The sequence below is a fragment of the Chryseobacterium phocaeense genome, assembly GCF_900169075.1.
GTDB lineage: Bacteria > Bacteroidota > Bacteroidia > Flavobacteriales > Weeksellaceae > Chryseobacterium > Chryseobacterium phocaeense.
This window is the reverse complement of sequence record NZ_LT827015.1, coordinates 519,043-1,441,788: the sequence shown is the minus strand read 5'-3', so window position 1 is coordinate 1,441,788 and position 922,746 is coordinate 519,043. Positions and strand designations below refer to the sequence as shown.

Annotated in this window: 792 protein-coding genes, 9 tRNA genes, 5 pseudogenes and 2 riboswitches (2 of these 808 cut by a window edge); of the genes and pseudogenes, 340 read left to right on the top strand and 466 right to left on the bottom strand. The window is 39.0% G+C overall.

What is annotated here, in order from left to right:
- The 3 genes from ccsA to B7E04_RS13130 form a co-directional block, all read right to left on the bottom strand.
- A protein-coding gene (gene ccsA / locus B7E04_RS13140; protein ID WP_080779069.1) for a cytochrome c biogenesis protein CcsA crosses the window boundary here: on the bottom strand, positions 1-2,737 show its 5' portion. The gene continues 575 nt to the left of window position 1, outside the view; only the first 2,737 of its 3,312 coding nucleotides appear in the window; it begins with the start codon at positions 2,735-2,737; the stop codon falls past the left edge of the window.
- Positions 2,738-2,967: 230 nt separating this feature from the next.
- Positions 2,968-3,549 (bottom strand): Crp/Fnr family transcriptional regulator, encoded by a 582-nt coding sequence (locus tag B7E04_RS13135; RefSeq protein WP_080779068.1) that lies wholly within the window; start codon positions 3,547-3,549, stop codon positions 2,968-2,970.
- A gap of 77 nt (positions 3,550-3,626) precedes the next feature.
- Positions 3,627-4,271, bottom strand: coding sequence for a cysteine hydrolase family protein (locus tag B7E04_RS13130; protein WP_080779067.1), 645 nt, complete (start codon positions 4,269-4,271; stop codon positions 3,627-3,629).
- Between the two features lie 222 nt (positions 4,272-4,493).
- On the opposite strand from B7E04_RS13130, the gene B7E04_RS13125 reads away from it, so the two are divergent.
- The 5 genes from B7E04_RS13125 to B7E04_RS13105 all read left to right on the top strand — a co-directional run bounded on the left by B7E04_RS13125 (position 4,494) and on the right by B7E04_RS13105 (position 11,084).
- On the top strand, positions 4,494-7,046 hold the full coding sequence (locus B7E04_RS13125) for an FtsK/SpoIIIE family DNA translocase (RefSeq protein WP_080779066.1): 2,553 nt from the start codon (positions 4,494-4,496) through the stop codon (positions 7,044-7,046).
- 66 nt (positions 7,047-7,112) lie between these two features.
- Entirely contained in the window at positions 7,113-7,760 is a 648-nt protein-coding gene (locus B7E04_RS13120; protein ID WP_080780682.1) for an outer membrane lipoprotein periplasmic chaperone LolA1, read from the top strand.
- Positions 7,761-7,941: 181 nt separating this feature from the next.
- Positions 7,942-9,396, top strand: coding sequence for an LptF/LptG family permease (locus B7E04_RS13115; protein ID WP_080779065.1), 1,455 nt, complete (start codon positions 7,942-7,944; stop codon positions 9,394-9,396).
- Between the two features lie 155 nt (positions 9,397-9,551).
- The gene (locus B7E04_RS13110; protein WP_080779064.1) at positions 9,552-10,343 is read left to right on the top strand and encodes a hypothetical protein; all 792 of its coding nucleotides are present in this window, start codon (positions 9,552-9,554) and stop codon (positions 10,341-10,343) included.
- 87 nt (positions 10,344-10,430) lie between these two features.
- On the top strand, positions 10,431-11,084 hold the full coding sequence (locus B7E04_RS13105) for a hypothetical protein (RefSeq protein ID WP_080779063.1): 654 nt from the start codon (positions 10,431-10,433) through the stop codon (positions 11,082-11,084).
- A 50-nt stretch (positions 11,085-11,134) separates the two neighbouring features.
- Here B7E04_RS13105 and frr read toward each other — a convergent pair whose 3' ends face one another.
- Positions 11,135-11,689, bottom strand: coding sequence for a ribosome recycling factor (gene frr / locus B7E04_RS13100; RefSeq protein ID WP_080779062.1), 555 nt, complete (start codon positions 11,687-11,689; stop codon positions 11,135-11,137).
- A gap of 148 nt (positions 11,690-11,837) precedes the next feature.
- Positions 11,838-12,545: a UMP kinase gene (gene pyrH / locus B7E04_RS13095; RefSeq protein ID WP_040999212.1), complete on the bottom strand. Its 708-nt coding sequence runs from the start codon at positions 12,543-12,545 to the stop codon at positions 11,838-11,840.
- 164 nt (positions 12,546-12,709) lie between these two features.
- On the opposite strand from pyrH, the gene porQ reads away from it, so the two are divergent.
- The 5 genes from porQ (at position 12,710) to B7E04_RS13070 (ending at position 15,796) form a co-directional block, all read left to right on the top strand.
- Entirely contained in the window at positions 12,710-13,702 is a 993-nt protein-coding gene (gene porQ / locus B7E04_RS13090; RefSeq protein ID WP_080779061.1) for a type IX secretion system protein PorQ, read from the top strand.
- A gap of 83 nt (positions 13,703-13,785) precedes the next feature.
- Positions 13,786-14,460 (top strand): (d)CMP kinase, encoded by a 675-nt coding sequence (cmk, locus tag B7E04_RS13085; RefSeq protein ID WP_080779060.1) that lies wholly within the window; start codon positions 13,786-13,788, stop codon positions 14,458-14,460.
- Between the two features lie 97 nt (positions 14,461-14,557).
- Positions 14,558-14,908, top strand: a complete 351-nt coding sequence (locus B7E04_RS13080; protein WP_080779059.1) for a YtxH domain-containing protein — start codon at positions 14,558-14,560, stop codon at positions 14,906-14,908.
- A gap of 78 nt (positions 14,909-14,986) precedes the next feature.
- Complete coding sequence (locus B7E04_RS13075) at positions 14,987-15,295, top strand: phage holin family protein (RefSeq protein WP_080779058.1); 309 nt, start codon at positions 14,987-14,989, stop codon at positions 15,293-15,295.
- 3 nt (positions 15,296-15,298) lie between these two features.
- Entirely contained in the window at positions 15,299-15,796 is a 498-nt protein-coding gene (locus tag B7E04_RS13070; RefSeq protein WP_080779057.1) for a phosphoribosyl-ATP pyrophosphatase, read from the top strand.
- Between the two features lie 116 nt (positions 15,797-15,912).
- On the opposite strand, the gene B7E04_RS13065 is transcribed toward B7E04_RS13070, so the two are convergent.
- Positions 15,913-16,638 carry a TrmH family RNA methyltransferase gene (locus B7E04_RS13065; protein ID WP_080779056.1) on the bottom strand — a complete coding sequence of 242 codons (726 nt, stop codon included), beginning with the start codon at positions 16,636-16,638 and terminating at the stop codon, positions 15,913-15,915.
- Here B7E04_RS13065 and tamL point away from each other — a divergent pair.
- Positions 16,624-19,254 carry a translocation and assembly module lipoprotein TamL gene (tamL, locus tag B7E04_RS13060; protein ID WP_080779055.1) on the top strand — a complete coding sequence of 877 codons (2,631 nt, stop codon included), beginning with the start codon at positions 16,624-16,626 and terminating at the stop codon, positions 19,252-19,254. The two genes, B7E04_RS13065 and tamL, sit on opposite strands and share 15 nt — an antisense overlap.
- Here the strand turns inward: tamL and B7E04_RS13055 are convergent.
- Entirely contained in the window at positions 19,251-19,850 is a 600-nt protein-coding gene (locus tag B7E04_RS13055; RefSeq protein ID WP_165439494.1) for a SanA/YdcF family protein, read from the bottom strand. The two genes, tamL and B7E04_RS13055, sit on opposite strands and share 4 nt — an antisense overlap.
- 14 nt (positions 19,851-19,864) lie before the next feature.
- On the bottom strand, positions 19,865-20,989 hold the full coding sequence (locus B7E04_RS13050; RefSeq protein WP_080779053.1) for a ferredoxin--NADP reductase: 1,125 nt from the start codon (positions 20,987-20,989) through the stop codon (positions 19,865-19,867).
- A gap of 32 nt (positions 20,990-21,021) precedes the next feature.
- Between B7E04_RS13050 and B7E04_RS13045 the strand changes: the two genes are divergently transcribed.
- From B7E04_RS13045 to B7E04_RS12985, 12 genes and pseudogenes are all read left to right on the top strand, one after another.
- Positions 21,022-21,582, top strand: a complete 561-nt coding sequence (locus tag B7E04_RS13045; protein ID WP_080779052.1) for a TlpA family protein disulfide reductase — start codon at positions 21,022-21,024, stop codon at positions 21,580-21,582.
- Positions 21,583-21,604: 22 nt separating this feature from the next.
- Complete coding sequence (locus B7E04_RS13040) at positions 21,605-22,576, top strand: iron ABC transporter permease (RefSeq protein WP_080779051.1); 972 nt, start codon at positions 21,605-21,607, stop codon at positions 22,574-22,576.
- Between the two features lie 198 nt (positions 22,577-22,774).
- A pseudogene (locus tag B7E04_RS13030) lies at positions 22,775-23,227 on the top strand (GxxExxY protein).
- 96 nt (positions 23,228-23,323) lie between these two features.
- Positions 23,324-24,247: an ABC transporter ATP-binding protein gene (locus B7E04_RS13025; RefSeq protein WP_080779049.1), complete on the top strand. Its 924-nt coding sequence runs from the start codon at positions 23,324-23,326 to the stop codon at positions 24,245-24,247.
- Between the two features lie 165 nt (positions 24,248-24,412).
- Entirely contained in the window at positions 24,413-24,865 is a 453-nt protein-coding gene (locus B7E04_RS13020; protein WP_034727924.1) for a MarR family winged helix-turn-helix transcriptional regulator, read from the top strand.
- A 55-nt stretch (positions 24,866-24,920) separates the two neighbouring features.
- Entirely contained in the window at positions 24,921-27,314 is a 2,394-nt protein-coding gene (locus tag B7E04_RS13015; protein ID WP_080779048.1) for a 3-hydroxyacyl-CoA dehydrogenase/enoyl-CoA hydratase family protein, read from the top strand.
- A 39-nt stretch (positions 27,315-27,353) separates the two neighbouring features.
- Positions 27,354-27,707, top strand: coding sequence for a four helix bundle protein (locus B7E04_RS13010; RefSeq protein ID WP_080779047.1), 354 nt, complete (start codon positions 27,354-27,356; stop codon positions 27,705-27,707).
- An 82-nt stretch (positions 27,708-27,789) separates the two neighbouring features.
- Positions 27,790-28,968 (top strand): thiolase family protein, encoded by a 1,179-nt coding sequence (locus B7E04_RS13005; protein WP_062654207.1) that lies wholly within the window; start codon positions 27,790-27,792, stop codon positions 28,966-28,968.
- Between the two features lie 120 nt (positions 28,969-29,088).
- Positions 29,089-30,864 (top strand): acyl-CoA dehydrogenase family protein, encoded by a 1,776-nt coding sequence (locus B7E04_RS13000; RefSeq protein ID WP_080779046.1) that lies wholly within the window; start codon positions 29,089-29,091, stop codon positions 30,862-30,864.
- 172 nt (positions 30,865-31,036) lie between these two features.
- Positions 31,037-31,348 (top strand): hypothetical protein, encoded by a 312-nt coding sequence (locus tag B7E04_RS12995; protein WP_080779045.1) that lies wholly within the window; start codon positions 31,037-31,039, stop codon positions 31,346-31,348.
- A gap of 41 nt (positions 31,349-31,389) precedes the next feature.
- The gene (locus B7E04_RS12990) at positions 31,390-31,725 is read left to right on the top strand and encodes a YegP family protein (protein WP_080779044.1); all 336 of its coding nucleotides are present in this window, start codon (positions 31,390-31,392) and stop codon (positions 31,723-31,725) included.
- A gap of 79 nt (positions 31,726-31,804) precedes the next feature.
- Positions 31,805-32,251, top strand: a complete 447-nt coding sequence (locus B7E04_RS12985; protein ID WP_080779043.1) for a phosphohydrolase — start codon at positions 31,805-31,807, stop codon at positions 32,249-32,251.
- Here the strand turns inward: B7E04_RS12985 and B7E04_RS12980 are convergent.
- Together B7E04_RS12980 and B7E04_RS12975 are read right to left on the bottom strand one after the other, a co-directional pair.
- Positions 32,248-32,964, bottom strand: coding sequence for a DUF2490 domain-containing protein (locus tag B7E04_RS12980; protein ID WP_080779042.1), 717 nt, complete (start codon positions 32,962-32,964; stop codon positions 32,248-32,250). The two genes, B7E04_RS12985 and B7E04_RS12980, sit on opposite strands and share 4 nt — an antisense overlap.
- Before the next feature lie 73 nt (positions 32,965-33,037).
- Entirely contained in the window at positions 33,038-34,849 is a 1,812-nt protein-coding gene (locus B7E04_RS12975; RefSeq protein WP_080779041.1) for a TonB-dependent receptor plug domain-containing protein, read from the bottom strand.
- Between the two features lie 480 nt (positions 34,850-35,329).
- Between B7E04_RS12975 and uvrA the strand changes: the two genes are divergently transcribed.
- On the top strand, positions 35,330-38,122 hold the full coding sequence (gene uvrA, locus B7E04_RS12970; protein WP_080779040.1) for an excinuclease ABC subunit UvrA: 2,793 nt from the start codon (positions 35,330-35,332) through the stop codon (positions 38,120-38,122).
- 258 nt (positions 38,123-38,380) lie between these two features.
- Here the strand turns inward: uvrA and B7E04_RS12965 are convergent, their stop codons facing one another.
- A complete protein-coding gene (locus tag B7E04_RS12965) occupies positions 38,381-39,016 on the bottom strand; it encodes an NAD(P)-dependent oxidoreductase (protein WP_080779039.1) in 636 nt (211 codons plus the stop codon).
- A gap of 286 nt (positions 39,017-39,302) precedes the next feature.
- On the opposite strand from B7E04_RS12965, the gene B7E04_RS12960 reads away from it, so the two are divergent.
- A complete protein-coding gene (locus B7E04_RS12960; RefSeq protein WP_080779038.1) occupies positions 39,303-40,073 on the top strand; it encodes an alpha/beta hydrolase family protein in 771 nt (256 codons plus the stop codon).
- A gap of 1,093 nt (positions 40,074-41,166) precedes the next feature.
- On the opposite strand, the gene B7E04_RS12955 is transcribed toward B7E04_RS12960, so the two are convergent.
- Genes B7E04_RS12955 through B7E04_RS12940 form a run of 4 tightly spaced genes read right to left on the bottom strand, consistent with a single transcriptional unit; the run spans position 41,167 to position 43,704 of the window.
- A complete protein-coding gene (locus B7E04_RS12955; RefSeq protein WP_080779037.1) occupies positions 41,167-41,895 on the bottom strand; it encodes a hypothetical protein in 729 nt (242 codons plus the stop codon).
- Between the two features lie 4 nt (positions 41,896-41,899).
- Positions 41,900-42,880, bottom strand: a complete 981-nt coding sequence (locus B7E04_RS12950; RefSeq protein ID WP_080779036.1) for a hypothetical protein — start codon at positions 42,878-42,880, stop codon at positions 41,900-41,902.
- An 18-nt stretch (positions 42,881-42,898) separates the two neighbouring features.
- Positions 42,899-43,369 carry a hypothetical protein gene (locus B7E04_RS12945; protein ID WP_080779035.1) on the bottom strand — a complete coding sequence of 157 codons (471 nt, stop codon included), beginning with the start codon at positions 43,367-43,369 and terminating at the stop codon, positions 42,899-42,901.
- Positions 43,370-43,380: 11 nt separating this feature from the next.
- Complete coding sequence (locus tag B7E04_RS12940; RefSeq protein WP_080779034.1) at positions 43,381-43,704, bottom strand: magnetosome magnetite crystal formation protein family; 324 nt, start codon at positions 43,702-43,704, stop codon at positions 43,381-43,383.
- A 231-nt stretch (positions 43,705-43,935) separates the two neighbouring features.
- Here B7E04_RS12940 and B7E04_RS12930 point away from each other — a divergent pair, with 231 nt between their 5' ends.
- Positions 43,936-45,792, top strand: coding sequence for a helix-turn-helix transcriptional regulator (locus B7E04_RS12930; RefSeq protein WP_080779032.1), 1,857 nt, complete (start codon positions 43,936-43,938; stop codon positions 45,790-45,792).
- A gap of 274 nt (positions 45,793-46,066) precedes the next feature.
- On the opposite strand, the gene B7E04_RS12925 is transcribed toward B7E04_RS12930, so the two are convergent.
- The gene (locus B7E04_RS12925) at positions 46,067-47,497 is read right to left on the bottom strand and encodes a tetratricopeptide repeat protein (protein ID WP_080779031.1); all 1,431 of its coding nucleotides are present in this window, start codon (positions 47,495-47,497) and stop codon (positions 46,067-46,069) included.
- A gap of 463 nt (positions 47,498-47,960) precedes the next feature.
- Here B7E04_RS12925 and B7E04_RS22630 point away from each other — a divergent pair, with 463 nt between their 5' ends.
- The 7 genes from B7E04_RS22630 (at position 47,961) to B7E04_RS12890 (ending at position 56,141) form a co-directional block, all read left to right on the top strand.
- Positions 47,961-49,202 carry a PKD domain-containing protein gene (locus B7E04_RS22630; RefSeq protein WP_080779030.1) on the top strand — a complete coding sequence of 414 codons (1,242 nt, stop codon included), beginning with the start codon at positions 47,961-47,963 and terminating at the stop codon, positions 49,200-49,202.
- 93 nt (positions 49,203-49,295) lie between these two features.
- A tRNA-Arg gene (locus tag B7E04_RS12915) sits at positions 49,296-49,367 on the top strand.
- Between the two features lie 131 nt (positions 49,368-49,498).
- Positions 49,499-49,957 (top strand): putative immunity protein, encoded by a 459-nt coding sequence (locus B7E04_RS12910; RefSeq protein WP_080779029.1) that lies wholly within the window; start codon positions 49,499-49,501, stop codon positions 49,955-49,957.
- Between the two features lie 199 nt (positions 49,958-50,156).
- Positions 50,157-50,642 carry a hypothetical protein gene (locus B7E04_RS12905; RefSeq protein ID WP_062654247.1) on the top strand — a complete coding sequence of 162 codons (486 nt, stop codon included), beginning with the start codon at positions 50,157-50,159 and terminating at the stop codon, positions 50,640-50,642.
- Between the two features lie 40 nt (positions 50,643-50,682).
- Complete coding sequence (locus tag B7E04_RS12900; protein WP_080779028.1) at positions 50,683-51,777, top strand: hypothetical protein; 1,095 nt, start codon at positions 50,683-50,685, stop codon at positions 51,775-51,777.
- 400 nt (positions 51,778-52,177) lie between these two features.
- Positions 52,178-54,037 carry an amidohydrolase gene (locus tag B7E04_RS12895; protein WP_080779027.1) on the top strand — a complete coding sequence of 620 codons (1,860 nt, stop codon included), beginning with the start codon at positions 52,178-52,180 and terminating at the stop codon, positions 54,035-54,037.
- Positions 54,038-54,575: 538 nt separating this feature from the next.
- Entirely contained in the window at positions 54,576-56,141 is a 1,566-nt protein-coding gene (locus B7E04_RS12890; protein ID WP_080779026.1) for a tetratricopeptide repeat protein, read from the top strand.
- 72 nt (positions 56,142-56,213) lie between these two features.
- On the opposite strand, the gene B7E04_RS12885 is transcribed toward B7E04_RS12890, so the two are convergent.
- Complete coding sequence (locus B7E04_RS12885; protein WP_080779025.1) at positions 56,214-57,068, bottom strand: hypothetical protein; 855 nt, start codon at positions 57,066-57,068, stop codon at positions 56,214-56,216.
- A gap of 622 nt (positions 57,069-57,690) precedes the next feature.
- On the bottom strand, positions 57,691-58,578 hold the full coding sequence (locus B7E04_RS12880; RefSeq protein WP_080779024.1) for a C1 family peptidase: 888 nt from the start codon (positions 58,576-58,578) through the stop codon (positions 57,691-57,693).
- A gap of 583 nt (positions 58,579-59,161) precedes the next feature.
- On the opposite strand from B7E04_RS12880, the gene B7E04_RS12875 reads away from it, so the two are divergent.
- Positions 59,162-60,439: a tetratricopeptide repeat protein gene (locus B7E04_RS12875; RefSeq protein WP_165439441.1), complete on the top strand. Its 1,278-nt coding sequence runs from the start codon at positions 59,162-59,164 to the stop codon at positions 60,437-60,439.
- Between the two features lie 225 nt (positions 60,440-60,664).
- On the opposite strand, the gene B7E04_RS12870 is transcribed toward B7E04_RS12875, so the two are convergent.
- Both B7E04_RS12870 and B7E04_RS22625 read right to left on the bottom strand, forming a co-directional pair.
- A complete protein-coding gene (locus B7E04_RS12870; RefSeq protein WP_080780681.1) occupies positions 60,665-60,994 on the bottom strand; it encodes a transposase in 330 nt (109 codons plus the stop codon).
- 4 nt (positions 60,995-60,998) lie between these two features.
- Positions 60,999-61,217 (bottom strand): hypothetical protein, encoded by a 219-nt coding sequence (locus tag B7E04_RS22625; protein ID WP_317043797.1) that lies wholly within the window; start codon positions 61,215-61,217, stop codon positions 60,999-61,001.
- 511 nt (positions 61,218-61,728) lie between these two features.
- On the opposite strand from B7E04_RS22625, the gene B7E04_RS22620 reads away from it, so the two are divergent.
- The 6 genes from B7E04_RS22620 to B7E04_RS12835 all read left to right on the top strand — a co-directional run bounded on the left by B7E04_RS22620 (position 61,729) and on the right by B7E04_RS12835 (position 65,426).
- A complete protein-coding gene (locus B7E04_RS22620) occupies positions 61,729-61,893 on the top strand; it encodes a hypothetical protein (RefSeq protein WP_185117078.1) in 165 nt (54 codons plus the stop codon).
- A gap of 699 nt (positions 61,894-62,592) precedes the next feature.
- Positions 62,593-63,006: an NAD(+)--rifampin ADP-ribosyltransferase gene (gene arr, locus B7E04_RS22670; protein ID WP_394334774.1), complete on the top strand. Its 414-nt coding sequence runs from the start codon at positions 62,593-62,595 to the stop codon at positions 63,004-63,006.
- Between the two features lie 121 nt (positions 63,007-63,127).
- Positions 63,128-63,979 (top strand): helix-turn-helix domain-containing protein, encoded by an 852-nt coding sequence (locus B7E04_RS12850; protein WP_080779021.1) that lies wholly within the window; start codon positions 63,128-63,130, stop codon positions 63,977-63,979.
- 180 nt (positions 63,980-64,159) lie between these two features.
- Entirely contained in the window at positions 64,160-64,666 is a 507-nt protein-coding gene (locus tag B7E04_RS12845; protein WP_080779020.1) for a hypothetical protein, read from the top strand.
- Between the two features lie 208 nt (positions 64,667-64,874).
- Entirely contained in the window at positions 64,875-65,222 is a 348-nt protein-coding gene (locus tag B7E04_RS12840) for a hypothetical protein (protein WP_080779019.1), read from the top strand.
- 21 nt (positions 65,223-65,243) lie between these two features.
- Entirely contained in the window at positions 65,244-65,426 is a 183-nt protein-coding gene (locus tag B7E04_RS12835; RefSeq protein ID WP_080779018.1) for a bacteriocin-like protein, read from the top strand.
- A gap of 141 nt (positions 65,427-65,567) precedes the next feature.
- On the opposite strand, the gene B7E04_RS12830 is transcribed toward B7E04_RS12835, so the two are convergent.
- From B7E04_RS12830 to B7E04_RS12805, 6 genes are all read right to left on the bottom strand, one after another.
- Positions 65,568-67,586 carry a tetratricopeptide repeat-containing sensor histidine kinase gene (locus tag B7E04_RS12830; protein WP_080779017.1) on the bottom strand — a complete coding sequence of 673 codons (2,019 nt, stop codon included), beginning with the start codon at positions 67,584-67,586 and terminating at the stop codon, positions 65,568-65,570.
- 134 nt (positions 67,587-67,720) lie between these two features.
- Entirely contained in the window at positions 67,721-69,757 is a 2,037-nt protein-coding gene (locus tag B7E04_RS12825) for a tetratricopeptide repeat-containing sensor histidine kinase (RefSeq protein ID WP_080779016.1), read from the bottom strand.
- Positions 69,758-69,993: 236 nt separating this feature from the next.
- Positions 69,994-70,989: a T9SS type A sorting domain-containing protein gene (locus B7E04_RS12820; protein ID WP_165439440.1), complete on the bottom strand. Its 996-nt coding sequence runs from the start codon at positions 70,987-70,989 to the stop codon at positions 69,994-69,996.
- A 402-nt stretch (positions 70,990-71,391) separates the two neighbouring features.
- Positions 71,392-72,306 carry a helix-turn-helix domain-containing protein gene (locus B7E04_RS12815; protein ID WP_080779014.1) on the bottom strand — a complete coding sequence of 305 codons (915 nt, stop codon included), beginning with the start codon at positions 72,304-72,306 and terminating at the stop codon, positions 71,392-71,394.
- A gap of 79 nt (positions 72,307-72,385) precedes the next feature.
- Positions 72,386-73,183 (bottom strand): SDR family oxidoreductase, encoded by a 798-nt coding sequence (locus tag B7E04_RS12810; protein WP_080779013.1) that lies wholly within the window; start codon positions 73,181-73,183, stop codon positions 72,386-72,388.
- Positions 73,184-73,666: 483 nt separating this feature from the next.
- Positions 73,667-74,725, bottom strand: coding sequence for a 3-oxoacyl-ACP synthase III family protein (locus B7E04_RS12805; RefSeq protein ID WP_080779012.1), 1,059 nt, complete (start codon positions 74,723-74,725; stop codon positions 73,667-73,669).
- A gap of 236 nt (positions 74,726-74,961) precedes the next feature.
- On the opposite strand from B7E04_RS12805, the gene B7E04_RS12800 reads away from it, so the two are divergent.
- Positions 74,962-78,303, top strand: coding sequence for an SNF2-related protein (locus B7E04_RS12800; protein WP_080779011.1), 3,342 nt, complete (start codon positions 74,962-74,964; stop codon positions 78,301-78,303).
- A 319-nt stretch (positions 78,304-78,622) separates the two neighbouring features.
- Here the strand turns inward: B7E04_RS12800 and B7E04_RS12795 are convergent, their stop codons facing one another.
- From B7E04_RS12795 to B7E04_RS12775, 6 genes are all read right to left on the bottom strand, one after another.
- Positions 78,623-79,417, bottom strand: a complete 795-nt coding sequence (locus B7E04_RS12795; RefSeq protein ID WP_080779010.1) for a GEVED domain-containing protein — start codon at positions 79,415-79,417, stop codon at positions 78,623-78,625.
- A gap of 392 nt (positions 79,418-79,809) precedes the next feature.
- The gene (locus B7E04_RS12790) at positions 79,810-80,310 is read right to left on the bottom strand and encodes an endonuclease V (protein ID WP_080779009.1); all 501 of its coding nucleotides are present in this window, start codon (positions 80,308-80,310) and stop codon (positions 79,810-79,812) included.
- Positions 80,307-80,687: a VOC family protein gene (locus tag B7E04_RS12785; protein ID WP_080779008.1), complete on the bottom strand. Its 381-nt coding sequence runs from the start codon at positions 80,685-80,687 to the stop codon at positions 80,307-80,309. Before B7E04_RS12785 ends, B7E04_RS12790 begins: the two co-directional genes overlap by 4 nt.
- 28 nt (positions 80,688-80,715) lie before the next feature.
- Positions 80,716-80,859: a hypothetical protein gene (locus B7E04_RS22410; RefSeq protein WP_228439916.1), complete on the bottom strand. Its 144-nt coding sequence runs from the start codon at positions 80,857-80,859 to the stop codon at positions 80,716-80,718.
- Positions 80,860-80,874: 15 nt separating this feature from the next.
- Positions 80,875-81,135 carry a GNAT family N-acetyltransferase gene (locus tag B7E04_RS22405; protein ID WP_228439914.1) on the bottom strand — a complete coding sequence of 87 codons (261 nt, stop codon included), beginning with the start codon at positions 81,133-81,135 and terminating at the stop codon, positions 80,875-80,877.
- 170 nt (positions 81,136-81,305) lie between these two features.
- On the bottom strand, positions 81,306-82,349 hold the full coding sequence (locus B7E04_RS12775) for a M28 family metallopeptidase (RefSeq protein ID WP_080779007.1): 1,044 nt from the start codon (positions 82,347-82,349) through the stop codon (positions 81,306-81,308).
- Between the two features lie 88 nt (positions 82,350-82,437).
- On the opposite strand from B7E04_RS12775, the gene B7E04_RS12770 reads away from it, so the two are divergent.
- Positions 82,438-83,577, top strand: coding sequence for an aminotransferase class I/II-fold pyridoxal phosphate-dependent enzyme (locus B7E04_RS12770; RefSeq protein WP_080779006.1), 1,140 nt, complete (start codon positions 82,438-82,440; stop codon positions 83,575-83,577).
- A 463-nt stretch (positions 83,578-84,040) separates the two neighbouring features.
- On the opposite strand, the gene B7E04_RS12765 is transcribed toward B7E04_RS12770, so the two are convergent.
- The 11 genes from B7E04_RS12765 to pdhA all read right to left on the bottom strand — a co-directional run bounded on the left by B7E04_RS12765 (position 84,041) and on the right by pdhA (position 96,220).
- Entirely contained in the window at positions 84,041-86,776 is a 2,736-nt protein-coding gene (locus B7E04_RS12765) for a sodium-translocating pyrophosphatase (RefSeq protein WP_080779005.1), read from the bottom strand.
- Positions 86,777-86,990: 214 nt separating this feature from the next.
- Positions 86,991-87,602, bottom strand: coding sequence for an inorganic pyrophosphatase (locus B7E04_RS12760; RefSeq protein WP_062652189.1), 612 nt, complete (start codon positions 87,600-87,602; stop codon positions 86,991-86,993).
- An 18-nt stretch (positions 87,603-87,620) separates the two neighbouring features.
- Entirely contained in the window at positions 87,621-88,133 is a 513-nt protein-coding gene (locus B7E04_RS12755; protein WP_080779004.1) for a DUF7935 family protein, read from the bottom strand.
- A gap of 24 nt (positions 88,134-88,157) precedes the next feature.
- Positions 88,158-89,324: a hypothetical protein gene (locus B7E04_RS12750; protein ID WP_139785396.1), complete on the bottom strand. Its 1,167-nt coding sequence runs from the start codon at positions 89,322-89,324 to the stop codon at positions 88,158-88,160.
- Positions 89,325-89,433: 109 nt separating this feature from the next.
- Positions 89,434-90,366: a phytanoyl-CoA dioxygenase family protein gene (locus B7E04_RS12745; RefSeq protein ID WP_080779002.1), complete on the bottom strand. Its 933-nt coding sequence runs from the start codon at positions 90,364-90,366 to the stop codon at positions 89,434-89,436.
- An 87-nt stretch (positions 90,367-90,453) separates the two neighbouring features.
- The gene (locus B7E04_RS12740) at positions 90,454-91,368 is read right to left on the bottom strand and encodes a hypothetical protein (protein WP_080779001.1); all 915 of its coding nucleotides are present in this window, start codon (positions 91,366-91,368) and stop codon (positions 90,454-90,456) included.
- Positions 91,365-92,042: a RadC family protein gene (gene radC / locus B7E04_RS12735; RefSeq protein ID WP_080779000.1), complete on the bottom strand. Its 678-nt coding sequence runs from the start codon at positions 92,040-92,042 to the stop codon at positions 91,365-91,367. Before radC ends, B7E04_RS12740 begins: the two co-directional genes overlap by 4 nt.
- A gap of 37 nt (positions 92,043-92,079) precedes the next feature.
- Complete coding sequence (locus tag B7E04_RS12730) at positions 92,080-92,658, bottom strand: murein L,D-transpeptidase catalytic domain-containing protein (RefSeq protein ID WP_080778999.1); 579 nt, start codon at positions 92,656-92,658, stop codon at positions 92,080-92,082.
- Positions 92,659-92,673: 15 nt separating this feature from the next.
- On the bottom strand, positions 92,674-93,342 hold the full coding sequence (locus B7E04_RS12725) for an ABC transporter ATP-binding protein (protein WP_080778998.1): 669 nt from the start codon (positions 93,340-93,342) through the stop codon (positions 92,674-92,676).
- 155 nt (positions 93,343-93,497) lie between these two features.
- Positions 93,498-95,111 carry a pyruvate dehydrogenase complex dihydrolipoamide acetyltransferase gene (locus B7E04_RS12720; protein WP_080778997.1) on the bottom strand — a complete coding sequence of 538 codons (1,614 nt, stop codon included), beginning with the start codon at positions 95,109-95,111 and terminating at the stop codon, positions 93,498-93,500.
- 107 nt (positions 95,112-95,218) lie between these two features.
- Entirely contained in the window at positions 95,219-96,220 is a 1,002-nt protein-coding gene (gene pdhA, locus B7E04_RS12715) for a pyruvate dehydrogenase (acetyl-transferring) E1 component subunit alpha (RefSeq protein ID WP_080778996.1), read from the bottom strand.
- 124 nt (positions 96,221-96,344) lie between these two features.
- On the opposite strand from pdhA, the gene B7E04_RS12710 reads away from it, so the two are divergent.
- From B7E04_RS12710 to B7E04_RS12700, 3 genes are read left to right on the top strand one after another with little or no spacing between them, the layout of a single operon-like run.
- Complete coding sequence (locus B7E04_RS12710) at positions 96,345-96,947, top strand: phosphatase PAP2 family protein (RefSeq protein ID WP_080778995.1); 603 nt, start codon at positions 96,345-96,347, stop codon at positions 96,945-96,947.
- A 9-nt stretch (positions 96,948-96,956) separates the two neighbouring features.
- Complete coding sequence (locus tag B7E04_RS12705; RefSeq protein WP_080778994.1) at positions 96,957-97,442, top strand: BlaI/MecI/CopY family transcriptional regulator; 486 nt, start codon at positions 96,957-96,959, stop codon at positions 97,440-97,442.
- 18 nt (positions 97,443-97,460) lie between these two features.
- Complete coding sequence (locus B7E04_RS12700) at positions 97,461-99,248, top strand: DUF4153 domain-containing protein (protein WP_080778993.1); 1,788 nt, start codon at positions 97,461-97,463, stop codon at positions 99,246-99,248.
- Positions 99,249-99,359: 111 nt separating this feature from the next.
- Here the strand turns inward: B7E04_RS12700 and B7E04_RS12695 are convergent, their stop codons facing one another.
- Positions 99,360-100,910, bottom strand: coding sequence for a T9SS-dependent choice-of-anchor J family protein (locus B7E04_RS12695; protein ID WP_080778992.1), 1,551 nt, complete (start codon positions 100,908-100,910; stop codon positions 99,360-99,362).
- A 242-nt stretch (positions 100,911-101,152) separates the two neighbouring features.
- On the bottom strand, positions 101,153-101,512 hold the full coding sequence (locus tag B7E04_RS12690; RefSeq protein WP_062652203.1) for an RNA recognition motif domain-containing protein: 360 nt from the start codon (positions 101,510-101,512) through the stop codon (positions 101,153-101,155).
- 298 nt (positions 101,513-101,810) lie between these two features.
- Between B7E04_RS12690 and B7E04_RS12685 the strand changes: the two genes are divergently transcribed.
- The 11 genes from B7E04_RS12685 (at position 101,811) to B7E04_RS12635 (ending at position 113,079) form a co-directional block, all read left to right on the top strand.
- Positions 101,811-102,014, top strand: coding sequence for a helix-turn-helix domain-containing protein (locus B7E04_RS12685; RefSeq protein ID WP_080778991.1), 204 nt, complete (start codon positions 101,811-101,813; stop codon positions 102,012-102,014).
- Between the two features lie 44 nt (positions 102,015-102,058).
- On the top strand, positions 102,059-102,469 hold the full coding sequence (locus tag B7E04_RS12680) for a DUF6157 family protein (protein ID WP_080778990.1): 411 nt from the start codon (positions 102,059-102,061) through the stop codon (positions 102,467-102,469).
- Between the two features lie 95 nt (positions 102,470-102,564).
- Positions 102,565-102,954, top strand: a complete 390-nt coding sequence (locus B7E04_RS12675) for an acyl-CoA thioesterase (protein WP_080778989.1) — start codon at positions 102,565-102,567, stop codon at positions 102,952-102,954.
- Positions 102,954-103,514 (top strand): helix-turn-helix domain-containing protein, encoded by a 561-nt coding sequence (locus B7E04_RS12670; protein WP_080778988.1) that lies wholly within the window; start codon positions 102,954-102,956, stop codon positions 103,512-103,514. The genes B7E04_RS12675 and B7E04_RS12670 overlap by 1 nt, the downstream gene beginning before the upstream one ends.
- A 257-nt stretch (positions 103,515-103,771) precedes the next feature.
- On the top strand, positions 103,772-106,636 hold the full coding sequence (locus B7E04_RS12665) for a heavy metal translocating P-type ATPase (RefSeq protein ID WP_080778987.1): 2,865 nt from the start codon (positions 103,772-103,774) through the stop codon (positions 106,634-106,636).
- Positions 106,637-106,641: 5 nt separating this feature from the next.
- Complete coding sequence (locus B7E04_RS12660) at positions 106,642-107,370, top strand: DUF72 domain-containing protein (protein ID WP_080778986.1); 729 nt, start codon at positions 106,642-106,644, stop codon at positions 107,368-107,370.
- Between the two features lie 307 nt (positions 107,371-107,677).
- Positions 107,678-108,544: a polysaccharide deacetylase family protein gene (locus tag B7E04_RS12655; RefSeq protein WP_080778985.1), complete on the top strand. Its 867-nt coding sequence runs from the start codon at positions 107,678-107,680 to the stop codon at positions 108,542-108,544.
- 192 nt (positions 108,545-108,736) lie between these two features.
- A complete protein-coding gene (locus tag B7E04_RS12650) occupies positions 108,737-109,396 on the top strand; it encodes a YggS family pyridoxal phosphate-dependent enzyme (protein WP_080778984.1) in 660 nt (219 codons plus the stop codon).
- A gap of 56 nt (positions 109,397-109,452) precedes the next feature.
- On the top strand, positions 109,453-110,637 hold the full coding sequence (locus B7E04_RS12645) for a sigma-54-dependent transcriptional regulator (protein ID WP_080778983.1): 1,185 nt from the start codon (positions 109,453-109,455) through the stop codon (positions 110,635-110,637).
- 106 nt (positions 110,638-110,743) lie between these two features.
- Entirely contained in the window at positions 110,744-112,138 is a 1,395-nt protein-coding gene (locus B7E04_RS12640) for an MATE family efflux transporter (RefSeq protein WP_080778982.1), read from the top strand.
- A gap of 119 nt (positions 112,139-112,257) precedes the next feature.
- Complete coding sequence (locus B7E04_RS12635; RefSeq protein WP_080778981.1) at positions 112,258-113,079, top strand: GLPGLI family protein; 822 nt, start codon at positions 112,258-112,260, stop codon at positions 113,077-113,079.
- 64 nt (positions 113,080-113,143) lie between these two features.
- Here the strand turns inward: B7E04_RS12635 and B7E04_RS12630 are convergent, their stop codons facing one another.
- Both B7E04_RS12630 and B7E04_RS12625 read right to left on the bottom strand, forming a co-directional pair.
- Positions 113,144-113,635 carry a GNAT family N-acetyltransferase gene (locus B7E04_RS12630; protein ID WP_080780680.1) on the bottom strand — a complete coding sequence of 164 codons (492 nt, stop codon included), beginning with the start codon at positions 113,633-113,635 and terminating at the stop codon, positions 113,144-113,146.
- A gap of 128 nt (positions 113,636-113,763) precedes the next feature.
- Positions 113,764-114,330, bottom strand: coding sequence for a Crp/Fnr family transcriptional regulator (locus B7E04_RS12625; protein ID WP_080778980.1), 567 nt, complete (start codon positions 114,328-114,330; stop codon positions 113,764-113,766).
- A gap of 77 nt (positions 114,331-114,407) precedes the next feature.
- On the opposite strand from B7E04_RS12625, the gene B7E04_RS12620 reads away from it, so the two are divergent.
- Positions 114,408-115,097 (top strand): HAD family hydrolase, encoded by a 690-nt coding sequence (locus B7E04_RS12620; protein WP_080778979.1) that lies wholly within the window; start codon positions 114,408-114,410, stop codon positions 115,095-115,097.
- Between the two features lie 94 nt (positions 115,098-115,191).
- On the opposite strand, the gene B7E04_RS12615 is transcribed toward B7E04_RS12620, so the two are convergent.
- The 5 genes from B7E04_RS12615 to B7E04_RS12595 form a co-directional block, all read right to left on the bottom strand.
- On the bottom strand, positions 115,192-117,594 hold the full coding sequence (locus B7E04_RS12615; protein WP_080780679.1) for an alpha/beta hydrolase family protein: 2,403 nt from the start codon (positions 117,592-117,594) through the stop codon (positions 115,192-115,194).
- Between the two features lie 181 nt (positions 117,595-117,775).
- Positions 117,776-118,204, bottom strand: coding sequence for a DoxX family protein (locus B7E04_RS12610; RefSeq protein WP_080778978.1), 429 nt, complete (start codon positions 118,202-118,204; stop codon positions 117,776-117,778).
- Positions 118,205-118,271: 67 nt separating this feature from the next.
- Positions 118,272-119,147: a GTPase Era gene (era, locus tag B7E04_RS12605; RefSeq protein ID WP_080778977.1), complete on the bottom strand. Its 876-nt coding sequence runs from the start codon at positions 119,145-119,147 to the stop codon at positions 118,272-118,274.
- Positions 119,148-119,326: 179 nt separating this feature from the next.
- Complete coding sequence (locus B7E04_RS12600; protein ID WP_080778976.1) at positions 119,327-120,226, bottom strand: carbohydrate kinase family protein; 900 nt, start codon at positions 120,224-120,226, stop codon at positions 119,327-119,329.
- Between the two features lie 30 nt (positions 120,227-120,256).
- Positions 120,257-121,252 (bottom strand): LacI family DNA-binding transcriptional regulator, encoded by a 996-nt coding sequence (locus tag B7E04_RS12595; RefSeq protein WP_080780678.1) that lies wholly within the window; start codon positions 121,250-121,252, stop codon positions 120,257-120,259.
- A 324-nt stretch (positions 121,253-121,576) separates the two neighbouring features.
- Between B7E04_RS12595 and B7E04_RS12590 the strand changes: the two genes are divergently transcribed.
- Positions 121,577-122,140, top strand: coding sequence for a Crp/Fnr family transcriptional regulator (locus B7E04_RS12590; RefSeq protein WP_080778975.1), 564 nt, complete (start codon positions 121,577-121,579; stop codon positions 122,138-122,140).
- Positions 122,141-122,299: 159 nt separating this feature from the next.
- Positions 122,300-122,626, top strand: coding sequence for a DMT family transporter (locus B7E04_RS12585; protein WP_080780677.1), 327 nt, complete (start codon positions 122,300-122,302; stop codon positions 122,624-122,626).
- Positions 122,627-122,692: 66 nt separating this feature from the next.
- Here B7E04_RS12585 and B7E04_RS12580 read toward each other — a convergent pair whose 3' ends face one another.
- From B7E04_RS12580 to gpmI, 5 genes are all read right to left on the bottom strand, one after another.
- Positions 122,693-123,460, bottom strand: a complete 768-nt coding sequence (locus B7E04_RS12580) for a class I SAM-dependent methyltransferase (protein WP_080778974.1) — start codon at positions 123,458-123,460, stop codon at positions 122,693-122,695.
- Positions 123,460-124,269 carry a type I methionyl aminopeptidase gene (map, locus tag B7E04_RS12575; protein WP_080778973.1) on the bottom strand — a complete coding sequence of 270 codons (810 nt, stop codon included), beginning with the start codon at positions 124,267-124,269 and terminating at the stop codon, positions 123,460-123,462. Before map ends, B7E04_RS12580 begins: the two co-directional genes overlap by 1 nt.
- A gap of 95 nt (positions 124,270-124,364) precedes the next feature.
- Positions 124,365-124,796 carry a BT0820 family HAD-type phosphatase gene (locus tag B7E04_RS12570; RefSeq protein WP_080778972.1) on the bottom strand — a complete coding sequence of 144 codons (432 nt, stop codon included), beginning with the start codon at positions 124,794-124,796 and terminating at the stop codon, positions 124,365-124,367.
- Between the two features lie 92 nt (positions 124,797-124,888).
- Positions 124,889-125,869: an acyl-ACP desaturase gene (locus B7E04_RS12565; RefSeq protein ID WP_062652225.1), complete on the bottom strand. Its 981-nt coding sequence runs from the start codon at positions 125,867-125,869 to the stop codon at positions 124,889-124,891.
- 152 nt (positions 125,870-126,021) lie between these two features.
- On the bottom strand, positions 126,022-127,563 hold the full coding sequence (gene gpmI, locus B7E04_RS12560) for a 2,3-bisphosphoglycerate-independent phosphoglycerate mutase (RefSeq protein WP_080778971.1): 1,542 nt from the start codon (positions 127,561-127,563) through the stop codon (positions 126,022-126,024).
- 182 nt (positions 127,564-127,745) lie between these two features.
- On the opposite strand from gpmI, the gene B7E04_RS12555 reads away from it, so the two are divergent.
- Complete coding sequence (locus tag B7E04_RS12555; protein ID WP_040999102.1) at positions 127,746-128,069, top strand: translation initiation factor; 324 nt, start codon at positions 127,746-127,748, stop codon at positions 128,067-128,069.
- A 2-nt stretch (positions 128,070-128,071) separates the two neighbouring features.
- On the opposite strand, the gene B7E04_RS12550 is transcribed toward B7E04_RS12555, so the two are convergent.
- From B7E04_RS12550 to B7E04_RS12540, 3 genes are all read right to left on the bottom strand, one after another.
- A complete protein-coding gene (locus tag B7E04_RS12550; protein WP_080778970.1) occupies positions 128,072-128,971 on the bottom strand; it encodes a leucine-rich repeat domain-containing protein in 900 nt (299 codons plus the stop codon).
- A 57-nt stretch (positions 128,972-129,028) separates the two neighbouring features.
- A complete protein-coding gene (locus B7E04_RS12545) occupies positions 129,029-131,182 on the bottom strand; it encodes an alkaline phosphatase PhoX (RefSeq protein ID WP_080778969.1) in 2,154 nt (717 codons plus the stop codon).
- A 376-nt stretch (positions 131,183-131,558) separates the two neighbouring features.
- Positions 131,559-133,388, bottom strand: a complete 1,830-nt coding sequence (locus B7E04_RS12540; RefSeq protein WP_080778968.1) for a cytochrome-c peroxidase — start codon at positions 133,386-133,388, stop codon at positions 131,559-131,561.
- Positions 133,389-133,614: 226 nt separating this feature from the next.
- Here B7E04_RS12540 and B7E04_RS12535 point away from each other — a divergent pair, with 226 nt between their 5' ends.
- Together B7E04_RS12535 and B7E04_RS12530 are read left to right on the top strand one after the other, a co-directional pair.
- Positions 133,615-134,070 carry a hypothetical protein gene (locus B7E04_RS12535; RefSeq protein WP_080778967.1) on the top strand — a complete coding sequence of 152 codons (456 nt, stop codon included), beginning with the start codon at positions 133,615-133,617 and terminating at the stop codon, positions 134,068-134,070.
- 18 nt (positions 134,071-134,088) lie between these two features.
- A complete protein-coding gene (locus tag B7E04_RS12530; protein ID WP_080778966.1) occupies positions 134,089-134,943 on the top strand; it encodes a nucleoside phosphorylase in 855 nt (284 codons plus the stop codon).
- A gap of 160 nt (positions 134,944-135,103) precedes the next feature.
- Here the strand turns inward: B7E04_RS12530 and B7E04_RS12525 are convergent, their stop codons facing one another.
- The 3 genes from B7E04_RS12525 to B7E04_RS12515 all read right to left on the bottom strand — a co-directional run bounded on the left by B7E04_RS12525 (position 135,104) and on the right by B7E04_RS12515 (position 138,193).
- A complete protein-coding gene (locus B7E04_RS12525; protein ID WP_080778965.1) occupies positions 135,104-135,886 on the bottom strand; it encodes a Rossmann-fold NAD(P)-binding domain-containing protein in 783 nt (260 codons plus the stop codon).
- A 97-nt stretch (positions 135,887-135,983) separates the two neighbouring features.
- The gene (locus B7E04_RS12520) at positions 135,984-137,330 is read right to left on the bottom strand and encodes a hypothetical protein (RefSeq protein WP_165439439.1); all 1,347 of its coding nucleotides are present in this window, start codon (positions 137,328-137,330) and stop codon (positions 135,984-135,986) included.
- A gap of 305 nt (positions 137,331-137,635) precedes the next feature.
- Positions 137,636-138,193 (bottom strand): DNA-3-methyladenine glycosylase I, encoded by a 558-nt coding sequence (locus B7E04_RS12515; RefSeq protein ID WP_080778963.1) that lies wholly within the window; start codon positions 138,191-138,193, stop codon positions 137,636-137,638.
- A gap of 135 nt (positions 138,194-138,328) precedes the next feature.
- Here B7E04_RS12515 and B7E04_RS12510 point away from each other — a divergent pair, with 135 nt between their 5' ends.
- Entirely contained in the window at positions 138,329-138,628 is a 300-nt protein-coding gene (locus B7E04_RS12510; protein ID WP_080778962.1) for a hypothetical protein, read from the top strand.
- Between the two features lie 120 nt (positions 138,629-138,748).
- Positions 138,749-139,558, top strand: a complete 810-nt coding sequence (locus B7E04_RS12505; RefSeq protein ID WP_080778961.1) for an enoyl-ACP reductase FabI — start codon at positions 138,749-138,751, stop codon at positions 139,556-139,558.
- Between the two features lie 339 nt (positions 139,559-139,897).
- On the opposite strand, the gene B7E04_RS12500 is transcribed toward B7E04_RS12505, so the two are convergent.
- The 6 genes from B7E04_RS12500 to B7E04_RS12475 form a co-directional block, all read right to left on the bottom strand.
- Entirely contained in the window at positions 139,898-141,337 is a 1,440-nt protein-coding gene (locus tag B7E04_RS12500; RefSeq protein WP_080778960.1) for a glycoside hydrolase family 30 protein, read from the bottom strand.
- 39 nt (positions 141,338-141,376) lie between these two features.
- Positions 141,377-142,186 carry a glycoside hydrolase family 16 protein gene (locus tag B7E04_RS12495; RefSeq protein ID WP_080778959.1) on the bottom strand — a complete coding sequence of 270 codons (810 nt, stop codon included), beginning with the start codon at positions 142,184-142,186 and terminating at the stop codon, positions 141,377-141,379.
- A 167-nt stretch (positions 142,187-142,353) separates the two neighbouring features.
- The gene (locus B7E04_RS12490; protein ID WP_080778958.1) at positions 142,354-144,576 is read right to left on the bottom strand and encodes a glycoside hydrolase family 3 N-terminal domain-containing protein; all 2,223 of its coding nucleotides are present in this window, start codon (positions 144,574-144,576) and stop codon (positions 142,354-142,356) included.
- A 9-nt stretch (positions 144,577-144,585) separates the two neighbouring features.
- Entirely contained in the window at positions 144,586-146,013 is a 1,428-nt protein-coding gene (locus tag B7E04_RS12485) for a glycoside hydrolase family 30 protein (protein ID WP_080778957.1), read from the bottom strand.
- A 3-nt stretch (positions 146,014-146,016) separates the two neighbouring features.
- A complete protein-coding gene (locus B7E04_RS12480) occupies positions 146,017-147,567 on the bottom strand; it encodes a RagB/SusD family nutrient uptake outer membrane protein (protein ID WP_080780676.1) in 1,551 nt (516 codons plus the stop codon).
- An 11-nt stretch (positions 147,568-147,578) separates the two neighbouring features.
- On the bottom strand, positions 147,579-150,497 hold the full coding sequence (locus B7E04_RS12475) for a SusC/RagA family TonB-linked outer membrane protein (protein WP_080778956.1): 2,919 nt from the start codon (positions 150,495-150,497) through the stop codon (positions 147,579-147,581).
- Between the two features lie 177 nt (positions 150,498-150,674).
- On the opposite strand from B7E04_RS12475, the gene B7E04_RS12470 reads away from it, so the two are divergent.
- From B7E04_RS12470 to B7E04_RS12455, 4 genes are all read left to right on the top strand, one after another.
- Positions 150,675-151,862: an MFS transporter gene (locus B7E04_RS12470; RefSeq protein WP_080778955.1), complete on the top strand. Its 1,188-nt coding sequence runs from the start codon at positions 150,675-150,677 to the stop codon at positions 151,860-151,862.
- A 23-nt stretch (positions 151,863-151,885) separates the two neighbouring features.
- Positions 151,886-152,674, top strand: a complete 789-nt coding sequence (locus B7E04_RS12465; protein WP_080778954.1) for an NUDIX hydrolase — start codon at positions 151,886-151,888, stop codon at positions 152,672-152,674.
- A 127-nt stretch (positions 152,675-152,801) separates the two neighbouring features.
- Complete coding sequence (locus B7E04_RS12460; RefSeq protein WP_062652243.1) at positions 152,802-153,980, top strand: acyl-CoA dehydrogenase family protein; 1,179 nt, start codon at positions 152,802-152,804, stop codon at positions 153,978-153,980.
- Positions 153,981-154,401: 421 nt separating this feature from the next.
- Positions 154,402-156,351, top strand: coding sequence for a T9SS type A sorting domain-containing protein (locus B7E04_RS12455; RefSeq protein ID WP_080780675.1), 1,950 nt, complete (start codon positions 154,402-154,404; stop codon positions 156,349-156,351).
- Between the two features lie 197 nt (positions 156,352-156,548).
- Here the strand turns inward: B7E04_RS12455 and B7E04_RS12450 are convergent, their stop codons facing one another.
- From B7E04_RS12450 to B7E04_RS12430, 5 genes are all read right to left on the bottom strand, one after another.
- Positions 156,549-159,242 (bottom strand): PD-(D/E)XK nuclease family protein, encoded by a 2,694-nt coding sequence (locus B7E04_RS12450; protein ID WP_080778953.1) that lies wholly within the window; start codon positions 159,240-159,242, stop codon positions 156,549-156,551.
- A complete protein-coding gene (locus tag B7E04_RS12445; protein ID WP_080778952.1) occupies positions 159,239-159,775 on the bottom strand; it encodes a DUF922 domain-containing protein in 537 nt (178 codons plus the stop codon). The genes B7E04_RS12450 and B7E04_RS12445 overlap by 4 nt, the downstream gene beginning before the upstream one ends.
- Before the next feature lie 2 nt (positions 159,776-159,777).
- The gene (locus B7E04_RS12440; protein ID WP_080778951.1) at positions 159,778-160,182 is read right to left on the bottom strand and encodes a hypothetical protein; all 405 of its coding nucleotides are present in this window, start codon (positions 160,180-160,182) and stop codon (positions 159,778-159,780) included.
- 62 nt (positions 160,183-160,244) lie between these two features.
- Positions 160,245-160,880 (bottom strand): 16S rRNA (guanine(527)-N(7))-methyltransferase RsmG, encoded by a 636-nt coding sequence (rsmG, locus tag B7E04_RS12435; RefSeq protein WP_080778950.1) that lies wholly within the window; start codon positions 160,878-160,880, stop codon positions 160,245-160,247.
- Between the two features lie 944 nt (positions 160,881-161,824).
- Complete coding sequence (locus B7E04_RS12430) at positions 161,825-163,162, bottom strand: M28 family metallopeptidase (RefSeq protein WP_080778949.1); 1,338 nt, start codon at positions 163,160-163,162, stop codon at positions 161,825-161,827.
- A 328-nt stretch (positions 163,163-163,490) separates the two neighbouring features.
- Between B7E04_RS12430 and B7E04_RS12425 the strand changes: the two genes are divergently transcribed.
- The 4 genes from B7E04_RS12425 to B7E04_RS12410 all read left to right on the top strand — a co-directional run bounded on the left by B7E04_RS12425 (position 163,491) and on the right by B7E04_RS12410 (position 166,207).
- Complete coding sequence (locus B7E04_RS12425; protein WP_080778948.1) at positions 163,491-164,687, top strand: pyridoxal phosphate-dependent aminotransferase; 1,197 nt, start codon at positions 163,491-163,493, stop codon at positions 164,685-164,687.
- Between the two features lie 181 nt (positions 164,688-164,868).
- Positions 164,869-165,501, top strand: coding sequence for a peroxiredoxin (locus tag B7E04_RS12420; RefSeq protein WP_080778947.1), 633 nt, complete (start codon positions 164,869-164,871; stop codon positions 165,499-165,501).
- Positions 165,502-165,649: 148 nt separating this feature from the next.
- Complete coding sequence (locus B7E04_RS12415) at positions 165,650-165,958, top strand: thioredoxin family protein (RefSeq protein WP_080778946.1); 309 nt, start codon at positions 165,650-165,652, stop codon at positions 165,956-165,958.
- Positions 165,959-166,207, top strand: coding sequence for a DUF6952 family protein (locus B7E04_RS12410; RefSeq protein ID WP_062652252.1), 249 nt, complete (start codon positions 165,959-165,961; stop codon positions 166,205-166,207).
- A 228-nt stretch (positions 166,208-166,435) separates the two neighbouring features.
- Here B7E04_RS12410 and B7E04_RS12405 read toward each other — a convergent pair whose 3' ends face one another.
- The 4 genes from B7E04_RS12405 to B7E04_RS12390 all read right to left on the bottom strand — a co-directional run bounded on the left by B7E04_RS12405 (position 166,436) and on the right by B7E04_RS12390 (position 169,200).
- Positions 166,436-166,804 (bottom strand): VOC family protein, encoded by a 369-nt coding sequence (locus B7E04_RS12405; protein ID WP_080778945.1) that lies wholly within the window; start codon positions 166,802-166,804, stop codon positions 166,436-166,438.
- Positions 166,805-166,963: 159 nt separating this feature from the next.
- The gene (locus B7E04_RS12400) at positions 166,964-167,653 is read right to left on the bottom strand and encodes a Bax inhibitor-1/YccA family protein (protein WP_080778944.1); all 690 of its coding nucleotides are present in this window, start codon (positions 167,651-167,653) and stop codon (positions 166,964-166,966) included.
- A gap of 22 nt (positions 167,654-167,675) precedes the next feature.
- On the bottom strand, positions 167,676-168,119 hold the full coding sequence (locus B7E04_RS12395; RefSeq protein ID WP_080778943.1) for a peptidylprolyl isomerase: 444 nt from the start codon (positions 168,117-168,119) through the stop codon (positions 167,676-167,678).
- 46 nt (positions 168,120-168,165) lie between these two features.
- The gene (locus B7E04_RS12390) at positions 168,166-169,200 is read right to left on the bottom strand and encodes an acyl-CoA reductase (protein WP_080778942.1); all 1,035 of its coding nucleotides are present in this window, start codon (positions 169,198-169,200) and stop codon (positions 168,166-168,168) included.
- A 59-nt stretch (positions 169,201-169,259) separates the two neighbouring features.
- Here B7E04_RS12390 and B7E04_RS12385 point away from each other — a divergent pair, with 59 nt between their 5' ends.
- The 6 genes from B7E04_RS12385 (at position 169,260) to B7E04_RS12360 (ending at position 175,959) form a co-directional block, all read left to right on the top strand.
- Entirely contained in the window at positions 169,260-169,610 is a 351-nt protein-coding gene (locus B7E04_RS12385) for a 4Fe-4S binding protein (protein WP_080778941.1), read from the top strand.
- Between the two features lie 127 nt (positions 169,611-169,737).
- Positions 169,738-170,802: a 3-phosphoserine/phosphohydroxythreonine transaminase gene (serC, locus tag B7E04_RS12380; protein ID WP_080778940.1), complete on the top strand. Its 1,065-nt coding sequence runs from the start codon at positions 169,738-169,740 to the stop codon at positions 170,800-170,802.
- 122 nt (positions 170,803-170,924) lie between these two features.
- On the top strand, positions 170,925-171,890 hold the full coding sequence (locus B7E04_RS12375) for a D-2-hydroxyacid dehydrogenase (protein ID WP_080778939.1): 966 nt from the start codon (positions 170,925-170,927) through the stop codon (positions 171,888-171,890).
- 3 nt (positions 171,891-171,893) lie between these two features.
- Complete coding sequence (locus tag B7E04_RS12370) at positions 171,894-173,138, top strand: DUF1015 domain-containing protein (RefSeq protein ID WP_080778938.1); 1,245 nt, start codon at positions 171,894-171,896, stop codon at positions 173,136-173,138.
- 55 nt (positions 173,139-173,193) lie between these two features.
- Entirely contained in the window at positions 173,194-174,597 is a 1,404-nt protein-coding gene (locus B7E04_RS12365) for a M20/M25/M40 family metallo-hydrolase (protein ID WP_080778937.1), read from the top strand.
- A gap of 3 nt (positions 174,598-174,600) precedes the next feature.
- Entirely contained in the window at positions 174,601-175,959 is a 1,359-nt protein-coding gene (locus B7E04_RS12360; RefSeq protein ID WP_080778936.1) for a M20/M25/M40 family metallo-hydrolase, read from the top strand.
- A 389-nt stretch (positions 175,960-176,348) separates the two neighbouring features.
- On the opposite strand, the gene B7E04_RS12355 is transcribed toward B7E04_RS12360, so the two are convergent.
- On the bottom strand, positions 176,349-176,861 hold the full coding sequence (locus B7E04_RS12355; protein ID WP_080778935.1) for a hypothetical protein: 513 nt from the start codon (positions 176,859-176,861) through the stop codon (positions 176,349-176,351).
- A gap of 507 nt (positions 176,862-177,368) precedes the next feature.
- Between B7E04_RS12355 and B7E04_RS12350 the strand changes: the two genes are divergently transcribed.
- Positions 177,369-177,632, top strand: a complete 264-nt coding sequence (locus tag B7E04_RS12350; RefSeq protein WP_139785395.1) for a hypothetical protein — start codon at positions 177,369-177,371, stop codon at positions 177,630-177,632.
- Positions 177,633-177,944: 312 nt separating this feature from the next.
- On the opposite strand, the gene B7E04_RS12345 is transcribed toward B7E04_RS12350, so the two are convergent.
- From B7E04_RS12345 to B7E04_RS12325, 5 genes are all read right to left on the bottom strand, one after another.
- The gene (locus tag B7E04_RS12345; protein WP_080778933.1) at positions 177,945-179,111 is read right to left on the bottom strand and encodes an aspartyl protease family protein; all 1,167 of its coding nucleotides are present in this window, start codon (positions 179,109-179,111) and stop codon (positions 177,945-177,947) included.
- A 141-nt stretch (positions 179,112-179,252) separates the two neighbouring features.
- On the bottom strand, positions 179,253-180,293 hold the full coding sequence (locus B7E04_RS12340) for a peptidylprolyl isomerase (RefSeq protein WP_228440033.1): 1,041 nt from the start codon (positions 180,291-180,293) through the stop codon (positions 179,253-179,255).
- Between the two features lie 81 nt (positions 180,294-180,374).
- A complete protein-coding gene (locus tag B7E04_RS12335) occupies positions 180,375-180,887 on the bottom strand; it encodes an FKBP-type peptidyl-prolyl cis-trans isomerase (RefSeq protein WP_080778932.1) in 513 nt (170 codons plus the stop codon).
- Between the two features lie 822 nt (positions 180,888-181,709).
- A complete protein-coding gene (locus B7E04_RS12330; protein ID WP_228439912.1) occupies positions 181,710-182,966 on the bottom strand; it encodes a spondin domain-containing protein in 1,257 nt (418 codons plus the stop codon).
- A gap of 112 nt (positions 182,967-183,078) precedes the next feature.
- The gene (locus B7E04_RS12325) at positions 183,079-184,152 is read right to left on the bottom strand and encodes a branched-chain amino acid aminotransferase (RefSeq protein ID WP_062652269.1); all 1,074 of its coding nucleotides are present in this window, start codon (positions 184,150-184,152) and stop codon (positions 183,079-183,081) included.
- Between the two features lie 85 nt (positions 184,153-184,237).
- On the opposite strand from B7E04_RS12325, the gene mnmD reads away from it, so the two are divergent.
- The gene (gene mnmD / locus B7E04_RS12320; RefSeq protein WP_080778930.1) at positions 184,238-184,912 is read left to right on the top strand and encodes a tRNA (5-methylaminomethyl-2-thiouridine)(34)-methyltransferase MnmC2; all 675 of its coding nucleotides are present in this window, start codon (positions 184,238-184,240) and stop codon (positions 184,910-184,912) included.
- A gap of 337 nt (positions 184,913-185,249) precedes the next feature.
- Positions 185,250-185,666 carry an NUDIX domain-containing protein gene (locus B7E04_RS12315; protein WP_080778929.1) on the top strand — a complete coding sequence of 139 codons (417 nt, stop codon included), beginning with the start codon at positions 185,250-185,252 and terminating at the stop codon, positions 185,664-185,666.
- Between the two features lie 21 nt (positions 185,667-185,687).
- On the opposite strand, the gene B7E04_RS12310 is transcribed toward B7E04_RS12315, so the two are convergent.
- A complete protein-coding gene (locus tag B7E04_RS12310) occupies positions 185,688-186,392 on the bottom strand; it encodes a DUF4294 domain-containing protein (protein ID WP_080778928.1) in 705 nt (234 codons plus the stop codon).
- A 51-nt stretch (positions 186,393-186,443) separates the two neighbouring features.
- On the opposite strand from B7E04_RS12310, the gene chrP reads away from it, so the two are divergent.
- Positions 186,444-187,517 (top strand): chryseobasin maturation metalloprotease ChrP, encoded by a 1,074-nt coding sequence (gene chrP / locus B7E04_RS12305; protein ID WP_080778927.1) that lies wholly within the window; start codon positions 186,444-186,446, stop codon positions 187,515-187,517.
- 152 nt (positions 187,518-187,669) lie between these two features.
- Positions 187,670-188,320 carry a ribulose-phosphate 3-epimerase gene (rpe, locus tag B7E04_RS12300; protein WP_080778926.1) on the top strand — a complete coding sequence of 217 codons (651 nt, stop codon included), beginning with the start codon at positions 187,670-187,672 and terminating at the stop codon, positions 188,318-188,320.
- A 71-nt stretch (positions 188,321-188,391) separates the two neighbouring features.
- Here the strand turns inward: rpe and B7E04_RS12295 are convergent, their stop codons facing one another.
- The 4 genes from B7E04_RS12295 to chrA all read right to left on the bottom strand — a co-directional run bounded on the left by B7E04_RS12295 (position 188,392) and on the right by chrA (position 191,179).
- The gene (locus B7E04_RS12295; protein WP_080778925.1) at positions 188,392-189,021 is read right to left on the bottom strand and encodes a DUF4082 domain-containing protein; all 630 of its coding nucleotides are present in this window, start codon (positions 189,019-189,021) and stop codon (positions 188,392-188,394) included.
- A gap of 314 nt (positions 189,022-189,335) precedes the next feature.
- Entirely contained in the window at positions 189,336-189,833 is a 498-nt protein-coding gene (gene chrI, locus B7E04_RS12290; RefSeq protein WP_080778924.1) for a chryseobasin maturation helper ChrI, read from the bottom strand.
- A 32-nt stretch (positions 189,834-189,865) separates the two neighbouring features.
- Entirely contained in the window at positions 189,866-190,963 is a 1,098-nt protein-coding gene (chrH, locus tag B7E04_RS12285) for an MNIO family chryseobactin maturase (RefSeq protein ID WP_080778923.1), read from the bottom strand.
- Positions 190,964-190,966: 3 nt separating this feature from the next.
- The gene (gene chrA, locus B7E04_RS12280; RefSeq protein ID WP_131797314.1) at positions 190,967-191,179 is read right to left on the bottom strand and encodes an MNIO class RiPP chryseobasin precursor ChrA; all 213 of its coding nucleotides are present in this window, start codon (positions 191,177-191,179) and stop codon (positions 190,967-190,969) included.
- A gap of 193 nt (positions 191,180-191,372) precedes the next feature.
- Here chrA and B7E04_RS12275 point away from each other — a divergent pair, with 193 nt between their 5' ends.
- The gene (locus B7E04_RS12275; protein WP_080778922.1) at positions 191,373-193,217 is read left to right on the top strand and encodes an alpha-L-fucosidase; all 1,845 of its coding nucleotides are present in this window, start codon (positions 191,373-191,375) and stop codon (positions 193,215-193,217) included.
- Positions 193,218-193,294: 77 nt separating this feature from the next.
- Here B7E04_RS12275 and B7E04_RS12270 read toward each other — a convergent pair whose 3' ends face one another.
- The 9 genes from B7E04_RS12270 to B7E04_RS12225 all read right to left on the bottom strand — a co-directional run bounded on the left by B7E04_RS12270 (position 193,295) and on the right by B7E04_RS12225 (position 202,151).
- Entirely contained in the window at positions 193,295-193,711 is a 417-nt protein-coding gene (locus B7E04_RS12270) for a nucleoside-diphosphate kinase (RefSeq protein ID WP_066758910.1), read from the bottom strand.
- 523 nt (positions 193,712-194,234) lie between these two features.
- Positions 194,235-195,161: a ribosome small subunit-dependent GTPase A gene (rsgA, locus tag B7E04_RS12265; RefSeq protein ID WP_080778921.1), complete on the bottom strand. Its 927-nt coding sequence runs from the start codon at positions 195,159-195,161 to the stop codon at positions 194,235-194,237.
- A gap of 162 nt (positions 195,162-195,323) precedes the next feature.
- Positions 195,324-196,403: a chorismate mutase gene (locus tag B7E04_RS12260; protein ID WP_080778920.1), complete on the bottom strand. Its 1,080-nt coding sequence runs from the start codon at positions 196,401-196,403 to the stop codon at positions 195,324-195,326.
- 430 nt (positions 196,404-196,833) lie between these two features.
- Complete coding sequence (locus B7E04_RS12250) at positions 196,834-197,412, bottom strand: hypothetical protein (protein WP_080778918.1); 579 nt, start codon at positions 197,410-197,412, stop codon at positions 196,834-196,836.
- A 32-nt stretch (positions 197,413-197,444) separates the two neighbouring features.
- Positions 197,445-198,530 carry a DNA polymerase III subunit gamma/tau gene (gene dnaX, locus B7E04_RS12245; RefSeq protein ID WP_080778917.1) on the bottom strand — a complete coding sequence of 362 codons (1,086 nt, stop codon included), beginning with the start codon at positions 198,528-198,530 and terminating at the stop codon, positions 197,445-197,447.
- Positions 198,531-198,628: 98 nt separating this feature from the next.
- Positions 198,629-199,270 carry a TetR/AcrR family transcriptional regulator gene (locus B7E04_RS12240; RefSeq protein WP_080778916.1) on the bottom strand — a complete coding sequence of 214 codons (642 nt, stop codon included), beginning with the start codon at positions 199,268-199,270 and terminating at the stop codon, positions 198,629-198,631.
- A 6-nt stretch (positions 199,271-199,276) separates the two neighbouring features.
- Positions 199,277-200,533, bottom strand: a complete 1,257-nt coding sequence (locus B7E04_RS12235) for an aminotransferase class I/II-fold pyridoxal phosphate-dependent enzyme (protein WP_080778915.1) — start codon at positions 200,531-200,533, stop codon at positions 199,277-199,279.
- A gap of 411 nt (positions 200,534-200,944) precedes the next feature.
- Complete coding sequence (locus B7E04_RS12230) at positions 200,945-201,310, bottom strand: helix-turn-helix domain-containing protein (RefSeq protein WP_080778914.1); 366 nt, start codon at positions 201,308-201,310, stop codon at positions 200,945-200,947.
- A 97-nt stretch (positions 201,311-201,407) separates the two neighbouring features.
- Positions 201,408-202,151 carry a response regulator transcription factor gene (locus B7E04_RS12225; protein WP_080778913.1) on the bottom strand — a complete coding sequence of 248 codons (744 nt, stop codon included), beginning with the start codon at positions 202,149-202,151 and terminating at the stop codon, positions 201,408-201,410.
- Positions 202,152-202,233: 82 nt separating this feature from the next.
- On the opposite strand from B7E04_RS12225, the gene B7E04_RS12220 reads away from it, so the two are divergent.
- From B7E04_RS12220 to B7E04_RS12205, 4 genes are all read left to right on the top strand, one after another.
- A complete protein-coding gene (locus tag B7E04_RS12220; RefSeq protein ID WP_080778912.1) occupies positions 202,234-202,881 on the top strand; it encodes a DUF1349 domain-containing protein in 648 nt (215 codons plus the stop codon).
- 709 nt (positions 202,882-203,590) lie between these two features.
- On the top strand, positions 203,591-204,202 hold the full coding sequence (locus tag B7E04_RS12215) for a response regulator transcription factor (protein ID WP_080778911.1): 612 nt from the start codon (positions 203,591-203,593) through the stop codon (positions 204,200-204,202).
- Between the two features lie 185 nt (positions 204,203-204,387).
- A complete protein-coding gene (locus tag B7E04_RS12210; protein ID WP_080778910.1) occupies positions 204,388-205,572 on the top strand; it encodes an MFS transporter in 1,185 nt (394 codons plus the stop codon).
- A gap of 221 nt (positions 205,573-205,793) precedes the next feature.
- Positions 205,794-206,210 (top strand): hypothetical protein, encoded by a 417-nt coding sequence (locus B7E04_RS12205; RefSeq protein ID WP_080778909.1) that lies wholly within the window; start codon positions 205,794-205,796, stop codon positions 206,208-206,210.
- A gap of 90 nt (positions 206,211-206,300) precedes the next feature.
- Here B7E04_RS12205 and B7E04_RS12200 read toward each other — a convergent pair whose 3' ends face one another.
- Entirely contained in the window at positions 206,301-206,819 is a 519-nt protein-coding gene (locus tag B7E04_RS12200; protein ID WP_080778908.1) for a thermonuclease family protein, read from the bottom strand.
- Between the two features lie 116 nt (positions 206,820-206,935).
- Positions 206,936-207,778: an AraC family transcriptional regulator gene (locus B7E04_RS12195; protein ID WP_080780674.1), complete on the bottom strand. Its 843-nt coding sequence runs from the start codon at positions 207,776-207,778 to the stop codon at positions 206,936-206,938.
- 113 nt (positions 207,779-207,891) lie between these two features.
- Here B7E04_RS12195 and budA point away from each other — a divergent pair, with 113 nt between their 5' ends.
- The 4 genes from budA (at position 207,892) to B7E04_RS12175 (ending at position 211,045) form a co-directional block, all read left to right on the top strand.
- Positions 207,892-208,659 (top strand): acetolactate decarboxylase, encoded by a 768-nt coding sequence (budA, locus tag B7E04_RS12190; protein WP_080778907.1) that lies wholly within the window; start codon positions 207,892-207,894, stop codon positions 208,657-208,659.
- 26 nt (positions 208,660-208,685) lie between these two features.
- On the top strand, positions 208,686-210,086 hold the full coding sequence (locus B7E04_RS12185) for an L-dopachrome tautomerase-related protein (RefSeq protein ID WP_080778906.1): 1,401 nt from the start codon (positions 208,686-208,688) through the stop codon (positions 210,084-210,086).
- 303 nt (positions 210,087-210,389) lie between these two features.
- A complete protein-coding gene (locus B7E04_RS12180; protein WP_080778905.1) occupies positions 210,390-210,695 on the top strand; it encodes a putative quinol monooxygenase in 306 nt (101 codons plus the stop codon).
- A gap of 104 nt (positions 210,696-210,799) precedes the next feature.
- The gene (locus B7E04_RS12175) at positions 210,800-211,045 is read left to right on the top strand and encodes a hypothetical protein (RefSeq protein ID WP_080778904.1); all 246 of its coding nucleotides are present in this window, start codon (positions 210,800-210,802) and stop codon (positions 211,043-211,045) included.
- 467 nt (positions 211,046-211,512) lie between these two features.
- On the opposite strand, the gene B7E04_RS12170 is transcribed toward B7E04_RS12175, so the two are convergent.
- Both B7E04_RS12170 and B7E04_RS12165 read right to left on the bottom strand, forming a co-directional pair.
- Positions 211,513-212,166: a response regulator gene (locus B7E04_RS12170; RefSeq protein WP_080778903.1), complete on the bottom strand. Its 654-nt coding sequence runs from the start codon at positions 212,164-212,166 to the stop codon at positions 211,513-211,515.
- Positions 212,150-213,889: a sensor histidine kinase gene (locus B7E04_RS12165; protein WP_080778902.1), complete on the bottom strand. Its 1,740-nt coding sequence runs from the start codon at positions 213,887-213,889 to the stop codon at positions 212,150-212,152. Before B7E04_RS12165 ends, B7E04_RS12170 begins: the two co-directional genes overlap by 17 nt.
- A 663-nt stretch (positions 213,890-214,552) precedes the next feature.
- Between B7E04_RS12165 and B7E04_RS22175 the strand changes: the two genes are divergently transcribed.
- The 4 genes and pseudogenes from B7E04_RS22175 to B7E04_RS12150 all read left to right on the top strand — a co-directional run bounded on the left by B7E04_RS22175 (position 214,553) and on the right by B7E04_RS12150 (position 216,523).
- Entirely contained in the window at positions 214,553-214,696 is a 144-nt protein-coding gene (locus B7E04_RS22175; RefSeq protein WP_165439438.1) for a bacteriocin-like protein, read from the top strand.
- A 28-nt stretch (positions 214,697-214,724) separates the two neighbouring features.
- Complete coding sequence (locus tag B7E04_RS22740; RefSeq protein WP_449384754.1) at positions 214,725-214,871, top strand: bacteriocin-like protein; 147 nt, start codon at positions 214,725-214,727, stop codon at positions 214,869-214,871.
- Positions 214,872-215,212: 341 nt separating this feature from the next.
- Positions 215,213-215,344, top strand: a pseudogene (locus B7E04_RS12155) (LuxR C-terminal-related transcriptional regulator); the annotation flags it as partial.
- Between the two features lie 90 nt (positions 215,345-215,434).
- Positions 215,435-216,523, top strand: a complete 1,089-nt coding sequence (locus tag B7E04_RS12150; RefSeq protein WP_080778900.1) for a hypothetical protein — start codon at positions 215,435-215,437, stop codon at positions 216,521-216,523.
- Between the two features lie 163 nt (positions 216,524-216,686).
- Here the strand turns inward: B7E04_RS12150 and B7E04_RS12145 are convergent.
- The 6 genes from B7E04_RS12145 to B7E04_RS12120 all read right to left on the bottom strand — a co-directional run bounded on the left by B7E04_RS12145 (position 216,687) and on the right by B7E04_RS12120 (position 219,663).
- Positions 216,687-216,771: transfer RNA gene (locus tag B7E04_RS12145), tRNA-Ser, on the bottom strand.
- Positions 216,772-216,962: 191 nt separating this feature from the next.
- A complete protein-coding gene (locus B7E04_RS12140; RefSeq protein WP_080778899.1) occupies positions 216,963-217,394 on the bottom strand; it encodes a hypothetical protein in 432 nt (143 codons plus the stop codon).
- Positions 217,395-217,396: 2 nt separating this feature from the next.
- A complete protein-coding gene (locus B7E04_RS12135; protein ID WP_080778898.1) occupies positions 217,397-217,744 on the bottom strand; it encodes a hypothetical protein in 348 nt (115 codons plus the stop codon).
- Between the two features lie 71 nt (positions 217,745-217,815).
- The gene (locus tag B7E04_RS12130) at positions 217,816-218,388 is read right to left on the bottom strand and encodes a DUF6624 domain-containing protein (RefSeq protein ID WP_080778897.1); all 573 of its coding nucleotides are present in this window, start codon (positions 218,386-218,388) and stop codon (positions 217,816-217,818) included.
- 4 nt (positions 218,389-218,392) lie between these two features.
- Entirely contained in the window at positions 218,393-218,968 is a 576-nt protein-coding gene (locus B7E04_RS12125) for an AAA family ATPase (protein WP_080780672.1), read from the bottom strand.
- A gap of 116 nt (positions 218,969-219,084) precedes the next feature.
- Positions 219,085-219,663: a hypothetical protein gene (locus tag B7E04_RS12120; RefSeq protein ID WP_080778896.1), complete on the bottom strand. Its 579-nt coding sequence runs from the start codon at positions 219,661-219,663 to the stop codon at positions 219,085-219,087.
- A 169-nt stretch (positions 219,664-219,832) separates the two neighbouring features.
- On the opposite strand from B7E04_RS12120, the gene B7E04_RS12115 reads away from it, so the two are divergent.
- Positions 219,833-222,643, top strand: coding sequence for a TonB-dependent receptor (locus tag B7E04_RS12115; RefSeq protein WP_080778895.1), 2,811 nt, complete (start codon positions 219,833-219,835; stop codon positions 222,641-222,643).
- Positions 222,644-222,647: 4 nt separating this feature from the next.
- Entirely contained in the window at positions 222,648-223,685 is a 1,038-nt protein-coding gene (locus tag B7E04_RS12110) for a phytase (RefSeq protein WP_080778894.1), read from the top strand.
- A 239-nt stretch (positions 223,686-223,924) separates the two neighbouring features.
- Here B7E04_RS12110 and B7E04_RS12105 read toward each other — a convergent pair whose 3' ends face one another.
- The 17 genes from B7E04_RS12105 to B7E04_RS12025 form a co-directional block, all read right to left on the bottom strand.
- Entirely contained in the window at positions 223,925-224,197 is a 273-nt protein-coding gene (locus B7E04_RS12105) for a hypothetical protein (RefSeq protein ID WP_080778893.1), read from the bottom strand.
- Between the two features lie 39 nt (positions 224,198-224,236).
- The gene (locus tag B7E04_RS12100) at positions 224,237-224,536 is read right to left on the bottom strand and encodes an NTF2 fold immunity protein (RefSeq protein WP_080778892.1); all 300 of its coding nucleotides are present in this window, start codon (positions 224,534-224,536) and stop codon (positions 224,237-224,239) included.
- 93 nt (positions 224,537-224,629) lie between these two features.
- The gene (locus B7E04_RS12095) at positions 224,630-225,058 is read right to left on the bottom strand and encodes an outer membrane protein assembly factor BamD (RefSeq protein ID WP_080778891.1); all 429 of its coding nucleotides are present in this window, start codon (positions 225,056-225,058) and stop codon (positions 224,630-224,632) included.
- A gap of 36 nt (positions 225,059-225,094) precedes the next feature.
- The gene (locus tag B7E04_RS12090) at positions 225,095-225,565 is read right to left on the bottom strand and encodes a hypothetical protein (RefSeq protein ID WP_080778890.1); all 471 of its coding nucleotides are present in this window, start codon (positions 225,563-225,565) and stop codon (positions 225,095-225,097) included.
- Positions 225,566-225,883: 318 nt separating this feature from the next.
- Positions 225,884-226,399, bottom strand: a complete 516-nt coding sequence (locus B7E04_RS12085) for a hypothetical protein (protein ID WP_139785393.1) — start codon at positions 226,397-226,399, stop codon at positions 225,884-225,886.
- The gene (locus tag B7E04_RS12080) at positions 226,377-229,769 is read right to left on the bottom strand and encodes a DUF6443 domain-containing protein (RefSeq protein WP_080778888.1); all 3,393 of its coding nucleotides are present in this window, start codon (positions 229,767-229,769) and stop codon (positions 226,377-226,379) included. Before B7E04_RS12080 ends, B7E04_RS12085 begins: the two co-directional genes overlap by 23 nt.
- Before the next feature lie 8 nt (positions 229,770-229,777).
- Positions 229,778-230,260 (bottom strand): hypothetical protein, encoded by a 483-nt coding sequence (locus B7E04_RS12075; RefSeq protein ID WP_080778887.1) that lies wholly within the window; start codon positions 230,258-230,260, stop codon positions 229,778-229,780.
- Positions 230,261-230,285: 25 nt separating this feature from the next.
- Positions 230,286-233,192: a hypothetical protein gene (locus B7E04_RS12070; RefSeq protein ID WP_080778886.1), complete on the bottom strand. Its 2,907-nt coding sequence runs from the start codon at positions 233,190-233,192 to the stop codon at positions 230,286-230,288.
- 5 nt (positions 233,193-233,197) lie between these two features.
- Positions 233,198-234,817, bottom strand: coding sequence for a T9SS type A sorting domain-containing protein (locus tag B7E04_RS12065; protein ID WP_080778885.1), 1,620 nt, complete (start codon positions 234,815-234,817; stop codon positions 233,198-233,200).
- Between the two features lie 297 nt (positions 234,818-235,114).
- Positions 235,115-235,837, bottom strand: coding sequence for a sterol desaturase family protein (locus B7E04_RS12060; protein ID WP_080778884.1), 723 nt, complete (start codon positions 235,835-235,837; stop codon positions 235,115-235,117).
- Positions 235,838-236,027: 190 nt separating this feature from the next.
- A complete protein-coding gene (locus B7E04_RS12055) occupies positions 236,028-236,300 on the bottom strand; it encodes a hypothetical protein (protein WP_062652335.1) in 273 nt (90 codons plus the stop codon).
- A 37-nt stretch (positions 236,301-236,337) separates the two neighbouring features.
- Positions 236,338-237,684, bottom strand: coding sequence for a S41 family peptidase (locus B7E04_RS12050; protein ID WP_080778883.1), 1,347 nt, complete (start codon positions 237,682-237,684; stop codon positions 236,338-236,340).
- 14 nt (positions 237,685-237,698) lie between these two features.
- Complete coding sequence (locus B7E04_RS12045) at positions 237,699-238,439, bottom strand: hypothetical protein (protein WP_080778882.1); 741 nt, start codon at positions 238,437-238,439, stop codon at positions 237,699-237,701.
- Between the two features lie 204 nt (positions 238,440-238,643).
- Entirely contained in the window at positions 238,644-239,570 is a 927-nt protein-coding gene (locus tag B7E04_RS12040) for a T9SS-dependent choice-of-anchor J family protein (protein WP_080780671.1), read from the bottom strand.
- A gap of 66 nt (positions 239,571-239,636) precedes the next feature.
- A complete protein-coding gene (locus B7E04_RS12035; protein WP_080778881.1) occupies positions 239,637-240,950 on the bottom strand; it encodes a hypothetical protein in 1,314 nt (437 codons plus the stop codon).
- A 300-nt stretch (positions 240,951-241,250) separates the two neighbouring features.
- Positions 241,251-244,559, bottom strand: coding sequence for a TonB-dependent receptor (locus B7E04_RS12030; RefSeq protein ID WP_080778880.1), 3,309 nt, complete (start codon positions 244,557-244,559; stop codon positions 241,251-241,253).
- A 63-nt stretch (positions 244,560-244,622) separates the two neighbouring features.
- Positions 244,623-245,564 carry a FecR family protein gene (locus B7E04_RS12025; RefSeq protein WP_228439911.1) on the bottom strand — a complete coding sequence of 314 codons (942 nt, stop codon included), beginning with the start codon at positions 245,562-245,564 and terminating at the stop codon, positions 244,623-244,625.
- 241 nt (positions 245,565-245,805) lie between these two features.
- On the opposite strand from B7E04_RS12025, the gene B7E04_RS12020 reads away from it, so the two are divergent.
- The gene (locus tag B7E04_RS12020) at positions 245,806-246,432 is read left to right on the top strand and encodes an RNA polymerase sigma factor (protein WP_080778878.1); all 627 of its coding nucleotides are present in this window, start codon (positions 245,806-245,808) and stop codon (positions 246,430-246,432) included.
- Positions 246,433-246,441: 9 nt separating this feature from the next.
- Here the strand turns inward: B7E04_RS12020 and B7E04_RS12015 are convergent, their stop codons facing one another.
- The 3 genes from B7E04_RS12015 to B7E04_RS12005 all read right to left on the bottom strand — a co-directional run bounded on the left by B7E04_RS12015 (position 246,442) and on the right by B7E04_RS12005 (position 248,610).
- A complete protein-coding gene (locus B7E04_RS12015) occupies positions 246,442-247,206 on the bottom strand; it encodes a hypothetical protein (RefSeq protein WP_080778877.1) in 765 nt (254 codons plus the stop codon).
- A gap of 1 nt (position 247,207) precedes the next feature.
- Positions 247,208-247,696 (bottom strand): MarR family winged helix-turn-helix transcriptional regulator, encoded by a 489-nt coding sequence (locus tag B7E04_RS12010; protein ID WP_080778876.1) that lies wholly within the window; start codon positions 247,694-247,696, stop codon positions 247,208-247,210.
- Positions 247,697-247,992: 296 nt separating this feature from the next.
- Positions 247,993-248,610, bottom strand: a complete 618-nt coding sequence (locus B7E04_RS12005; RefSeq protein WP_080778875.1) for a helix-turn-helix transcriptional regulator — start codon at positions 248,608-248,610, stop codon at positions 247,993-247,995.
- Between the two features lie 192 nt (positions 248,611-248,802).
- Here B7E04_RS12005 and B7E04_RS12000 point away from each other — a divergent pair, with 192 nt between their 5' ends.
- The 5 genes from B7E04_RS12000 (at position 248,803) to B7E04_RS11980 (ending at position 251,481) form a co-directional block, all read left to right on the top strand.
- Positions 248,803-249,429, top strand: a complete 627-nt coding sequence (locus B7E04_RS12000) for a superoxide dismutase (RefSeq protein ID WP_080778874.1) — start codon at positions 248,803-248,805, stop codon at positions 249,427-249,429.
- Positions 249,430-249,451: 22 nt separating this feature from the next.
- Positions 249,452-249,952 carry a DUF2480 family protein gene (locus B7E04_RS11995; protein ID WP_080778873.1) on the top strand — a complete coding sequence of 167 codons (501 nt, stop codon included), beginning with the start codon at positions 249,452-249,454 and terminating at the stop codon, positions 249,950-249,952.
- Positions 249,953-249,958: 6 nt separating this feature from the next.
- The gene (locus B7E04_RS11990) at positions 249,959-250,516 is read left to right on the top strand and encodes an NADPH-dependent FMN reductase (RefSeq protein ID WP_080778872.1); all 558 of its coding nucleotides are present in this window, start codon (positions 249,959-249,961) and stop codon (positions 250,514-250,516) included.
- Between the two features lie 141 nt (positions 250,517-250,657).
- Positions 250,658-250,981, top strand: a complete 324-nt coding sequence (locus tag B7E04_RS11985) for a 2Fe-2S iron-sulfur cluster-binding protein (protein WP_080780670.1) — start codon at positions 250,658-250,660, stop codon at positions 250,979-250,981.
- Positions 250,982-251,133: 152 nt separating this feature from the next.
- A complete protein-coding gene (locus B7E04_RS11980; protein ID WP_080778871.1) occupies positions 251,134-251,481 on the top strand; it encodes a 4Fe-4S dicluster domain-containing protein in 348 nt (115 codons plus the stop codon).
- Positions 251,482-251,705: 224 nt separating this feature from the next.
- Here the strand turns inward: B7E04_RS11980 and B7E04_RS11975 are convergent, their stop codons facing one another.
- Positions 251,706-252,068, bottom strand: a complete 363-nt coding sequence (locus B7E04_RS11975; RefSeq protein WP_080778870.1) for a hypothetical protein — start codon at positions 252,066-252,068, stop codon at positions 251,706-251,708.
- A gap of 17 nt (positions 252,069-252,085) precedes the next feature.
- The gene (locus B7E04_RS11970; RefSeq protein ID WP_080778869.1) at positions 252,086-253,078 is read right to left on the bottom strand and encodes an MsnO8 family LLM class oxidoreductase; all 993 of its coding nucleotides are present in this window, start codon (positions 253,076-253,078) and stop codon (positions 252,086-252,088) included.
- 322 nt (positions 253,079-253,400) lie between these two features.
- Here B7E04_RS11970 and B7E04_RS11965 point away from each other — a divergent pair, with 322 nt between their 5' ends.
- From B7E04_RS11965 to B7E04_RS11955, 3 genes are all read left to right on the top strand, one after another.
- On the top strand, positions 253,401-254,159 hold the full coding sequence (locus B7E04_RS11965; RefSeq protein ID WP_080778868.1) for a helix-turn-helix domain-containing protein: 759 nt from the start codon (positions 253,401-253,403) through the stop codon (positions 254,157-254,159).
- A gap of 24 nt (positions 254,160-254,183) precedes the next feature.
- Entirely contained in the window at positions 254,184-255,344 is a 1,161-nt protein-coding gene (locus B7E04_RS11960; RefSeq protein ID WP_080778867.1) for an FAD-dependent oxidoreductase, read from the top strand.
- A gap of 78 nt (positions 255,345-255,422) precedes the next feature.
- Positions 255,423-255,926 (top strand): DinB family protein, encoded by a 504-nt coding sequence (locus tag B7E04_RS11955; RefSeq protein WP_080778866.1) that lies wholly within the window; start codon positions 255,423-255,425, stop codon positions 255,924-255,926.
- A gap of 793 nt (positions 255,927-256,719) precedes the next feature.
- Here the strand turns inward: B7E04_RS11955 and B7E04_RS11950 are convergent.
- Complete coding sequence (locus tag B7E04_RS11950) at positions 256,720-257,487, bottom strand: hypothetical protein (RefSeq protein WP_139785392.1); 768 nt, start codon at positions 257,485-257,487, stop codon at positions 256,720-256,722.
- Between the two features lie 252 nt (positions 257,488-257,739).
- Between B7E04_RS11950 and B7E04_RS11945 the strand changes: the two genes are divergently transcribed.
- The gene (locus B7E04_RS11945) at positions 257,740-258,117 is read left to right on the top strand and encodes a VOC family protein (protein ID WP_062652356.1); all 378 of its coding nucleotides are present in this window, start codon (positions 257,740-257,742) and stop codon (positions 258,115-258,117) included.
- Positions 258,118-258,239: 122 nt separating this feature from the next.
- Here B7E04_RS11945 and B7E04_RS11940 read toward each other — a convergent pair whose 3' ends face one another.
- From B7E04_RS11940 to B7E04_RS11930, 3 genes are all read right to left on the bottom strand, one after another.
- A complete protein-coding gene (locus B7E04_RS11940) occupies positions 258,240-261,245 on the bottom strand; it encodes a reprolysin-like metallopeptidase (RefSeq protein WP_080778865.1) in 3,006 nt (1,001 codons plus the stop codon).
- 918 nt (positions 261,246-262,163) lie between these two features.
- Entirely contained in the window at positions 262,164-263,591 is a 1,428-nt protein-coding gene (locus B7E04_RS11935; RefSeq protein WP_139785391.1) for a tetratricopeptide repeat protein, read from the bottom strand.
- A gap of 84 nt (positions 263,592-263,675) precedes the next feature.
- Positions 263,676-265,130 (bottom strand): tetratricopeptide repeat protein, encoded by a 1,455-nt coding sequence (locus B7E04_RS11930; protein WP_080778863.1) that lies wholly within the window; start codon positions 265,128-265,130, stop codon positions 263,676-263,678.
- Between the two features lie 325 nt (positions 265,131-265,455).
- On the opposite strand from B7E04_RS11930, the gene B7E04_RS11925 reads away from it, so the two are divergent.
- Positions 265,456-265,953: a GNAT family N-acetyltransferase gene (locus B7E04_RS11925; protein WP_080778862.1), complete on the top strand. Its 498-nt coding sequence runs from the start codon at positions 265,456-265,458 to the stop codon at positions 265,951-265,953.
- A 73-nt stretch (positions 265,954-266,026) separates the two neighbouring features.
- Here B7E04_RS11925 and B7E04_RS11920 read toward each other — a convergent pair whose 3' ends face one another.
- The 10 genes from B7E04_RS11920 to B7E04_RS11880 form a co-directional block, all read right to left on the bottom strand.
- On the bottom strand, positions 266,027-269,131 hold the full coding sequence (locus tag B7E04_RS11920) for a lantibiotic dehydratase (RefSeq protein ID WP_080778861.1): 3,105 nt from the start codon (positions 269,129-269,131) through the stop codon (positions 266,027-266,029).
- Positions 269,121-270,329: a lanthionine synthetase C family protein gene (locus B7E04_RS11915; RefSeq protein WP_080778860.1), complete on the bottom strand. Its 1,209-nt coding sequence runs from the start codon at positions 270,327-270,329 to the stop codon at positions 269,121-269,123. Before B7E04_RS11915 ends, B7E04_RS11920 begins: the two co-directional genes overlap by 11 nt.
- Complete coding sequence (locus B7E04_RS21955; protein ID WP_165439437.1) at positions 270,310-270,516, bottom strand: hypothetical protein; 207 nt, start codon at positions 270,514-270,516, stop codon at positions 270,310-270,312. The genes B7E04_RS11915 and B7E04_RS21955 overlap by 20 nt, the downstream gene beginning before the upstream one ends.
- 17 nt (positions 270,517-270,533) lie before the next feature.
- Positions 270,534-272,240 (bottom strand): S41 family peptidase, encoded by a 1,707-nt coding sequence (locus B7E04_RS11910; protein WP_080778859.1) that lies wholly within the window; start codon positions 272,238-272,240, stop codon positions 270,534-270,536.
- Between the two features lie 99 nt (positions 272,241-272,339).
- Positions 272,340-272,564, bottom strand: a complete 225-nt coding sequence (locus B7E04_RS11905; RefSeq protein ID WP_080778858.1) for a hypothetical protein — start codon at positions 272,562-272,564, stop codon at positions 272,340-272,342.
- 422 nt (positions 272,565-272,986) lie between these two features.
- Positions 272,987-276,472 carry a glycosyltransferase family 117 protein gene (locus B7E04_RS11900; RefSeq protein ID WP_080778857.1) on the bottom strand — a complete coding sequence of 1,162 codons (3,486 nt, stop codon included), beginning with the start codon at positions 276,470-276,472 and terminating at the stop codon, positions 272,987-272,989.
- 135 nt (positions 276,473-276,607) lie between these two features.
- Positions 276,608-277,396: an SDR family oxidoreductase gene (locus B7E04_RS11895; protein WP_080778856.1), complete on the bottom strand. Its 789-nt coding sequence runs from the start codon at positions 277,394-277,396 to the stop codon at positions 276,608-276,610.
- Between the two features lie 100 nt (positions 277,397-277,496).
- Entirely contained in the window at positions 277,497-278,663 is a 1,167-nt protein-coding gene (locus tag B7E04_RS11890; protein WP_080778855.1) for a cytochrome-c peroxidase, read from the bottom strand.
- Between the two features lie 297 nt (positions 278,664-278,960).
- On the bottom strand, positions 278,961-279,359 hold the full coding sequence (locus B7E04_RS11885) for a RidA family protein (protein ID WP_080778854.1): 399 nt from the start codon (positions 279,357-279,359) through the stop codon (positions 278,961-278,963).
- Positions 279,360-279,455: 96 nt separating this feature from the next.
- A complete protein-coding gene (locus B7E04_RS11880; protein WP_080778853.1) occupies positions 279,456-280,019 on the bottom strand; it encodes a Crp/Fnr family transcriptional regulator in 564 nt (187 codons plus the stop codon).
- A gap of 128 nt (positions 280,020-280,147) precedes the next feature.
- Here B7E04_RS11880 and B7E04_RS11875 point away from each other — a divergent pair, with 128 nt between their 5' ends.
- The 3 genes from B7E04_RS11875 (at position 280,148) to B7E04_RS11865 (ending at position 281,842) form a co-directional block, all read left to right on the top strand.
- The gene (locus tag B7E04_RS11875; RefSeq protein WP_080778852.1) at positions 280,148-280,741 is read left to right on the top strand and encodes a Crp/Fnr family transcriptional regulator; all 594 of its coding nucleotides are present in this window, start codon (positions 280,148-280,150) and stop codon (positions 280,739-280,741) included.
- Between the two features lie 67 nt (positions 280,742-280,808).
- A complete protein-coding gene (locus B7E04_RS11870) occupies positions 280,809-281,429 on the top strand; it encodes a hypothetical protein (protein WP_080778851.1) in 621 nt (206 codons plus the stop codon).
- An 11-nt stretch (positions 281,430-281,440) separates the two neighbouring features.
- Positions 281,441-281,842: a DoxX family protein gene (locus B7E04_RS11865; RefSeq protein ID WP_080778850.1), complete on the top strand. Its 402-nt coding sequence runs from the start codon at positions 281,441-281,443 to the stop codon at positions 281,840-281,842.
- 86 nt (positions 281,843-281,928) lie between these two features.
- Here the strand turns inward: B7E04_RS11865 and B7E04_RS11860 are convergent, their stop codons facing one another.
- Both B7E04_RS11860 and mug read right to left on the bottom strand, forming a co-directional pair.
- On the bottom strand, positions 281,929-282,120 hold the full coding sequence (locus B7E04_RS11860) for a hypothetical protein (RefSeq protein ID WP_228439909.1): 192 nt from the start codon (positions 282,118-282,120) through the stop codon (positions 281,929-281,931).
- Between the two features lie 172 nt (positions 282,121-282,292).
- Entirely contained in the window at positions 282,293-282,775 is a 483-nt protein-coding gene (mug, locus tag B7E04_RS11855; RefSeq protein WP_080778848.1) for a G/U mismatch-specific DNA glycosylase, read from the bottom strand.
- A gap of 164 nt (positions 282,776-282,939) precedes the next feature.
- Between mug and B7E04_RS11850 the strand changes: the two genes are divergently transcribed.
- Positions 282,940-283,242, top strand: a complete 303-nt coding sequence (locus B7E04_RS11850) for a hypothetical protein (RefSeq protein WP_080778847.1) — start codon at positions 282,940-282,942, stop codon at positions 283,240-283,242.
- Positions 283,243-283,388: 146 nt separating this feature from the next.
- Entirely contained in the window at positions 283,389-285,152 is a 1,764-nt protein-coding gene (locus B7E04_RS11845) for a T9SS type A sorting domain-containing protein (RefSeq protein ID WP_080778846.1), read from the top strand.
- A 70-nt stretch (positions 285,153-285,222) separates the two neighbouring features.
- On the opposite strand, the gene B7E04_RS11840 is transcribed toward B7E04_RS11845, so the two are convergent.
- The 7 genes from B7E04_RS11840 to B7E04_RS11810 form a co-directional block, all read right to left on the bottom strand.
- Complete coding sequence (locus B7E04_RS11840; RefSeq protein ID WP_080778845.1) at positions 285,223-285,588, bottom strand: response regulator; 366 nt, start codon at positions 285,586-285,588, stop codon at positions 285,223-285,225.
- A 46-nt stretch (positions 285,589-285,634) separates the two neighbouring features.
- The gene (locus tag B7E04_RS11835) at positions 285,635-286,207 is read right to left on the bottom strand and encodes a chemotaxis protein CheB (protein ID WP_139785389.1); all 573 of its coding nucleotides are present in this window, start codon (positions 286,205-286,207) and stop codon (positions 285,635-285,637) included.
- 9 nt (positions 286,208-286,216) lie between these two features.
- On the bottom strand, positions 286,217-287,047 hold the full coding sequence (locus B7E04_RS11830) for a CheR family methyltransferase (RefSeq protein WP_062652376.1): 831 nt from the start codon (positions 287,045-287,047) through the stop codon (positions 286,217-286,219).
- A complete protein-coding gene (locus B7E04_RS11825) occupies positions 287,048-287,410 on the bottom strand; it encodes a response regulator (protein ID WP_317043796.1) in 363 nt (120 codons plus the stop codon).
- Between the two features lie 4 nt (positions 287,411-287,414).
- Positions 287,415-291,014 (bottom strand): response regulator, encoded by a 3,600-nt coding sequence (locus B7E04_RS11820; protein ID WP_080778842.1) that lies wholly within the window; start codon positions 291,012-291,014, stop codon positions 287,415-287,417.
- Positions 291,015-291,018: 4 nt separating this feature from the next.
- A complete protein-coding gene (locus tag B7E04_RS11815; RefSeq protein WP_080778841.1) occupies positions 291,019-292,494 on the bottom strand; it encodes a hybrid sensor histidine kinase/response regulator in 1,476 nt (491 codons plus the stop codon).
- A 317-nt stretch (positions 292,495-292,811) separates the two neighbouring features.
- On the bottom strand, positions 292,812-294,614 hold the full coding sequence (locus B7E04_RS11810; RefSeq protein WP_080778840.1) for a serine hydrolase: 1,803 nt from the start codon (positions 294,612-294,614) through the stop codon (positions 292,812-292,814).
- Between the two features lie 397 nt (positions 294,615-295,011).
- Here B7E04_RS11810 and B7E04_RS11805 point away from each other — a divergent pair, with 397 nt between their 5' ends.
- Positions 295,012-295,605 (top strand): FAD-dependent oxidoreductase, encoded by a 594-nt coding sequence (locus B7E04_RS11805; protein ID WP_139785388.1) that lies wholly within the window; start codon positions 295,012-295,014, stop codon positions 295,603-295,605.
- Between the two features lie 66 nt (positions 295,606-295,671).
- Here B7E04_RS11805 and B7E04_RS11800 read toward each other — a convergent pair whose 3' ends face one another.
- From B7E04_RS11800 to B7E04_RS11760, 9 genes are all read right to left on the bottom strand, one after another.
- Positions 295,672-296,085: an Imm51 family immunity protein gene (locus tag B7E04_RS11800; RefSeq protein WP_080778838.1), complete on the bottom strand. Its 414-nt coding sequence runs from the start codon at positions 296,083-296,085 to the stop codon at positions 295,672-295,674.
- A gap of 13 nt (positions 296,086-296,098) precedes the next feature.
- Entirely contained in the window at positions 296,099-296,599 is a 501-nt protein-coding gene (locus B7E04_RS11795) for a hypothetical protein (RefSeq protein ID WP_080778837.1), read from the bottom strand.
- A gap of 14 nt (positions 296,600-296,613) precedes the next feature.
- On the bottom strand, positions 296,614-300,993 hold the full coding sequence (locus B7E04_RS11790; RefSeq protein WP_080778836.1) for a DUF6531 domain-containing protein: 4,380 nt from the start codon (positions 300,991-300,993) through the stop codon (positions 296,614-296,616).
- 3 nt (positions 300,994-300,996) lie between these two features.
- A complete protein-coding gene (locus tag B7E04_RS11785; protein ID WP_080778835.1) occupies positions 300,997-302,388 on the bottom strand; it encodes a tetratricopeptide repeat protein in 1,392 nt (463 codons plus the stop codon).
- A 2-nt stretch (positions 302,389-302,390) separates the two neighbouring features.
- Positions 302,391-304,478 (bottom strand): type VI secretion system Vgr family protein, encoded by a 2,088-nt coding sequence (locus B7E04_RS11780; protein WP_080780668.1) that lies wholly within the window; start codon positions 304,476-304,478, stop codon positions 302,391-302,393.
- 582 nt (positions 304,479-305,060) lie between these two features.
- Positions 305,061-305,672, bottom strand: coding sequence for a DUF6134 family protein (locus tag B7E04_RS11775; protein WP_080778834.1), 612 nt, complete (start codon positions 305,670-305,672; stop codon positions 305,061-305,063).
- Between the two features lie 303 nt (positions 305,673-305,975).
- Positions 305,976-306,060: transfer RNA gene (locus tag B7E04_RS11770), tRNA-Ser, on the bottom strand.
- Positions 306,061-306,201: 141 nt separating this feature from the next.
- Complete coding sequence (locus B7E04_RS11765) at positions 306,202-306,414, bottom strand: hypothetical protein (RefSeq protein ID WP_062652387.1); 213 nt, start codon at positions 306,412-306,414, stop codon at positions 306,202-306,204.
- 146 nt (positions 306,415-306,560) lie between these two features.
- On the bottom strand, positions 306,561-307,343 hold the full coding sequence (locus B7E04_RS11760; RefSeq protein WP_080778833.1) for a DUF6602 domain-containing protein: 783 nt from the start codon (positions 307,341-307,343) through the stop codon (positions 306,561-306,563).
- Between the two features lie 154 nt (positions 307,344-307,497).
- Between B7E04_RS11760 and B7E04_RS11755 the strand changes: the two genes are divergently transcribed.
- On the top strand, positions 307,498-307,860 hold the full coding sequence (locus B7E04_RS11755) for a helix-turn-helix domain-containing protein (RefSeq protein WP_080778832.1): 363 nt from the start codon (positions 307,498-307,500) through the stop codon (positions 307,858-307,860).
- A 176-nt stretch (positions 307,861-308,036) separates the two neighbouring features.
- On the opposite strand, the gene B7E04_RS11750 is transcribed toward B7E04_RS11755, so the two are convergent.
- The 3 genes from B7E04_RS11750 to holA form a co-directional block, all read right to left on the bottom strand.
- On the bottom strand, positions 308,037-308,270 hold the full coding sequence (locus B7E04_RS11750; protein ID WP_139785387.1) for a hypothetical protein: 234 nt from the start codon (positions 308,268-308,270) through the stop codon (positions 308,037-308,039).
- Between the two features lie 430 nt (positions 308,271-308,700).
- A complete protein-coding gene (trxB, locus tag B7E04_RS11745; RefSeq protein WP_080778830.1) occupies positions 308,701-309,642 on the bottom strand; it encodes a thioredoxin-disulfide reductase in 942 nt (313 codons plus the stop codon).
- A gap of 215 nt (positions 309,643-309,857) precedes the next feature.
- Complete coding sequence (gene holA, locus B7E04_RS11740; protein WP_080778829.1) at positions 309,858-310,895, bottom strand: DNA polymerase III subunit delta; 1,038 nt, start codon at positions 310,893-310,895, stop codon at positions 309,858-309,860.
- Between the two features lie 7 nt (positions 310,896-310,902).
- Here holA and B7E04_RS11735 point away from each other — a divergent pair, with 7 nt between their 5' ends.
- From B7E04_RS11735 to B7E04_RS22170, 6 genes are all read left to right on the top strand, one after another.
- Positions 310,903-311,334 carry a type I restriction enzyme HsdR N-terminal domain-containing protein gene (locus B7E04_RS11735; protein WP_080778828.1) on the top strand — a complete coding sequence of 144 codons (432 nt, stop codon included), beginning with the start codon at positions 310,903-310,905 and terminating at the stop codon, positions 311,332-311,334.
- A gap of 380 nt (positions 311,335-311,714) precedes the next feature.
- Positions 311,715-312,329 carry an HAD family hydrolase gene (locus B7E04_RS11730; RefSeq protein WP_080778827.1) on the top strand — a complete coding sequence of 205 codons (615 nt, stop codon included), beginning with the start codon at positions 311,715-311,717 and terminating at the stop codon, positions 312,327-312,329.
- Positions 312,330-312,556: 227 nt separating this feature from the next.
- Positions 312,557-313,276, top strand: coding sequence for an outer membrane beta-barrel protein (locus tag B7E04_RS11725; RefSeq protein WP_080778826.1), 720 nt, complete (start codon positions 312,557-312,559; stop codon positions 313,274-313,276).
- A 16-nt stretch (positions 313,277-313,292) separates the two neighbouring features.
- Positions 313,293-314,954 (top strand): S41 family peptidase, encoded by a 1,662-nt coding sequence (locus B7E04_RS11720; RefSeq protein WP_080778825.1) that lies wholly within the window; start codon positions 313,293-313,295, stop codon positions 314,952-314,954.
- A 353-nt stretch (positions 314,955-315,307) separates the two neighbouring features.
- Entirely contained in the window at positions 315,308-316,051 is a 744-nt protein-coding gene (locus B7E04_RS11715; protein WP_080778824.1) for a dienelactone hydrolase family protein, read from the top strand.
- A complete protein-coding gene (locus B7E04_RS22170) occupies positions 316,009-316,173 on the top strand; it encodes a hypothetical protein (protein ID WP_165439417.1) in 165 nt (54 codons plus the stop codon). Before B7E04_RS11715 ends, B7E04_RS22170 begins: the two co-directional genes overlap by 43 nt.
- A gap of 139 nt (positions 316,174-316,312) precedes the next feature.
- On the opposite strand, the gene B7E04_RS11710 is transcribed toward B7E04_RS22170, so the two are convergent.
- The 10 genes from B7E04_RS11710 to B7E04_RS11665 form a co-directional block, all read right to left on the bottom strand.
- Positions 316,313-318,514 (bottom strand): TonB-dependent receptor, encoded by a 2,202-nt coding sequence (locus tag B7E04_RS11710; RefSeq protein ID WP_080778823.1) that lies wholly within the window; start codon positions 318,512-318,514, stop codon positions 316,313-316,315.
- Positions 318,515-318,584: 70 nt separating this feature from the next.
- Complete coding sequence (locus B7E04_RS11705; protein ID WP_080778822.1) at positions 318,585-321,401, bottom strand: T9SS type A sorting domain-containing protein; 2,817 nt, start codon at positions 321,399-321,401, stop codon at positions 318,585-318,587.
- A gap of 114 nt (positions 321,402-321,515) precedes the next feature.
- The gene (locus B7E04_RS11700) at positions 321,516-321,938 is read right to left on the bottom strand and encodes a hypothetical protein (RefSeq protein ID WP_080778821.1); all 423 of its coding nucleotides are present in this window, start codon (positions 321,936-321,938) and stop codon (positions 321,516-321,518) included.
- 124 nt (positions 321,939-322,062) lie between these two features.
- The gene (locus B7E04_RS11695) at positions 322,063-322,431 is read right to left on the bottom strand and encodes a cupin domain-containing protein (RefSeq protein ID WP_080778820.1); all 369 of its coding nucleotides are present in this window, start codon (positions 322,429-322,431) and stop codon (positions 322,063-322,065) included.
- Positions 322,428-322,955: a GNAT family N-acetyltransferase gene (locus B7E04_RS11690; RefSeq protein ID WP_080778819.1), complete on the bottom strand. Its 528-nt coding sequence runs from the start codon at positions 322,953-322,955 to the stop codon at positions 322,428-322,430. The genes B7E04_RS11695 and B7E04_RS11690 overlap by 4 nt, the downstream gene beginning before the upstream one ends.
- A 3-nt stretch (positions 322,956-322,958) precedes the next feature.
- On the bottom strand, positions 322,959-323,564 hold the full coding sequence (locus B7E04_RS11685; protein WP_080780667.1) for a DUF2911 domain-containing protein: 606 nt from the start codon (positions 323,562-323,564) through the stop codon (positions 322,959-322,961).
- A 29-nt stretch (positions 323,565-323,593) separates the two neighbouring features.
- Positions 323,594-324,637 (bottom strand): bifunctional transcriptional activator/DNA repair enzyme AdaA, encoded by a 1,044-nt coding sequence (locus tag B7E04_RS22615; RefSeq protein ID WP_080778818.1) that lies wholly within the window; start codon positions 324,635-324,637, stop codon positions 323,594-323,596.
- Positions 324,637-325,413, bottom strand: a complete 777-nt coding sequence (locus B7E04_RS11675) for an isocitrate lyase/PEP mutase family protein (protein WP_080780666.1) — start codon at positions 325,411-325,413, stop codon at positions 324,637-324,639. The genes B7E04_RS22615 and B7E04_RS11675 overlap by 1 nt, the downstream gene beginning before the upstream one ends.
- Before the next feature lie 432 nt (positions 325,414-325,845).
- Positions 325,846-326,394 carry a DinB family protein gene (locus tag B7E04_RS11670; protein ID WP_080778817.1) on the bottom strand — a complete coding sequence of 183 codons (549 nt, stop codon included), beginning with the start codon at positions 326,392-326,394 and terminating at the stop codon, positions 325,846-325,848.
- Between the two features lie 54 nt (positions 326,395-326,448).
- Positions 326,449-326,967, bottom strand: coding sequence for a Crp/Fnr family transcriptional regulator (locus tag B7E04_RS11665; RefSeq protein ID WP_080778816.1), 519 nt, complete (start codon positions 326,965-326,967; stop codon positions 326,449-326,451).
- Between the two features lie 76 nt (positions 326,968-327,043).
- Between B7E04_RS11665 and B7E04_RS11660 the strand changes: the two genes are divergently transcribed.
- Positions 327,044-327,898 (top strand): hypothetical protein, encoded by an 855-nt coding sequence (locus B7E04_RS11660; protein WP_080778815.1) that lies wholly within the window; start codon positions 327,044-327,046, stop codon positions 327,896-327,898.
- Between the two features lie 152 nt (positions 327,899-328,050).
- On the opposite strand, the gene B7E04_RS11655 is transcribed toward B7E04_RS11660, so the two are convergent.
- The 6 genes from B7E04_RS11655 to B7E04_RS11630 all read right to left on the bottom strand — a co-directional run bounded on the left by B7E04_RS11655 (position 328,051) and on the right by B7E04_RS11630 (position 335,563).
- Positions 328,051-329,106 (bottom strand): alpha/beta hydrolase, encoded by a 1,056-nt coding sequence (locus B7E04_RS11655; RefSeq protein WP_080778814.1) that lies wholly within the window; start codon positions 329,104-329,106, stop codon positions 328,051-328,053.
- Positions 329,090-330,355: a PepSY-associated TM helix domain-containing protein gene (locus B7E04_RS11650; RefSeq protein ID WP_080778813.1), complete on the bottom strand. Its 1,266-nt coding sequence runs from the start codon at positions 330,353-330,355 to the stop codon at positions 329,090-329,092. Before B7E04_RS11650 ends, B7E04_RS11655 begins: the two co-directional genes overlap by 17 nt.
- A 51-nt stretch (positions 330,356-330,406) precedes the next feature.
- Positions 330,407-332,590: a TonB-dependent siderophore receptor gene (locus B7E04_RS11645; protein WP_080778812.1), complete on the bottom strand. Its 2,184-nt coding sequence runs from the start codon at positions 332,588-332,590 to the stop codon at positions 330,407-330,409.
- 160 nt (positions 332,591-332,750) lie between these two features.
- Positions 332,751-333,575 carry an acyl-CoA thioester hydrolase/BAAT C-terminal domain-containing protein gene (locus tag B7E04_RS11640; RefSeq protein WP_080778811.1) on the bottom strand — a complete coding sequence of 275 codons (825 nt, stop codon included), beginning with the start codon at positions 333,573-333,575 and terminating at the stop codon, positions 332,751-332,753.
- A 59-nt stretch (positions 333,576-333,634) separates the two neighbouring features.
- Complete coding sequence (locus B7E04_RS11635) at positions 333,635-334,210, bottom strand: Crp/Fnr family transcriptional regulator (RefSeq protein WP_080778810.1); 576 nt, start codon at positions 334,208-334,210, stop codon at positions 333,635-333,637.
- A gap of 186 nt (positions 334,211-334,396) precedes the next feature.
- The gene (locus tag B7E04_RS11630; protein WP_080778809.1) at positions 334,397-335,563 is read right to left on the bottom strand and encodes a T9SS type A sorting domain-containing protein; all 1,167 of its coding nucleotides are present in this window, start codon (positions 335,561-335,563) and stop codon (positions 334,397-334,399) included.
- 488 nt (positions 335,564-336,051) lie between these two features.
- Between B7E04_RS11630 and B7E04_RS11625 the strand changes: the two genes are divergently transcribed.
- The 3 genes from B7E04_RS11625 to B7E04_RS11615 all read left to right on the top strand — a co-directional run bounded on the left by B7E04_RS11625 (position 336,052) and on the right by B7E04_RS11615 (position 338,663).
- Positions 336,052-336,864 (top strand): alpha/beta hydrolase, encoded by an 813-nt coding sequence (locus B7E04_RS11625; protein ID WP_080778808.1) that lies wholly within the window; start codon positions 336,052-336,054, stop codon positions 336,862-336,864.
- A 69-nt stretch (positions 336,865-336,933) separates the two neighbouring features.
- The gene (locus tag B7E04_RS11620) at positions 336,934-337,446 is read left to right on the top strand and encodes a hypothetical protein (RefSeq protein WP_131797320.1); all 513 of its coding nucleotides are present in this window, start codon (positions 336,934-336,936) and stop codon (positions 337,444-337,446) included.
- 62 nt (positions 337,447-337,508) lie between these two features.
- The gene (locus B7E04_RS11615) at positions 337,509-338,663 is read left to right on the top strand and encodes an AraC family transcriptional regulator (protein ID WP_080778806.1); all 1,155 of its coding nucleotides are present in this window, start codon (positions 337,509-337,511) and stop codon (positions 338,661-338,663) included.
- A gap of 73 nt (positions 338,664-338,736) precedes the next feature.
- On the opposite strand, the gene carB is transcribed toward B7E04_RS11615, so the two are convergent.
- From carB to B7E04_RS11595, 4 genes are all read right to left on the bottom strand, one after another.
- Positions 338,737-341,916, bottom strand: coding sequence for a carbamoyl-phosphate synthase large subunit (gene carB / locus B7E04_RS11610; protein WP_080778805.1), 3,180 nt, complete (start codon positions 341,914-341,916; stop codon positions 338,737-338,739).
- Between the two features lie 44 nt (positions 341,917-341,960).
- Positions 341,961-342,323: a four helix bundle protein gene (locus B7E04_RS11605; RefSeq protein ID WP_080778804.1), complete on the bottom strand. Its 363-nt coding sequence runs from the start codon at positions 342,321-342,323 to the stop codon at positions 341,961-341,963.
- 10 nt (positions 342,324-342,333) lie between these two features.
- Positions 342,334-343,416: a carbamoyl phosphate synthase small subunit gene (locus B7E04_RS11600; protein ID WP_080780665.1), complete on the bottom strand. Its 1,083-nt coding sequence runs from the start codon at positions 343,414-343,416 to the stop codon at positions 342,334-342,336.
- Between the two features lie 86 nt (positions 343,417-343,502).
- Positions 343,503-344,399, bottom strand: a complete 897-nt coding sequence (locus B7E04_RS11595) for an aspartate carbamoyltransferase catalytic subunit (protein ID WP_080778803.1) — start codon at positions 344,397-344,399, stop codon at positions 343,503-343,505.
- Positions 344,400-344,641: 242 nt separating this feature from the next.
- On the opposite strand from B7E04_RS11595, the gene B7E04_RS11590 reads away from it, so the two are divergent.
- The gene (locus B7E04_RS11590; protein WP_062652418.1) at positions 344,642-345,103 is read left to right on the top strand and encodes an Lrp/AsnC family transcriptional regulator; all 462 of its coding nucleotides are present in this window, start codon (positions 344,642-344,644) and stop codon (positions 345,101-345,103) included.
- Positions 345,104-345,358: 255 nt separating this feature from the next.
- On the opposite strand, the gene argH is transcribed toward B7E04_RS11590, so the two are convergent.
- The 8 genes from argH to B7E04_RS11550 form a co-directional block, all read right to left on the bottom strand.
- Positions 345,359-346,663: an argininosuccinate lyase gene (gene argH / locus B7E04_RS11585; protein ID WP_080778802.1), complete on the bottom strand. Its 1,305-nt coding sequence runs from the start codon at positions 346,661-346,663 to the stop codon at positions 345,359-345,361.
- Positions 346,664-346,913: 250 nt separating this feature from the next.
- Positions 346,914-347,993 carry a M20 family metallo-hydrolase gene (locus B7E04_RS11580; protein WP_080778801.1) on the bottom strand — a complete coding sequence of 360 codons (1,080 nt, stop codon included), beginning with the start codon at positions 347,991-347,993 and terminating at the stop codon, positions 346,914-346,916.
- Positions 347,971-348,762, bottom strand: a complete 792-nt coding sequence (gene argB / locus B7E04_RS11575) for an acetylglutamate kinase (protein ID WP_080778800.1) — start codon at positions 348,760-348,762, stop codon at positions 347,971-347,973. Before argB ends, B7E04_RS11580 begins: the two co-directional genes overlap by 23 nt.
- A 193-nt stretch (positions 348,763-348,955) precedes the next feature.
- Positions 348,956-349,912, bottom strand: coding sequence for a Rossmann-fold NAD(P)-binding domain-containing protein (locus B7E04_RS11570; protein WP_080780664.1), 957 nt, complete (start codon positions 349,910-349,912; stop codon positions 348,956-348,958).
- Positions 349,913-350,104: 192 nt separating this feature from the next.
- A complete protein-coding gene (locus B7E04_RS11565; protein ID WP_080778799.1) occupies positions 350,105-351,244 on the bottom strand; it encodes an aspartate aminotransferase family protein in 1,140 nt (379 codons plus the stop codon).
- 111 nt (positions 351,245-351,355) lie between these two features.
- Entirely contained in the window at positions 351,356-352,318 is a 963-nt protein-coding gene (argC, locus tag B7E04_RS11560; RefSeq protein ID WP_080778798.1) for an N-acetyl-gamma-glutamyl-phosphate reductase, read from the bottom strand.
- Positions 352,319-352,350: 32 nt separating this feature from the next.
- Positions 352,351-353,571, bottom strand: coding sequence for an argininosuccinate synthase (gene argG, locus B7E04_RS11555; protein ID WP_080778797.1), 1,221 nt, complete (start codon positions 353,569-353,571; stop codon positions 352,351-352,353).
- Positions 353,540-354,145: a GNAT family N-acetyltransferase gene (locus B7E04_RS11550; RefSeq protein WP_080778796.1), complete on the bottom strand. Its 606-nt coding sequence runs from the start codon at positions 354,143-354,145 to the stop codon at positions 353,540-353,542. The genes argG and B7E04_RS11550 overlap by 32 nt, the downstream gene beginning before the upstream one ends.
- Positions 354,146-354,305: 160 nt before the next feature.
- On the opposite strand from B7E04_RS11550, the gene B7E04_RS11545 reads away from it, so the two are divergent.
- From B7E04_RS11545 to nhaA, 12 genes are all read left to right on the top strand, one after another.
- Positions 354,306-354,722, top strand: coding sequence for an IS1/IS1595 family N-terminal zinc-binding domain-containing protein (locus B7E04_RS11545; protein WP_080778795.1), 417 nt, complete (start codon positions 354,306-354,308; stop codon positions 354,720-354,722).
- Positions 354,723-354,963: 241 nt separating this feature from the next.
- Positions 354,964-356,343: a porin gene (locus tag B7E04_RS11540; protein ID WP_080778794.1), complete on the top strand. Its 1,380-nt coding sequence runs from the start codon at positions 354,964-354,966 to the stop codon at positions 356,341-356,343.
- A 48-nt stretch (positions 356,344-356,391) separates the two neighbouring features.
- Positions 356,392-357,972, top strand: a complete 1,581-nt coding sequence (locus B7E04_RS11535) for an MFS transporter (RefSeq protein ID WP_080778793.1) — start codon at positions 356,392-356,394, stop codon at positions 357,970-357,972.
- A 43-nt stretch (positions 357,973-358,015) separates the two neighbouring features.
- Complete coding sequence (locus tag B7E04_RS11530) at positions 358,016-358,243, top strand: DUF6814 family protein (protein WP_080778792.1); 228 nt, start codon at positions 358,016-358,018, stop codon at positions 358,241-358,243.
- 69 nt (positions 358,244-358,312) lie between these two features.
- A complete protein-coding gene (locus tag B7E04_RS11525; RefSeq protein WP_080780663.1) occupies positions 358,313-358,507 on the top strand; it encodes a hypothetical protein in 195 nt (64 codons plus the stop codon).
- The gene (locus tag B7E04_RS11520) at positions 358,500-361,202 is read left to right on the top strand and encodes an ATP-binding protein (protein WP_165439493.1); all 2,703 of its coding nucleotides are present in this window, start codon (positions 358,500-358,502) and stop codon (positions 361,200-361,202) included. The genes B7E04_RS11525 and B7E04_RS11520 overlap by 8 nt, the downstream gene beginning before the upstream one ends.
- A gap of 5 nt (positions 361,203-361,207) precedes the next feature.
- A complete protein-coding gene (locus tag B7E04_RS11515) occupies positions 361,208-361,576 on the top strand; it encodes a response regulator transcription factor (protein ID WP_080778790.1) in 369 nt (122 codons plus the stop codon).
- A 255-nt stretch (positions 361,577-361,831) separates the two neighbouring features.
- Entirely contained in the window at positions 361,832-363,718 is a 1,887-nt protein-coding gene (locus B7E04_RS11510) for an AMP-binding protein (protein WP_080778789.1), read from the top strand.
- A 60-nt stretch (positions 363,719-363,778) separates the two neighbouring features.
- Positions 363,779-365,686, top strand: coding sequence for an acetate--CoA ligase (acs, locus tag B7E04_RS11505; RefSeq protein WP_080778788.1), 1,908 nt, complete (start codon positions 363,779-363,781; stop codon positions 365,684-365,686).
- Positions 365,687-366,184: 498 nt separating this feature from the next.
- Positions 366,185-366,550: a hypothetical protein gene (locus B7E04_RS11500; protein WP_080778787.1), complete on the top strand. Its 366-nt coding sequence runs from the start codon at positions 366,185-366,187 to the stop codon at positions 366,548-366,550.
- A 112-nt stretch (positions 366,551-366,662) separates the two neighbouring features.
- Positions 366,663-368,873 (top strand): RelA/SpoT family protein, encoded by a 2,211-nt coding sequence (locus tag B7E04_RS11495; protein ID WP_080778786.1) that lies wholly within the window; start codon positions 366,663-366,665, stop codon positions 368,871-368,873.
- A gap of 2 nt (positions 368,874-368,875) precedes the next feature.
- Positions 368,876-370,054, top strand: a complete 1,179-nt coding sequence (gene nhaA, locus B7E04_RS11490; RefSeq protein ID WP_080778785.1) for a Na+/H+ antiporter NhaA — start codon at positions 368,876-368,878, stop codon at positions 370,052-370,054.
- Here nhaA and B7E04_RS11485 read toward each other — a convergent pair.
- Positions 370,051-371,064 (bottom strand): YihY/virulence factor BrkB family protein, encoded by a 1,014-nt coding sequence (locus B7E04_RS11485; protein WP_080778784.1) that lies wholly within the window; start codon positions 371,062-371,064, stop codon positions 370,051-370,053. The two genes, nhaA and B7E04_RS11485, sit on opposite strands and share 4 nt — an antisense overlap.
- Before the next feature lie 319 nt (positions 371,065-371,383).
- Here B7E04_RS11485 and B7E04_RS11480 point away from each other — a divergent pair, with 319 nt between their 5' ends.
- The gene (locus B7E04_RS11480; protein WP_080778783.1) at positions 371,384-371,857 is read left to right on the top strand and encodes a 23S rRNA (pseudouridine(1915)-N(3))-methyltransferase RlmH; all 474 of its coding nucleotides are present in this window, start codon (positions 371,384-371,386) and stop codon (positions 371,855-371,857) included.
- Positions 371,858-371,888: 31 nt separating this feature from the next.
- Here B7E04_RS11480 and B7E04_RS11475 read toward each other — a convergent pair whose 3' ends face one another.
- The 8 genes from B7E04_RS11475 to B7E04_RS11440 all read right to left on the bottom strand — a co-directional run bounded on the left by B7E04_RS11475 (position 371,889) and on the right by B7E04_RS11440 (position 377,661).
- Positions 371,889-372,692, bottom strand: coding sequence for a GLPGLI family protein (locus tag B7E04_RS11475; RefSeq protein WP_262484671.1), 804 nt, complete (start codon positions 372,690-372,692; stop codon positions 371,889-371,891).
- A gap of 31 nt (positions 372,693-372,723) precedes the next feature.
- A complete protein-coding gene (locus tag B7E04_RS11470; RefSeq protein ID WP_080778781.1) occupies positions 372,724-373,599 on the bottom strand; it encodes a hypothetical protein in 876 nt (291 codons plus the stop codon).
- Positions 373,583-374,080, bottom strand: coding sequence for a hypothetical protein (locus B7E04_RS11465; RefSeq protein ID WP_139785386.1), 498 nt, complete (start codon positions 374,078-374,080; stop codon positions 373,583-373,585). The genes B7E04_RS11470 and B7E04_RS11465 overlap by 17 nt, the downstream gene beginning before the upstream one ends.
- A 92-nt stretch (positions 374,081-374,172) precedes the next feature.
- Positions 374,173-374,460 carry a hypothetical protein gene (locus B7E04_RS11460; protein ID WP_131797321.1) on the bottom strand — a complete coding sequence of 96 codons (288 nt, stop codon included), beginning with the start codon at positions 374,458-374,460 and terminating at the stop codon, positions 374,173-374,175.
- A gap of 219 nt (positions 374,461-374,679) precedes the next feature.
- On the bottom strand, positions 374,680-375,255 hold the full coding sequence (locus tag B7E04_RS11455; protein ID WP_080778779.1) for a Crp/Fnr family transcriptional regulator: 576 nt from the start codon (positions 375,253-375,255) through the stop codon (positions 374,680-374,682).
- Positions 375,256-375,945: 690 nt separating this feature from the next.
- The gene (locus B7E04_RS11450; protein WP_080778778.1) at positions 375,946-376,755 is read right to left on the bottom strand and encodes a tetratricopeptide repeat protein; all 810 of its coding nucleotides are present in this window, start codon (positions 376,753-376,755) and stop codon (positions 375,946-375,948) included.
- Positions 376,752-377,318, bottom strand: coding sequence for a phosphatase PAP2 family protein (locus B7E04_RS11445; RefSeq protein ID WP_080778777.1), 567 nt, complete (start codon positions 377,316-377,318; stop codon positions 376,752-376,754). Before B7E04_RS11445 ends, B7E04_RS11450 begins: the two co-directional genes overlap by 4 nt.
- A 7-nt stretch (positions 377,319-377,325) precedes the next feature.
- Positions 377,326-377,661: a Sec-independent protein translocase subunit TatA/TatB gene (locus tag B7E04_RS11440; RefSeq protein WP_080778776.1), complete on the bottom strand. Its 336-nt coding sequence runs from the start codon at positions 377,659-377,661 to the stop codon at positions 377,326-377,328.
- Between the two features lie 393 nt (positions 377,662-378,054).
- Between B7E04_RS11440 and B7E04_RS11435 the strand changes: the two genes are divergently transcribed.
- Entirely contained in the window at positions 378,055-378,999 is a 945-nt protein-coding gene (locus tag B7E04_RS11435; protein ID WP_080778775.1) for a hypothetical protein, read from the top strand.
- A gap of 296 nt (positions 379,000-379,295) precedes the next feature.
- On the opposite strand, the gene B7E04_RS11430 is transcribed toward B7E04_RS11435, so the two are convergent.
- From B7E04_RS11430 to secD, 4 genes are all read right to left on the bottom strand, one after another.
- Entirely contained in the window at positions 379,296-379,958 is a 663-nt protein-coding gene (locus B7E04_RS11430; RefSeq protein ID WP_228439907.1) for a hypothetical protein, read from the bottom strand.
- Between the two features lie 75 nt (positions 379,959-380,033).
- On the bottom strand, positions 380,034-380,933 hold the full coding sequence (locus B7E04_RS11425) for a helix-turn-helix domain-containing protein (protein ID WP_080778774.1): 900 nt from the start codon (positions 380,931-380,933) through the stop codon (positions 380,034-380,036).
- A gap of 9 nt (positions 380,934-380,942) precedes the next feature.
- Positions 380,943-382,175, bottom strand: coding sequence for a TCR/Tet family MFS transporter (locus B7E04_RS11420; RefSeq protein WP_080778773.1), 1,233 nt, complete (start codon positions 382,173-382,175; stop codon positions 380,943-380,945).
- A gap of 299 nt (positions 382,176-382,474) precedes the next feature.
- Positions 382,475-385,387 (bottom strand): protein translocase subunit SecD, encoded by a 2,913-nt coding sequence (gene secD / locus B7E04_RS11415; RefSeq protein WP_080778772.1) that lies wholly within the window; start codon positions 385,385-385,387, stop codon positions 382,475-382,477.
- Between the two features lie 218 nt (positions 385,388-385,605).
- Here secD and B7E04_RS11410 point away from each other — a divergent pair, with 218 nt between their 5' ends.
- Positions 385,606-386,973 (top strand): PQQ-dependent sugar dehydrogenase, encoded by a 1,368-nt coding sequence (locus B7E04_RS11410; RefSeq protein WP_080778771.1) that lies wholly within the window; start codon positions 385,606-385,608, stop codon positions 386,971-386,973.
- A gap of 205 nt (positions 386,974-387,178) precedes the next feature.
- Here B7E04_RS11410 and B7E04_RS11405 read toward each other — a convergent pair whose 3' ends face one another.
- From B7E04_RS11405 to B7E04_RS11390, 4 genes are all read right to left on the bottom strand, one after another.
- Entirely contained in the window at positions 387,179-388,378 is a 1,200-nt protein-coding gene (locus tag B7E04_RS11405; RefSeq protein WP_080778770.1) for a hypothetical protein, read from the bottom strand.
- Positions 388,379-388,385: 7 nt separating this feature from the next.
- The gene (gene hemN / locus B7E04_RS11400; RefSeq protein WP_080780661.1) at positions 388,386-389,744 is read right to left on the bottom strand and encodes an oxygen-independent coproporphyrinogen III oxidase; all 1,359 of its coding nucleotides are present in this window, start codon (positions 389,742-389,744) and stop codon (positions 388,386-388,388) included.
- 265 nt (positions 389,745-390,009) lie between these two features.
- Positions 390,010-391,023: a WD40/YVTN/BNR-like repeat-containing protein gene (locus B7E04_RS11395; RefSeq protein ID WP_080778769.1), complete on the bottom strand. Its 1,014-nt coding sequence runs from the start codon at positions 391,021-391,023 to the stop codon at positions 390,010-390,012.
- Positions 391,024-391,075: 52 nt separating this feature from the next.
- The gene (locus tag B7E04_RS11390; RefSeq protein ID WP_080778768.1) at positions 391,076-392,593 is read right to left on the bottom strand and encodes an APC family permease; all 1,518 of its coding nucleotides are present in this window, start codon (positions 392,591-392,593) and stop codon (positions 391,076-391,078) included.
- Between the two features lie 166 nt (positions 392,594-392,759).
- Here B7E04_RS11390 and pnuC point away from each other — a divergent pair, with 166 nt between their 5' ends.
- From pnuC to B7E04_RS11365, 5 genes are all read left to right on the top strand, one after another.
- On the top strand, positions 392,760-393,437 hold the full coding sequence (pnuC, locus tag B7E04_RS11385) for a nicotinamide riboside transporter PnuC (RefSeq protein WP_080778767.1): 678 nt from the start codon (positions 392,760-392,762) through the stop codon (positions 393,435-393,437).
- A complete protein-coding gene (locus B7E04_RS11380; RefSeq protein WP_080778766.1) occupies positions 393,434-394,123 on the top strand; it encodes a hypothetical protein in 690 nt (229 codons plus the stop codon). Before pnuC ends, B7E04_RS11380 begins: the two co-directional genes overlap by 4 nt.
- A 90-nt stretch (positions 394,124-394,213) precedes the next feature.
- Positions 394,214-394,981, top strand: a complete 768-nt coding sequence (dapF, locus tag B7E04_RS11375) for a diaminopimelate epimerase (protein ID WP_080778765.1) — start codon at positions 394,214-394,216, stop codon at positions 394,979-394,981.
- 30 nt (positions 394,982-395,011) lie between these two features.
- The gene (mltG, locus tag B7E04_RS11370; protein ID WP_080778764.1) at positions 395,012-396,037 is read left to right on the top strand and encodes an endolytic transglycosylase MltG; all 1,026 of its coding nucleotides are present in this window, start codon (positions 395,012-395,014) and stop codon (positions 396,035-396,037) included.
- Positions 396,038-396,207: 170 nt separating this feature from the next.
- Complete coding sequence (locus B7E04_RS11365; protein ID WP_080778763.1) at positions 396,208-398,763, top strand: TonB-dependent receptor domain-containing protein; 2,556 nt, start codon at positions 396,208-396,210, stop codon at positions 398,761-398,763.
- 44 nt (positions 398,764-398,807) lie between these two features.
- On the opposite strand, the gene B7E04_RS11360 is transcribed toward B7E04_RS11365, so the two are convergent.
- From B7E04_RS11360 to B7E04_RS11345, 4 genes are all read right to left on the bottom strand, one after another.
- Complete coding sequence (locus B7E04_RS11360; RefSeq protein WP_080778762.1) at positions 398,808-399,260, bottom strand: adenylyltransferase/cytidyltransferase family protein; 453 nt, start codon at positions 399,258-399,260, stop codon at positions 398,808-398,810.
- Between the two features lie 102 nt (positions 399,261-399,362).
- Positions 399,363-400,382, bottom strand: a complete 1,020-nt coding sequence (galE, locus tag B7E04_RS11355) for a UDP-glucose 4-epimerase GalE (RefSeq protein WP_080778761.1) — start codon at positions 400,380-400,382, stop codon at positions 399,363-399,365.
- An 18-nt stretch (positions 400,383-400,400) separates the two neighbouring features.
- A complete protein-coding gene (locus B7E04_RS11350) occupies positions 400,401-400,844 on the bottom strand; it encodes a hypothetical protein (protein WP_080778760.1) in 444 nt (147 codons plus the stop codon).
- Between the two features lie 4 nt (positions 400,845-400,848).
- The gene (locus B7E04_RS11345) at positions 400,849-401,973 is read right to left on the bottom strand and encodes a DegT/DnrJ/EryC1/StrS family aminotransferase (protein ID WP_080778759.1); all 1,125 of its coding nucleotides are present in this window, start codon (positions 401,971-401,973) and stop codon (positions 400,849-400,851) included.
- An 86-nt stretch (positions 401,974-402,059) separates the two neighbouring features.
- On the opposite strand from B7E04_RS11345, the gene B7E04_RS11340 reads away from it, so the two are divergent.
- The gene (locus B7E04_RS11340; RefSeq protein WP_080778758.1) at positions 402,060-403,664 is read left to right on the top strand and encodes a S8 family peptidase; all 1,605 of its coding nucleotides are present in this window, start codon (positions 402,060-402,062) and stop codon (positions 403,662-403,664) included.
- A 311-nt stretch (positions 403,665-403,975) separates the two neighbouring features.
- On the opposite strand, the gene B7E04_RS11335 is transcribed toward B7E04_RS11340, so the two are convergent.
- Entirely contained in the window at positions 403,976-406,510 is a 2,535-nt protein-coding gene (locus B7E04_RS11335) for a phosphoenolpyruvate carboxylase (RefSeq protein ID WP_080778757.1), read from the bottom strand.
- 464 nt (positions 406,511-406,974) lie between these two features.
- Here B7E04_RS11335 and B7E04_RS11330 point away from each other — a divergent pair, with 464 nt between their 5' ends.
- The 6 genes from B7E04_RS11330 to B7E04_RS11305 all read left to right on the top strand — a co-directional run bounded on the left by B7E04_RS11330 (position 406,975) and on the right by B7E04_RS11305 (position 411,368).
- Positions 406,975-407,379: a hypothetical protein gene (locus B7E04_RS11330; protein WP_080778756.1), complete on the top strand. Its 405-nt coding sequence runs from the start codon at positions 406,975-406,977 to the stop codon at positions 407,377-407,379.
- Positions 407,380-407,416: 37 nt separating this feature from the next.
- Complete coding sequence (locus B7E04_RS11325; protein WP_080778755.1) at positions 407,417-408,016, top strand: hypothetical protein; 600 nt, start codon at positions 407,417-407,419, stop codon at positions 408,014-408,016.
- 123 nt (positions 408,017-408,139) lie between these two features.
- On the top strand, positions 408,140-409,303 hold the full coding sequence (locus tag B7E04_RS11320) for an iron-containing alcohol dehydrogenase (RefSeq protein WP_080778754.1): 1,164 nt from the start codon (positions 408,140-408,142) through the stop codon (positions 409,301-409,303).
- Positions 409,304-409,610: 307 nt separating this feature from the next.
- Positions 409,611-410,072, top strand: coding sequence for a lipocalin-like domain-containing protein (locus B7E04_RS11315; protein WP_080778753.1), 462 nt, complete (start codon positions 409,611-409,613; stop codon positions 410,070-410,072).
- 65 nt (positions 410,073-410,137) lie between these two features.
- Complete coding sequence (locus B7E04_RS11310; RefSeq protein ID WP_080778752.1) at positions 410,138-410,794, top strand: GDSL-type esterase/lipase family protein; 657 nt, start codon at positions 410,138-410,140, stop codon at positions 410,792-410,794.
- A gap of 118 nt (positions 410,795-410,912) precedes the next feature.
- Positions 410,913-411,368: a lipocalin family protein gene (locus tag B7E04_RS11305; protein ID WP_080778751.1), complete on the top strand. Its 456-nt coding sequence runs from the start codon at positions 410,913-410,915 to the stop codon at positions 411,366-411,368.
- A gap of 4 nt (positions 411,369-411,372) precedes the next feature.
- On the opposite strand, the gene B7E04_RS11300 is transcribed toward B7E04_RS11305, so the two are convergent.
- The 5 genes from B7E04_RS11300 to B7E04_RS11280 form a co-directional block, all read right to left on the bottom strand.
- Positions 411,373-412,221 carry a DUF5829 family protein gene (locus B7E04_RS11300; protein ID WP_080778750.1) on the bottom strand — a complete coding sequence of 283 codons (849 nt, stop codon included), beginning with the start codon at positions 412,219-412,221 and terminating at the stop codon, positions 411,373-411,375.
- A gap of 50 nt (positions 412,222-412,271) precedes the next feature.
- Positions 412,272-413,624, bottom strand: coding sequence for a DEAD/DEAH box helicase (locus B7E04_RS11295; protein ID WP_080778749.1), 1,353 nt, complete (start codon positions 413,622-413,624; stop codon positions 412,272-412,274).
- Positions 413,625-413,846: 222 nt separating this feature from the next.
- Positions 413,847-414,356, bottom strand: a complete 510-nt coding sequence (locus B7E04_RS11290) for a hypothetical protein (RefSeq protein ID WP_080778748.1) — start codon at positions 414,354-414,356, stop codon at positions 413,847-413,849.
- A gap of 168 nt (positions 414,357-414,524) precedes the next feature.
- A complete protein-coding gene (locus tag B7E04_RS11285) occupies positions 414,525-416,174 on the bottom strand; it encodes an ABC1 kinase family protein (RefSeq protein WP_080778747.1) in 1,650 nt (549 codons plus the stop codon).
- 134 nt (positions 416,175-416,308) lie between these two features.
- The gene (locus B7E04_RS11280; RefSeq protein ID WP_165439436.1) at positions 416,309-416,512 is read right to left on the bottom strand and encodes a cold-shock protein; all 204 of its coding nucleotides are present in this window, start codon (positions 416,510-416,512) and stop codon (positions 416,309-416,311) included.
- Between the two features lie 182 nt (positions 416,513-416,694).
- On the opposite strand from B7E04_RS11280, the gene B7E04_RS22165 reads away from it, so the two are divergent.
- Entirely contained in the window at positions 416,695-416,859 is a 165-nt protein-coding gene (locus B7E04_RS22165; protein ID WP_165439435.1) for a hypothetical protein, read from the top strand.
- A 70-nt stretch (positions 416,860-416,929) separates the two neighbouring features.
- On the top strand, positions 416,930-417,541 hold the full coding sequence (locus tag B7E04_RS11275; RefSeq protein WP_080778746.1) for a class I SAM-dependent methyltransferase: 612 nt from the start codon (positions 416,930-416,932) through the stop codon (positions 417,539-417,541).
- Positions 417,542-417,782: 241 nt separating this feature from the next.
- Here the strand turns inward: B7E04_RS11275 and B7E04_RS11270 are convergent, their stop codons facing one another.
- Positions 417,783-419,291, bottom strand: coding sequence for a carbon-nitrogen hydrolase family protein (locus tag B7E04_RS11270; protein WP_080778745.1), 1,509 nt, complete (start codon positions 419,289-419,291; stop codon positions 417,783-417,785).
- 413 nt (positions 419,292-419,704) lie between these two features.
- Between B7E04_RS11270 and B7E04_RS11265 the strand changes: the two genes are divergently transcribed.
- Positions 419,705-420,187, top strand: a complete 483-nt coding sequence (locus tag B7E04_RS11265; RefSeq protein WP_080778744.1) for a hypothetical protein — start codon at positions 419,705-419,707, stop codon at positions 420,185-420,187.
- 34 nt (positions 420,188-420,221) lie between these two features.
- Here the strand turns inward: B7E04_RS11265 and guaA are convergent, their stop codons facing one another.
- The 15 genes from guaA to B7E04_RS11190 all read right to left on the bottom strand — a co-directional run bounded on the left by guaA (position 420,222) and on the right by B7E04_RS11190 (position 441,554).
- Complete coding sequence (gene guaA / locus B7E04_RS11260) at positions 420,222-421,751, bottom strand: glutamine-hydrolyzing GMP synthase (RefSeq protein WP_080778743.1); 1,530 nt, start codon at positions 421,749-421,751, stop codon at positions 420,222-420,224.
- Positions 421,752-421,918: 167 nt separating this feature from the next.
- Positions 421,919-423,157, bottom strand: a complete 1,239-nt coding sequence (purD, locus tag B7E04_RS11255) for a phosphoribosylamine--glycine ligase (protein WP_080778742.1) — start codon at positions 423,155-423,157, stop codon at positions 421,919-421,921.
- Positions 423,158-423,279: 122 nt separating this feature from the next.
- On the bottom strand, positions 423,280-424,797 hold the full coding sequence (purH, locus tag B7E04_RS11250; RefSeq protein ID WP_080778741.1) for a bifunctional phosphoribosylaminoimidazolecarboxamide formyltransferase/IMP cyclohydrolase: 1,518 nt from the start codon (positions 424,795-424,797) through the stop codon (positions 423,280-423,282).
- Positions 424,798-425,070: 273 nt separating this feature from the next.
- Entirely contained in the window at positions 425,071-425,643 is a 573-nt protein-coding gene (gene purN, locus B7E04_RS11245) for a phosphoribosylglycinamide formyltransferase (RefSeq protein ID WP_080778740.1), read from the bottom strand.
- Positions 425,644-425,724: 81 nt separating this feature from the next.
- Positions 425,725-426,717 carry a phosphoribosylformylglycinamidine cyclo-ligase gene (gene purM, locus B7E04_RS11240; protein WP_080778739.1) on the bottom strand — a complete coding sequence of 331 codons (993 nt, stop codon included), beginning with the start codon at positions 426,715-426,717 and terminating at the stop codon, positions 425,725-425,727.
- A gap of 283 nt (positions 426,718-427,000) precedes the next feature.
- Complete coding sequence (locus tag B7E04_RS11235) at positions 427,001-427,552, bottom strand: NADPH-dependent FMN reductase (RefSeq protein WP_080778738.1); 552 nt, start codon at positions 427,550-427,552, stop codon at positions 427,001-427,003.
- Positions 427,553-427,590: 38 nt separating this feature from the next.
- Positions 427,591-428,319, bottom strand: a complete 729-nt coding sequence (locus B7E04_RS11230) for a pirin family protein (RefSeq protein ID WP_080778737.1) — start codon at positions 428,317-428,319, stop codon at positions 427,591-427,593.
- Between the two features lie 439 nt (positions 428,320-428,758).
- Positions 428,759-430,162 (bottom strand): MFS transporter, encoded by a 1,404-nt coding sequence (locus B7E04_RS11225; RefSeq protein ID WP_080778736.1) that lies wholly within the window; start codon positions 430,160-430,162, stop codon positions 428,759-428,761.
- Positions 430,163-430,687 carry a nuclear transport factor 2 family protein gene (locus tag B7E04_RS11220; protein WP_080778735.1) on the bottom strand — a complete coding sequence of 175 codons (525 nt, stop codon included), beginning with the start codon at positions 430,685-430,687 and terminating at the stop codon, positions 430,163-430,165.
- A gap of 7 nt (positions 430,688-430,694) precedes the next feature.
- Positions 430,695-432,563: a glycoside hydrolase family 13 protein gene (locus B7E04_RS11215; protein WP_080780660.1), complete on the bottom strand. Its 1,869-nt coding sequence runs from the start codon at positions 432,561-432,563 to the stop codon at positions 430,695-430,697.
- Between the two features lie 5 nt (positions 432,564-432,568).
- Complete coding sequence (locus B7E04_RS11210; RefSeq protein ID WP_080778734.1) at positions 432,569-433,615, bottom strand: succinylglutamate desuccinylase/aspartoacylase family protein; 1,047 nt, start codon at positions 433,613-433,615, stop codon at positions 432,569-432,571.
- Between the two features lie 201 nt (positions 433,616-433,816).
- Positions 433,817-435,973: a glycoside hydrolase family 97 protein gene (locus tag B7E04_RS11205; protein ID WP_080778733.1), complete on the bottom strand. Its 2,157-nt coding sequence runs from the start codon at positions 435,971-435,973 to the stop codon at positions 433,817-433,819.
- Between the two features lie 75 nt (positions 435,974-436,048).
- On the bottom strand, positions 436,049-437,164 hold the full coding sequence (locus B7E04_RS11200; protein ID WP_080778732.1) for a SusE domain-containing protein: 1,116 nt from the start codon (positions 437,162-437,164) through the stop codon (positions 436,049-436,051).
- 17 nt (positions 437,165-437,181) lie between these two features.
- The gene (locus tag B7E04_RS11195; protein ID WP_080778731.1) at positions 437,182-438,786 is read right to left on the bottom strand and encodes a RagB/SusD family nutrient uptake outer membrane protein; all 1,605 of its coding nucleotides are present in this window, start codon (positions 438,784-438,786) and stop codon (positions 437,182-437,184) included.
- Between the two features lie 11 nt (positions 438,787-438,797).
- Positions 438,798-441,554 (bottom strand): SusC/RagA family TonB-linked outer membrane protein, encoded by a 2,757-nt coding sequence (locus tag B7E04_RS11190; RefSeq protein WP_080778730.1) that lies wholly within the window; start codon positions 441,552-441,554, stop codon positions 438,798-438,800.
- A 330-nt stretch (positions 441,555-441,884) separates the two neighbouring features.
- Between B7E04_RS11190 and metG the strand changes: the two genes are divergently transcribed.
- Both metG and B7E04_RS11180 read left to right on the top strand, forming a co-directional pair.
- Positions 441,885-443,921, top strand: a complete 2,037-nt coding sequence (metG, locus tag B7E04_RS11185; protein WP_080778729.1) for a methionine--tRNA ligase — start codon at positions 441,885-441,887, stop codon at positions 443,919-443,921.
- Between the two features lie 59 nt (positions 443,922-443,980).
- Positions 443,981-444,643 (top strand): hypothetical protein, encoded by a 663-nt coding sequence (locus tag B7E04_RS11180; RefSeq protein ID WP_080778728.1) that lies wholly within the window; start codon positions 443,981-443,983, stop codon positions 444,641-444,643.
- Here B7E04_RS11180 and B7E04_RS11175 read toward each other — a convergent pair.
- The 7 genes from B7E04_RS11175 to B7E04_RS11145 form a co-directional block, all read right to left on the bottom strand.
- Positions 444,616-445,320: a class I SAM-dependent methyltransferase gene (locus B7E04_RS11175; protein WP_080778727.1), complete on the bottom strand. Its 705-nt coding sequence runs from the start codon at positions 445,318-445,320 to the stop codon at positions 444,616-444,618. The two genes, B7E04_RS11180 and B7E04_RS11175, sit on opposite strands and share 28 nt — an antisense overlap.
- 200 nt (positions 445,321-445,520) lie before the next feature.
- The gene (locus tag B7E04_RS11170; protein WP_080778726.1) at positions 445,521-446,339 is read right to left on the bottom strand and encodes a siderophore-interacting protein; all 819 of its coding nucleotides are present in this window, start codon (positions 446,337-446,339) and stop codon (positions 445,521-445,523) included.
- 124 nt (positions 446,340-446,463) lie between these two features.
- A complete protein-coding gene (locus tag B7E04_RS11165) occupies positions 446,464-448,056 on the bottom strand; it encodes an MFS transporter (RefSeq protein ID WP_080778725.1) in 1,593 nt (530 codons plus the stop codon).
- 227 nt (positions 448,057-448,283) lie between these two features.
- Positions 448,284-449,399, bottom strand: coding sequence for an HlyD family secretion protein (locus B7E04_RS11160; protein ID WP_080778724.1), 1,116 nt, complete (start codon positions 449,397-449,399; stop codon positions 448,284-448,286).
- A 22-nt stretch (positions 449,400-449,421) separates the two neighbouring features.
- Positions 449,422-450,732 carry a TolC family protein gene (locus B7E04_RS11155; RefSeq protein WP_080778723.1) on the bottom strand — a complete coding sequence of 437 codons (1,311 nt, stop codon included), beginning with the start codon at positions 450,730-450,732 and terminating at the stop codon, positions 449,422-449,424.
- Positions 450,733-450,821: 89 nt separating this feature from the next.
- Complete coding sequence (locus B7E04_RS11150; protein WP_080778722.1) at positions 450,822-451,667, bottom strand: helix-turn-helix domain-containing protein; 846 nt, start codon at positions 451,665-451,667, stop codon at positions 450,822-450,824.
- A 36-nt stretch (positions 451,668-451,703) separates the two neighbouring features.
- On the bottom strand, positions 451,704-452,771 hold the full coding sequence (locus B7E04_RS11145) for a DUF2891 domain-containing protein (RefSeq protein WP_080778721.1): 1,068 nt from the start codon (positions 452,769-452,771) through the stop codon (positions 451,704-451,706).
- 150 nt (positions 452,772-452,921) lie between these two features.
- Here B7E04_RS11145 and B7E04_RS11140 point away from each other — a divergent pair, with 150 nt between their 5' ends.
- Positions 452,922-453,791 (top strand): DUF4349 domain-containing protein, encoded by an 870-nt coding sequence (locus B7E04_RS11140; RefSeq protein WP_080778720.1) that lies wholly within the window; start codon positions 452,922-452,924, stop codon positions 453,789-453,791.
- A gap of 73 nt (positions 453,792-453,864) precedes the next feature.
- Here the strand turns inward: B7E04_RS11140 and B7E04_RS11135 are convergent, their stop codons facing one another.
- The 5 genes from B7E04_RS11135 to dnaA form a co-directional block, all read right to left on the bottom strand.
- The gene (locus B7E04_RS11135; protein ID WP_080778719.1) at positions 453,865-454,242 is read right to left on the bottom strand and encodes a hypothetical protein; all 378 of its coding nucleotides are present in this window, start codon (positions 454,240-454,242) and stop codon (positions 453,865-453,867) included.
- A 279-nt stretch (positions 454,243-454,521) separates the two neighbouring features.
- Complete coding sequence (locus B7E04_RS11130) at positions 454,522-455,220, bottom strand: SAM-dependent methyltransferase (protein ID WP_080778718.1); 699 nt, start codon at positions 455,218-455,220, stop codon at positions 454,522-454,524.
- A 1-nt stretch (position 455,221) separates the two neighbouring features.
- Positions 455,222-455,728 carry a hypothetical protein gene (locus tag B7E04_RS11125; RefSeq protein ID WP_080778717.1) on the bottom strand — a complete coding sequence of 169 codons (507 nt, stop codon included), beginning with the start codon at positions 455,726-455,728 and terminating at the stop codon, positions 455,222-455,224.
- Entirely contained in the window at positions 455,729-456,178 is a 450-nt protein-coding gene (locus B7E04_RS11120; protein ID WP_080778716.1) for a low molecular weight protein-tyrosine-phosphatase, read from the bottom strand. It lies immediately after the preceding gene.
- 131 nt (positions 456,179-456,309) lie between these two features.
- Complete coding sequence (dnaA, locus tag B7E04_RS11115) at positions 456,310-457,764, bottom strand: chromosomal replication initiator protein DnaA (RefSeq protein ID WP_080778715.1); 1,455 nt, start codon at positions 457,762-457,764, stop codon at positions 456,310-456,312.
- Between the two features lie 136 nt (positions 457,765-457,900).
- Here dnaA and B7E04_RS11110 point away from each other — a divergent pair, with 136 nt between their 5' ends.
- The 5 genes from B7E04_RS11110 (at position 457,901) to B7E04_RS11090 (ending at position 463,433) form a co-directional block, all read left to right on the top strand.
- Complete coding sequence (locus B7E04_RS11110) at positions 457,901-458,311, top strand: acyl-CoA thioesterase (RefSeq protein WP_080778714.1); 411 nt, start codon at positions 457,901-457,903, stop codon at positions 458,309-458,311.
- 145 nt (positions 458,312-458,456) lie between these two features.
- Positions 458,457-459,305 carry a prephenate dehydratase gene (gene pheA / locus B7E04_RS11105; protein WP_080778713.1) on the top strand — a complete coding sequence of 283 codons (849 nt, stop codon included), beginning with the start codon at positions 458,457-458,459 and terminating at the stop codon, positions 459,303-459,305.
- A 379-nt stretch (positions 459,306-459,684) separates the two neighbouring features.
- Positions 459,685-460,407 carry a hypothetical protein gene (locus B7E04_RS11100; protein WP_080780659.1) on the top strand — a complete coding sequence of 241 codons (723 nt, stop codon included), beginning with the start codon at positions 459,685-459,687 and terminating at the stop codon, positions 460,405-460,407.
- A gap of 109 nt (positions 460,408-460,516) precedes the next feature.
- Positions 460,517-462,733, top strand: coding sequence for a DUF2339 domain-containing protein (locus tag B7E04_RS11095; RefSeq protein WP_080778712.1), 2,217 nt, complete (start codon positions 460,517-460,519; stop codon positions 462,731-462,733).
- Between the two features lie 268 nt (positions 462,734-463,001).
- On the top strand, positions 463,002-463,433 hold the full coding sequence (locus B7E04_RS11090; protein ID WP_080778711.1) for a hypothetical protein: 432 nt from the start codon (positions 463,002-463,004) through the stop codon (positions 463,431-463,433).
- Positions 463,434-463,593: 160 nt separating this feature from the next.
- On the opposite strand, the gene B7E04_RS11085 is transcribed toward B7E04_RS11090, so the two are convergent.
- Positions 463,594-464,871, bottom strand: a complete 1,278-nt coding sequence (locus B7E04_RS11085; RefSeq protein WP_080778710.1) for a replication-associated recombination protein A — start codon at positions 464,869-464,871, stop codon at positions 463,594-463,596.
- A gap of 102 nt (positions 464,872-464,973) precedes the next feature.
- Here B7E04_RS11085 and yidD point away from each other — a divergent pair, with 102 nt between their 5' ends.
- Both yidD and lgt (B7E04_RS11075) read left to right on the top strand, forming a co-directional pair.
- Entirely contained in the window at positions 464,974-465,216 is a 243-nt protein-coding gene (gene yidD / locus B7E04_RS11080) for a membrane protein insertion efficiency factor YidD (protein ID WP_185117077.1), read from the top strand.
- 449 nt (positions 465,217-465,665) lie between these two features.
- Positions 465,666-466,514, top strand: a complete 849-nt coding sequence (gene lgt, locus B7E04_RS11075) for a prolipoprotein diacylglyceryl transferase (protein WP_080780657.1) — start codon at positions 465,666-465,668, stop codon at positions 466,512-466,514.
- Between the two features lie 175 nt (positions 466,515-466,689).
- Here lgt (B7E04_RS11075) and B7E04_RS11070 read toward each other — a convergent pair whose 3' ends face one another.
- Positions 466,690-468,207 carry an NAD(P)H-hydrate dehydratase gene (locus B7E04_RS11070; protein ID WP_080778709.1) on the bottom strand — a complete coding sequence of 506 codons (1,518 nt, stop codon included), beginning with the start codon at positions 468,205-468,207 and terminating at the stop codon, positions 466,690-466,692.
- Positions 468,208-468,456: 249 nt separating this feature from the next.
- Here B7E04_RS11070 and mscL point away from each other — a divergent pair, with 249 nt between their 5' ends.
- Positions 468,457-468,837: a large conductance mechanosensitive channel protein MscL gene (gene mscL, locus B7E04_RS11065; RefSeq protein WP_080778708.1), complete on the top strand. Its 381-nt coding sequence runs from the start codon at positions 468,457-468,459 to the stop codon at positions 468,835-468,837.
- A 53-nt stretch (positions 468,838-468,890) separates the two neighbouring features.
- On the opposite strand, the gene B7E04_RS11060 is transcribed toward mscL, so the two are convergent.
- Positions 468,891-469,850, bottom strand: a complete 960-nt coding sequence (locus B7E04_RS11060) for a D-2-hydroxyacid dehydrogenase (RefSeq protein ID WP_080778707.1) — start codon at positions 469,848-469,850, stop codon at positions 468,891-468,893.
- A 102-nt stretch (positions 469,851-469,952) separates the two neighbouring features.
- Positions 469,953-470,357: an LNS2 domain-containing protein gene (locus B7E04_RS11055; protein WP_080780656.1), complete on the bottom strand. Its 405-nt coding sequence runs from the start codon at positions 470,355-470,357 to the stop codon at positions 469,953-469,955.
- 294 nt (positions 470,358-470,651) lie between these two features.
- Here B7E04_RS11055 and idi point away from each other — a divergent pair, with 294 nt between their 5' ends.
- The 3 genes from idi to gcvT are packed head-to-tail and all read left to right on the top strand — an operon-like array spanning position 470,652 to position 472,721.
- Positions 470,652-471,161: an isopentenyl-diphosphate Delta-isomerase gene (gene idi, locus B7E04_RS11050; RefSeq protein WP_080778706.1), complete on the top strand. Its 510-nt coding sequence runs from the start codon at positions 470,652-470,654 to the stop codon at positions 471,159-471,161.
- A gap of 3 nt (positions 471,162-471,164) precedes the next feature.
- Complete coding sequence (locus tag B7E04_RS11045; RefSeq protein WP_228439904.1) at positions 471,165-471,635, top strand: hypothetical protein; 471 nt, start codon at positions 471,165-471,167, stop codon at positions 471,633-471,635.
- A gap of 9 nt (positions 471,636-471,644) precedes the next feature.
- Positions 471,645-472,721, top strand: a complete 1,077-nt coding sequence (gcvT, locus tag B7E04_RS11040; RefSeq protein ID WP_080778704.1) for a glycine cleavage system aminomethyltransferase GcvT — start codon at positions 471,645-471,647, stop codon at positions 472,719-472,721.
- Between the two features lie 55 nt (positions 472,722-472,776).
- Here the strand turns inward: gcvT and B7E04_RS11035 are convergent, their stop codons facing one another.
- Positions 472,777-472,959 (bottom strand): hypothetical protein, encoded by a 183-nt coding sequence (locus B7E04_RS11035; protein ID WP_080778703.1) that lies wholly within the window; start codon positions 472,957-472,959, stop codon positions 472,777-472,779.
- Between the two features lie 174 nt (positions 472,960-473,133).
- Here B7E04_RS11035 and B7E04_RS11030 point away from each other — a divergent pair, with 174 nt between their 5' ends.
- Positions 473,134-474,882 carry an alkaline phosphatase D family protein gene (locus B7E04_RS11030; RefSeq protein WP_080778702.1) on the top strand — a complete coding sequence of 583 codons (1,749 nt, stop codon included), beginning with the start codon at positions 473,134-473,136 and terminating at the stop codon, positions 474,880-474,882.
- Positions 474,883-474,973: 91 nt separating this feature from the next.
- Here the strand turns inward: B7E04_RS11030 and B7E04_RS11025 are convergent, their stop codons facing one another.
- Positions 474,974-475,333 carry an arsenate reductase family protein gene (locus tag B7E04_RS11025; RefSeq protein WP_080778701.1) on the bottom strand — a complete coding sequence of 120 codons (360 nt, stop codon included), beginning with the start codon at positions 475,331-475,333 and terminating at the stop codon, positions 474,974-474,976.
- Between the two features lie 118 nt (positions 475,334-475,451).
- Between B7E04_RS11025 and B7E04_RS11020 the strand changes: the two genes are divergently transcribed.
- The 5 genes from B7E04_RS11020 (at position 475,452) to B7E04_RS11000 (ending at position 480,303) form a co-directional block, all read left to right on the top strand.
- Positions 475,452-475,919: an acyl-CoA thioesterase gene (locus B7E04_RS11020; protein ID WP_080778700.1), complete on the top strand. Its 468-nt coding sequence runs from the start codon at positions 475,452-475,454 to the stop codon at positions 475,917-475,919.
- A 3-nt stretch (positions 475,920-475,922) separates the two neighbouring features.
- Positions 475,923-476,786 (top strand): sugar phosphate isomerase/epimerase family protein, encoded by an 864-nt coding sequence (locus tag B7E04_RS11015; RefSeq protein WP_080778699.1) that lies wholly within the window; start codon positions 475,923-475,925, stop codon positions 476,784-476,786.
- A gap of 17 nt (positions 476,787-476,803) precedes the next feature.
- A riboswitch (Fluoride riboswitch) is annotated at positions 476,804-476,871 on the top strand.
- Between the two features lie 31 nt (positions 476,872-476,902).
- Positions 476,903-478,210, top strand: coding sequence for a voltage-gated chloride channel family protein (locus B7E04_RS11010; RefSeq protein WP_185117076.1), 1,308 nt, complete (start codon positions 476,903-476,905; stop codon positions 478,208-478,210).
- Between the two features lie 196 nt (positions 478,211-478,406).
- Entirely contained in the window at positions 478,407-479,288 is an 882-nt protein-coding gene (locus B7E04_RS11005; protein WP_080778698.1) for a LysR family transcriptional regulator, read from the top strand.
- Between the two features lie 82 nt (positions 479,289-479,370).
- The gene (locus tag B7E04_RS11000) at positions 479,371-480,303 is read left to right on the top strand and encodes a YeiH family protein (RefSeq protein WP_080778697.1); all 933 of its coding nucleotides are present in this window, start codon (positions 479,371-479,373) and stop codon (positions 480,301-480,303) included.
- Positions 480,304-480,383: 80 nt separating this feature from the next.
- On the opposite strand, the gene B7E04_RS10995 is transcribed toward B7E04_RS11000, so the two are convergent.
- The 9 genes from B7E04_RS10995 to B7E04_RS10955 form a co-directional block, all read right to left on the bottom strand.
- Complete coding sequence (locus tag B7E04_RS10995) at positions 480,384-480,596, bottom strand: hypothetical protein (RefSeq protein ID WP_080778696.1); 213 nt, start codon at positions 480,594-480,596, stop codon at positions 480,384-480,386.
- A 290-nt stretch (positions 480,597-480,886) separates the two neighbouring features.
- The gene (locus B7E04_RS10990) at positions 480,887-481,072 is read right to left on the bottom strand and encodes a hypothetical protein (protein ID WP_080778695.1); all 186 of its coding nucleotides are present in this window, start codon (positions 481,070-481,072) and stop codon (positions 480,887-480,889) included.
- Positions 481,073-481,201: 129 nt separating this feature from the next.
- The gene (locus B7E04_RS10985; protein ID WP_080778694.1) at positions 481,202-482,443 is read right to left on the bottom strand and encodes an MFS transporter; all 1,242 of its coding nucleotides are present in this window, start codon (positions 482,441-482,443) and stop codon (positions 481,202-481,204) included.
- Between the two features lie 73 nt (positions 482,444-482,516).
- Complete coding sequence (rny, locus tag B7E04_RS10980) at positions 482,517-484,106, bottom strand: ribonuclease Y (protein WP_062652527.1); 1,590 nt, start codon at positions 484,104-484,106, stop codon at positions 482,517-482,519.
- A gap of 227 nt (positions 484,107-484,333) precedes the next feature.
- Positions 484,334-484,621, bottom strand: a complete 288-nt coding sequence (locus tag B7E04_RS10975; protein ID WP_080778693.1) for a cell division protein ZapA — start codon at positions 484,619-484,621, stop codon at positions 484,334-484,336.
- Positions 484,621-484,923 carry a hypothetical protein gene (locus B7E04_RS10970; protein WP_080778692.1) on the bottom strand — a complete coding sequence of 101 codons (303 nt, stop codon included), beginning with the start codon at positions 484,921-484,923 and terminating at the stop codon, positions 484,621-484,623. Before B7E04_RS10970 ends, B7E04_RS10975 begins: the two co-directional genes overlap by 1 nt.
- Before the next feature lie 142 nt (positions 484,924-485,065).
- A complete protein-coding gene (gene porT, locus B7E04_RS10965; RefSeq protein WP_080778691.1) occupies positions 485,066-485,848 on the bottom strand; it encodes a type IX secretion/gliding motility protein PorT/SprT in 783 nt (260 codons plus the stop codon).
- A gap of 3 nt (positions 485,849-485,851) precedes the next feature.
- Complete coding sequence (gene ubiE, locus B7E04_RS10960) at positions 485,852-486,583, bottom strand: bifunctional demethylmenaquinone methyltransferase/2-methoxy-6-polyprenyl-1,4-benzoquinol methylase UbiE (RefSeq protein WP_062652531.1); 732 nt, start codon at positions 486,581-486,583, stop codon at positions 485,852-485,854.
- Positions 486,584-486,586: 3 nt separating this feature from the next.
- Positions 486,587-487,156 carry a hypothetical protein gene (locus B7E04_RS10955; protein ID WP_080778690.1) on the bottom strand — a complete coding sequence of 190 codons (570 nt, stop codon included), beginning with the start codon at positions 487,154-487,156 and terminating at the stop codon, positions 486,587-486,589.
- A gap of 101 nt (positions 487,157-487,257) precedes the next feature.
- Here B7E04_RS10955 and B7E04_RS10950 point away from each other — a divergent pair, with 101 nt between their 5' ends.
- Both B7E04_RS10950 and B7E04_RS10945 read left to right on the top strand, forming a co-directional pair.
- Positions 487,258-488,325, top strand: coding sequence for a 3-oxoacyl-ACP synthase III family protein (locus tag B7E04_RS10950; protein ID WP_080778689.1), 1,068 nt, complete (start codon positions 487,258-487,260; stop codon positions 488,323-488,325).
- Between the two features lie 67 nt (positions 488,326-488,392).
- Positions 488,393-489,598, top strand: a complete 1,206-nt coding sequence (locus B7E04_RS10945) for a metallophosphoesterase (RefSeq protein WP_080778688.1) — start codon at positions 488,393-488,395, stop codon at positions 489,596-489,598.
- A 266-nt stretch (positions 489,599-489,864) separates the two neighbouring features.
- Here B7E04_RS10945 and B7E04_RS10940 read toward each other — a convergent pair whose 3' ends face one another.
- Positions 489,865-490,617 carry a polysaccharide deacetylase family protein gene (locus tag B7E04_RS10940; protein ID WP_080778687.1) on the bottom strand — a complete coding sequence of 251 codons (753 nt, stop codon included), beginning with the start codon at positions 490,615-490,617 and terminating at the stop codon, positions 489,865-489,867.
- 84 nt (positions 490,618-490,701) lie between these two features.
- Positions 490,702-491,667 carry an NAD-dependent epimerase/dehydratase family protein gene (locus B7E04_RS10935; RefSeq protein WP_080780654.1) on the bottom strand — a complete coding sequence of 322 codons (966 nt, stop codon included), beginning with the start codon at positions 491,665-491,667 and terminating at the stop codon, positions 490,702-490,704.
- 274 nt (positions 491,668-491,941) lie between these two features.
- Here B7E04_RS10935 and ggt point away from each other — a divergent pair, with 274 nt between their 5' ends.
- Together ggt and B7E04_RS10925 are read left to right on the top strand one after the other, a co-directional pair.
- Entirely contained in the window at positions 491,942-493,630 is a 1,689-nt protein-coding gene (gene ggt, locus B7E04_RS10930) for a gamma-glutamyltransferase (protein WP_080778686.1), read from the top strand.
- A gap of 378 nt (positions 493,631-494,008) precedes the next feature.
- Entirely contained in the window at positions 494,009-495,289 is a 1,281-nt protein-coding gene (locus B7E04_RS10925) for a dicarboxylate/amino acid:cation symporter (protein ID WP_080778685.1), read from the top strand.
- A 155-nt stretch (positions 495,290-495,444) separates the two neighbouring features.
- Here the strand turns inward: B7E04_RS10925 and B7E04_RS10920 are convergent, their stop codons facing one another.
- The 7 genes from B7E04_RS10920 to gyrB all read right to left on the bottom strand — a co-directional run bounded on the left by B7E04_RS10920 (position 495,445) and on the right by gyrB (position 505,814).
- Entirely contained in the window at positions 495,445-496,296 is an 852-nt protein-coding gene (locus B7E04_RS10920; RefSeq protein WP_080780653.1) for a diacylglycerol/lipid kinase family protein, read from the bottom strand.
- A 44-nt stretch (positions 496,297-496,340) separates the two neighbouring features.
- Positions 496,341-497,165, bottom strand: a complete 825-nt coding sequence (locus B7E04_RS10915) for an RsiV family protein (protein WP_080778684.1) — start codon at positions 497,163-497,165, stop codon at positions 496,341-496,343.
- 81 nt (positions 497,166-497,246) lie between these two features.
- Complete coding sequence (locus B7E04_RS10910) at positions 497,247-499,184, bottom strand: transglutaminase-like domain-containing protein (protein ID WP_080778683.1); 1,938 nt, start codon at positions 499,182-499,184, stop codon at positions 497,247-497,249.
- An 8-nt stretch (positions 499,185-499,192) separates the two neighbouring features.
- Positions 499,193-501,082 (bottom strand): DUF3857 domain-containing protein, encoded by a 1,890-nt coding sequence (locus B7E04_RS10905; RefSeq protein WP_080778682.1) that lies wholly within the window; start codon positions 501,080-501,082, stop codon positions 499,193-499,195.
- Between the two features lie 47 nt (positions 501,083-501,129).
- The gene (locus B7E04_RS10900) at positions 501,130-503,127 is read right to left on the bottom strand and encodes a DUF3857 domain-containing protein (protein WP_080778681.1); all 1,998 of its coding nucleotides are present in this window, start codon (positions 503,125-503,127) and stop codon (positions 501,130-501,132) included.
- Between the two features lie 245 nt (positions 503,128-503,372).
- Positions 503,373-503,795: a DUF5684 domain-containing protein gene (locus tag B7E04_RS10895; protein ID WP_080778680.1), complete on the bottom strand. Its 423-nt coding sequence runs from the start codon at positions 503,793-503,795 to the stop codon at positions 503,373-503,375.
- 84 nt (positions 503,796-503,879) lie between these two features.
- Positions 503,880-505,814 (bottom strand): DNA topoisomerase (ATP-hydrolyzing) subunit B, encoded by a 1,935-nt coding sequence (gyrB, locus tag B7E04_RS10890; RefSeq protein ID WP_080778679.1) that lies wholly within the window; start codon positions 505,812-505,814, stop codon positions 503,880-503,882.
- Positions 505,815-506,046: 232 nt separating this feature from the next.
- On the opposite strand from gyrB, the gene B7E04_RS10885 reads away from it, so the two are divergent.
- Entirely contained in the window at positions 506,047-507,390 is a 1,344-nt protein-coding gene (locus B7E04_RS10885) for a cytochrome ubiquinol oxidase subunit I (protein ID WP_080778678.1), read from the top strand.
- Positions 507,387-508,391, top strand: coding sequence for a cytochrome d ubiquinol oxidase subunit II (locus B7E04_RS10880; protein WP_080778677.1), 1,005 nt, complete (start codon positions 507,387-507,389; stop codon positions 508,389-508,391). The genes B7E04_RS10885 and B7E04_RS10880 overlap by 4 nt, the downstream gene beginning before the upstream one ends.
- Before the next feature lie 123 nt (positions 508,392-508,514).
- Here the strand turns inward: B7E04_RS10880 and B7E04_RS10875 are convergent, their stop codons facing one another.
- The 5 genes from B7E04_RS10875 to B7E04_RS10855 all read right to left on the bottom strand — a co-directional run bounded on the left by B7E04_RS10875 (position 508,515) and on the right by B7E04_RS10855 (position 513,451).
- On the bottom strand, positions 508,515-509,339 hold the full coding sequence (locus B7E04_RS10875; protein WP_080778676.1) for an OmpA family protein: 825 nt from the start codon (positions 509,337-509,339) through the stop codon (positions 508,515-508,517).
- 142 nt (positions 509,340-509,481) lie between these two features.
- The gene (gene lysS, locus B7E04_RS10870) at positions 509,482-511,179 is read right to left on the bottom strand and encodes a lysine--tRNA ligase (RefSeq protein WP_080778675.1); all 1,698 of its coding nucleotides are present in this window, start codon (positions 511,177-511,179) and stop codon (positions 509,482-509,484) included.
- A gap of 746 nt (positions 511,180-511,925) precedes the next feature.
- Entirely contained in the window at positions 511,926-512,852 is a 927-nt protein-coding gene (gene rlmF, locus B7E04_RS10865) for a 23S rRNA (adenine(1618)-N(6))-methyltransferase RlmF (protein WP_080778674.1), read from the bottom strand.
- 3 nt (positions 512,853-512,855) lie between these two features.
- Positions 512,856-513,230, bottom strand: coding sequence for a c-type cytochrome (locus B7E04_RS10860; RefSeq protein WP_080778673.1), 375 nt, complete (start codon positions 513,228-513,230; stop codon positions 512,856-512,858).
- Complete coding sequence (locus B7E04_RS10855) at positions 513,230-513,451, bottom strand: hypothetical protein (protein WP_080780652.1); 222 nt, start codon at positions 513,449-513,451, stop codon at positions 513,230-513,232. Before B7E04_RS10855 ends, B7E04_RS10860 begins: the two co-directional genes overlap by 1 nt.
- A 170-nt stretch (positions 513,452-513,621) precedes the next feature.
- Between B7E04_RS10855 and B7E04_RS10850 the strand changes: the two genes are divergently transcribed.
- The 16 genes from B7E04_RS10850 (at position 513,622) to B7E04_RS10775 (ending at position 527,177) form a co-directional block, all read left to right on the top strand.
- The gene (locus tag B7E04_RS10850) at positions 513,622-514,188 is read left to right on the top strand and encodes a hypothetical protein (protein ID WP_080778672.1); all 567 of its coding nucleotides are present in this window, start codon (positions 513,622-513,624) and stop codon (positions 514,186-514,188) included.
- 70 nt (positions 514,189-514,258) lie between these two features.
- Positions 514,259-514,903 carry a hypothetical protein gene (locus tag B7E04_RS10845; protein ID WP_080778671.1) on the top strand — a complete coding sequence of 215 codons (645 nt, stop codon included), beginning with the start codon at positions 514,259-514,261 and terminating at the stop codon, positions 514,901-514,903.
- Between the two features lie 251 nt (positions 514,904-515,154).
- Entirely contained in the window at positions 515,155-516,579 is a 1,425-nt protein-coding gene (locus tag B7E04_RS10840) for an anthranilate synthase component I family protein (protein ID WP_080778670.1), read from the top strand.
- 77 nt (positions 516,580-516,656) lie between these two features.
- On the top strand, positions 516,657-517,265 hold the full coding sequence (locus tag B7E04_RS10835) for an anthranilate synthase component II (protein ID WP_080778669.1): 609 nt from the start codon (positions 516,657-516,659) through the stop codon (positions 517,263-517,265).
- A 38-nt stretch (positions 517,266-517,303) separates the two neighbouring features.
- Entirely contained in the window at positions 517,304-518,293 is a 990-nt protein-coding gene (gene trpD / locus B7E04_RS10830) for an anthranilate phosphoribosyltransferase (protein WP_080780651.1), read from the top strand.
- 100 nt (positions 518,294-518,393) lie between these two features.
- Positions 518,394-519,176: an indole-3-glycerol phosphate synthase TrpC gene (gene trpC / locus B7E04_RS10825; protein ID WP_080780650.1), complete on the top strand. Its 783-nt coding sequence runs from the start codon at positions 518,394-518,396 to the stop codon at positions 519,174-519,176.
- 12 nt (positions 519,177-519,188) lie between these two features.
- Complete coding sequence (locus B7E04_RS10820) at positions 519,189-519,566, top strand: VOC family protein (protein ID WP_080778668.1); 378 nt, start codon at positions 519,189-519,191, stop codon at positions 519,564-519,566.
- Entirely contained in the window at positions 519,563-520,216 is a 654-nt protein-coding gene (locus tag B7E04_RS10815; RefSeq protein ID WP_080778667.1) for a phosphoribosylanthranilate isomerase, read from the top strand. The genes B7E04_RS10820 and B7E04_RS10815 overlap by 4 nt, the downstream gene beginning before the upstream one ends.
- A 64-nt stretch (positions 520,217-520,280) precedes the next feature.
- The gene (tnpA, locus tag B7E04_RS10810) at positions 520,281-520,733 is read left to right on the top strand and encodes an IS200/IS605 family transposase (protein ID WP_080778666.1); all 453 of its coding nucleotides are present in this window, start codon (positions 520,281-520,283) and stop codon (positions 520,731-520,733) included.
- Between the two features lie 99 nt (positions 520,734-520,832).
- The gene (locus tag B7E04_RS10805) at positions 520,833-521,354 is read left to right on the top strand and encodes a hypothetical protein (RefSeq protein WP_080778665.1); all 522 of its coding nucleotides are present in this window, start codon (positions 520,833-520,835) and stop codon (positions 521,352-521,354) included.
- Positions 521,355-521,431: 77 nt separating this feature from the next.
- On the top strand, positions 521,432-522,616 hold the full coding sequence (trpB, locus tag B7E04_RS10800; RefSeq protein ID WP_080778664.1) for a tryptophan synthase subunit beta: 1,185 nt from the start codon (positions 521,432-521,434) through the stop codon (positions 522,614-522,616).
- 85 nt (positions 522,617-522,701) lie between these two features.
- The gene (gene trpA / locus B7E04_RS10795; RefSeq protein WP_080778663.1) at positions 522,702-523,436 is read left to right on the top strand and encodes a tryptophan synthase subunit alpha; all 735 of its coding nucleotides are present in this window, start codon (positions 522,702-522,704) and stop codon (positions 523,434-523,436) included.
- A gap of 78 nt (positions 523,437-523,514) precedes the next feature.
- On the top strand, positions 523,515-524,243 hold the full coding sequence (gene lipB, locus B7E04_RS10790) for a lipoyl(octanoyl) transferase LipB (RefSeq protein WP_080778662.1): 729 nt from the start codon (positions 523,515-523,517) through the stop codon (positions 524,241-524,243).
- A 154-nt stretch (positions 524,244-524,397) separates the two neighbouring features.
- Entirely contained in the window at positions 524,398-525,453 is a 1,056-nt protein-coding gene (locus tag B7E04_RS10785) for a serine hydrolase domain-containing protein (protein ID WP_080778661.1), read from the top strand.
- A gap of 406 nt (positions 525,454-525,859) precedes the next feature.
- On the top strand, positions 525,860-526,813 hold the full coding sequence (locus B7E04_RS10780; protein WP_139785385.1) for a protein-glutamine glutaminase: 954 nt from the start codon (positions 525,860-525,862) through the stop codon (positions 526,811-526,813).
- Positions 526,814-526,865: 52 nt separating this feature from the next.
- Positions 526,866-527,177: a hypothetical protein gene (locus B7E04_RS10775; protein ID WP_165439434.1), complete on the top strand. Its 312-nt coding sequence runs from the start codon at positions 526,866-526,868 to the stop codon at positions 527,175-527,177.
- A gap of 103 nt (positions 527,178-527,280) precedes the next feature.
- On the opposite strand, the gene B7E04_RS10770 is transcribed toward B7E04_RS10775, so the two are convergent.
- A complete protein-coding gene (locus B7E04_RS10770) occupies positions 527,281-528,033 on the bottom strand; it encodes an SDR family oxidoreductase (protein ID WP_080778658.1) in 753 nt (250 codons plus the stop codon).
- Positions 528,034-528,439: 406 nt separating this feature from the next.
- Between B7E04_RS10770 and B7E04_RS10765 the strand changes: the two genes are divergently transcribed.
- The 4 genes from B7E04_RS10765 to B7E04_RS10750 all read left to right on the top strand — a co-directional run bounded on the left by B7E04_RS10765 (position 528,440) and on the right by B7E04_RS10750 (position 530,757).
- Entirely contained in the window at positions 528,440-529,072 is a 633-nt protein-coding gene (locus B7E04_RS10765; protein ID WP_080778657.1) for an NAD(P)H-dependent oxidoreductase, read from the top strand.
- Positions 529,073-529,105: 33 nt separating this feature from the next.
- Positions 529,106-529,540 (top strand): MarR family winged helix-turn-helix transcriptional regulator, encoded by a 435-nt coding sequence (locus B7E04_RS10760; RefSeq protein WP_080778656.1) that lies wholly within the window; start codon positions 529,106-529,108, stop codon positions 529,538-529,540.
- Positions 529,541-529,963 (top strand): organic hydroperoxide resistance protein, encoded by a 423-nt coding sequence (locus B7E04_RS10755; protein ID WP_080778655.1) that lies wholly within the window; start codon positions 529,541-529,543, stop codon positions 529,961-529,963.
- Between the two features lie 71 nt (positions 529,964-530,034).
- Positions 530,035-530,757, top strand: a complete 723-nt coding sequence (locus tag B7E04_RS10750; RefSeq protein ID WP_080778654.1) for an NERD domain-containing protein — start codon at positions 530,035-530,037, stop codon at positions 530,755-530,757.
- A 22-nt stretch (positions 530,758-530,779) separates the two neighbouring features.
- On the opposite strand, the gene def is transcribed toward B7E04_RS10750, so the two are convergent.
- The 9 genes from def to B7E04_RS10705 all read right to left on the bottom strand — a co-directional run bounded on the left by def (position 530,780) and on the right by B7E04_RS10705 (position 540,448).
- Positions 530,780-531,409 (bottom strand): peptide deformylase, encoded by a 630-nt coding sequence (def, locus tag B7E04_RS10745; protein ID WP_080778653.1) that lies wholly within the window; start codon positions 531,407-531,409, stop codon positions 530,780-530,782.
- A gap of 237 nt (positions 531,410-531,646) precedes the next feature.
- Positions 531,647-532,519, bottom strand: a complete 873-nt coding sequence (locus B7E04_RS10740; protein WP_080778652.1) for a ChaN family lipoprotein — start codon at positions 532,517-532,519, stop codon at positions 531,647-531,649.
- 275 nt (positions 532,520-532,794) lie between these two features.
- Positions 532,795-533,823: a hemin-degrading factor gene (locus B7E04_RS10735; protein ID WP_080778651.1), complete on the bottom strand. Its 1,029-nt coding sequence runs from the start codon at positions 533,821-533,823 to the stop codon at positions 532,795-532,797.
- Positions 533,824-533,827: 4 nt separating this feature from the next.
- The gene (locus B7E04_RS10730) at positions 533,828-534,478 is read right to left on the bottom strand and encodes a class I SAM-dependent methyltransferase (RefSeq protein WP_080778650.1); all 651 of its coding nucleotides are present in this window, start codon (positions 534,476-534,478) and stop codon (positions 533,828-533,830) included.
- 2 nt (positions 534,479-534,480) lie between these two features.
- Entirely contained in the window at positions 534,481-535,251 is a 771-nt protein-coding gene (locus B7E04_RS10725) for a heme ABC transporter ATP-binding protein (RefSeq protein ID WP_080778649.1), read from the bottom strand.
- Entirely contained in the window at positions 535,251-536,291 is a 1,041-nt protein-coding gene (locus B7E04_RS10720) for a FecCD family ABC transporter permease (RefSeq protein WP_080778648.1), read from the bottom strand. Before B7E04_RS10720 ends, B7E04_RS10725 begins: the two co-directional genes overlap by 1 nt.
- Positions 536,275-537,153 carry a heme/hemin ABC transporter substrate-binding protein gene (locus tag B7E04_RS10715; protein WP_080778647.1) on the bottom strand — a complete coding sequence of 293 codons (879 nt, stop codon included), beginning with the start codon at positions 537,151-537,153 and terminating at the stop codon, positions 536,275-536,277. The genes B7E04_RS10720 and B7E04_RS10715 overlap by 17 nt, the downstream gene beginning before the upstream one ends.
- A gap of 22 nt (positions 537,154-537,175) precedes the next feature.
- Positions 537,176-538,300: an HmuY family protein gene (locus B7E04_RS10710; RefSeq protein ID WP_228439902.1), complete on the bottom strand. Its 1,125-nt coding sequence runs from the start codon at positions 538,298-538,300 to the stop codon at positions 537,176-537,178.
- Between the two features lie 12 nt (positions 538,301-538,312).
- Entirely contained in the window at positions 538,313-540,448 is a 2,136-nt protein-coding gene (locus B7E04_RS10705; protein ID WP_080778645.1) for a TonB-dependent receptor plug domain-containing protein, read from the bottom strand.
- Positions 540,449-540,542: 94 nt separating this feature from the next.
- On the opposite strand from B7E04_RS10705, the gene B7E04_RS10700 reads away from it, so the two are divergent.
- A complete protein-coding gene (locus B7E04_RS10700) occupies positions 540,543-541,325 on the top strand; it encodes a T9SS-dependent choice-of-anchor J family protein (protein WP_080778644.1) in 783 nt (260 codons plus the stop codon).
- Positions 541,326-541,527: 202 nt separating this feature from the next.
- Positions 541,528-542,826: a T9SS type A sorting domain-containing protein gene (locus tag B7E04_RS10695; RefSeq protein WP_080778643.1), complete on the top strand. Its 1,299-nt coding sequence runs from the start codon at positions 541,528-541,530 to the stop codon at positions 542,824-542,826.
- A gap of 182 nt (positions 542,827-543,008) precedes the next feature.
- On the opposite strand, the gene B7E04_RS10690 is transcribed toward B7E04_RS10695, so the two are convergent.
- The 3 genes from B7E04_RS10690 to B7E04_RS10680 form a co-directional block, all read right to left on the bottom strand.
- A complete protein-coding gene (locus tag B7E04_RS10690) occupies positions 543,009-543,299 on the bottom strand; it encodes a putative quinol monooxygenase (protein ID WP_080778642.1) in 291 nt (96 codons plus the stop codon).
- A gap of 88 nt (positions 543,300-543,387) precedes the next feature.
- Positions 543,388-544,275, bottom strand: coding sequence for a sulfite exporter TauE/SafE family protein (locus B7E04_RS10685; protein ID WP_080778641.1), 888 nt, complete (start codon positions 544,273-544,275; stop codon positions 543,388-543,390).
- A 134-nt stretch (positions 544,276-544,409) separates the two neighbouring features.
- Positions 544,410-544,817: an RrF2 family transcriptional regulator gene (locus B7E04_RS10680; RefSeq protein ID WP_062652584.1), complete on the bottom strand. Its 408-nt coding sequence runs from the start codon at positions 544,815-544,817 to the stop codon at positions 544,410-544,412.
- A gap of 287 nt (positions 544,818-545,104) precedes the next feature.
- Here B7E04_RS10680 and B7E04_RS10675 point away from each other — a divergent pair, with 287 nt between their 5' ends.
- The 5 genes from B7E04_RS10675 to B7E04_RS10655 all read left to right on the top strand — a co-directional run bounded on the left by B7E04_RS10675 (position 545,105) and on the right by B7E04_RS10655 (position 548,792).
- Positions 545,105-545,533, top strand: a complete 429-nt coding sequence (locus tag B7E04_RS10675; protein WP_062652585.1) for a DUF4268 domain-containing protein — start codon at positions 545,105-545,107, stop codon at positions 545,531-545,533.
- Positions 545,534-546,220: 687 nt separating this feature from the next.
- Positions 546,221-546,862, top strand: a complete 642-nt coding sequence (locus B7E04_RS10670) for a hypothetical protein (RefSeq protein ID WP_080778640.1) — start codon at positions 546,221-546,223, stop codon at positions 546,860-546,862.
- Positions 546,863-547,021: 159 nt separating this feature from the next.
- Complete coding sequence (locus B7E04_RS10665) at positions 547,022-547,840, top strand: DUF2314 domain-containing protein (protein WP_080778639.1); 819 nt, start codon at positions 547,022-547,024, stop codon at positions 547,838-547,840.
- A 232-nt stretch (positions 547,841-548,072) separates the two neighbouring features.
- On the top strand, positions 548,073-548,261 hold the full coding sequence (locus tag B7E04_RS10660; RefSeq protein WP_080778638.1) for a bacteriocin-like protein: 189 nt from the start codon (positions 548,073-548,075) through the stop codon (positions 548,259-548,261).
- Positions 548,262-548,348: 87 nt separating this feature from the next.
- Positions 548,349-548,792, top strand: coding sequence for a hypothetical protein (locus B7E04_RS10655; RefSeq protein ID WP_080778637.1), 444 nt, complete (start codon positions 548,349-548,351; stop codon positions 548,790-548,792).
- A 306-nt stretch (positions 548,793-549,098) separates the two neighbouring features.
- On the opposite strand, the gene gldG is transcribed toward B7E04_RS10655, so the two are convergent.
- The 4 genes from gldG to kbl form a co-directional block, all read right to left on the bottom strand.
- Positions 549,099-550,769: a gliding motility-associated ABC transporter substrate-binding protein GldG gene (gene gldG / locus B7E04_RS10650; RefSeq protein ID WP_080778636.1), complete on the bottom strand. Its 1,671-nt coding sequence runs from the start codon at positions 550,767-550,769 to the stop codon at positions 549,099-549,101.
- Between the two features lie 4 nt (positions 550,770-550,773).
- Positions 550,774-551,502: an ABC transporter permease gene (locus B7E04_RS10645; RefSeq protein ID WP_080778635.1), complete on the bottom strand. Its 729-nt coding sequence runs from the start codon at positions 551,500-551,502 to the stop codon at positions 550,774-550,776.
- A gap of 82 nt (positions 551,503-551,584) precedes the next feature.
- Entirely contained in the window at positions 551,585-552,136 is a 552-nt protein-coding gene (locus B7E04_RS10640) for a CopD family protein (protein WP_080778634.1), read from the bottom strand.
- Positions 552,137-552,321: 185 nt separating this feature from the next.
- Positions 552,322-553,518 (bottom strand): glycine C-acetyltransferase, encoded by a 1,197-nt coding sequence (kbl, locus tag B7E04_RS10635; protein ID WP_080778633.1) that lies wholly within the window; start codon positions 553,516-553,518, stop codon positions 552,322-552,324.
- A gap of 162 nt (positions 553,519-553,680) precedes the next feature.
- On the opposite strand from kbl, the gene B7E04_RS10630 reads away from it, so the two are divergent.
- On the top strand, positions 553,681-554,559 hold the full coding sequence (locus B7E04_RS10630) for a cupin-like domain-containing protein (protein WP_080778632.1): 879 nt from the start codon (positions 553,681-553,683) through the stop codon (positions 554,557-554,559).
- 180 nt (positions 554,560-554,739) lie between these two features.
- Here B7E04_RS10630 and B7E04_RS10625 read toward each other — a convergent pair whose 3' ends face one another.
- The 9 genes from B7E04_RS10625 to B7E04_RS10585 all read right to left on the bottom strand — a co-directional run bounded on the left by B7E04_RS10625 (position 554,740) and on the right by B7E04_RS10585 (position 571,284).
- On the bottom strand, positions 554,740-556,671 hold the full coding sequence (locus B7E04_RS10625) for a M1 family metallopeptidase (protein ID WP_080778631.1): 1,932 nt from the start codon (positions 556,669-556,671) through the stop codon (positions 554,740-554,742).
- Between the two features lie 252 nt (positions 556,672-556,923).
- Complete coding sequence (locus B7E04_RS10620) at positions 556,924-558,849, bottom strand: M1 family metallopeptidase (protein WP_080778630.1); 1,926 nt, start codon at positions 558,847-558,849, stop codon at positions 556,924-556,926.
- An 84-nt stretch (positions 558,850-558,933) separates the two neighbouring features.
- Positions 558,934-560,403, bottom strand: coding sequence for a D-alanyl-D-alanine carboxypeptidase/D-alanyl-D-alanine endopeptidase (gene dacB / locus B7E04_RS10615; protein WP_080778629.1), 1,470 nt, complete (start codon positions 560,401-560,403; stop codon positions 558,934-558,936).
- Between the two features lie 160 nt (positions 560,404-560,563).
- A complete protein-coding gene (gene priA, locus B7E04_RS10610; protein ID WP_080778628.1) occupies positions 560,564-563,011 on the bottom strand; it encodes a replication restart helicase PriA in 2,448 nt (815 codons plus the stop codon).
- Positions 563,012-563,314: 303 nt separating this feature from the next.
- Positions 563,315-564,223, bottom strand: a complete 909-nt coding sequence (locus B7E04_RS10605; RefSeq protein WP_080778627.1) for an AEC family transporter — start codon at positions 564,221-564,223, stop codon at positions 563,315-563,317.
- 309 nt (positions 564,224-564,532) lie between these two features.
- Positions 564,533-567,019, bottom strand: a complete 2,487-nt coding sequence (locus B7E04_RS10600; protein WP_080778626.1) for a beta-mannosidase — start codon at positions 567,017-567,019, stop codon at positions 564,533-564,535.
- Between the two features lie 3 nt (positions 567,020-567,022).
- The gene (locus tag B7E04_RS10595; protein WP_080778625.1) at positions 567,023-567,685 is read right to left on the bottom strand and encodes a copper homeostasis protein CutC; all 663 of its coding nucleotides are present in this window, start codon (positions 567,683-567,685) and stop codon (positions 567,023-567,025) included.
- Positions 567,686-567,884: 199 nt separating this feature from the next.
- Positions 567,885-568,877, bottom strand: coding sequence for an isoaspartyl peptidase/L-asparaginase family protein (locus B7E04_RS10590; protein ID WP_080778624.1), 993 nt, complete (start codon positions 568,875-568,877; stop codon positions 567,885-567,887).
- A 139-nt stretch (positions 568,878-569,016) separates the two neighbouring features.
- Positions 569,017-571,284, bottom strand: coding sequence for a glycoside hydrolase family 20 protein (locus B7E04_RS10585; protein ID WP_080778623.1), 2,268 nt, complete (start codon positions 571,282-571,284; stop codon positions 569,017-569,019).
- 103 nt (positions 571,285-571,387) lie between these two features.
- On the opposite strand from B7E04_RS10585, the gene B7E04_RS10580 reads away from it, so the two are divergent.
- On the top strand, positions 571,388-572,194 hold the full coding sequence (locus B7E04_RS10580; protein WP_080778622.1) for a DUF4197 domain-containing protein: 807 nt from the start codon (positions 571,388-571,390) through the stop codon (positions 572,192-572,194).
- Positions 572,195-572,514: 320 nt separating this feature from the next.
- Here the strand turns inward: B7E04_RS10580 and B7E04_RS10575 are convergent, their stop codons facing one another.
- Positions 572,515-573,168, bottom strand: a complete 654-nt coding sequence (locus tag B7E04_RS10575; RefSeq protein WP_062652605.1) for a CoA transferase subunit B — start codon at positions 573,166-573,168, stop codon at positions 572,515-572,517.
- A gap of 298 nt (positions 573,169-573,466) precedes the next feature.
- Between B7E04_RS10575 and B7E04_RS10570 the strand changes: the two genes are divergently transcribed.
- Positions 573,467-575,269, top strand: coding sequence for an ABC transporter ATP-binding protein (locus B7E04_RS10570; RefSeq protein ID WP_080778621.1), 1,803 nt, complete (start codon positions 573,467-573,469; stop codon positions 575,267-575,269).
- A gap of 90 nt (positions 575,270-575,359) precedes the next feature.
- Here B7E04_RS10570 and B7E04_RS10565 read toward each other — a convergent pair whose 3' ends face one another.
- The gene (locus B7E04_RS10565; protein ID WP_080778620.1) at positions 575,360-576,061 is read right to left on the bottom strand and encodes a CoA transferase subunit A; all 702 of its coding nucleotides are present in this window, start codon (positions 576,059-576,061) and stop codon (positions 575,360-575,362) included.
- A gap of 159 nt (positions 576,062-576,220) precedes the next feature.
- Here B7E04_RS10565 and B7E04_RS10560 point away from each other — a divergent pair, with 159 nt between their 5' ends.
- The 3 genes from B7E04_RS10560 to B7E04_RS10550 all read left to right on the top strand — a co-directional run bounded on the left by B7E04_RS10560 (position 576,221) and on the right by B7E04_RS10550 (position 579,641).
- Complete coding sequence (locus B7E04_RS10560; RefSeq protein WP_080778619.1) at positions 576,221-576,718, top strand: DoxX family protein; 498 nt, start codon at positions 576,221-576,223, stop codon at positions 576,716-576,718.
- Between the two features lie 331 nt (positions 576,719-577,049).
- Entirely contained in the window at positions 577,050-578,576 is a 1,527-nt protein-coding gene (locus tag B7E04_RS10555) for a toxin-antitoxin system YwqK family antitoxin (RefSeq protein ID WP_080778618.1), read from the top strand.
- 375 nt (positions 578,577-578,951) lie between these two features.
- Positions 578,952-579,641, top strand: a complete 690-nt coding sequence (locus tag B7E04_RS10550; RefSeq protein WP_080778617.1) for a DUF3667 domain-containing protein — start codon at positions 578,952-578,954, stop codon at positions 579,639-579,641.
- A gap of 98 nt (positions 579,642-579,739) precedes the next feature.
- Here B7E04_RS10550 and B7E04_RS10545 read toward each other — a convergent pair whose 3' ends face one another.
- Positions 579,740-582,478: a fibronectin type III domain-containing protein gene (locus tag B7E04_RS10545; protein WP_080778616.1), complete on the bottom strand. Its 2,739-nt coding sequence runs from the start codon at positions 582,476-582,478 to the stop codon at positions 579,740-579,742.
- A gap of 289 nt (positions 582,479-582,767) precedes the next feature.
- Between B7E04_RS10545 and rplS the strand changes: the two genes are divergently transcribed.
- Entirely contained in the window at positions 582,768-583,124 is a 357-nt protein-coding gene (rplS, locus tag B7E04_RS10540; protein ID WP_034704964.1) for a 50S ribosomal protein L19, read from the top strand.
- A gap of 458 nt (positions 583,125-583,582) precedes the next feature.
- Here the strand turns inward: rplS and B7E04_RS10535 are convergent, their stop codons facing one another.
- Complete coding sequence (locus B7E04_RS10535) at positions 583,583-584,578, bottom strand: alpha/beta fold hydrolase (RefSeq protein ID WP_080778615.1); 996 nt, start codon at positions 584,576-584,578, stop codon at positions 583,583-583,585.
- A gap of 86 nt (positions 584,579-584,664) precedes the next feature.
- Positions 584,665-585,645, bottom strand: a complete 981-nt coding sequence (locus B7E04_RS10530) for an EamA family transporter (RefSeq protein WP_080778614.1) — start codon at positions 585,643-585,645, stop codon at positions 584,665-584,667.
- Positions 585,646-585,967: 322 nt separating this feature from the next.
- On the opposite strand from B7E04_RS10530, the gene B7E04_RS10525 reads away from it, so the two are divergent.
- From B7E04_RS10525 to B7E04_RS10485, 9 genes and pseudogenes are all read left to right on the top strand, one after another.
- Positions 585,968-587,587 carry a T9SS type A sorting domain-containing protein gene (locus B7E04_RS10525; protein ID WP_080778613.1) on the top strand — a complete coding sequence of 540 codons (1,620 nt, stop codon included), beginning with the start codon at positions 585,968-585,970 and terminating at the stop codon, positions 587,585-587,587.
- Between the two features lie 6 nt (positions 587,588-587,593).
- Positions 587,594-590,854 carry a SpvB/TcaC N-terminal domain-containing protein gene (locus B7E04_RS10520; protein ID WP_139785383.1) on the top strand — a complete coding sequence of 1,087 codons (3,261 nt, stop codon included), beginning with the start codon at positions 587,594-587,596 and terminating at the stop codon, positions 590,852-590,854.
- 8 nt (positions 590,855-590,862) lie between these two features.
- Complete coding sequence (locus tag B7E04_RS10515; protein WP_080778611.1) at positions 590,863-594,423, top strand: DUF6443 domain-containing protein; 3,561 nt, start codon at positions 590,863-590,865, stop codon at positions 594,421-594,423.
- Positions 594,424-594,601: 178 nt separating this feature from the next.
- Positions 594,602-594,910 carry a hypothetical protein gene (locus B7E04_RS22160; RefSeq protein WP_165439433.1) on the top strand — a complete coding sequence of 103 codons (309 nt, stop codon included), beginning with the start codon at positions 594,602-594,604 and terminating at the stop codon, positions 594,908-594,910.
- A gap of 404 nt (positions 594,911-595,314) precedes the next feature.
- Positions 595,315-596,256, top strand: coding sequence for an RHS repeat domain-containing protein (locus tag B7E04_RS22610; protein WP_080778609.1), 942 nt, complete (start codon positions 595,315-595,317; stop codon positions 596,254-596,256).
- An 11-nt stretch (positions 596,257-596,267) separates the two neighbouring features.
- Positions 596,268-596,684, top strand: a complete 417-nt coding sequence (locus B7E04_RS10500) for a hypothetical protein (protein WP_080778608.1) — start codon at positions 596,268-596,270, stop codon at positions 596,682-596,684.
- 68 nt (positions 596,685-596,752) lie between these two features.
- Positions 596,753-596,926, top strand: a pseudogene (locus B7E04_RS22665) (RHS repeat-associated core domain-containing protein); the annotation flags it as partial.
- A 278-nt stretch (positions 596,927-597,204) separates the two neighbouring features.
- Positions 597,205-597,549, top strand: coding sequence for a hypothetical protein (locus B7E04_RS10490; protein ID WP_080778607.1), 345 nt, complete (start codon positions 597,205-597,207; stop codon positions 597,547-597,549).
- Between the two features lie 95 nt (positions 597,550-597,644).
- On the top strand, positions 597,645-598,037 hold the full coding sequence (locus tag B7E04_RS10485) for a hypothetical protein (protein WP_080778606.1): 393 nt from the start codon (positions 597,645-597,647) through the stop codon (positions 598,035-598,037).
- Between the two features lie 685 nt (positions 598,038-598,722).
- On the opposite strand, the gene rpsA is transcribed toward B7E04_RS10485, so the two are convergent.
- Positions 598,723-600,513, bottom strand: a complete 1,791-nt coding sequence (gene rpsA / locus B7E04_RS10480) for a 30S ribosomal protein S1 (RefSeq protein ID WP_080778605.1) — start codon at positions 600,511-600,513, stop codon at positions 598,723-598,725.
- Between the two features lie 323 nt (positions 600,514-600,836).
- On the opposite strand from rpsA, the gene B7E04_RS10475 reads away from it, so the two are divergent.
- Positions 600,837-602,144: a DEAD/DEAH box helicase gene (locus B7E04_RS10475; RefSeq protein WP_080778604.1), complete on the top strand. Its 1,308-nt coding sequence runs from the start codon at positions 600,837-600,839 to the stop codon at positions 602,142-602,144.
- Between the two features lie 59 nt (positions 602,145-602,203).
- Here the strand turns inward: B7E04_RS10475 and B7E04_RS10470 are convergent, their stop codons facing one another.
- Positions 602,204-603,097 carry an SMP-30/gluconolactonase/LRE family protein gene (locus B7E04_RS10470; RefSeq protein ID WP_080778603.1) on the bottom strand — a complete coding sequence of 298 codons (894 nt, stop codon included), beginning with the start codon at positions 603,095-603,097 and terminating at the stop codon, positions 602,204-602,206.
- A 253-nt stretch (positions 603,098-603,350) separates the two neighbouring features.
- Between B7E04_RS10470 and ccoG the strand changes: the two genes are divergently transcribed.
- Positions 603,351-604,793 carry a cytochrome c oxidase accessory protein CcoG gene (gene ccoG, locus B7E04_RS10465; RefSeq protein WP_080778602.1) on the top strand — a complete coding sequence of 481 codons (1,443 nt, stop codon included), beginning with the start codon at positions 603,351-603,353 and terminating at the stop codon, positions 604,791-604,793.
- A 132-nt stretch (positions 604,794-604,925) separates the two neighbouring features.
- Here the strand turns inward: ccoG and B7E04_RS10460 are convergent, their stop codons facing one another.
- From B7E04_RS10460 to B7E04_RS10445, 4 genes are all read right to left on the bottom strand, one after another.
- Positions 604,926-605,807 (bottom strand): AraC family transcriptional regulator, encoded by an 882-nt coding sequence (locus B7E04_RS10460; protein WP_080778601.1) that lies wholly within the window; start codon positions 605,805-605,807, stop codon positions 604,926-604,928.
- Positions 605,808-605,918: 111 nt separating this feature from the next.
- Positions 605,919-608,585, bottom strand: a complete 2,667-nt coding sequence (locus tag B7E04_RS10455; RefSeq protein ID WP_080778600.1) for a reprolysin-like metallopeptidase — start codon at positions 608,583-608,585, stop codon at positions 605,919-605,921.
- Positions 608,586-608,926: 341 nt separating this feature from the next.
- The gene (locus tag B7E04_RS10450) at positions 608,927-609,478 is read right to left on the bottom strand and encodes a hypothetical protein (RefSeq protein ID WP_080778599.1); all 552 of its coding nucleotides are present in this window, start codon (positions 609,476-609,478) and stop codon (positions 608,927-608,929) included.
- Positions 609,479-609,621: 143 nt separating this feature from the next.
- Positions 609,622-612,297 (bottom strand): reprolysin-like metallopeptidase, encoded by a 2,676-nt coding sequence (locus B7E04_RS10445; RefSeq protein ID WP_080778598.1) that lies wholly within the window; start codon positions 612,295-612,297, stop codon positions 609,622-609,624.
- 300 nt (positions 612,298-612,597) lie between these two features.
- Between B7E04_RS10445 and B7E04_RS10440 the strand changes: the two genes are divergently transcribed.
- Both B7E04_RS10440 and B7E04_RS10435 read left to right on the top strand, forming a co-directional pair.
- Positions 612,598-612,942, top strand: coding sequence for a MerR family transcriptional regulator (locus tag B7E04_RS10440; protein ID WP_034704939.1), 345 nt, complete (start codon positions 612,598-612,600; stop codon positions 612,940-612,942).
- A gap of 185 nt (positions 612,943-613,127) precedes the next feature.
- Positions 613,128-614,408, top strand: coding sequence for a ComEA family DNA-binding protein (locus tag B7E04_RS10435; RefSeq protein ID WP_080778597.1), 1,281 nt, complete (start codon positions 613,128-613,130; stop codon positions 614,406-614,408).
- 90 nt (positions 614,409-614,498) lie between these two features.
- Here the strand turns inward: B7E04_RS10435 and rluF are convergent, their stop codons facing one another.
- From rluF to B7E04_RS10405, 6 genes are all read right to left on the bottom strand, one after another.
- Positions 614,499-615,221, bottom strand: coding sequence for a 23S rRNA pseudouridine(2604) synthase RluF (rluF, locus tag B7E04_RS10430; RefSeq protein WP_080778596.1), 723 nt, complete (start codon positions 615,219-615,221; stop codon positions 614,499-614,501).
- A 64-nt stretch (positions 615,222-615,285) separates the two neighbouring features.
- Positions 615,286-615,984 (bottom strand): tRNA pseudouridine(55) synthase TruB, encoded by a 699-nt coding sequence (truB, locus tag B7E04_RS10425; protein ID WP_080778595.1) that lies wholly within the window; start codon positions 615,982-615,984, stop codon positions 615,286-615,288.
- Positions 615,984-616,433, bottom strand: a complete 450-nt coding sequence (locus B7E04_RS10420; RefSeq protein ID WP_080778594.1) for a hypothetical protein — start codon at positions 616,431-616,433, stop codon at positions 615,984-615,986. The genes truB and B7E04_RS10420 overlap by 1 nt, the downstream gene beginning before the upstream one ends.
- A 3-nt stretch (positions 616,434-616,436) precedes the next feature.
- Entirely contained in the window at positions 616,437-617,255 is an 819-nt protein-coding gene (locus B7E04_RS10415) for an undecaprenyl-diphosphate phosphatase (RefSeq protein ID WP_062652638.1), read from the bottom strand.
- Positions 617,256-617,354: 99 nt separating this feature from the next.
- Positions 617,355-617,651 carry a DUF3098 domain-containing protein gene (locus B7E04_RS10410; protein WP_080778593.1) on the bottom strand — a complete coding sequence of 99 codons (297 nt, stop codon included), beginning with the start codon at positions 617,649-617,651 and terminating at the stop codon, positions 617,355-617,357.
- Between the two features lie 2 nt (positions 617,652-617,653).
- Positions 617,654-618,553: a cell division protein FtsX gene (locus B7E04_RS10405; protein WP_080778592.1), complete on the bottom strand. Its 900-nt coding sequence runs from the start codon at positions 618,551-618,553 to the stop codon at positions 617,654-617,656.
- Between the two features lie 91 nt (positions 618,554-618,644).
- On the opposite strand from B7E04_RS10405, the gene rsmA reads away from it, so the two are divergent.
- Entirely contained in the window at positions 618,645-619,415 is a 771-nt protein-coding gene (gene rsmA, locus B7E04_RS10400; RefSeq protein ID WP_080778591.1) for a 16S rRNA (adenine(1518)-N(6)/adenine(1519)-N(6))-dimethyltransferase RsmA, read from the top strand.
- A 216-nt stretch (positions 619,416-619,631) separates the two neighbouring features.
- Here rsmA and B7E04_RS10395 read toward each other — a convergent pair whose 3' ends face one another.
- From B7E04_RS10395 to B7E04_RS10360, 8 genes are all read right to left on the bottom strand, one after another.
- A complete protein-coding gene (locus tag B7E04_RS10395; RefSeq protein WP_080778590.1) occupies positions 619,632-622,010 on the bottom strand; it encodes a choice-of-anchor L domain-containing protein in 2,379 nt (792 codons plus the stop codon).
- Between the two features lie 108 nt (positions 622,011-622,118).
- Positions 622,119-625,721: a choice-of-anchor L domain-containing protein gene (locus tag B7E04_RS10390; protein WP_080778589.1), complete on the bottom strand. Its 3,603-nt coding sequence runs from the start codon at positions 625,719-625,721 to the stop codon at positions 622,119-622,121.
- Positions 625,722-625,892: 171 nt separating this feature from the next.
- Positions 625,893-628,256 (bottom strand): choice-of-anchor L domain-containing protein, encoded by a 2,364-nt coding sequence (locus B7E04_RS10385; protein ID WP_080778588.1) that lies wholly within the window; start codon positions 628,254-628,256, stop codon positions 625,893-625,895.
- Positions 628,257-628,505: 249 nt separating this feature from the next.
- Entirely contained in the window at positions 628,506-629,054 is a 549-nt protein-coding gene (locus B7E04_RS10380) for a DUF1003 domain-containing protein (protein ID WP_080778587.1), read from the bottom strand.
- A 13-nt stretch (positions 629,055-629,067) separates the two neighbouring features.
- On the bottom strand, positions 629,068-629,838 hold the full coding sequence (locus B7E04_RS10375; protein ID WP_080778586.1) for a TIGR02757 family protein: 771 nt from the start codon (positions 629,836-629,838) through the stop codon (positions 629,068-629,070).
- A gap of 7 nt (positions 629,839-629,845) precedes the next feature.
- A complete protein-coding gene (locus B7E04_RS10370) occupies positions 629,846-630,760 on the bottom strand; it encodes a ribonuclease Z (RefSeq protein WP_080778585.1) in 915 nt (304 codons plus the stop codon).
- Positions 630,761-630,815: 55 nt separating this feature from the next.
- Entirely contained in the window at positions 630,816-631,391 is a 576-nt protein-coding gene (gene rdgB / locus B7E04_RS10365) for an RdgB/HAM1 family non-canonical purine NTP pyrophosphatase (RefSeq protein WP_139785382.1), read from the bottom strand.
- A 64-nt stretch (positions 631,392-631,455) separates the two neighbouring features.
- A complete protein-coding gene (locus B7E04_RS10360; protein WP_080778583.1) occupies positions 631,456-632,286 on the bottom strand; it encodes a CPBP family intramembrane glutamic endopeptidase in 831 nt (276 codons plus the stop codon).
- Between the two features lie 342 nt (positions 632,287-632,628).
- Between B7E04_RS10360 and B7E04_RS10355 the strand changes: the two genes are divergently transcribed.
- Positions 632,629-634,224: a peptide chain release factor 3 gene (locus B7E04_RS10355; RefSeq protein ID WP_080778582.1), complete on the top strand. Its 1,596-nt coding sequence runs from the start codon at positions 632,629-632,631 to the stop codon at positions 634,222-634,224.
- A 74-nt stretch (positions 634,225-634,298) separates the two neighbouring features.
- Here the strand turns inward: B7E04_RS10355 and B7E04_RS10350 are convergent, their stop codons facing one another.
- A complete protein-coding gene (locus B7E04_RS10350; protein WP_080778581.1) occupies positions 634,299-636,557 on the bottom strand; it encodes a zinc-dependent metalloprotease in 2,259 nt (752 codons plus the stop codon).
- Between the two features lie 10 nt (positions 636,558-636,567).
- Positions 636,568-636,957, bottom strand: a complete 390-nt coding sequence (locus B7E04_RS10345; RefSeq protein WP_080778580.1) for a hypothetical protein — start codon at positions 636,955-636,957, stop codon at positions 636,568-636,570.
- Between the two features lie 380 nt (positions 636,958-637,337).
- On the opposite strand from B7E04_RS10345, the gene B7E04_RS10340 reads away from it, so the two are divergent.
- Complete coding sequence (locus B7E04_RS10340) at positions 637,338-638,288, top strand: DUF4349 domain-containing protein (protein WP_080778579.1); 951 nt, start codon at positions 637,338-637,340, stop codon at positions 638,286-638,288.
- Between the two features lie 161 nt (positions 638,289-638,449).
- Here B7E04_RS10340 and B7E04_RS10335 read toward each other — a convergent pair whose 3' ends face one another.
- The gene (locus B7E04_RS10335) at positions 638,450-638,815 is read right to left on the bottom strand and encodes a hypothetical protein (RefSeq protein WP_080778578.1); all 366 of its coding nucleotides are present in this window, start codon (positions 638,813-638,815) and stop codon (positions 638,450-638,452) included.
- Positions 638,816-638,838: 23 nt separating this feature from the next.
- A complete protein-coding gene (locus B7E04_RS10330; protein WP_048507956.1) occupies positions 638,839-639,978 on the bottom strand; it encodes an acyl-CoA dehydrogenase in 1,140 nt (379 codons plus the stop codon).
- 291 nt (positions 639,979-640,269) lie between these two features.
- Between B7E04_RS10330 and B7E04_RS10325 the strand changes: the two genes are divergently transcribed.
- The gene (locus tag B7E04_RS10325) at positions 640,270-642,048 is read left to right on the top strand and encodes an AMP-dependent synthetase/ligase (RefSeq protein WP_080778576.1); all 1,779 of its coding nucleotides are present in this window, start codon (positions 640,270-640,272) and stop codon (positions 642,046-642,048) included.
- 10 nt (positions 642,049-642,058) lie between these two features.
- The gene (locus B7E04_RS10320; protein WP_139785381.1) at positions 642,059-642,709 is read left to right on the top strand and encodes a hypothetical protein; all 651 of its coding nucleotides are present in this window, start codon (positions 642,059-642,061) and stop codon (positions 642,707-642,709) included.
- A 53-nt stretch (positions 642,710-642,762) separates the two neighbouring features.
- Here B7E04_RS10320 and B7E04_RS10315 read toward each other — a convergent pair whose 3' ends face one another.
- Together B7E04_RS10315 and B7E04_RS10310 are read right to left on the bottom strand one after the other, a co-directional pair.
- A complete protein-coding gene (locus B7E04_RS10315) occupies positions 642,763-643,539 on the bottom strand; it encodes a zinc ribbon domain-containing protein (protein ID WP_080778573.1) in 777 nt (258 codons plus the stop codon).
- A gap of 2 nt (positions 643,540-643,541) precedes the next feature.
- A complete protein-coding gene (locus B7E04_RS10310; protein WP_080778571.1) occupies positions 643,542-644,639 on the bottom strand; it encodes a Nif3-like dinuclear metal center hexameric protein in 1,098 nt (365 codons plus the stop codon).
- Positions 644,640-644,700: 61 nt separating this feature from the next.
- Between B7E04_RS10310 and B7E04_RS10305 the strand changes: the two genes are divergently transcribed.
- Together B7E04_RS10305 and B7E04_RS22390 are read left to right on the top strand one after the other, a co-directional pair.
- On the top strand, positions 644,701-645,528 hold the full coding sequence (locus B7E04_RS10305) for an ion transporter (protein WP_080778570.1): 828 nt from the start codon (positions 644,701-644,703) through the stop codon (positions 645,526-645,528).
- Between the two features lie 45 nt (positions 645,529-645,573).
- Positions 645,574-645,732 carry a hypothetical protein gene (locus B7E04_RS22390; protein WP_228439898.1) on the top strand — a complete coding sequence of 53 codons (159 nt, stop codon included), beginning with the start codon at positions 645,574-645,576 and terminating at the stop codon, positions 645,730-645,732.
- 75 nt (positions 645,733-645,807) lie between these two features.
- Here B7E04_RS22390 and B7E04_RS10300 read toward each other — a convergent pair whose 3' ends face one another.
- The 3 genes from B7E04_RS10300 to dnaE form a co-directional block, all read right to left on the bottom strand.
- Positions 645,808-647,400, bottom strand: coding sequence for a GEVED domain-containing protein (locus tag B7E04_RS10300; protein WP_080778569.1), 1,593 nt, complete (start codon positions 647,398-647,400; stop codon positions 645,808-645,810).
- A gap of 117 nt (positions 647,401-647,517) precedes the next feature.
- The gene (locus B7E04_RS10295; RefSeq protein ID WP_080778568.1) at positions 647,518-650,604 is read right to left on the bottom strand and encodes a T9SS type A sorting domain-containing protein; all 3,087 of its coding nucleotides are present in this window, start codon (positions 650,602-650,604) and stop codon (positions 647,518-647,520) included.
- A gap of 330 nt (positions 650,605-650,934) precedes the next feature.
- Positions 650,935-655,605 (bottom strand): DNA polymerase III subunit alpha, encoded by a 4,671-nt coding sequence (dnaE, locus tag B7E04_RS10290; protein ID WP_080778567.1) that lies wholly within the window; start codon positions 655,603-655,605, stop codon positions 650,935-650,937.
- A gap of 293 nt (positions 655,606-655,898) precedes the next feature.
- Between dnaE and B7E04_RS10285 the strand changes: the two genes are divergently transcribed.
- From B7E04_RS10285 to B7E04_RS10270, 4 genes are all read left to right on the top strand, one after another.
- Complete coding sequence (locus B7E04_RS10285; protein ID WP_080778566.1) at positions 655,899-657,986, top strand: S8 family peptidase; 2,088 nt, start codon at positions 655,899-655,901, stop codon at positions 657,984-657,986.
- Between the two features lie 303 nt (positions 657,987-658,289).
- On the top strand, positions 658,290-660,419 hold the full coding sequence (locus B7E04_RS10280) for a S8 family peptidase (RefSeq protein ID WP_080778565.1): 2,130 nt from the start codon (positions 658,290-658,292) through the stop codon (positions 660,417-660,419).
- 75 nt (positions 660,420-660,494) lie between these two features.
- Positions 660,495-662,567: an alpha-ketoacid dehydrogenase subunit alpha/beta gene (locus B7E04_RS10275; RefSeq protein WP_080778564.1), complete on the top strand. Its 2,073-nt coding sequence runs from the start codon at positions 660,495-660,497 to the stop codon at positions 662,565-662,567.
- A gap of 126 nt (positions 662,568-662,693) precedes the next feature.
- Positions 662,694-663,719, top strand: a complete 1,026-nt coding sequence (locus tag B7E04_RS10270; RefSeq protein ID WP_080778563.1) for a bestrophin family protein — start codon at positions 662,694-662,696, stop codon at positions 663,717-663,719.
- 1 nt (position 663,720) lies between these two features.
- On the opposite strand, the gene B7E04_RS10265 is transcribed toward B7E04_RS10270, so the two are convergent.
- Complete coding sequence (locus tag B7E04_RS10265; RefSeq protein WP_080778562.1) at positions 663,721-664,179, bottom strand: Lrp/AsnC family transcriptional regulator; 459 nt, start codon at positions 664,177-664,179, stop codon at positions 663,721-663,723.
- Between the two features lie 158 nt (positions 664,180-664,337).
- Between B7E04_RS10265 and B7E04_RS10260 the strand changes: the two genes are divergently transcribed.
- Positions 664,338-665,564, top strand: coding sequence for an aminotransferase class I/II-fold pyridoxal phosphate-dependent enzyme (locus tag B7E04_RS10260; protein ID WP_080778561.1), 1,227 nt, complete (start codon positions 664,338-664,340; stop codon positions 665,562-665,564).
- A gap of 334 nt (positions 665,565-665,898) precedes the next feature.
- On the opposite strand, the gene B7E04_RS10255 is transcribed toward B7E04_RS10260, so the two are convergent.
- Positions 665,899-666,903, bottom strand: coding sequence for a glycosyltransferase family 2 protein (locus B7E04_RS10255; protein ID WP_080778560.1), 1,005 nt, complete (start codon positions 666,901-666,903; stop codon positions 665,899-665,901).
- Between the two features lie 200 nt (positions 666,904-667,103).
- Between B7E04_RS10255 and B7E04_RS10250 the strand changes: the two genes are divergently transcribed.
- The 3 genes from B7E04_RS10250 (at position 667,104) to B7E04_RS10240 (ending at position 670,055) form a co-directional block, all read left to right on the top strand.
- On the top strand, positions 667,104-668,117 hold the full coding sequence (locus B7E04_RS10250) for an SDR family NAD(P)-dependent oxidoreductase (RefSeq protein ID WP_080778559.1): 1,014 nt from the start codon (positions 667,104-667,106) through the stop codon (positions 668,115-668,117).
- A gap of 38 nt (positions 668,118-668,155) precedes the next feature.
- The gene (locus B7E04_RS10245; protein ID WP_080778558.1) at positions 668,156-668,962 is read left to right on the top strand and encodes a helix-turn-helix domain-containing protein; all 807 of its coding nucleotides are present in this window, start codon (positions 668,156-668,158) and stop codon (positions 668,960-668,962) included.
- Between the two features lie 169 nt (positions 668,963-669,131).
- Positions 669,132-670,055: a hypothetical protein gene (locus B7E04_RS10240; protein WP_080778557.1), complete on the top strand. Its 924-nt coding sequence runs from the start codon at positions 669,132-669,134 to the stop codon at positions 670,053-670,055.
- A gap of 106 nt (positions 670,056-670,161) precedes the next feature.
- Here B7E04_RS10240 and B7E04_RS10235 read toward each other — a convergent pair whose 3' ends face one another.
- On the bottom strand, positions 670,162-671,325 hold the full coding sequence (locus B7E04_RS10235; RefSeq protein WP_080778556.1) for a THUMP domain-containing class I SAM-dependent RNA methyltransferase: 1,164 nt from the start codon (positions 671,323-671,325) through the stop codon (positions 670,162-670,164).
- 136 nt (positions 671,326-671,461) lie between these two features.
- Here B7E04_RS10235 and B7E04_RS10230 point away from each other — a divergent pair, with 136 nt between their 5' ends.
- A complete protein-coding gene (locus tag B7E04_RS10230) occupies positions 671,462-672,190 on the top strand; it encodes a class I SAM-dependent DNA methyltransferase (protein WP_080778555.1) in 729 nt (242 codons plus the stop codon).
- A complete protein-coding gene (locus tag B7E04_RS10225) occupies positions 672,187-672,903 on the top strand; it encodes a ZIP family metal transporter (protein WP_185117075.1) in 717 nt (238 codons plus the stop codon). Before B7E04_RS10230 ends, B7E04_RS10225 begins: the two co-directional genes overlap by 4 nt.
- A 385-nt stretch (positions 672,904-673,288) precedes the next feature.
- Here B7E04_RS10225 and B7E04_RS10215 read toward each other — a convergent pair whose 3' ends face one another.
- Both B7E04_RS10215 and B7E04_RS10210 read right to left on the bottom strand, forming a co-directional pair.
- Complete coding sequence (locus B7E04_RS10215) at positions 673,289-674,668, bottom strand: OmpP1/FadL family transporter (RefSeq protein ID WP_228439896.1); 1,380 nt, start codon at positions 674,666-674,668, stop codon at positions 673,289-673,291.
- A gap of 54 nt (positions 674,669-674,722) precedes the next feature.
- Positions 674,723-675,829, bottom strand: coding sequence for a prolyl-tRNA synthetase (locus B7E04_RS10210; RefSeq protein WP_228439894.1), 1,107 nt, complete (start codon positions 675,827-675,829; stop codon positions 674,723-674,725).
- A 177-nt stretch (positions 675,830-676,006) separates the two neighbouring features.
- Here B7E04_RS10210 and proS point away from each other — a divergent pair, with 177 nt between their 5' ends.
- The 5 genes from proS (at position 676,007) to dnaJ (ending at position 682,744) form a co-directional block, all read left to right on the top strand.
- A complete protein-coding gene (gene proS / locus B7E04_RS10205) occupies positions 676,007-677,482 on the top strand; it encodes a proline--tRNA ligase (RefSeq protein ID WP_080778551.1) in 1,476 nt (491 codons plus the stop codon).
- A gap of 119 nt (positions 677,483-677,601) precedes the next feature.
- Positions 677,602-678,912 carry an OmpA family protein gene (locus B7E04_RS10200; protein WP_080778550.1) on the top strand — a complete coding sequence of 437 codons (1,311 nt, stop codon included), beginning with the start codon at positions 677,602-677,604 and terminating at the stop codon, positions 678,910-678,912.
- A 114-nt stretch (positions 678,913-679,026) separates the two neighbouring features.
- The gene (locus tag B7E04_RS10195) at positions 679,027-680,358 is read left to right on the top strand and encodes an Nramp family divalent metal transporter (protein ID WP_080778549.1); all 1,332 of its coding nucleotides are present in this window, start codon (positions 679,027-679,029) and stop codon (positions 680,356-680,358) included.
- A gap of 661 nt (positions 680,359-681,019) precedes the next feature.
- Positions 681,020-681,556, top strand: a complete 537-nt coding sequence (locus tag B7E04_RS10190) for a nucleotide exchange factor GrpE (RefSeq protein ID WP_080778548.1) — start codon at positions 681,020-681,022, stop codon at positions 681,554-681,556.
- Positions 681,557-681,625: 69 nt separating this feature from the next.
- Positions 681,626-682,744 (top strand): molecular chaperone DnaJ, encoded by a 1,119-nt coding sequence (gene dnaJ, locus B7E04_RS10185; RefSeq protein ID WP_080778547.1) that lies wholly within the window; start codon positions 681,626-681,628, stop codon positions 682,742-682,744.
- A 105-nt stretch (positions 682,745-682,849) separates the two neighbouring features.
- On the opposite strand, the gene B7E04_RS10180 is transcribed toward dnaJ, so the two are convergent.
- Positions 682,850-683,749, bottom strand: coding sequence for a DUF808 domain-containing protein (locus B7E04_RS10180; RefSeq protein WP_080778546.1), 900 nt, complete (start codon positions 683,747-683,749; stop codon positions 682,850-682,852).
- Positions 683,750-683,913: 164 nt separating this feature from the next.
- Here B7E04_RS10180 and B7E04_RS10175 point away from each other — a divergent pair, with 164 nt between their 5' ends.
- Positions 683,914-685,302 carry a serine hydrolase gene (locus B7E04_RS10175; protein WP_080778545.1) on the top strand — a complete coding sequence of 463 codons (1,389 nt, stop codon included), beginning with the start codon at positions 683,914-683,916 and terminating at the stop codon, positions 685,300-685,302.
- Between the two features lie 98 nt (positions 685,303-685,400).
- On the top strand, positions 685,401-686,270 hold the full coding sequence (locus tag B7E04_RS10170) for an alpha/beta hydrolase (protein ID WP_080778544.1): 870 nt from the start codon (positions 685,401-685,403) through the stop codon (positions 686,268-686,270).
- A 231-nt stretch (positions 686,271-686,501) separates the two neighbouring features.
- Here the strand turns inward: B7E04_RS10170 and B7E04_RS10165 are convergent, their stop codons facing one another.
- The 5 genes from B7E04_RS10165 to B7E04_RS10145 form a co-directional block, all read right to left on the bottom strand.
- Positions 686,502-687,200 (bottom strand): DedA family protein, encoded by a 699-nt coding sequence (locus tag B7E04_RS10165; protein WP_062652685.1) that lies wholly within the window; start codon positions 687,198-687,200, stop codon positions 686,502-686,504.
- Positions 687,201-687,287: 87 nt separating this feature from the next.
- The gene (prfB, locus tag B7E04_RS10160; RefSeq protein WP_080778543.1) at positions 687,288-688,400 is read right to left on the bottom strand and encodes a peptide chain release factor 2; all 1,113 of its coding nucleotides are present in this window, start codon (positions 688,398-688,400) and stop codon (positions 687,288-687,290) included.
- A gap of 170 nt (positions 688,401-688,570) precedes the next feature.
- Entirely contained in the window at positions 688,571-688,876 is a 306-nt protein-coding gene (locus B7E04_RS10155) for a hypothetical protein (protein ID WP_080778542.1), read from the bottom strand.
- 158 nt (positions 688,877-689,034) lie between these two features.
- Positions 689,035-690,141, bottom strand: a complete 1,107-nt coding sequence (locus B7E04_RS10150) for an NAD(P)/FAD-dependent oxidoreductase (RefSeq protein WP_080778541.1) — start codon at positions 690,139-690,141, stop codon at positions 689,035-689,037.
- 226 nt (positions 690,142-690,367) lie between these two features.
- A complete protein-coding gene (locus B7E04_RS10145; protein ID WP_080778540.1) occupies positions 690,368-691,732 on the bottom strand; it encodes an ATP-binding protein in 1,365 nt (454 codons plus the stop codon).
- Between the two features lie 158 nt (positions 691,733-691,890).
- Here B7E04_RS10145 and B7E04_RS10140 point away from each other — a divergent pair, with 158 nt between their 5' ends.
- Both B7E04_RS10140 and B7E04_RS10135 read left to right on the top strand, forming a co-directional pair.
- Positions 691,891-692,802: an ABC transporter ATP-binding protein gene (locus tag B7E04_RS10140; RefSeq protein ID WP_080778539.1), complete on the top strand. Its 912-nt coding sequence runs from the start codon at positions 691,891-691,893 to the stop codon at positions 692,800-692,802.
- Entirely contained in the window at positions 692,795-693,640 is an 846-nt protein-coding gene (locus B7E04_RS10135) for an ABC transporter permease (RefSeq protein ID WP_080778538.1), read from the top strand. The genes B7E04_RS10140 and B7E04_RS10135 overlap by 8 nt, the downstream gene beginning before the upstream one ends.
- A 319-nt stretch (positions 693,641-693,959) precedes the next feature.
- On the opposite strand, the gene msrB is transcribed toward B7E04_RS10135, so the two are convergent.
- From msrB to B7E04_RS10115, 4 genes are all read right to left on the bottom strand, one after another.
- Complete coding sequence (gene msrB, locus B7E04_RS10130) at positions 693,960-695,057, bottom strand: peptide-methionine (R)-S-oxide reductase MsrB (RefSeq protein WP_080780647.1); 1,098 nt, start codon at positions 695,055-695,057, stop codon at positions 693,960-693,962.
- A 21-nt stretch (positions 695,058-695,078) separates the two neighbouring features.
- Positions 695,079-695,534, bottom strand: coding sequence for a DUF417 family protein (locus tag B7E04_RS10125; RefSeq protein ID WP_080778537.1), 456 nt, complete (start codon positions 695,532-695,534; stop codon positions 695,079-695,081).
- A 78-nt stretch (positions 695,535-695,612) separates the two neighbouring features.
- Complete coding sequence (locus B7E04_RS10120) at positions 695,613-695,885, bottom strand: hypothetical protein (protein ID WP_080778536.1); 273 nt, start codon at positions 695,883-695,885, stop codon at positions 695,613-695,615.
- 15 nt (positions 695,886-695,900) lie between these two features.
- Positions 695,901-696,455 carry a sigma-70 family RNA polymerase sigma factor gene (locus tag B7E04_RS10115; protein ID WP_080778535.1) on the bottom strand — a complete coding sequence of 185 codons (555 nt, stop codon included), beginning with the start codon at positions 696,453-696,455 and terminating at the stop codon, positions 695,901-695,903.
- A gap of 421 nt (positions 696,456-696,876) precedes the next feature.
- Here B7E04_RS10115 and alaS point away from each other — a divergent pair, with 421 nt between their 5' ends.
- The 6 genes from alaS to B7E04_RS10085 all read left to right on the top strand — a co-directional run bounded on the left by alaS (position 696,877) and on the right by B7E04_RS10085 (position 708,518).
- Positions 696,877-699,480 carry an alanine--tRNA ligase gene (gene alaS, locus B7E04_RS10110; RefSeq protein WP_080778534.1) on the top strand — a complete coding sequence of 868 codons (2,604 nt, stop codon included), beginning with the start codon at positions 696,877-696,879 and terminating at the stop codon, positions 699,478-699,480.
- Between the two features lie 194 nt (positions 699,481-699,674).
- Entirely contained in the window at positions 699,675-701,156 is a 1,482-nt protein-coding gene (locus B7E04_RS10105; protein WP_080778533.1) for a hypothetical protein, read from the top strand.
- 67 nt (positions 701,157-701,223) lie between these two features.
- Entirely contained in the window at positions 701,224-703,038 is a 1,815-nt protein-coding gene (locus B7E04_RS10100; RefSeq protein ID WP_080778532.1) for a cytochrome-c peroxidase, read from the top strand.
- A gap of 1,271 nt (positions 703,039-704,309) precedes the next feature.
- A complete protein-coding gene (locus B7E04_RS10095) occupies positions 704,310-706,724 on the top strand; it encodes a hypothetical protein (RefSeq protein ID WP_080778531.1) in 2,415 nt (804 codons plus the stop codon).
- A 78-nt stretch (positions 706,725-706,802) separates the two neighbouring features.
- On the top strand, positions 706,803-707,039 hold the full coding sequence (locus B7E04_RS10090) for a hypothetical protein (RefSeq protein ID WP_080778530.1): 237 nt from the start codon (positions 706,803-706,805) through the stop codon (positions 707,037-707,039).
- 9 nt (positions 707,040-707,048) lie between these two features.
- Positions 707,049-708,518: a M20/M25/M40 family metallo-hydrolase gene (locus tag B7E04_RS10085; RefSeq protein ID WP_080778529.1), complete on the top strand. Its 1,470-nt coding sequence runs from the start codon at positions 707,049-707,051 to the stop codon at positions 708,516-708,518.
- 859 nt (positions 708,519-709,377) lie between these two features.
- Here the strand turns inward: B7E04_RS10085 and ilvA are convergent.
- The 7 genes from ilvA to folP form a co-directional block, all read right to left on the bottom strand.
- Positions 709,378-710,640, bottom strand: a complete 1,263-nt coding sequence (gene ilvA / locus B7E04_RS10080) for a threonine ammonia-lyase IlvA (protein ID WP_080778528.1) — start codon at positions 710,638-710,640, stop codon at positions 709,378-709,380.
- Between the two features lie 10 nt (positions 710,641-710,650).
- The gene (gene ilvC, locus B7E04_RS10075; RefSeq protein ID WP_080778527.1) at positions 710,651-711,697 is read right to left on the bottom strand and encodes a ketol-acid reductoisomerase; all 1,047 of its coding nucleotides are present in this window, start codon (positions 711,695-711,697) and stop codon (positions 710,651-710,653) included.
- Positions 711,698-711,750: 53 nt separating this feature from the next.
- Positions 711,751-712,032 carry an ACT domain-containing protein gene (locus tag B7E04_RS10070; protein ID WP_080778526.1) on the bottom strand — a complete coding sequence of 94 codons (282 nt, stop codon included), beginning with the start codon at positions 712,030-712,032 and terminating at the stop codon, positions 711,751-711,753.
- An 18-nt stretch (positions 712,033-712,050) separates the two neighbouring features.
- Positions 712,051-713,778 carry a biosynthetic-type acetolactate synthase large subunit gene (ilvB, locus tag B7E04_RS10065; RefSeq protein ID WP_080780646.1) on the bottom strand — a complete coding sequence of 576 codons (1,728 nt, stop codon included), beginning with the start codon at positions 713,776-713,778 and terminating at the stop codon, positions 712,051-712,053.
- 10 nt (positions 713,779-713,788) lie between these two features.
- A complete protein-coding gene (ilvD, locus tag B7E04_RS10060) occupies positions 713,789-715,468 on the bottom strand; it encodes a dihydroxy-acid dehydratase (RefSeq protein WP_185117074.1) in 1,680 nt (559 codons plus the stop codon).
- Between the two features lie 206 nt (positions 715,469-715,674).
- Entirely contained in the window at positions 715,675-716,556 is an 882-nt protein-coding gene (ilvE, locus tag B7E04_RS10055; RefSeq protein ID WP_080778524.1) for a branched-chain-amino-acid transaminase, read from the bottom strand.
- 352 nt (positions 716,557-716,908) lie between these two features.
- Entirely contained in the window at positions 716,909-717,763 is an 855-nt protein-coding gene (gene folP / locus B7E04_RS10050) for a dihydropteroate synthase (RefSeq protein WP_449384827.1), read from the bottom strand.
- Between the two features lie 299 nt (positions 717,764-718,062).
- Between folP and B7E04_RS10045 the strand changes: the two genes are divergently transcribed.
- The 7 genes and pseudogenes from B7E04_RS10045 (at position 718,063) to tpiA (ending at position 724,306) form a co-directional block, all read left to right on the top strand.
- Positions 718,063-718,626, top strand: a complete 564-nt coding sequence (locus tag B7E04_RS10045) for a DUF1599 domain-containing protein (protein ID WP_080778523.1) — start codon at positions 718,063-718,065, stop codon at positions 718,624-718,626.
- Between the two features lie 6 nt (positions 718,627-718,632).
- Positions 718,633-719,745 carry a BT_3928 family protein gene (locus B7E04_RS10040; RefSeq protein WP_080778522.1) on the top strand — a complete coding sequence of 371 codons (1,113 nt, stop codon included), beginning with the start codon at positions 718,633-718,635 and terminating at the stop codon, positions 719,743-719,745.
- Between the two features lie 14 nt (positions 719,746-719,759).
- A complete protein-coding gene (locus B7E04_RS10035; protein WP_080778521.1) occupies positions 719,760-720,440 on the top strand; it encodes a DUF6058 family natural product biosynthesis protein in 681 nt (226 codons plus the stop codon).
- 3 nt (positions 720,441-720,443) lie between these two features.
- Complete coding sequence (locus B7E04_RS10030; RefSeq protein WP_080778520.1) at positions 720,444-720,794, top strand: tellurite resistance TerB family protein; 351 nt, start codon at positions 720,444-720,446, stop codon at positions 720,792-720,794.
- Between the two features lie 27 nt (positions 720,795-720,821).
- The gene (locus B7E04_RS10025; RefSeq protein ID WP_080780644.1) at positions 720,822-722,948 is read left to right on the top strand and encodes a S9 family peptidase; all 2,127 of its coding nucleotides are present in this window, start codon (positions 720,822-720,824) and stop codon (positions 722,946-722,948) included.
- Between the two features lie 37 nt (positions 722,949-722,985).
- Positions 722,986-723,363, top strand: a pseudogene (locus B7E04_RS10020) (GxxExxY protein).
- A 181-nt stretch (positions 723,364-723,544) separates the two neighbouring features.
- Positions 723,545-724,306 carry a triose-phosphate isomerase gene (gene tpiA, locus B7E04_RS10015; RefSeq protein ID WP_080778519.1) on the top strand — a complete coding sequence of 254 codons (762 nt, stop codon included), beginning with the start codon at positions 723,545-723,547 and terminating at the stop codon, positions 724,304-724,306.
- A gap of 127 nt (positions 724,307-724,433) precedes the next feature.
- Here tpiA and B7E04_RS10010 read toward each other — a convergent pair whose 3' ends face one another.
- On the bottom strand, positions 724,434-725,702 hold the full coding sequence (locus B7E04_RS10010; RefSeq protein ID WP_080778518.1) for an esterase-like activity of phytase family protein: 1,269 nt from the start codon (positions 725,700-725,702) through the stop codon (positions 724,434-724,436).
- 384 nt (positions 725,703-726,086) lie between these two features.
- A riboswitch (cobalamin riboswitch) is annotated at positions 726,087-726,276 on the top strand.
- A 79-nt stretch (positions 726,277-726,355) separates the two neighbouring features.
- On the opposite strand from B7E04_RS10010, the gene B7E04_RS10005 reads away from it, so the two are divergent.
- The gene (locus B7E04_RS10005) at positions 726,356-727,480 is read left to right on the top strand and encodes a T9SS type A sorting domain-containing protein (protein WP_080778517.1); all 1,125 of its coding nucleotides are present in this window, start codon (positions 726,356-726,358) and stop codon (positions 727,478-727,480) included.
- 242 nt (positions 727,481-727,722) lie between these two features.
- Here B7E04_RS10005 and clpP read toward each other — a convergent pair whose 3' ends face one another.
- Entirely contained in the window at positions 727,723-728,409 is a 687-nt protein-coding gene (gene clpP, locus B7E04_RS10000; protein WP_027373257.1) for an ATP-dependent Clp endopeptidase proteolytic subunit ClpP, read from the bottom strand.
- A gap of 119 nt (positions 728,410-728,528) precedes the next feature.
- A complete protein-coding gene (dnaG, locus tag B7E04_RS09995; RefSeq protein ID WP_080778516.1) occupies positions 728,529-730,511 on the bottom strand; it encodes a DNA primase in 1,983 nt (660 codons plus the stop codon).
- 127 nt (positions 730,512-730,638) lie between these two features.
- Between dnaG and B7E04_RS09990 the strand changes: the two genes are divergently transcribed.
- The 7 genes from B7E04_RS09990 to B7E04_RS09960 all read left to right on the top strand — a co-directional run bounded on the left by B7E04_RS09990 (position 730,639) and on the right by B7E04_RS09960 (position 740,380).
- On the top strand, positions 730,639-733,608 hold the full coding sequence (locus B7E04_RS09990; protein WP_080778515.1) for a T9SS type A sorting domain-containing protein: 2,970 nt from the start codon (positions 730,639-730,641) through the stop codon (positions 733,606-733,608).
- Between the two features lie 167 nt (positions 733,609-733,775).
- Positions 733,776-734,183, top strand: coding sequence for a tRNA (adenosine(37)-N6)-threonylcarbamoyltransferase complex ATPase subunit type 1 TsaE (gene tsaE / locus B7E04_RS09985; RefSeq protein WP_080778514.1), 408 nt, complete (start codon positions 733,776-733,778; stop codon positions 734,181-734,183).
- 69 nt (positions 734,184-734,252) lie between these two features.
- Positions 734,253-735,446 (top strand): alanine dehydrogenase, encoded by a 1,194-nt coding sequence (locus B7E04_RS09980; RefSeq protein WP_080778513.1) that lies wholly within the window; start codon positions 734,253-734,255, stop codon positions 735,444-735,446.
- Positions 735,446-735,817 (top strand): hypothetical protein, encoded by a 372-nt coding sequence (locus B7E04_RS09975; RefSeq protein WP_080778512.1) that lies wholly within the window; start codon positions 735,446-735,448, stop codon positions 735,815-735,817. The genes B7E04_RS09980 and B7E04_RS09975 overlap by 1 nt, the downstream gene beginning before the upstream one ends.
- A 274-nt stretch (positions 735,818-736,091) precedes the next feature.
- Positions 736,092-736,862: a histidine kinase gene (locus B7E04_RS09970; protein ID WP_080778511.1), complete on the top strand. Its 771-nt coding sequence runs from the start codon at positions 736,092-736,094 to the stop codon at positions 736,860-736,862.
- Positions 736,840-737,550, top strand: coding sequence for a LytR/AlgR family response regulator transcription factor (locus tag B7E04_RS09965; RefSeq protein ID WP_080778510.1), 711 nt, complete (start codon positions 736,840-736,842; stop codon positions 737,548-737,550). The genes B7E04_RS09970 and B7E04_RS09965 overlap by 23 nt, the downstream gene beginning before the upstream one ends.
- A gap of 547 nt (positions 737,551-738,097) precedes the next feature.
- The gene (locus B7E04_RS09960; protein ID WP_080780643.1) at positions 738,098-740,380 is read left to right on the top strand and encodes a cation:proton antiporter; all 2,283 of its coding nucleotides are present in this window, start codon (positions 738,098-738,100) and stop codon (positions 740,378-740,380) included.
- A gap of 108 nt (positions 740,381-740,488) precedes the next feature.
- Here B7E04_RS09960 and B7E04_RS09955 read toward each other — a convergent pair whose 3' ends face one another.
- On the bottom strand, positions 740,489-741,142 hold the full coding sequence (locus B7E04_RS09955) for a hypothetical protein (RefSeq protein ID WP_080778509.1): 654 nt from the start codon (positions 741,140-741,142) through the stop codon (positions 740,489-740,491).
- A gap of 416 nt (positions 741,143-741,558) precedes the next feature.
- Here B7E04_RS09955 and B7E04_RS09950 point away from each other — a divergent pair, with 416 nt between their 5' ends.
- Positions 741,559-742,401 (top strand): prephenate dehydrogenase, encoded by an 843-nt coding sequence (locus B7E04_RS09950; RefSeq protein WP_080778508.1) that lies wholly within the window; start codon positions 741,559-741,561, stop codon positions 742,399-742,401.
- Positions 742,402-742,542: 141 nt separating this feature from the next.
- Here B7E04_RS09950 and B7E04_RS09945 read toward each other — a convergent pair whose 3' ends face one another.
- The 7 genes from B7E04_RS09945 to B7E04_RS09915 all read right to left on the bottom strand — a co-directional run bounded on the left by B7E04_RS09945 (position 742,543) and on the right by B7E04_RS09915 (position 749,908).
- Positions 742,543-743,961, bottom strand: a complete 1,419-nt coding sequence (locus B7E04_RS09945; protein WP_080778507.1) for an L-serine ammonia-lyase — start codon at positions 743,959-743,961, stop codon at positions 742,543-742,545.
- 293 nt (positions 743,962-744,254) lie between these two features.
- Positions 744,255-745,601, bottom strand: coding sequence for an ammonium transporter (locus B7E04_RS09940; protein ID WP_080778506.1), 1,347 nt, complete (start codon positions 745,599-745,601; stop codon positions 744,255-744,257).
- Between the two features lie 107 nt (positions 745,602-745,708).
- Positions 745,709-746,350, bottom strand: coding sequence for an alpha/beta hydrolase (locus B7E04_RS09935; protein ID WP_080778505.1), 642 nt, complete (start codon positions 746,348-746,350; stop codon positions 745,709-745,711).
- Between the two features lie 410 nt (positions 746,351-746,760).
- Positions 746,761-747,390 (bottom strand): YceI family protein, encoded by a 630-nt coding sequence (locus B7E04_RS09930; protein WP_080778504.1) that lies wholly within the window; start codon positions 747,388-747,390, stop codon positions 746,761-746,763.
- Between the two features lie 78 nt (positions 747,391-747,468).
- Positions 747,469-748,035, bottom strand: coding sequence for a YceI family protein (locus tag B7E04_RS09925; protein WP_080778503.1), 567 nt, complete (start codon positions 748,033-748,035; stop codon positions 747,469-747,471).
- 144 nt (positions 748,036-748,179) lie between these two features.
- A complete protein-coding gene (locus B7E04_RS09920) occupies positions 748,180-749,229 on the bottom strand; it encodes a glucokinase (protein WP_080780642.1) in 1,050 nt (349 codons plus the stop codon).
- A gap of 115 nt (positions 749,230-749,344) precedes the next feature.
- Positions 749,345-749,908, bottom strand: coding sequence for a hypothetical protein (locus tag B7E04_RS09915; RefSeq protein WP_062652726.1), 564 nt, complete (start codon positions 749,906-749,908; stop codon positions 749,345-749,347).
- Between the two features lie 229 nt (positions 749,909-750,137).
- Between B7E04_RS09915 and B7E04_RS09910 the strand changes: the two genes are divergently transcribed.
- Together B7E04_RS09910 and B7E04_RS09905 are read left to right on the top strand one after the other, a co-directional pair.
- Positions 750,138-751,517 carry a DUF1800 domain-containing protein gene (locus B7E04_RS09910; protein ID WP_080778502.1) on the top strand — a complete coding sequence of 460 codons (1,380 nt, stop codon included), beginning with the start codon at positions 750,138-750,140 and terminating at the stop codon, positions 751,515-751,517.
- Between the two features lie 180 nt (positions 751,518-751,697).
- Positions 751,698-752,882: a DUF1501 domain-containing protein gene (locus tag B7E04_RS09905; protein ID WP_080778501.1), complete on the top strand. Its 1,185-nt coding sequence runs from the start codon at positions 751,698-751,700 to the stop codon at positions 752,880-752,882.
- A 76-nt stretch (positions 752,883-752,958) separates the two neighbouring features.
- Here B7E04_RS09905 and B7E04_RS22660 read toward each other — a convergent pair whose 3' ends face one another.
- Positions 752,959-753,759 carry an RtcB family protein gene (locus B7E04_RS22660; RefSeq protein WP_394334773.1) on the bottom strand — a complete coding sequence of 267 codons (801 nt, stop codon included), beginning with the start codon at positions 753,757-753,759 and terminating at the stop codon, positions 752,959-752,961.
- A 758-nt stretch (positions 753,760-754,517) separates the two neighbouring features.
- Between B7E04_RS22660 and B7E04_RS09895 the strand changes: the two genes are divergently transcribed.
- From B7E04_RS09895 to B7E04_RS22155, 3 genes are all read left to right on the top strand, one after another.
- The gene (locus B7E04_RS09895; RefSeq protein WP_080778500.1) at positions 754,518-754,850 is read left to right on the top strand and encodes a HopJ type III effector protein; all 333 of its coding nucleotides are present in this window, start codon (positions 754,518-754,520) and stop codon (positions 754,848-754,850) included.
- A 168-nt stretch (positions 754,851-755,018) separates the two neighbouring features.
- A complete protein-coding gene (locus tag B7E04_RS09890; RefSeq protein ID WP_080778499.1) occupies positions 755,019-756,035 on the top strand; it encodes a helix-turn-helix transcriptional regulator in 1,017 nt (338 codons plus the stop codon).
- A 90-nt stretch (positions 756,036-756,125) separates the two neighbouring features.
- On the top strand, positions 756,126-756,263 hold the full coding sequence (locus tag B7E04_RS22155; RefSeq protein ID WP_165439432.1) for a hypothetical protein: 138 nt from the start codon (positions 756,126-756,128) through the stop codon (positions 756,261-756,263).
- 132 nt (positions 756,264-756,395) lie between these two features.
- Here B7E04_RS22155 and cobC read toward each other — a convergent pair whose 3' ends face one another.
- The 3 genes from cobC to cobT are packed head-to-tail and all read right to left on the bottom strand — an operon-like array spanning position 756,396 to position 758,755.
- Positions 756,396-756,950, bottom strand: a complete 555-nt coding sequence (gene cobC, locus B7E04_RS09885; RefSeq protein ID WP_080778498.1) for an alpha-ribazole phosphatase — start codon at positions 756,948-756,950, stop codon at positions 756,396-756,398.
- Positions 756,935-757,717 (bottom strand): adenosylcobinamide-GDP ribazoletransferase, encoded by a 783-nt coding sequence (locus tag B7E04_RS09880; RefSeq protein WP_228439889.1) that lies wholly within the window; start codon positions 757,715-757,717, stop codon positions 756,935-756,937. Before B7E04_RS09880 ends, cobC begins: the two co-directional genes overlap by 16 nt.
- Positions 757,718-758,755 carry a nicotinate-nucleotide--dimethylbenzimidazole phosphoribosyltransferase gene (gene cobT, locus B7E04_RS09875; protein WP_228439887.1) on the bottom strand — a complete coding sequence of 346 codons (1,038 nt, stop codon included), beginning with the start codon at positions 758,753-758,755 and terminating at the stop codon, positions 757,718-757,720.
- 226 nt (positions 758,756-758,981) lie between these two features.
- Between cobT and B7E04_RS09870 the strand changes: the two are divergent.
- From B7E04_RS09870 to B7E04_RS09845, 6 genes and pseudogenes are all read left to right on the top strand, one after another.
- A pseudogene (locus tag B7E04_RS09870) lies at positions 758,982-759,730 on the top strand (nucleotidyltransferase domain-containing protein).
- 24 nt (positions 759,731-759,754) lie between these two features.
- Positions 759,755-760,387, top strand: a complete 633-nt coding sequence (locus B7E04_RS09865) for a hypothetical protein (protein WP_080778496.1) — start codon at positions 759,755-759,757, stop codon at positions 760,385-760,387.
- Positions 760,388-760,631: 244 nt separating this feature from the next.
- Positions 760,632-760,761: transfer RNA gene (locus tag B7E04_RS22150), tRNA-OTHER, on the top strand.
- 105 nt (positions 760,762-760,866) lie between these two features.
- Positions 760,867-762,243, top strand: a complete 1,377-nt coding sequence (locus tag B7E04_RS09855; protein WP_080778494.1) for a TROVE domain-containing protein — start codon at positions 760,867-760,869, stop codon at positions 762,241-762,243.
- Between the two features lie 52 nt (positions 762,244-762,295).
- Positions 762,296-762,919: a putative polyvalent protein kinase domain-containing protein gene (locus B7E04_RS09850; protein ID WP_080778493.1), complete on the top strand. Its 624-nt coding sequence runs from the start codon at positions 762,296-762,298 to the stop codon at positions 762,917-762,919.
- Positions 762,916-763,974 carry a nucleotidyltransferase domain-containing protein gene (locus tag B7E04_RS09845; RefSeq protein WP_080778492.1) on the top strand — a complete coding sequence of 353 codons (1,059 nt, stop codon included), beginning with the start codon at positions 762,916-762,918 and terminating at the stop codon, positions 763,972-763,974. Before B7E04_RS09850 ends, B7E04_RS09845 begins: the two co-directional genes overlap by 4 nt.
- Before the next feature lie 46 nt (positions 763,975-764,020).
- On the opposite strand, the gene B7E04_RS09840 is transcribed toward B7E04_RS09845, so the two are convergent.
- Positions 764,021-764,365, bottom strand: coding sequence for a TfoX/Sxy family protein (locus B7E04_RS09840; RefSeq protein WP_080778491.1), 345 nt, complete (start codon positions 764,363-764,365; stop codon positions 764,021-764,023).
- Between the two features lie 154 nt (positions 764,366-764,519).
- Between B7E04_RS09840 and B7E04_RS09835 the strand changes: the two genes are divergently transcribed.
- The 7 genes from B7E04_RS09835 to B7E04_RS09805 all read left to right on the top strand — a co-directional run bounded on the left by B7E04_RS09835 (position 764,520) and on the right by B7E04_RS09805 (position 774,708).
- Complete coding sequence (locus B7E04_RS09835) at positions 764,520-765,035, top strand: DUF2975 domain-containing protein (protein ID WP_080778490.1); 516 nt, start codon at positions 764,520-764,522, stop codon at positions 765,033-765,035.
- A 1-nt stretch (position 765,036) separates the two neighbouring features.
- The gene (locus B7E04_RS09830; RefSeq protein WP_080778489.1) at positions 765,037-765,240 is read left to right on the top strand and encodes a helix-turn-helix domain-containing protein; all 204 of its coding nucleotides are present in this window, start codon (positions 765,037-765,039) and stop codon (positions 765,238-765,240) included.
- Between the two features lie 211 nt (positions 765,241-765,451).
- Entirely contained in the window at positions 765,452-766,324 is an 873-nt protein-coding gene (locus B7E04_RS09825) for an ABC transporter ATP-binding protein (RefSeq protein WP_080778488.1), read from the top strand.
- A 2-nt stretch (positions 766,325-766,326) separates the two neighbouring features.
- Positions 766,327-769,494: an ABC transporter permease/M1 family aminopeptidase gene (locus B7E04_RS09820; protein WP_080778487.1), complete on the top strand. Its 3,168-nt coding sequence runs from the start codon at positions 766,327-766,329 to the stop codon at positions 769,492-769,494.
- A 244-nt stretch (positions 769,495-769,738) separates the two neighbouring features.
- Positions 769,739-770,179, top strand: a complete 441-nt coding sequence (locus tag B7E04_RS09815; RefSeq protein ID WP_080778486.1) for a MarR family winged helix-turn-helix transcriptional regulator — start codon at positions 769,739-769,741, stop codon at positions 770,177-770,179.
- Between the two features lie 5 nt (positions 770,180-770,184).
- Complete coding sequence (locus B7E04_RS09810) at positions 770,185-772,599, top strand: TonB-dependent receptor (RefSeq protein WP_080778485.1); 2,415 nt, start codon at positions 770,185-770,187, stop codon at positions 772,597-772,599.
- A gap of 42 nt (positions 772,600-772,641) precedes the next feature.
- On the top strand, positions 772,642-774,708 hold the full coding sequence (locus B7E04_RS09805) for a M13 family metallopeptidase (RefSeq protein ID WP_080778484.1): 2,067 nt from the start codon (positions 772,642-772,644) through the stop codon (positions 774,706-774,708).
- 300 nt (positions 774,709-775,008) lie between these two features.
- Here the strand turns inward: B7E04_RS09805 and B7E04_RS09800 are convergent, their stop codons facing one another.
- Together B7E04_RS09800 and B7E04_RS09795 are read right to left on the bottom strand one after the other, a co-directional pair.
- A complete protein-coding gene (locus B7E04_RS09800) occupies positions 775,009-775,659 on the bottom strand; it encodes a hypothetical protein (RefSeq protein ID WP_080778483.1) in 651 nt (216 codons plus the stop codon).
- A gap of 489 nt (positions 775,660-776,148) precedes the next feature.
- Positions 776,149-778,410: a polyribonucleotide nucleotidyltransferase gene (locus tag B7E04_RS09795; protein WP_080778482.1), complete on the bottom strand. Its 2,262-nt coding sequence runs from the start codon at positions 778,408-778,410 to the stop codon at positions 776,149-776,151.
- A gap of 444 nt (positions 778,411-778,854) precedes the next feature.
- On the opposite strand from B7E04_RS09795, the gene B7E04_RS09790 reads away from it, so the two are divergent.
- Positions 778,855-780,279 carry a sugar MFS transporter gene (locus B7E04_RS09790; protein ID WP_080778481.1) on the top strand — a complete coding sequence of 475 codons (1,425 nt, stop codon included), beginning with the start codon at positions 778,855-778,857 and terminating at the stop codon, positions 780,277-780,279.
- A 227-nt stretch (positions 780,280-780,506) separates the two neighbouring features.
- Entirely contained in the window at positions 780,507-780,866 is a 360-nt protein-coding gene (locus B7E04_RS09785) for a DUF4260 domain-containing protein (protein ID WP_080778480.1), read from the top strand.
- A 481-nt stretch (positions 780,867-781,347) separates the two neighbouring features.
- On the opposite strand, the gene rpsO is transcribed toward B7E04_RS09785, so the two are convergent.
- Entirely contained in the window at positions 781,348-781,617 is a 270-nt protein-coding gene (gene rpsO / locus B7E04_RS09780) for a 30S ribosomal protein S15 (RefSeq protein ID WP_080778479.1), read from the bottom strand.
- Positions 781,618-781,791: 174 nt separating this feature from the next.
- On the opposite strand from rpsO, the gene B7E04_RS09775 reads away from it, so the two are divergent.
- The 7 genes from B7E04_RS09775 (at position 781,792) to B7E04_RS09765 (ending at position 785,744) form a co-directional block, all read left to right on the top strand.
- On the top strand, positions 781,792-782,343 hold the full coding sequence (locus B7E04_RS09775) for a pyruvate decarboxylase (RefSeq protein WP_080778478.1): 552 nt from the start codon (positions 781,792-781,794) through the stop codon (positions 782,341-782,343).
- Between the two features lie 448 nt (positions 782,344-782,791).
- Positions 782,792-782,935, top strand: a complete 144-nt coding sequence (locus B7E04_RS22735; RefSeq protein WP_449384826.1) for a bacteriocin-like protein — start codon at positions 782,792-782,794, stop codon at positions 782,933-782,935.
- Positions 782,936-782,973: 38 nt separating this feature from the next.
- Positions 782,974-783,117 carry a bacteriocin-like protein gene (locus tag B7E04_RS22145; RefSeq protein ID WP_165439431.1) on the top strand — a complete coding sequence of 48 codons (144 nt, stop codon included), beginning with the start codon at positions 782,974-782,976 and terminating at the stop codon, positions 783,115-783,117.
- 33 nt (positions 783,118-783,150) lie between these two features.
- Positions 783,151-783,294, top strand: a complete 144-nt coding sequence (locus tag B7E04_RS22140) for a bacteriocin-like protein (protein ID WP_157967960.1) — start codon at positions 783,151-783,153, stop codon at positions 783,292-783,294.
- A gap of 32 nt (positions 783,295-783,326) precedes the next feature.
- Positions 783,327-783,491, top strand: coding sequence for a hypothetical protein (locus B7E04_RS22135; protein WP_165439430.1), 165 nt, complete (start codon positions 783,327-783,329; stop codon positions 783,489-783,491).
- Positions 783,492-783,661: 170 nt separating this feature from the next.
- Positions 783,662-784,984, top strand: a complete 1,323-nt coding sequence (gene mgtE, locus B7E04_RS09770) for a magnesium transporter (RefSeq protein ID WP_080778477.1) — start codon at positions 783,662-783,664, stop codon at positions 784,982-784,984.
- 22 nt (positions 784,985-785,006) lie between these two features.
- Positions 785,007-785,744 carry an ABC transporter substrate-binding protein gene (locus tag B7E04_RS09765; protein ID WP_080778476.1) on the top strand — a complete coding sequence of 246 codons (738 nt, stop codon included), beginning with the start codon at positions 785,007-785,009 and terminating at the stop codon, positions 785,742-785,744.
- A 404-nt stretch (positions 785,745-786,148) separates the two neighbouring features.
- Here the strand turns inward: B7E04_RS09765 and B7E04_RS09760 are convergent, their stop codons facing one another.
- On the bottom strand, positions 786,149-786,598 hold the full coding sequence (locus B7E04_RS09760; protein WP_062652753.1) for a GAF domain-containing protein: 450 nt from the start codon (positions 786,596-786,598) through the stop codon (positions 786,149-786,151).
- Between the two features lie 13 nt (positions 786,599-786,611).
- Positions 786,612-788,039 (bottom strand): TonB-dependent receptor, encoded by a 1,428-nt coding sequence (locus B7E04_RS09755; protein WP_080778475.1) that lies wholly within the window; start codon positions 788,037-788,039, stop codon positions 786,612-786,614.
- A 54-nt stretch (positions 788,040-788,093) separates the two neighbouring features.
- Here B7E04_RS09755 and B7E04_RS09750 point away from each other — a divergent pair, with 54 nt between their 5' ends.
- Together B7E04_RS09750 and B7E04_RS09745 are read left to right on the top strand one after the other, a co-directional pair.
- The gene (locus B7E04_RS09750) at positions 788,094-788,861 is read left to right on the top strand and encodes an MBL fold metallo-hydrolase (RefSeq protein ID WP_080778474.1); all 768 of its coding nucleotides are present in this window, start codon (positions 788,094-788,096) and stop codon (positions 788,859-788,861) included.
- A gap of 67 nt (positions 788,862-788,928) precedes the next feature.
- Positions 788,929-789,008: transfer RNA gene (locus tag B7E04_RS09745), tRNA-Leu, on the top strand.
- 350 nt (positions 789,009-789,358) lie between these two features.
- Here B7E04_RS09745 and B7E04_RS09740 read toward each other — a convergent pair.
- Entirely contained in the window at positions 789,359-790,072 is a 714-nt protein-coding gene (locus B7E04_RS09740) for a hypothetical protein (RefSeq protein ID WP_139785380.1), read from the bottom strand.
- A gap of 229 nt (positions 790,073-790,301) precedes the next feature.
- Here B7E04_RS09740 and B7E04_RS09735 point away from each other — a divergent pair, with 229 nt between their 5' ends.
- Positions 790,302-793,289, top strand: a complete 2,988-nt coding sequence (locus tag B7E04_RS09735) for a sensor histidine kinase (protein WP_080778472.1) — start codon at positions 790,302-790,304, stop codon at positions 793,287-793,289.
- Positions 793,289-793,912: a response regulator transcription factor gene (locus tag B7E04_RS09730; protein WP_080778471.1), complete on the top strand. Its 624-nt coding sequence runs from the start codon at positions 793,289-793,291 to the stop codon at positions 793,910-793,912. Before B7E04_RS09735 ends, B7E04_RS09730 begins: the two co-directional genes overlap by 1 nt.
- Before the next feature lie 60 nt (positions 793,913-793,972).
- Here the strand turns inward: B7E04_RS09730 and B7E04_RS09725 are convergent, their stop codons facing one another.
- The 6 genes from B7E04_RS09725 to B7E04_RS09695 all read right to left on the bottom strand — a co-directional run bounded on the left by B7E04_RS09725 (position 793,973) and on the right by B7E04_RS09695 (position 801,576).
- Positions 793,973-794,740, bottom strand: a complete 768-nt coding sequence (locus tag B7E04_RS09725; RefSeq protein WP_080778470.1) for a hypothetical protein — start codon at positions 794,738-794,740, stop codon at positions 793,973-793,975.
- A gap of 29 nt (positions 794,741-794,769) precedes the next feature.
- Positions 794,770-795,513, bottom strand: a complete 744-nt coding sequence (locus tag B7E04_RS09720) for a hypothetical protein (RefSeq protein ID WP_139785379.1) — start codon at positions 795,511-795,513, stop codon at positions 794,770-794,772.
- Between the two features lie 15 nt (positions 795,514-795,528).
- Entirely contained in the window at positions 795,529-796,281 is a 753-nt protein-coding gene (locus B7E04_RS09715; RefSeq protein ID WP_080778468.1) for a hypothetical protein, read from the bottom strand.
- Between the two features lie 452 nt (positions 796,282-796,733).
- Complete coding sequence (locus tag B7E04_RS09705; RefSeq protein ID WP_080778466.1) at positions 796,734-797,252, bottom strand: DUF2911 domain-containing protein; 519 nt, start codon at positions 797,250-797,252, stop codon at positions 796,734-796,736.
- Between the two features lie 27 nt (positions 797,253-797,279).
- On the bottom strand, positions 797,280-798,971 hold the full coding sequence (locus tag B7E04_RS09700) for a sodium:solute symporter family protein (protein ID WP_080778465.1): 1,692 nt from the start codon (positions 798,969-798,971) through the stop codon (positions 797,280-797,282).
- Between the two features lie 100 nt (positions 798,972-799,071).
- On the bottom strand, positions 799,072-801,576 hold the full coding sequence (locus B7E04_RS09695; protein ID WP_080778464.1) for a PIG-L family deacetylase: 2,505 nt from the start codon (positions 801,574-801,576) through the stop codon (positions 799,072-799,074).
- 532 nt (positions 801,577-802,108) lie between these two features.
- On the opposite strand from B7E04_RS09695, the gene B7E04_RS09690 reads away from it, so the two are divergent.
- Both B7E04_RS09690 and B7E04_RS09685 read left to right on the top strand, forming a co-directional pair.
- On the top strand, positions 802,109-802,300 hold the full coding sequence (locus B7E04_RS09690) for a hypothetical protein (RefSeq protein WP_080778463.1): 192 nt from the start codon (positions 802,109-802,111) through the stop codon (positions 802,298-802,300).
- 54 nt (positions 802,301-802,354) lie between these two features.
- Positions 802,355-805,303: a P-loop NTPase fold protein gene (locus B7E04_RS09685; RefSeq protein WP_165439429.1), complete on the top strand. Its 2,949-nt coding sequence runs from the start codon at positions 802,355-802,357 to the stop codon at positions 805,301-805,303.
- Positions 805,304-805,398: 95 nt separating this feature from the next.
- Here the strand turns inward: B7E04_RS09685 and B7E04_RS09680 are convergent, their stop codons facing one another.
- Positions 805,399-806,070 carry a hypothetical protein gene (locus B7E04_RS09680; protein WP_080778461.1) on the bottom strand — a complete coding sequence of 224 codons (672 nt, stop codon included), beginning with the start codon at positions 806,068-806,070 and terminating at the stop codon, positions 805,399-805,401.
- A 191-nt stretch (positions 806,071-806,261) separates the two neighbouring features.
- A complete protein-coding gene (locus B7E04_RS09675) occupies positions 806,262-807,755 on the bottom strand; it encodes a BspA family leucine-rich repeat surface protein (RefSeq protein WP_080778460.1) in 1,494 nt (497 codons plus the stop codon).
- A 641-nt stretch (positions 807,756-808,396) separates the two neighbouring features.
- Between B7E04_RS09675 and B7E04_RS22530 the strand changes: the two genes are divergently transcribed.
- The 3 genes from B7E04_RS22530 (at position 808,397) to B7E04_RS09660 (ending at position 811,912) form a co-directional block, all read left to right on the top strand.
- Complete coding sequence (locus B7E04_RS22530) at positions 808,397-808,519, top strand: hypothetical protein (protein ID WP_262484656.1); 123 nt, start codon at positions 808,397-808,399, stop codon at positions 808,517-808,519.
- Positions 808,520-808,604: 85 nt separating this feature from the next.
- The gene (locus tag B7E04_RS09665; protein WP_139785378.1) at positions 808,605-808,784 is read left to right on the top strand and encodes a bacteriocin-like protein; all 180 of its coding nucleotides are present in this window, start codon (positions 808,605-808,607) and stop codon (positions 808,782-808,784) included.
- Between the two features lie 362 nt (positions 808,785-809,146).
- Complete coding sequence (locus tag B7E04_RS09660) at positions 809,147-811,912, top strand: polysaccharide lyase family 8 super-sandwich domain-containing protein (protein ID WP_080778457.1); 2,766 nt, start codon at positions 809,147-809,149, stop codon at positions 811,910-811,912.
- Positions 811,913-812,195: 283 nt separating this feature from the next.
- On the opposite strand, the gene B7E04_RS09655 is transcribed toward B7E04_RS09660, so the two are convergent.
- Positions 812,196-814,451: an ATP-binding cassette domain-containing protein gene (locus B7E04_RS09655; protein ID WP_080778456.1), complete on the bottom strand. Its 2,256-nt coding sequence runs from the start codon at positions 814,449-814,451 to the stop codon at positions 812,196-812,198.
- Between the two features lie 52 nt (positions 814,452-814,503).
- Between B7E04_RS09655 and B7E04_RS09650 the strand changes: the two genes are divergently transcribed.
- Entirely contained in the window at positions 814,504-814,929 is a 426-nt protein-coding gene (locus B7E04_RS09650; protein ID WP_080778455.1) for a MarR family winged helix-turn-helix transcriptional regulator, read from the top strand.
- 22 nt (positions 814,930-814,951) lie between these two features.
- Here the strand turns inward: B7E04_RS09650 and B7E04_RS09645 are convergent, their stop codons facing one another.
- The 7 genes from B7E04_RS09645 to B7E04_RS09615 form a co-directional block, all read right to left on the bottom strand.
- Positions 814,952-815,614 (bottom strand): DNA-3-methyladenine glycosylase family protein, encoded by a 663-nt coding sequence (locus B7E04_RS09645; RefSeq protein ID WP_080778454.1) that lies wholly within the window; start codon positions 815,612-815,614, stop codon positions 814,952-814,954.
- 9 nt (positions 815,615-815,623) lie between these two features.
- A complete protein-coding gene (locus B7E04_RS09640; RefSeq protein ID WP_228439885.1) occupies positions 815,624-816,163 on the bottom strand; it encodes a methylated-DNA--[protein]-cysteine S-methyltransferase in 540 nt (179 codons plus the stop codon).
- Positions 816,138-817,550, bottom strand: coding sequence for an MFS transporter (locus tag B7E04_RS09635; RefSeq protein ID WP_080778452.1), 1,413 nt, complete (start codon positions 817,548-817,550; stop codon positions 816,138-816,140). Before B7E04_RS09635 ends, B7E04_RS09640 begins: the two co-directional genes overlap by 26 nt.
- Position 817,551: 1 nt before the next feature.
- Complete coding sequence (locus tag B7E04_RS22525) at positions 817,552-818,115, bottom strand: TetR/AcrR family transcriptional regulator (protein WP_080778451.1); 564 nt, start codon at positions 818,113-818,115, stop codon at positions 817,552-817,554.
- Between the two features lie 141 nt (positions 818,116-818,256).
- On the bottom strand, positions 818,257-818,991 hold the full coding sequence (locus B7E04_RS09625; protein ID WP_080778450.1) for a hypothetical protein: 735 nt from the start codon (positions 818,989-818,991) through the stop codon (positions 818,257-818,259).
- 189 nt (positions 818,992-819,180) lie between these two features.
- Positions 819,181-820,530 carry an MFS transporter gene (locus tag B7E04_RS09620; protein ID WP_228439883.1) on the bottom strand — a complete coding sequence of 450 codons (1,350 nt, stop codon included), beginning with the start codon at positions 820,528-820,530 and terminating at the stop codon, positions 819,181-819,183.
- A 7-nt stretch (positions 820,531-820,537) separates the two neighbouring features.
- A complete protein-coding gene (locus tag B7E04_RS09615) occupies positions 820,538-821,974 on the bottom strand; it encodes a mannitol dehydrogenase family protein (protein WP_080778449.1) in 1,437 nt (478 codons plus the stop codon).
- A gap of 164 nt (positions 821,975-822,138) precedes the next feature.
- Between B7E04_RS09615 and B7E04_RS09610 the strand changes: the two genes are divergently transcribed.
- On the top strand, positions 822,139-823,146 hold the full coding sequence (locus B7E04_RS09610) for a LacI family DNA-binding transcriptional regulator (protein ID WP_080778448.1): 1,008 nt from the start codon (positions 822,139-822,141) through the stop codon (positions 823,144-823,146).
- Positions 823,147-823,241: 95 nt separating this feature from the next.
- Here B7E04_RS09610 and B7E04_RS09605 read toward each other — a convergent pair whose 3' ends face one another.
- From B7E04_RS09605 to B7E04_RS09595, 3 genes are all read right to left on the bottom strand, one after another.
- Positions 823,242-824,057 carry a ferritin-like domain-containing protein gene (locus B7E04_RS09605; protein ID WP_080778447.1) on the bottom strand — a complete coding sequence of 272 codons (816 nt, stop codon included), beginning with the start codon at positions 824,055-824,057 and terminating at the stop codon, positions 823,242-823,244.
- A 25-nt stretch (positions 824,058-824,082) separates the two neighbouring features.
- Positions 824,083-824,793, bottom strand: coding sequence for a ferritin-like domain-containing protein (locus B7E04_RS09600; protein ID WP_080778446.1), 711 nt, complete (start codon positions 824,791-824,793; stop codon positions 824,083-824,085).
- Positions 824,794-824,873: 80 nt separating this feature from the next.
- A complete protein-coding gene (locus B7E04_RS09595; RefSeq protein WP_080778445.1) occupies positions 824,874-825,446 on the bottom strand; it encodes a fasciclin domain-containing protein in 573 nt (190 codons plus the stop codon).
- Between the two features lie 321 nt (positions 825,447-825,767).
- Here B7E04_RS09595 and B7E04_RS09590 point away from each other — a divergent pair, with 321 nt between their 5' ends.
- Together B7E04_RS09590 and B7E04_RS09585 are read left to right on the top strand one after the other, a co-directional pair.
- Positions 825,768-826,277, top strand: a complete 510-nt coding sequence (locus B7E04_RS09590) for an RNA polymerase sigma factor (protein ID WP_228439881.1) — start codon at positions 825,768-825,770, stop codon at positions 826,275-826,277.
- Between the two features lies 1 nt (position 826,278).
- Entirely contained in the window at positions 826,279-827,097 is an 819-nt protein-coding gene (locus B7E04_RS09585) for an anti-sigma factor (protein ID WP_080778444.1), read from the top strand.
- Positions 827,098-827,138: 41 nt separating this feature from the next.
- Here the strand turns inward: B7E04_RS09585 and B7E04_RS09580 are convergent, their stop codons facing one another.
- A complete protein-coding gene (locus tag B7E04_RS09580; protein ID WP_080778443.1) occupies positions 827,139-828,071 on the bottom strand; it encodes an NAD-dependent epimerase/dehydratase family protein in 933 nt (310 codons plus the stop codon).
- Between the two features lie 205 nt (positions 828,072-828,276).
- On the opposite strand from B7E04_RS09580, the gene lgt (B7E04_RS09575) reads away from it, so the two are divergent.
- Positions 828,277-829,113, top strand: a complete 837-nt coding sequence (gene lgt, locus B7E04_RS09575; RefSeq protein ID WP_080778442.1) for a prolipoprotein diacylglyceryl transferase — start codon at positions 828,277-828,279, stop codon at positions 829,111-829,113.
- Between the two features lie 270 nt (positions 829,114-829,383).
- Here the strand turns inward: lgt (B7E04_RS09575) and B7E04_RS09570 are convergent, their stop codons facing one another.
- The 4 genes from B7E04_RS09570 to B7E04_RS09555 all read right to left on the bottom strand — a co-directional run bounded on the left by B7E04_RS09570 (position 829,384) and on the right by B7E04_RS09555 (position 832,715).
- On the bottom strand, positions 829,384-830,085 hold the full coding sequence (locus B7E04_RS09570) for a LytR/AlgR family response regulator transcription factor (RefSeq protein WP_080778441.1): 702 nt from the start codon (positions 830,083-830,085) through the stop codon (positions 829,384-829,386).
- Entirely contained in the window at positions 830,066-831,139 is a 1,074-nt protein-coding gene (locus B7E04_RS09565; protein ID WP_080778440.1) for a sensor histidine kinase, read from the bottom strand. Before B7E04_RS09565 ends, B7E04_RS09570 begins: the two co-directional genes overlap by 20 nt.
- A 79-nt stretch (positions 831,140-831,218) precedes the next feature.
- Positions 831,219-831,614, bottom strand: a complete 396-nt coding sequence (locus B7E04_RS09560) for a DoxX family protein (RefSeq protein ID WP_080778439.1) — start codon at positions 831,612-831,614, stop codon at positions 831,219-831,221.
- Between the two features lie 345 nt (positions 831,615-831,959).
- Complete coding sequence (locus B7E04_RS09555) at positions 831,960-832,715, bottom strand: SDR family oxidoreductase (RefSeq protein ID WP_080778438.1); 756 nt, start codon at positions 832,713-832,715, stop codon at positions 831,960-831,962.
- 701 nt (positions 832,716-833,416) lie between these two features.
- Between B7E04_RS09555 and B7E04_RS09550 the strand changes: the two genes are divergently transcribed.
- Complete coding sequence (locus B7E04_RS09550) at positions 833,417-833,845, top strand: cold shock domain-containing protein (protein WP_062653608.1); 429 nt, start codon at positions 833,417-833,419, stop codon at positions 833,843-833,845.
- 125 nt (positions 833,846-833,970) lie between these two features.
- On the opposite strand, the gene B7E04_RS09545 is transcribed toward B7E04_RS09550, so the two are convergent.
- Positions 833,971-834,426, bottom strand: coding sequence for an SRPBCC family protein (locus tag B7E04_RS09545; RefSeq protein ID WP_080778437.1), 456 nt, complete (start codon positions 834,424-834,426; stop codon positions 833,971-833,973).
- A 475-nt stretch (positions 834,427-834,901) separates the two neighbouring features.
- Here B7E04_RS09545 and B7E04_RS09540 point away from each other — a divergent pair, with 475 nt between their 5' ends.
- From B7E04_RS09540 to B7E04_RS09530, 3 genes are read left to right on the top strand one after another with little or no spacing between them, the layout of a single operon-like run.
- Positions 834,902-835,678: a hypothetical protein gene (locus tag B7E04_RS09540; RefSeq protein WP_080778436.1), complete on the top strand. Its 777-nt coding sequence runs from the start codon at positions 834,902-834,904 to the stop codon at positions 835,676-835,678.
- Between the two features lie 15 nt (positions 835,679-835,693).
- Positions 835,694-836,479, top strand: a complete 786-nt coding sequence (locus B7E04_RS09535) for a hypothetical protein (RefSeq protein ID WP_080778435.1) — start codon at positions 835,694-835,696, stop codon at positions 836,477-836,479.
- Positions 836,480-836,484: 5 nt separating this feature from the next.
- Positions 836,485-837,279 carry a hypothetical protein gene (locus tag B7E04_RS09530; protein WP_080778434.1) on the top strand — a complete coding sequence of 265 codons (795 nt, stop codon included), beginning with the start codon at positions 836,485-836,487 and terminating at the stop codon, positions 837,277-837,279.
- A gap of 266 nt (positions 837,280-837,545) precedes the next feature.
- Here the strand turns inward: B7E04_RS09530 and B7E04_RS09525 are convergent, their stop codons facing one another.
- The 3 genes from B7E04_RS09525 to queG all read right to left on the bottom strand — a co-directional run bounded on the left by B7E04_RS09525 (position 837,546) and on the right by queG (position 840,296).
- Positions 837,546-838,193, bottom strand: a complete 648-nt coding sequence (locus B7E04_RS09525; protein WP_080778433.1) for a murein L,D-transpeptidase catalytic domain-containing protein — start codon at positions 838,191-838,193, stop codon at positions 837,546-837,548.
- Positions 838,194-838,198: 5 nt separating this feature from the next.
- Positions 838,199-838,882, bottom strand: coding sequence for a TIGR02117 family protein (locus B7E04_RS09520; protein WP_165439428.1), 684 nt, complete (start codon positions 838,880-838,882; stop codon positions 838,199-838,201).
- Between the two features lie 463 nt (positions 838,883-839,345).
- Positions 839,346-840,296 carry a tRNA epoxyqueuosine(34) reductase QueG gene (gene queG, locus B7E04_RS09515; protein ID WP_080780636.1) on the bottom strand — a complete coding sequence of 317 codons (951 nt, stop codon included), beginning with the start codon at positions 840,294-840,296 and terminating at the stop codon, positions 839,346-839,348.
- A 104-nt stretch (positions 840,297-840,400) separates the two neighbouring features.
- On the opposite strand from queG, the gene B7E04_RS09510 reads away from it, so the two are divergent.
- From B7E04_RS09510 to B7E04_RS09500, 3 genes are all read left to right on the top strand, one after another.
- Positions 840,401-841,612 carry a porin family protein gene (locus B7E04_RS09510; protein ID WP_165439427.1) on the top strand — a complete coding sequence of 404 codons (1,212 nt, stop codon included), beginning with the start codon at positions 840,401-840,403 and terminating at the stop codon, positions 841,610-841,612.
- A gap of 62 nt (positions 841,613-841,674) precedes the next feature.
- Positions 841,675-841,974: a rhodanese-like domain-containing protein gene (locus tag B7E04_RS09505; RefSeq protein WP_080778431.1), complete on the top strand. Its 300-nt coding sequence runs from the start codon at positions 841,675-841,677 to the stop codon at positions 841,972-841,974.
- A gap of 26 nt (positions 841,975-842,000) precedes the next feature.
- Positions 842,001-842,621: an HD domain-containing protein gene (locus B7E04_RS09500; RefSeq protein ID WP_080778430.1), complete on the top strand. Its 621-nt coding sequence runs from the start codon at positions 842,001-842,003 to the stop codon at positions 842,619-842,621.
- A gap of 386 nt (positions 842,622-843,007) precedes the next feature.
- On the opposite strand, the gene B7E04_RS09495 is transcribed toward B7E04_RS09500, so the two are convergent.
- From B7E04_RS09495 to B7E04_RS09455, 9 genes are all read right to left on the bottom strand, one after another.
- On the bottom strand, positions 843,008-843,778 hold the full coding sequence (locus tag B7E04_RS09495; RefSeq protein ID WP_080778429.1) for an alpha/beta fold hydrolase: 771 nt from the start codon (positions 843,776-843,778) through the stop codon (positions 843,008-843,010).
- Between the two features lie 14 nt (positions 843,779-843,792).
- Positions 843,793-844,782 carry an NAD(P)H-dependent flavin oxidoreductase gene (locus tag B7E04_RS09490; RefSeq protein ID WP_080778428.1) on the bottom strand — a complete coding sequence of 330 codons (990 nt, stop codon included), beginning with the start codon at positions 844,780-844,782 and terminating at the stop codon, positions 843,793-843,795.
- A 91-nt stretch (positions 844,783-844,873) separates the two neighbouring features.
- Positions 844,874-846,238 (bottom strand): peptidylprolyl isomerase, encoded by a 1,365-nt coding sequence (locus B7E04_RS09485; RefSeq protein WP_080778427.1) that lies wholly within the window; start codon positions 846,236-846,238, stop codon positions 844,874-844,876.
- Positions 846,239-846,325: 87 nt separating this feature from the next.
- Positions 846,326-847,249 carry a PfkB family carbohydrate kinase gene (locus B7E04_RS09480; protein ID WP_080778426.1) on the bottom strand — a complete coding sequence of 308 codons (924 nt, stop codon included), beginning with the start codon at positions 847,247-847,249 and terminating at the stop codon, positions 846,326-846,328.
- 27 nt (positions 847,250-847,276) lie between these two features.
- The gene (gene gldD, locus B7E04_RS09475; RefSeq protein WP_080778425.1) at positions 847,277-847,834 is read right to left on the bottom strand and encodes a gliding motility lipoprotein GldD; all 558 of its coding nucleotides are present in this window, start codon (positions 847,832-847,834) and stop codon (positions 847,277-847,279) included.
- A 44-nt stretch (positions 847,835-847,878) separates the two neighbouring features.
- The gene (mutY, locus tag B7E04_RS09470; protein WP_080778424.1) at positions 847,879-848,913 is read right to left on the bottom strand and encodes an A/G-specific adenine glycosylase; all 1,035 of its coding nucleotides are present in this window, start codon (positions 848,911-848,913) and stop codon (positions 847,879-847,881) included.
- Positions 848,914-849,116: 203 nt separating this feature from the next.
- Positions 849,117-849,590 (bottom strand): hypothetical protein, encoded by a 474-nt coding sequence (locus B7E04_RS09465; protein ID WP_228439879.1) that lies wholly within the window; start codon positions 849,588-849,590, stop codon positions 849,117-849,119.
- A 66-nt stretch (positions 849,591-849,656) separates the two neighbouring features.
- Positions 849,657-851,021 (bottom strand): DUF5458 family protein, encoded by a 1,365-nt coding sequence (locus B7E04_RS09460; protein WP_080778422.1) that lies wholly within the window; start codon positions 851,019-851,021, stop codon positions 849,657-849,659.
- A 21-nt stretch (positions 851,022-851,042) separates the two neighbouring features.
- Positions 851,043-851,489 carry a type VI secretion system contractile sheath small subunit gene (locus tag B7E04_RS09455; protein WP_062653802.1) on the bottom strand — a complete coding sequence of 149 codons (447 nt, stop codon included), beginning with the start codon at positions 851,487-851,489 and terminating at the stop codon, positions 851,043-851,045.
- 355 nt (positions 851,490-851,844) lie between these two features.
- On the opposite strand from B7E04_RS09455, the gene B7E04_RS09450 reads away from it, so the two are divergent.
- Entirely contained in the window at positions 851,845-852,891 is a 1,047-nt protein-coding gene (locus B7E04_RS09450; protein WP_080778420.1) for a hypothetical protein, read from the top strand.
- Positions 852,892-852,955: 64 nt separating this feature from the next.
- Here the strand turns inward: B7E04_RS09450 and B7E04_RS09445 are convergent, their stop codons facing one another.
- The 12 genes from B7E04_RS09445 to B7E04_RS09390 form a co-directional block, all read right to left on the bottom strand.
- The gene (locus tag B7E04_RS09445; RefSeq protein WP_080778419.1) at positions 852,956-855,052 is read right to left on the bottom strand and encodes a M13 family metallopeptidase; all 2,097 of its coding nucleotides are present in this window, start codon (positions 855,050-855,052) and stop codon (positions 852,956-852,958) included.
- A gap of 239 nt (positions 855,053-855,291) precedes the next feature.
- Positions 855,292-857,349, bottom strand: coding sequence for a M13 family metallopeptidase (locus B7E04_RS09440; RefSeq protein WP_080778418.1), 2,058 nt, complete (start codon positions 857,347-857,349; stop codon positions 855,292-855,294).
- A gap of 112 nt (positions 857,350-857,461) precedes the next feature.
- Entirely contained in the window at positions 857,462-858,712 is a 1,251-nt protein-coding gene (locus B7E04_RS09435; RefSeq protein WP_080778417.1) for a CinA family nicotinamide mononucleotide deamidase-related protein, read from the bottom strand.
- Positions 858,713-858,970: 258 nt separating this feature from the next.
- Positions 858,971-859,513, bottom strand: coding sequence for a lipocalin family protein (locus tag B7E04_RS09430; RefSeq protein WP_080778416.1), 543 nt, complete (start codon positions 859,511-859,513; stop codon positions 858,971-858,973).
- 72 nt (positions 859,514-859,585) lie between these two features.
- A complete protein-coding gene (locus B7E04_RS09425) occupies positions 859,586-860,320 on the bottom strand; it encodes a LytR/AlgR family response regulator transcription factor (protein WP_080778415.1) in 735 nt (244 codons plus the stop codon).
- Positions 860,321-860,378: 58 nt separating this feature from the next.
- Entirely contained in the window at positions 860,379-861,098 is a 720-nt protein-coding gene (locus B7E04_RS09420; protein ID WP_080778414.1) for a PA3715 family protein, read from the bottom strand.
- Positions 861,099-861,198: 100 nt separating this feature from the next.
- Positions 861,199-861,615 carry a DUF6326 family protein gene (locus B7E04_RS09415; RefSeq protein WP_080778413.1) on the bottom strand — a complete coding sequence of 139 codons (417 nt, stop codon included), beginning with the start codon at positions 861,613-861,615 and terminating at the stop codon, positions 861,199-861,201.
- A gap of 21 nt (positions 861,616-861,636) precedes the next feature.
- A complete protein-coding gene (locus B7E04_RS09410; protein WP_080778412.1) occupies positions 861,637-862,332 on the bottom strand; it encodes a DUF4386 domain-containing protein in 696 nt (231 codons plus the stop codon).
- Positions 862,333-862,571: 239 nt separating this feature from the next.
- Positions 862,572-864,350: a tetratricopeptide repeat-containing sensor histidine kinase gene (locus B7E04_RS09405; protein WP_139785377.1), complete on the bottom strand. Its 1,779-nt coding sequence runs from the start codon at positions 864,348-864,350 to the stop codon at positions 862,572-862,574.
- 173 nt (positions 864,351-864,523) lie between these two features.
- Entirely contained in the window at positions 864,524-865,843 is a 1,320-nt protein-coding gene (locus tag B7E04_RS09400; protein ID WP_080778411.1) for a tail fiber domain-containing protein, read from the bottom strand.
- 564 nt (positions 865,844-866,407) lie between these two features.
- Complete coding sequence (locus B7E04_RS09395) at positions 866,408-868,012, bottom strand: hypothetical protein (RefSeq protein WP_139785376.1); 1,605 nt, start codon at positions 868,010-868,012, stop codon at positions 866,408-866,410.
- Between the two features lie 345 nt (positions 868,013-868,357).
- Positions 868,358-869,119: a hypothetical protein gene (locus tag B7E04_RS09390; protein ID WP_139785375.1), complete on the bottom strand. Its 762-nt coding sequence runs from the start codon at positions 869,117-869,119 to the stop codon at positions 868,358-868,360.
- A 490-nt stretch (positions 869,120-869,609) separates the two neighbouring features.
- On the opposite strand from B7E04_RS09390, the gene B7E04_RS09385 reads away from it, so the two are divergent.
- From B7E04_RS09385 to B7E04_RS09370, 4 genes are all read left to right on the top strand, one after another.
- Positions 869,610-871,334, top strand: a complete 1,725-nt coding sequence (locus B7E04_RS09385; RefSeq protein ID WP_139785374.1) for a transcriptional regulator — start codon at positions 869,610-869,612, stop codon at positions 871,332-871,334.
- A 156-nt stretch (positions 871,335-871,490) separates the two neighbouring features.
- Positions 871,491-872,165, top strand: coding sequence for an SIMPL domain-containing protein (locus B7E04_RS09380; RefSeq protein ID WP_080778407.1), 675 nt, complete (start codon positions 871,491-871,493; stop codon positions 872,163-872,165).
- A 153-nt stretch (positions 872,166-872,318) separates the two neighbouring features.
- Positions 872,319-873,923 (top strand): DUF4139 domain-containing protein, encoded by a 1,605-nt coding sequence (locus tag B7E04_RS09375; RefSeq protein WP_080778406.1) that lies wholly within the window; start codon positions 872,319-872,321, stop codon positions 873,921-873,923.
- A gap of 19 nt (positions 873,924-873,942) precedes the next feature.
- Positions 873,943-875,139 (top strand): vWA domain-containing protein, encoded by a 1,197-nt coding sequence (locus B7E04_RS09370; protein ID WP_080778405.1) that lies wholly within the window; start codon positions 873,943-873,945, stop codon positions 875,137-875,139.
- A gap of 169 nt (positions 875,140-875,308) precedes the next feature.
- On the opposite strand, the gene B7E04_RS09365 is transcribed toward B7E04_RS09370, so the two are convergent.
- Positions 875,309-876,514 carry an NAD(P)/FAD-dependent oxidoreductase gene (locus B7E04_RS09365; RefSeq protein ID WP_080778404.1) on the bottom strand — a complete coding sequence of 402 codons (1,206 nt, stop codon included), beginning with the start codon at positions 876,512-876,514 and terminating at the stop codon, positions 875,309-875,311.
- A 116-nt stretch (positions 876,515-876,630) separates the two neighbouring features.
- Here B7E04_RS09365 and B7E04_RS09360 point away from each other — a divergent pair, with 116 nt between their 5' ends.
- A complete protein-coding gene (locus B7E04_RS09360) occupies positions 876,631-877,011 on the top strand; it encodes a SpoIIAA family protein (RefSeq protein ID WP_080778403.1) in 381 nt (126 codons plus the stop codon).
- 69 nt (positions 877,012-877,080) lie between these two features.
- On the opposite strand, the gene B7E04_RS09355 is transcribed toward B7E04_RS09360, so the two are convergent.
- Positions 877,081-878,283: an MFS transporter gene (locus B7E04_RS09355; protein WP_080778402.1), complete on the bottom strand. Its 1,203-nt coding sequence runs from the start codon at positions 878,281-878,283 to the stop codon at positions 877,081-877,083.
- A gap of 187 nt (positions 878,284-878,470) precedes the next feature.
- Here B7E04_RS09355 and B7E04_RS09350 point away from each other — a divergent pair, with 187 nt between their 5' ends.
- Positions 878,471-879,331: an AraC family transcriptional regulator gene (locus B7E04_RS09350; RefSeq protein WP_080778401.1), complete on the top strand. Its 861-nt coding sequence runs from the start codon at positions 878,471-878,473 to the stop codon at positions 879,329-879,331.
- A 267-nt stretch (positions 879,332-879,598) separates the two neighbouring features.
- Here the strand turns inward: B7E04_RS09350 and lipA are convergent, their stop codons facing one another.
- On the bottom strand, positions 879,599-880,465 hold the full coding sequence (gene lipA / locus B7E04_RS09345) for a lipoyl synthase (protein ID WP_080778400.1): 867 nt from the start codon (positions 880,463-880,465) through the stop codon (positions 879,599-879,601).
- Positions 880,466-880,622: 157 nt separating this feature from the next.
- Positions 880,623-881,183 carry an RNA polymerase sigma factor gene (locus B7E04_RS09340; protein ID WP_080778399.1) on the bottom strand — a complete coding sequence of 187 codons (561 nt, stop codon included), beginning with the start codon at positions 881,181-881,183 and terminating at the stop codon, positions 880,623-880,625.
- Positions 881,184-881,730: 547 nt separating this feature from the next.
- Between B7E04_RS09340 and B7E04_RS09335 the strand changes: the two genes are divergently transcribed.
- Together B7E04_RS09335 and tyrS are read left to right on the top strand one after the other, a co-directional pair.
- On the top strand, positions 881,731-881,967 hold the full coding sequence (locus tag B7E04_RS09335; RefSeq protein WP_080778398.1) for a hypothetical protein: 237 nt from the start codon (positions 881,731-881,733) through the stop codon (positions 881,965-881,967).
- Positions 881,968-882,090: 123 nt separating this feature from the next.
- Positions 882,091-883,386, top strand: coding sequence for a tyrosine--tRNA ligase (tyrS, locus tag B7E04_RS09330; protein ID WP_080780634.1), 1,296 nt, complete (start codon positions 882,091-882,093; stop codon positions 883,384-883,386).
- 226 nt (positions 883,387-883,612) lie between these two features.
- Here the strand turns inward: tyrS and B7E04_RS09325 are convergent, their stop codons facing one another.
- Together B7E04_RS09325 and B7E04_RS09320 are read right to left on the bottom strand one after the other, a co-directional pair.
- Complete coding sequence (locus B7E04_RS09325) at positions 883,613-884,020, bottom strand: hypothetical protein (RefSeq protein WP_080778397.1); 408 nt, start codon at positions 884,018-884,020, stop codon at positions 883,613-883,615.
- A 19-nt stretch (positions 884,021-884,039) separates the two neighbouring features.
- On the bottom strand, positions 884,040-884,549 hold the full coding sequence (locus tag B7E04_RS09320) for an outer membrane protein (RefSeq protein WP_139785373.1): 510 nt from the start codon (positions 884,547-884,549) through the stop codon (positions 884,040-884,042).
- A 279-nt stretch (positions 884,550-884,828) separates the two neighbouring features.
- Here B7E04_RS09320 and B7E04_RS09315 point away from each other — a divergent pair, with 279 nt between their 5' ends.
- Both B7E04_RS09315 and B7E04_RS09310 read left to right on the top strand, forming a co-directional pair.
- Entirely contained in the window at positions 884,829-886,847 is a 2,019-nt protein-coding gene (locus B7E04_RS09315; protein ID WP_080778395.1) for a tetratricopeptide repeat-containing sensor histidine kinase, read from the top strand.
- Positions 886,837-887,475, top strand: a complete 639-nt coding sequence (locus tag B7E04_RS09310; protein WP_080778394.1) for a response regulator — start codon at positions 886,837-886,839, stop codon at positions 887,473-887,475. Before B7E04_RS09315 ends, B7E04_RS09310 begins: the two co-directional genes overlap by 11 nt.
- Positions 887,476-887,574: 99 nt before the next feature.
- On the opposite strand, the gene B7E04_RS09305 is transcribed toward B7E04_RS09310, so the two are convergent.
- Positions 887,575-887,997: a hypothetical protein gene (locus tag B7E04_RS09305; protein ID WP_080778393.1), complete on the bottom strand. Its 423-nt coding sequence runs from the start codon at positions 887,995-887,997 to the stop codon at positions 887,575-887,577.
- 223 nt (positions 887,998-888,220) lie between these two features.
- Between B7E04_RS09305 and B7E04_RS09300 the strand changes: the two genes are divergently transcribed.
- The 3 genes from B7E04_RS09300 (at position 888,221) to B7E04_RS09290 (ending at position 890,844) form a co-directional block, all read left to right on the top strand.
- Positions 888,221-888,859, top strand: coding sequence for an alpha/beta hydrolase (locus B7E04_RS09300; protein WP_080778392.1), 639 nt, complete (start codon positions 888,221-888,223; stop codon positions 888,857-888,859).
- A gap of 125 nt (positions 888,860-888,984) precedes the next feature.
- Positions 888,985-890,313 carry a PDZ domain-containing protein gene (locus B7E04_RS09295; protein WP_080778391.1) on the top strand — a complete coding sequence of 443 codons (1,329 nt, stop codon included), beginning with the start codon at positions 888,985-888,987 and terminating at the stop codon, positions 890,311-890,313.
- 3 nt (positions 890,314-890,316) lie between these two features.
- Positions 890,317-890,844 carry a hypothetical protein gene (locus B7E04_RS09290; RefSeq protein WP_080778390.1) on the top strand — a complete coding sequence of 176 codons (528 nt, stop codon included), beginning with the start codon at positions 890,317-890,319 and terminating at the stop codon, positions 890,842-890,844.
- A 67-nt stretch (positions 890,845-890,911) separates the two neighbouring features.
- On the opposite strand, the gene B7E04_RS09285 is transcribed toward B7E04_RS09290, so the two are convergent.
- The 29 genes from B7E04_RS09285 to B7E04_RS09150 form a co-directional block, all read right to left on the bottom strand.
- Positions 890,912-891,934, bottom strand: coding sequence for a L,D-transpeptidase (locus tag B7E04_RS09285; RefSeq protein WP_228439877.1), 1,023 nt, complete (start codon positions 891,932-891,934; stop codon positions 890,912-890,914).
- A gap of 129 nt (positions 891,935-892,063) precedes the next feature.
- Entirely contained in the window at positions 892,064-892,822 is a 759-nt protein-coding gene (locus B7E04_RS09280; RefSeq protein ID WP_080778388.1) for a response regulator transcription factor, read from the bottom strand.
- Between the two features lie 749 nt (positions 892,823-893,571).
- Positions 893,572-893,760: a hypothetical protein gene (locus B7E04_RS09275; RefSeq protein WP_080778387.1), complete on the bottom strand. Its 189-nt coding sequence runs from the start codon at positions 893,758-893,760 to the stop codon at positions 893,572-893,574.
- Positions 893,747-894,412: a hypothetical protein gene (locus B7E04_RS09270; RefSeq protein ID WP_139785372.1), complete on the bottom strand. Its 666-nt coding sequence runs from the start codon at positions 894,410-894,412 to the stop codon at positions 893,747-893,749. Before B7E04_RS09270 ends, B7E04_RS09275 begins: the two co-directional genes overlap by 14 nt.
- Before the next feature lie 289 nt (positions 894,413-894,701).
- Positions 894,702-895,118: a hypothetical protein gene (locus B7E04_RS09265; protein ID WP_080778385.1), complete on the bottom strand. Its 417-nt coding sequence runs from the start codon at positions 895,116-895,118 to the stop codon at positions 894,702-894,704.
- Positions 895,119-895,214: 96 nt separating this feature from the next.
- Positions 895,215-896,855: a serine hydrolase domain-containing protein gene (locus tag B7E04_RS09260; protein ID WP_080778384.1), complete on the bottom strand. Its 1,641-nt coding sequence runs from the start codon at positions 896,853-896,855 to the stop codon at positions 895,215-895,217.
- Positions 896,856-896,972: 117 nt separating this feature from the next.
- Entirely contained in the window at positions 896,973-898,010 is a 1,038-nt protein-coding gene (locus B7E04_RS09255) for a helix-turn-helix domain-containing protein (protein ID WP_080778383.1), read from the bottom strand.
- A 105-nt stretch (positions 898,011-898,115) separates the two neighbouring features.
- Positions 898,116-899,393, bottom strand: coding sequence for an ATP-binding protein (locus tag B7E04_RS09250; protein WP_080778382.1), 1,278 nt, complete (start codon positions 899,391-899,393; stop codon positions 898,116-898,118).
- Positions 899,394-899,433: 40 nt separating this feature from the next.
- The gene (locus B7E04_RS09245) at positions 899,434-902,904 is read right to left on the bottom strand and encodes a phage tail protein (protein WP_080778381.1); all 3,471 of its coding nucleotides are present in this window, start codon (positions 902,902-902,904) and stop codon (positions 899,434-899,436) included.
- A gap of 23 nt (positions 902,905-902,927) precedes the next feature.
- On the bottom strand, positions 902,928-904,391 hold the full coding sequence (locus tag B7E04_RS09240; RefSeq protein ID WP_080778380.1) for a contractile injection system tape measure protein: 1,464 nt from the start codon (positions 904,389-904,391) through the stop codon (positions 902,928-902,930).
- Positions 904,392-904,394: 3 nt separating this feature from the next.
- Positions 904,395-904,961 carry a hypothetical protein gene (locus B7E04_RS09235; protein WP_139785371.1) on the bottom strand — a complete coding sequence of 189 codons (567 nt, stop codon included), beginning with the start codon at positions 904,959-904,961 and terminating at the stop codon, positions 904,395-904,397.
- A 16-nt stretch (positions 904,962-904,977) separates the two neighbouring features.
- Positions 904,978-907,956: a hypothetical protein gene (locus B7E04_RS09230; RefSeq protein ID WP_080778378.1), complete on the bottom strand. Its 2,979-nt coding sequence runs from the start codon at positions 907,954-907,956 to the stop codon at positions 904,978-904,980.
- A gap of 9 nt (positions 907,957-907,965) precedes the next feature.
- Entirely contained in the window at positions 907,966-910,959 is a 2,994-nt protein-coding gene (locus B7E04_RS09225) for a hypothetical protein (protein WP_080778377.1), read from the bottom strand.
- 12 nt (positions 910,960-910,971) lie between these two features.
- Complete coding sequence (locus B7E04_RS09220) at positions 910,972-914,127, bottom strand: baseplate J/gp47 family protein (protein WP_139785370.1); 3,156 nt, start codon at positions 914,125-914,127, stop codon at positions 910,972-910,974.
- 15 nt (positions 914,128-914,142) lie between these two features.
- Positions 914,143-914,550: a GPW/gp25 family protein gene (locus B7E04_RS09215; protein WP_080778375.1), complete on the bottom strand. Its 408-nt coding sequence runs from the start codon at positions 914,548-914,550 to the stop codon at positions 914,143-914,145.
- A gap of 12 nt (positions 914,551-914,562) precedes the next feature.
- Entirely contained in the window at positions 914,563-914,853 is a 291-nt protein-coding gene (locus tag B7E04_RS09210) for a PAAR domain-containing protein (RefSeq protein WP_080778374.1), read from the bottom strand.
- 1 nt (position 914,854) lies between these two features.
- Complete coding sequence (locus B7E04_RS09205) at positions 914,855-916,540, bottom strand: phage baseplate assembly protein V (protein ID WP_080778373.1); 1,686 nt, start codon at positions 916,538-916,540, stop codon at positions 914,855-914,857.
- A 5-nt stretch (positions 916,541-916,545) separates the two neighbouring features.
- Positions 916,546-917,316 (bottom strand): CIS tube protein, encoded by a 771-nt coding sequence (locus B7E04_RS09200; protein WP_080778372.1) that lies wholly within the window; start codon positions 917,314-917,316, stop codon positions 916,546-916,548.
- Positions 917,313-917,489: a DUF5908 family protein gene (locus B7E04_RS22130; RefSeq protein WP_165439425.1), complete on the bottom strand. Its 177-nt coding sequence runs from the start codon at positions 917,487-917,489 to the stop codon at positions 917,313-917,315. The genes B7E04_RS09200 and B7E04_RS22130 overlap by 4 nt, the downstream gene beginning before the upstream one ends.
- An 11-nt stretch (positions 917,490-917,500) precedes the next feature.
- Positions 917,501-917,959 carry a phage tail protein gene (locus tag B7E04_RS09195; RefSeq protein WP_080778371.1) on the bottom strand — a complete coding sequence of 153 codons (459 nt, stop codon included), beginning with the start codon at positions 917,957-917,959 and terminating at the stop codon, positions 917,501-917,503.
- Between the two features lie 9 nt (positions 917,960-917,968).
- A complete protein-coding gene (locus B7E04_RS09190; protein WP_080778370.1) occupies positions 917,969-918,406 on the bottom strand; it encodes a phage tail protein in 438 nt (145 codons plus the stop codon).
- Positions 918,407-918,441: 35 nt separating this feature from the next.
- Positions 918,442-920,358, bottom strand: coding sequence for a phage tail sheath C-terminal domain-containing protein (locus B7E04_RS09185; protein WP_080778369.1), 1,917 nt, complete (start codon positions 920,356-920,358; stop codon positions 918,442-918,444).
- A gap of 23 nt (positions 920,359-920,381) precedes the next feature.
- Positions 920,382-921,041 carry a Pvc16 family protein gene (locus B7E04_RS09180; RefSeq protein ID WP_080778368.1) on the bottom strand — a complete coding sequence of 220 codons (660 nt, stop codon included), beginning with the start codon at positions 921,039-921,041 and terminating at the stop codon, positions 920,382-920,384.
- Between the two features lie 382 nt (positions 921,042-921,423).
- Positions 921,424-921,497: transfer RNA gene (locus tag B7E04_RS09175), tRNA-Asp, on the bottom strand.
- A 32-nt stretch (positions 921,498-921,529) separates the two neighbouring features.
- Positions 921,530-921,603: transfer RNA gene (locus B7E04_RS09170), tRNA-Asp, on the bottom strand.
- Between the two features lie 33 nt (positions 921,604-921,636).
- A tRNA-Asp gene (locus tag B7E04_RS09165) sits at positions 921,637-921,710 on the bottom strand.
- A 31-nt stretch (positions 921,711-921,741) separates the two neighbouring features.
- Positions 921,742-921,815, bottom strand: a tRNA-Asp gene (locus tag B7E04_RS09160).
- Between the two features lie 133 nt (positions 921,816-921,948).
- Positions 921,949-922,266: a thioredoxin gene (trxA, locus tag B7E04_RS09155; protein WP_027374941.1), complete on the bottom strand. Its 318-nt coding sequence runs from the start codon at positions 922,264-922,266 to the stop codon at positions 921,949-921,951.
- An 85-nt stretch (positions 922,267-922,351) separates the two neighbouring features.
- Positions 922,352-922,746 carry the 3' end of a cysteine desulfurase family protein gene (locus B7E04_RS09150; RefSeq protein ID WP_080778367.1) on the bottom strand. Its footprint extends 781 nt past the window's final position, so 395 of the gene's 1,176 nt are visible here — the last part of the coding sequence; its start codon lies beyond the right edge, outside the window — the gene reads right to left on this strand; its stop codon occupies positions 922,352-922,354.

Here is a 922,746-nt window from a genome sequence, read left to right as displayed (position 1 = left end):
TAATCTGCGGATCAAGGGCTGAACCTCCATGCGCAAATCCCATCATAATAACCGCAACCATAAATCCGGCAGCAGGAATCAATGCATTGGCATTTCTGTACAGGAGAAGCCCTGCAGTGATACCCACCCATGAGATAAAGATAATGGCTTCATATCCGTTACTCCATGGTGCATGTCCTGAAATATACCATCTTGCTACAAGGCCCAGGAAATGACATAAATATCCTACCAGACCAACAGCAATGATTATTTTAATGATTTTATTTAAAAGCTTATTGGATTTGAATAATTCCACAAACCCTAAGATCAGAAGAAGTCCTCCAATTATAGTATAGAAAATCAATAGTTTGAAGTTAATGTTCATGGTGTTCATGAACACTTCAAGATCTACTTTGGATTTTGCAGGAACTACTGCTTTCCCCCATTTCTGCTGGTATTCTGACAGTTTTGCCAGTTCAGCATCTGCTTTGCTCCAGTTTCCTGTTTTCTGAGCGGTAAGTGCTTCTGCAAAATAAGGTCCCATTACCTGCTGTGATTCCATATCCGGCTCGAATTTCTGGTCAAGCCATGAGTGCCATGTGTGGTTAGCATCATTTTTCACCGGAACAATTCTCATAAACTGACCGCTGAAGAATTCGTTAAAGATCTGTACTCTTTCATTTACAGAAATTACTTCTTTATCATAATTGGTCTGCTCAGAAGGCTTTTTACGGAATGCAATGTTGTAGTCTTGCTCGAGGATATATGATAAATTTCCGTTAGCATCTGCAGGGAAAAGATTCATCAGTGACGTATAGCCTTCCTCATTGGCTTTTGTTTTATTTTTTAATTCATCTCCCCCTTTTGTCCCTACTTTGATCATGGGAACCATGGTCCAGCTTGGCGTATCTGTATTGACTGAAAGAAACCATTGATTGGCATTCATTGTTTTTATTTCTGCAAGACCCAGTTTGGCCAAGAATTTTTTCCAGGGGCTGGCATCCTCAGTAAAACTATCTTTTTTATACAGCTTTCTTAAAACATCAAGTGCTTCTGTGTTAATAGGAACAATCCTACCATCAAAATTCTGTACCAGAAGATACCCGAATTTGTCTGCGTGCTCTTTGCTGATCCTGTTTCTCGCAATGATTTCATCGGGAGAGATCGATTTCATTCTGCTCAGCGGAGCCGCCAATGAATTCTGTTTCGGAGCAGCACCATCAAGTGGCTGGGCGCCTGGAGCCGGAGTGTGGGAATGATTGTCTCCTTCCACATGAATATGCTCTCTGCTTCCGTCGGTTGTTCCGTGAGTTTCTATTTTTTGTGCATTTAAGCCTAAACTCAGCATCACTAAAAGAACTGCAGCTGCTTTCTTTTTATTAACGTCCGTCAGCATTTTATTCAGTTTCCAGAAGTGCGTTCCTTTCCAGAAGAAGATCACAAACATGCCTAAGAATAAAAGTCCGTATCCGATATAAGAAATAAGGGTTCCCCAGAAATCATGGTTCACGGAAAGTACAGTTCCCATTCTGTCCGGATCAAAGCTGGACTGGAAGAAACGGTATCCTTTATGGTTCAGAACGTGGTTCATATAAATTTTATAAGGGGTTTCTTTACCTTCGTCAATGATTTTTACGTGGCTCTCGTATGCACTCGGAGATGAACTTCCCGGATAGGTTTCCATTACGAAATCATCAAGTTTCAGTGCGAAAGGGGTATTGTATACTTTAGGTCCGAAACCTACCATAATATTCAGCCCGTCCATCGTTACCTGTTTAAAGGCATTCGGGTTTCCTTTTTCTACGGAAAGATCTACCATTTGTTTTGTTTTCGGGCCCTGAAGCTCTACTCTCAATACATCCGGCACCATGGCGTCTTTCTTTTTGTCGCCTTCGAAAGCCATCAGTCTTCCTTTTTTAAGTCCCTCAGGAACAACCAGTTTCAATTCGTTGATCGTATATAAACTTCTCAGGACTAAAGGCTGGAATTCATCCTTTTTGGTGCTTCCTGTAGCCTGTGTTGCCATGGTCATAAAAGCCGCATCCACAGGAGTTTTAATGAATAATTTTCCGTCTTCTTTTTTAAATTCAACGGCACCTTCAATTGCTCTGTTGAATGTTACTAAAGTTCCGTTGATTGACTTTGTTTCCCCCGGTTTGATGTAAATATTCTGTCTTCCGGTAGTTCCCGTAGAAACCAAATGCAGGTATTCTGCGCCGTTGGGCTCAGCAATCAGACTGTCTTTTTTTCTCTGGATATAGTCTTTGGCAAAAACCTTCACTTCTTTTCCATGGAAGTCATAAGTGGCATTAAAATCTTTATGCAAGGGAGACATCAGATAAGGAACATCCTGATAGTTAAGAACATCTCCTTTTTCCTCAATCTGGATCTTAAAGAAATTCTTATCCGTTATAATTTCATTGGAAGTTTCCCCCTCCCTGATGTGCATGGTGCCTTCAAAACTGATATATCTTGTGATAGCCCCTCCAATAAAAATAAAGATAAAGGCAAGGTGAAATACCAGAACAGGCCATTTTTCTCTTTTCCACAGTCTGTATCTTCCGATATTTCCCACGAAATTAAGAATAAGCAGAAACATGATTAATTCAAACCATTTTGCTTCATAAATTAAGGCTTTGGCTGTAGGAGTTCCGTAGTCGTTTTCTAAGAACGTTGCATAGGCCATCGCAAATGCATACACCAGTAACAGCACAGCCATTGTTCTGGTTGAGATAAGAATTTCTTGGAGCTTCTTCATGATTTATTTTACTTGACATGCAAAAATAAGGATGATAAACTACAAAGAGGCTAAAAAAAGCTGTTTTTTGTCATTTTAAGGCCTATTTCGGTTATTTTGAACCGTTCTTAATAAGGGGAATTTTATTAGGAAAAATTCAATTTTTAAAATCCCGGAATTCCGGATTCAATATGCCTATATTCATGATCGAGTGCCTCTATCCTTTAAACTGTATCATTATACGGTATTTATCACTTCTCCAGAGAAGTCTTTTTCCTGATTTTGCTTAAAAACTCATGGGTAATTCCCAGATAAGAAGCAATCTGCTGCTGGGTGAGCTTTTGTTCAAGTCCCGGATATTTTTCCAGAAACTCCAGATAACGCTTATCCGCTGTTTTTCCGGTTAATGAAAGTATCCTTCTCTGCAAAGCCACCGAGGACTGCTGGTTCATCATTCTGAAAAGCTTTTCTATCTGTGGTAGGGTTTTATACAGTTCTTCCTTATCACTTTTTGAGATCATCAAAGCTTCACTGTCCTCAAGGGCTTCTATATTCAGGATGCTTGGCACATGATTGATCAGGCTGTCGATATCGGTGATCCACCAGCCTTCCAGAGCAAAATAGAGGGTCTGTTCCTGCCCGTTTTCATTCAGATAGTATACTTTGAAACAGCCATTCACTACAAAACCTTCAAAATTGCAGTACTCCCCTTCAGTGAGGACCCTGTCTTTTCTTTTAAATGTCTCAAGCCGGAAAGGCCTGGTAAACTGCTCAAATTCAACATCTGAAAGTTCAATATATCTGCTTATGCTGTTACGAAGAATGTTAAACATGACTCAGGATTGTATTTATAAGACATAAAGATACCCAAAATACGGATATCCTTATGATTCGTGTTATGAAATGAAATCTATTGTCCGGCCAGGAAATCTCTGGTGTTTACCACCTTCGTATACAAGCCTCCCAGTGCCGATATGCCCGCCAGAAATGATTTCTGCACTTCTGCTGCTTTTACCACCTGACCGTTCAAATCTCTGTCCCGTGTTGCGGTAGCGTCTCCAATAACAGAATTGCTGAATCCAAGGTCAAAAGCTGCTCTTGTAGTGGCATCTACACAAACATCCGTCATCATTCCTGTAATAACAAGATTTTTGATACCGTTTTTCTGAAGATAATCCAGTAAATCCGTTTCCCGGAAGCTGTTGGGGAAATGTTTTATAATTACTTTTTCATTCCCCTTTGGAGAGACCCGGGGATGAATTTCAGAACCGGAAGTATCCGGAAGAAAAAAATCTGCGCCTTCATTCACGGCAATATGCCTGATATGAATTACAGGAAGGCTGTTCTTTCTGAAATAGTCCAGAATCTTTTGGGTATTGCTGCCGGCTGCTTCGGCCCCGGCCAGTTCCATTTTTCCTCCCGGAAAGTAATCATTCTGAACGTCGATAATTAATAATGCTGCGTTTTCCATGGTTCTTTTTTGTTGTGCATTGATGGTTAATACTGAAAATAAAGCAAGACATAATGCCAATGTGTTCCTGAATACATTTTTCATTTTTTTTTACATTTTTAAAATTTATGGAACAAAATTAGCGGAGCTGTTATAACCAGCATTTGAACTAGTTCAAAAAACAAACATTATTATTGCATTTTAGTGAAAAATTAACAAATAAAAGACGAGGTAATTTTAAAAAATAACCCTAAATTACGCTATCTTTTGAACAAAAAAAGATTCTATTAATGTTGAAAAAACATTAAATTTGCCCACATTGATATTATGGATAAAAAGACACAGACAAAACCGACGGAATCGCCTGATAAAGGCAAAATCTTATCTAAGCCACGTATATTTTTCGGGCTTACTTTTATACTTTTTTCTGTCGTTCTGGCATTTTCCTTCATTTCTTATCTGATGAACTGGAAAGCAGACCAGAGCCAGGCAGGTACTATGACCGACAAGACGATTAAATCTTCCAATATTTTTGGGAAAGTCGGTGACTGGCTGGGGAATATTTTTATATTCGAAAGTATAGGAATTGCCTCATTTATTATTGCCTTCTTATTTCTGGTTGTGGGAACCCTTATCCTTAAAAAAAGAACATTTAAGCCATGGAAAACCATCGGGCACTCTCTGTTTTTCATCTGCTGGCTTCCTATTTTTATGGGTGCAGTGACCAAAGGACAAGGGGTTCTGGGAGGTGTATACGGCTATCAGATCATGGATTATCTGAATGCCATCATCGGACCGGTAGGTCTTTGGGTAGTATTGGCTGCAAGCATTCTGTTATATTTTATTCTGGAATTCAATCTTCGTCCGAGCTCTATTAAGTCTAAACTGGACAAGATCAATGAGAACACCATTGGCAAAGTAAAATCTATGATGCCGAGTTCAGAAGAAAACTTTGAGGCGGATACGGAACTGGAAGAGGAGATCAATGAAAACCCGAATATTACGGTTACCGACGTTAATGACAAACCAAAACCAAAAGAACAGCAACCGGTAAGCGTTCCGAAAGGATTTCCGGAAGTTCAGCCTGTAACAGACCTTGAAACGATCGTTACACCTAACCAGACTTCTTTTGAAGAAGAGGAAGAAAAACCGGTCAGCTTAAACCTGAATACCAAACCGTCCTTCCCTACCTCTACGCCTGAACAGGCTTTTGACATAACTCCTGTAAGTCCGGCTGTTACTCCCATACCTCCGGTTACACCGCCATCATCAGCTCAGGATAATATTAAATTTAATGTTGAAGTAGCCCCGGTAATTGATATCCTTGATGATTCAGACAGAAAATCCCAGGAGCTGGTAGAAAAACACGGACTGTATGATCACAAGCTTGATCTTGCCGGTTTCCAGATGCCGACTGTAGAACTGCTGAAGGATTACGGAAGTGAAGAAATCTCCATCAATAAAGAAGAACTGGAGGAAAACAAAAATAAAATTGTAGGACTTTTAAAGAACTTCAACGTTGGTATTTCCGAGATCAAGGCTACGATCGGGCCAACGGTTACTTTATATGAAATTGTTCCTGAAGCGGGAATCAGAGTATCTGCTATTAAAAAGCTGCAGGATGATATTGCATTGAATCTTTCCGCTCTAGGGATCAGGATTATTGCACCGATGCCCGGAAAAGGAACGATTGGTATTGAGGTTCCAAGGAAAAACCCGACTATGGTTTCCATGCGCTCCGTGATTGCTTCCCATAAATTCCAGAATACGGATATGGACCTTCCGGTGGTTTTCGGAAAAACGATTTCCAACGAGGTATTCATGGCGGACCTGGCCAAAATGCCACACTTACTGATGGCAGGTGCTACCGGCCAGGGTAAATCTGTAGGGATTAATGCGATCCTTACTTCCCTTCTTTATAAAAAACACCCGAGCGAACTGAAATTCGTCATGGTGGATCCTAAAAAAGTGGAACTTTCATTATATTCAAAAATTGAAAGACATTATCTGGCTAAACTTCCGGATGCTGATGAAGCCATTATCACAGATACCAATAAAGTGATCAATACCCTGAATTCCCTTTGTATAGAAATGGATACAAGGTATGACCTTCTTAAAAATGCATTCTGTAAAAATTTAAAGGAATATAATAAAAAGTTCTCGGAAAGAAAACTAAATCCTGAAAACGGACACCGTTTCTTACCTTATATTGTTCTGGTAGTAGACGAATTTGCAGACCTTATCATGACCGCTGGAAAAGAGGTTGAACTTCCGATTGCCAGACTGGCACAGCTTGCAAGAGCCGTAGGAATTCATTTAATTGTTGCTACCCAGAGACCATCCGTAAACGTAATTACCGGTATGATCAAAGCTAACTTCCCGGCAAGGGCAGCCTTCAGGGTAATCTCAAGTGTGGATTCAAGAACCATTCTTGACTCACCGGGAGCAGATCAGCTGATTGGTAAAGGAGATATGCTTTATTTCAACGGGAATGAGATCTTAAGACTTCAGTGTGCATTCGTAGATACCCCTGAAGTGGAAAGACTTGCAGAATATATTGGTGAGCAGAAAGGTTATGCTTCAGCATTCCTTCTTCCGGAATTTGTATCTGAAGATTCCTCAAGCAGTGTGGGAGCTTTCGACCCGAATGAAAAGGATGCTTTATTTGAAGAAGCTGCAAGAATCATTGTTTCTACTCAGCAGGGATCGACATCCATGCTTCAGAGACAGCTGAAACTGGGTTACAACAGGGCAGGAAGAATCATGGACCAGCTGGAAGCCACGGGTATTGTAGGAGGATTCAACGGTGCAAAAGCAAGAGAGGTGATTATCAGTGACCTTCATTCTTTGGAACAGTTTTTGGAAGATCTGCGTAATTAAGGGAAAAATGCTTCATCAGTTAACCCCTGAGGCATAAGAATGTATAAAAGTTTATTCAATAGAAAAATGAAAAATTTAATTTCAAAAATCATAGTCGGAAGTTTTGTAGTAGGTGCGGTAGGATTGGCAGAGGCACAGAAAATTGATGCAAAAGCGAAAAAAATCCTTGACGATATTACAGCCAACTACAATTCCAAAAAGAATTCTTATTTCAAGTTTTCTTTCGGAACCGGCGTAAACGGACAGGTAACCAAGACAGAACCCGGAATTTACTATTCTGCCGGTGATAAATATAAGCTTAAAATCATGGATACGGAACAGATCTTTGACGGAAGCAAGATTTACAACATCAACGCAGATGATATGGAAGTGACCATTGCAAAGCCTAACGGAAGCAGCAGCATGTTCTCCCCTATCAACTACCTTACCACCTATAGAAACGATTATAATGTAACCTATAATGGTAAGAAGAGTGTGAATGGAGTCAATGCCGATTTTATCAAGTTAACTCCTGTAAAATCCAACGGGATAAAATACGTTTATCTTTTTGTAGATTCTGCAAAGAAACAAATGGTAAAACTTGAGCAGCACGGAAACAATAAGGACGTTGCCGTAATTGCCATAAAAGAATACAAGGAAAACCAGGAGCTGGATGCCAATATGTTTGTTTTCGATAAGAATAAATTTAAGAATTACGTGATCACGGAATTGTAATTAGAAAAAGGCTAAAGGGCAAAATGGCGAAAAGGCAAATTTGCAGATTCGTTTACAAGCTTTCTCAGCTTTCTTCGCCTTTTTGCCATTTAGCCTTTTCGCAATTTCGCCCTCAAATAAAAAGTAATAAAAATTACAGAGCCACAAGTAAACTTTGTGGCTTTTTCATTAATTTTGGCGCATGTTAAAAATACTAGACCGATATATTATAAAAACCTTCTTTGGACCGTTTTTCTTTATATTCAGCGTTTTGTTTTTCATCTTTATTGTAAACATTATCTGGGTTCAGCTGGGGCAGTTCATGGGAAAAGGATTAAGCTACTGGCAGATCCTCAAGCTTCTGTTTTATCTTGGGGTGAGTGTAATCAGTATGGTGCTTCCGCTTACGATCCTTCTGGCAAGTATTATGTCTTTCGGTGAATTCGGGGAGCGGTATGAGCTTGCGGCGATGAAAGCAGCAGGGATTTCCCTGACCAGGGTAATGGCCCCTCTGATGGGAGTAGCTACCGTGCTGGCAGTCATGCTGTTCTTTTTCTCCAACAATATCATTCCTGATTTCCAGAAGAAAGCGAAGAACATGCTTTTCAATATTGCGCAGACCAAGCCGGCCCTTAACTTTACACCCGGACAGTTTATTGACCAGATCCCCGGATACATGGTGAAATTCGACAAAATCTATGGTGAAAACGGAGAAAGTATTGAAGGCGTTTTTGTCCACAGAAAAGCCAGCACTTATGAAAACCAGCAGTCTATTGTAGCGGAAAAAGGAAAATTTGTTCCTGCAGCCAACAAAAACTTTCTGAAGCTGGAACTGTATAACGGGTATGTATTTGAAGATAATTTTGCAGGAAAAGGTGAAAATGTAAGGCTTAAACAACCGGATCAGGCCATTAAATTTGATACGCTGGTTTCCCACTTTGACATCAGTGAGATCATCAATAAAGCGATTGAGAAAGAGCAGATCACCGATGACTACCGGTTCCAGACCTATGGACAGCTCAACGCAACGGTTGCCAAAAACAAGACTGAGAATAAAACATTTTTTTCCAATATCAGTGACGATGTCCTGAGCCAGACCAATTCGGTGATCACCTATATGGACAAAAGCAAGTCCAAGGCAGTTCCAAAAGAGCAGGTGAAACTGGATACCGTAAAGGGCGAAAAGAAGATGCAGATTATTTTTAATGCCTACAACAGACTGGAAAACCTGAAAACAACCAGTGAAGGTAAAAAAGCTGAATTCAGTTCCAATATAAAATATTTCAGCAAAGTGGTGATCTACCAGCAAAGGATTATCTCTTATTCCGTAACGTGTATTATCTTTTTCCTGATCGGAGCGAGTTTGGGATCTATCATCAGAAAAGGGGGAATGGGACTTCCGGTAATCATTGCCATTGTGATTTTCATTGTTTTCTATGTAATGAACCTTGGTATTGAGAACATCGCATGGGGTGGCGGAATGAGTCCATACCTTGCAGCGTGGCTTCCCAATCTTATCCTTCTGCCTTTCGGGGTTTGGATGACTTATAAGGCACTTACCGATTCCCAGCTATTTGATGCAGAAAAATATAAAGCATTCTTTAAACCAATTACCAGAAGGTTCTCAAAAAATAAAGAGCATAAAAGGTATCAATAACATTGATTTATTTAAAGATTTAAGAATTTAATTATTTAAAATTATACTGGCCCGGAATTCCGGGTCTTTTTTATTGAGGCCTGTGGTATTTATTTCATTTGGTACCCGGTGATAAAAAGCTATATTTACGCAAAATTGTTAAAAACGATAATTACATGAAGAAAGTACTACTACTTAGCCTGTTTGCATTAACGTCATTCAATGCTTATGCCCAGGAAGACAATACGGATTATGAATTGAGAGCGGATGAAAAATATGGCTACATCATTGACAAAAGCGGCAAAAAGACCGAAGGAATCGTAAGATTGAACGGAGATGCCATGAACCCGTGGAGCAACCAGAAAAAGGTGAAATTCGTGGCCGTGTCTGATATTGACAAATCTAAAAAGAAACAGAAGTTTAAAACCCTGGATACGGACGACATTAAAGAATACGTAGCCTTTGATGAAAACAATGATGAAAGACATTTCGAAATGATTAAGTATACCAATACCAAAGAAGGCTTCAATACGGCAACCGGAGGGTTAAGCGGAAACCTTAAAGCCTTCAACAACCTTACTAAAAGCACCCAGTTTGCAGAAGTGGTTAAAGACGGTAAAATCAAAGTATACAAACTCTACGGCTACCCTACTACGTTTTCTGCAGGCGGCCAGATTGCTGTAGCCGAAAAGGAAACCGAAAGAATGAGACAATTTCCATCTTATATTTACTCTAAAAAAGGAGGCAAGATAGAGGAACTTACCCTGGCTAAAGCTAAAATGATCATTGCAGACTGCAGCTATGCAAAAGGCAAGCTGACCAGTGGCTCTTATGCATCTCTTAAAAACGATGAGAAGAAAAGATCAGGACTTGGAAAACTGATCAAAAGCCAGATTGATGATGTAATGTCAAACGTTCCTGAAATTGTAGAGGAAGTAATTACTGATTACAACGAAAACTGTAAATAAAATAAACAAAAGGCTTTCCATTCGAAAGTCTTTTTTTATGGAAATGATTTTTCGTACTTTTATTAACCATCAAATCAAAATTACTTTATGAAAACGATATTCTTTACCGCCATCCTCCTCCTTTCCTTTTCATGCAAAAAGGATCAGAATAAAACGGTACTGCCGGAACCTGTTTCAAACGACAGCCTTGCGGTAACAAAAGATACGACTCAAGCTGAGCAGATTGAAAATATTTCAGATCCTATAGAAGAGATAAAAAAAGAATATGCGGTTCTCCAGGGACAGCTGGAAGCTAAAAAATTAGGCTCCAAGGGCTTTACCTACAATTGTAATGAAGAACCTTCGGGAGAAGTGAAATTCTATTCTGATAAAGATGAAATTAAAGTGATTGAGCATTTCTATGCGGAACACAGTCATTTTTCAGCATCCGAACGGTATTTTATTAAAAACGGAAAACCATTTTTTATCTTCAGGGAAGAAACAGTCTGGAATTTTGACGGCGGAACTCCGGAAAAGCCCATCACAAAAGATGACATCACAGAAACACGCATCTATCTGCAAAATGACAAGCCATTGAAATGCCTTCAGAAACAATACAGCATACGGTCAGATAACAAACAAAAAAATGTTGCAGATCAGACTGCCGGTAAGGAAATCAAATGCAGCGTGGATGAAGTCCTTAAAACCTATCAGTCTTTATTGAAACACAAAGACCAAAAAGGAGAAATACAGTGTCTGTAAAAACAAAAGAGGCTTCATAGGAAACCTCTTTTTTATTTTAAACTCTGAAATTACACTTTCATAATTTCAGCTTCCTTCGTCTTAAGATGATCTTCACAAATTTTTACATATTTGTCAGTATATCCCTGGATTTCTTCTTCCACCCCTTTTACAACGTCTTCAGAAACTCCGTCAAGTTTTTTAAGTTCTTTCAACCCGTCCTGTCTTGCGTTTCTAATCGTTACTTTGGTTCCTTCAGTCTCTACTTTGGCCTGTTTTGCCAGTTCTCTTCTTCTTTCCTCTGTTAAAGGCGGAACATTCAGGATAATGTTTTCACCGTTATTAGATGGTGCAAACCCTAAATTTGAATTGATAATTGCTTTTTCAATGGGGCCGATCGCTGTTCTGTCCCAAGGTTGAATAGAAATGGTCATGGCATCCGGTACAGAAACATTCGCAACCTGGTTAATAGGAGTTGGAGCTCCGTAATATTCTACCATTACATCCTGAACCATTGAGGTAGAAGCACGTCCTGCCCTGATTCTTTGAAACGCATGATCCAGGTGCTTCACAGCCGCATCCATGTCCTGTTTTACAGATTCTAATATAAGATCTAATTCTTCCATTATATAGTTAAAATTTGATAAATTACACATTTTTATAAATGATGATCAATAAGTAATGAGTAATAAGCAATGAGTAATCTCTAAATCTCTAAATCTTTTAATTTTTAAATCATTAAATATTTAAATCTTCAATCATCCTCCTACCTGATTACAAATCAACCAAAGTTCCTACATTCTCTCCATCTACAATTTTCTCCAGATTCCCATCCTTATTCATATCGAATACAATGATAGGCAGTTTATTTTCGTGGCTTAAAGTGAAGGCGGTCATATCCATTACTTTAAGGTTTTTAGCATACACCTCGTCGAATGACAGGGAATTGTATTTTACGGCATCTGCATTTTTTTCAGGATCGCTGTCGTAGATTCCGTCTACTCTTGTCCCTTTCAGAATTACATCTGCACCAATTTCTATAGCTCTTAAGGTAGCAGCTGTATCCGTTGTAAAATATGGATTTCCTGTTCCTGCCCCGAAGATCACTACTCTTCCTTTTTCAAGGTGTCTTACGGCTCTTCTTTTGATGAAAGGCTCCGCTACTTTATCCATTTCGATTGCAGACTGAAGTCTCGTTTTGATTCCCGCATCTTCCAGTGCTCCCTGAAGAGCCATCCCGTTGATTACAGTGGCCAGCATTCCCATATAATCTCCCTGCACTCTGTCCATTCCTTTCGCAGCACCTGCGACTCCGCGGAAAATGTTTCCTCCTCCAATGACAATCGCTACCTCACAGCCTTTTTCTACTACTTTTTTGATCTCAGCAGCATATTCCTGCAGTCTTTCATTGTCTATACCATATTGTCTGTTCCCCATTAAGGCCTCGCCACTTAGTTTCAGAAGGATTCTTTTGTATTTCATCTTTATTTTTTAATAAACTTACCGGAGCTGTTTCTCCGAAATTTGATTTTGCAAATATAATCATTAAAAATATTGAAAAAAGAAAAATATTTACGCAGAAATAATGTCAGAAATATTTTGATAAGTACGAAAAAGGATTATTTTTGCATTAATTATAAATTGAATTGAAGAAAATTGTCATTTTTTCATTATTTCTGACAGGAATTGTTTCTTATGCTCAAATAGGAACAAATGTTTATCCTTTCTTAAACATCCCTGTATCTGCCCGGCAGGCTGCTTTAGGCGGCGATGCAATTTCCATCAGAGATCATGATGTTTCCTTTGCTATTGCAAACCCGGCCCTTTTAAATAGAGATTCAGACAAACAGCTCTCAGTGAACGCCGCAACTTACCTTGCAGATTCCAAATACGGTACCATAGCCTATGCCAGAGATTTCGACAACGGGCACATGGCTACCATCAATGCCAGGTATATGAGCTACGGAAGTATTCCCAGAACCGACGAAAGCGGCTATGAAAACGGAGAGTTCAAAGCTTCGGACGTTGCAATTGGCGCCGGTTATGCTTACCAGTTTGAAGAAGACTGGACGATTGGCGGGGGCATCAATTTCATCACTTCTAAAATTGACACCTATACCTCTTCTGCAATTTCAGGAACCGCGGGAGTAACCTATCATAATAAAAAGAACAAGGAAGTCCTTTCCCTGGTCCTTAGAAATTTCGGTTTCCAGCTGAAATCATTTAACGGGACTACAGAAAATCTTCCCTTCAGGATAGATTTGGGTTATACCAGAATCCTCAAAGCGATTCCTCTGGCCATTACCATTACCGCCCACGATCTTCAGAGGTTTGATATTTCACAGGAATATAATGTGAATGGTCAGGAAGTTGGCTTTGGAAGAAAACTGGCAGATCACTTTTCTGTGGGAGCAGAACTCTTCCCGGAAAAAGCGTTCAATATCAGGCTCGGATATAATGCAAAAAGAGGAAATGAACTGGCTGTGGCAGACCAGAGAAACTTTTCCGGACTTTCCGGCGGATTTGGAATCAAACTGAGAAGATTCCGTATAGATTATGCTCATATCCGTTATCATAATTCTTCCAATGTGAATCAGATAGGGGTTTCTATGGACCTTAGCAGCCACGCGGGAGAATAATTCACCAACAAAAATCTGTAAAACAAAGTAGATTTTTTTCTGTACAACCTTGGTTTTTTAAAAAAAATCTTGAAATTTGCGGTATGAAAAAACCTGTAATAGCTATCGATGGGTACTCGTCTACCGGAAAAAGTTCAATCTCTAAGGTCATTGCCGATAAACTGGGTCTTATACACCTGGATACCGGTGCACTTTACAGAGGCGTTACCTGGTTCGCATTACAGAACTGCACAGACGCGAATGATGAGGTTGACCTTCAGAAGCTGTTTTCCTCACTGGACCAGATAGAGCTTGAATTCAGGAATGATCATGGCGAGCTGGTTTTGTATCTTAATCATATTGATATTTCCAAGCAAATCCGAACCAATGAGGTTTCGGACAATGTAAGTGTAGTGGCTAAACAGAAAGAAGTAAGAGATTTTCTGCTGAGCTCCCAGCGGTCATTGGCAGAAAAAGGCGGTATTATTATGGACGGACGTGACATAGGGACAGTAGTTCTGCCAGATGCGGACTATAAGTTCTTCCTTACGGCCAGTATAGACGAAAGAACCAACAGAAGATATTTTGAACTGGCAAGATTGGGAATACAGGCGGACCGGGAACAGGTAAAACAAAATCTTATAGACCGCGACAAGATCGACAGTGAGAGGGAAATAGCCCCTTTAAAGCAGGCTGAGGATGCCATCGTAATCGATAATACAGCGCTTACGAAAGAAGAAACGATTGATCTTATTTTATCCTATATCAAGAAGATTTAACAATTTTTAATAGGCATATTCCCTCCTTTGGTATGCAAATTGTACATTTTAAGTCAGTAAAAAAACTAATATTTATTAACTATTAAAAAAGCGTAAAATGTCGAAAAACGGAAAAAATACAGCAGGTATATTGGCAGGACTTCTTGCAGGTGCTGCAGCAGGTGTAATCTTAGGAATGCTTTATGCTCCTGAAGAAGGTAAAGAAACCAGAAAAAAAATCAAAAACAAAGCTGAAGATTTAAAAGATCAGGCTAAAAACAAGTATGGTGAGGTTTCTGAACGAGTGAAAGATCAGTACAGCAATATTTCTTCTACTTTTAAAGAAACAGCGAGCAGTGTAGCTCATACTGTAAAAGACGGTTATGACAAATATAAAGATCAGATTGTTTCCAAAACTGCAGATGTAGTAAAGGATGTAGAAACGGAGCTGAATGATCTTAAAAAATAAATAGTTTATTTTTTGAGTAAATTATGGGAAGGAACTTTTTGAAAGAAGTTCCTTTTTTTGTAACTTTAAAAAAAAACAATGATAGAGACTATTAAAGAATATGCATCAAAGAGAATAGATCTTCTGAAAATAGAAGCCACCGAAAAATCTTCTCTTTCTGCTGGGCTCATTACCTACTTTGTAGTGCTGCTAGTTGCTTTTACTTTTTTTATTATCCTTTTTAATTTTGGTATCGCATTTCTTATCGGCAAAGCACTGGATAATACTTCCTATGGATTTCTCATTGTTGCAGGGTTTTATGTAGTGATCATGGGATTTATTATTTCTTTCAAAACAAAAATTGTCAATATGGTGGCAGACCAGGTTATTAAATTTTTAAATCACTAAACTATGGGTAGAAAGTACGAAAGCATTGACGAATTAAGAAGAAAGAAAAAGCTGCTTCAAGGCGAGATCAATGACCTGGAAAATCTTCTTACTTTTAAAAATACGAAAGAAAGCCTGAGTGCCTTCACAAACGGTCTTTCAGATCAATATCTGCAGGAAAAGGTAGATGAGGACGGTGATGAAAAGGTAGTGATCCGAAAAGATGTTATCGCCAAACAATTAACCTCTGAGGTAAAAGATCTCTTTATTAATAAAAATACGGCTGTAGGCATTGCAAGTACTGCACTAGGTGGTAATGTAACGGACAGCCTGATCAAACTGGGTATCACAGCAGTAGTAGGAAATTATGCCAAAAAGAGCATGAAAAGCCCGAACTGGAAAAGAAAACTTCTAGGTGCGGCTATGATCTACCTCGCTCCTATTGCCCTGAAATACGTCAGAAAAAAACTGGAAGTGTATCAGAAGAATAAGAGTGTTTCCAGCATGGAACAGTTAATCTAGAAACTAGAAGTTAGATATTAGAAATTAGTGAGCCGGTGCAAATAACTTTCATTTCTTGCAAGTAAAAGTATTTTATTAACCGAAATTACTAACCTCTAATATCTAACTTCTAACTTCTATTTAGAAAACAGCTGCCCCAGAATAATCCCCGCGGCCATAGAAACATTCAGGCTTTCTGTAGACTGGGATTTTCCGAATCTAGGGATGGTGATGCATTGCTGCAAGAGCTTTTCTGTTTCCGGCCTCATGCCGTTTCCTTCATTTCCCAAAATCAGATTGAGTTTTCCTGGTTTTTCAAAAGTATAAATGTTCTCCCCTTCCATATCTGTTCCGATATTGATATTCTCTGTTTCAGAAAGATACTCCACAAGGTTGGTATATACAATATTCACTCTGGTAAAGGAGCCCATTGTGGCCTGGATCACTTTAGGATTATAAAAATCTACCGTGTCTTCACTGCAGATAATCTGCTCTATTCCGAACCAGTCTGCCAGGCGGATAATGGTTCCCAGATTTCCCGGGTCCTGGATTCCGTCAAGCACCAGCTGAACTTCTTTATCCTGCATTTTCTCATCTTCAGCAAGATAGCAAACTGCCACGGAATCTTTCGGGGTTTTCAGGAAACTGATTTTTCTCAGCTCATTTTCAGTGATCTGGATTACAGGGGCATCAGTCCGGTCCAATTTTTGCGGATCGGTAGAAAATATTTCTTTAACTTTAAAATTAGATTCAGAAAGTTCACAAATGATTTTATTACCTTCAACCAAAAACAAATTGTATTTTTGTCTGAACTTCTTTTTATCTAAAGACTGTAAAACTTTTATTGTATGAGCTGTAAGCATTATAAGAATTCTCCTCAAAAATATTATAAAATTATCTCATTTGCAACATTTGTTGGTCTCCTTTATGCGTGCAGTACAACTAAAAAAGTTCCTGATGGTGAATATCTGCTTACTAAAAACAACTTTGAGTTTGAAGACAAAAAAGAATCTTTCGATGAGGAACTGAAAGATTACGTTCAGCAGAAGCCCAATAAAAAGCAGCTTCTTTTCATGCCATTGAGTTTAGGATTCTATAATATGGCCAATCCTAAATACGATACTTTACTAAATGAATACATGACCTACCCAAGTGAAATGAGAAATCAGAAACTGAGAGATTCTCTTTTCATTAAGTACGATATGAAAAGCAGTATCGGAAAAACTTTGTTTTTAGACCGTCTGCTTCACAGCTGGGGAACACCTCCTGTCATCCTGGATCAGACCAGAAGTGAAAAAAGCACGGAATCTATTAAAAAAAGATTGATCTACAGAGGTTTCTGGGACGCAGATGTACATCTTAAGCATGCCATAGATTCTGCTTCCAAGAAAGCGGCGGTGAATTATTTCGTTAAGCATAATGAACCCACCTATATTAAAGATTATTATTACAACATCACCGATCCTTACGTTAAAGGACTTTACTGGCAGAAACTAGACAAAAGCCTTATCAGATCCGGTCAAAGACTTGATCAGACCGTTCTTGAAAAAGAAGTGACCCGAATCAACGAGCTGATGCGGGAAAACGGATATTACAGATTCAACAGCACCAATGAAGAGGTATATTTTGTTGCAGACTCCCTGAAAAGTAAAAAACAGGTTCCTTTAACTTTAGAAATCCATAAAGATTCTGCTGACCACCGGTATAAAGTAGCCACCATAGGAAATATAGATGTGGCTATTGTGAACGAAGCTGGCGATTTTCCGAAAAATACAGTTAAAGACAGCTTAAGAAGAATCAGGTTTCATAAGGTAGATGAAAGCTATAAAACATCATCTTTATGGAGAGCCGTAATCGTAGACCATAAAAAGGTATATGACCAGAAAGCCCTTGATCTTACCAAGCGGAATTTTATTGCTATGAATAACTTCAGTATTATCAAGGCCAGGGATTCCCTGAGAAGAGGCGGAACTATGGCCCCTAATGACAGTATTGTTGATGTTCTGTATGTATTGAAACCTCTTCCGAAATATGAACTGAAACTGGGAACGGATATCAATTACTCCCAGCTTCTGAATCTTGGGGTATCACCATCTGTAGACCTTACCACAAGAAATGTCTTTAAGGGAGCGGAAAACCTTTCTACGAGCATATCCGGAACATTTGGGTCCATAAGAAGTACAAAAAATATTGATAAAAGAGAACTTGCTTACGAGATTTCAGCGCAGGCTTCACTGAATTTCCCGAGACTTCTTCTGCCATTTGATTATTACAAGCTTCTTCCAAAAAGATACACCCCTACTTCTTCTATCCTTCTGGGAGCATCGGTACAGAATAATATCGGTTTGGGAAGGGTTAACTTTAATACCGGCCTGAATTACCAGGCCAATGTGAATGACCAGGTTTCGCACAGGCTTACCCTTTTCAACACCCAGGTCAGTCTTACGAAAAACAAAGATGCCTATTATGATTATTTTGCCAATGACGCAGTCATAAAGGACGATATGTTCGCTAATTATTTTGCTTACACTTCTAATTCCTCGGTTCCGGAAATTGCGAGCATTGAGAACAGATACCGTTCAGGGCAGCTTAGTATTGATGATGTTTCAGAGATGATCCTGAAAGACATTCCTTACTACACCACACTCGATAAAAAAGGCCAGGATCTCCTGCTGGCATTTATGGGATCGCTGGTGAATAAAGACAGGCAGACACAGGATATCCTGATTTCCTCCATGATCTATAATTTTGTATATAATGAGATCGGTAAAAAAGATTACCCGAATGCTTTTTATTTTAACGGAAAAGTAGAACTTGCGGGTAACATTTTAAGTATATTCAATCAGAAAAGGGATGCCGGAGGTGTTGTCACCAACCCTCAGAGAACTATTTTCGGTCTACCTTACGCCCAATTCGTGAAATTTGATATCGATACCAGGAAATATTTTAAGTTCAACGGCAATCAGACCTTGGTCTTACGTCAGTTTATCGGTGTGGGTATCCCTTACGGAAACTCTACGGACATGCCTGTGATCAAATCTTATTTCAACGGTGGATCCAATGATATCAGGGCCTGGGTAGCCTTTGGAGGACTAGGGCCTTCAGATTCACAGATCGACGAAAGAGTGCGTACCTATATGACAAACAATGTAAAACTGACCACGAATATAGAATACAGGATTCCTTTTAATGAAATGTATGAAGGAGCTTTATTCACAGATATAGGAAACACATGGAGCCTTAGAAAACCTGATGGAAGCGGAGGCTATGGAGATGAGTTTAAATTCAATAAGTTTTTAGGACAGATGGGGATCGGAAGCGGATTGGGATTAAGGGTGAATGTAGCTTATATCACGTTCAGACTTGACCTTGCCTATAAAATCTATGACCCGAATAAACCTGATGGCGACCGATGGAGATTTAAGAATTTCCAGCCTTTCAAACCTACCCTGAATATCGCATTCGGATATCCATTTTAATCAGGAGAAATTCCCAGAATAAAATATACCACAGCAATCACCCGGGCGAGGATTTCCCTCGCCTGGTTTCTGTAGTAGCTTTCCGGTTTGGAGACATCCTGGGCATCAAATCCCAGGGCATTCATATTGTTGTTCCTTGCAAAAAACAAGGCCCGGAGATTATGGAACCCCTGTGAAACAATGATCACATTTTTCTTTTTATACACATCTTTACAGCGTAAAATACTTTTATAGGTATTAAAGCCTTTCGGGTCTTCAATAATAATATCTTCCGGAACACCTTCCTGTTTGACAAGATAACTTTTCATGGCAGCCGGCTCGTTATAGCCTTTGCTTTTTTCGCCACTTACAATAATCTTTTTAATTTTTCCGTGATGATACAGGAGTGCAGCTGCATCCATTCTTTTGGTAAAATAAGGATTAGACATGCCGGATCTCATCTTTGGGGAAGTTCCGAGGACCAAAGCAATTTCACGCGGCGGAATTTTTGAGATCTTGGTATAGGTACGCCCGTTGGTAAGCCCGAAAACCCAGGCATTGCAAAGGCATATCAGCAGAATTCCTATTTCTGCTGAGACAAAACCTAAGTTAAATATGTTCCTGACAACTCTCAACTAAGATCAAAGTTAAGCTTTATTTTCTTACTTTTTACAATAGACATACATGCTAATATTTTCCCCTGTGCTTCTTCTTTTTCCGTAAGATATTCATTTTCAAGAAGCTCTACTTCCCCTTCTTCAAGATAGCATTCACAGCTTCCGCAAATTCCTGATTTACATGAATAAGGCACCGGAAATTTCTGGATCAGAAGCTGCTGCAGGATCTTTTCTTTATTATCCGGAAGCACGGTTTCATAGTCTTTTCCAAGCATTTTAAATTCCACCTTTACGTCTTCAATCAGGGGAAATTCTATTTCTACGGGATAAATATCGTCATTGTACTCTTCAAAAAGCTCAAAATGAATGTTCTTTTTCGGAATTCCGTGATGGTAACAGGCATTGGCGAGTGTTTTGATCATTTCTCCTTTACCGCAGATCAGTACTTCATCTACAGCGTCCCAGATGGTGGATTCCTCATCCGTGTCATCCAGATGGAGGATCTGGTTAATGATCAGGTTCAGTTTTTTGGCATCCAGCCTTCCATAGAAAAACTGGTCAGCCGTTTTCTCCTTCGAAAAAAAATAAAAAATCTGGAGTCTGTCGCCGCAGGTCCTGGCAAGGTTGTCCAGCTGCTCTCTGTATATAAGCTCTTCTGAGTTTTTATTCCCAAAGAACAGAAACAGCCTGGTGCGCGGCTCATTGTGCAGAATGTTTTTAAAATGGCTGAGAATCGGGGTAATTCCTATTCCCGCTGCAAAAGCCACAATCGTCCTGAATTCACTCGGTTTTGAAACCAGCGTAAACCTTCCAGAAGGCTCTCCTACCATGAGCTCGTCTCCCGGATTATAATTTTTAAAAAGTTCAGAAGTGGCTCCTTCGGGAGAATTCACCTTTATTCCAAGGCTGATTTTTTTTTCATATGGAGCTGAGGTCATGGAATAATCGTTAATGACTTCCTGACCGTGAGCCATAAATTTTATGCTGACAAACTGCCCGGCTTCAAACTTAAAATTCTCCTGTAAATTCCCGGGAATCTCGAATTCCAGAGAAAAAGTATTTTTGGTCAGTTGTTCCTTTTTCGCTATTTTTAACGGATGAAACTGTATCAGTTTCCCTTTATAGATTTGTTGTTCCATACTTCAATTCAAAAATAGTCAAAAAATAATTTATGAAGAAGATAATTTTATCCACCCTTATTCTCACTGCTCTTTACAGCTGCAAGAAAGAAGGTCAGAAAACGGAAGATACCGCTGCAACAGATTCTGCCTCTGTATCAGACCAAACAGCCGCAGTATCGGAAGCTTACACTTCAAAGGAGCTTTCTCCGGAAGATGTGGGAAAATATCTGGCTCAGAAAAATGATACGTTATATGTGACCAATTTCTTTGCAACCTGGTGTGGCCCGTGTATGAGAGAAATTCCACATTTTAAGAACAAAATGCAGGAATTAAAAGATAAACCCGTGAAATTTACTTTCATCAATCTTGATGATAAAGCTGAATGGAACAGTGCTGTAAAAATGTTTGCACAGGAAAATCAGCTTGCCGGCAACATCATTCTATTAGACGGACAAAAGTTAGACCCAACTTTCTTTACCAATAATTTCAAGCAATGGGACGGAGGTTCCATCCCTTTCACTTATTTAAGAAAAGGAGATCAAACCGATGAATATTTAGGGATGATGACTGAAGAAATACTAAACGCCAAAGTAGATGCGCTTTTAAAATAAAACATCCAGATTTTTTCTGATCATGTCAAAAAAATTCAAAATCCTGTGTCTGGTGTTGGCGGCCGCCATTCTTTTTACCGTGGTCATCAACCTGAACACAGGATTTTTAAGTTTAAGTCTTCAGGATTTTTTGCAGGATTCTTCCCAGAGCCAGATTGCTGAGATCCGTATCAACCGGGTTCTGGTGATACTGCTGGCAGGAGTTTCCATTCCTACCTCCGGTTTTCTGATGCAGGAATATTTTCAGAATCCACTGGCCGGTCCGGATATTTTAGGAATTACCTCAGTAGCCAGCCTTTCTGTGGCTTTTTATATTTTCTTTTCCCACGACCTCCCGATTCCTGAATTTTTGCAGAACAGCTTCCTCAGTCTCTCAGCCATTGCAGGAAGTCTTGGTCTCATGCTGGTGCTTCTTTCCATGTCGAATAAACTTCAGGATAAATCCTACCTTATTATATTTGGATTCCTTGTTTCGGCATTTGCAGGAGCTATTGTTTCATTATTACAGTTTTATGCTGAGAGCCAGAGCCTGAAAAACTATATTCTATGGTCTTTTGGAGCCAATAATATGGTGACCAGAAACCAGATCTACATCCTGTCTATTCTCATCCTCACAGGCATGTTTATTTGCTTTAAAACCATAAAACCGCTGATAGGAAATTCGTTGGGGACTTCTTATGCACAGAGCCTTGGTGTGAATCTGAAGCAGTTGAAAATATTAATTATTATCGCTTCTTCCCTGCTTTCAGCTTCTGTTACAGCATTTTTGGGACCTATTTTATTTGTTGGAATTATAGTTCCTCATTTCTGCAGACTGATCTATAATCCATCCAAATTATGGCAACAATGGATTTTAAATATGTTTCTGGGAATGCTTGTCATGATGCTTTTTTCTGTAGTGTCTGAAAAAACGCAGATCCCGATGAATGTGATCAGTTCTGTATTTGGTATACCGGTGATTTTACTGATGCTTTTGAAGCAAAATAAAGTTTAAAGTGAATGATGAATGGCCAATTGTAAATTTTTGACCTTTTTAATTTAATCATTCTTACTTGTTGGTCATCGCAAAGACGCAATTTTCCTTAATATATTTCGTATTTTAAGGCGCAAAGATTTTATCAAAGATAAAATTTGAAACTGCATATTTACGTTTAATAATTGCAGAAAATCTTCGATTTTCTTGCGCCTTAAAATGTTTTCACACTCAAAATCCTTTGCGTCCTTGCGATTAGCCAACATTTTATATATTAGCAAAAAACACAACACAATGACGGAAAATGAATTATCAAAAATTGTTTTCGATGTCGGCCTGAAGATCCATAAAAAACTTGGCACCGGCTTATTTGAGCATGTTTACGAAGAATGTATGTTTTATGAACTTGCAAAAACAGATCTAGTGATTGAAAGATAAAAGCTGCTTCCTATTATCTATGATGATCTTAAAATTGAAAATGCTTTCAGGTTGGATATAATAATAGAAAACAAGCTGATCCTGGAAATAAAAACAGTAGATTACATTAATCCTGCTCACAAAGCCCAGCTTTTAACTTATTTAAAAATGACCGGCTGTAAACTAGGCTTATTACTTAACTTTCAATCTGATGTTTTCAAAAATGGGATAACAAGAATTGTAAATCATTTATAAAGTTTAACAGTATAAAATGAGGCTGCGATAAGTTTCTATACTTAAAACTGTATTTTTGTGCAAAGAATTGCATCTTTATAATTAGCTAAATATTCAATGCATCTACAAATCAAGCAAGCCAGTATAGGCTACGATAAGACCTTAATTTCAAATGTGTATGCAGATTTGAAATTAGGTGATGTATGTCTTCTGATTGGAAATAATGGGGTTGGGAAAACAACACTTATCAAATCTATTTTGAATCAGGTTCCTGTTTTAAGCGGAGAAATTACTATTGGTCAGAAGAATATAAAAAATCTTTCCGTTAAAGAAATTGCAGAAAATATTGCTGTGGTTTTTTCAAAGGCTGATATTCCGCAGCATTATACGGTAGAAGACCTTATTTCGTTGGGAAAATACATCTACTACCCTTTTTATTTTGAGTTAAAAAAAGAAGACAGGGATGAAGTGGCGCATATTATTGATGAACTGGATCTTGCCCAGTATAAACATACGCTTCTTAAAAACCTTTCAGACGGAAACCTGCAGAAGGCATTCATCGGACGCGCTATCACACAGAATTCCCCGGTTATTATTCTGGACGAACCAACAACCCATCTGGATGAGAAAAACAAGCTTATTATCCTGAAAACACTCCGCAGACTGGCCAAGGAACAACAGAAGATCATATTATTTTCCTCTCACGACTGGCGGCTATCCAAAGAGTTTGCAGACAAAATATGGTACGTAAAAAACCAGCAGCTATTTTCCGGGCTTGTAGAAGATATTCTTCTCGGGCATGATGAACTTACGGATGTTTCATTATTTCAGGTGAACGAAAATTTTGTTCCCCCATCTATCACCGCACCGCCGGTTCACAAAGAAATGCTTTATTCGCTGCTTCAAAAAAACTTTGAAAAAGACTTGTCTTCCCTGCATTTTGACTATAAAAATGATTTTTGGGAAATCCTCACTGACACCAGCAAGCAACAATATCAATCTTTCGAAGAAATAGTTTATTTCGTTAAAAACATTCATTAATACTGCGTTTATATTAAATAATTCACATATTATGCATGCATAGTATTATGCTTGTCATACAATTTAATCTGCTTAATATCAACTTGTTAACAAAATTTAACTTTAATAAATACTATGCATGCATAATATTTACTAAATTTGGAATACACCATTCTTACATCAATGATGGATAATAACAAGGAAAAAATAGAAAACGTAGATTTAGTATTAAAACAGACCTGGTTGGCTGTTTCTAAAATGTACACAGAACTTGCTCAGGAGCACGACTCTACAGCAGTACAAGCCCTCACTCTTCTTAAAATTGACCCGAAAGAAGGAACCCGGAGTACCAACTTGGGTCCCAAAATGGCCATTGAACCTACTTCTCTTACCAGAATCATCAAACTTCTGGAAGACAACGGGTATATCTACAAGGAAAAGACCACTGCCGATAAAAGGGAGGTGATCATTAAGCTTACGGATAAAGGTCTGAATTCAAGGAATATGTCCAAAGAAGTAGTCGTCAATTTTAACAAGAAAGTGATGGAAAAAATCGCTCCCGAGAAGATTGAAACCTTCAAGGAGGTGATGTCCGAGATCATGAAAATTGCCAACGAACTTTTAAATAACAGAAAATAAATTATCATGCCGTCTCCGGGCTGCATATGATCTTATCAATAATAAAAATTTACATATGAAAAGAAGAATCAAACATGTTACGGTTCTTGGTTCAGGAATTATGGGCAGCGGGATTGCAGCACATTTTGCCAACATTGGCGTAGAAGTGTCCCTGCTGGATATTGTTCCTTTTGAACTCACGGAAGCTGAACAGAAAAAAGGTTTGACCAAAGATGACAAAGCGGTAAGAAACAGAATAGCTTCTGAAAACTTTGAAAAACTGAAAAAAGCAAGTCCTGCTCTTCTCTATTCTCCGAAATTTGCGGACAGAATTACAGTAGGAAACTTTGATGATGATCTTCCAAAGATCAAAAATACAGACTGGATTATTGAAGTGGTGGTTGAAAAACTGGACATTAAGAAATCTGTTTATGAAAAAATTGAACAATTCAGAAAACCGGGAACATTAATTTCTTCTAATACATCAGGAATTCCTATCCATTTTCTAACGGAAGGAAGAAGTGACGATTTTAAAAAATACTTTGCAGGAACTCACTTTTTCAATCCTGTAAGATACCTGCCTCTTCTGGAAATCATTCCTACAGCAGATACGCTTCCGGAGGTGGTGGAATTTTATATGAGCTTTGGGGCTAAATTCCTTGGGAAAACTACCGTTTTAGCCAAAGATACTCCTGCATTTATCGCCAACAGAATCGGGGTTTTCTCCATGATGGATCTGCTTCATAATGTACAGAAATTAGGGCTGACCGTTTCTGAGGTTGATAAACTAACAGGTCCCGTAATCGGACGTCCAAAATCTGCCACATTCAGAACTGCTGACGTTGTAGGTCTTGACACCTTGGTTATGGTAGCGAATGGAGTACGCCAGAGCGGTGCCGAAGCCAACAATTTCAATGATGTTTTTGCCCTTCCGCCTTATATCCAGAAAATGATGGATAACAAATGGCTGGGTTCCAAAACAGAACAGGGATTCTATAAAAAAGTGAAAAATGCAGAAGGAAAATCAGAAATCCACGGACTGAACCTTGATACCCTGGAATACGAACTTCAGGGCAAATCTTCTTTCCCTACTTTAGAGTTAACGAAAAATATCGACAAGCCTATTGACCGCTTTAAGGTTTTAATTGGCGGTAAAGACAAAGCCGGAGAATTATACAGAAAATCTTTAGGCGCATTGTTCGCTTATGTATCTCACAAAGTTCCTGAAATATCTGACGAAGTCTATAAAATTGATGATGCCATGAGAGCCGGTTTCGGATGGGAAAACGGTCCGTTTGAGATCTGGGATGCCGTAGGCGTTCAGAAAGGTATTGAACTGGCAAAAGATGCAGGCTATGAAGTATCAGACTGGGTTAAAAATGTAGAAAGCTTCTATAAAGTAAATGATGAAGGTCAAAGCATTTTCGTTGATAAAAACTCAGGAGCATATAATACAATTCCAGGCCAGGATGCTTTTATCATTTTAGATAATATCAGAAAGAACAAAACCCTTTGGAGTAATTCGGGAGCAGCCATTGAAGATCTTGGTGACGGAATCATCAACTTTGAAATACGTTCCAAAATGAACTCCCTGGGTGGCGAAGTTCTTGACGGATTAAACAGAGCCATTGATTTAGCAGAAAAAGAATACGACGGACTGGTAGTTGGAAATCAGGGGACCAATTTCTCTGTAGGTGCCAACTTAGCGATGATCCTGATGATGGCTATCGAGCAGGACTGGGACGATCTGAATATGGCCATTGCCTATTTCCAGAAATCCATGATGCGAGTACGCTATTCCTCTATTCCTGTTGTGGTTGCCCCTCACGGAATGACCCTTGGCGGCGGCTGCGAGATGACGATGCACGCAGACAGAGTGGTTGCAGCAGCAGAAACCTACATCGGACTGGTAGAAACCGGCGTTGGAGTAATTCCTGGCGGTGGAGGAACCAAAGAGTTAACCCTCAGAACTTCAAGAGAATTCCATGCTGATGATGTTAAAAACAACAGACTTCGTGAAGCATTCATGAATATCGCCATGGGTAAAGTAGCTACTTCCGCTTATGAAGCTTATGATATGGGTATTCTTGAAAAAGGAAAAGACATCGTATCCGTAAGCAAAAACAGACAGATTGCCGAAGCTAAAAAAGTAGCAAAACTATTGGCAGAACAAGGTTATACACAACCCATCGAACAGAAAGTAAAAGTTTTAGGAAAAGATGCCCTGGGAATGTTCTACGTAGGAACCGATCAGATGCTTACCGGAAACTTTATCTCTGAACATGATAAGAAAATTGCCGATAAATTAGCCAACGTAATGGTAGGAGGAAATCTTTCCGAACCAACCGTAGTGACCGAACAATACCTATTGAATCTTGAAAGAGAAACATTCCTTCAGCTTTGTGGTGAAAGAAAAACACTGGAGAGAATTCAGTATATGTTGCAGAATGGGAAACCGTTGAGAAATTAATTTGTACAATGTCGGATGTAAAATGTAAAAAGTATTGACATGCATAATTTCAGGGAATTGGAGGTTTGGAAAAAATCAATTTTGCTTTGTAAGCATTACTATATTATTTCTAAAAATTTCCCTAAAGATGAATTATTCGGATTGACTTCACAGTCGAGAAGAAGTCTTTATTCAATTCCGTCTAATATTGCCGAAGGAGCTGGAAGAGATACCAATCCACAGTTCTGTCAATTTTTAAACATTGCATTAGGTTCTTCTTTTGAATTTGAAACTCAGATTATAATTGCGAATGATTTGGAATTCATTAAAAAAGATGATTTTGATTTGTTAATATCCGAAATCAGACATGTTCAAAATATGATCATCAAATTAAAACAAAATTATTCAAAATAGAATGATACAAAGTAGAGTGTAAACTACGGAATAAAATACACCCGACATTTTACATTATACATTTTACAAAAATTTAAACAAAATGAAACAAGCATATATAGTAAAAGGGTTCAGAACAGCCGTTGGAAAAGCTCCAAAAGGAAGTTTAAGATTTACAAGACCCGATGTGATGGCCGCTACCGTTATTGAAAAACTAATGGCGGAACTTCCACAATTGGATAAAAACAGAATTGATGACCTGATCGTTGGAAATGCAATGCCGGAGGCTGAACAGGGCTTGAATGTGGCCCGTCTGATCTCCCTGATGGGATTGAACACAGACAAAGTTCCGGGAGTTACCGTGAACAGATACTGTGCATCAGGAAGTGAAGCCATTGCCATTGCTTCTGCAAAAATTCAGGCCGGAATGGCTGATTGCATCATTGCGGGAGGTACAGAATCTATGTCATACATCCCGATGGGTGGCTACAAGCCGGTTCCTGAAACGGATATCGCTAAAACCAACCCTGATTACTACTGGGGAATGGGTTATACTGCTGAAGAAGTGGCCAAACAATACAATATTACCAGAGAAGAGCAGGATCAGTTTGCGTATGAATCCCATATGAAAGCATTAAAAGCCAATGCTGAAGGGAAATTTGCCAATCAGATCGTTTCCATTCCTGTAGAATACAATTTCCTGGACGAAAACCAGAAAATGCAGTCTAAAAAGTTTGATTTCTCTATTGACGAAGGTCCTAGAAAAGACACTTCCTTAGAAGGTCTGGCCAAGCTGAGACCGGTATTTGCCAACGGAGGAAGCGTTACTGCCGGAAATTCATCCCAGATGAGTGACGGAGCTGCTTTTGTTATGGTGATGAGCGAAGAAATGGTAAAAGAATTAGGTCTTGAGCCTGAAGCAAGATTAGTAGCCTATGCAGCGGCAGGACTTGAGCCTAGAATTATGGGAATGGGTCCTATCTATGCTATTCCAAAAGCTTTAAAACAGGCAGGACTTGAATTAAAGGACATCGACTTAATTGAATTGAATGAGGCATTTGCATCACAGTCAGTTGCCATTAAAAAAGAATTAGGCTTAAATCCTGATATCCTTAACGTAAACGGAGGTGCTATTGCTCTTGGCCACCCGCTTGGCTGTACCGGAACAAAATTAACCGTCCAGCTTCTTGATGAAATGAGAAGACGCGGCAATAAGTACGGAATGGTTTCCATGTGCGTGGGTACGGGACAGGGAGCTGCTTCGATCTTTGAACTACTTTAATTGTATAATGTCAGTTGTACAATGTATAAAGTATTAAGGACTTACAAATAATATCTTAAAGAAAAGTATAATGTACATTTTACATTATACTTTTTACAAAATTAAAAAACAAAATAATATATGGCTACATTAAAAGGCGGAGAGTTCCTGATCAAGGAAATTCCTGCAAATGAAATTTTCAGTCTTGAAGAACTGAGCGAAGAACAAAGAATGCTTCGCGATTCTGCAAAAGAATTTATAGATAGAGAAGTGGTTCCTCAACACGACCGTTTTGAGAAAAAAGATTATGCCCTGACAGAAGAAAAAATGCGTCAGTTGGGTGAAATGGGGCTGTTGGGAATTACCGTTCCGGAAGAATACGGTGGACTGGGAATGGGATTCGTGAGTACGATGCTGGCATGTGATTATGTTTCAGGTGGAAACGGATCTTTGGCAACAGCGTATGGAGCCCATACGGGAATCGGAACATTGCCTACCCTTCTGTACGGAAGTGAAGAATTAAAAAAGAAATATCTTCCGGATTTAGCTACCGGAACAAAATTCGGGGCCTATTGTCTTACTGAGCCGGATGCCGGTTCTGATGCTAATTCAGGAAAGACAAGAGCCAGATTATCTGAGGACGGAAAACATTATATCATCAACGGACAGAAAATGTGGATTTCCAATGCAGGCTTTGCAGATACATTCACTCTGTTTGCAAAAATTGATGATGATAAAAACATTACAGGTTTTGTGATCAACCGTTCTGAGCTGGAAAATCCTGAAAGCCTTACTTTCGGTGAGGAAGAGCACAAATTAGGAATCCGTTCCTCTTCTACCCGTCAGGTTTTCTTCAATGACATGAAGGTTCCTGTAGAGAATATGCTGGGTGAAAGAAACAACGGTTTCAAAATCGCCTTAAATGCACTGAATGTGGGTAGAATTAAGCTTGCTGCGGCCAATCTGGACGGGCAGAGAAGAATTTTAAACCACTCTATCCAGTATTCTAACGAGAGAAAGCAGTTCGGGGTTTCTATTTCAACTTTCGGAGCCATCAGAAAGAAAATTGCAGAAATGGCAACCGGAATTTTTGTAAGTGAAGCGGGATCTTACCGTCTGGCCAAAAATGTTGAAGATAAAATTGCAGAATTGGTTTCCGCGGGAACAGACCATCAGCAGGCTGAATTAAAAGGGGTTGAAGAATTTGCAGTAGAAGCTTCTATCCTAAAGGTTTTTGTATCGGATCTTACTCAGAATACGGCCGATGAAGGAATCCAGATCTATGGTGGAATGGGATTCTCTGAAGACACTCCAATGGAATCTGCATGGAGAGATGCCAGAATCGGAAGGATCTATGAAGGAACCAACGAAATTAACAGACTTCTGGCGGTAGGAATGTTGATTAAGAGAGCGATGAAAGGAGAACTGGATTTATTATCTCCAGCTATGGCGATCAGCAAAGAACTGATGGGAATTCCATCATTTGAAGTTCCTGATTATTCAGCATTCATGAGCGAAGAGAAGGCTATTATCGCCAATCTTAAGAAGGTATTCCTTATGGTTTCCGGAGCTGCGCTTCAGAAATTCATGATGGATATTGAAAAACAGCAGCACTTACTATTAAATGCTTCTGAAATCCTTAATCAGATCTATATGGCAGAATCTGCGGTATTAAGAGCTGAAAAACACTTCTCTCCGGAGTCTGTAGAAGCAGCAATGGCACAGCTTAACCTTTACAAAGCAGTTGAAAAAATAATCGCAGCGGCCAAAGAAGGAATTATTTCTTTCGCTGAAGGTGATGAGCAGAGAATGATGCTTTCCGGTCTGAGAAGATTCACCAAGTATGCCAACCATCCCAATGTAGTGGCACTTACTGAAAAGGTAGCCGCACACTATATTGAAAAAGGAGCTTATTAGTCTTTATAATAAATTTGATTTCAAAGCGTCTCATTTTTTTGAGACGCTTTTTGTTTTATTGAAATAAAAAACAATACATCCGGCAAGAATTCAGGATGATAGATAAAATTCTACCCGTTTAAGCATCTGAAATTTCAAAATTTTTCTCTATTTTTATTTTTAATAAAAAAACATGAAAACTTTACTATTACCCCTTCTTCTGATTTCTGCCACTGTATCTGCTCAAAAAGGACAAAAAAGGCAGGCATTACCAAAGCTGGATACCATGAAGGTTTCCAAACTCAAAGAATCTGAAGAATTACCGGTGAAGGCTGAGGAAGAGCCAAAAGACCCGTATAAAATGCTTACTGTAGCTCCAAAGGACACGTCAGCTTATCTTGCATTAAAAGAAGCCAAAAAAGATCATTCAAAATACAGAATACTGAATGCTGCTGTCCCTGAAAAACCATTGGAGGAACCCAAAAAAGAAACACCTTCCAAATAATTAAAAAAACAAACTAATCCAACCGAAAAACTAAGATTACTATGGGAAAATTTATTATTTCTAAAAGAACAAACGGAGAACATCAGTTCAATCTTAAAGCAAGAAACGGACAGGTGATCCTAACCAGCCAGGGATACAGCTCAAAATCCTCCTGTGAAAACGGAATAGAATCCGTACGCACCCATTCTCAGGATGATTCGAAATTTGAAAAGAATACCGCTAAAGATAACCGCTGGTATTTCAACTTAAAGGCAGGCAACGGACAGATCATAGGAACCAGCCAGATGTATGAATCAGAAAACGGGATGGACAACGGCATCGAATCTGTAAAAACCAACGCACCAGGGGCTTCCGTAGAAGATGAGACTGTTCTTTAATCCGTTGTAAAATAATCTTGATAAAAATGTCTTATTTTTTAAGGCATTTTTTATTTTTGTATTCTATTTTCAATCTGAAATGACAAAAGAAGAATTGCTCAACAGAGCCATAAAAATAGCTGATAAAGCACATAAAGGACAAACCGATAAATACCACGCCCCTTACATTGCCCATGTGATGCGCGTGATGGAATATGGCAAAACACTGGACGAAAAGATTGTAGGGGTTCTTCACGATGTAGTGGAAGACCACCCGGAAGAATTCAGTCTGGAATATTTAAGGACTGAGGGCTTTCCTGAATATATTATTTTTGCTGTAAGCTGCCTTACTAAGTTTGATCCCGAGGAAGATTACGATGAATTCGTTAAAAGAACGGAAAGATCCCCTCTTGCCGTTGCTGTAAAGCTTAATGATCTCCGTGATAATATGGATCTCAGAAGAGTCAACAGGGAGCTGACTCCGAAAGATATCAAAAGGTTCAACAAATATTTAAAAGCCTACCATTATCTGATAGAGAAATATTAATCCGCTCCAGGGAAATCATACGTTTTTACAGGATGATCCGTAGCGTCGATGTTAATGTTTAAAGCCAGATAGACAAAGTGAAGATTTTTATTTCCTTTCGCTTCAAATTCGCGCTGCCACAGATAACCCGTTAGGATTCCGAAATAGTCATCAATCTGATATCCGAAACCACCGTATACCCTGTTTCTGGCAAAAGTTGGCTTCATTGGGCTTACAAAGAAAATTTCGTCATACACATTGGCGAAAACAGTTCCCTTTTTTACAGTTTTTGCATTCAGGGGAACACTCACGTTCAGACGGTAGCGGTAACGCATTCTCTGGGAAGCTTTGTCGGTTGCCGGCTCATAGAACCAGCTCTTTTCAGCCCGAAGACGGTTTTCAAACTTGACGATTCCTTTTTTGAAATCAATCACGTCCTGAAGCCAGATTCTAAACTCTTCCCTGCTCAGGCTATGCTCTTTATAATTTACATATCTCCCGACCCCTACAAAAGGCTTGTGATTTTTGGTAAGATTATATCCAACTCCTCCTTTGATCTCGTAATAATCCGGATAGGTATAATCCTCATTTCCTCTGAGCTGACCTTCCGCATAGATGAAGAATTTAGGATGAAACTTATAAGTCAGAGTTACTGCATTGAAGCTGGAAATATGTTCCTGCGCTTTTAAAAAGGTCATACTCAAAACTAAACTCAGACTGAAAAAAAGTTTCATAAAAAAATTTTTGCAAAAGTAAATCATTTAACAATTTCTTAATATTAAATTTCATTAACCTTAAAATTAATATTTATTTAATATTGATAGTATATGAGAAGCCTATGTGGAACCATCTTTGAGGCATTTCAACTCCAAAAGCTTCGGTGTATTTTGTATCTGTTAAGTTGGTAATCAGTGCATATACGGAAAAGTCCTTTTTTGCAAAGCTCAGTTTTTCATCAAGGAGATTATAGCTGCCCAGATTCATCCTTTCGTTATACCGGTAGACCAATTCGTTGCTAAAATATTTCAAAAATTTAGTTTCCAGTTTTGCCACTACCTGATGCTTCAGATTATCCAGAATATATCTGGAAACAAATTCACCGGATCTGCTTATTTTACTGTCCAGATACGTATATCCGGCTGTATATTTCAGCCAGTCAGAGGCTCTGTGACTCAGTTCAAACTCTACTCCTTTGGTATCAATTTTCCCTACGTTATCTGCATACCATACAGGAGAATCAATAGCCTTTTTCGTCCAGTCGATAGAATTTTCCGAATTCCTCATAAATCCGCTCACCTTTGCTAAAATCCTGCTGTCCTGATATTGATATCCGATCTCCGAAGAAATAGCATTTTCTGGCAGCAGGTTCTGATTTCCCTGTTCCGTTTTGCTTACATAATAAAGGTCTGTAAACGTAGGAACCCTGTGAACCCTCGCCACATTTCCGTAGATCTTGTTGTTCTGATTGAAATTATACCCTACATCCAGACCCGGATAGAAGAAATTGCCTTCTTTGGAATAATTCGCCCAGGAAATTCCCGGACTGATGTTAAGCTTTTTATCCAGTAATGAGAAATGATGTTCAAAGAAGACCTGAGAAACAAAACGGTTTCTTTCTCCTAAATTATTACTCGCCAGAAATTCCTTTCTCAGCTCAACACCCACACCGGTGGTCCCTAATCCCCATTGATAGCTGGAATTCACTTCTCCACCCACATTATTTCCGATGTGCATATTTCTGTAACCATCCGGTTTGTTCCTGTCATAAAGATACATGTCCTGCCCTCTTCTCCAGTACACATTCGAACTGATTTTCAAGTCTCCGAATTTCTGCTGGTGGGCTACACTCACAATGGAAGCCTGTGTTTCCTCATACTGTTCCGTAGCGCTTTTAGACGCATAAAAGCCATTGGCCCCGAATTTTTTTTCAGAAAAACCGGCCTGCAGCTTAAGATCACCGTTTTTAATATTCAGTTTACTCTGGTAAAATACATTCCGGATCTCATAGTCCGTATTATACATATATCCCTCCGATGAAGCAGTATTCGCCTGAAGTGAGTTTGAAAACTTTTCATTTCCTATCTGGGCATTAAAGCCGAGACCATAGGTTTTATAATCTCCGCCGTCGGCGCTTATTTTCACCCTTTTTCCTGAAGTGGTTTTAGTAATAATATTGATTACCCCAGCATAGGCGTTCTGTCCGAATCTTCTGGCGGCCGGCCCTTTAATGATCTCAATTCTTTCCACATCATCCATATCTACAGGCACATTCATGGAGTTGTGTCCCGTCTGGGAATCATTCATTCTTATTCCGTTCAAAAGAAGCAGCACCTGCTCAAAAGAACTTCCCCTGAAACCGATATCACTCTGTACTCCGTTAGCCCCTCTTCTTCTGATATCCATTCCCGGAACCTGTTGGAGAACTTCGTCAATACTTTTTGCGGGAGAATTGGCAATTTCTTCTTTAGTGATCACCGTAATATTCTGATTGGCGCTTTTATAAGGTGTAGATATAAATTTACCCTGAAATTCAATGATTTCAATGTCCGTTGTTTTTTCCTGTGCATAGGCAGAAAGCATTGATCCCAATAAAAATATACTTCCAATCTTCTTGATCATAATCGTTCCGGTTTTTGTTCTAAATCAGTTTTTTTGATAATGCCTCCAAAAGTAAGGGAGTTCCGGAAGACAGGCAAATGATAGATATCATAAAAAAAAGATGCAGTACGATAATACTGCATCTTTGTGGGAAGTAACTCTTTTATCTTTTTCTCATTAAATGTGTAACCAAGTCTCTGAATAATTTTATCATTTCTTTATTACCAATTTATGAACACAATTTTAACTAAATTTAAAATACAAAACAATAGTAAAACAGAAAAAATAATGAAAATTATAAAATTAACAAAACCGGGATGATGATCCGCTAACCAAACCTGCTTATGAATGACAATCACATATACTGAAAACACTTTAATTCAGGCCTGAAAGGTCTGTTTTTTGTTGTATCGGCCGGGATCATAAATTTATGTTTTCATCCTTTTTTAAATGTATAATTTCCACTAAAAAATTCGTAATTTTGTAAGTCTTAATTTTACTATGGCTCCAACTACAGAAATAGATATAAAAAAACAGATTTTCGTTAAGAATGCACACCTTAACAATCTGAAGCATATAGATGTTCTGATCCCGAAAAATAAACTGATCGTCATCACAGGGGTTTCCGGAAGCGGAAAATCTTCTCTGGCATTCGATACTATTTATGCGGAAGGACAGAGAAGGTATGTGGAAAGTTTAAGTTCCTACGCCCGTCAGTTTTTGGGTAAATTAGAAAAACCGAAAGTAGACGATATCAAAGGACTTGCGCCTTCCATCGCAATACAGCAGAAAGTAATTTCCTCCAACCCGCGTTCTACGGTAGGAACTTCTACAGAAATCTACGATTATATGAAGCTTCTTTTCGCAAGGATCGGGAAAACATTTTCTCCTGTTTCCGGTGAAGAAGTGAAGAAAGATTCCGTTTCTGATGTTATTGATTTTATCAAAGCTTCCAAAAAAGAAACTTCATTCCTGCTGACAGCTCCTCTGGAATACGACGCTGACAATTTTAAGGAAACCCTGAACATTTTAAAGCTCGCAGGTTTTACCAGACTTGAGATCAATGGAAATGTGGCGGGTATCGAGGACCTGGAAAGCTTCGGATTTACTCCTGAAAAAGGAATGCTGATCAATCTTGTCATCGACCGTTTTTCTTATGAAGAAGACGAAAGTTTCCTTCAACGACTGGCAGACTCTATCCAGATGGCTTTCTACGAAGGCCACGGCTATTGCTCACTGAAAAATACGGATTCAGGAAAAGTAAAAGAATTCTCCAACAAATTTGAGCTGGACGGCATGGAGTTCCTGGAACCGAATGTTCACTTTTTCAGCTTCAATAATCCCTACGGAGCTTGTCCTGCATGTGAAGGCTACGGAAAAGTAATCGGAATTGATGAAGATCTTGTGGTTCCGAACAAAACCTTATCCATTTATGAAGATGCAGTGGTTTCATGGCGGGGAGAAAGCATGAGCGAGTGGAAAAAAGATTTCATAAAAAAAGCGCAGGACTTCCCTATCCATAAACCTTACCATCAATTAACCAAAGAACAGAAAAGCTTCCTTTGGAAAGGCGACGGTAAAAGCAGCTTCCCTTCTATCAATAATTTCTTCAAAATGCTTGAAGAAAACCTGTATAAAATCCAGTATCGTGTGATGCTTTCCAGATACAGAGGGAAAACACTCTGTCCAACCTGTGAAGGCCTGAGACTGCGTGAAGAAACCAGCTGGGTAAAAGTGGACGGTCACAATATCCAGTCGATGATAGAGCTTCCTCTGGATGAATTATACCCTTTAATAGAGGGTCTTAAACTTTCCGAACATGATCAGGATGTAGCGAAGAGACTGCTGTATGAAATTAAAACCCGTATTGAGTTCTTATTAAAAGTAGGTTTGGGCTATTTAACCTTAAACAGGACTTCCAATACGCTTTCCGGGGGAGAAAGCCAGAGAATTAACCTGGCGACAAGCCTGGGAAGTTCGCTGGTAGGTTCTATTTATATCCTGGATGAGCCTTCTATTGGGCTCCATTCCAGAGATACGGAAAACCTGATCGGGGTATTACAAAATCTAAGGGATCTCGGGAATACAGTGATTGTTGTAGAGCATGATGAAGATGTCATGAAAGCAGCAGATTATATTATAGATATTGGTCCGGAAGCAGGTTATTTGGGTGGTGAACTCGTTTTCGCCGGGGATTATGATGATCTTAAAAATGCAGATACGCTGACTTCAAAATACCTGACCGGAAGAATGGAAATTGAAATTCCTAAAAAGCGGAGGAAAGCTAAGGAATGGATCCATATCAAAGGAGCAAGACAAAACAATCTTAAAAATATAGATGTAGATGTTCCTTTGGAAAGCCTTACAGTGATCTCAGGAGTTTCCGGAAGCGGAAAATCTACCCTGATGAAGGAAATTTTAACTAATGATATTCAGATCCAGCTTGGAATGGGTGGCAAAAAGGGAGATTATGATTCCGTGGAATTTCCAAAGAAACTGATCAAACATATTGAGCTGATTGATCAGAACCCAATCGGAAAGTCATCAAGGTCCAATCCGGTAACTTACCTGAAAGCTTATGACGACATCAGAGATCTTTTTGCGAAGCAGAAAGTTTCAAAAATGATGGGTTACAAGCCTAAGCACTTCTCTTTTAACGTAGACGGCGGAAGATGCGATGAATGTAAAGGCGAAGGAGTCATCAACGTATCCATGCAGTTTATGGCAGATATTGAGCTGGAATGTGAAGTTTGCAAAGGCACCCGCTTTAAAAGTGAGATCCTGGAAGTGAAATTCGATGAGAAAAGCATTTCCGATATTCTTCATATGACGGTAGATGAAGCGCTGGAATTCTTTAAAGACAATAATGAGGATAAAATTGTCACCAAACTGAAGCCGCTTCAGGATGTGGGATTAGGTTATCTTCAGCTGGGACAAAGTTCTTCTACCCTTTCCGGCGGTGAAGCACAACGGGTAAAACTTGCTTCATTCCTTGTGAAAGGTGTTACCACAGACAAAACCCTGTTTATCTTCGATGAACCTTCTACCGGACTGCATTTCCATGATATTCAGAAATTACTGAAATCGCTCCAGGCGCTGATTGATCTCGGGCATTCCGTAATTGTCATTGAGCATCAGCCGGATATTATCAAATGTGCCGACTATATTATTGATATTGGCCCGGAGGCCGGGAAATATGGCGGCGAAGTTGTTTTTGCAGGAACACCGGAAGACCTTGCGGAAAATAAAAAATCGCATACTGCGAAATATATTAAGGAAAAACTTGAAAACTAAATAGGAATAGAGAGCCAATAAACGGCTCTCTATTTTATTTTAAACCATTACGGTTTATTGAATGTGTTAAAGGCTTTGTTTTAATTTTTTAACCACAAAAGGGGCAAAAGTTTTTTTGACACTTTAGTAATTTAAGATTCATGCTTTTTGTGGATAGAAGTACACTTAAGTTCTTAAAAAATCATAGATTTTTTAACCACATCGGATCTAAAAACTTTGAACTCTAAACATTAAACTCTAAACTCTAAACATTAAACTTTAAACATTATATAAAAACGGACTTTGTTTAAAATACGTTTCATCTTCAATTTGGCTAACCAGAAATTCAGAAAGATCCGCCGCACTTATTTTCTCTCCTGTGCAGTCCGTAAGGTTGGCTTCAGTCTTAAAATGTTCATCAGACGGAATGATCATCGGAAGCCTTACTAAAGTCCAGTCCAGATTACTGTTTACAAGAATTTCATATTCTTCCTGTTTGTCTTTTGTGGTTTCCGGATAGTTTTGATGCATCCATACCGTTGCGGCTTTCACCTTTTCATTTTTATGGTCAAAAGGAGTATCCACATTCAAACCTGTAATGGTGATATATCTTTTGATGCCGAGGATATTCATTGACTTTATAATATTCCTCGTCGCATCCGTAAAAATTGATTTCTCACCCGCCGGTTGCCCGATTTTACTGATTACGGCCGAACAGCCTTCGACAAGACGGTTGACATCTTCAAAATTCCTCGCATCACCTTTTATAATTTCAATTAAAGGATGTTCAAGTGTAAAATTTTCGGGAGTCCGCAGTAATAGTTTCATAGGGTATTCATTTTTCAGAAGCTCCTGAACAAGATATTTCCCGGATTTTCCGGTTCCGCCGATAACGGCAATTGTATTTGTTTTCATAATAATCTCTTTTTTTTGAAGAATGCTTCGACATGATCAATACCTCATGTATTGATTGTCAGCCTTCTTTTTTGATTGAAAAATAGTAGAATTAGGCTCAGAAATTCTGAACTCCGGATCTCAGGCATTGCAGTAATACACTGAGTAAATGGTAATATTTATAAAGAGATTTTAATAGGCCAAATATAAAGATTTATTTTAAACAATAAATATGATCGGAGGAAAAATTTCTTTCTGATATTCAACAAAATAGTACTAATTTGCTGTCTGTAACCACATAAAATCTATGAAGTATAAGATTCTGTTTCTCCCTGTTTTCCTGTTGACGCTCGCCAGCTGCATGTCTGAAAAAACAGCAATTCATCAAAAAAATTATGAAACTAAGCTGGATACTTTAACTTTATTTGATTCCATAAGAAACAGGAAGATTCCTGTTGCATTTTATACTCCGAAAACAGATCAAAAGCTTCCCGGACAACAGGTTGTGATTTTCAGCCATGGTTACGGCGCCAATAGGGGTAATGATTATTTAGTTTATTCTTACCTCACCCAAAAACTGGCTTCAAAAGGGTATTTTACAGTAAGCATCCAGCACGAGCTTCCTGCTGATGAACTGCTTCCCATGCAGGGAAAGCTCCAGGATACAAGAATGCCTTTCTGGGAAAGAGGTGTTGAAAACATTTTATTTGTGCTGAATGAGCTTAAAAAGACCAGGCCGGATCTTGATTATCAACATCTAAGTCTTATCGGTCATTCCAACGGTGGAGATATGACCGCTTTGTTTGCCGCAAAGCATCCTGCATTGGTATATAAAATTATTACTATGGATAACCGGAGAATGTATCTTCCACGAACTGCACTACCTAAAATATATACCATCCGTTCCAATGATTATCCCGCTGATGAAGGGGTATTGCCTTCTTTTACGGAACAGGAAAAATATCATATAACCGTACAGTCCACCCCCATCAATCACGGACACATGGATAACAAAGGAAGTGAAGAAGAAAAGAAGATGTTGAATAAACTTATTTTAGAATACATTGAAAAACAATAACTTAAATACTTATCCACAACAATTTGTGGATAAGTTGTGAATTTTAACATTTAATTCATGTTTTGTATTAAAAATTGTACTACATTTACTATGTAATACAACTGAAATGAAATCTTTTTTTGCTTTTTTCAGCTTTGAAATTGCAATTAAATTTGAAATAAAAATTTAAGCACAGCATTGTCGGCTGTGCTTTTTTAATTGTTGTCTAATTAAAAAAATGAGATGTTTTATCTACTGGATCCGCTTCTAAAGAGCGGGTCCTTTTATTTGAGATTGAGGCAGGAATTTTATACCGGATTTTTGATTGGTTCTCAGGCTATTTTTTATCAAAAATTTAATACTGGAAAGATATTTAAGATGGCAAAGAAAGAATCAATCAGCGATCGACCTGATTAAGCAAACAGTCATCCAGCTACTCCATCTCAGCGGATAAGAATAATAAAAGCCATTGCTTGGTGAAATTCACGCAGATCTGGCTGATGATGCAGATTTCAGATTTGAACCATTAAGATCCATGAAGAGATTAAGTTACATTAAGAAAAATCAATAGATTTTTAAAGCAGGACTTTTCAAGGAACCCTGCCATATTTATAGACGGGATAAAATCATTAGCTTCATCATTCCTCTTTACGCTATTATATCTTCAATCTAATAAAAGCACAAAGACGCATCGGCAATTTTGATTATTTTTTATCGTAAAGTTTAATGATGATGATGATGTATATTTTAAGATAACAAAGAAAGAATCAATCTGCGATTGATTTGACTAAGCGAAAGTATATTCAGTCTACTAAAACCCGAGAAGTTACATCTTTACTCCCTTAAATAGTAAGAATAATAAAAATCTTTGCTTGATGAAAATTCACGCAGATATGCCTGATGATGCAGATTTCAGATTTGAACCGTTAAGATCCATGAAGGGATTAAGTTTCATTAAGAAAAATCAATAGATTTTTAAAGCAGGACTTTTCATGGTAAAAAACACAGAGAACAGAAGCAATTTTCATTGTTTGAATTAAGTATTCCCTAACCTTATCCAACAATATTGCCCTATTCTCTGCACTTCTTTAGTTGAACCTACTCAAAAACGGGATTATTCCCTTTCAAATTTTTTCAAAGTTCCGTTTTGGTTCAGTTCAATGGAATAACGTTCCCGGCTTCCGCTGATGCTGGCCGGGAACCATCGTAAATTGTTATTCCAGATTGATATATAGATACTGGTTATTGGTCGTGCTCCTTCTACTTCTTCCGTTTTCTCTTTATAAAGACGGGCTGCTGCGGCAACATAGGTGAAATTGACTTTTTCCAAAGCCACCAAACGGCTTTGAATCTTATCTTTCACGGACATCTGCTCAGGTTTCGGCTCACTCCAGCTGCCGTTTTTATATTGATAGCTGTCAATATACCCCGGGTTTGTAGGATGCTGCAGCTTTACACTGATACTACCGTCATCATAAAAATGAATGGAAGAATAAATATAAATTTCTTTTCCGGCATATTGAGGAAGCTCTCGCAGGGCTTCCTCAGCTTTCTTCAGTTTTTCTTCATTGGTCAGAAAATCAGTGTTTTTACCTTCTGTATGTTGAACGTGGGTTTTGGTGTGTTTTTCTACTATGGTGGTAACCAGGTGCTGTACTTCCTGCATCTGCTGCTCAACGGCGGCATCATAAGGACTTTGGGCGGGAACTTCTCCTGCTTCTTGAGTTTTTTGCTGAACTACAGGATCGGACTGGGGTTCAAAAGTATCTTTTATACTTTTTGAAACCTCCTCACAGCCTGAAACAAGAATACCTCCAATAAGTATGATAATTATTTTTTTCATGTCTTCAGCTTATTTCATCCAGATCATCCGCAAAGGCAATACGGTCCGGATTTTCTTTTAAATAAAAAATATCTGCAGTCTTCTGTCTTACGCTGTTGAGATCCAGAAGGTTGACAATCTTTTTAATCTCAGCTCTCCGGGTTTCATTTTTTTCATCTACATATTCAAGTTTAAATAAAACCATAGGCTGTTCATTGATGTACGTCCCCGTCTGGTCTGCACTGATCAGTCTGGCGGTGGTTCTTACTCCTTTAAATTTAATAAGCTCCGGATCTGATTTTCCGCTCATGATTTTGCTTAAGAAAAATGATAAAATGCCTTTGTAAAAAAGTAATATAGCGGGGCAAACTACCAACGGATGCCAGTACACAATGAACCTCCACCCTGTCCCGTTATTCTCCGTGAGGTAGGAATACATATAATATCCGGCTACCAGTGTGGCTACAGCCAGCCAGCCCAGCGTAATGAGCGTAATGACCATAATATTAATTCTTGCCTCCGTCCCTGCAAAAACAAAGTAAGGTTTCTTTTTCATGTCTTTATCAATACGGATCTCAACGGTTTTCCCTGCTTCAAACCTGTGTTGCTGAGGCTTTGAGTCATTAACCATTGTTTTCTGCGTAATCTGGGTGTTGACGAGGTTTTTAAAAGAAAGAAGCAGCTCATAAACATTATACTTACTGTTCTCTTTTGAGGTTTTTACCGATTCAAGAATCTCCGCTTTTCTGGAAATACCATGCTTATTCAGATAAGCGATATTTCTTTGGGCTACAAAATTCACTACAATCCATTTGTAAAACCAGCTGGATAATACAATAATCCATAATACCACGGAAAGCCCAAGGATTCCCACAGCCAGCCAGGGGCTGGTATCATGTAGCTGCGGCGGATCATCAGTCTTGATATTATAATACAGAATCATAGGAAATGGTACTGCAAAAAACAGCATATACAGCATCCAGAAGATTCCTAAACCGCGTTTCATAATTTCTTTATTTACAATTTATTTTTCTGCAATATTCATGATATCACTGACTTCATTGATGGCTTTCTGCACTTTTCCTGATCCGAACAATCCTACAATAATCGGAACCCTTTTTTCTTTCCCGTTTTTATGGAATATAAAGAAAGCTGTGCTGTCCATGGGAATAAAAACATATTTGGTCACCAAAACATAGAACTGTTCAAATTCTTCAAACCTATACTCTACCTCCCCGTTCAGAATGTTATTTTTGTGTATGATCACCTGGGCATGAGGATCAATGATCAGCTTTTTGGTAGTCCTTAATAAATTGATCAGTCCGAAAACCACAAATATGCCCGCTCCCCAAAGCCCGATTTTCTTTTCCTCTGGAATAATAAAATACAGTGCGGCAGCAATAACCAGGCATGCTATAAACCGGATCATAGCAACAGGCATACTGGTCTTCAGATGAAACCGGCTCCCTTCCTGTATAAAATATCTGTAATTCATTACTGACTTATTTAACCGATAAAGGCAAATTTGTCCTCAAACATTTTACCGAATACCGGAACAGGTTTTTCAGCTCCATTGGCCGCATTGATAATTCCCAGGATCCAGAAAACCAGAATCAACAGACCTGCTATTCCTAAAAACGAAAGTGCCGGAACTGCCGTTGCGATAATTCTCATGATGATATTGAAAATAACACTGATGATCATCAGCCCCAGAGACTGTCTCAGATGGTATTTAAGCAGAGAATCCGCCTGGTCTTTTCCAGAAAAATAAGCAATAAACCAGCCTATCAGCGTGATATAAGAAATGATTGATAAATTTTTGTTGTTCATAATTTGATGATTAAAGTGAGTGCATTATTGCTGCTACAAATATTCGGACAATGGACAGCTTTTCCTAATCCTGCTATGCTACAAAGCATCTACCTGGTTAAAGGAAGCCGTCTACAATGCGTCTACAAAAAAGCAAATAACATTGATTTAAAGCACGTTACAAATCATCCTAATCCAGTATATTTGTTGGTCACTGTGATTGGGTTCAGCAAATTGTTTTAATTTAGGTTTATGAAATCTGTAGTCTATCAACTGTTTATCTATTTATGCATCTGTACAGGTCTGAGCTGCCAGGCACAAAGCCTGTATATCGACAGTCTGCAGCGTGCTGTGAATAATCCGGGGCTGAATGAACAATCCAAACCAGTATTGCTCAACAGACTTGCCGAAGCATATAGGATAGACCGGAATTATGCTGCAGCAGAAAAAAAAGCCAGACAGAGTGCCCGTATGGCACTTCAAAACAAAGATTATGCAGAAGCAGCAAAATCCTATACGCTGTTAACCGTTATCAAAGCCAATAACCGGGAGTTATCCACTTTAAAGCAAGTAAGTGATTCCGCCCTGGTGCTGGCACAGCAGTCTAAAAATCCTGTAGCGTTGGCTTACGGATATTATGCCCAGGCATTTTTATTCAAAACCATTGAGGATTCTGAAAAGAGGATAAAGTTCTGCCAGATGGGATTGAAAGAACTGGAAAAATCACCCGATCCTTCTATGGCATCCAAATTATATTATCAGCTCTATGCTGCCCATTCGGACTGGAATAATATTGCCCAGGTGAACAATTATGCCCGTAAAGCTACGGAAAATGCTCTGCAGACAAAAGATTACAATCTGTTAAGCAATAGCTATGCTGCCTTGTCTGTCGCCCATGAATACCGGTACAATGAATCCGGAGAGAAAAAAGAACTGGACAGTGTTTTATTTTATCTTCAAAAGGCAGAAGATACTTATATAAGACATCCAAAACAGGTAGCCAAATATACCCATGCCATCACCTGCGTTAATATTGCGAGCGTCTATTTAAAATATTTTCCCGCAGGTGATAAGACCGCAGAATCAAAAGCCATTCAGTATGCAAAGTCAGCCGCAGATCTTCTGAAAAATGTGCCCAACACGCAGGAAGTTACTGCCAGCAGTCTTGGGATACTCAGTGAATTCGCTTCAAGGAAAGGAGATAAGGCTTTGGCGGAATCTTATCTCTTACAGGCTTATGATCTGATGAAAACCGGAGAGCATCCTTATTATTATACCCTGATCAATATTGTTCAGGCCCTGTCCGGTTTTTATAAACAGCAGGGGGATTTCAAAAAAGCACTTGCATTCCAGGAAGAGGTTACAGAATACAGCAATAAAAACTTTAAACAAAAACAGGCTCTGAATGCCCAAAAGTTGGAAATACAGTTCGAAACCGAAAAGAAAAACAATGAGGTTAAAATATTAAAGGAAAGGGAAGCAAGCCGGAAATTCCAGAGCTATCTTTATGCATGTATCGCTGCTGCCTCTTTATTGGGACTGATCTTTATGTTTAGGGCTTATCATTTTAAACTGCGCCTTTCCATGGAACGTGAAAAGCAACTCCAGCTGGAAAACCATGAATCTGAAATGCAGATCAGGCTGGAAAAAGAAGAAAAAGCCAGGTTAAAAGCCGAGCAGCAACTCCTTGAAACGCAGCAGCAGCAACTCCAAAAGGAGGCTATGGCCAATGTTCTGCAACTTGAACACAAAAACAGGGTTCTTCACCATATTAAAGATAAACTGGCGGATGATAATTCCCTGAATATGCAGAAGATCGTAAAAGAGGAAATGGTGCTGGATAATGATTTTGAAGACGCCAAACTAAGGATACAGCAGATTCATCCTGAGTTTTTTAACCTCATCAATGAAAAAGCAAAGAAAAACCTTACGCTGCTTGATATGAAGCTCTGCGCTTATCTTTATCTTAAAATGGATACCCGCCAGATCTCTCAGCTGATGCATATAGAGCCTAAAAGCGTCCGCATGAGCCGTTATCGGATTAAACAAAAACTCGGACTGGATAAGGATGAGGACCTGAATACCTTTCTGAATAAACTGGGAAGCTAAATCAACCTGAGTTCGGGATAAGACATTTCTGTTTTTATAATGTTGTCAGGAAGTTTGAAGGCCGAAGAGGGAAGTTCTTGAGGTCTGAAAACAGAACTTTACCGCAACTTTATTAATTTTTAAAATCAGTTTGATCAAATTCTATGACCGGTGTTACTATAAATACCTGATGTTAACTTCCAGCCTCTCTCTCCCAGCTTCCGGCCACTTCATCTGAAATTTCTTATGCCGAACTCAGGTTAAATCAATATCAAGGCTTATTTTCGCTAACATTTTATTTCATCAGGTCCCGGAACCAGAGATAAATATCCGTCTCGTTAGGAATGTTAAGCTTTTTCCGGAGGCGGTATTTTTTCGTCTGCACGGTTCTCACGGAAGTGAAGGTATATTCTGCAATATCCTTCGTAGAAAAATTGAGATAAAGATAAGCGCAGAAACGGATTTCGGAGCTTTTAAAGTTTTCAATTTCAAGAAGCTTTTCAGAAAATCCCGGACAATAATCATTGAACCGGGTTAAAAACTCAGGACTGTTTTCTTTAGCCAGCATAATGACCTGTTCAAAAATATCATTGCTCTGGCCTGAAATGACTTCAGAAGGTGCATCATACTCAGTTTTTCCTTTTTTAAAGTAAAAGAAATACAGCACAACACAGATGATACCTGTAAAAAGAGCTGCACAGATATATATCAGTGTTTTTCTTTCTTTCTTTTTGGTGCTATCTTCCGTTGCCTGTCTTTTATCGAGGATGTCTTTCTGTTCCTTATTCTGGGCTTCATTACTGCTTTTTAATGCCAGTAACTCTTTGGAGTAATAATTTGCACTGTCCTTCTGTCCCATTTTCCCATACAGATTAATCAGATTTTCAATCACTGCTTCATGATTGTTCTGGCTTTTGTAATGGTATACCACTATATTTTTACAAATCAGTAAATGCTGCTGTGCTTTTTTATAATCTCCGACTTGCAGGTAATATTCCCCGGCATACAGAGAAGTAATAAACCGAATGCCTTTTTCTTCAATATTTTTAGTTTCGCGCAAAGCTTCTTCAATATAGATCTTTGCAGAATCCATCTTTCCGGCTTGCTGGTATATGCCTCCAAGATAAGCGATGGGTTTATAGCTGTTGCTTAATTTATTAAGGTTGTTTCTGATGTCAGGATCCTGCTTTTTTCTGTACTCTTTTGATTTGATATAGGCATTTTTATAGGCTTTCAAAGCTTTTTTCCGGTCGCCCATTTCATTGTAAACTCCGGCATACTGCCACTCCAGCAGATATTCAAAATAAGGATTGTCTTTTACCCGTCCCGCCACTTCGTCCAGCATTTTAATCGCTTTTACCCGCTCTCCAAGCTTTTGATACAGCAGGGATCGGATGGTATAAAAATAGAAGACCGCTTCAAAATCTGTTTCGGAAGTAATCAGGTTTTTCTTTTCAGCCAGATCCGTATAATAAAACGCCTTTTTAATATCATTGTTCTTATTATAAATATTGGCTATTTTAAGATACCCGAAAGCTTCACAGTTTTTGTAACCGGACTGATGGCAGATGGAGATGATACTGTCTATTTTTTTAATTTCCTGATCACCTGCCGTTGTAAATTTTATATCAAAAATGATATTCTTAAAACTTTCTTCTGTCGGTTTTTGAGAAAAAAAATACAGGATAGAAAAGAGAAATAAACAGGAAAGTAATTTTTTAACCATATTATTTTTTAAGTATTCATGAGTATGCCATTGGTGACCTGCCCTTTTATCTGCAAGAGCAACACATTATATACGCATTAGATACTACTCTTTATTTATCAGTGTTTTAAATGCATTCTGAAAGAAAAAAAATAGTTAATTTCGGAAAGCATAAAAAAACAAAATGATGTATTAACGCTACAGGCATTACGTATATATTGATTGCAAATATATTTTAATAATCGATATAATTCACTAATTATAAATAACATTCATACATATTAACTTATTGATTAAAAAATTACTTATGGAAAGAAACTACTCTTTATTTTATCAAGTATTATCTCAATCGTTTTCAGGATTGAACTCTGGTATTTCTCCAAAAATCATCAAGACAATTTAATTTCATACTAGTTCTTTAATGATCCTGTGGCTCTGATTAAATCACCCACAGGTTTTTAGCTTATTAAAAAAATTAATCTTCATGACTCCAGTAATTATCAGAATATTGTTTCTTATCCTGATCAATCTTTCTGCCTGTCTTTCCGCTCAGGCCGATCAGGTTTTATTCATCGGGAACAGCATGACCTATTTTAATGATATGCCTGTACTTTTTAAAGATATGGCAACTTCAAAAGGAAAAAACGTAGAGATTACCTCACATACAGTCGGAGGTGCAGGCTTTGTGAACCATGTGAATGACAATGCCCTGTACCAGACCATTCGTTCTAAAACTTATCAATATGTTGTGATGCAGCCCGGGACCGCTGAGTCTGCCGGCTACTCCTATCCTGTTTCTGTAACCGCCGAAAGAGGCCGGAAAATGAGAGACTCCATCCGGAAATACAGCCCTTGCTCTAAGATATTCCTGTATGAGATTCCATACGCGGTTCCTTCTCAAACGGAATACAACACCTATTTCAGTCTTCAGAAAACCATTAAGGATTCCATTACCAAGATGTCCAATCTGATGCAGACAGAAATGATTCCTGCCGGAGAAGCGGCCAGGGCACATTATACGGCAACACAGGATCTTGCGCTCCACAGTACTTATAATGATGTTCATCCCGGTCCCCAGGGAAGTTATCTTGTAGCGGCTTCCGTATATGCTGCGCTTTTCCAGGACAGACTTTTTCCTTCTACTTTCTACAGCGGAATGACACAAAGTAAAGCGGAATATTACCAGCAACTGGCTGACGGAACTTTTTTCAGTAACCCTGCACAATGGAATTCCAATGTTTTCCACATCCATGCAGGCTTTTCTGTAAGCGGTGGTGCACAGAATATCTCCTTCACCAATCTTTCCACCAACTACGACACCGTGCTTTGGACTTTCGGAGACGGAACCACGTCCACTGTTGTCAATCCAACCCATCTATATGCTTCTGCAGGAACCTATACAGTATCCCTTACCGTAACAAAAAACTCCTGCTCTGAAACCGTGAGCAAGACGATCAACAGCAATCAGCTTGGCGTGTCCGAACATACCGTGAAAAGCTTCCGGTTTTATCCTAATCCTGTTTCCGGGACAGGTTTCCTGGAAACATCAAAAGCCATTAAAGAAATTGAGATTTACAGTATTGACGGAAGAAAGCTCCAAAACCTGTCGTATTCAAAAGTGTATGATGCTCAGATTAATTTCGCCCCGTACACCAAAGGAATTTACATTCTGAAGATCCGTTTTGAAGATAATACACTTGAAAATATTAAAGTTATAAAGGAATAAACCGGAAACTATCCATTTGGTTTATCCAGTTGAAGACTTTGCTCAGCCAAAGTCTTTTTTTTATAAATTAATTAGTATTTTTATCTATCCAAAGGCCCCATAGTTCAACGGATAGAATAGAAGTTTCCTAAACTTTAGATCCAGGTTCGATTCCTGGTGGGGCTACAATTTTTGTGTAAAATCAATTAGTTACTATAATAATACACTTCCATACCCCATGCAGTAATCCTTTGGTAATCCCAGCTATGACTAAATATTTTAAATTTTGAGTCGTGGATGAATAACAACAAAACGCAATGAGCGATAAGCCTAAAATTAAGATTCAGGATCACCCTGAATTAAGGGAAAAGCTACTAGATCTGGTAAAAACCACAGCGCATATTGAGCTTGCGAAATGGGCCATAAGCTGTGCAGAACACATTTTAAATTTATCCCCTGAGAAACTAAATTCCGATGTTGTACATTCCGGTTTTGAGACAAACAGGCTTTGGCAGGACAATAAAGCAACCGTACACCAGGTGAGACAGGCAGGCTTTAAGGTACATGAAGAAGCCAGAAAATGTACAACAGAGGTGGGAAAAAATGCTTTAAGAACTGTTGGACAAGCCGTAGCGGTCGGACATATGAAAGAACACGCAATGGTTTGCAGTGATTACGCCATTAAAACCGTCCAGTTATCGTCTTCAAATGATCTGGAAAAAATAAGAGCAGAAAGAGAATGGCAGATCAATGAATTGATGAAGTATCGCAAGTAAAGAAATTTCCTGTTGTCCTTAACAAACTAATGTTTCGACAAGGCAATTTAATTTTTCTTAATTGGAATTAATTCTCTGCTCAGCAGCACTCCCAAAGATTTAAAATCCAAACAATATAGAAGATGGGAAATGATCAGTGTTTTTACTTTATGATAAATCCTTTTTTGAGTATTTTTACAGGATTATAAATTAAATAACAATGAAGAAAATCGTATTTGCTGGAATAGCTGCTTTTGGAGGATTTTTAACCTTAAATGCACAGTGTAAAACGGAAACCGCCCTTACAGAGAATTTTGACACCTGGAAAGATATCAACAAATGCTGGACTGCCCAACAAGGAAAAGCCATGCTGTATGCCAGTGATAAAAGAGTTATATTTTATTCGATGACCAACCCTGGAGAAAATATGTATCTGATCACCCCTAAAATTAAAGCCGGAAACTATACCCTTACCCTTGATATTTCGGACAACGGAGGAGAAACGGCCCTGGAACTGTTCACCGTCGGCAGTGCATCGGATGCCAAATCATATACTTCCATTTCCAAATCTTCAAAAATAACAGGAGATAAAAAAACATATACCCTTTCTTTGAAAAAGGATTCCAGCCTGGGTCTGAAAGTATTACTGAATGGTGTTCATCAGGCGGTTTATGTGGATAATTTTTCTTTGAAACCGAAAAAATAAATCATTGACCCTGAAGTTCCTTTTGCAAAACAATTTCGCTATGAAACTGAGTCTGCTGCTCATTTTTATTACATCTTGCACATCCTTGTTTTTCAGCCAGCAGCTGGTGAGCAAATCTACTTTTGATACCATAGATTATGTGGAAGATGTGGATTGGGATGGACCGGATATTTACTGTGCGGGATTCAGTTTTAAAACCGTGATCAATGACGGTAATGCGTGTGATGCTTATCTGGTGCATTATGACACCCAGCTGAAACCTCAATGGACATTGAAGATCAGTGATGAACATACCAATAAGATCTTTGCTGTAAAAAGGCATAAAGATAAAATTTATGCGCTGGTGGTTCAGGGCAAAGCAACCGGAAGTTATGAAGATGTTTTCATGAAGCTGTTTACCATTAATTTAAATGGTGCCATAGAAAACAAAGTGACTTTCGGGCGTACTTTTAACAGCCCTTCAAATATTGTGATCAACGGCTCGAATCTTATCTTTGGCTACAGGATTTCAGATGGCATCACCTACTCTGCTGACTTTAAAAATGAAATTATCAGTTACAATATTGATACCCGGAAATTTGTAAGGCATACAAGCACCCAGTATCTGGCCACTCCTAAGAAAATAGTCGCTGATCAGTCAAATATTTTCCTGTTCGGCAATTATATACACCCTAACCAGCCAAATATTATGGCTTATAAAAATGGAAAGTATTCGGAGATTTCTGTTAATGCTCCGAGAACAGAATATTTCCTCGACAGTTATATCCAAAAAAATGTTTTGACGCTCGTCTGCTCGTTTCCGGGTGAATATGGGAATAAAAAAACATATTTAAAATATTACTATATCAATCTTGCTACCCATGCGGTTACTTCTACTGTTATTCCGTATGAAAATCTGGGTTGGAGCGACATGAATTTTGATACGTATAATCAGGGAACATCTTCATGGATGATTACTGAGGATGCCAAAACAAAAAATTTACATTACATTCTGATTGATGATAAAGGAAAAGTTACCAAAACCTTAGCATTTGACAGAAGAAACGGAAACGGGAACTGGGAAAATTATATCATCAGAGAGAATAATCTTTTAAATGCCAACGCAAACGGTATTTTCCTGTACAAGACTGAATAGGAATTTTAGATCAGAATACGGACCTTTTCCATAAAGTGGTTCAATTAAAAAATACAGGCCTGGATTATAAAATCCAGGCTTTTTATTATCTCATTAATTATAATATCTTAAAGCATATCAGTAACTGGAAACTTCAGACATTAATAAATGTCAATACTGTGTGAAAAAAAACATAAGCAAAGAATATTTTTCATATTTTTACCTCAAACTAATAAATAAAATATCATGAAAACCATTTACAACAAAATATTATACAATCATAATATATTATAAACATCAAACTCACATTCAAATATCTTATCAGCCTCATTCCATCAAAGGCTTATTTTCTTATGTATTTTAAGACCAACAATCTATAAAATATTTATATAAAAACTAAAACCAAACCAAACTCAATTCTATGGAAAAACAACACAATCATGTTCATGGATGCACGCAGTGCGCCTGTAACAACCCTGTTTTAGAAATTCTTAAAGAGGAGCTTTTCAGTTCTGAAAACCTGGCGAAAATGAAACCCGCCAGCCAGGCAGCTTCGCAGCAGCCTCCGCAAACACTTATGATCAGTGGCGGCATCATCCGTCCCATGATCGGCGGAGCAACGGATAAGGTGGATGCCATCGGAATAGCCAATGGAAATGTTGTGATCACAGGCACTGTGGATACCGTAAAAACATTTATGGAGCAAAATTATCCAACCTATCAAACCAAAGAATTAAAAGACGGACAGACTTTGCTTCCCGGTCTGATTGAGCCCCACGTCCATATGGTTCCGGCCGCTATGATGGCGGAATGGATAGACGTGAGCCCTTTTAAAGGACAGGATTTACTGGCGACCTATGATCTTACTTCTATCGGAACAACCATCAACAACAACCTGCCTACTGCTCCAGGGTATATTATCCTTGGAAAAGGTTTGGATCCGTCGCTAATGCCGTTTGTACAGGTTAACGGCTCAAATGAACTGCAGACCATTACCAATACGGTACTCGATGAAATTAATACTGATCCTATGATGGTCTTGAGCGCTTCCATGCATACGCTCTACTTAAATACCAGTGCACTGCATTATGTATTTAAAAACAGCCCATATATACGGGACCATTATTTAACTGCGGACGAATACATTAAGAAAACCCAGGGCCAGCTACAGGAAAGCAAGCAAATGACACCGGCACTGGAAGTGATCAAAGACCAAGTGATTGCAATGGCCCAAAATGTAAATGGCTACCTCACCCAGCTATTTCAACTGGCCAATTCCAGAGGAATTACTTTTATGTATGACGCAGGTCTGAATCCTAAATTTCAGGAAGTATTGACTTCATATGCCGAAAATAATCCGGAACTGGTAAGAACCGGAGGAGCCCTCCTCTGCGGTGATCAGACTGCTGCCGACAAGCTGGGGCCCTATCCTCAGCTTACAACTTACAAACCTGTTTATAACGGACATGTGAAAGTGGTTTCAGACGGTTCCAATCAGGGATTAACCGGCTATCAGAGCACGCCGTATGCATGTGATCCTGCCAACAATACAGGGATATTCAATTTTCCGGAAAAAGGAATTCCTGCAGATACAATTCCACCTTTGTATGATACCCTGATCAATACCGTGGTGGCTGAAAAAGGCTGGCCCCTGATGATCCATGCGAATGGTGATCAGGCTGTGATCTTTGCCATAGAAGCTTATCAGAGTGCCCTCGCTCAATACAAAGGTCCCGAACTCCGAAACCGTATAGAACATTGTTCGCTTCTAACAGCAGATCAGATTACAGAGATGCTGCAAATGGGCGTTTCACCAAGCTTCCTTATTGGTCACGTGGGCTATTGGGGATATGCTTTTAACGAAGTGATATTTAAAGACAAGGCACAAATGCTGGACCTTTGCGGTTCTGCTCTTGCTGCAGGTATGAGAATTACGCTCCACAGTGACAATGAAGTAAGCCCGTTAGGCCCTTTGAGAATGATGGAACAGTCTATTACCCGGATTATGGAAGAAAATACCACCAGCATTGAAGTTTTGAATTCTGCTGAATGCATCACTCCTGAGCAGGCTTTAATTGCGGTTACATATGATGCCGCCTGGCAGTGCTACGCAGATACGTGGGCGGGCTCATTAGATACGGATTACTTTGCAGACTTCGTTATCCTGGAACAGGATCCGCTTTCATTAACCACCCAGTCCTCACAATATATGAAAATGAGAAATATCCCGGTACTGGAAACCTGGCTGGGCGGTGTACAGGTATATCCTGTAGAATCGTAAAGGGAAATACATATTTTCCAGTGGGATGAAACCCATGTGAAAAACCAAAGAGAAAACAGCAAAACTGTTTTCTCTTTTTTTATAACCCATAGGAAATTTCAGTAACTGCTTCAGGATACTACCGGAAATAAAAATATCATTCACTTTATTTTAATAAACTATTAAAATATCTTTATTATTCCCCATAAACACTTAAAAAATTAACATGTAATACCTATGTCATACATCCGTTACAGAGACTACATCATCCAAATTATTAATATTGTTTCCAATCCCTTTGATGTAATATCATTTTAAAGAATAAAAAGATAATCAATTAAAATTTTCAACAATAAATGATTGATTTTCAGACTATATCAACACAATTACTAATATGAGCGTACTGCAATAATTTCAGATTTTACCTGACCATATTCAGAATAGCTCCTTCATTTTCATTCCCTGCAATCTGATTAAACCATCCATACTCCTTCCCAATATCGAGGATTCAAAATTTATCTAAAGAAAAAATAAATACAAAAGATAAATATAAAATTTTATGACCCCAACCTACGCACTAATTATGATTAGAATTTCCCTCATTCTTTTCCCTTTTCTCCTGTTTGCCCAGGAAAAGATTACCCCAAAATATATTGATTCAAAGATTGAAGAAGCCAATGCCTGCTCTCTTATAGGAAAGCATGATCTGCTGGTGAAAAAAAACGAAGAAATATTAAAAAAATCCAGGCAGATCCATTATTCAAAAGGCATCACATCCAGCTGTTTAAACCTCTCCGGTATTTCATTTTCTGAAGGCAACTATAAAAAGAGTCTGGAATACTTAAACCGGGTAAGAAATGAGAAGTACGCCCAGGACAATGTTGATACCCAGATGAAAATAAGACATCTTATCAGTTACAATTATATTGCTATAGGTCTCGTCAACGATGCCATATCAGAGCTTAAAGATGTTGTTGATTTATCAGACGGAATACCCGCAGATTCAGGAAGAATTTACAATAAAGCGTCCATACTCATTGATCTCGGCGTGCTGTACAGGAATAAAATGCAATTTGATTCGGCAACGTGGTTTATCAAAAAAGGTATTAATACATTACGGGGCCGCAAAAGTCCAAAAATGCAGTATATGACAGATTTAGGCTATATTGCATTGGTGGAAGTTAAAATTGACGAAAAAAAAATTGACTCTGCAGATATTTATTTAAAAACCGTGGAAGCGCGATCCGGAAAATTAACCGTCAAAAGTGATGCAAGACGATACCAGCTGAGAGGCCTGATTTACGAAATAAAAAAAGACTACACATCTGCTATCACCAATTATCAAAAGGCGCTTGAACTGTCCAAAGAAACTAAAAACATCCATACTATATTGGATATATATGGCCTATTATCCCAGGCTTATCTTAAAATCAATGACAAAGAAGCCTCCCGGGATGCCCATCAGAAATATACTTCTATAAAAGACAGTTTAAACAGAAATTCCGAACATTCTACAGAAAATATCGTAAAAGAACTGATTACAAAGAAGGAGGAAAAACTAAACTCCCAAAACCAGTTTCTGATATATGTGGTGATTGCAGTTGCACTATTGATTATCATTATTTCAATCTTTATTTTCAGGAGAATCCGTACGGAAAAAAAGATACTCCAGGAAAAAAATAAAGAGGCAAAATTATTAAACAAAAGGCTTAATACAGATTTTGAAGAAGTGGTCCGGCTGGCTAAAAATAATGATCCGGAATTTCTTGCCCGTTTCCAGGAAGCGTATCCTGAATTTTTTCCCAATCTTTTAAAAATAGAACCGAAGCTGATGATGAGCGAATTAGGATTTTGTGCTTTACTGTTCCTCAATTTCTCAAGTAAGGATATCGCTCAGTACACTCTGGTACAACCGCAGTCTATCCAGACCAGAAAGAACAGATTGAGAAAAAAATTAGGAATCCCATCCAATACAGACATTTACCTCTGGATGAAAGATATTAATTCCAACAGGGAGGAGGTCGTTTCTCCCTCCCGATCCGCAAAATATCATTATAAAAAATATAATGTGGTTATTAAAAGACTCAATATGATATTAAAATCAAAGAAAAATAAAAGTGCATAAGTAAGCATTAAAAAACAGGTGTGAAAATAATTCACACCTGTTCAGCAATTACAGTATAAAAAAACGGTAGTATCAGAGCCTGGTGATTGACAAAGTGTAGGTAGGTGCGCCATACGAACTTCCCAGAGCGACACTGTTAAAGCTGGAGCCCTGCAATACAGCTGTAGTCCCTGAACCCTGCTTCGTTCTATAAAATTTAAGCCTGATGAGATCATTTACATTTAACGTTCTGATGATGGTAGGTACGGTATATGAATAAGCCCTTGTTAAGCCTGCTCCCAATCTGGGAAAAACAGGTCTACCTCCGGATACGGACTGCCATGTTGTACCTCCGTCTGCAGAAACATCAATATTGAAAGCAATATAGGCATAGCCGTCCCCATCATCTGCAAAATTCAATCGTGGTGATACCGATGCGGAAATCATATAAACACCACCTACCCCTATCCTCACCTGTCCGACTGACGGAACACTTACCGCAATATTGTTCAGAGAACTGTCAGAAGCATTTACAGGAACAATCTGTTCATCTCCGTTATTGGCACCGGCAATACCATAATTAACCGGAGCATTAGAAGTAAAAAATGCAATTTCCGATTCAAGGGCATTTGATCTTCCTACCACTCCATTTTCATCTACATACAAAGGGACATGGGTGCCGGTTAAAAATTCCGTATTTCTTATTCTTACTTTCCCGTCCACATCCAGTTTCTGGGTAGGATCTATCATTCCGGCACCTATTCTGCCTTCGGCAGTGACCACAAAATCATCCGCCTGCTGGGGAACTGTAGGAGCACCTGTTACCGGGTTATTTTTTATCCCGTCAATATGAAAGATCTGTTGTGGTTTCGTCGTGTTGATGCCCACCTGGGAAAATGCCGTACCGGAAAACAGCACGGCAATGCAAATAGCTGTTCTTTTTTTCATAAAATTTTATTGTTTGTGTGATAAAGTCTGGAATGCAATTATACCATTTAAATGAGCCGTCTATTTTATCATGCGCTATTACACCGCTATTACACAATGACAAGCATTTAAAGGTCAGAAACTTAAAAAAATACCATTTGACAACCAGACTATCTTCGATCCAAGGTTAATCGAATATATGATCATAGGGTACACGAAATTTCAGTTTATCAAAACCATGGAAAAGCAAAGACCGGTGCCGGCCTTTTAAATTATTTTGGGTGCATAAAATGATGACCGGAAATCTCCGGTCATCAAAAAATAACATAAACTTTCATAGTTCACTATCACCGTTGAAATACATCAGGACAAACAGATCCTTTACGGCGATAATTCCTATATGCAATGATATGATTTAAATAAACAATCTACACAATCAGGAGCTATTACTCAGATACCACAGCATTGTAAAAACTTAATAATCAGAAGCTAAAAACAGTCATCCAATAAAAAAGCAGCTGTGATTCATCTTCACAACTGCCGTAATTATTCTATTTAATTCTCTACTGACCAACATTCTTCAGGGATGCATTAAAAATCCTGTGCCGGCCTTTCTTTTCATTATGAAGGTGTACCGTTTCGTCTATTGTACATAGGCTACGTAACATTCTGTTACCGCTCTTGTTGCTGCATTAAATCTGGATTTTGCAAAGAATGAGTAATCAATCCAGAAATATCCGTTGGCTCCCCAACCGGTTCCCCAGGAGTTCTGAACTTTAAAAGCCTGCTTCGAGTCATCATATCCTATAACACAAACGGCATGACCACCCTCTACGGCACCGGAACGTTTTTTCCATACCCAGCCCGTATTCCCGATATTCCAGAAAGCCTGATCTACAGGAATCCCGATAACAACAGGAAGATTCATACTTAAAAGCGTTTTCACATTAGCGATATTGGTATTATCTACCGTTGCCCAATTGGTAAATTTATGGGTACTGGCTGCATTTTTCTGTGAAACATTCGGCTGGACAGAACAATTGGTGTCATTGTAAGGCATCTCAGCAATGCTGCAAACGCCCTGGTTTTTAATCAGGTTCAAGGCATCACTTATGTAAGAACCATCCAGGCATGAGCCTATTTTAATCTGGTTGTATACATATTCCGGGCTTCTGGCCTGGGATATTCCTTTGAAGTTATATTCCAGCGAGCTGGCCGCCGCATAAGCAGTGGCCCACCCCACACAAGATCCTTCATTTCCCTGGTTTCCTATGGCCGTACTTGCCATGGTGTAAGATGAAGGAAGCTTTGCAGCAACATCTCCCGAATTCTTACCTTTAAATTTAAGGCTTAGGTAATCCATATCTGCCGCTTTAAATGTTTTATACACCTCTTCATCTATAAACCGGGCTCCAAGTTTAAATTTTTGTGAACTCTCCTGTACGGGAGCCTCATTCAGATCTTCTGATTTTTCACATGATGCCAGAGTAAGCAGGCCTAAAGCTGCCATAATCATTTTGAAATTTTTCATTGAATAAATATTTAATGGTTGTTAAGGTTTCAGATTGTTATTCTTAATAAAATTCGACTGTAAATGCTGATTATTGATCTTTATCATCAATTATTTCAATCACTCACAAATCACTCTGCAATTATACACGGTAAAACCTGTAAATCATCCATTTTAATGCTATCACATAGGTATCACACACATTTAAAACATTAAAAATCAACACAATAAAACATACCCAATCCTGAAATAAACTACAAAAACCAACGCTGAATAGATAATAATTTTATAATTTTGACCTATCTTTTTGATACCATCCTGACTTCATTTCTATAGTCCGTTTCATTAAGGATCATATGGCATAAATACCACACAAAAAAAATAATTCACAATTCATCATATCCTAATTCATTTTATTTCTAAGTACATCTTTTACATTAAAAATATTTCATAAATGATAAGAATTTTGTTTTTTTTATTATACTCTTTAGTATTTGCTCAACCAAAAATAACTTCTCAATACATAGACTCAGAACTTATAAAAGCCGGTAAATTATTCAAAAACGGAAAAACAAATGAGTGCATCAAAGCTAATACTGCCTTATTGAAACATTCCCAAAGTATCAATTATTCAAAAGGCATTGTAACCAGCAGCTTAAGTCTGGCCAACCGCTATTTTTTTTCAGGAAATCACCCCAAAAGCTTATATTATCTGAAGCTTGCAGAAAAAGAAAAATATACGCAGGAAAATATCGCCACTCAAATCTCTGTTTTAAATCTTTTCAGCTATAATTATATCAATATTGGATTATACAACGAAGCTATTAACGGACTTAAGGAGATTGTCACACTATCTGACCAGGTTCAGGATAAAGCAATAAGGGTAAAGGCAAAATCACAGGCTTATTTTGATATTGGTATTATACTCAGATGGAGAGAGCAGTGTGATTCTGCAGCTGCATACACCCAAAAAGCAATTCATATTCTGCAGTCCCAGAAAAAATTAAGTCCGGAATGTCAAAGCCAGCTGGTTTGGATGTCGCTGGAAGCTATAGAATTAAAGCTTGACCAGGAAAAAACAGCTTCAGCCGAGGCCGCTCTGAAAGTAGTGGAAAGCCGCTCTGAAAAGCTGACCGGTAACCAACTTTATAAATTATACCAGGTAAGAGGCCTTCTTCACTGCTGCAAAAACGAAAATGATCTGGCTATTAAAAATTATGAAAAAGCAATAGCTCTGGCTAAAGAAATTCAAAATAATTATTCCTTACAGTATCTCTACAACCTCATCATCGCCGTATATAAGAAAAAAGGAGATCAAAAAATGGCTCAAAAATATTTTGAAAAAAGCAAAATACTCAATGACAGCCTGAGAAAGACCAAAGAAAAATCCATTGAGCCCACTGTAAAAGAATTGATTAAATACAAGGAAAAAAAATCGATATCTAAAATTCAGTTTTTGGTATATTATATCTGTGCCGGGATTCTTATTGTAATCATTCTCCTTTCATTTATTATCATCAAAATCCGTAATGGAAAGAAAAAACTGATGCAAACAGAACAGGAAACAGATCTCTTAAATCAAAAACTTAACCTTGCTTTTAATGAAGTAGTCCGGCTCGCAAAAAATAACGACTCTGAATTCCTAACGCGGTTTGTTGAAGTTTATCCGGATTTCTTTCCTAAATTATTACAGATAGAGCCTCAGATGCAGAACAGTGAATTAAAATTCTGTGCCCTGTTATTCCTCAATTTCTCAAGTAAGGATATTGCCACTTATACCTTTGTGCAGCCTCAATCTATTCAAACCAGAAAGAACAGGCTAAGAAAAAAACTGAACATTCAGTCTCATGAAGATATATATGCCTGGATGAAGAATATTTAAGCCCAAACCCAGAGGTTTTGAGATAAAAGAAAGCGCGTAATTATTTGTCGCTTCTCTCCTTTCTGTTCGGGATATAAAAAATATAAAACGGAGAGTTGAGCTCTCCGTTTCTTTGATTTGAAAATTTTATGCCCGCAGCCTCTTAAAAAAGTTAGAAAATAGGTCTGTGCAGACCTGGGGTATAAACATTAAATGATGATTCTTACAAAATCTTTGCTGTGGCTATTATTTCAAAATCGGGTATTTTTTCCTCCATGATGCAATGCTGTTCCTGCTCAATTTAAAATGCAGTGCCGTTTGTGTATTGTTCAGATTATATTGCTGCTGATACTGAAGAACTTCCCTGATATCTTCCTCATTATAAGATCTGAGCTTCTGATTAAAAACCTGATTCTCTTTATTCTTCTTACCAAAAATAATGGTATTGAGAAGGTGGATATCAAAAATAGAAAGCCTGGCCTTATCTAATACGGGACGGCATTCGGTTAATTTATGCGGATAGTGAAAATTCAGCATATCTTCATAAATCCTCTTATAATTGGGTGCTTTTTCCATATGGTTATGCATATTGTTTCCGGTCACTGAATTTGTTGATCCATTTGTATAGTGTAGTTTTGGGAATCTGGTATTCATCAATGATCTGTTTCTTGGATTTTTTCTCCGTTTCAATCAGTTCCAGGATAAATTCTATGATCTCTTTTGTATAAACATTTTTCCTGAATTTAGGCAGCCTGGACGTGCACTTAGTAAATTTTTCAGGCGCCTGCGGCGAGTACATAATCAAATGCTGAGAATATATTCTGAAGAAATCATATTACAACAGTTTGCTCCACTTAAGAAGGACATCGGCAGACAGGTCTTCCTGCTGAAACATAGCATGAATATCCTTTTCATTACATTTTAAAAAATTGCAGGCTCTTTCAATACTAATACCTGTCTCCAGAAATCTACTCTGTATAAAATTTCCTATTTTAATCTGTTTAAAATTCATTGTATTAAAGTCATCTTGAATTACTGTTTTGTATTCAATACAGGGTGATTACCCTGTATTGATACATTTGTGTGTTAAGAATCGTAATAGTTACCGCTGATTGTATATGGCCGGAGCATTACTGGTTTCATGTCATTTTTTATCAGTTTTAAATAACTTTTCAATATTACACAACTTAAAATCATCCCCGTAAATAATGACCTATTACACAGGTATTACATCAATTATATTATTCATAATCACCCTCAATTTCCTTTGAAAGATGACTTGGAGACCATCAATTGCACCCGAAAAAGTCATGATTAAAAGTCTTACTCAGAGAAGTATTAAAAAAGATCTCATATTCAGCATTTATGACAGGTATGGAAAGAAATTACACCAGGCAGATCATTCTAACGGCTATACATGGGACGGAAGCAGCGGCAGAAAAAAATTCCAACAGGAAATTACTGGTATTCTGTAACATGGAAAGAAAATGATAAATATAATACCCCTTTTAAATACTCAGGATGGGTTGTCGTTAAAAACAGGGAATAGAACTACCATTATGGTTGGTAATTAAAAACTGTGGGTAAAACCTTTGTGTTATTTTTGGTGTAAAGAAAAGTTTATTGAACTTAGTTCAGTAAACTTTTCGCATATAGATCAAAAAAACTTTGCTGATGCTACATTTTAATTGACTTAAAAAAATATAGAAAATCTGCTGATCAATATTAATGTTCAAAAAAACTAGACTATTTGTGTAAATTTACCATCCTATTTCAATGGTTCTATATGGTTTATTAGAACCGCATCCATCAGTAATAAAAACATATTTTAAAATAATCAGCCTATGGAATTTTCACCCTTCAACAACGTTGTTAAGCTATGCATCCAGGGAATGGGTATGGAAGAAAACAACAAACCTGACGAGGCCATCCAACTATTTACGCAGGCCTGGAACGAAGCAGAAGATGATCATGAAAAGTTTCTGGCAGCCCATTATATAGCCAGACATCAAAAAACAGCCGGCGAAAAATTGAAATGGCTCGAAACTGCCCTTGAATATGCCCTGAAGGTAAATGATGATGCTGTAAAAACGGCTCTGCCATCGCTTTATTCCAATCTTTCCCAATGCTACGAAGATCTGGGTAATATAGGAAAGTCAAAAGAAAACGCTGATCTGGCTTTGCAACTCAAAAATAATCCCTCAGACAAAGGTCCGTTTTATCACGGTACAAAAGCAGATCTGAAGGTGGGTGATTTGCTTACAGCAGGCGGAAATTCCAATTATAAGTCTGAATTCATCATGAATCACATTTATTTCACCGCACTGGTGAACGGAGCTGGTCTTGCTGCCGCACTGGCAAAGGGTGACGGACAGGAACATGTCTACATTGTGGAACCAACGGGAGCCTTTGAAAATGATCCCAACCTGACGGATAAAAAATTCCCGGGAAATCCAACCCGGTCCTATCGCTCTGAAGCTCCTTTGAAGGTTATCGGAGAAGCAGCAGAATGGAATAGGCCTGGTCCTGAAGAACTGCAGAAATTCCGTGAAAAATTGGAGAACAGTAAGGGGGAGATTATTAATTGATTTTGAAAAGGCAAAATTGCAAATGGGCGAATAGGCGAAAGGGTAAATGGTGAATGGTGAATAGTGAAATGACGGATAGTTGGATTAGGTGATCAGAGTGTAAGGATAAGTGTTATAGACCATGGTAAATAATTATAAGAAATACGAACTCTTCGGGAAGACATTCATGCAAAAAATTGAGCTGAAATCACCCTTCAGGTACGACTTCCCCGTTACTGAACAGGCCTGTTTTCTATATGTATTGCAGGGTGAATTCCGGTATCAGGTGGATCAGGCAGAGGGAAATATTCCCGCCAGCTATTCTTTATTTCTGAACTGTATCCGCTCAGGAAACCAGATCCGTCATGCTCTTCCGGACAGCAAGTGCGAGATCGTTATCGTTACTTTCTATCCGGATATTCTGAAGAAAATTTACGACCGGGAATTGCCATTACTGCTTCAGACCCCAAAAACCGTTTCAAATAAATCAAATGAAAAGATCAACAATGATTTTCTTATTCAGAAATACATTGAAGGCTTATTGTTTTATTTTGAAAACCCATTTCTGGTTAACGAAGATATTCTGGTCCTGAAACTCAAAGAAATTATCCTGCTGCTTTCCCAGACACAAAATGCAGAGTCAGTACAGATCATCCTGTCACAGCTTTTCTCCCCTGTCACGTATACTTTTAAACAACTCATTGAAGCCAACCTGTTTTCCCAGCTGACCATTGAACAACTGGCGGAGCAGACTAATTTAAGCCAGTCTTCGTTCAAAAGAGAATTTGCAAAACTCTATAACGATACTCCTGCCAGCTATATTAAAAATAAAAAGCTTGAAAAAGCAGCAGAGCTCCTTCTGGCCTCCGATCAGCGGATTACTGAAATTGCCCTGAACTGCGGATTCAATGACCTTGCCAATTTTACGAAAAGTTTCAGCGACAAATACCAGCGTACACCGAGAAAATACCGACAGGAATTGAAAGCAAAATAAAAAACCTCTTCCCATACGATGTATTGTATGAACCAAAATGCCAAATAATTGAACTGATTCACAAAGTTAATCCCCTCTTTCTGTTGCAATTTTGCCATGTTCTTTCAGGAGGCCCAAAACTTCTGCAAAGCTCGGAGCTTTATGCTTAACAACAGATCGTTTAACTAAAAATTATAAGAAATGGGATTATCAGCTTTAGGAATTTTTCATACAATTATCGGCATCGCTGCCCTTGCAGGGGCAATAGCGGGTTTTATCAGATATGGTAAAATCAGTCTGGGAGTAACATCAGGAAAACTGTATTTCTATGGTACGATGGTTACTTCATTAACATCATTGGGAATTTCAAAACACGGAGGTTTTAATCCGGGGCATATTTTTTCAATATTCATTATTGGTTTGATTGGTGTCGCTTATTTTTTACATTTAAAAAAGAAAGGGAATACAAAAGCCCGGTATTTTGAGAACTTTTTGCTGTCTTTCAGTTTCTTCCTTTCCTTGGTCCCTACCGTCAACGAAACATTTACCCGGGTTCCGGTAGGCCACCCGCTGGCTACAGGCATTAATGATCCGATCATCGGTAAAACACTGCTTATTCTCTTTGTTCTGTTTATTGCGGGCTCTGTCCTTCAATTTATAAAACAGAAGAACAGCAATAAATCTACTTCGTTTTATGTGGAGCCTTAGTAAGGCTCCATTTTTTATCTTAATCCTGCATTAACTTGAAAAATTTCCATTTTTTTCACTTATCTAAAGAAAACGAACATCTGCTAGATATTCATAAGCACTTACTAAATGTGTATTGATTGTTATTGGTTATATGAATTACCTTTAAATCACTAATTAGTGTAAAATAATTTATTCAATATAAAAACAATCAAATCAGGAAGAAAGTATGAAAAATCTAGTTATTATTTTATGTCTGACACTGTCTGCTAGTTATACAGCGTATCCTAATGAGACCGACTATAAAGCCGGGACTATCGTTTCAACAGAAAAATCAAAACCCGTTTATACGTATTACAGAGTAAGCCGTAAAACGGCTGTAGCTCCGCGTAATGCAGCAGAAGCAGATGCACTGGCCGGCACACCTGCCACTGCTTATCTGGGTACCAGTGCCTGCCGTTCCTGGTGGCTAAGCCAACCTGTGGTACCTGGAGGTGTCACCTGGTCCTATTATTATTTTGCTGATGGAACGATGACAAGCTCAAGCCTGCATCTCATCATGGCATGTCCTTTTTAATCATTCATTAAAAAATAAAGTATGAAAAATTTAAAAAAATTAAACAGAAAAGAATTAAGATCAGTGTTCGGAGGGCATACCTGTCCTTCCTTCTACCCTAATCATGTGGTCTGGAACGGAACTCATGCATGCTGTTCCGTAGTACCGGCCGGAGGAAATCCTTGCCCGTATATCCATGATTGCCTTGTTTCAGGATGCAGTTAGCTCAAGAGGTCCTTTTTAACAACCGAAAAACACGGTATCTGCTGTAAAGGCATATCCTATAATCAAACGGAAGTTCAGCAGATGCTGAACTTCCGTATTTTTTAATACTCTTATCTTAAATACCGGATATTTTCTGTTACCTCATGCAGTACCTATATTGAGCTCAATATTAACAGTAGTTCCTTCACCTTGAGCAGATACAATATCCATCTTCCCTTTCAGGTATTCTACCCTGTTTTTAATATTGGTAAAGCCTATTCCCGGGCTTATATCCAGAATAGAAACATCAAACCCTTTTCCGTCATCTTCCACAGTGATATAGAATACATCCTGATTCTGGCTGCACTGAAGCATAACATTTGACGGGTAACCATGCCGTATCGCATTGGAAAGAAGTTCCTGCACAATACGATAAATGTGCATTTGGGTGGCATCAGGAATGTCCTTCCCGATATCAATAGCCTGGAATGTTATCGAGGTTTCTTCACTTTCCAGCAGCTCACAGAGATCCCGCAAAGAAGTTTCCAGTCCGATTTTCAGAAGGCTTTCGGGCATCATATTCCGGGCGATACGCCTTAGCTCAACAACAGATTCGTCCAGCCTGGTGATTACGGTATTCAGGTTGTGATACTCTGTTTTCTGCTGTTGGGTAAGATTCATTTTTATTCCGGCAAGCATGCCGCCAAGTCCGTCGTGAAGATCCCGCCCGATGCGCTGGCGTTCACGTTCTTCCGCATCAAGCATTTCCTGGACCAGTTTCAGGTGATGCTGCTGTTCTATTTCATTCAGACGCTGTTGATGGTTGATTTCTTTCTGTATAGACAGCTTTTTGGCGCTTTTATAAGAATACACCAGGAAAAAAAGACCAATCAGCAATGCGGCTCCGGCTATTCCCAGAATCCAGCTTGTCAGTCTCTGGTTTTTGCTTTTAAGTTCTTCCTGCTTTTTGGCTGCCTGAAGCTGTACGATAGTTTTTTCTTTCTCAGAATTCTTAAATTTAGCTTCTATGGCTACAATATCCCTGTCCAGCTGAGCCTGATACAGACTGTCTGAGAAAGTACTGTACTTCTTCTGCCATTCGTAGGCTTCTTTGTTTTTTCCCAATGCATGGGAAACGCGGGCCATTTGCTTATAAAGTTCCTTTTTATTATCTGCTTTATAGGTGTATTTACTCTTCTCCAGCTGTAGCAAAAGTTTCTCTGCCTCTTTAAATTGCCCGGTCTCAAAAAGAATATCAAATTTCTCCATGACCAGCGTATCCTCAAGATCAACATCTTTAATCATCTTCGCATATTGTGCACTTTGATCATAACTCCTGAGGGCTTCAGGATATTGCTTCATCTCTTCAAAATAGCTTCCTTCCACCAGATAATAGTCTGCATTATCTTCTGCTCCCGGGTTCTCATCAAGAATTTTTCTGGCTTCTGACAACATAGTTTTGGCCTGTGCAAATTTTCCGGCATTGGTTAAATTTTCAGCAGAATAAATATAAGCACGTACCAGTGTATTGTTCTTCCGGGGAAGGCTATTTTTCATTTTAATTACTTTGAAGAAGTATTCCTGTGCTTTTTCATGCAAATCCCTGTTCATAAGCAGAATACCTACCTGTGAATAGTATTTTGCCAGAATAATATGGTCTCCGCTTTTTTCAACAAAGGGAATCACTTTATTCACGAGGATCCATAGAGATCTTTTTTCATCACTTTTTCTTTGGGCAATGATGGCTTCGCTATACCAGGTCCTGGCTAAATTAATATAAGCATCGGGGGTATGAAAAACAGCGAGAAGAGAATCTGCCTTAAGAAGAGCAGCCCGGGCTTTATTCGCATCGGAATCCAGATATACATCATTGGCAGTGCTATAATAAATTCCAAGCAGAAAACGGTTATTTTTAAAATAAGATCTGCCTGTTATCAAATATTTCTCAGCCTTTTTCAGATCACGTTTTATAGACCAGTAATGGGAAAGCAGAAAAGCGGTCCTTGCCTTCATACTATCGCTTTTCTGGGTACTCAAAGCCATATAGAGACTGTCGTGATAAGCTTTACTGTTAAGAGGTAACTGCGCCTTCATCATGTAACCGGAGCCTATAAAAGCAATAAGGATTATAAGTCCCTTTTTATACAAAACACCTGCTGCTTTTATAGTTTTGAATATCATTTGTTTATTGGTTTATATGTTGTAAAGATAAAGATAAATTACACGGAAAGGCACCGGGAATTTACGGAGACTGACCTTTAAATTCTTTACGGAACTCAAATTTACATGGTTCACAGATATTTATCATTGCTTTATCAAATAGCCTCCATCTCGTGCTGGTGAGAACCTATGCTGAGTTCGATATTTACAGCCGTTCCCTCTCCTTTAGCCGATACAATTTCCATGTTCCCTTTCAGGTACTCTATCCTGTTTTTAATGTTTGTAAAACCTATTCCCGGGCTTTTATCGAGAACGGAAGCATCAAATCCTTTCCCGTCATCTTCTACAGTAATGTAAAGCATATCCTGGTTCTGGCTGCACTGAAGCATAATATTTGAAGGCTGGCCGTGGCGCATTGCATTGGAAAGCAGTTCCTGGATGATACGGTAGATGTGCATCTGGGTAGCATCGGGAATATTTTTGCCAATATCAATGGCTTGAAATGTTATCAGCGTTTCTTCGTTTTCCAGCAGTTCACAGAGATCCCTCAAAGAAGTTTCCAGTCCGATTTTCAGAAGACTTTCGGGCACCATATTCCGGGAGATCCGCCTCAGCTCAACCACAGACTCGTCCAGCCTGCTGATCACTGTATTCAGGTTATGATAGTCTGTTTTCTGCTGTTGGGTAAGATTCATTTTTATTCCGGCAAGCATCCCGCCAAGACCGTCGTGAAGGTCTCTCCCGATCCGCTGACGCTCACGTTCTTCCGCATCCAGCATCTCTTTAACCAGCTTCAGGTGATGCTGTTGCTCTATTTCATTCAGACGCTGCTGATGGTTGATCTCCTTCTGTACGGATAATTTTTTTGCACTTTTATAAGAATATACCAAGAAAAAAAGACCGATCAGCAGTGCTGCCCCGGCTATTCCCAGGATCCAGCTTGTCAGTTTCTGGTTTTTGCTTTTAAGCTCTTCCTGCTTTTTAGAAGCCTGGAGCTGCATGATGGTTTTCTCTTTCTCAGAATTCTTAAACCTGGCTTCTATGGCTACGATATCCTTATCCAGCTGGGCCTGATACATACTATCACTCAGTACACTGCATTTTTTCTGCCATTCATAAGCATCTTTATATTTTCCCAAAGCATTGGAAACATAGGCCAGTTTATCGTACAGTCTTCTTTCATTATCCAGTTTATAGGTATATCCGGTCTTTAGCAGGTTCATGAGCAATTTCTCAGCATCCGGATATTGTTTTGTTTTAAAAAAAATATCGGCCTTCTTCATCGTCAGCCAGTTTTCCAGATCTTTATCATGAATTGTTACGGCATATTTTTTTCCCTGCTCATAGCTAAGCAACGCTTTGTGATATTGCTTTGTCTCGTCAAAATACCGACCCTCCGCCAGATAATAATCCGCATGATCTGTAGCTCCGGGATTTTTATCTAATATTTTCCGGGCCTCTTTCAGCATTTCTTCGGCCCGTTTAAATGCTTTCGCATAAGTGAAGTTTTCCGCAGAGTAAATATAAACACGAACGAGGGTATTTTTCTTTGCAGGAAGAACATTTTTCATCTGAATAACCTTGGTAAAATACTCTTCTGCTTTTTCAAATAACTGCCTGTTCATCATTAAAATGCCCACCTGTGAGTAAAACGTAGCCAAGGTAGCACTGTTCCCGCTTTTCTCAGCCAGAGGAATCACTTTATTAATGATAATCCAAAGGGATTTTTTTTCATCACTTTCCCTTTGGGCAATGATGGCTTCACTATACCATGCTCCTGCCAGGTTGGTGTAAGCATCGGGAGTTTTAAATACAGAAAGAAGGGAGTCTGTTTTATAAAGGGCTTTTCGGCTTTTGGCCGGGTCATTATACGTATATATCGTAATTATTGTTCTGTAATACATTCCTAATAGAAAACGGTTGCTTTTAAAACAGGATCTTCCCAGCACCAGGTATTTTTCTGCTTGCTTATAATCTCTTTGTACCGCCCAGTAATGAGAAAGCCTGAAAGCTGTCCTTGCTTTCATACTGTCATTTTTAGAGATACTCAATGCTGTGTAAAGGCTGTCGTGATAAGCTTTGCTGTTAAGAGGCAGCTGGGCCTTCAGCATATGGAGTGCCCCTATAAAAGCAATCATGACAATCAATCTCTTTTTATGCAAAACAGCTGCTTTTACAGATTTAATTATCATTTGTTTTTCAATTTATATTTGTGTGGACCAATTAAACGGAAGAGCCCCCAGGAATTCCCGGAGACTCATTTCCTATAAAAAACCACTTACCGAAAGCGTATATAATGAGATCTGAAAACTTACTGTCCCCGCAATGAAATGTTGACCCGTTCATTTCATCCAGTTCCACAATCATGCTATTGTTTTTGAGCTTTCAGCTGTTTAAGCGGTTTTTACTATGAAAAGTAAAAAGTATGTTAGTTTTTAATTATTTTTTTCGAAACTGTGTTTCCATTTTTTAATTCACCTTTTAAAATGTATACTCCTCTGGGAAGCTTTGATATATCTATATTCTTCATATTGCCGGTTTTTACAACGGCTTTTCCGTCTAAAGAAGTAATGGTGATATTTTTAATTTCTTCATCAGATTTCAAATTCACCATATCTGAACTTGGATTCGGGTATAAAGAAATATCTGTCTTCTTTTTATCTGTTTCTGAAGTGGATAATGCACCCGGAACCAGATAGGATATTGCTTTACTTACAGTGGTTGTCCCGTTGATCGTGATTGTATTGATTCCAAATGAAAGAACCGTCCCTGCTTCCTGACTGATCCACTGATAAGATTCATTGGTATACGTCATAGCCGGCATTCCCGGCGCGGTTTGGGTAGCCGATCTCATTCTTTTTACCCTTAACACATTATTATAGGTTCCTGTAGGGGTAATAACGGTTCCATAACCATCTGCATTAAAAGACTGCGTCCCTGCCTCACTGGTACTCGAGGCTGCAGAGACTGAATTGAACTGGTAATTGTCATCAAACTGCTGCATGTAAGTGATCGGAAACTTGAAATTGATTAAAGGATCCGTATACGTTACGGTTCCATCTCCCAAGGACGGACCAAAATAAGATCCAATGGAGGCAGCTTCCGTATCGGTCATGATACTGAAATCATAAGTATCGGCTGCAATTGGTTTTGTAATTCTGTTGGCTGTAGGAAACCTGAAGCAGTTGGTCTGTCCCGGGCACGCATTGGTAGTCGCTGTAACTACATTCACAGCAGTATAAGTAGAAAAATCCCATGTAATATTCGCACCGGCGGATCCTGCGGTAATCGAAGTTCCCGTTACGTCACCGGACCGGAAGGTGATCGGAACATTAATTCTGTCCACGCCGGATCTCGTTACCGTAGGCTGGGCATAAGCCATAATGCCTACGGCAAGTGATAAAAGAAAATTAAGCTTTTTCATGTTTCTATTTTTAGGTTTGGTGAAGTGTGATGTATGTGGAGTGTTTTTTATGACAAAGGTATTCGCGTGGGACCTGAGCATCAATACTTAAAAAAAAGTATTTTTTTCTACCTATATTTAGGTATACCGGCAGATCACGCGAATTATCATTTATCCGGATAATGCTTCAGAATAAAATACCCGGCTGATGATGCCGGGTATATAGTAAAGTTTCGGGATTATAAAAAGAAGGAATTCTGAAGCAGGAAGTTATTGCCATGTTAATATTAAACACTGGCCCTGAAATTTGATCAGGCTTGTTTTAAAGATTTAATAAAACTGCCTTAAAGTTCTATTTTAGACTTCAATAACTTCCCTCCTCGGTCTTCCAGCTTCCTGACAACATAATGAGCTCAGATTAATTTAATTAAAAGATTGTCTGTAGCTCAACGGAGTTCTATCTGTTTTCTTTTTAAACAGCTTGTTAAATGACTGCGGGTGTTCAAAGCCCAAAGCATAGGCCACTTCCGATACTGAAAAGCTAGTGGCAGTAAGGTATTCTTTAGCCTTTTCAATCAGTTTTTCATGGATGTGCTGCTGTGCATTCTGCCCGGTAAGGTTCCTGAGCATATCGCTGAGGTAATGAGGAGACAGATGAAGTTCTGAAGCCAGGAATTCCACTGTAGGAATGCCGCTGTTGAGGGTATGCTGCTGGTTAAAATAGTCTTCGAGTACTGTTTCCATTTTAGACAGCAGATCATTGTTCACAGCTTTCCTTGTAATGAACTGTCTTTTGTAAAAGCGGTTGCTGTAGTTCAGCAGGACTTCAATATAGGAAACAATGACATCCTGACTTACCTCATCTATAGCGGTATTCAATTCATTATTAATATTATCCAGCAGACCGGTAATCACTGTTTTTTCCTGATCAGAAAGATGCAAAGCTTCATTCGTATCATACGAAAAGAATCCGAATTTTCTGATATTTTTAGCCAAAGGATACGTCCTTAAAAAATCCGGATGCACCAGCAGCGTATAGCCGCAGTATTCAGCATCGGTATCGGTAGAAAGAATCTGCCCCGGTGATGTAAACATCATTCCGCCTTCATTGAAATCATAATATCCCTGCCCGTATCCTATTTTACCGTGTTCGGAATATTTGTAAGAAATTTTATAAAAATCCATCAGAAAGCTTCTTTTGATAAATTCTTTATTGACAATCATTTTTGTATTATCAACCAGGCTTACCAGCGGATGACGTGGTTTGGGAAGCTGCAGCAAATTGTGCAGTTCCGATATGGATGAAATTTTCAGCGGTATATTATCTTTCTTTTCCATGATATAAATGTATTAAATATTCGGCTTATAGCACAGCATAAACATTTTGTATTGCTGTTACCTTGTCACCGGGCTTTTCCTAGATAAACTGTTTTCCGAACTCTTCCCTGAAAATCTCGTCTCCCAGTTCAAGCCGCTGTGCATATAATGCTTTTGCATCTTCTCCTGCCACATATCTCAACTGTCTCTTACCGTCTGTAGCTGCTTCATACACCACTTCAGCAATTTGCATGGGCTCTGATGCTGCTTCCATCATTCCATCCATTTTGGAAAATAATGAATTCGTCATTTCTTCGTAGGCCGGACTTGTGGCTGCATCCAGGGAACGGCTTACAAAATCTGTTTTGATTCCTCCCGGAGAAACCGTTTTGATATCCACTCCGAATGGATTCAGCTCATAGGCCATACTTTCGCTCCATCCTTCCAGTGCCCATTTTGTAGCGTGATAGGTTGAGCCCAAAGGAAATGCAATCAGTCCACCGATTGATGTAGTAGAAATAAACATTCCGCTTTTTCTTTCCCTGAAGTAAGGAATAAAAGCCTGCGTTACCCGGATTACGCCCAGAAGATTGGTATCCAGCTGTTTCAGAATCTGCTCATCGCCCAAAGCTTCCAAAGGACCGATAAGTCCATAGCCTGCATTATTGAAAACCACATCTACAGCGCTAAGCTCAAGAGCTTTATTGACTGTAGATTTTATCTGTTCCAGATTGGTGACATCCAACGGAAGCAGGGTTACATTATCCAGGCCGGAAAGTTCCGTATCTGCATCGGGATTTCTCATAGTGGCAATCACATTCCATCCTCTGCTTTGAAATAATTGGGCAGTTGCTTTTCCTAATCCTGTTGAAGCACCTGTTATAAAAATTGTTTTCATTTTTTTCTGTATTTAAATTAACAGGACAAAGGTCAGCATTAGAAAAAAGGGCGGAGTTGCCAAAACGGATGAACATGTATCCAAAACGGATTAAAATACATAACCTGAGTAGGGATAAGAAATTTAAGATTAAATGGCTGGAAGCCGGGAGGGGGAAGCCGGAAGTTAATACCAGCTGCTAATAATGAATACTAGCCTGGATTTTTTTATCAACCCGTTTCTAAAGAATTAATAAAATGCTTCAAAATTCTATTTTATACTTCAATAACTTCCCTCTTCGACCTTCAAACTTCCCGACAATATTATAAAAACTGAAACGTCTTACCGTAAAATCAGATTTAATAAAGGCAGCAATTAAGAGTTTAGATATACAGAAGTGAACGGATATGTAGTTTTTTAAATACTGTCAAAAAATTAAGGCCCAGAATCATCTGAGCCTTTTTCTATATAAAATAAGAACGGGTCTTATTCCCTGATATTCATTTAAAATTTATAAACGATGGCATTGATATTCATTCCTGCACCCACTGATGCGAACAGAACCACGTTCCCTTCTATTATTTCATGGGAAGAAAGTTCGCCTTCTAAAATCATCGTCAGAAGAGACGGAATGGTCGCAACACTGCTGTTTCCTAATTTAGCAATGACCATCGGCATGATGTTTTCAGGCATCGGACGGTCATAGAGCTGATAAAAACGTTTTACAATCGCTTCGTCCATTTTTTCATTGGCCTGGTGGATAATGATTTTATCAAGCTGATCAATGGAATATCCGCTGGAATCCAGGCATTTCTTCATCGCATCTGCAACGTTAATCAGGGCAAATTCGTAGATCTTTCGCCCATCCATCTTGATGTACCGGGTATCTGGACAGCTTTCGTTATTGTATGATTTTCCAAAGAACAGATAATCTTTCTCGTTTAAAGTATAAGAAGCAGACAGATGCGACTGTATGCCAGACTCATCTTCACTAGCCTCCAGAATAGCAGCCCCTGCGCCATCTGCATAGATCATACTGTCTCTGTCATGAATATCCACTACCCTTGAAAGCGTCTCTGCACCAATCACAAGGCATCGTTTTGCAATACCTGCTTTGATAAAGGCATTGGCCTGTATAACGCCTTCAATCCAGCCCGGACAACCGAACAGGACATCATAAGCCACACAGAAATTATTTTTGATCTTTAAAAGGTGCTTTACCCTTGAAGCAAGACTTGGTACAGTGTCTGACTGAACAGTCCCAAAACGGACATCCCCAAAATTATGGGCAAATATGATGTAATCCAGTGTTTCAGGATCTATTTTGGAATTTTCTATGGCTTTCTGCGCCGCAATAAGTCCCAGGTCTGAAGTAACCTGATGCTCAGATGCATATCTTCTTTCTTCTATACCAGTAATTTCCTTGAGTTTTCTGGCAATAATATCATTCGCTTCCTTTAATGACTCTCCGTTTTTATTAATAAAATGATGCTGGTCAAAAAATAAATTTGTAATAGTTTCGGGCGGAATATAATTTCCAGCTCCTATAATCTTGCTTGTCATTAAAAAAAATATATAATTTTCTTAAATTCATTTTGTTTTTTTCATGAATTCAAATCCTGTACAATAATAACGATAAAATATTTATTAATCGTATGATAAATTATAAATGAATATTAATATTGGTATTCAAGGCATATGATAAGATTGCTTTTTCATGATATTTCATCAAATTTTTAATTTTCACTTCATCACCGGTACTCCGGATGTGTCATCCTTTTTCGTAAATTCGCAGGTTTATGGCCGCTTATATTCTTGAAAACACCAATATTCCTTTACTTTCTGTGTATGATCTTCTGAAGCATACATCAGGCAGTGCATTCATGGAGATCAGGGATTTTCGTGAAGTTTTTCCCTTGGCCATTGAAACTTATCACGGGATTTTCAGCAAAAAGTCTCCTCTGAAAGAATATCCGGAGGTTTCCGTAAGCCAGATCGGGACTTCTCTGGTCACGACCTGCAGCTGCAGCAGCCCTAAAGACAAACTCTGCGAGCATCAGGCCGAGATTATCCATTGCATTCTGGAGGAAAAGAAATTCAGAACATTTTTTGATCCGTTTCTCCGTAAAAAGCTGTTTATAGCCAAAGCTAAAAATTATGGCCTTGAAAATGAACCGGATCTTGATATTTATTTTGAGTTAGAATATCTGGAAGATAAAGTTGAAGTCAAGCCTAAAATCAGGGAAATGCTGTCTATTGACGAAGATGTCTTTAAACAGCAGCTTATTCCCCAACGCTCGTCAATCATCCATGAATTAGCTTTACAGGACAGTGGGAAAAGAAAAATATTGGTTATCGGGAAACACCGCTACTACAACCATCTGAATTTTTCACTGATGGAAGCTGACAGCACACAGTCAGGAAAGATCAAAAATCCCGTCAATCTCATTGATGCCATGCAGCTGATCTGGAAAGCTGAAGAACCGCAGCATATTAAGTTTTACACTGCTGTTTCTGCATTTCAGAACAATTATAATGAGGATTATACTACAGCAGAACTGGAAGCGCTCAGACTCATCGCACAGAATCCACTTGGAATTGAAACTTATTACCATGACCGTGACCTGTCGGAAACTATCTCAGCAAAATCCCTGATTCCTGTAAACCTTGAAGTGCTGAAAGCCGAAATACGGTTGAATGTCTTTAAAAAAGAGCCTTTTTATGAAGTGACAGGTGAGCTGGAATTCAATGACATTGCTGTGCCTTGTAAAAACCTGGTGATCAGAAATGAATATTTTGTTTACAGCCGGGATACTTTCAGTTTTGTGGATGATCCGGATATGCTTAGGGTTATTAAGTTTTTTAAGGCCAATCATGAAATCCTGCTCGTTCACGCCTCAAAATATGATGCTTTTATGCAGAATGTCCTTTCTTCCCTTGAAGAACGCATTCATATCAACTACAGCTACATACAGAAAGCAACGTCAGTACAGCTTGAAGATCAGGATCAACACAACGAACGGATTATCTATCTCCGGCAGCAGGGCAATTATATTGCTTTAACTCCGGTGATGAAATACGGGCAGCCGGAAGTTCCGGTCTATTCCAGAAAACAGCTTTTTGGTACAGACCAGAACGGGAATGTTTTTAAAATTGACAGGAATGAGGCTGAAGAAGCACGTTTCACTTCAATGATCATGAAACAACATCCGGATTTTGATGCGCAAATGGATGGCTACGATTATTTCTATCTGCATAAGGATAAATTCCTGGATGACAACTGGTTCCTTGATGCTTTTGAAGCCTGGAGGAATGAAGGCATTACCATTCTCGGATTTAACGAGCTGAAAAACACGAAGATCAATTCATACAAAGCAAAAATTAATATACAGATTACGAGTGGGCTGGATTGGTTCAATGCCAAACTGAAGGTAAGTTTCGGGCAAAAAGATGTTGCTCTTAAGCAGCTTCACCGGGCAATCCGCAACAGGAGCAAGTTTGTACAGCTGGATGACGGCACATCAGGGCTTCTTCCGGAAGAATGGATTGATAGGATAAATGAGTTTTTCAGGATCGGGGAAATTGATGCTGAAGATCTTAAAATTCCAAAAATCAACTTTACTGAGGTAGCCAGCCTGTTTGAAAAAGATATTCTGAGCCAGGAAGTCCAGGAAGAGCTTTCTTCCTATTCGCTTCAGTTTTCATCTGTTAAAAATATTCCCGAGGTGAGTATTCCTGAAGGATTAAATGCTGTCCTGCGTGACTATCAGCATGACGGTCTGAACTGGCTTCATTTTCTGGATGGCTTTAATTTCGGCGGATGCCTCGCTGATGATATGGGACTGGGAAAAACACTTCAGATCATAGCATTCATCCTTTCCCAGCGGGAAAAACGCGGACATACCACCCAATTAGTTGTGGTTCCTACTTCCCTTTTATTCAACTGGCAGGAGGAGATTAGTAAGTTTGCCCCCTCTTTGAAAGTGATGATCCATTACGGAGCAGACCGACTGAAAAGCACAGAGCATTTTTCTGACTATGAAGTGATTCTTACCAGCTACGGAATGCTGCTTTCGGATATCCGTTTCCTGAAGAGCTTCCGGTTTAATTATATCTTCCTCGATGAGTCCCAAACGATCAAAAATCCAAATTCCGAAAGGTATAAGGCCGCCCGCCTGCTGCAATCCAGAAACAGGATTGTCCTTACAGGAACGCCCATTGAAAACAATACTTTTGATCTTTACAGCCAGCTTTCTTTTGCATGTCCGGGGCTTTTGGGAAGCAAACAGTATTTTAAAGATATTTATGCCGTGCCTATTGATAAGTTTGAATACGGGAGGCGTGCCCGGGAACTTCAGCAGAAAATAAAACCTTTTATCCTCCGGAGAACAAAAAAGCAGGTAGCCAGAGAACTTCCTGAAAAGACAGAAATGGTCATCTATTGCGAAATGGATGCTGAACAGCGTAAAATCTATGATGCTTACGAAAAAGAACTCCGCGAATTTATTGCTGCCAATGATGACGATGATCTGAACAAAAACAGTATGCATGTTCTGACCGGACTGACAAGGCTCAGACAGATCTGCAACTCCCCGTTGCTCCTGAAAGAGGGCTATTCCGGTGAGCATGCTGTGAAAATAGAAATACTGATGGAACAGATTCAAAGTAAGTCTGCAGATCACAAGATCTTAGTGTTCTCACAATTTGTTGAGATGCTGGATTTACTTAAAGCTCAACTTGAACATAAAAATATTCCATTTGAATACCTTACCGGACAGACCAAGAACAGAGGAAAGGCCGTTAAAAATTTCCAGGAAAATGAAGAAGTCCGTGTATTTCTGATCAGTTTAAAAGCCGGCGGCGTTGGTCTTAACCTTACGCAGGCAGACTATATTTATCTGGTAGATCCATGGTGGAATCCTGCAGCGGAAAATCAGGCGATTGACCGAAGCTACCGTATCGGGCAGACCAAAAATGTAATTGCAGTCCGCCTTATCTGTTCGAATACGGTTGAAGAGAAGATTTTAAGCCTTCAGAAAAGGAAGAATGAACTGGCTCAAAATCTGCTTCAGACTGATGGAACCGGAATTCAGAAACTTTCAAGGAGTGATTTGCTGGAAATTTTAGATTCTGAATCGTAGAGTTTCGGGCTGGGCCGGAACGGCCAGCCCGAAACTCATCAAAAACCCCTTTTCTTTAGGAATTTCTGCATTCTTTTTCACTCAAAGTTTTATTTTATGCTGATTATTTTAGGTAACAAAGAAGGGATCAATCGAAGATTGATCTGACTAAGGGTATGTTTTATTATTCTGCTTTTTGACAGATTTATGGCCTTGAAATATTTCTCACACCTTTCTTACTTATTTTTTTTAATCCTGATCTTTCTTAAAAGGGAAAACCGACAGAAAAATCTGCCGGTTTAAAAAACAAAAATTGATATGGATATGATTAGATAAGTGTTTATTTTTTAATGATCTTTTCTATGACCGTTTTTTTATCAGCGGTAAAAATCTTTATCAGATAGGTTCCGGAGGTAAGACTTTCCAGACCGACAACGCCGGAAGTTCCTTCAAGAAGCTTTTGTCCTGTAAGGCTGTAGACCTCATACTTTTCAAGTCCGGTTTCCGTTTTTATAGTGACGGAACCTGAAGCAGGATTCGGATATACTTTCCCGGAAGATTTTTTTGAAACTTCTGATGTCGCCAGATTTGCGGCCAGGATATTTAAAGTGTAATCTTCCGTTTGCCCTGCCCTTAAACCGGTATCACAAGCGGTATAAATAGAGTTTACGGCATTTGGATTCGAATAGGCAGCAACGTTGGTATTTTTCAGAACTCTCATTCTTGTAGCACCTGGTAGAGTATTTGCGGGAACCGAAATACTGCTAGTTATCGTAAAAGCATTCAAAGGGTTGGCAGCGGCCAGTCTTCCAATATAAAAACTTTCTCCTGCGTCATCGAAATTACCGTTCCTGTTAAAATCAATGAAAACTACAACATCACTGGGAAAAGTACTGGACGGACCTTTTACAGAGATCTGGTAAGTAGTTCCAGCCAGTACGTCCGTAGACTGGGAAGTGAAATCTTCATAAATTCCTGCGCTTCCGGTTTGAGCAGTTGATGGATTATTGATGGATCCCAGACTTACATTCGTGATCATATTGCTATCTGCTCCATATTCAAATGACGGACTGCAGTATTGTGCATTCATCATCATATAAAGCACCATGGCTGAAAGAGTAGATAATTTCTTCATTGATTTCTTAATTTTCTTGAGACAAATTTATATTTATTTAGAATTAATAAAAATAAGAAACGAATGATATTTATCACCTTTTGCAGAATAATTTAAAAATCAGGGAAATAAAGTAAGACCTGCTATTAAATAAAATTCCAGTCAACCCTCAATATGATAGTCATAACAGCAAAATAAGCGTCTGCAATAAGCAACAAAGCATTAACAAATAAATGGAAAATTTGATGTTCTGAGAATTTGATGATATAATAAAAATTAAAGGATAAAACAAAGAATATCATTGGGGTGATATAGAAAAAAAAGTCATATTGAACTATAGCCTACATCATCAGATACACCAATGATGTAATCAGAATATAAACATGTAGTGTTTTCATCGACCATGAATTTAATCAAGCCCTGGAGAGCTGATCCAGTTTTTTTAGCAAAGCCGGTATGCGGTAAGCACCATGCATCTGCTCCACTTCCGGCAGGATTTCATCTACGTCCACCCCTTTTGCAGTCAGAAATAACGGGGTTTTACTCTCTCCTCTCAAAACACTTCTTCTTTGAAAATCCGGCGATGCAAATTCGTTTTTTGCAATACCTACGATGGCATATTTTTCGCCCAAAGCCTTGTAAAGATAACCGCCCAGGCCAATCTTTCCATCATTATCAAGGGTAACATAACCGTCTACGATGATAATATCTCCTTCTTTTAATTCGATTTTCCTCAGGAGGCTTATAATGCAGGGCAATTCTCTTTTATAAAAAGCACCACTCTCATACTCTGAAGAGACCTCTGTTTTTTCAGTAAAAATCTCAGATTCCTGTTCTGATTTCCAGTCCTGAAAAGCAACGCATACCGTATTGGCATAGTCCTCATAGTAGTACGTATCAAAAGCGTAGATCATATATTCCTCTTAGAATTAAAAAACTCACCGAAATGCCACAGGATTCCCGACGGATCATGTACAAAACACTCCTTTCCCCACTCCATTGTTCTTACCGGAGTCAGCCTTACGCCTTCATATTTTTCGGTAAGATTTAAAGTTTGAAGCTCTTTCCAGAACTCATCCGTATTGTCAACCTCCATAAAGATCATCGTATTATCTACCCAATCCCTTGCATAGTAATCCTGAAGATAAAAACCTGTTTCCTGCATTTTAAAGAGGGATAATTTAGGTTCAAGAACTACTTCTTCAAATCCTAAATCCCTGTAAAAATTACGGCTTATTTCAAAATTTGCGGCCCCAATAAATGGTCTGATAGATTTAACACTTTGTTTCATGATATTCTGTTTTTCCAGTTATGATAAGTCATTTCAAATTTAATTTCTCCCTTTCCATGCCTGCCTGTTTCCATCCAGCCGGCTTTTCTGTAGAAGCGTTCAGCTCTCGTTTTTTTGGTGTCGTTCCAAGCCAGACATCTTCCTGTGTCTGGTCAAAATACCAATCCAGCATGAGGTCGTGAAGCTTTCAGCCAATTCCAAGATTCTCAAAATCAAGATGTAAAAAAAGTGCCCAGATATTATTTTCCTCCAGATCGGCAATTGAAAACCCGACAATCCTGGATTCAATTTCTGCGACCCAGCCCTTTCCTCTTCTATATAAGAACTCCTCACAGTCTGCATCAGTTACCAAACCGGGATCTGAGAGTGTATTTTCCTTCACGGAGTTCCGGACAGCCTGGATTTGTGGGATATCTTCCACTCTGGCTTCACGGATTATCGTATTCATTTTATTATTCAATTCTTTACAATAGGTATTTTTTGGCTAAAGCCAAATGCTCTGTTTTCATCCAAAAAACGGGCTAAAGCCCGTTTCTATTGAATTCTGATAGTACAGATCTTCACAAAAACGCAACTTTTTAACTGAAAAATTACGTCCCTGTGATACTCCACACAATACTATTTTTTATCTACCACAATCCTGTCTGCCCTGTTAGCAATTTCCCAGGCTGTAGCAAACACAAGCTGTGTTCTTTTTTCAACCAATGGATAATCTATTTTTTCAGGATCGTCACCGGGTCTGTGATAATCTTCATGAATTCCATCAAAGAAAAATGCTACCGGAACATTGTTTTTAGCAAAATTATAATGGTCTGAACGGTAATACAGCTGTTCCGGATCAGCCGGATCATCATATTTATAATTTAATTCTAAATTATTGGTTTTCTTATTAGCCTCTTCGTTAATTACCTTAAGCTGGGAGCTCAGCATTTCGGAACCAATGACGTAAACATACTGTTTTCCTCTGTTTTCTACATCATCCCTACCTATCATATCAATGTTAAGGTCTACCACTGTATTCGCTAATGGAAATACCGGGTTGCTGGTGTAATAATCTGATCCGAATAAACCATGCTCTTCCCCTGTAACGTGAAGGAAAAGAATGGATCTTTTTGGCCCATTCCCAGCCTTTTTAGCTTCCTGAAAAGCTTTAGCGATCTGCATTACGGCTACTGTTCCGCTTCCGTCATCATCAGCTCCATTATAAACCACTCCGTTTTTGGTACCCACATGGTCGTAATGCGCAGAGATTACCACTATCTCTTCCGGTTTTTCGCTTCCTTCTATAAAAGCAAGGATATTTTCGGAATCAGGAAGCTTTCCTCCGCCTCTTTTATTCATAAATTCGGCAGGGACCTTCTGATAATAGGACCCTAATGACTTCGGAGGATTGATTCCAAGGCTTTTATAATAATTAATCATATACTCACCCGCTTTTTTCTGTCCGGGACTTCCCGTATCTCTTCCCCCCATTTCATCAGAAGCAATGACATACAAGTTCTTCTTTAGCTCATCAGCCTTAATGGTCTTATAGGCAGAATGAAATGCTTTATCAGTTTTTGGCATTGATGAAGCCCGGGCAGAAGCTGCTTCTGAAGTCTTTGTCGTCCCGCAGCTGACCACCACTGCCAACCCTAACAACGGGATAAGTATTTTTTTCATATGATAATAATTTGCCTAAAAATAACAATTTTTATTTAATCTTCAACGGATACGTATTTTTCTTATATTTGATATATATGCAACACAGATGGAAAAAATTTACGGATTTACACATTACTCCTTTTTTACGGAAATGTCTGAACTTGCCTCTAAAAATAACAGCTATGATCTCTCTTTAGGGCTTCCGGACTTTGATATTGACCAGCGTCTGAAATTATTTTTAATAGAAGCAGCAGCTTATCAACATCATCAGTATGAGCCGCTTGCGGGAAATCCTTTGCTCATCAGGAACATCATCAGATTTAATACGGCCCGGGCAAACAGTATTCAACTGAAAGAAAATGAGGTTACAATTATTCCATGTGCAACTTTTGGTTTACATACCGCCCTTAAATCTGTTCTCAATCAGGGAGATGAAGTAATTATCATCCAACCGTCCTATTATACGTATGGTCCGTCTGTGGCATTAAACGGCGGTACTCCTGTGTATTATGATCTTGATAATGATTTCAGCATCAACTGGGAAATATTTCAAAAATGTATTTCCGAAAAGACAAAGGCGATTATTGTTAATTCCCCACAGAATCCTACCGGAACCATCTGGAAACAAAATGACTGGAATAAGTTATATGATCTGATCAAGCATCAGGAAATTTACCTGATCTCAGAGGAAATTTATGATACCTATTGCTACGACGGACTTGAACACTACAGCTCTTTTCTCCATCCCGAATTGAAAAAGAGGACCTTCTGTATTTTTTCATTCGGTAAAATGTTTCATACTTCCGGCTGGAAAGTAAGTTACCTGTTGGCTTCGGAAGACCTGACCGCCAGATTCAGGTGTCATCAGCAGTATATTTCTTACAGCGCCAATGCTCCTGCACAGTATGCGCTTGCCAAATATCTTGAAGTATTTGATTCTTCAGAAAATAAGCAAGTGATGCAGCGTAAAAGGGATGTATTTAATGAAATGATCGCATCCACTCCGCTGGTAGCTGCCAGAAAAGCTGAAGGAAGTGTTTTCCAGATTGTGAATTTCAGGAATGTCTCTAAAACCATGACCGATGTGGAGTTTTCAAAATGGTTAACGGTAGAGAAAAAAACGGCCTGCCTTCCGCTTTCTGCCTTTTATAATTCACGGCAGAATTCAGATTATGTGCGCTTCAGTTTCGCTAAAAAAGATGAGCTGATCATACAGGCTCTGGAACACCTTCAGGAAAACCTTTAAGCTCAATATCTCAGCTCGCCATAACTATCTATGAGCATCTGTGAAAATTCGTGACTTCTGTGGTTAAAAATTACTAACTCCTGATTTCAGATGAAATAGATGTTTGCATATTTTTTTAAATCAAACTCTTTATGGTGAGGCTCAAACTTAATATTCTTAAAACGCTTAAATAAATCTTAATGGTTCAAATTTTAAGCTCTCGCAGATCAGGCTGATAAAGCAGATTTTTAAGATTGAGGATAAATCTTTGATTTTTTAAGAACTTATGTGAACTTCATATGCACTTTATTATTCAACTCCAAATAACTTAACTGTAAAAACTTTTGTGACTTTTGTGGTTAATAAATTCATCCCACGGAATATTCAGATTTCACAGGCGATTGCATTTATTTTGCAGATAACTGTATATCAATAAAAAAGCACCGTTTTCACAAACGGTGCTTTTGAATATTCTTATTTGATTTTAAAGAGCAAGAACCCTTACATCTATTCTTCTGTTTTTAGCTTTACATTCATCAGTATCATTTGCTTCACAAACCGGGTGCTGGGAGCCGTAGCCTTCAGCCTCTACCCTGTCTGAAGAAATTCCAAGTTCCAGAAGTTTAAGCTTTGCCGTCTGAGCTCTCAGATTGGAAAGCTTCACATTACTTTCTTCATTTCCGGTATTGTCTGTATAGCCTCCTAATTTTACTTTTAAAGCAGGATATGCATTCAGGATTTCAGCAAGGTTATTCAGCTGTGTCTCAGAACCTGCTTTTAAATCACTTGATCCCGTTTCAAAATAAAGGTTTTCCAGAGTATACCACTTATTAGGATCTATAATGGTCTGATCTTTCTGTTTTATGGAATTATACAGCTGGAACAAACGGCTTCCTTCTCCTAAGGTGATTATTTTTCCACCATCCAGTTTTATTTCCTGAATATTTCCTGTTTCATAAACGAAATCACCACTTTCATTAAGGTGTCCTTTAATTTCTGTGGAAGAAACCAGAGTTGTCTTAATATCTGTTCCTGTAGTATGCATGCCAACACCTGCCACCCGGGTAAGATTCTCCAGCTTGGCTTTTCTGTTCGCATCAATTTTATCTTTATGCAATACTGCCAATGTAGGCGCAATAACCAATGAAACAATGGACATCAGCTTAATCAGGATGTTCATAGAAGGACCTGAGGTATCTTTAAACGGATCTCCTACGGTATCACCGGTTACTGAGGCCTTATGCGGCTCTGAACCTTTATAATAAGTCTGACCATTGATGTCTACTCCTTTTTCAAATGATTTTTTAGCATTATCCCATGCACCACCGGCATTATTCTGGAACATCCCCATCAGAACACCACTTACCGTGGCACCTGCCAGGAATCCTCCCAACACTTCAGGCCCGAAGATAAATCCAACCAATAATGGGGAAATGATAGCAATGGCTCCCGGAAGCATCATTTTTCTGATGGAGGCGTCTGTAGAGATGGCCACACATTTTTCGTATTCAGGCTGTGCTTTTCCTTCAAGGATTCCGGGAATTTCACGGAACTGTCTTCTTACCTCTTCCACCATAGCCATGGCTGCCTGTCCTACGGCTGTAATAGCAAGTGAAGAGAAGATAAACGGAATCATTCCTCCCACGAATAATCCTGCCAGAACATCGGCCCTGTAAATATCAATTCCATCAATCCCGGCAATTCCTACGAAAGCGGCAAATAAAGCCAGTGCAGTCAATGCTGCAGAGGCGATCGCAAAACCTTTTCCGGTAGCTGCGGTAGTGTTTCCTACGGCATCCAGAATGTCTGTTTTTTCACGGACTTCTTTTGGTAATTCGCTCATCTCTGCAATCCCTCCCGCGTTGTCTGCAATAGGCCCGAAAGCATCAATAGCAAGCTGCATGGCAGTAGTTGCCATCATTCCGGCTGCAGCAATAGCTACCCCGTAAAGTCCCGCACATAAATAAGATCCATAGATACCGCCTGCCAATACAATAATAGGAAGCAGTGTAGATTCCATACCTACGGAAAGCCCACCGATGATATTGGTGGCATGTCCTGTAGAAGACTGTCTCACAATACTTGAAACCGGTCTTTTACCCATTGCGGTATAATATTCCGTGATAATACTCATTAAAGTACCCACGACAAGTCCAACCATGATCGCTCCGAAAACCCCCATCTTGGTAAATTCATGACCTCTGAGCGTCATTTTTTCAGGAAGAAGATAAGTCACCAGGAAATAAGAAGATATGGCTGTGATCACAATACTTCCCCAGTTCCCCAAGTTCAGGGCATTCTGTACACTGGAAGTGGATGAGCCCTCATTGTCATTGATTCTTACGAATAAAGTTCCGATCATTGAGAAAATAATTCCTGTTCCGGCAATAAGCATCGGCAAAAGGATAGGTGCAAAACCTCCGAAAGAATCAACAGACATAGTTTCCCGTCCTAAAACCATTGTTGCGAGTACAGTTGCCACATAAGACCCGAAAAGGTCGGCGCCCATTCCTGCTACATCCCCTACATTATCTCCCACGTTATCAGCAATCGTTGCGGGGTTTCTGGGATCATCCTCTGGAATTCCTGCTTCTACCTTTCCTACAAGGTCAGCGCCTACATCCGCAGCTTTGGTGTAAATACCCCCACCTACTCTTGCAAAAAGAGCAATAGATTCCGCTCCGAGTGAAAACCCTGTAAGAATTTCAATGGTTCTTTCCATCTCATGGGAATCTACTGTGGCATCAGGGGCAAAAATCTGTTTAATAATCAGAAAAAGCGCACCTAAACCAAGAACAGCCAATCCGGCTACCCCCATTCCCATTACGGATCCTCCGGTAAAGGAAACCTTCAGGGCTTTGGACAGTGAGGTTTTTGCAGCTTCTGCGGTTCTTACATTCGCTTTGGTAGCGATTTTCATTCCGATAAATCCTGCCAGTGCAGAAAATACTGCGCCCACTGCAAAAGCTACTCCGATGCTCCAGTGAGAATTGGAGTTGCTGGAGCCCATTACAGCCAGCAATATGGCTACTACAATAACAAAATAGGTTAAAATCTTGTACTCGGCCTTTAGAAAAGCCATTGCACCGTCAGCGATGTGTCCGCTGATTGTTTTCATTTTTTCATTCCCGGCATTCTGCTTACTTACCCAGTTACTTTGAAGAAATGTGTAAAGCAAGGCAATAACCCCGAAAATGGGTACTAACACAAATAGATCCATAGTTTAATATTTTTTTGGTAATAGAAAATTAAATATAATAAATAATTGTTACTAAAGCGTTAAAAATTTTGAGAGTTTAAAGCTGATATATGACATACAAGAAATCAGGACATTTTCTGGTAAGCCTGGAAATCGAAAGAAAAGGGCTTTGTAAAAAACAAAAAAGGATAAACAAAAACTGTCTATCCTTTTATATCATTGAAATCGGGGTATATTATCCTCCGAATTTTTCAGCATAATCTGTTTGGGAAGCCTTGATTACTTTTTTAGCATGCTCAGCTCCGTAAACTTCGTGAATTCTACATTTAGCAGGCTCATCCGGTAAGTTTTTATACGTCAGGAAGTAGTGCATCAGTCTTTTAATTTCTGCTTCCGGAAGTTCTGAAATATCTCTGAAATGTCCGAATGCGTGGTCACCAATCATTACGGCAACAATTTTGTCATCTGCTTCACCTCCGTCAATCATTTTGAATCCACCGATTGGAATAGCTTCCATCAGTAATCCTCCTGAATGGATGTTGTGAGAGCTTAATACACAGATATCAAGCGGGTCATGATCTCCTTCCGTCACATCATCTGCTCCTGCTGCTATAGCCAGTTTCATTACTTCATCGTGGCAATAGGTTCTTGGAACAAATCCGTATAAAGCGGGAATGATATTAGAGAATTTCTGAGGTCTGTCTACCTTTAAAAAACCGGTTTCTTTATCTACTTCATATTTAATAGTATCTGAAGGAACGATTTCCACAAATACGTTTACAACATTTGGCGCATCTTCTCCTGCTGAAATCCCATGCCATGGATGTGCTTTAAAATTTGGAATCATTATTTATCTATTATTTTTTTAAGTTATTATTAAAATTTCTCTTCTCAGGTCTTCTATGGTAGCAGCGATATAATCATCTCCCTCCATATAGTTCATGATAAAAACGGTTTTGAATTCTTCAAGATCTGCATTTCCGTTAAGGCCGTCATAGGTTTTGTGAAGTAAATCTATCAAAGCATTTTTAGAATCCACGATATTCTTCCATGAAGTTTTCGTAATATACAGCTGCTGGGAAGAATTGTATTCGAACTCTTCATTGATGGTTTTCTCCGTAAGAAAAATAAACTCGTGTACTGCCAGTCCCTTATCAAACTTCTGAATAATATTGGAGGGCTTTATTCTTTCCAGAAAAAGAGTCATCCTTTCATAGGAATGCGCCTTATTTTCTGAATTTGATTTTACAGAAAGCAGCTTGATCTCCTGATTTTTAAGGGTGATATAAGAGTGTACAAATTGTCTCAGCAAAACCAGAAAAGGAATTGCGATGATCAATGCAAATGCATAGGGCAGATATCCAGAAAAACTCGTCATCATTTCAGACCGCAAAATTACTAATTATTTTCCGGCTTCTAAAGAGTTTTTAAATATATTGATCTTAGAATTCTGAATATAAATAAGAGACATGGTAATGATCAGATAAAAACCAATCATCATTCTATTGGCCAGGCTTGGAAAAACTAAAAACCTGAGAAATACAGCGAGGTAAACGGCAGCAAAGAACAGGCACTGCATCCAGCTTTTTTTACTGTGCAATGAGAATTTACTGGCCACAATAATCACTATAAACAGGAAGAGGAGTGTAAAATAAGACCCGTTGAATTCCAGCAGCATCGATTTTTTAAGATAGTTCAGATAATCAGAGAAGATGAATGGATCGGGATCTGATATCGGGTAGATCTGCACCTTAGTAAACTGATTCATAAATAAAACAGACCACGGAATCTGGTTGAAATACTGGATCAGAAAGAAGGAAAGAAACACATAGCCATAGGATAAAAATAGCCTTGAGGACTTTATTTCAAGCAGATTTCTGTTAAAATAAGCAATTATATAAAGAAAGGAATACAGTATAAAATACTCCGGCCTTGTGAAAACACAGAGCATGGCGCACACAGTAGCCGCCAGATGGTTTTTTCTTACCATAAAAATATATAAACTCAACAGCAGCAATAGACAGGAAAGACTATCTGCCGATGCGTGTCTGCTGGCCTCAAGAAGCGGCTTGAACAATGAGATTATGACCGTTATGATCAATGCCAATGGATAGTTCTTTAAAATCTTCACCAGATAACAGAAGATCAGAATAAGGATCAAAACGTAGGAAAGTATAGAAGTTAAAAAAATAGCAGTAGTCAATTTGAAACCTAGTTTAAAAAACACCAGATTAACAAAATTATAGAAGGGCTTTACAGAAAACAGCTGAAGTTCCTCTTCGTAGGCTTTGGGATTTTCGGACAAAACTTTGTAATAGGTATTTTCTCCTACGGCAATTTCTTCATCCTTTGGGGTAATTCCGAAAAGTTTCGGATTCGTTCCTTTGAGCTCTGAATATACTTTTTTATGAATATCCTCTATCGTCATATCAGGATGTTCAGCTTTATAAACAAGCCCTGCATACGCCTCGAGATCTACATTGTAATACTGGTGGGTATACAGATAGTATGACATCAGGCATAAGTGAATGGAAAATATAAAAACAAGGAGACGATTAGTTTTTTTCATTTGTACTTCTTTCAGTAAGGAATACAAAAGTAAAAAAACTATGCAATTAGTGATTATTATTCAGGATTTATTCTCTTTGTAATCCTGAAATTGTGAAAAATCTTACAGATTAGAGTTCAAAAAGTGCGGGTCTCTGTGTCACTTCATGATAGCAGACACTGTTTTCATCAAAAAAATGATAAACAAGGCTCTTTCGGGTTCTGTTTTTATCGGTATGGGGTTCGCCACCATGAAGGATATTGGCATGCCAGATTAACATATCTCCTTTTTTGGCTCTGAAAATCTCTTTTTTTAAACCAAGTTCCCGGACTTTATTCTCCAGAAATTCTTCGTAGGCCTTATAGCTTTTTTTTCCAAGCATCATAGCATCTCCCTCGTTGTCATAATCAGAATTAAGGAAATAAGGCAATTTATGGCTTCGCGGAATATAATGCAGTGCCCCGTTGGTCTCATCCACGTCTTCCAGAGCGATCCAGACTCCCAGAAGGCCTCCCAGCGGATAAGTCGTCATGTGGATACTGTCCGAGTGTGTTTTCTGCTGGCTGCCGTTAATAAAATTGATACTCTGGAAAAGTTTGGCCTGCCCGTCCAGAAGTACGGAAAGAAAATCCAGCAGTTTTTTATTGTTTCCTATATTCTTTATAATCTCCGAGTGATGGATAGCAAACATCAGTTTTCCGCCATAGATAAATTTCAAAGTGCCATTCTCCATCAGCTTATCAATTTCTCCGTTAATTTTATCAGCGTCATCTGTACTGATGAAGTTTCTTATGACCATATAACCATTGGCATCATATTGCAGTGCACTTTCTTTATTCTCAGCAGATAAGTCTTTAAAAAAATCTGAATTAATCAGCTTATTCTGATCAATGGTCCTTGTTGTAGCAGGAAGATGGGAGAAATCTGCACTGGAAATACTGGAAAAGTAGCTCTTGTTGATTCCATATTTCTTATACAAAGGGATATTATGCTTTAGCTTTTTCTTATTAAAGAAATTGTAAATGATATAGGGCAGCTTATAGTAGCGGATCTGCTTTAACATAACTGAGTTATTAGTAATAAATACCTGATAAAGGTAGCGATTAATATTTAATTAAAACCATTCTAAATAACAATTTCCATATGATAATTACCCCAAAATTTTTCCTCTCATAAAAAATGAAGTATAATCTTTAAGCAGTTCTTTTATAGAATGCTCTACAACGGCATAGGGTTTTAATTCTGCTCTAAAACCCCTGAAAAACTCTTCAATACTGGGAAGATTTCCCCCCTCAAAATCAAAAATGGAATGTTCTATGTTTTCTTTAATCGCCTGATCAATAAGTGTAGAAGCTCCGGCCATTTTGATATATTTTTTGTCATTAAAAGTCCCCAGAAGCGCCACCGTATCAAAATCTGAGTAGGTAGCAATCATATTCGTCATTTCATTATGATAAAAAAAAGCCCGGAATTTCAGGTATTTTAATGAGTAAAATGTGTTCAGGGTTTTCAGCAGGGTACCGATATCATCTTCTTTATCCAGTCCTACTGCATTCTTTTTTATAAATTGCTCAGCTTCCTGATAGCTTATTTCTCTGATTTCCGAGTTTTGCACAACCTCGTCATCTAATCTCAGCTTTCTCTTTCTTTTGGGAGAATATTTCGCAAAAACCTTGGTATAATCGCCGGGATACAACAGGAAATTCTTTTTTGTTTTTAGTGGTGAATCAAAGCGGTTCGTTTCATTAAAATAATAAGCTCTTATCAGGTAATTCTTTTTCAGGTATTGGAGAAACCTCTCGTTGGTATTTTGATCATCCTCAGCGGAAAACACGCCCAGCTGCTGGCATATCATAGGATTATGCACTATTTTCACCTTATTTTTATAGATGAACGGAACGGGCATCACCGCTTCATAATCATTTTTAACGAGAATATCCCATTGCTTATTCGTAGTTACATCCAGAAAAGTTTTTGATGCTGAATATTTCCTCTGTTGCGAATTTTCAAGACACTTGGTATATTTTTCAAAATCAATCTCGTTATATTTCACTCTTCTAATCATAATAATCCTTCGTCTGAAAAACTAAGATAAGCATCCTGGGTAATGATAATATGGTCTAAAAGCTGGATACTTAAAGTTTTCCCGGCTTCATTTATTTTTTGGGTGATATTCATATCTTCCTTGCTGGGCACCAGGCTACCCGATGGATGATTATGGGCTATAATAATTCCTGTGGAAAAATGATCCAGGGCTGTTTTAAACAAAATTCTTACATCCACTACAGATTGGCTTATCCCTCCTTGTGTAAGCTGTGAAATGTGAATCACTTTATTGCTTTGGTTTAGAAATATGGCCCAGAACTCTTCGGTTCTTAAATCTGACAATTGATTTTTAAGGATAAGGTAAGCGTCACCGCTGTTTGAGATAATTGCTTTATTGGGAACTTCCTGAACTGCTCTTCTTTTTCCGATTTCTAATGCGGCAATAATAGAAAGCGCTTTCACTTCACCGATGCCTTTAAATTTCATAAGCTCTTTACTGGAGAGCAGGCTGAGCTGGTGCCAGTTATTATGTACTGAGGCCATGATTTTTCTGGCAAGCTCTAATGCACTTTCATCCTTACTTCCGCTTCCCATAATAATTGCCAGAAGCTCAGAATCAGAAAGTGAGTTCTTGCCTTTCAGCAAAAATTTTTCTCTGGGTCTGTCATCTTCTGCAAGGAATTTTATGGTCATGTTTTAAAATTACAGATTATAAAGATAAGCTATAAATTTAATAAAACGCATAAAGAATCACAGCCTTTTTAGATACATCAAGGTATTTTGCCGTCTCAGTGAGTGCATTCACGGAAAGCATCGGGCATCCTAAGCTCAGGCAGGCCGGTTTTTGAGATTCTTTATCCGGAACACAATTCAGAGAATGAATGACTATGGCGCGCTGCATGGCATTACTGTTTGTAACATCCAGCCCGTTTAAACGATAAGCTTTCCCAAATTTACCATTATAACTCTGCAAAATTTCATATTTCCCAAGCGAAGACTGATAGGAACCTTCGGTATTGCTGAACGTTAAAGATTCTGAATTCCGGATCACAGAACCTGAACCATGGGAAACTATGGCTTTCTGCAGTATTTTATCACCTTTCAGGTCATAAACGAAGTATCTGTATCTTCCGGAAGGTATTTTAAAGTTAATAAAAACAGCAATATCCTGATTATAATTTTTTCCCTTCACAAAGGCTTTAATTTCTGCTACCTTTTCAGCCGGGAGAATTCCGGAAGTATTATTTTCCTGCGACTCAAATTTCGAACAGGAAATAATAAAGAGGAAGAGGAAAATAAAGGATCTCATTTTGTGTAAAACGGTTTATTCTATGATCATTCCGTCTTTCATCACCAGTTTCCTATCCGTAATTTCAGCAAGATTAGGATTATGGGTTACAATAACGAAAGTCTGATTATATTTATCTCTCAAATCAAAAAACAGCCTGTGGAGATCATTTGCATTTTTGGAATCCAGGTTTCCCGTAGGCTCATCTGCAAAAATAATTTTAGGAGAATTAATCAGGGCCCTTGCTACAGCTACCCTTTGTGCTTCTCCACCGGATAATTGATTCGGTTTGTGGTTCAGTCTCTGTTCTATTTTCAGGTCTTCAAATAGAGCATATGCCTTTTCCAAAGCTTCTTTTTCATTCGCCCCTCCTATTTTTGTGGGAAGCAGCACATTTTCTAAAGCAGTAAATTCCGGAAGCAGCTGGTGAAACTGAAATACAAAACCAATATTCTGGTTTCTGAACTTCGAAAGCTGTTTATCATTCATATTGATGAAAGATTCCCCTGCAATGCTGATTTCCGTATTATACTTAGCAGAATTACTCGGAAGATCCAGAGTTCCCAAAATCTGAAGTAAGGTAGACTTCCCTGCCCCCGATTCTCCCACAATAGAAACAACCTCGCCTGTCTTGATGTGGATATCAACTCCTTTCAGTACTTCTAAATTCCCATAAGATTTATGGATATTACTCGCTTTAATCATAGTCCAAAAATACTAATTACCCCAATAAAATCATAATTATTTTCCCATTAAAATGCCCTAATTGACTTTAATATTCTCCCGCCGTTAATTCAAAAAATAATACCACAAAAAAACCTCCCAAAGCGGGAGGCTTTAATATTTTACAGTCTGGATGCTTACAGTAACAAAGTTAAAGGGCTTTCCAGGTATGTTTTTAAAGTTTGCAGGAACTGGGCTCCTGTAGCACCGTCTACCACTCTGTGGTCGCATGCCAGCGAAAGCTTCATGATGTTTCCTACTACAATCTGACCATCTTTAACAATCGGTTTTTCAATGATTGCTCCTACGGAAAGGATCGCAGAATTCGGTTGGTTGATGATACTTGTGAAAGTTTCAATTCCGAACATTCCCAGATTGGAAATAGAGAATGTAGAGCCTTCCATTTCATTGGCTTTAAGACCTTTACTTTTAGCTCTTGACGCCATATCTTTTACCGCAGCAGAGATCTGTGTATAATTCATCTGGTCTGTATTTTTAAGTACCGGAACCACCAATCCGTCAGGAATAGCTACAGCCACACCCACATTGATATTTCCTCTGTGGATGACCTTATCACCTGCCCAGCTTGAGTTCACCTGTGGATGTTTTCTTAAGGCAACAGCAGTTGCTTTAATGATCATATCGTTGAAAGAGATCTTCGTATCCGGTAAGGAATTGATTTCTTTTCTTGCTTCAATAGCTTTATCCATATTGATCTCTACCATCAGATAGTAGTGAGGGGCAGAGAATTTACTTTCAGAAAGACGTTTTGCAATAATATTTCTTACCTGAGAGTTCGGTGTTTCCGTATCTTCACCCTGAACAAAGCTTAATGCTACCTGAGCTGCTGCCGGAGCAGAAGCAGCCGGTTGAGCCTGTGCCTGGGAAGGCTGATAGTTTTCGATATCTTTTTTAACGATTCTTCCGTTTTCTCCCGAACCATTCACGCTGTTGATGTCAACGCCTTTCTCCTGAGCCATTTTCTTGGCTAATGGGGAAATCGCTACTCTGTCTGAGGAAGTAGAGCTTACAGCAGGAGCAGTTTTTTCTTCAGTTTTGGCCTCAGCTTTCTGTTCTGCCGGCTTTTCAGTGGTCTGAGCTGCTGCTTTTGGAGCACCTACACCAGAAACATCTGTTCCTTCAGGACCTATAATGGCCAATACAGAATCTACCGGAGCAGCACCACCTTCTTCTACACCCTGCTTCAACAATACCCCGTTGAATTCGGATTCAAAATCCTGAACTGCTTTATCTGTTTCGATTTCAGCAAGAAGATCTCCTTCTTTCACTGTATCGCCTACATTTTTATGCCATTTCGCCACTTTACCTTCCGTCATGGTATCAGAAAGTCTTGGCATGGTAATAATTTCTACACCGGCAGGAACTTCTGCATCAGCCTGTTCAATGCTGGTAGAATTATTTTCTGTTTTTGATTCCTCTTCTGATTTCTTCTCTTCAGAACCACCTGTTGCAGGGGCAGATCCTCCGCCGGTTAGTCCGGAAATATCCTCTCCTTCATTTCCAATAATCGCTAAAACAGAATCTACAGCAGCAGCAGCGCCTTCGTCTACACCTATATATAAAAGGGTCCCGTTTATTTCAGATTCGAAATCCTGAACAGCTTTATCTGTTTCAATCTCCGCTAAAATATCTCCTTCCTTTACTTTATCTCCTACTTTTTTATGCCATTTTGCCACTTTACCTTCCGTCATAGTATCCGAAAGGCGGGGCATCGTAATTACTTCTGCCATAATTTATTTAATATGATAATTTAATTAATGTGATCATGTGGTGATGTGATGATTTGATAATAAAAACACTATTAACACATCAGCATATCATCGTATCAGCAAATTATTTAGTTTTCCAATTTATCTAAGAACGGGTAATCTTCCTGAGCATATACATATTCGTAGATTTTCTCTGGATCCGGGTATGGTGAGTTTTCCATAAACTCAATACATTCTTCCACGAAATCTCTTGATTTATTGTCAATAGTTTCCAGTTCTGCTTCAGTAGCCCATCCGTTTTCTAAAATTCTGTGCTTCACAAGCTCCATAGGGTCATCATTTTTATGAATGGCCACCTCTTCTTTGCTTCTGTAAGGCTCAGCATCAGACATAGAATGCCCTCTGTAACGGTATGTTCTGGCTTCAATGAATGTAGGTCCGTCTCCTCTTCTTGCTCTTTCTATGGCTTCGTAAGCTGCTTCAGCTACCTTTTCAGGGTCCATGGCATCTACTGCAAGGCAAGGCATTTCATATCCTAAGCCTAATTTATAGATGTCTTCGTGGTTGGCTGTTCTTTTTACGGAAGTTCCCATTGCATACTGGTTGTTTTCCACTACAAATACTACAGGAAGTTTCCAGTTCATGGCCATATTGAATGTCTCATGAAGCGATCCCTGTCTTGCCGCTCCGTCTCCGAAGAAGCAGATGTTTACCGCCTTTCTGTCAAAATATTTATCTGCAAAAGCAATTCCGGCTCCCAAAGGAATCTGACCTCCTACAATACCGTGCCCGCCATAAAAACGGTGCTCTTTACTGAAAATGTGCATAGAACCACCCATACCTCCGGATGTTCCGGTAGCTTTACCACAAAGTTCCGCCATGATTCTTTTCGGATCTACTCCCATCGCCATTGGATGGATGTGGCATCTGTAGGCAGTAATCATACTGTCCTTCGTAAGATCCATTGCATGCGTGAAGCCGGCAGGAATAGCCTCCTGACCGTTATACAAATGTAAAAAACCTCTGATCTTTTGTTTTAGATAAAGAGAACGGCATTTGTCTTCAAACCTTCTCCACATAGTCATATCTTCATACCACTTCAGGTATACCTCTTTAGAAAATTCTTTCATGTGCTAGCTCTTGCTTTTTTATGATGAATATTTGAGCAAAATTATAAAAAAAACTTTGTTTTTATCGTATACCTTCTAATTGTTTTTTTGCTTATAGTGTTATATTTGAATTTTAAATTTGAACATGCAAGAAAAACAGCCTTCACTACTGCATAAAATATCAAAAGTGATCTCAGATTTTTTTAATCCGATGGTATCCTTATTTATTTTCTTCATTTATATGAGTGTAAGGAAATATTCATGGCAGGAATCTCTTCACTATTTTGTGCCTATCTTATTAATGATTATCATTCCGGTGGTGATCTGGCTGGTCTGGAACGTGAAGACAGGAAGGTATACCAATATGGATGTCTCAGACCGTATTCAGAGAAAGACACTCTATATTTTTATTGCGGCCTGTGTGATTATTTACCTTATAGCCAGCTATTTCAGAAACGGATATATTGATCTAGTGATGCTGTTTATACTGATCCTGATTTTCACCATGCAGATCAGCAACTTTTTTATCAAAAGCTCCATGCATACAGCATTTAATGTATTCGTAGCCGCATTATTTTTCACCCTGGACTGGAAGGCTGGATTGATATGGTTCGGAATAGCAATTTTAGTAGGTATTACCCGCATCATCTTAAAAAGACATACGGTACAGGAAGTATTTATGGGTGCAGGAATAGCATTTGTGGTATCTTTTATCTATCTTTATTGCAATATACAATTTCAACATTAAGAATATTCTATGAAAATAAATCATCTTACCGCTGCTGAGGAGAATTTTATGAAGCTGTTCTGGAAGCTTGGATCCTTTTATCTTAAAGATATTATGGAGCAGCATCCGGAGCCGAAGCCGCATCAGAACACCGTTTCCACTTACCTGAAAATACTGGTGGAAAAAGGTTATATCACGACTCAAAAAGAAGGAAGAATTTTTAAATATACTGTGGTTGTTCCATTGGAGGAATACAGAAAATTCTTACTCAAAGAGCTCGCCCACAATTTTTTTAACGATTCCGGGAAGGAAATCTTAGAATTTTTATTCAGTGAAAACCTGATTTCTCAGGATGACCTGAAAAAATATTTTGACCTTAAAATTGAGATTATCCCTGCAAAAGTGGAAGAACCGAAATTCGAGTACGCAGAAGAAATCCTCAATCCTAAGAAAACAAAAAAAGTCAAAGAAAAAGACAAGGATAAAGACAAGAAAAAGAAAAAAAAGAAAGATTAACCGGAAAACACGCAGATCATGAAAACGAAATTCCAGGAAATATCCGGAAAAGCACAGGATGTCATCCTCCGCTATCCGATGGTTTTACTGATGGCCCTACTCTCTTCTGCAGGCGCCATCTGTATGTTGGATCATAAGTATAAACGTGAATTTCTATTTACCTATTCGAAGTTTACGATTTGCTGCTGTCTTGGGATTTCTTTGATGTTTGCGTTAAAAATACTTTCCCAAAGGATTGGAAAAAGGCTGTTGTTGGAATTATCAGGAACAGCTTTCCTGATCGGATTCTATTTCATTCTGCCAAAAAAAGAAAGGGATTTTACAGAGGTGTACGGGTTTATTGTAGCGATCACCCTACTGCTTTCTCATTTATTGGTGTCTTTCGCTGCCTTTCTGAAAAAAGACAAAGAACTTAATTTCTGGCAGTATAACAAGAATCTTTTTGTGAATATATTCCTGACTGCAGTATTCACCGGAGTTCTTACCGGAGGTGTGGAGCTGGCAATTCTGGCTGTTGACAAACTATTTGATTTCAACTTCAGTGATAAGCTTTATGCGGATACGTTTTATGTGCTGGCTATTTCCGGAAGCTGTTTTATTTTTCTTCTTTTCAATGAAACCGGCCTGGATTATCTTGAAAAAGACGGAACTTATCCTGTAATTCTTAAGTTTTTCACTCAGTTTGTCCTGATTCCGCTTCTTTTTATTTATCTGATTATCCTTTATATTTATTCATTTAAAATAGTCATCAACTGGGAACTTCCGAGAGGCTGGGTGTCTTATCTGGTCCTGGCTTACAGTATAGTGGGAATCCTTGCATTACTGCTTGTATATCCACTGAAAGAAGAAAAAGCAAAATCCTGGGTAAAAATATTCTCAAAGCTGTTTTATTACACCATTATTCCTCTAATTATCCTGTTGTTTACCGCTATTTTTACAAGGATTCTGGAGTACGGCTACACGGAACCGCGGTATTTTGTACTGCTTCTCGCCTTGTGGCTGCTGAGTGTGGTGGCTTATTTTGTATTCAATAGAAAAGCAAGTATCAAATTCATTCCGGTGAGCTTATTCGTCTTTGGGACTTTTTCCCTGATCTTTCCTTATCTGAATGCTTTCAGTGTAGCCAAAAGAAGCCAGAAAAATGAGCTGGTAAAGCTTCTGAACGACAACAAGCTTCTGGTCAATAACAAAATAGATTTCCAGCAGAAAATATCAGACACCGTGGTTACTGAGATTGCTAATAAATTTGAATTTCTGGCTCAAAGACAACAAAAAGATTTTCTACTGAATCTCGTTCAGGGAAAGACCCGTGATCTTTTGGCAGGAAATTTCGAACAGCGATATCCATGGGTAATCAGCAATACGTTAAGAGAAGCCTTCACCAAAGTACAGAAAACATCAAAAAGTTCAGCTGAAAGGCTGATCCTGGAATCCGAAACTACAGTTACAGACATTCAGGGGTATCAGTATCTTACGCGATTTAACGGATACAATCAGGAATCAGTAAATATCGACAAAGATACCTTAAAGATCAATACTTTTTCTGAATCTAATAACCAAAGGATGACCAAGGTGAGCCTCAATTCAAAAGAAACAATAGATTTTGGTCCGGCTATTACCAGATTATTTGAAAGTAATGATGGCAAAGGAGAAATTGTGAAACAGAAGGAGTTCTCGGTGGAAGGTGATCTTGGAAAGTACCATCTCAAAATAGTTTTCCCAATGATTACAAGGGATAAAACCTTAGATCATAAAGGATACAATATTTATTATGATAATGCGATTCTGCTGATCAAAGAAAAATAAATCTTTCATCGTTAAGAAATAAGCCTTGTATCAAGTTGTACCTGGCAATGGTATTTTCCGGATAAAAAAAAGACTGTCCCTTTTGAGACAGTCTTTTTATTCATTTATCATTTAGTCTTTAACAATCTTAAATGATTCATCTTTTCCTTCAGATTTTATTCTAAGCAGATAAACTCCTTTCTTCAGATCAGATACATTCACCTGTTTGGTATCTTTATCCAGCGTTTTGACCAGCTGTCCTGTAAGTGAGAAGATCTCAATACTTCTGATCTGCTTATCTGTACTGATGTTCAGAAGATCTTTTACCGGGTTTGGATAAACTTTAATACCACTGCTCTTTTCCGCCTCATTTACTCCCAAAGCAGAGGCATCCAGTACAGATACGTTATCCACGTTGATTCCCCTTGCCCAGTTAGACGTTCCTTCAAAGGCGATAACGTAGTTGGCAGATTTGTTTGGAAGCGGAATAGTTACATCCAGCCATGCTGTATTTTCTGTGGTGTAAGAACTTCCTATCTGCGTCCATGCATCTCCGCTGTTTGCTTTATAGAAAATTCTCAGTTCGTCAATATCTCCAGACCAGTTCACATTAGCCAGACTGAATTTCAGCTGAGGCGTAGCAAGACCGGAAATATCTAACGGAGCAGACACCAGCTTGGCTTTATTTCCTGCCGTAGTAGTTCTGAATTCAGCCATTCTTGGTGCAGATTTCGGCGTGATTGTATTATTCCCATTTGCCGTAACATATGTCCATACAGCTGTCCCTCCACCGGAAACAGCTTCATTTGTCCAGCACGAAGGAATTGTCGCCGTATCAAAATTCTGTGTATATGGGAACGAAGCAACAGCAGCACAACTTGTTGTAAAGGCTTTAACGGCCGTCCATGCACTGAAACCGTTCGCACCACAGTTTGATCTTACATAAAACTGATAAGCGGTAGATGGTGAAAGCGATGGAATAATTGCAGAAGCCGTTGTGCTTGTAATAACCGTACCACTTCCCTGCGTAAATCCTGTCGGGCCATATTCTATCTGATAGGTAGCTCCGGCAGTAGGTGATGCTGTCCAGCTCACATTAGCTGAATTAGACGTTACAGAATTGACAATAACAGTGGACGGCACATCACAAGCAGGAATAGCTCCACTGTATACATCATCCACATCAAAAAAGAATTTGTCTGTAGTAGTAGAATAAAAACTTACGTAGATTGTTTGTCCTACATATGCTGAAAGATCATAGGCAAACCTGTAAAAATTGGTTCCGCTGGCAGGAGCCACACTGGCAGCAAGCGTATTGGTAAAAGCTGCCGCTGTAGGGGTTGTGGTAGATACTTTCAAACTGATGACTTCAGGATAAAGAGGGTCCCGGCTGCGGGCATAAAATGAAAGAAAATCATTCACACCTGCCGTTACGGTAATAGCTGGAGTAATCAGATGATCATTATGAGCCTGGGCACTATAGCCAATAGACATAGTATTGGTCCCGCTGTATGCAGTAGCGGAGCCTCCTGTATAGTTTACTACAGCCCATGTGTTGGTGTCTCCGCCGTTAAGAACTGTCCATCCGGCCGGGATTGTTGTACCTGCGTCAAAATTCTGGAAAAACTGGGCATGAGCAATGATTGGAATTGCAAATAATGCCAAAAGTAATTTTTTTCTCATGTTATATATTTTTTTAGTTAATGTTAACTTACGAATATATAATGAGTTAACAAAATAAAAACTTAAAAAAATAAATTAAAAACAACATGTTAAAGAAAAAAATTAACCTGACCAATGATGAGAAAAAGTGGAGATATACAATAAAAAGTCCTGTTTTTAAAATACGTTGCTTAGATTCAGCATATCTTAAAAACAGGACAATTTAATGTATAAAAAAAGCGGCTAAAAAGCCGCCTTATATTTTACCAACGGTTTCCGCCGCCGTTACCACGGTTGTTACCACCGCCGTATCCGCCACCGTTACCACGGTTGTTTCCGTAACCTCCACCTCTGTTGTTGTCAAAGCTTCTTCTTGGCTTTTCTTCTCTTGGCTTAGCTTCAGATACATTCAGAGTTTTTCCGTTGAATTCTTTCTGATTAAGAGCTTCAACAGCTTGCTTTCCTTCTTCATCACCCATTTCTACAAAACCGAAACCTCTTGAACGGCCAGTTTCTCTGTCTGTAACAATTTTAGCTGATGATACATCACCAAATTCTGCGAATAGATCGTGCAACTCATATTCTTTAGTTGCGTAATTGATGTTTGAAACAAAAATGTTCATTTTGAATAAAATTAAAAAATTAATAAAAATTTGGTATATAAAAGAAAAACAACATAAATTAATGAACAAATATTGATTCCAAATATAAACGTATGCAAGATACAATTAAAAAATTTAAATCAAAGTTTTTTTTAAAGTATTTGTCACTTTTCATTGAATTTAAATTAATTTTTTATTGAATAACAATAAATAAACATTTTTATATAATAAAATTTTATTTAAATTTGATAAAAGTTAAAGTTAGTTAACATAATAATATTGAACTCTATTTAAAACGTGTTCTTATAAAAATAATCAGATGTCTATTGTAATAAACCTTGATGTGGTGATGGCCAAAAGAAAAATATCTCTGAATGAACTCTCAGAAAAAGTGAACCTCACACTATCCAATCTATCGAATCTGAAAACCGGGAAAGCTAAAGCCATACGGCTGAGTACCTTAAACTCCATTTGTAAGGCCCTGGATTGCCAGCCGGGAGATATTCTGGAATTCAGGGAATAGCATTAATTTTATCTCTTTTTAAAACGTAAATCCATCCTAATCTTATGAAACATACCACCAATTACATCAACACCTTTATTGAAATTGCCGAAGATTGTCCGGTATCCCGAGCCGAAACCCCTCCTGAAAAGAAAATTAAAACCCTTGCCCTGCTTCAATATGAGCAGATTGTGAAAAATCCATATCAATATACTTCTGATGATGTTGTATTTGAATGTTATGCCATAAAAAATGATATCTCAGAACAGCAGAAGAAGGAAGCGAAAATTCAGTTCTTCTCCAAAGGTCAGCCCTGTCTGAGATCCTCTCCTTTGGCCAAACGATATGGTTTCGGAATCCATCATAACGCAGAGGGCAAAGTGGCCGTTTTCCCTGTTGAAAGCAAAGAATATCAAAATTTTCTAAATGATCCGGCCGTAAAAAAGGTAAAAGCCATGCGTTCCAAGAAAATATGATTGAGAAAATGAATCATTCCCTTCAGATCAGTAAATCCCATTTCTTTCATAAACCCGGTTTTTAACACTAAATTTGTGAAGCAAATTATTAAAACATGAACTACCATACCAGAAAATGGGTAAAACCCGAAGATTTAAATCCTAATCACTCTCTTTTCGGAGGACGACTTTTGCAATGGATTGATGAAGAAGCTGCACTGTATGCAATTATCCAGTTGGAAAATACAAAAGTAGTTACAAAATTTATTTCAGAAATCAATTTTGTAAGTTCTGCCAAGCAGGGAGACATTATAGAAATAGGTATTGAGGCAGTTCATTTCGGCTCCTCCTCTGTGACTTTAAAGTGCGATGTAAGAAACAAGATGACGCACCAGACCATCATTACCGTAGACAAGATCGTCATGGTGAATCTGGACCGTGACGGAAATCCTTCGCCACATGGAAAAACACAAATTGAATTTGTAAAAGACAGGCTGAACAAATAATGAAAGTTTTCATCAAAAATATGGTGTGCAACCGCTGTATTGCCGCAGTGGAAAAGATATTCCGCGAGGTGGATGTCCCCACACGTTCCGTAAAACTCGGAGAAGTGGAAACTGAAACTGACATTCCTGCAGAAAAAATGCAGGCTTTAGAGGAAAGTCTTCTTGCCACGGGTTTTGAAAGGATTAAAGATTCAACCCAGCAGCTGATAGACAAAATCAAAAATACAATTATCATCAAAATCAGCGAACTGGATATTGATGAGGATTTTCTTCTTTCCGAATTTCTCAGTTCAAAAATTCACAAAGACTACAGCTCGTTATCCAAAACATTTTCGCAGAACGAAAACATTACCCTTGAACAGTTTTTTATCCTTCATAAAATTGAAAAAGTAAAAGAGCTGCTTCTCTACAATGAATTCACACTTACAGAGATCGCCGGAAAGCTCGGTTATAAAAGTGTTCAGCATCTCTCTTCACAATTCAGGAACATTACCGGTTTTACGCCCACGGAATTCAAGAAACTGAAAGATCATCAGAGGAAAACACTGGACAGCTTTTGAGTGGAGAGTGAGAGGGTTTTATAGTGGGAGCATCGGAGAGTTTGAGTGTCGGAGGGTGAAAGAGTTTAAGATTTATGATATATTTCTGACATTCAGAAGAAAAAAATTTCAGGTATTTTCTCCCAAGCAGCAACTCACCACTCATAACTCATAACTCATAACTCATACCCCTTTCCCAAATTCTATAACTATTATCCTTAAATGTATAACAGCCTTATCCATACATTTTGGACATTTGTACTATAAATTCAAGGATCATGAACAGACAATATAATATACTCGGGATGACATGCTCCGGTTGTCAGAAAAAGATATCCAATCAGCTTAACAGTGTTGAAGGAGTAACTGCTGACGTTAATCTGGAAAATAATACCGCAACCATTACTTCGGATAAGGAAGTTGAACTTTCCGTTTTAAATAAAGCCCTGGAGGAAATAGGAAAATACAGACTGGAAGATCCAGACAAACCTGAAAAAGCTTTTGTAAAGCCTCAGGACAGGGTTTCCCCTTCTTCGGTCTATTACTGCCCGATGGAGTGTGAAGGGGATAAAGTATATTTTAAACAGGGTGAAAGATGTCCTGTATGCAATATGTATCTTGTTCCTATTGAGGAAAAGCACGCCAAAGATCCAAACCATAAACCGGCCTACTCTTCTACCCATCTGCCAGCCAATTTCAAGGACAGTATCGGAAAGTTTTATTGCCCGATGTTTTGTGAAGGAGATAAAGTGTATGATGAAAAAGGAGACTGTCCTGTCTGCCATATGCATCTGGAAGAAATCACTGAGGATCTTGTGAATAGTGCATCATCCCATGCCCATCAGCACTCCCACTCCCATCACCATGATCACAGCCATCATCACGAAGCCCCGAAAGTTACCGATGATATGGCCGGAAAATACTATTGTCCGATGTATTGTGAAGGCGATAAAACCTACGATTCCAACGTAGGATGTCCGGTATGTGGAATGGATCTTGTAAAATATCCCGAAAAGAAAACCGCAAAATATACCTGTCTCATGCACCCGGAAATCATCCGTAATGAACCGGGAGACTGCCCCATCTGCGGGATGGATCTCGTGAGAATGCCCGACAGCGGCGAAGATGAAGAGGATGAAACCTACAACATCTTAAAAAGGAAATTTTTTATTTCTCTTATTTTCACGGTTCCTGTTTTTATCCTTTCTATGGGTGGAATGTTGATTAATTTTCCATTTTCCCATAAGACACAGGGATTTATAGAACTCGCGCTCACCCTGCCTGTGATGTTTTATTCCGGATGGTTTCTGCTGAAAAGAGGCTGGGTTTCATTTAAGACATGGAATTTAAACATGTTCAGCCTGATTGCCCTCGGCGTCGCAGCTGCGTTCATCTTCAGTATTACGGCATTGATTTTCCCTGATATGATTCCTCACGAAATCCGGGGACACAATCATGAGATTCCACTTTATTTTGAGGCGGTCTGTGTGATTCTTACGCTTGTCATTCTGGGACAGCTCATGGAAGCAGCAGCTCACAAAAAAACAGGAAATGCCATTAAAGAGCTCATGAATCTTTCACCGGATGAGGCCAACCTGATGGTGAATGGAGAAGAAAAAAGAGTTCTGCTTTCCCAGGTGAAAATCGGGGATCTGCTGAAAGTAAAACCAGGTGAAAAAATTCCGGTAGACGGAAAAATTATGGAGGGAAATTCTCTGGTAGATGAAAGTATGATCACGGGAGAGCCTGTACCGGTGGAGAAAAATATAGATGACAAGGTTTCTTCAGGAACCATCAACGGAAATAAAGTTTTCATCATGAAAGCTGAAAAGGTAGGTGATGAAACGCTTCTTTCACAGATCATTAAAATGGTGAATGAAGCCAGCAGAAGCAGGGCCCCGATTCAGAAGTTAACGGATAAAGTCTCAAAGGTCTTTGTTCCGTTGGTTATTCTTATTGCCGTTCTTACTTTTGTTCTATGGCAGTTTTTCGGGCCTGAAGGAAAAAGAAGTCTTTTTGCTTTTGTGAATGCAGTTGCGGTCTTAATTGTAGCATGTCCATGTGCTCTGGGCCTTGCGACTCCTATGTCTTTAATGGTTGGAATCGGGAAAGGAGCCAAAAGCGGAATCCTGATTAAAAATGCCGAAGCACTGGAACAGATGAATAAAGTCAATGTTCTTATCACCGATAAAACAGGCACATTAACCGAGGGAAAGCCTTCTGTGGAGCATATTGAGGCTTCAGGAAACGAAGATAAAAACATGATCTTAAAGCTCGCTTACGCCCTGAATCAAAACTCGGAGCATCCGTTGTCCAATGCGGTGATCAAAAAAGCCAGGGAAGAGAAATTAAGTACAGAAAAAGTAGAACATTTTGAAAATATCTCAGGAAAAGGTGTTCAGGGAAAAATCGATGGAAAAACAGTTTATGTAGGGAATGAAAGCCTTTTGACATCAAACAAACTCTCCATCCCTGAGGATTTAAAGAAAAAAGCAACAGAAGTACAGTCGAAGGCACACACCATTTCTTATATTGCACAGGAGCAGACCGTTTTAGGCTTTATAAGCTTTACAGATAAAATTAAAGAGACCTCAAAAAAAGCTGTTCAGCGACTGATGAATGAAGGAGTTGACGTTATCATGATGACCGGAGATAATGAGCACACCGCAAAAGCCGTGGCCGCAGAACTGGGAATCAAACATTATAAAGCCGGCTGTCTTCCTGAGGATAAACTGAACGAAGTAAAAAGGCTCCAGAAGCAAGGAAAAATAGTAGCCATGACCGGAGACGGAATCAACGACTCCCCCGCCCTTGCCCAATCCAACGTAGGAATTGCCATGGGAACAGGAACAGATGTTGCGATTGAAAGCGCAGAAATTACCTTATTGAAAGGCGATATTCTGGGAGTAGCAAAAGCTAAATTATTAAGCGAAAAGCTTCTTAAAAACATCAAAGAAAACCTGTTTTTTGCATTTATCTATAATGTACTGGGAATTCCGGTAGCGGCAGGATTATTGTATCCTTTCTTTGGAATACTCCTGTCCCCTATGATTGCAGCAGCAGCGATGAGTGTCAGCTCACTTTCTGTTATTCTGAATTCACTGCGCTTAAATACGGTCAATCTGGATGCGGATATAAAATAAAAAATATGAAAAAAGGAAGTCTTTACATTGGATGTTCGGGATTTTATAATAACGACTGGAAAGGGTCGCTATATCCAGAGAATGCCCAGAGTAAAGACTTTCTTATCTTATATTCACAAACCTTCAATACGGTGGAAATCAATTCTACCTTTTACAGGAAACCTACCGCAAAAACGCTTTTAAAATGGCATGACGAAACGCCGGAATATTTTAAATTTTTCATTAAAATCCCTAAAAGCATTTCACATGAGAAGCGTCTGAAAGATTCTAAGGAAGAAATTTCAGCCTTCTGCTCCCATATCGAAGAGCATTTAAAAGATAAGCTTGCCGGCTTTCTTTATCAGTTCCCGCCCTCGTTTAAAAAATCACAGGAAAATATTGATCTTATTCTTTCCACCCTTGATTTTAAGTATGTCAACGTGATTGAGTTCCGCCATGAGTCCTGGTGGACTGAGGAGATCTACACTCTTTTGACGGAAAATAAAATTGTTTTTTCAGGAGTAAGCTTTCCCGGAAATCTTCCTGAAGAGGTGGTTATCAATCATCCTGAAATTTTATATTACCGGCTACACGGAAAACCGGTTCTTTATAAATCTGAATACAGTGAGGAATTTCTTGACACACTGGCTGAGAATATCAGAAATTCAGAAAGAAAAACATTTATATTCTTCAATAATACCTGGGGAACCGCCGCTATTAAAAATTCTCTGTATCTGAAGAAAATTTTAGAATGAATACATCCCGAATTCATTTTAAATAGATCTTCAAAATCTCCTGATTTCTATAATTCCTAAAGGCGGGAAAAATATTTTAACTGCAAAGAAAATAGAGAAAGACTATTGTTTCGTTAACTATAAATGTTAAAAGAAAAGAATACACAGGCATAATCACCAAGACTATTGATTTCATTAAAATACACTTTATAATACACACCTTAAAATAAAATTAAAAAACAAAATTTTAACAAAGACTGGCATATAATTTGTTAACATTTCAGCAGTAATTTTAACAATTTTTAACGATTTAAATTCCATTATCTTTATGAAAAACATTTTTGGGGAAAAGTCAGTAAACACGACTTTTCTTGGGATGACTGCATTGGTGAGTGCAGCTTCAATAATTTTCAACAGCTGTAACGGCAAAACTGATGTGAAAGTGCTTGAAAAAACAGCCTCACAGGAACACCCAACCGTACAAACGGTCCCCAAAATAGATGATGAGCAAGTAGAATCGGATAAAAGAATTATCTACCTTACTTTTGATGACGGTCCCAATCAGGGAACGGAAAACCTTCTTAAAATTTTAAACAAAAGAAACGTATGCGCCACCGCTTTCCTGGTGGGAAAACATGCCTATGGAAGCAAAAGACAGAAGGATGATATGGAGCTTTTAAGAAGCAATCCCCTGATCGAGCTGGCTAACCACAGCTTCAGTCACGCGCATAATAAATACACCGATTTTTATAAAAATACAGATGCCGTTGTCCGTGACTTCGATATCGCTAAAGACAGCCTTAAGCTTTATGATAAAATAGCCAGAACTCCGGGCAGGAATATCTGGAGACTGAATAACATTAACGTTACAGATATCAAAAGCTCCGCAGATGCCGCCAATGGTCTTCAAAAGGCCGGCTATAAAGTAATCGGCTGGGATCTTGAATGGAAACCATCCCAAAAGATGACCCTGAAAGGAAGTCATGAAGCCATGGTTAAAAAAGTAGACAGTATTTTTTTCAACGACCTGGAAAAAACCTCAAGACACCTGGTTTTCCTTACTCATGATCAGTATCTGAGAGACGCCGACTCCATCAACGAGCTGGATATGTTCATTGAAAAGCTGCAGAAAAGCAACCGGTTTGTGTTCAGAAAGATCTCGCAGTATCCGAAGATTAATGATATCCTGAATTAATGTAACAATCCAACAATGTAACAATTTAATAGTGTAACAGTGTAACAATTTATTAGTGCAACAATTTATCAATTGACCGAAAGGTGCACGATACACTACACTGCTACCTGCTACCTATTACCTGCAACCTTCTACCCAAACTATTTACACATTCATTAGTTTTTTGCTTTTAAAATTCAGAAATTTGCATTTATGGATATTAAAGAAAATTATACAGCAATAAAAAATCAGCTTCCATCCGGTGTTCAGCTGGTAGCGGTTTCAAAAACACATCCGGCTGAGGCTGTTCAGGAGGTGCATGATCTGGGCCAGAGAGTTTTTGGCGAAAATAAGGTTCAGGAGCTTATGGAAAAAGCCCCGCTCCTGCCGCAGGATATCCAGTGGCACCTGATCGGACACCTGCAGACCAATAAAGTGAAGTACATTGCCCCGTTTATTGATACCATTCAAAGTGCAGATTCCGAAAAGCTGCTTGCTGAGATCAGTAAAGAAGCCGGAAAACATAACCGGACCATAAAGGTTCTTCTGCAGGTAAAGATTGCGGCTGAAGAAAGTAAATTCGGGCTTGAAATTGAGGAGGCAAAAACATTGTTTCAGCAATTTATTGAGGGGCAGTTTCCAAATGTTGATGTTAAAGGATTGATGGGAATGGCTACATTTACGGATGATAAAGATCAGGTAAAAGAAGAATTTTTATTATTGAAAGGACTTTTTGATGAATTAAATCAATTAAAAACCTTAGAAACCTTATCGATGGGAATGAGCGATGATTTCCCGTTAGCCATTGAATCCGGGGCTAATTCGGTGAGGGTCGGATCCGCTATTTTTGGGAGGAGAGATTACTCAAAATAGTTTTTTTAGGTACGATTCTTGCTAATAATTGAATCAAAAATTCTAAATTTGCAACTATGCAAAAAATCCTTATTGTAGAAGACGAAAAAGCAATCTCGGGAGTATTACACAGTATTCTTTCTGATGAACTTACCGATTACGAATTTGTTATCGCTGAAGACGGCCTTGGAGGCTACAAACAGATAGAAAAAGAAGATTTCGCACTGGTGATCTCTGATATCAAGATGCCTAAACTTTCAGGAACTGAACTTTTAAAACAGACCATGGTTTTAAAGCCTGAAACTACATTCATCATGATCTCCGGGCATGCGGACATTGATTCTGCCGTATCTTGTTTAAAGGAAGGTGCATATGACTTTATTTCCAAACCTATCGATATCAACAGGCTGATCACAAGTGTGAAAAACGCTTTGGCTAAAGAAAGTCTGAAAAAGGAAAACAAAAATCTCCAGACAGAAAACAAGACCCTGAAAAGAAAGGTCAGCAAAAAATACCAGATGATCGGTGATTCTCCTGCATTGAAAAAAATCCAGGACATGATCGAAAAAGTGGCGGCTTCTGATGCCAGGGTTTTAATTACGGGACCTAACGGTGCAGGAAAAGAACTGGTAGCCCATGCCATTCACAATCAAAGTGAGCGTGCAAGAGGTCCTATGATTGAGGTAAACTGTGCGGCTATTCCATCCGAGCTTATTGAATCCGAGCTTTTCGGGCATGTAAAAGGTTCTTTTACCGGAGCTATTAAGGATAAGCAGGGAAAATTTGAACAGGCTACCGGGGGAACGATCTTTTTGGATGAAATTGGTGATATGAGCCTTATTGCCCAGGCTAAGGTATTGAGAGCGTTGCAGGAAAGCAAAGTTTCTCCTGTGGGAAGCGATAAGGAAATCAAAGTTGATGTAAGGGTAATTGCTGCAACGAATAAAAATATGCAGAAGGAAATTGAAGAAGGAAAATTCAGGGAAGACCTTTACCACAGGCTTTCTGTGATTGAAATCTACGTTCCGCCTTTGGATGACAGAAAAGAAGACATCAGATTATTGGTAGAGCACTTTTCCGGTATGATTGCCGATGAGCATGGTACTGCCGTGAAAAAATTTGATGACAAAGCGATTGATTCGCTGAAAGCGCTTTCATGGACGGGAAATATCAGAGAACTGAGAAATGTTGTGGAAAGATTAATTATTCTTGGCGGAAACACTGTTTCTGAGGAGGATGTTGCAAGTTTTGTAAGGAAATGATTTGATGAATCATTCAATATATTATAAAAATTTGCAGTAGCCTTTACTGCAAATTTTTTTTTTGCACTTTTTTAAATATTAAACTATATATGAATCATAAAATATAATGAACTTTTTAAACAAAAATTATACGAAAGAATGCCTGACTCTGGCTCTTCCTGTGATGCTTACGCAGGTGGGGCAGGTCTCGGTGAATTTGTTCGACAATATTATTGTCGGAAAACTTTTAGGTGCAGATGCACTGGCTTCCGTTTCATTGGGGAATGCCGTGTTTTTCTCGGTGTTTGTATTGGCACTGGGATTTTCATTTGCTATTCCGCCGCTGGTTTCCGAAGCGCATTCCAGACAGGATCATAAAACGATCAACTCGGTTTTCAGCCATGGGTTTATCATCAATATGTCCGTAGGAATTATCTTAATGGCGGTTCTGCTGTTGGGAATGCCGCTACTCTATCATTCGGGCCAGCCTGAGAAAATCATTCCTAATACGGTAGATTTCTTAGGTATCATGGCGATCAGTATGATTCCGTTTATGGCTTTTCAGACGCTCCGTGAAGTGTCTGAAGGACTCTCCTATACGATAGGCGTTACCAAGGCAACCATTATCGCCAATATCATCAATATTGTCCTGAACTATGTGTTCATTAAAGGGCTTTGGATCTTCCCTGAGATGGGGGTAAAAGGTTCGGCTTTAGCTACCCTGATCTCCAGAATATTCATGGTGGTATTCCTGTATGTGGTATTGGTGAAAGAGAAGAAAACCAGACAATACATCAAAGATTTTTCATTAAAAATCCAGGATTTCTCAAAAAGCATGTTTGATAAAATGGTAAAACTGGGACTTCCGACCGCTTTACAGATGTTCTTTGAAGTAACTGCATTTGCGGGCGCTGCCTTTATCTGCGGACTGATTTCAGCGCATGATATTGCTTCCCACCAGATCGCGTTGAGTATGGCTTCATTCACCTTTAATTTATGTGTAGGATTCAGTGTGGCTTCTACCGTCATGATCGGAAGAAAGCTGGGTGAGCAGAATTTTGTTGAATTGAGAAAAGTCGGGATCAATAACCTGAAAATAGCCTTTATTTTCATGTGTATCTGTGGATTGGTCTTCGTTCTGGGAAGAAATATCCTTCCTACTTTCTTTACCAAAAAAGAAGAAATGGAAGTCATTGCTTTGGCTTCAAAATTAATGATTATCGCTGCCCTGTTCCAGCTTTCAGACGGAATCCAGGTAACGGCTTTAGGTATGCTGAGAGGTTTGCAGGATGTGAAAATCCCTTCGATTTATACTTTCATCGCCTATTGGGTGATTACCATTCCTTTGGGTTATTTCCTTTGTGTTACCTTAAAAATGGGAGCTTTTGGAATGTGGATCGCTTTGGGACTTGGATTGACGGTTTCTGCCGTTTTCCTGGTGAAACGTTTCCTGAATATGTCTGCGAAGAGAATTAAGCTGAAAGACAGCCAGAACTTATCTATTGACAAGCTGGGAGATTAAAACTCCGGTTTTAAAATATAACAAATAAACGAAATTGCGCGAAGTCGGAGACTTCGCGCAATTTCGTTTATAATATTTCACTATTTTTGGCCCCGCTATTCAACAGCACTTAATAAACTATGAAAAAAATCTCTCTCCTGCTTGCTCTATATACAGCAGCATCTTATTACTCACAAACGAACAGATTTATTTATGAGCTTCAATACCGGAAAGATGGTTCGGAAAATCACAGAAAGAGTCTTATGAATCTTGATATCAGCCAGAAATCTGTCAAGTTTTATGATAAGACATTTGCAGATTATGATTCAATCAATAAAAGTGCAAACAGATCAGTTTCAAGATACAGCACCAAAACCGATCAGGTAATCGAAAGGGCTCCCAACTCTTTTAAAAACAAATGGTACAGGGATTTTTTTGAATATTTTGTAGTGAATACCTATGATGAAATGACCTGGAAACTGCTTCAGGAAACCCAGGAGTACAACGGTTATAAACTTCAAAAAGCCACGACTGATTTCGGAGGCAGAACCTGGATTGCCTGGTTTTGTAATGAAGTAAATATTAAAGAAGGGCCTTATAAATTCAGAGGGCTTCCTGGCCTTATTTTTATTCTGGAAGACCACGATAAAAATTTCATCTATAAATTAATCAGCAATAAAAAACTGGACATTGAATTTGATACCAGGGAGTTTGTAGAAACCCATTACGGAAAGCCTGCTATTCCTATTTCCAACGAGAAATTCAACAAATATATTGAAGATTATTACGAAAATCCGACAAGGATGTTAGCAGAAGGTATAAAAAATGGACAGAAGACTTCTTTTAAGAACGAAACGATTGAAACGATTGAAGAGCTTAACAAAAAGAAATCAATGCTTCAAAACGGGATAAAAAACCGTTATATCTACATTGAAAAGGACAAGGAACCCTCTTTTAAATAATCAGCTTGCGCGAAGTCTCCGACTTCGCGCAAGCTGATTATTTATATACTAACTTAATTTTCAACTATCCTACTCTTCTCCCCAATATCTTCAGGCTTCTCTCCAACCCATCCAGAACCGCCACATCAGGCAGCGTTCCCCAGTCTTCAAATCCAAAATGCCTGAACAGTTTTAAACTCGGTTCATTATGAAGAAAAATAAGGGCTACCAGATTTTTCACCCCGAATTTTGCAGCATTATCAATGCAGTACTGAAGAATGGTTTTACCGTACCCTTTTCCCCTGCAGCTGGCGTCCAGATAAATACTTACCTCTACAGTCCCGCTGTATGCAGGTCTCTCGTGAAATGAACTAAAACTGACCCATCCCACCATCTGATCAGCATCTTCTACCACCCACAACGGTCTTGTTTCAGAGTTATGCTCTTCAAACCATTTTTTACGGCTTTCTACAGAGACTTTTTCTGTATCTGCCGTCACCATCCTTGAATCCACTATGGAATTATAAATATCTACAATTTTTTCCAGGTCTGATAATTCTGCATTTCTAAATCTCATTTCACCTTTATTTTCCACAAAATTAACAAAAACAAAACAACACCCCTTAAAAAGAAGACAAGAAATTGTTTTTTTATATAGAATTAAAAAACAACCCCATTAAAAATCACTAACTATATTTCAATTTGCTATTTATTCAAACTCTTCAAAGTCCTGTTCAAACTTCTCACTGTAATTCCCAGATAGGCAGCCATGTCTTCTTTTGAGATTTCAATTTCCTGTTGAGCCAGCAGTTCAAGGAGCTGGGCTAAAGTATATTCAGCCGCGTACAGCTGTTGGTAGGATGCCCTTTTGGAAGTATTGACGATGCGTTCAGCAAAAACATCCAGTAAGAGGTTATTCAATGGTAGGTCATTTTTAATCAAAGACCTGAAATAATGGATGGATATAGCGTAAACCGTAACTTCAGTAACGGCTTCGATGCTGCACAGGCACGAAATATTCCGGATCAATTCTATTTCGCCAATGATTTCCCCTTTTCCAAGGAATTCAACAATGTATTCCTTATCATTTTCCTCAGCCAGGAAACACTTGGTAATCCCTTCCCTGATCAGCATTACTTTAAACAGGTTTTCACCCTGGGTAAGTATTCTTTCCCCTTTAGAAAATGACCTGATGACAATATCTTCTTTACGTCCCTGTTTCCCGTAAAGATCTTCTGTATAGTTTAAAAATAACTGATTGGTCCGTAACATAGCTTATCCGGGACAAATGTCCTTTTCTGATTGAATTTTTATGCTGAATTTTGTGCAGAGAAAAATACAAAACTAAAATGAATAATCATATAACCACCATCGCCTTTGACGCGGATGATACCCTTTGGATCAATGAACCTTATTTCCAGGAAGCAGAAAAGGAATTCTGCATGCTTCTTGAAGATTATCTGCCACAGCATTCTGTGTCCCAGGAATTGTTTAAAACCGAAATGCAGAATCTTCCGCTCTACGGTTATGGCATCAAAGGTTTTATGCTCTGCATGATCGAAACGGTAAGCAGGGTTTCAGGCGGAACTGCATCTATGCAGATCATCAACAGAACCATAGAGATCGGTCAGAAAATGCTTCAGGAACCTATAGAATTGCTGGAAGGAGTTAAGGAAACACTGGAAGCCCTGAAGGGAAAATACCGTCTGGTAGTCGCTACAAAAGGTGATCTCCTGGATCAGGAACGCAAGCTTAAAAATTCAGGACTGCAAGATTATTTTCATCATATTGAAATTATGAGTGATAAGAAGGAAAGTGATTATCTGAAACTGCTTAAGCACCTTGACTGCCAACCTGAAAACTTCCTGATGCTGGGAAATTCCATTAAGTCGGATATCCTTCCGGTACTGGAGATTGGAGGTTCTGCCGCACACATTCCCTATCATGTAACCTGGAGTCATGAACAGCATGAACATCATCTGGAACATGAGCATTTTATGGAGTTGAAAAGTATTGATGAAGTGCTTAAATATTTGTAAAATTAATTTTAAAATCAGAGCATTAATTAGGAGTTAATCCATCAAAAAAATAAAAGCCCGTTCATGATTGGAACGGGCTTTCTGGTAAATTATTTTATTTCTTCAGGCACTTCTCAAGGAACTGATCCTGTTCCCATAAAAGGTGAAGGATATTTTCTTTTGCAGCATAGCCGTGGGACTCTTTTGGAAGAAGTACCATTTTTACAGGCGCTCCAAGGTTCTTCAATGCCTGGAAATATCTTTCCGTCTGTAAAGTGAACGTTCCCGGATTGTTATCTGCATCACCGTGAATCAACAGCAACGGTGTCTTCATTTTGTCAGCATTCATGAACGGAGACATCGTGTTGTAGATCTCCGGAACATCCCAGTAGTTTCTCTGCTCGCTCTGGAATCCAAACGGCGTCAGGGTTCTGTTATAGGCTCCACTTCTCGCGATACCACAAGCATAATCTTTGGAGTGGGTCAAAAGGTTAGCCGTCATAAATGCCCCGTAAGAATGTCCTCCTACAGCCACTTTGGTTCTGTCGATATACCCCAGCTGATCTACTGCATCAATCGCAGCTCTTCCGTTAGCTACCAGCTGTGGAATGAAAGTGTCGTTCGGTTCTGTTTTTCCTTCCCCGATAATCGGGAATGCAGCATCATCCAGAACGGCATATCCTTTTGTTGTCCAGTACACGAAGGATCCGTAATATGGGAAGGTAAAATCATTCGCGTTCTGGGTGTTTTGCCCAGCCGTATTTTTATCTTTATATTCTGTAGGATACGCCCAGATCAGTAAAGGAAGCTTTTCTTTCTTAGCTTTTCGATCGTAATTAGCCGGCAGATAAAGGGTTCCCGTCAAAGTAACCCCGTCATTTCTTTTATAGGTAATGACTTCTTTGTATACATCTTTGATACTTTCAAAAGGGTTCGCAAAATTGGTTACCGCTTCTGCTTTATTGGATTTAATATTCTTTTTGAAATAATTTGGATAAAGACTTGGAGACTGCTGAGTGGTCAGGATTTCCCCTTTTGAAGCATTAAGGATATCAATGATCTCTTCTTTACCGTTCTTCATATTGGAAGTGTAAAGCCTCTTCTTTTTCAAAGATTTTACATCCATCTCATCGATGAAAGGATGCTGACCGTCTTTGGTGAATCCGTCTCCTATCAGGTAGCTTTTTCCACCTTTCATATCGATCACATATCTTCCGTACTGGTTTTTCGTAGTGCTGAAATTTCCCGGATCACTGTACACATCCTGATAATTTCTGTCATCGAATACTTTAGATTCCCCGTTATTAAGATCTACAAGGTAAGATTTTGTATTTCTGGTATCGTACCAGCCTTCAGAAACTACAGCATAATGATCATTGGTCCAGCTTACGCCTTCATATCTTTGTTTTGTCTTGAAGAATGATTTCGGAGCGGTAGCAAACGGAGCTTCCCATGTGAAGATCTCATCCCTGTTCTCAGCAGTTTTAGACTGGTCTCCTCCATCCAAAGCTTCAGCATACAACAATGTGGCAGGAACATCACTTCTCCAGGTCATACTTCTTTTTCCGGTTCTTACGGATGAGAATCCTTTAGGCATGATCTCATTCAAAGGAACTTCATTAACCGTTTTCACTGCATTTCCTTTCATATCATACACCACCGTTGTTGAAGGAAATCTGTTTAACGGTACGATGTAGGAAAACGGCTTTTTGATCACTGTAACCATCAGATAATTCCCGTCCGGAGAAAAACTTAGACCTGAATACATATCCTGATCTTTCAATTTCTTAAGGTTTCCGGACAGATCTACGTTATAAATTTCAGAGGCGGTAAGCACCTCAAAGTTTTTTTCATCCTGAGGGTTTTTCAAAAGATCCTGATAGGTTCTGTTCTGGGAAACTTTACCGTCAGCCGTGGAAACAATCGGCCCAGTTGGAAGATCTTTGCTCGCGTCTATCAGCGCAGGTCTGTTTTGCGGAAGCGTTCTGATCAGGAAGCTTTGTGAATCATTGTACCATGAATACGGCATTCCTAAATTGGCATTCAGGTTATCTTCGGTAATTTTTTTAGCGGAAGCTGTTTCCATATCCACTACCCAAAGCTCTACCCCTTTAGCCGTTGTGTTGGTAAATGCCAGTTTCTTTTCATCCGGTGAAAATGAAACATAGGTAATTTTCGGATTGGCAGGCAGATTTTTTACCTGGGTTTCCACTTTATCATTGATCTTTCTGATCTTCAGATTATTGGAATACGTAACGCTGCTTGAAATATTGGTAACAGGATTGATCCTAAGTCCGCCAAGCTTCATTTCCTGCTGGCTAAGGTCTTCCAGCGTTTTATAGGTAGGGCGATATGTGAAAACCACCCAGTCTTTTTTGCTGTTCATCAGAACACTTGGAGGTCTTTCATAATCTGCCAGTTTTAAGATCTCGGCAGAGGGTTTCTGATAGGTAATATTTTCCTGGGCATCATAAAAATTAAGAAAAGCCAGAAGGCAGATGGTCAGTTTTATCTTCATAAAATTCATTTTTCACGAATTTAGTAATTTTTAAGAAACGGGAAAGGTATTATTTGAAACATTGTTGCAAAACCAATAGATAAACAACCCGTGTCAAGGTTTAAAACCTTGACACGGATTGCAGTATATAAAAAAAGCTGCTTCACATGAAACAGCCTTGTTATATTTTATCCGGATCAGACTACCAGTCTGAAGCCCTTTTTCTTTTTTCAATCATGTGATCTACTGAGATTTTACCGGCACCTACCGCCATCAGGAGAAGATACACGGACAGATAGATGAGACTCATTTCTTTTTTCTCAAAAGGATCTGCCCCATGAACCATAAAAGCGGCCACCACCATTGTAAAGATCAGAAATCCCAGTGAAATCCTTGTGAAAAGTCCTAATATCAGAAGTATTGAACAGGCAAATTCCGCAATTACCGTAAGAACCAGGGTCACCAAAGGACCTAACCCGATAAAGTCATAAAATTCAATTTTACCGCCTTCCAAAAGCATCTGTAGTTTTGGAAAACCATGAGAAAGCATAGCAAAACCTATAAACACTCTCACCGCAAATAAAACAATATCTTTAGGTAGTGAGCTGGAATTTGACTGGAAATAGTTCATTTACTAAAAATTTAGACTAAAGGTAATAAAAATCTTTTAATAGAACGGAATTCCGGGACTTTTTAGTTTATCTGTATCCAAAGTTTTTCAAATCCCTGTCGTTTTTACGCCAATCTTTTTTCACTTTAACAAACAGGTTCAGGTGAATTTTCTTGGAAAAGAATTTTTCCAGGTCCAGTCTGGCTTCAGTTCCCACTTTCTTAATGGCTTCTCCTTTATGCCCGATGATAATTCCTTTTTGGGTATCTCTTTCTACATAAATAATGGAATCTATGAAAATAATTCCCTCTTTTTCTTTGAACTGTTCGGTAACCACCTCTACAGAATAAGGAATTTCTTTCTCATAATTCAAAAGGATTTTTTCACGGATGGCTTCGTTCACAAAAAATCTTTCGGGTTTGTCCGTGTACTGTTCTTTATCATAGTAAGGAGGGTTCTCCGGCAGCAGGGATCTTAGTTTAGGCAGAATGATATCCGTATTGAATGCATTCAGGGCAGAGATAGGAAGAATCTCCGCTTTCGGGATTCTGTTGTGCCAGTCATCTACCAGTTTTTCAAGACCTTCCTGGGTGGTCTGGTCTACTTTATTCAGCAGAAGGAGTACCGGAACCGGGATTTTATTCAGTTTTTCAATTAAAAATTCCGAAGGTTCGGCTTTGTCCGTGACGTCCACAATAAATAAAAACACATCTGCATCCTGTAAAGAATCCTTTACAAAATCCATCATTTTTTCCTGAAGACCATATTTCGCGTCCAAAACTCCGGGCGTATCAGAAAATACAATCTGCAGGTCTTCTTCATTATAAATTCCAAAAATTCTATGGCGGGTTGTCTGGGCCTTTTGGGTTACAATAGCCAGTTTCTCGCCCATTAATTGGTTTAATAAGGTAGATTTTCCGGCATTAGGCTTTCCGACTATGTTTACAAATCCAGCTTTATGCATATCAATAATATTACGAACTGCAAAGTTACTAAAACAAAATCGGTCTATAAGGTTAATGGCAAAAGAATTAAAATAAAAAGCCCTTCAGTGCAGAAAAGGCTTTACGTAAAATTTAGTTGATATGATTTCTTTTGAATATTTTGCTTCCGGCAGCGGCTTTTGTACGTTTTGATGAGCAATTACAAATTCTGGTCCTTAAACTGCTGAAATTCTCCGTAGGTGTAATCCGGACAGGCACCCTGCTTTGAAGTGATGAATGCACCGAGCGCTGTTGCTTCGTTCATGATCTCTTCCGGACTTTTTCCCTGAATCCTTTTTGAAATAAATCCTGACAAAAATGAATCTCCACTCCCTACCGTATCTGCAATCTGAATAGCGACTGCGGGAAAACTGTAACTGCCGTCTCTTGTAAAATACCTGGCGCCTTTGCTCCCTTTTGTGAGAATAATCTCTTTGATATCAAAATGGTTCCTGATGTAAGCTGCACTTTCATCTTCAGATACATATTCTTTTTCCAGAAATTCCATGATGCGTCTCATTTCCGCTTTATTCATTTTTACGATATCAGCTTTGTGCAGGAGTTCTTTGATTAAATCTACCTCAATGAAAGGTGGTCTGAAATTGACATCAAATATTTTGAGTTTTGCAAATTCAAGAAGCTTCAGAAGGGTTTCCCTGGTTTTAGGGTTTCTTGCGGAAAGACTTCCGTACACAAAAGCATCTGCTTCGGAAACCAACTTTTCATGTTCCGGCAGAAAATCAATATAATCCCACGCCACATGATTGATAATTTCATAGGTGGCTTCATTGTCTTCATCAATTTTAGCAATCACGGTACTGGTAGGATGTTTATCATCAATCTGAATATAATCTGCCGTGATGCCCCAGTTCCTGATCTGGTCTGTCAGTCTTATTCCCAGTTCATCATTTCCGATTCGGCTGAGCATTTTTACGCCGGTTCCCGTCTTATGTACATGGTAAGCCACATTGAACGGGGCACCGCCGGCCTTAGTTCCTTCAGGGAAAACGTCCCAGAGCACTTCACCAAAACAAACGATATAAGGAGTTTTATTCATCATAGATTAAATGTTTAATTGTATTGTTATTTTTTATCCGACTGATTTATTATTGATCAGCCGGGCAGGAAAAACTACTTTTTTCCCGTTATCCGAGTAATTATTAATCTGGCTGTCCATTAGCCTCACTGCTTCTTTAGCCATTTCGGTCAAAGGCTGCTGTACAAAACTAATTTCTGTAGGAAAAAGATGATAGGCTTCCGTTTCATCAAAAGCAATAACGGAAACATCCTGAGGAACTTTTATATTGTTTTTCAAAAAGTACCTCAATCCGGCAATTCCAAGCTTATTGGTAGAAAAAAAGAAAGCTGTCTTTTTGGAAAGATCAAGATTTGATTCAAGTCCGCGAAACACTTCTTCAGCAATATTCTCCAGTCCGACCAAAACTTTTTTACAGAAAACTTCAGGTGTAATTCCTTTTTCAAAACCGTCCATTCTTTCCAGTAAATGAGGAAGCTGGGTGTCATAGCCCACATAAATAACCTCTTCAAACTTTTTTCCAGCTAAATAATTTCCTACAGATTCTGAAATTGCCATATTATCAATCATCACACCGGGCATATTGATGTTTTTAAGGTACCGGTCTATGGTTACAACAGGATATTTTTCTTTAATCAATCTTTTAATAGCGTCATCAGAGTTAAAGACAGGCGCTATGATCATTCCGTCTACCTGCTGTTCGGAGAAAAGTTCTGTAAGTTTCTTAAATTTTTCAGGATCTTCATCTGAGCTGCCAATTAATAACGTGTAGCCTAATTTCATGGCCTCGTCTTCTATACACCGTGCAATACCCGAGTAAAAATCATTTGAAATATCGGCCAAAATGAGTCCCAACAGCTTACTTCTGTTCATTTTAAGGCTTTTTGCAATTTTATTCGGGGTATAGTTAATCGTTTCAGCAATTTCAAAAATTTTTTCGCGGGTAGCCTCACTGATCCGGCTGCCCTCTTTTTTGTTTAAAACATAGGAAACCGTTGCAACGGAAACCCCTGCAATTCTAGCTATATCTTTAATGGAAGTTCTCTTCAAAATATCAGTTTTGCCCTGCAAAATATTTTATAATTTCAAATAAAACAACCGTCTAAATTTTTTGGTTATGTAAAAATTAATTGTACTTTCGCATTTTTTTCAAAACAGATCACCACTACAATTAAAATATTAAAAATCAAACAATTAAAAATAAAATTTTAATTCTAGTTTTATTATATATTACTTAATTATAAAGGTAAGTTTAAATTTAGGTTAAACGTTTATCCAAAATTATTTTTATAAATTTAAAATTACCCTGGAAGTGACGTAAATATTCTTAGGAAAAATAAAAAACTAATACTTTTGCATCATAGACTTCCCTTTATGGATATAAACCAGATTCTCGACCGCATTTATGTTCTTCCTGAAATTTCCAGAAATGCTTTGAAACAATACATTACAGAAATATCACATCCTAAATCTTTCTGCCTGATGGAAGCCGATAAAATTATTCCGTATATCTATTTCATAAGAAAAGGGATAGTAAGAGCCTACGCCTCTACCGCTGACAATGATATCACTTTCTGGTTCGGAAGCGAGGGAGAAACAGTGGTTTCTATGAAAAGTTACGTGGAAGACCGCCCTGGCTACGAAAGCATCGAGCTTCTTGAGGATTGTGACCTGTATGTCCTGGAAACGGAATATTTAAAAAAGCTTTTCGAAACAGATATCCATATTGCCAACTGGGGCCGTAAATTTGCAGAAAAGGAGCTTGTAAGAACGGAAGAACTGATTATTTCAAGACAATTCAAAACCTCACTGGAACGATATAAAGATCTGATGACCAATAAGCCGGATCTTCTTAAAAGAGTGCAGTTGGGCCATATTGCTTCCTATCTTGGGATCACACAGGTGAGTCTGAGCAGAATACGTGCGGAGATGAAGTGAAAGGTTCCGGGGTTTAGAGTTTAAGGTTTAAGGTTTAAGGTTTAAGGTTTAAGGTTTAAGGAAGTTAATAATTGGTGCATATTCAATTTATTTTTTAACAATTGTAAAATTTTTTCTCTTTTTAAATGCTGAAATTTGCAGCAGAGAAAATCAAAAAAAATGAATTGGATTATTTTAATCATCGCCGGGTTATTTGAGGTCGCCTTCGCTTCCTGTTTAGGAAAAGCAAAAGAAACTTCCGGATCTGAGATGTACTACTGGTATGCAGGATTCCTCGTTACTATGACCATTAGTATGCTGCTGCTTATCAAGGCTACACAAACCCTGCCTATCGGGACGGCTTATGCGGTCTGGACCGGAATAGGCGCTGTAGGAACCGCTCTTATGGGAATTTTCTTTTTTAAGGATCCCGTAAGCTTCTGGAGGATATTTTTCATTGTTACCTTAATCGGTTCCGTAGTAGGTTTAAAATCTGTTTCCCACTAAGACCGAAAACAATTTCTATCTATATTAAATAAACCCGTCCTTTGCTTTAAAGACGGGTTTATTGTTTTATTTTTTGAAAACCACGGGTAAGATTTCGTTTTCTCTTAAGCCGTATTTTTTAATTTCTTCTTCTGAAAAATTCTTCGAATAGAAATTAGGTTCTGTTTCAAAACCCGCCTTTCTTAAACGGTCGAAATAATCCATTCCATACCAGCGGACGTGATCGTACTGCCCAAAATGTTTCTGGCGCTCTTTAGGATCAGTAATGGAAAAATCTTCATAGGTTTTTTCTAAGGAATTCCTCATCGGAACCTGGAAAATTCCCCAGCCTCCGGGCCTCATCACCCTGTACAGCTCACTGATGGCCTTTGCATCATCTACGATATGTTCCAGGACATGATTGCAAAAGATAATATCAAAGCTTTCATCCGCAAACGGCAGTTCAAGGATATCCGCTTTCACATCCACAATGGGCGAAAACAGGTCTGCAGAAATATAATCCAGGTTTTTCATCATCTTGAATTTCCTCAAAAACTCCTGCTCGGGAGCGATATGGAGAACTTTCGCATTTTTGATGAAAAAATCAGTCTCATTCTGCAAATACAGCCACATCTGGCGGTGTCTTTCAAGGCTTAAAGTCCCCGGAGACAATGCATTTTCACGCTGCTTTCCGTATCCGTAAGGAAGGAATTTCCGGTAAGATTTCCCGTCAATAGGATCAAAAAACTGGTCACCTTTGAAGAACTGATAAATCAATGGCCTCGCCCAGATGCTCATTTTGATCAGCATCGGGCGGGGTATTTTATTGAGTAAAAGTTTGGTTACTTTCTTCATTAAAAATCCAGTTGGAATGGCTTCTCTTCATCGCTTACAATACCTAAGGCCTCATAAACGTATTTGAATGTGGAAAGTAATACCGGTTTACCATTGATCACCGCTACATCGTGCTCAAAATGGGCAGAAGGCAGGTTATCCAGGGTAGTTACCGTCCAGCCGTCGTTATGGAATTTTACTTTTTCTGTTCCAAGGTTTACCATCGGCTCAATAGCGATCGCTAAACCGTCTTTGATGACTTTTCCGCTTCCCTGCTTTCCGTAGTTCGGAACCTGTGGATCCTCATGCATCTTTCTTCCCAAACCATGTCCTACAAGCTCTCTCACTACACCGTAACCTTCTTTTTCGCAATGCGCCTGAATCGCGTGGGAAATATCCCCGATTCTTTTTCCTCTCATGCATTGCTCAATTCCTTTGTAAAGGGATTCTTTGGTTACCTGCAGCAATTTTTTAACCTCCGGCTTTACTTCTCCGATCTCAAATGTGTAAGCGTGATCTCCTACGAAGCCGTTAAGAATTACTCCACAGTCTACAGAAAGAACATCTCCTTCTTTGATAATATCATTGTTTGGAAAACCGTGTACGACCTGATCATTCGGGGAAATACACAAAGAATTCGGGAAACCTCCGTATCCTAAAAAAGCAGGTTCAGCACCGTGATCTTTAATAAAATCATGGGCAAGCTTATCAAGATATAGTGTATTGATTCCCGGTTTTATTTCTTTGGCCAGCATTCCCAGTGTTTTGGAAACCAGATGCGCACTCTCCTTCATCAGGCGGAGCTCCTCTATTGTTTTTAATTGAATCATTGTATTAATTTACCAATGTATTGATGTACCAGTGTAACAATGTCATAAGTCATTATTGTTCCATTGTTATACTATTAAATTGTTATATTATTTGTCTACCAGAAAAGTCCTTTTTTCTTTTCTTTTTTAAGTTTGGAATAAGCCAGAACTTCTTTTCCTTCTACCCTGAATTCTATTCTTTCCTGGATAATGTTGTAGATTTCTCCCCAGCCCGGAAACCCTCCTAAATTTCTGTCATCAATGAACCAGTCTGCATCCAGTTTTCTGGATTGGTTCTCGGAATCAAAAATTTCTCCTTCAAAACTTGAATTCACCGCATAGAACTCAACGCCATTCTGCTTACAGAATTCTACGGCTTCATCTAAAGTTTTTCCGTGTCTATATGTCCAAAGGATAAGTCTGTATCCTTCTGCCTGAAGTTTTCTTAATGTTTCGAAAGCGAATATTTTTGCTTTCCCAATTGCCGGGTATGCATCATCCACAATAGTTCCGTCAAAATCTACAGCAATTTTTTTATTATTTAACATTTTGTTGTTTTTTTAGCTGTGCAAAGATAAGAAATAAAAAGAGTGCCAAAAAACAGTGGCACTCTTAAGTTGTATAATTATGGTCCGTAAGACTAACTTTTCACCCAATTGAACTGGAACTGAAGGTCCGGAGTAGAAATTCTGTCCGTAATTTTCTGAAGTCTTGCAGGCAGTTTCATCAGATATTCCTGAGCTTTCTCTGCTTTTTCATTAAGACCTTTTATGTGCTCAATCTTCCATTCATCCAGCAGGTCTTTCATGATATTGATATAATCTTGGCCTGTATAAACCATACATCTCTGTGCTGCATCTGAGAAATGTCCCCAAAGTTCGCCTGCTTTCTGACCGGACTGTCTCATCATGTGAGCCGGCATTACGATCTTTTTACGCATCATATCTTCAAAGGCAAGAATCATTTCAGACGGGTCTATTTCAAGGATTTTGGCTACGAAATGCTTGTATGCTTTTGCGTGTCTTGCCTCATCTGCTGCAATCACTCCGCACATTTTCGCCAGTTTTCCGTTTCCGGACTGTTTGGCCAATGTACCTACCCTTCTGTGAGAGATATTGGTGGCTGTTTCCTGAAAACTTGTGTACACGAAATTTCTGTATGGATCCATACTGGTTCCCAAATCAAAACCGTCATTAATCAGATATTGAGTGGTCACTTCTACTTCTCTCATATTTACTCTTCCACACAGGTAAAGATATTTACTCAAAAGATCTCCGTGTCTGTTTTCTTCGGCAGTCCAGGCTCTTACCCAGTTGGCCCAGCCGATTTCTTTCTGCTCCTGATCTACTCCGTCTACCCCCATCAGCCAGGATTCGTAAGACGGAAGAGCTTCTTCTGTAATACAGTCTCCGATCAGGGTTACAAACAGGTCGTAAGGCATTTCGCGGGCAAACGTCTGAATTTCTTCCAAGTCATATTTAAAATCAGCGCTTGAAGGATCCGGAAGGTAGTCGGAAGGCTGCCAGATTTTTTCAATTGGCGTTAAAAATTTATCCAGAAAAGAACCGACCTCCTTTTCCAATATTCCCATTACTTCTTTCCTAACAAGCTTTTGATACATTTTACTAAATAGATTTTAATTTGCAAAGATATGATTTATTTATTATTTAACGCATAATAACATATGCGTCTCATCCAATGTCTGATATAAATCATACAAAAATACCGCCAATGATACCATAACGACATTTTTATGACAATATTATTGAATATTTAACTTACTAAAATGTCTCCTGTCATTACTTCCGGAATTTCCACACCCATTACTTTCAGAATGGTTGGAGCCACATCACCCAGTTTTCCGGGTTTTAAATTCCAGGTATGGTCTTTATCCATTACAATGAACGGGACAAGGTTTGTAGAATGCTGGGTATTTGGGGTTCCATCCGGATTGATCATTACATCTGAGTTTCCGTGGTCTGCCAGAATGAAAACTGCATATCCATTCTCGTACGCTGCCGTAGCCACTTTCTCGATGCATTTATCTACCGTTTCCGCAGCTTTTACGGCTGCTTCAAAAACACCTGTATGCCCTACCATATCGGTATTGGCGAAATTCAGACAAACAAAATCTGCCGTTCCGTTTTCCAGTTCGGGAACGATAACATTGGTGATATCGTACGCTGACATTTCAGGCTTCAGATCGTAGGTAGGAACATCTTTGGGACTTGGGCAAAGCAGTCTTCTTTCGCCTACAAATTCCTCTTCTCTTCCTCCTGAAAAGAAGAAAGTCACGTGGGGATATTTTTCTGTTTCCGCAATTCTGATCTGGGTTTTTCCGTTTCTTTCAAGGATTTCCCCCATCGTTTCCTTTAATACTTCTTCGTCAAATACCACCTGTACGTTCCGGAAGGTTTTGTCATAATTCGTTAAAGTAATATAATGAAGGTTCAGCTTCCGCATAAAATACTCAGGGAAATCCTTCTGGCATAGAACTTCGGTGATCTCACGTCCTCTGTCTGTACGGAAATTGAAGCAGATCACCACATCATCATCTATAATTTTAGCTACAGGAACTACATTACCAGTTGCTGTCGTATTAACGAGGATAATCGGCTTTAAAAATTCGTCTGTCACATTATTATCATAAGAAGATTTAATGGCAGCCAACGCATCTGTAGTTTGCAGGCCAACACCTTCCACCATGGCATCATAAGCGAGTTTTACCCGTTCCCATCTTTTATCACGGTCCATCGCATAATATCTTCCGATCACGGTGGCCAGTTTTCCCACTGTTTTCTGCATATGGTCCTGAAGATCTTCTATAAAACCTAATCCTGAATGCGGATCACAGTCCCTGCCGTCCGTAAATGCATGGACAAAAACATTCTCGTGCATTCCAAACTCATGGGCAGCGGTTAATAAACCTTTTAAATGATTGATATGTGAATGTACTCCTCCGTTGGAAACCAATCCGATAAAGTGGAGTTTTTTATTTTCTCTTTTAGCATATGCGAAAGCATCCTGAATGACCTGCTGCTGTCCCAGTGTTCCGTTTTCAACCGCCATATTCAGCTTTACAAGATTCTGATACACTACTCTTCCTGCTCCTAAATTCATATGTCCTACTTCAGAATTCCCCATTTGTCCTGCGGGAAGTCCTACAGCCAGGCCGCTGGCTTCAAGTGTGGTATGTGGAAATTTTTGATAACAACTGTCTATAAATGGAGTGTTTGCTTTGTCTAGTGCAGAAACCTCAGGATTTGTTCCCAGCCCCCATCCGTCAAGGATTGCTAATATTGCTTTTTTTGACATTTTGTATAACTTTTTGTTACACAAATTTACCTAATTTCCGATGAATGGACGAATTATTCGCGTGCTGATTATCTTTTTTACGCAGATTTTCACACAGGGATATCGTTTACTGATGTGAATGATTGCAGTTATTTGTGATAAAATATTGATGATATTTGTGTTTAAAAATTTAATTTTGCTGTATGGATTTACGAGATCAGTTAAAGAACCTTTTTCCTGAGCACGAAGAACAGGATTTTGAGATGCCTAAAGAAGAATTTAAGCAGCAGGAACCCCTGGTATGCAAATTTGAGAAAAAAGGCCGAAACGGTAAGCCTGTAACGATTGTTGAAGGCTGGGAAGGCAGTGAGGAAGATTTAAAGAAAATCTCTAAAAAAATAAAAACCACCTTGGGAATAGGCGGTTCAGAGAAAGATGGAACGATCATTATTCAGGGCGATAATCGTGATAAGATAATGAATATCCTTAAAGAAATGGGATATAAAACCAAAAGAGTCGGCGGATAGGTCTAGAAATAGATCTGGGTTTCCGGCATAAGGTTTTTCAATCGTTCAATCTTTATTTTTTCTATTGGGTTTCCGGTCAGGATCAGGGTCTTCAGCTTTTTCAGCTGTCCGATTTCCACAGGAAGGTCTTTCAGATTATTATTAGCCAGATTCATGCTGACTATGTTTTTCAATCCCTTTATTGCGGGGGAAATTTCTTCAAGATGATTATTGCTTACGTTCAGGAATTCCAGGTTCTGTATCCTGAACAGGTTTTCCGGCAGTTTTATGATTGCATTCTGCTGAAGTTCCAGATATTTCAGGTTTTTAGGAAATGACAGATTCCCGAGATCATTAATCTGGTTTTCAGACAAATTCAGGAATTTTAAATTCTTTATTCTGTACAAACGATCTGCAATACTGCTGATCTGGTTTCCCTGAAGGTTAATTTCCTCCAAAGCCGGGATTTCCATCAATGCTTCTGGAAAAACATTCAGGTTGTTGGCATCAAAATGAACTGCTTTTAAGTTTTGAAGTTTTGAAACATTAGGATTAATGCTTGTCAGGCCATTGAGGTTCATCGAGAATGTATTGAGCCTGGTCAGTTTCCCGATGTCATCCGGGATATACTTGATGCTGTTTTCATTTACATTCAGGATTTCCAGGTCAGTTAAAGCAAAAATTTCCTGATCCATTTTTTCAAGCTTATTTCCCATGATATTCAGGAAAAATAGGGATTTCAGCTCTAAGATCCGTGGAGGCAGGTTAAAGAGTCCTTTTTCCCTGAAACTCATACTATATACAGGTTTCGGGCTTTTTAACGCCTCATCGATGCTTGTAAATGTAGGATATTTTACAGGATCAATCTGTGCTTTTGCAAAGCTGATAGAGAGGATAGAAATAAACAGGACAATTTTTTTCATAAGAATAAGTTTCGGGGCGGCGGCTTCGCCGCCGCACCCGAAACAGGTATTAATAATTTATTTTTTTAATAGTTTCACCGTTTTCTGGAAACCTCCTTCGGCTTCAATATTCAGAACCAGAATACGGGATGCTTCAAGCTGGTGGGTAAAATCCAGATCCAACAGCCTGTTTACTCCACTGAATTTCTTCGAGTAAACGATCTTTCCGTCCATACTGTAAGCTGTCACTGAGATATCCTTCAATCCTTTAGGAGAAGTGATTTTTACCATTCCCGAAGTAGGATTCGGAGCCACCTCCACTGTATTTTCTGCATTTTGGGTTTCAACTGTTCCCAATGAACCGGCTGTTCCTAAATTTTGCTTTAGAGCAACAACAATGGTAGCGGATTTCCCTCTGTAATCAATGGTATTTCCTGTGGCATCAATATCCGTGGAAATCGTAGAATCCGGGTGCTGGATTGAGAAGAAACCGAATTTATGATCAGGAGTAAATGTCAGTCCTGTAGGTTCTGATCCTGCAGGCATAGAAGCGAAAAGTCTTACTTTAGGATTAGCCTGTGTATGGTCCGGAGCAATAACCCAGATGTAATTCTTTCCTCCGTCCTGAAGTACCCAAAGGTTTCCAAGCTCATCGAAAGTAAGGTTATCATTTCCATCTCCCCATGCTTCCGTTTTCATTCCCTGCGGCGTGTTGAAAGAATAACCTGTAGAAGCTCCTCCTACAAATGTTTCTACCTGAGAAGCCGTGGTTCCGTTGTCCTGAAGACGGTATACTTTATCCAACCCTTTTGCTGTAAAGTAGATCTTTCCGTCTAACGGACTGATGTCTACATCTTCCACCCCATTAAACCTGGTTCCTCCTAAGGAATTGGCAAGTGCTGTTGTATTGTTTTGGTCAGCTTTTATTTTATTAGGTACCTGTACCCATGTTGCTGTAGTTCCTACCGGATCTCCTGAAGTGCTTAATCCCTGATCGAGTTTTAACACATAAAGGTTTCCTGAAGAAAGATCATTAGGAGTATCCATTACATATTTGTACACCATGTGAGTTCCACCGTCTTCTCCGTAGTACGCCGTTGTTCCGGCATTATTTACCACTACATTTTCGTGGTTCATAATCCCCATCTGCCATAGTTTTCCTTTGGATCCATCCGGGTTCTTGGAAGAAACCTGTGCTGTAACCGGGTCAATTTCCACTAACCACCCGTAATCTTTATACCCATCACTGTTTACATCATTGGAGGTTACCGATTCTTCTGCAGTAACAATAGTTCCCCATGGAGTAACTCCTCCTGAACAGTTTCTGATGGTCTGAACCAGACTTGGATCTGAGAAGCTTACTGCTCTCGATCGTGTAAGCTGCCAAAGTTTTGTGGTTGTATTGTAATTGATTTCAGCCATGGTAACCCCGCCCGGATTGGTTTCGTGGTTCACGGAAAGATATCCGTTGGTACTGCTTCCGGATTTGGCAACATATCCGGTAAAGTCATTCTGGCCGCCTACCATTCCGCCTCCTTCGGTATAGTTATCTCCTTCTTTTAAGATCAACTGGTATTTATGTTCCGCAGGAATGATCAGTTTATTAGTCTGCGTGGTCGGAACAATGGATGTAAAACAGCTGATGTGTGTTCCTGTACATCCGGGATTAACGACCACCGGGGTAGTTGTTTTTAAATAAGCATCAATTCTAAGATCTGAACTGGCTCCGGTTCTGTTGTGAAGTTCTACAGAAATCCTGTTGGTTCCGTTTACAAATTTAGACTTTGGAATAGAAAAAATATTATAAACACTTTCTGCTGAACCGTCTATCGTTGTACTGGAAGGCGTGTTGAAAGCAATAGTTCCGGCAGGCATATTATCTCTTACCACTTCCACTCCGTTAAGATACACCACGATTCCGTCATCTCTCATCACACCCAGTTCCATATTATCTGAAAGTGTTGCAAGATCTACAACAAAATCCTTGGCAAAATAAGCAGCAGTAAGACCGGAGTTAAGAGTGGTAGTTACAGGATCTCCGTATCCGAGAGGTCCGTTTCCAACCGTCCAGCTTGAAATATCAAATGTCTGACCTTTCCAGGTATCTGCAAGCGCCTGGTTATTGTCTTTATAGCTCCAGGAAGAGTTTTTATTGAATAAAAAAGTCTGTGCCTGTACACTAAATCCGGCAACCATAGCCAATGCCGCAATTGTAAGTAGTTTTTTCTTCATTTTTCTTGATTTATTAGACTCTGCAAAACTATTTTTTTGCTGCGGCACCTCTGTTAATAAGACTTTAAATAAAAGTCCGGGAATATTAATTAATCTGAAACCGAATGTTAAGGGAATTAAATAATTGTTAAATGATCTCGTTTTTTGAGTCGGAGAAATTGAGGGTCGGAGGGTTAGAGGGTTTGAGAGTATTAGTGACGTTGGATATGTGATTTTTTGTTGAACTCTAAATTATTCTACTTTGCAGAACGGAAATCCTGATTATAAAAGAGAATTAAAATCTGATATTACAAGCTCTATAACCCATCTCTTCTAAATCTCATAAACACCATAACTCTCAAACCCTCTAACCCTCCGACTCTCAGACTCTCCAACCTCACTTAGATTTACTAATATCCGTCAGAGAATTCAAAAAGGCAATGATCTGACTGATCTCTGTCTTTGTAAGATCCAGCTTGTCAGGTGGCAGAGTCTGGTTTTTCATCGGTAAGCCTAATCCTTCACCTCCGCCTTCATTATAGAAATCCATTACTTCTTCCAGCGTGTTGAAGGCTCCATTGTGGAAGTAAGGTTTGGTCAGGGCAATATTTCTTACCGTAACGGTTTTAAAGGAATAATCATAGATCCATGATTTTTCTTTCCTGACCGGGCTGTTTCCCCTTCCCAAATCCGGATCCAGCTCAACAGGAAGCTGGCTGACCGGTTTTGTAGTAACTCCTAAAACTTCAGACTCATTTTCATTAAAAAACGGGGGAACCAACCCTGAAAAATGAGGGGCAAAATGACATGTTGCGCAATTCGCTTTTCCCATAAACAGGTTGTATCCTTTTTTCACCTCATTGGAAATCTCTTTTTCATTTCTCATAAAACGATCAAAATCACTGTCGAAAGAATATAAGGAGGCTACATAAGAACTTAAAGCTTTGGAGAAATTTTCTTTGCTTACTTTACCGTCTTTAAATGCGGTACGGAAAGCCTTTTTATACTCAGGTTTTGTTTTTAATTTCTTAATAATATCTTCATAGCTGGTATTGAATTCATCATCATTGTAGATCACATGCTCTGCCTGCTGTTCAAGATAGAAAGCCCGAAGGTCATAAAAAAACCTTTTCGCAAAAACGGCATTGTACAGCGATGGGGAGTTCCTTAAAACCGTTTTTCCTTCCACATTGCTCTGGGATTTTACCTTAAGGTCTGTAAACGCATTTTCCTGAAGATGACACGCTGCACAGCTCATCTTACCATTCTCGCTCAGATTCTGATCATAGAAAATAGATTTCCCCAAACTGCGCAGCTCCTGGCTATCTTCTGAAGGCTTCAGCAGGGTATAGAAATAAGGATCCAGAAAATCGCTGCTGAAAAGACCTTTACTCTTTACATTCCAGCCGGAGAATTCTTTGAGATCATCTTCCCTTCCATCCCATGTTCCAAATTCTTCATAAAGAGGCTGGATGTATTTTTTATAGAATTCAATCCGGTCGAATGTCTCAAAATCTTTGTGGCCGGCAAGATAATGTATTCCTTCGGAAAGGAGCTGATCAGCTTTCCGGATATTATAGTTCTTAAAATAAGCATCGTCATTGATGTATTTTTTTATTCCGGTGAATGCATGACCTGCTTCTTCCGAAATATTCAGTGAACCGGGAGTATCAAAACCTGTAACGCCAAGGGTATAGATTCTGATCAGTTCTATTCTCAGGGGCAGTGTTTTGTTATTTCCTTTGCTAATTCCGTTTTTTACGGAACTCAGATAAAAAACCGAGTAGGAATTGTACAGAAAGTCTGTAATGGTTTTAATTTTCTCCTTTTCATCTGCGGCTTCATCGGAATAGATCAGTTCATCCAGAACCTGTAGCCCCTCCGGTGGCAGTGTGTATGCAGAAGTTCCTGCAGCTTCTATATGAAAGAGCGGAGCTGCATTCAGATGGGTCTTTGTAAATTCGGGATAGTGATAGGCTATATAAAATTCGATTTCTTTGAATGAATTCCTAGTACTGCTCAAAGATTTCCTCAGTTCTTCAATAGAAATCCCGTCATCTGAGAATTTATACACATCTGATTTTAGCTGGTCGAGCTTGCTTTTAAAATCAGACAAGCCTTTATTGACAAAGGTATTATCGTTTTCTCTTCCCTTATCAACAGGGTTAAAAGACATGACGGCAAAACCGATCAGTACAATCACAGCCAGCAGCGGATATAATCTCATTAATTTTTAGGCGCAAAAGTATCGTTTCCATGTTATCTCAATTTTAATTACAGATTAAAAAATGTTTATATTTCAGATGAATTATTTTTATTAATTTTAAACCCCAAAATCAAATTCATTATACTTAGAGACTGCAAACACTCCAAAAGCAGTAAAAAATGGTGACGGAAGGTATTGGGAGAGGTTTTAAAACATTATTCATCAAAATAAAAAACAAAATATTATTATGAAAACAAAAGTTCTATTCGCTTTTGCGGCGGGTTTCCTTTCAATGTGTACCTATGCACAGAAAAAGAAAGAGATGGCTATTTATGCAGAGAAAAAAGGTAACGATTATTACCTGATCCGTCTTGAAGAAGATAAACAGGTTCCCAATGTGTATGTATATTCAAACGGGGTTACAAAACCTTACAAAAAATACACAGATCTTAAAGATATCGTAATGGACTTCCCGGGTATGATGGAATCCAATAACTCCACCAAAGAAGAAATTGTTTCCGTTCTGAAAAAAGGAGATAAGTTCTACGAAATCACTTCCCAGCGAAAAGATCCGAAAAATTTTGAAAAGACCGTGATCACAGTCTATGAGGTTTTCCAGGGACAAAAAAGGATTGTAGAAGAATACGACACCATCTATGACCTTGCCGGATCGCCTTACAAAGAAGCTATTTTCATTGATTAAAAACAAAAAATATACATTATGCTGAATAAACTTGCTGCTTCAGAACTGGTTCTGAATGATGATGGAAGTGTATACCACTTAAATCTTTTACCTGAAGATATTGCTGATAAGATCATCCTTGTGGGAGATCCTGACAGAGTAGCAAAAGTTTCAAAATACTTTGATAAAGTAGAGATCAAAAAAAATAAAAGGGAGTTCTACACCCATACCGGGACACTTCGCGGGGAAAGAATTACCGTAATGTCCACAGGTATCGGAACCGAGAACATCGATATTGTGATGAACGAGCTTGATGCCCTGGTGAATATTGATCTTAAAAAAAAGGAATTCAAAACGGAGCACAAAGCCCTTGAGCTTTTCCGAATGGGAACCTGCGGAAGCGTAAACCCTGATGTGCAGGTTGACAATATGCTGGTTACCCAAAACGTTGTGGGACTGGATGGTTTGATGCATTTCTACCAGGATTACAACTTTGAAAATGAATTCTCCAGAAGCTTTATGGAAAAATTTCCCTACGAAAGAATCAAGCCAATGCTTTACTTCTCAGATTGGGCAGAGGAAATGGGAGCATATTATAAAGATGCAAAATACCACGGAAATACCGCTACCTTCCCGGGGTTTTATGCGCCTCAGGGAAGACAGCTGCGTTTAAAAGCCGTTGATGATCAATTCCTGGAAACGTTAAATGATCTTGGGGTTACTAACTTTGAAATGGAAACCTCCGCCATTTATGCTCTTTCTAAATTATTAGGTCACAAAGCCATTACCGTCAATAATGTTATCGCTAACAGAAGGCGTGGTGAATTCTCTGCAGACCACCATGCTTCGGAGAAAAACCTTATCGACTGGGTACTGGAAAGAATTATCAGATAAAAAACATTTCGGGATCTTATTCCTGAAAGCAAACTCACTAAACCTTATAGGTTGGGTTAAAAAATATAGTTAGATCTGCTCCATCTGCTAAATCTGCGCGAAAAAGAAAATTTAATTTCTCGCGCAGATTTAGCAGATGGAGCAGATCTAACTATATTTTTTAATATTGTTGATGAGGATTATTTAAATGAAATGTTGTGGGGTCCGGGTATTCAAAAATAAAGTCCAGTTCAGAAACCAGTTTGGAGGACAAAATTATTTTCCCCTCGCTTGGTGTTTCTTCTGAAGGCGGCAGATTTTTCTGAGCATTCATTACCTGACCTTTTGACGGATGCTGTGGTGCCGCTACATTATAAAGCTTTCCTGCTGAACCTTCCTCAATCATTTGTTCAATAACACGGCAGATATCTTTGTAATGAATATGGTTGACAGGAGCTTTCAGATTGGTGATATTGTAGTTTTTAAGAAGTCGGTTATCGCCCATTAATCCTGCCAGTCTCAGAATATTAGTCTGATGATACTGATTCCTGATCAGTCTTTCGCCTTGAACACTTTCCACAGAAAGACTTTCTTCGGTATATTCTCCAGGCAGGTCCTGATAGACGCCCGTAGAACTCATCACGAATATCTGTCCATTAAAATCGCCAATAAATGATGATAAATGCTGGATTCTGTTGTATAAAGAACTTGCACAGCAGTTTTTTCCTGAAAGCGGGACGGTAATGATCACGGCATCCATATCATGAATTTCGTTCCACTGTTTTATTTTTTCTTCCGGCTGGTAATCCGGAAAGCCGGCCAATGAAGCATTGAATCCCTGGGAAGAGAGCTCTTTTATTTTATCCTTCGTGGTAGCAGTAGTATAAATTTTATATCTTCCCGACATGGAAACTGCAATCCTGATTCCGAGCCAGCCGCAGCCTATAATTCCGATTTTCTTCATAAATTTTTAAGATGTCTGAATATATATCTTAAACCTCTTCCCGTCATCGTCCCGGAAGTTTCTAAGATATTGACAACAAAATTAAAGCAATTTATGCTTAAAATTCATTGATCATCACATAAAAGTGACCGGAGTACAGGCTTTCAGTGCTTCCTGAGATATTGGTAAGATTGATCGTCACCTTTGAAGTCGACGTCATTCTTGGATTGGAAATGGAAAAAGAAGCATTCCCTGCAAAATCTCCGGCGGGAGACACTACAATCGCCGCTCTTGTAGAACCAGGTTGTAACTCAGCGGGAACCGGAATTTCCACTGTAACAGATCTCCCCGGGGCCAGATTATTCACTGAAACTGAAGGCCAGGCTTCAAAACTAATCTGATTTTTTTGCACACTCCCCTTTTCACCAAGCTTATACGATCCATTCACATCAAGCTTAGCATAAACATTCGGGAATCCGGTACCAATACCTACGTTCGCATTCATATTTCCTATGATTATGGCATTAGCCTGTGAAGTTGAAGCCCCATAGCCTATTGCAGTAGAAAACTGGCCTGATGCATTGGCACCTGAACCTACTGCTGTAGAATTCTGATTATTCGTTAAAGCGTTATAACCAATTGCGGTTTCACTGTTGGATGTTGTTTTTGCATTATATCCTGCTGCCACCGACTGAAAACCTGATGCAGTAGAATTTTTCCCCAGGGCTGTGGCATCATTAGTAGTGGTTTTTGCGTTATATCCCAATGCAATAGACTGAAAACCCGATGCTTCAGCATTATTCCCGATGGCGGTTGCTTCGTTGACCGTTACTTTTGCATTGTATCCTACTGCTGTTGACTGGTATCCGGATATTTTTGAATTGGCTCCCAATGCTACGGATTCGTTGGCTGTAACGGAAGTATTGGTCCCGATTGCAATTCCCTGGTAAGCACTGCTGGAATTCCCCAGGGCAATCCCGTTCTGTGCTGCATTGGCTGCCGTTCCGAAGCTGATGGAATTATTCACCCCCAATCTTCCTACTGCTGTGGAATTTACTTTAAAAACAAGGTCATCAGAAGTATTGGTTCCCAGAGAAAGATTCGTATTTGCACCTCCTGAATTACCACTGTTTGTCGCTGAATTATTCCATGCAGACAATGGTGTAATTCCGCCGCCATTGGTCCCGTTGCCACTGTTTCCTGTATTTACAGAAAGCATATTCCATTTCGCTTTGCTCCAATAATAGAAACCTGCTTCGGCTAAACTTCCTGAGCCATTGTTCCATACAATCAATCCTTCTGCTGGATTTGCAATGGTAACCTGGTCCGTAGATGACTTTAAAGCGATGCTTGGAAGGAGCATTCCTTTATTATTGGAGCTTACCTGCAGCATTGAAGATGGATCAGGGCTTGAAATACCAATCCCCACCTGTGCGTATGCAAAATGAGTTGATAAAAAAAGCACAAGAAAAAGGAGAAGTTTAGATTTAAGTATATTATGCATCGCTTATTATTGATAGTTTAATTTTCGAGGGTGCAAATATACAAATTTTTCAATAAATACGCATTTTAATTATCAAATCAATAAAAAATTCATTTAATAGTGATTAAACGTGCGTTTAATCACTATTAAATGAAACATTTTTCAGTATGAGTATATTACAAACCTGCGTCCTGTGGGGATAAAAGAATACTTTAGAGTTTTAAAAAACTACTTTCAATTACATTATTTATAAAAAACATCACTCGAAATTGAATAAACGAAAACAATTATTTTCTGGTAAAGCAACTTTCTATATGATCATTAACCATTCCGGTGGCCTGCATATGGGCATACACTACGGTAGATCCCATAAATTTGAATCCTCTTTTCTTAAGATCTTTTGATAAAGCATCGGAAATTGGCGTAATGGCAGGAATATCCTGCAAAGTTTCAGGTTTATTATCCTGTGGTTTCCCGTTTACAAAGCCCCAGATATAAACTGAGAAACTTCCGAACTCATCCTGCACCTCCATGAATTTCTGTGCATTGGTAACAGTTGCCTTTATTTTAAGCCGGTTTCTGATAATACCGGGATCATTCATAAGCTCCTCAATTTTATCATCTTGATAAAGGGCTATTTTCCGGTAATCAAACTGATCAAAAGCTTTTCTGAAATGTTCTCTTTTGGAAAGAATGGTATACCAGCTCAGCCCGGCCTGAAAGCTTTCCAGAATCAGGAATTCGAAAATGGTTTGATCGTCATAAACGGGTCTTCCCCACTCTTCATCGTGGTACTTTCTGTAGAGGTCGTCCTTTTCGCACCAGCCGCAACGTATTTTTTCCATAGCTTCAATTTTATATTAAAGGTATAACTGATTTAGAAAAGTATAACAAAAGATTAAGAAAAGTTTAACAGGGTCCGGTAATTTTAGGAATGGTTCTTGTTTAATTACTGGTACACAACAATAAAATATTACATTATGAACAATTCAGAATACAACAAGGCGGAAGATGCAGTGAACAACACAGAAAATTCTCTTAAAAATGCAGCAGACAATGCAAAGTGGAAAATAGAGGATCTTGCACAGAAAGCAAAGGATTATATTAATGAAAAAAGGAATAATGACCAGGAAGCTAACCAGGAAGACTGGTTTGAAAAGGTAAAAAACAATGCTTCCGACGCATGGGAAGATATTAAAGATAAGGCCAATGAAGCCTGGGAAAAAACCAAAGATGCCGCAGAAGATGTAAAGGCAGAATGGAATAAGAAAACCAACTAAAATTTCAGTCGTATAAATATTTTCAAGAAAATGGAGTCTTAAATCAATAAGGCTCCATTTTTATGATGTCCCAAACACAAATTATTGCTACATTTGTAATTAAATAAACATTAAAAAATTATGTCATACGGTTTACTTAAAGGCAAAAAGGGAATTATTTTTGGAGCCCTTAATGAGCAATCAATCGCATGGAAAGTTGCAGAGAGATGTCATGAGGAAGGTGCTGAGTTTATCTTATCAAACGCCCCTATTGCTTTGAGAATGGGAGAACTTAATGGTTTAGCGGAAAAAACAGGTTCAGAGGTGATCGCTGCAGATGCGACCTCTGTTGAAGATCTTGAAAAACTTTTCGATGCCGCTGTAGCAAAATTTGGAAAAATCGATTTTATCCTTCACTCTATCGGAATGTCTATCAACGTTAGAAAAGGAAAACATTATACAGAAATGAATTACGACTGGTTGGAGAAAGGTTGGGATATTTCAGCCGTTTCTTTCCATAAAGTAATGCGTGTGGCATGGGAGAAAGACTGTATGAATGAATGGGGAAGTATTCTGGCGCTTACTTATATTGCAGCTCAGAGAACATTCCCGGATTACAATGATATGTCCGACAACAAGGCTTATCTGGAAAGCATCGCAAGAACTTTCGGAAACTATTGGGGCGAAAGAAAAGTACGTGTGAACACGGTTTCCCAATCTCCTACGATGACCACTGCAGGAAGCGGAGTGAAAGGTTTCGGAGGATTTATGGGCTATGCGGAGGATATGTCTCCACTAGGAAATGCTACGGCTCTTGAATGTGCAGACTACTGTGTTACTCTATTCTCTGACCTTACCAGGAAAGTAACGATGCAGAACCTTTTCCATGACGGAGGTTTCAGCAGCTCGGGAGTTACCCAAAAAGTGATCAGCAAATATGATGTTGAATAACATTATTTAAAAATATTGCAAAAGTAAACCGGCGGCCTCTGCGAGGCCGCCGGTTCTATTAAAAAAATCAATATGAAGTTGCTGGATAATTAATATTATTTTTCTTCTGTTTGTTCTTTTGTCTTAAAACAAAATGAACCAAAAATTCAAGGCTGAAATCTTTCGCTAAAAAATAAAATATGCTCCTAAAATCCAAACTCGTGCGGATTTACTGTATTTGCTCCGGTTTAATATTTTACCCGCACTCAGACAGTGGGAATTTTTTAACGGATCAGATTTTATTTTTCTTAACGCTCCAGCTTCCTAGGCCAATATCACCATTACGATACTCATCAAGTCTTATAATATTACGGTCTGTATGGAATGAGCGGGTGCTGATAATTTCGCAGCCATGCCTTCGATCCAGAGATTGGTTTCTATGTCATTTTCAGAGTCATTCATAATGACGGTCACCAGCTGACCGTTTTCATTCATGAAGGTTGTGGATGTCAAAGCAGCTCTGTTGGAAGAGTTTCCTATTCTCCGGGCATTCGGTTTAATGAATTTTGAAACATGACCTACATAGTAATACTCGTAGGTGTAATGTACTTCGCCTGTTTTGGTATCGGCAATGATGGGAGCAAAACAAAAGTTTCCTACATGGTTGGGCCCTCCGGTTTCATCCAGCAAAACATTCCAGTCCGTCCATAAAGCGGTTCCTTTATTGAAATCATTCAACATATTTCTGCCATACAGCTCTCCTAAGCTTACATCATAAATTCCGGACATCTTAAACTGTTCCTTACAGCCTTCCGTAAAAGCGAGGAACTTATCCGGGAATGCCCTTTGGGTTTCCGATAAATTATCGAAAAGCTGGGTTTTATTATTCCAGGTTTCGTACCAGTGGTACCCGATTCCGTGGGCATATTTTGAGGTTTCAGGATCGCTTAAGGTAGTAGTAGCTCTTTGATAGATCAGATCCCGGTTGTGATCCCAGATCATTACTTTTTTGTCTTTATAGCCGTTCTTCCAAAGTGTTGGTCCTAAATTATTCTTCAGAAACTCACCTTCTTCTTCGGCAGAATAGATACAGGATTCCCAGGTTTGTGTGGCCATGGGTTCGTTCTGTACGGTAAGCCCCCAGATATTAATCCCTCTTTTTTCGTATTCTTTGATGAATTTAATATAATAATCTGCCCAGGTCTGGTAATACTGGTTTTCCAGTCTTCCTCCTTTGAACAGACTTTTATTTGATTTCATCCATGCCGGAGGGCTCCAGGGTGAAAAATAGAACGTAAAATCTTTCCCAATAGCTTTCTGCGCTTCTTTGATCATCGGGATCTTATATTTCTCGTCGTGGGCAATATTGAAGGTCTTTAAAGCCGTATCATTATCTTCCACATAGGTATAAGAATCGCTGGAAAAATCGCAGGAATTCATATTGGTACGGACTACCGTATATCCCAGACCGTTTTTCCCGAAGTAGGCTTCAAGAATTTCTTTCTGCTTATCCTTCGGCATTTTATAGAAAGTTTCTGCAGAAGCATCCGTAATGGCTCCGCCGATTCCTATCAGCTTCTGATATTTAAAATCCGGATCTACAAAAATACACGCATCCGTTTCTTTCGGCTGTCCGAATTTCTCAAACTTAACCATTCCTTTATCTGCCATTTTTTCATTAGTTTTGGCACTCGTAAGAATGACTTTAGCGGTTTTTCCAGCATTTTTTTTCCAGTAGTTCTGTGCATTGACATTTAAAAACACCCCTACCGCAAAACAACTCACAATTAGTTTTTTCATAATTTCTCTCTGTTTTTGGACGAAACCGTCCTCTCTTCATTATTTATTTTGATAAACCCTTACATAATCTATGTAATATTTTTGTGGAAAAACAGAATCGTCTATTCCTTCCTTTCCACCCCAGAATCCGCCAACTGCCAGATTTAAGATAATAAAATAGGGCTGGTCAAACGGCCATGCTTCATAGGTTTTCTCTTTATTCTCATACGTGAAAAACTTCTGTCCGTCTATGTAGACATCAATTTTTTCCGGCGTCCAGTCTGCTTTATAGATGTGGAACTTTTCACTGACATCTTTGACCATTAAAGTATCCGTTTTCTGCGTTCCCTGAATATGATTGTATTTTTTGGTATGAACCGAAGCGTGAACATAGCCCTGATTAAATCCTACATGTTCCATAATATCCAGTTCTCCGTCATCCGGCCATTTCTTCATATCTTCGCTCATCATCCATATGGCTGGCCAGGTTCCACGGCCTTTGGGAAGCTTTGCCCTGACTTCAACGGTTCCATACTGAAAGGAAAACTTCCCTCTTGTCAAAAGCCTTGCGGAAGTATATTTATTCTCTTCCCATTTCTCTTTTCTTGCTTCAATAACCAGATTTCCGTTTTCCTGTCTGGCATTTTCCAATCTTCTTTCTGTATAAAACTGGGCTTCGTTATTGCCGTATCCGGCTCCGCCCACATCGTAATTCCATTTTTTGGGATCCGGAAGTCCTGTACCGTTAAATTCGTCGCTCCATACAAGTTTTTTCCCGGAGTACGCGTTGTTTGTGGTACAGCTCAGCATGGAAAAAGCCAGTATCCCTGCGGTACAGAAATTAATGATGTGGGAAGATTTTATTTTCATGAATAGATTAGATTTTGGCTAAAGCCGTTTTCTTTTTGTTTTAAAATAAGTTGGGCTAAAGCCCAACCCTATTGAATATTTCTGTTTTTCATTCAATTCTGTTCTTTCAATTGTGTAGGATTTTTTTTGTTTGGTTTCGGGCTGGGCAAAGCCCAGCCCGAAACCTTTTACTTAATCCATGTAATTCTTTTCGTCTGTACTTCCTGGGAATTGGTTCCGATCATAATATCGAAATCTCCACTTTCCCAGTCAAAATTCAGGTCATTATCGAAGAATTTCAGGTCTTCGGGAGTCAGTTTAAAATCTACTTTTCTGCTTTCTCCTTTTTTGATCAATATTTTCTGAAAACCTTTGAGTTCCTTTACCGGTCTTACCACTTTCCCGAAAAGGTCCCTGATATACAGCTGGACTACTTCTTCACCGTCATATTTTCCGGTATTAGACACCGTGACATTGATATTTAATGTCTGGTTTCCTTTAAGGCTTGCTGAACTCAATATCATATCAGAATATTTGAAATCTGTATAACTTAAGCCATATCCGAACGGAAATTTCGGATCATTATCCAAATCAATATAGGCTGAAACATAATTTCTGTCTGTATTATTTTTTGCTGGTCTTCCTGTGTTGTAATGGTTGTAATACACCGGGATCTGGCCTTCGGTTCTTGGGAAGCTCATCGGAAGTTTTCCACCCGGATTTACGGCGCCGAACAAAACATCAGCAATAGAATTCCCTGCTTCGGTTCCTAGCCACCAGGTGTACATGATGGCAGGTACATGATCCGCAGCCCAATTGAAAATCAGAGGTCTTCCGGCATTGATCATGAGAACAACAGGCTTTCCTGTTTTCACAATTTCTTTAAGCAGCTCTTCCTGCACACCGGAAAAACCGATATTGCTTCTGCTTTTGGCTTCACCGCTCATCGCATGACCTTCTCCCAATGTCATAATCACTACGTCAGCTTTTTTTGCTGTTTCCACGGCTTCTGCAAACATTGATCTGTCCTGGTCATCTACGTTACAGCCCTTTGCATATAATAAAGTGGAGCTTTTATCCAGCTGATTCTTAATTCCGTCAAACTGGGACACAATTCTTTGATTATCATCTTTAAATGCAATAGACCAGAATCCATGGTTGGCCACCGTTTCTTTCCCGAAAGGACCGATTAAAGCGACCGTCTTCACAGTTTTGGAAAGTGGAAGAATATTTTCCTTATTTTTCAGCAGGACGATACTTTTTGAACCGAATTCCCTTCCGAATTTTCTGTTCTCCTGGTTATCAGTCTGCTCTTTCTGTCTTTTTTCATCACTGAATCTGTAGGGATCATCAAAAAGTCCCATCTCGAATTTTTTGGCTAAAATCCTGCCCGCAGCATCATCCACAAATTTTGCATCTACTTTTCCTTCTTTAACCAGTTTGGGCAGCTCGGCCATATACACACGGCTTTCCATATCCATATCACTTCCGCCTAATACCGCTTTTTCAGCTGCTTCACCTGCATCTTTGGCATAGCCGTGAGGAATCATTTCCCCGATACTTCCCCAATCTGAAACCACAAAACCTTTATAATTCCATTTTCCTTTCAGCAAATCTCTCTGAATATAGGTATTCGCTGTAGCCGGAATGCCGTTGATGTCGTTAAATGAATTCATGAACGTGGCTACTCCCGCTTCTGCTGCTGCTTTAAACGGAGGCAGATAAGTTTCATTCAATTGCCGAAGGCTCATGTCTACCGAATTGTAATCTCTTCCGCCAACAGCCGCGCCATACGCCGCAAAATGCTTGGCACAGGCCATTACCGCATCAAGGTTTCCCAAACCTTTTCCCTGAAACCCTTTGATTCTTGCCAGTCCGATCTTTGTTCCCAGATAGGTATCTTCACCGGAACCTTCCATTACCCTTCCCCATCTCGGGTCTCTGGCAACGTCTACCATTGGAGCAAAAGTCCAATGGACTCCGTATGCGGAAGCTTCTGTAGCCGCAATTCTTTCAGATTTTTCTATCATTCCAAGGTCCCAGCTCGCTGCCTGGCCTAAATTGACCGGAAAAGTAGTCCGGTATCCATGAATAACATCCTGTCCGAACAACAACGGAATTTTAAGTCTCGACTGCTGGGCAAGCTTCTGGAAAGCTCTTGTTTCATCCGCTCCGGCTACATTAAGCATTGAACCTACCTTTCCTTTTTTAATTTCTTCAAGGACGGCTGCCGAATTGGATTTCTGAGGTCCTGTAGCATATTCAAAACCACTGTACTGGACCATCTGTCCTATTTTTTCTTCCAGGGTCATCTTAGACAGAAGTTCTGCCACTTTCTGATCAATGGTTTTCTGTCCGTAGGCATTGATACCCAATCCTGCAATGGCCAATAAGAAATAAGCTTTTTTCATGATATTAAATTAAAAAACATAAGTAGCCGCCGAATTTCCCGAAAGAACTACGGAAGCGGTTTTCCCGTTGTATTTGATATTAAAACTTTCATCGGAACTGTTTCCGTTCTGAACAATGAGCACCGTTTTCCCGGCCGGGGTTTTAAAAGCCACCGTAGAAAGGGTTTCTGTCTGTGAGGAAGCAATACGCTGTGAACCTGCAGGAACGAATTTGGAGGCATGAGCAATGATATAATAGGAAACGTTCCTTGTAAAATTCTCACTGTCCGAGACGGTTATGGCTCCTTTACATTCCGTGCACCCTCCGTCTGTATGCGGCTTATACTGAGGATCATTCGCTACATTCCATTCCAACGCAATCCTGCTCCAGTTTCTCATGGAACCAATCACTACATTTTTCATGTGCCAGTTCAGGTCTTCGTTAAAAGTACCCTTCGCTCCCGTCCACTGCTCGGTAAAATACAAATTTTTATCGGGAAATGCGTTGTGTACGGTGCTTAAAGCTGAAATATCCCCTTCGTACAAATGGAAAGCCGAACCGTCAATATAGCGGTACGCTTCCGGATCTTTCAGAATATCAAGGGCATATTCCGGCTTATTGCAATTATGGTCATACACCACAATTTTTGTTTTGATATTAGCTGTTTTAAAAGCAGGCCCGAGATATCCTTTGATAAAGTTTCTCTGCTGTCCGGACAACATTAATAAACTCGGATTGTTTCCGGGATGAAGAGGCTCATTCTGTGGAGTAACCGCATCAATCTCGATACCTTCTTTTTTCATGCCCAGGATGTATTTCGTAAAATACTCGGCATAAACTTTATAAAACTCAGGTTTTAAGCTTCCTCCTTTAGATTTTCCGTTGTCTTTCATCCAAACCGGAGGTGACCATGGAGCGGCGATGATCTTAATCTTAGGGTTGATATCCAAAATCTCTTTGAGCATTTCTATCAAAGCCCTGTCTTTTTCAAGACTGAATTTTGAAAGTGTGGGATCTGTCTGTCCTTCCGGAAGGTCATCATAGGAAAAAACTTTACCGTCAAGGTCAGAAGCTCCAATACTCAATCTCAGATAACTTATGGAAACAGAGTTTTTATCATCTCCAAAAAGCTCCTGTAGCAAGGCTTTTCTTTTGGGCGGGGAAAGACGGTTGATCACCTCAACACTTCCTCCGGTGAGCGTATATCCGAAACCATCAACATATTGAAATTTTTGAGTATCATCAACTTCAATATTCTGAAAGTTATTGGATAGGTCTGCAAACCTGACAGGAACCTGCTGTTGTAATTTTATACTTTCATTGCCTTTCGTCAGCCAGTACTGAACATTATTTCCCTTACCGGCTCCCATGGATGTACATGATAAAGGAAAAAGTACCACGCCGCCAAGCAGCGCGGTACCTTTAAAAAAGAAACTATATAAGCTGTGAAACTTCATGTTTTAGTAGCCTGGGTTTTGTTTTAAGGCTGTATTGGGTAATTCATTAAACGGAATCGGCAGGATTTCGTTTTTGTTGGCTACAAATCCTTTGAATGCCAGTTTTGTTGGGGCATCTCCCCATCTGACAAGATCAAACCATCTGTGTCCTTCTCCGGCAAGCTCTCTTCTTCTTTCATCTTTAATCGCCTGTAAAGAAACAGGAACCGGCGTTAACCCTACTCTTGCTCTTACAGCATCCAGCAGCGCCTGTGCTCTGCCGCCGCTGCCTCCTAAAGCTTCTGCTTCCATCAGATAGGTATCGGCTAATCTTATGGCTATATAATTTTGTCTGAAATTCAGTTCTGCCGGTCCGGGAAGTGAACTTTTCAGGTCATTGGTAGGTAAATATTTCTTTAGGAAGTACCCTGTATCTGCAAAAGCAGGACTGTAAGAAATTTTACCATCGGTCACTAACTGTTTTGCATTGAAAATGGTTGTGTTTAATCTCGGATCTCCCTGCATAAACGTGTACAGATCATTTGTTACGGTATTAAATGCCCATCCTGAATAAACATCCGGAGCATTGTTACCGGGAACATTGATCAAAGAATAAGAACGGGGACCCACCATTACATTAATGGAGTTTCCTTCGTCTTTCCCCTGTCCCCAGAATCCCCAGTCGGAGTTTCCTTTGTTGGTATGCATCACTTCCAGGATGGATTCTGTTGAGAATTTATATGGATCCGCCGTTTCAGGTCCTACTTTAAAGAGGTCTGCATAGTTGGCTACCAGTTTGTAGCCATATTGGCTGGTTCCTCCGGGTGTCCCATTTACTTCGGCAAACTGTGCTGCAGCCTGAGGCATTTTTTTATCATAAAGATAAATTTTACCAAGTATTGCCCTTGCCGTTCCCTGCGTAATTCTGCCTCTGTCATTCCCGCTGGCCGTCATCATCAGATCAGGAATAGCCGCCACCATATCATTTTCTATCTGTGCATATACATCAGTCGGTTTTGCCTGCGGTATATTCCAGTAATCTTCACCAAACTGAATGGTTTTGAGCACGATCGGAATATTTCCAAACATTCTTACCAGCTCGAAATAATACAGCGAGCGGAGTACCTTTGCCTCGGCAATAAATCTTTTTTTAACATCTTCGCCCATGGTAGCCCCAGGTACTCTTTCTATGACCAGGTTGGCACGTGCAATCCCCTGATAAAAGTCCTTCCAGTAACTTGCAGGCATGGTATTGGGATTAATAGTATAATTATTCAGCCCCTGAATTCCGGCTCCGTCATTGGAATTTCCGCCACCAGAAAAGAAATCATCAGATCCTGCATTGAAAAAGGTAACCGTATTCTCGAATCCTCCGGAATATTTCCTTAAAATATCATATACAGAAACCAATGCACTGAAAGACTGCTGCTCATTCTGAAAATACAGATCGGTATTAAAATTTCCTGAATTCTTTACATCATCCAGATAGGAATCATTACAGGAAATACTGCTAAAGCTCAGGCCTGTAAGCAGTGTTACGGCAAGGCCTTTATATAAAAAACTCTTATTTTTCATTTTGTTCATTATTAAAATTGGATATTAGCCCCTAACAAAAATGTTCTGGCCTGCGGATAGTAAGCTCTGTCAACCCCTATAATGTCCTGCTCGGAATTGTTTCTTCCTGAAATTTCCGGATCATAGCCCGTATATTTTGTGAAAGTAAATACATTCTCTCCCGTTACGTATAGTCTTACTTTGCTCATTCCGAACCGGTTGGTAACATCCTGAGGAAGCGTGTACCCTAACTGGATAATTTTCAAACGGACATAATCTCCTTTCTGAAGATAGTGATTTGACATCCAGGAATAGTTATGGTTCGGGTCGTTTCTTGTAATTCTTGGGTTCTCATTGGTAGAGCCTTCTCCGGTCCAGCGATCCAGCACTCTCGTCTGATAGTTGGCATCCAGCATATCCAGTCTTCTTAACCCCTGGAAAATTTTATTTCCACCGTGCCCCTGCGCAAACACCATAAAATCAAAATTCTTATAATTTAAATTGACAGTCAAACCAAAAGTATATTTCGGAATAGAGCTTCCCAGATTTACTTTATCATTGTCATCAATTTTACCGTCGCCGTTATTGTCCTGCCAGATAAAATCCCCCGGCTTTGCATTAGGCAACAGCTTGATTCCATTAGCATTGGTATAAGCATCAACCTGTGCCTGATTCTGGAACACTCCACTATACGTATATCCGTAAAAAGATCCGTACGGCTGCCCGACTGCCACTCTGGAAATGGCTCCCATCGTCTGGAAAGAAGCAAGGTTGAAATAATCTATATCATCTTCCAGTCGTAACACTTTATTTTTAACCGTGGAAAAGTTTCCATTAACGGATATGGAGAAATCTTCCCAGTTCTTTTTGTAGCCCAGTTCAAGTTCCAGTCCTGAACTTTCCATATCCCCTACGTTTGCCCAAGGCAAATTAGGAACCCCTACATAACCCGGGATATTCACCTGTCTTAAGATATCCGATGTTTTCTTCTTATACCAGTCTGCCGTAAAAGTGAAGTTATTGAAAAGTTTAAAATCTGCAGCGATATTCAGCTGGCTGGTCTGTTCCCATTTCAGACTCGGATTTTCCAGTGTGCTTGGCGCATAACCAATGATGATGTTATTACCTGCAGTGGTATAATTGCTCCCGGAAGCCATGAAACTTGCAAATTGAAAATTCGCCATCTCATCATTTCCTAAAACTCCGTACCCCCCTCTCAGCTTCAAATTATTAATTACTTTATTCTGAGGCCAGAAATCTTCTTTGTGAACATTCCATCCTAAAGATAGAGAAGGGAAAGTTCCCCAATGTTTATTCGTGGCAAATTTTGATGAACCATCTCTACGAATGGTTCCCGTAAATAAATATTTATCGGCATAATCATATATAATTCTACCGAAATAAGATGCTTTACGGGTCTGAACACCATCCCATCCAGTAGCGGTGATGTCATCCTGTGGGATTGTAAAATTAAATGATGCATCCTGCCAGTTATCAACAGGCAAATTGGTATAGGTTAGACTGGCTCCTCCTGCAATATTATACCGGTACACACCCTGACCCACTAATATATTTAAATTATGATCTCCGAATTTATTCTGATAGGTTAATGTGTTTTCCATACTCCACTCGAATTTATTTTCGTCCACCTTATTCAGACTGTTGAAGCTGGTATTGCTAAAATTAGGACTTAAATAATATTTAGGGGTAAAGGTACGGCTGCCCCAGTAGGATTTCTTCCCATTTAAACTTGTCTTAAAAGTGAAATGCTTAAGAAGTTTAAGTTCAGCAAAAACGCTTCCTACAAAATCATCAGACCAGTTGTGATTCCCCTGCTGTATATACTTGAAGGCTTGCGGATTGGTCATTTCCTGGTTAACGTAACGGGAAATTCCATACGGGTTGCCATTCTCATCACGAATGATGTATGGGTTGGTATAGCCACTCGGATCTACCATGGACCAGTCTGTAACCACTACCGGAGTCGTAGGATCTAAGTTAACTGCTGAAGCCAGCGGACCTCCGAATTCCTCATTGGCACTGATCCCCTGGGATTTCACTCTTGTGTAAGCAAAGGTTTGTCCGATGGTTAAAAAATCTGTTACCTTATGGGTTGAATTAAATCTGGCGTTGATTCTTTTGTAGTAGGAAATATCGCTCATTACAATACCTGTCTGGTCAAAATATCCAAACGAGGTATAGTAAGTTGACTTTTCATTACCGCCTGTAATGCTCACTTCATGAGAAGACTTTTCACCGGTTCCGAAGATGGCATCCTGCCAGTTGGTTCCTTTTCCTAATGAAGCAGGATTGGTATATCTCGGTGCTCCGCCATCATTGACAAAACCTTCATTAATGATGTTTGCATATTGGGTAGCATCTAAAAGATCCAATTTTTTAGAGGTATTGGAAAAACCGTAAAACCCGTTATAAGAAAGGCTGAGTTTTCCTTTTTTCCCTTTTTTTGTCGTCACCAGAATTACACCTTTTGCGGCAGAAACCCCATAAATTGCAGATGATGCACCATCCTTCAGTACTTCGATGCTTTCTATATCCGACTGGTTCAGCCATCCGATATTATCTACTACAATACCATCCACTACCCATAAAGGGCTGTTACTTCCTGCCCCGAAACTGGTGATTCCCCGCACCCGTACGGTAGCTGCGGCTCCGGGCTGTCCGGAATTCGTCACAACGGAAACCCCTGCTGCCCTTCCCTGTAATACCTGTTCGGGTTTACCGGCTGGGATGTTTTCGATATCACTCGCTTTAATGCTTGCAATAGCTCCGGTTACATTACTTTTTTTCTGTGTACCATAACCGATCACGATAACCTCTTCAATTTTATTCTCTTTCGGAACGGTGTCTTTTACCGTGGTCTGTGCGTTGAAGTTGGCTGTAAAATACAGGACAGCAACCATTCCCAGACTTCTAGATATTCTTATATTCATATACAGTTAGTTTTTTAATTCTCAAATTGAGACAATAAAAATATATTTTTTTTTAATTAATTAACATTATATTCATAAATATTTTAATTTTTCGTTTATTTTTGGGCCCTTAAAGCCTCTTATTCGCTTCATATTTCTTAAATTTATCTTAAAAAATCAATATAAAAAATCCCCAAAATGACCGTCAAGCCTTCCCGGATCTCCCTTCCTTTAAAACTGACCTTTCTTATTTTCTCTATGGTTTTAAACTGTATGGGCATTGTGATTCTTCAACTTTCAGAAGCAAAAATCACCTACGAAAAGTTAGGCTTTTTAGAATCATTCAAAGATCTTCCCATTGCATTTATTTCACTTTTCGCAGTGAATTTCATTGGCAAAACCGGAACAAAAAGAGCGTTGGTTTCTGCTCTTGTCATTGTAGGAATCTGCTCCTGCCTGCTGCCGTTTGTGGAAGATTTCTGGTTTTATAAGGTATGGTTTGCTATTATCGGGACCTGTTTTGCGGTGGGCAAAATTTGTGTTTTCGGAATTATCAGGAACAATATTTCGGATGAAAAATCTCTTGCCAAAATGATGAACAGCGTGGAAGCTTCATTTATGGTGGGCATTTTTGTGGTGAATACAGGCTTCGGATGGCTGATTTCTAGCGCATATTCAGAATTCTGGAAATTCGGGTTCCTGTCTATATCGGTACTTTGTATGATCACCATTTATCTGTTTACCCGGCTGAATATTTCTGAAACAAAAAAAACAGAAAGTAAAAGCATTATTTCTGAACTTTCTGTATTTGTCAGCCCTGCAACCGTCGCATTTCTTGCGGTCATTTTCTTTATTGTCTTTGTGGAGCAGAGCTTTAATTCATGGCTCCCTTCGTTTTATAAAAATCACTTGAATGTCAATTCATTTTTTGCCCTGCAGGCCACTTCCTTCCTGGCGCTTTTTTCTTATGCCGGCAGAACTGCCACTGCCAATATCATCCACAGATTTTCATTGTCAAAATATTATGTTTTATGCATTTCTTTAATCATTGCCCTGCTCCTGATTATTCTGGGAGTCCAGTATTTTGACTCGGTTAATTCGTCTGTCATACTCTTTCTGTTTCCTGTGGTTGGGCTTTTTCTATCACCGCTTTATCCTGTTATCAATTCCAAAATGATTGCAAAGATTGACAAAGAAAAAATTAACCTGTTTACTTCCCTGATCGTTATTTTCTCGTCACTGGGAAGTTCAGTAAGCTCAATTATTATGGCTGTACTGTTTGGAAGGCAGCTTTTAAATTACTATCCATTATACATATTACTTGCTGTTTCAGTGCTTTTTACAGTAAGTTTGGTATATTTTAGACTTGCAGCAAAGAAATTATAGAAAATAATTTTATTTTTACTGCCATGAAAATCAAAGACACCAAAAACAAAGAAACCCTTCAGGAGCTTATTGATACAAAAGATTTTGTAGCACATGTATCTGTTGACTGCACCATATTTGGTTTTCACAATAATATTTTGAAGGTTCTTCTTTTAAAATATCATGATCTGGACCTCTGGTCTCTTCCGGGAGGTTTTGTTTTCAATGATGAGGATCTTCGTGAAGCCGCCGCCAGGGTTTTGCATGAGCGAACGCACCTTAAAGATCTGTTTCTTAAGCAGTTTCATACCTTTGGAAGAATAGACCGTACAGAGAATAATGTACACCAGATTCTTCTCAAGAATAAAGGCATTGAAGTTCCTAAAGATCACTGGATTTTCCAGCGGTTTATCACGGTAGGATACTGCAGCCTTATCGATTTTTCTATTGCCAATACTTTTCCGGATGCATTTAATGAAAGCTGTGAATGGTTTGAAGTCAATAAATTACCCAAAATGGCATTTGACCATGACAGGATTATAGAAACCGGCCTTGAATACCTTCGGATGAATATCAATACCGAGGTAGCAGCCAGCAACCTTCTTCCTGAAAAATTCACAATGAAAGACCTTCAGTCCCTTTATGAAACTATTTTGGGACAGAAATTCAGAAGGAATAATTTCCAGCGGAAAATATTAAGTTTAAATATCCTTGACAGACTTGAAAAGCTTTATGACGGATCTGCCAACAAGGCTCCATATCTGTACAAATTCAAAAGCAAGGTGCATAATGCTGCCAACCAGTATCCTATCTCCAATGATGAGGAATCTTAATACGCTGTATTCCGTTGAATTTTGCAAAACGTGATTAATCTTACTGAAAATCAGGAACAATAAAGATTTTAAAAAAAATTTTTCCAGCCACACGAAAAGTCTTACTTTTAGGCAAATCAAAAATATCATGTCATATTATCCTCTTACAAGCATTCCAGACTACTACGGAATTGATGCTTTACTTACTGAAGAACACAAACTTATCCGTCAATCGGTGAGAGATTGGGTGGAAAGTTTTGTAATGCCGCAGATTGATCAGGCCGCACAAAACCATACGGACATTCCCAACCTAATGAAGGAATTAGGGAAAATCGGAGCTTTAGGCCCTTACATCCCGGTTGAGTATGGCGGTTCAGGATTGGATCAGATTTCTTACGGTTTGATTATGCAAGAATTGGAAAGAGGAGATTCTGCAGTACGTTCTGCTGCTTCGGTACAGAGCTCACTGGTGATGTTCCCGATCAATGAATTTGGTTCTGAGGAGCAAAAGAAAAAATATCTTCCCCACCTTGCTTCAGGAGAAATGATTGGTTCTTTTGGATTGACAGAGCCTAACCATGGTTCTGATCCAAGTTCTATGGAAACCTATTTCAAAGATATGGGTGACCATTACCTTCTGAACGGTGCCAAAATGTGGATCACGAACTCTCCTTTATGCGATATTGCCGTAGTTTGGGCTAAAAATGAAGAAGGAAAAATACAAGGGTTGATCGTAGAAAGAGGAATGGAAGGTTTTACCACACCTGAAACCCATAATAAATGGAGCTTAAGAGCTTCCAAAACAGGAGAACTGGTCTTCAACGATGTGAAGGTTCCTAAAGAAAATTTACTTCCGGGAGTAACAGGATTAAAAGGTCCTTTATCTTGTCTTAACTCAGCGAGATACGGAATTTCATGGGGTGTAATCGGTGCTGCTATCGACTGTTACTGTACCGCTGTTCAGTATTCCAAAGAAAGAAAACAGTTTGGGAAGCCAATCGGCTCTTACCAGCTTCAACAGAAAAAACTAGCTGAATTCTTAACTGAAATTACAAAGGCTCAGTTATTATGCCTTCAGTTAGGAAATCTTAAAAATGACCACAAAGCAAGTCCTGCACAGATCTCAATGGCAAAACGCAACAATGTGAAAATGGCTATTGATATTGCAAGAGAGTCGAGACAAATCCTTGGCGGTATGGGAATCATGGGTGAATTCCCGATGATGAGACACGCAGCCAACCTTGAATCCGTGATTACGTACGAAGGTACACATGATGTGCATTTGCTGATCACCGGTCTGGATATTACCGGAATCAACGCATTCTAGATAAAGCTGAAAAATACACAAAAAAGACTGCCTCTTAGAGACAGTCTTTTTTTAATGTGCTATAGACATGAAATTTTGTCAAATTCCGCCCGGCAAGATGCTTCTTAAAACATTAAGATTGATTAAGGAGGTAAGAATAGTTAAGAAAAAATCTACAGATTTTTTTAAGTATAGCCTTCTCAACCTGCGCGCTCCTTAATATTCTTAAAAGCTTAACACTTCTTAATGGTTAAAAAAATTTATTTTATGTTTTCCTTAATGTGTATAAGAACATATTCATTAGGAGAGTCCGGCCTTCGGCCGGACTCTTTATTTTACTCACTTTGCAGGGAACTTATATTCAGTGAATAATTATTGATGTATTAATATTTTAATTATTTTATTAAAAAATAATAACTTAATCTCAACAAAAAATATGTATATGAGAAAATTATCCACACTTTTATTAGGTTTAACAGCACCGTTCTTCTTTGCCCAGCAGGCGGGAGATCTTGTCAGCGTTGAGCAAAAACTGGATCTGACGCCTCAGGGTGTTATTAATTTTATTGCCAATAATCTTGGGGATCAAGACGCCCCTGATTTCGCCAGCTACCTTAATGGCTTCAATGTGGGCCTTAAAGGATATAAAATTACATACTACACAAAGAATGAAAAAAATGTTCTGGTAAAGGCTACAGGACTCCTGATGTATCCCAATGTTAATTTTAAGCTGTCTACTGTGGTGTCTGACCACGGAACTACTGACAGCAGGGATAATGTTCCATCAAACCTGAAAGGAACGCTGACCGCCGGATTTGTGGTGGAACTCTCCTATGCACTGAACGGTTATATCCTGATGGCTCCTGACTATGTAGGGATGGGTAGCGGAGACGGGGTTCACCCTTATGTAGACACCGCCACAGAGGCTGGTGCGACCATAGATTTTGTTACAGCTGCCAATAAAGTCCTCGCTCAAAAAGGTGTAAAACGATACGATGAATATTTCCTCGCAGGTTATTCACAAGGCGCACATGCCGCAATGGCCACCTTAAAAACCCTGAATACTTCTAATCCTACCAATCTGAAATTCAAATACGCTTATATGGGAGACGGCCCTTATGATTTTTCAGGCGTTACATTAAACAAAGGGGTCCTGGAAAAAGATTTTTATCCGTTCACCTCTTTCCTTGCCAATGTTCTCCACACCTGCAACAATACAGGCTTTAAGACGTACAACAACAGCATTTCCGAAGTGATCTCTCCGGCATATCTGGATAAATACAATTATCATGTGGTTCAGGACAACGGAGGGCTGCTTTGGGGACCGGTGATCTGGAGACAACTCTTTACTCAGAATTTCATTAATGATGTGACCAATAACCCGAACAATAATCTCAGAAGATGCATGAAACCAAAAGATGTCTATGACTGGTATAATAAAACTCCAATGACATTGGGACATTCTACAGTAGATCTGGCGATTCCGCCTGAAAATACATCAAAAACCATTGATACGCAGCGTGGATATTATGCATGGTGGGATCTGAACAAATATAAGCTGGATTCATTTTATTGGGGACCTTTGGGGCATGTAGGCGGAATTCTTCCTTTCACCCTGGCCTCTAATGCGAAATTCAATACCCTCAGAAGCGGAGGTCTGCTGAACCAGTGGGCAGTACTAAGTTCTAAACAACAGGAAAATCCCCAACCAGGAGCCGCTGATCTGGCCTATTCTTCTCAGCTAAAGCCTGACCTTGGTAATCTTGAGCTTATTGGAATCACAGATTTCAATAAGGAAAAAGCGGTGAGTAAATCCGGGACAGAGCAAAATTTATCTGCACTAAAAGACGGGGTCTATCTTTTAAAAGTACAGGAAAACAATGAACAGAAACTGATTCCATTTATAAAGAATACGCCTGCCGAAGTTTCTGAAAATGAGATTATACAGTCTGAAATCAATGGTATTTTAAAATTGAAAATTCCTCAGGATGAATTACTCGCAGTTCATATTTTTGATGAAAATAAAAACCTTTTGAAAACGGTCTCTAGGGAACAATATAACCGAGACAACGGAATAGACCTGAAAGATATTGACAATCAAAACAATACCTTTGAAATTATTACTCAATTCTATAACCTGCAATTCAAGAAAACGCTGACAGGAAATTCGTCAGCCGGCAAAGCTGAAATATTTGCAGAGAACCGTCAGATCAATGCAAGAGCTGAAAAAGGGATTAAAACGGTCAGCATTTATAGTATTTCGGGGGCATTGATTCTTCAGCAGGAGATTAACAGGTCCGAATTCAAATCAAACAATTTAGAATCAGGAGTTTATGTAGTTCGAATGGTAACAGGCGATGGAAAAACAATCAATAAAAAAGTAAAATTATAGCGACTTCATTAATATATTTCTTCATTTCAAATGGAAGGCTGTCTCAAAAGGGGCAGTCTTTTTTGTCTGTTTTATACCAGAACTCTACGATGGACTGTCTTAACATTAAGATTTCCATGCTTATATTGTTTTAAACGCAAAGACGCAAAAGGTCATTAAAAAATTAATGCAAAAAGGCGCAAGGATTTTATCTTTTTTTAATTTGAATAAGACTTGACTGTCTCGATAAAACTCAGGTCAGGATTCAGGATTTCAAGGATCAGGTTTTTCACAGACTGCATGGCAGTATCAATATTTCCTTTGTCAAACTGCAGGGAAACTACTCCTTTTTTAGCTTCCGCAAAGCTCCATATTCCGGTCTCGATAGGAAACCCCCAGAACTCCGGGAGATTCTGTACCACGTAATGGTAGATGCAGAGCTGCAGGGCTTGTTTTCGTTCACTGTTGTGGAAATATTCAGCGACGTTGTCTTCGTCTATTTTCACGGTAAGATTTTTGATTTTTGCTGTCTTATAATCAATGATCCGTAAAGTTCCGTTAAGCCGGTCTATCCTGTCAATAAATCCAAAGAAGGAAATTTTATCATCTGCATCAAGATAAAAATCTACATTTTCAAATCTTTTTTCTATGTCTAAAATCTCTAAACTGTTGCCGCTTCTGACCAGCTCAAGATCGTGATTCAAAATGTTTTCTATCACTTTTTTTGCAATGGCCCTGTGGATATAGTTCATTCCTTTTTCATAGAATTCAGGCTGGTGTTTCAGCTTTTCAATGGCTACATTTATATAGTGATCTATACCTTTAATAGAATCCCGTAAATCCTTTTCCTTTAAAATTTTACCTTTAAGTATTTCATAAACTTCTTGAAGTGAATAATGAACCAGGTTTCCATAATTTTTAACCGATAATTCCTCTTCTATTTCATCCGTTTCCGAAGTGTTCAGTATCTTGGAAAGATAAAAATCAATGGGGTTATAAAGGTAGCTGGTAAGATGCGAAGCCGACACTTTTTCTTTCCACTTCTGAAGCCTTTCCAGTACGATGGGAGTCTTTAGAATTTCTATAGGCTGCGAAGCAATAGGTTCGGAAGAATTTTCAATAATGAGATGCTCTATACTGTGGGAACTTTCCATTTCGATCTGGGTGATAAACCGGCTTTTCTCCCCTGTATTCACACCGGAACTGAGCGCATTATACAGCAGATGCACATTCCGGGCATCCTGTATCAGCCTGTAAAAGTGATAGGCATAAATACTGTCGTTTTCCAGGAAAGTATGCATATCAAAATACCTTCTGATATCAAACGGAATATAGGTATTCTGAGAATTTCCCAACGGAAGTTTCCCTTCGTTTACGGAAAGCATAACGACATTTTCAAAATTAAGAAGACGTGTTTCCAGGAGTCCCATAATCTGCAGACCACGCAAAGGCTCACCCTGAAAATCAATACTTTCGGAATTCACATGCTGGTTGATCAGGATTTCCAGCGTTTCCATTTTGATCTCAAAATCATAAGGACTGAGCTGGTTTTTAATGATCCTGAATGCGCTTTCGAAATGGGAGACATTTTCATACTGAATATCATCTATTTCCAGCCATTTGATCTGCCGGCAGAATTCAATAAGCATATCCAGATACACTCCTGTATGATCGGCCTTTTTCAGAAGCCCGTAATAGGAAAGCCCGCTCAGAAGCTCATCCAGAAACTTTTTTGATATATAAACGATATTCCTCTCCTCTACTTTGGTTCTGAAATTACTGATAATCAATTCATCCTCAACGGATTTGGGAAGTTCTTCAAGGATCGGGAAAATATCACGATAGTAATAAGAAGATTTGTTTTTTTCAAGCTGTTTCTGCAGGTAAAAAAGCTGCTTAACCGCATTGGAAAAAGAGAGATTCTTCAGGGGGAAACCCATTGTAATATTCAGGTTATCAACCTCATACATTACATCTAAACTCGCAGGCAGAAGATTTTCATCCAGCAGTACCACTGCCGTATTGGAATAGGTTTTATTTTCAATTTCTTTAAATATCTCAGGCAGTACTTTGGTCTGCGTTACATTTCCGGAAACTTCGTAAACTTTTATATTTTTAGGCTGGTTAAAATCATCTTCTATCCACTGGAAAGCCCTGTTGTCATCAAACTCTTTCCATGTTCTATGGTTTCTGAGGAATTTTCCTGCTTCCTGTCTTTCGTCATCAAAATAATAGCGGTCTGCCTGGAAAAAACACTGCGCTTTATTCGTACGCAGCAGACTTCTCACCAGCTTCTCTTCTACCGGAGTAAAAGCATTGAAACCGCAAAAAACGAAATGCTCAGAGGTATTTTGGGCAAAATCAACGATTTTGGCTTTAGCTGTTTCATGAATCATTCCAGAAGTAGCCCAGTTTTTTTCCTGCAGTTTTTTCTTTAAAGCCGGAAGAAAAATATTCATATTCTGCCAGAAATTAAGGAATTTCTTACGGGGAACGTCATCATCTTCTCCCAGATCCTGCGCCCATTCTTTGATCCTTTCTTCATCAAACATGTACTGCAGAACTGCTTCGTCACTTTCGGAGAACTTCAGGATATCATCCCAGTCTTTCTGCAGCGTAGGAAACCACTTTAAAAAGTCCGCAAAGTCATCTTTTGGAATAAGGCCAAGGCTCCGGTAGACATCGAAGGCAAAAAGCCATAGCGAGATCCCCTGAACAGGTTGCTTATCTGCAATCCTGTCAATGAGTTCCTCTACGGTGAAAAAATTGGGAAGAAATCCGGAATAATTGTTTTCCTCCAGGATCTGCCTGATGAATACAATGGGACGCTTTCCGGGCAGAACAATATTGAACACCGAGAGATCCGGGTTCTGAGCCATGAGCTCATGGATGATCTTGTTGAGAAATTTCAAGAGGCTTTGTAGCTTTTTAAGTTGTCCAGTTCTTCAGTAATAAAGGCGTTGTATTCTGCCTGCTTTTCTTTATTCATCCCATGTTCTGTTATTTTATCATAGGACATCTGAAAATTTTTGTAGTCGTTGGATATTTTGCTGTAAACTGTTTTAAATTTTTTATCATAATCACCGGAAGTTTTGATATTTTCCGCGACTTCTTTCCTGAATTTCCTGGCGAACAATTCTGCAATATCAAAGTGCTTTTGCTCGTGCAGCAGAATATAATCATTCATTTTCTTTACATCTTTCCAAGATTTGTCTACATTAAAAATAGCAGTGATCTCAATTTTAACGGGTGACTTCGGATTGGTAGATTTCACTACAGAATATTCCCAGCCGCAATGGGTATAAGCAGCCACATCGGGATTACTTTTCCGGCTTACAGGACTTTTAAAATCATCCCAAACCAGCTTACGGTCTTCCTGCCAGGCTATTTTCTGCCCCAAAAGAACATGGGAAACCAGAAAAAAGCAAAGTGAAATCAGTTTCATTCTTATTCTACTACGATGGTTTTGGTGATCCAGCTGCTGCCTCCATTCCAGAATCTAAATGTATATTTTCCGGTCTGGCGCGGGCTGAAATTGATCTGGCTTGTGCCTACATGAGAACCCTGCGCACAAGGTCCTTCAATGGTATATTTGTAAGCGGTAACAGATCTTTCAAGTTCGCTGTCATGAATATAATCATATCCGTAAAACCCTTCACATTGGGACGAATAGGTAGAATAAGTCTTAATGCTCTGTATGGTGTGTACATCCATGGTATCCTGCATGATCTTTACACTGTCGATCCTGATCTTCCCAATGGATTGTATGGTTTCATAATCATCATCTTCACAGGAGACTGAAACCATGCCTAAAAACAATACAGAAAATCCAATATTTAAAAGTTTTTTCATAACCTTAAATTTACCGATTATTAGTATAAATTCAATAAAAATTGTTACACAATTCTGAAAAATTAAGAATTGAAATTACCTTTTGATACATAAATCACTTTTTTAGTATCAAAAAATTCTTCATCAAAATAGTTTTTAAGGTTGAAGATTTCACACTTAATTCCGGCCAGCTCTTCCGCAAGGTCGCCGCCTTTTAAATATAAAACTCCGTTATGTTTGGGATTCAATTGTTCTTTTTCAAATTTTCCTTTCAGCCATCTCAGGAATTCAGGCATTTGAGTTACTGCACGGCTCACCACAAAATGGAATTTTTCTTCCACTTTTTCCGCTCTTCCGTGAACAGCGGTTAAGTTTTTCAGCCCGATTCCTTCTGCGACTGCTTTTACTACCGTGATTTTCTTCCCGATTGAATCTACTAAGGTAAATTCCGTTTCAGGAAACAAAATCGCTAAAGGAATTCCGGGAAAACCACCTCCCGTTCCGATATCGAGCACTTTGGTACCGGGAGCAAATTCCATCACTTTTGCAATTCCAAGGGAATGCAATACGTGCTTTTCATACAGCGATTCCATATCTTTTCTCGAGATCACATTGATTTTTTCATTCCATTCATTGTACAGTTTTTCCAATTGGGTAAACTGGGTAATCTGCGTCTCTGTAAGATCCGGAAAGTATTTTAATAGTAACGATGCTGCCATATGAATTATTATAATGAGCAAAAATAAGTTTTATTTCTCTTGTATTCAAATCCGGCATCCGGTATGGTGAGGCTGTGATTTATTTTTAAACCATTAGGGATAACATTTATCTCTCGCAGATCAAGCGGATAGAGCAGATTAAGGATCATGAATAAATCTCTGATTTTTTCCAAAGCTTAAGTGTACTTTAAATCATTATTTTATTCATCTTAAAAAACTAAAGTGTTAAAAACTTTTGTGACTTTTGTGGTTAATATTTTCAAACCACAGATTTCTCAGATTTTCACAGATGATTGTGGATATTTTTGAAACATCAAGAAGATTGAAGGAGATAAAGATTTAAAGTCTTGCGCTTTACAAGCTTAATATTCTTAAAAATTTAAATTACATCTTAATCGTTTAATTTTTCATCCAGCAGATAAAACAGATCAGGCAGATTAAGGATTATGAATAAATCTCTGATTTTTTCCAAAGCTTAAGTGCACTTTAAATCATTATTTTATTCATCTTAAAAAAACTAAAGTGTTAAAAACTTTTGTGACTTTTGTGGTTAAAATTTTCAAACCACAGATTTCTCAGATTTTCACAGATGATTGTGGATATTTTTGAAACATCAAGAAGATTGAGGGAGATAAAGATTTAAAGTCTTGCGCTTTACAAACTTAATATTCTTAAGAATTTAAATTACATCTTAATCGTTTAATTTTTCATCCAGCAGATAAAACAGATCAGGCAGATTAAGGATTATGAATAAATCTCTGATTTTTTCCAAAGCTTAAGTGTACTTTAAATCATTATTTTATTCATCTTAAAAAACTAAAGTGTTAAAAACTTTTGTGACTTTTGTGGTTAATATTTTTAAACCACAGATTTCTCAGATTTTCACAGATGATTGCGGATATTTTTGAAACATTAAAATCAATAAAAACCAGATTTTTAATAAATTACCGGGCAATTCCGGGAATAACAGGAACACTTAAGTTACCACTTTGATTAACCGTCTGCACCGCAAAAATATAATTGTCTTTTGAAAGTGGAATTTTAATGGAAAGTTCCTTTGTAAATATTTTCTTCTGCCAAACCGGACTGTCTGTTTCCCTGACCAGAACATAATATCCGGCTACTATCCCTGATTTTGGTTTCTCCCACTGCAGTGTCGTGGAATTGGTCAGTTCCTTCACTTTCATTTCTACATGTTCAGGTTTTGGAGCCGCTTTAGCAAGACTTGCCAGAACGGCTAAATTGGCAGCCACATTCCTCTTCAGATAACTGTAATCTATAAATTCCGGAAGATCTCCATACTGTTTTCCGTTTTCCAACCGGATATCCTGATGCTGCTGGTCATAGTTCTCATAATATTCGGTGAGTCTTACAGCAGGGAAACCTTCTGTTACAAAGCTAGAGTGATCTCCGCCACGCAGGAATCTGTCGTTTCTGTAGATCAGTTTTACTTCCAGTCCCTTTACATACTGCTCTGCTGTTTCTTTAATGTATCTGGCCAGCTGCCTGGATTCGCTGTCGTTTTCCAGACCCAGATTTCTTAAGTTCATCGCTTTTTTATCCAGATCTGCATACGGCAGTCCTTCACTGAATACCCTGAGCGTCCGGTTATTGATCTCTCCTGTTTCCCCTGCCTTAGAATTTCCAATCATATCATTACTCAGGACGGCTTCCAGCTGCCAGTTTTCTTTCTTTGCATGGCCGGCAAGAAGTCTGGATCCCAGCAGCGACTGTTCCTCGCCTGAAAAAGTCACAAAAACAACAGACGCCGGAAAAGAAGATCTGCTGAGAATTCTGGCGGCTTCAAGTACCGCACCTACTCCGCTGCCGTCATCATTGGCACCAGGTGCAGCCGAAGTCCTGTTCATCACATCGCTAACCCGGGAATCCAGATGGGCACCGATCAGAAAAATCCTTTTATCATTGGGATCAGTTCCTTTCAGAAAGGCAATCGGATTTCCAAGATTGGTTACCTGATCCACCCGTTTTCCATCCGGCTGAATATCTTCCTGCTGGAGATATACATCCATCCTTCCTCCGGAATTCACTGCATATTCCTTAAATTTCCCCAATACCCAGTTTCTCGCCGCCCCTATTCCCTGTTTTGGGTCATCCACTGAGCTTAAAGTATGTCTGGTATTGAAACCTACCAGCTTAGCAACATAGGATTTTAAGGAATCTGCGCTCACCTCAGAAACATATTTCTTTATTTCATTATCTTTTGGATTTGACTGTGAAAAACCTGCAAAAGGAACGAGCAGGAAAAGAAGGGAATATTTCATAGCATCAATTATAAGATCGTTTAAATATACAAAACAAAAGGTTTGAACACTGTCTTTTTCCCGGTTATTTCTGGAGATATGAACTATATACTACAATTTCTCAGGAAAGCTTAAAATTCCGGACAGAAACAAGGGGAATCACTAACAAAAACAGGAGTCTGTACATGTATGTCTTATATTTTAAATACTGTGATTAACCGGCCGCAGTCAAAGGTTTCCAAATCTGGCCGTAAAATTAAAAACTGACAAAAATCTTCTTTTATAGCCCCATTTTATTTCCCGGCGAGACGTTTTTATTATATATTTGTTTAAAATCAAAAAACATCATATGGATAAACTTTCAGATAGAGTAAAGAGGTTAGGTTACTCCCAGACTTTCGTAATGTCAAATAAAGCAAGAGAGATGAAGGCCGCCGGCATTGACGTAATCAGCCTTACTCTTGGCGAACCGGATTTTGATGTCCCTGATAATATCAAACAGGCCGCTTTTGATGCGATTAACCAGAATTACAGCCACTACTCTCCTGTTCCCGGGTTTCTTGAACTGCGTGAAGCGGTAGCCTATAAATTAAAAAGAGACAACAACCTTGATTATAAACCTTCGCAGATCTGTGTCTCAAACGGTGCAAAACAGGCTATTTTAAATGTGCTGGCATCTGTGGTAAATGATGGTGACGAAGTGCTGCTTCCGGCTCCTTATTGGGTAAGCTACGATGAAATGGTAAAAATGATGGGCGGAACATCCGTAATGCTTCCAACGTCTTATGTTACAGATTTTAAAATAACTGCGGAACAGCTGGAAGAAGCCATTACGGATAAAACCAAAGCTGTTCTTTTCAGCTCACCATGTAACCCTTCAGGCGGATATTACACGTATGATGAGCTTAAATCCATGGCAAAGGTTATCGCTAAATATCCGCATGTAACAGTGATTTCTGATGAGATCTACGAATTCATCAATTACGAAACCAAAACCACCTCTATTGCCCAGTTTCCTGAAGTATACGAGCAGACTGCGGTGATCAACGGAATGTCCAAGGCATTTGCCATGACAGGATGGAGAATCGGGTATTCTGCCTGTCCGGAATGGCTGGCCAAAGCATGTGAAAAAATCCAGGGACAAATGACCAGCGGAGCCAATACCATGGCGCAGAGAGCTTCTATTACTGCTTTAAAAACAGATCCTTCGGAATACAAATACATGATCGATGCTTTCCAGAAAAGAAGAGACCTGGTGTATGACCTGATGAAAGAGATTCCAGGATTTAAGGTGGTTCTTCCAAAGGCAGCTTTTTATTTCTTCCCGGATATTTCCTATTACATCGGAAAAACACTGAATGGTATGGAAATTAAGGATTCTGATGACTTCGCCATGTTTCTTCTGGAACAAGCTCATGTAGGCTCTGTGGGCGGTGTTTCTTTCGGCAGCCCGGAATGCATCAGGTTCTCTTATGCAGCTTCCGAAGAAGATCTTAGAGAAGCCATGAAAAGAATTAAAGATACATTGGCCCCTTTCAATTCATAAATTGAATTTAAACTTAATAAAAAAAAGGATAAAGTAAACAAAAAAGCTCTGATTTCAGGGCTTTTTCCTTTCAATCCATTAAAAACAATTATAGATTTTATTTATCAATATTCATTTGTTCGATAGATGAAATATTTATATATTTGCACTAGAAAAATTTAAATATAAAAACAGAAAAATTATGTCTTTAGTAGGAAAAAAATTCCCAAATGTAACCATCGATGCAATGTCTGAAATGGGTGATGATCTTAGAATCAACATTCTTGAAGAAGCTACTTCCAACCAACAAAAAATTATCCTGTTCTGGTATCCGAAAGATTTCACTTTTGTGTGCCCTACGGAACTTCACGCTTTCCAGGATGCCTTAGGTGAATTCGAAAAAAGAAACACTAAAGTAATCGGTGCTTCTTGTGATACCAACGAAGTACACTTCGCATGGCTGAACACCGCAAAAGAAAACGGAGGTATTGAAGGAGTAACTTATCCGCTTTTAGCTGACACGCACAGACAACTGGCGAACATCCTAGGAATTGTAGACCAGGATTTCGAATACAATGAAGAAGGAGAGGAAACTTTCACAGGTTCTAACGTGACGTACAGAGCCACCTATCTGATTGACGAAACCGGAAAAATTTTCCACGAGTCTGTAAACGATATGCCTCTTGGAAGAAATGTAAAAGAATATTTAAGATTAATTGACGCTTACACTCACGTTCAGAAGCACGGTGAAGTATGTCCTGCCAACTGGGAAGAAGGAAAAGATGCAATGAAAGCAGACAGAACTTCTACAGCAGAATACCTGGCTAAGAACTAATATAATGTGCTAATGAGGTAATGAGATAATTTGCTGATGAAACATTTGTGGTCATTTCAAATTATCTCATTCCTTAAAAGCAAATTGGTTTATTTGCAAATTTGCTCATCAACACATCTCCAAATCAACACATTAACACATCAACAACATGTACACAGAATTAACAGAAGATACGTTACAGAATATTGTGAACGACAATGAAAAAGTAGTTGTTCAGTATGGCGCAACATGGTGCGGAAACTGCAGAATCATGAAGCCAAAATTCAAAAAATTAGCATCCGAGAACGAAGAAATTCCGTTTTTGTATGTGGATGCCGAGAAACTTCCTGAAAGCAGAAAGCTAGCAACGGTTGACAACCTTCCCACTTTTGCAGTTTTTAAAAACGGTCAGTTGGTGAATCAGGTACAAAGCAACCAGGCTGAAAGTTTAATTAACCTTTTTAATGAATTATCATAAATGAAGTTACCCGTAATCAGACAGTTTTATCAGAACCAGACGCCTGAAAACCTTGAAAAAACACTGGAAGTTCTTGAAAGCTTCAGCGAGTTCAGAGGAACAACGGAAGAAGACCTGAATGTAGCCGGAGAACTGATCACCAATATCTGTGGTGCTCTTGAAGTACACGCGAATGTTCAGAACGGAATGAGTGAAAAGGATGCTTTAAACTCTTTCGCGCAAAAGGTTTTAGGATCTATTGACAAATAATCTTGTATTGAATCATTCAAAAATTTGAGTGAAGATAACCATAAAATCCAGGTGATGATCATCGGGATTTTTTGGATTAAGAGATTTGGGAAAATTAAGAGATTGAGGAATTATTTCTTCTTTCCGTTTTCTAAAACACTAATAGCACTAATTTCCATACAAATAACACGAATAATTCAGGCCTTCAATAGCGGTATTTGTGAAAGCATTTGTGATATTTGTGTTTAACTAATCCTTCTGTTTCACTATAAAAACCGTTCCCGCAGGATCTGTAATCCAGTGCATATTATCGGGAAGTTTTTCAAACTCATCACAGGTTTCCACCTGATGCTCTTTAAGATGAGAAATGGCATCGGGTACATCAGGAACAGTTAATTCCAGCCAGGTTTCCGAATGGGTATAATTATCCACACAATCTAACCAGACGGTATTCCCGCCGAATTTCACTTCATGTGTTCTTGAGACCGTCGGGTTATCAATCGGTTTTTCTTCTACCGGCAGCTTTAAGACATCCCGGTAAAAAGTAACTGTCTGTTCATATTTATTTTTAGGAATTTTTATGGCAATATTAACGCCACCTTCGAATTTTGTTTCCATACTAAGTTCATGATTAAGATGTTTCCCAAATTACAAAAAAAATCCCGGTGAATAGATCACCGGGACTGTTATCTTTTGTATGAGGCTAAAAAGCTAAAGGCAAATTTGCTAATGAGCTTCCTTTGCTTTCTCAGCTTTCTTCGCCTAACCCATTACTATTTAACTTCTTCTGCTCATCAAAATCCTAAGAATGTACCAGAACAACAGCATAATAGAAGCAAAAAGCTGCAAAGAAGCACCTACATACTGCCCTGTCGTGTAGACATCTTTAAGTTTACTGGTTTCATAAAGGATGCTTGCGGAAGCCAGAAGCACCATTCCTACCGAGAACCAAAGTCCAAGATTGAATCCGAAAATAGCACCTGCCACAATCAGCCCGATGGAAAGAAAACCTCCGATAATGATAATATTTCTTAAGAATGAAAAATCTCTCTTCGAGGTAAAAGCTACGGCAGAAAGCCCTGCAAACATAGCAATGGTAAGCATCGCTGCCTGAAAAATAATATTTCCGCCGCCCTGCATTCCCGCAGCAATGTAAATCATAGGCATAAAAATTACCGCTTCCAGGATAATATAAAATCCTAATCCGAAATACTGGGTAGTTCTGCTTTGTGAAAGCGACCATTTCGAAGCCAGCATGGAAGCCAGCCAGAAAACACCGATAATCAGCAGCCAGGTATATTTCTGCTGGAACATCATCGCAATGATTTCTACCGGTACGGTTTTTAATAAAATAGTTTCAACCCCGATAAAAGCCAGGATCGATAGAGCAACATGCAGGTAAGTCTTCCTGTAAAACGCCGCTTTCTCCAAATCTGAAGAATGGGCAACCAACGCATCTGTCATCATAGTTAATATGTTTTTTAATAAATTATTTTGTCTTTTTCGCAGGCATTACCCCAAGGATCTTTCCATCTTCCTCAAATACAGCCATAATCACCTCTTTGGAAGAGGCGTCGCCTGCATATTTGTAATTGATACTCGGAAGACTGGAACCATCCATCAGTTTATGGTAACCTGTTTTTAAAATTTCGAGCTTTTTATTGATATCAAAACCCTCCTTCACTTTTTTCAGAATATCATCGGTAACGATTTCCTTTACTTTATCGGACAACAGGGCATCAACAGCCGGACGGTCCGAAACTTTAAGCGCTTCGACGAACTTAAGGAAATTATCATTGTAGAGACTGATCTTTTCTTTAGTCAGCTGTGCTGGAATTTCCTTTTGAGCTTTTTCAACTTTTAATCCTGTCACTTTCTGGGCAAAAGCCAGCTGTGAAAAAAGAATAATAAGTCCCAGACATATTTTTTTCATGATGCTATTTTTTATTTGGTGAAACAAGTGAGTTAAGGTACGAAAATCAGACCACTTCTAAAAACTTCATCGTATCTACGTTATCTGCATATGTATCCAAAGAGGGATGTTGCGCTTCACCGAATGCTACGGAATCCAGTCCCAGCGTATTTCTAGCAACAACACACTGAATATTTTCTTCATTTTCCGTAATAAAACTTTTAACATCATCCAACGATGAATATCTGCTGAAATTAATCACGGAAAGCGGGCTGAACAATTTTTCATCCTCTTTAAGCATCACAAAATTATTATCCCAGAACTTGTCCAGGTTCAGAAGATAAACCGCCCTGTTGTAATCATAATTGTTGGCGTATTTATTATGATTGATAATATCCTGGAATCCCAGGAAGTTTTCAAAAAGTCTGTCGATCACAAAATCTTCCGGAATAAAAATCCTCGTCACATTCCTGCATCCAAGCCCGAAATACCTGAAAATATCTTCCGCCAGTAGCTGAAGTTCTTCATTGGTTTCATCTCCTTTCAATACGGCAACAGAAGTTCTGTTTTTACGGATAATGCTTAAATGATCTTTAAAATAATACTCAAGGTATCTGGCTGTATTGTTACTTCCTGTAGCAATTACAGCATCAAAGTTCTCCAGTTTCTCCACCAGTTCGAACTGAACGGAACCACCAGAAAAATCGTTCCATTTTTTCAATAAGAACGGAACCATATATTTATCCTTTGATGATAGCTTGATCAACGGAATATGACCACTTAAAACAACAGATATCACATCATGAAATCCTACCAGTGGAATGTTCCCGGCGAGGATCAATCCTACTTTTTTTGATACTTTAGCGACTGAATAATTTCTTAACCAGTTATTTAAATTTTCTTCGGTAAGCAGCTGTGTCCATTCTTTCAGGGCAAATTTCTGATTGTCAAGGGTAAACCATGGATTCTCTATTTCTGATCTTTTCAGTAATAATTCAAACTCAGTATCATTCTCATTATAAGCCTCCTGATCCTTTGCTAAAAACTCTTTTATATATGCGCTTAATTTAATAAGTCCTAAAACTTGATTTTCGGTATTCATAATTACTTTTAAATTGGGGAATATTTTGTAATTTTGTGCAAATTTAAAAAAAATTAGCGATGGCTATTAAAATAACTGATGAATGCATTAATTGCGGGGCCTGCGAACCGGAATGTCCGAATAATGCAATATATGAAGGGGCCGTAGATTGGAAAGCTTCTGAAGGTACCGCTCTGTCCGGTACCGTGACTATGCCGTCAGGACTTACTGTAGATGCAGATTCGCCGCAGGAACCTGTGAGTGATGATGTATATTTCATTGTAACTGATAAATGTACCGAGTGTAAAGGATTCCATGAAGAACCTCAGTGTGCAGCTGTCTGCCCGGTAGACTGCTGTGTTCCTGATGAAGACCATGTAGAATCTGATGAAGCGCTGCTTAATAAAAAAGCGTTCTTACACGGTGAATGATAAAAAACTCCGTCTCAGTAAGTTGAGACGGTTTTTTTAACCAAAAATCTCAGAAAAATCTAGTAAAATATCCATAATAAAACCGCAAGTCCGTAAAAATTCTTGCACAACCAAAAAAAGTAAAAATATGAGCAAAAAGCACAACTTCAGCGCAGGGCCATGCATCCTACCTCAGGAGGTATTTGAAAAATCAGCAGAAGCTATTTTAGATTTCAACGGCATTGGATTGTCTCTTCTTGAAATATCCCACAGAAGCAAGGATTTCGTTGCTGTAATGGACGAAGCCCGTGCCATTGTGAAAAGGCTGATGAACCTTGGAGATGATTATGAAGTACTTTATTTAGGAGGCGGTGCCAGCCTGCAGTTTGCCATGGTTCCTTACAACCTGCTGAAAGTAGACGGTAAAGCAGCTTACACGGACACAGGTACATGGGCTGCAGGAGCCATTAAAGAAGCAAAAAAACTGGGAACGGTAGATGTGGTAGGATCTTCCAAAGAAGAAAACTATTCTTTCATTCCTAAAGATTATACAGTAGGTTCAGAATATGATTATTTCCACTGCACCTCAAACAATACCATCTACGGAACCCAGATGAAATCTTTTCCTGAAGTAGATACCCTGTTGGTGTGTGACATGAGCTCGGATATTTTCTCAAGACAGCTGGATTTTTCCAAATTTGACCTGATCTATGCCGGAGCCCAGAAAAATATGGGACCTGCCGGAGTAACGCTGGTTGTTATAAAAAAAGAAATCCTGGGCAAAACAGGAAGAGAAAATATGCTGTCTATTTTGGATTATTCCCAGCATATTTCAAAGGAATCCATGTACAATACGCCTCCGGTTTTCCCGGTATATGCATCTCTTCTTACGCTGCAGTATCTTGAAAAGAACGGCGGAATTGCAGCTGCTGAAGCAAGAAATAAGGCGAAAGCACAACTTTTATATGATGAGATCGACAGCAACGCTTTATTTGAAACGTTCTGCGTAAAAGAAGACCGTTCCTTAATGAATGTCTCTTTCAAACTGACAGACGAAAGCAAAAAAGAGGAATTTGACAATGCATGGAAAGCTGCGGGAATCAGCGGACTGAACGGACACAGAAGTCTTGGCGGATACAGAGCCAGTCTTTACAATGCATTACCAATTGAAAGTGTGCAGATTCTGGTGGATGTTATGAAGTCAATCAAATAATTTAAACATAAAAAATCGAAAGATTGAAAGATTGAGAACAGTTCATTTAATTTTATTAATTTGCGACCCGATTTAAAATTTTTAAATAGCTCAATTTTTCAATCTTTAAATCACCATTACACATGAAAGTTTTAGCAAACGACGGAATCTCAAAAACAGGAGAACTGGCCCTTACGGAAGCAGGATTTGAAGTCCTGCCCAACAGAGTGGCACAGGATCACGTTATTAATTTTATTAATGAAAATAACGTGGAGATCCTTTTGGTAAGAAGCGCAACGAAGGTAAGACAGGACATGATTGACGCATGCCCGGGTCTGAAAATCATCGGACGCGGCGGTATTGGAATGGACAATATTGACGTGGATTATGCTAAAAGCAAAGGCATCAAGGTGATCAATACGCCTACAGCCTCTTCAAAATCAGTGGCAGAACTTGTTTTCGGACATTTTTTTGCGCTGGCAAGATTCCTTCATGAATCGAACCGACTGATGCCGCTGGAAGGAGACACCCACTTCGATGCGATGAAGAAGTCATTCAGCAAAGCCTATGAACTTTCCGGAAAAACACTCGGAGTAATCGGTTTTGGAAGTATTGGACAGGAAGTGGTAAAAATAGGAATCTCATTAGGAATGAAAATCAAAGTACTCACGAAAAACCCGAAAACAAAAGTTCTTACCCTGGACTTTTTCGACGGGCAGAGCCTGAATTTTGAGATCAGCTCCACCAATGATATGGACGCTTTCCTTAAAGACACAGATTTCATCAGCATCAATACGCCAAAAACGAATGAATATATCATAGACACGCCTCAGTTTGAAAAAATGAAAGACGGAGTCTACATTGTGAATACTGCAAGAGGAGGAGTGATCAACGAAGTAAGCCTTATTGATTTCATTGAATCCGAAAAAGTAGCGGGAGCCGCACTGGATGTGTTTGAAAACGAACCTACCCCTGAGCTTCCTTTACTGATGAATCCTGCATTATCCCTTTCCCCTCATGTAGGAGGAAATACGGTAGATGCACAGGAAAAAATCGGTGCAGAACTTGCAGAACAAATTATTAAGCTAAAAAAAGAAACCATAAGATAAAATATGCCTGTTTTTAAACCTTTTCGCGGAGTAAGACCTCATAAAGACTTTGAGAGCACTTTCCCTACCCATCCTCTGGATAATTTTACCCAGGAGGAAATTGCAGAGAAAGCTCAAGTTGAAAATACTTACATTAATATGATTAAACCCTATGTTGTAAGTAAATCCAAAGATATTGACCGGAATTTAAGAAAGATCCGTTCAACGTTTGAAGAACTTCTGGATGAAAAAAAACTGGTCCAGGACAGTTCAGCGTATTATCTTTATGAGCAGATCTACCCCAACAAACAGGTTTTCAGAGGACTTCTGGGACTGGCAAGCATCGAGGATTTCTGGAGCGGAAAAATCAAGAGGCATGAAAGCACCATTCCTCAGAAAAAAGAAAAACTGGCTCATTATCTGGAAAAAGTAAGCCTGCAGGCAGAACCAGTACTGCTTACCTACCCTTCCAACTCCAAGATTGAGCTTCTGATGAACCACGAGGAAAAAAACGTTCCTATCTTCAATCATACGGATTCCAAAGGGATCAGACATAAAATATGGAGGATAGACAACCGTTTAAAACTTCAGCAATTTAAAGAAGTAATTGACCAGATTGATTCTTTCTACATTGCGGACGGCCACCACAGGATAGGCTCCACTGCCCTGAATGCAAAGCGCCACAAAGAAAAAAACAAAAGGCATAACGGTACGGAAGCCTATAATTTTGTATACAGTTTCATCGTATCCAACCAGTCGATCAAAATTCATGATTACAACAGGATCTTAACGGACCTTAACGGGCTTTCAAGTGAAGAATTCTTAAAGGAACTCGAACAGTATTTCCTGATCCATGAAAAAGGGGAAGCTTCTTATTTCCCTTCCCAGAAGTTCCATATTTCTATGTATCTGGATGGAAAATTCTACTCGCTTCACGTAAAGCATGATCTGCGTTCAAAAGAAATGTCACTTGATAATCTGGATCATCATCTTCTGGACAAGTACATTTTTAAAAATATCCTGAAAATAGAAAATTCAGACAGTTCCGAAAAGATTTCCTACGTAAAAGGAACTTCCAATATTCAGGGAATTAATCAACTGAAAGAGGATGTAGACAAGGGCGAGGGCAAGGTTGGCTTCGGAATTTATCCGGTAAGTTTTAATGATATGATCAAAATTTCGGACCTTAAACTGAGCATGCCGCCAAAATGCACCTTTATTGAGCCAAAATTGGTTACAGCACTGTTAATGTACGATATGAAACCTTAGTAAATCCCTAATTTTTTCCTACTTTTATCATTGGAAAAAGAAAGGTAAATAAAAAATGAAAAAATTATTCATTATACTTCCACTCTTTTTGAGTGGATTTTTATTTTCTCAAAAAAAACCGCAGAAAAAACCTGCAAAAAAGGCAACCACTGCCAAGTTTAATTACCAGGATGAATTCAAAAACATCTCAGACGAGATCATGACCCATGGCACAGCGTATGACAATCTAGGTGAACTCACCAAAGGCATAGGACCACGCTTCAGCGGCACATCCGGCTATATAAAAGCGGTGGAATGGGCAGAAAAAAAGCTCAAATCCATCGGTATAGAAATGATCTGGAGAATGGAAGCTAAAGCGCCGGTATGGATAAGAGGTAAAGAATCTCTGGAGATCAAAACAGGAAATGGAGACTGGAAAAACATCAGAATGCTTTCTTTCGGGAATTCTGAAGGAACAGGCGGGAAAGATCTTACCGGGGAAATTGTTTTAATCAATTCCACTTCTGAGCTTAATGCCATGTCCGTAGGACAATTGAAAGGTAAAATCGTTTTCGTAAATGTTCCGATGGATCCGAAAATAATCAATACCAATGATTCTTATTTAATCACCGCAAAATCTAAATTAATTTCTGCTTCCGTAATTGCAAAAACAGGAGCAAAAGCTTTAATTATAAGATCTTTAACCACAGCAACGGATGATACACCGCATGCAAAAATGGTGTATTACGAACCTGATGACAAGGTAAGAATTCCTGCCCTGTCCATTGGTGTAAGATCCGCTGATGAATTGGAAAAAACACTGAAAAATCAAAAGGTTACCGCCAAAATAAATATGACCGCACAGTCTAAAGGCGACACCACTAATCCCAATATTATTGCCGAAATTCAGGGTAAAAAAGATGCTAAAGTGATTGTTTTAGGAGCCCAGCTAGACTCGTGGGATTTCGGGGAAGGCGCTATTGATGACGGAACCGGTATTGCACAGTGCATAGAAGTTTTAAGAACATTCAAAGCACTTGGCATTGAAAATAATCATACCATAAGGGTTGTCTTTTATGCCAACAGCGAAAATGGAGGACAAGGACGCGAAATGTATGCAGCCTATGTGAAAAAAAGGGATGAAAAACATGTTTTTGCTTTGGGTACAGATGCGGGAGGATATTCACCAAGAGGATTTTCCCTAGATATGTCTCCACAAAGACGAAAGCAGATCTTTGCATGGAAGAATTATTTCCTTCCATACGGGGTTTATGATTTTGACCAGACTGAAGCTATCCAGGATATTTCTCCCCTGAAAAAGCTGGATATTCCTTTGGCTGAACTGGTGGTGGACACTCAGAGGTATTTTGATTATCACCACTCTGAACAGGATACTTTCGATAAAGTGAACAAAAGGGAGCTTCTTTTGGGTGCTGTTGCCATGACCCAACTTATTTTTATGATCGACAAAAACTGGTAAACTATGAAAAAGATACTTGGAACTTCATTATTAGTCTTTGGAATGGCTGTATTTGGCCAGTCCAAAGAAGATTCTATACAGTTCAGCAAGATTTCCACAGAAATTCTGAACAACGGGAAAGGTTATACAGACCTTAAAGAGTTAACTAAAAACATCGGCCATCGTCTCAGCGGATCGCCGGCTTATGAAAAATCGGTAAAATGGGTGGAGCAGAAGCTTCGAGATGCCGGAGCCGATAAAGTATGGCTGCAGGAAGTGATGGTTCCGGTATGGACCAGAGGAAAAGAATCTCTACAGATCAAAACAGCTGATGGTAAATGGAAGAACCTCAAAATGCTGTCTCTCGGAAATTCTGAGGGAACCGGCGGAAAAGATGTTTCCGGTGAAATCATTATGGTTAAATCAATGGCAGAATATGACCAGCTTACGGCCGAACAGGTAAAAGACAAGATCGTATTCTTTAATTATCCTTTCAGCCAGACGTTTGTAGAAACATTCAGAGGTTATGGCGACGCAGCCAAATACAGGGTAACTGCCGCTTCATTAACGGCTAAAAAAGGCGGTAAATTTGCCATTATCAGATCCCTGTCTTCTGCATTTGATGATGTCCCTCATACAGGGGCCATGCGTTACGAGGATAAAGTTTCAAAGATTCCCGCAGTAGCCATTGGAAATACCACCGCTGATGAACTGGAAGCCCTTCTGAAAGCACAGAAAGTAACTGCAAAACTGAATTCCAACTGTGGAATGAAAGGTGAAAAGCTTACGCATTCCGTCATAGGTGAAATTACCGGAAAAAAAGACCAGAGTGTCATTGTAACCGGAGGACACCTGGATTCATGGGATGTAGGCGAAGGTGCCCATGACGACGGGGCCGGAATTGTACAAAGTATTGAAGTATTGAGAACGTTTAAAAAGTTAGGTATTAAAAATAATCATACGATCAGGATTGTCTGTTTCGCCAATGAAGAAAACGGCGTGAAAGGCGGCATCCAATACGGAAAAACAGCCAAAGACAAGAATGAAAAGCATCTTTTTGCGATAGAATCTGATGCGGGAGGATTTACTCCCCGAGGAATTGCATTAGAGATGGATGATGCCAAAAGAAATCAGATCAAAAGCTGGGCTGGATTATTCTTCCCATACGGCGTTTACAACTTTGAAGGCCGGTATTCGGGGACGGATATTTACCCGCTTCATGATATGGGCGTTCCTACTGCTGAACTTGTTCCGGATTCACAGCGTTATTTTGATATCCACCACACGGAAGAAGATACTTTTGAAAAAGTGAACAGAAGAGAGCTTTTGCTGGGGGCCACTACTATGACACAGCTTATTTATATGATTGATAAGAACTGGTAAGATCTTTCAATTACAGACTTTTTAACGGAAAGATTTTTAATTTTTTTAACCATTAAGATTCTGGTTAAGGTTTTAAGAATTAAGGTTGAGCTTTGCTTTAAGGCGCACAGCTTAAAAAATCTTTAGATTTTCCCTTAACTCTCCTTATCTCCTTAACTCTTCTTAATGTTTCAAAACTTTTCACCACAAAAGTCACAAAAGTTTTTTACCCCTTTAGTTATTTTCAAGTTAAATATCTTGCACATAAAAAGTACACCTAAGTTTTATGAAAATCTTTGATTTTCAGCTTATGTGTTCTTTCTGTTTTCAAACTTGTAACTTTTGAAATTAAAGTGCTCAATGTATTAAAACTTTTGTTTCTTTTGTGGTAAAAAAACATACCATTCTTTTTAATTCCTTTTAAATCCTCTCATTATTTTTCGGTATCTATACTCATAAATTACACTGTTCCAAAGATGTCTCCATCCTCCTGACTCCCAGTTAACATCAAACTTTTCACCTTCTAGTCTGTATTTAGGATGTGCTATTTTAGCATGGTATATCGTTGGATCATCTTTTATGACCTGAAAATAATCATGATCCATATTTGATCTTCTGTAATATTGGATCTCAATAATCGTTTCGTTCTTCAAAGCCTTAAAAATATAAAGATTGATGTCATAAAGATCATCATATTCCTGGATCATAACTTCAATGGCTGTTTTTAAAGACTGTGGTTTTTTAGATTTGTTTACTTTATTTCTGATCTGTCTAATTTTAAAAGGATCACTTCCAAACTCATTAAAATCTGAAACAATGAAAGTCAGGTTACTGGAAATTGTATTCCAGCAGTAATCATCAGCCAGTTTTATAAGCCTCAAAGTAAGGTTTTCGATATTATTATGTAGTGTTTCACGCGTCATTCATTATTCAGTTTTTATGCGAACTTAAAGTTACATAGTTATAAAAATACTTTAAAAAACTCACTTTGGCATGAAATTCGCAAGGTAAAACATTGAAAAAAAAATTATTTAAACACAGACGATGAGGAAAGGTTACCGCGGAATTTTCAGTTTCCGCTGGGCCGGATAAAGGCTATTTATCATATTTTTATATGATCCTTTTTCTTTAGATACCGTATGCAAAGGAAGAAATAATGTCCCTTATCATTATTAATTCCATTTACGATGATTATTGTGTACGGTGTCATAAAGCTCATGAATCCCTTTCCGGGGTTCAATACTGTTTTTAATAAAAAATTTGTAGGGAAGCTTAAAGCTCCTTTAACTAAGACTAATAATTGTTCATAAGTTCATAACCTTAGCCAGTTGTAACTATGACCTATGAACCATTAATTGATAACGGAAAATAATTCCGGACCGTTCTATTGAAGATCGGAAAACAGATGTATAACCCTTAAAAAGTGATTTATGATGAGAGCCTTTTTTGAAATGATTTTTAAGAGAAATGAAGATGCCGCAAAAATGAACATCTGGAGCCTGATGCTCCTGTTGAGTTTTGCTGTTTTTTCTGTGCTGGTATATTTTATTTATACCTCAAACCCAAGTTTTAACAGCTTAATTGTATACCTTACCGCATTTGCGGCTTATCTTGGCTTTGGAATTGTGTTTATCAGTTCCCTTGCCGGAAATATGAATTCTTCCGATATGAGGAAGAAATCAAGAAATATATAACTTTTATTTCTCCTAAATAAAGAAAACCCGTTCAAATAGATTGAGCGGGTTTTTTATGCTTCATTTTAAACCAAGGTATAGATTCGTATGGAAGAAATCTGCTTAATCTGTAAAATCTGGGAGAGTTATTTTTAAAACCACAAAAGGCACAAAAGTTTTTTAACACTTTAGTTATTTTTAAGTTTAATACAAGATGCAAAAGAAGTACACTTAAGTTTTTAGAAAAAATCAGAGATTTTTTACTCCGAAAATTTAAAAATCTCAAACCCTAAAACTCTAAAACACTCATACACTCTTACTCTCAAACCCAAACTACACTCCCAAAAACTCTTTCTTCTCAAGTTTCACTTCCATCTCCTTTCCACCTCTCCTGATCTTTACATTAATATCATTCTGTTTGTTCTCAACCCTGTTTAAGAAATAATGACAGGCACCGCCCTGATCCAGATTTTCCAGATTGACATCATTGATGCTGATAATGGAATCTCCAACCTTCAGTGGAAAGTTTTCTTCCCGGAATACAAAAGCAACCGTTGGTTTGGATTCTATAAAACGATATCCGAAACCGAAAGATTCCAGCTTGGCAGGCTCGTTTTTGATTTGTTTCATATAAATCTTGTTGCCCGACCAGTCGAGGATGAAAATAAAGTTTTTGAAGAAATCGTTTCCGATAAGACTTGCATTTCCTGTTGCAACAATCTCATTGAAAAATTTTTTATTTCCTACTGACAGTGTTTCTGCTCTGAAAATATAGCCTGGTGCCGGCTTCCCTGCTCCATAAGCCCCGACAGAATTCGTTCCGTAAACTTCTATCCTTTTTAATGCTTTTTGAACATCATAGGATTTATCGGTGATCTTTAATCTTCCTGAAAATCCTGTATCAAAAGTCAGATCGATTTTTTTACCCTGCAGATCAGTTTCTATAATAGGTGTTTTCTGTGCCCTTGGACTGAATGGAATAACAATATCATAATCGGCAGGATTAAACTGAGCAAGATCCTGGGATGCTTCCAATGAATTTTCAGAATAATTGACTTTCCACACCAGTTTCGCCATCTGATTCGCTCCAAGGATGCCGTCTATTTTAAAACAGCTCAGCTCCGAAACACTGAAATCCATCACCACTACACCCACATCTTTGAAAACTGCTTTGTCAACGGTCATTTCCGGCAGCACTGTAAAAATCTGATCATGTTTATTTTTTTGTGAATCCTTTACAGCGCTTGTATGCTTTTTCTCCAACCCCAATTCATTATAAACCGCGGTAGAAATTACTGTTGGAGCTCCCGTATCAAATAAAAAATTATAGGATTTCCCATTGATGCTGACCTGTACAAAAGGCAGGTCGTTCGCGAACCTCATATTGATTTTTTCCACCGGATTCTGCAGCTGCACTTCCCCGCCTTTGAAGAACTTCTTTCCCTGGGCGGAAAGGATTGTTGTGGAAAGAATAAGAAAAGAATAAAGGATTTTTTTCATGGGGATAATTTACACGAAAATAGGGAATTTACATTAATATTTATTCAGATTTGTTAGATTCATTAGTTCTATTAACTTTCGATATGTATTATAACAAAAAAGCCATCCTCACGGACGGCTTTTATATTATAAAATTTTCAATTACTGTACTTTTACAAGCTCAACATCGAAGATCAACCATGCATTTGGTGGAATAACACCTCCTGCTCCTCTTTCTCCGTAAGCCATTGCCGGCGGGATCAATAAAGTAGCGGTTTCACCTTCTTTAAGCAACAGGATCCCTTCATCCCATCCTTTGATTACTCTTCCCATTCCAATAGGAATTTCAATCGGCTCATTTCTTTTGAATGAAGAATCGAATTCTGTACCGTCGATCAATTTACCCGCATAGTGTACAGATACATTGTCACCTGCTTTAGGAGCTTTTCCGGCTGCTGCAGTTTTGGTGATTTTGTAGTATAATCCGGATTCAGTCTTCTGCATTCCGGCTTTAGCGCTCTCAACCATTTTTTCCTGGTTAGCTTTAAACTCCTCTTCCTTCTTCTTTCTTTCTGCTTCTTCTTTAGCGATATAAGCTTTGTTGTTTTCTGCGATCTTAGCCTTTCCTTCAGTGAAGGTTTTTGCCGGATCGTAGTTTTTGTAAGCATCTCCTTTGCTGAATACAGAAACTTTTTGCAAAACGATATCTGTTTTAGGCTTGTCCTGAGCTCCTTTCTCCACATTGGCAATCGCATCGATCACATCGTTTCCTTTTACCACTTTTCCGAAGATGGTGTGTCTTCCGTCTAACCAAGGCGTAGCTACCTCAGTAATGAAGAACTGGGAACCGTTGGTATTAGGTCCTGAATTCGCCATAGAAAGGATTCCTTTTCCTGTATGTTTAAGGTCGTTTTTCTCGTCCTCGAATTTATATCCCGGATCTCCCGCTCCTGTTCCCTGAGGGTCTCCTCCCTGGATCATGAAATCTTTGATCACTCTGTGGAAAATAGTTCCGTCATAGTAAGGAACTCCTTTCGCTTTAGCTTTGTTATCTATTTTCCCTTCTGCAAGACCAATAAAGTTGGCTACAGTTACCGGTGCTTTTTTGTCTTCGAACTGCACGATCAGGTTTCCTTTAGAAGTCTGAAGATTTGCATAAAGTCCGTCATTAAGACCTTCGTAAGTTTCTTTGTCTACGTTCATTTTTTTATAGATTGGGGTACAACTCATCAGCGAAATACTTGCCGCTGCCAGAATTATATTCTTGTTAAACAATTTCATTATTTATAGAGCTTTTAATTTTATGATTAATGGGATATCGTTGTCTATATTCTTTTCGTCTCCAAAGGTTCCATAGGCCAGTGAAGAAGGCACCAAAAGCGTTACTTCCTCTCCATCATGCATAAAACGCAAAGCATTCTCTACCGCTTTCAGTTCATCAAAATGCCCGAATCTGGCATCTCTTCTTTCAATAGGCTGATCATAGATCTTGGTTTCATCAAAATCATACAGATCGTAAGCATAAGAAATAGATGTGTCATCTGCCCTTCTTTCCCGCTTATCAAAACCTTCAACAGTTACCCAGTAATTAAGCTGCGTAGGATAATACTTCACAGACTGCCCATTGATCCAATCCTGGATCTGGCCGCGTTCTATGGTATTCAGGTTCCTCATTCTTTCCTTCGACACATCCAGGTCTTTCTGACTCAGCACTCCCCCAACGGGAGGATGCGCTGTAGGTGCATTCCGGTTACAGCTTAACAGACTTACTGCTGATATGAAGAGTAATTTTTTCATAAACTTTTGCGAAAATACGCATTTCGGGGAAATATTGTTTCATCGGTTTTAAAAAATTTCGGAGAAAATGATGAAGTATTTCCCGGGGATGGGATTATCGGAGATTTAATGATTAAATTTCTTAACTGTAAAAGTTTTTGAAGCGTTTAAATTTATATAAACTACAGAAATTCGACTATAAAAATCGCAGATTTTGTTTGATATGATAAAATTGAACCATTAAGGTTTTCTTTAAGGTTTTAAGATGATTAAGCTGAGCTTTGCTTGAAATGGATTTGCATATTTTAAAAAATTCCCGCAGATTTCGCAGATGGCACAGATTATTGGGCATAAATCTAAGATTTTATAAAAACTTATGTGTACTTCTTTTACATTATGCTTTAAACTTAAAAATTACTAAAGTGTTAAAAAAACTTTTGTACCTTTTGTGGTTAAAATCTTTTCTCCCGCAGATTTCGCAGATGGCGCAGATTTTAATGCATGGAGTACAAAATCTTTAATTTTTCTAAAAACTTATGTGGACTTCTCCTACATTAAGCATTAAACTTAAAAATAACTAAAGTGTTAAAAAAACTTTTGCACCTTTTGTGGTTAAAATTTTTTCTTCCGCAGATTTCGCAGATTACGCAGATTAGATGTATTGAGCATACAAATCTTTGATTTTTCTAAAAACTTATGTGTACTTCTTCTACATTAGGCTTTAAACTTAAATAACTAAAGTGTTAAGAAAAAACTTTTGCATCTTTTGTGGTTAAAAAATTAAACCATTCAAACAAAAAATCACCCCGTACAGAGGTGATTATATACTTTAATATTGAAATACTACTGAATGGTCACTTTGATCATCTGTGGAAGTGACGGCAGTGTATTGAACTGATTAGGGTTGGCAAGCTGCTGTACTGGCTGGCTTTCAGCCTCAGCCGGCTCCGATCCTAAATGCGCTCCCGGAAAAGAACTTTGCAGAGTTCCATGATCATAAAGTGCCATAATGGAAGAAATATCTCCTCTTGTTGCCCCGTCTACTCCATTATTTGTAGAAGCTACAAACCAGTCATTGGATTCACCATACATCGTTACCAGCGCGATGCGGTCTCCTTTACCGGCCATTATATTCTGTGAGGCTTTTCCTCCGTTGTTTCCATTGATTCTGGGTTTCAGTGAACCGGCTGAAGGATCTTTAAGAACGTATACCTGCTTTATCCCCGGTTTTGTTTTAAGAGAGGCCGCCAGGATATCAGGATTTCCCTGCTGGGCAAGTTCTTTTAAGCCCTGTTCACGGTCGTTTTCACCGATTTTAAAGATCGGATTATCAATTCCATTATAAATTACGACAAGGACAGGTGAAAAAGAAGAATTTGGACCTGTAATTCCTGTCAGATACTGGGTTAAAGGAGTTGTTTTACCGGTTTCCGCAAGATCTGTCAATCCGTTGGCTGATGGCTTTCCGGGGGTAAAAATAGGATCTTCCTTTAAAATGGTGCTTCCCGAACTGTGGGAAACCGCCCAAACTCCCGCGCTGATAGGCGTTTCATTGGCTGTACCTCCTGAAGTATTGGTAAGTTTTAAGGTAAATTTGGTTCCGCCTTCGTGGGTGAGTTCTGCTTTAAGCAATTGTGGTGCAGGAGTTGGCAACGATATTTCCGTGACATTTAGCACAGGAGATTCTGCTTCCCCTGGATGAGCACCGGTATTTTTACGAGTCCCGTTATCCCAAAGCCTGATTTGCGAAGAAACATCACCTGTCACAGGATCACCGTTAGTCTGATAAAGTTTTATTCCCGGATTGACGGGAGCAAAAAACAAATCGTTGCTGTTTGCGTACATCGCTGCAAAGCTTACCGCCTGACCTTTTCCGGCATAAAATGAGAAAGAAGCAGATTCACCCGGTTCAAGAACAGGGGTAGATCCTGAATTTTCAAAAGTCCCGAATTGTGTCAGCGGCTTACTTTCAATAACATTTTCTACGGTGATGACAGCAGAGTCACTCACCACCAGGTCTGAATCATCATCTTTCGTGCATGAAGATACAGCTAAAACACTGATAAGAGAAAGCAAACCAAGCGGTAATTTAAACTTCACGAATTGCATATATTTTAAATTTTCTGAAAAATTACCAATATTTGGCGAGAAAATAAAAAAACCGGCAGAATAAATTTCCGCCGGCCTGTTATTGAATCAAATAATGTCTAAATTAAACAGTCTCCAAAACATCTTTTTCAACCATCACTCTCCATCCGAACGGATCTTCGCTAAGGTTGGTCTGAAGATCTACTAGATCCTTTTTAAGAATCGCAGCGTAGCTTTCTTCATCGGATAATTTTGGAAGGGCCAGTTTCACACCTTCATATCCTAAAGCCTGGAATACCGTAGTTACTACAGCAGTTCCTACTCCCCAAACTTCTTTCAGTGTTCCGTTTTTCTGAGCTTCAATCACAGTCTTCACTGCTACAGGCTCTATTTTCACTTCAATTCCTCTTTTTCTGGCAAGCTGGATGAAGCTGTCTCTGGTTACTCCGTCAAGGATTTTTTCAGATGTAGGCGGCGTGTAAATCGTATCGTTAATTCTTACAAATACGTTCATAGTTCCGCTTTCCTCAAAATATTCGTGGGTAGCATCATCCGTCCAGATGATCTGCTCATATCCTTCTTCAATGGCAAGCTGGGTAGGATAGAAAGAAGCGGCATAGTTTCCTGCTGCTTTTGCAGAACCTACTCCTCCGTTGGCTGCTCTTGAATAATGATCTGAAATTTTTACAGAAACCGGTTCTGAATAATAGCTTTTCGCTGGTGTCGCAACGATTGCGAACATATATTTATTAGCCACTCTTGCTTTCAGAGCTTCCTCCGTAGCAAAAATCAGTGGTCTGATATATAAAGACATTCCTTCTCCCTGCGGAATCCAGTTTCTGTCTAAATCTACCAATGCCTTTAATCCGTCCAAAAACATTTCCTCAGTCACTTCAGGCATAGCCAGACGCGCTGCTGATTTATTGATACGTTCAAAATTCTTTTCTGGCCTGAAAAGGAAAACCTGCCCGTCTTTGTCTTTATAAGCTTTCATACCTTCAAAACAAGCCTGTCCGTAGTTTACGCCCATCATAGCTGGTGTAAAAGGAATCGGGCCATAAGGAACCAATTTAACATCACCCCATTTTCCATTTTCGTACTCACATATTACCATATGGTCTATAAAAGTACTTCCAAATGAAAAATTGTTCGGATCAAAGTCCGAAAGTCTGGAGTTCTCCGTTTTTTGAATTATCATTTTTTAAAATTTTTACGATGTTCTACAAATTTAACATAATTTTCTAAATATAAAAATTTTAGAGTAAATTTGACAAAAAAATAGGATGAAAAGGGAGATCAAGACCACAAATGACGGAAGTAAAACATTGTTTATCAATGATTTAAATGAAAACTATCATTCTCACCATGGAGCGCTTCAGGAAGCTGAACACGTGTTTATCAAAAACGGACTAAATCAAATAAATGATTACGAAATTAATATTTTAGAACTCGGTTTTGGAACAGGTTTGAATGTTTTGGTAACAATTAATGAATATTTAAAAACTGACAAAAATCATGTCATCAATTACTTTTCTCTGGAAAAATACCCGATAAATGAATCCGAAATTAATGATCTTGCCTACTTTGAGCATTTTGATAACCCGGAATTCAAAAATATTTATCAAAAAATTCATCAGGCAGATTGGGGTACATCATCAGAAATTATTAAAGGCTTTAACTTAAAAAAGATCGAATGTGACTTTTTTGACCTGAAAGACATAGACTTACCTAAAATCAACCTTGTTTATTATGACTGTTTCGGTGCCAGGGTACAGCCGGACCTGTGGGAAAAGCCACTCTTTGAATTGGTTTCCGACAAAATGTCCGTTAACGGATTATTAACAACCTACTCTTCCAAAGGCAGTGTCCGGAGAATCCTTCAGGAACTTAATTTCAATGTGAAGAAACTGCAGGGCCCTCCAGGGAAAAGGGAGATGATTAATGCGGTGAAGCAGTAATGTGAGGCGAAAGGGCAAAAAGGCTAAATTGCGAAAAGGCGAAGAAAGCAAAGAAAGCTGAGAAGGCAAAGAAGGCGAGGAAAATGAATCCGATCAAATGAGTGGAAGAATGAAGCATATAAATAACAGAGCAAATAAATAAATTTGCAAATTTACACCTATATTACTCTAAAGCTACACTACCTTATTTGCTTCCTTTGCCTTCTCAGCTTTCTTTGCTTATATCCTCTGCAATTCCTTTTTGCTTATTCGCCTTTTCGCAATTTAGCCTTTTTGCCTTTTTTCCCCTTTCCCCTTTCCACATATTTCCTTATTTTAGCTGTACAAAATATTACATATGATTGATAAGATCAACGTCAGGGTGTATGCATGCGCAGTAAAAGATAAAAAAGTACTGACCCTGTTTGAGGAATATGCCGGTGAACCTTTAATGAAATTTCCGGGCGGAGGGCTGGAACTCGGTGAAGGACTTCTGGAATGTCTCCACCGCGAATTTGACGAAGAGCTGAATGTAAAAATTGAAGTGGTAGAACATTTTTATACGCAGGAAAACTTCCTAGTTTCGCGTTTCAGAGAAAATGAACAGCTTCTTACCATATATTATATCGTAAAAATCACTACCGAAGAAGATTTCCTTATCCTTGATCCATGCATTGAGAAAATAGAATGGATTGAAATCGACAGGCCGGATAATCCTTTTCCGCTGCCTGTAGATCAGATTGTCTTCGATAAATTAAAAGAAAAATTCCTGTAACTGCTTACAGGAATTTTATATTTATTTTCTTGCTTTAAAATCACCGGCTCCCGGATACGGCTGCAGGTACCCGGAATTCCAGTTGGACTGCAGCAGAGATTCTATAAACTCATCCGTTCTGTTCTTGTGGGGATTGTATTGGTCTTTCAGATCTATATCTGCCATTTTTCCTTTTACATTCCACCAGAAAGCACTCCATCCGCCTCTCATTTCTTTTATGATCTCATACACATTTTTTCCGGTAGCCCTGTTCATAAGCTTTGCAAAAACCTGTCCCTCAGTGGTGGTAAGATCCCTTAGCTGCTTTTCATATTGATCGGCCAGCATATTCTGTCTTTCTCTTACAAATTTTCTTTTGGCTTTGCTGTCCATATCAGTCATGTCAGCCTGGATATCTCTGTACTGCTGAAGTGCAGTGACAAAAAGAGGATAAACCCTGTTCAGCTTTTTATTAAGGAAATAATAGTAATTTTTGTCCAGCTGATTATTGAACCGCGGTTTATTAACCAGCACCAGCTCATCCAGCACTACTACAGGCTCGCCGTTTATTTCATAGACTTTTATCTTTTGACGTTCATCATAGTAGTACTTATTTCCGAACTCATCGGTTTTTAAAGATTCAGGGGGATACTGATTGAGGGGCTTTGCAACAATAGAATCCTTCTGACCAAAAACACTGACTCCAAAAAAGAAGATGAAAAGGCAGACAATCTTACTAAAATTCATTATTTTTACACTTATAACAACAAAAATTACACGCAAAAATCATTCCCTTTTATGAAATTTGAAAAGAAATCTTTGAAATTTTTAGAAAAATATTTAAACACTTCTTCTCCAACAGGTTACGAGCATAAAGGCCAGGAAATCTGGATGGATTACATCAGACCTTATGTAGACAAAATAGAAGTGGATCATTATGGAACATGCTATGGCATAATTAATCCCGAGGCCGAATTTAAAGTAGTGATTGAAGCCCATGCCGATGAAATTTCATGGTACGTAAATTATATTACTGATGACGGATTGATCTATGTCATCAGAAACGGAGGATCCGATCAGACGATTGCTCCTTCAAAAGTGGTTCATATCCACGGTGAAAACGGGATTGTAAAAGGCGTATTCGGATGGCCGGCTATCCATACCAGAACCAATCAGAATGAACCTACTCCGAAAATTGAAAACATCTTCATCGACTGCGGTGCTGTTTCCAAGAAAGAAGTAGAGGAAATGGGAATCTACGTAGGATGTATGATCACTTATCCTGATGAATTCTTTGAAATGAATAACCGGTATTTTGTCTGCAGGGCATTAGACAACAGGATCGGAGGATTTATGATCGCTGAAGTAGCCAGACTTTTAAAGGAGAACAAAAAAACGATTCCTTTCGGGTTGTATATTACCAATTCCGTACAGGAAGAAGTGGGTCTTTACGGTGCGGATATGATCGCAGACACCATCAAGCCTAATATCGCAATCGTAACAGATGTTACCCACGATACCACCACTCCTATGATCGAAAAGAAAAAAGAAGGCGACCAGAAATGTGGTGACGGACCTGTGGTTTTCTTTGCACCAAGTATCCATCATACGATAAGAGAGCTGATCATTGATACGGCAAAATCCAAAAAAATTCCTTTCCAGAGAGCGGCTGCCAGCAGAGCCACAGGAACAGATACCGATGCTTTTGCCCACTCCAACGGCGGGGTACCAAGTGCTTTAATTTCCTTACCTTTGCGCTATATGCACACTACAGTAGAAATGGTATCTAAAGAAGACGTGGGTAATGTGATCAAACTGATTTACGAAACAGTTCTGAAGATTAAGCCGGAGATGAAACTGAAGTATCATTAAAAGATTGTCAGACAGAAGACATCAGGTATCAGACTGAAATGATTATGTTTATTGTTTTAGGCAATTGGTTTATTCATTTTTTGTAAAAGTCTGACATCTGATATCTCACATCTGATATCTCAATAAATCTAAAGAAAGTATAAAAAGTAAAAATGAAAACGAAGCTTATTGCTCCATCCCTTTTATCCGCAGACTTCGGGAACCTGCAAAGAGACATTGAAATGCTGAACAACTCCCAGGCAGACTGGTTCCACATTGATGTGATGGACGGGAGGTTTGTACCCAACATTTCATTTGGTTTTCCTGTGATGAAGACTGTTCAGCAGCATGCCAAAAAATTTGTTGACGTACATTTGATGATTGTAGAACCGGATCTGTATGTGGACGAATTCATCAATCATGGTGCAGATCTGATTTCTGTGCATTATGAGGCATGTACACACCTTCACAGAACCATTCATCATATTCAGAGCAGGGGTGCAAAAGCAGGGGTTGTACTAAACCCTTCCACTCCGGTATTAATGCTTGAAGATATTATTGCTGATGTAGATCTTGTTCTTTTAATGAGCGTAAACCCTGGATTCGGGGGACAGAAATTCATTGAGAACACCTACAAAAAGATTGCAGAAACCAAAGACCTTATTCTGAGCAATAGCTCAACGGCACTTATCGAAATTGACGGCGGGGTGAACCTTGATAATGCCTCCAAACTTTTCGAAGCCGGAGCAGACGTTCTTGTAGCCGGAAATGCAGTTTTCTCTGCTGAAAATCCGGAAAGAACCATCGAGCTTCTTAAGATCTAAAGATTTTTAAATACACTCATACGAAAAGGCAGCTTATCCGGCTGCCTTTTCTGTTGAAAAAAATATGGTTATTAGTCTGTTTGCTGAAAATTAAAGCTCAGGTCACCCCCGTTATAATCCAGAGAAACATTCGTTGGAAAAGTTTGGGAAGAAGCTCCAACCCACCGGTATTCCAAAAATTTAATATTTCCTGCAGTGATCGGATAGGTTGCATTGCTGTTGTCGGGTTTATTCTTTTTGTACCAGTCATTTGAATTCATGGTAATCATATATTTCTTATCTTTTTCCAGGGGGAACGCTTCAATTGCTTTCGTCAGTAAAGTATTGGATGCAGCTATATTGACTATTTCCGTTCTCAATACCGTTTTTGCTGTATAATCCCAGATTGTAACTTTCAAATTAGGGTTGGCATCCGGCAGCTTCACAGTAATGGCATTGATCTTTCCTTTTACATTCGGGGAAAATACAAGACCGAATTCATAGTTTCCGGCATTGATAAAATTGCTTACCGTGGTAAATCCGGTACTTTCATGATACTTAGTTAATGGATTTTCTTCTGCATACATGATAGGCTCCGGAATAGACTCGTCATCATCTTTACTGCAGCTTGTTGCCAGAAATATTGAGTTCAGAATAAGTAATACACACAGGCTTTTAAAAGATAATGATCTTAGGACTCTAAAAACTTCTAAATTTCTCATTGGTTTTAATTTTAATAATTTGATAGGACAAAGATTGAACTATCCGGCCAATGAAACATCAGGAAAAACACTCTTTTGCAGTGAGCTATTGCACTATTTTTGGAAACTTCCTCAAAAAAACAAAGACAGCCCTTGGGAGACTGCCTTTTCTTGCGGAATTTGAGCTTTGTGGTTATTAGTTTTTGTGTCGTAAGACTTTAATGCTTAAGATTCCCTGTGCTATTACTGATGTAAAATTCCAAATAAAATCATATATAATGCATCCGTAGAAATACTGAATTTAAGCATTAGGTATTTATACGTATTCCGTAAAACTATTCCGGCTGATACCTGTTCCAGATACATGCACAGGTCACCAGAGCAATACTGATCACGGAAAATACGGTTCTGACGTTATTCAGAAGATTCCAGCGGCTCTCAAAACGGTCGCGCATCTGCTTAACTGCTTCCGCAGTCGCCCCACTGATATCAAATTGATCAAGCATATTGTTTAGAGGAACATTTCCAGCCATTGTAACCCCAAAAACTCCGATCAGATAAGCCAGTGATGCTAGCAGGAGAAAAAGAAATGCAGGCTGCTCTCCTCTGAATAGGAAAGTCGTTACCGGCAGTAATACGGCTGTTCCCATAAAACTCAGAAAAAAAACTGGATTGAGAATTTCCCGGTTAATGCTCTGCATGGATTTTAAATATTCCGTATCTGAAAGTTTACCCAGTCCCAGGACGACAGAGCATGAATAGGCATAAAAAAGCCCGGCGATCAAAGCCGTAAGCACGGCCGTAATAAGTAAAAGTACCGTTGTCATTTTCATATATTTTGATTTGTGATATATCGCAAGAAAACCTAGTAGGGATTCCATTTTTTGATGATCTTCTGGGCAGTAATGATCATTTCTTCATCCCAATTTTCAGGTTTGAAATAATAAAAATCCTGATCTTTTATAGAATGGGTGTCAGTCCCGTTAAAAAGCAGTTGGGTAAGCTTCGTCTGTTCATCATACAAGAGATGATCTTCAACAGGTTCCGAATGCTCTCTTATTTTCTTTTTACGCCATATCTTATTTTGACCTGAAGGATAGCCGGCTTTACTGATAATTTTTTTTACTCTTTCAAAATCATCGAAGAAAATCCTTTGTTCAGCTTCTGTTTTCAAAGTATGGCCCAGCCTTTCAATAATGATATAGTCAAGATTTGGGCACAAGGATAAAACTTCCGGCAATATGTTTAATATGTCCTCCGGAATACGCTCATCATGGGTATCCCTTCTTACAGGCTTTTTTCCATATGCACTTTCCTGCCAGCTTCCTCCGGACAGATGAATTTCCTTCACTTTTTCCAAAGGATACATCCTGATTATTTCTAACATATCTGTTTCAAAATTACAGGACTGGCAGTAGATATTATGAAGATCAAGAATAAGAAATCCGTCAATATCTTCTATAAGCTTGTCAAGGAATTCTCCCTGCTCTTTTACATCATTCACAGAGAATGAGAAGGCAAGATTCTCTATGCCAACCGGGATTTCTACAGCGTCCTGAAGCCTCAGGAGCCTGTCTTTTCCTATCTGCAGGGTTTTGGGGTGAAGCGGAACGGGCAAAGGAACACCCTGATGAAAATTTTCGGTATTCATGAAACCGAAATGTTCCGTAATATGGTTGTAGTTTCTGTGCTGAACCTCTTTTTTTAATTTTTCAAGCCAGATTTCCTGCCTTTCTGTCCACCTGGCATCAAAAAGAGAGTAATAAACACCATGCCCCAGAAGCCTGTTGTTCTCCGCATAGAAATCCAGAAGCCCGGAAAGCCATTCAGATTCTTCCAAATCATAGAGCGTATCAAAAGACCATTCCAGTACATCTACGGAATGATCCTGAAGGATGGGAAGGATGGCGGAAACGAAATCCGGTTCCGGCATCATAGAAAGTCCTAACAATGGCTTTTTCATATTTTATCCCATTCCACAGGCAGGACAGCCTCCCCCATGGCCGAGAATGGTATCTTTTTTAGGAACAAATTTAGTCTGGGCAGTTTCTTTTGTCTTTACAGGCTCTGCCTTTTTTACTTTCTTAACCGGCTTTTTCACTTTTTTTACAGGTTTTGTGGTCTGCGCCGATACGCTTACCGCCAGCAGGCTGGCCATTACTAATGCTGGAATTTTCATAACATTTCTTTTCATGGAACTTACAAGAAGTATTCCATTTATGATCCTGCTAAAAATACAATATTTCCATATAAAACATTTTAAAATACAAAAGTTATTATTAATATTTTTAACAATAACTATAAGATTCAACATAGAATTCAAAAAAATTAGCTCTTGTTTATTTATATTTAACATCAAAATAAATTAAACAATGAAAAACAGGTTAAACAAAGCCGTTTTCTTAGGATTAATACTGTCTGCATCCCATATTCATGCACAAATAAAACCGGAAGAACCCAAAAAAATGGAATGGTTTAAAAATGCTAAGCTGGGAATCTTTATTCACTGGGGAATTTACTCCGTGGATGGTATTTCCGAGTCCTGGGCTTTCTTTAACAATTATATCAACCATGAAAATTATATGAAGCAGCTGAACGGTTTTTACGCTTCAGCATACCAACCGGACCAATGGACTCAATTAATTAAGGAATCCGGTGCTCAATACACCGTCATAACCGCCAAGCATCACGACGGAGTTTCGTTATGGAATTCAAAAGCTGAAAAGGCTGTCACCATTCCACAGCATTCCTCCGCTAAAAAAGATGTGCTTACACCTTTTGTTACTAGCCTTAAAAAAACAGGGCTGAAAACAGGGCTATACTTTTCCCTTCCTGACTGGAGTCACCCGTATTACGATATCAATACCCGTACAAAAAAGCGGTATGACATAAAAAATGATCCGGAACGCTGGAACCGGTTCGTTCAATATTATCAGACCCAATTAGCAGAGCTTTCTTCTCAGTATCAGCCTGATCTCTTATGGTTCGATGGTGACTGGGAACACACTTCTGAAGAGTGGCAGGCTCCTCAGACTTTAAGCCTCCTTAAAAAAAATAATCCTGATATTATTATCAATTCAAGGCTTAACCATCACGGCGATTATGAGACTCCCGAACAGGGAATACCTGTAGTAAGGCCGCAGAGCCGGTATTGGGAACTTTGCTATACGATGAATGATTCATGGGGATATCAGCCTTACGACCACCATTATAAGACTCCGAATATGATTATCAGAACGCTGGCAGATATCATCAGTATGGGAGGAAATCTGCTTCTCGGTATCGCGCCTAAATCTGATGGAACTATTGATGAAAGGCAGGTTGAAATGTTAAAAAACCTTGGAAGGTGGACCTCAAAAAACAAAAGGGCTATTTATGGAACCAGCCATGGCATTCCCTTTGAAAATTATAAAGGAAAGTCAGCTGTTTCAGAAACAAAGAAATCGGTCTTCCTTTACATTGAAGAAGCTAAAGATTTCGTTAAGGTCCATGGTCTCCTGACCCGGCCTGATGCTGTGAAAATTATAGGTGATGAAAATGTCGGGGTAAATTTTTCTTTTGACCATGAAACCACAATGACGATAGACCTGTCAGGTATTAAATTCGACCAGGATGTGACCACAGTAGAATTGGTTTTCAAAGACTCTCCTGTTTTCGTGGCCAATTTTAAGCACAATTCGTCCTCCCTCAATAACATTCTGGAAAATAAGAATTCAAAAACAGCAGCTTATGACCTTGCAGATGCGCTTCACAATGGAAACAACCTGCTGGATCGATCAGGAATTACAGGCGACGGACAGGCCATGAAGATTCCTAAGACGGCAAAAACAAATCCGGAAACCCTTCAATGGATCAGCCGGCATGCTGAAGCACTTTATGACACAGGCAAAGGTCTTCCTGAAGGACATTATTCCGGAATGAGTGCTCTTTCCAAAGACAGACAGACGCTTTATCTTTTTGTAGAAGGCACACCAACCGGCCCGGTAGCTTTAAAAGGAATAAAAAATAATATTGCGAGAACCAGGGTGGTGGGTGACGGATCTATCATTAGTCACAGTATATACAGCAAACTATACTGGAGCGATACACCCGGGATTATATATATTGACCTTCCGAAAGACAGACTTGACAAAAACATGACAGTAATTGCTGTATTGCTGGACAAGCCTCTCGAACTGCACAGAGAAAAGGTGAACGCTGTGGAAAACAATCTATAAACACCACATGATCAGACAATATGGCACAAAAAAACCAGAGAAAAATCTCTGGCTTTTATATTTCAAGGTAGTTTTTCTTAGAAAATCTCTCTTCCTGAAAAATGGAACTGAGCTTCGATAAGCGCATTCTCGTTGGAATCCGAACCGTGAACAGCATTTTCACCAATACTTCTTGCAAACATCTTTCTGATGGTACCTTCTGCTGCTTCTGCAGGGTTTGTAGCACCGATCAATGTTCTGAAGTCTTCTACCGCATTATCTTTTTCCAAAACAGCAGCAACAATAGGACCTGAACTCATGAAGTCTACCAGCTCACCGTAAAATGGTCTTTCAGCGTGTACTTCATAGAATTTTTTAGCATCAGCTACCGTAAGTTGAGTTAATTTTAAAGCTTTGATTTTAAAACCTCCTTCTGCGATCTTTCCTAATATAGCACCGATATGTCCGTCTGCAACTGCATCAGGCTTAATCATAGTGAATGTAATGTTAGACATAAATGTATATTTTTTTAATGGCGCAAAATTACAAAAAATATCTTTGATTTTTATTTTAAATTTTTTTTAACATAAAAATAACTTTTATTAAGAAATGGCGAAAAAACTTTGGCACAGTAATTGTTAATTCTATTACGATTCTCATGTTTAATTTGAGTTTTCATGGTTATTAGTTTTTACCCAGCTTCGGCTGGGTTTTTTATTGACAAAAAATCAACTTTATTATTGAGGATTTGATAATTTTTGAAACCCAATAAAAGCATATTAATACATTATTGCTTCTATTTCAATCAATGAGATAATATTAATTTTTTGATATTTTTTTCGTCTTTTGTATTAAGAAAAAAATTGATGAGAGAATACTGCCATTTTTGGCAGAATTAATGACCGTAAAAGTAGAATTATTGTAAATCCGGAATATCCTTTATGGAGCCCGGCATCTTTTTGTAAAAATAAACAGGCAGATATTCTCAGATTAACTCATGTAATCAAAGTAAAGATAAAAGTTTTGGTTGCAGGTAGTTTATTTCTGGGAAGCTTCTTCCGCTTCTTCCATCAGCTTTACATAGGTAGCATAACGGGAATGCTGAATTTCTCCGGTTTCAAGTAAAGCCAGGACAGCACATTTGGGTTCGTTGATGTGAAGACAGTTGTGAAACTTGCACTCTTCCCTCTTTTTGAAAATCTCCGGGAAATAATGCTGGACTTCCTCTTTTTCAATGTCAATCATTGCAAACTCACGGACACCGGGGGTATCGATGACGTTTCCGCCAAAATCCCAGAAATGCATCTGGGCAAAGGTAGTGGTATGCTTTCCTTTTAAATGGGAATCCGAAATTTCAGAAGTTTTTAAATTCAGGCCGGGCTGCAAAGCATTCACTAATGTAGACTTTCCACACCCTGAATGACCAAAAAACACAGATGTTTTATCTTTTAGAATTTCCTGAAGCTCATCGAAATTGAGTTTGGAATACGATGATATTTCCAGCGTGTCATACCCTATTTCCTGATAAAGAAATTCGATATCTTTTACCAATTCTATTTCTTCATCATTCAGAACATCAATCTTATTAAACAGAATAAGAGGTTTGATATTATAAGCCTCGCAGCATGCCAGAAACCGGTCAAGGAAGCCCAGTGAGGTTTCCGGATGTTTCAGCGTAAAAATAAAACACGCCAGATCTATATTGGAAGCAATAATATGGGCCTCTTTTGAAAGGTTAACCGATTTTCTGATCAGATAGTTGGTACGTGGATCTATTTTGGTGATCCAGGCAATACCGTCGGTTTCGAGCTGAAATTCCACAAAATCTCCTACAGCAAGCGGATTGGTAAGCCTTGTTTTAATCAGTTTGAATTTACCACGAATCCTGGCTTCGAAAATTTTGTCTGTTTCGAATTCCATGACCTGATACCAGCTGCCTGTAGATTTTATGATTTTTCCTTTCATAGATAATATGGATGCAAATATAAGGAATTAGGGCTTAGGGTTCCGGATATACTTGAAAACAAATCATATATTTTCCTTTAATCCAGATGCCCTAAGCCCTGTTATTTACACGGATCCGGAACTTATAGTGATTCCGCACCCTGATATTTAAACTCCTTCAGTCTATCTATTAATCATAATACTATTCTGTACTTCAATAGATTCTTCGTGGATTGCTTTGAAAACCTTCTCAATAAATTCCTGAGACATTCCTGTTTCCCTGGCTTTCTGCGTGGCGTATTCTGTAATTACTTTCCATCTTTCAGGCTGGAAAATAGCAATATCATTCTCTTTTTTAAGCTTACCGATCTTTTCGGAGATCTTCATTCTTTGGGAAAGAAGTTCAATCAGCTGAAAGTCAAGATCGGAGATCAGGGTTCTGTGTCTTCCCATCTCGTTATCAAAACCTGCAAGACCTGAATTTCTTACCTTTAAGTTTCCGATCAGTTCTGCCAATACTTCCGGTGTGATCTGCTGAGATGCATCGCTCCATGCTTCATCCGGATTACAGTGGGTTTCAATAATGGCTCCCTGGTATCCTACGTTCAATGCTTCCTGGGTAACATCTGCAAGACCTGTCCTGTTTCCACAGATGTGAGAAGGATCTATCAGCATCGGAATATTGGGAAACTGGCTTTTGAAATCAAGAGCGATCTGCCAGTTCGGGTTATTTCTGTATTTTGTTTTCTGGTATGTTGAAAATCCTCTGTGGATCACCCCAAGGTTTTTAATATCCTGTCCTAAAAGTCTTTCCAAAGCTCCAATCCATAAAGCCAGATCCGGATTTACAGGATTTTTCACAAATACCGGCTTATTTGTTCCTCTCAAAGCCATGGCAATTTCCTGAACGGTAAAAGGATTTACCGTAGAACGGGCCCCAATCCAAAGAACATCCACATCAGCTTCCAGAGCTGCAAATACGTGGTGGGCATTCGCTACCTCTGTAGCTGTCTTGAATCCGTATTCTTCTTTTACTTTCTTAAGCCAGTTCAAACCAATTACACCTACTCCTTCAAAGCCATTCGGCTTGGTGCGGGGCTTCCAGATTCCTGCACGGAAGATAGGAACCTGTGCATTGGTTTCCCTTATTCTTTTAGCGGTTTCAAGCATCTGAGCCTCACTTTCCGCACTGCATGGTCCCACGATCATTAATGGCTGTGAAAGCTCGTTGATCCACTCGTTTTTTACATCTTTTAAATTCATATTTTTAAATTTATTGTTTTTTTTTATTTTTAAGATAACAGCAATAGTCCTTTCATTATAAAATTTATTTTTATAATTCTTTTCAAAAAATGCCGTTCAAAATTGTTTAAAGGAATCAGGAAAATAAAAGGACTTTACTTCTCCAGTATTTTTTGGAAAGAAATTCAGTTAGTAATACCAATAAAATCGGTAATACGTTCTGAAATTTCTATAATAGAAAGCAGAAAAACTAAAATAACCGCTAAAGAAATTAGCGGGTACAAACTGAGACAGAGATGGGATAAACGATTTTTCCACTGGATTCTGAAACTTCTGTTGTTTAGTTTTAATCTGATTTGCTTTTGTCAAAAATCTAATTTTAACAAAAATCTTTGACAAAGATATAAAAAAACTTAATCTGACAAAAAAAAATTATGATCAATACAAAAAATCAGGTCAGATCAAACTTCATCAGATCATCCAGATCTTTCAGAAGCGGATTTCTCTCCATGAATTTTTCAAAGATTTTTCTTTTGGTCATCACTTCAATTTTGAGGTTATCAAAATCTCTCTGATAATCTATCTCAATAGCATGATTGTGAACTTTGGTTCTGAAATGATTAAAAAATTCTCCGGCTATTTTGTCAAATTCAACTTTGGCAGAATCTGAAGGGTATAAAACCTTAATGACATTCTCCCCTGCTTTGATCAGCTTGAAAGTTTTCACTGCATTGAAAATGAAAGTATTTTTGTTCCGAAGCTGCTTCAGCATCAGATTCCATTCCATCTGCAGGTCTGTTTCAGTAAAATGATTTTTGGGAAGATTTTCTGTTTTTACAGCTACCATTTCTTCTTTTACCTCTTTCTCTTCTTTATTCAGAAAAGAGTTAATGCTGAACCCTGAAGAGATTCCTTGTCTTGATAAAGGTTTGGTGGTTTTTACAGAGACTTCCTGGATGGTTTCAGCCTGCTGTGTAGGAACTTCCTTAATAACCTCTTTTTTCTCCGGAGCTTTTTCAGGAATTTTCACTTCCTGCTTTTCACTGAGAAACGGTGCTAATATCAGGAACTTTTTTTTTTAGTATCGCCTGGATTAGCTGTCAGGGAAGACAGCTGCATCAATGCAATTTCTACTGTAAGTCTTGGATTCTTGGAATTTTTATAATTGATATCCGCATGATTACAGATCTCAATTCCGTCGATCAGCTGCTGGGCATTCCATTTCTGACTTTGCTCTACAAATTTCACCTTGGTCTTCTCCCCTACTTCTATAAGCTCTATGGTTCCGGGGTTCTGTGCCATCATGAGGTCCCTGAAATGATTTCCTAAACCTGCTATAAAAATATGGGGATCAAAGCCTTTTTTAACAATTTCATTGAAGGCAAAAAGCACTTCCGGAATTTTGTTTTCTTTGGCCAGGTCTACAATGTTAAGATACTGATCATAGTCAAGGATATTGAGTACTTCAGCAGCTTTGGCCAGTGTAATGTTTTTCTGGGAAAATGTGGAAAGCCTGTCGAAAATAGAAAGTGCATCTCTTAAGGCGCCATCCGCTTTCTGGGCAATGAGATATAAAGCATCATCTTCATACCGGATACTCTCCTTCTGGGCGATGTTTCTGAGATGTCCCTGAATATCTTCAATGGTGATTCTCTTGAAATCATAAATCTGACATCTTGATAAAATGGTAGGGATAATCTTGTGCTTCTCTGTAGTTGCGAGAATAAAAATAGCGTGGGCAGGGGGCTCCTCAAGTGTTTTAAGGAAAGCATTGAAGGCTGCAGAAGACAGCATGTGCACCTCATCGATAATATAAACTTTATATTTACCTACCTGAGGCGCAAAGCGGACCTGATCTATCAGTTCCCTGATGTCATCCACAGAGTTGTTGGACGCCGCATCCAGTTCATAGATGTTATAGGCGAAGCCGTCTTCTGAAACAGAGCCGTCCTTTTCATTGATCTTTCTGGCCAGAATTCTGGCACATGTAGTTTTACCCACACCCCGCGGACCACAGAAAAGTAAGGCCTGAGCCAACTGGTTTTCTCCAATGGCATGTTCTAAAGTATCTGTAATGTGAGATTGCCCTACGACAGTGTCAAACTGCTGGGGGCGGTATTTTCTTGCAGATACGATAAAATTTTCCATTGGTCAAAAATAAGAAATATAGTTTTAATCTGAAAATTAAAAGTTTTCAAATTATGCACAAAAACTTACTTTTGGTAAAATTGGAAAACTTTTAACGATCAATCTTTTGCTTTTTTGGTTTTGTAGTAGTGGTCTATAATCTCTACGATCACTTTTTGAACCTCACCTCTTCCTTCTTCTGTTCTCATATCAATCCCACAGAATTCGGTTCCGTTATATGCAGGAAATAAGTTCAGATAATAAACACCTGCCGCAATTAAAGCCAGCATGGCTCTTACATTAGTAGCATTTTCCCCGAAATAAGGATCTGTTACATTTTCAAATAAATTAGCAGCAACATCTTCTCTTTGCTTAAGGATATTTTTAAGTATCGGCTTGCTTTCAGAAAGCTCCCAAAGAATAATTTTCTGCAGTTCCTTATTTTTCTTAAGACTTTCAAACTGCATCAGAATCCCTTGAGTTAAAGCCTCCTTACCTTTTCCAACCTGTACTTCTTCTTCGATATCCGGGCTGAATTTACTCCAGTAATCCTGAGACTTGATATATTCGTCAATAAGCTTATCCGTACTTCCAAAGTACTCATAAATAAGCTTTTTGTCGAAACCGGCTACCGCTGCAATCTTACTTACTTTCAGACCTGAGTATCCTTTCACTCTTAAAATTTTTCCAACTGCTACAAGCAGCTTTTGCTTTGTTTTTTCTTTGTCCCTGATGGGGCCTTGCACTACTTTTCTGGGCATAATTTATTATTTTTTTGCAATATGCAATTTTTTATTAATATCATCAAAGACATTCAGTGTTTTGTCTAGATGTTCTTTTTCGTGTCGGGCTGTTACAGTCATTCTGATGCGCGCATCTTTTCTGGCTACGGCAGGATACATAATAGGATTGGTATACACCCCTGCTTCAAGCAATATTCTGCCAATATCCCACATCTTGTTCTGATCTCCTATTTTCACGGGAATAATTGCTGAACAGGTAATTCCGGTATCTAACCCTAAATCATTAAGCCCTGTTTTGAAATAATTGATGTTATCCCACAATTTCTCCATCCAGAACGGTTCTTCATCAATCAAATCAATGGCTTTTAAAATTCCGAAGGAAGAAGGAGGGGCTGTTACTGAGAAAATATGCTGTCTCGACTGGAACTTCAGGAATGATGCTATTTTCTTATTAGCAATTACGTATCCCCCAAGGTTACCGAAAGTCTTGCTGGACGTTCCTGTTATAAAATCTACCTTATCCAGTAAACCGTCGTCCTCAAGGGCTCCTCTTCCGGTTTTTCCCATGACCCCAACGCCATGGGCGTCATCTACCATGAGATAGGCATTGTATTTTTTTACAAGAGCATATATTTCTTTAGCGCGCGAGACATCCCCTTCCTGGGAATAAACTCCATCTACTATAACAAGCTTTGTACGGTACGTATTTTCACATACCTTCAAAATATGTTCCAAAGCTTCCAAATTATTGTGCGGAAATGTTTTTTTATTGGTAAAAGCACATCCTTCATGTACACTGGCATGCACTCCCATGTCTAAAATAGCAATATCCTCTTTCTGCATAAGGATCTGTAAAGTAGCACTGTTAGCGGCATAACCGGTAGTGAACAAGATCACTTCCTCTTCCTTTCTTCCAAAAAATTCAGCGATCTTTTTTTCTATCGCGCTATGATAATCAAAATATCCGCCGATAAGGGGTGATGCTCCTGTACCCGTTCCGTATTTCTCTATTCCTTCGATGGCCGCCTGCTTTACTTTAGGATGCTGTGTAAAACCGAGATAATCGCTGGAAACAAAGCTTACATACTCATTATTCTGGTTGGCAATATCTATATTTAATGTTGCATTACTTCCTGAAGTATTTTTTAGTCTGTAATTCATGTGTCCCCTGGACTTCATGTGATCAAGAAATTCATAAAAATAATCTGCTCTCTGAGCAATATCATAATCCGGAATGTTCTCAAAATCTTTAAATGTTGCTGTTGTAAAATCAATACTCATCCTTAATGTTCTGTTAGTGTTAGTTGTTAATATTAGTTGTTAGTGTTTAGTTGTTTGAAGAAACAAATATATAATTATTTAAAGCTTGCAAAATCTATGGTATTTAAAATATGGCCTTTTAAATAATACGCTTTGTCTTATAATCTTTTAATCAAATTATTTTACCTATCAATACCTCCAATCACCCGTTTTGATAATTAATTAGTTTTTATCTGAACCTAAAATTAACAAAAAAAAGACAGTAATAAATCTCTATTTCTAAATAAATCACAAAAAAAGACAAATGTTTTTACAATTGCCTCATTACTAAAATATTATTTTTTACAACTGAAACTTTTCTTAAATTTTTAAATAGAAAAAAATTCCCAGGATAGTGTCTTTCTCTAAAAAAACATGAATATGTTAAGTGTTTTATACTGTCTCCCTGTTGCTTTTCCTGAATTCCCCGGGAGTAATCCCAGTCATTTTCTTAAAAAACTTGGAAAAATTAGAGGGATCATAAGTGAAAATTCTTGCAATTTCCGCAATAGAAAGTTCGGAATCTCTTATCATCGTTTTAGCTTCGTGGATAATTTTTTCGTCATAAAAATAACATGGATGCTTCCCTTTCTCTTTTTTTATGGTATCGGTAAGATGCGTGTGGGAAATCGCAAGTTGACCTGCAATTTCATTGAGTTCCATAAATTCAGGGGTCACTCCGGAAAGCACATCCCGGATGTGCTTTTCAAGAAAATCAAAATACTGTCCGGTAATTTCTTTGCTTCTTTTCATTATCATCATTGGTTTATAGTAGAAATTTAATCTATAAATTTAAAGATAAGAATAAAAAAAACACGGTGAACTTTTCGGATGTTCAGGAAATATCCGGTAGAAATTAATAAAAACTGTCTTTGAATGCCTGCACGGAATTCTTCACATTCAGCTTTTCAAGAATATTCTGGCGGTGTCTGCTTACGGTATTGATGCTTATGGATAAAAATTCTGCAATTTCTTTACTGGCATAGCCTTCACCTACATATTTCAGCACCTGAAGTTCTCTTTTGGAAAGGATGGTTTTATAATCCAGTTTGTCTTTTGCTACGATCTGTCCTTTAGCAGTGTTAATAGTCATGAAATCGGGAATCAGGGGCTGGGACTGATCGATTGCAATATGATAAAGGCAAAGGGCAAATCTAAGTTTTCCATTATCCGGGGAATAGATATAAAACATCCGGTGCTTCACCAGCCTGTACCGGTCATTTTTATCTTTCATCCTGATTTTTGAAAGAACACCGTATTCTGCACGGACCTCTGCGTCCATAGACTCCATAAGTTCATAAAATCTTAGCTCGTGGATGTATTTTTTCAGACGGTCCTCCGGATGTATTTTTTTAATAATCTCTTCTTCCCAGATAGAATTAATCTCGGCAGGATTATCTTCCATAGTCAACCCCAGTTCAAGTGCCGCTGCAGATTTATACACATAGCTTTTATCCGCCTGCATATCACTTAAAACAGCTATTGCGCCTTCCATCTGCATATAGATCAATGCCCGGAGTTTATACACTTCAGTATCGAGCTCACATTTCACGGCTGCCCTGTCAAGAAGACGACTGTTCAGTTTGTCTATGATCTCCATAAATGGTTATTTATCAGTATTGGCAGAATATGGGTTTAATTTTACTTTTGCTAAAATAATAATTTACGCCCAGCTAAAGAGGATGAAAAGATTGATTTTAAGTGTATGCATGTTTTTCACGGCCCAGCAAGTCTTTGCACAGACCCTGGAAAAGATGAGCTGGTTCAATGAGCCTGAAAAATGGGAGATTAAAAATAACAGTTTATCAATGACTGTGACTCCTCAAAGTGACTACTGGAGAATTTCGCATTATGGATTTACGGTAGATGACGCTCCTTTTTATTATGCAACCTACGGAGGAGAGTTTGAGGCAAAAGTAAAGATCAGCGGACAGTATAAAGCCAGGTTTGACCAGATGGGGCTTATGCTACGGACAGACAAAGAAAATTATATAAAAGCCGGTATCGAATTCGTGGACGGGAAATACAACCTCAGTACTGTAGTTACCCACGGAACCAGCGATTGGAGTGTCATCACTCTGGACAAAACACCTTCTGAGGTTTGGATCAAAGCCATCAGAAGACTGGATGCTGTGGAAATATTTTATTCTTTTGATGATAAAAACTACATAATGATGCGTAATGCCCATCTGCAGGACAATACACCAGTTATGGTAGGTTTAATGGCCGCATGCCCGGACGGAAACGGATTTACAGCTGTTTTCGAGCATTTCAAAGTGAAACATCTTCCTGATCTGCGCAGGCTGAAATGGCTTGAAAACAATAAATAATGATTGAATTCTTATTCAATATACAGTCAATTTTTATTCGCCTCCCTTTTTTGGGAGGTTTTTTATTTTCAAAATAAAGAAGAAATCAGATTTTTAGCTAAATATTTCACAATAAAATGAAATAAAATCACCATTTCCTGCTATCCCTACGTGGTATGCAGATAAAATCTCTGTCAAAAATGATTTTCAATGATATTTTATGTGCATAAAATCACTAATTTTACAGCTCATTCCAAATTTGTTTAATGACAAAGCCCAAAACACAAAATATTTCATGAAAAAAAATTGCTCTGGAATTCCCTCCGCTTAAAAAAACTTCGACCTGTACAATGATTATTATTAACACATCCCTGCCCTAATCAAGCAGGAAACATAGATCATTTTTTGTATGGATGAAGGCCTGAACCCGTTTTCTGTATTTTGTTTCCGTACATGTACAGACAGCGTAAAACTTTCACGTGGAATACTATTGACAAAGGACTTCCGCAGGAAACTGCAAAGCCGTTGTTAAGGATCAATATGTCTTATTCTGATCTGATAAAATAGAAATATCCATATAAAGCAGGCCATCCCTGAAGTTTAAAAAAAATAAAAAAACTAAATATAATAACCTCCGATATGAATACGGAATTATCCGTTGAAAAGATTATTTTTCAAACTGATTCCCGTTAGATTATCGACGAAAACTCTCAATTAAAACCAAATTTTTATGAATGAAAGAATCTTAATCGCTGATGATCATTATGTAGTACGGGCGGGAACCGCTCTGGTGTTGGAGTCTGCTTATCCTGAGCTGGCCATAGATTTTGCCGAAAATTATGAGCAGGTCAAGAGTCATCTGGCCGCCCAGCCTTATGACCTTCTTCTTCTGGATATCGATATGCCGGGAACCCAATACAAAAAAATGATTCCGGAACTTAAAAACATTCAGGAAGATCTGAAAATCCTTGTATTTTCAGGACACGATAAGGATGTTGCCATACAGTACATCCGTGAAGGTGCCGAAGGATATCTTAGTAAACAAAGCAGCGAAGAAGAAATACGGGGAGCTGTAAAATCTGTCGTTGAGAAAGGCTATTACTATCCAAGTGAACTGGTAGGCCTTCTCATTCAGAATAAACAACGCAACCCGGAAGAAAAGCTGTCTGCAAGAGAGCATGAGATCTTCCATCTGCTTGCCAGCGGAACCGGAAATTTGGAGATCGCCAATAAGCTGAATATCCGGATGTCTACTGTAAGTACCTATAAAAAAAGGATCTTTAAAAAACTTAATGTCAGTAATATCGCCGAACTTATCAAAGTTCATGAAATGATGCATTAGAGTCCGATTCTGCTGAAAACCGGGACCGGAAATCAATACAGAAATCCGGTCCTATACTATAGCTCTGATCGGTTTTATCCATATACCTGATTGATCCAGGCGTTTTCAGGATTGAAAAAATATCATGAACTTTACAGGACATTAATTTCTATAAAAACCCGGTGGTTTTTAATTGTAACAAAATCATGGATCAATCTGAAAAAGCAGAAAAAGGAAGCCCTCGTTTCCGGTATATAAAACTTTGTATTTTCTTTTCGGGACTTTCAGTATTTGCACAGCTCTATCTTTTTCAGCCCATGCTGCCTACTGTAGCAGATTATTTTAAAACAACAGCCGGAGACAGCTCACTTCTCGTCTCCTCTTCTACCATAGGAATGGCTTTAGGCCTTCTGTTTTTTGCTTTTAAGGCGGACAGCTATTCAAGAAAAGGCCTGATGACGTTTTCATTGGTGTTATCTGCTGTTCTCACCATGATCTCAGCATGGATACCGAGTCTTGATCTGCTGATCGCAACCGGAGTTTTAAAGGGGTTTGTCGTGTCCGGTGTATCAGCCGTTGCTTTGGCTTATCTTACTGAGGAAGTTCATATTTCCGTAGTGGCACTGGCCATCAGCACTTACCTAAGCGGAAATACCATCGGCGGAATGGGCGGAAGAATACTGGCGACTATTCTTGCCGGTGAATTCGGATGGCGTAATGCTGTACTGATTATAGGAATAGAAAGTCTTCTGCTGGGTCTTGTATTCTGGAAGCTGTTTCCGGAATCCAGATTTTTTAATCCGCAAAAAACGGATTATTCCCTCAAAGTAAAACAAATGAAAAGGTTTCTTACGGATGCCTATATGCTGCGGCTCTACTTTACAGCGGCCCTTCTGATGGGTGCTTTTGTAAGTGTTTACAATTATTTAACCTTCAGGCTGGAAGACCCGCCGTTCTCCTTAAGCCATTTTGTGATCGCCTTTATTTTTTTAATGTATATTTTCGGGGTATTCGGAACGATGATCACGAGCAGGCTTTCTCAAAAGTTCAGCCGTAATTTTATCCTTAAAGGTTCAGTTCTTTTTATGCTTCTGGGTACCTTATTCTTGTTGTCGGAAAATATGTATGTGCTTATTTCAGGCCTTGGATTGTTTACTCTGGCATTTTTTGCTGCCCATACCATGGCGAGCCAGATGACTGCCCTTCATGCCAGACACGGAAAATCTTCTGCCACTTCCATTTACTGGCTGTTTTATTATTTTGGTTCCAGCATTCTGGGAAGTGGTACCGGATATGTCCTTCATGCATTTTCGTGGAATATATTTATTGTGGTTCTGTTAGTTTCTGTCGGAATTTCCTTTGTTCTTGCTTTAAAAAACAAAGACTTGTAGACATCCGGATTCTTAAACAGAAAAAACATACCACACATATACCACATATTCCACCTCTTATTTTCACAAAATTTAAGGAATAATAGTAATATTTTAACATTCAGGCCATTATAAATGTAAAAAATAACGAAACATTCAAAAATAAAGCAATCTCACTGCCATGTGAGGCATACTATTTGCAGTGGAGATATCTACACACACCTTTCTAAACTCACAATATTATGAATGCAGCAGATCTTAAAATTAAAAACTTAGTTGAATACAAAAAACAAACGTACACCATCACTGAAATCTTCCAGGGCACAAATCATGATTACCTGGTAAAGATTGAAAACGCCATTCACAGCATTGCTGTTCCGGCAGAAGCTATCAAACCTATCCAGATTACGGAAGAATGGCTTGAAAAATTCGGATTTCTGAGAACTCATGTTTCGCCGGAAATCATCAGGTACGAAAGACCTGAAACATTTATAAAGTATGATTTTGACTTAAGTTCGAAGAAGATCCTGGAAGGGCTGAAAATTTATGGCAACTCCATCAGATGTAAATATATCCACGAGTTCCAGAACATTTTTTCATGCCTTTTTGGAAAGGAACCCATAGCATCCAATTACGGAGTGCTGAAAACCCATTCTTAACTTAACATGTTATTATAAAGAAACCGTTGTATTTTACAGCGGTTTCTTATTTTTAGATTTCAATTAAACCAAGATCAGTAGGAACTTTCGCTAAGCTTTCCGGAAATGCAGTTCGGCCTGTTTTTGAAGACGTTTTCTTTTCGCTTTTTCTCTTTGTTCTTTGCGGAAATCCCATGGAGAAACGGCATTTTTATCCACCCATAACCCTACTTTTTTTGCTTTTGCCTTATTCTGCATTGCTCCAAGATCAGCATCCTTTGAATACGAATAGTACCACCAGCCATATCCGGCTTTGATGATTTCTGCAGAAAGATATTTCCCATTGTCATAATATACTTTTGCCACTGAACGCCCGTACCGGTCTTTATTGGTTTCTACAAACGTAATCTGTCTTGAAAATACCTGGTCTGAAGTGAATTGTTTGGCATTTTTTCCAAATGGCTGACGGTTTTCCGGACAGTCTACTTCTGCCAGCCGCAGCTTTTTCTGTACATTTCCGTCCAATAAGACCGTAATGGTGTCTCCATCTGAAATTCCAACTACCTTTGCCTTTGTCTGTGAGAAAAGTGAAAGAGGAACGCATAACCATGCATAAAAAAACATTCTCATGCCGCGAAATTATGTATTTATTCCTAAACCCCTCTGATAGAAAGCTTTTTTTATTAGCTCCCCGTAAAAAAGACATCCAAAATATTGAAACACATCAGGTTTTTTACGGATCTCTGTTACTGCTGTACAAATTGCAGTCTGAATGCTTTTGGGCTTTCTCCCCGTTTGGCTTTGAAGAATTTATTGAGGTGGCTTTCATCTGTAAAACCAAGCTCATCAGCAATTTCAGTAATTCTCCTGTCACTGTATTTCAGGCGGTGCTCAATTAAAGTGGTTTTATAGTTATTGATATAAGACTGCAGGGTTTCTCCGGTGTGTTTTTTGAAATATTTGCCGAGATAATTTTCCGAGAACCCAAACGTTTTGCTAATGACTTCGGTCCGGATCATTTCCGGCTCGTAGATATTGCTCTGGATGTAATTCAGAATACTGATAATACGTGATTCTGAAGTTTCATCGATGTTCTGAGGAAGATATTTGGCGATATTCCGGGCAACAACCACAATCAGGGTATTGACCAATTGAGCCGTGATATCGCTGTGGTATACATCTTTATTGACGGCCTCCCTGATCAGCGCTTCTACAATGGGCCGGACCAAGGTTTGATCGCTCTGGTTTTTCAGAATACATCCAGGTTTATGATTGGCATTTTCCATAATGTATTCTAAACGCTGAATGTTTTCCTTTGAAATGCTGCTGTCCTTTAAATAAATATTGGTGAACTTCAAAAAGAAAAATCTTGTGGTGGTATCAATCCAGAACTGGCTGCAATCCTGGGGTGTCAGCAGAAACATATGATTACCCGAATAGTCGAAACTGTGTTTATTGATACAATGACGGCCCGTTCCCGATAAAATAAAAACCAGTTCAAAGAAATTTTTCCTGCTCTCTTTTTCCGGAAAAGTATCCAGTGTTTCGCAATGAATGCTGTAAGGCTGGTACAATACATCTCTGTTCATACACAAAATGATTTTATTTTCTACAGCAAAAATATACAAAAACATAGAAATTATCTACCAATAATTTGCTCAAAATCAGTATAATTTTGCTTCGACAGATAAATTTAAAACTCATGATAAAGCGTTTATTATACATCAGCCTGATCTCCTTAATTTCGGGTTCATTAACTGCCCAGAAAGCGGATAAAATCTCCCATTACTCCACTATGGATGCCCTGAGAAACGGAGTATACACCGGTGACCTGACAGTAAAAGAGTTAAAAACCAAAGGCAATTTCGGGCTGGGTACCTATAACTTCCTGGATGGTGAACTTATCGCACTGGATGGTAAAATCTACCGTGTTGCCACTGACGGAACCGTACAGGAAGCCGATGAAGACAGAAAGATTCCTTTCGGTTCATTTACCTTTTTCAGAAAAGATCAGTCCGTTGTGCTTGATAATATAAAAAATGTAGAAGATCTCCAGCAGAAGATCCTGGCTGCTCTCCCTTCCCGTAACCGTTTCTATGCTATAAAAATTGAAGCGGAATTCAGCAGCCTGATTTTGGGAGGTGCCGTGAAGGTAGATGCAAAAGATACCACCGGCATTGCTGTTTTTATGAAAACACGACCGATCTATAAAAAGCAGGCTGTCTCAGGAACGTTCGTAGGATTTTACAGTCCCGGATATGTTGGCGGAATGGATCTGTCACCCTTTCATTTTCATTTTTTATCCAAAGACAGAAAGACAGGCGGCCATTTGATAGACGGAATTTTTTCAGCTTCAAAAATTACAGTGCAGCTTGATGAAAAAAATGTATTTGAGGTTCAGCTGCCGGACAGCCATAATGAGGGATACCGGCGAAACTGGGAATCATCCGGATCAAAAGCACAATATTAGAAATGTATTCAAACAACTATTTATATATGAAGACGAAAAAAACAATTCTTTTATCATTAGCCCTATTTTCTTTCGGAATGATGCCGGCCCAGCAGAAAATACTTCAAACTGACTTCAGTAAAGGAACCTGGGAGCAGGTAGGAACGGGCTTGCAGCGCAAATGGGTTTCCGGGTCAGAAAGCACTTTCGCATTCTGGAAAATGGACAAAGGAGCCCATGTTCCACCCCATCAGCATCCCAATGAACAGGTAACCTATATTACGAAAGGCAGTGTGAGGGTTTTAATGAACAATAAAGAATATATTGTAAAAGCAGGCGGTGTGCTGATTATCCCCGCTAATGTTACCCATGAGTTTTTCTGCCTGGAAGACGGTACCGAAGATCTCGACTTTTTCACTCCGGTCCGTAAAGACTGGACAGACGGAACTGCCGGCTATCTTAAACAGCAGGAAAATCCACTTGAAACAGTAGCACAGTTTGATAGCATGAGGCCGGGAAATGTTGCGATAAGTAAAGATGGACGTGTCTTCACAACGATTCATCCTCTGGGATCTCCCAGGCAGCAGCTGGTAGAAATTATCAATGGAAAGCCCGTTCCTTTTCCATCGGTAAAACTGCAGAAAAACGGAGGGAAAGCAAGCCATGATGCATTTGATACTCCACTGGGCATTCTTGTGGATAAGAAAAACCGTCTCTGGATGATCGATATGGGGTTGGAACTGGGAATAACCCGCTTATGGTCTATTGATCTGAAGAAAAATAAGATTGCAGAAAAAATCGAGCTCCCTTCCGATATAGCTCCTAAGGGAAGTTTTGTACAGGATGTAGCCATTGACGAAAAAAATGGCTGGGCCTATCTCGCTGATATTGCCAATCCCGGTATTATCGCTTTAAATCTTAAGACCAAAAAAGCACGAAGGTTCAGCGGCCACAGCACTTTACAGTCTGAAGATGTGGATATGATTATTGACGGAGAGGTAATCGATTTTGGAGGAAAGCCTTCACGGGTGGGTATTAATCCTATTACCCTATCGGACGACAGGGAAACCATTTTCTTCGGAGCGATGAACGGTACGGCCTGGTATCAGGTTCCTGCAAGGCTTTTCCGGGAAAACGCGGATGATCAAACCATCGGCAATTCTATACAGAAGTCCGGAGACAAACCTGTAAGTGACGGTGTGGCAACGGATAAGAACGGCAATCACTATATAACCAATCTTGGGGGCCACAGCATCAGTAAGCTGGATGCTAACGGCCAGCTGAGTGAAGTGGTTAAAGACGGAAGATTAAAATGGCCGGATAATGTAGTTATTTCCGAAGACGGATACCTGTATATTTCGGTGAATCAACTGAATAGTACACCTGCTTTTTCCGGAGAGAAAGATAAAGGACAGCCGCCTTATTTTATTTACAGGATTAAACTTTAATATCAGTTTTAACGGCTGCACCGGCCAATATAAGAGGTGATTAAAATTGCCTGAGTCGGGGTAAAAAATTTCAGATTAAGTGGCTGGAAGCTGGCAGAGGGAGGCTGGAAGTTAATACCAGTTATTTATAGTAAACATTAGTCATGGAATTTGATCAATCTGGTTTTAAAAATTAGTAAAGTTGCTATAAAGTTCTGTTTTCAGGCCTCAACAACTTCCCTCTTCAGCCTTCAAACTTCCTGACAACCTTAAAAAACAGAAATGTCTTATTACAAACTCAGATTAAAATAAAATCAAAATACAATGAACAACGAACAATTTATATCCATTGCTGTTTTAAAAGCTAAAGAAGGAAAGAGAGCGGCCTTACAAGAAGCTCTGTTACAACTTATCAATCCTACACGCAGTGAGACGGGATGTCTTTATTACATTCTTTTCGAGGACAAAAATAATACAGGTACTTTTTATATGCATGAAGCGTTTCAGGATAAGGCTGCATTTGAATACCATATCCAAACTCCACATTTTAAAAATTTTGCCGGGCAAATGAACGAGCTGATGGCTGAACCTATCCAGCTGATCGAGCTGAAGCAGGTTTCCGGAAAATAAGTCTAAAAATACACATTAACTTATTATAATCCAGCATATTAAAATATAATTTTTCACCAGATATTGAAATTAATTATTATATTTGAGTGACTAAAACCCTTACAATGAAAAATCTCAAATTAAAATTAAATGCCAATGGTGCGCAAGCTTTAGACAGATCAAAGCTAAAGAGTATTAACGGAGGAGTTGCCGCAGGAGCCTGCGATAGCTGGGGAAGTGCCGAATTTTCCACGTGCTACAACTGCTGTCTGGGATATTACCAGGCACAGACCGATGAACCGATGGGACCTGCTCCGTATGAACTTTGTGATTCCTTTTGCGGTGGAACCCCTGTGGTAATCCATCCTTAGGAAAGAATCAGACTCACGTCCATTTTATTTTTAAGAAAAGAAATGATTCAATAATTGTTATCAGTATACCCGTCGGATTGCTGTTAAAACAAAAAAGGAGGCGGGGAGCCTCCTTTTTTTCTGTATTAAATAACCTAAAGGCCAATTAACTTCTTTATATAGTTTGTGTTTTTTTATAAGGTTTTCAAGAAGTCTGTTCTAAGGTTATGCATACACTATATTAATTTCATCACTAGTTTATGTTTTTAGAATCGTAACGATTAACCACTTTGCATCAAATTTGAAAAAACTAGAAGAAATTTCAACCGATCCTTACTCTTTCGCTTGGTTAATTTTACTGGTACAAAGTAACGACATTCGAAGATCACGTGCCTCATAAAAGGCATCGATATATATCGAGAAAAGAATAGATGTTTATCGAATGTGCATTTCCAGAATGAAAAAAATAAAGCAAGGCTTTAGAAATCCTAGAGTTTGTGGTGGGTATTGAACAGTTCGATCAGCTCAACAATATTATCTATTTTCAGTTTATTAAAAATATTTTTCTTGATAGTGCTTACGGTGTTCTGCTTGATATCCAGCGCATTGGCAATTTCGAGGTTCCCATGTCCTTCTGCATACATGCTGGCAATCTGTAATTCCCTGGCAGTTAAGCTACTGAGAGGATTGATGAGATTCGGATTATAAACAAGTTCCACCAGTAATTTCCTGACCACTTCAGAAAAATACTCTCCCTTGTTAACTATATCTGAAATTGCCTGTCTGACATCTTCCTCTTCGCTTAATTTGCTCAGATAGCCGTTGGCTCCGGCCTTAATAAATTTAAGGGCATGGAGTTCTTCTTCAAGACCGCTGAAAATAAGGATTTTAATATCCGGATGTTCATTTTTCAGCTGTGATACCGTGTTCAGGCTGTTTCCATCCGGGAAATGAGCATCAATGATTGCTACTTCTACTCCTTTCTCCTGTACCATTCCAATGATCTGCTGCAAGGAAGAGGTCTGGTAAACCACAGCATCAGGAAGAACCTCATCTATAAGAATTTCCATTCCCTGACGCACGATACTGTGATCATCTGCTAAAAGAAATATGATCTCTTTATTTTCAGTTGGCTCCTCCATTGCTATTGATATTTAAATTGATTCTGAATGTTACTTTTGTTCCCTTGTACTGCTCGCTGTCAACGTTTATTTCTCCATCGAAAAGTTCTATAATCTCTTTACATAAATTAAGCCCTAAACCGGCTCCGAAATTATCCATTTTATCTGAAGCTGTTCCCTGGTAATACGGTTCAAAAATATTCTTCAGGTCCGATTCCGAAATGCCAATACCGGTATCACTTACTGTGGTGATCAGGGAGATCATATTTTCACCGGCAGGCTCTGTATGCATGCTAAGAATGATCTGTCCGTTTTCTGTGAACTTATTCGCATTTCCCAGGATATTCATGAATACCTGGTTGATCTTTATTTTGTCTGCATTCACAATAGCATCTGCAGGAATTTTGTCTGTAACCACTAATTTATTATTCCTGGTTTCTATATAAGGTGTAATGGCAGTTACAATGGAATGAAGCTCATCTTTAAGGTTAAAGACAAAATTAATCAGCTTTTTCGGGGCTTCCTGGTTTTTTGTGTAATCCAGAATCTGGTTAGATTGGATGAGTAAAGTACTGTTGGTGAATTTTATCGATTTCAGATAATCTTTTATTGCTTCATCTTTCGTGGTCCTGTTGATCTTATCAATAAAAATATTGACAATCTTCAGGGGAGACATCAGCTCGTGGCTCAGCATTCCGAGAATCCTGTTCTTGAAATTAAGACTCTTTTTGATCTCGTTATTGGCTGCATTCAATCTACGCTCATAAATAAAGGCCAGCCTCGTTAAATACATAATAAGGATGGAGACAATGAACATCAGAATCATTAATCCTAATACCAGGTTGGTTCTGATTTTATTATTATTTGAATTCTGCTCGTTGTATTCTTTTTCCAGCTGCGATTTAAAATCTTTAATGGCATTTTCATACACATTGATCAGTCCGTTGCTGTATACCAAAAGCTTACTGAAATTACCATAAAAATGGGCATTATCCCGCTGATTCTTTTCAGCATTCCTCTCCGCATTCTTCTGAACCTTTTTTACTTCTTCAGCATAATGTTTGTCCATCGATTTTATGGCATTATCCATTTCAGATTTTACATTGGAAATGTCTATCGTTTTATTATTGGTTAATGTGATGACCGTGCTTTCTTTCTGTACATTCACCTTACCGGATATGGCATCTCTCAGACGCCCCATAAACCCTTTCTTTTTGATGGTATCCGTAAAGGTACGGGTTTGTATATCCATGTTTTCGAAGTTATTCTTAAACTTTTTCGGCTCATAAGGCTGCTGCTCGATTTTGGGAGCCTTACTGGCAGAAAGCTGAGAGGCTGAATCTATTAATGTTTTCAGCTTGTTAACCTGAAGGGTATCTTTTTTACGCTGAATAAGGGTATTTCTCAGCTTCGGGCTGAGCTTTTCGTAGCTGTCTATTTTGTCAAAGTTCCCTTTAAGCTTTTTGAGGGATTCGAAGTATAATTTCAGATCCTTATCATCCTGGCTGACCATATATTTCTGAAGGTACTTCTGGGCTTCCATAAAATCCGTCCTGGAATCATCAGTGAGATCGCCCAGCACCCGGCTTTCCTCCAGTTGCTTTTTAATAAAATTCAGTTTCTTTTCATTGACAAATTCATTATAAAAAAATACAGCAATAATGACCTGTATCAATAAAATACATATGATCAATGAATAATGAACGATTTTTCTCCATTTAAAATCCAAGAATTTATCTTTCATAAGGGTCTGTCAAATAAATTAATTTTCTGATTATTTAAGTCTCTCCGGTTTTTAGTTTTTAACGGTACACAGAATACCCGGAAATCCGGGAATTGCAGTCTCCCATTCAATTCGCAAAGTTAAAGTAATTTTTGTCTTGTTATGCCAGTAAATGTCTGATAAAAAGCAAGTCATTAAATTTATCTTTTCATCAAAATGCTTACAAAAACTTTAAAATTGACTTTATACACCTATAAAGTTAGGCATAAAACAGAACAGATTCTCAGAATACTGTAAAATTGTATTCATGTCAGGTGAATTTTATATTAATTTTTAAAACAAAATGAATATTATTTAAAAATACCATTTAAAAATAGATCATTTTTCATTTACAGATAGAAAATTATTTACATAATTTATTTATCATTAATAGAAATCCTTTGAATCCAAAAATTCTATCTGTCTTTTTCTTTGTTTATTTCATTTTTCCAGCACCGGAAATATTTATACAGATATACAATAACAGATAACTTTAAATTCTCCTGCTAATCATATTTACTAAAAGAACATGTTCCGGAATCTCTGTTTTTCCAATACTGACACCTGTTCATAAAATATATTTTGGAATAATTTATCCATTTAATAAAATTTGATTAATTTCGAATACAACCAAACTTAATTTTTATGAAAAATTTAAAAAAAATCAAAAGAGAGGAATTGAAAACCATTAAAGGGGGGATTAACTGCCCTGGTGGCCAGATCTGCTTAATCGGTGGTAAATGGCAATGCATGCCCTATGATGGATGCGGAGGCGGAAACCAACCTTAAATCTGAAGTTTAACCAAATTACTTTATTATGAAAAATTACAAAAAAATTTCAAGAGACCAGCTAAAGAGTATTAACGGCGGAGCACTAAGCTGCTCCGAAGCATGCTGCCCGCCTCCGGGGATAAAAAGATGTCCCTGGGTGATTTGTATAGCGCCATGCGAGATATTGAGTTAACACTACCATTAATTCAATAATAAAATCCCTGGAATCTTTGATTCCAGGGATTTTATTATTTTCACTGGAAAAAGAAATATCCGGTATTTCAGAGATAAGTGCTTCTCTGAACAATACCTAATCCATTGCACTGTTACTAAAAACAAAATTATGAAATTCACATTTTTTCACCAATTGTTGAATATTTAACATGCATAAACAGACTAATTCGCATCAATAATAACAAATAAATCCTGCTTTAATTAAGCTCCAATTATTGGAAATAACAAAAAATGACAGATATCTGCTATATGTTTTAATGATCTAAGCTAATAACTTTGTCCCCGAGATAATACCGGGAGATTGCCAGGAAACTTTTCCTGTCTTACCATACAGTAGAAAATCATAAACGTAACCTGAGGAAAAAAACGAATACCAAAACTTCAGCCGAGCTGATAGCTTATACCATGAACCACAGCCTACTTGTGCTTTAAGACAATAAAAACTATTCCATTTACCGGGATTTACGTACATTTGAACCATACACCTCAATAATCTACTGAGGTTCAAAATATAAATCCAAAATGAAATATTTCTTTTCCTTTTATGCCTTTTTTCTTTTTGTAACTATGCATGCCCAGCATCATCCTCAATATGTACCTTTTAAGTTTGGTGGTGAAACCGGTATCATGAATGTATCAGGAACTGAATACAAGGAACCGGGCTATTTAAATGATTTTGGAAATTATTACCTGGCAGGTGATTTTCAGGCTTATATCATCAATAAAAATGAAGACTCGGATTTTGTGATGGATGCCTTATCCGGAAAAGAAATCCTATCCGGAAAACTGGATACCGACTGCGGTCCTTTAAAAATAGGAAATGACAACTATTATCATTTCAAACTCGAAGGAAGTTCTGCATTATTCGCCGCCGGAAAGCCTGTTATTATGCTTAAAGAACATTATCTTAAAATAGAGCCTAATGCTCATTCATGGGATAATGAGTTTTTAAATGATAAGCAGTTTATCTGGGCATTAAAGAATGACAACACCTATGATATTCTTGATGTTAACCGGAATTTTTCCCCGGTAAAAGGTCTGCCTTCTTTCAAAAGCTTTGATCTGTTATTCCGCACCAACAAAGATGCTCCTCCTACCCTTATTGGATTTGCCCTGGGAGACGAAACGGCCAGACAACGCGAATTTGGCCAGCAATATGGTATCCCGCAATCCGATAAAACTGTGGAACTCTATGATCTTAATTTTAAGAAAATAGGCGATAGTCCTTATCGCCAGGCTTCTGTTTCCAGGCTGTTCAAAACGGAGATCCAATTCAGAGGAGGAATGATGGAACCTCCCAGCTTAAAGAATCAGATAATCAGATCAGATCAAAAAACAGTGGTTTTGAACCAGGAATTCAGCCTGATCCCTTCTGATAATCAGCCCGGTCAGCTCATATTGGTAAACACTCAGAAGAACTCCACTCCTGTCCTGGGCAATGACAAGTTTGATTACCGGTACATCAGTACTTCAAAAAACTTAAAAGCTCTTCTTCAGATAAGACATGCCCAAAGCGGAAGCTTTTTTTATTTTGACTTTAACGGGACTTATTTTCCAAAGGGCACCCCGATGATCCCGGAAAAATACAGGCAATGGAAGCAGAATAAATAACTAATATTTGAAGTATTAAGAGGACTTTCTTTTCGGTAACTGAAATTCTCCGTGTGAATACATTTAATAATTTCAAGAAGGATAAATTTACAGAATGAAATAAAGAAAGGATAATATGATAAAAAAAGCCTACTGGTAATCAGTAGGCTTTTCTTATAATCAGCGGAGAGTGAGGGATTCGAACCCCCGGACCTGTTACAGTCAACAGTTTTCAAGACTGCCGCAATCGACCACTCTGCCAACTCTCCTGAATAACGGCTGTACCGTCGTTTTCAGTGGTGCAAATATATAAAGTTTTTTGAAACTGACAAAATATTTTTTCAGCCCATGATTAAAAAACATTTAAATGCTGCATGAACCGGTTTTTGCTCATCAGGAATTTACAGTTGAAAAGGGACTTTGAAAAGCCTGGAACAGAATAAGATCCAAAGAATCCCGCTTATTTTGCCTGGCCTATATCCAATCGGGCAAATTTTCCTTCATTATTTTTGTGGAAGCGGAAAAATACCGGAAATGTGCCCCACTTCCCTACCTGAAAGTTTCCATAAATTTCTTTTCCATCATCTCCCACCCTGTCAATGGTGAGAAATTTTTCTTTTCCAAGGGCATTGGCAAAGAAAGATTTAAAATCTACGGTATTACCATCGTCTGTCATTGCCGGATTGTCTGTAAAAAAGCTATACCAGCTCTGGTTACCATCCTGCAACGCCTGTACAGCATTTCTTACGGTTTCATCTGTTATTTTTGATAGGTCCATATTCTTTTGTCTTTGTGTTGTATTTGTCTTTTGAGTGCCTTTTTCAGGGGTTTTCTGGCCGCATGCCATACATGACAGGCATAATACGGCTGTGAGTAGAAGATGTTTTTTCATACTTATTGTTTTAAAGGATGCTGTAGAAAAATAATGAGCAGGTTGAGAAGCAAAAACGGCAGTTCAATCATTACGCCTTTAAAATCCCGGTCCTGGAGGTGAAAGCATATGATCAGCAATATGCCTGCGGCCATGAGAAAATTTCCCCAGACAAATGTTTTAGGGAATAAGATCATTACAGCGGCTATCATCGTTATGGCCCCGCTGATCATCAGCCCAGTCTTGTCGAACCCCCATTTTCCAAGTAAGGCAGCCATTTCAGGCTTTCCTGTAAACATCGCCAGTCCCTGCTTAATTCCCATAAAAACGGCGGCAAAGATGAGTATGGCATTGATAATTTTTAAGATCATTGGTTTGTTTTTATACAAATATGCATAAAATGACGGATATATAAATGGTGAATTTTTCGGAAATTAAATCATCACTCAAAATCAGGGAGCCATCCTGTTTTTATTCTCCATGCGGTATAATCAGCATCTTTTCTGTCTATTTCCGGGATATTTTCAGGATCAGGAATCGCATTGATTTTTTCCTGCGAAAAAGGCATAAGATTTACTTTACGCCGTTCTGCGTTCAATCTGTTTTTATTTTCAACCGGATACGGGAGTCCATCTGCCATCATCTGCGTTCCATACCGTTGCGGTTCCCCCTGGAAAAACTGAATCCGGTCATGCAGATAGGCGATATTGGACGGCTTGATATCATCACTGTTTTCGATCATTAGCTGGCAGCACCATTTCATAAATTCCGGTTCGCCGATTGAATGCTGAATAATGAGCCATGCAGCATCGCTGGCTTCCGCTCCTACTTTTGAAATGGTAGGAAATCCTATTTTTTCAATGATTTCCCTGAGCTGAGCTGCATTTTCTTTATGAACCTGCTCCATTTCAGGATGATATCCGCCTGAAAGTTGGCCCTCCGAAGCCAGCTTTTCCCGTACTGAAAGATCTTTTTCAGCCAATTCAAGGATCTGGTTTGAAAATAGTTCATTCATTTTATCAATTTTTTAACCGGTTGATATTTTTCAGTACGAATGTACATCTGTTCTGCACACTACCTTTTGGGACTTCAATAACTTCGTATCCATATCTGAGGTAGGTTTTCTTCATTTCCTGAAAAGTAAATACTGCTTCATTCCAATCCTGTTTCCGTTCTGTATCATTTTCATAAATCTCTTTCCATGGCGGAAGGATAAATACATTTCTGTTATAGATAACTTCCCGGATCTTTTCTTCTTTTTCCTTTGAAACCGGAATATTTTCCATATTCATGTAACAAATGGTATCAGGCAGTCCGCGGTCAAAGAAAACTATTCCGGTGGCTGCTTTATCTTTGATTTTTTGATAGGTATGCACGGAAGCCTCAAACATCAGCCGGGCATAATATTCCTTGTTCTGCCAGGGAAGCCCGTCACCATTGATCATGAGCTGTTCTTTGATGATTTTTCTTGCATCTTCATCAACTGTCAAAAAACCACTCCTTTCCAGCTCATTCAGCAGCGTGGTTTTACCGGCACCGGGACCGCCGGTGATCACAAAAAACTGATCTGACAGATTATGTTCTGTTTGTAACATCAATTTATTTTTCAACTTATTAATAGTAATTTCCATCTGCAAGTGCAAAAATAACGGTAGCAGCCATTTCAATTTAGGCTGAAATCCTATATTTTGATTGGAATATTCAAGATCACCTATCGATCATTTTTTACCATTTCACCATATTTTTCCGTATAGGTTCTGAACATTTCTGCGCGGGTTGATAAGTGATACACTTCATTACCATTAATCACCAGCTTTTCGGGAGCTTTCCCGTTACAATGACTTCCTTTGGAATATAATGCTTTATTCAGTTCCTTAAAATTTCTTTCCGCTTCTTTCTGTGAAGGAAATTCATAGACCCAAATAACGAAATCAGGGTAAAAATCTTTAGTTCCCTTTTCCGGCTTACTGCTTTTTGCAAAATATTTTCTGATCCCATTACCTTCAACTATTTTGATGCTGTTTTCTTCACAATTATTATAGGACATTCTACCCGGTTTTTGAGACTCAAAACTAAAACCGCTCCTTTCTAGTTCCGCTTTCAGGTTGGTAATAAGTTGGGTATTATCTTCCATATTCCTTGTATAAATAGTATCGTACACCGTAAGCTTATCCGGCATTTGTTCAATGGATCGGATGGTATCATCAGCTTTTTTCCACTTATCTTTTTTACTTTCACTGCATGAAAAAATAAATATGAACAGCGGAAGATACAAACTGCATTTTTTCATGAGAGTTTTGTTTTTTTACAAATTACAAAAAATACCATGAGATTCCGGTAAAATAATTCAGATTCCAGTATGTTTAACTGTTCACAAATCCTTAAAGCAATCGTAATGTAGATTTCAAGCCATTGCCCAAACAGACGTTTAATTTTGTTCATCTTTAATATACTGTACAGTGAAGAAAATTTTTACCTCTGTTTTATTTTGTGCTTCCATATTCTTTTATGCACAAACCGGTACTCTTTCCGGAAATATAAACGATGATTCCAGATTATCCCTGCCAGGCGCTAAGATCAGCCTTGCACCGGGGAATATCTATACTACTTCGGACGATCATGGAAATTTTGTGTTCCTGAATGTTCCTCCGGGAAATTATACCATGACCGTAGATTATCTGGGCTATGGAACCAATGAATACCAGGTCACCGTAGAATCTGACAAGAATACCCGGCAGAATATTATTTTTATCCGAAAAGAAACCGCCATTGCCGAAGTGGTTGTCAGCGGATCTACACTGAAAAACCAGGCAAGAGCCTTAAATAAACAGAAAAGCAATGCCAATATTACCAATGTGATTTCCTCCGACCAGATCGGGCGTTTTCCGGATGCCAATATTGGGGATGCCTTAAAGCGTGTTCCGGGAATTACGATACAAAACGACCAGGGAGAAGCCAGAAACCTGATTATCAGAGGTCTGGCTCCCAACCTTAATTCTGTGACCTTAAACGGGGACCGGATTCCTTCAGCGGAAGGCGATAACCGGAATGTACAGATGGACCTGATTCCTTCTGACATGATCTCTACAATTGAGGTTAATAAAACCCTTACTCCAGATATGGATGCCGATGCCATCGGTGGTTCTGTAAACCTGATCACCAGGGCTTCCCCGAACGGACAGCGAATTTCAGCCACATTGGCGGGAGGTTTTAACCCGATCCGTGAAAAAGGAAATTATACCGCAGGATTTGTATATGGAAACCGTTTTTTAAACAAGAAATTAGGAGCTGTCTTCAGTTTTTCCTACAACAATAATAATTTCGGATCTGATAATATCGAACCGATATGGAGCCTTGCAGAAGATGCTGCACAAACGGCTTACATCAGCAAAATGGGCATCCGTTACTATAATGAGCACCGTATCCGCCACAGTTTTGACCTGAATATGGATTATGAATTCAATTCAAAAAACAAAATCTATGCTTCCGCCATGTATAATTTCAGGACGGATAAGGAAAACAGGTTTGCATTAGGTTACAAAATAAAACCGGTCTACAATGATGAGGAAACGGAAATCACAGGCTGGAAAGGAAGCATCACGAGACAAAATAAAGGCGGTGATTCAGATAATGACAATACGCGTCTTGAACGTCAGAAGGTACAGAACTATGCTTTAAGGGGAGAACATCTCCTGGGTTCCAAAATAGATCTTGACTGGTCTATGAACTATGCCACCGCCAGTGAAAAGAAACCGCATGAACGTTATATAGAGTTTGAGAACGGCGAAATGAATTTCTCTTCAGATCTCAGCGATCCGCGAAGACCGATGATCACTCCCCTGTCTGCTGATAATTTAGGGGTTTATGAATTAAGTGATCTTTCGGATGCCAACAGCTTTACGCAGGAAAAAGAATTCGGGGCAAAAGTGAATGTCCGTTTTCCGTTTTCTGTGATTGAGGATCAGAAAGGAAGGCTGCGTGCGGGTCTGCGTCTCCGTTTAAAGGAAAAAGAGCGGAATAATGATTATTATGCCTTTGAACCATTGAATGATATGGGAAGCCTCCTGTCCGTTCCTACGGTTCATTTTGACGGTCATAATTTTCAGCCAGGTAATTACGTTCCGGGAACTTTTGTGGATCCTTCTTATCTTGGACATCTGGATCTTTTTAATCCTAATCTGTTTAACGGGGAATTGAAACCGGAAGAGTTTCTTTCCAGCAACTATACGGCTAAAGAGAATATCTACGCCGGATACCTGAGATGGGATCAGGATTTCAGTGATAAATTCTCGATGATTGTCGGAGCCCGTTTTGAGACTACAAAAATAGATTATACCGGAAATTATGTGCTGGATGAGGAAGATCTTGCAGGAAAACTGAACCGTACGAATACGTATACGAATATCTTACCGAATCTATCCTTCAAATATGTTCCGGTACAGGATCTTATTTTGCGTGCTGCGTTTACAACCGCTCTCGCCCGCCCGAATTACTATTCACTGGTTCCATACCTGAGTGTAATTTCAGCAGATGAAACCATTGCGGCCGGAAATCCTGATTTGAAAGCAACCTATGCTTATAATTTCGATTTTATGGCGGAGAAATATTTTAAATCCGTGGGGATTCTTTCGGGAGGCGTCTTTTATAAAAATCTTAAGGATTTTATTTATACCTATTCTAGAAGAAGCTATACAGCGGGAGATTTTGCCAATGATTTTGCGGGACAGTCCAATCCTATTCCGGCCGGAGAAAGCAACTGGCAGTTTACGCAACAGCGAAATGGCGATAATGTAGATATTTACGGTTTTGAAGTGGCCCTTCAACGCAAGCTTGATTTTATTCCGGGGGCTTTCTGGAAAGGACTTGGCGTGTATGTGAATTATACCTACACCAAATCAAAGGCGAAAGGAATTACGAATGAGGATGGCGTTGAAAGAACGGATGTAGGGCTTCCCGGAGCGGCTCCGCATATGTTCAACGGATCTCTTTCATGGGAAAACAAACGTTTTTCGGCCAGGGTTTCTATGAATTATGCGTCTCATTATATTGATGAACTGGGTGGAAATTCGTTTGAGGATCGTTATTACGACAAACAGGTTTTCCTTGATGCGAATGCTTCGTATAAGGTTACGAGCCACCTGAGAGTTTTTGCGGAAGCCAATAATTTAACCAACCAACCGTTACGGTATTACCAGGGTATTCAGAGCAGAACCGCACAGGTGGAATATTACAGACCGAGATTTACGCTGGGATTGAAATTTGATTTTTAAACGCATGAAAAAATTACCATTGATTATAACCGCTGCAGTGCTTCCTTTTGTGGTAAGCTGCACGGCACAACACTTAGGAAAAACATTAAAGCCAACCGTCATTACTGAAACAGTGATGCATGACACTGATGATCCTGCGATCTGGATCCATCCTGAAGATGCTTCAAAAAGCATCGTTATCGGGACTGACAAAGACACGGACGGAGGTCTGTACGCCTTCGACCTGAGTGGAAAGATCGTCAACAAAGTTACAGGACTGAAACGCCCCAACAATGTAGACCTGGAGTACGGCTTTATGCTGAACGGAAAGAAAACGGACATTGCAGCCATTACGGAAAGGGAAACGAATATGGTAAAGCTTTACAGCCTTCCAGACCTGAAAGAAGTGGGTTCATTTTCTGTATTCGACGGTGAAACGGAACGCGGCCCGATGGGAATTTCCATGTATAGAAATCCTGGAAGCGGGGAAATTCATGCCATCGTGGGAAGGAAATCCGGCCCGGCTGACGGTTATCTGTGGCAGTATAAGCTTTCTGAGAAAGATGGAAAAATCACCGGTGAAGTTGTTCGTAAGTTCGGAAAATACAGCGGTCTGAAAGAGATTGAAAGTATTGCAGTAGATGATGAAGCGGGTTATATTTATTATTCTGATGAGCAGTTCGGGGTGCATCAGTATTATGCAGATCCGGCGAAAGGAAATGAGGAGCTTCTGGTTTTCGGTAAAGATGATTTTAAATCTGATGTGGAAGGAATTTCTATCTATCCTACTTCATCGCAGACCGGCTATATTCTGGTTTCAAACCAGCAAAAAGATACGTTTAATGTATACCTCAGAGAAAATCCTGCGAAAGGAAAAATTGCAGAGATACCGGTTTCTACCAGTGAAAGCGACGGCTCGGAGGTAACGAATGTGAATCTGGGACCTCAGTTTCCAAATGGTGTATTTGCCGCAATGAGCAATGGAAGGGTTTTCCATTTTTATGACTGGAGAGTGATTGAGGAAAGAATAAAAGATCAGATGAATGCTGTGAAAGGAAAATAGTTTTTAACCATTAAAAGAACATAAGAGTTTAAGAATATGAAGGGAGCTTCGCTTTTGTGATTTATTCCGGAATTTTTAATCTTTGATATCAAAAACCTCCGGAATTTTGTCCTGAGGTTTTTTTTGTTTATTTAACGGGTTTCTTTGATCAACAGCTGCCTCATTCCAGGATTCTCAATCATCGGGAGGCTTCTATTATTTAATGTCAAGATTAATGAATGATGATTTTTTTAAATTGATTATACTATTCTCAACTTCTGTTCTTCATTAAGCTCAAGAATATCTTGTATCAAATCTTCATTTACGGTATCTAAATCAAAAGTAAAAGCTATATAAGACTGCTTCCCGATAAGAACCTCGTTAATATCCTGTACAGGAAGTTGTACATTATCATTGATCACTATAAAATTAGATTGATCAATTCCCTTTTCAGCCCAATTACTTATGGATCCGGCTATGACTATTTTCTTTCTTAAGTTTAATATAAAGGTTCTTTTAACTATCAAAATCATCGTCAATACTTTAAATTTTTTTTTGCAGAGGCCATACAACTATTTTCCATGCGTATATTCAATCACTTCTTTGGTTTTTACATTTATTTCAGCATAGGCAACACCTCCTATTGCTACTGATTTAGGAAATGTTCCATGCACAATCCAGATACTGTCGTTTTTCTTTTCCGCAACGAATGGTTTTTGCCCACTAATTTGAGATTTACCATAAACTTCGTTCCATTTTCTTTCAGCAAGAATAAGTGCAATCTCTTTATCAGATCCAACGATTTCGCTTTTGTTTCTTGTTCTATTCTCACAACAAGAAAATAAGATGAATAATAAGATGTAGTTTTTCATAATGATCCGCTTAATTAATTCAAAATCTTCAAAAAGCCTTTTTATCTTTTAATTGTTCTGCAGGTAAGCCTGGCACTTTGGTATTATCAATTTCTAAAGGCTAACATTATTTCTTAATGCCAGCTCTTGTATCTTATAAACGGTAGTTTCTTCATTAATAAACCCTTCTTTTATATCAGTTAATAATTCTTCCAATGTTACTTTATAAAGATTAGTTGCATTATAAGATAAAAAATTGATGATTTCATTCAAAGCATTATCATAATCTTCTAGTCCACAACAAGATAAATATTTTATTTGAGACGCATATTCATTATTGTTGTTCATAAGTAATAATTTATCAGCTGTATCAATGGCTAGATTATATTTTTTTACCATATACAAGGAATATGCTAAAAACAGCAACCTATACTGCTCTTCCTTCCAAGATAATTCATTCAAATTTTCTAAAGAAATAATGGCTAGTTCATATTGTTCATTATCTACTAAATCTTTGGCTTTTTGCAATTCAATACTCATCATTTATGTATATTCTACGATGGAGCTGTGGTACAAAATCTAAAATTCAATTTGTTTGTTGTAATCAATTTCTGATATGTTAATTCCCTGAATTTCCATAAGCTTTTTGCTGTACTGAGTTTTAACAATGATCTCCAATATATTTTTTGGCAAGTTTTTCAATTTCAATGGATGTTTTGGGCTAGCAACTAAATGATACCGAGAATCTAAAAACTGAACAGGGCAAGCTTTATCAAAAGAATACAGACCTTTTTTTGCCATCAATACATAATCTTCTAAATACCTATCATTAACTTCCGAACCCAATATATTATCTAATTCCGGATTGATTATTACTTCTGATGTTTCAGGCAAGTTTCTAAAATAATGGGCTAATACTTGACGATTTTCTTCAGATTCAGCCACTGAACCGGGCAGCTTCCCACCACCAGAAGCCATAAACCCAATATATTCACCATCGGTTAAAAACCAATCGATGTCCATTGTTTGTTGTTCTATCTCTGTTATCATATATTAATTTATTATGGCTATTTGTGATTATCAATACGGAAAAGTGATTAAAAAATCTTTTGTTGATTTTAACTATTTTCATTTTCATTCAAACCAAAATGATGATGAAGACCTACTTTTTTTTGGGGACTTAACTTGGCATTCCAAGATGGTCTCTGTATTTAAATATAGCTATTTTCTATAAAAACTATAAAAGCATTCTGTAGCAACAAATTTTAAAACTAATAAAACAAAGCTTTTTTAACACAAAACCCTCGTAAGTTACGAGGGTTTGTTTTTATTAGCTCACAGTCGGGAGACTTTGCATAGCATTTCTTTTTATTTTAATATTTCTGGTTCTAAATTTGATAAATGAGGATTTTTATTTATACTTTTTTTATTTAAATCTCCGTAGTAAATAATTTCTAATTCTGGTTGCCATTCTATAAAATCTCGTCGTATTTCAAGTTTTTTATTGTCAAAAGAAAGTATTACTCCTTTTTTAGCATCATTTTTTATTCTTTTAGGAATATTTTTAAACAAAGACTTGCTAGTTAAAACATCTTTATCATAAAAACATATAATATTAGAGTATAATCCTACCTTTTCTTTTAATTTACCATTATTTAAATATTCTAAAGCTGAATTTTTAGAAATATCCATTATTTTAACATTTGAATTTTGTTTATTTATTACAACAGCAAAAGGGGGTTCTCCTGTCATATTAACAAATTCAAATTTATAATTATTAATTAATGAAAAGATTTCTGTACCTTCATTCTGCTTAACCTGAGATGAACAAGAAACAAAAAAAAGTATAGTTATTATTAATCTAGTAATTTTCAACTTTTTCATATTTGACATTATCATATTTATACGCCGTTCCTCCTGAATTTGGAACATATACGTGTCTATTAATAGGCTGCCCTTGTGAATTTACAGGATAATTTGTAGCACCTGCTGCATCTCCTACCTTAGAGGTTTCAACTAACTGACTACTTCTGTTATATGAAGATGGTGTTGGTAGTCCAAACTTATGAGAATGATCAATAGTAGTTACTACATTACCTGCATTTTCAAGAGCTTTTCCTACATCAGAAGCCTGCACTTCATTTCTTTCGCCGTTTGTAAAAAGCATTGTCTTTTCATTTGCTGATGCATCAGTATATTCTATCTTAGCATATTCAACCTTAGAATGATCTGCTATAGCTTTGAATGCTTCGTGCCCTTTTTCTTGATCGTTAACAACTAGAGCTTGTGTTCTTCCATTACCTTGTGCTAATTCTGCGTTTTCTCCAATATTTACTCTTACTCCTGTTTCATTACCTTTTTTATCCACCATTACGATGACATCTTCTCCCGCTTTTTCAACTTGTGTAATTTTACCGCTTGGATCAACTCTAAACTCATCATCATTTTCTATAGCCATTCTACCATCCGGATCAATAAAACGTATCGGATTATTAAAAGCATAATTATATGGGCTATGTCTTGTCATCTTCTCCGCCAGCGGATCCACCACACTCCATCTTCCCAGATCCGGCATGTACATTCTTGCGCCATAATCATACATTCCTGTCTCCTGCAATTCTTTGCCGTTGTACTTATATTGGTATGGCACAAGCCCTCCGGTAAGATTGTTATATCCTTCATGCTTTAAACCAAAAGGATAATAATTATTTTCTTCCGTAATATTTAAATGGGATGTTTCCTTATTTAAATTATAGCTTAGTCTTACATTTCCTAAATGATCTGTATAATTGTAAATATACTGATTATTTCTAAAACTAAAATAACCTTCTGAGGTCGGAATAAAATCAAGACCAAAAGTTTTATTATCATTGTAATCAGAATATTGAAATGTATCAATATAATGAACCCGGTATGTTTCGTTCGGAATTATAAAATATGATTCTTTTTCTATCTTAACTCCATCAGCTCTATATTTATAGGAATAATTACCATAAGAGTAACTAAATTTGTTAGCTAAATTCAGAAAGTTATACTGTATATCAGTAATTCCCTTATCCTTGTGAGAGATCATATTTCCATTATCATCATAAGTTATGTTATTATGATTCGCAAAATACGGATACCCACTGTTGTTTCCTATCTGTTCTTCGGTAACTTTTGTAAGCCTGTTTCCAGTATAATCATATTTGAGATTATCTATTAAGAGCGCAATAGTACTGCCTGTCAATAAACCGGCAGATCTTTGCAATCTTGAAATATTTCCATTAAGATCGTAATTTATTTTCTCAAAGTATTCCTTTGCAGAAGGGTTATTATTCTGCTGATAAAAACCTGCAGTTAATCGGTTTAAATTATCATAGACATATCCATACCTTCTAAGATTATCATTAGGTGCAGTTGAGGTCTTCCAATCTATTTCTGCAATATTACCATTGTATTTCGGTTTTACTTTTAAATCCATATAATCAATGTTGGGGTTTTCCAATCCTTCTACTTGATTATACTTAATCTTATATCCGAAAAGATCTGTTCCTAAATTAGCGGGATCATTAATCTGAGTCATCCAGCCTCTGATATTGTATTTGTAATCTACGGTCTGAAGTGCAGACCCTAATGTTATTCCACCTACTTTCTTGGATTCTAGCTGGGAAAGTTCATTGTAGGTATTTTGAGCCAGAATTTCCTCAGGATTGCTGTCTATTTTATGTTTATGGACAAGAAGCCTGTTTTGATGATCATAAGTAAAGTTTTCAGTAATTACTCTTTCCGTTTCTGTATCCAGCCTTTTATGTTTGGTAACAACAGTTTGTGGAGTTCCTGAAAAATCCAGTTTAGATTCTGTCTTGGTATAACCTCCCAAATGATTAACGGAATGGGTTCCTATCGCACGACCTTTGATATCATACCACGTGTAGTTTCTGGTCCATCCATAATCACTGGCGTCGGTATTTTTTACATAACTGGCAGTAAGCATCCCTTTTGTACTTATCGTAGAATTTTGAGCATTTTCCTGTAAAACATCAGTTCCCAGGATCTGGGATGGAACGGCCGGTGATCCCGCCGGATAGGTATTATAATAAGTAAGACTCAGAAAATTATATACTTTATCATATTGAGGATAACCGGAGCTGACAGAATAATAAACGTCCATTCCGCTGTAGTTCACAGAAACAGAAGGTAGCCGGATCTCATTATTGCTGCCCTTGGTGTCTGCATAATTCTGTTCTTCTAACCGGGAGATTCCCACCACCTGAGAGCTTCCCATAGCCTGAGATATTCCGGTCATGATCACTCTTGAAAACTGATCATATTTAGTGTACATCCATTGGCCTTTTTTTCGCAGCTCGGCATCCTGGGTTGCTACCAGCCTGTCCTGCTTGTCATACACCATAGATTCCCAGCCTTTACCCGGAAGTTTCTTTTCTACCAAGCGGTTTCTGCCGTCATAGTGGTATTGGTAGCACAGTTCATCATGCTTTAAGGTATTGGTGGCAATATCACCGCGGATACTGGCTAATGGCGGAATAACAAACGCCAGCTGATTATATTCATTATACACATAATAAGTATCTGCATATTCATCAGCAGCAATTACTTTCCTGGCCAGGATAAGCTGTCCCTGACCATTTTTGAATTCTACCGTTTCATTACCGTCTTCATCTTTCACAGAATTTTTATAAAGCTGCCCGTCAGTATACAGCCAGTTTTCACCCAAAACAGATTGGGTGGCACCGTTTTCCCAGGTGGTCACAGTGGTGAACTTTTTAACTCGGTCTGCTACGGTAACAGCATTGTAGCTAAATTTGACGGGTTTAGTGTTCCATGCATTTCCCACTTGTTTCTGCTCTAAAACTCTGTCTAAAGGCGAGTTTTCGAATACTTTTTCTGCATAGATTTTCTCAGAGCCATAAATATCGGGTTGATTGGCATTAGCCAGTGAAGAAGGTACAATTCCTCCGTTCATGGTTCCTGCCTGTGGAACAGGTAAAAAATCTAATACCTGTCTTCCGAATCCATCATATTCTATGTGATTAACGACATCTCTTCCTTTGGGGGAGGCTTTCACATTAACAACCTGTTTGGGTCTGCCTAATCCATCTAAGTACTGAACGGTTTCTGAGGTTTTGGTAGGCGTTGTTCCATTGTAGTCCAGGTAAGTTTTGGACTGAATATAGTTTTCTCCCTGGGTAAGCTGGGCATGAGCTGAATGAGCTATCAGCAGCAGTCCGATGGGGATGATGAGTTTTTTCATATCTGTGTTTAGTTTTTGTAGTTGTATTTGTATTCTTTAACGATTTTGTATACCGGATTTCCTGCTGCATCTTTATCCAGCTGCTTTACTTCTTTCAGTCGATTGGCAGTGTCATACACATATACCTCTCTGATCCCGGACGGCGGAGTAATGCTGGTTACCCCGATTAAAGGATCATAAGTGTAGGTAGTCATGGAAAATCTGTTATTATTTGTGCGGAAACTATCCAATGCAGAGATGAAAGTATCCTGTGTACTGATATCAATATCCTCATTCGATTTAGTAATAAGATTGGCTACTCCCTGAAGGGCTAAAGCCTGATTATAAGTAACACCTTCTATTTTGACTATAGGCTGGGTCTGATTATATCCCCATATGATCGATACAGCAATCCCATCCTTTGTTGTATACTGTAGTAAATTACCCTTATTATCATATCGGTCATAAGTAACTTCGGTTGCAAGACTACCGGTTAAATCAGTTGAACTCAAAGAAGTAGGAAGATAATGGCTGATATCATTGTAAAGCGTTTCCTACCTTACTAATTACCTTATTATTCTTTTTGTTCTCCGTTTCCAGTGGAATGCCTATCATATTGGCATTGATCAATCTTGTATTATTTTTTTCATGTGCATATTGATAATTTACCGTATTACTTACTCCGTCTGAAAAACTTTGTATGACTGACGTAGGATAATCTAAGGTGTTATAAACCGTATTAGTGGTTGCAGACACTAAACTCTGTACTCCATTTTGGTAGAAATAGGAGGTTTCAACTTTCTGTGTAGGTAAAGTAATTCCAAATTTTTCAAAATTCTTATACGGGCTTGTCAGGGCACAGCTCACTGCGCCATGATTTAAAAGGTCCTGACATCCCTGATAAGAAAACATTTCTGCTATCATATTATTTGCATACATATCTTTCAGTTTTACCCCGTCGTTTTTCTCATATGATGTACTTATATAAGTGTTAACAGTTTCACTGATCAGATGATTAGAAGAATCATATTTTTTCTCAGCTATAAGCTGGCCTCTCAGATAATCCTGATTAGGAATAGGAATAGGTTGAAGTGAGACAATAACAGTTCCTTCATTCGGATAATCAATTGGCGATCTGAATTTATATTCAGTTCTCCCTTTTTTAATATTATTTCCATCAACCTGCTCAACAGTAACATACTTATACCCAACATCACCACCCTGGGTTTTCTGTACCGGAAGGATATTATAGTCTGTTGTGATAGCAAACTGCGCACTGTACAATATGGTAGGATTGTTAATTGTATTTTGAAATGAATAGCTTTCTGATAATTTGAAAAGCGGTCGTGGAAATACTAAAGCACCGCTGCTTCTTTGTGAATCATCAATATTTTTATAATCATAAACATATTTCTTAGCAAATGCATTGGATGAATTACTATCGTAATAGGCTATATCCTTAATCCTTATTCCTCCTCCTTTGTAAGCTTTCATGTCAACGTATAACGGTTCAGAAGTATGAGCAACAAAAGTATCAAACGTATTTCCTGGAGTAGAAAAACCAAAATCACCGCTTAATGAGGCATAATAAACTCCCGGTTCTAAATAAACACCCGGATTAAATTCTGAGATAATCTCTCCGTTTGGATTAGGATTCAGGTTGGGACATGCTGGTGGCTGAGGCTTGTTACAGGTCTGGGCAGAATACTGGAAAGTATAAACTGCCGGCGTAAAAGTGTTATCTGCATTTTTTTTGAAAATCTGAAATTTCCAGTTATAATAAATCAAATTTCCCAGCAAAAGATTGAGATTAACAGTTTGTGCAGACTGAATAGAAAAAAATTCCTGTTTATAAAGATTACTGAACTGTCCAAAGTTAATACTAAATTCATAATCATTAGTTGTATTATATCCCGTTACCGGAATCATGGTTTCGTATTCTGTGGGATTATAACTGAATTCATTTTCATCAAAATTGAAAACTACTTTTCCTTTTGTAGGATATGTGATGGATTTGATAACATCGGTTGTTATAACAGGATTAAGGCTTAAACCACCTGCCATCATGTAATAACCCCAATCATCTTTTTTCAAAACTGACGAGTTCGTATTATAATCCAACAGATATTCGGAATTTTGGTTACCAGATGTAGTTCTGGTCACTTTTTTAAGCAACATTTTTTTAAGTTCTTCCACCCCGTTTAATGCTTGAAAATTGACATTGGAGTAGTCGTAATCCAGAACATATTTTTCGACATACTGAGACGAATTTTGTCCTATCATATTGGACTGAACCGACTTCAATTTATAAAGTTCAACCGGTTCTAAATAGTTGGAATCCTGCCTGCCTTTCTCGTAATTCAGACTAATTATACCTTTTCCGGCGACATTAATGCTGGTCAGCAATCTGGTCTGAGAAGTGTTGTAAACCGTCTGACTTTCAAATGAACCCGGAAGACTTCCATCCGTATTCTGGTTTTGACCTGTATTGTCAGTATAGTATACATTGCTTGCAAGCCTTCTCGTTATGGTAGGTGTTTCTTTAAACTTAACGAATGATAAAATATCGTAGTTAAATTCTACCAGATTCATATCATTCTGATCATTGATTTTTACCAGATGAAATGATGTGAAATAATCTCCGATATCCACGGTAGGTATTAAATCACCAACCCCTGTTCTTATCCCGATTTTCACCGTACTGATGTCTTTTTGTGATTTTTCTTTAGCGTCAAATAAGTATTTTATTCCTTTATCATCCACAATAACAAATGATTGAATGGCACCATATGAATCAATTTGTCCGCATGATATTTTTAGATTGTTTTTATCTAATTTTTCAACTACATATGTATTATCTGGTTTTTTAACAACATAAAATCTTCCTGAATAACCTGAAAAATTATACTGATAGAGATCATATTCCGTATCAAATTTCCCTATTCCTGCATCAAATGTATAGTCATTAAAATTAAATGTAAAATCATTATTGATTATTTTATAAGTTGGGTTGTAAAAATGGTTGTAAATACCAAATTTAACCTTAGGCGGGGAAGAAAAAGCAACAGTTCTGGTTTTCTCATCCGGCCCACCACCTCTTACGGTTCTGGTTATTGTTCCTCCTGCAATCAAACTCCAGCCTAAGCCTGTTTCTCCTGATCGATCCTCTGGCTTGGCATTCAGGGGATGGTATCTTAATTGTACATCAATTTTAACATTTTTATTAGTAGTCGGAATAGCAATTAATGGAATATTAATATCAGGAATCCCTGTATAATGGCTAACCGGAACTTCTTCAAACTTCATTAGGTTATTGGAAGTTGGCGCAGCCGAAAACATTTCGTTAATATTCCCTACATAACTTTTCCCTTCTCCCTGAGATAGCTGAGCGTGGATATTATGAATGGAAAATAGCAGTAAAAAAAAGTATTTATAGTGTCTCATGTGTTTTATTTTTTAATCAGTTTAGCATTCGCCGTTTTATTCGTATCCGTCTTTATCGTCACCAGATATGCCCCCTGAACCAAATTCTGTGTATTTATTTTCGTCACCTTATTCTTAGTCTTCAAGCTCTGAAGCTGTCTTCCGCCCATATCATACAATAAAATATCAGCCTCTTTGAATTCGAAACCTATTTCCACATAAGCATACTCTGAAACCGGATTCGGATAGATTTTAATATCCTGCTTTTCAATCAGCTTATTGATCTGACTGTCTCCCAGCTTCACAATTTTCCAGTTTTCTTTTCCTAATTCCTCTGCACTGGTTCCTGCAAGAATAATTGAGCCATCCCTGTTCAGTTTTATATCCGAAAGTCTCTCTTCTCTTTTTCTGGATTCTCCTTTTACATGTTTTCTCCATTGTTCATTACCCTCCTGATCCAGATACAGCATCCAGAAGGTTTCATCCTCTGCCTCAATCCTTACTTCAGCCTGGGTATAACCGCCTAAAAGAATTCCTTTAGAAGACTTATCATCTGCGGAATGAAGCACGCTCGCTCCCATCAGAATATCACGGTTCCCAAAATTGTAAGATTTCTGCCAGATCTCTTCACCTCTTTCATTTAAGGAAATCAGCCACAGGTCCGTTCCCTCTTCAATTCCAACCGATTTATTCCCTGATCGTTCGGATCTGGATTCTCCAGCGATTAAATATCCTGCTGATGTTAAAGCCAGTGTTCTCAGATGATCATCTCCTTTTCCTCCAAAGTTCTTTTCCCATTCTGTTTTTCCGGATTTATCAAGTTTTACAATCCAGTAATCGCCTTCACCGAAGTTATCTGAAGATTTTTGTACAGAGGTAAAATGTCGGGTGTCGGGTGTATTGGTGCTGCCTGTACTTTGTACATTAGACATTTTACTTTGTACAGCATTACTTCTGGAATAGATCCCCAACAAAGCACCGCCATCTCTGGTTGGAATTATTTTCTCTACTTCATCCAATCCTTTTCCTCCAAATACGGATTCTGACACAATTTTACCGTCCTTATCAAGCTTTACAATCAAAACATCTTTTGATCCGTAACCTTTTGAAGAGTTCTGTACATTACCAGCGACAAAAAATCCAAAATCTGTAGTCTGAATAACCGATCTTGCTTCCTCATCAGATGCTGATCCTAAAGTTTTCTGCCATAATTCATCTCCAAATTCATTCAGTCTGATCAGCCAGATATCCGCTCCTCCTTTGGAATCTTCTTTTTTATCCAGACCTTTTCCAGAGTAAGAAGTTCCTGCAATCAGGAATCCTCCTTCCTGAGTTGCTACAGAAGCGGAAAGATAATCGTGGTTTTGTCCGGAGAAATATTTTTCCCAGACCTGCTCACCCTGTTGATTGAGTTTTACTAAATGAAAATCGTAACCATTATTCTGCTTTCCTGTTCCCTGAGGCTCTCGAAGGGAACCTGTCTGAATAGAACTTCCGGTTATCAGATACTGCTGATCAATAGTTGTGGTTACCTGGCTTAAAAAATCCTGGGTAGAAGATTTGATATCTTTCTGCCACAATACTTCCTGGGCAGACAGCCCAACAAGCGTGCATAAAGTATATGCACCAACATAGAATTTCTTCATCTGCTTATGTTTTAGTTTAAGGTTAGTTTTTATTATTTCGTGGTAAATTTAACTTTTTTTAACACACCACAAGTCTCTTTAATGAGATTTAACACAGAAAAGATCACTTACCGGTGTCTTTTTCTGCCTATTTGATTTCTGTAAAACAAAGATATAAAGGCAAAGCGACAGAAGATGACGTATAAAAAATCATCAACTGAAATACATAAATATTTTCCAGTAGTCAATAAAAAATTTAAATCAACAAACTGCGATGAAATAAAAAATGAATAGATTAGAAAATGTTATCCGTATTTACTAAAGATACGTTCCAAAAATCCTGTCCCAGATAGAAGTATAAAAGCCAAAGTTTTTATTTTCCGTTACATGATGCTGATTGTGAAATCTCGTGGTTCCTACAAAAAGCCGATCAAACGAGGCCGGGAAAAATTCCCTGTTGAGATGACCTATGGTTCCCCAGATGAGATTGATCATTAAATAAAGGCTAATGGACGCTATAGAAAAGTCATAGCAGATCAATAGGGCCAGGATCATGACTCCGAAACCTATCGTTTCAAAAGGGTGAAGTACAAAAAGGCTTAGAAAATTGGTACTTACATGCTCATGATGTCTTCCATGGAGCATTTTGTACACAAAGGGCAGATGAGCTGCATAATGAAAAAAGTACATCAGCAGATCCATCAGAAGGATTAAGGCAAGCGTTTCGAGAAGCACTGAGGTCACAGACTGATTACCATCAAGACTGATCCAGCCTGTTTTCCATAAAAAAGCCCCTAAAAGCATAACAAAACTATTGCAGATAATGGTGAGAAGGCTTAGATAAAAATCTGATCCGGTGACAGGATGGCTTTGTTCCTGAAGCTGTGGTTTGGGACATGTCTTTTCAATGAAAGCAAAAAGGCCTATTGAAAACAGGAACAAAAGAATATTCGACAGCAAACTGAATATCGCCCACTGCAGCCATGAAAACTGCCAGAATATATCTAAATAACCTGAAAAATCTAATCCATTAAGACCCATACATTTCTCACCTGTGAACTAAGCTGATAAATGTATGAATTAACTCTTAAAATATCAAGCCATTGCTCATATTTATAGTGTATCAGCATCAATCTGCCTTATCTGCGTGATAAAATACCAGTCATAAAGATTCTCTAAGATTTTGCAGATAAAGTGGATTTTTTTGATTAAAAGCTAAAAATCCGTAAGATCATTTTTGCCGCTGTTTTCTTCTTAATTCCTTCACCTGTAAAGTCAGCTGTTTACGCAGATCGTCATGATATTGCCGGTAATTTTTTATGCTTCTTTCCAGCTGTTTTTTCTGCGCCAGATAATCTTCATAGAGTTCGCTCAGTTCCGAGATCCTGGAAATCATATCAGAAGGCAAAATATGAGGATCCCCAGCCGTTTTCTTGAGAAGATCGCGGTAATAATCCATACGGTCGGTAAGGCTGCTGTGAAATTTAGGTTCTATTCCCTGCATGGTTGTTGGGTTTATATATTATATTTTAAAAAGAGGTTCACTTTCCGATGGCTGCAGAAGGCGTATCACTCTGAAATAAAATCTTAACCTTTTTGTCCAAAGCATTATCACCTTTTGATTTTAAATAAATTTTGTTCAGGGCAGATGAAATCAGGGTTTCTTCTGAATCTCCCAAAGGAAGCAACGGCAGCGAAGCATATTCACTGACGGCAATCTGCGGGGAAATCCCCGTACTGTATGCCCCTTCCCCATTGGCATTGAATACCTTATAAATAACCGGATGAAGCTGCCATGAAATCTTTTTGGGCTTTCTCTTGTCTTCCACCATGAACCCGGCCATATCTTTACCAAGAGTAGCATCTCCAACCTGGAGGACCTGCATATACGGTTTAAGATTATTGATCACTATTTCCGATGCGGATGCCGTACTGTTCGAGGTCAGGATGTAAACTTTATTCAAGCCCAGGGCATTCGCACGAAGCGTATTGAAATCAAGAGCTGCCGGATCATATTGAATCTGTTCCGCAAAGGTCCGTTTAACCTCACCTCCGTTTTTATTGCCTTTGTAAATAATAAATGGTGAAGCTGAGGAAATTCCGGAAGGGATCAGTGAACACAATGCCGCAGCTGAAGCCACTGAGCCACCATAATTGTAGCGGATATCAATAATGAGATCCTGAATTCCGGCTGCTTTGAAGTCTGCAAATTTCTGATTCAGGGCCTGCGTCATGCCGTCCGGGAAATCGTAGATGTAAAGATATCCTGTCTTTTTCCCGTTCTTTTCAAATATTTTGGATTCCAGGGGCTGTTCAAAAGAATATCCGTAATACACCGTGATGTTTTTCTCCTGTGCAATATGGTCATTTTCCCATTTCCCAACGGTTAATTCTATAACCGTCTGATCTTTGATTGAAGAGGTCAGGGCTTCTGCATTCGCTGCGGTGATTGCTTTACCATTAATCTTTGTAATCATCATTCCTCTTTCCAGCCCTGAATTAAAGGCAGGAGAGTTTTTCATGACCAGTTTAACGGTGGTTACAACACTTCCGTTGGCCAGCTGGATCACGGCATAATCAAAACCGTACATATTCCGCACCGAACGTGGGTAAGAAGAAGGGTCCTGGGTGTCTACGGCAAATGAAAACCTGTCCTGGGAAGATAAAAGGCTTTTAAAGAAATCCTTCACCGGCAGATGGTAATCCGGTTTGGCAGGCATCTGGTCCGCCCAGTAGTAATACCTTTTCATGCTGTCCTGTACCCACAGGTTTACAGATTCCCTGCTGCCATCCGGGAAACGCGGCACCTCATCATCATTACGGTTGCATGACAAGATGAAAATAAAAACAGCAGCAAGCAGCAGCGAAAAATTAAAATATTTCTTCATACACCTAATTGCGATTACAGATAATCTGCTACATCAATATCCCCTTTAACCGTGAAAACGCCGTTTTCCAGTTTCTCCTGAAGAACGATAAGGTTGGCACCCATATCCTGTTTTATCTTCACTTTAATGATCTCAGATCCGGTATAAGGCGTAGTGCTATCCGGCTTGTACAGTTCCAGATAGACGGGCGCTGTATTGCTGAAATAATTGTAGATTTTTACCGCAGTAAAACTTTTCTTTTCTATATGATCGAATTCTGCCAGTACTATTCCATTTTCTCTTCTCAGAATTCCTTTCACCCCGGAAAGTGTGGTTCCTGAATACTCTCCAAGATTCGGGAAAATAAATTCGAATCCTACTTTTCCAAGATTCACCTGTGGCTTTACGGCAGAGGCCTGAAGAAAAATTCCCGGAAGATTGAAGAAATTGAGGGTTTTATACTCGCTGATATTGTCGTAGCTGATATTGTAATGGGCAATTTCGGTACCTGTTTGATGATTATAGATCCCGAGTCTGTCCGTTTCTCCTTCATCCAGGACAAATTCAAGTTTCGTTTCTATTTTATCGGTATAAGAAGTATTTCCTTCAATGGATACCGGAGTTCCGTTCAGTCTCAGCTGAATCACATCCGGTTTTGAATATCCCTTAACCGTAATATCAGCAGGCTTCTGTGATTTATCAATCGGCTGCATCACGCTGTTATCTGAACAGGAAACAAGTAATGTAAAAAAAACGAGTGCAATGAACTTCTTCATTTATAAAATTTTAAATTAAAAATCAAACTCAGAAATATTGTCCCGCCCGTTACAGGTACGGGACAATAAAATAATTATAAAAACTAAGTTGGATATGTTGATGGTCAAAGGGTTTAGCGGGGAAGCGTCAACCTCTTCTGACCTGCTAAATTCTCAAGTCAATTCCTGCAGAATATTCTGAAGGATGATGGACAAACCGAATGATTATTTTTTAATAAACTTCAGTTTTTCCGTAGTTTTTTCATCAGAAACCTCAGCCATATACATTCCAGCCTGCAATGCTGCTACATTAACAGATCTGCTGTACGGAGCTGAAAGGACTTTCTGCCCGGCCATATTATAAATGGTGATCGTAGTGGCATTAGCTTTAAATTCTGGATTTAATTGCAGCTGAAGGAATTCCTTTACCGGATTTTCTCCTATTTTCGTTAAATTTTCTTTCTTCTTAGTGTCTTTAGTTCCCAGGAAAGTGGAAGCGTAAATAGCCATTTCATCAATATTGATATTCTGAAGGTTATTACCGCTTGGTTTTCTGTTAGACCACATTCCGATATAGATCTTTTTACCCGCAAAAGCTGAAAGGTCAACAATACTTTCGTTAAACTGAGTCAGGTCATTAGGAAAAGGGTTAGCTACAGTTCCGGCAATGACGCTGTAAGGGCTTGGAATGTCATTTCCGCCAGAATCTACAGTCATAGCCTGAAAATCAGCCAATGTAGGGACCGGCTTCGAAGGGGTGCTTACATAAATAAACAAATCACGCCCGATGTTGAAATGAGTAGTTCTCTGTCTTCCGATATACGCTGCTAAGCTGATGGTACCGGATGCTCCCTGCAGATCAATCGGCGGAGAAATAATCCAGTCGTTTTCACTGGCAAAACCGGCGGCATTCCCTGTTGGAACAAGGCTTACTGAATATCTCAGAACTCCTGCAGTACCATAAGTAAGGGCATTTGTTCCGTTAAAATAGATGTTTTGCCCCTGAACCCAACCGTTTCCGTTATTATTCAGGTCATGGAAAGTCCATCCCTGAAGATCGGCAGATGTCTCAAAAGAATTGCTCCATACCAAAGCCTGGGCTGCAGCAGCCTGTGAAAGCAATACAACAGATAATAAAAATAATTTTTTCATAATACAGATTATTAGAGATTTAAAAAAAGCAGGGAAAGACATGGGAAGCTTCCCCTGCATTTAAAATTATTCTACAATAGAGAAGTTATATTTTGTCCAAGTTCCCTGGAAGTCTCCACAATTTCTAGGAGCTACGTTCCATGGTCCTACGTTGAAGAATGGCTGAGTCATTCCCCAAGCTGAAGCAGTGCTTCCTGTAAGAAGGTTAGCAGCAGGGATTCCCGCAGTTCCTGTACCTGTAACAGAAGTTGTGAATCCATGTACATTGATGCTGCTTAAAGTAGAGGCTGAAGACAGTTCAGAACCTGTACCTTCTACTTTGATTCCTACAGGATATCCTGTTACTACAGCATTGCTTAATGTTAATTTACCAGCTCTTCTGATGTGGATACCATTCTCATATATAGGCCCTGAAGGATTTGATGTAGGAAACAACACATTAGTACGTGATCCTACGATGGTAAGATTATTGATCACCGGGTTTGTGATAAGCGGTGTAGATGTACCTGTAGAGTTGTTATCCAATTCGATACCGTTGGTATCAGAAACACCACCACTAAAACTGTGTGTAGAATTGTTATCAGCTAAAGCAAGAGCACAAGTGATAGTTCCGGTATATCCGTTGTCAAAATCGAAGTTATCATCATCCGGAGCGAAAGAAACAAGGTTAGAAGCATTAACAGTTCCTCCGAAGAATTCGAAAGAATCATCCTTACCGTAAGAAACCTGGATGTGGTCCAAAGTAGTTCCGCTTCCTACAGCTCCTAAAGTAAGACCGTTGATTTCATTTCCAGAGTTAGGTGCCAAAAGGTCGAATCCTGCAAATTCAATACGAACATATTTCATGATACCCCCGTTGTGAGAAGCATTGCTACCTCCGTAATAGAAGTCAGAACCTGTTAATCCTTCGATAGTTTTAGTATCAGGCGTGTTTGCCGGAGCATCACCTAACATGATTACCCCTCCAAAGTCACCAGGAGCAGCTGTTGTATTTTCATCTCCATCCAACAGTTTATAACTTGTAAAAATGATCGGCTGTGTAGCAGTACCTGTAGCATCGATAGTACCCGTTTTAGAGATTACAAGAACTCCTGTAGGGGTATTGGTAGTATTAGGTTTTGCTTTGATGAAAGTTCCAGGCTGGATCGTTAATTTAGCCCCGTTCTTTACTGTAACGATACCGTTGATCTCAACTACACCACTCCATGTAGTGTTTGTAGTGATATCTCCGCTTACAGAAGTTACCGGAAGCGCAGAAGCAGTAATATATTCAGCAGAAGCAGACTGCATTTCAAACGGAGTGGAAGAATCCGCTAAATGATCATTTTGACAAGCAGTAAGAGATAAAGCTGCAGCAGCAATTAAAGTTAGTTTTTTCATTGTTATAATTTTTAGTAGACCCGGTGATGTTCTTTTTATAACCGGATTTTTTAATATTTAGGAATATCCGCCTCTATATTCCTGCGATTTGGTTTTGGTTTCATCCGGCATTCCATGAGGTGCTGTCCTGCCGGTGTTCCCTGCTTATCCGCTATTGTCCGGGAAAAAACAACGGCGTCCGGTTTTTCTCTGATCCGGTACTGGTGTGCGCTTCATCAGTATTGATCCGGCTCGTCTTCAGGATTCCGAAACCTGTACATTGCATCAGTGAGCTCTTTTCTTCTATTTTTATAATGTCTTTTAAAATGTATAATTCACGCTTAAACCGAATATCCTTCCGCTATAAGCTCTGAATGTGATTTTATCAATGTCTTTGTCATACTTATCCGTAGCCCCGGGCAGAAGCTTCCATGCCTCCCTGTCTGTTGAGATGTTACTTCCTCCGGATCCATTAGGAACCGAATAGGAATTGAAATTGTTATAAAACTCCTTTACCCTGTTGAAAAGGTTTCTGACATTCAATTTCACCTCCAGATTCCTGTCTTTTAAAAATTTATAGGAAAGCTGGGCATCAGCTACAGCATAAGGCCTCTGTATCTCCTCGCCGTTATAATCATACCCTACCGTAATGTACTGGTCACCCTTGGCATTGTATAAAAAGCTGGCCCCGAAACGGCTTCCGTCATAAGTGATTCCTAAATTGTAGGCATAAGGAGTCTGTCCGTACAGCGGTCTTTCCACTTCATAGGTTTCCCCGTTATCTCCTGTTTTGTATTGATCTTTGAAAGCAATGACCTTGGTGGTGTTATAGGTGAAGTTTCCGCTTACAAAAAGCTTTTCTAGAAAAGTTTCATGAGCAATAAATCCGAGGTTTTTACGGACTTCCACTTCTAGCCCTTTCAGCTTTGCATTTTTAGAGTTTCCATTGTACAGGAAAAGATTCCCTTCATTGGAAAGACGGCCTTCCCGCTCAATGGGTCTGTCAATATCCTTGTAATAAAGTCCGGCGGAGAATATTTCACCAAGCCCCGGAAACCATTCAAATTTGAAATCATAATTATTCACGACCGAAGAGGTCATTTCCGTATTGTAAATCAAACCGTTGGCAACCGGATCAAAATAAGGCAGTCCTGTTCTTTCATTAAACTGAGGACGGATCACCGTTTTGTTATACGCCAGCCTTACATTGATCTTATTCGTTGGGCTGTACGTAAAATTTACGGATGGCATCCACTGCCATGGTTTATCATAGATCGGTTCCTTTTTAACCGTCTGGTTGTCTGAAAGATCCATCTGCTGCGAAATAAGATCATATTTAAAATATTCTGCACGAACACCCCAAACCAACCTGAGTTTATTTTTCCAGCGGTTATCAAACATCACGTAATAGGCATTTTGGGTTACTTTTCCTTCATACTTGTCATTCCTGTACAAGGGTCTGGTCTGCCAGCCTATTCCTCCCGGAGCATATCTGGAACCGTCAAACCATTGAGACAAGGCACCGTACATGGTGATATAACCTTTTTCTATATTCGGAACATTCCTGTTTTCATCCACTCTTAAAAAGAACTTTTCCTGCTGGTTCGTATTGTTTTTGATCACTCCGGCGTAACCGGCCTTTATATCATTTTTAAAGTTTCCTTTATCCAGATTCCATTTCAAGGAGGCTCCGTAATTGTAATCTGTTTCTTCATTGGCGATGTATCCTCTGTAAAAGTTAGATGCCGAATTGTATACAATATGATAGGCCATAATCTCGTTTCCTATGAAATCATATTGGGTCAGATACTGCGTATAGTCTTTGGTATCAGATTTCACGCCTGTTCTTGCGGCAAACCAGTTGATTTCTGCATTTCCTATTTTGTGACTTCCTTCCAGCTTGTTTTGCAAAAGCGTCTGGTAAATAGGATAATTGGTATTGTCGGTATAAGGTTTGTCCAGATCCTTGATCTGTGCAGGATTGTTATTCGGAATAATTCCGTTGTAAAAATAATTATAGGATGCTTCTGCATTAGCTGCCATTCCGCTTCCTCCGGTATATTCATTCCATCCGGTTACCCTGGTCAGCGTATTATCGTAGATATGGGTGTAGGAATTACGGAAGGATATTCTGCTTTTTCCCAGCTGTAATCCGAAATTCAGCATTCCGGCTACGGTAGAGTTATAATTGTATGAAGCTCCTTTGTTTTTGAAATTATAAAATACAATAGGTCTTGTTCCGTTGGCCTCCCAGTTGGGATCATAAGGTGCTGTGGTATCCAGCCAGTTTCCCCTTCCCGTATGGTCTATATCCAGCATATTCTGCTCATTTCTTACCGTAAATGCACCGGCAAATCCCCATTTGTTATTATTTTTCAGGGCAAATGTTCTTCCTAACGCCACCTGTATATTGGATCCCATATCACCAGTTGTGCTGTAGGTGCTGAAATTATCATTGCTGAATCTTCTGGACTGTTCAAAAAACAAAGGATTATTCCAGTCCGTCGGTTCAAGACCTTTAGGGAAATCCCTCGTACCGTCATCATACCCGAAATAATCATATTTTCCACGCTTGCGGGTAAGGAATTCTTTGAACGCCGACTGGTCATTATAGGAAGTTCCCACACTTACCGTCGTAAAATTTTCATTGGGAATATCTTTGGTTCTCACTTCCACATAGCCACCTGCAAAGCTGGCATTCATATCCGGGGTTGCCGTTTTGCTCACCACAATACTTTCCACCATTGCGGTCGGGATAATATCAAATGAAAAGTTCTGGTTGTAGGCTTCCGTACTCGGAAGGTTGATTCCGTCCATTGCTGCGGTATTCCAGCGTTCTCCCATGGAACGTACCACTACATATTTATTATCAATCGTTGTAATTCCCGTTACTCTTTTCAGGGTGCCCCCCACATCGTTATCCGGGGTTTTTGCAATCTGTTCTGCGGAGATTCCGTCACTCATCTGGGCCGCTTTTTTCTGCTGGGCAAGAAGTCCGGCCTGGGTATCTGCTTTTCTGGTACCGGTAATCACAACTTCCCGGATATCCGTTATTTTTTCCGGGGCCTGCTTCATCGCAAATGATACCGTATTGGTTTCATTGGTAATGATTGAAAGTTTTTCTACCCGCAGCGGGCTGTATTTTGAAGCTTTTACGGTAAGCGTATAGATTCCCGAAGGAAGATCTGCCGCAAAATCACCGTTGTTATCTGTTATAATGGTTCTCTTAGCGATGGTTACTTCCGCTCCAGCCACCGGATTTCCCACTTCATCCACGATCTTTCCTGAGATCCTTCCCTGTCCTGACACAGAGATTCCTGTTCCTTCATATTTTATTGAAATAAGATCCCCGCGGAGGCGAAATGCTACCGGAAGCCCGCTGGTAATATCTTTAAGACAGTTATTAACCGTAGTATTTTCACATTTTACCCCTTTCACCTTCAGCTCTCTGATATCCGTTTTGGAGTAGGCCAGCCGCATTCCCGTTTTTCCGGCAAAATCTTCCAGAACCTCAATGAGAGGCCTGCTGGCCGGAACAGAAAATGATACTTTCTGGACCAATTCCTGTGCTTCGGCTGCTACCGTAAAAAATACTGCTGCAACGGTAAGACCGCATTTCAATCTTTTCATATGTACAATTTCTCTTTGATTAAAAGTTTTATTTTTTTAAAGGGTAATTTTGTAGGGTAATTTTTATTTTTTTAAGGTGTAAATATGGTTTTCTTTATGTACTTCAAGTCCGAGGATAAATGCCAGCGCCTCCATATTCTCATCAGCTGTTCCACCGGTAAAATCTGCGGTGATTCTCTTTTCTGCGCTTTCTTTCGGATACATGATTTTAATTTTATAATGTTGCTGCATTATTTCCGCCACTTCTCTGAATGAAACATCACTGAAGCTTAGGGACAGCAGTTCAGTTTTTTGTCCAGTACTATTTTTTTCAGGATTAAGCGATATGACGGCTGCCGTGTGTGCTACCCCGAAATTGGTCCATTTCTGATTAGGCTTCAGGTAAGAAACCGGTGTTCCGGCATAGGAAACAGCAACTTTCCCTTCGTACAGCTGGACCGACTTGTCTTTTCCGGACTGAGAGATTTTGAACACGGTTCCAAGAACTCTGGTGCTGAAACCATCAGCATGTACTATGAAAGGGTGCTTTTTTGATTTGGCTACGGAAAATACAGCATCTCCTTTCAAATTAACAATCCTGGTGGAAGCGGGAAATGATTTATCAACCGTAAGCTCCGCACCTTTCAGTAAGGTTACCACAGAGCCATCCGCCAGATATACTTTCCGGTTTCCTGAATCAGATGTATAGGTATCCGGCTTAAAGAATGTGGTATAGGTAAGAATTCCTCCTACTGATAACAGAAGTATGATGGCTGCTGCAAAAAAATATTTTTTCAGTGGATAAACAGGAGCCTCTTTTACCGGCTTGATAAAATATAATTCCAGGGCAGATAAAACTCTTTCTCTGGATTCTTTCATATGTACCCTGTCGAGATTTTTTTCCGTGCGGATTTTCCACTGGTTTAAAATTTCATTTTCTTTTTCTGAGATTTTTTCTCCGGAGACTTCCCTTTGCCAGAGCTTAAAAACGAAAGCTGCAGTATTCTTATTTTTTTTGCTTTTCATAAAATATTTCATGTATTCACAGATACTTCTATCTATAAGACTGTGAAAATGAAAAACTTCCCCAGCGTGTTCTTAACATTGTATTCACATTAAAACCAGTTGGTTAATAATTTTAACGTATTTCAGATATTTCTCAACATTTGATTCACATTTATGGGATTTTTTTCAGAAATAATTAATCTTAGAATCCCCAAAGTTCACAAAAAGTTAATTTTCCTTTAGGTAATTTTGTACCCACGATATGAAGCTTACAGACCACACGATATTAAAGAAAATAAAATCAGGTGACCGCCCTGCATTCATGCTGTTCTACGAGCAGTATTGGGATAGTTTGTACCGTTTTGTTTTCATGAGGACCAGGGACAAGGAAATGTCTGAAGAACTGCTGCAGAACCTTTGGATAAAGGTCCTGGAAGATACGGACGCCATACAGACAGATGAATCAGGAAGTGCAAAAGGCTACCTGCTCCGGTATCTTCATTACAGGATTATTGATCATTATAACAGTTCAAAAAAGACGCCTTCTACCGTCAGTATTGATGAGTTTGACCCGGAAGGCGAGCTGGAAATATCGGATTCGGAATATTTTGAAATTCTTGAAGAAAATGAGATCTCTACCCTGCTGACTTTAATTGATGAGGTAGTTTCACAGCTTCCGTCAACGGAGCAGAGTGTGTATGATATGAGAATCAGGAGGAATATGTCTGTGCATGAAACAGCGGAAGCACTGGGCATCAGCCATAAAACGGTGAGCAATAAATTAAGTAAAGCTTTAGGGGAAATACGCGAGCAGCTGAACCCGGAATACCAGTCTTCTAAAAAACTGGTATCGATCCTGATGCTGATGGAAATTTTAACGAATTATTAGGCAGGTTCCTTATTCATATACTACATAATTCACTTTATCTACTCCTGTGTTGCCGGATTTTTCATGGTATGCATACAAAGTCAGTTCATAATTCCCTGGCGTATTGATGAGATCGCTTCCTTCAAAAAGGTTGGCAGAGACCAGTGACATCTGAACATTTCTGATAAATTTCCCGTCTTTTTTAAGAATTCCCTTCACTTCCATTTCGTCGGAATTCCAGATTCCGCCTTTATCAACGACACATCCGCACATCATGACAACATTCGCCTGAAACAGAAAAGGTTTTCCTTTGATGCTGCTCAATGCAATATATTGATGGGTTCTTGGTTTCAGAATATCGATGATAAATCCGGGTATTTCCAGAATGATTCCGTCACCCAGAATATGTTTTCCGGGAAGCAGCCATAATTCTGTGCTTACGGCGGCCTGCGCCTGTCTGTTGTTTAATGGTGAGAGCACTTCTATGCTCACGAATGTGGGCTCATCAATATCTATAGTAGCCAGAAAACCTGCTGTCTGAGGATCTGTAATGGAGGTTTCCCGTGTTCTCGTGGTTTTCATAATCAGATCTGTATTTCCGGTGCTTCCGGTAGTATTTCCCTCTGCCAATATTTGTTGATTCAATTTGTTCCGGACAATAATATGAGCGCCGCCCAGTGAACTTCCGATGAATTTGGCATCTCTCGCTTTAGCCCTGATCATAATTTTAGTTTCAGCCGCGGAAACCGTAAAGCCGGAAAAAAGCAATGCAGCCAGAAGAATAAGTGTTTTCATATTATTTATTTTTTAAGTATTGTTTTTTAAACCTGTCGTGAAAAGATTCATTTTTCAGACGGGAATCTATACTGTCCAGATACGTAAGAATTCCCAGATCATCAGAAAGTACCTGTAAGATTGCTTTTTCACAGCTGTCCCAGACCTGTTCCAGCTGGGGAAGCATTTTCAGGGCTTTTTCAGTAAGGGAAACCAGCTGTTTCCGCTTATCAATGCTGTCCTTTTTGATATGCAGATATTTTTTATCTGCCATTTTCTTTACTATGGCCACCACAGAAGGATGGGAATAGCCCAAAGGTTCAGCAATATCTACAATGGCCATTTCCGTGTTTTTCTGAAGCAACATGAATACAAGGTACCAGTTGGGCTCCACATCTATATTCTGTTCTTTGTAGAATTTCCTTACGTCATGCGACATCCGGTCGCTTATTCTCTTTAATCTGCTGTCCAGAGCTTTGTAGCCAAGCTCTTTTATGAAGTCATGATCCATTTATCAATATATTTTGAATACAAATATATAAATATAAAGCGAACTATATAGTTGGCTATATATTTTTCTTTAAACTTTTTCTTTAAAAATGAAAGAAAGAATAATAGCTTGAATTGCTTAGTGCCTGAACTGATGAAATTCCGTATCAGAATTACTTTGGAAATAATTTAGGTTTTGGTTAAAGCCGGATGAATGGATTATCTTTTGTAAGGCTTGCTAAAGCCCATACCTATTGAATTTTAGGTGATTGATTTAATCATTCAATCTATTTAATCTTTTAATCTTTTATAAAAAAATCAACTGATTTTATACACACACCTCTGCCCCCCCGAAAGAATATGATTGACCCGCTCCACCTGATGGCTTTTCCCGATCAGGTTTTGAAAATTTGAGAGTTCTGCACGGCAGAATCCCTGGCATTCTGTAGCAGCAGCGCAAATAGGACAGTGGTTTTCTATCAGGAAATAGTCTTCCCCTTCTTTTTTCCATTCTGCCATATAGCCTTCTTCAGTTCGGACTTTTACCAGAACATCCAGACGCTGTTCCAGAGATTCCGCTTTTGCCAGAGCTTTTTCATAGCGTTCGTATGTATTTTTTTCGCGGTCATTAATCAGCAGATCCAGGGCATTTTCGCCCAAAAGATTTTTAACGGAGCGAAGAATCTGTACCGTAATATCTGCATGGGAATCCGGAAACTGCGACAACCCTTTTTCGGTCAGTATATAATAGGTAGAGGGCCTTCCGACTCCTTCACTTTTCGTTATCGATTTAATGAAGCCCTCTTCAGCAAGATTCAACAGATGTTTCCGCGCTCCTTCCTTGGTAATGGCAAGTTCCCGGGAGATTAAAAGGGAGGTAGCTTCTCCTCTCATTTTTAAAAACATCAGAATGCGGTCTGTTGCAGGCTTCTTCATTTGACAATATTTTAGTTGTTTTATTTTCCTACTACAAATATAGTCATTTTCTATTATTTGCAATAGTTAGCATTAATACAATACAAATCAATTAATTACAATTAAACATCATAAAACTATAAAACAACCAATTAGTTGTTTTATTAAAATATATTGTTACCTTTGACACACATTAATCAAAAAAATAAAATAATGAACACATTCAACTTACCTCAGCTCTCATATGCCTACGATGCACTGGAACCATTCATTGACAAAGAAACTATGACCATTCATCATCAGCGTCATCATCAGGCGTATGTGGACAATCTCAATGCAGCCTTAAAAGCATCTGAAGAAACTTCCACCGATCTGGATTCCATACTGCAAAGAATCAGTGAATACAGTCCCGCTGTACGAAACAATGGCGGAGGACACTACAACCACTCTCTGTTCTGGGAAATTCTTTCTCCCCAGCCTAAATTAAACCCGGAAGGAAAACTGGCAGAAGCCATTAATTCAGGTTTTGAAAGCCTTGAAAACCTTAAAGCTGAAATGAAAAAAGCAGGACTGGGACAGTTCGGTTCCGGATGGGTGTGGCTGTTTGTAAAATTCAGCGGATCATTGGCGATTACTTCCACTCCTAATCAGGATAACCCAATGATGGATATCCAGTCTGCGAACAGAGGATTTCCTATCCTTGGAATAGATGTCTGGGAACACGCCTATTATTTAGCCTATCAGAATAAAAGAGCAGATTATCTGGATTCATTCTGGTCGGTTCTGGACTGGTCAGCGGTTGAAAGAAAATATGAAGAAGCCCTTTCAAAAATCAGATAAATTTTATTGATCAAAATGAATTATGGAACAGAAAACCTTCATCAATAAAGCTGAAGCTTCAGGAATTATCGCCTTTGATCTTTTACACTATAAACCTACAATAGAAATTGTAGAACTGGACATCAAAGACCATCTTTTTATGGGAATGATCGTAAAGGAAAAGGAGTTCAAAGAATCAATTGCTGCCGTGGACTTTTCTGTATACAACGAAAAAGCTGTAGGGATCATCTGCTCTACGGATGCCATTATTCCTCCGTGGGCTTTTATGATCTTAATGGAGAAATTATTTCCCTACGTGGTTTATGCAGATTTAAATAATGCTGAAACCATCCTGCTTGATCTCTGGAAACGCCGTCTTATGTATGCCGATATGAAATCCTATAAAAATCAGAAAGTAGTGGTCCGGGCACGGGCAGATCATGATCCCTCCCTTTATTTGCTGGCTGCCGGACTTCTGAAACCCTGGGTTAAAAGCCTGATGTACGGGGAAATCGGTATGCCGAAAGTCATTTTTAAAACTTAGAAAACTATGAAAGCAATTATATTTAACGGCTCCCTGGAAAGAAGATCTGAATCTACATCCGGCAGGATTTCTCAATATTTCATGGAGGAACTTAAGCAAATGGGGATCCAACCTGAAATTTTCACCCTTGCAGATTCCGGAATCCCTCTTTTTGATGTAACGCTTACCAAAACTCCTTTGGCTGTAGAACGTATGACCCAGCTTTTTCTGGATGCAGATATTCATTTCTGGCTTGCCCCGCTTTATCACGGCAGCATTCCCGGAGTGATGAAAAACTGCCTGGATTGGCTTGAGGTTACAGCCGGCTACTACCACCCTTATCTCACGGATAAAAAGGTGGGATTGGTCTGCTGGGCAGATGGCCTGCAGGCTGTACAGGGGATCAACGCGATGGATGTCATTGCAAAATCACTACGGGCGTGGCCGCTTCCTTTCAGTGTACCTGTGATCCGGACCGGCTTATTTGATCCTGAAGATCCGGCAAAAATATCTTCACTCTACTCAGATAAGTTTAATAAACTCATCAGTATTGCGGTCTCCAGAAAGATAGAAAAGGTAGAATAATCATAGTATTAAGACACAGCTCCCTGGCGTTCTGAGAGTACATTTAAACTTAGGGAGAGTCCCGAAGGGACGATTTAGCAAAGGACAGCATGAAATCCTGTCAAACAAACCAGAAAAACAAACCACCATAAAACAATGACAATGAAGGAGGAAATTACCATTACAGTAAAGGATCAGGATGGAAATGTTCATCATCTGATATGCCCCCTGGATATGGGCCTCAGCCTTAAAGATCTCTGTAAAGCCTATGAACTGCCTATGGAAGCTATGTGCGGCGGAATGGCCATGTGCGCAACCTGCCACTGCTATATTTTAAGTGAGAGCTCGGCCCTGCCTGAGAAAGGAGATATTGAAGAAGCGCTCTTATCCGAGCTGTTTACAACAAATTCTTCCAGCAGGCTGGCATGCCAGATTCAGCTAACCGGAGCCATGGACGGCCTTTCCATAGAAATTGCACCGAATTGATTACAAAATATAAAGACTGTTTTGGGTTTTGAGCCTATCAATTCCTGAAACCGGCTGTTTTTTTCATTTAAGTTTATGTTTAGACAGGGGATTTCTCCAGACGGTAAGCTGTCGAAAGAATCCCCTTTTTTAAAACCTTAAAATCCAACCTTATGGCAATTACAATAACGGATGCCTGTATCAACTGTGGTGCCTGTGAACCGGAATGTCCCAATTCAGCAATTTATGAAGGGGCTATCGACTGGCGATGGCAGGATAAGACCAGACTTTCAGGGAGAGTAACTTTCCCGGATGGTTCGGAAGTGGATGCAGATGCCTATCAGCAGGCTTATTCGGATGATGTTTATTATATTGTACCCGGCAAGTGTACGGAGTGTAAAGGATTCCATGAAGAGCCCCAATGCAAAACAGTCTGCCCAGTGGACTGCTGTGTAGATGATCCGGATCACCGGGAAACAGAAGAAACCCTGTTCGAAAGACAGCATTTTTTACATCATTGAAAAAATTAACCCAAAACAGGATGCAGTTGAGTCACTGCATCCTGTTTTTATTCAATACTTATTTTGATAACAATAAGTTTTTTATTTCGTTATAAATTTTCCGGGTTGCCGGAGTTTTGTCCGAATGCCAGGACAGCACCTGCCAATAATTCCAGCTCATTGTTTTCTTTTCCTGAATTCACGTCTAGCTAAGGATGTAAAAAGAGATCCAATATGTATTGGGATCAGAATTCTTCCCAGCCCTCATTTTGCGGATCATATTTAGCAAACTCTCCGGTATCGGTAAATTCAGAAGCGGTCATCCCTACCTCAAAAATAGAGCTTTCTGTAAGGCTGGCATTGAAATACAAACCGTTTGCAGTAAGCAGTGCTTTTCCGAAATCTTCATCAGGATGGTTGAAATGCATTCCTGAATTGTCCTGATGTACCAGTTCATATTTATATTTTAACAAGCGTTCCTTTAATCCGGAAATCTGTTCTTCTGTAAGTGGAACAAGGTTTTCTTCACGGTCAAAAAAGCTGTCGTCATCGGCCGCCTGTTCTTTTTCTTTAGTCTGAATACTGAAAAGCTGGATATTATAGCTCATGGAAAAGGTGTTGTTTATTAATGAGCCAATATAATACTTTTATAGGTATTTATGCGGTCCGATTCATTATACATATTACAGAGAATGAGCAGTTCATCCGTATTGTAAAGCTCAGCCTTTTCCTGCAGCCTCTGCGAAATATTATCTGGCGTATCAATGATAATGTGATCCAGGATCTTAAAAAACTCTTCTTCATCCTCATTTACCTTTATTCTCTCCTGAATAATTTCTGCCGGCAAAAGCGCTTCCGGTGCCTGAATATGCCTTGCCTGCAGAAACTGATAGGCCATTCCATAGGCATTAAGTTCGGCTGTTTCCAGAGTTTCCGCCACTGATACAGCAACTGCCAGCTGTAATGAAGGAACGGGGCTGTATCGGGTTTTGTCAAATTCATTTAGGTAGGTTTCGGTCCTTTCTTTACCCTGTTCGTTTCTCATGAAATCCGCATAGGAATATCCCACACCATGCCTGGCCGCTTCTTTTGCAGACTGAACTCCCGAACCCAACCAAAGTATTTCCGGGAAATGATCTAGAGTTACAGGCTGAGCAATGAGATCTTCATAAATACCCTTTTCTTCTTTTATATATTGAATGATCTCTTCAAGTTTGGCTTCCTGACTGGATAAAATAACGGGCCGGTGGTTATTCAGTGCGGATACAGCATCTTTTAATCCGCCTGGTGCTTTTCCCAATCCCAGAATAAAACGTTCAGGATAAAGGCTTCCCAGCATTTTTGTCCATTCTGCGATTTTGTAGGCCGAATAATTCTTCATCATAATCCCTCCGGTTCCAACTTTGATGCGGCTGGTCTTACTTAGCACCACAGCTGCAAGAATTTCAGGGCTTGAACTTCCATAGGCCTCCACTCCATGGTGCTCGGAATAAACTACGCTGTGAAAACCTACTTCATCAGCAAACACCGCAAGATCGATACTGTTCTTCAACGCCTGTAATGAGGTTCCTCCCTTAATGGTTGGTGACTGATCCAGAATTCCCAATTTTAATTTCATAGCCGCTGCTCACTTCTTATGGTAAAGCTAAAATAATTTCCAGTGTAAATATTTATAATCCGATTGAAATATTGATTTATTATCTTACTTTATTTCTTTTGGGATGGGTTAATTCCGCTGACTTAAGATTAAAATCATAGAGAAGCCCAGGATTTGAATCTAAATTATAAGTTATTTACAAATTTTCCAAGAATTGAATTTAAATTATTCACAAAATAAAGATATACGTGAAATTCGATTAAAACTAATCACTTTTTCATCCTTGCATCCGGTTCTGATTTTTTGTAATTTAATTTTTTGAAATAAAGCTTCTGACTGCATCATGAACGACGAATTCTATTGTACATTTATTAAACCCAATCCGCTGCTGAATAGTTTTGTAGAAAATATCGGCATGTTTCACAATCCTACAGATGAACCTAAAGAAGTGGTCATCATGCCGGACGGAAGGGTTGATCTGTTTTTTATGCGGTCCGGTTCGGAAGATTCTTTCAGCGTTTTTCTCATTGGACTGGAAACGTCACCTGAACAGAGAAATATTCCACCCCAGACTATTGCTTTTGCCGTAAGCTTCAGACCGCTTGCTGTTGAATATATTCTACACACTTCTATTGCAGACCTCCTCAATAGCGGTAAAAATCTTCCTGATGATTTCTGGAATATTACCCCTGATGATCTTGAAAACCTGAAAACATTTCAACAAAAAGTTTCCGAAAAGATCGCTGAACTTCTGCCTGAAAAAACTGATGAAAGAAAGTTGAAGCTTTTCGATCTGATCTACTCGTCAAACGGTGAGATGAGCGTGAAGGAACTTTCAGAAAAAACAGGCTGGAGCAGCAGACAAATTAACCGCTACTTCAATCAGCGTCTGGGACTTTCTTTAAAAGCCTATTGTACCATTTTACGTTTCCGGGCCTCTCTGGAACATATTGCAGAAGGTAAATTGTTTCCTGAACTTAATTTTGCAGACCAGACCCATTTCATTAAAGAGATCAGAAAATTTTCCGGGGTTGCCCCAAAAGAATTATCTCAAAATAAAAATGACCGATTTATACTATTATCCGTGCTGAAGCAGAAATAACTTTGCCTCAGTAAATACAATACAATGTTAACAGATAATAAATCAATTGCCATAGTTGGCGGCGGTCCCGGGGGATTGATGCTTGCCAGACTTTTACAGCTTAAAAACGCCGATGTAAAAGTTTATGAAAGAGATCTTAACCAATACGCCAGGGTGCAGGGTTCTCCCCTTGATATGCATGAAGGTTCCGGACTGGATGCCATCCGTGAAGCGGATCTTATGACAGAGTTCAGAGTACAGTATCGCCCGGGAGCGGATAAAATGCTGATCGTGAATGAACATGCAGAAATACTATTTACCGATCACGAAACAAAACCTGACGAAGATTTCGGTAATGAATACTTCCGCCCGGAAATAGACCGCGGCCCGCTCAGGAATATGCTCCTTGATTCTTTACGACCCGAAACGGTAGTATGGGACAGTCACTTTATTTCAATGCAACCTCAAAATCAAGGGTGGCTGCTGAATTTTAAAAACGGGACTTCCGTTTATGCAGATATTGTGATTGCGGCTGATGGGGCCAATTCTAAAATCAGGCCATACCTTACGGATATCAAACCCATCTACTCGGGAATTTTAATGCTTGAAGGCAATGTATACGATGCCGGAAACAATGCTCCTCATATTAAGAAACTGATAAAAGACGGGAAAATCATGGCTTTCGGGAACAGCAAAAATCTTCTTTTAGGTCAAAAAGGAGGCGGCGACCTGGGCTTCTATGCAAGCTTCAGAACGGATGAAAACTGGGCAGCAGAAAGCGGTCTTGATTTCTCAGATTCCACCAGGATGACCGAATGGTTTAAAACAGAATATTCGGAATGGAATCCTGTATGGTCTGAACTGTTTGAAAATGCTGCAGTTCCTTTCATTCCACGACCGATCTATTCTATGCCTTTAGATCAGACCTGGGAAACGAAACCTAATCTCACCTTGCTTGGAGATGCAGCCCATGTAATGCCTCCTTTTGCCGGGGAAGGCGCCAATATGGCCCTGCTTGATGCGCTGGAACTTAGTAAATGTCTTACCTCTAATCAATTCAGCAGTTTACATGAAGCGATCCGTCATTATGAAACTGAAATGCGGAAAAGAGCAGCCGAAGCTACAAAGGAATCGCTGGAAAACGGGGAAAGGATGCATTCTGAAACGGCACTGGAAAATATGCTGGAGTTTTTCAGCAGCCACTAGAATTTAACAGAAAATAATGCCTGAATTCTTTGTCTGTCCAGGTATTTTCGATAATTTTCCTCTTTAAAAACTGATCGTATGGAAATAACATCTGCGGCCTCATTTATTGATTATTATGAAAAAATACGGGCAAGAACACTGCGGCTTCTTGAAGTAGTTCCGGCTGAGCATCTTGACTTCTCTTATAAACCCGGAAAATTCACCATCGGTGATCAGATCAGACATATTGCTGCAATAGAAAGGTATATGTACGGAGAAACCATTTCGGGAAGAAAAAGTGCATATCAGGGCTGTGGAAAAGAGCTGGCAGACGGCTATGAGAATGTGATGGCCTTCTTTAATGAAATGCACAGGCAAACAATTGAGATTATCCGCGGACTATCCGATGAAGACCTCAAAGGCAAGTGCCTGACTCCTCCCGGCCATGAAATTACTGTTTGGAAATGGCTCCGAGCGATGACAGAACATGAGATCCACCACAGAGCCGAATTATATATTTACCTGAATCTTTTAGATGTGAAAACTCCGCAGATCTATGGCTTTTCCGCAGAGGAAGTTCAGGGTATGAGTGTACGGCTTTAGAAAGTGAATGGCCAGTTGTGAATTTTACTTGTAAGTGAATTTCTTAAAGTGTGAAACTTAATTTGATCGTACACAATCAGAAAATCTGTGGTTAAAAAAAATATTTGAAAATTCTTTTGTCCTGAAATCAAAGATTCGACGTAATCAAACAAAAATTATTTATTAGAAAAATATCACGCAGATTTTGCAGATAAAGCAGATTTTTTTGCAAAAAATTGATTTTTTACAACCGCATGAAACCGACATAGGAAAATGGAGCGTTAAGAAAATAGATCCTGTGAACGTTAAGAAAATTCTACTGCCCGAAGCGCGAAACTGATATTGAACCGAAGAACAAATAGAGAATCCGCGCAAGTTTTAGAATTTTTAGAGAACAGGATTTATTTTTAGCGGAAGTTTCCCAGTCTTGAATTTTTGATTCTTTTGTTTCAAGACAAAAGAATAAGTAAAAACATCGCGCATATTTTGTAAATAAAGCAGATTTTTTTCACCACATATCTACACGGATTTCCGCAGATCTTTTTAACTATAAATTACCATGAGTTACCCATTGGTCTAAGGATTATTTATTTTAAACTCCGTTTGGAGTTACAAGTGAGAATCAGTTCACAAGTACAATAAGTTTTATAACGAAGGTTAATATTAATGTATATTTCAAGATAGCAAAGAGGGAATCAATTTTCAATTGGTTCGATTAAGCAGGCTTAATCTCTTTGTTTTCAATTTTAAAATCTGCATAATCAGCCTGATCTGCGGGAATCTTATAATCATCTTTTTAATCTCATAAATCAGATTAGTCTTCCAAAAAATCCAGCTCGTCAAAATCTTTGATCTCTGAAAGGGTCATCAGCTTTGTAGGTTTCTCTTTTTTCCAGGTATCTTCATATACTTCATCACCGCCTTCTGCCCCTTCATTAACGTTTGTCCTGTCAAGCCGTTTTCCTGTTAAAAAATTGATACTGGTGGCGCTGTTTACCCTTGGACCTGAATTTGAACTGCCATCATAGCCTATCAGCTCAAAATCTGAATTTCCATACCTGAAAGTGTAGGTCCAGTAGCCATATCTGCCATGGGCATAATGAATATAGAGCTTTTCTTTCTCAGCATAAACATCCAGTTCCGGGGCATAGTAGACCCCTCCTTCTTCGTTTTCTGAAGAGAAACAGCTGTAGTTTTTGGAGGCAAGTTCATAGCCGTCGTTTTTCTTAAATAAAATAATGAGGCCGCGGCGGTTCATATCCAGCTTTCCGCGATGTTCATCGGTCACGATATTCGCCGGATCTACTTTTTTGATGATGAGCATACAGTCTTCTGTGCCGTCTTTGTTCAGATTTCCAAACTTTTTCTCAAAAATAGTATAGCCTTCCGGAACAAAATCTGTTACGTCTTTTTTAGTTTCAATAAAGTTTCCGGCGGACTCAGGCACGTTTACGGCAGTCGTTGGTGAGATATTTTTCTGTACAGGTTCCTGTTTTTTTTCTTCTTTTGAACAGCTTCCGGCCAAAAAGACGGACAGAAATATTCCCATGCAACCGAAAAGGGTTAGTATATTTTTTTTCATAAATGATCTGGTTAGGTCCAAATGTAAGCATTTCAGGAAATTACCCCCAAATACTTTTTTCATCTATCTGAACAGGATCTTTTACAACCCTGTAAATCAATAGCTTTTCAATTTGTATTATGGTATACAGGTCATTAATAATTTAAAATCAAAAGAAGAGTCTGATGAAAAAGTTTTACATATATTTGAAAACAGTAGGAAATAAAAATCAAATTTCCATTATCCTATATTCTAACGATTAAAAAAATAGACATGAAAAAAGTAACAGGAATCGGAGGTATCCTTTTCAAATCAAAAGATCCGGGCGCTATGAATGAATGGTATAAAACCCATCTGGGCCTTGAAACAAGCCCTTACGGCACCAGCTTTGAATGGCGTGAAAGTGAAGATCCTTCTAAAAAAGGACTGACCCAGTGGGCCCCTTTTTCCGAGACCACAAAATACTTCGAACCTTCTGAGAAGGATTTTATGATCAACTACAGGGTAGATAATCTGGAAGCACTTGTAGAAGAACTGAAAAAGGAAAATGTAACGATTGTAGACAGCATTGAAACGTATGATTACGGGAAATTCATTCACATTCTTGATCTTGAAGGAAACAAAATCCAACTTTGGGAACCGATTGATTAAGAACGTATAAAAATAGAAAGAGTCCGGAATACCGGACTCTTTCGTTACAAAAGGTACCATGAAATTTCGCTTTTATTCAGGACAGACCAATCACCTGCCTTTCATTAATAAGCATCTCACTTTTATTTTTTGATCAGCTTGGTGCTGAACGTATCGGTCTCACTTGTTACTGAGATCACATACACTCCTTTTACCAATGCTGCTACATTTATTCTTTGCCCATCCAGTTTTCCTTCCTGAGCCAGCCTTCCATCTGCACTGTAGATTTTGTAATCTGCTTTTCCTTTGATGTTCTTCACTTCTACATAGGTATCAGCAGGATTCGGATAAATGGAGAGTTCTGATTTTGTATTGTTCACTTCGTTTACAGCCAATGCACTTGTGATTCTTACAGGAAGATCCATAATGCCGCCTCCTGCAATTGAACCACAAATATTAGCTAATGCTCCGGTTCCATTTTTGACAACGATTCTCATTCGCAGCAGTTTATCTCCTGCATAGGCTGTAGCGGGTACCGTAAAGGGAATGTTTAACCCGGTGATAACGGAAGGACCATTTTGAAATCCACCTGCTACCTGCCCTACTTTTTCTGAAGTTTCAAATACTCCGTTTCTGTTATAATCAATCCATACAGATGCATTAACAGACCTTCCTCCATATCCCGGAGATGAAAGAATACTTGTTTCCGCGGTGTATGCTGTACCTTTAGTCAGATTGATCGTTTTGGTAAGATCTGTACTCAGATCTTTATAAGACCTGAACGTAGCATCCTGATAATCAACATTAGCAACTTTAATACTTCTTACCGCTGCATAATCTGATTTTCCTGAATTCAGTATGCAATAATCTACTCCAGTCAATAAGCCTTTGGTTTTGAAGGCATAATCTGCTGAGAAATCTCCGGTTACGCTATTTACTACAGCTGCTACCCTTACTTCATAATTCTTCTCATCTTCAAGATTGGTCAGTACGATAGAATTTGTAGGGCTTGAAACATTTTGCCAGTTCGTTTCACCTTGTTTTCTGTAATTTACTGAATAGGTATTTGCTCCTGGTACACTGTTCCAAGATATTCTGGCAGTTGTTTTGAAAATTTCCTTATCGATGGAAGAAACTCCTGTAGGTGCTCCTGCAGAAGTTGGAGCTGTTCCTACTGTTATGGCGGGTGACACTGCATAAAACACATTTCCTAATGCAGATATTCTAAGCTTAACGGCACCGGTAAGACTTGCAGGCATCTGAACTGCATAACTTCCTGTATTAGGTACAGAAGCTGCAAGATCTGTCCATGTTGTTCCGTTGTCAGCTGTATAATCAATTTTTACATTGGTTACATTATATGGGGCTGCATTGGTATTGGCAGGATCCCAGCTGATGGTGTTGGATGCATTATTATACAAAACGGTTGCAGTTGTAAGTCCATTAAATTTGAATGGCCCATCGTTTCCTACAGTAAGTGCAATTTCCGCCGAAGAGTGCATGGGACGCTGCGCATTCTCATCCCTTACGGTTAGTGCGTAATTGAGTGCTCTAGGAATATAAGAAACAGTTTCCCAGTCTTGTTTGTTCGTCAGAGAACCGTTCATTACTGTTTCCATTTTAGGGAAATATCTTCTTCCTGCGGCTGTGCCTGTAAAAGATCTGGCTAAAGCCCCTTGGGTATTGTAGCCCCAGCCACTGTCTCCGGAAATCGTTGCCTGCGTGTTTACAGAATTATTCTGCTCCCATGTGTATTTTACAGCATCTCCTTCGGCATCCACTGCTGTTGCATCCAGGTAATAAGCTGTTCCTTTCGGAATTGTATAAGCAGTAAGCGGAGAAATAACCGGTGCTGTATTGTTGGTAATATCTACGGCAACTCCGCACCCTGCTTTCCCTTCCATATTGGTCATGATCTGGTCAATACTTTTGTAATGGAAATAAGGGTTACTTACCATCTGTACATTATCGTGGGTAATTCCTGCGTAAGCCATGATCGTAGTTCCTCCGCCCGGCTCAACATTTGCCATGCTGTTTTCAGAATTATGTGAAAAGGTATGGTTTCCACCAAACTGATGTCCCATTTCATGAGCAACATAATCTATATCGAATGAATCTCCCTGTGGCACATCGTCTGCAGGAGAAGTAAATCCCGCGCCTTTGTAATTGGAAGGAATTCCGTCACCGTCCAGCGCAGTATCGTCACTGCACACACATCCTATGCATCCTGCCATACCGCCTCCTCCTGAAGCTCCGAACAAGTGGCCGATGTCAAATAATCCACTTCCCACATTGGTGCTTAAATTAGTTGCCAGTTCACTACTCCACAAGTAATCATCTACACCCGGCCCGGAATCTGAATAGGGATCAGTAGCAGCATTGGTATAAATGATTGCCGGTAAGTCCTGAACGGTTAAATGAATTCCAAAATCTTTTTCATAGATTCCATTCACACGGCTCATGGTATTATTTATGGCAGTAAGTGCCCCGGCCGGTGTGCCTCCGTGAAACTGTGTATATTCACCTGTTACGGATATGGCCAATCTGTATGTTCTGTATTTTGTACTGGCAGGTCTGCTGGTAATACCTACATTAGAAAGATTTTTTTTTCCGTTCTCTTCCAGAAGTTTTATGTCTTTTAAATCTCTTTCCCCTGTACCACATTCAAAACCATGCTCCCCGACGGTTTTTTTTGTTTTATAGAAAACCCCATAAGTCTTTTTATCTGCAGAGATAGGCTCTATAAACTGAAATACGCCATCTTTAATAATCATAGACTGCATATCTGTAGGAGAAGTACTGAACCTTACATATTTGGAAGGATCATCTATTCCTGCACCTACATAGGAACCCAGCTGATATCTGTCTGCCAGAGATTTTTCCATGACAGGATTACTGTAGACTGCAAATTTTTCAATTTTCCCTTCGGCAGTCGGTAAGGAAATAATTACAGGCTTTGCTCCTTTTCCGGTTTCTACCGCGTCTTTCAGAAGATTTCTAAGCGATGTAATATCCACATTGTATGCCTGCTTAATCTCCACATTCTTTCTGATTTCAGAAGTTCTCTGTCTGGCCGGCTCCCAGCGCTGACCGTAAACAGATGTAAATCCTGCGGCCAAAACGCCCACTAATAAAATTCTTTTTTTCATAAAACAGATAGTATATTATAGTTCGTTCAACTTATTTAGTGTAACTTAAGAAACGGGAACTTTTTATCAATTCACATGAAATTCAGCACAACACAAATAAAAATTCATCATTCTACTGTTTTGTTTATCATGAATGCATTAAAAATACAGATCCGCTTACAAAGACAAAACTATTATTACTCTATTAAAAGTCATATAAAACCACATACTACTCAGATACTTCAATGCTTTAATGATTTAAAAATCAACAAATTAAAAACAGAACCAATGTGAATTCATTTAACATAATTCCCATTTACAGTGATATTTTTTATACTCATTTAATGCTCACTTTCAAGATTATTCGAGGATTTAACATGTCCTTTATTCGGGGTACTAAAAAGCCACCCGGCAATACCGGGCAGCTCAATCTAATTTTTTTACTCACGACGATCATTTGAACAAATCATCCACTTCAAAATTCTGAAATCTAAAAATTGCAGCCAAAAAGTAACATGCTACTTGTGTACTACCTAAAGAATATTTTTTTCAATGTTAAAAAAATGGAAAGACTGATTACCTGAGTCTGTTTAATTTTCTAAATAGAAGCTGGAACTGCAGTAATCCGCACACAAATCAATAATATATCTCTAAAATTCAATAAGATAAGCTGATTTTGTTCACACGTAAAAATTAACTACAAACTAACAAAAAGTTTAAAAAAATCATAGTGTAGTACGTGTGTAGTATAATATTTTTTCGTGTTTTGTAATAAAAAACGCAAATTTGAAACTACAAACATCAAGTGATGAAATAGGTTTTCAGTATTGATGAAAAAAAATATTTCGAGAGCTGTCTGGTATAATCAGGCAGTTTTTTTTATTTCCGGAAACGATTACAGAGAAGCAGGTGAAAAATAAAAACGGAGCATGCTGCCGGTCAGGTAAAATTGTCAAAAAACTGATAGATATCTGTTTCTGTAGGGATGTTCAGTTTTTTTCTCAATCTGTATTTTTTCTGCTGGACAGATCTGGGCTGTACAAAAGTATAACCGGCGATTTCTTTGGATGTAAAATGAAGTTTTAGCATCGCACAAAAAACCAGGTCAGTGTTTTCAAGATCAGGATTAATCTCCAGAACCTTCTCAATGAAACCCGGATAGGCTTTTTTAAAGATCTGCAAAAAGGAAGGATCATTCTTTTTTGCCAGCTCTATCACCTTTTCCTGGCTGGTGTCATGGATCTGGTTTTTCAGTTTCTCGGCCTCATCTCTAAGAAGTTTCTTTTTCTGTTTAAGGCGTGTACTGATATTCCATACATAAATCCCCAGTAGAAAAAGAAGCACTACCGCAGCACTGCACAATAACAAAACCTTATTCCTGTGGCTTCTGGAATCTTTTTCCACATCTGAAATAAATTTCTCCACGTCGTTATTAATCGCTTTGAAAAGTGCCGTATCAGATTTGTTCTTTTCATACGTATACGCCTGCAGATAGAAAAGTGCTTTTTCCTTATTTCCCATCTGTTCGTAGAGGGATTTGAGATCGGTGTAAATATATTTGGTATACTGGGCAAAGATAAATTTTGTTTTATCATTGATTTCCAACGCTTTATTAAAGTATTTTTCAGCCTCGGGATATTGATGGTTGATCATATAATATTCTCCCAAAACAGTATTGGCATTTAAGGCCACTCCGTCTATCCTTCCTTCCCTGTTCGATTTCTCTGCAATCCGGGAGAGATAGATGCGGGCAGAATCCATTTCTTTCAATCCATACAGGTATACGTCTCCTATAGCACAATCTATCCGTCCTGTGCTATCCAGTTTTCCTGCCATCCGAAAATATTCAATAGCAGGAAAATATTCTTTTTTCCAATAAAGATAATCTGCACGTCTGTAATAAATTCTAAAGAGTATATCATTCCGAAACTGAGATTCCGGCACACTTTTTATGTATTCCAACCCCAAACGGTTATATTGGAAGGCCTGGTCACGGCGCCTAAGGACAAATTGAAAATAGCCGTAGTCTGCACAAAATTTAGCCCTGTGAGCGTTACTTTTTGAATTTTGAAGAATCTTATCGGCCTTATTAAAAAGAACCTGTGCCTTCGGGTAGTTTTCCAGCGAAACATAAATATTAGCTAAATTAATATAACACAGCGCTTTACCTTCATCATAGTCTAACTTATCCGCTTTTTGATAATAGTTTTTATTAAGCCGTATAAGCGCGTCATAATTACCGGAAAGACGCAGCTTTTCATTTTGCGTAAGCAGTGGACTATCAAAATCCTTTTCATACTGATTATGAAAATCCTTACTGCAAGAGGTCAAAAAAAAGAGCAAAGCAAAAATAAAACAGCGTATCATGTCCGTTTCTAATATTAATTATAAGTGTTTCTGAATACCGGTAGAGCTTTCAAAATCTATTCCTAAAACGTAAAATTTACTCTTTCAATTTTGTTCGTCGGTAAGTTTTCCTAAATTATCGAGAAATTCATAAATATCCTGATCTCCTTCCAGCTGAAGTTTTTTCCTCAGTCTGTATTTTTTCTGCTGGATAGATTTGTGCTGTACAAAAGTATAATCTGCAATTTCCTTGGAGGTAAAATGCAGTTTCAGCAATGCACAGAAGGCCAGCTCGGAATTTTCAAAATCCGGATTGATGGCCAGCAGCCTGCTGATAAAACCTGGATAGAGTTCTTTAAATTTCATCAGGAATGAGGAATCATTGTTTCTGGCCAATTCAATAACTTCCTGAAGCTTCTTTTCGTGCACCTGACTCTTAAGGGTTTCTGTTTCAGTTTTTAAACTTATTTTCTTAAGTTGCTGATGTTTTATATTCTTCCAGATCAATACCCCGGATACTGCAAAGATAATTACGGATAAAATGATGATAGTCCACAGCTCATTTTCACGTTTTCCATGTTCTTTTTTAGATTCCAGGATAAAATCATCTGTTGTCTTGTTAATCGCTGAAAAACGCGCTTCATTCAGCCGGCTGTCTTCTTCAAGGTATTTTTTCAGGTAGAAATAGGCTTTTTCCTTGTTGTTTTTCTTTTTATAAACATCTGCCAGGGCATTATAGACCTCTTTTATATGAAATGAATAAACAGACCGTGTCTTCGCACTCATTTCCAACACTTTATTCAGCATTTTCTCAGCTTTATCGTATTGGTTGATCTGATTGTAATAATACCCAATCGTATAGTATACCCACTGCTTTTCAATATCAGTTGTCGTTTGGTTAATCATTCTTTCTGCACGTAAGGCATACTCACCCGCTGAATCCAGTTTTTGGGTGTAGAGATAATATTGAGCAACCATACAATTGGAGTATGCCGAATTTTCCAGTTGATTCCCCTTCTGAAAACATTTCAAAGAGGTCCCCAACCATCCTTTCCACGCGAAGTAGGTTCCCCTGTTAATATAAACTCTGGGTAAAAGTTCTTTTTTAAGTTTTAAACCGGGTGTTTTTTTCAAAGAATACAGTGCAGAATCGCTGTAGGCAATGGCTTTATCGTATTGTTTAAGGTGTGAATAATAATCTGCATAGCCGTCATAAAATTTTGCATGGTGAAAATTGTTCTCCCTCTTCTTAAGATGTTCTCCAGCTTTGTTTAAAAGACTTTGTGCTCTTTTATAGTTTCCTTCCGTAGAATTGGCATTCGCAACATTGAGAAAACACAAGCCTTTACCTCCTTCGTAATCTAATTTTCCCGCTTTTTTAAAGTATTCTCCGTTAAGCTTAACAAGAGCTTCAAAATCACCTGACGAATTCATCACATGATTCTTTTTCAGTAGAGGCACATCAAAATCTTCAGTATGTTCATAAGGAGAAGTCCGGCTGCATGAAATAACAAGAAATAATATAATCACCCGTATTGTACGGATTACCAACTTTTTCATAATAAGATGCTGTTCATATATATTTGTCAGTTATTTTACCGGTATATTATTCTTTTGGAGGGTACAAAATTCAACCAGGCCAACAGGTAAATATTGAATATATTTTACAAATTTGCTAATTTTTCGTTATAAATATACACAAATTTACGCTTTAAAATGAATAAATAATATAAAAACAAAAAGATAATTAGAAAGATTCTTATTAATTTTCTTAATTAAAAAAGTAAATAATTTGTCTTTTATTAAAAGGAATAATTTTATTTAAAAAATATTTTCACATATTTAGGACATGCAACGAAAAATAAAAATAATAAATTCCATTTAAATGAATATCAGTTACCGCATACTTTTACCGCATGAGAGTAAAAACTACAGAATGATCCGGCTGGAAAGTCTTGAAAAATTTCCTGAAGCCTTTGGTGCCAGTTATCAGGAATCTCTGAGAATTGAAAAATTCAGGCTGGAAACTGATATTGAAAATCAAACCTATGACAGATTTGTTATGGGAGCCTTTGCCGATACCGATCTCGTAGGAATCTGCAGCTTTGTAAAGGATGACAATACACACGGAAATATTTACCAGATGTATATCAAAAGGGAATTTCAAGGCAGGAATATGGGGTTTGATCTGATCCGGGCTGCTATTCGTGAAGCACATAAAAGATTCAACGGAACCGGTATTTTCCTTGAGGTGGCACACAAAAATGAAAAGGCCTATCAACTGTACAAGAAAATCGGATTTACTGAGGTAGAGAAGAATTTGGAAAAACAGAAAATCGAAGGCAATATAAAAATGTATATGAATGCGAATGAGCTTCTTTAGCAAAATCTACAGGCTGTAAAAAAGCCGCGCCGGATCTTCGATCCGGCGCGGCTTTTTTACTATTTTCAATGATTTATAATACAGATATTTCTTTTACCGTCTTATTCATCTGAGTTTTATAAAACTTCAGCATGAAATTATAAATGACCAGTTCCTGCTTTCTATGCTGGGAAACCAGTAATCTGTTAAAGAACATATGGATCAGGCTTCCTACATAGCCATCCCGCTCCCCTATTTCTTTTTCGTTCAGGAGATTCTCCAGGGAAAAAGAGTTCAGGAAAGAATCAAAGAGATTATACACATTTTCTAATTTACTGTTTTTCAATCCTATGGAGTCATGAATCATCTGTTCGCTGGTTTTATATTTAGCGGCCACTACTTTTGTGAGTGCTTTATTGGAATTAAACTCCTGATTAAACTGGCTGCTGAAGCGGGCAAACAATTCCATTTTGCCTTCCAGTGTATAGGCAAATTTATCCAGCAGTTTATCGATAAAAACAATTCCGGCAAGCCACCGTTCTTCAAATCCTGTTTCATCAAGCTCTCTGAGAAGAAGCATCATCATTGTGCTTTCTTTTCCGAAATAGGTTTCCGTAAACTCAATTCCGGCGTAATCGTACCTTTCAAGCTCTCTCTGATAGGTAGTGATCTCAAATGCTTTGATGATATCCTGTTCAACATATTTCCCTATAGCCTCCCTGATATGGAAAAACAAATCATTATAACTGTTAAAATCCGCCAGGAAATACCTGAGCCTGAGATGGTTTCCGTTTTCGTTGTAGCGGATAAAGAAAAAATTACGGATCAGATTTTTTTCAAATAATGTACCGTTCAGTTCAAAAAGCTCATTCCTGATGAGAGAATCCATCTGCTGTTCCCCGGTGTAAATATTCATATACAAACATTCGGAGAGAGGCGATAACTTTGAGCGGCTCTCTGAAAAATCTTTAAACTGAAAATTCTGAATTTCGTCCTGGATCACAACAGGGACAATCAGTTCAGAATAGTAAGGTTTCCGGCTCATATTCCGGACATTGGTCTTTTCTTTAACCAAATCCTCTACCAGCGTTATTTTAACTTTCTTCGAGATCATGGAAACCAGAAGGCGGACATAAACTTCGGAAGAGAGATCAAAAAGCAGTTTATTATCCCCTTCAACAAGGTAAACGCTGTCCGGAATTTTCCATTCTTCTTTAAACTTTTTAAATTCAGACCATAGATTTTCATCTTTTGCCTTTAAGAAGGTAAGATCGGTCTGGTTCAGGTTCCATGCTGCTTCTTTAACGATCACTTTTTCAATTTTCACACGGGGTGTAAATTTTGCAAATGAATCAATGAATCCCCATGAAAAGCTGATTGAGCAGTCCCACTGCACCTGGATCAGTGATAAAAACCTGTAAATATGCGACAGGTTCTGCAGCTGGAAATTATGGGAATTGCTTAGACGCGGAACAATGATTTTTCCGGTCTTTTTATTTCTTAATATCACTTCATCGCTGCGTACAGAAATGGTGATATCAGAAAGCTTAATCGTATTTTTTTTGGTATCTGACGGGGCAGGAATATTAATCAGAATTTCGTCTTTCAGATAGTTTTCCCTTACCACAAGATTTCCGTGTCTTAAGCTGGGTAAATCTACAATTTCGGCATATTCTACAGATTCATGGAGATTGGAATATTCAATTTCTACAATTTTTTCCGCAAGCTTCTGCAGTTTTTCCGAGCCGTGGGTAAACCGCCCCATATTGTTGACTGCGCTTGATCCGAATGCCCCATGCAGAGCTACTGTGGTATGATCCTTCTCATCATTGAACAGCGTCATATTACAGTTTAAAGTCTGGCTGAAAACCCTTGAAAAGGAAGGTTTGAATTTTAAGCATTCTTCCTTGGTCAGGACTACTTCTGTTTTTCCAAACTGCAGCGCGTTCTGATATTTACTGAACAGATACTCATCTACTTCGGTGAATTTATAATCTCTTCCGCTTCCGGTCTGGAAAAGAATCCCGTCCAGAAAAGGGGTTGATATACTGCTTACCCGGTCTGTAAAAATTCCCAGTTCGGGATCAATTACATGGAGAAACGGCAATTCAGATTCTCCATACTTGTTTTTAAATTCAGTAATAAAATCAGACAGCGTAGGATCTTTTTCCTTCCGTCTGGAGTTCAGATAAGAAAGGGAAAGAAGCGTATTTTTGACATTGTGAAAAACTTTGTTGCCAATTTCCGCTGTTCCATCTCTGAAACTGGTCACATCCACATTTTGCATTTCATTCAGAAGTAAATTTTCCAGTTTTTCTGATGATCCGGCCTCAGATTCTTTGATCACCGTTTTCAGATCATCCTGAAGCTTTGATATTTTTTCAATAATCTGGATAACAGTCATTTCTTCTCCTTTAACAGAAATAACCTCATCATTGTCTTTTATCCTTTTTAATTTTTCTATGAATGCTTCGACATAATTATTGGTAGCCGGTGACGGAAAAATATCCATCAGCAAAACATTGTTTTCAACCAGTTCATACAGATATTCTTCTACTTCTTCACTTTCATAGCCTTCCTGCTGAAGCTTTGCTGACAAGTCATCAAAATAAATTCCATCTTTGCTTTCTGTAAAAATATATTCCAGAACATCGTTCGTTTCAACGGACGACAACCTGTAATTCATTGAATAAGGTTTAATATACAGCTCATTATAGCGTATGTTACCGGCGACCTGAAAAGCCGTCTGGTTGGGATATAAAAAGCTGTATTTCCATAGATTTTTGCAACTGCTGATCTCTCTGCTTAATTCATAGATATAACTCAGGCTAATTCTCATGCGTATCTCACTATCCTGAAGCTCCACAGCGTATTTTTCGGAGCCTTCTTTAAGATCACAGACCCCATAGGTGGAAAACAGCCCGAACGGCGTAGATCTGGAGCAGTACCGTACATAATATTTGATATAGCTAAACAATAATTTTTCAGAAAGATTTCCGGTTTTTATAACTTCCGTAATTTCCTCGAATAAGTTTTTCGTAGCATATAAAAGAGCTAACCTGAAATGCCCTGTAAAAGTAGTTTTCAAAAATGCTAGTCCGTCTGTAGAGATATCTTTAATGTTACGGATAGGTTTAAGATCATCAATCGAACCAATGGGCGTCCTGAGGATCATTTTATCTATAAATTCAATGTTCATGGTCTAGTAAAAATAGTTTTTCTAAAGGGTTTTTATAGTGTTCATGGGTAAGGGCATAAAGCTGAAGCAAAAGCCCGGTACGGCCTTCCAGAATAGTATCCTGCTCTATCCAGCCTTCGCTGCCCAGCCAGGTTCTCATGCCGGTTTCCGGACGGTTACCAATTGTTAATGTATCCTGAGTCCAGAAATCAGTTGCTTTCTTGTAGGCCGGATTTCCTGTAACTCTGTACAGATAGTTATACATCATGATCAGGCCTGAACTTCCATGACATAAAAATACATCTACAACCCCTGTTTTCCCATATTCTCTTTCGGTGGTTTTCACCAGTATTTTTTCAGCTTCAGCAATGCTTTCTTCATTTCCCAGTGCTTTGCCGTAATGCATCATCGCGATGCCCACACTGAGATCTCCATAACACCACGCCAGGCGGCTGCTATCGGTCGCAATGCGTTCTCCGTTTCTTACGGTAATAAAATTCGGGAAGCTTGATCCGTCATAATCTCCCTGTACGGATCTGAGGAAGTTATAGGACTGATCCAGCATTTTTTTAATGGTTTCTCTTTCAATTCCTGCTGCATACACGTTACTGAGCAGGCTTATAATACTGGGAATTCCATGCGCGAAACCAAATGAGAAGCCTTCCACTTTACTGTACAGTCCTTTTGAGATCCAGGCTGTTTTATCATCATCCACCGGAACCGATAAAGATTTCAGGAGATGGACAACCGTGATGATCCTGTCTTTTATTTTCTGTTTAAAATTATCATTTTCACTGTAGGAATACAGCTCCAGGCACAGGAAAAGAACTCCCATAAAACCATGCAGATAATCAAAATTCTTTTTTCCTGCATAGTATTCCAGCAGATCATCAGCATACTCAGGGAATTCTCCGAATGATTCTTCTACAGGCTCTTCAAAATACTTGTTTTTGGTAAGGTAAAAGATCAGGTAATAGATGCCTACAGAGCCTGAGCACAGCGAGAACACCTTGTCTTCCTGAAGCCCGTTGAGCGATTGATCAAGATAATATTCAAATTTTTCAAATGCCTCACTGTCATTGAACAGATTATATTTTTCAAAATAATATAAAGCCAGTCCGGGATATCCGGTAAAAATTCCAAGATCTACAATATCTTCTTTGACCTCTTTTTCACAGGCTCCGATCAGGTTTTTAATTTCATCCAGCATTTCTTCCATCTTTCGTTTTTTTTCTGATCAGATAAAAAATATAGTAAAATACCAATAACACAATAAACAGAATCAGGGTTCCGAAAGCTACTTCCATCATGGATTCGGAGTTCCTGTATATTTCTAAAAGTGAAACGGTCTCATAGTCTAAATACATCAATAAGTTTACGGTGACGAAACTTATTAAAAGTAGCATAATAATGCGTTGGGTTTTCATAGTTTTTTGTTGATATAATTAATAGCCTCTTTCAGCTGAATATCCTCTCCTCTCATGACAGACGATATGTTTTCCTTTACCAGAATATCAGGTCTGATCCCGGTTCTCTGGGTCGCAGTATAATCCGGCAGCAAAACACCGATTCCGCTCATCCTGATCTTCATCTTTCCCGGCAGGGTAACAATCATCACATTTCCATTGGTTCCCGCAGTATAGTCCCCTAAAGTAACTGAATTTTTAATTGATTTCATAGCGAGAAGCATACTTTCGCCCTGGCTTTGGGTATATTCATTGGTTAAAAGAACAACAGGTCCTGTATAAGCATCTTTTTTAGGTTCAGGAATATGCATTTCATTTTCTATGGTCCTCATCATTCCCGGATAGGTAGCATCTCCCCTGTACAAGTTCATGGTCTGAAATGCTCTTGTATCGAAATACTTCAGAAAATCTACCGCAATTTCATTGGGATAGGCACGCAGGTCAAAAATTATTGCTTTGCTATTGCGGATTTTCTCATAGGAAACCCTGAAGTTGCCGGAGAAAATATCACTGATCTTTATGTATCCAATATTTTTTCCGATTAGTTTTGACACCGCCTTTCCGGCCTTGCTTTTATATTCTTTTTCTTCGACTTTTCTAGCTGTATTGATATCGGTTAAATGTTCCTGAATCTGAATAATCCTACCCTGTCTGGCCACCTCAAGCAATGCAGTTTTCTTTTTGGAAAGCAGCAGGAGCCTGTTCATATCCCGCATCAGAACGGTTTCATTGGATCCGGAATTTATTTTTTTTAAACTTTCCTGAATTGAATTAACAGGTTTTCCATCTATCTGCAAAACTTCATCGCCTTTCCGCAGACTGCTTTGAACAGAGTTTACAATAAAACCGGTTACAAAAGTTCTTCCGTCAACCGTTTTTAAAATTGCATTTCCTACATATTTACCGTCATACTCATCAGTATCTCCCATTTTAACGGCAACATGACTGTCTTTTAGTTTTGATCCGAAAATCCGGACAGCCGTATCGTATTCCTGCTGATTTTTTGCATTAACAAACAAAGGCAGCATTTCCAGGAAAACATCATTCCATGTGCTTGAAATATCATTGAAGTAAGGATAATAATACCGGACTATATTCCAAAGTTTACATAAGGAAAGAAAACGTTTTGCAGGGGTTGTTTTTGCTTCATCATACCATAAGGAATCATCCTCAAAGTTCAGCTCCCCGTTTTGTTCTGCTTTTACCTGTCTGTCATCAGAATTCCTGTAAGAATTTATAATATAGCTGATTAGTTTTTTTTTGTTCTCGGCAGTAATGATTTCCGAAGTTTCAAGCCAGCTTTTATCAGGCAGAAAACCTATATAGGAAGAAGCCAATTCTTTATCATCAGGATTTTTGCTAAGCTTTTCTGAAATTAAAGCATTAAGGTCTGCATTTCCTTTCGTAAGATTTTCATAATCTTTTACCAGAACTTCATCAAAAGATGGCGGGATATCATCTTCTGCAGCATGATATTTCAGGACACCCCATACTTTACACAATTCCAGAAGTGTCCTATCCCTTTCTGATACAGAATCTTTCAGGAGATTTCCGGTGGCATTGTAGAAAAGGACAACAGGCTCCTGCGGTGTATTTTTTTTACTGAAAAACCAGATCCCGATTACAACCGAAATCAGAATTCCCAAAAAAAATTTGATTTTCATAAAATGAACAGCTAAAAGTTTCCGATGGTATAGCCATATAAAAATACAGATGATTTGTTACTTAAAACAAATCATCTGCAGCAAATAGTTAGCTATTTTTTACCACTTGGTACTGTGGAAGAAACCACACCAAGTACAAGCTTTTTTGAAAGTTGTAGATCCTCCGTCAAAACACTTGTCGTTAAATGTAGGAGTATCAAAATCTTTAGAAACACCTACTTCCTGTTCCATGCCTGCTGCACCTCCTTTGATAGAGCTCTGCTCTACTTTCGTTAACTCGTTGATAACTTTCTTATCAAACTTAAGTTTCGTTAATTTTTTCATGGTTGTTAATTATTTTAATTGCAAGACAAAAATAAAAAAATATTTTACATATAAAACAAAAAAATCACAAAAATGGGAAGATTTTCATTTATCCCAAACCAATTAAAGTATCTGATACAGGCAGATTTATGAAACCCTAAGCCTCGCAAATCCCTTCAATTAAGCCACAGACCGGGGAGTAACCATTATTTCAAAAGAAAATTTACCCGATCAGGATAACAAAAACAATACAAAAATTTCGCTTAATAAAACATCGTAAAACCATCTAAACATGTGAAATAATCTTCATTTTTAGGTCAATTTCCGCATAATTAAAGCTAATTATTACTCCAAAATCTTTACTCTGGCATTCAAAAAACTTACAATTACCGGATTTTTAACGATCATCAGAACCCACAGGGAAAATCGGAACCGCAAAAAAACTACTGAGTCACTTTCATCATCGCCCTGGTGATCTGATCTTCTTTCTTTTTAGCATAAGTAGAATCAAAAGGCTGCATCACATCAAATAAATACTGGTAGAATGGCGTGATCATCTGTACATTTTCAGATTCGTCCCTTGCTTTTACCGCACCCATCTGCTGAAGCTCTTTAATGAAGATATTGAATTTTTTATCGATCGGTTCAATGGATTTCACCAGATAGCTGTAGGCTTTTCCATTTTGACCAAGCTTTTTATAAGCATCTGTAACGGCGGAAACTACGAAGGAATATTCCATCGGTTTCATCCTCATCTGCCTCACCGACTGTTGCTGGAAGCCGGGAGATAAGCTCAGATAATAATCGTACTCGTTAAAAATTTCTTTTTTCAGCATTTCTGCGAGCTGAAGACCTTTTTGCTCCTGACCCGCCATAATGTATCCTGTAACCATAGCACTTAAGGAGCGCGGGTCATTGTATTTCTGAGCCGGAATTTCTTTTGAGGCAAGATCCAGGATCTCCAATGCTTTCTCTTTCTGTCCGTTCATAACCAGTGCTGAAGCTGCCCTCCCAACAGTCATTCTGTAGCTCATGATATTTGAAGTAGCTGCTTCATCATAATGAATACTCAGATCTTTGAAATTTCCCCATCTGAAGTTTTTCACTATATGGTATAAAGAATTGGAATCTACTCTACCCATATCACCATCTAAGCCTTGTTTGGTATGGATAGGAACCAGCTTGTAACTGAACCCTTCAAATTGCAGATATTCATCCAGATAGAAAATATTTTCGCTGTCGTAAACTCCGCCTGATGAGAAGTTGACAGGACGTTTCCAGTCGAAATTGGCAAGCATATCCAGCATCATCAGGTTATTTTTATACAAGGAATTTCCTTTGTAGGTGATCATAATTTGGTTCACTACATTCGGAAGGTCTGCCCGGGTAATGATTCCTGCTTTTAGTGCATTTTCTTTATTCACCGGAAGAATGAATTTGTTCACGGGCAGAATATTGTATTCTTCATATTTTTCTTCTCCGAAATACATTTTTAACAGCTCATCTTTTTCTGGAGATTTAAATTTAAGGAAATTAATGGCTTCCTTCAATGTCAGGGAATCCTGCGTAAGATATTTTCTGAACTCCCTGAATTCCGTATCAGGAACACCCTGTTCTTTCAGTTTAGAAAAAATATTTTCCCAGTCTTCTTTGGTCATGATATACACAACATCATTTACTCCGTCCCTATAATCTTCATGAGTGAGCTGGGTAGGAATACCGGTTGCGTTGTAGGTTTTCCGCCTGACCTGATCAATATACCACGGAGTAGCCAAAAGGGTAAAATTGACGGTTTTTACATCATCCCTGAATCTTTCCGTCTCCTGGATGGCCCAAACCGGAAATGTATCGTTATCTCCATAGATAAAAATAATATCATCTTTTGGTAAGGATTTAAGGAATGAAAAGGCGTAATCCCGCGCCGCAGACTTTTTGCTGCGGTCATGAGGTACATAATTCTGGAAACCCATCATAAAAGGTACTCCCAACAAAATAACGCCTAAAGCGATGTTCGCTCCGTTGGATTTAACTTTAGACTGAATAAACCATAAAATAGCGCCGGCTCCAAGTCCGATCCAGATGGCAAAAGCATAGAACGAACCTACCATCGCATAATCTCTTTCCCTCACTTCAAACGGCTTGACACCGGTATAGAAAATAATCCCTACACTGGCTAAAACAAATAGAGAAAGTAAAGCATAGAATCTTCCAAAATCTCTGTTTAACTGGAAAAAAAAACCAATAAGTCCTAAAATTAATGGTAAAAAGAAGAATTTCACCGTGCTTTCATTCTGGAATTTTGCAGGAATCTTATCCTGGTTTCCAAGCAATGCGTTATCTATAAAAGAAATCCCGGAGATCCAGTTTCCTCTTGTATTTTCCATTTTTCCTTCAAGATCATTCTGTCTTCCCACGAAATTCCACATCAGGTATCTTACAAAATAATACCCGTTCTGGAACGTGATGAAATAATCCATATTCTGGGCCAATGAAGGCTTCTGAACATTGATCAGGTTGTAAGGCTTCACCTTTAAATAATCTGCTGCTGTAATGGATTTATCTTCATATTTTGTTCTCAGTTCATCAAAAATCTGCTTCGCCTGCGGATTATCTGCCACATCTTCATTGTCATAATTGAAGGTAAAATCGGGGGCTCCGTACATGGAAATATAGTTCGCCATCACATCTTTATCCTGATTAAACATCCTCGGCATTAAGCTGATCTGGGATTTACTGAAGACATAATTGAAACGGTCACCGGTTTTTCGGTAGGTTCCGGTTTTTTCATCTTTTTCGTAGGTCTCGCCTGTTTTCTGGGTTTTGAGACTTCCATCTTCATTTTTTTCAATTCCGTTCGCATCAAGGAAAGCGGTATAGTTTTGTCCGTATATCGTAGGCCAATCACCATATTGCTCCCTGTTATAGTAATCCAGCATTCCGATGGCGGTATCCGGATCGTTAAGGTTCATCGGAGGATTCGCGTTGGCTCTCACAGGAATTACCATCCAGCATGAAAAACCAATCACCATATACACCACTGACAAAGCAACCGTCTGAAAAACAGATTTTTTAGTTTTTCCGGCATATTTAATCATCACATAAGAAATTACGACCATGAGAATAAAGGCTGCAATGGTTCCTGAGTGGAAAGGAAGTCCAAGACCGTTCACAAAGAATATTTCCAGTCTTCCGAACATCGTCATAATCAATGGGAAGATAATTTTGAACACCATGATAAGAATGCCCAGGGTAATGGCATTCGCCCAGATAAAGTTTTTCCAGGTGAATTTATAGTTTCTTGCGTAATATACCAGACATACCGCCGGAACGGCAAGCATACACATCATGTGCACTCCCACTGAAAGTCCTAATACAAAGAAAATAAGGATAATCCATCTTTCACTGTCCTTTGCCAGGTATTCGTTTTCCCATTTGGTGATTAGCCAGACTAATAAAGCAATGAACATTGAAGCCATGGAATACACCTCTCCTTCCACTGCTGAAAACCAGAACGTATCCGAGAAGGTAAAACATAATGCGCCCACCGCTCCAGCGAAAAGAATTGAAATTTCCTTGTGTTTCGTGATTTCGTCAAAATCCTTGTTTAAAAGTCTTCTTACAAAATGAGTGATCGTCCAGAACAGGAATAAAATGGTAAATGCACTGAAAACTGAAGACATTGCATTAATCACAATAGCATAATTTTCTGCATTTCCTAAAGCAAAGATGGCTGCCACAGCACCCACGATCTGAAATAAGGCCGCTCCGGGAGCATGCGTTACCTCCAGTTTTACGGCAGAGGAAATGTACTCGCCACAATCCCAGAAACTGAGATAATGTTCCATGGTGGAACCGTAGGTTATCAATGCAATTGTGAACATTATCCATCCTAAAACGGTATTCCACTTTTTAAAAGACCAGTTTTTCATATACTATGTAATTTCAATACATAGTAAGACAACCCGCCATGGGGAATTATTACATGAAATTTTCTATTCGCAGAGATTTATGCAAATTTATAAGCGCAAGCATCTGCAGAATCTGCATAATCTGCGAGAGATAATTTAATAAGTATTATTCAATCCCCCATCCAAAGGAATACTTGTTCCGGTAAGATAAGATGAATATTCCGAAGCCAGGAAAGCAGCCAGATGACCATATTCTTCAGTTCTTCCCAATCTCTTCATTGGAATTTTATTTTCTCTTCCCTTTCGGATTTCTTCTTTGGATTTCCCTGTCTGTTGAGATTCGTGGCGGATCAGGTTCTGAATCCTTTCCGTATCGAAATATCCAGTTAAGATATTATTGATCGTCACCTGATGTTTTGCTACTTCAATCGATAAGGTCTTTGCCCATGCAATCACGGCTGAACGGATGGAATTGGAAAGCGACAGGTTACCAATCGGTTCTTTCACAGACAATGAAGAAACATTGATGATCCGGCCGTATTTCTGTCGGATCATGTGAGGTAAGGCCAGAAGTGTAGTCTCGCAGACGGTTTTAAAAAGGAGATCAAATGCTTTCTGATAATCATTCACCTCTTTCTCCAGTGCTAATCCCGGCTCCGGTCCATTGGTATTATTGACCAGAATATCTATGGAATGATGGGTAAAGTAATGGGAGATCATCTTTTTATAAGCTTCAAAATCAGAAAAATCCGCCACCAGATACTGATGTTTCTGATCCGGGCTGATGACGGGCAGGGAAGCCATCATATGTTTAAGTTTCTCTTCATTTCTGGCCATTAGGGTAACATTGGCTCCGCATTTCGCCAGTTCCAGAGCTATTCCAGCACCTATTCCCTGGGTAGCTGCACCTACCAAAGCGTTTTTCGAAAAAAGCTGAATATTCATAAGTTGATCATTATTGGTGATTGTTGACAGATAAATGTAGCGAAAAAGCTTTACATTCAAAACAGATTTGTCATTAATAATCAGGGATAAGACAACAAATTTATTGTGGCAGCGCCGGAGGAGGTACTCTTTCCGGTTTGGAGGATAAAGTTCTCAGAAATGCTTCCAGCTGAGAAATTTCTTCATCTGTAAGATCCAGGAGCCTTACGAATCCGGATTTTTCAGAAGTCAGTGTCATTCCGTTATGAACAGTTGATCTTTTCTGCGAATGTTCCGGATTTCCCCTGCTATAAAATTGAATCACTTCTGCAAGGGTGGTCATAGAACCGTTGTGCATCCACGGCCCTGTCCTTGAGACTTCCCGAAGGCCCGGCACCCTGAAGCTTCCGGCATCTTCAGCTTTTCCGCTAACCAGATAACGGCCGAGATCTTCTTCTTTGGAGCCTAATAATGAAGTTCCTATATTTTCAAAACGATTATTGGAGAAGTATCCGGAGCTGTGGCAGTTCATGCATTGTGCTTTGGTCCGGAAAAGATGCAGCCCCATCAATTCATCATCGGTATAGGCATCTGTTTTTCCGTCAATAAACTGATCAAATTTAGTCGTTCCGCTTTTTATGGTTCTTTCAAAGGCAGCTATCGCTTTGGAAATCCTATCTTTTGAAACTTTTTTATCTCCAAACGCTTTTTCAAACAATATTTCATAGCCTTTGATCTTTGCGATTTTCCCGGCGGCGAGGTCAATATGCCCATTCATTTCCCTTACATCGCGGATCGGCATTTCCGACTGGTCTTCAAGAGATGCGGCTCGACCATCCCAAAATAAAGACCGTGCATAGGCTACATTCAGGATGCTCATGGCATTTCTGGTCCCCAGCTGCCTGTCGTGACCAAAGGAGAAAGTACGGTTATCACACCAGCCCAACTCCGGGTCGTGGCACGAAGCACAGGCAATCTGGTTGGACTGGGAAAGCCTGGGATCAAAAAAGAGTATTTTCCCCAACGCTGCTTTATCTTCAGAATAAGGATTGTCTGCGGGATACTGAATGTCCGGAAGATGCCCTATTTCGGAAAAATAAGGTCTGGCTTCAGGATCCAGAACCGGTTTTGGCCATTGTGAAGAATCTCCGGAAGAATATAATTTCCTCAGTTCGGCAAGGAACGAAGCTTTCTCGCGGGTTACCTTCTGAACACTGTTGCTGAAACAATTGTTCAGAAGGGAAACCGTAAGAAATGTAATCAATATCCAGCTTAGGACATTCTTCATGAGTTATGGAGTTTCCGCAAAAATAAGGAAACAGGATGAGATGCCGGGTAACAGACATGAGATTTTAGGTTAAGGCTAAGATTGAGGGTGAGATTAGAAGATGTTAATGATGAATTTTCAATTATAAGAATCAGGAGCCAAAAGCCAAGATGCAGGATATTATCTCCCGGTTGCTAACTTCTCAGCTAAATTATCAGGAACCGGCAAATAGCAGTGAGCCAGCAACCGAAAACCAGCAACTATAAACTATCTCACTATCTCACTCCTAAACTATCAACCCCTTAAGCCAAATTCAGATTATTTCACAACCGTGGCTTCCAGCTCTACTTTTAAAGTTTCGAATAAACCGGTTACTTCCAGCATGGTTACTGCCTGCTCAATTTTATGCTTGGCAATCCATTCCTGAAGGATTGGAAAATGAGGCCAGAGTTCTTTCGTAGAAGTGGTATAAATATTTAATCTGACGATCCCGCTGCACTCATAACCTGCCGTGCTGATGACTTCTTCCAGATTGGCTATAGCCTGTTCCAGCTGGGATTTCATGTCCTTATCACTTGATGTTCCGTCCGGATCAATAGCGGCCTGACCGGAGACGTACAGAGTTGCAAATACGTTCTTCACTTCCACAGCCTGCGAATAACTTCTTTCTTCCTGCCATTTCCATGGATTTACTGTTCTTTTTTCTAATGTACTCATTGAATTTTGTTTTAAATGTATGGTACAAAATTCGCTCATCAATGTAAGAAATCCGTGTGACAGGGGTCACGATTATGAAGTGATGGAAATCACTGTTTAAGAAGATAAGCGGCTTAATGTTTCTCTGGAAACCCCAAGATAGGCTGCAAGAAGAGATTTGGGAACACGCTGGACCAGCGAGGGATATTTTTCAACCAGCTGTTCGTACCGTTCTTTGATCCCAACGGTCATGGAAGAGATAATCCGCTGCTGGGCGGAAATAAATCCCATATAGGCTTTTTCAAGAAAGAAATGTTCCAGTTTTGGAAATGCTTCACACAGTTTTCTGTAATCTTCAAGGCGGAGACACAGCACTTCTGTATCTTCCACACATTCCAGGGACATGGAGGCTTTGGTCTCCAGATAATATGCCTGAAAATCAGTTTCCCACCAGTCTTCCATTGCAAATCCCACAATATGCTCTTTTGCCGTATCATCGGTATAGACCAGTTTTAACAGGCCCTTGATCACAAAATAATTATAGTGGACCCATTCCCCTTCCTGAATCAGGAACTGATGTTTTTTATATTTTTTCCAGGTGAAAAAGGATGAAATATGTTCAAATTCCTCATCATTCAACGGGACAATTTTCTCAATATGGGTTCTTAGCTTCGTAAACATGCTGTATTTCTGAAGTATAAAAATACTATATTTTACTTTCTTAACCATTATTCCTATAACAGCGTTTTTCTGTAGCTGTTCAGTCCGTATCTCCAGGTTTCCTTATCTTTGCAGACCTTTATTTTATTATGGATCCAGTATTTTCACAGTTGATAAACCATTTCAGAGAAATCATTGCGTTGAGTGATGCAGATATTGAAATCATTGTTCCTGCATTAGAAGTCATACCGCTGAAGAAAAAAGACTTTCTGCTGAGCGAGGGACAGGTTTCAAAACATATGCGTTTCATCGCGAAAGGCAGCCTTTACGCTTATTCTCTTGATGAAAAAGGAAAGGAAAACACAACTCAACTCGGCATTGAAAACTGGTGGGTGAATGATCTGTACAGCTATCTGAGCGGGCAGCCGTCACGGATGTTTATTCAGGCCAATGAAGAAACTACGGTGATCCAGATCAGCAAAGAAAACCTGGAGCTGCTTTACAAAGAAGTTCCCGCTATTTCTGATTTCTGGCGACTTAAAATGCAGCATGCGTACGTTACCCTGCAGGAAAGAACTTTTGAGCACTCAAGGGTTGATGCCTATACCAAATACAGGAATTTCATTTCAGCTTACCGGAATATCGAGCAACGCTTTCCTCAGTTTATGATTGCTTCCTACCTGGGAATTACCGTTGAATACCTGAGTTATTTAAGAAAAAAACACCTCTCCGACGTTTCTTAAGATTTCTTAAGTTGATTCCGTTCTGACCTGAATAATTTTGCTCACAGAAATTCAAACGAGTAGAATTATGAAGGCAAAACATGCAGCGGCACTGGCTTTTTTAACAGCACTTTCCACACTGGAAGCCCAGAAGGTTTCCTACACTCCCGATGTTGTTCTGGGACACCGTTCCTATACGTATATGCACAACATCAACTATCAGCTTAATGAGCGGCTGAAGATCAATAACCTTACTTTATTTGATACGGAATACACCCGGGACAAGGACAATATTTTCTTTATCAGGAATACCCTGTCCTATAGTTTTTCGAAAAAATTCAATGTGAATGGTGCTTTCGGAATGAAAAACCCGGGTGCATTTTTCAGTCTGTATGCGCAATACCGCATGACCGGGACTTCGTATTCGCTTTCCTACTCTATCGGAACTACTTACCAGAAGGGATTTTCCCTGGAACAATCGATCTCATTTGAATATACCCCTCTGCTGAAAGAAAATCTTCAGGGATATTTCAGTGTGCTGGCGATCGGAAATATAGATAACAGCGGCTATCCGAGAGGTCTGCAATTCATCAGATTAGGAGTAAAACAAGACAAAATGATGTATGGTATTGCTTCCAATTTCGACCAGTTCAACAATGCAGAAAAGACCCTTGAAAATATCGGGGCATTCGTGAAATATAACTTTTAAATAATAAAACAATGAACAAGAACAATGACTTAGGAATTTTTATCACCAGAATAGCTATAGGATTTCCCATGCTGGTGTATGGCATCAGCAAAATCATCCACGGCATCGGGTTTATCGAACAGATGATGGCACAGCAGGGACTTCCGCCCTTCCTTGCCTATGGTGTATTTATAGGTGAAATTATTGCTCCTGTGATGATCATTCTGGGATTCAGGATCAGATTGGCAGGGCTGGCCTTTGCAGCTAACTGTTTTACGGCTATTATCCTTGCGCAAACTGGAAATATATTCAAGCTTAATGAATTTGGCGGCTGGGCTTTGGAACTCCTGGTGATCTATATGCTATGTGGTTTAAGTTTCTTTTTTACAGGATCCGGAAAATACGCCGTTTCTACCAAAACCAGGTGGGATTAGGATGGAATAAAATCTAAAAGTCTTCAAATATTCAATTTGAAGACTTTTATCCTACATGTTTGTCTGCAGGTCAGAACAAATTTATATTACAATCTGGACCTGTCGATCTTTCCGTACGTCTTTTTTGTCTGAACCTTTACGCAAATGTTATTTTCGAACGTAATAACAAGATATGTCTTCCTTCCAAAAAATCCGATTTTGTATAAGTAGATCCAGATATTATCCGGGTAAAAATTGAACTCATCTCCCATTTTGAGCAGCAGTTCTTTCTTTGTCATGCCCGGGAAATTAAAATCATTATTTTCCATTGTGTTTTTTCCCGGTAAATTTGTGTATTCTGTTCTTTTCTTCCAAAAAATTACCTATTACCTGGCTATTACATCAATAAAAAACAATCAGTGCTGTTTCAGAATGAGACTATATTTTCTCCTGTTATTTATGAATCTCAGTTTAAAATACTTTATAGGATTCCACCAACGCATCTAATGTGAAACCACGGTTTAAACCGCTGGTATTGGGCAATACCCACACTGCAGAACCGCAAAAATCCTCAGGCTGTTTTCCCCACGAGATCTGTTTTTTCCCGGAAAAGGCCTGATAAGCAGCCTTGCCGAGAAATACAATATACCGGGGCTGGAATTCCGTAATTTTTATTTTAAAAAGCTCCAGGGCATCATCGAACTCATCCTTTGAGAGCTCATCGGCACGCGAGGTGGGTCTCGCGACTGCGGTGGTGAGGCCATATCCGAAATTCAAAAGAGTCCTGTCGTCCACAGCTGCTATCTGATAAGGGGTAAAACCGGCCTGGTGCAGGACTTTCCAAAAGCGGTTGCTGCGTCCTGAAAAATGATGTCCGTCTTCAGCAGATTTTAATCCGGGATTGATTCCGCAGAAAATTACGGTGAGGTGTTTAGCAATAATATCTGTTAACATAAGAAGATTGAATGCAGGCCAAAGCCTGTGATTTTAATAAACAACAAGGTAATATTTATTTTGAAACGAATCGCAGCTTTTTTCTTACTGATTATCAATTAAAAAAAACAAATAAAACAGAAAGTATGGCATGAATATTATTGTATATCATAAAAATACACCAGATGGAAAATATGTTACAAAATATGGACCTGATCCACCGGTACCTGTCCGCAGGTATAACCAACCAGTTTGGTTTCAGTATGGATCTGGAAGGTGAATATACTTTTGCACAAAATATTGTGTCTAAAAAGACCATTATTGCCCCTACTTTCAGCTATAAAATTTTATCTCATCCGCAGCTTAAATTGTTTTTATCTGCCATGATGACTGAAATCAACACTGGGAAATATACTGCGGAAAATCTTCAGGAAAGAATAGAGCATTATGAAGAATTAAGTCAGCCGACTATCAGAAGAATAATTTAAACGTGAAATTATTATCATTATTACAGTGATTTCCTTCAAACATATTCCAAAACTAAACACTTACTCGTAAAACATTAACATTTACTAGTTGAGTATTTTTTTTCTGATTACAAATTTTTAGATTTGTCCTCAAGAAAACACAAAAAATGAAAACACCATTATTTTTCGTCTTCCTGGCTGTATCGCTGGGAATGAATGCTCAGGTTGCCCCTATTACGGATACAAACTTTAAAGCAAAACTTCTTTCTTCCTCTTCCGGAAATACCATAGCAAAAGATTTCAACGGTAATTTTTTTGCCGTCGACACCAATGGAGACGGGGAAATCCAGGTTTCAGAAGCGGAAGCCGTAAAAGAACTCAATGTTTCTAATGCGAATATCGCTTCCCTGACGGGTATTACAAGTTTTTCGTATCTGCAGAAATTAGACTGCAGCCATAACAATCTGTCAGATTTGGACATAAGCAGTTTTTCGGATCTGGATCTGGACTGTTCTTACAATAATCTTACTAATGTGGCACTGCCTATTGGAGACGGAGAGTTTTATAATACGTATACATTTTATAACTATAATCTAAGCCATAACCTGCTTACAGGTTTAGATGTCAAAAATAAATATATTTCAAATTTAGACTGCAGCTATAACCAGCTTTCTTCATTAGATTTTCAGGACAGGCTTAATCATCATCTGCTTTCTCTGCAGGTGGATAACAACCTATCTCTTACCTCCATCTGTAAGAATGAAAATGATGTCCTGCCTTCAACAGGACCTGTGGTTCAAGCCATGTGTAACGGAGCATTATCGGGATTTGACAGCAGTTTTAAAAATATGTTGATTTATCCTTTCACCGATTCGGTTTCCAATACCTGGACCCTGAAAAATGTGAACGGCAGTGTTTCGACAAGTATTGACACCAATCAGGATGGAGAAATAAGCCAGGCAGAAGCCAACGAAATAGGAGATATTTATATTCACCAGGGAGGAATACTTACTGATGCTAATCAAACATTCAATACGACTGCAGGCATCAATAAACTGACGAATTTGAAAACTTTTAACGGAGATTATTCCGGTATTGTTACTTCTCATTTTGGTACTTTAGGAAGAGTAAATATTGACGGGCTCATTCATCTGGAATCTGTAAACCTTTATGGTTTTCATGTTAAATCTATTGATATTAAAAACTGTCCTCTGCTTACGATTGTAGATTCCGGAAAATATCATGACTACAGAGCAGAAATCAATACCGAATATTACAAACTCTCCAACTGTCCGGTGCTGGATAAAGTACAGTGTATTGCCAGCAATTTATCTGAACTGAGTTTTCAGAACTGCCCTCTTGTGAAAAATATCACCTGTGTAGGCAACCATCTTTTTTCTCTGGACGTTTCCCAATTAAACAATTTGGAAACCTTAAATCTGGATAATACGTATTTCTCTAATTATTTAAGCGAGCAGATCTATTTTCCGAGTATATTAAATAAGCTGTACCTGAAAAACGGGCAGCAGGAAACCGCTTCATTTGCCAGTCATCCGGATCTTCAGTATATCTGCTGTGATACCAGTCAGGTCTCTGCTATACAGTCGCTTGTCAGCCAATATGGATATACAAATTGTACCGTTACTGATACCTGTAATACTGCTGTTCTGGCCAATGTTGAAAATGCAACTGCATCAGCTCCGGAATCCGTTTCAGTGTATCCCAATCCAACCAAAGGAGATATCCGGATAGATTCTGAATTTAAAATGAATTCAGTTGAAATATATGACACTCAAGGAAGATTGATCCGGAAAGAAAACCATAATTCCGGGCATATTAAGATTGATATTCATTCTGAAGCCTCAGGTGTTTATTATCTGAAAATCAATACAGAAAAAGGAGTGCTTACCAGGAAAGTGATCAAAAACTAAATGACTATCAAACAAAAAATCCTTACCAAGCGTAAGGATTTTTTTAGAATATATTGCGATTGAACCCGGGTTAATCTTTAAGATACTTAGCTACTTTATCTTCAAGATCATCCAGATTGAATGGTTTTGCGACAAAATCATCAGCCTGAGCTTCTTCTGCCAGCCGCACAATATCGTTGTTAGCCGTTACATAAATTACAGGGATGGACTTGAATTCTTCATGACTTTTTAAGAGTTTGGTGGCCTCTACCCCGCCAATCTTTGGAATCCAGTTGTCCATCAGGATAACATCGGGCTGGAAGCTTGCTACTTTCTCCAGTATGTCATGAGACGTTTCCGAAATTTCGACCTGATAACCATTCTCTTCGAAAATGATGGTAATTACCTCTAAAATAGTTGTATCATCATCAAAAATCAAAATTTTCTTTGCACTCATAGTAGTTCTAATTAATTAAATCTTAGGGTTGTTCTTTATTTCTTACTTATAATTGATTGATATGGTCTGCCAGGTTATCCGGCGTGATGATCAGATCATAACTTACTTCTTCTACAGCATGTCTGGGCATATAATCTACCTCAGCGGTGCCTGGTTCCTGGATCCATACTTTTCCTTTGTTCTTTTTTATGCATCCCAAACCTTCCACCCCGTCTGCATTGGCGCCGGAAAGTAAAATCCCCACCAGCTTTTCGCCATAAACCTCAGCTGCAGAATTGAATGTGACATCAATGGAAGGTCTTGAATAGTTCATCTTCTCTGAAAAATCCAGCGACATCATTTTTTTATTTTCAAAAAGCAGGTGATAATCTGCCGGAACGATATAGACTTTGCTGTTTTCAATTTCCGTTTTGTCATCAATTTCTATGACCTCCATCGCTACAAACTGCTGCAGTAAGGTCTGCAGAATATTAGTAGAGGACGCCTTACGATGAACGACCAGAACAATGGGAAAATGCAGTTCGGTTTTTAATTTCTTCAGCATTTCCAGGATCACCTGCAGGCTTCCCGCAGATCCTCCTATCACGACTAATTCGGTGTCCGTTTTTTTTGCTTCCATGATCATGTATTAGTTATGTTCCGTTTTTTTCCAGATCCGCTGGTCATCAACCTGATGATACACCTTGTCCAGTTTTGAGAATCTCAGCGTTTCTTTCGAACCTAAAGCGAGATACCCCAGATTTTCAAGGCTGCTGTCGAAAAGTTTAAAGACACGTTCCTGCAGGTCCCGGTCAAAGTAAATCAGGACATTTCTGCAGATAATCAGCTGGAAACTGTTGAAAGAACTGTCTGAAACCAGATTATGGGTAGATAATATCAGTTTTTCCTGCAGGCTTTTATCGAATCTCACACTGTCATAGTTTGCAGTATAGTAATCCGAGAAGTCTTTTTTACCTCCGGATAAAATATAATTCTCAGAATAAAGTTTCATTTGCTGCAAAGGGAAAACACCCGATCTTGCAGTTTCCAGGACGGAGGGATTCAGGTCTGTACCATAGATCAAAGATTTGTGGTACAGGTTGGCTTCCTTTAGTAATATGGCCATTGAATAGGCTTCTTCACCTGTAGAGCAGCCCGCCACCCAGATCCTGATCAGCGGATAGGTTCCCAGCTGCGGCAGGATTTTCTCCCTGAGTTTTTTAAAGAAAAGCGGGTCCCGGAACATTTCCGTAACATTCACCGTGATCTCTTCCACAAAGCGTTTCAGATATTCGGGATCGTTGATGATGGTATACCGGAGCTCTGCAAAACTCGTAAACCTGTCGATGAGGCAGATTCTGTTGACCCGGCGTTTAAAAGAAGCCCTGCTGTACTCTGAAAAGTCATAGCCGTACATCTCATAAACATCTTTTATCAGGTATTCTACTTCTTCATCTTTTACGATACTGGGTTCTAACATCTAGGAAAGTTTTTCGATCGCTATCATTAACTGATCCACATCCACAGGCTTTGAAATATAGTCCTGAGCTCCCACATCCAGACATTTCTGACGGTCTTCAGGCATAGCCTGAGCAGTAACGGCAATAACAGGAACTTCGCTTATTCCCGGCGTATTTCTTATGATTTTAATGGCTTCATACCCATCCATTTCAGGCATCATCATATCCATCAGGACAATATCTATTTCCTGTTCTTTTAAAATATTAATAGCTACCTGGGCGCTGATGCAACTTTCAATCTGATATCCGCGGGATTTCAGGGTAAGCTTCAGAGCAAATATATTACGCGGATCATCGTCCACAATTAAAATTTTCTTTTTCATCATTTTAACTTTCGTATAGCCAAACCCTCAGTAAAGAAAGCAACTGGTCAATATCTACAGGTTTTGAAATATAATCCGACGCTCCTGCCACAATGCATTTTTCGCGGTCTCCGATCATGGATTTTGCGGTAATGGCAATAATGGGAAGTTTTGTAAACACAGGCATTTTTCTGATCTCCCTGATGGTTTCATAGCCATCCATTTCAGGCATCATCATATCCATCAGAATAACATCTATATCGCTGTGCTCTTTAATCTGCTGAAGGGCATGTTTTCCGTCCATGGCCACCACTACTTCTACTTTATATTTTTCCAAAGCTTTCGTCAGGGAGAAAATATTACGGACATCATCATCAGTAATAAGTATTTTTTTCCCGCTTAAAACTTCTGTTAAAGATCCTAGGACTTTGTTCCTTGCGGTTTCCACAGCGTTGTTTTTTTCTTCCACCAAATGTAAGAATAAACCTACTTCATCTAAAATCCTTTCGTAAGAATGAGCGGTTTTTACCACGATGGAGTCTGCATACTGTCTGATCTTCAGCTCTTCAGATTTGGATAAACTGTGCTCTGAAAATATAATGATCGGCAGGTTTTCCAGGCCTTCATAGCTTTTAATGGATTCTATGATCTGGTATTCGTTTCCTTTTGAAGCTCCGATATCCAGAATAACGCAGTCCTGTGTCTTAAGTGCTTTAACGCTGTCTTCCACATTATTTTCTACGGATAAGGAAATGTTGAAATTACTCAGGAAATAGGCTAAGGCACTGGCATGCTTGGCATTATTTTCAACAATTAAAACCTTTTGCGGAGATTTTTGAAGGGCGTCTTCAATCTTTTTGAATACATCCGTCATTTTATCTAGGGCCATGGGCTTATTAATGAAATCAATAGCTCCTTTCATAAGGCTTTCCCGTTCCACCTGAAGTACAGACATCATATGAACCGGAATATGTCTGGTTGCCGCATTGGATTTAAGCTCATCCATCACCTGCCAGCCGTCTTTCACCGGAAGCTGAACGTCCAGCAAAACAGCCTGCGGATGATACTGAACCGCTGCAGACAGGGCGTAATCTCCCCTTACCACAACCACTCCTTTGTATTGGTTCATGCGGGCATATTTAAGAAGCGCTTTTGCAAAATTAATATCGTCTTCCACAATCAGGATCACTTTATCTTCCGCGGTAATTCCGTCCCGGTCATCTTCCACGGCTTCCGGAATGGCAAGAATTTCTACCGGAACTACAGTTTCCGCATCTTCCAGAATATTCTGAATCTGTTCCACATCTTCACGGATGGTTTCTACAAGATGCTGGTCATTTTCAGGCTGAATGACTTCAGGGACTGCCGTTACAGGAATGGTCAGGCTGAATTCGCTTCCTTCATTTACCTTGCTTTTCAGGGATAATTCTCCTCCGAGCAGTCTTGCAATTTCACGGCTGATGGAAAGTCCCAGCCCGGTACCTCCGAACCTGCGGCGCGTAGATCCGTCTGCCTGCTGGAAGGCTTCAAAGATAATCGCCTGCTTTTCTTCCGGAATCCCGATTCCTGTATCTTTTACACTGAACACAATGAAATCTTTGTTTTCCGAATCTTTTTTAATGTTTAAACTGATGCTTCCTTCTGATGTAAATTTAATGGCATTGGACAAAAGGTTACGCAATACCTGATCTACACGAAGCCTGTCCGTTTCAATGGATTTTTCCACCTCTTCCTCTACATGGATATCAAATCTGATCTGTTTTTCCTGCATAATCGGGTTAAAGAGGCTTCTCAAATCCCTGACCACATCATTCACCGCAACATCCTGATACTCCAGGGTCATTTTTCCGGATTCTATTTTAGCAAGATCAAGGATTTCATCAATCAGCGTCAGCAGGCTGCTTCCTGAGCTCTGAATCACTTTTGCTGATTCTATCTGGTCTTCATTGAGGTTTTCATCCGGGTTTTCGGCCATTAATCTTGACAGAAGAAGGATTGAATTCAATGGGGTTCTGAGCTCGTGGGACATATTGGCCAGGAATTCAGATTTATACTTGGTGCTTAAGGCAAGCTCCTCCACTTTTTTCTGGATCTCGCCGTTTCGCTGGGCAATCAGATGGTTTCTTTCTTCCAGCATTCTTGAGCGTTCTTCCAGTTCGGCATTAGCCTGCATCAACTCTTCCTGCTGCACTTTCAGCTCTTCTTCGGAGGCCTGAAGCTTTTGGGTCTGTGCTTCAAGTTCGGTATTCAGGTTTTCCAGTTCTGAGTGCTGTACCTGTAATTCTTCCGACTGGGCCTGGGTTTCTTCGAGTAACTGCTGTTCTTTTTCACGTCCTTTTGCTGCATTTAATGCAATTCCGATATTCCTGCTGGATTCAGTGAAATAACCGATCCTGTCTTCGTCAAAATCTGAAGCAGATCCCAGTTCAAAAACACCAATGCAGTGCCCGTCCGCATGGATGGGCACGAGGAGAATTCCGTTTATTTTTATTCTGCTGCTGGCAAAACTTACCACAAAATCATCCTCATTAAGGTTGTTATACACCTGTATTTTTTCGCTGCTGAAAACCTGTCCAACCATACCTTCTCCCGGCTCGAAAGTTTTTTTCATCGTACTTTCAAGGCCTAGCGCTGTACTTAATTTTAATACTCCTTCATCATACAGGTATATAGCACCATTGATGCATTTCCCGTATTCAATAAGCTGGTATAAAGATTTATCGGAAACTTCCGCTACGGATTTATTTCCTACCAAAGATTCATTCAGCAAAGCGAGGCCTTTCTGGCGCCAGTCGCTTTTATTGATCTTGTCAAAAGATTTCTTCAGAGAATCCGTCATATGGTTTAAAGAATCTACCAGGTCCCCAAGGTCATCCTGTGCATGATCCACTGCCCTCTGGCTGTAATCACCGTTGGCCACTCTGTTTGCAATCTGCTGGATAGCGCTTACCCGTCTGCTGATTTCCAGATCTTTATTTCTCAGGTCTTTTTCCAGTTTATCCCTGCGGATCAGGTCTGCTCTTAACTTAAAGTAAAAAAATATGGTAACCACCACTGCTGCCAGGGCAGAAATCACAATAAACAGAACGGTTGTCCCGGATGAGCGGTTGAGATCTCTATTTTTAATTTCAAGCTGGCTGTCTTCATACTGTACAAAATCGTGGACGATCTGACGGCATTTGTCCATATAACTTTTACTCAACAGGATCTGCTCCTGAGTCATCACCTGACCATTCCGTCTGTTCTGAACAAAACTTTTCAGGTTTTCAATATTGTCATTAACGTTTTTTTCCAGAACATGTAAACGATCCAGCTGCTTTTTATCTGTAATATCTAGGGATTTTGCACGCTCTATTGCTTTTGAAAATTCACTTAAACTCCTGTTATAAGGTTCCAGAAAGCTCTCTCTTCCGGTAAGCTGATACCCTCTGTTTCCGGTTTCTGCATCCAGCAGGGCAACAAGAACATCTTTTACCGCCGTTACTGCACGTCTGCTTTTGCCCACGCTTTCTCTGTGATTCATCTGGTTCTGGATACTCAGGTAGGAGGCTACTGAGCTTGCAATAAGGATGAGCAGAGATATACCAACTCCAAACTGCAGGTTTCTGATTATATTTTTCGGCATGCGTTTAATTTAAAGGTAAGGTGAAAAAGAAGGTAGAGCCTTCGTCTACTTTACTGGATACTCCAATGGTTCCGTGGTGCTGCTTGATGATTTCCGAGCAGATAAACAGCCCGATTCCCATCCCCTGGAACTGCAGCGACGATTCTTCCACACGGTAGAATTTACGGAACACTGCGTCCTGCTTGAAGTCGGGAATGCCTATTCCGAAGTCCGTAACGTTGACTCTTACTTCCTGCTCTTCTTCATCTACAAAAGTGGTAACAATCACCTGATTGTTCTGAGGGGAATATTTTATGGCATTGGTGAGGAAATTGATCAGGACCTGTTCTATACGGATTTCGTCTATAGGAACAAGAATATCCGGTTTTACTCCGTGACGGTCTATCTTCACTTTGTTTTCATCATGAGTCTGTATAATGGTTTCAACGGCATTGCTGATTACATTTTCAAGAATGACCGGTTTTTTGCTGATCTTCAGTTTTCCGTTTTCTATTTTGGAAACATCCAGCAGATCGGTAATAAGGGTATTCAGTTTTTCGATCTGATCCTGAACTTTGGTCATAAAACCTGCTTCGGCACTTTGCTTATCCAGTTTTAGTTTACGGTCAAGTAACTGAACATATGCTTTTATACTCGTTAGTGGGGTTTTCAGCTCATGACTGGCAATACTGAGGAATTCATCCTTTTCTTTTTCCACTTTTTTCTGATCGTCAATATCGGTAAAGGTTCCCACCCAGTTTTTAATGCCGTTTTCATCATTCACAGGGGTTATCCGCAACAGATGATAGCGGTAATCTCCGGAGTCTTTATTTTTGATCCGGACTTCCATCTCAAGTGCTTTATTTTTTTTCATACAGCGCTCAAATTCTTCCCTGATATTGAGATCATCCTCGTGAACTTCAGGAAAATCCAGATTTGAATCTGCATATTTGAACCATTTCTGATTTACAAATTCTATATTTCCTTCTTCATTAAGCGTGAATGCAATCTGTGGCAGGGACTCCAGCATCAATTGAAAATGATCGATCTGGGATTTCATAGTCACCTGGGATTCCCGTCTGCCTTTAACCTCCAGTTCCAGGCTCTCCTGTGTCTTTTTCATAGCCAGGTTCTGTTCCTGAAGGTTGTAAAAAGTCTTCACTTTCAACAGTAAAATTTCAGGATCTACCGGCTTGGTGACATAATCTTTTCCCCCGGAAGCATATCCTCTGGTAATGAATTTTTTTTCGGTATTGACGGCCGATAAAAATATAATGGGAACTTCTTTGGTTTTGCTGTAATCGGCTAATGTTTCAGCCACTTCAAACCCATCCATTCCGGGCATCTGCACATCGAGAATAATCAGTGCATAATTATTTTTTATGGCTTTTCCTAGTGCCTCTTCTCCGGAATTCGCTGTATCTACCTGGAAATCTTTAGATTCCAGCAGCTTTTTCAGTGAATAAAGATTGCTTTCGTTATCATCAACAATTAAGATCATAGAATGAATCGTCTTGGTAGGTTTATAAATATTTTTGGCAACATCAAAAATACTTACAAAATTCCGAAAAACATTTATTTTTTAATCATTTTATGGTCACATACCACACATATATACTTATAAATCAATTTTTAAAAAAAATATTACTATACCAGTCATTTTATTTAAAAAATGGCCAATTTATTCAATAACTGATATTAAAAAAAGTATGCAATACCTATAAAAACAGCTTCCAATCCCGAAAAATCGGTCATTGTTATCCAATCACGGCAGGATTAAAAGAAAACTGCCTCCAATATTTGAAGACAGTTCTCTGCTTATAATGTTTTTAAAACCTTTGCCGCATGTTCGCTTTTGGGGTTTATTTCCAGAACTTTCTGATAATTTTCGCGGGCCTTATCTTTTTGCCCTGCCTTCAGATAAGCTTCTCCCAGCGCATTGTAAACATTCTCTCTTTTTGGGTACAGCATTACATTCACCCGGAAAACATCAATTGCTTTTGTAAAGTCTTTTCTTCCAAGCATCAGATACCCCACATGGTTCAGGTAATCCTCGGAAAGAAGACGGTGGTTGCTATCTTTGATCTTAGCATTTTTATAGGCTTCCAGTCCCTGTTCGAAATTCCCATCCAAAACCATTTCCAGAGGAGTTTTTTCGTTATCACTTAACAATGCTCCCTGCGACCGGATTTTATCGTTGGGAAGAATCTGAACAAGCTCCTTCTTTCCTGTCTTCTCATTTTTCACGGTATAAAGCTGGAATTCCCATTCGCGGACTGCATACCGGTCTTTTGCTACTTTTATAAGTTCCATAGGGTCTTCTGCATTATTCACCGTCATCAGCTTATTTTTTTCACGGTAAATCCTGAAAAGACCATAATTTTCATTAGCGTATCTGCCAATATTTTCAAAATCCTCCTTATTTAAAGGAATTATTTTGGGAGCCGGAGAATTATATCCTGTCCAGTGATAGACTTCCGCTACAGAACGGATGAGCTCTTCTATAAAAGCCGGTTTATTGGTATTCGTTAACACCACAATTCCATCACCGCTTGTTTTACCGGCTATGAATCTGCTGGAAAAGCCTTCGTTCCAGCCGCCGTGCTGAAAATAGTCCTGTCCTTTCCTGTCTTCGAGAAAGACACCCTGTCCAATGAATGTGTCAACATAAGGAGTTGTAAATTCCTGCGCTGTCTTTTGTGAAATAATGGCTGAGCTTTTACCATTCAGGGTATTCTGGACATCAATTACAAATTTAGCCAGGTCTTCGGCTGTGGTCCATAAACCTGCGGCTGCCTGCTCGGGATAGGTATGATACCTTCCGGGAACTCTTTTTCCCTCTTCGTTATATGCTGTTGCAGCGTATTGTACCTGTGCCTGAGGCAGAGGCTGTGAAAAGGTACTGTTTTTCATCCCGAGAGGGGTAAGCACATTGTCTTTCATGATGGTGGTAAAGTCTTTTCCTTCCACATCGATGAGTATCTGCTGCATCACACAATACCCTCCTCCGGCGTACCGGAATGATTTTCCGGGTGTTTTGTCTACAAAAACTGCGGGAGAATTAGAGGGAGCCTGCCCGTTCAGCACCTGAACCAATGTAGGAATCGGTTTTCCGGCTTCATAACCGGGAAATCCGCTCACCGTGAGGCCTGCGGTATGGCTCAGTATATTTCTGAGACTGACATTTTTTTCTTTTGTCAATTCATTTTCAGGAATTTTCCAGGATTTCAGATAGGAGTTGACATCTGCATCGGGATTAATTTTCCCGGCTTCCACTTCTTTAAAGGCTGCATACGCACTTACCGGCTTACTCATGGAGGCGGCCTGGAATAATGTTTCGGAATTCACCGGCGTTTTGGATTCTACATCTGCATATCCATACGTCTTAGTCCAGATTACTTTCGAGTTTTTGATTACTGCAATGCTGACTCCGGGAATATTGTAATATTTCATCCTGGATTTTAGGGTCCATAACGGTTCACCCTGAAAACGAACGGCTGGCATTAATCCGGCTTCTACTTTAGCAATTTCAGTATTTATCTGTGCCGGGGTCTGTGCGGAAACAGGAATGGAAGCAGCTCCGATCATGAGCCCCATATAAAGAGGAGTTTTAATTTTCATTTTATTTTGGCATTTAGCGCTCCAAAAATACTCAAGTTTTATCGTTAAATAAAGGATTTTTATTGAGTGTTTGGAAAAATTAACAGGAAATTATTTAAGCTGATTATTTAAGAGTTGGAAGATGGAAGATGGAGGCTGGAAGTTACTGACAGACATTCCTATTTAGACAAAGGTTTCAAAATCTGATGATAAAATTTCTTAAAAATAGAAATATCTCCAGATTCAGGTTATTTGGTTGTGCTCTTCCTGAGATCCGCCAGGCTGTATTTTTTAGGATTTATTCCGGTGTGTTCTTTGAAGATAATTCCTGGTATTTAGAAAATAACTAAACAGGCTGTCGCCAAAGATCTGTTTAGTTTCCACATCCTGAACATTTAGGGGATAAAGATGCTTTTCATTGCGTTTTTCGAGTGCCATGAGCAATCTGCAGATCAGTTCTTCTGCCATTAGTTATTTTATCTCTAATATGGCTGCCTATCGTGGTAATTTAATTGTCGTAAATCCCTGCAATAACGGTACTATGACTTACGGTGTTATTTTGAAAAGGCCTGAAAGTCCAAATGATATACAGGTTCCGGAATGCCGTGATACGCTTCTTATCCGTGATTTTTTTTTAAGCAGATTTACAGATTGGGATGACCGTTTTAAGGTATTACTTCATTCTACATCTAATTTCTGGTGTCTTCCGACAAGAAAATTTCCGCTGAAACAGTCGTGGAACGGTTCCCGTCCATTTCCAATCACATTGGTTGGGGATGCTGCTCATATGATGCCTCCTTTTGCCGGCCAGGGTGTTAATACCGGATTAAAGGATGCGCTGATTTTATCTGAACAGCTGACTGCCGGAAATCACAAAACACTGAACGATGCTATTGAAAGCTATGAAAAAGAAATGTTTGTATATGCCTCAGAAGCCCAGTTTGCATCGAATAAAAATGAGGTGGAAATGCGTGAAGCTGATTTTTCTTTTGAACGGTTGATTATGGGGTAGATTATATTTTCGGCGAGGTCTGCGACCTCGCCGAAAATATAATGATTCAAATGTTTTAAAATCAACCTAATTTTGGCTTATCCTGATGTTTCTGAAAATATTTTGAAGGCATTCTAACATGACGTGAAATGCATCTTTAGAAACCGTGGCTATGCTGCAGGTTTCGGCCTCAGGATCGAATTCTAAAGATTCAAACGTTTGGGGACTGCATCTTTGAAGCTCCGTGGCCAGGAATTCAGCCCATCCGTATCCATTCTGTTCATACCCCCTCGATGAAATAAATATATTTGATTGTTCAAATTCAGAAGATCCCGGATCAAACTGAACCGAAAATAAAAAATCTCCTTCTTCGGTATCTCCCTCAACAAAATTTATTTCAATAAAGAAAGGTGCATATTCATCTGTTTCCCAAAACCCTTCTTCCTGAACTATTTCAAATATATCATCCGGCAGAAGCAGTTCATTAAAATTATATTCCATCTTAAGCCTGCTGTTAATAAGTAAACAATTTGATTTCTTCCGTACTAGCGGGATAGGGATAACTTTCTATTTCTTCATAATTCATCCTTTTTTTCAACTCATCTAACTCTTCTTTTGTAATTTTTTTTGAAATAAGAATCAAAAATGAGCCTAATGCATCATAGATCAGATCAGCATATAAACGGGGAGTTATGGAATCACCTAGTTTTGTAGAAACCACACTTAGCAATGCAAATTTTAAATCTCCCTGTTTGTTGAATTTCGGTTCAGGTCTAAACTTATCATCATCAGTATTAAAAGGGGAATCTGTAAAAAATTTATGCTTTTCAGGATCAAATTTTTTCAGATCGAAAGTAAGCCTGTAATTGGATTTTTCGTCTGTCATTACTTTTTTACCTTTCAACAGATTCTCATAGATATAATTCCATACATATTCCCTTACCTTATGTGAAATTTTAGGAGTAGTATCTATTTCCTCTTTTTTAACCATAGTTCTTATTTCAAACTTTTCCATTTATTTTATTAATATTAGTGATGTACATTTACCTTATTGTCCTTCATTTTTAAGTCTTTTTTCAAATCGTGAACTCCATTAAAATCATCCGCAAGAGGGCCAAGATGTGCATGAGCCCTGTTACCCGATGGAATTTTGCCAGTAGCATCCAAATGCGCAAGTATAGCTCTATTTTCTATTTCTCTCATATCCGCCGTACTGATAGAAGAATGAAACTGGGTATCCAACTTCACATCATCATAATTAGAATATGCTTTCCTCAATTGAGATGATAAACGCGTCGGGGTCCCCGCCGGAATAACAGTAACACTTCCATTCGGTCTTATTACGGAAATATCAGTTTTTGTTACCCTGTTGGCATTGGCATTGGCAATACCATATTTAAATTGAGTTCCATTGATTTTTATATCATATAAAATACTATCAGAGATATTACCTAATTCATTTCCATGCCATCCGTATATATCCACCCAATAGTTAGTATCATGAACATACCCATACAAAACCATTCCTCCATTTAGCCCTATCGGGTCCTGGCTTATATAGCTTCCACTTTCATTATCATAATACCGGAAACGGTTATAAGCAAGCCCTGTTTCTGCATCCACATATTGCCCCTGATACAGAAACGGTACAAAATCATTATTCCCTTTTCTAGCCTTTCCGTAAATATCCAGCTCCCTTTCCCAGACTAAAGATCCATTGCTGTCATAGGCATGGGTTGGGGTTCCCAGATAGTCGCTGATAATGCTAAACTGTTCTTCTCCAATAGTTTTCCCGCATGGCACAAAGCTTCCCTCCTGGTACAGCCAAGTTATTACATTTTCTGCAGATTCAGGGATTTCTTCTATATTATTTTCGGCATCAATATGTAAGGACGGAGGAAATTCACCTTCATACTGCCATTCATGTAAAGGGACATTTCCATCCCATACCCAGCGGGTAACTTTATTTTTATGCTGTTTGGCAATACGCCGTCCCAGCGGATCGTATGAGAAAGCAATTTCACTTCCCTGCGGCAATATCACCTTAGCAAGCATTCCGTTTCCTTTCCATTCATACTGCCAGCCTACGCCGCTTCCCATGAGACTGATTCCGTATTTATGCTCTACCGTGGAAGAAGGTACTGCAGCCGCCTGGGTGCTTTTCCTGAACTCTTTAAATATAAGGTTTCCTTCTGCATCATAATAGTAATTGTAGCGGATGTCTTTCAGCAGCTTTCCTCCGGCTCCGTAGGTACGGTCCGTATGATCCGGTGTTTCAAAGAGGTTTCCTATAGCATCCGGGGCTTTGTAGATGGTTTCCACCTGCTGGCGGTTCTGGTAGGTACCACTCACCAGATTGTCCCAGGCATCATAACTAAAGCTGGCGCTGGCTCCTGTAATTTCATTAACGGTCTTCAGCAGCCTGTTGGCGGTTCCCCACATATAGCGGGTACGGTTTTTCTCAACATTATGATTGCTGATGCTCCGGCGTATTACCCTTCCCTGTTGGTCATGCTCCGTGATCTGGCTGATGCCTCCGGTCAGTTCCCGTTGTATTTCCAGGCCTGTGGCATCATATTGCCATTGAGCTTTCCAGCTTCCGCTTTCCATTTGTGCCAGTTGCCCGAAATGATCGTGCTGGCTGGTGATATCGGCTCCTAAAGAACTCCGGGTCACTAAGGAGTTATTTTCTTTGTCTGCTGTTTTACTCACCCAGTGCTGTCCCTGCTGTTCTTTAATAATTCGGCCGTCCTTTCCGCGCTGTATTTTTATCGTGATATCCTGGTTTAAAGCTCCGGTTAACAGGCCGTCTTTATTGTAATGATATCCTGCAAATGAAAGGTCATTGTGCTGTTCGGCTATCACATTTCCGATGCCATCATAATCATATTCTGTCCAGCGGTTGTCAGGCCGTATCACTTTTTTTACTCTTCCGATGGCATCTCTTTCGTACTGGCGGTGCAGCCCGTCAAATCCCCATTCGTTAATCACATCTCCTTTTCCATCAAGGGCAAAACGGTATACTTCTTCTTTTTCATTGCTGATGCTTTTCAGCTGGAGCTCTGTATCGTACCCGAATTTCACGGTACGGCTATTTTGTGTCCGGCTCAGTAAAATACCCAGGCTGCCATATTTAAACCGTACATCATGCAGGTCGTCCTTCGCATGGATGATGTTGTAAGAGGTATCATATTCAAAATAATGCTCGTTTCCATCCGGTTCTTTTAGATAGATGACGTTTCCGGCATCATCATATTTATAATAGGTTAGATTTCCCCTTGGATCACGCTCACTCGTTACATTCCCCATTTCATCATACTCCCATTTGCTGTAAGTTTCATTGGGATAGATGATCTGTATGAGATGATTGGACTGGTCATAAAAAAAATGGACCGCACGATTCTTATCATCCGTAATTTTTCTCAGGAACCTGTCCTCATACTGATAATACAGCTTCTCACCTGAAGGCAGCTTCTTCTGTATGATCCGGTTGAATTCATCATAGGTCCACTCTATTTCCGCACCTCCGGGACTGGTTAATTTGGTTAAATTAAACGCATCATCATACTGAAATTGAGTTTGGCCATTGTTTTCGTTTTCACTGGATTTTAATAAGCCGTTTTCAGTGTACAGGAATTTCTTTGTTAAACCTTCGGCATTTATGATCAGTTCAAGTTCCTGGCACTGATTGTATTTCTGATGGGTAACTCCGCCGTTTTCATCTATTATTTTGTAAATCAGCTTACGGTCATCATAAAAGTATTCTGTGGTATAGCCCAGACTGTTTCTCGTGATGGTTTGCCCGGGATGATATTCTGTAAAATATTCCAGTATACCGCCATCACCCCAGGTATGTATGCATCTGGCTTCATCGCCTGCGCCTTCATATTCCCAGTAGAAATTCTGGCCGGTCTGGTTGGTGAGCTGTACGAGCAAATGACCATTATAGCGAAAATGCTTTTCTGCCCCTATCACATCTTTGTTGTATACCATATTGCCCGATTCATCATACCAGTAACGGATATAAGTGATCTCGCGGTTCCCGGAAACGGTATATAAGCGGGTAATGCGGTGTTCGGAATCATTTTCTATCCTGATGATCCTGCCCGTGCTGTCTTTTATGTATTTTAAATCGCCGTTGGAATGGTATTCAAAAGCCATTTCAAATCCGTCTGGAGTAGCTATCGAAGAAAGCATTTTATAGCCCTCCTGATTTCGTGCTCCGTTGAATCTGTATTGTAATTTGTTAGCGTCTGTTAGCAGATATCCCTTTTTATCTTTAGTAAAGGTTAGCTGTTCTGTCCTGTTAAAATATTTTTCACCGGAACCAAGTAACGGAACCACGGTTTCCCGGCCGTCTGATAAACGTAAGGACGCAAATTCATTCCCTAAATCATAAAGGCCCATATTATAGCTGTGATGCCAGTTGTAGCCTAAAGGCCCGTTTGTTTCAGCATCACTGTAATAGGTCCGCTGCCAAACGAAAGGGATAGGTCCCGGAAGTTCAATATCTGTGTTTGTAGAATATACCCTTCCGGTAGCAGCATCTACAGGCTCACCGAATAAGCGGCATTTTACAGGCTGTAAAACCTTGGCCAGCTTCGGTTTATTAGGCTCAATCCTGTGAATGAAATCCTGCAGCTTGTCCCCTCCTTTTTTCCATAATTTCCCCATTCCTTTCAATCCCAGGCTCATGGCCAGCTGAAAGAGATCAATGGTAGGTGGGCCTCCTGCCAGTACGGGTTTTCCCGCTGATGTTATAATCAGAAGCATGGAGGTTGGCGCCATTAAAGCTACTTTCGGTTTGGGTTTTGTAATACGGAAAGGGGCCGGAATTCCTATTAAATTGCAGGATAACGCCAGGTGAAACTGGGTACTGCACGGCCCGCCGTCTGCTAAAACCGTAGAGCTTCCCAAAAACATTTCGGAACTTGCGATAGGTTTTACAATAGGAAACGGAATATGCAGAAAAATTCCGGGTAAGTGCTGAATTCCGGTTCCTGCATTGGCTACCCACTGCCCGTGAACCTGTACTGACGGTTTCATCCCGTTGACAATAGCGGTACAGATAGAAGCTAAGCTTGTCGGTGGCGGGGAACCATCTGCGGGAGGAGCCGGAGGCTCCGGAAGAACACTTGAAATAGCGTTCATAATGGCACTCATAATATCGAAAACCATCCCGATATGAGGTACGGGTAACAGCGGCATTGGCGGAAATATGGTTTCGTGGAAATCGATACCGATGGCCAGGTCAAAATACTTCCCGACCGGCATTCCCGGCATAGCAGGTAAGATACTGGCCATATCTTTCTGTAAATGGTCCAATTTGTTTTTGGCTTCCCCAAAAAGTTCACCAAAGCCTTTCCGCGGCGCGGGTGAGGTTACTACTTTTCCTACGAGATCTGACATAGGCTAGTTTTTAAGTTTTGATAATTGCTCTTTCCAAACCGATTGTTCCATTTTTAACGAAGCTGAATCTACGCCAGCCTGCGCCAATAAGATTTCCCAATCATCTCCTAACCAATCTGCCAGCTGCAGTTTAATTTCGTTTACTTCATCTGCCGTTTTGATCTGCTTTCCTAAATAAAGAGCCATAAAGGCTGCATGCAAAAAAGTAGACTGTCTTCTTACGCTGATCTCTAAATACGCTCCTGCTGCCAGGGAAAACAATACATTTTCAAAAGCTTTCTGCAGATTATTTTTTTCGTAATAAATATGGGCTATCAGCCTGTTGGCCTCCATGATATAATATACATCCTGCCGTTGGGAGGCCTTTTCTGAAAGATCCTGGTAAATCAGTAAAGCAGCATCCCGGTTTTTATTTCCATACAACAGCGCTGCTTTTAAGAGCATACAGGATTTCCAGACCGGATATCCTGTTGCATCATCCTCTGCCATCGCTTTTGAAGATTCTTCTAAGGCTTTATCGGTATATTTTTCGCTTTTTTTGGTATTCTGTACCGAAAAATAGGCTTGGGACGCTACCAGCAGCCCCGCAATTTTAGAGGATATGGTCCCGATTTCCTTTGTAATATCCAGAAGGCGTTTCACTTCCGTATCTGTCCGGTTTTGTACTTTTTTGGTTGTAGAATCCATGACCACAATGACCTGCTTTCTGAACCTGGCATCTGGATCTACAGTATTATAGCTGTCACTGGATTTATACATTTCATTTTTAATGGCTTCAGCCATTTTCAGCTTTGGCTTTAAATAATGATACAGAGACTCACCATCTTTTTTCCCCTGGAGCTCGATACGTCTTTCCTCTGCAAGATCCATCGTCACCAGACGCAGGCTATCCGGAAGTATTCCTATGACCTGCTGAAACCAGTGGGCTATATTTTGTTGGGTCTGCACGGCCAGAGGAAAATACAGACAGAAATAAAACGGTCCGGACTGATCCGTTATGCTCATCTTAAGGCGTTCCAGTTCGCTGAACAGGCTGGCGGCATCGGGTGGCAGCTGACTGTCGGGAATAAACTGTTCTCTGATCATATTATTTTCCCAAAGGGCCCGGTGAAGGTCTTTTTCTTTATCCGGATGCGGTGTAAACCACATCAGGAATTCGTTCCATAATTGTTGTTCAAACACCTGCCTGTCTCCTTTATATTCCGTTTCGAAACGGAAAAAAATATCGTTGGCTTCTCCTACAGGGGATTGCTCGATCTGCATGAATTTATCAATGATTTCTACATCGGCATACTGGGTTACCCAGACCGCCAGCCTCCAGGACTGATCTTTTTCTGCAGCAGCCCAGAGATCCCTGAGTTTATAATATTCCTGTGCTATTGAAGAGGTGTCCATAATTAAGAATTCAGTTTTACCAGTCCTCCTGTAATAATTGTTTCACCGTCTCCGTTCATGGAAACCTTGCTTCCGCTGATGCTTGTCTCTTTTCCGGTGATCTGGACTTCCTTGCTTCCGGAGGTGGTGACGGTGGTACCGCTTACGGCTGCCACATTCGCTTCTGAACTGAGTTCTATTCCTGCTTTACCGCTTCCTACAGAAACAATGGTATCTCCCACCACATGAATATTTTTAGCGTGAATGGTAATGGTTTCATCATCAATTACAATGGATGATTTTCCGTTGTCCAGAGATATTTTCTTACTGGCCACGGCGGAAATGGTATTGGTCCCATCCACGGTGATGATATTCCCTCCTGATTTATCTTTTATGGTGATAGCGCCTGCATCGTCAAGGCTTACGGTATGCCCGCTTTTGCTGCTGAGGCTTTTGATGTTATTGCCCTGGCCGCCTCCGCCTCCTGCTCCGCCATGGAACATTCCGCCCATCACGAAAGGACGGTCCGGATGTTGGTGAACAAAATTGACCATAATCTGGTCATCTACTTCAGGAATAGCCATGAATCCACGGTTTTTACTTACTTTTTCACTGCTTCCGCCATCGGGAGTCATCACGCGGATAAATTCTGTGGTATCGGGGCCATTCTGCCAGTCGAACTGTACCTGAACGCGTCCCTGATTTAGCGGATCGGTATTGGAAATCACTTTCCCGAACTGGGGTTCCGCTTTAGGGTACTGAAATTCTGGCCTTGGCATAAATCCCGTATCAGCTGCAATGGCTTCAAAAGATCCGGTGTAATATCCACGGGCATCTACCTCGTGGCTTACTTCCGTCATCATGAGCTTTGTAAAGTAGGAAGTTTCATTGCTGTCCGGCTTACGCATCTCTATATCTGCGGTACAGCCCGGATATAAAAAAGGAACAGAAGTGGTGCCGGAAGTTGTGAACACATCAACCGAATTACTGCCTGCAGCTCCTTTTTGTGAAGCATCGATATCCATTACTTTGGAAGCTTTTATAGGGGCTATACTCAGGGATGGAGTAATGAATGTCTTTTCTGAAATCTCATAAGCCCGTCTGGCAATATCCGAGGTATGGTTTATCTTTGAATTCCCTGTGGTCAGCTTTTCGTTTTTACTGCTGTTGTAGCCATAATAGCACGGTTTCACATGCTGGGCCTTCATTTTGATCTTTACATCGGCCACATTGCTTCCGTAAGTGAGCTTAACAGGTTTCTGCTGGGGCGGCAGTTTTCCGAAGTGCAGGACTTCTCCGTCATAGAAAAACTGTTCTCCATACGCCTCTGCTATTCTTGAGAGATAGTTATAATGGGTTTCGTCATACTGGGAACTGTAGGAAACATTTCCGTACTGTGCGTCTACCCTTACATCAAATTTGCTGGCCCCCAGACCTTCTTTAATCACGTGGTCAGCAATATTATTAAGGCTTATTTCCTGCTTTCCTCCAAAGCTTTGGGTATGCGGAGCAGAATCCAGCAGCTTGGTAGGACTGTACCCTGTGAGAATGATATTTCCCAGGCTTCCTTTATCCTGATCAAATCCCACTTCGGTAATCACGCCGACGAAATTTCTTTCCGGGCCGTCTTCTACATCTTTATATTTGAACACCACGGTAATCCTTTTCCCCAGAAAGCTCTGCGCTTCTTCCAGGTTATGGTTTTCTGCGCTTCCCAGTGTGTCGTGGGCTAATGTGAGGTTAAACTCATGGTGCCTGACAGCACTTTGGGTAAGTTTAAAATGCTTGAAAAATCTGATGGGTTTCCCTTCAACGAAAATTTCAAGTTTTACCACCCTGTTTATTCCTGCAATAGCACTTTCCGGGATGGCTTCGGCGTTGAAGATATTTGAAGTGGGCTGCTTCGCCCATACTTTATTTTCGATAACCGTGGGGGTATTTTTCAGCAAAGGCTGGTTCATAAAGCTCTGTGCGGTATCACTTACGGTTTTGATCCGGGAGACTGCTTTTTTTGAGTCTTTGATGTTCGCCGCTTCCCCGATAGTGCCGGCTAAATCTATTTTAGATGAATCTAGTCCCTTCTTGGACAGATTCTTTTCTTCCTGAAACATGGTATACTTTTTTTCGGTAGTGTGGATGTGGACCGGAATTTCTTCCTGAGAACAATGAGACCATTCTGCTCGTAAAACAACAGATTTCATGCATTAGCCTCCTTTGCAAGAATCTTTATAGTGTTTTGAGATGGTTCGGTAAGAGTTTTATATTCTGTAAAACTCGGCTTAACTGCTTATCAGCAGCGGTGTTGGGTCAATTTGGCTTTTTTTCATAAGTTTTCGGTAGTTTGGTTTTGAAATTTATCACATAATAAAATCACGGACAAATGAATTAGATATTATCTGAAAAATTGTCGTAATTCTACGACAAACCAATGGAAAAACCCCATATATCAGTCCGTAAAAACAACATATGGGATGTGGAACCTGCTCAGGTATATTCTCAATAATTTTCTGAGAAAAGCACGGATTAAGATGAATGCAGCAGTTCACAAATGCAAAAGTTCCATTAGAGTTTTAATGGAACTTTATGCTTTTATCTGAAAAAACTAAAAACGGCAACAATATTTCTGCCCTACTCTTTTTTTAAGTTTAAACTAAAACGAATTTTATCATAGCTATGGTACATATCAGCGGGTTTTATCTGCTTGTATTAAGGACAAATTTAAGGTTTGCGAAATCCGTGCTGGCTTCAACCAAAGTGCAGATTCCGCTGCTGTATGTGTATGTTGTGGTGTTTCCGTTCGGCAGACTGATCCTGTATTTTCTGGAATCAATCTTCTGAATAGGAATCATTTTTTGGAATTTCTCTGAAAAAACAGATTTTATATTTCCCGGCTCATTAAAATACAGACTTGCCGTGGAGCAAAAAATGGATTGTTTCAGAGAACCGTTGTCGCCATCCTTGTCCGAGAGATTGTAAGAATTTCCGTTCCAGGTAGCAGCATTATTCACTTTTAGCTTTCCGTTCATTGTCCTGTAAAGTTTAGCCTGGCGGAGGATATTCTGTTTAAAAATGACATCCATTTTGTCGTAGATTTCAATATTGTAGAGGATTTTAACTTTAGCCCGGGATTCAAAAAGATATTGGGTAACATCGTCTTTCGAAGAGCGTTCCACACGGATATTACCAATGGTTTTATCATCCTTTATAATAGAATAATTGAGATATTCTTTGGTAATGGGTGTACTACTATTGGTATCGGGCTGAAAAAAACTGTTCAACATCGAAAAAATCAGAAGCGTTTTCATTGTATTTCTTTTTAATAAGTTCTCCTGCAAAATTAGACCTGTGAAGAGCCTGAAATGTTCCGCAGGATAAATATGAACCTATTTCACGAAAACCATTTAACTGACTGATAATAAAAACCTTAAATACAGATTCGCGTTCCAATTTATAAGATTGAACCGTATTTTTTGGAGGTTGGAGATATCAGATGGTAATATTTTGAGTGAGTTTTGAAGAGAAAAATTTTACAGTCAATCAGATGACAAATCATAGAAGCATTTAGAAATAAAAAATCCTTAAAATCATTGATTCTAAGGATTTTTTTGCGGAGAGTGAGGGATTCGAACCCCCGGACCTGTTACAGTCAACAGTTTTCAAGACTGCCGCAATCGACCACTCTGCCAACTCTCCTGAATAACGGCTATACCGTCGTTTTCAGTGGTGCAAATATAAAACGATTTTACAGTTCTGCAAAACTTTCATAGAAGAAATTTTAACAAAGCTTAATAATAGACTTAAAATCAGGGGAATTATTTTCCCCACACGTTCCGGCTATTCCCTGTCTACTATAGCAATGAAGCTGTTTTTTAAAAGATCTGCCGGATATACGAACTGATCTCCGTCTTCTCCCTTCACCACAATGGCGCCCTGCTCGTCATTCAGGCATTTGTCCAGCTGGGTTTTCATTTCATTGAGTTTTCCATTTTGGATTTCAATGGTGTAGGTTCCGGTAACGTGAGTGATTTTTATGATTTTTTGTTCCATGATTTTTGATTGAAGCTAAATTTAAGAAATTTGTTTTAGTATAGCTGAATAACTAATCAACTGCTACCTTGGAATTTTCGGTTATGCAGTATGAGTTTTAGTGGTAATATGTTAATTTCGAAAGCTTAAACTTTTGGCATTTAATTTTATAAACAAATAGTTCGATTTCTTTTTGTTTCTTTACTTCCTTCAATTGGAAAGTCCATAAAATATCTATCCGAGAGATCAGTATTAGTAGTCATATGAATAAGATTAGAAATAAAATATGCATGAGACAATTCCTCTAAACCATAAATATTATAAAAATTTGATCTACAATCGGCATTAATAGGAGGATCTAAATCCTCGCCATTCACCCAATGTCTAATAAAAATATTTCCTCCTAATGAAAAATGATTAATAACCCCTCTTGACAACCTTACTGATTCATCAATGATTGAAGAATTAATAGGACCTTTATAGTCAAATGAAATTAAGCCTCTAAAAATCCTATTATTGTCTGTCCTCGCAAGATTGGGAAATCTTACAATTGAGCTATTATAATTTTCAACTATCTTTAATAAGCCTCTTTTATCAGTACGACTTGATAATATGTTTGACTTCACTTCAATAATTGCTCTAACACAACTTTGTGTCACAATTACAAAATCTCCTTCTTTAAGGATTGGTGGTTGATCATTATCGTATACCAAAATGTCAATTTGCTTTGATACTATACTTTCAGTCGGAGTGGTGTAATTTAAGATAAAACCAGTTCCAACAGATAAGTTAAGGGGCAACTTACTTTTTAGTATTGATTTTAGTTTCTCTTCTTTATAGCGGCCATCTTCTCCCCAATTAGCATCCGCAATTAAGTTTCTTACCCTATTTTTGAATGTATCAAGTTCATTATTTATTGACCTCTGATACTCTAGTGTATTAATATTCATAAGTTTTACAAAATTACTTATTATCAAATGTAAGAATTTATTTTCCGCAGTAATTACTTGTTACATATATTCTAAAAGAAATCATTTCTTTATATAATAAGTGTACACAAGCTGTATACATTTTTTCTATATTTGTAAAAACACGCCCCACCCTATGGAAAAGCTAAGAACTTTAAGAAAACAAAGAGGCTATACGCAGGAGTATATGTCTAATATTATCGCTACTGATGTATCAAACTACAGCCGTAAAGAAAGCGGTGATGTGAGAATTTTTGATGATGAGTGGGAAAAGCTGGCCAAAGCTTTAGACGTTAAGGTAGAAGATATTAAAGAAGAGAGAAAAACGGGCAATACAGTCAATTTTAATGATTCATCAACCAATTCAGGGCCGTTTATGAATACTCATTACAACATCCCTGATTATATCTTAGAAAACCAGCAGGAATATATTGCCCTGCTCAAACAGCAGATAGACGATCTGAAAAAGGAAAACGAGAAACTGAAATCCCGTAAATAAGGCTATAAAACAAATTATTATAATACAACTAACTGCTTCCCACCGAAGCAGTTTTTGCTTTTTATAGTCCCAAAAGTCCCTGTGCCCGGTCCCGCAGTGCCCGCAGCTATTTTCACAAGTGTCCGCAGGTGGTTCCAAACCTCCCATACCCCCTTAGGCAAGGGGGTAAAACCACTTCAATAAGTAGGTACAGCCGGTTCCAAACCGGGTGCAGACAGTTCATGAACTACCCAACGGGTATTTGAAACTACCCAAAACCACTTCAGCAAGTGGCCGGCACTAGTTTTAAACCAGCCGGAGGAATTTCCGGACCACCTGTAGATGCTTTGGGAAACAGCTAAGGGTGCTCCGTAACATCCCGGAGACATTTTATCAACCTCCGAAATCTGTACAGAACCCACGGATGCCACAGATTTTCACAGATGAGTGCGTTTATTTATTTTACCACAAAAGTCACAAAAGTTTAATGCATGGAACACATAAGCAGAAAATCAAAGATTTTCATTGAAACTTAGGTGTACTTTTTATGCGCAAGGTATTTAACTTTAAAATAACTAAAGTGTCCAAAAAACTTTTGTGACTTTTGTGGTTAAAATTCTGCAGCATGTAAAGAGAAAAATCTTTGATTTTGTAAAAGCTTAAGTGTACTTTTATGCGCAAGGTATTTAACTTAAAAATAACTAAAGTGTTTCAAAAAAACTTTTACATCTTTTGTGGTTTAAAATTCCAAATTGTGTAAAGAGATTTCTTCGTCGCTTCGCCCCTCGCAATGACAAATGGGTTACCGTAAAATAAAAAAGCGCACCCAAGGGTACGCTCTGTATGATAAACTGCCGGATCTTAATGTAATTCAGCAAGGTATTTCTCTGCATCCATAGCCGCCATACAACCGCTTCCTGCCGCTGTAATCGCCTGTCTGTAGATATGATCCTGAACATCTCCTGCCGCAAATACGCCCGGAAGATTGGTTCTGGTAGATCCTTTTTCCGTAACGATGTATCCGTTTTCGTCAAGGTCAATTTGCCCTGCGAAGATATCTGTATTTGGTTTGTGGCCGATGGCGATGAAGATCCCTTCCACGTCAACGGTAGATTTTTCCTGAGTCTGATTGTTGATGATCAAAGCTCTTTCCACAAGGCTGTTCTCTCCTTCAATACCGATCAGCTCATGATTGAACTTCACTTCAATATTCGGGGTGTTTTCTACTCTGTGGATCATGGCTTTGGACGCTCTGAAGACGTCTTTTCTTACCAGCATAGTTACCTTTTTGGTAAGCTTGGCAAGATAAGTAGCTTCTTCTGCTGCCGTATCTCCTGCTCCTACTACCACTACGTCTTTTCCTCTGTAGAAGAAACCATCGCAGGTAGCACATGCGGAAACACCGCCGCCTGCATATTTTTTCTCGTCATCCAGGCCCAGATATTTGGCTGTAGCTCCGGTGGAGATAATTACGGTTTTGGCCAGGATTTCTTTATTTCCTGCGTATAATTTGTGAACACCGCCGTTTTCTTTGGAGAACTCGGCTTTGGTGATCATTTCGTAATGAACTTTAGTATCGAATCTTTCCGCCTGCTTCTGCAGATCCATCATCATTTCAGGCCCTGTAATCCCTGCCGGATATCCCGGAAAGTTGTCTACTTCCGTAGTTGTTGTTAATTGTCCGCCCGGTTCCAAACCTGTATACAGTTCAGGTTTTAAATCTGCTCTTGCCGCATAAATTGCTGCTGTGAAACCAGAAGGTCCGGATCCAACGATCACACAATCTAAAATGTTTTGCTCCATAAATTTACTTGTTCAAAGAATTTTTATTCAGTCCGCTAATTTCGTAATTTTTACTGTTTTATTAAAGTATTTTTAATGATACTTGTCAATATGAAATATGTGGATTGTCGATGAATGAGTGATGAAGTTGGGGTGCAAGCTGCAGGCCCCGCATTAAGAGGTCTGATATGATTTCTTTACTGAAAACCCTCACACTCTAATACTCTCCCACTCAATCACACTTTCATTTTAATCTTATCTACATTGATGATCTTGTACACCATCTCCTTGATCAACTCCGCCTCACCCATATTCACAGCTCCAAGACCTTTTCCTTTCATATCAAATTCCCTCAGAATAGAAATGACCCTTGTGGCATGTTTTAACGGATAAAGCCTTGCACTTTCCGCATAGTCCTTGATGAAATAAGGATTCACACCCATTTGCGAAGCAATCACCTGTGGCGGCTGCCCGGCCATGGTCTGGTAGATGATGACATTGGAAAAGTAGCTGTAAAGATTGGCCAGCATCATCACAAAAGGATTGTTCTTCGGGTTTTTACCCATAAAATGGGCAATCTTAAATGCTGCATTGGCATTTTTCGTTCCCAAAGCCTTCTGAAGCTCGAACACATTGTATTCTTTACTGATTCCGATATGGTTTTCTACAATTGTTCCATCCAGTACTTCCCCTTCTTTAAGGATAATCTTCAGTTTATTCAGTTCGTTGGCGATCCTTGAAAGGTCGTTTCCAAGGTATTCTGCGAGAAGGTGTGAAATATTAGGAGCTGTTTTGATCTTCAGCTGTGCACATTCATCTGCGATCCATTTGGGAAGGTTGGTATCTCTTACGGATTCGCTCAGGAATAGGGCTTTGGCTTTGTCTAATGCTTTGGTGGCTTTTTTCCTGCTGTCCAGTTTTTTATGTTTGTGGGCGAAAACCAGCACGGTAGAGGGAACCGGATTGTCTACATAGGTTTCCAGAACACGGTTTTCCTCTTCATTGAATTTCAGATCCTGGGCTTCCTTTACGATGATCACCTGCTTGTCTCCCATCATCGGGAACTGCCTGGCCAGGGAAAGGATCTCCTGATAGGAAGTATCTTTTCCGTACACCACGGTTTGGTTAAAAGCCTTTTCATCTTCCTCCAGAAAGTCGTGTTCAAGGGCTTTTACAGCCGCATCAATAAAGTAAGGTTCTTCTCCGTGAAAAAAATAAATAGGTAAAACTTCTTTATTTTTAATATTTTTGAGGATTAAATCTAATTCTTTCATCTTATAAATGGAACTTCCAAAACTGAATTTTCAGGAAACTTTTGATTTTAAATTCAAGAAAGACAAAGATAAGTTTTTTATTTATGACTTAGTCCGCAAAACTTACCTTCTCCTTACCCCCGAAGAATGGGTGAGGCAGCATTGGGTACACTATTATCTGACCGTAAAAGCCTACTCTCCCTCTGCCCTTATTACTGAAAGAAAGATCCTCCTGAACGGCCTTACCAAAAGAATAGACCTTCTGGTGACGGAGAAAACAGAGCCCATTATCCTGATTGAATGCAAGGCACCACAAATTAAGCTGACAGAGAAAACGTTTGAACAGACGGCAAGGTATAATTCCATCATCGGGGCTAAGGAAATTATCCTTACAAATGGGCTGCAGCACATTAATGCCTATTATGAAAATGAGCAGTATCTTTTTTATAAACCTGAATAGTTTTTTAACCACAAAAGATGCAAAAGTTTTTTGAAACACTTTAGTTATTTTAAAGCTAAATACATTGTATATAAAGTACACCTAAGCTTTGGAAAAAATCAAAGATTTTTATTCGGGGAAATTTTGAACCATTAAGGGTTTAAGGTTTTAAGAATATTAAGGTGAGCTTTGCTTTATGTTTTGGCTGAAGCCAGATTGATTTTTATTTTTGTTAAAACTATTGAATATAACAGGGTTTAATGATAAAAAGATCTGCATCATCTGAAAAATCTGCGAGATTGATTCTCTCAAGAACAGAGATTAATAAATTGAAAACTTTTATGGCTTCAGAGCCTGGCACAAAAGAAAAATAATAAATTTACACAAGTTTAAAAAGACACATGAAAATTAAAAATATCATCTTCGATTTTGGCGGCGTATTAATGGATTGGGACCCGAGGTATTTTTTCAAAGATTATTTCAATGACGATGAAAAAATGGAGTACTTCCTGGAACATATTGCCCAATCTGAATGGAACGAAGAGCAGGACCGCGGCAGAAGTCTGGCAGAGGGCACCGAAATCCAGGTGAAAAAATTCCCGGAATGGGAAAAGGAACTCAGAGCTTATTATGATAACTGGACCGTGATGCTGAAAAGTGATATTCCTCAAAATGTGGATATTTTAAGGCGTCTGGAAAAAACAGAGTATCAGTTGTTCGGACTGACCAACTGGTCTGAGGAGACTTTCCCCTACGCATTGGAAAATTATGATTTCTTCAGGATTTTTAACGGGAAAATTGTAGTTTCCGGGACGGAAAAGCTGATTAAACCGGACCCTAAAATCTGGCACGTTCTTCTTGAAAGATACAATTTACTGGCAGATGAATCTGTATTTATTGATGACAATCCCAGAAATATTGAAATGGCGCGTTCTTTAGGTTTTACTACCATTAAAATCAACCCGGATACCAATCTGGAACAGGAACTCAGTGATTTGGGCATAAAAATTCATTAAATTTTTCATTTAAATATTATTCTACAAATACCTAACTGCTGATTGAGATTTTTTTTCAAAATGTATTTCCATTTTTAAATATTACAACAAATTATAAAATTTAATAAAAAAAATCCAACAAAAATCATATAAATAAAATAATTTCAACCTATTAACCATAATTTTCTTATAAATTCATAAGTATTTTTCATTATTTTCGTCTCTGACAAAATTTTAAAATTCATCTTATGAAAAACAAATTATGCCGGACCGGCAGTCTGTTACTTTTCCTGCTCAGCACCTGTATTTTTGCGCAAAAGCATCACTTTAATGTAGGTATTGATGGGGGCTATACCTCCAGCATCCTGCATGCAGACCTTTCCAATCTTGTGGACTCAAAATATACCACCCGTCCCGGTTTCGGGGTCAATTTATCCGGAGAATATATGGTATGGAAAACATTTTTTGTTTCTACCGGCATTGGCCTTCAGCAGAAAAACTATCAGTTTGAAAGAACCGGAAGCCGCACAGGATGGTATACCCGGCACACCAATAACTTTCTGAACATTCCTTTGACCGTGGGGGCCTATATTTTAAACAATCCATATGAAACTACAGGAGTATGGCTTAAAGTGGAAGGTGGAATGTACTCCGATTACTGGCTCAGCATGAAAAGGAAAGGCAGATATCCTGTATTTGGCGAGCTTCAGGAAAACGGGACATTCAACTACACGGAAGTACAGGATACCTATGACTTTGAGAAAAATGAAAACCAGCTTAACCGATGGATGTACGGCCTTACCGGAAAAGCGCAGGTGGGTTATTCTTTTAAGAAATTCAATGTGTATGGCTCATACTCCTATCAGCATGGGCTTTCGGACATTAATAAAGATAATGAAGATAAAAATCAAAAAGCAACCATCCGATCATATATGATATCTGTGGGAGCTTCTTATAAATTCAATTAATCCTAAATCAATACATATGAAAAAGAAATTAATCACCTTAGGCTTAATGCTTTTTTTAGCTTCAGGAACATTTAACTCATGTCTTGAAGAAAGTGAATCCATTACTGAAGCCAACCGATATACAAGCAGTGACGTAAGATCCTACGCAGATCTTTTCGAAATCTTCTGGAAGGTTATGGATCAGCGCTATAATTACTTTTATGAGCAGAAAAGAAACGATGGCATGGACTGGAACACCGTTTACAAAGTCTATTATCCGAAGTTTGAAGCCCTGAAATCTTACACCCCAAATTCCGGTGCCACCGATGCGGATTACCAGGCTGATGCCGAAAAAGCACGGCAATATTTCACAGAAATCGTAGATCCTATTATTGACCGCCATTTTAATGTAAAAATAAAAATGCCCTACACAAAAGCGGGAATTTCCATTACCTATACATTTTATGGAGGCATGAAAACCAAGGGCCCGAACACATATCCTTTTGACAGTAAATATGGCTATATGAAGGACAGGCTTGAGGATGGAGCTCTTTTAAGCAACAATTTTCTGCTTGCAGGAAATTTAAAAGCGAATCCCGGCGTCTATTATTTCAGCTTTAAAAGTTTCGGACTGTCTTCTGCTATGAAAATTAACCTTCTGGACAAATACCTTAGCCCTGATCCCGGTAATAACCTGGTTCTTACCCCGGCAGCTATTGAAAGCAGCGCTGAACTGAACGCTATCGCCAATGTAACGACAAGAAACCAGGTAAGAGATTTTACGGTTAATATTTTAAACCAGTGGAACTCTTTTCCAAATTCTATTGATATCAAATCATTTAATGAACAAATCAAGAATTTTAAAGGAACTGAAGTATTATCAGACCAGTTTTTAACTCTGACGCAGCAAACGTTAACCCAGTCCAATAACCTTGTAAAATATAACCTTTCCTCAACATATACCCCTGTATTAACGAATGAAACCCTTCCTTATATCCAGTGGTTTATGCAAAAAATGGATGAGCATGCAAAATACGGATATAACCTGCCCCAGTTTCAGACGGCAGCCAACAGCATTTTATCAAGAGCGCCATTTTATAAAAAGTTCTTAAATCCTCTTCGTAACGGAGATATTAAAAAGATCATTATCGATTTAAGAAGCAATGGCGGCGGAGCGGTAGTGGATGCACGCTTTTTCTCGGACCGTTTTATTACCAAAAATGCAATAGCCTATTATCAGAGAACCAAGGAAGGAAACGGACAGTACAATTATACCCCATGGGTTCCTGTGCAGACCAAACCTCACCTGTTCGGAATTCCTAAAAATATTCCGACTGTTATCTTAACGGATAAAGGCAGCGCCAGTATGTCTGAAATGACCACTTTAATGCTGAAAAGCCAGGGAGCCCATGTGATCTCAATGGGAGATTACAGCGCGGGCGCCACGGCAGGACTCGGCGGGCCTGATGATTTCAACGGCGGCACCAGAGATCTGGTGGCCGGCGGTATTCTTGAGTTCTATATGCCGTTAATGGCCGCAAAAGATGCCAACGGAAATGTGATTGAAGGAATCGGTATACAACCTGACATCTATCTGACTCCGCCTACGGATGCAGAATTACAGCAAATGAAAAACAGCCCTACTACATTCGTGGACCGGGTGATCGACGAAGCATTAAAATATCTTGCAACAAAATAAAGATACTTGTATAATTCAGGATACTTGATCCTGATCAGGTAAGGAAGTCAGAGGCTGGAAGAGGGAAGTTATTCAGGTTGTAAAACTTATACCAGACCCCTTGTTATCTTCTTGTTATCTTCTCAGTAGATTTGATCAGTTATTTTGATAATTACTGTGAGAAGTAATCGGTATAATAGTAACTCCTATCCTCCAGCTTCCTGCTTCCATCCTGTTGATCTTAATAAATTCCCCATCTAATTTATTTTCAGTAATTTAGTTGGGGATTTTTATTGATCCTGTGCAAGCCTTACGAAAACATGTTATTAATTTTTGGCCGCAAAACCCTTTAATGACCTACAAAATAACAAAATATGATACGTACCCTTTTATTAACCGCATGCCTTATAAGTACCGGAACAGTATTCGGACAAAAACTTAAAACCGTTGCCTATCAGGACGGCTCACAGAAACTGAATGGGATGGTCACGTCCAATGCAGGAAAAAAACTTCCGGGCGTCCTGATCCTTCCTGCCTGGAAAGGAATAGATGATGAGGCTAAAACAGCCGCCACAGAACTGGAAAAGCAAGGCTACATCGCCTTTATTGCAGATATTTACGGGGAAGGAAATATCCCGGCCGATAATGCTTCCGCCGGTAAAGCATCTGGATATTATAAGCAAAACTATGATGCCTACCAGAAACGCATCTCTTTAGCTTTGGAACAATTGAAGAAAAACGGGGCGATCGCTGATAAAATTGCTGTCATCGGTTACTGTTTTGGAGGAACGGGCGCACTTGAATCCGCCAGAGGAAGCCTTCCTGTAGTGGGTGCTGTTTCTATTCACGGAAGTATCGGGAAGGATCAGACCAGAAAAAACGGACCTATAGCGACGAAAATCCTGGTTGAAAATCCCGCCGATGATAAAGGCGTTACTCCGGAAGATTACAATAACCTCATCAAAGAAATGAACGAAGGCAACGCCGACTGGCAGATCATTACTTACGCACATTCAAAACATACCTTTACAGACCCGAAATCCCCGGATTATAATGAAGTGATGGCAAAAAGAGCATGGAACCACACGCTGATGTTCCTGAAAGAGGTTTTGAAATAAGTGATGATGTGCTGATGTGGGAATTTGATGATGTGATGATTGGAATCGACAGATACTTAGAGTTAATTGGAATATGCTTCATGAACTTCTGTTCGCAGATTTTCTATCCGAACTCAGCATGAAAGATCTAAAATACGTTTGTTGGTAATATTTCGGTCATGCCGGGTGGATGCTAAGTTTACCCTGTATACAATTAAAAATCAAACATTTAAATGTTTGATTTTTTTTAATATTCGAAAAAAAGGGAAATTTACCAAAGTTTTAAAAATTATACTTTACATTAAATCCTGTAAAGAAATAAGCTTTGGCTGGACCTGGATTAACATCAGTATAAACAGCAGAATTGTTATACTGGTTATCCATATCAGTATCATTAATACTGTTTCCATAAAAAAGAAAAGTATAATTGATCTGATTGGTTAAATTATTCCCTATTACAAATAGATCTACATCAAATTTATTAAAGGTATGTTTGTAGCCAATTTTGGAGTTTAGCAGTCCAAAACTTTTCACCTTATTTGAATTGGCAAAATCTGTGTACACACTGCCCATAAAACTGTATGTATTCTGCCAATAAAGCCCTATTTTGGTATCGAAATCTATTCCTACCGACAGTTTTGTTTTTGGAACCCCTACTACATTTTTGTTATCATAAAGGTTTACGGCAGCAGGCATTGCATGCTCCTTCAGATAGGTGCTGAACCTGGAATACTTAAAATTGCTGTAGGTATAACTTATAAAAGGTTGTATTTTATCTATGAAGGAATTTTTAGGTGTATAGGTGTATCCCCCACTCATTTCAAGGCCTTTATTTTTCTGATCTCCTGTATTGGCCCAATAAGAATAAGGTGTCCGTTCCGGATTGTTCATTGTACCCCGCAATTGGGTCAGCTTGTCTTTAATATTAATATTGAACAATGAGAACTGATAATCTATAGAAGTGTTTCCTATCAATCCCTGAATGCTGAAATCCCACATTTTTGCCTTTTCTGCAATAAGATCATCATTGGTTGCATTAAGCCCCGTTGTAAAAGATGTAGCAGAAGTCGGTGCATTATATCCTTCACTGTAGCTGAGGTTAAAAATCTGATTTTTCCATGTCTTTTGTAATGCAAAATGAGGGGTTGCCACGGCCTTAAATTTTTTATCAAAAGACAGATCCTTATTATAAAAATTGGTGCCGTTTATTAAGAATAGTCCGGGAATAGCGAACAGATCTTTTCTGTTATAGCTGATCTGATTGATACTGACTCCTGCCAAAAACATCAGATCCCAAGGCTTATAAGTAATCTTTTCTACAGCAAAATAATTAGCCTGATCATTAACGTATTTAAAGTAGGAACCATCATATGCAGGTTTTAAGATCGGCGGATCCGTTATTTTTACACTTTTGAAACGATAATTGGTAATGGTAGAATGAGACTGTTGGATTTCAATTCCGAATTCCGTCTGGCTTTTGAAATACTCCCAGTCTTTTTTGAATACAAAAACAGACCTGAGACCATAATTGGAAGCGGAAGAAGTTTCATAAGCACCTGCTGCGATCCGGTCACCCGAAGTGCCGGTATAAAACACGGTAGTATGGTTACTGAAGTCTTCACTGATTTTCCAGATATGGCCCACTCCTGCCCTGGAAGTAATAAATTTGGTCTTTGCCCCTCTTCTGATGTACGCTAAATTTCCATTATCAATGCCGTTGTAATAATCTTCATAAGAGATCTGCCCGGACACCTGTTCCAGAGAATTCCCATGAGAAGCCAATACAGTGATGGTTTGATTCTGGTTCAGTTTAAATTCACCGTTAATATTGTAGAAGTTCTTAATGCTTTTTCCATGAGGACGGTATCCGTCACTGCCAATATGGGTGAAATTGGCCGTTAAAGCGTGATTCTTTCCGACACTGGAAGCCGAAGTAGAACTTTGAAACAGACCAAAAGATCCGGTATTGAATTGTTCGGAAACAGAAGTTCCTTCCTGGGTTTCCGGTTTTATATACAGCCTTACAGCACCTCCTGAACCGCCACCGTATAATGTTGCTGCAGGACCTTTTATGACATCTATATGGTTGATTAAACCGAAATTGACGTCATCAAGAACAGTTACTCCGTCTGCACCGGTAAGAGGAATGTTATTCAGATACATTTTGATCCCCCAGTTATTAAATTTCTGATCGTTTCCATAACCTCTCAATACAATTCTCTGACCGCCCAGCTGTGTTCTTTTTTCCACCTGCACACCTGCCATAGTACTAAGGCTCTGTTCGATAAATGCGGGATTGTTACGGTTGATTTCATATTCAGAAATGATTTCTGTAGACTGTGCGTGCTTTTTAAATTCTTCACGTTCTTTTATAACTTTTGCTCTTGCATGGATTTCTATTTCGTCAATATCTTTTTCATCCTCCTGAGCATTTACAAACCCAATCATTCCTAACGACAATACGAATATGTATTTTTTTTTCATCAATTATAAATATTAAAAACAACAAGATAAGACGGGCTTACCTTGCTGCTTTATTTTTAAAAAGTATTTATTATTTTCTTACAATCACAGCCGTGTGAATCATGGTTCCATTCTGAAGGGCCTTTAAAACATAATCTCCTTTCCCCAGAATCTCAATATTAAATTCTTCATCGGATTTTATATTCTTTTTTGTCATAACCAGTCTGCCGGAAGCATCATAAATTTCAATATCAACGGTTTTTCCATTTTCGAACTTTACGTGAATCGGTCCTCTCGTCGGATTAGGATATACCTGATTTTTCATAAGATTATTCTGGACATTGCTGGTAGACAAAGCCGGGTTGGTTACCTTGGTCGTGAAAGCCCCTCTTCCGTAAGTCACTGCTAAAATGGTTTTATCAGACGGACGGTAATCAAAATGATTAACTTTAAATTTTCCCAAGCCGTCAGAGTAGAGAGCCCAGGTAGGTGAAGAAGCCTGGAAATCAGAAGTACCCCATACTCCGTAATAAGTTCCCAGAATAACCTCATTATTGTCCAGAGGATTCATAAAAATAGCTTTTACGGGAATATCAGGAAGATTTCCCTCTTTGGAAACCCAGGTTGTTCCACCATCTGTACTGTAAAATACACTTGTTTTATTGAAATTGGAAACAGTGACCATGATCTCATTTTCAGAAGCTCCCAGTTTAATATCCGAAATATATCCTCCAAAATTATAATTGATAGTCGAAGTACTGTGCGTTGCATTAGCATTGGTCACCTTGTATAGCTTTCCTGAAGACAAACCAATGAAAAGGGTTGAGCTTGCAGTGGTATATGGAGAAACAAAAATATCGGTAACAAACTCACCTGCTGCCACCGTTGCAATAGTGATCTGGGATCTTACAAGGCTTAATGGTAAACTGGCAAGACCGCTTATTCTGTTTAATACAATAGACGTTGAGCTTGATGCATTGGCATTAGTATAGGCAATATCCAGATTCCTGTCTACAGCAAGGGGATTTATAAACTGACCCGCGTCTCTTTGAGCGGCAGTAGCCAGAAGATAATAGGATCCCTGTGAATTAAAAATAATATGATAATTATTTACATACGATGCAATATGATATCTATCCTGATCATCAAAAGCCGTATACGCCCCATCGCCACCATATACTTCCGAACTATTGTAGAAGTTATTGGCTAAAATAGCCCCTGAAAGCCTTTTCGTGCCGTTGTCCTGAGCACCGAGAATCATGTTTTCATTGGCAGATGAGGCCGAAGGGTTTAAAGTTCCGTGATAGAATTGCGTCACATTAAATCTTTTATTTCTCATTCCCACAGCAGTTGTACTGGCAAGATTATTTTTATCCGGGGCAAAGAAAATACCCCCATCATTTCCCATTACGAACTGGTTGGGATTTTTGGGATTAAAAACCAGTGCATGCTGGTCTGCATGTACTATCGAAATATTAGTAGAACCCAATACATTATTATTGGACCACTTGGTATACTGGGTCCACGTTGCGCCGCCATCTGTGCTTTTATAAGAATCTATTCCTCCTACATAAACGTGGTCATCATTAGCCGGATCGGTTTCAATGACCAGATCATAAAATGCCTGACCTCTCGTAAAATCATTATCCGGCTGGCCTGTGTCTACAGGATTGGGCAGAGTGATCCCTGATCCGGCAGTATTAGTGGAAATCCATGTAGTCCCACCGTCTGTTGTTTTAGCTATTCTAATAGGCTCCGAACTGGTTGCCCCCTGCATTAATGCATAAGCCTTTAAAGGATTGGTGCTGGAAACTTCTACCATAACCCTTGCACTATTGTTCCCCACATTATAAACGTTGTTAAAAGTGGCCCCATGATCGGTAGATTTAAAAATTCTTCCACCGGAAGTAGAATTGCTGAAGCTGCTTCGTCTTGTGGCAATCCATATGGAATTATCTGCCCCGACTTCAATATCTTGAATATCATATCCTCTGGTAGCGGTAGTAAGAAGACTGTTCACTAAGGTAAAATTTGTCCCGTCAGTAGATTTGTACAATCCGGCTTCATTTAGCCCTACGAATGTAGCGGCATCTCCAAAATAGGTTCCCGCAACGCCTGCATATACTTCAGAGACTCCATTATTATTGACCACTTTGATGGCAGGGATATTATAATTTCCCTTTTTTACTCCATTGGAAGCATATCCGCTCTCCGTATTGAATATATGCTGCCATGTAGCTCCACCATTAGTTGTTTTCCAGATGCCTAGACCACTGAAATCTCCCGTTTCTACCTCTCCGGTTCCAACATAAAAAATCTGGGGATTATTAGGATCCGACGTAATGCATGATACGGTGGTGTTAGACCAAAATGCGTCTACAAGAGTCCATTCAGAACTGGCATTGGTGATATCATTATTGTACCATAATCCTCCGGAAACACCGCCTGCCCACACTTTTTTACCAGTAGGATCATTAGGGTCAAACATGATGCCCCTTACTCTTCCTCCGGTATCATAAGGGCCTCTTTCTACCCAGAGATTGGTAATATTCTTGTTAGCCTGGCCATTGTTGGCACCATTGAATATTTTTAAGCCTTTACCAGCCCGGAATTTACCGTTTTCGACCTTTTTTTCAAGATCTATATAATTTTTATTGTGAACGGTTCCGGTTTCAGGATCCATTGTGGCAATGAAATCCTGCAAATAATATTCATCTGGTGGTTTTTGATTATGTTCCTTAGCGAACTGCACATTCTTTTGATATGCGTTGGTGATGTCCTGAATGTGTTTCAGGTATTTTTTGTTAATTTTTGATCCCTTACTTCCCGTGTTTTTTGGCACTTCCTGTGCATTTAAATACAATGAGGCTATAGTGAACCCTATTCCGAAAATTAATTTTACATTCATATACTATTCATTTTTAGATGAAAAAATATGAATTTTTTAAATATTACGAGTTAAATGTTATTTTTTAACAATAAAAGCAATTGTTTGGATTTTTATTCTTATAATTCTGTAATTTTAATTATTTCGATCATTGTTTTTATTGCTAAAGTTTATTTTTTGCTTTACCAATTTTTTGTTTTTTACATTTTCAGAAACCAGATATGCCCTCTGTAGGTCAAAAACGTGGTTTCTTTCGGAATTTTTTGCTGTACCATCTTCATTTACGGTGATGTGATCAGGAGATTCTGGCTGATAGGTTCCATGCAGATATAATATATTGTTTTTACTTTCTTTTTTTAGGGGTATTTTTACACTTCCTACCAGTAAATATCTGGGTTCCATTTTTGAAATGTTCTTTATGCTGATCTGAAAGTTTTCTGATCGGGACCCTCTTACTCCTCCAAGATCTGTTGTATGAATCGCTTTAATTAATTCATAACGCTGGGCAGAACATCCGGTACTGAAGAACAGTATTAAAATATAATTAATGGCTTTCATATGGATAAATTATAAATTATTTTAATGCATGAATATACAATAATCCTGAGCGCGCCCAATTAAAATTGGCTTAAAAGCTTTATTGTACAGGCTTTTTCTCTAAAACTCTAAAACACTAGAACCCTCAAACTTCCTCCTCTTCCCTGTTCACCAAATCTATAGAAAACGCCGGAAGGCAGATGGAAACATACTCACAGTCATCCGGAAAAGGATTGCTGTAACGTACTCTTGCTCCTTTTTCTATGAGAATACTTTGTCCTTTTTCAAGAATGACCACTTCACCGTCTATTTCAAATTGTTTCTTTCCGGAAATAATCAGGGTAAATTCGTCAAACTCCGGAGTCTGGTGCGGTTCACTCCAATTGGGAGGCGCCACCATATGAGCCACAGAAACGTTGGAGTTCCCTGTGGAATTTCCCCAGTGTTCTTCAATCAGTTTTCCGTCCTTAGTAGGAACTACAAACGGCGATTGCTGGATCTTATATTTTTTCATAAATGATTCTCTTTTTTTATTTCGTAGACGAAATTGGTTCTGGTGGGCTCCGCGTAATAAGCCACTTCCTCTTCTGCGATTTTCTCCCCGCCAATCCTTTCCAAAGCAATCTGCGAACGGAAATTCTCTTTTCCAATGTGAAAATGCACTTTATCTACAAACTGGAAGATATAATCGAGCATCATTTTCTTCACTTTAGGATTGATCCCTTTTCCCCAGGATTTCGTTCCGTAAAATGTATATCCTATGAAAATACGGTTTTCAGCTTCATCAAAATTGTAAAAGCGGGTGCTTCCCAACACATCACCGGATGATTTCTCAACGATCTTAAATGCTCCTTCACTTTCCATGGCTCCTTTAAAAAAGCTTTCGAAAACATCTCTTTTATAACGGTCTTTGTTGGGGTGCTGCTCCCAGACCCGGGGATCCGAAGCTACTTCGTATAAAGACTCAAAATCCCCTTGCTGTAAGGGGATTAATTGGTATTCCTCTGTTTCAAGAACAGGTTGTATTGAAAATTTCATTATTTAGCTTTTGCTTTTTGCAGCGTCAGATTCTATTTTCTTAATCTCTTTCAGTTTATCGGAAATCTTGATTACGGCATCCGGTTTTGCTGGTTTTAAAGCCACTTCCGCCTGAGCCATATCCCATTTGATCACCAGGTTTCCTGAATTCTCATCGGTAGGATTTAGCGTGATTTCAAACCATTCCTGCTTATCGACTAATTTATTTACAGGTACCGTAACGTCTACCACATCCTGTTTCGGATCGTAGGTATAAGCACCCCACTGCTGGAAATCTTTATTAAGAATCACTTTCCATTCTTTCTCTGTAGGAACAATAAACAGACCGTACGTTCCGGCCGGAACTATTTTCCCACCGAAATTCACAGACTGTCCGAATGTAATTTTTGTAGATGAGTTCGCTCCTGCTCTCCAAACCTGTCCGTAAGGAACCAGTTCTCCGAAGATCTTACGTCCCTTCACTCCCGGTCTTCCGTAATCAATGGTAATTTTAGACATTGAAAACTGCTGTTCTACCTTCTGACGCGGACTTGCTGCCGGTACTGAGTAATCCTGCGCAAAACTTAAAGCCGAAGCTGATATGCATAGTGCAAATAGTAACTTTTTCACGTGTAAATTTTTGCCTAAAATTACAAAAATCAAAACAAAATAGCCTTCTCCAGTTCCAATAATTTTTGCTTTCTCCAGATTCCTCCCGCATAACCCACCAGCTCTCCGTTTGAGCCGATGACCCTGTGGCAGGGTATCAGAATCGCAATTTTATTGATGCCGTTTGCTGTTCCCACCGCACGTATTGCCTTAGGATTTCCCAAGAACTCAGACTGCTGTTTGTAGGTTCTGGTCTCCCCCATCGGAATTTCACGCAGGAGCTGCCATACCTTTTCCTGGAATTCGGTTCCTGTTATGTAAAGGGGAACATCAAAGGACTGTCTTTTGCCTTCAAAATATTCCTGTAATTCATCTTCCAGCTGTTTAAAGTGTTTATTTTCTCCCTGAACAATCTCGGCCTGCAAAGCTCTGGACAGTGATATAAATTGCCTGTCCATATTTTTCCGGTCAGTAAATTCAAGCAGACAGATTCCTTCCTCTACTGCACAGGCAAACATGGTTCCCAGTGGAGTTTCAATTCTTTTAAGATCAATTATTCCCTGTCCTTTTATATTTCCCGGTGAAACACCTACAATATTTTTAAAACGTTCATTAAATCCGCTCAGGCTTTCGTATCCTGAATCTAATACAGTTTCTATGATGCTTTCCCCGTCTTTTATTTTTTTAAATGCCTTATTCATCCTCAGCTTTCTCTGAAATGCCTGAAAAGTAATCCCATGGTTCTTTAAAAACCAACGCCGAACCGTTACAGGTTCAATATTTCTCGTTAGCAGATCGGCATCTTTAATTTTTAAAGTTTCATCACGCAGCAATTCATTCAGCAATTCCCTGATATAAGATGGGGTTTCGTTTAATTTTTCAAGCGGTTTACAAATTTTACAAGGCCTGTATCCATTTTGAATGGCTTCTGCTGTATTTAAAAAGAATTCTACATTTTCTCTTTTAGGCTTCCGGGCAGTACAGGTTGGCCGGCAGAATATTCCTGTCGTTTTTACAGCCATCCAGTAAGTTCCCTCAAATGTGGAATCCTTATCAAGAGAGGCCTGATACATTCTATCTTCCGTAAGTTTCATCACTGCACAAAAACTGGTAAAAAACTTTGTTTTAGAAGAACCTCACGGCCTGCTGCTTCTAAAGAATTATAAATATAATCATTTAAAAAATTACCAGAAGAAATTCTTTTGACTCCTAATCTTTTTAATGTTGCAAAATCGGGTAATTCAGGCATGCACATTACATTAACAGGAATTCCGGTGGCATTCACGATGGTTTCAATATCATTTTCAGAGGTAATGCAGGGAACGAAAATTCCATCCACTCCCAATTCTTCAAAAATTATGATTCTTTGTAAGGTTTCGTCAACAGGGTTTTCTATTCCTAATAAAAACGGATCTGTCCTTAAATTGATAAAAATTTCAACAGTATTCTTTTTCAGTTCTGAAATAATCGGCTTCAATTTTTCATAGAGCTGTTCTTGGGTCAGTAACTTCCTGCTTCCATCAATGATTACACTGTCTTCGATATTAATACCTACAACACCAATGGCTGCTAATTTTGAAATATTCGATACGATCTCATCAGATGTATGTCCATACCCACCCTCCAGGTCTACGGACAAAGGTACATCTACCGATTTCAGTATTCTTTCCACAATATAGAAATATTCATCAAAGCTCATTTCCTCTCCATCTTCATAACCCAAACTGTGGGCTACTGCAGAACTGGAGGTCGCTAATGCTTTATAGCCCAGTTTCTGATATCCTTTAGCACTTTGGGCATTCCATACAGTTCCTAATAATAGTGGTTCATCCTGGATATGCAGTTCCTTAAAAATCTGAATATTTGTCATTTTTTCTTTTTTTGATAAAATTAATAAGAATACGGTCTGCTCTGCAACCGAAAAATGGACAAGTATTTTCAACCTTTTTTGTAATATAAGAATAAAGGGTAATTTTTAGTTCAGAATTTTAATTACTAATCCCACCATAATGTTGAAAAAAGCAAGCTTTATTCTTCTGTTTTTATACGGGACCTTTGGTACATTCACAACAAAACATTCCTTTCAGACTTACCCAAGCACAATATTATTGTCAAAAACCTGGTCAATAAAAAGGCTATAAAGTAAATTATACAAGTTTGTTACTAGCCCTTTCAAAGGGAAAATATTGATGCTATATTAACTTCCTTCTCCCTTCTTCCAGCTTCCATCCTGTTAATTTTAAATTCCTTAAACCAACTCAGGTTAAAATTAATAAATATGTGGAATCTATTTCCGGAAACTTTAAAGATTCTTCAAAACCCTTTCCGCCTGTTGAATATGCCTTGCATTATGGTAAATAACAAAGCGAAAGGTATCGCCCAGTTTCAGCCTGATTAATTTCGAAATACTGATCCCGGTTTTGACTTTATTAAGATCTGCATTTCCTGCTTTTTCCAATAATTCTACGATTTGTTTCTGCTGCCGAATAAATTCTTCTATCACATGTCTGTTCAACTTACTGTTGATGGGATTCATGCTTTTAAGGGTTTTCATTTTATTTAATTTTTCCTTTGGCCGCATGCTTTCAGCGAAGTAATTTCCCAGAATTCCGGGTTTAAAAAAAGGAACTGAGGATGTTTTGGAGGAAGAAATGCTCCTGCTGATTTCCGGGATATAAAAATCTCCGTAACGGTTAAGATGTTCAAAGCATTCCAGGACGCTCCAGCTGTTATCGGAAACCCTGGAATTAAGCCGTTCATCAGATTCTTTCAAAAGATCCTGCGCATATTGTATATGTTCCTGAACCAGTGTTTTCAGTTCGTCCAGCAATTGTAGGGAATAAATTTTCATTGATGATTTTTATGCAAATTTCAGCATTGTTCATTTCTTAAATCTTGACTGAACTCAAGATTTTTTTAATCTGGATAGGGTCTCGGGAGACATTCTGAGGTAGTTGGCAATATATTTATTCGGAACTTCCTGGAAAAGTTTCGGGCTTCTTTTCAATACCCTTTCAAAGCGTTCTTTCGGAGAGCTGATCAGCAGGTCTTTTTCCCGCTCCATCTGCTGCAGGACGAGATCTTCCAAAATAGAATTCCAGAACTTAAGATTTTCTCCGGAAGACCCTATAAATTCATAGAAATCTTTCTTTGAAGCTATCCGGACCGTTGTTTTCTTTATCGCCTGAATATACAGCTCAGAAGGCTTTCCGGACAGAAAAGAATCCAGAGAAACAATAATATTACCGGTATAACCAAACCGGATGATCCTTTCTTCATTCTCATCCATCATAAAAATGCGGACACTGCCTTTTTCCACAAAATAAATATCAGTATCAATACTTCCTGAAGTCTTCAGAAACCCATACCTTCCGAATTCTTTTTTTTCCCAGTGAAGTCCGCTGTCCAGCAGTTTTTGAATCATGTGATTTAGATGTTTGCTGTTCCAAAGATAATAGGTAATTTTAAAATTCCGGATTTTAACCGCAAATCACTTTAAAATGTTCAAAAAAACAAGTTTAGCTCTTCTGTTTTCCGCAGCTGTTATCAGCATAAACGCCCAGCAGAGCATTCCTTTCAGGATCACAAAACATAACAATATCATTGTAAAAACACTGGTCAATAAAAAGGATTCCCTGCACCTGATGTTCCAGATCGCCATGGAAGACGCGTCTATTTCTCCGGACAGACAGCGCAAGGCAGATCATATTATTTTTAACAAGGATGAAATCAGTGAGAAAAACACGGTACAAATCGGGAAATTCACATTGAATAACGTCCGTTTTTTTGATCATGAACTTACTGGCCATGAGGCCGATGGAAAGATCGGAACCGGGATGTTTGCAGGAAAAAGCTTTAAAATAGATTATGACAACAGTAAGTTTGAAATCTATGATAAACTGCCTGATGTAAAAGGATATCAAAAAATGATGCTGCTTTATGAAAAAGGCCAGTTTTTTATTAATGCAGACAATATTATCGACGGCGACAAGCAGCAGGAAGCCTATTTCCTGCTCCAGTCCGGGTATTCCGGTGCTCTTCTGTACAGCAATGATTTTGCAGAGGAAAAAAATCTTGATAAAATGCTGAAAGTGACTTCCGAAAAAACATTTAAAAACTCAAGTGGTGAAAGTATCATTACAAAGCAGGGCATTCTTCCTTTCTTTAAACTGAATAATTTTGTTCTGAAAGATGTACCCGCCGGATTTTTCGTGGGAAAACGTAAAACACAGACCGTTAATTATTTCGGAGCTGATATGATGAGGAGATTTATCTGGATTTTTGATGCAGACCGTCAAACTGTGTATGTTAAGCCGAGCAAGTATTTTTCGGAGGGGTTTTATAAGGTTGATTAGGCGAAAGGGTAAAAAGGCAAAAGGGCTAAAAAGCGAAAAGGCAAATTTGCTAATATGACGATAAAAGAAACTCCCTGCCAAAAGACAAAGAGCTTCTTCAAATAAAAATCAAATAAAACGTCTATGGTATCGGTATGGCGAGTGCCATTATATTATTTTTTAGGATAGAGTTTATTTTTCAAAGCATTAAAATACTGTTCTGATGCTGTAAAGCCATTGCTTTTCATAAATTTGAGAATGGCATTCAGATAGGTTTCTGAAGGCATAAAATCTGTTCCTGCTTTTTCTGAAAATCTTTTGTATTCTTCTTCAAGCAGCTTTGGATTTCCGGATAGCTTTTTAATATCGGTTCTGAATCCTTTAAAAATAAACTTCAAAGCCTCATAATTTCCCGGATAAGAAACCGTTCCGTGGACTTCATTTTCAAAAAAATTGTGCTTATAGTTCAAGGTTCCGTTATTCTCAACAATTCCTTTGAATTCTTCAATGGCCTGTGTCATGTCTGAATTCCAGTTTTTATTCTGCTCTTCGTTATCGGCCTGGGAAACATAAAGAAAGTTATGGGGTGGAAACTTTTTATTTTTTTCGAGATAGTTTTTTGTTCTGGAAATCAAAACGCTGTTATCCCACCATAAACTTGGATCATTGGCCACATAGGCATTGAAATATTCCGGATGGGTCAGCAGAACGTTCACTGCGAAAAGTCCCCCGAAAGAATGGCCCGCAAGAATAGAATAATCCTGAGTTCTGTAGGTCTTATTGATGAATGGTTTCAGCTCCTCCTGAATAAATCTGGCAAAATTTTCGCTTCCACCACTGTCTGCAAAAAGAACAACATCAGGATTCACCGGGCTTTTCTTCTGCGACTTTGTGGGTGTAAGGTCTCTGGTTCTTTCTGTGTTTTTAATTCCTACAACAATGCATTCCGGGATTTCGGCATAGGGAGGTTTCGCAAGGAAATCAGTCATTCCTGCATAATATTCAAAATTAATTTCTGCGTCCAGAAGATAGATCACAGGATATTTTACAAGAGAAATTCCTGTATCATTGTACGTTTTAGGAAGATGAATCCATAGTTCCCTTTTTTCATTTAGTATCTTCGAAAATAAAGATTGTTTTTCTCCTATGGTCATTGTTTCCTGTGCCTTACCCAAAAGGGCAAAAAACAGGAACAGATTCAGAAATAAGAATTTAAGCCGGCTGTTCATGATGTTCCTTTCTATGTTGATGAATATTTTTAATTTCTGTTGCTTTTTTCGGTGATTTTTTACGTCTTCCCCACCAGATCAGAAAGCCCGTTACAGGAAGACTGGTGCAGATAATTCCGATCACGAAAGTGAAAATCTTACCAAACATTCCGCCCCAGTAGCCCACGTGAAGATCAAAATTCATATGTTCAATGACTTCATGCCTCTGGACTTCTTTGGGATAAATAATCTCTTTTCCGGTGTATTTGTTGGTTTCCATGCTTTTACCGTTGGAAAGGCTTTTCAGTCCGATAAACTTTGCGGCGACCACATGGTAAACGGTAGCTGAATCATTTCTCGGAATGCTCATTCGGACTTGTCTTGCTTCAGGAAATTCTGCAAAATTGATATTAATAAAATCCGAGTAAGACAAAGCCTTTTTTTCGGGATCAAATGCAGGCTCGTACTTTTCTGCAATTTTATGGGCATCTTTTGTTCCGCCAAAGGTTTCCTGTGTAAGATCCGTTAAAATTTCATACGCCATAATCAATCCTGTAATGGTAATAAATACGGCCGGAAGCAAAGAGTAAAATCCGAAAACATTGTGGAAATCATAATTTTTCCTGCGCCATTTTGTGCCTGATTTTATTTTAAATGCGGCTGTTCTTGTCGTTTTATTCCATTTTTTAGGCCACCAGAGGATAAGCCCGCCAATCAGCTGAACAAAAAATATAATGGAAGCTACCCCGACCACTGTTTTCCCGAACTTTCCAGCAAGCAGCTGGGCATGAATATGGGCCACGATATAGAAAAATTCGTAACTTTTCGTAGAGCCTTTTATTTCTCCGGTATACGGATCAAGATAATGATAGGCGAATACCCCGCGCGGCCCCCGCTCTTTTGACTTTCCTGCTTTGGGTGCATTTTTATCTTTGGGAGGTTTCGTGGCTGATGCTACCCTGAAAGTTCTGTCCGCTTCTTTATAGGTATCAAAATAAAATGCTTTTCTGTCCGGAACCTGCTTGTGAAATTTTGCAAGAAGCTCTTCAGGGGACATTTTTTTTGTATTGGCGGGAACCTGTACATATCTGGCGCTTCCTCCGCAGAGATCAATAATCTCGTCACAGAAGACGAACATGGTTCCGGAAAGCGTTACGACAAGCACAATAATTCCGGACACCAGCCCCAGCCAGAGATGCAGCCAGCCGGTCACTTTCTTCGTCAGGGATTTCCCCTGTTTTTTCTTTTTATCTGTTGTTTTCTTTTCCATATCTACAGAGAGCGGTAAAATTTTACCGCTCTTATTTTTGTTTCATTAAGGCTAGAATTTAAATGCAAAGTTGGCAAGGATCTCTCTTGGCTTCTGAGGCTGTCCGTAGAAATTCCAGTAGGTTTCGTTCAGGGCATTATTCATTTTCAGACCGATTCTGTATTTCTTTTTATCATAGAAAACAGTGGCTCCTACAGTGGTATAGGAAGGCGACAGAAAATGGTTGGTGATATTGATATACGTTTTATCCACGAAATTAAATCCGGCCCCGAATCCAAGACCTTCATAAGCACCATCCATTACCTTGTAGCTGGTCCAGAGATTGGCCACATGTTTTGGTGACCAGGCACTTCTTTTTCCATTATTTACACTTCTGTCATCATATTTATTATCATTAAATCCATACCCCGCTACGATATTTAATCCCTTAACTGGATTAGCTACAAAATCTACTTCAAAACCTTGATTTTTAATATTCCCATCTTGAATGTAAAGCCCAATGATTCCAGATGGATCAGGCATTAAACGGTTTTTGATTCTCATATTATAATAACTTATGGTAGTCAGAAGCTTTTTACCGAATAAGTCAAGTTTGAATCCTGTTTCAAATTGGTCTCCTTGCTCAGGGTCATACTCAATATAAGTGTTTTTATCTCGTGGATCAACTGTAGGTGCTACATTTTTGAATCCGTTGACGTAATTCGCAAAGAATGAAATTTCATTTTGTACAATTTCATATACCAGCCCGAATTTTGGTGAGAACTGAGTCTGGGTATACTTTCCTTTTCCTTCGACACCGTTTGAAATGACATTATCACTTTTATAATTATCCATCCTTAAGCTTGCCATTATCAAAAGATTGTCTGTAATATTAAGAATATCAGAAGCATATACGCTGAATGTACTTATTTTATTAATATCATATCCTGTTCCTGTTCTTGGAATTGATCTTATTACGTCTTTGGAAATTGAAGTCCATGGAGAACCAGAATCCAACATTACAACATCATTCCCCTTTGGTGTCCCATAATCATCAGTAAATACTCCGTTTAAAGGATATGGAGCAAAAACTGATGACAAGTTATTCCCTACCTTAAAAGTTGGAAACTGGTTTTTGCTTGTTTGCTGAAAATAATCTAACCCTACCACCAGACGATTTCTTAATTTTCCTATTTTGAAATCACCAATAAAATTTTGCTGAATATTGTCAGTGGTTATCTTATAATTGTCAAAAGGGCGAATACTTCTGCTTATTGAGTTATTATTCAAATAGTTTAAAACCAAAAATATAGATTCATTCTCATTCGCTTCGCCTCTCTGGTACGAGGTTCTGGAAGTCCACTGGTCATTGAATTTATGCGTTACTTCCGCCATGGTGACAAAATTGGTCCTTTTGGAACCGATATCATTGCTGGTAAACGACCTTTCGTGAGCTCCCTGCAGATCTTTCATGGAACTGATGGTTAACCTTTCAGACTGCCTTACGTAGGCGTTCAGTGTTTTTTCCGGAGCATGGAATTCCGTATCCAGTGTCACTGTAGTTTTGTCATTTACTTTGTATAAAATACTTCCTGAAAAGAACAATCCTTTATTATATCCCGCATCCTGGAAAGAGTCCTGTGAATACGCTGCCACATTGAATCTTGCCAGGGCTGTTTTTTCTTTGTTCAAAGGGGCGTTTACATCAGCAGTAATTCTGTTCATACCCCAGCTTCCTGTGGTGTATCCGATAATTCCCCCGAAGTTCTCCTGAGGTTTTTTGGTCACAATATTCACTACTCCTCCATAATTCGCTAAGGTTCCTCCAAATAAGGTTCCTGAAGGTCCTTTGATGACTTCTACCCTTTCCACATTGGCAATTTCCGATTGTACTCTTGGGTTTTGAAGAAGCCCGTTTCTGAAGTTGGCAGAGGAACTGAATCCTCTCAGGAATATATCATTACCACTATCGTTCACACTGTTGCTTACTACCACTCCGGGAGCAGAGGCCATGGCTGTGTTAAAATCAACCGCGTTCATCTCGCTGATAATTTCTTTCGGGACAATATTGTAAACAGTGGGATTTTCCAGATTTTCCAGGGGAAGTCTTGCTACAGATTCTGATTTTTTGGTTCTGTAATTGTTTGTTCCCTGGAGTGATACGGACTGGATTTCAGAAACTTTGATGGTATCGGTTTCCTGTGCACTCATAAAGGATGCTGTTAAAAAGCAAGCAGAAATAATTGTTCTTTTCATTGTATAAATAAGTTAGTTTTGCAAAAATATATTATTTTTATTGATTCTAAATAAAAACATGATACATTTCATATAATGCAATTCGATAACTTATCCCATTAATAAAGGGTTTCCAGCGAATTGAAAACCCTCATATGATTTATAGTTGCGAAAAATATTTCTAAAAATTACTTTGAAGAAAACTGAAAACTTTATCAAAATGCTGATAAGGTTCGGTATGACCGCCTTCAAATTTTATATGCTCATAATGATATTTAAAATGATGGTCCTTCAATCTTTGAATTATCCTGTCGGACATTTCGGACGAAGGACAGATCTCATCCTGTTTTCCGGACATCAGCAGAACAGGTGCCTTGATATTTTCAACTTTTATCAATGATTTCTGCTCGGATTCTTTATCCTGAAGCATTGCCTCAAAAGCCTGTCTTATCTTTCTTTCCATCATAAACGGAACGGCAACTTCATTCACCGGAACAAAAGGAAGCTCTTTTCCATTAAAGGTCCAGCTGGATGTGGAAAAATGATCTGTATTCCCCGGAAAAACAGCATGGCTTGCAGACAAAGCAATAATGCACGAGATATCAGAATAATAACTTCCCAGCAGCAGCGCAAGATCCGCTCCTCTTGAACCACCTATGATTGCCACTTTATCAGTTTTTATTTTCTGTTTTGAAAGGCTGATCGCATTATAGACATCCTGAATCTCGATTTTTTCAAGGAGCTTCGGGGAATTTTTCGACCCGAAATAAGCCAGCGCCAGAAATGCATATCCTTTCTCAAGGAACTGATCTCTTGTAGCTTTCCAATGTTTTGATGCCCAGGCATTCCCTCCTTCTGCTCCTCCAAGTCCTACGACCAGTCCGAGAATATTTTTGGAAGGTTTATATAAAACAGCATCGGTATTCTTTGACCGGATGGTGTCCTGTGCTTTTAAAGCCGTAACAGAAAAAATAAGTGCGAGGAAAATTTTAAAGAGTAGTTTCATTGTTTTTTTTGACAAAAATACCGTGGGATTTCCGGATTATTTTTGCTCTGGATCAAAAACTACTTTTCAGCTCTTAATCTGCTGAGTGTAGACTGGGTGATTCCAAGATAGGAAGCCGTCATTCCCAATGGAATCCGGTGATAAATCCCTTTGTAAACTGCCAGAAAATGTTCGTATTTTTCCTTGGCAGTAGTAAATCTCTGTGAATTAATGCGCTCCATCAAATGCCCGAAAACACTTCCCATAGACAGTCTTGCATAGCGCTCCATTTCAGGAAAGTTATCAAACAGGTAACCGAGATCATCTACTTTCAGGCAGAAAGTTTCCGTTTTTTCGAGACAGTCAATGGAATAGATATCTTTTACTCTCTGGATAAAGCTTTTGGGAGAATTCACCCATTCGTTTTCGCTGGAAAAATATTCGCTGATCTCTGTTCCATCCTTCAGATAATAGGTTCTTGTAAGACCCTTCAGTATAAAATAACTCCGGGTACAGATTTTATCCGCATCATGCAAAAGCTCTCCTTTTCTGAAAGTCTGAAAGGATAACCTGTCCAGCAATTCTTTTTGCAGAGGCTCGCTTAGTTTTATGTATTGACTGAAGTGGTTTAGAACGCTTTCGAATTCTGTGGACATGGCGGTGTTTTTTGTAAAGATATGATAAATCGGTACCCTGTGATAAGATACAATAAAATTCAATTGTTTTAAAAAATTTTTATTATTTCAGGCGTATTTCATCCCAAATATAAATTTATTTTCTGCATGCCAAAAAGACTATCTCATCTTAGGAGACAGCCTTTAAGTATATCTGTATTCAAAGAATTAATCCTGAATAAGCATTTTTTTTGTATCAATAATTTTCCCTTCAACCGATAGCCTGTACAGATACATCCCGGATTTTATATTGCTTACTGCAATGTTACCATCGCCGGTTTCTTTTATTGGAATAGATTTTACCAACTGGCCTGATACGGAGTAAATTTCTATAATGCTGTTTTTACTACCATCGGGAATATAATATCTGATGTTTGTTTCTCCTTTTACAGGATTCGGTACATTCTGATAAAGTTTAGCACTGTTGCTTAATGAAATATCCTTTATTCCGGTTTGTTTTAATAAAAGGTTTTTTAATTCATCAACCTGTAGCTTCAGGTCATCAATCTGGTTTTGCAATTCAGTTACGGTTTGGTCATTAGCCTGTTTTGATAATGCAGTAGAAGCTACCATAACATTTCCGTCAGCATCTACTACCAAAGCATTTCCGGATCCGTTTGGAAGATCCTGTAAGCGAACGGTTCCCACCGTATGGAAATTAGCTGTTGGATCAGTTGTACGAACACCAACCAGCTGATCTTTAATCAGCATCGTTGAATTTTTAGAAAGTCCGAACATGATAGAGTATGGAATTGAATTTGTAAGTTTTGTGGAAGCGTGTGTTCCTGTTCCAATAACAAAAGACCGGTTTCCTGTTGCAACAAGATCTACTCCGAATCCACCGGAATATTCAGATTTCAGATCTACTCCAACTCCAATGGCAAATTGGTTTGAAGCTCTGACAATATTATTCCAACCCAGTGCTATTGACTTTCCTGCATCGTTTAATATAGTATTTGTTTGTCCTACAACAAGATTTGCTCCTCCGCCTGTCTGCAGGCTATTTCCCCAGCCTCCAACTATTGAACTGTTTGCATTTCCTCCAAGCATGTTTTGCCCTCCGGTAATAATACTGCCCTTGGCTTTTACTCCATTAGAGTAATTTACCGCGTCTACAACAAAGGATCCGGGACTCGTCAAAAAAGCCTGCCCTGGATTAGAAGAGGAACCGTCAGTTCTTAAAAATAAGTATGCAGACTCCCTTGTTCCCACATAATTAGCGTTTGTGATACCTGAATTTCCATTAATTTCCCATTGTTGGGCATTCATTACTCCAGCGGATAATATCATTGCTCCTGCAACAATATTTTTAATGTTTAATAAATTTTTGTACATAGTTATATTTGTTTATTGATTGATGTATTACGAATGTATTAAAATCCTCAATCACATACAGTTAACGGCTAATAAATGCGCGTAATTTTCTAATAACTGCTTCAAAAATTCCAGTAAATGCGTTGTTAAGTGCTCTTTATATAATCCGGACTAAGGAACTGACCTGAAATTTACGTTTTAACAGAACTTATTCCTAATCTACAACCGCCTGATGCTAACTTTATAATACTGAGCAGAGCCGAAGCATATCCATAACACATCATCCAGTTATCTCAAAACCAACTACATCGTTTTTCCCGGAACGTGAGTCCGAAGGATCTGCGAAAATAAATATCTATCTGATTTTCAAATTATTAAAAATAAGCTCCACCTTATAAGATGAAGCATTTGAAGCCATAATCACGGTTATTTTTGCCCCATCGTTTAAATAAAACAGATTATATGACCTTCATTAAAACAACAAATCATAATTCTAAATATTAAACAAAATGAATAAAAACAACCGGATAACCATTTCTTTCATCGCCAGCATTTTTATTATGCTTATTTCTTTGACGGCTTGCCGGGAAGATACTTTTGACAAAGAACTCGTACGGGAATTTTCTATTACTTCCAATATTAACGGAAGTACTTACCCTGTTAAAGTCGCAGTACCCAAAAATTATTCATCGTCAACAAAGTATAAAACCATTTATGTACTGGATTCGAAATGGGATTTTGATGATGTAGCACGGGAAGTTCAGACGCAATCCGAAAATTTCCATCGCAGTGATGTATTGGTAGTAGGTATTGGCTGGGGAAACGACAGACTGGATGATTATCTGCCCGTACCGTATAAAAATGGAAGCGGCAGGGCTGATCTGTTTGTAAGGTTTATTAATGAAGAGCTGATCCCGAAGATTGAGCAGGATTTTCACGCATCCGGCATCCGGGAAGACAGGGCGATCCTTGGCCATTCTGCGGGAGGATTGTTCGGGGCTTACTGCTTTACCAGTTATCCTGATGTTTTCGGTAATTATCTTGCTTTAAGCCCGGCGCTTTGGATCGGGGGTCAGGTTGTTCTTAAGGAGGAAAAGAAGAACCGGGCCGGCAATCAGTCCCGAACCGGCACATTCTTTCTGGCAACCGGCGAAATTGAAGAAGGAGGAATGCGTCCAACGGTAGAAGCTCTCCGTCAGATCCTGAACCAGCATTACAACGGTTTCTCGAAAGGCTATCATCTCGCAAAAGGGTTGGACCATATGGGTTCTAAAAAGCCGAATATCAGGAAAGCGGTCACATTTTATTTTCAACAACTTTAATCTGTTTTTATGCGTTTTACATTTATTTTACTTTTCATCATGGTGTCTTATATAAAGGCTCAGGATACTATGAAACACGTTTTTCCGCTTGAAATAAAACCGGCGATCGGTGCCACCGGAAGCTCTTTTAAACCTACGGTATCAGTGATGGCCGTTCACCCATTGAACCGGAGGTTTTCCCTAGCCTCCCACTCTATGTTCAGCTTTCTGCTGTTCAGGAATAATCCCCAGCCATATATTAAGACTGACTATAATTATTCGATTACACAAAAATTCGGAGCCGGGTATTCTCTGTACGGAAAAAAGGGGAAAAGCAGACATACTGTACTGGCATTGGGAGGCATGCGGTACATTGCTTTTAAAGAAACCATGGACAATCCTGAGCTGGATAAAGTAACGGTAAGCACCCATACTACAGTTCCTGATTATGGCCTCATGTATGAATTTTCCCTTGGAAAAAAGAGGTTTACATTCGATACAAGATTATATCTGCCTTTCAGCCCTGTCCAATATTATCCTTTAGGTACTTTAACGAATCTCGTTTATCTGGAAATAGGTATTGGTATTAAACTTTATAAATAAAACCTTAAAAGGAATATCACAGCCTGATATTCCTTATTTTTGTTTTTTGATTCGTTATAAGAATGGAAACAGGCTGGCAACTTATCTATATAAGTGGAGTTTCAATAGCTCTGTTTATTTTCATCCTGCTGATCACTAAGCAGAAAAAGAACACAGCAGACAAGATTCTGACGCTGTGGTTTTTTTTCGCATTGGCTCATTTGATTTTTATTACAGGGTATGCTTCAGGTTTTATCTGCCAGTTTCCTTCGTTTATCGGATGGGAGTTGCCTTTACCTTTTTTACACGGTCCGTTTCTCTACCTTTACATTTTGTTTCTGAGCGGCCAGCAGCGCTACCGATGGGCTTATCTGCTGCATTTTATTCCGGCTGTACTTACCTCTGTTCTGCTGGCATTTATTCTTCCGGGAATCCAGTCAGATCAACTGATGCTATCTGTCTATCAGCCATTGTTCCGGGCAATTATCGCGTGTATTATGATTTCAGGTGTTGTATATGTAGTCCTGTCCCTTTTCTTATTGTACAGACACCGGCAAAATATCAGGGGACAATTCTCAAATACCGATAAAATTACGCTTAACTGGATGCGGTACCTGATTTCAGGAATGGGAGTGATCTGGATTGTTGTGATCTTTATGCAGTCACCAAGGGCCCTGTATGTTGCAGTGGCATTATTTATTTTTTTCATCGGATATTTTGGGATCCGCCAGGCTGGAATTTTTTCCAATCCGGCATCCGTACATTCAGTAGTTCTTCCCACCACACTTGAAGTCATGGAAGTACCGGAAAAAAACGAGATCATCACAGAGGTTGCGGACCGTGTGAAGTATGAAAAAACAAAACTGGAAGACACTAAAGCCGCTGGAATTCAATCCCGCCTGGAGCAGCTTATGAAGGAGCAGGAATATTATAAAGATCCCGAGCTTACGTTGGGTGATCTTGCCAAAATGCTTGATATACACCCGGGAGTATTGTCGCAGGTCATCAATTCAAAGGAAGGGAAAAACTTTTACGATTATATCAATACTTTCAGAGTGGAAGCTTTCAAGCAACTTCTCCTGGACCCGGAAAGCAGGCAATATACGTTACTGGCCCTGGCTTTTGAGTGTGGATTCAGCTCAAAAACAAGTTTTAACCGGAATTTTAAGAAAATTACCCAGATGTCTCCCAGCAGCTATGTGAAGCAGCAGCGGATAGAGATGCAGGACGGGGATTAGTGGTTTTAGAATAAAAAACCTCACAGATTTCAGAAATCTGTGAGGTTTGAAATATTTGATAGGGTTCCGACAATTACATCGTCTCCATTTTAAAGCTCATGCTTTCAATTACTTTCAGGATGGCTTCTACCGTATCCATTGATGTCAGACAAGGAACTCCGTTTTCCACACTCATTCTTCTGATCTGGAATCCGTCTCTTTCTGCCTGCTTCCCTTTGGTGGTGGTATTTACAACATACTGTACTTTTCCTTTCTGGATCAGGTCGATCAGGTTTACATCCTCTTCTCCGATCTTGTATCCTATTTTGCAGGGAATTCCTTTTTCTCCAAAGTATTTCGCTGTTCCTTCGGTAGCCCAGATTCTGAATCCTACTTCGTGGAATCTTTCTGCAAGTGCTGCCGCCTCTTCTTTGTGCTTGTCTGCTACTGTGAAGAGTATAGAACCGTGCATCGGAACTTTTCTTCCTGCCGCGATCAATCCTTTGTAAAGGGCTTTTTCCAGTGTGGTATCTTTACCCATTACTTCTCCTGTAGACTTCATTTCAGGTCCCAGGGAGATATCTACTTTCGTTAGTTTTGAGAAAGAGAACACAGGTACTTTTACATAGACTCCTTCCTTACTTGGAACCAGTCCGTTTTTATATCCTAAATCTGTAAGTTTTTGTCCTAAGATCGCTTTTGTAGCCAGATTGGCCATAGGAACTTCTGTAATTTTAGAAAGGAATGGAACTGTTCTTGAGGAACGTGGATTCACTTCAATTACGTAGACATTTCCTTCGAAAAGAACGTACTGGATATTCATTAGACCGATAACGTTCAGGCCTTTTGCCAGTCTCTGGGTATAATCTACCAGAGTATCGATCTCTTTCTGGGAAACATTCTGTGTAGGATAAACCGCAATAGAGTCTCCGGAGTGTACTCCTGCTCTTTCGATGTGCTCCATGATTCCAGGGATCACTACGGTTTCGCCATCGCAGATCGCATCGATCTCGATTTCTTTTCCTACCATATATTTATCAACCAAAACAGGGTGCTTAGGGCTTGCTTCCACTGCATTTTCCATGTAATAGGCCAGCTCAGCTTCTCCGTACACGATTTCCATCGCACGTCCGCCCAATACGTAGCTTGGACGTACCAGAACCGGATACCCGATTTCGTTGGCAATTTTTATGGCTTCTTCTTTTGAGGTGGATGTTTTCCCTAATGGCTGAGGAATTCCCATCTCCTGAAGTGCTTTTTCAAATTTATCCCTGTTTTCAGCTCTGTCAAGGTCTTCCAGTGAAGTTCCCAGAATCTGAACTCCGTGTGAAGCAAGTTTATCAGCAAGGTTGATGGCTGTCTGCCCTCCGAACTGTACTACTACCCCTTTTGGTTTTTCCAAATCAATAATATTCATTACATCTTCTTCCGTTAGCGGCTCGAAGTATAATTTATCAGAGATCGAGAAGTCTGTAGAAACCGTTTCAGGGTTGTTGTTGATGATGATAGCTTCGTAGCCCATTTCTTTAATCGCCCAAACCGAGTGAACCGTTGCATAGTCGAATTCTACTCCCTGCCCGATTCGGATAGGTCCTGAACCCAGAACGATGATCTTTTCCTTATCTGAAACTACGCTTTCGTTTTCTTCTTCGTACGTTCCGTAGAAATAGGGTGTTTCACTTTCAAACTCCGCCGCACAGGTATCTACCATTTTGTACACCGGCATGATTCCGTTTTCTTTTCTGAAATCGAAAACTTCACGCTGCTTCACTTCCCAAAGGTAGGCGATATTCATATCTGCAAAGCCTAATTTTTTAGCTTCAATTACAGTTGCTTTGTCAAATTTATTAGCAGCGATTACTTTTTCGAAGTCAACTAATTTTTTCAGTTTCCAGATGAAGAATTTGTCAATTTTGCTCCATTCTACAATCTGTTCCCAGTCGTATCCTCTTCTCAAAGCATCTCCGATGATGAATAATCTTTCATCATCACACACTCTGATTCTTCTTTCGATTTCTTCAGCCGTCAGCGCTTCAGCCTGCTTTGTTTTTAATCCTAAATGTCTGATTCCGGTTTCCAGGGAACGGATCGCTTTCTGTAAAGACTCTTCAAAATTTCTTCCGATGGCCATTACTTCTCCGGTGGCTTTCATTTGAGTAGAAAGTCTTCTGTCCGCCGTTTCAAATTTATCGAACGGGAATCTCGGGAATTTGGTTACCACATAATCAAGAGCCGGTTCAAAACAAGCATATGTTTTACCTGTTACCGGATTCATGATTTCGTCAAGTGTTAAACCTACCGCAATTTTCGCTGCAATTTTGGCAATCGGATATCCTGTTGCTTTACTTGCCAATGCAGATGAACGAGATACTCTTGGATTCACCTCGATGATATAGTAATCAAATGAATGTGGATCAAGGGCCAACTGTACATTACATCCTCCTTCAATTCCCAAAGCTCTGATGATTTTAAGGGAAGCATTTCTCAATAACTGGTATTCCCTGTCAGAAAGCGTCTGGGAAGGTGCCACCACGATAGAATCTCCCGTGTGCACGCCTACCGGATCTATATTTTCCATGTTACAAACCACAATGGCATTGTCGTTTGCATCACGCATTACTTCGTATTCAATTTCTTTGAAACCTGCAATTGATTTCTCAATAAGACACTGCGTTACAGGGCTGTATTTCAATCCTAATTCTGCAATTTCCTTCAATTCAGTTTCATTAGAGGCAATTCCACCTCCTGTTCCTCCCATGGTAAAGGCAGGACGAACAATCACCGGGTATCCGATCTCATCAGCGAAACGAAGCGCTCCTTCCACGGTATTAACAATATCCGACTCAGGTACGGGCTCGTTCAGCTCTCTCATCAGTTCACGGAAAAGGTCCCTGTCTTCTGCTCTGTTGATCGCAGAAAGCTTCGTTCCCAATACTTCCACCTTACATTCTTCAAGGATCCCTGATTTTTCAAGTTCTACCGCCATGTTCAGACCCGTTTGCCCTCCCAGGGTTGGTAAAAGCGCATCAGGACGTTCTTTTCTGATGATGTGGCTTACAAACTGAAGGGAAATCGGCTCGATGTATACTTTATCTGCGATTTCTACATCCGTCATAATCGTCGCAGGGTTTGAATTGATCAAAATCACCTTGTAGCCTTCTTCTCTCAAAGACAGACAAGCCTGCGTTCCTGCGTAATCAAATTCAGCTGCCTGACCGATGATGATGGGTCCTGAACCGATTACTAAAATTGTTTTTATGTCGTTTCTTTTCATAAGTTTAAAATGTAACAATTTATCAATCTAACAGTGTAACAATATTACTGACCGTTTTCCTTAGATAAACTTGTGCTTAGAATTTTATAAATAATTTTTCCGATTTCTACGATCTGTGTTTCCAATTTATCATCAAAAGGATAATTTCTGGAGTGTTTGCACAGATATAACCAATATTTTGTTTCTTCAAGCTCTTTGGCCGCAATCTTTATTTTATTCACAAAATCCTTTTTGCTATATGGATTCTGTGCTTCAAAAGAGTTTGCTCCAATACTTGTTCCTGAACGTAATAACTGTTTAGCAATGACAAATTTCTTGTTACTTTCCAATAACTCACAAAATTCAATAATATCTAAAGAGAATTTTACTGTTTTTTCAATTAAAGGATTGTTCTCGAAATTGATCATTTAATGATTGTTAAACTGTTACATTTTTAAATTGGTACATTAAATCTAGGAATTCATCAAACAAATAATTCGCGTCTTCAGGGCCCGGGCTTGCTTCGGGGTGGTATTGAACGGAGAAGCAAGGGTGGATTTTGTGTTTCAGTCCTTCGTTGGTTCTGTCGTTCAATGCGATGTGGGTTTCGATAAGGTCTGTTCCTTTAAGGCTTTCCTGATCTACAGCATATCCGTGGTTCTGGGAAGTGATGGATACTTTGTTTTTCTCCAGATCCAGTACCGGGTGGTTTCCTCCTCTGTGCCCGAATTTCAGTTTGAAAGTTTTGGCTCCGCACGCCAGGCCGATCAGCTGATGTCCCAGACAAATTCCGAAGATCGGAACTTTTCCTAATAATCCGCGGATCATTTCAAGGGCCTGTGGATTGTCTTCAGGGTCGCCGGGACCGTTGGAAAGCATGATTCCGTCCGGATTCATTAAGAGGATTTCTTCCGCTGTAATGTCGTGGGAAACTACGGTAATGTCACAATTTCTTTGAGACAGCTCTCTGATGATTCCTAATTTGGAACCGAAATCCACTAAAACCACTTTCAGGCCTCTTCCCGGATTGGCGTAGGCTGTTTTTGTAGAAACGGTTTCTACCTGATTGGTTGGGAAATTAGTCCCTTTCAGTTCTGTAACCACTTCGTTTTCGTCAGATTCAGCGTTTACGATTTTTCCTTTTACGACTCCGGAATTACGAAGAATTCTGGTGAGTCTTCTCGTATCGATTCCTGAAATCCCTGAAAGGTTTTTCTTTTTAAATAATTCATCTAAAGTAATCTGGGTACGGAAATTGGAAGGCAGGTCGCAAAGTTCCTTTACGATCAACCCTTTAATAGCCGGCTCGATACTTTCATAATCATCACGGTTAATACCATAATTTCCGATAAGCGGATAGGTCATGCAAACAATCTGACCGCAGTATGACGGATCGGAGATCAGCTCCTGATACCCTGTCATTCCGGTATTGAAAACTACTTCTCCGGCTGTTTCCAGTTCTGCTCCGAAACCTTCTCCATGAAACACTTCACCGGACTCCAGTATTAATTTTTTCTTCATTTTATTTATCTCTTTATCTATTTTTTCTTTGTATAATGTCAGTTGTATAATGTATGATGTACTTTTTACTTTGTACATTTTATTTTTTACAATTCTTTAAAGGTATATCCTTCTTTTTCCAGTGCTTCTTTTAAGATGGCCATTCTAGCGAAAACACCATTCTGCATCTGTTTGAATACTCTGGAACGCTCACATTCCACAAGGTCTGTATCAATCTCTACACCTCTGTTGATCGGAGCTGGATGCATAATGATCGCAGAGTCTTTCATTGCTTTTTCCCTTTCTTTGGTCAGACCATATTTTCTATGGTATTCTGAGGCTGAAAAACTCATTTTCGCATCGTGTCTCTCGTGCTGAATTCTCAGCAGCATCAGTACATCCACTTCTTTGATCAGCTGATCTACCGGAAGGTAAGTTCCGTTAATTAAAGCACCTTCATCAAACCAGTCCTCTGGTCCGGAGAAGTATACCTTGGCGCCCAGTCTTCTTAGTGCTTCAGCATTTGAGTTGGCGACACGGCTGTGTTTTACATCCCCTACAATTCCTATTTTCAGTCCTTCAAACTTTCCGAACTCCTGGAAGATGGTCATCAGATCCAGCATGCATTGGGAAGGGTGATTTCCCGTTCCGTCTCCTCCATTGATCACCGGAATACTGATATTTTTTAGTTCTTCAAAGTAACGGTCTTTCTTATCTCTGATCACCACCAGGTTTACTCCAATGCTCTGAATGGTTTTCACCGTATCATAAAGACTTTCGCCTTTGTTTACAGAACTGTTGGAAGCATCAAATGGCACGACCTGCAGACCCAGTTTTCTTTCTGCCATATCAAAGCTTGTCTTTGTTCTTGTGCTGTCTTCAAAGAAAAGATTTGAGCAGAAAACCTCTCCTTCAATTTTTGCAGTTTTCCCGTTGGCAAAAGCCAGTGCTTCGGTCAGTATCCTGTTGATTCTCTCGGTGCTTAGTTCTGTAATCGTAAACATAATTCTTATTTTTTGAGCATAAAAAAAGCGAAGACAAAATCTTCGCTTAATAACAATAAATATCGTAAAGGGCGCTTTCGCCCGGTAAATCTAATGATATAAATACTCTTTTATTCATTAGGTGCAAAGATATAACATTTTTACGAATCTACAAAATCAAAGTTTCAAATAATGAAAACCTTCTTAATCGTTCCTTATTCTCATTTTTAATTGATATTTTTGTTAAAACTCAAACCTACCCTATGGATTTAAAAGACAAAATGATTCTCAGTATCATTCAGGAAGACTCTACTTTATCGGTGAAAGAAATTTCAGAAAAGATAGGTCTTACGTTTACTCCTACTTATGAACGTATAAAACAGCTGGAGAAGCATGGCATTATTGAGAAATATGTGGGTCTTCTGAACCGTGAAAAACTGGGTTTGAATATTGTGGTATACTGTAATGTCCGCCTCAAGGAACAATCCCAGAAAGTACTGGAAACGTTTGAGAAGAACATTATGAAATACGATGAAGTTCAGGAGATCATCAGTCTTTCGGGCGAATATGATTATATGCTTAAGATCATTGCCAAGGATATTAATTCTTATAATGATTTCGCGGTGAATGTGATCTCAAATCTTCCCAATATCGGTCAGTACCATAGTTCTATTGTGCTTCATGAGGTGAAAAAGTCTACTAAATTCAAGATTGATCTTGAGTAATATTTTATTTAAACCATTAAGTTTTTTTAAGTGATTAAGGATAGTTAAGGATTCGCATGCGAATTCTGATAAGCACTTCTTATTTAAAATCTGTAGATTTTCTTAACTTGGCTTAAAACTTCAATACTCTTAATGTTTCAAAATCAATTTAGTTTAAAATTGATCCTGAATAATTTATTTAAATCAAATTAACCCTTTATATTAATATGCTTCGACTCCGCTCAGCATTCTAAGAATCCCTGAAATTGAAAATTATCAACCCAATAATTTATTTTTCAGCTTATTAAACTGATATTCTATTTTATCGAGACATAGATTTCCAATGCTGCCCTGATGGGTATGCTCAAGATTTCCGGGTTCAAACTCAAATTCATTATTTTCAATCTCCTGCCCTACTTTTACATAAGCATCACGGAATGAGCTTCCTTTTTTGACTTCTTCATTGATCTTCTCCACGCTGAAAAGGTATTTATATTTTTCATCTTCCAGAATTCCGTCTTTGACTTCAATATTTGGAAGCGTATAACTTAAAATTTCCAGGCATTCTTTTAATGAATCAATAGCCGGGAAAAGAATTTCTTTCGTCAGCTGAACATCTCTGTGATATCCGGACGGTAAATTATTCGTCAGCAGGATCAGCTCATTCGGTAAGGACTGAATTCTGCCGCACCGTGCACGGACCAGTTCAAAAATATCTGGGTTCTTTTTGTGGGGCATAATGCTGCTTCCGGTTGTAAATTCTTTCGGAAAGCTTATAAAATCGAAATTCTGACTTAAATATAAACATACATCATATGCAAATTTCCCAAGCGTACCTGCCAGCGTGGCCATTGCCATAGACAGCATCTTTTCGGATTTTCCGCGGGTCATCTGCGCATACACAGCATTATAGTTCATCGACTGAAATCCTAAGTTGTAGGTTGTACTTTCACGGTCTATCGGGAAAGATGAGCCGTAACCGGCAGCTGAACCCAGCGGATTTTTGCTGATGATATTCTTCACCGAAAACAACAGTTCAATATCATCCAGCAGTGCTTCTGCATAAGCTCCAAACCATAACCCGAATGAAGACGGCATTGCAATCTGAAGGTGTGTGTAACCCGGTAGCAATACATTTTTATGCTGATCAGCCAGTTTGATCAGGATCTGGAAAAATTCATCAGTCAGAGCAGTAATTTCCCGGACCTCATCCAACAGATACAACTTTATATCCAGCAAAACCTGGTCATTCCGGGATCTTGCCGTATGGATCTTCTTTCCTGTATCCCCCAGCTTTTCAATAAGAATTGATTCAATCTGAGAGTGGATATCTTCCGCTTCTTTATCAATTTCAAAGCTTCCGTTCTGTATATCCTTTAAAATATCTGCTAAAACAGCAAGCATCTGCTCTGATTCCTCTCCGGTAATAATTCCGGTTTCCGCGAGCATTTTGCAATGTGCCATAGAACCTTTAACGTCATATTTTGCTAAACGTTCATCAAAGTCGAGATCTTTACCTACTGTAAATTTGTTGACTAATATATTGGTGGCAAGGTCATCCTTCTGCCATATTTTTTTCATATTTTTTTCTTTTAAAATTTAATTATTTTGACAACTCAGCAGGACGTCCTTATTATTTCTACAAACTTTAAACATTCCACATTTTTAAAGCCTTTCATTTTTAATTTAACTTTTTGCATAAATCTTTATTAAAAATATTCAAACTTCATCGCCTGCTGAGTAAGGCCAAAACATTTGTTAGATACCAGATCTAAGATGTCAGATATCAGACTTTAAAAATCTGATGTCTGAAATCTCACATCTGATGTCTTTATAAAACTTTTTCCAGGATCCTGATATAAATTTCAATTCCTTCTTTTATTTCATCTATATAAATAAATTCATCTGCCGTGTGGGAGCGCCTGCTGTCTCCGGGACCTATTTTAACTGTGGTGCATGGGATAATGGCCTGATCGGAAGATGTGGGTGATCCGTAGGTGGTCCTTCCTGCTTCCAGGCCTGCCTGTACAAACGGATGATCCATTTCTATTTTTGAGGAATTCAACCTGAAAGATCTGGCGTTTAAGGTAGATTTCATCTGTGACTGAATAATCTCAAAGGCTTCTTTATTGGAATATTCATCGGTAACCCTTACATCCAGTGTGAAAGTACAAGCCTCCGGAACCACATTGTGCTGAACTCCGGCATGAATTCCTGATAACGTTACTTTTACTTCGCCTAAATAATCTGAAACCTTAGGAAATCTGAAAGCCAGAATATCCTGCAGGTCTTCCATACATTTTATGATAGCATTGTCATCATTGGGATGTGCGGCATGGGAAGCAGTTCCTTTCATTTCACCGTCAATGACTAACAATCCTTTTTCAGCAATCGCCAGATTCATCTGTGTAGGTTCTCCCACAATGGCAAGGTCTATATTTGGAAGCTGTGGAAATAAGGCTTCAATTCCATCAAATCCGGAGATTTCCTCCTCCGCCGTCAAAGCAATAACAAGATTATATTTTAAATCCTGCCTTTCATAAAAGTGTAAAAAAACCTGAGTCATAGACACCAAAGAAGCGCCGGCGTCATTACTTCCCAATCCGTATAATTTACCATCCTGTTCCACCGGAAGAAACGGATCCAGCGTATAGGCTTTGTTTGGTTTCACTGTATCATGATGGGTATTGAGCAAAATGGAAGGTTTTACTACATCAAAATGTTTATTGACCGCCCAGATATTATTTTTAAAACGTTTTACAGGAACCTGATGTTCTGCAAAGAAGTTTTCAATTTCCACAGAGGTGTTGTATTCATCCTTGCTGAATGAAGGAATGGCAATCAACTTTTTCAGCAATCCGACTGCATTGTTAAATAAATCTTCCTGATCAACAGATTTCAGTTCCTTCATGATGGTTTTCTATATGGTTTTTCAATTGGGTTTCTTTAATTAAGAATACCTTGTTTACATTATTTTTTACGGCACTGAATGCATTTTCAAGTTTGGGAAGAATTCCCTTATGAAGTTTCCCTTCATTTTTCAGATTAGAAAATTCTTCTTCTGAAATTGTTTTGATCAATGACTCAGGATTATCTATATCTTCCAAAACGCCTTCTTTATCAAAACAATACAGCAATTCAACATCATATTTAGAAGACAAAGCCTGTGCAATTACGGAAGCAATAGTATCCGCATTGGTATTGAAAAGATTTCCTTTTTTATCATGGGTAATCGCTGAAAATACCGGAACAAGCTCAAGTTTCATTAATTTCGAGATTAATTTTTTGTTGATGCTTTTCTTCTCAATATCGCCTACAAAACCGAAATCAATTTCTGCGTGTTCTCTTTTTGTAGCTTTGATCAAATTAGCATCTGCTCCCGAAAATCCGATTGCCTTACATTTTTTCTGCTGAAGTTTGGCTACAATATTTTTATTGATGCTACCTGCATACACCATTGAAACAATATCCAATGTATCTTTATCCGTGATCCTCCTTCCGTTAACCATTTTCTGTTCAATGCCCAGTTTATCCGCGAGTGTAGTCGCCAGCTTTCCTCCTCCGTGAACCAGGATCTTTTTCCCCTGAATTCCTGAAAACTGATCAAGAAACTGATCCAGCAGTTCTGTATCATCGATCAGGGAACCTCCTATTTTTATGATGTGTATTTTTTCTTTCATTTTTATGAGGATGGGATTTATCTTAATGTTTCGTTTATTATTTGACAGGATTTTATCCTGCCCTGGGTTAAATCGTTCCTTCGGAACTCTTTATGGGTTTATTTTATCTGACATTTTAATGGAAAAATGGATTCTTTTTATTATTTGACAGGACTTCATCCTGCCCTGGGTTAAGTCGTTCCTTCGGAACTCTTTATGGGTTTATTTCATCTAAAATTTCGCTGAAGACGGCCTGGGCGGAGAAGATCCGGTTTTTTGCCTGCTGGTAGATAATGGAATTTTCGCCATCCATCACCTCATCGCTCAATTCTACATTCCGGCGGACAGGAAGGCAGTGCATTACCTTTGCATGGTTCGTGCTTTTTAATTTTTCTCCGGTCAGCATCCAGTTTTCCTTCACTTCAGGCATCGTTGCATAATCATCAAAAGAGGACCAGTTTTTGACGTAAATAAAATCGGCATCTTTTAATGCTTCCTCCTGATTATGAATCACTTTTGTATCTTTTGTAAATTTTTTATCCAAATCGTACCCCACGGGATTGGTGATAATAAATTCCACATCCATTTCCTGCATCCATTCTGCAAATGAATTTCCCACAGCCTGAGCAATCGGCTTGATATGAGGCGCCCATGTTAAAACAACCTTCGGCTTACGGTCTTCTTTCCAGTTTTCTGTAATGGTAATGCAGTCTGCCAGACTCTGCAGGGGATGACGTGTTGCAGATTCCAAAGAAACCACCGGTACTTTTGCGTGCTGTTCAAACTGGCTCAGAATGCTTTCATTGACATCATCTTCTTTGGATTTCATTCCGGCAAAGCAACGGACAGCAATAATATCACAGTATTGATTCAGTACTTCAATGGCATCCTTGATATGCTCGACGGTATCTCCATTCATGACGGCTCCGTCGGCAAATTCCAGATTCCAGGCTTCCTGTGCAGCATTCAAGGTTACAAAATTTAATCCAAGGTTCTGTGCGGCAATCTGGCTGCTTAAACGGGTTCTTAAACTTGAATTTAAAAATACCAGACCTATGGTTTTCCCTTTTCCTTTTTCTGTTTCGGACTGGGGATTATCTTTTATTTGTAAAGCTTTTTTTATAATGTCCTGTAAGTTTTTTACATCGCTTACAGAGGTGAATTTTTTCATTTGAATTGATTTTAAAGATTTCCTTGCCTGCTGTTTCTGATTTAACTCCAAAAGGCACATTTTTTTAACACTTTAGAACACTTAAGTAAGTTTAGAATTGAACAGCATATTAAATTTCACATTAGAAGAGAAATCAAAGATTTCAAAAAACTCAGCTATATTTCTATTTAATGCTACTGTTTCTTTTATGGCTTAAATTTTTTCCAATACTGTTTTCAAAGCATTGATAAAAAGATCTGTTTCCTCTTTTTTGATCGTAAGAGCCGGAAGGATCCTTAATACATTTTTATCATTGGAATTTCCGGTAAAAATGTGATGGTCAAACAACAGGTTTTTCCTCACTTCCGAACAGTCTCTGTCAAGTTCTATTCCGATCATCAGGCCTTTCCTCCTGATCAGTTGTATATGCGGAAAATCTTTAATTTCCTGTTCTATGTAATGGCCCATTTGCCGGGCGTTTTCTATCAGATTTTCATCTTTCATAACATCAAGAACTGCAATTGCTGCTGCACAAGCCAGATGATTTCCCCCGAAAGTAGTTCCCAGCAAACCACTGCTTGCTTCAAATTTAGGATGAATCAAAACACCGCCAACCGGGAAACCATTTCCCATTCCTTTTGCTGTAGTGATGATATCCGGCTGTATTTCGAACTCCTGATGGGCAAAGAAATAGCCGCTTCTTCCGTAACCAGACTGAACCTCATCTAAAATCAAAACCGCATTAAATTTTTCACACAATTCTTTAATTTTAGATAAAAATTCTGATGTTGGAATCATAATTCCGCCTACGCCCTGAATTCCTTCAATAATGACGGATGAAATTTCATTCCCGTGGGCTTCAAAAGTTTCTTCAAGCTGCCCGATATTATTCCACTCCGATCTGATAAATCTTTCTGAAAAATTAACCGGAGCCACAATTTTCGGGTTATCCGTCACCGAGACAGCGGCAGAAGTTCTTCCGTGAAATGCCCCGGAGAAATACACCACTTTCGTTTTTTCGTTATGAAAAGAGGCCAGCTTCAATGCATTTTCATTGGCTTCAGCCCCTGAGTTGCACAGGAAAAGATTATAATCTTTATATCCTGAAATTTTTCCCAGTTTTTCAGCCAATTCAGTCTGTAACTCATTCTGGACCGAATTGGAGTAGAAAGAAATTTTTTCCAGCTGGTCTTTTAATTTATTTTGATAGTGGGGATGGTTATGACCTATGGAAATCACCGCATGCCCGCCGTAAAAATCTAAATATTTTTCTCCTTTATCATCCCAGAGAAAAGATCCCTGGGCTTTTACAGGATTGATGTTGAATAATGGATATACGTTGAATAAATTCATGTCTTGTTATAAATGATAATTGATAAATGATTAATGATTATTGAGAGGTTTGAACACCCGGTTAAAATTCACAATTAACCTATTCACAATTGACTTACTAATTACACACTTTTAAAACGCTACCGGTTTTAAGTTCAGTCCCAGGTTTTCTTCCCAGCCTATAGCAATATTCATGTTCTGTACGGCCTGTCCGGAAGCTCCTTTCAGCAGATTGTCAATCGCTGAGTGAATAACGGCTACATTTCCACTCTGTTCTATATGAATCACACAGCGATTCGTGTTGACAACCTGTTTTAAGTCAATTGCACTTTCACTCACTTTTACAAAAGATTGATCTCTATAATAATCTTTATACAACTGACTGATATCTGAAAAAATTAAATCCGTTTTTATGGTAGAACTTGTAAAAATCCCTCTTGCAAAATCTCCCCTCCATGGAACAAAATTCAGGCTGACCTCCTGCTCATTGAACAGCACCAGTTGCTGCAGAATCTCTTCCACATGCTGATGGGTAAGGGTTTTATAGGCCGAAATATTATCATTTCTCCATGTGAAATGGGTTGTAGACTGCAAAGACTGCCCGGCACCCGTTGAACCGGTGATTCCTGTAGTGTATATTTCGCTTAATAATCCTTTTTCAGCTAATGGAAGCAAAGCCAACTGAATGGCTGTTGCAAAGCATCCGGGATTGGCAATACTTTTAGCCCCTTTCAGATTCTTTTTATTGATTTCAGGAAGTCCGTAGATAAAATTTCTGTTTCCAAAACAGGCATCTAACCGGAAATCATTTCCCAGATCAATAATCACAGTATCATCCGAAACAGGATTTTGGGTAAGCCAGTTCCTGCTTTCCTTGTGTGGAAGACAGAGAAAAAGAACATCTACCTCTTCCGGCTGATCTGTTAAAACCATCTCACAAACGGCCGTTAAATCCGGGTACAAATCTGAAATTTTTGTCCCCGAATTGGAACGGCTATATAAAAAACTCAATGTAATATTGGGATGAAAAGCCAGCAGACGGACCAATTCGCTTCCAGTGTAGCCGTTGGCGCCTACAATTCCTACTTTTTTCATATTTTTTTAATAGGACTGCATCCTATCTTTTGTTAAATCGTTCCTTTGGAACTGGTTGATACTTTTGAATTGATCTGGTGGTATATGTTTAAGGAATTGCTTACAATCTTTGTATATCCTTTTACATCATCTCCGGTCCAGGCTCTGTTTGCTTCGCCATAGCTTCCGAACTGATCAGACATCAGGTCGTGGTTGGATTCAATTCCATTAAGCACAAACCTGTATGGATAAAGGGTTAAAAATACTTTTCCGGTGACCGTTTTCTGGGAATCACTCAGGAAAGATTCAATATTTCTCATCACTGGATCCAGGAAAAGAGCTTCATGCAGCCAGTTTCCATACCAATCGGAAAGCTGAGACTTCATCATCTGCTGATATTTTGAAAGCGTATGCTTCTCTAATAAATGATGGGCTTTAATGATCACCGATGCTGCGGCAGCTTCAAATCCCACTCTTCCCTTAATTCCGACAATCGTGTCTCCTATATGAATATCACGTCCTATTCCATAAGCAGAAGCCAGTTGTTCTATTTTCTGAATGGTATGAACAGGGTGATCAAAACTTTCACCGTTTACCGCAACAATTTCTCCGTTCTTAAACTCAATTTCCAGTTCTGAAGGCTGGGTTTCTTTGATTTGAGACGGAAAAGCTTCTTCCGGAAGATAATTTCTTGATGTCAGTGTTTCTTTTCCGCCTACTGAAGTTCCCCACAGTCCCTTATTTACGGAATATTGTGCTTTATGAAATTCCATTTCGTAGCCGTGGCTTTTCAGGAATTCAATTTCTTCCTCACGGGATAAGTTCATATCGCGGATCGGAGTGATGATTTCCACTTCAGGGCACATCACCTGAAAAATCAAATCGAAACGAACCTGATCATTACCGGCTCCTGTACTTCCGTGGGCAATAGCATCTGCACCGATCTCAAGGGCATATTTTGCAATTTCCTGGGCCTGAACCGTACGTTCGGCACTTACAGACAAAGGATAGGTATTATTTTTCAGGACATTTCCGAAAATCAGATATTTTACACATGAATTATAATAATCTTCCTGAGCATCCACGCACCTGTAAGTCCTTACCCCAAGATTGAAGGCTTTGTTTTCCAGTTCTTTTTCTTCTTCTTTAGAAAAACCGCCGGTGTTTACAGTAACTGCATATACTTCATATCCCAGTGTTTCACTAAGATATTTTGCGCAGTAAGAGGTATCCAAACCTCCGCTAAATGCTAAGACTACTTTCTTTTTCTCCATTGTACTCATCAATTTCGGACTGCTGAATTTCAGTCCCGTTCGTTGTATTATTGTTTTCCGGAACGAAAAGCATGGCTGTACACAGACAGTTTTTACGTTCCTTTTTCATTAAAATTTCATAGTTCACACAGTTTTTACATCCGCTCCAGAACTCTTCATCCTGGGTAAGTTCAGAGTAGATCACCGGCTTGTACCCCAGATCACTGTTGATCTTCATCACCGCCAGCCCTGTGGTAAGCCCGAACACTTTTGCATCCGGATATTTTTCTCTAGATAACTGAAATACTTTATTCTTGATTAACGTGGCAACTCCCCTGTTCCTGTAATCCGGGGACACAATAAGCCCGGAATTCGCTACAAACTGGCCGTGTGACCAGGTTTCTATATAGCAGAATCCCACCCATTCGCCGTTTTCAGTAGCCACCACAGCATTGCCTTCTGAAATCTTTTTCGTTAAATATTCGATAGAACGTTTTGCGATTCCCGTTCCTCTACGCTGTGCAGAATCATACATTTCCTGCTGTATTTCACTCACATACATCAAATGTTCGCATGAGGAAATTTCTATTTCCATTTATTTATCTAAATTTTTTGGCAAATTTAAAGCATAACATCTTTAATAACCAAATTAAAAAGATAATATTTTTGTTATAAATAAATATACAGGTAATTTTATCTTTAATCAAATATTTAATTTTGCTAATTTATTATATATTTGCTAAAAAGATATACTTATGGAAAACAAATGCCCGAAATGCAGTGGAAATCAGATTGTAAAAAGTGGAGTCATCAAAGAAAAACAGCGTTTTCTCTGCAAAGACTGCAGGTATTATTTCACCGTAAAAAAACTGGGGAAACAGATCGATGACTATTACGTCACCAAAGCGCTTCAGCTCTATCTTGAAGGCTTAAGCTTCCGTGAAATAGAACGTATTATCGGGGTTTCCCATGTCACCATAAGCGCCTGGATCAAAAAATATAACATCACAAGACCTCCCCATTCTGAATTTCATCCGGTATATAAAATCCTTAAACAAAGTGAACTGACTGAATATATATCCAAAGAGGAAAATCTTAAAAATTCAGGACTTATTATCACTCAGTTTGCGGATAAATATATGCTGATTAAATGGGAGAGGTTTAAGAAGTAGTTTTGTGAGAATCAAGAATCAAGATACAAGATATCAGACATCAGATTTCAGACATCAGATGTTAGATTTTAGATAGAAATCTTATACACCAAAACAACTCTACAACACTTTCACTCTCAGACACTCAAACCCTTTCATTTTAAAACTATATACTTACCAATAATATATATTAAATTTTCATAAACAAATTATTAATTCCAATTTGGCTTTCACAAAAAACAACGCCAAAAATTGATAATTTATGAAGAAATTACTTTCATTTATTGGATTAGCCTTAATAAGCGGTTCTTTATATTCACAGGGTTCTCCTGATTATGGAGGCGGATTAAAATTAAACCTCAACCCGGAAGGCGATAAGTTCGTCAGATTTATTTTATGGGACCAGTTCTGGCTCAGAAATACAGAAATGAATCCGGGAAGTATGGTAGCGAATGAAGCCACCGACAATTCCTGGAGCGTGGGAAACAGAAGGTTACGGGCCTTAGCTTATGCGCAAATTTCCAAAAGATATATGATCCTCCTTCACTTCGGGATCAATAATCAGACTTTTATAAACGGAGGAGCAACAGGAACCACAGGAACCGGAGGCTATGGAAACGGTAAGAAAACCCAGCTGTTTTTTCATGACGCATGGAATGAGTATGCAGTTATTTTACCTGGAGAAGCCGGAAAATTCAGTTTATCTTTAGGGGCAGGACTTCATTATTATATGGGACTTTCCCGTATGACCATGGCCTCCACGCTGAATTTCCTTACTTTGGACTCCCCTACTTTTTCGTGGCCGCTGATTGACAATTCAGATCAGTTTGCCCGGCAGCTCGGGATGTTCGCTAAAGGAAAATACGGTAAGCTTGAGTACCGCTTCAGTTTAAACAAGCCGTTTGCTACAGATCTGGCTCCTGTGAACGTAACTGATGCTTCCAGAGCCGCGGCTGTTGACAACAACGGAAACCCGAGCTTCTCAAAAGCTGGTTATGTAGAATATCAGTTCCTTGATCAAGAATCCAATACCCTTCCTTTCAAGGTAGGCTCCTATCTGGGAACAAAAAAGGTTTTCAATGTGGGAGCAGGTTTTTATCACCAGGCTGACGGAACACGAACTTCCGTAAACTCCAATATAGAAAAACATGATATTACCTTACTGGCTGTAGATGCTTTTGCTGATATTCCTCTGGGGAACGCCAAAAACAAAATGGCAGTTTCCGCATACGCAGGGTATTATAATTATAATTTCGGACCCAATTATCTGAGAAACCTGGGGACCATGAATATTGCAGCCTCTGATCCTAATTTTACAGGAAACAAAGCCATTGCAGGTCCCGGTAATTTGCAGCCCATGATAGGAACAGGAAACGTAATCTATGCACAGGCCGGATTACTGCTTCCAAGCGAGGCCGAAAAACCTAAAATCAGGATACAGCCTTTTGCTGCGTACACCCATAAAAATTTTGAAGCTTTTGATAAAGCCTCTTCGCAGTTCGATATAGGGGCCAACTGGTTCCTGGACGGGCATCATGCAAAAATTACGACCCAGTATTCCACCAGACCGGTGTACACCAGTCCTAACGAAAGTCCTTCTTCAAAGGGAGAATTTATTGTGCAGTTCCAGATTTATCTTTAAACACCGGATGAATTTAATATCTTTCCACTAACATCAAAATCAATCAACATGAGCGAAAATCACCACGAAAACTACGAAAACATGACCGACCGGCAGAAAAACCGCACCATATGGAGTGTGATCACGGCTTCTTCCCTCGGCACCCTGATAGAATGGTATGACTTTTATATTTTCGGAAGCTTAGCTATTGTTCTGGCAACCAAATTCTTCCCGGCAGACAACCCTACGGCAGCATTTTTATCTACACTGGCCACATTTGCGGCGGGATTTGTAGTTAGGCCTTTCGGAGCACTGTTCTTTGGAAGACTAGGCGATATTATCGGCAGAAAATATACATTCCTTGTGACTTTGCTGATTATGGGATTCTCCACTTTCCTGATCGGATGTATTCCAAGCTACAAGACCATTGGGTTTTTAGCTCCGGTTTTAGTTTTAATTTTAAGATTATTACAGGGATTAGCACTTGGAGGTGAGTACGGAGGTGCTGCCACCTATGTCGCGGAATATGCACAGCCACACAGGAGAGGTTACTGGACTTCATGGATTCAAACCACTGCAACGGCAGGACTTTTCATTTCACTTATCGTTATTTTAATCACTAAAAACACTCTTTCTGCAGAGGAGTTTGACAATTGGGGATGGAGAGTGCCATTCTGGATCTCGATCCTGATGGTAGGTGTTTCTTATGTGATCCGAAAAAACATGAAAGAATCCCCGCTTTTTGCGAAGGCCAAAAGTGAAGGAAAAACGTCCAAAAACCCATTGAAAGAAAGTTTCGGGAACAAATATAATTTCAAATTCGTTCTTCTGGCCTTATTCGGGGCTGCGATGGGACAGGGAGTGATCTGGTACACGGGACAGTTTTATGCGATGAGCTTCCTGCAAAAGGTCATGAATGTAGAATCTGCACAGGTAGATTCGTTGATGGCCACTGCTTTATTCCTAGGAACGCCTTTCTTCGTGTTTTTCGGATGGCTATCGGATAAAATCGGCCGTAAAGCTGTGATGATGACAGGAATGCTGGTCGCAATTTTAGCATACCGCCCGATCTACGACAGCATGTTCAAAAGTGTCAATCTTGAAAACAAAACTGTAGCAGACAACGGAATTACAGAAAAAAGAACCGCAAAAATCCATGCTGATATCGCAGCCGACAGCCTGGTGACTTTTCATAAGGAAACCCTTTTCACAGACGGAACTTTAATTAAAAAAGACAGTATTGTTCACTGGTCGCCGGCCGGACCTGTCATGAAAGACGGAAAAGCCGAAGAACCAAAAGTTTCGCAGACCGTAAAATTGGCCGACAACACGAAATGGTATCTGATCTTCCTTGTATTTATCCAGGTGATCTTTGTGACCATGGTTTACGGACCTATCGCCGCTTTCCTTGTGGAAATGTTCCCGGTGAGAATCCGGTACACCTCCATGTCTCTGCCTTACCACATCGGAAACGGGGTGTTTGGAGGACTTCTTCCGGCGGTGGCCACTTATCTCGTAACCGTAGGTAAAGATGCTGGACACCCTACATGGTACCTTCAGGGACTTTGGTATCCGATAGGAGTTGCGGCAGTCTGTCTGATCATCGGATTGTTTTATCTGAAAAATAAGAATAATAATATTCATGATTAAATACCGGATCACTTAATTTTTTACTAATTTTAAAACTACTAAAATGAACGGAATCAAAAAAATATTAGGCATACTCTGGATCGCCATTGCACTGGTAGTGGGCTATTTCGGAACTACGGTTCTGGGAATTCCAAAGATCACCTCAGGCAAGCAGGAAGATCTGGTATTCGGGATCATTATCTTATTTGTACTGATGCCGATTATCTCGGGCGGAATGGCAATTTTCGGTTACTACTCGCTGACCGGGGAATATGCAGATGACAAAATATAATTTATAAACGATGAATGATAATTGATGGATGATATTTATTCATCAATTATCATTCATCAATTATCATTTATGAAAAAAAGACACGAACAAAAGCTGGTTATTCTGAGCATCGGACTGATGATGGCTTTCAGCATTCCCATTTCGATGCTTTTCAACAGTGAAAAGGAGGTTTTCGGGTATCCGATGATCCTGATCTACCTGTTCATCGTCTGGATGATCTCCATCATTATCTCTTTTGTAATTGTAAAAAAGTATGATGAGTAGTTTTGCGTTATTTGTCATAGTACTGATCTATCTTGCTCTTTTGTTCCTGGTTGCTCACCTGGCAGAAAAGAAGAAGAGCAAACGGTGGATCAACAATCCTTATATTTACGCATTATCCCTTGCCGTATACTGTACTGCTTGGACTTATTACGGAAGCATTGGCGTTGCAGCCACAAGCGGACTGAATTATCTTCCGATTTACATTGGTCCCATTATGATTATTCCGGCATGGATCTATATCAATACCCGAATTGTAAGAATTTCCAGGGTCAATAAAATCAGCAGCCTGGCCGATTTTATTTCGTTAAGATATGGGAACAGCAGAAGCTTCAGTGCGATCATTACTATTGTCTGTTTACTGGCTATCGTTCCTTATATCGGACTTCAGATCAAAGCGATTTCCGAAACCTTTCACCTGGTTACCGAAACCGCCATGTCCCAAAATATCCTGACAGACAATGCGACTTTTGTAGTTGTTTTAATTGCTTTATTTTCCTCCTATTACGGAACAAGATACGTGGATGCTTCAGAAAAACGTCTGGGAATTATTTCAGCAATTGCCCTGGAGAGCTTTTTAAAGCTTTTCTTTATCATTATTCTGGGGGTATTTGTCATTTATTTCGTATTCGACGGCTTTTCGGATATCTACCAGAAGGCAAGTCAATTTGAAGATTTTAAGGAAAAAAATACGTTTAACGGCATGGAAGGCGCCATGAACTGGATGGTTTTATGTATGATCTCCGCCACCGCTATCTGTATTCTTCCCAGACAGTTTCACACCGCTATCATTGAAAATCGTCAGGAAAAACACATCCGGACAGCCATCTGGTTTTTTCCTCTGTATTTACTGATTTTCACGATATTTATCTTCCCGATCGCATGGGGTGGAAGGCTTATTTTTGACGGACAAAATGTAAATCCTGAGTTCTACTCTATTCTGATTCCTCAATATTTTGACAATACATTAATTACAGTCTTTGTATTCCTTGGCGGACTGAGTTCGTGTATTTCGATGATTATTATTTCAGCCATTACATTGTCCATCATGCTTTCCAATAACCTCATCATTCCATATGGTTTGTTGGGCAAATTCAAGTCTGAAAATGACATTCAGAACACCCGGAATATTACGAACATCCGGAAATTCAGCATATTCGCACTGATAATCATGGCTTTTGTTTTCTACAAATATTTTATTCTGAAAACATCGCTGGACTCGGTGGGACTGATTTCTTTTGTGGTCATTGCACAGCTGGCTCCTTCCTTTTTCGGGGCTATTTTCTGGAGAAGAGGAAGCTATAAAGGTGCTGTGGCAGGGCTTCTTGCGGGGCTGGCCATCTGCTATTTCGGGTTGATTATTCCTCAGTACTATTTCTCTTACAATCAGGAATTCAAAGGCGTGATCCGGGAAATGTATGATGCTTTTTCTTTTTTCAATATTCCTTTTTTAAGCAGAATATCCCAGATCTTTTTCTGGTCGGTTTTTGTGAATACAGCCCTGTTTGCCATTATATCGGTAAGCGTAAAAGGAAATTACCGGGAAAGAAATTTTGCAGAACTGTATGTGGATATCGACAAGTACATCCAAAACCACGAAAATGCTTTCATCTGGCGCGGAACTGCATATATTTCCGATATCAGGAACATTCTTGAAAGGTTTTTGGGTAAAAACAAAACCGAACAGGCGCTGAGGATCTTTAATTTAAAATACAATATCGATTCGAAAACCGAAACTGCAGATTCAAGATTTATCAAATTCTCGGAAAACCTCCTGGCAGGAAGAATCGGAACGGCATCGGCAAAAATCCTTATTGAAGGTGTAACGAAGGAAGATAAAATCTCTTTGAAGGAAGTTCTCAATATTCTTGAGGAATCCAAAGAAAATATCAGCCTCAATAAAAAATTAACGGAACAGTCTGAGGAACTGCAAAAGCTGTCCGACGACCTGAGGACCGCCAATGAAAACCTGATCGTCAAAGACCGCCAGAAAGACGATTTTCTGGACTCCGTTGCCCATGAGCTGAGAACGCCGATCACTGCGATCCGTTCTGCGGGAGAAATTTTAGCGGATGATGATGATATTCCGGCAGATATCAAACGGGAGTTTTTAAATAATATCATCACGGAATCAGACAGGCTGAGCGAAATTATCAATGACATTCTCTATCTGGACAAACTGGAACACGGGGAAATCGCTTTAAATATCAGCGAAAATAATATACTGGAAACCTTTAAAAAGGCTTTAAATCCTCTACTCCACCTGATTCAGCAAAAAAACATTCACCTGAGTGAGGTCAATCTTCTGAACAGAACTATATTTGAATATGATGAGCCGAGAATAATCCAGCTGTTCCAGAATATCCTTGCGAATGCTTTGAAGTTTACAGATGAACAGGGAACGATCCAAACCAAAATGACTGATAAGGAAGATCGATTAATCCTCTCCATTTTCAATACCGGAAGACACATTCCTGAAGAAGACCTGGAAATGATTTTTGATAAATTCTATCAGTCCAAAAACCAGAATATTTTAAAACCTTCAGGAAGCGGTCTCGGACTGGCTATTTCCAGAAAGATCGTACAAGCACACCATGGAACGATAACTGCGGAAAACAGCGGTCTTGGCGTAACTTTTACCATAAGCATTCCTGTACGTATACAAGAGAATAAAAATGAAGTTGAACAAAACCAATAACCTTTATGAAAAAGATCATTATTGCCGATGACGAACACAAAATATTAATGTCTCTGGAATACAGCTTTAAGAAAAATGGCTATGATGTGTATATCGCCAGAGACGGAACGGAAGTCCTCGATTTCCTGAAAACCATGGTCCCCGATGTGATCCTCCTTGATATTATGATGCCAAACCTCGACGGATACAGCACCCTGGAAATCATTAAACAGGACGAAAGACTGAAAGATACAAAAGTTATTTTCCTCAGTGCGAAAAACAATCCTAAAGACATTGAAAAAGGCCTTGATATGGGCGCTGATGCTTATGTTACGAAGCCTTATTCTATTAAAAAGCTGCAGCAGCAGATTGAGGAGATGTTTGAGGTGGAATGATAGAGATATCAGATATCAGACGCCAGACTTACAACCGGACCGTTTAGATATGAGATTAAAACATCATAGTGTCATTGCGAGCGCGGCGAAGCAATCTCTTAATATTCTTAATCCTTAAATGATCCTTAATGGTTTAAATTTTTCACCATTAAGATTGTTGTAAGCCGTTAAGAAGATTAGGTTTTAGCGTTGCTTTTTAAAGATTGCATCGTCGCTTCGCTCCTCGCAATAAAAACATGAAACACAAAAATTAATATGGACGCAGATATTTTATTTAAACAAAGCATAGAAGACAAAGAAAATTTCTGGAGAGAACAGGCCAAAGAAATCCAATGGTTTACCTTTCCGGAGCAAATTCTTTCAAAAGATAAAAACGATTATTCCGAATGGTTTTCTGATGGAAAGCTCAATATGTGCTATCTATGCATTGATCAACATATTGAAGACGGTTTTGGAGACCAGACTGCCATTGTATACGATTCGCCGGTTACCAACCAGAAAAAAAACTATACTTTCAATGAGGCTCAGAAGGAGATATCAAAATTGGCGGGAGGACTGGCATCTTTAGGTTTAAAAAAAGGAGATACGGCAGTTATTTACATGCCGATGATCCCGCAAACCCTTTTTGCTATGCTGGCCTGCGCCAGGATCGGGGTGATTCATAATGTGGTTTTCGGAGGTTTTGCGCCACATGAACTGGTGGTAAGAATTGATGACTGTAAACCAAAAGCTTTAATTACAGCTACAGCAGGCATAGAAATAGCCAGAAGAATCCCCTATTTACCTTTGGTGGAAAAAGCTATTGAGCTCGCTCAGGATAAAGTAGAAAACATTATTGTATACAACAGAAAACTGGCAGACAATCAGCACGAAATGTTTGACGGACTGATTGATTATGAAGAACTGGTTCAGAAATCAGAGCCTGCAGCATGTGTTTCAGTAGAATCCACTCATCCGCTTTACCTGTTGTACACCTCAGGAACAACAGGTAAACCGAAAGGGATCGTCCGGGATACGGGAGGCTATGCAACTGCTTTGAAATTTTCCATGAAATACATATACGGTGTTGAACCCGGAGAAACCTACTGGGCCGCCTCTGATTTTGGCTGGGCAGTAGGACACAGCTTCAGCGTTTACGGGCCGCTTATTAACCGGAATACAACGATTATCTTCGAAGGAAAACCGATTATGACGCCGGATGCCGGAACTTTCTGGAGAATTATTTCCGAATATAAAGTTTCCGTGATGTTTACAGCCCCTACCGCCATCAGGGCCATTAAAAAGGAAGATCCGAACGGTGAACTGGTGAAAAAATATGATCTCACCCACTTCAAAAAACAGTTTCTGGCTGGAGAAAGATGCGATGTAGCCACCTTAGACTGGTTTGCAGAACATATCGGAGTTCCGGCTATTGACCATTGGTGGCAGACGGAATCCGGATGGCCTATGCTTGGGTTAATGACCTTCGATGATCAATACAAAATCAAAAGAGCTGCTGCCGGAAAACCTATTCCGGGATATGATATTAAGATTTTTGATGAAAACGGATATGAGCTGGATGCTCATCAGGAAGGCTATTTAATTATCAGGCTTCCGCTTCCGCCCGGTGCTCTCCTGGGAATCTGGAATGATCATGAACGTTTCCGGAACAGCTACCTTTCCCAGTATAAAGACTATTATTTTTCCGGAGACGGGGCCATTCAGGATGAAGACGGCTATATTTTCATCACCGGAAGGGTTGACGATGTGATTAATGTGGCGGGACATCGGCTATCCACCTCGGAAATGGAGGAAATTGTTTCTTCCCACCCCGATGTTGCGGAATGTGCCGTTGTGGGAATTGATGATGACCTGAAAGGCCAGGTTCCTTTTGCCACGGTTGTTTTAAAAAACGGCGCAGTAATTACCGAAGAAGACATTGAAAAAGATATTGTTCAGATGGTCCGTGAAAAGATCGGGGCCGTTGCTTTTCTGAAAAACGCAATGGTTGTAAAACGTCTGCCTAAAACACGTTCCGGAAAAATCTTAAGAAAACTGATCCGGACGTTATTGGACGGAAAGGAATTCCAGGTTCCATCCACTATTGATGATGAGAAAATTATTGAAGAAATTCAGGAAAAGATCAGTGAATATAGGGCTTAAGCCGTTAATTAAACATATATTTAATACTAATAAAATTCAAATTCAAAAAAACGAAGGGATATGAGAAATTACCTGATAGAAGATCTGCCGCATTATTTTGAAGAGTATAAAAAATCGATCAAAAATCCTAAAAAATTCTGGGATAAGATAGCCGATCAAAATTTTGTATGGTACCAGAGATGGAGCAAGGTGGTTAAATATGATATGAATGAAGCAAAAATCACCTGGTTTAAAAATGCAAAATTAAATATCACCAAAAACTGCATCGACAGGCACCTTGCCGTAAGAGGTGAAAAAACAGCCATCATCTGGGAACCCAACGACCCGAAAGAAGAGGCTCAGCATATTTCTTACAATGAACTCTATACAAGAGTGAACAAAACAGCCAATGTTTTAAAGGAAATGGGCATTGAGAAAGGAGACAGGGTCTGCATTTATCTTCCCATGATTCCAGAGCTGGCCGTTACCATGCTGGCCTGTGCCAAACTGGGTGCCGTACATTCAGTGATATTTGCAGGATTTTCTGCGGCTGCAGTGGCTTCCAGGGTCAATGACTGTGGCGCCAAAATGGTCATCACGTCAGACGGAAGCTACAGGGGAAATAAAGTTCTGGATCTGAAAAGCATTGTGGATGAAGCTTTGGAGAAAACACCGAGCGTAGAATTCGTCCTGGTGGTGAAAAGAACCCATAACGAAATCAAAATGAAAGAAGGCAGGGACCACTGGCTGGCCGATCTTTATGAAAAAGCATCAGCAGACTTTGTTACCGTGATTATGGATGCCGAAGACCCGCTTTTCATCCTGTATACTTCCGGCTCTACCGGAAAACCTAAAGGAATGCTACATACTTCTGCCGGTTATATGGTGTATACCGCCTATACGTTTAAAAATGTATTCAATTATAAAGAGAATGATATTTATTGGTGTACAGCGGATATAGGATGGATCACAGGACACTCCTACATTCTGTACGGACCGCTTCTTAACGGGGCTACGACTGTCATTTTTGAAGGAATTCCCACCTACCCTGAACCGGACCGTTTCTGGGAAGTGATTGAAAAGCATAAAATTACCCAATTCTATACTGCTCCTACTGCTATCCGCTCATTAGCCAAGGAAAGCACGGAATGGGTAGATAAACACGACCTGAGCAGCCTGAAAGTGATTGGTTCCGTAGGCGAGCCTATTAATGACGAGGCCTGGCACTGGTTCAATGATCATGTCGGAAATAAAAAATGTCCGGTAGTAGATACGTGGTGGCAGACGGAAACCGGAGGCATTATGATTTCCCCGCTTCCATTCGTAACCCCGACCAAGCCTACCTACGCCACCCTTCCTCTTCCGGGAATCCAGCCTGTGCTGATGGATGATAAACGCAACGAAATCACCGGTAACCAGGTAACAGGAAATCTCTGCATCCGGTTCCCATGGCCGGGAATTGCAAGAACTATCTGGGGAGACCACCAACGCTATAAAGAAACCTATTTCACAGCCTTTCCAGGGAAGTATTTCACGGGAGACGGTGCGCTAAGAGATGAAGTGGGCTATTACAGGATCACAGGCCGTGTGGATGATGTAATTATTGTTTCAGGACATAATTTAGGAACCGCACCTATTGAAGACAGCATCAATGAGCATCCGGCGGTGGCAGAATCAGCGATTGTTGGTTATCCTCATGATATTAAGGGGAATGCTTTGTACGGTTTTGTGATCTTAAAAGAAACGGGAGAAGGCCGTGATAAGGAAAACCTTAAAAAAGAGATCAACCAGCTTATTTCAGACCAGATAGGACCAATTGCCAAGTTGGATAAGATCCAGTTTGTTTCCGGGCTTCCGAAGACGCGTTCCGGGAAGATTATGCGGAGAATTTTGAGGAAAATTGCGGAGGGGGATTTCAGTAATTTCGGGGATATTTCTACTTTGCTGAATCCTGAAATTGTGGAGGAAATTAAAAACGAAAGGATATAAATTACACTTTTAAAATATTATAAATACAGACTGTCCCAAAAAGGCAGTCTTTTTTATGTTGACTCATTTTTATCACGCAGATTTGGCTGATTATGCAGATTTTTTTTGAACCATTAAGATCAGTTAAGGAATGAAGGATCATTAAGAAAAATCTTTGATTTTTTCTGAAACTTAAGTGCTCTTCTCAGCATAATGTTTTTAAAATTAAATCAACTAAAGTGTTTAAAACTTTTGTGGCTTTTGTGGTTGATATTTTCACATCACCGAAATACATCCAGTAGAAACGGATTTCATCTCTTTTTATTGTCATACTCTTAGTATTGATCCAATTTCATGTTTTACATCATCAATAAAATTAAACAATCGTTCAATAGATATTTTCAAATATTTTAACATTATATTATAGACAAATCATTAAATACTAATTTTTATTACATTTTATGTATGAATTTTAAAAAATATTTATTATCTTTAAGTACAATTTAAAACCTATTGCTTATGTCAAATATATTAGCTGGATTATTTGCACATCACAGCGATTACAAAAAGCTTGAAGCCGATCTGGAAAATTCGGGATTTGAAAATTCAGATTACATAGTATACCTTAATAACGGCTCTGATACCTCTCAGTACCTTGCGAGTGTTGCGGTAAAAGATAATAACCAAACTGATGGCGCGAGGAATATTTTCAGCCAAAATTCAGTACTGAAAACCTATCTGTTTGAGAATATGGGTATTGGACAGGCAAATTACGATAATATCAAACGGTTTATCGATGCCAGAAACAGAGCCGAGATCCATAACAGCCCTGATGTGAGAATAAAGGCATCAAGCAGCGGCATGGATTCAGAAGTGAAATTCTGACGACAAACATAAAACCTAATAACCGGGAATCCGCAGAGCGTTCTGCGGATTTTTTATGTTTGAAAAGTTTAAAAAATTTCGTATTTTCGTCTAATTATAGGCATTTACACAAATGAGTTACGATTTAGAACAGGAAAATAAAGAGATCCTTGCCCGCTATAAGGATCTGATTTCGAACACATACAGAACGCTGGATGAGGAAAATAACAAACTTATCCGGAAGGCATTCGATATTGCATTGGATGCCCACAAGGATCAAAGGAGAAAATCCGGCGAGCCTTACATTTACCACCCTATTGCCGTAGCTAAAATTGTGGCCACCGAAATTGGTCTGGGAGCAACTTCTATTGCCTGTGCCCTGCTGCATGACGTGGTAGAAGATTCGGATTATACGTATGAGGATCTGAAAAAGATTTTTGGAGAAAAGATCGCCAATATTGTGAACGGGCTCACCAAGATCTCTATCATGAATCATCAGAATATTTCCGTACAGTCTGAAAACTACAGAAAGCTTTTATTAACGCTGTCAGAGGATTTCAGGGTGATTCTGATCAAAATTGCCGACCGTCTTCACAATATGCGTACGCTGGAAAGCATGGCTCCGGACAAACAGAAAAAGATCGCTTCGGAAACGGTTTATATTTATGCTCCCATGGCACACCGTCTGGGGCTGTATAATATTAAATCCGAACTTGAGGACCTTTCCCTGAAATACAACAATCCTGAAGTTTATAATGAAATCACGGAGAAGCTGGAATCTGCCAAAGAAAACCGGGAACGTTATATTGAAGAGTTCAAAACCGAGGTTTCGGAAAGATTAAAAGAGGAAGGGTTAAATTTCAATATCAAAGGCCGCGCTAAAGCTATTTCTTCCATTTACAGGAAAATGCTGAAACAAGGGGTTTCTTTTGAGGAAGTTTTTGACAATTATGCCATCAGGATCATCTATAAATCAGATGCAAAAAATGAAAAATTCCTGGCGTGGAAGATCTACTCTATTGTAACGGATGTCTATCACAGTAATCCTTCCAGAATGAGGGACTGGATCACACAACCACGCTCCACGGGGTACGAAAGTCTCCATTTAACCGTTCTCGGGCCGGATAAAAAATGGATCGAGGTACAGATCCGTTCGGAGCGGATGAACGAAATTGCAGAAAAAGGGGTGGCTGCCCATTATAAATACAAAGAAGGCTACAAACAGAGCTCCGAGGACCGTAATTTCGAAAGATGGGTAACGGAGATCCGGGAAGTGCTGGAGCAGCAGCAAAATCTTTCTACGTCTGAACTTTTAGATAATATTAAATTAAATTTATATTCCAAGGAAGTATTTGTATTTACTCCGAAAGGGGAAATCAAAATTCTCCCTACGAATGCTACCGCTTTGGATTTCGCCTTTTCCGTTCACTCTGATCTGGGAATGAAATGTCTTGGAGCGAAGATCAACGGGAAACTGGTCCCTATCTCCTATGTTTTACAAAATGGTGACCAGATTGATATTTTATCTTCTCAGAACCAGAAACCGAAATCTGACTGGCTGGAATTTGTAGTGACCTCCAAAGCCAAATCCAAGATCAAAAGTTATCTGAATTCCCAGAAAAACCAGCTGGTGGAGGAAGGAAAAGAAATTCTTCAGAGAAAACTACGCCATGCCAAAATCAACTTCAATGATGAAGAGGTCAATAAACTTCAGAAGTTTTTCAATTTAAAAACATCACAGGAACTGTTTCTTAAATTCCAGAGTAATGAGCTGGATGTAAGCAGTCTGAGAAAATATATCGAAAGCAAAAACGTATTCAATAATTTACTGTCGAGATTCAGAAAGTCTCCGGCGAAAAACGTTCAGTTTGAAGAGCCGAAAGAGCAGAATCTAGATATGATCGTTTTCGGGAAAGATGAGGAAAAGTTGAATTACAGCTATGCAAAATGTTGTACGGTAATTCCCGGTGATAAAATTTTCGGATTTATTACCATTTCTGACGGGATCAAGGTCCATAGTGACAATTGCCCGAATGCCATCAATCTCAGGGCACAATATGATTACCGGGTTATTCCTGCCAAATGGGTGAACGCGGAAAGCTTTAAGAACAGGGTGAAGATTGAAATTGAAGGTCTGGACCGGATGGGAATGATCAACGATATCACCACCGTAATCAGCGGAAGTATGGGAATGGACATGAAAAGTATGTCCATAGAATCCAATAACGGGGTTTTTATGGGCAACATCAATCTTGAGGTTAAGAATAAGGGACAGCTTGAGGAAACCTTTAAAAAGCTCAAGGATATTAACGGAGTCTCCAGGGTGAGACGACTACAATCATAAACATGAATTTATCTTTATATTTTAAAAAATTTTTCAGCAGCAACCAGACATCGGGAATACTCCTTATATTCTGCGTGCTTATTTCACTATTAATTGCTAATTCTTCTGCCGGTGAGGCTTTTCAGGGCTTTTTAGACCGGGAAGTGGGTACTCACCTTTTCCATCTTACCTATCCGGTCAGTATCTGGATCAATGACGGGCTGATGGCCGTTTTCTTCCTTCTGGTAGGACTTGAGATTAAAAGGGAAATGGTAGAAGGTGAGCTGTCTTCCTTTAAAAATGCATCGCTGCCGATATTTGCTGCCATAGGTGGAATGCTGGTTCCGGCGGTTATTTATACGTTTTTCAATTCGGGGACTGAATACAGCAGCGGCTGGGGAATTCCCATGGCAACGGATATCGCGTTTTCACTGGCGATTATCTCAATGCTGGGGAAAAGAATTCCAAATTCCATCAAAATATTCCTGGCTGCACTGGCTATCGTAGATGACCTGGGGGCTATTCTGGTGATTGCCGTTTTTTATACCGACCAAATTCACTGGACTTACCTGTTCCTGTCTTTAGGGGTAGCAGCTTTATTATTTCTGCTGAATTTTTTAAAAGTTACCAGGATTATCTTTTACCTTATTCCCGGGCTGTTTTTATGGTACTTCCTGCATCATTCGGGGATCCATGCAACAATTGCAGGGGTATTGCTGGCTTTCTCTATACCCACTAATGCTTCGAATGTAGAAATTTCCCCTCTTGAGAAACTGGAACACCAGCTTCATATTCCGGTAAGCTTTTTCATCATGCCGATATTTGCTTTAACGAATACCAATATTGCTTTTACCAGCGAAATGGTGGCCGGGGTTACGAGTACGTTAGGCCTTGGGATTATCTTCGGATTGGTATTGGGAAAACTGATTGGAATCAACCTGTTTTCATGGGTAGCTATTAAACTGAAGCTTAGTGAACTCCCTCAGAACAGTACTTGGCCACAAATGGCAGGTGTGGGACTACTGGCGGGCATAGGATTTACAATGTCCATTTTTATTGCCCTTCTTTCTTTTAAGGATGATATTCCGATCCAGGATGAAGCCAAATTTGCAATCCTGATTGCATCATTCCTCGCAGCAGTTATAGGTTTTCTGATATTAAGCGTAAGCTCTAAAAAAGATATGGAAGCTATAGAAGATTAATCCTTTTTCCGTTCTTCCAGTTTTCTTCTGTGTTCGTCATCGCTTTCAAGATTGGGCTCCGTAACCTGTGAATGATAATGAATGGCTTCCCTTTTTATTTCATCAGAAAGGAGTTTTTCGATTCTCAGCTTTCGCAGGGCCATATTGAGCTCGTTCCCGAATAAAAGGAGATATACATTCACGTTCACCCAAACCATCAGCAGGATCATACTTCCGATGGATCCGTACAGTACGTTGTATCGGGCAATATCCTTTACATAGATTGCAAAAATATAAGTGGTGAGCACAAACAGAACCGTCGTTAAAATGGCTCCGGGAACCGCTTGCCTGAATCTGGCAATTTTTACCGTACCCAGCCAGTAGAAAAGCGTCAGAAGGATAAAATAAAACAGCGGAAAAGAGACAAAACCAATGATTTTGGTAAGGTTATTGACCAGCCATGGAATATCATACGCCGGTGTAAAAAGCTTCATCACGACCTCCACATAATACACCCCGAAAAGCGCCAGAAAAACAATGGTGATAAAACCTATCGTTATAAAAAAAGAGAGAATAAATTCCTTTACATCAGTCAGTTTTTCATCGGAATTTTCGTTAAATCCATTGATCAGCGAAAAGGTTCCATTGGTTGCAAAAACAAGGGCCAATATAATGGTAAGGTTACTGATCCCTTTCATATTCGGGATGATGTTTGTTTCTATGTAGCCTCTTACGTCGCCTTCCATATTAGAAGGGAAAACATTATGCATCAAAACCTCAAAAATATAAAACTGAAGCTTGTCATAATGCGGCATATAAGGCAAAACAGACAAAAGGAAGAGTAAAAATGGAAATAAACTGATAGTAAAGCTCCAGGAAATGGCGGCTGCTTTTCTCCCGATATTCCCTTTAAAAATCCCGGAAATATAGATCTGAAACATCTGCCAGAGCGATATTCCCAGAACAGGAATATGAATACCGTCAAAAAATTCTTGAATCTTCAGAATAAACCGGGGAACTTTTATACTCATCTAATAGTGTATTTCACTATAAAAATAATGTATCGTTCTTAAAAACACATTATTTTTAAACAGTCTTTCTACAAATATAAACATTTTCCTTTTCCCTGCTACTGAGCTGAAATTGATCCTTATGCATCAATAGTAAAGATAATAAACACTTTCTTCATTTTCGAAAAGAAAAAACAGTGAATCTTGATTTTTACTTCGCAATTGAATGGTGAATTTTTAAAGGCCAGGAAATTTCAGTGAATGTGGTAATCCGGGGATTTTAATGTAATCTGTTTACAATCGGGAAAAATGCTACCTTTGCCGTTTCAAACCTCTTATCATGCGAATCAGCTTACTTTGTATCGGTAAAACAGATGACAAAGAGATCACTTCCCTGATCCAATATTATCTTACCCGTCTTCCCAAACACTGGAATTTTGAAATCAATGAGATTCCTGATGTAAAAAATGCAAAAAACCTTTCTGCCGATCTTTTGAAGAAGGAAGAATCTAAGCTGTTCCTCAACCATATTGATAAAAACGACCTGGTTATTATCCTGGACGAAAAAGGAAAACAGTTTACGAGCCGTGAATTTGCCCAGAAAATTGATACCTGGATGAATTTATCCGTTAAGAAAGTTCATATTCTTATCGGTGGCGCCTACGGCTTTTCAGAAGAAATCTACAGCCGGGCCAATGAAAAAATGTCTCTTTCGAAGATGACCTTTACGCATCAGATGATTCGTTTGTTTATTGTAGAGCAAATCTACCGTGCCGACCAGATTTTACAGGGAAAACCGTATCATAACGACTGATTTTTTCTTAGATGATCTTGAACCTAAGGTATTACTTACATGTATTGACCATTTCTATTTCATTATTATTTTCCAATAAATATTTCTTCTGCCTTATATCATAATCATTTTTCTCATTACGCCCTATTTCCTTCCCGTTAATCACATAAGTAGTAGTTTCAGTATTGATGTTTTCATAAACGATTGAAGGTTGTTTTTTATATTTTTCATAATAGGCCAACCATTTTTCAGAAGATAATTTTATAGGCTTAGGTAGCCCGAAGCTTCTATATTGAAGGTCATTCGTCTCTTTTGTTATAGCTTTTATATGAAAATCGTATTCGCCTTTGTTATCAGATATAGACAGTATTAGTCCCGGCAAACCATGAAATTTATAGGGTCCGTCTGAGATCGGGATTTCTGTTGTATACCATGCTGTCCATTTCCTTCCTCCGAAATTTAGCGTAGCTTTCTTACAGGTATATCCAAAATAAGTCTTCGACTCGTCTTTTTCCATCTTCCAATTCATTTTGCAATTAAAGTTGATATGAAATGTTGTCACAAAAAATTTTTCTTCTTGTGTTAGGCTGTCATTCGAAAGGTTTTTAAAAATTACTTTTTTGAATTTTGATTTATTTCTTGCTTCCGGAAATCTCAGGTTGCCTTTCTGGGTTCCCTCAATAAATTTTTTAACAACAGAAGATTTCAAAGAATCATCTCGGAAATTCTCATACCCGCTAAAAAAAGATTTTGACTGATTGATAATTAAAACTCCCAAATCGTTCACTAAAGCTTCATTCTCTACAGACGGTTTCCAGGCTATATCATAAATAATTTTATAATTCTGGGAAAACATAACATGGGAAATCAATATAAAAAATAATAGTTTAAACTTTTTCATCATCGTAATAATTAAAGTAATAGGCTGTAAGGTTCCAGATAATCATTATTGAGGCAAAAAAATACAGATTAAAAAGTATGATTATGCCTACATGCATTCCGATAGTTAAAAATAACCAGACTTTCCTGGTACGGTTTATATTAATAAATAACGGATAAAATATTTCTACTATAAGGGTAATCCATCCCAATATAATATAAACTATGGGATTATCTGTTATAGAATTCAGCTCAATATATCTTGTAAAATTCGGCAAATGGGATGCTTTCCAGATTGATTCTCCATTCCACCAATTGAATCCCAATATTTTATCAAAACCTGAAAAGAAATAAGATATACATAAATGCCACTGAATTGTTCTTTTGAAAATAGTAAAATCTCTTGTTTTTGTATTCAACTGAGAAAATCTGATATCTGAAGGAAAGAAAATAATATAAAATAAAGACATGCTTTCAAAATAGTCTGCTCCATAGGAAAACTGTATGCCTGATTTAACAACGGATATCTGAAGAAAAAGTAAAAGCAAAGCGGAAACCCTGCTGTAAAAACCTAAAATGATACAAATGCATAAAGCAGCAAAAGTACCTTTAAAAATAAGTATCGAAGAATTATAGGTGAAATACTTTTCTAAAAACAGTAATATGTCTGTTGTGGTAATATATTTTGTGCCTTCATAAGCTTTGTTCAGCTCAATTGGGATAATGCTGTTCTTTCCATATAAAAGATCAAAATCCTGCCAGTAAGAAATAAAATGCAACAGGATCACAATTCCTATTGAAACCCTGAAAAATAAGATAAACTCCGGATTATAGAAAATTTCCTTCAGTTTTAATGTTTCCTGTACCCTATCTAACACTGTCAATTGGTATTAAATTAATCCGTTTATCAGAACTATAAAGCCTGGGAAAATCATAAAGATAAACTTTGGTCTCACAATCATTTATATTATGCTTTTTTTTAAATGACGCATTTATTTGTTTCAGTACGGCTTTATTGTAACTCATTTTTTTCTTATCTTTTGGAGACCATCCATTTTTGATATTCTCTAAAAAAATATTATTTGTATTCAGAAACCTTAATTTCCCTTCTCTGGTCTGCAAGAAACCAGAACTTACAAAAGATTCTTTATTATATTTTGTAAGAACAATGAAATCACTGGAAACATTAGGTGCAAAGAAGCCATATCCTGTGTTAAAGCCTGTATAATACCAAAAATAATGGCCGATATCATTGACATCTGCTATTTTTTTTGTCGCCTCATTTCTTTCATAATCATAAAACGTACAAAAGCCTTCGGTGGTTGAGCTTATTCCGTTGATGATCAATTTTGTAATGATGATCACAAATATGGTTATATTAATATATTTCATTGTATATGTTGCAAAAAAAGTTCCTCACAAAAATGCAAGGAACTTACATATTTTACAAATTTGAACTATCTGTTATATTTGTCGATAATTTTTTGTAATTGTGCTTGTTGTACGGGCACATCAGGGTGGTTCAGAGACTTGGTTTTGCATTCATTACTAATACCCTGTGTATCACAGAATGTCCATCCAACCACTAATTCGCCTAGCTTTTTCAAATCAGCTTCAGAAATTTTGCTTGTGTCTTTAATTAAAATTGTTTTTCCATCACTTTCAATTACTTTTTCTTTGTCACCTGTAAAGGACATTAACATAAGTGATAAAACACCTGCGCTTAAAAAGATTATTTTTTTCATGACATATTAATTTATTTTGTTCCTTTGGTCTTGAACGTTAAAATGACCCTATACAAATTTTATCGTGTTCGCATAATCTCACTATCTGTTGATTTTTTTTTAGGTTCAAAAGAAAACCCAAGAGTCACAATTAGTACTAATAATGGTTATTATAACGACACAAACATATTTAACAAATATCAGAAAAAGTATGATTTAAATCACACTTTCTTGAATTCATTACCAATTTTTTTTATGCCTTACCAAAGTTTCTCTGGAAATAGACAGAAACGAAGCTAAAATTTTATCGTTTAATTTAAATACCAGATGGGGAAAATGTTCCTTAAAATATTTCATTTTGAGGGAAATATCAACAATATTGATGAGCTGAAGTTTTTTCATATGTATATTACTGTATTCTTCAAGCACTTTGATATAAATCTTTTTAAAATTTTCAGATGAATTTAACAGTAAGTCAAAATTATTTTTTGTGATAAATAGCAAAAATGAATCTGTAACGCTTTCAATTATTTCCTGATTGGTATTCTGATCCCTGAATCCAACCATATCAGTCAAAAAGTTACCCTCCCAGGCTATCATTCTGGTAGCCTCGTTTCCTTTGTCATTAATGGAGTATGCCCTTATAAATCCTTCTACTACAAAGAAAAGCTTATTACAGGAACAGTTTTGCCCTACTAATATTTCTTTTTTCTTAGTTTTCTGGAATATAAATTTATCTGCTATGTTTATTTCGTCTTCTCTGGAAATTTCTCCATAATTCTTTAGTAGTTTAATTAGTTTTTCATGTGTCATCATTAGTTTTTCGTATATATTGGTTGTATTAAAAATTTATTCCGGTATCATATTTCTGATTTTTAGTGATTTAAAATAAAATAATGTCTATAGTGCAGTATAAAAATGACTCAAATTATTAATAAGAACAAAAACTCTGATTATCAATAATATAAATTACACATAGTTTTGAGCTAAACTACAAATTAATTCTTAAAGAAGTGAGTAAAACATCTTAATTTGAAAATTTTATAATTTAATCTTTCAAACTAAAATATTTGATTCATAATTAATTATCCCAATAATTTTAATAGAGTTCAACTTCAAAAATCTGATAGAGATTTTAAAGAAAAAGGATTTGAAATCTATCAAAATAGAACAAATATTTACAAAAAAGATATGAAAATTATTTCCGTTTATTGAATATACAAACTAATCAAAAAGGCTAAAACCAAGTTTTATCAATTCAAACAGAAAGAGATTGGAGTGTTTTTCCCACAATTTTGTATGTTTATGACAGGAAATAATTATACTAAACTCAAAGCATTTAATACAGGGAATTTTGGCTAAAAATCACAGCACCCACAGTATTTAAAATCTCAGTAAACTTATTTTAAAGAGATAGGAATAATGCTGGAAATTAATAGGATTTAAAAATATATTCTGGCTGAATAAAAATAAGGTCAGGTATAATATTACAAAGAAAAAACTTGATTATTTCACACATTTAGCATAATACTCTGCCAAAATCGCCTTTTCATACCCTAAGCTTACTGCTTTGTCCAGGTTTTCACAGGCTTCCTTGGGTTTTGCCGTATCAAACAGAATTAAGGCTTTCGTGACGTAAGAGTGGGAAAATTTAGGATCTATGGAAATGGCTTTATTCACGTCGACGAGAGCCTCCTTAGACTTTTTCATTTTGAAATAGACGTCTGCTCTTCCATTGTACAGCAGTGATTCAGGTTTTTCAGCAATCAGCTGGTTGTAATCTTTTAGGGCGCCTTCCAGGTCTCCGTTATTTTTCTTCAGATTGGCCAGCCCTGTTTTTGCAAAAATATTATCGGGAGCAAAGGTTAGAATCTGTTTAAGGTCATTCAGCGCAAGGTCCTTTTTTCCCTGGCTGTCGTAGATTTTGGAACGGGTAAGATAGAATTCCGGATTTTCAGCATCAATGCTAAGCCCTTTGGAAATGTATTCCAGGGCTTTCACCTTATTTCCTTTCTGGCTGTTTAGTGAAGCAAGATTTGCGTATACAGGAGCCGACAGAGGATTTGATTTTAAAGCTAATTCGTACGATTTCAGTGCCAGCGCAGTTTTCCCCAGTCTTCTTTGGGCTGTTCCCAGATTGTTGTAATATTCAGACTGGAATTTCTGGATCTGCTCCTTTTCTGCAAGTTTGGTGTATTGTTCTTCAGCACATTTATAGTCTGCTTTTTTAAAGCATTCTTCGGCTTTATTTTTGTCCTGTGCGTAAAGATGGAATGAAGCGCATATACATGCAGTAATAAGTAAAGTTTTTTTCATGAAGTTATAGTTTGTTTGTTGATGACTTTTTTGGCGAGTACTCCAAATATCACTCCCAATAAAGATCCAACAAACGCCCCCACCAAAATATCTATCGGGAAATGAACTCCTAAATATATCCGGCTGTAAGAAACTACCACAGCCCATACAAAGATAGCATATGGAAACCAATTGAGTTTCTTTTTCAATAAAATACTTAAATAAGAAGCAAGGAAGAAAGTGTTGGAAGCATGCGCAGAATAAAACCCATACTGTCCGCCGCACTTCACAATCCTCATATAGTGTTCCAGGGTAGGATCATGACAAGGCCGTAGCCTGGCCACTCCATATTTGAAAACACTGGCCAGCTGATCGGAAACCGTAGCGCCAAGGCCAATAAATATAAGAATGAAAACTAAAGACTTTAGTTTATAATTTTTGTATAAAAAGTAAAGAAATATAATGTAAAGCGGTACCCAGATCCATGTACTGGAAATCAGCATCCAAAATTGGTCGAAAGAACTATCGCCCAAATTATTAAGGTATAGAAAAACCTTTTTATCTTCCTGAATAATCTCCTCCATGAATCTGTTATCTGCTTACAGGCCCTTCGTAGGTGTCATCATCGGCAGGCTTTAATTTTGGAGGTTCATTGGTTGTGGAAGGCTCATTCACAATGTCTTTTTCAATATCCTTCATGGGATTGAAGTCTTTCGCCGCATCTTTTACCTTCTCTATTTCACGCTTGATCTCGGAAACAGGATTATCTGTTTCCTTCATGATTTCAGTTTTAATGTCTTCCACCGCACCACGCATTTTTCTTACGCCTGCCCCTAAGTCACGCGCTATCTGAGGAAGTTTATCCGGACCGAATAATACAACAATCGCTACCGCGATCAGTGCCATTTCTCCAATGCTTAATTCCATGCGGTAAAATTACGAAAGTTTACAGACTTATTTGCGGATAAAGTAGAATTTTAAACAAATTTTAAGATTCGGGTTAGGATTGAGAGAGTTTCAGGGTTTGAGTGTATGAGTGTGTTTGAGTGTATATGTAATAATAAGATGTATAAATGTTCTAAATCTCATTACAGCATCTGTCTAATATCTGATGTCTGAAATCTAAAATCTTGATTCTTAAAAACTCCCCTCTAAAAGTATCAGTCCCTAAAACTCTCCCCTCTCAAACCCTCTAACTCTTTAACCCTTCCACTCTTAAACTCTCCACAACGTTCAGTTAACAAATATTTAATTCAAAACATTGAGAATTATATTAGATTTTACTAAATTTATTATTCCAAATACCATTAAAATATTATTATGAAAAAAATTGTAACTACTTTCAAGCTTTTTGCCGTTATATCGGTATTAGCGCTTACCGCCTGTCAGGACGAAAATACTGAGCCGGTACAGGAAACTGCTGTTGCTAAAGTATCAACAGCCGATCTGAAAAAAGAAATCACTCCTGGATTAAAAGTTGTTCCGGACAATGTTCAGGCGCAGATCAATGATTCTAAAAGCAATCTTGAAAAGTATCTGAAGAATGACCTCCAAATCACAGGGGTTAGTAATTTAGGAAAACTGGCTTCACAGAAAGGAATTGAAATTTCTCAGAATTTAATCTCTGACAGGGAACAGTTTACTGCAGAAGGAAACATCCTTGCACCGGAAACGGTAAAAATAGGGAAAATCGGGACATTATTTTTTGGAGATCAGCTGTCTGAAGCTCAGAAAGGAATTAAAGAATCGGCTTCTGAACAGATCAAAACCGGAACTGATGTTCTTGAAATCTCATGGAACTATAAAGGACAACAATTCAACTCTTTATGCTTTTATAATGAATCCGGAATTATCTGGGACAATGTATTCGCAGGGCTTGTCATGATGGATACCAGAGGAAATTCTGAGGTATCCCCTATCGAAGCTCAGGCTAAAGTATCTTCAAAATGGTACAAACAATGGTGGACCGCCAACTGGCTTTGGGGCTCCAAAAGAGGAGAAATAGGATACAAAATCACGATTTACTATTCCGGATCTGCCGTTTCCAATGTGGATGTAAGCGACTGGGGAAGTATCAGCTTAGGAAAAGCAAAAAGTGAAAGCAAAGTGATCAAAAGAACCGGCGCTTACGGGCAGTGCAGATATGCACTTGGGCTGTGTACACCTACAGGTTCTTTAAGCTTTAACTCAAGTAATTTCTCAGTATCATTTTCAGGACTGGGAAGCAATATCGTAAGCAACGGAACAAAATCACTTTATCCGTAAACATTCTGAACACATTATTATATTTTCAATAGAAGACGGGGAAGCTTTCGGGTTTCCCTGTTTTTGTTTTTATAATGTTTTCAGGAAGTTTGAAGGCCGAAGAGGGAAGTTCTTGAGATCTGAAAACACAACTTACCGCAACTTCATTAATTTTTAAAACCAGATTGATCAAATTCTATGAGTGGTGCTTAATATAAATATCTGGTGTTAACTTCCAGCCTCCCTCTCCCAGCTTCCAGCCACTTCATCTGAAATTTCTAATCCCAAACTCAGGTTAAAATAATCATGATCCTTTCTCAATTAAACAGCCTGATCGCAGCAAAAACTCCATAATTATCTTTGCTTTCTTTAAAAGGGCCATACCTGTCAAAGTTCGCGCCGGCTCCGAAAGTAACTGATCGGTAACTCAGTCCAAACCTGAGCATCAGATAGCTGCGGGCATGTTCACCGTTTTTAATGGTTTCAGAATACAGTCCCTGAATCCGGGAATAAAGATTCCAGCTTTCATTGATCCTGGGTTTATATTCCATCATGAGAAAACCTTCTGCAATACTGCTTTTGGAAAATCCAATAAATCTTGGATTCACAACCAGTAAAAAATCTTTGAAATTCTTCGAATACATAAACCCTGCAGTTGGCCGAAGTCCTGTATTGGGCGTATAATGGGAACCACCTACCAGACGGAGGTTCTTAATGATTTCAAAAGTGATATTCGCCTGGATCATGGCATCTTTGGAGTTATCTTCAGACCATTTTGAGGAAATATTAGCCACACTGAAGAAACCCAATCCTTTAATTCCTTCAATTCCTTTATTCATCGTCATCTGGGAAGCAAATCCTTTATTTCCTGCCAGCGCTTCAAATATAACGGGTGGATTTGAGGCCGGTGCTTCAGTCTGAGAATAAAACCACACAGGAATAAAGATAAGATATACTGCTAAAAGTATCGTTTTTTTCATGTTTTAACCGTCATTAGTTGCATTTACAAAATTCTGAAATACAACAAAAAAAGGTTAGAACATATCCATCTGTTATCAGGACAAACCAATCCCTTTCCGGTAATCGGACGGAGTCATCCCGCTGTGTTTTTTGAAAAACCGGGAAAAATAGGAAACATCTTCCACCCCTAATGCAAAGGCAATTTCTGAAACGGAATAATGAGGCAGCGAAAGAAGAGCTTTAGCTTCCATCAGCAGGGATTCATTGATAATTTCGGAAGCCGTTTTTCCTGTTGTGTTTTTGATGGATTTATTCAGATGATTGGGAGAAACATTCAGCAGATCTGCATATTCTTTTACTGAATGCAGATTTTGAATCTCACTGGTGATCAACTTCCGGAAGCGGAACACCAGGGTTTCGTTTGCAGAAAGGTTCGGACGGGGAAGATTTTCTATAAAATGACGGATTTCTCCTAATAACGTAAAAAGATACAGCCTGACAAGATCCAGGTTGTTACTTTGATTATAAAGTGCCTCCATCTGCCGTAGAAGGATAAAAATCCTCCCGCAATGTTCCGGATCCGGAAAAAGAGTCGGGTTATACACGAGGTCAGCATGATTCAATATATCCTGCAAAAATTTAAGTCCCGGACCATCAGCAATGAATTCGTTGGAGAAATGGCAGTAAAAACCTTCTACATCAGGTGTAAAATGCATAAACGTCCGGATTTTGTGCGGAGGAAGCAGCATGATCATCCCTTCCGTTACTCCGAATACGCTTGAGCATACCATTTTCTCAATGCTCCCTTTTGTGATGAATATAAAATCATTGACCGTTTTCCGGTGTGGCCTGGAAGGAATTTTACCGTCTTTCAGGATATGGAGCGGTTCTATAAAAAACTCATTCAATTCTTTTTTTGCCATGGATTTTCCCGTCCAATCTATGTTCAGGATTGAACTGAATTCATCAGGTTGATATTGGGGAACACGGCTCATATGAATAAATTATTTTAACCCGGTCTTTTTATTATTTTTCTGAAAGGCATAATAAGACATGACCACACTTACGGCCATTAAAATAAAGGCAAGGAAGAACGGCGCTCCCGAAAATTCAAACGGTGCTTCGTCATGGGTAAAATAGTAGAACAGGTTGGTCATCAGTGGCGGTCCTATAATGGAAGTGGCACTCATCAGGCTGGTCAGCGCACCCTGAAGTTCTCCCTGCTCATTGGAAGGAACACTTTTCGTGATGACAGACTGAAGCGCCGGTCCACAGATCCCTCCTAAACAATAAGGAACCAGGAATGCAAACATCATCCAGCCTTCTGTAGCAAAGGCAAAAAGAAGCATTCCTATTGCATACAAAGCCAATCCGTAATAGATACTTTTCTGCTCGCCAAGTCTTGGGGTCGTCCAGCGTATCAGTCCTCCCTGGACAAGGCCGACTAAAGCTCCTACAACGCCTAATGAAATTCCAACCATCTTTTCATCCCAGTTAAATTTATACATCGTGAAAAAGCTCCAGTTGCTCTGTACGGCATGCCCGGCAATATAAATTAAGATCAGGGCAATGATTAGTCCCGAAATTTCCGGATGCTTACCTAAAAATTTAAATGAACCAACAGGATTTGCCCTTTTCCAATCGAATTCTCTTCTTTTATCTTTATCTAAACTTTCCGGAAGGATAAAATAGCCATACAGGAAATTCAACAGACATAAAGCAGCGGCGGCATAAAACGGAACCCTGGCTCCGTAATGTCCCAGAAGTCCACCCAATACAGGCCCGATAATAAACCCTAAACCGAATGCTGCCCCGATAAGCCCAAAGTTTTTGGCCCTGTCTTCATCCGTGGAGATATCAGCAATATAGGCGCTGGCAGTGGTTACACTCGCTCCGGTAAGCCCGGCGATAATTCTTCCGAGAAAAAGCCACCAGATGGTTGGTGCCAGAGCGAGAAAAATATAGTCTACCGCAAATCCAAAGAGAGAGATCAGGATAACAGGTCTTCTGCCGTATTTATCGCTTAAGTTCCCTACCACCGGAGAAAAAATAAACTGGGTAAATGCATAGGCAAAACCCAGCCAGCCACCATATTTTGCAGCTTCGCTGATATCTGCATGAATCAGTTCCTCGATCAGTTTGGGAACTACGGGAATAATAATTCCCCATCCGGTAATGTCAATCAGTAAGGTGATAAATATAAAGCCGATGGCTGCTTTTTTCTTTGAATTTTCCATAGTGGTGCAAAATTAATCAAATCTGAAATATAATGGTTCTAAATTGCTGCTTTTGGAGGGAAATTGAGAGCCAAGAGTAAGATACCAGACTTCAGATATCAGATATCAGACTTCAGACTTCAGATTTCAGACTTCAGATTTAGACTGGTAAATATAAATTCAAACTTTAAACTTTACATATTAAATTTTTGAAACCAGGATTCTCATCTACCAAACCACCGGTCTTAAAACACAAAAAACGATTACAAAAAAAGACCGCTTCTGTCGAAACGGTCTTTACTTATTTATTGTAGTTTGTTTTACTTGGTTGCAAGTCCTTCTTTTGCACTTGTGGATTTGCCATGTACTTCTTCTTCCTTTCCTTTTTTAAGGAAGTCGTACGCGATAGCCGATGCCACGAAGATGGATGAATAGGTACCAAATCCGATACCGATCAACATCGCAAACATAAATCCTCTCAGGTTATCTCCTCCAAAGATGAAGATTGCCAGGATAACAAGAATGGTAGTGAATGAGGTGTTGAAAGTTCTACCCAAAGTACTGGAGATAGAGTCATCAAATAATCCAGCCAGTGTTAAAGATTTTTTCTCTCTTAAATATTCCCTGATTCTGTCGAAGATAATAACGGTATCATTGATTGAATATCCTAATACCGTAAGGATCGCTGCAATGAAATCCTGGTTGATCTCCATATTGAACGGCATATATTTGTGAAGCAATGAATATGCTCCCAGGATAATTACTGCATCGTGGAATAGTGCTGCCACCGCTCCAAGAGAGAACTGCCATTTTCTAAATCTCAATAAGATATAGATAAAGATCATTCCAAGGGCTCCCAATACGGCATAAACCCCGTGAATCTTAATATCATCCGCTACAGAAGGTCCTACTTTTTCAGAAGAGATAATCCCTGCGTGATCTTTGTCGGCAGATTTGAAATCCGCTAAAGTAGTTCCAGCAGGAAGGTTAGATTTAAGACCTTCGAATAATTTCTGCTCAATGATCTGATCCGCTTTTAAAGATTCGTCTTCGATCAGGTAATCGGTTGAAATCTTCAATTGTCTGTCGTTTCCATATGTTTTAGCTTCTACAGAAGAGTTTTTACCGTCTTCAGTTTTGAATAAAGCAACTAATTTTTCTTCAACATCTTCAGCTTTAACATCTTTATCAAATCTTACCACATAGTTTCTACCGCCGGTAAAATCAATACCGTACTTGAACCCGTGTGTAGCGATTGAAATAATACAAACTACAGTAAGAACGGCAGAAATGATATACGCATACTTTCTTTTCCCGATAAAATCAATCCATGTATTTCTGAATAGATTTTTAGTTGCCGGCGTCCATACGGAAAGTCCTTTTCCTTTGTTCAATCTTGAGAAGATCATTACTCTGGAAAGCAATACGGACGTGAATAATGTCATCGCAATACCGATCATCAGCGTCAATGCAAAACCTTTGATAGGCCCTGTTCCGAAGAAGAACAGCACAACCGCCGTTAAGAAAGTAGTGGTGTGACCGTCAATAATTGCATTCAATGCATGTTTGAAACCGTCTTTATAAGCTTCAAGAATACTTTTTCCTAAGAATAGTTCTTCTTTTGTTCTTTCATAAATAATTACGTTGGTATCTACCGCGACCGCCATCGTTAGTACGATACCCGCGATCCCCGGAAGCGTAAGCGTGAAGTCTCCGGAATCCATAATCCCGAAAATATAGAATAAGTTGATGATCATTGCAATAACTGCATAAACACCAGCTCCACCGTAATAGAAAATAATATAAACGATAATAATACCGAAGGCAATAATGAATGACATTAAACCGGCATCAATAGATTCCTGTCCCAAAGACGGACCTACCACAGTAGCCTGAACTACTTTTGCTCCGGCAGGTAATTTTCCTGCGCCCAGAACATCTACAAGTTCTTTAGCTTCTTCCTGAGAGAAGTTACCGGAAATTTGAGTTCTACCGTTTGGAATGGCATTGACAACATTCGGAGCTGTATAAACTCTTCCGTCCAATGTTACAGCAACCGGTCTTCCTACGTTTTTCTCTGTTAATGTTTTCCATTCTTTAGCCCCTTTGGAGTCCATCTGCATGTCTACCACTACTCTGCTCAGCTCATCATAGCTGATGCTTGCAGTTTCCACAGCACCGTCTACAGGAGCTTTCTGGTTGATATTTCCTCTGATTGCGTACAATACCAGACTTTCAGAATCTGTAGCCTCCGGCTTGTACCCCCACATAAACTGGGTATATTTAATGTTTGCAGGACGTAAAGACTGGCCTACTTTACTGTTCAGGATCTTGTTTACAGCGGCTGTGTCGGATAGCTTCACGCTTCCTACAGCACTCTGGTTCATTGATTTTCCTCCCTGGATGATGTTCATGAAATTGAAATTCTTCGCAACACCCATTGAATCACCTTTTATAGCGACCATCGTAGATAATGTCTGGAAATAAGGAGCAATCTCATTGATTTGCTGTACTTCCCAGAACTGAAGTTTTGCAGACGTCTGAAGCATTTTCTTCACCTTGTCGATATCCTTCATACCAGGCATTTCCACGGAAATCCTTGCGGTACCCGGAACTCTCTGAACGTTTGGCTGGATCGCTCCAAGCTTGTCAATCCTTGTTCTGATTACTTCAAAAGCAGTACCTACGGAAAGGTCAATTCTTCTTTTGATGATACTTTTTACCTGATCATCAGAAGTATTGTATTTGATCTCTGATAAATTGGTATTTCCGAAAAGTTCAGGATCAGCTAACTTAAGGTTGGTTCCTTTGGTTTTATTGATCGCCTCGAACTGATCGAAGAAATTATCAATATAAGATTTTGTGGAATTCTTCTGAACTTCATCAGTCTTGTTTAAAGCCTCGATAAGAACAGGGTTGGTTGAATAATTCGTTAAATCATTTACCAGGTCTCTCTGGTTGATTTCCAAAAGAACGTTGATCCCCCCTTTAAGGTCAAGACCAAGCTTCATTTCCTTGTCTTTGGCTTTGGTGTAATAAAGTTTCGTGAATCCCAGGTTCAAAGTATCCTTAGAAAGTCTTGCGATTTCTTTCTGGTACTTTTCCGGATTGTCTCCTGCAACAGCAGTCGCCTGCTTTTCAATTTTGCTGGCGTACCAGGTTGGTAATAGCTCATTTAAGCAAATTAACCCAAGTACAATAGCAACAATTGTAATAAGTCCTTTTCCTTGCATTTTGTTATAACTACGTTAAATTAAGTCGGCAAATATAATGATTTTATTATTATTTTATGAATTTTTTAACAGCAGAAATGGTTTATTTTCAGATATATCGGGGTTTTAATTTCTATTTAAGATTTAATAATTTTTTTTCCTTATTGTAATGAAATTTTCAAATTTTAATTGGTATAAAATTTTCATTCATATATCAATACACTAAATATCAAAATATTATGAAAAAACTATTTTTTACTTTAGGCATTTTCACCTCTTTAATTCTTAATTCACAAAGCATTAATTTGGTTGAATTTGCGTCGGGATTCACCAGTCCTGTTGAAATTACGAACGCCAATGACACCCGGCTTTTTGTTGTCCAGCAAAACGGGATCATTAAAATTGTGCAGCCCAATGGAACCACCAACAGTGCCGACTTTATGAATATCAGTTCCAAGGTTCTTTTCGGAGGCGAAAGAGGCCTGCTCGGGCTTGCTTTCCATCCCCAATATTCCACTAACGGCTATTTCTTTGTGTATTATAACAACACAGCCGGGAATATTATTGTCGCGAGATATTCCGTGAGCCCTACAAACCCTGATGTAGCGGATCCGGCCTCAGAAAAAATCCTGCTGAATATTCCAAAGCCGTTTGACAATCACAACGGGGGAAGCATTCATTTCGCTCCTGACGGAAACCTTTGGATCGTTACCGGAGACGGAGGAAGCGGTGGTGACCCAAACAACAATTCCCAGAATAAAAATTCACTGTTGGGAAAAATGTTGAGAATCGATGTCAATGCCACTGGACCGTATAATATTCCTCCTGACAATCCATTTGCAGGAGCCGTTGCCGGAGCCGATGAAATCTGGGCATACGGACTGAGAAATGCATGGAAATTCTCTTTTGATACAGACACCGGAAATGCCATGATCGCTGATGTAGGACAGAATGCAATTGAAGAAATTAACAAAATGCCTATAACCCAGGCAGGAATCAATTACGGATGGCGCTGCTACGAGGGCAATACAGCCTACAATACAACAGGATGCCCGGCTATGTCGACCATGACTTTCCCAGTAGCCGTCTATAATCACTCCGGAGGCAGATGCTCTATTACCGGAGGCTATGTGTACAGGGGAAGCCAATATCCTGCGCTTCAGGGGAAGTATTTCTTTGCAGACTACTGCTCTACCCAGATCGGGATTTTAAATGCTGACAATTCCATTGTCTGGAGCCCCGCAAGTTCCGGCAATAATTTTTCAACCTTTGGACAAAATTCAGGGAAAGAACTTTTTGTAGCCGCAGTGACCAGCGGAAAAATATTTAAAATCACTACGGGTACACTTGCCACAGATGAAACAGGTAATGAAAATTCCGTATACATTCATCCGAATCCGGCTTCAGAAAAAGTATTTATTGAAGGGTTTGACAACAGAAACAGTACAGCCGATCTGATCAGTACGGAAGGAAAAATAGCTCTGGACAAAGCAAAAATAGAAAATGACGGCAGTGTTGATATCACAGGAATTCCTCCCGGTGTTTATTATCTGATCATCAAAACCGGCGATGTGAAATCTTACAGTCAGAAACTGATCATTAAATAACGGAGTGCTTGAGAGTTTGAGAGTTAATGGGTTTGAAAGTGTTTCCAGTTGCTGGTTGCACGTTGTTAATCCCCAGTATTAAAGTATATCCTTAACCTGAAAGTCTCATATCTGATGTCTGATGTCTTGATTGACTTCATCTAACTGGCATTTCTTGACTCTTGGCTCTTTATTCTTGACTCTTAAATTCAAAAACTTTAAAGCCTCAGTAATTTTTTACCGGGGCTTTTTTGAAGTAAAGGAAGGCTACTGCTACCATTACAGGCATCAAAACAACACATCTTTCCAGCTTTGAAATTCTTTCTATTTCATTTTCAAATAATGTGTTCTGAAAAACAGCGACAAGAATCACCGAAACAATAAAGAGTACGATTTCAAACCATGACAACGCATCGTCAGAAACTTCTTCATCAGGGAATCTGCAGGTTAAAATCCAAAGCCCAAGGAAAATAATCATAAAAGGATATGCCCAGATCCTGAAGGTATCCCAGGCAATCGCATGAAGCAAAAGCGGAGACAGTGTTACTGCAGCAAGAATGATAAGGATACGTCTGTCAAGCTTTCTGAATTCCCCGCATACCAGATAGATCATAAAGAATATAGGAATCCCGAATTTGACGGTATTTTTAGACAAAAACAGTCTTTCTATAAAAAACGGACTCTGTTGTTTAAGGTAGGTTCCAAAACTTTCCGTATAAGCGGATGAAATCATTACAGCAACATTTTTGCTGATAAATCCTGTATTCCGCAGATAATGGAGAATCAGCTGATCATTTTCTTTTCCATACAGCTCCTGATAGAGTGACACGGAAAGTGTAGCCAATACGGGAAGAGCAAGAAATAGCCCTGCTTTTTTTAAAAGATCTGAGGAAAAAACCAATCTGTTGCCTGGCATTTCAAATACCATCAGCGCAAAAAGACAGATGGGAACCATGAGAAAAAATGAAATTTCATGCATGAACACACTGACCACCGTAAGCAATGATGCCCAAAATATTTTTTTATTTTTAATCAGATAAATGGCCAGGATGGTCAGAAGAAAAATCAAATGATCAAGATAGCCAATAAGGTGTGCGGAAAGAACAACATACTGTGAAAGGAAAAACAGAAGATAAAACAAAACCTTCCTGATGCTGTATTTCTGAAAGGTCTGCCGAACAGCAATTACAATCAGAGCTACATAAAGAAGTCCCAGTATGACCGCAGAAATAATCTGGATATTAAGTATACTTTTCTCAAAAAAGAATCCGAAAATTTCACCGGCAAGCCCTCTTTTTATAAATCCGAACCGGTAATCCAGCAGCCAGTGCGACTCAGACCACTGATTGGGAAGCCTGAGCGTTTTGATGACACTAAAAGCCAGCGCATAGACATACAGAAAGAAAATCAGAAACTTCCGGTTCATATTTTTCCTATATCGTCATAGAGAAGATCCTGGTTTCCGGCTTATTCCTCATCATCCTGAGGTCAAAAACCATGGCCACATTTCTCGTAAATGCTCTTCCTTTTTCCGTAATCCTGATCTGATTGCCCTCTATTTCCACCAACTCGTCTTTCTCCATTTCTTCCAGCATGTCCAGGGCATTTTCAAGTCCCGGGAAGGAATTATTTTCAGTAAAAGTGGTTTCAAGCTGACACATCAGATTTAAAATATGTCTTCTGACGGTAAGGTCCTCCTGATCAAGAATATGTCCTTTCACGACCGGAATCTGGCCTTCTTCCACCATTTTCTGATACTCTTCCACCGTTTTTACGTTTTGGGCGAAGGCATACCATGAATCTGAAATTGCAGACATTCCAAGCCCTACCATCAGCTGGGTATTGCTTGAGGTATAGCCCATAAAATTCCTGTGCAGTTTTTTGTGAATCAGGGATTGGTATAAATCATCGTGCTCCAGCGAGAAGTGATCCATTCCTACTTCAATATAACCTAAATCTTCCAGAAGCTTTTTCCCGTCTTCATACAGACGGCGTTTTTCTTCACCGCTCGGAAGGTCATTTTCATCAAATCCTCTTTGCCCTACTCCTTTTATCCATGGTACGTGAGCATATGAATAGAAGGCAAGCCTGTCCGGTTTCAGCTCCATTGTTTTTCTGATGGTATGCTCCATTGCGTCCCAGCTCTGATGCGGAAGACCAAATACCAGATCGTGGCTGATACCTCTGTAGCCGATTTCTCTGGCCTGTTCCGTTACTTCTTTTACTTTCTCAAAAGGCTGGATCCTGTTGATGGCTTTCTGAACTTTCGGATCATAGTCCTGCACTCCAAAGCTTACCCTTCTGAATCCAAGGTCATATAAGGTCTGAAGATGATCTCTTGTGGTATTATTCGGATGTCCTTCGAAAGAAAACTCCGGATATTCCGCTATTTCTACGGTTTCAAAGATCCCTTCCAGTAATGTTTTTAAATTTTTAGGTGAGAAAAAAGTAGGGGTACCGCCTCCCAGGTGAAGCTCTTTCAGCTTCGGTTTTTCTTCAAAAAGTTCAAGATAAAGCTTCCACTCCTTCAACACGCTTTCCAGATATGGAATTTCTACGCTATGCTGTTTGGTAATCCGCTTATGGCAGGCACAGAACGTACAAAGCGCTTCACAGAAAGGAAGATGGATATAAATAGAAATTCCCTCCTCTGCATTGCTCTCATGAAAAGACCTGATCACACTCTCCCGCCACTTTTCGGGTGAAAACGTAGCTTCATCCCAATAAGGAACTGTAGGATAAGAAGTGTAACGCGGCCCTGGAATATTATATTTATCTATTAAAGAGTTCATCTGAAAATTTAATGTATTATTGAATGATGACATCTGACTTTGCATCAGTTTCATTCTGCAAAATTAACCATTAGTAATGAATTTTAAACCATGAATTATATTAGGCTCTATTTTATAATGAGTCTAAATACGATTATTAGAGGAAATTCCCGGATAATGATAAATTCTATTCGTCAGATTTAAAATTCTGATTAGGTATCTGAATAAAAAATGTCCCAAAATTCAATAAATAAATTCGGGACAAAATATGTGCAGCTTCTTCTGGTTAAAGCCTTAATTTCATCACGGATATTTTAGAGTTTCCTGCAAGAACAACCGTGTTATCATTTATCCAATCACAGACGAAAAATCCTTTTTCATCAGAAATCTTCTTCCAGTTTTTTCCATAATCGGAAGAATAGCTGATATGCTGATCCCCTACCGCAATAATTTCTCTTCCTTTGGAGCCCGGCTTAATCTTTACACAGGTGGTATATCCAGCATTCTTACCGGAAGCCTGGATCTGCCATGTTTTTCCCCCATCGCGGGTGGTGGCAATATTATTTACATTGGCAGTCTGTTTGGTATAATCTCCGCCTACAGCAATCCCGAATTTCTCAGTGTCAAAATCTATAGAATACATTCCCTGCGAAGGCTCCCCCTGAACGAAAGGCGTATCAAAAACTTCAACATCTTCACTCTTTAAATTCATTCTCAGAATCCTGGATGCTTTTCCACCTGTAGCAATCCACAGGAAATATTTAGATGATGCTATATTCGTATTGCTGGCGGCAAATGCGGCTTCGCCACTGTTCAGCATTATATTGCTTTTGAACCTGCTCCATTTTCCTTTCCGGTATACAGCCAGTTTCAGGACATTATCCTGATCTGCATCACTGAAAGTATAAGCCAACTGATCATCCACAAAATGCAATGCATCATAAAATGCTGTTTTTACCGAATCCGTGTACACTACTTCCGCTTTCAGGTCTTTTTTATCAATCTTATAAAAATAAGCAGGACTTTGAACGTTGATAGCATAAAAAGAAGTCTTATTCTGCCCTAGGGTCCGGAATTCAAGGTTTTTATCCGATAATATGATCTGTTTTTGGTTTTTGTGGTCTTTAAGATCCACATATCCGAATTTTGAGCCGGTCCCGCTGTACCATACTTTATTATCATCTATTTCAATAGCTCTGATACTTACTTTATCATTCAAGATAGCGGTTAAGCTCTCAACCTTCTGGGAAAATACCAGTGCTCCCAGGCAGAAAAATAAAATGGAAAATGTTTTTTTCATAATAATAAAATAAAAAATCCGCAGTATGTCTGCGGATTGGTGTTATATGTAGTTAAGGTTTTTCTAAAGGCTCCTGTTCAGCTTTAAAAGTTTCACCCAATTCTCCGTTCTGAAGTTTTGAATGCTTTTTGCTATAGAGGAAATATACAATGAATCCTATGATCAGCCATCCGAAGGAATACATCTGTGCTTCTTTGCTCAGGTTGAAAATCAGATACACATTAATTGCAATCCCCAGGCAGGCGATTACAGGAAGTGCAGGTACTTTAAAGTTTCGCTGAAGGTTCGGTTCTTTTACTCTCAATACCCAAACGGCTACACAAACCATCGTGAACGCAAACAAAGTTCCAAAACTGGTCATGTGTGCCAGGTCATTAATTGGAGTCAATGAAGCAACAACCGCAATCACGACACCTAAGATAAGAAGGTTTTTGGTAGGAACTCCGGTTTTAGGGTTTACTTTTGAGAAAGTAGCCGGAATCAGTCCGTCTTTAGACATTCCAAGGAAAATTCTTGACTGTCCCATAATCATTACCATTAATACGGAGATAAGACCAACAGTAGCGGCTACCGTAATAATATAGCCAGCCCAGGCCTGTCCTGCTATGTCAAAAGCATATGCTACAGGAGCTTTAATGGCATCAGGATATTTTCCAAGCGGGTTAAAGTCTGTATAATGCATCATTCCGGTTAATACCAAAGATACAAGGATATATAAAAGTGTACAGATGATCAACGAAGCGATGATGGCAAAAGGTACATCTTTTTTAGGGTTAATAGCTTCTCCGGCCTGTGTGGAAACGGCATCGAAGCCCACATAAGCAAAGAAAATAGCTGATGCTCCGGCCACTACTCCCGCTAATCCGTAAGCAGAGTGTGACACTCCGTTTTCCGTGATGGTTGTAGGTTCAGGAATGAAGGGTGTCCAGTTTTCAGGGTTGATAAAAAATGCTCCTGCAATGATCACGAAGATAATAGCGGAAACTTTCAGTATTACAATGAAGTTATTGGCTTTGGCTGCTCCTTTTGTACCTCTTACCAAAATGGATATCACAAATAAAACAATCAGAAATGCAGGAAGGTTCATTGAGAAACCTGAATTTCCTGCAGCAATATAGGTTTGTGGGTCTGTGGTAAGATAATCCGGAAGGTGCACATGAAACATTTTGAGGAGTTTTGCAAAATACCCCGACCAGGATACGGCAACGGTCATAGATCCCATAGCGTATTCCAGTATAAGGCCCCAACCAATGATCCATGCAAAAATTTCACCTACTGTTCCGTACGCATAAGCATACGCTGACCCTTCCACCGGAAGAATAGAAGCGAATTCTGCATAGCAAAGTGCTGCAAATACACAGGCAATTCCTGCAATTACAAATGATAGTGCCAGTGCAGGCCCTGCATTATAATAAGCACCTGTTCCCGTAAGTACAAAGATTCCTCCTCCGATAATGGCTCCGATTCCGATAGCAGTAAGGCTCCATTTTCCCAGAACGCGTTTCAGCTCACTCTTTTTGATATCAGCTTCATAAGCGCTCATTGGTTTCTTAACCCAAATTTTAGACATGTTTTTTTATTTAATTAAAGATTTACGAAAATATAAAAATTTTAGAAACCTTAACGTTTATTGATAAAATTTACTGATTTATTTTACATAAAAGGACTTAAAAAACTGACATCCACATTATTTAAATTATTTCTAAAAGTCTGATTTTTTGCGTATTTTTGATCGCATGAATTTATATGATCTCTTTGTAAAACCTTATGAAAACTACAGTATCGGACAAATACTGCTGGAAGCCTCAGGAACATTTTTCGGAATTTTAAGCGTGTATTTTTCAATTAAAAAAAATATCTGGGTATACCCTACCGGCATTATATCGACGTTGATTTATGTGTATATTCTTTTTAATTTCGGGCTGCTGGGAGACTGTATGATCAATGTATATTATACTGCGATGAGCATATACGGCTGGGTTTTATGGTCAAAGAATTCTGAAGACCATATTCATGTGGATGTTACCTGGGCTACCAGAAAGGAAAGATGGTTCGCAGCTCTTCTTTTTGTGTTAAGCCTTGCACTGGTTACCCTTATCTACTATTACAAACCTTATATTGACAATCAATTCTCCATGAAAGGAACCAACCTCGGATTATATCATCTGGATTGGGCCAACTGGCTGGATGTGTTAACAACCTCCATATTTTTGGTGGGCATGTGGTTTATGGCCAGACAGCGCATTGAGAACTGGATTTTCTGGATTGTAGGTGATCTTATTTGTATCCCTATGATGATTTTTAAGGAGCTCGGCATCACTTCGGTTCAATATTTGGTATTTACTATAATGGCTATCTTAGGATACCTTAACTGGAAAAATAGTTTAAAAGAAAAAAGTACAATAAAGTCATGAAAAATTTATTTAAAATAGCATTCAGTATTGTAGCTATTAGCACTTTAACCTCATGTTTAGCATATTCAGACGGATACTCCAGTAATGGATATGGAGATCCTTATTATAATAATGGATATTATTATGCTCCTTCAGGATATTACGGAAACGGCGGTTATTATGGAAATGACGGCTACTATTATAGAAACGACGTAAATTATTACTATGATAACGGTGTTCCTTATTACTATTATAATAATGGAAACGACCGAAGAAAAGTTTATGTGGAAAGAAAAACCACTGTAACCTCTTCAAGATCTAACGGATTCCGAAATACCGGCAACAACAACGGAGGCAGAACCAATAGCAATAACGGAGGTTTCAGCAACAGCAACAGAACCAACAGCAACAACAGCGGATTCAGAAGTTCGAACAGCAACAGTTCCACTAACAGCCAAAGGCCGCAAAGCAACCAAAACAACAGCGGCTTCAGAGGACAAAACACTAATTCGAATACTCAGAGACCTCAAACCAATCAGAACAACAGTGGGTTCAGAAACTCTCAGCAGAGCAACCAGAACCAAAATATGACCAGGCCTACGGAATCATCTTCCAACAGCGGTTTCAGAGGTTCAGGCTCGCAGAATAACACTCAGCAGAACAGCGGTACTACAAGACAGCAGTCCAGCGGAGGCGGATTTAGATAAAACGATTATAAATAAGAAAACGGACAGTTAACACTGTTCGTTTTTCATTTTAAATACATTAATTTTGCTCGTTAATTTTAGACTAAAAATATGGAATTTTATAAATATCAGGGTACCGGAAATGATTTTGTCATGATAGATAACCGTGACCTGCAGTTTCCCAAAGAAAAGGATCTTATAGAGAAATTATGTGACAGACGTTTCGGAATTGGTGCAGACGGACTTATTCTTCTTGAAAATGATGAAAACTACGATTTCAAAATGGTCTATTATAATTCCGATGGCGGCGAAAGCACCATGTGTGGAAACGGCGGAAGATGCCTGGTAGCTTTTGCTTTCTTTCTTGACATTTTTGAGGACAAATGTAGATTCATTGCCATAGACGGAGAGCATGAAGCTGAGATCCATAACGGCATTATTAAATTAAAAATGATTGATGTAGACACCGTTTCAGCTGATGGTGAAGATACCGTTATGAATACCGGATCTCCTCATTACGTAAAATATGTAGAAGATTTGGTGAATTATAATGTTTTTGCGGAAGGCCATGGCATCAGAAATTCGGAGAATTATAAAGAAAAAGGCATCAATGTGAATTTTGTTGAAAAAATTACTGATGATGAGATTTTCGTAAGAACCTATGAACGAGGCGTTGAGGATGAAACTTTCAGCTGTGGGACAGGAGTTACCGCTTCTGCTTTAACTTTTCTGCAAAAACACAATCTAATCTCTGTAAAAGTTAAAACTTTAGGAGGAAATCTTAAAGTGTATGCTGAGAAAAACGGAAATTCTTTCCAGAATATTTGGCTGGAAGGTCCCGCAAAGCAGGTTTTTAGAGGTAAAACAGATCTTATTTAAAAACAAAACTTTTAATCAACTTTTGTAATAATGAAAAAAACTGTTCTCATTATCGCTCTTCTTGTTTTTGGAGCGGCAGGATTTTTTGGTTTGAGATTTTATAATAAATATTACGGCAACAACGTGGAAAAAGACGGCTACGTGCTGATTCCGCATAAAGCAGATTTCAGGCAGATCCTTGATTCTGTAGGTCCGTATGTAAAAGATAAGGAAGCTTTTGAAGCAGTAGCCAGGGATAAAGACCTGGACAAGTATTTCAAACCCGGAAGATATCATTTTCAGTCCGGAGCCGGAAATACGAATCTCGTCAATATGATCAAAGCAGGAAACCAGTCTGAAAACAGTTTCAGAATCGGGGATTTCGGGGATATGTACCAGATGATCGGTAAGGTAACCAAAAAGACCGAACTGGATTCTCTGCAATTTGTAAATGACCTGAACCAGGTTGCCGTAGAAAAGGGCTATAAAAATGCGGAAGACCTGAAGAAATATTTTTTTATTGACACCTATAATTTCTTCTGGACCGTAAGTCCAAGAGAATTCTTTAAAAAATTTGATGATCAGTACAATGAATTCTGGACCAGCGACAGAAAGAATCAGGAACAGCAGTCCGGCCTGAGCAGGGACCAGATCTATTCACTGGCCTCTATTGTTTATAAGGAATCCGGTGGTAAAAAAGATGAAATGAAAACAATTGCAGGTTTATATCTAAACCGATACAGAAAGGGGATGAAGCTGCAGTCTGATCCTACTGTAATTTACGCAATCAATAAGCAGACGAATTTCAAAGAACCTATTAAAAGGGTTTTATATAAGCACCTGTCTACACCATCACCGTACAATACTTATGCTAATGCAGGAATTCCTCCGGGACCTATATGTGTTGTAGATAAGAATTCTGTAGATGCCGTTTTGAATCCGGAAAACAATAATTATATATTTATGTGTGCTGATCCTGCAAGATTTGGCTTTCATAAGTTTACAGACAGCGCTGAGCAGCATGCCATTAATGCCAAAGCATACCAGGACTGGCTGAATTCTAAAAATATTAAATAGAAAATAAATTTAACGTTACTTTAACAATACAATAATTAACTTTTAACACTCACATACGACATATACATCTATAAACAATACGTAAATCTTAACATTTTGAAAATTAACCCAATTAATAATTTCACAATATTAGGACTTATAATTTTACGATTTTACACAAAAACTACCTTATGAATCAGACGGAAATTGTCAACATTTTCACCAAAAAAACGCTGGCGCTTACTTTTGTACTTTCTGCTGCGGCTATGGCTTTCGCACAGGAAAAAGCCGGGATTACGGGAATGATTGTCAACAAAAACAACCAGTCGGTTCCCTACGCATCTGTTACGTTCAGCAATAAAGCGAACAAAGCATTAAGTGATGCTGTACTAACCGACGAAAAGGGACAGTACAAACTGGAACTTGCACCTGGAAATTACGATATCACAGTAGAGGCCATCGACTACAAGAAAAGCACCGTAAACAAAAGCATTGCAGGTGCCGGAAATATCGGAGCCCTTTCTATAGAGCCTGAAGCCACCAGTACGGTAGGTGAAAAAACACAGGAAATCCAGGGTGTCGTAATTACTGCTGCTGCGACAAAACCTTATAAAGTGGAGCTTGACAAGAGGACCTATGATCCTTCACAGGATATTGTGAGCAAAGGGGGAAACCTTCAGGATGTTCTGTCCAACGTTCCATCTGTTTCTGTTGATACCGACGGGACAGTTTCTATGAGGGGAAGTTCGAATGTAAGATTCCTGATTAACGGAAAACCCTCTGCCCTTCTTGGAATAGATGATGGTGCCAATGCTCTTCAGAGTATCCCGGCAGACCAGATTGAAAGAATTGAAGTGATTACGAATCCTTCTTCTAAATTTGAAGCAAGCGGTACAGCAGGTATTCTCAATATTATTTTAAAGAAAAGTAAGAAAACAGGTTTCAACGGTAGTGTTATCGGAACTTTAGGATATCTTCCTCAAACCAACCTGAATGCGAACCTTAACTGGAGAAAAGGGAACTTCACCTGGTTTCTGAATGGCGGAGGCGGTTACAGGGAATCTAAAAACACCAACAGAAATAATGATGATTTTAACAATGCTGTATTAGATGATGATTTGGTACAAAGAAATACCGACTCTGAAACTAAAAGTAAAAATAACAACTATAACGCTTCTGCAGGTATCGTTTATGACATTTCTGAAAAAACATCGGTAAACGCATCCGGAACTGTGAGAACTTTTGACAATGAAAGTTTTGGGAATATTGATTATCGATACACTCCTCTTAATAATCCTTTTTATACCTCCAACAGAAGTACTTTCGGGACCAACAATAACCTGGCCTTTCAGGGTGATTTTGGATTAGATCATAAATTTGATGACAAGGGACAGAATTTATCATTATCATTAAGTTTACAGAGAAGCCGCTCGTACAACGATACCAATATTGATGATACCATTGATAATCTGAAAAATATCATTAACCAAAATACCATTAACAGATCTATTATTGGTAAGGCTGATTATGAATTACCAATTGGTGAGATTTCAAAATTAGAAGCAGGATACAGAATTGATATCAATACCAATGATTATAGTAATGATGTTCGTGAGAGCACTACTTCAAAGCCATTAGATTTCCTTAAGCCATACACTTATGATGCAACCTATAAGGAGACTTTCAATGCCTTTTATTTACAATTCAAAAGTAAAATCGGAAAATTGGCTTACCAGGTGGGTGTAAGGGATGAATTGTCGAATGTAGACATTAATTATTTAAGCCTGGATCCCAAGAAAAATGTACCTGCAACTACTAAAAATTATAATAACTTATTCCCAAGCGTCTATTTAAGCTATGAATTCGCTAAGGATAATCAGTTGCTGTTAAACTACACAAGAAGAATAGACCGTCCAAGATCATTCTTTATGATTCCTAACCCGAGTTATAACGATAACCAAAATATTTTTGACGGAAACATTGATCTTAATCCATCCTATGTAGACTCTTTTGAATTCGGATACAGCATTTCAAAAAAGAAATTCACGATTAACCCTACGCTGTATTACAGACATCAGACTGATGATACCAAAATGTTAGTGTATAATATTTTGGCTACAGATGAAAATGGAGCTATTATTGATCCTAAGCGTATAGAATCCCATACAAAACCTATTAACCTGGGTACGGATGACCGTTTCGGTTTGGATTTAAACTTCAATTGGGATGCAACAAGCTGGCTGAAATTCTTAGGAAATGTAGACCTTTTTGGTTACAATACCAAAGGAAGCACTTTGTACGACACCTTTGATAGAGACGGAAATCCTATCCAGGCTGTTGCTGATTTTAACGGTAAAGGCTTTTCAACAAGAGCTAGACTTACTTCAACAATCAAAGTTGATAAAACGTTCAATTTCCAGATACAGGGATTCTACAGAGGAGGCCAGAAAACGGCTTACCAGGATAGAAAAGACATGTATGCCATCAACTTCGGTGCCTCTAAAACCATCTGGAAAGGAGACGGAACTTTAGCCTTTAATATCCAGGATATTTTCAATACCAGAGCGATGAGATCCACTACCTATACTGCAAACAGCGTAAGAGATTCTTATATGCAGTGGCAGCCAAGACAATTCTCTGTTTCTCTGACTTACAGATTCAAGCAGGGTGAAAAAATAGAGCAACCTAAAAGGAAAAAAGACATCAACTCCAATGCTGCAGGAGACGACCAGCAAGGTCCGATGTAATTTATCATACACAAAAAAATCCCGAAGTAATTTCGGGATTTTTTTTATTTTACGGTTTCGGGTTGTTCGTATTTTACTTTTTCGGCTTCGTAAATTCTTCGCCTGAGATCGCTGGTGGAAAACCTGTGGTCTCTTTTATTGTAAAAAATTTCAATTCCTTTTTCTTCACAGTATGTTTTACCAGTGAAATCCCTGTCCATATAATCATCTCCGATAATTCTGACATCAATTACAAAAGACTTCAGAATATCCAGAAGATCTTCTTCTGTGTAGTAAGGAATAATTTCGTCTACCGCATTCACTGCCTTTAACTGTATATATCTTTCTACAATGGTCTGGCTTGGCTTATTCTTGTTCGGGCGGTCGTGAGACGGATCAATCTGAAGCCCTACAATTAAATAATCGCAAACTGTTTTAGCTTCTTCAAGCATTTTGATGTGTCCTGCATGCAGCAGGTCAAATGAGGAAAATGTAATACCTATTTTTTGTGTCTTCATACTAAATCTTGGTTAAAATTCCCTTGTTTCACTTTTTTTATCAAGCTGGGACAGAGGGAAAAATTCTGTAATTTGTTTTATTGTTTTCTAAATCTTTTTCAGTTAAGCCATCTGTGAATCCAGATACATCTGCCACTTCCAGACTGTTCTTAAGGACTCTTCCAGTGGTGTTTCAGACTTCCATTGAAGCTCTTTTTCCGCCTTTCCCGCATCTGCATAAGCAATGGTGATATCACCTTCCCTTCTCGGGCAAATCTGATACGGAACCTTTACGTCGTTGGCTGTTTCAAAAGCCTTTACCACTTCCAGTACAGATGATCCTTTCCCCGTTCCGAGGTTAAAGATATCAATAACAGTCTGTTCACCGCTTTCCATCAGTTTTTTTAATGCACTGACATGAGCTTTGGCTAGGTCCACAACGTAGATGTAGTCACGGATCGGTGTTCCGTCTGCTGTATCATAGTCATCGCCCCAGATATTCAGTTTTTCACGGATTCCCGCTGCGGTCTGCATCACGTATGGAACCAGGTTATTGGGAACTCCTATTGGAAGTTCACCCAATTTTCCGGACGGATGGGCCCCGATGGGGTTAAAATATCTCAGAAGTGAAATTCTTCTTTGATGTGCTTTTGCAAAATCAATCAGAATTTCTTCCCCCATCTGCTTTGTTTTCCCGTAGACACTTTCTGGAAGCTTTAACGGGGTATTTTCATCGATCGGCATTTTCTCTGCCTGTCCGTATACTGTGCAGGAGGAACTGAAAATAAAATTGGAAATTCCCCTTTCTTTAAATTCCTGAAGAATATTAATTAAAGTGAATAAATTATTTTCATAATAATCTACCGGCTTCACCTGGCTCTCTCCTACCGCTTTGGAAGCTGCAAAATTAATGCATCCTTCGATATCGTGGGCATCGAACACCTGGGTCAGAAGTTCTCTGCGTCTTAGGTCAAACGGGTAAAAAAATGGTTTTTTGCCTGTAATTTCCTCAATGTTTTTTAAAATAAACCTTTCCGAGTTGGATAGGTCATCTACAATAACCACCTCAAAGCCATTATTGAGAAGTTCCACTACGGTGTGCGAACCGATATATCCAAGTCCTCCTGTAACAAGTACTGCCATTTTTTAATAATAAATTATTTAATCTTCGTGTTCCCCTATATTTTCTATTTCATTCTTCGCCGGAATATGCTTAAAATAATTGATAAATATTACCGGTCCTATTAAAAATAAAGTAAGTCCTAATAAAAAAGAATAAATAAAAGCTTCCCATTTCCCATCGTAATTTATATAAAAGCTCAACGAAGCCAGAATGATAATCACAACACAGGTACTATTTAAATACATAAACATTTTTCTTGATTCTTTGAAAACATGTACAAATGTTATAATCAATAAGGTAAATGCTATAAAATTTAAAAAATAAATAGGGATTCTAAATTTAACATACTTTTCAAATAATCTATAACCTTTAAGTAAAACATTAACTACAAATACTCCGTAATAAATAATCCAACCTAAAAGAAAAATAATAGTAAAAAAATAAGCAAACTTATTTTTAAGTATTCTTTCTTCGTGAAGCATTGCTCTACTTCATAAACTCCAGTACCGCATCTGTAATATACTTCAGCTGCTCTTCGTCCAGTTCCGTATGCATTGGCAGAGAAATTACCTGATCCAGAAGCTTGTCGGTATTGACAAAATCTGCATCATTGCTTTCCTGATAATAGGCTTTCTGCTTTCTCAATGCTACCGGATAATAAATCATTGCTGGAATTTCCTTTTCAGTAAGAAATTTCTGAAGCTCATTACGTTTTCCGTTCAGGATTCTCAGCGTGTACTGGTGGAATACATGGGTAGAATTTTCCGATCTTTTCGGGGTAAGAATATTGGCATGTCCTGCAAATGCTTCATCATAAAAATCAGCCGCTCTTCTTCTTGCTTCGTTATAAGAATCAAGGTGAGGAAGTTTTTTTCTTAACACTGCCGCCTGAATACTGTCTAATCTTGAATTCACGCCTACCTCATCATGATAATATCTTTCATACATCCCGTGGTTTACGATTCCTCTTAAACGGTGCGCCAGTTCGTCATTGTTAGTCGTAATGGCTCCTCCGTCCCCATAGCATCCTAAATTTTTGGAAGGGAAAAATGATGTGGTTCCCACCGTTGCCATCGTACCTGCAAATTTCTGAGTTCCATCTGAGAATGTATACTCAGAACCAATTGCCTGGGCATTGTCTTCTATTACATACAGATTATGCTCTTCTGCAATTTTTAAAATTTCTTCCATATTGGCACACTGTCCGAAAATATGTACCGGAATAATCGCCTTTGTTCTTGGCGTGATTGCTTTTTTAATTTCTTCCGTAGAGATCGTGAATGTATCGTAATCTACATCTACCAGCACAGATTTCAGCTTAAGTAAATGAATAACTTCTACTGTAGCAGCAAAAGTAAAATCGGCTGTAATAACTTCGTCTCCTTCTTTCAAATCCAAAGCCATCAGCGCAATTTGCAAAGCATCCGTTCCGTTGGCACACGGGATCACATGCTTTACATCTAAATAAGATTCCAATTCATTCTGGAAAGACTTTACTTCAGGGCCGTTGATAAAAGCCGCAGAATCCATTACATTCAAAACTGCATTGTCTACATCGTTCTTTATTTTGTAATACTGACTTTGCAAGTCAACCATCTGAATTTTTTTCATAAATAAATATTTGTGTAAAAATAAGGAATTTAAAATCCTATCAAAAATTTTATTGATTTTGTTTTATCTTTATAGAAAATAACTTTATGAAAAAACTTTTACTCATTTGTCTTTTAGTGGGTTACTTCGCTGCCCATGCACAGACAGAGCTTGTTTTTGTTTATTTTACAGACAAACCGAATAAAGCTGCTTTTTTTGCCAATCCTCTTTCGGAACTGAGCCAGAAATCCCTTAACAGACGTACTTCGCTGGGAATTGCCCTGAATGATCAGGACGCTCCCATTGAACAATCCTATATCCAGAATCTTCAGAATCTTGGTTTTACCGTTACCGATTATTCCAAGTGGCTCAACGGTGCCGCAGTGAATGCCACTCCCGCACAGATCACCATTTTACAGGGACAGCCGTATGTTTCCTCTGTTGGGCGTTTTGCAAGAAACACCCCTTCTGTTCCCAAAATGGCTGCCCAGAACAAATGGAATTCCTCTTCAGATACGCAAAAGGAGCTCACTACTTTTAATTATGGCTCAGGTTCTGCCCAGATCGACCAGATCAATGTAAGGCCGCTGCATCTTGCCGGATTCACAGGAACAGGAGTTTCCATAGCAGTTATTGATGCCGGATTTCCTAATGTAAACACAGGGTCAGCATTTGAAAGGCTGCGTAATAATAATCAGATTAAAGCGGTTTACGATTTTGTGACGAAAACTACCAACGTATACAGCACAGCCATCAGCAATCACGGATCTGCCGTACTGGGAGCTATCGGAGGCTATATTGAAAATACTTTTGTAGGATCCGCACCGGATGCAGATTTCTATCTGTATCGCAGTGAAAATGCAGTCGGTGAAGTCCCTGAAGAAGAACTCTACTGGATAGAAGCTGCCGAAGAAGCGGACAGAAAAGGCGTGGATATCATCACCGCCTCCCTGGGATACAATGTTTATGACGATCCAAGATACAGTTACACCTATGCCGACATGAACGGAACCACTTCCTTCATTGCCAGGGCAGCAGAAATAGCCGCCGACAAAGGAATTTTTGTTCTTGCCGCCGCCGGAAATGCCGGACAGCAGCCGTGGCATTACCTGATGACTCCATCCGACAATCCGAAGGTATTCAGCATAGGTGCAGTGGATGCTACAGGAAATTCCTCCACCTTTTCATCCTTCGGCCCGAATGCATTGGGCATTGTAAAACCCGATGGAAGCGCAAGAGGAACTGCAGCTGCAACAGTGAACAACAGTACTTTAACAGCAGTTAACGGAACTTCTATTGCCACTCCGATCGCAGCCGGCGGTGTAGCGTGTTTCCTGCAGGCATTCCCAACCATGAACAGGGAACAGATCAGAACAAAATTACGTCAGACCGCATCACTTTACCCTAACCATACAGACCAGATGGGCTATGGTATCCTTAATTTTGGAAACATGTACAACCAGGCGCTGAATACTTCTGAAATCGTAAAAAAAGAAAAATTTGCCATTTTCCCGAATCCGGTAAAAAATATTCTCAATGTTGCTTCCGAAAGTGAGGTTGTTTCTTTAGAAGCTTATGATAATCTGGGTAAACTGATCAGAAAAAACAAAGGACAGAAATCTATACCCGTAGAAGATTTTCCAAAAGGAACCTATTATCTGAAAATTCAGATGAAAGATCAGGTTTTTTATGAGAAATTCCTGAAAGAATAATCTGATTTTAAACACGAATAACACAGATTTCTTTCACAAATATCACGAATGAATCTGTTTATAAATTCTTATATTTAACGATAAAATTTATTGGGACGGGCTTTAACCCGTTCTTTTTTATTGTTAAAAAGACTAAAAAAAATTATTTCTCGCAGATTTTCCGGATTATGCAGATTAGATGATTGGACTGCGATATTCAATAGGAACGGGCTTCAGCCCGTTCAACATATAAACCGTTTCCATAGCTTTAGCCAAAATTTAAATTGAAAAAAGGAAAACGCCTTCCAAAATTGGAAGGCGTTTTTTATGAATTACGCAGAGTTCCTGCTCGCATTAATATTTCCAAATAATGACCTGGTCACCAGCTTCTCATAGGCTTCTTTATTGCCTTCTCCTTTCTGGATCTTCATCAGGGCGTACTGCTGAATGCTGAGCAACGGCAATACGATCTTTTCACGGATCCTGACTGATTTTCTTGAAAGCGGATCTTCTTCCTGCAACATCTTAAATCCGGTGAGTTCCAGCATAATATCCCTTGAAAGAGTGTATTCATCAAAAAGTACGTTCCAGAATTCCCCGAATTTAGGATTCTTTTTGATGTAATACGTCAGCGGAAAATAAGATTTATTCATACTCATCATAGAGTTCAGCACAAGGGTTTTAAAGAAATCAGAACCTTTATACAGTTCTTTCACTTCTTCCAGTCTGCCCTTCTCTTTCATCTGCTGCATGGCAAATCCGAACCCGAAGAATCCGGGAACATTTTGCTTCAGCTGAGACCATGAACCGACAAAAGGAATTGCTCTAAGATCCTCAAATTTAAGCTCACTGCCGTTTCCTCTTTTGGACGGGCGGCTTCCAATATTGGTTTTTCCATAATACTCCAGGGTACTCATTTCCTGAAGATACGGAACAAACATAGGATGTGCTTTCAGATCCGAATATTTTTTATAGCTGATCTCCGCAAGCTCAATGATCAGTTTCCTTTCTTTTTCGGTGAGGTCTTTTTTGGAATTTTTAAAGACGTCATTTTCAACTCCGGCCGTCAGAAGCTGTTCAAAATTATATTTGGCCTGTTCTTTATTTCCAAAAATACTGGTGATGGTCTGCCCCTGGATGGTCAGCTCTATTTTATTATTGGCGATGGTATTTCCCTGTGAAGCATAGAAATCATGGGTTTTCCCTCCGCCTCTTGCCGGCGGACCGCCCCTGCCGTCGAAAAACACCACTTTAATTCCATTCTGAACGGAAAGTTTAGTTAAGACCTCTTTTGCCTTATAAATTTCCCAGTTTGCTTTTAAATATCCACCGTCTTTTGTTCCGTCTGAGAAGCCAAGCATAATCGTCTGCTGGTTTCCTCTTCTTTCAAGGTGCTTTTTATAGACAGGATTCTGATAAAGCTCGTTCATGACATGTTCAGAATTGGCAAGCCCCTCCATGGTTTCGAAAAGGGGAACAATATCCATATTAATCTCTTCATCCTGATACCCGCAGATTTTGAAAAATGCATAAACATTCATCACATCTTTCACGGCATCCGAATTGGAAATGATATAACGGTTCATGCCTCTCAGTCCATTCAGATTTTGAATTTCGGAAACCTGTGAAACCGTTAATAAAGTATCTTTTACAATATCTTCGAACTGGTCTGCGTTAATTTTATCACCAGGCTGAATCAGTTTATTGAATTTTTCTTCGTGGGAAACCTCAGCGTTACCATATACTTTTGTAAAGACCTCATTAATCACTTTCTGATGAATCCTGCTGTCCTGGCGAACATCCAGCGTTGCAAAATGAGTCCCGAAAATTTTCACCCGGTCTCTGAAATTGGCCAGAAGATCTAAAAACAGGGAATTGTGATCATTTATCAAAATTTTCTCGGCTTCATCTGCTCTTTTCAGGATATCCTGCGCGGTGATGGGCTTTCCGTTGAAAATAGCCCCGTACAGTTCGTCGCTCAGCTGGGTCAACACTTCGGAAACCCCTCTGAAACTCAGCCTTCTTCTTATAAATTTCAAATGACTGTAATAGGATTTCAATATGGCGGAGCGAAGTTCTTCTGCTACTCTTTTCGTAACATCAGCCGTTACAAAAGGATTTCCATCCCTGTCGCCTCCCGGCCAGAAACCCAGCTGAATAATATCTTCATGCAGATGAAAATGTCCGTTTCCAAATGTTTTTTTAATTTTTGTAAACAGCTCTCCAATCGTGTCATAATACACGTACCTCAAATAAGAGATAATGCTCAGCGCTTCATCTATCGGGGTAGGTTTTTCTTTATTAACAAACGGGGTTTTCCCAAGCTGTTGCAGAAGCATATCGATCTGGGTAACGGAATCACTGGTGATGGCTCCTCTCAGATCCTGAATGATGCGCTGTACCGAGCTTGGATAAAACTGTGTCGGGTGTGCTGTAAACACGACTTTCACAGTAAAGTCTTTCAATTTTTCACGGACTTTTTCAAGCTTATGATCCTGAAGTGAGCGTTCGAAAAGATTGGTTACCGTTCCGCTGTCACTTTCGGAATGCAGGTTGGGGAATGCAGCATCTTCAATACTGTCAAACAAAACCACCTGCCTTTCAATGTATTGTATGATCTTAAAAAGCAGTTCCACTTTCTGCTCTTCGGTCTGGAGATCGGTATGGTTTTTAAAGAATTCTTCGACAATTTCCTCAGGGGTTTTGCCGTCTTCATATCCGTTGCGGCTTTCCTCGTAAAGGAACGGGAGAAGCATCCCGATATTGGTCATTTTATCATAAGGGAGGCTCATAAATAATGAATTGTAGATCTGGAACTTATTCTCCACGATCTGCCTGAATTTTTCTGCTCGTTGGTCGTGTATCATATAACAAATGTAATGGATTTTGAAATTAAATGAATTGACAAATGACAAAAAAAGCAGTCCCGGAAATAAAATTAATTTAACCTGAGCTCGGGATAAGAAATTAAAAATAAAATGGCTGGAAGCATGAAGAGGGAGGCTGGAAGCTCATATCAGGCATTCATATTAAACACCAGCGATGGAATTTGATCAAGCTGGCTTTAAAAATTAATAAAATGGCTTTAAAGTTCTGTTTTCAGACTTCAACAACTTCCCTCTTCCGTCTTCAAACTTTCTGACAAGATTATAAAAATAGAAATGTCTATCCTGAACTCAAGTTAAATTAATATTTTTTCAAACCGTTTATTATTAAAAAGACTTTATAACCAGTTCTTGTTATCCGCAGTTAGCAATTCAAGCCAATTATAATTTTGAATGCATCAGTTTAATGATTAATTTTACTATTCACAGAAATTAATCATCAAATTATGAAACACCTATACCTATTCATTTTAATAACCTTTATTTTCATAGGTTGTGGGGAAGATTGTTATAATCCTCCCCAAACGATCGCTTTTAAGTTTGTTGATGTTAATGATGAAAATCTGATCACAAACGGAACAATGACTTTTTACTCGGTAGAAGACGAAGACCAGAATGTAATACAATTAACCAGAACATCCGAAGACATGGTTATTTTAGAAAACGTGGGGGCCTATAATGGTACCAAAAAATATAATTTCCAGTCTAATGTCCGGGTATTTGATTTCACAATTCAGTCATCAGAATTTAACGGTGGCTGCGATGGTTATCAGATCAATAAATTAACATTTACAGGGGTAGGTATTGATGTAACGGACGAAAAAGGATATTATAAAATTATACTGAAATAGATTCGGCAGTTTACTACGATTTTAGAAAATCATAATTATGAAAATTATTTCGATCATTCTTTTTCTGATCCCGGGCTTATTCCTTTCCCAAAATACAATTCCCTCCGATTTCAAAAAAATTCCGGAAATTCTTGACAGTATCGAACTGCTCTACCCATTTATTGTTCCTGATAAAGAATACGCCTACTGGAGAGTCCTCACCAACGACCCGGATCCTGATAAAGCTGTGATTTATGAAAGTCAGATGCCTGACTTTATGACCATTAATGAACCTTTTCCGGAGAAAGGGTTTTTCCAGAAATGCATTGGTGAAAAGTGCTTTTCCTACATTCTTGCCTGCAAAAAAGAAAGATCCGTTTATTTTTCAACCGAGCAGCAGCTGAGGGATTTCATCGGAACAGTGGATAATCTTCCGGAAGCTATTTTAGTGGCTAAAACGTATGGTTTTTCTGTGGATACGAGCAATACACTGAGCAGTTCCTATAAAACTGACAACAAACATATCGAGCTTTATCTTTCAAAATCTAAAGGCTACCCGGAAATTAAAGAATCTTACTTTATAAAGATCAACAGGAAAACCGGAAAACTGGAATCAAAAAATAATGGTGTTTATTTTAAAAGTGATACCTGCAACTAAAATCTCTTTCTAACACCAGAGTTTATATTGTTATTATAAAACACTCCAATAGGAATTTTAAAATTTCATTAACTGAGTTTTACTATTGCTTTCCGTACATTTGAATTAAATAAATTTAGAACAATGCTTAATTTCGAATTTAAAAATCCTACAAAAATACTTTTCGGAAAAGGTGAAATCGCTAAAATCTCCCGTGAGGTTCCGAAAGACGCTAAAATCCTGATGATCTATGGTGGAGGAAGTATCAAAAACAATGGCGTTTACGACCAGGTAAAGAAGGCCCTGAAAGATCATGAACTCTATGAATTCGGTGGTGTTCCCGCGAATCCTGAGTATGAAGTTTTGTTGGGCGCCTTAAGCTTTATCAAAGAAAAAAATATCACTTACCTGCTGGCTGTGGGCGGAGGATCTGTTATTGACGGAACCAAATTCCTTTCTGCAGCTGCCAATTATGACGGTGAGCCATGGGATATCCTTAGAAATTCGGTGAGAACTTTTGAAGGCGAAGGAATGCCATTCGGAAGTATCCTGACCCTGCCTGCCACAGGTTCTGAAATGAACTCAGGCTATGTGATCTCAAGAAGAGAAACCAATGAAAAGCTTTCTTCGGGGGGCCCGGGACTTTTCCCTCAGTTTTCCGTTCTGGATCCGGAAGTAGTGAGAACAATCCCTAAAAACCAGATTGTAAACGGGATCACTGATGCTTACACACACGTTCTTGAACAATATATGACGGCACCTTCTTCTGCTGACCTTCAGGAAAGAATTACGGAAAGCATTCTTATCAGCCTTCAGGAAACGGCTCCTAAAGTCCTTGGTGATGATTTTAATTATGAGGCTGCCGGAAACTTTATGTGGTGCTGTACCATGGCCCTGAACGGACTGATCCAGAAAGGAGTAATTACAGACTGGGCGGTACACGCTATGGGACACGAACTGACGGCTTATTTCGGAATTGACCACGCAAGAACCTTAGCGGTAATTGCTCCTTCCCACTACCGTTATAATTTTGAAACGAAGAAAGGAAAACTGGCTCAGTATGCCGAAAGAGTCTGGGGAATTAAAGAAGGCACCCTGGAAGAAAAAGCAGAGCTGGGAATTAAAAAAATGGAAGAATTTTTCCACAGCCTGAATATCAAAACCAAACTTTCAGAATACACAGAAGATTATAAAGGAACTGCAGAACGGGTAGAAAAAGCATTTAAGGACAGAAACTGGTCCGGCCTTGGTGAATATAAAAAACTGACACCGGAGGATGCTTCTAAAATTGTGGAGATGAGTTACTAGAATTGAGAGATAGCGTTTGAGGATGTGAGTGTTTTGGAGTATGAGAGTAAATGAGTTGAGAGTTTTCAGTTGCTGGTTGCCGGTTTGTAGTTGTTAAGGCCTTTATTTGAAGTCTAATATAAAAATTCATCATTGACTTGCAAATCAAAATTCACAATTGGCATGACCAGATGATGAATTTTAAACTCAGCCATACTCTCTGCGACATAAATTCCTGTTATTTATAAACATTCGTTTAAAAAAGCATGATTTCATTATAGATATTTCAAATTTATTTATATTTTAGCATATTCTTAAATTTGTGAAAATGAAAAAACAGCTACTTTTATTTGCCTTTTCTGCCTTGGCGCTAACTTCCTGTAAAGATGACAATATTGAAGCTTATGAATTAGAAATGATGAGCGGAGACTGGAAGATCAGCAAAATAGAAACTATTTCCGGAAAAGACAATAAAACAGTAATTAAGACATTATCTCCTTCTGAATGTGAGGCTAAAAATATTCTGCATTTCAGAACTGATTACTATACAAGCCTTACCTACTATTCCAAAGTAGGGCTTGAATGCCAGATGGCAGGAAAAACTGAAGGTACATACACGTATTCGGAAGAGTCCAAGCTGATGAGCATCAAAAACACCAATGATACCGAGAGATCGTACCGGGTGGAAGTTCTTACCAGCAAGGATATGAAACTGGCACAGCTGTTTGGCTCATTCGACCAAAACGATGATGGTGTTGCTGATCTGACCTACGTTAGCTACATAAGATAAATTAAGACTCCCGGTTTTATCGGGAGTTTTTTATTACTTTTATACTGCATTTAAAATTGATTATAATGAAGAAGATTCTTTCAGCATTTCTATTGCTGTATTTTACACTGGCTTTTTCCCAGGAAAAAAAACCGATGTTCTGGGAAGACATTCAGAATTTCAAAAAACAGGATCAGGAAAATCCGCCCCCTAAAGATGCCATCCTGCTGATCGGAAGCTCATCTTTTACCCGATGGACGGACATAGCCAACTATTTTCCTGATAAAACTCTTATCAACAGGGGTTTTGGCGGCTCCAGAATAACAGATCTCAATGATTTTGCAGATGATCTTTTAAGCCCGTACCAGCCTAAGCAGATCATCATTTACTGCGGAGATAATGATTTTGCAGATAACCATGGCCTGGAAGCGAAAGTGGTTGTTAACCGGTTTAAAACCTTCTATAAAAAGATCCGCGAGAGATTTCCGGACATCGAAGTGGATTATATTTCCATTAAATTTTCTCCCAGCCGAGAAAAGCTGTGGCCTCAGATGAAAGCAACCAATAAGAAAATTGCGGCTTTCATGAAAAAAGAACCCAATGCAGAATTCATTGATATCACCAAAGCAATGGAAGATGCCAGCGGAAATGTCAGAAGAGACCTTTTCCTGCCGGATATGCTCCACCTGACCCCTGAAGGAAATGAGGTCTGGGCAAAGGTTATGAGACCCTATATGAAATAATTAATAGAAAACTCCGGTTCATACCGGAGTTTCTGTTTTTATACGGGTATCAATTCGGAAAAATGAATGTTAAATATTTTTTATTTAATTTTAATACTCAACTCAATTACCGAATGACATGAAAAAAATTTCAAACATACATAAGCTGTCAATAACAGCATTAATCTTGATTTTCACCCTGATCTCCTGCGATAATGACGACCAGGAAGGATCTCCTGTTCTGGGAACCTGGAAAGCTGCAAAAACGATGACTATTTCCGGAAATAACGGAGTAATTCTCCTGCAAAATCCAATAACCGGCTGCAGCGCAGGAGCTACTTATGATTTTCGGGCCAATGGTGATTTCGAATACAGAAGCTCGTGTACGAGTTCATGGGAAACAGGAACCTTTAAATACAGTGAGGACAGTATGGTCATAACGCTCTATATCAATGTAGATGGCGGGGATAATGAAATGGGCACAGAGACTCTCTATTCACTTACAGCCAGTGAAATGCAGACAATTACCGGAAAATCTGATTATGATCATGATGGGGTTCAGGATACCTCGGTTATTGTTTACACCAGACAGTAGGATGTTATTTGATGAATTTTATCACCAGCTCTTGAGCCGTATTTTCAAACTGCAGGTTTTCTATTGTAAATTTTTCGGTTGCCTGAGTCTGTGTTTTCAGCCTAAGCTCCCTGATCGCCGTTTTTTCCCTATTGGTAAGGTGAAGCCTGATCTCAATGGAATCTACATCAAAAATGATAAACGTTTTACCCGAAGCCTTTTTCTTTATTCCGAAAGCCGTCATCTCTTCAATAATCTTGTGATAATCCTCACTGCTGCAATCCAGCACCATTCCTGAAATATCTGTAATTAACTTCGTGGTATCCCACCTGTTCCTTAAAAAATCTTCCCGTGTGAAAGAAGTGTAAGGCTTACGATATAAATTTGATAGAAAATCCGGATTATAAAAAGCATACCAGGTTGCTACGCTGCCTTTCAGTTTGGTATAATAGGCAGAATACCAAAGCATTTTCCCGTTTCCGAAATCCCATTTTGACTCTGATCTTTCAAACTTCAGTCCTCCGTTTTTCTGCTTTTTTGCTATATTGTCAGAAAACTGACCGTGCACATCCCAGGAAAAACCGATTCCCACAGCGCCTTCCTTTTCTCCGAATTTATTACCGGGGCCCATAATTTCAAGATAGGTAGATTTTCCCCTCAGATAAGCGGTGGTGGTTTTCTGATCTACCGGATCAAAGCCGGGCAGTCCTTTATCCCAGTTCCCCCATTCCATGAGCTCTTTGCTGGATTTGATTTTTTCAAAGGTGGCCGCATCCAGAACAAAGTAGATATGGTTCAGTTTCAGTGCTTCATCCTGCCCAAAAACTTTACAGCAGCTGATCAGAAAAAAAACCAATACAAATAAACTTCTCATTATCTCCTATTTATCCCTAAATGTAACAAAAAAATCCCATTACGGGATTTTTATTTCTTTCTCTTGGACTTTGATATCGCTTTCTGCTGGGCCCTGTTGGCTCCAAATTTCTTCGGTGCTTTTCTTTTTGAAGGTCCGCCCCAGTTTTCTTTTTTGTTTTTATCCTTTTTCTCGTGGAATGCTCCTCCTCCATCATTCAGTTTCACCTGTGCAGGATTTTTCATCACGATCTGATCTTCTTCGGAAGCAATCTTTTTAGGATTTATCTTAACTTCTCCAGGGAAATCATTAAACTTCAGATCTTTATCCATTAACAATTCAATATCAAGGATCGCAGCTTCTTCCTTCTTCGTCACGAAAGTAATGGCTTTACCGTCTTTATCTGCTCTACCCGTTCTTCCTATCCTGTGGATATACTGTTCGGGAATCTCAGGCGTTTCAAAATTGATGACATGGGTAATATCCGAGATATCAAGACCTCTGGCCATAACATCAGTAGTGATCAGTCCGCGTATTTCTTCGTTCTCGAATCTTTTCATGGCTTTAAGCCTGTAATTCTGAGATTTATTGGAGTGAATCACATCAAACTGCTCAGGAAAAAGCTCATCAATTTTAGAAAACAAAAGATCCGAATGCTTTTTATTGTTGGTAAAGATCAGCACTTTGGACATTTCCTCCTGAGTTTTCAGTAAGTGTTCAAGAAGGTTGATCTTGGTATTAAAGTTTTCCACTTTATATCCGCTCTGGTCTATTTTTTCAAGCGGAGTTCCGGATTTTGCCAATGAAATTTCCACAGGATTGGCAAAATACTGGTCCAGCATTTCATCTACTGCTTCCGTCATAGTAGCTGAGAAAAGAATATTCTGTCTTTTCTCCCTCATCATTTCAAAAATATGGGTAAGCTGTGGTCTGAATCCTAAATTCAGCATTTCATCAAACTCATCAATAATCAGCTTCTGTACTTCTTTCAAGGAAATCGCATTATCAATGGCAAGATCCATTACCCTTCCCGGAGTTCCTACCAGGATGTCACAGCCATCATTAAACAAAAGCTTCTGCGTATTGATGTTTTTTCCTCCATATATTCCGATCACTCTTGTGGTAATATTCTCAGTCAGTTTCTCAAGGATTTCAGTAACCTGCACTACCAATTCCCTTGTAGGTACAAGAATCAAAACGGTAGGATTTCCGGTTTTGTTATATTTCCATGTTTTCAGAACCGGCAGAAGATAAGCTAGTGTTTTCCCGGTTCCCGTCTGAGCAATTCCCATCACATCTCTTCCGGAAAGTATAGGCCCTACGCTTTTCTCCTGAATAGGTGTAGGCTCAAATAATTCCAGATCCGCTAAAACATCAAGAATTTTAACCGGCAGGCCAAAATCCGCAAAAGTGAGTTTTTCCATGGTGCAAAGATAGGGATTTTAGGATGATGTATTATGTACAATGTATAATGTATTCATGAATAGAGGGTTAGATAATGAGAGTCAGATCTTAGATGTCAGATTTCAGACATCAGACATCAGATGCAACAATCACTATTCTACGACTATAACCTGCAATCTTGTCTATAGCTTACACTAAGACTCTCACATACTCACCCCCCCAACTCTCTAACACAGCACCTCTCATTTCACCTTCACGCTTGTGCTTTTAATCTTAATATCATCGTCTTCCCATTTACTGGACGTAATGATCACGTATCCTTTCTTTTTCGGATCTTTTTTGATCGGGAATTTTTCTTCTTCCCATTGTGAGCAGTGTGTAGATATTGAAGGAACTAAAGGTTTCCAGCCTGATTTATCCAATGTGTACACATGAAAGGCATGCCAGCAGCTTGTGCACCAGCCGGGATAAAATCCAATTTCATCCGTTCCGTCTTCATTAAGATCTCCGAGGTTGTATAGCCCGCCGTTATTGGCAGGTGAAATGACGAAAGTCTTTATTTTCTTATCGCTGAAATAAATGGTGGTTTCGCATTTTCCATCACATTCATCTGAACAGTCGCTTACTTTAGTGTAGGCATATTCTTTTGTTCCATTGCCGTCAAAGTCTCCATACAGGCCTTTTTCAGCAGTTTCCTGAGCGATGAATAACGAACTGCTCAGGACTAGAGTTGTTAAGATAAGTTTTTTCATAGGTTTGTTTTGTTTTTAGTTGCGGAGTGCTAGTTTCTAGTTTCATGGCAAAGGATATGAGATGGATAAGCTGGCTGGAAGAAAAATTATGGTCATAACAATAATTCATAACTCATAACTCATAATTCATAACTTATAACTTAGATAACCTGTATCCGGAAATCCGCTTCATTTCCTCGTCACTCTCAGTAAAAGTACTAAAACCAGAATAATTGAAAACACAAAACCGAGTACAGCTACCAGAGACAGCTCTCCTATCCTTGGGCCCGATTCGGAAACGAAAACAATGGCTGTGGCAATGATATTGGCGCCCAGGATCATGGCCAGAATTAAATTGATAACACTGGATTTGATCAGCTGGTTGGTTTTTTCAATATTTTTAATCTCACTGGAGACCGTAAATTTATTATCATCCAGCTTCTGAAGGACAGACCGAAGCTCTTTGGGAATTTCATCTACGTTGTCCGTGAAATTCATCATACGGTCCATGCCTGTTTTTAAAAGATTTTTTGGCCGGATCTTTTTGGTGAATATTTTTTTGGTGTAGGGATGAAGACTTTTCACCACATCCAGATCAGGGTTGATGGTTCTTCCCACCCCTTCTATCAGACTGATTCCTTTAAACAGAAGATAAAAATAGTCCGGCATATGCAGTCTGTTGTCCTTCAAGATATCTTTCATTTTATTGATGATGACCTGTACATTGATATCCTGAAGCGAAGAGCTGTGCACAAAGTTCAGAATATCTTCTACGTCATTTTCAAACCTTCTTTCATCCGGAATTTCATAGCTGACCGCCATTTTTTTGAGGTGACGGACAATTTTATGCGAATTCTTAGCGACAAAGCTTACAATAAGGTTTTCAAGGATTTCTTTATCATTCGGCTGGATCTTTCCTACTGCTCCGAAATCAATGAAAACTATTCTTCCGTCTTTTTTTACCAGAATATTTCCGGCATGCGGATCGGCATGAAAAAATCCGTAATCGAGAATCTGTGAAACGAATAATCTCAGCCCAACTTCAGAAACTTTTACCGGATCAATGGCATGTGCTAAAAGAGCCGGCTTATCGGTCACTTTAATCCCATCGATGAATTCCATACAAAGAATATTGTTGTTCGAAAATTCTTCATAGATTTTTGGAACATATGTTTCTTTATTATTCTTGAAATTACGAGCAAAATGGAGGATGTTTTCTTTTTCGTTGATCAGGGAAACCTCTTCGAGCAAAGACTTTTCAAAAGTGGAAATGGCCTGTTTCAGATTAAGCTTTTCCCCTATCTCAGAGTAGGCGGAAACCAGTTTTTCCAGGTCTTTTATAAGCAGAAGATCATCTTCAATAACGGCCTGAACATACGGTTTTTTAAGTTTAAGGATCACGGGACTTCCGTCTTTTAACACTGCTTTGTATACCTGTGCAATGGAAGCCGTTGCTAAGGGTTCTTTCTGAATTTCCTGAAAATGCTCTCCAGCGGATATATTAAATTCGTTTTCCAGGATTTCTTCCACGTCCATATGCACAGTATCCACTTTGTCCTGAAGCTTCTGCAACTCCTGGATCAGTTCCGGAGGAAGAAGATCTTCCCTGTTGCTGAATGTCTGCCCCAATTTCACAAACGTAGGTCCAAGCTCTTCCAGCACCAGCCGGATTCTTTCATATACGGTACCTTTTGAAACCACTTCATCGGAATCTGAGGGCTCCTGCTCCTGCTTATTGCCCGTGTTCATGCGGGCCAGCATGTCTTTAAATCCGTATTTACTGAGGACGGAAATGAGCCTGGCTGATCTTTTCAGTTTTCTTTGCTGCTTGTCAAACATATATTTCTGGATAGTTGGTGCAAATTACTCCAAAAATTGTTCCCATTGCTATTTTTACTTTTAAATAGAATAGAACTGTCCATAAAAAAAGCTGCGCAAACGGCAGCTTTATTTAAACAATATTTAATAAGTGATTATCCTATAACTCTAACATTGTCTGCTTCAGGTCCTTTTTTACCTTCTTTGATCTCATATTCTACGGCCTGTCCTTCTTTCAAAGATCTAAGTCCTGAAGATTGAATAGCTGAATGATGGCAAAAAATATCATTTCCGCCTCCGTCCGGTGTAATAAAACCAAAACCTTTGGTTTCGTTAAACCATTTTACTGTTCCTGTCATTATATTATTTTTAAATTGATTAGTGAAGATAGTGATTTCATTCATATCCTGACAGAAAATAATACTATTATTTATAATATTCTCATTTCAAACGTTATACAAATAAAAATATTCTACCGTATTGCATAAATATTTATCTTTACATGTAACAAATTACAACTAACCTATAAAATATGAACAAAATGAAAAATTTAAAAAACAGCAAACTTTCAAGAGAACAATTAAAAGGAATTTCAGGAAGCGGTATTATTATCGGTAACTGCTCCAACGAATGCTGCCCTACAGATGGCAGACCTACTTGCCCAAGACTGATCTGTCCAGCTGTGCTATGCCCTGAGCTGGTGTAAAAAATAAGAACATATTTTAAGTAAGGAGCAGAAATTCATCTGCTCTTTTTATTTTTACAAAAAAACAGATATGGAACCAAAAGTCCCCGGCATTGCAGGATATGCTGATGTTCTTGAAAAATTCATCGAAGCTACTGTTTCCCTAAGCTTTGCCGAACTTCATAAGGATTTTATTCCCTTTATCCCTGAAATTTCCGGCAGAATTCTTGATCTCGGAGCGGGAATCGGGCGGGATGCATCTGAATTTTCTGCCATGGGACATGTGGTAACTGCTTTAGAGCCATCTGAAGCACTTCTTGAAGCCGGGAAAAAGTTATATCCCAATTCTTCCATCCATTGGGTACAAGATTCACTTCCTGATCTTCAATATCTGGATTCTGATCTGAAATTTGATTTTATTCTGGCATCCGGTGTATGGCATCATCTTAACCCTGATGAACAGGAACTTTCTCTTATTAAAATTTCAAAAATTTTATCCAGTAACGGAATTTTCGCTCTCAGCTTACGGAATGGTCCTGCCGGAGCGGGCAGCTGTATCTTCCCTACTCATGCAGGAAATACGGTAAAGCAGGCAGAACAAACCGGTCTGAAAACTCTTTTGTTTCTTGAAAATCAGCCCAGCCTGATGAAGGGAAAAGAAAGCGTTACATGGTCACGGCTTGTCTTTCAAAAGACCCGATAAACATATTTGTTTTTATTATGTTGGTACTCGCAAAGGCGCTAGTTTTTTATATGCTTGCTTCTACTAAGGCGCAAGGATTTTATCTTCGATAAAATTGTATACACCATAACTATAAGGATGTACAGACTTATGTTACATCTATATATTTTGCTGAAAATCTTCGATTTTCTTGCGCCTTAAAAACTTTTAATTGTTAAAATCCTTGCGCCTTTGCGAGTACCAACAGACTAATGCTTTAGTTTTACTTAAGATACGTTTCGTAAAGGTCTTTTCTGCGGTCATTCATCACCTGAACGGAGCCGTTATGATGAAGATCTTTGAGCAGATTAAGGTCTACATCCACAATAAGTGTCATTTCCGTATTCGGGGTTGCTTCCCCTTTCACCGCATTGGACGGAAATGCAAAATCTGAAGGGGTAAAAACGGCTGCCTGCCCAAACTGGATATCCATATTGTTAACGCCTGGAAGGTTTCCTACACAGCCTGCAATGGCTACATAGCATTCATTTTCAATAGCTCTTGCCGCTGCGCAGTGACGCACCCTGATATAGGCGTTCTGCGTGTCTGTAAGATACGGTACAAAAAGAATTTTCATTCCCTGATCTGCGAGGATTCTCGGTAATTCAGGAAATTCCACGTCATAGCAGATGACAAGTCCTATTTTACCACAGTCGGTATCAAAAACCCTGATCTCGTTTCCTCCTTTCATCCCGTAATATTTTCTTTCATTGGGTGTGATGTGGATTTTGCGGTATTCATCTATGCGGCCGTCGCGGTGCAGCAGGTAGCTCACGTTATACAGATCATTGTTTTCGGGATCAAAAACGGGCATGCTTCCTGAAATAATATTGACATTGTAGCTGATGGCCAGTTCTGAAATTCTAATTTTAATTTCCTCGCTTAATTTAGCCAGCTCAATCATGCTGTCTCTTTCTGAAAGCTTGTTGAACGGTGCCAGCAATGGTGTATTGAAAAGCTCCGGGAACAGGACAAAATCCGATTTGTAATCTCCCATCACATTGACAAAAAACTCCACCTGTTCATAAAAAGCATCTATGTTTTTGAAATGTCTCATTTGCCACTGCACGAGTCCAAGACGTATGATGCTGTCCTGCATGGTATTGGGCTTTTTGCTGTAATAAATATTGTTCCATTGAAGCAAAACCGCATTTTCCAGCGATGATTCGTCTTCGGGAAGGTATTTTTTAAGGATCTTTATGGGAAGGAAGTTATTGGAAAGCTGAAAAGACAGTACGGGATCATAAATTTCTTTGTCCCTTACTTTCCGGATGTATTCTCTCGGGGATATCTCATTACTGTATTTGTGATAATTCGGGATCCTGCCACCGAGGATAATGGATTTCAGATTGAGAAGTTCGCATAACTCTTTTCTGGCATCATACAATCTTCTTCCCAGACGCAGCTCACGGAACTCAGGGTCTACAAAAACTTCAATTCCGTAGAGAACATTTCCTGTTGAAAGATGGGTATTGAAGGTATAATTTCCTGTAATATCCACATAGGTATGGTCATCCCCGAAATCATCATAATTCACAATAATGGAAAGGGCTACAGCAGCCAGTTTCCCGTCTACCGTGATGCAGATCTGGCCTTTAGGGAATATTTTGGTGAGTTTTTCGATGCTTTTTTTAGACCAAATCGATTCTGACATCTGCGGGTAAGCACGCTTCATTGTTACTACCAGTTCATCATAATCCTGAACAGTCAGGGGTCTCGTTTCTATTTGCATGTGATGTAATTTTACTTAAATTTAGGGAAAAATAATCAGTAGAGAAACTTATTACAAAAACACATCCGTAAAAATGAAAATATTTCGTCTGGTCCATTCCATAACAATTCTCATCATTTTTGTTCTATTTTTTTTAAATTCAAACTCAGCAAATAATGTTTCTCACAATTTAAATTTATTATTCAATTCAAATCTCAATAGCCGTGACGGGAAAAATTTTCTTTATTTTTTTTCAGGATTATCAATATTGATAAGTTATTTTATTGCCGGTGAGAACAGGATTTTTAAAGGAATATATATTTTATTAATCTCAATAAGTATTCTATTTATAGTATTTTCTCTGAAGCAATTTTAAGATCAAATCATTTAGAAATAAATATTGCCCGATAACGTGTGCATAAAACTATAAATCAATGGCCATTATCATACAAAATCAATCTGAATGCCCCATCTGCCATACAATTTTGTATGATCACCAGAATATTGTTATATTTCCTGCATTCATATCAAATACAAAAGATCCGTTATATCTTTTTAATGACGCAGGAATTCATTATTCATGTCTTAAAAAGCATTCTTCCGGCAATAAAGCTTTAGGTTTTATGGAAAAAGTAATGTTCAAGATAAAACCTGAAAACAGGATCTGTGATATAGGTAAAAATATGATAGACACTCCTGAAAATCATTTATTTATCGACTTATTAACTTCTGATGAAAAAGAGAAACTGTATTCCTTCAACATCATGAATATTGATATCCGAAATATTTCAATTTGGCCGGACAGGCAAGATTTTATTGCTGCGGCTGAACAGTTTTTAATGGATGAAAAATGGGAATTTCTGAGTTCATTTAATTATCTGGACTATGTTTTGAAAAAAATAAAATCCTGCCCATAAAGAGCAGGATTAATATTTTAAATTTCAGTGAAAATTATTCCCACTCAATCGTTGCAGGCGGTTTGCTTGAAATATCGTAAGCTACCCTGTTGATACCTCTTACTTCGTTGATGATTCTGCTGGAAACCGTATCCAGGAACTCATAAGGAAGTCTGCTCCATGTTGCCGTCATAAAGTCGATGGTGTTGGCAGAACGGACTACAGCGGTGTATTCGTAAGTTCTTTCGTCTCCCATTACTCCTACTGATTTTACAGGAAGAAGGACTACGAAAGCCTGGGATACTTTTTCGTACAAATCATTTTTGTAAAGTTCTTCAATGAAGATATCATCCGCTTCCTGAAGGATTCTCACTTTTTCAGCATCAACAGCGCCCAATACTCTGATTCCTAATCCAGGCCCAGGGAAAGGGTGTCTGTGTACCAAATGATGCGGAATACCCAATTCCTCACCTACTTTTCTTACTTCGTCCTTGAAAAGCTCTCTTAACGGCTCCAACAGCTCAAATTCCATATCTTCAGGAAGTCCTCCTACGTTGTGGTGAGATTTGATCACAGCAGATGGTCCGTTTACCGACTGGCTTTCGATAACATCAGGATAAATGGTTCCCTGAGCTAAGAATCTAGCGCCTTCTATTTTATGGGATTCTTCATCAAAAACGTGGATAAATTCGTTTCCGATAATTTTTCTTTTCTGCTCCGGATCATCAATTCCTGCCAGTTTTGAAAGGAATCTTTCTTTGGCATCCACCATTTTAATGTTCATATGGAAGTGCTCTCCATAATTATCCATTACTTTCTGGCCTTCATCTTTTCTCAATAAACCAGTATCCACGAAGATACAAGTCAGCTGATCACCGATGGCCTTGTGAATTAAAACAGCAGCTACGGAAGAATCAACTCCGCCTGAAAGACCAAGGATGACCTTGTTGTCTCCTACTTTTTCACGGATTTCTTCCACTGTTTTATCGATATAATTGGTAAGCTTCCAGTTTTTCTCAGCATCACAGATCCCGAACACAAAGTTTTCAAGCATTTTTCCGCCTTCTTCGGTGTGAGAAACTTCCGGGTGGAACTGTACACAGAAGATTTTTTTGTCTTCGTTAGAAATAGAAGCCATCACTCCTGATTTTGCATTCAGTTCAAAACCTGCAGGCAATGCACCCACTTCATCAAAGTGGCTCATCCATACTACAGAATTCTGGGTAACTCCTTTTAACAGAGAGCTTTCTTTAACGATTTCCAAATGGGCTTTTCCGTACTCCCCTTTTTCTCCTTTGTTCACTTTTCCGCCTAACAGATGAGCGGTAAGCTGCATTCCGTAGCAGATTCCCAAAACAGGAACTCCCTGCTCATATAATTCTTTTTCTACCAGGTGGGCATTTTCTGCATTCACAGAGCTGGGTCCTCCGGAAAGGATGATCCCTTTGGGTTGTTTTGCAAGAATATCCTGTAAAGGTGTATTGAAAGGAAGGATTTCAGAATATACGCCCATCTCACGGATTCTTCTCCCGATAAGCTGGTTGTACTGTGATCCGAAATCTAATATGATAATACCGTTGTTCATTATGATTGATAAATGATGATTGATAAATGATAATTGATTTCAGATGTCAGACATCAGATATCAGACCTTCGTGTCTGATGTCTTGAATCCTGCATCTGAATATCTTATATTAACTGTGTTACAAAAAAAGACTTGGAGCTGTTCCAAATCTTTTTTCGTGATTTATTTTAAAACTTTCCGATGTCTTCTCTGTAGAAGCCGTAATCGAAATGAATGTGGGCTGCATCTTCGTACACTTTTTTGCGGGCGTCATCGTAAGTTGCTCCGGTAGCGACGATGTTCAGAACTCTTCCACCGTTGGAAACCACTTTATCTCCTTTTCTAATTGCACCTGCGTACAGAAGTTTTGAATGTTTAAGTTTGTCTTCCCCAACAATTTCGTAGCCTGTTTCAATATTTCTCGGGTAACCTCCGGAACACATTACCAGGCATACTGCTTTTTCGTCTTTAAACTTAAGCTCGATGTCTTTTCCGTCCATACAGTCCTGGATCACATCAAGAAGGTTATTTTCCATCAATGCCATCAGTACCTGCGTTTCAGGATCCCCGAATCTCATGTTGTATTCAAGAAGGTAAGTTCCGTTTTTAGTAACCATTAATCCGAAGAAAATAATTCCTTTAAAGCTGAATCCTTCTCCTTTAAGACCGTTAATAGTAGGCTGCAGGATATTTTTTTCAAAATCGGCATAGTGCTCCTGGGTAAAGTCAGGGCTTGGTGCTACAGATCCCATACCACCTGTGTTCGGTCCTGTATCTCCGTTTCCGGCCTTTTTGTAATCTTTTGCTGCGATACAAGGGAAAATCTTCTCCCCGTTTGAGAATGCAATGATTGAAGCTTCAAAACCTTCCAGATATTCTTCAATAACCAGACGAATTCCAGCATCTCCATAGATTCTTCTGATCATGAAATCGTGGATCGTAGCTTCTGCTTCTTCAAGGTTGTCACAGATAACCACTCCTTTTCCGCCTGCCAGACCACTCGCTTTAACCACTAATGGATACTGCTGTGTCTGAACATATTCTTTAGCATCGTTATATGAATCAAACACTACAGCTTTGGCCGTTTTGATATCATAGGTCTGCATAAATTTCTTAGAGAAAGCCTTACTTCCTTCCAGGCTTGCCACTTTTTGGTTCGGACCGAAAACTTTAAGATCGTGCTTTTTGAATTCATCCTTCAACCCGGCTACAAGCGGAGCTTCGGGACCTACAATGGTAAGATCCACCTTTTCTTTGATCGCGAAATCTCTCAGTTCCTTGATTTCGGATAAATGAACATTTTTCCCTATTACATCGGTGGTAGCATTACCGTTAGCAAAAAACATTTTAGAAATTCTCGGGTCATTCTGAAGCTTTGCTGCTAAAGCGGATTCTCTACCGCCTTCACCTATGATTAATATTCTCATACTTTATTTATTATCTAGTCTAATTTACAAATATATAATTAAAATTAAAAAACTGAGGGATTAAAAGATTAAGAAACACCTCCAAAATCTCAATTTCTTAATTTTAAAATCTTTTAATTCTATTAATGTAAAAAGTGTCTTACCCCTGTAAACATCATTGGAATACGGTGCTCATTGGCCGCTTCAATGCTGTCCTGATCTTTTACACTTCCACCCGGCTGTATGATGGCCTTGACTCCCTGTTCTGCGCAGAAATCCACTACGTCACGAAAAGGGAAAAACGCATCGGAAGCCAGTACAAGGTCTCCGGAGAATTTTTCTTTTGCTCTTTCAATGGCTTGTTGCGTAGCCCAGATCCTGTTCACCTGGCCACCTCCGATCCCGAAGGCCTGAATACCATTGGAAACCACAATAGCGTTGGATTTTACATACTTCACCACTCTCTGGGAGAACAAAAGGGCTTTTTTCTGCTCTTCGGAAGGCTGTACGTCTGTAACCACTTTAATGTCATCAGAGAAATGGCTGTCATTATCCTGAACCAGGATACCACCGTCGATCTTCACCCAGGTCTGCTTATCAGAAACCGCGTTCACGATTTTTATAATTCTGAGGTTTTTCTTTTTTCTTAAAACTTCCAGAGCTTCTTCATCAAAGTCCGGAGCCATTACGATTTCCAGGAATGTTTTGTTCAGTTCTTCAGCCGTTGCTGCATCGATCTTGTAGTTCATTGCAACAATTCCGCCAAAAATAGAAACCGGATCACATTCGAAAGTTTTCTGATAGGTTTCCAGAGCTGAAGTTCCGATAGCTACTCCACAAGGTGTGGAATGCTTCACCGCGCAGCAGGCCATTTCTTCTTTGAACTCGGTAACTACTTTCCAGCAAAGGTCCATATCACGAAGGTTATTGAAAGAAAGCTCTTTACCGCCCAGCTGTTCGAAATCTTTCATCGCGCCGTTCTCAAATGTAGAAACGTAGTAAGCGGCAGTCTGGTGAGGGTTTTCACCGTATCTTAAATCTGAAACTTTTTTATAGGAAGCATTCAGGTACGCAGGATATTCTTCATCTAAAAGCATTCTTGAAATCGCCGCATCATACGCAGAAGTAAGGTTGAATACTTTTCCGGCAAGTTTTTTACGGGTTTCGATGTATGAATCCCCATTCTGCTCCATTTCAAGTCTTACGGTTGCGTAATCTTCCACATCGGTAATTACGGTAACGGAATCAAAATTCTTGGCTGCAGAACGAAGCATGGAAGGACCTCCGATATCGATAAACTCTACTTTTTCATGTAAAGAAATGTCTTTGTTTACGTTTTCAAAAAAAGGATAAAGGTTTACGATCACCATGTCGATAAGCTCTATTCCGTGCTCTTTAACGGTTCTCATGTGCTCTTCATTGGCACGAACGGCTAAAAGTCCTCCGTGAACTTTCGGGTGAAGGGTTTTCACTCTCCCGTCCAGCATTTCAGGGAAGTTGGTTACCTCATCAATCTGAATCGGATTTAAACCGGCATCTTTCAAATGTTTGAAGGTTCCTCCTGTAGAGATCAATTCATAATTCCGGGCTTCCAGAAACTGAGCGAACTCGATCAATCCGCTTTTGTCGGAAACACTGATTAAAACTCTCTTTTTACTCATTTTTACTTTCGATTTTTTCGTAGGATTTCATCCTACGTTTGTTTAATTTGTCTTTGGGGATTCTTTTTCACATAGGATTTTATCCTATGCTTTTTTAAATCGTCCCTTCGGGACTCTTACTTTCAATTTACTTTTTACAGTTATTTCAAACTGTAGGCCGGTCTTTCACCTCCGGTGTTACTTATATTTACTTAGATTTCTTCTTAATTAATATACCAATGTATCAGTTCAGCAATGTAACAATCAATTGGTTATTGGTACACTGGTACATTTTTATATTGTTACATTATTCAGTACTTTATTGATTGCTTTCGGAAATATCTCGTATTCAACATGGTGTACTTTTTCTGCGATGGTTTCTGCGGTATCCTCTGCAGTTACTTCAAATGATTTCTGAAGAATAGCTTCTCCTTCATCAATTCCTGGTGTCACAAAATGTACTGTGGCTCCGCTTTCTGTTTCTCTGGCTTCGATCACGGCATGGTGTACATTCATTCCCCACATTCCTTTTCCTCCGAATTTCGGAAGCAGTGCAGGATGGATATTGATCATTTTGCCGGTCCAGTTTTCACAGAATTCAGGTTTCAGAATGGATAAAAATCCTGCCAGTACAATCAGATCCGTATCTTTTGGAATCACATTGGCCAGTTCACTGCTGAAGTTCTTTCCTCTGGGAATCAGGATGTTTTCTATATGATGGTTTTTGGCTCTTTCCAGTCCGTAACATTCTCTGTCTGCCACTACCAAAGATATTTTTGCATTTTGGATCTCTCCGTTGTCAATGGTATCTATGATTCTCTGCAGATTGGTTCCGGAACCTGAAACGAGTATAACTAAATTTTTCATGTGATAGTAATATGATGATGTGATGATATGTTAATTTGATGATGGTTGGCCTGTCGGCTCAATCGTCGAATTATCAAATCATCAGATCGTCAAATCAATCTTCTCGCTGCCTTCCGTGATTACTCCGATTTCGTAAGCATCGTCCAAAAGATGCAATACTTTTTCAGCATGGTCAGCATCCGTAACAATGATCATTCCTACGCCCATATTGAAGGTTCCGAACATTTCTTCACGGGTAACGCCACCTCTTTTTTCAAGTTCCAGCATTACATTTGGAATTTTGATCTTTGCAGCGTCGATAGAGGCACATAATCCTTCTGGGATAATTCTCGGAACGTTCTCATAAAGACCACCTCCTGTAATGTGGGCAATACCACAAACTTTTACTTCTTCCAGTACTTTATGGATTTCTTTGTAGTACAGTCTTGTAGGTACTAAAAGGGTTTCGTATAGCGGTTTTCCTTCAAATTCTTCTTCAAAATCCGGGAATACTTTTCTTACCAGCGAGAATCCATTGGAGTGGAATCCTGAGCTTGGCAGGGCAATGATTTTATTTCCGGCCTTGATATTGGACCCGTCAATGATCTGATCTTTTTCAACGATTCCTACACAGAATCCGGCAACATCATAATCTCCTGGCTGGTACATTCCCGGCATTTCGGCAGTTTCACCGCCAATTAATGCACAGTTATTATCTTTACATGCTTCCACCATTCCAAGAACGATTTCTGCAGCAATTTCTGAATCAAGCTTTCCGCAAGCCAGATAATCAAGGAAGAATAAAGGTTTTGCACCGTGGCAAAGAATATCATTGGCACACATAGCGAAACAGTCGATACCGATGGATCCGTATTGTTTGGTATCCAACGCTACTTTAAGCTTTGTTCCTACTCCGTCTGTTCCAGAAACCAGCACAGGATTTTTATATCCTCCGATCTCATAGAAAGCCCCAAAACTTCCCAAATGGTTCAATACATTTGAGTTGTGGGTTTCTCCAACGGCTTTTTTGATCTTGTCAACCGTTTTGTATCCTTCTTCTTTGTCTACGCCTGCTGATTTGTAAGTGTTGCTCATGTTACTTAGATTTTTAGATACTAGATTTCAGATTTCAGACTTTGATATTTCTACTGTCCAACCCTGATATCTTTTTATCTTTTATAAATTCAATTACTTTTTAATATTGGTTTTTAGAAAATAAAAAAGCCGACAATCTTGGTAGATTATCGGCCGTTATATTATCTCAGAATTTCAGAGCCCATAGTTTTCCCTTTCTTTGAAAAACATTCTTTAAAAGTGGTCTGAATTTTCATCTTTTTTCTTTTTGCAAAAATAGTAATTTTAAATTAATATTCAAACTCTATTTTTCAAGGATGGTTTCAATGGCAGCAATCTTCCTGATTTTCTCTTTTAATTCGCTGTTTTTCTCTTCATTGGAAATTTTTTGCTCTGCTTTATCAAAGTTGTCATTAAAGAAAGGTAATGAAAAAGTTTCTACAATATTTCCTCCATGGAAAGGAAAACGCTTGGATGCCGCTTCCAAAACGCCGGCTCCGCCTCTGCCTCCGGGAGATGCAGACATCAGTAACATTGGGATTTCATTCCATACGGTTCTGTCTTTAATTCTGGACACCCAGTCGAATACATTTTTGAAGGCTGTAGAGTACGTTCCGTTGTGTTCTGCCAATGAAACCAGAAGAAGATTGGCTCCGTCTATTTTTGCAGCAAAATCATGCGCTTCCTGCGGAATTCCACCGGCCAGTTCTCTTTCATGCTTATAGATAGGCATTTCAAATGGATTAAGATCTACTACTTCTACTTCTGCATTTTCAAACAGGGATGACGCATAGGCTACCAGCTGTCTGTTCATTGAAACATCCGAATTGCTTCCTGCTATTGCTAAAACTTTCATTATTGTTAATCTATTTTTTTAATGTATAAATTTACTTTTTATTTCATATAGGCCGGAAGTTCCATTGGCACTTCCATTAAAAGAATCTCCGCATCATCTACGGCTTCAATATTAAAGCTTTGGGTATCCCAGATTCCCAATCCGTCTCTTTCATTTAATATTCTGTCCCCTACTTTGGCGCTTCCTTTTAAAACAAACGCATAAACACCATTTCCTTTTTTGTTGAGCATATAATTTTTACCGTTTCCTGCTTTGAATTGAGCCAGATTAAACCATGCATCCTGATGAATCCATACCCCGTCATCGTTTTTGTTCGGAGAAAGGATCTGCTGGAATCCGTTGATTTTTTCACCTTCCTTAATGCTTTTCTGGTCATATCTGGGTTCTACATTCAGCTCTCTTGGGAATACCCAGATCTGAAGGAATTTCACAGCTTCATCTTTATTTTTATTGTACTCGCTGTGCATTACCCCGGTTCCTGCGCTCATCACCTGGATTTCCCCTTTTTTGATAACGGCTGTAGTCCCCATGGAATCTTTATGCTCCAGATCTCCTTCCAAAGGTATAGAAATAATTTCCATATCCCTGTGCGGATGCGTTCCAAATCCCATTCCCTGCGAAACGGTATCATCATTCAATACCCTTAGTACTCCAAAATTCGTTCTGTCCTTATTCTGATAATTCGCAAAACTAAATGTGTGGTAACTGTTTAACCAGCCATGATCTGCATGGCCTCTAGAATCTGCTTTATGATATACTGTTTTCATACTATGATTATTTTATGGTACAAATGTAGGAGAAATGGGGGTTTGAAAATGTTGATGTAGGGTAAGAAAGGATTTTGTTGTTTTGGTGAAGAGGCGAAAGGGCAAAAAAGCTAAGATGGCAAAGAAAGGCGAAGAAGGCTAATGTGTTTGCGAAGATTTTTACAATTATTGTTTTTGACCGGCTGAGCGGGCATATGTGTATTTCGTGGAATTTGTGGAATCTGTGGGAGGCTGTTATATTTTAAATAATAAGGTAATAGATATAAATTTTGGCTAAAGCCATTGTTATTGCTATATATTTTAAAAGTGGGCTAAAGCCCACTCCTATTGAATTTTATTAGTTCACTGATTGGAATAACCTCCATATCTTCCATCTTCCATCTTCCCACTTCTAACTTCTAACTTCTAACTTCTAACTTCTAACTTCTAACTTCTACAATTAAAAATGCACCTGCTTAATCTCCTCCTCTATTTCCATCGGCGTTTCGTCTTCTGATTTTATAAAAATCATGGTTACCACGGCACCGATCAACATGCATATTCCTCCTACAACAATGTAATCAATGGCCTGTTTTCCAAAGACACTGCTTACAATAGGTCCACCGAAAATACCATTGATGATCTGCGGAATCACAATAAAGAAGTTAAAGATTCCCATGTAAACACCCATTTTCTTTTGGGGAATAGAATCAATCAGCATGGCATAAGGCATCGCCAGGATACTGGCCCATGCAAATCCCAGACCTACCATGGAAATCCAGAGGTAGTGGATATCTTTAATAAAATACATGGAAATCAGGCCCAGGCCGCCAAAAGCCAAAGCCAAAGCATGGGTCTGCTTTTTACCGATAAACTTGGCAATCGGGGTTAAAGCAAATGCAAAGAAAATCGCATAGAAATTATAGCTTCCGAATAAACTTCCCGTAAGGTCTCCTGCTTTATTAAATTCTGCGGAATGCGTATCATCCGGTGAAAGTCCGAAATGATGGGTTGCCAGTGCGCTCGTGGTAAAAACCCACATGGTAAACAGCGCAAACCAGGAGAAAAACTGCACAATTCCCAGTTTCTTCATCTGCGAAGGAGCATTTTTGAAGTCTTTAAAAATATCTGAGAATTTCGACTCGTTTTTTACGACAGGTTTTCCGCCTTCAAATGAGGCAAATTCCTCCGGCGAATATTCTTTAGTGGTTAAAATGGTATACAAAATGGATATAATTAACACTGCTGCACCAATATAAAAGGCATAGATCACATTATCTGCGACAAAGCCTTTCGGAGCTTCATTTGAAACGCCCAGTTTCGTGAGCCATCCCGGCAAATCGGAGCCGATTACTGCTCCTATTCCTATCAGGATCGTCTGTACCGAAAATCCAATGGTTGCCTGATGTTTAGGCAGCATATCTCCCACCAGCGCACGGAAAGGCTCCATAGCCACATTAATGGAAGCATCCATCATCGCGAGGAATATCACGGCCATCAGTAAAACATTGGCGGCCAGCATTTGTGTGGCAGATGCGGCATTAGGAAGCATGACCAGACCGATTGCACATAAAACCGCACCTATCAGGAAATACGGCTTCCGTCTTCCGAGAGGGCTCCACGTATTATCGCCCATATGACCGATGATTGGCTGAACGATGAGTCCCGTAACAGGAGCCACCAGCCAGAACCAGGAGAGCTCATGAACATCTGCCCCGAAATTGGCCAGAATCCGGCTTGCATTTCCGTTCTGAAGCCCGAAAGCCATCTGAATTCCTAAAAAGCCCATGCTCATATTGATGATCTGAGCTATGGAAAGATTGGGTTTTACTGTACGTGATAAAGTGCTATGCGGAGTGTTCATTTATTGTTTTTTTAATTCTTGTAGTAAAACATCTTCAATGGCAGCTTTTTCTGAAACCACTTTGTCCACCACATCATTAGGAACCGTTACAGAAAGTACATATTGTTTTACTTTCCACGTTCCGTTTATTTTTTCTACCACTCCCGATCCTCTGCAGATCTTCATCTGGGTATCCAGCAATTCATCAAACCAGGCCATCTTTCCGTCTTTGCTGAAATAAATATTCCTTTTAATGGCTTTAAAATTCCAGGTTTTCTTTTTGTCAAAATAAGGTTTTGCCCAAACCATGAATGCTTTTTTATCCCAGATTTCTGTGGCATCTGTTCCGATAAAGGTAGATTCATCAGCAAAATAATTGAAGTAGGTATCGAAATCAGCTTTTGCGGCAGCGGTATTGAAGCCGTCAAGCATGGTTCCTATTGCTGTTTTTTCCTTTTCAGACTGAGCTCCTTTGGATTGAGCAAAGATTCCTGTACATCCCATCATGATAAGCACGAGTGTACAGATGATTGATATTTTTTTCATTGTATAATTAATTTTTGTTTTGGATTTCTATAATCAATGGAGTTTTGGCAGCTACATTCAGGGTATTATTCAGGGTTATTTCTTTTCCTGAAATGATCTCTTTCCCTCTTACCGCGCCATTCAATGATTCTGAAAAACGTTTTAAGTCTAACGTCTGATCTTTTTCATTATTGTTGATGACTACCATTACATTTTCTTTGTCCGAGTATCGGAAGTACACAAAAACACCATCCTGGGGAATGTAATTTTTAGTTTTCCCTGCATGGATCACCTCTTTTCCTTTTCTCCAGTTCAGTAATTTCTGCGTAAACTGGTAAAAATCTTTCTGCTCAGGGGTCTGTGATGAAGGATTGAAGGCATTTTGGGCATCAGATTTCCATCCACCGGGAAAATCCCTGCGGATATCTGCGTCACCGCCTTTGTTTTTATCGCCACGCATGCCTATTTCCGAGCCGTAGTAAATCTGTGGAATCCCTCTGACGGTGGAAATCATCGTCAAAGCCATTTTGTAAGCTTTCGGATCGGAATTAAAAATTTCGTTCCATCTTTCGGTATCGTGATTTTCAAAGAAAACAAGAATGTTTTTAAGATCCGGATAAAGGAAATCGCTGGTAAAAACATTATACAGCTTAATCATTCCGGTGTCCCAGCCTTCTTTTTCTTTCAAGGCTTTTGGCATATCCGCGAACAGCATAAAATCCATTACGGAAGGCAGGTTTGAGTTGTAGCCTGCCGCTTCTCCCGTTTTAGAGTCTTTTTGCCATGCGGAAATCTGTCCCGCCGTATATAGCCAGGTTTCCCCTACAATATTGAATTTCGGGTATTCATCCGTAATGGCTTTTGCCCATTTCGCCATGGCTTCTTTATCGTTGTAAGGATAGGTATCCACCCGTAATCCTCCGAGTTCGGCGTATTCTATCCACCAGATGGCATTTTGGGTAAGGTATTTTAACACCAGAGGATTTTTCTGGTTGATATCCGGCATGGTAGTATCAAACCAGCCGTTCAGTGCATACTTCTTATCAATTTCTGAAGCGTTGGGGTCAAACTGTGTGGTTGTTTTGTAATTGGAGCGGTAAAAACCGTCTTTTCCTTCATCAAACCAATGGATCCAGTCTTTGGAGGGGAGATCTTTGATCATCCAGTGGGAAACACCCCAGTGATTGGTCACATAATCCATCACCAGTGTCATTTTGCGCTGGTTCAGCTTCTGTGAGAGCTCACGGTAGTCTTCATTGGTTCCGTACCGGCCATCAATTTTATAAAGATCGGTCTGGGCATAGCCGTGGTAGGAGTAGACTTTTTCGTTGTCTTCGTTTACGGGAGTCAGCCAGACTGAGGTTGCGCCGAGGTTCTGGATATAATCAAGGTTATTGATAATTCCGCGGAGGTCGCCGCCATGTCTTCCGTTGGGCAGGCTGCGGTCACTTTTTTCAATAAGGTCCGGTCTGGAATCATTTTTTTCATCGCCATTGGCAAAACGGTCCGGCATAATGAGGTACATAACATCTTTTGAGGTAAAAGATTCACGGTCTGCAGATCCGGGCGTCCTTTTTTTCAGTTCATATCGGTAAGAACTTATATTTTTATTTCCTTTTTTAATGTTGATTTTAAATTCAGGAACTTTAATATCATTGGTATTGACGGTAATAAAAACATAATTCGGGTTTTCAACCTTCTGAATATCTTTGATCTGAATACCGTCAGAAAGTTCAACTTCATTTTTGGACACATCTTTTCCGTACACCATGATCTGAAGCTCAGGATTTTTCATTCCTTTCCACCAAAAGGCAGGCTCTATTTTTTCCAGCGGCTTTGTTTGGGAAAAGGCTGCTGCAGCTATTGAAAGTGCTGCAACAATAGATAGTTTTTTCATTATTTTCATTGATTATAACCTATGCAGAATAAAGTTTCCCCTTTATTCACAGGCGGTGTTCCTATTTTGTACAGAATAATACCTTCAGAGTCTGAAATGATATCCTGTTTTTTATTTCCAAATTCATCCGTAATATATCCAAGCACCTGCTTTTTCTTTACTTTGTCACCACTTTTGAGGCTGCTGTAAAAAATACCGTCTTCCGGAACACGGACGTAATCCTGCTGATTAAGATGAATGACAGGTTTTGCAGTGGGTTGAGCAGGTCTTTTTGCAATATAATTACCTGTTTCCACCAGCATGTTATAGACTGCTGTTTTAATCATGTCAACATTTTCCCTTTGTACCGTTCCCAACTTTCCTGCTTCTATGCTCAATGCTGTAAGTCCCTGCTGGGCAGCCTGCTTGAATGCATATTTTGCGGGGTCGGACGGATATAGATTGTAAGGATAAGATACCACATATCCAATCTGTGATTTAATGGCCATTTCACGGGCCAGCCCGGTCTGGTTACGTTTGTCTTTTCTATCGTAATAGCACACGAAAGGCAGCAGATCTTCGTTGGCATCTCCCCCGTGGATATCCAGAAAAATTTCTGAGGTTGAAATGATTTCCCTTGTAATGAGATCCGCTATTTTATCTGTAACCGTTCCTGTGGATGATCCCGGAAAAGCAGTATTTAAATTTTTCTGATCCAAAGGGTTCACAAACGGTGTTCTTTTCTGAAACGATTCTATATTGGCCACAGGTACTATAATGAGGGTTCCTCTTATGTGTTCTGGCTTTATCTCCTGCAACATTTCCTGAACAGCAATAACAGGTGGATATTCATAGCCATGTACACCGGCTACGATGCTGAAAACAGGCCCTTTATCTCTTCCTTTAATAACGGTGACCGGCAGACGGGTTTCCTGTACTCCGCTTTTTACAGCCAGAACTGTATCTTTTCTGGAATTCCCTGTTCCGGACATCATGCTGATGACGGCCTGAGCTTTCATTTCTGCCAGTAAACCAGCTCCGAAAAATCCGGCCATTACAATAATGAATTTCATATATTTTTTAACTAATTTGAAGAAACTTGCTGTTTATCCCTTCTGTATGATATCAGATTTCAATTTAATACTATATTTTTAAAAATAAGGGTACAAAAAGTAAAATTTTTCGCCTGATTTATGGATAAAAAATAGTAATGCCCCGGATCATTTTCCTGATGTACAATGAGCCGGGGCATAAACAATATATCAATTCAGATCTTAATTGACAGGCTTTACAGAAATTGCGAAACCGCCGCTTCTTGCCATTTTAAAGTTCAATTTAGATTTGCTTGTGATCTGCTTTTTGTAGATATTATAGCTTTGAGGATTATCGATATAATCTGCATCTTTTCCGTCTTCATAAACTGTTACTTCATATTTTTTCCCTTTGTCCAGGAAAGAAAAATCTACGGTGTATTCACGTTTATTTTCGTCGGTGATCCCACCAACAAACCAGTTTTCAGTTCCTTTTGCTTTTCTTGCCGTGATGACATAATCTCCCGGTTCAGCCGATAAAATTTTCGTATCATCCCAGTCTGCCGCCACATCCTTGATAAACTGGAAGGCATCCATATGCTTTTTGTAGTTCTCAGGAAGGTCTGCCGCCATCTGAAGAGGCATGTACATGGTAACATATAAGGCAAGCTGCTTAGCCAGCGTAGTTTTCACAAAACGCTTATCTCCGGGGAAATAATAGTCTAATTTCGTCTGGAAAATTCCCGGCGTGTAGTCCATAGACCCTCCCATCCATCTGGTGAACGGAAGAACGGTCTGGTGATCCGGCTTGTTTCCGCCAAATGCTTCGTACTCGGTTCCTCTGGCTGCTTCAGCCGAAATATAATTCGGGTAGGTACGGCTTTCTCCTGTAGGACGCACAGATTCGTGGGAATTCACCATGATTTTATATTCATTGGCTTTTTCAGCAATCCTGTAATAATGGTTGATGGTCCACTGGGAATAGTGATGTTCTCCTCTTGGAATAATATCGCCTACATAACCCGTTTTAACAGCATCATACCCATATTTATTCATCGTCTGGAAAGCTTTGTCTGCCCATCTTTCATAATTTGTGGCAGAGCCTGAAGTTTCGTGGTGCATGATCAGCTTAATTCCTTTTGAATGGGCATAGTCATTCAGCATTTTGATATCAAAATCAGGATAAGGCGTGATGAAATCGAATACATATTCTTTTGAGTGTCCGAACCAGTCTTCCCAGCCAATATTCCAGCCTTCGATCAATAATCCCTGGAACCCGTTTTCGGCAGCAAAGTCAATATATTCTTTAACTTTTGTATTGTTGGCTGCGTGTTTTCCGTTTGGAGTAAGTTTTGCAAAATCTGTTTTACCCAAATGAACGTTTTCTGCCGTAGAATAGGCCCACTGGGATTTCCCGATGATCATTTCCCACCATACGCCCATGTATTTCGTCGGGTGGATATAGGAAGTATCAGTATACTTTGTTGGCTCGTTAAGGTTAAAGATCATTTTGGAATCCATCACTTCTTCTGCTTTCGGGGCAACGATGATGGTTCTCCATGGCGTTACAGATGGGGTCTGGATGTATCCTTTTGCACCCTGTCTGTCTGCTGTAAGATGGGTTTTGAATTTAAAATTCTGCGCATCCACTTCAAGATGGGAAGCCGGATAATCCAAAACAGCTGCTTCTGCCACGTTTACATACAGAGGTTCCTTTCCTTCTTTTTTAAGCATTAACGGAGACTGCACTGCATTTTTAACCAGTTTCTGTGAAGCGTTGGCATCAAAAGCCTTGTCCCATTTGGCAGGAATTTCTGAGATCTTTGTTTCCTGATATTGATATTCCTGTGAATCGTAGTCTGCTACCATCCACCAGGCTTTCATATCTGTTGGGAAATCGATTTCAGAATCTTCTTCGCGGATCACGAAATAATTCAGGTTTTTCTGCTGTGGAAATTCATACCTGAATCCAAGACCGTCATTGAACAATCTGAACTTTACCACTATGCTTCTGTTTGTAGAAGCCTGATCAAGGGTAACGGCAAGCTCATTATAATGGTTGATATAGTTTTTCTTTTCACCAAGAACCGGCTGCCAGGTTTCGTTTTTGGAATCACGTTTTTCTTCTTTTTTTGTGAAACCGTTATTCAGATCAAATTTAGCATCTTCCGGCTTTGCAATCTCGGATGCAAATTTAATGGCTGAGTCTTTAAATAATCTCAATCCTAACTTGGAATCTTCCACCACCACGGCGCCGTTGTATTTCAGATTGTAATACGGTACGCCCTGTTTCAGCTGAAAGTTCATTTCAAACTTCCCGTCCGGTGATTTTAAAGATTGTGCATTCACCCCTGCGAACATCATTGAGAGCAGTACTGCTCCAACTGTAATTTTCTTCATAATGACTATTTATAAACTTAAAAATAAATAAAGTGCTGCGGTAAAGCAACACTTTATCTGCTTATTTGATATGTTTTACAATTTTGTAACCGTTAGCTTGTAATAGGCTGAGTTATGCAGATCCAGTTCTATTTTATAATTTCCTGCTTCAGACACCTTATAGCCCGGATCACCGTCTACTGTGTTTTCAGCATTAAAATAGGTCTGTACAGCCTTTCCTGAGGCAAGAGTTTCATCATTTTTCTTAGGCTGAATCTTTAATAACCAGTCATCATTTGCTCTGAATTTAAACATTCCTGTACTGTTCAGCATGATGGAATTGATCACATAGGTCTTCGTTGCCGGGCTGTAAACAAAATCGGTATCTGCTCCCCATCCTCCGGGAGTAGCATCTCCAATTACGCCAAAGTTGGCAAGTACAGAAGAATAGGTATTGGCTGCCCAGTCCACTTTCATGTAGAAGGTTCCGGCTGAAGGAGGTACAATATCTGCCCCGTCCAGAGCCAGTTTTCCGGTTTTTGTTCCGTCATCTCCTTTATTTCCCGGCCAGTCCTGATTGATGGCGAACTTATATTTTCCATTGTCACCAGTTGCGTTGCTGATCCAGATAAATCCTCTGTAGTTATCATTTTTTTCAGGGGAAAACAGGTTAGGAGAATTGGCTGGAGTCCAGTTGGCATACCCTGCTGCTCCGGCATAGGCTCCCGGCACGTTGATCTTTGGATATACCAGATCCGGATTCGGAGTATACGGTGTTACTTTAAGGGCTATCACATTGGAATAAAACGCGGCTGATCCTACAGAAGTTTTCAGTCTTGCTTCCACTTCATTCACTACATCCGGTGTTGCCCCAATATTGAACATGGCAGCATTCATTGCGGCATGGGTTGCTGAGCCCTGCGTTACATCATTGGAAAAGTCAACAGTTGCGCTTTTTTTAAAACCATCCCCTTTTAAGCCAAATTCTATCTGCTGGGAAGGAACTACGGCAATATTAAACGAAGGTTTTGTCCATGAAAAACTGATCACAGCTTCATTTGATGTGAGCTCACTGAGAACTAACGTATTTTTATCCGCTGAAACCCTGCCTGAAGAAGTTTCACTGATTACTGCCTTGTCTTCATCCTTTTCACAGGATATCAGCAAAATTCCCAGTACCGAAAGGGATAATATTTTGAATAATTTTTTCATTTTTAAGAGTTTTAGAATTAGTAACCAGGATTCTGGATCAGGTTAGGATTCGCGATAATGTCTTTGTTTGGAATTGGGAAAAGGTTTCTGAAGCTTTCCACTGCTTTTCCGTCCTTAACATTTCCTTTCCAAGGCCACAGGTAATCTCCTGTTGTGAATTTGTTAAAACGCACAAGGTCTGATCTTCTGGTTGTTTCCCACGACAGTTCTCTTGCTCTTTCATCTAAAATAAAATTCAGATTGATTGAAGTGACATTTCCGCTTGTATTTCCGTAAGCACGCTCTCTTAACTGGTTAACATAAGAAACAGCCGTTGCCTGGCTACCACCGGCACCGCCTCTCAGAACCGCTTCTGCGTACATCAGATAAATATCCGCCAGACGGTACAAAGGAATATCCGCTTCTACCCAGTTGTTGTGGGCTCCTACAGCTCCGTTACTTTTAACATTTTTGTATTTGATAAATGCATAGCCATCGGTAAAAGACCCCAGGTCATTAATTTCCAGATTCTGTCCTGCGGTAAAGAATCTTCCTCTTTTATCATTTCCATTGGTTGGGAACAGGCCTACGAATGCCTTTGTAGTTCTAAGACCGCTCCATCCACCGTTAACTCCAAACTCAGCAGCCTTCATATCTCCCCCGATTGCCGCATGAACAAGGAAAGTAGTTCCTCCATTCGTCTGGGTATTGATTCCGTCAAAGTTGACGCTGAATATCTGCTCAGGATTATTAAGATTGTTATCGGCAAGGAACAGCTCGTCATATTTCGGTTTTAAAGAGTAACCCGCTGCAATGATTTTATTACAATAAGTGATACAGTCGGTATTTCTCTGGGTTCCTGTATAAACTTCTGCATTCAGGTATAATTTTGCCAATACTGACCAGGCAGCTGCTTTATCTGCTCTTCCGTACTCATTGGTTTTAGGATCTTTCAGCTCTGCTGCTACCGCAACCAATTCGGATTCAATAAAATTAAATAATGATTTTCTGTCTATTCTCTGTGGCGGATTGACTGATCCTGGAAGATAGGTTTCATCTACAAAAGGTACATTTCCAAACATATCTATTGCATGTGTATAAGACTGTGCTCTCAGGAAACGGGCTTCTGCTCTCATCAGTTTTGCCTGAGCAAGGTTGTCACCCGTAATATTATTTTCTGCTAATTTTTCGTCTGTTACGTTTCTCAGGAACTCATTACAGAAAGCAATTTCCGTGTAGATTCTGTAGTACATGGCTGCAATAAATTCATTGGAAGCATCCCAGGTCATTTTATGAAGGGTATGCAGGTTTCCGTCATTCCACCCGATTACGGCTTCGTCAGTGGTTACAACATTCAGGTTGTACAGTAATCTGGTATACTGGGAGAAGCCTCCATTGATCCCATTGATATCACTGTCCGGCTGATCACCGTCTCCGCTGACCTGACCACCCATTGCAAAGCCTCCGTAAAGCTTGGCTAAAATATTTTTATAATTTGAGAAATCTTTATAGATATTCGCAGACGTTACATCCGTAAGTGGTTCTCTTTCAAGATCACTGACACAAGCTGATGCTGTTGTGAGCAAAAATGCAGCAGAAAGAGGCAATACTATATTTTTAAGTTTGATTGTATTAAGTTTCATCGTAATTAAATTTAAAATTGAAAATTAAAGCCTAATGAATATATTCTAGGCATCTGATAGTATCCGTTATCTATGCCGCCAAAAACTTCAGGGTCTACTCCTGTGTATTTGGTCACTACAAAAACGTTTTGCGCCATACCGTATATTTTCAAATTGCTTCCTTTAGAGAAAACTTCTCCGAAATTGTAACCAACATTGATATTATCCAATCTTAAGAACGATGCGTTCTCTACATAAATATCTGATTTATACTGAGGCACAGCAAATTTATATTCCGGAGCTGTGGAGAACACGTTCTGAAGATATTCGTTGGTAGAAGCAGACTGTAATGAGCTATTGGAAGCCATATTATTATACACATAGTTTCCTAGTACTGCTCTTGCACTAAGGGAAAAATCCCAGTTTTTGTGGGATACTTTCGTTGAGAACCCCAAAATAGCATCCGGGGTGGTAGATTTGTAATAATACATATCTTTAGTTGTGATGGTACCGTCTCCGTTTCTGTCGACATACGCACCGTCTACAGGCTTACCATTAGCATCATACACCTGCTGATATACCCAGAATGAATTCGGAGCATATCCTACGGCATGTGCCTGAATCCTGTTTCCTGAACCTCCTTCAATTCCTCCTACTTCCATATTGAAAGATTCATCAGCTCTGGCTTTAAGCTTCGTCACTACCGGTTTGTAATGAGTAGCATTAAAACTCATTTCCCAGGTTGTTTTTTCGTTTTTAACAGGTATTACGGTGATACTTCCTTCAATCCCCTGGTTCTTCATATCTCCCACATTCTGCCAGCTTGCATTGCTTAAGCCTCCTGCCGCTTCATCCGCATATACTAACAAATCTTTGGTATCTTTTCTGAAAAGATCAATAGATCCGGTAATTCTGTTTTTAGCAAAACCATAATCTAACCCTATATTCTTTGTTGTTGTGGTTTCCCAGGTAAGGTTTGGATTATAATTGGCAGGTCTGTACATAAAGTAAAATTCATTTCCAAACTGATAGCCTGCTCCAGGATAACTTGGGTTGTAAGCGGCGAAAGCGGGATAGTTATTCGGTTTATTACCATTTAAAGCGGGAAGTTCCTGCTGTCCTGTTTTCCCCCATCCTGCTCTCAGTTTCAATGTGCTGATCGCTGAAATATTTTTAATAAAACTTTCTTCGTTAAGTTTCCATGCCAATGAAACTCCCGGGAAGACTCCCCATACATTATCTCTCGTTTTATTAAAGAATCTGGAAGAACCATCCTGGCGGACAGATCCTGAAATAATATATTTGTTGGCTACCGTAAAAATTGCTCTTCCATAAAAGGAAACCAGAGTGTATTGGGTTTTGAAATCCAGATCCGGTGGCAGTGTAGTTCCATTTCCTCTGTAGGTAATAGCCCCCGGGATGTCCATACGGAAATCCTGATAAGCATATCCTGCAGTAATATCCACTCCGGTATTAATGGCAGAGATGTTCTTCACATAATTAAAATAGGTTTCCAAAAGCTCGTTATTCTTTTCCATAGAATAGAAATTTGAGCTTCCTTTGTCTTCGAAACCAGGTCTGTATCTGGCATCTTTATATTTATGCCCTTCACTCTTCGTATAATCGTATCCTGCATTGACGTTAAAGTGCAAATCAGGAAGGAAATGAAATTTATAATCCAGCTGGATATTTCCCAATCCTCTGGTTACCGATGATACATCTCTTACTCCATAGATCAGCCCAAGCGGGTTGGTATTGGCATTCACATTGTATCCTGTTGCAGATCCTCCGTCAAGCCATTCATAGTAGCCTCCATAATTGGAATTTCCTGAATAAACAGGCTGTGTAGGATCAAAATAAGTAGCAGCTTTAATCACTCCACCATCCACAAATCTGTTATCTGTAAACGTTCCTTTCGCATTGATGTTCACCGATAAATGATTATCGAAAAATTTTGGACTCAGGTTTAAACCAACAGAAGTTCTTCGGAAGGAATTGGACTTTACAATACCGTTCTGCTCATTATACCCTAATGATAGACGGTAAGGCAAGCCTTTGATACCTCCGGCAAGAGCTACGTTATTATCTGTACCCCATGCAGCCTGATAGATCTGATTTTGCCAGTTGGTATCCGCATTCCCAAGTTTAGCTTTGTAACTGGCGGATGCGTAGGTATTGACAAAATCCCTGAATTCCTGAGCATTCAAAACGTCAACATTTCCCATTTTAGTAGATACAGACATTACCGTTGAAAAATTAACTTTGAATTTTCCGGCACTTCCCTTCTTGGTAGTAATGAGAATAACCCCATTCGAGGCTCTGTTACCGTAAATAGCGGTAGCGGATGCATCTTTCAGGATATCAAAAGTTTCAATATCATTTGGGTTAATTAATGACAAAGGATCGGAAACCCCGTTCATTCCGACAAAATCCTGAGGAACTCCGTCAATTACGATCAATGGGGAGTTTTCTCCGCTTAAGGAAGAGGTACCCCTGATCCTGATTTTAGTTCCGGATCCCGGCGCTCCACTGTTGTTGGTGATCTGCACCCCAGGCGTTTTCCCCTGAATCAGCTGTCCGGCAGAAACTGCTCCTCCGTTGAAGTCTTTTGCGCTTACGGAAGTAATAGATCCTGTAAGGTCTGATTTTTTCTGCTTTCCATATCCGATTAATACAACTTCTTCAATTTTTTTCTCCTTTGTGGTGGAGTCTTGTACCTGCGCATGCATTATTGAACCTGCCAATAAAAATGCCGGCGCTATTTTTAACACCGTTGTAAAATTTCTCACAATATTATTTTTTAGTTTCGTTTTTAATAAGGCTGTCTGACCAGCTTTGCAATTTATAAAAAATTTAGAATTATTATAAAATTAATAGAAATTTGGATAATTTTATGTAAATTTCAAATCATATTAATATTAAACTCCTGTTTTCCATATAATTACATCAAACTATGCAAAACATAACACGTGGATTAATTTAACATTTAGTTAAACAACCGTTTAACTAAATGTAATATAACGAGCTTCCCGTATCGCATAAAACTTATCATATCTCATCCAATCATACTCGGTTTTAGGGAGATAATCCTTATCTTTGCGTTTAAACTTTACTATAAAATGTCAAACAGAAAGATGATTACGGCAGCTTTGCCTTATGCAAACGGACCGGTTCATATAGGACATTTGGCAGGTGTATATATTCCTGCGGATGTCTACGCAAGATTTCAAAGAAGATTAGGAAAAGATGTAGCGTTTATCTGTGGTTCAGATGAGCACGGAATTCCTATTACCATCAGAGCAAAAAAAGAAGGGGTAACACCTCAGGATATTGTAGATAAATACCACGAGATCATCAAAAAATCTTTTTCAGATCTGGGAATTTCTTTTGATGAATATTCCAGAACAACTTCTGAAAAGCATTACGAAACCAGTCAGGATTTCTTTAAAGTTCTTTATGAAAAAGGGAAATTCACGGAAGAGGTTTCCGAGCAGTATTTTGATGAGCAGGCTGGAGAATTTCTGGCAGACCGTTATATCGTAGGAACCTGCCCGAACTGTGGGAATGAGAATGCCTATGGAGACCAGTGTGAAAAATGCGGTTCTACCCTATCCCCTTCAGAACTGATCAATCCGAAGTCTATGCTAAGCGGAAATGTTCCGATCCTGAAAGACACCAAAAACTGGTATCTTCCTTTAAATGAATACGAAGACTTCTTAAATGAATGGATCATTGAAGGCCATAAAGATGACTGGAAACCGAATGTTTACGGACAGGTTAAATCATGGCTGAATGACGGTTTAAAACCGCGTGCTATGACCAGAGACCTGAACTGGGGAGTTCCGGTACCTCTTCCAAATGCAGAAGGAAAGGTACTTTACGTATGGTTTGATGCACCAATCGGATATATCTCTTTTACGAAAGAATGGGCCGAGAAAAACGGAAAAGACTGGAAAGATTACTGGCAGAACGAAAACAGTGACCTGGTTCACTTTATCGGAAAAGATAATATTGTATTCCACTGTATTATTTTCCCGGCGATGATGAAGGCTCACGGCGATTACATTATGCCGAAAAATGTGCCTGCCTTTGAATTCCTGAACCTTGAGAACGATAAGATCTCAACCTCCAGAAACTGGGCAGTATGGGCGCATGAGTATGTACAAGAATTCCCGGGACAGCAGGATGTTTTAAGATATGCATTGCTGTCATCCGCTCCGGAAACAAAGGATAACAATTTTACATGGAAAGATTTCCAGACCAAGAATAATTCTGAGCTGGTAGGAATTTTCGGAAACTTTATCAACAGAGTTGCCGTGCTGATTCACAAATATTATAATGGTGTTGTTCCACAAGGGGATGTAAACAGTCCTGAACTTAAGGAAATCAACAAAGCGGCAAAAGAAATTGCAGGATTCCTTGAAAATTACGAATTCAGAAATGCACTTACTGCTTTAATGAATCTTGCCCGTTTCGGAAATCAATACCTGCAAAATGAGGAGCCTTGGAAAACCATTAAAGATAGTCCTGAGAAAGCCGCACAATCTTTATTTGTAGGAGCTCAGCTGGCTGTTGCTTTGGCTCAGTTGTGTGAGCCGTTTATGCCTTTCAGCTCTGAAAAGCTTTTAACAATGTTCAATGCCGGGCAAGTAAACTGGAGTGACATTGAAACTCAATCTGTTTTGATAGAAACAGGGCACAAGATCAATGAAGCCTCTCTTCTTTTCTCTAAAATTGAAGACAGCGTGATCGAAGCCCAGATTGAAAAACTGGAACAGACCAAACAAAACAATAAAAAAACAAACCCTAACGCCAACCCTATGAAAGAAGAGATTTCTTTTGATGATTTTGCAAAAATAGATCTTAGAACAGCTACCATTTTAGAAGCTGAAAAAGTTGAAAAAGCTGATAAACTACTCAAATTTAAAGTAGATACAGGTGTTGATATCAGAACAGTGGTTTCAGGTGTGGCAGAAAGCTTTACCCCGGAAGAACTGGTTGGAAAACAGGTGATGATTTTATTAAATCTTGCGCCAAGAAAGATCAGAGGTATTGAGTCTCAGGGAATGTTCTTATTAACAACAAAACCGGACGGAAAACTATCTTTCGTAACACCGGATGACAGTAATGTGGAGAACGGTATTGAAATAGGATAATTTCACAAAACAATTATAAAAATGGGTATTCTGTATGCCCATTTTATTTTTTACCAGCTATGGTTAAAAAGAGCGTGTTAAAAAAGCTTTCCCATACGGAACTTGAAAATTATTTAAAAGAAGGAAACCGCTTTACTCCGGAAGCTGTTGAAATGGCTTTTGAGATATTGCAGGAAAATGGACGGGCTTTCAGCGAACAGGAAAAGATCCGGATACAGCAATTCATTCGAGATAAAAAAGCCGGTGAAGAAGCCAAAATTCAGGAAGAAGTTGAAACCTGGAAAGATCATATTACAGAAGACCCAAAGGCCATAAAATTATTTTCAAGAAATGTAATTTTAGTAATTAGTTTTATTTTGGGAACCATTCCCGGGTCTCTGCTGCTTGGATTCAATTTTATTAAATTAAAAAAATACCTTGCTGCTGTTTTAACTTTTATTCTTGGATTTGCTTATCTGCCTTTTCAGCATTTTTTAGTTCAGTTCATGGATGCCGGCAACTCTTATAGTAGCTCCCGGATAACAAGAGGTCCTGAATATTTTGCAGCAGGAGCCGGAATGGTGATTCTGCTTGTAATTTCAGTATTATTTACGCCAAAAAAGCTGCCCTACAGAGCAGCTTCCTATATTTTCCCTATCCTCATTTCTGTTGTAATGATCGTTATTATATTTACATTTCAGGAGGTATTTTCAAGTTATTTTCTGGTGAGGCTTGTCAGATAAGAATCCTCATCCTGAAGTAGTTTTTCCACTTTAAAGCCGTTATTTTCAGCGGCGTTTTTCAATGTTATAAAATCAAGATACAGCCATTTGATTGGATCTTCAGATTCTCCTTTGTAATGAACTACATAATCCAGCTCACCATAGTAGCCGCCAGCCGGAATATAAACCCCTCCGTCTTCATCACGGTCGAACATATACAGGATATCCGTACTGTCAATCAGGATCTGCCCGTTTTCATTCAATAAAGTATGTAGTTTTTGAAGGTAGGTATCAATTTTTTCCAGGCTTTCAAAAATCCCGGTCCCATTCATCAGAAGCAGGATCGTATCAAAGGTTTCTCCGGAAAAATCCAGCATATTTTCACATATCGCTTTTCTAATGCCTCTCAGCTTGCAGACTTCAACAGATCCCGGGGAAATATCCAATGCCAGAACATCCAGGTCTCTTTCATTCTGAAGATACAGGGAGTGAGAACCGGCGCACGCACCAATGTCCAGCACCTTTCCCTGAGCTGTCTTCAACGCTTTCTGTTCAAGAATATTCATATCCTCAAAATCCCTGAAAAGATATGCTACCGGAAGTTCATCCAGTTCCGAAATTGAAGTTTCTGTCTGCAGATCTTCAGGATTCTCATTGTGAAAATAATCCAGGACTGCTTTACCCATTAAATCTTTCATTGCTGCCTTTAAAAGTGCAAAGATAGGGGTTTTCTTAATTTTGAGTGATTAATGATAAGTGATAAATGATAGAAAAAATTACGGGTATAATTCACCATTCACCGGCAAAGCAAATTCACCATTGACATCAATCTCCCAAACCCAGACACCCATTAAAACTACGACCTTCTTCCTTCTACCTAAAACCTACCACCTGCTACCTAAGCCTGCCCCATCGAATCCTTCTCCTTATGTCTGTCCTTCTCTGATTCATTCTCCGCCACCCCTGCTTTCCAGTAAGAATAGGCGTTCAACTCTTGTGCAGTCCAGTTTCTTTCTTTTCGCAGATAGGTCCGTATTTCTTTGACGCTGGAGAACTCGGCAGCAATATATCCGAATTTGGAGGTTTCCGGGATATTGATACTTTTTACGGTATCTGCCATTTCGCTGCTCATGTGCGGAGTTGCGTTATAAAGCCATATAAATTCGATATCCGCTTTAGTCTCCAGAATCTGTTCATCTTCTTTCCCGTGGACTTCAATGATGCAAACCCCTTTTGCGGTTTCCGGCAGTGTTTCCAGCATGGCGCCCAGCACCGGAATTGCCGTGGCATCTCCTGCAAACAGGTACCAATCCGCATCAGGATACATTTCTTTGGCTTCCGTACGCATCATAATGCCCAGCTTTGAACCTGCTTCAGATTCTCTTGCCCATTTTGAAGCCGGACCTCCATCCCCATGATCTACAAAATCAATGATCAGAATGTTTTTTTCAACGTCAATCCCGCGATGGGTATAGGTTCTTACGGCAGGAGCCACTTCTTTCGGAGGATACACCCACTGGCGGTTTTCATCCAGGGTTGGAAAGTGGATTTCATCTAAGCCGGCCGGCGGGACAGCAATTTTATTATTATCCCCGATGGAAGTATTTTTAAACAGATGCGCATCAGGAGAATACAGATAAACTCTTATAAAATGTTCTGTGATATATTCTTTTCTGATAAGCTCTGCAACAACACGGGCAGTTGGTATTCTTGTCATGTAATTTATTTTAAATCCTTACAAATTTAATTTTATTTTGTCTAAATAAAAACAATTAGACTTAAAAATGTAAAGCTCCGCTACAAAAGTGCAGCAGAGCTTTACGGTGAAAAACAAGGTATCTTTAAACGGCAGGCCCGGCTGCGTCTTTTATTTCTTCTGTTAATTTTTTCCGTTCGCGGAGTCTTCTTCTTGCAATGACTGATTTACCACCTAAAACTCTGATAAATCTTAAATACTGGAATCTTTCTCTTCCGAAATGGTGGGTCAAAACATACAGAAGCACTCCAAAACCGGTCAGAATGATATATCCAAAGATCTTTTTCCCCGAGACGATAATGGCATTCAGCTGAATTATTTTCATATTGGCTGCTAAATTTTGCGGGCTTACCGTCATTCCATCAATATAAACAGCGAGATCCCCAATTGCGGTTACCTGAAAACGGTACTGAAACCAGGAATACAGCGCCGAGAAAAAGCCTACCGCCAGGAAAGTTCTCCAGACCAGCACCAGTCCGATAGCTGCAAGCATATCATCCAGTTCCAACTTATCCAATGTATAGAACCACACGGAAATAAACAGTGAGCACATTCCGTATCCCTTTAAAAACATAGGCAGGTACCAGTTCTCATAATTGAATTCCAGAACCATTGAAAAATACATGATCAACGCATAACCCATCATGGCCGAAAAGCCTGAAAAGATGAACATTTTTAAAGGAATCTCTCTTTTAAACCAAAATACAGCCACTGCTCCTGCCAGAATAATTCCGGGAATCATCAGCATATTCAAACCGGCATTGGTCTGCTGATCATAACCCAGAACCCCTACTGCAAAAGTGTTCTGAATGGAAGTTGTTCCCAGGAACATGCCCAGCCACAACAACATAAACAAACCGTGCTGTACATTATTCTTTGTAAATATCTTAAATGATAAATATGGCCTTTTTAACGTGAACTGCCGAACAACAAGCAAAGCAAAGCTTACAAAAGCTGCTATACTCGCATTCATAATATTTTTTGAATTCCACCAATCCTGCTGTTTTCCGAAAGAAAAAACATACGCAGAAAACATAAACGTGGAAATAAAAAGGATAATACTCATCCAGTCAATATAATGCAGCGGAACTTTTAAAGCAAAATATTTATCATGCATAAAAATCCAGTGAATTAAAGCCAATATAAAACACAATACAGCCGCTATCAGATAAAACTGTTGCCAGTTATAATGGATGGATACCACCACTGCATAATAGGCCGCCACCTGGTTCATTACCAGAACAAAAGTGTAAAACAGTCCGTAAAACATCCCCCTGTTCCCGATCATCGTCATAAGCGGAAGAAACAATTCTATAGTGACCATCATCTTCAAAAAGCCGATCAACAGTGCTGTACCTACAAATATCATCGGCTGCATTGTTGTTCCGTTGATGTAGCTCAGAAGCCCCAGTAATACCAGAAGGATTGTCATTTTATCCCTCACCTTGAATCTCATCTTCATTCTGAGGACAACCGGCATACAGGCGCCCATTCCTATGGTGGTGGCATAATTTGCCCACATAAAGTATTCTGTCATTGCCCCGGTCCCGCTCACCAGATAGCTGATGTTTCCGGTGTATACGCCACCAAGAGGCATCACCACTGCCAGTAACAGTGCGATGAGCAGCAGCTGTATGGGTTTAGGCACCCAGTTATTGTATAGTCCTTTGTTGTACATGGGTTTAGAAGTTAGATATTAGAGGTTAGAAATTAGAGGATGGAAGCGTGGGGATGGGAGATGGAAGTTATCTTTGTCATTATACTTCTGCATTCCAAATAAATTCCTTTTGAAAAATTAGAAATTACAGAGAGGGGCCGGAAGCTATTTTTCACCTGCATTAACTCCCATCTTCCATCTTCCATCTTCCTTCTTAAAATCTTTCAATGTTTAAATTCTTAAATCTTTCAATTTAAATTAATATTCACATTCATATTCATTCCTGCACTCAGTTTGTCCAGGTCCTCTTTTTTATTGGCGGTACTGAATTCTATCCGTACGGGAATCCTTTGCTGTACTTTGATAAAATTTCCTGTGGAGTTATCGGTAGGAACATTTGAGTATCGTGAGCCTGTAGCTGCAGAAATAGCAGTCACCGTCCCTTCAAATTGTTTACCTCCCAGGGCATCTGCGGTCATCATCATTTTCTCCCCGATTCTGATATTCGGCATCTGGCTTTCCAGGAAATTGGCGGTTACCCATTTCTGTCCGTTAAGAACGATGGTAGCTACCTGCTGTCCGGGTTGGATCAGCTGTCCTTCAGAGATTGTTCTGCGGCCCATGATACCGTCATAAGGCGCTGTAATCACCGTGTAGGAAAGATTGATTTTCGCCATATCCAATGCGGATTTTGTCCTTTTGATCTCGGCATCATTGATTCCTAACTTACTTCTGACCTCAGTCGTGGATAAATTAGCAGACTGCTTCTGATTGACCAGCGTTTCATAGGCTGCTTTCTGCGCATCATATTCAGTTTTGATCTGATCATACTGCTGTCTGGTAACGGCTTCTGCGGCCAAAAGGTTTTTATAGCGGTTTAAATTCTGTTCGGCATTCCATAATCTAGCTTTTGCACCTGCAATATTGGATTCCATTACACTTACATTGTTGGAAACGGTATTGACGGATGAACTTGTTGCCGATCTCTGCGCCAGCGCATTCTGATACGCAGCTTCCGCCTGTCCCAATTGGGTTAATAATTCATTTTTATCCAGAATAACAAGGGTATCTCCTTTTTTAACCTTCTGGTGTTCGATGAATTTAATGTCTTTGATATAGGCGGAAACCCTTGTATTGATCGGGTTGATAAACTCCTCAACCTGGGCTGCTTCCGTGTAGGTTTTATCCCCGATGTGGAAATATTCACGGACCAGCCAGTAAAGTCCGAATCCAATAACCAGAAATACTACTATATTAGAGATTATCGCTCTGATTTTGTTCTTTTTATTCTGTTTCTTTTTAGCAGCTGCTCCTGACTGTACCGGAGCGGCCTGGGTATTTTGAGTTGTCTCCTTGTTTTCCATTGTCTTGATTTTCAGTTTTAAATTAAAGCGTTCCTGCAGCTTTCAGCAGATTATAGTATTGATACAGCACAGTGATTTCCGCATTGGCAAAATCCAGCTCCGACTGAAGCTTCTGGTTTTGAGCATCGATCATTTCAGCCTGTACTGCCAGTTGGTTTAAGTATTTGGCTTCAGTAATTTTATAGTTTTCTTCTGCCAGTCTTTTTGCATCGTTCAGAATATCTGCCTGCTGGATAGATTCCTGGTACTTCACATAGGCCGCATTTACGGCCATATCTACATTTTGCTGAACCAGCGTTACGGCATCACCTGCCTGCGTTTTCTGAAGCTCACCCAGTTTTACTTTTTCTTTTGTTTTGTATAAATTATCGATATTATAGCTCAAGGAAACACCTGCCTGCCAGCCTCCGGAATACATATCCAGAACAGGATTCCTTGTTGTAATCGGGCGCTGTAACGTATAGCCTCCAAATCCTGAAAGTGTTGGCAGCTGATCCGTCTTGATAATTTCAATATTTTTATCCGCCACATCTATGTTTTTCCTTGCCGATTTTAATTGAGGGTTGCTGTCGTGGGCAAGGCTCATATAATACTCCATCCCGATACCGGATTCTTTATTCTCCAGATTTTCTACAGGAACAATTTCTGTTTCGGCAGGAAGCCCCAATGCAATGTTCAGATTATAATTAAGGATCTTTTTGTTGTTGACTAAAGTCAGAATGCCCTGATCCAGATTTTTAATGGCCAGTTCCCCGCGGATCACTTCGTTACGCGTTACCATACCCTGCTGATAAAACTTCTGAATATTCTTAAGACGTTCCTGGGCCAGCTTTTTATTATTTTGAAACACCAATTCCTGGTTCACAATTTTATAGACATCCAGATAATTGGAAATCACAAGAAATTTTACATCAAGCTTGTTCTTTTCCAGATCCAGCTCAGAAAGCTGTTCGCGGAGCGCTGCCATTTCAATGGATTTATTCACCAGACCTCCTTTAAAGATCAGCTGGGTTGCCTGTACCGCATATGAACTTCCGTAATGCGGCATTGGAATAGTAGTTGAATTCGAAAAATCTTTGTCGATGGCTACCACATCCCCTAAATAGAACTGGCTTGTAGAAGCTGTAATATTAGGGAGCTTTTGAAGTTTTGCTACATTAGTGTTTTGCTTGGCAATATCAATATTCTGAGCCGATACTTTGAGCTGCTGATGATTTTTTACAGCCAAATCAGCCGCTTCACCTGCAGTCATTTGTTTAATCTGTTGCGAAAAAAACAGCACAGGGAATAGAGCTGCCACGAGTGACAGTGCTGTTTTTATATTCTTTGTCATTTTACCTTGTTTTACGAAGGCAAAGTTACAGCGCTTACAAAGTCAAACAAATGTTTGAAGATTGGAAAAAGATGTTCAAATGTAAGATTCTATTTTTCGAACTGACTTCTGTACTGGGTAGGACTTACTTCAAAATGCTTTTTAAAAAAATGGGAAAATGAGTATTGATCGCTAAAACCCAGAATGGAAGAAATCTCTGAAACCGGTTTATTTGAAGAGTTTAAAAGCACTTTCGCTTCATTCATGACAATTAAAGCAATGATCTGGCTTGCAGACTTCCCTGTAACGGATTTTACCACAGCCGAAAGATGTCTGGTTGTAATGGATTGCCGGCCTGCGTAAAATTCTACAGTCCGTTCCGTAAGATGATATCTGGAAAGATCAGTAAGAAATACAAAGACAATTTCCTCCTGTCTGGACATCTGGTTCAAAGAATTATTATCCTCTTTAGAAATAATTCCGGCCATCTGATAGCAGAACACAGAGAAAAGATGCTCTACCATTTCTTTTTTATACAACATATCTGCTTCAGAATCCAGGATAAATTTCAAGAAATTGACGCTTTTCCAAACGACCTCCATTTCATTTTCATGGAAAGGAACACCCTTATTCATCTGTTGCCGGAAATAGCGGTAGGTAATCAACCGATTGAATTTAAGAGATAAAGCTGAGATAAATTCCCGCTTATAAGAGACCATCCTCGACTGGAAATCCCCGCTTACCGATACCATTTCATATACCGTCTGAGGATCGGTCACCATAAACATATTGGCAGAAAGCTCCAGGTCGCTGAAATGCTGACGGAGCTTTATCTTTCCCGATTTGATGAAAATAAACGCAGGATTTTCCGGGCGGAAAGGTTTATCCGCTGAAATTCTCTCGAAAATATTGTGCTGGGTAAAAATTTCAACACCGAATTTTTCTAAGGCTGACATAACACAAATGTAACCAATAAATCCTGCCTGACCACGTTAATCTTCCAGAGAATAAACCGCAAAACTCGCCAGCCAATGGTCTCCGCCGTAATTCCCCTGAAACAGAAGAGGAAGGCCATTGGTTAAAAATACATCTGCCGTTTTCTTAAAATCTTTTTTCAGCGGATGTCCGTCAGGAAGGGATTTTGCAATTCCTTTCATACACCAGGCTTTTGAGAAAGACAGCCCCACAAGGTGAACGGTCTGATAATCGCTCAGATCACTCACCACCGGGATTTTTTCAATGTTTTCAAGGCTTCTTTTCTCGTAGAAATTATTCAGCCACAGTACAAATTCTTTTTGCGGAAGCACTCTTCTCATCAGATCGGCAATTTCAAGGCTTGGCGAAAAGAAATCCGAACCATCCGGTTCCAGATAAGCCGGTGTTTTCTGGTCTTTTCCGTAAAAATATTTTGCTTTTTCTTTCAGCTGAGTTTCAAATTCTTTGTCCTTATTCGCAACAGCCCAGTCGATGGCAAAAGCCAGCCCGAAAGCAGTATTCGGATGAACCCCGGTCCTGTTTGGATAGGTTTGTTTCGGAAGATAGGTTTTCCAGGACTTCAGGATCTGATCGGTCAGAGGTTTTAAATTCTGGTGCCATATTTTGGCCTTGGGATGGTTCCAGTTCGTCAATTCTTCATCAAGCTTCAGCAGCCATGCCCAGCCATAGGTTCTTTCGAAAGTGGTGGTCAACTGATATTTGGTGAAATAATCAGCTTCAGCCTGGAGGTTTTCTTTTTTTAAAGACTGATCCAGAATATTTTCAATGTCTTTTGCATTGGGAAGATTCGGCTTGGTCTTTAGCAGTCTTACCAGCATCCAATGCCCGTGTACTGAACTATGCCAGTCGAAGCAGCCATAAAAACTGGGATGCAGATCTTTTGGAGTCAAAGGAACTTCTCCGGCATTATTGATGATATGTGCGGTTTTATTAGGATACTCCTGATTGATACAGTGAAGCGGTTTTTCTGATAATTTAACCGCCATTTCGTCAGTGAGTTTCGGAGCTTCCTGGGCAAAGATCAGAAATGGGGAAAATGCGAATGCTAAAAGACTTTTTTTCATCCTATAAAAATAGAAAATAATTTAGATTCTTTTTACATCTGCTCAGATTAAAGAATAATCAAATTACAACGATTCAAACAAAAATATACGAATTTGAAACCCAATCAACATTTAAGCATAATTTTTGATAAGATTCAAGAAAAAATATTTATGATTAAATTATTTCTACCTTTATTGATGCTCATCATCATGACCGGGTGCAAAAAATCCGAACTGGAAGCATCAAATTCTACAGCTGTGCACGTGGAGAAATTGGATGAACCTAAGGAAGCCTATCAGGTAGCTCCTCCCAAAGCGATAAGTGAAAAGCTGCTTCCTGATAAAAACCAATCTCCCATAACCCCTAAAAAGATGGATACCATTTCCAAAAAGATTATTAAAAATGGGAATATGAAAATCCAGGTGGGAGATATTAAAAAAGCCCAGAACCAGGTGGCTGATATTCTGAAAAAGAATAGTGCCTACATTCAAACGGAACAGTTTCAAAATACTGACGTGGATGAGAATCTGGATCTTGTAATCCGTGTGCCGCATAAAAACTTTGATACATTGATCAACTCCTTTTCTGAGGGAGTAGGCTCTGTTCTGTCAAAAAATATTTCATCTGATGATGTTACCGAAGAATATACCAATGTTTCCATCAAACTGGCTAATAAAAAGATCTATCTGGAGAAATACCGGGATATGCTCAGAAGTGCTTCTACCACAAAAGATATGATTGAAATCCAGGAAACAATCCGTGAGCTTGAAGATGAAATTGACGTAGCGGAAGGAAGACTTCGGTTTATTGATGACCGCGTCAATTATAGTACACTCAACCTGAGTTTGTACAAAGAAAAAGTAAGAAGCTCAGCTACCTCAAAGATTGGTTTTGGGAGTCGGTTTGCAGACTCTGTGACGGAAGGCTGGAACAGCTTTGTAAGCTTTCTGCTGGGCATCATTTCATTCTGGCCATTTCTGCTTATTATTCCTGTGATCATTTATCTGTGGAGAAAATGGAGAACCCGAAAAACAAAATAAAACAATATTTTCTACAAAATAAAAATCCGGATATCACTTTTGATATCCGGATTTTTACTGCATTATCTGTTACTTAAGCATTGAAATGTTCTTTAACCTTTTCCAGCACCTGTTCATCCGACATTTTCTGCGCCGTATCCAGGGTTATATTAAGGTTTTTAAACTGAGCTGTATCATGCAGATATTTCTTAAGCTCCTCCTGAATAGTTCCAGGACCTGTAATGTATACTTCCTGGGAATTGGTGAGAAGATGTTCGACTTCTTTAAAGAATTTGGCCCGGTTGGTGCGTTCTGCATTATTGGCGGCATTTTCGCTTGAATTTCCATGCTGTATTTCTGCTTTCACAGGGCTGCAAAGAAAAAATTTGAATGCATTCTGGGCATCGTGGTTTTTAACAACAATTGCCTTTTCCGTATCAATCCAAATTCCTGCTAATTTCTTGTCTGACATAATTTTATTTTTTTGTGTTATATACTGTACAGAACAAGAATGATGCAAAGGGGATGTTAAGGGCTGTTAAAAGTTTTTTGTGGCGAAAGGGTTAAAATGCAAAACGGCGAAAAGGCGAAGAAAGCTGAGAAGGCAAAGAGGGCTTATTTGTTTATTTGTTTATTTGCTTATGTGCTTATGTGCTTATGTGCTTATGTGCTTATTGCGAATTTAACCATTTTGCCTTTTCGCCATTTCACCTTTTAGCTTTCTTTGCCTTCTCAGCTTTCTTCGCCTACTTTACATCCCCAGTACAAACACCGCAGGAATCTTATGCAGTTCCGGTTTTGTCTTTTTCCAGTCATTGATGGTTTTAGTCTGGATAAATTCATGGTCCGGATCATTGATGTTGGCAGCGATACACAATTTTGTATTGGGCGACAAAAATTTCGTTAGATCATCAAAGAGCGCGTTGTTTCTGTAGGGGGTTTCCATAAAAATCTGCGAATATCCGGTTTGCTGCACCAGACTTTCCAGACGCTGGATCTGCTTTTTCTTTTCTCCTTTATCAATCGGGAGATACCCATGGAATGTAAACTCCTGCCCATTGAATCCGCTAGAGATTAACGCTAATATAATAGATGATGGCCCTGAAATTGGGATCACCCTGATGTTTTTCTCATGGCACCATTTCACCATAAGATTTCCCGGGTCGGCGATACATGGCAGTCCGGCTTCGGAAAGCAGCCCGAAATCCTGACCTTTAAGCATCAGATTCTGAGCTTCCTTAATATCAGCATTTTCTGTGTATTTGTCCAATAAAAACAGTTTAAGATCTGCCTGTTTTTTTTCAGGAGCAAAGAATTTAACCACTTTTCTTGCTGTCTTTTCATTTTCCACGAAGAAATAATCGGTCTGCATAATGTAATCTTTCAGAACCGGTGAAAAGTGGCTTAAAGGCGTGTTTTCTGATAAGTAGGAAGGGAGTAAAAAAAGCATTTTATTGTTTTTTAGTTCTTTCTTGTAAAGAAGGTTGTTTGAAAAGATGGGCCTGTTCCAGCGAGAACAGTACCGCCGAAATTTTCCATTCGTTGTTTATTTTTACAAAGGTAAGAATTTCTTTGCCCCAATGTTCCATCACCCCTTTATAGGAACAGCTGTAATCAGAAACTACCGAAGCAATCTCACCATCTGTAATTACTTTAACATTATCTGTTTTATTTTCAGACTCATACTTCTTAAATCCAGTGATAAAAGTCTTATAATCTTCAGTATAAACCTGAGAAACATCTGGTATGCGTTCCCTGCGTTTAGCAAGACTTCGCTCGGTAAAAACTCCACTTACCTGAACCGGGCCGTAAAACATGTCATACAGCTCAGCTTCTTTTCCGGTGGAATTCAGCAAAGATGTATATTTATAGGCAAGTTTACGCAGGATAATTTCGTCCTGGCTCTGGCCAGATGAAAACTGAAAGCCCAAAAGCAACAGAAATACCAATGCTTTCATTTAAGCTAATATTTGGTTTTTAATAGCATCACAACCTCTGTCCAAAAGCTGGAAAACCTCTTCAAAATTTTTCATATCACCCCAGTAAGGATCGGGAACTTCAGCGTTTTCATGATCTCCCAAAACTTCCAGAAACAACGAAATTTTCCGGCGTTGTTCTTCATTTCGTGCTTTAGAAACCACATCTGCCATCACATCGATGTCCATGCAGTAGATCTTGTCAAAAGTATCAAAATCCTGTTTGGTAATAGGTCTCGATCTTTGATTTGAAATATTGATTCCATGATTGGCAGCGGTTTGTACAGCCCTTTTATCGGGATGTTCACCCTCATGCATAGAGATTGTTCCGGCAGAGTCCACTAAAAAATTATCCGGGACTTTGGTCTTCATTATTCCTTCTGCCAAAGGGCTTCTGCAAATATTCCCGAGGCAGACCATTAATATTTTCATGTTGTTTTTTATTGAAAAATTGAATGATTTAAAGATTAAAAGACTAAACGCCTTTCAACAGCAGCAAAACTAAATAAAAAATGAAGAATAAAACTATTCTCCATTTCAATTTATTCAGATAAAATTATTTTCTATTTCTTAATTCTTTCCGCAAGATCTTTAACGTACTTTTTAACTTCTTTATCAATTTTTGATACATCCTTAATGGTATCGCATGCGTACATTACGGTTGAATGGTCTTTTCCACCCATTTCTTCACCGATCTTGGTAAAGGTAGCATTCGTTAATTCCTTTGAGAAATACATTGCCAGCTGTCTTGGAAGGGCAATTTCTCTTTTTCTTGTTTTGGAAAGAAGCTGCTCTTTTTTGATTCCGAAATAATCGCACACCACTTCCTGAATGTAAGGGATGTTGATGACTTTCTTCTGGTTTGCAGCAATTTTATTGATGGTATCTTTCAGCAGCTCAAGGCTAAGATCTGTTCTGTACACAGTAGAATAAGCAATTACAGAATTGATCACCCCAATAAGTTCTCGTACATTGGTTTTGGCTTCAGCAGCCAGGAAATCAAGCATATCTCCCGGAAGAACAATTCCGTCTCTGCTCAATTTATCTACAATGATCTGTCTTCTCGTAGAAAGATCCGGAGATTTGATCTCAGCAGAAAGTCCCCATTTGAAACGGGAAACAATCCTTTCCTGAATATCCATAATATCTGCAGGGGCCTTATCTGAAGTAAGGATAATCTGCTTTCCGTTCTGATGAAGATGATCAAAGATATGGAAGAAACTGTCCTGTGTAGCGGATTTACCGGACAGGAACTGGATATCATCAATGATCAGTACATCCACCATCTGGTAGAAGTTCGCAAACTCAGTTTGCTTATGTGCTTTCGCAGCAGAAATAAACTGCTGGATAAATTTCTCTGAGGATAGATAAAGAACTACTTTGTCCGGAAACTGGTTTTTTACTTCAAGACCTACTGCCTGTCCAAGGTGGGTTTTTCCTACTCCATATCCTCCGTGAAGAAATAATGGGTTGAATGCGGTTGCCCCCGGTCTTTTAGCAATGGATCTGGCCACTGTAGCGGCAAATTTATTGCTTTCCCCTTCTATATAATTATCAAAAGAATAATCAGATTTCAGGTTAGAATCTATATTTACTTTTCTGATTCCCGGAACCACAAAAGGATTTACAATATTGGCGGAGAATCCTTGCGGCATTGTTTCCTGCATTTTTGGTGTAGGAACGCTTTTTCCCTTCATATTCATCGTTACAGGCTTTTCCTGTCCGGCAGGCCTGTTTTCCATCACAGAGTACCACAATTTCACTCCTTTTCCAAGATTTTTCTTCAGGGCAGCAGAAAGCAGGGATAGGTAATTATCCTCAATATATTCCTTGTAAAAATCGCTCGGCACTATAAGCGTAAGGTTATTCGCAACCAACGAAAGTGGCTGTACCTTATCGAATAGCATGTCGAAGGATTTTTCAAGCTTCTTTAGATCAGAATTGTCTTCAGCTGCGTTCAGATTATCACGCATGAACTGAAGGCACTTCTGCCATATCATCATTAAATTTTCATCCATATTTATGCCCCGATTAAATCTTTGTTAGTACTTTTTTTAGAAGGAAGACAAAGGTCCAATTTTTTCTTTTCAAAAAAAAATATTGCAGGTATTGATTATTTAAAAATATATTTGTATGTATAAATACGGACTAAAAATGATACACACAATACACTCAATACGAGTACGTTACGGAGAAACAGACCCTATGAAATATGTATACTATGGGAACTATGCAGAGTACTTTGAAATTGGCAGGGTGGAACTCTTCAGAAACATAGGAATGTCTTATGATGAAATTGAAAACCAAGGAATTTGGCTACCCGTTTCTGACTATAAAATTAAGTATCTGCGACCGGCTTTATATGACCAGAAATTAGAAATCCACACGTATGTAAAAAAAATTCCCGGAGTGCGGATTGAATTTGAATATGAAATTTATAATGAAGATCAGGTTAAAATTACAGAAGCTTCTACTACCCTGTTCTTTTTAGACGCGAAAACCAATAAAGTGATTAAGTGCCCTGACTTTCTGATGAAGCTTATTGAGGAAAACTGGGATAAGTAACAGGTATTAGGTAACAGGTAGCAGGTGGTAGGTGGCAATTCATAGTTATCAGGATATTCATTTAAAGTATGGCTGTTTTTAAACTAATTTGCATCTTTGCACTTCAAAATAATGTTAAACAATCTCTAGACTTATATAATTACCTATGAAAATCGCTTTTTTGGGTCCGCATGCAAGTTTCACACAGCTTGCGGCCACACAGCTTTTTCCTGATGATGAACTTGTTCCTCAGGCCAATATCCTGGACTGTTTTAATGCCGTAGATAAAGGAGAGGCTGAAAAAGCAGTAGTACCGCTGGAAAACTCTATTGAAGGCACTGTTTCTATGACGCTGGATTATTTGTACAAAACACCGTCTATCAAAATTGAAGCGGAAGGTGTGATGCCTATTGCCCATCATCTGATGATTCACCCGGAGAACAATATAGAGGACATTGAAAAAATATATTCCCATCCGCAGGCCCTGGCGCAAAGCTTTCATTTCCTGGACACCCACTATAAAGAAATAAACAGACAGGATTTTTCATCAACTGCCGCTGCGGCGAAGTATGTTTCCGAGAATAGGGAGCTGAAAATAGCAGCCGTTGCCAATCAGTTTGCAGCCAATCTGTACGGGTTGAAGATTGTTCACCGGAACATCCAGGATTTTGAGCAGAATCACACTCGGTTTATTGTCATTTCCAAACAGAAGGATACGTATCACAATGCGAAGCTTCAGATGCTGGGTGAGAAATCCGGTATGCTGATCAATCTTCCTGAGGATCATCCGGGAGGGCTTCACCAGGTGCTTTCTGTTTTTGCGTGGAGAAAAATGAACCTCAGCAAAATAGAATCAAGAACCCTGAAAACCGGACTTGGAAATTATTTCTTTTTCATTAATGTTGTTGGAAAATGGGAAGATGTATTGCATGGCAATGCGCTTCTGGAACTTCAGTCTATCAACGCGGAAGTTGATTTTCTGGGAAATTATAAAGAATTTCTACTCGAAAGTTAAGAAATATCCATTTGTATTAAACTGACACTGCCGTTAACCGGCAGTGTTTTTTTTATTGTGCATTCCATGTCCAGTTCCCGTCATTACTAAATACTGACAAAATTACTCTACTTTTTCCGACATAAGATTTTCATTTTACGGCTATTATAAATGTTAATTATTTCATTAAGTAGTGATATAATAAAATAAATTATATACTTTTACACCGATGAATAAAATAAAAAATAAAGATATATAACCATATTATGAAATAAAGTAAAGAAAATAATAAACAAATGTTTAAATTATTCACATTAAAAATAACTATACATTAAATTAATCACAAACAAGGCATGATTTTTGCTTGATTTAATTGAAAACTAATAAAAAAACTTACCTTATGAAAACTAAAATCTACAGCTTAGCATTAGCTCTATGCAGTGTTTCCGCATTTTCACAGATTGGGATTAATACCCCGAACCCTACCGCAGCTCTGGACGTAAACGGAACCATGAAAATCCGTGACACTCCCCTTGCTACAGCATTGCCCGGTTACACCATTATGGCCGTAAACCAGGGAACATTTCAGGTTGCCAAAGTAGAACCGCAGGTCATTATTGATGCTGCTGCTACTGCCGCCAATACAAACAGTTCCGTATATGCCGCCAAGAAAACCAGCGGAATCACGCTCCTGAGTCTTGGGATTTTCCCTACCGGATTCAGGGTGGTGAACTTTTTGACCGCCGAAAGAACAGTGGGATCCGCTTCATTATTCTCTGAAACGGATTATACATACACCATTCCGTCCACCGGTGTGTATCACGTAGGATTTTCTTTCCGTTATGGTGCAGGATTACAGGCTGCCATACTTACCAATACTCCGGGTATTGGAATTTTCAGAACCAGAGGCGGTGTCGGTACTCTTATTGACAGCCGTGTATTCAGTGGCCTTACTGTTCCACTTGTATTAAGCTTAACTATTTCAGAGAGCACCATTAATTCCCTGTATTCATTTCAGGCAGGAGACAAAGTTTCTTTTGGGCTTACCGGGTCTTCTCTACTGGAGGGAGGATTACTGGGAACAAGTATCGGATCATTCTTCATCTATAAAGTATCTAACTAGAAAAAAGATAATTTAATCACTCTGCACGGTTAATCCATCACAGAATATGTGGTGGATTAATTTTTATACGGTTAAAAACATTTGCTTTATATTTGATAAAAAGTACAGAATGAGTGAAGTTCTCTTAATTATATTCGTCATTGCCATTATTTTTTTTGCCTTCAATACGCTTAATATTAAGATTAAAAGGCTTGAGAAAGAGATTGATGATCTAAAACTTAAATTTAATCAGCCGCAGCAAAGAACGTCAGCAATCTTACAGGACGAAAAAGCCCCTGTACAAGAAGCTGAGCTCCCTCAACAGGTTCAAAGTATTCCGGCCAATGAAGAAATCCATGAACCAGAACTTCCTTCACCACCACAAAAAGACTGGCTGGAACCTGCTTTTGATTTTTTAAAACAAAACATCCTGACCATCATCGGGATATTCACACTCGTTCTCGGAATAGGCTATTTTGTAAAATATGCTATTGACAAAAACTGGATCGGTGAAACCTTAAGAGCGGGAATAGGCCTTGCCGTAGGAGCCGTAATTATAACTGCCGGGCATTTTCTAAGAAAAAATTATGCAGTCTTTGCATCTATTATCACGGGAGGAGGAATTGCCGTTCTGTATTTTACCACAACGATTGCTTTCCGGGAATATCATCTTTTTACGCAGAACACCGCTTTTTTTATCACTACTCTGATCACGTTAATTTCGATTGCCCTCGCCTATTATTATAAAAGTGAAGTCCTTATTATTTTTGCTCTTCTGGGTGGGTTTTCTGCTCCGCTGATGATCAGCACGGGACAGAGCAATTACCTTTTCCTGTTCACGTATCTTACCCTTCTGAATATTGGTATGCTTGCTGCTGCATTCCTTAAAAACTGGAAAAGTGTGGGATGGACAGCGTATGTTTTCACGAGCATCTATCTGTTCTCCTGGACCTCAGAAAAACCTGAATGGCTTACCATTGTATTTTATATTATTAATTACATTATTTTCTATGCTTTTGCCCTGCAGGATTATCTCAAAAACAAAACACTTTCACCATGGAATACGCTGATGCTTGTTCTCATCAACTTTTCAGCTATTATTGGGTTGATTTATATATTCAACACGGCAGGGTACGAACCGGTTATTATTTTCCCGCTTATTTTCGCGGTAGTTAATGGGATTCTTTTTTTAAAGGAATATCAGAAAAAAGACTTTGGGTTCAGCTATTCTGTCTTTGCAGCCCTTTCTGTCAGTCTTGTCACGGTTGCAGTTGCTCTTCAGTTTAAAACGCACCTCATCACAAGCGTGTGGGCGGTGGAAGCATCACTTTTGCTCTATATCTGGAAAAAAAGCGGACATGATATTTTCAGAACATGTTTTTATGTTTTATTTCCAATGGTGATTATGGCTCAGATCGTCACGTGGTCTTCCTATTTTAATAAGGACAATATGGTAGTTATAGTGAATCCTGTATTTTTAACCAGTCTGATTACCATTTCCACAACGGCTGTCAATCTATTTTTGCTGAAAAACATGCATAAAGCCGGAAAAACGGAAGATAATTTCTTTGAAACTGTTTTTGCGGCAGTAAGCTATGGAATTATTTACCTCGCCCTTCTGCTGGAAATCACGTACCATATTTCAGATCAGCCATGGCCTTCTATTCTGAGTATTGGGATGCTTTTCAGTATTTATTATGTTTTCGGATTGCTGTTGCTCAGGAAAAAACTGGATATCAACCCAACCATTCAAACGGGACTTATTTATCTCTTCCTGATCCTGATCGCTTTTAATGCTTCATTTGTGGCATCAGAACTTGTGACTTCGGTATTGTATAAGGATATTACATTCAGTTTTTATATGTTACATCTTTTGCACTGGATTCCTTTTGTATATGTACTTTGGAATGTATCTTCCATCCGTGATTTTTATCAGACTAAAATCTCGTACTGGGCTTTATCAGCGACCATTACCATTGCGGTGAGTTGTGGTCTTTACAATACGTATCTTGCAGGTTCCGTCACTAATCCGGAGTATATTTCAAAAGCAAGAGAACATTTCACCATTCTTTATCTGCCTATTATATGGACTGTTTTGGCGAGTATATTCATCTACGTCAGTCTGAAAAAAAGCACTCCTGAATACAGCAGAATCGGATTTACATTGATTGGGATTATGGTGCTTAAACTATACAGCTATGATGTGTGGCAGATGGACAATGTTTCAAGGATCACGGCATTTATTATTTTGGGCGTCATCCTATTATTAAGTTCCTTTACCTTCCAGCGGCTGAAGAATATTATCAGGAATATGGTGGAGAAGAAGGATGAGGAAAAGGAGGAATAGGGTTTGAGTTCAGGGTTCAAGGTTCAAAGTTTAAGGTTTAAGGTTTAAGGTTTAAGGTTTTAAGTTATGGAAGTTGAAAGAAGGGCCGGTCTGTATTTTTGAGAGGTTATTAACACAGATTTAATTCCGGTGATGCGCTGTGCAGCCCTTCGATTTTGCAAAAAAACGTGTTATTTCTAAACAATCTTTAAAATATCATGAAAATTCATTCACATTTTATAAAAATTAATTATATTTATCCAGTTTTTAACAGTTACATATTCTGGTTATGAAAAAATTACTCTATTCTTTTTTATTATTATCCTCTGCAACATTATTTGCGCAGAAGAACCCTTCTGTAAAGTTTGCTGTAGCTAATGATATTGTCGGAACTGTTGGTATGTTCAATGCAAAAAAAGCCATCGTTCAGAGTTCAAATGTCTATAAAAGTGCTGCAGGACTGCCTCAGGGCTTAAAAAAATACAGCTTCCTTGCCGAAAAAGGTCTTACGGAATTCAAAATCAAAAATGGTTATGAAGCCCTGGACAGAATCTCGCTTGCTGAAGTGAACAAACAAAACGGTGTTTCGGAAAATACTCCTGTTATCATTGAAGGCTATGAATTCCCGGACACCAATATGAAAATCTATGGTGATATAATGGGCAACGTAGAAGTTAAAGACTACAACGGAAAGAAAACAGTATTTCTAAAGGTTCTTTAAAATCATTTGTATACAAGATAAAAAGGATACCAAGAAGGTATCCTTTTGTTATTTAATCTGAATAAGTTGATTTTATTTTGATAGCATCCGGGAAAATGGGTAACAGCCAAAATTACTGACTAAGATTAACTTCAAACCTCCCTCTTCCGCCTTCCAACATTTAATATCTGTTGCTCCATTTTTTCTTAAGCTCTTCATAGATTTTTTTCTCTGTGGCATTATTTCCGGGCTGATAGAGCTTCACATTTTTTATTTCTTCAGGCAGAAAATCCTGATCTACAAAATTACCTTCATAGGAATGGGCATATTTATAATCTTTTCCATAATCCAGATCTTTCATCAGCTTGGTAGGGGCATTTCTCAGATGCAAAGGTACGGGCAGATTACCGGTCTGTTTTACCAGAGCCAGCGCTTCGTTGATAGCCATATAGGTTGAATTGCTTTTAGGGGAAACCGCAAGATACACTGCCGTCTCACTCAAAATAATCCTCGATTCCGGATTTCCGATGACATTCACCGCCTGAAAACAGTTGTTGGCGATCACCAACGCATTAGGATTCGCCAATCCGATGTCTTCCGCTGCCAGGATCAGCATTCTTCTTGCAATGAACTTGATATCCTCCCCGCCTGCAATCATCCTTGCCAGCCAGTAAACTGCACCGTTAGGATCACCGCCGCGCATGGATTTTATAAAAGCGGAAATAATATCATAATGCTGCTCCCCGTTTTTATCGTACAGCGCCATGGTTTCCTGCAAAACTTCCAGAACATCTGCGTTCCTGATTTCCTTTTTATCTGAATTTTTGTATTGGTTAAGAACAAGCTCAACGGAATTAATCAGTTTTCTGGCATCACCTCCCGAATACTGTATGAAAGCTCCATTTTCTACAATTTCAAAACCGGTTCCCTCATCTTTATTATACCGCTGTGAAGCAGTTTCAATGAGTTCTTCAAGCTTTTCATAGCTTAATGCTTTTAGGATATACACCTGGCTTCGCGATAAAAGTGCCGATACCACTTCAAAGCTGGGGTTTTCCGTAGTAGCCCCAATCAGAACTATCCATCCTTTCTCCACAGCATGCAAAAGGGAATCCTGCTGGGATTTATTGAAACGGTGAATCTCATCAATGAATAAAATAGGAGATTTCCCGGAGAACAAATTCTGCTTTTTAGCATCTTCAATCACATCGCGTACATCTTTAACCCCTGATGACACTGCGGAAAGCTTATAAAACTTTCGTCCGGATTTTTCTGAAATAATTTCAGCCAGAGTGGTTTTCCCGGTCCCGGGAGGTCCCCAGAGAATCAGTGAATTCAATGTATTATTTTCGATCATCTTTCTGATCGTACCTTTTTCACCGGTGAGATGTTCCTGCCCGAGAACTTCATCAAGGGTTTTGGGTCTTAATTTTTCGGCTAGGGGAATATTCTGGCTCAAGATAATTTAATTTTTTATGGATAAACAGATCCAGGTTTTGTCTCTGAAACTTCTAACAAAATTAAACTAATTTTAATTTTTTTACCCTATTTTTGCATTGTTTTGAAACTTACATTCAATAAAATCATTAGTTTTCCTTTGGTAATTTTAATAAAATTTTACCAATGGTTTATTTCGCCTCTGCTTCCCAAAAACTGCCGTTACCAACCTACCTGCTCCCATTATATGGTGGAGGCACTTCAGGTTCATGGTATTTTCAGGGGACTTTGGCTGGGTGTAAGGAGAATTTCAAAATGCCATCCCTGGGGAGGCAGCGGCTACGACCCTGTTCCTCCTAAAAAATAAATGAATAACAAACTATTAAATCCATAGCAATGAGTAACCTATTTTTCAGAATTTATCTCATCGTATTTGCATTCATCATGCAATTCACCTTTGCTCAGGACTATCCCGGAGGTTTATCAGACGGAACGCTGAAAGTAAACGGAGGCAGTGTCCCGGTAAAAATCTTTTCAACAACGGAGGTAGGCGACCTGAATGCTTTTCCCGAAAAAAATGCAGGGAACAATGTTCTGGTCATCCTGAACGAGTCAAATTTTGAACCGGCTTATTTCAATTACAGTGTTAACACGTTGGAAAAATACAAAAGCCTGCATTATCAGTTCTTTGATAAAAATTTTAAACTGATTGACACACCGGCTACCAAAGATAATATTACTCATTTCAAGTATGCTGTTAAAACCGCAAAACCTATCACCGGGACTGATAGCGTAGCCCTTGAAACGCCATTCAAAATCTGGGATCCTTCAAAAGGAATTCAGATAGGGCCTGTAACCTTGCATTTCTATAGCCTTATGTTTGTTTTTGCATTTGGTTTTGGATATGTTTTAATGCTCAGAATATTTAAAATTGATAACGTAAACCAGAAATATCTAGAGCCGCTTTTCACATGGACCCTGATCGGAACCATTTTAGGGGCAAGATTAGGCCATGTTATTTTCTACCAACCGGAATTATTCAAGGAGGATTTCTGGAGTGTTTTTTTACCGATCAGCACCAAAAACGGATTTAAATTTACGGGATTCTCAGGACTGGCCAGCCACGGAGCGACCATAGCACTGATTTTCACCACCTTATATTACTCATTCAAAATTATTAAAAAAAATCCGTTCTGGGTATATGACAGACTAGGAATTGTAGTTGCGCTTGGAGGTGCATTTGTAAGACTAGGGAACTTTTTCAACTCCGAAATCGTAGGAAAAGCTGCTGCTCCAAATTCTCCGCTTGCTATTCTTTTTCCACAGCAAAGCAGTGAGTATGGGCCTACTGTTCCTCGTTATCCGGGTCAGCTTCTTGAAGCTATAGGTTATGTATGTCTTTTTGTACTGCTATGGATCTTGTATAGAAAAACCAATAAAAAATACCAGCAGGGATGGCTGTTCGGATTGTTCTTTATTATCCTTTGGGCCATCAGATTCTTTGTAGAATTCTTAAAAGAGCCTCAGGGAGACGAGTTCATCCAGATTGGCAGCCTTAACACGGGCCAGGTTCTTTCCATCCCGTTTATGATTGCCGGAGTTGTCATCATGCTGATGTCTAAGAAATTTAAAATTACCCAGGCGGAAAATGAAAAACCGGAATAGTTTTTAGGGTAAAAACGCGAAAGGGCAAATTTGCAAAAAGGCAGATTTGCCCTTTTTTATTTAATGTGAACAGAGATTACTCATCACCTTCACCCCATTAATTAGCCCATTCGCCTTTTTTGCCATTTCGCTTATTAGCCTTTTTGCGATTTCGCCCTTTCGCCTTTTAGCCCAACTACAATTTCACTGCCACCCTCCTGTTCAGTTCCTCAAAAACCTTCCCGAATTCATCAATCACATCCGTAGGCAGCATTGATTCTTTAGAATGCTTTTCAGCAGCCAGATCAGCCGCCCGTCCATGAAGCCATACGCCTAAAATACATGTTTCTTCTTCTGAATATCCCTGTGCAAGAAGTGAAGTTAAGACCCCTGTGAGGATATCCCCACTTCCGCCTTTAGCCAAACCTGCATTTCCGGTTATATTATAAAATATATTTCCTTCGGGAGTAATCACCTGCGTATGATGATCTTTAAGTACTAAGTAAATCTTTAGTTCTTCTGCTTTTCTTTTGGCTGACTCCAGTCTTTCAAAAGAATTTTCAGAGGTTCCGAAAAGGCGTTTAAATTCTTTAGGATGCGGTGTTATGATGGATTTCTGTGGAATCAGTTTCAGGTTTTTATCATCCTCAGCTATTATGTTTAAAGCATCGGCGTCCAGAACCAAAGGCTTTGAATAATCTTTTAAAAAATTCAGAAATGCTTCTTTTGTTTTCGGATCAGTTCCCAGGCCGGGGCCTATTCCGGCAACGGAGTCTTTTTCTACAGGAAAACGGTCAATACAGTCTTCTCCTCCTTTCATAAACATGGCTTCGGGGCAGGAAGTCTGAAGAACTTCATATCCGCATCCGGGAGCCAGTGCAAAGGTAAGTCCGGCTCCGGTCTTTAATGCAGCCCTAGTAGACAGTACCGACGCTCCTATTTTACCATAACTTCCACCTGCAATGGTTACTTTCCCATAGGTTCCTTTATGGGAAAAATCCTGTCTTGGTTTAAAGATATTCTCTATAAGCTTTTCATCTATGACAAAGCTTTCGGCGGGTTCCACTTGATAGTATTCCGGATGGAGTCCTATATCCAGAATAATTACTTTTCCGGTATATTTTCCTGTTTCCGGATGCAGGAAACTTTTTTTCCAGCATTGAAAGCTTAATGTATAATCAGCTTTAAAAATAAGTGAGTCTTTTTTAAGCAGATCATCAGCAGACATTCCCGAAGGCATATCAACGGATATTTTAATGCAGTTTTTGTCGTTCAGGAATTCAACTATTTCTTTGCTGCTGCCTTCCACAGGCCTGGAAAGCCCGCTTCCGAAAAGTGCGTCCAAAATAATGGTCTTAGCATCAAAATTATACTGATCCGCCTCTTTGAAATCCCTGACAAAAATTCCGGAGAAATCCCGCAGTCTTTTTAAATTGACCGAAGCATCATCTGAAAATTTCCCTTTGACATTCTGAACAAATATATCTACATCAAACCCCTTTGCATAAAGGATTCTCGCTGCTGCCAATCCATCACCGCCATTATTTCCGTTCCCACAGAATATTGCTATTTTTTTGTGATTTTTACAGTTTTCCGAAATCCAGCCCGCCAATGCCTCGGAAGCCCTTTCCATCAGCTGTATGGAAGAAACAGGTTCGTGGATAATGGTAAACTGATCCCAGGCGCGTATCTGTTCTGCAGAAAATATTTTCATAAGATGATTAAACTTTTAACCAAATTACGAAAGTTTTCCTGTATAGTAGGTTTCGCCACTATAAAAACAAAAAGCACTTACAGATTATTATGATTATCGGGCATTTAACCGGTCGTCCTGATGAGTAAAAAACCTTCTGAACTCAATGCATAATTCAATATTCATGGAATAAAAAAACTTCAAAAAGTAACGTTTTTTACATTTTTTAATTCTATTTTTGTGTATATACTAATTAAAAAAATATAAATTATGGGATTTGTTAAAGAATTTAGAGACTTTGCTTTCAAGGGCAATGTGCTTGACCTGGCTGTCGGTGTGATCATCGGGGGAGCATTCGGGAAAATTGTTTCCTCTTTGGTGGAAGATGTGATAACTCCACTTTTACTGAACCCGGCATTGAAAGCCGCGGGCGCTGAAAACATTTCAAAACTTTCATGGAACGGGGTGACTTACGGTAACTTCCTATCGGCCGTCATCAGCTTCCTGTGTATTGCCATGGTACTTTTCTGGATCATTAAAGGAGCCAATAAGATCGTTAAAAAAGAAGAGGCTGCTCCGGCAGGTCCTACTGAAGATCAGAAGTTGCTGGCTGAAATCAGGGATCTCCTTAGAAGTAAGAATAATATATAAAACTGAAAGCACCTCGTTTGAGGTGCTTTTTACTTGTATTGCAATCAGCTGTGTTACTGAATCTGTAAAATACTTGAAATCTGCTCTGCTAAGGAAAGACCAATTCTGTCCTGAGCCTCTAAAGTAGATGCTCCCGTGTGAGGAGTCAGAGAGATTTTTGAGTGATTGAGTATCGCTTTGGATGGTGTAGGTTCATTGATAAAAACATCAAGTCCGGCAAATTTCACCTTACCTGAATCCAATGCATCAATTAAAGCTGATTCGTCGATCACGCCTCCTCTTGAGCAGTTCACGATAGCAACACCATTCTTCATCATATCAAACTCATTTTTCCCGATCATATAGCCGTCTTTCTGAGCCGGAACGTGAAGGGTAATAAAATCCGAATGCTTCAATACATCCTGAAGCGGTTCTGTTTCTATATCTACATTGATGAACTGGTTATTATAGAATTTAACCTTGATGCTTGCTTTCCCTACATTATTATCTGCAGCAACTACTCTCATTCCCAATCCAAGGGCTATTCTGGCAACTTCCTGCCCTATTCTTCCCATCCCAACGATTCCGATGGTTTTTCCTCTCAGCTCCATTCCTGCAGTATATGCTTTTTTAAGTCCGGCAAATTCCGTATCACCTATTAACGGCATTTTTCTGTTTGAATCCTGAAGAAACCTGGCTCCTGAAAACAGGTGGGCAAAAACCAGCTCAGCCACTGATTCCGAGGAAGCAGAAGGAGTATTGATCACATGAATCCCTTTCTCTCTTGCATAGTCCACATCAATATTATCCATTCCAACCCCGCCGCGTCCTATAATTTCTATAGACGGACAGCCATCAATAATATCTTTTCTTACTTGGGTAGCACTCCTTACCAGAAGGGTACGGATCTTATGCTCATTAATGTAATCCACTAAAAACTCCTGCGGAACTTTTGTGGTGATCACTTCAAATCCTTTCTCAGTAAGTGCATCAATTCCTGATTGGTCCAGACCGTCATTTGCTAAAACTTTCATAAATACAATTGATATTAAAAAGTGAAAAGATTTAAAAATTAAAAGGTTTCAAGTGGGTGCACTTCTCTCATTTAATCTTTAAATCTTTGTATATGAATTTTCTTAATCTTCTTTGAAAACTTCAATGGTAACCTGCTTTTCTACAAGGTCTGTAAATTTGCCTTTGTATCTTGTAGCTCTCACCAGGTGGTTGTCTATCCAGTGATAGTTTCCGCCTCTTGGTTTTCCGCAGAGTACGCTGTGGTACCTGAAACCGTGCTTGTCCAGCCAGTCGATGGTGATTTGTTTCAGGTTTTCTGTCCTTGAAGTAAAAAAACAGATTTGATGCCCTTCATCGTACCATTTATTGATTGTTTCCAGTGCATCAGGGTAAGGTTCGCAGGTAACCATTCTTTCCGGCTCTTCATTCGGAACATCGTCCGTAATGGTACCGTCTATGTCTATTAAATAATTTTTTACTCCATCCTTAAGAATAGGACTTAAGTGTTCGATATATTCTAACTCCATCATTAAAATTTGAGCTGTAAAGTTACGGATTTTATAAGGAAACTAAGTGTTAAATTGAGTTTAAGTTAAAAATTTACTACAAATAATAATATTTAATGAATAATATAAATATTTTATTCACCTTTTTGATCTTTATGGTTAAAAATTTTCTCTTTTGTTCTATCATTAAAGTAACAAATCATCCAATGAGCAAATTTGCCATTTCGCCTTTTTTACCCTTTCGCTATTCCCCAAAGCATATGATGTTTATCCAAAAATTTTCAAAATACATTTATTAGACTTACATTTGTAGAAATGGAAGAATTTGTAGTTTTAGTTAATCCTGAAGATGAAGTTCTGGGTCTTATGGAAAAGCAGCAGGCTCACATCAACGGTCTTCTGCACCGTGCATTTTCTGTATTTTTGTTCAACAGCAAAGGTGAGATGCTCCTTCAGAAAAGGGCGTCCGGGAAATACCATTCTCCCAGCCAATGGACCAATGCGGTGTGCTCACATCCAAAAGAAGATGAAACTTACATTGACGGCGCCAGACGCAGATTGCAGGAGGAACTGGGAATTGAAGCGGAGCTTTCGGAAAAATTCAATTTTATCTATAAAGCAGATGTAGGAGGCGGGCTTTGGGAACATGAACTGGACCATGTTTTTGTAGGGAATTATGAAGCCGATTTTCATCTGAATCAGGAAGAGGTAGAAGAAGTAAGATTTATTTCCATTGAAGATCTGGATCAGGAAATGGCTGAACATCCGGAACATTTTACTGCATGGTTCAAAATTATCCTTGAAGAATATAAACACCATTTTTAACTGATGAAAAAAATCCTGCTTGTAGCCGCTTTTTTATCGGGAAGTCTGTTTTTTGCCCAGAAAGCAAAGGTATATGATACTCCCGGCTACTCCATCAATGTTCCGGAAGGCTGGAGATCCACCAATGACAGTGAAATCGTTAATATTTTCCCAGCCAATGAGATCGGAGCCATTACCATTTCGGAATACCATGATCTGAATCTTCCCAAGTCAGAGATGAAAAAATTCATCCTGGCTCTTTACAAATCTGAGGAACCGGAGAGCAAAATAAAAGAAAATAAAGGCAGAAAAGGATATACCGAATATTTTTACGAATATTTCGATGAAAAAGAAAAACTGCACTGGATTACCCGGGCATTTCAGAAAGACAAAGATCTGTATCTTATCTCCATCAACTGCGGCGAGAAATTCTGGAACGGAAATTATATGAGCCTTTTTAACGAAACTTTCAACAGCTTTAAAATAAAGAAATAAAAATTAAATATGAAGAAAACAGCCTTATACGATAAACACGTTTCTTTGGGCGCTAAAATCGTACCTTTTGCAGGATTTGAGATGCCTGTACAATATTCCGGTGTTACGGAAGAACATTTTGCAGTAAGAGAAAAAGCAGGATTGTTCGATGTTTCTCACATGGGACAGTTTTTTATTGAAGGACCGGGATCCAAGGATCTTCTGCAGTTTGTTACCACCAACAATGTGGATGCCCTTGAAAACGGAAAAGCCCAGTACTCTTGCCTTCCGAACGAAAACGGAGGAATTGTGGATGATCTTATCGTGTACAAAATGGAAGATAACAAATATTTTGTTGTAGTGAATGCATCCAATATTGAAAAAGACTGGAATCATATTTCAAAGTATAATACGTTTGGTGCCCAGATGACCAATGCTTCCGATGACATGTCATTATTGGCTGTACAAGGTCCCAGAGCTACGGAAATCCTTCAGAAGCTTACGGAAACCAATCTTTCTGAAATTCCTTATTACAGTTTTGCAGTTGGAAGTGTAGACGGTGTGAATGATGTGATTATTTCAAATACAGGATATACGGGAAGCGGCGGTTTTGAGATCTATTTTAAGAATGAAAACGCAGAACAGCTTTGGGATGCGATCATCAACGCAGGTAAAGAAGAAGGAATTATTCCTGCCGGACTTGCCGCAAGAGATACGCTAAGACTGGAAAAAGGATTCTGCCTTTACGGAAACGATATTGACGATACTACATCCCCGATTGAAGCAGGATTAGGATGGATCACCAAATTCGATAAGGATTTTGTTTCCAAAGACACCTTTGCAAAACAGAAAGAAGAAGGCGTTACCAGAAAACTGGTAGGTTTTGAGCTTCAGGACAAAGGAGTTCCGAGACATGATTATCCGGTAGTGGATGCAGAAGGTAATGTAATTGGAAAAGTAACTTCAGGAACACAGTCTCCGATGAAAAAAATCGGGTTAGGACTGGCTTATGTGGATAAACCTCACTTTAAACTGGGTTCTGAAATCTTTATCCAGGTTAGAAATAAAAATATTCCTGCAAAAGTGGTGAAAGCTCCTTTTGTATAAGATTCAGAATAATCAGAAAAAGAGGCTGTAATTCATTTTACAGCCTCTTTTTTGTTTAATAACAGATACAGCAGATCGATCTGTCCGGATTGCAGGCATCACCTATTCCCGGCCTGTTCGAGATAACACCGCCTGCCGGGCCGCATAAAATACTGCATGTGGGAATTCTTACTCCACCGTTAATCTCTTTTAATGCTGACCTGTTCAGTCTTTTTGTTTTTAAAAAGTTCTTTTTCATGGTACTATTTTTTTGGTTATTATAAATATAAGTATTTAATAATTAATTATTTAAAAATAAATTTATTTTATTCTCCGTGAAGAGAATTATCAAATTAAATATTCATAAAATAGAATTAAAACTAAATTAATGCACTTATTCTTTCAATTATTTTCTTTTGCATGAAAAAAATTGATGGAAAACAACAATTCAATCAACAGAAGGAAATTCCTTAAGCACTCATTGCTGGCAGCAGGAGGAATTTTCATTGCTCCTTTAATAGAAAGCTGCTCAGATGATATAACGGATACCGGAAACGCTCCGGCCGATCTGAAGTATGCAGGATTTGAAACCGGAGTGGGCAGTTTTGACCCTTCAGCAAGCGGAGTGATTATCTGGACAAGGTATTCTGTGGCCATTGATGCCGAAATCATCTGGGAAATAAGCAGAAACAGCAATTTCTCCGATGTCGTAAGAAGCGGAAAAACCAATGTAACCTCAGTAAATGATTTTACAGTAGCGGTGGATGTACAGAATATTCCTTCGAATACCAGATATTACTACCGGTTTTATAATATTAAAACAAAGGAAAGCAGTGCCATAGGCGAAACTCTCACCCTGCCTTCAAAAACAGACCCTGTACATGAGGTGAAAATGGCTGTGGTTTCCTGTTCCAATTTTCCGGCAGGACTTTTTAATGTATATGGAGCAATAGCCCAGTCTGACGCGGATGTAGTAGTCCATCTGGGAGATTATATATATGAATATGCCCCGGGACAGTACGGAACCAATCCTTATACCAATCAGCTGGGACGAGCCCATCAGCCGGCGAAAGAGATCCTTACCCTAAGTGACTACAGAGAAAGATACCGTCAGTACAGAGGAGATAAAAACCTGATGCTTCTGCACCAGAAAAAACCGTTTATCTGTGTTTGGGATGATCATGAATTTGCCAATGACACCTACAAGACCGGTGCCGAAAACCACCAACCTAACGAAGGAGATTTCCAGGCCCGAAAAATGGCTGCTTTCCAGGCTTACAGCGAATATATTCCTTTAAAGACCGGAAAAGATCTGAGAATCTACAGAAGCTTCAACTTCGGAAATATTGTTTCCCTTTATATGATGGATACAAGGGTAATTGCGAGAGATAAGCAGCTTGATTATTCAAATTATCTGGATGCCGCCGGAAACTTTGATCAGGCACAGTTTCAAGCCGACTTTTTAAGCTCCGGAAGAAAGCTTATCGGGAATGAGCAGATGACGTGGCTCGGCTCACAGATCAATGCCGATACGGCTCAATGGAAAGTTTTGGGCCAGCAGATTTTAATGACCAAAATGATGATTCCTGCTGAAATGCTGATGGTTCTCAATAAGATCTTGATGGAAATAGACCAGTTTGGAAGTGCACAGCCTGCTACGATGATCCTGCTTAAGGAGACCATTTCCCAGCTGGTTGTTCTTAAAGTAAGACACCAGCAGCAGGATCCTACCCTTACGCCTCAGGAAATAGCAAGGATTACAACAAAACTACCGTATAACCTGGATGCATGGGACGGATATTTTATGGAGCGCGAGCAGCTGTACGCTATGCTTGCAGGGAAAAAAGTAGTGGTTCTTGCAGGAGATACTCATAATTCCTGGTTAGGAAAACTTACCAATGCACAGGGAAATTTCATCGGGACAGAACTCGCATGCAGCTCGGTTTCTTCGCCGGGAATAGAAGGTTATCTGGGAATCACTTCCGATCCTTCACAAGCTATAGAACTGGCTCAGGCTTTTTCGGTGCTGATAGATGATCTGGAATATGCCAATCTGTATAAAAGAGGGTACCTGAATGTAAAGTTTACTTCCGGAAGTGCTCAGGCAGAATGGAGATTTGTAGATAATATTGTTTCAGAAGTCTACAATACGGTGACGGAAAAAACCTATACGATCAACTGATCAGAAAATATATTCCTTAGCATACAAAGAGCTGCAGATATATTCTACAGCTCTTTTTCTATCAGTTACGGATAATTACTATAAAGGCTTCTTATTCTTTTTCCACTCCAAAGAATTCTCTCAGAGCCTCTACATTCTTCTTATCATTTCCTACAAAAATCTCCTGGTCCGTAAGAAAAACCGGACGTTTCAAAAAGGTATAATGGTCCAGCAGAAGCTCTTTGAAATCTTTTTCTCCAAGGGACTTCACATCAAGACCTCTTAATTTAATCTGGGTAGATTTTTTACTGAATAAGGCTTCGTATGATTTTGTTTTTTTGTGCATGGCGGCCAGTTCCTCTTTGGTAACCGGTTCTTTCTTTATTTCCCTGAGTTCCCAGCCGGTAAGGTCAAATTGTGCCAGGATCTTTCTGCATGTATCGCATGTATTAAGGTAAAATACTTTCTTCATTATTATTTTAAATCTGTTTATGATAAACTCCTACTTTATCGTAGTTTGGTCTTTCAAAAGTAGGATTTAATCCATGATTCTGGAAATTATTAAATAACTTTATTGAAATTTTATAAAGATGCAGAACAAACCCATCACTTTTCAGTTTATTTCGGAACCTTCAGATGTGAATTACGGAGGAAATGTACATGGAGGAAGTGTTATGAAATGGATTGATCAGGCAGGTTATGCCTGTGCCACTACATGGAGTGGAAACTATTCGGTGACCGTTTATGTAGGAGGGATCCGTTTTTATGAGCCTATCAAAATCGGAGAAGTGGTGAAAGTAGATGCGCAGGTGATTTACACGGGATCATCCAGCATGCATATTTCCATCAATGTATTCTCTAGAAACCTGAAACAGCCCACTTTTGATAAAAAAACACACTGCATTATTGTATTTGTGGCCGTAGATGAAAACGGTAAGAAGCTCCCGGTTCCGAAATGGATCCCTGAAACAGAGGAAGAAAAGCAGCAGGAACAGTATGCAAAGCGCCTGATGGAGCTCAGAACGCAGATTGAAGACGAAATGAAACCGTTTTTATAGCCTATGCAGAGAAAAGATTTCATTAAGCTTTCCTCATTGGGATTCCTTGGATTATACGCCTGTGGAATTTCCAGACCAGGCCCGAAAAAAACTTTAGCGATTCAGCTGTATACAATCCGGGATGCTGTGTCTGCTAATCTTGAGAAGGCGCTTGAAAAACTGGCTGCCTTAGGTTTCAAAGAAGTGGAAATTTATGGGTATAACGGCACTTTCTTCGGGAAAAGCAGAACTGAATTTCAGTCTATCCTTAAACAAACGGGTTTAAAAGTCATCAGCTCTCATCATACGACTGGAATAATCCATCAGGATGAAGGAACTTTACTGCACGGCTGGGAGAAGTCTGTTGAACATCTGCATTTTATCGGCTCAGAATATATGGTATGCTCTTATCTTTTTCCAGAGGAAAGAACGGTTGGGAACTATAAAAAACTTCCCCGGTTACTGGAAAAATCTGGTGAACTCACCCAAAAAGCAGGCATTCAGTTTGCGTATCACAACCATGATTTTGAATTTGAACAACTGGAAGGTGATCAAAATATCTATGATTTCCTGCTGGAAAATACATCTCCGGAGCTGGTTAAGATGGAACTGGATCTCTACTGGATTTCAAAGGCAGGAATTGATCCGCTGGCCTATTTTGAAAAATATCCCGGACGTTTTCCCCTATGGCACGTTAAAGATATGAAAGCAGGAACAAAAGATTTTACAGAAATCGGGAACGGAACCGTTGATTTCAAAAGAATTTTTAATGCATGGGAAAAAGCAGGCCTTAAATATTGGTTCCTGGAACAGGACTCAAGCGATAAGGATATTTTTGAAAGCATTGAGATCAGTAAAAAGTATATCCTTAAAAACAGTTTTTTTTAAAATAATGCTTATCTTCGCATCATAAAGGAAATGGTGTTCTTCCTTACCCAACCGCTTTACAGAAGCTGATGACGCCTGATTAAGAGATTATTAAACAATAACTTATCAGGAATACTATGTCAAAAAATCAAAAAACAATACGCAGGAAAGCTACTTTTCATATCCGTTTCTTCTTCAGGAAATATCCCGCTCTGCCATATATTATAAAATGGCTGTGCATCAGTATCATCATTGGTGCTTTGGTGGGAACCGCTTCGGCAGGATTTCTACAGTCGTTGGAATGGGCTACTAAGTTCAGGGAAAATCATATCTGGTTGATTGCACTGCTGCCTGTTGCCGGCTTTCTTATCGGTCTCCTGTACTATTACTTCGGAAAGGATGTTGAAGCGGGGAATAATCTGCTTATCAGCAACATTCATGATCCGAAGGACATTATTCCGTTCAAAATGGCACCTTTTGTATATATTGGAACCATCGTTACTCATTTCTTTGGAGGTTCCGCAGGCCGCGAAGGAACTGCGCTTCAGATGGGCGGAGCTATTGCAGACCAGCTCACCAGGCCATTTAAACTGGATAAAGACGAAAGAAAAACACTGCTGATTGCAGCTATTGCAGCGGGTTTTGGATCTGTCTTCGGAACCCCACTGGCAGGTGCTGTTTTCGGGCTTGAGGTATTTCTGATCGGAAAAATTCGCTATAATGCTATCTTTCCGGCTTTTGCTTCGGCTATTCTGGCTGACTGGGCCACGAATCTCTGGAACGTGAAACATACCCATTATCATATTGACTTTATTCCTAAACTTGAATTTCTACCCATTTTATACAGTATTCTCGCAGGAATTGCTTTTGGGCTCTGTGCCGCAGCATTCAGTAAAATCATCCATTGGGCAGGTTCCGTTTTCAGATCCAGGATTAAATTTCCGCCGTTCCGCCCTGTTATCGGGGGAATTATCGTTGCTCTGGCCGTTTTTGCAATGGGAACCTCGAGATATATCGGGTTGGGAATTCCCGTTATCCTAGAATCTTTTGAAAAACAGCTTCCGCTTTATGATTTTGCTTTAAAAATGATTTTTACCATGGTGACCCTTTCAGCAGGATTTAAAGGCGGTGAAGTCACTCCTTTATTCTTTATTGGTGCCACCCTTGGAAGTGCCTTATCCTTATTCATTCCCTTACCGTTTGGACTCCTTGCCGGAATGGGATTTGTTGCGGTATTTGCCGGGGCTACCAATACGCCTCTAGCGTGTATGCTGATGGGAATTGAGCTGTTCGGGGCGGAACCGGCAGTGTATATAGCCATTGCCTGTGTGGTTTCTTATCTATTATCCGGGCAGAACAGTATTTATACGCAGCAGAAAATCGGGGAAGCGAAAAACAGGAGGCAGGAAAGTCAGGAGGAGAAATCCATTTCGGAGTTTTTATAGGTTGGTGCTTGTTGCTGGTTTTTTAGTTGCCGGTTCTTTTATTTGCGAGGTTTCCTGTTAACTTTAAACTTTAAACTTTAAACCTTAAACCCTGAACCTTGAACCTTGAACCTTGAACTTTAAACTTTGAACCTTAAACTCCCCACCCGCTAACCCGCTTATTTTAACTAATTTTGTTACACCAAATGATCACATCATGTTTGATTACAGATTAAAAGTTTTTCATACCGTAGCCTCGCGGTTAAGCTTTACAAAAGCTTCCGAGGAGCTCAATATAACGCAGCCGGCGGTAACCAAGCATATCAAGGAAATTGAGAACCAGCTTGCTACCCGGTTATTTGAACGGAAAGGAACCAGCATTCAACTCACTGCTGCCGGGGAAATCCTGTTTGAATATGCTGAAAAAATACGGGGTCTGTACCGTGATCTGGAATTTGAAATTAACCAGTTTAACCAGGAACATAAGGGAAAACTGATTGTTGGAGCGAGCACAACAGTAGCCCAGTACGTTTTACCGGAAATCTTAGCTACGTTCCATTCTTATTACAAAGACATTAAAATTGAGCTGATTACCCATAACACAGAAATGATTTCCAGCCTTCTTAAGGAAGGAAAAATTGATGTAGGGATTATTGAAGGGGAATCTCAGTCTTCCTATTTTGAATACCATCCTTTTAAAGCCGATGAAATTGTTCTGGTGGCGAAATCCAACCATCCACTGATCCGCAAAAGCATGAGTCTTAAAGATTTATATCAGCTGGATCTTATTTTCCGGGAACAGGGATCGGGAACTCAGGAATATATTCAAAACCGCCTAAAAGAGAAAGGTATCCGTATTGAGGATCTTACCGTGATCATGCAACTGGGAAGCAGTGAAAGCATCAAGAATTATCTTCTCCATTCCGAATGTATGGCTTTTTTATCCATCAGCACGGTTTTAAGCGAGCTTAAAAACAATACGCTCAGCATTGTAGATATTAAAAACTTCAGCATTGAAAGAAATTTTCATTATATCCTTCCTAAAGGTGAACAGTCTGAGCTGATCAGACTTTTCCTGAAACATCTTAGTTATAACTAAAAGTTATACTTAATAACAAAATACAATTTATTTTGTGATGATAATTTGCGGAATTTTGGGGCATTATTTCAAACTTCAGTTTATGAAAATGCCCCAAAATGAAACGACGCGAAAAATTATTTTTATCATACTGGCAGCCCTATGCCTTACTCCATTTATTTCCTCTCCTGTTGCGCTTGCTTTAGGGTTCGGACTGGCGGTTTTTATTGGCAACCCGTTTGAACAACATCTTCACAGGTATATTCATCTTCTGCTTCAGGTTTCCATTGTCGGGCTTGGTTTTGGACTTAAGCTGGATAAAGCGCTTCAGGCAGGGAAATCAGGTTTCGTCCTGACCATTGCCAGCATTTTGATGGTTATGACTGCCGGTTATATTTTGGGAAGGGTCTTTAAACTTGAGAAAAAACTTTCTTATCTTATTTCTGCCGGAACAGCTATTTGTGGCGGGAGTGCCATTGCAGCGGTCTCCCCGATCATTAAACCGGCAACAAAAGAAATATCCCTGGGATTGGCCATTATTTTTACGCTGAATTCCATTGCGCTGTTTGTGTATCCGGCTATCGGACATGTATTGCAGCTTTCGCAGGAAGAATTCGGGCTGTGGTGTGCGGTAGGAATTCATGATACCAGCTCGGTGGTAGGTGCGGCAGGCAAATACGGGGATGAAGCCTTAAAAATTGCCACCACAGTAAAACTTGCGCGTGCCCTTTGGATTATCCCGGTTTCGGTGATCACCATGTTTATTTTTAAAAATAAGGAATCAAAGATTAAAATCCCGTGGTTTATCGGCTGGTTTATCCTTGCGATTCTATTGAATACCTATTTTCCGGTGTTTGAAACCTTTAATAGTTCTGTAACGGCTATGGCGAAATCCGGACTGAATCTTACTCTATTCTTCATTGGCTCTACCCTTTCCCTTCAGACTTTAAAGACGATTGGTATAAAACCGCTGGCTGCCGCAGTTATTTTGTGGATCATCATCAGTGTGGGAAGCCTTGTTTACATCATCAGCTAAAATGACAAAAACCTTTTGGAAGGTCCCAAAAGGCTTTTGCGTTTATTAAATGTGGAAATGTTTTCTGGCTGAAAGAATCATTACATTGATGCTGTCTGGTTGTCACAAGTATACACCTGCGGACATCCAATGTACTCTACACAATACCAAGGTCCTGTAACAGCACCTGAGCAGCTGCATCCGCACAGTGATAAATCCGGTTTTTCAATAACTGCGGAACCGTTCAAAGCGCCTCCAGTAATGTTCTTAAGATCTGCTTTTTTTAGCTTTTTAGCATTTTTAATAATGTTCATGTGATTTAGTTTTGAGATTAAACAATATAGTTTAGTTACCTTCCAAAGTTAAACAAATATTAATTATTCGCAACATAATTTATTACAAAATTTAATAAGACCCTGATTTCATTGTTATTATTAGCTATACAACAAAATTTAAGTTTAAAAATATTCTTAAACAACACTTATTTTCACTGAATATTGTTGCTCAAATCCTGTATCAGAAAAACGATTTCCGTTTCTGGGTTCAATAAAAATAAAAACCTTCCAGTGGTCTGAAAGGCTTTTATCAATTTAATTTGTATCCGTTAGCAAGTGATTACCTGCAGACATCTTTTGTATTTTACACAATATGAAGGTCCTGTTACTGCTCCTGTGCAGCTGCAGCCACATTTTGAAAGGTCCGGAGTGGCAACTCCGCTGATACCTCCCACAATGTTCTTAAGATCATCCTTTCTTAATTTTTTCGCTTTTTTAAAAATTTCCTGTGACATGATGTTTTGATTTTTAATTAAACAATAGTCTCAAAAATAAAGAAATAATTAGTATTAAAGTCCCAATAAAATGTTAATTCCTTTAATTAATTATCAGAAATAAAAGCAATTATACCTGTTAAGGCAATATTACTCCGTAAATTCCAGGTCTTTGTTATGCGTTTCCGAAATGGTAAGTGATGAATAAAAAGCGAGTCCGAAAACGACAATTCCTACAACAGCAGCACTGATAATCACTGTAAAATTATTTTTCAGCAGATCAAATGCAAGGATCATCACAGGCACCAGCCCTCTTACCATATTGGGAACGGTAGTGGTTGCGGTATTTCTTATATTGGTTCCGAACTGTTCCGCTGCAAGTGTTACAAACATTGCCCAATATCCTGTACCCAGCCCCAGCCACACACAGAATAGGTAGTATTTGGTTTCTGTATCTGTATTCCCGAACAACATAACCGCCACGCCGATGATGGTAAACAGAAGCATGTAAAAAATAGCCATTTTCCGGGATTTAAGGGCATGGGATATAAAACCGCTCATAAGATCACCTACGGAAATGCCTACATAAGCCCACATAATGGCTTTTCCGGGACTCAGATCCGTGATTCCCAGTTCTGGGGCAAATTGATTGGCTAAAACAGCCAGAATGCCAATACAGTACCACGTGGGAAGCCCCACCGCAATGCATTTAAGATATCTTACCAACCGGTCTTTGTTGGTAAAAAAAGAAAGAAAGTTTCCTTTGGAGATATTTTTGTGTTCTAAATTTTTATAAATACCGGATTCCGAAACACTTATACGCAGTACCAGCAGCATAATTCCCATGACGCCGCCGATAATGTAGGAAATATTCCAGCCGCCGGCCAGTTCTACGGTGAGCTGGGCCACTACAGCCCCCATCAAACCAAACCCGGCTACTACGGAAGTTCCGATCGCCCTGAGATTCTTCGGCAGACTCTCGGAAACAAGGGTAATTCCGGCTCCAAGCTCTCCAGCCAGCCCAACTCCTGCAATAAACCTTAAACCGGCATATTGGTATACCAAATGCTCTTTTGGAAAATAAGGCAGGAAACCACAGGCTATATTCGCCAGGGAATAGACCAGAATGGAACCGAACAGTACAGACAGCCTTCCTTTTTTATCCCCGAATATTCCCCAGAATACCCCGCCGATCAGCAGCCCTACCATCTGACAATTGAGGATAAAGGTTCCGTCGGTATCAGGATTCAGGCCCAGCGCTTTTAAACTGGGAATTCTTACAATACCGAATAAAAGGAGGTCATAGATATCTACGAAATAGCCAAGGGCAGAAATAATAACAGGGATAGAAAAAATGTACTTCAGTTTTGAAGACAAAGGCAGTTCTTGCATTTTTAAGTTTTGATAAAAATAAAAAACCTTTCAGTTTCCTGAAAGGTTTTTAATAAAATATCTTGATCGTATATTATCTTGCAATATTCACGGCTCTGGTTTCCCTGATCACCGTTACTTTTACCTGTCCGGGATACGTCAGTTCGTTCTGGATCTTCTCAGAGATGTCGTAAGACAGCTGGTTGGCTACTTCATCATTTACTTTTCCGCTCTCTACCATTACTCTCAGTTCTCTACCTGCCTGGATGGCATAAGCACTGGATACACCGTCGAAGCTTAATGCTGCAGATTCCAGATCTTTCAGCCTTTGGATATAAGATTCCAGTACCTGTCTTCTTGCTCCCGGCCTTGCTCCTGAGATGGCATCCGCTACCTGGATGATTGGTGATAGTAATGACTTCATTTCAATTTCGTCGTGGTGAGCACCGATGGCGTTAACCACTTCTGCATTTTCACCATATTTTTCAGCCCATTGCATTCCGAGTAAAGCGTGAGGAAGTTCAGATTCCTGCTCCGGTACTTTCCCGATATCGTGTAAAAGTCCTGCTCTTTTGGCCAGTTTTACATTCAGTCCTAATTCTGCAGCCATGGTAGCGGCAATGTTTGCTACTTCTCTGGAGTGCTGTAATAAGTTCTGTCCGTAAGAAGAACGGTATTTCATTCTACCTACAATCTTGATCAGCTCAGGGTGAAGTCCGTGGATTCCCAGATCAATGATCGTTCTTTTTCCTACTTCAATGATTTCCTCTTCGATCTGTTTTCTTGTTTTTTCTACTACTTCCTCGATTCTTGCCGGGTGGATTCTTCCGTCTGTTACCAGTCTGTGAAGGGATAATCTTGCGATTTCTCTTCTTACCGGATCAAAGCATGAAAGAAGGATGGCTTCCGGAGTATCGTCAACGATAATTTCTACTCCCGTTACGGCTTCCAGAGCACGGATATTTCTACCTTCCCTACCAATGATTCTACCTTTTACTTCGTCAGATTCAATATTGAAAACCGATACTGAGTTTTCAATCGCCTGTTCCGTCCCGATTCTCTGAATGGTCTGGATCACAATCTTCCTGGCTTCATTCTTGGCATTCAGCTGTGCTTCTTCCATAATCTCCTGAACGTGGGCCTGAGCTCTGGTCTTGGCTTCTGCTTTCATGGTTTCCACCAATTCGGCTTTGGCTTCTTCAGCGGTGTAATTGGCGATTTTTTCAAGGATCTCCACTTTTTTAGCGGTAGCTACGTCCAGTTCCTGCTGTTTTCTGTCTAAGATCTCATTTTTCTTGGCATAATCTCCAATCTGTCTGTCAAGATCCTTTTCAAGTTTTCCGGTCTTACTCAGCTCGTCATTAAGCTTGTGTTCCTTGTCTTTGATTCTTTTCTCCACTTCCTGCATTCTTTTCTCGCTTTCCTGCATTTTTTTCTCACGCGACTGGATATCGGCGTCATGCTGGGATTTAAGCTCCAGAAATTTTTCTTTGGCCTGCAGATTCTTTTCTTTTTTTATGGATTCAGCTTGAACATTTGCTTTTTCTATAAGGTTTTCGGCATTCTTCTTTGCATCATCTACAATAAATTTTGCTTTGGTATTGAGTGAGCTTCTGGAGAAAAGAACCCCTATCACTGCACCTGCCACCAGGCAAATAACGCCGATTATAATGGCTGTTGTCATAATATATATTGAGTTTTAATTGTCTTACACTTATCTAAATAAAAAAACCTACAACAATTCAGGGATTGAGAGTAAACTCCTAATCAACACGATTTGAACTGATTTCCACTGTCTGTAATCCGGGAATCCGGCACGCCATTCAGCGGACATTTGTTCGGTAATTGTTTAGCGTTGAGTTTACCTTAAATGTGTTAGAATTATTGTAGGCAGTCTGGTGGGAAAAAAATCTATTTCCCAATTTCATTCAACGACTGATTGATTTTCACTAATCTTTCGTTGGTAGAATTTATATTTTTTTCGTAGTTCAGAGACACTACTTCCGCGTTGGTTCCCAATTTCAGGGCACACATCGCCAAAGCATCCTGTTTATCTCGTACATCGAAGTTCTGTTCAAAATCTTTAATCATATTTTCGATCTGCTTTCCTACCTTGCGCAGAGTTTCTTCCTCGGCGGCCGGTACGTTCAGCGGATATACCCTTCCTGCAATGTTTATGGTTATTCTTCTTACCTCCATTATAATCCACTGTTTTGAAGCTGTGCAATACAGAAGTCAATTTCTTTTACCAATCTGTTGATATGGTTTTTCATTAACCTGTTGTGTTCAGGATTTCCTGATATTGCTGAATAAAGTTTTATATTTTTTTGTTCTTCTGCTAATACCTGATTTTTTCTTCTTTCCTCATCATATTTCGTCTTCAGCTCTTCATACTCAATACTTAAGTCCGATAATCTTTCAGTAAGATTTTTGTAATTTCTTTGTAAAAGCAAAATCTTTCTCTCTAATTCTGAAAAATTGTTTTCTAAATCTTGAAGCATTTCAGGTTTTGTATATTCTAACTAATAGCAAAAATAAAAAAATAATAACAGTAACAAAAATAAATGTCCCTATATTTTGAATAGCCACAAAAAAAGGAGCTGCCCATGCACCTCCTTTTGTATGTTTTTAATGTATATTTTATTACTCAAATTTCAGAACAAACATCACAGCTCTGGTTTGAAGTGTAGACATTGCCGTTGCCCAGTATGGAGGCGTGTTTGCATTATCCGCTACTTTCTCATTATTCATGAAGAATGTTCCTCTGATGGCCGGAGTAAGTTTGAATTTATTGAAATAAAACTGGATTCCCATTTCAGCCGACCATGCAAAGTTATGCGTCGTGGATCTGAAAACCTGCTGCATGTTATCATCCTCAGAATCTGAGTTGGATTGAAGGTTGACCACATAGTTCACCCCAGCCGCGATATACGGTCTGGAATTGTACCATCTATTACCATGAAGTTCCAATAGTACCGGAACATCTACCAATGTGGATTTGATATCTCTTACTTTGTCTTTCTCATTTAAAGAGATCGGAGTAAAAGGAGGATTCGTCAATGTTCCAGCAGCATACTGGTCATTGGACTGAGTGTTGAAAGTCAACTGCCTTTGAGCAAATTGCAAGCCTGGTTCCAATCTTAAATCCAGATAGTCATTCAGTCTCCATTTGGCGATCAAACCGGCCCCGAAGCTGTAGCTTTCTTTAGATTTAACAAGATTCTGATTACCCTCCGAACCGTATCTTGGATGAAGGACGATACGGTAGTCCAGCCTGTTGCCGTTTAAATAAAAACCCCAGCTGAATTTCTGTTCGTCAAAGTCTTCCAACTTATCCATTCTGTTTCGGGTTCTAAATTGTGCATCTGCAAAAACTGCAATATTGACTGAGGCTAAAACCAGTGCTCTTAATAGAAATTTATTCATAGGTTACTTTGTTGCTTTATAAATTGTGGCTATACCTAAACTTAGCTTTTTATATTCTACTTTCTTAAATCCTGTATCTAAAAGAATTTGTTTCATCTTCTCCCCGAAAGGAAAAGCATTTACAGAATCCGGAAGGTATGTATACGCCCTATTATCTTTGGAAACCAGTCTGCCTATAGCAGGTAATATGTTTTTGAAATAAAACATATAAAATGGACCTAAGAACCCCTCAACCTTTGAAAACTCCAGTATATAAACACTCTTGTTATCTTTAACTACTCTTCTTAATTCTGCCAAACCTTTGGTAAGGTTTTCAAAATTCCTTACTCCAAATGCAACGGAAACAGCATCGAATCTATTGTCCTCGAAAGGTAAATTTTCTGCATCTCCTTTTTGCATGGAAATTTTGCCGTCTAATTTAAGTTTTTTTATTTTAATAACGCCAACATTCAGCATTTGTTGTGATAAATCTAAACCAATTACTTTCGCACCGGTTCCTTTTTCAATAGTAATTGCTAAATCTCCCGTTCCTGTAGCCACATCCAGCACTTCCTGGGGCTGGTCTTTTTTCATCATTTTCACCAGCGTATTTCTCCATAACACATCAATTTTCATGGATAAAACATGATTCAGAAGGTCATACTTCGGTGCAATATTGTCGAACATATCCTCTACCTGGCTTTTTTTAGTCGCCTCGGAATTATAGGGAGTAACTTTGGTAATATCTTTTGTCAAAACTTAAAACTTATAATATTCTTTGTAATAATTCAGGAAATCCTGCTTTCTGAAAATCTTTGATCTCGATTCCACTTTCTGGATATTTTTGATCACCTTGTCATACTCTTCATCTACATTGTAATAAAAATCTTCAGTATACAGCTTGTTGAAGTGTTTAGCTCCCCCAAAATAATCTTTTCCGTCTATTGTGATCTTATCCAGCGCCAAAAGTAACGAATCTTTTTTAAGGTTGTATCCGTAATACTGGTCATTGATATAATAATCCTGATGGGCGATATTAATCAGCCCGCGGATTTTATTGACCTCAAACGCAGAATCGTAAAGCATTTTTTTATTCCGGTCAAAAACCTGAATGGAATTTTTCCCTTTCTTTATATCTACGTGCACATACTGCCCTGCAGAAATCACTCCTTCAGAACCATTGTTGATTTTGAAATAATACGTATTGGGAGTAGGATTATCTACCACAAAATAATTTTTCTTTGCTAAAAAAAAGAAGTAGATCCCAAAGGCGAGGATAAACACCACAGCTGCAATAAGTAAGCCTTTTAAGGACGAGTTGTTTTTCATACGATTGTAAAGTACAATTTTTGCAAATTTAATAATATTTTTAATTCTCCGTTATTAATATTAATTATTAACTTTGCATCTTTAAAAAATCATATAAACGAATGCCGAATACGATCATTATTGGTTCCGGGTCCTATATTCCTAACAGAGTTATTGGTAGAGATTATTTCATGGATTCTGAGTTCTACACTGAAGACGGGGTTAAGATTGAGAAACCTGCTGAAGAAACTATCGCGAAGTTTGTAGAAATCACAGAAATAGAAAACAGAAGATTTATTGAAGACGATCTTTCCAACTCGAAGATTGGCTTTGAAGCTGCAAAAGCAGCCCTTGAGGATGCTAAAGTAGATGGAGAAGAACTGGATTATATAATTTACGCCAGCAACTTCGGTGAAGTTACCCAAAACGGATACGCTGATTTCATGCCTACCATGGCGGCAAGAGTAAAAAATAAACTCGGCATTAAAAACAGAAAGTGTGTTACCTATGATATGCTTTTCGGATGTCCGGGATGGGTGGAAGCAATGATTCTGGCTGACAATTTAATCAAAGCTAAAGTCGCAAAAACAATTCTTGTCATCGGTGGAGAAACCCTGAGCCGCGTTACAGACCCTTATGACAGAAACAGAATGATCTTCGCAGACGGCGCAGGAGCTGTGGTTGTGAAAGCTACAGATGATGAAAATGTAGGAATTATTGCCCATAATACTATCTGTGACAACGGAATTGAGTTAAATTACCTGGCTAATGGCCCTTCCATCAACAAAGATGCAGACCAGACCCGTCTATTTGTCAGAATGCAGGGAAGAAAAATTTATGAATATGCCCTGAAAAATGTCCCTGTAGCCATCAAAGAAACGATTGATGAGGCCGGACTTTCCCTTGAAGATATCGATAAGATCCTGATTCACCAGGCGAATGCAAAGATGGATTACGCCATGATTGAAAGACTTCACAAGCTGTATGATGTGAAAGATTATGACCATGCCATCTCTCCCATGACGATCCAGGACTTCGGAAACACCTCTGTAGCAACCATTCCTACTATGTATGATTTAATAATTAAAGGAAAAATGGAGGGTCAAACGTTTAAAGATAAAGGTAACATTGTGATGACATCGGTTGGAGCCGGAATGAACATCAATGCTATCGTATACAGATTTCCTTAAAATATTTAATTAATAAAAAAATATAAAGCACAGGGAAACAAATTCTTTGTGCTTTTTTTGACCGATTATGCAAAGAAATTTTTTGATTATTGCCGCCATATTCCTGTTTCTTGAAGTTTACATTTACCAGGCCATAAGAACGCTGACAGACAACTTTTGGTTAAGACTCGGCTATTGGGTCGTTTCCCTGGCCGTTTATGGGATTTTCGCGTATGAAGTGACTCATTTCCAAAGATCAGACAGAAGTACGATGCGGGCCCAGATTATGATCTCGCTGTTCCTGATCTTCATTCTTCCTAAAATCTTCGTTGTCCTTTTCCTGTTGATCGATGATATCTTCAGAACGGGAAGCTATTTGATCAGTTTAACGCAGCCGAAAGAAAGCTTTTTTCCGGAAAGGAGGAAATTCCTGAGCCTTGTTGGTCTCGGGCTTGGAGGTGTTCTTTCTGCATTGTTCATCGATGGAATAACCTTTGGAAAATACAGGCATACGGTAAGGAAGATCAAGATAAAAATACCGGGACTTTCAAAAAAATTCGAAGGCTATAAAATTATTCAGATCTCTGACGTCCATAGCGGAAGTTTTTCAGATCCTGATAAACTGCAGCATGCCGTAAACCTCATCAATGAGCAGAATCCGGACCTTGTTCTTTTCACCGGAGATATGGTGAATAATGTTTCTGATGAATTTAAACCTTTCATCCCTTTGTTTTCAAAAATTAAAGCAAAAGACGGCAAGTTTGCCGTGCTGGGAAACCACGACTATGGAGATTACGTAAGCTGGACGTCACCTGATGCCAAAAAGAAAAATCTGGAAGCCCTGATCGACTACGAAAGACAAGCTGGTTTTGATATGCTGAGAAATGAAAACAGGATCATAGAAAAAGATGGAGAAAAGCTTTACATTCTCGGGGTTGAAAACTGGGGATTAAAACCATTTCCACAATTCGGAAAAATAGATGATGCTTTAAAAGGAGTTCCCGAATCCGCTCCAAAGATCCTGATGAGCCATGACCCTACCCATTTTGATTATGTGGTCAAAAAACACCCGGCAAACATCCATCTGACGCTTTCGGGACACACGCACGGGATGCAGTTCGGTCTGGACCTGAAAAATGTAAAATGGTCACCTGTTCAATATCGTTACCCAAAATGGGCTGATTTATATGAAAGTGAAGGAAAGATGCTGTATGTAAACAGAGGATTTGGAGTTCTCGGCTATCCGGGAAGAGTGGGCGTACTGCCTGAAATTACTTTGTTTGAATTGAGCTAGTTATTTTGAGTGGGAGTGTTGTAGGGTTTGAGGACTTTAGCGTTTTTAGAGTCTGAGGGTATTGTATGCTGATTGCTGGATTTCAGTGCTGGTTGGTAGTTATGGATTGCTGTGACAAGCTAATGGCTCTAAAAAAACTCACCTTTTACCTGCGTAGCAAAATTCACTATTGCCTCTACAAACCTTTCCACTTAAACAAAAAGACCAGAATTAAAACCCCGGCCACCATCCCTAATCCCTGCAACCTAACACCTGCTACCTACTCCCTAAAAAATATAATCCTTCATCCGCGAAGTCGCCATATCATTTTCGTTGATCCAGGTAAGGAGAGCATCTAGTTTGTCCTCCATTTTTTTGCCTGAAAAAAGGCTTCTGTAAAACGGGATTTCAAATCTGTATTTCTTAAAATCTGTAAACTGCCATGAATTCAGATAGATCAGAACGAAGTCGTCATTTTTAAGGGTTTCGAAAACCATGCTCTGGTAATATTTTGTGGGCAGGATCTGGAACACAAAATCATTATAGGGCAGCTGGCTGTATGCCGAGATACTTTCGGGTACAATGCTTAGTCCGTCTTCCTCGTTGATGACCGTATCTCTTTTGAGCCTTTTGAACGGAAAAAGGATATCTGCATTATCGATATTGGAGATATAATTAAACTCGAGCAGTTTTAGATTTTCCTGGGGCAGCTTTACGTCTTTCTGCCGGATTCCCCTGATCTGTTTTTCCAGAAGATCCTGAATATTTTTTTTGACTTCTTCAATTTTCTGAAGATCGGAATTCAAATTATAAAAAGCAATTTCATGCCCTTTGGATGAAATTGCTTTTATTAAATTCTGCAGTTTTTCTGCGATCGAAATCTCTATAAAAAAACTCGCTTTTATATCATGAATATCTAAAATCCGAAGAACAGCTTTCGTGTTGTCTTCTGTAATCTTCAGTCTCTCTTCATCAGAAATGCTGAAGCTGTTTTTAGCTTCAGCTTCTATATTTAAGATGTTAAAAGTTAATAAAATCATTTAAATTAAATTTTAGATATAATTTATAATTAATTAAAAATCAGTTGTTAAAATAGCTTTTATTTAAACTATAACTTGAATTAATTAATTTTTATTTAATTTCACTCTGAGATTTTTGATCATGTCCTTTGACATTTCAGAAATTCCGAAATCGTAGGTCAGTCCCCAGTCTTTTTTCGCTACGGAATCATCGATGGAAGCCGGCCATGAATCTGCAATCGCCTGTCTGAAATCCGGCTGATAATCGATAGAAAAATCCGGGATTTCTTTCCTGATTTCTTCGGCCAGTTCTTTTGGAGTGAAAGACATTCCACCCAAATTATAAGACGAACGAACGGTAAGACTTTCCTTCGGAGCATCCATTAATTTCAGGGTTGCGTTAATGGCATCGTCCATATACAACATCGGCATTCCTGTATCTTCGGAAATGAAACTTGTATATTTCCCCTCCTCTATCGCTTCATAAAAAATCTCCACTGCGTAGTCTGTGGTACCACCACCCGCCGGAGTTTTCCATGAAATAAGACCAGGATACCTGATGCTTCTCACATCTACCCCATACTTATCAAAATAATACTCACACCATTTTTCCCCAGCCATTTTAGAGATTCCGTACACAGTGGTAGGATTTAAAACCACATCCTGCCCTACATTATGTTTTGGAATTCCTTTCCCAAATACAGCGATTGAGCTTGGCCAGAAGATCTTTTTAAGAAGCCCTTCCTTCGCCAGTTCACAAAAATGAAGCAGAGGCTCAAGGTTTAGTTTCCACGCAAAAATAGGCTGCTTCTCTGAGGTTCCTGATAAAAGTGACGCCAGGTGATACACTGTAGTGATCTCATAATCTTTAATCACCTGTCTTACCAGCTGCGTATTCGTCACATCCATTCTTTCATAATGCCCGGCAGCAGTAATTCCTTTCTGCCATCTGTCCAGTCCTGATGCTACTACATTTTCAGCTCCGTGAATTTCAACCAATCTGTTGGTCAGTTCGGTGCCGATTTGTCCCAAAGCACCTGTAATGAGTATTCTTTCCGTATAGGATTCCATTTTACTTATTTTTTTAGAGTTGTACAAAAGTAAAAAAATCATGCTTATCATAATAACAAAGGACTGCTTAAAAAACAAATCCTTGCTATCAGTTGAAAAAAGAATAAAAAAATAATTTTAGTCAGCCATATTCATCATTCGGTGCATAATCTGCAAAAATATCCCATTTCAGGAGATGGTCCTGTTCATCACATCCAATCATGATGATTACATCCGTTTCAAGAACAGCTTTTTACAGAAAAAAATTATCTAATTTTGCTTTAAACAAATTCTTATGAAGAAGCTTTTTATTGCGGCGATTCTGTTGATGGGTACTGTATATCAGGCACAGTTCACAGATTTCAATATCGTTAAAGAAGTAAAGGTAAAAAATAAAGGCGTGGTAGTCTCGGCACATCCTCTCGCCAGCGAAGCCGGAACACAGATCATGAAGATGGGCGGAAATGCCTATGATGCGATTGTAGCGACCCAGTATGCCCTTGCCGTGGTATATCCTCAGGCAGGAAATATTGGCGGTGGCGGTTTTTTAGTGGGGGTAAAGAATACCGGGGAAAAATTCACGCTGGATTACCGGGAAACAGCACCCGCGAAGGCATCCAGGGACATGTATGTCGATAAAAACGGAAAAGCTGACACAGACCTCTCCCAAAACGGAAGACTTGCCGTAGGCATACCGGGAAGCATCGCCGGATTTTTTGCCACCTTAAAATACTGTAAGCTTCCCATGGAAAAAATCATCCAGCCTGCTATAGACCTGGCAGAAAAAGGATTTGCCATTACAGAGATGGAAGCCAATATGCTGAATACCCACAAAGAAAATTTCCTGAAACATAACCAGTCAGCTATTGCTTTTGTAAAGGACACTCCATGGAAAGCCGGTGATATCCTGGTTCAGAAAGAACTGGCTGGAACGCTGAGATTAATTCAGAAGCTAGGGGCCAAAGGATTCTATGAAGGTAAAACAGCCGATTTAATGGTGGCTGAAATGAAAAAAGGAAAAGGAATTATCACTTTGCAGGATCTTAAAAACTATAAAGCAGCAGAAAGAAAACCTTTGGAATTTGATTATAAAGGAAGCCGTGTGGTTACCATGCCCCTTCCATCCAGCGGCGGCGTCCTTCTTGCTCAAATGCTGACGATGGCCGGTTATGAAAATCTTGAAAAATACCAGCAAAACTCTACTGAAGCCGTACAAATCATGACCGAAGCCGAAAGAAGAGCTTTTGCAGACCGTGCAGAATACATGGGTGATCCGGATTTTATTGAGGATAAAACCGCTTACCTGACCTCTGATTCTTATTTAAAAAACAGATGGAAAAGTTTCAGTTTCAGTAAAGCCACCCCAAGCTCAGAAGTAGGAAAAATCATCAGCCAGCCTAAAGAATCAACACAAACCACTCATATTTCCGTGATTGATAAAGACGGAAATGCCGCTTCTGTGACGACCACCCTTAACGGATATTACGGAAGTAAAGTTGTGGTTTCCGGAGCAGGCTTCTTTTTAAATAATGAAATGGATGATTTTTCGGTAAAACCAGGTGTTCCGAATATGTTCGGAGCCGTTGGCGGGGAAGCCAATTCCATCCAGCCGAATAAAAGAATGCTCTCGTCCATGACCCCTACCATTCTGCTTAAAAACGGAAAACCTTATATGGTAGTGGGCACACCCGGAGGAACTACCATTCCTACATCTGTATACCAATCTATCGTGAATGTGGTTGATTTTAAACTGAACGCCAATATTTCAGTGAATGCCCCGAAATTTCACCACCAGTGGCTTCCGGAAAAAATCACCGTTGAAAATAATTTCCCTGAAAGTACAATTGCAGCACTAAAAAGCAAGAATTACGTTATTGAAAAAATAAAATACATCGGAAAAACAGAACTTATCCTGATGGATGAGAACGGAAATATTCATGCGGTGGCAGACGGCCGCGGGGATGATTCAGTGGCGGTGGAATAATTCAGATTAAGGATTTTATCTAAATTTTTTTTAAAGCTCTGTGGCTAAATCTCTCGCTGATCTTGCAGATGAAGCTGATTTCTGATGTTTAGATTTAAATATTAAGAAATTTTAAGCTTTTAAGAGTATGAAGATGCTTCGACTCCGCTCAGCATGACATTTCTAAATAAGGGACTGTAAAGTTTAGAATGCCATGCTGAGCACAGAGAGAAGATCTGCGAACGGGTTCACGAAGCATTTTTGTTTCTATTGTTATCCTGAACTTGCAGAACCTCCATCTTCCGCCTCACTTTCTTCCATCATGAATTTCAACTGACTTTTGTCATGTTTTAAGATGAAAATTCTTAATTTCACCGCCTGTAATCTAAAAAAGATCTTTTGAAAGCAAAACAATTCTATCATCAGCTTTATTTTCAGGTGATTATTGCCATAGCGGCCGGTATCCTTTTAGGGAGATTTTATCCTGAACTGGGCGAAAAAATGAAACCCCTGGGTGACGGATTTATCAAACTGGTGAAAATGATCATTGCTCCGGTGATTTTCATCACGCTTACTTTAGGAATTGCGCATATGACGGATCTTAAAAAAGTAGGACGTATCGCCGTAAAATCAATGATCTATTTCTTTACGTTCTCAACTTTAGCCCTGATTATTGGACTCGTCGTTGGAAATCTTTTACAGCCGGGACACGGCCTGAATATTGATCCGGCCACCCTTTCCGGTGATGTATCCCAATATCAGCAGAAAGCCCACGATACTACCCTGACCGGTTTTATCATGAATATTATTCCTGAAACCCTTTTCAGTCCGCTGGTTGGTGAAAACATACTGCAGGTCTTGCTGGTAGCCATTTTAATGGGAATTGCACTGGTTTTAACGAAAGAAAAAAGTCAGAAAGTCACTGATTTCCTGCAGGATCTGTCCACCCCGGTTTTTAAAATTGTGCATATGCTCATGAAGCTGGCGCCGATCGGAGCTTTTGGAGCAATGGCCTTTACAATAGGAAAATACGGCCTTCATTCTGTTCTGAATCTGATATTTTTGGTCGGAACATTTTACATTACATCCATCCTTTTTGTTATTCTTGTTCTGGGAGCAGTAGCCTGGTACAACGGATTTAATATTTTCAAACTGATGTTTTACCTGAAAGAGGAGCTATTATTGGTTTTAGGAACCAGCTCCTCAGAATCTGCCCTTCCGGGAATTATGGAAAAACTTGAAAAGGCAGGCTGTTCAAGGGCTATTGTAGGGCTTGTGGTTCCTACCGGATACTCTTTCAACCTGGACGGAACCAATATTTATATGACACTGGCCTCTCTTTTTATTGCACAGGCCCTCAATATTCATCTTCCGCTGGAAAAACAGCTGATGCTTCTTCTGGTGGCCATGTTAAGTTCAAAAGGAGCGGCGGGCGTTACGGGGGCAGGATTTGTAACTCTTGCAGCAACATTAGCCGTAGTTCCTGAAATTCCAATTGCAGGAATGACCCTGATTCTGGGAATTGACAAATTCATGAGTGAATGCCGGGCTTTAACGAATGTTGTTGGAAATTCAGTGGCAACAGTAGTGGTGGCTAACTGGGAAAAACAGCTTGATAAAAACCAGCTGCAGTACTGTCTGGATCATCCCGGTGAGATAGAGAAGAAGCTGGAAGTTTGATTGGAAAGATGGAAGTTTGAAGCTGGATGAGGGAAGTTTACGACCAATTAACCTGAAATAATCCTACCATCCTACTTCTTCCGCCTTCTTTAGTAAACATTAAACTTTAAACCTTAAATTTTGAACCTTAAACCTTAAACCTTGAACCTTGAATTTTAAACCAGAATATTCAAACTGGCAGGCAGCACTTTCACATGAATCGGGGATTTTATTTTATTAAACTCTCCATCCAGATGCCAGTTTTTGGTATTGACTTTAAAAGAAATTTCGGAAACGGGAAGATAAGTTACATATTCGTCATCTTTAAGCCTTTTCGTGAACATCCTGAAGGCAAACAGCGCGGAATAGGTCAGCGGAAATTTTTTAACCAGAACCATATCTACCAAACCGTCACTTTTGCTGGCATTGGGAGCAATATACGCGTTGTTTCCGAACTGGCGGGTATTGGCAATATTCAGCATCAGGTATTTCCCGTTGTACTGCTGATAGGCTTCATCAAAGAATTTAACTTTTATTGGTTTATAGTTAAAGAAAGTTTTCAGCGAAACTTTAATGTAATTTTTGAATCCGCGGCTGGTTTTTTCAAACTCTTTCACCACTTTTCCATCAAATCCGGTTCCGGAAACATTGATAGACAATCTGTCATTGACTGTAAAAGTATCTATTTTCCTGAAGGACTTTGCCCTTATTTTTTCTAAAAGTTCGTCAAGATTTTTATTGAATCTGGTCTCATTTGAAAAGCCATTTCCTGATCCTGCCGGGAATATAGCCAGAATTTTATCTGTATTGATCAGATTTCTGGCCACGGTGGAAATCGTTCCATCACCTCCGATCGCAACAAATATATCCACTTTGTCAAACCGCTCCCGGATAAAATCATCGGTCCCGGCTATAGAGTCTGAAATATAATACGACGGGCGGTCTACCTTCTTTCTGAGTTCTTCAAGAAAGGGCTGATAGTTCTTTTTGGCCGAAAAAGGATTGATAATAAAAGCTACTTTTTCCATTACCGCAAAAATAAAAAATGCTTCCGCATCCGGAAGCATTAAATTTACTTTATTTTCATTCTTTCTTTAAATTCGTTGTTCAGTGTACCTTCCAGCTCTTTCCAGGAAACAGGAATCACAATATCTCCTGCCGCAAATGCTGCGATTTCATAAGGGCTGTAATGAAAATACAGGTTTTTCTGATCAAAATAAAAATTATTGCTTGCCGGAATCACTTCAACCAGGAGCATTTCAGAATTTTTCACCTCTCCTTCACTGTCTGTTGTTCCGCTTTTTACAGTGTTGATGTTTTTCATCAGTAAAGCTTCAAGTTTGGCTTTGGGCATCGAAGTGATATCCTGAAGCTCCAGTTTTTTATTGTTTTTGAGGTCAAAAACCCTTTCGGAGAAACCATAATTATCGTGGGCTCCTCCTTCATATGAACTTCCTACATATTCAATATGCATATAGCCGTTTTCATTGGAGATCAGGTTCATATGTGAACTCGAATACCAGTCCTGGGCGTAGGGAATGTCTGAAAGCCAGTCCTTGCTGTCGCTTTTTATAGAATTAAAATATTCATTTTTCGCTTTATCCAGATACGCTTCCAGTCCTTGTTTGGAAAAGTCTTTGATCCCCTGATTATGAAAATAGATACTGTCCAGCAGTTTTTTGTCTTTCAAAGTTGGAAAAATAAGAAGTTTGGAGGTGAAAGCTACCTTCAGCGAATCCCCAATCCTGGTGGAATCATTTACTTTTACGGAGTCTACTACAAATTTTTCCGGTTGGGATGTTTCTGTTTTACCAGAAGGTGCTGTGTTTTCTCCTTTTTTACAGGCTGAAAAAGCAAGCAATGAAGAAACTGCCAGAACGGCAATTGTGTTTTTCATAATTTTAATTTTCCAGTATGAATGCAAAAACCATTCAAAAATGAATGGTTCTGCAAAATTATTTTAATCTATTTAAAAAAATTACTGTTTTTTAATCAGGCTTACGACCTGATTTTCAGATTTGGAAGCCGTTTCCCAGATCTGTTTGAATGCCGGATAATATTCTTTAGGATAATCCGGGCTGCCAATTTTGGTGGTAGAAACCACTTCCAGTTTATTGCCTTTCTGTTCAGCAACGTAGCTGTATTCGATCTCTTTGTCCTGGGTAATGATTTTCTTGCTTTTCGGCATCGATTCTATCACATAACCTTCCGGGATTTCCAGGGTCACTTTTTTTACTCTGGTGAAAGAAGAAATGAAATCTATCTGATATTTTCTTTCTTCTGCCTGGTCAAATTCATTAGAGTTTTTGCTAAGGAACAGCATCGGATTAATGATCATTTTCTTTCCTACCTTATCAATCAGGTTGTCTGAAGTAAATTTCATGGTACTTTCAAAATCACCATTATCTAAAGCTTTGGAATCAATTCCGGTAAAATCTATTGAAAAGTTGTCTTTGTACTGCTTTTTATATTTTTCAGCATTTTCGTCATAACTTTCTTTCGCAAACATGGCATAGGAACCTGTATCTTTATCGGAATAGGTTCCGGAAATACTTCCGTCTTCATTAATCTTGGCTTCTGTGGTAAGATAGGTAAAGCTGTTTGTTGTGTTGCCCATCTGCATGAGGGATGCCTTTTCTTTGGCCATCAGAACACCATACTGATTCCAGTCTCTCGGAGGCAGATTATTCATGGACGACTGTCTTGAAGTGGCATCATATAAATTCAGTCCTTCTTTTAATTGAACGGCAGCCAGCACAAAATTCATGCTGACAATACTTGGGGACATTAAATTGATCATGCCATTATCTACTGTTGAAATTACGAGTGGATCTGCTTTCAGACCGGCTTCTCTAAGCATCATGATCAAAAAGAGATTGATTTCAGCTGCATTTCCTGTTTTGGTTTCCAACAGTTTTTTTATTCCTTCTTCCGTGTAAATTCCACGGTCTTTATTCCATGTAAAGGTATTTTTTACATAATTGAAGATGGCGTCTGCTTTTTCAGTATCTGAGCTTAAACCGGCCACTGCAGCGGGCATATTTTCCTTGGCCAACTTTGTCTTTTTCAATTCCAGTCCGAAATCTTCATCTTTATAGAGCTGATCCTTAATTTCATCCCAGGAAGAGGAATGCTTTTTAAGCTCCCCGAAATTGGTAGAATGCAACTCTGCGCTTATTTTTGTCCGGTAATTCCTATCATTATTGACGAATTTTTCGGTTTTAAACCCTTTGAGATTTTCATATCCGAATCTGTACGTCTTGAAATCCATTCCGTACATGCTTTTGTCCTCTACCACTCTGTATTTTGGCATCAGAGACCCGGTATAGTTTACGTTATACGCAATATTTATAGGAGCTTCCAGAATGTATTCGGTATATAAAGAAGGGGTATCCGATTCGATGATAATCTGTGGGACAGCATATAGAAACGGAGATAAAACCTCATACTGGTATTCTATGACAGAACCGTTTTTCACATTAGGAAAAGCAAACTTGGTAATGGTAGTGTATTTACTTTCTTTACTCTTGTATTTAGAACTCTTATCCACTTTTGTCGGGACGGCCGCTCCATTTTCGAGATTGTATACAAAAGCTTTCATTTTATTCAAAACCTCTTCTGAACCTTTGGAGTTTTTATAAAGCGGAATCTCCAGATTCAACCAGTCTTCGGCTTTATCTTTATCGTAAATCTTTACTCTGTAAAAAACCTTTTTCCTGAGATCACCGGTAGAAGTATCGACTCCAAAATAGATGGATTTATACAGGATTTCTGCCGGTGCATTTTCATCAAGTGCTGATTTTGCTTTGGTTAAATCTGCATCATTAAATTTCGGAGGATCCAAAAATTCATGTTTCTGACCGTTGACACAGATCAAAATTCCTGAGCAGAAAGCAGCCAAAAATATTTTTTTCATGTTTATGTTTAAATTTTGGTTAATAAGATTTTAGCGTTGTCTCCGTTTAAAGTCTTTTTGCGGAAACTTATATATTCATTATATTTTTCTTTTGGGAACAGGCCTTTGTTAATTTTAATAAACCGGGTCACTTTTAATGATTCGCCGTTTTTTACGAAAGTGAGTGTATAGGTTCCAAATTCCGAGTTGATCTGAAGATTTTGTGGAACTTCATCAATTTTGTAGTTTTTCGGAATTGCAAAATCAATTTCATATTCGTCCTGAAAAGACTGTCCTATTTCAAACGGAAGTTCCCTGTTCTCATCTGTTTTGTAAAAATTATTGGTAAAAATAGGTACTGCCCTGAAAATTAAATTATTCCCCGCAGTTTTGGAGTAATTGCTGGCTTTAAAATCCAAACCAAATGTAATCACCGCATTATCTTTGTCATTAATAAGGTTTTTCATTTCTGCTTTTTCGAAATTCAGTACGTCAAAGCGTTTTTTTACCGCTTCAGTTCTCTCTTTAGGCGCCAGGTAGGCAAAAGACAGATTACTATCATACTGGCTTCCTGTATATGCAAACTGAATGTCTCCACTTATACTGTTATCTTCCGCAAGATTGATTTTTAAAGTCTGCTTTTCTTTATTTTGTTCGGCAGTATAGCTTGGGGTGTTGATCAGTTCGATTCCTTTTTTCGTAACCGCCAGAACATTCCGGTCTGTAGTATTGTAACTTAAATGATTAAATGCAATTTGCTGGGATGTATTTTCTAGCCAGATATTTCCTTTATCGGTTGGAACCATCAGAATGGCGTGGTTTCCCCCCATGGACGGAAATTCAGGATCAAAGGAAATATCAGATGATCCTGAATTGATTACACAGTAGTAAGAAGGAATTCCCGCTTCGTTCAGCATGGTTTTCATATAATTGGTAAGACCTTTACAGTCTCCATAGCCTTTTTTCTGAACCTCATCAGGAAGCATAGGAAGCCATCCTCCAATTCCTAAAGCTACAAATATATATCTGGTTTTAGACTGCATGTACTGATAGATCTTTTTTACTTTCTCCTCCGTAGATCCTTCAAGCTTCAGGGCAGCTATCTCCGCTTTAATGGCGGGAGTAGATACAGAAACCGGTTCTACCAGGTTATTATAATACCAGGTCCCGAAATCTGTCCAGTTATTTAAATCTCCCTTCTTTCCTTCAAGATTGAATTTTGTTAGTGCAAAACTTACCTTGGGTAAGATTTTTTCAGGCTGAGGAAGCATCTGCACATCATCCACTGCCGGAACATTTTTATAGGAATATGTTTTTTCTTTACCGTTGTCAGACTCAGAAACTGCAGCATAGTTATATTTCGAAGGGTAAATTTTCGTCTTAAGATCAATTCCTGATGTATTGATTATTTTAAACTGCGCTTCTTCCAAAGAAACGTTCTGGGAATAAAAAGGCATAAAATCAGGCATGAAAATAGTATTTTCATCCGTAATCTGGTAAGAGAAATCAATTGTATAAGGATAATACGCTGAAGTGTATGATAATGCCAGGATCCTGCTGTCCGAATAAAATGTTCCCTGGGAGTTATTCGCAAAATCTCCAAAATCAGATTTGGAAAAGCTTTTCACCTTTTTCCCGGATTCGTCATAAATGGTAACTTTTACGTCAGAAATATGATCTCCTTTTTCGTAGGGAATATAGACGGGCGCTTTATCGTCACCATCTTTATTAAGAACAGTGATTACTTTGTTATACTGGTATTTTATTTCATCAATTTTATTAATCTGAACGGTTGTAAAGTTCTTTCTGATGACCACATCCGCATTCTTCTTCAGATTTTCAGGAATGGCAGAAGCAGGATAGGTTTGTGCGAAATAAAGAGAAGCTGTGGATAAAGCTCCTATAATTAGTATTTTCATTTATGGTTTTTAATTTTTTACTAAATATTTATTATATTGTTTGACTTTTATTTTTTTTCCAGCGTAATGACCTGGTTTTCAAAATCAGATATGCCCTTCCATATTTCTTTGAAGAAAGGATAATACTCTTTAGGATAATTCTGGCTTCCAACATTCAGCTTTGAACTGATCATTATTTTATTATCATTATTTTCCACCTTGTACTCATAAGAAATTTCCTTATCGTCTGTAGTCATTTTTTTATTTTTAGGAAGGCTTACCACTTTATAACCCTCGGGAACCACCAGTTCTATCTTTTTTTCTTTTTCAAACGCGGATATAAAATCAATCTGCCATTTCCTGGCTTCGGTCTGGTCAAAGGATTCACTTTTTTTATTCAGGAATAAAACAGGGTTTATAATGAGTTTATTCCCAACAACATCTATTAAACTGTTTCCGGAAAAATTCATTTGAGATTCAAAATTACCGTCATCAAGAAGTTTAGAATTTACCTCCTTAGTGTCTATATTGTAAGTGTAAGCGAAAGACTGGTTAAATTTATCCTTATTCACCTCAAATTCATCATAGGATTCTATGGCAAACATTCCATAATCTTTCTGCAAAAATGTACCTTTTACGGTAGAATTTTCTATGTCTAAACTGGCTTTGATTACCTGTTCCTTCTTGCTGATATTCGTATTGGCATAAGACAAATATGTTCCTTTATTTTTTTCTATTAAAATTCCGAAATCATTCCAGTCCCGATCCGGCAGAAGATTAGCCTTGGAATTAAAAGAAGTGGCATCATATAAATAGATCTGATTATTGATTTTAACAGATGCCAGAAGAAAATTTACACTCCTGAGACCTGGTGAAGCTATATTCAATATTCCATTGTTTACAGTAGAAATTAAAAGTGGATTAGCTTCAATTCCGGCATTTCTTAAAAGCATAATCAGAAGAAGATTAATTTCTGCACTATTTCCCGCTTTTGTTTTTGTGAGCTGCTTTAGATTTTGCGAGGCCAATACAGCATATTCCCGGTTCCATTTATAATTATCCTTTACAAAATTGAAGATTCTGTCTGCCTTTTCCTCCGCGTTGTAACCCGTCTTTATTTTTTCGGGAAGCAGATCAGGGACATTATTTTTTAAAAAACCTCCGAAATCATCATTTTTATCAAGCTGTTCTGCAACTTCGTTCCAGCTCTGATAATCATAATAATTAAAATAGCTTCCTGAATATCTTTTTAATTCCGGCTTTATTTTTCCGCGGTAACGGTCTGCATTCTTTACAAACTTTTCTTTTGACATGGCTTTTATATTCTCATACCCAAAACGGAATATTTTGTACATACCACCCAAACGTTCCTCCGTGGTGGAAGCATTGTATTTTGGAGTCATAATAGTTCCCGTATGATCAAAATGATACGCAAAACGGGCGTCCGGGTATTCCAGATTATATTCCTGATATACCACAGGAACATTATATTCAAGGAAATAATTCAGATTAGCGATATTTTTAGTAAGTATTTTATAGCTGTATTCTATAACTGATCCATCCAGAACATTAGGGATGGCAAGTTTATAAATTTTTAAGCCTTTTGTAAAATTCTCTTTGAGCTGATCTTTTTTATCAATTGAAACCTTCTCTACTTTATTATCCACTAATCTATATAGTTTTGCTTGATACTTTTCCAGTTTATCATCAGAAAACAGAGGAATCTCTAAATTCAGCCATTCCTCTGCATTCTTTTTATCATATATCTTGATTTTTGAATAATATTCTTTTTCTACCATTCCATTGGTAAGGAAATTATATCGGACAGAGTTATACAGAATTTCTGCAGGTGCAGATTTTTCTATCAGGGAACCTGTTTTTTTCATATCATCTTCATTAACATCCGGTGGAGAAAGAAACTGATGCTGTGCGGAAAACAGATTAAAAAGAACAATACATATTGCCGTATTAAATTTGAAAAAATTATTTTTTTTCAAGCTACAGAATACTTTTCTTAGAGCATATACTGAAACCTCGGGGAGAGTTCCGTAATTTTTTTTCATCATGGTTATTAAAATTGTGCAAAAATAATAAAATCTTAATAAATGTTAAATTTTTATTTTGACATAAAGGTCAACTTAAAGGGAAATATTTTATTAAGTAAATAATGTTTATCCTAAGAATTTTAATATTTCACCCTTATTAACAAAAATATTTACAATTTCACCCTGTATACTATTTATTTTCAAGAATAGAGAGTATAAAAAAAGGCTCCATTTCTGAAGCCTTTCTATTATTTTATTTTAATTGATTAATCATTTGGAATCCTGCTGCTGTCGTACTTCTCACTGCCGAAAGCAAGAACGGGAACGAAAATAAAACCGAAGAAAAATAACAGAATGGTATAAAGCGGGGTTTCTTTACCAAAAGCCTTAGCCAGCCTGTCGTTCACCACCCATGAAGCAAAGAGGTTCACGAGCGGAATAAAGAATAAAATGAACCACCAGATTGGTTTTTTAACGATATCAAGCAGTACAATCATATTGTAGATAGGGATAAAAGCGGCCCAGGCATCTTGTCTTCCGGCTTTTTGAAATATTTTATACATACAGTATCCATAAAATAAATAAATCACCAATCCGAAGATCATGGTACCAATTCCCAGTCCGGCTGCCGCTGCACCAGTCATTGCATCCGCCCCGTCATAAGGGTCTGTTTGTAAAAGAGTTAACATATTATTATTTTTTATAGGTTTTCACCAAATATAAAAAAAGCTTCTAATACATAGAAGCTTTTTTCAATATATTTTTAATAATAATTATGCATCAATCTTAGCATATTTTGCATTCTTCTCGATAAATTCCCTTCTTGGGGGAACCTCATCCCCCATTAACATTGAAAATATGCTATCTGCTTCCACTGCATTATCAATCGTTACCTGCTTTAAGATTCTATGTTCAGGATTAAGTGTAGTTTCCCAAAGCTGCTCAGGATTCATCTCTCCAAGACCTTTATAACGCTGAACTTCTACCCCTTTTCCGTCCGGAGCCATTTCCAGGGTAAACTCTTCACGTTCTTTCTCATTGTAAGCATATACTTTCTTATTTCCCTTCTTCAATAAATATAAAGGCGGCTGAGCGATATAGATATATCCGTTCTCAATCAGTTCTTTCATAAATCTGAAGAAGAATGTAAGGATCAGTGTAGAGATGTGGGATCCGTCAATATCAGCATCGGTCATAATAACGATTTTGTGATATCTCAGCTTCGCCATATTTAAGGCTTTACTGTCTTCTTCGGTTCCTACTGAAACACCAAGAGCGGTATAAATGTTCTTGATTTCCTCATTATCATACACTTTATGAAGCATAGACTTTTCAACGTTCAGGATCTTACCTCTCAATGGTAGAATAGCCTGGAAGTGTCTGTCTCTTCCTTGCTTGGCTGTCCCACCTGCGGAATCACCCTCTACCAGGAATAATTCAGACTCTGCAGGATCTTTTGATGAACAGTCGGATAATTTACCCGGAAGCCCAGAACCACCCATCGGCGATTTTCTCTGAACCATTTCACGGGCTTTCTTAGCTGCCTGTCTTGCTTTTGCCGCTAAAACAACTTTCTGAACAATGGTTTTTGCTTCACCAGGATTTTCCTCAAGGAAGTTAGTCAGCATTTCCCCTACAATTTTATCTACCGCACCGGAAACTTCGGAGTTACCTAGTTTTGTTTTGGTCTGTCCTTCAAACTGAGGTTCCATTACTTTTACAGAAATCACGGCTGTTAATCCTTCACGGAAGTCATCTCCGGTGATTTCTACTTTTTCTTTTTGCGGAATACCCAGATCATCAGCATATTTCTTCAGGGTTCTGGTTAAAGCACGTCTGAAACCGGCAAGGTGGGTTCCTCCTTCATGGGTGTTGATATTATTAACGTAAGAGTGAAGGTTTTCGCTAAATGACGTATTATAACGCATCGCTACTTCCACCGGGATATCATCTCTTTCTCCCTCCATAAAGATCACACTTTCCATGATCGATTCACGGTTTCCGTCAATATGGGCAACAAACTCTTTTAATCCTCCTTCGGAATAAAACACTTCTGTTTTAAAAGATCCGTCTTCCAGTACTTCTCTTTCGTCGGTAAGGGTGATGGTAATCCCTCTGTTAAGGAAAGAAAGCTCTCTTAAACGGTTCGCCAGTGTGTCATAGTTGTACACCAGTTCTGTAAAAATACTGTCATCCGGCTGGAAGAACTGCTTGGTTCCTCTCTGATCACTGTGACCTATTTCTTCCACTCCTGTCTGTGCTTTTCCTCTGGAATAGATCTGCTGGTATACATTACCGTCTCTGTAAACGGTAGTTACCATTTCATTGGAAAGTGCATTCACACACGAAACCCCAACTCCATGGAGTCCTCCGGAAACTTTGTAAGAATCTTTATCGAATTTTCCTCCTGCCCCGATTTTTGTCATTACAACCTCAAGAGCAGATTTTTGTTCTTTTTCGTGGAAATCTACCGGAATACCTCTACCGTTATCGCTAACTTCAATTCCGTTTCCTTCTTTAATGCTGACGAAGATGGTATCGCAGTATCCTGCCAACGCTTCATCAATAGAGTTATCTACTACTTCATAAACCAAGTGATGAAGACCTCTTACTCCTACATCACCAATGTACATTGAAGGACGCATACGTACGTGCTCCATTCCTTCCAATGCCTGAATACTACTAGCTGTATATTGTTTCTGACTCATATAAATAATAATAAATCCTGCCTAATGCAAAGACCCACAAATATCGTGATTTTTTTCGACTTATGAAAGTTAAAATATGTCAAAAAAGGACAGGGTTTTTAACAGAAAAACCCACACCTCCTGCGCCTAAAAAACATTAAAGTTATGACCTATTTTCCAAATACCATCTGTATAAAATCATATCAGACATCTGTATTTTATGCTTAAATTTATTTACTCAAAAGTTGATAGTATGGATGATTTTATTGCAGCCCGTGCGCAGATGGCTCTGTCGCTGGGTTTTCATATCATTTTCGCATGTGTGGGAATGGTAATGCCCTTCCTGATGGCCTTCGCCCACTGGAAATATCTTAAGACCAACAATGAAATGTATAAAGGTCTCACCAAAGCCTGGAGCAAGGGAGTTGCCATCCTGTTTGCAACGGGCGCTGTTTCCGGAACCATGCTGTCATTTGAACTTGGTCTTCTGTGGCCGGGATTTATGAAGCACGCCGGACCGATTTTCGGAATGCCGTTTTCTCTTGAGGGAACAGCATTTTTTATTGAAGCAATCGCGATGGGGTTCTTTTTATATGGATGGGAAAAATTCAATAAATGGTTCCATTGGTTTTGCGGATTCCTGGTAGGCTTAAGCGGGCTTGCGTCAGGCATACTTGTCGTTGCGGCTAATGCCTGGATGAATTCACCTACAGGTTTTGATTATATTAACGGACAATATCTCAATATAGATCCTATTAAAGCGATGTTCAACGATGCGTGGTTTCCCCAGGCGCTTCATATGACGGTTGCTGCGTTCTGTGCCACAGGATTTGCAGTGGCTGGCGTACATGCTTTTTTAATTATGAGGAAAAAGAATGTGGAATTCCATACAAAGGCATTCAGGATTGCTGCAGGATTCGCATTAATAGGCGCTTTTGGGGCTCCTCTGAGCGGTGATGTGGCTGCTAAATCTGTCGCAGAAAGACAACCTATTAAACTGGCAGCGATGGAAGCTCATTTTGAAACTGAAAAAGGAGCATCCTTCGTATTGGGTGGTATTCCCGATGAAGAAAAGGGTGAAGTAAAATATGCAGTGAAGATCCCTAAGGTATTAAGTTTTCTGGTCAGCAATGATTTTAATCATGAAGTGAAAGGGCTTAAAGATTTCCCGCGGGATGAGTGGCCTCCGGTAGCGGTTGTTCATTATGCTTTTCAGATTATGATCTTTTTCGGAGTGGTGATGATCTGTATTGGGGCTGTATATCTGTACGCCTTCTTCTTCAAAAAAGAATGGCTGAGCAAAAACTGGCTTTTAAAAACATTCCTGATCGCCACTCCTTTCGGGTATATTGCCCTGGAAGCCGGATGGACGGTTACCGAAGTGGGAAGACAGCCCTGGATTATTTACGGGATCATGAGAACGGCAGATGCGGTGACGCCTATGCCGGGAATACAATACTCATTCTACTTTTTCACTGCTATTTTCGTATCATTATCGCTGATCCTGATCTTCCTGCTGAGACGGCAGATCCAGATGGTGCCAAGACTGTATGATCCTACCGATGCTCAGTTTAACAATAAAAACAAAAAATCATGATTTACGTTGTTATAGGTTTTCTTTGGCTTTCCATCTGTCTTTATATTATTTTGGGCGGTGCAGATTTTGGAGCCGGAATTGTGGAGCTTTTCACCCATAAAAAAGCCCGTCACAAAACAAAAGAGATCATGTATGAATCCATTGCACCGGTCTGGGAGGCCAATCATATGTGGCTCATCATTGCCATTGTGATTCTTTTTGTAGGATTTCCCGGAATTTACACCACCATGTCTACCTACCTCCATATTCCTCTGGTTTTAATGCTTCTGGGAATTATTGCAAGGGGAACAGCTTTCACTTTCAGACATTACGATGCGGTAAAAGACAACTGGCAGGTTTTATACACCCAGATATTTTACTATGCCAGTCTGCTGACTCCGTTTTTCTTAGGACTGATTGCTGCTGCAACGGTATCCCATTCCATCAACCCTGATGCTGTCGGATTTTTAGACCTGTATGTGTTCAGCTGGCTAAACTGGTTCGGGGTATCTGTAGGCTTGTTTACTGTGGCGCTTTGTGCTTATATGGCCTCTATATTTTCATTAAGAGAAACCAGGGATAAAGCTGACCTGACGCTTATGATCAGAAAATCCCAGCAGACTATGATTTTCGTAGTCATTACAGGAATATTGGTATTTTTAGCCGCTTATCTCTCTGATATTCCCCTGCTGATGTGGGTCTTTTCAAAACCTTTGGGAATTATGGCTATTTCTTTTGCTACGATTGCGCTTTTCCTGATCCTTCGTGCGATGAATACCCGGAAACTGCTTCCTGTACGGGCATTAGCTGGATTCCAGATGGTGATGATCCTGATTGCAGCCACCTATCAGCACAATCCTGATATTATTCTGCTTGGAAACGGACAGCATTTATCATTATTAGAACATATGGCTCCGGAAAAAACGATTGCTGCTTTGGGCTGGGCCCTGATACTGGGTTCTGTGTTTATCCTGCCGTTTTTGTTTTATCTGATGGCTTCATTCAGTAAGCTGAAAAAATAAATACCCAGAGTTCTAGATAAGAAAGTTAAGATTAAGGGGCTGGAAGCTGGAAGAAGGAGGCTGGAAGTAATCTTCCCTCTTCCATCTTCAAACTTCCTGACAGCATTGAAAAGCTTTTTAAATTCATTTTTTGATCAAGACGAGTTCAACTCTTCTGTTTCTTACCTGATCCGATTCTGTAAGCTCAGGGTACACTGCCGGATTAAGGTGACCAAGACCCGTTGCTTTTATTCGTGAAGGATTTATTCCCTGCTTTTCCAGAAATTCTTTGATCGCATTGGCTCTTGTCCAGGAAAGATTAAAAGTTCCCAGGTCAATATCTTCCCCATCAAAATTCTCATAATCGCAGCAAATGTGTCCCTGTAATTCAATTTCAAGGGTCGGATTTTCCTTTAATACTGTTAAAAGCCGGGCAAGCTTTGTATCACCATTGGGAAGCCAGACATGACGGTTTCCAATAAAATTGACATCAGGCAGTGAAAAGGTATCTTTCACTTTCATCCGGGAAATTCTGGTATCAAAAAAGCTCGGAAGAATTCTTCTGCTTATTTTTTCTCCCCGGGAAAATTTCTTTTCTATAAAAACATCTACTCTCCGGTTCTTTCCACGCAACTCGTCTGTAGTATTATCATTAATCTGCTTTTCTTCACCTAAACCTACCGAATTCACAAGTTTTATATTATCCCCTACTTGTCCCTGCAAGTATTGATGAACCACATTAGCCCGCCGCTCTGACAAATTGTTATTGTATTCTGTACTTCCCGAAGGATCACAATTCCCATAGATCCTGAAGGTAAGGTTGGTTTTTAACAGAGCGAGGCTATCCAGCTTCTCCTTAGATCTTGCATTCAATTCCGAACTGTTATGCTCAAAATAAACAGAAGTGAGCATTTGCGCATCAATCCCCGCATACGGGAGAAGCAAAATAAGGAAGGAAATGAGTTTCATCAGATAATTCGTTTTTTAGAAACAACGGAAAAATAATAATTAATCGTTCATCAAAACAAAAAATTCCTGAAAAAATCAGGAATTCTGTATATATTATGTTTTGTTATATCAAACATAAATCGGGGAAAATGATGATCATTTTTTATGCTAACTTCATCAAAAGAACCTCGTCAATTTTCTCCACCTTCACTAAATTATTTTTAGTCAAAGTTTTAGAGGCCTTATCCCATTTCTTACCGGAAAGCTGGCTTCTGTCTTTTACTTCTGCCAGTGTAAATGGCTCTTCCTGGGAATTAAGGATCTCAAGGATTACTTTCTCATCCTCGCCCAGCTCAATCTGAGGAACCGTTTTTTCCGGTCTCATCTGAGGGAAGAATAGTACCTCCTGGATGGATGCATTGTCTGTAAGGAACATGATCAGTCTGTCCATCCCAATTCCCATTCCTGCGGTTGGCGGCATTCCGTATTCCAATGCTCTTAAGAAATCCTGGTCGATGAACATCGCCTCATCATCCCCTCTTTCTGATAACGCCAGCTGAGATTCAAAACGCTCTCTCTGATCAATAGGATCATTAAGCTCCGAATAGGCATTAGCGATTTCTTTTCCGCAAACCATTAATTCAAAACGCTCTGTCAGACCTTCATGGCTTCTGTGTTTTTTAGTTAATGGAGACATTTCAACAGGATAATCCGTAATGAAAGTCGGCTGGATGAAGTTTCCTTCACATTTTTCACCGAAGATCTCATCAATTAATTTTCCTTTACCCATCGTTTCATTCACGTCAATTCCAATAGACTTTGCAAAATCAAATAATTCCTGCTCCGTTTTACCTGTGATATCGAAACCTGTATATTTTATAATGGCCTCTGTCATAGATACTCTTGCAAAAGGGGCTTTGAAACTGATCTGGTGTTCACCAAATTTTGCTTCCGAAGATCCATTAACCTGAGTCGCACAGAATTCCAGTAATCTTTCAGTAAAATCCATCATCCAGTTGTAGTCTTTATAGGCTACATAGATTTCCATTACGGTAAACTCAGGATTATGGGTTCTGTCCATACCTTCATTTCTGAAGTTCTTTGAGAATTCATACACTCCGTCAAAACCACCTACAATCAGTCTTTTCAGATATAATTCGTTAGCAATTCTTAAATATAAAGGAATATCTAAAGAATTATGGTGAGTAATGAACGGTCTCGCAGCTGCTCCTCCAGGAATAGATTGAAGTATGGGTGTTTCCACCTCAAAATATCCTGCCTCATTGAAGAACGTTCTCATCGCATTGTAAAGTTTGGTTCTTTTAACGAAAACCTCCTTTACATTGGGATTTACCATAAGGTCAACATAACGCTGTCTGTATCTTAATTCCGGATCATTGAATCCGTCATGCACTACTCCGTTCTCATCAGTTTTAGCCTGCGGTAATGGACGCAAAGATTTTGTAAGAAGCGTAAAGTTTTTTACTAAAATCGTCATTTCCCCTACCTGGGTGGTAAATAAAGTTCCTTCAATACCGATAATATCCCCGATATCCAAAAGGTGCTTGTATACTTCATTGTATAATTCCTTGTCTTCACCCGGGCAGATCTCATCCCTGTTAAAATACACCTGGATCTTACCTTTAGAGTCCTGCAATTCTGCAAAAGAAGCCTTCCCCTGAATTCTGCGGGACATCAATCTACCAGCGATCTTCACCTGTTTATTCTCAGAAAAATCCTGTTTTATAGATTCTGTAGTATCTGTAATGATATACTCTTCCGCCGGGAATGCATTAATTCCCATTTCAGTAAGCTTGTTCAGCTTTTCTCTTCTAATGATTTCTTGTTCTGATAATTGCATTTCTTATTTTTCTAAAAGCGTACAAATTTAGGCATTTTTGGTGAGTTGTCAATGATGATTTTTTTAATTGTGAATTGTCCATTGTGAATCTGCTTCGCAATGAATTTCTTATACGGGTTTAAATTAACCTGAATAGTGTGAATGGGCAATTGTCAATTGTCAATCTCTCTGACGGTGAATTGATACTACCATTTCCATTGACCATTGATTTGTGAAGCAAAAATTCACCATTGACCTGAATAGTGAATGGGCAATCGTCAATTGTCAATCTCTCTGACGGTTAATTGATACTACCATTCCTCATTGACCATTGACTTGCGTAGCAAAATTCACCATTGACCTGAATAGTGAATGGGCAATCGTCAATTGTCAATCTCTCTGACAATGAGTTAATGACTACCATTTCCATTGACTTGTGAAGCAAAAATTCACCATTGACCTGAATAGTGAATGGTCAATCGTCAATTGTCAATCTCTCTGACAATGAGTTAATGACTACCATTCCTCATTGACCATTGACTTGTGAAGCAAAAATTCACCATTGACCTGAATAGTGAATGGGCAATCGTCAATTGTCAATCTCTCTGACGGTGAATTGATGACTACCATTTCAATTGACCATTGACTTGTGAAGCAAAAATTCACCATTGACCTGAATAGTGAATGGGCAATCGTCAATTGTCAATCTCTCTGACGGTGAATTGATGACTACCATTTCCATTGACCATTGACTTGCGTAGCAAAATTCACCATTGACCTTTACGGTTCTTTTCAGGAATAAAAGTCCAGGCAAGTATCCTGCTGATTTTCTGTCCCTGAGCCATATCAATAGTTTTAATTTCCAAGGCTTTGACCTTTTTTAAAAGCGTCGTCAATTTATACAGATTGTCTTTTTTAGAAACCAGGCAGGTAAACCAAAGAACCTGTGAGGAATACTGAGCACTTTCCTCAATCATTTTTGAAATAAAAGCCAGTTCACCGCCCTCACACCATAATTCCGACTGCTGGCCGCCAAAATTAAGCAAAGGCTTCTTCACTTTTGATTTATTAATATTTTTTGTTTTTCTGATATTTCCTTTCATTGCAGACTCTTCTGAATCATGAAAGGGAGGATTGCACATGGAAAAACTAAACCGCTCTCCGGAACCAATTATATTTTTGAAGATATGATGAGAATCCGGTTGCTGTTTTAATTGAATTTCATGCAATAAATCCGGATTGTGATCTAAAATATGCTGTGCATTTTCCAAAGAATCACGGTTGATATCTGTTCCCAGCATTTTCCATCCGTAGGACCTGTGAGCAAGTAAAGGATAAACAAGATTGGCTCCTGTCCCGATATCCAAACCTGACACAGAATCCCCTTCAGGAATTCCCTGCATATCTTCAGCTAAAAGATCGGCAATATAATGGATGTAATCTGCCCGTCCGGGAATAGGAGGACAAAGATTTGTTTTGGGAATATCCCAGTTTTTGATATTATAAAAATGCTGCAGCAGAGCTTTATTAAGGAGCTTAACCGCTTCAGGAATACTGAAATTAATGGTTGCAGTCTGGTAAGAATTGATGAACACATAATGTTTCAGTTCCGGCACACAAGAAATCAGCTGATCAAAATTATAAGGATCACGATGCAGATTTCTTGCGTGCAGACTGGATTTTTCGGCAGACATTATTTATTTTTTCTGACTCAGAATATATTCTACCATTTTTTTGGCGTCTTCTTTAGACACCTGTGGATGGGCAGCCATCGGAACGCCTCCCCAAACTCCGCTTCCGCCTTCTATAATCTTGGAAGCCAGCAGCTCAATATCCTTTTCAGAATATTTTTCTGCGATTTCCTTATAAGAAGGTCCTATCATTCTCTCATTTACGGAATGGCAGCCTGAACAGTCTAATGTTTCGATGATCTGATCACCGGAAAGATTAGTTTTTGACGGCTCCGAAACAGCGGATGTTTCAGAAGCCACAGCAGGTACCCCCGTATTTTCTTTTTTAGAACAGGAAAGGATTAAAAATCCTATAGCTCCTGCCAAAAGGAATTTTTTCATTATTTTTTTGCTGCAGTAGAATCTGTTTTAGCAGCTTCAGGAGTAGCCGGTGCAGGAGTTGCAGCAGCCGGAGCAGCTGTCTTAGCTGTAGAGTCTACTACTGTTGGAGCATCTGGTTCCGGCAGCATTGTGTTGCTGTCCTGTAAATCATGTTCCGGTTTCTTAGAGCAGTTTACAACCAATAAACCTCCGATGAATGCAATTGCTAATACTTTTTTCATTATTTTTTCTATAAAATTTAGACAAAAATATAAAAAATAAGCTTTTAAATGAATGACATTTTCCCATTTCATACGAATTTACTGTATTAAAGCCTTCAAAAAAATTTATTTCAACCGCTAATTGAACCTTTTCGTTTTTTAGTAATTTAGCCAGGCAAACAAAACCACAAATGAATTATCACAAAGAAAAGAAATCAAACCGAAGGCTTATCTGGATCTCGTTCATTCTAAGTTTTTTTCTTTTATTTTTTGCAATTAAGATTTCTTTGTCCGAATTGCCTGACAGAAGCAGTATTATAGAAATAAAAGGTATTTTGAAAGATGTTAAAATAGAAAAAGGAAGAAGAAACAGAGCTTTAGTAATTCATTTAAATGAATATCCTGAAATAAATTTTGTAATTGGAAGTGTTGTATTGAATCAAACATCCTTTCATGATTTAATGAGCGACAACAAGCCAGGAGACTCAATCATGTTTTTTATTGAAAATCAAGAATATAACAGGAAAATATTAAAATCAGAAAAAATTCCGTTTCCGGGAAACCTCTTGTATAAAAACAATATAGATATTGTGGAAATCCATAACAGGAATACAGAATATTTATCTTTTAACGGTTATATTAAAGCAACTCGGAATAATAATTATTTGATAATTGCATTCCTTGGATTTTTTGGACTATTGATGCTGCTAGTTGGTATTAAAGGTGTTAAATATTATAAAGCAAATTTCAGTAAATAGTAATATTTTCTTAATTTGTTTTTATCGTTTGAATTTCTTTAACTTAGTGAAAAATAATTCAGGCTCTCAAATGATCTTTATATCTAAAATCCTGTTTTTCACCAGTCATCATGGTTTTTATACGGTGATGATCCTTCTTGTATTTTTCGGACTGCTCTCATGGGTGACCAAAAAAGCTTGGTTTCTGGCTCCTATTCTTCCTCTGGCTATTCTGAACGGTTTTGCAGGACAGTATCTGAATGCCTGGTTTTTAAACCAGTACGGTTTGGAAAGTACCGCGATAATTACCTCTGACGTACAAACAAATTCCACGCTAAATGACATGTATATCCATGATTATGAAGCCATTGTAAAGAAACAGGACGGAAAATATGTTTCTACCTATTTCTCAACAACAAGTGCTGCCATTTATCCGATTGAAAATGCCATCCGAATTCCAGGAATGGAACAGCATTTCCCGGTTAAATACATTCCGGGATACGAGAAAAACATAGTGATCCTTTACTATCAGTCTGAAGAAGGAAACGCCCTGCTGAAATATGAAAAAATGGCTCCGGTGAACTCTGCAAGGATTAAATACGAAGCGGACAAAACGAATAAAGAATTCATTAAAGAATATATTTCCGCTTTGGAGGAGTACGTAAAATCTTATGATAATGAGGAGTATAAAATTAAAATTGAAGAATTAAAAAAGGAGCTGAAGCAGCATCAATAAAGGATTCCCATATTAAGTTTATTTATTTTCCGTCTTTTTTTGTTTCCGTATTAAAAAAAATTTCTACATTTGTCCCATGTTAAATATAAGCAACAATATTTGGTGGTGGCTTTCAAACTCTTCGTCGGGTCTGGAGGTATTGTCATGTTGCTAAAAGTATAGCAAAAATAAATTAAGATACACAATATATAGGCTTTGACGGATTCCGTTGAAGCCTTTTTTATTTAATCCAAAACAAAAATACAAGCAAGATGTCCATTCAAAAAATAAAAATTAAAACCGGTTCTAAGAAAACACTGGGAGATCTCTACACTCCTATGAATATTTATCTTCAAATCAGGGACCGTTTCAGAGATACAATCCTTCTGGAAAGCTCGGATTCCAAGAATATTGATAATAATTTTTCATTTATAGCGGTGAATGCTGTGGCGGGAATAGAGGTGAAAAACCTTCATGAATTTGAGATCAAGCTTCCGGGTTCAGATCCTGTGAAGCAAGTGATCGGCAGCCGTAATATCACCGATATTTTCGATGAATTTCAAAGTGCTTTTGAATGTGAAGTTACTCACGATGCTATTGAACAGACGGCTCAGAGTCTTTTTGGGTATACAAGTTTTGAGGCCGTGCAGTTTTTTGAAGACATCAGTCTGAAACCGCAAAGTCCGGAAGTAGAAATCCCCATCCTGCGCTATAGATTATATCAGTACGTGATTGCCATTAATCATTATAATGACGAAATGCACATTATTGAAAACCAGATTCCCGGTTTAAAATCTGAACTGTATTTACTGGAAAATCTGATTAAAAACCAGAATACGCCGGTCTACCCTTTCGAAAAAACAGGCAGTGAAACCTCCAATCTTACCGACGAGGAATATATAGAGCTGGTGAAAACAGCCCAGAAACACTGTATGAGAGGTGATGTTTTCCAATTGGTTCTGAGCAGAAGATTTGAGCAGAAATTTAAAGGTGACGAATTCAATGTGTACCGCGCGCTCAGAAACATCAATCCTTCTCCTTACCTTTTCTTTTTCGACTACGGAAATTATAAATTATTCGGTTCCAGCCCTGAAAGCCAGCTGATTATTAAAGATCATAAAGCTATCATTCATCCTATTGCCGGGACTTTCAAAAGAACCGGGCATCTGGAAACCGACCTTCAGTCTATTGAAGAATTAAAAAATGATCCTAAAGAAAATGCAGAACATACCATGCTGGTAGATCTGGCCAGAAATGATCTTGGGAAACTCGGAAAAAATGTCACTGTTACCAAACTGAAGGAGATTCAGCTATTCTCCCACGTTATTCATATGGTAAGTGAAGTAACCGCTGATCTTCCTGAAAACCTCAATCCTCTGGATATGGTTTCTGCAACATTTCCTCAGGGTACTTTAAGCGGAGCTCCGAAACACAAAGCCCTTCAGCTCATTGATCAGTATGAAAAAGATTCCCGTGGCTATTACGGAGGCTGTATCGGTATGATCGGTTTAAACGGGACCTGTAATCAGGCCATTATGATCCGTACGTTCTTAAGCAGAAACAATACCCTTTATTATCAGGCAGGTGCAGGATTGGTTGCAAAATCAGTCCCTGAAAATGAGCTGCAGGAAGTGAATAATAAACTGAATGCTTTGAAAAAGGCGGTGGATAAGGCGGGGAAAATAGTGATGAGTTAAGAGTTCTGAGTTTAAAGTTTAAAAATAACCGATAATCGGGCAACTAGTAACCAGCAAAACAATTAAAAAAACAAAAAATGAATAACAATATCAACCAACCGGCAACTCAGGAACAGCTTAAGGTTCTGGTTTTTGACAACTACGACAGCTTTACATATAACCTGGTTCAGATCATTGAAAGAATTCTGGAACAAAAAGTAGATGTAATTAGAAATGATCAGATCACTTTGGAGGAAATCGGAAAATATGATAAAATTATCCTTTCTCCCGGTCCGGGAATTCCGGAAGAAGCAGGAATTTTATTAGACCTGATCAAAGAATATGCTCCTACAAAAAGTATTCTGGGCGTTTGTCTGGGACAGCAGGCCATTGCGGAAGCTTTTGGCGGAAACCTGATCAATCTGTCTGAAATTTTCCATGGCGTGGCTACTACCGCAGAGCTGGTAAAAGAAGATACCAAAATTTTCAAAAATCTGGCTTCAGGAATGGAAGTCGGGAGATACCACAGCTGGGCAGTTAACCCGGAAGGTTTTCCTGAAGAACTTGAAATCACAGCAGTAGATAAAGACGGAATGATCATGGCCCTGCAGCATAAAACATATGATGTTCATGGTGTACAGTTCCACCCTGAGAGCATTTTAACGCCTGACGGGGAGGTTATCATCAGAAATTTCCTTTTGTCTTGAAAACTGCAGAACTACCCAACGCTATAAAAACACCTCAAATGAAAGAGATCTTACAATACCTGTTCAATCACCAAACTTTATCGAAATCTGAAGCCAAAGCTACGATGATTGAGATTGCCCAGAATAAATTTAATTCTGCAGAAGTTACTGCTTTTATCAGCGTATTTCTGATGCGGAATATTACCCTACAGGAACTGGAAGGCTTTAGAGAAGCTTTGCTTCAGATGGCAGTTCCGGTGCAGCTTGACACGACAGATACTATAGATATCGTAGGAACCGGCGGCGATGGAAAAAACACGATCAACATCTCCACATTAGCCAGTTTTGTGGTTGCCGGAACAGGACAGAAAGTGGCTAAACACGGAAATTATGGTGCATCCGCCACTACAGGATCTTCCAATGTGATGGAGCAGCTGGGTTATAAGTTTAAAAACAGTTCAGACCAACTGAATAAAGAGCTCGAAAGGGCCAATATCTGCTTCCTGCATGCTCCCTATTTTCATCCGGCACTTCAATCTGTAGGTGCTTTGAGAAAATCGTTGGGGTTGAGAACATTCTTTAATCTTTTGGGGCCACTCGTTAATCCTGCCAAAGCAAAATATTCTGTGATCGGGGTGTATAACCTTGAAATTGCCCGGATCTATCAATATCTTCTGCAAAAGGAAGAGCGTGAGTTTATCCTGGTCCACGGACTGGACGGTTATGATGAAATAAGCCTTACCCAGGACACCAAAATCATTACAAAAAGTGGTGAAGAAATATATTCTGCAGAAGACCTTGGGTTTGACTCTGTGCGTCCTGAAGATATCAGAGGCGGAGAAACTCCTGAAGAATCGGCAAAAATTTTCAGAAATATTCTGGAAGGAAAAGGAAGTGTACAGCAAAATTCCGTGATCCTGGCCAATGCAGCCACCGCTCTTTTTCATACTCAGAAATTCGGAACATATGAAGACTGTGTCTTAATGGTTAGAGAAAGTCTGGAAAGCGGAAAAGCGTTGAGAAGCCTGGAATTATTGATTAATGATTAGTAAGTTACTGGTTGCTGGTTGGCAGTTGACAGCTAATAATTCAACTGAAAACAAGCAACAAGCAACAAACAACAAGCAACTGACAACTAGAAAAAAGAACATGACCATACTGGATAAAATTATTGAACGAAAAAAGGAAGAAATTGCCATATCAAAGGCAAAAACTTCAATTGATCACCTGAAGAATTCTGAATTTTTTGGAAGACAAAGCTTTTCACTGAAAGAATCCGTTAAAAATAAAAGCGGAATTATCGCTGAATTTAAAAGAAAATCTCCATCCAAAGGAATTATCAATGATCATGTTCAGCCTTTGGAAGTAGCTGCTGCTTATGAGCATTTCGGAGCGTCAGGAATTTCCATTCTTACGGATCATGATTTTTTCGGAGGCAGCTTTGATGATGTTTTAAAGGTAAGAAACCATATCGGGATTCCTATTCTCCGAAAAGATTTTATGGTGGATGAATATCAGTTTTATGAAGCCAAAAGTATCGGAGCCGATGCTGTTTTGCTGATTGCAGCATGTTTGTCGCCCAATCAGGTTTTGGAATTTACAGAACTGGCGCATGAACTGGATCTTGAAGTTTTGCTGGAAATCCATACGGAAGAAGAACTGGAACATTGTAATCCTGAAATAGATCTTGTGGGCATCAACAACAGGAATTTAAAAGATTTCAAAGTTGATCTTCAGCATTCCGTTCTTTTAAAAGACCAGCTGCCAAAAGGAGTTTTATCTGTTGCAGAAAGCGGAATTTATGCAATTGAAGATTTTAAATATTTAAAGGAAAAAGGATTTGACGGGTTCCTAATGGGAGAGTATTTTATGAAAAATGAAGATCCTGCGAACAAGTTCGGTGAATTTATTTCTAATATAGCAATACAATAATTTATCATTGATATGAAATTCAGATACGCAAGACATACTACAGATTTAGAAAGAATCAAAGCATTTTATACCTCCGTTCTAAATTTTGAGGTTTTGGGAACTTTTGAAAACCATGCCGGATATGATGGTATTTTTCTTGGGAAAAAAAATGAAAACTGGCATCTGGAATTTACCGTTTCAGATACAATCCCAACGCAGGTTTTTGATGAGGATGACTTATTGGTGTTTTATCCTGAATTAGAAACTGACATTCAAAATCTCGTAGAAAATCTTAAAAAGCATGCAATCCCCTTGCTGCAACCTGAAAATCCTTATTGGAGGGAGAATGGAATTTACTTTCTTGACCCGGACGGTTTTGGAATTATCATTTCTAAACAATTTGCAAAATGAAGACCAAGGTTTGCGGTTTACTAAAACCAGATCAAATTCATGAATTGATTTCCCTGAAAACAGATTTTCTTGGATTTATTTTCTATGAACCATCACCGAGATATGTCCTGAATCATTTGAGCCTGGAGGATATTGCAAAAATTAATCATCCCGGAAAAACCGGAGTTTTTGTCAATGAAACAATCGATAAAATAGTGTTGATTGCAGAAAAAGCAGGATTGAATCTGATCCAGCTTCACGGCGATGAGAATGAAAATTTTATCATGGAGCTAAAACAAAAGCTGCAGCCGGATGTTCAGATCATTAAAGTCATAAGAATCGGAAGCAACAATGAGGAAACAAGAAAAAAAACAGAAGAAATAATGAATCCGGCCCATGTAATGGTTGATTATTTCCTTTTTGACACCGACAGCAAGGCATTTGGAGGAACAGGAACCTCATTTGACTGGGCTATATTGAACGAAATAGAGATCCCGCTTCCCTATTTTCTAAGTGGCGGCATTTCAGAAGATAATATTGAAAATGTGAAACTCTTAAAACAAAAACCATTTGCCATTGATATCAATTCAAAATTTGAAATAGAACCTGGAAATAAAGACCTGGAAAAGATAAAAAAATTCCTTCGGGAGAGTCCCAAAGGGACGATTTAACAAAGGGTCGGATACAATCCGATTTAAATAATCATAAAACACAATCAAAAAACACAAAGTAAAAATGCCCCAGTCCCTAGTAAAAAATTATATTCATATTGTTTTCAGCACAAAACACCGGGAGAGTTTCATTGATGAGCATATTGAAAAAGAATTATTTTCGTATATCGCAACTCTGTGTAAAGATTTTGAAAGCACAGCACTGCAGATCGGCGGAACAAATGATCATATTCATATTTTATGCCTTCTTTCAAGGAAAATAGCATTAATGAAACTGATACAGGAAATTAAAGCCCATTCTTCAAAATGGATTAAGACAAAGGGATCTGAATATGAAAATTTCTTTTGGCAGAATGGATACGGAGCATTTTCAGTAAGTAAAAAAGAAATTAGCCAGGTGATTCATTATATCAGGAATCAGAGATTCCATCATCAAAAGCAAAATTTCAAAGATGAATTGATTGAAATGCTTACAAAACAGGATATGGAATATGATGAAAAGTATATTTGGGACTGAAATTTGTTTGAATGGACCAAAAGAAGTAAAGGACTTTATCCTTTACTATAAAATAAATCGTCCCTTCGGGACTCTTTAAAAAAATACACACAATCATTGATGAACATACAATTATTAAGAAAAACGTTCTATAAAACTTTATTTCCGCCCAATTTCGGGAATAAAAAGATCCAGTCCCTGTATAATTTTGTTTCGCAGAATGATAATGATACGGAATATTGGACTATAGAAGGACAGTTGAACGAATTTATAGGAATTATTAAAAGTTTTGAAGAAAGTGACATCCAGTATTTCTTTGAAAGAATCGGTTTATGGAACAGCTATTATCTGGTCATTATTTCCGATAAATTTCTGGACAGCCATGTGAAAGCGAGTGTGAATTATGACCTCGGGAAGATTTATGCTAAAATTTTTCTGTTGTATGAAGATGCTGATCCTTATTTTCTAATTGATAATCTGGAAATTGCGGTCAGAATGTATGACTCGAAAATCGATATTGCCACGTTAATTGATCTGGCCAGTAAAATTGAAATGTTACAGCATAAAAAACTTATTACAAGACAGCAAAGAAATTATAACATCCAATTTATCAATAGTTTGAATGATGAATTATCAGATTGAACAACCGGAGGTAATTAGAGATTATAAGACAAAAATTAATGCTAAAATGCATATTTAACAGATTAAAGAATACTACTATGAATTATAAAAACCCTGATGAACACGGATATTATGGTGAATTCGGAGGCGCTTTCATCCCTGAGATGCTGTTTCCGAATGTAGAAGAACTGCAGAACAGTTATCTTGACATTATAGAATCTGAAGACTTTCAGAATGAATACCAGGACCTTCTTAAAAACTATGTAGGGCGTGCGACACCGCTTTATTTTGCAAAAAATTTAAGCCAGAAATATAATACCCGGATTTATTTAAAAAGAGAAGACCTCAACCATACCGGGGCTCATAAAATCAATAATGCCCTGGGGCAGGTCCTTCTTGCAAAACGTCTTGGAAAAACAAGAATTATTGCTGAAACTGGTGCCGGACAACATGGTGTGGCAACCGCTACAGCCTGTGCTCTCCTTGGACTGGAATGTATTGTGTATATGGGCGAAATTGATATTCAGCGCCAGGCTCCCAATGTAGCCAGAATGAAAATGCTGGGTGCGGAAGTGATTCCCGCCACTTCAGGTTCCAAAACCCTGAAAGATGCTGTGAACGAAGCTCTGAGAGACTGGATCAACAATCCTGTAACCACTCATTATGTAATCGGAAGTGTAGTAGGTCCCCACCCTTTTCCGGATCTTGTGGCCAGGTTTCAAAGCATTATTTCAAAAGAAATTAAAGAGCAGCTGCATGAAAAGATGGGAAGAGAAAACCCGGATTATGTCATCGCCTGTGTGGGTGGGGGAAGTAACGCAGCCGGAACTTTCTATCATTTTGTAGAAGAAAAAGACGTTAAAATTATTGCTGCGGAAGCCGGCGGTTTTGGTGTAGATTCCGGGAAATCTGCGGCCACTACCTTCCTAGGGACATTAGGAGTTTTGCATGGAAGCAAAAGCCTGGTGATGCAGACGGATGACGGACAAGTGATTGAACCCCATTCTATTTCCGCAGGACTGGATTATCCTGGAATCGGGCCGTTCCATGCTCATTTATTCAAAGAAAAAAGAGCGGAGTTTTTCAGCATTAATGATGATGAAGCTTTAAAATCTGCTTTTGAGCTCACAAAACTGGAAGGAATTATTCCTGCACTGGAAAGCTCCCATGCCCTGGCAGTCTTAAATAAAAAGAAATTCAATGAAAATGATGTCATCGTCATCTGCCTGAGCGGACGGGGGGATAAGGATATGGAAACGTATTTAAGAGAAATTAGAAGTTAGAGATTAGAAACTAGTCTTTAACAACTCAGATTAATATTCTCCGTCTCTAACTTCTAATGTCTAACTTCTAACATCTATATTAAAAATGAAAAAACTAAACATATATTTCACAGCAGGAATTCCGCAACTGGAAGATACCGCTGATATTATAAGACTGATCCAGGATTCCGGGGCAGATATGATGGAAATCGGGATGCCCTATTCAGATCCGGTAGCAGACGGTCCGGTGATTCAGCAGGCGCATGAACTGGCCTTAAAGAATGGAATGACCATTGAAAAACTATTTTCCCAGTTGAAAACAGTAAAAAATGAAATTAAAATTCCTGTTATCCTGATGGGGTATATCAACCCTGTTTTGAGTTTCGGTTTTGAAAATTTCTGCCGTGAATGTTCGGAAAGCGGGGTTTCAGGGCTCATCATTCCTGACCTCCCTCCTATTGAATTTGAAAATAATTATCAGCAGATCTTAAAAAAATACAACCTTAATTTTACGTTTCTGGTAACTCCCGAAACTTCAGACGAAAGAATCCTGTATTTAGATGCATTGAGTTCCGGTTTTCTGTATGCGGTAAGTTCTTCATCTACCACCGGAAACGACAATGCCGTCCTGAAAAATGAAACCTATTTATCAAGGCTGGCTTCCCTTCCCATTAAGAATCCTGTGATGATTGGTTTTGGAATTAAATCAAAAAGTGATTTTGAAAATATCACAGAAAAAGCAGACGGTGGAATCATAGGAACCGCTTTTGTCAATATTCTTTTAAATCATAAAGACTGGAAGAATGCGGCCATAGATTTTATCCATGCTGTAAAAGGTTAAAATTCACTAAATTTGTATGTCTAAAAATGGTATGAAATAACAATTCAATAGCCATGAGAAGAAAACAGACATCAACGTATGAATACAATTCAAAATAAATCAGTAGCATTTGAAGATCTGGGGATAAAAGAATATCAGCCTGCCTGGGATTATCAGGAAAGCCTGATGAAAAATATCATTGATACAAAGATCAAAAACCGTGATTTACCGGCGGAAGAGCATATTACTACGCCCAACCACTTTTTACTGGTAGAGCACCCGCATGTTTACACTTTGGGAAAAAGCGGACATGAAGAAAATATGCTGGCGGGCATTGATAAACTGAAAGAAATTGATGCTACTTTCGTCAAAGTAAACCGTGGTGGAGATATTACCTATCACGGATTTGGCCAGGTTGTAGGCTATCCGGTACTGGATCTGGAAAATTTCTTTACGGATATCCATTTATATATGAGAAATCTGGAAGAGGTGATCATCAGAACGATTGGCGAGTATGGCCTTAAAGGAGAACGCTCCCAAGGGGAAACCGGTGTATGGCTGGATGTAGGAAAACCTTATGCCAGAAAAATCTGTGCTATGGGCGTAAAAGCTTCAAGATGGGTTACCCTTCATGGTTTTGCCCTGAATGTGAATACGGATATGCGTTATTTCGAATACATTATTCCCTGCGGGATCAAAGATAAACAGGTGACTTCCTTAAAAAGAGAGCTTGAAAGAGAGCTGACTCCTGAAGAAATGGAAGATCTGAAAGCAAAGATCAGAAAACATTTCGCAGATGTTTTTGGAGCTGAGCTTACTTATAAATAATTTGTTTACCTATTATATAAACCGGCAGTAGATTTACCGCCGGTTTTTTTGTGTCCGGAATTCTTTAAAATTCTCTGATCACCGTATTATTTTAAAACTTATTTTTGAAGGTCTTATTATTTTCACCTTTAATCAAAATTTTAATTTAAGTTCAATGAAATCCGTAATCTCTATCTTATGCACAGCCGCATTAGTTCTATCTGCCTGCCCATCCTTTGCTCAGAAAAATAATACAGGCTACTCAAAACGTATTGACAGCCTGATACAAGCGTCTTCTCCAAGGCCTTTCAACGGAGTGGTTCTGATTACTAAAAACGGGAAAACCCAATACTCCAAAGCTTATGGCTTTAAAGACAGCAGGACAAAAGCTCCTTTGAAAATGAATGACCAGTTTGAAATCATGTCCAACAGTAAACAAGTGACCGCTGTTTTGATTTTAAAACAATTTGAAAAAGGAAAACTGGACCTTCAGGCTCCTGTAAAAAAATATATCCCCACCCTGACCCAGCCTTGGGCAGATTCTGTTACAGTGCATCAGCTTTTAAACCATACCCACGGAATTCTTGATACAGAAAAACCTCTGGCCTTTAAACCGGGTACAGAATTTAAATACGGTAACCTTTCCAATATCCTGTTAGGACAAATCATTGAAAATACTTCCGGATCTTCATACACGAAGCTGGCTAATAAACTCTTCAAAGAGCTTCATATGAACAACACCTTCTGCTATTCAAAAGGCAATAACCAAAATCTTGTTTCCGGGCATATGAATAAAAATAATGTATTATCTCCCGTTGAAAATTCATTCATTACTGAGAAAAACATGCCTGCTGACGGGATTATCAGTACAGCGCGAGATATGGCCCTATGGAACACCCTGCTTCATAAAGGAAAAATCCTGAACCCAAAAAGTTATACCCTCATGACGACTTCATCCGTGCTCTCTGAGCATAATGTTTTCGGAAAAGATAAAATAGGCTATGGGTATGCCATCAGGATTGCGAAATATAACGGGATTCCTTATTTCGGGCATACGGGCCTGGGTGACGGCTTTGCTTCTTTAAACGTGTACATTCCCGGGGCCGATGTCAGCATTGTAGTGATGGAAAACCAGATGAGTGAGGACAGTATACTTTATTATTATCATGAGGCCCTGATCAGGGATATGGTTTTAGAAAGCAGCCTGATTAAACAGGTAAGAAAACCTTAAGAAAAAATTTGTTGAATCATCTTGACTTAGTGCTGGGGCTAAACTATTTTGTTATCCTTGTCAAGGTTTAAAACCTTGACAAGGATAACGTCCATCCCCTTTCTTCAAGCTTTTATATGGTATATTTCGCTTTTACAAGGTAGTTTTATTTTTCAGGGTTATAGTCCTGATTAATAAAATTAATTGCGGAAATCAAAAAAAAGCTTTGAAATAAAGGTTTTATTTAGTTCTATCTTAAAATAATCTGTTTTTTTGTTGAAAATAATTTGTTGGTATTTTATTTTTGTCTAATTTTAAAATCACATTAAAGTGAACTATTTTTTTTTTAATAATTGATTTTATAAAAACATACACACCAAAAACTTAGATCAATACATTTATTACTAACCACCAAATTATGAGAATTATGAGAAAATTTTTGTTATCAATGATGGTATTTGTGGCAGCATTGTCATTTAATGCCTGTACGGAATCAGCTGCAGAGCAGAAGATGATTCAGGAAGAAACAAACAACAAAACCTTTACCGATCTGGGAAAAACCGTCCCGGTAGGGATAGAAAATGAAAACGGTAAACTGAAAATATCTTTCATTGTTACCGCACAGTTTTATACCATTACTCCTACGAAAGAAAATGAAAAGTATGTCAGCCTGATCAGGGAAGCACTACAGAATGAAACTCCGATACAGGTTTTCGTTAAGCCAGGTACGCATGAGATTGCTAAAGTGGAAAAAGGAAGCGAAGAAGACATTCGCTATTTCAAATCTGTTTATACTAAAGAAGCTAAATCTGAAGCCAACAAATTAACAAGCGTTCTTCCGAATGTAGCAACTCTGAACAGCATGTTTAACCTGATTAAAAACCAGGCGTGTGGAACTTCTACAGCATCTTCACCGTGCATCACCTTCAGATATCCCGTAGACGGATGCTACGCAAGGGCCCACAAAATGAGACAAATCCTGATTAACAACGGCTACGACTGCGAGAAACAGTTTGTATACGGAAACTTAAAAGCATCTACCGGAACCTGCTGTGTAGCATGGAGCTATCACGTGGCTATTCTGGTAAGTTATAAAAACGCTTCAGGAGTTACTGAAAAAAGAATCATAGATCCTTCCCTGTTCTCAAGCGGACCTGTTACGGATACCGCATGGAGAAATGCCTGCATCAATACCAGCTGCGGATCCGCTTCTGTATCTTCTTATGCCAATACAGCCGGGAACGTATATTACAGAAGCCCAAGCGCATCTTATCTGTATGATAATAATTTAGTGAACACCAACTGTGTCCTGAATATATTCTCATCCCTTTCAGGATGTTCACCATCACCAGCTCCAAGTGTGGCCAGCTGCGGATTCTAATTAACTCATAAAGCTCCTGCTAAAAGACAGGAGCTTTACAAAATATTTTTTTATGAACATCAGGACTTATATACTATTAATACTCTTTATGATTACATCCTGTTCCGGAAGTTCAGGCTCGCAAAACCTGACCTGGTATAACAACTCAGTCATTACCAATGTAGAAGAAGATCCGGAAAAGCCGGAAGAATTCAAGCGCGTATCCATTGGAATAAGTCCGCAGATCTTTTACCTGTCTAAAAAAGGAGCAGATTATAAAGCGCTCCTCGAAAAAGCAACCCAGAGCCACAAAAAAGGAAAAGCATATAATATCGTGATTGAAAATAAGACCAATATTATCAAACAGGTTAATGAAATTCCCTGATATGACTCCTTTTTACACATATACTGCCTATTTAAGCAGGCCGATGAGAGAAAACACACCACTTACCCTCAAAAAAAATCCCCTGTGATAGGGGATTTTAATTTTATCTGATGACAGAAATACCCGCATCTACCTTAATTTCAGTTCCATGAATATAGGAAGCCTTTTCTGATGCCAGGAATAATACCGCATGGGCAATTTCTTCAGGTTCTCCCTGCCTTTTAAACGGAATGGTCGGAATAATATGCTGGACTGCGTCTTCGATCTGTTCTGCATTCAAACCTGTATTATTGAATATATTGGTTTTAATATGTCCGGGACTGACTCCATTCACCCTGATTCCACGATCGGTAAGTTCTAACGCAAATGTTTTCACGAAGGATTGTACCGCCGATTTAGCCGCAGAATAAACAGAAAAAGCCGGCATGGTAATATCAGTGGCAACAGAAGTATTGAAAATAACTGAACTCCCCTTTCCCATTAAAGGAATCATCTGCTGCACCGTAAAGAAAGGCCCTTTGACCAGCATATTGAAAAGTTCATTAAAATGATCTTCATCAACATGTTCAATCGGGAAAAACTTTCCATAGCCTGCATTGGCAAAGACTAGGTCGACTGTATCCGTGTATTTTTTCACTTGCTCCTGCAGTTTCAGCAGATCATTCATATTTCCAGCATCCGAAACGATGCCGGACGCTTTTTCACCAAGCACATCCAAAGCTTTATTGACTGTTTCTTCACTTCGGCCCGTGATGATTACCTTTCCACCTTCTTTGATGAACTGCTGTGCTGTTGCAAACCCCATTCCGTTGGTTCCGCCTGTAATTAATGCGGTTTTGTGATTAAATCTATCCATTGTTTTGATCGTTTAAATTCTACTACAAAATTTCAAATAATAGAGTTCTTAAAAAATCCGTTTCTTGTGGAATAGTTTTTTAAGGTGAAAAGGCAAAAGGGCAAATTTGCTAATGGGCTAAGGAGGCTGAGAAAGCAAAGAAAGTGAAGGAATCTTATACTTAAGTTTAAAATAATAAAGAACAACAGAATAGCTCTACACCGTCCAAAAGTGCGATTTTGCAAATTTGCCCTTTTGCCTTTTTACTTTTTTGTCATTATCGCCATTTTCCTAAAATCGTCATAAATTAAATCTATTAAAATAAAATTGTACACAATTTAATTGGCTGTATATTTGCAGTGTTCTTTTATCTCAGACTTCAATACATGAATTGAGATCAGGAAAAATATAATTTAAAATAATAGAAATGTCATTAATAGAAAATTTACAGTGGAGACATGCGGTGAAAGCCTATGATCCAGCAAAAAAAGTATCAGAAAAAGATCTTAATACCATACTGGAAGCTGCAAGACTGGCTCCAACTTCTTCCGGGCTTCAGCCTTTCCGTGTGATTGTTGTTGAAAATCAGGAATTAAAAGAAAAGATGATGGCCGGTGCCTTAAACCCGGAAGTGATGAGAGATTCTTCCCACGTTTTGGTTTTTGCGGCATGGGACAGCTATTCCAATGAAAAAATTGACCAGGTATATGATTATCATACAGATGTAAGGGAATTGCCACGAGGCCGTTTCGGAAGCTACACGGATAAGATCAAAGAAATGTATGGGGCACAGACTCCTGATGAGCATTTTGCCCATACAGCCCGTCAGACGTATATTGCATTGGGATTTGCTTTGGCCCAGGCTGCGGAATTAAAGATCGACAGTACGCCTGCAGAAGGATTCAGCAACGAAGCCGTGGATGAAATCCTGGGATTAAAGGAACTGGGATTAAAAAGTGTCAGCCTCCTTTACCTTGGATACAGGGATGAAGAAAAAGACTGGCTTTCAACAATGAAGAAAGTAAGGGTTCCTATGGAGGAATTCATCATCAAAAATTAATATATTTCAGTATCACTTTCAAAACCGGATATTATGGAAAATTCAAAACCTTTACAGCTGGAAAATCAGATCTGCTTTCCGTTGTATGTTATTGCAAAGGAAATTACAGGACTTTACCGTCCGTTCCTGGATGAAATCGATATAACGTATCCACAGTATCTTGTAATGATGGTTTTATGGGAAAATGACGGCCTGCCAGTAAGCCACATCGGTGAAAAATTGTTTCTGGACAGCGGTACCTTAACTCCTCTGCTGAAAAGACTCGAAACTAAAGGAATTATTACCCGGAAACGAAAAAAAGAGGATGAGCGGGTGGTTGAAGTTTTTTTAACGGAATCAGGAAAACAGCTGCAGCAGAAGGCCTGCGAAATTCCCGGAAAAATACAGAACAAAATAGGGGTAGAAACCGAAGATCTTCTACACCTTAAAGACACAATTTTAAAAATATTAAACAAAATAGAAAAATAAATGAAAACATTATATACAACCCAAGTAACAGCACAGGGCGGAAGAAACGGCCAGGTAAAAAGTGAAAACGGAGTTTTGGAACTGGATGTAAGAATGCCTAAAGCTTTAGGTGGGAGCACTGATGATTTTGCCAATCCTGAAATGCTTTTTGCAGCTGGGTATTCAGCTTGTTTTGACAGTGCGCTTAACAGAGTGATCAGCCTGTCTAAAGTAAAAACCGGGGAAACCACTGTTACGGCAAAGGTAAGCATCGGGCAGATTGAAAACGGAGGATTCGGGCTGGCCGCGGAACTTGATGTAAATATTCCTGGAGTTTCCCTTGAGGAGGCACAGTCTCTGGTAGAAAAAGCGCATCAGATCTGCCCGTATTCCAATGCGACCAGAAATAATATGGAGGTGAAGCTTTCTGTTACGAATAACTAAGCTTTAATTTCTTTCATTTAAAATAAAATCTGTTTCTTATGGGAGCAGATTTTTAATCGTATACAAACAGCATGGACATTAGTTTTTTACTTATTCTTATTTTAGCCATCCTTATCTTAGTCATCAGATATTATACCCCGAAAATAAAGGGGTATATGGGCGAGCGCAGGGTTTCTGAAACGCTTAAAAGATTAAACAGTAAAGAATATATCGTCCTGAATAATATTGAATTAAAGGTTAAAGGCTCCATTTCACAAATAGACCACATCATTGTTTCAGACTATGGAATATTTGTTATTGAAACCAAGAATTATAAAGGCTGGATTTTAGGCTATGAAAAAGACAGGTACTGGTATCAGGTTATTTATAAGTACAGACATAAGTTTTATAATCCTGTTTTACAGAATCAGGGTCACATTTATGCTTTAAAGCACGTCCTGAAAAACTATAGCTTTCTGAGATATTATTCGATCATTGCATTTACAAAAAGGGCCACACTTAAGACCAAAACCTATACTGATGTTGTTTATACCAATAAGTTAGTCAAAACCATAAAAAAATATGACTCCGCTTATATCAATGAACGAACCAAGAACGAAATTGTCGCTACAATTCTTACTGCAAGGAAAAATATCCGTACTGAAGATAAAAAAATAATAGCCAATTCTACCATCAACCGGGCTGTTTCATGTCCAAATTGCGGAGGAAACCTTATTAAAAGAAACGGTCAATACGGATTTTTCTGGGGCTGCAGTAATTTCCCGAAATGTAATTATACAAGGAGCACAAAGTAAGAATTCTATTTAAAATCAGTCATTATCTCGTCACAGAATCACTTTTCTTGTATGCATCCACTTTCTTGTAAAAATCGTTCTTCTCTTTTTCCTTTTTATCAGAAATGAGGATTCCGAAGAGATGGTCTATTTCATGCTGGAAAATTACCGCCGTAAAGCCTTCTACAATTTCTGAATACTTCTGCCCTTTCAAATCCACATACTCTAACTGAATTACCTTGCTTCTGTAAAACTGATCCCTGAATTCTGGAATCGATAAATCGCCTTCCGGACCAAGATTCTGTAATTCCGACCGCCATACAATAACCGGATTGATGAAGTATTCCAGAGGATTTCCTTCTTTATCAAAACGTTCTACCCAGATTACTTTCCTGTTGATACCCACCTGTGGTGCCGCGATTCCCACTCCGCCGTCTGTGGAAAGAAGAGATTCTTTCATTCTTGTAACCAAAGTTGCCGTATGGGAATCAACCGGGTCAATTTCTTTGGATAGGGCTAATAAAGTTTTGTGCTGATCAGCATCTGTGGTCTGATAAATAGGTAACGCCGTTTTGATATCACCTTGATTGATAATGGAAAGTTCATCTGATGTGAGTTTCTGAGCGTTTACAAACCCCATTAAAAGAAGCATCAGGAAAGGTATTTTTCTCATTATTATAATTTGTGATATAAAGATAGATATTATGTTTTAAACATTGATTACCGGCCATATGTTTTGTAAGGCTTCGACTCCGCTCAGCCTGACCGCTCTAATACTAAGTGTAACCTCCTAACCAATGCCAGGCTGAGCACAGATAGAAGATCTGCGAACGGAAGTTTACTAAGCCTTTTCCTTATCACATCTTCAAACAAAAAAAACGGACCGAAGCCCGTTCCGTTCTATTGAATTTTAAAATGTTTTCGTCATATCCGCTGGAATAATCAGGTTGAAATCTGTTGGAATATAATCCTTTGCAGGAACTTTTAATTCCGGATCTTCAGATTCAAAAACAGAGATCACCGCCATTTTCAGGTTAGGGTTTTTCTGCTTGATGTACCAGTAAATTCCCCCGAATTCTTTGCTGTGGTAATTTCCGTTGTAATGGATAAATGTTTTTCCGGCCTTTACATTTTTCAGGATAGATTCGGCCATGGTGGCATCTTTTACAGCCTGAGCCGAGATAAAATTCATCACTTTTGTGCCTTCCGCATGATCACCCATCATGGCTTTCATCTCCTGATAACCCGGCGTATCCAATGTTACTTTAATAGGAAGCTGCGCAAGGTATGTTTTCTCTTTATCACTCAGTTTATTCAAAGATTCAAGACCTTCTTTTGCGGTTTGGGAAGCGTATCTTCTGGGAATATTGGTGCCAATAAAATTCAGCTTTTTAGCTTTGGCAAAATCAACGAGAGGTTTGTAGTCTGTTGCATAATTGTTCCACAAACGAGCCGAGTCTTTCAATGTTTTGGCATCAAATTTCCCAGTGATGTACTGATCCAGCTGCGACTGGTTATCCCGTTCGAACATTTCTGCTCCTAATATGATCTGGCCGTTTTTCTTTTCATGCAGACCTTCCGTTATTTTAAGCTGCAGCCAGTGATTAATGGAACTGTTATGATTTTCGCCAAAGAAAACCACATCATATTCAGCCAGCTCTTTAACCAGCTTGTCTGTTCTTACTTCCTTTCCTTTTTTATCATAAAACTGATAGGCTTTCAAATCCTGCGCATGCAGCATTCCAAAACCCGTCAACAGTATTGCTATGAGAATATTTTTCATTGTATTTCTTTATTTCAAATGTAGGGAAAAGGTATGGAGGCGAAAAAGCGAATAGGCAAATTTGCAAAATCGCACTTTTTGACGGTGTAGAACCATTCTGTTGTTCTTTTTTATTTTAACCTAAGCAATAAGCCTCCTTCGTTTTCTAAGCCTTCTTTGCCCATTAGCAAATTCGCCTTTTTGCCTTTTCGCCTTTTCGCGTCTCCACCCTTTTACCAAAAAAGACCGCCTTGAAATATAAAAACAAAACGGCCCTTCAAAAATCATCTAACTATTTATTTTTCTAATTCCGCTACAAGGTCTTTCCACTCCTGCAGCTCAGGAATTCCAGGTTTTCTCTTTCCAAAGAACTGAACGATAAAATCTCCTTCCTTGTTGAATACTTCGATAGCCGTTACTTCACCATCTTCAGTAGGTTTTTTCACGATCCATGCTTCAGCGATTTTTGTTACATCCAGGTGTAAGTTGAAATCAGGATCCATTACATTGAACCACTGCTGGTGCCAAAGTGTTTTCTTTACATTTCCGGTGTGGATCTGGATAATTCCTCTGTTTCCCACGAAAGCCATGATCGGGATATTCTTTTCGGAAGCATCTTCCAGAACATTGACCACCTTAGCGTTATCAATCTTTTTAGTAAATCCTTCTGGTGCAAGTCTTAAAGCCTGAGTTCTGCTTACCCCGAATTTTCTGGTCATCATGAAGAAGTCGTGGGTATCTTTTAATTCGGTCCATGCTGTTCTGAAGCCTTCTGTATCAATCTCTGAGTCTGCTTTTTCGGGAGCTTTCGGAGCTACTGCTTCAATGGTAAGAGCCTGGTTCTGATCTTCCGCCTTGAATTTTTCTACGATCGCATCGAAAGCAGCTTCATTGCTGGTTTTCGTCAGGTAAATCTTATGAAGGGCAAGACCGTCTTTTCCAAAGAACTGAAGACTTTTTTTATCTCCTTCCACTACAGCAAATGCCGATTTCCAATGATTAAGGAAAATTCTTAAGTCAATATCTTCTCCTACAAAAAGCTGCGCATGCGGACTGCTGAAATCACCGTTCTGGTAAGTTCCTTTTCTTTCGTGTACACATTCGTCATTGCGGGTAAGTGCCATTACTTTTCCTAACTGTTCTGCTTCGGTAAGGATAGCAGGAAATTCAGGGTTTAATACGGTTACTCCCTCTCCTATGCTTGTTGCCAGCAATTCAGCTTCGCTTACGCCTAACTGTGCTGCTGCATTTCTTATTCTTATATGTGGATTTTCTGCTTTCAGAGCCTCCCATTTTTCCTTTAAATCATTAACTAACGTGCTCATTATTTTATTTTTTTATGGTTAAAACTGTGTAAATTCTATGGACGGTTTCGTTTCTGGATTTGCCTGGTATATCTTCTTCTTTTTCGGAAATTTTCATTCTTTTGAAGTGGCTTTTAGAAACCAGCTGTTCCATTTCACTGTTGCTGTACATCGTAAAATTGAATTCTGTAAACGGCAGGGTTTCCATGAACTTCCTCTGTCCGAACGTGAGAACAAAAGTTCCGTCTTTCTTGAGAACCCTGTAGATCTCATTGAGAAACTCAACCGGTTCTTCCCAGAAATAGACTGTGTTTACTGTAAATATTTTGTCAAATGTCTTATCTTCAAAAGGAAGTTTTTTGCCTTCGTACAGTACAAATTCCGCCTGGCTTTCAAAATCTTTATTCAGCTTTCTGGCTTCATTGTACATGGTTTCGGAGATATCTACGCCTGTATATTTCAGGTTTTGTGCTCTGTTCAGAATATTTTTCAGGTGCCCGGCATTTCCGTGTCCTATTTCAAGGATATGCTCATCATCTTCTATTAAAAGCGTTTTAATGCTTTCCATAGTCATGCTGATGTTGGTTTCATGCATCATCTCTGCAATCTCGACCCCTTTTTCTCCTTGCGGATTGGCGAGATTCTGAGCGAGGATTTTTAATTCATCTTTTTCCATGGTTATCCAAAAATGATCATTGGGTTATTGGTAATCGGGTGTTCGCAGATGGTGCACGGGAAATTGTAGGCATGGCTGATATTGTCAGCAGTGAACACTTCCTCCGGCGTTCCGTATGCGGAAACCTTTCCTGATTTCATTAATAAGATTTTATCTGCAAACTGTGCAGCAAGATTCAGATCATGTAAAACAACAATCGCTGAATTGGCTTTCTGAGTAAACTTTTTGATGATTTCCAAAGCCTTGTACTGATGTTTTATATCCAGGTTATTCAACGGCTCATCCAGAAAAACCAGTTTATGAGCGATATCGTTTTCAAGCTGGGACATCACGCGGGACAGGTGTACCCTTTGTTTTTCCCCTCCGGACAATGTGTTGTATTCACGGTCTTTAAGGTGGAAAATGTCGGTTTCACCCATCATCCTGTTGGTGGCCTCAAGGTCTTCTTTCCCCGGCTGGGCATCAAAATAAGGGTATCTGCCCATCATAATGACATCTTTTACGTCAAGAGGAATATCATTGCTGTTGTGTTGCGAAAATTTGGCTTTGTGCAAAGACAGTTCTTTCACATCCCACCGGTTGATGGGCTTATCTTTGAACAGTATTTCCTGTCTGGATTTCACTTCATTGGCCAGAACACTCAGAAGACTGGATTTCCCTGCTCCGTTCGGGCCCACAATGGCAAGAAATTCACCATATCCGAGAGCAACATCCACACCATCAAGAATATGAAAATCTTTGTGTTTGTAGCTGATCTGATGTGCCTTTATCATTACAGGGATTTTTTAAATTTAATTAAAATAGCAATAAAAATAGGACCTCCCATAAGTGCCGTAAGAATCCCGATCGGTAGTTCGGAAGGTTCCACAATACTTCTGCTGAAGGTATCTGCCGTTAACAGTAATATACTTCCGCATATAGCTGACAAAGGCAAGATAAATGTATAATTCGATTTGAATAAAAGCCTTAAAATATAGGGTACGATAAGGCCTACAAATCCTATGGTTCCGGAAAATGCCACGCAGGTTCCCACCATTAACGATACTATAATAATAATCTGTTTTTTAAGCTTTTCTACATTAATTCCCAGGTGCTGGGCATCTTTTTCTCCAAGCATCATGGCATTCAGCGCCTTTCCTTTCGGAAGCAGTATTATGTAGGAAATAATGAGCACCACGGCCAGAATAATATTCTTGGTCCAGGTTGCTGCCGCCAGACTTCCCAGATTCCAGAAGGTAAGATCCCGGAGCTGTTCATCTTTTGAGATATAGATCAAAAATCCGGTAATCGAAAACCCGATCGCCGTTATGGCTACCCCGGTAAGGAGCATCATGACTACATTGGTTTTTCCGCTGCTTGTGGAAATCCTGTACACCAGCATCATCGACAAAAATGATCCTACGAATGCTGAGATTCCTACTAATGAAAATTGTACAGTTTCAGGAAGATATTCTTTGAAATGCCCTCCTAAAACAATCGCAATTGCCGCCAATAGTGTCGCTCCGGAGGTAAGTCCTATCAGATCTCCTGTCGCCAGAGGGTTTTTGAAAAGCCCCTGCAGACCGGTCCCTGAAACGGAAAGCATACTTCCTATTAAAATGGCCATAATGATCCTTGCTGCCCGTACATCCCAGATAACATACTTATCACTTAAAGATAAATCCGGGTCCCCTTTTATATACTTCCATAAAATATTGAAAGGCGACGCACCCTTAAAGTCGTAAACGCCTGTATTAAGTGCCAGTACCGCGATAATAACCAGCAGTACGGCACCTATAGCTGAATAAAAGTATAGTTTACTTTGTGTTCTCAATTAAAAGTTTGTTTAATCCTACTGCTGCTTCTCCCAGTCTAGGTCCGAAACCTGAAACCAGTCCTCCATCCATTGCGATGATCTTTTTGTTCTTCCCTGCGTTGGTCTGTGCTACGCCAGGCATTTTCAGAGCTCCTTCGTTTCCGCCCGCACCCTGAAGTCCGGTAGAGAAGAAGAATAAAACGTCCGGATTAGCTTTTACCACTGCTTCCGGTGTTAATGGTTTGAAGTCTTCGAAATCCTTCACTGCATTTTCTGCACCTGCAAGACCGATCAATGCATCCATAGGGGTATTTTTTCCTGAAACCATCAGCATATTTCCTCTTGCATAGATGAACAATACCTTTGGCTTTTTAGCCATCGGCTGGATCTGTTTCATATCTGCATCAATCTTATCATTTAATTTCTGATAATCTGTATTGCCGATTGCTTTCGCTACATCAGCAATTAGTTTTTTAGTTCCTTCTACGGTATATTCCTGCTTGAAAACCTCAGTTTTGATCCCTGATGATTTGATTTTGTTCATCAGTTCAGGATTAATATCTTTTCCAGACGCTAAAATCAAAGTAGGATTTACAGCCATAATAGGCTCAATGGTTATTGATCTTACGTGACCCAGATTTTCAGATGTAGCTTTTAATGTTTCAGGATAAGTACTGGTAACATCTGTTGCTACAATTTCTTTTTCGTGCCCCAATGCACTTACGATCTCAGTAATACCGCCACTTAATGTAACGATTTTATTATTGCTTTTCGGGGCTTCGGAGGAAGCTTCCGTTGTATTTTCTTTTTTAGCCCCTTCTTCTTTTTTGCATGAATATACTGCCATCAGAATAGAAGCCGCAAGGATTAATTTTTTCATGATATACAATTATTTGATTATCTTATAAAGGTTTGTATTCGAACTGAGGGAAGCCCCGTTCTCCAGCCTGGCCGTTTGCATCAGTTACATCTTTGGTAAGCCTTGTAAATTTAAGCTTAAAATAAAATCCGTCACGATCTTTTATGACATAGAAACGGTCACCATATACTTCAAGACCATTAGTTCCTACAGGATTTCTCCAATTTGATCCGATTACCCTGTGATCGTTATAAACAAATTTAGACTGATCCACATCAGCAATTTTAAAATTATTATAAGCCTCAATACCGGAACCGGAAGTCACCATAACTTCATAAGCCCCCACTCCGCCTACATTATTGTTGGTTACAAAATCACCATATATATAACTTCCCGCTCCTGAAATCACGTTTGTAAATACAGTAAAACAAAGATCCCACTTATTTTTTTCCGGCTGAATAAATACTTCTTTTTTATCCTTCAGGCTTACAAAATTGTAATTGTATGCGGTATTTTTGATCACATTAATCTCAGAATAATTTCCTCCATCCAGATCTGCTGATTTTACCTTATATCCGTCTGTGATTCTCAGGATCTGAACTTTTTTCCATCCTCTGCTGTCTCCTCCCGTTGCGATTGAACCTACTGCGACTGACCCTGTATAAATTTCCTTACCCATATTTACCAGATAAATGGCATTTCCTGAATCGTCTGCTTTTATCTCTTCAATAGCAGTGTATCCTGTTGGGAAATTTCCTTTTACATCATCTATATAAACTTCATTGGCAGGATTGAAATTAGCAACCTGAACCAAGTCTTTCAGGGAAGCAACGCTGGCCTCCGTTACCTGATTAAAGTTGGTAACATTCGGAATTTTTCCGGCAGCCATCATAATAGATGAATTTAAAACTACTTTAAATTTATCTCCTGAATATAGGGCAAGGTCCCAATCTGTTCTTCTGGTAAATGTCTGTACCGGTCCTTTTGTTTCAGGATCAGTCTGGCTAAGATCTATCCAAACCTGGTTAGGCTGTGTAGCTCCACCTACTTTTGGATTTCCAAGAGAGCCCTGAACCGGAGCTACGGCAACCGGATCTTCATTATCGTTAATACAAGACTGTGAAATAAATGAAGCTCCCACTAAAAGGCAAAATATTATTTTTTTCATTTTAATTTCTCTTTAAAAGTTATAATTTAAGCGGGCAAAATAACTTCTGCCATAGAATAAGTTCTGATTGTTTGCGCCGGCGTTATGCCCGTCTCCTGCAATGGTGGTATTTCTGATAGATGATACATCAAATATGTTCTTGATTCCCAGGGCAATTTCAAAATGATCTTTAAAGAAAGGCTGCGAAACTGTAAAATTCATCATATTAAAGTCTCCGATTTCCCCCAGAATATATTGTCCCGGATCAAGTGGATCTTTAGCGTTTGCTTTATGAACATATTGTCTGCTTACCCCTGAATATTTGTAGTAAAGAGCAAAAAGTGTCTTGGTTTTTGGCAGGGTATAATTGGCGGCCAGGTTAGCCTCCACATAAAAATTAAAATCTTCCGGAGAATTAATATTTCCTGTATTCAGGGCCTGGGAAATGCCTAAGGTGGAAACTCCGGCATTAAAGCTCAGGTTTTCTTTTCTAATATTTACACTTCCTCCGAACAGCAATGACTTGTAACTGTCTATATTCAGATAGGTGTATTTAAGAGGGCTGTTGGTGATAATAACACTTTCAATCCTGTCTTTCACATCAAGGTACATACCTGAAGCACTGATATTGAATTTCCAGTCGTTTGAATTTTTAATATTGTAATCCCAGAATACTCCAACGGAAAACCCCGTTTCAGGATTCAGATTCTCATTTCCTCTGATATCATGGTTATTGTCCACCATATAGGTATACAGCTCATCGTAGGTAGGGAATCTGTTTGCAGATCCGAAAACACCGCGGATGTCAGATTTTTCGTTAAAACTATATCTTGCCGTAAGGGAATAATTAAACTGGGAATCGAATTTATCACTCAATGCAAGTCTGGCTCCGGGACGAACAGAAAATTTATCCGTCAGTTTCCATTCTGCCGACAGGAAATTGGCATAATTGAAAATGGTTCTGCTAATGTCTTCTTTTCCTGATGTTCCAAAAGTCCCTGTTGTACTGCTTGCAAGACCTTTTGTATGGTCGAGTTCATACCCTAACTGGAAGTTTATTTTCTCGCTGTTCAGGAAATTACTGAACATTCCTCTTGAATACAAAACTTCTGACTTATAATAAGTCTGTTTTGGATCTCTTGAGGCTTCTGTACGGTTCGGGACATCATATTTGTAATTCTGAAATTTTCTTTCCTGGCTCTGGTAAGAGAAATCTCCGTTGTAATTGATTCTTCCGAGCTTCGTCTGAATATTGAACTGATGGATCCATCTAGTGGTAAAATAATCTTTATCATTGGAAACATAAGTTCTCTGACCTCCGCCAAGAGGTTTATCTTCTACAATCGGGTTATAAAAATTAACTGTTTCTGTCAGGAAATTTACTTTATAGAATAAAGAGGTGTTATTTTTCGCATATCGAACCGCCGCATTAGTAATCAGCTGGTCTTTAGGCTGCCATTCATAACCTCTGAGTGCTTTGTCAGGGTCAAAAAATTTATAACCTCCATACTTTCCTTTATATCCCTGAAAATCATTATGATTGATATCTGCGGTAATAGACCAGTTTTCTGATAGCTTATATCCGATATTCAAAGACTGGACATGGCGGCCATTGCCTTTTTTAAACCAGTCGTAGTCTTTTCCTACCGTTTCTTCCTGCATGCTGGCCGCAAGATTAAACTTTTTAGAATAAGTCTTCTTCGTAATAATGTTGATAACCCCTGCTACGGCATTATTTCCATATTCTACTCCCATTGAACCTTTTACAATTTCAATGCGTTCGATATTATTTACATTCAGTTTGGTCAGGTCCACCAGGTTTCCCATCCCCTGATCACTTACAACGGGAATATTATCAATAAGAACTTTGGTATATTCTCCGCTCAGTCCCATGATATTGGCATTGGAATCACCACTGCTTCTGTCGGGCTGTATTAAAATATTAAGATTTTGATTCAGAACTTCTGCCACATTCGTAACTGCCATATTCTTAATCTGTTCTGCATTAATAACCTCTACTTTATAAATGGATTTATTGATAGATTGCTGAGTATATTGGCCTGTAAGGACCACTTCTTCTATTTTCTTCTGATTAAGAGAATCTTTTTCTTGTGCGTTCATCCATAAGGCTACGGATAATGAGAGAACGGAAAGCACTTTCTTCTTCATAGAGTAAAAATTTTCGCAAATATAACGCTTTATTTAGAATAGTTAAAAATAAATACTTATTTTTGTAGAACAATTCTAAATAAAAAATAACGTTATGAAATTAAAACTACTTTTAGGAACATTGATGTTTACGGCTTTTACAGCTAGTGCACAATTACCGACTATAAATGAAAATTTCGATTCTTTTAATACCGGTATTGGAAATCCATTACCTCAAAACGGATGGACCAGTGTTGCGACAGGACAAAGATTGTATCCTGATGCAGCAAATGGAAATAAGTACTTGCAAGGGTATACATTTTTTTCACCTAACATACCATTCTATGCAATTACACCACAGATAACCGTACCAGACGGAACAAAATCATTATCATTTTCTGTAGCTCTTACTACTGGTTCGGGTGGCGCGGGTTCTATTCAGGCAGGTCTGGTTTCAAGCAACAGTGATATGTCAAGTTTTACTGCACTTGGGTCAACAGTTGATATTACTTCCACTACTCCTCAAACCTTAACCTATACTGTTCCTGCGTCAGCACAACAGTATATTGCCTTCAAGTTTATCGGGAATGCAAATCATGCTGCTATCCTTATTGATAATGTAGTGTACAATACATCTTCTTCATTAGGAGTAAGAGATAACAACAAGTCGACAGGTGAAATTAAATTTGCAGTGAATGCAGATCAGACTGCACTGGAGTTTATAACGAAAAAAGATCCAAAAAATATCCAGATTTACTCTGCTGCAGGCCAAAAAGCTGCGGAAGGAAAATTAAAAGGACAGAAATTTGATATCAGCGGTCTTCACTCCGGAGTTTATTATATGCTGATCGAAACTGCGGAAGGTTCTGTAGTAAAATCTAAATTCATCAAAAAATAAGGTTTATTAGACAGTACGCCTTTATAGGAGCCGGCTGGAAGATTTCCAGCCGGCTCTTTTTTTATAGTCAGCACAAGAGGTTTTATCACAGATTAAAATAAAAACACGATAAAAATCATGTTTTTATTTAGAATGATTAAAAATAATTATCTACTTTTGTGGAATCATTCTAAATAAGAAACGTATTAAAATTTTAATTGTTATGAAAACAAAACTACTTTTGACTTCTTTGTTTGCACTATCGGTTCAACAAACAGTACTGGCACAAACAGATGCCAATGGATATACTACGGTTAATATGTCTATGGGAGCCAGCTACCAGAACCGTGTATTTTTCGATTTAAGTGCCAACAATGTAGTATCACAGCCTGCCAATTCATGGGATGTAGCTTTTTACAGAGCATCTGCAACAAACTTTGGTACAAGGGTTAATGACGCCTATGATATAAAGGTATACCAGGCATCTGCCAATCCTGCGGACTGGAACAGCATCACAACTAACAGTATTGCTACTTATGGCGCTCCTCTTTTTAATCTTGACAATACCACATCTATACAGGAAGGGGCTTTTGAACAGGGCTCTGCAGCATATGGATGGGGAGCATATAACCCTGGAAATCACCACATAGAAGGAAAGGTGATCTTTATTATGCAGTACGCTTCAGGAGCATCTGTTAAATTTATGATTGAAGATTACTACGGGGGTTACACTTTTAAATACGCAAAATGGAATACCGCTACTTCTTCCTGGGATGCCACACAGACAAAAACAGTTGCCAACGGATCGGATGATGCTTATTTCAATTATTTCTCATTTACTACAGGAGAAAAGGTTCCCAATCTTGAACCTGCCAGAGCAAGCTGGGATTTAATGTTCACAAGATATTATACAGATTATGCTTATGTCGATCCACAGGGAAATCCACAGACCATGAAATACAGAATGGCCGGGGTTATCCAAAACCCTAACATCACGGTAGCAAAAGTAAGACCTGAGACCCAGGAAACTGCAGTATCTACTATTCCGGCTGCTAATGCATTCTCCAGTAATATCACGGCTATCGGTCATTCATGGAAGCCAACTTCAGGCGTGTATAACGATGCTGTATATTATATCAAACAGGGTTCAGACTATTACAGATTGTATTTTATTTCCAATGAAGGTATGCAAACCGGTAATATGTATTTCAAATACAAAAAGATCACAGCTACCTTGGGAATCACGGAAGTAAGCAAAAAAGCGTCATTCGGGATCTATCCAAACCCTACGGCTGCTGACAAAAAAGTGACTGTCCTGTTCGATGTTAAAGAAAAAGCGGATAACAAGGGAAGCATTGAAGTATATGACCTTACCGGTAAAAAAGTACACAGTGCAGAACTTACCAACCAGGCAGGCTTATACAAGCAGGACCTTAACCTGTCTCATCTTACAGCCGGAAACTATCTGGTAAAAATTACATTCGGGGGCAGCACGGAAACAAAAAAACTCATTGTAAAATAACTTAAAATTTTAATACTTTCTATTTTTTCTAATCAAAAGGCGGTTTCAGTTTCTGAAGCCGCTTTTGCTTGAAAAAAATTAAGAAATTAAGACCTCATAAAAAAAGCAATGAACATCCCACCACCACTTAATCCCTTAATTCTTAAATCTTTTAATCTTTTAATTTTTAAATCTTAAGTTTCTCAATAAATCTTAAACCCCTTATACACCTCCGCCGAGCTTTCCATCATTTTTGAAGCCTCTTTTCTGAAATCCAGTAAATGGTCCTGTCCATTGTGTCTGGTGTGGTGGTCTACGGTTTCCCAAAGTTCAACCAAGAAGAATGTTCCTTTATTATCTTTATCTTCTATAAGGTCGTACTGAAGGCAGCCTTCTTCTTTTCTGGTTTCCTTCACAAGTTTTTGAAAAAGTTCCACAGCGTCCATCAAATAGTTTTCATTAAACTTAAAAAGCGCTACGATATGTAAATTCATGTTCTGTTATTTAGAGATGTAAAAGTAGAATATTTTCAAAACCTGAAACATTTTTGAAGCTTATATTTTACGCAAAAAGCAGTATTTTTTATTTAAAAACTGATTTATAAATAGTTATACAACTCATCACAATAACCAGGATTCCGATCACCAGAAACATCTTCTTCACAGGCAGTTTAGCCGTAAGCATGGCAGAGAAAGGAGCCGTGATAATTCCACCAATCAGAAGACCCAGAATAATGTTCCAGTGCTGAATTCCGAGTGTAAGGAAAAAAGTGACTGCTGCGGTTATCGTCAGAATAAATTTGGCAACTGTGGAACTTCCAACAGCAAATCTGGGTGTAAATGCATTCTTGATCAGAGTTCCTGTTACCAAAGGTCCCCAGCCTCCACCGGCAAATGAATCTATGAATCCTCCTATCACTCCAAGCCGGGTGAGATTAGTTTTTCTCTTCATGGCCCGGTCCTGTTTCTCTTTAAAAGCATTGGAAAGAATCTGAATTCCCAGATACAGAGTGTAAAAAGCAATAATGGTCTTTGTGATCTTGGCATAATATTCACCCAGATACGTTAGGCTCACCGCACCGATCACAGCCCCGATCACAGCCGGAACCGCCAATTTTTTCACCAGACTTTTGCTTACGTTTTTAAGTTTAATATGGCTCAGGCTTCCTGCAGCCGTCGTAAAGCTTTCCGCAGAATGGATACTGGCACTTACGATATGAGGCGGGATATTCAGAAATAAAAGCGTTGTTGTACAGATTACCCCATAGCCCATTCCCATTGACCCGGCCACAATCTCTGCAAAAACACCTACCAGCATCATCCAGTAAAAAATATAGTTGTCTTTGGCCAGAATATTCAGCAGTTCATCTGTGTACCCCAATTCGTGCATGGATAAAACAGTGATCAGCAATACAGCAGCTGTAACCAGGAATACATTGAGCCTTATCTGAATTTTTCTTGAAATAATCATATGGTAATATCAAACTTTTACAACTGTTCTAAGCCCAGTCTGAGGTGAGTGAATGATTTGGAGTACTGCAAATATGAAACAAAAATATTACCCTACCAAAAAAGTAGACTAATTATTCAAAAAAAAGGACCGGGTTAATCCACCAGATCCATCAGCGTTTTTTTCTCGAGAATATTCAGTGACGCGTCACGAACCTCAATGAGCACATCGTGCAGCCCACAGTGGTCTTCATTGCAATCTTCACATTTTTCGTAGAAATTCAGACTGACACATGGCAGCATGGCGATTGGGCCATTAACCAAACGGATGATCTTGGCCAATTTCACATTTTCCGGATTTTCACGGAAGAAATAGCCCCCTCCTTTTCCTTTTTTACTGTCCAGAATATCTGCTTTTTTTAATTCCAGCAGGATATTCTCTAAAAATTTCAAAGGGATCTTTTTATGTTCCGCAATTTCGGATATAAGAACCGGGCCATCATTCCTTTTTTCTACCAGGTATGAAAGCGCTTTAAAAGCATATTGGGATTTTTTTGAAAGCATTACAGCAAAAGTAAGAAAATAGTTTGAAATAGATAAATGGTTGTTGAAAGGCAAAAGGGCAAAACAGCGAAATGGCTAAATCGCGAAATGGCGAAAAGGTAAAAGGCGAAGGGTGATAGAGCAAAGAAAGCTGAGAAAGCTGAGAAGACGAAGACTGAAGTGGCGGATAAGCTAATGTGCAAATTTGCCCATTTACCTCTTTGCGACTTTGCCCTTTTGCCTTTTTGCTTTCTCAGCTTTCTTCGCTTTCTTTGCCTTTTTCCCATTAAATCCTTAAGTTTGCTCCTATGTTCAGTAAACAGGAAGCACAACAGTTAAAAAAGGAGTTTTGGACGGCATTTGGAAAATCTTTTCCGAGAAAATGGCTTTTGTATGATACCAAAATCAAGGATCTTTCATTTAAATTCTATGCTGATAATAAAAAAGCAGAGGTTTCTCTGGATATAGAAATGAAGGATGAAATTTTCAGGAATGCTTACTATGAAAAGATCTGGTCTCTGGAAGATATTCTGAAAGATTTTATTGGTGATTTTCAAAAGGAAGAATATTATACGCTTGATAATGGAAAAATAATCAGCAGGATCTGGACTGAAAAACAGAATGTTTCCATATTCAATAAAAACACCTGGCAGGAAATTTTCGAATTTTTCCAGGAAAAAATGGATGGCTTTGAACAGTTTTACTATGAATATGAAGACTTCATCAAGGATGTGTAAAACAACACATTCTCATTTCAGATAAAGATTTCTGTTCGCAACAAGGAAAAGAGGGTTAAAAATTGCACGAAATCAAATCATATACTGCCAATAATCGTGCTATATATTTTTTGTTCAACACCGTGAAAAGGAATACATAAAATATTATTGTCTCTTTTTAAGATTTTAAATTGCCCTTCCAGCGCTTATTTACGTGCTTTTTGAAATTTGCGGAAACTATTTTCAAAAAATCATCGTTAAAAAAAATCAAATATTATTCTTTAATTCTCTGATTTTAAATATATTTGAAGCTAGAAAAACGAACCCCATGAAAATTGAGTATAGAAATGAGAGTTTTAAGCTCGTGGACAGCATCCATGCCTATGGGAAAAAATATAAATGGTACGTCATCCAGACAACCAGAATAAAGACCCTATAACTCATGCAGCGGATATAAATGCCGCCCGGGATACCTGCATGCCACCTAACAAATTTCCACCGAAACTATAAAAACGGCTTCAGATTTCAGGATCAGTAATCCTGAAGAATTTGTGCGTAAAAAACTGCATAAAAAATTACCAAAGCCAACTTAACCAAATTAAGATAATTCCATCTAAGCGTATGGAGGATTTCAGGGTTTGCAAAACACCCCTGATTCCCTTTGATATAAACACGATGACAACACTAAAAACATTAAACGAACTAAGCATGAGAAAAGTATACAAAAACATTTTTGGAGAAGTGATTTCAAAAGCAAAAGCTGAAAAACTTGATGATTATCATTTATACTATTACGAAAAAGATTCTGACGTACTGAAAGAGATAGAATTTCTTTCCGAAGATGAGATTTACAGCATTAATTATTACATGAGTGACGACGAAAATGAGCAGCAAATCATCAATTATCTGAAAGAAAAATCTGACCTTTTTGATATTGAAAGAAGAGAATCTGCGGGAAATTTCATTATTGCAACGAACAAAATGTATTCACTGGCTGTAGATGAAAAACCATTGATTTCAAAGACCGTTTTCTATGAGGATGATCCTGAAAATTTTATCTGCTCCCAGATCCTTGACAACGAAACCCTGAAACCGGTGCCGGAAAGAACAACAAAATGCTGGTATGATCTTGATGAAAACGGCGAAAAATATGCCGCCATAGAATTCAGCTATCAGGAAGACGGAAAACTTGAACTGGCGATAGATAAAACCCCGAATCCAGATAATGATATGGAATGGGAACATTATGAATACGCTAGTTTTAAGGATCTGCAAAACCGGATTGATGCAGATATTAGCTATTACAAAACAGCCGCACTGCTTCCAAAAACAGCTGAAAAAGAATATTAAATACTATAATCAGACAAAAATATAAAACAATAGCTTTTTAGTTTTTATTGTTTTTTGTATTTTTAATCAAAATAAAATGCCGGGTTTAAGGGTTTCAGAAAACTTTTAAACCCGGCATTACTATCAGTAATCAATACTTAATATTAACTCATTATTATTATGGAAGAGAATTCCTTTATATTCACTGACGGACAGGATCCCAAGATGATTGAAGCCTATGAAAAAGCAAGAGAAACCTTTAAATATTTCTGGAGGGAGCAATCCTGGGAAAACAGAAGAATTATTCCGGCACTTGATCTTTCCTGTGTAAAAGCATCATTCAGTGAAAAAGATGCTGAAACGGGAGAAGATATTGTTGAACATATGTGGATTAACGAAATTGATTTCGATGGTGAAACGGTGAGCGGATTTCTCATCAATGAACCAAATAAGCTTACGAATATCAAAGCCGGGGATTATTTTGAAATTCCGCTCAGTGAGATCAGCGATTGGTTGTTTGCGATTACTCCTGACGTAAAAAAACCAAAAGGTCTTTCAAAATTGTTCTCTTCCTCCGAAAGTCCTTTACCTAGAACTTACGGCGGATTTACCATCCATAAAATGCGGGCCGATATGCCTGAAAATGAAAGAAAGGAGCACGATGATGCCTGGCAGCTGGATTTCGGAGATTTCAATGATATTTTAATCGTGAACGGACAAAAGGAGCACCCCGAAAACCTGACGGAGCATCCTATGAGCAAAAATATGAATGGCGAATTCCAGAAATTCTTTCAGGAATACCCGGAAGAGCTGACCAATACGGATGAAAACGGGCTGACGCTTCTGCACAGGGAAACCATTGCAGGAAACCTGACCTCAGTGAAAATTGCTCTGGAAGCCGGAGTTGATAAAAATGCAAGATCAGGGAAAGGAAAAACGGCCCTTGACTATGCGAAACAGCTGAAATGGGAACATATTATTCCGGTTTTGGAGAATTAATCTGTTTTAATAACATCAGATATATTTTTAAAGAGAAACAATTGTTTCTCTTTTTTTGTACTGCATGCTCCGGAAAGCCCGGTATTACGATAAAACACTATACACCAATAACTTAATTATTATTTTTATTAAAAAAAAACAGAAATGGAATAATAAATTCACTACCTTAGGATTTGTATAAGCGGAATCCGAAAAGCTTCAAAAGAGTAGGAAAAACCAAAAACAAATTATCATGAGAAATTTAAAAAAACTTTCAAGAAACCAAATGAAGGCACTAAGCGGAGCAGTAGCAGCTCCTTGTGACGGATGGAAATTATGTCACGCTAATGACGACGGAAGCTATGGCTGGGGAATGTGTCCGCCTTCAACAGGAGGTACCAGCTGCCATAATTATGCCTGCGGTGGCGGATTTTGGTGCTAATTAAGCAATGAGAATGAATAGCTCTTGTAAAAAGGCTATTCATTCTTTATATTGATCCTGTCATTTTCATTAATAATCACAATTACTATGAAAAAAATAATCTTACTGATTCTGATGTTCATGTTCGGAATCGGGTTTGCACAAAAAGTAAAGAAAGAAGAAAAAGTTAAAGACAAATTTGAATCCCGGCAGCCTCAGGACATGTCGGTTCCACCACCTCCTACCGTTGCTTTTCCGGCTCAGTATCCCGGTGGAAATAAGGCATTTATTGAAAATATCAGGAAAAATATAAACAAAGATGCCCTTAAGTCCCTTGATAAATTGATGATTACAAAAATTATCGTGAAAGTAAATCCTGAAGGCAATGTATTAAATGTTTCAACTTACGGCGGGAATGAGGTTTTCAAAGCCGAAGTGAAAAAAGCAGCTGAAAAAGCCACCGATAAGATTAAATGGGAAGCCGGAAAAAATAACCGGGGAGAAAAGGTAACTGATATCGTCAATATTCCTTTCAAATATTCAAATACATAAACAGATATCCTCATTATTTCATAAATAACTTAAGTTCGGGATAAGAAATTTAAGGTGAAGTTGGCTGGAAGCTGGAAGAATGAGGCTGGAAGTTAATACCAGACATTCATATTAAACACCAGCCATAGAATTTGATAAAGCTGGCTTTAAAAATGAATAAAATTGTTTTAAACTTCTGCTTTCAGACTTCAATAACTTCCCTCTTCTGCCCTCAGACTTCCTTACCAAATGATAAAAACAGAAATCTCTTATCCCGAACTCAGGTAAATAATAAAAAAGAGAAACCTCACGGCTTCTCTTTTTATATTATCCAAACTTCTTTTTCCTCATCCAGAAGAACAATCCTCCCAGAAGGCCGATGACTACCAAAGGTAAGAGCAGATTCAGCCACTGCCAGTTTGTTTTTTCTTCCGTAATGCGGTTTCTGTCGAGAAGTCTTTCTTCAATATTCCTATTTCTGAGCGCCATCAGGTTGCTGTCGTCCAGAAGATAATCCAAAGCATTTCTCAGGAACTGTTCGTTTCCGAACTCCTGATTCGTCAGGCGGTCAATTCCCATCGGAAGCGGCTCACCTTTGTGCATTTTATTTCTTCCGACATCTCCGTCAGCAATCACGATCATTTTATTTTCAGGGCTCTGGCTTTTAAAACCGGGATAGCCTTTTCTTTCGATTCTTGAAGCGTAAGCAGAATTAAACTTCCCTTCCAATGCCACTGCAAAGATCTTTGGCGTACTTGGCTTTTCCATTTGTCCAAGGCTGTCCACACTGGCAATTTCCTTAAGGTCTACATAGTTGGGAACCTGCTTCAGAAGCGTTCTTTCACTGGATTCAAAAAGAACACGGGTCCTGATGTTTTTTCTTCCTCCCAATGTATCAATTGAAGTTGGAAACTCAAATTTCACCGGATTGATATTCTTAGTAATCGGGTTGTCGTTTTCAGCAATTCCAAGAGGGAAATATGGCCACGGAAGGCTTGTATACTGCGGATTCCCTCCTACTTCACCGGTAACCAGTTTCAGCAGTGCAAATTTCTTAACATCTTTCACCAAAGCCGGATTGATCCTGATTCCATAATTGAAAAAGAAATCCGTCATATTAATATCTACAGGGAAAGGCATCACTTTCTGCGATCTTGTCAGCGTATCCATTTCAGCATTTACCGCATCAATCATCCAAAGTGTTTTTCCCCCGTTCATAATAAACTGGTCCAGGATTACTTTTTCATTATCTGTAAATGCTTTTCTGGGCTTTGCAATGACCAGTGCGCTCATCTGCTTCAGCAAAGGAAGGTCTTCCAGGGTTAGTTCGGTCTGGTTTTTCGGAATTACAGGACCTGCATCATAATTTTCCATAGCCAGCTGCATAAATCCGTGGAATTCTTCAGGGCTCAGCTCATCATGATTGACCAGAATTCCTACTTTCTTTCTCCTGTCCGTTGCTATATTCTTGATATTGGAAACCAGACTGTATTCCAGACCTTCTATGGATCTGGTCAGCTGCTGGTCTGCATCTATTCCCGCCTGCTGTACCACCAACGGGATAGAAACTCCATTCTTGTTATACTTTATTACGGCATAAGGAAAAAGAGTAATCTGTGAGATCTTCCCGTCTTTGATATCCGGAAGAACGGAAGGCTGCATGCCCATCGCCATCAAAGTGTCCTGAGACATTTTTGTTTTAATGGGGTCAATAAATTTAAAATCTATTTTTGGATTGATCTTCCTGAATTCTTCCAGCATGAATCTGGTTTCATTCTGAAGCTGTTTAAAGCTTGCCGGGAAATCTCCTTCAAGATAAACATCTATCGTAAGCGGTTTTTTTACTGATTCCAGTACTTTTACCGTACTGTCTGAAAGGGTGTATCTTTTTTCTTTCGTTAAATCTAACCTGATTCCGGAATAAGTAAGCAGAACCACTAAAGGTACTATTACAATCAGGAAAATTCCTAACGGGGATTTTATATTGAACTTCTTCATCGTACTACTTCTTTTTAGTGATAAAATGGTTAGACAACAGCAATGTTGCTCCAATGATCAGGATAAAATAAGCTACATCCTTAAAATCGATAAGGCCCCTCGTAAATCCAAGAAAATGCTGATAAAATCCTATATTCTGAAGAATAAAGTCTGCTCCGCCCAGCAGTTTATAGCTGGCCAGCTGCTCTATCCCGAAGTACATAATAAAACACATGAAAACGCCCAGCAGATAAGCCATGATCTGGTTCTGCGACAGTGAGGAGGCTAAAATTCCCACTCCTGAAAATGCTGCAATCAGTATAATCAATCCGATATAGCTTCCAAACGTCATCCCAAAATCCAAATTTCCGGCAGGAACGCCAAGAACATAGATGGTATAAAGGTAAATCAGTGATGGAATAAGACATAAAACGCCAACGATCCACACGGAAAAAAACTTCCCGGTCACCAGTTCTGATACTTTTAAAGGTTGTGAAAAAAGCCAGTTCAGGGTTCCCGTCTGCTGTTCTTCTGCAAAAGTTTTCATAGAAAGGGCAGGAATGATAAACATCAGGAGCCATGGAACGAGAACGAAATAGCTCTGCAGAGAAGCCATCCCGATATCGAAAATATTGGAATCATTCTCGAAAAAAAACAGGAAAAGAGCTGTGATAAGACTGAATGCACCGATAATTACCCATGCGCTCCAGTTTCCAAAGTAACTCCAAAGTTCCTTTTTTAAAATTGCAATCATAGTTTTTTTGTAAAATGTAAAAGGTAAAATGTATTCATGTAATAGGTAGTACCGTACTTATGAAAAATCTTACCCAGAACAATTATTTGTTTTTCTTTTTTTTATTAACGAGTTTTACGGTCATCATGATCAGAAATACAAGAACGAAAAATCCGGCGATTAATTGCCACCAGTACTCAATTACTAACGATTTCAGGATCACGGTAAACACCACCAGGAACAGAATAAATGTTGCTATTTCATTGGCCTGTCTCAGCTTGATATTGGGTGTTTCTATGGTTCCTCCGTTCAGTTCTTTCAGTTTCAGGACTTTTTTCCAGCACCAGTAATGGTAGACTGCAAGACCGATCAGAAAGGTCAGTTTTAAATGAAACCACGGCATTTTCATCAGCCCGGTATTCAGAAAAATCATGACAATTCCACAGACAGCCATAATAACGCCCGCAGGAACCGTAATAATATTCCACAGCCTTCTCGCCATGAACGTGTACTGTTCTCTAAGGATTTTCTTTTTCTCTTCTGCAAATTCATCGGTATCCTTGTAGTAAACGAAAATTCTCACGAGATAAAAAATACCCGCAAAATAGCTTACCATAAAGATAATATGCAGTGCTTTGATTATTGTGTAAAGCATTTTTTAAAATAATGGCAAATATAATGTTAATAACAAAAATATTTGTTAGAAATAATGATAAAAATGCTCCGATTGCGTCCTGCATAACCCCAACATCATTAAATTCTTCCTTTTTTTTAAAGTCAAAACGTAATGAAAACGGTCATGCTGATCGAAATCGAAGCATCTGTATGCTGAAAGATCAATTAAGAAATAACACCAAGCTCTTTTCCAACTTTTTCAAAAGCGGCAATCGCTTTGTCAAGATGGGCTCTTGTATGGGCAGCGGAAAGCTGTACCCTGATTCTTGCTTTTCCTTTCGGAACTACCGGATAGAAGAATCCGATCACGTAAATCCCTTCATCCATAAGCTTTTCAGCCATTTTCTGAGCAAGAGGTGCATCGTACAGCATCACCGGAACAATGGCTGCATCGCCTTCAGGAATATCAAATCCTTTAGCCACCATTTCTGTTCTGAAATAAGCTGCATTTTCCATCACCTGATCACGAAGTGAAGTATCATCAGAAATCATATCCAAAACTTTCAGAGCAGCACCTACGATACCAGGAGCCAGTGAATTGGAGAATAAATATGGACGGGAACGCTGTCTCAGCAAATCGATGATCTCTTTTTTACCGGAAGTAAATCCACCCAAAGCACCGCCTAAAGCTTTCCCTAATGTAGAAGTGATAATATCTACTCTTCCCATCACTTCATTGGCTTCATGGGTACCACGTCCTGTTTTCCCGATGAATCCTGTAGCATGCGAATCATCAACCATTACTAAAGCATCATATTTATCTGCCAGGTCGCAAACGCCCTTCAGGTCAGCCACAATACCGTCCATAGAGAAAACCCCGTCTGTAACGATGATCTTGAAACGGTGATTCTTTTCGGAAGCTGCAATCAGCTGGGCTTCCAGATCAGCCATATTATTATTTTTATAACGGTATCTTGCTGATTTACATAAACGTATACCATCAATAATAGAAGCATGGTTTAATTCATCTGAAATAATAGCATCTTCTTCTGTAAACAACGGCTCGAAAACACCTCCGTTAGCATCAAAACATGCCGCATAAAGAATGGTGTCCTCAAGACCCAGGAAATCTGCAATCTTTTTCTCCAGCTGCTTGTGAATATCCTGAGTTCCACAGATAAAACGTACGGAAGACATTCCATAACCGTGGGACGCTATCATATCCTGAGAAGCTTTCATCACCTCCGGATTGTTGGATAAGCCCAGATAATTATTCGCACAAAAGTTCAAAAGCTTTTTTCCGTTCGCTTCAATTTCCGCACTCTGCTGGGAAGTGATGATTCTTTCTCTTTTGTAAAGACCGTCATTCTCAATGTTTTGCAGTTCGTTCTGTAAATGTTGAAGATATTTTTCAGAGATCATTTTTAGGTAATTTTTTAGATGTGCTAATTTAATAAAAAGGCTTTAAAATATAAGCTTTTATCCGTTTAATTCTAAAAAACGGGGTATAATTTCATTTTTAACATCATTAGTCTACTAATTTAGTAGGATAATAATTATATTTGTTCTTTTAAATAAAGGATTATGAGACTGACAGCGATAAAAAGAATCAACCGGATAAGCTCCCAGGACTTTATTAAAGACCATATGAAACCCCGTTTTCCGGTTATTATGGAAAATTTTATCGACCGTGAAAGTCCTGCATTTAAAAAGTGGAATTATGAGTATTTCAGGAGAATAGCAGGAAATCATAAGGTTAATATTTACGGAAGCGAACTGGAATCTCTGGATAAGGTGGCAAGCAGCCCTGTCGGGCAGACTACATTTTCAGAATACCTTGATCTGATCAGCACCAGACCTACGGAACACAGACTTTTTCTGTTTAACCTTCTTAACATCAGGCCGGAACTTAAAGATGATCTGATATACAATGATGTAACCAATGGTAAAATCCTGAAATGGCTGCCTTTTATGTTCTTCGGCGGCGAAGGTTCCGTTACCCGAAACCATATTGATATTGACATGTCCCACGTTTTTCTGACCCAGTTTCGAGGCACCAAAAGGATCTGGCTTTTCCCCTGGGAACAGTCGGATCTTATGTACAAACTGCCTTATAACTTTCACAATCTGCCGGATATTAAAGAGCCTGACTACAGGGAATTTCCTGCCCTGCTCTATCTCGAGGGTTACGAAGCAGTTCTGCAGCCTGGCGAAACCCTGTACATCCCTTCAGGCTGCTGGCATTACATCCAGTATGAGACTGAAGGGTATTCTGTTTCCACAAGAGCTCTGCCTTCCAGTCTTCTGGAAAAGTGGCGTGGATTTAAAAATATGATTGTCATCCGGAATTTTGACAATTTGATGCGGAAAATTTTAAAGGAAAAATGGTTCCGGTATAAAGTGAAAACAGCGAGGAAAAGAGCTGCCAGAGCTGTGAGAAATCAGAAAAGCTTTCTGATATAAACAACAGGAACTGTTTAACAAAAAATTATTTAAATATGGAATTCATCTATGCCATCATCACTCCCGAGCGTTCATTGTATACTTACTATCCTATCTGCTGTTATTTTAATGGCTGGTAAATTGCTCAAAATAAAAAAACGGACCTGACGTCCGTTTTTTTGTTACTGATTATAAACAATTTTAATGTTTTAAAAACTTTATATTTTTTTCCTGAACCGTAATGATGTAGCTTCCCGGAACCAATTCTGCAATTCCTATTGATTTTCCAGGCCGGTAAGTATCTTTTCTGATCAGCTTACCGTCTGCGGCATGAATGGAATACTCAACAGATCTGTCTATTCCTTTTAAAAACAGTTCATTTTTTGCAGGATTCGGATATAATGCAAAGTCTTCTTTTTCTACGGATGAAACACTTAATGTATTATCCTGAACTACGGTAGAATTTTTCTCCAGAATCTGGTGCTCATAATTGAACTGAACACTGGCCACAGGAAACGAAACATTTTCGAGGAATCCTTGATTATTAGAAGTATGATTCAGCACAAAATAAGCGGTTTGCCCACCTGTTCCATTCACTTTGATGGGTAGAGGCATTTCAAAAAAGCTTACTGAAGAGCTGCTCTGGGTCTGTCCGGCTTTAAAAAGAATCTGGTTGCCCGTCTGTCTCCATTTGATTGTATAGGTAGGATAGCCCTGCCCGTATAGCCAGTCATTGAAAAACTCTGTAAGATCTTTTCCGCTGGACTGAAGAAACGAGGCTTTAAAATCTGCCGTGCTTGCATACCCGTAAGCGAGAGCCGGTCTTGCATGATAGTCTTTCACCGCCTGATAGAAAGCATCATCGCCCAAAATCCATTTAATCATTCTTACAATATATCCTCCTTTTGAATAGGAAAGCCTGCCGCTGAAAATCCTGTTTGAACTGGACAGTTCTGCATCTGAAACGTATGTGCTACCTCCCGGGCTGCTGGTAATATAATCTTTTTCGTCTATAAGATAGTTCATAAACTGTGCATTGGTCATCAGGAGTTTTTCATTGGCCAGGTGTTCTCCGAATGTTGCAAAACCCTCATTCAGCCAGATATCATTCCATGTAGCACATGTTATTTTATCTCCAAACCATTGGTGGGCAAGCTCATGGGCAATAAGATCCCTGGACCAGCCTCCCATGGAAGACATGGTCTGATGCTCCATTCCTCCACCCCATGTGAATTCCATATGACCGTATTTTTCATTACGGAAAGGATAAGGTCCGAAATAGTTTTCGAAGGTCGTCATAATCTGTTTCGTCCATTCAATATTTGCCATCTTTGTTGCGTTGGCATTGGTAGACGGAAATACATAATTCACAAACGGAAACGGCGGGTTACCGATCGTACTGTTGATCTTCGTAAAATTAGTAATAGAAAGCGCAATCAGGTAGGCAGCAGTAGGATAAGCTGTTCTCCAGAAAGTCAGTTTTTTCGATCCCGGAAGTATGGTTTCAGACATGAGTTTCCCATTGGAAGCGACATTATATTGGGATGGTGTCGTTATCTTTAAATCAAACCGTTCTATTTTATCGTTAAGGCTTTGCTTGGTCGGAAACCAGTCCTGTGCTCCATAAGGCTGACTTAGTGTAGAAAGCACGGATGTTCCTCCCTGATTACCATTGAAAAAAGATCCGTTACCAGAAGGTGGGACTCCTGAATAAGTAATGGTGAGTGAATCCAACGTATTGGCGGGAAGAGATGCCGGAAAATCTATTTTTATTTCTTTTGTAGCCAGCTGCTGAAAGGTAAGGTTATTTCCATGATATTTAACCTCTGAAACGGTCAGTACATTCGCCAGGTCAAAATAAATACTGCTCATACTCTGGTTCGGCTTAAAGTGTGAAGTCACAGAACCGGAAATATTTTTAACGGCAGGGTCAATCGAAACATCCATTCTCTGGTACTGAAGATCGTAATTTAAAGTATTGTTATTTACGTTGTAAGTGGTCATTTTTTTTGCAAAGGATTTCATTTCCATTGCTCTCAGGCCTTTTTTTTCAATATTGTGATCATGTCCGTGCTGGCTGTATACAACCTGTGAAAGCAAACAGCTCAGAATCAGAAGGTAAAGTGTTTTCATATCCAAATAAATTATGGCTCAAATATAAATAAAAACCCTTCAATCAAAGATTAAAAGGTTAATTTTAAACAAAATAGATTTTTAAATAAAAAAATCTGCTATTTAGTCATTTTTTACAATATTTAATTCATCTTATTTACAATAGTATGCAATATTTTAAATACAAAATTCAGACAGATTAGAATTGGATTTCACAATTTACAGCACTTAAGCGTTGATTATTGACCATCAAACTGGATTATAACTTATGTTTTAATATTTAATAAACTTGATATGCTGATCTTTAATAGTAAAAATATAAGTTCCGGGAGCCATTGTTGAAATTCCGACCGGTTTTCCGGGCTGGTATACAGCTTTTCTTATCAATTGTCCATCTGCAGCGTGTATTGAATATTCAGCTGATCTGTCTATTCCTTTCAGGTACAGCATATTTTCTGCAGGGTTCGGATACAACACAAAATCTTCCTTCGTCACAGAATCAACGCTTAATGTATTATCCTGAACAACATTGGAGTTTTTTTCCAGAATCTGGTATTCATAATTGAATTCAACGCTTGCGACAGGAAACGAAACTGTTTCCAGAAATCCCTGATTATTTGCCGTATGATTCAATGCAAAATAAGCGGTCTGCCCGCCGGTTCCATTCACTTTGATGGGTAACGGCATTTCAAAAAAGCTTACAGAAGCATTGCTCTGGGTCTGCCCCGCTTTAAAAAGGATCTGATTTCCGGTTTGCCTCCACTTGATGGTATAGGAAGGATAACCCTGTCCATATAACCAGTCATTGAAAAACTCTGTGAAATCCCTGCCGGTAGACTGTAAAAGTGAGGCATTAAAATCTGCTGTTTTTGCATAATTATAAGCCAAAGCCGGTCTTGCGTGATAATCTTTTACGGCCTGATAAAAGGCAGGATCACCGAGAATCCACTTGATCATTCTCAGAATATAAGCCCCTTTTGCGTATGTCAGCCTGTTGCTGAAAATCCTGCTGACCGAAGAAAGATCAGCATCCGGAACATACGTAGAACCGTCAGGCGCAGAAGTGATATTATTGATTTCCCCAAGCAGGAAATTTTTGAATTCCGTGTTGGTCATCAGCAGTTTTTCATTGGCCAGGGCTGCTCCGAAAGTGGCAAAACCTTCATTCAGCCAGATATCATTCCATGCTCCGCAGGTCACTTTGTCCCCGAACCACTGGTGGGCAAGCTCATGCGCAATCAGTCCTTTGCTCCAGCTTCCCATGGAAGACATGGTCTGATGCTCCATCCCTCCCCCGAACTTGAACTGCATATGTCCGTATTTCTCATTCCGGAAAGGATAAGGTCCGAAATAGTTCTCAAACGTAGTCATAATCTCTTTGGTCCATTCAATATTGGCCATACTTACAGGATCAGCATTGGTGGACGGATATATATAATTTACAAACGGAAATGGCGGATTTCCAATGGTATCATTCAGCTTCACAAAATTGGTGATGGAAAGGGCAATCAGGTAGGCAGCGGTAGGATAAGCCGTTCTCCAGAAGGTCAGTTTCTGGCCGCCGGGAAGTGCTGTCTCAGACATTAATTTTCCATTGGCAGCAACGTTGTAGGTTGAAGGCGTAGTAATTTTAAAGTCAAATCTTTCAATTTTGTCATTCATGCTCTGTTTCGTGGGAAACCATTCCTGTGCCCCGTAGGGCTCACTTAAAGTACATAAAATAGGTACTCCGCTCTGTACAGTTGTGGAAAAAGCATTGCCGGCGGTAGGAGCACCTGAATAATGTATCGTCAGTGAATCCAGTGTATTGGCAGGAATAGATGCCGGAAAATCTACTTTTATTTCTTTGGTCGGAAGCTGCTGAAAAGTCAGGTTACTTCCGTGGTACTGCACTTGGGAAACCACCAGAACATCAGACAGATCAAAATAAATACTGCTCATGGCCTGATTAGGCTTAAAATGGGACGTTACAGAACCCGAAATATTGTAGACTGCAGGATCCAGCGTTACATTCATTCTCTGATACTGAAGATCATAATTTAAAGTATTCGGATTGATATTGTAGGCCGTCATTTTCTTCGTAAAAGCATTCATTTCTTTTGCGATAAGGTCTTTCATTTCAATATTCTGTTCATGAATCTGGCTGTACAATGACTGGGAGATCAGAAAGCCCAGCAACAGAAGATAAAATTTTCTCATACTCAGAAGGTTAGATAAATCAAAGATAAAAAAAACCTTCTAATCATAGATTAAAAGGTTTTTAGAATATTAAAATAATATGTTTTAGAGATCCAGAGCCGGTTCAAGGATTTTTTCCATCCTTTTCTTAACCATATCCACAGATCCTGAATAGTTATTAACCATTAATGAAAATACTAATGTTTTTCCTGAGTTGGTCTTAAGATATCCTGCCAGGGTTTTTACTTTATTCAGAGTTCCGGTCTTGGCAAAAACCTGTCCGTTTCCGGTACCGATGAACATTCTTTTCAGTGTCCCGGACTGCCCTCCAACAGGCAGTGAAGTGAAATACGTTTTGTAATATTTCTCATCCATCAGAGAGGTCAGAAACTTCACCTGGGAAATCGGGGTTACATTATTGCTTCTTGAAAGCCCGCTTCCATCCATATAATTCAGACCGATCATATCGAAGCTATCTTCTCTCAGGTGGTTGGTTACAACCATTCTTCCTGATTCCGAGGTCTGATCGCCCATTTTCTGGAAGCCTACTGTTTTCAGCAAAGCTTCAGCCAGGGAATTGTCACTGTGCTGGTTCGTGTAGAATACAATATCACCTAAGGTTGGAGATTTATAGGCTGCTACCAGCTTTCTGCTTTCAGGCGTTGCATCCGTCATTCTTGGCGTTACTTTTCCGGTCACTCCTATTCCGCTTTTCACCATGGTCGTTCTGAAAGAATTGGCAAGGTAAGCCGGAGCATCAGGAAGCTTTGTGGTTAGAAAACCGTCTCCGTCATACTTTTCTGCGTACACCATCTGCTTTACATAGGGAGAAACGTAGAAATATTTCTTGTCTGAAGAAAACCCGGATTTTTTCACAATCAGTTTTTCATTGGCCGGATTAATCTCGCGGGTAGTTCCTACAGGCAGATAGTAATTATTGTTTTCAAGCCATACAACATTTTCCGGAAGCACTGCAATATTGCCTTTGAAAAGCGCTGTCTGAATGATAATATCACCATTTACCTTTTTGATCCCCTCGCGTGAAAGTCCGCTCATGAAGTCTGAAATAATATCCCTGTAAGACCATGCCCCTGCTTTATTGGTTCCCAGTGAAGGGTCACCGCTTCCTACTACATACAGGTTTCCGTTTAAAACTCCGTTTTCATCTACCGTTCCGGAATATTCCAGCTGCGTCATCCAACGGTAGTTTTCCCCTAAAAGGTTCAAAGCAGTTTCCGTGGTCAGCAGCTTGGTGGTAGAAGCCGGAACTAAAGGAGTGTTCTCGTTGTACGAAGAGATTACTTTCTTCGTTTTAGGATCGTACACTACGAATCCCCAGCTTGCATTTTTCAGCACAGGATCCGCCATCATTGTGTTTACATTAATATCTACAAGTTCTTTGGCAGACAACACCGTTCTCTCCGCTACCGAAGTAATGGGAGATGGAAGGTTCAGAGAATTCTTTTGATTGTCGTAAGCCTGTGAGTAAAGAACTGTAGAAACGGTAGATTGAGCAAGGAAAAACCCAGAAGCCAATACCGCTACACCTGAAATATATTTTCTGTAATTTACCATCTATCTTTTTTTGGTTCCATAGTTTGACCCTATAAAAAGTGAAAGGTTAAATCACCAGAATACAAAGTCAAACATTTAATCAACGGTCAAAAGTAGAAATTATTGTCAGAAAAAGGTATACAGAAGTCTTATAAAAGACCGTAAAATTTGTTAAAAATTGTTAAAAATCTACAAAAACATCTTTTTTAATGCTTTGATACGCAGTAATTTCGTCAAACTCATTCAAACTTAACAATACCATTTTTTTATACTGATCATATTTTTTCCCGCGTGGAAGTTTGAGCATAATCTGGAACTGGTATAAATTATTAAGTCGGGCAATCTGTGCTCTTTCTGGCCCCAAAACACATTCTTCGGGAAGATATTTTCGCAGGATAGAACCCAGAAACCGGGAAGCCCTGTTGACCTTATCTTCTTTTCTATGCTTCAGCTCGATCATAATGAGCTTTGTAAATGGCGGATAATGAAATTTCTGGCGCTCGGTAAGGATATATTTATAGATTTTTGCAGGATTATTCATTTTAATCAGCTGGAAAACAGAATGCTCGGGATTGTAGGTCTGGATTAAAATTTTTCCTTTTCCAGAAACTCTTCCTGCTCTTCCAGATACCTGCGTGATCAGCTGGTAAGCTCTTTCTTCTGCACGGAAATCCTGCACATACAGAAGGGAGTCCGCTTTTGGAATGGTCACCAGCTCGATATGGTCAAAATCGAGGCCTTTGGAAATCATTTGTGTTCCCACGATGATATCCGTCTCCCGGTCTTCTATTTTTTCATACAATTTTTCATACGCGAATTTTTTACGCATCGAATCCACGTCCATTCGGTCTACTTCATGATCCGGAAAGAGTTTGGATACTTCTTCATGAATCTGCTCTACGCCTACTCCCCTTTCATTCAGGTTTTCCGACTGACATTTCGGACACGATCTGGGTTTTGACGCCCTCTGCCCGCAGTAATGGCATTTCATTTCGTTGGCCGCCTTATGGTAGGTCATTACCACATCACAATTGGAGCAATAATTTACATATCCGCAGGTTTCACATTCTATGACGTTCGCATAACCACGTCGGTTGTGAAGGACAATAGCCTGATTTTTTTCATCCAGCGTTCTTTTGATCTCATCAATCAGGTGTAAAGAAAAATTCCCGGAAACTTTTTTGGATTCCTGGGCTTCTTTAAAGTTGATCAGTTCATACTCCGGCAGATTCACATTCCCGAATCTTTCATTTAGAAAAATGTATTTTATTTTATCTTTTCTTGCATTGTAATAGCTCTCTACGGAAGGGGTTGCAGATCCTAAAATGACTCCTGCCCCATAAAAATTGCCAAGCACCAGAGCTGCATCTTTCGCATTGAAATAAGGGGAAGCTTCTCTGGGTCTGTATGCAGAATCATGTTCTTCATCCACCACAATAAGTCCCAGGTCCTGATATGGCAGGAACATGGCATTCCGGGTTCCGATCAGAATTTTAATATCATTCTGCCTGATTCTCCTCCAAACCTCAACACGTTCAAAATCCGTAAGCTTCTGATGATAGAAACCAAGCTGTCTTCCGTATTTTTTTTCCAGTCTTTGAGTGATCTGCTTGGTAAGGGAGATTTCAGGAAGCAGGAACAGGACATTTTTCCCTTCCTGGATGTATTCTTCAATTTTTTCTAAATAAATATGCGTTTTTCCGGAAGCGGTCACTCCATGAAGGAGTACGTTTTTCCCTTCCTCAAAGGCTTCGTCTATTTCTGTTTTTGCCTCTTTCTGCTGTTCGGAGAGTTCGTCCAGCTCTTCAATTTCACCTTCATAGCTTTCAATCCTGTCTTTCTGCATGAAATATTCATCCACAAGACCTTTATCCATAAGCCCTTTTAAATGTGAACTTCCGAAATAATCATCCTCAAAGAGTTCAGCTTTTCGGATGGGGATTTCCGGATGCTCTGTCTGCTTTTCCAGAATCGCCAGAAAAAGGTCTTTCTGTTTCGCAGCCCTGTTGAGTTTGATTAAGATATCCGTCAGGTTCTGATTATTTAAAACCGTCTCGCTGATCCTGACGTAAGCCACTTCTTTTGCTTTGTACTTTTCCGCTATTTTTTCATCAATTTCAATGTACTGAAGGTCAATCAGGGAATTAATTGTTTTGATGATCTCCTTTTTAGGAATAAATGCTTCAATATCGGTAAGATTGATCAGCTGGCGTACTTCCAACGCCTGGATCAGGTACATTTCATTGACATCCAGGTTTTCAAAATCCACCTGAACGTTGGGTTTTAATTTTAAATACGTTTCACTTTCAAGCTTTAAAGATGAAGGAAATGCAAAACGGTAAATTTCTCCCAACCCGCACAGATAATAGTCTGAGAGCCAGTTCCAGAAATCAATCTGCTCCTGCGGCAAAATAGGCCGGTCATCCAGCATACTGATTACTTCCTTGGCTACGAAGCTTTCAGGAGCATTATCGTGAAGTTCAAAAACAATTCCGGTGTAAATCTTTTTCCCTCCGAAAGGAACGAGTACGCGCATTCCCGGCTGAATACCAGCTATCAGCTCTTCAGGGACTTTATAGGTGAAGGATCCTTTTAAATTAAGGGGTAAAACGATCTGGGCGTAATGCACAAGGGAAATTTTTAAAGTGTAAAATTAGATTTTTCCTGAGAGAACTGCAATTTTTTGTTGAGATTGTATATTGTTGTTTTGAGATAAAATCCGGCAGATTATTTATGTTTCCCACAGATTATTCAGATTACACAAACTTTTTTCATGGCCATCTTTTCCTTAAAGCAAAGCTCAACTTAATATTCTTAAATTCTTGATAATCCTTAAATGGTTCAAATTTTATTTCACGCAGATTAATCAGATCATGCAGATAAAAATAGCGCAAATATCTGCTGAATCTGCACAATCTGCGAGATATTATACTTAAAAAAAATATTCTGTGATCTGGTACCAGACGGCTGAAGTGAGGAAACCCACAATGATGCTGAAGCCAATAATCAAGTTGGTGAGTTTGGTATTCAGTCTGAATTGTTCTGCGATAATGCTGGAGGTAACCACGGTAGGCATGGCAGCCTCAAAGATTGTAATTTTTGCTACATCGCCTTTTATATTGAGCAACAGAGCCAGTCCCAGCACCATCGCCGGGGCCAGAATCAGTTTATAAAGCATGGAAGCGGACATCTGTGGAATGAGTTTCTTCCATCCGTTGAATTTCAGCCGAAGCCCTACAGAAAATAATGCCAGCGGGCTTACCGTTGCGGCCAGCTTATCAAAAATTGGTTCTGCAGAGGAGAAATCGATGAACTGCGATAATATCAGAGCCGAAATACAGCCTATCAGCGGAGGAAATGTAATCAATCTTTTGAGAATAAATGCGGCGCTTACTTTTCCTGACCTGCTGCCCCCTTTTACCGCGGCAATAATTCCTAATGTGGATAATGCCAGAAACATGGTCTGGTCACAGATAATAGCTATACTTAACAGACTTTCGCCATAAAAAGCACTAATCAGCGGAAATCCGATAAAGGAAGTATTGCTGTAGCCACTCGTAAGTTCGAGTGTGCTTCTGGAGCGCCTTGAATAGCCTTTACTTTTGCTGTAGAACATCATGAAAAAGAAGCAGAAAACGGCAACCAGAAAAGTGGCTGCGATAGGAAACAGCATTTCGGCCGTCCATTTTACTTTTGGAAGATATTTAAATGAAACTGCCGGCAGCGCAAGATAAAGGATCCAGGTATTTATTCCTTTATGGGCATCGGGATGGATAGATTTTGTTGCCTTGAAGACCATTCCTGCGATAATGCATACTGCAATCAGAACAAAATTTACCATACCATTTGAAATATGCTGCAAATTTACGGTTGATTTTTTAGTTGGGAATAGAAAAATCAGGTTTTTTACTATGTTATGAGGAAAGATTGATTTTCAATTTCTTCCTATTTTGTTGGTTTTTCGCAAAGGCGCGAGGTGTATAAACAGATGCTTTTTTTAAGGCGCAAGGATTTTATCTCAGATAAAATTTAATAGTGTTTATTTTACAATAATCTGAATTGCTAAACTTCATAGATTTTGAAAACCTATGAAGTTGTTTGTTTTTCACGCAGATTTTGCAGATGAAGCAGATTTTTCCTGTGTATATTTTTAATTTTTTATTACATCCCAAAGGCTCAGAACGTCAATTTTCTCAGCAGGTTTTGAAAGTCTGATCTTTTTTGAAGTATTGGGAAGGAGATCAAAGAAATTATCACTGAAATGAGTGTCTCCGATCAGATAGACATCTTTCGCCAGAACCTCTGTGGAAACCTCGATTTCATTTGCAGAAATTCTTTTAATTTTTATCCCAGGCTTCGTCAATTCAAGGTCTTTTGGTTTGGAAAAGAAATGAGAACCGACAGCTACAGTCTTCCCATCTTTGGCCTTCATGGTAAGTTCCAAAAAGACTTTATTCCTTTCGGATTCCGAGAGCAAATCTTTTATCTGAACCGGACTGAACTTCAGAATACCGTCCAGAAGTTTTCCTTTTGAAAGTGTTTTGGTTTCTTTTAAAACTTTTCCGCTAAAATCAATCACTTTTATTTCTAAGTCATTAGTATTAAATACTTTTAACCCATCATTAACCGCAAAAAAGTTTAAATTTCCGGCCAGTTCTTCAGTTAAAACAACCTGCTGTTCAAAGCTTCTTTTCATTTGGTAATGCAGCGCTTTCCAGTTGCCCAGATAATCAATGGATGACCATGAAACTACCGGCCAGCAATCATTCAGCTGCCAGTAGAGGGTTCCCATATTGTAAGGTTTTGCGCGGCGGTGGGCTTCAACGGCGATTCTCATTCCACGGGCCTGCAGCAATTGAGAGATATAATTGTATTGTACAAAATCTGACGGAATTTTATAATCCCTTTTCATGTATTCATTGATGATTTCCCAGCCTCTGCTATGTTTTTCATGGGCTTTAATCACGGAATTCTGAACACTCAGATCGGGAGTTCCTGAAAACATAGATTTTACAGTTTCCAGCGTCGGCATTCCCTGAAAGCCATATTCAGACATGAACCTTCCAACTTTTTCATTATAGATCTCAAACGGCTGCTCTCCCCACCAGACGCCCCAATAATGGGAATCTCCTTCTGTTAGGCTTTCTTTATGTCCCCATCCGACAGAAGGAGAGCTCGGCCAATAGATGTTCTTATCAGGAGTGAGGTTTTCTTTTAAGATATCTGGAATCACTTCTTGGAAGAGTTTTTTATAGTCTTTCCAGACCTGCAGTGAATCTTCTTTTGAATATTTGAACTGTTTCTGATAGCCCCAATTGACGATGGCTTCATCCACTTCATTATTTCCGCACCATAATGCAATAGACGGGTGATTCTGAAGTCTTTCCACCTGCTCCTTTACTTCTTCTTTTACGTTCATTAAAAAAGCTTCGTCAGCCGGATAAAAGCTTCCTGCAAACATAAAATCCTGCCATACCAGAATACCATTTTCATCACAGGCTTTGTAAAATTCATCATCTTCATAAATTCCGCCACCCCAGACCCGGATCATATTCATATTCGCATCTTTGGTATCTTTAATCAGCTTGTGGTATTTTTCTTTGGTCATCGCCGGTGAAAAGCTTTCTGCCGGAATCCAGTTGGTTCCTTTTGCATACATAGGCTTTCCATTTACTTTGAAATAGAATGATTTTCCTGCAGCGTCTTTTTCCTGAATCAATTCTACCGTTCTCAGCCCTGTTGTTATATTTTTCTGGTCTAAAGAATTTTTATTTTTCGAAAGGCTGATTTTAAAGTTGTAAAGATGAGGATCTCCCCACCCATTCGGCTGCCATAGTTTTGGATTTTTAATTTTGAACGGAACAGAAACGGTGTTGAGCCCTTTTTTAAGCTGAACACTTTGATTTTGTTTATTCAGTTCCACCTGATATGGTCCTTCTTCATCTGCAAGAATCTTCATATTAAAAGAGATTTCTGCTAAAGCTTCCGTTACGTGATGTTGCTGAACCTGAATATTTCTGATTTTTGCAGTATTCCAGAATTCCAGTTGTACATCTTTCCAAATTCCTGTTGTTAACAATCTTGGTCCCCAGTCCCAGCCAAAGTGATACTGTGCTTTTCTTACAAAACTCCTTGGAGATTCCGGCATGGTGAACGGAACAGCTTTTGCCAGCTCTTTACCTTCTTTGACCGCAGAGCTGAATTTAATTTTCAATTCATTATCTCCCGCTTTCAAATAACTTTTCACTGGAATTTCCCATTTTCTGAACATATTGTCCGTTTTCTGAAGGAGTTTTCCATTAAGATAAATCTCTGAAAAAGTGTCCAGTCCGTTAAAGACTAGATCAATATGCTGATTTTTAAGTTCTTCCGCTGTAACTTTAAAACGGGTCTGATACTCCCAGTCCTCATTTTCTACCCATTGTACTTTTTTCTCATTTTCATCTTTGAAAGGATCGGGAATGATCTTATGATGCATCAGGTCAAGATGAACCATTCCCGGAATTTTCGCCGGCAGCCAGCTTTGTTCATTTGTATTTTTGAACTGCCAGTTTTCTGAAGATAAATTTCGTTCAGTTTTCTGTGCAGTCATCATATTCATCATAAAAAGGACAATTAAAAGGATAGATCTATTCATTTTTTACTTATTTTTCAAAGCCACTACCTCATCCTGGTTTGCAAAAGCACCGCCATCTGTAATGGCTGAAGAATGGAAATAGCCTGCATGGGTATAGGCTCTGAGCTCTTCAATATTGGTAGAACGCAATCCGCCGCCTACAAGAATTTCAATCCTTCCATTGGAAAGCTCTACCAGCTTTTTAAGATTTTCTTTCCCTTCTGCAACGTTGGGCTTCTGACCTGAAGTAAGAATGGTTTTAAAACCGCAGTCAATTACTTTTTCCAACGAATCTTCAAGCCCTTCTGCCCTGTCGAAAGCCCGGTGAAAGGTACAGGGAAGAGGATAAGCCATTTCAACCAAAATTCTGTTATGTTCTACATTTACCTGATTATTTTCATCAAGTATTCCAAAAACAAAACCGTCTACGTCAAGGGATTTAAAGAGGATCAGATCTTTTTCCATCTGTTCAGACTCAGCTTCCGAATAGGTAAAATCTCCTCCTCTCGGACGGATCATTACAAAAATCGGAATATTTATTTTTTCTCTGAGCTCTTTTACGGTATCAAAATCAGGGGTTGTGCCACCTTCACTTAAACCGTCGCACAGCTCTATTCTATCGGCTCCGTTTTCAAATGCAATAATGGCTGATTCCGGATTGAAGCACGCTATTTCTATTTTTGACATTTATTTCTTTGTTTATTTTTTAAAAATTTTTATTGAAAAATTCCAGGTTTTGGCTAAAGCCATTTGAATCGGGGATATTTTTGTAAACGGGCTAAAGCCCGTTCCTATTGAATTTATAGCAGGCTCTGATGTCAATTCATCTGATATCATCTGATATTTTACAGAACCCGTTCCTATTGAATTTTAAAAAGCATCCTGATTATTTTAATGCAAATTCCGGTTTTTCAAGGCGGTTTCCTTTCTGGTCATGAACCGCGAAAGTAAATCCATCCTGGATGCAGTATGAGCCATATTCACCCTTTTTGTTTAAAGCAATAAAGCCAACCTGTATATCTTTCAGGTTCTTATTTCTTCTCTGGGTAATTTTTACAATTCTTTCTACAGCTTCTTTACAGGCCTGCTGAGGATTCCGTCCCTGTCTCATTAATTCAACTACAAGATGGGTACCTACCGTACGGATTACTTCTTCGCCGTGGCCTGTGGCTGTAGCAGCCCCTACTTCATTGTCTACGAATAACCCGGCTCCGATAATAGGAGAATCTCCTACCCTTCCATGCATTTTAAAAGCCATTCCGCTGGTGGTACAGGCTCCGGAAAGGTTTCCTTTGGCATCCAGCGCAATCATTCCGATGGTATCATGATTTTCGATATTCGCAACCGACTTGTATTCACTGGTCTTAAGCCATTCTTTCCATTCTTTTTCTGAATCCGGGGTAAGAAGGTTTTCTTTTTTAAATCCCTGCGATAACGCAAACTGCAATGCCCCATCTCCAACCAGCATAACGTGAGGAGTTTTTTCCATCACTGCCCTTGCCACTGTAATAGGATTCTTGATATGTTCCAGACAAGCCACAGAACCGATATTATAGTTTTCATCCATAATACAGGCATCCAGGGTCACTCTGCCATCCCTGTCCGGGCGGCCTCCGTAGCCCACGCTTCTTTCCGCAGGATCAAGCTCTACCAGACGAACTCCTTTTTCCACTGCATCCAGGGCTTTTCCGCCTTTTCCTAAGACAGTCCAGGCTTCCTCATTGGCCTTCAAACCGAAATTCCACGTGGAAAGAACGATGGGTTTATCAATTGTTTGGTGATGATCAGGAATTTCCACAGCCATCAGATCAAACGGACTTACAGCTAGTGCCAGGGAAGCAGCGGCAGTTTTTTTTATGAAATTTCGTCTACTTTGCATATGAGATTATTAGGCTTACAAATTAGCAATTTTCCCGCTAGCAGAAAAGGAAAAAAGACCATGACATCAAAGCCGTGGTCTTTTTTATTTATTGCGGTCAAAAGCAGGTGGTTTTTATATGCTTCAACTAAATTTTGAGTTAATTGGCTCCAATTTCATCAACAAACAACCATGCCTTTGAATCTGCTCCCGGATTTCCGGCTGGAATAATACCCGCATTTTCTACTTTCAGTTTGATGTATTTTGAATTCTGGTTACCTACATTCAGTTTTATTTTGCCTTTTGCGTTTTGAATTTCGTCTTTTCCAATTTCTTTGATCATTTTAAAATTCTTCCCGTCATCAGAAATAAAAACCTGAGCAGATTTAGCCAGATGAATCCAGCTTCCTTTGTTTTCCAATGTGTTAAAGTAGATTTCTGAAAAGTTTGTTTTCTGCCCTAAATCAATGGTTGCCACTACATCTTTCCCCTGGAATCCCAGCCATGTTTTCCCCAGTTGTCTGATGTTTCCGATAATTCCGTCTACCAAAGTAAAAGCCCCGCCGAAAGAATAATTTTCGCTTGGCTGCTGTTCCAATGTAATTTTTTTTCCTGTCGTTTTTGAAACGGTAAATTCCTGCGTAGAAACGGCGCTTTTCAGTTTTCCATCTTCAAAATAGGCAGATTTAACGGTTAATGATTTCGATACAGGAATACCCCCTTTGTAAATCTGTGAATTGATCGAAGGTTCTGTGCCGTCCGTAGTATATCTTATGCCTTTCGGGTCCTGTGATACCTTAAGCTCATAGATGACACCACTGTTTGCAGGGCCAACCTTCCCCGAGATATTGTAAATGCTTTTTGCGTAGTTAACATTCATTTTGTCCAGAATTTTGAACTGACTGATCACTCTGTTCTCAAATTCTTTATAGTTTTTAGGATCAGAAGTTCCCCACCCAACCTCGGAAAGTGCCATCAGTCTAGGGAATATCATATACTGGACCTGTTTAAAATCTGTAATATATTCCGTCCATAAATTAGCCTGAACTCCCATAATATATTTCGCCTGATCTGCATTCAGCTCTGCAGGAACAGGATTATAGGAATAAATCTTGTCCAAAGGCGTAAACCCACCGAAAGCATTCGGTTCCGATTGCGGATCTCCCTGATAATGGTCAAAATAACAGTATGCACCAGGCGTCATTACGGCAAAGTGTCCGGATTTTGCGGCTTCAATCCCTCCATTTACTCCCGTCCAGCTCATGACGGCGGCATTTGGGGCTAGACCACCTTCCAGAATCTCATCCCAGCCAATAATTTTTCTGCCTTTACTGTTCACATATTTTTCAATTCTCCGGATGAAATAACTCTGCAAGCCATGCTCATCTTTCAGATTATTTTTTTTAATCAGCTCCTGGCAGTGTGCGCATTCTTTCCATCTTGTTTTCGGGCATTCATCACCTCCGATATGGATATATTGTGACGGAAATAATGCAATAACCTCATCAAGAATATTTTCCAGGAATGTAAATGTTTCATCTTTTGGACAGAAAACATCATCAAAAACGCCCCATTTTGTCGCAGATTCAAAAGGACCTTTTGTACAGGCCAGTTCCGGATAAGCAGATAAAGCAGAGAGTGCATGTCCCGGCATTTCAATTTCCGGAACAATAGTGATATGCCTTTGCTGGGCATATTTAATGACATCTTTGATCTGTTCCTGGGTATAGAAATATGGGCCGTATGGCTTTCCGTCAAAAGTATTGTCTACATAAGCCCCTATCATGGATTCTTTCCGTTTTGAACCAATCTGGGTAAGCTTCGGGTATTTTTTTATTTCAATTCTCCAGCCCTGATCATCTGTAAGGTGCCAGTGGAAGGTATTCAGCTTGTACATGGCAAGATAATCGATATACTGTTTTACTTCATCCACAGTGAAAAAATGACGGCATACATCCAGATGCATTCCACGCCACGCAAATTTGGGCTGGTCATGAATTTCCATGGCCGGAATTTCTTTATCCGTTTTATGTTCTTCAAATAGCTGAATTAATGTCTGAAGAGCCAGAAAATACCCTTGCTTTGTATTGGAACTGATTAGTATTCTTTTTGGAGAAATGTGAATAGAATAGCTTTCTTTATCTTCCTCAGCATTAGCAGGAGTCTTTGGTTGTGGCAGCTGCATATGCATCAGGTGCGCTTCCGCTGTGTTACTGCTGTACTTAAATTTCACGGATGAACCGAGACGTTTTTTCAAATATTCGGTCTCTTCTTTGGGAAGTTTGTCATTCAGGACCAAAGTTTCAGGAATGATAAACTTTCCCTGCTGCATACTTACACTTTGAGGGTAAGGGATCAGGTCGGGTTTTTTCTGGGCATGAAAAACAGTGGAAAAAAGAGCCGAAAGCACAAAAAGAAAACGTCGCATTGATATGGAATTAAGATTTAAGCTAAGATAAATATTTTCTAAAACTATCCGGTCATTTTTAACCTCTTAAATAATAAAACATCTAAATTTGCAAAAAATATAAATGAGAAAAAACATTCTTTTTGCAGCCGGATTATTATTTTCAGTTTCTGCACAGGCACAGCTTTTAGATATCATCAAGTCAACTGTTAAAAGCCAAACCGGTGTTGATCTTGAAAAACCTTCAAAGCCTAAAACTACCACCACTTCTGCAACTACCACAACCACTACTCCTACCAAAAGTTCATCCACCAATCTTGGAAATCTTACTTCCTCACAGATTTCTTCCGGACTAAAAGAAGCATTAAGCATGGGAGTAACAGATGGGGTGAAGAAACTGGCTTTAACCGACGGTTTTTTTAAAAATGAAGCGGTTAAAATTTTAATGCCGGAAAAATTAAGAAAAATCGACACCACGCTCCGCTCTCTGGGAATGGGAAGTCTTGCGGATGAAGGTGTAAAATTATTAAACAGAGCTGCCGAAGATGCGGTAACGGAAGCTGCCCCTATTTTCACCAAAGCCATTACTTCAATGACTATTGCGGATGCCAAAAACATCCTGCTAAGCAGTGATAATGCGGCAACCAATTATTTACAGACCAAAACACAGAGCCAGCTGTTCACAGCATTCCAGCCTAAAGTAAAAGCTTCACTGGGCAAAGTTGGTGCAGATACCGTGTGGAAAAATCTGATCTCAAAATACAATACATCTACCGGACAGTCTGTAACAACCGACCTCAATGAATATGTGACGACAGAAACCATCAACGGGGTTTTTAAAATGGTCGCTGAAAAGGAAAGCGGAATCAGAAATACGCCGGCTATGAGAACGACTTCTATTTTGCAGAAGGTTTTTGGAGCTCAGGATTGATGGAGAGGCTAGAAATTAGAGGTTAGTTTATTACAGTTGTAAAAACTAATTTTCTCAAAAAATCTGTGAAAATCTGTGGTTAAAAAAATCTGCAACATCTGCAACATCTGCGTGATATTTTCTAATAAAAAAGTTTGATTTTTATTTCCATCTTCTTTTGTCTTGAAATCAAAGATTCGACGTAGTCAAACAAAAGAAGCAAAAGTTAAAGACTGGGAAACTTCCGCTAAAAATGCAACCTGTGAAATCTGTGGGAGAAAAAATTCTGCATGTACTGACATGATAAAAAAACCTTGTCGATGACAAGGTTTTGTGTATTATTAAAATTGCATTTCAGGAATTTCACCTTCAATGATCAGATCGGCTTCTGTAGATTGTACAATGTGTTCAACCGATACTCCCGGAGCTCTTTCTATTAGCTTGAAACCAGCTGGAGTAACGTCTAATACGGCCAATTCGGTTACGACTCTTTTCACACAGTTTACTCCCGTAAGGGGAAGGGTACATTTCTTCAGGATTTTACTTTCTCCGGCTTTGTTCACATGCATCATCGCGACGATAATGTTTTCCGCAGATGCTACCAGGTCCATTGCTCCGCCCATTCCCTTTACCATTTTTCCCGGAATTTTCCAGTTGGCAATATCTCCGTTTTCTGAGACTTCCATTGCCCCCAGTATAGTAAGATCTACCTTTTGACCGCGGATCATCCCGAAACTGAAGGCAGAATCAAAAAATGAGCCTCCCGGCAGAATGGTAATGGTTTGTTTTCCGGCGTTGATGATATCGGCATCTTCTTCTCCTTCGAACGGGAACGGTCCCATTCCCAATACTCCGTTTTCACTCTGGAATTCTACGGAAATACCTTCGGGAACGTAGTTGGCAACCAAAGTTGGAATCCCGATTCCAAGGTTTACATAATAACGATCTTTCAGTTCTTTTGAAATTCTTTTGGCAATTTGTTCTTTTGTAAGCATAATAAAAACTTAGACTGCAATTTAAATATTTTCAGCTGAATACAAAAGGGCTTTGTGATTCCTGACCGGTTTATATGTGCTGTTTCTTCCAACATCAAGAAGTTTAGGTCATTAAAAATGAAAAATTTGAAATGAATACATTTACTATTTAAACGCCATTCATTATAACAGATTAATTTTTGACTGCTAAACTTGTTACCGCTGTTAAAAATTTTCAAAGTAAAAATTTAAACAGACATCAATTTTTAATATTATATGTCAGAATAATATCTCTAATTTTGCAACATTATTTACGAGAATGAAAATACTTTTAAGATATCTTAAGCCTTACCAATGGCTGATTGTCATTTCTTTGCTGTTGGCCACCATTAATCAGGTTTTTTCTTTATTTGCCCCGGCTATTACGGGTAACATCCTGGATCAGCTGGTTACGCATCCCAATTTTTTTGATAAAGAGAAACTTCTACCCAGAAACCTTAACGAATATTTATATGGAAGCAAAGACTATCATGGTGCTTTCTATTTTCTAGGATTACTGATCGGGACAGCGATGATGAGCCGGATTGCCAAGGCTTTTCAGGACTATGTGGTAAGTGTGATTACCCAGAAATTTGGCGCTAAAATCTTCACAGACGGTCTGAAACACTCTATGGCCCTGCCTTATCAGGAATTTGAGGATCAAAGAAGTGGCGAGACCTTATCTATATTAACGAAAGTAAGGGAAGATTCCGTAAAGTTCATCACCAATTTCATTAATATTTTCTTCGGAATTCTGGTGAGCATTATCTTCGTTTCTGTTTACGCCATCCGCCTTCACTGGTCCATTATGCCGGTGTATATCTGCGGGATTTTCCTGATTGCTTTTATTACTAATTTATTAAGCAAAAGAATCAAAGTCATACAGAAGAACATTGTATCGGAAACTACAGCTCTGGCAGGAAGCACCACTGAAAGTCTCCGAAACATAGAAATTGTAAAAAGTTTGGGATTAACCAATCAGGAGGTGATCCGTCTGAACAATAATACATATAAAATTCTTGGACTTGAGCTCAGAAAGGTGAAAAGCATCCGTTCTCTGAGTTTTATCCAGGGAACCATGGTGAATTTTCTTCAGCAAATGATCACGCTGACATTGCTGTATTTAATCTTTAAAAATATTGTGACTCCGGGCCAATATCTTTCCCTGATGTTTTATGGTTTCTTTATTTTCGGTCCGATGCAGGAAATCGGGAACATCATTATTTCTTACCGTGAGGCTGAGGCTTCGCTTCAGAATTTTGGTAACCTGATGAAAAAAGACGTAGAAGAGAAACCTCTTCATCCAAAACAAATCGGGGCCATTGAGGAACTGGAATTCAAGCATGTTTCCTTTAAACATCAGTCTGCCCAGTATAAAGCTCTGAATAATATTTCTTTTAACGTTAAAAATGGGGAAACCATTGCTTTTGTGGGACCTAGTGGTTCGGGGAAAAGTACGTTGGTGAAATTACTCGTGGGATTGTACAGGCCTCAGGAAGGTAATATTTTCTACAATGCGATCAACGGGAAAGAATTTGATTTTGATGAACTGAGAAACCAGATCGGATTTGTGACCCAGGACACCCAGCTTTTTGCAGGAACGATCAAAGAAAACCTTCTTTTTGTGAATCCAAACGCTACAGAATCTGAACTGGCCATTGCTTTGGAAAAATCAAGCTGTACTGCATTACTCGAAAGGGCAGAAAAGGGAATTGAGACCGTAATTGGTGAAGGCGGGCTGAAATTAAGCGGTGGTGAAAAACAGAGAATTGCCATTGCCAGAGCGCTTTTAAGAAGACCTCATTTACTGATTTTTGATGAAGCGACCTCTGCTCTGGACAGTATCACCGAGGAGGAAATAACATCCACCATCAAGAGCATTTCAAAGGAAAGAGAACAGATTACGGTTCTTATTGCCCACCGTTTGAGTACGATTATGCATGCGGACAGGATTTATGTTCTTGAACGCGGACAGGTGGTAGAAATGGGCTCTCATGAGGACCTGATTACAGAAAAAGGATTGTACTATGCCATGTGGCGACAACAGATCGGGGAAAGAAAAACCCTCAATCCTCAGGAATAAAAAAATAAGCGCTGAATTGATTTTCAGCGCTTTTTTATTGTAAGACCTGTTTAAATTCTATATTCATTTTTAAACAAGCTGATTATCAAATTATTCTTTAGTTCTGACTGTTCTCTGTTCGATTCTTTTTTCAAATTTTTCCCCCTGGAAAATTCTCTGGATCATGATTCCCGGAATATGAATTTCGTTCGGATCCAGTTCTCCCGGTTCTACCAGCTCTTCTACTTCAGCAATGGTAATTTTGGCAGCACCCGCCATCGGATGATTGAAATTTCTTGCCGAGCCTTTGAAGATCAGGTTTCCTGCATAATCCCCTTTCCATGCTTTTACAATGGAAAAATCTGCATTGTAAGCAAGCTCCAGGATATGTGGCTTTCCGTTGAAATCTTTCACTTCCTTACCTTCTGCGATTTCTGTTCCATATCCTGCAGGCGTGTAAAAAGCAGGAATTCCGGCCTGTGCCGCTCTGCACTTCTCTGCCAGAGTTCCCTGTGGTGTAAGCTCTACCTCCAGTTCCCCGGACAGCATCTGTCTTTCGAATTCTGCATTTTCTCCCACATAGGAAGAGATCATTTTTTTGATCTGTCTTTTCTGAAGCAGTAATCCCAATCCAAAATCATCAACTCCCGCATTGTTTGAAATACATGTTACATCTTTCACATCACTCTCTACCAGAGCATTGATTGAGTTTTCAGGTATACCGCACAGACCAAATCCGCCCAGCATTAAAGTCATTCCATCGTTAATTCCTGCGATGGCCTCCTTTGCATTTTTTACTCTTTTATCTATCATGAAATATTAGATTTTCTGTCCGTTAAATTTAATCATTTTTCTTATATCTACGGTATCTGGGAATTTATTTGAATCCTGATCTAACTTTTTGTTTATTTTGTGATCATAGTTTGGTATATCCTTCACAAGAAGAAAAGTTTAAACAATTATCATTATTAAATGGAAAAAAATACTTTCATTAAAGCCGGAGACCTTTTTTATGTTAGCTGCAGAATCTGTATCGGACTATTCTTTTTTATCACAGGCTTCAATAAACTTTTTCATCCTGTTTTTCAGGGGTATATGCTTAAAACCATCAGCAGCCTGGGATTTTCCCATCCACAGTTTATGGCTGATTTTGTGGCTTTTAATGAAGCATTCTGGGGACTTCTTTTATTATTGGGGCTTTTGACAAGATTCAGTTCGTTATCTTTAATTGTAATTATGCTTGTGACCTTAATCACCAAAGATTTACATTCCATCCCCACGGAACTGGTCCCAATTGATCCTGCCGTTGGAACCCAACCTATGGATGGTTTCACATGGCTTACCTATTTCTTTTTTCTGCCACAGGTTCTTTTTATAATGCTGTTGGGCTTATTTTCCCTTTACGGATACAAAACTTTCGGAATTGACGGACTGATAAAGAGAAGAAAAAATAATTCTATTCATTCTTAGAGGTATACATTCTGTCCCAGGACCGGCACTTTATTTTTTATACAATTTTTATAGATTCAGCTTAAAATTTCCGGGATTTTACGGAGGTTTTCGGCTGCGGAATCTTCTTTATTTCTCATCAAATTGACTTATATTTGACAAGACAAAACCAAGGGTTTGAGATATCAGTATTTCGACCCATATGTCTTGTTAAAAAGTTATTAAACACCATCTTATGAAAAAAAATCTTCCTGCTCTCCTTCACAGCAGTCTTCTTTCCCTTAGCATCCGTATTTCCGGAATGTTTTAACCTATTAATTTAACAGCAGAATCACTTAAACGATAATAAAACATGAAAAAACTATTTACATCAGCGGTAATTGCCCTGTTCCTGAGCATCAGCGTAAGCGCTCAGGAAAAGATTTATTTCGATGAAAACTGGGAGAAAACCACTCAGGATAAAATGGAATTTTACCGGGAAACCGAAGCTAAAGGCAAGCTTACCCTGATTAAAGATTTTTATAAAGACGGAAAGCTGCAGATGGAAGGTCTTGCTTCCGATCCCACACCGGGCAATGAAATCTACGAAGGCAAAGTTACCTGGTACAGTCCTGATGGGAAAGTAACAAGCATGGGAACTTATACAGAGGGAAAACAGGTGGGACCGTCTCAGACTTTTGATGCCCAGGGAAGACCTTTGGAGGATCTGGTGTATAAAGCAGACGGCACCTTTAAAGGAAAAACCTACAGCTATAAAGATCCGGACAACTACTCTCTTTACAGCAGCATCACCGTTTTCGAAAGTTCCGATACTTTTAAAACCATTGCTTATGATGAAGACATCAAAGGCATCCGTTATGAAATCACTGCAGACAGTAGTGGCAAGTATGAAACCAAATATTACGGTGATAAAGGAAAACATATTGGTACCAGCAATTCCGGAAATTCAGACGAAACGATTGTGGTAGAATACTATTACAATCCGATGAAAGTTGCCAAAATTGAGAAATACAAGAGTGACGGGACTGTAAAAGAAGGTATCACCTATTCCAAAACAGGAAAAATCCTGCAGGAGCAGAAGATGAGTAAAAAAGACGGTTATAAAACGACTTATGACGAGACCGGGAAAAAAATAGGAAACCTGATGTATGTATATGACAAAGAATCCAGTTATTACAAACCTCAGGACGGCGAGGACTATCAGTATAATTCTGAAATTTCCGGTTTCACGGGTATAGATGTCTATAAAAACGGTTCCGTAATCCTGAGCAAATATTTTGATGAAAACGGAAAGCCAACCTCTGAGAATATATTAAAGGACGGTTCTGTACAGGAAATTAAATATTATTTCCCTGACGGAACGGTAAAAGGTACCTTAACTTACAAAGATGATCTGCCTTATAACGGTACTTTCTATGATGGCAATATGGGTGAGCAGCAATATAAAGACGGGCTTTTGATTCTTTCAAAATCTTTCGGGGAGAATGAAAAGATAAAATACGAGAAAAAACTGAACGCAAGACAAACCGGATATGATTCATCAGTTTATGATGATAAAGGAGCTGTGGTTTACACCTATGCACAGCCTCTGGAAGAAGCTGAAGGTTTCACCGCCCAGATTATACAGTATACAAAAGGAAAGCCCGGTAATAAAGCCGTTGTAAAGGATGGCATACTTCAAAGCGGGAAATTGAAATATAAATACGAATCCGGATTCAAGGAACTGGAGCGCAGCGGAAAATGGATTCTGTTAAAAGTGTATAACAGTGAAGGAAAGCTGATTCAGGATTCCAAAGTACTGGCTGAAGCCCAGGAGCAGGATGTTTACAGTGTGACATCAACTACGATACAGGAAGAATATCTTTTGAACGACTATTAAAATCATAAGTTTTTAAAATACATTCAGGATCCCGGCTGCCTTTTCAAGGCAGCCGGGATTGTTTTTATTTGATCACGCAGAATAACTGTTTAGATCTGCATCATCTGCTGTATCTGCGTGCGTATTTTTTATACGCAAAGCTTAATCAAGTTATGTTTTATTTTGAGGAAGCAAAAAGGAAATCAACTCCGTTGATTTTGATGAAGCTGTGGGATTAGAAAACGTAAAAAAATCTCTGAATCAGAGGAATAAGTGGGAAACCAAAATTCGCCGAAGATAAAATTTTAAAATCGCTTTCTTCCCCAAAAACTACCCAAGAGTGTAAAGCATAATTAAAATCATTTATCTTTTTTTGTATTTAAAACTTAAACTGCTATGAATGAAGAATTTTGCTCAAACTGCAAACAAAATGTAAAACCAAAGAGAATAGATGGACATTATATTCTCCATGAAATTGAACACGTTTTACATTTTGAGAGAGGTATTTTATATACCATAAGAGAATTAATGATAAGGCCCGGAGAAAACATCCGGCATTTTATCAGTGAAAACAGAAGCAGGCTTGTAAAGCCGGTTATATTTATTATTGTGGCATCACTGATTTATACGCTCATCAATCATTTTTTTCATATTGAGGACGGCTATATGAAAATAGATGATGTGAAAGATTCACCACTCCACTCTATTAATAGCTGGGTTCAAAGTCATTACGGGTATTCCAATATTATTATGGGTGGATTTATTGCTTTCTGGTTAAAGATATTTTTCAGAAAATATGATTACAACTTCTTTGAAATATTAATCCTGCTCTGCTTTATTCTTGGAATGGAAATGCTGATATTTTCTGTTTTTGCCATTTTTGAAGGACTCACGAAATACCATCTTATGCAGATTGCTGCTATCTTCGCATTTGTTTATTTTTCCTGGGCTGTAGGCAGTTTTTTTGATAAATCCAGAGTAGCCAGTTATTTCAAAGCTCTTGTTTCCTATATATTGGGAATGATCACATTTGGGATTTCAATCATGATTTTAGGCACTGTAATGGGCTTAATCTCCCAACACTAAAAATAAAGACATAGTCATTGTTATTTTAGTGGTTCTGTTCTTACTGAATAAAAAAAGCGGGAAATAGATTCCCGCTTTTCATTTATATCGTTATAATGTTACTGTATTACAAGTTTTAACGTAAATAGTTTTCTTGTGTGTACTTTTACGAAGTATACTCCTTTCGGAAGATTCTCATTCACCAGAGAGAAACGCTGGTTATTGATATTCTTGGATTCATACAGGAGCTGTCCTGATGCTGAAACCAATTCAATTTTCTCAATCGGATAATCACTTTTGATGAAAGTAGGCTCACCCGGCTTCGAAGGATTTGGATATAATACTACATTTTTCTCGGTACTTTTTGTCTCTTCAGTCCCCAATGTTCCGGCTACCACCTGAAACTGCTTTCTGTTGGATACTTCCGTGTAGGAGTCATTGGTAAACATCACCATATAATAATTACCCGGCGTGGTAGGAAGCGCTGTTCCCTGAATGGTTTTCGTTCCCTGTGTAACCCCGTCGAAATAAGTATAAGATACAAAGTTATCGTCCGGAGTCTGGATGCTTTGAGGATAAATTCCCAACCAGTCTTTGATGATTCCCGGAGAATCCGTCCATGAAGCGGTGATGTTTTCCCCTAAGCTATACACCGGCTTATTGATCCACAATTCCGTTACGATATCCCCTACTTTGAAGAATACTTTGTCTCCAATTCCTGTGTAACCGTCTTCAAGAAGGTACTGAGCATAATAATATCCCTTTGGAAGCCCTGTAAAATTCAGTGTCCCTGACGGCGTTGTTACATAGCTCCACTTGATAGAAGTGTTTGTTCCCGGCGTCTGTCCCATTTTGTAGATTCCAATCCAGTCGTTTACCAGGTTTGGTCCGTTGCTGTAGTTAATAACTACCGTTCCGCCTACCGGATAGGTATCTGCAGTAGTCTGAAGCACTACTTTCGGCCCTACATAAAAGCTTTTTCTCGGGGTGATTTCCGTGTACCCGTTATTGGCAAAGAATCCTGCAAAGTACTGCCCCTTATTGGCCAGTCCGTTGGTGAAAACTGCTGTCCCCGCCGTCTGTCCGTTGGTATAAATATAACCCTGGGAAGTTGTAGCCCCCGGCGTCTGTCCTTTTTTATAGATTCCTACCCAATCCTGCTGATTTCCGGGACCTCCGGTATACGTGGCAGTGATAGGTTCATTTTGGGTATATTCCGTTTTATCCAATACAAAAGTAGGGTTTGAAACCACACTTCCCGTTACCTCAAACTGCTTCACATCACTCCAGTCACTCCATTCAAGGTTTCTGTCCCTGTATCTTACTTTCACATAATAGGTTCCGTTTGAAATGGAATTGGCGGCGATGGTAGCTTTTGTAATATCTACACCGGCGTTCAGGTTTTTCGTTCTGTCCGGTGTTCCGTTTCCGTCTTTTCCAAACCAGTTTTCATAGTCACGGTAGAATTCCTTTTCAATTACAGAAAAATCCTGCGCTTTACTGATCAGGAACTGTGTGGTATTCAGAAGTTCTCCGTTAGATGATGCAAAAGCACTTCCATCCAGGGTAAGCGGCAGGGTTACCGATGCCGGGAATGTATTCGTAATGCTTGGCTTGGAAGGTCTGGGCTGATTTTTATAGCGATGGAACGTATCTACAAGTTCATTGTATTTTCTATTATATATTCCACCTATCGAGTAAGATTCTATATCTACTTTTCCGGTTTGTGTATCTACTTCCACGATCTGGTACGTCCAGTCTGTAAGGGTTTTCTGTACATCATCAAAATCCTGCTCATTAGACATTCCCCAATACTGGTCCCAAGCCGTTCCTCCGGAAATAATCTGATAATTCGGGGTATCTTTCAACTGCCCTCTGTGGTATAAATGGTGGTGAGCCCCAACGTGCATTAAATACTTGTTGGAAGTCGTCAGCAAAGGCACTGCATTATTCCTTACCCATGTAGAAATATCCCCAACATACTGCTCTGCCTGGTAAGGTCTGTGGCTTAAAGAGATGATCCAGTCAACCGTAGGATCATTATTGGCTTCATTCAGAATCTGCGAAAGCCATGTCTGCTGTGCGGTCCCGGTATGCTCGGAGCTTAAACTTACAAACAGAACGTTTCCGGCCTGCTGGGCATAATAGTTTTCATTTCCTGAAAAAATATTTTTATATCCGATTTCATCTATATAGAAATGGGCATAATAAGAGTTCATCCCCAAACTACCATAGGTTTCATGGTTTCCTACCGTTGTCTGGATAGGAAGATATGGTGATAATTTAATATTCTTTTTAAAGTGAACATTTTCATAATGGTCAAGTGTTCCTACATCCACCTGGTCACCTACCATAAAAGTAAGGGCAATATTATCGGAAGGATCAGAATTGGGTCCGAATTTCTCCTTTAATTTTTTATAAGCGTTCAGGGTCAGCGAGTCATATCTCGGTTCCGCTTTGATCTGGTTGTCCCCCATGATCAGGAAACGGATTTTGTTGTCTGCCGTAACAGGCTGCCCCGGTAAAGGAAGCGTTCTGAAATTATATACCGCAGATTCTGTAGTTCCTGTTTTTACCTTATAATAGTACTTGGTATTCGGCTGCAGACCTGCAATTTTTGCGGTGTGATAATAATAGTTGTTATTGTATCCGGTATCCGAGAAAATGTTTGTTGTTCCGGTCACCGTTACGTTCAGGTTGGTTGCGGAAGTTCCGTAAATTACGGTAGTTTCGTTGTTGGAAGCCGTTTTCCAGTTAACGATCATGGAATTGGGCGTCGGATTCTGCAGGTAGGGAAACAGTGCCTGCCCGAATGCCATCTGGACGGCAAAACAGAAAAAGAAGAAATAATGTTTCATAATAGCTTACTTTTGTAGTGATTTATTCAATTTGTAAATCAGATCTTTAAAAAATTTTCATCTGATTTTTTAATTTCGGGCAAAAGTAGAATTCCTATGTAAACTCTTCCTGATGGGAATTTGAAAGATTTGTTAATTTTCCTCCGAAATTCGGATAAAAAAATTATTGTTTTTAGCACATTAATTATTTGGCAGAATCAAAAAGTATTTTGTATCTTTGCGACCTGTTATTCAACCTCTGACGAAGAACGTGTAAGTTGCTTAGCTTTAACATTTTATTTTATTAAAAATGGATTTATTAAAGTACGTACAAGATCAGTACATTACTAAAAAAGATTTCCCTGAATTCAAAGCAGGAGACACAATTACTGTGTATTACGAAATTAAAGAAGGACAAAAAACAAGAACTCAGTTCTTCAAAGGTACCGTTATCCAATTAAGAGGTACTGGTGCTACAAAGACATTCACGATCAGAAAAATGAGCGGTGATGTAGGTGTAGAAAGAGTATTCCCTATCAACATGCCTGCGCTTCAGAAAATTGAAGTAGACAGAAGAGGTAGAGTTAGAAGATCTAGAATTTATTACTTCAGAGACCTTAGAGGTAAAAAAGCTAGAATCAAAGATGCTGCTTACAAGAAAAAGTAATTCAGACAACAATACATACAAAAAGAGACTATCTGTTCGGGTAGTCTCTTTTTATTTTTGAAATTTGGTGAATTTCAGTTGTCATTTACAATTTTAATTCTAAATATTTTTTCGGCATTGTTCTTTTGTCTTGAAATCAAAGATTCGACGTAGTCAAACAAAATGAACCAAAAATTCAAGACTGGAATCTTCCGCTAAAAATTAAAACTTACTCCTAAAATTCCCAAATTGACTCTCTTCGCTCGTCGAACCACTATGTTAGGTTTCGTGCGGGTTAAGCACTGGTGCTTCAGTTCTATATTTCGTCCGCACTCAAACAGTGGGAATTTTTTAACAGATTAAGTTATAATTTTTTTAACGCTACAGCTTTCTATGTCAATTATAGGCAACATGATATTAGATGAACTACATTCGATTCAATCTCAGCCTTTACCTTAGCCTTAACCTTACCCTCAATCTTACTTAATAAAATCATACAAAGCCGTAAAGAAGTTCGGATATACTTCAATATGGGGAAGATGGCCCACATTCTCAAGCTCAACGAGTTTTGATCCGGGAATCTCACGCTGCGTCTTTTTACCCAGTTCCTGGTACTGCCCCATTTTCGGCTGGAGCTCTTTTGGAGCCCGGTCCTTCCCTATGGCTGTTCTATCCCTGGTCCCAATGATGAGCAGTGTCGGTACTTTGATATTTTTAAACTCATAGCAGACCGGTTGGTTATAGATCATATCCGTGGTTAAAGCTGCATCCCATGCCACCTGCGGATAATCTTTGTGAAGTGTCCAGCCGGCAATAAGATCCAGCCATGGCTGATACTCCTCTTTCCATTGGTTATCATAATAAAACTTAAGCTGATAATTTTTATAGGTTTCTGCGGTATTCTTCAATTCTGATTGATAAGCCTGATCTATGGTCTGATACGTTGCAAAAGTTTTATAATCTTCCAGGCCGATAGGATTTTCAAGGATCAGTTTCTGAACTTTTTCAGGATACTGAAGCGTAAACCTTGTGGCTACCATCCCACCCATAGAATGACCCAGCACAATTGCTTTATCAATTTGAAGCTGGTCTAAGATCGTTTTTGTATTTTCGGCCAGCTGGGAAAAAGAAAACTGATAGCTTTGGGGTTTTGAAGATTTTCCAAACCCGATCTGATCCGGAATAATTACCCTGAAACCCTTTTCTGAAAGGTCTTTTGCCGTCTTTCCCCAATAGGCTCCGTTAAAATTCTTTCCGTGGAGAAGCATGATGGTTTTTCCGTTGGGTTTTTGTGGCTTTACATCCATATAAGCCATTTTAAGATCATTATTCTGAGATTTAAGATCTATATAATGTACTTCGTAGGGATATTGATATTGGGACAATGTGGCATCCAACGGTTTTACCTGTGCAAACAGGACAGCAGACACGGCAGACAACATCATTGCGACGGCGGCATTTCTGAAATAATTCATCCGGAATTTATTTTTAAAGATTAAAATTAAAAAAACCGCTCCAAAAGGAACGGTTTCTTAGGTATTATTTTAGTGTAATTAACATTTTAGATAACTTCTACCACTTTCAGGTCTTTTTTTGCCGGTAAGTTCATCAGAACAATAGCAAATAAAATCAGGATGATACCCACCCACTGTACGAGCAGAACTTTTTCACCCAGCAGAACAAATGCCATCGTCACTGAAACCGGAAGCTCCAGTGATGAAACAATACTTCCCAATCCAAGCCCGGCATTCGGGAAACCGATATTGAATAAAATAGGTGGAACAATGGTTCCAAACAGTGCCAGAACAAACCCGTAGGTCCAGAATATTGAATAATTGAAAGAATGAATATGCTCCGTATTGTCCGTAAAATTTAAATATAGTGACCTTAGTCCATCTGAATACATAGGACCGATCTGGGCAAAAAACAGGAAGCCCAATACCACAACCGCTCCTCCGCAAAGCATAATAATACTTTTTCTGAATACGGGAAGATGGGTAGCCAATGTATTGGATGTGAACATCGTCATTGTGTATGAAGCAGCAGCCAGCAGCCCCCAGAATATGCCGTGCCAGTCCAGTTCAATATCCATATTGATGAGGTTTGTGGCCAATATCGTACCTGCGAGTACAATGATCACTGAAACCACTTTTCTTGCATTAGGCAGCTTCTTTGCAATTATACTCTCCACCACCACACTAAACCATACCGACTGCATCAGCAGCACGATCGCTATGGAAACATTGATGTACTGAACTGCAATATAATAAAACAGACTGGTGCATCCTAAAGATGTTCCCGCAAGCAGCAGCATTCTCACTTCTCTGGAACTTGGTGATGAAAGTTTCTGTTTTGAGGTGATGGTCTGGATGAAATTCAGAATTAAAAGCCCCACAAGCCCCAATACAAACTGTGATGTAGTCACTTCAGAGGTTGTGAAACCATCATGGTAAGCCATTTTTACAAATGTGGCCAGCATCCCGTAAATACTTGCCCCCACTCCTACGAATAAAACTCCTTTGAGTACATTTTTCTTCTTCATAATTTTTTTAACAGCCTGCAAAGTTACAACATAATAATTGAAATATTCCGGAACGTCAATATGATAGATAAATAAAATCACAAAATGCCTTACTTTCCAGCTTCGTATGGGCTATACTATCTATCAAAAAAATCTTTATGAAAACTATACTTATAAAGCGACAGGTTTTGTCGCGTTGCCCCTGTACCTTTGGTTTACTAAAATCAAATAAGTGACAAAATACAGCGATGTTAAATCTCAATAAAGAGACTTGTGGTACGTTAAAAAATGTTAAATTTGCCACGAAATTATAAAACTAATCAAAAACTAAAATACAAGACCGATGAAGAAATTCTACGCTGGTGCATGTACTTTATGCACGCTTCTGGGGCTGTCTGCCCAGGAAGTATTATGGCAGAAAGATATCAAATCTTCTACCCAGGATTTTTTAAGCCAGGTAATCACAACTATTGATCAACAGTATCTGATAACCGGAAGTTCTATTCAGACAGGTTCCCTTCTAGAGCCTCAGGGAACAGGAAAGCAGAATAATGGTTACGATTTTCATTTAGTCAAACTCAATCAACAGGGTGAGCAGGTCTGGGAAAAATATTTCTCTGGACAAAATCACGATTATCTTTCTGCTTCCGTTGCTAGCCAGGAAGGGGGATTCCTGATTGCAGGAACTTCTTATTCCGGGAAAGGTTTGGATAAAAAAGAAGATTCCAAAGGTGGATCAGATATCTGGCTGATCCGGCTTAATGAATTTGGAGATGAATTATGGCAGAAAACTTTAGGATCAGCATCTGATGAGGAAGCAAGATCGGTTATCCAAACTACAGATTTTGGATTTTTTGTCGCCGGGAATGTTCAGAATTCAGCTAAAGGCTATGGATCAAAAGATGTTTTGATTGTAAAGCTTGATAAAGATGGCAAAATTGTGTCAGAATCCGTATTTGGAGGAAAAGGACTTGATGAAGTTGAAAAAATAATTCCAACCAGAGATGGCGGTGCTTTATTGGGGATCTATTCCAGAAGTAATGCTGTACAAAGTAAAATGTCTAATGTACAAAGTACAGGCAGCGCCAATACACCCGACACCCGACATTTTATTTCTGTACAAAAATCTTCAGATAACTTCGGTGAAGGCGATTACTGGATTGTAAAACTTGATAAATCCGGAAAGGTAGAATGGGAAAAGAACTTTGGAGGAAAAGGAGATGATCATCTGAGAACACTGGCTTTAACATCAGCAGGATATTTAATCGCTGGAGAATCCAGATCCGAACGATCAGGGAATAAATCGGTTGGAATTGAAGAGGGAACGGACCTGTGGCTGATTTCCTTAAATGAAAGAGGTGAAGAGATCTGGCAGAAATCTTACAATTTTGGGAACAGGGACATCCTGATGGGAACAAGCGTACTTCATTCAGCAGATGATAAAACTTCTAAAGGGATTTTGTTAGGTGGATATACGCAGGCTGAAGCAAGGATTGAGGCAGAGGATGAAACCTTCTGGATGCTGTATCTGGATCAGGAGGGTAATGAGCAGTGGAGAAAACATGTGAAAGGAGAATCCAGAAAAAGAGAAGAGAGACTTTCAGATATTAAGCTGAACAGGGATGGCTCAATTATCCTTGCAGGAACCAGTGCAGAGGAATTAGGAAAAGAAAACTGGAAAATTGTGAAACTGGGAGACAGCCAGATTAACAAACTAATTGAAAAACAGGATATTAAAATCTACCCGAATCCGGTTTCTGAATATGCTTATGTGGAAATAGGTTTCGAATTCAAAGAGGCTGATATTTTATTGTATGATATGGGTGGAAGACAGCTTCAGAGTTTGAAAACTAAGAATAAGGTGACGAAAATAAATACCCAGAATTTAGTCCAGGGTGCTTATCTGGTGACCATAAAGACGGATAATAATAAAACGGCGAATGCTAAACTAATCAAGAAATAAACAAAAATGAAAAAAAGAATATTATTTTTTACTGCAATACTATTGTTAGCAGTAAGTAATTTTTACGGACAGAGTAATCGACCTATTCTAACACCACCAACCCCGGAAGTAGCTTCCCTGGGCAGATTTATAGATCAGCCTATGTCCTTGAGCAGAGGAATTCCGGATATTTCGATCCCAATTTATAATTTAAAGGTCAGTACTGAGTTGTCATATCCTATTAATTTAAAATATCATGCAGGTGGAATTCAGGTAACCGAAATGGCAAGCAAAGTGGGACTTGGCTGGAATATGCAAGAAACAGGAATGATTACACGTACTGTAAAAGATTTTCCTGATGAGATAGCTGGAGTTGGATATATGTATACTCCTAAAACTATTCCGGTAGTTAAATTAATGGTTGAAGATGCAAACAGTAACCTTGCATCGTTAAAAGAGACATTTGACACCGAGCCTGATGAATATGTTGTAACAGTTAATGGTTTATACCTGAAATTTTATTATGATCGGGAAAATGAAAAATTTGTACAGGCTCCATTAAGCAAAACGAAAATTGAACCTCAATTTATTAATAGTAAAATTGTTTCCTGGACCATAACAGATACCAATGGTATCAAATATTTTTTTGGAAATAATGGCGCAGTAGAAATTTCAAATTACACACAGTCAATTGTCGTTACAAGCAGCTCATCACAATCAGGGACTATGCCGGAGCATATAGCTTCATGGTATTTAACAAAAATTGAAGATACAAAATCTAATAAAGTCGAATTTCAGTATAAAGAAAGCGAAGTATATAATTTATATAACAAGGTGGATGAATCTTTTATCAGAGATTTCATGAATGGGAACGGGAATGGTTTAAATGTACCGTTTAAAAGATCATATACCTATACCCAAATAAGGGGAAAGAGTTTAGAAAAAATAAAAACAAATAATACTGAAATCTTATTTACAGATGATGTATTGTTCAGAAAAGATATTACAAAAAGTAAAGCTCTAAAAGAAATAAAGATTATCGAATCAAATAAAGATCTCAAAAAAATAATTTTCGATTATGATTATTTTACAGCAAATAATACTCAGCCCTATGATTCATATTCCTATTTTCCCGAAGATAAATATCGTTTGAAACTCACTGCAGTAAACATTTATGAAGGTATTCAGGCTACTCCTCAGAAATATAGTTTTGAGTATAATACAACTGATTTACCAAATCGGTATAGCTATTCTCAGGATGCATGGGGCTTTTATAATGGAAAAAATAATACTGAACTCATCCCCAGATTAAGTACAGTGCCAATAACCGGCGTAAATTCATTTATTGGTTCAGCCAACAGAACTGTTTCCGTTGATAATGCCAAAGCTGGTATCTTGACAAAAATTAAATACCCCACAGGAGGATTTACTACATATGATTATGAATCAAATACTGTGTCTCAAGTTGTAAATCTCACTTATCCCTATAATTTTTCCGAAACGATCACAAAAAACTTTTGGCTGGAAGCTGAGACTATAATTACTCCGGAAAATGTGTCTGTCCTAGATAAGCCTGAGTATAGAAGCAGACTATCGGTTAAACGTCCGTCAGGAGAAATAACATTAAATATCAATGTTGAAGGCTGTACAAGTCAACTTAATAATAGTAATTGTCAATATCAGATTAAAATTGTAGGTGTCAATAATTCATATTATGCAACGATGACACAATCTCAATTGGTAATACAGCTGCCTGAAGGAGAATATGATGTTGTGGCTACAAAAAGTACAGGTACGCCAAGTGAAATGTTTGGCTTTGTTGTCACAGCATATTGGAACGAATTTTTGGAAGATTCCGCATTAGGGCAGTCAAATCAGATTGTCGGTGGATTAAGGGTGAAAAAAGTAAATTTTTATGACTCAAACAATCAACTTTCATTTTCAAATCAGTATGAATATACGGAAAAAAATTCTGAAAACAGAGCTATGTCCAGCGGGAGGCTTTTAGATTATCCAATATTTGTTGATAAACAGTATTATGAGCTCGATAATTCATTTAGAGTTTCAAGTAATTCTATTTTTCCTTTATCGAATCTTGGTGTTCATTCGGTTATTTACACAAACGTTATAGAAAGCAGGATAGATACAAATGGTTCTACTTTGGGAAAAACGGAATATAGTTATTCGTTTGATAATAAATCAGATAACGCTTTTTATAATCAATTCGGAACATTGAAAAGGGATAGAACAAGTTTTGTTTTTAGCTGGAGAAATGGACTGCTTCTTTCCAAGAAAAGCTATGATAATCAGGGAATAATACTTAGACAAGAAATTAATGATTATTCTTCCAAAAACAAAATCATATTAAATAATTTCGGAGCTTTTTTTGATTATAGAATGTCAACTTTACCGACACAACATGGTGAATCTGTCCCCTTCTATCGTTATCAGTTTTATCCTTTAGTTACCGATACATACAATATGGATAAATCAGAAATTACGGATTATTATAATGGTAAAGAAGTAAAAAAAAGTATAGAATATTTTTACAATAATGCTTCGCATTATCAGTTAACAAAACAGAAGAATACTTTTTCTGACGGTACAGTTAATGAAACCATCTACGACTATGCTCATGAAAAAAATAACCAGCTGATGATCAGTAATAATATGATTGGATTTCCTTTGAAAACTACAACAAACCAGATTATAGGAAGTGCAACAAAAACAGTTTCGAAAACGGAAACTATTTATCCAGAAACTACCGCAGAAATTACCAATAACAGTGGAGGCTTAATACTTCCAAAATCAGTATTATCATTTGATCTTCAAAATCCAAATATTAGTTCCACTGAAATCACGTATGATAAATATGATTCCAAAGGAAACCTCCAGCAGTACACCTCAAAAGACGGTCTTTCCACCACCATCATCTGGGGGTACAGCAACACACAGCCTATCGCCAAAATAGAAGGCGCAAAACTCTCAGATATTTCACAAACATTGATAGACAGTATTGTTAACGCATCTGCTAATGATGCCCAAGTGGGAACAGATGTTTCTGAACAATCAATGATTTCAGCTCTGGATCTGTTCAGAAATAATTCAGCATTATCAGGTTATCAGATCACTACTTATTCTTATGACCCTTTAATTGGAGTAAAAAGTATTACCCCACCATCCGGAATCAGAGAAGTGTATACATATGATACGGCGAACAGACTTGAAAAAGTAATTGACGTTAATGGAAAAGTACTGAAAGAATACAAATACAACTACAAAAACTAAACACAGATATGAAAAAACTCATCATCCCCATCGGACTGCTGCTGATAGCTCATTCAGCTCATGCCCAGCTTACCCAGGGAGAAAATTATATCCAGTCCAAAACCTATCTGGACTACAATGGAACAACGCCTACCAAAACCTCAGAAACCGTTCAGTATTTGGATGGATTAGGCAGACCCAAACAGGTTGTTAATGTGAAAGCCTCCCCCAAAGGAAGAGATGTCGTTACCCATATAGAATATGATCAGTTTGGAAGACAGGTATTAGATTTTTTACCTGTTCCACAGGCAGGAACTCTGAATGGAGGAATTGTTCCATTGTCGTTAGCCAATGCTACCCAGCCCGATATTTACGGCTCTGAGAAAATCTATGCAGAAAAAGTATTCGAAAACTCACCTTTAGACAGAATTCTGGAACAGAAACAGGTGGGAACTGCATGGACTAATAAGCCTGTTAAGTTCGAATATGGAGCTAATATAGGAAATGATGTCTATAAGTTTGTCACCACCACCATTTGGGAGAATAATGCTACAAAATCCGGCCTTAGCTTTTCTTCTGCCTATGCTGCCAGTCAGTTATACAGAAACGCCGTTACAGATGAAGATGGAAATAAAACCTATGAATATAAAAATGGTGAAGGGCAGACCATTTTGCTGAGAAAAATGATCTCTGATACGGAATATGCAGATACCTATTATGTGTATAATGAATATAACCAGCTGGCATTTGTTATTCCCCCTAAGGCTGTCAATCAAACCATAACCGAAACCTTGTTGAATGATTTATGCTACCAGTACCGTTATGATGGCAGAAACCGTCTGGTAGAAAAGAAGCTCCCAAGCAAGGGCTGGGAATACATGATCTATGACAAGCAAGATCGGTTAGTCGCGACCCGGGATGCCAATTTAGAAGCAAAAGGCCAATGGCTGTATACTAAGTATGATCAGTTTGGAAGAGTGGCTATTACAGGGATTGGAACAGGAGGTACAAGAAATGCAGAACAGGCTATTGCTGACGGATATAATTCCAATAATGTAAACAGGCTGGAAACAGCTCTCTTTGAAAGACAAGGGATTCCTGTATACTATGGAAATCCTGACAATACCTACCCGAATTCTACCAAATGGGTTACCTTATTGTCTTTAAACTATTATGATAAAACCCCAGGTTATAGCTTCAATCCTTCAGTTTCTAGTGTATTCGGAGAAACGGTTCTTACAGATACTCCTGTTGATGGGAAAAGCACCAAAGGACTTCCTGTACTCAGTCTGGTGAAGAATATCGAAGATGATAACTGGACGAAGAACTACACCTATTACGATACCAAAGGCCGTGCAGTAGGAACTTATTCTATTAATCATTTGGGAGGTTATACCAAAACAGAATCCAAACTGTATTTTGCAGGGGTACCACAAACTGTTGTTACCAGACATAAAAGGCTGGATACGGACACTGAAAGAGTGATTACTGAAAACTTTACCTATGATCACCAAAATAGGCTGCTAGAACATAGACATAAGGTAGACAGTAATCCTGAAGAAATTCTGGTGCAGAATTCTTATAATGAGCTTTCACAGATCTCTAATAAAAAAATAGGAGGTATTGTAGCTTCCAGCCCACTTCAAAGCATAGATTACAAATACAATATCAGGGGTTGGATGGCCAAAATCAATGATCCGGCTAACCTGAATGGAAAACTGTTTGGGTATGAGCTAAAATACCATAATCCTGTTTATTCAAGCATTGCTCCCGGCAGGTACAATGGAAATATTGCTGAAATAGACTGGAATATGTCAACGGTTAATACTCTGAAAAGATATAATTACACCTATGACCCGCTGAACAGGTTAACGGATGCTGAATATGCAGAGCCATCAACCACCAATCCGCATAATAAGAATTATGACGAGCGTTTAACCTATGATTTAAACGGAAATATTGCTTCCTTAAAAAGAAATGCAGTTCCCGTTTCAGGTACAACAGCTACCACCGTGGATAACCTGACCTATCAATATACTGGAAACAGGCTGAATAAAGTAACTGAAAATGCATTGAATGACACAGGCTACGAAGGAGGAAACAATACAATTGATTATGACCAGAATGGAAATATGATCAATATGAAAGATAAAGGCATACAAAGTATTATTTACAATTACCTTAACCTGCCTGATGCTTTTACAATTATCTTACCCGATCCATTAGTCGTGGGACAGTCTTCAAGTGCAAACTTAAGTTATCTGTACCGTGCAGACGGAACAAAGCTCCGTAAGAATTATTACAAACAAGGCCGTAGAGGCGCCTCAGGCTCCACCCATACGACAGATTATCTGGATGGTTTTCAATACAGTTATTTAGACGGCGGAGAGATTTGCCTGACCTGTAGAACGGATAATGCTTTTGAAGAGCAGGCCTATGATAATGTAGGAAAAACATTTCCTGGTATTGGCCTGACACCCCAATGGCAGCTGGATTTTGTGGCTACCGCAGAAGGTTTTTACAGTTTCACGGAAAACCGCTATATTTACCAGTACAGAGATCACCTTGGAAATGCCAGGGTAAGCTTTGCAAAAAACAGCGAAGGCGTTCTTGAAGTAACAGATACCAATAACTACTATCCTTTTGGATTAAACCATATTCAGGGGATTTTTGAAGGGGCTAAATTGGGAAGTTATTATAGTTATAAGTACAACGGAAAAGAACTCCAGGAGTCTGGGATGTATGATTATGGTGCAAGGTTTTATATGCCGGATCTGGGTAGATGGGGAGTAATTGATCCGCTTGCTGAAAAAATGAGAAGGCACAGTCCGTTTAATTATGCGTTTAATAATCCTATCATGTTCATTGACCCAGATGGGATGGAAGCTACAACGTATACAGGACAGGCTGCACAAGATATGGTAAGACAATTACAAAGTCAATTACCTCCTGATGATCATTTTAACCAATTTGGTAAGTTTTTATACACGGATAATAAAAAGACGAATAATATTGTTATTGATTTTCAAAATCCTATTACAGGGAGTTTAAACACAGCGCCTTGGTTGTCAACACAACTAAAGGATTATAACTTTAATAAGGATAATGCGTTTGTTTTAGCTAATATTGCAAATCATTATGCTGAAGAAGCTGGTGTAAATTTAAACAACCTTAAAGGAAATAGTACCTCAGTAGGAACTGCTGAATATCACTTTGATGCTGGTAAAATGGTTGGAAAAGTATTTAGCTATAATGGAGGAACATTTGATCCGGATGCACTGATGGAAGCGAGCAAACAGGATAAAACAGTTTCATTGATGATTGGTAATGGAAAAGTAGATGAGTTATATAATAACAAATACAATATGATTTCTGCGTTAAGTCATGAAGGAGGAAAAGTTAGTCATCTAACATTGAATCCTAACAGCCCTAATATCTCTGCATTAGATTTAGCAAAAGAACACATGAAGATATATGAACACCAGATGGCATCTCCTGTTTTTAATAAGACTACGCCTCAATTTCAACAACTAATGAAAAAAAATTATTCTAATGATAAATGGTATTATAACACGTATAAACCGAAATAGATTTAATGGCTATGTATTGCTATTAATTTTTTTATTTATATCATGTAAGGAGTCTATATCTAGGAATGAAAATCCTGTTTGTTCTTTCCAGAACTTAATATGTGATTACACCAAGGATAGTATAAGAATTAAAAATGTAGAGAGTTTTTTACTTTTTGGGAATCCTACAAATGATACTATGAAAGTTTCGCTTAAAAATATTGAAACAAACTATAGGCATATTTATGGGAAGGATACATTTAAGATAAATTTTGAGGCATTAACACCTATTTCTATTCCGCCACATGACTCTCTTGGATTACCTTGCATGTCAATAATTGAAAAGAACTTTAGCAAAAGAAGTAAAGTTTTTGAAAAAGGGTTTTCGGTTGTTAATGTTAAATCTCAAAAAGAAATGTCCTATACATCAAGCTATAGGTTAAAGCAAATGCATAATTTTCAATTATATCAAAAGTGGGGAAGGAAAAATGACAATAAGAGTTTATAAAACTCCTCGCTCTCGCACGATTTTATCGTGTGGCAGATAAATAAAAAGAGGCTGTCTCAAAAGGTAAATCCCGCTGCGCAAAGTCTCCTGACTTTGAGTTGATAAAAAATGGAGGTTGTCTCAAAAGAGCCATGTTCCAGAGTTAGTGATTTGATTATATCATTTTACCGGATAGGATCAAATACGTATAGATTACTGGAAACCCCTGCTGCGCAAAGTCTCCCGACTTTGAGCTAATAAAAGTAAACCCTCGTAATTTGCGAGGGTTTTGTTTTAAATAAGTCTTTTAAAATTTATTGCAACCTCCGGGACTTTTATAATTTCACGGAAAACCGCTATATTTACCAGTACAGAGCCATCTTGGAAATGTCAGGGTAAGCTTTGCAAAAAACAGCGAAGGCGTTCTGGAAGTAACGGATACCAATAACTACTACCCTTTTGGATTAAACCATATTCAAGGGATTTTTGAAGGAGCTAATCTGGGAAGTTATTATAGCTACAAGTATAATGGAAAGGAGTTACAGGAAACTGGAATGTATGATTATGGGGCAAGGTTCTATATGCCGGATCTAGGAAGATGGGGTGTAGCTGATCCTTTAGCAGAGAAAATGCGTCGTCATAGCCCTTATAATTATGCGTTTAACAATCCAATCAGATTTATTGATCCGGATGGAATGCAAAATGAGGACTGGAGGGATAAAAACGGAAAAGAATTATCTTCAGATCAACTAAAAAAAGTAAAGGTTTATATTTTTTATAATCCAAATACTCTTGATGGTTTTGCAGATCAAACAATGCAACAATATGCTGAATATGAAAAGAAATTTGGAAAAGGTAGTGTTGCACTAAGTAATGCAATGACTGAACAAGATTTTGCACAAGATTGGGGAGATATGGAAGGGAAGCCTTCTGAAATCGTCATGAATCATCATGGAAGTAATCAACAGTTACACTTAAATATAGATCCTGATAATAATCTTAAAACTAAAGATGGTGAATATATAGTTTCTACTAACAATGGTAAAACTAATAGTTCGCAAACCCCAGGAAAGAAAATCTCAGACTTACCAGAACCGAAAGCTGATATTTCAAAAGCCACCTTATGCTTAAATACATGTAATTCAAATAACCCAAATGCATCACCAATGACCGCAGGCACAACTCTCGCAAAAGGATTTGTCAAAGATACCGGAGTCGGTCAAGTTAGAGGAACAAATTTAAAAGTTAATTTTAATAGTTCAGGTCAGGCAACTACTCAATGGTATTATGGAGGGGTTTGGCAATATTTAAAGAAAGATCAAAAACCCACTAATCTCCCATCCGGAAACTTTAAAGCTTATCCTTAAAAATTTCACTCATGAATAAAAAAATAATCTTAGGAATATCTTTTCTGCTACTAACACTCTTGATCTTTTATTTTGTTAATAAAGAAAAGAAAGTAGAAACTGAATTTGTAGGTGAGTATAATTATAAAGTTTTTAATGATTCTCTTTTTAAAAATTCATATTTTCATGAGAGTTTTGGATATGTAATATCTGATTATGATTTAAAAAATATTGGTATTAGTGTTTTATCAAATAATAAACTTAACGCAAAAGATGAATACATTTTCGTTATCAACTATCCAATTAAAAAAGTTATAGAATATGATGATGGACTTGATTACGTAAAAAAGACACCTATAAAAGTTGAACTTGATTCAACAAAGAATACAAACAAAATATATATTTATCGATTAAAGAATCAAAATAAATATAGACTTATATTGCCATAGTCTCCTCGCTCCCGTACGATTGCATCGTGTGGCAGATCATAAGTATCCTTGTATTCTATGAGGTTACTTATAGAAAGGAGCTTCAGGAAACTGGGATGTATGATTATGGTGCGAGGTTCTATATGCCTGATTTGGGAAGATGGGGTGTGATAGATCCGTTGGCGGAAAAGATGACGAGACATAGTCCTTATAATTATGCATTTAACAATCCGATTAGATTTATTGATCCTGATGGGAGAGAACCATTTAATGAATATGATAAGAATGGCAAGATGATTAGTAATTTAGGTGGAAATAAAATAGATTTTTACCATCAAAAAAATGGAGACCTAAAGTAGTTAGTCGACAAACAGGAGCTTCAAATATTATTAAAGACGGAGAATCTATTATTAGTGGTTACACTCATAGAGGAAAAGATGTAGGATGGGGAACTATAACAGCCGAATATTTTGGGGGAAGTGGGCCTGCTCGTAGTTTTTTTAGTGATTTTAATGATTCTAATGATGGACCTTTTGCTTCTTTGGATAAAGCGTCATCTCCTTATTCTTCTTTAGCAAGACAGAAAGCACTAAATTCAAAAGATTCAAAAGGAGTTGTTAAAATGGATTATCTTCAAGCTAACCCCATAACATCAAATTTTGATATGTATGAGCAAATGTGGGGAAGATCAAATGTATCTTGGTATAAATTAGGAGATGAAACACTTTTTTTAATGACTGATTCTAAGTCACAAGAGTCATTGTTTTATAGATTACCAGTAAATAATTTTGAAAGAACCGAAGGAAAGGTAAATAGCTTTGGAAATACATATCAGACTTATATATGGACTGAAAAGCAACTCCGAAATTCAAAAAAAAGTAGTTAACCCAACCTTAAAGAACGTTTTTAAACAAGCTATAACACCACCATCTATATTAACAAGACTTGGATTTTAAATAGAACATCTTAAATTTAATAAATATGAAAAAAAGTTTAAGTTTAATTTTATTACCTTTTTTATTTTCGTGCCAAAGTATTAGTAATGAAGATATATATGGAAAATATTCACCCATATCATACAAGAATACATATGACACTTTAACGATTAACAAGGATGGGGTTTATAACAGAGTAATTTACAATATAAAAGGGAAGAAATTGTTGAATTACAATTCGAAATACAAATTAGAAGGTAACACAATAGAGTTTAATGAGTTTTATTTAAATTTTGATAAAGATTTAATTGCCTTTCCAGAAGATGTGAATGATACTGATATGACTTATACTACTTTTTTTGAGAAAAAAGATAAGAATATTGTACTTTGCTTTGGCTACCATGATGGGGAGAATTGTTATAAAAAGATTATAGAATAAAAACACTGAGCAAAGTCCCCGCTCTGCGAAGTATGTAACCCTGGTGCGCAAAGTCTCCCGACTTTGAGCTAATAAAAATAAACCCTCGCAACTTACGAGGGTTTTGTGTTAAAAAGAGCTTTGTTCATAAGTATTTTTAAGATCCTTTCCTATCGACAATAAAAAGGGAGACTTAGTTGGTAACAATGTTCATTTGTATATTGTTGCAAGAAATAATGGTAAAGCTATAGTGAAAGAATTATTTAGCTTGTTGTAAAAATTACTACACAAGCCCGCTACGCAAAGTCTCCAACTTTGAGCTAATAAAAAACAAACCCTCGTAAATCACGAGGGTTTTGTCTTAAAAAAACTTTATTTTATTAGTTTTAAAAGTTGGGTAGCTTATACTTATTTTTTAATAATCTTCTCCGAATAAATTTCATTCTTATCATTAATAACATTCACGATATACACTCAGAAGCGCAGCACAGCGATTGAAACGAAGCAGCAATAGCTAATCCGCGCAAGTTTAGAATTTTTAGAGAACAGGGTTTATTTTTAGCGGAAGTTTCCAGGTCCTGAACTTTTGATTCTTTTGTTTGACTACGTCGAATCTTTGATTTCAAGACAAAAGAATATAAAAACATCAAATAAAAATAAAAAGCCGCTCAAACGAGCGGCTTCATATCATCAATGGATTCAAAGATTATTTACCTTCTTCCATTTTTCTTTTCAATTCTGCTAAAGCATCGATATCTCCAAGAGTTGATCTTTCTTCGTTGTTTGAAGAAGAAGATACGTTTCTTGAAGCAGAGTCTTTCACATTTTTCTTCTCTTCGTCTCTGAAGATTCCTGTGTGAGAAACTACTACTCTCTTGAATTCTTTGTTGAACTCGATTACTTTGAACTGAGCATCTTCACCTTTCTTGATTTTAGATCCATCTTCTTTCTCTAATAATCTTGAAGGGCAGAAAGCTTCTACTTCAGCGTCTTCAAACTGTACAGAAGCTCCTTTATCGTGAACTTCTACAGCTTTACCAGCGTGGATAGTACCTTCAGCATACTTAGTTTCGAATTTATCCCAAGGGTTTTCAGTTAACTGCTTGTGACCTAGAGATAGTCTTCTGGCCTGGATGTCTAACTCAAGAACGATAACATCAAGTTTATCACCTACTGCACAGAACTCAGATGGGTGCTTGATTTTCTTAGTCCAAGAAAGATCAGAGATGTAGATTAATCCGTCGATACCTTCTTCCAACTCTACGAATACACCAAAGTTAGTGAAGTTTCTTACAGTTCCTACATGCTGAGATCCTACCGGATACTTAGCTTCGATATTTTCCCATGGATCTTTAGATAACTGCTTGATACCAAGAGAAATTTTTCTTTCTTCTCTGTCTAATGTTAATACTTCAGCTTCTACTTCATCACCTACCTTCACGAAGTCTCCTGCAGATCTTAAGTGAGTAGACCAAGACATTTCAGAAACGTGGATCAATCCTTCGACCCCTGGAGCAATTTCTACGAATGCACCATAGTCAGCAAGAACTACTACTTTTCCTTTTACTTTGTCACCTACTTTCATGTCAGCAGAAAGAGCATCCCAAGGATGAGCCTCTAATTGCTTCATACCTAACTGGATTCTTGTTTTCTCATCATCGAAGTCAAGGATAACCACTTTCACAGTTTGTCCGTCCTCAAGGATTTCAGATGGGTGGTTCACTCTAGACCATGAAAGGTCTGTAATGTGGATCAATCCGTCTACACCTCCTAGGTCAATGAATACACCGTAAGAAGTAATATTCTTAACAGTACCTTCAAGAACCTGACCTTTTTCAAGCTGCGCGATAATTTCTTTTTTCTGACCTTCGATATCTGCTTCGATCAATGCTTTGTGAGATACTACTACGTTTTTGAACTCAGGGTTGATTTTCACAACTTTGAACTCCATAGTCTTACCTACGAACTGATCGTAATCTTTAATTGGCTTAACATCAATCTGAGAACCTGGTAAGAATGCTTCGATTCCGTGTACGTCAACGATCATACCTCCTTTAGTTCTAGACTTAACAAAACCGTTAACAATTTCTCCAGTTTCGTGAAGTTCGTTCACTCTATCCCAAGCTTTAAGCGTTCTTGCTTTTCTGTGAGATAACTGTAGTTGTCCGGTTTTGTCTTCTCTTCTGTCAACCATTACTTCCACATCGTCTCCTACTTTAAGACCTGGATTGTAACGGAATTCGTTAAGAGAAATAACACCTTCAGATTTGAAATCGATGTCTACGATAGCTTCCTTATCCGTCAATCTTACAACTTTACCAATGATAACGTCGTTATCATTTAAGCTGCTTAGAGATCCGTTATAGATTTCTTCTAAATCGCTTTTCTCTTTTCTTGCATCTGCATCAAGACCTGATTCGAATGAATCCCAATCAAATTGTTCTGGTGCTACGTTTTGGTTTAATAAAACCTCTGCTGAATTTGTCTCTTTTGACATTTTCTAATAAAATTTGTATTCCTTCTTTTTTAACGGTCTGAATAAATGCGGATTAAAAAATACGGAAGTAATTAATTATAAGTAATTTACTCTTCAAACCTTTTCGCCACAAAAGTGGGTGCAAAGATAGGGATTTTATTTAAAATAAACAAAGGTTGGCTGCCGGCTGAAATATTATATAAAACATTGAATGTCAGTATGTATTTTTAAATAAACGGTTTAAAGATTAAAAAAATAAAGATTTTAAGGAGACATACCAGATCCACCTTACCCCTAATCCCTGCAACCTGCCATCTGCCACCTAAATTCACTACCTTTGCAAAATGGAACTACAATCAATCTATCAGAAACTGCAGATTCAGGATATGAATCAGATGCAGAAATCTACCTATAAAACCACTGAAAACAACACGGATGTTGTGCTGCTCTCTCCTACCGGTTCAGGAAAAACACTCGCTTTTTTATTTCCGCTTCTCCGAAACCTTAAGAAAGATGTTTCAGGGATCCAGGCATTGATTTTAGTTCCGGCGAGAGAACTGGCATTGCAGATTGAACAGGTTTTCAAATCCATGGGAACAGATTTTAAAGTTTCCGTATGTTACGGCGGCCATGATAAAAAAATTGAGGTTAATAATTTAATTGAAGCTCCCGCAGTACTGATCGGAACTCCCGGAAGAGTTGTTTACCACCTGAGAAATAACAATTTTGATCCTAAAACGATTAAAACATTAGTGCTGGATGAATTTGACAAGGCCCTGGAACTGGGTTTTCATGAAGACATGGAATTCATTACCGGTTCATTAAGAGGACTTTCCCAAAGGATCCTCACTTCTGCAACAGCAATGGATGAGATTCCCAAATTTACCGGCTTAAAAAATGAAAAAATCATTGATTTCCTGAAATTAAGCGAAGTAAAGCCTGATATCCAGCTGAGGAAAGTAATGACCATTTCAGAAGAGAAACTGGACACATTGTTTCATTTAATCTGTAAAATAGGAAATAAAAGAACCCTGATTTTCTGCAATCACCGGGAAGCCGTTGACAGGATCTCTGAGCTTTTACGGGAAAAAGGAATCGACAGGGAGACCTTCCACGGCGGCATGGAGCAGGACGAAAGAGAACGTGCCCTTCTGAAATTCAGAAATGATTCGGCAAGGATTTTAATAACTACAGATCTTGCTTCCCGCGGTCTTGATGTTCCTGAAGTGGAATCCATCGTCCATTACCAGCTTCCTCCCAAAGAAGATGCTTTCATCCACAGGAACGGTCGTACCGCAAGAATGAATGCCAAAGGTTTCGCTTACCTAATCATGACGGCAGATGAAAATTTCCCGTTCATTAAGAGCAACACCCCGGAAGAAAGCGTGGAAGGCTTCAGTAAAGTCCCTGAAAAAACACCCTTCCAGACCATTTATATCAGTGCAGGAAAAAAAGACAAAGTCAATAAAGTAGATATTGTAGGCTACCTCATCAAAAAAGGAGAACTGCAGAAAGAAGATATCGGCGTGATCGAAGTGAAAGACACCACTTCCTACGTGGCGGTTTCCAGAAATAAAGTAGCTTCTGTTCTGAGAAAATTAAGTACTGAAAAACTGAAGGGGAAGAAAGTGAAAATGGAGATCGCATATTAATTGAGGCTGAGACTAAGGTTAAGATTGAATCACAAGACGTTCAACCTTAACCTTAAAACCTACTTCACTCCCTTCACTCTTGTCGGTAATGTATAAACCGATTTTGAAGCAGTGATGAATAAAATATCATTATGTTCTCCTCCAAAAGTAACATTAGAGGTCCAGTCTTCTTCAATGGGAATATGATAAATCTTTTTGCCGTGATGGTTGAACACATGAACGCCTTTGCCGGTCAGATAAAGATTTCCATGTTTGTCCAGCGTCATTCCGTCTGAACCCATCTCGCAGAAAAGCTTCCTTTCAGATAACTTCCCGTTTCCGAGGATATCGTACACATAAGTTTTCCCGGCATCAATATCTGAAACGTATAGCTTTTTAAAAATTTCACTTCCTACAATTCCATTTGGCTGTACAAAAGTCTCCAGCTTACTCACTTTTCCATCTTTAGCACGGTAATAAAGGCTTTTATGGGCTATTTCCTGCTTAAATCCCACCCAGTAGTCTCTTTCATATAAAGGATCGGTAAAATACATACCGCCTGAGGAATCATTCCAGATATCATTGGGGCCATTCAGTCTCTTGCCTTCAAAACCTTTCAGGATCACCTCTACTTTTTTATCCTTTGAAATTTTCCAGATCTCACCCTGATCATCGGAACAGGTGATGAGATTTCCATCCTTATCAAAATGAGTCCCGTTGGCCCTGCCTGTTTTTCCTAAAAATTCGGTGATGGTATTTGTCTTCCAATCCCAATAATAAATTTTGTCATTGGGCTGATCTGTAAAATATACATTTCCCTGTCGGTCCGAAGACGGTCCTTCTGTAAAACTAAACTGATTTGAAACCCTCTGCGGCTGTACATCTCCATAAAACATTTTGCTGTAATTTACTGATTGACAGTTTAGCAATGCGAAAACCAAACCAACCATGCTCATTTTACCAATCTTTTTCATTCTTCATTTCTTTAAGACTGCAATTTACAATATCATTCCATATATTAACTCATTCTGTTACAATAAAAACAAAAACAAAAATGTCCCAATTGTACTATTTACGAAGCATATGGTATTAGTTAAAAAAATCTTTTATCCGGACCTTTGCTGTGGTAAGATCAACACTTTCTTCTTTTATTAAAACTGACAGAAAAACCGTTTGACCTGGCCCAAAATATCACCTTAATACTTTTTAACCTAACAAAAGTACGCAATGAGTGCAGAATCAGGCAGTGGCCCATTGATTGAAATGGAAAATGAAACGTTCAGGAATTCAGTAGGAACCATGGACGAAACCGGAAAGAGAAAATGGGTTTTTCCAAGGAAACCCAAAGGAAAATATACCAGCTACAGGAATTACACAAGCTATATTATGCTGGCGATATTTTTTGGACTGCCATTTGTAAAGATCAACGGAAACCCTTTTCTACTGATCAATGTAATTGACAGACGGTTTTTCATTATCGGGCAGCCTTTTTATCTTCAGGACTTCTTTATTCTGGCTCTGGGAGCGGTAACCTCTGTCATCTTTGTGATGCTGTTTACGGTGGTTTTCGGAAGGATATTCTGTGGCTGGCTGTGTCCGCAAACGCTATTTATGGAAATGGTATTCCGTAAAATTGAATACTGGATTGAAGGTGACAGAAATAAACAGATGAAACTGGACCGCCAGGAGTGGGATGCAGAAAAAATCAGAAAGAGACTGATGAAATGGTCTGTATTTGCACTTATGTCCCTGATTATTGCCCATTTCATGTTTATGTATATTGTAGGTTATGAGGAAGTTTTCCGGATCATGAATGAAGGGCCTCAGGATCATTCCCTGAAATTCCTTGTTATGGTATTCTTCACCATGACCTTTTATTTTGTTTTCGCATGGCTTCGGGAGCAGGTGTGCACATTGGTGTGTCCCTACGGAAGGCTTCAGGGCGTTTTGATCGACAAACAGACCATCAATGTTTATTATGACTTTAAAAGAGGGGAAAACCGTTCAAAGTGGAGGAATAACGAGGACCGGAAATCCACAGGAAAAGGAGACTGTATCGACTGTCATCAGTGCGTGGTGGTCTGCCCTACAGGAATAGATATCAGGAACGGGCAGCAGCTGGAATGTGTGAACTGTACCGCCTGTATTGACGCCTGTGATGAAGTTATGGAGAAAGTAGGTCTTCCAAAAGGACTGATCCGCTATGCAACAGAAGCGGAAATTGAAAATCAGGATTCATTTAAATTCACCTCAAGAATGAAAGCTACAACAGTATTTCTGGCTCTTCTGGTTGGTTTCTTAGGATTTTTAATGTATGACCGAGGATCTATGGAAGCCAAATTCATTAAACCCGCCGGTTCTACTTTTTTCGCTAAAGACGGTAAAATAACAAATACTTTCATCTATACATTTTTAAATAAGTCCAACGAAAAAAAGATCCTGACCATTAAAGTATTGGCTCCCACCCATGCAGAGATTACGTATTTCGGTCCCGAAAAAATTATACTGAAAGGAGACGAGATCCTGAAAGGAAACATCAATATCACTTTTCCCCAGGAAGAAATTAAATTTTCCAAACAGAATATGACCATCGGGGTTTTTGATGAAAAAGGCGAAATGCTGGATTCATTTGAGACGACGTTCGAAGGGCCGTTTAAGCTTTTGTTGTAAGAATAAAGAGCCATGAGAAAAAGATTTTAGATGTGAGATATCAGATATCAGATATCAGATATCAGATATCAGATGTGAGATGTGAGACACTTCATCCCAAACTTTAAACCTTGAACCTTGAACATTCAACCATCAAACCTTATATTTTCTCATAAACTGAGTAGGAGTCATTCCGGAGCTTTTCCGGAATACTCTTACAAAGTAGGAATATTCTTCATAGCCAAGGCGGAACGCGATTTCCACAAGACTTTCGTCAAGGTATATCAGCATTCTTTTGGCTTCCAAAACCACCCTTTCTGTGATCACATCAGTGGCTGTTTTTTGAACGACAGTTTGCACAATCCTGTTGAGATGCTTTGGGGTAATTTCCAATAATGATGCATAATAAGCAATCGATTTCTGGTGGGTAAAATCTTGCTCCACCAGGTTTTCAAAATCCTGATAATGTTTAAAATAAGAAAGACTGGCGGAAGAAGATTTCAGATCAATATCCTTAGAGAAAGACCTTGTCGCATCAATAAAAACCTGGGACATCAGGGCAAGGATAAGCCCATCCTTCATTACATGCTGAGACTGGAATTCTTTTCCCAACAGCTGAAACAGCTGATCCGTCTTTTCTAATTCATTTGAATCCAGCTGCAATTTCCGCGGAAACGAGACTGATCCGAAGAATGGAAAATTCCGAAGCTTCTGATTCACATAATGCATTTCATAAAACTCCTGTGAACAGAAAAAAATATAGCCTTCAATATCTTCAGACAACTCCCAGCTATGGATCTGTCCCGGAGATAAAAAGAAAAGACTTCCTCCTGAAACATCATATCTCTGAAAATCAATCTCATGAACACCTTTTCCTCCTGTAAAAAGAACCGCGGCATAAAAGTCATGGCGGTGCGGTTTTTCAATATGACGGTGACCCACAACAAGATGTTCCTTCATGGTATTGAAATAAAAATCTGAAGAAGTCTTTCCCGATTGGAAAAGTTCAATATGAAGAACAGAGATGGAGTTCATTACTGATGGTGAAGATCAAAGTTAAGGGATAAAATTAGTGTAAAAAGAGGGAAAACCCAAACAAAAAAGGACCGGCTTTCACCGGTCCCTCATTCAGAAATTAGGTATCTGTTATTTGATCACAAGTTTAGTGCTATATGCGCCTTTTGAAGAGCTGATGCTGATCACATACACTCCTTTAGGAACATTAACGTTAAACTCTTTCGTACTGTTATTTTCACTTTGATAAGCGGATGAGAATACCAGTTTGCCGCTGGCGTCAAACATACCCACTTTTACTTCTCCTTTTAAGTTTCTGGATTTGATGAAGAAATTACCATCACTAGGGTTCGGATAGATCTTAATATCATTGGCCAACGGAGATGCCACTTCATGGGTCGCCAAAGCCTGGGTTTCTCTTGTACATACCTCCAGAGACCATGCAGTTACAGTTCCGGCATTTCCTGCGTTGTTATCCGTTGCAAACAGCTTCCATTCGCCCTGAGCCTTATGTCCTTTGAAAATTCCCAAAGATTCGTTTGATCTTGTTTCTCCCTGAACTGGTGAAGCACAGGCCACCGCATTTCCTGCATCGCTAAATGAAGCTGAAATTCCGGACTGTCCGGAGCATTGCCTGTTCCAGAAAAGAGCTGAAGATCCAACAGGGCTTTCAATTCCTACCGCCAGCTCACTGATGCCCGGATGGGTAATAGAAGTGTTGACTTTTATCTTAGTAATAGTTCCGGTATTATTAACCATTAAAGGAATCACTGTTTTAGGCGCAGAAATCCCGCCACCCCCTGGACCATCCGTAATGGCTACCGCAGCTCCGCTGTAAGTATAAGTATTACAGCTCTCACCGGAAACCGTATAATCAACCACAAAGCTTGGGCTAACCGCATAATATACATTTCCTACCGCTTCAATCATGATGTAGGCATTAGCCGTAGTAGAACCGGCCGGAATTGTTACCTGCTCGCTACCATCATTAGCGGTATTGGAGGCAATAACCGTAAAGGTTTGTCCGCCGTCTGTGGATAATTTAATATTAACATTGGCTGTATTTACAGGAGCCTGGTTGGTATTCGCCACGTCCCAGGTTACGTTGACCGCCCCTCCCGAGCTCAATGACTGCCCAAAAACAGGAGCTGTCACCTGGAAAGGGCCTGATGCTGCATCTACGGTAATGGCCATTGCGTCTTTGGACACCTGTGGCTGTGCGGGATTATTATCTCTCAAGGTAGCGGCGAAATTAAGGCTTCTTGCTACACTTGAAACAGTCTCCCAACGGGTGGATAAAACACCGGCCAGTACTTTGTTAAAATCAGGGAAATACCGTACAGGTGAACTTATTGGAGTAAAAGACCTGAAAGTAGGTCCTGTAGGTTTTGTAGGATACGCAGCTGAAATATCCCCTGCCCCAATCTGCGCTGCAGCAGCCTGATCTGCCTGCTCCCAGGTATAGGTATAAGAAGCGGTAGTGGGATCTGTAGTGGTTGCCGTGAGTACAAATGGTGTAGATTTAGGGATCGTATAATCTGCTCCTGCACTGATATTAGGAGCAGGATTTGCAAAAGGAGTATTGGCACCACATGCGATACTGTTGAGCTTGTTTCTGATCTGAGTAACACTGTTGGTATGGAAATAATCATTAGAGTTAAACTGAACATCTGAAGCGGTTGTTATTCCGGTATAGGCCATAATGGTACTTCCGCTTCCCGGCTCTACCCTCTGATCTGCCTGTGAAGATCTGTAGGTGTATGAATGTCCGGCTCCCAGCTGATGCCCCATCTCATGGGCTACATAGTCTATATCAAATTTATCTCCTTCAGGAAAATTGTGGGCAGTCCATCCCCGTCCTTTGGAATTGTTATTACAGATCACGCCTACTCCTGCGGAACCGTTTCCTCCTTTTTTATCTATCAAATGCCCCATATCATAATCTTCAGCAGCAATTCTGGCGGATATCTGGGTGTGAGCCTCACTCGGGCCTCCACTTACATAAGGATCTGAGGCTGCAACCAAAAATATAAGCGTATCATTATTAGCAATCAGGTTAAAATGGAATGACAGATCTTTTTCAAAAACACCATTCAGCCTAGTGAGTGAAGCATTCATTGCGGCCAGTACTACTGCTTTTTTCTGCGCGTCCGTAGCAGTGGCCGGAGTACCTGCAGCAGCTAAATGATATTCTGCATATTCGCCGGTACAGGACAGCGCCAGCCTGAATATATTGAAACCGGCCAGTTTTTTACCGGCACTTTCATTATTTTCAGCACTTTTCTGTGCAGCTTCAGTAACAGAACATTCAAATGGTTCCTGATCCTGAGCTCTTTTCGCTCCTGAATCGAAAACGGCGTATACAGCCCGGTCCTCAGTATACGGCTCAATGAATTCCGTAGCCCCCGAACGGGTAATCATGGATGAAAACCCTACCGGTGACATGCTGAATCTAAGGTAAACCGAAGGATCGTCCACACCGCTTCCCACGTATGATTTGATATCCGGGTATTTTTCCTGAAGTGCGGGATCCATATTGGAAGATTCCCACACCTGAAATTTCTCAATCTTTCCTCCTGAAGTAGGCAGTGATATGACAACGCCTCTGGATCCTGAAAAACGTTCCGGGGCATTTTTCAATGCCAATCTGAGCTGATCCGTGTTTAATGAATACAAGCCTGCATACTCCAGTTTCTCCTGCGAAGCTTTTACTTTCTGGGTCCTGACCGATGTTTTTGTCCATTGTGAATGCCCCAGAAAAGGAAGCATCAGCATGGAAGCCAAGATAAAATTTTTCATAGATATTGTAAGTTAAGTGGTTTTAACAAAAATAACAATAAATAATTAAAATATAAAACAAAAACGCATTAAATACTAAAAAATAATATCATTTTAATAAATAAAACCACCAAAAACAAACAAAATTAAAAAAATACTTAAAAAATATAATATACATGTATAATATACATTATTATTCACTAGTTAAAGAAAAAAAATTAATACTCAAGCAATTAAATGTCAACATATTATAATTTATTAAAGAATAAAACAGGCTATTTCAAAAGGAGGAATAGTAGCCAGAATTCCAGAATATAAAAATTTCATTGCCGGTAATTACGTTGTAATAAAACCTGCATTTTTTATTGGCATCTCCGTTTTTTTTCAGTGGAACTTTTATGGGGAGCTTCTTTAACTGAGCATTCAAATGGTTCTTTGTCCTGGCCTCTTCTCGCATTGGAATCAAATACCGCATAAACCGTTCTGTCTTCGGTATAAGGTTCAATGAATTCAGAAATTCCGGAGCGGGTAATCATAGATGAAAATCCTACCGGCGACATACTGAATCTTAAATACGCGGAAGGATCATCTACACCCGTTCCCACATATGATTTGATATCCGGATATTTTTTCTGAAGTGCCGGATCCATATTGGAAGATTCCCATACCTGAAATTTTTCAATTTTTCCTACTGCCGTAGGAAGTGAGATAAAGGCTCCTTCAGATCCTGAAAAACGGTCGGGAGCTCCTTTTAAGGTTTGCTTAAGCTGATTGGCATCTAAAGAATACAATCCCGCGTATTCCAGCTTTTCCTGTGACGCTTTTACTTTCTTGGATCCGACGGTTGTTTTTGTCCATTGTGAATATCCTAAAAAAGGAAGTATAAGCATAAAAGCCAAGATAAAATTCTTCATACTATTTTTAGTTTGTGGTTTTAACAAAAATAACAACTAAACAGATAAAAAATAAATTAAAGAAGCAACATACCTGTCCTTCAGGTTCATTTTAAACAAAAAAGACCAGCCTGAGCCGGTCTTTTGTATCAATTAGTCTCTGCTTATTTAATAATTAATTTAGTATTATAAGCTCCTTTTGAAGATGTAATGCTGATTACGTAGACTCCTTTTGGAACATGTACATTAAACTCTTTTGTAGAATTAGTTTCACTTTGGTAAGCAGAGGAGAATACCAGTTTTCCGCTGGCATCAAACATTCCCACTTTCACTTCCCCTCTTAAATTTCTGGATTTAATGAAGAAGTTACCGTCGCTAGGATTAGGATAAATTTTAATATCGTCAGCCAGTGGCGAAACAGTATCCTGTACCCCTAATGCCTGTGTTTGACGGGTACACACCTGCAGTGACCATCCATTAATGCTTCCTGTGTCTCCGGTATAGTTATCAGAGGCAAATAACTTCCATTGTCCCTGAGCCGGGTGCCCAACAAAAATCCCCAGTGATTCATTGGATTTCACCTCACCCTGGATTGGAGTCGCACATGTCGGCGTATTTCCTGTATCACTGAAAGTGGCGGTAATGTTATCCTGGTTTCCGCACTGTCTGTTCCATACAAGCGCAGATGTTCCCATAGGTCCCTCTATTCCAACCGAAAGATCCTGTACATAAGTATGTGTAATAGAAGGGATAACTTTGATTTTAGTTATAATTCCAGGGTTATTAACGGTAAGAGGCGCAGAAACTTTAGGCGATGCTATGGCTGCATTTCCACCCGGACCATCTGTAATAGCTACAGCAGCTCCTGTATAATTATAGGTATTACATGTTTCCCCGGCAACAGTATAATCAATGACGAAGCTAGGGCTCACAGCATAATAAATATTTCCTACTGCCTCCACAAGGATGTAAGCATTAGCAGAAGTGGATCCAGCAGGAATTGCAACCTGCTCACTGCCGTCGTTTGGAGTATTTGCAGCAATCACTGTAAAGGTTTGTCCGCCGTCTGTAGATAATTTTATATTAACATTAGCCGTATTTACAGGCGCCTGCGTAGTGTTGGCTACATCCCATGTTACATTTACGGTTGATCCTGAAACGGCTCCCTGTCCAAAAGTTGGGGCTGTCACCTTAAACGGACCACTATTGCCGTCTACAGTTACAGACATAGCATCTGTATTGGTTTGTGGTGCTGCAACATCATTGTTTCTTACAGTCACAGCAAAATTAAGATTTCTGCCTACGCTGGAAACGGTTTCCCATTTTGTAGTAAGCACACCCGCCAGGACTTTATTAAAATCCGGGAAATATTTTACCAAATTGTTTACAGGCATAAATGAACGGAAGGTAGGCCCGGCAGGCTTTGCGGCATAAGGAATAGAGTTAGCAGCAAACTGTCCTGCAGCGGGATTCATCTGCTCCCATACATAGGTATAAGATGCTGTATTGGCATCGGTAGTTGTAGCTTTTACAACAAATGCTGTAGATTTTGGAATGGTGTAATCTGCCCCGGCATTAATATTCGGCGCAGGGTTTGCAAAGGGCGTATTCGCTCCACAGGCAACCGCATTGATGGTATTTTTAATTTCTGTAACGTTAAAAGAATGAAAATAAGCATCAGAGTTAAACTGAACATCATAATCATCTGTAATCCCTGTGTAAGCCATAATAGTGGAACCGCTGCCGGGCTCTACCAGGGAGTTTGGATCCGCAGAACCGTTTTGATAGCTGTATGAGTGATTTCCTCCTAACTGATGTCCCATTTCATGGGCTACATAATCAATATCAAAGGTATCTCCTTCCGGGAAGTTACTTGCCGTCCATCCCTGGGCCTTTGTATTGTTATCACAGATCTCACCCGGAGCATATCCGTTTCCGTCTTCTTTATCAAAAATATGTCCCATATCGTAGTTTTCAGCCCCTATGGCATTTGTAATGGTAGTCTGAGCCTGAGGATTTTGTTGGCCGGAAGCTCCATAAGGGTCTGATGCTGCGTCTACATAAATAACAGCATCATTATTCGCCACCAGGTTAAAATGGAGCGAAAGATCTTTTTCAAAAACCCCATTCATTCGGGTAAGTGATGCATTCATGGCAGCAAGAACTACCGCTTTTTTCTGAGCTTCTGTTGCGTTAGCAGGTGTTCCGGCAGCCGTCAGGTGATAAGCTGCATATTCCCCTGTGCAGGTAATGGCCAGCCTGAAAACGTTAAATCCTGCTATTTTTTTATTGGCGGCATTATTTTCATTTGCAGCAGGCTTTGCTTTAAGCTTATCAGGAGTGGTACACTCAAAAGGTTCTTTATCATGCCCTCTTTTCGCTTTGGAATCAAATACGGCATATACCGTTCTGTCTTCCGTATAGGGTTCAATAAACTCCGAAGATCCTGATCGGGTGATCATGGATGAAAAGCCAACCGGTGACATACTGAATCGCAAATACGCGGAAGGATCATCCACACCGGCACCCACATACGATCTGATGTCCGGATACTTTTTCTGAAGCGCGGGATCCATATTGGAAGATTCCCACACCTGGAACTTTTCAATTATGCCTCCTGCTGTAGGAAGCGAAACAATGACTCCTTTTTTTCCTGAAAAACGTTCCGGAGCATTTCCCAATACCAACTTGAGTTGATCAGCACTTAAAGAATAAAGTCCTGCGTATTCCAGTTTTTCCTGTGAGGCTTTTACTTTCTGTGCCCGGACAGATGTTTTCGTCCATTGCGAATGTCCTAAAAAAGGAAGCATCAGCATAGAAATAAAGAAAAGATTCTTCATAAATATATTGTTTTTTGTATGCCCTAAATTAAAGAATAAAAACAACACAAATGACTCATTTTATGATAATTAAACAGCCAAAAACATGAATTTAATCTTTTAATTACATTTAATTAAATTTATACATTCAATAAAATAAATGAGCGTATAAATTTTATGATCTTCACCATTTTCGAGGGCACACATGGAGTGTTTTTAAACAAAAAAAATACCTGAAAAATCCTGGAAAGGGATATTTACTATCCCATATTTGCATCTGAGGTTAAAAAATTTTTATCTTTGACTTTTAGGATCTGTACAATGAAGATAAATTTACCTGATAAACTGTATTATTCCATAGGGGAAGTAGCAAAAGCTTTTGATGTTAACACCTCACTGATACGGTATTGGGAACAGGAATTTCCTATCATTAAGCCTAAAAAAAATAAAAAAGGCAACCGCTATTTTACGCCTGAAGACATCAAAAACCTTCAAATGATCTATCACCTGGTCAAGGAAAAGGGCTACACACTGGATGGGGCACGAATTGCTTTAACGACCAACAGTAAGATTTCTGAAACCGTAACGATTATTGACCGCCTTGAGTTTATAAAAGCTGAGCTGCAGAAGCTCAAAGCTTCTCTCGCGGACAGAGATTCCGAATAAAATATGTAAAAGCGTCTGTAACAGATGCTTTTTTTCTTTCCGACAATCGATAATTTCTTTAAATAATTCTACACACCAACTACTCCAATGTAAATTAAAAATCATTTGGAAGTATTTTCTGTACAAAACAATCCAATCTTATCTTCGTCATTGCTCTGATTTGTTTTTATTGATAAGTTTACCTGATGATGAGAAAAAATTATTACCGGAAACTGGCGTTGATGGGAGTTCTTATGATTGTTCTCCTGGCCTTTCAGAAATATACAAGCAGGGAAAAAGAAAATTTCCCTGAGATCCGGTTTATCACGGAAAGCACCATTCCGCCGGATCTCACTGACTTCGACCCCAATGATCTCGATAAAGAACAATGGATTCATCTGGGATTTTCTGAAAAACAGACTGCCACGATTCTTAATTATAAAAAAATTGTCGGTGGAAGATTCATCTCAAAGGAACAGTTTAAAAAATGCTATGCGGTTTCTCCTGAGAAATTCACAGAACTGGAAAATTTCCTGATGCTTCCTGAAACAGGCAGCGGAAAACATTCCGGAAAGTTTAAAAATTATGAAAAGAAGGAAATTAAAGTTTCTAAAAAATTCAATCCGGACAGGCTCACTATCAATGATTGGGTCAATATGGGTTTCAGCGAAAAACAGGCAGAAGCTATTCTGAAATACAGAAATTATCTGGGTGGAACCTTTGTAAGCAAACAAAAGTTCAGGGAATGTTTTATCATCTCATCAGAGAATTACATCCAACTTGAACCGTACCTATTGCTCCCGGAAAAAACACCTGAAAGCTTTAGAAATTCTGCAAAACAGTATAGCACACCATCTAAAATTCACTACCGTTCATTTAATCCCAATGCGTTAGACAAAGATGGATGGAAAGCTTTAGGATTTTCGGAGAAACAGGCGCAGACCATCGTTAATTACCGTGACAGAAATCTTAAAGGAAGCTTCGCAACTCCGGAAGATCTACAGAAATGCTTTGTAATTTCATCTGAAAAGTTTGCAGAACTCCGTCCTTATATAACAATCAGTCCTGAACAGAATAAAAAACAGGAACCCAGACAGGAGACCGATTTTTCAAAAACTGATCTTAACACCATTACTTTTAAACAGCTCATGGAATTCGGGCTGGATGAACGAAGTGCAGGCTCTATCCTGGGGTTCAGGAAAAAACTGGGTGGTTTCGTTAATAAACAGCAAATACTGGATACTTACAATATTGATAAGGACATTGTTCAGAGACTGATTTCCATGTGCCCGCTCAACAGTTCAAATGTGCCTAAATATTCGCTTACCGATGCCCCTGAGGAATGGCTGAAAAATCATCCCTATTTTAAATATTCTGCCGATAAAATTATTTTTTATAGGATTAGTAATTCTGATGATGCCAAAATCTGGAAACTGCTGAAACTGAAACCGGAATATGAAATGAGAATGAAGCTTTACGTTAAATAGTTATGAGTTGTGAGTTATGAGTTATAAGTTTTGAGTGGATTCATCATGAATAGCGGCATACTTATAACTCATAACTTATAATTTATAACTTTAATCAAACGTTTTGCTTGAATCTGAAAGCAGCCCGTTAAGCGAATTAAGTTCTTCGTCTGTAAGGTCACGCCATTTTCCTACCGGAAGATCCAGTTTGATATTCATAATACGGATCCTTTTAAGTTTTTTTACTTCATAGCCGAGAAACTCGCACATTCTGCGGATCTGTCTGTTCAGTCCCTGAGTAAGGATAATGCGGAAAGTCATATCATCAATCCTTTCCACTTCGCATTTTTTTGTGACGGTATCAAGAATAGGAACCCCATTCCTCATTTTTTCAAGGAATTTAGGGGAAAGAGGCTTATCCACACGCACAATATACTCCTTCTCGTGATTGTTTCTCGCCCGAAGGATTTTGTTGACGATATCCCCGTCGCTGGTCAGAAGAATCAGTCCTTCACTGGGTTTGTCCAGTCTGCCAATCGGGAAAATTCTTTTCGGATGGTTAATATAATCAACGATATTATTTTTCTCGCGTTTGGTGTCTGTAGTACAGACAATGCCGATAGGTTTATTAAAAGCAATATAAACAGGCTTATCCTGAGGCTCACGGATGGGTTTTCCATCAACCTCCACCAGGTCTTCATCAGAAACTTTGGTTCCCATTTCCGGGACTTTCCCGTTAATCGTTATTCTTCCTTCTTCCAAAAGCTTATCTGCAGCTCTTCTTGAACAGTAGCCTACCTCTGATAAATACTTATTGATGCGTGTCTTTTCCATGAGTCTTCTCCTTAACCTTTAAAATTTTTGTTCCCGATACGATCTGCAAAAATACAATTTCTGATTATAAATTTTCAAACCGGTATTCATTCTCCAAAAAGTCTGAAGTAGCCTCTTCAATGGAATATTCCCCTATTTTTGTACGTCTCAGCTGGGTAAGATACGCACCTACGCCCAATTCCTGCCCGATATCATGGGCCAGACTCCTGATGTAGGTTCCCTTTGAACAGCCCACGGTAAAACTCACCATAGGAAGGTCGATTTTAATATCATTGATATAGAAAATCGTGGTTTTTCTGGATTTCATTTCCACCTCCTCGCCTGCTCTGGCCAGATCATAAGCTCTCTGTCCGTCAATTTTTATGGCTGAATACACAGGAGGTTTCTGCTCAATTTCACCCACGAATTTTTCCAGTGCTTCTGTAATCTGCTGTTCCGTAATATGGGCTATATCCTGATGAAGAATCTCAGGCTTTTCAGTATCATAAGATTCTGTCTGAACTCCTATTTTGATTTCCGTCCAGTATTCTTTTGGAGCATCCTGAATTTCAGGAATTTTCTTAGTAAATTTTCCGCAGCAGACAATAAGAAGGCCGGTGGCGCGGGGATCCAAAGTTCCGGCATGACCTATCTTAAATTTTTTGGGCAGATTAAATTCTCTTTTGAGTTTGTATTTCATTTTATTGACCGCCTGGAAGGAAGTCCAGTCCAGCGGCTTGTCCAATAAAAATACATATCCTGATTGCAGTTCTTCGGCTGTCATTATTCTAAAATTTCTGTACTACTTACCATACCGGGAAGTTTATTGGTTTTCTGCTTGCAGTCAGGGCCGTTTTCCACGTTGATAAAGCATTTTTTCTCTCCCGCAAAATAATATATATTCTGAAACGGATACACGGAATTATTGGGAACAATGTTCACAGTGTAATTCTGTGGTAAATTAAATTTATAGCTGGTTCTGCTGATCGTAGTTATTTTCTGCCGGTAGCATTTCCCCTCTTTGCTGTATTCCATAAAAGCTTTGTGTTCCAGTTTTTCATCGGGTACAAGCTCTTTGCAGATCAGTAAATCTCCGATCGGGGCTTTCTCTTTAAGCTCTACCACCACTTCTATTCTTTCCGCCGTATTATTTTTAACGAATAAGGTATGGGCCGGTGCACAGGAAACTATAAAACCTGAAAAAGCCAGTAGTTTTAGAATCGTATTTTTCATGGCTTATTTAAAGAAATAAAAATAGATCAGTAATGCAATTCCCACAAAAATACGGTACCAGCCCCAGGGCTTGAAACCATATTTATTCAGGACTCCGATAAATGCTTTGATCGCAATTAACGCTACAATAAATGCAACAATATTTCCTATTACAAAAACCAGGATATGGTCCTGGGATGCCATGATCATTTCATATCCTTTTTGAGGATGTCCCGTTTCCTTACCCCATGTTTTCAGAAAAACGGAGTATACAGTTACCGCAAGCATGGTAGGAACAGCCAGGAAAAACGAAAACTCTGCAGCCGCTTTTCTGGTCAAGCCCTGCGACATTCCTCCAATAATGGATGCTGCACTCCGGCTGGTCCCTGGCATCATGGCCAGACACTGCCAAAAACCTATCGTAATAGCACTGCGTACTGTGATTCCTTTCTCGTCATCAACTTTAGGATTTTTGAACCATTTGTCTGCAAAAAGCAAAACCACACCTCCCAGCACCAGCACTGAAGAAATAGCGATCTGGTTTCCAAGAACAGCTTCAATTTTATCATCGAATAAATATCCCAGAACCAACGCCGGAACAACGGCAAAAGCCAGTTTATAATAGAACTGGAGATTTTTAAGATCGAAGAATTTCTTCCAGTACGCTACCACAACGGACAAAATTGCTCCAAACTGAATGGATACCTGAAACATTTTCAAAAATTCGTCATCCTGCAGCCCCATCAGGTTAGCAGCAAATCCCATATGTGCCGTTGAAGAAATAGGAAGATATTCTGTGAGCCCTTCAATGATGGCAATAATAATTGCTTTAATTAAATCCATAAAACATGTATAAAAAATTTAGAGATTAAGAAATTAAGAGATTTAGAATATGATTCTAAATTTCCCAATCTTTCAATCTCCAAATAAAAATTGTATAATTTATTTTCTTTTTAGAATAGCATACACTTCTATTGCAAAGCCTATTACTATGAAAAGTGGTGCAATTCTGATCCTGCGGATGGAAAAAATACCGTCATTCCATGAGTTGGGATCAAACTTACCATCTACTGTATTTGCATCCGGTCCCATCATCAGCAGGAATCCTACGACGATAAATGCCAGACCTATCAGCATCCACCTGAAGTTCTGCTGCCCGAAATAAAAGGTATTTTCCTGTGGTACTTCGGTTTCCTTGCCAAACTCTGAAGCGGCAAATTTATTTGTTTTTTTGCTCATTGTTAAGAGTAATATAGATCGTCAACGTTTGATTTTAAGAATCTCCAGGTAGCGAAAATGGTACTTAGGACGGAAATGAAAACACCCACGCCCAGCACCAGGATCACCAGCCAGAAATATTGGTTGTTGTCCTGTACGAACGCAGAACCGATCTGGTTTGTAAAATAATACCATACCCCGCCAAGCGCCAGAAGACCGATTACAGATCCTATAGCACCCAAAATAACAGCCTCGATGATAAAAGGCTTAAGGATAAACCTTCTTTTTGCCCCTACCAGCTGCATGGTTTTAATAATAAATCGTTTTGAAAATATCTTCAACCTGATGGAGTTATTGATCAATACAACCGCTAAAATCAGGAAAAGAATAGAGAATCCTAAGATCCACTTTAAAATCCTGCTCAGGTTATTGTAAACGTCCACCATTAAAGTACTGTCATTTTTAACGTCTACAATACCCGGAACGGCTTTGATGATTTTAATGGCCCCGTCAATTTTTGCAGGATCCACATATTCCGGTTTTAGAGCCACCTCAATGGATGAAGGGAAAATATTTTCTTCAAATAGCGCATCACTGTCGATACCCATTGTTTTCTTGGCTTCTTTAGCCGCCATATCTCTTGAGATGTAGGTCGCTTTTTTTACGGGAGCTAATGTCTGTACCTTTTTAAAAGTTTCTTCTTCCAGTTTTGCAATTTTTACAGAATCTTTTGCGTCATAGTTTTCATCAAAATAAGCATTCACTACCAGCTGTTCTTTTATATAGTCTGAATACTTCTGGGCATTGATAAGAATAAGCCCCATTAATCCTAACAAAAATAACACTAAGGCAATACTTATTACTACTGTAATATTGCTGGACCGAAGCCTTTTCTTATTAAACTCATCTACAGATTTAGCCATTAATATTAAAATTTTTGGCTAAAATAGAAAAAAACTTCCGAAATTTGGGACGAAATAAAGAAAATCATTGTTAATAAAATCATAAAAAACTTTGAGTGTAAAAGCAAAAAAACATCTCGGGCAGCACTTTCTGACGGATGAAAATATCGCGAGAAAAATCGTGGAAGGCCTTCATTTTGAAGACTATAAAAACGTCATGGAAGTAGGTCCCGGAATGGGGGTCCTTACCAAATATCTTCTTGAAAAAGATCAGACCGTTTACCTGGCTGAGATAGATACGGAATCCATTGAATATCTGAAAAACAATTATCCGAAAATCACAGAAAACACGTTTGTAGGAGATTTCCTGAAACAGGACTTTCAGTTCATCAATGGGGAGCAGATTGCCATTATTGGTAATTTTCCTTACAATATTTCTTCACAGATCCTTTTTAAAATCGTTGATTATTATCAGCAGATCCCTGAAATGGTGGGAATGTTCCAGAAAGAAGTCGCAGAAAGAACGGCAGCTGTTCCAAGAACTAAAGATTACGGTATCCTGTCTGTCCTGATCCAGGCTTATTATGATGTGACCTATCTGTTTACGGTTCATGAAAACGTTTTCAATCCACCGCCAAAAGTAAAATCAGGGGTTATCAGGCTGACAAGAAATCCCAAGGAAGGTCTGGCTGGAAATGAAATTCTTTTCAAGCAGATTGTAAAAGCGGGATTCAATCAGAGAAGAAAAAAGCTTTCCAATGCCCTGAAAATCCTGAATATTCCTGAAGCCTTAAAAACCCATGAGTTTTTGGACAAAAGGGCAGAAGAACTCAGCGTTCTTGATTTCATCGGCTTCGCCAATCTCTGGAAACAAAATCAGTAATTCCAAGGACTTGAAGATGGAAGAAGGGAGATGGAAGATATTGAGTTCAAAAATATAGCTCTTCAACATAATTAATGCATTTTTAGAACTCCTAATTAAATTGAGTATAAAAAATCAGTCATGGAAATCACTTCCAGCTTCCTTCTTCTTTCTCCAAAACGTCAAAAAAAAGCCTTTCAATATTACTTGAAAGGCTTTTTCGTATGCTATATGCTTTTATTCTCTGTTTTTCAGCATGATCCATCCGGACCAGTTCATCATCGCTTTTGATTTAGGATATTCAAAATTGAATTTATACCAGTACGTAGCTGTTGGAAGCTTCTTGCCTCCTACTGTTCCGTCCCATACCGGTTTTTCTTTTGAGAATTTGAACATTTCCACTCCATATCTGTCAAAAACAGATCCCGTAAAGTTTTTAAACTCCCCGAGAGCTTTAAGATCCAGAACATCATTGACACCGTCATTATTAGGGGTAATGATATTATTGATCTGTAAGGTATAGAAATCAAAGGTTCCCACACAATGCGTTCCTACTCTTCTGATCAACACTGTATAATTGGTATTGTCTAAGAGACTGGTAAAGATATTGGATTGCTGCCACGTAATTCCGTTGTCTATAGAATACTCTAAAGTGCTTGGTGTATTGTTCATCATTGGATTTTCCGCAATGATTGTCACCGTTTTTTTCGCACTTTCGTAATTGACAGCCGTTACATAAGGCGTTGCTGCTCCTCCAACTTTTGCCGTGAAGGTTTTTTTACAGAATCCGTTGTCCACTTCTACAGTGTACACACCCCAACTGTCTACGATAATCGTTTGTGTGGTAGCTCCCGTACTCCATAGATATTTATAATTCAGTCCGGCCCCAGCATCTAAAACAACACGGTCGCCGATACACATCTCCACATCTTTTAATGGGGAAGTAATTTCAGGCGTCACCTCTATCCTTATGGTTGCCGGGTTCAGTGAACGGCATCCTTTTGCTCCCACCGCATAGACAGTAAATGTAGTAGTCTGGTAAAGGGTTACAGTCTGCGTATTGCCGGTACCAGGGAAATTGGTCCATTGGTACGTAACCCCTCCATCAGCCGTCAGCGTAACGCTTTCTCCCGGACATATTTTTATCCTGGTAGATTTCAATCCTGCTGTAGGAGTGGTTTCTTTAAGCAATTTCAGTTCTATAAGCTTGCTGCAGAATCCTCCGTTTGAAACTACCGTATAAAGAATCTGGCCGTCTGTTCCGTTATAATTTAAAACATTGGTGATATAGTTATCATTCTGAGCAATGGCATCAGCCTGGTTCACATAAAACCTGAACACTGCACCTGGTGTAGGGCTTATTGAAGGCATTGCATTCGTCAGGTCAAAAGTCGTGATATCCGGTGTTGCACAGAGCAGCAAAGTGGCATCCTGTGCCTGTGGAGTTGTCCCTCCATGGATCTCGATGGTTGCTTTGCCCGGACATGGATTTCCCGGAACGCTTACTTCAATGGTGTAGGTTCCGGGCTCTACCGCTGTAATGGTATTGGTAGTAGCACCGGCTACCGGAGCTCCGTTCAAAAACCACTGGTACAATAGGTTAGGATCACTCACTGAAGCAGTAATCACCTGAGGCACATTGTCGCACACATTAATTTCTGATGGCAAAGTTGCCCCGGTTGGGTCCAGAAGCTCTACCCCGATATTAAATGATCCTCCTTCCAGGAATACTGCAGAATCCCAGCCGTGGTCTTCAAAACTTCCCGGCGCAAAATCGGCAACCACCATTTTAAAGTGATACTCCTGTCCCGCCGTTACAGTAGCGGTTGCGGTAAGAGGAACTGTTCTTCCTTCAAAGTTTGTTTCTATATTGGTGGTATTATAGCCTCCAAAATACTGTTCATTCACCGCAGCACAACCTCCGAATCCGGAAATCACGGGATGGATATTGGTAATACTTACAGGGCCTGCACCCGCCGGAAGAACGGCCATATTCTGGTAAGGCCCTCCTGATGTCGGTCTAAGCAAGATGGCAAATGCATCCGCATACTGACATGGAAATGACCCTGAATATTCTTCAGATGCCAGGATATAATTAAATTTAATCTGCGATGTTGTCGGAACGAAATCAAATTCCAGCAGAACACCGTCCGTCAGTGTTCCGGTAGACCCGATGGCTTGTGCAAGGTCGGAATCTGTTCCACCTCCGTTGTTATCACTCAGGTTTCCTTCAGGACCGTTTCCGGCTCTTCTTGCCTTTCCGGTAGAAAGTACAATCCCATCTTTGAAAGGGAAATTGGTCGTTGCTTTGTTAAAATATCCCCAGGATCTTTCGGCATCGGTAACCGCGTGGTTAGGCGTTATCTTCACGTTTGTTACGGTGGGTGTTACACACGTATTGGTTCCTGAAGAGATCAGAACATCTTTCACCAGCTGCGTAATTGAATAAGAAGATGCCGGATACGCCGGGGTATTGACATCAATAAAACTGCCTGCCTTTTGAGCAGCAGTTCCGGAAGGCTTATCCTTAGGCGGTTTCCGGGGACCGGTTACTTGAGAATGTAAAAAGGTCGAAGTGACCACGAAAAATAAAAAAAAGAGGAGATTTTTTCGCATAATACTTTTGTTTCAACAAATTTAATTTATTTCCAAACATATCCTATATTTTTTATATTTTTTTTAATAGAAAAAAAGTAAACCCTCCAAATATGGAAGGTTTACACGCTAGTTTCTATTTTTTAACAATATCCAGCCTGAACGCTGCTCCAGCTTTTTGCTGGCCGGGTTTTCCCACTGTACCTTGTACCAGTAAGTCCCTGTAGGTACATTCATTCCTTTTATTGAGCCTTTCCAGACGGCATCTGTTTTGCTGGCCCTGAAAACCTCTGCTCCATAGCGGTCAAAGATTGATGCTGCAAATTGATTGTATCCTCTGATTCCGGAGAAGTCTATGGTATCATTTACACCATCCATATTAGGGGTGATGGCATTTCTGACAACAAATGTGAAGAAATCCAATGACGTGCTGCATTTTGCATCTTTTACCCTTACCATAATGTGATAATTGGCATTATCAAGAATATTGGTAAATATATTTGATGTCTGCCAGGTTAATCCTCCGTCTATTGAAAACTCTAGTATTCCGGATGTAGGATTGCTTGCTGTAAGGGTGAGTACATGGTTTTCGTACACTATATTCGTAAACTGCGGCAGTTCCGGATTGATCAGTTTGGCAGAAAAAGTTTTGGAACACACTCCGTTACTGATGGTCACCGTATAAGTTCCGGGAACATTGGTCGATATAGTTTGAGTAGTCGCTCCCGTGCTCCACAGATAAGTGTAGTCCGTTCCCGCACCGGCATCTAAAATTCCGGTATCTCCGGCACAGACATTTACATCCTGTAATGTAGAAACAATAGCAGGAACCACCTCTATCGTCACTTTCGCAGAAACCAGTGAGCTACAACCGTTACCTCCAAGCGCAAAAACTTCGTATATGGTAGTAGCTGTCGGCGTAACCACTTGTGTATTTCCATTCCCTGGAAGCCCCACCCAGTTATAGGTAATTCCTCCGGTAGCGGTAAGGGTTACGGATTCTCCCACACAGATTTTTGATCTTGATGCAGCGACTCCTGCAATTGGCGGCCCTACCACAACAGTAACCGTGGCAGGAGTTGCAGAAATACATCCGTTCGCTCCTACAGCAAACACTTCATATACGGTAGTAACTGTCGGGGAAACTACCTGGGTATTTCCGTTTCCTGGAAGCCCTGTCCAGTTATAAGTAGCTCCTCCCGATGCGGTAAGCGTTACTGATTCTCCCACACAGATCCTAGGCTGCGAGGAAACCACCGCCGCTACCGGCAGTGTTGTATTTTGAGTTACCGTTACAGTAGCTGTATATGTACAGCTCAAATTACCCGGCTGGGATACGTTGGTAACAGTAAGAGTATATGTTCCGCCCGCATTCACAACAGGAGTAAGGGTATTAGCCCCTGATACAATATTTCCGCCTCCTGCTGCTGTCCATACAATGGTAGATCCTGCAGGAACTACAGACGCCGAAGCATTTAATGTGGTCTGAGGATTGGTACAGGTAATTTCCTGCGGTGCAGCTATGGTAAGCGTTGTTTCAGCTGTTCTCAGCAACTGAAGGGAAACCACATAATGGCATCCTCCGTTTTTCACCAGAACATAGATGGTCTGATTTCCCGGTGGCGCATAAGCAGTAGGAGTTACAATAAAATTAGCATTTCCTGCCTGAGCGTCAGCGAGATTAACGTAATAAGTAAAGGTTACTCCTGCTCCTGCTGTAGTGATCTGGCTCTGAGCCGTTGTAAGATCATAGGTAAGTCCCGGAGCATAGCATTTATGCAATACTGCATCCTGTACCGTGATAGGTTGTGAAACTTCAATCGTAATGGTTGCCGGGTTTTGGGATATACATCCGTTGGCTCCTACAGCCGTCACGGTATAAGTAGTGGTTGTAGCAGGCGATACAGTCTGTGTATTTCCCGTTCCGGTAAGTGGTGCACCCCAGTTGTAAGTGGTCCCTCCTGAAGCCGTTAAGGTAACAGATTCGCCATTACATATCTGTATTTTACTCGCTGTCAGCCCTGTAACAGGTGGAGCACTATCTCCTGTTACTGTTACGTTGGTAACGCCGGTACAGAGTACATTCCCCGGCTGGAAAGTATTGGAGATGGTTAAAGTATAGGTTCCGGGAGCATTAATTACGGGATTTAATGTAGTTCCTCCTGATACAATGTTTCCTCCTGTGGTGGTCCAGTTAAAAACAGATCCCGCCGGATAAACAGACGCTGAAGCATCTAACGTTGCCTGCGAACTTGTACAGGTCAATATTGGTGGAGTGGCAACAGATGGTGTAATCTGAGGTGCTTTTACCAGCTGCAGTTCTGCTATTTTAGAGCAGAATCCTGTCTTAACCAGAACATATACGGTTTGAGCACCCGGACTGGAGTAAGTAGCGGGAGTGGGAATTGTATTTCCATTTCCGGCAATGGCATCGGCCTGATTGACGTAATATGCAAATGTTGCACCTGGAGTGGTGCTTATGGAAGTCTGTGCCGAGGGTAAGTTAAAGGTGGTATTCCCGGCTGCATAGCAGGCTGTGAGGGTGGCATTCTGTACCACGGGAGAAGTTCCTCCTACCACTGTGATACTGGCCGTTCCCGGACAGCTGTTTCCCGGGATAAATACCTGAACACTGTACACACCCGGCTGGGTAGCCGTATAGGTAGCTCCGGTCTGTCCCGCAATAGGATTGTTATTTAAAAACCACTGGTACGTAACATTTGGAGCCTGTACCGAAGCCGTAAATGTCTGTGGTGTATTATCACACATATTGACGGAAGGTGGGAGCTGCACTCCGGCAGGGTCAAGGATTTTTACCCCAATATCAAAAGAACCTGCTTCAAGGAAAACACCGGAATCAAAATTCGGGTCTGTGTAATCTGCCAGAACCATTTTAAAATGATAGGTCTGACCCGGGATTACCGTTGCTTTTGCAGTGAGTGGAACTGTGCGGCCGTCAAAATTAGTCTGTATCATTGGATTATTGATTCCTGCAAAATATGCTTCATTGGCAGCAGCACATCCGGAACCTCCGGGAACTAACGGGTGGATATTGGTTACACTTACCGGAGTTGAAGTTCCGGGAAGTACGGCAAGATTGGTATAGGTAGGGTCTCCTACTTTCTTTAAAAGCAAAGCAAATCCGTCAGATATGGTACATGCAAACTGATGGTCTGTATCATATTCTTTAGATGCGAACAAATATCTGAATGAAATTTCTGTAGAACTGGGAACAAAATCGAACTCTATATAGGTTGCGTCTCTCAGCGAAGCAAAAGGAACCCCTAAAGCAGTCGCGAGGTCCATATCCCCCATGGTAGGAAGAGCGTCACTCAATGAGGCCTCGAGACTGTTTCCTGCTTTTCTGGCATGCCCTGTCGTAAGAACAATACCCTTTGCAAAAGGAAAAGCTGTGGTTCCTTTATTGAAAAACCCCCAGCTTCTGTTGGCATCGGTTACAGCTAAATTAGGAGAAACATTGACGTTGCTTACATTGGCAGTGGAACAGGTTCCTCCGGATATCAATACTTCTTTTACAAGCTGTGTAATACTGTAATTGGATTCAGGGTATCCGGGCGTATTCACATCAATAAAGGCACCTGCCTTCATAGATGCGGGGCTGCCTTTTTTTGCAGGAATTTTAGATCTGTCTATCTTCTGAGCAAAAACAAAACTTCCCACCAATGCAAAAAATAACACCAAAAATAAACTTCCAATCCTCCTATTTAACATTTTATAGTATTTGAAACAAAAATACTATTTTTTTTGATTGAAATTCAATTTAGAACAATTTACATTATCACTAATACAAGTTTATTTATTTTAACATATACATTCACTTTAATTGAAAACAATAAAAAAGGCTGACAAAAATGCCAGCCATCATATAAATTATATAAAAATTTATTCCAGATTTTTAAGGAGGATCCATCCTGTTTTTACAGCAGTCTGTTTACTGGCCGGATCCTGATAAGTTACCTGATACCAGTAAGAAGCGGTAGGCAGACGTTTCCCCTGGAAATAGCCATCCCAGTACGGTCTTGTTTTTCCTGCTTTAAACACTTCTCTTCCGTAGCGGTCAAAAACAAAGCCTTTAAAGTCTTTATAGCCGCTTACCCCACTGAAATCAATGATATCATTAACCTTGTCTCCGTTTGGTGTAATTACATTTTTCATGACGAATGTAAAGTATTCCAGGAATCCTTCACAACTCGTATTTTTCACTTTTACACGGATGGATATCACAGTATTTTTAGGAACATTGGAAAATACATTGGATGCCTGCCAGGTGTAGCCGTTGTCCACTGAATATTCCAACTGCCCGTTACTTGGATTGCTCGCTGTAAGAACCATAGTTCCGTTAACGTTGTATTCCACTTTTATGATTTCAGGAACTACTGCTCGGATCACCTGTGTTTTGAAATCTTTGGAACATACTCCATTGGATATGGTCACTGTATATTCTCCCGGCGTATCTACTGTAATAGCCTGGGTGGTTTCTCCCGTATTCCATTCATAGGTATAGCCAGGGCCTGAACCGGCATCTAAAAGAATGTTATCGCCTACGCAGATCTGTCCTCCTTTCAGGGAAGATACGATAGCCGGAACTACATCAATGGTAATAGTGGCGGGCTGAAGAGATTTACATCCCTGCGCACCTATAGCATATACAGTATAGGTGGTGGTCTGAGTAGGGCTCACGGTTCTTACTCCCAGGTTTGAGGAAGTATCTCCCCATTCATAAGTGACTCCGTTGATTGCTGTTAATATGATAGATTCTCCTGCACATATTCTCTGTCTCGGAGCGCTTACCTGTGCAACAGGTGTTTCTTCCCTTCTGAGGGTTAGTGTCACCATCCTGCTACAGAATGCACCATTTGAAACTACAACATAAATAACCTGCCCATCGGTCCCGTTATAAGTAGTTGGGTTGGTAATAAAGTTATTATTCTGAGCTTGCGCATCGGTCAGGTTGGCATAAAAACGGAATACTGCTCCAGCCGTTGTGCTTATGAGTGGTTTTGCATCATCAAGATTAAATGTACTGTTGGCAGGTGTTGCACACAACTTTAAGGTTGCATTTTGCGCTGTGGGTGAGGTTCCGCCTACGATGGTAATACTTGCCTTCTGGCATTCTGTTCCACCTACAAAAGTTTTCACTTCATATACACCCGGTGAAGTAGCAACGTATACCGCACTTGTTGCATTAGGAATTACTACTCCGTTTTTGTACCATTTGTAGGTCATTCCCGGAACGGCAGTTACCTGTGCTTTCAGTACCTGTGGGGTATTATCACACATATTGATGCTTTCCCCAAGAGGATTTCCGTTGTTATCCACGATGGTCATCCCGATATCAAAAGACCCTCCCTGTAAAAATACGGCGGAGTCATAACGCTGATCCGAAGCATCTGCAAGAACAAGCTTGAAGTGATAGGTCTGTCCCGGAATAACGGTAGCAACCGCAGTAAGAGGAATGGTTCTTCCGATGAAATTAGTTTCAATATTTGTGGTGTTCAGCCCTGCGAAATACTGCTCATTAATTTCGTCCCCATCACACCCCACTCCGGAGGGAACAATATTGGTAACACTTACAGGTCCGTCCCCGTTGGGTAAAATGGCCAGATTGGTGTACGCAGGATCACCTACTTTTTTTAAAAGAAGAGCAAAACTGTCGGCGAAATTTCCGCATGGAAATCCACTGGTATACTCTTCCGATGCAAACAAATAATTAAATTTCACCTGATTGCTGTTCGGGACAAAGTCAAATTCTACTGCTACCACATCCTTCATAACAACGGGAGGATTAACTGCAGCAATCAGATCCGGATCATCAATTCCCGAACCCGGTACCACATCCGAAAGCTCCCCCGGACCTTCAAACCCGTTTCCGGCTCTTCTCGCTTTACCCGCAACCAATACAATTCCATCGGTGAAAGGAAAATTGGTGGTTCCCTTATGAAAATATCCCCATGCTCTCTCCGGATCTGTTGACAGCTGGTTAGGAGATACGGTCACGTTGCTTACATTGGGAGCAGCACATACTGAACCTCCCGATATAAGAACATTCTTTACAAGCTGTTCAATTGTATACGCAGACTGAGGATAGGTAGGTACGTTCACATCAATAAACACTCCTGCTTTCATGGTCGTCTGACCCGCTTTTTTGGGAGGTGATTTCTTCCTGAGGTTCTGGGAAAATACTGATGCAGAGGTCAACAGTAAAACCAGAAATAAAAAGTACTTGTTCAATCTATAACCTAACATTTTATTATTGTTTGTTCAAATGTAGCAAAAAAAATCAATCAAAATAAGCTGTGTACAATAAAAAAACAATATAATATACTACGCATTCACAATAAATATGTTTTACAATTACATATTCCACAAAAACAGTAGGGTTAAATTCTGAATTTAAAAATTGATTTAAAAAAAATCAGATCTGCATCATACAAATCTGATTTTATATCGGAATTTTTTATGCCTGATCATCCTTATTTTCAGGCGCATTCACCATTATTTTTTCAATTGATCTATTTCATTCTGAAGCTGGCTGATAATATCTTTCAATGCTTTTATCTCATTTTTATTGGAGCTTACATTGCTTTTTAGCATCACATTTTTAGCCCGTTCATTGTGATCCTCATCATCCTCATCCTCATTGATCTCTTCAATATCTTCCTGGATGTCTTCAATATCTTCGTTGATTTCTTCGATATCCTCGCTGATCTCTTCAATGTCCTCACTGATTTCCTCGATATCTTCCTGAATATCTTCAATATCTTCGCTGATCTCTTCGATATCTTCCTGGATATCTTCAATTTTTTCGTGGCTTTTGTTAACAGACATCTGGATGAAAATAGCCAGATAAATCGCTTCCAGGGATACCACAGTGGTAAGAATGAGAAGCATCTTATCAAACTCAACAATATTGAGCATCGGCAAAAGAAATGAGGTGATAAAGAATAAAGTATGAACAATGAGTGATGGAATAGATCCTACCCACCACGTAATGCCGTTTGCAATTTTTTCTAAAACTTCTGTTTTTTCTTTGTCTTTTTTCATCCTTTCTCTGGTATTATACGAGTTCTTTGGTTACGCCAAGTCCAAACAGGGCAAAATCATACTTAGCCGGATCATGTTCATCAAATTTCCTGATGGCCACATCCAGTTCTTCCACTGTTTTCCAGTCATTCTGTGTTCTGAAAACCAGACCAAGTTTCCTGGAAATATTTCCTGTATGTACATCTAACGGAATGGAAAGATTTTTCTGATCCGTATTTTTCCATATTCCAAAATCTACGCCATGTCTGTCTTTTCGAACCATCCAACGCAGGAACATAATGATCCTTTTGGAAGATGAATTTTTATAGGGCGAGCTTATATGTTTATGACTTCTGTGTTTTTCAGTATCCAGAAAATTATTCCTGAACCTTTCAATAGCATGGAAAAAATTAGTTTCATCATCACCCACCTTGAATAAGTTTTCCAGACTTTCGTTTTCTTTATACACTTTATTGAACTGCCTGATGAAATACGCAAAATCCTGGCCGTTAAAAGTTCTGTGTATACTCTTATCCTGAAGAAACTCCAGATCTTTTTCGGAGTGATTTAATACAAAATCATAGGGTGAATTTCCCATGACATCCAGCATTTTCTCTGCAGATTTTATTATAGACTTCCTGTTTCCCCAGGAAATGGTCGCTGCAAGAAACCCTGCAATTTCTATATCCTGCTTTACGGAGAAGCGGTGCGGAATCTGTATCGGATCGTCCTGAATAAAGTCGGGACTGTTATACTGATCTGCTTTTTCGTTTAAAAAGCTTTTTAATTCTTCAAAATTAAGCATAGAGGTTTTAGATTTTTACACTTTCCAGCGCTTTGGGAAGGAAGGTATTTGGAAAAATTGTCCGGGCTTCATCTGTAAATACCGTAAGATCGGCATACCTGTTGGAAAAATGTCCCAGGATCAGTTTTCCCACTTCTGCTTTCTGAGCGATCATCGCTGCTTCCAACGCAGTGGAATGTCCTGTGTAATCTGCCATTTCTTTAAGATCATGCAGGAATGTAGACTCGTGGTAAAGTACAGTCACGTTTTTAATGATAGGAAGCACGGTTTCGAGATAGCGCGTATCACTGCAGAACGCATATGAAACAGGTGGCGCCGGATCCAGCGTCAACACTTCATTTTTAAGGACATAGCCGTCACTCAGAACAACATCTTTCCCTGCTTTTATGTTGTGATAATCACAGGTTTCTATTTCATTGTATTTGGCAATTTCCTTCATGTTCAGGTGCCTGTCTTTCGGTTTTTCTTTAAAAAGGTAACCGTTACAGTAGATCCTGTGGTCCAGTGGAATGGTGTATACTTCTACCCTGCTGTCTTCGTAAATCTTTTCAGAATAGTCTTTATCCAGCTCATGATAAACCACCTCAAAGCCACGATGGGTTTCCGTGATGGTGAATATCGTTTCCAGCATTTTTTTTATGCCTTTAGGACCATAAACATGCAGCGGATTTTCTCTTCCAAGCAGCCGGAAAGAAGCAATAAGTCCCGGCAGGCCAAAACAGTGGTCGCCATGAAGGTGAGAAATAAAGATATGATTGATCTTTGAAAATCTCGCTTTTGCTTTCCGGAGCTGTACCTGGGTTCCTTCTCCGCAATCGATCAGGAAATGCCTTTCTTCCATTTCCAGCAGCTGGGCCGTGGGTGAGGAATTTATGGTAGGAATAGCTGAATTAAAACCTAATATCGTTAAATAAGTGCTCAAATCAATAGTTTATGATAACAAATGTACGACAGAAAATCTAAACACCGGTTTAGAATTAATCTTTTACTTTCAGGAAATCCAGAAACAGATCCAGTGCCTGTTTGCGGTGGCTGATTTTATTTTTATCTTCAGGATTCATCTCAGCAAAAGTCCTGTCATGTCCTTCAGGAACAAAGATAGGATCATATCCGAAGCCTTTATGTCCTTTATTTTCCGTCAGTAAATTTCCGTGGACTCTTCCTTCAAAATAGCGGGCCCCGTTTTCATCGTAATAGCACAGAACAGTAATAAAATAGGCCTTTCTGTTATCTTCTCCTTCCAATTCATTTAAAACTTTCTCTATGTTTTTAGCAAAATCATGATCTCCGGCATACCGCGCGGAAAAAATTCCAGGTCTGCCATCTAAGGCTTCAACAGCAAGACCGCTGTCATCTCCTAAACTAGGAATTCCGGTTTTTTCGAAACAGTACTTCGCTTTAATCAGCGCATTGGCATGAAATGAATCACCATCTTCTACAATTTCTTCGTGAATATCATAGTCTGTAAGACTTTTTACAGTAAAATCATTTCCCAGAATCTGCTGAATCTCTTCTTTTTTGTGTACGTTATGGGTAGCTACTAATAATTCCATTTTTCTATTCATTTTTATCCAATCTTATTTCATATTTCAGGTCTTAACCGGATTTCTATTCTATTTATATTTCAGCGTAATGTATTTTATTCTTTTTTGTAAAAAGATAATAAAACAAAGAAAAAAGTACAATTCCAACAGCCAGTATGGTCCATTCGGGAATTTTAAAGGCATCTGCAAAGCTTTCGGTTTTGGTGTAGGTAACCAGCAGTGAAGAACACAGGTTATTGAACCCGTGCAGCAGCATAGGCAGCAGCAATGACTTTGTTTTATAATAAACCAAACCAAGCACACATCCCAGCAATACCGCTCCTACAAACTGCCATGGATTTCCGTGAACCAGCCCGAAAATAACGGATGCATAAAAAATGGCTCTTGCAGGATCTACTCCCTTATTAATCAATCCCTTCTGAATAATTCCCCTGAAAATAATTTCTTCAAATATCGGGGCCATAATAACCGTCATAATGATCATAATGACCGGCTCAAAGGTGAGCTGCTCCATAAGCCGTGAGAAAAATTCATAATATTTTCCCCAGAAAGGACCAGTGGTAGGAATAAGAGAAGTAATAAATTCCGAAATAAACATCATGCCGATCATCATCGGAAATATCAGGACATAGGTGTAAACATTGGTGGGGGAAAAATTGAAATTCAGTTTTTTTCCTGTGGATGGTCTTACGATAAAGAAATCAAAAAAAGCAATCGCCATCAGGAATCCGGCTGCATTGGTCACCATGAGAAACCAATCTTTCAGCTCTAGATTCTCCCTGAATACCACCTTCCAGAAGGTTCCGAAAAAGGAAACCGCCATTGTTCCTATAAATAATCCTGCCAGTAAAACAAGACCGCCGATCCAGGTGAATGTAAACTTCGGATACCTGCTATTTTCCATACTTTTCTTTGTGAAATTTATAAAAACAAAGGTAATTTTTTTGAAAGGCTTTGGCAACTAAAAAACGGAAATAGTTGTTTGGGTTGAAGGGAATGAGTTGGAGTGTGGGAATCTTATTACTGGTGGCTTCGGGAGCCTCAGCCGCCGGGTATTTGTCGTCTATTCAATATTTCCAAACAATCCCACCCTCAACTCTTTCACTCTAAAACACTCCTATATTTCTACACTCCAACCCTCCAACCCTAAAACTCTCCTACTCTAAAACCTGCACCTACAACTTATTCCCTGAAATTATTTGAAACCTCATAAAAAATCCCGATTTTTGCAACTTCAAAATACACTATGTCAGACTTAATCAAAGAAATACAAAAAAGAAAGACTTTCGGGATCATTTCCCACCCGGATGCCGGAAAAACCACTCTTACGGAAAAATTACTTCTTTTCGGGGGGGCTATCCAGGAAGCCGGAGCCGTAAAGTCGAATAAAATAAAAAAAGGAGCTACCTCCGACTTCATGGAAATCGAAAGACAGAGAGGGATCTCTGTGGCGACTTCCGTATTAGCTTTTGAATATAAAGACCATAAAATCAATATCCTGGATACGCCCGGTCACAAGGATTTTGCTGAAGACACTTATCGTACATTAACAGCAGTTGATTCTGTAATCGTAGTGATTGACGTTGCAAAAGGAGTTGAGGAACAGACTGAAAAACTGGTTCAGGTGTGCAGAATGAGAAATATTCCGATGCTTGTTTTCATCAATAAGCTTGACCGTGAAGGTAAGGATGCTTTCGATCTTCTGGATGAGGTGGAACAGAAACTGGGCTTACGGGTGGTTCCTTTATCTATTCCAATCGGGATGGGAAGTGACTTCCAGGGCATTTACAATATCTGGGAAAACAACATCCAGCTGTTCCTTGAAGAAAAGAAGCAGAAAGTAGGTGAAACCGTTAAGTTTGATGACATCAATGATCCTTCCATCGATGAGGTGATCGGAGAAAAAGCAGCTCAAAATTTAAGGGATGAACTGGAACTTGTACAGTCTGTTTATCCTGAGTTCAGCCGTGACGATTATATGGCCGGGGAACTGCAGCCTGTGTTCTTCGGATCAGCTCTGAATAATTTCGGAGTCCGTGAACTGCTGGATGCATTTATTGAAATTGCTCCCATGCCACAGCCTAAGGAAAGTGATACCCGTCTTGTAAAACCTGAAGAAAATACTTTTACAGGATTTGTCTTTAAGATCCACGCGAATATGGACCCTAAACACAGGGACCGGCTTGCTTTCGTGAAAATTGTTTCCGGAACCTTCAAAAGAAATGAAAATTATCTGCTGGTAAGAGAAGGCAAAAAAATGAAATTCTCTTCCCCGAATGCATTCTTCGCAGATAAAAAAGAAATTGTAGACGAGAGTTTCCCGGGTGATATCGTAGGACTTCATGATACAGGAAGTTTCCGGATCGGAGATACGCTGACCGGTGGTGAAAAACTGAGCTTCAAAGGTGTTCCAAGCTTCTCTCCGGAACATTTCCGATATATCAACAACAACGATCCGCTGAAAGCCAAACAGCTTGCCAAAGGTATTGACCAGCTGATGGATGAAGGGGTTGCCCAGTTATTTACCCTGGAAATGAACGGAAGAAAGATCATTGGAACTGTGGGGGCACTTCAGTACGAAGTTATTCAGTACCGTCTGGAGCATGAATACGGTGCCAAATGTACTTATGAGCCTCTTTCCATGCATAAAGCATGCTGGGTGGAAGCGGATGAAAAGTCTGAAGAATTCAAAGAGTTTGCAAGATTAAAGCAGCGTTTCCTGGCCAGGGATAAATATGACCAGCTTGTATTCCTTGCAGATTCTTCATTCACCATTCATATGACCCAGGAGAAGTTCCCGAATGTAAAACTGCATTTTATCAGCGAATTTAATAACGCTTAATATTAAATTCAATTAAAAATAAAACCCGTTCAATACCAAATTGAACGGGTTCTTTTATATCAAAAAAGTCTGTCTTATTTTTTGATGATCAGTTTCTTAGAGATCTTCTGACCGTCTTTGTCTACCTGAATAATGTAAACTCCTGACGGAAGAGAGGATAAATTAACTTCTTCACGGATTTTACTGCCTTTCAGTTCTTTTGTAGCATTAACAAGTTTCCCGTCCATCGCAAAAACAGTGTACGCAATTCCGTTGGCTGCTTCAGTTTCGATGGTGAAAATTCCTTTTGAAGGATTCGGGTAAATTTTTATTCCTTCTTCAGCTTTTTCAGTTTCGCTGGTTCCCAGTGTAGAATTGATTGTGAAGTTGGTGGTATTCACATTTAAAAATACATTATCTACTGCTTTAATCATAATTCTTGCTGTAGAAGAGGTTCCCAAACCTCCCGGAACATTGAATGTGTATGATCCGTTGTTTGGAGTACTTGCTACAAGCGTATGAGGGAAAGTAAGCCCGCCGTCTTTAGAGAGCAGGATCATTACGTTCGCCGTATTCACAGGTGCTGCATTGGTATTGGCAACGTTCCAAGTAATGGTTTGAGATGTGCCTGAATTCCAGACCACCCCTGCAGCATTCTGGGAAGTTACCGTAAATGGTCCCGCAGCAGTAGTTACGGTAAGCTGGATGTCATCCCGTCCGGTTTGTCCGCCCACCGGCTTATTATCTCTTACCAGTAACGAGAAATTTAAAGTTCTGGCTACGGTAGACAGTTTCTCCCATGATTTAGGGTTTGAAGGTGTAATAATGGTTGAATTATATCCGTCAATAATGGTCGAAAGTCTTGGAAAATATCTTGTAGGTGACGTTGTAGCCCACAGCGATCTGAACATTGGCCCTTGTGCATTTGCCGGTCTTGGAGGCATCGTTGCGGCACCAAAGTCGATCTGTTCCCAGTTGTAGGTAATAGCATCACCATCCGGATCGGAACCTACTCCTGTTAAAGCAAACGGTGTTCCCATAGGAATTGTTCTGTCAGGTCCGGCATTGGCAGTTGGTTCATTGTTTCCGGTGGGTGTATTTACGCCACAGTTTCCTCCGGTGGTAATTCTTGTATACATTTCGCGGATGCTTACTGCATGGAAATAGGCGTCACTGTTACTCTGAACGTTTGGAGAACAGATTCCTGCATATCCCATAATGGTACTTGCACTTCCCGGTTCTATTGAAGTATTGTCATTTCTGTTACAAGTATTATTCTGGGTATGGTTAGCCCCAAACTGATGCCCCATTTCGTGTGCTACGAAATCAATCACAAAAGGATCTCCTACCGGAATTGCCGAACCTGTAACGCCTCCCGCTTTTACGCTGCTGCATACTGAAGGCGTGTAAGCTAAGCCATTGTCATTCCCCTGGGTAGCCTGAAAAAATACATGCCCGATATCATAATTATTGGCTCCGATGGCATTATTGGTTACCACAATGTTTTCATCAATCATCTGGTAGGCATCCAGCGCATCAAAGGTATCTGAAGAAATAAAGAATAGCTGGTCTGTATTGGCCACAAGCTGCAAAGTCACAGAAATTTCATTTTCAAACACCTGGTTAAGACGGGCTACCGCCAGATTCACTGCAGCCAGTACAGCCGCTCTTTTCTGTGCATCAGTTCCGGTACCTACCCCTGCCTGCTGGGCTGCATAAGCAGTATACTCTATAGTGGTACTGATAGCCAGCCTGTATCTCCGCAGCAAGCCGTCTGCAACGGTTTTGCCGTGCACTTCGGGAACCAGATCATTTAAAGGGGAATCTCCTTTGAACAGACAGTCGAAACGGCTTTGTGAAGTGGCATTTTTTCTGTCATATACCATATAGGTCTTGTTATCTTTAGAATATGAATCTATATAGTACATGCCTTTTATCCCTCTCACCACTGCATTCAGTCCGAAATACGGATCATAAGTGAATCTGATGTTGGTAGAAGGATCTCCTACTTTCTGTCCGGTATAAGATCTTACCTCGGAATATCTTGCCTGCAGATCCGGGTGCATGGTAGATGCTTCAAATACTTCATAGATATCAAATGTTCCCTGGTCATTCGGAAATTTCACAAGAATTCCTTTTTCTGAAGAAAGCCTGTTTCTTTCCGGTGCCAGAGAAAGCTGGTGCTTCAGTTCATCTGTATTCAGGCTGACCAACTGATAATCTGAAGTTCTTACATTTCTTTCTCTTGTTTCTTTCACAGTTTTCTGTGCAGCCCTGCTCCACGTGTTCTGCTGTGACATAGCTGTTCCAGAAAGGAATATAAAACTCGATAGAAATAGTATTTTCTTTCTCATGGTAATATATTTAAATAGTTATTAATTTAATTTTCTTGGGGCTGTCTTTGATTTTAATGATCAGTACTGGATTGGATTGTTTTTTCTCTGCATATTCCTGGTTTTCCACTTCTTTATAAAAAACATTCAGATGGGCTCCTTCTGTTTCCAGTTTTTCAATATCAATATCCCCGTTGCTTATTTTTTTCAGACCTGGCTTTAAGACTAAAAAATATTCGCCTTCATCTAAAACAGGAATTGGCGCCGATCTTGAATATCCGGAGTCATTGAATTTCATATAGAGTTCTTTAATCCCTTTTGTAGAAGTTATCACAGTATATTCTTCCAGATTGATCTTGGAATTCAATCTTCTGATTTCAATAAATTCCACTTTTTGAGAATTTTTATTTTCGGGGTTCATTGATGAAATATTTTTATATTCAGTACAATTAAGCAGTAAATGACTAAAAAAACTCAACAAAACGAAACTTTTAACAAATAAACTCATAATCACAAATATAGAAATTATTTAGACACAAACATTAGATTTTGTGTTATCATTTTTCATACTAACCGTCTAAAAATGAGACAATAAGTAGCTTTATAGCAGTCTGTATTCTTTTGAGACCCCGAAACATAGTAATAAATCATTACAACAAATAATAATTTGTAAAACAATTGTAAAACAGATATAAAACACTGGTTTTTAAATACTTAAAATTTTACGAAAATAATACTTTGCATTTACAAAAGCCTGTGTCTGATCCCCGCTAATTTTACTTCATCAAAAAAATTAACGTTATGAAAAAGTTCATATTACTGGTTGCTTTATCAGGCACTTTTATAATGTGTAAAAAGGGGGAAACTGCACAATCCCAAATTGAAGATACTTTACATGCGGCGGACAGTACGGCTTCGGCAGTTACGGAAACCGTTGATGCTATTAGTAATACAGCCAGTACAGTTCTGGATTCTGCCAATGTCAGAATAAAGGACCTGGAAGATACGAAAGGTGAAATTCAGCAGAAGATAGAACATACTTCCAAAATAGTAGATTCCTTATCGGATAAAATTGCTTCCGTAAAACTGGAGTCAAAGATTGAGAAAAAGGATTCCGCAGAGAAAAAAACGGAAAAGGTGATCGTGAATGTACCTGCTCCAAAGGTGATTAAAGAGACTAAAATTGTTTATAAAGACAAGCCTCAGAATGACAGCTATGAGCTGAAAAATAAAATGGTAAAAACCGGCACGCTGTCCATAAAAGCAGATAACGCAGAAACCGTAAAAGAACTTGTAAAAGAGGAAACCCTGAGAAATAACGGATATGTAAAAGGTGACGAACTAACCTATATTACCACAGAAGCAGCCGGCAGGAATTCTTCCTACACGGAAAACAGCCAGAAGGTATATTATATGGATATCAAAGTTCCGATCCGGAATTTTGATGATCTGATGACTGACCTGAGCGCCATTGGGGATATTGAAACGAAAAACATACAGGTTTCCGGAAATAATTACGCGGATAATACACTTTGTACGATCACCGTAACTCTTACTGATCTGTCCGGATATGAAAAAGAACCTAAAACTTTCGGCGAGAAGTCGCTGGCAGCCGTATCTTCCGGCTGGGGCGTGATCACTTCTGTCTTTCTTTTTATTCTTCCGTTATGGCCTTTATTTCTGATTGGCGGAATCGGATATTATTTTTATAAGAAAAGGAATAAAGGAACTACGGGCGGAAATCCCCAATAAAACTCCAAATGGTGTATTTTAATATTATTTTAATCCCAATTAAAAGTGAAACCCATTTCTTCTTCCTATCTTTATCGAATCAGATAAAAAGAAATAATACTCATATATTATTAAAAAAGTGGTTTGTAAAATGAGAAAGGCCCCCTATCGGGAGCCTTTTTCTATTTCATATTCACTACTTTATCTACAATAAACTTTGTATTTCCCCTCCACGGAAGTGCTCCGTTGTATTCTTTGTAATGGAGATCAAAAGTTTTCCCGCTGTTGGTTTCCAATTGCCTGAAAATCTCAGGATCTTGTACAGAGAATTCAAATTCGTAGCTGGTGATGGTTCCCGTCTTTCCTTTTCCAAAACCTTCCTGGATCAGTTTTCCTTCATAGGTTTTGAAGACATAGCCTTTTTTCATGGCATAGTTCAGATAGCCGGATTTCACACCTTCCCCGAAAACGAAATAATATTTATACCATACTACAACGCCTATCAGGAGAAGAATAACGCCAAGGCTGATCCACAAAGTTTTTTTCATAAGAATAGTGTTTTATATTCAGTTTATTTTGCAATACTTCTGGAGATCACAATTTTCTGGATCTCGGAAGTACCTTCATAGATCTGCGTGATTTTCGCATCTCTCATTAATCTTTCTACGTGGTATTCTTTCACATATCCGTATCCACCGTGGATCTGTACGGCTTCAATCGTAGTGTCCATTGCCACCTGGGAAGCATATAATTTTGCCATTGCTCCGCTTTCAGAAATGTCTTTACCGGCATCTTTTTCACAAGCCGCTTTGAAACACAGCATTCTTGCCGCTGTAATCTGCGTAGCCATATCTGCTAATTTGAAAGCGATAGCCTGGTGGTTGATGATCTCGGTTTTGAATGCTTTTCTTGTTTTGGCATATTTCAAAGCCAGTTCGTAAGCTCCCGAAGCAATACCTAAAGCCTGAGAAGCAATCCCGATTCTTCCTCCGTTCAATACTGCCATTGCAAAATTGAATCCGAAACCGTCTTCCCCGATTCTGTTCTCTTTCGGTACTTTTACGTTGTTGAAGATCAAAGAATGCGTATCACTTCCTCTGATTCCCAGTTTATCTTCCTTCACCCCTACTTCAAAACCTTCCCATCCTCTTTCTACGATGAAAGCATTGATTCCCTTGTGTTTTTTCTCAGGATCTGTCTGTGCAATAACGATATAATAAGAAGCTGTTCCCCCATTGGTGATCCAGTTTTTAATCCCGTTTAAAAGATAGTAGTCTCCTTTATCTTCTGCGGTAGTCTTCTGAGAAGTAGCATCAGAACCGGCTTCCGGCTCAGATAATGCAAAAGCCCCGATTACTTTTCCGCTTGCAAGAGGGGTAAGATATTTCACTTTTTGCTCTTCGGAAGCAAATTTTTCAAGACCTGCACATACGAGTGAGTTGTTTACGGACATTACCACCGCTGCGGAAGCATCAATTTTTGCAATCTCCTCCATCGCCAAAACGTAAGAAACACTGTCCATACCAGCACCTCCGTATTTAGGATCTACCATCATCCCCAAAAGACCCATTTCACCCATTTTCTTTACCTGTTCCGTAGGAAATTTCTGGTCGCGGTCTCTTTCGATTACTTCGGGTAATAGTTCATTTTGTGCAAAATCTCTTGCAGCCTGCTGAATCATCAGCTGTTCTTCCGATAAATTAAAGTCCATAAAAAAATAATAATTAGATAGGCGTAAATTTACACTTTTTGACGAAACCTGAAAATAGAAATAGAAATTAGGGAGCAGGATGCAGGGATTAGGCAACAGGGATCACGGACAGAGGGTGATACGGACTAAAATTCAGTGGTAAACTTAGACGGTTCATATTTTTAAATAATGATGATAAATCCTTTGTTTGCTATGGCAGGCATTCAATTAATTTCCAAATGGTGATTTCTGCTTACTACAATTAAAAAAAATGCTTATATTTAAAATTCTTTAAAAATTGCTTAAAAAATCATGACGATCAAAAGATTATTCGATATTCCACACTACGCTTTAGAAAAATTTCCTAAAACGGATATGTTTGTGACCAAATATCAGGGCGAATGGAAAAAAACTTCTACACTGGAGTTTATCAATCAGGGAAATAAGATCTCCAGAGGACTTTTAAAACTGGGTATTAAACCTGGTGATAAAATTGCTCTGATCACCACCAATTCCCGTACGGAATGGGCTGTGATGGATTTGGGGCTGTCTCAGATCGGGGTTGTTTCCGTACCGGTATATCCGAGTATCTCTGCTGAAGATTATGAATTCATCTTTAATAATGCTGAAATACAGTACTGTTTTGTATCGGATAAGGAACTTTTTACCAAAGTGATGAAAGTAAAACATAATATTCCTTCATTGCAGGGTATTTTTACTTTTGACACGATCAGCGGTGCAGCCAACTGGAGAGAAATTCTGGACCTGGGTGAAGATGATTCTACCCAAATAGAGGTGGAAGATCTTTCCAATGCGATCAATTCCGAAGATCTTGCAACCATTATCTATACTTCCGGAACCACAGGAAGACCAAAAGGGGTGATGCTTACCCATCATAACATCGTTTCCAACGTATTGGGTTCCATCCCAAGGATTCCAAAAAGAAAAGGTCTTGACTATAAGGATTCCAGAGCGTTAAGTTTCCTTCCGATCTGCCATATTTTTGAAAGAATGCTTTTCTATCTGTACCAATATAATGGTTTTTCCATCTATTTTGCCGAAAGTATCGATAAGATGGGTGAAAATATCAAAGAGGTAAAGCCTCAGTACATGACGGTAGTGCCAAGGCTGGTAGAAAAAGTATACGATAAGATCTATAATACAGGATCGTCTGCCGGCGGCCTGAAATCTAAAATATTCTTCTGGGCCCTAAACCTGATCAGCAAGAAGAAAACTATTTCAAAACCATCCGGACTGCAGGAAATCATTGCAGATAAGCTGGTGTTTTCCAAATGGAGAGAAGGTCTTGGCGGTGAAATCGTAACCCTGGTTTCGGGCTCTGCAGCCTTATCTTCCCGATTAAATATGCTGTTCCAGAATGCCGGAATTCCAATTCTGGAAGGCTATGGATTAACGGAGACTTCACCCGTGATTTCCGTTAACAGTTTTGAAAAAATGAAGGTAGGAACCGTAGGAATTCCATTGGACAACCTGAAAGTAAAGATCCAGGAAGATGGTGAGATTACGGTAAAGGGGCCATCTATATTCAAAGGATATTTTAAAAATGAAGAAATGACCAGGGAAGCCTTCACGGAAGACGGTTATTTCAGAACAGGAGATATCGGCCATATTGATTCCGAAGGATTCCTTCAGATCACTGACCGTAAAAAAGAAATGTTCAAAACCTCAGGCGGAAAATATATTGCTCCCCAAACCATTGAAAACCTGGCGAAAGCGTCAAAATTCATCGAACAGATCATGGTGGTGGGTGATGGTGAAAAAATGCCGTGTGCTTTGGTACAGCCTGATTTTGAATTTGCTAAAAGCTGGGCTCAGAGAAACAACCTGAATATCGGTTCCACTCCCGCTGAGATTGCAAAAAGCCCGGAACTTAAGGAAAGAATTGAGAAGGAAATGGATGGCATTAATGAACATCTCGGAAACTGGGAAAAAATCAAAAAAATTGAACTTACCCCGGAAGTATGGGCTATTGATACCGGACTTCTGACACCTACTTTAAAGCTGAAAAGGAAAGCAATTAAAGAAAAATTCATGGATCTGTATAATAAGATGTATGAACATCAGGATTAATTATTTTTAAATGAAATTATTCAATCATACTTTCATTTGCCAATCTACTCTTGTTGGATTGGCATTTTTTATGTTTTCGTGTCAGAAAAAGACAGAATTAAAAAAAAGAGCGGAGGTTCCTCCCCCTTTATACAGTAAAATATCCAATGCTTTAAAAGAAAAGGTATTAGTGGATTATATTCAAACTGCAGATATTATAAAGCCTGATATAAAAAATGGAGTCCCTTTTCATAAGCTTGATTACGATAAGATTATTGCTTATGATTTTGCAGGTGATGAGGAAACTTATCCCAATGCCATTGATAAAAAGGGGAGATTTGTTCCTGTCATTATAAAACAACAATTTTTAACTCAAAAACAGGCTGATCAGATATTATCCGCTCTATCAAAAAATTCAAGCTATGGAGAAAGTTCTGCTGCCTGCTTCCAACCCCATCTTGGATTGGTATTTTTTAAAGGAACTCAAAAAGTGAATCAGATTAGTATCTGCTTAAATTGCAATTCTTCTATTACGGAGATTGACATCCCCGCAAGGACACACAGGGTATTTAATAAAGGTAGAGATAATGAATATTCTTTTTCCGGATTTACTTCCGCCGGAAAATCTGCTATTATCAATCTGTGTAAAAATATAAACTTTTATTACGGAAAGAATAAATAAAAAAAGACCGGAAGCAATTCTTCCGGTCTTTATATTTTAATAAACCTGAGCGATTAAAATTTAATCACAGATTTCATTTTATCATTTTCTTCCATTACCAACTCGTCATCTACAAGGATTTTCCCAGAGTGTTCATCGATAATGATTTTCTTTCTTTGAGCGATCTCCATCTGCTTTTGAGGAGGAATGGTGAAGAATGATCCTTTCGGAGCTCCTCTTTCCAGTCCTACAACAGCCAGTCCGTTCACAGAGCTTTTTCTGATTCTGTTATATGAAGAAAGCAGTCTTTCGTCAATTTTACCGGCAAACTCTTTAGATTGTTCGATCAGGTATTCCTCTTCTTTCTGAGTTTCAGAAATCAGACCTTCAAGCTCTTCTTTTTTGAATTTCAAGTGGTTCTTTAAATCCCCGATTTTGTCGTTAAGCTCGCTTAAAGTTTCATTTTTGTGAGCAATTTTAGCTCCGAATTCTTTGATTCTCTTTTCAGCAAGCTGAATTTCAAGATCCTGGAATTCTATTTCTTTTCCTAATGCTTCAAACTCTTTATTGTTTCTTACATTATCCTGCTGAGATTTGTATTTTTCAATTAAAGTTTTTGCATGGTTAATCACTTCATGCTTGGTCTTGATCTGGTCATCCTGATCTTTGATATCTGCATGGAATTTTTCAGCTCTTTTTTCAAGTCCTTCAATCTCGATTTCAAGATCTTCAACCTCAATTGGCAATTCTCCTCTGGTATTTCGGATTTCATCCAATCTTGAATCAATGATCTGCAAATCGTATAAAGCTCTTAATTTTTCTTCAACTGAAATATCGTTGGTCTTTGCCATATTTAAATGAAATAATTTACTGGGTTTGTTTTTTCAAAAGATTTTGAAATTGCAAATGTACTAAATTTTTGTGACAAAATTTCAAATAATTGTTGAGTTACAAATTGTTCGGATTCATAATGGCCTATGTCGCAGATCAGCATTTTGGATTCTGCCAGAAAATAGTCATGATATTTAATGTCTCCGGTGATATAGGCATCACACTTCTGAGTTAATGCCGCTTTAATTCCACTGGCTCCGGAACCTCCCAAAACCCCTACCCTTTTGATTTTTTTATGGGTAAAATCTGAATGTTTGATTAGTTCCAAACCAAATTTATCTTTTACCAGCTTTAAAAACTCCCGCTCATTCATGGCTTCTTCAAACTCGCCATACATTCCCAGACCTGAATGCTGATTTTCATTATCCAGCGCATAGACCTGATAAGCCACCTCTTCATAGGGATGTGCCGCTTTCATGGCTGAAATGATCCTTCCCTTTTTATAGTCTTCAAAAATAACCGAGATCATATCTTCGTCAGCATTTTCGCGGATATTCTGCTGTCCGGAGAAGGGATTTGAGCCTTCAATGGGTCTGAAGGTGCCGTTGCCGTTAAGGGTAAAGCTGCATTCGTCATAAAAACCAATATTTCCGGCTCCTGCAGCAAACAGGGCTTCTCTTACTTTTTCTGAATGATCTTTCGGAACAAAGACCGTGAGCTGCTTTAGATTATTTTTCTTAGGCTGAAGGATTTTCAGGTCTTTTAACCCCAGCTGACTGCAGATTCCATGGTTCACTCCAAAGAAATCATTATCAAATGCCGTATGGATCGCATAAATGGCAATTTTATTTTCAATGGCTTTCAATACGGCTCTTTCCACATAATTTTTTCCGGTCAGGGATTTTAATCCTGAAAAAATAATCGGGTGAAAACATACGATCAGGTTACAATTTTTCTGAACAGCCTCCTCCACTACATTCTCCAGCGCATCATGACACACCAGTATTCCGCTCACATTCCGGTCCGGAACTCCGCAAAGCAGTCCCACATTGTCAAAATCTTCTGCCTGCCGCAGCGGAATACGGTTCTCTATTTTTGAAATTACTTCGCTTATTGTCATTTTATTCTGTATGTTTGCTACGAAAATAACGATAATTTGTTAATTTTAAAAAACATTAAAAATGGAAAAAGAGCATAATCTTGTTCCCGAAGACAAGCTTTGGAAAAGATTTCTTTACAGGGTCATCTACCGTACCGATACAAAACTCGGGAAATTATTTGATGTCGCTTTATTGTCTCTGATTCTGATCAGCACTGCCATTATTATGATGGAGAGTGTTCCTCAACTTGATAAAAGATTTCATTATACCTTCATCATCCTGGAATGGATTATCTCCATTTTTTTCACCGTTGAATACTGGATGCGCATCACTGTTGTTAAAAATAAGAAGCATTATATTTTCAGCTTTTTCGGAATCATCGATTTTCTGGCATTGGTTCCTTTTTATCTGAGCTTTTTCTTTCCTGTGACCAAATATTTCCTGATCTTCAGAATGCTGAGGATGCTGAGAATTTTCAGGATATTCAATCTTCTTGATTTTATGAATGACGGTTACCTCATCGTCCGGGCTTTAAAGAACAGTTCCAGAAAGATTTATATATTCCTGTTATTCCTGATTATTTTCTCCGTGATTGTAGGTTCCCTGATGTTTATGGTGGAAGGCGGAAGACCAGGTTTTGAAACGATCCCGCAATCTATTTACTGGGCTGTGGTTACTGTAACTACCGTAGGCTACGGGGATGTATCCCCTATCACCCCGATGGGTAAATTTTTTGCGGTTATTCTTATGCTTGCAGGTTATTCTATTATTGCCGTTCCCACAGGAATTGTAACGGCAGAAATGCGGAACAAAAGACAGAACCTGGAAAAGATATGTGATCAGTGCGGGAATGAAGATATTGATGATGATGCACGGTACTGCAAGCAGTGTGGCAAGAAATTAGCTTAGTATATGGTATTGAAATTAATCTATTAACCAAATACCACAGAAATCATGGAACCACAAAAGAAAAATAAACCGAACAGTCTGGTCATCATTCTTTTTGCTTTAATTGTATTAATGATTATTATTTATTTTATACTCGTCATGTTTTTCCCTACTGTCTTTGAAAGTATGAATACGGGAGATATACAGCCGGTGCCGGATAAATGAGTAATGAGTGATGGGTAATAAGTAATATAAAAAGACGGCTTTCGCCGTCTTTTTTTGATATAATACTGTTGTTTTTTATTTTTTGATGGCTTTGATGGTTTGTTTTGAGCCGTCTTTCATCGTTAAACTAAGGAAATATACTCCCTGTTTCAAGTCTCCCAAATGAAGGGATGAAGAAGGCTTATCAATGGTTTTTACCAGTCTTCCGGAAGCATCAGAAACAGAAATGGATTTCACAAGATCTGCTTTGGAGAGATTCAGCACCTCTGTAAAAGGGTTGGGATAGGCCTTGATGACATCTTTCAAATTGGAAACTTCTGAAATTGCCAGTAATGCTGATTCTATTTTAAAATTATCCACAAAGAAGTCATAGTCTTCCGAATCATTTACCGTACCGTCTGAAGCATAAAATGCAAATATGGTGTTCGCTCCGGTATAGGATGTTAAATCAAAAGAATAAGGCGTGGAAGTATTGGAAGGTGTATTAGATGCATCCCATGTCTCCAGAACAGTCCATGTAGCTCCTCCATCTCCGGACACCAGGAACTGAACCACATCATCCGATCCCATGGCAGAAGGTGTCACGTCAAAAAACTCTGTAACTCCGTAATCGAACTTCACTCTGTATCCACCGGCTGACAGGTCGAAAGGTACGGTTTTCAGCCACGCCGCAGTACCATCTGAATAAAGATTGATCTTTGCAGAAGTGTTACCGTCTCCCGCGTTCAGGAAGTCTGAATCATACCAGAATTCCTCTGTTCCCGTAGGCCCGGTTGCAGCATCACCACCTGAAGCCTGCTCCCAACAATTTCCCGGAAATGTAGTAAAGTCATTGTTATATGTTGTGGCAGGAACTACGGAGGCGCAATCTGTTGTAAAGGATGTGCCTACAGACCATCCGCTTTTATCAGTTGTTGTACAGACAGATCTTACCCATACATAATAGGTTGTAGCCGGGGTAAGAGAAGACAATGGAGTTGATAAAGCAGACGCACCAACGCTTCCGGTAGCTGCTGTAGTGCTTGTGGGAGCTGTATTTGTTGAATCATAATAATATTCGTATCCCACTCCAACCGTGCTGGTAGAAGCAGTCCACGAAATAGCAGCTGAATTAAATGTAACTCCACTGGATGACAAATTACCCGGCGCCAGACAGCTTGGAACAGCTCCGATCACTACCGTATAATCATGTGCTTCTCCAAATCCTTCTACATTACATGGCTCAGGGCTGCTTGAATATCTGTCTCCTACCCGCATTCTGTACGTTCCCGGCGTTACGGTGGCAGGAATTGTAATAGTTCCGTCAGTAACCGTAGCGCTTCCAGATCCGGTGCTGGTAGCCTCACCCACCAGTTCCGGTGCTGCATCATCAAAGGTTCCGTTGTTATCAAAATCAATCCAGATCTTTACCACCTGGTCTTCATAATCGTGGGTAACAGAAAAGGCGTAATTAACGCCTGCATTCAAATTAATTGTCTGGGTGGTGTAATCTCCATATGCCAGCTGGCTGCACCCCGTATCCAGGTGACTGAATCCTGCAGATGGAATTGTAAAACTGTTGATCATATCCCCACCTTCGCAGCCTTCCTCAAATTCAGGGATGCAATACGTCTGGCCAAATCCAAACACGCCGACAATTATTAAATTCACAAGTAAAAGCTTTTTCATATATGCAATTTTTATGGTTTAAACAAATTTAATGAAAAAATATCATCAATATATATTTATATAATAAAAAAGAGACGACCTATGGCCGCCTCTTCTAAAAATAAATTAACTAATGGTTTATTTTTTAATGGCTTTAATCGTCTGCTTAGATCCATCTTTCAGGTTCAGAGTTACCAGATACATTCCTTGTTTCAGATCTCCTAACTGAAGGGCTGATGAAGGATTATCAATGGTTTTCACCACTCTTCCGGCAAGATCAACAATAGAGATTGATTTTACTTTTGAGATATCTGAAATATTCAGAACATCGTGGAAAGGATTCGGATATGCTTTAAGATCATTTTTAGCTGCTGAAGTTTCAGATGTTGCCAATAATGATGCATCATAAGCTGAAATCCTAAACTCTCCTGTAGTACTTCCTCCACCTGCACTTCCTGTGTATCTCCATACACTTACGTATAAGGTAGCACCAGGAGTCTGCCCTGTTACACTAACCAGAGAGAAGTTATCTACTCCAGCGTCATCATCACAAGCTATACTTGTTAATGATCCGCAAGTCCCGGAATGGATAGAAAGTACACTATCTACAAATCCTGATCCTGCAACTCCCTGAACTTCCAGGGTCACTTTTCCGCTTGCAGGTACCACTACTGAATACCAAACGTTATCTCCTCTGCTTGACTGGCAAGACGTAGTTCCGTCTGTAACTGCATTTACGTTTGTAGAAACAATTGCATTTGCATTAAAGTTACCTCCAACCGTTAAAGCTACAGCTCCTGCGCAAACATCATTAGCTGGTGGTGCCGGAGGCGTATTTACACAGATATTGAAACTGTTGTTAGCTCCTGCTCCGTTGCTGTTATATACTCTTACATAGTAAGTTTGCCCCACGGTTAGTCCTGATGCATTGGTAGAGTTTGTTGTTCCGCACTGAAGGCTTGTTAAAGATCCGCAAGCCCCGCTGAATACCTGAGTATAAAGGCTGGTAGACGTTGAAGTTCCGGTGGCCACTACATTTGAAAGAACAATGTTATGCAATGTAGATGTTGCTACGAAAGAATACCAAACATCATCATCAGGATTTCCTGTACAAGTGCCCACAGGTACGTTGGAGTTTGTAGCACCTAAAGTATTTCCTGCCGTAGTTGCAGCACATGTAAGGTCAGGATTTACGGTTAAACCAACAGCATTGTTACAGTCATCATTAGCTGGCGGTGTAGTCGGTGTTGTGAATGAACCGGACGCCCATGCACTTTCAGAACCTGCGCACATGGATCTTACCCAATAGTAGTAGGTAGTCTGAGGCAATAAAGGACCCAGATCCTGAGTAGTAGCCGTAGTAGAAGTTCCTGAAGCAGGAGCTGTATTGGTTGTTGAATAAGAATATTGATATCCGTTAGCAGGAGCCACAGAAGGAGGCGTCCATGAAATAGTAGCAGAATTGTAGGTAACCGCTGAATGGTTTAGTGTCGCTGGAGTGTCACATGCCGGGATCGCTTCTACTACGAAGTTATCTACGAAGAAATCATAGTCAGGGGCATCGTTAACCGCACCATCGCTTCCGTATATAGCAAATACAGTGTTAGTTCCTAAATAATTACTTAAGTCAAAAGTATAGGTATTCGATGTATTGGAAGGAGTGTTAGACGTATCCCATGTTTTCAGGATTGTCCATGTGGCTCCCCCATCCGGAGAAACAAGGAACTGTACTATATCGTCAGACCCCATAGCGCTCGCTGTTGTAACATCAAAACCGGTTACTCCATAGTTGAATTTAACCCTATATCCTCCTGCAGATAAATTAAAGGCAGGAGATTTCAGCCATCCGTTTCTCCCTGTTGAATAAAGATTCATTCTGGCAGCCCCAGAAGACCCTACGTTAAGGAAACCATCACTTACCCAGTAATTGGTAGTACCTGTGCCAGGACCTGTAGCCGGTGTTCCGCCATTAGCCAGAGACCAGCATGCCCCAGGGAATGAAGCAAAGTCATGAGAATATGCCGGAACTACAACAGCACAAACTGTTGTAAAGCTTCTTTCGGAGCATGAAGCAGATGTATTGTTGTTCGCATCATACGAAGTTACGGTATAGTAATACTGAGTACTGTTTAACAAGGCACTGCTGAATGTATAAGAAGTTACGTTTCCTAAATCTATGTTATTCATAACATCTGATCCTCCGGCGGTAGTACCTACTTTTAATTTGTATCCGGTAACCCCTGTAATTGCATCCCACGTGATCGTTGGTGTAACAGACACTCCTGTAGCAGATGAAGCCGGCGCTGTAACCGTAGGACAAGGGATATTCATTGTTGTGAAAGATCTTTCACTGCATGACACTGATGGAATGGCCCCATTGTAAGAATTTACCGTGTAGTAATATTGCTTATTAAAATTTAAAGGGGTTGAAGGGGTATAGGTAAGAACGTTTCCTACGTCTGCATTATTCACCACATCGGTTCCTCCTGCAGTGGTTCCAATAGACAACCTGTACCCTGTAGCGTTGGTTATTGCTGCCCAGGTAATGGCCGGAGTAACAGAAACTCCTGTTGCAGCCGCAGATGGAGCAGATACTACCGGACACAGCGGAACCGGGTTAAGTGTAAGGCCGAGAAGGGTAACTACAGACTGAGTACCAGATCTCGTCCCTGTCTGGGTAATAGAAGCCGGATTCGGGTTGGTGGTATCGCTCCTGTAATACAATGTTTTATTACTTCCGTTTGAATAGGTGTAAAAGCGTTCACCACCATCATCATCAGCTTTATTTTCATCAATAGCAATAACCAGGTTATTTACATTGTCGTAAGGAAAAGGTGTTGGGAAAGTGATTTCTACAACTCCTGCGTTATTCGTTACGGTTCCTGCAAAAACCTGCGTAAGCGAAGCCGTTGGAATCCAATCTGTAGTAGATGCAAAAGTTTCCTTATTGGTAAGGCCCAAATACACTACCACATCATTAGAGTTTGTAATGGCAGATGAAGCTCCAAGGTAAAATTTCAAACCTGTAATATTTCCTGCTGCATCCGCATTGATATTAGATTTTGTCAAAATCTGCTGTGCATAGCTATACCCGTAATAGGTACTCCAGGGAACGGTGGCAACAGAAGTAGATGTCCCACCGGTGGTAGTTCCGGAACCCAGAGTAATCTGGGCCGAAGCAAGTGTACCGATTGATAAAAGGCACGTTAGTAGAATTTTTTTCATGTGTAGTAAAAATAAAATTAGAGGGTAAAAGTAAACAAATATTTTGTCTAAAATCAAAAATTATCTTAAAATATTAAAGACAAAATCTTAAATCAATTGTTTTATTACACAAAATTAAATACATGTTTGAATATGATGCTAAATAATCAAAACAGAAAATAAAAATAACATATTGATATACAGATACTTATTTCAAAGATTAAAATCACAATAAATGGAAAAATTTATATTTAACATAAAAAAATATAAAAAATTTTCACCAAATAACGACTTATTATTAATAAAAAAAGCGACAAAACTGTCGCTTTTTTATTAGATAATTCACAAATTCTAGTTCAGATAAAACTCATATTTATTAAGAAGCTGGATCTGTTTGATAAGATCTCCGTTCAGATCCACCGAATGTTTCATAGACTGTACTTCAATATGGGAATCATCTTCAATGTTTTTAATAAAGAATTTGAGTTTCTGGTTTCCTTTATTCCGGTCGAGAACCGTTCTGAAAAATTCAAGATCTTCGGTGCGGACATCCATCACATCCATCACCAGCGAAATGCTTTTTGCAAATCTCTCAAAAGCCTCCTGAAGCTCAATGACATCATTCACATTCACAAAAACCCTTCCGTCCTTCACCTGTGCAAATTTTATTTTAAAGATCACAAACCTCTGAACTTCCAGTTTTTCTTTTAGCTTCATATAATCACGATCACCCAAACGGAAAGAATAGGATCCGGAATAGTCTTCCAATGTTACAAAAGCCACTTTCTCACCACTTCTGAATCCGTCTTTCACCACATATTCAGTAATTAAACCGGCAACGGTATACTCTTTTCCGGCACCGCCGTTTTCTCTTTCTTTCTGCAGAGTTTTCCAGTCTTTTTTCTTTTCCTCAAATAATTCTTCCTGCTTGTTGGCAAAAGCCTGTTCTTTATATGCATCCACCTCATCAAGGTTCAGGAAATGGAAAACACCTTTTGGCTCTGCTTTTTTTATAACCTCCTCAATGATCTCCTCTTCTTCTCCGGCTACAATGTCATCCGAAACAATTTCCGTTAAATCTATAGTTTCATCTGCAGCATCCTGCTCCAGAATTGGTGCTTCATCAGTAGCAATTTTTGATTCATCCTCCTTTTCCAGGACACTTTTTTTGGAAAGCTGTCCCTGCATAAACTGGAACTGGTATTTGAACTCATCCAAAGGGTGTGCAGAAAGATAGAATCCGATAATTTCTTTTTCTTTATTGAGTTTATGCATATTAGGCCATTCCGGGCAAGGCAGCAGTTTAGGCTGCTCGATCTGCACCTCATCGGCAAAATCTGCAAAAAGGGAGTGTTCCATTTCATTTTTACTTTCCTGGAAACTCTGTCCATACCGGATCAGCCTTTCAAGATTGGTTTTGCCGGCCATATCCAGATCAAAATACTGACCTCTGTGATAAGAGCCCAGTTCATCAAAAGCTCCCGCCAGCACCAAACTTTCCGCCACTCTTTTATTCATCTGGGAAGGAAGGATCCTTTCAAAGAAATCATAGATATTCCTGAATTTCCCATTGGCTCTTTCCCTGGTAATAGCTTCACTCGGTCCTTCACCAATCCCTTTGATTGCTCCCAGCCCGAAACGGATCTGTCCTTTTTCGTTTACAGAGAATTTATACTGGGATTCATTTACATCCGGACCTAAAACATCTACACCAATACTCTTACAATCTTCCATGAACATGGTAATTGAATCGGTATTGTTAATGTTGTTACTCATCACACTCGCCATATATTCTGCAGGGTAATTTGCTTTCAGATAAGCTGTCTGATAGGCGATAAAAGCATAGCAGGTAGAGTGGGATTTGTTAAATGCATATTCGGCAAAAGCTTTCCAGTCGTTCCAGATTTTTTCCAGACGTTCTTCGTTCAGATTATTTTTCCGGCCGCCTTCAATGAATTTAGGGTACATTTTATTCAGAACATCGATCTGTTTTTTACCCATTGCTTTTCTCAGCGTATCGGCTTCACCTTTCGTAAAGTTGGCCAGTTTTTGCGACAACAGCATTACCTGCTCCTGATACACGGTAATTCCGTAGGTTTCTTTCAGATACTCTTCAGTTTCCGGTAAGTCATAGACAATTTCTTCGATCCCGTGTTTCCTGTTGATAAAATTCGGAATATATTTAATCGGTCCCGGCCGGTAAAGGGCATTCATGGCAATAAGATCGGCAAAAACCGTAGGCTTCAACTCTCTCATGTACTTTTGCATCCCCGGACTTTCATACTGGAAAATCCCGACTGTTCTTCCTTCCTTAAATAACTGATAGGTTTTAGCATCATCAAGCGGAATCAGGTCCGGATCTATATCAATATTATATCTTGCTTTAACCAGTTTTAAAGCATCTTTAATGATGGTTAAGGTCCTAAGACCCAGGAAGTCCATTTTCAGTAGACCGGCACTTTCCGCCACCGAGTTATCAAACTGGGAGACCAGAATATCCGCATCTTTTGCCGCAATGGTCACAGGAACCAGGTTGCTCACATCTTCCGGTGTAATAATTACTCCACATGCGTGAATACCGGTATTCCGGATACAGCCTTCCATTTTTTTAGCACTCGCCAGAACGCCGTGCCGGGCATCATCCGGGCTATTAAGAACATATCTCATTTCATCAACGAGCATCTGTTCTTCGGGCTTCAGTTTATCATATTTTGCCAGAGCTTTCGCAATGTTCATCCCAGGACTTGGCGGAATCAGCTTCGCAATATTATTCGTATCAGGAATCGGTACATCCAGAACTCTTCCGGCATCTTTAATGGCAGATTTTCCACCCAAAACGGAGTATGTAATAATCTGCGCTACCTGGGTTTTTCCGTATTTATCAACTACCCATTTGATAATTTTGTCACGCCCTTCGTCATCGAAGTCGATATCAATATCGGGCATGGAAACCCTTTCAGGATTCAGGAATCTCTCAAAAAGGAGATCGTATTTAATCGGGTCTACATTGGTAATTCCGATACAGTATGCCACCGCAGAACCCGCAGCAGAACCACGGCCCGGGCCTACCCAAACACCCATATTCCGGGCTTCATTACAGAAATCCTGAACAATAAGGAAATAACCCGGATATCCTGTATTGGCAATAACTTCCAGCTCGAAATCCAGACGTTCTTTGATTTCGTCTGTAATTCCAGTATCAAAATATCGTTTCTTGGCACCTTCATAAGTTAGGTAAGTAAGATAAGCCATCTCACCACGTTTACCTCCGTCCACATCATCTTCCGCATGAATAAATTCTTCCGGAATATCAAATTTCGGAAGGAGAACGTCTCTTTTTAAAGTGTAAGGCTTAAATTTGGCCGTAAATTCTTCGTAGGCCTCGAACGCATCTGGGTAGGTTAAAAACGCTTCTTTAATTTCTTCGGCATTTTTAATATAATATTCCCCGGTAGCCAGACCTCTCCTTTTTCCAAAACCTTTCCCAACGGGAGTTGACAGCTTTTCACCATCTTTAATGCAGCTTACAATATCCTGGATATTGGAATCGTCTTTATTGGTATAAAAAGTTTCGTTCTGCGCTAAAATTTTAACATTATATTTATCGGCAAAATGTAGCAGTACATCGTTCAAATGCTCTTCTTCCGGCAGTTTGTGGTTCTGGATCTGGACATAAAAATCATCCTCAAAGGTATCTTTCCACCATTTGAAAAGCTCCTCCCCTTTTTGCTCTCCGGTATTTAATATCGCATCAGGAATATCTCCGTGAATTCCCGAAGTTAATGCAATAATTCCTTCTTTATATTCTGCAATCAGTTCGCGGCTGATCCTCGGAACCTCAAAATAGAATCCTTTCAGGAAACCGATGCTCGATAGTTTTGCGAGGTTTTTATAGCCTTCAAAATCTTTTGCCAACAAAACAACCTGCGTTCTTCTGTCTGGATCATCTTTGGTAAACTGTTTCTGCTCGTAACGGTCTGAAATATAAAATTCACACCCTACAACAGGAATCAACGGTTCTGAAACCGGTTCTTCTTCATTAAATTCCGTTCCGTTTTCTTCTGCCTCCTGTTTTTTGGCTAGATATTCTTTATGTTTTTTTGAACGATCTGCGTTGGCTCCTTCTATCGCAGAAACAAATTTGAAAGCGCCCATCATATTTCCCAGATCCACCATCCCGACAGCCGGGAAATTATCATCGGTGGCTTTTTTTATAAGATCATTGATGCTTGAAGTGGCCGATAAAGTGGAGAAAACACTGTGATTGTCAAAATTGAAATATCTTCCAAGATCGATTTCATCAATGCTTCCAAAATCCTGCTGCTTTTTCTTGTTGTTGAAGTCCGCAACCTGTCTTCGGATGACAATATCAAATGCCTGTATCGGGTCCGGATAAAGGGTTTTGAAATAGGTAAGCTGGTCTTCGGATATCTTGAGAACCTCTGCCGGGATTACCCCTATTCTCATCATTTCGAAGAACACCCTTGCCGTTGCGTTTACGTCGGCAGCGGCATTGTGGGCTTCATCAAATTTATGCCCATAAAGCTTTTCATACAGCTCTTCCAGTTTGGGAGACTTGTATCTGCCGCCTCTTCCTCCTCCAAGTTTACAATAATCGGTCCCTAAAACCATGGTATCCGCTTTAGGTTTCTCCTGAAGGTTGTCTTTTATATTTTTTCTGAAAAATTCAGCTCCAACAATATTATAATCGAACTCTACATTGTGTCCGGATACAATTCTTACTTTATCCAGAACCTTAGAAAATTCTTCTAAAATTTCCTGCAGATCCCGCCCTTCTTCATTAGCAATCTTCGTGGTAATCCCGTGAATTCTTGCGGCGTTAAAGGGAATATCATACCCTTCGGGTTTTATAATATAATCCTGATTTTCAATTAATTTACCATCATCATCATGCACCTGCCATGCAATCTGAACCATTCTTGGCCAATTGTCTGAGTCTGAGAGCGGGGCATTGAAATTCTTTGGTAAGCCGGTAGTTTCTGTGTCAAAAATTAAGTACATATAATTTTCTAACTTTTTTTAAAAAAAGAGAATGTAAAGTTAGTTCATTTTTTCAAAAATATCCTATTTAAATCTGCAGGAAAAAACGAATAAGTTTCTATAAAAAACACCATTAAAAGTAAAATATATTATTCATTTAAAATTAATCCAATAAAACAAAAATAGACAACAAAATAAACAATATACTAATTCATTTGTATTAAAAAATAAATAAAATTAAAAATAATTTAAATATTATTTGGAGCCATTATCGATCCGGTATATATTTGTCCTGTTACCAAAAAAATTATCAAATGAAAAAACATTTATTTCTGATTGGCACAATGGCCTCTCTACTCATCAGTGCACAAAAAAATGATGCCTTAATGCGTGAATTCGAAAAACAGAACCGTGAAAACAATGAAAAATTTGATGCATATATTGCGAAAAATTATGGTTCTGAAATGGGTTCAAAAAGAGGACAGGAGATTGAACAAAAAAGAGCTGAGCTTTCAGGCTTTTTAGGCAATACTCCTCTCTTCTATGAAGTACATGACATCAACCAGATCAAAAATTCTAACTCTGACTTTCTTCAAAACGGAACAGTCGCCGGACTGAACGGATCTTTCAACGGTGAAAATATTAATTTTACTATTTTTGATGGTGGACGGGTATACGCCGCCCATAATGTATTCAACAATGCAACAAACCGGGTTACCAATAAGGAAGCCAATACCATAAAATATTCAGGGCATGCAACGGCTGTTGCCAGCTTTATGGGAGGCAAACCTTTTGTTTCCTCAGGCAAAGACATTCAGGGAATTGCAAAGAATTCAACGATTGATTCTTACTCATTTCTAAATTCTACTCTGCCAGGAAGTACTACTGAAAGCAATGTTCACCAGAAAATATTAGTTGCACAACCTAAAATTTCCAATCATTCCTACGGACAAAGTACAGGATGGAGTTCAGCGATAAAACCAGGATCGATGGTATGGGTAGGGCCCTATAACTCCAAAGGTCCATTTCCGGATCTGAATGGTGTTTATTATAGGCATGATAAAAATTATGATCAGATTGTTTACAGCAACCCGACTTATATAATTGTAAAATCTGCAGGAAATTCATACAATGACGGCCCTGCAGGATTTATGGATTATTATACAACAGACGGAGTAACCTTCAATCAGTTCGGTTTTATGGGAACCAAACCCCCTAAAAACTGTAAAGATGGATATGATTGTATACCTCACGGTTCAGTAGCAAAAAACATCATTTTAGTAGGTGCTTCGGACATCATCACTTCAAATAACGGAAGATATTCCAATGCAGCCAGTGTGGTCCATTCTTCATACAGCAGTGCAGGACCAAGAGATGACGGCGGAATCAAACCTGATATTACCGCAGTTGGTACCAATGTAGGATATGCCTGGACTGCTGAAAATACGACCGGCAGCACAACTTACAGTTCAGGTAGCGGAACTTCCTACTCAGCTCCTATAGTGACCGGAATTATAGGTCTGTGGACACAGATCAACAAACAGCTGTTTGACGGTTCAGAATTCAATGCAGCCTCCGCAAAAGTACTCACCATTCATTCTGCCTCAGAAGCAGGAACAATAGGACCGGATCCGCATCATGGGTGGGGGTTCATCAATGCCAAAAAAGGGGCTGAATTGTTGGTTGGAAAGTCCAACGGAACCGTAATATTTACAGACGAAACCTTAAACAATGGTGTTACCAATACAAAAAATGTTACCGCTTCAGGCAGTGAGCCTCTTAAAGTAACTATTTCATGGATTGATCCTGCATACAACCATCCCGATTACCAGACTTTTACGGAAGCTCACAACGCAAGAACATCTACTCTTGTTAATGATCTGGATCTGAAAATTACCGATACGGCAACTAATACTATTTACTATCCCTGGAGATTAAATGTAAATAATCCTCTGGCTCCTGCTACTAAAGGAGACAATAAAGTAGACAATGTGGAACAGGTAGTGATTGATGCCCCTGTAGCCGGAAAAAGTTATAAAATAGAAATCTCCAATAAAGGAAACCTTGTTAATAATTCAGGTGCCGGTGCTCCTCAAAATTATTCTATTATGATAACAGGATATACTCCTACAGTGGCTGCATTACCAAAACAAATAGAATCTTCATCCTCATTAAGCAGCATTATTATCAGTCCTACAAAAACAAAAGATGCAGTACAGGTACTGAATGCTCCTAAAAAGTCAATTTTTACAGTTTACGATCTGGCAGGTAAAAAATTACAGAACGGATCAATCAACAGTGATAAGGAATCAATAGACTTTTCAACGTATCCTGCAGCCATATACATCATTGAAATAAATAACGGAAAAGAGAAGATCTCTAAAAGAATCATTAAAGAATAATAAATCAAGTTTTTACTTTTTCAGCCGTTCCCTGAATACTGTGGGAACGGCTTTTTTTTGTGATTTACTGATGATCCGGCAATAAAAAGTGTTCTATATGGGCTTTATCAGCTATAACTAAACATAATATTCTAATTTTCCAACGTATAAAAATCAATGAAAATTTAAAACAATTTAAAATAATGATCTTTTTGGAGAAAAAACAAATACAATTTAAATCAAATCACTAATAAACAGACCATTACAAAAATACAATATGATTTATCTATATATTTAAAACACAGAAATTTAAATACAGAACATATGAAGAAAATTTTTATCTCGGCCGGTACTTTAGCCATTATAACTTTAAGTGCACAAAATAATGAACACCTGAAAGCAGAGTTCGACAGACAGCATAAGGAGAACACCGAAAAATTTGACTCTTATATCTCGAAACGTTATGGAAACAACAGAAACCCTGAAATCCTGAAAGAAATTGAAAACCAAAAAAGTACTCTGGCGGGTTTCCTGCCCGGTGGAATACCTTACTTTAACAAACCCCATGACATGGACCAGATTATGAATGCCAATGCAGACTTTCTGCAGGGAGGAACAGTCAATGGGCTCACTGGCTCCTATAATGGTGAAGGAATAAAATTTACCATTTTTGACGGTTCCCACGACGCTTCAAAAGGCAGGGTATTTGCCGATCATGCTTTTTTTAACAATATGCCCAACAGAATAAGCAATAAGGAAGCCGTTACAATGAATTATGGAGCTCATTCAACATCGGTTGCCGGATTTATAGGAGCCCGCAGCTTTACCTATACGGTAACTTTCCCAAATGGTACAAACAGACAGGTTAATTTTAAAGGTATAGCGCCCAATTCCACGATTGATGCGTACAACTTCGGCACAACAACTTTACCGGGAAATACAAGTCCAAGTACAGTATTTCAAAAAATAGTCACAGCCCAGCCCAAAATTTCAAACCACTCCTATGGAACCAATCAGGGATGGGATGATGGAGAAATAAACGGAGCTGTTGTCTGGGTTTGGAATGGAGCATTCGCAAGTCCAAACAGCTATGTTGATGCGCAGGGAAGCTACTATGAAGATGATAAAAACTATGATCAGATTGTTTATAACAATCCTTCTTATATTATTGTAAAATCATCAGGAAATTCCTTTGGTATGGGGCCTGCAGGAAATACAGCTGCCAAATATTACAGGAATGCTACAGGAGCCCTCACAGCGTTTGCTTCTACTGATACTCCGCCACCCAATAACTGTGCATTGGGCTATGATTGTATCGGGATTGGTTCCTTAGCTAAAAATATCATTGTTGTGGGTGCCACCAATAGAATTACAACGAATGGCACCAGATACACTGCCTCTTCAGACGTGATCCGTTCCAGTTACAGCAGCGCTGGCCCCAGAGACGACGGAGGGATTAAACCTGATATATCTACCGTAGGAACAGAAGTTGCATCTGCTTATACAGCTGAAGATACTACAGGCAGTAGTGGTATAACCGTAACTAGCGGGACTTCATTTTCTGCGCCGGTAGTGACGGGAATTATAGGACTCTGGACACAGATACACAAACAGCTCTTCAATAATACAGAGCTCAATGCCGCCTCTGCAAAAACCCTGACCATCCACACTGCTCTGGAAGCAGGCAACATTGGTCCGGATCCACACTTTGGATGGGGATTTATCAATGCTAAGAAAGGTGCTGAAGTTTTGGTAGGAAAATCAAACAACACAGTTATTTTCAATGACGAAACCCTTAATAATGCAACCACTAACAAAAAAACGGTTATCGCATCCGGAAGTGAACCTCTGAAAGTTACGGTTTCATGGATAGATCCTGAATTTACCAACTTCACCAGCCAGTGGTCCAATTTAAATAACAACAGAGTCTCAAAATTAGTCAACGACATAGATGTAAGAATTATTGATACCACAACTAATACAGTCTATACACCATGGAAGCTGGATGCCATTAATCCTATGGTACCGGCCACCAAGGGAGACAATACAGTAGATAATGTAGAACAGGTGTTGATTGATGCTCCGGTGGCAGGCAGAACTTACCGCATTGAAATCTCTCATAAAGGCACACTAAGGAATAATGCTGGTACCACTGCTCCCCAAAATTATTCTGTTATTGTTACCGGTCATAGTCAGGTGTTAGGAACCGGGGAAGCCTCATTTTCTAATGACATTGCAGTCGTTCCGACGGTTACGAAAGATAATGTTCATATATTGAAAGCGCCGCGAAAATCTACCTTTACTGTTTATGATCTGTCCGGTAAAAAATTACAAAACAGACTGATCACCAATGATGACGAGTCTGTAGATCTTTCGGCCTATGCCAACGGGATTTACATCCTCGAAATAAGAACTGCTAAAGAAGTTATTTCTAAAAAAGTCATTAAGGAATAACCCTTTACATAATGCAATCTTCACAAAATACTAACGCTTGTTAGTATTTTGTTTTTTTATGTATATTTGCTTCCTATGGAAAATACACTTCACGAAAAAGTTTCTCAGGATATTTTGCTTAAAGCCTACAATCATATGATGCTGGCTAAAGCCATGGCTGACATCTATGAAGAAAACAGAAACATCTGTAAATATGTTCATAGTACATCAAGAGGGCATGAAGCTATTCAGCTGGCCACAGCCTATCAATTAAAAAAAGAAGACTGGGTATCACCTTATTATCGTGATGAAAGCATTCTTTTAGGGATAGGTTTTGAACCATATCAACTGATGTTACAACTGCTGGCTAAAGCCGAAGATCCGTTTTCGGGAGGAAGATCCTATTATTCTCACCCATCAAGCCGTGACGAAAATAAACCGAAGATTATCCACCAAAGTTCTGCTACGGGAATGCAGACCATTCCTACAACAGGGGTAGCTCAGGGAATAAAATATATCCAGGATTTTAATTTACAGCATTTCGAGAATAATCCTGTGGTAGTATGCAGTCTTGGAGACAACTCGGTAACAGAAGGCGAAGTAAGTGAAGCTTTGCAGTTTGCCGCCCTTCACCAGCTTCCTATTATCTTCCTGGTGCAGGATAACGAATGGGGAATTTCCGTAACCAAAGAAGAAGCAAGAACCTGTGATGCGTATGATTTCGTAGCCGGATTTACGGGGCTCAGCAGAATGCGTGTAGACGGAACGGACTTCGTAGAAAGCTTTGAAGCCATGAAAAAGGCTGTAGATTTTGTAAGAACCGAAAGAAAACCTTTGGTCGTTTGTGCCAAAACTGTTCTTATCGGACACCATACCTCAGGAGTGAGAAGAGAATTCTACAGAGATGAAGAAGATTTAACAAAACACAGAGCTAAAGATCCGGGTGAAATTCTAAGAAAACAGCTTCTTGAATCAGGAATTGATGAAGATCTTTTAAAACAGATCACCAAGAAAGCCCGCCTTGAAGCAGAAGAAGCTTTTGAAAGAGCTAAAAATGCAGAAGATCCAAAACCGGAAACGGTGATGCAGCATGTTTTCGCTCCTACTCCTATTACTGAGGAAACAGGAACGCGTGAACCTGCAGGCGGTGAAAAAATTGTAATGGTAGATGCTGCCATCCATGCCGTTCAGGAACTGATGTGGAAGCATCCTGAAGCGCTTCTTTACGGACAGGATGTAGGAGAAAGAATCGGAGGAGTTTTCAGAGAGACCGTTACTTTAGGGAAAAAATTCGGAAGCAAAAGGGTATTCAATACAGCGATACAGGAAGCCTATATCATCGGATCTACTGCGGGAATGAGCGCAGTTGGATTAAAACCGATCGTAGAAGTGCAGTTTGCCGATTATATTTATCCGGGGATCAACCAGCTGATCACAGAAATATCAAAATCAAGTTATTTAAGTCAGGGAAAATTCCCTGTAAGCAATATTATCCGCGTACCGATCGGTGCTTACGGCGGTGGCGGACCTTACCACAGTGGAAGTGTGGAAAGTATTTTAGCCAATATCAAAGGCATCAAGATTGCTTATCCTAGCAACGCTGCTGATTTCAAAGGCCTATTAAAAGCGGCTTACTACGATCCGAACCCAGTGATTATGCTTGAACACAAAGGTCTATACTGGAGTAAAGTTCCGGGAACTGAAGATGCCAAGACCATTGAGCCGGCAGAAGATTATATCCTTCCGTTCGGAAAAGGAAAAGTGATCATTGAAGCAGATCAGAATGAGACTGAAAAAGGAAGAACACTATTGGTAGTCACCTATGGAATGGGTGTTTACTGGGCAAAAGAAGCGGTGAAGAATTTTGCCGGAAGAGTGGAAGTCATTGATCTGAGAACTATTATTCCTCTGGATGAAGAACTTGTTTTCGAAAGAGTAAAAGCCCATGGAAAATGCATCGTTCTCACAGAAGAGCAGCTGAACAATTCATTTGCTGAAGCATTTGCACACCGTATCTCTAAAAACTGTTTCAAATATCTGGATGCTCCTGTAGAAACAATAGGCTCTCTGGATGTTCCAGCAGTTCCTATCAATCTGGTATTGGAAAAAGAAATGCTTCCCAATGCTGAAAAACTGAGCCAAAAGATTGAAGAAATGCTGAAAAATTAATCAGCCATATTAAATATTTGAAACCTCTAATTTTTTAGAGGTTTTTTTATTACATTTATTAGACGAAAGAAATGCCTGTTTTGGTATTTCTTTTGCTTGTATGCACACAAAACTTGATGAAACAATATGATCACCACAAAATATTTTAATTACAAACAGGTTCTCAATCTCGCCGGCGGGCATATTATCTGGCTTACCGCTTGGTGCAGCCTGGTAGCAGCTCTTTTTTATTTTTTCAAATGGAAGTGGATGATCATTCCCTGGGTACCTGTAGCCCTGATTGGTACGGCAGAAGCCTTTTATGTAGGCTTTAAGAATAACCAGGCCTATGACAGATTATGGGAAGCCCGTAAGATCTGGGGCGGAATTGTCAATTCCAGCCGCTCTTTTGTTTCTATGCTGTATGCATTCACTACAAACGGTGATGGTAACAGTGAAACGGAAACCATGAAAAAGAAAATAGCCTACCGGCATATTGCCTGGCTGTATACCTTCCGTGAACAGCTGCTGATTCCTACAGAATGGGAGCATATGTCCCAGAAAAGACATTTCGGGGATATCAATATCAAAAGACACCGACTGATTAAAGCAGGGTTTCCGGATTACGGAAGAACCCCAATTTTCCTTCATAAATACCTTTCCGAAAAAGAACTGGATCTGCAGCCGGAATATAAAAATTTTGCCACTTATCTGATTTCAAAACAGGCAAAAGAAGTGAATGACCTCAAAAATGCAGGAGATATTACAGATTTTAACCAAATGCAGCTTCAGGAAGCATTAAACCTTTTCTATGACTATCAGGGACAGGCCGAGAGAATTAAAAAATTTCCTTCTCCAAGACAGTTTGCCAGCACTGCTTTTATTTTTAATGTGATCTTCATTATGCTTCTCCCGTTAGGTCTTGTGAATGAATTCGCGAAACTTGGGAACTGGGGAATATTGGTGAGTGTTCCTTTCTGCGTCATCATCGGATGGATTTATATCGTTATGGAGCTTGTGGGAGATTATTCTGAAAACCCGTTTGAAGGAATGATGTTTGATATCCCGATGCTTTCCATATGCAGAACCATTGAGATTGATGTTCTTCAGATGATAGGCGAGCATGACGATCTTCCTGAACTCATTGCTTCTAAAAACGGAGTTCTGGTATAATTTACAGCACAATAGCCGTAGTATTTTTCACTTCAGAGATCATAAAAGAGCTGTGGGTACTTGCTATATGCTGAAGCGCCGTTAATTTGGTCAGCATAAAATTACGGTAGTCCGCAATATCTTTTACTCCTATTTTAAGGATATAATCGTAATCTCCGCTCACATGAAAACATTCAGTCACTTCGTGGAGATTCATTACCTCTTTTTCAAACTGCAGGACATACTCCTTTTTGTGCTGTATTAATTTTACATGGCATAAAACAATAAAATCCCTGTCGATTTTCTGCCGGTCCAGCAAGGCTACATATTTTGAGATCACTCCTAAGTTTTCAAGCTTTTTGATACGCTCATAAACCGCCGTTACCGACAAACCAAGCTTGTAAGACAGTTCTTTGGTGGTCTGCTTACAGTCTTCCTGAAGCAACAGCAGCAGTTTTTTATCCGTTTCATCAAAGTTCATAGATTATTTTTTGGTTAAAGTTTAGCAAATTCAAATATAGCAAACATATTTTCTACATTAAACAAAAAAGATAGATTTATATTCTACATATTTAAATATCACTTGTAATAAATATGAAAACTAAGCATATTTAGGCCGACAAATACAACCTAAAGCTTATGGAAAATTTTAATGCCGCCAACGAGATCCAGGATCTTCAGTATTTTGGTGAATTCGGGGGAGTAAACCCTTCGATTTCTGACAGCTCTACCTATACGTTCCTTTCTGCAAAAACCATGTTTGATACCTTTGAGGGGAATGCTGAAGGGTGCTATTTATATTCAAGACATTCATCCCCTATGAATCTGTACCTGGCACAGGCACTGGCAAAAATGGAAAACACAGAAGCAGCCAATGTTACAGCATCCGGTATGGGTGCCATTACTTCTGTTCTCATGCAGATCTGTAAAAGCGGCGACCATATTATTTCCAGCAGAACCATTTACGGCGGAACGTATGCGTTTCTTAAAAATTTCCTTCCTCCTTTTAAAATTGACACCACTTTTGTAGACATCAGCAATTTCGAATCCATAGAAAATGCCATAACCCCCAATACAAAAGTGATCTACTGCGAAAGTGTAAGCAACCCGCTTCTTGAAGTGGCTGATCTCAGAAAACTTTCAGAAATCTGTAAAAAGCATCAGTTAAAACTGATTGTGGACAACACCTTCTCCCCTCTTTCCGTTTCACCAATCTTACTGGGAGCAGATATCGTTATTCACAGTCTGACCAAATTCATCAACGGAAGCAGTGATACCGTGGGTGGAGTTTACTGTGCAAGCCAGGAATTCATTAATGACACTAAAAACGTAAATAACGGAGCCTGTATGCTGCTGGGACCTACGATGGACAGCTTTCGCTCGGCAAGCATCCTGAAAAACCTCAGAACGCTTCATATCAGAATGAAACAGCACAGTCACAATGCCTTATATCTTGCTGAAAGATTTGAAAAGGACGGGCTGAAAGTTTCCTATCCCGGACTGAAATCACACAAAGACCATGAACTGCTGAAAAGCATGATGCATGAAGAATACGGCTTCGGAGGGCTATTGACGGTAGATGCCGGAACCACGGATAAAGCCAATGAGCTGATGGAAATGATGCAGCAGGAAAACTTAGGCTACCTGGCGGTGAGTTTAGGATTTTATAAAACTTTATTTTCATGCTCGGGAAGTTCTACTTCATCAGAGATTCCGGAAAAAGAGCGTGAAGCAATGGGCATATCAGACGGACTGATCAGATTTTCTATCGGGCTGGATCATGATATCGCCAGAACCTATGAAAAAATGCGGGAATGCATGGTAAAAACAGGCGTTCTCAACCATGAAACTATATTCATATCTTAATTTATTGTTACAAAAGCTGCTGGGCTTCCGGCAGCTTTTATTTTTATTAAAAAAAATAATTTATATTTATTTGGATCAGTATATAAGAGCTGAGGTTTAAAGAACACTTATGTAGATCTAAAAATAGTATTATTTATACGCAAAGGTTTATTAATAATTCTGCTTTATTTTAAGTGAGCAAAGAGATGCGACTTTGTCGCTGATGAAGTGATATGTTCATACGCACGCTTCGGCGAATCAATTGAAAATTGATCAAGTCTTTGCCAACTTAAAATATACATCAGAATTAATCTTTGCGTTAAAGAAAATCCCGCTCTATTTGTAATAGACAGACTTATTTTATATGAAAATGCTTCGGAAATGCGGCTTCAGGTTTCATTCTGAAAACATTCAGCAATATCCAGGATTTCAGGAATCCGTATCCGTAAGAGAACATCTGGATATAGGTGGAGATCACTGCCATGCCGGCGATGCTTATGTTTTTGGTCACGATCATGGCATGAAAAAAGACAAGGAATGTATACAATCCGTAGAATGCCAGGATAATTCCTCTTCCCAAAACAAAATACTCTATAAAACCAAGAATATAGCCCAGCATGAAAAGCGTTGGAAATGCAAAGGATATTTTTACATAATTGGGATGCCTCTGGTTAAGAATAGGCCTTGCACAACCGAACTGATACACCTGCTTTGAAAATTTACCCAAATCTACCCTGCGTTTATGGTAGACAGCGATATCATCAAAAAATGCAGTGGTGAAACCGTTTTCCCAAAGCGTCATAGACAGGTCCGGATCTTCTCCGATCCTCATTTCAGAGAACCCTCCTACTTTTTCAAAGACCTCTTTCTTTACTCCCATATTGAAACTCCTCGGCTGGAATCTGGAAACTGCTTTTTTACTTCCCCTGATTCCTCCGGTTGTAAAAACAGACGTCATGGAATAGGAAATAGCTTTCTGCATCAGATTAAAACCTTTATGCGCTTTATCTGCCCCTCCGAAAGCATCACAGGGAATACTTTCGATATCTTTTTTAATATTTTCAATATAATCTTTTTCTACAATGACGTCACTGTCTACAAAAAGCAGCCATTCATTCTGAGCTCTCCTTGCTCCGTAATTTCGGGTAAGACCGGGGCCAGAATTGTCTTTCCGGAAATATTTGATGTCTAAAATTTCTTCAAAATTCTGAATCGTAGGTTTAAGGTCAATCAGAGAGCCATCGTCTACGATAATCACTTCAAAGGCCTTGTCCGTCTGAAATGTCAGTGAATTCAGAAGTTCAAAAAGCTCATCTTTTCGGTTGAAAATGGCAACAACAATGGAAATAGTAGGTCTCAAATTGAAAATTTTTCAAAATTACTTATTCGTGAAGGAACCCGCAAACAGTTTAACAGCTTATTCAAAGAAATTAACGTTCCGCAGCGTTTATTTAAAGAAAAAATACCTGTGACATTTTAAACACAATTATCTGACATTTTAAACAAAATCTTCATGATGAATCGTCTATACCTTTGTTATAGAATTTAAACCCAATAAAAATGACAAATAATATCTCATCATTACAGCACCCTATTCCATCAGGTTTTAATGCAGAATCTACCGCTCAGGAAGTAATTAAAGGAATTGATCTTACCGGAAAAACAGTGATTATCACAGGCGGATATGCAGGCATAGGTCTTGAAACCACAAAAGTTCTGGTCTCTGCCGGAGCTCAAGTTATTGTTCCGGCAAGAGATCTTGAAAAGGCAAAACAGAATCTTACAGGTATTGAAAATATTGAATTTGAAAGAATGGACCTGATGGATCCTGAATCTATCGATTCTTTTTGCGAAAGATTCCTCGCATCCGGCAGAAAACTTGATCTCCTGATTAATAATGCCGGAATTATGTGGGTTCCCCTCCGCAGAGACTCCAGAGGTATTGAATCCCAGCTGGCCACGAACTATCTCGGACAGTTTCATCTGACAGCAAAACTCTGGCCTGCACTGAAAAAAGCAAACACAGCCCGCGTGATCAGTGTTTCCTCTTACGGTCATCAGATGGCTCCGTTTGATTTTGAAGATCCCAATTTTGAAAGAAGAGAATATCAGACGCTACTGGGCTATGGACAATCGAAGACGGCATGTAATTTATTTTCCACAGCACTGGATGAAAGAGGGAAAAGGTTTAATATCAGGGCTTATTCCCTGCATCCCGGATCTGTTTACGGAACGGATCTTGGCAGAGAAGAGCCCATCGATCTTTATATTCAAATGGGTACTCATGACGAAAACGGAAATATCAAACCGGAAGTTGAAGCCCGTTTAAAAACCATACCACAAGGTGCGGCAACTACGGTATGGTGTGCAACGAGCCCTGCTCTCCGGGATATCGGTGGCGTGTATTGTGAAAACTGTGATGTTGCGGAAACAGATCTCCGCCAGATAGAACACAGGTTTGATGATCCGGCTACCATCCGCGGTGTACAGCCTTATTCTATAGATAAAGACAACGCAGAAAAGTTATGGAAACTGAGTGAGAAGATGCTAGGTTTTACATTCGATACGGAATAATCTCTTTTTGAATACATTTGCATTATAAACTGCAGCCCATGGATTTCCAGATACAGTATATCACCCCGGATATCAAGCTTTCAACCTATGATGATAAACTTTTCAAGACGGAAACCGTTTTTGAATTCCATATGCTTGTGTGGTTTATCTCCGGTGAAACTAAAATTATCCAGGCAGATAAAACCTATCTGTTTAAAGCAGGGGATATTTTCCTGATCCCGAGAAATCATCTCGCAACGATTATCAATTATCCGAAAGACGGGCTTCCGCATAAGGCTGTAGTGATGCATCTTACCACGGAACGCCTGAAACAGTTTTATGCCGCTGCCGGTACTGAATATAAAAATACCTACCGGGAATCTAAAATCTACAGTTTTCAGGAGCATCCTCTGTTGAAAAGCTGTCTGGCTTCACTGATTCCTTACTTTGAGATGAAAGGACCGTTTCCGGAACATATTGCTGCTATAAAAATTACAGAGGCCATTAGTATTATCAGGGAAATCGATAAGGATATAGATGGAATACTGGCGGATTTCGAAGAGCCTGGAAAGATTGATCTGGTTAACTTCATGGAAAAGAATTATATGTTTAATATGTCTCTGGAACGCTTTGGATATCTCACCGGAAGGAGCCTGTCTACCTTTAACAGGGATTTCAGGAAAATTTTTCAGACGACACCCCAGCGTTGGCTTACCCAAAAACGCCTTGAGCTGGCATATTATCATTTAAAAGAAAAACATAAACGGCCTTCGGATGTATTTCTGGAGGTCGGTTTTGAGGATCTTTCGCACTTCTCGTATGCTTTCAAAAAACAATATGGGCTCGTACCGTCCGCTTTAAGTTGATTTAACAAAAGAACCCCTGAAAACCGGTGATTACATTTCTCATAAAAGTTAAATGATAGGGAAAAACATTATATAAACACTTATCATTTAATAAATTTTAGTACTTTTGATTAAAAGCTAACCAATATACATTGGGTTTAAAAGATCATTTTAATCAAAATCACAATTTATGAAAATTCATTTATCAGTTATTTCTTTAGTCCTAAGTATTTTCTTTCAAGCACAAGTTGGAATTGGAACAAACACGCCAAGCGGTGCATTCCATGTAGACGGAAATAAGGACAACTCAGCTTCTCCTACTGCAACCCAAACCGCTAATGATTTTTTAGTAACGGCTACAGGTTCTGCTGCTCTGGGAACAATTACTATGGATCCATCAGCTAAATTTCAAATCAATGCCACTGACAAAGGAATGCTGATTCCCCGCGTAAATTTAACCGCTCCAACTGACGGAACTACCATCCCGTCTCCGGCTAAAGGGCTTATTGTTTACAACACAAATGTTAACGCCAATATGGAGGAAGGATTTTATACCAATTATGGTACTCCCTCAGCTCCGAAGTGGATCACCTATCAACAGAGGGATAAAACAGCATGGAAACTTGATAATGTTTTTGATGTTACGGCAACAGCACCCGTTGATCAGGTTGTAACCGCCACTACTGCGGTAAACAATATCAACCTGGGATTAACTGTAACCGTCACGATTCCTGCATTTACCCAGGCAAAACTGGTCACAACCTATAGCGTTCCGATGGGTACCACAAGCGTATCTACGAACTTCGGAGGCTATTTCGGAGTCAGATTTTTAAAGAACGGAACGGAACTTCCGGCAGGTTCCAGAAAATATACCGTTCCTGCAGTTTCATCCAGTGCAAGCTCAAGAATGGCTTCTGTAAATGCTACTGTTGGGGACACAGTGATCAATAATACAGCTTCATCAGTGAATGTAACTTACACTTTAAATGGCTATGTAGAGCCTACTGCAGATACTTCAACGATAAGATTCAATATGTGGTCCACTACCGATCCGAACTTCAACTGGGGAAGAGGATATATGTCTGTACAGATGTTTACGAAAACTACTTTATAATCTTGATATCTCCATTAACACGAGATTGTAATACAGAAATTTTTACCGAATAAAGCAAAAACCTTCCGCATTGGGAAGGTTTGTTATTTTGAGTTTATTTAATTTTTTAGTCTTTTTCAATTTTATGCACTTTTTTTGTGCCCTCGTACATTTCATACTGTAAAAATCTTGTTTCCAGCTTTCCGTTGAAAAGTTTGATTTTTCTTGAAGGCCGAAGACCTATTTTCTTTACTGCTTCCAGGTCAGAAGAGATCAGCCACGCCAAAGTATTGGGATAGCTTGTTTTGAACGTATCCCCTATTTTCTTGTAGAAATCTTCATCATTGATGGAAATTCGCTCGTCATACGGCGGGTTGAAAACCATCAGCAGCGGGAAAAGTTCTTTTTTGGAGTCGAAGAAGTTTTGTTTTCTCACTTCAATCACATCTTCCATTTCAGCCGCTTCGATATTGGCTCTCGCTGCATTCAGCATTCTGGCATCAATGTCATAACCGATGATCTTTCCTGTAAATTCTTTTACCCTGTTTATTCTTACTTCTCTGATTTTTGCGAAAAGCTCTCCATCATAATTGTTCCAGTTCTGAAAAGCAAATCCTCGTCTGAACGTCTGCGCCGGAAGATCCATAGCAATCATGGCAGCTTCCACAAGAAGAGTTCCGGAACCGCACATCGGGTCCAGGAAGTTTCCTTTTCCGTCCCAACCTGCCAGCTGCAGCATACCGCTTGCCAGCACTTCATTAATAGGCGCCTCACCCTGTTCTTTTCTGTATCCTCTTTTAAATAGCGGATCTCCGGAAGAATCCAAAGAGACCGTTACCAACTCCCTGTCAATGTGCAGGTGAAATTTGATATCGGGATTCCTGGTTTCTACATTCGGGCGTTTTTTAAATTTATCCTGAAAATAATCCACAATAGCGTCTTTCATTTTCAAAGTCACGAATTGTGAATGCTTGAATGTTTCTGAATTAACAGTAGAATCAATTGCAAAAGACTGGTCTACATCCATATATTCTTCCCATGCAATGGCAGAAAGTTTATTGTAAAACTGATGCTGATTAAATGCTTTGAATTCAAAAACAGGAACCAGGATTTTCAATGCGGTTCTTGCAGAGTAATTGATTTTATAAAGAAAACCAAGGTCGCCTTCACAATTGACCGCCCGGTTTTTAATTTCAACGTTTTTTCCGCCTAGTTTTTTGATTTCTTCGGCAAGAATCTGCTCCAGCCCAAAGAATGTCTTTATCTGAATCTTTAGATTTTCTGTGTTCATAAATTATAATTAAAAGATTTAAAGATTTAGAAATTAAGAGATTAATGCTTTCCCTTGGGCAGTTATTGAATTTTTCAATACCAGAATCTCTAAAATACTTTGCTTTTAACGGCACAAATTTAGTTATTTTTGCATTATGGAATGGTTTGAATCTTGGTTTGATACACCTTATTATCATCTTTTGTACAGTAACAGAGACTATACGGAAGCCGAAAATTTCATTACAAAGCTTACTGAAGAGCTTCAGTTACCTCAGTCATCCAAGATTATTGATCTGGCGTGCGGAAAAGGAAGGCATTCTGTTTTCCTGAACAAATTAGGGTATGATGTATTGGGACTGGACCTTTCCAGACAGAGTATTGAATTCGATAAACAGTTTGAAACCCAAACGCTTCTTTTCAACGTTCATGATATGCGGAACCCTATTGATGCAGATCCAATGGACGCTGTATTCAATTTATTCACCAGCTTCGGGTATTTTGATAATGAAACGGATGATAAAAAGGTATTTCAATCCGTATACAATGTTTTAAAACCGGGCGGATATTTTGTCCTTGATTACCTGAACGAAGAATACGTCAGAAAAAAAATGGTTCCTGAAACAACGATCACGCGTGGTGATATTGATTTTAAGATCCTGAAAAAGATCGAAGGCAGACACATCATCAAAGATATCCGTTTTGAAGCAGACGGAAAGTCTTTCCACTTCTTTGAAAAAGTAAAACTTCATACACTGGAAGCTATTCATTCGTATGCTACGGAATGTGGCTTTGAAAGAGTGAAAATCTGGGGCGATTATCAGCTGAATGAATTTGACCGTGAAGTTTCGCCGCGTTGCATCAATTTATTTAAGAAAAAGGCATGATAACGGTCATTTTACTGATTTTAAGCGTGGTAACCGGAGTTTTCCTCGGTAAGCATTTCGGGAAAAAAGAAAAGCTGGCCAAAAATCTTCTGGTGCTGAGTGCCGGATTCCTGATCACTATTTGTCTGAATGAAGTTTTCCCGCAGGTGTATACCTCACAGGCAGGAAGCAGTCTGGGAATTTTTGTGATTGCCGGTGTTCTGTTGCAGATGATTCTGGAAGCTCTGACCAAAGGTTTTGAACATGGGCATTTCCATCATCACAGCGAACATAATATTCTTCCTGTAGCACTGATGGTAGGTCTGTTCATCCATGCTTTTATAGAAGGAATTCCTTTGGCCAATGAAAAGCAGCAGTTTTCACCCTATCTTCTCGGAATTGTATTTCATAATCTCCCGATTTCGTTTATCCTGGGGGCATTTTTATTCAATAGAAAGAAAGAGTCTAAAACGTCACCCTACCCTTCACTTCTGATTGTGGCATTATTTTCCCTGGCTTCCCCCATGGGAATGCTGCTTGGAAATTATTTCGATCCGGACCTTCAGCCTTATTTCCTGGCTATTGTAGGAGGAATATTTTTGCATATTTCATCTGTAATCATTTTTGAGAGCAATAAAAATCATAATATCGACTGGGTAAAGATAGGGCTTGTGATTCTTGGGGTTTCTTTAGCCTTGGTTATGCATCTTTTCCATGCCCATCCTGCGCATTAAATTATTATAAATCTATTCTATATCCTAAGCCTGTGATCCCGGATTCCATGGATTCTCGCAGATTGAGCTGATGATGCAGATTTTACAATAGCTTGTTGTATACGCAAAGACGCTAATGTCTTATAAAAAGCTGTTTTAGGCGCAAGGATTTTATCTCCGATAAAATTGTGTCCTGCTGCCATTGCCAGAAACGAAATACAGTTACTATTCTTGTTTTTACAGAAAATATTTGGTTCAATTGTGACTGAAAAATGCATTTCAGCAAAAAGCCATGATAGAACGACAAAACCTATAAACATTCAATTTCAAATCTTAAATAAAAAACAAGAAGCTCCGGATCTTCGATCCGGAGCCTCAATTTAATCACTCATTACACAATCTGGAATTAGAACTTCCAGCCTAATGTGATAAAGAAGTTATTTCTGTTATTTTTTACTTCTGATACTGCAAAGTAATCAGATGACATAATTCTGTTGGCAGAATAGTAAGCTGTATCTGTAGCAGGATCTCCGGTATTGATTCCTCTAAGGAACGGATTGCTGTAGGTAGATGTTACATACTGGTAAGATGCATCGATGTAGAATGATCTGAAATCATATCCTATACCGAATGAGGCTAGATTTCTGTTGTTAAGCATCATGTCGTTATATGACTTGTCAGATGTGGAAGCGTCAGGATTTACCTGGCTTACCGTCAAAGCATCGAAAGGATTGGAAACATAAGAATAACCTCCTCTCAATCTGAACTGCTTTACCCTGTACTCTGCCCCGATTCTTACTTCCGATACATTTTTATAATTGTCTTTAAAGAAATTGTTCAGCTCGGTTTCAGCACCTGTAATCACTTTATATTTAGGTCGTGTAAGTCCTAATGTATAATCTACGTTTAAAGAGAAGTTTTTGCTGGCTACAAAGGCCGCACTTACTGTCGCTTTAAGCGGCGTAGTAAGGTCCCTGGATTCCGTACCTGTTCCGTCTCCGTAATCAGGATCTTCATAGAAATTATAATCTCTGTCTATGCGCCAGAATGTAGGGGTTTCAATAGCACCACCGATTCTGAAATTAGGGCTCAGCTTTCCGATTACCCCTACTGTGGCTGAAAAACCGGAAGATCTTTCAAACATAGGAGTATTTTGTCTGTCAAAATATTCTATAGAACCATCTGATAAGGATTTGAAAGCTGCCGTATCATACTGGTCAATAGAGGCGTTGAAAAAATTAATTCCGGCACCAAGATATAAACTGTGGTTATAGTTCGCACCTACCCCAAAACTTGTCTTGGACAGATTTCCATATCTGTTATAGGCATGCCCTGCGAATGAGGCACTTTTATCAGTAAAATCTTTGATCACATCACTGCTTCCCGGAGACTCTATATAATTATCCAGCGACTGGTTGGAAAAATTGATCCCGATATTAATAAACTTCCATCCAGATTCAGACATCAGAGGAAAAGCGATAACACCTCCCACGTTTCCTAGGTCTGTATTGGTCTTACTATAGTCGATAGTAGAACCAGCCCACGTACTTTTATTTTTATTTCCTGCAATAGAAAGTGTTCCGGAAACTTCTCCCGAAATAGCCACTCCCAGACCTGCAGGGTTGGTAAGCAGGGAATTGGCATCACCTCCTAATGCCCCGTTAGCTCCGGCCATTGCATTAAATTTTGATGAACCCACCATTGGAGTACTGGAATAAACATCTGCAGTATTTCTCAATATAGAAACATCCTGAGCCTGCGCAAAAAATGCAGCAGAAATACTCATTAATACTAAAGATTTTTTTAACATTATTTTTTTGAATAGTTATTAAGTTTGAAATTATCTGCCGCCTCTGAAGCCACCGCCTCCGCCGCCAGATCTCATACCGCCGCCGCCACCGGAAGAACCACCTCTGAAGCCTCCTGAAGAGCTTCCGCTGGATCTGAATCCTCCGCTGTCATTGGATCTGAAACCACCATTGTTATTGTTGTTATAGTTCGGTTGAGAATTATAATTTGGTCTTGTCTGAGAATTTGAATTACGGAATCCTCCCGACTGTTGTTGTGGTCTGTAATTTCCGTTTCCACTTCTGAAACCTCCGTTGGAATTATTGGTTCTGTATCCACCGTTAGATCCGTTTCTGAAACCACCGTTGGTAGTACTGTTCCTGAAACCGCCATTGCTGCTTCCGCTTCTGAAGCCATTAGATGAATTCTGGTAACCGTTTCCGCTGTTTCTGAAACCGTTGTTTCTGGAGGTATTCGTTCTGTATACTGCATTGCTTAAACCAGGATTGCTGAATCCGCCGCCGCCGCTTCTTCTGTACACTGTTCTGTAGCTATTACCCCAGTAACCGCCGTTCCAGCCCCAATATGGGTAACCGTAACCACCGCCCCAGAATGGGTCATAATATCCTCCCCAATAAGGAGAATAGCCATATCCCCAGTAAGGATTTCCCCAGCCCATAGAGCCTCCCCAGCCCCAGCCGAATGATCCACCCCAACCGAAAGATCCGCCCCAGCCCCAGGATAATCCCATACCCCAGCCCCAGCCGCGGTTCATACCCCAGTACGGGCTATAACCACCATACCATCCCCATGGAGATCCCCAGGAATTGTCGTAATAGTTAGTCTCAGCTCCGGCATACATACCCCAGTCTGAATCGGTAGCATTTGTACTCCAGTTATTGTCGCTCCAGTTATTATATCTGTTTTCCTGCTCTCTTGAATTCGTCTGTGCATTCTGAATCACGTTGGAATCCTGATAGTAGTCGTAATTTTCTCCAACCCTGTTTCCGCCATCATTGATGATTACTCCTTCCGGCAGCGTATCTTTATTGGGGTCATAGTACACCCCGTCAGTCTCCGTGTACCCTCCCATCTGAGCACCACAGGACACAAGCAGTAATCCACCCGATATGGCTAAAATCCCTTTGGATTTTAACATACCAAGCAAATTTTTATGTATATTTCTTTTCATGATAACGTAAAGATTTTTAATTTAAATTATATTTGCAATCTGTACCAAAAATGTACCAAAACACCGGTAAATAAATCTATCAAAAATAGATTTTTATTTTTAGATTACAATAATGTAGAAAAGTTAAAAAAATTTTAAAAAAGAATGGCAAAATTAACCTCAAGAAGCGAAGATTACAGCAAATGGTATAATGAGTTGGTAGTAAAGGCTGACTTAGCTGAAAACTCTGGAGTGCGAGGATGCATGGTGATCAAACCATACGGCTATGCAATCTGGGAAAAAATGCGTGATGAAATGGACAAAAGGTTCAAAGAAACAGGTCACGTTAACGCTTATTTCCCGCTTTTTGTGCCCAAAAGCCTGTTTGAGGCAGAAGAAAAAAACGCAGAAGGTTTTGCTAAAGAATGTGCAGTAGTTACCCACTATAGATTAAAGACAGATCCGGACAATCCGCACAAACTGATTGTAGACCCGGATGCTAAACTGGAAGAAGAACTTATTGTACGTCCTACTTCCGAAGCCATTATCTGGAATACATACAAAAACTGGATTCAGTCTTACAGAGATCTTCCGATACTGATTAACCAGTGGGCTAACGTAGTCCGTTGGGAAATGAGAACCCGTCTTTTCCTGAGAACCGCAGAATTCTTATGGCAGGAAGGGCATACAGCCCATGCTACCAAAGATGAGGCGATAGAGGAAGCTGAAAAAATGAATGATGTTTATGCAGATTTCGCTGAGAAATTCATGGCCATTCCTGTAATCCAGGGATTAAAAACACCATCTGAAAGATTTGCAGGAGCTGATGAAACTTATTGTATTGAAGCATTGATGCAGGATGGAAAAGCACTTCAGGCCGGAACATCTCACTTCCTCGGGCAGAATTTCGCGAAAGCTTTTGACGTAAAATTCACCAATAAAGAAGGAAAGATTGAACATGCCTGGGCAACATCGTGGGGAACTTCTACCCGTTTAATGGGTGCCCTGATTATGACTCATTCTGATGATTTAGGATTGGTTCTTCCTCCTACGCTGGCCCCAATTCAGGTAGTGATTGTTCCTATCTTTAAAGGAGAAGAGCAATTGGCACAGATCAGTGAAGTGGCCCTTGACATTCAGGCTAAATTAAAAGCAAAAGGAATTTCTGTGAAATTCGATGATGATACGCACAACAAACCGGGATGGAAATTTGCAGAATACGAATTGAAAGGTGTTCCTGTAAGAATCGCCATGGGACCAAGAGATCTTGAAAACAAATCTGTTGAAATCGCAAGAAGAGATAATTTAACCAAAGAAGTTCGCTCTATAGAAGGTTTGGATTCTTACATCGAAGAATTACTGAAAACTATTCAGAAAGATATTTACGAAAAGGCATTTAACTTCAGAAAGGATCACATCACAAAAGTAGATACCTATGAAGAGTTTAAGAACGTTCTTGAGGAAAAAGGAGGTTTCATCTATGCACACTGGGACGGAACTGCTGAAGAGGAAGAGCAGATCAAGGATGAAACAAAGGCTACCATCAGATGTATTCCTTTGGATGACGACATTGAGGAAGGTATTTCCCTAATCAGTGGAAAACCGTCTAAAAGACGTGTATTGTTCGCAAAAGCATACTAAATAATTTTTTGTGATTTTCAAAAAATTTTGCGGGAAATTAAATAAATATTCAAGAAAAGTGACATTTGGACAGATTTTTGTTTAAATTTATGCAACATTAATCTAAAAAATAATTTATTATGTCTTTAAATGTCATTGATTTAATTAAAGGACAGTTAGGTCCCGCTTTGGTTTCACAAGCAGCTTCCCAGTTTGGAGAAAGTGAATCCGGTATCTCAAAAGCAATTGGAGGTATGCTTCCTGCTGTTGTAGGAGGATTAGCTAATAATTCCGATAACCCGGGTGTTCTGGATGCCATTTCCAATGCCCAGTCAAGTGGAATTTTAGGAAATTTATTAGGTGGTGCATCTGGCAACCCTGTAATTTCAAATCTGCTGACCTCTATTTTTGGAGACAAAATCAGCGGAATAGTAAATGCTATCGCTACGTATGCAGGAATCAGCAATAATTCTTCGAGTTCACTGCTGAATTTAGTAACAGGAGCTACGGTAGGTTCTATCGGAAAATATGCTGCTGATAATAATTTAGATAAATCAGGTATTTCAAATCTGCTGAGTGAGCAAAAAGGAATTGTTTCTTCGCTTCTGCCTGCCGGGCTTTCCCTTGCCTCCCTGAATATTGGTGACTGGGCTAAAGGTTACAAGTTTGACAATGATAATGATGCCATCAGAACAACAGCCAGCGAGGAGCCAAAAATAGAAGTAACAAGAAGTACTACAGCTGCAGGAACCAATCCTGACAGAAATAATAATGACGGCGGAGGTTCAATCTGGAAATGGTTGCTTCCGCTTTTACTTTTAATTGCTGCAGGGTATTTCCTTTGGAAGCAATGCGATAAAAAGCAGACCACCACTACCACTACAACTACTGATTCCACAGGATCAACAATGGATACAGCTGCTACCACAACTCCTGCGGACACTTCCGCTTCAACTACAACAGCACCGGCTACAAGAACAGATGAAAATATCGATCTTAACGGCGTGATGCTGAAAGGATATAAAGGAGGTATGGAAGATCAGATGATCACGTTCCTGAAATCCGGAAACTACAAAAATGCAGCTGATGATGCAGCATTGAAAGATAAGTGGTACGATTTTGACCATGTAAACTTTAAAATGGGAAGTTCTACTGAGCTGGAAGCAGGTTCTCAGGGACAGCTTGATAACCTGGTAGCCATCTTAAAAGCTTTCCCGGATGCTAAAATCAAAATCGGAGGATATACTGATAAAACAGGAAATGAGGCAGCCAACGTAAAACTATCCAAAGCGAGAGCTGAGTTCATTAAAGCAGCATTGGTAAAAGCCGGAGTTGGAGCTCAGGTTCTGGAAGCAGAAGGTTACGGAAGCAAATTTGCTAAAGTAGATGCTACAGCTTCTGATGCGGAAAGAGCTGCAGACAGAAAAATGGCAGTAAGATTTGCAAAATAGATCTTTAGAATCTTTAAAAATAGAATCCCGGGAATTCATTTCCGGGATTTTTTTAGGTCCTTATTTTTGTATTTATATTTATTTAATTAAATTTGTTAGTCATTTCTAACATTTATGAATTTTAATATAAACAACGCCTGGCGTAAAGATAAAACTTCCCACTCTTTATCAGAGGTTTATTCTTCGATAAAAGTACCACGCAAAGCCAATTTCTGGAGAAAATATTTAGCCTTCGCCGGTCCCGGACTGATGATTGCGGTAGGATATATGGACCCTGGAAACTGGGCAACAGATATTGCCGGAGGAGCTCAGTTTGGGTATACCCTCCTTTCAGTGATTCTTATTTCAAATATTTTTGCCATGGTTTTGCAGCATCTTTCCGTAAAGCTGGGCGTGGTTGCAGAGAGGGATCTGGCCCAGGCCTGCCGTGACCATTTCAACCCAACTACTAATTTTATCCTCTGGATATTCTGTGAAATAGCCATCGCCGCCTGCGATCTCGCGGAGGTAATTGGTTCAGCTATTGCCCTCAATCTGCTCTTTCATATTCCTCTGACCTGGGGAATTGTGATTACCACGGTAGATGTTCTGATTATTCTTTTGCTGCAGGCCAAAGGTTTCCGTTGGATCGAAAGTATTGTTGGTGGACTGATTTTTATTATCCTGGCCTGTTTCATCTATGAAATTGTCATTTCTCAGCCGGCTTTTAATGAAATCCTAGGCGGACTTGTTCCTCAAAAGGAAATCATTCAGAATCCAGCCATGCTTTATATTGCCATAGGAATCCTGGGGGCTACCGTAATGCCTCACAATTTATACCTACACAGCAGTATTGTGCAGACCAGAGACTATGCACGGGACCGTGAAGGGAAAAAAGAAGCCATCAAATTTGCAACACTGGACAGTACGGTTTCCCTGATGCTTGCATTTTTCATTAATGCAGCGATACTTATTCTGGCTGCCGCTACTTTCCACACGACCGGAAACAAACATGTGGCAGATATTCATGATGCCTACAAAATGCTGACTCCAATTCTGGGGGCTTCTATGGCAAGTATTGCCTTTGCCATTGCTTTACTGGCATCCGGACAGAATTCCACACTAACAGGAACACTCGCCGGACAGATCGTCATGGAAGGTTTTTTAAATATCCGTTTAAAACCATGGCTGAGAAGACTGATCACAAGACTGATTGCTGTAATTCCGGCTTTAATTGTTACCATTCTTTACGGTGAAGAAGGAACAACAGATCTGTTGGTATTAAGCCAGGTCATCCTGTCCATGCAGCTTAGCTTTGCGGTAGTTCCTTTGGTAATGTTTACGAATGACAAAGCCAAAATGGGAGAATTCGCCAATAAGCCGTTTTTAAAAGTGATTGTCTGGATTATTTCTATTGTGATCATTGTTTTGAATCTGTATCTGCTGTACCAGACTTTTACCGGATAAGAAAAGTGAATGGTCAATCGTCAATGGTGAATTTTTCCCAGATGGGATTATTCACTTGCTCACTTGCGAAGCAAAATTGACCTTTCACAACAATGAACTGCTGTGAATTGCTAATCGTCAATTATGAATTTTTTCCACACGGATTATTCACTTGCTCACTTGAGAAGCAAAATTGACCTTTCACAACAATGAACTGCTGTGAATTGTTAATCGTCAATGGTGAATTTTTCCCAGATGAGATTATTCACTTGTTCACTTGCGAAGCAAAATTGACCTTTCACAACAATGAACTGCTGTGAATTGCTAATCGTCAATTATGAATTTTTTCCACACGAATTATTCACTTATTCACTTACGAAGCAAAATTGACCTTTCACAACAATGAACTGCTGTGAATTGCTAATCGTCAATTATGAATTTTTTCCACACAAATTATTCACTTATTCACTTGCGAAGCAAAATTGACCTTTCACAACAATGAACTGCTGTGAATTGCTAATCGTCAACGGTGAATTTTCCCCACACGAATTATTCACTTATTCACTTGCGAAGCAAAATTGACCATTCACAACTTTTCAAAATCTTCTTTTTCTGCCTTAATGTCCATATTTTAGATTTGGCAGGTTCTTTGTCAAACAACTCTTTAAATAAATATTGAATTATGGACCATCAGGATATTAACGAAGAAAGCATCAATAATCAGGAAGAAAACAACATTCAGAACGAAGCAGCATCTGAAGAAAATGTGACAGCAAAACCTTCTGCAGAGGAACTTTTGGCAGAAGAAAAAGACCGTTACATCAGATTATACGCTGAATTCGAAAATTATAAAAAAAGAACGGCAAAAGAGAAGATGGAATTCTTCCAGTATGCCAACCAGGATATGATGATCTCTATGCTGGGTGTTTTGGATGATTTCGAAAGAGCTTTAAAAGAAATTGCCAAAAACGGAAATGCTTCTGACCTTCAGGGTGTAGAACTGATCTATCAGAAATTTAAAAACAGACTTACCGAAAAAGGCTTAAAACCTATTGAAGTAAACGCAGGTGACACATTCAATGTAGATTTCCACGAGGCTATTACCCAAATTCCTGCACCGTCAGAAGAGCTGAAAGGCAAAATCGTAGATGTTATAGAAACCGGGTATACTTTGAGTGATAAAGTGATCCGTTTTGCAAAAGTAGTAACAGGAAACTAAAATATAAGCAATAAGTAATCGGTAATAAGCAATATTACTGATTACCCATTACTAATTACTCATATAATTATGTCAAAAAGAGATTATTACGAGGTTCTTGAGATCAGTAAATCTGCATCGGCCGACGAAATAAAAAAAGCATACCGAAAAATGGCCATCAAATATCACCCTGATAAAAATCCGGGAGATAAAGAGGCTGAGGAAAAATTCAAGGAAGCTGCGGAGGCTTATGAAGTACTGAGCGACGACCAGAAGCGTGCGAGATACGACCAGTTCGGGCATGCCGGAATGGGCGGTAACGGAGGCTTCGGAGGCGGAGGCTTCGGCGGAGGTATGAACATGGAAGATATTTTCAGCCAGTTTGGAGATATTTTCGGTGGAGGCTTCGGTGGCTTTGGCGGTGGTGGCGGTGGACGCCAGCAGGTGAAAGGTTCCAATTTAAGGATCAGAATTAAGCTGAACCTTGAAGAAATGGTGAACGGTACCCAGAAAACCATCAAAGTAAAAAAAATGAAGACGGCAGAAGGTGCCACTTCAAAAACCTGTCCTACCTGTAACGGTTCCGGAGTTCAGCTTAAAGTGATGAACACCATGTTCGGGCAGATGCAGACGCAGACTACCTGCGGTACCTGCCAGGGAATCGGGAAAGTAGCCGATAAAATTCCTGCAGGAGCCAATGCACAGGGGCTGATTAAAGATGAAGAAGAAATCTCTATCAATATTCCGGCGGGAGCAAGAGACGGTATCCAGCTTAACGTAAGAGGAAAAGGAAATGATGCACCATTTGGCGGAGTTCCGGGAGATCTTTTGGTGATCATTGAAGAGGAAATAGATAAAACGATTAAGAGAGAGGGCGATAATCTTCACCAGGAACTCTATGTTTCTTTTGCTGAAGCAGCGCTGGGAACGAAAAAAGAAGTTCCAACGGTAGGTGGTAAAGTGAAAATTACCGTTGACCCGGGAACTCAGTCCGGAAAGATCCTCAGATTAGCCGGAAAAGGGCTTCCAAGCATCGACAGCTATGGCAAAGGAGATATGTTCATTCATATTAATGTATGGACGCCTCAGAAGCTTACGAAAGACCAGAAAGATTTCTTTGAAAAGCAGATGTCAAGCGGAGAAATGGTTGCAGAACCTTCCGGAAAGGAAAAAACTTTTTTTGACAAAGTGAAAGATTTATTCAACTAAAATATTTAAAAGAGACTTTTATGAGTCTCTTTTTTTTTGATCTAAAAATGTTTCGGCGCGGCTTCTACGAAGCCGCGCCGAAACATTTTTTATATTATAAGTTCCTTATTTTTTCTTTACTAAAGAAACAACACCTTTTCCCATTGTAAAAAGTGCTACAGCAAATAAACCGCCTATAAGTCCCAGAATAATCTCTTTTAAAATAGTAAGCAACTCATTGGAAGACCAGGAAGGCAGAATATGGTGAAAAAACTCAATTCTATGGGCAAAAATACCTCCTGCTACCATAATCAATGCAATCGTCCCGATAACGCCCAGAGCTTTAATCACAACAGGTAAAGCTTTCACTAAAAAATGCCCAAGCTTTCCAAAGAAACCTTTATCATTACTCTTTTTGATTAATTTAAATCCTGCATCATCCATCCTTACGATCAAAGCAACAATTCCGTAAACTCCTACCGTAGCGATAAAAGCAACCAGACTTGTTACCAGAATCTGGGTAATGAAAGGGTGGCTTTCTTCCAGAACTGTTCCCAACGCGATGATAACAATCTCAACAGATAATATAAAATCTGTGGTAATGGCTGATTTGATCTTTGCTTTTTCTATTTCTTCATCACTTTTTTCGTCTTCTATAATTTCTTCTACTACTTCATGCCCTTTCTTATCCCGGTGAAAAAGAAATTCTATGATTTTTTCAACCCCTTCAAAAGCAAGATACAATCCTCCTAAAATCAGCACATAATTAATTGCCGGGGGGTAAAGCCAGTTGAGAAAAAATACAACAGGAAGGATAATGAGCTTATTGATAAACGAACCTTTTGTAATAGCCCATAAAACCGGAATTTCCCTTGAAGAAAGAAAACCTGTAGCTTTCTCTGCATTCACAGCCAGGTCATCGCCCAGAATCCCCGCCGTTCTTTGTGTTGCTATTTTACTTGTAACCGCCACATCGTCCATCAGCGCTGCAATATCATCTAAAATTGCAAAAAAACCAGATGCCATATTTTTTAATGTTTTTTTAATGTATGTTAAGTGGAAGCAAAAATAATTATTAAAATCTATTTTTATTTGTTTCCGGATATTAATTTTAGATATTTTCTGATAACGAAGTGTTTATTTAAACAAAACTCTGCTTATTTTTACCCTGCTTTTCAAAAAACAAGACCATGCATTATAAACACTACACAATTCTTTTGGGATGTATCACTTTTATATTCACTACGTTCTGTTCTCCATTCAAAGCTCAAAAGGAAACAGATAACAATAAAGAAAAGCAGGAAAGAAAAAAACAGAAGATAGACAGTATTATCAAAGCTTATGTGGATATTAATAGGTTCAGTGGAACCGCATTGATTCACGAACAGCATAAAACCATATTTGAAAAGTCTTACGGCTGGCAAAATGCAGAAAAGAAAATTCCGAATCACAACAACAGCGTTTACCAGATTGCTTCTTTAACCAAATCTTTTACAGCATTAACTATTGTAAAGCTCAGCGAAGAAGGAAAGCTGTCGGTTAAAGATCCTGTTTCTAAATTTATTCCGGATTATACGAGAGGAAATGAAATTACTGTTGAGCATTTGCTTACACACACCTCAGGCATTTATGAACCCTTGCGAAATAAAGAATATTTTCGTCTGATCCATACCACAGAAAGTGTCAGCCAGGCTAAACTAATCTCTTTCTTCAAAGATGAACCTCTGGATTTTGAACCCGGAACAAAGTTTTCCTATACCAATTCCGGATATATTCTTCTGGGAATTATTATTGAAAAAGCTTCAGGGCTCTCTTATGAAAATGCAGTAAGAAAAATCATTTTAGACCCGTTGAAAATGAGCCATACCGGTTTTGATTATTCTGCACTCAAAAGCCCGGATAAAGCGGTTCCCTATGCCTTTCTTTCAAAAACAAAGCATAAGAAAGCAATAATATGGAACCCTGAATTGACTGGTGCTGCAGGACAGATCTACAGTACAGCAGAAGACCTGTACAAATATTATGAAGGGCTGAGGGATTATAAAATTGTTTCTAAAGAATCTTTCAAAAAAGCGACTACGCCATTTCTAAGCGGCTATGGCTACGGCTGGTTTATTGATGATCTTTACGGAAAGAAGGTGATCAATCACGGGGGAAATATTGAGGGGGCTACCAGCTATATGGCAATGTTTCCGGAAGATGACATCTGCATTATTTTGCTTAACAATATCACGAGTAAAAAACTGGAAAAAGCCGGTAATACTATTTTGGGAGCTCTTTTAGGCAAAACCTATACGCTTCCCAAACCCAAAAAAGAGATAACCCTTGACAACATAACGCTTAAAAAGTACGTGGGAAATTATAAGATTTCCGGGGAGGATATCATTCATGTCACTTTTGAAAACGGAAAACTGTTTTTTCAGGACAACAAAGGTCCTGTCCTGCGAATACTGCCGGAAAAAGAGAATTCTTTTTTTGTTTTTGATGATGATTATGACATCACATTTTCCCATGAGGATGGTAAAGATCTGATCCAGGTGAAAAACGGACTTGCCAGCAAGACTGCAGAAAAATTTTAAAATTTTCCGGGTAAAATCTAAATAACAAATCACTTTTACCCTTTAAAAATCATAACTTGATTTTCTTTCCTGAACTATTTTTTCAGTAATTTTAAGATATGAAAAAGCTTGTCCTCAGATACCATTTTTTCATTGTAGGATGCCTCAGTTTCCTGCTGCAGTCCTGCAATACAAAGTTCAGGGTTTGGGTTGGAACAGGTGGCCAGCAGAAAATTTACAATTTGAAGTACGGCGAGCATAAAAGACAGAAAATGGATGTTTTCCTGCCTTTGGATTATGCTGAAAATGCTCCTGTAGTCCTGATCGTGCATGGCGGCGCCTGGACGCTGGGGAAGAAAGAACATATGATCCAGGTTCAGAAAATGCTTTTCGAACATAATATTCCGAGCATTAACATGAACTACAGGCTGGTTTCCAAACGGAACAATATTACTTACAAGCAGCAGCTGGAAGATATAGGTGCAGCCATTGAAAAATTCAATTCTTTAGCTGAAAAAGCCGAATTACAGCAGGATAATTATATTCTTCTTGGGGAAAGTGCAGGCGGCCACCTGGCCCTGCTTTACGGCTACAGACATCCTGAACAGATCAGGAAAATTATTTCCATGAGCGGTCCGACCGATTTCTACAGCCCGGAGTATCTGAATTCGTTTTATTCAAAATACACTTCACCGACTTTCCAGAAGGTGGTGGGAATAAAATTTGACCGCAAAAACATATCAGAAGCTTTTAAAGAAGCCAGTCCTATCGCCAACATTTCCAATGTTCCAACCTTACTGTTTCAGGGAAACAATGACTTTCTGGTGAACCAACATCAGGGTCTTGCCATGGATTCTGCACTCACCAGGCTAAATGTACCTCATAAACTTATTTTTATGAAAAGAACAGGCCATGTTCCGAGGTTTTTCAGTAAGATAAAACGGGACAGCATTATTTATCCCAATATCCTTCAGTGGATCAGAAATTAGGGGCTGGAAGATCTTAAGAAGGAGGCCGGAAGTTACCGGCGGACGTTCATATCAGACATTTGAATTTAATTTTGATAAATTTAAGTGTGACTGGTCAGTTTCTGCTGCACAGGCCAATTGTGAATTCCCGGTTGTAAAATTCAAGCTTTCTGACTACATTCTCCCGAATAATCCGGATTAAAATAAAAAAGGCTGCTCGTAAGCAACCTTTATATCTATTTTATCGAATGACTATTCAAAATCCCTGTCTTCGTATTTTGAAGCAAGATCTTCTTTCTTTCCAAACACAAACTTAATGATTACCGGAAGGGTTGTTACCAGTACAATGATAATAATGATCAGTTCAAGTTTTTCTTTCAAATTGATTCCAAACTGTTCCTGGAAAAGTTTATCAAGATAATGCCCTGCAAAGATCAGGATGAAAGACCAAAGAACCGCACCAATGATATTATCTCTAAGGAATTCTTTTTTATCCATTTTTACAATCCCTGCAACGATGGGTGTAAAAGTTCTTACCACCGGCAGAAATCTCGCCATAATGATAGCTAATGCACCATGTTTTTCAAAAAAATCATGAGCCTGATACAGGTATTTTTTCTTGAACAGCATCGTATCTTGCTTTTTATATAAAGCAGGACCTGTCTTCACTCCGAAATAATATCCTACCTCATTTCCAATAATGGCGGCAAGCGCTACGCAGGAAGCAAGAATGGTGGTATCCAGAAAATCGCTCCCTGTGGAGCCGATAGTCTCTTTGATGATTTCAACGGCATAAATTCCCGACACGAACAGTAATGAATCTCCGGGCAGGAAAAAACCTACAAAAAGACCTGTTTCGGCAAAAACAATAAATAAAATAAGCCAGAACCCACCCATCTTAATATAAAACTCGGGATTCAGTAAATCTCTCCAGCTATTGAAATCTTCCATATATAACGATTAGCAACAAAAATAAGCGTAAAAAGTCTGAAACAAAAATTAATTATAAGTTTTTAACTAAAATACAGACATGATATTTTACAAGTCAAGGTCATCATCTGAAACCGCAGTTCCATCGGCCATCAGGAATGCTTTCAGGAAAGGGGTGATATTTCCGTTCATCACAGAATCCACATCTGACGTTTCATGGGCTGAACGCACATCTTTCACGAGTTTATACGGGTGCATCACATAGTTTCTGATCTGGCTTCCCCACTCTATTTTCATTTTATTGGCCTCGATCTCGTTTCTTGCCTTCATACGGGCTTCAAGTTCCATTTCATAAAGTCTGGAACGGAGAAGCTGCATGGCTTTTTCCTTATTCTGAAGCTGGGAACGGGATTCGGAGTTTTCAATGATAATCCCGGTTGGTGCGTGACGGAGACGAACGGCGGTTTCAACCTTGTTTACGTTTTGACCTCCAGCCCCTGAAGACCTCATGGTTTCAAATGAAATATCAGCAGGATTAATATTGATTTCAATGGTATCATCTACCAAAGGATACACATACACCGAAACAAAACTTGTATGGCGTTTTGCATTGCTGTCAAAAGGAGAAATCCTTACCAGCCTGTGAACTCCGTTTTCTCCTTTCAGGTATCCGAAAGCATATTCACCATCAATCTCAAGAGTAACGGTTTTCACGCCGGCAACATCTCCTTCCTGGAAGTTAAGTTCGCGGATTTTATACCCTTGCTTTTCAGCCCACATGGTGTACATTCTCATGAGCATTGAAGCCCAGTCACAACTTTCCGTACCGCCTGCTCCTGCGGTGATCTGAAGAACAGCAGAAAGCTCGTCCCCTTCATTGGAAAGCATATTTTTAAACTCAAGGTCTTCTATTTTTTCTACAAGCTGGGGGAATGTTTCATCCAGCTCTTTTTCGGAATCAGGGTCTTCTTTGGCAAATTCAGCCAGCACCTGCAGGTCTTCAAACTGGGTGCTGATCTCTTCATAGTCTTCCACCCATCTTTTTTTGGAACGAAGCTGCTTCAGAAATACTTCTGCTTCCTTTGGATTGTCCCAAAATTCAGGAGCTGCTGTCTTTTCATCATCATTTGCTATTTCGATCTTCTTTTTTTCAATCTGAAGGTATTTATATAAGTCACCGATTCTGGTCTGAACTTCTTTTATCTGGTCGTTGTTGATCACGAAATTTTATTTTATGCAAAAATACGGAATTTTTCGGGTTTGAGAGTGGAGAGTTTTAGAGTCGGAGGGTTTTAGGGTGAGAGAGTTTTGGAGCTAGTGAGGCTTTAGTTATGAATTTTTCAATGGTAAATTTAATTTCTGAAAAAATCTACTCATCACAGAAAATAAGATTAGAAAAAATCTTCTCTTTTCAAAATAAAAACAATAAACATACAAATAACATGTATTCCAATAACAACAGGCAAACCTTTCTTTACTGTAAATTTATCCAACACAAAACCATATAAAGGGAGTTGTAGCAGACCAATAACAAAAAAAGCTAAAAACACGTCTTCACTAAAAGAAGATCCAAGTAAACCAAAAGGAAAAATAAATAGAAAAGGTAAATAGGTTCCGTGTCCTCCACCAGCAAAAAATATTACCAGAGCTGCTAAAGGAATTGTTAGTATTGAAAGAATTTTCGTGTATTTATACATTGTTTGAGCTAATTTTTTTCAAATCCATGCCGCAAATCTATTTCTATATTAATTAACTTAAAATTATAATATGAAAATTTAATAAATAAGCACAGATACGTTTCAACTCTTTACACCCTAAAACCCTCCCACTCTCAAACTCTCTCACACTGAAACTCTCAAACCATATCCGCCATCATCTCCCCTATCTTTGGAGCCAGCGCTACTCCCATTCCTGAGAGCCGTACAGCACAGAACTGTCTTTCTGACAACTGTTTTACAATAGGTGTTTTTTCAGAGCCCATAGCCATAATTCCTGACCATCGTAAGGCTATTTTTACTTGCTGACCGGGAAGAATTACTTCTTTCAGGAATTTCTCCAAATGATTCTGCAGAAATTCTGTGGTTTCAAAAGCTGTAGTTTCTTCGGTTGTAAAGTCCTGATTCCGTCCACCACCCAGAAGAACCCTGTTTCCAAGGTTTCTGAAATAGTAAAATCCTTCATCGTAATGAAAAGTTCCTTTGAGCTTTAAACCGTCGATGGGTTCCGTCAAAAGGATCTGTCCCCGCGCCGGAATAATTTCCTCTTTTTCAAGGAATTTTGAACTGAACGCATTCGTACAATAGATAACTTTATCCGCTTTCACAGAAAGCTTTCCGGAAAGATGAATCTCTGTTTCGTCAGTATTTTCATCAATTCTTTCTACTTCCGTTCCGAAAAGAAACTCTACTTTCAGCTCATGGCATTTTTCCAAAAGCTTTTGCAGCAGCTTCCCTGAGTGCAGGCTTCCTTCGCAAGGGTTTTCTATCAGGAATTCAGACTTTCCCAGACCAAATTCTGCTATCTTTTGCTGATTCAGAACATAGGTTTTATCGAGGCCGGTGATTGTTTTCAGTTTCTCATTAACGAGATCCAGCTGTTGTAAAGGTTCATCATCATTCAGAATTTCATAGCCGCCGGTAAGCTCAAAATCTATTTCGTTATTTCGGAAATATTTCCTGATCTTTTCAAGACCTTCAAACCTCATCTTCACCAGTTCCAGAGTTTTCTCCCAGCCCATTTTCTGAGCATCAGCAATGACTTCGGTAAGACTTCCAAAACAGGCAAAACCGGCATTTCTTGTAGAAGCTCCCAGCGGAACAGCATTTCTTTCGATAATCAAAACTGATTTTCCAGGGTATTTTTCTTTAATGGCTATAGCTGTCCAAAGCCCGGAAAATCCGGCCCCGATTATAATGACACCCCTTTTTCTGTAGAAGGTTTCCTGTTCCCAGATGCTGTTCATTTTTTTGTACAATGTAAAATGTAAAAAGTATTAATGCATTAATGACGAAGAGTAGAAGATTTCAGTGTGTAAAGAGCCTAGAATCAGGAATAAAGAATAAAGAACAAAGAATCAAGATCCTGATTTACATCCCGAAAACCCATAACTCATAACTCATAACTCATAACTCATAACGCTCTCACTCTAAGCTCTAAAACTCTCCAACCCTAAAACTCTCCAACCCACATCACCCCTGCGAACCACCATCACCCTCTTCCCCATTATGCTGGAATCCAATGGCTCTTCTGGGTACTTCCACTGCTTTGTAGGTGTCCAGTTCTTTTTTCAGGGCTTGAATCCTGAATCTGAATTCATCAAAATTATTGATAATAGCGTCTGCCAGGAATCTTGCGACCTGTTCAAGGTATTCTTCGGTCAGTTTTCCGGCAGCATCTCTTAAGGCGGCATTCAGAAGGGTTTGGTCAATCTTCAGATTTTCATTTTTGGTTCTCTGGTATTGATCTTTCAGCCGTTTTTTAAGACTTTGTGTAAAATCGATCAGCATAGTATTGCTGAATGCTTTCATTCTGGACGAAATCTCGTGCCAGAACGGAACTTTATCTGCTTTGTTCTTTTTTAGGATCTTGTAGAGCAGTGAATCTTCTTCCAGTCCTCTGGTCATCGCATACAGAATAATTTCTGAGCGTTCCGCTGCATTAGGTGGAAATACCGGGATCATCACATCAAATCTTCCCGGAGCGAGAATTTCTTCATCAATTTCTGAAACGGAATTCGCCGAGCCTACCATCAGGAGTTCTTCTTTTTCAAATTTTCCGATGTAATGGAGAACCAGTTCCTGAGTTTCCAGATTACAGGAAGCAACATCTGTCTCTGCTTTTCTTTCCATCATGATCTCATCAAAGTCATCCAGGAACAGCAGTACTTTTTCTGCCTTCATCATACTGAGCAGAAAATCATTGAAATTGGTTTTATTTCCGTCAACAAAAGATGTTCCCAGATAGTGTTTTTTAACCTCTTTGAAATTGTAACCGATAATTTCTGCAATTTTGGTCGCCCAGAAAATTTTTCCGCTTCCCGGAGGTCCGTATAAAATAATTCCCGCAGGTTTATGAATTCCCCAGTCTTTGATCTGTTGTGGATTCAGAAAAGGTTCCAAAACGGATGATATGTAAAAGAAAAGATCCCTGTATCCTATAAAATCCCTATGCTTCAGGCTTGTTTTGTGTCCGAAATAATCATAAACAAACCGGTAATTTCCTCCCAGTTTATTATCAATACCATAACTGGAAATGGAGGAGCGGAAAAAACCGTTATCAAAAATATTGGGATTGGCTTCCTTAATGGCTTCTTCTACTTTTTCTTTGGGCTGGTTGATCACCTCAGCAATCTGTTCAAGGGTTTTGCTTTTATCCAGATCTTTTTCATAAAGCTTTAAAAAATCCAGGTTTTCGCGGGCAAACTTCTCGAAATCTTCCTTTACCTCAAAGTTTGTACTGATGCAGGCGCCCAGCTCAAGATCGAAATCCTGGATAAACTGTTTGATGGCCTCTGCCGAAACATTCAGCTCCTTCGCTAATTCAATTAACTTCATAACAAACGATTAATTCTATCAAATTTAAATATTTTAATTTTGAAAATCTATTGATATATGTTAAAATAACTGAAGAAGAAAGCTATGGTACACAAAACTTCTGTGATTTTGTAACATTATGAATTTTACATAGACTACTACTATGTAAAACAAATTACATGGAAAAAATCTTATCAGTAAAGAATTTAACTAAAAAATTCAAGAGAACTGTAGTCAATAATATTTCCTTTGATGTGGAAAAAGGGAATGTCTATGGTTTATTAGGCCCCAACGGAAGTGGAAAATCCACCACATTTGGAATGCTGCTGTCTACCATTAACCCAACCAGCGGCGAATGGTATTGGTTTGGACAAAAGGGAACCACTCCTGATACATTGAAAAAAATCGGTGCTATCATAGAACAGCCCAATTTTTATCCTTATCTCGATGCCGAAACCAATCTCAAGATCGTAGCTGAGATCAAAGGAACCCCGCATACAAGAATAGATGAAGTCCTGAAAACTGTAGGCCTTTTTGACCGTAAAAAAGATGCTTTCAAAACCTATTCCCTGGGGATGAAGCAGCGCTTGTCCATTGCATCAGCTATGCTGAACAATCCGGAAGTGATGATCCTGGACGAACCTACCAACGGCCTGGACCCGGAAGGAATTATCCAGATCAGGGAAATCATCAGCCATATCGCAAAACAAGGCATTACCATTATCATTGCCAGCCATTTGTTGGATGAAATTGAAAAAATATGCAGCCACGTTATCGTTTTGAAGGAGGGAAATTCCATTTACTGCGGAAGAGTGGATGAAATGACCGTCAATAACGGATATTTTGAATTAAAGGCAGATAACAACACGATGCTTTTAAGTGCTTTGGAAGAACTTCAGTGGTTCACGTCCGTGAAATCCGAAGGTGAGATCATCAAAGCCCAGATCCGTGAAGATGCTTCTGTTTCCGCATCGGCATTAAATCAGAAGCTTGTTGAAAAAGGGATTTATCTTTCTCATTTAACGAAGAAGAAACTGTCCCTTGAAACCCAATTCCTTGAACTTGTAAAAAACACAAACGACTATGCTTAAACTCTTAAAACTTGAATATTACAAAAACCTGAATTATAAGCCATTCAAGGTTTTCAGTATCATATATTTTGTAATCCTTATCGCTCTTCTTTTTATAGGGCTGGTGGATCTGAATGTGTTTGGAGCTACCATCAATTTAAAAGAAGAAGGTATTTACAATTTCCCGGAAATCTGGAATTTCACCACATGGATCGTTGCCCTGCTGAAAATTTTTCTGGGACTCATTATTGTTTTCTCCATTTCGCAGGAGTTTACGAACAGGATGTTTAAGCAAAATACCATCGACGGACTGAGCAGAAAAGAGTTTATAACCTCGAAACTGTTAACCATCACTATTTTTACAGCTGTTTCCACTGTGATCGTATTTATCATTACGATGTTTTTGGGTCACCAATACTCAAAAGTAACAGATCCTTCAAAAATGTATGCCGAGATATATTTCATCGGAAATTATTTTGTGAAGCTGTTCGCATTCTTCTCATTCCTGATGTTCCTTTCCGTCCTGCTGAGAAAATCCATGTTTGTATTTCTTGGTTTCTTTGTCTACTGGATCGTTGAAAAGATTCTCATAGGTATAGAAACCGTACCTAAATTATCCGGAGTACAAGCCGAGCAAAAAAAGGCCATTGTGGAAAATGAATTTTTTATCACCAATTTTTTGCCGCTGGAAAGTATGTCTAATATAATCCCAAACCCATTGATACGATTGGATATGATAAAAATGATGGGCGTAAAATATACCGCGCATTATCCTACGGAAAGTATGATTGCCACCATTATCTGGACGGTGATCTTTATAGGAGCTTCTTACTGGATTCTGAGAAAAAGGGATTGGTAGGCTTTTGAAAATTAAAAGATTAAAAGATTTAATCATTAAAAAATTAAGTGGTCCGGTGGATCACTTTTTGTTTTTGACAAAATAAAGCACAAACATCTGATCTGCGAGATCTGCGGGAAATTTTTCATTCTGCTCAATGACAGATTATATTTTTAGCTTGTTGGAAAATCGCAAGGACGCAAAGATTTAAATATCTTAATATTTTTAAGGCGCAAGAAAATCAAAGATTTTCAGCTATGTTTTACTTCAAAATATAATATTACCAGCTTTTGTTGGATATAAACAAAAAAGACCGCCTTTCAGCGGTCTCTCTTCATATCTACTTTTTATCCAGCAGGGAGATATATTCTCCGTAGCCTTTTTTTTCCATTTCAGCTTTTGGAATAAACTTCAGGGAAGCACTGTTGATACAGTATCGAAGTCCTCCTTTATCCTCAGGGCCGTCTGTGAAAACGTGTCCCAGGTGGGCATCGCCGGTTTTACTTCTTACTTCCACCCTGGTCATTCCGGCAGATCTATCCATTTTCTCTTCGATCAGTTTTTTGGTGATCGGTTTTGAAAAGCTTGGCCATCCGCATCCGGATTCAAATTTATCGGTAGAAATAAACAGGGGTTCTCCTGTAGTAATATCTACATAAATTCCTTCACGGGTTTCGTTCCAGTATTCATTTTGGAACGGTCTTTCCGTTGCATTTTCCTGAGTTACATTATACTGTTCTGCAGTTAATTTTTCCTTCAGAGCTTTTTTATCCTGCTTCTGGTATTTTACTTCAGGCAGCGGATTGGCTTTTTTAGCCATTTCAAAAAGTCCCGGTTCTATATGGCAGTAACCGCCGGGGTTTTTATCCAGATAATCCTGATGATAATCTTCTGCTTTATAGAAGTTTTTCAATGCCACTGTTTCCACCACTACAGGCTTGGAGTAGTTTTTGGCTAATTTCAGCACTTCATTTTTCACCAGTGTTTCATCTGCTTTATTGGTAAAATAAATCCCTGTCCTGTATTGATTTCCCCTGTCATTTCCCTGCTTATCCACACTGGTAGGATCTATTGTTTTAAAATAAAGGTCGATTAATAATTTCAGATCAACCTGTTCAGGATCGTATTTTACTTTTACGGTTTCTGCAAAACCTGTGGTATGGCTTACCACCTCTTCATAAGTAGGATTTTGAGTATTTCCGTTGGCATAGCCCACTTCTGTGCCTACAACTCCACGGATCTGCTGGAAAAAGTGTTCTGTACCCCAAAAACATCCGCCTGCAAAATAAATTTCTCTGACATTTTTATTATCCATAATTTCCTGATTTTCTTTTTCTTTGGTTAATTCTTTTGGCTTAGATTTTTTAAAAAGCCCCGATCCTGCAGCAAAAACTGCCACACCCAGAATGATTCCGAGTACGATAAATATATTTTTCATTTTTTTCTTTTTATCCATTACTTATGATTGAACTTGTTTATTTTGAATGATCATCAGCCCGAATCCCAATAACATCAGATCTTTCAGAATAAAAAAATCTGTGACGGGAACTCCATCTACTATTTTCCAGACTCCGGGTGTGGTGAAAAGGTAACTCAGTGTTACCAAAAATGTCACGATCATCCCGATTCCGGCATACTTTCTTAGTGATGCAAATTTCACACTAAATATCAATAGCAGTGCAATGATAATTTCTATCACTCCGATAGCATTTGACACCATTTGAACGCTTACGGTTTTATATACGAAAAAAGTAAGAAAATGGTTTTCCACCAATGGTTTGATGGCAGCAGCTTCAGTAGGGGTAAACTTAAATATTCCGATCCAAAGCAAAATTAATGCTGCTCCGAAAAGCGAAATATAATACCCGGTTCTGTACGTTTTTGATTCGAGGTTAAGTGTTGATGTTCCGTTCATTTTTTAAGATTTTGAATGATACTTTATTGTTTTCAAAAGTATAGTCGAAGGTGTTTCAAAATCCTGACAGAATTTCCTCTAAATATCTAATTTTTCCAAAATTTTATTTTTAAAATCCTGAATATCAGCTTCATTAACTTCTGTTTTTTCTTTACGGGATAGTTTTCTTTTCAGAATATCATCCAGTATTTTGAGTTTTTCTTCATAAGCCCTGCACCATTTGCAGATCTTCAGGTGCATGGAAAGCTGCCAGTCTTCCTTCGGGGAGATGGCATTGGCGTTTCTTTTTTCCATCAGCATGGTAGCTTTGCTGCACGGCAGAAACAAAATATGAATTAATTTCCTCAACATGTTTTTATGATATGGTTATAAGTTCGCAAACCAGTTGTTATCCAGGCATTCCCTCAGCTGCATTCTGCTCCTTTGAAGGATCTTCCACAGATTAGTCGCGGAAATCTGCAATTCCTGACTCACTTCCGGTGCTTTTTTTTCCTGAAGATAATACATTTTCACAGGAATCTTCCACCGGGAGGGCAAATCCTCAAGACATTCCTCCAGCGTTTTATTAAAATACTTATTGTCCAGAAGTTCAGATTCCGGATCTGAAACATTCCAGTCGTTCAGGACATCCTTGTTTTTCCAGGAACCTGCTTCGTCAAAAAAATGATCCAGGCTAATCCGCGGTTCCGATTTATACTTTTTCCGGTAAAAATCAGCGGCTTTTCTATTTAAAATAGCATTCAGCCAGGTAAGCGGCTGGCTTTTCCCTTCAAAAGAATCATAAGACGAAAATGCTGCTAAAAAAACATCCTGCACCATATCTTCAGCTTCTGTTCTATCCGAAAGCAGATAAACAGCTCTTGTCAAAAGGGGTCCTGAATACTGTTCTACCCAGCTTTTCAGCACTTCATTTTTCGTCATTTTTTATGATTTAATATTATAAAAACTTTGGGCTCCATACCATTGAGATCATATTATGGAAAGTCTCTATTTTAATATTAAAACGAATATAAAAAGTTAAATGATAATATACAAAAATTTAAATCAAATTGCTCCGATATTATATTTTCAGTTCTGTTGGATCATCACAAGGGACGCAAGTTCCTGCTTGATGTCATTGCGAGGAACCATGCGACGAGGCAATCTCATAAAAGAATTTTTTATTTAAACTGAGATTGCTTCACCTGAAGGTTCGCAATAACAAATAAGTTTTTAAAAATCCTTATTCACCAAACCCCAACTGCGCCATTCAAAACATAGGATAAAATTATTACAAATCGCCTAAAAACATTAAATTTGCATCTTATCAAAAATCTGATAGTTTTAAAAGCAAAGCAATACTATGACATCACAAGAGATACGTCAAAAATTTTTAGATTATTTTAAAAGTAAAGACCACCTGATCGTTCCTTCGGCTCCTATTGTGCTGAAAGACGACCCTACCCTTATGTTTTCCAACTCGGGAATGACGCAGTTCAAAGATTTTTTCTTAGGTTACAAAACGCCTACGGCCCCAAGAATTGCCGATACACAGAAATGTCTGAGAGTTTCCGGAAAACACAATGACCTGGATGATGTAGGTAGAGATACTTACCACCATACCATGTTTGAAATGCTGGGAAACTGGTCTTTTGGTGACTATTTCAAAAAAGATGCTATTGCTTTTGCCTGGGAATTACTGACTGAAGTGTTCGGAATTCCAAAAGAAAATTTATACGTAACCATTTTTGAAGGAGATGCTTCGGAAAACCTGAAAAGGGATCAGGATGCCTACGATTTCTGGAAATCCCACATTTCCGAAGATAGGATTATCAATGGAAACAAAAAGGATAATTTCTGGGAAATGGGCGAAAGCGGACCTTGCGGACCGTGTTCGGAAATTCATGTGGACCTGAGAACTGAAGAGGAAAAAGCTAAAGTTTCAGGACTTGAACTGGTGAATAACGACCATCCTCAGGTAGTGGAAGTATGGAATCTGGTATTCATGGAATTCAACAGAAAAGCAGATAAATCTCTTGAAAAGCTTCCTGCACAGCATGTGGATACGGGAATGGGCTTTGAACGTCTTTGTATGGCGCTTCAGGGAAAATCTTCCAACTATGATACCGATGTTTTCACCCCGCTGATTGATAAAGTGGAAGAACTTTCCGGTAAGAAATATACAGGCGTTTTAGAAAACGAAAAAGATATTGCCATCCGTGTGGTGGTAGACCATATCAGAGCGGTTGCTTTTGCTATTGCTGACGGACAGCTGCCTTCAAGCGGAGGCGCAGGATATGTGATCAGAAGGATTTTAAGAAGAGGAATTTCTTACTCCTACAGATTCCTGGATATGAAGGAGCCTTTCCTTTACAAACTGGTAGCTGTTTTACAGGAGCAGATGGGCAGATTCTTCCCTGAGCTTGAAAAACAGGGAACTTTAGTGACTGAAGTTATTAAAAGTGAAGAGGAATCTTTCCTTAAAACCATTGAAACAGGACTGATCAGAGTTGAAAAGCTCATCCAGCAGACCATTGCAGACAACCAAAAAGTTCTGCCTACCCTTGAAGTATTCGAATTATATGATACCTATGGATTCCCGGATGATTTAACGAGAATTATTGCGGAAGAAAAAGGTCTTACTATTGACGAGGAAGGTTTTAAAGCTGAGAAGAAAAAACAGCAGGAACGTTCAAAAGCTGATTCTGCCCAGAAAGTGTATGACTGGGTTACTTTAGAGGAAAAAGAAGAAAATTTTGTCGGGTACGATACCATCGAGTCCGAAACCTATATTACCAGATACAGAAAAGTTGAAAATAAAGACGGCGAGTTTTACCAGGTAGTATTGAGCAACTCCCCTTTCTACCCTGAAGGCGGTGGCCAGATCGGTGATAAAGGAGTGCTTGAAAATGCAACGGAAAGCTTCGAAGTTCTGGATACGAAAAAAGAAAACGGACTGATCATTTCACTGATCAACGCCCTGCCAAAAGATGCCGGCGCTGTTTTCTACGCAAAAGTGAATGCTGCCGAAAGAAGAAACTCCCAGGCCAACCACTCGGTAACCCACCTTCTGCACGAGGCTTTAAGAGAGGTTTTAGGAACACATGTGGAGCAGAAAGGTTCTTATGTAGGCCCTGATTATCTTCGTTTTGACTTCTCTCATTTCAACAAAATGACTGAGGAAGAACTGGCTTTGGTAGAGGCAAAAGTTAACCAGAAGATCAAAGAAAGCATTGCTTTGCAGGAATTCAGAAGCATCCCGATCCAGGAAGCTTTTGATAAAGGAGCAACAGGTCTTTTCGGTGAAAAATACGGAGATTATGTGAGAATGATCCAGTTTGGAAGTTCAAAAGAACTTTGCGGAGGAACTCACGTTAAGAATACCATCGAGATCGGTCACTTTAAAATTGTTTCTGAAAGTTCTGCAGCAGCGGGGATCAGAAGAATTGAGGCCATTTCCGGTGATCAATCCGAGGAATACTTCAAAAATCTGGAAAACCAGGTTCATGAGCTTTCCCAACTTCTGAAATCTAAAGACATTGTAAGATCTATTGAAAAGCTGATGGAAGAAAATGCGTCTTTAAAATCTGAAGTGGAAGCCTTTAAAAAGGAAAAAGCAAAAGGTGAAATCGGTGAATGGAAAAATGCTTACGAACAAAAAGGCAGCAAGCAGTTATTGGTAAAGAAAACCTCTCTGGATGCAGGTTCTGTAAAAGACATCGTCTTCCAGCTGAAAAGAGAAATTCCAACTTCAGTTACAGTAATTCTTTCTGATGCAGATGGCAAACCGATGATCACTGTAGGCGTTTCCGATGATCTGGCTGCAGATTACCAGGCCGGAGCCATCATTAAAGACCTGGCAAAAGAGATCCAGGGCGGCGGCGGCGGAAATCCGGGATTTGCAACGGCTGGAGGTAAAAATCTTGACGGTTTGGAAAATGCTTATCAAAAAGCTCTGAATATTTAGGATTCATCATCCTTTTATCATAAAACAGTAAAACTCCTGAACATTTCGGGAGTTTTTTTATTTATAACCATTCTAATTATTGACCTTATCTTAACAAACCATTACCTAAACTTAAACTATTTGTTTCGTCCCCTTAAAAGATAGTTCACAATAGACTTCTAGTTTTGCTACAATCGAAATTCAAAAAAGTAATTATGAAAATTAACAAAACTATCGGAGCTTTATTGTTCGCTGCTATGGCTTTTCAGGGCTGTAATGATGACAATAATAACGATCAGGAAACCAACCCTGTCAATGAAAATATCAAAATTGAAAACTTCTCCCAGGAGCCGACCTTCGTTTTTGGTATGACCGGTTTTGAAAATCTGAAGATCACGACCTTAATTTCAAGTTCAGATGTTCTTGCAGGAAGTCCTAATTTCGTTTTTGCGGGCCAGCCGGACGGAATGGGGATTATGAAAGATCCAAACTCCGACGGTTATTTAATGATCACCAACCATGAGATCACCCAATCCGTATCAAGGGTTTATTTAGATAAAACATTCAAGCCTGTTAAAGGAGAATACATCCTGAACGGAATCGGGGGTATGACCAGATTATGTTCTGCTACTCTAGCCACTCCGGAAACCCATGGGTTCAGCGCATTTCTTACCGCCGGAGAATCCGGTGAGGAAAGTATGGTTCATGCTATTAATCCACTGGCTCCGGTTTCTCAGGCCGCTGACAAGACAAGAGTAAAGCCTGCTTTGGGAAAAGCGTCCATGGAAAATGCAGTTCCGCTTCCTAAAGATATTTCAGGTGGAAAAACCTATATTATGATTGGTGAAGATCAGTCTTATTCTTCATCGCACCAGTCTGCAGGACAGCTGATCATGTATGTTTCCAATACCCAGGGAGACCTTGAGAACGGAAAATTATATGCATTAAAGAGAACCAACAATAACTATACGGAAACCGATATGGTGAAAGGAAGTTCTTATGATGTGGAATTTGTAGAGATTACCAATGCCAAAAACTCAACGGGAGCACAGATCAATCAGAAAAATATTGATAATAATGCCATCCGTTTTTCAAGAGTTGAAGATGTAGATTACAGAAAAGGAGCCGGAAAAGGAAGAGAAATTTACTTTACCGCTACCGGAGAATCTTCAGACGGGGTCACGCCTAAACCGGGACTGACCATGTGGGGAAGAGTCTACAAACTTGTTCTGAACGAAAGCAATATGCTTACCGGAAAACTGGAAGTAGCTGCGGAAGGAGATTCCAATCCGGGACAAAACCTGATCAATCCGGATAACCTTTGTGTTACTGAAAATTTTGTCTATATTCAGGAGGACGGAGATTCCTATTACCCGGCGGCTACTCACGATTCTTATATCTGGCAGCTGAATATTGCCACGAAACAGTACAAACCGTGGTTAAATATGAAACACAACAGGTTGGATTCTGCATGGCAAACCGCTTACAACCAGTCCGGAAATCTTCAGAAGTTCGGTTCATGGGAATTCGGGGCTATGGTTGACATTTCAGATATCATCGGGGTTCCGAATACTTTTGCAGTGAATATCCATTCCCACACATGGCTGAAAGATAAGTTTATGAATGCTGACGGTGCAGGAGTGAATACCAATAAGGAAGGAGGCCAGATTGTCATCATCAGAAACGTAGAGAAATAAGCTTTAAATATTCAATAAAAATTAAAAGTATCAGCGGAACTATTTCCGTTGATACTTTTTCATGCCTATGAAAATAGTTTCAAAATATCCGGTACTTCTTGTCTTATGTACCGCTTTTTTTATTGCAGCACTTTTTCAGTGCAAAGGAGATAAGCACGCTCCCATCAATGAAGATTTAAGCGTTGTAAAAAGTGAGATTTCCAAAACCAATGCCGCATTCGAAAAGCAGATTAATGAACTGATAACTCTTATTTCTGAAAATGCTGATGAAAAAAACATCAAGGGAAAATTTGAACAGCTGAGAATAACATACAAAAAAATGGAATGGGCGGTAGAATATTTCCTTCCCAATTCTGCCAGATTTATCAATGGTCCTGCCCTTCCCGAAATTGAAATGGATGAACACACCGAGCTGGAACCGGAAGGACTTCAAGTGCTGGAAGAGCTTTTTTATCCCTATACTGCCGAAAATAAGGAAGAATCCATCCGTTATCTCAAAAAGCTGATTAATAAAAGCAATACGATTAAAACGAATTTTCAGGCGATCACCATCAGTAAGGATCAGGTATTTGATGCCGCCAGACAGGAAATTTTCAGGATTTCAAGTCTTGGGATTTCCGGTTTTGATACGCCCGTTTCCGGAACATTTTTAAAGGAAATGCCCTATTCCCTGAAAGCCGTACAACTCACTTTACAACTGATCTCCACAGAAAAGTCAAAAGGGAAAGCGCTGAAAGAGATTGAAGCCGCCATTGCTTCAGCAAATAATGTCCTTAACAAAAATACAGACCGGAACGCTTTTGATTATGTGAATTTTATTCCTGATCATTTAAATACAATTTCTTCTTTACTATTGGAATTTAAAAAGCAGGAAGGCATCCCGGATATCGAAGTCACTTCTGCATTAAGTAAAAATGCAGCCACATTTTTCTCAAAAAATGCGTTCAATCCCAATGCATTCGTTCCCGGAAAAGAATATGCGTTCTCCCGTGAAAAGGCAGCTTTGGGTAAGAAACTGTTTAATGATAAAATCCTTTCCAACAGCAATACCAGAAGCTGTGCCACTTGCCATATCCCTGAAAAGGCTTTTACAGACGGACTGGCAAAATCTATGTCCCTTGACAATGCCGAGCTGCAGCGGAATACCCCTTCTTTAAATTATGCAGGCTTCCAGCACGGACAGTTCTGGGATATGAGAAAAGATGACCTGGAAGGCCAAAGCTCAGATGTGATCTCTAATAAAGAAGAAATGCACGGCGACCTGAATATTATTCTTGGCAAGATCAATCAGGACCCAAAATATATTCCTGAATTCAGGAAAATTTATAAGACCCAAAAAGCCGAAACATGGCAGCTGCAGAACGTGCTGGCCAGCTATATCCGCTCTCTCGCGAAATTCGACTCCAATTTTGATGATTATATGCGTGGAAACCGTTCTGCCATGACTGAAAATCAGAAACAGGGCTTTAATCTGTTTGTAGGAAAAGCCCAATGTGCTTTATGTCATTTTACCCCTTTGTTCAACGGTACCGTTCCTCCTAATTTCAAAAAAACGGAACAGGAAGTGTTAGGAACTGCCGCCAATGGTGATAACAGAAGTTTTGATCAGGATCCGGGAAGGGGAAAATTTCATCAGACCGTGGAAGCGTTGCAGAATTCCTTTAAAACCCCAACTCTCAGGAATATCAGCAAAACAGCGCCTTACATGCATAACGGAGGTTATAAAACATTAAAAGAGGTCATGAACTTTTACAATAAAGGCGGTGGAAAAGGTTTTGGTTTTAAAGTAGATAATCAGACGCTTTCTGACACACCGCTTCAGCTTAATGATAAGGAAATTGATCTTATTATTGAGTTTATGGAGGCGTTGAATGACAAATAAATCTACATGACATCTATCTGATTTTTCTTTATATCTTCTTTTGTCTTGAAACAAAAGAAGCAAAAATTCAAGACCTGGAAACTTACGCTAAAAATAAATCCTGTTCTCTAAAAATTCTAAAACTTGCGCGGATTCTATATTTGTTCTTCGGTTGTATATTTTGTGCCGCGCTTCGGACAGTAGAATTTTTTTAACGTTCACAGCATTGATTTTCTTTACGCTCCAGTTTCCTATGTCAGTTTTTTTTACGGTTATAAACAATGTCCTCAAAATCTGTGGAAATCTGTGAAAATCTGTGGTAAAAAAACAGCACGATCTGCAAAATCTGTGTGATGTGTAAATAAAATAATTTGATTTTTTTATTTAATCTTCTTTTGTCTTGAAACAAAAGAAGCAAAAATTCAAGACCTGGAAACTTACGCTAAAAATAAATCCTGTTCTCTAAAAATTCTAAACTTGCGCGGATTATATATTTGTGCTTCGGTTATATATTTTGTGCCGCGCTTCGGACAGTAGAATTTTCTTAACGTTCACAGCATTGATTTTCTTTACGCTCTATTTTCCTATATCAGTTTTTTACGGTTATAAAATCAATATCCTAAAAATCTGTGGAAATCTGTGAAAATCTGCGGTTAAAAAAACAGCACGATCTGCAAAATCTGCGTGATGTGTAAATAAAATAACTTGATTTTTTTATTTAATCTTCTTTTGTCTTGAAACAAAAGAAACAAAAGTTCAAGACCGGGAAACTTCCGCTAAAAATCAATCCTGTTCTCTAAAAATTCTAAAACTTGCGCGGATTTACTTTTGCTGCTTCGGTTCAATCGCTGTGCCGCGCTTCGGACAGTAGAATTTTTTTTAACGTTCACAGGATGTATTTTCTTTACGCTCCAGTTTCCTATGTCAATTTTTTCACAGTTGTAAAATTAATCTCCTCAAAAAAATCTGTGGAAATCTGCGAAAATCCGTGGAAGAAAAAATTTGCTCGATCTACAAAATCTGCGTGATATTTTTTAACGCTCCATTTTCCTATGTCCGTTTTTCTGCTGTTGTCATCTTATTAAAAATTCTATCAAAATTCATGAAAATCTGCGGTTAAAAAATGGCATTTAACACATTATTTCACCATAATTATATTAAAAACAATGTCTGAATTTTATAAATATTTCACATCCATTTTCTATTGAAAAATTAGACTAAATCAATGTATTAACGAATCATAAAAACTTTCTCAACACAAGAAATATTACTACTTTTGAACTAGTTTTTGCATGAAAAGGTTTATAGTCTTCCTGTTTTTATTAATCTGTTTCTTTGGTTATTCACAATCAAAGATCAGGGTTATTGACGAAACTGATCAGAAGCCCATCTCCAATGCAAAAATATCCTGTGATGGCAAAGTTTTAGGTTTTACAGACATCCGGGGTACCCTTGAATTTAAAGCTTCATGCAGCACTATAGAAATCCAGGCTGAACAATACCAGAATGAAACAGCTACTACAGAAGCGGATATGGAAGTTACCCTGTTAAGAAAGGCATCAAAAACCACTGATATTGCAGAAGTGGTTATTGAAGACCGGAGCGATCCGCGGGCCCTGGAAATTCTCAAAAAAGTCAATCAGCTTTTTAAAGAAAATTCCCCCAAAAGTTTAGGTTCCTATTCTTTCAAGTCTTACGAGAAAGTGTCGCTAGACATTGATCAGGATAGCATTACACAGTTTAACAAGTTTTTTAATGATGCTCATCTTTTAAAGAAAAAAAGAGAAAAGGATTCCATAAGTACACTATCTGCAAAACAGATCTTTTCAAAAAGTAAGCTTTTTCTGTGGGAAAGGGCCCAGGAATTTCTTTATTCTGGAAAATACGGAGAAAAAGTGAATATTCTGGACAACAGGATTTCAGGCCTTAAGCAGCCGATCTACGAAATGATCGCCATCCAGCAGAGCAACAGGGACAAAATCCCTCACCAGATCAAACAGGAAAACAGGGGGCTTTACCGTTTTTTCCTTTCGGACACCATTGAGGTAAGTGGAAGAAAGACTTTTGTGATCCGTTTCCGGGAAGTGAACTACAAAAAACCTGATAAAAGGAGAAAATACAACGGCGCCATCTACGTAGACACGGAAACCTATGGCATTCAAAAAATTGAGAACTTCAGCAAAAATAAAAATGACGGAATTATCACGAGTACCTGGATTTTCTACAATCATAAATGGTTTCTTGCCCAGGAAAAAGTAAAGCTGAGAATGAGCAGGGTGGCTATGGAAGAGGAAAACAAAGGTACGAAGGAAGAAACCTCTGAGAAAACGGATAAAACAAGTTTCGGGACGTATGCTTTCCTGACCTCAACTTATTTTGATTTTAAATCGCCCATTGAAGAAGAACGTAATGATTTTAAGGGCTATACATATTCTGTGAAAAATGCCGACGGCCATCTTCTGGATCAATATAGAACGGATCCCCTCACTGAAAGAGAAAAAAACACCTATTCCACCATCGACAGTCTGGGTAAGAAATATAATATCGACAGTAAAGCAAAGATCCTGACTGGTCTTATCAATGGACAGATCAGAATGGGTATTGTAGATTTTGCAGTGGATGAGATTGTGAATTACAACCTTTATGAAGGCTTCAGACTTGGCTTAAAGGCTAAACTGAATGAAACTTTTAACCCATACTTTTCACCGGATTATTATTTTGCGTATGGTTTTAAAGATGATAAATGGAAATACGGAATCGGGCTGGATATGAAGACTACGCTGGACAAAAATTCATTCTTCAGAATCGAATATTATAATGACGTAACGGCTTCAGGAGAGTTTTACCGAAGACTCTGGAATTTCAAGATAAGAACCATGAATTATGGAAATAACATCAATAACGATAAGTATTATCATTTCCGTGGAGCTTCATTGTCTTACCTTAACGATGTGACCAATGGCCTCACACTGGTTTTTGCCGCAAAAAGAAATATTGAAGAGGCTAAATTTGACTATGAATTCAGGGGAAGAGGCGGTGAATTTGATAATTTCAATACTTTATTTACGTTAAAATATTCTCCGAATTCCACGAATATCATGACACCACAGGGAAAATCAATCATCGATCAAAAGTATCCTGAACTGTATTTAAACTATGAACAGAGCTATAAAGCATTGGGAGGAGATTTTAATTATACGCGTTTTGATGCATTGTTCGTTCACAACTTTAAGACCATTTTGGGAACTACCGGATTCAGGTTGTATGGGGGAATTGTATTGGGTGAAGCTCCGATCTGGAAGCATTTTACCATGAACGGGCTGGCTTCCCCGAGAAAGGATTTTAATTTCAACTTAACTTCTTATCTCGGTTTTGCAACGCTGGAGGGTGGAAAGTTTTACAATGATAAATTTATTGCTTACTACTTCACCCATAAGCTTCCTTTATATTTTAAAAGTTTCGGACAGAATGTTTCCAGCTTTGATTTTGTATTAAGAGGGACTATCGGGGATATGAAGCATCCGGAATATCATGAGTTTAAGTTCAGGAAGCTGGATCATCTGTATCAGGAAGTAGGCCTGGAGTGGAACAATTTCCTGTCTACCTATTTCAACCTGGGCCTGTTCTACAGGGTAGGATATTACACCACTCCTAATTTCAAACAGAATTTTGCCATCCAGTTTAAGCTGAAGCTGCTGGAATTTTAAGCAAAATCATAAATACATAAATACATAAATACATAAATACATAAATACATAAATACATAAATACATAAAATCAAAAACATGCAGAAAATAGAAATAAAAGCAGAACAGTTTTTTGAATTATTAAAACTGAAAGATACCTCGATGTGGGAAATTTTCTCGCAAATGATCGATGGCAATGAAAAGGAAATTATATTCCTTGACAATGAAGATAAAATCCTCTTCAACTATATCCTTCCTTCTGAAAAGGAAAAACTGGAGGAAGACCGCAAGGAGTTTTCAAAACAGTTTTCAGATAAATTGATTAACTTCAATTAAAAATTTTTAATGAATAGAATTGCTATTTTTTCTATACTGGCTTTTCTTCTTTTCAGCTTAGGTTATGCTCAGCAATATAAAAAACCGCTGGTTTCTGCTATTAAGGAAGCTGATTTAAGGAAAGACATGTACGAATTGGCCGCAGATCAGTTCTGGGGACGCGAAGCCGGAACTTTGGATGAGCTGAAAGTATCCATGTGGCTTGCTGACAAAGCTAAGGAAGCCGGAATGAAGCCTGCAGGCGATAATGGTACATTTTTCCAGTTTTTTGATATGTACAGGCATCAGGTAACCCCTCAAAGCAGCTTTAAAATCGGAAACAACAGCCTGAAGCTCTGGAAAGATTTCCTGGTATCCGAACCTGTGAATTCCTCCATTGATTCTGAAATTGTATACGCCGGAAATACAGAGCCGGAAGGACTTTCCCAATTCAATGTCAAAGGAAAAGTGCTTGCCGTGAATGCATCTGATAAAAATATCGACCAGGAAATGACTCTGTTTGTCAGAAGATATCCCGGATTTGTCCGTGCAAAGTACTACACCAAAGCCGTTGAGCTGGGAGCCAAAGCAATGATTTTCATTACAGACGATATTTCTGAAAAAAGCTGGGTGGAAGTTCTTCCCCAAATGACAAGAGGAACGTATGGTGTGGAAGGCCTCAGAGAAAAAGTAACAGACAATATTCCTGTGGTATGGATCAAAAGAGAAAATGCAGCGTGGGTAAAAAACAATCCTAAAATATCTCTGAACCTGATCACGGAAACTTACAAATATCCTTCTGTGAATATCATCGGAAAGATTGATGGTACCGACCCTGTTCTTAAAAACGAATATGTTCTGCTCAGCGGACATCAGGATCATGACGGAATCAGACATCCCGTAAAAAATGATACGATTTATAATGGTGCTGACGACAATGCCAGTACCTGCGTCGCAATGCTTGCCATGGCCAGAGCCTATAAAAAACAGCCGGGAAAAAGAAGCATTCTCTTTGTTTTCCATGGCGCTGAAGAAAGAGGATTACTGGGTTCCAGATGGCATGCCGCCCATCCTGTAGTTCCCAAAGACAAAATTGTTGCCGTCCTGAACGGGGATATGATCGGCAGAAATGATAACAACGAAGCTGCTCTTCTCGGAGGAAATGCACCCCATAAAAATTCTGAGGAGCTGGTTAGAATGGCTGAGGAGGCCAATAATGAAAGTACAAAATTCAAGTATCTGAAAGACTGGGATTCCCCGAACCATGCGGAGTATTTCTACTTCAGAAGCGACCATCTTCCGTATGCAAAAGCCGGAATTCCTGCTGTATTTTTCACCAGTGTACTGCACGATCAGTACCATACCCCGCAGGATGAATCTGAAAATATCAATTACAAAAAGCTTTATAAAATGACGGAGTGGATGTACAGAACATCCTGGAAGGTTGCCAACGAGGCTGAACGCCCAAAGATTATTCCGAATTTTACGCTTGAAAGATAAAGACTCGGCGGCCCTTCGGGCCGCCGAGTCTTCTTTTTTGTCATTGCAAACAGACTGAAGGTCTGCAAACTTAGTTCATAAGCGACGATGGAATCTTTTTAAAAATCTGTGGCAATCTGTGAAAATCTGTGGTTAAAAAAGTCTGCATGATATGCAAAATCTGTGTGACACATATAAATAAAATCGCTTTTTATATCATATTCTTTTGTCTTGAAACAAAAGAACCAAAAATTCAAGACCGGGAAACTTCCGCTAAAAATAAATCCTGTTCTCTAAAAATTCTAAAACTCGTGCGGATGTACTATTGCTGCTTCGGTTCTGTATTTGTGCCGCACTCAGACAGTAGAATTTTTTTAACGTTCACAGGACTTATTTTCTTAACGCTCCATTTTCCTATGTCATTTTCTTGCGATTGCAAAAATCAATTTTCTACATAAAAATCTGCTTTATCCGTAAGATCTGCGTGATAGTTTTTAATAGTCTTTTACGTTTAATATTCTTTTGTCTTAAAGCAAAAATTCAAGACCGGGAAACTTCCGCTAAAAATAAATCCTGTTCTCTAAAAATTCTAAAACCTGCGCGGATTTGCTATTGCTGCTTCATTTCAATCTCTTTGCCGCGCTTCGGACAGTAGAATTTTCTTAACGCTCCATTTTCCTATGTCATTTTCTTGCAGTTTCAAAAGCAGTCTCCTCAAAAGATCTGTACTTAAAAAATCTGCATGATCTGCAAAATCTGCGTGATTAAATTTTATCTCCGATAAAATCATTGAGCCTATTCAGCATGTAGTATAAAAAATCTTGCGTAATTGCATTGCAATCTGCCAATATTTTGCATGAAAATAATATCAATTCACACTTTAAACCAACAGATTCATTAAAGAAGGATCATTATTCAGATAATTGACAAAGAAATCATACTTTTTCATATGATGAAGCAACGGCGCAAAATCCTCTTTCTGCTTCAATCCGATTCCCACCACAGCAATCCCTTTTTCCTTTGAATTCTTCTGAGTATATTCAAAAAAAGTAATATCATCATTCGGGCCCAGAACATTCAAGACAAAATTCTTAAGAGCTCCAGGACGCTGGGCAAACCTTACCAGGAAATAATGTTTCAAACCGGCATATAAAAGCGCTTTTTCTTTAATTTCCTCCATCCTCGTAATATCATTGTTACTTCCGCTGATGATGCACACTACATTTTTCCCTTTGATCTGTTCCTTATATTTCCTCAAAGCAGCTACAGAAAGAGCTCCTGCAGGTTCCACTACCACAGCATCCTTGTTGTAGAGGGAGAGAATGGTTTCACATACCATTCCCTCATCTACCACTGCCATATCATGCAGGATATTTTTGCAGTGCTCAAAATTGAGCTCTCCTACTTTCTGAACAGCAGCTCCATCCACGAAGCGGCTTATTTTTTCAAGAAGTACCGTTTTCCCTTGTTCCAGTGCTTTTTTCATACTGGCTGCAGCGGAAGGTTCCACGCCTATAATTTTTGTCTGCGGAGATAACTGTTCAAACACGATACAGGCACCTGCAGCCAAGCCGCCACCACCGATAGGAACGAAAAGGTAATCAACAGGTTCATCCGACTGCTCCAGAATTTCCAGTGCAGCTGTTGCCTGACCGTCAATAATATCCTGATCATCAAACGGATGAATAAATATACCCTGCTGTTCCCTGCAGAATTCCTGTGCCGCATCTTTCGCTTCATCAAAAGTATCTCCGTGAAGCACAATATCTATAAAACTTCCTCCGAACATTTTCACCTGTTCAAGTTTCTGGCCGGGCGTAGGCAAAGGCATAAAAATGGTTCCTTTCACCTTCATTACATTGCAGGCAAAAGCTACTCCCTGTGCGTGGTTTCCGGCACTGGCACAAACTACACCCTTTGCAAGGTCTTCAGGTGACATCACTGCCATTTTATTGTACGCTCCCCTGATTTTATAGGATCTCACCTGTTGCAGGTCTTCCCTTTTGAAACTTATTTTCGCTTCATATATACCAGAGAGATTATGATTAATGGCCAATGGGGTTCTTACCACTACATTTTTGAGCCTATCAGCTGCTTTATAAACATTGTCTAAAACAGACGGATACGTTTCTTCCTTCATCATGGCCGATTGATTAATTATTCTCCGGTCTCAGGCTGCGGACCGTTTTTCCGGCTCTCCACATTTCACTTTCTCTGAGCTCTGTAAGTTCAACTTCCAGCTTTTCCCTGTAATCCGATTTACTGTTGCTGTCGATAGATCTTTGAGCCTCATTTCCTTTTGCTACACTGTCGTAAAGCTCCTCAAACAAAGGAGAAGTGGCATCTCTGAATCGTTTCCACCAGTCCAGTGCTCCTCTTTGGGCGGTGGTACTGCAGTTCGCATACATCCAGTCCATTCCGTTTTCTGCCACTAATGGCATTAACGACTGCGTCAGTTCTTCTACGGTTTCATTAAAAGCTTCCGATGGACTGTGACCGTTTTTCCTCAGCACTTCATATTGTGCGGCAAATATCCCTTGTACAGCGCCCATCAATGTTCCTCTTTCTCCGGCAAGATCGCTGTATACTTCTTTTTTAAAATCGGTTTCAAACAGATAACCGCTTCCAATGGCAATTCCCAAAGCTGTTACTCTTTCCCTTGCTTTCCCCGTAGCGTCCTGATATACGGCAAAACTGCTGTTCAGTCCACGATCCTGCAGGAACATTCTTCTTAATGAGGTTCCCGATCCTTTTGGAGCTACTAAAAACACATCCACCTCAACCGGAGGAACGATTCCCGTACGCTCGTTAAAAGTAATTCCGAAGCCATGAGAGAAATACAGCGCTTTTCCGGGGGTAAGGTGCTGTTTTACTTTCGGCCAGTATTCAATCTGGGCGGCATCGCTCAAAAGATAACAGATAATGGTCCCTTTCTGTAAGGCTTCTTCTATTTCGAATAATGTTTCACCAGGTACAAAACCATCTGCAATAGCTTTATCCCATGATTTTGAATTTTTCCTCTGTCCGACAATGACGTTAATCCCGTTATCTTTCTGGTTAAGCGCCTGTCCCGGTCCCTGTACACCGTAACCGATTACTGCTACTACCTCATCTTTTAATACTTCACGAGCTTTCTCCAATGGAAATTCTTCTCTTGTCACTACGTTTTCTTCTACTCCTCCAAAATTCAATGTTGCCATTTCTTATTTTTTTATTTGTTGTTAATGATATGTCTTTTTTGATATTTTTCTGATCAGCTTGCATGTTCTACTGCGGTCAGGTATGGATTTCTGTGATAATGAACCTGCAGTACATCTATCTGCTTTTCCATCTGCCGGGTGATCTTCTCTACCGAATCTTCTGTTTCCCTGATAATGATGACGAATTTTTTAATCTTTTCCATCTCGGAAGGACCTACATTGAAATTCACAATAGAAATTCTTCTTCTGGAAAATATAGTATTGATTCTTCCGATCAGCCCTAAATAATCTTCCGTATACGCTGTGATGGTGTATTCTTTATGTTCTGATTTCATATTATTCTGTTTTAAATGTTACACTTTATCATGATTCAGCACGATCTCCGAAACACTTTTCCCCTGAGGGATCATCGGAAAGACATTGTGCTCTTTTCCGGTCATCACTTCCAGAAGAAAAGCTCCTTTTGTGTGAAGCATTTCCTTAAGCCCCGCCTGCAGCTCTTCTCTCTGGACAATCCTTTTCCCCGGAATGTTATATCCTTTGGCTACCTGAACAAAATCCGGACTCTGGATATCTACCGAAGAATATCTTTCTTCATGGAAGAGCTCCTGCCATTGCCTTACCATACCCAGATAGCAGTTATTAAGAATTAAGATCTTGATCTCGGGCCCGTACTGCATGAGCGTTCCCAGTTCCTGAATATTCATCTGGGCTCCTCCGTCACCCGTCACCGCGATAACCGGTCGTTGGGTCTCTCCGTAAGCAGCTCCTATAGCTGCAGGAAGACAGAATCCCATAGTTCCCAATCCGCCACTCGTAATATTACTTCGGGAATGCTTGAAACCTGAATATCTGCATGTGGCCATCTGGTGCTGCCCTACATCAGTCACGATCACGGCTTCTCCTCCTGTTATTTCATTCAGATGCCGGATCACTTCTCCCATGGTAATTTCTCCTGATGAAGGATAGAGCTCATGATTGATCAGTTTCACTTGTTCAGTTTGATAGCAGTCTTTAAATCTTTCGTGCCACTCAGGATAGGTTTTGAGCTCTATCAGCTGAGTAAGAAGCGGAAGGGTTTCTTTACAGTTTCCTAAAACCGGTACATCAACTTTTACATTTTTATTGATTTCTGCTTTGTCAATGTCGAGGTGGATAATTCTCGCCTGTTTTGCATACTGATCAATCTTTCCGGTTACACGGTCATCAAACCGCATTCCCACAGCAATGAGAACATCACATTCATTGGTAAGGATATTGGGCCCATAATTTCCATGCATTCCCACCATTCCTGTGGCCTGCGGATGATCGGTAGGAATAGTGCTCATTCCTAATACCGTCCATGCTACAGGAATCCCTGATTTTTCTGCAAACTGCAGGAATTCTTTTTCTGCTTTTCCTAACATAATGCCCTGTCCGGCTATAATGAAGGGTTTTTCTGCATTATTGATCAGGAAAGCTGCTTTTTCTATGCAATCAATATCAGGAACAGGGTCCGGCCGGTAGCTTCTTAAAAATTCACAGGGAGCATACCCTTTGTTTATAACCTTCTGCAGCTGGGCATTTTTTGTGACATCGATGAGTACCGGGCCTGGTCTTCCGGATCTTGCGATATAGAATGCTTTAGCCAGTACTTCGGAAAGTTCATCAGCATCGGTCACCTGGTAATTCCACTTGGTAACGGGGCTGGTGACATTCATCACGTCTATTTCCTGAAATGCATCTGTGCCTAAAAGATGTTCAAAGACCTGTCCTGTAATGCATACGATAGGCGTATTATCCAGCAAAGAATCGGCTAAGCCTGTCACAAGATTGGTTGCACCGGGACCGCTGGTGGCCAGCACCACCCCTACTTCTCCCGAAACCCGGGCCAGCCCCTGCGCTGCATGAACAGCGCCCTGCTCATGGCGGACGAGAATATGCTCCAACCGGTCTTTATAGTCGTAAAGGGCATCATAAATCGGAATAATAGCCCCTCCCGGATATCCGAATATGGTTTTTACCCCTTCCTGAATAAATGCTTCAAGGATGATCCTGCTTCCGCTGATTTCTTTTTCTAAGGATACATTTTGGTTCTTCATTATATTTTTGTTAGGTGATTTCATCCGTTACACAACCTTCAGCCGCTGATGATACGGTAAGCGCATATTTATACAGCAATCCTTTTTTTACTTTAAGCTCAGGTTTTTGCCATCCTTTTTTCCTGTGTTCAATTTCTTCTTCGGAGACTTTTAATTGTATGGTGTTGTTTACAGCATCTATTTCAATCAGATCGTTGTCTTTTACAAAAGCGATCAATCCGCCTTCATGGGCCTCCGGGGTAATATGCCCTACTACAAAACCATGGGTTCCGCCACTGAATCTGCCATCGGTAATCAACGCTACACTTCCGCCTAAGCCTGCTCCGATAAGGGCACTCGTTGGTTTCAGCATTTCCGGCATTCCGGGAGCTCCTTTCGGCCCCTCATGGCGGATTACAATGACATCTCCGTGCTGTACTGTTCCGTTTTCAATACCTTCGATCAGGTTTTTCTCGCCATCAAATACCCTTGCTTTTCCTGAGAATTTTTCACCTTCTTTTCCGGTTATTTTCGCGACACTTCCTTTTTCTGCAAGATTTCCATAGAGAATTCTTAGGTGTCCTGTTTCTTTGATTGGATTTGACAAAGGCCTGATGATCTTTTGCTTTGTAAAGTCCAGCGCAGGTACATTTTCCAGATTTTCAGCGAGGGTCTTTCCGGTAACTGTGAGACAATCGCCATGCAGTAATCCTTCTTCCAGGAGATATTTCATGACAGCAGGTGTTCCGCCGTGTTCATGAAGGTCCTGCATCAGGTATTTCCCACTGGGTTTAAGGTCTGCGAGTACGGATGTACAGTCACTCATCTTTTGAAAATCATCCTGGGTAATGGAAATCCCAACACTTTTAGCCATGGCTATAAAATGCAATACAGCGTTGGTGCTTCCGCCTAAAATAACAATCAAACGAAGCGCATTTTCAAAGGCTTTCCGGGTCATAATATCTGAAGGTTTGATGTCTTTTTCCAGCAGTATTCTAATGTATTTTCCCGCTTCAAGACACTCGTTCTGCTTTTCTTTGCTTAATGCTGGGTTTGAGGATGAATACGGAAGGCTCATGCCTAGTGCTTCAATCGCTGAAGACATCGTATTCGCGGTATACATTCCTCCGCAGGCACCGGCACCGGGGCAGGAATTTTTAATCACACCGTTAAAATCCTCTTCTGAAATTTCTCCTGCAATTTTCTTCCCCAAAGCTTCAAAAGCGGAAACGATGTTAAGCGTTTCGTTTTTATAGCATCCCGGAGCAATGGTTCCGCCATAGACCATGATGGAAGGTCTGTTCAGTCTTCCCATCGCGATAATGGTTCCCGGCATATTCTTGTCACAACCGGGCAGGGCAATGATTCCGTCATAGTATTGTGCTCCGCAGATGGCTTCGATGCTGTCTGCAATCACATCCCGGCTTACCAGTGAATAACGCATCCCGTCTGTACCGTTGCTCATTCCGTCGCTTACGCCGATGGTGTTGAAGATCAATCCGGCTAGCCCATGATCCCAGGTTCCTTTTTTCACCACTTTGGCCAGGTCATTCAGATGCATGTTGCAGGTATTTCCGTCATAGCCCATGCTGGCAATCCCGATCTGGGCTTTGTGCATATCTTCTTCTGTAAACCCTATTCCGTACAGCATTGCTTTTGCAGCCGGCTGCTTTCTGTTTTGTGTGAATGTTTTTGAATATTTATTTAACATATTGTCCTGCATTTGCTGTTCTTGTCATTTTTTCAGTCTTGTATTGGAAATTTTATATTTTTCGGAATCCATTCACGAAATTTTTGTTCAATTTTGGCTCAAAACTACAGCTTGTTATATTTTTAAATTTTCTGTTTTTGTGAAAACTACAATATTCAATTGCTTAGAAATCAGATTTAATTAATTAATAATCAATTATTTATATTCTAAAAATTTACAATAACAGAACCTCTTACGCGATTCAAATAAGCCTTCTGTACTTTTTCGCTTGCCGTTTCTTCCCAGTTTCGGATAAAGGGAACATTATCCAAAGAATCCAGGGCAACGATTTCAGCTGCCGTACCGCAGAAAAAAGCAGCATCAGCTCCTCTCATTTCTTCAGGCTTAAAGAAGGTTTCTTTTACTGGAATATTAAGCTCCTCACATAGCTCAAAAACTGTTTGTCTGGTGATCCCCGGAAGGATGCTTCCTTTGGCGGGAGTAAATAAAACCCCGTCTTTTTCGTAAAAAATATTGGCTCCGGAGCTTTCGGCTACGTTTCCGTTTTCATCGAGGACAAGTGCTTCATCGTAGCCTTTGTCTTTGGCATCCTGACAGGCCAGTATAGAGTTGACATAGTGCCCACCTACTTTGGCTTCCACTTTAAATGCTTTGGGGTTAGGGCGTTGAAACGGAGAAGTCATCACCCTCATTTTATCAGCGAGATACCCGTTATTCCATTCCCAGGCCAGCAGGGACAGATAGGATTTTTGTCCTTTTGAAAGGGACATATTGGGGGAACAGGTGACCAGCGGCCGGATATAGGCATCACTGAAGCCGTTTCGTTGCAGAAGTTCATAAGTAAGATCAGTAAGCTCATCCACTGAATAATTGAACGGAATGTGCATCAGTTCGGCTGATCTTTTCAGCCTTTCGTAATGTTCCTTTGCTTTGAAAATTCTTGTTCCATGCTCTGTGCTGTAGGATTTAATGCCTTCAAAAACAGAGTACCCATAATGAAGGGACTGTCCGTAAAGATCTGTTCCGGCTTCTTTGGCTTTCATAAATTTCCCATCAAAATAGATGATCGTGTCGTCGTTGTAATACATGTTATAGAGGTTTAATTATTGACAAAAAAGGAATAAAAAAAGCCCTCTCACGCTGTGAGAGGGCTCAAATATGTATAGTCATATTCTTTCCTGCTCACAGACGTAAGGGAATAATAATGACGATAATAATTACTGTTAATAACTGATACATAATTTCTGAAATAAAAAAACCGCTTCAAACAAATGAAACGGCCTATATAATTTAAATTAAAATATTTTTAAAATGCCGTTTCCTTACTGTTGCTAATGACAACAATAGTAGTAGAAATGACAATAATATTTTTCTGATTCGTAAAATTCATGATGCAAATGTATTGAATTTTTAATATCCTGCAAGTTTTTTAAACACTTTTTATTTTTTCTGTAAAAAGTCTCTGATGGTTACAGCTGTTTCTGCTACATCATGAACTCTTAAAATCCGGGCTCCCTGTTCCAAAACTTTCAGGTGCAGTTTCTGGGTTTCTTCATTGATGTCCAAAGGAGATTTCCCCAGCGGTTTATAGATAAATGATTTTCTGGAAATACCTATCAACAGAGGAAATCTTTTAAAACCTAAATATTCAGTTTCTCCTATCATTTTCATCTGATCTTCCACTGTTTTTCCAAAACCAAAACCCGGATCCAGGATAATGTCTTTAACTCCTTTTTCAAGAAGTTCACTGGTTTTTTTAGAAAAATAACGGTTGACTTCCAATGTTATATCTTCAAATTTTATTTTATCATGCATCGTTTCATAGGATGGATTTACATGCATCAGAATGTAAGGAAGTCCCGTTTCAGCAGCAGTATCGAACATCTTGCTGTCATACTGTCCGCCGGAAATATCATTGATCATGTCAATCCCCTCACTAAATCCGAATTTCACGGTCTCCGCATAAAAAGTATCCAGTGAAATCAGTGACTGGGGGAATTCTTTTTTTATCCGGGAAATGACGTTTCCGATCCTTTCAATTTCTTCTTTGCCGGTTAAAAATTCTGCATTCGGCCGTGTAGACTGCGGTCCGACATCGATGATCTCTGCTCCATCCTGTAGAAGCTTTTCAGCATGCTTCAGTGCTGATTTTTCGCTGTTAAACTTCCCTCCGTCGGAAAAAGAATCAGGGGTAAGATTGAGAATACCCATGATTTTGGGGGTATCGAGATCTACCAGCCTTCCATTGCAGTTTATTGAGTGGAAGGGTTTGGGCGTTTGAGGGTTTGAGGACATGCTTATGATTGATAATTGATAATTGATAGTTGATGAATGATCTGTATTCTGCAAAATTACTACTTATTGTGGAATGTGGAGAGTTTGGTTTTTTATGTTCAAGGTTCAAGGTTTAAAGTTTAAGGTTTAAAGTTCGACCGGCAACCTAAAACAATATATCCCGAAAATTTCCACCCCGTACCCCGCAACGCTAAAACTCTCCAACACTCAAACCCTAAAACTCAAACTGTGACAAAAATCAACCCCTGATTCCCGCTACCTGAAACCTAATTCGTATATTTGGGAGATTAAGAGAATTTATGTCAGAAACATCAGTACAGTTCGGGAAAGTTATTAGTGAATGCCGGGATTTATTCGGCAAAAAATTACAGGATTATGGTGCCGCGTGGAGGGTTTTGAGACCGAGTTCCATTACGGACCAGATTTACATTAAAGTGAACAGAATCCGGACACTTCAGATGACTGATAAAAAGATGGTAGATGAAAGCGAGGAAGATGAATTCATTGCTATTGTGAACTATTCTATCATCGGGCTTATTCAGCTTGAAAAGGGGCTTTCCAATGATTTTAATGAAAATAAGGAAGAGGTTTTAAGCCTTTACGATCAATATGCTCATGAAGCCCGGGTTTTAATGGAAAGAAAGAATCATGATTATGGTGAAGCGTGGAGGGATATGAGAATTTCTTCCATTACTGATCTTATTTACCAGAAAGTGTTGAGAACAAAGCAGATTGAAGACAATCAGGGAAAAACCATAGTTTCAGAAGGGTTGGATGCGAATTATTTTGACATGCTGAACTACGCTGTTTTCTGCCTGATCAAGTTCTCAGAAAAAGAAAATATTTCCGAAACCCAAAAATAAATTACTATGATCAAAGGTTTATTACGTTTTATTATTGCTGTAATCTTCATCCTTTCCGGTTTTGTAAAGGCTGTGGATCTGGTAGGTTTTTCTTTCAAAATGGAAGAATATTTTGCCCCTTCCGTCTTCAATATGCCGTTCCTGGAAAAATTTGCGCTTCTGTTCTCGGTTATTGTCGTTGTACTGGAGCTTTTCCTGGGATTTATGCTTTTACTGAAACTGAAGCTTAAGTTTACGCTTTCAGCATTAATTGCCCTTTGTATCTTCTTTGGCTTCCTTACTTTTTATTCTGCTTATTACAATGTAGTGACGGACTGCGGGTGTTTTGGAGATGCCATCAAGTTTACGCCATGGCAGAGTTTTATTAAAGATATCGTGCTTCTTGTTGGGCTTATCCTTCTGTTTATCCTTTACAGAAAGGAGTTTCAAAAGAAAGATGAATACAGCAGCAGCGGTCCGAAAGAGCCTTCCGGTAAGTTCAGGTATGTTCTTCTGGGACTTTTTGCCGTGGTAATGATCTACATTATGGCACAGGGAATTATGCATGAACCATTGATTGATTTCCGGGATTATAAAACGGGAACCAATCTTAAAGCTGAAAAGGAAAAAATCAACAAAAACCCTTCTGAATATAAAACCTTCTACTCTCTTAAAAACCAAAAGACAGGAGAAGTTCTAAAGGTGAATCAGGACGATTATATTAAGGAAACCAAGTACTGGGCGGAAGGTTCTCCATGGAAGATTGAGGAAGGAAAAAATGAATCCGTTCTGGTAAAAGAAGGGTATAAATCCGAGATCGTGAAATTCAAGATTGAAGATCCTACTGGTATGGATCTGACGGATGAAATCATCAACGCCCCAAAGGCTGTCCTGGTTTTCTCCTATCACCCGAAAGAGGTTCCTGCTGACCTGATGCAGAAAGTGGAAGCTAAAGTAAACGCCCAGAAAGGAGCTGTGACCTATGGAATTTCTACAGATCACAATACTTTTAAAACCCTTAAAAATGCAATGATGGACGGAACTGCCATTAAAACCATTGCAAGAAGCAATCCTTTTGTACTGATTCTTCAAAACGGAAAAATTGTGGATAAACAGCCTGCGAAAGACTATATCAACTAATTATTTTAACGCTAATGGAACAAAATTTCAATTATATTAATGAAAATTATATTACAGAAGCTGAATTATGTAATATAACAAATATCAGCAAGGATGAATTGGCTGTACTTATTCAAAATCAATTAGTTCCCCAGCACTCTTATACAGTTTCCCGAACTATTAGAATAACCTCACCTCTTAATGATGAATTTGAAAATGAGATTACAGAGAAGTTTTTCAGTAAAAACTGTATTTCATTAATTGAAAAGAATAAAGAATTAAGAGATATTCATCAATACAAGGAAGATTTTAAAGAAAATTTCATCCGGCATCTGATGAACCATCCTCATAAAAACTTTGCTTATGATGGTATGTTCAAAACCTCTTTTCCGGAACAGGAAAAACTGAATGAAATATTTGAAAGTGAGTGGACAGCCTATTGTGACGGTATATATGGGATTTGTACCTTACATTCCACTGAAGAGGAAATTGTAAAAAAGGAAATTGCAGTTAAAAAACTGATTCAGTTCAACACCCAGTTATCTGGTAAAAAACTTACCGATGATGAATCAGAAGAACTGATGAAACTGGGTGAAGAGTTTAACGAAGTAGCTCAAAAATTTGCTCCTTATCAAAGAAAATCAAGCAGCAGGGGAAAATATCTCGATAAAATTTTAGAAGAAAATAACTTAGACTATCTAGTAAAAAAATATTAAAGCATGCAAAAATCAAATAAATCAATCGCCGGTTATCACTTACTAATGATTCTTTCTTCTGTAGACGGAGAATTTGCTCCTGAGGAAGGAATGCTGATTCAGCAGTATATGGCAGATGAGTTTCCATTCAGAATGAACCTTGACAACGAGCTTGAAACACTGGCACTTTTACAGCCTGAAGAATGGAAAGACCACTTTGAATTCCACGCCAGATGTTTCTTCGATGATTCTACGCAGGACGAGCGTGTAAAATTTGCAGAATTTGCCAAAACACTGATCAAGGCTGACAATAAAGTCACTGATGAAGAGCATACGTTTTACAAGCTTTTAAAAAACCTGTGGAATTTAGCCTAAAAAAACGCATCAAAAAATAAAATGCATATGAAAAAATTTTATCTGGGAATTCTAATTATGAGTGCATCTGCGATACAGTCTCAAAAATTTCCTGACCTTAAAGCTCCTATAGCCGAAAAGCAGGAACATATCCGCGAAATTCACAGTGATAAGGTGAATGATCCTTATTACTGGATGATTGATTATTTTAAAAAAGGAAAAGATTCCACGAAAGTAGTTGATTATCTGAAAGCCGAAAACACGTACTGGACAGGTATGATGAAGGATACCGAGCCTTTCAGGGAACAGCTTTTCCAGGAAATGAAGTCCAGGATCAAAGAAAAAGATGAGTCTGTCCCGGTTTTCAAAAAAGGGTACTACTATTACAGCCGTACGGAAACAGGAAAACAGTATTTCAAATACTGCCGGAAAAAAGGAAGCCTTACTGCTCCTGAAGAAATTCTTCTGGATGTAGATAAAATGGCGGAAGGACATTCCTATTATTCCGCTTCAGGTTTCAGCATCAGCCCGGATAACACAAAGATGATCTTTGGGGTGGATGATGTTTCCAGAAGACAGTATAAACTGTTCCTAAAAGACCTTACCACCGGAAAAATTACGGATCTGGGAATTAAAAACACCGGAGGTTCTGCAGAATGGGGAAATGACAACAAAACTATTTTCTACACAGAGAACAATCCTGTGACGCTTTTATCTGAAAAAATCAAAAGACATACGTTAGGAACAGATCCTGCTAAAGATGTTACCGTTTACGAGGAAAAAGACAAAACCAACTATATTTCAGTCTATAAATCCAAAAACGAGAAATTCATTTTTATCTATTCCGGTGCCACTACTTCCTCTGAAACGAAGTATCTGGATGCCGACAAACCCAACGGAGAATTCAATGTTTTTCAGCCGAGAATGAAAAATGTCCTGTATTCGGTGACTCCTTTGGAAGATAGGTTCCTGGTCAGAACGAATAAGGACGCCTTAAATTTCAAGGTTGTTGAAACACCTTTGGATAAAACAGGTGTTGACAACTGGAAAGATTTTATTCCACACAGAAAAGATGTACTGATGCAGAGTATCAGTGCTTTTAAGAATTATCTTGTTTTTGGAGAAAGACAAAACGGGCTTTCCCAGCTGGTGATTTATGACAGAAAAACAGGCAAGAAAGAGTTTCTGAAATTCGATGAACCGGCCTATACCGTTTATTCATCAGATAACCCGGAATATAATACGGATAATTTCCGCTTCGGATACACCTCGATGGTAACACCCAGTTCACAGTTTGAGCAGGATTTAAAAACCGGGAAAAGAGTTTTATTAAAGCAGCAGGAAGTTTTAGGCGGTTATGATAAAAGCAATTACGTAACCGAAAGACTTTTTGCCACAGCCAAAGACGGAACAAAAATTCCAATTTCGATAGTTTACAAAAAAGGATATAAAAAAGACGGAAACAGCCCGCTTCTACTCTATGCGTACGGTTCTTACGGAAGTTCAATGGATGCTACTTTCAGCAGTACCAGACTGAGCCTTCTGAACAGAGGTTTTGCCTTTGCCATCGCTCATATCCGCGGCGGTCAGGAAATGGGACGGCAGTGGTATGAGGACGGGAAAATGATGAAAAAGAAAAATACCTTCACCGACTTCATTGATTCCGGAGAATACCTGGTTAAAGAAAAATATACATCCCCTAAACATCTTTATGCCCAAGGCGGAAGCGCTGGAGGTCTTCTGATGGGAGCTGTGATGAATATGAGCCCTAATTTATGGAACGGGGTTATTTCTCAGGTTCCGTTTGTAGATGTGATCAATACGATGCTTGACGAAAGCATTCCATTGACCACCAACGAATATGATGAATGGGGAAATCCCAACAACAAGGATGCTTATATGTATATGAAATCCTATTCGCCGTACGAAAATATAGAGAAGAAAAACTATCCGAATCTATTGGTAACGACAGGTCTGCATGATTCTCAGGTACAGTATTTTGAGCCTGCCAAATGGGTTTCCAAGCTAAGGGATATGAAAACAGACAAAAACGTACTGCTTTTAAAAACAGACATGGAATACGGCCATGGCGGTGCTTCGGGAAGATTTGATTACCTGAAGGATACGGCTTTGGTGTATGCGTTTATGTTTAAGCTGGAAGGGATTGATAAGTAAGCATCACGCAGATTTTGCTGATTAGGCAGATTTTTATATGACGGAAAATGAAATTTCATATATTGTTAGGAAATGCATTTTTAATGTTTATAATCAGCTAGGTCCTGGTCTGTTAGAATCTGTATATCAAAAAATTCTTATTTATGAATTGGAGGAAAATGGACTTGAAGTAAAATAGGAAGTTATTCTTCCGGTATATTATAGCAATAAAAAGTTTGATCTTAATTTTAAAATTGACATTTTAGTAGAAAACAAAGTTGTTTTAGAACTAAAATCAATAAAAGAGTTGGAAGCTATTCACTACAAACAGCTTTATACCTATTTAAAGTTATCAGATAAAAAACTAGGGCTATTGGTTAATTTTAATACCACCAATATTATGGAAAGTATTAAAAGAGTGGTTAATCATATTTAGATCTGCTCAATCAGCAAAATCTGCGAGAAATAAAGCAGTAGAATGATTTGAATGGATCAGTAAATAGGCATCACGCAGATTTTGCTGATTAGGCAGATTTTATATGACGGAAAATGAAATTTCATATAATCTGCGGGAAATAAAATAAAAATAAGAATAAATTATATAATTAGTTAAGGTTATGAGAAGAAAAATAGTGGCAGGAAACTGGAAAATGAACAAAAATGTCATTGACGCACAACAGTTGATGATTCAATTACTGAGCTATAAAAACAATAACACCACCAACTGTGAGGTATGGATCGCCCCGCCTTCTTTATATTTGATGATGGCTAAAGATATCTTCGAAAAAGATGAGATCGGTGTATTTTCCCAGGATATGAGTGAGCATGAAAGCGGTGCCTATACCGGTGAACTTTCTGCAGATATGCTTGAATCCATTGATGTGACAGGTTCTTTGATCGGTCACTCCGAAAGAAGACAATACCACGGAGAAACAGATTCCCACTGCAACAGAAAGATCAAATTAGCCCTTGACAAGGGACTGATCCCTGTATATTGCAACGGAGAAACCCTTGAGCAGAGAAAAGCAGGACAGCATTTCGAAGTGGTAAAAAACCAGACTGAAGTGGCTCTTTTCACACTTTCTGCAGAAGAAATCAAAAAAGTGGTGATCGCTTACGAACCGGTTTGGGCTATCGGAACCGGTGAAACAGCTACTCCTGAACAGGCTCAGGAGATTCATGCACACATCAGAAGTATTATTGCGGCCAAATACGGAAAGGAAGTTGCTGACGAAATTTCTATCCTTTACGGAGGTTCTGTGAAGCCAGACAATGCTAAAGAAATTTTCTCTCAGCCTGACATTGATGGCGGACTGATCGGAGGTGCGGCTTTAAAACTGGAAGATTTCTCAAAAATTATTGAAGGTTTTAATGGATAGATTTTGGCTAAAGCCAATGGAATTCATTGTCTTTGGTAAATGGGCTAAATCCCTATTGAATTGAAGACCATATCCAATAAAAAACGGCGGCCTCTCCGAGGCCGCCGTTTCTTCTTAAAAAATCTAATTATTGAATATCGACTACATACATGGTTCCTTTATCCTGTTTGCCTGTTTTAGGCAGAATCTTTGTTTTTGGATTTCCGTTTCCGTCGTCTGCAACCCCGAAATCATCGTCATTGAAAACAGCGAGTTTGTTATTTCCTAAGTATACAATTCCTTCAAATTTATCGTGGTCATAGCCTATTTTTGTGACCAGATCCACAGCGAGAGTCTTTGTAACCGGTTTTAATCCTGCCGTATTGATTTCGTCCCATGTAGACTGCTCAAGGGTTTTTCCGTTGATTTTCATTCCGTCTACGGCCGTTAAATCCGTTCCTGATACATCGGATGCTCCTGAGAGATTAATTCTATACACTTTTTTAAGTCCTCCGGAAGAACCGAAGTTTCCGTCTCTTTCGATCACCAGAAATTCAGTATTGCTGATTGGGGTAATATCACACACAGAATCTGAAGCTCCCCCGTCCTGTTTATATAAGTATTGCTTTGTCTGTCCGGTAGCCAGATCGAAAGTAACGATTCTCGTTAAAGTTGTATTCGTTGCCAGCGCTTTTGTAGGCACATACATTGTCGACTGCATCGTTCCTACAAGCATTTTCCCGTCTGGTGTCATGCACATGCCTTCCATTCCGCGGTTGGGTCTTCTTTTGGAAAAAACAGCGGGTAATTTTCTTGCTCCTGTGTTTACGCCGATCGGGCTGATTCTTTCCAGCTCCACTCCCTCCGCACTGTAATGAACAATATGTGGCCCATACTCATCCGAAACCCAAAATGTTCCGTCTGTGGCAGCTACAATACTTTCGCTGTCTAATCCATAATTATCTGTTCCTAAAACATTTCCTGACGAGTCGTAGGCTATTTCTCCCGTACTTCCCATTCCCGCCGGGTTTGGAAGTCCTGTGATAAGCTGCCCTGAAGGATTTTTAAGTTTAATATATTTAATGACCTCAATATTTCCTTCCGCATTGATTTTGAAATGCATAATGGTTGGGGTAAAGCCCGGGGCAAGGATTTTTATTCCATTCTGGTACGCTACATTGGGACCGCGGTCGGTAATGACATAAAATTCCCCTTTCCTGCTAGTGTGTGCAGCAGCTCCGGAACCGAATCCACCGTTGATTACATTGACACCATTCAGGGTCATTAATGTGGAAAAAGGAAACTCCTGGGGAAGTTTTGCATAGTTGATATCCTGGTTCTGGTTATCTACTTGATCGTTGTCGTTACATGACATGATAGCTGTGAATGCTATAGCTGACAGCAGCAGTTTTTTCATAGTTACTTTTATGCCGCGAAAATATAGCTTGATTATAAACTGATCTTAAATTTAATGATAAATGTATTTTAACAATAAAACCTTCAGACAACAAGCTTGTTTAAGTTTTTTGTTGGAAAACCGCAATGGTCGCAAGGTTTTTATTATGAATCCGCTTTAAGGCGCAAGAAAATCGAAGATTTTCAGTAAGAGTTTGATGAACTTACCTCGTCGCCTGGCTGTTTGCAATGACAATGAAATTTATTGGAATTAATCCGTATATCTTCAAGCTTCATCCTGATTCTTTATTAAATCTAAAAACCAAGGAATTAAATTAATCCTTATCGTAAATATAATAAAGAAATAACATCATAATTCACAAAACACATTCAAAAATTTATCTAATATCTTTGCACCCGTTAAGGCTGAACATCTGTTCATTAAAAGGGAATCAAGTGAGAAGAAATTCAATGCTTGAGCTGTACCCGCAACTGTAAGCTGTTTACACTTTCTGTACCTATTGCCACTGGATAACATCCGGGAAGGCGTACCTGAAGAAGCAAGCCAGGAGACCTGCCTTAATGACATTCACTTCATGAGAAGAAGGAGCTGAAAAGCATCATCTTATCTTTTGAAGGAAAGTTTCGGGAATAAAACTTTATTTTAATTATATTATGAAAAAGATCTATCTTTTTTTCCTGCTGCTATGTCTGCAGCTATTCTCTGCCCAGTTTACAGAGAATGACATTAAATTCTGGGTAGGAACCGGCTCTAAAAAAGCGTTCTTCATCGCTGATTTTAATGACAGTGACCATCCCACTTCGTATGCATGGGGCTATCGTTATGATGCGGATAACCTTACCATGGAAGACCTCATCAATGCTATTGATGCAGCAGAACCGAAAATGGAAGCGGAAGTTCCCTCAGGATTTCTTTACAGCCTGAATTACAACCACCACACACCCAGTCTGGATGATTACTGGTCTACCTGGTCCGGACCAACAGCTGAAAATATGCAGCTGAACAATGGCGTTAATAATGATCCGCTGGTAGATGGCAAATGGTACGGAATTTCTTACGGTTACGGATTTACACCTACTACACCGGCACTTTCCCATCCTTCGGCTCCTGTAGCCGCATACCATTCTGCATGGTACAGTTCTTCTCAAATCACCAACTGGATTGGTACCGGAAGCAATACAAGTCTTGTGGTTATCGATTTCGGGACTAATAACGCTGCAGGGGAAGCTCATTCTTTTGTTTTTGGAATTAAATACAACGGAAACTTAACGGCGGAACAGGCTCTTCAGCTGATCCAGACTCAGGTTTCTTACTTTAATTTTACATCAAATAACAACCAGATCAGTACGCTGTCTCTGAATAATTTTACCGGAACAGCTTCCGGAAGCAATACCTGGAAACTATTCAAAGGAAAAGACCTTTCAAGCTGGAGAGGGCAAACCGATTTGTCTCAGATTCAACTTAGTAATAATGACTGGCTGGGTCTTGGGTTTGGACAGAGGATACCATTTACACCGAAAGAGGCTTCAAGTACGGTCTTAGGGGTTTCTGAAATCAGTAAAAAGGAATTCAGAATTTATCCTAATCCTGCGAGTGATTTTATCCGGATCGAAACTGCTGAAAAAATTAAGGAAGTGAATATTTATGCTACTTCAGGACAAAAAATATTAACAGGAACCAATGCAAAGATGAATATTCAAGTCTTGAAAGACGGGGTTTATTTAGTAGAAATTAAAACATCAAAGGCAACTACGGTCCATAAAGTTATTAAGAAATAGAAAACCACCCCGTCAAAAATTCTTCGAATTTTCGCCACCCCTCCAAGGGATGGGAATTTTGATCCGACGAATTTTTGTCATATGAAAATATTTGATTTTCATAGAACTAAGTGTTCTTCTATTTTCAAAATTTTCAACTTCAAAATAACTAAAGTGTTAAAAACCTTTTGCCTCTTTTGTGGTTAAATAAAACTAAAAAAACGCACCGAAACCGGTGCGTTTTTCAATATTCTCAAAGGAAATTATTTTTTCTCTGTAGATCTCTGTAAAACTTCGTCTACCATTCCGTAGCCTTTCGCTTCTTCAGAAGTCATCCAGTAATCTCTGTCTGAAGACTTTTCTACCCACTCATACGTTTGTCCTGAGTGGTGGCCGATGATTTCATAAAGCTCCTGCTTCAGTTTAAGCATCTCTCTCAGGTTGATCTCCATATCTGAAGCTACTCCCTGAGCACCTCCTGAAGGCTGGTGAATCATTACCCTTGAGTGTTTCAATGCGGAACGTTTTCCTTTTTCTCCTGCCACAAGCAATACAGCTCCCATTGAAGCCGCCATTCCTGTGCAGATGGTTGCCACATCCGGTTTGATGATCTGCATGGTGTCATAAATTCCTAAACCTGCATAAACGCTTCCACCAGGGGAATTGATGTAGATCTGGATATCTTTTGAAGGGTCAGCGCTTTCAAGGAATAAAAGCTGGGCCGTTACAATATTGGCCACCTGATCATCTATTCCTGTTCCAAGGAAGATAATTCTGTCCATCATCAGACGCGAGAATACGTCCATCTGTGCCACGTTTAATCTTCTTTCTTCCATGATGTACGGCGTAAGGTTAGTAGGGCCGTACATTCCCATATACTGATCGGTAACCAGACCGTTGTTTCCTAAATGTTTTACAGAGAAATCTCTGAATTCTTTTTTAATGTCCATATTTCTATTATGTATTATTAACAATTTTTTCAAAGTTTAAATTACAACTTTTATTCCTAAAAATTTACAGGACTTTTTGTCACAGAATATCTGAAATCTTTAAAGATCTGTCTGTCAATCTATCTTTTCCTGTCTACGTAGATTCCTTTGATAGGAGAATACTCAATGATATCACTCAATTTCATGGAAGCCTGTTTCAGTAAGGTGATTTTTTTGATCAGTTCATAATACTTTCCTTCATCCTTACCGCTGTACTCGTCCAGTTGCTTCGCGGTTTCTTTGATCAGATAGTCAATATACCTGTATTTGTGCAGCAGAACGTCTCCCTGTACCTGTTCGGCAATTTTGTCGCCGTAGTTGGGAGGATAAATATTTCTGGACCCCCAGTTTTCAAGCTCATCCAGAGGCATCAGAGCATCTACAACTTTGGAAGTGATCTCTTCATCCATAAAAGACACAAAAAAGTTGCCGCTTCTCAGCTCATCTTTCTGGATTCCTTCTTTTACCTGATCAATAATAATTTCATTTCCTTTGACTAAAAAGCTGTACTGCTCTTCTTCAAAATGGAGTAAAATCTCTTCAATAACTGTAATCTGGTACTCTTCGTCTTTTTCATTCCTTCTTTTGAGAACAATATCGCCAAACATCAGCATATGATCCACAAGTTTGCTCTCCATAAAGAGAACATCGTAGAGATAAGGGTCTGCTTTTTCCGTATCCAGGGGAACAACTTCAAGCTTGGGCTGAACCTTTTCCTTCTGCTGCTGAACATGCTGATGCTGGTTCTGTGTGATCTGTTTCTGAACATCAAGCTCATTGAAAAGGCTCTGCTCTGAAAGACCGAATTTATTGGAAACCTCTTTCAGGTATACTTCCCTTTTCAGCGCATTCTGCACAAAACCTACAGATTTTACGATATCACGGATGGCTTCAGCTTTTTTAATCGGGTCATTTCCGACTTCTCTTAAAAGTATTTCAGCCTTGAAATCAATAAAATCCTTCGCCTCATTTTCAATGAATTTTTCTACGTACTCCTGCGGATGTTTTCTGGAAAAGGAGTCCGGGTCGTCACCATCAGGAAACAGAAGAACACGGATGTTCATTCCTTCGGTCAAAAGCATGTCTATACTTCTGAAACTGGCTTTGATTCCCGCATTATCCCCATCAAAAAGGATCGTTACATTTTCTGTGAGCCTTTTGATCAGCTTGATCTGTTCTGTAGTCAAAGAAGTCCCCGAACTTGCCACTACATTCTCGATTCCCGCCATATGGAGCGCGATCACGTCCATATACCCTTCCACGAGAAGGCATATATTTTTTCGTGAAATAGCCTGCTTGCTTTGATTTAAGCCGTAGAGAACATTGGATTTATGATAAATTTCCGTTTCCGGAGAATTCAGGTACTTAGCTGTTTTAACGTTATTCTTAAGGATTCTGGCTCCAAAACCTAAAACCCTTCCCGAAAAACTGTGGATCGGGAAAATCACCCTCTCTCTGAATCGGTCGATACCGGAAGGCGTATTCTCAGGGAAAATGGAAAGTCCGGATTTTTCAAGAATTTCCTTTGAATATCCCTTTTCTTCTGCATAAGCGGTAAAGGCATTTTTCTTTTCCGGAGAATATCCGAGCTGGAATTTTTTTATAATATCATCTTTCAGCTCACGTTCTCTGAAATAAGCCAGACCAATACTTTTTCCTTCTTCCGAATCCCATAAGATCTCCTGATAATAGCTGTTGGCCACTTCATGAATTTTATACAGCTGATCTTTTTCAGTCTGCGCATGTTTGGCTTCTTCCGAAAACTCACGCTGATCTTCTTCAATCTCTATCCCGTATTTTTTAGCGGCGTGACGAAGCGCTTCAGGATACGTGAAATTCTCGATCTCCATCAGGAAAGAAATGGCTGTTCCCCCTTTCCCCGTAGAGAAATCTTTCCAGATCTGCTTGCTTGGCGACACTACAAAACTTGGAGATTTTTCCTCATGGAAAGGACTGAGCCCTTTAAAATTAGACCCTGCCCTTTTCAGCTGAACGTACTCCCCTACAATCTCTTCTACCCGTATCGTTGAGAAAATTTTATCTATGGTCTGTTTGGAAATCATAGTGTAAAATTAAATATTTAGTCCGAAGAAAAAAACTTACCTGAAAAGAATGATTTAAATCACAAATTTTATTTATATTAATTCTAATTAAAAATAATATGTTTGCGGTTAAAATTAAATACTAAGCATGATTACACATCAATTTTTTAAAATGCTGAAAAAGACCAGATTAAACATGGCCGCCGCATTTGTTTTAACTGGCTGGGCAAGTATGAACGCACAGGTTGTCTCCTATTATTCTTTTGCACAGAATCAGGGCACCTACACCCCATTGTCAAATCCTACCAATATTGCTGTAGCTACGACAGCTTCAGGAACCGGTGTACTGGATGACAATGTGTATGAACTGAACAACATTATTCCTTTTTCATTTCCTTTTAACGGAACTTCCTTTAACTCAATTAAGGTATATGCCAACGGTTTCATTAGCTTCGGAAGCTCTGCATCCAGCTCTACCGATCCTATTGGGTCTGGGATTACCTATGACGGAGTTATTTCTCCGCTATCTGCCGATCTTGAATCCCTTTTTAATATTAACGGCTTAACAGGGTCTATAGATTATGCGGTTACCGGAAGTGCTCCCAACCGTGAGTTCGTGGTTCAGTGGAGCCATTTCAGACCTTATGGTTCTGCACCTGCGACTGCAACATCGCACCACAACTGGAATTTTCAGGCAAGACTTCATGAGAACGGAAGCATTCAGTATGTCTACAATCTGACTTCTCAGGGAACGCCAAGCTCTACCAATGCCAAAGTAGGCCTCAGAGGAAATACAAGTAATGATTACAACAACAGGGCAGCATCAGGAAATGCTTCCAGCAACTGGAACAATACGGTAGCGGGAACCTATTCTTCCGCAGGGATAGCGAGTAATTACAGCTATCTGGCTGCACAGGGGCTAACGTTCAACTGGACACCACCTGCATCGTGCATCACACCTGTGGCACAACCTTCCAATTTCAACTTAACGAATACAGGAATCATTATTAACGGTACTTTCACTGCAAGCTCTCCGGCTTCCGACCGCTACCTTATCCTGAGAAATATGAATGGAACAGTGCCCAACCCTCCTGTCAACGGAACCGTGTATGCCACAGGAAACAATACTTCCCTGAACTCTTATGTCTCTTATTACGGACCGAATACTACCTTTGAGAACAATTATAATCATGGGATCAGGGGAAATAATCAATATACCTATACCATCTATGCAGTCAATTCAAACTGTACAAACGGTCCTCTGTACAATGTTCAGAATCCGGTAAGCAGCTCTATCACCAATTGCCCTGTTTCCGTAAATGGTATCACAACCTCGGGTGTTACCACCAGTTCATTTGACGTGACCTGGTCTGCAACTGAAAACGGGACGGCATTGCCTGTTAATACGATTATTGAAGTAGCCTCGGACAGCAATTTCACTTCAATGGTAACGGGATCTCCTTTTACATTAGGGGCTTCTACATTGTCTCAGCAGATCAGTGGGCTTCAACCGAATACCCAGTATTTCATCCGCGGAAAGAATGTAAGCACCCAGTGTGAAAGCTCGTATTCCCTTCCGGTAAGTATTTATACGGCCTGCACCCCTGTTTCAGCTTTTTATGAAAACTTTGATTCTGTTTCAGGAACAGGCAGCCTGCCCAACTGCTGGAGCAAAATCCTGACTTCCAATAACAGTTCTGCACCAACAATCAATTTAACCACTACAGACGCCAGCTCTTCACCCAATAACATCAGCTTTTACGGAAACGGTGCTACAACAACAGATGCTGCCACAAAGATTATCCTGGTAAGCCCTGAGTTGACGAATATCAGCAGCGGGACGCACAGGCTCCGCTTCAAAGCAAGACGAACTTCAGCAGATACCAAGCTTCAGGTCGTTGCATTAACCGGAAATACAGCTGCCGCCAACGTTGAGATTATCGAGACCATCCCATTAACAACAACCTATCAGGAATATGTGGTGTATATCAGTAATTATTCCGGGACTGCCAATCACCTGGGAATAAGAAGAACAGACGGAAGCACCTGGTCTTATATGTATGTGGATGATGTGATCTGGGAACCTGCCCCAAGCTGCCCTGAACTTGCTTCTGTAACCCTGAATGCAGAAACGTACAACGGGGCCAATATTTCTTGGACCAATGTCAACAACCAGCAGCCGGGAAGCGGATATGAATATTTTGTTTCAACATCCAATACCCCTCCTGCCAATACCAATACATTCGTTACCGTGGCTCCTTCCGAAAATTCCGTGAACCTTTCCGGACTTGCGGGCGGTACCTATTATTTCTGGATCAGACGTGTATGTTTAGCTGCCGAAAAAAGTCCATGGAAACATGTCATGTTCAGTACCATTCCTACAACTCCGGCCCCATGGAAAGAAGAGTTTTTAACCACAACATTCCCAACGGGATGGACCAATGCGGCGAGCCCGCAGTCATTCATAGTGGGAAGTGAAAGAGGAGCAACAGGAACCGGAGCCTCCGCAACCAATTTATATAAGAACCTTTACGGAAGTTCGGCATCAGGAACCTTCAGTACCATCAGCGTAGGTCCATTGAATGCAGCCAATTATGAACTGAGCTTCGATTATAAGCAAAGTAACTACAACGGAAATTTTGCTCCGTTAGCAAGCTGGGGGAATTTCGAGGTACAGATTTCCACTGATTTCGGGGCCAGCTGGACTACCATAGGAACAGTAAATAATGAAGCCGGTACCGGAAGTTATATCAAAAAAACATATTCCCTGGCGGCTTATCAGAACCAGTTTGTAAAAGTGAGAATTAATGCTGCCAGAACGGCTGGAGATTTCGACCTTTCTTTTGATAATTTTGAAATTAAAGCGGGAACGCTATCCACGCTTGAGACCGTAAAAGATAAATTGAGAATCTATCCTAATCCTGCAGTCTCTTTTATGAGAATAGAATCCAGGGAAAAAGTAAAATCCTTTGAATTGTATAATGTCTCCGGACAGCTTGTAAAATCGGGTGGCCAGGTACAGGAAGTATCGCTTGATCATCTGGCTTCAGGGCTTTACATTCTTACAGTAACTCTTGACAACGGACACACTGTCATCAATAAAATCATTAAACAGTAGTATTTTTTATTATTAAATGATAAACCGGCCGGAAGGATTTCCAGCCGGTTTTGTTTTGATTAAAAATTAGGACTAAATTTGTGTCTGAAATCAAGTTTTGTCTCTTAAATCCATAGCGGATTATTGATAAAAATTTGGATTACTGATATAAAAAAATTGATTGAATAATGAATTTTACCATCCATAACATTGAAGACTGGCAGGAAGTTGTTGATAAGATCCTTCCTGATTTAAAACATAATATACTTCTTTTAAAAGGAAACCTTGGTGCCGGGAAAACCACATTTACGCAATTCCTTCTCAACAATCTGGGAAGCCGGGATGAAGTCAATTCTCCTACCTATTCCATCGTGAATGAGTATAATACCCCAAAAGGCAAGATTTATCATTTCGATCTGTACCGGTTAAAAAATATTGAGGAAGTATACGATATTGGCATTGAAGAATACCTTGATAATGCTTTTTTATGTATCATAGAATGGCCCGAAGTGTATGAAGAAGAGCTCTACGGGCTTAATTACCACACAATGAGCATCGTGAATACCGGAGATGAAAGAGAAGTCTCATTCGACTAAATATTATGTATCTTTGCTTTCTGATTCAATGTTAAAATAACAACCTGTAAGAACTAATTTAATTCAAGAATGAGTACTACAAATATTTTCACTCCTTTCACTGAAGAAGAATTGATGCCGAAGGAAGAAAAGTTGGAGGTTATAAAGAAAGGAAAACAGTTCAGTATTGGGATTCCTAAAGAAACCTGTCTTAATGAAAGGAGAACATGCATTACTCCGGACGCGGTACAGGTCCTGGTAGAGCATGGCCATGAGCTTATTATTGAATCCGGTGCCGGGGAAGGTTCTTTTTTTACAGACCTGCAGTATTCTGAATCCGGTGCAAGGATCACCAATGATCCTAAAGAAGCTTTCGGGCAGGATCTTATCTTAAAGGTGAATCCTCCTACTGAAGAGGAAATTGATTATATGAAGCCTAATACCTATCTGGTTTCGGCGCTTCAGATCAACCTCAGAGACAAAGATTATTTCTTAAAGCTGGCAGAGAGAAAAATCAATGCCATTGCGTTTGAATTTATCGTTGATGAATACAAACAGCTTGCCCTGGTAAGGCTGGTCGGCGAAATTGCAGGAACTGTTTCTATCCTATATGCATCTGAGCTTCTTGCCATGTCAAACGGCCTGATGCTGGGTGGTATCACAGGAGTAAGACCTGCAGAAGTTGTTATTTTAGGGGCAGGAATCGTAGGAGAATTTGCGACAAAAGCAGCCATAGGACTTGGAGCCAGTGTAAGGGTATTTGATAATTCCCTTTCCAAGCTGAGAAGACTTCACACGCTGGTAGACAGCCGTGTCCCGACTTCCATTATCGATCCTAAAGAATTAAGCAAAGCACTTAGACGTGCAGATGTAGTGATCGGCGCGCTTCCAAGATTAAATATGACGCCTATCGTGACTGAAGAAATGGTGGCAAAAATGAAAAAAGGCAGCGTTATCATTGATATTACCATAGACAACGGTAAGGTAATTGAGACTTCCGAGCTGACTACGATGGACAATCCTTATATCATCAAACACGGTGTACTCCACTGCGGGCTTCCAAACCTTACGTCCAGAATGCCGAGGACCACTACAAAAGCGATTTCCAATTTCTTCCTTTCCTATATTCTGAACTACGATGAAGAGGGCGGCTTTGAAAATATGCTGATCCGCAAAAACGAAATGAAGCAGAGCTTATATATGTATAAAGGAAGGCATACCAAAAAAGTGATCTGCGACCGTTTCGGGCTTACTTACCATGATATCAATCTTTTAATTTTCTAATGAAAAAACTTAAATTCTTTTTAATAGGTCTTATTCCGGGGCTGATCCTTGTATTTTTTATTTTAAACAAAAAAGGCGCGAGCTGCAGCGGATATCTTCCCAACAGCCGTGTGATAGCAGAAACCCTGTCTAAAGAATTCCAGTATTCCGAAGACTTCAAAAACGGAATGAGCACTTATAAAATAGATGAAAAATTTATAAAAGACAGCATCATTACGAATGGAAAGGTAGATTTCGATAAAAGCCATGCACAGAAAAAACCGTGTCCCGACTATGTCCTGGTCTATCCCGAGAAAAATCCTGTTTACGAGATCAACTATGAAAAGTGTGAAGAAACGGTAACGCTGAAATCGCTGAAGAAACTGAAATAGGTAGTTTTTAACATTAAGGAATTAAGAAATTCAGGAAGATTAACCAGAAGGGTTATTAAGAATTTGATTACGTCAAATGATAACAGTTTGCTTTATAAAATATCCCTGATAATTATCTCGATACATTTTAACGGCTTAAAAATTCTTAATGTTTCAAAAAATAATATCACGCAGATTTTGCAAATGAAGCAGATTGTTTAAAAAACTTTAAGAAGTTCAGAAATTTATCCGAAAAGAAAATACTAAACATTAAAAAGTATCAAATACTATTTTTATGGAAGGCAATTACTACATGATCCACGATTATCTGATATTCATTGCAGTTTTTGCTATTTTCTTTTTTCTTACCGTCAGCATTTATCTGTTCAGCCAAAACAGCCGGATCAGACAGAAAAATACCCGGCTTTCCGAAACCAATAAAATCATTGAGCAAAAGCTGAATGAAGTTCAGCTGGAACACATCGGAACGAAACTGAATCCCCATCTGTTTAAAAACATCCTGAATTCCGTACAGTCGCACGCATACCAGACCTATATGTCACTGGATAAGCTGGCCAATGTTCTGGATTATATCCTGTACGAAAGCAATAATAAGTATGTAAGTCCAAAAGAGGAACTGGATTTTGCCTTAAGCCTTATCGAGATCAATAAAATAAAAATCAACCCTCTTTTTGATTTCAGGATCAAGTCAAGGATCAATAAATCTGATGCCCTGTATGAAGAAAAAGTTTTTGCCCCGCTGATCTCTGTTGACCTCATTGAAAATGCTTTTAAGCATACGGATTTTCTTGCACAGGATTCTTTTATATCCATCAGTTTGGAGCTTGAGAACAGGGTTTTCACCATGAAAGTCAGCAATAAAGCTTCTTTAAAGAATGTTCTTGAAAAAGAAAACAGCGGCTTTGGAAGCCAGTCTCTGGATCAGAGGCTTAAAATGATCTACAACAATCATTATCAGCTGGAAAAAAGCTCAAAAAACGGTATATTCACGGCAGAATTAAAAATAAACCTAGGAGAATTCTATGATAAAATGCGTTATTCTTGATGACGAATTACTGGCCATCAGCTATTTAAAACTTCTCTGCGAACAGATTGAAAATGTAGAGGTGGTAAAAGCATTCAATGATCCTAAAATTTTCCTTAATGAAATAGACAGCCTCGACTGCAACCTATGCATCCTTGATATCGAAATGCCGGGAATGACCGGCCTCCAGGTAGCTGAGCTTATTTCAGGTTCTAAAAAAATCATCTTCACCACTGCTTACAAAGAATATGCAGCCGAAGCCTTTGATCTTAATGTGGTAGATTATGTCCGTAAACCTATCAAAAAAGAGAGACTGATCCAGGCATTTGAAAAAGCGAAAGAACTGGTAGATTTGCCTCCTAAGAAAGATCTGATCGAATGGAATACCAATATCGGCAGAACGGTAATTTTCACGGAGCAGATTGCATACATTAAAACTTCAGAGATCGACAGCCGCGACAAGGATATTATCCTGAATGACGGAACCACGATTGTCCTTAAAAACCTCAATTTTAAAAACCTCCTTGAAATGCTTCCGCCAAAGGATTTTGCACAGGTGAACAAAAAGGAGATCATTGCCCTTTCTTCCATTAAAGTTTTTTCTACCAACGAAATCATTACCACCATTACAACTGAGGGAGATCATTTCCTTAAACTCCATATTGGTGAAGCATACCGGCATTCATTGCTGGAGCTGTTCGGGAAGTAGATCTTTCATACCTTTCCGGTTTTATTGCAGAATGTGGTGGTTTCATTACATCCTCCCTGTTTATACCGATTTACAGCCTATTTTTGCTGCTGATTAAATATAAGGATTGAAGCCAGAAGAGGGAAGCTGGAAGTTATTTTCGGACACTAATTCAAAAGTCTCCGTACAATTGATTTATAAACGCTGTGATCGCAAAATATTATTTAATGCCTGAAAAAAGTTCGCAAGGGTGTTTCACTTAGCAAAAACAGCAGCCAGCCTTTGTGACCGGAAAAACAAATGAGTTAATAACGATTGCGGGCATCGCGTTAAAAATAATATACACGGACAGGATATTGATTTGATGGAAGAACTTTAAAAATTTAATAAAAATGTAGTATCGTTCTGCTTTAGGACCTCAATAACTTCCAGCTTCCCTCTTCCAACTACCTTACTTATTCAAGGAGTTTATTACATTTTTCAGAGCATTGATTACATTTTAAGAATATATGTATTTAACATAACCATATTCTTTGGAAATTTACACTAAAATTAAGGACTTATGAACCTGGGGAAATACAGAAACATTATCTTCTACATCAGCACCATTGCATTCTTTTCATGCCTTATGTATTGGTTTTTCATTGAAGGTAAGACCTTAGAGATAGGAGAAAACATTACACCCGCCAAAACTACGGGCACTACAATGTGGGAAGATTTCACGGATTCATTTCTGACGAACCTTCATCATCCTCTGGCGCTTCTTCTTGCCCAGATCGTCACCATTATCCTTGTGGCCAAACTTTTCGGATGGATCTGCGTCAAACTGAAACAACCTTCCGTAATCGGGGAAATGATAGCAGGTATTGTATTGGGACCATCCCTTTTCGGACTGTATTTTCCTGAACTTTCAGCGTTTATTTTCCCTAAAGAATCACTTCCGAATCTGCAGTTTTTAAGCCAGATCGGTCTGATCCTTTTTATGTATATCGTTGGAATGGAACTTGACCTGAGCGTTTTAAGAAAGAAGGCACACGATGCCGTGGTGATCAGCCACGCCAGTATTATTATTCCTTTCGCGCTGGGAGTAGGGCTCTCTTATTTAATTTATAAAGAATTTGCTCCGGAAGGCATCCAGTTCAGCTCTTTTGCCCTATTTATCGCCATTGCCATGAGTATTACGGCATTCCCGGTATTGGCAAGGATTGTCCAGGAACGCAACCTCCATAAAACCAAAATAGGAACCGTTGTGATTACCTGCGCAGCGGCAGACGATATTACCGCATGGTGTATTCTGGCCGCAGTAATCGCTATTGTGAAAGCCGGATCTTTTTCAGGATCGGTATTCGTTATTTTAATGGCTATCCTGTATGTTTTTATTATGATCAAAGCGGTAAGGCCTTTCCTGATCAGAATTGCTGAATCACAGAAAGGGAAAGGTTTTATCAGCAAATCGCTGGTTGCAGTGTTTTTTCTGATATTGATCATTTCTTCTTATGCTACAGAAGTTATTGGTATTCATGCGCTTTTTGGAGCTTTTATGGCCGGTGCCATCATGCCTGAGAATGTAAAATTCAGAAATCTTTTCATTGAAAAAGTGGAGGATGTAGCTTTGGTGCTTTTACTTCCGCTTTTCTTTGTATTTACCGGATTGAGAACCCAAATCGGGCTTTTGAATGATCCTCATCTCTGGAAAATTGGCGGACTTATTATTTTAACGGCAGTCATTGGAAAGTTTGTAGGAAGCGCCCTCACCGCAAAATTCCTGAATTTAAGCTGGAAAGACAGCCTTACGATAGGTGCCTTAATGAATACCAGGGGCCTTACCGAGCTTATTGTTCTCAATATAGGGTATGACCTGGGGGTTTTGGGACCTGAGCTTTTTGCAATGCTTGTGATCATGGCGTTATTTACCACCTTTATGACAGGTCCGTGTCTGGATCTCATCAATTATCTTTTTAAAGGTAAAAAATCAATGACAGAAGACGGGGAAGAAGGGGAAAGTGATTCGAAGTACCGGGTTCTCCTGTCTTTTGAAACCATAAAATCGGGAAGTACCCTCCTCCATCTGGCAGATAACCTGACCCGTAAAATGAATGGGAACAAAAGTGTTACCGCTGTCCACATCGCACCGGTAGACGAACTTCATGCTTTTGACATCAATGATTATGAAAAGGATCAGTTCAAAGAAGTGATTGAAACTTCACAGGAGCTCAACCTGGAAATCACGACCCTGTTTAAAGCCTCTACAGATGTGGAAAGTGACCTGACGAATATTACCAACAAAGGAAATTATGACCTTCTCTTAATCATGCTCGGAAAATCAATGTATGAAGGAAGTTTGTTGGGTAGGTTACTTGGTTTTACTACAAAAATCATCAATCCTGAAAAATTACTAAATACAGTAAAAGGAAAAGGAAATATTTTCAACAACTCCCCTTTCGACGATATCACGCTTCAGCTTCTGGATAAAGCTACGATTCCCGTAGGTGTTCTGGTGGATAAGAAATTCAAGTCAGCAGATAAGGTCTTTGTTCCTATATTTAATTTAAGTGATTTTTATCTGCTTGAATATGCAAAAAGGCTGATCAACAATAACAATTCCCAGATCATTATTTTAGATGTGGCCGGACAGATCAGGAGCAATATTGAGGTGAAAGAACTCATCAGAAGCATTGAACAGGTAGCCCCGAACCACATCACTTTATATAACGAAAAGAAAATCGAAAAAGAATTCCTGGATGCGCAGGACCTGATGCTGGTAAGCGCGAAAAGCTGGAAAAACCTGCTCGATACCAAAAGTCTGTGGCTTTCTGATATTCCATCAACTTTAATTATTTCTACTCCTTAAAAAACAATATAACAATGTACCAGTGTAACAGTTTACAAATAATATAGTCATTAATTGCAGTATTGGGATTGTTACACCGGTACATTGTTATATTGTTACATTATTATATCATTTCTCTTTTGAAAGCTTCAATAGTTTTTTAAAAAGCTCAGTGAGTCTCTTCTCTTCCTCCATAATATAATCTCCGCTGAAAGGGGCTCCGCAATCCATGCTGTTCATGACATGAATGAGCTTTCCTTTTTCAAAATAATTGCGGTTTTCCTCTATTTCAGATTTATCAAAGTCAAAAGCTTCGGTATCATTATTCTCTTTCATGGCTTTAACATCATAAAATAAGGGACGGTTGTAGGTATAATTTTTTTCAAAAACAAAGGATAGCTGCCCGTTCAGCAGATAGTACTCTGCAAGAGTCTGCCCCATCTCTCCGTAAAGCCTTACCGTAATTTTTTCAAGACGGCCTTTCTGCTCGTAAAATACGGCTTCTCCTCCCTCTGCTGATTCTCCCTCAATATCTCTCTTTTTGACAGAGCTCCATTTGGTGATAGAATTGATTCTTTTAAAATTACTGCGGATGGGTTTCAGCCTGTCCGTTAAAAATTCATTCACGGCTATGTCTTCTTCGTTAAAGGATTCTTTAATCGTGATCTTATCCGTCTTTGTTTTTTCAGAAGCAGAAACCTTTGGATCCCTTATCTGGGCTACGAGACTGGAATTTATGGTAATTGTTAATAGCAGCAAGTTGCAGATAAAAAAACGCTTCATGATCTTTTGTGTTTTGGTCTGTTATTTTGCAAATCTAGCAAATCTTTGCATACACCGTAATCCGGCGGAAATGCATTTCATCTGTGGAACAGGTCCGTTTGTTGGTTCTTCTGTGATGTCTACGTTAAGAGGATTATAATACATTTGCTTCATCTTAAAAATCTGCCGGAATATCTGAACAAGTCAAAAAACAAATATCAACAGTGCCGGTTAAAACAGGAATGGAAGTCCAAATGATAATTTAAGCCAAACATATCACCAATTTAAAAAATATTTTATACCTTCGCCCTGTGAATTTCAATAAAGGAACATATTATTATAGAATTATTAACTCAGATCTGGGCTAGGATTCTTATGAACATAACTTAAAACCTCGTCCCTGGACGGGGTTTTTTATTTAAAAAATTATAGAAAAGATGAAAATAAGTATTATCGGTGCAGGTTTAATCGGAGGTTCAATGGCTTTAAAATTAAGAGAGAAAGGCATTGCAGATTTTATTTACGGAATCGATAACAATCAGCAGCATATCTCCAAAGCTCTTGAACTGGGCATTATTGACGCCGGTACAGACCTTGAATACGGAATTAAAAATGCAGATTTTATCATCCTTGCCATTCCGGTAGATGCTGCCAGAATACTGCTCCCCACTGTTCTTGATCTCGTAACTGATCAACAAACCGTGATGGATGCAGGATCCACCAAAGCAGGCATTGTAAAAGCGGTTAGAGATCACCCGAACCGTTCAAGATTTGTTGCTTTCCACCCGATGTGGGGTACTGAAAATAGTGGTCCGCAGTCTGCTGTTTCGGACAGCTTTTCCGGGAAAGCCGGAGTAATCTGCAATAAAGAAGAATCTGCAGCAGATGCCCTTGAACTGGTGGAAAAAGTTGCAGAAAACCTTGATATGCACCTCATTTATATGGATGCACAGGATCATGACATCCACACTGCTTATATTTCACACATATCCCACATTACATCCTATGCCCTGGCCAATACCGTCCTGGAAAAGGAGCGTGAGGAGGAAACTATTTTCCAGCTGGCCAGCTCCGGTTTCTCCAGTACGGTGCGTCTTGCCAAATCCCATCCTGAAATGTGGGTTCCTATTTTTAAGCAAAACAAAGAAAATGTACTGGATGTTCTGAATGAGCATATTACCCAGCTCAGAAAATTCAAAGCCGCTTTGGAAAAAGAAAATTATGAGTACCTGGAAGAGCTGATTACGAATGCGAACAGAATCAGGGGAATATTGAGGTAAAAGGGCGAAAGGGCAGAAAGGCTAAATAGCAAAAGGGCGAATTTGCTGATATGAGTGCAAAATTCAATCAAAAAGGGCAAAACCAATTCTATTTACCGGTTTTGCCCTTTTGCCTTTTCGCTATTTAGCCTTTTTGCCTTCCTAACATTCCGGAACGTTTACCGCAATAGCCAGTCCCCCTTCTGAGGTTTCCTTGAAACGGTCACTCATGGATAATGCGGTTTCCCACATGGTTTGTATAACTTCATCCAGCGTTACTTTAGCTTTGGCAGGATCACTTTCCAGGGCAATATTAGCTGCTGTAATGGCTTTCATAGCGCCCATGGTATTTCTTTCGATGCATGGAATCTGTACAAGTCCTTTGATGGGATCACAGGTAAGGCCAAGATGATGCTCCATGGCAATTTCGGCCGCCATCAGCACCTGCCCTATACTTCCTCCTAAAATCTCAGTCAGCCCGGCTGCTGCCATCGCTGATGATACTCCGATCTCCGCCTGGCATCCGCCCATGGCAGCAGAGATGGTTGCATTTTTCTTAAACAGGGTTCCGATCTCACCGGCAACCAGTAAAAACCTTACGATATCATCATCACTTGTAAACTCGGTGAACGCCTGGGAATACATTAAAACGGCAGGAATTACGCCACTGGCACCATTCGTTGGGGCTGTGATAATTCTTCCAAAACTGGCATTTTCTTCATTTACGGCAAGAGCAAAACATGCAATCCACTTATTGATATTTGTAAAATTTTCTTCCGCATCTACCACCTGCTGGAACCATTCGTCCATATTTTTGTAGATCTTGTCGCCCAAAAGCTTTCTATTGATTCCCGCAGCTCTTCTGGTTACATTCAGCCCTCCGGGAAGGATGCCTTCTTTATTGACTCCCTTATAAATGCATTCTTTAATATTTCTCCAGATATTCAGGGCTTCCTGCCTGGTTTCTTCCTGAGATCTCCAGCTTTCCTCATTAATCAGGATCAGGTCTGAAAATCTTTTAAATCCTAATTTCTCACAATATTTGATGATATCCGAACCGTGATGGCAAGGATATAAAGTTCTTACACAATGTTTCTGGATGGAATTTTTCTCCTGGCTGGCAATAAAACCGCCTCCTACAGAATAAAAATCCTGGACAAGCTCGGTTCCGTCTTCGAAAACAGCTTTAAAAATCATTCCGTTCGGATGAAAATCAAGGGATTTCTGCATGTTTAAAACCAAATGATGCCCGTAGACAAAAGGAATTTCTTTTTCTCCACCGAGGTTAATGATCTGATCTTTTTTTATTTTCTCTATTTTTTCATCAATTTTTGAAGTATTGATGGTCGTAAAATCTTCGCCATTCAATCCCAGCATTCCGGCAATATCCGTTCCATGCCCAATCCCCGTTTTGGCCAGTGAGCCAAAGAATTCAAGGAAAACCTCCTTCACTTCTTCAATGGATCTTTCCCTTTTTATAATCCTGATAAATGCAGATGCTGCATTCCACGGGCCCATCGTATGAGAGCTGGACGGGCCTATTCCTACTTTAATAATCTCAAAAACCGATATAGATTCCATAAATCACTGTTCATTTTCCACTTAAAACAAAGATACATGATAATATATTAATTCCACCTGTCTGAAATTAGGTTTATTATCTTAATTTACCCTGAGTTCGGGATAGACATTTATGTTTATAATCTTGTCAGGAAGTTTGAAGACTGAAGAGGGAAGCTACTGAAGTCTGGAAAGCAGAAATTTAAAGCAACTTTATTAATGACTGATATGATCTTCCAGCATCCCTCTCCAGCTTCCAGCCATTTTATCTTTAATTTCATATCCCAAACTCAGATTAATTTACGATTTGAAATTCACCATTTCAGGCTCTCTTCATGCTGAGAGATATCAAGACCCATATTTTCAGATTCTTCGGAAACTCTCAGTGTAATTAAAGAGTCTGTAATTTTATACAACAGCAGCGATCCGAAAAACGTAAAAGCAGAGACCAGAAGCAAGGCCGCCATATGATGCATAAAAACCTCCGGTCCTCCGTGAAGAAGACTTGCATTCTCACCATGGGCAAATACAGCTGTCAGGATCATTCCCATAATTCCTCCTACTCCATGACAGGCAAAAACATCCAGCGTATCGTCTATTTTCTTTAAAGCTTTCCAGTTGACCATCAGATTGGAAACAATAGCCGCCGAAAATCCTATAAACAGGCTCTCCGGAATTGTAACGAAACCGCATCCGGGCGTAATAGCCACTAACCCTACTACCGCTCCGATGCAGGCTCCCAGTGCAGATACACTTCTCCCGTTGATCCGGTCAAAAAAGATCCATGTCATCATGGCAGAGGCAGAAGCTATGGTGGTGGTTCCAAAAGCCATAGCTGCAGAAGCACTGGCACTTAAGGCAGATCCTGCATTGAATCCAAACCATCCGAACCACAACATTCCTGTACCCAGAAGCACATAGGGAATATTCGAAGGCTCATGATGTGGATTTTTCCTGTTTCCCAGCACTAAAGCACCTGCCAATGCTGCGAAACCTGCGCTCATATGGACAACGGTTCCGCCGGCAAAATCTTTTACCCCAAAATATTTGTTTAAAAGCCCGTCCGGATGCCAAACCATATGACATAGTGGTGTATAAATGAAAAGACTGAAAAGTACCATAAACAGCAGATATGAAATAAACCGTACCCGCTCTGCAAAAGATCCTGTAATCAGGGCAGGAGTAATAACGGCAAATTTCATCTGAAAAAGGGCAAACAGGACAAAGGGAATGGTAGACGCCATCATTTTGTGAGGCAGTACGCCCACACCACTGAAAAACGGATAACTTAACGGATTTCCGATAATCCCGTAATGCACTCCATTGACCTCAAATCCCAGGGAATCTCCAAACGAAAGGGAAAACCCAACCACTACCCATAATATGGAAATAACACCGAGTGCAATAAAGCTCTGCAACATCGTGGATATTACATTTTTCTTTCCGACCATTCCGCCGTAAAAAAATGAAAGTCCGGGTGTCATGAGAAGTACAAGACCTGCAGCAGCAAGAATCCATGCTACATCAGCTCCCACAATGTTATCTTCAGTGAGAAATTCACCGGTTTTGGGAAAATCTGCAATAGGACTCCAGAGTAAACCTCCGAATGCCACCAGAGTAATGACCGAAAATGAAACGATCCATTTAAAACCAATTTTCATAAAATTTGTATTTAACCCTATCAAAATTAAATATAAATTTTATAAAAACATATATTTTATAAACTAACCCCTTAAAAAACAACAAAAACTAAAAAAATATATGATTTTCACACAAAAACCTCCTTCAGTATTTTTGAAACTTCTTTATGTTTTGTAGCTGGGAAAAGGTGCGTTCCTCCTTTGATGACATAATCCGGCTTTGAATATTTAATAGGAAACACGATGTCTTTATCTCCCAGAATCTGGATCACATTGGGAATTTCTTCAAATTTCCATTCAGAGACCTTCTCCACCGACCATTTCAGATAATACGGATCCCGGACGGTAAAATACTGCAGGAGTTTGGGATTTTTCGGATCAAAGAGTTTTCTTATCACAGAATATACATTGGCAGCTTTGTCATTAAACATCCCTACAGGAAGTATTCTGGGTAGTTTTGTGATCTCTCCGGTTTTTATAAATTTGGATTTTTCCTTATCTGATCTTATGCTTCCCATGATCACTACTTTCTGGGCAGGTTTCAGCTGATTGATTTCCTGTACCATAATACCACCAAAGGAATAGCCCAGCAAAGAGAACGGTTCTGAAACATCTATTTTTTCAGCCATTCTTTCCACGTAGGAATGGAAGTCCTCATTTTTCTCAGGAATGAGCCAGTCTATAAAAACCAATTCGCAGTTCTGAGGAAATTCAAGTCTTTCGAGTACTTTAAAATCTGCTCCGAGACCGCTTATTACATAAATTTTCATAAGACTAATTTAAGAAAAATAGATTAAATTCAGTGAGGTGCTGAACTGTTAACAAGATTGAAGATTTTTAAAGTTTGAAAATGGACCTGATGCTTTAATTGACTTTTTTTTCACAAATATCACCAGTATGTTAAGTATATTAGTCATTCGTGAAAAAACATTTATGAAATTAGTGTTTCAATCAACGCAAAGGTTTTATCTTAATATCGCATATTTTGAGTTATGCAAAGATAAAAATCAATCTTCGATTGATTCGATGAAGCGCGTACATAAAACATGTGCTTTGTCAATGGCGCATCTAAAATCCTTATGCTTGGTCAACAAAATCTCACTAATCCTGTCTGAGATTACCGGATATAAAAAATGGGCAGTTCATTAAACCGCCCATTATCATATTATAGTATTTAAACTTATTTCTTTTTCTTTACAGGAACTCTGTTATCGTTATCCAGTTTTTCTGTGGAAACTTTGAATTGGATATCCATTTCGTCCTTGATGAAATAATCCTTTAGGGAAGATTGGTAGAATACTTTAAAGTCTCTTCTGTTCAATGAGAATTTCGCAGACTCTATCACTACTGTAAACTGCGTTACATAAGCATTCGCAGGGAAGGTAATGGTTTTTCTCACCCCTTTGATGGTAATATCACCATAGATCGTTGAATTGTATTCACTGTTTGCTAACGGAATAATTTTAGTCAGGTGGAATTTCGCGATCGGGAATTTTTTCACCTCAAAGAAGTTGGTGCTTTTCAGCTCATTCGTTAGTTTGATCTGATCTTCCTCGGAAACGTCACCAGCCATCAAGCTTCTCATATCTATAATAAACTCCCCGTCTACCAGGACTGTTTTATCAAAATTGAATTTTCCGCTTTTCAGTTTTACCGTTCCGGAATGTGAAGAAGCCTGAGTTTTTACAACTTTATATCCCCACCATCTGATCTCTGATGAAGTCACTTTTGAAACCTTATCAAACTTCTTCTGGGCAGAAACCAATGACATGCTCGCGCACACCATAGCAAACAATAGTAATCTTTTCATTCTTTTTTATTTACAATTCAACAAAAATAAAAAAAAGTGTAGAACTTCTACACTTTTAATAATCTTTTTTTGATTAAATTATTTAGCAGTCACCTTTACAAGCATTTCGATGTCATCTTTCACAAAAACATCCTGCATGGTAGACTTGTACGCCACGTCAAATTTCTGTCTGTCGAAAGAGAATTTCTGAGAAACGAGGCTCACTACTCCTTTGCTGTAAGCAATTTTCGCAGGGAAAGTAATAGCGCTTGTTTTTCCTTTAACAGTAAGGTCTCCTGTTACCAGAGAGCTGTAGATTTTATCGCTGTTTTTCTTTACAGAAGTGATTTTGAAAGAAGCTGTCGGGAATTTTTCAACCTCAAAGAAGTCGCCGTTTTTAAGGTGCCCGTTTAATTTTTGCTGATATTCTCCTTTAAGATCAGTTGCGTTAATAGAAGTCATATCCAGAACAAAACTTCCTCCTACAAGGTTGTTTCCTTTCATGACCATATCTCCTGATTTTACTTTCACAGTCCCGTCATGAGAGCTTGCCTCAGATTTTGCTACTTTGTACCCCCACCAGTGTACCTCAGATGCCACTACTTTTTTTGACTGTCCGAATGCAAGACCGCTGGCAACAACTGCCAATAAGAATATTTTTTTCATTAGAATAAGTTATTTACTTGTTTAACGGTGCAAATATAGTCTACTTACCTGATAGATTTTGTTGATGTATATCAATTTAGTCAATTATTTTCATGAATAATATCATCCCATAAAAAAACTCCGGATAGCTCCGGAGTCTGTATCTTAATTTTGGTAGTAGGCGGTATAAAGCGCAGCCCCTTTCAGAGCCGTATGATTCTGTTTGATCAGGTAGAGCGGCGTGCTTTTCAGGAGTCCTTCCATCTTATCACTGATCTTGAACTTATCATAGAATTTGCCCTTGTCAATGTATTCTCTGATTGTTTGCGGAATATCTCCTGAAATCAGAAGTCCTCCGGTAGCTTTTAGTTTCAGGACAAGGTTGTTAGCTTCTCTCGCCAGGAATTCAAGGAAAGTATCCAAAGCAATTTTACAGATCAGCACATCTTCTTCTACGGCAGCCTTATAAATTTCTTCTAAGAAGTTTCCTCCCGCAAGACGCTCTGCAAGCCATTCCGGTTCCGGATGTCTTTTTACGTCTCTTAAGAATCTGTAGATGTTGAAAAGCCCTGTCTTGGAAAGTACATTTTCCCAGCTCACAATCCCATAGATATTGTTCAGGAACTGGTAAAATTCCACCTCAACGTTCGTTCTTGGTGAGAATTCCGAATGCCCTCCTTCTGTAGCAAAAGGTCTGAGGAATTTTCCGTCAAAGAAATATCCTGCTTCCCCCAGTCCGTTCCCCGGAGCCAGGATCGCTACATTTCCTTTCTCAAGATGTCCACTGGTATAGATCGGGTCCAGATCGCTGTCTTCAAGAAGCGCCATCCCATAGGCAGAAGCTTCAAGGTCATTCAGCATATCTCCTTTCTCGAATCCGAAACCTTGCGTATATTCTTCAATATCGAGATCCCAACCCAGTCTTGCCGGGCTGCTTTTCCCATTAATAACCGGTCCCGGTACAGCCATTGCCAGGCGCTGTACATTCTGCAATTGGTTATCCTGCATGAATTTTCTCAATATATCAGAAAAAGAAGTATAGTCTTTAGTGCTATATTCATTCTGAATTTTTATCTCAAGACCTCCGTTACCGGAAACAAAATAGCCTAAGATGGTGATATCTTCACGGAGGCTTGCCCCAATGATACTAACATGATCATTATTACTGTTCTCTACTCCTGGTAAATAAAGTGGAAATTTTGGATTCAAAATCATACCTTCAAATTTTATCAAATATAACAATAGTTTTGGTAAATCCTGTATGGAAGCAAAAAACCTTTTCATTTTCATAAAAAGGTTTTGGCTAATAATTGTTTATATATAAATCTAACTACTTTCCTAATGGAATATTATATCCGAAACCAACCCCGATATTCCCCACATTGTAGTCCTGTCCGGCTATATCACCTTTATCTCCTACAAAAACTTTCTGGTACTGTACAAAGAAATTCCAGTCTCTGTTGTGGTATCCGATTTCCGGCTTGATATAGAAACCTCCGTCCGGTCTGTTCACAGAACTGTTGGTTGCTACTTTATCATCTCCTACAAGGAAACCATATCCTAGGTCGGTTCCAAAATAGAAACCGGTTTGTTTAGGATAAATTCTGATCAAAGCTCCTACAGGAACTACTCCTACATCATTGTTATCAAAACCGTTGTTGCTCTTTCCGAAATAATGAGTATATCCTGTTGCAATACCCAATCCGAATCCCGGAGTAATCAGGTTCTGGTAAGATACATCTACTCCTACAGCTGCGGATAGGTTATCTGCAGGAACTGCTAAACCAACATTCGCGCCTACCTTGATCATATTATTCATCTTTGAGTCCTGCGCACTTGCGATACCTGCTGTTAAGATTCCAGCCAGTACTATTGCTTGTTTTAACATTTTCATAACTCTAATTTTAAATTTTACTATTCCAATAGTCTGTAAAAATCGTGCCAAGGGAGGCTTTTTTATCAATTTTAACACACGTGGGTTTTATAAAATAATGAATATCAATATGTTAAATTTAAATGATTGTTTAACTAAATCTTAACATAAAATATAAATACCGGTCATTAAACGTTAGTATTTTTAACCTTTCCGTTTTTTAAATATCAAAAAAACAAATGCTCGCAACATGGCCGATTCATTATTACATCATAAACATCTTCTCTGGCGCGCCGGTTTCGGATTAGGAATCAACCAGATCAGTGAACTGGAAAATAAAAATACCAAAGTGCTGCTTAGTGATTTGTTTAAGGAAGAAAACTTCACAGAAATAAGCTATGACACCCCTGATACACAAATCCCGGATAATATGATGGATACCCGGACTCCTGCCGAAAAGAGAAAGGAAATGCAGCGGATAATCAGGGAACAAAATAATGAACTGAACCTGAATTTCCTTGACAAAATGATCAACAGCAAAGATCAGATGAGGGAAAAAATGGCTTTTTTCTGGCACGGACATTTTGCCACAAGAATCAATAATTCAAAATTCAACAAACAGCTTCTCAATGTCATCAGAAAAAATGCACTTGGGAATTTTAAAGAATTGCTTTTTGAAGTAAGCCGGTCTCCCGCAATGCTGAACTTTCTGAATAACCAACAAAACAAAAAGGGCCACCCAAATGAGAATTTTGCCCGCGAGGTCATGGAGCTCTTTACAATGGGCAGGGGAAATTATACGGAAAAAGACATCCGGGAAGGCGCCAGAGCATTTACAGGCTGGGGATATGTCAAGGAAGGTCAGTTTAAGGAGCGGAGAAACCTGCATGATGAAGGAAGTAAACAGTTTCTGGGCAGAACCGGGAACTTTACAGGAACAGATATTCTGAACATCATCCTGGAACAGAAAACAACCGCCACTTTCATCACGACAAAAATATATAAGTTCTTCGTGAATGAAAATACAGACCGGAATATTGTGGAACAACTGAGTACAGACTTCTACAACTCCGGCTATGATATCAAAAAACTGATGAATACTATCTTCTCCAGTTCATGGTTTTATGATAAAAAGAATATTGGCAACAGGATAAAATCCCCTATCGAGCTGATGGCCGGAATGATGCGGATGCTTCCGATGAATATCCGGAACCCTGAAAACCTGATTGTTTATCAGAAACTGCTCGGACAAATGCTCCTCTACCCTCCCAATGTAGCCGGATGGCCCAGCGGAAGATCATGGATAGACAGTTCAACATTAATGCTCAGGCTGCAGATCCCACAGATCTGGTCCGGATTGCGCCCATTGGAATACAGTCCGCGGCAGGATGATGATATTGATATGGGAATGAAATCGCGGGAAACGGCATTAAACAAATCATTTAAAAATCCCAATATAACGATAGACTGGAGCAGGCTGGAAAAAGTTTTTGAACATAAAAAACCTGAAGATTATCTGATCCTTAACCCGAAAAGTCTTGATATGGATTCGGTAAAGAATTTTTCGGATAAAAGTATAAAGATGATGATGATTAATCTGATGTCTACACCGGAATACCAGTTATGCTAGGTAGTAGGTTGCAGGGATCAGGTAGCAGGTAATCGTAGTCGCAATTTAGCTTACAACCTTCAATTTTATTTTTCATAAAAACATTTATAAAGATAACAAGCATAAGTAAAATGTAGTATAGTACTGCAACCTAAACCCTAAACCCTATCCCTAATCCCTAATCCCTAACACCTAAAAAAAATGCTAATCAAAAGAAGAGAATTCCTCAAAATAAGCTCACTGGCAACCGCATCTTTTATGATGCCCAATTTCCTGAAAGCAATGGCTTTGGATGAAGCTTTGGAACAGAATCAGAAAATCCTTGTAGTTCTTCAGTTTACAGGTGGAAATGACGGTCTGAATACCATTATTCCGGCAAAAAATGATATTTATTTTAAAGAAAGAAACCATATTGCCATTCAAGATTCTTTAGCTTTAAATGATGAAACCGGTATTCACCCTGCGCTGTCTTATTTTAAAGAGCTTTTTGATAACGGAGAGCTTTCTGTGCTGAACAATGTCGGCTATCCCGATCCGGATAAGTCACATTTCAGAAGTATGGATATCTGGCATTCTGCAAGCCGCAGCGACGAGTATCTGGAAACAGGCTGGCTTGGACGTTTTCTGGATGAAGAATGCTACCGTTGCGATCATCCGACCCAGGCGCTGGAAGTGGATGATATGCTGAGCCTGGCACTGAAAGGAGAAAATAACAAAGCTTTTGCCTTCAAAGATCCTAAACGGCTATACCAAACCAGCCAGGAAAAGTATTTCAAATCCCTGTACGACCATCACCATGATGATGAAACGGTTTCTTATTTATACCAAACCCTGGGCTCTACGATTAATAATGCAGATTACATTTTCGAAAAAAGTAAATCTAAAAAAACAGACCAGACCTACCCTAATTCTCAGTTGGGAAAAGATTTTAAAACCGTCGCTTCACTCATCCGGTCGGATATCAATACACAGGTATACTACCTTTCCGTGGGAAGTTTCGATACTCACGTCAACCAGAATGACCGGCAGAGAAAGCTGTTCACCGACATCAATGAAGCTGTGAAATCTTTTGTCAGTGATCTGAAAAGTAACGGACTTTTTAATAATGTACTTCTGATGACGTTCTCAGAGTTCGGACGCCGGGTAGCCCAGAATGCCAGCAACGGAACTGATCACGGAACTGCCAACCAAATGTTTTTTATCAGCGGGGGGCTTAAAAAGAAAGGGCTTCTTAATGCGCTTCCGGATCTGCAGAATTTAAATGAAGGCGATCTTATCTATACCGAAGACTTCAGAAAAGTATATGCCACTATTCTGAAAAACTGGCTTAAAGCGGATTCTTCCAAAGTATTGGGCTGGAAAAACGGGATTTATGATTTTATTTAATTGAAGGCGGCGTCATAAAATAAAATCCCACAGGTTTGGAAACCTATGAGATTTGAACATCGTATAAACTTAAAAGCTATGCTTTTCTAAACTTCTTCTTTTTCTTCCACGGCGCATTTTTCCCCACATCACCCGCCATGATACATCCGTAAGGCATCACCTCATCCAGTACTTCGCAAAGCCCGTATTCTTCAATCTGAGCTCTTACGTTTTTAGCACTTTTATAAGCACTTGGCAGTTCGGAGATATCAATTTCATTGGAGAAGAAACGGATGTCGAGTCCTTTGGTCTCTTCATCAAAAATTTCTTCAACCGTTTTATGGGCCAGCGATTTTTTATGCTGTGTTCTGCTGAAATTTCTTCCGGCTCCGTGAGGGGCAAACCCCAGATTTCTCTCATTGGTTTTTCCCTGAACAATTAAAACGGGTTCTGACATATTCAGTGGAATCAATCTCGGTCCTGTAATATCGGGCATAAATTTATCATCCAGCGGAGTGGCTCCTTTTGCATGATAAAACAGATCATCATCCCTGAAAACAAAATTATGCTCGTTCCAGTATCGATCCTGCTTTTCTGTTCCCAGTTTATTTAAAACCGCATCATGAATGCTGGTATGATTTTCCTTGGTCCACGTTCTTATTAGCTGAAGGGCTTCCCAGTAGGACTTACCTTCATCTGTATCAAACGGAATCCAGGCATTTTCTCTCAATGTTTCAGGAGAAATTTCCTGTCTGAAACGATTAGCTACCTTCATTCCTTTATCATAAAGGGCTGCTCCCGGGGCTCTTGATCCATGATGGGTAACCAGCATGGTATTCCCAGTGTTTTTGGATTTTCCAACAAATAAGAAATGGTTTCCGTCTCCCTGGGTTCCCATATGAGAACGGGCAATGCTGATCAGTTTTTCATCATTTAAGAAGTCGTTTTCTCTAAACGCATCCATCAGCTCCTGGGACATCGGCATCTGCTCTCCTCTTGGTCTTCCTCCATATCCGAAATGCGTCACTGAATGGGCTGCATCCAGTACATCTTTCGGATCTGCATCTCCAAAATCCGTCAGCATCACAGAACAGCAGATATCAGCGCTATGAAATCCCGGGTGGATTGCATTTTCAGCCACTACCACTCCACCTACAGGAATATATCCTTCCGGTCCTGTAGGACAGGCATCCGGCATCAGAGCTCCTGCAGTCAGCGTAGGCGTTTTCATCAGGACTTTCATTGTGTTGATTACTTTTTCTACGTTATCATTTTCACTTTCGTGTTCTGCTCTGATATTGATGATAAAATCTTTTGCAGTATCATGAAGCGGAATTATTTCAGGTTGTATGAACTGCTCCAGATATTCCTTGATCTGAGCTTCATCCAGATTATTTTCGTTAATATGGATAATGGCATCTTTAAACCATTTCGCTGGTCTGTATCCTAATTCAATTAAATGATTTCCGTTAAATTCCATTTGTTTTTTCATTTTGATAATGCAAAGTAACAACACAAGTGCGCAATATTTTTGCGTAGATAAAATTATTTTGATTATTTTTGTGGAAGAGGCGAAAAGGCAAAACCGCAAATAGGCAAATTCGCCTTTTCGCCATTTAGCCATTTGGCCTTTTTACCAATAAATTAAATAAAAATATGCTGCCAGAACAATTAAAAAACGATCCGGAAACCATTCAATTCAAAGATGTGATTGCTTACATTGATGAACATTACAATTTTACACCCGTTTCTTTTAAAAATGGTACTACGGTGAATGAAGCCGGTCAGAACAATGGTTCATGTAAGGTTTTCAGTTTTGCAAAACTTCAGAATCTTTCAAAAGAAGAGGTTCTTCCTCTTTTTGGGGAGTTTTACAGAGATGATGTCCTGAAAAACCCGGAAGGAACAGACCATCAGAACATCCGCAACTTTATGGAATACGGATGGGATGGAATTTCTTTCGAAGGAGAAGCGTTAAGCGAGAAATAGCGAAGAAAGCGAAGAAGGCGAAGAGGCAAAATCGCAAAATGGCAAATTTGCTTGTTCACTGTTTGTTTATTTGCTATTTGCTTTGCTTTCTCAACTTTCTTCGCTTTCTTCGCTTCCTCAGCCTTTTCGCCCCTTTGCCATTTTACCATTTCGCACCAAAAAAATCCTATGTCATCCAATAAAAATGCTCTCATCCGCTATAAAACATTAGACAAATGCCTTAAGAACAAATACAGGCAATATACCCTGGAAGATCTTATTGATGCATGTTCCGATGCCCTTTTTGAATTTGAAGGGAAAGAATCTTACGTAAGCCGGAGAACCGTTCAGCTTGATCTCCAGAATATGAGGAGTGAAAAATTCGGGTACGAAGCCCCGATCGAAGTATACGACCGGAAGTACTACCGCTACAGTGATCCCGAATACAGCATTCATAATATTTCCGTCAATGAAAGTGACCTGAAAGCAATGAATAATGCCGTTCAGATCCTGAAACAGTTCAAGGATTTTTCTATGTTTAAAGAAATGAACGGAGTTATCCAGAAGCTGGAAGATTCCATCCATTCCACCGGACAGAAATCAATCATCCATCTGGATAAAAACGAGCAGCTCAAAGGGCTTGAACATATTGATATCCTCTACGAAAGCATCTCTGGCAAAAAAGTACTGAACATTCTCTACCGGAGCTTTACTGCCCGGGAATCCAGTAGTTATGTAGTCCACCCCCAACTTCTTAAAGAATTCAATAACCGTTGGTTCCTGATCTGCCTGCATAAGGGTAAAATGTATAATCTGGCTTTAGACCGGATGGAAAGCATTAGTCCGGAGGAAAACATTCTTTATATTGATAAAGACCTGGACGGCGACGAGTATTTTAAGGACATTGTGGGTGTAACCGTTTCAGATACGATGGTTCCAAGGAATGTTGTCTTTTTTGTGGATGCTCCTAACGCTCCGTACGTTAAAACAAAACCGCTCCATAAAAGCCAGGAAATCATCAGTGAAAGCGAAGAAGGCACCTTATTCAAGATCTGTGTACAGATTAATTTTGAGCTGGAAAGGCTCCTGCTAGGATTTGGAGACTCTCTAATCGTTCATAAACCAAGAAAACTGAGATTAAGGCTGCAGGATAAATTTAAGATGGGGTGTAAAAACTATGAGAACCTTCCTGATGATGAAAATTAAGATCAATTATCTTTCTAAAACCTTGTGAACAGGAGAATTTCTAAAATGGCTTGGAAATTGTATTATATTTCCCACACAAAAAGTTAAACTATGAAATCAAGAATATTTAAGGCATTAATTGCCATCATAGCACCCATCGCAATAGAATATATTGTAAAAAAAATATCTCAGAAACTGGATAAAAAACAAGAAGATAAGGGACAAGGACCAAAGCAGATTACTGCTTAAAGATACAAGTAGTTAGAATTTAATTTTATTGAAAAGAGGCTGTCACAATGTTGCACAGCCTCTTTTTTTTGCTGATGGTAAATTTTCAGGTATTTGAATACAAGAGACATTTTTCTAATCGTACAAATAGTACTATACGTTCAGCTGGTCCAAAGAAAAATATCCTTCATTGAAATGAATAATAACTTTCTTGCCGTAACTGATCTGTATCTTAAATAAGTTTTCAAGGGGAAATTCTAAAATTGACTGTACGACCAGCCGTATAACGCCAGCATGCGTAATGATCAGGATTTTATCTGCTTTTTCTGCTGCTGTGAGCTCTTTCCAAAAATCCATGACCCGTGCTTTCATTTCAATCAGATTTTCACCACCCGTAGCTTTTATATTTACAAAATCATCATACCAGGGACTGATTTCTTTTTCCGGAATCGCTGTCCATTTTTTCAATTCCCAGTCGCCAAAGTTCATTTCACGAAGCCTTTCATCTGTTGTGTAATCCAGCTTAAAATATTCTGCCAGCATCGCACAGCGTTGTGACGGACTTGAAACCACCAGATCAAAATCACGATCAAGATCAACGGCTTTAAGATCTTCTTCAAAATCACTTTTTAAAGGAATCTCTGCAAAACCATAGCACAGGTTCTCAGGATTTTCAACTGCTGTATGACGGATCAGATGAATTTCCATACCACCATTGTTCCTAAGTAAAACAAAACTTCAGCCACCTGCTGCACAGCTCCAAGACAATCTCCGGTATAGCCTCCGATGTGCTTTTTAAAATACCAGCCCATACAGATTTTCCCCAAATAAGCGAGGACAAAAGCAAGAATCAGCCGCCAGTCGGGAATCAGAAGGAATGACACCATAACACCCGTAAAACTAACCACCAAGGCTTTTGCGTCCAAAGGTTTATTCGCTAAAGGTTTCGACTTGCTGACATCAGTATCCGTAACGTACCTATGGGTGTAAATCATGGTTCCGGAAATAAAACGACTTGAGGAATGAGCCAGAACAATAATCCCAAGTGTTTTAATAAAATCTATTTCTCCCAAAGCCCGGATGCTGAGGAACTTCAACGCAAACAGCAATATAATTCCAACCGCTCCGTATGCCCCCACCCTGCTGTCTTTCATAATGGTTAGGATCTTCTCCTTTCCGTATCCGCCTCCGAAACTGTCGCAGACATCCGTAAAACCGTCCTCATGAAAGGCCCCGGTCAGCAGAACGCTGGAAATCATCATCAGTACAATCGCAATATCAGCATTAAAAAGATGATAGGAAAGATACAAAACACCGGCATTCAAGAGTCCTACCAGCAGCCCGATCCAGGCAAAATATTTCTGCGACCTGTTCATAATTTCACTGGAATACGGAACAGGAAAAGGAACAGGAATCCGGGTGAAAAACATCAGAGCCGTAGCAAAATAGATCAGCTCATTCTTTATTATTTTCATTTATTCTTTATTTGAAACATGAGCGTCTTCAAAACTTGACATTTCATTCAGAAAATTAACCGCACTTTGAATTAACGGATACGCTAAAGCACAACCCGTTCCTTCCCCGAGACGAAGATTAAGGTTCAGCAAAGCCTTTTGTCCCAATAGCTCAAGAAGCTCTTTATGGGCGTTTTCATCACTGACATGACAGAAAATACAGTTATCAAGAATCTCAGGATTTTTTTTCCAGACTGCCGCAGCAGCCATACTTGCAATGAATCCATCCACCATGACCAGCATATTTCCCCGGTAAGCTTCTTCCATTGCCCCCATCATCTGGACTATTTCCAGCCCGCCAAAAGTCTGTGCAATTTCATCTGCGGTTTCCACATTAGGATACTTTTCAGCACATTCTGATAAAATTTTTATCTTATGCAGTAACTGAGCGTCATCAAGACCGGTTCCCCGTCCGATGCAGCTGATCAGTGAAAGATCAAAAAGCCGGCACATCATCAGGGAAGACGAAGACGTATTTCCGATTCCCATTTCTCCAAAACCTATAATATTACAACCTGTTTTTGCAATATCCCTAACCACCTTTCTTCCGTTTTCCAAAGCTTTCTGATATTCTTCCGAAGTCATTGCAGGTTCTTCAAGTATATTCCGGCTGGATTTTCTGACCTTTTTATCAACCAATTCAAGGCCTTCAGGAAAATCGAGATTCACACCGGCATCCACAATTTTTATGGAAATATCATGCTGTCTGCAAAAAACATTGATGGCAGCACCTCCATCCAGAAAATTCATGACCATCTGATAGGTAACTTCCTGTGGATAGGCACTAACACCTGAAGTCGCAATCCCGTGATCCGCAGCAAAAACCACCATGTGCGGGTTGGAGAGTTTCGGAGAAGCCGTTTTCTGAACCATTCCGATTTTATGAGCCAGTTGCTCCAAATGACCCAATGCGCCCAAAGGTTTTGTTTTAAAATCTATTTTGTGTTGTAATTCGTCTGCCAGCATTGATGTATAGGTAGTTTTAATAGTGAAATGCAATATTAGTGAAATTAGAGCGAGAGTCAAGGATCAGATTGAGGTTAAGGTTAAGTTTGATTATAAAACTAAGGCTGAGCTTTAGCTTAAAACCATACTACTTATTTTCACAAAACTCAAAAAAACTCTCAAACTCTCAGACTCTCAGACTCTCAGACTCTCTAACTCAAAAACCGCAACGCAAAAACACTGCGCACCACCTCTTTTACTTTGCATAAAAATTGAACCAATGACACCAAAAATACTTAAAAAAATAAAAGAAATAGAAGCAACTCGCAACGTAGAAGTCCTTCTGGCAGTAGAATCCGGAAGCAGAGCCTGGGGTTTTGCCTCTCCCGACAGCGATTATGATATAAGGTTTATCTACCGGCATAAAAAGATTGGTATTTTTCTCCCTGGGATAAGGACGAAACCATAGAATTTATGACTGAGGATGATCTGGACGGTTCCGGATGGGATCTACGTAAGACTTTTCATCTGCTGCTGAAATCGAATGCGGCTTTATTGAGCTGGTTCTATTCTCCAATCGTGTATGCGGAAAACAGAAAATTTGTGCAACTTTTCAGGCCTTTGGCGGATGCCAGCTTTTCCCCGGTAGCGGTTTCCTACCATTATCTGAGCATGAGTAAAAAATACCTGGAAGCCTGCCGAAGTGATGAAGTAAAACTGAAAAGTTATTTTTACTGCCTGAGAACTGCCCTGACCGGAAAATGGATCATAGAAAAAGGAACGGTTCCGCCGGTTTTATTTAGTGAGCTGCTTGTCTTAACGGATGATAATACCCGAAAAAAGATAGAAGATCTTGTTGCTCTTAAAGCGACCAAGGGAGAATCCTATTATCACCCAAATGATTGGGAACTTTTTGGTTTCCTAGAGAAAACAGTTGCCGAAAACGAGGAAAAATCTAAGAGTCTAAAAGGAGGGAAAAGCGACAAAAAAGAAATGGAGCGGGTTTTCCGGGAAATATTGACGCTATGAGTTATGAGTTATGAATGATAAGTTATGAAAGTATTTAATTTTTTTAAAAAGAAAGATCCGGTGGCGGATGAAAAAGTTACCATACCGGATGTTCCAATTCATCCTTTTCTTGAAAGATGTGAATATCTCAGGAACGAATTTGGACTGATTATTCCAGACATCTATAAAACATTTTTCACCCGGCACGAGGTTTCCGAAACCAATTATTATTACAGGGTTTTCTGGGAAGATCGCCATCATGATGATTATGAGCTCATTTTTTATACAGAAGATTTCGTCAGGTATGTGATCAACAGATTTGATGAAACATTTGGAAACGAAGCCGATTATGAGCTGCTTCAGGAAATACTGGAGAACGGAGAATGCGAATTTGTACACAGAGAAAATAAGTTCCGTGCAGATCATATGGATCTGTCATTCCTTGATGTCTGTTATGAAGAGCGTGGAAGAAACCAGGATGATCTGATGATTGTTCTTGAGCTGTCCTCTGATTGCGGAGGCGGGGAATACCTGATTCTCACCGGTGACAAAAAGGGATATTCCGGTGGTTGTTATCATGGAATGGATGATAAAATAGAACATCAGGGACATACAATATATTACCGTATTCTGAATCACTATCGTTTGGTGAGTGACCGGATATTAAATAAGATTTGAAAAAGCAAATTAGCAGATCAGCAAATTTGCTTTATAAAATAGATTTATATAAAACTGAGTTCCTTTTTAGAGGAGCTCTTTTTATTTAATGAAGTTTAACCACATTGAATATCAAATTTTCACAACTGAATATCATACACTTACAAAAATATTTATACTTTTTTTTAAAAATTATTTCATTAAAAAAAATCTGCGCAAAAACACTGCGTACTTTGTTTCTTACTTTGCATCATCAAACAACAAGGAGGCTGTAGCTCAGATGGTAGAGCAACGTAAAAACACTTTATACTATTTTAATCTGCTTTGCAGGTGTGATCCATAAAGTTACTTCGCCTTAACGCCGTGTGTCGCCGGTTCGAGTCCGGCCAGCCTCCCAAATGAAGTGGTGTGAGATTTAGGTTACTTCGATTTCCAGACAAAAAAGCCTTAATCAATTTTTAACCGCTTCTTTTTATATTAATTAAAAAAAACTAGAAATTATGTCAAAATTTAACACAAGAAAAACTGGGTTTGACTCCGGCATCATCGCTGGAAAATTGACAGATAAAGCAGGAAAATATTCAGATTATGAGTTGCTGAGAAGAGTTACTCTGGCTAATATGCTATTTGAATCGAATTATTACCAGCCTGCGGACGAGATCATGAAACAGATTGAAGACCTTTGTTATAAAGTAGAGGGTGAAAAGATCATTGAACTGGCTCTGGAATGCCGTTTTGAACAAAAATTAAGGCATACACCACTTTGGCTGCTGATCCTTGCGAGTGAAATTCATGAAATTTCAGTGAAGGATGCTTTGGCTAAAATCGCCAACAGACCGGATATGACTATTGATGTTCTTCAGATGCTGAAGGTAAGAAACGGTTCTTATAAAATGTCAAAATCAATCAAAAAAGGTCTGGGTAAAGCGTTTGATAATTACGATGAATACCAGATCGCAAAATATAGAAAAAGTAATATGGAAATGTCTCTGGTAGACGTTGTAAACCTGGTACACCCAAAGCCGACCGCCAAAAACGAAGCAGCTTTGAAAGGGCTTGTAGCAGATACCCTGAAGCCGGCAAACACCTGGGAAACCGCATTGTCTCAAGGTGCTGATAAAAAAGCAACTTTTGAAAGAATGATCGGTGAAAAAAGCCTGGGTTCTCTGGCCATTCTGAGAAATCTTAGAAATATGACGGAAGCCGGACTTTCAAAAGAAAATATAAGAACGGCCATATCACAGGTGAACAGCTACTGGCTTACTCCGTTGAACTTTCTGGCAGCCCAGAGAAATGCTCCGGATTATACCGCAGCCATTGATGAAGCCATGGAAAAATGTTTCAAGCAGGAAAAAATCAAAGGAACTACGATTCTGGCCATTGATGTGTCCGGAAGTATGGGAAGGATAACTTCCTCCAATTCAAAATTCTCAAGAATGGATCTGGCTTTTGCTATGGCAGCTGCAGGTTCGTATATTTTTGAAGATCTTATCCTAGTATTCACAGCCGGAAGCGATGCGGATAGAAAGGGTAAGCATATGGTCTGGAATGGTTCCAAAGGTTTGGGACTGTTCAGTAACAGCAGCAAAATTGTTCCTGAAATGGGCGGTGGAGGTATTTTTACGTATCAGCTGTGTGAATGGCTGAAAGAGAATGGTTATGCAAAAGATGCCGAAAGATTGGTCGTTATTTCTGATAGCCAGGATATCGATGCTCATTACGGACTGAACAGAAAACCGGATACTACACCATATAAAACATCCTATATCATTGATATTTCAACCCATACCCACGGTATAAAAACCGGAAACTGGACGGCTGAAATCAATGGATGGAGCGATAAGGTGTTCCATTATATTAAAGCTCTGGAAAACTGATGGTTTTCCGGAGTTTTTCTTATTTTAAAAATTAGTACCTTTGAATAAATGTATGAAGGATGAATTACAAAATATCATTTCAGGAAAGAGCAAAATTAGGCTTGGAGATGCTATCCAAAAAGTCTCCTGTTACCTTAGAACAAGCCCGGGCTCAGGCGAAACGCTTAGAACAGGCAAGCAGATCAAAAGTGAAGAAACAGCGCTCATAAAACAATATTGCAATCACAATAACTTTTGGATTGATACTATAGACATTGGCAATTTTGTATCTGAAGGAGCAGAACAGAAAGTCTATCTTCTTAACAAATATAAAGTGATAAAGCTTAATGATGCCATTTATTATGAAAAGTGGCTGGACTATCTGAATAATCTTCTATTAAACAACTATTTCTTTCCCGACACAGCTTATCAACTTATGGGCTTCTATGAATTGGATGATATCCTATATGCAGTAGTTGAGCAGGATTTCATAGAATCTGATGAAATAACCAACTTAGAACATGTAAGACTTTTTCTTGTATCTAATGGCTTCATCAATCATAGAAACAATGACTATTCTCATCATGAATTAGGGATCATATTGGAAGATCTTCATGATGAAAATGTCCTTACATTTGGTGGAAACCTATATTTCATCGATACTGTATTTTATCTTACTGAACAATTTTACCAATGATCATCCACGACCTAAAAAACAAAAACCTCATCCTCCTCGAGGCCATCTCCGGAAGCCGGGCTTTCGGGCTGGCAACAGAAAATTCCGATACGGATATCCGGGGCGTGTATTATCTGCCTAAAGAGGAATTCTTCGGACTGAACTATATTCCGCAGATTTCCAATGACACCAACGATATCACCTATTACGAGATCGGAAGGTTTACAGAGCTTCTGCAGAAAAACAATCCCAATATCCTTGAAATACTGGCAAGTCCTGAAGACTGCATCCTCCACAAAGATCCGGCAATGGATTTATTCCGGGCTGAAGACTTCCTGTCCAAATTATGTAAAGATACTTTTGCTGGATATGCTGTTTCACAGATCAAAAAAGCAAAGGGACTGAATAAAAAAATTCTTAATCCTGTAGAAAAAGAAAGAAAATCTATCCTTGATTTCTGCTATATTCTTGAAGATCATGGATCTGTTCCCTTGAAGAAATGGCTTACAGAAAACAGTAAAGTCCAGGAAAAATGTGGACTGGTCAGCATTGGAAACACCCACGGAATGTATGCGCTCTTTTATGATGAACCTGGCATTCTGGGCTACAGGGGAATTATCCAGCATGAAGAAGCCAATCAGGTTTCCGTATCATCTGTTCCTAAAAATGAAAGTCCCATTGCTTACCTTTCCTGCAATCTGGATGCCTACTCTACCTACTGCAAAGATTACAGGGAATACTGGAAATGGGTTGCGGAGCGCAATGAAGACCGTTACAATGTCAATCAGCAGCATGGCCTGAACTACGACAGCAAAAACATGATGCATACCATCCGCCTGCTTCAGTCCTGTGAATATATTTTTAAAAACAATTCTTTACAGATCCGGGTAGACAACAGGGAGGAATTGCTTGACATCAAAGCTGGAAACTGGTCCTATGAAAACCTTATGCAAAAAGCAGAAGATCTTATAGCCTCTATAGAACATTATCATTCTGTTTCTGATCTTCCGGATTATCCGGATGTGAAAAAGACGGAAGAGACTTTAGTAGAGATACGGGAGAGATTGTATAGTTAAAGGTTGAGACTGATGATAAAGGCTGAGTTTAGGGTGCAAATGATAATTACTTTTTCTTTGAGGCTTTGGCTAGCGGGTTGTAATCCAGGCATATTTTTATCCAGTACTCAAAGTCGGCCGGTTTTTGAAATCCGGCAGGCTCTACATAGCAATATCCGTTAAGCTGTTTTCCTTTCATAATCATGGGAAGAAAACCTGTTTTTTCTGAAACTTCCTCTTCCAGATCAGGGTGATAGCGGCACATCAGGTTGTCGTGGCTGATGTTGATACACATTTTACCATTCACCAGAAACGATAATCCGCTGAACATTTTTTTCTCTGTAATTTCAAGACCTGAAATCTGCGAAAGTCGCTCACGAACTCTATCTGCCAGTTCAATATTGTAGGCCATATCATTGTTTTTTGACTATTTAAATGTAATCAAAATACTCTTAATAATGTATCTTTTCTCATGATCAGAATTAAAAAAATAAAATTTAATTTAAATTAATTATTGTTTTACGATAATTAATTATACATTTGCAATAGTTAATATCATTATTGCCATGAACCAAACCAAAATTATTTCGAGGGTCCTCTTCTGCATCTGCTCCATACTGTCGGCAGGTTACCTCATCACATTAGTCTATTCTATTTTCTGCCTGGCAACGGGATATGGGATCACACCTTACAAGAACGGGCAGTATATACACATCAATTTTCCTTTTACGCAACAGCCGTTCCTGAATATTGAAGACAATTATCCATACATTATCTTTTCCTTTTTAAGTGTTTTAACTTCCTACGGAATATTCTTCTGGCTTTCCGCACTGGTTTTCAGGGTATTCTTCCAGGAAAAACTGTTTACAGCGGATCACATCCGTCAGCTTACGATATTTTACAGATATAATATTTTCATTCCCCTGCCTCTGGTTATTCTGGCCAGTTTTTTTGTGGAAGTGGAAAGTATAATCTGGGGATTGGTATTTATCCATTTCATGTTGGGAATTTTCTGTCTGTTTCTTGCGAATATCTTTAAGCAAGGGCTACATTTGCAAAACGAACAAGATCTATTTATTTAAAATGCCAATTATAATCAACTTAGATGTCATGCTAGCCAAACGAAAAATGCAGAGTAAAGAATTGGCAGAAAAATTAGGGATCACTCCCGTTAATCTCTCTATTCTAAAGACCGGTAAGGCCAAAGGGGTGCGTTTCGATACCCTGGAAGCCATCTGCAAAATCCTGGAATGCCAGCCCGGGGATATCCTGGAATTCCGGGAGTAGGGTTTGCGAGTGAAAGAGTTTTGGAGTTTGCGTGAAAAAATACAAGTATGATTTTAAACCCAGTCCTAACCTCAACCTCAATCTCAACCTTAGCCTCAATCTAAAATCTCATATCTGATGTCTTGTATCTGATATCTGATATCTGAAATCTAACCTCTCTTAAAGCAGCCATAAACGCCTGCCCTGTCCTTCTATTACCTAAACTTATCATATGAACACCTTATCTATTAACAATCTTAACCTTATTTACAAAAATGGTTATCAGGCGGTTAAGGACATATCGCTTGAAATATCGAATGGCATGTTCGGCTTACTGGGACCTAACGGAGCCGGAAAGTCATCACTCATGAAAACTATTGTTGGACTTCAGAAACCCACTTCCGGAACTGTAGTTTTCAATGGAACAGATGTTTCCAAAAATCCGGATTTTATCAAACAGAATCTGGGCTTTCTTCCGCAGGATTTTGGAGTCTACCCAAAAGTATCGGCTTATGATCTTCTGGAACATATTGCTGTATTAAAAGGCATTAACAGCCGGGCCGAACGGAAAGAACAAATCCTGAATCTGCTTGAGAAAGTCAACCTTTCGGATTTCAGGAAAAAAGAAGTTCACACCTTTTCCGGAGGGATGAAACAGCGTTTCGGGGTGGCGCAGGCTTTATTGGGAAATCCAAAGATCATTATCGTGGATGAGCCTACCGCCGGCCTGGATCCCGAAGAACGAAACCGTTTCAATTCTCTGCTGAATGACATCAGCCAGGAAGTCATTGTGATCCTTTCCACCCATCTGGTGGAAGATGTCAGGAACCTGTGTTCGGAGATGGCAGTGATGAATAAGGGACAGATCCTGAGACAAGGGAAACCCGCAGAATTAATTTCAGAACTGGAAAACAGAATCTGGTCCAGACCGATTAACCAAAATGAACTGGAAAACTATTCTTCCAGCCATGAAATCATCAGCAGACATCTGATTGAAAGAGAGCTTCACATTACCGTATTTTCAGAGGAAAAACCTGAAGATTTCTCTGTGGTAAATCCCCTGCTGGAACACGTTTACTTCCATACCCTCACCCAAAACCCTTAATTATGAACGCCATATTTTCATTCGAAGCCGGACGCATTTCCAAGCACTGGCCAGCCTATCTTATCGCTATTCTCTTGGTAAGCGCAGGCATTTTCTGCGGCAGCCAGTTCAACCTTTCCACAGGGGACGGGATCTTTTTGAACTCACCCTATAGCATTGGTTTTATGACAGGAATGTTAAGTCTTTCCATCATTTTTATCTCCGTTATTTATGCTGTGCAGCTCCTGTTCAAAGACCAGGATTCAAAATTTGATCTGGTTCTGTTTTCTTTTCCTTTTAACAAATGGACTTATCTGAGTGGAAAATTCAGCATTTATTTTTTACAGACTTCCTTAAGTTTTTCATTTTTAATGCTGGGTTTTCTTATAGGACAGATGATGAGGACAGGAAGTGAAATGCAGCCTTATTTTAATATCGGCTATTATTTATATCCAATGTTAATTTTCGGACTCATCAACTCTTTTCTGGTCTGCAGCTTTCTCTTTTTCATTTCACTGATCAGCAGGAAAAAGCTTCTGGTAGTGGTAGGCGGGCTGCTTCTATACGTACTTTATATGGTGGTTCTGGTCTTTTCCAACTCACCGTTTATGGCCGGAGGCCTTCCCCAGTCGATAGAAACCCAGCAGATCTCTGCTATTCTGGATCCGTTCGGGTTATCGTCTTATTTTTTTGAGGCGAAAGTATTTTCGGTTCAGCAGAAAAATACGTTACTGATTCCTTTCACCGGTTATGTATTGATTAACAGGATTATTTTCCTGATCGCTTCTGCCTTTTTCCTCTTACTTACCTATATGCTGTTCTCCTTTTTAAGCACCTCTAAGAAAAAGATCAGGAAAACCTTTTTTGAACCTGAAAATCAAAAAGCATCTGCATTAAGTTGTACCGTATCACAATCAGATTTTGGTAGAAAAAATTCTTACAAAGCCACTCTGTCATTTGCCAAGGTGGATCTTCTTTATCTTTTCAAAAGCATCAGCATCCCGGCCGTTTCCATCTTACTGCTTTTCTTCGTGGGAATGGAAATGTATGCCGAGATCGAAAAAGGAATCCGGCTTCCACAGAAGTATACCGGGTCCGGGCTTATGGCCACAACCATTTCAGAGAATTTTCCCCTGTTTGGGTTTCTTCTTGCCGCCTATTTCATCAATGACCTCTACTGGAGAAGCCGCTCTTCCGGATTTTCTATGATTGAAAACACTACATTTTTTTCAAAAACAAAACTGACCGGACATTTCGTTTCCATCAGCCTTCTGCTCATAATTTTTACCGGAATTTTAATTATGGAAGGTATTCTGTTCCAGGCCGCTTACCGGTATTTTTATATTGACTGGAAGGCTTATCTCTGTGTTTTTATTTTCAATACATTCCCGCTGATTTTATTTTCAGGATTAATCCTGCTGATCAATGACAACATCAGAAATAAATTTATTGCGCTGGGCGTTTCCGTATTGGCAGTATTTCTTCTGACGGGTATGGTATCTGCTAAGATACTTCCTTATCCTGCTTTAAGAATCTTCTCGGATTTTACAGGGTCTTACAGTGATTTTAACGGGTATGGCATTTATGTTTCAGCTTTTACGCAAAGACTTTTGCTGGGTACAGGCATTATTTTCTTTTTATGGATGATCAGCCAAATGATCAAAACCGAGAAAAGAAATACGTTCTCAATGATTTCATGTCTTATTCTATTGGTTTCAGGAATTTTTGCCGGAACTTCCTTTATGAAGGGGTATATTCCTAAAAATGAGGAACAAACAATTGCAGAAGCAGTTCAATACGAAAAGAATTTTAAAAAATATGAACGTCTTCCCCAGCCGGAGATCTCAGACGTAACCACTGAAATTAAGCTTTATCCTTCCGAAAATTCATATGAAATCACAGGGAAATATGTCCTGACCAATTTTACAGTCCAAAACATTGACAAGGTGCTGGTAAATTTTAATTCTGATCTCAGAATAGAATCTGCTTCCTTTCAATCCGGTCCGGAAACTGTTAGGATTAATAAAAATGTATCTGAAATTGTATTAAAACAACCTTTAAAACCTAACGGAACAGCTTATCTGAACTTTAAAATCTCTTATAAGTGGTATGCTGTCAACGGTCATCAATCTTTCAACGCGATCATAGAAAACGGTTCTTTTATGAGGATCAGCAGATATTACCCCGTGATCGGATATCAGAAAGGGGAAGAAATCCAGGATGAAAAGATCAGAAAAGATAACCGTCTGCCCAAACTGGCAACCTTGAAAAAGCCTGAAGCACCTGAAACCACTGAAAATGATTTTATCAATTTAAACATGACTGCTTCCACGGAAGGCAGCCAAACAGCCATCGGTACGGGAGATCTTATTAAAAAATGGACTCAGTCAGGACGGAACTATTTCCAGTATCAGGCTGAACGCATCCCGTTCCGGTTTGCCGTTTCTTCCGCTGATTATGAAGTGAAAAGTGTAATGTATAAAGGAATTCCGGTCAATGTCTTCTATCATAAGAAACATTTTGAAAACGTGGATCATCTTCTTGAAAATGCAAAGATCACACTGGATTATTGTATTGAAAATTTTGGGAAATACCCTTTCAAAACCGTTAATTTTGCTGAAATTTCATCCTTCACGAGAGGTTTTGCTGCTACTGCTTATCCGTCCGCGGTATTTATGCCTGAAGATATGGTTTTCCATGCCAATATTCATGCAGACCAGGAGCAGGATGTCATCAATGAGCTTGCAGGACACGAACTTTCCCATCTGTGGTGGGGCAACAGCCAGATTGATCCTGATGACAGAGAAGGTGCAGTGATGCTTACCGAAACACTCGCCATGTACACCGAGATGATGCTGTACAAAAAAATGCATGGACCGGAAGAAATGATGGACAGAATAAAAATGCACCAGCAGATCTATGATAACGAAAAAGGCTTGTCCGAAAATGTTCCGATCTACAGAGCAACGGGAGATGCTCCGCATATTGCCTATTCCAAAGGGGCTGTAGCCATGGTAAAACTGAGTGAGCTGATCGGAGAAGAAAAAGTAAATGCTGCCTTGAAAAATTTTATTCAGAATAATCCTTATCCGAAAAAACCTTCTTCTATGGATCTGCTCCGTGAATTCTACAGGTTCTGCCCTGATGATGCAGCAAGAAAACAGGTTGACGTTTTATTCAAAACCTTATAAGATACCGAATCTTAAGATCCATCAAGATCTGCTTTATCTGCCAGATCTGCGTGAGATAAATGTTTTCTCGCAGATCTGGCAGATAAAGCAGATTTTTCTATTCCTATTTGAAAGGAATCTCATTACTGTTTTTGTTCTTTTTAAAAAAATATTTTCATGAAGTTGTAACGAAATAAAAAGACTTGCTACAAATTAATTGACATATCAATAATTGATTAATCATTTTAATTAAAATACCGACAACATGGAAAAATTAAATTCAATCATATTCTACAATATAGATAAAGCGATCAGATCGTACAGGAATTATGCCCAGCGGCAGCTTAAGGCCAATGGCTTTACCATTACGATTGATCAGTGGCTGATCATCAAAGCCGTTCTGGAAAACCCCGGAATTACCCAGAACGAAATTGGTGACCTGGTTTTTAAAGACAATGCTTCCGTCACAAGAATTATTGACCTGATGGTAAAATCCGGATACGTGATCCGTCATATTCATCAGGAGGACCGAAGAAAAACCAATCTTGAGGTAACGGAATCAGGGATCAAAATCATTAAAGATGTACAGAAACTTGTAGAGGGCAACAGGACAAAAGCGTTGGAAAATGTTTCAAAAGAAGAGCTGGAAATTATGAATAATGCCCTGCTTAAGATATCAGAAAATTGTATTACTACTAAAAAATAAACACTATGGAAAGACTATTTCTCCTATTACTGGCCTGGACCATGGCGCTGTTCAGCGGCCTGCTATCGGCACAGAGTATACAGAATTTTTCCCTCTCGGGGAATATTAATGCTGACAAAACCGAACAGCTGGAAATCAATCTTTTTGATTCCGGAAATGTTCTGGTCAAAACAGAAATTGCAGAACGGAATGGCAAATTTACTTTCAACGATCTTAAAGAGGGAAGTTACAAATTAAAGATCAGCAAAAACGGCACAGAAGTCTATCATTCGGATAATATTCAGATTGCAGAGAACAAAACCCTCTCTCCTATTGATCTCAACGTAAAGTCCATTGAAGGTGTAACGATTACGAAAACAAAACCTTATATAGAACGCCAGGACGGGAAAATGATCCTTAATGTTGAAAACAGTATTGCCAGCACGGGAAACTCCGCTTTCGAGGTACTGGAAAAGGCTCCTGGAGTGAATGTTGACAGCAATGACAACATCAGTCTTAGAGGAAAAGGAAACCTGCTGGTACAGATCGACGGTAAAAATACGCCGATGACGGGAACCGATCTTGCGGCTTATCTGCGCGGAATTCCTTCATCAACGGTAGAGAAAATAGAGTTCATCACCAATCCGTCCTCAAAATATGACGCAGCGGGAACTTCGATCATCAATATCAAATTAAAAAAAGACCAGCGAAAAGGAACGAACGGAAGTGTTTCTACGGCTCTGGGAACCGGAAAATTCATCAAAAACAATAACAGTTTCAGCATTAATCACAGGAATAAAAAAGTAAACGTTTTTGCGAACTACAGCTTTGCCTACAGGGAATTTTATAACCATCTGGTTCTGGACCGGAATTTCTACAGTGGTGATACATTTGAGAAAGCCTATCTGCAGGATAACTTTCTGAAATTCAATTTCAGGAACCATATTGCAAAAACGGGAATGGACTATTACATGAACGATAAAAATGTATTGGGATTTTCCGTAGGATTCATAAGCAACAGATTTGACCCGAAAGGTGACAATTCAAGTCTTATACTGGGCAGCGACCGGCTTCCTTCAGGGAGTTTTACGACACAAAACCGCTCCCATGACCACTGGAAGAATTTATCATTCAACCTGAATCACAAATACACGATTGATTCACTGGGATCGGAAATCACGACGGATTTTGACTATATCAATTATTCCAATACTTCCCTTCAGAACTTTGAAACGAGAACGTATACCACATCAGGGAGTCTGAATAACCTGGACATCCTTCAGGGAGATATTAATGGAAATCTTAATATTTATTCGTTAAAATCGGATTTAACAAAAAGCCTTAAAAAAAGCTGGAAACTGGAAGCTGGGGTCAAAACAAGCTTCGTGAAAGCGGATAATGACCTGAAATTTTTCAATGCAAGCTCGGGAACTCCGGAACTGGACCCTAATAAAACGAATCATTTCATTTATGAAGAAAATATCAATGCAGCGTACGGAAATGTGTCTAAAAAATGGGAGAAATTCAGTGCGACATTCGGTTTAAGGGCTGAAAACACCAACGTAACGGGAACCCAGATAACCACCAACCAGGTGAACAAAAAAAATTACACCCAATTGTTTCCAAGTGCGGTCTTTTCCTACGATTTAACGGATAAAAATAACCTGGAAATCAATTTCAGCAGAAGAATTACCAGGCCGAGCTATAATCAGCTGAATCCTTTTAAATTCTATCTTGATCCAACTACGTATAGAGCCGGAAATCCTGACCTGAATCCGCAAACGACCATGAATTATGAGCTGACTTACAGCTTGAACAGTAAATATTTCGCCACATTAAGTTACAGCAAAACGAAGGATAATATTACCGATGTCATTAAACCCGTTACAGAAAACGGAGAGAATATTACGGTTCAGACGAATGAAAACCTGAATTCTGCCTCCTACTTCGGGCTCTATCTGATCGCTCCTGTGAAGGTGACCAAATGGTGGGATATGAACAACAGTGCGAATTTCTACTACGGATCGTATACCGGAAATGTTTCGGGAACGCAGATCAATAACAAAGGAAATTTCACTTTTAATCTCAACAGCATCAACTCTTTCAAGTTAGGAAATGGCTTTACTGCTGAATTCACCGGAAATTACAGGGCTAGAGAGGTCTATGCGTATATGGATGTAAAACCCAACTGGTATCTGAACATCGGGGCTCAGAAGAAATTTAAAAACAACAGCGTTCTGAAATTCGCATTCAATGACATCTTCTTTACGAGTAACCCGCAGGCACAGACTGTTTTCAATAATTATGTAGAAAACTTTGTCGTAAAAAGAGATTCCCGCGTCGCAACGATTTCCTACACCTATAATTTCGGATCCTCTAAAAACGGACAGCCAAGAAAAACAGGCGGCGCCGAAGACCTGAAACAGAGAATCGGAGCATAACTTCATTAAGGATAAATAAAATAACGATAAAAAAACAGCGCTATGAAAAAATTTAACATCACCCTACTGGCTATTGCATCTCTATTAGCCTTTAATCAGGTAAAAGCCCAGAAATCCGGGCCCAATGCAACCATGGTAACTTCCAACACCAATGATCCCGGGCTGGATATGTCTTTTATGGATATGTCCGTTCGTCCGCAGGATGATTTCTACAATTTTGTGAACGGAAAGTGGATGAAAACAGCAAAAATTCCGTCCGACCGTTCAAGATGGGGAAGCTTTGACCAGCTAAGGGAAAATACGGACAACAATTCCATTTCCATTCTGAATTCGCTTTTAAAAGATAAGTTTGCTGATGGAAGCGAAGGAAAAAAGATTCAGAATCTGTATCTGACCTACATGGATATGGATAAAAGAAACAAGGACGGCATCTCCCCTTTAAAGGAAGATCTTTCTAAAATAGATGCCATTAAAACCGTTGCAGACCTTAACAACTATCTTACAGCAGCCACAAGACAGGGAGACAATCCTTTTTATGGCTGGGGCGTGAGTGCCGATCTTGCAGACTCGAAGATGAATGCGGTTTATCTTGGTGGCGGCGTTTTAGGGATGGGCCGCGATTATTATCAGAAAGTCAATGAAAAAAATACGGAAGCCATTAAAGAATATACAAAATATGTAGCCTCCATGCTGAACGTTCTGGGCTATAAAAATTCTGAGGAAGCCGCGGGAAAAATTGTTGATTTTGAAAAGTCGATTGCAAAAACGTTACTGACCAATGAACAGATCCGTGACATCAATCTTCAGAACAACCCGAAAACCATTGCGGAGCTTTCCGCTCTGGTAAAAAATGCAGACCTTCCTTCCTACCTGAAAAATGTCGGCGTAAAAACCGATAAAGTGATTATCGGGGAGTTGAATTACTACAAAAACCTGGATACTTTCCTGGTTCCTCAGAATATCCGTGTGATCAAGGATTATCTGAAATTTAACCTGTTATCCGGAAGCGCAGCAACTCTTACGCAGCAGCTGGATGAAATGAAATTCGGTTTTTACGGGAAATACCTTCGTGGTCAAAAAGAACAAAGAGCTTTGAACAAACGGGGGTATGAACTGATCAATGGCAGCCTGGGTGAGGCTTTCGGAAAATTATATGTTGAAAAATACTTTCCGGCGGAAGCTAAAGCACAGATGGTAGAGCTGATTGATTATTTAAAGAAAAGTTTTGCGCAGCATATCAGTAACCTGTCCTGGATGTCCTCTACCACAAAGGAAAAAGCGCTAACCAAGCTGAATAAATTCACTGTAAAAGTAGCTTATCCGGATAAATGGAAAGATTATTCCAAACTGAATATCCTGTCGGAAGCACAAGGCGGAAACCTTTACAAAAATCTTCAGAACATTTCTGAATGGAAATACCAGGAAGCCCTTGATAAAATAGGGAAGCCTGTAGATAAATCCAGATGGACGATGTCCCCGCAAACCGTAAATGCCTACTACAACCCGCAAAACAACGAAATCGTATTCCCTGCAGCAATTCTTCAGCCGCCATTCTTCAATCCTAAAGCTGATCCTGCCATTAATTTCGGTGGTATTGGGGCGGTAATAGGCCATGAAATCACCCATGGATTTGATGATTCCGGAGCTCAGTTTGATGCGGAAGGAAACCTGGTAGACTGGTGGACCCCTGAAGACAAGGCCAATTTTGAAAAAGCTACCAAAGCCCTTGCCGCCCAATACGATAAATATGAGCCTGTAAAAGGTACTTTCGTGAACGGAACCTTTACCAATGGGGAAAACATTGCCGATCTCGGAGGTGTAAATATTGCGTATGATGCTTTGCAAATGTATCTGAAAGACAAAGGCCAGACCGCAAAGATCAGCGGCTATACACAGGATCAGAGGTTCTTTCTGAGCTGGGCAACAGTGTGGAGAACGCTTTATACGGAACCAGCTTTAATCAATCAGATCAAGACGGACGAGCATACGCCGGGAATGTATAGGGCTTTCGGACCTCTGGTGAATACGGAAGCGTTTTACAAAGCTTTTGATCTTAAAGAAGGAGATAACCTTTATAAAAAACCGGAAGAACGAGTGAAAATCTGGTAAATTAATAAATAGCCCGCCGGAGTTTTCCAGCGGGCTTTTATTCACTGTCATTGCGAAGAACAAAGCGATGAAGCAATCTCACTATACCCTACTGAAAATCTCCGATTTTCTTGCGCCTTAAAGCATAATCAATCTTAAAATCCTTGCGCCCTTGCGATAACCAACAAACGAAGATTTTATCACTAATTATAAATTGTTTTAATGATAAGAAAATTCCAAAAAAAACCACCGAAATTTTCAGTGGTTTTAATTAATATATTATCCAAAATATCCGATACGGAATCCTGAAATAAAACGCGATCAATAATCATTATACATCGCAAATGCCTGGAATAATGTGCCGGCATAATTTCCTCCCTGGACACACTGACTTGCCGTTGTGAAGTCAAAACATGTTCCCAAAAGTTGTATGGAATGGGTTCCTGCTCCCAGCAAGGCGATATAACTTCCGGTATTATAAAAGATTCCGGTTAAATTAGATCCCGTAGCAATTCCGTTCGTATAAGTATTTGAAGCTCTCACCACATTCGTTCCGTTAACATTTAAGTGTGTTCTCAGCATCTTTAACCTCTGATCCGAAAATGCTGCTGATAAGGTAACGGGAACTGAAAAATTGATAATCACAAACGCCGGCTTTGCCAGGGTGATAGACTGATTGCTGATACTTACCGGAACAGTTCCGTCCCCTCCTGTATTGACCGCCGTTAAAGTATTAAGGCTGAATAGCTGTACCATCTGCTGGTTCAGTACATTTTTTTTAATGTAATCGACATTTCCATTGGCGTCTGCAATCTGTACATTATCATATGATGCATTGGCAGATTGATTGGTTTGGGTTCTCACTCTCAGGTTTCCGTTAACATCTAAAGATCTGGTAGGTGTTGCCGTATTTACGCCTATTTGTGCATTTACAAATGCACAGGAAAAGAACAAAAAAATAATTTTTTTCATGATTTTTGGTTGAATGGTTCTGGTTAGAATAATTTCATACGTTTTATATAATTAAATTAAATTTATACAAAACTCGTACTTCTACATCTGTGTAGTAACAGTCGCTATAAACCATAATATATCTTAAAAATTTATCATGGTACACTGAAATTCATGCATAAAATTCATTGGTTAGTGACAAATATACTATTATAATTCACATAAAATTGAAAAATTATTTTATGTTAAATCACTGAAAAACATATTATTAATACCAACCTGGGCTTTTTTATTTAGCTAAAACACGTAAAAATATCAACTTGGAACTGTATACTAAAAATGCCAGATTTGAAGTGATTTCAGAAGAATATAGAAAATTGTGCCGCAGGATAAAATCCGGAATATGCAGAAGGCTCTCTCCAAACTATAATGATGAAATGTGGTTATGATGCAGCCTTAAAATAAAAAATCCCTCAAAATTGAGGGATTCATTATATATAAGAATTAATCTTAAGCTTCAGATGAAGGGTTTTGATCTACTGCCGGTTTTTCACCTTCAGGTCTTCCATTGCCCTCATTTCTTGCCGGTCTTTCAGGTCTTCCCTGTCCTTCCGGTCTTCCTTGTCCTTCCGGTCTTGGTTTTCCTTCAGGTTTCGGAGGTCTTGGTAAAAGTACTTTTCTGGAAAGTTTCATTTTCTTACGGTCATCGTAACCCATGAACTTCACTTCAACTTCATCACCTTCTGCATATGGAACTTTGTCAAGACGTGCCCACTCTATTTCAGAAATGTGAAGAAGTCCTTCAGTACCCTTTGCAATCGCTACGAAAGCTCCGAAATCCATTACTTTCACTACTTTTCCTTTGTATACTTCCCCTACTACAGGAACAAAGGTAATTTCGTTGATCTTAGCAACAGCAGCATTGATTTTCTCTCTGTCTGTTCCTGCAATCTCGATACGTCCGATTTCCCCGATTTCTTCAATCGCGATCACAGTATCCGTATCTTTCTGCATCTGCTGAATGATTTTTCCTCCAGGCCCGATTACAGCACCAATGAAGTCCTTGGAGATCTCCATTACCACCATTTTCGGAGCGTGTGGCTTCACATCTGCTCTTGGCTCAGCGATTGTTTCAGTGATTTTATTTAAGATGTGTAATCTTCCGTCTTTAGCCTGCATCAAAGCTTTTTCCATGATGTCCATAGAAAGACCCTGGATTTTGATATCCATCTGGCAAGCGGTGATCCCGTCTGCAGTACCCGTTACTTTAAAGTCCATATCTCCCAGGTGATCTTCATCTCCTAAGATATCGGAAAGTACGGTGAATTTACCGGATTTTGTATCCGTGATCAATCCCATTGCAATACCGGAAACAGGTTTTGTAATCTGTACACCAGCATCCATCAATGCCAACGTTCCTGCACAAACTGTTGCCATGGAAGACGAACCGTTTGATTCAAGGATATCGGATACAATTCTGATGGTATATGGATTTTCTTCAGGAATTACTGCCTGTAATGCTCTTTGGGCAAGGTTTCCGTGTCCTACTTCTCTTCTTGAAGTTCCTCTTAAAGGTCTTGCTTCACCGGTTGAGAACGGAGGGAAATTATAGTGTAGGAAGAATTTCTCGTCGTGTTGCGAAATTACGCTGTCCACCATGTTGGCATCTTTTACAGAACCAAGTGTTACAGCAGTCAGGGATTGGGTTTCCCCTCTTGTAAATACCGCAGAACCGTGAGCTCCCGGAAGATAGTCAATTTCAGACCAGATCGGACGGATCGTCTGAGGATCACGGCCGTCAAGACGGATATTGTCTTCAAGGATCATCTGACGCATGGCTTCTTTCTCCACATCATGATAATATACTTTTACGAAAGGCGTTACTCTTTCCAGTTCTTCCACATTATCTACATATTGTGCTAAGAACTCATCAAGAACCGCTTTGAACTTTTCGTGTCTTTCTTCTTTTCCGGATGGCGTTTTTGCCACTTCATATACTTTATCGTAGCATTCTTTCCATACTTTCTCACGAATCGCTTCATCATGATTTTCGTGGCTGTATTCTCTTTTAGGGAAAGCTTTTCCTACTTTTTCAGCCAATCTCTCCTGAGCTTCAATCTGTTTTTTGATTTCAGCATGACCGAAGATAATGGCTTCCAGCATTTCCTGCTCTGAAATCTCTTTCATCTCCCCTTCTACCATTACGATAGAATCTTTGGTAGCTCCCACCATGATATCAAGCTCAGAGCTTTTCAGTTCTTCATAACTTGGATTGATTGCTAATTTCCCGTCGAATCTTACCACTCTTACTTCAGACATTGGTCCGTTGAAAGGAATATCGGTGATCGCGATGGCTGCAGAAGCTGCCAGACCGGCTAAATCATCTGGAATTGCTTTTCCATCGTAAGAAATTAAAGAAATCATCACCTGAACTTCAGCGTGGAAATCTTCAGGGAAAAGCGGACGTAGAACCCTGTCTACCAAACGCATCGTTAAAATTTCCTGATCTGAAGGTCTTGCTTCTCTGCGGAAGAAGTTTCCGGGAATTCTACCACCCGCATAGAATTTTTCTCTGTAATCTACTGTTAAAGGTAAAAAATCTACTCCAGGATTGGCTTCTTTGTTGGCTACAACCGTTGCTAAAAGCATGGTTCCACCCATTTTTACTACCACGGATCCATCAGCCTGCTTGGCCAGTTTCCCCGTTTCGATAGTGATTTCTCTGCCGTCTGCAAGAGTAATCGTTTCTGTAAACGCTTGAGGTACACTCATAAATTTGTCGTCTTTATACTCCGTATTGAGTATGAATTAATATTTAAACTCTTTAAATTTTCGTCTGCAAAGGTAGCATATAATAATGAAATATTAAATTTTCAGCTTTAGAAATAGCATGCAGAATCATAAGATAATCCCTTGTTTAGTAATGAAAGCTTCAAAAATTACTTCTAAAATGCTCAGCGTATCTATATTATTTCGTTAACAAAAAGTTTTTTTTGCAATAAATTAATCACAAAACCATGTCATTTTCGTATTATTGTCTCAAAATAAGTAAATAATATTTCCGTTTTAACGGGAGGTTGCTTATTTTCCAGAAAACATCAGGATAAGTTGCAGAAACCGGGCTTCAGCCTTATATTTGCCACGCTTCTCAAAATATATGCAGCAGACGAAACCAACTGAAAGAACTCATCATTCTTTTCAAATAAATACATGTTTATGATCAATAAAGAAGTTCAAACCCAGAGCAGGAATTACACGATTCCTTTAATGACCATCACCCTGCTCTTTTTTATGTGGGGATTCATCACCTGTATGAATGATATCCTGATCCCTTACCTCAAACAGCTTTTCAAACTCACCTTTTTCGAATCCATGCTGGTACAGTTCTGTTTTTTCGGAGCGTATTTCATTGGTTCACTCATCTACTTCCTGATTTCTATTTCAAAAGGAGATCCTATTAACAAAGCGGGGTACAAAAAAGGAATCCTGTTCGGTATTTTTCTCGCAGCTTTTGGCTGTGTCCTGTTTTATCCGGCAGCTACATTTTCCTATTATCCGTTATTCCTTGGGGCTCTGTTTATTCTGGGACTAGGTTTCACAGTTCTTCAAATCACGGCCAATGCCTACGTTTCACTGCTCGGCAGCGAAGAATCTGCTTCCAGCCGTCTGAATATGACCCAGGCTTTCAATGCTTTCGGAACCACCATTGCCCCGGTACTCGGCGGCCATCTTATCTTTGAGTTTTTCTCAGCTCCGGACGGCTCGTTCAGTGCTGTAGCCACCAGAATTCCATATCTGATCTTTGCAGGTATCCTTTTACTGGTTGCCTTACTTATTTCAAGGGTAAAACTGCCCTCATTCCAGGCACAGGAAGAAGAGGTGGTAAAAGGCTGGGGTGCACTTCAGTACAGCCATCTGAAATTCGGGGTTTTTGCCATGTTCTGTTATGTGGGGGGTGAAGTGGCCGTAGGAAGTTTTATCATCAGTTTTCTGGAGCAGCCTCAGATCATGGGTTTTAATGAGATCATCAGCAAAAATTACCTGGCATTGTATTGGGGCGGTGCTATGATCGGGCGTTTTCTCGGGGCCATTTCTTTAAACCAGTCCATAAGCGCCGGTAAAAAAGCAGTTTATATGCTGGGAGCCGCCGCAGCGGTTTTCCTAGTTATTTTCAGCATCGTTGATCTTAGTTTTGCTCAGATAAGCTTTTTCATTGTGTTTATAGTGCTCAATTTCATAGCCTTCTTTATCGGTAAATCTGCTCCGGCAAGAACACTCTCTATTTTTGCAGCCATCAATGTTGTTCTTCTGACCTCAGCTATGGTGAATCAGGGTGAGCTGGCAATGTACAGCATTCTGGGAATCGGGATTTTCAACTCCATTATGTTCTCCAATATCTATACACTGGCTATTTCCGGTTTGGGTAAATATACCAGTCAGGGATCATCCCTGGTGGTTATGGCGATTCTGGGAGGTGCCATTGTTCCTGTTTTTCAGGGATACCTTGCTGATCAGCTGGGTGTGCAGCATTCGTTTATCATTCCTGTTTTCTGCTATCTGGTGATTCTGATTTTCGGAGTGTACTGTACCAAATACTTAGGTCATGTGGAAACTACTACAGAAACAAAATCAGGGCATTAGAGATTTCGGGGGTTATTTATCGCAAAGCAAAACAAAGAATTATTAGCAACATCGTGTTTTTAAGATAAACAAAGCCGCTAACGCTTATTATTTGGTAAGACATAGTTTTTTAAATCATATTGTAAAGTGAGATGTTTTTATAGCGTCTCACTTTTGTTTTATCCGTAATTCAATGTAACTTTCAGGATCAGCCAGACACTTATCAGATAAACAATACCTTTTTGCTCATGAAGATTCAACTGCAGCTCGAATATTTTGCTTTTTTAGTACTTGGGGTTTTAGCATTCAAACAAACAGATGTATCATGGTGGTGGTTTGCAGGACTTTTTCTGGCACCGGATCTTTCCATGCTGGGCTATCTCATCAATAATAAAACAGGGGCATTGTTCTATAACCTGTTTCATCATCTCGGGCTGGCGATTATAATATATCTTATAGGAACCTTTCTTACCCTTCCCTATATCCAGACGATAGGAGCGATTCTGTTTGCCCACTCATCTTTTGACAGGCTGTTGGGCTATGGTCTGAAATACCCGGACAGCTTCCAGAATACCCATTTAGGAAAAATCGGAAAAAAACAGATATGAGTTTCCGAGTATTTGAAAACTTAAATATCAAAAGCTTTTGTGGTTGTTTTTTATCTCCCACAGATTTTCACGAATTTCCACAGATAATTAGAATAGATTTGAAACATTAAGATCTATGAAGGGGATAAGAATAATTAAGGAAAATCTAAAGATTTTTTAGCCATACTCTCCAAGCGCAGTTCAAACTTAATATTCTTAAAAACTTAAATGCTTCTTAATGGTTTAAAATTTCACCTGTTTTTGTGGTTGTTTTTTTTATCCCCCACAGATGGGCACAGATTTTCACAGATGATTGCGTATATTAAATAAATATAAAAATCTTTGATTTTTTCTAAACTTAAGTGAATTTCTCTGCATTGTAACTTTAAAACCTCAAATCACTTAAGTGTTAAAAAACTTTTGCGTCTTTTGTGGTTTAAAATTCCGGTTATAAAAAAAGCAGCTTCTTTCGAAACTGCTTTATCTTGACAATCTTTATAGATTATTTTCTTAAACCTAGTTCAGCGATGATCGCTCTGTATCTTTCGATATCCTTATTTTTAAGGTAATCTAGTAAACTTTTTCTTTTACCTACCAATTTAACCAAAGATCTTTCCGTTGCAAAATCGTGACGGTTAGACTTTAAGTGTTGAGATAAATGGTTGATTCTGTAAGTGAAAAGTGCAACTTGTCCTTCAGCACTTCCTGTGTCTGTTGCAGATTTCCCGTGTTTTGAGAAAATTTCCTGCTTTTTTTCTGTTGTTAAGTACATTCCAATATTGTTTAATGATTATTATGTAACGGCTGCAAAATTACAACTATTTTTCTATTCTGCAAAACATTATTGATTTCATGTATCAAATTTGATAGAAAAAAATGTTAAAAATTTCTTAATAAAATGTATGTGATCCAGTGAAAAGGCAGTAATTTTGCATACGAATTACAAATGAGAAAAATTATATTCTTTACAGCAGTCAGTACTTTTTTATTAGTGGGCTTTGTCTCTGTAAAAGCACAGAAAAATACAGACCATAAGGTAAAAAAGATCCTATACTTCAATCCTGAGGTAGAGCCGGATATTGAAGAAATTAAGGAGCCTACGAACCAGGCTTTTTTCAGTGCGGTTTCGGATAATTTCAGCTCCAGAAAAAATAAGATGCTCAGAGCGGAAGTCCAGATTCCATTCGACAGTGTGGAAAAACAAACCATCACTGATTACTGTGTCAATAACGACGCTGATTTTGCCATTGTTCCCAAAGTACGCTATTTCAAAGTAGGAATCGGAAAATATGTATTCTCAAATCAGGTGGTAGTCAGCATGAAACTCTTTGACGCCGGAGGAAATCTGGTTACGGAAACAGATTATGATACCTACCGTAAAAATATGCGTCTTTTAGGTTCTACGGAAAATTCCATTAAAATAGGTACCGACGGCGCGATCAAAGGTATTTTGAAAAAACTCAGAAAGCTTAAATCCTGGACAGAAGGAGAACTTTAGGGATAAATGGTCAATTTTGCTGCGCAAGTCAATGGTCAATTTTTGACCGATAGTAAATTCACTATTGACCATTCACAATTCACAAATCCTCCTATTTATTTGAATGGTCAACTTTGCTCCACAAGTCAATGGTCAATTTTTGACCGATAGTAAATTCACTATTGACCATTCACAATTCACAAATCCTCCTATTCATTTGAATGGTCAATTTTGCTCCACAAGTCAATGCTCAATTTCCGACTGACAGCAAAATTCACTATTGACAATTCACAATTCACATTACTGTGATCCGAAACCATACAGAATTCATAGAAAACCTGATAAAAATATTTGATCACATTTCAAAAAAGCGTCAAAACACACTGATTATTAGATAAATATTTTCATCAAACAGTGAATAATTAAATATTTTTTATTATTTTAGTCTAACAAATTAAACTTTTACAATATGAAAAATTTAAAAAAGCTGAACAGAGAACAGCAAAAACAAATCAACGGCGGAGCCATCGCCAGATGTGGAGAAACCAGACCTTGTACGGTTGGTTGGTGTTGTAACGGAGTATGTAGCCCACATGCCTGCATTGAGATATAAGATTCTTATCTTTTTATCTGAATCAAAATTTACTTAATATGCAAAATTTAAAGAAACTCAGCAGAGAACAGCAAAGACAGATCAATGGTGGAGCTATGGCAAGATGCAGTGTAACAAGACCGTGTACTGTAGGCTGGTGTTGTGACGGAATATGCAGTCCGCACGCCTGTATTGAATTTTAACCTTATCCTTTATCAAATCAAAAATTATTTAACATGAAAAATTTAAAAAAACTCAACAGAGAACAACAAAGGAAAATCAATGGTGGAGCCATTGAAAGATGCAGCGCAACAAGGCCATGTTTTATTGGTTTTTGCTGCTGGGGAGTGTGTATGGAATATGACTGTATTGAAGAATAAATCAGTTTTTCATTTTATAACAGAATATATCCATGAAAAATCTAAAAAAGCTTACCAGAAAAAAGCAGCAGGAAATCAAAGGGAACGGAATGCGCCAGAAATGCCAGACCCACTCCCAGTGCGGATTCGGGGAATGCTGTGACGGGGGAATGTGCTTACCTTCTCCTTATCCGTTATGCGGACCTATCCTTGAATAAGGTATTTATAAAATTTAATTTTTTTAAACATCTGCTTCTGCAGGTGTTTTTTTGTTTGCAAAAAAGTTCTTCAGCCTGGTTTTAAACTTTAATTAATCCTTAATTTTCCCGCTTTCCTTTACAGTCTTAAATTTTTGAATTATTTTTGCATATCCTAAAAATTTCACGTTTTGAATTCCAGAGACGAACTTATCTTTAATCCTGCCGATATTGCCGAAACTCTTAGCAACCTTCATGCTGACGAGAGGCTTCTGGCATTTTTAAAGGTTCCGAAAGAATACAAAGCGGAAGTTTTCTCCCATCTTGATCCTGACTTCCAGGAAGATACCATCAGAAGCATTGGAAGCGAAGAAGTTTCGGAGATCCTGAACGGGATGACACCGGATGACAGAACCGCTCTTTTTGAGGACTTTCCGGATGAGCTGATCAAATATTCCATCAATCATCTTAATCCCCAGGAAAGAAGGATTGCCCTGAAGCTTCTGGGCTACGACTCAGATTCCATTGCCCGTCTGATGACTCCTTATTATATCCAGATCCGTAAGGAATGGACGGTAAAAAGATGTCTTCAGCAGATTAAAAAGGTGGGTAAAAGGGTGGAAACCATGAACCACCTGTATGTGGTGGATGAAAGAAACCGCCTGATTGATGATATTGCTTTAGGAAGCCTTCTTTTGGCTGAAGAGGATACTTTGATCTCGGATATTACGGATAACCATTTCGTTGCCATTACTACCACAACCACCAAGGAAGATGCGGTCACCTATTTTGAGAAATATGACCGGACGGCTCTTCCTATCATTACGGAAGCCGGTGTTTTGGTAGGCATTGTAACGATTGATGACATCCTTGACCAGATCGAGCAGCAGAATACGGAAGATATTCAGAAATTCGGGGGTCTTGAAGCCCTGGATGATCCGTATACACAGACTTCTTTAATGGAAATGATCAAAAAGAGAGGAATGTGGCTGATTATTCTTTTCTTCTCAGAAATGCTGACCGCTTCAGCGATGGGCTATTTTGAGGATGAAATTCAGAAGGCTGTAGTTCTTGCCCTGTTTGTTCCGCTTATTATTTCCAGTGGAGGAAATTCAGGCTCCCAGGCTGCTACCCTGATTATCCGGGCCATGGCGCTCCAGGAAATTGGATTGAAAGACTGGTGGTATGTCATGAAAAAAGAGATTTTTACCGGTCTTGCCCTCGGGGGAATTCTCGGCATCATCGGCTTTTTAAGAATTATGGTCTGGCATGAGGCAGGATTCTTCAATTACGGCATGTACTGGCCTTATGTAGGGCTGAGCGTAGGGGTTTCTCTGGTCCTGATCGTACTTTGGGGAACGCTTTCCGGTTCCATGGTCCCTTTTATCCTGAAAAAACTAAACCTCGACCCTGCTACCTCTTCTGCCCCGTTTGTAGCCACGCTGGTGGATGTTACCGGACTTATTATCTATTTTTCCGTTGCCGGATTTTTCCTGACAGGAAAACTTTTGTAATTTAGGCAGACAAAGCCTGACTATGAAAGTTGTTTCTCTCGTACCCTCTATCACAGAGGCATTATTTGATCTCGGCCTTACCGAAAATGAAGTTATTGGACGCACCAAATTCTGCATCCATCCCGTTAACCGGATCAAAAACGTTCCCATTATCGGCGGTACGAAGAATATTAATATTGACAAGATAAAAGCTTTACAGCCGGATCTGATCCTGGCCAATAAGGAAGAAAATATCAAAGAACAGGTGGAAGCTTTAATGGATGACTTCAAAGTAACCGTCACCCATGTGGAAACCGTTGAAGATAATTATTACCTTCTTAAAACTCTGGGAAATATTTTTAATAAAGAGGAAAAAGCACAGCTGTTCAATCTTAAAATCTATGAAGTCCTGGAGCAGACGAAACTTGATGCTCCTGTAAAAGCAGCTTACCTCATCTGGAAAAACCCATACATGACCATTGGCTCCGATACTTTTATTCACCACATATTATCAGAGATCGGTTTCGAAAATATTTTCAAACATCAAACCCGTTATCCCGAAGTTCAAATGGAAGATCTGGCGGATGCAGAGGTGATTATGCTTTCTTCCGAACCTTTTCCTTTTAAAGAAAAACATATTGAGGAAATGCGGGCATTCTATCCTGATAAAAAGATTATGATTGTAGATGGAGAGGCGTTTTCATGGTATGGAACCCATATCGCAAAGTGTGAAGCATATTTTAAGGGATTACTGGCTGAAATTCATGAGATGCAGCGGTGATTTTTTAACCACAAAAGGAGCAAAAGATTTAAAAACACTTTAGTTTTTTGAAGTTTAAAAAATGAAGTACATAAGAAGTTCACATAAGTCTCAGAAAAATCAAAGATTTTTATATTGGAAGAATTTGCGCGATCATCTGTGAAAATCTGTGTCATCTGTGGGATAAAAATTAACCACAAAAGTTTTTAAACACTTTAGTTTTTTAGTTTAAATTTATACTGTATTAGAAGTTCACTTAAGCTTTTTTGAAAATCAAAATTTTCATGATGTCCAAAAATCATTGGAAAAGGCTCTCTCCTGCTCTCTTAATAAATATTTCTTGAAAAAACAGCCACCAGTTTAAATACAAAAAAGCCCCGATTTTACATCAGAGCTCACATTTATATTTCAAATTGAAAGTTCAATTATAAAATTTTGGAAACTTCTTTACAAAGCCACTCCAGAAGTTCACGGTCTGCATCTGTAAACGGATCAATGGTGTGGGAATCAATATCAATCTGGCCGATATTTTTGCCGTCTTTGAAGATAGGAACCACAATTTCCGCTTTCGTATCAATGGAACAGCTTAAATAATTGCTTTCCTCATGAACATCAGGCACCACAAAGGTTTCGTTGGAGACCGCAACCTGTCCGCAGATCCCTTTCCCGTAAGGAATAATGGTATGATCAGTAGGCGCTCCCACATAAGGACCCAATTTCAATTCATCCTTATCACCGTTTTTAAAGTAAAATCCGGTCCAGTTGAAATAGGAAATTTCCTGATCAAGCAGGTGGCACACCTTTTCAAGTTTCTCTTCTGTATTATGTTTCGGACTTTCAAGAATGGAAGAAAGTCTTTTCTTTAATTCTGACATTGTATTTTAATTTTTAAGAGAATTGTTTGAGGGAAAGCTCGTCTTTATACCCAAACATTCCACGTTCTTTTATCATTTCTGCCACGCCTTCAGGAACCTGGTTTTCCCAGCCTTTGATGCAACATGCAATTTTTCTCAGGATTTCTCTGGAATAAATTTCCAAAAACTCCGGATTATGGTTGGTAATATCCACAATACGGTTGTTATGCTTGAAATATTTATAAAGCTCTTTTAAATTTTCTTCTACTTTAAGATTTTCAGAATCCAGTAATTCGTGGGTTTCAGGATCTTTGTATGGATAAAGGTATACCCTCATTCCGTTTCTGAAAAACTTCCCGAATGCTTCCAGAATTCCTCCCGAAAGATCTTTGTAGTACTTTTCATCAAAAACCATCAGAAGATTATTCACGCCCATCGCTACCCCGATATCTCCGGTTGTATAGGATGCAAAATAATCAATCAGCCTGTAGTATTCAGAGAAGTTGGAAATAATAACGGTATAACCCAGTTTTCCAAGAATATCTACCCGGTCCATAAAATCCCTTTCATCGATATCTCCGTCTGCCCTAAGATTGGAAATGGTGATCTCGATCAGAACTTCTGTTTCCTCATGTGTACAGGTAGCGTCTTTCTGGAACATCTCGAGGCCGTTTTTAAGCATGTCGATATTCACCTTCGTTACAGGCCTGAAACTTCCTCTTACCGCAAAAATATTTTTCTTGTACAAAACGTCTGCAGGAAGCATATTGCTGCCCTGGGAGTTGAAAATTACCGCATCGGTCATTCCATGCTTTACCAGCTGCAGTGACATTAACCTGTTGTCGACATAGTCAAAAGCTGGCCCGCTGAAATCGATCATGTCAATTTCAAGACCGTCTTTTGCAATATCGTCGTATAAAGATTCGATTAAAGTTCTGGGATTGTCGTAGTAGTGGAAGGCTCCGAAGATCAGGTTTACTCCAAGATTTCCTAAAGTTTCCTGCTGTAAAGTGGCGTCATTTTCTTTGAATTTCACGTGGATCACCACCTCATTGTAATCTTCATTTTCTTTGGTCTGGAAGCGGATTCCCACCCAGCCGTGGCCTTTGAGTGTTTTGTCGAAATTAATGGTTGTTACCGTATTCGCGTAAGAGAAAAATTTTCTGTTCGGATTATTTTCCCTTGAAATCCTTTCTTCGATCAATGCTACCTCATACCGGAGCATTTTCCGAAGCCTGTTTTGGGTAACATACCTGTTTTTGACCTCTTTTCCATAAATGGCATCACTAAAATCTTTGTCGTAAGCAGACATCGCCTTAGCAATTGTACCGGAAGCTCCCCCTGCTCTAAAAAAGTGACGAACAGTCTCCTGCCCTGCTCCAATTTCTGCGAAAGTACCATAAATAGTAGGATCTAGATTAATTGTTAATGCTTTTTGTTTAGGAGTTAGTTTCTGATACATTAGGACGTAAAATTTTTCGTAAATTTACCAAAATTAAACCAACCTCAAAAGAAAATGAAGTTGAAATTTTTAGGAACCGGGACTTCCCAGGGTGTACCCGTTATAGGCTGTACCTGCGAGGTATGTACCTCCGAAAATCCCAAAGACACACGTTTCCGGTCCTCCGTAATGATTACGACAGAGGAAAGCAGGAAAATACTGATTGATTGCGGACCGGACTTCAGGCAGCAGATGCTTCTTAATCACGAAAATAATGTAGATATCGCCCTCCTGACGCACGAACACAACGACCACGTGATCGGATTGGATGATATGCGACCCCTCATTTTTAAGAGCGGAAAAGATATGCCGATTTACTGTTACGAAAGAGTTGGTCATGAAATCAAAAAACGTTTCCCCTATGCTTTCACGGATGTCAGATATCCGGGCGCTCCGGCTTTTGAACTTCATGAAATTGAAAACAAACCTTTCCATGTTCTGGATACGGAAATTATACCCATTGAGGTGATTCACTATAAAATCACCGTCTTCGGGTACAAGTTTAAAAATCTTGCATACATCACCGATGCGAATTTTATTTCAGACACCGAAAAGGAAAAACTGAAGAATCTGGACGTGCTGATCTTAAACTGCATCAGGAAATTCGATCCGCATCCTGCCCATTTTGTACTGGCCGATGTGATTGCCCTGTTTAAAGAACTTCAGCCCAAAAAATTATTTCTTACCCACATCAGTCATCATCTGGGGCTGCATGATATTGAAGATAAGGAGCTTCCGGAAGGAATGCATCTGGCCTACGACGGACTGGAAATAGAATTTTAAAATTTTCCTCCAAAAAGCTTTTGAATACTAAAAAAAGTTTCTATATTTGCACACCAATTTAACACATGCCCGGATGGCGGAATTGGTAGACGCGCTGGTCTCAAACACCAGTGGGAAACCGTGCCGGTTCGAGCCCGGCTCCGGGTACAAGGCCGACATTTGAAGATCCACTTCGATGTCGGTTTTTTTATTTCTTAATCCACTGTTATACTGACAGTAAGTCTTTTAACCTCCTATAATCTTCTTCATCAAGTTTATCAGCAATTATCTTTTACAGTAGCTGCTTTTTCGTCGAACAAATCAACCCTCCTATTATAGAATGTAAAAAAAAGTCAAATAACGTTATCGTTATCTGACTCCTAAAATTCCAGTTTTGCCCGGCTAAATTATTGAATTATTTAAACACGCGGGAATGCCGGGCTCCTAAATAACTTTTATATAGACATTTGTATTTTTAATGATAATGAAAAACGAGGGGAAATTTCATTATATTTTTATTAATTTGAACCTAAACTTGTAATGGTAAAAGTTGCACCTTGTTCAATAGTGTAAGATTCTTCAGCTCCCGAATTACATCCTGTGCAATGTTTTGAACCAAAGGTAATGGCAGCACCGGCATTTAAAAATACGGTTACCGAGCCTCCCCGATATGAGGGAGCTGCTGCCTGAACATTACTAGTAGAAGTGAGGGTCCAAAACTGTGCTCCATTATTAATGTTTATTAGCCAGCTTGAAGCATTGGCTCCCTTATTACTGGTAATACCGGCAGCCAGTGAAAATTGATAAAACCCATCTTTTCCTGCTGCCACAGTATAGGTACTTGTGGAAGGATTCCAGCTGCCGTCATTGGTATAAACCTGTGAAAAACCCCATTTATTATACACATTATTTGCTACTGCAGTTTGTGTTCCGGCTGCTCTTCCGGAAGCAACCACTCGGGGAATAAAAGACGTTGTAGTTTCGTTTGCAGCCATAGATACCCAGGATGTACCGTCACTGTAAAACATCTGCTTTGTTGTATTATCATACTTCATAGCTCCGGCTCCGGCGGCAGCTGCTGTTTGGTTGGTATTTCCGAAAGCTATGGCAGAATTTCCCGTTGCTGCTCTTGCATCAAGATGTACGGATGGATTTGGATTTCCCACACCTACCTGCGCAGAGGACATTCCGAAAACGGCGAGTGGAAAAAGTAAAAGTAATTTGTTTTTCATGGTTGTTGATCTTTGCGTTGCTGTACTTTATTTTTTTAATTCTTTTTATTTTATTAATTAAAAATTTTAATTTAATCACATTCAATGTTGTAAATTTAATCGCAAAAAAAACTTCGGTTAAATTTTTTCTATAGAGAAAAAACTACCGGCTGTAGAAAGAATTCTACAACAACTAAAAATTATGTTAAATGTTCATTGTACCTTTGCAATCTGAATATATCGCCAATAAATGAGGAAATTTCTACTTCTACTCTCTCTATTACTCATTTTTACGGTTTTCGGTCAGCAGTATTCTTCCATATGGTACAATACGGATAACGGCATGCCTCAAAACAGCATAAAAGATATTGTAAAAGACAAATATGGTTTTATCTGGATCTGTACAGATGGCGGAATTTTAAGGTACGACGGGCAAGCCTTTATCAATTATAACAATCTTAAGCTCACCAATTTCAGTTTCGCAAATTTTTTGGGAAATGTACAATCAGATCATATTTTATTACCCAATTCCGGACAGTTTCAATATCTTATTATAAGGGATAGAAAAATTACGGTGACAGATAGGAAATCTCCCCTATTAAAGGATGTAGCGGAAAGAATTGTTTTCAACAATCAGGAATACATCAGTTTTATTAAAAATAATTCCGCAAACACTGTAGAATCCGGATTTATAAAATTTCAGAAAGGAACTTATTTCTTTGACAGCAAAAGTATTATTTACAGGAAAAATTCAGGAGAAGAAAAAAAAATTCCCATTAAATTTAAACAGGAAGACCAGAAAAATTTTTTCCGTTTTGGTGACTTGCTTTTTTTGAGAGATGTTAAAAATAAAAGAATTTTAAAGTTTTCTGAAGAGAATATTTCTGTATTTCATGATGATAATCCGTTGTATCGTGATACGTCAAGTAAGATTTTCTGGCAGGATATGAATCAGCAGAACTTTATTATTAATAAAGGAAAAATTTATTTCTCTGAGCTTGACAATGGAAATTTGAAAACTACTCCTATTCTCGAACTGAAAAACAATGATATTGATATTTCCATGATTTACAGCTTGTTGTATGACAAGGAAAATAATACAATGTATGTAGGAACATTAAATAAGGGACTGAATATCATTAAAATACCATCATTTTCTACTCCGAAAGCAGATCACAGGTTGGAAAACCGGGTGCAATATTCCGTACTTCCTTTTGGAAAGGATAAAATCATCAACTTTCAGGGAAGGGTTTACGACAAAAATTCTTTGATCAAAGATTATCATTTTAATACGGTAGATGAATGGTGCCTTGTTTATGATGAAAGCAATAATATTCTCTATCCTAAAAACGGAAAAATTTACAGAAGACTTTTAAAATACAATTATGAGAAATACGACTCGGTAGATATTGGCAAAAATAATAAAGCTACTGCTATCTTCAAAGAAAAAGATTTTTATCTGTTAAAAGCAAGAGACGCAACACAATTTTATCTAAAAATTTACTCAAACGGCAGTTTACAGAATCTTCTTGGGGATTTTACTTTCAAATCGGAAGTAAGCACTGTTATTCCGGTCAACAGAGATGAATTTTTAGTGGGTTGTGATAATAAAATGCATGTCATCTCATTATCCGAAAAAACAATAAAAAAAATAAATATACCCAATCTTTCCTTAAAGAGTACAATTATAACAAAAGACGGAAATATCTGGATTCTAACCAGAGGAAAAGGTCTGTATCTTTTTAAAAACAACAAATTTATCCAAATGCCTTTCGATGAAGGAGGTTATCTGTCTTATCCCAATAATCTGGTAAAAGATTCCAGAGGATATCTGTGGATCTCAAGTAATAACGGCTTATTTAAAATTCCGGAAAATACACTTCTTGAGTACGCAAAAAACAATAAAACAAAGGTTATTTACTACCGGTACACCAAAGAAGACGGTTTCAATATCAATGAATTCAATGGTGCGGTCAATTCTTTTACAAAGATGGATAATGGCGATTTTGTAGTTCCTTCCATGGACGGATATGTATTTTTCGATCCCCTTAAAGTTCCCTCCTATTACCCAAAAGCTGAGAATATTTATATAGAAAGAGCGAGATCAAAAGGTGATCTTGTTTATTTTAAAGACATTTTGAATCTTGAAAACGGTTTTAATCTGGCTTCTGTTTACATCGATATCCCTTATTATTCCAACAATGATAATCTTTACATCGAAACCAGTCTTCAGCAAGGTGACCAGCCTGAAAAATGGCAGAAACTGAAAGGTAAAGAATTTACATTAAACAATCTTTCTCCGGGAAATTATACTTTAAAAATCCGGATTTTAATTTCACCGGAAGGAAAATTTGCTTACAAAAAAATTTCCATCCATGTTCCGGCGCTTTTTTATCAGACCATTTGGTTCAGGGTTCTCATTTCTGTTTTATTTTTAGGTTTGATCCTGTTTATCATTCTTTTAAGGACGAGAATTTTAACCGTTAAAAACAATCAGTTAAAGAAAATTGTACATCAGAAAAATGATGAGCTGAAAACTACCCAGCATCAGCTTAAAAATGAAACTGAATATCAGAAAAATCTTATTGAGACCATCAATCATGATATTACGACACCGATCAAGTACCTTTCAGCGATGTCTCAGAAATTATCCGAAACTGATAATCCAAAACTGCAGAAGCAGTACTTTGATACCATTTACAAATCTTCGGAAGAGCTTTATAAATTTACTTTAAATCTTAAAAACTATACGGAATTATTCAATAATGAAAGTGTAAAATATCAGAAAAATATTTACTCTGCTTTTGATATTTTGGAAACAAAACGGAAATTGTTTGAGGAAATTGCCTTTCAAAAAGGCACCACAATCATTAATAATTCATCGAAAAATATTAAACTGCACTTTAATGAAAGTATTTTGGCGGCTATTATTCATAATTTACTGGATAATGCGGTAAAAAACACTTCAGGAGGAAATATTATCCTGGATGCCAGAGAGGAACATAATTGTATAATCTTCAACATTTCAGATTCCGGACAAGGAATGAGTGATACGCTGCTGGACTATTACAATAACCTGATGAATGATATTGAAAAAAAACCTTCTTCATTTAAAAATCATGGACTCGGGCTTCATCTTGTGATCCAGCTTCTGAAAAAATCAGAGGGTAAAATAATGTTTACCCATCAAATTCCCGCAGGAACCCAAGTAGAAATAATCATACAAAACCAGAGGTAATGCAGAAAAAAATACTTATTGCCGACGATCATTATGTGGTAAGAATGGGAGCTTCTTTATTGCTGCATTCTGCCTATGAAGATCTGGAGATAGACTTTACTGAAAACTATGAAAATGTAAAAGAAAAAATTACTGAAACCCGTTACGACCTATTAATGCTGGACATCGATATGCCCGGAACTATTTATCTCCATATGATAAAAGAGCTGAAAAGTATAGATCCTGAATTAAAAATCATGATGTTCTCCGCCTGTGATGAAAAAACTGCTTTACGCTACATTCATGAAGGCGCAGACGGTTATCTCAACAAACAGCTAAGCGAAAATGTAGTGGAAGCGGTCACTATGATTTTCAGGCAGGGATTTTACTATTCTCAGGAGCTTGCTCATCTTCTTATCCATAACAGAAAGGAAATAAAGCCATTGGAAAATTTATCCAAAAGAGAATTGGAAATTTTTGAATTATTGGCACTGGGCAACGGAAATCTTGAAATCTCGAATGAACTGGATCTTAAAATGTCCACCATAAGCACTTTCAAAAAAAGAATCTATGAAAAACTGAAGGTACAAAACCTTGCAGAGCTCATCAAACTTTATGAAAAATACAGTTTGGGGAGAAATTAAATAATAAAAAGCCTCACGAATGAAGCTCTTTAAAATCAAATCAATATGTAAACGGAATCATCAGAGATTTCCCAAATATTGCCAGATAACTTCCTGCTGGTTGATTTTGGTCCCCGGATCACAAGTATAGTTGTTTCCCAAAATCCACTGAAAATAGCCTGAAGTGTCTCCTGCATTAAGGAAAACCACCGAAGAATAGGAGACATTTCGGTTCGCATAGCTGGCCGGTTCGCCTCTGAATGCAAAAGAAAACCTGATATCATTAGAATCCGTTCCACCCAAATAAGCCAAAACAGGATTGTACTGCAACGCCTGAGCAGTAATTCCTGTACTGATCGTGAATTTGTAAAATCCCGTTTTATCCGCTACAATAGAGCCGTCATCTCCAATATTTGCATCTTTGGAATTTAATGCAAATGAAGCTCCGTTAAGATTGCTACAGGACGTACCTGTCGTTGTTTTCCTCCCTTTTGCAAATACTTCAGGCAAGGTAATAAATGTGTTGATTTTTACATCATCCATCATATCCTGCCACTGTGTTCCGTTGAAGACATACGGAATATCCGCATACACTTTTATATTATCGGGTATGGATACCTCACTGTTATTGGTGTTATAAATGACTAGTCCTGCCGCAGGATCCGGTATTGTTGTAATATCTGTTTTTGAAACTAATGCTGCATGAGGCAGAATCAAACCTTTATTTGAACCTGCCAATTCCAGGGCTGCAGAAGGATGAGGATTTGCTAATCCTATTCCGACTTGAGAAGACATAAAAGAAGCAGCAAAAAGAAAGATAAAACTGAGTTGTTTATTTAATTTTGTCATGATTTCAATTCTTTAAAACTTTTAGAAACTTATTCTCCCATGTAGATCCAGATAACCTGCTGTTCGCCAATCTGATCATCTGCAACACAAGTTCCGCCAAGATCCCAGGTAAAGCCTTCGGAAGTCTGCCCCTGATTGAGATATACCGATCCCGAAAAATTATTTGACTGCCAGCCCCTAGCTCCTGTAGATCCCAATTGGAAAGCATAAGTGAGCATTCCCGGATATATTGCCGGATTGTATGATTTTCTGAGCATAAACTGTTTAATATTAACAGACCAGTAATAGTATCCGTTTCTTCCCGCAGTAAGTGCACCATTGGAAGATATGGTATTTCCGCCTGCAGCATTTAGATTTGTCAGTGCAAAATTAGCCGTCGAAATACCCGTACAGGAAGTATCTGTGGTTGTTTTCTTACCAATGGCAACCACACTTGGAAATAAAAAGTTTTGAGAATTGGTATTGTTTTCTAATAATTCCTGCCATGAATTTCCGTCAAATTTATACAAAGTCCCCTCTGTAATTTGAGTATTTCCTAAACCCACTGTTGCAGAAGCAATAATTAAAGTTCCTCTTTTAGGATTTGGAATTGTTGTCACATCATTTCTCGACTGCAACGGAACTTTATTAATTAAAAATCCTTTATTTGTTGAGCCAATATCCAGTAAAGCTGATGAATGAGGAGTCGCCGTATTTATGCCGACCTGAGAATATACCTTGACAATACCTGCAATACCCATTAATAATATAAAAAATCGTTTTTTATTTTTCATTTTTTCTTATTTTACTTATAATGTACCCCCGATAAATTCCCAGATTACACTCTGCTCTTTGATCTTTCCGGTTAATCCACAGGTATTACCTGTACCAAATGTCCATTGCCACGGTGGAGTTACCTGTCCTTGTACCAGATAAATGATTCCAGATGTTGCAGCCCCCTGATCGCTAAATCCGCTCCCTCTGAATTTATAGGTAAAAGCCTCTAAACCTACTGCAAAAATAAAAGGAGCAGTATTGTAAGCCTGATCAGGATTTGCCTGCATGTATTGCTTGCTGTACACAGAAAAACTGTAATATCCTGTTTGTGGAGCAGTGAAAGCTCCTGCGCTTGTCAGTAACGCCGGATTACTGATCTGGTCAAGAGAAAAATTGGCTGTATTAATACCGTTACAATCTGTTACTGTAGTCTTTTTACCGAATGCTACTACTTTGGGTACGTTTCCGGTAAGCGTCTCATCTTTTGTACTCAGCTTTTTCCAAATTGTTCCATTAAATTTGTAAATACTTCCAGCCGTGACAGCAGTAATTCCTGTTCCGGCATTTGCTGTTGTAAACACCATTAATCCGGTTGCCGGATTTGGAATTGTTGTAGTATCGACCGTCGATTGTAAAGCTACGGCAGGAAGTTTCAAACCGCCTGCTTTAGAAGATTGACTCAAATCTAAGATGGCAGACGGATCAGGTGTGGCAGTATTAATTCCGACCTGTCCGCTTGCCCATCCAAAAGCTGTGACCAATAAGGAAAAATAAAGTCTATTCATGTTATTATTTTTACATCTTTAAATTTTTAAGGAAATATTCCCTTTTGTTTCAATTGAGATTGAAAACATAAGTCTTCTTCCAAAGATTTGGAAAAAGACTTTGTTTCATTTTGAGGGAATTTGTGTAATGAATCTTTACGCCTGATTTAATTATGGTGAGGAACAAACCTTTTTTCAGGAGCAAAACTATGATTGTTTCGGAATTTAACAGGAAGAAAACCTGTAAGAAAAGAACTAACATCTGTAGAATAAATACTACAAATAATTAAGACGGATAAGTTTATTCCAATGGTTATTGGTGCATGTAATAATTAGGTAGTTGATGGCTACCATCTACCAAATCGTTCGATATTTATTTTGTTATGGTACAAAAAACCTCTGAAAACAATTTCAGAGGTTTTTACATTTTATAAATCCCGGATAAACGGGATTTTTATTTCATATCATTCAATTTACTTTATCTCTACAGGAACTGAGATCTTATCCCAATCCATTGTGAATCCATTGCTGTTTATTGTATACACTAAATTCTCCTGTGTTTTCTGTAAAGCTTTTGTTTTAACATCAACACGTAAAGCATCTTTAGCTTCTTCATATTTATAAGCGCCCCATTGTTTTGGTTCTTTGTTAAAAATGGCAGTCCAGGTTCCGGAGGCCTTAGGAATTAAGAAAAAGCTGTATTTACCTGCAGGCAGTGGTTTACCCTGAACGGTAATGTTTTTATCCGTTTCGAAAGTCGTGGCTTCATTGGCACCCGCACGCCAAACTTTATCATAAGCTTCCAAACCACCCCAGATGGTACGCCCTTTCACAGAAGGACTGCTATAGGCTATCGTAATGGTTGCATCTTTAATCTTTCCCGTAGCAGTAGCCGGAGGGCTGGCAGGTTTTTTTGTTTCCTGCGCAAACGCATTTACTGAAATTGTCATCGCAGCAACAAGTACGGTGGCAGATTTAAACATTGTTTTCATAATATTTTTGTTTGATTGTTGTTTTGTTTACGAATTTACTGCTTTCGGCTTATAAAACAATAACCCGATTGCCGAAAATATAATAACTGCCGCTGCCCCGATCACATTGAGCCAAAGGAAAGAAACGATATCGAACTGATAGACGGCAATCACTGTAATTTCTGATAAGATGGCGGCAATAAATACATTGGGACCTGTGATTTTTTTATAGTAAAATGCAACAAGGAAAATTCCCAATATCGGGCCATAGAAAAGGGAACCCAAAACATTCACCGCTTCAATAAGGGAACCCATCTGCGTGGCAAACATAGCAACACCGATGGAGAAAATACCCCAAGCTAAAGTGTGCAGGCGGCTATACTTCAATTCGGTGGCATCATCAGGAATTTCTTTTTTAAATATCAGATGAACATCTTTTAATGAGCAGGCGGCAAGGGAATTCAGCGCTGCGGAAATTGAACCCCAGCTGGCCAGAAAAATAACGGCAAACAGTAAACCGATCATGCCTACAGGCAAAGTATTTTTCACGAAATACAGGAAAATGTAATTCGTATCCGTTTTCTCCGCATTATAGTTTGATTGGTTGATCGCTTCCTCTACCCTGCCGTGAAGTGCTTTGACTTCGGTTTGTGTATTTTTAAAATCCTGAACTGTTTTGTTGAGCTGGGGAGATTGAGTTTCTTTCAGCTTTAGAATTTCTTTCGATTCTGCATTAAATTTTAACTGTAAATCCTGATGTTCTTTTTCAAAAACCGCAGCCTGTTCAGGTTGTGTATCCTTTAAATGCTGATAAGAGCGTTCGTTAAAATAAATCGGAGCCGGTTTCAGGGAAAAGAAAGCGAAAAGCAAAGCCCCGATCAGGAGAATGGCAAACTGCATCGGAATTTTAACCAATCCATTCAACAGTAAGCCCATTTTTGCATTCGTATTGTCTTTCGCCGTAATATACCTTCCGACCTGGCTCTGGTCCGTCCCAAAGTAAGAAAGCGCCAGAAAAAAACCGCCAATTACCCCGCTCCAGATATTGTATTTATCTTTCCAATCGAATTCTGTGGTGATGACATTAAGTTTTCCGGATTTTCCTGCCAGATAAAGCGCATCTGTAAAACCAATTCCATTGGGCATATTTTGGATAAGCAGAAAACCTGCAAAAGCCATGGTTCCCAGAATAATGAGAAACTGTAATTTTTGAGTGTGTGCGATTGCTTTTGCACCGCCAACATAGGTGTAAATCAACAGAATTCCACCTGTTAAAACATTGGTTAAATAAATATTCCAGTTTAAAACGCTTGACAAAATGATACTCGGGGCATAGATACTGATTCCTGTAGATAATCCTCTCGAAAAAAGAAATAATAGTGAAGTGAGTACCCTAGTTTTTTTATCAAAACGGTTTTCCAGATACTCATAAGCCGTGTAAACATTTAATCGCTGAAAAATGGGGATGAAAGTAATACAGATCACAATCATCGCCAGCGGCAAGCCAAAATAATACTGAACGAAACGCATCCCATCCGTATACGCCTGTCCCGGTGCCGAAAGAAAGGTAATGGCACTCGCCTGGGTAGCCATAATGCCTAAAAGCACAATGTACCACGGCATTTTATTGTCTGCCTTCAGGTAGGATTCATTGCTTTTCTGGCCACGGCCGATGAATACGCCGTAAACCACGACTACCACAAGGGTAAAAATCAAAACTGTCCAATCTATCGTACTCATGCCCAGAATTTAGTAAACCAATAATAAAATATGATCTGCACTACTAATGCAACGGCCAATAGTATGTACCAGATATTCCAGTTTTTAAGTTGTTTGTTCATCAGTTTTTCTGTGCAGATAAAAAGTTTAAAAATAAACGTGCCGCCCCAACATTTCCCGCAGGTAGCTGTCTGAAAAATGCTAACGGTGTATAAATAAAATTACCCTTCCCGTATCCGGCATATAAAGTTGATCCCTGCAGAGGCTCTTCACCGGTATCGTGCATTTCAAAAAGCGGTTCATACGCTGCATCCCATTGAGCAGGGAAATAGGCGCCGCGCTCCTGTACCCAGCCGTTAAAGTCTTCCGCAGTAATTTTATTCGGGTAGTTCAGTAATTTATGGTTAGGATTCAAGAATTTAACCTCAGCATTTTCTTCGGTAACCCGCTTATTGGCAATACTGAAATTGTACATTCCCAATTGGCTAACGGTTGTATCCTGGTTGGTGTTATACTGCATTACCAGATTACCGCCGGCTTTTACATAAGACCATAAAAAAGGCATCCAGCGACCCAATTTTTTCTCTGTGTTATTGGCACGAACCCCAAGTACAATGGCATCATATTGCGAGAGCTTGTTCTGGCTGCCATTTCCACCGGATTCATCTAAGTTGCCATAAAAATCTTCGTCTTTCAGGACGTCTACCTGAATCCCTGCAATGCGCAGGAACTCTGGAATGAAATCGCCGGCGCCTTCTATATATCCTACTTTTTTAACCTTCGTCTGGATATCGCCTTTCATTACGGTCACCGTTGCAGGCACAAAATATTGTAAGGAGGGTAAATGCGGGTACTGGATTAATGCTTGTTTTTTATTATAAGTGACTCCATCTGCAACAAAACCGGCATCCAACTGTAAACGGGATGAGTTTATTGAAGCAAGTTTTGTTTTTGGAATAACATAATCGATAGTAGTTTCTTTTCCATTGATCGAACTTACCTCAGCGCTGCCTAACCGTTCTCCGTTATACATCAGGTTTAGTACACCTTTACTGAACGGTTTGCCGGAATTCACCTTAACATTTAAACTCAAATGTAAATCTTCATTTTCTTTAACCAGATAAAGAGGTTGCGTAAATTTCAGTTCCAAAGCAGGAACAATGCGCAAGGCTTCAACCACATCACCACGCACCGGGTCTAATTTCTTGAAAGATAAAGGAAGTTTAACCTGAAACTTTTCCGAACCGATTTTTAAATCAAGCAAAACATTCAGTGGTGATTCTGCCTCGGGTAAACCGACTAAGGTATCATTTGGAACGGCGAAAGTTGCTGCGTTCGTGGGTGGTTTTGCCAACCAGTAAGGTTCTGTAAGTGCTGCATCCGACGGAATCTGAATTTTATGCTCGATGGTAATTAAAGAATCTTTTGATAGTTTTCTGTTGAAGCTTTCTGACTGACCTAACCATTTTACATTTTCCAAAACGACAGGATTTACGGCTCTTGAAACCAGATTTAACCTGAAATTGTAATGTTCTCCGGCAACCGCTTCAGCCTGATTGGTCACGACCTCGCCCATAAACCCCGCACAGCTTAAAATAATATGGTCCAGGGCTGTCATTTTATCTTTTTTTATGTCGGCATCTTTTATCGTCGTGACCTTTTTCCGCAAAGCAAGCAATGCAGGTAAGCTAAGGTCCGGATTGTTGAAATTGAACGTGGAAATAATTTTATCCAATGCCTGGTCAATATCAGCATTTCCCTGTGAAGTCCAGGTTTTAGCTACTCCATCAAAAAGGCTTGTTTTTGCAGGCTCGCCAGCAACATCGGAAAAATATTCAGTTTTGATCCCGGCTACGGACTGTGTTCCCGCGCCCTGGCTTTTATGTAAACTTCTGCTTAATCCTGCCAGTTCACCATAACCCATTCCCAATTGCGCATCATATTGTCCAACGGTAACTTTCAGTTGATTTTCAGCTGTGGTATTGACTGCACCAAACCGGAAAGTATTCCACAATACGCGTTTTGGCTGCCATACCTTAACATATTTCAGCTGATCCGGGAAAGCATTTTTATCGCCAGCCAGTTTAAAAGCTTTTTCCGCAACCACAGCCGAAGCCGCATGCTGTCCGTGGCCTGCCGCAGCAGTTGGAGGAAAACGACAAATGATCACATCAGGACGGAATTGACGGATGACCCAGACTACATCCGCTGTAATGCTGTCTGCATCCCATTGTTTAAAGGTATCGGTTGTATTTTTAGAGAACCCGAAATCAATCACCCGGGTAAAAAACTGCTGGGCGCCATCTAACTTTCTGGCCTCTAAAAGCTCATGCGTTCTGATCAAACCCAACGCAGGCCCCTGCTCTGTCCCTAATAAATTCTGACCACCATCCCCTCTGGTTAAAGACAGATAGCCCGTTTCTACATTCTGGTCGTTGATGAGCCAGGAAAGCAATCCTGTATTTTCATCATCAGGATGAGCCGCAAGGTATAAAACTTTAGGCAGGTGTTTCAGTGTTTTGAGTTCACGGTAAATTTCAGAAGATTTTGAAGGCCGAACCTGCTGGGCCGAACAAAAAACCGTATAAAAGCCAAAAATAAATACAATGATTAGTTTTCTGAACATTTGAATTTGCTTTGCAGGGCAAATATAAGTAAATCATCTTTCTTTCAGGTTTAAAAAAGCAACTTCAAATTTTCTGTGATATTCCTGGTAAAATCGTAAAGGATTAACGCAAAGTTCATGAATGATTCCGCTTTATTCTAAGTGGGCAAAGAGAGGCGACTTTGGCGCTGATGAAGTGCTGTGGCTATACACACGTTTCGGCGAATCAACTTTGTTGATTCTATTCTTTGCACTCTTAAAATCAACAGTTTCAAAAATGAAAACTTTGCGTTGGAAAAACACGTTATCAATACATTATCTTTTTAATTAAAAAATCTTAAAAGAATGTGATTTGAAAATTAAAAATATTGCATTTAGGAACTGCAAAGGCAAAGTACAAATGTCTATAAAGACACTACCAAAAATGTTTCTAAAGCAATAATGTCGGATTTTTAAATATAATAATTAGCAGTAGTACATATATAAGTGAAAACCATATTAATATTTATTGTACTTTTTTCTATTTTTGAGATATAAAAACTAATTTCAAAATATGGAAAAAAATACTGTTGATAATAGTGAAAGCAATTATAAATTTTTAACTAATCATCCTTTAGGTGAAGACTTGTTTAAAAATAAATCTCAAGATAAGATAGCAACAGTAATAAGTGAAAAAATTCTCGATGAGAAAGACTTTAAGATTATTGGAATAGATGGAACTTGGGGATCAGGAAAGAGTAATTAAGTACACCTAATAGAAAAAAAAGTAGAAAAAACTCATAAACTCTTTATATATGATGTGTGGGGGCATCAAGAAGATGAGCAAAGGAAAGCTATACTAGTTGAATTAACCGAATTCATTAAAAATGAGAAAGATCTCCTTAAAAAGAATGATAAAAAAAATTGGGATGATAAATTAAAAATATTATTGGCTAATTCGAAAGAAACAACTACCATTAATCAGCCGTACCTAAGTGTTGGATTTATTTTTAGCTTGTTGTCTATTGTTTATATACCAACTGTCAATGTATTTAAAGATTCAATTAAGGATTTCTTTCAGATAGAGTCATGGTTTTGGAAATTAGTACTGGTGGCTTTTCCAATTTTTATTGTTATTGGTATTTATATTTATAATCTTATTAGAAACTGGAAGAATAAAAAGTTTTTTTGGAAATCATTCCGATACGCTGCGGAAGAAACCTTTCAAGTATATACTAATAAACAGAAAGAAGAAACAAAAATTGAAACAATTTCTGAAAATCAGCCATCTGTCAGAGATTTTCAAAAATGGATGGAAGAAATCGACGATGATTTAAATAAGAAAATAATCTTGGTCTTTGATAACTTTGACAGGTTACCTAAAAAACATATTCTAAATATTTGGTCTTCTATTCATATATTTTTTGCAGAGAAAAAATATAAAAATATTAAGGTAATACTACCTTTTGATAGAGAGCATATTCAAAATGCTTTTAAGGAATTGAATATTGATGGAACCGATAAAACTTTTGGTGATGATTATATAAATAAAACTTTTGATATTGTTTTTAGAGTAACACTTCCAATTATGTCTGATTGGAAGCAGTTTTTTAAAACCCAATGGGGAAAAGCTTTTGTTAATTATGATACAAATGAATTACGTTTAGTAATACAGGTTTATGAATTTTTAAATAAAAGAATAACTCCGAGAGAAATTATAGCTTTTATAAATGAGATTTTAACCCTTAAACTTTTAGATAAAAATTTCAAAGAGAGATATATTGCAATATTTGTTTTAAAAAAAGAACAAATTTTAAAAGCTCCCTTAAAAGCTATTACGGAACTGGATTACTTAGGCGGTCTAAAATCTATTTATTATAATGATTCTGATTTTTCAAAGCAATTGACTGCAATCGTTTATCATATTGCGATAGACGATGCAATTGAACTGATTTATACTCAGGAGTTAAAAGATGCATTAAACAGAAATGATGTGGACAGCTTTAACTCTATCTGTAAGTCTGATTTTGCGGACTCGATTTTTACTTCAGCAATAATGGATATAGATATTTTAGAAAATCCAATTAAAACACTAGCTTCAATTCAAGAAGATACAAATATTCAAAAATCACAAATTGAACAGGCTTGGAAAACTTTCTATTACAAAGTTATAAATAATAAACTTCAAGTCGAAGTACTTGAAGTTGAAGACTGGCAGCTAATTCTAATTGCAAATTATAATGATAATCAATATCTAAAAGTTTTATTGTCACAGTATGCTATGTTGATTGATGATTTTAACGTAATTGATTATACTTCTTTAATTGATGAATTAATGAGTGATTTAGGTAATGATAGAGTATCACCTTTGTTGGTTACAAAAAATATTAGTGCCTTAAATTTTGTTGAATTAGTAAAAAATACGGGAAATGACTATAAGAAATATAAACTAATTTCCGATGACAAGTCAATTGATAAATATCTCTTTGAATTACCAATTAATAGTATTTTAGAGTTAAACAATACTGAAACTCTATGTAAAGATTTTCTTCTAAATGATTATAAAAAATACTTGAAAACAAATTTAAATACTGCTGTAGATCAAAATAATATTCAGAAAGCAAATGACATACTTTTAAAAGCTAAAGAAACGACAAAAAGTAAAAACGCACCATTAAATGCACCATTGAAAGAATTATTGGATGATGATAAAATATATAGTCTTTACAATAATAATATTTCTTCACCATTGCCTATTATTAATGACCTAATTGCGATGAGAATAGCGAAAGGGGCAAAATTCAGCACTTCTTATAGAAATTACTTTAATGATGTTTTAAATACTGATAATGAAGCTGAAGCAAGGGCGATTGGAAAACAAATTCTAAATTATATCTCTTACGAGGAACTTTTATTAAGTTCTCAAAATTTTTCTGACTCAATATTATTTAAACAGATTGTTTTGAGCATGTTTAAAGATTCGTTTTTAAATAAGAGGGCAAATGTTATTAATCTCATTAATAGATATGACAAAATTAAATCTTCCCTAAACGTAAAAGATGACCAATTTCTCAATGAATTGAATAAATGGGAAGTAGAAAAATCTAGTTTAATATTAGATGATTTAGATGATGAATTTATTGATGATTGTTTTAAGTATGATGATTTAAATATTTCAAAAAGTTTTATAGAAACATTTAATCAAAAATTTCAAAGTTTAGATAATGATGGTTATAAAACTGTTTTTAATTCTGAAAATGATATCCACTTTAAATATTTTGATTATTTAGATACCAGATCCTTAACGCAATCCTCTTTAGATGTATTTAAGGGGTCATTTTTATCTAAAATTCAAGATAACAAAGATGGTGAAAATTGGTGGAATATACTTGACAAATATGAGGCGAATAACTCTAATTTGTCGATTGAAAATAGTTTAAAAGATATCAGAGATCAGTTTTTAAATGGGCACATTGAATTAAATATTAGTGTAGCACAAAAAATTATACCATTTTTTATTAAATATAATTTATTAGATCCTTCTACAGATATTTTTAGAACCATCATTAAAAACATTTTTTTAAGTAATAATGAATTTTTAGATATTTTATTACAACACAGGGATTATTTAAAAAACTTATATCAAGCAACTGTTTCAAACCAAAAAGAGGGATTTCGAAATATAATTAATGAGAAAAGAGATAGTAATGAAAAATTAGAGCAATTAGCAAAGCAAATTGGAATCAGAAAACAAAAAGATAAGCAATAAACTATCGTACAGAAATCATACATAGTAAAACAAAAAAATCCCAGCTTCGTTGGGATTCTTTACGACACTTTACACAGCAGAAAAACAAAACCCCCTCACATCTTTCTAATTGCATTCCTCGTAAGATATATATAATTAAACATATAAAACGTTGCCACCGCCCCGAAAGTATGCCATAAAAAGTGGGTCCCGAAACTCAGCCATTCCCACTTATCAGCGATACGGAAGGTCAATGCAAAAACAAACGACAGCAGAGCAAAGCCTACCCATTTGCCAGCTTTCCACCTGGTGTAAATCAAATACCTCAATACCGAGAAAAGGACAAATGAAGCCATGACAGCATAATTAATGTTGATAAAAAGAGAAATGTTATCTGTAAAAATCCAGTTTCTCAATGTAAACATAAGTATCAGATAGACGAGAACCATTACCACAGCATAATACCATCTGGTGCTCCGGGCTACAAAATAAAATCCGGCAGACAGACAGAGCAACATGATCGGCATCCAGTCCATCGCAATAAATACCGGCCATTGCCTGAATGAATGATAAATGGTTCCCCCAATGGCGCCAATGTATAATAAAACCAGGCAGTAGGTTAAAAAAGGATATTCTTTAAAATTACCTTTTATTTTAAGGGTCCAGAAAATGGCTATCGCCAAAAAAAACACAGCAGTGACTGCATTGAACGGCTCAGGGAAAAGCTGGGCCATATCTGTTTCTTTATATAACATCCCTCCGTCCGGAGGTAATTGATGTATTGGCATGGTCCTTTTTATATGATTCTACAAATATTTATTTACTTCTCTAAATATAGAAAATTGATTTAGTTTTTTAGTTGTCAAATTGTTTAGTCTTCTGAAATCTTCTTCGCTTATACCAATATAACACTTAAAAAAGCTCCAAAGTACAATGACTTTGGAGCTGAATTTAAACAGATAAACTTTCAGCTGATCTGCTATTCCTTGATTATTTTAGTAAAATTAGTATCTCCTTTCAAGAAGTAGTTTCCTGATGGATATTCAGTAAGATCGATCGTATTTTTCCCTTTTCTGAACATCACACTTTTAATGAGCTGGCCGTTGATGTCATATAAATAAACATTTTCGTCCGCTGCGGATTCCACATTGATCACTCCTGTTGTTGGATTAGGATAAGCCGAAGTTTTTGTTTTTGCAGAAACTTCTCTTGTTGACAGAAAACAACCTGAAATATAGGAGTCCCCAATAACATTAAACCCTTTGTTGATCAGCTGCGCTCTGGCCAACATGGCTTGCGGTGTAGAATAAACAAGTCCTGTTGCATCGATAGTTCCGGATGTTATTGTTGAGTTCGCCCATGTAGGATTATTATTCAGGGCAATGAGAAAATTACTGTAATTCGTACATGATAAGCCGGCATTTTTAAATCCGAAATAGATTGAATTCCAGGTGAAGTTTTGAAGCTTAATATTCCACGCAGAAATATCCTGGTCAAAATGGGAAGCACCCGCAAACATATTAAATCCGGCAAAATAATCAACCTTGCTTACATCCCAGTTTCCGATAGGCTGGTTGAATGACACTGCATTTTCAAACATATGCTCAAAATCTCTTGCTTTACCTGTATTCCAGTTATTAAGCGGCTGATTAAATGCTGTGGCATTATAGAATGTATAGCGGAAATCAGTAGCATTTCCCGTATTCCAGGAATTTAATGGCTGGTTGAAAGCTGTAGCATTCGAAAACATGGAAGAGAAATCGGTTCCGGATATGGTGTTCCAGCCAGAAATATCCTGGTTGAAAGATGTGGCATTCGAAAACATGCTGCTGAAATTTGTTACTTTTGCCGTATCCCAGTTTCCGATATTCTGATTAAACAGCGTCGCTCCGCTGAACATACCGCTCATGTCCGTGATACGGTAAGGATTCCAGTAAGAAAATGAAGTATGGCCTGTCAGAGATGAGCAGTTAAGGAACATTTCTGATAAACTGCTTATCTGGGTAAGATCAGGAGTATCTGCAGCCGTTACGTTAAGGTTGGGACAGTAAGCAAATGCCCTCTCGAATTGCTGAAGCCACGTAGTATTCCCCCACTGGCTGAGTTCTATGAGCTCCTGATTTCCACCGGGAGGCATAATGCCGGTATTGGCCCTGAATCCGTAAAATAATCCGTTACCGCCGGATACTTTCACTTCGTAGGTTGCCTGCAGTGGATCTGCATGTAATGATGGCCCGAAATTTATGATTATAGGATTGTTGCTGTTGGAGGTCACCGAATTCATGACTCCGTTATGCTGAGGATATCCTACTTCTTCCCAATAAATGGTGTAATCGGTTCCTGTGCCGCCGAAACGTATTGAATGGTCAATGATACCATTTGCATTGGGTTTCCAGAGCGTAACAAATTCATTCTGCGCGTAGGAAATGGAAAATAATAAAAGAAAAATGATTATTAGCTGTTTTTTACACATAATTTAAAAGACTGGTTTTAAGGTTAAAATTTGGTTGGGTAAGACAATTAATTTCCCGGGATTCTTTATCTTATCTCTGACCCAAAGGTACTGACGCACAGCGTCAAAACACGTCGTATTATAATTTAACAGCTTATTTTTTTTTTGTCTTTTTTTGATAAAAATTACACGAAAAAAACTTGGGTGATATCGGACCAAGTGAAGGGAAAGAATGAGGGGAAAATGAATACTTTTATAATAGAAAAGTGGTTCTCTTTTTTTTGTTTCCGGCATTTTGCTTAGAGCGCAAATTTGCAGAGAAATTTTACCGGGGATCCGCCTCCTGAGGTTTTTTAGCTGGGCAAGTTGCCAATTGGAGTTCTGCCGGTTCTGAAAGAATTGCCATACGACAGACTTGTAGATCTGCAGTAGAGTTTCGTTATCTCGCGAATCCTGATGCAGGCCTGACATGATGATCAGTTATGCCCAAGAATTAGCTTCCGGAGATGTTGATGTCGAAATGAGTAGCATGAAGCAGCTGTACAGATTCCGGAAAAAGCAGTGCCAAATTTTCTACATTAAATTCAAGATTTACAGAGTTAAAACATTTTTTGAACAATGGTTTTTGGGAGAAATAAGTAAATATTTAAGAAAACAGAAAAATGACCAGAGTAGAAGCGATTGCAAAATTAAAAGAGGCGAAAGAACTGTCGGAAATTGACATGATGAGCAAAGAAAAGTTTGATGAATTAAAAAAGAACCTGGCTCCTATTACTAATAACTAAGATTAAAATGAATATACTAAATAAATGTTTTATTAACTTTGAGAAAATAAAAATCATTTTTATAATTAAACCAAACTCTATTCTTATGAAAAATTTAAAAATTCTATCAAGAGAAAAACTAAAAGAAATTAAAGGAGCAGAATCAATTTCAAAATGTCCTCCTGGAAAGTACTATTGTCCTGAGACAGGAATATGTATTCCTTTTCATGCAGGGTGCTATATTATAGTACCGGATATACCGGCGGAAGAAATCTTATCTCAGTAATTAAATTTTAAAAAGTTTTTCTCAAGGGAAAAACTTTTTAAATTAAGTATCGATCCATAATTCTTTGGATTAAAAAATTTCTGGAGCTATGCCCCGGAGTTACACGAGGAAAAGTTTGAATTGAAACAGCCGATTGAGATTTTGATAAATGTTACGGATGTTAATGGTAAAAGTATTATAATAAAAGGGCTTACCGATGGCGTGGATACTTCAACTCTAAATGGGTGACTTTTTTTAAATTTAATGGCTTTCTTTAGCTGAATATGAAAGGGAATTGATAAAAGAAAGAACAAACCTCAGCAAAAGAACCATAACATCTGCTGCTACCCACGGTTAATTTCTAAAATTCTAATTTTTAAAATATGAAAAATTACACTATTCTTTTGATGTTCTTTATAGTTTCAACTTTCAAATCTCAAATAAGTGAAATTAATAACATTAAAGCTAAATATATTCAATACTATACGGATCATAATGTCCCCACCAGTATTCTCACAACCCCTCAAGCCTCGCAAATTTACACACGATATTACAGCGGATGTACCAACGCTATTACTTATCTCAATACAAATATCAACTTTTCTTCTCCCGGACCTGTTTGGAATCTTACGAACAGTACCGATGACGCTACCTTTATCAATCTGGTAAGAAACCAACTATACAATATGGTAGTTACGTATAATCTCAAAGGACCACTTGTAAATGGTGCTCCATCTAATCAGAGATATAAAGACCCAGCACTTAAGAACCAGATATTGAATTTGTTTCAATATTTTAAAAATAAAGGTGTAAGTGAAAATTCTAATTTTGGACATTCAGAAGCTATACCTGTAGAGAGTTTCTCTGCAACAACGGCTTTTGGGCTGAGAGCAAATCTCTACGGTTTATGTGTTCTTTTAATGGAAGATGAATTAAGGGCTGCCGGAGAATTTGCACATCATCAGGGTATTCTTAATAAACTTACTTATAATTTACGGCCGGATAATCCCAATTATAATTTTACTTATACGGGCTTTAATCTCGATGTTTCAAGAGTATGGATAGAGACTAGATTATGTTACATATTTGGTCTTGATGAATCTGATCCTGCAAAACTGACCGAGATGTCTCATTTATTGAATTTTACTAATAGAGCTACGCAAATAGCAAATGGCTGGTCTGGTGGAATTAAGCCTGATTATACAATATTTCATCATCTGACCGCTTATCAAAATTCATATGGTGCAGATGCTTTGAACGTTTTTACACGGTTATATTATTTTTTAGCTGGTTCTGCTTATCAACTGAACTCTGAGTCTGTATCCAACATTAAAAATGCAGTGATGGTCTATGAAAAATTCTGTGCTGACAATGAGATTCCCAGATCGCTCACTGGACGATTCCCAAATGAAACTTTATTAAACAACCAGGCTCTACTCCTGCTGTATAGTACAGATCCTGCAGCTAATAACGATGCAGGGCAGCTTTACCGAAATAGTTTTACAAGCATTGACAATTCTGCCTCACTTGGTGTCTTTACAAGACTTCAAATGTCATTAGGTAATATCAACTTATTTTCACCCTCTCAGGGTTTACTGCAAGGACACTTCAAATTTCCCTTTGGCGGGGTGAGTATTCACAAGTATAATGGTTATCACGTTTCGGTAAAAGGAACAAGCAAAAATGTATGGAATTACGAAGGTGGTGCAACAGAAAATGCATTCGGAAGATATAATTCTGCCGGGACTATGGAAATTTTCTCACAGGGGTCACCTAAAACAAGATTGAACAATGGTTTAGGAGTTGCCTCAGCCGCTGGAACGGTAACAGATGATGGATGGGACTGGCGGCACCTTCCGGGTGTTACAGCTGCAGCACTACCTCTTTCGTCTCTTAACGCTGCAGGTAATGCACAGCACTTATTTTCAACCCAAAATTTTTTAGCCCACGCCAGTCTGGACGATAAAGGTGTATTTGCATTGGACTATCGTGATATGAACGCTTCTACTCCTATGTCCGCTTTAAAATCAGTATTTTTTTACAAAGATAAAATCTTTTGTTTAGGTTCAGACATAAAGAATTTGGGAGGAACAGTCCCAATCCACACCACATTATTTCAAACCGGGCTTCCTTCTGCAAATACACAGACAATTATCGACGGTAATGCACAAACGGGATTAAGCACGAATTTCACAGCATCCCAAGGTGGTCACTGGGCTACCGACGCCGCTGGAAACGGGTTTGTAGTTCCGGCGCAAGGTATGAATGGGATACTCAACATAAGAAGAAGTACACAGCAGTCAAGAAATCACACAAATAGTGCGGATACAAACGGTAATTATAAGATTGCCTATATAGATCATGGAACATCACCACAAGCCGCCACCTATCAGTATGGAATCGCGCTGAACAGTACACCATTACAAACGGAAAATTTTGCACTTAATTTATCAGATTACTTTCAGGTTCTTCAGCTTAACTCCTCAGCACATGTTGTAAAATTCAGTGAAGATAATAGTTACAATTATGTTATTTTTGATGCTGCAACCAATTTTAACTTCAATGAAGTGATTTCAACTTCGAGGCCATCTGTTATTATGAGCCAAAAGATAAATAATGGCAATAATCTGAAAATAAGTTTGACAGTTCCATTAAACTTGCTTTCAGACAATGAATATCTTGGATTTAATCAGATCTGGAATAACCCATCAAACTTTTATAGAGTTTCTCCAGCTATACAGACCACTGTTACGGTGGCTGGCCTCTGGCAGCTGGCCAATCCTACCAATAACATAACAACAAATATTGCAGGTGGAAATACAGTTGTAACATTCACCAGTAATAACGGTAACACACTGCAAACGAATTTGGTGAAAATTCCAACTCTGCATACTGACGACTCCGATTACAGTATTCATTCAGTTCTTATATACCCAAACCCTGCTACAGATTATGTCCGAATCAAATATCCGAATAATGGATCTAAAATATCTATATTCGATATGAGTGGAAAAGATTTTACATCTGCAGTAAAACAACATGATCATAGTAATAATAATGTATTTAAGGAGATTAATTTAAAAAATTTACTTCCGGGAACATATATGATTTGTATAGAAGGGAACTGTTCAAAATTGATAAAAAAATAAAATTAGAGGATCAGCCCGAAAACCCTGAATAATATTTATTTTTTATTAGCTGATCTCTAATTTTAGCAAAAGTGTTATTATGAAAGCTCAATAGAGTAATGAGTCAACATTTTATATAAAAGAAAAAGAGCCGATTACTTCCAAAGATATTACAGATATTTGTATGGCAACTGGATTTTAACTGACAAAATGTTGTAATCACATAGGATAACTGGAAAACAACATCTCAAAAAATAAAATATTTTTAAAGCAAACTAAAAACTTAAAGTATGACACTTTCCAATCACCCACACCCCAAATGCCCCCTCAAATATTCCGCAGTATAAAAACCCCTATCCTTAAGCAGCTCCGGCACCGTACCCTCAAAAATAATTTTACCCCCATGCTTTCCTGCTCCTGGGCCAATGTCTATAATCCAGTCGGCTTGTGAAATAATATCCAGATTGTGTTCAATAACGATCAACGTATTTCCGTTATTGATAATTTCATCAAAAAACCCGAGCAGCTTTTTCGTGTCGCTTGGATGCAGCCCTGTGCTCGGTTCATCCAGGACGATCACCTTATTGGACTGCCTTAATTCTCTCGTTAACTTTAAACGCTGTCTTTCTCCACCGGAAAAGCTGTTTAGCCGCTGACCGAGCGACAGATAGTCCAAACCTAGTTTTTCAAGAAGCTCCAGGTCATGATGGAAAACAGGCTGGGGCAGAAAATCAATAGCTTCGGAGACCGTCATCTGCAGGACTTCCCAGATATTCTTTTGGTTATAGGTGTATTCAAGAACTTCAGGGGCGAATCCGCTTCCTCCGCAAACTTCGCAATGCTGCTCAATATCGTCCATAAAAGCAAGGTCTATCTTTTCAATGCCCAGTCCGTTACAGTTTTTACACGCTCCTTCACTATTGGTACTGAACAGTTTATCCGAAACCCCGTTGGCTTCCGCGAAAAGCTTCCGCAGCGCATCCGATACATTCAGATAGGTCAGTAAATTGGAGCGGGTGCTGGCCGTAAAAAGTCTCTGGTCAATCACCGTTACATCAGGATAAAATGTGGGCAGAACCTGATTAATCAGGGTACTTTTTCCTGAGCCTGCAACGCCTGTCACAACGGTCATTATCTTTTTCGGGATTTTTACACTAACATTTTTTAAGTTATTCAGTGTTGCATTTTTGATTTCCAGATATTCATCGGATGTTTCCGGCTTCTTTTTGTACTGTGGGTTTTCTGAAAAATAATGGCCTGTCTTGCCTTCAGAAGCTTTTAATCCTTTAAATGTACCTTCATAAATGATTTTTCCTCCGTTTTTTCCGGACCCCGGACCCATATCGATGATCCAGTCTGCAATGCGGATCAGATCCGGATCATGTTCCACAATCAGAACTGAATTGCCTTTATCTTTTATTTTCTGAATAATAGAGACAATATTCTGAATATCCCTCGGATGGAGGCCTATGCTCGGTTCATCAAAAATATAAAGCAGGTCAACCAGGCTGTTACCGAGGCTTTTCACCATTTTTATACGCTGCGATTCCCCTCCCGAAAGACTGTCTGTCCGCCGGTCGAGCGTCAGATACTGCAGCCCGATCTCAACCAGGCTTTTTAATTTAGCAGATAGCTCCTTAAGGATGGTTTCATAGGTTTTATCGTCTATTTTGCTGACAAACTTTAAAAGTTCATCAATGGAAAGTGCGGTGCAGTCAGCGATATTTTTACCCGATATTTTACAGGAAAGAACTTTTTTATTCAGTCTTTTTCCCTCACATTCAGGACATAATTTGGTGGTGATCACTTTTGACAGCACTTCTTTTCTGGAGGTATTTTCCTTGGAATCTTTTTTCAGGAATGATCTTTCTATTCTCGGGATCAGCCCTTCATACTGTACCGTTTTCCCCCATTCGTCTGATGGATTGGGAGGCTTGTGTTCCTCTGCATACAGCAGCGTTTTCCATTCTTCATCCGTGTAGTCTTTCAACTTTTTATCCCGGTCAAAATACCCGGAATACGCATACCTTGTCCATCTCCATCCTCCGGGCTGAAAAGTAGGAAACCGGATCGCTCCCTCATTCAGGGATTTTTCATGGTCAATAAGCCGGTCAATATTAACGGTCTGAACAAACCCCAGTCCTTCGCATTCCGGACACATTCCCTGCGGATTGTTGAATGAAAATATATTGGAGTACCCCACAAACGGCTTCCCGATTCTGGAGAACAGCAACCTCAAAGAAGCATAAATATCCGTGGCAGTTCCCACCGTAGAACGGGCGTTGCCTCCCAACCTCTTTTGATTGATGATAATGGGAACATTAAGGTTTTCTATTTTATCCACGTCCGGAATTCCGAAATGCTGCAGCCTGTTCCTTACAAAGCTGTTCTGTGTTTCATTGATCTGGCGCTGGGCTTCTGCTCCTATGGTTTCAAAAACCAGGGAAGATTTTCCGGAACCTGAAACTCCCGTAAACACCACAATCTTATTTTTGGGAATGTCCAGAGAAATATTTTTCAGGTTATTTTGTCTCGCTTGGGTAACAACTATATTTTTCATAATATTTTTATTAACTTTGCTAATATTTAACTAAGTTAATCATTTTTAATCGATGAACAAAACCCAGAAAGACTTTTATAATGCCTTTACCGATTTGCAGTGTTATATTCTGGCCAATATGAATAAGGGCAGTATCAGTGGTGTTACAGCTACCCATTACAATATTATAGAGTTTATTTACCGTCATGAAGGGATCACGGGGAAGCAGATGGCAAAAGCATTTGGTATCAGTCAGGCCGCCATTTCAAAACAACTAAAGTTCCTGCTCGAAAATAAATTTATCCGGCAGGACCAGTCTTCTTCTGACCGAAGAATTTTCAATCTGAGTGTTACCGGTGAAGGGAAATTTATTGTCGATAATTCTGAAAATTTCAGGGAAAGCGTTACGGTTAAATTTGGAAAAATCCTGAGTCCGGGGGAATTAAAAACGTTTACTGAACTGCTTAACAAGGCATTAACCCATATATCGGAACACTAAAATACAATCCTGAAATTTATTTTTATTCTTTTTTAGACTGCGAAAGATAATAATGCCACAGCATCATGGAAGCCACCGACCGCAAGGGTTTCCATTCCTCGCTAATGGCAAGGATTTCTTCTCTGGTGGCTTTTGATGGAAGCTGTTTTAGCCTTTTTAAGGCATTTACGGCAGCCAGATCACCGATCGGGAAAATATCTGTTCTCTGTAGGGTAAACATTAAATAGACATCCACCGTCCAGTTCCCGATTCCTTTCAGGCTGACCAGTGTTTTCCGGACCTCGTCACCGGACATTGCAGGCAGCTTTTCAAGATTAATCCCGCCGCTTACGATTGCTTCTGCAAGACCTTTGATATATTTGTTTTTCTGTCGGCTTACATAGCATTCTCTCATTTCTTCATCATTCAGTTTAAGAATGTTTTCAGGAGTAATTTCCGTGAGCTTTTCCTTCAATTTGTTTAAAGCAGCCAAAGCCGAAGCCAGGGAAACCTGCTGTTCCAGAATAATATGAACCAGTGTTTCAAAAGTATTGGCACGGGTCCACATCGGAGGATAGCCGTGATTGTCGAGGATTAATTTTAAGTCCTGATCCTGATCTGCCAGATAATTGCACAATTCCTGAAAATTTTCAGGGTTGAATGTTTCAGTTTCTTCCGGGATCAGACGGTTTGTATTTTTCTTCATACCTGAATTTTAAAATAAACATTGCATGGTAAAACCTTGTTCCAGATCGAGAAGAACAGATTTATTTTCGAGACCGCCGGCAAAACCGACCAGTTTTCCTGACGCCCCCACTACCCTGTGACAGGGAATTATAATGGAGACCGGATTTTTATTCAAAGCACCTCCAACAGCACGAACCGCTTTTATATCACCGAGAATGACAGCCAGTTCTCCATAAGTTTTTGTAACACCGTACGGAATTTTCAACAGAGCCTCCCAGACTTTTATCTGAAACTCAGTTCCCTTCAGGTCAAAGGGAATATCGAAAACCTTTCTTTTATTTTCAAAATATTCGTTCAGCTGATCTTCGGTCTTCAACAGGATCGGGTGGTTATCTTCTCTCACAGGAACCGAAAGCTTTGTTCTTTTACAATCTTCCCCTTCCCAGATAATTGCAGCAAGGCCTTTATCGGAAGCGATCACCCTGATCAGGCCAACCGGTGAGGAAACATCTTTATATTGTAACGGATTCTGATTTTTCATATTATTCGGATATGATATTGGTGACATTTTCATCAGCTGTTTTTGTACCCGGGAGCAGCTGCAGCATCAATCCTACGATGACCACACAAATTAATAAACACAGGATTCCAAAATGATAAGCCGTTTGCCATCCGTCTTTTGAAAAGTAAAAGAAGACACCGCCAATGATGCTCACGCCCAGTGCGGACGCAGTTTGCTGGAAAGTTGAATAGATTCCCGCTGCTGCACCGGCATACCGGGCCGGTACGTTTTTAAGGGCAATATTCAGCAGTGAAGGAAGAACAAGCCCGTTTCCAAATCCCCAGACCCCCATTAATCCAATAATCAGCCAGGTGCTGATTCCCGGTTTCCAAAGCGTCATCTGAAAATAAAATGCGGCCATTAAAATAACAACACCTACCTGCAGTACCCTTTTCCCAAATTTCACAATCAGTCTTGAAGCCATAACGGAAGAAATGATAAATAAAATTCCCGGGAAAATAAAATACAATCCGGAATCCAGTGCCGAAATACCCAGCCCGTTTTGCAGATAAACCGCACTCAGTAAAAGATACGCCGTGTGCAGCATAAAATGGAACAGCACGGCAACCAGTCCCATATTAAAATCCTTTATCTTAAATAATCTGATGTCGATCAGTGGATTTTGATGGTGGGAAAGTTTGATTTTCTGGTTATAAATGAAAAAGATAAAAAGCAAAACCGATACGGCCAGCAGCCCGAAACTCCAAAGTGGCCAGCCGGATTCCCGCCCTTGAATCAACGGATAAATAAGGGAAAATAAAGCTAAGGTCAGGATTAAAATTCCTGTATAATCGAATTTTGTATTTTGATGCTTTGCAGTTTCAGTGACGTACTTGTGTGTTGCCCAAAGTGTTATGATTCCAATTGGAAGGTTGATAAAGAACACCAATCTCCAGCCTTCAATGACCCAATGGGTATCCGACAGATAGCCGCCCAATACCTGCCCGATTACAGCTGCAGTTCCAAGGGTAATTCCATACAACCCGAATGCTTTTGCCCGTTCTCTGGTATCCGTAAACAAAACCTGAATGAATGCGATGGTCTGCGGAACCATAAATGACGCACTCAACCCCTGAAGAAGCCTGGTAAGGTTCAGCTGTAAAGCCGTCTGCGACAATCCGCACAGACAGGAAGCAACAGTAAAAGCAAACATTCCCCAGAAGAATACTTTTTTTCGCCCAAAATGATCTCCTGCCCGGCCCCCGGTGATAAGGAAAGCCGCATATCCAAGGAGGTACCCTGCTATAACAAGCTGCATCTCGCCATCCGTAGCATGGATTCCTTTTTTAATGGTAGGAATCGCAACATTAATAATAAATACATCAATCACGGAAAGCAGTGGCGCGGCCAATACAATGATCAGCTCCAGCCATTTATTTTTTATCTCTTTCATCTCAGATCAGTTTTTGAATGATTTTTTTTGCAGCCTGGATCTCTTCAGCATTTTTGAAAACGGAAGCGGTAACGATGGATCCTTCCAGCATGATGTAAATGGTTTCTGCCAGTTCTTCATCCGACAGGAATTTTTTATGACCGGAATTTTCAACAAGTATTTTGATGAATTCTTTACTGTGGATTTTTTGTGCCTGTATTTCCGCTAAAAACCTTGGATCGTCCGTTCCCGCTTCATCATTGGCTTTTATAAAGGGACAGCCTCCGAACTGCCTGACTTCCTGTCTCCGGGTATGATGATCAAAAAGAGCCAACAGTTTTTCCTTAGGATCTGCAATTTCATTGATTGCAGCTTCCAGACGGGTGAACCAAAGTTCATGTGTTCTCTGCACATAAGCAACCAGCAGATCTGTTTTTGTTTCAAAATGTTTGTATAAAGACCCTTTTGCAATATCCGCTTCATCAATAATCTGATTAATCCCCGTATTGCTGTAGCCCTGCGAATAAAATAATCTGTCGGCAGTATCCAGAATTTTATCGATTACAACTTGTCCTCTCTGTTTCATGTAACAAAGCTAAAAAAATAAATAGACAATATTGTCTATTTATTTTTTCAATTTTATCTATTAAGCCGATTAGCTCTTATTTAACAATAAAAAACGTTCAAAAAATTAAACTGTTTTATTTAATATTCAAATTTTTATGCTCTAAAATGAATACGCCTGGACAGAAAACTGAAGAAACGCATTGTTATTGACCGGGTTCCACATCGCCCAGATCCCAACAGGAATTTTATAGCCCTCAATCGTAAAGCTCTTTGAAACCATAAGGCTTATTTCATTGAATCCTGCTTCTTTTGCAAAGAAATTGTTCTTTTCCCCGTTGCTGTTGTTCAGGGCAAAACCGTATCCTGCCCTGCCCCGGACTTCCAGACTTTCTTTTTTATACAAAGGATATTCGCCGGAAACAAAGGTGGAATACTTATTTTCCGTATTGGTGCTGTTCCTGTCCCTTCCGAAAACCACCGTATTCCAGCTGAGCACCAGAGGAAACTGCTCACTGATGGTATAAAAGGATCTGAAATCCCAGAAACGTCCGGTTTCACGGGCGGAATAATTAAAATATTCCTTATTATTATAGGTTGCACCGGGAGAAAAATTATAAATATCCCAAAGTTCCAGCACCAGATGTTTGTTCTTGTAACCGATGTAATGGTTAAATTCCTTATAAGAACCGTCTACATTGCCGCCAGCCCAGAAACCACCGTAAAAATTCTTAAAATCCAGATGCAGGTCTCCGGTATACACCAATCCGGCAGACACTTCCAGCCCTCTCCACAGATGACTGTTTCTTAGCTGTAGAGCGGAATGCAGCTCCTGTGCACTCGATGACAAATTTCCCAGGACTACAGAGAAAATGAACAACAGATGATATTTAAGCATATTGTGTTTTTTAAAAGGTTGATTATTTTTTGAGTGAAAAGGGAAAGGAAGCTGGAAGAGGGAGGCTGGAAGTACTGCCAGACTTTCAGTATCTGGCAGGTTTATTAAAGACGGGCATTAAAAGAGAAGAAAAAAACACGTCCGGTTCTTCATTTCACCCGGACTTCCATCTTCCATCTTCCATCTTCCTTACTTATCTAAAAGGTCTTTCTCGCGTATACGCGATCCGAACAGTGCATATGCCAGCATAAGCAATTCACAGATCACAGTAAGAAACCAGGTCCATCTCCATGATCCGAAAATATCTGCCAGCCCTCCCTGTACAAGCGTAAAAACAGCACCTCCAAATACGGCTGAAATAAAAATTCCCGAAGCTTTTGAAGTATATTTATTCAAACCTTTAATAGAAAGGGAATAGATACAACTCCACATGGAAGAATGTAGCAATCCGATGGCTACCAGGAACCATAAGTTCTGGGTAATCATAGAAATTAAGGCAAGGATGGCAGCCAGAATAGTAGTGACAGCCAGCTGGGTTCTTGCAGAAATCTTACTGAAAAAGCTTGATACCGCCCTTCCTATCAGGAATCCACCCCAGTACAATGTGGACAGTAATGCATGAATCCCCAGATCCATTCCTCCGATAATGATATCAGTCTTCCCAAAGAAGGTGATCGGATGCCCGGAATCCATCAGCTCAAATGCATACAGATTAATATTTGCTCCAATGGCTACTTCCGTCCCTACATAAAAGAAAATCGCAAGAACTCCGAATGCAAAGTGTCTGAACGACCAGATGCTTCTTTCCAGCTTTTCCCCGGCGACAGCTCTGGTATGGGCGATGTCCGGTAAATGAAGCCTTTTCGTAATGACAATAATGATCAGGATACACATGATCAGGATGGAAAGCGGCAGAAGAAGCTGCTTAATTTCTATATTTTCAATGGAAATTCCGCTGAACATAATAACCGTCACAAAAAAAGGGGCAGATGTAGTTCCTATAGAATTGATCGCTGTTAAAATATTAAGACGCTGTACGGGCTGGGTTCCTTTTAATTCATAGGAAGCTGCGTAAGGATTTACCACCACCTGGATAATGGCCGCCGATGTTCCCATCAGGTAAGATCCTACCACAAAAATTACAAATCCGAAAGGAATCACCGCATCTTTGATACTGAACTTCAATTCCGGATACTGATACCCGACCCAGGAAGAACACAGGTACATAAACAGTCCGGAGATCATAAAGAAAAGGCCTCTCAGAATAGTATTTTTATACCCGAAAGTGTTAACCCACTTACTCCCCAAGGTTCCGTTCAGAAGATAGCCCAGAAAGAAGAAAAAGGAAATTAATGTTGTAAATGTGTTTTTCAGCCCTCCCGCATGACTGAGGAAGGTAAATTTCAAAGGGGCCTGCAGCTGCTCATTCACTGTGGTTAAAAAACCCACAATAAAATAAATGAAGGTAATGATAACAAACGGCAGAATCGCATTATTGGATTTTGTGCCCATTGGCTGGGGTTCAGAATTCATGATCATGGCGAAATTATTTTAGGATTGATTTTAGAGCAGAACCGGTTCCCTCATTTTTAATCTGATGGACAAACCGACCAAATAAGTCAACAAACGCTGCTGAGGTTTTCAAGTCAGTTCCTTTCAAAGCGGATACGCTCAAAAAAGCAGCAGGATCTTCGTCCTCAATCAGTTTCTGATCTTCAGCAGTCAGCCAGGGCTCTCCAATTTCATAGGAATGCCCCTGATCGTCTGTTTTATATTTGAGATAATGTCTGTAGGAAGCAATCAGAAAGGCCGGCCGGGTAAGATCCATTCCTGCCTTGATCATTATGGACAGATTAGGAATAATATATACCGGGAATTTTGACATTCCGTCAAAGCACAGCCTGCTTACCTGGTCGCTGACACTGTGGTTGGAAAATCTTTCGAGAAGTGTTTTTTTATAGTCTTCCAGATTAGTATTCTTCGGAGCGGGAACCAGAGGCGTGATATCCATATCCATAAAATTGCGGATGAATTTCACCACATTTTGATCTTCTATGGCTTGGTCTACTTTCCGGTACCCCATAAGGAAAGAAGGGTAAGAGAGTAAGGTATGGGAAGCATTCAGAAGGCTCAGTTTCATGTTTTCAAAAGCAGTGACATCATCCGTAAACTCTACTCCTGCCCTTTCCCACGCAGGTCTGCCTGCAATAAAATCATCCTCGATGACCCATTGTGCAAAATCTTCACAATATACAGGAGCCAGATCCTTCAGGTCGCTTTTTTCATTAAGCCGTTGCACATCTTCCGGGGTTACCGCCGGTGTGATGCGGTCTACCATGCTGTTGGGAAATGTAACATTGGCATTCACCCATTCCACAAGCTCTTTATCCTTAGCTTCTATGAAAGTGGTAAATGCTTTTTTAGCGGTATTACCGTTGTGCTGCAGGTTATCACAGGAAAGCACGGTAATCCCTCCGTTATTTTTAAGTTTTCTCCGGCGAAGTCCTTCCGTCACAAATCCGAATACTGTTGAAGGAGTTCCGGATGTTTTTAAATCATGCTGAATGTTCTCATCATCCAAAATAAAAGCTCCGGTTTCCTTATCCAGATTATAGCCGCCCTCTGTGATCGTTAAGGTGATGATTTTTACCGAACCGTCTGCAATTTTCTCCATCACGGCTTCCGGATCTTCTGTTCCCCAGATCAGTTCCCGAAGCGATCCTATCCTGTAAACCTCATCATTTCCGTCTCTTCCGCATACGGTAAGAGAATATTCCAGGTTCTGAGCTTTTAAATTCTTAACTATTTTTTCATCTGAAGGCAGTAAGCAGATTCCACAGATCCCCCATTCCTGCTGATCTTCTGACTCTAATATTTTATGGGTATAAAACTGCTGATGGGCACGGTGGAAATTTCCCACACCAATGTGCACAATTCCGGTTTTTATTTTTTGGACATCATAGTGATAAGAAACGGTCTTCATAGATAAAAGATTATTAATATGTTAGTCAATCCGTTAAAACTATATTAACATTCCGTTCATCAATACTATTTTTTATATAATTTACATTGAGAACGTTCCCAAAACTCAGGGAACGTTCCCAATTGCCTATTTTTTTATTAATTTTAGCCCAAAAACCCAGGCTGATGAAACGTATTACGATTAAAGACCTCGCCAAATTTTTGTCATTATCTACCTCTACGATCTCCAGAGCGCTCCTTGATGATAAAAATGTGAACCTGGAAACAAGGAAACGGGTGCTGGATGCTGCTGATCAATTAGGCTATAAACCCAACCTGACGGCATTGAATTTAAAGTCAGGGCAGTCAAAAACAATAGGGGTTGTGGTTCCGGAGATGATCACTCCGTTTTCGGCAAAGGTTCTTGAGGGGATTCAGCATGTGCTTTACCCTCTCGGTTACAGGCTGGTGATTACCCAATCTGATGAGAATCCTCTTATTGAAAGAAAAAACCTGCAATTGCTGGAAGATTTCAATGTAGACGGAATCATTATCAATGTCTGCCATGAAACCTATAATAATGATGTGTACCGGCAGATGATGACCCAGGGAACACCATTGGTATTCTTTGACAGAATTCCGGATAAATCGCTGGATGTTTCCAAAGTGGTGGTGGATGATTATATCAGCTCCTCACTGCTTGTAGAATACCTGATTAAAACGGGAAGAAAAAGAATTGCCCACATTATGGGACCGTCTACCATCCGGAATGCCGTAGAAAGGGCTAACGGCTATAAACGTATTCTCACCAAATACAATCTGGCTGACGAAAACCTGATCATCAAAACGGAAGGAATGTCCTTTGAACATGGAAAAGATGCAGTACAGCAGTTGCTGCGAAGAAAGGTGGAATTCGACAGTATTTTTGCTTTCAGTGATACTTTAGCCATCGGAGCGATGAATGCTCTTCTTGAACATAACATAAAAATACCAGATGATGTGGCCGTGGCCAGCTTTTCGGGAACTGAACTCTCAACAATTGTTTATCCCCAGCTTACCAGTGTACAGCAGCCTTTGGTTGCCATGGGTGAAGCTGCGGCAGAACTGATGCTGGAAAAAATAAAAGACCGTTCGGCACCCGGCAGAACGGTTTTAATGGATGCGGTCTTGGTGCAGAGGGCTTCTACTTTATAAATTTTCTATCTGTATCTATTTGAAGGAATATAAAAAAATCCTATCCCCAGACATGTTCTAAGGATAGGATTCACACCAAAATATAAAATCACTTTTCAGACAATAAAGAGCCCTGCAATAGCCTGGGCTTCTGTTCCTGTTAAAATTTCATCATAAGCGGCCGATCCTGCGGCAGCCCCGAAAGCATTAGCGGTATTGAATCCGGCCTGATCCACATTACCTTCTCCGGCATACACAGGATTGGTTGCAGCTGGCATACTTCCGCCATCGGCAAGTTCTATCCAGCCTTTATTGGCCCTCATTCTTCTCACCTGTGAGGCGTGTCTTGCCTCTACGGAATGGATCTGAAGAGCCGCCTGCAATACTGCTTTATTGGACATTACATTTCCAGCCTGTCCTTTATAGGCACGAACTCCGGTATCTTCAAAAGCCTGGGCTAGAATCAGAAACTGGTTGTAATCTGTGAAAGGCATAAAACTTCCGCCTGCCGTAAAATCAAAAATGGGTTTGGCCCCCGGGGTTTCTCCTAAAGAGGTCAATGTGCTTTTTAAGAATCCTACGTGGGCCGATTCATGCTTTGAGATCTGCATGAAAACAGGCCGGTCTGCATTGGGAATCAATCCGGGTGCTGCCAGCCCTAATGCGTAATATTCATTTTCCAGATATTCCAGCACCAATGCCAGCTGTAAGGCTTCCGTCAATGCAGTTTTAAAAAAGCCTGCGGAAACTGACTGATCCAGAGTTTCTGCTTTGGCAGATGTGGTCATCAATGCTCCCAGTCCCAGTGGAACAGCAGCTACGGCTGCTTTTTTTCCAAATCCGGAAATATGGGTCATGGTTTCTAATCTTGTCGCTTCTGTGGTAAAAAATTTATCGTTAGAAAGCTTATCGAGTATTTTTAGAATGTTCATAATGGTAGATTTTGACAATGAATAATTAGCTGATTCCTCTTTCTTTCCAGGTGAACGGGGTTTTTATAAATCCGCCTGCTGCCATTACAATATCTTTCGGCTCTTTGGCAAGATCCAGTCCGTTTGCATCAATGACATCATCCCCGGAAAAATCTGTAGATCCGGGATTGATGATATTCCTGATGGCAGAAGCATGTCTGGCCTCCACAGAAACTATTTTCCCGGCAATCACCAGATAAGCCGGATTGGTAATATACTTTCCGGCACCGTTGTACGCAGCCACTCCGGTATCTTCCAGTGCTTTCGCTGTGGCCAGTACGGAACTTCTGTCATTAAAATTCACATTCGGGTACTGAAACTGAAGAGTAGGCAGAACATTTGCCGTTACACCACCAATAGCTGCTTTGAAAAAGTCCCGGTGAATCACCTCATGATGGTAGAGATCCGTGAAAACCTGCTTTTCAACGCTTGAGATTCCGGAGTAAAAATTATTGACCACTTTGGTATAAAAATCAGCTTCCAGCTGTTCCAGTGCATAGGCATAATTCAGCACTCCTACGTCTCCAGTTCCAAGGTCAAAAACCTTATCATCCATGAATCCGTAGTCATTATCGTCATCACAACCGATCAGTGTAAGACCTGCCATAGCCAGCCCTATACCGCCCAGTTTCAAAAAATTTCTTCTGCTTGTATCCAGGGTTGCGCCCTGGTTAGAAACATTAATCGTTTTTTTCATAATATTATAGGTTTGAGTGTTAGGTTATTTAAAAGAAGAAAAAACAGCATAAAGATTTATGCTGCTCACTAACTAAAATATTAAGGCATCAGTACGGTATCGATCACGTGGATCACTCCGTTGGATTGGTTCACGTCAGCAATTGTAACTTTGGCACTGTTTCCTTTAGCATCCTGGATGTAAAGGTCTTTTCCTTTGGTCCAGAATGTCACGCCCTCGCCTTCCACCGTTTTCATCATACTTTTCCCGTTTCCGGCTTTCACAGCAGCCCAGATATCCTTTGCACTGTATTTTCCTGCAAGAACGTGATAGGTCAGGATTTTGGTAAGCATTTCCTTGTTTTCAGGTTTTACCAAAGTTTCAACGGTTCCTTTCGGAAGTTTTGCAAAGGCAGCATCCGTAGGAGCCAACACGGTGAACGGACCGGCCCCCTGAAGCGTTTCTACCAGACCAGCTGCTTTTACGGCAGCCACTAAAGTCTTATGGTCTTTAGAATTGACTGCATTTTCAATAATATTTTTAGATGGGTACATGGCAGCGCCTCCCACCATTACCGTTTTTTCTTTTTTCATCGTTTGTGCAGTTACCTTCCCACTGAAAGCAAATGATAAAGCGATCATTGCCAGAACTGCGATTTTTGATTGTGTGTTCATTGTGTTGATTTTTTAAATTAATAGTATTTGAATTGTGTTCTTAATCTCATTTACGAGGTTGGTTTTAATTCAGATTTAAAAAAATTGATTTTTATTTAAAAATTTACAAACCGTTCATTTTTCAGAGTCAAACAGAAGCAGATTAATCTTTTTTTTACGACTCTGTTTTCATACGGGTTTATTCCCATCAATTCTTTAAAATTATGTACGATGTAAAAGATTTTCCGGATGTTATTTGTAGTATGTTTTATTTTATTACATTTGGAATGAAAAACAATTGCTATTAAAACAACCTATTCGGAAGAAGAGCTTATCGTTCTATTGAAAGAAAAAAACGAAACAGGCTTTCATTATTTGTATGACCACTATGCAGGCGCTCTGTATGGGGTGGTTCTCCGAATTGTACAGTCAAAGGAATATACCGAAGAGATTATCCAGGATGTTTTTGTTAAAATCTGGAATGCCATTCACCAATACGATTCATCAAAAGGAAGATTTTATACCTGGATGATTAATATTGCGAGGAATACAGCCATAGATTATTTAAAATCAAAAGGCTTTCAGAACGAACTTAAAAACCAGCCTCTTCCGGATTTCGTATATAATTCTGCAGAACTTTCAACGACTAATAATTCTTCCGATTTTATTGGATTTAATAATGTACTTGAAGGTCTCGAGGTTGATAAACAGGAACTTATTGACCTGGCCTATTACCAGGGATATACCCAGAACGAAATATCTGAAAAGCTGAAGATACCCCTTGGAACGGTGAAAACCAAAATGCGGAATGCACTGATGAAATTAAAGGATTTGCTAAAAGATTATCAATAAATTGAACACAAAAGAATACATATCATCCGGAATTATAGAATCTTATATTCTAGGACTTGCTTCTCCTGAGGAGGCAGGGATTTTGGAGTGTGTGATGAAGAACAATGCTGAAGTGAAGGCGGCTTTCGAAGAAGCTCAAAAAACGATGGAAGCACTGGCCACGCAACAGGCTGTGGCTCCTCCTGCCGATTTAAAATCAAAAATCTGGAATAAGATCCAGCAGGAAACAACCCGTGAAGAGGTAAAAGAACCAGAACATGTTGCCCAGCCGGATATTCCTGCTGCCAGACCTGAGGCTGAAATAAAACCTAAGGAAAAAAGCAGCTGGAAAATGTATGCAGCCGCAGCTTCGATATTATTACTGATCAGTGCTGCCGGAAATATCTTCTGGATGAACCGTCAGTCTGAGACCCAAAAAGAAATAGCCAAAATACAGACTGAAAAGAAAACCCAGGATCTGGCCATGCAAAAAATGAATCAGAAGATGAGCATGTTCTCTAATCCCGATATGCAGATGGTAATGCTCAAAGGAGTGGAAAAACATACCGATTCCAAAGCCATGGTGTTCTGGGACAAAAAAACAAAAGAAGTCTACCTGAATGCTGAACATCTCCCGAAAGCTCCGGAAGGCATGCAGTATCAGCTTTGGGCGATCGCAGACGGAAAACCTGTGAATGCGGGCATGTACACCGAAGAAAAAGACAGCAAAATAGCACTTTCCAGTATTCCTGCAGCACAGGCATTTGCAATCACGCTTGAAAAACAGGGTGGAAGCGAAGTTCCCACCATGGAAAACATGTATGTGATGGGGGGAATCTAAAGCTTTCTATTCCTGAATCGTCCTATCTTCAGGATTCAACTTTAATTTTTTTGTTGCTCTTCCTTAATTTGCTTAATTCCCTCTCTGTATGAAGTAACTGCAAAGTGAGGAAAACGTTTTCTGAATTTTGAATCATCAAAAATATTGTCATGCCCGTATCTTGGAAGCAATTCCAGAAGTTCTTTTGCCTGTTTATTAAACAATGCACCAATCTTAAATATAAATTGGGGAATCACTGAATATTTTAGCTCCCTGCCATATATCTGTGACGTCAGTTCAATAAACTGCCTGTAAGTAAGTTTATCCTGATCTACCGGCAGGTGCCATGTCTGCCCGTATGCATCCTCTGTATTACCGATCAGAGCAGTAGCTCTGCTTGCATTGGGTGTCCAGATCAGGCTTCTTTTGGTATCATCCCTTAAAGGAACTTTCAGCTTTTTGTGGTTACTGATCGCATCGAAAATCAGGGTATTGGTTATGCTCTGGGTTTTACCCGGGCCATAAAATTCTGGAGCCCGGCAGATGACCGCACTGATTTGTCCGGTTTTTATTTCCTTCAGCAGCATATCTGCCATTCCCTGTCTTACCTTTCCTTTTCTCCCCACTGGTGCGAAAGGTGTCTGTTCGGTAAGCACCCGGCTATCCTGCGGGTACATATAGGTATTATCAAAAAACACCAGCTTTGTACCGTGAATTTTGCAGGCATCGATTATGTTCCTCAGAATAATTTCAAACTGCCTTTCCCAAAGTTCAGTATTCATAGGCATTCCCAGAGTAAAATAAGCAATTTCGCTTCCTTTTATCGCCTCACTGGCTTTTTCACGGTCTGAAAGGTCTGCTGAAAACACGGTGTCCGTATCATTTACTTTCACAGCATTTCTGCTTACAATCCTGATGTCTGGGGTATAGTTCTTTTTAAGCTCTCTGGCCAGTTCTTCGCCAATCTGCCCGTTGGCTCCCAATATGGTTTGCATAATTTTCTGTGTTTAAAAATTGACGGAACAATATTCTGAAATCATAATGATCAGGGAAGGTTCCAATGTACGGAAGTTATAACAATATCTCTGTTCAAACATAAAAACCAAGTTTATTTTTTCAGAAAACATGATATACTCCCAAAAATATCCTAAAACCGTGTTTCTGTTCACTAAAAAGAGTCATATCTTTTATATTTGCGCCATGAATTTATTATCCGTTACCTGGGATGTAAGTCCCGAGATTTTTAATATGGCCGGATTCCCGCTAAAATATTACGGGCTTTTATTCCTTGCCGGACTTGTGTTATGCTACACTATTCTAAAGTCAGTCTATAAAAAAGAAAACCTGAGCCGGCAAGCCCATGAATCCCTTTTTTCATACGCATTTATAGGAATTCTTGTTGGGGCAAGACTGGGGCACTGCCTCTTTTACGATTTTGATTACTATTCCCAGCATCCTGTTGAAATATTCCTTCCGATCCAGAAAGGAACAGACGGAGCCTATCATTTTTCGGGTTATGCAGGACTGGCCAGCCATGGCGGCGGAATCGGGCTGATTATTATGCTGCTGGTGTATGCGAGAAAATTCTCCATTAAATTCATGTCTGTCCTGGATGTGATTGCTATTGCAACTCCTCTTGCCGGAGCTTTTATCAGGCTGGGTAACCTGATGAATTCTGAAATCATAGGAACTCCTTCTGATGCACCGTGGGCTTTTGTCTTCACGCAGGTGGATCTGATCCCGAGGCACCCGGCGCAGCTTTACGAGGCCGTGTGCTACCTTTTGATCTTTCTTGCTGTGTATTTCATGTATCAGAAAAACAGTTTTAAAATCGGAAAGGGATTTTATTTCGGAATTACAACGCTTCTGATCTTTATCGTGCGGTTTTTTGTAGAATTTGTCAAAGAAGACCAGGTTGATTTTGAACACGGAATGAGTCTGAATATGGGACAGATCTTAAGCATTCCGTTTTTATTCATCGGTCTGTTTTTTATTGTGAAAAGCATCCGGGAGAAAAATAAAATAAGTGTTTCATAAATATCTTACAATTAAGAACCCCTGAAATCAGTTGATTTCAGGGGTTTCTGTTACATTCAAAATTCATGAAAAATTGGCTTAAGATCATTAAGCCAATTCCGTATTCTTCAGCCAGAATACTCACCTCCACATTTATTCTAATTACTGTAATCGGTCTTGTTTTCCTTCATAAGATTTGAACTATGAAGTAAGTTTAGCTATTCAAATTTGCACAAAATAAAAGAGGTAAAAAATAAAGAGCTATCAAATAAAGTTTCAGGTCTATCAAGGCTACCACTCAATTGAAGGCTTATACGTCCTGCCGATCGGGAGTTTCTTGCCGTTCACCTGGATCATGCTGGCGGAACGGACTTCAATTTTAGATTTGGAAACAATATAGGATTTATGGATCCTCACAAACATTTTCGGGTCCAGGCTTTCTTCTATCCTGCTGATGGGCATTTTAACCGTAATGGTTCCCGCTTTGGTGTGGATGTGGATGTATTCCCGCAAGCTTTCGATGAAAAAAATATCGTGAAAAATAATCTTTATCTGTTTTTTCCCGCTGCTGATAAAGATATGCTCCCGGTCTGCGGCTTCCAGTAAAGCTTCTTCTGCATTAGCCAGATACTTAAATTTTTCAACCGCTTTGGTGAATCTTGCGTAAGGTATGGGCTTCATCAGATAATCCACAATATCAAGCTCATAGCCTTCCAATGCATACTGATGGTAAGCGGTGGTGACTATTACCAGAGGCGGTTTCTTCAGTTTTTTGAGGAAATCAAAACCTTTCACCACAGGAAGGTGCAGGTCCAGAAACATAAGATCTATGTCATGCCTGTTCAGTACACTTCCGGCGTATACGGCATCTGAGCATTTTTCTACAAGATTCAGTTCTTCATCCTTCAAAACAAAATTTTCAAGGATTTCTGCTGCTATGGGTTCGTCTTCCACAATGATGCAGTTGTATTTTTTAGAAACGGGATGGGTCATTTAAATTAATAATTAAGGTTACAATATACCGGTCATTGGTACTTTCAACAGTAAGAATATGCTTCGGGTAAAGCAGTTCAAGCTGTCTCCGGATGTTCTTCAATCCTATCTTTGTAGAATTTCCGTGGGGCTTTTCTTCTTTTGAATTTTCAATATGGTAATGAAGCACTCCATTGTTCAGTTTAATATCAATATGAATAAAACTTTTGCCTAAAGTTTCGGAAACGCCGTGTTTAAACGCATTTTCCACAAACTGGATCAGGATAAGCGGTGAAATCTCCTGGGAAGGATGATCAATATCTTCATTAAAACGGATGGCGAGGTCACGATGACGAATCTGCTGTATCTGCAGGAAATCCCTGATATTTTCCACATCTTTGTCTATTGAAATATAGCGTTCTGTAGCTTCATAAATATTGTACCGCATCACTTTGGAAAGCTGTAAAATGGCATCTGGTGTTTCATCGGCTTTTTTAAGGGCCATTCCATAGATATTATTCAGGGTGTTGAACAGAAAATGCGGGTTGATCTGGGCTTTCAGCATGGTAAGTTCCTGATCCAGCTTTTCAGATTTCAACTGTGAGTACTGCTGTTTCAGCACATTTTTCTGCCGGGTAATTTCCACTCCGAACATCAGGCCTGCCAAAAAGATAAGATCCATAAAGGAATTGAAGGCTACCAGCCCGTTCATAAATCCGGAAGGCTCTTTCCCATCAAGGGTTTCAACCACTCCATATATATGCGGATAAATAATATAATGGGTAAAAAACCGGTGAGCCAGAACAGCCGCAGCGATAATGGAAAAATAAAGAATAAAGGCCTGCCATTTCCTGATCCGGCTCTTTTCATAAACGAAGAGCAGTGCATAAGCCATCAGCATTTTGATCAAAAGATAGCCGATTTCCAGAATAATGGTATGCTGAAGCCTTGTCTGCCATTCTGTGTCCGGAAACTGATACCTGGACCAGTAAAAATCCAGATACACCTCCAGAACATAGTACAGCACCCAAAAGAGGAGATGGACATATAACTTTGATTTTCTGTCTGGTTTCAAGGGTAATAGGATTTACTATGCAAAATACTACCTTTCGGTGTAAAATAAAAATTCAAAACCTGTAATCCCGGTTAAGCGTCTACCAACTCCGGTTTTCTCCCTTTCCGTGGGGATATTTCGTGAATATCAGCTGTAAGAAACAGCAGATCATCAGCACATTAAATTCAATTCCATTGCTTCCGCCCCCCACTACATACCAGCCGTTTTGCCAGTGTACAAAATAAATTCCCAACACCATAATAAACAGGTTGCTCACGGAAACGACTTTAACAAAACGATCAGACCAGATTAAAAATACAGAGAAAAGATGAATGAGTTTCACTGCCCATGCCAGATAAAGCCCGAAAGGTTTGAAACCTATCGTATCCAGATAAAGACGTCCAAAATCATTCACATCGCCACTGAAAATAGAGACCACACTGTGCATGAGTAAGATAACCGACAATGCGGAACGGAGGTAAAAATTCTGTTTCATATCTCTAATGTATACAACCCGTAAACAGCATCATACTCCCAGCATATCAACACCTTACAAGGGTATATAAAAAAGTGAAACCGAAATAGTCTTCGATTTCACTTTCAGGAATTATATAGAGCCTGTTTAATTTTATACTCTTAATTTCTCTTATCTGAATAAAAAGAAGCTTATTCTTATTTTAAACATTAAGGATTTAAGAAACTTCCTATACATCAATTATTAAGAAATCAATAAATTGATTTTATTAAGGTCTTCAAGTGAAAATCCCTTAAAATCTTAACTTCGTAATGTTAAATAATGTTTTTCGAAAAATTTAAACAGGCTCTTAGTTTACCAACTTAATTATCTCGTTGTGTACCCACCATTGGCGAAAATGGTCTGCCCGGTGATCCACCATCCGTCCGTTACCAGAAATTCTACCAGCGGAGCAATGTCTTTAATATCCGTTAATCCTCCTAATGCAGAGGCAGATTTATGATAGGCTACTGCATCGTCCGTTTCCTGTCCGTAAAAGAAAGGCGTATCCATAGGGCCGGGCGCAACTGCCGTTACGGAAATCCCTCTTCCTCCGAATTCTTTGGAAGCTGCTCTTGTGAAGTGCTCTACCGGAGCTTTTGCCCCTGCATAGGTAGAATATAAACCGGTGTAAGCCGCAAGCAGTGAAGTAACGATTGTACAGATTTTGCCATTGTCATTCAGTTTTTTACCGGCTTCCTGAAGAAAGAAATAAGCTGATTTTGAATTGACATTGAACATGGTGTCATATTCTTCTTCTGTGGTTTCTCCGAAAGGTTTCTTAAGCACCATCCCCACCGTATTGATCGCAATATCAATTCCTCCGAATTTTGCTATGGCTTCATCAAAGAACTTTGTGATATTGCCGACTGTAGTCAGGTCTCCCTGAAACAGGAATGCTTCTGCTCCCAATGCCTGAACTTCGGCCAGGGTTTTCTCGCTGGCCTCTCTTGAGCTTTCGCTGTTGTAATGAATAGCCAGTTTTGCTCCTTTGGCAGCAAAATCCCTGCTCAGCAATCCGCCTAAATTTTTGCCTCCTCCGGCAATTAATACGACTTTTCCTTTAACATCTTGTGTTGACATATTGAATACTTTTTTGAATTATTATGAAACAAAGATGGAAAATAACGGTCATTTCATCATGGTGAATTTTTCGGAAAGTTGTAATGAATTCCGAACTTCTTACTTATATTTTCAAAAAATTGCAGTTCAGTTTAAAATTTAAATGTTTTTTCTGCAGGTTTAAAAAATAATATATCACATTAAACACCAATAGAATACATACTTCAAAGGCCTTTAAATTCTATCTTTTTTCAATAAAAGTCTAAAATAAGTGATTTTTAGGCACAGCATTTGCAGCTGGATCAACCATATTATACACCACTTCATTTTTATAATATATTTTTTTTTATCATCCTCAGAATACTGAGGATTTTTTTATTTTAAAATACCATATATTGAAATAAAATACTTACAATTTCTATGAACCAAAAATAATTTTTTGATAATCAATGGTTTAAAATAGATTTATTCAGTTAATTGTCGTATATTTGTGTATTAATTAATAGGCTGCTGCCTTTGCCCTCTGTTATAGTTTAGAAAATCACTCTTTTCAGTCCCCGCTTTTTCAGACGCCTCGTTTTTTAAAAAAAGACTTTTTTACCCCTGAACGTCACCGGCGTTTGGTTCCAAAGATAGAATAGACGGACAACTGCAGACTTTACAGGTACAGGCAGATCAGATAAACAAATATTATAATTTAAAATTAAATACTACAATTATTTATGGCAGACTCTTTTTCTAAAAAAGAAAATTTCAAGAAAAAAATTCAAAAGCAAAAAGAAAAGGCGCTAAGACGCGAAGATCGTAAAACGAATAACAACAAAGGAGCAGAAGACGTTTTCATGTATGTGGACGAATTCGGAAGATTGACTCCTACCCCTCCTGAAGAAAGAGAAAGACAGGAAGTAAACATTGATGATATCCAGCTTGGTGCTGCACCTATCGTTGAGGAAGACATCAGAAAGTCAGGAATCATCACTTTTCACAGTGAAAAGGGATACGGGTTCATTACAGAAGACAATACCAAGGAAAATATTTTCTTCCATAACAACAGCTGTGCGCAGCCGGTGAAGAAAGGAAATAAAGTTTCTTTCGAGAAGGAAAAATCTCCAAAAGGATTCTCTGCTGTTAACATCCAGATAATCAAATAATAACAGGTCTGCATTTTCAATGCAGACGGTAAAATAATAAAAGAAAGTCGTCCTTCGGGGCGGCTTTTGTTATTTAAAAAAATAAGATTTGCTTGGGCGAATGTAATACCAGATTGAGTTTGAATCTATCTAAACATTTCTTCCAGCACCTTATACCGGTAATTGAAAATATGCTCCAGTTTCTTTTTTACAAAAAGCGTATGGGCTATTTCACCCAAAAATCCCAGGGGAAGCTCATAATCTACGGTATCTTTCATGAGTACTCCTTTTTCATTGGGAATAAACTCGTGATGATGGTGCCATAGCTTATAAGGTCCCTTTTTCTGGAAGTCGATAAAGCTTTTCTGAAAATCTACCTTTATAATTTCGGTCTGCCATTTCATTTTAATTCCAAACAGTGGTGAGACGTAATAATCAATCAGCATTCCTTCATAAATTTCATCATTCTCCATTTCGGTCAATACAATAAAGTTCATGTCTTTTGGAGTGATTTCGGAAAGATTGCCGGCTCCGGAAAAGAATTTCCACGCTGTTTCCACTGTACAATTGAGCTGCTGTTCCCGAAAAAGTCTGTGCTTCATTATTTTTGATTTTAGGGACGATAAGATGCTTTAAATAGCAATTAAAAATTTCTGATGTTCAAATATACTGATATCCATTTTCAAAACAGAATCAAGTAGGGTATTTTCATTTTTGCATTGCTTACAATTTAATTAACTCCAATTTTAAAAGAAAAAGCAATAAATCAATTCAACACTGATAATCAATAAGTTAACAACGAGTAATATCTATGTAACACTCCATTTTTACCGTAAAAAGGATAAATAAAATAAGTTTGCAGTGTATTTTACAAATAAATAATACATACTGATCTGCACTATAAAAACACAATTCTTTTTTAAGGAGTTTCTTAAAAAGATAAAAATATATCTCAGATAAATCTATAAGCAAATAATAGTCGTTGCCACTCAATAAACGTCATGATTATTATTGTCTTTTAATATTTTATCAGGATTATGAATAAAACACAAACAAAAGATAAAATAAACTTATCATATGAAAAACAATTTATTATTAATTGCAGTATGTCTTTCAGGCATTCTCAAGACCCAGGTGGGTATTGGTACTGTCAATCCTAATTCCAATGCTGCTTTAGAATTATCTTCTGCTTCAAAAGGCCTGTTATTACCTCGGCTCTCCCTTTCCGATACTGCTTCACCCATTCCTCTTGCCAGTCATGAAAAAGGTATCGTAGTCTATAATATATCAGCAATCAACGATGTAGCAGAAGGTATCTATATCAATGATGGCACCCGATGGTATAGACTGTATACCAACCAGCCCAATATAGGTGATGTATATTACAGTTTTGCAGCAGCTGATCATCAGGGATGGTATAAATTAGACGGAAGAAATTTAACTACTTTACCAGCCGGAGCACAAGCCAATGCATCAAAACTTGCTATTGTTTCTACACTCCCCAATGCTACAGACCGATATCTGAAACAAAGAGGAGCTGCTGCCCTATTATCAGCCGGAGGAGCACAGACTGTTACTTTGACGCAGGCCAATTTACCGAATCTTACCTATACAGGAACCACTACTGCAGCCGGAGAGCATACCCATCAATATACAGACCGGGGTACCGGAATCTTCGATCATAAAACAGGAACGGGACAACTTGCGAATACGACAGTTTTAACCGGACAGCTAACCAGTTCAAGCGGAGCACACACCCACACCGTTAACGTGCCATCAGGTGGTTCAGGTACTCCTATAACTATTGAGCCCAAGAATATAGCGGCCAATGCTTTTATTTATTTAGGGTATTAACTAAAAAAATTTACAATGAAAAATACTTTACCTTGTATATTACTGATACTGGGCATATCTGCCAAAATTTCAGGTCAGGTGGGAATAGGAACCAGCACTCCCAGTATCAATTCAGTTTTAGAGGTCTCTTCAACTAATAAAGGCGTATTGCTGATGAGGAATACTATGAGTACACTTATTTCTCCTGTGCCTTTATCTGCCCATGTCAAAGGAATGACTACTTATAACATTTCTAATGTAAATGATGTTTCGGAAGGGTTATATCAGAATGACGGAATCAGCTGGGCTCAGGTAGCTCATGATATTCCTTACGGAACCCTTTCAAACAGTTTTGCTGCGGCAGATAACAATGGGTGGTATCTGCTGAACGGAAGGGCTGTATCATCGCTTCCTGCCAATGCTCAGGCACGGGCGGTAAGCTTAGGGTTTACGCTCAATCTGCCCAGTGCAGATGACCGGTTTATAAAAACGAAAGATACGCCTGAAGCTTTAGCTTCTCCATCCGGAAGTTCCACAATTTCTTTAATACAGGCTAATCTCCCCAATGTTACTTTTACGGGTAGTGCAGCTTCTGCGGGAAGTCACGCACACACTTATTCTGACAGAGGAGCAGGTTCAACCACCAATAGTGGAAGTGGAAATCCCAACCCTGAAGCTGACAACACCTCCGGAACCTATACTACGCAAGCCAGTGGTGACCATACCCATACGGTTTCATTCAGTTCAGGGGGGAGTTCCCAGCTGATCAATATTAATCCAGGTTATCTGGTTACCAATGTTTTTATTTACCTAGGAAATTAATTATCATGAAAAGAATACACACAATAATCACGTTGGCTATTACCCTATTCACCGGTAATATTCTAAACGGGCAGGTAGGAATCAATACATCCGATCCTAACCAGCAGGCTCTCTTAGAATTATATTCTGCCAATAAAGGTTTTCTGCCCCCAAGGTTAGCTTTGGTAAGTATCACCAGCGCCGCTCCCCTTTCACAGCATGTAAAAGGGATGATGGTCTATAATATTACAAATAATGGAGCTTTATCAGAAGGGCTTTACATGAATAACGGAGCTGAATGGCTTCGTCTGTCTACGACTGATATTCCGGTAGGGCATGTAAAGTATGGTGTGCAAACCAGTGATCATAACGGATGGTACCTGCTCAATGGAAGAGCTGTTTCTTCTTTACCCTCTTCTGCCCGGTCTAATGCAATATCTCTCGGTTTTGCAACCAATATTCCCGACGCCAATAATAAATATTTAAAAGCAAAAACCGGAGCTGAAGTTTTGGGAGCATCAGGAGGGAATACCACTTTCAGTCTTGTACAGGCTAACTTACCTTCCATGACGTTTAACGGTACTGCGCTTACGGCCGGAAGCCATACCCATACCTATACAGACAGGGGAAATACCACTTATGATGCAGGAACAACCGGTGGAGTCAATAATCAGGCAGATAATACTTCCGGAACTTACAGCACAGGAGCAGCTGGCAGCCACACGCATACTTTTAGTGTAAGTACGGGAGGAACCAACACGCCGGTTTCCATAAACCCTAAAAATATTGCTCTGAATGTCTTTATCTATTTAGGGCAATAAGAAACATTTGAAGTTCGAAGAGGAGGGTTCCTGAAGTGCTAAGACATAACTTTAAAATAGTTTGATTAATTCATAAAACTGCTTCAGCTTCCCTCTTCCGGCTTCTTGCCATCTACAAATCATCCTTTTCATCTGCTATAAAACAGGCAATCCTTATTAATTCACTTTTCCGAAATACGATTCTAGAAACACACAAACGAAAAAAGATGAAAAGTACAGGAGCCGCATTTCTTGCGGCTTCTTAAGTTATTTACAGATACGGAATATTATTCATAAATCCACATTAACACAGGTTTTCCGGAATTTTGAAGCATCGGATCGATTTCTCTCATGGCATTATTGGAAACCGTAGGACAGCCCCATCCTTCCGGGGAACCGTTGGGAAAAACTTCTTCATCACTCATCTGATCCCATGAATGAAATACAATATATCTTTTCAGGGCATTGCTGTTGGTTTTTTCCAGGCCATGCATTAAGTATTTGACATTAATTCCCCAGTCGCTGTGACCTCTTCCTTCCAGTTTATATTTCCCTAATGATGACAAATGGCTACCGTCTTCATTACTGAATTGGGGATGATCCTTCGAACTGTCCAGACTCCATGGATTTGAGCCACAGCCGTGGCCGACCAGATATTTTCTGACAACCGATTTTGTTTTAAAATCCCAGACAAAAAATCTTTTGATCCCGGAGTGAATGCTCATATCGATCAGGATACAGAACTCTGTACTGAACTTTTTTGAAACACAGAACTGAAGAGCCTCTTCAGCTTTAGCTTTAATTTTCGATACATCAGGTTCAATTCTCTGTTCCTTTTTTGCAACAGAATCCGGGACCGGAGAACGTCTTTCCCTGGATTCCTGACTGCATGAACATATCAGCTGAACAGCCACCATTAAAACAATAATCCTCATCAAGATTACTTATAATGTCTGAAAATCCCGAAATCAGAGGCGGTCCATAGGGCAGCTCTCTGTCCTGCGGCTTTAAGCGCATCATTTGACCAGGTGTTGCAGGTATTCAGGAAACTGTATTTTCCTTTGGCATCATAAAACGCATCATTCACGTCGTAAACGGCATCAGTAGGAATCAGGATGAAATTTCCGTTCTGATCTCTGTCGAATTTAGCTTCAACAAATTTTACCAGCTTTTTATACTGCACTCTGCTGATCATAATCATTTTACAGTCTTCGCCTTCTTTCATTGCGGTGTAGTAGGTGCAATGCATGGCTGATTCGCTGAGCCAGAATGCGGCGTTAAAAGCAGTAGAAAACTTCAAATCAGCCCAGGTTGGCGTATCAAGATAAAATCCCTTGTCGCCCCAGCCAATTCCAATATAATTATAATCCGTTCGTTTTGATCTGGTATTGGAAAAAGGAACTTTTACGCTCCAGTCCTGAAGGTCGTTTTTTACCGGCATTACAATATCGGTATGCACACCATTGGTGTAAATATAGATAGGAATATCTTTGGGCTGCCCGTCATCTTCACCGGACACTTCTATCATGGGCAGAACTAGTGCCAGGATAACGTAAAGTGCAACAATTCCTATTAAAACTCCTAAAGTTTTCAGAATATAGATTAATATAATTTTCACATTCATGTTTTTAATAAAATTTAATCTTCAATTTCCCGTAAAAGTATTTGTTTTAATCGAAAAATTGATTAAATTTAGTTACGAAATATTCACAAATATGCGTAAAAATACAAAATCCCAAAAAAGATTTAAAGTAAGAGTAAAAACAGCTCCAAAAAGAATACAAAAAAAACGTTGATTTTCTGTGGGACTTTAGTCTCCTGAAAGTCAATTTTTCTTTTTAGGAAAGACTTTACAAAGAATCTTACTCTATCAGATCTTATCCTCCTTAAAGCTTGTTGCTTAAGGGATGGCTGATTATCCTCCTAAGTTTTGGAACCCAAAAATTCCAGATGAGGATTTGTCACCAAAAATCCGGACCAAAAATCTATTAAAAGCTGGGATTGTGAAGAGTGAAGAGGGGAACTGTCAATGAGTGAAGGGGAGTAATTGTGAATTTAAAAGCCTATATATTCTAATGAATCTGCCATTACAAATTGTTGTCTGAAGAACGTTCCAGAAATTCAATATTCCGCTTCAGCCCGGCAAATTTTGTTCTTTTTACCGGAGATTTTCTGAATATTTCAGAGAATATTTCCTGGGTAATTTCCTTCCACTCTCCTTTTTTAAAGTTTTTCAAAGCCTCGTTGGGTGCAAACTTAGTCTGGCGATTGGGTGCTGAAAACCTGTTCCATGGGCATACATCCTGACAGATATCACATCCGAACATCCAGTCTTCCATCCGGCCCTTGAAGTGGTCCGGAATTTCATTTTTCAGTTCTATTGTTGCATAGGAAATACAGCGGCTTCCATCAATGATCTTTTCGGAAACAATTGCATCTGTAGGGCAGGCATCAATACATTTCCGGCAGGTCCCGCAGTGGTCTGTGGTAGCATGGTCGGGAACCAGTTCCAGGTCACAGATAATCTCTGCCAGGAAATAAAATGAACCGTTCTGTTTGGTAATAAGGTTGGCATTTTTTCCTACCCAGCCTATTCCTGATTTTCTGGCCCAGCTTCTTTCCAGCACGGGTGCAGAATCTACAAACACCCGGAATCCGAACTCCCCTATTTCCTGCTGAAGCTCTGCTACCATTTCGCGGAGGATTTCTTTCACCACTTCATGATAATCCTCAGCATAAGCATATTTTGAGATTTTATAATTCTCCAGCGCTGAAATTTTTTCTTCAGGGAAATAGTTGTAGGATAGTGAAATAACAGATCTGGAACCTTCTACAAGAAGCCTCGGATCTAGTCTTTTGTCGAAATGATTCTCCATATACTTCATTTCGCCATGAAAATTATTTTTCAGCCATTTTTCCAGATTCGGCGCATCTTCTTCTAAAAATTCCGCTTTCGAGATCCCACAACTCTGAAATCCAAAACGATCAGCTTTGGACTTTATTAACTGGGTATGCTTTTCGGCACCGGAATTGAGAATTTTCACTTTGCAAAATTAAGATTAATTTATAGATTTGCAGCGGTTAAAAAATTCGTTACATAAATAAGCATTTAAGCCTGTTTATAAAAAACAAATACATGAATATGAAAAAATTAAGTCTGATAACCGGACTTCTCGCTGCAGGGATGTCATTTGCCCAAATTAAATTTGAAAAAGGGTATATCATCAATAATTCAGGTGAGAGAACAGAGGTTCTTATTAAAAACCTGGACTGGAAAAATAACCCTGTGGAATTTGACTATCGCTCAGAAGAAAAATCTGAAGTAAAGAAGGAAAGCATCCGAAATATCCAGGAGTTCGGGATTGATGGAGTGAGCAGATACGTAAGAAAAAAAGTAATGATTGACCGTTCTTCTGCCGATCTTAATGAAATGTCTGATACCAAAGCTCCGGATTTTAAGGAAGAAACCGTGTTTCTCAAATATATTGTAGATGGAAAAGCAGCTCTTTTGTATTATGATAACGGCCCAGTAAAAAGAGCTTTCTACACGCTGAATGGCTCTGAACCGGAACAGCTTATATACAAGCCATATTATATCTCTGAAGGCAAAATTGCTTACAACGAAGATTTTAAAAAACAGATCGCCGAGCATCTGAATTGTGGAATTGACGGCAAACTGCTTAGCCAGACAGAATACAAAGAAAAAAGTTTAACCCGCATTTTTGTATCGTACAATCAATGTTCCGGAGGTGAAATCGTAAAATATGATGAGGAAAAGAAGAAAAGAGATCTTTTCAACCTTACCATCAGACCAGGCATTAATTTCACATCCTTCACTAGATCTATTTCTTACGGTTATAAATCGGATGACATGGATTTTGGAAACAAAACTTCATTCCGGATAGGGCTGGAAGCTGAATTTGTATTGCCTTTCAATAAAAACAAATGGGCTATTTTTATTGAACCTACCTACCAGTCCTATAAAAGTGAAGCCGAGTATATTGAGAGTCCGGATACTTTCTTTGAGTACAGGACAAAAAGTACTATCGATTACCAGTCCATAGAAATCCCTTTTGGAGTAAGACATTATTTTTTCCTGAACAAGGATGCGAAAATTTTTGTCAACGCCGCGTATCTGGTAGATGTTAAAGTAAAATCAAACTTTACGCAAGGGCAATCTTCCTATGATCTGAAAGGAGGTAATAATCTTGTATTCGGAGCCGGTTTTAAGTATAACAACAGGTTCAGTGCTGAATTCAGATTCGGAACCGCCAGAACTCTTTTCCGAAATTATCGTAATATAAGTTCAGATTATAAAACGGCATCGGTAATTCTAGGCTATACTCTTTTCTAAAACTTTAAGATTTTTTTCACGAAAAAATTGCGTATTTTCGTTAATCTAAAAATTTAACAATTATGTCTTTAATAGAAGTTATACAATCTGGAAATTATGAATTAATTGACGTTCGCGAGCCGATGGAGCTTGAAATGGACGGAAATATAGATGGAGCCAAAAATATTCCTTTAGGTGAAGTGGAAGACAGAAAAGAAGAGATTTTAGCGATTGAAAAACCTGTGATTCTTTTCTGCAGAAGCGGAAACAGAAGCGGAAAAGCTCTGGAATATCTTAACGGACAAGGCTTAAAGGACGGCCATAACGGCGGAGGCTGGGCTGATCTGAAAGCTGTATTGGAAGCAAATCAAGGAACTTTTTAAAGTTCCTTTTTTTATCTCTATCCATTATGAACCTGAAAGAAAGATTTTCAGATCTCTGTCTGCCTTTTACAGGTGATCAGCAGCTCATCAGCAGACTATGGCGGGAAATTGAAACTCAATACTCTGAAAAAGGAAGATATTATCACAATCTTTTTCACCTGGAAAATATGTTTCAGGAACTGGAAGGGGTGAAAAACCTCATGGAAGATTTTGTAACGGTTTCTTTTTCCGTGTTTTATCATGATATTATTTATGATGCTTCTTCAAAGTCCAATGAAGAGAAAAGTGCATTATACGCTGCAAAAAGGCTTCAGAAACCAGGTTTGGATCCATCTGTAATCTCGAAAATATCAGCTCAGATTTTAGCAACCAAACAGCACCAGAAATCTGATGATAATGATACCAATTATCTTCTGGATGCCGATCTTTCTATTTTAGGAAAAGAATGGCCTTTATATTGGGAATACACCCGTAAGATCCGGAAGGAATACTTTATTTATCCTGATTTTCTCTACAAACCGGGAAGAAAAAAGGTTCTGAAACATTTTCTGGAACTTGAAAGTATTTTTAAGACAGATTATTTCAAAGAGAAATATGAATTTCAGGCAAAGGAAAATATTGCTGCTGAACTTAGCATGCTGTCCTAATACAAAAAGAAGATGCAGCAGAACTGCACCTCCTAAAAACATTCACTGATCAGCTTCATCAAACCACATTTCACTTTCTCTTATGAGTTCTCAAAAATAAGAATCATAGTACCATATATGATTGATTTTCGTTGTATTCTTTGTGTAAAATCCTGTCAGAATGCCAGTAAAGATAAATTTTATGAGCAGATGGAAAAAGGATTAAAAATATTATGTATTACAAATAATCACTTCCTGATTTTCTTAAAAGCTAAACAATTTAGAAATGTTCAACTGTAACCCGATTTATTAAGCGGAAGTGAATTCGAGCTAAAAAAGTCATCTGTGTACATAATGTGTACACATATGACTTTTTTAACGTAACTGATAAGGGAATCCCTCAATAACTAAAGGTATATTCTGATAAATTGGGATACTTTAGTGATCACCTGCTCCGGCACCTCTTTATGCGGTGTATGCCCTATTTCCGGGATGATATACTTTTCGGAGGGTCCGCTTACCTGGGAAACGGTCTTTTCAACCTGATCCAAAGTTCCGTACTCATCCGCATCCCCCTGAATGAAGAGCAACGGACACTGAATGTTTTTCAAAAGGGATTCAATGTTCCAGTTCCGGTAATCTGCGCGGGTCCAAGTTTCCGTCCAGGCTTTAAAAAGCATTTCCACTTTATCGCCGTGGTATTTCCGCAGACGTTCTGCCAGATTGGTGGTGTTATAAGCTTCCCGGGCATCATAGACACCTTTCAGGGTAACTTCTTCTACAAAAATATGTCCTGCTTCACAAACTACTGCTTCCACTCTTTCCGGATATTTTGAGGCAGTGATCAGAGCAATGGTCCCACCATCACTGTGTCCGAATAAAATAGCTTTGGGAATATCCAGTTCAATCAGCAGATCATTCAACAGATCAGCTTCCAGCTCCATATAATTGACAGGTCTTTCATAGGTCAGCATTGGACCGGATTTCCCGTAACCCAGCCTGTCATAGATTAAGATATTGCAGCCTGTAGCTTCAGATAATTTTTCAGGAAAATCCCTCCAAAGCTGGGTGCAGCCTAAAGAATCATGGAGAAAAACCAGAACCGGCCTATCTTCAAATGATTTATTGTATGTTATATAAATTTTATGGTCTCTTACTTCAATTATTCTTTCTTCCATTAATGATCTTCCTTTTATAATACCGGCATTATTGTTTCTTCAAACTCCTTAAGCAAATTATGGAAAACAGTTTCTACCGGAAGGATATCATTGATTAAAGCTGATACCTGCCCAATTTCGAGTTCTCCGTCTTCCATATCTCCTTCAAACATGCCACGCTTGGCTCTTGCCCGCCCCAGAGAGGCTATCAGAGCTTCTTTATTTCTTCCTGACTGGTAAATATCTTCCAGCTCTGTAAAGAATTTATTTTTAACCATCCTTACAGGGGCAAGTTCTTTTAAAGTAAGATGAGTATCTCCTTCATTAAGCTCCGTAATCTTCTTTTTCCAGTTTTCATGGGCACTTGCTTCCACAGTAGCTGCAAACCGGGAACCGATCTGAACGCCGTCAGCCCCTAAGATCATGGCTGCTTTCATCTGTGAACCCAGTGCAATTCCTCCGGCGGCAATCAGCGGTTTGGAGATATGCTTTCTTACATTCGGGATCAGGCAGAAGGTGGTGGTCTCATCTCTTCCGTTGTGCCCACCGGCTTCAAAACCTTCAGCTACTACTGCATCTACACCCGCTTCTTCACATTTCACAGCAAATTTGGTGGATGAAACTACGTGGGCTACTTTTATTCCTTCTTTTTGAAGGGTTTCCGTATAGGTTTTAGGGTTCCCGGCAGAGGTAAAAACAATCTTTATACCTTCTTCCAGGATAATCTGGATGATCTCTTCCAGGTTAGGATACAACATCGGAACATTCACCCCAAAAGGTTTATCTGTGGCCTGCTTACATTTCTGAATGTTCTCCCTCAGAATATCGGGATACATACTTCCTGCACCTATCAGACCCAGCCCTCCGCAGTTGGACACCGCTGAAGCCAGTCTCCATCCTGAATGCCAGATCATTCCGGCCTGGATAATGGGATACTGTATGTTAAAAAGTTCTGTAATTCTATTTTGACCAGCCTGTGCTTCCTGAAGCTTTTTGGCTGAACTGAAATCTATAAAATTGCTCATGCGTAAAAATAATAAAAACCGTGGTTTCTTCAGGAAATATCTTGATTTTTTAAGCACAAAAAAACCTCCAGAAGTTCTGAAGGTTTAGTATTTATTTTTTGATCGATTCTTTCTTCCAGTTGGCTTTGAAATTACAGGTATCGTAACGTCCGTCAATGGATATAAAGGTGGTTGGCAGTTTGGAATTGACAAATTTCTCAATCATTTCATTACGCTTTTTATTAAGCGCCATCTGCTTGATCCTGTTGTAATCTGTCTCCAGTGTGATCTGGTGGGCAGGAATCACATCTTCCTGCTTGATGATCTTTACCACTTTTCTCTTATTGTCTTCATCTTCGAAAGCAGCCGTGATATCCCCTTTGTTCAAACCTGCCAGCTCATAGCTGATAGACCCGGGAATACTTTCTCTTTCAATTTTATCGGAACCATCTGCTCCGGTAATAATTCCTCCGTTGAATTTTGTTTTCTTATCGTCGGAAAATTTAAAAGCCGCATCTTTAAATGTCATTTTCCCGGCAAGGACAAGACCTTTGATACTGTCTAATTTTGCTTTTGCCGTTTTAATTTCATCCTCTGTAGGAGTAGCTTTCAACAGGATATGTCTTGCATCATATACTTTCCCTGATTTTTTGATCAGCTGTATGATATGGTATCCGAATTCAGATTCAACAGGTTCTGAAATTTCGTTTTCCTGAAGGTTCAGAGCTGCAGCCTCAAATGGTTTTACCATCTGTCCTTTATAGATGTTCTTGTACAATCCTCCGTTGGCAGCGGATCCTTCATCCTCGGAATAAATTCTGGCCTGGCTTTCGAAAGTTTCCCCTCCTGCAATATCCTGCTTGATTTTCTTCAGCCTTTTGATAAGATCTTCCTTGTGTGCTTCTGTAAGCTTAGGATACATCATGATCTGGGCTAAAGAAATTTCGTCCTTCACTTCAGGAAGCTGCGATTTGTACATATTATAGAAGTCGGTCACCTCGTTTGGCGTTACATCTGCCTTTTCAGTGATACGCTGATACTTTGCCTGCCCGTAATATTGGTCAATATCAATTTTCTCAATCGCGTTTTTCATTTCAAATGAATTTCTGAACTTATACGCGGTAAGCATTGTTTTTTCGTCCGGGAACTGGGAAAGCAGCTGACGGTATTTTGCATTCGCCTGCTCTTTAATTGCAGCAGAACGGTTTTCAATAAGTGTATCTTTTTTAGCTTCGTATACAAGAAGTTTGTTACTGATCAGGTTTTCAAGGAAGTCGCATTTATCAGTCTGGGAAGCTCCCTGTTGTTTGGCATAGTTCATCTGCTCATTCACATCAGATTCCAGAACAATTTCATCCCCGATAACAGCAGCAATACCATCCACCAATTCTCCCGGTTTTAACTGAGCATTCATGTTTGAAGAAAATATCATCATGAAAATCCCAAGAAGAAAAGTGATTTTTAGTTTATTTGTCATTTTACTATTTTAAACAAGTTGCAAATTTAGAATTCTTAACGAATTACTCTAAATTTTTTATTATAAATATTTCTTAAAAAGACTTATTTATTGCAGTTCAACATCGAATGTTGTTAATTCTTTAAATTGTCTTAATCTGCTGAACATATCAGATTCATTCACCTCTTCAATTCTTTCTGTTCCGAATTTTTCAACGGTGAAAGAAGCCATGGCAGAACCTACGATTAAAGCGGATTTCATCGTGTCGAAATCAAACTTCCCTTTTTTAGCAAGATAAGCGGCAAAACCTCCTGCAAAAGTGTCTCCGGCACCGGTTGGGTCGAAAACGTCCTCCAACGGAAGCGCAGGGATCGCAAATACTTTATTATCGTGGAAAAGTAAAGCACCGTGCTCTCCTTTTTTGATGATTACATAATCAGGACCCATGGTATGGATCTTTTTAGCTGCTTTTACCAGAGAATATTCTCCTGAAAGCTGTCTTGCCTCCTCATCATTGATGGTGATCACATCTGTTTTAGCGATCATATCCATTAAGGTATCAAGAGCACAATCCATCCAGAAATTCATGGTATCAAGGATCACCAGTTTCGGACGGTTATTCATTTTTTCCAGTACGGACAGCTGAACACCCGGGTGAAGATTTCCGAGAAGAAGAATTTCTGCATCCTGCATAGAATCAGGAATTTTAGGATCAAAATTCTCTAAAACGTTTACTTCTGTAGCCAAAGTATCTCTGGTATTCAGATCATTGTGGTATTTTCCGGACCAGAAGAAGGTTTTTCCTTCTTTTATGATCTCGATTCCTTCAATATTTATATTCCTGTTTGAGAACATATCAAGATGTTCCTGCGGGAAATCTCCTCCTACCACAGAAACAATTCCGGATTTAACGCCCAAAATAGAAGAAGTAATCCCAATATAAGTGGCTGCTCCTCCTAAAATTTTATCAGTTTTACCAAACGGCGTTTCAATTGCATCAAATGCAACGCTTCCTACAACTAAAAGTTTCATATATTTTTCAATGTATTTTAAAGTCTATTATTTTTTCCATTCAAAAGTGTCCAGCAGGTGTTTCATATCATTTTTGATATAGTTCACCGCCGGGGCCAGAGAATCCGGTTTCGGTCTTGTGTTAAAGTATAAATAAGCAGTCACAAAGTGTTTTGTACTGTCTGTGATGTAAAATTGAAGATTGGAAGCACTCTGCCCCTTCAGTTCATAGAAATTACCATAGACTTTTTTGTCGGGGTATTCAAATGATTTGGTATCTATGGAGCTTGCTTTGATGGTGTGTTCGTACACCATTTTTTCCGTTTCTTTGATGTGAGCTGCAAAATCATTCTGTATCGGATAGTAAGTCACGAACAGTTTTGCTTTCATTTTCGGGTAATTGATGTAGTACCAGCACGGCTTTTTGGCATCTGATATCCTTGCAAAATCCGAATATTCAAAAGTGTAGGCACAGTTGTTTTCAAATTTCTGATATCTCGGTTCCGGGTATTCGAGACGCAGCTCACCGGAAGGCTTGGGAACGTGATCTTTTCCACACGAAATTAAAAGCAGTGATACAAAAATAAAAATGACGTTTTTAATCATTTTGCAAAAGTACAAATTAGATTTTAGATTTTGGGAGACAAATTTCAGTCTTTCAGAGAGTTTTGAATGTAGTTTTCCAGAGGCTTGGGAAAAGATTTTTCATGGGAACCTTCAACATCTGTAATGATATGCTGATTCTGTGTGACAAAGCGGTTCCAGATCTCTTCTGAAGCCACCTCAACGTTTGCTATCTCAATGGTGAGATTCTTGTGGGTAAGCTTATGGGTAACCGTTTTTATATTCTTAATGAAAGGTTCCAGCTCAGAAGAAATTTCCTGGGGAAACTCAAATAGTTTTTTCCAGATGAAGTCGTCTTTTCTCTGGCGGATCAAAAACTGCCCGTTTCTGTGCACGAAAAAATATTTCATAGCCAGGTCTTCGGTTTTTACTTTTTTAGTTTTTACCGGATAATCTGATGTTCTTTCCATGGAAAAAGCAAGGCAGTCATCATTCACAGGACATTCGCCGCAGAGAGGGTTTTTAGGCTTACAGATCTCGGAACCCAGATCCATCATAGCCTGATTGAAATCGCCCACATTGTCAGGCATGATCAGTGAAGCAAGCTGAGAGAAATAAGAAAAAGCCCTTGAGTTTGAAATATCAAAATCATCCGCAAAAATACGGCTTAAAACCCGGTAAAAATTTCCGTCTACGGCAGGTATTTTTCCATCGAAACAGATGCTTGAAACTGCTGCTGCGGTATATTTTCCTACTCCTTTTAACTTTAAAATTTCTTCATATTCATGAGGAAAGCTTCCCTGATAATCATTCATAATCTGCTTTGAAGCTGTATGAATATTGATCGCTCTTGAATAATATCCCAGGCCTTTCCAATATAGTAAAACTTCATTTTCATCAGCTTCGGCCAGGGTTTTCACATCGGGAAATCTTTTAATGAAGTTGTTATAGTGATTCAGTCCCTGGCTGATCCTTGTCTGCTGAAAAACAATTTCACAGATCCAGATCTTGTAAGGGTCTTTTGTCTGTCTGAAAGGCAGATCTCTTGCATTTTTTCCGTACCAGCCAAGCAGTTTATTTCCGATGTGAAGGAAACCTGAGCTTTTATTTTCTCTTTTCAAAAACCTTTGTTTAAAATCATTTGAAGGGACTTCCACTCAGTATTGTATTGAATGCTTCGACTCTGCTCAGCATGACAGAACAAACCAGTTGTCTTATCTGAGAATGACTGTAAACTGTCATGCTGAGCGGAGTTGAAAGCATCTTTACATTCTATTGACTCACAAAATGTAACTGACGCAATCCCCGTCCTGCAAAGATAAAACTATTTATCCTTTTTCACTGAATATACCGGAGCTGCTTTCAGCCATTCATATTTAAGGTTTCTTTCTGCGGCAATAAAGCGGTAACCTTCCAGCTTTTTCAGGTAGAGATACATGGAATCGGTTTTAAGTTTAAGCCTTTGATGGGAAAGGAACATAAAAGGGTATTCTGCCACGGAATCTCTTACCGTTTTCAGTACTTTTCCGGATCTTACTTTATATAGAAAGAATGTTTTTCCTCTTCCTTTTGAACTGTCTGCAAGCTTTACATTGGAACTCGCAATGACGAGCTCACTGCCGTCAAAACATTCTTCTTCATTCATAATATAGGCTTTTCCTTCCTGGCGTTCATCTTTAAAAAGGTCTACCGAATAGTGATCCGGTGCCTGGTATTTTTTTTCACATGCAGATAATGCCATTAGCAGTAGCAGTGGCAGGAAAAAGACGGGGCTTTTTTTGATCACATTAATTTTCATATGAATCGGAAGTAAAAAACCGATGTAAAAATGCATCGGTTTTTATTATTAAAAGTTGGTTTATTATTATTCCTGAGTATATTGTGCATCCCATTCGTTGCCATCATCTCCTTTGTGTCCGTCCAGTTTGATCACGAAACTTTTTGTAGGGAAATAAGGGGTCATACGGATGTCAAGCCATACTCTGTCTTTGTTTACTTTGTCCTGCTCGAAACGAACAATTTTGAACTTTTCAATCAGTTTATCCGGTCCTTTGATATTGTCAAGGAAGGTTACGATCTGTCTTCTCAGATCATCTTCGTTCTTGGCATTCCAGTTCTCGAAGGCTCTTCTGTTCAGGAAGTCAAGTAAAACTTTAGTTACATAGTCGAATACACGTACTACAGAATAGGTCTGAAGACCGATGTTATCCCCTGTAAATAATGTTTTGGCAGAGAATGCCATGATCTTTCCATATTCGTTCACCATAGGAACAAGACCCATTTTTTCCAACTGAGAAATTTCGCTTTTCTTCAGTTCGAATTTTACGGCGTCTACTTCATTGATATTACCGTGTTTTTTACCGGCTGCTACCTGAGACATCAGGGTTTTGTGGATTTTTCCGGCCAATGAAGTGGAAGGCGGAAGTTCTACGTTCTCTTCTTCACCTACTTCTTCAGCTCTTCCTCTACCTACCAGCCAGTTACACGTCATAATCACATTACTTCTGTGAAGCTCGCCTCCGGTAAGGTTGGCGGAGTGGAATAAATCCACCACATCATCCGGCTTATCAAGGTTGGCGAAATCGGTAACCATCATTACTTTATTCTCGTTACAGATTTTGGCCCATTTTTCAATGACTTTATTTGATCCTAAATAGCCTGGAATGGCCAGAATTGAATAGTTATCCCTAAGGTCAAGACGGTCATAATAATTCTTGAATTCTTCGGAAATAGCATCAATAAATAAAGGATTATCCAAATCTGAAACCTGTTCAAGACTTGCATTAACGATGCTTACGTTATCCACTTTATCCAATTCTGTATTTTTATAGAACTGGGCTACGGTTCTGTAGTTGGTTTCCAACATACGAACTGAATCAAGTGCATTTTTCAAATTGGTTTTCAGATTCTGATCGGCTGCCTGTGCTTTATTTTTACAGGTATCCGCCATTTTATCTGCAGATTCGTTTCCTTCCAGAAGACTTACCCAAAGGCTTATTTTCTGGAGAAGCTCTTTTCTTTCTTCGGATTTATTATTATCATTCAGGAAAATTTCTTTCCTTGCTTTTCTGGTTGGGTTCATATTGGCGATACCGTCTACAACGGATTCCACAAAGCCAAACCCTCCTAATTTATTGAGCTCGGCAAGCGGGTTGCCTTTCGGCTGCCCTGAGTGTTGCTGTTGCTGACCCTGCTGTTGGCTTTCCTGTGCCTGTAATTTGCTATCCATGATTTGATTTAGTGTAAATAATTATTTTTCAAGTTCTTGTGCCACATCTTTCAGTACTTCAATGAAGGCAGCTCTGGTCTGCTCATTCTCCAGCATATTACGCAGAATTTTATTGGTTTTCAGCTGACGTACGATTTTATTGTACTGTTCCTGCTCCATGCTAAGCTGCTGCAAATAGTCTGATTTCTGAGTAAGATTTTTTGGGGTGAAGTCTGCAAGATTCTGAAAACGGAATTCCTCTTCCACAATACCTCCGTCTTCCGTTTCGTGCTGTACCGCTACAGAAGGCTGGAAATGCCTGAAAACATCATCCACTGTTTTTAGTCCTGTTACGATTTCAGGGGTATAAGATTCGTCCGTAGTAAGCTGGCTTACTATCAGTGATTTGTTTTCCTGTATTTCCTGAATAGCTTCATTAGCGTCTACTTTTACCTCGTTTCCGCCAACACCATAATTAAACATTGCCATATTATTATTATTTTGAGATTTCTGATTCTGGTTTGGATCTGTCTTTGAGTAATTTACTGATGAATCAAATAAATTACCAATCCAATGTTTAAATTTAAAAAAAAACTGTAACATACAAAATTTTGTCAAGATTTTTCTTGATATATTTCAATTAACCCATAATATATATATCGTAAAATCATGTCTTTACGATGTCACTAAACTATGAAAAAATAAATAAAGATAAGCTATGGAGATGTAAAATAAAAACTTTGTGCTCCCTGTATGGATAAAAAGCACCAAACTGCTGTTAAAATGAGAATTCTTACGGAATGAGGAAAAAATATTCTTTATATTTAAACAAAACAACAGCGTCATGAAAGATGTAAAGATTGCGTTCAGAAAACCCATTTATCCTGTTTCGGAAGCATTAAATCAGTATCTGGAAAAACATAACAGGACCACGAAGATCCAGTTTTTGTATGAAGACCTGTTAAGATTCAGTGACAGTGTGAATATCCTGGATAAGGACGGAAAAGATACTTTGTGGCTTGGCGTCATGTATCCTGAACATGAATTTAACGAGATAGAGGCCAATTTAAATAAGATCTACACCCTTCTTCATTCTGACGGTGATGAAGCTACTTTACCCTACCTGAAAGTAGATACCATCGATTTTTGTACCTTCGGAAACTCAAAACCTTTCCGGATCCGGGTGAGAAATATTCTCAACGATAATCATACTAATTTTTATATCAAACAGGCCGATGCTTCGCGTATTTACGGACTGGAAATTGAAGACCTGCTTTCTCCCAACCGGATTAACTTCCTGATTTATAAAAACACCCTGATAGAAGAGCATATCTTAGGGATTCCCGGAGATGTTTTTATTCAGAAACATTTACAGAATTGTACGGAACTGGAAAAAGCACAGATTTCCAAAGAGTTTGTAAAATTCAATGAACGTTGTCTCATCGGGCTGCTTGGTGATATGCGGTCTTATAATTATGTGATCATTCCCATTCACGATTTTGATCAGGTGATTTACAGAATCCGGCCTATTGATTTTGATCAGCAAAGCTATGAAGGGAATCTTAAGGTTTATCTCCCCCAGTATTTCAAAGAAAACAATGTGATGGTTCAAATGGTGCTGGAAAAACTTAAACCTAATTCGATAGAGCAATATCGTAAGGAAGTCCGTTCACAGATTATCAAGAGGGTGACGAGCAGCCAAAACAGATTCGAGGAACTTATTGCTATTATGAAAAAAGATAATATTGCGCCGGAGGCCCATGTTACCGAGCTGAAAACAGCTCTGCAGAAGCTTACTTATGATGTCAATTTCAAGTATTGCAAAACCATGGGAGATATTATAGAAACGGGAATAAAGTTTGTCCTGAAAAATTATAAGAAAGCCTACTAAAAAGAAAATCCATCCCGCATTCAGCCGAGATGGATTTTTTCTTTTCTAACAATTTCCGGTTCTTCTACCAGATTTTTATCCTGTCCTGAGGTGCTTTGTACATTTTGTCGCCAGGTTTTATGTCAAATGCTTTGTTGAACGCATCCTGATTCACCAGCGGACCAAATGCCCTGAACACTCCCGGAGAGTGCGGATCTGTCTTCACCTGGTTGATCATATACTGGTCTGTGGATTTTGTTCTCCAGACCGTAGCCCAGCTCATAAAGAACCTCTGATCCTGTGTAAATCCGCTTATCTTTCCTGGGTTTCCTTTATCTTTTAAATACATCTGAAGGGCATCATAAGCTACCGCTACCCCACCCAAATCACCGATATTTTCACCGCTTGTAAATTTACCGTTCACAAAGCTTCCTTTTACCGGTTCGTAAGCGCTGTACTGGGCAGCAAGCTGTCCCACTTTAGCATCAAAATTCTTACGGTCAGCATCCGTCCACCAGTTATTAAGGTTTCCATCACCGTCAAAACGTGATCCGCTGTCATCGAATCCGTGGGAAATTTCGTGACCAATTACCGCACCAATGCCTCCGAAATTCACGGCAGCATCTGCTTTAGGGTTATAGAAAGGCGGCTGAAGAATAGCTGCCGGGAACACAATCTCATTGTTGGATCCGCTGTAGTAAGCGTTTACGGTTTGCGGCGTCATTCCCCATTCCGTTTTGTCTACCGGCTTACCTACTTTATCAAGACTTCTCTGGTACTGCCATGCAGATACATTCTGAAGATTGGAATATAAGGTAGCTCCCTGTTTCGGAGATTCTACTTTCAGTTTTGTATAATCTTTCCATTTATCCGGATAAGCAATCTTCACGGAAAATTTGGACAGTTTCTCCTGAGCCTTCACTTTGGTTTCAGCAGACATCCAGTCTATATCATTAATATGTTTCCTGAATGATTTTAAAAGGTAATCGATATAAGTTTCCATCTGCGCTTTTGCCTCCGGAGTGAAATATTTTTCAACGTATAATTTACCGAAAGCCTCACCCAGAACGCCATTCACAAGAGAAAGTCCTCTTTTGTCCATCGGGCGCTGTTCTTTCTGGCCCTGAAGGTATTTGGCATAGAAATCAAACCTGATCTGCTCAAGGTTATCATCAAGGTTGCTGGCATTTCCGTTGATCAAGTGGTATTTTAAATAATCTTTCAGCAGCGGAAGGTTCTTTTCGGTGATGAACTGATCCATATTCTGATAATATTTCAGTTCCCCGATGATCACTCTATCTGTATTCACACCTGCATCTTTCAGGTATTTCGCCAGATTAACGTTTTTAACCAGCCCTGAAAGCTCTGTTACATTTTTCGGATTATATCTCAGATTGGCATCCCTGTTTTGTTCCAGTGTCAGCAGATAATTGGCCAGCTGCTTTTCAAAGGCCACTACATTCTGTGCCGCCTGGTCAGCATTTTTATTTCCTAAAACTCCGAACAGCTTTCCTACGTACGTCTGGTATTCTGCCAGGGTTTTGGTATTGGCGTCATTCACTTTCTGATAATAATCTCTACCCAATCCCAGATCCGGACCGCCCAAATATACCGCGTTCATTTTAGAATTCTTCATATCGGCGCTTACCCTCCATCCGTAGAAAGAATTGTCTCCTAATTTTGTAGCTTCAAGAAGGTATTTCTGAAGGTCATTAAGGTTTTTAATCGCTTCTATTTTTGCTAAATCCCCTTTGATGGGAGCCAGCCCTTCAGCATTTCTTTTGTTCACATCCATGAAAGAAGCGTACAGGTTCTGGATCTTCTGGCCTTCCGAGCCTTCAGAATAGGATTCGGATAAAATTTTGTTTAAAATATCCAGTGAGGCATCATCCACATTTTCTCTCAAAGCATTGAAAGAACCCCAGCTTGCCTTATCGGAAGGAATCTGAGTGGTTTTCACCCAATTTCCGTTCACGTAGCTAAAAAAATCATCCTGCGGACGAACATTTTTATCCATATAAGATAAATTGATTCCTTCCTCTTTTCCATCTTCTTTCATAGGTTCTGCAGCGTTTATCGTGGTTTCAGCTTTAGTTTCTGTACCTGCTGTTTTCGCCGTTCCGCACGAGTTTAAAAATACAATGCCGGAAAGAGCAAGTATTCCAATATTTAGCTTTTTCATTAAAAAAATTTTAGTTGATATACGAATATATCAAATATACAAACTTTAGTGATAAGTGATTAATGATAATTGATAAATGATGAAAATCTGACAGTTTGGGTTTGAGGGTTTGAGAGTGTTAGGGTTTTAGAGTATAGCAGTGTACAGATGTGAGACTTCCCTAATCCCTATAGTCCCTAATCCCTAATCCCTGCTACCTAAAAAAACAAAACCGCTCATTGCTGAACGGTTTGTTATAGTTACCAGATTTTGATTCTTTCTTCCGGAGTTTTGTATAATTTGTCTCCTTGTTTCACGTCAAATGCTTTGTAGAAAGCATCCACGTTGATGAGTGGACCAAAGCTTCTGAAATATCCCGGAGAATGCGGGTCAGTTTTCACCTGGTTGATCATATATTTTTCACTGGATAAAGTTCTCCAAACGGTTGCCCAGCTTAAGAAGAATCGCTGATCCTGGGAGAATCCGCTGATTTTTCCAGGGTTTCCTTTATCTTTTAAATACATCTGAAGGGCATCGTAAGCGATATTTACTCCGCCTAAATCAGCGATGTTTTCACCGTTTGTAAAGGTACCGTTCACGAAAGTTCCTTTTACAGGTTCGTATTTGTCATATTGAGCGGCAAGTGCTTTAGTTGCTTTTTCGAAGTTGGCTTTATCTTCAGGAGTCCACCAGTCTACCAGGTTTCCGTCTGCATCAAACTGAGCTCCCGAATCATCAAATCCGTGGCTCATTTCGTGACCGATTACGGCACCGATTCCTCCGAAATTCACGGCAGCATCAGCTTTTGGATTGAAGAAAGGCGGCTGAAGGATTGCAGCAGGGAATACGATTTCGTTGTTTACCGGATTGTAGTAAGCGTTTACCGTCTGAGGCGTCATGCCCCATTCTGATTTGTCAACAGCTTTTCCAATCTTTGCAAGATCTTTATTGTATTGCCATTCTGTAATGTTCTGAAGGTTTCCGTACAGGCTTCCTCCTTTAGCTTCAGAAACGATATCCAGTTTTGAATAATCTTTCCATTTGTCCGGATACGCTACTTTTACGGTAAACTTATTCAGCTTGGTCATTGCTTTTTCCTTCGTGGTAGAAGACATCCACGCCAGGTTATTGATGTGAACTGCGAAGCTTTTCTTTAAATAGTCAATCAGTTCCACCATCTGGGCTTTTGCTTCAGCCGGGAAATATTTTTCAACATACAGTTTTCCGAAAGCTTCCCCAAGAGTACCGTTGATTAACTCAAAACCTCTTTTGTTCAATGCTCTCTGCTCCTGCTGGCCTCTTAAATATTTACCATAGAAAGCAAATTTCATATTTCCAAGGTTTTCGCTCAGGTAAGAAGCGCTTCCGTGGATCATGTGGAATTTCAGATAATCCTTGATCACAGGAAGGTTCTGGGCATTCACCAGTTTATCAAATTCTTTGTAATACCCGATTTCCCCGATGATCACTTTATCCGTGCTTACTCCAACTTTTTTAAGATAAGCAGGAATATCCACTCCTTTTACCAGTGTTGAAAGCTCAGCCATTGTTCTTGGGTTGTACTGAAGGGTATTGTCACGGCTCTGCTCGTTGGTCAGATATGTTTTAGCAATGCTTTTTTCGTAATCAACGATTCCTTTAGCAGCTTCATCAGCGTTTTTATAGCCTAATTCTTTAAGCATGGAAGCTACATACTTCTGATATTCAGCAAGGGCTTCCGTATTTTTTTCGTTTACTTTCTGATAGTAATCTCTTCCTAATCCTAAAGACGCATTTCCTAAGTAAACGGCATTCATTTTAGAATCTTTAAGATCAGCATCTACTCCCCATCCGTATAATGTATTTTCACCGTCTTTAGTAACTGAAATCAAGTAATTCTGAAGGTCTGCAAGGTTTTTGATGGCATCAATTTTATTCAGGTTGGCCTGGATAGGTTTGATTCCGTCTGCATTTCTTTTCTGCATGTTCATGTACGTAGCATACAGATCCTGGATCTTTTTCCCTTCGCTTCCGTCAGCAAATTTATCTTTCAAAAGAGAGTTCAGAATCGTCATTGAATTGTTGTCTGTATCCTCAGCCAGTTTGTTGAAACTCCCCCATGTAGGTTTGTCAGAAGGAATTTTAGCTGTTTTCATCCACGTTCCGCTTACGTAGTTATAAAAATCATCCTGCGGACGTACTGAAGTATCCATAAGGCTAATATCCAAGCCTTTATCTGTGCTGTTAACTGCTGTTTTCACGGCTTTAGCCTGCCCGTTCACTGTATTCAGTGAGCAAACTCCTGCCAATAAAAACAAAGAAAGCGTTAGTTTTTTCATTATGATAGCAATTTTTGTTATATGTCTGTCTTTTTAATAATTTGTTACGTTAATTTTAATAAAATATCAACGGCACCATCTATTGATTATTTTAAACCCTGATAGTTAAAACTCATTCTGAAATTAACAGCCCTACCAGATCCTGAATAATCTTCTGTGAAACAAAATTCATAAAATCAATCCGGTCTAAATGAGGCAGGTATAATTTTGAAGTGACTTCTTTATCTTTGATTCGTATGGTGTAGAAAACCGTTCCCACTTCTTTGCCATCCTCCCCTTTACCAGGGCCTGCAACACCTGTTGTAGACAGGGAAATATCCGTATCAAACAATTTCTGACAACCCAGTGCCATCTCCGCAGCGACCTGCTCACTGACCACCGTAAACTGATCCACCGTATCCTGAGAAACGTTTAAAATCTGAACTTTCTTTTCCGTGGCATAGGCTACTATTCCTCCAAGAAAGTATTTTGAACTCCCGGAATTGGACGTGATCATTTTGGCCAGTTCACCTCCGGTACAGCTTTCTGCGGTGGAAATTGTCAGTTTTCTTTCTGCAAGAAGCTCTGCAAGAATATTTTCTATTTTATCTTCAGTCACCGCAATGACATGGCCTTCCACCAGAGGGAGAAGTTTCTGTATTTCATGCTCAGCCTGCTGTTTTAAAGCCTCCTCATTCTCTCCGGATGCTGTAATTCTCAGCTTCACACGGGTTCCTACCGGCAGATAAGACAATGTCATATTTCCGGGAAGGGCGAGTTCCCAGTCTTCAATGGTATCTGCGAGAATACTCTCGGGAATTCCCACCACGGAAACTATTCTGGTGTGGATATAGTAAAGGTTGAATTTTTCTTTCAGATAAGGAATAATCTGATCCCTGATTAATGGTTTCACTTCATATGGAACTCCCGGAAGGCTGAAGCTCAATTTCCCGTCCTGCTCCATCATCATACAGGGTGCGGTCCCGAAGTGGTTCTGAAAAACTACCGATTTTGTAGGGACGAACGCCTGTTCTTTGTTCCGTTCAAGAATATCAATGCGCCCCCGTTTTTCCATATAATTTCTAAGGTGGTTGAACGTAACCTCATCCAGTGCAATCTCGTCATTAAAAAATTCGGCCAGCGCTTTTTTGGTCTTGTCATCCCTCGTAGGGCCCAGACCTCCTGTGGTAATGACGAGATCGCCCAGCTCAAAAGCAGTTTTTAAAGTATTTTTAATGGTATCGATCTCATCGGAGATGGTGAAGATCTGTGTAACCTGTATGCCGATGTTTTTAAGTTCAGTGGCAATAAAATTAGAATTGGTATCAACGGTATTTCCGGAAAGGATTTCATCACCAATAGTGATCAGAACAGCTTTTTCCATATGGTAATTTTTGAAAAAAAATCTTCTGCAAAGGACGGGAAAAATGGTGAGAGGGCAATGGAGAAAAGGGGAAAATAGTAAAAAGGCGAAAGGGCGAAAGGGCAAAGGAAGCTGAGAAAGCGAAGAAAGCTAAGAGCGTGAATTTGCTTATTTGTGAATTTGCTAATCGGCCGTTTTACCGTTTTGCTTTTTAGCCCTTTTGCGGTTTAGCCTTTTTGCCATCTTTTCTTTCTCAGCTTTCTTCGCCTCATTAGCTAATTACTGATTATGCTTCACCCAGATCAGCTCATCTGTAGTATAGCCGATCTTTTTTGCTTTTTCGAGGAAACGCTGTTTTATGCTTTCAGGGATGGTGGTGGTACGGGACAGGATCCAGAGGTATTTTAAACTGTTTCCGGCAACCAAAGCGTACTGATAATCTTCATCGATATCAATGACGTTGTAGCCGGCCCATATCGGTTTGAAAAATGAAACTTTAAGCCGGGCTTCGGTTTTATCTTTCACGAATCTGGCTTCACCCACAGATTCTTTCCATTCTTTTTTAACGTAATTATAGCCTTTATTGCTTACGCGGATAGAACCATTGGGGTTTTCAGAATACTCGGCGGTTACATTGTCCATATCCTTTTCGAATCTGTAATCGAAGCGGGCTATTTCATACCATCTTCCGAGGTATTTTTTAGCATCAAAATTACGGACGGCTGTTGCTCCTTTCGGAATTCCTGTTGAACAGGAGCTGTAAATCATGAGACCTAAAACCCCTAATGCCACGGGAACAGCAATTTTCTGGAACGTTTTCATAATGGATATTTTGTGTGGTTGCCGTGAAAACTTCAAAAATAATGCCTTTGGGCTGTTAAGGAACGATAAATTCTATGAAAAGACCTTCAGAAAATTGTCTTTGAAACTGCCGGAAACTTCAATTTCCGTATTATCCGAAAGCATGACCGTCCCGCTTTTGTGGTAAGATTTTACAAAGCCTGCGTTGATGATGTGGGAACGGTGAACCCTGACGAACGGATTCTCCAGAAGATCATCAAAATGTTTCAGGAAACGGCATACCATTTTTTTGGAACCGTCCGTAAGATAAACCTGGGTAAAATTTCCGTCTGCCTGCAGCCTGAGGATATCTTCGGTTTTCACCACATCAAACCCCTGAAGTGTGGGTAAAATGAGTTGTTGTTTTTCAGGTTTCAGTTTTAAATTTTCAAGAAGAATTTTATTGCGATTGATTTCTTCCTTTTTTTCAAGGCTTTCAGCGACTTTATTCACGGCCAGAATCAGTTCCTGGATATCTATCGGCTTTAAAATATAATAGCTTGCCGATTTATTGAGCGCCTGCAAAGAATACTGGGAAAATGCAGTGATGAAAATAGTTTCGTAAGACAGATCTTTTGTGGCTTCCAGCACATCAAACGCATTCCCGAACGGCATCTCTACATCCAGAAATACCAATTGAGGTTGGGTTTCATTGATCAAGGGAACGGCTTCTTTAATATTTTCAGCCTCGCCTGCTATTTCCACCTGCGGGCAGTATTTTGTGAGATAGTTTCTCAAAACTTCTCTGGCTATAAGCTCATCGTCTACGATTACGGATTTTATTTTCATTGTTTCTGGTTGTAGGTGGCAGATATTAGGTAATAGGTGGCGGGGATATGGGAAAAAGTTATTGGTATTTGCCGTTTTTGAATTTCAAGATGCGGTAAGAGGTTTTTGAGGTTTCGTTTTCCTTGCAGTCTCCGTTTACATCTTTGGTTTTTCTGTTGACCGAGGTGGTTTTGATTTTAAGATCAGTAAAGCTGTTCGTTTTTGTCTTATCCATTATAATCACGGAAGTATCATCGTCAGATTCACCGGTACAGCGGGTATTCCATTCGACACTGTAGCGGCTTAGTTCAAATTCATTTAAAACTTTTTTAAGGGTTTGCCCCGCCGGATAATACAGTGAGATCGTTTCAGAAGAATACGGATTGGGCTGGCTTCCGTTCCTGACACTTACTTTTACGCCAAAAGCGCGGATTCCGCTGCTGATGTTGTACAGGCCTGTATCTATCATCATACTTTGGAGCATAACAGCGTCTGATGTAATGTCAACCGGATCGAAATACTTATTTTTGATTTCACCATTTTCATTGGTGATCACAATATAATTCCGGACTACGAAAAAGTCGTCCTCCTCTTTTCCCTGCAGAACCGGAAGCACTGCAATGTATGACTCTTCTGCGCCCGGCATTTTCTTTTCGGTGCAAAATTCTTCTTTGATTCTGGTTTTATCGAGCTTCAGGGCTTTTACCATCTTATCAAACCTGTCGATATTCATCTCCTGTCCCTGCAAGGTTCCTGTCCATAGAGATATCAGTATCGCAATAAATACATATTTGTTCATTTTCAATTGAGTCCGGTAAAATATCCGGATATTCATGTAAAAATAAAAAATATTTGGCTTACAGGATTATTTCCGGACAAAACCTGAACCCAATCACCCTTCAGACCCGTTTCCACTTCCAGGCATAGACCACGATGAGTATCGTGATGAAGCTTTCCACCAGGGCCAGGAAAACATAAAAGGCACGCCATGCCGTGAGGGAAGTCACCGCGATAAGCAGCATGACCGCTGTAAAAAATATTCCTAAACTAATATTAAGAATTCTGTTGACCTGCGGTTTTACAATAAGAGATAGAAAAACCATCACAGCCGGAAGCGAGAGTGCAAACGCCGCGATGAACAATTTCACAGGGGTATCCAGCAGATTGGTTCCTTCTACGAGGCCTTTTGCTTTCTGAGGAACATATAATTCAAAATAATCGCCGTAGAGATAGCACAATGTGACAGCAGCCCAGAGACTTGAAAGTATCATTCTGATATTCACTTTCGCATCTTCAAATTTTGCAGAAGTATTCATGATGAAGTATTTTTTGTTTGGTTAATTGGTCTGTTTTCTGTTTTTAACACCGCCAATCAGCAGCCATAGACACATTCCTATTTCACCGATTGAAGCAGGAAGCGTTATATAGCCGGATATGGCGTAGTCTGAAAAATCAGGAATAATGGTCCTTCCCAGTACATTGAGGACATAGCCTACACATCCCAGCATTAAAAAAACTCCTAAAATTCTGGGTAAAAAACCGGATTTACAGACCAGGTATCCAAATGGCAAAAGCCAAAGCCCCCAAAAGATCTGAACAATTAAAATTCCTTTGTTGTAGCTATTCAAAAGAAACATCACCTGTGCCTGCAACTGCTCTGCATTGAAGGCTTTTAAATATCCGGCTCCTTCAACGATCGTGAGCACAGAAAATTTATTCTGTAAGTTGAGAAACGAAATGGGAATACTGATCAATGCCAGGATCACCATGAGCTTTGCGTAAGCTCCATTGACGTCTTTCAACAATCTGTAAAGAACAAGGGGAAGCAGTGTAAAGGCAATATAGCAGATCATGCTTCCGGCAATACTTAACCTGAAAAGTTGTGAGGATTGGAAAATCTGTTGAAAAGTAAGGGCCGGATCTTCCCGCACGATAAGCTTCGAGGGTACATACATTAAGCTGAAAAGCCCAGTCAATACAACAATAAGGTAAAGGAATCCTGCCTGTCTGGCCGTTTTGTTTTCGGTAGTCATCTTTTTAGTTTTACCTATAAGACAACATTTATTTTAAATTGGTTACAGAATAATGAAAATGACCTGTAATGGTCCGGAAGCATGAAGATTGAAGAGGGAAGTTATTGAAGTCTGAAAAAGAACTTTAAAGGAATTGTATTAATTTTTTTAAACTGCTTTATAAATTCTATGGCTGGTATTTAGTATTAACTCATATAGCAACTTCCAGCCTCTCGCTTCCAGCTTCCAGCCACTTCATATTAAATTTTATAACTGATCTCCACCAGAACTCCCTGCTCACCGTTTTTATCAGTCACCTTACACCGGATATCCTGGTGGTATAGGTCATTCAGCAGCTTGATTCTTTCCATGGTATTTTTCATTCCACGGCCTTCCCTCGTTTTCTGATGCTGGGTTTTCTGCTTTTTGCTTTCTTCAATACCAATTCCATTATCTTCAATGGTGATTTTCAGGTGATGATCCTCTTTTTCAAAATCAAGTTTTAAAAATCCTTTATCACTTCTGTAACGGAGTCCGTGCCACACGGCATTTTCAAGGAACGGCTGAATCAGCATCCCAGGAATTTTCAGGCTTTGCGTATTCAGGCTTTCGTCTACGTTAATTTCATAGTCAAATTTATCTGCAAAACGTGTTTTTTCGAGGGCAAGGTAATTCTGGAGAAGATCCAGCTCCTGCTGGAAAGGGATAAAATCTTCGGCAGAATTTTGCATCACACCTCGCATCAGCTTTGAGAATTTGGTCAGATACTGGTTGGCTTCCAGCTCGTTATTGGTTGCAATAAAATGGTTCACACTGTTCAGGCTGTTGAAGATAAAATGAGGGTTCATTTCACGCCTCAGCGACTGCAGGGCAATTTTTTTATTTTTGATCTGAACTTTTTTCAGGGTTCTGAAAATAAAGATGATCAAACCTGTCAGCAGAACCAAAGCTCCGATCAGGCTGTAATTAAATACATTTTTCTTCCGGATCAGCGCATCCTTCAGTTCTTTTTCCTTTTCCAGCTGTGAGATCCGCTGTTCGGTATCTTCCAGTATTTTGTTATCTACAAGGCTTCTGTCTTTGGAGACAAGATCCGGAAGTTTTCCGAGGAAATCCCTGTACAATGCTACTGAAGCACCGGTATTTCCCGTTATATTATAAAGGCTGTCCAGCCGTTTTACACTTTTCCGGGCTTCCAGTGTATGTCCTTTTTCCAGGGCAATTCCATAAGCGTTTTTTAATAAGGCTACCGCTTCTTCAGGATCATTTTTCTTAATATAAATATCCGCAAGCTCCTGAATCTGATTCACTTTTTCCTGGGAATTTTCCTTAACGAAATCTTCTTTCAATACTTTCTTCTTGGCTTCTATGGCTTTTTCAAAATTCCGGTTTTCTACATAGAAATTCGTCAGCTTCTGATTGATTTCCAGAGCCTGCTGCGGTGCCTCCTTTTTAGAAAGCACATAGGCGTTGTTCAGGTTTTCCTCCGCTTTGGGAATATTGTTCTGCTGGATGTTCACATCGGCCAGCTGACTGTAGTTTGCGGCCAGATCGCCTTTATCTTTTGCTTTAAGATTGAGTTTGATATTTTCCTGGATGGCTTCTGCCTTTTGCTCAACATTGGGAGAAGAGAGCCTGGCGGCATCATTGGCATTCACGGCTCTGTTCTTTTCGTTGTAGCTCATCTCGGCGGCCATGCTGTAATTGCTGATGGCAGGGGTTATTTTATTCTGCTTTTCCTGGGACTGGGCAATTTTCCGGGTAACGGATTCCAGGTTTTTTTTGTCGTTAAGGTTTTTGTAGATCGTTCTGGCTTTTATCAGAAACTCTTCGCTTTTAGCATAATTCCCCTGGTTGTAATAATCGTTGGCAATACCCATATAGCTGTCTGCAACGCCTTTGTCATCATTATTGTCTACGGCTCTTTTCAGCCTTACCGAAGATTTATAGGCCTGCGTAACCCGTGTGGAATCCTGTGCCGGACAGGAATTTCCTGCAGCCATAATGAAGATGAAAAATATTTTAAAAACTGTTTTCACGGATTTCAGATCTATACTGCAAAGTAAGCAAATCTTTACGGATCCTCTTCTATTCTTTACCAAGTGAAAGTGCTGTTTCACCCAGTTGCTTCTAAAAAATAAAGCTTATCCGAAGATAAGCTTTACATCATTCATGTTAATAGAATCGAAAAAAATATGGAAATGGAATTAATCTATTTTTTTTCTATCAGTGCCTTCAGTGCTTTCAGCTCTTCTTCCATCCTGCTGATTTTCTCCTGCTGCTGCTGAACTGCTTTTGTAAGAACCACGGTCATTTCCGCATAGTTCACCCCTAAAGTTTTCATTTCGTCATTGGCTGTGGTTACCAGCTCCGGCATTGCCTTCTGGATTTCCTGTGCCACAAACCCTACTTTTTTGTCCCTGCTCAATGCTTCATCCTTATATTTATAGGTAATGGTGCGCAGCTTTAGGACCTCATTCAGCCCATAGGTGTTATCCCGGATCTCTTTTTTGATCCTGATATCTGACGGGGTGATGGTCCCGGAAGCCAGAATGTTTCCGATCACGTGCAAGTGTTGAGTAGGATTGGTGGTACCTATACCTACCCTGAAACCGCCAGCTGAATTATTAATGTGTATATGTGGAGTATCCCTGACCATAATCTCTAGCGGAGTATCAGATTCTGTACCGATCCAGCCTGCCTGGACATTCCCATTTGAGCTCCCGGATCCTACATAGCTCATTATCCTGATAGTTCCATCTGTATGCAGAAAGCCGTAATTGTTATTTGCGGTTCTCACATGTAATCGGGTTTCCGGGTTCATGGTACCGATGCCCACATTACCGTTTGCGGCTACCCTTAACCTGGAGCTATCGAAGGTCATCAGATCCAAAGGATGCTCGGTTCTCGTTCCTATATAACCGGAAGGGACAGTACTTCCGGAGCCGGTTCCTATCCAGGTTCTTATATCAACAGTTCCATTGCTCTGCTGGAAGCCATATCCTTCTCCTCTGATATCCAGCGGGGTAAGTGGACCTGATGTTCCAATTCCCACCCTGTTATTCGATGCATCCACGGAAAATGTGGTTCCGTCTACGGAAAAAGCATTCGCTGCTGTTCCGGTGAAGGCCAGGGTATTGGCTCCCTGGGTTACCGTACGGTTATTGGTAAGCGTTCCGTTGGCATTATAAATGTTTTCTGCCGCCGCCGCATTAGTAGGGTTCTCGAGCTTCACCCATACGGTACCGTTATAAAAATAATAGCCCGTGGCATCGATATTAACGGCGGCTCCCGTCTGTGTTCCGGTGGCAATGCTGTTCACATACACCATAGTGGAGGTCTGCACCCCGGTCATGTTTTGGGCTCTCTGCCGGTCTATCCTTGGGATAAGGATCCCGTCCCTGTCGGTAGAGGTTCCTGTTGCATTTCTTGCGGTAATGTCAAGGGTTCCCTGAGGGGTTGTGTTATTGATTCCTACCTGACCGAAGTATACTGCAGGCAGCAGCATCAAAGCGAATACTTTAATTTTCATTTCCTTATGTATTTTATTTAGGTTAAAATTCAATTTATCTAATTGGCTAAGTTTAATAGTATATTTTAATGTTGAGGGCTCTGGTAGGTATCCGGATCATTCCTTTCCGTTCCGTCCTGTAAAATTTTTGTCAAAACTAGGGTCTTTTATTAATCTCTTTCATATTTTCCTGTTAATAGAATGTTATCTGAACAGGGAAAAATGGAGAAAAAAAGTTAACTATACATAATGCAACCATTTATAAATCAGTGCCATAAAAGCAATAATCTGTTAATATTTTCATTATCACAATCTGCTGCTTATTCCGGCATTTTAAAAAGGTCTTTTTATTCTGATCCGCAAGATATAATTCCTTTTCAGAAAGAAGCAGGCTTCCGTTTTGTACAAAATGATCTTAACTGAAACCTGCCTGCTCCCTGCAAAAAACTAAAAGCACTACTGCTAAAAGGATTATTTTCCGCAGCCGTTTTTATGTTTTTATAATGGCAGAATAAACAATCCGTTTCGGTTATCTGGAATTAGAACTTTGCATATTCCATTATAACGCCCCGGAGATTAATTGCTCTACAGCTTATACATCCTGATTACAGAATTACTTTTATTAATTTTAATGGTATTTGGATCATTAGACATGTCATTTGTAGTTGTGGTGTAGAAATTAAGCCTCACCTTATCGCCCGTATGTAAAGGAATGGTCATATTTACGCTTGTAGGGATGGTAGCATTAGAAATTCCTTTTAAAACAACCGCGTTATCTTCAGCCAGATAGTTGGTATATGTAGTGCTGCCGGCGGGAGCTACAGACATAAAAGATTTTAAAATTCCATATCTCCCGTCAAAGGTATTCGTCCCCGAAACATAAAGACTTACAACAGTACTGAACATGTAGATCCCGTTTTCTTTTATGGTGATAATACCTGTAGCAGGATCATACACCCCATTAGGATCTGAACTCTCGTTCAGCGCAATAGCTGACGGAACATTTGTAGTCCATCCGGTATTATTGTTCCATACAATATCAGAGCCTCCGGTGGCCTGCATGTATAGTCCTACATTGGTAGTGTTTCCTACCAGATAATTTTCCCAGGCCGGAGCAGCGTCCGCGCCTTTTGAAACAAGCACCTGCCCTGCGGTACCGGCGCTTCCGGCCGTAGCGCCGCTACCGCCTACATTCAGCTCACCGGTTACCTGAAGACCTCCGTTTACATGAACTTTTCTCTGTGGGGTATAGGTACCCACGCCAAAATTACCGCTCGTATCTAATCTCATTCTGAAAGTATCTTCTGTCATAAAATCAAGATTATCCTTGCTGACAGTTCCAAACCATGCAGCACGGGTTCCTCCGTTGCTTGAACCGCTTCCTACATAGCTTCTCAGTTTGATAGTGCCGTCCGTATGCTGAAATCCAAAGGTATTGCTCCCGGCAGCAGCGGTGATATCCAGCCTGGTTTCCGGGTTCATGGTCCCGATGCCCACATTACCGTTTGTGGCTACCCTTAACCTGGAGCTATCGCCGGTCATCAGATCCAAAGGATGGCCGCTACTCGTTCCTATATAAGCGGAAGGGACAGCACTTCCGGAGCCGGTTCCTATCCAGGTTCTTATATCAACAGTTCCATTGCTCTGCTGGAAGCCATATCCTGCTCCTCTGATATCCAGCGGGAAATTTGGACTTGATGTTCCAATTCCCACCCTGTTATTCGATGCATCCACGGAAAATGTGGTACCGTCTACGGAAAAAGCATTAGTTGCTGTTCCGGTGAAGGCCAGGGTATTGGCTCCCTGAGTTACCGTACGGTTATTGGTAAGCGTTCCGTTGCCATTGTAGATGTTGTTCCCTGCGGCTGCATTATTGGGGTTTTCCAGCTTCACCCATACAGTACCGTTATAAAAATAATAGCCCGTGGCATCAATATTAACGGCGGTTCCCGTCTGTGTTCCTGTGGCAGTGCTGTTCACATATACCATGGTGGAGGTCTGCACCCCGGTCATGCTCTGGGCTCTCTGTCGGTCTATCCTCGGGATAAGGATCCCGTCTGTGTTTGTGGAGGTTCCTGTGGCGTTTTTGGCAGTAATGTCAAAAGTTCCCTGAGGATTTGCCGTGTTTATGCCTACCTGCCCGAAATAAACAGCAGGGAGAAGCATTAATCCGAATAATTTTACTTTCATTGCTTAGTGTGTTTGTAGTATATTTATTTTTCTTAGTGTATTTTATATTTTTTTATGAATTTAACCTTATAACTGTGTCAGAATAATGCTGTATGAATTTCATACAATTCATTAATCAACTGATATTTTTACAGACCCTACAGAATAATTATTCCATGCCGGCTGCTCACCATGTTTTCCGTATTTTAATACTTTTACTCTGACCGCGGAAAGAAATTTCTGCTGTTTCAGATACAGCAGGTAATCTGATTTTTCGCAAAACGTTCAAAAAACCGTCACCTGCTGGTCAATGAAAAAGTAAAAAAAAATCTCGTTTTTTTTATTTCTGTGCTCCTCCTCACATCCTTAATTCCCCAGCGCAGTGATCGCAAATGTAGACCCGGGTGCAACCTGGTAGGTCTCAGCCGGAGTATTACATCCGTTACATCCATTTAAACCAAACCTCACAGCAGAGTTAGCGGCCAGGTACAAAATAATTGATCCGCCTCTGTTTACAAAGAAATTAGGATCAGCATTATGCAGGGTTGCAATCTCATAAACCGCTAAACCAGTAACTGATATAAGAAAGCCTGCGTGGTTCGCCGCCTTACTGGGCCTAACGGATGCTGTAAAAGAAAACTGATAATATCCCTCAGTTGCAACCGTATATGTATTATTGGCCGTATTCCAGTTACCGTCATTAGCCCCCACAGACGCAAAGTTCAGCGAATTGAATCCTGTTCCGCCTGTAATATTCATAGTGGCAGTAGTTCTTCCCGCCGCAACCATTTTGGGAATAAATGCATCAGGCGCCGGACTTTCCAGCTTTACCCAAACAGTGCCGTTAAAATAATAATAGCCGACTGCATCAATATGAGCAGCTGTTCCCGTTTGTGTTCCCGTAGCAATGCTGTTCACATATACCATGGTGGAGGTCTGAACGCCGGTCATGCTCTGGGCGCGTTGCCGGTCTACTCTGGGAATCAGGATTCCGTCTACATCCGTAGAAGTTCCGGTGGCATTTTTAGCGGTAATGTCAAAGGTTCCCTGAGGATTGTCTTTATTAATACCTACCTGTCCGAAAAAAACGGCAGGCCATAGCATTAAACAGAATAATTTTACTTTCATAGCTAATTTTATTTTTGTGTATTGTTATTTTTCCGGGACAATTCATTAACTCAACAGGCTGTCACTTTACTGTTGGTTTTACCGCTTTTTATTTTTGCCAAAATTATAGCATGTCTGTTCAGGTCTGCAATTTTCACCTGTTAATTTGTGTTATACAATAAAGGATAAATGAAGAAAAAATGTTAACAATTATAATTACACAATTCTGATAATCAGCAAAATACAAAATAACAAACGTTTACAATCCTATTAAACGTCTGATGGATATATTTCAACGAATACATGTATTTCAATGATTTTATTTATATCAGATTATTATGTTAAATTTGTTAATGATTATTTGTTAAAAAAAAATGATTATCAGTATATTAGTTCTTAAATAATGTTAACTGAAAATGGTTCTGCATTTAAAATAAATTGAAAATCAAAAAGGTAGACTTATCTTGTATGTAGTGTGTATATATATAATCAGAAAGTAAAAAATCGGTTTATGAAAATCTATCAGTTCGTGTTCTTTTTTCTTTTAGTCTACTCCTGCAACTCCCGAAGGGAAGACGGAAACGCCTATCTTCAACAGCTCGATAAGGAAGTTTCTGCTTTTTACCTGGAGCCGAAAAAAATTAATGACATCTACAGAAGAGAGCTTGCGAAGTATAAGAAAAGTAATGATGACCTCTATCTCATCAGCAGCGTATATGTCCAGTTTTTTGCAGATTATTACAAGATGGATGGAATAAACGACAAACACTTCCCCCGGGCTTACGAACTGTTAAAAATCAATGACGGCCGATACGAGTATATAACCATTGCCTCCAATTTCTACCTGGCCCTTCAAACAGAATATACTTCTCCGAATCAATCCCTCAGCTTCCTTAATGAAGCGATCAGAATTGATGAAAAAACGGGAAAGAGATACTTCCTTCCACATATTTACCATGCAAAAGGAAAATGGTATTATACAAGGAAAGATTATGCTAAAGCTATTTATTATTTTCAAAAAGCTCTGGAAACATATAAAAAAAGTGATCTTCTTTATATTGCATCTATGCACAACAATTTTGGTATGTGCTATGATCAGATGAATAATATGCCCAAAGCCATTTCAGAGGCAAGGAAAGCCATTGATATCCTTGGTGCAAAGCCTCAACCTACTCATCAGGAACAAATGTTTCTTCACTATGTAAAAGGGTCATTAGGCTTGTATTTGTATAAAATTAAAAACTATCCGGAAGCTGAAACCCTGTTATTGGAAGAACTGGAATTCTGTAAAAAAAACGGGGAATATTCTATGTCAATAACTACGGCTGAGCGGCTTTACAATCTATATTCGGAAACGGGTGAAACGGAAAAAAAAAGCAGGATTATTTCATATCTTTCAGGTATAGAACCGAAACTGAAAAACGTTTCAGACATTTATAAATCCACTGAGATTATTAAAAACTATTACGCCAATCTCAATGATCTTAAAAACCTTAAATATTTCTCAAAAAAACTAGACTCACTACACGTTGTAACGGAACAGAAGAATAAAGAAAATTTCAACAAAAATTCAGATATGCTTACCGGCTATATGGTCAAAAGCATTGATTACAAATACAATGATGAGATATCTGCTTATAAAAGGAATATATGGATCGTGGTTACAGTAAGTATTTTGCTGGTGATTATTTTCATACAGATTATCCTGAGTGCCAGGAATAAAAGCAGGAGAGAAAAAATAATTGCGCAGAATCAGAAAATTATTTTCGAAAAAAACAGAAAAATATTAGAATCCGATATTAAGCTTTACGAGGAAAAGGTACAGAACCTGCACCTTAACCTCCATCTTAAGACAGAAACTGAAAAAGCCTTTCTGGAAAATCTGAAGAACCTGAAAAAATCTAAAAACATTGATGCCGAGGAGGTGATCAAGGACCTTCAGTTTAAAATCAATAACCTGCTTCAGATCAATAAAAAGAATTATGATTTTATGGACGACAGCTCCGAGGAGAACAAAAAGTTCACGGAAAGCCTTGCCCGAAAGTTCCCGGCTCTCACCCGGCAGGAATTAAAAATGTGCGTGTATTTCAAGCTTAATCTTTCTTCCAAAGAAATTTCGATGCTGGAGAATATTGCAGAAGGCAGCGCGAGGGTATACAAAACAAAAATCAAAACCAAGTTGGGTCTTGATAAAAATGAAAACCTGAATACCTTTATCAAACAGTTAACAGACTGATTATTTCCAGCCCAACCATTTGAATTTTTAATGACAGTCCCCTACCGGATTGTCTTTTTTTTATCCTCCACCCAGTGAAAGCCCTTACTTACCAAGTTTCCCGGTTTTCGATTCGGTATCGCCGTAATTTTACTTCAGAATTTAAAACAAGAAATTATGAAATTGAGACATTTTTTATTAATCGGGATCTTTACACTGGGAAGTTTTGCAAATGCACAGGAAGTAAAGAAAAATGCCATTGAAGTTACAGGGATTGCAGAAATGGAAGTGGAACCGGATGAAATCATCTTCAGCATCGGCATCAAAGCAGAAAATAAGAACGATCTGGCAGACAATGAAAAGAAACTGATGGAAACCCTGAAAAATGACGGGGTAAAGAACGAGGATATCAAGTTCAAGTCGATGTACCAGAATGTATATGCAAAAAGCGGAAAGTTTATGAAGAACTACCAGTTTAAAGCCAGTACGAAAGCCAACATCAGTAAAATATTTGAAGACCTGAACCAGAAATGGGTAAGCAACCTGAGCATAGCCGAAGTAAAAAACACCAGAATTACAGACTTCAGAAAGACCGTTAAGATCAATGCTTTGAAAGCCGCCAAAGAAAAGGCAGACTATCTGCTGGAAAGTATGGGTAAAAAAACAGGAGCTCCTCTTGAGATCGTAGAAATTGAAGACTACACCAGTGATATGGTGATGCCTGCAGCCTATAAAAGAAGTCTTGGAAATGTGCAGCTGGAAGCGGCGGATGCTCCGGTAGAATTCTCCTTTGACAATATTGAGAATATCAAGCTGAAATACAGCATCAAAACAAGATACGAAATCCTTTAGAATTAACAGATTTAAGAGACAGTCCGAAAGGGCTGTTTTTCTTTTTCCAAACGGTTTTTCAGCTTACCAAGTGAAAGCCCGGTTTCACCAAGTCTTCCGGTTTTCGGCCTTAAATACTGATAATTTTACTACAGGAATTTAAAATAATATACTATGAAACGCTATTTAATACTACTCACCCTATTTTCTGCCACGTTTTTAAAAGCACAGGAAATAAAAAAAGAAATTGATGTGAAGCAGGCCACCGTATACCTGCAGGGCGCCAAGGTTTTCGGAAGCACCAACGTCAATCTTCAGAAAGGAAAGAATATGGTCAGAATCATCAACCTTCCCAACAATCTGGATGAAAACACATATAAAATCAACCTTGAAAAAAATACCACCCTTCTTGCCATTACCCCGCAAAATAATTTCCTGAAAAATGATGAATTATCAGAAGGAGAAAAGAAGCTGGATGATGAAAGAAAAAAATTACAGCGACAGGCCAATTTACTGAATATCCAGATCAAGAACCTCACCGGTGAACAGAATATTATTAATGATAATTTAAAAGTTTCCACCAATGATAAATCTATTCCGCAGGAACAGCTGATTAAACTGACCGAATTTTACAGAAAAAGAATGCTGGAAATTGATAACCAGGTTTTTCTTTTGAATGAGCAGAAGTCTGCTCTGGATGAAAGCATTGCTAAAATCAATAAGCAATCCGCCGAAGAGCAGACCAATAAAAACACCAACAGAAAAGAGCTTCTTCTGGAAATTCTGGCAGACCAGGAAACGAACCTGAATTTAGGCATAAGCTATATTGTTTCCGATGCTGGCTGGGTTCCTTCCTACGATCTCCGCGCAGAATCTGTGAAGAAACCACTTGACATGGTTTATAAAGGAAAAATTTACCAGAAAACCGGACAGGACTGGAAAAATGTAAAACTGTTTGTATCTACCTACAGGCCTTCTTACAACCAGAACAGACCGGTTTTATCACCGCTTTATGTAGCTGAGTATTCCGCTCATAATGCCCAGGCTGAAACGGCAAGTTACCGACTGAAAGCTGCATCAAGGGAAGTTAATTCTTACCAGATGAGAGATGAAGTGGCCGCTGTAGCACCGAGCCAGATTCCTGTGGCCAATGTTTCGGACAGCCAGATGAATGTGATCTATGAACTGAATTATAACCAAACCATTGTAAGTCAGGAAAAAGAGCAATACGTTATTCTTGATAAAAAACAGATTGATGCCACCTACAAATACCATACGGTTCCGAAACTGAACAACCAGGTATTCCTGATGGCTTTCATTAAAAACTGGCAGAATCTGAACCTGATCTCCGGGGAAGCCAATATTTATTTTGAAGATAATTATATCGGAAAAACAGATATCACCAGCCAGTATGTAAAAGATGAATTCCCGATCTCTCTGGGAGTGGATGAAAGAATAACCGTAAAAAGATTCAAACTGGAAGATAAAACTTCACAAAAAAGCCTGAACAGCAATAAATGGGAAACAGAATCCTACCAGATCAGCATCCGCAACAATACAAAAGAAAGCATTGAACTGGAAATCCTGGACCAGCTGCCAATCAGCCAGAATTCTAAAATCCAGGTGAAAGCTCTGGAAACTGGAAACGGAAACTTTGATGAAAAAACAGGAAGCATTCTCTGGAACAGAACGATCAGCAGCGGAGCCTCGGATAAGGTGAGTTTCTCGTACGAAGTGAAATATCCTAAAGAAATGCAGATTCAATATTACAGCAGATAACCCATATAAAAATAGTATAATGACCACTCTAAAAATTTTAACAATAGCCGCCGGTGCAGCATTTTTAAGCTCCGGCAATTTATCAGACATCCGATGTTCAAACAGCAACAGATCAGACCGGGAAACACAGGTACAAAATGCCTCGGTGAACCCAACAGTAACAATTGGAAAAGACAATAAAATCCAGGTAGCCCTGCTGCTGGACACTTCCAACAGTATGGACGGGCTGATTGATCAGGCGAAATCCAGACTATGGAGCATCGTCAACACCCTGACCACTCTGAAATACAACGGACAGGCCCCACAGGTGGAAATTGCCCTTTATGAATATGGAAACGACGGTATCCGGGACGAAAATTATATCCGCCAGGTGACCCCTCTGACCCAGGATCTAGACCTGGTTTCTGAAAAATTATTCGCATTAAGGACCAACGGCGGAAATGAATATTGCGGAGCAGTGATCCGTGATGCCTCGATGAACCTGAACTGGGACGGAAACGAGAAAAGCATGAAACTGATCTATATTGCCGGAAATGAATCGTTCGATCAGGGAAAAATAGATTATAAAGAAGTGATTTCAAAGGCCAAAAATAAAAACATCTATACCAACACTATTTTCTGCGGAAGCCGGGAAGAAGGAACCCAGACTTTCTGGCAAAACGGAGCGACAGTGGGAGGCGGTAAGTACTTCAATATAGACAGCGACAAGAAGGTGATCTACATTAAAACGCCTTACGACATCAGGATTTCCGAATGCAACGCCAGACTGAATGACACTTACATCTATTACGGAAGCCACGGCTCCGAATACAAGCTTAAACAGGTTGCTCAGGACAAAAATGCTGAAGTACAATCCGTATCTAACTACGTGGAAAGAACCGTAGCCAAGTCCAGGAAGAATGCCTATCAAAACGACCACTGGGATCTGGTAGACAAGGCAGAAAAAGATGCAGGATTTATCGCTACAGTTAAAGATGATGCCCTGCCTGCAGAACTGAAAGGCAAAAGTAAGGAGGAGATTAAAAAAGCAGTCGCTGTAAAATCCGCAGAACGGGGAAAGATCCAGAAAGAAATTGAAGAACTCTCCAAAAAACGCCAGGAATATATTGATGCTGAAATGAAAAAACGGGGCGGCGCAGATTCTGATGATCTTGGAAAAGCCATTCAAAGGTCCATCATCGACCAGGCGGCCAGAAACGGATATACTTCTAAATGATAAAAAATGGTGGCTGAGGAACTCGAAGCCACCATTTTTCCTGTATCAGTTTTTTCTTAATTTCCTACCTAACTGCTGGTGGCTTCGAGTTCCTCAGCCACCAGCAGTTTTCAATCTCAACCTCAACCTCAACTTTAATCTTAGTCTTAGTCTTATACTACATCCTAAGCTATCTCCCGAATCTGAAATACTCTGACAGCGGGTGCTTTTTATTTTTTATAAATTTTGAAGCCATATCCATTCCCGTCACCGAAAATGTAATCCCATTACCTCCAAAACCAAGGACAAAATAGGAGTTCTTAAATTTTTTATGTTCCCCGATGTATGGAAGCCCGTCCTTGGTTTCCCCAAATGTCCCGGCCCAGACAAAGTCGGTATAGAAATGATAATCCGGTTTTATTTTCTTCAGGTTTCTCAGGATTTCCCGCTCCTTTTTGCTTAACAGGGCATCGCGTTTTTCAGCATCATAAAAATCCTCATCTCCTCCGCCAATCAAAAGCCTTCTGTCATCTGTTGTCCGCATGTAGAGGTAAGGGTCACTGGTATTCCAGACCAAAGTGTTCGCTATGTTTTTGAATTTATCATCATCAATTTCTGAAACAATGGCATAGGTGCTTTTTAAATCCACAAAATCTTCTTTAATGAGATTTTTACTTTCATAACCAATACAGTAGATTATTTTTTTAGCTTTAATCTGAAAACCACTGTCTACGGTTACCAGGTTAAAACCCTTGTGATATTCTACTTTCTTCATTTCAGTTTTATCGAATACACCCAGTCCTTTTTTTAGATTATGTTCCAATAATTCGTGGGCAAATTTAAATGCATCGATACTCGCTCCCTGCTTCGAGAGGATACCACCATACGTATTCTCAAAGCCAAACTGATCCAGGATCTGGTCTGCTTCCAGCCATTTAACGTCAAATCCGGCATTTTTTCTGGTTTCCCATTCTTTCTTCAGCCAGTTTGCATCTTTCTTTTTTGCCGCGAAATACAGGGATTTTTTCCTTTTAAAACCAGCCTCTGAACGGATTTGTTTTGAAAGCTTTTCGAGAATATCTATGGCATCTGAACAGGCTTTGTAACTTTCAACAGCTCCCTTTTCACCGATCTTTTCTATAAGTTCAAACAGAGGAACATCTATTTCATACTGTAGCATAGACGTGGTTGCAGAAGTGCTTCCGTTACAGATCTCCCGTTTATCGATCAGGATGGTTTTATAACCGTCACTGACCATCTGATGGGCAATAAGGCTACCGGTAATGCCTCCTCCTATAATGAGGATATCGCAGGATTCATTTGATTTGAGGGACGGATATGAAGATGTCAGTCCGTTTTTTAAAAGCCAGAAGGGTTCGTTCGATTTTAAATCCATATTTGAATATTATATTAAAAAATGTACCACATATGTGTTTTTTAACTATTTATTATCATTTTATGGTGCAATTATTGTACCCAGCTTTAAAATCCAACCACATAAAATTAACTGATATGATAACGATTATTCCGGAAGCTCCTGAGAATGTTGCGGCATTCAATGCAACGGGAGAAGTGACTAAAGAAGATTTTGAGAACCTTGTAATTCCACATGTAAAGGAGAAAGTAGAACAGTTTGGCGAGCTGAATTACCTCTTATATTTAGATACCGATCTGGATAATTTTACCATGGGGGCATGGCTTGAAGATGTGTTTTTAGGATTAAAAAACCTGACAAAATGGAACAGGACAGCCATTGTTACAGACAAGGAAAGCGTACAGAACTTCACTGATATTTTCAGTGTTCTGATGCCGGGAGAATTTAAATCCTTTCCCAAAGAAAATTTATACAATGCTCTTTACTGGTGTAAGAACGGTAATGAGGTAGAAGTCTAAAAGGCAAAAGTGCAAAAAGGCGAATAGGCAAATTAGCAAATTCGCCCTTTTGCCTTTTTGCCCTCTTAATTATTTATCACAAGGCACACATTCTACAGCTGCCTCCTTGTCTTCCGGAGTCTCTTTACCGTACAAATATCTGTATCTTAAGCTGATGGCCAGACCAATAAAGGTCATTCCCACTCCTACCAGTGACGGATATTTGAATGAAAGACCATATTCCAACGGAATTCCCCCCAGAAAAGCGCCCATTGCATTGGCAATATTGAAGGCTGCCTGCATAAAAGCCGCCGCCATCATTTCACTTTTAGGAGCCGCTTTCATCATCATGATATTGATAGGTGCTGCTACCGACATGGATAACGCACCGCAAATAAACGTAAGAACAAGTGCCGTATTTTTATATTCGGCCAGGAAAAACACGCCTGCCAGAGAGATCATCATTAGAAAGATCAGTAATACACAGGTTTTTTCTGGTCCAAGCCTGTCGGAAATAAATCCTCCTGCAAGGTTTCCGACCACCATTCCGGCACCGGCAAGGATCATTACGTAAGCCATCTGATTGCTTTGAATCCCGGCTACGATGGTCATTAAAGGAGTAATATAACTAAACCATGTAAAAAGCCCGCCAAATCCTATCGCGGTAATTCCCAATACCAGCCACGACTGTTTATTTTTAAGAAATTTCAGCTCTTCAAGGAAGTGTGTACCCTGATTGGATTCTATCGCAGGAAGCCAGAGTTTCAGGAATAATATGGCGAAAAGTCCGATTACAGCTACAATAGCAAAATAAAGCCTCCAGTGATATACATGACCGATATAGGTTACCAGCGGAACCATAAGCAGATTGGCCACGGTAAGTCCCGTGAACATTAGGGATATATACAGGGCCTCCTTCCCTTTTCCTGCCATCCTTGATGCCACAACTGTTCCCACCCCGAAAAATGCTCCATGGGGAAGCCCGGACATAAATCTGATGATCATCATACTCGTATAATCCGGAGCCACAGCAGAAAGACCGTTAAACAACGTGAAAAGGATCATTAAGACCATCAGCACTTTTTTAGGGGGGAATTTTACAGAATATCCTATCAGGATCGGAGCTCCGATAACGACTCCCATTGCGTAAGCGGAGATCAGGTGTCCGGCTTCAGGAATGGTGATTTTTAAAGTATTTGCAATATCCGGAAGCAGTCCCATTACGGTAAATTCCGTAGTTCCGATTCCTAAACCGCCTATGGCCAGCGGTATTATTCTTTTATCAATCTTCATGATCAGTAAAACATTTTCGAATTAATATTTAATGGTTCAAAATATACAGAGGGTTGCCCATCTTTATTTTGAAAGTGCAAAAATGGTAAGAAATATCGGGTTTTACTTCTCTTTAAATGATAAAAATTTGCTCCCTATTAACCTTTTTATTTAATTTTAAAATCAGAAATCATCAAATCAGAACAAAATGAAAATCCAGAAAGAAATCATAGAATTTGAAAAGGGAAAATCTTTCAAGCTATTTTCACCGTCTTTAAAGAACTGTTTTTTCTGGCATCATCACCCCGAAATAGAGCTGGTTTATGTGGAAGCCGTTAACGGTATCCGTCACGTAGGAAGGGATATTTCAGGCTTTACAGAAAGTGATCTTCTTCTGATCGGCTCCAATGTCCCACATCTGAATTTCGACTACGGCATCCAGACGGAATGCAGGCAGATGGTTCTGCAGATGAGGGAAAATTTTCTTCAGGATATTATACTTCCCGTACCGGAATTTGAAAATATCAGAAAACTTCTCGAAAGATCATATTTAGGGCTTTCATTTTCAGGAGAAACCAAAAACCGGGTAGTCCGAAAAATGCATGAGATCATGGATAAAAATTCTTTTGATTCTTTGATCGGACTTATAGAAATTCTCGAAACCCTTGCTGCTTCAGATGAAGTAAAAGAACTGAACAAGGAAGACACCCGGATCAAGTGGTTTCTGAACGACAAAATCAGGATGGGAACCATCTACGATTATATCCATGAGCATTATGATAAAAAGCCTAACGTCAATGAAATTGCCAAGATGGTGAGCCTGAGTACTCCTGCTTTCTGTCGTTATTTTAAAAAGCAGACGAATATGACGTTCACTGAATTTGTAAATAATTACCGGATCAATCAGGCGAAAATATTTCTTCTGAAGGACTATTCCGTAACTGAGGTTTGTTTCCAGGTGGGTTTTGAGAGTTTGTCCTATTTTAATAAGCTTTTCAAGCAGCATACGGGTGAAACGCCATCTGAGTTCAGGAGAAAGCATTTGAAGAATATTAAAGTAGTGGATTAGACAAAGAAATATTTTAAAAACTATGGATTATACGGATTTGCACAGATGTTTTCCGTAAAAATTCAGGTTTTGGCTAAAGAGGGATGATGGATTTATTTTCTTAAGGCGGGCTAAAGCCCACCCCTATTGAATTTTAGATAATTCTTTTAATCATTTAATCATTTAATCATTTAATCATTTAATCTTTTAATCTTTTAATCTTTTAATCTTTTAATCTTTTAATCTTTTAATTAAAAAAAAACCGCTCTTCCGAGCGGCCTTGTTTTTTTAGTGTATATGCTTTTCAGCGTGGTAAGAGCTTCTTACTAATGGTGAGCTTTCCACATGTCTGAAACCTAAGCTTCTTGCAAAATCCCCGAACTCATCAAACTCTTCCGGCGTAATGAATTTTTTTACCGGCAGATGTTTTTTGGTTGGCTGAAGGTACTGGCCAAGCGTGATTACGTCTACGTTGGCGTTTCTGATATCTTCAATGGTCTGGAAAACCTCATCCCTGGTTTCGCCCAAACCAAGCATTACACCTGTTTTCGTTCTTCTCTGTCCAGCTTCCTTTAAGTATCTCAGTACTTCCAGGCTTCGTTCATATTTAGCCTGAATTCTTACTTCTCTTGTCAAACGTTTTACGGTTTCCATATTGTGAGAGATCACTTCAGGAGCTACAGCTACCAGCCTGTCAAGATGCTTGGTAAGCCCCTGGAAATCCGGGATAAGGGTTTCCATAGTAGTCCCAGGAGATATTCTTCTTACAGCATTTACCGTTTCACCCCAAAGGATAGAACCCATATCTTTCAGATCATCGCGGTCTACAGAAGTAAGAACCGCATGCTTGATCTTCATTAATTTGATGGAGCGGGCCACTTTTTCCGGCTCATCCCAGTTCACATCAAGCGGTTTCCCGGTTTTTACGCCACAAAATCCACAGCTTCTGGTACAGATATTTCCTAAGATCATGAACGTTGCCGTTCCTTCTCCCCAGCATTCTCCCATATTCGGGCAGCTTCCGCTCTGGCATATGGTATTTAATTTATATTTGTCGACCAAGCTTCTCAATTCCCGGTAGTTCTTTCCTGTAGGAAGTTTTACACGGATCCACTTTGGTTTTTGAACAGTAGTATCTTGCACTAAATTTTCCATCTCTAAAATTGAAGTTCAAAGTTAAGGAATTTTTAATGGAAACCATCTACCGGAAAAATTGATGGAACAGATAATGTTTTTTAATTAATCAAGACGTTGAGAAATTGGGAGATTCAGGAATCAGGGATTAGGGATTAGGGATTAGGGATTAAAATAATTAATTATCATCGAAGTCATTATTTTTCAGGAGCTCTGCCAGTACTTTTTTAGCACGCATGACCCTTACTTTGGTATTGGCTACAGAAATTCCCAGCTCTTCTGCAATTTCTTTGATGCTTTTTTCTTCAAAAAACCTTAATTTGATAATGTCCTGGTAATTGGCGTCCAGTGATTCGATGGTCTTGATAATTTTTTTCTGTTCTTCATCAGAGATCATCAGTTCTTCGGGAGATTTTGCAAACTGGTTTTTAACTTCATCCAGATGTTCAGTCGGATCCTGATTTTCCCGGCTTTTTTTTCTCCAGAAATCAATCACGGTGTTCTGGGCAATGGTTAAAATCCAGGTTTTAAACTGAAAATGCGGATCAAACATATCCAGCTTCGACAGCACTTTTGAAAAAACATTAACGGTAATCTCGTCTGCATCATTTTCATCCCTCACTTTTTTCATGACAAAAGAGAAAACATCCACCCAAAAAACATTGATGAGTCTGGTCTGGGCCTTCTGGTCTTTTTCTTTAGCTTTTTGAATAAGCTGGAATAGCTGTTCGTCGTTCATTACTAACAAATATAATTTTTTTAAGTGAAAGAACAAATGCCAGATCAAGCTGTTATTAATTATTTCACTCCCAATATTCCATTTATGGGTTGGTGCAGTTCAGTAATTCATATAAAAATCTACTATTTTGGTAGATTTTTGCATGCGTTTTTAAATTAACGCTAATTAAAAAATAAAACACTGATAATCAATAAACTAAAAAACTATATTTTAACAATTTTATATTTTAAAATTAAAGATTAATAACAAAAAGTAACGTTTTAATATTGTAAGATGCCTCATTTTCAATATATATTTGGCCAACACAAAAAATTAGGACGGACTAAAGTTCACGGATGTTTATCTGATTAAAAAAGTTTAACAAAAAATACAATATTCCCTTATAAAAAATACACCAAGGATTCTAAAAACACAATGATTTCAAAAATATTACAGAGGACAATCCCTCTGTAATATTGACATTATAATAACTTCTTTTTTCATCAGATAAACATCCATGACTTCCAAAATCCTACTTTTTTAGAATCAATGATTCAAAAACACACAGATGAAAAATAAAAACAACAGCCGGTATGCCCATTTGATCGGCAAAAATAAAAGAGAAATTATAAAAGATTTAGGGCATGAATCTAATTTCTACCCATCCGATACCTGGAGCTATACTCTCCTGATCAAAAATATTCTATTGTTTCCCAAAAGAACAATGCTCGTTCTGATCTTTAAAGGTGATACCGTTTCTGAAATTAAAATTGAGACAAAATACGGGCATTGTAATCAATTGTGATGATCTGAAAAAGAAATGGCCGGCATAGATATGAAACTGTCTGAGATTAGCATCTCCGCTCTTCATTTATTTTTACCATCAAATTTACTATCTTTGCACGGTAAAAATTTTAAAGAAAAACAGATGAATTCCTTTATAGAAGAACTTAAATGGCGTGGTCTTTTTGCCGATATGATGCCAGGTACCGATGAACAACTGAATAAAGAGGTAACTACTGCATATATTGGTTTCGACCCTACTGCTGATTCTTTGCATATCGGAAGTCTTATTCAGATTAAAATCCTGGCCCATTTCCAGCAGCATGGCCATAAGCCTATTGCACTGGTAGGAGGTGCTACAGGAATGATTGGTGACCCGTCCGGAAAATCTGCAGAAAGAAACCTGCTGGACGAAGCTACCCTTCTTCATTATGTAGACTGCTTAAAAAACCAGCTTTCAAGATTTTTGAATTTTGAGGATAACGGTCCTAACAAAGCCGAATTAGTTAATAACTATGACTGGATGAAAAATATTTCTTTCCTGGATTTTGCTAAAAATGTCGGGAAGAATATCACCGTTAATTATATGATGGCTAAAGATTCCGTAAAAAAGAGGTTTTCCGGAGATGGCGGAGCAGATGGGATGAGCTTTACGGAATTCACGTACCAGCTGATCCAGGGATATGATTTCCTTCACCTGTATCAAAATAACAATGTGAAGCTTCAGATGGGAGGTTCAGACCAGTGGGGAAATATCACTACGGGTACCGAGCTGATCCGCAGAAAGGCTCAGGGAGAAGCGTTTGCATTAACGGTTCCTTTGATCACGAAAGCTGACGGGTCTAAATTCGGAAAGTCTGAAAGCGGTGAAAATTACTGGCTGGACAAAAAGAAAACATCCCCTTATAAATTCTACCAGTTCTGGCTGAATGCTACGGATGAAGATGCTGAACGATTTATTAAATTCTATACGTTTATAGGAAAAGAAGAAATCGAAGCTTTAATTGAGGAACATAAAACTGCCGCGCATGAAAGAAAACTTCAGAAGAGACTGGCTGAGGAAGTAACGGTTTGGGTACATGGCAGAGAAGAATACGAAAAAGCGCTGAAGGCTTCTGAAATACTTTTCGGACGTTCTACCGCTGAAGACCTGGTAAGCCTTGATGAAGAAACTTTCCTTGAGGTTTTTGATGGCGTTCCTCAAAAAGAGCTTCCAAAGGCTGATGTTTTGGGAGTGAACATTATTGATCTTCTTTCTGAAAAATCAGGGTTTTTGAAGTCTAAAAGTGAGGCGCAAAGAGAGATCAAGGGAAATTCCATTTCTGTAAATAAGAATAAGGTAAACGATACTTATACCGCTAATGAAACTGACCTGATTGACGGCAAATTCCTGCTGCTTCAAAAGGGTAAAAAGAGTTATTTTATTGTAAAAGTTCAGTAAGATTTAAATTATTAATTATATCATCACATCAAAAGGCTGTCTTTGGACAGCCTTTTGATTTCCGTAAAAAATTTAAAATTAAAGGCCGCGAAAAGGAGCTCGCGACCTTTGTAGAGAAATTAACACTTTTTAAAAGCTCAACAAAATTGTGATTTTAAAGAGTCCATGAAAAATTAATATAAAAATTATATGATCGGTGTCTGTTTATTTGATGTTAGTTTTAGTTTTAAAATGTATAATTAGCATTCGCAGAAAGGATCTGCCCGCTGGATGTTCCTTCTTTCTTAAGCTGTCCGTCTACAAAAATCTGTACCTTTAGCGTTGATGAAGCCGGCCCGTTACCATTGACTGCAATATTCACATTAACGGCATTTGCAGGAACTGTAATTTCCGGACTCGTCCATGTGGTTCCGATATTTTGTGTTGTCGTGAGTGTGGTATCGTATCCGTAAACAGCGGTATCAAGGTTGCTTCCAGCAGAAGCCTGTGCTTTAAAAACAACTTTATGTGTTGTTCTCACTGGAGTTTCGTCGTCGTCATCATCATTGCATGAAGAAGTAAATCCTAAAAGGACTGCTGTTACCAGTAAAACGAATGTAAACCGGATTGTCTGGTGAAATTTTGTTTTTTTCATTTTGATATATATTTGTATTTTAAAATTTATATGTAAGTCCTGCCTTCCCACCAGACGCTATAGTTCCTCCCCCAAGTTCTACATTAAACGCTAAATGGTCTGTGAAGAAATATCTTCCGCCTACCTGGCCTGCAAATCCTACTCCTGAAGAGTCTCCCGCCCCATAGTCGTATTCAGATCCCCTGAATTTATAGGAAAATGAATTGTATGCTAAAGTGGCACCGGCATAAAAGTCCCATTTATTAGGAATTTTCAACAGGGAATTAAAGTGATAGTTCCCGTTGACGCCTACTCCTATCCATCGGCCTTTAATATCATCTCCTGCGAATTTTTCCGATGCAAAGCTCCCTTCAATCCCCACTGTAATATCATTATGAATTCCATAATCAACTCCTACAGAAACAGGAATTCCCCATCCGTTCGCCACTCCTATTGCCACATTGATCTGAGCTTCATTTTTCTGTATTCTTTGTGCATTTACGATTCCAAAAAAGGACATTAAGCCCAATAAAAAGATCTTTTTTTTCATTATTTATATTTAAGTTTAGTATTGTCTGCTTTCATCTGTTCGTAGACTTCTGCAAAACTATCAGCAGGAGGAATGAGAAGCAATCCTTGAAAAATTGTATTTTTTTCTACTTATTTTTAGGTATATTTTACCAATGACGTAAGTTGTATATTGGAAGCACAAAATCCAGAGGTTAACATTATTATATCCCAGATCTGTGATCCGCTGATAATTAGAACCATATACTTTTGTTTTATAGTTTTTTTATTTTTGGAATGTTGGCAACTCTATTGTAAACTTATGATCAATAAATATTTATTTTTGCTATTATTCTTTTCCGGCCTGCAGTATGTATACGCCCAAGGCGCTTATTTTTATTATCTTGAAAAGAAAAATAATAATTTCGACAGCCTGGTTGCCGCAACTAACCGGGAAACAGTGGACACTATAAAAGCCATTAAATCTTACCAGATTGCTGCTACCTACTTCACCAGACAGGATCTGGAAAACTATAATAAGTATGTAAAACAGGGAATGGAAAGCTCCGCCAGAAGCCAGATCCATAAAGATATAGGGCTCTATTACCAGTCGCTCATTCATTTTACGAAACAGGATTTTATCCCTCTTCTTGAAAAGGATTTTAACGCCACAGAATCTATTCTGAAAAAATACAAAAGCAATGAAGCAAAAAGGATCAGGGTCATTATGTTTCAGAACCTGTCTCTGTTCAAAATCATGCAGAACAAAGAAACGGAATCCATGAATATTCTTATCAACAATGCAATTCCTTTAGCGACTTCCATAGGAGACAATGAACTCATTGGTGGTTTGTATAAAAATGTGGCCCTTTCATTTTACAACTCAAGCGATTTTTTGAAAGCCATTGAATACTCTGATCTGGCCCAGTCTTTTTTAAACAAGATAAAAAAACCAGGCCCACAGTCTAAAGGAATGATGGGGGAAGCTCTTTTGCTGAAAGCGGAATGCCTGATGAGACAAGATAAACTTCCGGAAGCCAAAACAGAATTAAATAAGGCTTATTCCATCATCAGAAATTATCCGGAATCTAACTTCCACTCCCTGTATTTCAGTAACCTGGGATACTATCATATGAAGCTTAAAAACTATCCCGAAGCCCTGAAAACTTTTGATACAGGCCTCAATAACGCTGAAAAATATAAAAACACCAATATTATTGAGCGGATAAAGCTCTTTAAACAAGAGATTTATCAGAATTTAAAAGATTACAAAAAATCCAACGAAATTTTATCCGAAGTACAAAACACCCCTTTTAAAAGAAATAAACAGCAGATCCTGAAAGAGTTTTCCAAAAATTATGCAGCATTAAAGGATACAGCCAATGCTTACCGGTATGCCTCTGAATTCATCAATTCCATTGATAGTACGAATATGGTAGGTATTCATAAAAATATTGCCTTTCTTGAAGCCAGGTACAGGAAAGCAGAAGATGAGAAAAAAATTGCGTGGCTCAATGCGGAGAAGACCAAAAAACAGATGGAGGTTAACCAGAAAAATTCATATCTATGGCTTTTAAGCCTGGTTTTACTTTCATTTCTCAGTTTGCTCATTTTTTTGTACATCATTTACAGGAACAATAAAAAGCTGTCTGAACAGAAAGAAATCAATCTGAAACAGAAAATTGAAGATATCAAACAAAAAGAGGAATTATCACTGACCAGGGCGATCCTGGATGGTGAGGAAAGAGAAAGGGAGCGTATCGCACGGGACCTTCACGATGGTTTGGGCGGAATGCTTGCCGGGGTGAAAATTAATTTTTCCACATGGTCTTCCAGCCATCTGGGTCATGAAAACAACCAGGAGTTTTATAAAATCCTGGGCCAGCTGGATAATTCCGTTACGGAGCTTCGTCATGTTGCCAGAAACCTGATGCCGGAATCACTGCTTAATTTTGGTCTGGAAACCGCATTACATGATCTCTGTCAGTTTTACCACCGCAAAGATCTTGAAATTGATTTTCAGGCGATTAATATTGAAAAAAGACTACCTTTAAATATTCAGCTTAATATTTACAGAATTGTACAGGAATTACTTGCTAATGCCGTAAAGCATTCGGAAGCGAGCAGTATTTTACTGCAGTGTTCCCAGGCGGGGGAAAATTTCCTGATTACGATTGAAGACAACGGGAAAGGCTTCGACAAAAATATAGAAAAAACCACCAAAAGTCTGGGCCTCCATAATTTGAAAAACAGGGTGAATTATCTGAAAGGAAAAATGGAAGTAAACTCAGACCATCAGGGAACCACTATTAACATTGAACTCAATACTCATGGTGAATGAAAAAATAAATATCGTTATTGTAGATGACCACCCTATTGTCATCGAAGGGCTTAAAATGATGCTAAAAAGCCATCCGTTTTTTAATATTTCCGAAAGTTTTACTTCGGGATCGGAGATCATCAGCTTTATCCGCTCCCATGAGGTAGATATTATCCTTTTGGATATCACATTACCGGATGCCAATGGAACAGAGCTCTGCCGGGAAATCAAAAAGATTTCACCAAAGACCTCCGTGATTATGTTCAGTAACCGCTCGGAACGAAGTATTATCATGCAGGCCATACAAAACGGAGCCAGTGGCTATCTTCTGAAAAATACGTCCATAGATGAGCTTGTGGTATGTATCAAAGGGGCACTTTCCGGCAATATTGTATTCTGTAACGAGACCAAGCTCATCATCAGCAAGCCGTCTCAGAACGACCTTCCTATTCCCAGGCTTACCAAGCGGGAAAAAGAGATCCTTCAGATGGTGGCACAGGGTAAAACAAGTGCGATGATTGCAGAAGAGCTGTTTCTAAGCCCTCTTACGGTAGATACCCACCGCAAAAACCTGCTGCAGAAATTTAAAGCCAAGAACTCCACAGAACTGATTAACCGGGCAATACAGCAGCATCTCATAGAGGAATAGAAAATTTATATAAGGATTACTGTAATATTTAAATCCTAATTCTAAGAAAACAAAAAAACCGCTTAAAAAAGCGGTTTTTTTATATATCGGTGAATAATTTTATAATTCTAAGAAGCTGTAATCAATGGAAGCTACCAACGGACCTGCTCCTTTTTTCTTATCGGTTCTCACGATTTCGCCGTCTATCCAAAGATTGGCCACCAATTCTGAATCTGCATCCGGAAGCTCTGCTCTCGCATCAAGATTAAGCTGTGCCTGGCTGGAATTCACGAAAAATTCTCCACTTGTCCAGGTAGTTCCTGTAGGATCGAAAACATCAGTTTTAGTAGTTCCCACCTGTGTTACAATAGCTTTAATAACACCTCCGGTAGTCGTTTTCACTTCAAATTGAACAACATGGTCTTTAAATTCCTCATCATCATCATCTTTTTTACAAGAATTAACTACGGTAATGACAGAAAATAATAGAACGAATAAAAAAGAAAGTCTAAGTAAACTTTTTGATTTGTAAAATTGCTTCATTTCTCCAAATAGATTTTTAATGTTTCAAATATAAGTTTTTTATTAATATAAAAATAACTTTTATGAAAAATTTCCAATAAAGATTTCCAAATAATATCAAATCAACAAAAAGCATAATTACAGAATAAATCCTTGCCGGAACGTAGCATCTGCCCGTCATCAAGGACAAAAAAAGGAAACGGTTTTGAACGTTCACAATATGATTTATAATTATATTTGCTGTATGAATTTAGATTATATCGTAAGAGAACCGGAACATATCACTCCCAATACCACCGTACTTTTCATGCTTCACGGCTATGGCAGCAATGAACAGGATCTTTTCAGCTTCAGGGAAACCCTTCCTACCGACTGGCTGATCGTAAGTTTCAGAGCTCCAAGGGACACCCAGTTTGAAGGCTATTCATGGTTTGATATTGATTTTAATAATGCGGAGAACTTTATTGATCTTCCCCAGGCTAAAGAATCACTGGACAGTGCATTGGAAAGCATATTGAAAATCGTGAATCATTATGGACTCACCGAGGGCAAGGTACATTTATGCGGATTCAGCCAGGGAGGAATATTATGTTATGCCCTGGCATTAAAACATCCGGATATGTTTAATTATGTGGCCTGTCTGAGCAGTTATCCTGAAGAAAAGCTGCTGGACAATATCGTAAAGGACAAAAAGAAACTGGAAAGCCTTCGCTTTTTTATATCCCACGGAACCGATGATGCTGTGATCCCGTTAGAGTGGGGCAGAAAAGCAGCGGATCTTCTCTATGATCTGAGCTGTTATTTTACCTTCCGGGAATATATGAGCGGCCATGGTGTGAATCAGAAGAATTATATGGACCTTATGGATTTCTTTTCAAAATAACCCCGAGAACATAGGATTATAAAAATTCATCCAAAACACTCAAATTCATTGAAGTTTATACAAGCATTCCAGTATTTGGAATGTTTTTTTATTGATATTAGGGATTATTTCACTAAATTCAGTAAATGAAAATAAAGCTATTTTTTCTGGTATTGTTCCTTAGCATTTTTCTGAGTGCCCAGAACTCTTTTGAGGTCATCAACGCAAAGAAAGTAGTGATCCCTTTTAGGCTTATCAACAATCTTATTTTAATTCCTATCAACGTAAATGGTGCAGAACTGACTTTTTTACTGGATACTGGAGTAGCAGAGACGATTCTTTTCAGCCTGGATAATCAGGAAGTGAAGCTGGAGAACATAGAAAAGATGAAATTTTCAGGACTCGGGGGAAATTTGAGTATCGACGGCTTTAAATCTGACCGTAATATAGGAAAAATAGGCAAACATGTGATCAATTCATCAATGCTTTTATTCATTGTAATTGATGAGGAATTCAACATCTCTTCACACATCGGAGTTCCGGTAAACGGTGTTATAGGATATCATTTTTTTAAGAACCACCCGATCTCAATAGATTACGTATCAAAAAAAATAACGATTTACCAGGATCCGGAAGTCTTTAAGAAGAAAGTCCGCAAGTTTGATGAGCTGCCCATGAGCATAGAAAAGGACAAACCTTACATCCATGCCGATGTAGAAATGACCAATGAAAAGAAAAGCTCTAAACTGTTAATAGACCTTGGAAACAGTGATGCCATATGGCTCTTCCCTACCCTTATCAAAGACTTTGTATATAACAGGCCTAATATTGACGATTATCTTGGTCGGGGTTTCAATGGAGATATTTACGGTAAAAGAAGCCGGATTCACAATTTTTATCTTAAAGATTTTAAATTTGAAAAGCCTCTCACCTCGATGCCCGATGAATACTCTATCCAGCACGTCAACCTTGTAAAGGACCGGAAAGGATCTGTAGGAGGGGAAATTATGCGCAGGTTTACAACGGTTTTTGATTATCCCGGAAAAAAATTATACCTGAAAAAAAACAAGAATTACAACGATCCTTTTCATTTTAATATGAGCGGGCTGGACTTCAGACAGGATGGCCTGGAGTGGCACGAAGACCGCGTGAAAATTGAGCCCAAACATGTATCACAGGTTTCCTCAGGTACAGACATTCCCATATCCAATAACTTCCAGTACAAATTTACATTAAAACCTATCTTTTCTGTAGCCGGGGTCCGTAAAGACTCTCCTGCATTTAATGTCGGCCTGAAAAAAGATGACCGGATTATTTCCATCAACGGAAGCCGGACTGCTGACATGACCATGGAAAAAATTCTGGAACTGATGAAATCTGAGGAAGGAAGAAACATCACGATGGTCATCACAAGAAAAAATAAGGAAATGACATTTAATTTTGTTCTGGAAGATCCTATCCCATACCAAGAATAGCCTATGAAAACAGAAGAAAGCACAATAGATAAAATTAGAACCCGCCCAAGGTTTAAGATGTTTACCCATCTTACCAAAGAAGAATATGCTGAAAACCTGAAAAAATACCTCGCCGATCATAAAAATGAATTTTCCGGAAACATCAATAAAGAAGTGGCAACCATATGGGTTCAGACGGAATACGACAGCTACTGGAAACCCAGATTAGCCTTACGGATAGAAATTGAGGACGATGAAACCACAATCCGGGGCATATTCGGGCCGAGTTCGGCAGTCTGGACATTCTTTATGTTTCTTTATTTTTCATTTTCTATTCTGTGGATGACGTTTTTCAGCATGTATTATGTGGAAAAGCAGATAAAAAGCGCCGAGTACCCGTGGGCACTGAGCGCTTCGTTCGTTATGATATTCTGTATTCTTCTTACCTATGCCGCTGCCAGATTCGGACAGCATAAAGGTAAGGAAGAGATGCTTAAGCTTAGAAAATTCGCTGAAGAATCTACGGTCCAGTTTGAAAAGAAAATAGATTAATCCGAAGATTTGATCAGAAATTATTTAATCCCCTACCAGTTTCCTGCCTTCTTCTTAAGTTTTCAGCCTAATTAACAGGCAATTCAGCAGGCTTTTCGGTTTGCTCCGGTAATGCCATAGCTTTGGCCGTTTTGATAGAATCAGCTACTTTTTCCCTGTTATCCTGTTCTTTGATCATTTTATCAACATGAGGTTCAAGGAGTTTGGTCATTTCTTCTACGGAAATATTATTCGCATTGGGATCATCCAGGAGTTTTCTCCAGGGTTTTCTTCCACCCCATTTATAATCCCCGAATACCATTACAGGAGTTCCTTTGGCTTTGGTAGTGGCTCCTCCCGGATTCAGAATCCAGGTATCTGCATAGGAATACAGCCACTGGGCATCTTTCATCAGCAAACGTAAGCATGAGTGTGAAGCCGGATATCCCGGAAGATCATACTGATGCCATCCTATACCGCCGGTGTTATGAATATTGAAATTATACGGAAGTTTCCACTCGCTGCTTACCGTGGAGATCGATAGTTTCTTTTTCCAGTTGGCAAAGGTAAGTCCGCGGGTCGTCTGTGCAGCTTTTTTTCCCATACTCGTTGGGCCCCATTTCACAAGGCTTCCGTTGGAATAAACCCCGTAAGCCTGTATAGGATAGGAAAAGATCACAAACTTTTTCACTCCGCTTAAGATATCAAGCTGCATAGGAAAAGGTGAATAAGACATCAATGTTGTGTCTATTTTAGCAGGCACTACCAGCGTGTCGGAGTTCCATTTATTTTTAGAATCCAGTCTGTTTAATGCCAGGATCGCATAGCGTTCCTTTTCGTTATATTTCTTGCTGAATTCTGCATATACGGAATCTCTCAGCTTCTTATCTTTCGGAAGGGCTAATGCATTGTAGAATCCATTTTCCTGCATGGCAGGGGGCACAGATTCTTTTTGTACAACGGAATCTTTCTTTACTGAATCTTTTTCTACACCCGGAGTTTCTGAGGAAGAAACGGTATCTTTTAAAGTATCGCTTATTTTGTCAATTTCTTTTTTACATGAAACCAGCATTGCAGCACAAAAACAGGCATATAAAAATGTTTTTTTCACAGATATGTTTTTCATAAATAAAAATAGGTCATCTAGTTTGGCTACCCAGTGCAAATATCAGACCTAAATCCGAACAAAAAAAGAGCTTATAAAAAATACCGTAAAAAAACGGTATTGATGAAAATTATTTTAGAGCAGTTTGTTGGTTTTAGCATATGCCAATGCCTCGGCAATATTGTTGACTCCAATTTTTTCAAAGAGTTTTTTCCTGTGAAACTTTACAGTATCTGCGGAAATAAATATTTTATCTGCAATTTCATTGATGGTAAGCCCACTGGCGTAAAGACTCAGGATTTCGGATTCTCTTTGCGAAAGTTTTACTTTTTCATCTTTTAACCACAGATCAGTTTCAGGAGTATATTTCCAAAGGTTTTGCGAACCTTCCTTGCTGATCACAATATTTCCTGCCGAAGTACTGCTCGAAAGCGAAACAATACATAATGCTTTCCAGATCTTCCCTTCTTCTGTAAGGAACATGGGGGTCAGCTTATGATTGACCAGAACCATATTTCTTTTGCCGTTAATCAGATTAAAATCATAAGAAATGGAATACAGTTTCCTTTCGGCCACCGGAATTTTATCATAAAAATTAAATCCGGCTTCATTGATTTTAATCAGGAGCTCCACATCTTCAGGCTTTACATTCTGAAAATAAAAAGCGTACCCCATTTCTTTTACTTCTTCCGAAGATTTTCCGCAGAGAAAAAGGGGATTTTCAGAGACATAATCAAATCCTCTGGTCTGGTAGTCTACCACATACAGGCTCTGATACGTAAGTCTGGAAAATGCTTTGATCGCTTCCAGGTATTCCCCGACCTGGCTGCGGTCTATTTCAGCATCATTACGGACATCATTTTTATCGTTAAAAAATCTGTTTATTTCTTCCATATACTGTGTACAATCAACAAAATACCTACCCAAAAGTGTAGTCTTTTTCATCCATAAGCAAATCTACACAAAAGTGTAGTAGCAATCAACACCCCTTGGTTTAAATTTGTTAGTAAAAAAGTGCTGGGGCAGTTTTGTGTAGCTTTCACAGTACACTCATTTTCAATATAGAATCAACAACCATGAAATAAAAGAGCTGCCAAAAAACAATTCGGTCATGTTAAAATAGATTTCGCTAGAAGTTTTTATCGTAAATAACTCAACCCGCGAGGGCTGATTCAGACTGAAAATATGATAACAACGGCCGGATTAATGCAGCCCTTAAAAGGTCAGCATTTCAGAATTTCTATAAAAAAACACACAAACGATTGAAGCATTATACCGCTGATCTTCTGATTACTGTCTCTTGGCAGTAATTTTTGTTTTACAAAAATTGAGAGCGTTTAGGTGAGAGCGTTTTAGGGTGAGAGGGTTTGAGCGTTTGAGGTTTTTTAGTGTTGAGGGTTATCATTCCGGAAATATATGAATGATGATATGCATAAACGATGATTGCCAGCTGGTGGCAGAGGCTCTCGAAGCCACCATTCAACCGCAAAATAAAATTCACCGCTCACACTTTCAAATCTGATATCTGATATCTGATATCTAAAATCTTTACTTTTTACTCTTTACTCTTTACTCTTGATTCTGTAATTTCCCAATTCACCATTCACCGTTAACCATTCATCATTGCCCATTCTCTGCCTGCCCTATTCTTCCTGTTTCTGTGATGCCACCCATCTCAACAAGCCATTTTTATCAAAACGGTAAGCGTCCTGATGCCATGAAGCCCCTCCTCTGCAGCCGGTGTACAGCACTTTCTGCTCTTTGTCTACAGATACATCGCATAGGCACGAGCATGATGATTTTGAATAATCAGGTTCCTTAAACAGTTCCAAACCGTTTTGATTTTGGATTATAGAGATAAATGGTAAACATGCTGTACACCCCCATACCTGCGTCCGGAATGGTAAATGCAAGATCATCGTAACCGTCAAAACTATAATCTTCAATTATACTTTGCTGCGCAGCATCCGGACTGTCCGGAAAAGGGAGCTCTGCGTTCATTTTTTTCCCGTCGGGATATTCAATCAGGAGTTTGTTATTGTAAAAATGGTTGAAAGAGATTTTCGCACCATGGAGCAGGTATTGATCATCGCCATCCGGATCTCCCTCTTCTTCTACCAGTTCAAGGTTGAAATGCCTGAAGTCTGTTGCTCTTATATAAGTTGCATCAGCAATATAGTTCTGCATTTGCAGCATTTTATATGTTCCGTTAAATTTTCCGTTGACCATTTCGTCCCATACAAAATAATGTTTAGCAGGCTGACCGGGACCTCCTGAAATGGTATCCAGCCTGTAGCTTTTGACCCTTAACGGAATTATCTCTTTCTTCCCCTCATACTGTACAAAAGCTCCTTTTCCGCCATTTCCATAATACAGTTTCAGCCTGAATTCTTTCTCCGCATCTACAGATTTTAAAGTGACGGGTTGGGCTTGCAGGAAACTCCCGAGAATAGTCATTATGAAGATAAGGTATAGTTTTTTCATATAATTTCCGAATTGTAGAGGCTTATGTTTATGATCTGCAACATTAAGAAATTTATGGGTAATTTTTGAATGATACTATTATTATTTAACCTGGTTCGGGGTAAGAAATTAAAGATCAAATGGCTGGAAGCTGGACGAGGGAGGATGGAAGCTCATATCAGACAAGCTGGCTTTAAAAATTAATAAAATTGCTTTAAAGTTCTGTTTTCAGACTTCAGCTACTTCCCTCTTCCATCTTCAAACTTCGTGACAAGACTATAAAAACAGAAATGTCTATTCCAAACTCAGTTTACTTATATAAAGAAATACATCTGTAATAATACAATCCCCAGATTACGAACCACGGCAGATTAGCCATCAGGAAAAACGCAACCGACTCCCTGTCAATATCTCCATCTGAGATTCCCACAAAATAAAAGCCGGCAAAAAGAACCGGGAGCAAAAACCAGCACAACATTCTTTTGGCATTTCCCCGAAATGTTTTTAAAAGAGAAAAGAGACTGCTGAAGGAAATAATACTCAAAGTCAAAATCCAGAAGATCAGAATCCCATAAGCCAGGCCGCTCATATCACAGTTTCTGGGATGCCCATCCTGTACAGGAGCTTTGGTAATAGCCATGTAAATAATCAGAGCTCCCAAAGAAGTGAGGGTAGCTATAAACCATGCCTTAAGAATGGAAAGGAGAATGAATTTCTTTTGTGACATCGGATTTTAATGGACATCACTAAAATACTGATAAACTCCGGATATACAAAAAAATTCAGAAAGCCATTACAATGACTTTCTGAATTTCACATCTGCCTATTTTATCTTTTTGAATTCAACATGACTGAAGTTGGAACCTGACAGCATAAATCCGGTAATAGTCTGATTTTTATCTCTTTTAAAATCAATCCTTCCAAAGAATGATCTATAAGAATAAGCTCTTTTTGCATTTGAAAGATATAGCGTGATATCCGGATTTATCGGGTGTCTGGCAATCAGTTTATTGTTTTCTACCACCAATTGATATACCGTATTAAAATCCTCGTTTTTATAGAATCCGACAAATTGATTAAGATTTAAATGTACTTCTTTCTGAGGCTTTAACATCACTTTTTTACACGCAAATTTAAAATCCCCAACGCTGTAAATCAGTGAATTTGTCTGAAATGTAAGGGTTCCGGTTGGTATTGCAGGAATTCCAAACTGACGGTCTTCCATCACGGGTAAAGGTGTTTGATCACTACTAAAATACAGGTTCTTCCCATCAGTTGATACCTCAATATAATTTCCGGGATCAATTTCATACATTCCTTCAAATTTCTTCAGTTCGGCAGAGGTATAATGTGGTTTTACAGCCGGGGGAGAAATAATCTGATGCGCTCCCAGCAATACATCAACCAGTCCGTAGGCAATGAATAAACCATCAAAAGCTCCATTATTCCCGGCCAGTACAATTGATAAATGATGCGCCGGAATATGCAGAATATAGGATCTGTACCCTGCAGTACCCCCACCGTGAAAAACAATATCCAGACCTTTATAAGTTCCTGTCTGCAGTCCCAGGCCGTACTCTACTCTTTCTCCTGTATTCAGCATGGTATTTTGCTGCATTGTATTGTACATTTCCCTGCTGCCGATGAGAGGTTTCTGAAAATTAGCAGCCCATACACACAGGTCATCAAGCGTTGTGAAAATATTTGAAGAACCGTTCTCCATCTGCCCAAGAGGATATTTAGAATACGCAGCAGCATTTTTCCGGTAAGATTCAGCTTTATTCGGAATAATTTTCTCCGGATCATCTACTGCCATGGAATGATTCATTTTAAGCGGATCAAAAATATATTCTCTGAGAATCTGGTTGAACTCTTTTTTATAAACCCGGTGAAGAATCTCAGCAAGCAACATAAATCCAGTGTTATTATACCGATACTGGCTGCCAGGTTGAAAATTGATGCTTTTAATGGCTAAAACGGTCTTTACCGCTTCCGTATTGGTCACCCGGAATTCATCTCCAAATCCCTGTAATCTTTTGATGCTTGTGAAATCAGGCAGGCCATGGGTATGATTAGCCAGTTGCCGTATTGTAATTTTATAAGGTAAATGCGCCAATTCCGGGAGATAGGTCCGGATATCATCCTCAAATGACAGTTTACCTTCCTGTTCTGCTAAAAGAGCTACAAATGCGGTAAATTGTTTGGAAACCGATGCGATATCAAAAGCAGTGGAGTCTGTTATAGGAGTACGGTCTTCAAGATTGGCCAGCCCGTATGTTCTTTTGTAAATAATTTTTCGGTCTCTTATAATTCCTACAGCCATTCCGGGAGCATTCTTCTGAGTATAAATGTTAATAAGAGAATCTACATTTCTGGTCTCATTATTTTTGCTGTTTTGTCCGGAGAGTATTCCAAAAGTCAGTACGAAAAAAAGGAATAAAGTAAGTTTAATTATTGGCTTCATATGTTTTGAATTTTTAATGAAGCAAATCTGATCTTTTAAATCAATTTAAACATCCGGATACCGGAAAACGGACTCTTTTTATTTTGAAAATCAGTCCGGTTTAAAGTCGGACTCATTCTAACCTACTGATTTTCTGTAATCTGTAGGTGTTATGCCCGTTTCTTTTTTAAAGGCGGTATAAAATGAAGATTTCGAATTGAAGCCTACTTCATATAAGATTTCCAGCACGGTTAATTGAGATTGGTCTTTCAGAAGCTTTTTCGCATCATTGATTCTAAACTCATTAATGAAATCAAAAAAGTGTTTTCCGGTATGCTGGTTGATCAGTACCGACAATTGTTTTTCCTGGAGGTCGGTCAGTTTAGCCAGTTTTTGCAGGGTAAGTTTATCATCCAGATAGGGTTTTTCGGTTTCCATAAACTTCAAAAGAACTTTCAGCTGTTCTGGTTCTTCTTTGGGGACGTTAGCTGTCTCTACAGGAATTAAATCCTTATTGATCCCGGCCAGAAGGTTAGGACGGTACAGGGCATTGAGCACAAACCAGCTGATCACAAACAGCACATACAGGGAGGTAAAGGTATACAGCATTAAAAAGGAGGTCTGATCAGTCCTCACAAAACCTCTGAGCATTACAAAGCAGTTTCCGATCAAAAAAAGAATGGTAGTCCGCAGTAACCATTTATAAGTAAGATCATGCTGGCTTGAGTAATTTTCCTGGTATAGTTTTCTGAAAGTCCTTAACGCCCAAAATACAGCAACAATATAACCGTAATACTGAATGGTAGATACAATGTCAAATACCTGGTCATTCTGGCCTGTAACTCCCACCAAACCGAACCATCCGAAAAAAAATAAGAATGGGATTCCATGCAGAAGATGTTTTCTGCTGATCGTAAAATTGTAATAGCAGGCCGAATTCACATACAGATAATAGAGCGGCATCTGAAGCAGGATACTTGATAATTTAAACCCTTTGATCAGGTTATTGTCAGAAGGAGGAAGAAAAAAGCCGGAAAGATCAACAACGGAAACCAGCAGGAAGGCAGCAAATAAATAGTTGGGCAGTTTTCTCGGCGATTTTGCCGTGATCAGGAAAATGCTCAGCAGTAAAAACAAGAAAACAATAATTTTGCCCAGATCATTTATTAATGCCATATTTTTTACTTTGGATAAAGCAAAAATACAAATTATAGCTTCTGTTTAATCCATCATCAGATGAAGCGATGCAAAATAACAATCATCTTAATACCGCAATACGTTCTAACAATCAGGATTAAACTGCCTTTCCTCTTTATCATATTCAGCTTTTATGCCCCATAATAAATGGTCTTTGGAAAGAGCATCTGTCTGTTCTTCAATGGCCAGTAAGGAAGAATTCATAAGAGCTGAAGTAATTTGCGCTCCTGTCAGTTCATAATTTGTAGCCAATTGGTTAATCAGGTCACCATCAACAGAAATATTTTCAGGGATCATATTGTTCCAGAGTTTTATTCTTTCTTCTACCGTAGGTTTTGAAAATTTAACAATGATATTGAATCTTCTTAAAAAAGCATCGTCAATATTATTTTTAAAATTGGACGTAAGGATAACCAGACCGTTAAAGCTTTCCACCCGTTGCAGTAAGTAACTCACTTCCTGATTGGCGTACCGGTCATTGGAAGATTTTGCGTTGGTCCGTTTCCCAAAAAGCGCATCTGCTTCATCAAACAGCAAAATCCAGTTTTTATTTTCGGCAAGCGTAAATATTTTTTCTAAATTTTTCTCTGTCTCGCCAATATATTTTGATACAACCTGAGACAAATCTATCCTGTAAACATCCCTGTTGAACTCTTTCCCCAAAAGACTTGCCGTGAGGGTTTTCCCTGTTCCTGAAGGACCATAAAACAAAGCTCTGAAGCCGGGAAGTATCTGTTTTTTCATGCCCCAGTCTTCCATTAAAGTCTGATGGTGTTTTATCCAAAGCTTAATCTGGTTGATCTGCGAATGAACCGTAGTATTGACAACCAGATCTGCCCATTCCATATTGGTATGAGCTTCTTTAGCAGGAAAATGGATGCTGAATTTCGGTTTTAATTTTTCTCCGAAAAAAAGCAGATGCACCGTTTCTGGGGTAAGGATAATTCTTCCGCTCATTTCAGGTTCTCCGGTTTTCACATCATCCAGATAGAGAATATTTTCTTTGAAGAACCAGTGATGCTGCGAAAATAACTGTTGAATAAGCAGACGGCTATTAATATCCTCTCCTCCTAAAATACACTGTATGGTTTCTCCGGTTGGAAGCATTCCTCTGTGGCTTTCTGTTCTTATTCCGCCTAATTCCGGGAAGTCTCCACCTTCAGGATATACTTCTTTGATCACCTCATCGAAAAAACCCGGCAAAACATGGGGAACCAAAGCAATCAGCAATACCACCGCTTCTTCATGCGAAGTTTCTCTACCCAGAGCTTCTGAAAACGAATTCTGAAAATCGAAATTCTCAGTGGCTTTTTCGTCTGTGAGTTGAGAAATAATGTATTTTTTAAGGGCTTTGAATGGCATAAATAAAATTTAAATGGTAAAAATAAATCCTGATTCAGAACTAATCTTCGTAAGTACCGTTTTTAAAATCTGTTTCATTATTAAATGAATCTGTTTTAGAGAATTTTTCAGTTGGTTTCTCTTTATCCCAGGATTCAAAAATATAGTTTACCGTTACCGGAGTTTTTTCTTCTGCATCTACAACAATTTTCTTTTTAGCAGATAAATTGGCAGGTTTTCTTTTTACTTCATTGAGCGAACCATAATTAGGTACCACAGTATAATTAATTACTTTCCCAACCTTCAAATCTTCTTTTACTTTTTCTTCAATATCCACATTATGATCTTTGTTTCCTTTACGGGTTAACGGCGTGAGATTTCTGAAATCATTCCCGCTTCCTCCCAGGTTATGGTTTAGCAAGTGTCCTAAAATATAATAGGTAGACCCTCCATTTCTTTTCTTACGCAAGGTATCATAAGAATCATTGGAAACTCCCGGAACAGAGCCGATAGGCGGTTTTGTAGATTTATGCAGATTTTTAACTTCCATTTTGGTTCCGTATCCGCTTTTATTCAAAGATCCGAAATTTAATTCAAATTTTCCGATCCCTTCAATATCAAAAAGAGGCGGCATATAATTGCTTAAAGTAGTGACATGCTGGGTTACTTTTTCGTATTTTTTGGTCTGTTCGGTTTTGTATTCTTCATCTGTAGCGCCCATGTTTTTTTTCGATAAAGCAGTCTGTAATGCATCAAATTCTGTTTCGGCATCTTTTTTAACTTTAGCTTTGTTCCCTTTTACAGTTCCTATTTGTTTTAAAAAGTCGGTGAACGTTTTAGGATTACTGGCTACCATTAAAGTTACGTTTTCATCTTTTCCTTTAAAATATAGGGTATGCGTTTCCCCATTTTCAGATTTGAAGGTTTTTCGTATTTTTAAGAAATTCAATAGTTTTTCACCATATTTTTTGGCCGTATCTTTTGCTTTTTTCTTTTTGTCATCTACCCAGGCTTTGCCTTTTTCCACAGCTTTCATGGATTTGTCAATCAGTTTCATCAAACCGATTTTTTCTGCAATCTGTTTGATCTTTAAGGCAATTTTTTTAAGAACGGCATCAATTTTCGGTCTTATTTTTTGTTGAATAAATTTCTGTACTTTTCCTACAATTCCATCCAGGCCGAGAACTGCAGCCAGGAAACTAATGGCAAGACTAAGAAAATTACTAAAAACATCTTCTACTTTTTGGGTTACTGCAGAAAGATTTTTATTTAAAATATCCCCGAAAGTATCCAGAATTCCATCAATAATTTTGACAATCTGAGCGGCTTTCTGAAATAAAGTGACCACGAATTTTATCAGCAATTGTGCAGCCCTGATAAATCCGGCTCCGGGAATCAGTAATGACAGCAAATATTCCATTGCTTTCTGGGTGATGGTTTCTACCACGAATGTTTTTACGTTCTCTATCAGCATTTCTTTCAGATCACTGAATTCTTCTTTGATAAATTCCCACAAACCGGCAAGGCCTTTCTCATTTAAAATTCTGAAAATATCAAGTATTTTATTTCCCGCAGAAATGGCCATGTCCACTCCTTTTTCTATGAAATTAAAGCGTTCCTGGCCAATAACATCTATAACAAGCTGTTTGATTTTTTTAATACTGATTCCTAAAATCTGAAGCACCAGACTTGTGATCCCTTCTAAATTAAGCTCTTTCGGAAGAATAATTTCGTCGCCAATTGACCCCGTTAACCATTGTAAAACGCCTTTTATAAGATGTTTGTCTATATTATTTTTAAAGTTGGTAAAGCCCTGTCCCACTGCATCTGCAAGATTCCCAAAAAAAGTGATGGGATCATCAATAATGGCTTCGGCGTATTTTGCTGCCTTTTTAGCAACCGCCTGTATGGCATTTTTAAGTTCAATAATGGTATTGATGACTGATTTTACGGCGGCTATTGCACGATCCAGCCAGCTCATATTTTCTATTTTGGCCTTTTCAAATCTGGAATCCAGCTCATCCATTGCAGCACTGAACTTCTCTGTAACAGCATCAATAATAGATTCCTGTTTACTTTCTATGGAGCTTTCCAGCCCTTCAAATTTCGTATTGGCTTCATCGAAAATATCGCCTGCTATTTTTTTATCTTTATCCGGCTGCTGTTTCCAGAATTTATCTTTCTCCGCTTTACCCTTTTTCACTTCGGCGGCGGCCAGAAACAGGCAATTATCTACAACTTTTACAAGATCATCGATAGGAGTCTGCATGTTTTCAATAAATTCTTTCTTGGCAATATCGAAGATCTTTTTTTCACTCAGCAATTCATCTCCGGTAACTGCTGCTCCGAGTTCGTTAAAAAATCCTGTATTTTCATCGAGCAGATCGGCAACTCGGTCAGAAAATTTGTTTAAGTTTTCAGACATTTTGTTTCCAAAGACGATTTCAATATAATCATCAATGGTTTTAAAATATTCTAAAACCTTTGTGTTTGTTCTCGTAAAAATTTCGTCCAGCCCTTTTCTTATTGTTTCCCTTGTCGCATTTTCCTCTTTACTTTTAGCATTCTGACTTGAAAAGACATCAGCTTTAGCCTCAGAATTATTTTGCAGCATAGAAGCGTACGCTGCATTCATTGCTTTTTCATTGCTTGATTTGGTACCGGCAATGGCTTTATTTTCGTCTTTCCTGTAGGTGTTGGTCAGTTCCTGTGCTTTAGCCTGTGATTCGGTTTTTTGCCCGTCTGCCGCAATAAAGGAAGGTTCATTGCTGTTCTGCAGTTTTTCCGTAGAAAGATTGTTTTGGGAATACTGATCGTCCAGTGTTTTGGTTTCTTTCGTGAAATCTGTTTCCTCTTCTGTTTTTTTTACAGGAGCCAGATTGGCTTTTTGCGTGGTCTGTGTTTTGGATTCCGGTTTTTCCTGAATCAAAGCAACAGGTTCCTGGCTGGTAATTTCGTTTTTCGGAGTCAGGGGTTTGTTGGGAGGTTCAATGGTTCCGCTTTCTATTTCTCCTCCTGCTGCCTCTTTTTCTTTTTGCAAGGATTCTGAGATCTTATCCGTATCAGATTTTGCCACGCCGTTTGTTGCTACTTTTTTTGCATCGGATTTACTTTCTATCGTTTCATTAATCTGTTTTTGCAGTTTTTCTTTAAAAGCAGATTTTTTAAATTCTTTTTTTTCGTCAGGAATAATATCAAGATGATGTCTGTTTGCTACGGATGTATTGGCTTGTTCCGAAGGTAAAAGTGCTGCATCATACTTTTCATCTGAAACCTTTTGCGGGTCTTTGTGTTTCTGGTATTTTTTTGCAGTGGCTTCTATTTCTTTAAAGGGCTTTCTTAAAGATTCAGCGGGAGTTTTAGCTTTTTTATCCTTTTCTTCTTTTTTTACAGGTTTGGGAGCAGCAGCAGGTTTTTTAACGGCTTTACTTTCTTTGTTTAAAGCACCGCGCAGTTTCTTTTTAGCTCCAAAAAAATATTTTTTAGAACTTCTTGAAGCGGCTGTCTTTTTCGTTATTTTTTCTGCTTTCATGGTTTCTGAATTTTTAAAAGCATTTACCAGTTACACACTAAAAACTCTTCCATCCAGGGTGTTTTTATCATCCCGATTCCCCACGGAAGCTGATCTAATAAAATATCAAAGCCTTTTTCTTCTACCCAGAGCTCAAAACTGTTCTCCCGGATTTCTTCCAAACGTGCATTTCTTTGCAGAAAAGTTTCCTGCAAAGCGGCTACTGATGATTTACCCATCACAGTCCAATGCTCCAAAACCGCTTCTAAAAGATCTTTACACAATTCCTTCTCTTCATCCGTAATTTCCAGCTGAGTATTGATTACTTTTCCTGTGTCATAACCGCAGAGAATTTTATTAAGCAAAAGTTCATTCTCCTGAATTTCGTCTTTTCCTGTGACTAAATATTGGGTCAACAGTACAGCTTTCTGTACGCTGAGTTCTGTTTTCCAGCTATCATTCTCATACAAACCGGATTTTTCGAAAAGGGTTTTCAAAAAAGGGTGTAAAATAACAAGTCCTGCGTTTTCTATAAAGTTATTTGTATTCAGATCATTACGTACAGGCTCCTTTTCCGGTTCTTTCTGATTAACAGACTGATCTTTATTTTCTATTTTTTCAATAACAGACTGATGGAAATGAACCGTTTCGGGTTTGAAATTATTTTTGTTTTCTATAAGATAACTGAGTAGAGCTTTTATTTCGGTCTCTGAAATATTCCAGTATTCTCCGGATTGCATTAAAAACTGACGGATATATAATTCCTGATCTTTTGTTTCTGAAACCATACAATTCATCCATTGCAGGAATTCCAGCCAGAGTGATTGCTGATGAACCGTTTTTATTTTTTCAGCAATATTCAGAATGTTTTTATCAACCACCTTTTTAGTACGGATCACTTCTTCTAAAAGGATTTCAGAGATTTTAAAATCATCAAAAACAATTTCATTTATTTTTTCTTTTACATTTTTAGGAACTGAAAATATCCATCGCATGATGCTTTGGTTATTTTGCCGGAATAACAGAATCAAACGGTTTACAAAATCCTCATTGATATGAATGTGCTCAAAAATAGTTTTCAGGTCTTTAGAAATGGTGTTTTGTTCTAAAATTCCTGTTTTCAGAAAGCAGAATACTAAAATGGCAGCCTGTTGTTCTACAGAAATCAAAGAGTTTCCGGCAGATTCCCTGTTAAAGGGAAAATCATCCGTCAATTGAAAATGACTTTCTATGTTTAGAGGTTTATAAAGCTTTAAATATTCTTCTATCTGCAATAAGGACAGACGAACGATCTCTTCTTTCCAGTTCTTTTTTTCAATGTTTTCTATGTTGATTTCCAGAAGATCAATATTCCAGACCGTTGTTTCCTGATCGTATTGTTGGAATAAATAATCAAGTTTCGGGTAAAATTCTTTCTCCAGTAATGTGCCCAATTGATTTTGCACCTCTTTTCCGAAACCGGAAGAAGCACATTGTATATCGAAGGTATTTCTGGTGAGAAGATGCATGGTTTATTTTATTTTTTTAGTTCCAGGAGTATGGATTGTAAATGATGTAAAAATGCTGTCGCCGGTAAATAATGAATCTTCCCATTCCTGGCCTTCAATCGAGAAATACAGATACTTATCATCAAATCTTAGATTCAGACATCCAATCCTGTATTTTTTGGGTTCAAGTCCCAGTTTTTTAAATATTACATCCGGTTGACTGTTTCTGATCTTTACTAAAAAATCTGGCACATTTTCAGAATTGACCATTACTTTTGAGAGTGATTCAAATAGTTTTGGATCTTCATAAGGAAATGATAAGTTATTTACGTTCTGATCGGGTATGCTTATCATGATCGTAAAATTGGCGAATAACCCTACGATTCCCCGAATTGAATAACTGAGCTTTGCACCATTATCATCATTAGATGCTCCGGAGAAGGAAAATCCGTCAGTAGATCCTCCTGAAGAATTAAGTTCATCACAATCCAGAATATCTTTCAGGATCTTGTTGGTATCTTTTGCAAGGATATTTCCGTTGGGAATTATTTTGGTGTCGATTTCTGCTATAATGGTTCTTTTAGTTGCCATGGTTTTTATTTTTAAATTATTGTTCAGTGAAAAAATCTTTTGATTTAAAATCGGAAACATTAAAATCTCCTATAAGCTTTACCGTAAGTTTCTGCTGGTTCGGACAGGTTTCGCCCAACTGTAGTATATTGACTTCAAATTGTTTGGTAAGATCATCAAAATTGAATTTGTGGGAAACCAGTTTCTCTTTGGTTGTTATTTGGGTTCCATCATTAAAATCAATTTCATACTCATGCTTATCATCTTGTACAGGATTTGAAAAATGGAAGGTATTAACGTCATTTTTATTCCGCGCCACTTCCCATTTCAAATTCTGAGGCGCTACGATTTCTAATTCTACCGTATTGCTGAATTCCCCTTCCAGCTCATACTGAAGTGTATAGATTTTAGGAGTTTTTAACGAAGCATGATTGGGCTGTAAGTAGTATTTATCACTTTTCTGAACAACCGCATCTTTTGCGGTTCCCGAAAACTTTCCTCCGGATTTTCCTTTGATCACGATTGGCTGTTCATTGGTATCTGTCTGACAGAATTTCAGCTTATCCAGCGAAATGGACAATGGCTCATTGATCTCAATCTTCACTTCCAGCGTATTGCCGTCTCCGCAACAGGAATACGGAAGGAAGAAATCAGCAATAACGGTTTGCTGGAAACTGTTATCCTGAGGTTTTACGCTGGGTTCAAACTGTAATACATCTATTAAGTTTCCAAGGATAAATCCGCTCATTTCTGCCGGATAATAAGCATTCAGGTTAAATTTTGCTACTTCTATCAGGCTGTTTTTTATATTGTCTGTTTCGGCTTTACATTTATCAATCGCTGAAAGATCCGGCTTTGTAATTAACTGTGATTTATAATCCGTCAGTTTCACGCTTTTGATCAGATCCTGCTTAATACTGTCTTCAATGGCAAAATTATTTTTGTATGCTGTAATTGCGGTAAGCAAGGCTGTATACTGTTTTGGTGGAGCCGAAGCTTTGAAAATAGAAGAATCCACATAGACCAGAACAAAAGTACCTCCTTTTGTAACACCAGCTTTATGTTCCAGGCCGGGATGTTTTTTAATAAAAGTGGAAAAAAACAGGTCTTTATACACTTTTTGCCATCTCAGATTGGCTTCTTCATAAATGACGGTAAAAGGATCATCCAGGAAAAGCTCATTGATATCATCCAAACGGTCGATCAGATCTTCTGCTAAAACCGATAATGTCTGTTTATTCAGCTGAATGCACCATCTGTGGAACAAAAAGACGTAATTGAGCTGCTTGAAAATCTCATAGAAGCTTTTATAATTGGGTAAAAACTCCTTTAAATCATTGGTCAGCAGGTTTTTAAGCTGTATCAGAATATTTTTAAAATTGTCAATACTTCCGATTCCGATAAGCCCCTGACTGCTTAATGTTGCCTTGTGCAGATCCATCCATTTAATGGCGAATTCGGTGATATTATAGACTCTTTTTCTGGCTAAATCGTAGTCTGTCTCCAGGTCATCCCATCTTCCTTCAAATTTTGTGATATCCACTTCTTTATTAAGGAAATCAACGGCATTAACGGCTGTAATTTTAAAAGGTAGATTGTGGCTGTCCCTTATTAAATTCAGCTTTTGAATGGCCGTTTTATAATTGGTTCCGATATGACCTTCAACTCTGAAAAAATTATAGGGTTCAATATCAAATAACAAAGGTTTCTGAACAGATAATTTACTTGTATAGCCCGTTAAATCCGAATAATAAGACAGAATAGAATCATTCTGATTTTTAGCTGTTAAATCCGGATTCCATTTTTTATTCAGTTCTAAAACGGATTTATAATAGTAAGGAATTGTTTTTTTTGACAGTGGATAATTTCCATGTTTTGAAGGAGTCACTTTTATATCATTCACTTTTACTACTTCAAATGAAGCAATCAGATGCGCAAGTTTTCTGAAGAGAAGCGTAAATTTTTCTGATTTTTTCTTTTCTTTTTTCGAGAAATCAGAAGTTTTAATAAAAGGCGTTCTGAATGAATTTCCGTAAACGGAATTCCCTCCCAAAACCACATGAAAAGGAAACCAGCTTTCATCAACACAGCAAACCGAAGGATACATTTCCTTAAAATCTATAATCTCATTATAAGCTTCTGTAATATCGTAAATCCAGTCCCATACATATTGAATATTAACGCCTGATTTATATATATTTACCGTTTCATCTATTTTACTTTTCACCGATTCTAACACAGAAAGATCTGTTCCCTGCAAATTGTTTTTATGATCCTGGTACAGCTCTTTAATGGCAGTGGAAATTCCCGAAACCAAGGTATCGGAATAGGCTTTTCTGAAACCGTCTAAAACCTGAGCTCCTGTAACAACTGCATTCTGAAAAGGAACATTATATCTTGGAAATGCCAGTTTTGAGTATGTTTTGGAAATATCATACTCCTTCAACAATTCTTTGGAGGCATTGATGGGAATAAGTAATGGTCTCACATTGAACTCCATTCTTTTTCCTTTATCATCACAATTGGTAGTCACACAGTTTTTCTGATCAATTAAAGTGACTTCCAAAAGAAGAATAACCACCTTGTTATTGAAAAAATTGGCAGGAATCGGTTTTTTATCATCTGCACCGGAACCGGCGGGAAGCAATTCTACACAATTCTTAATCGCAGTATAATCATCCGTGTATTTAAAAATTTTATCCAGATAGGATTCTTTGGTATAATCGGGTTTCAGAAACTGGTCTGAAATTTCAAAATCGTGGTAGTGGGAAAAAGTATCTTCTTTCCAGTTGATTTGAAAGCCTAAAGATGTCACAGCCGTTCCACAGGAAATTTTCACGCTGTTTTGTGAAGGGAAGGAAAGTTGCGAACCACAAACAATTCCTATTCCGGTCAAATTTTTTCTGATCAGCCGGTCCTGCTCTTCTAAATGACTTACAATAAGGTTCAGTTCTTTCTGGCTTAGTACCTGATCGGCTTCAAAAACCGGATAAACAGAGGTGTTATATGCTTCCATGGTATTGTTTTATAGAGTTCCTAATGATGAGTTTCCTAAAATAATAGGGTTGGTTGTTTCGCTTAGCTGGCAATCGTATAAATTACCTTCCGGATAAATGGTGTTGAGTTCTTTTAATGCTTGTACAAGCTCGTTAAGTATCGTTCTGTATTCTGTTTCATCTTCCAGCTTCAATTTATTTTTACAGAATTTTTGCCGGTAGATCCTGTAGTTTTCCAGCCATTTCCTGTAGATTTTCTGGAATCTGAGCATATCTGAAATATTTACCCAGCAAATTTTCAAAAGTACGTGAGCCGGGGCTTCCTGTCTGAAAATCCTTTCTGCATATTTTCTGAAAACGATACTTTTAAAACGGGAAAGATACCCCGGTAAAATCAGGGTTGCTTTAAAGGAATAAGGATCGTTATCCGCTTCATTATCACAATCGTCATTTAAGCAGACCGACAATAAATCTTCATCTGTAAAGACATCAGCATTGAATGGTCTGAGTAAAATATGTTCCAGGCAATAAAAATTCTCGTAATACAGATTCATGGCTTTTATCATTTTTTTCAGGTATTCAAAAGCTTCTGTTTCATTGGGAAATGACTTAACCAATCTGGCTATTTTTTGTGTGTCTTTTACCAGATACAGGTAATAATTACTTCCATAATTATCTATTTTATATAAGTTCTGATCTAAAAAATGCAATTGTGCCCAGTCCCATTTTTCCTGTAAACTGACATTCGGATAAAGAATTTTAAATACAAAATGTTCGGGGCTTGTTTCTACCGTCCATTGTGTTTGCGGATCTTCATCTTCGGTTACAATGTTTCGCAACACTATTTCATTGATTCCCAATAATTTGGCGACTCTGTTTTCGTAACCTCCCCGATGATTGGTATTCCAGAAAGGATTAGAATTCATGTAATCTATTCCCAAACCTCTCTTACTGCTGATTTCAGGATACGCATTCAGGAAATTTTGCTTGTCGGTCATTAAATCTTCATAATCAAAACTCATCTCGCCCATTCCCGAAGTATCGCTGGCAACATTGTACATCATAAAAACGTACTCGTTAAAACTTTCAGAAAACCGCGCCATCAAATGATCCAGGATTTTATTTCTCCTGCTGTAAAACTGATCTTTTGTTTCATACAGATTAGCGTCATTCAAAGATTCACCATCCAGCAAAGCCTTTTTCAAACTCGGGCTCAATATATCTTTCCAGTAAAAATTGTCTTTACTTATTGTATTTTCATCAAAATAGTTTGAGAAGTACGTTTTACTGACAGAATTCGTATTGAAAATATCTTTAGCATGATAGAGCTGATTGAAAAAATCTGCTAAAATCTGCTCATAAAAATAGAGATAGCCCTTCAGCTGTTTTACCTGACCTTTTCTCAGTTCGGTTTCTTTCTCCGAAACAAAATTCTTTCCTAATCTGTAGCTGGCAGGAAAATCATTCTGGATGCTGTAATAATTCTGTAGTTCAAAATGCTCTCCTTTCGGAATTTCAAAATCAAAATAAGCGTCTTTGAGCTTTTTCTGATTAAATTGGGCTTTGTACATGATGACTTTCTGATCCACCAGCATTTGTTGGTTTTCTGATAACAGAAAAGGAATGTTTTTCTGGAAAAGCAGCAGTTTTGATTTTTCAGGACTAAAAACCGGCTTCTGATCTCCTGAAAGTTCCAGAACCCAGCTTTTATTCATGGCATTATTAATCGGTTTTCCTAAGATATTATAAGCGGTCATCATGAGATTTTTCACAGATTTCACGCCTTTTATTTCCATTAAACCGGCAATAATATCGGAAGCATGGATTTCTTTCGGAAGTTGTGCTTTTTCAATTTCCTCATCTTTTAAAAAGCCGTGAGAGAGTTTTGGTCCTGAAAAAATATCTTCGGAATGATAGCCTTCACTGACCAGTTGCGAAAGGGTGTAGAAATTAATTTTCGGGCTGATGATTTTATCGATGGCAATTTGTATCTGAGCCATGACTTCTACATGATCAATTCCTATCTCAAGCTCAATATCGGTACAAATTCCGATGTCTGTTTTTTCAATTACTTCAGTGCAGAGATAATCTTCGGTCAGGTTTCTGTTTTCATGTAATCTGGCCTCAACTTTAGAAAATATTTCTTTTATTTTATTTTTTTTCTGATAAAAAAGATCAATTACTTCACAGGTATTTTTCTCATTATCAAAATGATCTACGATGATATCCATTTCGGAAGAATCCTCCGGGAAAATCCTGAAACGCAGGGATTGTGACTGATCAGGATATCTGTTAACAATCAGATGTACAATATCCTGAACTTTTTCTATGCTTTTGATGGTAATTTCCGTAGGCGTGTTCATCACTTTGAATAATCCTGCATCCGGATGATTCCAATTGGTGAATTGTGGGATGATCTCCATATTGACCCAGCGGTTATCTTTCCAGAAGGAGAATCTCAGCAATAAAGAATTCAGGTCGCCGAGAACGGGATCTTCATCAAATTCTATTTTGACCCTGTTTAATCCTCTCAGTGATAATGGATCTAATTTTTTATTGTGTTTATCAATATTTTTAAGGCTTAATTTGTCTTCAAGCTTGTTTACATAGAGTTTGGTTTCAGAATCGTTTGGTAAGAAATAACCGTCCTTCATTTCATTTTTAAGCGGTAATAACCATGCATTGGAAACGCCTTCAATATCAATTAACAGTTTTCTGTAATCAATTTCGGTTAAAGCTGCGTTGGTAAAAATGGTTGATGCTGTAAAGAAAGTAGTATTTCTGATAAACCCGTCTTTATCTGCCAGAATATCCTTGATATCAAAATCTGAACGATAACCAAGTTCTGTAATTGCATAGCACAAAACCTCCAGAATTGTTATTCCCGGATCATGCGGATTATAATCTGTCCAGAATTTATTTCCAAACTGTTCCACATACTTCATCCCTTCTTTCAGCAGGAACTGATAGTCCTGTGAAGGCGGCAGTTTTCGGTCTTTTTCTATGTAATATTGCGTCAACATGGTGTTAGTTTTTTAGATTTCCTGTATGGGATAAGATTCACTGGGAACAAACAGGGTAAAATCGGTTTGAGGGGTTATTTTACTTAAATTCTGAACAGGGCTTCCTGTGGTATTGCCGTTTTCATCCAAAACATACTGGGTGATTTTAAAATCTGTAATGTAATCCACATAATACTGATTGTCAATTAATTGAATTACAGCGGAAAACTCTATATCGTTGGCAAAATTGATTTCGGAATGATCGTCATACGCCCACGGACTGAGATAACGGTTAATGGTATGCGTAAGCTCTGAAATATATAATCTTGTATCCATCCCTTCTGCATGACGGAATTTTATTTTAAACTGAACCTCAACTTTTTCCAATTTCGGTGGCTTTACATTGATCCTTACATGCGGAGAAGTCATTTTCGCAAGATGCTTTTTGATCAGAGTCATCTTGTTAAGGCTCAGCATTGGCTTCCAGTTGATATTTTCCGTATTGGAGGTTTTAGCAATCGGTATTAAGGTTACAAAACCTGCAGAAGTATTGGAAATCTGCTTGTCGTATCTGTAATGATTGAGTACTTTTATCCTGAAAATTTCAGGAAATTCTTCCAGAACAATTCTTTCATAATCCCATGAGGTTATTGCTCTGTTTTTATGACGCAATCTTTCGCTTATCCGTTGATACAGAACCGTATCTTTTTCTGCCAGTCTTCCTCCGAACGAGGCATAAGGTTGTTCAATTTTTTTTACATTGACAATGTTGTCATAGATTGAATTTATCGTTTTTGCGGGGGTAATTTCTGAGAATTCGTTTACTGTTTCTTCATAATCTGTTAATACAGCCTTCAGTGCCTGTGCATGAATTCCTATGAACTGGCAAACCGCCTGGATATTAGAAACCGATATTTTTATCCAGAATAAATCTGCCGGAAACATGGTATTGGAAGAAGCGTTGAACTCCGGTATTGAAACATTAACAAGCCCTGACTGTGTGAGCGAATAGGTTTCATCACCAATGGCATTGGGCTCAAATGAGATCCATTTATTTTGATCCAGATATTCCCATGAAATTTTCGCAGATTCCAGTAAGGGATTGGCGGTTCCTTCTTCCAGCTGAAGCAAAAAGGTAAGCCCGTCTTTTGGTGAAACATTCTCAAACCCAAGATAAACGTCTCCTTCCAGGACATTTAACTCTGAAAAATAAAATGTTCCCTTTTCAATCGGCAGGAAACCATACGGTAAAACCTGATAAAGTTCTATTGGATTGTTTTCATTGGTTCTTGTATTCAGGTTAATAACTTCTGATACAGAATAATTGAAAATAAATTCTTTGATTTTTGGTTTGTACGGTAAATTTCCACTGGCTTTACTTGCTTCGATGTACTTTTTCATAAAGGTTTCATTATCGAAATCTGTATGATTCAGTTCAATTCTGAATTTTCCGTTTGAAATAATTCCGTTGTCTGAAATATCCTCAAAATTGAATTCCTTCAAAGGATAATGATTCGTTAAAGCAATACTATTATCTGCAGTATTTGTATTCTGAGCGTTGTAGTATTGGGCTTCTCCCCCATCAGGAGCTGCAAAATTTGTATATTTTCCTTTATTCAGGAAGAATTTTTTGGTGCTGAGATCAAAATAATTGTCAGATTGCCCATCGGGAACGAGACTTAGGAAAGCAACAGCATTTTTTTTCATGAAAAACTCATTGGATTCCAGCGTGATGCCGTTTCCTGTTTTAGGAAATTCACTGAAAGGATAAAACGGCTTTTCCGTATCTATTGTCCCGAGATCAGAGCTTAAAACAAATGATTTGAATCCGGCTACGGAAACAATAATTTCAATTTTGTCTATGGATGGAATAATAGTTCTGCTGTCCGGAACAATTTTCAGGACCGGAAACTCTGTTTTTATTAAAAAATCAGGATGAATTTCTTTATTAAAAGGGATAATCTTTTTTTCAGTGGCAGGAATGGTGAGAACAATGTAGTTTCCCTCATCTTTTCCCTCTGAAAGTTCTATTACTTTTTTTTCTCCTGTGATAAAAAAGCTGAAATCACTTGCTTTAAAACCAGTACCATTAAGTCTAAGCTTTATCGTTCTTTCCCCACTTTGCAGGTATAATAACGGGCTTGCGATCATTATTCCTTCCTTAGATTCGATGGCGGTTGTTGAAAATGCATTAAAACCTTTATCGTGAGCATTGAAAGGAATCAAATTTTCGGTTTTAAAATACTGATCATCTTTCCTGTACTGGCTGTACAATGAATGCAGCTGAATTCCATTAATGGTCTGATCAGCGGTAGAAGCAAAGTATTTTTTTTGTCCGGCTGTATTTTTACCGGCAGGAAAAACGGTGTTTTTCGGAATTAAAAAAGGGGATGCATCATAAGGTGTAACAACTAAATGGGCGTAATCCGGCCTTGCAGTCTGATTTTCTACATGCAGTATATCCTTATAATAAAAATCCAGATGCTTTTTGGTGAATTCATTAAGTTTCTCCTTTGCAATGTTTAATAACTTTAAAAAAGAAAGGAAAAGCGCATAATGAGGTGTATGTTTTGAATACTTATTTAACTGATAGTCAATCGCATTTTTTGAAAAATTCTTCCATGATAAAAGCATTCCGAAAAGCTGCTGTGAAGCTTTGACAAAAACATAGCTTTTAAATAAGGCTTCCATATCTGTTGCATTGCTAATCTGGTCGAAAACCTGATTAAAATTTTCGTTAATAGAATAAGCGGTAACGGTAAGGTTTTGTTTTTCAGAAATATCGCCGTCTAAATTCCGGGCTTTTCCCAGCAGTGTATTATATTCGCTCTCAATGCTTTTGAAGTAATCTTTTAAAATCTGTTGTTGAGTATTGAGATCTGTGTTTAATAAGATTTCATTTTTCTTGCTTTCAAAAGAATTTTGTAATAATTCGATATTCCAGTCGGCAATTAAGATAAGTATGGAAGTGGATTCTTTTTCAAAAAAACCGGCCCAGTTTCCATCTTCAATATTCAATCCGTCATAATACATTACGTATCGTGACAGCTTTTGTACGAAAAGAATGAAATCCTGCTCATTTCTTTCATCCAACAGAAAAAAATCTGTTTGCAGAGCAGCTTTATACCTGTCGTTCTGGGTAGCTCCCATTCCGCTGTGTATGGACAATATGGTGTTGCAGTTTTCCATTTTTAAGTTCTTTTTTTACAGGTAGGTTCCTTCTTCCAGATAGTATGGAAATACATAGTTTTTTCTGGAATTGGTGGCTCTTATCTGGTAAATAATTTCAATATGTATAATGCCTGAAAGTTCGTCTGTTGAGTTAAAATCGATGTCTGTTAAATCTATTCTTGGTTCGTACAACAAAATGGCATTTTCTATAATTCCTTTTATTTTGGTGAGTAATGTCACGGTGATGCTTTCGTATACCATTGCCGTAAGATCGCATCCGAAATCGGATCTCATGACTCTTTCTTTAAGCTGTGTTGAGAGTAAAATCTGTAAGCTCTGCTGAATATCTTTTTCATCAGATACGGTTTCAACAGTTCCTGTATATTTATCAAAGGTTGGCGGAAATCCCCATCCCACACCTAAAAATGAATCTTCTGTCATGGTTTTTAGTTTTTAATCTCCTATAAGTACTGTAAAGCAACCGAGAATCACCTGTCCTCCGTGTGCCGTGGAATCGCCCATTCTTACGGCAGGTTTTCCGGCAATTAATACGGATGACGATCCTTTTATAAGCGTATCCGGCGGGCCTGCACAGGTGCAAGAATCACCCACCACTGCGGCAGGTAAACCGCCGATTATTACTGTCGTATTGCCTCCCGGTAATATCGGGCCTCCCACGTGGGGTTTTGGTCCGTCTGAAGCCGGGCAAATATGCATATCTGTACTTCTTGCTGCTAGTCCCATTTTAATTGAGTTTTATTAATGATCCTTTTAATTCCATTACTGCACTGGATTTTATGGTGTTTTGCATTCCTTCAACCTGGATATTCCCTTTGGCTTTCACATTAAAATCCTTGCTGCTTTCAATAGTGATTCCTTTATCGTCCATCACTATTTTATTTTTGTTTTCATCTTCCAGCGTGATGCCTTTTGCATCGTCACTGATGGTAATTTTATTTCCTTTTTTGGTACTGATCTCAACTATCTTTTTTTCATCATCCATCATGATTTTAGTCCCTTCTTTGGTTACAAAACCTCTGATATAGTTTTCTTTCTCAATAGGAAAAGGCATTTTATTTTTGTTGCTGTAAAGGCTTCCCAAAATAACCGGTGTATCGGGATTATTCCCCAAGCAGCCAATAATGACCTCATCATTTACATTCGGAATAAAAAAGCTTCCCATATCTTCTGAAGCATTCAGTGTAGCGAGTCTTGCCCAGACTCCTTCTCCTTTTTCAGATAAAATCGGAATTCTCACTTTCACCCGGAACTGATTATCCGGATCTTCTTCAATCTGGGTTACAATCCCGATCTGGAGCCCGTTAATGGAATTGGATTGTCCCACTTGGGCCTGGCTGTTGTTAATTCCACCGGTTGTACTTTCGGTAAATGATTTTTCATTTTCAAAACCATAGGTATATTCGGTTTTCCAGCAGCCGTTTTCAATAGTATGAACTTCGGAAGTAATGAGAAATAACTGATCATCAACATCCGGATTTACTTTGCTGAAACCGATATAATCTCCTGCCTTTGCTTCAAGGTTACCATAAGTGGTTACTTTCCCGTGAACAGATGCAATATTGCTTTTTTCCTTGATCACATCAGCAATCCTTGTGAGAGTTGCTGGTTTGTAAGTGGATTGATTGAGCTTTACGGTTTGTTCATTTTTCGGCCCGCTTTGTTCGGAATTGAATTTTTTTATCGCCTGAGATTCAATGTCCCATGTTTCGATAGTGACGGATGATTTTATTTTTTCAGGATCTTTTTTGCCTGAGAAAGAGAATACATTAAGCCCGTTTTCAGCTACATAGGATTCTTTTTCCGGTTTTTTCTTAAGATCAATTCCGTTGAATTCCCCGTTGCGTAAAGCCGTCATAATACCGACCGAGTCTAAAAACCCTACCAGATAATCCCATGCAACGGTTGCAGAATTGTGGGTAATGGTTTCATTTAGATATTCTCCATCGAAATGAGAACCGAGTTTAAGTTTCGCATCCGAAGTATATTTTTTGAGCTTATCAGAAAATTTGTCTTTATTATTTTCATCCACTTTTGCGGGCAATGCCAGCTTGAATCCAATATCCTTGCACTCTATTTTCGTTACTACCTGGTCATTATCATTTTGCTTATTGAGTGATTTAATAATTCCCTTAAAAAAACTAACCGATTTTTTTTCATAGGAGACTTTCACTTCTATTTCTATAGGTTTGTCATCAGATGTTCTCACCAAAGCATCGGTAGGCAGTTTTTCTTTGTTGTCTGTTGTCAGCTGATTGGAAATAAAGGTAAATTTTGCAAAAGGAATCTTGTTCAGTTCGAAATTAATGGATGCATCTTTCAGCAAACTATCCAGTCCCACATTTTTCCCGTCTATTAAAAATTCTAATTTTAACAGGGTTTCTGATGGAAAAAATGGCTTTAGAGATAACATGGCAATTATTTAACGGGTGGAAATTTTATTTTTTGTCCTGTATTTATATTTCTGAAACTGAGCAGTTTATTGCTCTTCGCCACATCAATATAAAAATCATCGTTTTCGTAGATAGATTCTGCCAGCAGCGGCAGTTTATCATTCATCTGAATGGTTCTTTCATGGGTAAGATCCGGTGAACTTTTTTTCTGTTCAGCCACCATCAGCTCATACTTTACGGTTCCTTTGAACAGGCATTTCACCTTGGCACGAACCGGTCTTCCGTCTTTTCTGAAAAGATAATATTCAATATCCATACTTTTCAGCCGGCAGCTTAAACTGTACCCGCCCCAAAGTAATTTTAAATAAGGAGTCTGGTGACTTTTCCCGTCATATTTCATTAAAGAATCCTTGAATCCTTCCACCTGCTTTTCCACCGATTCAACTTCCCCGAAAGGATCTACATACGCCGGCTTCAATGATTCACCGATTGCGCTTAATGTCCCTGTAAGAGAATCCGTTCCTTTTCCTTTTACTGTTTTTCCCTGGGGAATAATGCCCGAACTGTCAAACAAAAAATCAAATGTTACTTCTTCCCCTTCAATTTTATTGAATTTCAGATCACTTCCCGTAGTTCCCATGGCCTGGCCTTCGCAAAACACCACATTATTTTTCATGGTGTACTTTTCGGGATTTAACTGGACAAAAATGGTTTCATTAGGAGGTTCCGCATAATCTTTCGTAGGAAAAACCTCGATCCGCATTTTATCTATAATGCCTAGAGCTGCCTGTATCATCGTTCTTCTTTTTCTTTAATTTTTTCTAAAACTTTTTGGGTACACTCTCTTACTATTTCAGATTTCATTTCCTGTAATTTTACAGGATCCATCTTTTTAGCAGCATGAAGCTGATCATCATTTCCTTCGGTGATGTTCACTTTTATCCTCAGTTCCTTTATTTCGATTGCCATTTTAGTTTTTTTTAAAATCCCGGAATAGGAATTTCCTTGAAAAAATTATACTTCAGGGTAATGGTTTCTACAACGATCTTATTTTCTTCTGCATTAAATTCACTGAATTCGTAGCTCAACGGAATGGCATGAGATACATACCAGACTTTTACGGGAATTCCATTTTCATTTAATAAGGACACCACCAGATTAGCCGGATGGAAAATAAAATTTTCTATGGCCTGGCTGCACCACATGGATAGTCCGGACATTTCGGAAGTCAGTCCTCTTTTTAAAACAAGATCCTGATAACCGGAACGCAACGGCAGATTATGCTTGAACCTGTTTTGCCCGCCTTCTGTATAGGATTCCGTTTCAATAGTTGCCTTTAAACCGCTTACATTCTGGAATTTTGTATCAATAGAGAATTGCGGCATCAGCTCAAATACGACCGAAAAATGGAAACCTACTATGGGATCATTACTAGGCATGGCAGACTTTTATAGGTATTCCAATGTAAACCCGTGATTGGCGATTTCTACCGTATCTATGGCGGCTTCGTTCGCATCGGCTTTCATATCTGTACATTTCAGGGATACGATGAAACAGTCTTTCACTTTCCAGACTACTTTCGGTTCATGGTTTTCGTCCAAAAGCGAAATCGTAATATTCCTTCTTTCTACGGTGTTGAGGGCTACCGTGTTGTACCAGTCGTAAAACTCGTTATCTCCTTCAAACACGCCTCTTTTTAAGGTAATATTCCCGTTTTTTGCCAATCCCGGCATTTTCTTTTTGAAAAACTCGGGGCTTGATCCTACACGGTGCTCTATGATGTCCATTTCTTTATTAAGACCGGAAACTTCAGTAAATGCTATTTTACTGCCTCCCCAGGCAACGCTAAAATGGAACTTTGGTAGTGGGAAATCTGTATTTGGCATGATAGTATTTTTTTTTTGATTAGTAAAGATTATTGTTATGAACGCTGTTGCATTTGCTTGAATTCCAAAATGATAAATTCAGCAGGTCTTGAAGGAGCATAGCCAATTTTGACGATCATTCTTCCCTCCAGAATATCCTGGGCAGACATGGTTTGCCCCAATCCAACCTGAACGAAAAATGCATGCTCTGCTTTTGCCCCTACCAAACCTCCGTCATTCCATACTGTGGTCAGGTAGTTTTCTATCATTCCTTTTACATTGACCCAGGTTTGAGCAGCATTAGGTTCAAAAACGAACTGCATACATGCTTTTTTAGCAGATTCTTCAATCATATTGGCCAATCTGCGGACGTTAATGAATCTCCAATCATTACTGTTTCCGGCTAATGTTCTTCCGCCCCAAACCAGGAAGCCGCTTCCTGTAAATTTTCTCAGGGCATTAACCGATTTTCCGGTAGGATGAATATTCATGTCTTCCTGCTCCGTATCATTTATATCATCTGTTAAACCAATAATTCCATTGATGCTGATATTGGCAGGGGATTTCCAGACTCCTCTTGTCCGGTCGGTCTGCGCATAAATTCCTGCTATGGCTCCGGAAGGAGGCACGGTATTCATAGAAACGGATAGTTTAGCTACGATTTCAGCATAAAGCGGCATATTGGAAGTCAGCGTGTTTTCCTCCTGCTCGATATAATTTTCGATGGAAGCCATGGCACTGTTCATTGCATTAAGAATCAATGTTCTTAATTTGTCTAAAGCAAATTGTATTTTACTTAAATCTGCCGTAAGTGCGGGAGTCGTTTCTAAAGCTCCTGTGAAAGGATTGGATCCCGAAACGGTTAAAGCACCCCAGATTGATTCAAAATCAGCAGCTACAATAGTCTGGCTGATCTGTTTGCCTGCAACAAAAACGTTTGTCGTAGCTGGATCTTTCAATGTATTATAAACCGCCTTAAGATCAATCAGGCTTTGCAGATATGGTTTTAGCGATGTTGAGATGACGTTTTCAACATACGTTTTCAAATCCGCATCGGTAATGGTGGATGTTTTTCCCAATTTTGACAACAGGTTGACCAGTTTTGTGAAATAGGCATTGGTATTGGAAAAATCGTTTGCTATGATGACTTTATCCTTATTGGTCTGAAAAGCAGCTTTATTCCATTCAAAAATAAATCCTGTAGGTGCTGTCGCTTTATAGACCAGATCATACTGAGATTTAAATTTAGTGATCATGGGAGCCACAACAGGGTCAGATGCATAAATGCCTGCAAAATTTACCTGTGCATCTATTTTATTAAACCTGAATTTATAACTGGAATTGATGTTGAGATGCGGATAGTAGGCAGCTCCGTATTTCAGGTTCATATTTCCTAATTTATCTCTGAAGCTTTCAACGCTGGCAATTAAATCCGTTTTATTTGGGGCAGATAATGTGATGATATCCAGGATGGAAAACCTGTCCATAAGATCGCTGCACTGAAGAAGCATTTGCTGCTGAACGGCTGCAAGATTATTGGCGGATAAATTAACGGCATCGGGAGAAAGCAGTAAGGTAGGCTCATCAAAACTTCTTAACAGATCCAAACCGTCTGTAAAGTCTTTGGCCGCAGAAAATGTAGGGTTATCTGAAAATTTCCCAAGAGAAACGATATAGCATGTTCCTCCTCCGTTTGCATAAAACAGGCTTATGCTGTTGTACAATTTGAATTTACTTTCAGTTACTGTATAAACATCATTTCCTATATCAATGGTAACGGTGTCCGGGCTTGGAGCTTTTCCGAAAATCTGTTCAAATTCCATAAAAGAGGTAATTCTTACCGGAACAAGCGGTCCTTTTTCTGTATAGCCTATAAAGGCAGGTATAGCCGTGGCTACCTGTGCTACTGATGGTGGGAATGCGTCAATTTCATTGATGTGCACTCCGGGCGTTTTAAGTGAACTTACATTCATGGCTTTATTTTTTAATTATTTTTTTAAGGATTAGGGTGAATGACGGATTCTAAAAATCCTGTAGGATCATTTTTATTATTTTCCCATAGACTAATTTCAATTTCTTCGATTGTTTTTTTGTTGGCTATTGTATTTTTCTGAACAGGCAGCACTCTCATTTCATACAAAACCGAGGGCATATATTTTGAACCTAAATATGACCACATCTGGTTGAGCTGATCCATACTCAAACTAACCGATAGGAATGTTATTTTTGAATACTCCTCTTTTTCGGTTTCATTTTTACCGTCATAGTTATGAAATGTAATCACTTCATTGGTACTCAGATGATAATAAAAAGAATTGTTCTGTTGAAAAAAATCAATAATGCTTTGTAGTTTTTCGAGTCCTACTAAATATTGGGATTGGTCTTTATTATATGATACAAAAAGAATAGAAACGATCAGATATTTTGGAGGATGTGCGTATTTATCAATGGTATTGCTGATGGTATTTTTTTGATAAACAGACTGGTTTTTAAGGGTTTTATCTTCCTGAATATTGACAACAGATAGGGTAATGCTGGATTTTAATTCTAAAAAATCATCTCCATCATTAAGTGTCGCAATATTGGTGATGCTGATCATTTTTTCATCAGGATCAACCAACTTGGCAATTTTCTCTATTATTGTTTTTAAATCCATAGGGTTATTGGCAATGTTTTAAAAAATAAATACATTATTAAAGATTTCTATACAAAGCAAACAATAATATATAAAATATGTTACAGGAAATGAACCCTATAAAAAGGGTGAATTTCCCCTTTTTAAGTTGGAAAAAAAGCATGTAAATTACAAAGACCCGATGGAAACATCAGGGATATCAGTCTTAAGGTATAAACAAGACAATAGAATTATTATTTAAACTGAGTTCAGGATAAGAAATTAAAGATGAAATGGCTGGAAGCTGGAAGAGGGAGGCCGGAAGCTAATATCAGACATTCCTATTAAACACCAATCATGGAATGATTAAGCCAGCTTTAAAGCAATAAACAAAAAAAGTCTCCTGTAAACAGAAGACTTTATGCGATCCGGACGGGACTCGAACCCGCGACCTCCGCCGTGACAGGGCGGCATTCTAACCAGCTGAACTACCGGATCAATTTTTTTAAAGTAAATTGAGAAAACTTCTGCGATCCGGACGGGACTCGAACCCGCGACCTCCGCCGTGACAGGGCGGCATTCTAACCAGCTGAACTACCGGATCAATTTTTTTAAAAAGAAATTGAGAAAACTTCTGCGATCCGGACGGGACTCGAACCCGCGACCTCCGCCGTGACAGGGCGGCATTCTAACCAGCTGAACTACCGGATCAATTTTTTTAAAGTAAATTGAAAAACTTATGCGATCCGGACGGGACTCGAACCCGCGACCTCCGCCGTGACAGGGCGGCATTCTAACCAGCTGAACTACCGGATCAATTTTCTGTTGTAATAAAGAACTCCGTTTCTTTTTTGTGATTGCAAAATTACACCTTTTTTCGTTACCTGCAAATTATTTATAAACAAAATGCCTCCCATTTTTGGAAGGCATTCATTATCAAAGTTATTTTTTACAAGTGCGCGCTTAATTTTTCAGCGATAACTTCTTTCGGAGCCACACCTACTAATTTATCAACCACTTCACCGTTCTTAAAAATCAGAACTGTAGGGATATTTCTGATGCCATACTGCATAGAGATTTCCTGATTGTTATCTACATCAACTTTTCCTACCACTGCTTTTCCTTCAAAATCTGATGCTACTTCTTCGATGATTGGTCCCAAAGTTCTGCATGGTCCGCACCATACTGCCCAGAAGTCTACCAATACCGGCTTATCTGATTTTAAAACCGTGTCCTGAAATGAGCTGTCCGTAATTTCTAAAGCCATTTTGTTTCTTTTATTTAAATTAATATTATATTTTTATTCCAATCCTTAATCGGATATTCAAAATTACGATTTTTAAGCAATAAGACTATCTATGCTCAACATTTGTTTTTTCTATAGTAAAGTCCTTTGAAATTTCTGCCAAAGCTTCGGCCAGCGCATCAATTTCCTCTTTTGTCGTCATATGGCTGAAAGAAATACGTAATGGTGTACATTGATCCATTTCATCTTCGGAAAGAACCATCATCATCACCATGGAAGGTTTGGAAGCCCCTGAAGAACATGCGCTTCCCTGGGAAACGGCAATTCCTTTCATATCCAGCTGAAGCCCGATCAATGGGTTTTTATATGGTAGCAAGGCACTTAAAACCGTATAAAGGCTGCCTTCCTTCTCTGAACTCCTTCCGTTGAATTTAATACCCGGAATCGCTGCAGAAAGCTTTTCTATAGCATAGTCTTTAATGGACTGCATGTGGTTGGTAT

Excerpts from the sequence above, each read along its gene's own strand:
- B7E04_RS13080 (WP_080779059.1), top strand. The coding sequence starts at position 14,558 with ATGTCGAAAAACGGAAAAAATACAGCAGGTATATTGGCAGGACTTCTT.
- B7E04_RS09295 (WP_080778391.1), top strand. The coding sequence starts at position 888,985 with ATGAAAATAAAGCTATTTTTTCTGGTATTGTTCCTTAGCATTTTTCTG.
- B7E04_RS11285 (WP_080778747.1), bottom strand. The coding sequence starts at position 416,174 with ATGTTTGACAAGCAGCAAAGAAAACTGAAAAGATCAGCCAGGCTCATT.
- B7E04_RS12400 (WP_080778944.1), bottom strand. The coding sequence starts at position 167,653 with ATGATGACAGATGCGTTGGTTGCCCATTCTTCAGATTTGGAGAAAGCG.
- B7E04_RS12370 (WP_080778938.1), top strand. The coding sequence starts at position 171,894 with ATGCCTGTTTTTAAACCTTTTCGCGGAGTAAGACCTCATAAAGACTTT.
- mscL (WP_080778708.1), top strand. The coding sequence starts at position 468,457 with ATGGGATTTGTTAAAGAATTTAGAGACTTTGCTTTCAAGGGCAATGTG.
- B7E04_RS11540 (WP_080778794.1), top strand. The coding sequence starts at position 354,964 with ATGAAGAAATTACTTTCATTTATTGGATTAGCCTTAATAAGCGGTTCT.
- B7E04_RS12580 (WP_080778974.1), bottom strand. The coding sequence starts at position 123,460 with ATGAAGAAAGTAACCAAACTTTTACTCAATAAAATACCCCGCCCGATG.
- B7E04_RS10385 (WP_080778588.1), bottom strand. The coding sequence starts at position 628,256 with ATGTTAGGTTATAGATTGAACAAGTACTTTTTATTTCTGGTTTTACTG.
- rny (WP_062652527.1), bottom strand. The coding sequence starts at position 484,106 with ATGACAACAGCCATTATAATCGGCGTTATTTGCCTGGTGGCAGGTGCA.
- B7E04_RS12410 (WP_062652252.1), top strand. The coding sequence starts at position 165,959 with ATGAAGTTACCCGTAATCAGACAGTTTTATCAGAACCAGACGCCTGAA.
- B7E04_RS12880 (WP_080779024.1), bottom strand. The coding sequence starts at position 58,578 with ATGAAAAATTTCAAAATGATTATGGCAGCTTTAGGCCTGCTTACTCTG.
- B7E04_RS09445 (WP_080778419.1), bottom strand. The coding sequence starts at position 855,052 with ATGAAAAAGCTAAATATTGGAATACTTGCTCTTTCCGGCATTGTATTT.
- B7E04_RS12180 (WP_080778905.1), top strand. The coding sequence starts at position 210,390 with ATGAACAACGAACAATTTATATCCATTGCTGTTTTAAAAGCTAAAGAA.
- B7E04_RS22140 (WP_157967960.1), top strand. The coding sequence starts at position 783,151 with ATGAAAAATTTAAAAAAACTCAACAGAGAACAACAAAGGAAAATCAAT.
- pnuC (WP_080778767.1), top strand. The coding sequence starts at position 392,760 with ATGAATTTATATGATCTCTTTGTAAAACCTTATGAAAACTACAGTATC.
- B7E04_RS10275 (WP_080778564.1), top strand. The coding sequence starts at position 660,495 with ATGGAAAATACACTTCACGAAAAAGTTTCTCAGGATATTTTGCTTAAA.
- B7E04_RS22405 (WP_228439914.1), bottom strand. The coding sequence starts at position 81,135 with ATGAATACGATAATCCGTGAAGCCAGAGTGGAAGATATCCCACAAATC.
- B7E04_RS10860 (WP_080778673.1), bottom strand. The coding sequence starts at position 513,230 with ATGAAAAAATTCCTTTTGGCAGGAGCTATAGGATTTTTAATCCTTTCC.
- B7E04_RS09355 (WP_080778402.1), bottom strand. The coding sequence starts at position 878,283 with ATGAAGATTGATAAAAGAATAATACCGCTGGCCATAGGCGGTTTAGGA.
- B7E04_RS12585 (WP_080780677.1), top strand. The coding sequence starts at position 122,300 with ATGAATTGGATTATTTTAATCATCGCCGGGTTATTTGAGGTCGCCTTC.
- B7E04_RS10190 (WP_080778548.1), top strand. The coding sequence starts at position 681,020 with ATGGACCATCAGGATATTAACGAAGAAAGCATCAATAATCAGGAAGAA.
- B7E04_RS09435 (WP_080778417.1), bottom strand. The coding sequence starts at position 858,712 with ATGGAAAAAGCTGTTCTGATCACTATTGGTGATGAAATCCTTTCCGGA.
- B7E04_RS13045 (WP_080779052.1), top strand. The coding sequence starts at position 21,022 with ATGAAGAAGATAATTTTATCCACCCTTATTCTCACTGCTCTTTACAGC.
- B7E04_RS11580 (WP_080778801.1), bottom strand. The coding sequence starts at position 347,993 with ATGAAGGAACTGAAATCTGTTGATCAGGAAGATTTATTTAACAATGCA.
- B7E04_RS13120 (WP_080780682.1), top strand. The coding sequence starts at position 7,113 with ATGAAAAATTTAATTTCAAAAATCATAGTCGGAAGTTTTGTAGTAGGT.
- B7E04_RS10915 (WP_080778684.1), bottom strand. The coding sequence starts at position 497,165 with ATGAAAAACACAATTGCCGTTCTGGCAGTTTCTTCATTGCTTGCTTTT.
- B7E04_RS12020 (WP_080778878.1), top strand. The coding sequence starts at position 245,806 with ATGAAGCTTACAGACCACACGATATTAAAGAAAATAAAATCAGGTGAC.
- B7E04_RS11365 (WP_080778763.1), top strand. The coding sequence starts at position 396,208 with ATGAATCAGACGGAAATTGTCAACATTTTCACCAAAAAAACGCTGGCG.
- B7E04_RS09370 (WP_080778405.1), top strand. The coding sequence starts at position 873,943 with ATGACCACTCTAAAAATTTTAACAATAGCCGCCGGTGCAGCATTTTTA.
- B7E04_RS10735 (WP_080778651.1), bottom strand. The coding sequence starts at position 533,823 with ATGAGCACGTTAGTTAATGATTTAAAGGAAAAATGGGAGGCTCTGAAA.
- B7E04_RS13070 (WP_080779057.1), top strand. The coding sequence starts at position 15,299 with ATGGGTAGAAAGTACGAAAGCATTGACGAATTAAGAAGAAAGAAAAAG.
- B7E04_RS11690 (WP_080778819.1), bottom strand. The coding sequence starts at position 322,955 with ATGAAATTTTCAATACAACCTGTTCTTGAAACAGAGGAATACCAATTA.
- B7E04_RS12235 (WP_080778915.1), bottom strand. The coding sequence starts at position 200,533 with ATGAGTATTGATTTTACAACAGCAACATTTAAAGATTTTGAGAACATT.
- B7E04_RS09865 (WP_080778496.1), top strand. The coding sequence starts at position 759,755 with ATGAAAGTATTTAATTTTTTTAAAAAGAAAGATCCGGTGGCGGATGAA.
- B7E04_RS10270 (WP_080778563.1), top strand. The coding sequence starts at position 662,694 with ATGATCACCACAAAATATTTTAATTACAAACAGGTTCTCAATCTCGCC.
- B7E04_RS11140 (WP_080778720.1), top strand. The coding sequence starts at position 452,922 with ATGATTAAATTATTTCTACCTTTATTGATGCTCATCATCATGACCGGG.
- B7E04_RS09990 (WP_080778515.1), top strand. The coding sequence starts at position 730,639 with ATGATTACACATCAATTTTTTAAAATGCTGAAAAAGACCAGATTAAAC.
- B7E04_RS10240 (WP_080778557.1), top strand. The coding sequence starts at position 669,132 with ATGAAAATTCATTTATCAGTTATTTCTTTAGTCCTAAGTATTTTCTTT.
- B7E04_RS11165 (WP_080778725.1), bottom strand. The coding sequence starts at position 448,056 with ATGTACAACAAAGGACTATACAATAACTGGGTGCCTAAACCCATACAG.
- B7E04_RS10420 (WP_080778594.1), bottom strand. The coding sequence starts at position 616,433 with ATGAAAAATACGATTCTAAAACTACTGGCTTTTTCAGGTTTTATAGTT.
- B7E04_RS11460 (WP_131797321.1), bottom strand. The coding sequence starts at position 374,460 with ATGAAAAAAATAATCTTTTTAAGCGCAGGTGTTTTATCACTTATGTTA.
- B7E04_RS13000 (WP_080779046.1), top strand. The coding sequence starts at position 29,089 with ATGGCTACATTAAAAGGCGGAGAGTTCCTGATCAAGGAAATTCCTGCA.
- trxA (WP_027374941.1), bottom strand. The coding sequence starts at position 922,266 with ATGGCTTTAGAAATTACGGACAGCTCATTTCAGGACACGGTTTTAAAA.
- B7E04_RS10740 (WP_080778652.1), bottom strand. The coding sequence starts at position 532,519 with ATGAAAAATATTCTCATAGCAATACTGTTGACGGGTTTTGGAATGCTG.
- pheA (WP_080778713.1), top strand. The coding sequence starts at position 458,457 with ATGAAAATCGCTTTTTTGGGTCCGCATGCAAGTTTCACACAGCTTGCG.
- ilvE (WP_080778524.1), bottom strand. The coding sequence starts at position 716,556 with ATGTATTACAACGACGACACGATCATCTATTTTGATGGGAAATTTATG.
- B7E04_RS09225 (WP_080778377.1), bottom strand. The coding sequence starts at position 910,959 with ATGTTGACGCAATATTACATAGAAAAAGACCGAAAACTGCCGCCTTCA.
- B7E04_RS10550 (WP_080778617.1), top strand. The coding sequence starts at position 578,952 with ATGAATGAAGAATTTTGCTCAAACTGCAAACAAAATGTAAAACCAAAG.
- B7E04_RS11885 (WP_080778854.1), bottom strand. The coding sequence starts at position 279,359 with ATGAGTACATTAGAAAAAAGAACAGTAAATCCATGGAAATGGCAGGAA.
- B7E04_RS12480 (WP_080780676.1), bottom strand. The coding sequence starts at position 147,567 with ATGAAAAATAAGAGTTTTTTATATAAAGGCCTTGCCGTAACACTGCTT.
- B7E04_RS09250 (WP_080778382.1), bottom strand. The coding sequence starts at position 899,393 with ATGCCATTCAAAGCCCTTAAAAAATACATTATTTCTCAACTCACAGAC.
- B7E04_RS12830 (WP_080779017.1), bottom strand. The coding sequence starts at position 67,586 with ATGATATTCAAAACTATAAAAGCAGCAGGTGTTTTGTATAAAAAGGGA.
- ilvA (WP_080778528.1), bottom strand. The coding sequence starts at position 710,640 with ATGATGAAGGAAGAAACGTATCCGTCTGTTTTAGACAATGTTTATAAA.
- B7E04_RS09230 (WP_080778378.1), bottom strand. The coding sequence starts at position 907,956 with ATGGAAGCATATAACACCTCTGTTTATCCGGTTTTTGAAGCCGATCAG.
- B7E04_RS12785 (WP_080779008.1), bottom strand. The coding sequence starts at position 80,687 with ATGAAACAAAGTGTTAAATCTATCAGACCATTTATTGGGGCCGCAAAT.
- B7E04_RS10005 (WP_080778517.1), top strand. The coding sequence starts at position 726,356 with ATGAAAAAGATCTATCTTTTTTTCCTGCTGCTATGTCTGCAGCTATTC.
- B7E04_RS12745 (WP_080779002.1), bottom strand. The coding sequence starts at position 90,366 with ATGTTAAAGCAGATCCGCTACTATAAGCTGCCCTATATCATTTACAAT.
- uvrA (WP_080779040.1), top strand. The coding sequence starts at position 35,330 with ATGGCTCCAACTACAGAAATAGATATAAAAAAACAGATTTTCGTTAAG.
- B7E04_RS10695 (WP_080778643.1), top strand. The coding sequence starts at position 541,528 with ATGAAAACAAAACTACTTTTGACTTCTTTGTTTGCACTATCGGTTCAA.
- B7E04_RS12635 (WP_080778981.1), top strand. The coding sequence starts at position 112,258 with ATGAAAAAAATCTCTCTCCTGCTTGCTCTATATACAGCAGCATCTTAT.
- B7E04_RS10700 (WP_080778644.1), top strand. The coding sequence starts at position 540,543 with ATGAAATTAAAACTACTTTTAGGAACATTGATGTTTACGGCTTTTACA.
- B7E04_RS11060 (WP_080778707.1), bottom strand. The coding sequence starts at position 469,850 with ATGAAAGTTTTAGCAAATGACGGTCTGGACCAATCAGGAATTGATGCA.
- B7E04_RS09245 (WP_080778381.1), bottom strand. The coding sequence starts at position 902,904 with ATGAAAGCAGAAAAAATAACGAAAAAGACAGCCGCTTCAAGAAGTTCT.
- B7E04_RS09615 (WP_080778449.1), bottom strand. The coding sequence starts at position 821,974 with ATGAAGACCGTTTCTTATCACTATGATGTCCAAAAAATAAAAACCGGA.
- B7E04_RS11015 (WP_080778699.1), top strand. The coding sequence starts at position 475,923 with ATGCAGAGAAAAGATTTCATTAAGCTTTCCTCATTGGGATTCCTTGGA.
- B7E04_RS11310 (WP_080778752.1), top strand. The coding sequence starts at position 410,138 with ATGAAGAAGATTCTTTCAGCATTTCTATTGCTGTATTTTACACTGGCT.
- B7E04_RS09790 (WP_080778481.1), top strand. The coding sequence starts at position 778,855 with ATGATCAATAAAGAAGTTCAAACCCAGAGCAGGAATTACACGATTCCT.
- B7E04_RS10395 (WP_080778590.1), bottom strand. The coding sequence starts at position 622,010 with ATGCGAAAAAATCTCCTCTTTTTTTTATTTTTCGTGGTCACTTCGACC.
- B7E04_RS12215 (WP_080778911.1), top strand. The coding sequence starts at position 203,591 with ATGAATGAAAGAATCTTAATCGCTGATGATCATTATGTAGTACGGGCG.
- chrP (WP_080778927.1), top strand. The coding sequence starts at position 186,444 with ATGAAATTTGAAAAGAAATCTTTGAAATTTTTAGAAAAATATTTAAAC.
- B7E04_RS09625 (WP_080778450.1), bottom strand. The coding sequence starts at position 818,991 with ATGCTTAAATATCATCTGTTGTTCATTTTCTCTGTAGTCCTGGGAAAT.
- B7E04_RS11780 (WP_080780668.1), bottom strand. The coding sequence starts at position 304,478 with ATGTTTCAGGAAGAAAAGAATCTGTCCAAGAAGGGACTAGATTCATCT.
- B7E04_RS11910 (WP_080778859.1), bottom strand. The coding sequence starts at position 272,240 with ATGAAAATCAAATTTTTTTTGGGAATTCTGATTTCGGTTGTAATCGGG.
- B7E04_RS12905 (WP_062654247.1), top strand. The coding sequence starts at position 50,157 with ATGAAGAAAATCGTATTTGCTGGAATAGCTGCTTTTGGAGGATTTTTA.
- B7E04_RS11410 (WP_080778771.1), top strand. The coding sequence starts at position 385,606 with ATGAAAAAACTATTTTTTACTTTAGGCATTTTCACCTCTTTAATTCTT.
- B7E04_RS12955 (WP_080779037.1), bottom strand. The coding sequence starts at position 41,895 with ATGAAAAAAATAATTATCATACTTATTGGAGGTATTCTTGTTTCAGGC.
- B7E04_RS12205 (WP_080778909.1), top strand. The coding sequence starts at position 205,794 with ATGAATGCAGCAGATCTTAAAATTAAAAACTTAGTTGAATACAAAAAA.
- B7E04_RS11980 (WP_080778871.1), top strand. The coding sequence starts at position 251,134 with ATGGCAATTACAATAACGGATGCCTGTATCAACTGTGGTGCCTGTGAA.
- B7E04_RS10380 (WP_080778587.1), bottom strand. The coding sequence starts at position 629,054 with ATGAAAAAAGACAAAGAAAAAACAGAAGTTTTAGAAAAAATTGCAAAC.
- B7E04_RS11975 (WP_080778870.1), bottom strand. The coding sequence starts at position 252,068 with ATGAGCTATAATATCCAGCTTTTCAGTATTCAGACTAAAGAAAAAGAA.
- B7E04_RS09945 (WP_080778507.1), bottom strand. The coding sequence starts at position 743,961 with ATGGAATCTATATCGGTTTTTGAGATTATTAAAGTAGGAATAGGCCCG.
- B7E04_RS11870 (WP_080778851.1), top strand. The coding sequence starts at position 280,809 with ATGAAGGCAAAACATGCAGCGGCACTGGCTTTTTTAACAGCACTTTCC.
- B7E04_RS10665 (WP_080778639.1), top strand. The coding sequence starts at position 547,022 with ATGGAAGAGAATTCCTTTATATTCACTGACGGACAGGATCCCAAGATG.
- B7E04_RS10200 (WP_080778550.1), top strand. The coding sequence starts at position 677,602 with ATGTCTTTAAATGTCATTGATTTAATTAAAGGACAGTTAGGTCCCGCT.
- trpB (WP_080778664.1), top strand. The coding sequence starts at position 521,432 with ATGAATTATAAAAACCCTGATGAACACGGATATTATGGTGAATTCGGA.
- B7E04_RS10165 (WP_062652685.1), bottom strand. The coding sequence starts at position 687,200 with ATGGAAGATTTCAATAGCTGGAGAGATTTACTGAATCCCGAGTTTTAT.
- B7E04_RS11440 (WP_080778776.1), bottom strand. The coding sequence starts at position 377,661 with ATGGAATTAAGCATTGGAGAAATGGCACTGATCGCGGTAGCGATTGTT.
- B7E04_RS10660 (WP_080778638.1), top strand. The coding sequence starts at position 548,073 with ATGAGAAATTTAAAAAAACTTTCAAGAAACCAAATGAAGGCACTAAGC.
- frr (WP_080779062.1), bottom strand. The coding sequence starts at position 11,689 with ATGGAAGAATTAGATCTTATATTAGAATCTGTAAAACAGGACATGGAT.
- dapF (WP_080778765.1), top strand. The coding sequence starts at position 394,214 with ATGGAATTTTATAAATATCAGGGTACCGGAAATGATTTTGTCATGATA.
- B7E04_RS11950 (WP_139785392.1), bottom strand. The coding sequence starts at position 257,487 with ATGAAAAAAAATATACTAACCCTTTTCGGTTGCATGGGAATATTTCTG.
- B7E04_RS11635 (WP_080778810.1), bottom strand. The coding sequence starts at position 334,210 with ATGTCCACAGAATTCGAAAGCGTTCTAAACCACTTCAGTCAATACATA.
- B7E04_RS11665 (WP_080778816.1), bottom strand. The coding sequence starts at position 326,967 with ATGATTCAAAAACTGCTGGACAGCGGACTTCACTGGGAAAAAAAAGAA.
- B7E04_RS11920 (WP_080778861.1), bottom strand. The coding sequence starts at position 269,131 with ATGAACATTGAATTTATAGATAAAATGATCCTCAGGACGCCCATTGGT.
- B7E04_RS13050 (WP_080779053.1), bottom strand. The coding sequence starts at position 20,989 with ATGGAACAACAAATCTATAAAGGGAAACTGATACAGTTTCATCCGTTA.
- B7E04_RS09555 (WP_080778438.1), bottom strand. The coding sequence starts at position 832,715 with ATGTCAACACAAGATGTTAAAGGAAAAGTCGTATTAATTGCCGGAGGA.
- trxB (WP_080778830.1), bottom strand. The coding sequence starts at position 309,642 with ATGGAGCAAAACATTTTAGATTGTGTGATCGTTGGATCCGGACCTTCT.
- alaS (WP_080778534.1), top strand. The coding sequence starts at position 696,877 with ATGACATCACAAGAGATACGTCAAAAATTTTTAGATTATTTTAAAAGT.
- B7E04_RS13075 (WP_080779058.1), top strand. The coding sequence starts at position 14,987 with ATGATAGAGACTATTAAAGAATATGCATCAAAGAGAATAGATCTTCTG.
- B7E04_RS11990 (WP_080778872.1), top strand. The coding sequence starts at position 249,959 with ATGAAAGCAATTATATTTAACGGCTCCCTGGAAAGAAGATCTGAATCT.
- B7E04_RS11435 (WP_080778775.1), top strand. The coding sequence starts at position 378,055 with ATGAAAAAAATTGTAACTACTTTCAAGCTTTTTGCCGTTATATCGGTA.
- B7E04_RS12070 (WP_080778886.1), bottom strand. The coding sequence starts at position 233,192 with ATGAGACACTATAAATACTTTTTTTTACTGCTATTTTCCATTCATAAT.
- B7E04_RS12485 (WP_080778957.1), bottom strand. The coding sequence starts at position 146,013 with ATGAAGTTTCACAGCTTATATAGTTTCTTTTTTAAAGGTACCGCGCTG.
- B7E04_RS09765 (WP_080778476.1), top strand. The coding sequence starts at position 785,007 with ATGAAAGTTGTTTCTCTCGTACCCTCTATCACAGAGGCATTATTTGAT.
- B7E04_RS11570 (WP_080780664.1), bottom strand. The coding sequence starts at position 349,912 with ATGAAAAAATTCACCTCTGTAAGCGATGTAAAAAACTTACAGGACATT.
- B7E04_RS10030 (WP_080778520.1), top strand. The coding sequence starts at position 720,444 with ATGCAAAAATCAAATAAATCAATCGCCGGTTATCACTTACTAATGATT.
- B7E04_RS09840 (WP_080778491.1), bottom strand. The coding sequence starts at position 764,365 with ATGGCCTACAATATTGAACTGGCAGATAGAGTTCGTGAGCGACTTTCG.
- B7E04_RS12530 (WP_080778966.1), top strand. The coding sequence starts at position 134,089 with ATGCTGAATAAACTTGCTGCTTCAGAACTGGTTCTGAATGATGATGGA.
- B7E04_RS12150 (WP_080778900.1), top strand. The coding sequence starts at position 215,435 with ATGAAATATTTCTTTTCCTTTTATGCCTTTTTTCTTTTTGTAACTATG.
- hemN (WP_080780661.1), bottom strand. The coding sequence starts at position 389,744 with ATGAACTCTTTAATAGATAAATATAATATTCCAGGGCCGCGTTACACT.
- B7E04_RS10570 (WP_080778621.1), top strand. The coding sequence starts at position 573,467 with ATGAAAATACTTTTAAGATATCTTAAGCCTTACCAATGGCTGATTGTC.
- B7E04_RS10905 (WP_080778682.1), bottom strand. The coding sequence starts at position 501,082 with ATGAAAATACTAATTATAGGAGCTTTATCCACAGCTTCTCTTTATTTC.
- B7E04_RS12365 (WP_080778937.1), top strand. The coding sequence starts at position 173,194 with ATGAAAAAATTATTCATTATACTTCCACTCTTTTTGAGTGGATTTTTA.
- B7E04_RS11025 (WP_080778701.1), bottom strand. The coding sequence starts at position 475,333 with ATGAAGAAAGTATTTTACCTTAATACATGCGATACATGCAGAAAGATC.
- purN (WP_080778740.1), bottom strand. The coding sequence starts at position 425,643 with ATGAAAAATTTAGTTATACTCGTTTCAGGTTCCGGAACCAATCTGCAG.
- B7E04_RS12035 (WP_080778881.1), bottom strand. The coding sequence starts at position 240,950 with ATGAAAAAACTAACTTTAATTGCTGCTGCAGCTTTATCTCTTACTGCT.
- B7E04_RS09755 (WP_080778475.1), bottom strand. The coding sequence starts at position 788,039 with ATGTATCAGAAACTAACTCCTAAACAAAAAGCATTAACAATTAATCTA.
- B7E04_RS11215 (WP_080780660.1), bottom strand. The coding sequence starts at position 432,563 with ATGAAAAAACTATCTATTGTTGCAGCACTTTCAATAGCTGCAGCAGCC.
- B7E04_RS11940 (WP_080778865.1), bottom strand. The coding sequence starts at position 261,245 with ATGAAAAAAAGAATTTTATTAGTGGGCGTTTTGGCCGCAGGATTTACA.
- B7E04_RS10525 (WP_080778613.1), top strand. The coding sequence starts at position 585,968 with ATGAAGAAATTCTACGCTGGTGCATGTACTTTATGCACGCTTCTGGGG.
- B7E04_RS09680 (WP_080778461.1), bottom strand. The coding sequence starts at position 806,070 with ATGCCAATACATCAATTACCTCCGGACGGAGGGATGTTATATAAAGAA.
- B7E04_RS12545 (WP_080778969.1), bottom strand. The coding sequence starts at position 131,182 with ATGAAGAAAAAACTACTTACAATTGCGGCATTGGCTATGGTTGCCGGA.
- rplS (WP_034704964.1), top strand. The coding sequence starts at position 582,768 with ATGGATTTATTAAAGTACGTACAAGATCAGTACATTACTAAAAAAGAT.
- B7E04_RS12325 (WP_062652269.1), bottom strand. The coding sequence starts at position 184,152 with ATGATAATTCAAAAAACGGAGAACTCCAGACTTTCGGACTTTGATCCG.
- B7E04_RS11700 (WP_080778821.1), bottom strand. The coding sequence starts at position 321,938 with ATGAAAGCCATTAATTATATTTTAATACTGTTCTTCAGTACCGGATGT.
- B7E04_RS11615 (WP_080778806.1), top strand. The coding sequence starts at position 337,509 with ATGGAAACAGGCTGGCAACTTATCTATATAAGTGGAGTTTCAATAGCT.
- B7E04_RS09665 (WP_139785378.1), top strand. The coding sequence starts at position 808,605 with ATGAAAAATTTAAAAATTCTATCAAGAGAAAAACTAAAAGAAATTAAA.
- B7E04_RS12510 (WP_080778962.1), top strand. The coding sequence starts at position 138,329 with ATGAACAATTCAGAATACAACAAGGCGGAAGATGCAGTGAACAACACA.
- folP (WP_449384827.1), bottom strand. The coding sequence starts at position 717,763 with ATGTCCTCAAACCCTCAAACGCCCAAACCCTTCCACTCAATAAACTGC.
- B7E04_RS12770 (WP_080779006.1), top strand. The coding sequence starts at position 82,438 with ATGGAAAAAATTTACGGATTTACACATTACTCCTTTTTTACGGAAATG.
- B7E04_RS11550 (WP_080778796.1), bottom strand. The coding sequence starts at position 354,145 with ATGGAAATAGAAATTTCCTCATGCGAACATTTGATGTATGTGAGTGAA.
- B7E04_RS09485 (WP_080778427.1), bottom strand. The coding sequence starts at position 846,238 with ATGACAAATAAACTAAAAATCACTTTTCTTCTTGGGATTTTCATGATG.
- B7E04_RS09905 (WP_080778501.1), top strand. The coding sequence starts at position 751,698 with ATGCTAATCAAAAGAAGAGAATTCCTCAAAATAAGCTCACTGGCAACC.
- B7E04_RS09925 (WP_080778503.1), bottom strand. The coding sequence starts at position 748,035 with ATGAAAAAAATATTCTTATTGGCAGTTGTTGCCAGCGGTCTTGCATTC.
- B7E04_RS09740 (WP_139785380.1), bottom strand. The coding sequence starts at position 790,072 with ATGAAAAACAAATTACTTTTACTTTTTCCACTCGCCGTTTTCGGAATG.
- B7E04_RS13130 (WP_080779067.1), bottom strand. The coding sequence starts at position 4,271 with ATGAAAAATGTATTCAGGAACACATTGGCATTATGTCTTGCTTTATTT.
- B7E04_RS11005 (WP_080778698.1), top strand. The coding sequence starts at position 478,407 with ATGTTTGATTACAGATTAAAAGTTTTTCATACCGTAGCCTCGCGGTTA.
- B7E04_RS12140 (WP_080778899.1), bottom strand. The coding sequence starts at position 217,394 with ATGAAAAAACATCTTCTACTCACAGCCGTATTATGCCTGTCATGTATG.
- B7E04_RS09390 (WP_139785375.1), bottom strand. The coding sequence starts at position 869,119 with ATGAAAGTAAAATTATTCTGTTTAATGCTATGGCCTGCCGTTTTTTTC.
- B7E04_RS11845 (WP_080778846.1), top strand. The coding sequence starts at position 283,389 with ATGAAAACACCATTATTTTTCGTCTTCCTGGCTGTATCGCTGGGAATG.
- B7E04_RS11510 (WP_080778789.1), top strand. The coding sequence starts at position 361,832 with ATGGACGCAGATATTTTATTTAAACAAAGCATAGAAGACAAAGAAAAT.
- B7E04_RS22525 (WP_080778451.1), bottom strand. The coding sequence starts at position 818,115 with ATGAAACAGAGAGGACAAGTTGTAATCGATAAAATTCTGGATACTGCC.
- B7E04_RS11455 (WP_080778779.1), bottom strand. The coding sequence starts at position 375,255 with ATGATGACACATGAAAAACTAATTAAACTACTAAAGAATTATGGAGAA.
- B7E04_RS10345 (WP_080778580.1), bottom strand. The coding sequence starts at position 636,957 with ATGAACCCCGAAAATAAAAATTCTCAAAAAGTGGAATTTATTGAAATC.
- msrB (WP_080780647.1), bottom strand. The coding sequence starts at position 695,057 with ATGAAAAATATATTTATCGTACTCGGAATCATTCTGGGTGTGGCAGTT.
- B7E04_RS12525 (WP_080778965.1), bottom strand. The coding sequence starts at position 135,886 with ATGAAGAAAATCGGAATTATAGGCTGCGGCTGGCTCGGAATCAGGATT.
- B7E04_RS22135 (WP_165439430.1), top strand. The coding sequence starts at position 783,327 with ATGAAAAATCTAAAAAAGCTTACCAGAAAAAAGCAGCAGGAAATCAAA.
- B7E04_RS12415 (WP_080778946.1), top strand. The coding sequence starts at position 165,650 with ATGTACACAGAATTAACAGAAGATACGTTACAGAATATTGTGAACGAC.
- B7E04_RS11055 (WP_080780656.1), bottom strand. The coding sequence starts at position 470,357 with ATGGAGTTAGAATATATCGAACACTTAAGTCCTATTCTTAAGGATGGA.
- rdgB (WP_139785382.1), bottom strand. The coding sequence starts at position 631,391 with ATGGAATTATTAGTAGCTACCCATAACGTACACAAAAAAGAAGAGATT.
- B7E04_RS11135 (WP_080778719.1), bottom strand. The coding sequence starts at position 454,242 with ATGTCAGACAAGAAATTAGCAGGAATTTGGATTGATACGGAAAAGGCA.
- B7E04_RS09500 (WP_080778430.1), top strand. The coding sequence starts at position 842,001 with ATGAACCTGAAAGAAAGATTTTCAGATCTCTGTCTGCCTTTTACAGGT.
- B7E04_RS12680 (WP_080778990.1), top strand. The coding sequence starts at position 102,059 with ATGAAACATACCACCAATTACATCAACACCTTTATTGAAATTGCCGAA.
- B7E04_RS12945 (WP_080779035.1), bottom strand. The coding sequence starts at position 43,369 with ATGAATTACAGATATTTTATACAGGAAGGGAGCCGGTTTCATCTGAAG.
- B7E04_RS12185 (WP_080778906.1), top strand. The coding sequence starts at position 208,686 with ATGAAGACGAAAAAAACAATTCTTTTATCATTAGCCCTATTTTCTTTC.
- B7E04_RS10085 (WP_080778529.1), top strand. The coding sequence starts at position 707,049 with ATGAATAGAATTGCTATTTTTTCTATACTGGCTTTTCTTCTTTTCAGC.
- trpC (WP_080780650.1), top strand. The coding sequence starts at position 518,394 with ATGACCATACTGGATAAAATTATTGAACGAAAAAAGGAAGAAATTGCC.
- chrI (WP_080778924.1), bottom strand. The coding sequence starts at position 189,833 with ATGAAAATGACAACGGTACTTTTACTTATTACGGCCGTGCTTACGGCT.
- gldG (WP_080778636.1), bottom strand. The coding sequence starts at position 550,769 with ATGAAGAAGTTCAATATAAAATCCCCGTTAGGAATTTTCCTGATTGTA.
- acs (WP_080778788.1), top strand. The coding sequence starts at position 363,779 with ATGAGAAATTACCTGATAGAAGATCTGCCGCATTATTTTGAAGAGTAT.
- B7E04_RS12175 (WP_080778904.1), top strand. The coding sequence starts at position 210,800 with ATGAAAAATCTCAAATTAAAATTAAATGCCAATGGTGCGCAAGCTTTA.
- B7E04_RS11175 (WP_080778727.1), bottom strand. The coding sequence starts at position 445,320 with ATGAAAGATTTAATGGGTAAAGCAGTCCTGGATTATTTTCACAATGAG.
- tpiA (WP_080778519.1), top strand. The coding sequence starts at position 723,545 with ATGAGAAGAAAAATAGTGGCAGGAAACTGGAAAATGAACAAAAATGTC.
- B7E04_RS11640 (WP_080778811.1), bottom strand. The coding sequence starts at position 333,575 with ATGAAACTACTCTTTAAAATTTTCCTCGCACTTATTTTTTCTGTTACG.
- B7E04_RS10225 (WP_185117075.1), top strand. The coding sequence starts at position 672,187 with ATGATAACGGTCATTTTACTGATTTTAAGCGTGGTAACCGGAGTTTTC.
- B7E04_RS10575 (WP_062652605.1), bottom strand. The coding sequence starts at position 573,168 with ATGCTTACAAAAGAACAAATTGCCAAAAGAATTTCAAAAGAACTGAAA.
- B7E04_RS12030 (WP_080778880.1), bottom strand. The coding sequence starts at position 244,559 with ATGAAAAGATTGAAATGCGGTCTTACCGTTGCAGCAGTATTTTTTACG.
- B7E04_RS12085 (WP_139785393.1), bottom strand. The coding sequence starts at position 226,399 with ATGAAAAAGTTGAAAATTACTAGATTAATAATAACTATACTTTTTTTT.
- B7E04_RS22530 (WP_262484656.1), top strand. The coding sequence starts at position 808,397 with ATGACCAGAGTAGAAGCGATTGCAAAATTAAAAGAGGCGAAAGAACTG.
- B7E04_RS11620 (WP_131797320.1), top strand. The coding sequence starts at position 336,934 with ATGAAACACGTTTTTCCGCTTGAAATAAAACCGGCGATCGGTGCCACC.
- B7E04_RS10115 (WP_080778535.1), bottom strand. The coding sequence starts at position 696,455 with ATGACGAAAAATGAAGTGCTGAAAAGCTGGGTAGAACAGTATTCAGGA.
- B7E04_RS12200 (WP_080778908.1), bottom strand. The coding sequence starts at position 206,819 with ATGAGAATGTTTTTTTATGCATGGTTATGCGTTCCTCTTTCACTTTTC.
- B7E04_RS09690 (WP_080778463.1), top strand. The coding sequence starts at position 802,109 with ATGGAAAAAAATACTGTTGATAATAGTGAAAGCAATTATAAATTTTTA.
- B7E04_RS13040 (WP_080779051.1), top strand. The coding sequence starts at position 21,605 with ATGTCAAAAAAATTCAAAATCCTGTGTCTGGTGTTGGCGGCCGCCATT.
- B7E04_RS09535 (WP_080778435.1), top strand. The coding sequence starts at position 835,694 with ATGAAAAATACTTTACCTTGTATATTACTGATACTGGGCATATCTGCC.
- B7E04_RS09265 (WP_080778385.1), bottom strand. The coding sequence starts at position 895,118 with ATGTCACAAAAGAAATTCATTCTCCTTTCCATTCTTAAGGCATGGTTT.
- B7E04_RS10140 (WP_080778539.1), top strand. The coding sequence starts at position 691,891 with ATGGAAAAAATCTTATCAGTAAAGAATTTAACTAAAAAATTCAAGAGA.
- B7E04_RS11195 (WP_080778731.1), bottom strand. The coding sequence starts at position 438,786 with ATGAAACTTAATACAATCAAACTTAAAAATATAGTATTGCCTCTTTCT.
- B7E04_RS10210 (WP_228439894.1), bottom strand. The coding sequence starts at position 675,829 with ATGTTAAAATCCAAAGGGATTTTAGCCATATCGGGTGGATTACTGCTT.
- B7E04_RS11300 (WP_080778750.1), bottom strand. The coding sequence starts at position 412,221 with ATGAGAAGTTTATTTGTATTGGTTTTTTTTCTGATCAGCTGCTGTAAA.
- B7E04_RS10390 (WP_080778589.1), bottom strand. The coding sequence starts at position 625,721 with ATGTTAAATAGGAGGATTGGAAGTTTATTTTTGGTGTTATTTTTTGCA.
- lipB (WP_080778662.1), top strand. The coding sequence starts at position 523,515 with ATGAATACAATTCAAAATAAATCAGTAGCATTTGAAGATCTGGGGATA.
- B7E04_RS10765 (WP_080778657.1), top strand. The coding sequence starts at position 528,440 with ATGTCATTAATAGAAAATTTACAGTGGAGACATGCGGTGAAAGCCTAT.
- B7E04_RS11760 (WP_080778833.1), bottom strand. The coding sequence starts at position 307,343 with ATGAATATTAATACACTAGAGTATCAGAGGTCAATAAATAATGAACTT.
- B7E04_RS10970 (WP_080778692.1), bottom strand. The coding sequence starts at position 484,923 with ATGCTTCAAGATTTAGAAAACAATTTTTCAGAATTAGAGAGAAAGATT.
- B7E04_RS11985 (WP_080780670.1), top strand. The coding sequence starts at position 250,658 with ATGAAGGAGGAAATTACCATTACAGTAAAGGATCAGGATGGAAATGTT.
- metG (WP_080778729.1), top strand. The coding sequence starts at position 441,885 with ATGTCAAACAGAAAGATGATTACGGCAGCTTTGCCTTATGCAAACGGA.
- B7E04_RS11045 (WP_228439904.1), top strand. The coding sequence starts at position 471,165 with ATGAAAAAAATCCTGCTTGTAGCCGCTTTTTTATCGGGAAGTCTGTTT.
- B7E04_RS09895 (WP_080778500.1), top strand. The coding sequence starts at position 754,518 with ATGCTGCCAGAACAATTAAAAAACGATCCGGAAACCATTCAATTCAAA.
- B7E04_RS10600 (WP_080778626.1), bottom strand. The coding sequence starts at position 567,019 with ATGAATAGATCTATCCTTTTAATTGTCCTTTTTATGATGAATATGATG.
- ilvB (WP_080780646.1), bottom strand. The coding sequence starts at position 713,778 with ATGAAGAACCAAAATGTATCCTTAGAAAAAGAAATCAGCGGAAGCAGG.
- B7E04_RS10180 (WP_080778546.1), bottom strand. The coding sequence starts at position 683,749 with ATGGCATCTGGTTTTTTTGCAATTTTAGATGATATTGCAGCGCTGATG.
- B7E04_RS22145 (WP_165439431.1), top strand. The coding sequence starts at position 782,974 with ATGCAAAATTTAAAGAAACTCAGCAGAGAACAGCAAAGACAGATCAAT.
- B7E04_RS12725 (WP_080778998.1), bottom strand. The coding sequence starts at position 93,342 with ATGATTAAAGCGAGTAATATCCATAAATCTTATGGGAATTTAGAAGTA.
- radC (WP_080779000.1), bottom strand. The coding sequence starts at position 92,042 with ATGACCATAAAATTCCTTGCAGAAGATGACAGACCCAGAGAAAAATTT.
- B7E04_RS11675 (WP_080780666.1), bottom strand. The coding sequence starts at position 325,413 with ATGACAAATATTCAGATTTTTAAGGAACTGCATATCCAGGATGAACCA.
- B7E04_RS09240 (WP_080778380.1), bottom strand. The coding sequence starts at position 904,391 with ATGCATCTTCTCACCAGAAATACCTTCGATATACAATGTGCTTCTTCC.
- B7E04_RS12895 (WP_080779027.1), top strand. The coding sequence starts at position 52,178 with ATGGAAAAACAACACAATCATGTTCATGGATGCACGCAGTGCGCCTGT.
- B7E04_RS09965 (WP_080778510.1), top strand. The coding sequence starts at position 736,840 with ATGATAAAATGCGTTATTCTTGATGACGAATTACTGGCCATCAGCTAT.
- B7E04_RS11335 (WP_080778757.1), bottom strand. The coding sequence starts at position 406,510 with ATGATACACGACCAACGAGCAGAAAAATTCAGGCAGATCGTGGAGAAT.
- B7E04_RS12640 (WP_080778982.1), top strand. The coding sequence starts at position 110,744 with ATGAACTTTTTAAACAAAAATTATACGAAAGAATGCCTGACTCTGGCT.
- B7E04_RS13135 (WP_080779068.1), bottom strand. The coding sequence starts at position 3,549 with ATGTTTAACATTCTTCGTAACAGCATAAGCAGATATATTGAACTTTCA.
- B7E04_RS11930 (WP_080778863.1), bottom strand. The coding sequence starts at position 265,130 with ATGAAAAAGTTGGTAATCCGTACAATACGGGTGATTATATTATTTCTT.
- B7E04_RS12455 (WP_080780675.1), top strand. The coding sequence starts at position 154,402 with ATGAGAAAATTATCCACACTTTTATTAGGTTTAACAGCACCGTTCTTC.
- B7E04_RS11520 (WP_165439493.1), top strand. The coding sequence starts at position 358,500 with ATGAGTAGTTTTGCGTTATTTGTCATAGTACTGATCTATCTTGCTCTT.
- B7E04_RS09645 (WP_080778454.1), bottom strand. The coding sequence starts at position 815,614 with ATGAAGAAAAATACAAACCGTCTGATCCCGGAAGAAACTGAAACATTC.
- B7E04_RS11495 (WP_080778786.1), top strand. The coding sequence starts at position 366,663 with ATGAGTTACGATTTAGAACAGGAAAATAAAGAGATCCTTGCCCGCTAT.
- ilvC (WP_080778527.1), bottom strand. The coding sequence starts at position 711,697 with ATGGCAACATTGAATTTTGGAGGAGTAGAAGAAAACGTAGTGACAAGA.
- B7E04_RS12170 (WP_080778903.1), bottom strand. The coding sequence starts at position 212,166 with ATGGAGGAGCCAACTGAAAATAAAGAGATCATATTTCTTTTAGCAGAT.
- B7E04_RS11070 (WP_080778709.1), bottom strand. The coding sequence starts at position 468,207 with ATGAAAATATTTTCTGCAGAACAGATACGCGCCTGGGATCAGTTTACC.
- ccoG (WP_080778602.1), top strand. The coding sequence starts at position 603,351 with ATGAGTGCAGAATCAGGCAGTGGCCCATTGATTGAAATGGAAAATGAA.
- B7E04_RS09335 (WP_080778398.1), top strand. The coding sequence starts at position 881,731 with ATGAAAAATAAAAACAACAGCCGGTATGCCCATTTGATCGGCAAAAAT.
- B7E04_RS11730 (WP_080778827.1), top strand. The coding sequence starts at position 311,715 with ATGAAAATTAAAAATATCATCTTCGATTTTGGCGGCGTATTAATGGAT.
- B7E04_RS12845 (WP_080779020.1), top strand. The coding sequence starts at position 64,160 with ATGGGATTATCAGCTTTAGGAATTTTTCATACAATTATCGGCATCGCT.
- B7E04_RS12660 (WP_080778986.1), top strand. The coding sequence starts at position 106,642 with ATGAAAAAAGGAAGTCTTTACATTGGATGTTCGGGATTTTATAATAAC.
- B7E04_RS12700 (WP_080778993.1), top strand. The coding sequence starts at position 97,461 with ATGAAAACGAAATTCCAGGAAATATCCGGAAAAGCACAGGATGTCATC.
- B7E04_RS09190 (WP_080778370.1), bottom strand. The coding sequence starts at position 918,406 with ATGCCAAATACAGATTTCCCACTACCAAAGTTCCATTTTAGCGTTGCC.
- purD (WP_080778742.1), bottom strand. The coding sequence starts at position 423,157 with ATGAGAATATTAATCATAGGTGAAGGCGGTAGAGAATCCGCTTTAGCA.
- B7E04_RS10105 (WP_080778533.1), top strand. The coding sequence starts at position 699,675 with ATGAAAATTAACAAAACTATCGGAGCTTTATTGTTCGCTGCTATGGCT.
- B7E04_RS12385 (WP_080778941.1), top strand. The coding sequence starts at position 169,260 with ATGGCTATTAAAATAACTGATGAATGCATTAATTGCGGGGCCTGCGAA.
- B7E04_RS12350 (WP_139785395.1), top strand. The coding sequence starts at position 177,369 with ATGATGAGAGCCTTTTTTGAAATGATTTTTAAGAGAAATGAAGATGCC.
- B7E04_RS11850 (WP_080778847.1), top strand. The coding sequence starts at position 282,940 with ATGGAAAATATGTTACAAAATATGGACCTGATCCACCGGTACCTGTCC.
- B7E04_RS11925 (WP_080778862.1), top strand. The coding sequence starts at position 265,456 with ATGAATATCAGTTACCGCATACTTTTACCGCATGAGAGTAAAAACTAC.
- B7E04_RS10470 (WP_080778603.1), bottom strand. The coding sequence starts at position 603,097 with ATGAAAAAGATTGGTAAAATGAGCATGGTTGGTTTGGTTTTCGCATTG.
- B7E04_RS11650 (WP_080778813.1), bottom strand. The coding sequence starts at position 330,355 with ATGGAAAAGAAAACAACAGATAAAAAGAAAAAACAGGGGAAATCCCTG.
- B7E04_RS11725 (WP_080778826.1), top strand. The coding sequence starts at position 312,557 with ATGAAAAACAAATTATGCCGGACCGGCAGTCTGTTACTTTTCCTGCTC.
- B7E04_RS10045 (WP_080778523.1), top strand. The coding sequence starts at position 718,063 with ATGTCAGAAACATCAGTACAGTTCGGGAAAGTTATTAGTGAATGCCGG.
- chrA (WP_131797314.1), bottom strand. The coding sequence starts at position 191,179 with ATGAAAATTCCAGCATTAGTAATGGCCAGCCTGCTGGCGGTAAGCGTA.
- B7E04_RS11035 (WP_080778703.1), bottom strand. The coding sequence starts at position 472,959 with ATGAAAAAGAACTTTTTAAAAACAAAAAGACTGAACAGGTCAGCATTA.
- B7E04_RS09725 (WP_080778470.1), bottom strand. The coding sequence starts at position 794,740 with ATGACAAAATTAAATAAACAACTCAGTTTTATCTTTCTTTTTGCTGCT.
- B7E04_RS10645 (WP_080778635.1), bottom strand. The coding sequence starts at position 551,502 with ATGATTGCAATTTTAAAAAAGGAACTTTGGAGTTACTTTGGAAACTGG.
- B7E04_RS10515 (WP_080778611.1), top strand. The coding sequence starts at position 590,863 with ATGAAAAAACTCATCATCCCCATCGGACTGCTGCTGATAGCTCATTCA.
- B7E04_RS10895 (WP_080778680.1), bottom strand. The coding sequence starts at position 503,795 with ATGTTAACTCTTTTACAAACAGACCCTTATGACGGGGCGGATGCAATG.
- def (WP_080778653.1), bottom strand. The coding sequence starts at position 531,409 with ATGAGAAAAATACCTTTCCTGATGCTTCTTTTAATGGGGTTTGTAAAC.
- B7E04_RS09835 (WP_080778490.1), top strand. The coding sequence starts at position 764,520 with ATGAACCAAACCAAAATTATTTCGAGGGTCCTCTTCTGCATCTGCTCC.
- B7E04_RS10230 (WP_080778555.1), top strand. The coding sequence starts at position 671,462 with ATGGAATGGTTTGAATCTTGGTTTGATACACCTTATTATCATCTTTTG.
- B7E04_RS10585 (WP_080778623.1), bottom strand. The coding sequence starts at position 571,284 with ATGCGACGTTTTCTTTTTGTGCTTTCGGCTCTTTTTTCCACTGTTTTT.
- B7E04_RS12800 (WP_080779011.1), top strand. The coding sequence starts at position 74,962 with ATGGCCGCTTATATTCTTGAAAACACCAATATTCCTTTACTTTCTGTG.
- B7E04_RS09955 (WP_080778509.1), bottom strand. The coding sequence starts at position 741,142 with ATGAAGCGTTTTTTTATCTGCAACTTGCTGCTATTAACAATTACCATA.
- B7E04_RS11235 (WP_080778738.1), bottom strand. The coding sequence starts at position 427,552 with ATGAAAGTTTTAGCAATAGCAGGAAGCAATTCGGATGTTTCAATGAAC.
- B7E04_RS12125 (WP_080780672.1), bottom strand. The coding sequence starts at position 218,968 with ATGTTACAAACAGAACATAATCTGTCAGATCAGTTTTTTGTGATCACC.
- B7E04_RS09845 (WP_080778492.1), top strand. The coding sequence starts at position 762,916 with ATGATCATCCACGACCTAAAAAACAAAAACCTCATCCTCCTCGAGGCC.
- B7E04_RS12120 (WP_080778896.1), bottom strand. The coding sequence starts at position 219,663 with ATGAAAAAATGCAGTTTGTATCTTCCGCTGTTCATATTTATTTTTTCA.
- cobC (WP_080778498.1), bottom strand. The coding sequence starts at position 756,950 with ATGGAAATTCATCTGATCCGTCATACAGCAGTTGAAAATCCTGAGAAC.
- B7E04_RS11160 (WP_080778724.1), bottom strand. The coding sequence starts at position 449,399 with ATGGAAAACAAGGAGACAACTCAAAATACCCAGGCCGCTCCGGTACAG.
- B7E04_RS11305 (WP_080778751.1), top strand. The coding sequence starts at position 410,913 with ATGAAAAAAATTTCAAACATACATAAGCTGTCAATAACAGCATTAATC.
- B7E04_RS09195 (WP_080778371.1), bottom strand. The coding sequence starts at position 917,959 with ATGCCTAGTAATGATCCCATAGTAGGTTTCCATTTTTCGGTCGTATTT.
- B7E04_RS10780 (WP_139785385.1), top strand. The coding sequence starts at position 525,860 with ATGAGAAAATTTTTGTTATCAATGATGGTATTTGTGGCAGCATTGTCA.
- B7E04_RS11935 (WP_139785391.1), bottom strand. The coding sequence starts at position 263,591 with ATGATACGCTGTTTTATTTTTGCTTTGCTCTTTTTTTTGACCTCTTGC.
- B7E04_RS10715 (WP_080778647.1), bottom strand. The coding sequence starts at position 537,153 with ATGAAAAAATTAATCCTTGCGGCTTCTATTCTGATGGCAGTATATTCA.
- B7E04_RS10835 (WP_080778669.1), top strand. The coding sequence starts at position 516,657 with ATGAATAACAATATCAACCAACCGGCAACTCAGGAACAGCTTAAGGTT.
- B7E04_RS11210 (WP_080778734.1), bottom strand. The coding sequence starts at position 433,615 with ATGAAATTCATTATTGTAATGGCCGGATTTTTCGGAGCTGGTTTACTG.
- B7E04_RS09910 (WP_080778502.1), top strand. The coding sequence starts at position 750,138 with ATGGCCGATTCATTATTACATCATAAACATCTTCTCTGGCGCGCCGGT.
- B7E04_RS10260 (WP_080778561.1), top strand. The coding sequence starts at position 664,338 with ATGGAAAATTTTAATGCCGCCAACGAGATCCAGGATCTTCAGTATTTT.
- B7E04_RS09805 (WP_080778484.1), top strand. The coding sequence starts at position 772,642 with ATGAAAAAATTTAACATCACCCTACTGGCTATTGCATCTCTATTAGCC.
- B7E04_RS12060 (WP_080778884.1), bottom strand. The coding sequence starts at position 235,837 with ATGGGTCTTAATGGATTAGATTTTTCAGGTTATTTAGATATATTCTGG.
- B7E04_RS11525 (WP_080780663.1), top strand. The coding sequence starts at position 358,313 with ATGAAAAAAAGACACGAACAAAAGCTGGTTATTCTGAGCATCGGACTG.
- galE (WP_080778761.1), bottom strand. The coding sequence starts at position 400,382 with ATGGCAGTACTTGTTACAGGAGGACTTGGATATATCGGTTCGCACACC.
- B7E04_RS10325 (WP_080778576.1), top strand. The coding sequence starts at position 640,270 with ATGACGATCAAAAGATTATTCGATATTCCACACTACGCTTTAGAAAAA.
- B7E04_RS12500 (WP_080778960.1), bottom strand. The coding sequence starts at position 141,337 with ATGAAAAAACTAATTGTGAGTTGTTTTGCGGTAGGGGTGTTTTTAAAT.
- B7E04_RS10685 (WP_080778641.1), bottom strand. The coding sequence starts at position 544,275 with ATGATTATTTCAAGAAAAATTCAGATAAGGCTCAATGTATTCCTGGTT.
- B7E04_RS13115 (WP_080779065.1), top strand. The coding sequence starts at position 7,942 with ATGTTAAAAATACTAGACCGATATATTATAAAAACCTTCTTTGGACCG.
- guaA (WP_080778743.1), bottom strand. The coding sequence starts at position 421,751 with ATGAACAACGGTATTATCATATTAGATTTCGGATCACAGTACAACCAG.
- B7E04_RS11430 (WP_228439907.1), bottom strand. The coding sequence starts at position 379,958 with ATGAAAAAAACGATACTTTTAGCAGTATATCTTATCTTTATTCCTGTG.
- B7E04_RS09730 (WP_080778471.1), top strand. The coding sequence starts at position 793,289 with ATGCAGAAAAAAATACTTATTGCCGACGATCATTATGTGGTAAGAATG.
- B7E04_RS10120 (WP_080778536.1), bottom strand. The coding sequence starts at position 695,885 with ATGTTGAGGAAATTAATTCATATTTTGTTTCTGCCGTGCAGCAAAGCT.
- B7E04_RS13110 (WP_080779064.1), top strand. The coding sequence starts at position 9,552 with ATGAAGAAAGTACTACTACTTAGCCTGTTTGCATTAACGTCATTCAAT.
- B7E04_RS22155 (WP_165439432.1), top strand. The coding sequence starts at position 756,126 with ATGAAATCAAGAATATTTAAGGCATTAATTGCCATCATAGCACCCATC.
- B7E04_RS10975 (WP_080778693.1), bottom strand. The coding sequence starts at position 484,621 with ATGGAGGTAAGAAGAATAACCATAAACATTGCAGGAAGGGTATATCCG.
- gldD (WP_080778425.1), bottom strand. The coding sequence starts at position 847,834 with ATGATTAAAAACGTCATTTTTATTTTTGTATCACTGCTTTTAATTTCG.
- B7E04_RS12110 (WP_080778894.1), top strand. The coding sequence starts at position 222,648 with ATGAAAAAATTACCATTGATTATAACCGCTGCAGTGCTTCCTTTTGTG.
- B7E04_RS10950 (WP_080778689.1), top strand. The coding sequence starts at position 487,258 with ATGCCGAATACGATCATTATTGGTTCCGGGTCCTATATTCCTAACAGA.
- B7E04_RS09340 (WP_080778399.1), bottom strand. The coding sequence starts at position 881,183 with ATGAACGACGAACAGCTATTCCAGCTTATTCAAAAAGCTAAAGAAAAA.
- B7E04_RS11720 (WP_080778825.1), top strand. The coding sequence starts at position 313,293 with ATGAAAAAGAAATTAATCACCTTAGGCTTAATGCTTTTTTTAGCTTCA.
- B7E04_RS10155 (WP_080778542.1), bottom strand. The coding sequence starts at position 688,876 with ATGTATAAATACACGAAAATTCTTTCAATACTAACAATTCCTTTAGCA.
- B7E04_RS12975 (WP_080779041.1), bottom strand. The coding sequence starts at position 34,849 with ATGATCAAGAAGATTGGAAGTATATTTTTATTGGGATCAATGCTTTCT.
- B7E04_RS12835 (WP_080779018.1), top strand. The coding sequence starts at position 65,244 with ATGAAAAATTTAAAAAAATTAAACAGAAAAGAATTAAGATCAGTGTTC.
- dnaA (WP_080778715.1), bottom strand. The coding sequence starts at position 457,764 with ATGGATGAAAATTTAATGATGATATGGCAGAAGTGCCTTCAGTTCATG.
- B7E04_RS09260 (WP_080778384.1), bottom strand. The coding sequence starts at position 896,855 with ATGAAGCCAATAATTAAACTTACTTTATTCCTTTTTTTCGTACTGACT.
- B7E04_RS10775 (WP_165439434.1), top strand. The coding sequence starts at position 526,866 with ATGAACATCAGGACTTATATACTATTAATACTCTTTATGATTACATCC.
- gcvT (WP_080778704.1), top strand. The coding sequence starts at position 471,645 with ATGAAGAAAACAGCCTTATACGATAAACACGTTTCTTTGGGCGCTAAA.
- B7E04_RS09920 (WP_080780642.1), bottom strand. The coding sequence starts at position 749,229 with ATGATTTTGAATCCAAAATTTCCACTTTATTTACCAGGAGTAGAGAAC.
- B7E04_RS12390 (WP_080778942.1), bottom strand. The coding sequence starts at position 169,200 with ATGAATACCGAAAATCAAGTTTTAGGACTTATTAAATTAAGCGCATAT.
- B7E04_RS12665 (WP_080778987.1), top strand. The coding sequence starts at position 103,772 with ATGAACAGACAATATAATATACTCGGGATGACATGCTCCGGTTGTCAG.
- B7E04_RS22625 (WP_317043797.1), bottom strand. The coding sequence starts at position 61,217 with ATGTACTCGCCGCAGGCGCCTGAAAAATTTACTAAGTGCACGTCCAGG.
- cmk (WP_080779060.1), top strand. The coding sequence starts at position 13,786 with ATGAAAAAACCTGTAATAGCTATCGATGGGTACTCGTCTACCGGAAAA.
- B7E04_RS10910 (WP_080778683.1), bottom strand. The coding sequence starts at position 499,184 with ATGAAAAAAATATTTTTGGCTGCTTTCTGCTCAGGAATTTTGATCTGT.
- argC (WP_080778798.1), bottom strand. The coding sequence starts at position 352,318 with ATGAAAAAAGTAGGAATTGTAGGCGCCAACGGCTACACTGGAAGCGAA.
- B7E04_RS09425 (WP_080778415.1), bottom strand. The coding sequence starts at position 860,320 with ATGAAAATAAAATCCGTAATCGTAGACGATGAGCTTATAGCCAGAGAA.
- B7E04_RS10485 (WP_080778606.1), top strand. The coding sequence starts at position 597,645 with ATGAAAAAAAGTTTAAGTTTAATTTTATTACCTTTTTTATTTTCGTGC.
- B7E04_RS10300 (WP_080778569.1), bottom strand. The coding sequence starts at position 647,400 with ATGAAAAAGCTTTTACTTGTGAATTTAATAATTGTCGGCGTGTTTGGA.
- rpsA (WP_080778605.1), bottom strand. The coding sequence starts at position 600,513 with ATGTCAAAAGAGACAAATTCAGCAGAGGTTTTATTAAACCAAAACGTA.
- B7E04_RS09410 (WP_080778412.1), bottom strand. The coding sequence starts at position 862,332 with ATGACTACCGAAAACAAAACGGCCAGACAGGCAGGATTCCTTTACCTT.
- B7E04_RS09440 (WP_080778418.1), bottom strand. The coding sequence starts at position 857,349 with ATGAAAAAACTAACGCTTTCTTTGTTTTTATTGGCAGGAGTTTGCTCA.
- B7E04_RS09380 (WP_080778407.1), top strand. The coding sequence starts at position 871,491 with ATGAAATTGAGACATTTTTTATTAATCGGGATCTTTACACTGGGAAGT.
- B7E04_RS12220 (WP_080778912.1), top strand. The coding sequence starts at position 202,234 with ATGAAAAGATTGATTTTAAGTGTATGCATGTTTTTCACGGCCCAGCAA.
- B7E04_RS22390 (WP_228439898.1), top strand. The coding sequence starts at position 645,574 with ATGGAACCACAAAAGAAAAATAAACCGAACAGTCTGGTCATCATTCTT.
- B7E04_RS10375 (WP_080778586.1), bottom strand. The coding sequence starts at position 629,838 with ATGCTTAATTTTGAAGAATTAAAAAGCTTTTTAAACGAAAAAGCAGAT.
- B7E04_RS11125 (WP_080778717.1), bottom strand. The coding sequence starts at position 455,728 with ATGAAAGCATTGGTATTTCTGTTGCTTTTGGGCTTTCAGTTTTCATCT.
- B7E04_RS11390 (WP_080778768.1), bottom strand. The coding sequence starts at position 392,593 with ATGTCTAAAATTTGGGTTAAGAAACCAATGAGCGCTTATGAAGCTGAT.
- B7E04_RS09420 (WP_080778414.1), bottom strand. The coding sequence starts at position 861,098 with ATGAACAAATATGTATTTATTGCGATACTGATATCTCTATGGACAGGA.
- B7E04_RS10415 (WP_062652638.1), bottom strand. The coding sequence starts at position 617,255 with ATGGATTTAATTAAAGCAATTATTATTGCCATCATTGAAGGGCTCACA.
- B7E04_RS09650 (WP_080778455.1), top strand. The coding sequence starts at position 814,504 with ATGAACAAAACCCAGAAAGACTTTTATAATGCCTTTACCGATTTGCAG.
- B7E04_RS12940 (WP_080779034.1), bottom strand. The coding sequence starts at position 43,704 with ATGAACAACAAAAATTTATCAATCATTTCTTATATCACGCTGATAGGC.
- B7E04_RS11735 (WP_080778828.1), top strand. The coding sequence starts at position 310,903 with ATGGAACTTCCAAAACTGAATTTTCAGGAAACTTTTGATTTTAAATTC.
- B7E04_RS09620 (WP_228439883.1), bottom strand. The coding sequence starts at position 820,530 with ATGATCATGAATTCTGAACCCCAGCCAATGGGCACAAAATCCAATAAT.
- B7E04_RS11995 (WP_080778873.1), top strand. The coding sequence starts at position 249,452 with ATGGAACAGAAAACCTTCATCAATAAAGCTGAAGCTTCAGGAATTATC.
- B7E04_RS11145 (WP_080778721.1), bottom strand. The coding sequence starts at position 452,771 with ATGAAAAAAAGTCTTTTAGCATTCGCATTTTCCCCATTTCTGATCTTT.
- B7E04_RS12675 (WP_080778989.1), top strand. The coding sequence starts at position 102,565 with ATGAACTACCATACCAGAAAATGGGTAAAACCCGAAGATTTAAATCCT.
- B7E04_RS11530 (WP_080778792.1), top strand. The coding sequence starts at position 358,016 with ATGAACGGAATCAAAAAAATATTAGGCATACTCTGGATCGCCATTGCA.
- B7E04_RS12555 (WP_040999102.1), top strand. The coding sequence starts at position 127,746 with ATGGATTTACGAGATCAGTTAAAGAACCTTTTTCCTGAGCACGAAGAA.
- B7E04_RS12475 (WP_080778956.1), bottom strand. The coding sequence starts at position 150,497 with ATGAATATAAGAATATCTAGAAGTCTGGGAATGGTTGCTGTCCTGTAT.
- B7E04_RS10630 (WP_080778632.1), top strand. The coding sequence starts at position 553,681 with ATGAGACTGACAGCGATAAAAAGAATCAACCGGATAAGCTCCCAGGAC.
- B7E04_RS12295 (WP_080778925.1), bottom strand. The coding sequence starts at position 189,021 with ATGAGAAATTTAGAAGTTTTTAGAGTCCTAAGATCATTATCTTTTAAA.
- B7E04_RS12095 (WP_080778891.1), bottom strand. The coding sequence starts at position 225,058 with ATGATGAGTATTGAATTGCAAAAAGCCAAAGATTTAGTAGATAATGAA.
- B7E04_RS11970 (WP_080778869.1), bottom strand. The coding sequence starts at position 253,078 with ATGAAATTAAAATTGGGAATTCTGGATCAGTCACCAACCATTAAGGGA.
- B7E04_RS11350 (WP_080778760.1), bottom strand. The coding sequence starts at position 400,844 with ATGCTTCACGAAGAAAGAATACTTAAAAATAAGTTTGCTTATTTTTTT.
- B7E04_RS09655 (WP_080778456.1), bottom strand. The coding sequence starts at position 814,451 with ATGAAAAATATAGTTGTTACCCAAGCGAGACAAAATAACCTGAAAAAT.
- B7E04_RS09970 (WP_080778511.1), top strand. The coding sequence starts at position 736,092 with ATGGAAGGCAATTACTACATGATCCACGATTATCTGATATTCATTGCA.
- dnaX (WP_080778917.1), bottom strand. The coding sequence starts at position 198,530 with ATGGAAAATTTTATCGTATCTGCAAGAAAATACCGCCCCCAGCAGTTT.
- B7E04_RS12105 (WP_080778893.1), bottom strand. The coding sequence starts at position 224,197 with ATGATTTTGATAGTTAAAAGAACCTTTATATTAAACTTAAGAAAGAAA.
- mnmD (WP_080778930.1), top strand. The coding sequence starts at position 184,238 with ATGAAAAGGGAGATCAAGACCACAAATGACGGAAGTAAAACATTGTTT.
- B7E04_RS10195 (WP_080778549.1), top strand. The coding sequence starts at position 679,027 with ATGAATTTTAATATAAACAACGCCTGGCGTAAAGATAAAACTTCCCAC.
- B7E04_RS11180 (WP_080778728.1), top strand. The coding sequence starts at position 443,981 with ATGGTTAAAAAGAGCGTGTTAAAAAAGCTTTCCCATACGGAACTTGAA.
- B7E04_RS11825 (WP_317043796.1), bottom strand. The coding sequence starts at position 287,410 with ATGAAAAAGAAAATTTTAATTGTGGACGATGATCCGCGTAATATATTT.
- B7E04_RS10875 (WP_080778676.1), bottom strand. The coding sequence starts at position 509,339 with ATGAAACTCATTTCCTTCCTTATTTTGCTTCTCCCGTATGCGGGGATT.
- B7E04_RS09450 (WP_080778420.1), top strand. The coding sequence starts at position 851,845 with ATGAAAGATGTAAAGATTGCGTTCAGAAAACCCATTTATCCTGTTTCG.
- B7E04_RS12720 (WP_080778997.1), bottom strand. The coding sequence starts at position 95,111 with ATGGCAGAAGTAATTACGATGCCCCGCCTTTCGGATACTATGACGGAA.
- B7E04_RS11320 (WP_080778754.1), top strand. The coding sequence starts at position 408,140 with ATGCTTAATTTCGAATTTAAAAATCCTACAAAAATACTTTTCGGAAAA.
- B7E04_RS12065 (WP_080778885.1), bottom strand. The coding sequence starts at position 234,817 with ATGAAGAAATTCTATGTTGGTGCATATACTTTATGCACGCTTGTTGGG.
- B7E04_RS11290 (WP_080778748.1), bottom strand. The coding sequence starts at position 414,356 with ATGAAAAAACTTATCTTAACAACTCTAGTCCTGAGCAGTTCGTTATTC.
- B7E04_RS09385 (WP_139785374.1), top strand. The coding sequence starts at position 869,610 with ATGAAAATCTATCAGTTCGTGTTCTTTTTTCTTTTAGTCTACTCCTGC.
- B7E04_RS09465 (WP_228439879.1), bottom strand. The coding sequence starts at position 849,590 with ATGAAAATTAATGTGATCAAAAAAAGCCCCGTCTTTTTCCTGCCACTG.
- B7E04_RS09935 (WP_080778505.1), bottom strand. The coding sequence starts at position 746,350 with ATGAAAATTTATGTAATAAGCGGTCTCGGAGCAGATTTTAAAGTACTC.
- B7E04_RS10640 (WP_080778634.1), bottom strand. The coding sequence starts at position 552,136 with ATGCTTTACACAATAATCAAAGCACTGCATATTATCTTTATGGTAAGC.
- B7E04_RS11880 (WP_080778853.1), bottom strand. The coding sequence starts at position 280,019 with ATGTTTACGAAGCTAAGAACCCATATTGAGAAAATTGTCCCGTTGAAT.
- B7E04_RS12540 (WP_080778968.1), bottom strand. The coding sequence starts at position 133,388 with ATGAGATTATATCCGCTGCTGGCTGTGATTGTACTGATCGGTTTTGCC.
- holA (WP_080778829.1), bottom strand. The coding sequence starts at position 310,895 with ATGAAAGAATTAGATTTAATCCTCAAAAATATTAAAAATAAAGAAGTT.
- B7E04_RS09210 (WP_080778374.1), bottom strand. The coding sequence starts at position 914,853 with ATGGGACTAGCAGCAAGAAGTACAGATATGCATATTTGCCCGGCTTCA.
- B7E04_RS12405 (WP_080778945.1), bottom strand. The coding sequence starts at position 166,804 with ATGGAAACAAAATTCGAAGGTGGCGTTAATATTGCCATAAAAATTCCT.
- B7E04_RS10265 (WP_080778562.1), bottom strand. The coding sequence starts at position 664,179 with ATGAACTTTGATGAAACGGATAAAAAACTGCTGCTGTTGCTTCAGGAA.
- B7E04_RS09980 (WP_080778513.1), top strand. The coding sequence starts at position 734,253 with ATGAGTACTACAAATATTTTCACTCCTTTCACTGAAGAAGAATTGATG.
- B7E04_RS09280 (WP_080778388.1), bottom strand. The coding sequence starts at position 892,822 with ATGGAAGAAATAAACAGATTTTTTAACGATAAAAATGATGTCCGTAAT.
- B7E04_RS10335 (WP_080778578.1), bottom strand. The coding sequence starts at position 638,815 with ATGAAAAAAACTTTGTGGATCAGCCTTGGCGTTATTCTTCTCCTGATA.
- B7E04_RS12375 (WP_080778939.1), top strand. The coding sequence starts at position 170,925 with ATGAAAGTTTTAGCAAACGACGGAATCTCAAAAACAGGAGAACTGGCC.
- B7E04_RS11265 (WP_080778744.1), top strand. The coding sequence starts at position 419,705 with ATGGCCATTATCATACAAAATCAATCTGAATGCCCCATCTGCCATACA.
- B7E04_RS12240 (WP_080778916.1), bottom strand. The coding sequence starts at position 199,270 with ATGCCCAGAAAAGTAGTGCAAGGCCCCATCAGGGACAAAGAAAAAACA.
- B7E04_RS13025 (WP_080779049.1), top strand. The coding sequence starts at position 23,324 with ATGCATCTACAAATCAAGCAAGCCAGTATAGGCTACGATAAGACCTTA.
- B7E04_RS11010 (WP_185117076.1), top strand. The coding sequence starts at position 476,903 with ATGTCAAAAAATCAAAAAACAATACGCAGGAAAGCTACTTTTCATATC.
- mltG (WP_080778764.1), top strand. The coding sequence starts at position 395,012 with ATGAAAAAAACTGTTCTCATTATCGCTCTTCTTGTTTTTGGAGCGGCA.
- mug (WP_080778848.1), bottom strand. The coding sequence starts at position 282,775 with ATGTTAACAGATATTATTGCTAAACACCTCACCGTAATTTTCTGCGGA.
- B7E04_RS13105 (WP_080779063.1), top strand. The coding sequence starts at position 10,431 with ATGAAAACGATATTCTTTACCGCCATCCTCCTCCTTTCCTTTTCATGC.
- B7E04_RS09820 (WP_080778487.1), top strand. The coding sequence starts at position 766,327 with ATGAACGCCATATTTTCATTCGAAGCCGGACGCATTTCCAAGCACTGG.
- B7E04_RS10555 (WP_080778618.1), top strand. The coding sequence starts at position 577,050 with ATGAAAAAACTATTTACATCAGCGGTAATTGCCCTGTTCCTGAGCATC.
- B7E04_RS11645 (WP_080778812.1), bottom strand. The coding sequence starts at position 332,590 with ATGAAAAGAACAATTATTTCTGCTTGCTTTTTAACAGCATCCTTTATG.
- B7E04_RS09660 (WP_080778457.1), top strand. The coding sequence starts at position 809,147 with ATGAAAAATTACACTATTCTTTTGATGTTCTTTATAGTTTCAACTTTC.
- B7E04_RS10280 (WP_080778565.1), top strand. The coding sequence starts at position 658,290 with ATGAAGAAAATTTTTATCTCGGCCGGTACTTTAGCCATTATAACTTTA.
- B7E04_RS09940 (WP_080778506.1), bottom strand. The coding sequence starts at position 745,601 with ATGAAAATTGGTTTTAAATGGATCGTTTCATTTTCGGTCATTACTCTG.
- B7E04_RS09545 (WP_080778437.1), bottom strand. The coding sequence starts at position 834,426 with ATGAAGCACAGACTTTTTCGGGAACAGCAGCTCAATTGTACAGTGGAA.
- B7E04_RS12645 (WP_080778983.1), top strand. The coding sequence starts at position 109,453 with ATGCAAAAAATCCTTATTGTAGAAGACGAAAAAGCAATCTCGGGAGTA.
- B7E04_RS11545 (WP_080778795.1), top strand. The coding sequence starts at position 354,306 with ATGGAAAACAAATGCCCGAAATGCAGTGGAAATCAGATTGTAAAAAGT.
- B7E04_RS12750 (WP_139785396.1), bottom strand. The coding sequence starts at position 89,324 with ATGAAAAAAACTAATCGTCTCCTTGTTTTTATATTTTCCATTCACTTA.
- era (WP_080778977.1), bottom strand. The coding sequence starts at position 119,147 with ATGCATAAAGCTGGATTTGTAAACATAGTCGGAAAGCCTAATGCCGGA.
- B7E04_RS12810 (WP_080779013.1), bottom strand. The coding sequence starts at position 73,183 with ATGAAAACAATTTTTATAACAGGTGCTTCAACAGGATTAGGAAAAGCA.
- B7E04_RS12040 (WP_080780671.1), bottom strand. The coding sequence starts at position 239,570 with ATGAAAAAATTATTTTTATTATCTGTTGTATTGCTTTCACAGGCTGCT.
- B7E04_RS09375 (WP_080778406.1), top strand. The coding sequence starts at position 872,319 with ATGAAACGCTATTTAATACTACTCACCCTATTTTCTGCCACGTTTTTA.
- serC (WP_080778940.1), top strand. The coding sequence starts at position 169,738 with ATGAGCAAAAAGCACAACTTCAGCGCAGGGCCATGCATCCTACCTCAG.
- B7E04_RS10590 (WP_080778624.1), bottom strand. The coding sequence starts at position 568,877 with ATGCAAAGTAGACGAAATTTCATAAAAAAAACTGCCGCTGCTTCCCTG.
- B7E04_RS12650 (WP_080778984.1), top strand. The coding sequence starts at position 108,737 with ATGGATATTAAAGAAAATTATACAGCAATAAAAAATCAGCTTCCATCC.
- B7E04_RS10730 (WP_080778650.1), bottom strand. The coding sequence starts at position 534,478 with ATGGAAAAAGATGAATTAAAAATCCTCGCTCAGAATCTCGCCAATCCG.
- B7E04_RS12850 (WP_080779021.1), top strand. The coding sequence starts at position 63,128 with ATGGTAAATAATTATAAGAAATACGAACTCTTCGGGAAGACATTCATG.
- B7E04_RS10070 (WP_080778526.1), bottom strand. The coding sequence starts at position 712,032 with ATGAAATCAGAACATAAAGAATACACCATCACAGCGTATACGGAAGAT.
- B7E04_RS11865 (WP_080778850.1), top strand. The coding sequence starts at position 281,441 with ATGAACAAGAACAATGACTTAGGAATTTTTATCACCAGAATAGCTATA.
- budA (WP_080778907.1), top strand. The coding sequence starts at position 207,892 with ATGATAAAGCGTTTATTATACATCAGCCTGATCTCCTTAATTTCGGGT.
- B7E04_RS10845 (WP_080778671.1), top strand. The coding sequence starts at position 514,259 with ATGATCTTTATATCTAAAATCCTGTTTTTCACCAGTCATCATGGTTTT.
- secD (WP_080778772.1), bottom strand. The coding sequence starts at position 385,387 with ATGCAAGGAAAAGGACTTATTACAATTGTTGCTATTGTACTTGGGTTA.
- B7E04_RS12130 (WP_080778897.1), bottom strand. The coding sequence starts at position 218,388 with ATGAATGAACTATTTTCAAACCAGATCCTTGAATTGGCTGAAAAAGAT.
- B7E04_RS12225 (WP_080778913.1), bottom strand. The coding sequence starts at position 202,151 with ATGGAGATCATAGACAAACTGAACAGTCGTCTTCTTGACAGGGCAGCC.
- B7E04_RS12460 (WP_062652243.1), top strand. The coding sequence starts at position 152,802 with ATGTCATATTATCCTCTTACAAGCATTCCAGACTACTACGGAATTGAT.
- B7E04_RS09705 (WP_080778466.1), bottom strand. The coding sequence starts at position 797,252 with ATGAAAACAATGTTTAAATCTGCCACCGTACTTGTTGCTGCGATGACA.
- B7E04_RS11860 (WP_228439909.1), bottom strand. The coding sequence starts at position 282,120 with ATGACAAAGAAAGAACTGCTGCTCAAAATGGGAGATGAGTTCAATTTT.
- B7E04_RS12960 (WP_080779038.1), top strand. The coding sequence starts at position 39,303 with ATGAAGTATAAGATTCTGTTTCTCCCTGTTTTCCTGTTGACGCTCGCC.
- B7E04_RS11795 (WP_080778837.1), bottom strand. The coding sequence starts at position 296,599 with ATGGAAAAGTTTGAAATAAGAACTATGGTTAAAAAAGAGGAAATAGAT.
- lipA (WP_080778400.1), bottom strand. The coding sequence starts at position 880,465 with ATGGAAAATTTAGTGCAAGATACTACTGTTCAAAAACCAAAGTGGATC.
- B7E04_RS11130 (WP_080778718.1), bottom strand. The coding sequence starts at position 455,220 with ATGCTTTTTTTACTCCCTTCCTACTTATCAGAAAACACGCCTTTAAGC.
- B7E04_RS12615 (WP_080780679.1), bottom strand. The coding sequence starts at position 117,594 with ATGAAGATAAAACTGACCATCTGCCTTCTGGCTTTTCTTAATTTTTAT.
- B7E04_RS11775 (WP_080778834.1), bottom strand. The coding sequence starts at position 305,672 with ATGAAAACGCTTCTGATTTTTTCGATGTTGAACAGTTTTTTTCAGCCC.
- B7E04_RS11840 (WP_080778845.1), bottom strand. The coding sequence starts at position 285,588 with ATGAGTGCAAAGAAAATTTTGATTTTTGATGATGATACAACTATTTTA.
- B7E04_RS11565 (WP_080778799.1), bottom strand. The coding sequence starts at position 351,244 with ATGAATTTATTCAACGTATATCCATTATTCAACATCAATCCTGTAAAA.
- B7E04_RS12310 (WP_080778928.1), bottom strand. The coding sequence starts at position 186,392 with ATGAATTTTAGTAAGATTGTCTGCCTTTTCATCTTCTTTTTTGGAGTC.
- purH (WP_080778741.1), bottom strand. The coding sequence starts at position 424,797 with ATGAGTAAAAAGAGAGTTTTAATCAGTGTTTCCGACAAAAGCGGATTG.
- B7E04_RS09560 (WP_080778439.1), bottom strand. The coding sequence starts at position 831,614 with ATGAAACAGAATTTTTACCTCCGTTCCGCATTGTCGGTTATCTTACTC.
- B7E04_RS12870 (WP_080780681.1), bottom strand. The coding sequence starts at position 60,994 with ATGGAAAAAGCACCCAATTATAAGAGGATTTATGAAGATATGCTGAAT.
- B7E04_RS09290 (WP_080778390.1), top strand. The coding sequence starts at position 890,317 with ATGAAAACAGAAGAAAGCACAATAGATAAAATTAGAACCCGCCCAAGG.
- B7E04_RS12100 (WP_080778892.1), bottom strand. The coding sequence starts at position 224,536 with ATGAAAAACTACATCTTATTATTCATCTTATTTTCTTGTTGTGAGAAT.
- B7E04_RS10330 (WP_048507956.1), bottom strand. The coding sequence starts at position 639,978 with ATGGACTTTAATTTATCGGAAGAACAGCTGATGATTCAGCAGGCTGCA.
- B7E04_RS12825 (WP_080779016.1), bottom strand. The coding sequence starts at position 69,757 with ATGATAATTAAATCTGTAAAAGCAGCTGTTTTGCATAAAAAGAGATTG.
- B7E04_RS12025 (WP_228439911.1), bottom strand. The coding sequence starts at position 245,564 with ATGAAAAGCAAAAAAAATAAGAATACTGCAGCTTTCGTTTTTAAGCTC.
- B7E04_RS10350 (WP_080778581.1), bottom strand. The coding sequence starts at position 636,557 with ATGAGAAAGAAAATACTATTTCTATCGAGTTTTATATTCCTTTCTGGA.
- B7E04_RS10580 (WP_080778622.1), top strand. The coding sequence starts at position 571,388 with ATGAGAAAAAACATTCTTTTTGCAGCCGGATTATTATTTTCAGTTTCT.
- B7E04_RS10440 (WP_034704939.1), top strand. The coding sequence starts at position 612,598 with ATGAAGATAAATTTACCTGATAAACTGTATTATTCCATAGGGGAAGTA.
- nhaA (WP_080778785.1), top strand. The coding sequence starts at position 368,876 with ATGAATTTATCTTTATATTTTAAAAAATTTTTCAGCAGCAACCAGACA.
- argG (WP_080778797.1), bottom strand. The coding sequence starts at position 353,571 with ATGGAGAAAAAGAAAGTAGTCTTAGCATTTAGCGGAGGTTTGGATACC.
- B7E04_RS09720 (WP_139785379.1), bottom strand. The coding sequence starts at position 795,513 with ATGAAAAATAAAAAACGATTTTTTATATTATTAATGGGTATTGCAGGT.
- B7E04_RS13065 (WP_080779056.1), bottom strand. The coding sequence starts at position 16,638 with ATGCTTACAGCTCATACAATAAAAGTTTTACAGTCTTTAGATAAAAAG.
- B7E04_RS22170 (WP_165439417.1), top strand. The coding sequence starts at position 316,009 with ATGGAACCACACGCTGATGTTCCTGAAAGAGGTTTTGAAATAAGTGAT.
- B7E04_RS12755 (WP_080779004.1), bottom strand. The coding sequence starts at position 88,133 with ATGACGAGTTTTTCTGGATATCTGCCCTATGCATTTGCATTGATCATC.
- B7E04_RS10620 (WP_080778630.1), bottom strand. The coding sequence starts at position 558,849 with ATGAGAAAATTTTATCTTCTGTTGCTGGGCTTTCTGATCTCCCAGTCA.
- B7E04_RS10410 (WP_080778593.1), bottom strand. The coding sequence starts at position 617,651 with ATGAGCAAAAAAACAAATAAATTTGCCGCTTCAGAGTTTGGCAAGGAA.
- B7E04_RS22615 (WP_080778818.1), bottom strand. The coding sequence starts at position 324,637 with ATGAAACTTACGGAAGATAGAATGTATCAGGCCTCTCTTGATAAGGAT.
- dacB (WP_080778629.1), bottom strand. The coding sequence starts at position 560,403 with ATGGTAAATTACAGAAAATATATTTCAGGTGTAGCGGTATTGGCTTCT.
- B7E04_RS10885 (WP_080778678.1), top strand. The coding sequence starts at position 506,047 with ATGGATGATTTTATTGCAGCCCGTGCGCAGATGGCTCTGTCGCTGGGT.
- B7E04_RS09510 (WP_165439427.1), top strand. The coding sequence starts at position 840,401 with ATGAAAAAATTAAGTCTGATAACCGGACTTCTCGCTGCAGGGATGTCA.
- B7E04_RS09800 (WP_080778483.1), bottom strand. The coding sequence starts at position 775,659 with ATGAAAAAAATTATTTTTTTGTTCTTTTCCTGTGCATTTGTAAATGCA.
- B7E04_RS09890 (WP_080778499.1), top strand. The coding sequence starts at position 755,019 with ATGTCATCCAATAAAAATGCTCTCATCCGCTATAAAACATTAGACAAA.
- B7E04_RS12440 (WP_080778951.1), bottom strand. The coding sequence starts at position 160,182 with ATGAAAAAACTTTTAAATATTGGATTTTCTGTATTGTTTTTAGGCATG.
- B7E04_RS09580 (WP_080778443.1), bottom strand. The coding sequence starts at position 828,071 with ATGCAAACCATATTGGGAGCCAACGGGCAGATTGGCGAAGAACTGGCC.
- B7E04_RS12050 (WP_080778883.1), bottom strand. The coding sequence starts at position 237,684 with ATGAAGAAATATTTTAATTTTTCGCTGCTGCTTGCTGCTGTTTTTATT.
- B7E04_RS12925 (WP_080779031.1), bottom strand. The coding sequence starts at position 47,497 with ATGGTTAAAAAATTACTTTCCTGTTTATTTCTCTTTTCTATCCTGTAT.
- B7E04_RS12990 (WP_080779044.1), top strand. The coding sequence starts at position 31,390 with ATGGGAAAATTTATTATTTCTAAAAGAACAAACGGAGAACATCAGTTC.
- purM (WP_080778739.1), bottom strand. The coding sequence starts at position 426,717 with ATGAGCAACACTTACAAATCAGCAGGCGTAGACAAAGAAGAAGGATAC.
- B7E04_RS10025 (WP_080780644.1), top strand. The coding sequence starts at position 720,822 with ATGAAAAAATTTTATCTGGGAATTCTAATTATGAGTGCATCTGCGATA.
- B7E04_RS09610 (WP_080778448.1), top strand. The coding sequence starts at position 822,139 with ATGAAACGTATTACGATTAAAGACCTCGCCAAATTTTTGTCATTATCT.
- B7E04_RS11815 (WP_080778841.1), bottom strand. The coding sequence starts at position 292,494 with ATGATCTTAATTGTTGATGATAACGAAAGCAATCTTTATTCACTGAAA.
- B7E04_RS10095 (WP_080778531.1), top strand. The coding sequence starts at position 704,310 with ATGAAAAGGTTTATAGTCTTCCTGTTTTTATTAATCTGTTTCTTTGGT.
- B7E04_RS12535 (WP_080778967.1), top strand. The coding sequence starts at position 133,615 with ATGAAAACAAAAGTTCTATTCGCTTTTGCGGCGGGTTTCCTTTCAATG.
- B7E04_RS12685 (WP_080778991.1), top strand. The coding sequence starts at position 101,811 with ATGTCTATTGTAATAAACCTTGATGTGGTGATGGCCAAAAGAAAAATA.
- B7E04_RS10725 (WP_080778649.1), bottom strand. The coding sequence starts at position 535,251 with ATGATAAAGGCACATCAGATCAGCTACAAACACAAAGATTTTCATATT.
- B7E04_RS10770 (WP_080778658.1), bottom strand. The coding sequence starts at position 528,033 with ATGGATAGATTTAATCACAAAACCGCATTAATTACAGGCGGAACCAAC.
- B7E04_RS11660 (WP_080778815.1), top strand. The coding sequence starts at position 327,044 with ATGTTCAAAAAAACAAGTTTAGCTCTTCTGTTTTCCGCAGCTGTTATC.
- B7E04_RS12430 (WP_080778949.1), bottom strand. The coding sequence starts at position 163,162 with ATGAAATATTCCCTTCTTTTCCTGCTCGTTCCTTTTGCAGGTTTTTCA.
- B7E04_RS22620 (WP_185117078.1), top strand. The coding sequence starts at position 61,729 with ATGATTAAAAGTCTTACTCAGAGAAGTATTAAAAAAGATCTCATATTC.
- B7E04_RS12995 (WP_080779045.1), top strand. The coding sequence starts at position 31,037 with ATGAAAACTTTACTATTACCCCTTCTTCTGATTTCTGCCACTGTATCT.
- B7E04_RS10945 (WP_080778688.1), top strand. The coding sequence starts at position 488,393 with ATGCAAAGAAATTTTTTGATTATTGCCGCCATATTCCTGTTTCTTGAA.
- B7E04_RS09915 (WP_062652726.1), bottom strand. The coding sequence starts at position 749,908 with ATGAAAATGTTAAAACAAGCAATAGTACTGGCTGGAATCTTAACAGCA.
- B7E04_RS09215 (WP_080778375.1), bottom strand. The coding sequence starts at position 914,550 with ATGACAGAAGATTCATTTTTAGGTGTGGGATGGGGATTTCCGCCAACC.
- B7E04_RS22175 (WP_165439438.1), top strand. The coding sequence starts at position 214,553 with ATGAAAAATTTAAAAAAAATCAAAAGAGAGGAATTGAAAACCATTAAA.
- B7E04_RS22660 (WP_394334773.1), bottom strand. The coding sequence starts at position 753,759 with ATGGGAACCCAGGGAGACGGAAACCATTTCTTATTTGTTGGAAAATCC.
- B7E04_RS11605 (WP_080778804.1), bottom strand. The coding sequence starts at position 342,323 with ATGATCAATTTCGAGAACAATCCTTTAATTGAAAAAACAGTAAAATTC.
- trpA (WP_080778663.1), top strand. The coding sequence starts at position 522,702 with ATGAAAAAACTAAACATATATTTCACAGCAGGAATTCCGCAACTGGAA.
- B7E04_RS10785 (WP_080778661.1), top strand. The coding sequence starts at position 524,398 with ATGAAATCCGTAATCTCTATCTTATGCACAGCCGCATTAGTTCTATCT.
- B7E04_RS10815 (WP_080778667.1), top strand. The coding sequence starts at position 519,563 with ATGAAGACCAAGGTTTGCGGTTTACTAAAACCAGATCAAATTCATGAA.
- B7E04_RS11225 (WP_080778736.1), bottom strand. The coding sequence starts at position 430,162 with ATGAACACTCCGCATAGCACTTTATCACGTACAGTAAAACCCAATCTT.
- B7E04_RS10090 (WP_080778530.1), top strand. The coding sequence starts at position 706,803 with ATGCAGAAAATAGAAATAAAAGCAGAACAGTTTTTTGAATTATTAAAA.
- B7E04_RS09880 (WP_228439889.1), bottom strand. The coding sequence starts at position 757,717 with ATGAAAATAATAAAGAATGAGCTGATCTATTTTGCTACGGCTCTGATG.
- B7E04_RS11835 (WP_139785389.1), bottom strand. The coding sequence starts at position 286,207 with ATGGAAGCAAAAAAAACGGACACCGAATTAGTCGTGATAGGAGGATCT.
- tsaE (WP_080778514.1), top strand. The coding sequence starts at position 733,776 with ATGAATTTTACCATCCATAACATTGAAGACTGGCAGGAAGTTGTTGAT.
- B7E04_RS11200 (WP_080778732.1), bottom strand. The coding sequence starts at position 437,164 with ATGAAAAAATTATTCAAAATATTATCCCTTTCGGTACTGGGAATTTTG.
- B7E04_RS11345 (WP_080778759.1), bottom strand. The coding sequence starts at position 401,973 with ATGAAAAAAATTCAGATGGTTGACTTGCAAAGTCAGTATTACAAAATA.
- B7E04_RS10545 (WP_080778616.1), bottom strand. The coding sequence starts at position 582,478 with ATGAAACATTATTTCTTCTTTTTCTGTTTTGCCGTCCAGATGGCATTC.
- rsmG (WP_080778950.1), bottom strand. The coding sequence starts at position 160,880 with ATGGCAGCATCGTTACTATTAAAATACTTTCCGGATCTTACAGAGACG.
- B7E04_RS22130 (WP_165439425.1), bottom strand. The coding sequence starts at position 917,489 with ATGGCAATCGAAATAAAGGAACTGAGGATAAAAGTGAACATCACCGAA.
- B7E04_RS22630 (WP_080779030.1), top strand. The coding sequence starts at position 47,961 with ATGACTCCAGTAATTATCAGAATATTGTTTCTTATCCTGATCAATCTT.
- B7E04_RS11380 (WP_080778766.1), top strand. The coding sequence starts at position 393,434 with ATGAAAAATTTATTTAAAATAGCATTCAGTATTGTAGCTATTAGCACT.
- dnaG (WP_080778516.1), bottom strand. The coding sequence starts at position 730,511 with ATGATTTCCAAACAGACCATAGATAAAATTTTCTCAACGATACGGGTA.
- B7E04_RS10900 (WP_080778681.1), bottom strand. The coding sequence starts at position 503,127 with ATGATGAAAAAAAATTACGGAACTCTCCCCGAGGTTTCAGTATATGCT.
- B7E04_RS11280 (WP_165439436.1), bottom strand. The coding sequence starts at position 416,512 with ATGACAGGAACAGTAAAATGGTTTAACGAAACCAAAGGTTTTGGTTTT.
- B7E04_RS10235 (WP_080778556.1), bottom strand. The coding sequence starts at position 671,325 with ATGAACACAGAAAATCTAAAGATTCAGATAAAGACATTCTTTGGGCTG.
- B7E04_RS12910 (WP_080779029.1), top strand. The coding sequence starts at position 49,499 with ATGAGCGATAAGCCTAAAATTAAGATTCAGGATCACCCTGAATTAAGG.
- B7E04_RS10625 (WP_080778631.1), bottom strand. The coding sequence starts at position 556,671 with ATGAAAACACTTTACCTTCTGATTCTGAGCTGTTTGCTTTCACAGGTT.
- B7E04_RS12015 (WP_080778877.1), bottom strand. The coding sequence starts at position 247,206 with ATGAAAACACTTATTCTTCTGGCTGCATTGCTTTTTTCCGGCTTTACG.
- B7E04_RS12730 (WP_080778999.1), bottom strand. The coding sequence starts at position 92,658 with ATGAGATCCTTTATTTTCCTCTTCCTCTTTATTATTTCCTGTTCGAAA.
- B7E04_RS09305 (WP_080778393.1), bottom strand. The coding sequence starts at position 887,997 with ATGAAGCAATTTTACAAATCAAAAAGTTTACTTAGACTTTCTTTTTTA.
- B7E04_RS12005 (WP_080778875.1), bottom strand. The coding sequence starts at position 248,610 with ATGAAGAAGCCTGCAACAGACCGCATTCTGATGTTTTTAAAAATGAGA.
- B7E04_RS12135 (WP_080778898.1), bottom strand. The coding sequence starts at position 217,744 with ATGATCTTAAAAATTATCAATGCCATACTCATCTTTGCCGCCGTTTTT.
- B7E04_RS10245 (WP_080778558.1), top strand. The coding sequence starts at position 668,156 with ATGGATTTCCAGATACAGTATATCACCCCGGATATCAAGCTTTCAACC.
- B7E04_RS10985 (WP_080778694.1), bottom strand. The coding sequence starts at position 482,443 with ATGCAAGAACTGCCTTTGTCTTCAAAACTGAAGTACATTTTTTCTATC.
- B7E04_RS12765 (WP_080779005.1), bottom strand. The coding sequence starts at position 86,776 with ATGGATCTATTTGTGTTAGTACCCATTTTCGGGGTTATTGCCTTGCTT.
- B7E04_RS10475 (WP_080778604.1), top strand. The coding sequence starts at position 600,837 with ATGGAACTACAATCAATCTATCAGAAACTGCAGATTCAGGATATGAAT.
- B7E04_RS09270 (WP_139785372.1), bottom strand. The coding sequence starts at position 894,412 with ATGAAAAAACTATACCTTATCTTCATAATGACTATTCTCGGGAGTTTC.
- B7E04_RS12630 (WP_080780680.1), bottom strand. The coding sequence starts at position 113,635 with ATGAGATTTAGAAATGCAGAATTATCAGACCTGGAAAAAATTGTAGAT.
- B7E04_RS09185 (WP_080778369.1), bottom strand. The coding sequence starts at position 920,358 with ATGAATGTAAGTTCACTTAAAACGCCCGGAGTGCACATCAATGAAATT.
- B7E04_RS11030 (WP_080778702.1), top strand. The coding sequence starts at position 473,134 with ATGGAAAACAACAATTCAATCAACAGAAGGAAATTCCTTAAGCACTCA.
- B7E04_RS09490 (WP_080778428.1), bottom strand. The coding sequence starts at position 844,782 with ATGAGCAATTTTATAGATTTCAGTTCAGCCAAAAAGCTTCAGGAAGCA.
- B7E04_RS10310 (WP_080778571.1), bottom strand. The coding sequence starts at position 644,639 with ATGACAATAAGCGAAGTAATTTCAAAAATAGAGAACCGTATTCCGCTG.
- B7E04_RS10285 (WP_080778566.1), top strand. The coding sequence starts at position 655,899 with ATGAAAAAACATTTATTTCTGATTGGCACAATGGCCTCTCTACTCATC.
- B7E04_RS09520 (WP_165439428.1), bottom strand. The coding sequence starts at position 838,882 with ATGAATGTGAAAATTATATTAATCTATATTCTGAAAACTTTAGGAGTT.
- B7E04_RS09525 (WP_080778433.1), bottom strand. The coding sequence starts at position 838,193 with ATGAGGATTATTGTTTTAATGGTGGCTGTTCAGCTGATATGTTCATGC.
- B7E04_RS11090 (WP_080778711.1), top strand. The coding sequence starts at position 463,002 with ATGAAAAAATTACTCTATTCTTTTTTATTATTATCCTCTGCAACATTA.
- B7E04_RS11100 (WP_080780659.1), top strand. The coding sequence starts at position 459,685 with ATGAAAACTAAAATCTACAGCTTAGCATTAGCTCTATGCAGTGTTTCC.
- B7E04_RS12980 (WP_080779042.1), bottom strand. The coding sequence starts at position 32,964 with ATGAAACTTTTTTTCAGTCTGAGTTTAGTTTTGAGTATGACCTTTTTA.
- B7E04_RS12045 (WP_080778882.1), bottom strand. The coding sequence starts at position 238,439 with ATGAAGAAGTTCATTGCACTCGTTTTTTTTACATTACTTGTTTCCTGT.
- B7E04_RS10145 (WP_080778540.1), bottom strand. The coding sequence starts at position 691,732 with ATGAAGTTAATTGAATTAGCGAAGGAGCTGAATGTTTCGGCAGAGGCC.
- B7E04_RS10880 (WP_080778677.1), top strand. The coding sequence starts at position 507,387 with ATGATTTACGTTGTTATAGGTTTTCTTTGGCTTTCCATCTGTCTTTAT.
- B7E04_RS12815 (WP_080779014.1), bottom strand. The coding sequence starts at position 72,306 with ATGGAAAAGAAAGATAATATACCGCTGAAAATTTCATCCATATCGGAA.
- B7E04_RS12345 (WP_080778933.1), bottom strand. The coding sequence starts at position 179,111 with ATGAAAAAAATCCTTTATTCTTTTCTTATTCTTTCCACAACAATCCTT.
- B7E04_RS12570 (WP_080778972.1), bottom strand. The coding sequence starts at position 124,796 with ATGTTAAATAATAAAAAAATTGCTGTAGATTTTGACGGAACTATTGTG.
- B7E04_RS12625 (WP_080778980.1), bottom strand. The coding sequence starts at position 114,330 with ATGTTACGGACCAATCAGTTATTTTTAAACTATACAGAAGATCTTTAC.
- B7E04_RS10460 (WP_080778601.1), bottom strand. The coding sequence starts at position 605,807 with ATGAACTCCATCTCTGTTCTTCATATTGAACTTTTCCAATCGGGAAAG.
- tyrS (WP_080780634.1), top strand. The coding sequence starts at position 882,091 with ATGAATTCCTTTATAGAAGAACTTAAATGGCGTGGTCTTTTTGCCGAT.
- B7E04_RS10010 (WP_080778518.1), bottom strand. The coding sequence starts at position 725,702 with ATGAAAAAACTGCTGCTGTCAGCTATAGCATTCACAGCTATCATGTCA.
- B7E04_RS11275 (WP_080778746.1), top strand. The coding sequence starts at position 416,930 with ATGGAACCAAAAGTCCCCGGCATTGCAGGATATGCTGATGTTCTTGAA.
- B7E04_RS10450 (WP_080778599.1), bottom strand. The coding sequence starts at position 609,478 with ATGAAGAATTTTATCTTGGCTTTTATGCTTATACTTCCTTTTTTAGGA.
- B7E04_RS09785 (WP_080778480.1), top strand. The coding sequence starts at position 780,507 with ATGAAGATTCAACTGCAGCTCGAATATTTTGCTTTTTTAGTACTTGGG.
- B7E04_RS11000 (WP_080778697.1), top strand. The coding sequence starts at position 479,371 with ATGAAAATGCCCCAAAATGAAACGACGCGAAAAATTATTTTTATCATA.
- B7E04_RS12565 (WP_062652225.1), bottom strand. The coding sequence starts at position 125,869 with ATGTATCAAAAGCTTGTTAGGAAAGAAGTAATGGGAATATTGGAAAAG.
- B7E04_RS11625 (WP_080778808.1), top strand. The coding sequence starts at position 336,052 with ATGAATAAAAACAACCGGATAACCATTTCTTTCATCGCCAGCATTTTT.
- B7E04_RS09220 (WP_139785370.1), bottom strand. The coding sequence starts at position 914,127 with ATGGAAAACTGCAACACCATATTGTCCATACACAGCGGAATGGGAGCT.
- idi (WP_080778706.1), top strand. The coding sequence starts at position 470,652 with ATGGAAGAATTTGTAGTTTTAGTTAATCCTGAAGATGAAGTTCTGGGT.
- truB (WP_080778595.1), bottom strand. The coding sequence starts at position 615,984 with ATGACAGCCGAAGAACTGCAATCAGGATATGTATTTTTATTGGACAAG.
- B7E04_RS09460 (WP_080778422.1), bottom strand. The coding sequence starts at position 851,021 with ATGGATAGCAAATTACAGGCACAGGAAAGCCAACAGCAGGGTCAGCAA.
- B7E04_RS12230 (WP_080778914.1), bottom strand. The coding sequence starts at position 201,310 with ATGATAATGAAAAGAAGCAAAGAAATTACCGGACAGTATTTTGATTTT.
- B7E04_RS10135 (WP_080778538.1), top strand. The coding sequence starts at position 692,795 with ATGCTTAAACTCTTAAAACTTGAATATTACAAAAACCTGAATTATAAG.
- chrH (WP_080778923.1), bottom strand. The coding sequence starts at position 190,963 with ATGAAAAAGCCATTGTTAGGACTTTCTATGATGCCGGAACCGGATTTC.
- B7E04_RS09530 (WP_080778434.1), top strand. The coding sequence starts at position 836,485 with ATGAAAAGAATACACACAATAATCACGTTGGCTATTACCCTATTCACC.
- B7E04_RS12655 (WP_080778985.1), top strand. The coding sequence starts at position 107,678 with ATGAAAAACATTTTTGGGGAAAAGTCAGTAAACACGACTTTTCTTGGG.
- B7E04_RS09975 (WP_080778512.1), top strand. The coding sequence starts at position 735,446 with ATGAAAAAACTTAAATTCTTTTTAATAGGTCTTATTCCGGGGCTGATC.
- rluF (WP_080778596.1), bottom strand. The coding sequence starts at position 615,221 with ATGGAAAAGACACGCATCAATAAGTATTTATCAGAGGTAGGCTACTGT.
- B7E04_RS11020 (WP_080778700.1), top strand. The coding sequence starts at position 475,452 with ATGCAGAACAAACCCATCACTTTTCAGTTTATTTCGGAACCTTCAGAT.
- B7E04_RS09415 (WP_080778413.1), bottom strand. The coding sequence starts at position 861,615 with ATGAATACTTCTGCAAAATTTGAAGATGCGAAAGTGAATATCAGAATG.
- B7E04_RS11095 (WP_080778712.1), top strand. The coding sequence starts at position 460,517 with ATGAGTGAAGTTCTCTTAATTATATTCGTCATTGCCATTATTTTTTTT.
- rlmF (WP_080778674.1), bottom strand. The coding sequence starts at position 512,852 with ATGTCTGCCGAAAAATCCAGTCTGCACGCAAGAAATCTGCATCGTGAT.
- B7E04_RS11340 (WP_080778758.1), top strand. The coding sequence starts at position 402,060 with ATGAAAAAACTTTTACTCATTTGTCTTTTAGTGGGTTACTTCGCTGCC.
- rpe (WP_080778926.1), top strand. The coding sequence starts at position 187,670 with ATGAAAACGAAGCTTATTGCTCCATCCCTTTTATCCGCAGACTTCGGG.
- B7E04_RS12600 (WP_080778976.1), bottom strand. The coding sequence starts at position 120,226 with ATGATGAATAAAACTCCTTATATCGTTTGTTTTGGTGAAGTGCTCTGG.
- B7E04_RS11500 (WP_080778787.1), top strand. The coding sequence starts at position 366,185 with ATGTCAAATATATTAGCTGGATTATTTGCACATCACAGCGATTACAAA.
- B7E04_RS09700 (WP_080778465.1), bottom strand. The coding sequence starts at position 798,971 with ATGAGTACGATAGATTGGACAGTTTTGATTTTTACCCTTGTGGTAGTC.
- B7E04_RS10675 (WP_062652585.1), top strand. The coding sequence starts at position 545,105 with ATGTTCAGTAAACAGGAAGCACAACAGTTAAAAAAGGAGTTTTGGACG.
- B7E04_RS11765 (WP_062652387.1), bottom strand. The coding sequence starts at position 306,414 with ATGGAACAAAAAATCATAAAAATCACTCACGTTACCGGAACCTACACC.
- lysS (WP_080778675.1), bottom strand. The coding sequence starts at position 511,179 with ATGCAATTATCAGAACAAGAAATCATTAGAAGAGAAAAGCTGAACAAG.
- B7E04_RS11155 (WP_080778723.1), bottom strand. The coding sequence starts at position 450,732 with ATGACAAAGAATATAAAAACAGCACTGTCACTCGTGGCAGCTCTATTC.
- B7E04_RS09715 (WP_080778468.1), bottom strand. The coding sequence starts at position 796,281 with ATGAATAGACTTTATTTTTCCTTATTGGTCACAGCTTTTGGATGGGCA.
- B7E04_RS11890 (WP_080778855.1), bottom strand. The coding sequence starts at position 278,663 with ATGAAGAATGTCCTAAGCTGGATATTGATTACATTTCTTACGGTTTCC.
- B7E04_RS10940 (WP_080778687.1), bottom strand. The coding sequence starts at position 490,617 with ATGATTTTATTAACTTTTAACATCTTAAATATAGAAGCTGAAGCTAAA.
- B7E04_RS09350 (WP_080778401.1), top strand. The coding sequence starts at position 878,471 with ATGAAAATCCAGAAAGAAATCATAGAATTTGAAAAGGGAAAATCTTTC.
- B7E04_RS10595 (WP_080778625.1), bottom strand. The coding sequence starts at position 567,685 with ATGTCAAAAATAGAAATAGCGTGCTTCAATCCGGAATCAGCCATTATT.
- rsgA (WP_080778921.1), bottom strand. The coding sequence starts at position 195,161 with ATGAAAGGAAAAATCATAAAATCTACAGGCAGCTGGTATCAGGTCATG.
- B7E04_RS12470 (WP_080778955.1), top strand. The coding sequence starts at position 150,675 with ATGACCGTCAAGCCTTCCCGGATCTCCCTTCCTTTAAAACTGACCTTT.
- B7E04_RS12080 (WP_080778888.1), bottom strand. The coding sequence starts at position 229,769 with ATGAAAAAACTCATCATCCCCATCGGACTGCTGCTGATAGCTCATTCA.
- B7E04_RS10125 (WP_080778537.1), bottom strand. The coding sequence starts at position 695,534 with ATGAACGGAACATCAACACTTAACCTCGAATCAAAAACGTACAGAACC.
- B7E04_RS12820 (WP_165439440.1), bottom strand. The coding sequence starts at position 70,989 with ATGAAAAAGCTTAATTTTCTTTTATCACTTGCCGTAGGCATTATGGCT.
- B7E04_RS11420 (WP_080778773.1), bottom strand. The coding sequence starts at position 382,175 with ATGGAAAATTCAAAGAAAAAAGCAGCCATCGGCTTTATATTTATCACC.
- B7E04_RS11395 (WP_080778769.1), bottom strand. The coding sequence starts at position 391,023 with ATGAAAAAAACATTTTCCATTTTATTTTTCTGCCTGGGAGCACTGGTA.
- B7E04_RS12610 (WP_080778978.1), bottom strand. The coding sequence starts at position 118,204 with ATGAACTATTTCCAGTCAAATTCCAGCTCACTACCTAAAGATATTGTT.
- argB (WP_080778800.1), bottom strand. The coding sequence starts at position 348,762 with ATGAAAGAAAAAATACACATCATAAAAATAGGAGGTTCCCTGATCGAT.
- B7E04_RS09495 (WP_080778429.1), bottom strand. The coding sequence starts at position 843,778 with ATGGAAGAAAGAATAATTGAAGTAAGAGACCATAAAATTTATATAACA.
- B7E04_RS10680 (WP_062652584.1), bottom strand. The coding sequence starts at position 544,817 with ATGCTTTCAAAAAAATCCCAATATGCTTTTAAAGCGCTTTCATACCTG.
- B7E04_RS12260 (WP_080778920.1), bottom strand. The coding sequence starts at position 196,403 with ATGAATTTAAAAGATGTAAAAAACGAGTGGATCAACGAGCTTTCACAG.
- tamL (WP_080779055.1), top strand. The coding sequence starts at position 16,624 with ATGAGCTGTAAGCATTATAAGAATTCTCCTCAAAAATATTATAAAATT.
- B7E04_RS10605 (WP_080778627.1), bottom strand. The coding sequence starts at position 564,223 with ATGGTAAATTTTGTTCTGATTGCAGTATGCATTATCGCAGGAATGGTC.
- B7E04_RS09815 (WP_080778486.1), top strand. The coding sequence starts at position 769,739 with ATGGAAAAATTAAATTCAATCATATTCTACAATATAGATAAAGCGATC.
- B7E04_RS10040 (WP_080778522.1), top strand. The coding sequence starts at position 718,633 with ATGATCAAAGGTTTATTACGTTTTATTATTGCTGTAATCTTCATCCTT.
- B7E04_RS12590 (WP_080778975.1), top strand. The coding sequence starts at position 121,577 with ATGGATATAAACCAGATTCTCGACCGCATTTATGTTCTTCCTGAAATT.
- B7E04_RS11325 (WP_080778755.1), top strand. The coding sequence starts at position 407,417 with ATGAAAATTATTTCGATCATTCTTTTTCTGATCCCGGGCTTATTCCTT.
- B7E04_RS10315 (WP_080778573.1), bottom strand. The coding sequence starts at position 643,539 with ATGGCAAAGACCAACGATATTTCAGTTGAAGAAAAATTAAGAGCTTTA.
- B7E04_RS10565 (WP_080778620.1), bottom strand. The coding sequence starts at position 576,061 with ATGATAGATAAAAGAGTAAAAAATGCAAAGGAGGCCATCGCAGGAATT.
- B7E04_RS10535 (WP_080778615.1), bottom strand. The coding sequence starts at position 584,578 with ATGAATTATTTCAGAAATGCCGCCGTCGCAATGATGTTGTCTGCCGTG.
- B7E04_RS10690 (WP_080778642.1), bottom strand. The coding sequence starts at position 543,299 with ATGAATTTACATATCGTAGCGCTTTTTAAGTTTAATGAAAACTATTTG.
- B7E04_RS11475 (WP_262484671.1), bottom strand. The coding sequence starts at position 372,692 with ATGTTTTCCCAGAATTATAAAATTATTTATGATATAGCCTGGAAACCG.
- B7E04_RS09505 (WP_080778431.1), top strand. The coding sequence starts at position 841,675 with ATGTCTTTAATAGAAGTTATACAATCTGGAAATTATGAATTAATTGAC.
- B7E04_RS22740 (WP_449384754.1), top strand. The coding sequence starts at position 214,725 with ATGAAAAATTACAAAAAAATTTCAAGAGACCAGCTAAAGAGTATTAAC.
- B7E04_RS12335 (WP_080778932.1), bottom strand. The coding sequence starts at position 180,887 with ATGAAAAAATTACTCTTCATATCAGCAGTAAGTCTGTTAAGCTGTAAC.
- B7E04_RS10305 (WP_080778570.1), top strand. The coding sequence starts at position 644,701 with ATGGAAAAAGAGCATAATCTTGTTCCCGAAGACAAGCTTTGGAAAAGA.
- B7E04_RS10455 (WP_080778600.1), bottom strand. The coding sequence starts at position 608,585 with ATGAAAAATTTTATCTTGGCTTCCATGCTGATGCTTCCTTTTCTGGGG.
- B7E04_RS10920 (WP_080780653.1), bottom strand. The coding sequence starts at position 496,296 with ATGGAAAAAGTAGCTTTTATTATCAATCCTTTTTCGGCCAAAAAGAAC.
- B7E04_RS10955 (WP_080778690.1), bottom strand. The coding sequence starts at position 487,156 with ATGAAAAACAACTCGTCCTTAAAAGGCTTACTTATTGCAGCTGTGGTG.
- B7E04_RS09760 (WP_062652753.1), bottom strand. The coding sequence starts at position 786,598 with ATGTCAGAATTAAAGAAAAGACTTTCTTCCATTCTTGAAAGTCCGAAA.
- B7E04_RS11670 (WP_080778817.1), bottom strand. The coding sequence starts at position 326,394 with ATGAAAATTTATTCCCTACAATTGCTGGACGAACTGAAAACACTGGTT.
- B7E04_RS10360 (WP_080778583.1), bottom strand. The coding sequence starts at position 632,286 with ATGGAAAATAGCAGGTATCCGAAGTTTACATTCACCTGGATCGGCGGT.
- B7E04_RS12495 (WP_080778959.1), bottom strand. The coding sequence starts at position 142,186 with ATGAAAATAAAATCTTCCCACATCATTAATTTCTGTACCGCAGGGATA.
- B7E04_RS12670 (WP_080778988.1), top strand. The coding sequence starts at position 102,954 with ATGAAAGTTTTCATCAAAAATATGGTGTGCAACCGCTGTATTGCCGCA.
- B7E04_RS10935 (WP_080780654.1), bottom strand. The coding sequence starts at position 491,667 with ATGGAATCCTATACGGAAAGAATACTCATTACAGGTGCTTTGGGACAA.
- B7E04_RS09365 (WP_080778404.1), bottom strand. The coding sequence starts at position 876,514 with ATGGATTTAAAATCGAACGAACCCTTCTGGCTTTTAAAAAACGGACTG.
- B7E04_RS09640 (WP_228439885.1), bottom strand. The coding sequence starts at position 816,163 with ATGTCACCAATATCATATCCGAATAATATGAAAAATCAGAATCCGTTA.
- B7E04_RS12690 (WP_062652203.1), bottom strand. The coding sequence starts at position 101,512 with ATGAACATTTTTGTTTCAAACATCAATTACGCAACTAAAGAATATGAG.
- B7E04_RS12805 (WP_080779012.1), bottom strand. The coding sequence starts at position 74,725 with ATGACAAGCAAGATTATAGGAGCTGGAAATTATATTCCGCCCGAAACT.
- B7E04_RS12930 (WP_080779032.1), top strand. The coding sequence starts at position 43,936 with ATGAAATCTGTAGTCTATCAACTGTTTATCTATTTATGCATCTGTACA.
- B7E04_RS09540 (WP_080778436.1), top strand. The coding sequence starts at position 834,902 with ATGAAAAACAATTTATTATTAATTGCAGTATGTCTTTCAGGCATTCTC.
- B7E04_RS09455 (WP_062653802.1), bottom strand. The coding sequence starts at position 851,489 with ATGGCAATGTTTAATTATGGTGTTGGCGGAAACGAGGTAAAAGTAGAC.
- B7E04_RS09235 (WP_139785371.1), bottom strand. The coding sequence starts at position 904,961 with ATGGCAACTAAAAGAACCATTATAGCAGAAATCGACACCAAAATAATT.
- B7E04_RS11965 (WP_080778868.1), top strand. The coding sequence starts at position 253,401 with ATGAACGACGAATTCTATTGTACATTTATTAAACCCAATCCGCTGCTG.
- B7E04_RS12465 (WP_080778954.1), top strand. The coding sequence starts at position 151,886 with ATGAAAATCAAAGACACCAAAAACAAAGAAACCCTTCAGGAGCTTATT.
- B7E04_RS11270 (WP_080778745.1), bottom strand. The coding sequence starts at position 419,291 with ATGCAAATAGAAACGAGACCCCTGACTGTTCAGGATTATGATGAACTG.
- B7E04_RS09430 (WP_080778416.1), bottom strand. The coding sequence starts at position 859,513 with ATGAAAACGTTCCAGAAAATTGCTGTTCCCGTGGCATTAGGGGTTTTA.
- B7E04_RS10100 (WP_080778532.1), top strand. The coding sequence starts at position 701,224 with ATGAAAATAGTTTCAAAATATCCGGTACTTCTTGTCTTATGTACCGCT.
- B7E04_RS11595 (WP_080778803.1), bottom strand. The coding sequence starts at position 344,399 with ATGTTTACGATTACAGAACTAAGCACCGAGAGAATCAACAGGATACTG.
- ilvD (WP_185117074.1), bottom strand. The coding sequence starts at position 715,468 with ATGTTAAATAAATATTCAAAAACATTCACACAAAACAGAAAGCAGCCG.
- B7E04_RS10150 (WP_080778541.1), bottom strand. The coding sequence starts at position 690,141 with ATGAACAGCATCTGGGAACAGGAAACCTTCTACAGAAAAAGGGGTGTC.
- B7E04_RS12425 (WP_080778948.1), top strand. The coding sequence starts at position 163,491 with ATGGATAAACTTTCAGATAGAGTAAAGAGGTTAGGTTACTCCCAGACT.
- B7E04_RS11330 (WP_080778756.1), top strand. The coding sequence starts at position 406,975 with ATGAAACACCTATACCTATTCATTTTAATAACCTTTATTTTCATAGGT.
- B7E04_RS10805 (WP_080778665.1), top strand. The coding sequence starts at position 520,833 with ATGAACATACAATTATTAAGAAAAACGTTCTATAAAACTTTATTTCCG.
- B7E04_RS10355 (WP_080778582.1), top strand. The coding sequence starts at position 632,629 with ATGTCAGACTTAATCAAAGAAATACAAAAAAGAAAGACTTTCGGGATC.
- B7E04_RS10755 (WP_080778655.1), top strand. The coding sequence starts at position 529,541 with ATGAAAACATTATATACAACCCAAGTAACAGCACAGGGCGGAAGAAAC.
- B7E04_RS11895 (WP_080778856.1), bottom strand. The coding sequence starts at position 277,396 with ATGAATATTCAGCTTTTTTCGAAAAACGCTTTGGTAGGTGCAGCTACC.
- B7E04_RS11150 (WP_080778722.1), bottom strand. The coding sequence starts at position 451,667 with ATGTCAGCCTTAGAAAAATTCGGTGTTGAAATTTTTACCCAGCACAAT.
- B7E04_RS13010 (WP_080779047.1), top strand. The coding sequence starts at position 27,354 with ATGCATAATTTCAGGGAATTGGAGGTTTGGAAAAAATCAATTTTGCTT.
- B7E04_RS11515 (WP_080778790.1), top strand. The coding sequence starts at position 361,208 with ATGAAAAAGATCATTATTGCCGATGACGAACACAAAATATTAATGTCT.
- pdhA (WP_080778996.1), bottom strand. The coding sequence starts at position 96,220 with ATGAAAGAATTTTCTAAAGAGGTATACCTGAAGTGGTATGAAGATATG.
- B7E04_RS10445 (WP_080778598.1), bottom strand. The coding sequence starts at position 612,297 with ATGAAGAATCTTTTCTTTATTTCTATGCTGATGCTTCCTTTTTTAGGA.
- B7E04_RS10760 (WP_080778656.1), top strand. The coding sequence starts at position 529,106 with ATGGAAAATTCAAAACCTTTACAGCTGGAAAATCAGATCTGCTTTCCG.
- B7E04_RS11485 (WP_080778784.1), bottom strand. The coding sequence starts at position 371,064 with ATGAGTATAAAAGTTCCCCGGTTTATTCTGAAGATTCAAGAATTTTTT.
- carB (WP_080778805.1), bottom strand. The coding sequence starts at position 341,916 with ATGAAAAGAAACGACATAAAAACAATTTTAGTAATCGGTTCAGGACCC.
- B7E04_RS09850 (WP_080778493.1), top strand. The coding sequence starts at position 762,296 with ATGAAGGATGAATTACAAAATATCATTTCAGGAAAGAGCAAAATTAGG.
- B7E04_RS12790 (WP_080779009.1), bottom strand. The coding sequence starts at position 80,310 with ATGATCTACGCTTTTGATACGTACTACTATGAGGACTATGCCAATACG.
- B7E04_RS13020 (WP_034727924.1), top strand. The coding sequence starts at position 24,413 with ATGGATAATAACAAGGAAAAAATAGAAAACGTAGATTTAGTATTAAAA.
- B7E04_RS09775 (WP_080778478.1), top strand. The coding sequence starts at position 781,792 with ATGAGAAAAATTATATTCTTTACAGCAGTCAGTACTTTTTTATTAGTG.
- B7E04_RS09830 (WP_080778489.1), top strand. The coding sequence starts at position 765,037 with ATGCCAATTATAATCAACTTAGATGTCATGCTAGCCAAACGAAAAATG.
- B7E04_RS11810 (WP_080778840.1), bottom strand. The coding sequence starts at position 294,614 with ATGAAAATTAAAACTCCTCTTTATATGGGGCTCATGATCGGAGCTGCT.
- B7E04_RS11960 (WP_080778867.1), top strand. The coding sequence starts at position 254,184 with ATGTTAACAGATAATAAATCAATTGCCATAGTTGGCGGCGGTCCCGGG.
- B7E04_RS10520 (WP_139785383.1), top strand. The coding sequence starts at position 587,594 with ATGAAAAAAAGAATATTATTTTTTACTGCAATACTATTGTTAGCAGTA.
- B7E04_RS10820 (WP_080778668.1), top strand. The coding sequence starts at position 519,189 with ATGAAATTCAGATACGCAAGACATACTACAGATTTAGAAAGAATCAAA.
- B7E04_RS12360 (WP_080778936.1), top strand. The coding sequence starts at position 174,601 with ATGAAAAAGATACTTGGAACTTCATTATTAGTCTTTGGAATGGCTGTA.
- B7E04_RS12795 (WP_080779010.1), bottom strand. The coding sequence starts at position 79,417 with ATGAAGAAATTATCTACTCTTTCAGCCATGGTGCTTTATATGATGATG.
- B7E04_RS13125 (WP_080779066.1), top strand. The coding sequence starts at position 4,494 with ATGGATAAAAAGACACAGACAAAACCGACGGAATCGCCTGATAAAGGC.
- B7E04_RS10435 (WP_080778597.1), top strand. The coding sequence starts at position 613,128 with ATGATGAGAAAAAATTATTACCGGAAACTGGCGTTGATGGGAGTTCTT.
- B7E04_RS09735 (WP_080778472.1), top strand. The coding sequence starts at position 790,302 with ATGAGGAAATTTCTACTTCTACTCTCTCTATTACTCATTTTTACGGTT.
- B7E04_RS09320 (WP_139785373.1), bottom strand. The coding sequence starts at position 884,549 with ATGAAAAAAAAGATCTTTTTATTGGGCTTAATGTCCTTTTTTGGAATC.
- B7E04_RS12315 (WP_080778929.1), top strand. The coding sequence starts at position 185,250 with ATGATTGATAAGATCAACGTCAGGGTGTATGCATGCGCAGTAAAAGAT.
- B7E04_RS10295 (WP_080778568.1), bottom strand. The coding sequence starts at position 650,604 with ATGAAAAAAATTCTACTAACGTGCCTTTTATCAATCGGTACACTTGCT.
- B7E04_RS12270 (WP_066758910.1), bottom strand. The coding sequence starts at position 193,711 with ATGTCTAACATTACATTCACTATGATTAAGCCTGATGCAGTTGCAGAC.
- B7E04_RS12505 (WP_080778961.1), top strand. The coding sequence starts at position 138,749 with ATGTCATACGGTTTACTTAAAGGCAAAAAGGGAATTATTTTTGGAGCC.
- B7E04_RS11820 (WP_080778842.1), bottom strand. The coding sequence starts at position 291,014 with ATGCCGAAAAATATAATCAGAAACCTGCAGTTTGGAGTTGGTATATCT.
- B7E04_RS12760 (WP_062652189.1), bottom strand. The coding sequence starts at position 87,602 with ATGATTCCAAATTTTAAAGCACATCCATGGCATGGGATTTCAGCAGGA.
- B7E04_RS12840 (WP_080779019.1), top strand. The coding sequence starts at position 64,875 with ATGAAAAATCTAGTTATTATTTTATGTCTGACACTGTCTGCTAGTTAT.
- B7E04_RS09180 (WP_080778368.1), bottom strand. The coding sequence starts at position 921,041 with ATGGATTTAAAAACAATAATAGAGAAAATTGCCAAGTTGGTTGATCCT.
- B7E04_RS11445 (WP_080778777.1), bottom strand. The coding sequence starts at position 377,318 with ATGGAGGAGATTATTCAGGAAGATAAAAAGGTTTTTCTATACCTTAAT.
- B7E04_RS11875 (WP_080778852.1), top strand. The coding sequence starts at position 280,148 with ATGGATCCAGTATTTTCACAGTTGATAAACCATTTCAGAGAAATCATT.
- B7E04_RS11535 (WP_080778793.1), top strand. The coding sequence starts at position 356,392 with ATGAGCGAAAATCACCACGAAAACTACGAAAACATGACCGACCGGCAG.
- B7E04_RS10320 (WP_139785381.1), top strand. The coding sequence starts at position 642,059 with ATGAAATTATTCAATCATACTTTCATTTGCCAATCTACTCTTGTTGGA.
- B7E04_RS11800 (WP_080778838.1), bottom strand. The coding sequence starts at position 296,085 with ATGGAATATAATTTTAATGAACTGCTTCTGCCGGATGATATATTTGAA.
- B7E04_RS12195 (WP_080780674.1), bottom strand. The coding sequence starts at position 207,778 with ATGAACAGAGATGTATTGTACCAGCCTTACAGCATTCATTGCGAAACA.
- B7E04_RS12890 (WP_080779026.1), top strand. The coding sequence starts at position 54,576 with ATGACCCCAACCTACGCACTAATTATGATTAGAATTTCCCTCATTCTT.
- B7E04_RS10250 (WP_080778559.1), top strand. The coding sequence starts at position 667,104 with ATGACAAATAATATCTCATCATTACAGCACCCTATTCCATCAGGTTTT.
- B7E04_RS09795 (WP_080778482.1), bottom strand. The coding sequence starts at position 778,410 with ATGAGTGTACCTCAAGCGTTTACAGAAACGATTACTCTTGCAGACGGC.
- B7E04_RS11915 (WP_080778860.1), bottom strand. The coding sequence starts at position 270,329 with ATGGAAGAAATGCTGGATGAAATTAAAAACCTGATCGGAGCCTGTGAA.
- B7E04_RS11600 (WP_080780665.1), bottom strand. The coding sequence starts at position 343,416 with ATGAAGAAAAAATTAATACTGGAGTCCGGTGAAGTGTTTCATGGAGAA.
- B7E04_RS09300 (WP_080778392.1), top strand. The coding sequence starts at position 888,221 with ATGAATTTAGATTATATCGTAAGAGAACCGGAACATATCACTCCCAAT.
- B7E04_RS12000 (WP_080778874.1), top strand. The coding sequence starts at position 248,803 with ATGAACACATTCAACTTACCTCAGCTCTCATATGCCTACGATGCACTG.
- B7E04_RS12550 (WP_080778970.1), bottom strand. The coding sequence starts at position 128,971 with ATGAAAAAAATTGTCCTGTTTATTTCTATCCTCTCTATCAGCTTTGCA.
- B7E04_RS12705 (WP_080778994.1), top strand. The coding sequence starts at position 96,957 with ATGAAAATAAATCATCTTACCGCTGCTGAGGAGAATTTTATGAAGCTG.
- dnaE (WP_080778567.1), bottom strand. The coding sequence starts at position 655,605 with ATGTACTTAATTTTTGACACAGAAACTACCGGCTTACCAAAGAATTTC.
- B7E04_RS10840 (WP_080778670.1), top strand. The coding sequence starts at position 515,155 with ATGTCCATTCAAAAAATAAAAATTAAAACCGGTTCTAAGAAAACACTG.
- B7E04_RS12950 (WP_080779036.1), bottom strand. The coding sequence starts at position 42,880 with ATGAAACGCGGTTTAGGAATCTTCTGGATGCTGTATATGCTGTTTTTT.
- kbl (WP_080778633.1), bottom strand. The coding sequence starts at position 553,518 with ATGATCTCTGAAAAATATCTTCAACATTTACAGAACGAACTGCAAAAC.
- B7E04_RS12620 (WP_080778979.1), top strand. The coding sequence starts at position 114,408 with ATGAATAATCATATAACCACCATCGCCTTTGACGCGGATGATACCCTT.
- tnpA (WP_080778666.1), top strand. The coding sequence starts at position 520,281 with ATGCCCCAGTCCCTAGTAAAAAATTATATTCATATTGTTTTCAGCACA.
- B7E04_RS11170 (WP_080778726.1), bottom strand. The coding sequence starts at position 446,339 with ATGACAAGAATACCAACTGCCCGTGTTGTTGCAGAGCTTATCAGAAAA.
- B7E04_RS09360 (WP_080778403.1), top strand. The coding sequence starts at position 876,631 with ATGATAACGATTATTCCGGAAGCTCCTGAGAATGTTGCGGCATTCAAT.
- B7E04_RS10750 (WP_080778654.1), top strand. The coding sequence starts at position 530,035 with ATGGACATTAGTTTTTTACTTATTCTTATTTTAGCCATCCTTATCTTA.
- B7E04_RS10215 (WP_228439896.1), bottom strand. The coding sequence starts at position 674,668 with ATGAGTATTTCTGCTGCATTTTTTGCGCAGGCTCAGGATGTTTCTATA.
- B7E04_RS12055 (WP_062652335.1), bottom strand. The coding sequence starts at position 236,300 with ATGCAGGGAATAGAACCTAAATTTCACAGCAGCCTTACCGACCGTATG.
- B7E04_RS11710 (WP_080778823.1), bottom strand. The coding sequence starts at position 318,514 with ATGAAAAAAAAATACATATTCGTATTGTCGTTAGGAATGATTGGGTTT.
- B7E04_RS09595 (WP_080778445.1), bottom strand. The coding sequence starts at position 825,446 with ATGAACACACAATCAAAAATCGCAGTTCTGGCAATGATCGCTTTATCA.
- B7E04_RS11230 (WP_080778737.1), bottom strand. The coding sequence starts at position 428,319 with ATGAAAACAGTATATCATAAAGCAGATTCTAGAGGCCATGCAGATCAT.
- B7E04_RS12210 (WP_080778910.1), top strand. The coding sequence starts at position 204,388 with ATGGATCAATCTGAAAAAGCAGAAAAAGGAAGCCCTCGTTTCCGGTAT.
- B7E04_RS22735 (WP_449384826.1), top strand. The coding sequence starts at position 782,792 with ATGAAAAATTTAAAAAAGCTGAACAGAGAACAGCAAAAACAAATCAAC.
- map (WP_080778973.1), bottom strand. The coding sequence starts at position 124,269 with ATGATTCAATTAAAAACAATAGAGGAGCTCCGCCTGATGAAGGAGAGT.
- B7E04_RS11695 (WP_080778820.1), bottom strand. The coding sequence starts at position 322,431 with ATGAAAAAATATAAGATCCAGCAATCGCCGTTTGTAGTTCCTACTAAG.
- porT (WP_080778691.1), bottom strand. The coding sequence starts at position 485,848 with ATGAATAAATTTCTATTAAGAGCACTGGTTTTAGCCTCAGTCAATATT.
- B7E04_RS12885 (WP_080779025.1), bottom strand. The coding sequence starts at position 57,068 with ATGAAAAAAAGAACAGCTATTTGCATTGCCGTGCTGTTTTCCGGTACG.
- clpP (WP_027373257.1), bottom strand. The coding sequence starts at position 728,409 with ATGGACATTAAAAAAGAATTCAGAGATTTCTCTGTAAAACATTTAGGA.
- B7E04_RS12165 (WP_080778902.1), bottom strand. The coding sequence starts at position 213,889 with ATGAAAGATAAATTCTTGGATTTTAAATGGAGAAAAATCGTTCATTAT.
- B7E04_RS09810 (WP_080778485.1), top strand. The coding sequence starts at position 770,185 with ATGGAAAGACTATTTCTCCTATTACTGGCCTGGACCATGGCGCTGTTC.
- B7E04_RS12965 (WP_080779039.1), bottom strand. The coding sequence starts at position 39,016 with ATGAAAACAAATACAATTGCCGTTATCGGCGGAACCGGAAAATCCGGG.
- B7E04_RS12775 (WP_080779007.1), bottom strand. The coding sequence starts at position 82,349 with ATGAAAAAAATACTTATCCCGTTGTTAGGGTTGGCAGTGGTGGTCAGC.
- B7E04_RS22160 (WP_165439433.1), top strand. The coding sequence starts at position 594,602 with ATGAAAGTTTCGCTTAAAAATATTGAAACAAACTATAGGCATATTTAT.
- B7E04_RS11425 (WP_080778774.1), bottom strand. The coding sequence starts at position 380,933 with ATGAGCCGTGTTCCCCAATATCAACCTGATGAATTCAGTTCAATCCTG.
- B7E04_RS11630 (WP_080778809.1), bottom strand. The coding sequence starts at position 335,563 with ATGTACAAAAATTTATTAAACATTAAAAATATTGTTGCAGGAGCAATG.
- proS (WP_080778551.1), top strand. The coding sequence starts at position 676,007 with ATGGCAAAATTAACCTCAAGAAGCGAAGATTACAGCAAATGGTATAAT.
- B7E04_RS11830 (WP_062652376.1), bottom strand. The coding sequence starts at position 287,047 with ATGTTAGAACCCAGTATCGTAAAAGATGAAGAAGTAGAATACCTGATA.
- B7E04_RS09205 (WP_080778373.1), bottom strand. The coding sequence starts at position 916,540 with ATGTTATCTCTAAAGCCATTTTTTCCATCAGAAACCCTGTTAAAATTA.
- B7E04_RS10035 (WP_080778521.1), top strand. The coding sequence starts at position 719,760 with ATGGAACAAAATTTCAATTATATTAATGAAAATTATATTACAGAAGCT.
- dnaJ (WP_080778547.1), top strand. The coding sequence starts at position 681,626 with ATGTCAAAAAGAGATTATTACGAGGTTCTTGAGATCAGTAAATCTGCA.
- B7E04_RS09600 (WP_080778446.1), bottom strand. The coding sequence starts at position 824,793 with ATGAAAAAAACGATTAATGTTTCTAACCAGGGCGCAACCCTGGATACA.
- B7E04_RS13015 (WP_080779048.1), top strand. The coding sequence starts at position 24,921 with ATGAAAAGAAGAATCAAACATGTTACGGTTCTTGGTTCAGGAATTATG.
- B7E04_RS22410 (WP_228439916.1), bottom strand. The coding sequence starts at position 80,859 with ATGCTGGATTGGTATTTTGACCAGACACAGGAAGATGTCTGGCTTGGA.
- lgt (WP_080778442.1), top strand. The coding sequence starts at position 828,277 with ATGAATTTATTATCCGTTACCTGGGATGTAAGTCCCGAGATTTTTAAT.
- B7E04_RS11360 (WP_080778762.1), bottom strand. The coding sequence starts at position 399,260 with ATGAAGACACAAAAAATAGGTATTACATTTTCCTCATTTGACCTGCTG.
- B7E04_RS12490 (WP_080778958.1), bottom strand. The coding sequence starts at position 144,576 with ATGAAAAAAGCTTATTTCTTATTGGCCATTGCAGGATTGGGTATCAAT.
- B7E04_RS09325 (WP_080778397.1), bottom strand. The coding sequence starts at position 884,020 with ATGAAAAAAACAAAATTTCACCAGACAATCCGGTTTACATTCGTTTTA.
- ggt (WP_080778686.1), top strand. The coding sequence starts at position 491,942 with ATGAAGAAGCTTTTTATTGCGGCGATTCTGTTGATGGGTACTGTATAT.
- B7E04_RS11220 (WP_080778735.1), bottom strand. The coding sequence starts at position 430,687 with ATGAAAAAAATATCAATCATCTGTACACTCGTGCTTATCATGATGGGA.
- B7E04_RS12420 (WP_080778947.1), top strand. The coding sequence starts at position 164,869 with ATGTCTTTAGTAGGAAAAAAATTCCCAAATGTAACCATCGATGCAATG.
- B7E04_RS09635 (WP_080778452.1), bottom strand. The coding sequence starts at position 817,550 with ATGAAAGAGATAAAAAATAAATGGCTGGAGCTGATCATTGTATTGGCC.
- B7E04_RS12740 (WP_080779001.1), bottom strand. The coding sequence starts at position 91,368 with ATGATTAGAAGAGTGAAATATAACGAGATTGATTTTGAAAAATATACC.
- B7E04_RS11905 (WP_080778858.1), bottom strand. The coding sequence starts at position 272,564 with ATGAAAAAATTAACGAAACTTAAGTTTGATAAGAAAGTTATCAACGAG.
- B7E04_RS11110 (WP_080778714.1), top strand. The coding sequence starts at position 457,901 with ATGATACACACAATACACTCAATACGAGTACGTTACGGAGAAACAGAC.
- B7E04_RS12900 (WP_080779028.1), top strand. The coding sequence starts at position 50,683 with ATGAAACTGAGTCTGCTGCTCATTTTTATTACATCTTGCACATCCTTG.
- B7E04_RS11590 (WP_062652418.1), top strand. The coding sequence starts at position 344,642 with ATGGATTTAAAAGACAAAATGATTCTCAGTATCATTCAGGAAGACTCT.
- B7E04_RS12395 (WP_080778943.1), bottom strand. The coding sequence starts at position 168,119 with ATGAAAAAAATATGTCTGGGACTTATTATTCTTTTTTCACAGCTGGCT.
- B7E04_RS10560 (WP_080778619.1), top strand. The coding sequence starts at position 576,221 with ATGGAAAAAAATACTTTCATTAAAGCCGGAGACCTTTTTTATGTTAGC.
- argH (WP_080778802.1), bottom strand. The coding sequence starts at position 346,663 with ATGAAAAAAATATGGCAGAAGGATGACCTTGCCACCAATATATTAGTC.
- B7E04_RS09950 (WP_080778508.1), top strand. The coding sequence starts at position 741,559 with ATGAAAATAAGTATTATCGGTGCAGGTTTAATCGGAGGTTCAATGGCT.
- B7E04_RS12090 (WP_080778890.1), bottom strand. The coding sequence starts at position 225,565 with ATGATAACAGAGATAGAACAACAAACAATGGACATCGATTGGTTTTTA.
- B7E04_RS13005 (WP_062654207.1), top strand. The coding sequence starts at position 27,790 with ATGAAACAAGCATATATAGTAAAAGGGTTCAGAACAGCCGTTGGAAAA.
- B7E04_RS10175 (WP_080778545.1), top strand. The coding sequence starts at position 683,914 with ATGCATTATAAACACTACACAATTCTTTTGGGATGTATCACTTTTATA.
- B7E04_RS11900 (WP_080778857.1), bottom strand. The coding sequence starts at position 276,472 with ATGAAAAACTGGTCTTTTAAAAAGTGGAATACCGTTTTAGGATGGATA.
- B7E04_RS11790 (WP_080778836.1), bottom strand. The coding sequence starts at position 300,993 with ATGTCAGATCTCGTAGGAAAAGTAGTAACCTCACCCGCGCCGCGGAAA.
- B7E04_RS09825 (WP_080778488.1), top strand. The coding sequence starts at position 765,452 with ATGAACACCTTATCTATTAACAATCTTAACCTTATTTACAAAAATGGT.
- B7E04_RS09750 (WP_080778474.1), top strand. The coding sequence starts at position 788,094 with ATGAAGTTGAAATTTTTAGGAACCGGGACTTCCCAGGGTGTACCCGTT.
- B7E04_RS11480 (WP_080778783.1), top strand. The coding sequence starts at position 371,384 with ATGCGAATCAGCTTACTTTGTATCGGTAAAACAGATGACAAAGAGATC.
- B7E04_RS11120 (WP_080778716.1), bottom strand. The coding sequence starts at position 456,178 with ATGAAAATATTAATGGTCTGCCTCGGGAATATTTGCAGAAGCCCTTTG.
- B7E04_RS12010 (WP_080778876.1), bottom strand. The coding sequence starts at position 247,696 with ATGGATCATGACTTCATAAAAGAGCTTGGCTACAAAGCTCTGGACAGC.
- B7E04_RS10850 (WP_080778672.1), top strand. The coding sequence starts at position 513,622 with ATGAATTATCACAAAGAAAAGAAATCAAACCGAAGGCTTATCTGGATC.
- rpsO (WP_080778479.1), bottom strand. The coding sequence starts at position 781,617 with ATGTACTTAACAACAGAAAAAAAGCAGGAAATTTTCTCAAAACACGGG.
- B7E04_RS10530 (WP_080778614.1), bottom strand. The coding sequence starts at position 585,645 with ATGAAGAAGAAAAATGTACTCAAAGGAGTTTTATTCGTAGGAGTGGGG.
- B7E04_RS09200 (WP_080778372.1), bottom strand. The coding sequence starts at position 917,316 with ATGATACAGGCAGCTCTAGGCATTATAGATAAAATGCGGATCGAGGTT.
- gyrB (WP_080778679.1), bottom strand. The coding sequence starts at position 505,814 with ATGAGTCAGAAACAATATACAGCTAGTAGTATTCAGGCATTGGAAGGA.
- B7E04_RS12985 (WP_080779043.1), top strand. The coding sequence starts at position 31,805 with ATGACAAAAGAAGAATTGCTCAACAGAGCCATAAAAATAGCTGATAAA.
- B7E04_RS09255 (WP_080778383.1), bottom strand. The coding sequence starts at position 898,010 with ATGGCATTAATAAATGATCTGGGCAAAATTATTGTTTTCTTGTTTTTA.
- B7E04_RS09310 (WP_080778394.1), top strand. The coding sequence starts at position 886,837 with ATGGTGAATGAAAAAATAAATATCGTTATTGTAGATGACCACCCTATT.
- trpD (WP_080780651.1), top strand. The coding sequence starts at position 517,304 with ATGAAAGAGATCTTACAATACCTGTTCAATCACCAAACTTTATCGAAA.
- B7E04_RS09855 (WP_080778494.1), top strand. The coding sequence starts at position 760,867 with ATGTCAAAATTTAACACAAGAAAAACTGGGTTTGACTCCGGCATCATC.
- B7E04_RS11705 (WP_080778822.1), bottom strand. The coding sequence starts at position 321,401 with ATGAATGTAAAATTAATTTTCGGAATAGGGTTCACTATAGCCTCATTG.
- B7E04_RS22165 (WP_165439435.1), top strand. The coding sequence starts at position 416,695 with ATGAAAAATTTAAAAAACAGCAAACTTTCAAGAGAACAATTAAAAGGA.
- B7E04_RS11655 (WP_080778814.1), bottom strand. The coding sequence starts at position 329,106 with ATGAACAGCCGGCTTAAATTCTTATTTCTGAATCTGTTCCTGTTTTTT.
- B7E04_RS09550 (WP_062653608.1), top strand. The coding sequence starts at position 833,417 with ATGGCAGACTCTTTTTCTAAAAAAGAAAATTTCAAGAAAAAAATTCAA.
- B7E04_RS11755 (WP_080778832.1), top strand. The coding sequence starts at position 307,498 with ATGGAAAAGCTAAGAACTTTAAGAAAACAAAGAGGCTATACGCAGGAG.
- B7E04_RS12695 (WP_080778992.1), bottom strand. The coding sequence starts at position 100,910 with ATGAGAAAAAAATTACTTTTGGCATTATTTGCAATTCCAATCATTGCT.
- B7E04_RS09605 (WP_080778447.1), bottom strand. The coding sequence starts at position 824,057 with ATGAACATTCTAAAAATACTCGATAAGCTTTCTAACGATAAATTTTTT.
- B7E04_RS11785 (WP_080778835.1), bottom strand. The coding sequence starts at position 302,388 with ATGGACACCTCTTCAATAGCACAGGAATATTATAAACTCAGGGATCTC.
- B7E04_RS10170 (WP_080778544.1), top strand. The coding sequence starts at position 685,401 with ATGAAAAAGCTTGTCCTCAGATACCATTTTTTCATTGTAGGATGCCTC.
- B7E04_RS10670 (WP_080778640.1), top strand. The coding sequence starts at position 546,221 with ATGAGAAAAGTATACAAAAACATTTTTGGAGAAGTGATTTCAAAAGCA.
- B7E04_RS11715 (WP_080778824.1), top strand. The coding sequence starts at position 315,308 with ATGATACGTACCCTTTTATTAACCGCATGCCTTATAAGTACCGGAACA.
- B7E04_RS11450 (WP_080778778.1), bottom strand. The coding sequence starts at position 376,755 with ATGAAAAAAACTTTACTTATTACTGCATGTATATGCGCTTCATTCCAT.
- B7E04_RS09480 (WP_080778426.1), bottom strand. The coding sequence starts at position 847,249 with ATGAAACTTTTAGTTGTAGGAAGCGTTGCATTTGATGCAATTGAAACG.
- B7E04_RS09400 (WP_080778411.1), bottom strand. The coding sequence starts at position 865,843 with ATGAAAATTAAAGTATTCGCTTTGATGCTGCTGCCTGCAGTATACTTC.
- pyrH (WP_040999212.1), bottom strand. The coding sequence starts at position 12,545 with ATGAAATACAAAAGAATCCTTCTGAAACTAAGTGGCGAGGCCTTAATG.
- B7E04_RS10990 (WP_080778695.1), bottom strand. The coding sequence starts at position 481,072 with ATGTCACAGGAAATTTTTAAAAAAGCGAAAAAATTAAGAAAGGATGAT.
- B7E04_RS09695 (WP_080778464.1), bottom strand. The coding sequence starts at position 801,576 with ATGTTCAGAAAACTAATCATTGTATTTATTTTTGGCTTTTATACGGTT.
- B7E04_RS11955 (WP_080778866.1), top strand. The coding sequence starts at position 255,423 with ATGGAAATAACATCTGCGGCCTCATTTATTGATTATTATGAAAAAATA.
- B7E04_RS09675 (WP_080778460.1), bottom strand. The coding sequence starts at position 807,755 with ATGTGTAAAAAACAGCTAATAATCATTTTTCTTTTATTATTTTCCATT.
- B7E04_RS11295 (WP_080778749.1), bottom strand. The coding sequence starts at position 413,624 with ATGGAAAAACTCACTTTTGCGGATTTTGGCCTGCCGGTTAAAATTCTT.
- B7E04_RS10405 (WP_080778592.1), bottom strand. The coding sequence starts at position 618,553 with ATGGCTAAATCTGTAGATGAGTTTAATAAGAAAAGGCTTCGGTCCAGC.
- B7E04_RS09315 (WP_080778395.1), top strand. The coding sequence starts at position 884,829 with ATGATCAATAAATATTTATTTTTGCTATTATTCTTTTCCGGCCTGCAG.
- B7E04_RS11945 (WP_062652356.1), top strand. The coding sequence starts at position 257,740 with ATGAAAAAAGTAACAGGAATCGGAGGTATCCTTTTCAAATCAAAAGAT.
- B7E04_RS10710 (WP_228439902.1), bottom strand. The coding sequence starts at position 538,300 with ATGAAAAAAATAATATTTTGCCTTTTAGTGGGAGCTTCATTTATTTCA.
- B7E04_RS10995 (WP_080778696.1), bottom strand. The coding sequence starts at position 480,596 with ATGAACATTATTAAAAATGCTAAAAAGCTAAAAAAAGCAGATCTTAAG.
- B7E04_RS09570 (WP_080778441.1), bottom strand. The coding sequence starts at position 830,085 with ATGACCCATCCCGTTTCTAAAAAATACAACTGCATCATTGTGGAAGAC.
- gpmI (WP_080778971.1), bottom strand. The coding sequence starts at position 127,563 with ATGTCAAAAAAAGCAATATTAGCAATCCTTGACGGATGGGGGCTGGGA.
- B7E04_RS11315 (WP_080778753.1), top strand. The coding sequence starts at position 409,611 with ATGAAAAAACAGCTACTTTTATTTGCCTTTTCTGCCTTGGCGCTAACT.
- B7E04_RS10500 (WP_080778608.1), top strand. The coding sequence starts at position 596,268 with ATGAATAAAAAAATAATCTTAGGAATATCTTTTCTGCTACTAACACTC.
- B7E04_RS10855 (WP_080780652.1), bottom strand. The coding sequence starts at position 513,451 with ATGAAAAAAGTATTAGCAATTGCATTCATCGGAGGTTTATTGGTTGTA.
- B7E04_RS10655 (WP_080778637.1), top strand. The coding sequence starts at position 548,349 with ATGAAAAAAATAATCTTACTGATTCTGATGTTCATGTTCGGAATCGGG.
- B7E04_RS12275 (WP_080778922.1), top strand. The coding sequence starts at position 191,373 with ATGAAAAACAGGTTAAACAAAGCCGTTTTCTTAGGATTAATACTGTCT.
- B7E04_RS12710 (WP_080778995.1), top strand. The coding sequence starts at position 96,345 with ATGCAAGAAAAACAGCCTTCACTACTGCATAAAATATCAAAAGTGATC.
- B7E04_RS12445 (WP_080778952.1), bottom strand. The coding sequence starts at position 159,775 with ATGAAACTGATTTCACTTTGCTTTTTTCTGGTTTCCCATGTTCTTTTG.
- B7E04_RS21955 (WP_165439437.1), bottom strand. The coding sequence starts at position 270,516 with ATGCTACTTTTAATAAGTTTCGTCACCGTAAACTTATTGATGTATTTA.
- B7E04_RS12355 (WP_080778935.1), bottom strand. The coding sequence starts at position 176,861 with ATGACGCGTGAAACACTACATAATAATATCGAAAACCTTACTTTGAGG.
- B7E04_RS11405 (WP_080778770.1), bottom strand. The coding sequence starts at position 388,378 with ATGAACCGGAAGTTTCTGATTTTCTTTCTGTATGTCTATGCGCTGGCT.
- B7E04_RS12515 (WP_080778963.1), bottom strand. The coding sequence starts at position 138,193 with ATGGAAAAAATACGTTGCGGCTGGTGCGAAAAGGACGACCTCTACAGA.
- B7E04_RS10705 (WP_080778645.1), bottom strand. The coding sequence starts at position 540,448 with ATGAAGAAGAAAGTGCTTTCCGTTCTCTCATTATCCGTAGCCTTATGG.
- B7E04_RS12340 (WP_228440033.1), bottom strand. The coding sequence starts at position 180,293 with ATGAACGTAGACAAAGAAACTTACGAAGGTCTTAATGACGGACTTTAT.
- B7E04_RS09395 (WP_139785376.1), bottom strand. The coding sequence starts at position 868,012 with ATGAAAGTAAAATTATTCGGATTAATGCTTCTCCCTGCTGTTTATTTC.
- B7E04_RS10340 (WP_080778579.1), top strand. The coding sequence starts at position 637,338 with ATGAAAAAGTTCATATTACTGGTTGCTTTATCAGGCACTTTTATAATG.
- B7E04_RS11205 (WP_080778733.1), bottom strand. The coding sequence starts at position 435,973 with ATGAAGAAAATTACAGTTGGAGCAGTACTGCTCTCAATGATGTTCGCA.
- B7E04_RS09930 (WP_080778504.1), bottom strand. The coding sequence starts at position 747,390 with ATGAAAAGATTACTATTGTTTGCTATGGTGTGCGCGAGCATGTCATTG.